This window comes from Xanthobacter sp. 126, assembly GCF_000526175.1.
GTDB lineage: Bacteria > Pseudomonadota > Alphaproteobacteria > Rhizobiales > Xanthobacteraceae > Xanthobacter > Xanthobacter aminoxidans.
Genome location: NZ_JAFO01000001.1, coordinates 1346742 through 2226199 on the forward strand (window position 1 = coordinate 1346742; position 879458 = coordinate 2226199).

Below are 879458 nucleotides of genomic sequence, written 5' to 3' on the forward strand. Positions count from 1 at the left end.
CAAGCGGGCCCGACCGGCAATGGCTGCGGCCGACGATTTTCCGGCGGCGGTGCTTCCCCACGACGCGGGCGTCGCGGGGCCCCGACACGCGCCTTTCCATCGCGAAACAAAATCGCCGGCCTCCGCCATCCTCCGCTCACGCTCCGGCCCCGCGCTTCCCGCGGGGTGCAGGTACGTCCCGCCCGCCGGCTTCGTCGCCATGAAGGCCGCAAGGCTGCGGTCCAACCGACAGAGCCTCCCATGAGCACCGAGCACGACGAGCCCCACCACGCTTCTTCGCCCACGGATCAGCTGCTGCAGGAGCTTCAGCTCTACGGCTATCGCCCGCTCAACGACGAGCCTGATCCCCGGCCGCTTCCCGAGGCCGCCCGTGTCACCGGCGCCATCGTCGACATCTTCGACGCTCTCATCGCGACGCTGCAGGATACCCGCCTCGAGCCGGATCTTCCCGATCTCCTGTGGTCGACGGTCCATCTCTTCCACCGTGCCGCCGGCCGACTCTCGGGCACCCTTGACGACAACGAGCAGGGCCAGCGCCGCAGCCAACAGGAGCAGGACGGCAGCGAGGTGCGCTCGGTGGAACTGGAACGCCTCATCGCCGAGGGGCAGAGCCTCGTGGAGCGGCGCGACGCCTTCGAGCAAATGCGCGACGAGGCCGCCGATGCCTTCGAGCGCCACACCGGCTCAGCCTGGCGCCCACGCACCGGATCCCTGGTGAACCATCGGCACCTCACCGCAGCCCTCATCGACAGCCGCGATTTCCTCGCTGCCCGCAGGCGCGCTGAGAGCGAGGTGCTGATACCCGCAGGTCCGAAGATCGCCTTCTCCGGTGGCGACACGGCCGATCACAGGCTCATCTGGGCCAAGCTCGACCAGGTCCATGCCAAGCACCCGGACATGGTGCTGCTGCATGGCGGTTCGCCCAAGGGCGCCGAGAGGATCGCGGCCTGCTGGGCCGATGCCCGCAAAGTGCCGCAGGTGGCCTTCAAGCCCGATTGGACAAAGCACGCCAAGGCCGCTCCCTTCAAGCGCAACGATCAGATGCTGTCGGTCATGCCCATCGGGGTCATCATCTTCCCCGGCACGGGAATCCAGGACAATCTTGCCGACAAGGCCCGCAAGCTCGGCATCCCGGTCTATCGCTTCGGGGGTGGCGGCGCGTAAGCGCTGCTTGGCAGCCGAATATTGTTCAAATATTCGGATCCAAGATAAGTCACGCCACGCGGAAATTTTTGTTACCAGCCCCCAACTCTTCGATGATCTGGCTCTTGTGAGCCTGCAGATGGCGGATTGCATCATCTCGCACGAGTTCAAAGCGTGAGGTGGGAACGGGGATGGAGATCGAATAGATTCCGCCTGCGGCATCGCGGAAGCCGATGCCCACGGCACTGATCCCGACGGTGTGCTCCTCGTGATTGAAGCCGATGCCCGTCCGTCGCACCTCGGCGATTTCGGCGAGCACGGCGTCCAGTCGTTTCGTGCCGGGAAGTTCCTTGCGAACCAGGGCCCGTGCTCGCTCGGGTTCGAGCAGAGCAAGGCAGCATTTGCCGTTGGCCGTATTTGTCAGCGGAAAAATGTCACCGACCGCCGAGACCGCCCGCAGCCTGTGCGTTCCCGTCACCTGATCGAGGAAGAGCACCTCGCTCCCGCGCAGCACGGAGAAGTCCACGGTCTCGCCCGTCGCCTGGGAGAGCGCGACGATGTGGGCGCGCACCTGCTCGACGATGTCGATCTTTCCCGAGCGTGAGAGCGCGTGGATCTCCGGCCCGAGGCGGTAGCCGCCTTCCGGACCTGCGGAAATCACCAGGTCCTCCTCCAGCAGGGCATTGACGATCCTCTGCACGGTCGAGCGCGGGAGACCCACCCGGCCTGCGATCTGCGCAAGGCTTAGGCCGGAACGCACGTTCTTCAGCGACCGCAGGATGGCCGCCGCCCGCGCAATCACCTGGATCCCGCCCCCTTCGCGGATGGCCGCTCCCTCCTCCGTCATCGCCCGCTCCATGGATGTGTATCGCATCACAATACACATGTATCATTCTGTTTGACCACTCCCTTCGTGCGCCATATCCCTGAAGCAACGAAAAAGATCCGCCCTCGCCGAGGGCAAGACGCTGGGAGGCGTTGAATGAGTGTCACGATCCGTGGCATCGAGTTCCAGTCGAATCTTCACAACGACATGGGACTCAAGTTCTATAATCTGTCACACCGCTTCGGTTTCCAGTCTCCGAACTGGCCGTATTTCCAGGATGTGCAGATCGAACGCATCCATTACATGGCAAAATCGGGGGTCCTGACCCAGCGCATCACCACCACGATGCACAACACGACCCATATCGATGCCCCGGCCCACGTGGTGGAAGGCACACCCTTCATCGATGAAGTTCCCTTGCCGCATTTCTTCGGCACCGGGATCGTCGTCTCGATCCCGAAGAAGAAGTGGGAGCCCATCACCTACGAGGATCTTGAAGAGGCCGCCGGGGTACATGTGCGCCCGGGCGACGTGGTCATCGTCAATACCGGCTGGCACAAGCTCTACGACGACAATGCGGAGTATTTCTGCTACGCGCCGGGCTTTGTTGCCTCGGCCGGTGACTGGTTCGTCGAAAAGCGGGTGAAGGTGGTCGGCCACGATACCCAGGCCAATGACCATCCGCTGGCCACCGCCATCGGACCCCACCGCAACGGCCCGCTGCATCCTCACCTTGCCGAAGAATACAAGGCGTGGTCCGGCGGCCGGGACTGGAAGGAGGACCACCCCGAGTGGGAGCCGGTCCACCGCAAGCTCTTCACCAACGGCATTCTCGGCATCGAAAATGTAGGCGGCGATCTCGATGCCGTCACCGGAAAGCGCGTGACCTTCGCCTTCTTCCCCTGGAACTGGGACCGAGGCGACGGCTGCATCATCCGCCTCGTCGCCATTGAAGATCCCCAGCAGGCGTACCGCATCGAGGCGGGCACCCCCCTCTAAGCAGCACCCGACCTGACCTGTTCCGGCATCCAGCCGGGACGGGTCGCACCCTGCAGCAGATGCAGGAGGAGAAGGGCATGACCACACAGCCAATCACAGCCATTGTCGGCGCCGGCCTCATGGGCCATGGCATCGCTCAGGTGTTCGCGGCGCGGGGGTACGAGGTCCGGGTGTTCGACCCGATGCCAGAGGCGCTGGCGTCCCTGCGCTCGCGCATCGGTGCCAATCTCTCCGCACTGGGGCAGGACCCTGCCGCCGCGCAGCGGGTTCTGCCTTGCCAGAAGCTCGCGGATGCCGTTGCCGGCGCTGACCTCGTCATCGAAGCGGCGACCGAGAACCTCGACGCCAAGCGCGCCCTGTTCACCGAAATCGAGGCCGGCGTCCCGGCCGATGCCATTCTCGCCACCAACACCTCCGTCATCCCCATCGGCAGCATCATGGCCGGCCTCGCCCGGCCGGAACGGGCGCTCGGCACCCATTGGTGGAACCCGCCCTATTTGGTCCCGCTGGTCGAGGTGATCGGGACGGAGCGCACGGCGCCGGACATCGTCGCGCGCACCATGGACATCCTCGCCGCAGCGGGAAAGACGCCGGTCCATGTGCGTCGGGACGTGGCGGGCTTCGTCGGGAACCGGCTGCAGCACGCGCTGTGGCGGGAGGCCATCTCCCTCGTGGAAGAGGGCGTCTGCGATGCCGCGACGGTGGACGCGGTGGTCAAGGCCAGCTTCGGGCTGCGCCTCGCAGTCCTCGGGCCGCTGGAGAATGCGGACCTCGTAGGCACCGACCTGACCCTCGCCATCCATGAGACGATCCTGCCCGCGCTCAATCGCGATCCCGCGCCCTCGGCCTATCTGCGCGATCTCGTCGCGCGAGGCCGGCTCGGCATGAAGTCCGGAGAAGGTTTTCGCCGCTGGGAGGCGGGGGATGCCAATCAGCTGCGCGCTGCGCTCGTGCACCATCTGAAGGACGCAGTGCGCAAGGCCGGCCAAGGAGTCCCCGGCCAAGGAGAAGAAGCGTGAAACGGGTCAACAAGGTCATCATCACCTGCGCCATCACCGGGGGGATTCATACCCCCACCATGTCGCCCGCCCTGCCGTTCACGCCCGAGGACATCGCGGCCCAGTCCATCGCCGCCGCGGAGGCCGGCGCGGCCATCCTGCACCTGCACGCCCGAGATCCGAAAGACGGCCGCCCGACGCCGGACCCGAAGGTCTTCATGCAGTTCCTGCCGGTCATCAAGCAGGCGACCGATGCGGTGCTGAACATCACGACCGGCGGGAGCCTGAACATGAGCGTCGAGGACCGCCTCGCCGCCCCGCTGGCGGCGCGCCCGGAAATGTGCTCGCTCAATATGGGCTCCATGAATTTCGGCATCCACCCGCTGGCCGATCGCTACAAGGACTGGCGGTTCGATTGGGAGGAGCCCTACCTTCGAAGCACCGACGACTTCATTTTCCGCAACACCTTCCGTGACATCGAGCGGATTCTGAAGCTCCTCGGCGAGGAGCACGGCACACGCTTCGAGCACGAATGCTACGACGTCGGCCACCTCTACAACCTCGCCCACTTTGTGGACCGGGGGCTCGTCAAACCCCCGTTCTTCGTCCAGACGATATTCGGCATCCTGGGCGGCATCGGTCCCGAAATGGACAACGTGCTGTTCATGAAGCGCACCGCAGACCGTCTGTTCGGTGCGGACTATGTCTGGTCGGTGCTCGCCGCCGGGCGGCACCAGATTCCGGTCGCAACTCAAGCGGCGATGCTGGGAGGAAATGTGCGCGCGGGGCTGGAGGACAGCCTTTTCATCGGCCGCGGACAGCTCGCTGCGAACAATGCCGAGCAAGTGAGGAAAGTCCGCAAGATCCTGGAAGAGCTCGGCCACGAGATCGCGACGCCAAGCGACGCGCGGTCGATGCTCGCCCTCAAGGGAGGTGACCGCGTCGGTTTCTGAAGTGTCGAACAATCATAAAATCTGGGAGGAAGAACATGAAGCAATCCGTGTCGCGCCGGGCGCTCCTGGCCTTGCCCGCGCTCGTCCTCGCTCTTGCAGGAACGGCCGCCGTCGTCGAGGCGGCGGAACCCATCCGCATCGGCGCCATCCTGTCGACCACCGGACCCGGTGCAGGAGCCGGCATCCCGCAGCGCAACGGGCTGCAGCTGGCTGTGAAGCTTGTGAACGAGAAGGGCGGCATCGACGGCCGCCCCGTCCAACTCATCCTGGAGGATGATGGATCGAGCCCGGACGTCGCGGTCACCAAAGCGAACAACCTGATCTTCTCGCAGAAAGTGCAGGCCATCATCGGCCCGACGCTGACAGCCTCCACCCTCGCCGTGGGCGGTGTCGCCGACCCGGCCAAGGTCCCCGTCATGGCCTTCACCGGCCTTGGCGTTCCCATGGAGAAGACCCGGCGCTGCGTGTTCCACATGCTGCCGTCGCAGGACCTCAACGCCCGCGCGCTGCTCGAGGTCGCCACCAAGGCGCTGGGCGCGAAGAAGCTCGGCGTGCTGCATGATTCCGCCTACGGCAACATCGTGATGACGAAGATCCGGGAGGTGAGCCCCGATTATCCGGTGGAGATCGTGGCGGTGGAAAAGTGGGAAGTGGGCGCCACCGACGCCACGACCCAAGCCGCCAAGGTGAAGGCCGCGGCTCCCGATGCCGTCGCCGTCATCGGCAATTCGGCGACGCCCTTCCGCAATGCCCGCCAGATCCGCCTCAACGCGCCGCTCCTCTCGGCTCTCGGCACCGCCACCTATGAGTATGTGAAGGCCATGGGCGATGCGGCGGACAACATCGTCTTCGCCGAATTTCTCGTTGCCGAGGATCCTCTGCCCGGCCAGACCGCGTTCGTGGATGCCTTCCGCAAGGAATACGGGGTGCTGCCGAAGACCATGGAGGCAAGCGCCTGGGATGCCTTCAACGCGGTGGCGGCCGGGCTCGCCAAGGTCGGGCCGGAGGCCCAGCCTGGCGCCCTGTGCGAGGCGATCCGCAGGCCCTTCGATGGCGCCATGGCCCGGTTCGATTTCTCCCAGGAGGACATGACCGGGCTCACGCTCAAAAGTTACGTCTTCTCGAAGCTCGACAAAGGCCAGTTTGTCCGCCTGCCTTTCAAGGCCGGCTCCTGAACCCAAAGTGGGGGAAATCCCTTGGCCTTGATGCTCATCACCCAGGCGCTGCTCGCCGGCGTCACCAACGGCTTCGTCTACGCCCTCGTGGGGCTCGGCATTGCCGTCATCTTCAAGGGTAGCCACGTCATCAACGCCATGCAGGGCGAACTCGCCGTGGTCGGCGCAGCCACGGCCGTGTTTGCGGCTGACATATGGGGCCTTCCGCTCTGGCTGGCCGTCGTGGCCGGCGCGCTCACGGGGATGGCCATCGCCATCCTCGTCGAGCTCGGCCCGATCCGCGCCCTGTTCGCGCGGCGGGCGCGGGAGGAATCCTTCCTCCTGCTCACGGTGGGCCTCGGCTTCACCTTCTCGGCCGGGGTGCTCTATCTGTTCGGACGGGAGGAGCACCTTTTGCCTCCGCTGGGAGACGAGGTGTACGAGGTCTTCGGCGCCATCATCCGTGAACATGCCCTCTGGGTGATCGCCATCTCCGCGGCGCTGATCCTGGCGCTGCGCCTGTTCTACCGGCACACCCACCTGGGGCTCTCCATGATGGCGGCCTCCATCGACCCCGATGGCGCCGCCACCACCGGGATCAATGTCCGCGCCATGCGCACCGCCACCTTCGCGCTGGGCGGCCTGCTGGCGGCGCTGGCGGGCCTCCTCGTCGCCCCGCTCATCGGAGTCGGCTACCAGATGGGGCCGCTGCTCACGCTGAAGGGATTTGCGGCGGCCATCCTCGGCGGCCTTTCCAATCCGCTCGGGGCGCTGGTGGGGGGGCTCGTCATCGGCATCCTCGAGGCGATGTCCATCGTCTTCGTCTCATCCGGGATGAAGGATGCGGTCGCCCTCACCTTGCTCATCGTCATCATGATCTTCGTTCCGGATGGAATCCTCGGCCGCGCCGGCCGCAAGGGAGGCTGAGCCATGGTGCAGAACAAGACCTCCCCGGTCCCGCCCGGCATTGCCGCCGCGCTGCCTGCGCAACAGGTGCAGACCGCCCGCCCGTCGGCGGCCGCCTTGTCCGCCCTCGCACTCGCAGCCGGCCTGTACCTCATCCTGCCGCTGGTCCTGGAGCGCCACGCCGTGGACCTCCTGGTGTTCTGCGGGCTCTATGCCATCGCCGGCGCCGGCGTCGGCTTCCTCCTCGGGCAGGGCGGGATCGTCAATCTCGGTCAGGCTGCATTCTACGGCATCGGCGGCTACGCCAGCGCCTATTGCGCGGCGCGGCTGGGCTGGCCCGCGCCGGCGGGGATCGCCATCGGCATCGTGCTTTCGATGGCTATCGCCGCGCTCATCGGCCGGCCGATCCTGCGGCTGTCGGGTTACTTCCTGGCACTGGCGACCCTCGCCCTCGGAATCATCTGCACCAACATCTATTTCGAGGCGGACTTCATCACCGGCGGCACGCTCGGTGTGCCTGGCGTGCCGAAGCTGGCGATCGGCGGCTTCGTCTTCGACACCCCGGAAAAGTTCTATTACCTGGTCTGGCCCATCGCCTTCGCGATCATCCTTGCCATGCACAATCTGATGGGCAGCCGCATCGGCCTTGCCCTGCAGGCCATGCGCGACGACCCGGATGCGGCCATGGTGATGGCCATCGACAATGCCCGGCTGAAGCTCTGGATCTTCATGCTGTCGAGCGGGCTTGGCGCGCTGTCGGGCAGCCTGTTTGCCCATTATGTGGGGTTCGTGAACGTGGACAGCTTCGGCGTGGACAAATCGATCATGTTCCTGCTCGTCCCGGTCATCGGCGGCGCCTCAGTTCCGGCCGGTGCCATCGTCGGCGCCCTGTTCATCGGCCTCGTGCCGGAATTCCTCAGCGCGCTCGGCGACATCCACCGCGTCCTCTTCGGGCTCGCACTCGTCGCGTCCGTGGTGTTCTTCCCGGACGGCCTGTGGGGCCTCGGCCGCAGCCTGACCGGGCTGGTGAGGCGCAGGTCTGGCGCCGCCCGCGCGGAGACCACGCCATGAACCTTGCGCCCCGCAAAGCCCCCAGCGCGCCAGATGCTCCGCTGCTGGAGCTGAAGGCCATCGCCCACCGCTTCGGCGGCTTCCAGGTGCTCCACGACGTGAGCTTCGCGGCTCCGGCCGTGGGCATTACCGGACTGATGGGCCCCAACGGCTCCGGCAAGACGACCTTGTTCAACATCATCTCCGGCTTTCTCACGCCCACCTCGGGCGCGGTGCTGTTCGACGGCCGGGACATCCGTGCCGAGAGCGTGCGCCGGCGGAGCCTCGACGGCCTGGTGCGCACCTTCCAGACGCCGAAGATATTCGAGCGCCTGACCGTCGCTGAGAATGTGATGGTGGGTGCCTTCAAGTCCGGCCGTTCGGGCTTCTTCGCCGGCCTTGCCGGCCTTCCCTCGGTGCGGCGCGAAATGGCGGACATGCGGGCGCGGGCTTACGAGACTGCGCAGCGTTTCGATCTTGGAGCCGTCTTCAATCGCCCTTCGCCCCTGCTGACGGCCGGCCAGCGGCGCCTGCTGGAGCTCGCGCGGGCCTCTCAGGGCCGGCCCCGGCTCCTGATGCTGGACGAGCCGTCCTCTGGCCTCACCACCACCGAGATCGAGGTCCTCATCACGAAGCTGAAGCTTCTTGCCGAGGAGGGCATCGCCATCCTGCTCGTCTCGCACGACATGGAGTTGATGGGGGTGGCGCAAGCCATCCACGTGCTCAACTTCGGGCGGATCATCGCCTCCGGCACAATGGCGGAGGTCCAGGAGGATGCGGCCGTGCGCGAGGCCTATCTGGGGGTGTGAGATGCTGAGCGTGAAGGGCCTCTGCGCCGGCTACGGCGCGCTGACGATCCTCAAGGGGATCGATCTCAGCATCGGCAAGGGGGAAGTGGTCGGTCTGGTGGGTGCCAACGGTGCCGGCAAGACAACGCTGGTGCGCACGCTGGCGGGTCTCCTGCCCACGCGGGACGGCGAGATCCGCCTGGGCGGCAAGGACATTACACGCATCCCGCCGCATCTGCGCAGCGGGTTCGGTCTCGCCGTGGTGCTTGAGAACCGGAACCTGTTCGGTGAGCTCACGGTGCGGGAAAACCTGGCCCTGGCCGAACGGGCAGGGCGCGGGCGCCGGCGCGTGTTCACCCTGGAGCGGATCGTCGATCTCTTCCCTGCGGTGGGCGAAAAGTTGAATGTGCGATGCGACCTGCTCAGCGGAGGCCAGCAACAGCAGGTCGCCATCGGCCGCGCACTTCTCCTCCAGCCGGACATCATGTTGATGGACGAGCCCTCCACCGGCCTTGCCCCGAAGGTGGTCAAGGACATCCTGGATGTTCTCGGCCGGCTACGCGCCGACGGCATGAGCATCATTCTGGTGGAGCAGAACATCGCCATCGCATCGAGCGCAACCAGCCGGGCCTATGTGATGGCGACCGGACGGGTCGCCCACGAGATCGGCGAAGGCGACTGGCCCCGTTTCATGGCCGACGAGAAGCTGGTGAGCGCCTATCTGGGCCATCATCAGGGGGCGGCCCACCAATGAGGTAGTTGGTCCGCCACGCCATCATCTCCGCAAGCCCGCCCCCCTCCCCGGTGATTGCGGCCCATGGGCCTGTGCCGCTAGTTGTTTAGTCCCGGCATTTGATGGATTGGATTGATGATGAATCTGTCGGGTTCGATTGTCCATCGTTTGCAGATGAATTCGTAGGGCGAGATCCCTTTCAGGGTCTTGAGGCGGCGGGCAAAGTTGTAGGCGGCAACGAAGCTTTGGAGATGGGCTCGAAGCTGTTCGTGGTCGTCGTAGTGGAAGCGTTTGACGGTCGCCTCCTTGATCGTACGGTTCATCCGCTCGACCTGCCCGTTGGTCCAGGGATGCTTTGGCTTTGTCAGCCGGTGTTCGATGCCATGAGCCTGACAGGCGCGATCAAAGGGATGCCCGCGCCACATGGCGGTCGGACCGGAACGGTTCTTCGGCAGGTCGGCGAACTGGATGCCGTTGTCGGTCAGAACGATCTCGATCCTGTAGGGAACGGCGGCCACCAGCGCATCGAGAAAAGCGCGTGCTGTCGCCGTGGTGGCCTTGTCAACGAGTTGGGCAAAGGCGAACTTAGAGGTGCGGTCGATGCCGACATACAGATACAATTTGCCTTCCGCCGTCTGTACCTCGGCGATGTCAATGTGGAAGAAGCCGATCGGGTAGGCCTTGAACTTCCTCTTCGCCGGCTTGTCGCCCGCCACATCGGGAAGCTTTGAGATGCCATGGCGTTGCAGGCATCGGTGAAGCGACGAGCGGGTCAGGTGGGGGATCGTCGCCTGCAGGGCGTAGAGGCAGTCGTCGAGCGGCAACAGGGTGTGCCTGCGGAAGGCGACGACGATCGTCTCCTCCTCTTGGGACAGGACCGTCGACTTGGCGTCCTTCGGACCGGTCGGAAGATCCGCGCAGGAGGTCCGCCTCTTCCATTTGGCGACTGTTTTCTGGTTGATCCCGTAGCGCTTGGCCAGAGCCCTCAGGCTCTCTTGACTATGCTGTATCGCTCGACGGACTGCCTCTGTCGTCGTGGCGCATCACCAACTCCCCCGAAATGGCCTGTCGTCGATCCGGACACGGACGTCGCCAGCCGTCAGCGATGAGCCTTGGGCACGATCGGCACGCCGCGGCTTGATTCAAACCTGCAGGATCTTGTGATCCCGCCGCATGACATCGACGATGAAGTCGATGAGCGCCCGGATCCGCGGCACCGACTGCAGATCCTGGTGAACCACCAGCCACCAGTCGCGGGACAGATTGATTTCCTCCGGTAGGAGACGGACGAGCAGCCGATCCATCTCGCCCATGAAATGGGGCAGCATGACGAGGCCCGCGCCCTCCTGGGCCGCCGCCTGCTGGGCAATCAGGCTGGTGGAGGCGAAGCGGGTGCGCGGCGCCTCGATCACATCTGGCAGCCAGCGCACATGAGGAACGGCGATGAGCTCGTCCACATAGGTGATGAAGGTGTGGGCCGTAAGGTCCCCGATGGTCTGCGGCGTCCCGGCCTGTTCCAGATAGGAGGGCGCGCCATAAAGGCCGACACCGAACTGCCCCACCCGCCGCACCATCAGCCGGCCGCGCTGGGGATTGATCATGTTGATCGAGATGTCGGCTTCCCGCTCCGACAAATTCAGGATGTGCTGAGCATTGACCAGCTGCACCGTCAGATTTGGATGCTGCCGCACGAACTCGCTGAGGCGACCGGCCAGATAGCTGCTGCCGAAGCCCTCCATGGTGGACACCCGCACCACGCCACTCAGGTCACGCGCGGCATCGGTGGCGTCGCGGGCAATGTCATCCCCGTGCTCTTCCATCCGCTGCGCGATGGCGAAGATGCGCTCGCCATCCAAAGTGAGCTGGAGCGTGCGGCCGTTGCGCACCAGCAGCCGGACCCCGATGGAGGCTTCCAGCGCGGCGATGCGGCGGCGGATGGTGGTGGCGTCGACCCTGAGCGAGCGCGCGGCCGGCGCTGTGCCCCGGCCGCGCGCCACTTCCAGGAACGTCTGCAGATCGGTCCAGTCGAACCGCTTCAAGCCGGTCGCCATGGGGCACCCCAAAAAACGGCAAAAACGCCCGATTAGAATGCATAATTATCCATAGAACAGCATATTTGCACGACATATCTTTACTCAACCGAACGGACTCCTGGCCCACTCCACGCGGACCGGACCGGAAGTGAGGATGCTGCCTCGGCGCGCGCCCGTCGCCGCCGGGGGCGCTCATCTACAACACCGCCCCATGAGAGCGGACGACCCAGTCGTCCGCTCATTTTTACTTATCTATACTATACACGACAAAGCTTTTTGTGAATATTTAGACGGATGATGCCAATGATTTTGTCTTTAAGACTCAGATATGCCGAATATAGTGGGCTGCATCACTGGAGACCCTGTCGATGACCCCCTGGCATCCCAGCCGCAGATCCGTTTTGCTTGGCACCGCCGCCGCCGCCACCGCCGGCCTGTTTGCCGCGCCCCGGCGCGTACAGGCGGCAGCGGGTGCACCCATTCGCATCGGGCATCAATGCGATGTGACGGGTGGCCTCGCCAGCTCGGGCTACTGGCACCGCAAGACCATCAACGTGGCGGCCGATTGGTTCAACGCCAATGGCGGCTTCGGTGGCCGGCCCATCGAGATCATCGGCATCGACACCGAGACCAAGGTGGATGTCGGCATCGCCCGCCTGCGCCAGCTGATACAGGATCAGAAGGTGGACTTCATCATCGGCTCGCAGCAAGGCGGCATCGCCCTCGCCAGCACCACAATCGTGCGGGACGAAGGCATCCCCTACATGTCCATGAGCCGCAGCGACGGCGTCACCGAGGGCTCGGGCAATCCCTTCGTCTTCCGGCTGATCGTGAACACCCGCCAGACCGACCTCGCCGCCGCCAAGGCCATGACAGGCATGGTCGGGAAGAAGTGGGCGGTGCTTTATGCAGACTATGTCTGGGGCCAGTCCCACAACGCCGCGTGGAGCGAGGCCATGGCCGCGGCTGGCGGCGAGGTTGTGCAGTCCATCGCCCTGCCGCTGAACAGCAACGACCCCATCTCCTACATCTCCAAGCTCGACCGCTCGGCGGAGGGCATCTTCGTGGCGCTGATCGGCACCGATCTGCCAAAAGCGTTCGTGGCGTTGCCGCAGCTCGGCTTCACCCGCAAGCCCATTGTCACAGCCGACTTCGTCTTTGGCGCCTTCGATCCTCTCAGCAACGGCAAGTATGTGGAAGGCGTTTGGGGCATCGACACCCTGCCGTGGGAACTGGCCGACAAGGACACGCCCTCTCTCAAGGCCTTCCGCGAACGCCTCGGCATCAATGCCAACGGCCGTGAGGTGGGCACCGGCCGCAATGTGGCCATGGGCGAGACCTGGCCGGTCTGGGAAAGCCTCTCGGTGCTGAAACTGGCGGTGGAAGGGGCGAACTGGAAAGGACGTGACGACACCTCCGCCCTCATCAAGTTCATCGAAACCCACCCCAGGCACGCCGAAGGGGATCTGTTCCCGCAGGGTCCGCTCTACCTGCGCCCGCAGGACCACCAGGCGTTTCCGGAAATCGACCTGCTGCAGATCGAACAGGGGCGCATCCGCACCCGCCGCGTGCTGCCGGCCGACGCCGGCCTCTATCCCACCAAGATGAACCTTGCCGCTGGCTGAGGTCATGAGCGCATCCGCCACCACCAGCCAGAGCCCGGGTGGCACCTCGCCCGCGCTTCCGCCCACGCTCCTGGAGATCCGCGAACTGACCAAGTCCTTCGGCGCGCACAGCGTGCTGAAGGGGGTCGATCTCAAGGTAGGCACCAACACGGTGCACGCCATCATCGGCCCCAACGGCGCCGGCAAGACCACCCTGGTGAATGTCATCACCGGGGTGCACCGCCCCTCCGGTGGCGCCATCACCTTCGCCGGCGAGGACGTGACCGACCTGGAGGTCCATCACCGCGCCCGGCGCGGGCTGGCGCGCACCTTCCAGATGACCAACCTGTTCGGCGACCTCACCGCGCAGGAAAACGTGGAGGTGGCGCTGGCAGGCACGCGCCGCCACCGCCTCGCGCGGCTCGATGCCGTGACCCGTGCCGAGGCCGAGGCGACGAGCGCTTCGGGCCTCCTTCAATCGGTGGGCCTTCAATGGGCGGAAGCGGTGAAAGCCGATGTCCTGTCCCATGGCGACCAGCGGCTGCTGGAAGTGGCGGTCGCCCTGGCGGCCTGGCCGCGCCTTTTGCTGCTGGACGAGCCGAGCGCCGGCATGAGCCCGGCGGAGACCCGCGCCTTCATCGGCCTCGTCAACACGCGCCTGCGCGGCAAGGTCACCATCGTCCTCATCGAGCACGACATGGCGGTGGTGATGGGCACCGCAGACCGCATCTGCGTGCTCGCCGACGGCGCCGTGCTCGCCGACGGCGCGCCGCAGGACATCATGCAGAACCCCTTCGTGAGGGAGGCCTATCTTGGCCGCGCTTGAGCTTCGCCGTCTCAATGCCTTCTACGGCAAGGCCCATATCCTCCAGGGCGTGGACCTGGCACTGGAGCCTGGCGGGGTGGTGGGCGTTATCGGCCGCAACGGTGCAGGCAAGACCACGCTCCTGCGCGCCATCATGGGCCTCCAGGCCAAGGTGGAGGGCGAGCTTAAGCTGTTCGGCGCCCCCCTGGCGGGTCTCGCCGCGGATGCCCGGGCACGCGCCGGCCTCGCCCTCATGTCCCAGGACATGCGGGTGTTTCCGGAGCTGACGGTGGAAGAGAATTGCCGCGCCGCCGCCGCCACGGTGCGGGATCCCCTGCCGCTGGAGGAGGTGCTGGAGGTGATCCCGGAGCTGAAGCCCCACTGGCGCCGTGCCGCGGGCCGGCTCAGCGGTGGCCAACAGCAGCTCGTCGCCATCGCCCGCAATCTCACCGTGCGCTGCCGGGTGCTGATGCTCGACGAGCCCACCGAAGGCCTGATGCCCTCCATCGTCACCCGCATCGGCGAAATCGTGCGCCGGCTCGCGGAGAGCCAGGTGGCGGTGCTTCTGGTGGAGCAGAACGTGGAGCTCACCTTCGCCATCTCCACCCGCATCCACATCCTGGAAAAGGGCCGCTTCGTGGCCGAGGGCACGCCGCAGGAGATCGTCTCCGGCGGCCTTCTGGAGCGCTATCTGGGCGTCAACGACGCGCCCCACTGAGCCCTCATCTTCCCCTTTCCCGCGGCTCAGCCGAAGGACGCTGTCTCAAATGGCTTTCGACCAGATTCTCTTCGAGCTCCTGAATGGGGTGATATGGGGGCTGATCCTCTCCATCATAGCCCTCGGGCTCGGCCTCATTTACGGCCTCATGGGCATCATCAACCTGGCCCATGGTTCGCTCTACATGGCGGGGGCCATGTGCGCCGCCCTTCTCATCAACCGCGCCGGGCTCGATTTCTGGCTGGTGCTGCCCATCGCCGCCGTGGCCGTGGGCCTGCTGACCCTGGCCTTAAACACCGCCATCTTCGAGCGCGTGCTGCACCGCGACCCGGCGGTGAGCCTTCTGGCCACGGCCGGCGTGTTCCTGACCCTCGACAATACGGTGCTCGCTCTCGCCGGCGCGGATCCGCAGAGCGTCATGCCGCCCATCTTCGACGTGCTGGAATTCGCCGGTGTCTACTATCCGGTCTACCGTCTGGTCGCGGCGGGCATCGCGCTGTTGACCCTCGTCGCTGTCGCCCTGTTCCTGCACTTCACCCGCTATGGGTTATGGATGCGCGCCGTGCCCCAGGCCCGGGATCTCGCGGCCGTCACCGGCATCCCGATCCTGAAGGTCAATGCCATCACCGCCGCCCTCGCTGGGCTCACGGCGGGCTTGGCGGGGGCCCTTGCCACCCCCATCAGCGGCGCCCATTTCCAGATGGGCCTATCGGTCATCGCCGCCTGCTTCATCGTCGTGGTCATCGGTGGCATGGGCAATCTGTGGGGAGCGGTGGTGGTGGCCATCGCGCTGGGGCTGATCCGCGGTCTCTACAGCACCGTGCTCAGCCCCACCTGGTCCGAGGTCGCAGCCTTCTCGACGCTGCTCTGCGTCATCTACTTCAAGCCCAACGGCATCTTCGGGAGACGCTGACCATGCGCCACAACGCGATCTCCACCCTCGTCAACACCCTCCAGGCGGCCGCCGTTGCGCTGCTGCTCCTGGCACCGCTCCTGGCCGGTGACTACTGGCGGTTCTTCTTCTTTCAGATGGTGGTGATGGCCTATCTCGCCATCGGCTTCGACCTGTCCTACAGCTATGCGCGCATCCTCAGCTTCATGCATGCGCTGTTCTTCGGGCTCGGGGCCTATCTGGCGGTGCCGCTGGTCTCCGCGGCGCCCTGGTCGCTGCCCGTGACCCTCTTCGTCGCCACGGCGGCGGCCGGCCTCGCTGGGCTGGTGAGCGGGGCCGTGCTGGTGCGGATGGAAAACCACAACCCCACCATCGCCACCGTCATCCTGTCCTCCATCGTCCTGCTGGCGGCCAATTCCATGACCGGCGTGACCGGCGGCGAGGACGGCCTCATCGTCCATGCCCGCACCATCGGCTTTCTGGGGATCGAGATCGGCATGGGGCCGACCATGGCGCTCTATTACCTGGCGGCCATTCCCCTGGTCGCCCTGACGGTGGGGCGGCTCCTGCTCCAGCGCACGGAAACCTGGATGCTGGTGCGCGCGGTGGCGCAGAACGAGACGCGTGCGCGCCAGCTCGGCTTCGACGCGCGGGCCTGGCGGCTCATCATGTTCGCGGCGAGCGCGGCCATCGCCGGCCTCGGTGGGGTCTTCTACGCGCTGATGATGCAGCATGTAAGCACGTCGAGCCTGGAGGTCGGCCTCTCTATCAACGCCATCCTCTATTCGGCCATCGGCGGCCTTGGGACCGCATTCGGACCGCTGGTGGGCGTGTTGCTGATCTATCCCATCACCGAAGTAATCTCGCTCTACTTCATCTACGTGCCGATCCTGGTGGGCCTGGTGCTCATCATCGTCTCGCTGTTCTTCGGGCGCGGGGTGATCGGCACCCTGCGCAGCCTGGAAGACCAGCCGGCCCACGCCCGCGCGCCCGACCACCCGGCCCATGATGCCGCCACCACCGCGCCGAGCCGCTGAGCGTCCCGCCCTTGCGCCTCCCTTCAACCCAAGAGGAAGAAATGAACCCGACCATGGACGATGAGGTGCCGATGACTTTCGAGGGCTATGCCCTCAGCCCCCAGAAGGAGATCGTGCGCAAGTTCTACAAGGATATGTGGGACCATGCGGACGTGAGCCTGATTCCCGAAATCTTCCACCCCGACTTCACCTTCCGCGGTTCTCTGGGTCCTACGGTCGTCGGCCATGCGCAGTTCGCGGATTATGTACGCTGGGTCACCGCGTGCCTCGACAATTATACGTCGGACATCTTCGTGATGATCGAGGAAGGCGCGAAGGTCTCCGCCAAGCTGCGCTTTCACGGCATCCATCGCCAGTCCATGTTCGGCCACGCGGCCAGTGGCCGGCATGTGTGGTGGAACGGCGCGCCCATCTTCACTTTCGAGGGGCCTCTCGTGCGCGATCTGTGGGTGCTGGGCGATGTTTATGGCCTCATCAACCGAATTGAGGACAATGCGTTGGCCGAGCCGGAATTTCGGACCGTCGCATAAGCCGCAAGGCGGGCCGGAGGCGTCCATAGCCAGGGAGAAACTGCATGTCGGGCCGTCACGAGCACGACCATGAGCACCATGACCATGACCACCACGAAAGCACCTCGCTGTCCGAGATGGACCTGAGGGTCCGGGCGCTGGAGACGCTGCTGGTGGAGAAGGGCTATGTGGACCCGGCGGCCCTCGATCTCATCATCGAGAGCTACGAGACCCGCATCGGCCCGCACAACGGGGCCCGAGTAGTGGCCACCGCCTGGCTCGATCCTGACTTCATGACCGACCTGCGCCGCGACGCCTCGGCCGCCATCGCCTCCCTCGGCTATGGCGGCCGGCAGGGCGAGACCATGGTGGCGCTAGAGAACACCGACAGCGTGCACAACATGGTCGTGTGCACCTTGTGCTCCTGCTACCCCTGGCCGGTGCTGGGCCTGCCGCCCGCCTGGTACAAAAGCGCCGCCTACCGCTCCCGTGTGGTCATCGACCCGCGCGGCGTGCTGGCGGATTTCGGCGTGAGCCTGCCGGCCGAAAGGGAGATCCGGGTGTGGGATTCAACCGCCGAGGTGCGCTACCTCGTCATCCCACAACGGCCGGCCGGCACCGAGGGCTGGGACCATGACGCGCTCGCGGCCATCGTCACCCGAGATTCCATGATCGGCACCGGCCTCGTCACCCTGCCGGGAGCGGCGGCATGAACGGCGCCCACGATCTCGGCGGCATGGAGGGCTTCGGCCCGGTCACTCCCGACCCCGCGCACGCCCCATTCCATGCCCGGTGGGAGCGCCGCGTGCTCGCCAACACCCTCGCCTGCATGGCCATGGGAGTGTGGAACATCGACGCCATGCGCGCCGGCCGGGAGAACCTGCCGCCGCCCGAATACCTCACCTCCTCTTATTACGAAATCTGGTTTAAGGGCCTCGTCTCCCGCCTCATCCAGGAGGGGCTCGTCACCGCAGCTGAGGTGGAAAGCGGCGTCGCCATGGAGCCGGGCCGGCCGGTGCCCAACGTCTTGACCGCCGACAAGGTGGCGCCTGCGCTCGCGGCCGGCTCACAATACACCCGCGAGCCGGACCGCCCTGTCGCCTTTGCCGTTGGCGCACCGGTCCGCGCCCGCGAGATGAACCCCTCCCACCACACTCGCCTGCCCCGGTACGCGCGCGGCAAGACCGGGGTGATCGAAGCCGTGCGCGGCTTCTTCGTGTTCGCCGATGCCAATGCACAGGGCCTCGGGCCTCAGCCGCAATGGCTCTACACGGTCCGCTTTGCGGGGCGCGAGCTGTGGGGCGCGGACGCCGACCCCACTCTTTCCGTCACCATCGAAGCTTGGGAGAGCTATCTTGAACCCCTCGCCTGATCCCCTCTTCCCCGCCAGAGTGCCGACCGAAGGGCCCATTTTCGAGGAGCCTTGGGAAGCGCGCGTGTTCGCGCTCGCCGTCTCCCTCAGCCGGTCCGGCCTCTTCACCTGGCCGGAATGGACCGAGGCGCTGGTGGCACGCACCAAGGCCTCACCGTGCGGCGAGGCCACCTACGACGTGTGGCTCGACACGCTCGAGGGCCTCCTCATCACCAAGGCCGCCGCAGGCCGCGGCCTCATCGACATGCTGCGCGACGCCTGGCGGGCCGCGGCGAAGGCGACGCCCCACGGGCTGCCCATTACCCTGGCGCCGGAGTTGCTCGCATCCCTGGCACCATCTCGAAGCGAGCGATGATGTCCGACGGCCTGTGCTTCCTCGTCGCCACCGCCTTGGCCGACGGCTACCGCGGCGGGCGGTTCTCGCCGGTGGCGGTCACCGAGGCCCACCTCGCCCGCATCGCCACGCTTGATCCCGTCATCCATGCCTTCACCGAGGTGTTTGTAGACGAGGCGCGGGCGGCGGCTCGGGCCGCCGCCGACCGCTATGCCGCCAATGCCCCGCGCGGGCACCTGGATGCGTTCCCGTCGCGGTAAAGGATCTGATCGAGATCGCAGGCAAGGCCTGCGCGGCCAGTCCTCCGACCAGTCGAACTGGAAGGCCTCGCCTGGCACAAAGGCCAGCGGCACGAAGGTGCCGCGGCCGCTAGTCTGCTGCTCGCGCAGTCGGGCGGCCTTCCAGTCCCGGGCGAAGGCCGCCACCCATCGAGTTCGAACGGCAGCACAAAGCGACCCCCGAAGGCGTCTAGAAAACTCGGGGCGGTTCAGGACGATCGGCTGCGCAATCCCGACCAGCTCCGCCGATCGACCGTTGCTTACCCCGCGCATCAGCGCCAAACTCACCCGAGGACTCCGCCTCAGCTGGATGAGAGACGGGGCTCACAGCACCGGAACCGCCGCACCTTCAGCTTCCTCGCGGCGGTGGGTCTGACCCATCAACACATAGGCGGTGGGCACCACATAGAGGGTGAACAGCGTTCCGATGGCGAGGCCGGTGGCGATGACGAGGCCAAGGTTGAAGCGCGAGGCGGCGCCCGCGCCGGACGCGAAGATCAGCGGTACGACGCCGAGCACCATAGCCGCCGTCGTCATCAGGATCGGCCGCAGGCGGAGTGTGGCGGCCTCGATGATGGCCTCGCGCTTGGATTTGCCCTCGAGTTGCAACTCGTTCGCCACCTCCAGCATCAGAATGCCGTGCTTGCTGATGAGCCCCATGAGAGTGGTGAGCCCTACCTGGGTATAGATGTTGATGCTCGCTCCGCCGATGCCGACGCTGATGAACAGCAGCGCGCCGGCGAGCGACATGGGCACCGACAGTAGGATCACCACCGGGTCCCGAAAGCTGTTGAACAGGGCGGCCAGCGACAGGAAGATCACGATCAGCGCAAACGCGAACGTCGTAACGAACCCGCCGCTCTCCTGCACATATTGTCGCGAGGCACCGCCGAAATCGAGCGTATAGCCCGTGGGCAGGGTGCGCTTGGCGAGATCCTTCAGCGCCGTGATGGCATCACCCGTGGTAATCCCGGGTGCAACTACGCCGGCAATCGTAGCCGCGTTCACCTGCTGGAAGTGGTTGAGGGATTCCGGCACGGTCTTGGTCTCGATGCGTGCCACTGTCGACAGCGGAATCATGGTCCCGTCGCTCATGCGCATGTAATAGTCGAGCACCTGGTCCGTATTGAGCCGGGCCTCCTGTTTCACCTGCGGGATGACCTTGTAGGACCGCCCGTCCAGACTGAAATAGTTCACATAGCCGCCGCCCAGCAGCGAGGAGAGGGCGCCGCCCACGTCGCTCATGGAGAGGCCGAGGAGCGAGGTCTTCTCCCGGTCGATGACGATGGAGGCCTGCGGCTGGTCGATCTTGAGATCGTTGTTGAGGAAGATGAACAGGCCGGTGTCCAGCGCCTCCTGCATGAACTTCGCGGCCACCTCGTTGAGCTTGTCGAACCCATCCGAGGTGCCGATCACGATCTGCATGGGCAAGCCATTGGAGCCGGGTAGAGGCGAGGTCTGGAACGCAACGATCTTCTGGCCGGCGATGGCGTTCAGTTCCTGCTGGATCATCGGCTGGAGGGTCTTGGTGGTCGCCTTGCGTTCGTCCCAGGGCTTCAGCACCCAGCCGGCGATACTGGTGCCGGTGCTCTCCACCTGGAATACCGTCTCGGTCTCAGGGTGCTTGGCGAAGGTCTCGTAGGTCTGCCGATTGTAGAGCAACTTCTGCTGCAGTGTCGCATTGGGGGCGGAAATGCTCTGGGCGAGGATGATGCCCTGGTCTTCTTCAGGGGCCAGCTCGCTCTGCGCCGTACCGTATAGCCAGTAGACGCTGCACAGCACGAGGCCGGCGAACACGGCGGTGACGGGCATGTAGTTGAGCGCGCCCCTGAGCGAGCGAGAATAGGCGGCGGTGACAGCGCCCATCACCCGGTCCACTGCCAGCACCATGCGGGATTCCAGATCCCCGCCCGCATGGTCCACCGGCTTCAGCATGTAGGCGGACATCATCGGCGTCAGCGTCAGCGCCACCACGGCTGAGATCGTCACCGCCCCCACCAGCGTGAAGGCGAATTCAGTGAACAGCGCACCCGTGAGCCCGCCCTGGAAGCCGATGGGCACATAGACCGCGATCAGCACCACGGTCATGGCGATGATCGGATTGGCGAGCTGCCGGGCCGAGGCGAAGGCGGCCTGAAGCGCGCTCATCCCCTCTTCCATGTGGTGGTTGACGCTCTCCACCACGATGATGGCGTCGTCCACCACGAGGCCGATGGCAAGCACGAGGGCGAGCAGCGTGAGCAGATTGATGCTGAAGCCGAAGGCCAGCATCATCAGGAAGGTGCCGATCAGCGACAGTGGGATCGCGATGACGGGAATGAGCACCGAGCGCCAGGAGCCGAGGAAGGCGAACACCACCAGGGTCACGATGGCGAGCGCCTCCACCAGCGTGTGGATCACCTCCTCGATGGAGGAATTCACGAAGGCAGAGGAATCGTAGATCACACCCATGGAAAGCCCAGTGGGTAGCTGGCTCTCGATGTCCGGCAGCACCGCGCGCACGCCCTTGATGACATCGAGCAGATTGGCGGTGGGAGCGATCTGGATGCCGATATAGACAGACTCCCGCCCGTCGAACATGGTGGCGGACTCATAGTCGTCGGCGCCGAGGGTGACGTTGGCCACGTCCTTCAGACGCACGATGGCGCCGTTCGCCTCCTTGACGATGAGGTTCCTGAACTCCTCCACATTGTGCAGGCTGGTGGAGGCGGTCAGGTTCACCTGCACCATCTGGCCCTTGGTGTTGCCGAGGCTCGCAATGTAGTCGTTGCGGGTGAGTGCGGTGGAGACCTCCGAGGCGGTCACGCCATAGGCCGCAAGACGGATGGGATCGAGCCAGGCGCGCATGGCGAAAGTCTTGCTGCCAAGCAGTTCCGCCGTCTGCACCCCCTGCACCGCCTGCAGCTTCGGTTGCACCACGCGGATCAGGTAATCGGTGATCTGGTTGCCGGCGATGGCGTCGCTGCGGAACCCGATATACATGGCATCGATGGTCTGCCCCACCTTCACCGTCAGCACCGGCTGCTGAGTGCCGGAGGGCAACTGGTTGAGCACCGAGTTGACCTTGGTGTTGATCTCGGTGAGCGCCTTGCCGGTGTCGTAGTTGAGCCGCAGGTTGGCGGTGATGGTACTGGTGCCGGTGGTGCTGGTGGAGGTCATGTAGTCGATGCCGTTCGCCTGGGCGATGGCATTTTCCAGCGGCGTCGTGATGAAGCCCGCCACCACGTCCGGATCGGCGCCGGGATAGGTGGTCGAGACGGTCACGATGGCATTCTGCGTGCGCGGATATTGCAGGATGGGCATGGAGCTCATGGCGCGCAGGCCCAGCACCAGGATCATCAGGCTGACCACGATCGCCAGCACCGGCCGGCGGATGAAGATGTCGGTGAAGGATGACACGGGCGCCTCCGTTCAGCGATCGACGATGGAGGGAGCGGGGTCGTTGGCCGGCAGCACCGCATTGTTCACGCTGACCAGGGACCCGTTGTGCAGCTTCATCTGCCCGGCGGCGACGATCTGGTCGCCCGCCTTGATGCCCGAGAGGATGGCGATCTGGTCGCCACGCGTCGCGCCCGTCTTCACGAATACCTGACGCGCGGCGAGGCCCGTGGCCGACCCCTCCTTCTTCTCCACGACGAAGACGATGTCACCGTAGGGATTGGCCATGATGGCCGTCTGCGGCACGGTGACGAACGCGTCCGGTGTTCCCACAGCGACCTCGACAGTGGCGAACATGCCGGGGGTGAGGCGGTGGTCGTCGTTCCTGAACTCGGCGCGCAGTTGCACGTTGCGCGAGGTGACGTCCACCTTGGGGCTGATGGCCGTCACCGTGCCCTCGAATGCCTGGCCGGGATAGGTGTCCACGGTGGCCTTCACCGTCTGCCCGGCCTTCACCTCAGCGAGGGCCTGCTGCGGCAGGTAGAAGTCGATGAAGATGGGGTTGAGGGACTGGAGCGTCACCACGGTCGTGCCCGCGCTCACATACTGGCCGAGATCGACGGAGCGAATGCCGAGGCGGCCGGAGAAGGGCGCCTTTAGGGTCTTCTTGTCCACCACCGCCTGCTGCTCGGCCACTTGGGCCAGCGCCTTCTTGAGGTTCGCTGTGTCGCTGTCGATGGTCGCCTGGCTCACCGCGTGGATCTTCAACTGCTCCTGATCGCGATTGAGGATGATGGCGCTGACATCCGCAGTCGCCTTCAGGGCGGCGAGATTGGCCACCTCCTGCTCGTCGCGCAGTTGGAGCAGCACCTGTCCCTCGCGCACCTCGTCACCGGACTTGAAATTGATCTTCGCGACCGTGCCGGAGCTCTCAAGCGCCAGATCTGCGCCCGCCTCTGCGCGCACGCTGCCCACCGCCTTGACGGTGGACTGCCAGGGCGAGAGGGCAGCTACCGTGGTGGCGACGGTCTGTGGCGGGTCGCGCAGTGAGGCCAGCGCCTGCTTGATCATGCTCGCCTTGAAGAGCTGGAAGCCGTACAGCGCCCCGAACACTAGGGCGACGGCGGCCAGCATGATGATCATTCGTTTCTTCATCTGACGTCTCTTCTTGCGGCTGCGGCGCAGGGGTCGTTTTGAGGGCGCACCCGGGAGGGGGGCTTTGCAGCCCGCTCAGTGGTCCTGGAAATAACCGGCGTTGGTGCGGGGCTCGGCCTGCGCCGTCTGATCCACACGGTTCCACCAGCCGCCCCCCAGGGCCTGGAAGAGCGCCGCCGTATCGGTGAAGCGGGCGGCCTGCGCCTTCACCCGCGCCACCACCGCCTGCTGGAAGTTCTGCTCGGCGGTGAGCACCGAGGGATAGGTCACCGCGCCGGCGAGATACTGGGTGCGGGAGATCTTCACGCTCTCCTGCGCGGCCTTTTCGTAGGCGAGCTGGGCCTTCAGCGTGCTGGCATCGGCCTCGATGGCGCGCAGCGAATCCGCCACGTCGCGGAAGGCGGTGATGACCGTGCTCTTGTACTGGGCCAACGCCTGCTCGTTGCTGGCGACGGCGGATTCCTTGTCGTGATAGAGCGTCCCGCCGTCGAATACCGTCTGTGCGACGCTGCCCGCGATGCTCCAGGCGGCGGTGCCCGGCGAGAACAGGCTGTCGGGGGTGAGGCCGGCCCGGCCGTAGCTGCCGGTGAGCTGAACCTGCGGCAGCATGTTGGCCACGTTGACGCCCACCGTGGCGGTGGCCTTGTGCAGGCTCGCCTCCGCCGCGCCGATATCGGGCCGCTGCCGCACCAGGGCGGACGGCACGCTCACCGGCAGGTCGCGGGGCAGGGTGAGGCTGGCGAGGGTCACGTGCTCGCCCCGGTCCTCGCTGGGCAGCCGGCCGAGATAGGCCATCAGCTGGTTGCGTTGCTGGGCGAGCTGCTTCTGCAGCGGCGGCAGGGTCGCCTGGGTCTGGGCGAGGTTCGACTGCTGGGATAGCACGTCGGATTGGGCCACCGCGCCCAGCTCGAACTGGCGCTGGACCAGCTTGAGCTGTTCCTGCTCGGACTTGATGATGTCGTTGGTCGCCTCGATCTGCGCGCGCAGGGAGGCGTCGGTGATGGCGGCCGTGACCACGTTTGAGGTGAGGCTGAGATAGGTCGCCTCCAGCTGAAAGCGCTGGTAGTCCGCCTGCGCCTCCAGCGCCTCCACCTGCCGGCGGGTGCCCCCCCATACGTCGAGCACATAGCTGACGCTGACCGAGGCATTGTAGAGATTGTAGGGGCTGGTGTTGCCGCTCTCGCCCTGGTTCGCCAGCGAGGTGACCTGCCGCGTGGCGCTGCCGTTTGCCGACACCTGCGGAAACAGGCTGCCCTCTCCTGCCAGCGCGTTTTCGCGCGCCGCCCGAAGCGCAGCCTGAGCGGCGGCGATGTCCGGATGGTTGCGGATCGCTTCCGCCACGAACGCATCGATCTGCTTGTTGCGGAACACCCGCCACCATTCGCCGGGCAGATCTCGGCCACGGAGAAAGACCTGGCTGCTACCGCCATGGACATTGGCGGACGTCGTGGGCAGGGGCGTGCCTTCGGGCAGGTAGCCGTTGACGCGTGGCGCATCGGGCGCCGCGAAGTCCGGCCCCACCGTGCAGCCGTTCATGAGCAGCAGGGAAGCTGCGAAGACGCCCCCCTTGAGGCGGGGGGCGAGCCGGGAGAGGGCAGACAGGTCTCGCATGTTTGAAGGCACCCGCATACAGCCGATCTGAACCGAACCGTTCAGTTCGGCAAACGAGTAGGGCCAGATAAATCGAGAGTCAATATGGACTGAACCGTACAGTTCGATTAAGTTGAAGGCATGTCGGAATGCAACGCTTCATCCCTTGAGCCGCAAGACTCCAGCAGCCTCAGACCCAAGGCCCGCGAGGCCCTCAAGGCGGCCCGAGCCGTGTTCCTGGAGGCGGGCTACGACGGCGCCACCATGGATGCGATCGCGCGCGCCGGGGCGTTGTCCAAGGCCACGCTGTATGCGCACTTCCCCGGCAAGGCCGCCCTCTTCGAGGAGCTGATCCGGGTTGAGTGCCGGGCGGTCAACGCCGGCCTTTACAGGCCGGCCCCGGAGAGCGCCTTCGTCTCGAAGGAGCTGCACAAGGTGGCGACCAACTATCGTCGCATCTTCGCGCATCGGGAGGGCCTCGACATCTTCCGCATCCTGATCCCGGTCGCGCCCCGCTTTCCCCGTCTCGCTCAGGTTTTTTATGATGAAGGGCCAGGTGCCGCGATCCGTCAGATCGCGGCCTATCTCGGCGCGCTGAGCGACACCGGCCGCCTGCGGATTCCCGATGGCGAACTGGCGGCGCACCAGTTTCTCGCGTTGGTCACCGAAGACATCAAGCTGAGCGGAGCCCTGGGTTTCCCTTCCCCAAGCAGTGGCGCGGCCGATCGCCTGATCGAGACCGGCATCGCGATGTTCCTCGACTTCTACAAGGCGGAGCCGAAGCCTTGAACGGCAGGAATATGTATGGGTGGAATGGGCGCCTGCTTGCGAATAGGGGCAAGCCGGTTTCGAAGCGCCGCAGGAGGAAGAAACAGCCTTGCGCAAGGATGCTCTGGAAAACAGAAGGCGCCTGATCGAAGCAGCGCGGACCATCATGCGCGAGCGGGGACATGATGTTCCGCTCGAATTGATCGCGGAACCCGCCGGGATTACACGGGGAGCGCTTTATCGCAACTTTGTTGATCGCGCCGATCTGTTCAAGGCTGTCCTTGATGATGAGATCTCTGCCCTGAAGGATGAAATCCAATCGGATGGCTCCCTGGGCATCTTCATTGTCATGCGCCAGCTGATCGAAGTGAGCGACCTCTATCACGCCTTCGCCTCATCCTTGCAGGACACCGCCGACCCCGCCGAGGCCTGCTCGCCGGCCGACCTGCTGCGAGATGGATCATCACCTGGCGGGCGACGAGACCGGCAACAGCCGCAACGGCTATGGACGGAAGACGGTCACCACCGAGACCGGCCGGATCGAGCTGGAGATCCCGCGGGACCGGCAGGCGACGTTCGATCCCCAGCTCATCGCCAAGTACCAGCGGCGCTTCCCCGGCTTCGACGACAAGGTCGTGTCCATGTATGCCCGCGGCATGAGCGCCCGGGAGATCGTCGGGCACCTGCGCGAGCTCTACGGCATCGAGGTTTCTCCCGACTGTGTTTCGGCATGGAATATTGGGTCTGACGCATGTCTGGTGATCGGAGGGGTCAGGCGGCGCCGATGAGGCGGGCTTCGAGGAGATCGAGCTTGGCGCGTCCGTACATCTGGCGCTTGACCAGCTTGAGCCTGTTGACCTGCCCTTCTGTTTGGCCGTTGGACCATGGCTCGCGAATGGAGGCAAGGACCGCCTCGCGATCCTTGAGAATGCCGCGGGCAAATGCGTGCAGAAGACTCTCTTGTGCTGCCGCGATCCAGGCGTCCAGGCCGGCGGCAGCCTTGGTCCTGACCATATGGTGGAACCGCATGATGAGCTTGCGGGCCGCATCGAGGTCCGGCACGCCAGCCTCGATGGCGGCGACGGTCACGGTCGCAGCTCTACCGAGGTGATCACGACCGGTTGTCATCAGGTGGGCGATCATCCTGGCAGATGGGATTTTTTGCATACCCTGATGACTGACCTGTTCGGCCCGTCTGCGCCGGGTGGCCCATTCCGTCACCACACGCAAGGAACCGCCAAACCCACGGAGCTGTAAATGGCGCCATAGCTCGGCGCCGTTCCTGCAGCCACCGGTCCAGGCTTCATCGAGAACGGGCAAAAAGGGCTCCAGGGTGCTGGCATTTGTGAAGAAGAGATCGGTCCGCATACCCCGAACCACCTTGCGGACCAGGCCACGGCTATGCCCCAGACGGCGCACGATATCTTTGATCGACACACCCTCCCGGTGCAGGGCGAGAATGGCGGCGTTGTCGTCCTCGCGCCGCAGGTAGCCATCATATTGAAGGCGCTCGGCGGCGGTCAGCAGCCTGGGACTGATGGTGGTCGCGCCAATCGTGCCCCGGATGGCCCGCATGGACTTGCGCACGACGTCGAGAAAGGCCGCGCTGGCATTTTCGATAAGGTGCCAGCGGTCGGCAACCTGGAGCGCATCCGGTAAGGCCTGTGTACCAGCCTCGCCGTATCCGGCGCCGCGATCGCGCGATAGCACCCGGATGGTGGGATGCCGCGCCAGGAATGCCTTGACCGTTGCGGCGTCACGATCCGGCAACAGCTTGACGACCCGGTGCCGCTCCAGATCACAAACGATGGTGCCATATCGATGGTTGCGCCGAAACGCCCAGTCATCGACCCCCACGATCACTAACGCCTCAGTGGGGCTTTGGGCGTGACGGCGCACAACCCGCAAAAGGGTATCATTGCTGACGGGCAGCATCAGCCTCCTGGCAAAGTTGGCCGCGGGCCGCCCGCCGAGAGCGAGACCGAGATGACGAACCAGCACTTCGAGACGTGTTGTCCGGCGCGCCCGCATCCCGAACAGTCCCTCTCCGAAGCGTTCCGCGAAGATCCGTTGCTGACAACGGGATGCTGTGCAGACAAAGCGCCGAGTGGTAATACGCAGTTCCAGGCGCCGCCCGCTACAGGGCAGATCTGAAACAGTACGGATGTAGCGGCTATGAATGCGCCTCGATGGCGCCGAGCATCGCGGACAAGAGCGGCTCGCGGCGGCGGCCCTGGCATGTACGATGAGGGTGCCACCCGCCTCCGTGACCTGCTCGGTCACCAGATCGGGTGGGATTAGATTGGACAGGCGAAGCTCGGGCCACATGGCGCTGATTCTCCATCGAGATCCGCACCACTTCGGTCCCAAACATCATCAAAAGTGAGTCAGACCCGATAGCGCCGCCCGCCGGCGGGGATCTCGTACATGCCGGTCTCGACGCCATCGGCATCGACCACGGCGCGGACGTTGAGGCCCTGGAGCAGACCGCGTCGGGCGATGTCCTCGGCGAGTTCCTCGATGGAAATGCCCGCCTTCACCCGGCGCACGTTGGACTGGCTCAGCACCAGCTTGTTGAAGGGGATGTCCCGCGAGGACGAAAGGGTGATCTTCTGAACGGCCGTGGCCATGGGACGTTGCTCCACGACGGGCAGCCGGAGAACCTCTCTCTGACCTCCAACCCGTCACGAAACACGGCGCCGCCCTCTTCCTCGAAGGGCAGCGCCGTAGAACCGACAATCCAGAAAGCTGGGACGCCGTACGGCCGGAGACACGGCATTCCGTATCTCCGGCACTGCGGATCTCAGGTAGCCCGGTCGAGGAGCTTCTTCGCCCTCGCCTCCAGATCGAGGCGGGCGTCCTGGTGCGGCTTGTCCCGCGCCACCGCGGTGATGCCCTGCACGAAGTCGAAGATGCTCTCGGGTTTCCGGCCCTCCTCGGCGAGCACGGTGTCGATCACCTTCTGCGTCTCGGCCTTGGAAAATCCCTTGCGGCGGAGGAACTCGGTGCGGTCCTCGTCGGTGCGGGCCGCGATGCGCTCGCGGGCCGCCCTGATGCCGTTGATGAAGGGCATGGGCGAGGAATTGGCGAAGCGCTCAAGGGCGGGCGCTGCCTGATGGGCGAAACGGGAGGCAGCGTATTTTGAGTGGCGGATGGTGATCTCCTCGAAATCCTCCACGCCCCAGAGGTTGCGGTTCTGACAGACGGCCCGCAGATAGAAGCTGGCGATCCCCAGCGCCTTCGCCCCCACCTCTGAGTTCCAGCAATAAAAGCCCCGAAAGAACAGGTCGGGCGAGCCATCCGGGAGCCGCCCGGCCTCGATGGGGTTGAGGTCGTCCACCAGGAACAGGAAGACGTCTCGGTCCGAGGCGTAGAGCGTGGTCGTGTCCTTCGCGATGTCGACGCGGGGATTGTAGATGCCAGTCGACCAATCGAGCACGCCCGGCACCTTCCAGCGGGTGTCGCCGGTACCATTGCCCGCGATCCGGCGCACGGCATCCACCAGCTCATGATCGTAGATGCGGCCGTATTCGGGACCGGTGACGGCCCGGAGCTCGACGCGGCCATCCTCCACCTCCAGCGTCTTGACCTGCTCGGCGCGGTGCGTCAGCAGGCCGTGCTGCAGGTTGATGCTGGCGAGCGACGCGGGAAGCTGGCGCAGATAGGACGCCGGTGCCCCAATGAGGCTGGCGAGCTGGCCGAAGCTCCAATGGGTGGGCGCCACGGGAGCCTCCGCCCCCGGTAGAGCGAGCGTGATCCGGTCCGGCGCCTCTCGCCGCGCCTCGACGCGGATCGACGCGCTCTCGACGGTTCGCGTCCGGCTCCGGTCGGAGCGGCGGCGCACGGCGCCATACAGCTCAGACAGGGACAGGTAGCGCTCGTCCGCCGGGCGGGAGAACCACTCCGACGACACCCGTCCGTTCCGCTCGCCGCGGCTCGCATCCACCTTGTATCCGCCGGCCACTGCCCGGCTCGCGTCAAAAACCTGAACATCAGTCATGGGATCAAACTCCATGACGGGCGCCGGAAGCCTCTCTCCCGGCCTTCACACGTCACAGAAATCTGGTCCAACCTCTCACTCTCGGTAGGCGAAAGGACCTCCCGTACGCGGGAGAGGTGGTCTGCCGGACAGCCGCACGGCTTTTCCGCGCTTTCGCTGACCGGTCGGGCAGGGGGGTCGCCTACGCTGGAGCGCGCCACGGCTTTCCCTGCCGCGCTTACCGCCAGCTTACCGATATGACTGAGCCGTTGCCGGTAAGCAGAAAACGCCCCGAAGGACGCTTGCTAAGAATTTGATTTTCTTGGGAAAATTTTGAGCGAAGCGGGACTATTACTGCCAGTCCCGGCGCGGCAACCGCCTGTTCGAGCTTGGCCTGTCGCAGGTGGCGCTCGCTTTGTGCGCCGCCGCGTCCAAGACCGACCAGGCCGCGCACTCGCAGATCCTCGCCGAGCAAGGGCGCGACGGCTTCCTCGCTGCCTGGCTGCGCCATCGGGGACTGAGTTGGGCCGCCGACCTCATCCCCACCCTCGACAATCTGGAGCCACGCTCATGATCCGCTCGATGCGGCGGGCAGCGCTCGTCGCCGCGCCGCTTCTCCTGTGCGCGCTGGCGCCGGCGGCCGCGCAATATGTGGTCTACGACCCCTCGAATTATGCCCAGAACCTCCTCCAGGCGGCGCGCGCCCTGCAGCAGGTCACCAACCAGATCACCTCGCTGCAGAACGAGGCGCAGATGCTGATCACCAGGCCCGCAACCTCGCGAGCCTGCCATACTCCTCCCTCAGCGCGCTGCAGCAGTCGGCCCAGCGCACGCAGCAGTTGCTCGGGCAGGCCCAAGATCGCCTATGACGTCGGCGCCATCGACCGGGCGTTCCAGGGCCAGTACGGCTCGGTCTCCCTGAGCAGTTCGGATGCCGCCCTCGTCACCCAGGCCAGGACCCGCTTGGAGACCACGGTCGCCGGCCTCCAGGATGCGCTGCGGGTGGCCTTTCGGCGGCGACCAATTGCGCGCCGGGGAACACGGCCCTAGGCGCCTGGCTTGCAGACCATCGAAGAGCCCGCAAGCAATCACTCATTGATCGGTGAAGGCAGGCGAAGCAGTCGAGCGAGCTTCCGGCGACCTTCGACGAAATCGCCACCGGCGATTGCTGCGCCACGCTGCTTCATGGCCTTTCGGTGCAGGCACGCGACGGAGTCAGCCGACGGCGGCTCGATGCGATGGTGAGTGTCATACTTCACGCGTTCGACACCATGGCGGAAGGGAACGCGGAGCCGCCATCTCCAAGTAGGCGGTGACGTCTGGGGATACGCTCAATACGGACTAAAGTCGCGCTACGTTCCCTTTATGATTGACGTCGACCTCCACGGATGCGGATATTGCGCCGTAGCGCGGATGCTGGCGGGTAGCAACACTCACAGCCGGCCGGATCGCTCAGGACGTGAGCGGTCAGGCCGGAAGAGAGCTTTGTCTTCGGGCGCCGACGGCTGCGACGGCGCCTGGCTTTTCGGATGGCGGCGACTAGCGGACGACGCAGCTTGCATGTCTACGGCCGCCGCTCGGCGCTCGTCAGAACTTCGCCGTCATGCCAGTGGCCACGGCGTTCATCATACAGCTGTTCGTGCTCACGCCGTGCAGCGTGCAGACATAAGGCGCCGAATCCGCCGGATTGCCGTATTGGTTCTGCCAGTAGCGGTAGGCGACCCACACATCCAGCGTATGGGAGCGCACTTCCCCGAACATGGCCTTGCCCGCGTCGAAGATCAGACGGACCGGCTCCGCATTGACTTCGACCTGATACCCCTTGGATCCGGTGATATACGCCGGCAGCCCGTTCCACGGCCCCTTGGGGCCGTAGATGCCCGCCCGGCCGCTGATCGAAAAATACCTCACGGACTCAGGCAGAAACCCGAGCGGAAGGTAATAGTTCAGTTCGAAGGCCCATGTATTTTTGTAGTTGATGGTGCCGTCCGAATTGCAATTCGGAGCCGCCGCCGCAAAGGGACCTCCGCACTGAGTGAACCCGTTATGCCCTGTCTCGAATTTAAACAGGGGGGCGACGTTCAGATATCCCCCATACGGCAGGTTGAAGGCGAACTGGATGCCGGCGACCAACATCCGTTTCGCCGACGCGTAGTAGGTATTCTGGCTGTCGAAATCGAGGCCCACCTCAAGCGATACATCCTTCAGTGGGCCGACATGGAACATGTTCGTATTGAAAATCTCATTGAAGCCCAGGGTACTCCGCAACAGGCCGTAAAAATCGCTCCCTCCAGCGCAATCGGCGTAAACGACTGCGCTGCCCGTGAAAATCTGCCCCGCATTCGTGCAGGGGCCGGCGGGATCGCTCGAAGTTGACTGAAACAGGCCCGCATAGAAGAAATTGGTTCCAAACTTCCATGTGCTGAAGTGCGTGTACTCCAAGGCGTACATGTCCGTCGTGCCGGTGATCTGGCCGTTTGGATGTACGGTATAGTTCCCTGCGTCCGTCGCCCCAAATATGTACGATATGCTGATTCTGTTATCGAGGTAATCGAACAGCTGATCTGCCGCTTCTGTCCTTCCGAGAAAGGTCAAAAGCGTGAATGCAACACCGGCACATGTCTTAAGTAGGGAGTTCATTGGCTTATCCTCTGGAGTTTTGTGTTTTTGAGGTTTGGCGTGCGCGCCCGGTTATGGGGCGCGCATCGCGGGACTTCGTCAGACGGACGTCACGGCTTGACGAGCTTCGGCCGGTCACCGCTGAAATCGATCCACGGATTGGTGCCAAGCACATCGGCGCCGGCCACGCTGGGATCGTCGTAGCGCATGACGAAATGCTGCGGGCCGTGGGCGTGGGCCACCGTCAGGCCGCTGGGGGCGCTGAGGAAAGCCGCGTGTGGCACGAGCCCGGAATAGCTCAGCCGCAGGGCATTCCCGCCGCCATCCACGGGACCCACCGTGAGTTTCACGATCTCGCCGCTGGTCAGCCGGAAGAACCAGGTCCAGGGGCCGCCGGATACAACGGTCATCACCTCGTCGATGCCCAATCCGTCGTCGGATGTGTTGACGTGGAGCTTGGCGTATTTGGCCTGGAGCGCGTACAGGATGTTCGCGGGGATGGCCTTCATGTCGAAGACCTTGGGATACGGCGTATCGCCGATCTCCGAGGTCGAGAGATAGCCGCCGCGGTGCGCCTCGGGCTGGCGCCCCGCGGTGGCGATCTCCTGCAGGAGCTGCCCGCGGTGCATCGCGAAGAGCGCGCTGATCCGCCCGGTTTCATCGGCGGAAATGGCGCGAGTCCTGGACGCTTCGAGGATGGGGCGCGCTTCCGGAGGAATGGGAACTTCGCTGACATGGACGCCGATCTGCCGCAGGACCCGGTTCGTGTTTTCAATCCCTGTTTCGGCGGGGCTGCCGTCGAGATGGGAAAGCTTCACGGTGTTTCCGACCGCACCCGCGTGCGCGGCGAGAGGCATCACGGCGATCGAGGCGATCGTCGCGGTTGCAAATAGTGTGTTTACGGCGAAGGTGATGAACTGGAACATCATTGGATTTTCTCCTTTCACTTGTTTTGGTCATGCTTAATCCTCCTGGAGGATCGTGGTTGCGCGGGGTGTGACGCCGCAATTCCGGCGAACCAAGCGGTCCGCCGGGAGCGATGTTTCTCAGCGCGAAATGATCGGATGCCGCAGCCACTCGTGGATCAAAGGCTAGTGGTTCGACCGCGACAGACGAGTTCCATCTGTCGTGGTCGAACCACTAGCGCGGGTGGGCGGCGTGCCAGTGGCGCGCGATGTCCGCGCGGGTCGTGATCCAGACGCGCGGCTTCTCCGCCACCCGGTCGAGAAACCGCGCCAATGCGGCGGTCCTGCCCGGGCGGCCGGCGATCCGGCAATGCAGTCCCACGGACATCATCTTCGGAGCGCCCCTTCGGCCTTCCTCATAGAGAAAATCGAAGCTGTCCTGCAGGTAAGAGAGAAACTGGTCTCCCGAATTGAAGCCCTGCGGCGAGACAAAGCGCATGTCGTTCGCGTCGAGACTGTAGGGCACGATCAGGTGGCGCTTGTCGTTCCTCTCCACAAAGTAGGGGAGATCGTCGCAATAGGAGTCCGACGAATACAGAAGACCGCCGTGGTCCATCACGATGTCGAGGGTCTGCTCCGAGATGCGCCCCGTGTACCAGCCGAGCGGGAGAGTGCCCGTCACCTGGCGGTGAAGGTCGAGCGCGGCCTTGAAATGCGCCTCCTCCTCGGCACGGGCGAAGTCCTTGTAGTCGATCCAGCGCAGCCCGTGCGAGGCGACTTCCCAGCCCGCGTGCTGCATCGCCGCGACAGCCGCCGGATTAGCCGCCAGGGCGGAGGCGACGCCGAAGACCGTGAGCTTGAGGCCGCGATCCGTCATGAGGCGCCACAGGCGCCAGAAGCCGGCCCGCGAGCCATATTCGTACAGCGACTCGACGTTGAGGTTTCGCTGGCCGACATAGGGCTGGATGCCGACAAGCTCGGAAAGATAGCTTTCCGACGCCGCGTCGCCGTAAAGCGGGGAGTTTTCGCCGCCTTCCTCGTAGTTCAGGACGATCTGAAGCGCGAGGTAGGCATCGCCTGGCCAATTCGGGTCGGGTGGCGCCTCGCCATAGCCGATCATGTCGCGTACATGGGTCATGGCCGGGCCTTTCGATGGGTGTCGCCGCCGGGAAGACGCCGGGGATCCTGCGCCAGCGCCGCGGCGGCGACGCGGCACAGGAAGTCGATGCCGAAGGGGATTGCCGCGTCGGCGAAGTCGAAGCGCGGGGAATGCAGGGGTGCGCTGTCGCCATTGCCGATGAAGGTGAAGGCGCCGGGCCGCTCCGCCAGGAAATCGGCGAAGTCCTCGGAAGCGAGGATCGGTCGGGCGTTGGAATCGACGGCTTGGCCGCCGACCAGTGCGCCGGCCACCTCCACCGCGAGCGCCACCTGGTCTGCGGCGTTGACGGTGGCAGGGTATTCACGCCGGTAGAGGACTGTCGCCGCGACACCGAAGCCGGCTGCAATTTTCGGCACCATGTCGCAGAGCCTCTCCTCGATGGCGCGGCGCGCCGGCTCGTGGAGGGCGCGGACGGTGCCCCTGATCGTCGCCGTTGCGGGGATGACGTTCTCCCGCTCGCCGGCCTGGAAGCAGGTGAGCGAAACCACCGCAGATTCGATCGGATCGAGCGTGCGCGCGGTGATCCGCTGGACGGCCTGCACGATGGCGGCGCCGGCAAGCACCACGTCGTCGGCGAGGTGGGGCGCCCCGGCATGTCCGCCACGTCCGCCCAGTGTGATGGTCACGAGGTCGGACGCCGCCATGAGCGGGCCGGCGCGGGTGGCGAAATGGCCCACGGGCAGGGCCGGCATGGCGTGCAGACCATAGATTTCAGCAATGCCGAAGCGGTCGAGCACGCCATCGTCGATCATCGCCCTGGCTCCGGCGCCGCCCTCTTCGGCCGGCTGGAAGACGAGGGCCACCGTGCCGGAAAAGTCGCGGGTCGCGGCGAGGCGCCTTGCCGCGCCGAGCAGCATGGCCGTATGGCCATCGTGGCCGCAGGCATGCATCCGTCCGGCAGCCCGCGAGGCGTAGGGCAGTCCGGTTGCCTCGCTGATCGGCAGCGCGTCCATGTCCGCGCGGAGCCCAACCACGCGGCCGGACGTCCCGGCGCCGCCGATCAATGCGACGATGCCGCTCCCGCCTATTCCCGTTTCGATGCGATCGACGCCGGCCTCCACGAGGCGCTCGGAGACGAAGCGTGTCGTCCCGGGCAGGTCGTAGAGCAACTCCGGGTTGGCGTGGAGGTGGTGGCGCCAGGCGACGCAGGTCTCGATCACATCATCCATGGCTGACATCCGCGCCTTCGGCCAGAACCTCGGCGATGCTGCGTCCGCTCGACAGCGCGCGGTGGGCGATCTCCGCCGCCCTGGCATAGCCGAGGCGCGGGGCCAACTCCGTCGCCATGGCGGTGCTGCGGTCGAGATGAAGCGCGCAGGTGTGGGCGTTCGCGCCGAGCCCGCGGATGCACTTGTCGGCCAGAGCCCGGCAGCCGCGCGTCAGAAGGTCGAGCGAGGTGAGGATGTTGTAGGCCATCACCGGCTCCATGGCATTCAGCTGGAGCTGACCGGCCTCGGAGGCGAGCGTCACGACGAGATCGGCGCCGATCACCTGGAAGGCGATCTGATTGACCATTTCCGGGATCACGGGATTGACCTTGCCCGGCATGATGGACGAGCCGGGCTGCATGGCGGGGAGGCTGATCTCGCCGAGGCCGCCGCGCGGTCCGCTGGAGAGCAGCCTGAGGTCGTTGGCGATCTTGGAGAGCTTGGTCGCCGTCCGCTTCAGCATGCCGGAATAGAGGACGAGCCCGCCCGTATCCCAGGACGCCTCGACAAGGTCGAGCGCCGAGGTCAGCGGCAGGCCGGAGAGCGCGGCAAGCTCCGCGACGGCCATCGCGCGATAGGCCGCCGGGGCGTTGACGCCGGTGCCGATGGCCGTTCCGCCGAGATTGACCTCGTTCAGCAAGGTGCCGATCTCGGCGAGCCGTGCGATGTCCTCCCGCAGGGTCGAGGCGAAGGCACGGAACTCCTGGCCCAAGGTCATGGGCACCGCATCCTGGAGCTGGGTGCGGCCGAGCTTGCGGATGCCGGCGAAATCGCGCGCCCGCGCTTCCAGTTCGCGCACCAGGGCGTCGAGCGCCCGGCACAGGCGGGCGTTGCCCGTGAGCACTGCGATGCGGATCGCGGTGGGATAGGCGTCGTTGGTGGATTGCGACAAATTCACATGGTCATTGGGGTGGACGACGTCGTAGCGGCCGCGCGGAACGCCGAGCCGATCCGCCGCGAGATTGGCGACGACCTCGTTCATGTTCATGTTGGAAGAGGTGCCCGCCCCGCCCTGGAGCACGTCCACGCCGAACGCTTCCATGTGGCGCCCGGCGATGATCGTGTCGCAGGCATCCTCGATGGCGACCGCCAGGCGCTCCGGCAGGAGGCCGAGGCGATGGTTGGCGCGCGCCGCCGCCTTCTTGACCAGAGCGAGCCCCCGGACCAGATCGGGGAAGTGGCCGATGGGAATGCCCGAGGCATTGAAGTTGGCGAGGGCCCGCGCAGTCTGGGCGCCGTAAAGGGCATCTGAAGGCACCTCCACGTCGCCGAGCGAATCCCGCTCCATCCGCATGGCTGGGTTCTGAATGCTCACGATATCGTCTCCGGATGGGGCTGGGGGCTGCCCGAGGCCCGGGCGAGGAACCGGGCTGCGACGTCCTCCCCGTCGTCCTGCGACATCAGCAGCAGGGAAAGGAGCAGCCGGGCCTTGAGGCCGCACAGGTCGCCGGCATGCAGGACGCCGGCGGACAGAAGGTCCATCTCGGAGCCCGGATAGGCATAGGTGGCCCGCAGGACGGGCCCTTCCGGGCAGCGGCTCGCGAGCACCACCGGCATCTTCGTGGCCAATTCGCGAACCGCCGGCACGAGCCCGGCAGAGACGTGCCCGCCGCCTGCCCCCTCGATGACGAGGCCGCCATAACCAAGGTCTGGCAGGCATTTCAGAATTCGGTCGTCGGCGCCCATCGCGAAGCGGAACAGGGCAACCGGAACCTCGCGGGCCGGATCGATGGAATGGATGGGCGCCACACGCCCGACGCAGCCCGAGACACGCACCTCATCCTCGGCTACGGACCCCAGCGCTGCCCGTCCGACAGAACGGAAAGCGGCGAGGCTGATGGTGTGGGCCTTGCGGACGAAGCGGGCGGCATGGATCTCCCCGTCGAAGACAACGAGCGTCCCCTTGCCGACGCTCCGTGCATCGGCGGCGACGCGCACCGCGTCGGCAATGTTGGCTGGGCCGTCCGCTCCGGGGGCGTCGCTCCCGCGCATCGCGCCCGTCACCACCACGGGCTGATCCCCAGACATGAGGCAATCGAGAAGAAAGGCCGTCTCCTCCAGCGTGTCGGTCCCCTGGACCACGACGGCGCCGTCGCAACCTTCGGCGAACCGCTGTCGCAGGCCGCGCGCCAACGCGATGATCTGGGCGATGCCGAGGGAGGCGCTGGGCAGCGCCGCCAGCGGCCAGGTCTCGATTTCGGCGAGGGACGCGAGCACCGGGGTCCTAAGCAGGAGATCATCCGGCGCCAGCGTCGGCACGAGGCCCGGTGCCGCGGCCTTCGTCATGGCGATCGTTCCGCCGAGCGAAGCAATCAGGATGCGCTGTTTGTTGGTCATGGCGTTCGCTGCTGCCCTGAGCGTCGTCAGGATGCGGCCGATTCGGGAACGGCAGCGGCCCGGGCAAAACAGGCCACCGCCTCCGAGCCGTCGATCTCGATCCGGGTGCCCATGGTCGCCGACAGACGCCGGAACCGATCGAGGATCGGCCGCGCGGCCTCTTCGTTCGCGATGATGACGGGCATGCCCTGCGCGTCGCATTCGGTGGCGCGAAACTCCATGGCTTGGACACCCGCGGCCCCAAACGTGATCCGGCTGACCAGCGACCAGGGATCGATCTGCGCGAAGATTTCCCGCTGAACCGGGGTCGCGTTCGCCCAGTCCTGCTGCGCGATGTGGTTGCCGAGGCTGTAGAGGATCGGTCGGCCCCGGTAGGTCTCAATACCCGCGGGGCTGTGGGGGTGGTTGCCGAGGACGAGGTCGGCGCCGGCGTCGATGATGGCGTGGCCGAGCGGACGCTGATACTCCGCCTGCGGGTCGCCGCGGCCGTAGCCCCAATGGACGCTGACCACGAGATGATCGACGCTCGGGCGCAGCGTGCGGATGGCCTCCACGAGACGCGCGACGTCCTCCGGCCGGACCCGGCTGCGCACAGCAATGGGTGCCCCGGGCTCGGTCGCCAGCAGGATGGGGTGAAGCTCCGCCCACTGGTCCACCCGGAGCGGGGCGATACCCGGACGCGCCTCGGTCGCGGCATAGTCCGGCGGCAGCAGGCACGAGACCGCGAGAAAGCCGATCCGTTGTCCGGCGGCGGTGACCACCTTCGGCGTCATCGCGTCGTCGATCGTGCGTCCTCCGCCGACGGGCGCGATGCCGGCTGCCCTCAGGTGGTCGAGCGTCTCCAGGAAGGCTGCGGGGCCGAAGTCGCAGGTGTGGTTGGTGGCGACCGTCATGATGCCGAAACCGGCCTGCCCGAGATCGCCGGCGATGGCGGGGTCGGCGAGATAGGCGATGGGCGCATCGGTCCGGTAACCCTGACGCGCAAACTGGACCTCGCAGGAGCCCCAGACAAGGTCGGACTGCCGCAGGTAGGCCAGCGTGCCGGCGTAGCCCGGGTGGAGCGCCCCCCGCTCGTCGAACAGCCTGTTTCTGATGACGATGTCACCTGCCGCGGCCAATACCGGAAAATCGCGCATCTTTTTATCCATATTTTTTTGATGTTTTATTGATGCGCGTTGAAATATTCCCGTCAAGAGGAAAATTCCGCCACCCCCGTCGCGCGACGCGACCTCCGCCATCGCGAGCGTATGGCACCAGGTTGACTAATTGAAATTTTTTTGATGTTTCTATGAAGAGCGCGGGGACGCGTCCAAGATTCAAAGACAGATGGGGATGGGAGAATGAGCAGCGTCGAGAACACCGCCGCCATGCCGACACGCGTGTCGGACGATCTGAGTCCGATCTACCGGAAGATCGCCTTGCGGCTCATCCCGATCCTGATGCTGCTTTGGGTCATGGCGTGGATCGACCGGGTCAACGTGAGCTTCGCCAAGCTCCAGATGATAGACGAGTTGCGTTTCAGCGATGCCGTCTACGGTCTGGGCGCGGGCATCTTCTTCATCGGCTACCTGCTGTTCGAGGTGCCGAGCAACCTTCTGCTCCAGAGGATCGGCGCGCGGCGCACCATCGCGCGGATCGCCATCGGATGGGGCGTTACCTGCGCGCTGATGTCCCTCGTGACGACACCGGCGGCCTTTTATGCGCTGCGCTTTCTCCTCGGCGCCTTCGAGGCAGGCTTCTTCCCGGGCGTCATTCTCTATCTCACGCTCTGGTTTCCCAGTGACCGGAGAGCCAAGGTCTTCGGCATCTTCATGTCCTCGGTGGCGCTCTCGGGCGTGTTCGGCGGGCCGCTCGCCGGGGTCATCATGAGCGCGCTTCATACCCATCTGGGATTGTCGGGATGGCAGTGGCTGTTCGTCCTGGAGGGGGGGCCGACGGTGCTGATCGGCGTCTTCTGCCTCTTCTATCTCACCAACCGGCTGGAAGATGCGCGCTGGCTTTCGCCGGAGGAGCGTGCCGCCGTCGCCGCCGACCTGGAACGCGACCACATCCTGCTCGGCGACCGCGAGCACGATTTCCTGGCGGTCATCCGCGATCGGCGCTTATGGATGTTCACGGCCATCTATTTTTGCGTGATCGTCGCCAATGCCACGGTTGCCTTCTGGGGGCCGACCATCATTCGTGGAGCGGGAGTGGCCGATCTGCCGACCATCGGATGGATCGTTTCCGGAGCCTCGCTGCTCGGCTCCGCCACCATGATCCTCAACGGCTTCATCGCCGACCGCACCGGCCGCCCGCTCATCCTGTGCGTTCTGTCCCTTCTGGTGGCCAGCGCCGCGCTTGCCACCATGGCGGCAAGCCTCCACAGCACTGCAGCGGTCACGATCATTGCCTTCGCCTTCGCGCTATCGGGGGCCTACGGCACGATCCCGGTCTTCTGGCAGATGCCCAACCGGCTCTTCGCAGGCACCGCGGCTGCGGGCGGAATCGCGGTCATCAATTCGTTCGGCAACCTTGGCGGCTTCCTCGCGCCCTATGGGCTCGGCCTTGCGGCGAGCGAGACCGGCGACATCGCCGGAGGCCTGTTCGCAGTCAGCCTCGTCGTTCTTGTGGCCGCCCTGGGGATCGTTGCCGCCCGGCGATTTTTTCCCCCGGGCACCGTATGATGCGGCGGAAACGCCGCTCACGCCCAGTTGCCGGCGGCTGTGCTCCGCTAAGGATGCAGGTCGGATCGATCAATGAACGAGAGCAGGGCTGAACCCAAACTTTCCCTCGGAGAGCGTGTCTACGAGGATTTGCGCGTGGCCATCACGCTCGGCGAGATCCCGCAGGGCCAGGTGTTCAACGAGGCCGATCTCATCGCGCGCTACAAGGTCAGCACCTCACCGTTGCGCGAAGCCCTGACCCGGCTGCGGCAAGACGGACTCGTGAAGGTCATCCCGCGGCGAGGTTACGCGGTTGTTGAACTCACTCTGCGTGATTTCCACGAATTGGTGCAAATGCGCATGATTGCGGAGGGGGCCGCCGCGGAATTGGCGGCCCCGCGGATCACGGAACAGCATGTCGCCGAGATGCAGCGCTTGTCATCGGCGACCCTTGTGGTCGGCGATGCCCAGAGCTACAGGAACTTCATGCGCGCCAACCAGGCGTTCCACGAGCTGATTTCATCCGTCGCTGACAACACCCGACTCCTGAAGGTGACGACGCAGACGTTCGACGAGATCCAGAGGGTGTTGTTTGCTGGGCTGGGCGAGATCGAGGCTGACGATCTCAGGCACGATCACGACGACATCATCGCGGCACTCGCAAGACGGGATGGACCAGCGGCTCGCAGGGCGGTGATCGAGCATATCAAGCTGTCGCGAGACCGGGTCGTGCAGAGGATGCTGCGGCGGGACCGGCCATTGGAGGATCTCCGCCTGATGCCGTGAGTGTAGATGGAGAAGCATGAGCGCTGCGCGAGACCGCGGCGCGCAAGGTCATTCTCCCTTCGCGCCGTGAGGCAGGCCGTCGCTGTTTGCCAAGGATCTGCGTTCCGCTCCCAGAGGGACGCCCCCCACTTCAAGTACTGCATCCGTTCGCCCAGCGTTCCCAGCGCGCGATTCAGTCAGACACTCTGATCGATGCCGTTGATGGACCAGGTCTGGTGACCTGAGCCCCAGAGCCTCTTCCAGATTTGGGTAGAGTCCATCGATCAGTGATCCGAGACCATTCGTTGGACCGCCGGAAGTTAGAGTTTCCGGCACGGCTCACGGCGGTGGGCTGGGTGCGCCGCCGGAGTTCTGCAATGTGATCGGCGGCTTATGGCCGATGGCCCCATGCGGCCGATCCTCGTTGTAGTATCTGAGCCAAGCCTCCATCTTTTCAGCCGCGTCGGCAAGCGTCAGGAACCAGTGGGTGTTCAGGCATTCACTTCGGAAGCGCCCGTTGAAGGCCTCGATGAAGGCGTTGTCGGTGGGCTTTCCCGGCCGGGAGAAGTCCAGCGTGACGCCCCTCGCATAGGCCCATAGGTCGAGATCCCGGGAGACGAACTCCGAGCCCTGGTCGACCCGGATCGTCCGTGGATAGCCCACCCGCCCGCAGACCTTCTCCAGCGTCGTGACCACGTCCTCGGCACGATAGCTGAAGCGCGGATCGACCACCGGCGAGAAACGCGAGAAGGTATCGACCACGGTCAGCACGCGGATCTCCAGCGGCGCCATCCCCTCGTACTTCTTCTTCCAGTTGAAATAGGTCGCCTGGCTGATGCCGGCCCGGCGGCAGATATCCGCCACCGGCATCCCATCAGCGCCCTGCTTGAGAATGAACGCCTTCTGGGCCTCCGAAAACTTCGATGCCTTCATCGTCTTCCGCTCCTCCCGGCCACCGTCGTGCGCGCCCATGTCTCCGCCGCCGGGGCAAAAGGGGGCAGCAGGGCCAGGCCCTCGGCCGCTCGCGCGGCGGCTTCTCCACCAAGATCCACCTCAAGAGCGACTTCGACGGCCAGCCGATCGCCTTCCACCTGACCGGTGGTGAGGCCGGCGACAGTCCGATCTTCAAGCTGCTGCTGGATCTGGGCCCCGACATCACGCCGCGCGCGGCTCTCGCTGACAAGGGCTATGACGCCAAGGCCAGGGTGGAAAGCCCTGGCAGGATCGACGCTCGGCTACCTATCTCGAGTTTCAGAAGCGGATGCACATGGCCAGCGTTGAGCATCGCGAAAATGCCGCCGCGGCGCGCCTTCTCGCCGATCTCGCCGGGCGATTTGTGGATACCTATGACGGTGGACCCCTGCCTGCGGGTATTCGGCCGGCGTTCCGACCGCATTGTCGAGAGTGAGAGGTTGGACCGGATGTCCGTGATGGGTTGAGGACCGGGGAAGAGGCTTCCGGCGCCCGTCATGGAGTTTGGTCCCATGACTGAGGTTCAGGTTCTGGATGGGCACCGCGATGCGGCGGGCGGATACAGGGTGGATGCGAGCCGCGGCGGGGTGATCGGCCGCGTGTCATCCGAGTGGTTCTCCCGGCCCGACGATGAGCGCTATCTGTCCCTGTCGGAACTGTACGGCGCGGTGCGCACCGACCAGATCGTGGCGGGCCTCACGCGGCGCGGTGGCCGCACCTTCCATATCGAGGACATCCAGGATCAGGTGGAACTGGCCCCGATGCGCGGCGAACACCACAAGGTGGCACGCGCCTATGTGCTCTATCGCGAGGACCGTGTTCTCGCCCGACGAGGCGCCAGATCTCCACGACCTTTATGGGCCGGCCTTCAAAACCGCCTATCTCGCCTATGAAGCGCAGGCGGCGCGGGGCGAGATGACGGTCTGGAAGCAGGTGCGGGCGCTCGATCTGTGGCGGCGCATGTTGACCATGCTGTTCGAGACCGGCCATCCGTGGATCACCTTCAAGGACCCGAGCAATATCCGCTCACCCCAGCAGCATGCGGGCGTGGTGCATTCCTCCAACCTGTGCACCGAAATCACGCTGAATACCTCGGACGACGAGGTGGCGGTCTGCAATCTCGGCTCGGTCAACCTGTTCTCCCATATCGCCGATGGCCGCCTGGATATGGAGAAGCTGGCGCGCACGGTGCGCACCGCCATGCGCATGCTGGACAACGTCATCGACATCAATTTCTACACCATCCCCGAGGCGCGCCGCTCCAACCTCCGGCATCGTCCCGTCGGCCTCGGCATCATGGGCTTCCAGGATGCGCTTCAGGCGCTTCGCCTCCCCTACGGCTCGGACGCGGCGGTGCGTTTCGCGGATGAGAGCATGGAGGCAATCTCTTTCCATGCCATCTCCGCGTCGGTGGATCTCGCTGCCGAGCGCGGCCGCTACCCGCTCTACCTCGACGTCATGCAGGGGCGATTCGTCAGGGTATCCGGATATTCCATGCGTCAGCCTCTAGTGCGCGAGAAGAAGCCGCGTGTCTCGACCTTTCCTCTGCCGACATCCTAACGCCCCTGGCGGTTCTAACGGACCTCGCCCTAGCCTTCTTCGATCAGCAGCGGAGATCTTTGCGGAGCGAATCGTGCCAGCAACTATGCACACGTGCATTCAGCCAACGCGAAGGTTCAGGCACCCTTGCTATGATCAGCACCGTCGGTGCGTTGGTCGATGCCTAGGACAAGGCGTAGGCTCCCATCCCGCCGTCAGCCCCCGAAGCCGGCAACGCAGGTCGGGACTGCGAAGCCTGTGGTACGGGAGGAGCGGGAAGTGAAAAGGGCAGTGTGAACTTGGAGCAGCGTGATCCCCAGCCTGCTCCAGGATTTCCGAAAAGATCCGTTTTTTCGATTTCTCTCGGAGACAATATGGAGACAACGGGTCCCAAATTCGTCGCTGTCTCCAGCGAACGCGACGTACCAATTAAGGTACGTCACTGATTTTCTTGAGAGAAACTGGAGCGGGCGAAGGGATTCGAACCCTCGACCCCAACCTTGGCAAGGTTGTGCTCTACCCCTGAGCTACACCCGCATCCATTTGCCGGCGAGACAGTGTGTCGGCGGCAGGTGCGGTTCTATAGAAAATGCCGGCGGCGAATGCAACACCCCTTTGCATTCTTTCTCCGCCGGCCTGTGGATGGCTTGGCCGCTGCGCCGCCGCAAAGCCTTGCAGCGCAAGGCCACAATACCCCTCACTCCCGATGGATCGGGTCGATCCACTTCACCGCTTCCGGCTTCTCCACCGGCTCGATGTCGAGATTCACCACCACCGGGTCCTGGCCGGAGCGCACCAGCACGCATTCCAGCGTCTCGTCGGCGGAGGCGTTGATTTCCTGGTGGGGCACGAAGGGCGGCACGAAGATGAAGTCGCCGGGACCGGCCTCGGCCACGAACTCCAGATTCTCGCCCCAGCGCATGCGGGCGCGGCCCTTGACCACGTAGATGACGCTCTCGAGATCGCCGTGGTGGTGGGCGCCGGTCTTGGCGTCGGGGTGGATGTGGACGGTGCCGGCCCAGATCTTCTCCGCCCCGGCGCGGGCGCGGTTGATGGCGGTGGCGCGGTTCATGCCCGGGGTCTGGGCGGTATTGGGATCGAGGCGGTCGCCGGGGATCACCTGCACGCCGTCGGTGCGCCAGTCCTTGTGGTGGTGGTGGTCGGAACCCATCTTTTCCTCCAGAGCGCGCCGGCGGCATTCGTCTCGCGAAACAAGCTGCGAACCTTGCCGCGCCTCGCCTGCGAGGCTAGAACGGCGCCAACTTTCCCGCACCCCTTTTCAGGAGACGGCGGCCCATGGCCCCCTATCAGTACGCCTACCACATGCACGGCATGACCAAGACCTATGCCGGCGGCAAGAAGGTGCTCGATAACGTGCACCTCTCTTTCTACCCGGACGCCAAGATCGGCGTGCTCGGCAACAACGGCGCGGGCAAGTCCACTTTGCTGCGCATCATGGCCGGCATCGACAAGGACTTCACCGGCGAGGCGCGCCCCGCGGAAGGCGTGCGCGTGGGCTACCTGCCGCAGGAGCCGCCGCTCGATGCCACCAAGAACGTGCGGCAGAACGTGGAAGAGGGCGTGGCCAAGCAGAAGGCCATCATGGAGCGCTACAACGAGCTCGCCATGAACTATTCCGACGAGACCGCGGACGAGATGACCCGCCTGCAGGACGAGATCGAGGCGCAGGGCCTGTGGGACCTCGACAGCAAGGTGGAGCAGGCCATGAACGCGCTGGGCTGCCCGCCGGACGACTGGGAGGTGACGCGCCTCTCGGGCGGCGAGCGCCGCCGTGTGGCCCTGTGCCGCCTGCTGCTGGAGCAGCCGGAACTCCTGCTCCTCGACGAGCCCACCAACCATCTGGACGCCGAGACGGTGAACTGGCTGGAAGGGCACCTGCGCACCTATCCCGGCGCGATCCTGATCGTCACCCATGACCGCTACTTCCTGGACAATGTGACCGGCTGGATTCTGGAGCTGGATCGCGGCCGCGGCATTCCCTACGAGGGCAATTACTCTTCCTGGCTCGGCCAGAAGCAGAAGCGCCTCCAGCAGGAGGGCCGGGAAGACGAGGCCCGCCAGCGCGCCCTTTCGCGCGAGCAGGAGTGGATCGGCGCCTCGCCCAAGGCCCGTCAGGCCAAGAACAAGGCGCGCATCCAGCGCTACGAGGAGCTGCTGCAGCGCGCGTCCGAGCGCCAGCCCTCCGCCACCCAGATCGTCATCCCCGTGGCCGAGCGGCTGGGGCAGAACGTCATTGCCTTCGATCATCTCAGCAAGTCGTTCGGCGACAAGATGCTGATCGACGATCTCTCCTTCAAGCTGCCGCCGGGCGGCATCGTCGGTGTCATCGGGCCGAACGGCGCGGGCAAGACCACGCTGTTCCGCATGATCACGGGGCAGGAGAAGCCGGACGGCGGCTCCATCGAGATCGGCGACTCGGTGAAGCTCGGCTATGTGGACCAGAGCCGCGACGCGCTGGATGACAAGAAGACCGTGTGGGAGGAAATCTCCGACGGCAACGAGGTGATCTACGTCGGCAAGAAGGAGATCCCCTCGCGCGCCTATTGCGCGGCCTTCAACTTCAAGGGCGGCGACCAGCAGAAGAAGGTGGGCATGCTCTCCGGCGGTGAGCGCAACCGCGTCCACCTCGCCAAGGTGCTCCAGCGCGGCGGCAACGTGCTGCTGCTCGACGAGCCCACCAACGACCTCGACGTGGACACCCTGCGTGCCCTGGAAGAGGCGCTGGAGGATTACGCCGGCTGCGCCGTCATCATCTCGCATGACCGCTTCTTCCTGGACCGCATCGCCACCCACATGCTCGCCTTCGAGGGCGACAGCCACGTGGAATGGTTCGAGGGCAACTTCGCGGACTACGAGGAAGACAAGAAGCGCCGCCTGGGCACGGACTCGGTGATCCCGAAACGGATTCAGTACAAGAAGTTTTCGAGATAGTTGGCTAGATCAAGAGGAGGACTCTCTCTGGAGGGCCCTCCTCAAGGCGTCTTGCAAAGATGGCTCCAGTGTGCGTCCTGGTTGGGGTGTCGATATTTTATTGAGGTTGGACAGTTTAATTGATTCTGTTGTTCCTCTATATTTTTGCTTTATTGAATTCTTTATGGCATCCAGAAATATCTTTCCCTTGATAGTGCGCGGGCAATACTCGCCCATTTCCCGCCAGCGGGCGGAAGGCACGCTTCGCTCTGTTGCCGGCAACAGAGAAACGGCTCCCATCAAGGCTAAATTGAAAAGACTCTCGACTCGATCGGCGTCTAATGATTGGAGTGCATCGTGAATTATTTCAGCAGATTCATCGGGAGTTATGTTCATAACTTTCGAAATATGTTCTGGATTGCAGAATGCAGATTCGATATCTGATCCATCCGGTAGCCAAACCGGTATGTCTCCTGAAATATATCCTCTTTTTTGCATCCAACCTTCAATATCTCGGTCAGACATGAAGTCGCGGTCTCGATGCACCAGTACTGAGACGCCTAAAGAGTCGCGGAGTTTGAGCAATGCATCGCCATGTGGCAGGCCCGCCGAGCCAAATGTCGACCAAACCAAGCACTTTCTCTCAATTTCTGGCCATTGCGATAACAATGAATTCATATATGATATATCTTCATCTTCTGTGAATAATATTAATTCTTTGTCAAGCGCTCCCCACCCCATTCTCTGTCGAATCATTCTTTCGGATTCGGTTCGCATGGAACCTTTATCCATCCATCGCACCTTGGTTTTTTCGCCGCATGCGCGAATCATGCTTGGCGAGTGAGTGGTTAGAACAAATTGCGTGTCCGGAAATTCAAGTGTAGCTTCTTCGATTGCCTTAATTAGTAATTCTTGCGTGCCCGGATGTAAGTGCGCGTCAGGCTCGTCTATGAGTAGGAGGCGAGGCTTGAACTTAAGAAGGCATGCGAAAATCTGGACAATTTGTAAGAATCCGGTTCCTGCCATTTCAAGTGGGCGTCTCTGCTGTGAAATTGACCTCCCCGGTATGGCCATGTCAGGGGTTAAGAATTGTGCGTCAATATTCACGTCTCTCAGTCGGTCAAATTTCACCCAGAATTCAACGCCTGGGATCACTTTTCCGACCCAACCGGCTAACTCGGTGAGGGGAACGTAGTCCTTCCCTGTGCCGGTGCTTCCGCCTGCAAGTTCGAGAAGTATGTGCCTTAGGACAGATCCTCCCTCGCCCGACGCAGCGCGGCGATGCAATATAGGGGTCGCTAGCAACGTTTCTGTCTCGGCTAACCCCGCTAGGCCGGGAATATAGGCTGTTTGCGGCGTCTCAGCGGTGAGAACCGATGAAAGCGGACCAGAAATAGGTGCTTTCGCGCCGGCATCGTTCCTGGCTGCGCTGATTTGAATGATTGTTTCCTGATCGTTCTGGTCAATAAATCCGACGCAAATCTTGGGCATTTCTTCGCGGTTTTGTAATCTACGTTTGTGTCCAAGCTGTAGAAAATCTCTGCTAGGCGTATAATCCATTTGTTCGAGGCTTGTATTGTTGTTGTGGTCGCGTAGTGTCGCGCATCTCACGGCCCAGTGGATCGCTTTAAGGATCGAGGATTTTCCTGAGCCATTAGCTCCCACCAACACGGTGACGGGGCCGAGGTCTACATCGACTCTTTCGTCGATGCGCATGAAATTTTGCACAAATACGCCCTTTAGCAATAACCCCTCCCGGTCCACTCAGGCTTGCACCGCTCCAGCTTGCCACCTTCTCCCCCATCCGCAAGCCCCTGCGCCCAAATCACCCTCGCGCCCCGGCCGACTGCAACGCAGCGTCAGCGCAGGGGAAGGAGCGCCGGGGCCCAGCGCAATGGCCCGCCGCAGGCGCTTCCGAACCCCACCCACCTCGGGCATTGCCCCGCTGAGCGGGAGCCTTGCGCTGGACCCCGGATCAGCGCTCCACCTTCGGTGTCGCTTGTCCGGGGAACGGCTCCGGCTGCGCCGTCGCTGGGCCGGGAAAGCGCCCCGGCGCAATCCGGTTGAGCCGCCGCGCCGGGCGGGCCAAGATCGCGTGAACGATCCCTGCCGGAGATATCCGTGACTGAACCCGACCTCGACGCCCGCCGCTCGGCGCCTGCGACGCTCAAGAACCGCGGTCCCATCGGCGACCTGCTGCTGCCGCTGCTGCCGCGCGCCGGCACCGTGCTGGAGATCGCCAGCGGCACCGGCGAGCATGTGGTGCATTTCGCCCGCCGCGCGCCGCATCTCATCTTCCAGCCGTCCGATCCCTCGCCCTTCGCCCGCGCCTCCATCGCCGCCTGGACCGAAGCCGAGGGCCTCGCCAACGTGCGCGAGCCCCTCGCCCTCGATGCGGCGGGCGAGGACTGGCCGGTGGGCAGGGTGGATGCCGTCGTGTGCATCAACATGATCCACATCAGCCCGTGGGAGGCGACGGTGGGGCTGATGCGCGGCGCCGGCGCGCGCCTGCCGGCGGACGGCATCCTCTTCACCTACGGCGCCTATGTGCGCGACGGGGTGGAGACGGCGCCGAGCAACGTCGCCTTCGATGCGGACCTCAGGCGTCAGGACCCGCGCTTCGGCCTGCGGCACCTCGCCGAGGTGGCGGGGGAGGCGGCGAAGCACGGCCTCGCTCTGGCTCGGGTGGAGGAAATGCCGGCGAACAACCTGTCGCTGGTGTTCCGGAAGGTCGCGACTGTTTCGCCGCGCGGTGTCCCTGTGCCATAGTCGGCGTCGGCGCTTGCCAGAGGCCGGGCCTGATTCTCCGGCCGACGCCCCCGTCCGGGGCCGCCCGCGCGGCGGCCTTCAAGGGGGCCCTTCAGCGTTCGAGGGACACACTCGCTCGGGGAGAACCATGGCGCGCGTCGTCGATCCGTTCATCAAGCTTTCCTCGCCCCGCATCTTTCTGGTGCGGATGCTGGTGTTCCTGGCCCTGTGCGCGGCGCTGGCGGCGGTGCTGCACCGGCAGATCGTCGCCGCCTTCCTCAACAATCCGGGGCTCAACGGCGTCATCTTCGGCGTGCTCGCCGTGGGCATCATCCTCGCGCTCCGGCAGGTGTCGCGCCTGTTCCCGGAGGTGGACTGGGTGAATTCCTTCCGCCTCGCCGACCCCGGCCTCGCGGTGTCGCGCCCGCCGACGCTGCTGGCGCCCATGGCCGCGCTTCTCGGCGAGCGGCTGGGGCGCATGTCGATCTCCCAGGCCACCATGCGCTCCATCCTCGATTCCATCGGCACGCGCCTCGATGAGAGCCGGGACATGGGGCGCTACCTCACGGGCCTCCTCGTCTTTCTCGGCCTGCTCGGCACCTTCTGGGGCCTCTTGGAGACCGTCTCCTCCATCGGCGCGGTCATCGGCGCGCTGCAGGTGGGGCCGGACGTGGGCTCCATCTTCGAGGACATGAAGAGCGGCCTCGCCGCCCCCCTCGGCGGCATGGGCACGGCCTTCTCCTCCTCGCTGTTCGGCCTCTCCGGCTCGCTGGTGCTGGGCTTCCTCGATTTGCAGGCGGGGCAGGCGCAGAACCGCTTCTATACGGACCTCGAGGACTGGCTCTCCACCACCGTGCGCGATCTCGACGACGGCCCGCGCGACCGCGCGCTCGCCGCCGATCGCGAGGCCGCCCCCCGCGTGCCCGCCGCCCCCGCTCCGGCACAGGTTGCCGCCGCCGCGCCGCTGGCGCTGCCCCCGCCGGTGCTGGACCTCGATCCTTTGGTCTCGGCCATGGGGCGGCTGGAGAAGACCATGACGGAGGCGGGCTCCCAGCGCGTTACCACGGCGCTGGCGCAGCTTGCCGAGAGCCTGCAGGGCCTCGTCACCCATATGCGTTCCGAGCAGGCGCTGCTGAAGCAGATGATCGAGCAGCAGCAGGCGCAGCAGGAGCAGATGCGGCGCCTGCTCTCCAAGGTCGAGGACGACGCCGGTCCGCGGCGCAACTGAGCGGAGGCAGAACCCATGGCCCTCGGCCGGCGCGGGCGCGACCGCCCCATCGACTACTGGCCCGGCTTCGTGGACGCCTTGTCCACGCTGCTCCTCGTCTTCACCTTCCTGTTGTCGGTGTTCATCCTCACCCAGTTCTTCCTGACGCAGGAGATGGCGGGCAAGGACGACGTGATGCAACGCCTTCAGGCGCAGATCCGCCAGCTCACCGACCTGCTCTCGCTGGAGCGCGCGAACAGCCAGTCCTCCGAGAGCGAGCTGGCCTCCGTGCGCGCCTCGCTGGAGGCCAGCGAGAGCGAGCGCGACAAGCTGCGCGGTCAGGCCATCGCCGTGCCGGCCCCCTCCGACACCGGCCGCGCCAACGCCTTGTCCCGCGAACTCGATCTCCAGAAGGACGTGGCCGCCCGCGCCGCCGCCCAGATCGAGCTGCTCAACCAGCAGATCGCGGCCCTGCGCCGGCAGATGGCGGCGCTGGAGGAGGCGCTCAACATCTCCGAGAAGCGCGACGCCGAGAGCCAGTCCAAGATCACCGATCTCGGGCGCCGCCTCAACGTGGCGCTGGCCCAGCGGGTGCAGGAACTGACCCGCTTCCGCTCCGAATTCTTCGGCCGCCTGCGCGACATCCTCGGCAACCGGCCGGACATCCGCGTGGTGGGCGACCGCTTCGTGTTCCAGTCGGAAGTGTTCTTCGATCCCGGCTCGGCGGTGATGAAGCCGGAGGCCATCGCCTCCCTCGACAAGCTGGCGGGCGCCATCCTCGACCTCGAAAAGGCCATCCCGCCTGATATCTCCTGGGCGCTGCGCATCGACGGCCACACCGACAACCGGCCCATCTCGAACGCCCAGTTCCCCTCCAACTGGGAGCTTTCGGCGGCGCGCGCCATCGCGGTGGTGCAGTATCTCATCGCCAAGGGGGTGAGCCCCAATCACCTCATTGCCGCCGGCTTCGGCGAATACCAGCCCCTCGACACCGGCACCTCCGACGAGGCCCGCGCCCGCAACCGCCGTATCGAGCTGAAGCTGACGGAGAGGTAGGCCGGCAGCGGGGCGAGGCCCCCGCCGGTCGCTCGATGGGGGAGGGGAGGCGGGTCGGCGCTACTCCACCAGATCGAGAAAGTGCCGCCCCTGGCGGTCCTCGATCTCCAGCACGAAGATGTCCGGGTCGAACTTCAACTCGCGGGCGATCCGGGCGTCGGCGTCGGCCTCTGGGCTGCCGGGGACGACCAGCACCGAGAACTTGCGGTCCGCCGGGAAGGATTCATCGAAGGCGGACTGCGGCGCCGGGCCGTAGAGCGCGGCGGTGCCGTCGAGGTGGGCCACCTTGACGAAGATGGCGCCGGCCTCTTCCGCGCCCTTGCGCACCAGGGTCGCATAGCACCCCTCCACCTGGCAGCGGCGGATGAGGGCGGAGACGAAGATCGCGCTCTTGAGGCGCATTCAGGTCAAAGCCATCAGTTCAGCGCCATGCCGGAGACGGAGCCCAGCTCGCGCACCAGCTTGTCGGTGATCTCGCCGTCGGCGGTCAGGTTGCGGTCGCGCTGGAAGCGCACGATGGCGGCGCGCGTCTCGCCGCCGGGCCGGCCGTCCACCTTGATGGGGCCGTAGCCGAGCTTGGACAGCGCCTTCTGCACCGAGAGGATGCGCGGCGAGGCGCCCACATCCACCGGCGGACGCACGGCGCCGGTAATGTCCCCCGACGAGACGAGGCCCGCGGGCGGGCGGCTGGGCGGCGGCTCGCCGCGGGCATCCGCGGTGCGCGCGCCGGTCGCCGGCACGAGGGGGGCCGCGGTGCCTGTCACCGAGGTGCGGATGGAGAGATAGCCGAGCGAGCCGGTGGTGGCGCCGCCCGCGGGTGTCGACGTCGTCGCGGTTCCGGTGCCCGTGGCGGTGAGCGGCACGGTGGTGTGGTTGACCTTTCCGGCCCCGGCCGGTCGGGCCATGGGCAGCGGCGCGCTGGGCGGCGAGGTCTGAAGGACAAGCACGTTGGCGAGGAAGGCGGCGCTGCCGGCCAGCGCCACCAGCGCCGCCATCACGTCCATGCGGCGCAGCCGGCGCGCCTGCCGTGCGGTCTCCTCAGCCTTGGCGGCCTCGGCAAGTTCCGGGGGCGCTGCGTTTGCGGTGGCCGTTTCCAGCTTCATGCCGTCCTCTTTGCCCGTGTGTCTTCGGTCCGCGCCGGAAACGGCGCCACGACCCCTTGTCCCTGTCCGTACCCTGGGGCCTCGATCGCGGCCGCGACCGGCAGGCTCACCGACACGCTCGTCCCCCGGCCGAGCGCGCTTTCCACCCGCACATCGCCGTCGTGCAGCTTCACGAGGCCCTTCACCACGGCGATGCCGAGGCCCGAGCCCCGCGCCTTCTGGATGCAGTCACCGGCCTGGAAGAAGGGCTCGCCGAGGCGCGCCACATCCTCCGGCCGCATGCCGGGGCCGGTGTCGCGGACGCGGATGATGAGTTCGTCGCCCTGCATCCTCACGCCCACCTGCACCCGCCCGCCGGCGGGGGTGAACTTCACTGCATTGGAGAGCAAGTTGAGCACGATCTGGCGCAGCGCGCGCTTGTCCGCATCGAGCAGCGGCAGGCGCGCCGGTACCTTGGTCTTCACGCTCACGCCGGTACGCTCGGCATCGAGCGCCACCATCTCGGCGCAGCCGGCGACGAGGGCGCCCACGTCCACCGCCTCGCGTTCCAGCACATAGGCGCCGGCCTCGACCCGCGACAGATCGAGGATGTCGTTGACGAGGCCGAGCAGGTGCTGGCCGCTTTCATGGATGATGCGGGCGTAGTCGGCCTTGCGCGCATCGTCCAGCGGCGCGCCGGTCGGCGTGGCCAGCAGCTCGGAGAAGCCGAGGATGGCGTTGAGTGGCGTGCGCAGCTCGTGGCTCATGGCAGCGAGGAAGCGGCTCTTGGCGGCGTTCGCAGCTTCTGCCTCGGCGCGGGCGCGGGCGGCGGCGTCGGCCTTCTGGCGCTCGGCCTTCATCTGCTCGGTCTGGGCCTGCTGCCACGGCGCTCGCCAGGAGACGCGCACCATGCCGCCCCGCATGGCCCGGCACCGGACCTCGGCGGTGAGGAAGGCCGGCGCGCCGTCGCCGGCCGCGTCGCAGCGCAGGCGCAGCTCCAGCGTGGCGGCACGGCCGCGCGAGGCCGCTTCCACGGCGGAAAGAAAGGCGGGGCGGTCGGCCACCAGAACCCGCTCGAACAGGGCCATGCCCTCCAGCGCCGACGCGGGAGAAGTGGCGAAGGGGCCGCCCTGGCGCTCCACCCGCACCACCTCGCCGCGCGGGCCGTGGCAGGTGACGAGCAGCATGTCGGAGGGCGGCGCGGCGCTCGCCTTGGTCGCGGCGCGGGCGAGGCCGCCGGCCACCGCCGCGAGGGCCGCGCAGACGAAACCGCTGGCGAGAAGGGGCGTGGCGTTGAGGAGGCCACCGGTGGCGAGGCCCGAAACTTCCGCGAGCAGCACCAGACCGCCGGAGCCGAGGCCGAGCAGGCCGAGGCCGCTCAGCACCGCGCCGGTCAGGCGGCCGAGGCCGGCAAGGCGCGGCAACGCTTCCCGGTCCCCGCCGTCGCGGGTCGGGAGAGGTCGCGCACCGGCCGCTGCATCGCCGAAGACGTGAGCCACGTCGCCCCCTGTCAAGTGCCGTTGTTCGCCAGCGCGTGTCGCCGCCCTGGCATGACGTTTCGCAAAACCTTGCCACGGTGGGCTTTAAGCGAACGCTAAGCCGCCGCCGATCGCGCGCTGTCAGCGTTAACGATGTCTTGAAAAGTCGGGGCATGGTCGGCGCGCGTCGGCCCACGGGCGGGCGCGTCGGTGGTAGTGTCGAAGGGCGCGAATTCAGTTTCGCCACCGTTTCAAGAGGGAGCGATGTTCTTCCTGTTCCGCCTCGCCTTCTGGGTCGGCCTCGTGCTGCTCCTCCTCCCCTTCGGCCTCAAGGGCTCGGATGGACGGGACGTGAGCGTGTTCGATGCCTTCGGCGCCGCCCAGGCGCTGGTGGCGGACCTGCGCGGCTTCTGCGGTCGCCAGCCCCAGGCCTGCGCGGTGGGCGGGCAGATGGCCGGGCACTTGGTGGAGAAGGCTCAGGTCGGCGCGCGCTGGGTCTATGAGTCCATCGGCCATCACGAAGGCGCGCCGCCGGCCCCCGTGCAAGGTGCGGCCCCCGCCCAGCCGGGCAGGAGTTCGGCGGAAAGGGGCAGCGCTCTCGACCTCACGCCGCAGGACCTGATGCCTTTGTGGGGCGGTGGTGACGCGGCCAAGATGGTGGTGCCGCAGGGCTTCCAGCCCGTTGCCGGGCAGCCGGCGCAGACCATGACCCCCACCCCTTTGCCGCCGCTGCCGCCTCGCCGCCCGGCCTGAGGTTGATGGCGCGGCGGCTTGCGTCGCGCCGATTTGGTACCATGTTCGGGATGTGGATTAGGCAGGCATTGCTTGCCGGCTGTGCTATGCTGCAGCGCAAGGACAGGCGGCCCTGCCCTTTTTCCCGGCCGTCATCTGGTGACGAGGAATTGGCCTCATGAACGCTGACGATCTGATTGCGGATTTTGAATTTCTCGACAATTGGGAAGACCGCTACCGGCACGTGATCGAGCTCGGCAAGAAGCTGCCGCCCTTTCCCGAGGCCGAGCGCAACGACACCAACAAGGTGCAGGGTTGCGCGAGCCAGGTTTGGCTCATCTCCCACGTAAAAGAGACCCCCGCCGGCCCGCTGCTGGAGTTTGAGGGGGATTCCGACGCCCACATCGTGCGCGGCCTCGTGGCGGTGCTGCTCCAACTGGTCTCCGGGCGCACGCCCAAGGAGATCATGGAGACCGACATCCTCGGCGTGTTCCGCCAGATCGGGCTTGAGGGCCATCTGACGCCGCAGCGCTCCAACGGGCTGAGGTCCATGGTGGAGCGCATCCGCGGCCATGCCCGCAATGCGATGGCTGCGGCCTGATGCTGCCGGCCGGCCTCCGGGCCGGCCCAGCTCCCGCCGTCCGCTAGGTTTCGCCAACCCTTATCAGGGCACCGCGCGCACGCTGATGCTGGCCTCGGCGAGGCGCTGGCAGAGCCGGCGCTGTCCGGCGATGGGCCACCAGTCGTAGAGGAAGATTTCCATCGGCCGCCAGAGCGCCACCCAGCCGAGTATCAGCAGGCCCTCGGCAGCGAGGCTGGCGAGGTTTTCGAGCCGCGGCTCGGCGATGAGCCCGGCAATGCCCAGGCACAGCGCCAGCACGAGGATGCCGATGGCGAGCGAGACGCGCCCGACCCGGAACAGCTCCGACAGCTCGGCCGAGAGCGCGCGCGCCCTCAGGGTGAAATAGCCGCGGATGGCGTCGGGCAGGCCCGCCGCCTCGCTGGTCAGCGCCTCGTCGGGCGGCAGGTGGACGACGATGGAGATCGGCGCGCCGCGCGGCAGCTCGCGCGCCCAGTCGACGATAAAGGCTTCCGCCTCTACGTCGAGGTCGCGTTCCCGGAAGGGGAACGGGTCCAGCATGTTGAAGAGCTGCGGGACCCGCTCGACGCGAATCTCGATTGTGGAGCCTGCGGAACAAGGCCCGGCGACCGGGGTCACGGCGGGAGGTTCGGGGCGTCGCGCCTCAGCGATGGGTGCGGCGGGCGCGCACGCGCACCGGTACCATCTGCCTCTGCTTGGCGGCGAGCTGCGCGAGCGCAACCGCGGCAAGACCAGCGAGGACGAGGGCGGAACCGGCAACGAGGGACAACATCAGATCCTCCACCACCACGCAGGCGCTCGTATTTTCCGCACATTTCCGAAGGGAGGGTGCGACCGATGCGCCGGCGAACAATGCAATCTTAACCGGGTTCGCGCGCTTCGCCACCCGTTCAGATCAAGAAATGTTCCGTTTTGGCGCAATCGGAAGACCTGTCACGGCGATTTGAGAGGCTCAGAGCGGCGAGAGGTAGGGCAGGGGGCCCGGGGTGAACTCCCGCCGCACCCGGTCGAGCCGCTCCACCGCGCGGCCGAATGACCCGCGCAGGTGGTCGCGCAGGGCGTCTGCCGCACCCTCCACGTCCGCCGCCGCGAGGCGCTCGGCGACATCGAGATGTTCGGCGATGAAGGGCTCGCGGCCATGGGGCTGGGGTGCGCGCACATAGAGGAAGGTGAGGGCGACCAGCAGCGTCTGGCAGGTGGCCAGCGCCTCCATCAGCGTGGCATTGCCGCAGCGGCCGAGCAGACCGACGTGCAACTCGGTCTCCAGCGCGCCGAGGCGGGCGCCGTCCACCGCGTCGGGGTGGGCGGCGGCATCGCGCAGGTTTGCCAGCAGCGTCGCCACCTGTTCGGGGGCGAGGCGTGGAAAGGCAAGCCGCAGCGCCGCCGGCTCCAGAATGGCGCGCATCTCGAACAGCTCGGCCACATAGGCGGGCGTCAGCGCCGGGGCATACCAGTGCAGGCGGGCGTCCTTGCGCACCACGCCGCGCTGGTTGAGGCGTGAGAGCACTTCGCGGGCGACTGTGCGGCTCACGCCGTAATAGGCGGCGAGATGGTTCTCCACCACGCGGAAGGCCCCGAGCGCGGTGCGCGAGACCACCTCCTGCTCCACGTCCGCATAGATGCGCTGCCAGGTCGATTCGGGGGCCAGCTGGATCGGCGCCGCGCCGCTCACATCGACGGAGCGGACGGCGGGCGCCGGCCCGGCGAGGGGCATGACCTCGAAGCCGTGGCCCTCGCTGCGGCGGACCAGCCCCACCCGTTCCAGCCGCGCCAGCGCCTGCCGCGCCGGTGCGCGGGAGATGCCGAATCGCTCGGCGATGCGGGATTCGAGCAGGCGCTCGCCGGGCGCGAGCGCGCCGGAGGCGATCTGCGAGGCGAGGATGTCGAAGGCGCGTTCATGCAGACGCGGAGCGATGCCGGCCACCGGGCGTGGTCGCCGCTCGCCTGAGGGCAACGCCTTGCCCGCAGACGCCGTGGGGGCCTCACTCGTCACGTCCCGTCCGCTCACGCTCCGCGTCCATCGTTCCAGCCGCACCCGTCGCGGCCCGGCGGCAAGGTGCCCCACGCTGGTGCAAATGCCAAGTTGTCCAAAGGGTTGCCTGCCTGTTTGCCGGCTGACCGGATGCCGCACCGTTGGCCGTGTGAAAGGGAGTTTACACCATCATCGTCCATTGCATACAAAGGACGTTCGCTGAGCCGCCCCAGCGCCGCCTCAAGGATTGCCCCATGTCCGCGCCCACTGCCGCGCCCGCTTCCGCCCGCTCCTCCGCCCTCGAACGGCACCGGGAGGACGCGCTGTTCGCCTTCTGCAGCGCGGCCCTTGCGGCGGCGGGGGCGGATGCGGCCAGCGCCGAGGCGGCGGCCCGTGCCATGCTGCACGGCTCGCGCTTCGGGGTGGACAGCCACGGCGTGCGGCTGCTGGACCATTATGTGGCGGTGATCACGGGCGGCCGGGTGAACGGCCATCCGACGCTCGACTTCCGCGCCGGTGCCGCGGCGGTGGCGACGCTCGATGCCAACCACGGCCACGGGGCCCGTGCCGCCTACGCGGCCATGGACAGGGCGGTGGAGAATGCCGCCCTCTACGGCATCGGCGCCGTGGCCATCCGCAACTCGTCCCACTTCGGCGCGGCGGGGGCCTATGCGCTGGCGGCGGCGGAGAAGGGCTTCATCGGCCTCGCCTTCTGCAATTCGGACAGCTTTGTCCGCCTGCACGGTGGGGCGGAGCGCTTCCACGGCACCAATCCCATCGCCATGGGTGTGCCGGTGAAGGGGGAGGCGCCGTGGTTCCTCGACATGGCCACCAGCGCCGTGCCCTACAATCGGGTGCTGCTCTACCGCAGCCTCGGCCAATCCCTGCCGCCGGAGGTCGCCTCCGATGGCGACGGCTTCGACACCATCGATCCGCACAATGTGGAAATGCTGGCCCCGCTCGGCGCCGCCTTCGGCTTCAAGGGGGCGGCGCTGGCCGGGGTGGTGGAGGTGTTCAGCGCCGTGCTGGCGGGCGCGCGGCTCTCGTTCGACATCCCGCCCATGGGCGGGCCCGACTTCGGCACCCCGCGCAATGTCGGTGCCTTCGTGATGGCGATGAAGCCGGGCGCCTTCCTGCCGGAGGAAGAGTTCGGCGCCGCCATGCAGCGCTATCGCCACACGCTGCGCAATTCACGTCCCGCGCCGGGGGATATGGTGATGGCGCCGGGCGATCGCGAATGGAAGGTGGCGGACGAGCGCCGCCGCGACGGCATCCCCATCGACCCCGCCACTGCCGAGGCCTTCGACCGCCTCGCCGCGCGATTCGGCCTGGCCCGGCCGAAAGCCGTTTAGCCTCAGGCCTTTCAGCCGAAGATGACCGCCGCGGCGATGATGCCGTAGGCGGTGAGGAAGAGCAGGCTGTCCCGCAGGACCTGTCCGCGAACCGCTGTCATGATGAGCCTCGTGGATTTCACATTCGACTATTTCGCCGAATTTAATATCTAATGTGAATCCACGTCAAAAACATTATTGTAATGTGAATTATATGCGCATGGAAACCCGGCGCGGCCGCCGCGATTCCTGGAACATGGGGGGACTGTGGCGCCGGTCAGGCGATCCGGAGCGCTTCCAGGGCGGCCCGCATCTCGTCGGACAGGGGCGCGGCGCGGCGTTCGGTGAGATCGAAGAGGACGATCACCGTCTCGGCCGTGGCCATGCACTGGCCTTCCTGGAAGATGGCCTGCCTGAGGCCCACGGAACTGCGGCCGACGGAGATGACGCCCGTGCCGATATCCGCCTCGCCCGGCCAGTGCATCTCCGCCCGGTAGTCGAGCACGAGCCGGACCAGCGCGAAGCCCATGCCCTGGGGGGCCAGACGGCGCGGCGTCAGCAGCAGGTGGGTTCGCCCCGTCTCCAGGAAGGTGGAGAACACCGCATTGTTGACGTGCCCGAGCATGTCGGTGTCGCCATACCGGATGGTGTCGCGCGCCTTCACCGGGAAATCGTCGAGGACGGGGAGGGGGGCCTTTTCGGCCATCAGCCGGCCTTCCCCAGCGCCCGCCAGCCGATGTCGGAGCGGAAGAATCCGTCCGGCCAGTCGATGCGGGCGACGGCGGCATAGGCGCGTTCGCGGGCCTCAGCCAGCGTCGCTCCGGTGGCGGTGACGTTCAGCACCCGCCCACCGTTGGAGACGAGCGTGCCGCCCTTCATCCGCGTGCCGGCCTGAAACACGGTGACGCCCTCCAGCGCCGAGGCCTCGCCGAGGCCGCCGATGGGCGAGCCGATCTGGTGCGGGCCGGGATAGCCGCGCGAGGCATAGACCACCGTCATGGCCGCGACGGGGGACCACAGGGGCGTCACCTCGGCGAGGCGGCCGGCGGCGGTGGCGTGGAGCACTTCCACCAGATCCCCGGCGAAGCGCGGCATCAGCACCTGGCACTCGGGATCGCCGAAGCGGCAATTGTATTCCACCAGCTTGGGGCCGTCGGCGGTGAGCATGAGCCCGGCATAGAGCACGCCGCGATAGGGCGTTCCGGCCTTGACCATGGCGCGGGCGGTGGGGACGAGGATTTCTTCGAGAGCGCGGCGCTCCAGCTCTTCCGTCAGCACCGGAGCGGGGGAATAGGCGCCCATGCCGCCGGTGTTGGGGCCGAGGTCGCCGTCATAGGCGCGCTTGTGGTCCTGGGCGCTGCCGAAGGCGACGACGGTCTCGCCGTCCACGAGGGCGAACAGGCTCGCCTCCTCGCCCTCCATGAATTCCTCGATGAGCACCTCGGTGCCGCCACCGGCGAACACCTGCTCCACCGCGTCCACCGCCTCCTCGACGGTGAGGGCGACGACCACGCCCTTGCCGGCCATCAGCCCGTCCGCCTTCACCACGATGGGCGCGCTCTGCGCGCGGATGTAGGCGGCGGCCTCGGCGGTGGAGGTGAAGCGGCCGAAGGCGGCGGTGGGAATGTCGTTCGCCTTGCACAATTCCTTGGTGAAGAGCTTGGAGCCCTCCAGCCGGGCGGCCGCCGCGGTGGGACCGAAGGCGAGGATGCCGGCGGCGGCGAGGCGATCCACAAGGCCGGCCACCAACGGCGCCTCGGGGCCGACCACCACCAGGTCGATGGTGTGCTCCTGACACCATTTCACGATGGTGTCGTGGGCGGACAGCGGGATGCCTTCCACCACGTCCGCGAACTCGGCGATGCCCGGATTGCCGGGCAAGGCGTAGAACTGACCGATGGTTGGGCTCTGCGCCAGCTTCCAGGCGAGGGCGTGCTCACGCCCTCCCGAACCGAGCAGCAGGATGTTCATGCGGCCTCCCCCGAGTTTCCGACGGATCTTGGTTTTCTGTTCTCTTCGCCTATCGGCTCAAGGCCGCGCAAACAAGGGGCAGGGCTCTGCGCTCGCCGCATGGGGCACCTTCCCGTTATGCTGGTACACCACCCGTCCGGGTTCCGATTCGCATGACCGATGATGCCGAAGTCAGGGCCAATGCGCCCGAATGGAGCGTTTCCGAGCTGTCCGCCGCCCTGCGCCGGACGGTGGAGGACGCCTACGGCCACGTTCGGGTGCGGGGCGAAATTTCCGGCTACCGCGGCCCTCATTCCTCCGGTCACGCCTATTTTTCGCTGAAGGATGCCGGCGCGCGGCTGGATGCGGTGATCTGGAAGGGCACCTTCCAGCGCCTGCGCCTCAAGCCCGAGGAGGGGCTGGAGGTGGTGGCGACCGGCAAGCTCACCACCTATCCGGGAAAATCCGGGTACCAGATTGTCATTGAGTCGCTGGAGTTCGCGGGCGCCGGCGCCATCATGGCCATGCTGGACGAGCGCAAGCGCCGCCTCGCCGCCGAAGGCCTGTTCGATCCCGCCCGCAAGCAGGAGCTGCCGTTCCTGCCCAGGGTGATCGGCGTCGTCACCTCGCCCACCGGGGCGGTAATCCGCGACATTCTCCACCGGCTCAACGACAGATTCCCCCGTCGGGTGCTGGTGTGGCCGGTGCGGGTGCAGGGCGAGACCTCGGCGGCCGAGGTGGCCGCCGCCATCCGCGGCTTCAACGATCTGCCCGAGGGCGGGCCGATTCCCCGGCCGGACGTGATCGTGGTGGCGCGCGGCGGTGGTGCTCTGGAGGATCTGCTCGGCTTTTCCGACGAGGCGGTGGTGCGGGCGGCGGCGGAAAGCATGATCCCGCTGGTCTCGGCCGTGGGCCACGAGACCGACGTGACCCTCATTGATTTCGCCGCCGACGTGCGCGCCCCCACCCCCACGGCCGCGGCCGAAATGGTGGTGCCGGTGCGCACCGACCTGATCGCCACGGTGGAAGATCTCGGCGCCCGCCTCATCGCCGCACCCTTGCGCCTCCTCGACCGGCGCCGTGCCGACCTGCGCGGCCTCGCCCGGCTCCTCCCGGCGGCGGAAACCCTGCTGGCCCAGCCGCGCCAGCGCCTCGACCTTGCCGCCGAGCGGCTGCCGCGCGCCTTGCGGGCCAACGCTTCCGCCCACCGGCTGCAACTGGCGGCGGTGCAGGCGCGCCTCTCGCCGGAGGCGCTGCGCACACGGCTGGCGCGGGCGGGTGAACGGCTCGACGTGCTGGACGGGCGCATGCGCCGGGCGCTGGAGGTGCAGAAGGAGCGCCGCACGGCGCGCCTCGCTTCGCTCTCTCAGCTTCTCAAGGCACTCTCTTACAAAGAGGTGCTGGGTCGGGGGTTCGCGCTGGTGCGGGATGCCGGCGGCCATGCCGTGCGGCGGGCGGCGGACATCGCGGACGGCGCGGCCCTGAGCCTGGAATTCGCCGATGGCCGGGTCGCCGTGCACGCCGGGGAGGGGACTCCGACATTGGATACGCCCCCTCGGCCGGCGCCGCGCCCCGCCGGCCGCAAGCCGAAGAAGGTAGAAGGGCCGACACTTTTCGACCCCTGATCGTGCGCCCCTTTCGCTTTGCGGCGCAAAGGGCTATCCTCCCGGCAAACCAGTTTTCGGGACGCTCCCCAGGTGATGAACAGATTCGAACGCTTCCCCGAGCCCCATGGCGAGGCGGAAGTGCGCTACCTCGATGGTGAATTCCGCATCCTGCGGCCCGGCAGCTTCGTGCGCTGCGCCGTGACCGGGCAGACCATCCCGCTCGACGAACTGCGCTACTGGAGCGTCGATCTTCAGGAAGCCTATGCCAGCCCCGAGGCAGTGCTCACCCGCGTGCGCGAGCAGCCCCGGCAGGGGTGAGGGCTTCTGCCTTTTCCGTATCTCACGCGCTGTCGTCCTCCGGCTTGACCGGAGGACCCATGGTGCCATCTGCCCCAGCTTACGGCAGCTTCCACAAGCGGAAGCATGGGCCCTCCGGTCAAGCCGGAGGGCGACGGTATGCGCTGCGAGAAGTCTCACCCCTGCGGCTGAAGCGTTTCCAGGAAGCGGATGGGCTGGCCGTTCGACGGCCCCGTCAGCTCGCCTTCCCACATCACCTTGCGGCCGCGCACGAAGGTGCCCACGGGCCAGCCGGTGACGTCCTTGCCGTCATAGGGCGTCCACTGGGCGCGCGAGGCGATCCAGCTGTTGGTGATGGTGGCGCGGCGCTTCAGGTCCACCACGGTGAAGTCGGCGTCGTAGCCCACCACGATGCGCCCCTTGCCGGCGATGCCGAACAGGCGCGCCGGGCCGGCGCTGGTGAGGTCGATGAAGCGCTCCAGCGTCAGGCGCCCGGCGGCCACGTGATCCAGCATCAGCGGCACCAGCGTCTGCACGCCGGTCATGCCCGAGGGGCTTTCGGGATAGGGCTTGCTCTTTTCTTCCAGCGTGTGCGGCGCGTGGTCGGAGCCGAGCACGTCCACCACCCCGTTGGCGATGGCCGCCCACAGCCCGTCGCGATGGCGCGCCCCGCGCACCGGCGGGTTCATCTGGGCCAGCGTCCCGAGGCGCTCGTAGCATTCCGGGGCGGCCATGGTGAGGTGATGGGGTGTCACCTCCACCGAGGCGACGTCGCGCGCGTCGGCGAGGAAATCCATCTCCTCGGCCGAGGTCACGTGCAGCACATGCACCCGCGCGCCCGTCTCGCGGGCGAGGTTCACCAGCCGCCGGGTGGCGGTGAGCGCCGCGATCTCGTCGCGCCACACCGGGTGGGAGGAGGCATCGCCCGGCACGCGCAGGCCCTTGCGCTCCTGCAGGCGCGGCTCATCTTCGCAATGGAAGGCGGCGCGGCGGCGGATGACCTTCAGGATGTTGCGCACCCCGTCGTCGTCCGGCACCAGCAGCGAGCCGGTGGACGAGCCGATGAACACCTTGATGCCGGCCGCGCCGGGTAGGCGCTCCAGCTCCGGCAGGTCCTTCACATTGTCGTGGGTGCCGCCCACATAGAAGGCAAAGTCGCAATGCATGCGGGCCGTCGCCCGCGCGATCTTGTCTTCCAGCGCGGAGGGGTTGGTGGTCTGGGGAATGGTGTTCGGCATCTCGAACACGCCGGTCACGCCGCCCATGACGGCGGCGCGGGAGCCGGTCTCCAGGTCTTCCTTCTGCTCCAGCCCCGGCTCGCGGAAATGTACCTGCGTGTCGATGACGCCGGGGAGGATGGTCAGGCCGGTGGAGTCCACCACCTCGCCCGCGCTCGCGGCGGAGAGATTGCCGATGGCGCGGATACGCCCGCCCGTGACGCCGATGTCTTGAACGGCAATGCCGGCTGGGGTCGCGACCGCGCCGCCCTTGAGCAGCAGATCGAAAGTCACGGGCATGGGACGGGCTCGCTCTTGATGGGGACAGGCTGGCGGCCTTAAATCTGTTTTTTATTTTGCTGACAAGGACGGCCCCCATGCCGCTCATTCATTTGACCGATCGTACCCTCATTCGTGCCGATGGCCCCGATGCGGTGAAGCTCCTGCATTCCGTCATCACCTGCAACGTGAAGACCATGGCGCCGGGAGACGCCCGCTATGGCGGCCTGCTCACCCCGCAGGGCAAGATCATCTCCGATTTCCTGTTCTACGGCCTCGCCGAGGAGAACTTCCTGTTCGACGTCCCCGCGGAGCGGGCGGAGGATCTCCTCAAGCGGCTGATCTTCCATCGCCTTCGGGCCAAGGTGACGTTCGAGGTGGCGGCCGACCTCGCGGTTGTGGCTGTCTTCGGCGATCACGGCGCCCTGCCGGAAGGCCGGCTCTTCACCGATCCGCGCTATCCCGGCCTCGGCCAGCGGCTGGTGCTGGAGAAGGCCGTCGCGGACGGGCTTTCGAGCGATCTTGCCGCGTATGAGGCGCACCGCATCGCCCTCGGCATCCCAAAAGGCGGCGCCGATTTCACCTATGGCGACACCTTCCCCCACGAGGCCGACATGGACCAGCTCGGCGGCGTGGACTTCAAGAAGGGCTGCTATGTCGGGCAGGAGGTGGTGAGCCGGATGGAGCACCGCTCCACCCCGCGCAATCGGCTGGTGGAGGTGATCTTTCCCACCCCGCTCGCGGTCGGGCAGGAGATCGTGGCGGGCGACAAGAGCGTCGGCCAGCTCACCTCCGTCACCGACGGGCGGGGCATCGCCACCGTCCGCCTCGACCGCGCCACCGATGCCCGCGCCGAGGGCGTGCCGCTGACGGCCGGGGCGGTGGAGGTGGAACTGCGCAAGCCCGAATGGGCGACCTTCCCGCTGGACTGGGAAAAGAAGGTCAGCGCGCTGGACGCCAAATTCAAAGCCACCTGAGGAGCCCAAGAGAATGGACGATGCCGCGCCGAAACCCGTGCGCCAGCCCTTGATCGCGCATGCGGACGGCCATGCCCGCTGCTTCTGGTGCGGCACCGATCCCTTCTACATGGCCTATCACGACGATGAATGGGGCGTGCCCGAGCGCGACAGCCGCACCCTGTTCGAGAAGCTGCTGCTGGATGGATTCCAGGCCGGCCTGTCGTGGATCACCATCCTGCGCAAGCGGGAGAATTTCCGCCGCGCCTTCGACTGCTTCGAGCCGGAGATCATCGCCCGCTACGACGCGGCCAAGGTGGAGGCGCTGATGCAGGATGCCGGCATCGTGCGCAACCGGGCGAAGGTGGAGGGCGCGGTGCTCTCCGCCCGCGGCTATCTCGATCTGCGCGACAAGGGGATCGCGTTCAGCGATTTCATGTGGGATGCGGTGGACGGCGAGACGAAGGTGAACCGCCCCCGTCGCATCGCCGACGTGCCCGCCGAGACGGCCGAATCGAAGGCCCTGTCCAAGCGGCTCAAGGCGGCGGGCTTCAAGTTCGTCGGTCCCACCATCGTCTATGCCGCCATGCAGGCGTGCGGCCTCGTGGACGACCATCTGGAAGGCTGCCACTGCACCAAAGCGTGACGCTTGACGGGCGGGCCGCGCGGAACCGGGGACAGGGTGGCACATTTCGCCCTGCGCCCCTTTCATCGGCGGACGGCGGCGCCTATATTCACCGGGCCGGCGCAAGTCGGCTATGGCGATAAATCGGTGTTGGAATAAGCCTTTCGGACCCGGGGGCGGTACCCGGCGCCTCCACCAAAGCCCGTTTTTCCCTTGGGAAAGGCGGGTTCCGGCGGGGGCGAAATAGGATCGACGAGGGTGTAAAGAGCATTCTTTCGCTCGGCATTGTACCGCCGTTATCGGGCTAAACTTATAGTTGCCAACGACAACTATGCTCCGGTTGCTCTGGCCGCGTGAGCGGTTTGACGATCGAAATCAAAGTCCTACCGGGTAGCACTGGATAGGCGGGGTTCGGAGGCACCTGGCAACAGAAGCCTCCACTTCCCTCCCGACCGGCCGAAGGGGGGAAGCGCGCTCCTTCGTTCGTCCTTTCGGCCGCGGCGCCACCTGTTCACGGTGCCGCCCGGAAGGTCTCCGGAGCCTGGCTCGTCATCAGGCCGGAGGGACTTAAGCGGGCTCATGACGGTCGATCACATCCGCTACGATCTTCTCGCACAGGAGGCCCTGCGCTCCGTGGTGCGCCGTGTGCTCACGGACGTGGCCAAGACCGGCCTGCCGGGCGACCACCATTTCTTCATCTCCTTCGACACCCGCGCCCCCGGCGTCCGGCTTTCCCAGCGCATGCTGGAGAAATATCCGGAGGAGATGACCATCGTGCTCCAGCACCAGTTCTGGGACCTGATCGTCACCGAGACCTCGTTCGAGGTCGGCCTCTCCTTCGGCGGCATTCCCGAGCGCCTGCTGGTGCCCTTCACCGCTCTCAAGGGCTTCTTCGACCCGGCCGTGAAGTTCGGCCTCCAGTTCGAGACCCTCACCGCCGATGCGGACGGGGAAGAGACGGACGACGCCCCGCTGGAGACGCCCGTCTCGGCCAATGGCGCGGCCTCCAATGCGCCGACCCCGCTCAAGCCCGCGCCCGGCGCCGCCTCCGAACCGGCGCTGGCCAGTGCGGCGTCCACCGCCGAGGGGGCGGAAAAGCCCGCCGGCGGTGCGCAGGTGGTGCAGCTCGACGTCTTCCGCAACAAGAAGTAGCCGGCCGGACGCCGCCGGTGACCGCCGAGACCGATGTGGTCGTGATCGGGGCTGGCGCCGCCGGCCTTGCCGCCGGAGCGCGGCTGAGGGCGGCGGGTGTTCCCTTCGAGATCATTGAGGCCGCCCCCGTCGCCGGCGGTCGGGCGGCAACCGACACCACCACCCTCGGCGTGCCCTTCGACCTCGGCTGCCACTGGCTGCACGACGCGCGGGACAATCCCTTCACCGCCCTCGCCGATGCCCACGGCTTCCGTGTCGGCCGCAGCGCCGTGCCGCGCAGGCGCCTCCTCCTCGGCGAGCGCTTCTCCACTGACGCGGAAAAGGACGCCGCCGATGCGGAGGTGGATGCCGTCTTCGACGCCATTCACGCCGCCGGCCGGGCCGGCCGCGACGTCTCCGCCGCCGCGGTGATCGCGGAGCGGGGTGCCGGGCGCTATGGCGTCCTCGCCCGGCACTGGCTGGAGCTGATGTCGGCCGCCGGGCCGGCGGACATCTCCGCCGTGGATTTCGCGCTCTATCGCGATACGGACGACAACTGGCCGGTGCTCGACGGCTATGGCGCGCTGGTGCTGGCGGTGGCGGGCGATCTGAAGGTGACGCTCGGCTGTCCGGTGCGGCGCATCGATCGCAGGGGTCGGCGTCTCTCCATCGAGACGGAGCGGGGCGCCATCGCCTGCCGCGCGGTGGTGGTCACGGTGTCCACGGCGGTGATCGCCGCCGGCCGGCTCGCCTTCGATCCCGCCTTGCCGCCTGACGTCGCGGAGGCGTTCGCCGCTTTGCCGCTCGGCTTCGCGGAGAAAGTGGCGCTGCTGTTCGACCAGGACGTGTTCGGCGTGCCCGTGCGCACCGGCCTCGATGCGGTGGACCCGGCCCATCCCGGGCGAGCCGGCGCCTCGGTCATGCTGCGGCCGGGTGGCGCGCCGGCGGCCCTCGTCCATGTGGCCGGGCCGGAAGCGCAGGCGATGGCGGGCGAGGGGCCGGATGCGCTGGCCGATTTCGCCGTCGGCGTGCTGGCGTCCGCCTTCGGGGAGGATGTGCGGCGCCATGTGGTGCGTCGCCTGACAACCGACTGGGCCGGAATGCCCTTCATCGGCGGCGCCTATTCCTGCGCGCTGCCGGGCAAGGCCCATCTGCGCGCGAAGCTTCACGAGGCGTTCGATCCGCGCGTCGTTTTCGCCGGGGAGGCTTTGGGCGGCCCGGCCTTCTCCACCTGCCACGGCGCGCACATTTCCGGGATCGCCGCCGCCGAGACCGCCCTCGCACAATTGGAGCATGCCGCATGAGCGCGACCCGCCATCCCCTCGCGCTGGTGGTCGCGGTGTCCCGGAACGGCGTCATCGGCGTCGGCGGCGGCCTGCCGTGGCGCCTGCCGTCGGACCTGAAGCGCTTTCGCGCCATCACCTGGGGCAAGCCGCTGCTGATGGGACGGCGCACCTTCTCATCCATCGGCAAGCCGCTGCCGGGGCGGACATCCGTGGTGGTGAGCACCGATCCGGCCTTTGCGCCGCCCGAGGGCGTGCTGAAAGGGGCCTCGCTGGCGGAAGGGCTCACGCTGGCGGACGATGCGGCGGACGCCATGGGCGCCGACGCCATCATGGTCATTGGCGGCGAACGGCTTTTTCGCGAGACGTTGCCCATCGCCCGCTGGCTGCACCTCACCGAGGTGGATGCTGCCCCCGAGGGCGACGTGCTCTTCCCCGCCTTTGAGCGCAGCCAATGGCGGGAGACCGGCCGCGAGGGGCCGATCCGCGGCGAGAAGGACGAAGCCGCCTTTACCTATGTGACGCTCGAACGGGTCTGATCGGCCCGCTCAGCGCGCGCCCACCAGACCGGGCGGGCGCGGCAGGTCGCCGAACCCGGAGGTGGGGGGCAACTGGCCGTCCGTGGGCGCCGGCACGCTGAAGCGCGGCGGGGGCGGCGGCTCGACCCGGTCGGTGCGGCGCGGCGCGGGGGGCTGCGTCTGGCGCACCACAGGCTGATGGCGAGGCTCGCCCGTGGGCTCGGGCGTGGCGTGGCTTTCCAGCTGGCGCTCGGGTTCGGCGCGGGCCGGCGCGGCCTGATGGGTCTGGCGGGACTGGACCTCGCCCGGCGTCGCGGTGCCGGCGGTGCCGGAGGCGGTGGGCACGCCGAAGCCGGACGCGGGCACATCCCGTCGCTCGATCTCCTGATTGCGATCCACCGCACGGGGCACCGGCACAGGAGCCGGCTGGGGCGCGGGCGGAGCTATGGCCACAGGGGCTGGCGCGGGCGCCGGAGCAGGGGCTGCCGGGACAGCAGGCGTCGCTGCCGCCGGAGGGATGACGGCAGGTTTCGCCGCAGGCGTCACCGGGGTGACCACAGCTGGGGCAGGGGCGGGAACGACCGGAGCAGGAAAAACCGGCGCCGGGGTCACGGACACAGGCGCGACGGGCGCGGGGGTCGCTGGAGCGGTGGCCGGCTCGGGGGCCGGCGTGCCGCCGCGCTGGCGGTCCTCCAGACGGCGGGTCTCGCGCTCGATGGCCCGCATGGCGATGACGCTGGTCGCGGCCGCCGCGCTCACCCGCCGCTCGGGCGAAGCCACCGGCCCGCGCCAGGAGATGGCGCCGCCGGGCACGCCGCCGGCACTCTCGGCGCCTTCAAGGTCCATGCCCGCATCGAGGACCAGCCGCGACAGGTCGAGGCTGCCGGAGAGGCCGACGCGCACATTGTCCGCCGTGGTGCGGGCGGGGGAAAGGCGGGCGACGCCGTTCACCACGCCCAGCGTCGATTCCACGAAGGCGAGCTTGAGCGGCCCCTTGGCCAGCGCGCGATCCAGCATCTGCGCGGTGCGGCGCTCATCAGGCGGCGGCGAGAGGGGGGCGGCCTCGGCCAGAACCGCGTCGAGGGCGGCGGGGCTGGCATTCTCGATCACGAGGTCGCGCACGCCGAGGGTGCCCTGCCCGGAAAGGCTCTGCACGATGGTCTGCACGCTGCGGCCCGAGCCGCCGAGATCGAGCAGCAGGTTCACCCGTCCCTTGGGCGGGGTGCGGGCGCCGGTCGGGGCGATGAGGGCGCTTGCGTCCACCTGCTCCAGCACGAGGCGGCCGTCGGTCTGGAGGAGGTCGTTCTGCCGCTTCAGCCGGAGCGAGGCGACGACCCGCCCGCCGCCGAGGCTGCCGGAGAGGTCGCGCAGGTCGAAATCCGTACCGTCGCTGACGAGCACGACGCGGCCCTTGTCCAGCGCATAGGGGCCGAGCGCGGCGATACGTCCGGCGGACAGCTCCAGATTGAGGCCGATACCGCCCGCCGAGGCGGGGGCGAGCCGGGCGGTGTTCCACAGACCGGCCGGTCCGCTCTCCGCCGCGGCACGGGCGGCGAACATGCCAAGGATGCGCGGAACAGACAGGGTATCGAAGGCCAGCTTGCCGGAGAGGCGCGGCACCGCGCCGGGCTCGAACTCCACGCTGCCGGAGACGGGCGCCGCCGCCAGCGAGCCGGTCAGCTCGCCCAGACGCCACGCGCCGGCCCGGCGGGAAAGGGTGAAGGCGAGGGCGGTGGGCACCGGGCCTTCCACGGCGGCGGAGGCCTGCGGCAGCAGCCGGCCGAGGTCGGCGCCATCGAGGCGCATGGCGAGGTTCGGCTCGATGCTGCCGCCGGACAGGCGGGCCGTGCCCTGCGCCTGCGCCGTGAGGTCGGCGACCGTGATGCGGCCGCGCACCTGCGCCTCGTCCTGCGTCAGCGGATCGACGGAGAGTTCCACACGGGCCGGCCCGAGCCTTTGTCCGAGCCCGTCTACGCCGAGGGCGGCGAGCGCGCGGCCTCCATCCGTCGCGTCTGCCTTCAGGGCGATGCGCAGCGGCACGCCGGCGGTGGTGCGGGCGAAGGCGACGTCGCCGGAGATCTGCCCGAGGGTGCCGGCGATGGTGACATTGCGCCCGCCGGCCTCGGCCCAGACGACGGTGCTGTTGAGTTTCACCGGGGAGGCGATGGGCAGGAGGTTGCCGATGACCTGCGCCGTTTCCTCACCAGCCAGAAGCCGCGCCACGGGAACGAGCCCGTCGGCCCTGGCGCCGGAGGCGGTGATGTTGAATTCGCCGCGCGGGGTGGTGGAGAAATTCTCCATGCGCCCGGCGCCCTCGACGCGCAGACCGGCGAAATCGTCCATCACCATGCGGGCGAGGCGCCAGTTGCCGCCGGTGGCGGAGCCTTCGAGGTTCAGGCCGCGCAGCGGCAGGCCGGACAGGGTGAGGTTGCGCCCGTCGATGGCCACCTGCCCGTCCGCGCCCCCACCCACGGCGGCGGAGGCGGTCTGCACGGCGGCGATCAGCGGGTCGAGGTCGAAGCCGTCCAGCGACAGGCGCAGGTCGAGCTTGGGCGGCGCGTTGTCCGGCAGCGCGGCCGAGGCCGAGCCGCGCACCCGGCTGGCGGCGAAGGTGGCGTCCAGCATGTCCACCGCGATGCGCGACGGACCGGCGGTGACGCGGCCGGAGATGCGTACCGGCCCCTTCGCTGCCGCCACATAGTCGCGCGGCGCGGTGGGCGCGGCCCAGCGCAGGAAAACGGCTGGGTCATCGGCGGCGAAGGAGACGTTGCCGTCGAAGCCACCGCCGCCATTGGCGCGGGTCGGCATGCCGGAGAGGCGGAGCGAGGCCTTGCCGGGGAGCTGCGCCTCGGCGCTGTCCACCCGCCAGCCGGCGGCGGAGCCGGAGATGTCGGCCCGCACATCGCGCACCATGGTGCCGCCGAGCACCAGCTGCTCCACGGAAAGACCGATGCGCGAGGCGATGTCCGGCGCGGGCAGGGCCGCGACGCCGCCGAGGAAGCGGGCAAGCGAGGCGGCTGGGCTGCCGCTGCCGGCGTCGGCGTCCTTGGTGCCGGTGGCGGCGCGCACGGCGTCGATGTCGAGGCTGCGGGCATTCAGCACCGCATCGAGGCCGATGGCGCGGCCGAGGGCGAGGCGCGCGGAGCCGGTGAGCTGCGCCGGGGTGGCCGAGCCACCCAGCGCGAGGTCGAGGCTTTCCGCCAGCACCGCTTCCGGGCTCGCCTTCAGCGTGCCGGAGAGCTGCCACGCCTCCGCCCCGTCACCGGCATGGCGGGAAAGAGTGGCGCGGCCGTCGAAACGCGGCTTGGCGCCGGCCACGTTGAGGCTGCCGTCGAGATCGAGGGCAAACGGGCGCGTGCGCCCGTCCAGCACGATGCGCAGCTTGCCGGCGCCGTCATCGCCGATCTTGCCGAGGGTGGAGCGCACGGCGAACCGCGCCGCGCCGGCCTGCACCTCTCCATCCAGCCGGAACGGGCCGGAGAGGGAGCGCGCCTCACCCTTGAGGTCCACATCGTCGATGCTGACGCGATGGTCCGAGGCGCGGTCGAGCAGATCGAGGCTGCCGTCCTCCACCTCCAGCCGGGCGATGGAGAGTTCCGCCGCCCGTCCGCTGCCCGTGGGCATGGCGACGCGGCCGGCGCTGTCCAGCACCACGCGGATCTGCGGCTTGCGCAGGGTGACGCCGGTGGCCTGGATGTCGCCGCGCATCAGGGCACCGAGGGAAAGCTCGGCGGTCAGTTCCTTCACCGTGCCGCCGGTGGACACCACGTCGCCGAGGGTCACGTCGCGCAGCACGATGCGGGGGGCGGGCAGGATCTCGGCGTCGATGGAGCCGCGGATGACCACGGGCAGGCCCAGCGTGCGGCCCATCTCGGTCTCGAACGTGCCGCGCCACTGGTTCCAGTCCACCACGAACGGCGCGGCGAAGGCCGCGCTGATGGCGAGGACTATGGCCGAGGCGAGGCTGATGAGAATGCCCTGCACACGCGTCTCCCGATGAGGCCCCGATCATAAAGGGCCGCTTAACCCTATGCGCAGGGAATGCGATCAGATCGCGACGATTTTTCCCGGATTCATGATGTTTTTGGGGTCGAGCGCCCGCTTGATCGACCGCATGGCCTCCAGCGCCGCGGCGCCGTGCTCGCCCTCCATGTATTTCATCTTGCCCTGGCCGACGCCGTGCTCGCCGGTGGAGGTACCGCCCATGGCGAGGGCGCGCTCCACCAGACGCTTCATGTAGTGCTTGGCCTTGGCGAGGTCTTCCGGGTCGTCCACGTTCACCATCAGCGTGGTGTGGAAATTGCCGTCGCCCACGTGGCCGACGATGGGGGCGATGAGGCCCATCTCCACGATGTCGCGCTTGGTCTCCATCACGCACTCGGCGAGGCTGGAGATGGGCACGCACACGTCGGTGGCCACCGCTTTGGCGCCCGGCCGCATGGGCAGGACGGACCAATAGGCGTCGTGCCGCGCCTGCCAGAGCCTGGTGCGCTCCTCCGGCTTCACCGCGAACACCGAGGGGCCGCCGCCATATTCCGCCGCCAGCTCGCCGAAGCGATCCGCCTGCTCGTGGACGCTCGCCTCGGTACCGTGAAATTCGAGGAAGAGGGTGGGGGTCTCGGCCAGCGTGAGCTTGGCGTAGGCGTTGGAGGCCTTCACCTGCTCCTCGTCCAGAAGCTCGATGCGCGCCACCGGGATGCCGCTCTGGATGGTGGCGATCACCGTGTTGCAGGCGGCCTCGATGCTGGGGAAGGGACAGACGGCGGCGGAGACTGCCTCCGGGATGCCGTAGAGCTTCAGGGTGATCTCGGTGACGATGCCGAGCGTGCCCTCGGCGCCCACATAAAGGCGGGTGAGGTCGTAGCCGGCGGAAGATTTGCGCGCGCGGGTGGCGGTGGTGAGGATCTCGCCGGTGGGCGTCACCACCTTCAGGGACAGCACGTTGTCCTTCATGGTGCCGTAACGCACCGCATTGGTGCCCGAGCAGCGGGTGGAGACCATGCCGCCCAGCGAGGCGTCGGCGCCGGGATCGAGCGGGAAGAACAGGCCCTGGTCGCGCAGCTCCTCGTTGAGCCGCTTGCGGGTGACGCCGGGTTCGATCACGCAGTCGAGGTCGGCGGTGTTGACGGCCAGGATGCGGTTCATGCGCGAGAGGTCGATGCAGATGCCGCCGAAGGGGGCGTTCACATGGCCCTCCAGCGAGGTGCCCGCGCCCCACGCGATCACCGGGACCGACAGCTCGTCGCACACGCGGACCACGGCCTGCACGTCTTCCGTGCATTCAGCAAAAACAACGGCGTCCGCGGGCTCGTTGGGCAGGTAGGTCGTCACGTTCGCGTGCTGTTCCCGCACCGAGCGATTCGTAACGACCTTGTGATCCAGTGCGGCCTGCAGGCGCTGCACCGCCTGGGCGATGCGATCGGGCATTGCACTGTCGGATTTCGCGGCTGCGGCAACCATTTACAAATCCTTAACCTTTGTCTGCGTCAGGCGAGCGGCTCCCGGATGACGCGAAAGTGGATTGAACCGTTTTAGGAACAGTTTCGACTTGACAGTGACTTTTATGATTCTGTGCGGGACGCGATTTCAGGGTGACGGATGCCTCCTAGCACGGCACAGTGCTTCCACAAGCGGCAAAATCTGCAACCAGCGAAGCGAGGCGGCCATGCTCGACCGAATCGACTTTGAACCCGTGTTCTTTGCCCCGTTCGTGTCCTCCTCCATGAAGGTGGAGACCAACTGGATCGATTATAATGGCCACCTCAACGTGGCCTATTACACGCTCATCTTCGACCGGGCGCTCGACGAGGCGCTCGGCCTGCTCGGTCTGGGACCGTCCTACGCCCGGGCGCGTCGCGCCTCTTTCTTCACCGGCGAATCCCACATCCGCTACGAACGTGAACTGGCCCCCGAATCGCCGGTGCGCGTGACCATGCGGCTGCTCGACTATGACGAGAAGAGGCTGCACCTCTTCCAGTCGCTGCATCATGCCACCGATGGCTGGGTGTCCGCCACGTCGGAGCAGATCACGCTCCATGTGGATCTCGGCTCGCGGCGCGTGGTGCCGTTCCCGGATGACGTGCTCGAGCGGATCGCGACCATGCGCGCCGCCCATGCCGGCCTGCCGCCGCTGAACGGCGTGGGCCGCAAGGTGTCCATGCCGTCGCGCTCCTGAGGCGCGACTTTCGAGGCCGCATGGTCCTTGTGTCCATCGCGGTTCTCGCGGCGCTGTGCGCCGATGGCGGCTGAGGCGATCGCGCCCGGCCGCCATTCTCTTTGGGGTCATGGTCGGTGAACTGCCTAATCGGCAACCATGCCTTTACCGTGCGCTCCGCGCAGGTCTGGCATGCCAACGCCGTAGTTCTGGTGCGCTGCACAGCGGCATATATTGCACTGCGATAAAGCCCCGTAGGGCCAGTGCAGGAGGCCTCCATGAGCGCCGTTACCTTTTCTCCCGACACCCTCTCCCGCGATACCCGCGCTGCCGCCCCCAAGGCTGGCAAGGCTGCGGCCGGCAAGACCGCTGGCAAGGGCTTCTTCGCCCGCCTGATGGGCGCCATCATCGCCGCCCGCATGGAGCAGGCCGAGCGCGAGCTGTCCCGCTACGTGCAGCTCAACGGCCGTGACCCGCTGAACTGACACTCTCTATGTAAGACCCCTCATCCGCGCGGCCGATCCGACCGCGCGGCGAGGGTCAGGGTGGCCCAGCCCTCGATATGCCGCTGGTTGACGAGGTGCAGCCCCTGCGCGCGATAGGCCGCCAGAGCGGCGGGAACCTGCGCGGTGAGCAATCCCGACAGCACGATGCGTCCTCCCGGCGCCAGCAGGGAGGCGAGCGGGCGCGCCAGCCGCTTCAGCGGCGGCAGCAGGATGTTGGCCAGAATCAAATCGTAGGGTCCGTGGATGCGGATCGCCCGCGCCCCGGCGCCGGCCGCATGGACCATGCGTACCCCCGGCGCCTTGTTGGCCGCCGCATTCGCTCTCGCCGTACGCACGGCGATGATGTCGATATCGCTTCCCACGATCTCGGTGTGAAACAGCCGCTCGGCGGCAATGGCGAGCACGCCCGTGCCCGTGCCCACGTCCAGCACGCGCTGCGGGCGTCCCTTGCGTGCGGCGTTGACGATGGCGTGCAGGCAGCCCTGCGTGGTGCCGTGGTGGCCGGTGCCGAAGGCCAGCGCCGCCTCGATCTCGATGCCGATGCGGTTCGGCCCCACCCGGCCGCGATCATGCGAGCCGTGCACCACCACCGGGCCGACAGCCACGGGGGCGAGGCCTTCCAGGCTCGCGGCCACCCAGTCCTTCTGCTCGATCTCGCCGAACGTGACGGCGGCGGCCATCTCCGGGCCGGCCGCGATCTCCACCAGTTCGAGCAGCATCTCCGGATCGAAGGCGGAGCCCGCATAGACCTCCACCACCCAGTCGTCGTCCGTCCGCTCGAAATTGGCCACCGCCACCTCTGCGGGGTCGAATGTTTCCGAGATCAGGTCGGCGATGCGCTGCGCCTGCCGGCGGGGCGCCTCGACCCGCATCACATGGGTGGCGTCGTTGGGGGGGAGGCCTTCGAGCATGGGGAAAACGTCATCCGTTGTCGCTGTGGCCGCCGTCGCCTGTCGCTCCCGTCACGCGGTTGCGCCCGGCGGCCTTGGCCGCGTAGAGGCGCTTGTCGGCCGCTTCGAGCAGCGCCGTCAAGGTCTGGCCGTCCTCGGGCAGCGTGGCGACGCCGATGGACAGGGTCTGCTGCCGCACGCCGTCGGGCAGCGCCAGCGCCGTCACGCTTTCATTGAGCATGTGGGCGAGCGTCACCGCCGAGATATGGGACACGCCCGGCGCCAGCACCGCGAATTCGTCGCCGCCATAGCGCACCACATGGTCCGACTGCCGAAGGCTCTCGGAGATGGCGCCGGCCAGCTGCCGCAGCACCGCGTCGCCGGTGGCATGGCCGTGGAGGTCGTTGACCTCCTTGTAGTCGTCCACATCCACCAGCAGCAGGCTCATGGGCCGGCCGGTCTTGCGGGCGATGGCCACGAGGTCGCGGCCCAGCGGCTCCAGTTGGCCGCGGTGGAGCACGCCGGTGAGTGGATCGAGCCGGGAGGTCACCTCCAGCTGCTCGTAGCGCTGGCGGTAGGTGAGGGTGTCGAACACATCGGCGATGCGCGGGCGCAGCGGATCGCCGGCCATCTCGAAGCGGTCGAGATAGAGCGCGAGCATCAGGGCATAGAAGCCCGCCGCCACCAGCTTGCCGACCCAGCCGCCGATGCCCGCCGACAGCGGCACGTCGAGCGCGAAATGCAGCACGCCGAAGAAGCCGACCTGATCGAAGGTGAGCACCAGCGCCAGCGTCGCCCAGACGACTGTCACCGGATACCGCTTCGCCCGGGATGACAGGCGCTCGTAGACGAGGATCATGGCAATGGAATCGATGAAGAGCAGCAGCGTGCTCCACACCGCCAGCGCGCCCAGCTGGTCCATGAACGTGATGTCCGCCGGCGCGCCGGGAGCTGGCACCACGTTGTGCTGGCGCAGCAGGAAGATGAGCGCCAGCAGCACCAGATTGCCGAGGAACAGCCCATAAATGGGCTGGCGCGCCACCAGCGCGTCCTCGCGAATGTACACGAGCAGCAGAAGTGCCAGTTTTCCGGAAAATAATACCATGGAGCCGGGCGAGAGTGAGACGCCGAACGGCAATTGCACGTAATAGGCGGCGGCGAGATACGTCTCCATGAAATGGAGCGAGCCGAGCGCGCAGAAGAACACGCCGATGCCAAGCGTTCCGCGCAGGCGGAACAGCGCGAGCATGGCGCCGAAATACACCAGCATTTCGGCGCCGAGCAGGAGGATGTTGAGTGCGATCATCGATCTGAAATCTGCGGCGCGGGCGACGCTAGGGGAAGATCGGGGCAAAGATGAGGGGCCGCCCCGACGGACCGAGACGCCATCTCTCGTCGCCCGCAAATATTGCGTCAGGCCTTTTCGACGAAGGTATCTACCACCCGCTTCTCGCCCGCCTTGTCGAACTGCACGGTCAGCTTGTTGCCGTCGATGCCCGTGATTTCGCCATATCCGAACTTGATGTGGAACACCCGCTCGCCCCGCTTGAAGGCGGAGGAGGGGGCGGAAGACGAGGCCACCAGCGTGCCCTCGATCACCATCGGTCCGCGCCGCGCCGAAGCGCCGGCATCGTAGCGCCCGCCGCGCTCCGAGAAGCCGCCCCGTCCGCCGCCGCTCCCGCCGCTGTCCGTGCGGCCACGCTGGGTCTGTGCCCGCTGCCAGCCGGGCGTGGAATAGGAGGAGGCGGCGAAGGGCTCGGCCCGGTCGAACCGGCTCTGGCCGTAGCTGCCGCCGCCGCCATAGGACGAACCGCCCCACCCCATGCCGCCACGGCTTTCTTCCACCTGCACATGGGCGTCGGGCAGTTCGTCGAGGAAGCGGGAGGGCACGGTGGAATTCCACATGCCGTGGATGCGCCGGTTGGAGGCGAACCAGATGCGGGCGGAGGCGCGGGCGCGGGTGATGCCCACATATGCGAGCCGCCGCTCTTCCTCGAGGCCCGCTTTGCCCTGTTCGTCCAAGGCGCGCTGGTGGGGGAACAGGCCTTCCTCCCAGCCGGGCAGGAAGACGGTGTCGAATTCCAGCCCCTTGGCGGAATGCAGCGTCATCACCTGCACCGCATCCTCGCCGGCGCCGTTGTCCACGTCCATCACCAGGGAGATGTGCTCCAGAAAACCGGGGAGGTTCTCGAAGGGCTCCATGGAGCGCACGAGTTCCTTGAGGTTTTCCAACCGCCCGGCAGCCTCGGCGGAACGGTCCTTCTGCCACATCTCGGTATAGCCGCTCTCGTCGAGGACGATCTCGGCGATCTCGGTGTGGGACATGACGCGCGCCTGCTCGCGCCAGCGCTCGAACGCCTGGATGAGCCCACGCAGGGTGCCGCGCACCTTCGGCTTCAGCTCCTCGCTCTCGGTGAGCACACGCGCGGCTTCCTGCAGCGGCACACCGGCGGCGCGGGCGACATCATGGATCTGCTTCACCGTGGCATCGCCGATGCCGCGCTTGGGCACGTTGACGATGCGCTCGAAGGCGAGATCGTCGGCGGTGGAGTTCATGCAGCGCAGATAGGCCAGCGCATCGCGGATTTCCGCCCGTTCATAGAAGCGCGGGCCGCCAATGACGCGGTAGGGCATGCCGAGCGTGACGAAACGGTCTTCAAACTCGCGCATCTGGAAGGAGGCGCGGACCAGGATGGCGATCTCCGACAGGCGATGCCCGGCGCGTTGCAGCGCCTCGATCTCCTCGCCGACGGCGCGGGCCTCCTCGCCGGAATCCCACGCTCCGGTGACGCTGACGCGCTCGCCCTCGTCGCCCTCGGAGAACAACGTCTTGCCCAGCCGCCCCTCATTATGGGCGATGAGATGGGCGGCGGAGGCGAGGATGTGCCCGGTGGAGCGGTAGTTGCGCTCCAGCCGGATGACCTTGGCGCCGGGAAAATCGCTCTCGAACCGGAGGATGTTGTCCACCTCGGCGCCGCGCCAGCCATAGATGGACTGGTCGTCGTCGCCGACGCAGCAGACATTTTTCGAGCCCTGCGCCAGCAGGCGCAGCCAGAGATACTGGGCGACGTTGGTGTCCTGATACTCGTCCACCAGCAGGTACTTGAACCGGCGGTGGTATTCGGCGAGCACGTCGGGGTTCTCCCGGAACAGGCGAATGCCTTCCAGCAGCAGGTCGCCGAAATCTACCGCGTTCAGTGCCTTCAGCCGGTCCTGATAGGCGGCATAGAGCATGCCGCCCTTGCCATTGGCGAAGACCGCGCCCTCTCCGGGCGGCACGTCCTTCGGGGACAGGCCGCGGTTCTTCCAGCCGTCGATGGTGGAGGCGAGCAGCCGCGCCGGCCAGCGCTTCTCATCGATATTCTCGGCGGCGAGGAGCTGCTTGAGCAGGCGGATCTGGTCGTCCGTGTCGAGGATGGTGAAGCCGCTCTTCAGCCCCACCAGCTCATGGTGGCGCCTGAGGATGCGCACGCCGATCGAATGGAAGGTGCCGAGCCAGGGCATCCCCTCGATCTGGTCGCCGACCATGCCGTGGATGCGGTCCTTCATCTCCCGCGCCGCCTTGTTGGTGAAGGTCACCACGAGGATCTGCGAGGGGAAGGCGCGGCCGGAGGCGAGGATATGGGCGACGCGGGCCGTGAGCACGCGCGTCTTGCCCGTGCCTGCGCCGGCGAGCACCAGCAGCGGGCCGTCCAGCGTTTCCACCGCCTCGCGCTGCTCGGGATTGAGGCCGGCAAGATAGGACGCCTGCGGCCCGGCGGGGGCGATGGCGGCGCGCGCACGCGCGGCGATGCCGCCGGGCTTCAGGCCGGGAAGCTCTGGCACTCCACCGGGCTCGTGGCCCGGACGGCGCGGGGATTCAGGCGGTCTCAATGCAAAAGGTCTCGGTGCGCGTGATTCGCTCAAGGGAACAAAATGGCATCGCGCGCGCCGGATTGCGAGCTTGGCCGCAGGCGAGCCCTTACCGGAGCAGTTCGGCGGTGCCTTCGCGCCGCCAAGTGCGCGCCCGAAGCCGCGGCGCCAGCCACCAGGACAGCGGCGCGGACACGATCGACGAGCCGAGCACCACGAAGGGCATCAGGCCCATGGCCTCGCGCGCCAGCGGCGACAGCAGGAGCCCCAGAAGGGCGGCGAAGAACGTGACCGCCTGGATCATCATGAACAGCATGGCGGCGAGTTGCAGCCGGATCGACATGGTTTGAGCCTCCTTCCGAGACGGTCATTTCGGAAGGTCAACCGGCCCACGTGGACCGGGGTTCCCCGCGCGGTGTTCAGGTTCCCGCGAGGTCGGCGGCGGCATCCGGCAGGGTGGGGGCAGCCTTGGGATCGGCGGCCGGCGCCACGGGCAGATGCACGACGTAGAACTTGCGGACTGCGGTCACGCTCTTCCACACCCCCTTGAAGCCCGAGGGGATGACGAAGGACTGGCCGGCATGGAAGGTCTCCGTATGGCCCGAAGCGTCCGTCAGCTCGACGGTGCCTTCCACGAGGACGCAGAACTCGTCCTCGTCATAGCTCACCTCGATCTCCGATGGTGCCGAGGCCCAGAACCCCGCCGAAAAGGCGCCGGTGCGATCCTGATACCATTCATGCACGGTCGTGGCGGCATCGGGGTGCAGCGGCGGGGAAGGATCGAAGCGGATGGAGCGGATGGTCATGGGGGTCACTCCCGGCGCGTCTGGCTCGCTGTGTGTGGCCCATCCTTCGCCCGTCCGCCGTCCTGCCGCAAGGGCGTGCGCAACCCTGCAATCAGCACCACGCCCGTTCCGAAGAAGGCGACCAGCACCGCCACACCGGCCCGCTGGCTCTGCGTCAGGGCGGTGACGATCGCCACCGAGGTCGGCGCGGCAAACGAGGTGATCTTGCCGGAGAGGGCGAACAGGCCAAAGCATTCGCCGATGTTCTCCGGCGGGGCGAGGCGCACCAGAAGGGTGCGCGAGGCCGCCTGGAGCGGGCCGGCGACGGCGCCGATGAGGAGCCCGAGGCCCACATAGACCTTCTCCGGCACCGTGCCGTAGAGGCCGGTTCCCGGCGCCGTTGGTACAAGGCCGAACAGGATGGATGTCCGGTCCACCGACAGCAGCCCGATGCAGGCGAACAGCAGCCCGAGGAGCGCGCCGAGGATGACGAGGCGCGGGCCGAAGGCATCATCCAGCCAGCCCCCCGCCAGCGCCCCGGCCGTGCCGGTGAGGGTGAGCAGGATGCCGAAGATGCCGATCTCGATGGAGCCCCAGCCGAAGGTGCCGGCGGCATAAATGCCCCCGAAGGCGAACAGGGCGACGAGCCCGTCTGCATAGATCATGTTGGCGAGGAGGAAGCGGGCGAGTGCCGGGCGCGTCCTCAGCTTCGGCACCAGCCCGCGGATTTCCGTGAGGCCCTTGCGCACCGCCTCGCGCAGCGGCAGGCCCTTCTTGCGGTCGGGCACGAACATGAACATGGGCAGCACCAGCACCGCGAACCACACGGCCGTGAGCGGCCCCGAGAAACGGTCGCCCTCGCGGGTCGCCGCGTCGAGCCCGAGCGCCGGCGGCCGGCCGATGAGGGTGAGGCCGGTGTCCGGCGCGGTGGAGAAAAAGCCGAGCATCAGCGCCAGCGAAACCAGCCCGCCGAAATAGCCCGCCGCCCAGCCGGTGCCGGAGAGCCGGCCCAGCCGCTCCGGCGGCACGAGGTCCGGCATGATGGCGTTGTTGAAGACGGTGGCGAACTCGACGCCGATGGTGCCGATGGCGAAGGCCGCGAGCACCAGCGGGATGCGTGCCGTATCACCCGGTACCGCGAACCACAGCAGCGCCGACCCTGTCATCAGCATCAGCCCAAACACCGCGATCCACGGCTTGCGCCGGCCGGAGGCATCGGCCACCGCGCCGAGGATGGGCGAGAAGATGGCGATGACGAGCCCCGCCGCCCCGGTGGCGAAACCCCACAGGCTCTGCCCTTCGGCCGGCGTCGGGGCCACGGCGGAGGCGAAGTAGGGCGCGAAGATGAAGGTGGTGATGAGGGTGAAATAGGGCTGGCAGGCGGGATCGAACAGGATCCAGCCGACCACGGCCCGGCGCGGGAGGCGGGAGGCAGGCCGGGAGGAGGGCAAGGGCAAATCCGCAATGGCTGGCGAGCGATGGCCCACCATGGCAGCCGCCGCGCCCGAGGGAAACCGTCTCCGTCGCGAAACCTCAGGCGGGAAAGTCGGGCATGGGCTCGGCCCCGGCCGGCACCACATGCTCCACCAGCGCGGCGATCGCGGATGCAACCAGCACGGCGGCGCCCACGGGCGCAGCGGAGAAGAACTCCTCCTGCACCGCACGGCCGTCCTCGTCCTTGAAGGCGGAGGAGGCGGCACGCACGGCGACCGCCTCGGTCACGAGGTAGCCGTCCTTGACGAGATCGCGGGCGATGGCCTTGGGTGGGCGCTTGTCACGCACGTGCAGCGGCTCCTCCTCGCCTGAGGCCCGCCAGACCACCTTGTAGATGTACATGGCGCTTCGCTGCTCCCTGCGGACATCCGTCCCCTGAACGCCACGGTGGAGCCCCTCGTTCCGATCCTCCTGCATTCCTATGGATCAACTGCCACGCCGCAGCGTTAATGCCGTGTTCGGCGCCGCGGGCGCCTGATTGGGGAGAGGCGGCGATGCTGCAGTCACAGGATCCGTCGTTGTCCGGCCCGGCCAGAGGCGCCGATCTGCCCGGACGGGACCGGCTGCTCGCCTTCTTCACCGCCATCGCCATCGTGACCGTGCTCTATGTAGGGCGCGACGTGTTCGTGCCTATCGCGGTGGCCATCCTCCTGTCCTTCGTGCTGGCGCCGGTGATCCTGGTGCTGCGGCGGGTGAAGGTGCCGCGGACGGCCGCGGCGGTGGTGGTGGTGATCGCCACCTTCGTCGGCCTGCTCGCGCTGGGTTCCGTGATCGCGCTCCAGACTTCCGATCTCGTGGCCAAACTGCCGAAATACCGGCTGAACCTCAGCGAGAAGATCCGCTCCGTGAAGGAGGCGACCGGCGGTTCCGGCACCTTCGAGCGGACCATGGACATGATCCAGGACCTCGGCCGGGAACTTGAGGCGCCGGACCCGGCCAAAGCCGTGAAGGAGGAAGGCGGCCCCTTTGCGACCGGCGGGCGGCCGCTGCCGGTGGAAATCCGCGAGCCGCCGCCGGGCACGCTCGGCACCCTCTCCGCCGTGATGGCGCCGCTGCTGCACCCGCTCGCGACGCTCGGCATCATCTTCATCTTCGTGCTGTTCATCCTGCTCCAGCGCGAGGACCTCAGAAACCGCTTCGTGCGCCTCGCCGGCGCCCACGACATCCAGCGCACCACGGCGGCGCTGGATGATGCGGGGCGACGGCTGTCCCGCTTCTTCCTCACCCAGGTGGCGCTGAATGCGGCGTTCGGTACGGTGATCGGCCTTGGCCTGTGGCTCATCGGCGTGCCGAGCCCGCTCCTGTTCGGTATCGCCGCCGCGGTGCTGCGCTTCGTGCCTTATGTGGGTGCGGCGGTGGCCGCTGCATTGCCCATCGGCTTCGCGCTGGCGGTGGACCCCGGCTGGACCATGGTTCTGTCGGCGGCCGTGCTGTTCATCGTGGTGGAGCCGCTGGTGGGGCACGTCATCGAGCCATTGCTCTATGGCCGCTCCACCGGCCTGTCGCCGGTGGCGGTGATCGCCGCCGCCACCTTCTGGACCTGGCTTTGGGGCCCCATCGGGCTGCTTCTCTCAACTCCGCTCACCTTGTGCCTGGTGGTGCTCGGGCGTCATGTGGAGAGCCTCGAATTCCTGGACGTCGCCTTGGGCGACCGGCCGCCGCTTTCGGACAGCGAACTTCTCTACCAGCGCCTGCTGGCGGGCGACCCCGTAGAGGCCGCCGCGTCCGCTGAGGATGTCCTGCGCCAGACCGATCTCGACGCCTATTGCGACGGCGTGGTGCTGCCGGCGCTGAAGCTGGCCCAGCGTGATGCGGCGCGCGGCGCTCTCGATGCCGAGCGTCAGGCCCGCATCCGCGACACCCTCGCCGATCTGCTCGAGCATCTGCCGGCGCCCGAGGAGAAGGTCGCGGCTGACGCGGAGGATGAGGACGATGCCCGTCCGCGGCCGGAAGGCCCCTCCGTGCTGGTCTTTCCCGCCCGCTCGGCCCTCGACGAGGCGGCGGCTCAGCTTCTGGTCTACCGGCTGACGGCGGATGGTGTCGCCGCCGAGGCGGCGGCGCCCGGCGGTGCCCGGCGGCTGGCGACGGGACAGGCGGGGGTGATCGTCCTCGCCTATCTCTCCCCCGCGACGCCTGCGCACCGCCGCTACACCATCCGCAGCCTCGCCCGCGACCGCACCGGCCGGCGCGTGGTGGTGGCCGATTTCATGGCCGAGGGACCGCCGCCCGTCCTTCAGGGCGAGGCGGCGGCGGTGTCCACCGTGAGGGGCGCGGTGGAGGCGGCGCAGGTGGAGGAGCCCGCGTCGGGGCCTTCCGCTCCCGCATTGGTCCCGGCGCGGGCGGGAGCGGCCTGAAGGGGGCGCCCCCCTTCAGCCCTTCACCAGATCGCCCAGCAGGCTCGCGGCCAGCGTCAGCTTGGAGAGGCTGAGGCCGGACTGGGCGATGTCGCGCACCGTGCGCCGCATGCGCTCCACCTCCTCGCGGCGGCGAGCCACATAGGCTTCCACCGCGGCTTCCCCTGAGACGCCCTCCGCCAGCATCGCCTCGGTGACGCGGCGCAGGAAGGTCTCGAGTTGGGCCAGCGAGCGGTCCAGCGCCAGCCGGTCGTAATAGTCCGGCGCCATGATGCTGCGCGCCTGGGTGATGAGGTCGTCGATGGCGAAGTAGCGCCCCGTCGCGAAGAAGGTGCTGGCCGCGCTCGGGATGGCCTTGCCGGTGGTCTCGGCGATCTGCGCGATGTCGGAGGCCGCCGCGAGCGCCGGCATGGAGGCGACGCGGCGGGCGAGTTCTTCCGGCACCCTTTGGGCGACGAGATCGGCCACGCGCCCGGCGCGGTCCTTGCGCCACACCTCCGGCAGGCTTTCGTCCAGCGCAGCGGCTACCGCGGCAACGCCATTCCGATAGCGCTCCACCACGCCGGCGATGCCATCGGCGAAGGAGACGTTGCCGAGGAACCAGATGGTGCGCCCCACCATCAGGTCCTGCACCGCCGCGTAGAGCTTGAGCTGGACGCGGCCGTCCACCTTGTTGTCCAGCGCGTCGATGGCGGCGGTGAGTTCCGCGAGATGGTAGCTGTCGCGCACCGCCGCGAAGGCGCGGGCGATGGAGGCGGCATCGCCGCCGGTCTGGTCGGAGATACGGGCCATGGCGGAGGGGCCGCCCTGGTTGACGATGGCGTTGGCGAGGCCCGTCGCGATGATCTCCCGGTGGAGGCGGTGGGTCTCGATGGCGTGGGGATAGCGGTCCTGCAATTCGTGCGGGAAGTAATGCACCAGCTCGCCGGAGAGATAGGCGTCGTCCGGCACGCTGGAGCCGACGAGATCGGCCTTGAGGGCGAGCTTGGCATAAGCGAGCAGCACCGCCAGCTCGGGCCGGGTGAGATGCTCGCCGCGCGAGCGCCGGTCAGCGATCTCGGCATCCGAGGGCAGGAACTCCACCGCGCGGTCCAGCTCGCCGCGCGCCTCCAGCATCTGCATGAGGCGCTGTTGGAAGGCGAGGTCGTCGGCGCCCTTCAGCTCGGCGAGCGACAGCGCGAGGGTCTGGGCATAATTGTTGACGAGGACGAGGCGGCCCACCTCGTCCGTCATCTGCTTCAGCAGCGCCGCCCGGTCCGGCACGCTGAGGTCGCCCATCTCCAGGGGCTTGGCGAGGGCGATCTTGATGTTCACCTCCACGTCGGAGGTGTTCACGCCGGCGGAATTGTCGATGGCGTCGGTGTTCAGTCGCACGCCCTTGCGCGCCGCCTCGATGCGCCCGCGCTGGGTCATGCCGAGGTTGGCGCCCTCGCCGATGACCTTCGCGTTGAGATCGGCCGCGGCAATGCGCACCGCGTCATTGGCGCGGTCGCCGGCCTGGGCGTCGGTCTCGGCGGACGCCCGCACATAGGTGCCGATGCCGCCGAAGAACAGGAGGTCCACCGGCGCCTTCAGGATGGCGTTGATCAGCTCCGCCGGGGTGGCGCTCGCCTTCGGGAACCGCAGCAGAGCGCGGACTTCCTCCGAGAGGTCGATGCTCTTGGCGCTGCGGGGGAAGATGCCGCCGCCCTTCGAGATGAGGCCGGCGTCGTAATCGGCCCAGGAGGAGCGCGGCAAATCGAACAGGCGCCGCCGCTCGGCAAAGGCGCGGGCCGGGTCCGGATCTGGATCGAGGAAGATGTGGCGGTGGTCGAAGGCCGCCACCACCTTCAGCGCCGAGGACAGCAGCATGCCGTTGCCGAACACGTCGCCCGACATGTCGCCGACGCCGGCCACGGTGACGGGCGTCGTCTGGATGTCGATGTCCATTTCCCGGAAGTGGCGCTTCACCGCCTCCCAGGCGCCGCGGGCGGTGATGCCCATGGCCTTGTGGTCGTAGCCCACCGACCCGCCCGAGGCGAAGGCGTCGTCCAGCCAGAAGCCGTGCCGCTCCGAGATGGCGTTGGCGGTGTCGGAGAAGGTGGCCGTGCCCTTGTCGGCCGCCACCACGAGATAGGGATCGTCCCCGTCGAGCCGCACCGTGTCGGCCGGGGGCACCACGGCGCCGCCCTTCAGATTGTCGGTGAGGTCGAGGAGGGAGGAGACGAACACCTCATAGGCTGCCGTGCCTTCGGCGAACACCGCCTCGCGGGAGCCGCCGACCGGAAGGCGCTTGGGCACGAAGCCGCCCTTGGCGCCCACCGGCACGATGACGGCGTTCTTCACCTGCTGCGCCTTCACGAGGCCGAGGATCTCGGTGCGGAAATCCTGCGGCCGGTCGGACCAGCGCAGGCCGCCGCGCGCCACCTTGCCGAAGCGCAGGTGCACGCCCTCGACGCGGGGCGAATAGACGAACACCTCGTAGAGCGGGCGGGGCAACGGCAGGCCTTCCACCTTCGCGCTCTTGAACTTGATGGCGATGGGCTCGCGCAGGCGGCCCTGCGCGTCCTTCTGGTAGTAGGTGGTGCGCAGCGCCGCATCCACGAGGTTCACGAAGCGGCGCAGGATGCGGTCTTCGTCGAGGCTGGACACCTCGGCGAGGGCTTCGTCGATGGTCGCGCGCAAGGGCGCCTCGCGGGTGGCGCGGGCTTCGGCGGCAGTGTCCAGAGCCGGGTCGAAGCGGGCGTGGAACAGGCCGACGATGGCCTGGGCGAGGGTGCCGTGGCAGTTCAGCGTCTGCCAGATGTAGTCCTGCGAGAAGGGGATGCCCGCCTGTCGCAGGTAGCGGCCGAGCGCGCGCACCAGTGCCGCCTCCCGGAAGTCGAGGGCGGCATCGAGCACGAGGGCGTTGTAGCCGTCATTCTCCGCCGCGCCGCGCAGCACGGCGTTGAGGCAATCCTCAAGGCGGACGGCGGAGCCCTCCACCGAGATGGTGCCGCCATCCGCCCGCTCCAGCGACATGTCGTGGACCCAGCTCTTGGGGCCGCCGGCAGGCTCGATGCGGAAGGTGCGTTCGTTGATGGCCTTGAGGCCCATGTTTTCCAGCATGGGCACCCGGGCCGCCAGCGGCAGGGGCGCGCCGAAGGAGAGGAGGCGCAGGGCGATGCGCCGGTCGTCGTCGCCTTCCCGGCGGTAGAAATCGAGGGCGACGGGCCGCTCCTCGGAGAGGCGTTCGAGCAGCTCGATGTCGGCGAGCGCCGTGGGCACGCCGTAGGCCGCGCGGTAGCCGGGATCGAACGCCTCCACGTAGCGGCGGGCGAGGCGAACCGCGTCGGTGCTGGTCATGCCGGGCAGTGCCGACACTGCGGCCGAAAGGCGGTCGCGCCAGGTGAGGATGGCGTCCGCCACCGCCCGTTCCAGCTCCCCCTTGTCCACCTCCGGGATGCGCCCCTCGGTGCGGCCGATGTCGTAATGCACGCGCGTGAGCGGCAGGCCGGCGACGAACGCCTGCTCGAAGGACGTGACCGTTCCGCCGTAGGACTTTTCGAGGATGGCGCCCACCCGGTCGCGGACCTGCGCATCGAACCGCTCGCGCGGCAGGAAGGTGAGCACGGAGACGAAGCGGTCGAACCGGTCGGCCCGCGCCAGTACCTTCAGGCGCGGCCGGTCATAGAGCGAGAGGATCTCGCGGGCGTGGCCGAGCAGCGTCGGCACGTCGATCTGGAACAGGTCGTCGCGCGGATAGGTCTCCAGCACGGTGGAGAGCGCGCGGGCGGAGTGGCTGTCCGGCTCCAGCCCGGCGCCGCGGATGACCGAATCCGCCTTGAGGCGCAGATAGGGGATCTCGCGCAGGGAATGGGTGTAGGCCGTGGAGGCGAACAGGCCGATGAGGCGCACCTCGCCGATGAGCCGGCCTTTCTCATCGTGGGCCTTGATGCCCACATAGTCCATCACATCCCGCCGGTGCACCCGAGAGCGCAGGCTGGCCTTGGTGAAGAGGAGCGGGGTCGGGCCTTCCAGGAAGGCGCGGATTTCCGGCGTCGTCACCACCGGCGCATCGCCGAGGCGCAGTTCGTGGACGTCGGGATTGCGCAGGATGCCGAGGCCGCTGTTGGCCTCGGCCTTGAGGCCATCCTCGCTCAGCTCGTAGTGGCGCAGGCCGAGGAAGATGAAATTGTCCTCGGTCAGCCATTCGAGGACGTCGGCGGCTTCCTCGCGGGCGTCGTCGCCATAGGGCCGCTTCTCGCGCCGGTAGCCTTTCGAAAGGCTCTTCACCTGCTTGCGCATGGCGGAGAAATCGAGATTGGCGGCGCGCACGTCGGCGAGGGTTCGGTCCAGTCCCGCCTTCAGCTCCGCCGCCGCGGTCTCGTCGATGGCGGCGACGTGGATGTGGATGAGGCTTTCGCGGTTCTCCTCCGACAGGCCCCGGGGGCCGGGGGTCTCCAGGCCCCGCACCGTGCCGTCGCCGTCCCGCTCCACATGCAGGATGGGGTGGGCGGCGAGCTTCACCACCAGCCCGCGGTCGGCCAGCTCGCCGGCGACCGAGTCAAACAGGAAGGCCATGTCGTCGTTCACCGCCTCGATGACGGTGATGGCCGCCCCCGGCAGATCGGGATTGAAGACGCGCACGCTCGGCTGCCCCTTGGGGCGGCCAGCCACATGGGCCCACGCTTCGCGCAGCAGCAGGACGACGCAGGCCGCCGGGAGAGGCGCCAGATCCTCCGGCGCCACGGCGGCGAGGAAGATGTCGGCGAAGCCGGCTGGCAGATGGGGCGCCTCGCGTTCGACGAGCGCTTTCACCGCGGCCAGAGCCGTCTCGTCGTGGAGTCCGTGCGCGCCGGCTTGAAATCCCATGACGTTCATGGCCTTTCCTCACTGTGTGGCCGCCGGCTGCGGGTCCCCCGCTTACGGCGAGCATGACGTTGTGGCCCGGAGCGGCGACGCTGGAATGACGAGGCGACCCAATGGCATCGAAAGTGAAGGCAGTAGGGGGCGTGGAAAAGGCCAAAAGCGCGACTGCCGCAAATAAAGGCAGGCCCGAAACTCAGGCGGCGCCGTCCGGCCGAAAGTCTTCGGCCAAAACTTCTGCGCCGAAGACGGCGGTTCCGGCCGCCGAGCCTGCCCGCCGGCGCGACGATCTTCCCGCCGTCGCCCTCGCGATCCCGCCCGCCGAACTCGATGCATCGAACAAGGCTTATTTCGACAAGTGCGTGGAGAAGATCGGCTTCGTGCCGAACGTTCTCCAGGCCTATACGCTCGACATGGCGAAGCTGAACGCCTTCGCCGGCATGTACAATGATCTGATGCTCGCGCCATCCGGCCTCTCGAAGCTGGAGCGGGAGATGATCGCGGTGGTCGTTTCCAGCATCAACCGCTGCTATTACTGTCTCACCGCGCACGGAGCTGCGGTGCGTCAGCTTTCCGGAGATCCCATCCTCGGCGAGCAGATGGTGATGAACTATCGCGCCGCCCGGCTCGACCCGCGCCGCCGGGCCATGCTCGACTTCGCCGCCAAGCTCACCGAGCGACCCCATGAAGTGGAGGAAGAAGACCGGGAGGCGCTGCGCAAGGTCGGCTTTTCCGAACGCGACATCTGGGACATCGGCGCCGTGGTCGGCTTCTTCAACATGTCCAACCGCATCGCCTCGGCCACGGACATGCGCCCGAACGAGGAATATCACGTCCAGGCACGTACGCCGAAGGGGTGAGGCCCGGCCGAAGGGCTCGCCTGCCGGTCCGGAAAGGTATATTTATATAGATATAGTTTTCCGGATCTTGAGGCGCAGCATGGCTCTGGCACGCCGTCTGTTCATGCTTGTGATACCTGCCCTCGACTGCGGCGGAGGCGGACGGTGAGGACTGCGGCAAGGCGGCATGGCCGCTCGCATCCGCCCGCACCCGCCTCGCGGCGCCGGCTCGCACGGTGGAGGTCGGCGGACGCCTGTCCTTGCCGCTGGAGGGCGCCGTGACGCTCGCCTTGTCGGATCGCGCTTCCGCGGCCCTGCCGTTCCCGCCGACCCGGCAGGGGCGGGAATCGCGGGCCGGATTCGCCCGCATCGCAGTGCCCCCGCCCGGTGGGGACTATCAGATCACAGTGTCGGACGGCGCGTGGCTCAACGTGTTCGCGGACGGCAGGCCGCTGGCGCCGCTCGCCTTCACCGGCGTGCATGCCTGCCCGGGCGTGCGCAAGAGCCTGCGCTTTCGTTTGCCGTCCGGCGAGGCGGTGCTGGTCGTGACCGATGCCGCAGGCTCTGGTCTCGGCGTGGTCATCGATCCCGTTGGGCCTTGAGAGCAGAAACAACTTCGGCTCAACCAAGGCGGGTATGGCTATTGATTACCTCCTGCCGCAGCGTCTCTCAGACAATAGTGGTAAGATCGAGCTAGACATTCGTCAGCGCCCCGGTCTATTGACGCAGCCGCGGCGGAGCATGATAGCTTGCGCCCCAAGATCAAGCGCACCAGCCAAGGTGCCGAATGTTGCGGAGATCGGCTGGAGCGCATCGCTTGCGATGTGCGGCCGGGGAACAGCGAGGGCGCCTTACGATCATGGACAGCGTCTCAGACGTGCCCTACATCGTTGAAGCTTCAGGTCTTACGAAGGAATTCAAGGGGTTCGCTGCGGTCAAGAACGTTGACCTCAGGATCCGCCGACACACCATTCACGCCCTGATCGGGCCGAACGGTGCCGGTAAGACCACGTGCTTCAACCTGATTACCAAGTTTCTGGAGCCGACGCGCGGCACCATCAAGTTGAACGGCCGCGATATTACGCGCACGCCGCCAGCGGATGTTGCGCGGATGGGCATGGTCCGTTCGTTCCAGATCTCCGCCACGTTCCCGTACCTCACGGTGCTGGAGAACGTGCGGATCGCGCTGCAGCGGCCCATCGGCAACTCGTTCCACTTCTGGCAGTCGGAGAAGAGCCTCGAAGCGCTCAACGACCGCGCCATGGAACTGATCGCCGACGTGGACCTGACCCAGTACGCGAAGCACCTCGCGGTGGAGCTGCCCTACGGCCGCAAGCGCGCGCTGGAGATCGCCACCACGCTGGCGCTCGAGCCGGAAATGCTGCTGCTGGACGAGCCCACCTCCGGCATGGGCCGCGAGGACATCGCCCGCACGGCGGACCTCATCAAGCGCGTCTCGGACAACCGCACCATCCTCATGGTGGAGCACAATCTTTCGGTCGTGGCCAATCTCTCGGACCGGATCACCGTGCTGGCGCGCGGCGAGATCCTCACCGAAGGCCCCTATGCCGAAGTGTCGAAGAACCCGCAGGTGATCGAGGCCTATATGGGCACCGGTGGAGCGCATTGAGATGGCCGCGAACGGAACGCCCCTCCTCGAGGTGAAGGACCTGCACGGCCACTATGGCGAGAGCCATGTGCTGCACGGCATGACCTTCGACGTCCATCCGGGCGAGGTGGTGACGCTGCTTGGCCGCAATGGCGCCGGCAAGACCACCACCATGCGGGCCATCATGGGCCTGCTGCGCAAGCGCGCCGGTTCCATCCGCTATCAGGGCACTGAAACGGTTGGATTGGCGCCCAACAAGATCGCCCGGCTCGGCATCGCCATCTGCCCGGAAGAGCGGGGCATCTTCTCCTCGCTCTCCGTGCGCGAGAACCTGCTGCTGCCGCCCGTGGTGCTGCCCGGCGGCCTGACCGTGGACGAGGTGCACGAGCTGTTCCCGCGGCTCGAAGAGCGCCGCAACAGCCAGGGCACCAAGCTGTCGGGCGGCGAGCAGCAGATGCTGGCCATCGCCCGCATCCTGCGCACGGGGGCAAAGCTCCTGCTGCTGGACGAGCCCTCCGAGGGCCTTGCGCCGGTGATCGTGCAGCACATCGGCCAGATCATCCGGGACCTCAAGAAGAAGGGGTTCACGGTGCTGCTCGTGGAGCAGAATTTCCACTTCGCCTCCACTGTCGCCGATCGCCACTACGTGGTGGAGCACGGCCGTGTGGTGGACATGGTGGAAAACGACAAGATCGCGGAAAACGCGGCTCGTCTCGAAGCCTTTCTCGGCGTCTGACGCCGGGTTTCCGACAGCGAGAAAATCCGGTTCCAGCCGGAGGGAGGACACATCATGCGTCTTGCAGCCGTATTGCTGGCCGCCGCCAGCGTCGTCGTTGCCGCTGGCGCCGCCAAGGCCCAGGTTCCCGTCAAGATCGGCGTTCTCAATGACCAGTCGGGCCTCTACGCCGATCTCGGCGGCCAGGGCTCCGTGTGGGCCGCCAAGAAGGCGGTCGAGGACTTTGGCGCCGCCGCCAAGGGCCTCAAGGTGGACGTGATCTTCGCCGATCACCAGAACAAGGCCGACGTCGGCACCTCCATCGCCCGCCAGTGGTACGACGTGGACGGTGTGGACGTCATCCTGGACGTGCCGAATTCCGGCGTGGCGTTGGCGGTCAGCGGCGTGACCAAGGAAAAGAACAAGGTCTTCATCAATTCCGGCGCGGCCACTTCGGACCTCACCGGCAAGGCCTGCACGCCCAACACCGTGCACTGGACCTACGACACCTGGGCGCTGGCCAACGGCACCGGCAAGGCGATCGTGAAGACCGGCGGCGACACCTGGTTCTTCCTGACCGCCGATTATGCCTTCGGCCATGCGCTCGAGCGCGACACCTCGAAGGTGGTGGCGGAGAATGGCGGCAAGGTGGTCGGCTCCGTGAAGGTGCCGCTCAACAACGCCGACTTCTCCTCCTTCCTGCTGCAGGCGCAGTCGTCCAAGGCCAAGGTCATCGGCCTCGCCAATGCCGGCGGCGACACCATCAACTCCATCAAGCAGTCGGCGGAATACGGCATCGTCGAGGGCGGCCAGAAGCTCGCCGGCCTCCTCATCTTCCTCACCGACGTGCATTCGCTGGGGCTGAAGACCGCCCAGGGCCTGACCCTGACCGAAGCCTGGTACTGGGACCAGACCGACGCCAACCGCAAGTTCGCGGACGCCTTCGCCGCGGCCAACGGCGGCAAGCGTCCGACCATGGTGCAGGCGGGCGTCTACGCCGGCACGCTGCACTATCTGAAGGCGGTCGAGGCCCTGAAGTCTGCCAAGGACGGCGCCGCCGTTGTGGCCAAGATGAAGGAAATCCCCACCGACGACCCGCTGTTCGGCAAGGGCGAGGTGCGCGTCGACGGCCGCACCATTCATCCCATGTATCTCTATGAGGTGAAGAAGCCCTCCGAATCCAAGGGGCCGTGGGACTACTACACCCTGAAGGCGACCATCCCCGCCAACGAGGCGTTCCGTCCGCTCTCCGAGAGCGACTGCCCGCTCGTCAAGAAGGGCTGATCCAGAATCCGGATCGGGCGGGTCCTCAGGGCCCGCCCGATCCTTCTCCTCCGTGTCCGGTACCCCCAGTTCCGGTTGTCGCTTGCGGTTTCCGCCGTTTCCTCCTGACGAGACGGGTCTTCGATGTTCGAGCTCATCGGCATTCCCCCCCAGGCCCTGTTCGGGCAATTGCTCCTGGGTCTAATTAACGGCGCGTTCTACGCCATGCTGAGCCTCGGGCTCGCGGTGATTTTCGGCCTTTTGAACGTCATCAACTTCACCCACGGCGCGCAGTACATGATGGGCGCGTTCGGGGCGTGGATGCTGCTGAACTATGCCGGCATCCCCTTCTGGGGGGCGCTCGTGCTTTCGCCCATCATCGTGGCGATCATCGGCATGGTCATTGAGAGGACGCTGCTCAAACGGCTGTACCATCTCGATCATCTCTACGGCCTGCTGCTGACCTTCGGCCTCGCCCTCATCCTCGAGGGCCTGTTCCGGCGGCAGTACGGCTCCTCGGGCCTGCCGTACAACAACCCGCTGCCGGGCGGCACCAATCTCGGCTTCATGTTCCTGCCCAACTACCGCGCCTTCGTGGTGGTGGCCTCGCTGGTCGTCTGCCTTGCCACCTGGTTCGTGATCGAGCGCACCAAGCTCGGCTCCTACCTGCGCGCCGCCACCGAGCGGCCGGACCTAGTGCAGGCCTTCGGCATCGACGTGCCGCGTATGATCACGCTCACCTACGGCTTCGGCGTGGGCCTTGCGGCGCTCGCCGGCGTGCTCGCTGCCCCGGCCTATCAGGTGAGCCCCACCATGGGCTCGAACCTCATCATCGTGGTGTTCGCGGTGGTGGTGATCGGCGGCATGGGCTCGATCATGGGCGCCATCGTCACCGGCTTCGGCCTCGGCGTCATCGAGGGCCTGACCAAGGTCTTCTATCCCGAGGCGTCGTCCACCGTGATCTTCGTCATCATGGCCATCGTGCTCATGGTGAAGCCCGCCGGCCTGTTCGGCACGGCCAAGTGAGGGCTGCTACATGAGCTCCGCAACCCATCCCGCCTCCGCCCCCGCCACCTCCGGCGCCAGCTCCAACGTCATGCTCCTGTTCGCCGTCGCCGCGGTGGCGGTGCTGCTGGTGGCGCCGTTCGGCGTCTATCCCGTGTTCCTGATGAAGGTGATGTGTTTCGCGCTGTTCGCGTGCGCCTTTAACTTGCTGCTGGGCTACACGGGCCTCCTGTCGTTCGGCCACGCCATGTTCTTCGGCGGGTCGGCCTACATCTGCGCCCACACCACCAAGGTGCTGGGCTTCACCCCCGAGCTTGCCATTCTCTCCGGTGTCGCCTTCTCGGTGGTGCTGGGCTTCCTCGCGGGGCTGCTGTCCATCCGCCGGCAGGGCATCTACTTCGCCATGGTCACGCTGGCTCTGGCGCAGATGTTCTTCTTCTTCTGCCTGCAGGCGAAGTTCACCGGCGGCGAGGATGGCCTTCAGGCGGTGCCGCGCCGGCCGCTGTTCGGCGTCATCGACATCAGCCAGGACATCCACCTCTACTACTTCGTGCTGGCGATCTTCCTGTTCGGTTTCTTCGTCATCTACCGCACCATCCATTCGCCCTTCGGGCAGGTGCTGAAGGCGATCCGCGAGAACGAGCCGCGCGCCATCTCGCTCGGCTACCGGGCCAACCAGTACAAGCTGCTCGCCTTCGTGCTCTCGGCGGCGCTGGCGGGCCTCGCCGGTTCGACCAAGGTGCTGGTGTTCCAGCTCGCTTCGCTCACCGACGTCGCCTGGCAGATGTCGGGCGAGGTGGTGCTGATGACGCTGGTGGGCGGCATGGGCACCGTGCTCGGCCCGGTGGTGGGCGCGGCGGTGATCGTGACCATGCAGAACTATCTCGCCGGTCTCGGCGAGTGGGTGCTGGTGATCCAGGGCGTCATCTTCGTGCTCGCCGTCTCGCTGTTCCGCCGCGGCTTCGTCGGTGAGGTCATCGCGATCTGGCAGCAGATGAAGGCCCGCAAGGCCAACAGCTAGGCCGTCAGTCGCCGGCCCTGGGCCGGCCCGACATCCTCCCACCCCGCGGGCGCCCGTCGCTCGCGGGGTTTTTCATTTCAGGGCGCGTTCCCGTCAGCGGCGGCGCACGGTATCCATCGCGAAGACCGCGAGGCCGGCGGCCAGCCCCCACACCGGGGCGCCGAGGCCGAGGGCGCTGATGCCCGACGCCGTGGTGGCGAAGGTGACGATCGCAGCGGTGCGGTCCTTGTCCACGCTGAGCGCCGCGGTGAGCGAGCCGGTGAGGGGAGCGATCAGCGCCAGCCCCGCGATGGTCGCGACCAGCGCCGGCGGCAGGGCCGCGAACACCGCGACCAGGGAGGCCCCCGCCGCGGCCAGCAGCAGATAGAACAGGGCATAGACCGGCCCCGCCTTCCATCGCGCCCGCGGGTCCGGGTCGCAGTCCGGCCCCGTGCACAAGGCGGCAGTGATGGCAGCAAGATTCGAGGCATGGGCGCCGAACGGCGCGGTGAGCACCGAAGCGATGCCGGTGGTGGCAAGGATGGAGCGCACGGGCGGCACGTAGCCGCTGGCGGTGAGCACGGCGAAGCCGGGCAGGTTCTGCGACGCCATGGTCACGAGGAACAGCGGCAATGCGATGCTGAGGAGCACGCCGCCGTCGAACTCCGGCGTCACCCACACCAGCGCCGACAGCTCCGGCGCGGGCATCGGTCCCACCACGCCCAGCCCGAGGGCCGCGCCGATGCCGGCGACGAGCGCCGCCGGCACGGACCAGCTCGGCGCCAGCCGGCGGGTCAGGAAGAAGGCGGCCACCACCGGCAGCACCAGCAGTGGGCTCTTCACCGCATGTTCTGCCAGCGCCGTGACGAAGCGCACCAGCACGCCCGCGAGCATCGCTGCCGCCACCGCCACGGGAATGCGGGCCACCAGCGTGCCGAGCGGCTTCACCGCAGCGCAAGCCACCATGAGGAGCCCGGCCACCAGGAAGGCCCCCACCGCCCGCTCCATGCCGATCCCCGCCCCGAAGGCGGCGAGCAGGGCCGCGCCCGGCGTGGACCAGGCGGTGATGATGGGCAGGCGGTGGCGGATGGAGAGGACCGCGCTCGATCCCGCAATCGCGAGACAGAGCGCCGCCACCCAGGACGACGCCTGCGCCGGGCTCGCGCCCACTGCCGCGGCGGCGGAGAGAATGAGGGCGAGGGTCCCGCCGAAGCCCACGAGGGCGGCGACGAAGGCCGACACGATGGCGGAGACCGGCACGCTCAACTCCTCGCGGATATCTATCGGAAGGCCTCCGCCGGCAGGCTCAGGGGGCCTGAGCCGACAGGACCGGGACGAGCGCCGCCAGCGTCTGCCGCCGCGCCACCAGTCCGAGGGATTCGGGGGAGGCCATGTCGAGGGAGGTGTAGCGCACGAACACGGCGGTGTGGCCGCCCTTCCTCGCGAAGCCCACGAACCAGCCGAACGGGCGCGACCGGTCGATGCGTCCGTCCGGGAAGCGTCCGAAGCCGGAGCCGGTCTTGCCGAAAGTGAGCCAGCCGGCGGGTTGCTCGTCGATGGCCATGATGCGGATGGTCTCGTCGACGGCGTCGGCCGAAACCGGCAGCTGGCCCTTCAGCATGCGGCGCAGGAAGTCGATCTGCTCGCGCGGCGAGATGACGAGGGAGGAGGAGATCCAGTAGCGCTTGCCGGGCTCCGCCTCGCCCTTCACCCCGCCCATGTTCTCGTTGCCGTAGGTGAAGACCTTGAGATAGTGGGCCATCCGCTCGCCGCCAAGCTCGGCGGCCAGCACCTCGGAATACCAGACCACCGAGTTCTTCATCCAGGAGCGGGGCGTCTGGGGGCCGCGCGTCACCTCCCGCTCGAGGTCGGCACCGGGCGGGGGCTCGTAGACCGGCTTGCTGTCGCTCTTGAGGATGTCGGCGTCGTAGCCCATCAGCGCCAGCACCACCTTGAAGGTGGAGTTGGGCGGATGCCGCGCGGCGCACAGCCCCTGCTTCGCCAGCACCCGGCCGCTGTCGAGATCGGTGACGAGCAGGCAGTCCTCCGCCGCGGCCGCCGGGCGCATCCCGAGGAGCGCCGGGGCCAAAACGAGGGACAGGGTGAAGGCGAGACGGGCGAGGGGCGTTGCCGCCCCGGATCGCATCCGCCCCATCAGGAGGCCTTGGCCGGCTTGTCCACCAGGCGGGGCGCGTAGGTGTGCTCCTTGGCCGGGAAGGTGCGGGCGCGCACCTCCTCGGCATAAGTCGCCACCGCCGTCTCGATGGCCGGGCCGAGGTTCGCGTATTTCTTCACGAACTTCGGCACCCGGTCGCCGAGGCCGAGCATGTCCTCAAGCACCAGGATCTGTCCGTCGCAGGCCGGCGAGCCGCCGATGCCGATGGTGGGGCAGGGGACTTCCTCGGTGATGCGGCGAGCGAGCGGCTCGGCGATGGCCTCCAGCACGATGGAGAAGGCGCCGGCCTCGGCGATGGCGCGAGCGTCGTCGAGGATGATGGAAGCCTCGGCATCGTCGCGGCCGCGCGCCTTGAACGAGCCGAGCGTGTTGATGGCCTGCGGTGTGAGGCCCACATGGCCCATCACCGGCACGCCGCGATCCACCAGGAAGCGCACGGTCTCGGCCATGCGGCGCCCGCCTTCGAGCTTCACCGCGCCTGCGCCGGTCTCCTTGAGCACGCGGGCGGCGGTGTGGAAGGCTTCGGTGGGGCTCGCCTCGTAGCTGCCGAAGGGCAGGTCCACCACGATGAGCGCGCGCTGCGTGCCGCGCACCACTGCGCGGCCGTGCACGATCATCATCTCCACGGTGACGGGGACGGTGGTCTCCAGCCCGTGCATCACCATGCCGAGGCTGTCGCCGACGAGGATCAGGTCCACGTGGCGGTCGAGCAGGCGCGCCGTGTGCGCGTGGTAGGAGGTGAGCGACACGATGGGCTCTCCCCCCTTGCGGGCCTGGATCTCGGGCGCGGTGACGCGGCGGGCGTCGGCCTGAATGGACATGGCGTTCCTCTTGGCTTGGCCGCCGTCTTGGCTGCGGCCGGGGTCGCTCGCGGCTCCGGCGGGAGCCGTCCTCACCTGTGCGTTGTTCTTGTTCCCCTGCGGCGTTGGCCGCTTCTACATCACCGGCACGCCGACGACGTAGGGATGGAATAGGTAGGCGAGGGCGAGATAGAGCACCAGCCCCCCGCCCACCACCAGCGCGTCGCCGGCCCAGTTCTTCGGCGCCACCGGCACGGGCAGGTCGCGCCGCTTCAGCGAGATGCGGTCGAAAACCGCCCAGGCCAGCACCGCGCCGAACAGCACGATGGAGGCGATGTCGCCATTGGCGAGCAGATGCGCCACGGCCCACGTCTTCACGCCCACCAGCATGGGGTGCTTGAGCCAGGCCTTCACATGGCTCGGCACATAGGCGGCGACGATGGAAATGGCGGCGAACAGCATCAGGAGCAGCGTGAGGTGCCGCATCCCCACCGGCGGGTTCCACACCTGCATGGGGCCGGAGGCACGCCACAGCGCATAGCCATAGGCCGTGAGCAGGAGGCCGGACGCTGCCAGCAGGGAATAGAAGCCTTTGTAGGGGCCTTCCCCCAATTGGGCGATGAGGCCGGCGCGCAGACCCCGGACAGTCGTCACCAGATGGATGCCGAGGAAGACCACGAGGCCGAGCAGCATCATCACCATGGGGCAGGTCTCCTTCAGGCGCGGACCCGAAACATCCGCCGCCGACGGGCGGACCTTAGTGGGGCTGGAGCCGGATGGAAACGGGGCACCGACGCCCGGCCGCCGGCATCGGCCAGATGTCCCTGCGGCAGCAACACCTTGCGCGCGGTTGCAAGCGTGGCACTATGGCTGACGGGAGGGTAACGGGCATGAGTCTACCGCTGGTTGTGCGGCCGCGTACCGGCCGGGCCGAGGCAAGGCGTCTACCCGCGATGCACCCGTCGGCGGCCTCCGGCAGATGGCTGGCGTCGCTTCTCCTCGCGGTCTCGCTCGTATGGCTGCTGGCCTGTGCCGCGCCGGCCTCCGCCGGCACCGCGGCCGTGGTGGCGCGGATCGACCTGTCGCGGCAGACCATGACCGTGAGCGTGAACGGCATGCCGCAATATTCCTGGCCGGTCTCCACCGCCCGCCGCGGCTATGTCACGCCCACCGGCGCCTACCGGCCCCAGCGCATGTACCGCAGCTATTTCTCGCGCAAATATTACAACTCGCCCATGCCGTACTCGATCTTCTTCAACGGGGGCTATGCCATCCACGGCAGCTATGAGGTCAGCCGCCTCGGCGCGCCGGCCTCGCACGGCTGCGTGCGGCTGCACCCGTCGAATGCCGCGACGCTCTATTCCCTGGTGCAGACCTACGGGGCGGGAAACACGCTGATTCTCGTCACCCGCTGAGACGCCGCTTTTCCGGCTCCTCGTCCGGCGCATGCGTGCCCTGCGGCGAATCCCTCGCAACAGGTCTTCTATTCGTCGCGCACCCATGGTATCGGCCACTGCCAACTCGTAGCGAGGTTCTTAAGCCCCTCGGCCAGCCCACGGCTGGGTCCAGGCTCAGTCCCTCGTTCCGGCCCCGATCCAGCGGTCGCGTTCCGCGCCGCCACCAGGAGTTGGCCATGACGACCCCCAATGGGACTGCGCATTCGTCCGCAATCGACAGCCGCTCGCGCTTCCGCGAGGCGCTGACGTTCGACGATGTGCTGCTGACGCCCGGCGCCTCCGAGGTGATGCCCGGTCAGGTGGAAATCACCACCCAGCTTACCAAGACCATCAGCCTCAACATGCCGATCATTTCCGCGGCCATGGACACGGTGACCGAATCGCGGCTCGCCATCGCCATGGCGCAGGCCGGCGGTATCGGCGTCATCCACCGCAATCTCTCGCCCGAGATGCAGGCCGAGCATGTGCGGCAGGTGAAGAAGTACGAATCGGGCATGGTGGTGAACCCCGTCACCATCCACCCCGACCAGACGCTCTCCGACGCGCTCGACCTGATGAAGCGCTATTCCATCTCCGGCATTCCGGTGGTGGAGCGGGGCACCGGCGGCATCGCCGGCCGTCTCGTCGGCATCCTGACCAACCGTGACGTGCGCTTCGCCCGTGATCCCGCCCAGCGCGTCGCCGAGCTGATGACCAAGGACCGGCTGGTCACCGTCCGCGAGGGCCAGGTGAACCAGGACGAGGCCAAGCGCCTGCTGCACCAGTACCGCATCGAGAAGCTGCTGGTGGTGGACGCCGACGACCGCTGCGTCGGCCTCATCACGGTGAAGGACATCGAGAAGGCGGTCGCTTACCCCAGCGCCGCCAAGGACGAGCAGGGCCGCCTGCGCGTCGCCGCCGCCACCACGGTGGGTGAGGACGGCTTCGAGCGCACCGAGCGCCTGATCGACGCCGGGGTGGACCTCGTGGTGGTGGACACCGCCCACGGCCATTCGCGCAAGGTGCTGGACCAGGTTTCCCGCATCAAGAAGCTCTCCAACCGCACCCAGATCCTCGCCGGCAACATCGCAACCTCGGACGGCGCCAAGGCGCTGATCGATGCGGGCGCGGATGCGGTGAAGGTGGGCATCGGCCCCGGCTCCATCTGTACTACCCGCATCGTCGCCGGCGTCGGCGTGCCCCAGCTCACCGCCGTGATGGACGCGGTGGAGGCGGCGCTCGCCACCGGAACGCCTGTCGTGGCGGACGGCGGCATCAAGTTCTCCGGCGACCTCGCCAAGGCGCTGGCAGCCGGTGCGTCCGCCGCCATGGTGGGCTCGCTGCTCGCCGGCACCGATGAGAGCCCCGGCGAGGTGTTCCTGTTCCAGGGTCGCTCGTACAAGTCGTACCGCGGCATGGGCTCAGTGGGCGCCATGGCCCGCGGCTCGGCCGACCGCTACTTCCAGGCCGAGGTGCGCGACACCCTGAAGCTGGTGCCGGAAGGCATCGAGGGGCAGGTGGCCTACAAGGGCCCGGTGGGCGCCGTGCTCCACCAGCTCGCCGGCGGCCTGCGGGCGGCCATGGGCTATGTGGGCGGCAGCAACCTGAAGGAGTTCCGCGAGCGCGCCCGCTTCGTGCGCATCTCCTCGGCCGGCCTGCGCGAAAGCCACGTCCACGACGTGACCATCACCCGCGAGAGCCCGAACTACCCGACCAGCGTCTAAGGGCGAAGGTCCTCTACATGAATACCGGCGCGGCTCAGCCCGTGCCGGTATTGCCACCGCGCATCCGGACCACGAATTCCACCAGGAAGGCCGTGGACCAGGCCACCATCATCGGTCCGATGAGCGATTCGAAGCCGGCCACGGCCCGGAAGGCCTTGGCGATGGTCACGCCGTCAGGGCCGAGCGTGGTGTAGGTGGACAGGGAATAATAGATGGCGTCCCGCGGGTCGCCGATTGCGTCGAGCAGCACATAGGCGGCGGCCCAGATACAGACTTCGGCGAGATGCACGAGGCTGAGGCTGAGCACCGTCGCGCTGATGATGGCGGCCTCGACGAAGACGTGGTCGACGTAGACCTTCCCTCTTATGCGGTGCGTGAGGCGCCGACGGATGACCGTCAGCGCGATCGCATGGGTGACAACCGTCAGCATCGCGAGAACGACGCAGGTTGCGACCACCGCCAGAACCGCGCCCGAACCGTTAGTCCCATCCATGTCCCTAGTCGACCTTTCGTGACTGATGGGCCTGCTAGCATACATCTGCAGGGTGAGGTGTGCGCCAGCGTGGCGTTCGGCGACTGGCCGGAACGTTATGGAAACCTGACGAAATGGAAGTTAACGAAAGGTAACCAATTCTCGCTTCCCTTGCGGGATACCTAAGGTTAGCCCTATCGGACAGGGGCGGCGCATGAGGGGATCGTGCCGGCACCGCATGGCGGCGCCGGGCAGACCCTTTGCCCTGGAGCCGCTCACTCATGCCCGGACCCGCTCGGCGCGTGGATTTTGCTGTCATTGGCGTTCAGAAGGCCGGAACGACGGCGCTCTTCCACTTTCTTTCCCAGCATTCCCGGATTTGCGCGCCTGATACGAAGGAGTTGCACTTCTTCGACGACGACAGCCGCTGCTGGGCTTGCCCCGATTACCGTGATTACCTGTGCCGCTTCCCAAAGCGCCGCGATTGCATCCGTGGAGAAGCGACGCCCTCCTACATCTGGTGGCCTCAAGCGCTGGAGCGGCTTCATGCGCACAATCGCGAGGTCAAAGTCATCGCCTTGTTCCGCGATCCGGTGGACCGGGCACACGCCCATTGGCGCATGAGCCGGTCCATGGGGCGGGAGTGCCTCGACTTTTCGAGCGCGATCCGCGCGGGTCGCCGCCGGTTCGCCACAACGGCATCCGACGATCCACGAAGGCGGCATTTTTCCTATGTGGAGCGGGGCTTCTACGGCGCGCAGGTGGAGCGGCTTTTGTCCATCTTCCCGCGCACGCAAGTCCTAATGCTGCGGCAGGACGATCTGGCCCTGCGACATGGCGAGACGCTTGCGCGGGTGTTCGACTTTCTTGAATTGGAAGGCGAGGAGGTCGCATCGCAGCGTGTTTTCAGCGGCGACGCGGCGACGCACGTCCGCGAGGACGATGCCGCGTATCTGGCCGAGGCCTATTCCGGCGATCTGATCCGCTTCGCCGAGCTGAGCAGGCTCGACGTGTCGGACTGGCTCACTTTCTCTCCGTCGGAGAAGACGTGTCACACGTTGCGGCGAGGGTCCTTGGGCGGAGTGACGTCGATCATCCCGCTCTCGTCCGCCGTCCCGTAGGTGCGCATCTCGCGCAGGTCGATGACCCGGAAGGAGAAGACGCCGTCGCGCTTCATGCCCGGCGCGCGGCCGGTGACGAGGGCATAAACGCCGCCGCCCAGAATCAGGGCGGTGATGACGATGCCCGCCACCAGGATGAGGCCGCCCACGAGTGTGAAGAGGGCGAGGCCGACGAGACCCGCCACCACAAGGCCGGCGATGCCGCCGAAGATGTTCACGAGCTGTTTCATAGCTGAAAGACTGCCGGCCAATTCAGGCGGAAATCCGTGCGGCGAGGCCGCTGCGCGCTCAACCGCTTCGTGATTGGCCGGGTGGGACGGCGGATCAGTCCGCCGCGCCCTCCTCGTATTGCTCCAGCGCCGGCTCGCGGCCGATGAGGCGGGCGAGCTGGCGCAGGCGGTTCTGCACCCGCTCGTTGATGAGCGGCACCAGCTGCTTCGGCACGCTCAGCGCGAGCTGGTCGCCGCGCACCTTCAGCGGCATGCGGGGCAGAATGCCGGGCATGGCGGCGGATAGCACATAGGCCACCCGCATGGCCGCGCCGAGGATGCGGGCGCGATCCAGCATTCCGGTGGTGACAAGCTCAAGGATACGGGTGTCGCTTTCGTCGGCGCCGAGGCCCACGTGGCGGAAATAGACCGACAGCGCCACATAGGCCCGGCCCGGATGATCGATGCCGGCGAAGGCGGCATGGGCGATCATGTTGAGGCTCTGCTCGCCGCGATAGTCGGGATGGGCGCGCCAGCCCACGTCCGCCAGCAGGCAGGCGGCGCGGCGCAGCCGGCGCTCCTCTTCCGCTTCTTCCAGCACCGGCGCCGAAGCGAAGAAGCCGTCGGTCCAGGCCACCAGTTCCTCGCCGTGCAGCGGCGAGCGGGAGCGCAGGACGTTCATCTCCGCGGCGGCGATGAGAAGCGGGTCGCCGGCGCGCTCGGCTTCCGGTAGCAGTGAATAGAGCAGGCCCTCGCGCACGCCGAGTGCCGAGATCACCACCTCGGACGGGCGGCCCTGCCGCACGATGTTCTCCAGAACCAGCGCGCCATAGGCCAAAAGTGGGCGGCGCGCGTCGGAGATCACGTCGATATGGGCCAGCGCCTCGGTATCGGCGCGATGGACGATGCGGGTGAAATCCAGCGCCTCGCGGGCCGGTATCACGTAGCCGTGCATCACATGCAGCGGATAGCCCTTGGTGAACATGTGCAGGCGCGCCAGCGCCCGCCAAGTGCCGCCCACCGCGTAGAAGGTACGGCCGGCGAGGCCTTCCAGAACCTGCGCCTCGGGGATGGTGTCGCGGACGATCTTCTCCGCCTTGCGCGTCGAACGGGAGGAGCGGTCCTGCAAGGCGAGGCCGCCCAGAGGCAGGGTCACGCCCGTGCCGACGCTGCCGGCCTTCACGTCAACCAGTTCCAGCGAGCCGCCGCCCAGGTCGCCGACGATGCCGTCCGGCGCATGGACGCCGGCGACGATGCCATAGGCCGCAAGCTCCGCCTCGCGCTTGCCGGTGAGCAGCTCGATGCGGGTACCGCAGATGGCCTCGCACTCGGCGATGAAGGCAGGGCCGTTCTGCGCGTCGCGCGCGGCGGCGGTTGCGAGGGCATGGACCTCGCCCACCTGCATCGCGTCGCAGAGCGCACGGAAGCGCCTCAGCGCGACGAAGGCGCGATCGACCGCATCCTGCGGGAGCCGGCCGGTGGAGAGCACCTCCCGGCCGAGCCCGCACAGGGCTTTTTCGTTGAAGACCGGCGTCAGGGCACGGTTGAGCCCCTCGTATACGACGAGGCGCACCGAGTTGGAGCCAATGTCAATAACTGCGACCGGCGCCCCCTGGGACAGCCGGCCGGGCGCATGCGTCAACTCAGCGCCCGCCTCCGCGGCGGACGAAGAGGCTGCGCGGCGAAGAATCCTTGAGAGACTTTCCACGTCCGGACAAGCTCGGATTTGTCATGAAATACTGATGGGCGTTGAACGGCTCCTCGCCCGGCGCCGGGACTATGCGTTCCGAGGAGCCATCCGGCAAGACGCGCCAGCTCTGCTGGTTGTCGATAAGGTTCGCAACCATGATCTGGTCGAGCACCTGCTCGTGCACAGTCGGGTTGGTGATGGGGCACAGGGTCTCGACGCGGCGGTCGAGGTTGCGCGGCATCAGGTCCGCCGAGGAGATGTAGACGATGGCGTTCGGGCTCGGCAGGCCGTGGCCGCCGCCGAAGCAGTAGATGCGCGAGTGCTCCAGGAAGCGCCCGACGATGGACTTCACCCGGATGTTCTCGGAAAGCCCGGGGATGCCGGGCCGGAGGCAGCAGATGCCGCGGATGACGCAATCCACCTGAACGCCGGCGGCGCTGGCGGCATAGAGCGCGTCGATGATCTCGGGATCCACCAGCGAGTTGCACTTCAGCCAGATGGCCGCCGGACGGCCCGCCCGGGCAAACTCGATCTCGTCCGCGATGTGCTTCATCAGCCGCGGCTTGAGGAAGGAGGGCGACACGGCCATGGCGTCGAGTTCGCCCGGCGTCGCATAGCCGGTGATGAAGTTGAAGATGCGCGCCACGTCCTGGGCGATCACCGGATCGGCGGTGAAGAAGGAGAGGTCGGTGTAGATACGCGCGGTAATGGGGTGGTAGTTGCCGGTACCCACATGCACGTAGGTGGCGAGCTGGGAGCCTTCCCGGCGCACCGCCATGGAGAGCTTGCCATGGGTCTTCAGCTCGATGAAGCCGAACACCACCTGCACGCCGGCGCGCTCCAGGTCGCGGGCCCAGCGGATGTTGGCTTCCTCGTCGAAGCGCGCCTTCAGCTCCACCAGCGCGGTCACCGACTTGCCGGCCTCGGCCGCTTCGGCCAGTGCCTTCACGATGGGGCTGTCGGAGGAGGTGCGGTAGAGGGTCTGCTTGATGGCGACGACGTTGGGGTCGCGGGCGGCCTGACGCAGAAACTGAACCACCACGTCAAAGGATTCATAAGGGTGGTGAACCAGAATGTCCTTCTCGCGAATAGCGAGAAAGCAGTCTCCGCCGTGGTCGCGGATGCGCTCGGGAAATCGGGCGTTGTAGGCTTGGAATTTCAGGTCCGGCCGGTCCACCGAGACGAGCTGTGAGAACTCGTTCAGCGCCTGCACGCCGTCCACCACGAAGATCTCGTCGTCGTTCACGCCGAGTTCGCGGGCGACGAAATTGCGCAGCTCCTCCGGCATGGCGGCGTCGGCCTCCATGCGGATCACCTCGCCGTAGCGGCGCTGCTTGAGGGCGGTCTCGAACAGGCGGACGAGGTCTTCGGCCTCTTCCTCGATTTCGAGGTCGCTGTCGCGGATGACCCGGAACACGCCCTGTCCCTTCACCGCATAGCCGGGGAAGAGGCGCGCGATGAACAGGCCGATCATCTGCTCGAGCGTCATGAAACGCAGCGTGCCGGTGCCTTGATCCGGCAGGCGGATGAAGCGGTCGACCTTGGCCGGGATGCGGATGAGCGCGTTCATGCCCCGCCCGTCCGACTGACGCACCAGCTGGAGGGCCAGCGAGAAGCCCAGGTTGGGAATGAACGGGAAGGGGTGAGCCGGATCAATGGCGAGCGGGGTCAGGACCGGGAAGACGTGGTTGAGGAAGTGCCGCTCCAGCACCTCCATGTCCTCGGGCGTCCCGTCCCCGCCATCCACCAGCACGATGCCTGCACCGGCAAGGTCGCGCCTCAGCTCGCGCCAGCGCGCCTGCTGGTCGGAGATCAGCTGTGCCGCGGCGGCGAGGATGGTGGTGAGCTGCTCGGAAGGGGTGAGGCCATCCGGGCTCTGGGTCTGCACGCCCTCGCGCACCTGCTCCTTCAGGCCGGCGACGCGGACCATGAAGAATTCATCGAGGTTGTTGGCGGAGATGGAGAGGAAGCGCAACTGCTCCAGCAGGGGATGATTGCGGTTCTCCGCTTCCTCCAGCACGCGGCGGTTGAAGCCGAGCCAGGAAATCTCGCGATTGATGAACCGCTGCGGCGACTGCGCGAGCGGGCTTCCCACTTCGGAGACGATTTCGGTGTCGGAGAGAGCCACAGCCTCGTTCATGCCCATTCGCTCCCGTCGCTCCCTCATGCCTCATTGGCGGAAACCGGCCGGACCATGGCCGGCTTGCATGACCACTCTATGACATTGCGCCGGCCTTGCGCGTTCCTCAATCGTCCGCGTCCGGATCGGTCTCGGTGGAGGCCTCGTCCGCCAGATCGCCGGCCGCCAGCACCTGGGCTGCCAGTGCGCGCGTCACCGGCCTCCGGGCGGCCAGCGCGGCCTGATCGAGCGCCTCGACGATGCGTTGGGCCCCCGCCACCGAGCGCGGGATGCGCAGTAACAGATATTGCACGGTCGCCTCGTCCACCGCGAGCTGGCGGTCGGTGAACAGCTTCACCAGCACGGCCGCCAGCAGGGAATCGTCCGCCGGGGCGATCTCGAACACCGGGATGGCGCGCAGCCGGGAGGCGAGGTCGGCCGTGGCGAGGGGGAAGCCGGAGGGCGGCGTGCGCGCCGTCATCAGCAGGTAGGCCTGCTGCTCGCGGGCGAGATTGAGCAGGTGGAACAGGGCCGGCTCGCTGAAGGTCGCCGGGTCGAGGTCCTCCAGGACGAGCGCGTCGCGGGCAAGGGCCGCCGGCACCGCCTCGCGCACCAAGTCGCGGGCGGCCAGCGTCAGGGCGCCCGACCGCTCGGCGAAGATGGCGGCGAGGTGGCTCTTGCCCGCGCCTTCCGGGCCGACGAGGCAGGCGACGCGCGACGGCCAGTCGGGAAAGGCGTCGATCAAGGCGAGCGCCGCCGCGTTGCCGGGCGCGGCGAGGAAGTCGTCGCGGCGCAGCGCCGGTTGGTTCGGCAGGTCGAGGGCAAGCTGGCGCGGCGGTTCTGCCGGGGGGCGGGGCATCGGGTCAGCGGGTCTCTGCCGGAGGATCATCGTCCGCCGCGCCCTGGTAGAGCGAGGATTGCATGTAGCGGGCGATGGCGAAGTGCACCAGAACGCCCGCTACCGCCGTCAGCGGCACAGCCAGCAGCAGGCCGACGAAGCCGAACAGGTAGCCGAAGGCGAACAGGGCAAACATCAGCCACACCGGATGCACGCCGATGCTGTCGCCCACCAGTTTCGGCGAGAGCACATAGCCCTCGATGGTCTGGCCGGCGACGAAGATGGCGAGCACGGTGCCGATCATGCTCCAGTCCGGGAAGAACTGGACGATGGCGACGCCCATGGCCAGCACGAAGCCGGTCAGCGAACCCACATAGGGGATGAAGGTAATGACCCCGGACACGATGCCGATCAGCAGGCCGAAGTTCAGCCCCACCATGGAGAGGGAGACGGCATAGAATCCGCCGAGCAGCAGGCAGACCATGGCCTGGCCGCGCACGAAGCCGGCCACCGCGCTGTCCATGGCGAGGGCGAGGCTCCGCACCACCGGGCGGTGCGGCACGGGCACCAACCGGTCCACCAGCCCGACCATCTCGTTCCAGTCACACAGGATGTAGAATACAACCACCGGCGTCACCACCAGCAGCGCGAACAGCGAGATCAGCGCCTGCCCCCCGGACCAGACCGACGAGAGCAGGCTCAGCACATGGCTGACCCCCTGGGTCATCAGGTCGGAGATGGAGCGCTGCATATCCGGCAGCCGGTCGCCGACGATGCCGCTCAGCCATTCCCGGTTCTCTTCGGTCAGAAGGCCCTGCAGGCGCGTCACGTAGGACGGCAGGCGCTGGATGAACTCGAACAGCTGGGACGACAGGATGGGCAGCGCCAGCAGGAAGAACAGCATCACCAGCAGCAGCATGATCCCCACCACCACGAGGGCGGAGAGGGTACGGGCGACGCCGATGCGCTCAAGGCGCGCGACCACCGGATTGAGGAAGTAGGCGAGCACGATGCCCGCCACGAACGGCAGGAGGATGCCGGAAAGCAGCCACAGGACGAAGGCGGTGAGCAGCAGTGCGCCCACCCAGAAGCGGGCCTGGATGCGCACGGAGGTCCCCTCCATCCCGGAATGGATCGGCACGGGCATGCGCGGAAGCCGGGCAAACGCGGCACCGCGACGCGCCGGCGACGTCGGGTCGCTGCGGAGTTCCGGCATGCGGGTGCGGTCGCCGTCCATCACCTTGCGCCTTTCAACCGGCCGCCCGTGGAGGCGCCGATCCAGAACCGTTGCCCCTCAGCTTGCCATATGGCGCGTCCATGCGGCGAGATAGGCAGCGGCGGAAAGGCCCGTCAAGAGGCCGACAAGCACGAGCCCCAGATCGTACAGGCCGGACACCGTCACCCCGAAGCCGGCGCTCGCCAGCACAAGGGCGGCGAAGCTGATCTGCGCCGCCGTGTTCACCTTGGAAATGAGAAGCGGGCTGATCGTCACCGGCTTGGCCATCACCAGCGACAGCACCACCGCGCCGATGATCATGACATCCCGCGACACCACGGCGATGGCGACCCAGCGGGGGATGAGGCCGACCACCGCCAGCGTCACGTAGATGGAGATGAGCAGCGCCTTGTCCGCCACCGGGTCCAGATAGGAGCCGAGCTCCGTCTGCATCTGGAAGCGCTTGGCGATGAAGCCGTCGAGCGCATCCGAGATTCCGGCGGCGAGGAACAGCCAGAAGGCAAGGAGCGGCTCGCCGGAGGCGATGGCCCACACCACGGCCGGCACCAGAAAGATTCGCAGCAAAGTGAGTATGTTGGGGATGCTCAAGGCTCTTCCGCCACCCTGATAGCGTTGAAAGGCCGGTCGAATGAGAGGGGGCGCGGTGCTCCGCGCCGTCCTCAGCCGCTGATGCGCTCGATTTCCGCGCCGCAGCGCGACAGCTTCTCTTCCAGTTTCTCGAAGCCGCGATCGAGGTGGTAGACGCGCTGCACCATGGTCTCGCCCTCGGCGGCGAGGCCGGCGATGACCAGGGACACCGAGGCGCGCAGGTCAGTGGCCATCACCGGGGCGCCGGTCAGGCGCTCGACGCCCTCCACCACGGCGGTGTCGCCATCAAGGTGAATGCGGGCGCCGAGACGGGCCAGCTCCTGCACATGCATGAAGCGGTTCTCGAAGATGGTCTCGGTGATGCGCGAGCGCCCCTTGGCCTTGGTCATCAGGGCCATGAGCTGGGCCTGGAGGTCGGTCGGGAAGCCGGGGTAGGGGGCGGTGGAGACCTCCACCGGCAGGATTCCGGCGCCGTTGCGACGCACGCGGATGCCCTCGTTGGTGGCGTCGATCTCCGCGCCGGCGTGGCGCAGGGTCTCAAGCGCGTCCTCCAGCAGGTCCGGGCGGGCGCCGGCCAGCATCACGTCGCCACCGGTCATGGCGGTGGCCATGGCATAGGTGCCGGTCTCGATGCGATCGGGCAGCACCGCATGGCGGGCGGCCTTGAGGCGCGGCACGCCCTCGATGCGGATGGTGGAGGTGCCGGCCCCCTCGATGCGCGCGCCCATCTTGATGAGGCAGTCGGCGACATCGACGATCTCGGGCTCGCGCGCAGCGTTCTCGATCACGCTCTCGCCGCGGGCGAGGGCGGCAGCCATCAGCGCCGTATGGGTCGCACCCACCGACACCTTCGGGAAGACGATGCGGGCGCCAGTGAGCCCGCGCGGCGCCTTGGCTAGCACGTAGCCGGCGTCGATCTCGATGTCGGCGCCGAGGGCGCGCAGGGCGTCGAGGTGGAAATCCACCGGCCGCGTACCGATGGCGCAGCCGCCGGGCAGGGAGACCTTGGCGACGCCCATGCGGGCGAGGAGCGGCCCCACCACCCAGAACGAAGCGCGCATCTTCGACACCAGCTCGTAGGGAGCAATGGTGTCCACGATGACGCGGGCGTCGATCTCCAGCGTCTGGCCGGCATAGGGGTCGTCCCCGTTGCGCTTGCCGTTGGTGGTGATATCCACGCCGTGATTGCCGAGGATGCGCTGCAGCAACGCCACGTCCGCGAGCCGCGGGACGTTCTCGAGAATCAGCTTCTCCTCGGTCAGGAGGCTGGCGATCATCAGCGGCAGGGCTGCGTTCTTCGCGCCCGAGATGGGGATGGTGCCCTTCAGCTCGTTGCCGCCGACGATGCGAATCTTGTCCATGCCGTCCTGTCCTTGCCTTGCGGGCGGCGCCCCCCTGAGCCGGCCGTAAGCGGATGTAAGAGAGAAGCTCTAGCCCGCCTCGCCGTCCGGCACAATCGCGAGCTTCCCCTCGGGCGGGGCGCTGCTACCGCTCGTTGCGGGATTTCCACCAGAAGCCTCGGGCGAGGCATTTTCCTCCTGCGGTGCGCGCCGGGCGCGGGCCTGCGCCTTGCGGCGCTGGAGATTGGCGCGCAATGCAGCGGCGAGGCGGTCCGATCGATCCGTGTCAGAAGCCATGATGTTCCCCTTTCGTCCCAATAGAGGCGCGGGCGAACCGGCGCAAGGGCACCCTTTCTCCTTACCTTTGCGTGCATTGCTGGCCTTGCCGCAGGGAGTGTGCTAACGAGCCCAATTGCTGGGCCGGGGGCACGCGGGCGTTCAGGCGCTCCACCATCCGCGCGCGGCGCGAGGACGGGCCGACGCGATCTCGTCTCCTTCGCGACGGAGGGGGGCTGGGCACGGCGGAAAAAAGGCATTATGCCCTCCTCCAGCCGCCGAACGGCAACGGGATTATCCGAACAACCGAGGGTTCGATCTATGAGTGACATCGCCGAGCGGGTGAAGAAGATTGTCGCGGAGCATCTGGGGGTTGAACCCGAGAAGGTCACGGAGAGCGCCTCCTTCATCGACGATCTCGGCGCGGACAGCCTCGACACCGTGGAACTCGTGATGGCCTTCGAGGAGGCCTTCAACTGCGAGATCCCGGACGATGCCGCCGAGACCATCCTGACTGTGGGCGACGCGATCAAGTTCCTGGAAAAGAACGCGGCTTGATCCATTCGCGTGTCCATCTGGCGGTCGCGTGGCGCTCGGCGCCCGCGGCCGTTGTTGCACCGGGCCGCGCGCCAGGCGCGCTGTTCGCCCGCCTCCCGGAGTTTTTCCCATGAGACGTGTTGTCGTCACCGGCCTCGGCATGGTGACGCCGCTCGCCTGCGGCGTCGAGCCGACCTGGCGGCGGCTTCTTGCCGGCGAAAGCGGTGTCAAGACGATCAGCCACTTCGAGGTCTCCGACCTCGCGTGCAAGATCGCAGCGAACATCCCGCGCGGCGACGGGTCGGACGGCACCTACAATCCCGACCAGTGGATGGAGCCGAAGGAACAGCGCAAGGTCGATGAATTTATCGTCTTTGCCATGGCTGCGGCCACCCAGGCCCTGGACGACGCCGGCTGGCATCCCACGTCCTACGAGGACCAGATCACCTCGGGCGTGCTGATCGGCTCCGGCATCGGCGGCATCGAGGGCATCGCGGATGCCTCCCTGCTGCTGAAGGATCGCGGCCCGCGCCGCATCTCTCCCTTCTTCATTCCCGGCCGGCTCATCAACCTTGCCGGTGGCTACGTCTCCATCGCCCACGGCCTCAAGGGGCCGAACCACGCGGTGGTCACGGCCTGCTCCACCGGCGCCCACGCCATCGGCGACGCCGGACGCCTGATCGCCCTCGGCGATGCCGATGTGATGGTGGCAGGCGGGACCGAATCGCCGATCAACCGGCTCGCCATCGCGGGCTTCGCCGCATGCAAGGCGCTCTGCACCGCCTTCAACGAGGATCCGACCCACGCCTCGCGCCCCTACGACAAGGACCGTGACGGTTTCGTCATGGGCGAGGGCGCCGGTGTCGTGGTGCTGGAAGAGCTGGAGCACGCCAAGGCCCGCGGCGCCAAGATCTACGCCGAGCTGGTCGGCTACGGCCTGTCGGGCGACGCGTTCCACATCACCGCCCCGTCCATGGACGGCGACGGCGCCTATCGCTGCATGTCGGCGGCGCTGAAGCGCGCGGGGATGACGGCGGATGACATCGACTACATCAACGCCCACGGCACCTCCACCATGGCCGACGAGATCGAGCTCAAGGCGGTGGAGCGACTGCTCGGCAACGCGGCGGCCAAGACCGCCATGTCGTCGACCAAGTCGTCCATCGGCCACCTGCTCGGGGCGGCCGGGTCGGTGGAGGCGATCTTCTCCATCCTCGCCATCCGCGACCAGATCGCCCCGGCGACGCTGAATCTCGACAATCCGTCGGTGGAGACGCCGATCGATCTCGTGCCGCTGACGCCCAAGCCGCGCAAGATCGACGCCGTTCTCTCCAATTCCTTCGGCTTCGGCGGCACCAACGCGTCGCTCGTTTTCCGCCGCTACGCCGCCTGATGCGGTCCGACGGCCGGGCTCGCGCCCGGCCGCACGACGCTGGGACAGCCTGCCCCCGTCACGCCCGAATGTCCCTTTAGCAAGCCGCCAAAAGGTGGCTGACTGCCCCACCGACACGGCGGGAGCCTTCGCCGACGACAAGGGAGCCCGGGATGGCCCAGTCCAACGACGGATCATCGACGCGCGAGGAGCCGGCGGAGGCCGGGGGCACGGCAGCCCCGACGCCGGCATCTTCCGAGTCTGCCGCTGCGCAATCTCACGTCGGCGCCGGTGAGGAATCGCCGCTTCTGCTCAAGGGGCCGGTCCGTCCGCCCGCGCCCCCGAGCGCTGCCGGCGTGTCCGCTCCGCCGCGCCCGCCCGCCGCTCCTCCGATGCCGACCGGTCCTGCCCGCAGTTCGAACCCGGGCAAGGCGCCGCCGCGCCGGCCTCCGCCCAAACCCCCGAGGCCGTCGCGCAGCGCGCGGCATCCGGCCGTGACCATCGGCAGCGGCATCTTCACCTTCCTGCTGTTCGTCTTCGTCGCGGTGGGGCTCGCCGGCTGGTATGGCCAGCGCGCCTTCACCGAGCCGGGCCCGCTGACCACCGAGAAGGTGGTGAACATTCCGCGCGGCGCCGGCGTGCGCGACATGGCCGAAATTCTGGAACGCGAGGGCGTAATCCAGAGCTGGGTGCTGTTCGTTGCCGGGCAGAAGCTCGCCCGGCCGGATGCCTCGCTGAAGGCGGGCGAATACGTGTTCAAGCCCGGCCAGTCGGTGGCGAGCATCATCGACACCATCGCCTCCGGCAAGGTGGTGCTCCACCAGGTGACCATCCCCGAGGGGCTGACCAGCCAGCAGGTGGTCAAGCGGCTGATGGACAATGACCTACTCACCGGCACGCCCGCCGTGCCGCAGGAAGGCACGCTCCTGCCCGAGACCTACCGCATCCATCGCGGCATGACCCGGGATGCGGTGCTGCAGGAGATGGCGGACGCGCAGAAGAAGCTGCTCGCGACCATCTGGGCCAAGCGCGCGCCGGACGTGCCGCTCAAGAGCCCGCAGGAACTCGTCACCCTCGCCTCCATCGTGGAGAAGGAGACCGGGCAGGCCGACGAGCGGCCCAAAGTCGCCGCCGTGTTCGTCAACCGCCTGACGAAGAAGATGCGGCTGCAGTCCGACCCGACCATCATCTACGGCATCGTCGGCGGCAGGGGCTCGCTCGGGCGTCCGATCTCGCGCACCGATATCGCCACGGCGACCGCCTACAACACCTATGCCATCGACGGTTTGCCGCCCGGCCCCATCTGCAATCCGGGCAAGGACGCGCTGATGGCGGCGGCCAACCCGCCGAAGACGAAGGATCTGTTCTTCGTCGCCGACGGCACCGGCGGACACGCCTTCGCCGAGACGCTGGCCGACCACAACAAGAACGTCGCCCGCTGGCGGGCGATCGAGCAGGGCGCAGCCCCGGCGCAGGGCGGACAGCCGCCTGCCGCGCCGGCCGCCACACCTCCGGCCGCTCCCGGCCGCTGAAAGACACGGAGACGGCAATGGCCGCGGGACCGATCATCAAGCGCGCAGCCGTCTCGGCCGGAAAGGTTGAGCCGAGGACGCCGCTCGCCAGCATGACCGGCTTCGCCCGCGTCTCCGGCTCGCACGGGCCGTGGCGCTTCGGCTGGGAGGTGCGCTCGGTGAACGGCAAGGGCCTCGACCTGCGCCTGCGCCTGCCGCCCGGCTTCGAGTCACTGGAATCGGACGTGCGCAGCCGCACCGGGCAGGTGCTCTCGCGCGGCTCCGTCGCCGCCAACCTCACCGCGACCCGCGAGGGCGAGGCCTCCACCGTCCGCGTCAACCAGGGGGCGCTTGAGGCGCTCTACCGCGCCATGGCCGAAAGCGCGCGCCGCCTCGGCGCCGCCGCGCCGACCCTTGATTCGCTACTCGCCGTGAAGGGCATGGTGGAGATCACCGAGGCCGAGGACAGCGAGGAGGAGCGCCGCGCCCTTATGGCCGCGGTGCTGGACGCCTTCGACCGGGCGCTGGCCGAACTCGGCACCATGCGCGAGCGGGAAGGCAGCGCCCTCAATTCCATCCTGACCGAGCGGCTCGATACCATCACCGGCCTCGTCTCCCGCGCCGAGCGCCTGCCAGAGCGTTCGGTCGAGGCGGTGAAGGCGCGCATCGCCGATCATGTCCGGGTGCTGATGGAGGCCGCCTCCCTCGATCCCGAGCGGCTCCACCAGGAGGCCATTCTCGCCGTCACCAAGGCCGACGTCCGCGAGGAACTCGACCGCCTCGTCGCCCACATTGCCGCAGCGCGCGACCTGATGGCCGCCGGCGGCCCGGTGGGGCGGCGGCTGGATTTCCTCGCCCAGGAGTTCAATCGCGAGGCGAACACCCTGTGCTCGAAGTCCAATTCCGTGGCGCTCACGCAGATCGGGCTTGACCTCAAGCTGCTCGTGGACCAGTTCCGCGAGCAGATCCAGAATCTAGAGTGAAGTCCGCCGCGATGCCCAATTCCGCCTCATCTTCCGTGTCGTCGCACTTCGCGCTGCCAGGCTGGAAGCCGGGCGCCGGGGTGCTCGCCCGCCGCGGACTGATGCTGGTGCTCTCCTCGCCGTCGGGCGCGGGCAAGACCACCCTGTCCCGTCTGCTGCTGAAGAGCGACGACCGCATCACCATGTCGGTCTCGGTGACGACCCGCGCGCCGCGGCCGGGCGAGGAACACGGCAAGGACTATTTCTTCGTCGATCGCGACACCTTCCACCGCATGCGCGACGAAGGCGAACTGCTGGAGCACGCCACGGTGTTCGAGAACCTGTACGGCACCCCGCGCGGGGCCGTGGAGCAGGCGCTTTCCGCCGGGCGGGATGTGCTGTTCGACATCGACTGGCAGGGCACCCAGCAATTGGGCGAGAGCGCGCAGCAGGATCTGGTGAAGGTCTTCATCCTGCCGCCGTCCGCCGCCGACCTCGAGCAGCGGCTGAGGTCGCGGGCGCAGGATTCGGAGGAGGTCGTGCACCAGCGCATGGCCAAGGCCTCGGACGAGATCAGCCACTACACCGAATACGACTACATCATCATCAATCACGACGTGGAAGACAGCCTCGCCAAGCTCACCGCCATCCTCCAGGCGGAGCGGCTGAAGCGGCGGCGGCTCACCGGGCTTTCCAGCTTCGTGAAGGGCCTGCGCGACCACCTCTGAGGTGCGCCGGTCCGGTAGCGGCTATTTCTGCACCGCCACCACCCTGCCCTTGTCCACGGCGAGGGCGAGCTGCCCGGCCTTGAGCGCGAGGGCGTGCACGCCGAACAACTCCCGCCGCCAGCCCTTCAGAGCCGGCACGTCGGCCTCGTCGCTCACCGCGATGCGCTCCAGATCCTCGGTCGTCGCGATCACCTTGGCGGCGACGGCGTTCTGCTCCGCAGTCATGCGCAGCAACACCTTCAGCAGTTCGACCGTGGCGCTGGCGCCGTTGGGCAGGGGCTTGTCCCGCTCGATGCGCGGCAGGGTCTTGGGATCGCGCGCGACACCGCGCTTCACCGCTTCCAGCACCGCCTCGCCGTAGCGCGAGCGTTCGAAGCCCTTGGGCAGGGACCGCAGCTCCGCGAGGCGCTCCGGGGTCTGCGGCTGCTGCACGGCGATCTCGCCGATCACTTCGTCCTTGATGACCCGGCCGCGCGGCAGATCGCGGGTCTGGGCCTCGCGCTCGCGCCAGGCGGCGACTTCCACCAGCACCGCCAGCTCGCGCGGCTTGCGCACGCGGGACTTGAGCCGTTCCCACGCCTGTTCGGGATGCTGCTCATAGGTGGCGGGGGAGGTGAGGACGTGCATCTCCTCGCCCACCCACTCGCCGCGGCCGCGGGCGTCCAGATCCGCCGTGAGCTTGATGTAGATGTCCCGCAGATGGGTGACATCGGCGATGGCGTAGGTGATCTGCGCCTGGCTCAGCGGCCGGCGCGACCAGTCTGTGAAGCGGGAGGACTTGTCGAGGCTGTGGCCGACGGTGCGCTGGACCAGCTGGTCGTAGGAGATGCTGTCTCCATACCCCAGCACCATGGCCGCCACCTGGGTGTCGAACACCGGGTGGGGAATCAGCCGCGCCTGATGCCAGATGATTTCGATATCCTGCCGCCCGGCATGGAACACCTTCATCACCCGCTCATTGCCCATGAGCCGGTAGAAGGGGGCGAGATCCAGCCCTTCCGAGAGCGCATCGATGAGGATGGCCTCATCGGGGGATGCAACCTGCACCACGCACAACTTCGGCCAGAAGGTGCTTTCCCGCAGGAATTCGGTGTCGACGGTGACGAAGGGGTGTCGCGCAAGACGCTCGCAGGCAGCTGCCAGCGCCTCGGTCGAGGTGATGGGGTCCATCCGTCAAACATACCCACGCCGACGCGTTCGGCAAAGGGAATGTGGCGTGATCTTGTCGGAAAGACGTCAGGCGGCCGAGGCGCGGGCGCGGCGGAGGGCTTCCTCTGCGGAGCCCGGACGGCCCAGCAGATAGCCCTGAAGATGCGAGCAGCCCTCGGCCGTGAGCAGCCGCCGCTGGCCCTCGGTCTCAACGCCTTCAGCCGTGCAGCGCAGCCCGAGCGTGCGGGCGAGGCCGACGATGGCGCGCACGATGGCGAGGCTCTGCGGCGAGGTCTCCACCTGCTCGATGAAGGAGCGATCGACCTTGATGCGGCCGATGCTGAGCGTTCTGAGGTATCCCAGGGAGGAGTAACCGGTCCCGAAATCATCGAGCGCGACGGTGATTCCCTCCTCGCTGAACTGCTCCAGCGTTGCCCGCACCATGGGCCCCTCATGCAGCAGGGTGCTTTCGGTGATCTCCACCTCCAGCCGGGAGGGGGCGAGACCCGAGCTTTCCAACGCGCTGCGCACCTGCCGGAAGGCTTCCGCCCCCCGGAATTGGATGGGCGAGAGATTGACTGAGACGAACAGGCCCTCTGGCCAGGCAGTGGCCGCGACGCAGGCCTCGGTGAGGACCCAGGCGCCGAGCGGCAGGATGAGCCCGGTCTCCTCGGCGACCGGGATGAAGTCCGAGGGGCTGACCAGCCCGCGCTCGGGATGCCGCCAGCGCAGCAGCGCCTCGAACCCGGCGATACGGCCTGATTCGGCTTCCACGATGGGCTGGTAGACCAGGAAGAACTGGCGCTCTCGCCACGCGGTCTGGAGATCCACCTCCATCTCGCGGCGCTCGCGCACCAGACGCTCCATCTCCTCGACGAAGACACGGGCGATGCCGCGGCCGTCGGTCTTGGCGCGGTAGAGGGCGAGGTCCGCGTTCTTGAGCAATTGAGCGACCCCGGTCCCGTCCCGCGGCGACATCACGATGCCGACGCTGCAGCCGCTGATGATCCGGTGGAGTCCGATGTGGAGCGGCGTGCGCAGCGCCTCGATAAGACGCTGCGCAAATTCCGTTGCTTCTGTCTCGTGCGTCAGCCCCGCCAGAACGACGGCGAACTCGTCGCCCCCGAGGCGGGCTGAGAAATCGTCCGGGCCGAGCATGGCGCGGATGCGTTCGGCGATCTCGGTCAGCAGGGTGTCGCCGGCGTCGTGGCCGAGGGTGTCGTTGACGGCCTTGAAATAGTCGAGGTCGAGATAGAGCAGGGCGAAGGGCGTTCCGCCGCCTCGCGCATTCAGGAGTGCGGCCAGACGCTCGGCGAAGGCGAGGCGGTTGGGCAGGCCGGTCAGCATGTCGATCCGTGCCATGGCATGCTGGGTCACGGCGAAGGCCCGCTCATCCCGCAGATGTCGGCCGAGGCCCCAGGCGGCCAGACCGATGCTGAGGCAAAGCAGCACGGAGGCGACGATCAGCGGCGTCGCGCGCTGCCACATGAGGGTATCCAGAGCGGCGACGCTGTCGCTCACCACCACGGCCACCGGCAGATCGCCCACGGGGTGGACGGCAGCAATGCGCGTCTTTTCATCCAGCGTTCCGGCGGGGAGCTGGGTCATCTGGCCGCTGCCGAACACCGCCGTAGCGGTCCGGGCACGAACGGCGGAATCGCGCGGGGAGAGGCCGGCCGAGCCGGGATAACGGGCGAGCAGCGCGCCGTCGGAACGGATCAGCGCGATCATGCCGTCGCGTCCAAGCCGGATGCCGCCGTAGAAGCGCTCGAAATACGCTTGCTCCATGGCTCCCAGCACCAGACCCAGGAAGCGGCCCGAACTGTTCGCGAAGCGCTTGGCGAGATAGATGGTAACGGAGCCGCTCCCGCGGTTCGGGACCGGCTCGCTCACGAAAACATCCGGTCCCTTCATCCCTTCGAGGGCCAGAAAATAGTCGCGGTCGGATACGTTGACCTTGGGAATCGGCCAATAGCGCGAAAAATTGAGGAGCTGGCCGATCTGATCGATGACGGTGATGGCATCGATGAAGGGCAGCCCGGATATCTTCTCCCGCAACCGGGAATGGACGTCTTCCGTCGACATAATTTCCGCGAGCTGGGCCTGTGTCTCGATGTCCCTTTCCCGCGCATGGGCGATAAGGTCGTCCTGGATGAGCCCCACGCTCTGGAACGCACGGGTGGTCTGCTCCGACAGCGTCACGGCAAGGTTTTCGAGCTCACGGGTGCGGTCGGCGGCCCCATCGTGCCACAGGTTCGTCACGAGGAGACTGGTGGCGGCGATCACGCAGCCGACCAGGGCCGCGGCGATCAGGGCCAGCCACAGAGGTCCGTGCAGGGCTGGTCCCGCCACCTCCTGCGACCCGGTTTCGCGCCCGTTCGGCGTCTCCATGCCGGCCTCGCTCTCTGTCACGCCCGCACCCGTACGACCCATCGATTAAGACACGGCAGAACCGAGCCTACATCCTTCGCGCATGGCTCAACAAGACTGCGCGCTTGACACGGGCGGGATCGCATGCACCTTCGCCCCGCCTTAGACGCGGACTTTCGAGCCGTGGCGCGCGGTGACGCGGCGCCCGGTGCGCAAGCGGCGCCTCGGGCGTCCGGTGCGCGCCAATGGCCTGCGCGCGGGCGTCCGGGCTGCAGGGCCTGATCGCCCCGTGTCTTCCCCGTTCAGCCTTGAAAGGGCGACCCCATGCACCGTTACCGCTCACATACCTGCGGCGCGCTTTCGACCGCCGAGGTGGGCCAGATCGTCCGCCTGTCCGGCTGGTGCCACCGCATCCGCGACCACGGCGGCGTGCTGTTCATCGACCTGCGCGACCATTACGGCCTCACCCAGGTGGTGGTGGACCCCGATAGCGCGGCCTTCAAGGACGCCGAGAAGGCGCGCTCCGAGTGGGTCATCCGCATCGACGGCAAGGTGCGCCTGCGCCCCGAAGGCACGGAGAACGCGGACCTCACGACAGGTGCCATCGAGGTCTATGCCACCGACCTTGAAGTGCTCGGTCCGGCGGCCGAGCTGCCGCTGCCGGTGTTCGGCGACGTGGAATACCCGGAAGAGACGCGGCTCAAGTACCGCTTCCTCGACCTGCGCCGCGAGAAGCTCCACCGCAACATCATGACCCGCGGCGCCATCATCGACGCCATGCGCCGGCGCATGAAGGATCAGGGCTTCTTCGAATTCCAGACGCCCATCCTCACGGCCTCCTCGCCGGAAGGCGCGCGCGACTTCCTCGTGCCCTCGCGCCTCCATCCGGGCAAGTTCTACGCGCTGCCGCAGGCGCCCCAGCAGTACAAGCAGCTCATCATGATGAGCGGCTTCGATCGCTACTTCCAGATCGCCCCCTGCTTCCGCGACGAGGACCCCCGCGCCGACCGCCTGCCCGGCGAGTTCTACCAGCTCGACCTGGAGATGAGCTTCGTCGAGCAGGAAGACGTGTTCGCCGCCGTGGAGCCGGTCATCACCGGCGTGTTCGAGGAGTTTGCCGGCGGCAAGCCGGTGACCAAGAACTGGCCGCGCATTCCCTATGCGGAGGCCCTGCGCAAGTACGGCACCGACAAGCCGGACCTGCGCAACCCGCTGGTGATGCAGAACGTGTCGGACCATTTCCGCGGCTCGGGCTTCAAGGTGTTCGCCCGTATGCTGGAGGTGGAGAAGAACGAAGTGTGGGCCATCCCGGGCCCCGGCGGCGGCTCGCGCGCCTTCTGCGACCGCATGAACAGCTGGGCGCAGGGCGAGGGCCAGCCGGGCCTCGGCTACATCATGTGGCGCGAAGGCGGGGAGGGCGCCGGCCCGCTCGCCAACAACATCGGCCCCGAGCGCACCGAGGCGATCCGCGAACAGCTCGGCCTCAAGGCCGGCGACGCGGCCTTCTTCGTGGCGGGCGATCCGGACAAGTTCGTGAAGTTCGCAGGTCTTGCCCGCACCAAGGTGGGAGAGGAGCTGAACCTCGTCGACAAGGATCGCTTCGAGCTGGCCTGGATCGTGGACTTCCCCTTCTACGAATATTCGGAGGAGGAGAAGAAGGTGGACTTCTCCCACAATCCCTTCTCCATGCCACAGGGCGGGCTGGAAGCGCTGAACACGCAGGACCCGCTCACCATCAAGGCATTCCAGTACGACATCGCCTGCAACGGCTACGAGATCGCCTCTGGCGGCATCCGCAACCATCGCCCCGAGGCCATGGTGAAGGCGTTCGAACTGGCCGGCTATGACGAGGCGACCGTGGTGGAGCGGTTCGGCGGCATGTATCGGGCCTTCCAGTACGGCGCGCCGCCTCACGGCGGCATGGCGGCGGGCGTGGACCGCATCGTCATGCTGCTGTGCGGCACCACCAACCTGCGCGAAATCTCCATCTTCCCCATGAACCAGCAGGCGCTCGACCTGCTCATGGGCGCCCCGAACGAGGCGAGCCCGAAGCAGTTGCGCGAACTCCACATCCGGTCTGCGCCGCAGCAGAAGTGATGCGGCCCCCCAGTTGGGGGAGAAGCGCGGCCGCGCCGAAGCCGATATAGATCCTCTTCGGGACATCACCGTGGGACGAAACCGCGGGCGCTCCCGGGAGGATGCAGATGCGGTTCGCCTATCCAATGCTCTTGGCCGCGGCCCTCGCGGTCCAGATTCTCGCCTTCCCCGCCGGCGCCGCAGCTGACGAGGCTTCGGACAAGGCCGCGCTGGCGCGGCAGGTGGTCGACCTCGCGGTCGTGCCGGGCCTGGAGAAGCATTTCGGCCGGATGATCGGCCAGGCTGCCGAGAAGATCCCGTCTGACAAGCGGGATGCCGCGCGTGACGTGCTCACAAAGGAATCCGCCAGCATCCGCGAGGATCTCGTGGGGGTCTTCGTGGGCTATTATGCGGATGCCTACACCCTGGCCGAACTCAAGGAACTGGCCGCCTTCTACGGCAGCCCCCTCGGCCTGAAGATGGTGCGGGTCCAGGAAAATCCACCGGAAGCCGTCAACATGGCCGTTCAGCAGCAGATCGTGAAGCTGGTGGCGTTCCTGAGCGCGGCCACCGGCGCCCCCCGGTGAGGAGCGCCGGGTTCTGAACCCGGCGCTTCCATCGCGCGCCTGAGCGCCCTCAGGGCACCGTGGCGGTCGCCTCGAAGGTGAAGGTCTCCAGCATAACGGTCGGGTCGCCGGAGGAGACGAGGGCGATCAGCGGCACGAAGCCCTTCGGCTTTGCCGTCACCTTCAGCGTGCCCGGATTGCGCAGGAACGACACCAGGGCGGCACCCACCGGCGCCATCTCGGGCAGGCCCTCCTCCATCTCGGCCACGAAGCTTTCGGCCAGCGCCACGACCTGCTCGCGATAGTCCGCCTCGCTCACCCCGGCCGCCTTGGCGAATTGGGCGTACATGAGCTTGGCGAGCCCGAGGTCCGTCAGCGTTACCGTCACCGGCCCGGCACCGATCGCCGGCAGTTCGTTGACGAAGCCGCCGGCGTCGGCGAAGGCCGACTGCGGCACATCGGAAAGCTTGGTCTCGATGATGACCCGGAAGGCGTCCTTCACCTCGGTGGTGATGGGCGCCAGCGTGAGCGTGCTCTCGTTGACGTCGTAAAATGCCTTGGCGCCGAGCGAGACGGTCGCCCGCTTCATGCCTGCGTTGATGAGATAGATGAATGGCTCGCCATCCTCCGGCCGGATCGGGCCCGAGACGTCGGTCAGCGCGAAGTCCACGTAGGACGGCAGCACCCCCAGCGACCCACCCCAGGACAGGGAGAAATTGCCGATCTTCACCGGCTCGTCCTTCGCATCCCCCTCGCCGTACGGCACTTCCAGATTCTTGATCTCGATGCCCGAGATCACCCGGAACAACACCAGCGCCGTGGTGGGGGAGGGGCTCTGCGCTTCGGCGGCGAGCGCCGCGAGCTGGTTGAAATCGAGCTGGCGCACGGCGATGCGGCCGATCTTGCCGGTGCCGCCCTCGGGCGTCTTGCCGTCCGCCCGTTCCAGCACGAACCCGTCGAGCACGCCGTTGGCGAGGCCGTCCATGCGGATCAGCCCGACACGCCCCGTCTCGCCCTTTTCCGAAGTGTAGGCTTCCGTGACTGCGACGGTGGTGAAGGAGATGCCGCCGATGGTATCGCGCACCAGCTCGGCGGCGCGGCGGCTGTCCTCGACGGACGGATTGGCCGGCGGCTTAGTCACCAGAGCTTGGAACTTGGCGAGCCGCCCGGCATCGAAGGCCGACGGGCGGATGGAGAAATTCTCCATCAGCATGGAGGCGCCGCCCTGGGTGGGGCCGCCGTCCTGGGAGATGACGTAAGGGCCAGTGACCACCTTGCCATAGATGCGCCCGTAGGCGTCGGCCGCCTTGCCGGCGGGGCCGCCCGGCTGGGTCATCAGCAGCAGCGGCGCGGTGTCGATCTGCGCCGCGACCAGTCCCTCGATGCGCAGGCTGAACTTACCCGGCGCGGCCTGCCCATCGGCGGGCGCCGCGGCCGGCAGTACATAGGAGGCGGTCGAGCGGTCGATGATGAGGCTGCGGATCGCCCCGGCATTGATGCCCTCGGCGGCGAGATTGGTGTAGGTGGCCTCCATGGGCGGAGCACCGGCCGGCGCCATCCGCACGCGAGCCTCGGGGATGGTCACCTTGGCGGCGGTCGTCGCCGCCAACTGGCGCAGGGCCACCCGCAAGGCGCCATAGGCGCCGCCACCCTCGCCAGCCGCGATCAGGGTCATGGGACCATTGTAGCGGTCGATCATCACCTGCGGCAGGCTGTAGGTGACCGTCCCGCCTTGTGCGGAATCGCCGGTGAGCGTCACTTCCACGCCGTCGAGGTCGAGGGCTTCCAGCGTCACCCGCCGGTCGATGGGCTTCTCGCTGCCCCGCGCGACGAGGCGCGCGATCTTCACGGCCGCTGTGCCGTCGGCCGAGGCGATGGCGATGCCCGAGACCGTGACGGTCCGGTCGGCGGGGTCGAAGCCGGCATCCGTGAAGGACGCCTTGCTGCCCGCTGCGCGGATGCCGGCAAACGCCTGGTCCACTTCCGACCGCACCTTGGCCCGCGACCAGGCGGCGAAGCCGAACCAGCCGCCCGCCCCCAGCACGGCGACGATACCGATCGCAACGGCAACCTTCGTCCCGATTCCGCGCCCCGCCTTCCCCTCGGTCATATCCATTCCTTCCAGGCATCCGCCCGCATCATACCCGCAGACTCGCCGCCAAAAGGGCGAATCGCAGGCGCCCAAATTGCGAGCGCGCATCAGACACGCCCAAGATCGCGGCACCTGCGCCCGTCAGACCCGCCATGCGTGCGCAACATAACCTAATTTGTGCGGTCGCCCGTGACATAAGCATGCGTGGCCGCTAGGTTGCCGGCCGATTTTCCGCGGCGATCGTTATTCACGAAGGGGGAGGCGTATGGCGTCCAACATTTCCGAGGATCTGCGTTCGGGCGCACTTTATTACCATCGCACGCCGCGGCCGGGAAAACTTGAGATCCAGGCCACCAAGCCCCTCGGCAATCAGCGCGATCTGGCGCTCGCCTATTCGCCCGGCGTCGCCGCCGCGTGCGAGGCCATCGCCGCCGATCCGCTGCAGGCTGCCGAGCTGACCATCCGCTCGAATCTCGTGGGCGTCGTCTCCAACGGCACCGCCGTGCTCGGTCTCGGCAATATCGGCCCGCTCGCCGGCAAGCCGGTGATGGAAGGCAAGGCCGTCCTGTTCAAGAAGTTCGCCGGCATCGACGTGTTCGACATCGAGATCGATGCCCTGACCGTCGAGCGCATGGTGGACGTGGTGAGCGCGCTCGAGCCCACCTTCGGCGGCATCAATCTCGAGGACATCAAGGCGCCCGAGTGCTTCGAGGTGGAAGCCCAGCTGCGCCAGCGCATGAAGATCCCGGTCTTCCACGACGACCAGCACGGCACCGCCATCATCGTCGCGGCTGCGGTGCGCAACGCGCTGGAGATCGGCAACCGCAAGATCGAGGATCTGAAGATCGTCACCTCGGGCGCCGGTGCCGCCGCGCTCGCCTGCCTCGGGCTCCTCGTCACCATCGGCGCGAAGAAGGAAAACATCTGGGTCACCGACATCGAGGGCGTGGTCTATGACGGCCGCAACACCCTCATGGATCCCTACAAGGAGATTTATGCCCAGAAGACCGACAAGCGCACCCTCGACGAGGTGATCGAGGGCGCGCACATCTTCCTCGGCCTCTCCGCCGGCGGCGTGCTGAAGCCGGAGATGGTGAAGAAGATGGCGGACAAGCCGCTCATCCTCGCCCTCGCCAATCCCATGCCCGAAATCATGCCCGAGGCTGCCCGCGAGGCGCGCCCGGATGCCATGATCTGCACCGGCCGGTCGGACTTCCCGAACCAGGTCAACAACGTCCTGTGCTTCCCTTACATCTTCCGCGGGGCGCTGGATGTGGGTGCCACCGACATCAACGCCGAGATGAAGATGGCGGCGGTGGAAGCCCTCGCCGCGCTCGCCCGCGAGACACCGTCGGACGTGGTGGCCCGCGCCTATGGCGGCGAGACCCGCTCATTCGGCTCCGATTCGCTCATCCCCTCGCCGTTCGACCCGCGCCTCATCCTGCGCATCGCGCCGGCGGTGGCGAAGGCGGCCATGGACACCGGCGTCGCGACGCGTCCCATCACCGACATGGACGCCTATATCGACCGGCTGGACACCTTCGTGTTCCGCTCCGGCTTCATCATGCGGCCGCTGTTCGCCAAGGCGAAGCAGTCCATCAAGCGCGTGATCTATGCCGAGGGCGAGGACGAGCGCGTGCTGCGGGCCGTGCAGGCGGTGGTCGAGGAAGGCATCGCCCGGCCAATCATCGTCGCCCGTCCGAGCGTGGTGGATACCCGCCTGAAGCGCTTCGGCCTTTCCATTCTGCCCGGCCGCGACTTCGACCTCATCAATCCCGAGGATGATCCGCGCTATCGCGACTACGTGCGCGATTACGCCGAGGTGGCTGGCCGCCGCGGGGTGACGCCGGATGCCGCCCGCACGCTGGTCCGCACCCATCCCACCGTGATCGCGGCGCTCGCCGTCCATCGCGGCGAGGCGGATGCGATGCTTTGCGGCATCGAGGGCCGTTTCGTGCGTCACCTCAGGCAGGTGCGTGACATCATCGGGCTCGCCCCCGGCGTCAAGGAACTGGCGGCGCTCTCGCTGCTCATCACCTCCAAGGGCAATTTCTTCATCTGCGACACGCAGATCCAGACCGAGCCCACCGCCGCCGACCTCGCCGAGATGACGGTGCTGGCCGCCGCCCACGTCCGCCGCTTCGGTCTGGAGCCGCGGGTGGCGCTGCTCTCGCACTCCAATTTCGGCAGCCACGAGACGCTTGCGGCGAAGCGCGTCCGCTCTGCCCTCGCCATCATCCGCGAGCGCGACCCGAACCTTCAGGTCGACGGGGAAATGCAGGCGGATGCAGCACTTGTGGAAGATATCCGCAAGAAGTCCTTCCCCCACTCCGGCCTCTCCGGCGTGGCGAACGTTCTGGTGATGCCGGACCTCGACGCGGCCGACATCGCCTTCAACATGATCAAGGTGCTGGGCGATGCCCTTCCGGTCGGACCCATCCTCATGGGAACCGCCAAGCCGGCCCACATCCTCGGCCCGTCGGTGACGACCCGCGGCGTGGTCAACATGACCGCCGTGGCCGTCGCCGAGGCGCAGACGGACTGACAAGCATCTGAAAAGACGGAGCTTTCCTCCTCCCCGCGCGGGAGGGGGAAAGGCCCCCGGCGAGGCGCTTCAGCGCGATGGCGGGGGGCCGAGGATGCCTGCCGTATAGCGCTCGATCAGGGCGCTGAAGGGGGTGCCGTCGGGCAGGGTCAGCACCGCCCGGTGGCTCAGCACGAAGGCCGGCAGGGGCAGCGCGGCACCGGGGGCGGGCTTGAAACCGGTTTCGTCCGCCGGCATCCACAGCACTGTGGAATCGAGGGTTTTGCGCCGGAAATCGAGCGGTTTCACCACCTTGCCGAACGGGGTATCGGTGGTGTCCAGCACCTGGTTCATGTCGGGTGTCAGCTTTTCCGGCAGATAAAAGTTATCCGCCTCCGACAAAACCGTGGGTCCGCACACCAGCCGCACCCGGCGATGCCGCACCGGCGTGTCGGGTCCGGCGCCGAGCAGAACGCGCACTTCCGGGGGGGCGGCGCCCTCCCGCTCGTACACCCGCTCGGCCACCACCTTGGACGGATCGGAGATGCCGCGGGTGGCGCACCAGCGCTCCAGGGTGGCAGTGGCGCTGGGATGGGAGAGGAGGTCGGCGTTCAGCGCCTCCACCAGCTCCTGCGCCTGCTGACGGGCGGAGGCGGTGTCCGGCCACTGGGCCTCGAGCGCGTGGGCCGGCACCATCAGGCAGGCGGCCAGCATCAGCGGCACCAGGAACGGCAGGCCGGACGGAAAGCCGGGCGGAAACATGGGATCGCGCACCCTCCAGAGCGACGCGCCAGCGCGCCGCCCCTCTCCATACCGCAGCGCGAAGCCGCTTTCCATGGCGCCGCCGCCCCCGCCCTTTGGCTGAGACAGCAGCACGCAGCGCAACCCGGATCGTTGCGCCCCCAAACGGCCAAGCATCAAGTATAATGCTTACAGTATGATCCTTGTCCCCGACCAGCTCGCTGCCCTCTACGACTCCACGCAAGTTCTGGTGGCGGCGTACGATTCCTTCGATCGGCTGCGCTATGCCAACGCCGCGTTCCGGGCCGCCTTCTTCCTGGCGCCGGGCGAGGAGGTCACCTGGGCCGACCTCATGCGCCGCAACCATGCCGAGCGGCGGGGCACCATCATCGCCGCCCCCGACTTCGACGCCTGGCTGGTCTCCACCTCCTCGCGCCGGGGCAAGGTGCCCTACCGCTCCTTCGAGACCGACCTCTATGACGGGCGCTGGCTGCTGATGACGGAGAGCGTCTCCGCCTCCGGCTGGATGCTTTCCATCGCCAGCGACATCACCGCCCTCAAGGCGGACGGGCGGGATGTGCGGCAGGCCCGCGACCGCGCCATCAAGGAGGCGCAGACCGACGACCTCACCGGCATCGCCAACCGCCGCTTCATCACCGCGCGGGTGGACGACATGCTCGCGCCGGGCGCCCTGGGCGGGGCGCTGTGCGTGCTGGACCTCGATAATTTCAAATATATCAATGACCTGGTCGGTCACCTTGCGGGTGACACCGTACTGCGCGACTTCGCCGCCCGCATCAACGGCCTCATCCGCCGCAAGGATTGCTTCGGCCGCATCGGCGGCGAGGAGTTCGTGCTGGTGCTGCCGCAGACCTCGGCGGCGGAGGCGGTGCTCATCGTGGAGCGGATGCTCTCGCTGGTGCGCCAGTCGCGGCCGCTGCCGCAATGGCCGGACTTCGCCTACACCTTCTCCGCCGGCATCGCTACGGGCGGGCCGGGCACCACCTTCACCGATCTCTACGGCCGCGCCGACCGCGCGCTCTACATGGCCAAGATGGGTGGCCGCAACCGCATCCAGGTGGACGGCGAGGCGCCGCCCGCGGTCATGGCGGCACGGGGCTAGGGCACAAGGCACGCGACTCTGCACGCTCAAGCTTCCGTCTCACCCGAAAGCAAGAGGCAGGTGTTACAAATCCACTGCCTGTCGGGCCTCCACATGCGGTATGCTCTGCCCGGCCATGTTTGACATCCGTGACTTCGGAAACGCGGGCGCCGAAGATGGCATGCCCGGCCTCCTGACCCGCATCCGCGCCCTCTACGAGGCGACGCCGCTGCTCGTCGGCCTTTACGATCCCACCGACCGGCTGCGGTACGCCAATCCGGCCCACCGGGCCACCTTCGGGATTCCGGAGGGCGATTTCCCCACCTGGGAGGAACTGGTCCGGCGCAGTCACGCGGCGGGGGTCGGCATCATCATCACGGCCGATGATTTCGAGACCTGGCTCGCTTCCGCCAAGTCGCGCCGCGGCAAGATGCGCTTCCGCAGCTTCGAGAGCGATCTGAGGGACGGCCGCTGGCTGCTGGTGAACGAGACCATGGATGCCGACGGCTGGATGCTCACCGTGGGGGTGGACGTCACCTCCTTCCGCGTCGACACGCGGGACATCCGGCAGGCCCGCGACCATGCCATCCGCGCCGCCCACACGGACGAGCTGACCGGCGTCGCCAACCGCCGCTTCGCCATCCACCGCGCCAACGAGATGATGGCGCCGCACGGCCCCGGCGGCGCGCTCTGCGTCATCGATCTCGACAATTTCAAGCATGTGAACGACCGCTTCGGCCACCAGACCGGCGACGATCTGCTGCGCGCCTATTGCGCCCTGATGGCTGGCGCCATCCGCCGCTCGGACTGCTTCGGCCGGGTGGGGGGCGAGGAATTCATGCTGGTGCTGCCGCAGACCGACCTCGCGGAGGCCGAGCGCCGCGTCTCCGACCTCCTCGCCCGCGTGCGCGCCTCCCGCCCGCTGCCGGCTCTGCCGGACTTCACTTACACCTTCTCCGCCGGCCTCACCTTCACACCCCCCGGCGACACCTTCTCCGAAGCCTACGGCCGCGCCGACCGCGCGCTCTATGCCGCGAAGGTGGAGGGGCGGGATCGGGTGAGGGTGGGGTGAGGGGGGAGGGAGATGATTGAAATGCCTATCAGAGCACTAAAAAAATCCTCTATCGCCTCGCGTACTAGACGGGGGCTGCGACTTTGGTCGCTGCCGTCAATTTGGCCGCCACATATCATTGTAAATATCCATAGGGGTTGGCAATGGCCGATGAGGCTGAAATGTCGTTTAGTGTTGATACGACTGAATTCAAGTTTGGGAAAATTCGAGAAAAGAGGAATATTTCGTTCCGAAGTATATCGTTGAATTCTGACATATTTCCGGGTCCGGCTATAAAAATTGAAAGAGCGAAGCAGCATTTAATCGAATTTGAAAAGGAGCTGCCAGATTTTATCGATAAAATTAAGAATAATATAAAATATTATTATGAAGAAAAATCTGATGAAATAGTTGTATACGTTTATAATGACATACCTATACCGAAGAATTTAAACGTAATAATCGGTGATATAGTGCATAATCTTAGGTCGTCTCTTGACCAGGTGATTGCATGCATATTAAGAAAAAATAATATCGATATTAAGTGGGATCATGGATTTCCCATCGTTGATAGCAAGGAGATGCTGGATAAGATAATAAATAGGAAGCTAAGAGGGGCTCCTGATTGCGTGAAAGAATTCGTTCTTCGCCTTAAGCCCTATAAGGCTGGAGGGTGCGAGGCGCTCTGGTTGTTGAGTAAATTAAACAATACAGATAAACACAGTGATATTGTTCCCATTGCAGTCGCAACTCCAGAGGTCCGCGCTCGAATAGGGGTGCCGATGGCATTTTTTACGCAGGAAGGTCGCTTCGGGATTGGCGCTTGCCCTCCAGGGGGTGCTCTTCTCGGCCATCAGTGGGGCCTTTTGATGCCAGAGGGGGCGCGGGTTGTTAAGTTAAATGCCGGGAGATGCGAAGTTTTCCGTATAAACTCTAAAATATCTATGTTTGAACACCATATTTTTATTAATTTTGATCTTAGGTTTGGTGGTGTCGGTATGCTTAAATATGGAAATATAGCGGATATTATAAAGGTTATCATTTCGGTGACGGAAAGGGTGGTCCGTTCGGCTGAGCGCTTTATAGATGGTGGCCGTTAGGGCTTTCGAATGTGCGGCTGGCCGGAGTTTTCGTTTATGGGCTGGAATAGGATTTTTATCCTTGACAGCGTGACGCTGTTTGAGTATATTTTCCCCATGTTCGAGACGTGTGCCTAACGGCGAGTGTCCGCGGCGCAGCCATCCCGCCGAACCGACGCGCCTCCCACCCCATTCCGTCCTCACCTCAGGGGTCCAGCCATGGAGCAGCCTCACGGCAGCGCCGTGCCGTCCGCGCGTCCGGCGCGGGGGGCGCTGGCGCGGCGGCTTTATCTGGAGGGGGCCAGCATGGCGGAGATCCGCCGGCAGACCGGCCTCTCCAGCGCCGGCGTCTATTACTGGATCGACCGCGAGATGGGGCCGGACGGCAGCTTCCTCTTCAATCCCGTGCCGCGCCGCACCGCCCATCCCGTGGGCGGGCAGCCGGCGAAGGCGCGCGCCGCCCAAGCCTCCAACAACCGCTCCTCCAATCCCTCCGGCAAGCCGGACCGGCGCGGCCTGCTCAAGCGGCTGTGGCGGGCGGCGGAGCGGCAGATCAACGAGATCGAGGACCGCCTCGCCCGCGCCGCCGACCCCGCCGACGAGGCGCCCCGTCCCGAGCCAGAGAAGGACGCCCGGGCGCTCGCCGTGCTGGCGCGCACCCTGCGGGAACTCACCGCGCTCGAGGCCGAGGCGAAGAAACGGCGCAAGGCGAAAGACCAAGATGGAACCGTCCGCGACCTCGACACCTTCCGCCGCGAGCTTGCGCGCCGCCTTGATCGCCTGCGCGAGGGCGGGGACGGCACGGGCGTTTCTTGAGGCCCTGCCCGAGGAAGATGCCGGCCGCCTCCTCGCCGACTGGGCCCTGTGGGCGCGGCCGGACCAGCTCCCCCCCACGGAGGCCCAAGGCGGCGGGCCGTGGTCCACCTGGCTGGTGCTGGGCGGGCGCGGGGCCGGCAAGACGCGGGCCGGCGCCGAATGGGTGCGGGGCCTCGCCGCCGGCACGGCCCCCTTCGCGGCGGCCCCGGTGAGCCCCATCGCGCTGATCGCCGAGACCATGGCCGATGTGCGCGAGGTGATGGTGGAGGGCGTCTCCGGTGTCCTCGCCGTCCACCCGCGCGGCGAGCGTCCGCGCTGGGAGCCGACGCGCCGCCGCCTCGTCTGGCCCAATGGCGCGGTGGCCCAGGGCTTTTCGGCCGAAGATCCCGAAAGCCTGCGCGGCCCGCAATTCGCCGCCGCCTGGCTGGACGAGCTGGCCAAGTGGAAGCGTGGCGAGGCCACGTTCGACATGCTGCAATTCGCGCTGCGCCTCGGCGCCCAGCCGCGCCAGATGGTGACCACCACGCCGCGCCCCACCGCGCTGCTGCGCCGCCTCCTCGCCGATCCCACCACGGCGGTGAGCCGGGCGAAGACGGCGGACAATGCCTTTCACCTCGCCCCCACCTTCCTGGGGCAGGTGATGTCCCTTTATGGCGGCACCCGCCTCGGCCGGCAGGAGCTGGATGGCGAGATCATCGAGGACCGATCTGACGCGCTGTTCTCCCGCCCCCAATTGGAGGCGCTGCGCGAGCAAGAGGCCCCGCCGCTCGCCCGCATCGTGGTGGCGGTGGACCCGCCCGCCTCCTCCCGCGCCGGGGCCGATTCCTGCGGCCTCGTGGCGGCGGGGGTGGACGCTTCAGGAGTGGTGCATGTGCTGGCGGATGCCACGGAGCAAGGCCTGCGCCCGGCGCAATGGGCGGCGAAGGCGGTGGCGCTGTTCCACCGCTTTTCCGCCGACCGCATCGTCGCCGAGGTGAACCAGGGCGGCGAGATGGTGCGCGCCGTCATCGCCGAGGTGGACCCCGCCGTGCCGGTGGAGCAGGTGCGCGCCACGCGCGGCAAATTCCTGCGCGCCGAGCCGGTGGCCGCGCTCTACGAACAGGCCCGCGTCCGCCACGCCGGCGCCTTCCCGGAGCTGGAAGACGAGATGTGCGACTTCGGCACGGACGGCCTCTCCTCCGGCCGCTCGCCCGACCGGCTGGACGCGCTGGTCTGGGCCGTGACGGCGCTGGCGCTCGGCCCGAGGGCAGGCGCGCCGCGGGTGCGGGGGCTTTAGGCCTCAGCTGCCGACCACGATGCCGCCGACGGGGATCTCCACCTGCACGCACAGGCCGGTGACGCTCTGTCCGGGCGCGAAGTCCGGCCATCGCTCGTTGCGTTTCAGGCTGGCGCCGAGGCAGCCGCGCTCGCTGCGGAAATAGCCGATGATCTGCTGCGAGGTTTCGGTGGTGACGAACCGGGCGCCGGCATAGGGGCCGCCCGCATAGCCCATGGCGGACGTCGCCGCGGGCTGGACCGTGGTGGTCGTGACGATGAGGACCAGGGCATAGAGCATGACGCCCTCCCGATCTGCTCCCAACCCACGGCCCGCAACCATTCTACGCCTGTGCTGCCCCAGCGCGAACCGGTTTGTTGGCGCCTTTCCGGTGACGACCCTTGCGTGGCATCCAGAATACGTCCATCATGTGCCTACAAATGAGGCTGCATGACAGCGTTGTGTGCAGACATTTGCCTTCCCTTGGCCCTCTCTGCCCCGTCTGGAGCCATGAGACATCATTGGAAAGCATTCTTCGCACGTCATGAGCCCCATTGCGGCTCCGTCCAGATCGGGCTGAAGTCCGGCGCGGGCGGCATGCTGGGCATGGGGCTTGTGGGTGGCGCCGCCGCCTTCACCAGCCTGCCCCTGCTCATCGCGCCGTTCGGCGCGAGCGCGGTGCTGCTGTTCGGCCATCCCTCTTCGCCTTTGGCGCAGCCGGCCAATGTCATCGGCGGCTATGCCCTGTCGGTGACGGTGGGCATCGTCTTCACCCTGCTGTTTCCCGGTGCCTGGTGGGCGGCGGCGCTGGGGGTGGGCCTCGCCATCCTCGCCATGCTGCTCCTGCGGGTGTCGCATCCGCCCGCCGGCGCCGTGCCGGTGCTGATGGCGGCCTCGCCCATCGATCCGTTCGAACTGTCCGGCATCGTGATTGCCGGCGCGGTCTGCCTCGTGGCGGTGGCGAGCCTCTACCACCGGCTGCCGCCGCGCCATCACGATTATCCGCGCCGGGCGGGCTGACGCCCTTTTGCCCCGTCGCGCCGGCTGACCACCTGTTCGCCGCGCCGGCTGATGCCGGTCGCCGCCCCACGACACATCTGACGCCGGCGGCCCCGCCGGCCCATCCTGTGGCCTGCAGCCGGTTCGCCGGTTCGCACCCTCCGGCCGCTCCCTGATCCGCACGTCCCGCAGAAGCCCCGATCTGCGCGGACGGGCGGCCTTGGGGGGGCGGCCGTTTTCATTTCGGAGCCCCCTCATGCTGGCCAGCCTGCTTGCCCCCTTCCGCCGCGCGCCAGAGGAGGCGAAGGCGAGCCGCACGGGCCGCCTCATCGCGCTGCTCTCCGCCGGCCAGCCGCGCTGGACGCCGCGCAACTACGCTTCGCTGGCCCGCGAGGGCTATGCCCGCAACGCCATCGCCTACCGCGCTGTGCGGCTCATCGGCGAGGCGGCGGCGACCGTGCCGCTGGTGCTCACCGTGAACGGGCGCGAGCACGACACCCACCCTTTCCTCGACCTCCTCGCCCGGCCCAATCCGCGCCTCACCCGCGCCGCGCTGTTCGAGGCCATCGGCTGCCATCTGCTGGTGGCCGGCAATGCCTATGTGGAGGCGGTGGCCCTGGACGGCGCCGTGCGCGAGCTGCACCTGTTGCGGCCGGACCGGGTGCGCGTGGTGCCGGGGCCGGACGGCTGGCCCGAGGCGTTCGACTACACGCTGGGCAGCGAGACGGTGCGCATTTCGCAGGACACTCTGGTGCCCGGCGCCGACTTGCCGCCCATCCTGCACCTCTCCGCCTTCAACCCACTGGACGACCACTACGGCTTCGCCCCGCTGGAGGCGGCGGCGCAGGCGCTCGACCTCCACAATGCGGCGAGCGCCTGGAACAAGGCGCTCATCGACAATGCTGCCCGGCCCTCCGGCGCCCTCGTCTATGGCGGCACCGGCGCGCTCACCGAGGAGCAGTTCGAGCGGCTGAAGGGCGAGCTGGAAGCCTCCTTCCAGGGCGCGGTGAATGCCGGCCGCCCGCTGCTGCTGGAAGGCGGGCTGGACTGGCGCCCGCTCTCCCTCTCGCCCAAGGACATGGACTTCGAGGCCGCCCGCAATTCCGCCGCGCGGGAGATCGCGCTGGCCGTGGGCGTGCCGCCCATGCTGCTCGGTATCCCCGGCGACAACACCTATGCCAACTATGCCGAAGCCAACCGCGCCCTGTGGCGCCAGAGCGTTGTGCCGCTGGTGCGCCGCGTGTGCGACGCCCTCGCTCTATGGCTCGCCCCGGCCTTCGGCGGCGGCCTGACGCTGGTGCCCGACCTCGACCAGATCGAGGCCCTCGCCGCCGAGCGCTCGGAACTCTGGGCGCGGGTGGGCGCTGCGGACTTTCTCACCGACGCGGAGAAAAGGGCGGCGGTGGGGTATCAGGGGTAGGGCGGTTCCCCGAACAGGCGCCGGCGGAGCCGGAGCGCTGATCTGATGCCCGCACCGCCGTCGCCCTCCGGCTTGAACGGAGGGCCCATCCCTCCGCTTGCACCGGCGAGCGGGCAAATGGCGCCATGGGTGGTCCGGTCAAGCCGGACCACGACGGTGGTACTTGCTAGCAGCCGGCATCGGGAAGCGCCTTCGGCGGTCCCTTGCGCTGGCCCCCGGCTCGCATTCCGCGGACGCTGCATGCGTCCCGGGCGCGAGGGCGGTTCCTCACACCGCCGTCGCCCTCCGGCTTGACCGGAGGGCCCATCCCTCCGCTTGCACAGGCGAGCGGGCAAATGGCGCCATGGGTGGTCCGGTCAAGCCGGACCACGACGGTGGTACTCGCTCGCAGCTGGCATCGGGAAGCGCCTTCGGCGGTCCCTTGCGCTGGCCCCCGGCTCGCATGCCGCGGACGCTGCATGCGTCCCGGGCGCGAGGGCGGTTCCTCGCACCGCCGTCGCCCTTCCGGCTTGACCGGAGGGCCCATCCCTCCGCTTGCACAGGCGAGCGGGCAAATGGCGCCATGGGTGGTCCGGTCAAGCCGGACCACGACGGCGGTACTTGCTAGCAGCCGGCATCGGGAAGCGCCTTCGGCGGTCCCTTGCGCTGGCCCCCGGCTCGCATTCCGCGGACGCTGCATGCGTCCCGGGCGCGAGGGCGGTTCCTCACACCGCCGTCGCCCTTCCGGCTTGACCGGAGGGCCCATCCCTCCGCTTGCACAGGCGAGCGGGCAAACGGCGCCATGGGTGGTCCGGTCAAGCCGGACCACGACGGCGGTACTCGCTCGCAGCCGGCATCGGGAAGCGCCTTCGGCGGTCCCTTGCGCTGGCCCCCGGCTCGCATTCCGCGGACGCTGCATGCGTCCCGCGCGCGAGGGCGGTTCCTCACACCGCCGTCGCCCTCCGGCTTGACCGGAGGGCCCATCCCTCCGCTTGCACAGGCGAGCGGGCAAACGGCGCCATGGGTCGTCCGGTCAAGCCGGACCACGGCGGCGGTTTGCGATCACCGCGCCCCGCTTCATCCCACTCTCGCGAGCCCCCATGGACACCCTCATCCGCATCTTCGCCGAGCGGGGCGATCTGGCGCATCTGGCGCTGCTGTTGTGGGCGCTGGCGGCCACCGCCGGCCTGTGGCGGACGCTCACCGAGCTTGCCCGCGCCAACGCCCGCATGGACGAGCTGGTGCGCGAGCTGGCGCGCTTCAACGCGCGCTTCGACGACCTCTCCTGACCCCCAACACATCTTCGGAGACACCCATGCGATCGCCATTCCAGAAGGCGTCCGCGCCGCGCATCCGCGCGCTCACCGGCGGACCCAAAACCAAGGCCCGTGCCCCCGCGCCCGCCGCCCCGGCGGGTGCCGTCTTCCGCGAGTTCGTCGCCACGCTGGAGCGGCTGGAGAAGAGCCGCCGCCGCAAGAAGCCCAGCGCGCCCGGTGGGGGTGCGTGAGCCATGGCGGCCTCTGATCTTCCGGCCGATGGCTATGCGATCGAGGGCTATGCCTGCCTGTTCGAGGTGCCGGACCTCGGCCGCGACCTGGTGGAGCGCGGCGCTTTCGCGGCGAGCCTCGCCCGCCAGGGCGCGGGCGGCGTGCGCATGCTCTACCAGCACGATCCGGCCGAGCCCATCGGCGTATGGACCGACCTCATCGAGGACGGACGCGGGCTCTATGCGCGGGGCCGTCTCTCGCCCTTCGTCGCCCGTGCGCGGGAGGTGGCGGCGCTGATCCGCGACGGCGCGCTCGACGGCCTCTCCATCGGCTTCAAGGCGGTATCGGCGCGCACCGATCCGCGCACCCGCCTGCGCCGCATCGCCCGCATCGATCTGTGGGAGGTGTCCATCGTCACCTTCCCCATGCAGCCTGACGCCCGCGTCCGGCGCCCGGCTCCTTCGCCGGCCGCCCTGCTCACGGCGGCCGCTGCCCGCCTGCGCGCCACTGCCGGCGCCTGATCCCTCTTCAACAGAAGGTCTTTCCCATGTCGTTCCTCACCGAGGCCCACGCGGGCGCTCCCGAAACCCGCGGCGTCCCCGCGGGCGCCCCTGAGACGAAGGTGGCCGGCGCCGAGCAGCGCATCGCCGTCGCCGATTTCCTCGCAGCCTTCGAGACCTACAAGGAGACCAACGACGCGCGTCTCGCGCAGATGGAGCGTCGCGGCGCCGACGTGCTCACCACCGAGCAGCTCGCCCGCATCGATGCGGCGCTGGACGCCCACCAGGCGCGGCTCGATGCCCTGGCCACCAAGGCCCGCCGCCCGGCGCTGGGCGCGGCGCCCGAGCGCACGGCCGATGCCTCCCAGCACGGCGCGGCCTTCGATACCTATGCCCGCCACGGCGAGGCCGGCGGCCTGAAGGCGCTGGAGGCGAAGGCGCTTTCTGCCGGCTCCGGCGCGGACGGCGGCTATCTCGTGCCCTATGAGGCGGAGCAGGAGATCGGCCGGCGCCTCGCCGCGCTGTCGCCCATTCGCGCGCTGGCCTCGGTGCGGGTGATCGGCGCGGGCACCTATCGCAAGCCCTTCATGACCTCCGGTCCCGTCTCCGGCTGGGCGGCCGAGACCGCCGCGCGTCCGCAGACCGACAGCCCGGTGCTGGCCGAGCTCGCCTTCCCCGCCATGGAGCTTTACGCCATGCCGGCGGCGACGCAGGCGCTGCTGGACGATGCGCAGGTCAACATCGAGGAGTGGCTGGCGCAGGAGGTGGACGCCGCCTTCGCCGAGCAGGAGGGCACAGCCTTCGTCACCGGCGACGGCGTCGCCAAGCCCAAGGGCTTCCTCGCTTATACCAAGGTCGCCGACAGCGCCTGGGCCTGGGACAAGGTGGGGTTTGTCGCCACGGGCGCGGCGGGCGGCTTCCCCTCCGCGACGCCGGCCGATCCGCTCATCGATCTCGTCTATGCGCTGAAGGGCGGCTATCGCCAGAACGCCACCTTCGTCATGAACCGCAAGACCCAAGGCGCCGTGCGCAAGCTGAAGGACGAGAACGGCAACTACCTCTGGTCGCCCCCCGCAGGCGTCGGCCAGCCGGCGAGCCTCCTCGGCTTCCCGGTGGCCGAGAGCGAAGCCATGCCGGACATGGCGGCCGATGCCTTCGCCATCGCCTTCGGCGACTTCCGCCGCTTCTACCTGGTGGTGGACCGCGCCGGGGTGCGCGTGCTGCGCGATCCCTATTCCGCCAAGCCCTACGTGCTGTTCTACACCACCAAGCGCGTGGGCGGCGGCGTGCAGAACTTCGAGGCCGCCAAGCTCCTGAAGTTCGCCGCGAGCTGAGGCGAACGCCCGGGTCTGCCGTCACGGCCGGGAGCAAGCCCGGCCGTGACGGTCCGGAGGTCCCACGCTTCAGCCGGCCGGGTGCGACCTGAGGGGCAGGAACAGGTCGGTGACGGTCTCGTGTTCCGGCACGTCGGGGAAGAAGCTCAGCCTCTGGCAGAACAGCGGGAAGTCTCCGGCCTCCTCGCCGCTGTCCGGCAGCCAGTCGCGATAGAGGAACAGCGCCGCGGGTTCTAGATCCTCGCTGTGGCCGATGACGCGCAGGACCGCGCAGCGGCCGGCGGGGATGAGGCCGGCGACGACGCCCCGCGCACTGTCCGGGATGGTGCGATCGGCGGCGGCGCACAGGTCGAGGCGGAAGTCTTCCGGGGGCGTCGTGCGCGGGTCGCTGTGGAACACCGTGAAGGTCGCGGCGACGCTGCGCCCGAGCCCCGCCGCACGCCGCCATTCGATGAAGCGCCGGACCGTCTCGTAGACGGCGGCCGGATCGCCCCGGTGGCTCATGACGGCGACCGGGGTTGCCGGAAAGTCGCGGATTTCGATATCGCCTGTGATCCAGGTGGTCATGCGCTTGGTCCTCGCATTGGTCAGCGGCGCGCAGGCCGCGAGCCAGGGTTGCCACTCGGGCGACGTCCGGAATGCCGAAGGCGACTGGTCGAACCGCTGCCGGAAGGCGCGGGCGAAGGCGTCGGGCGCATCGTAGCCGGCATCGAGGGCGACCTCGGTCACGCTGGCCCCGGCCCGGAAGGCCAGCTGATACGAGGCGCGCCTCAGGCGGGCGAGCTGGACATAGCGGTGCACGGTGACACCGAACGTGGCGGTGAACTGCCGGTGAAAGTGAGCCTGCGAGAAGGCCGCGACGGCGCTGAGCGCCTCAAGGCCGAGATCCTGATCGAGATGCCGGTCGATGTGGTCCAGCACCCGCTGCATCCTCGCCCGGTAGCGCTCGCGTGCGGCGTTGGTCATTGGCTCCTTCCCTGATGGCCCCGCCAGTGAACCGCGTCGCGGCGGCGCGCGCTCGACCGATCCTGCTGTTCTTCGCCCTCAGTTCGGCAGCACCAGGCAGGCGCCGCCGGCCTTGCGGAGGCGGTCGCACATCTTCATGCCCTCGGCCTTGGACTGGGCCGGCAGGCGCACGCGATAGAAGGTGCGCGGGCCGCGCCCGCCCACGCGGGTGGAGATGATGACCGGGGTCAGGTCCGCGAACACCTGCGGCGCCCGCGCCGCCTCGCGCCGGAAGGAGGCGAGGGCGATGTCGCGCGAATAATTGCCGGAGATCTGCACCCCCCAGGGCGCGAACAGCGTATTCGCCGGCTGGCCGGCGGCGGGGGCAGGCGCGCCCTTGCGCAATGAGGCGACGGTGGCGAGGCAGGGTTCGGGCGGGAAATCCGCCGGGCCGAAGGCAGCCGTGCCCTGCTTCTTCAGGCCGGCCCAATCCTCGGCCGTGCGGCCGGTGATGATGCGCACATAGGCGCGCGTCTCATTGGGCAGGCCGCCGCCGGCCAGAAACCCGTTCACCCGCCCCGGCCCGGCATTGTAGGCCGCCGCCGCGAGGCCGAGATTGCCGAACCGCCGGTTGAGATCGGCGATGAGCGCTGCGGACGCCGGAATGGCCGCCTCCGGATCGAACGGATCGATGAGCCCGCGCTCTTTCGCCGTGCCCGGCATGAATTGGGCGATGCCCTGTGCTCCGGCGCGGCTCACCACATCCGGGCGGAACGAGCTTTCCTGCCAGATGAGGCGGGTGAGGAAGGAGGCGGGCAACCCCTCCTTCGCCGCCGCTCCATCGATGAGGCGGCAGATGGCGTGATCGACGGTTTCGCCGCCGGGTGACTGGGCAAGTGCCTGTGTATTGGCCGGCGCCGTGAGCGCGAGCAGGACAACGCCGCCGCGCCATGCGTGATGCAGGGCGGCGGTGTGCATGTCAGAGCCCGGTGGCGGGGAGGGGGCTCCCCAGGGCCTTCGCCGTGGCCGTGATCCAGTCGCGATGGGGCGATACGAGGATAACGCCCGTCACGCCGCCACAGCCATCTGCGCCGCCCGGCGCGGTGACCCATCCGATGACGCCGGCCAGCGCGCCCTCGCGAAACGCCGGCCCGCCGGAATCCCCGGTGCAGGCGCCGGCGAGCCCCTGCGGGAGCGAAAGCCGGACGATGATGCCGCCGGTGGTGCCGATGGAGGAAACCTCCACCGCGCGGAGCGTGCCGGCGCTTTTCTCCGCGCGATCGGCGATGAAGCCGTAGCCTGCGAGAACAAATGAGGCGCCCTTCTCCGGCAGTTCCGAGGCCGTGCTGAGGCGCGCCGTGCGGAACCGCGCGGGCAAAGGCGCGGCGAGCTTCACGAGGGCGAGGTCCGGCGTCGGCCGCCGGGTCTGGAATTGGGTGGCGTCGAAGCGCGGATGAACCGCGATGCGCGCCGCTGGCACCAGCTTCGGTTCGCCATCGCCGATGATGGCCACCGCATAGTCCGCCTTCGGGGCCACGCAGTGCGCCGCCGTGAGCACCAGGTCGCGCGCCAGCACCGTGCCGGTGCAGGAGGCGCCGCGGGTGGAGACGATGAGCACCGTCTGCGCCGCCACATCCGCCGTCGCCGGCCCTCCGCCAACGATGGCTTGGGCGGCGTTCGGGCCGATGAGCGCGAGGGCGAGCGCCAGAAACGGCGCTGGGGCGACGAGGCGGAAAGGCTTCATCCCCCGTTTCTGCCGCCCGTGGCCAGCAGCGTCAATGGTCCCCCGGACAAGCGACACCGAAGGTGGAGCGCCGATCAGGGGACCAGCGCAAGACACCCGTGCAGCGGGGCAATTGCTCCGAAAGGCAGAGACCTCGCTCACCGCGTCATCGCCCGGCGTGTCCGGGCGATGACGGCGCACGTTCTTCCTCCCCTCTCCCCTCGCGGGAGAGGGGCCGGGGGTGAGGGGGAGAGACCTCTCCGAAAGACCCGCCGCCTGTCCCTGCGGCGCCACACCCCTCACCCCAACCCTCTCCCGCAAGGGGAGAGGGAGCACGGCCGGTGCCGGAAGGGGCCGCCTTCCGCGCATCCGCCATTCGCCCACCCTCTCTCCGGAGCCCCCCATGGCCGAACTTCTCTCCGGCCCCGCCGCCGAGCCGCTGACGCGGGCGGAGGCGAAGGCCTTCCTGCGTGTCGAGACCGACGCCGAGGATGCCCTCATCGATGCCCTGATCGCCGCCGCCCGCCGCCATGTGGAGGCGCAGACGGGACGCATCCTGATGGAGCAGACCTGGCGCTTCTCGCTGGATCACTGGCCCCTGCGCGGCGTGATCCCGGCGCCGGTGGCCCCGGTGCGGGCCATCCTCGAAGCCACGGTGGCGGCGGTGGACGGCACGCCGGTGGTGCTGCCTGAGGGCGCGCTCGCTTTGGTGGGGGACCGGGCGCCCGCGCTGATCCGCGTTTCGCCCGCGCAGGTTTCGGCGCCGCTCGTCTCCCATGGCGGCATCGTCATCACGCTCCTCGCGGGCTATGGCGCGGAGGCGGCCGATGTGCCGGCGGATCTCGTCCAGGGGGTGCGGCTCATGCTCGCCCATCTTTATGAGCATCGCGACGGGCCGGGGGACGCCACGGCACTCCCCGCAGCCGCCCGCGCGCTGATCGCGCCCTATCGCGTGGTGCGGCTGTGACGGGGATCGGCGCGCTGCGCCATCGCCTCACCCACCAGACGCCTCTGGAGGTGCCTGATGGCGCCGGCGGCGTCACGCGCTCCTTCATCTCCGTCGATGTGCTGTGGGGCGCGGTGGAGGAGGTCTCCACCACCTATGGCCTCGGCGAGGATCGCCCCCGCGCCGCGCGCGTGCTGCGCGTGAGCGTGCGGGCGCCCAACACCATCGCGGCGGGCGACCGGCTGATCCATGCCGGCCGCGTGCTGGCGGTGGAATCCATCGCCGATGCGGACGGGCGCGGCCGCTTCCATCGCCTCCGTTGCAGCGAGGAGCAGACATGAGGACGGAACTCAGCGTCCGCACCCGCGGCCTCGACGGCCTTGCCCGCCGCATCGCCGCCCGCCATTTTCCGGATGCGGAAGCGGCGGCGGCCGCCCGCGCCGCCGAGGATCTCGCGGCTGAGATCGGCGCCGAGCGGGGCGCCGTCGCCACCGTCGCGGGCACCCCCGCGCGGCCCTTGGTCAAGGTGTCCGGGGCCTCCTTTCTCGATCGCGTGCGCGGCGCCTTCGACCGGCCGGGCGATCCGGTGCTCGACCGCCTCCGCCTGCTCTTCGCCCGACGGAGGCGCGCATGAGCTCCCCACTCGACAGCCTGCCCCTCGACAGTCCCGCGCTCGCGCTCCGCGCGGCCATCCATGCGGCGCTTGTCGCCGATACGGCGCTGGTGGCGCTCCTCGGCGCGCCGCGCGTGCATGACGTGCCGCCGGGCGATGCGGACTTTCCCTTCGTCACCCTCGGCGAGGCGGTGGTGGCGGACTGGTCCACCGCCACCGAGGCGGGCAGCGAGCAGGCACTGACGCTGCACGTCTTCTCCCGCTCCGGCGGGCGGGCGGAAGCCTTCGCCATCGCCGCGCGATTGCAGGCGGCGCTGCACGATGCGGCGCTCACGCTCGAAGGCCATCGCCTCGCCAACCTGCGCGCCACCACCGCCGAGGTCCGCCGCGAGAGCGACGGGCGCACCTTCCACGCTCTGGTGCGGTTCCGCGCCGTCACCGAGCCCGTTTGACCGGAGACGAAAATGGCCGCGCAGAAGGGCAAGGATCTGCTCCTGAAGGTGCATGATGGCACCTCCTTCATCACCGTCGCGGGGCTGCGCACGCGCACCCTCGCTTTCAACGCGCAGAGCGTGGACGTGACCCATTCCGAGAGCGCCGGCCGCTGGCGCGAGCTTTTGGACGGGGCGGGCGTGAAGCGCGCGTCCGTCTCCGGCTCCGGCGTGTTCAAGGACGCGGCGTCCGACGCCCTCGTCCGCCAGCTCTTCTTCTCCGGCGCGCTGGCGAGCTGCCAGTTGCTGATCCCGGATTTCGGCACCCTCACCGGCCCATTCCAGGTGACGGCGCTGGAGATCGCCGCCGAGCACGACCGCGAGATCACCTTCGACCTCACTTTGGAGAGCGCGGGCGAGATCGCCTTCGCCGCGCTGTGATGGGCGGTGGGATGCCCAACCGCCGGCGCGGCGAGATTTCGGCGGTGCTCGACGGCACGCCGCGCGTGCTCGTCCTCACCCTCGGCGCGCTGGCGGAGCTGGAAGCCGCATTCGGCGCGGACGATCTCATGGCGCTGGCCGAGCGCTTCGGCCGGGGGCGCCTCTCGGCGCGGGATGCCGCGCGCATCATCGCCGCCGGGCTGAACGGCGCGGGGGCGGAGGTGAGTGTCGAGGAGGTAGAGCGCATGCGGGCGGATGGCGGCGCTGCGGGGTTCGCGCGCATGGTCGCGGACCTGCTCGCGGCTACCTTCGGCGGCGAGGAGGCGCCCGCTTCCCCTCCCGCACCGCAGCCGGCGTGATGCCTTCGCCCGCGGCCCGCGCCTTTCCCTGGGCGCTCGCCATGGGCGCCGGCTTCGGCCTGCTGCGGCTTGCTCCTGATGCCTTCTGGCGGATGACGCCGCGGGAACTCGCGGCCGCTCTTTCCGCGCTGCTGCCCGCCGCGCCCGAGGCCATCGACCGCGCCGGCCTTGCCGCGCTCATGGCGCGGTTTCCCGATCGCATGAGAGGATGATTCTGTGACCGAGACCGTCGATATCGCCCTCCAGGTGGACACCCGCAGCGCCATGGCGGCGCTGGGCGCGGCGGAAGTTTCCGCGCGCGGCTTTTCTTCCGCGCTCGCCTCCGCCTTCACCGGCCTCGCCGTGCAGGGCAAGGATCTCGGCACGGTGCTGGAGCAACTCGCCACGCGCCTCGCCAACCTCGCCCTCACGGCGGCCCTGAAGCCGCTGGAGAGTTCGCTCACGTCGCTTCTCTCCGGCGCCGGCGCCGGCCTCGGCTTCGCAAAGGGCGGGGTGATCGGGGAGGGGCAGGTGAAGCCGTTTGCGCGCGGCGGGGTGGTGGCGGCGCCCACCTATTTTCCGCTCGGCACCTCTCTCGGCCTGATGGGGGAGAAGGGAGCAGAAGCCATCCTGCCGCTGGCGCGCGGGGCCGATGGGCGGCTCGGCGTGCGCAGCGCCGAAGGGGCGGGACGCGGGGCGGTGACGGTGAATATCGCGACGCCCGACATCTCCGGCTTCCGCCGCTCGGACGCCTATGTCTCGGGCTTGGTGGCGCGGGCGGTGGCGCGGGGCCAGCGCGGCGGGTGAGCCTTCAGCGCGCGGTTTTCCACGGGTCCGTCGCCGTCGCCGTCGTGGAGGGCAGCGCGGACGAAGAGTTGTTGAACTGGTTGGGCGCGTTGCTCACCGAGCTGCCGCTATAGGCATCGCTGCGCACGACGGCGCCGGTCTTCACGCAGGAATCCGAGCCCGGCACCCGCTGGAAGCCCGGGCCGTAGCTGGCGCAGAAGCTGTCGCTCTTGCTGCCGGAAGGACTGCTTTTGCCGCTGGCCTGCGCCAGCGCCGGGCTTGCGGCGGCCGCAGCCACCGTCGCGCCGAGCACCACCGCGCCGCAGAGGCGCGCGAGGTCGAAGGCGGCGCCGGAGCGTCGTGCGGAGGAGAGGGGGCGGGGGGCGCTGATCGTCATGGCACGAAGAGTGGCGGTCCGGCAGCTCGCCCGGTGCGAGCCATCGGACCATAGCGTGGCCGCGCCCACCGGGAAATCCCCTGACGGACCGGCAGCTTGCCGGTAATGGCGACGTATCGCGGCCGAGACGTGTCGCGACCGACCCGCAGTCGATCAACAGGGGCGCCCGGCGAGGGAAGGCCTGCGCGCAGTCCGGCCTCAGCTGGGCGACGGGTGCGTCATCCTTCGCCCGGATCTTTGGCCAAGGTCCTGCGCCAAGGTCCTGCGCCAAGGTCCTGCACCCAGGCGCGGCCCAAAGGCGCGGGGAAACTCCGGCGCGACATGCGCGATGGCGCCGTCGTTCCGCTCGCGGCATTCCAGCCTTGCCCCACTGGCCGATGCCTGAACGGATACGACGTCCACCCGGATCAGCCCCCCGGACATCGGGAGGCCCGAACACACAAAGGCCCAGGCCTCACAGTGCCTGGGCGCACAGGGTGCAACACATGAAGAGCCCGGACATGAAGGCTGGGCGCCGATCGTGCCTGCGGCCCAGCCTGCCTGCCACCGATGGCGGCAATCCCCACATCCGCTGCGCCTGAGGCGCCTTGCGTGATGACGCGCCGTGAGGCGGCCTCGTCTCATCTTGCCGCCCGTGGGCGGCAGGGTCCTGGCGACCTGATACGCCGCCCGTGGGCGGCCATATGGCTTGCGCCGCATCCGGCGGCGCTCCGATGGCGGTGGCGCGGGCCCTGAGCCGCACGCCGCCATCGGGGAGCGAAGATCACTTCTTCGCGGGAGCCTTGGGAGCCTTGGGCGCAGCGGCCTTCTTGGCAGCGGGCTTGGCGGCAGCCTTGGGGGCGGCGGGCTTGGTCTCCGGCGCGGGCGCGGGAGCAGCAGTAGCAGGCTTCGCAGCGGCCTTGGGGGCAGCAGCCTTCTTGGGGGCGGCAGCCTTCTTCTCGGCGGCGGGCTTGGCAGCAGCTTTCGGAGCGGCAGCCTTGGGCGCAGCGGCGGGCTTGGCAGCGGCCTTGGGAGCCGCAGCCTTGGCAGGCGCCTTCGCGGCCTTGGGAGCGGCGGCCTTCTTCTCCGCGGCCGGAGCCTCGGCGGGCTTGGCGGCAGCCTTCGCGGAAGCGGCCTTGGGGACAGCAGCCTTCTTGGCAGCAGCCTTCGGCGCGGCGGCCTTGGGCGCAGCGGCCTTGGCTTCAGCCTTCGGGGCAGCAGCCTTGGGAGCGGCGGCCTTCTTGGCGGGAGCCTTCGGGGCAGCGGCCTTGGCCTCGGCCTTCGGGGCAGCAGCCTTCGGGGCGGCGGCCTTCTTGGCAGGAGCCTTCGGTGCAGCGGCCTTCGGTGTAGCGGCCTTGGCTTCGGCCTTCGGCGCGGCAGCCTTGGGGGCGGTGGTCTTGGGTGCTGTGGTCTTGGGTGCTGTGGTCTTGGCTGCGGCCTTGGGGGCTGCGGCCTTCTTCTCGGCAGGTTTCTCGGCGGCGGCGGCCGGCTTCTTCGCGGGCTTGGTAGCCATGCTTTCGCTCCATGCTCAACGGGGCACAGGAAAGTCAAGGCGTCACGTTCAACTATGTCAAGGCCATCTCTACTGTTTTCGGCCAAGAATTAGGGGATGGGGGCATCATATGGCCGCCTTTCATGAGATTTTGTTTCCTCTGGAGGTCGCTCTCGGCGCTTCGGGCGGTCCGGAGCGCGTCACCGAGGTGGTCACGACGGCCTCCGGACGCGAGGAGCGCAACACGCGACAGGCTGATTCGCGACGGCGATGGGATGCCGGTTACGGGGTGAAGACCTTCGCCGCTCTGGCCGAAATCGTGGCCTTCTTCGAGGAGCGACGAGGGCGTCTCCACGGCTTCCGCTGGCGCGATCGTCTCGACCATTCCTCGGCCGCTCCGGAAGACGAGGTGAGCGCCCTCGATCAGCTCATCGGTGCGGGCGACGGAGCGCGCGCGACCTTCGCGCTGACGAAGCGCTACGGCGCGCTCCACGCGCCCCATCTGCGCGCCATCACCAAGCCTGTCGCGGGCAGCGTGAAGGTTGCGGTGAACGGCATCGAACACGTTGAAGGCGCACACTTCTCGCTCGATGCGACGCGCGGCGAGATCACCTTCGCGGAAGGCGCCATCCCGGCTTCCTCCGCGGTCGTCACGGCGGGCTTCCGCTTCGACGTTCCGGTGCGCTTCGACACCGATTTTCTCGAGGTGGATCTCTCCGCCTTCGCGGCCGGCGCGATCCCACGCATCCCCATCATCGAAATCCGCGTGTGAGGCTCGCCATGCGCACTCTCGATCCCGCCCTCGCCGACCATCTCGCGAGCGGCGTCACCACGCTGTGCCGCGCCTGGCGCGTGACCCGCCGCGACGGCACCGTGCTGGGCTTCACCGACCATGATCGCGACCTCCGCGTGGAGGGCGTAACCTTCCTCGCCGCCTCCGGCATCGCGGGCTCGGAAAGCACGCAGGCGCAAGGGCTTTCCGTCACCGGCGCGGAACTCTCCGGCGCCCTCAGCGCCGACGCGCTCGATGCCGCGGACCTCGCCGCCGGCCTCTATGACGGGGCGGGCGTGGACCTCCTCCTCGTCAATTGGCAGGCCCCCGCGCAGCATCTCCTGCTGCGGCGGGGAACCATCGGCGAGGTGCGCTGCGAGGATGGCGTGTTCACCGCCGAGATCCGCGCCCTCGCGGATGGCTTCAACCAGACGCGCGGCCGCCTCTTCACGCCCACCTGCGATGCCGATCTCGGCGACGCCCGCTGCGGCGTGGACCTCGCCGCGCCGGCCCATTCCGCGAGCGTGGCGGTCAGCGCGGTGGAGGGCGCGCTGCGCCTGCGCGTCACCGGCCTCGACGGCTTCGCGACCGGCGCCTTCGCGCGGGGCCGCGCGGTGTTCGCGAGCGGCGCCAACGCGGGTTTCGCCACCGAGGTGAAGGCGCATCTGGTGGATGCGGAAGGGGTGGTCCTGCGCCTGTGGCAGCGCCCGCCGTTCGATGTGGCAGCGGGCGACGAGATCACCCTCACCGCCGGCTGCGACAAGCGCTTTGCGACCTGTCGCGACCGCTTCTCAAACGCACTCAATTTTCGCGGCTTCCCGCACATGCCGGGCAACGACGCGGTGATCTCCGTCGCCATCCCCGGCGAGGGTGGATACGACGGGAGCCTGCGGGAATGAGCGCGGCTCCTGATCGCGTCGCGATCCTGGCCGAGGCCCGCGCCTGGATCGGCACGCCCTATCTCCATCGTGCCTCCCTGAAGGGCCACGGCGCGGACTGCCTCGGCCTCGTGCGCGGCATCTGGCGGGCGGTGGTGGGGCCGGAGCCGGAGGCGCTTCCCGCCTATGCGCCCGACTGGGCCGAGGCCGGCCGGCGCGAGACGCTGGCCGATACCGCACGGCGCCATCTCGTCGCCGTTCGGCTGGCCGAGGCGCAGCCCGGCGACGTGCTGCTGTTCCGCTTCCGCGAGCACCTTCCGGCCAAACACGCGGCGTTGCTCTCCGAGGGCGGGCGCATGATCCACGCCTATGACGGCGCGAGCGTGTGCGAAACCGCGCTGACGCCGTGGTGGCGCCGACGGTTGGCCTATGCCTTCGCATTTCCGGGTGCGGGGTAGGGGGCTTCTTCCTTCCTTGAGCCGGCCTCTCCGCTCCCCTCTCCCCTTGCGGGAGAGGGGCTGGGGTGAGGGGGGCTGCGCCTCCAACTGTCGCACCTTCCGGACCTCTTTTTCGATCACCGCGCGATCGGCGAGATCACCCCTCACCCCGGCTCTCTCCTGCAAGGGGAGAGGGAGGCCTCGCCGGTGATGGCGGTCCGCATTCGCTCTCTCATCCATCCCCTCCCATCCCGGAGCCTCACCCATGGCGACGCTGCTTCTCGGCGCGGCCGGCGGCCTTATCGGCGGCGCGCTGTTCGGACCCATCGGCGCGGTGGCGGGGCGGGCGCTGGGCGCGCTCGGCGGCTCGGTCATCGACGGCGCGCTGCTGGGCGGCAACCGCTCGCGCCACGCGGAAGGTCCGCGCCTCACCGATCTCGACGTGATGGCCTCCACCGCCGGCGCGCCGCTGCCCCGCATCTATGGCCGTGCGCGCCTCGCCGGGCAGGTGATCTGGGCGTTGAAGCTGAAGGAGGTGAAGAAGGAGGAGACGCAATCCGTCGGCGGCAAGGGCGGCAGCCTTTCGGCCAGCACCACCACCTACACCTACTACGCCAATTTCGCGGTCGCCCTGTGCGAAGGCCCGGTCTCGCGCATCGGCCGCATCTGGGCGGATGGCAAGCTGCTCGACACACGACGCCTGCACATCACCTCCCATCTCGGTGGGGCGGACGAGGCGCCGGACTCATGGATCGAGGCCAAGCAGGGCGAGGTGGGAACGCCGGCCTATCGCGGCGTCGCCTATCTCACGTTCCGCAATCTCGACCTCACCGACTATGGCAATCGCCTGCCACAGATCACGGTGGAGGTGGAGCGCGCCATCGGCGCCTTGGAGAAGCAGGTGAGGGCGGTAACGCTGATCCCCGGCGCCACCGAGTTCGGCTACGACACGCGCAACATCCGCCAGGTCTATGGCGAGGCGAGCTACGGGCCGGAGAACCGGCACGTCACCAGCTTCTTCAGCGATTTCGAGGCCTCCCTCGACCAGCTCCTCGGCGCGTGCCCGAACCTCGCGCGCGTCTCGCTGGTGGTGTCCTGGTTCGGCGACGACCTGCGCGCCGGCCAATGCGCCGTGCGGCCGAAGTGCGAGCGCCTCAACAAGGCGACCGCCCCGGCGCTGTGGAGCGTGGGCGGGCAGACGCGCCTCACTACCCCCGCCGTCTCCCAGTATGAGGGCCGCGCGGCCTATGGCGGCACGCCTTCCGACGACAGCATGGTGCGCGCCATCACCCGCATGCGCGAGGCGGGGCTGAAGGTGACGCTCAACCCCTTCGTCATGATGGACATCCCCGCCGACAACACCCGCCCCGACCCGTGGACCGGCGTCGCGTCCCAGCCGCCCCATCCCTGGCGCGGGCGCATCGTCTGTGATCCGGCGCCGGGGCGGGTGGGAACGGTGGACGGCACCGCCGCCTGCCGCGCGCAGGTGGCGGCGCTGTTCGGCACGGCGGTGGCGGGCGACTTCACCCGCATCGGCACGAGCGTGATCTATCACGGGCCGGAGGAATGGAGCCTGCGCCGCATGGTGCTGCACTACGCCCATCTCGCCGTCGCGGCGGGCGGCGTGGAGGCGATCCTCATCGGCTCGGAAATGGCCGCGCTCACCCGCCTCACCGACGACGCCGGCGCCTTCCCCGCCGCTGAAGCGCTGGCGCAACTGGCCGCCGATGTGAAGGCGGTGGTGGGGCCATCCACCCTCGTCTCCTATGCCGCCGACTGGACGGAATACGGCGCGCAGGTGCTCGCCTCCGGCGACGTGCGCTTTCCTCTTGATGCGGTGTGGAGCGCCCCGGCGGTGGACTTCATCGGCATCGATTACTACCCCCCGCTCGCCGACTGGCGGGACGGCTCCGCCCATCTCGATGCGGCGCTCGCGCAGTCCATCCACGACAGCGCCTACCTCAAGGCCAACCTGCGCCGGGGCGAGGCCTTCGACTGGTTCTATCCGGATGATGACGCCCGCGCCGCGCAGGCCCGCAGCCCTATCACCGACGGCGCCTTCGGCGAGCCGTGGGTGTATCGGCAGAAGGATCTCTGGTCCTGGTGGGCGAACGCCCATCACGAGCGCGTCGCGGGAGTGCGCGGTGACTCGCCCACCGCCTACGGGCCCGGCGCCAAGCCCATCCGCCTGATGGAGGCGGGATGCCCGGCGGTGGACAAGGGCGCCAACCGGCCGAGCGCGTTTCCGGATGCGAAATCCGCCGAGAACCGCCTGCCGCCCTTCTCCTCCGGCGCGCGGGACGACCTCATCCAGCGCCGCACGCTGGAGGCCATCCTCGCCACCTTCGGCGCGGAGGCGGACACCGACGACAACCCGGCCGCGCCGCTCTATTCCGGCCGCATGGTGGAGCCCAACGCGCTGTTCCTGTGGAGCTGGGATGCGCGGCCCTATCCCCAGTTCCCCTACGCCACCGAGGTGTGGGCAGACGGCGCCAACTGGGCCACCGGCCACTGGCTCACCGGCCGCCTCGGCGCCGCACCGCTGGATGCGCTGGTGGCGACGCTGGCCGCCGATTTCGGCATTGCCGACGTGGACAGCGCGCACCTCTCCGGCGCCGTCGAGGGCTATGTGGTGGAGCAGCCCATGACCGCCTGCGCGGCGCTGGAGCCGCTCGCCCGCGCCTTCGCCTTCGAGGCGGGGGAGGAGGATGGCCGCATGGTGTTCCGCCCGCGCGGGCAGGGGGACATGGCGGAGATCGCCACCGACGATCTGGTGCAGGTGGAGGGCACGCCCCTCCTCGCCGTCACCCGTGCGCAGGAGACCGAGCTGCCGCTGGAAGTGACGGTGGGCTTCGTCGATGCCCTGCGCGACTACCGCCGCGCCACCGTCTCCTCCCGCCGCCTCGCGGGTCGCAGCCGGCATGTGACGCAGGCGGACCTCGCCGTGGTCGCCTCCGACGCCGTGATGGTGCGCGCCGCCGATGTCTGGCTTCAGGACCTGTGGGCCGGGCGGGAGACGCTCTCCTTCTCCCTGCCACCCTCGCTGCTCGCGCTCGCGCCCGGCGACCTCGTACGGCTGACCTTCGATGGCCGCACCCGCCTCGTGGAGATCGTCCGCGTGGAGGAGGCGGAGGCGCTGGCGATCACCGCCCGTACCGTCGAGCCGGAGGTGTTCGACGTGGCGCTGACGGAGGAGGGGGCGGGCGCCATCGTGCTGCCCGGCGCCTCCGGCCCGCCCGCCGTGCGGGTGCTCGACCTGCCGGCCTTGTCGGAGGCGGAACCCGTTCCCCTGCAATGGCTCGCCGCGGCGGCATCGCCGTGGCCGGGAACCCTCGCCATCTGGCGCTCCACCGATGGCGCGAGCTTCGAGACGCTCGCGCCCATCACCGCCTCCGCCACCTTCGGCACCCTCACCGCGCCGCTGGCGCCGGGGCCGCTCTGGCGGTTCGACCGGCACAACGGGATGGAGGTGACGCTTGAGACCTCCCTCCTCGTCTCGGCCAGCGAGGCGGAGGTGCTGGCCGGCGCCAACCTCCTTGTGCTCCTCGCTGACGACCGCGCGCCGGAGATCGTCACCTTCACCGAGGCCGAGCTGGTGGATGCCGGCAGCTATCGCCTCACCGGCCTGCTGCGCGGCCTCTCCGGAACGGAGGCGGCGGGGGCGGAGACGTGGCCGGCCGGCACACGCCTCGTGCGCCTCGACGGCACGCTGGTGAGCGTCGCCAGCGGCGTCGCCGCGCTGGGGCGCAGCTTCCTCTACCGCGTCGGCTCGGCGCGGGACGACCAGGGCGCGGAGGAGGTGACGGAGGTCTCCGCCACCGTATCCGGCCGCGCGCTCACGCCGCTCTCGCCGGTGCATGTGCGGGGACGGCGGACCGAGGCGGGCGTCGCCTTCTCCTTCATCCGCCGCACCCGCATCGCCGGCGACGGATGGGAGGCAGTGGAGGTGCCGCTGGGCGAGGCGAGTGAGGCCTATCGGCTCGACATTCTCGACGGCGAGACTGTGCGGCGCAGCTTCACCCTCGCGTCGCCTGACGCTCTCTATGCGGCCGCCGACGAGATCGCCGATTTCGGCGCGCCGCAGGGCGAACTCACCGTCCGCGTCGCGCAGCTCTCGGCCAGCGTCGGGGCGGGTGCGGCCATCACGACGATCGTGCGGCCGTAGGGCTCTTCTCCTTCCATCGAGGTCCAGCCATGTCCGAGCAATCGGCGAACCTGGCGCTGCCGTACATCGCGGCGGCCCAGGCGCAGAAGCATGTCACCCACAACGAGGCCATCCGCCGCCTCGATGCCTTCGTGCAGTTGGTGCTGGAGAGCGCCACCGCGACCGCCCCGCCCACCTCGCCCGCCGAGGGCGCGCGCTGGTTCGTGCCGACCGGCGCCACCGGCGCCTTCGCGGGCCGAGCGGGGATGATCGCGGCTTATGAGGCGGGGGCGTTCGACTTCCTGCCCGTGGCGGCGGGCTTCCTCGCCTTCATCCGCGACGAAGGCCGGCTCGCGGTATTCGACGGCGGCGCGTGGGTCTCGCCGCTGGCGGCCAGCGCCCACCGCGGCGCCATCTCGGCCGAGGTACGGGAGGCGGATGTGCTCCTCTCCGGCGCCTTCGTGGATACCGCGCTGGTCATTCCCGATCGCGCCATCGTGCTCGGCGTCTCCAGCCGCACGCTCACCGCCGTGAGCGGCGCTTCCGCCTACGACTGCGGCATCGCCGGGGATCAGGCGAAGTTCGGCGGCAGCCTCGGTGTCGCGGCGGGCGCCACGAACATGGGGGTCATCGGCCCCACCGCCTTCTATGCGCCGACGCCCGTCCGCCTCACCGCCATCGGCGGCAGCTTCGGCGGCGGCGCGGTGCGCGTCGGCCTGCACCTCCTCCTCCTCGCCATTCCCGGCGCCTGACGCGCGCCTTCGGAGACGTCCCATGGCCTACGATCCCGCCCGAGACCCCATGCGGGGGCTCGCCGCCTCGCTCTCCTCGCCGACGCGGCTGATGACCCGCGTCACCCCCACCGACAGCGACGAACTTCCCGCCTACGCCAAGGCCCTGTGGGTGTTCGTGCCCGAGGAGATTTCCGGCGGTGTCGCCACCGTGCGCCTCACCCCTGTCGGCGCCGACGATGCCACCCGCATCGATGTGCGCGCCTTGCCGGGCCTTCAGCCCTTGCCGCCGTGCCAGGTGCGCCGGGTGTGGGCGACAGGCACCAGCACGGGCATCGATATCTACGCCTTGATCGACCGCTGAGCGGAGCGGCGGCGATGCTGTCCCTCTCCCTCTTCGCGGGCGCGGCCCTGCGCGGCCGGCGCGGCCGCCGGCCCCCGCGCGGCTTCATCTTTCTCGTCGATGCCGATGGCACGCCGCTGACCGACGCGGACGGCGCACGCCTCATCGAGCGCATCTGAGCCGCCGCTTCACCTCTTTCCCCATCCCCCGATCACCCGCGCCGGACACCCCGGCGCGGGCGTGCCTGTGCTTTAGCCAAGGGAGTTGTTTCATGTCATCTCGCAACTTTAACCAGAGCACCGCCGCGCTGAAGATCCGCCTGAAGCAGGCGGTGGATGCCGGCCGCCCGCTCTGGGTGCGTCCGTGGATCGCCCCCACCGCCTGGACCTCGGGCCAGACCGTGCAGGTGGGCGAGGTGCGCAAGAACTCCGCGACGCCCGCGCAGTGGTACATCGCCATCGCCCAGGGCGGCGTCTGCGGCGCCACCGAGCCGAGCCAGACCAACGGCTCCGCAGCGTGGGACGGCACGGCCAATGCCAGCGTGCTGTGGACCCACCTCGGCGGTGCGGCCGACTGGGCGGACGCCGATGATACGGCCAAGCCGACCGTGACCATCGGCACCACGTCCACTCCCTCCGGCCTGACGGCGCTGGATGTGTGGGTGAACCGGTCGCTTTTCACCCTCAACGGGTATTATGCGGCGCAGTACAATACGTCCAACATCCGCCTCAAGGTGTTCGACAGCAAGTCCGGCACCACCAAGAGCGGAGGCGGCTCCGTCGCCTTCTGGTCCGACGCCCCGAAGATCGGGTTCAAGCCGTTGGGGGGCAACGAGGGCGCCCGTGTCTTCGTGGATGGGCGGCCGATCACGGTCGACCCGATCAATGTGAATACGGGCAACAGCACCTGGTTCACCGTCGATTGGGGCGTGCGCAAGCCGCGCCTGTGGGAGCTGGTCTACGGCAAGCAGGACAGCTATTTCCAGACGATCGCGATCACGTCGGCCGATCAGGTCTGGCCCGCCCCGCGTCCGATCGCGATGCGCGGCGTCTTCATCGGGGACAGCTACCTCGATGGCTCCAGCTATGGGCCGTTCCTCCTGGGCAACACGCTTTCCGCCCATTTCGGCCGGCTGATCGGCATCGACGACATGTGGCGGTTCGGGATCGGCGGGACCGGGCTTCTCAATCCCGGCTCCGGCCCCTTCTACACCTACCGCGAACGCGTGCCGGAGCTGCTGTCCCAGTCGCCCAATGCGATCTTCGTTCAGGGATCGACCAACGACGCCAGCTACACGCAGGCCGCCATCACCACGGAGGCGCTGGCCTTCCTCGATGCCATCCGGGCCGGCACGTCGGCCCCGGTGTTCTGGTTCGGCCCGGCGCCCCTGTCCGGCAGCTATTCCGCCATCCAGACGGTGGATACGGCCCTCGCGGTGGCGGTCGCCGCCCGGCCGAATAGCAACATCTTCTACAAGTCCATGGTCACGGCGACACCGCCGTGGCTGACCGGCTCGCACAACAACGCGAACTACAGCTGGTCTTCCAACTTCGCCCAGTACATCGGCGGCGACAACACGCACCCGATCGACAAGGGCACCATCTATCTCGCCCAGCGCATGGCCTCCGCCTACGCCAGCGAGATGCTGCCGCTCGTCGCCTGAAGCCGGTCATCGAAGAGGCGGGGGCGCTCCGGCGCCCCCGCTTTTTTCGTTTCCGCAGACATCCTTTCTCCCGGAGAGCTTGCCATGGCTGCCGAAAGCTTCGCGCCGGCGCTTGCCGCCGTGCTCCGCCACGAGGGCGGGTATTCCAATCATCCCGACGATCCCGGCGGCCCGACCATGAAGGGCATCATCCAGCGCGTCTACGACGCCTGGCGCCGCTCGAAGGGGCTGCCCGAGCGCCCGGTCCGCGAGATCGAGGATGCCGAGCTGAAGGAGATCTACCGCCGCCAGTATTGGGACGCGGTGCGGGCCGACGAACTGCCCGCCGGCATCGACTATGTGGTGTTCGACGGCGCGGTGAATTCCGGCCCCGCCCAATCCGCCAAATGGCTCCAGCGTGCGCTTGGCCTTTCCGCCGACGGGCAGGTGGGGGAGGTGACGCTCGCCGCTGCCCGCGCCGCCGCCGAGCACGCGCCGGGCCGCCTCGTGGACGAGATCTGCGACCGCCGCCTCGCCATGCTCCAGGCGCTGCGCACCTGGCCGGTGTTCGGCAAGGGCTGGGGCCGGCGCGTCGCCGATGTGCGCAAGCTTGGCAAATCCTGGGCGACCGGGGGGCGGACGTCCTCCGTCGCCGTGCCTGCGAAGGACGGGGAGGGGGCCAAGGGCGCGCTTGCCAGCGCCCGGCCGGCGCCCCGGCCCGAGGCGGGGGCGGGCGCCGTGGCCGGCGGCATCGTCGCCTCCACCGTGGCCGAGGCGGCGCGGCAGATCGAGCCGCATGCCACCGGCTCGCCCTTGCTGGCCAATGTGTTCGCCGCGCTCACGCTCCTCGGCCTCGCCGCCACCCTCGCCGGCCTCGCCTGGGTCTGGTGGAGCGCGCACGCCGGGGCGAAGCGGGCCGAGGTGCTCGACCTCGGAACCGGGGCGAAGCCGTGAGCGGCGCCCTCGACGCGGTGGCCGGCATCCTCGGCTATGGCGTGCCGTGGTGGGCCTGGGGCCTTCCCGGCGTCCTCGCCGTGGCGGTGCTGCTGCGCCTGTTCGGGGTGCGGGCGGCGGGGATCGCCGCCGCCGTCCTCGCTTTCGTGCTCGTCACGCGGCGCGCCGCCCAGCGCGGCTACCAGCGCGCCCTCAAGGAAGGAGAACGTGATGTCTCGGAAAGCCTTTCTGCCGCGCGGTCTGCGCGGGATGCTGCCGCTCGCCGCGACGGCGATGCTCGCCGGCTGCGCGACGACGACGGGTTCCGGCGCGACTAGGGTCTATTGCGGCGCCGCCGCGCCCATCCGCTGGTCGCTCTCCGACACCGACGAGACCATCCGCCAGGCCAAGGCCGCCAATGCGGTGGGGCGGCGGCTGTGCGGCTGGCGGTGACGGTCGCGCCCGAGTTGCCATGGAGCGAGCTGCCCCCAGAAAGCCCGCGCGGCGCTTGAGCGTGCCCTCCCAAAAAAAACGCGCGGCGCTTGAGCGTGGCCCACTCGGCCCCGGTCCACCGACCGAGGCCGATGGCCCAAGTCCCGCCTGCGGCGCCCCGTCATCGCTGACAGGCGCGCAAGGCTCTGTCATTCTTTGTCTCTCTCGCTTAAGGAGGTTGTGGCGAAGGCGGAGGGGCACCGTGCGCTTGTTGGTGATCGAGGACGATCCCGAGCTGAACCGACAGCTCGTCGAGGCGCTCGGCGATGCCGGCTATGCCGTGGACCGCGCCTATGACGGCGTTGAGGGGCAGTTCCTGGGCGAGACCGAGCCTTACGACGCCATCGTGCTCGACATCGGTCTGCCCAAGCTCGACGGCATCTCCGTGCTGGAGAGCTGGCGGCGGGCGGGCAAGACCACCCCGGTCCTCATCCTCACCGCCCGCGACCGCTGGAGCGACAAGGTGCAGGGCTTCGATGCCGGCGCCGACGACTATGTGGCCAAGCCCTTCCACATGGAGGAGGTGCTGGCCCGCCTGCGCGCTTTGCTGCGCCGGGCCACCGGCCATGCTTCCAGCGAAATGTCCTGCGGCCCGGTGCGGCTTGACACCCGCTCCGGCCGCGTCACGGTGGACGGCAATCCGGTCAAGCTCACGTCGCACGAATATCGCCTGCTCTCCTACCTCATGCACCATGCGGGACGGGTGGTGTCACGCGGAGAGCTGGTGGAGCACCTCTACGATCAGGATTTCGACCGCGATTCCAACACCATCGAGGTGTTCGTCGGGCGCCTGCGCAAGAAGCTCGACTGCGACGTGATCCAGACCGTGCGCGGCCTCGGCTATCTGCTCGCCGCCCCCGAGGAGCCGCGCTGAGATGGCGACCTCCTGACATGCCGGCCGCCTGACATGGCCATGGACGCCGCGCGACGCCCGCCGGAATACACGCCCGGCTCCCTCGCCTTCCGCCTCGTGCTCTCGGCCATGGCCATCACGGTGGTGGTGCTGCTGGTGGTGGGCTTCGTGCTTGCCTCCCTCTACCGCAGCTCCGCCGAGCGCGCGTTCGACCGGCAGCTCGACATCTATCTGAAGATCATCGTCGCCGACGTCGCCAATGCTTCCGAGCGCCTGCCCGAGCCGGAGGCGCTGGCTGACCCGCTCTTCGCCTTCCCCAATTCCGGCTGGTACTGGCAGATCGCCCTCAAGTCCGGCGAAAAGCTGGAGCGGCGCATGTCCCGCTCGCTGGTGGGCGCCAGCCTCCCGCTGCTCGCGGAGCAGGGCATCCGAGGTCGCCCCGGTTTGATGCGGCAGGGCTACGCGACCGGCCCGGGTGGCGTAGCCCTGCGCATCGTCGAGCGCGACGTGGACCTCGGGGCGGATGCCCGTTACGTGGTCTCGGTGGCAGCGGTGGCATCCGACCTTGAGGCGGAGATCTCCGCCTTCAACTTCTCGCTCGCGGCCACGCTGGTGGTGCTGGCCTGCGCCTTCCTGCTGGTGGTCATCGTGCAGGTGCGGTTCGGGCTGAAGCCGCTCACGCGCATCTCGGAGGCGCTGTCGGACGTGCGCTCCGGCAAGGCCGAGCGGCTGGAGGGCACCTATCCCATCGAGATCGTGCCGCTGGTGCGCGAGGTGAATGCCCTCATCGACGCCAACCACGAGATCGTGGAACGCGCCCGCACCCACGTGGGCAACCTCGCCCATGCGCTCAAGACACCCCTTTCCGTGCTGATGAACGAGGCCGGCACCCGCGACGACCCGCTCGCCGTGCGCGTGCGCGACCAGGCCGGCGTGATGCGGGATCAGGTGGCCCACCATCTGGAACGCGCCCGCATGGCGGCCCGCATCTCGGTGGTGGCGAGCGTGTGCGAGGTGACGCCGGTCATCACCTCGCTCGCCCGCACCATGGAGAAGATCCACCGCACCAAGGACCTCGCCATCGACGTGCGCATCCCGGAAGACGTGCATTTCCGCGGCGAGCAGCAGGATCTCGAGGAGATGTTCGGCAATCTCATCGACAATGCCTGCAAATGGGCCTCCTCCCGCGTGGAGGTGGAGGTGCTGGTGGAGCGGCCGCGCACGCCGGGAGACCGGGTCTATTTCCATGTCAGCATCGACGATGACGGCCCGGGCCTCGATCCCGCCCGGCGGGTGGATGTGGGCCGGCGCGGGCGGCGGCTGGACGAATCCAAGCCCGGCTCCGGCCTCGGCCTCTCCATCGTCCACGAACTGGCCCTGCTCTATGGCGGGCGGTTCGAGCTGAGCTCTGCCCCCATCGGCGGCCTTCGGACCGAGCTGGTGCTGCCCGCCGCCGCGGCGCCGCCCCCGACCACCTGACGCTTCGGGACGACGCGGGCCAAGGGGTGACACCGTGGCGCCACAGCCTGCGGCAAACCGTCTTCACACTGAGGCTTGCGGCGCCTAAGAGAGGCCGTCAGCCTCTCCGTCGCCCCATTCGATGATCCGATGTGGTGGCCCGATCGTTGATGACGTGCACGGCGATTTGCCCGCAAAGGCAGATGGCCTCTGCGTCGCCCCGCTGTTTTGTCTGAGGCCCGTTCATGTCCGTCCGCGTGTTCCGCGTTTCTCCCGCATCCGCAGCGGTCCTCGCCCTTGCGCTGGGCGGGTGCGCGACCGACACGACCGGGACCAAGGCGACGGCGGCCCTCGCGGCCCTGCCCACGGCGCCTGTCATGTCGGGCACGGTCTCCGGCGGCCTTATCAGCGGTGGCATCGGCAACGGGCTCGACGACGCCGACCGCCAGCGCGCCTACGACGCCGAGATTTCGGCGCTGGAGACGGGCGGCCCCGGCTATCCCATCGGCTGGAAGGGCGACGGCACCGCGCGCGGCACGGTCATCGCCGGCCCGCCCTACAACCGCGCCGGCTACCAGAGCTGCCGCGACTATTCCCACACCATCTATATCGACAACCGCCCCCAGATCGCCCGCGGCGCCGCATGCCGCACGGCGGAGGGCCGCTGGCAGCCGGTGAGCTGAGCACCGGTGGAAGGCCCGCCGCCTGAGGCGGTGCGGGCGCAAAGCGGGGGCGTGGCTTCGTGGGGTGATTTGGACAAGCGACGCGAGGCGGCCTGAGGCGCGCCGCGCTGGCTGGCCTCAGTAGGACATCAGCAGGGGGACCTTGCAGTCCTCCAGCAGCGACTCGGTGACGCCGCCCAGCACCCATTCGCGAATGCGCGAGTGGTTGAAGGCGCCCATCACGATGAGGTCGGCGCCGATCAGTCCGGCCTGCTCGCGCAGGGTCTCGGCGACGCCGTCCGGGCTCACCACCAAATTCTTCACGTCCACATGGACGCCATGGCGAGCAAGGTGGGGGGCCAGCTCGGCGCCGGGAATCTCATGCGCCAGCTCCTTCTCCGAGCCGATGGCGAGCACCTCCACCGAAGCGGCGGATTTCAGGATGCCCATGGCGTCGTTGACGGCGCGGGTGGCCCGTACGCTCGCGTCCCAGGCGATGAGAACGCGGTCGTGCTTGAAGGTCTCCACCCCCGGCGGCACCACGATCACTGGCCGGCCGCTCTCGAACAGCAGCGCTTCGATGAGCCCCCGGTCGGCGTTGACGGTTGCGACCTCCGCGTCCAGCACGGCGATGTCGTGCACCCGCGCCTGGGCGACGAACAGCTCCACCAGCTGGCCATAGCCGAGCTGCGGTGTCTCCACCGAGGCGGCGACGCCGGCGGCGGCCGCATCGCCCCGCGCCCGCTCCGCCACGTCCTGCGCCAGCTGCTTCAGCCGCCGGTTGTGGGCGGCGACGAGGCCGGTCGCGACATTGCTGACGAAGGTGTTGCCCATCACCACCTTGAGCGAGGCCGCCTGAATGGTCGCGTGGGCGCCCGATTGCTGGGCCAGCGACAGGCCGTAGGCGAGCGCGGAGGACGGCTCGTCGATGCCCTCCTCTGTCATGCCGATGAGCACGCTTTTTATGTTCTGCACCATTTGGCGTTTCCTCCTGACACAAGATCAAGGTACCCGAAGGCTTCAGCTTGTCGTTGCGTCATGTCAAGGCTCGTCATTCCCGCCTGCCGGTTGCCAGCCATTTCCCTTGAGGTAATAAGGGGCGCAAGGGAGCGCCCATGATCGATGATCTGAACCTGTTCGCGAGCCAGCTGGTCACGCTCTGGGTCGTGCTGGAGCCGCTGAGCCATCTCAGCATGTTCCTCGCCACCACCTCCCACCTCGACCGGCAGGAGCGCCACAAGGTGGCGGCGATGGGCACCGCCTTCGCCTTCCTCATCCTGGTGGTGTTCACGCTGATCGGCCGGATGCTGCTGGAGGCGATGGGCATCTCCATCCTCGCCTTCCAGATCTCCGGCGGCATCATCCTGTTCTATTTCTCGATGACCATGATTTTCGGGGCGATGACGCAGCATGCCGTGACGCCCGATCCCGAGCGGCGGCTGGTCCACATCGCGGTCTATCCCATCGCGACGCCCATCGTGGCCGGGCCGGGCGCGATCCTCGCCATGGTGCTGTTCTCCGACAACAACCGCGGCGCGCCGCTCTCCCAGCATCTGGTCACGGTGAGCGTGCTGGTGCTGATGTCGCTGGTGCTGTTCGCCATCTTCTGGCTGGGCGACTACATCGCCAAGGTGCTGGGGGAGGGCGGAGCGAGCCTGCTGCGGCGGATCATGGGCATCCTGCTCGCCGCCTTCTCGGTCAATCTGGTGCTCAACGCCTTCCAGAAATGGCTCAACCTGCCGCCGATCTGAGCGGCGGCAGGCTGGCTGTCGCGGGGCCTGAGGATCAGGCCTCGATCTTCTCGATATCCGGGGCGATGCCGGGCGAGGTGGCCGAGCCGTCATCCAGCGGCGCCAGATAGTCCACCACCATCTGCTGATAGCGGGGAATGCCCTTGTAGGCGGCGATATCCGGATGCAGGTCGCGCAGCACCCGGTGCAGCCGCCGGCGCCACTTTGGCACCTTGGCGATGTCGGCGACGCTGGTGAGATAGCAGCGGATGCCGAACAGGATGGCGTTGGAGCGGGGCAGGCGATAGAGCGTCTGCAACTCCACGCGCAGATAGACCTTGTCGGCCACGTTCTCGGGCGTGACCGACGCCTTGTCCGGCCCCCACACGGGATAATTCTCCGGCGAGGTATCAAGGCGCGGATTCACCGTCATGGTCCAGTTGAGGCGGCGCACCGGCTGGCCGTATTGGAGCCGCAGGAGATACTTCAGGGCGCGGTCGAACACGCCCTTCTCATGCGCCAGCGGTACCGGGCCGTGCCACTCCTGGAAGCTCATGCCGATGTCGAATTCCAGCGACCAGTCGGCCTGGCTCGTCACCATACCGCCGTCAACGAAGAGGTTGTCCTCGCGCTGGTCCTGAAGGGTGAAATCGCCCTGCGCCTGCCGGGTGATGTACTCGAACGGCCCGCAGGGCAGCGTCTCCGCCTTGCCGAAGATGAAGCTCTGCTGGATGCCGAGCGGCCGGTTCACCCAGGTCCAGGCGTCGCCGTCCTTCGACAAGGTGAAGTGCTCGGGATAGTCGGCCGCGAGGTTCTCCATGATCATCTCGAGGCTGTCCCACTCCGCCGTCATCATGTGCGGCAGCACCTGACAGCGCTTGGGGTCCTCGGCGAGGATGCGGGCGCGCTCCTTGCACTCGGCGATATAGTGCTCGTCGACGTCGAACTGCGCCTGGAAGGCGGCCGTGGGGCCGCCGCGCACGTGGGGCTCGATGTTCACCGAATACATGTAGCTGTCTTCGGGGAACGGGAAGGGGAAGCGCAGGAGGTCCTCGGGCGACTTCTTGTAGGTGAAGGTGTCGCGGAAGGTCTCTGCGGGCTTGAACTGAACGGTCATGGGACCTCCCGGGATCACAGGTCGATGACGATGCGCGGGCCGCGGGCGCGCGACACGCAGGTCATGATGAGGGTGCCGGCCGCCTTCTCCTCCGCGGAGAGGAAGTCGTCGCGGTGTTCCGCCTCGCCCTCGACGAGGGGGGTGGCGCACTGGCCGCACGCCCCGCCACGGCACAGGCACGGGGCCTCGACGCCGGCCGCCTCGATGGCCTCGAGCAGGCTCTGGCTCTCACCCACTTCCACCTCGATGCCGGACTTGCGGAGCACGGCGCGGAAGGGCAGGCCGGTGATGTCACCGCCGAAGCTCTCCTTGTGCACCTTGGTCTTGGGCCAGCCGAGGGCCGCGGCGATGGAGGCGACCGCCTCCATCAGGCTGTGCGGCCCGCAGACATAGACATGGGTGCCGAGCGGCTGGCGCGCGAGCAGGCCGGCGAGATCGAAGGCGGCGCGGCCGCCGCCGTGCACGCGGATTTCCTCACCCGCCGCATAAGGCGCGAGCAGGCGCTCGAACACCGGCACTTCCTCCAGCGTCGCGAGCTGGTGCAGCTCGAAGCGGGCGCCCCGCGCCTTCAGCTCCGGCAGGAAGGAGAGCATGGGCGTGATGCCGATGCCGCCGCCGATGAGCAGGTGCTTCTTCGCGGTGGAGATGAGGGGGAACAGGCTCACGGGATTGGCCATCTCCAGCACGTCGCCGGGGGCGACCTTGCGGTGGAGATGGGACGAGCCGCCGCGCGACTGGGCGACGAGGCGCACGATGATGTCGTAGCGGCTCCGCTCGGAGGGCGGGGAGACGAGGGAATAGGCGTTCTTCATCACCCGGGCGCCGTCGCGCAGGGTGAGGAGGACGTGTCCGCCCGCCGGCGGGGTGGGGAACACGCCGCCATGGACGGGCTCGAAGGAGAAGCGCTTGAGGCTCGGCGCGAGCTCGACGATTTCGCGCACGCGCACATTGAAGGGCTGGGCGGCGGTCATGCGTAGAGCTCCTCGGCCTCAGGCACCTCACCCGGCACCTCGGCATCCACCTGGACGCCCATGAAGGCGGCGAGCCGCCGTGAGAAATGATCGCGCACGAACAAGGATGCGCCGCAGCCCGGGCAGGTGAAGATGGAGGTGGTGACACCCTCGGTCACCGTCCGGCAGTGGACGCAATAGATGCGCCGCGCCTTCGGGCCGACCTCGGCGAACGCCGTCTCCTGCCGGCTGAGGCCGGCCTTCTCGGCGCGGCCCCACACGTCCCACAGGAACGGCTCGGCACCCGCCGCATAGAGGCGCAGCCCCATGGTCTCGCGGGCGAGCCGCTCCTCCAGCGCGGAGAAGAGGTGCGTCACGGACCGGAAGGTGGCGACGCTGCCCGGCGCCTCCTCCATGGCCGGGGCGGAGGGCACGGCGCTGCGCCGGGCCACCGTCCAGACCTCGAAGGCGGAGGGGACAACCCCCTCCGCCAGTGCTTCAGCCGGAACCTCGGCCGCCTCGACCACCAGAAGGTGGTGCCGTCCGGACGGGTCCGGGGCCAGCGGGGCGTACGTCGGGCGGCTCTTCATACCCTGGTCGCTCATTTCGTCTCCGTTCAATAGACCGCAATGCTGCGGGCCACGATGATGACAACGGCGCCAAGCACGAGAGCGAGGTAGGGCAGCATCCCCGCTCGCGTGCCGGCACCGGGTTCGGCCTTGAGGTGCATGTCCTCCATCATCGCCGCGGGGAACTGACCCTTGTCCGTCACATAATGGCGGAACAGGAACACCGGGATGATGGCGGCCGATACGATGAGCCCGGTGACCAGCGTGCCCGCGCCCCAGATGTCGGCACCCATGCCGAGCAGGAACAGGTTCACGTAGGCCAGCACCGTACCCATGCCGATGAGCCAGATGGGGGCCTTGAAGGGGCGATCCCAGGCCGGACGGTCGATGCGGTGCATCCAGGCGGAATTGAGGTTCAGGAAGTTGAACAGGATGTAGCAGACGTTGGAGATGGCGAGGATGAACACATAGTCCGACATCATCAGCAGGATGAGGTTGAAGCCAAGGTCCGTCCACATGGCGCGGGTGGGGGCGCCGTTCTCGTTCACGTGGCTGAGGTACTTGGGCAGCCAGCCGTCCACCGACGCCTGGTAGAGCGTGCGCGAGGAGCCGGCCATGGAGGTGATGATGGCGAGCATGAGCGCGAGGATCAGCATCACCACGATGATGTTGTGCACCAGCGGGCCGCCCTTGAGCATACCCGCCATGGCGCTGGCGACGCCCATGCCGGAATAGATGTCGGCGGACAGGATGCCGTCATAGACCGCCGGCGTGGTCACGGTGCCGGAGGCGTCCACCACCGCCGGGGTCACGAGCTGGCCGAGGCCGAGCACGCCCTGGAAGGAGAGGGGCACGATGGTGAACACGAAGATGCACAGGAGCCCGGAGTAGAGGATGGCCTTGAAGGTATCCTTCTTCGGGTCGCGGAACTCGCGCGTGTAGCAGACGGCGGTCTCGAAGCCGTAGGTGGACCACGCGGCGATGAACAGGCCGCCGGCCATCAGGGTGAGGCCCGCCATGTTCCATTCGCCGGCGATCACCCGGCCGGCCTCGTCCTTGGCGAGCGGGGCAAACGGCCCGAGATGGGCGGCGAGCACGTCGCCGGTGAACAGCGGCACGAGGCCGATGAGGATCAGGGGCAGCAGTGCCACGACGCCGAGGATGACCTGCACCTTGGCGGTCTGGCTGATGCCACGATGCTGGATGGCGAAGGCGATGAGCAGCAGCACCGCGCCGAGGAGGAAGGTGGCGTTGATGCGCAGCGCGAGGCCCGCCTTCAGCCAGCCGAGATCCACCAGCGTGAGCTGCCAGGTGTTGATGGCGGCATCCGGCGCGAACAGGATGGAGAGCACGTAGCCCGCCGCAAGGCCGGAGCCGATGGACAGCACCGGCGACCACGCCAGCCAGTTGCACCACACCGAGAACGGCGCGAGCAGCTTGCCGTAGCGCACCCAGGCGATGGCGCCATAGACCGAGGCGCCGCCCGACTTGTGCGGGAACAGGCCGGCGATTTCGGCGTAGGAAAAGGCCTGGATGAAGCCGAAGACGATGGACAGGATCCATACGAACCATGCCGGCGCGCCCACCGTGGCGCCGATGGCGCCGATGGAGAAGAGCACGAGGGCGGGCACGCCGCTCGCGATCCAGAAGGCGCCGGTCCAGCTGATCTTGCGTTGAAGCGAGCCGGCCTCAGGCGCGGCGACCGCCTCGTTGGTTGCTGCGATACTCATTGTTTTTCCCCTCGAATTATGAGGGGAGTTTCCGGAGAAGAAACTTTTTTGTCAATGTATAAATTGGCCGACTGGACGGTAAAAGCGGCTCAAATTGCACGCATCCCCCGCCCAATGCATGAGCATTCTGTCATTAGGGAAGGAAATGCCTTCGGCCCCGCAGCGCAACGTGCGGGGCCGGGCTGTTTCTACAAGGACCAAGGCGTCGTCGCGGGGCGATGACAGGTCAGGCTCTCACTCTCGTCTTCTGCGGGTCGAAATGGGGGAAGGGCACGATCTCGGCGCCGATGCGCTTCCTGTGTCCGTCCAGCTTGCCGATCTCGATGCCCGTGCCGATCGCGGCATGGGCGACATCGATGCGGGCCAGGGCGATCTGCGCTTTGAGGATGGGCGAGCGCGTGGCGCTGGTGACGACGCCCACCTGAGCCCGCCCCACAAAGATCGGGTCGCCATGGCCCACGGCGTCGTTGCCATCGATCTTGAGGCCCACGAGCTTGCGCGCCGGGTTCGCCTTGCGCCGCGCCAGCGCTGCCTTCCCCACGAAATCCTCGTCCTTGTCCGCCACGGCGAAGCCGATGCCGGCCTCATAGGGGTCGGTCTGGTCGCAGAAGTCGTAGCCGGCGAAGACCAGCCCCGCCTCGATGCGCAGCATGTCCAGCGCGGAGAGGCCGAGCGGCTTCATGCCCTTCGGCGCGCCGGCCGCCCACACCGCATCGAACAGCGCCTTTCCATCCTTGGGATGGCACCAGATCTCGAAGCCCAGTTCGCCGGTATAGCCGGTGCGCGAGACGACCAGTGCCGGCCCGGTGGGGCCACCAAGGCGCGCGACCGCGAAGCGGAACCACTTCAGTTCGGTGACGGCGGGCTGGGTGGCCCCGGTCCAGATCACCTCGGCGAGAATCGCCCGCGACAGCGGCCCCTGCACGGCGATGTTGTGCAACTGGTCCGTGGACGAGCGCACATGGACGTTGAGGCCCCACTCCGCCGCCTTGGTGCGCAGCCAGGCGCCGGTGAATTCCTCGCCGCACACCACCCGGAAATTGGTCGGCGACAGGCGGAAGATGGTGGCATCGTCGATCATGCCGCCGTGGTCGTAGCACAGCGCCGTATAGACCACCTGCCCCACGGCCAGCTTGCGCATGTCGCGCGTCACCGTGCGCTGGAGCAGGATCTCGGCATCCGGCCCCGTCACCTCGAACTTGCGCAGGGGGGACAGGTCCATCACCGCCGCCTTTTCGCGGCAGGCCCAGTATTCGGCAATCGGCCCCTCGCCGGTGAAGCAGGTGGGCAGCCAGAAGCCGCGATACTCCACGACGTTGCGCGTGTGGGCGGCAAGGCTCTGGTGGAAGGCGCTCTCGCGCGTCAGGCGCGGTTCGGCGTCGGCACTCATGCGGAACGCGATCCCCTTGGAGAAGTTTTCGGCGCCGTCATAGACGCGCACATGGATGTCGGTGGGCTCCCAGCCATTGGCGGGGTCGATGTCGTCCGCGCAGGACGAGGTGGCGCACACGAGATCGTTCAGCGCCCGCAGCAGCACATAGTCGCCCGGCCGCGACCATGGCTCGTCCATGGTGATCGCGTTGGTGTGGTCCACGGCCGTATTGTAGAAGAAATTGATGGCCGGCCAGCCGGCGCGCTCTCGAATGCCCAAAGGCGCCAGCACGGCGTTGAAATTGTCCGTGCAATTGGCATGGCCGGGATAGCCCATGTCCTCGTAGTACTTCGCCGAGCAGGCGAGGGCGAAGGTGTCGTGCCGGCCCACCGTGTCGCGGATCACCTCCACCAGCGGGAGCTGGCGCTCGTCATAATATTTGGAATGGAGCCCCGGCCCCGGATAGGCGGCGCCCATGAGGGTGCGGGTGGTGGTGGCGTCGAGCCCGAACTCCGCGCCCTTCTCCAGCGCGGCGGCGTCGAAGGCGAGGAAGTCCGCGCACTGGCGGCCGTCCACGTCGATAATCTGGATGTAATCGCCCGCCTTCACCCGATAGGCCCGGGCCTCAGCCGCGGGCACGCGCACGTCCAGTTTCGGCGGCGCGAGCGGGGCGGGCAGGGGGCGGCCCCGGCCCCGGGTGCGGGTCACGGTCACGATGAGGTCGGTGGGTGGGTCCTGCGCATCCGGCGACATGGGGCCGCCGGGGGCAGCGATCACCACGAGCACATCGGCCCGCGCCACGATCTCCGCCGTCGCGCCCGCACTACCATCTCGCGACAGCAACGCCCGTCCCGCCAGCGAGGCCGGCGCGCAGCCGTTTTCCGCCAGCAGCCGGGCGACCTCCGTGCTGCCCTCTTCCCCCTGGTCCATCAACGCCGGCAGCGTCTCCACGCCGGCGCCCTCCCAACCCTCCACCGCATGTCCATCAGTGACGAAGACCAGCGCCGGCTGGAGCCCTTCCGGGTCCAGCACGGTCATGCGGTCCCCGGCGCCGAGCGTGACGGCGGCTATGCCGCCGCCGCGCACCACCACCCGCTCTCGGGCGGCGGTGGTCGGGGAAGGACCGGGCGGAAGCAGGGAGGCGTCCATTCACCCCTCTTGAGCGATGGAGGCGAGCAGCCGGTAGCTGCCGCGGTAATAGAGCAGCGGATCGCCCTCGCCCTCGGCGTGCAGATGCACCACGCGGCCGACGAAGATCACATGGTCGCCGCCGTCATAATGTGCGTAGGGCACGCATTCGAAGGTGGCGTGGGCGGGCACGAGGCGCGGCGCGCCGGAGGGACCGATCTCCCAGGGCGTGGCGGAGAACTTGTCCTCGCCGGCGCGGGCGAAGCGGTTGGAGATGTCCTGCTGGCTCTCCATGAGGATGTTGACTGAATAGGCCTTCGCCTTCTCCAGCCGCGCCAGCGAGTGCAGCGAGCGGGCCATGGAGAAGAGAATCAGCGGCGGGTCCAGCGAGACGGACGAGAAGGAATTCACCGTCACGCCGATGGGGCCGTCCTCGTCCTGCGCCATCACCACGGCGATGCCGGTGGCGAAGCGGCCGAGGGCGTTGCGCAGTTCGCGCGGATCAAAACGGGCGTCGAGATCAATGGTCGTCATGGCAAGGTACTTCCTGAAATGCGACAGCCCGTCCATGATAATCCCCTTCGATGGCGGGCGCGCGGGCGTTCGCCCCTCTCCTGAGCGACGGAGAGGGACGAAGGCTCCGCGTGGTGGCGTCCCGCGTTACGCCACCTTGGCCGGCTGAAGCTCGGCCAGCAGCTTTTCGGCAAAGGCGCGCTTCTCCGCCTCGTCCATCTTCTTGATCTCGTTGTTGAGCACGCGCTCGTTGATCGACTTGTTCCAGTAGTCCAGCGAACCGAAGCCCAGCAGCGCGGCCTTGCCCACGAACTGGCGCAGCACCTCGTTGGTGGGGCCCATCACCCAGCCGGCCTTGCCGTCGCGCAGATAGCGCTCGATCTGGAGCGCCGGGCGGAAGCCGGTGCCGCCGGTGGCGTGGAGCATCTTGTCCACCACATGGGCGACGTTCTTGGCCGCCTCGAACTTCACCTGCCACAGCCAGTGGAGCAGGGAGGAGCGGGGCAGGGCGTCGATGTCCTTGTGGATCGACCAGTCGCAATTGTTGGTCACCGAATCCAGCGCCTGCGCCATCTGGTAGTCGAAGGCGCGGCAGGAATTGGTGTCCATGATCGCCTCGCCCACATAGTCCTGGATGGTGGGGTAGTCGGCGACGCGCATGCCCACGTCATTGTGGGTCTTGCGGGTGGTGTGGCGCTTGGCGATGTCGATGACCGCCAGCGAGATGCCGTTCCAGCAGGCCGACGAGCAGGTGAGGAAGAAGGGGTCCACCACCTCGTCGTTGGACTTGGCGCCGTCGCCGATGGGGCCGACGAGGGCCTCCTTCGGCAGCACCGCATTCTCCACCACGATGGGGCCGGACTGGTTGCCGCGCAGGCCGAGGCCGTCCCACTCGGAGGGGTTGGCCTTCACCTCGTCCTTGGTGACGAGGAAGCAGGAGAGGTCGGAATAATCGCCGGAGAAGCCGGGGCTGGTGGTCTGGACGATGTACCAGTCGGCGAAGCCGCCGGAGGTGGTCCAGGAGGCCTTCTTGGTGACCTTCCAGCCCTCGCCATGGGCTTCGGCCTTGGAAGAGATGGGATACCAGAAGTGCGAGCCGGTCTCGGGGTCGGAATAGGAGAGCGTGCCGATGAGCACGTCCTTGTCCAGCCGCTTCAGGATGTCGGTGAGCAGCGCATTGTCGTGGTGCCGCAGCAGCGCGGCAGCCACGGCGCCGAGGTGCATGGTGTAGCACATGGCGGTGGAGGGGCAGCCGTAGCGGGCGATGGTCTCCACCACCATGGCGGCGCAGACATGGTTCTGGCCGAGGCCGCCCAGCTCCTTCGGCACGTTCAGCGAGAGCAGGCCGAGGGTGGCCAGCGCCTCGAAATTCTTGCGGGGGTAGATGTAGTTGGCATCGCTCTCCACGGCGTTCGCGCGCAGCGTGGTCTCGCACAAGGCGATGAGCTTCGCCTGCAGATCCTTCTGCTCGGCGCTCAGCAGCCACTGGGGGTCCCACTCGAAGCCAAGCCCCCAGAACTCTTCCTTGCCCCACATCTTCGTCTCGGACATGTCTCAAGCTCCGCCCGGGCCGGCGCGCGGGCAGTCCCCGCGGCCGTCCCTGCCATTTGCGATCACGCTGTGGCGCGCCTGTTCCCCTCAGTGAACTTTTTTGACGCGGTAGAAACGAGAGTGCCACGGGCCAATTTTGGTGCAAGCCCATTAGTTGGGCGGTTCTGGCCCGTTCGATGAACATGATCTGGGCGACGCATGGGGTTTCCTCGGTTTTCTTTGCCGCCTTTTGCGCCATGCTACCAAAGAAATTTCTTCTGAGGAAAAGTAATTGACATGAGCGTTGGCCCGCCATCAGGATGCGGTCGTCGCGGCGCGCATGGCTGGCCTTGAGGCCGCCTGAGCCGCCCGCCTTAACGACGGGCCCGGCTACGGGCCGGCATCCTTCAAGAGAGGGCACATGACCAGCGCGACCATTCTGCGCCAATCGATCCTCAACGACCGCCACCGGGAACTCGGCTCCAAGCTCGAGGAATCCTGGAACGACATGGCGATCCCCCAGCACTACGCGACCGATCCCTATATGGAGACGGAGACGGTGCGCACCCGCGCCGGCCTGTTCGATGTGTCCGCGCTGAAGATCATCGACCTCTCGGGGCCGGACTCCCTCGCCTTCCTCAACAAGCTGCTCACCGCCGATATCGCCAAGATCCCGGCCGGCCGCTCCATGATATCCTCCATCGTGGACGACGAAGGCGGGCTCATCGACGACGTGCTCGTCTATGTGGACGGCGACGGCAAGTTCCGCCTCTCCCACGGTGGCGGCGCGCTGGAAGAGGCGCTGCCGGTGGTGGCACAGGGCTTTGATGTCACGTTCTCCCGTGACAACGACGTCCACATCCTCTCCCTGCAGGGCCCCCTCGCCCTCGACATCCTCTCCCCCCACACACCCATGGTGCTGAAGGACCTGCCCTATTTCGGGCATGGCAAGACCACCCTGTTCGGCATCCCGGTATCGCTCGCCCGCGGCGGCTACTCGGCCGAGCGCGGCTACGAAGTCTTCTGCGCGGCGAAGGATGCGGTGTTCCTCTGGGACAAGATCCTCGAGGTCGGAAAGCCCTTCGGCGCCATGCCCGTGTCGTGGGATTGCCTCGACATCGTGCGGGTCGAAGGCTCCCTGCTCTTCTTCCCCTTCGACATGCCGCACAAGGACACCACGCCCTTCGAGGTGCTGATGGACTGGTCCGTGGACCTCTCCAAGCCGGACTTCCGCGGCAAGGCCGCTCTCCTCGCCCGCAAGGGCACCGAGCGCACCCATCAGGCCGGGCTGGAGGTGCTGGTGGCGAAGGCGATCACGCCCGGCGCGAAGATCTTCAAGGATGGCGCCGAGGTGGGCGTGGTGAATTCCACCACCTACAGCCGCCACCTCATGAAGTCGCTGGCGCTGGTCTCGCTGCGGCCCGACGTCACCGCGCTCGGCACCGCGCTCACCGTGGTGGACGGGGACGAGAGCTTCGAGGCCAACGTGGTGCGCACCCCCTTCTACGATCCCATGCGGCTGCGCACGCATCCGCTGGAAGAGCGGGCCTGACGTCCGCCTGAGACGCAAACAAAAGGCCGGCCGGACGGGATCTCCCCGTCCGGCCGGCCTTTTTTGCGTTTGGAGCTGCCCTCAGAGCGGCTTGAGGCCGGCCTCGATGGCGCTGCGGCGACCTTCCAGGAAGGGCGGCAGGGCGAGGCGTTCGCCCAGATGGGCGGCGTCTTCGTCGGCGGCAAATCCCGGCCCGTCGGTGGCCAGTTCGAACAGCACGCCGTTGGGCTCGCGGAAATAGAGCGAGCGGAAGTAGAAGCGATCCACCATGCCGCTGTTGGAAATGCGCAGCTCCTTCAGCCGGCGCGCCCACTCCTCGTACTGGTCGAAGGTGGTGACGCGGAAAGCCACATGGTGCACCGCGCCCGCGCCCTGTCCGGCGGGGGAAAGGCCCGGCTCCACCTTCACATGCACTTCCGCGGCGGGGCCGCCGGCTCCCATCTCGAACACATGGATGGCGCGGCCGTCCTCGGCGGCATAGATGCGCACCTCCTTCATGCCCATCACGTGGAGGAGCACGGCGGCCGTGGGCGCGAGGTCCGGCACCGAGATCAGAATCGGCCCGAGGCCGCGGATCTGGTGCGCCTCCGGCACCGGGCTCTTCGCCCAGGGCACGCCCGGCCCCTTGCCGTCATCCACGATCAAGGCGAGGCGCTGGCCTTCGCGGTCCTCGAACGGAAGCTGGTGGCGGTCGTCGCGGGTCTCGATGCCGGCATGGGAAACGCCCGCGTCGGTGAGGCGCGCCGCCCAGTATTCCAGCGCCGCCTCATCCCGCACCCGCAGTGAGGTGCGCACGGCTGCGTGGCTGCCCCGGCGCTCGCGCGGCACCGGCCAGTCGAAGAAAGTGAGGTCGGTGCCGGGGTTGGCTTCCCCATCGGCATAGAAGAGGTGATAGGCGGATACGTCGTCCTGGTTCACCGTCTTCTTCACGAGGCGCATGCCGAGCGTCTGCGTATAGAAACGGTGGTTGTAGGGCGCATCCGCGGTGATGGCCGTGACGTGGTGAAGTCCGGTGAGCGGCCCGGTGGTCTCGGTGGTGTTTTGCATGGCGTCCTCCTCCGGCGTGCGGAGTCTGGTATCTGTCTGGTGCCAGAGATAGGGGCGCAGCCGCTTCGGGACGAGAACCACGTTCGCAATCCGGGTTTGCTAATTTGCAAGTCGATTGAATGGAATAGGGCTAGGTCGCCTCTCTCATGCAATTTGTGGTAACCGGGAGCGTGGCCGCGATGGCACCATTTCACCGGTGTTCAGCATTTCCCGCGATCGCCGTTCATCCGCCTCATTGTTTGTGCCAAGAAAGTCCTTCCATGCGGGGGGGCATGCACTTGCGAGCGGCAGATTTCGGGGGATGTGGCGCATGACGCAGCGCAATCTGGTTCTGCGCCTCGTGGCGGCTGCGACGGTGGTGATGCTCGTCGCCGGCTGCTCCGACCGCCCCGGCATCGATGCGCTCGTTCCGGTCTCCGCTCCGCTGGCTGAGGGCGCGCGCGAGCAGGTGATCCTCGTCGCCTCCACCCGCGAGCGCGATCCGCGCCCCGGCGTCTTCTTCAACGGCGAGCGCTCCGCCCAGCTCAATTTCGCGAAGATCGACCTCTCGGTGCCGCCCGCGCACAGGCCGGGTGAGATCGAGTGGCCCAAGAACGGCCTCGGCAATCCCGCCACCGACATGGTGGTGCGCGAGGCCATCTACCGCGACACCCAAGGCGAGTTTCTGCGCGACCTGAAGAGCGAGCTGGCTCGCCGGCCCGCCGGCAAGCGCAACGTCTTCATCTTCGTGCATGGCTACAACACCATGTTCTCCGAGGCGCTCTATCGCCTCGCCCAGATGGCGACGGATTCCGACGCGCCGGCCGTGCCCGTCCTCTTCACCTGGGCCTCGCGGGCGACCACCGAGGGCTACGTCTACGACAACAACAGCGCCACCGCTGCCCGCGACCAGCTGGAGGAGACCATCCGTCTCGCCTTCGGCAGCGGCGCGGATCAGGTGAGCATCCTCGCCCACTCCATGGGCAACTGGCTGACGGTGGAGGCGCTGCGCCAGATCCGCATCTCCGGCAAGACCCTGCCGGTGAACAAGATCGGCAACATCATCCTCGCCGCCCCCGACATCGACGTGGACGTGTTCAAGACCCAGCTTCGCCGCTTCGGCAAGCCGCCGAAGCCGTTCATCGTCGTCATCTCCCGCGACGACAAGGCGCTCGGCTTCTCCGACTTCCTCGCCGGCAAGAAGCCGCGCCTCGGAGAATATGCCAACGACACCGAGCTGGTGGAGCTGGGCGCCGTCGTGGTGGACATGACCGACGTGAAGGCGCTCGACAGCTTCAACCATGGCAAGTTCGCCCAGCTCGCCGAGATGGCGCCGCAGCTGCAGAGCACCATTGCCAGCGCCAATGGAACCGCGGCGTCCAACAGCGTGCAGATGCAGGGTGTGCGCATCACTGGCCTCGATCAGGCCCGCGCGGCCCAGCCGCCCGGGCCGGCACTGCCGGCCACCGCCCAGCCGGCTCCGGCGCAATAGAGCCGGGCCGGCGAGCCTTTCGCGGATGTGCCATGCCCGGCCGGCGCTTCCCTCGCGGGCGCGTTCGGTCTAAAGGCGTCGCCTCATGGCCTATTCAGTCAAGGAAATGTTCCTCACCCTGCAGGGGGAGGGGGCGCAGGCGGGGCGTGCTGCCGTCTTCTGCCGGTTCGCGGGGTGCAACCTGTGGTCCGGGCGGGAGGAGGATCGCGCCGCCGCCCAATGCCGTTTCTGCGACACCGATTTCGTCGGCATGGATGGCGAAGGCGGCGGCCGCTTCGCCAATGCCGACGCCCTGGCCGAGGCCATCGCTTCCGTGTGGGGCCACGCCGGCGCCGAGCGCCGTTTCGTCGTCTTCACCGGCGGCGAGCCTCTGCTCCAGCTCGATCCGGCGGCTATCAGGGCGGTGCATGCGCGCGGCTTCGAGATTGCGGTGGAGACCAACGGAACGGTTGCCGCTCCGGAAGGGCTCGACTGGATCTGCGTCAGCCCCAAGGCCGGCACCGAGATGAAGCAGCGCGCCGGGCAGGAGCTGAAGCTCGTCTTCCCGCAGGCCGGCCTGGACCCCGACAGCGTCGCGGGCCTCGCCTTCACCCATTTCTTCCTGCAGCCCATGGACGGGCCGGATCGCCGCGCGAACACCGATGCGGCGGTGGCCTATTGCCTCGCCAATCCGCGCTGGCGCCTGTCCGTCCAGACCCACAAGATGATCGGAATTCCATGACCACCCCTGACACCCCGGCGGCGCTGCCCGGCCGCGTGCGGATCACCCAGGGCTTCACCTTCGAGGCCGCGCACTTTCTGCCCAACGTGCCGGAAACCCACCGCTGCCGGCGCGTGCACGGCCATTCCTATCGCGTGGACCTCGCGCTGGAGGGGCCGGTGGACCCCGTGACCGGCTTCGTGGTGGACTTTTTCGATGTGGAGAACGCCTTCGGCCCGCTGCTGAAGCAGCTGGACCATTATTGCCTCAACGACGTCGAAGGGCTGGAAAATCCCACCGCCGAGATCATCGCGGCGTGGATCTGGACGCGGATGAAGCCGCTCCTGCCCACGCTCGCGTCCGTGCGGGTCTACGAGACGCCCATGTCCTACGCGGAATACGCGGAGGGCTGAGCGGGCTTCAGCCCGCGGCATCCCCCGCCTGCGCCTTCTTCACGAAGGTCGCGAAGGCGGCAAGCTGCTTCTTCACGAAGTCCAGCGTGCCCTGGTCAGTTACGATGCCGTCGGCGATCTTGGTGTGGGTCTGGGCGACCATCACCTCCGGTACGTTCATGACGTGGGCGTTGAGCGCCACCAGCACCTGCCGCAGGTGATATTGCGCGCGCCCGCCGCCCATGGTGCTGGGCGAGGCCGACATGATGAGGGTGGGCTTGCCGGCGAGCGGCTGCGGCTTCAGGCGCGAGAGCCAGTCGATCGCATTCTTGAGGCCGCCCGGAACCGAGTAATTGTATTCCGGCGTGACGATCACCAGCGCATCCGCCGCCGCGACCTTGGCGCCCATGGCCGTCACCGGGGCCGGGAAGCCTTCCGCCTCGATGTCCCCGTCATAGATGGGGAATTCCGCGATGGAGGGCAGAATCGTGAGCGTCGTCCCCTCCGGCGCGATGCCGGCCAGTGCGCGGGCGAGAGCGGCATTGAGGGACCCCTTGCGAACGCTGCCGACAAGCACGACCCAGTTCATCGCCATTCTCCCGCTGCCCGCCATGGGCTCGCCGGGGATAATGGCGCAAAACCGGGAAGGTTGCGTGGGCCCAGGTGAAAACCACTGGTGAAAATCAGCCGATCCGCACCATGTGGTTGTCGTAGCGCGGCCCGCCGGTGCGCCGCGCGGTGATGGCGACGCCCTCGGGCGCGGCCTTCACCACGATCACTTCCCCATAGCCGGACGCGGCGATGAAGGTGCCCGTCTCCGCACCGGCCGCGAGGCCGCAGCCATCGGTGAGGGGCACCGCGCCGATATAGCGGCCGTCCGCCTGCCAGATGGCGACCTGGTTTCCGCGCGGGGTGGCGCAGGCGACGAAGCGGCCGGACGGGTCATAGGCCACCGAGCCCACATATCCCCGCAGCGCCCGCCACGCCTCGTCTGGCGCATCGAAGGGCGTGAGCGCGCCATCGGCGGCGATGCGGAAGAGGAGGGGGCGGGCCTCGCCGTCCTTCAAGAGGTCCTGCGCCGCCACCACCGTGCCGCCATTGCCGTCGCGGGCGAGGTGGCGGAGCGACAGGCTGGCGAGGTCGGCGGAGAGCTTGCCTTCGCCGCGCACGGCGCCGGTTGCGGGATCGACGAGGGTGACGCCGGAGCCCGTCACCTCGGCGTCGCGCGCCTCCGGCGTGTTGGGCTCGATGCCGCCGTTGGCGATGACCAGGGCAGCGCCCGAGCGCATCAGATCGTGCGGGCCGTCGCCGCCGCTCCCCCATTCGTCACGGATGGCAAAGCCGCCGTCCACCGCCCGCACGGCCACGACGCCCCGGCCCATGGCGCGAACGCCGTCCGCGGGATGCTCGATCTCGTTGGTCAGGAGCAGCCGGCCGTCCGCCGTGAAGCGGCCATGGCCGGAAAAGACGCGGCCTTCGCCCGGCCCGAAGCGCGCGACGACGCCGCCCTTGCGCCGGTCGAACACGAGTGCGATGCGCCCCGGCCGCCGCCCCACCGCCACTGCGAGCGGCCCGACGGGGCTCGCCTCGATGCCATGCAGCCGGGCGTCGGAGGGGGCCTCCGGTGTGGCCGCGAAGCTGGTGTCGAGGCCGACTGCGGCGAATCCCTCGCCTACGCCCGCCGTCGCCAGCCAGCCCTCGTCCAGTTCGGCGGCGCGCAGGCCGCCCTGCAAGGCGGAGGCTGCGAGAAGCGCGGCTCCGCCGAGCAGCAGGCCGCGCCGGCCGATGAGCGGGGCGTGGTCGAGGCGGGCGCGCATGTCCGTCGCCATGGCCTCAGTCGCCATCGAGGGCGTTGAAGCCCAGCGAGATGCCGAAATAGGAAGCGATGGGTTTGTAGACGGCGAGCTGCGCCGCCTTGAAGGTCTTGATGGTCGCGTGGATGCCCTGCGCGCCCGATGCGGTGGCGGCTGCGGCGCCGATATCGGCAGGCAGCTTGTCGGCGGCAGCATCGGCGGCGGTGGCGGCCTTGTTGACCACGAATTGCGGCCGGCTCGGCATCTGCGTGCCCACGGCGACGAGGAGGGCGTCGGCGCTGTGGATCATGTTCGCGGCGACGCGGCCGGAGCGGCCGGAGCGCCAGCTGTCGGCGACCGTCGGCTTCGCATCGGCAGGGCTGGCGCCGAGCACGGGCAGCAGCTTGGTGTCGGTCACGCGCTGGTAGGCGCCGGACAGGTCGGTGAGGATCATGCCGGGCAGGGCGCCCACATCCGGGAACAGGGCGGGATCGCCCTTGCCGGAGACGATGGCGCCCAGCGCGCCGGTGGATTTGTCGCCCCACGCGGTGCGGATTTCGCCGGTGATGGTGGCGAGGTTGTTGGCGATGGCGGTGCCGAGCGCGCAGCGCCGCGCCGCCTCGGGGCCTGCGACCAGCGCCTCGGCGGCGCCCTCCTCGTAAAGCAGCCGCTCCAGCGCCGGCAGGCCCTGCACCGCGGCACTCGACTGCATGAAGCGCTCCGGCGCGAGGCGGGCGGGATCGCTGTCGGCGATGATCTCGGACAGCCCGCGGCTGATGCCGTTGCGCCGGTCCGGGAAGAAGGAGATGCGGTCGGCCCGGAGCGACAGGGTGATGGGGCCGAAGGTGACGAACTCCACCGCGTTCCACGCATCCGCCGCCTTGCCATAGGCCTCCTTCAGCGGCGCCACGCCGGCCGCCGAGGGGGCGGGGCAGAAGGCGGCCCACGCCTTCGCCTGCGCGGCGGTGGCAGCAACCAGCGCATCGTAGCGCGGCAAGAGCCAGCCCTCGATGAGCGGCAGGGGATCGAGCTTCGGATCGGCCGCGGCGGCCGGGCCTGTCCCAAGGGCGAGCGCGGCCGCGAGTGCTGCGCCAGCAAGGCGGAGGGAATAACGGCGCGTGGCTTCAATCATGACGTCGATCCGCAATATCAGGCCCACACCGGCTGCGGCCGGCAAAAATCACAGGGAAGAAACGTACCGCACCAGCGCCGCCCTGTCCTTGGGCGGAAGCGCGCCGAAGCGCCGCTGTGCGGTGGCCGCCTCGCCGCCGTGCCAGGCAATCGCCTCCTCCACCGTCCGCGCGCGGCCATCGTGCAGCAGGCCGGTGTTGGCGGCGCGCGCATCGGAGAGGCCGGCGAGGGGCGCGGTGCGCCATTGCGAGGCCCCCACACCGGGCTCCGGCATGGTATCGCCGAGGTCCGGCCCCATCTCGTGCAGCAGAAGATCGGTGTACATGCGCGCTTCGCCGTCGGCAGTGGGCAAGGACGGCCGGTGGCACTGGGCGCAGCCGGTGGAGGCGAACAGCGCCGCGCCACGCTTGGCCTCGGCCCTGGGCATGTCTTCCGGTTCGGGCTGGGGCAGGGAGGCCACATAGGCCACCACCCGGTCGAGCACCGCCGAGCCGATTTCCAGTTCGTCGTCCGCATCCCCGGAGGTGGCATTGGCATTGCCGTGGAGGGCCTGCCGGCAGGCGGTCTGGGTGGGCGTGCAATCGCCCCACGGCTCGGGATGGAAGCGGTTGGAGAGGCCGAGATCGAGGAAGAAGGCTTCCGCCGACTGGCCGGCGAGGGTCGGCTGCGAGGCCTTCCAGCCGAAGCGGCCGATGGCTGTGCTGCCGTCGGCCTGCGCCACACGCCGCGCCATGCCCTTCACGCCGTCTTTGCCCTTCGCCTGCTCCCGCTCCACCGCGAGGATGGCGGCATCAGGCACGGCGGCGAGCGCCCCGCGGCCCTTGAGGTCCGGCCCCACGCGGAGAGACAGGCCGCTCGCGGGATCAAGCGGTCCGTAGCCCAGCGCCTCGGGATGGGGCTTGCGGGCGATGCGGCCGTCCGGCAGCGGTGTGTCGGTGACGCCGATCATGCCCTCGCTTGGGATGCCGGGCACCGCATCGATCTGGAACCGGCGGCCATAGACGGGATCGCCGCTGCCGTCCGGCCGTCCGATCATCAGCACGAAGCCGCGCTCCGCCGTGCCGTTCTCCAGACGCGCGGGGGCGCGGCGGTCGGCGGGATGGCAGGTGGCGCAGGAGCGGGCGTCGAACAGCGGGCCGAGGCCGTCATCGCCACGGGTCGAGGCGGGGGCAGGCACCCAGGGGCGCTTGAACAGGGCCTTGCCGATGGCGAGGTCCAGCTTGTCCAGGGTCTCGGCGGCAGCGGGCGTCGCGGAGAGGGCGGCAAGCAACGCGAGGAGAAGACGCACGCGCATCCTCACACCACCCTGATCCAGCCCATGAGGCCGGAATCCATGTGCTCCAGGATGTGGCAGTGGAACACCCAGTCGCCGCTGGTGGCGCGGAAGGCGATCTCCACCGTCTCGTTGGGCTCGGTCATGACCGTATCGGCAAGATAGGGCGGGATGTCCTTCTTCTTGGAGGAGGACAGCACGCGGAAGACGTGCCCATGCAGATGCATGGGGTGGACGTGCTTGGTGACGTTGGTGATGGAGACGATGTAGCTCGCCCCGTCCTTCAGCGTCGCCAGCGGCGGCGGCAGGCGCAGGTCCGCGCCGGCGCCCCAGGAATTGCGGTTGATGGCCCAGAAGGTCTTGCTGCCGACGCAGGCTGAGGCAATCAGCGCCTTGGCCAGCGGATCGTCCGGCGGCAGGGGATCGCCGCTCACGATGGGGCCGGCGGCGGTCTGCACCAGATAATCGATGCGGTTCGCGTGCTTCACGTCCGGCAGCGGCACCTTGGCGGGGGGCAGCGCCTTGGGGCGGAAGGCGGTCTTCTTCCGGCCCTTGTCCACGCCGACCAGCGTGGTGAGCAGATAGGGCTCGGCGGTGCGGTAGTCGTAGACCTTCACCTCCTCGCCGGGGCCGGGCATGCGCACATGCACGTCGATACGCATGGCCGGGCCCATGCGCCAGATCTCGTTCGGCAGCTTGGAGAAGGGGAGGGGCGTCAGGGCCTGACCGTCGATGGCGATGATGGCCGCGTCTTCCGTCTCGCAGCCGAAATCGATGGTGCGGGTGGAATCGGCGACGATCACCCTGAGCCGCACGTCGCCATAGGCCGGCGCCTCGACGCGGGGCGGCACGATGGAGCCGTTGGTGGCGCGCACCGTGCCGAAGGTGCCGGCGGTGGAGGCGCCCTCGTCGGTGAACATCTCCAGCCAGCGGCCGTCCTTTTCGTCCAGCCGCCAGTCCTTGACCACGATGAAGTGCTCGGCATCGAAGCCGAGCTTCGCCTCGGCGGGATCATCCACCACCAGCAGGCCGACGAGGCCGCGACCGACCTGGCCCGTCTCGTCGCAATGGGGATGGAAGAAATAGAAGCCGGGATCGGGCAGAGGCACATTGTAGGTGAATGTGCTGCCCGCGGGGATCGGCGCCTGGGTGATGGGCGAGACGCCATCCGAGAGATAGGGCACGCGCACGCCGTGCCAGTGGACGGTGGTGAGGTCCGGCAGGCGGTTCTCGAAATCCACCATCAGCCGTGTGCCCACCGGCGCGCGCAGGGTGAGGAAGGGCGTGCCGTTATAGGCGCAGAAATCCTTCGTCACCGGCTTGCCCGGCCCGAGCAGCGGCATTTCCATTTCCGCCGCCGAGAGGGCGAGCCGGCGCACCGGCGCGCTCTTCGGCAGGGTGTCCACGGAGGCCGGCACGCGGCCGAGGGCGGAGGGGGCGAACCCCACCGCCCCCGCAGCCGCTGCGCCGGCCAGCAGCGCCCGACGCGAGATCATCGCGTCCGTCCCATCGTCATGGTCTCACTTCTTCTTCACGTTCTTCGGGTCGTCCAGGCTCTTGGAGCCTTCCATCTTGATCTGGAGCTTGAGGGCCGAGACGCCGCGCTCGATGGCGTGGGCCTGGGCCACGAGGGCATCCACGCCGTCCTGGATCAGCTTGGCGCCCTTGGTGTTCCCCTCTTCCAGCATCTTGTCGTAGGTGATCTCTCCGGAATCCGCCACGTCCTTCAGCGCCTTGAGGGCGGCGAGGGCGGCGTCGGACTTGGCGTCGATCTCGTCGGCGATCTTCGGGTCGGCGGCGCGGATGAGGTCGGCGACCGAGGGGCCGGTGACCTTGGAGCCGTCCGGCTTCACGAAGGTGCCGTAATAGACGTCGCGGATGCCCACTTCGTCGTAATAGTGCGCGTTCTGGGTGTTGTTGGAGAAGCAGTCGTGCGCCTCCTCCGGATCATGGAGGATGAGGCCGAGCTTCATGCGCTCGCCGGCGAGCTCGCCGTAGGAGAGAGAGCCGAGGCCGGTGAAGATGGTGGCAAGGCCGGCCTTGTCGTTCTTCTTGATGAGCGCGGCGCGGGCCTTGCCCTTGGCGCCCCACAGGCCGGTCATCTCGTCGAGATCGGCGACCAGCGTCTGGGTGGCGACCTTGAGATACTCGCCGCGACGGTCGCAGTTGCCGTTGGTGCAGTTCTTCAGGTCATAGTCGGTGTAGGGGCGCTGGCCCTGGCTGGGCGTCGCATTGTGGAGGTTCTGGCCCCACAGCAGGAATTCGATGGCGTGCCAGCCGGAGCCCACGTTCGCCTCGACGCCGCCTGCCGAATTCAGCTCGTGCAGCAGCTTGGGCGTGATCTTGGTGACGTCCACCGTCTTCTTGCCGATGCGGATGGACTTCGAGGCGATCACATTGGCGGTGTAGAGCGGGTTCTCGTCGGACTTCTCGCCGTAGCTCTTCTTGTCCACGTAATCGATGAGTCCTTCGTCGAGCGGCCAGGCGTTCACATTGCCTTCCCACTCGTCGACGATCTTGTTGCCGAAGCGGAAGGCCTCGGTCTGCTGGTAGTAGACGCGGGCCGCCTTCCACGCATCGCGCGCCTTGCCGAGACTGTCGGCGCTGGGGGCGGCGAGGAAGGCGTCGATGGCCTTCTGCATGTCCTTGGCCGTGGCGGCGGACGAGCCGTACATCACCTCGGCGAGGTCGGCGTAGTGGACAATCACATCACGCGGCTTCGGCGCATCCGCGAGCACGGGGCTCGCGAATGCTGCGACTGACGCGATGACGGCGCCGAGAAAATGCGCGCGCATCGACCTTCTCTCCTTGAAATTCGAAAACCGGAACCGGGGCCATTGCCCCATCGCGGCGGAGAGTATGAGCCGGGCCGATGGCGGGCAAGCGCTTGAGACAATAATGGAATTGTTCCATGTCCAGAGTGCGGGGGCTCGACTTGTCTCTCCCAAGTCAAAGCGACGCACCCCTTAGTAGAAGACGTTACGTCACTCTATATCCGTGCCTCGCCGGGCCGTTTCGTCGCGCCCGGCTGCAAACGCTGGACACGGCGGGGTCGCGGGCCGGATGCCGACGCCCTTGAACTATAGTCTCAATGGCCACCGAGCGAGCGCGCAGCTTTTCATTTGAACAATTCCAAACCTCTGCCGTTGCGGTGACAGGGCCTGCCGGCGGGTGATAAGGTTTCGTCATATTCAATTGGTTTTCGTCCCGACGGCGATCTCTCCCGAAGGGCGAAGGCCACGAGGGCAGCGTTTATGCCCGCTCGTGCGTGCCGGCAGCGGCCGTCGGGGACAAAAAGGACAGGCCGCGATGATTGCCGCGCTTCTGATCGTTTTTCGTGAAGTCCTCGAGGCCGGCATCGTCACCGGCGTGGTGCTCGCCGCCTCCGAGGGCATTCGCCATCGCGGCCTGTGGATCAGCCTCGGCATTCTCGGCGGCATCGCCGGCTCTGCGGTCCTCGCCCTCTTCGCCGATACCATCGCCTCCACCTTCGACGGCTCGGGCCAGGACATCCTGAATGCCGCCATCCTCTCCGTCGCGGTGGTCATGCTGGTGTGGACGGTCGTCTGGATGGCGAGCCACGGCAAGCACATGGTCATGGAGATGCGGGAGGTCGGCCGCGAGGTGAAGGAGGGGCGCAAGCCGCTCGCCGCGCTGGCCATCGTCGTCGGCATGGCCGTGCTGCGCGAGGGCGTGGAGATCGTGCTCTTCCTCTATGGCATCGCCAGCACGGGCGCCGATTCGCCCGGTGCGATCGTGCTCGGCGGTCTCGGCGGTCTGGCGGCGGGTGCTGCCCTCTCGCTGCTGCTCTATCGCGGCCTCGTGGCCATCCCGCTCAAGCATCTGTTCAAGGTCACGTCCGTCCTCATCACGCTTCTCGCCGCCGGCCTTGCCGCGCAGGTGGTGGGCATCCTGCAGGATTCCGGCTTCATCCAGTCGCTGGCGGAGCCGGTGTGGAATTCGAGCTGGCTGCTGGCGGACGACAGCGCGCTGGGCCGCGTGCTGCGCACGCTTATCGGCTACCGCGCCGAGCCCACGGGCATGCAGGTGATCGCCTATGTGGCGACGGTGGCGGTCATCCTCGGCCTGTCGGCCATCGTCAACGGCCGCCTCGCTTCGGCTCCGCGCCGGCAGAGCACCGGCCGCTCGGCCGGTGGCCACGTTTCCCGCGCCTGAGTGCTCGACGCACTTTCCGGTGCCCGCCGGCGTTTCCGCGGTCTCCGGCTTCCGGTATGCTGACGCGCGATGTTCCGGGCTCCGGGACACGCGGCGCAGGCGGAACGCCGGGCGGCATCCGAGGAGAAGCACATGAGCGGCGGAACGAGCAGCAAGGAAAGCCGCGCCAAGGCCGGACAGGGCCGTGACGGCACCCGCCTGTTCCTGCGCGTGGACTTCGCCGACGGCCGGCGCCTCGGACCGGGCAAGATCAAGCTGCTGGAGGCGATCCGCGAACACCGCTCCATCCTCGCCGCCGCCAAGGCCATCGGCATGAGCTATCGCCGCGCCTGGCTGCTGGTGGATGAGCTGGACCGCATGTTCGAGCAACGCGTGATCGTCACGTTCCCGGGCCGGCGTGGCGCGGGCACCGAGGTGACGGCCTTCGGCGAGCGGGTGATCGCGCTCTATCGCGCCATGGAGCGGCAGGCGGCGAAGGCCACCAGCGGGGCGCTGGACGAGCTCACGTCCGCCCTTGCGGCGGATTACCACCCGAAATCAGACGCAGAGCCGGGGGATCCTGAGGCGGATTCGCCGCTGGCCGGGCCGGCCGTGAAGCAGGCGGGCTGACGATCTCCGCGCCCGGTGAGTGGAAGCCCGCCGGCCGGCTGTCCACCGTCACCGCCTTGATCATCGCCCACACCTGCATGCCGGGCTCAAGGCCAAGGCGCAGCACGCTTTCCTGCGTCACCAGCGAGCTGAGGCGGCCGGCGGACAGCGCCAGTTCCACCTCGGAGAACGGGCCTTCCGCCCGCGTGATGGCGGAGATGGTGCCGGAAATCCGGTTCGTCACCGACACGTCCATGGGCCGCGACAGGGACAGGGACACGTCGCGCGAGCGGATGCGCGCCCGCGCCGGTGCCCCCACCGGGCGGCCCACCAGCGGGACCCGCAATTCACCATCGGCGAACGAGACGGTGGAGAGGCCGAGGTCGGGGTCGTGCGCCGTCACCGTGCAGTCGAGGATGGTGCCGATGTCGAAGCGGCCGATCACCGGCAGCAGCTCGGGCCGCGACAGCACGTCGGCGAGGGGGCCGCAGGCGATGACCTTGCCATCCGAAAGCGCCGCCACCGCGTCCGCGAGGCGCAGCACCTCCTCGATGGAGTGGCTGACATAGAGGATGGGCAGGTTCAGCTCGTCCCTCAGTCGCTCCAGATAAGGCAGGATCTCGCCCTTGCGCATCTCGTCCAACGAGGCGAGGGGCTCGTCCATCAGCAGCAGGCGGGGCTGGGAGAGCAGCGCGCGGCCGATGGCGATGCGCTGCTTCTCGCCGCCGGAGAGGGTGTGCGGCCGGCGCTTCAGCAGGTGGCCGACGCCCAGCATCTCCACCACGGCATCGAACTGGATGGTGCGCGGCCGCCGGGTGCGGCGCTCGCCGTAGCGCAGGTTGTTCTCGATGGTCATGTGCGGGAACAGCCGCGCGTCCTGGAACACGTAGCCGACCGCGCGCTGCTCCATGGGCAGGTTGATGCCCGCCTGCCTGTCGTAGAACACCGTATCGCCGACGCGGATGTGCCCGCTGTCCGGCGTGAGCGAGCCGGCGACCAGCTGGATCACCGTGGTCTTGCCGCAGCCGGAGCGGCCGAACAGGGCCGTCACGCCCCTCTCGGGTGCCCGGAGATCCGCCTTTAGGTGAAAGCCGGTGGAGCGGGCGAGGGAAACGTCGATCTCGATCATATCTGGCCCAGCGCCACGCGGATGCGCTTGTCCGCCATCTCCGCCAGCATGAGGGAGCCGAGGGCGAGGATCACCGAGACCACGGTGAGGCGCAGGGCCATGGCGTCGCCGTCGGGCATGTGGGTGGCGCTGTAGATGGCGAGCGGGATGGTCCGCGTCTGGCCTTCCACATTGGAGACGAAGGTGATGGTGGCGCCGAACTCGCCCAGCGCCGAGGCGAGCGAGATGAGGCAGCCGGAGAGCACGCCGGGCATCATCAGCGGCAAGGTCACGGTGAAGAAGGCATCGAGCCTGCTGGCGCCCAGCGTCCGCGCCGCCGTCTCGATGCCCTTGTCGATGCCGCCGATGGCGAGGCGGATGGCGTTGACCGTGAGCGGGAAGCTCACCACCGCCGCCGCCACGGTGGCGCCAGCGGTGGAGAAGATCAGCGAGATGCCGAACCACTCGTGGAGATACTGGCCGAGATAGCCGCGATTGCCGAGGACGATGAGCAGCAGATAGCCCACCACCACCTTGGGCAGAACGAGGGGCAAATGGACGATGCCGTCGAAGATGCCCTTGCCGGGGAATTCGAACCGGGCGAGCACCCAGCCAATGAGAATGGCCGGCGGCAGGCTGCAAAGGGTGGCCCAGAAGGCCACCTCCAGGCTCAGCCGCACGGCCGTCCATTCTTCGGGAGTGAGCAACATCTCGAACAAATCCGCCTGCGAAAAGGCCTCGCCTCGCTCCAGATCAGGCTCGGTCTTTTGCCCCCAATAAGCAATTCCCGTTCCGCTGCGCGCTGCCCCGCGCCGGGCGGATCAGTTCACCGAGAAGCCGTACTTCTTGAAGATGGCCTTGGCCTCGGGGCTCTGGATGAAGGCGAAGAAGGCCTTGGCGGCGGGGGTGTCCTGCCCCTTCACGAGGGCGAAGGGGTAATCGACGGGCGGATAGCTGTCGGCCGGGAAGGTCGCGACCACCTTCACATTCTTGGCGATGGCGGCATCGGTGGCATAGACGACGCCGTAGGGCACCTCGCCGCGCTCCACCAGCGCCAGCGCCGCGCGCACGCTCTCGGCGCCGACGATGCGGGGGGCGATCTTGTCCCACAGGCCGAGATTGGTGAAGGCCTGCTTGGTGTACACGCCCACCGGCACGCTGTCGGTGAGGCCGGTGGCGATGCGGCCGTTGGGGCCGAGGAGGGCGTCCACATCGAGGCTCTTGGAGATGGTCACCGGCTTTGCCTTGTCGGCGGGGGCGACCAGCACCAGCTCGTTGCCGAGCAGCTTCACGCGGGTGGCGGGCAGGGTCAGGCCCTTGCCGTCGGTATAGTCCATCCACTTCAAGTCGGCGGAGGCGAAGATGTTGGCGGGCGCGCCGGCCTCCATCTGCTTGGCCAGCGCCGAGGAGGCGGCGAAGGAGAACTTGATGGCATCCTTGCTGCCCTTGGTCTCATAGGCCTTGGCGATGTCCTGCATCGCGTTGGTGAGGCTCGCGGCGGCGAACACGGTCACGGTCTCCTGCGCGGCCGCGGGCAGCGGCGCGGCGGCAAACGCCGAGAGGACGAGACCAACGATCAGGCGGCGGGAGGCAAGGAAGGAGGCGGGAAATCCGGACATGGCAATGGCACCTCGGCAATGGGCCTGTGATATGTCCATCGATATACAGGATGCCGCTGCGAGACAATAGGCTCTCCCCTTCCGAAGGGGCACCTACGGGCAGGAAGCGGTTCAGGATACCGCCAAGGCTCTGGCGTGGGATCGTCTTTGCTGCAGTGCGGCATGAAGCCGCGCACAGGCGTGGCGCGCTCAGAGCCCCATCAGCTTCAGCGCGGCGGCGCCGGGTGCGAGCATGGCGAAGGCCCACAGGCCGGCGCTCGCGACGTTGGCCACCTGGAAGTGGGTCTGGCGCATGGCCAGCACGCCGGCGATCAGCGGCACCACGGCGCGCAGGGGGCCGAAGAAGCGGCCGATGGCGACACCCCATATGCCGAAGCGCTGGAAGAAGTCCTCGGCGCGGGCCACGAGGTCCGGCCGGCGCGAGAGCGGCCAGAAGTCCTTCGCACGCTCCTTGTAGTGGAAGCCGAACCAGTAGGAGACCGCGTCGCCCAGCGCCGCGCCTGCGGCGGCGGCGAGCCAGATGGGGAAGAAGTGCAGCCCCGCCGCCTCGATCAGCGCGCCGATGGCGAGCAGCAGAACGGTGGCGGGAATGAAGAAGGAGATCAGCGCCAGCGATTCCCCGAAGGCGAGCCCGAACACCACGGCCGGCGCGAGGTAATGGTGCTGCTCGACGAAGGCGGTGGTGGTGGCGACGATGGCGGACAGATCGAACATGTCTTCTCCTGCCGCAAGGATCGGTGTCGCGGCCCCCGGGCCCAAGGCCCCGCCGCATTCTACTCCCGCGGCGCCTGCTGGTTCCTTACCTTCTGGACGCACATTCGGGCGAAATGGCGCCACGGGGCGCATCCGGAAGCCGACAAAGCTGCGCCTGCCCAACCATTCGCCTTGAAATCGTCACGGGTCTCGTCCATATGCGGTGCATCGCGCCGATGGAGGCAGTTGCTTTCCTCCCCTTAGCGCGCTCGGGCCGCGTAGCGGAGACCGCTGGAGCTTCGATCTGGACGACGCCGTGACATGGCGTTTCGTCGGTGAGGCATCGCAAGCGGCTTTGCCCGATATCATCTTTTGCCCTGGACACCCCTGGCCACGCGGGATGTCGAAATCCCGCGAGCCGCGCCGCGCCCAAAAGGCTGCGCCGGTGCCGCTCGCATATGAAAGTCAGAGCTTGACCTCTTTTTCGAGCCTCGGCCTTGCCGAGCCCATCGTTCGCGCCCTTACCGAAGCGAATCACGTCACTCCCACCCCCATCCAGGCTGAAGCCATCCCGCAGGTCCTCAACGGCCGCGACCTGATCGGCATCGCCCAGACCGGCACCGGCAAGACCGCTGCCTTCGCCCTTCCCATCCTCGATCGCCTCGTGCGCCATCCCCGCCGTCCGGACCCCAAGTCCGTCCGTGCGCTGGTGCTCTCGCCGACCCGCGAATTGTCCGGCCAGATCGTCGACAATTTCGAGAAGTTCGGCCGCCACGCCAACATCTCGGTCACGCTCGCCATCGGCGGCGTGCCCATGGGCCGGCAGATCCGGGCCCTTGCCCGCGGCGTTGACGTGCTCGTGGCCACCCCCGGCCGGCTCATGGACCTCGTGGAAAACCACGCGGTGAAGCTGGATCAGGTCGAGGTGCTCGTCCTCGACGAGGCCGACCAGATGCTGGACATGGGCTTCGTCCATGCCATCCGCGCCATCGTGCGCCGGCTGCCGCACAAGCGGCACTCGCTGTTCTTCTCCGCCACCATGCCCCCGGCCATCGCCGAGCTGGCGGGCGGCATGCTGCATGATCCGGTGCGCGTCGCCGTCACCCCGGTGGCCAAGACCGCCGACCGGGTGGAGCAGCGCGTCATCCACGTGGACAAGCCCAACAAGGGCCAGCTCCTCGCCGAGGTGCTGTCCACCGAGGATATCGACCGCGCCCTCGTCTTCGCCCGCACCAAGCACGGCGCGGACAAGGTAGTGCGCGTGCTCGCCAAGTGCGGCATCGCCGCCGAGGCGATCCACGGCAACAAGTCGCAGAACCAGCGCGACCGCGTGCTCCTCGCCTTCCGCGAAGGCAAGATCCGCACCCTGATCGCCACCGACATTGCAGCCCGCGGCATCGACGTGACCGGCGTCAGCCACGTCATCAATTACGACCTGCCCAACGTGCCCGAAAGCTACGTACACCGCATCGGCCGCACCGCGCGCGCCGGCCGCGAGGGCATCGCCATCTCCTTCTGCGATCACGAGGAGAGGGCGTATCTCAAGTCCATCGAGCGGCTCATCAAGCTGCAGATCCCGGCCACCGACCGTCGCGGCGCAGGCATGCGCTTCAACATTCCCGATGCGCCGCCGATCGAGCTCGAGGAGCGTGACGAGACCGCCGAGCGCAACGATTTCATCGGTGGTCGCGGCGGCCGTCCCGGCCAGCGTGGCCCGCAGCGTTCGCGGGGGCCGCGTCCCGAAGGCCGTGAAGGTGGGCGTGGCCAGGGCCAGCGCGCCGAAGGCCGCGAGCAGCGTGAGCCGCGCGGTGAGCGTCCGGCCGGCGAAGGCCGTCCGGCCCGTGCCGCCCAGCCGCGTGCCGAGCGTGCCGCCGAGGGTCATCGCAATGGCCAGGGTGCCGGCAACGGCGCCGGCCGTCGCGACGGCCAGAACCGCAGCGGTGAAGGCCGTGGCGCGCGTCCCCAGGGCGAAGGCCGTGGCGGCGAGCGGGCGGGCGATCGTGGCGGTGAGCGTGGTTCGCGTCCCGGCAACGATCTTGGCGGCCTTGGCTTCATGAAGGCGGTGTCCAACCGGGGCGAGCGTCCTGCGGGCCGCCCTGCCGGTGCCAAGCGGCCTGTGAACTGAGCATCCGCTCGCGCGTCACACTGCGTTGAACAGGACACGCCGGGCCTTTTTCCCGGGCCGGCGTATCCCACCTATGGGAAATCGGGCGATTTTGTGAGATAAGCCCGCCAAATTCGTCCCGCGGCGCGGGACAGCTGGAGACGACTATATGGCGAAGGAAGAACTGCTGGAGTTCGAGGGGACTGTGACCGAAGTGCTGCCGGACGGCAATTTCCGGGTCCGGCTCGACAACGACCACCAGATCCTGGCCTATGCGGCCGGCAAGATGAAGAAGAACCGCATCCGCACCATCGAGGGCGACCGTGTGGTGGTGGAGATGTCGCCTTACGATCTCGATCGCGGCCGGATCAACTTCCGCCACAAGGCCGAGGGCAACGCCCCGCCGCCCGGCGCACGCCGTCAGCAGAATTTCCGCCGCCGCTGATCCCTCGGGATCGCGGACAGGGCATTCGGCGCCGGCCGGGGAAATCCCCGCGCCGGCTTTTGGCGTTTGACGTAGCGCAGCCGCTGGCTAGGCCCTGCCGTCCGCCTTGATGAGATCGGCCGCCTTCTCCGCCACCATCATCACCGCCGCCGCCGTGTTGGCGGAGACCAGCGTCGGCATCACCGAGGCGTCCACCACGCGCAGGCCGGAAAGGCCGACGACGCGCAGATGCGGGTCCACCACCGCCTGCGGCCCGGTGCCCATGCTGCAGGTGCCGACGGGATGGTAGATGGTCTGCCCGGTGCGGCGGGCGAACTCCACGAAGTCGGCGTCGCTCCGGCAGTCCGGCCCGGGGTTCATCTCGAAGGCGCGGTAAGGGTCCATGGCCGTCTGCCCGACGATGTCGCGGGCGATCCGCATGCCGGCGGCAAGGCAGGCACGGTCTTCCTCCACGGCGAGGAAGTTGGGCCGGATGGCCGGCGGCGTCAGCGGGTCGGCGCTCTTCGCATGGATCGAGCCCACCGAGTGGGGCCGCAACTGGGTGACGCCGATGGTCATGCCCGGCAGATGGTCCAGCGACCGGTCGGCGGCGTTGGCGTAGCTCGCGTGCATGAAGAAGTACTGGACATCCGGCCCGGCCAGCCCCGGCCGCGTCTTCACGAAGCCATGGGCGAGGCCCGTGCCCAGCGTGAGGATGCCCTTGCGGGTGAGGAAATACTGCGCCACCGCCTTGGCGAGGGCGATGCCGCGCGTCTGCTCGTTGAGGGTGATGGGCTCCTTCACCCGCCAGTTCATGCGGGTGGCGAAATGGTCCTGATAATTGTTGCCGACGCCCGGCAGCGCATGGACCACGGGGATGCCCGCCGCCTTCAGCACGTCCGGATGGCCGATGCCGGAGAGTTCCATCAGATGGGGTGACTGCACCGCGCCGGCGGTGAGCAGCACCTCGCCGGCCGTGAACGCCGTCTCTTCCTTCCCATCCCGCCGATACACCACGCCGGTCACCCGCCGCCCGTCGAGCGCGAGGCGCAGGGCCTGCGCGTGGGTGACGACCTTGAGGTTGGGGCGGGAGAGGGCAGGGCGCAGATAGCCGTCCACCACGGTCCAGCGCCGGCCGCCGCGCTGGTTCACCTGATAATAGCCGAAGCCTTCCTGATCCTTCCCGTTGTAATCGGGATTGCGGGGAAAGCCGGCCTCCTCGGCCGCCGAGAGGAAGGCCTCGGAGAGCACCGGCCGCTCGGTCACGCGCACGATGCTGATGGGACCGTCCGTGCCGCGCACGCTGGGGTCTGCATCCGGCTCGTCGAAGCGCTCGAACTTCTTGAAATAGGGCAGGACGTCGTCATAGCCCCAGCCGGTGGCGCCGCGCTGGGCCCAGCCGTCGAAATCCTGCTTCTGCCCGCGCACGAAGATCATGCCGTTGATGAGCGTCGAGCCGCCGAGTCCCTTGCCGCGCGGCACCACGATGGGGCGGTTATAGGTGTTGGGCTCCGGCTCGGTGTTGAAGCGCCAGTTGAAGGCGCGGCCCGACAGGAGCTTGGAGAAGCCGGCCGGGATGGGCACCCAGAAGCCCTTGTCGGTGCCGCCGGCTTCCAGCAGCAGCACGCGCCGGCGCGGGTCTTCCGAGAGCCGGGCGGCGAGGATGCACCCAGCGGTGCCGCCGCCCACCACGATGTAATCGAAACTGTCCATCGTTCTGAACCCGATCGAATTAGCGGGCGGCGCCGGGCATTCCCGGCAGCGGCATGCCCTTCGCGGCCATGGTGACGGCCAGGCCCGCGATGACCTCTTCCTTGCCGGCGAAGGCGGCGCGCTCCAGCACCTTGGAGATGGTGGGCGAGGCGATCTTGCCGGTCACGCGCTGCACCGGCTGGTCCAGCCAGTCGAGATAGCGGCGCTGGATCTCGTCAGCGAGGAAGCCGCCATAGGAGGTGGAGAGGGAGCCCTGCTCCACGATGAGCACGTTGTTGGTCTTCATGATGCTCTCGCCGATGGTGTCCCAGTCGAGCCCGGCGCGGTCGAGGGACCTGAGGTCGATGATCTCGGCGTCGAGCCCCAGCTCTTCCACCGCCTCGCGGCTGCGGTGGACCATGGCGGAATAGGTGAGGATGGTGAGTTCGGCCCCGGGCCGCACCACCTTCGCCTTGCCGAAGGGGATGATGTAGTCGAGGTCGCCGTCGGGAATGGCGCCGGAGGTCTGGTAGAGGTCCACATGCTCGATCACGAGCACCGGGTCCTCGCAGGTCAGTGCGGCATTCATCAGGCCCACGTAATCGAACGGGGTAGAGGGCGCGACGATGCGCCAGCCGGGGGAGGTGGCGAACACGCCCGCCGGGTCCAGCGAATGCTGGGAGCCGTAGCCCGTGCCCATGGCGATCTTGGTTCGCAGCACCAGGGGCACCGGAACGTCCGCCCCGAACATGTGGCGGGCCTTGCCGATCTGGTTGAACACCGGGTCGGCGGCGACCCACATGAAGTCGGGATACATGAACTCGATGATGGGCCGGTAGCGGCGGTCCATGGCGATGCCGCCGGCAAGGCCCGCGAACGCGCCTTCGGAGATGGGCGTGCCGAGGCAGCGGTCGGGGAAGGCGGCGGCGAGGCCGCGCGTGGCGCCGTTGGTGCCGCCCTTCAGCTTGTGGATGTCCTCGCCCATGATGACGAAGCGCTCGTCCGTCTCGAAGCGGCGGTGGAGCACGTCGGCGATGGCGTCCACGAACTTGCGCTCGGCAAGGCGCCCGCGATAGGTCGCCTCCTCCTCGGCCCGCTTGCCCGAAAGTTCGGAGAGATCGCCACGGATGCCCTCGTCCACGAAGGACACGTCCGGCCACATGCCGGGCATCACCCGGCGCTTGTTGCCCACGGTCTCGACGAGCTGCGCGGCGGCGTCGGCCATGGCCGCTTGCGCGCGTTCGGTGAGAGCGTCGAGATCATCCTGCGTGAGCACGCCGCGCGCCACCAGCGCCGCGCCGGTGCGCTTGATGGGATCGCGGGCGCGCCAGGAAGCCTCCTCCTCCTTGGTGCGATAGCCGAAGGCGGAGCCGGGCAAGGCGCCATTCTGGTGGAAATAGCGGTAGACGTCCGCCTCGATCACTGCCGGGCCCTTGCCCGCGCGCATGATCTTCAGCGCTTCCTGCGTGGCGAGATGGACCGCCAGCGGGTCCATGCCATCCACCTTCCAGGAGGGAATGCCGAAGCCGGTGCCACGGCCGGAGAGGCGGGTCTCGCGGGTCGCCTCGTCCACGGTGGTGGCGACCGCATAGCCGTTGTTCTCGATGAAGAAGAGCAGCGGCAGATCCCACGCAGCCGCGAGGTTCATCGTCTCCAGCACCGCGCCGATATTCACCGCGCCGTCGCCGAAATAGGAGATGGCCACATCCCCCGTGCCCGCGCGCTTGTGGGCGAAGGCGGCGCCCGCTGCCAGCGGCACGCCGCCGCCGACGATGGCATTGGTGCCGATGGCCCCCGCCTCCCCCCAGCGCAGATGCATGGAGCCGCCGCGCCCGTGGCCGAAGCCGGGCTCGAGGCCGAGGATTTCGGCGAGTGAGCGGTGGAGCAGGGCGTGGGTGTCATCGCTGAGCGGCGCGGTGGGATCGAGCCCGGGGGCGACGTAGGCGAGGGCTTTCGCGAGGAACTGGTGATGGCCGCGATGGGAGCCGTTGACCTGATCGGTGGGGCGCAGGCCCACGATGGAGCCGGCCGCGCCGCCCTCCTGGCCGATGGAGGAATGGGCCGGGCCGTGCACGAGGCCTTCGCCGGCCAGCTCCAGCACCTTCTCCTCGAAGGCGCGGATGAGCGCCATCTGCGCCAGCAGCTCCTTCAGCAAAGCCGGGTCGGCGGCGGCCCAATCGGCCTCCGTGGACTTCAGTTCGACCCAGGGCGCGACGGGATGAAGGGCAATGGTCTCGGGCATCTCTTGTCTCCGTGCCGCGGCGTCCTCCTGCGCTCGGAGTGGCGTCGGGACCGTCAATTAAAACGTTTCGTTCCTGGGCCTGCGGCACCCGCCGCAGACGTGTTCAGAGGTAGCCGTAGGCGGTCCAGCCGCCATCGACGGCCATGACCTGACCGGTCACGGCGCTCGCCTGATCGGAGGCGAGGAAGACCGCCATGCGGGCCACCTCCTCGGTCTCGATCAGCCGGCCCATGGGGGTGCGGGCGCGGAGCCTGTCGAGGTCGAGGCGGCCGCGCTGGGCGAGGTCGTCGAGGAAGGGGGTGCGCACGTAGCCGGGGGCGAGGGCATTCACCCGCACGCCCTCGCGCGCCCACTCGCAGGAGAGCGCCTTGGCCATCATGGCGACGCCGGCCTTGGAGGCGCAGTAGCCGATGCGCTCCGGCGCGGCGACGATGCCGTACATGGAGGCCATGAGCAGCAGCGAGCCGCCGCCCTGCGCGATCATCCGCCGGCCGGCCTCCTGCGCGGTGAGGAACACGCCGGTGAGGTTGATGGAGATGACGCGCTCCCACTCCTCCTCGCTCACCGAGAGGGTGGGGGCATTCTGCGAGACGCCGGCATTGGCGAGGCAGATGTCCACCGGCCCGAACCGCACCTCGGCGGCATCGAAGGCGGCCACGATATCCGCTTTGCGCGTCACCGAGCCCTTGACGGCGAGGGTCTCGCCCAGCTCTTCCGCGATGGACGCGGCGGCGGGATCAAGATCGAGCAATACGAGGGAGGCGCCCTCCGCCCGGAAGGCCCGCGCCACCGCGAGGCCGATGCCCGAGGCGCCGCCGGTGATGAAGGCGCAGCGGCCCGCCAGCGCGCCGGTCACGAGGCCGCTCCCAGGGAGCGCATGCCGAGGAAGTCGGCCATCAGGTCCAGCTGGCACACCAGCATGGGCTTGCCGGGATGGGTGCGGCAGCCCTTCGCCTTGGCGGCGGCGAGGATGGCGGTTTCCTCCGGCTGCATGATGACCTCGGCGACGATCTGGTCGCTCGCCAGCCGCGATGCGTCGAGCGGCAGGGCATCGCCCGCCTTCAGTCCCAGCGAGGTGGCGTTGGCGACGATGTCGTGGCCTTCAGGGTCGGCCGTGCCGATCTCCACCGGCGCGCCCGGGAAGGCCTCCGCGAGGCGTTGGGCGAGGTCTTCCGCTTTGGCCCGCGTGCGGTTGGCGATGGTGAGGCGGGCGACGCCGGCCTCCACAAAGGCGAAGGCAATGGCATTGGCCGCCCCGCCGGCGCCCGCGAGATAGACGCTCTTGCCCTTCGGATCGATGCCGGCCGCGATGAGCCCGCCGACGAAGCCCTTGCCGTCCAGCATGTCGCCGACCAGCCGCCCGTCTTCCTCCCGGCGCACCACGTTGCAGGCGCCGATGCGGCTGGCGCTGTCGGAGACCTCGTCCAGAAGGTCCACGATGGCGGTCTTGTGCGGCACCGTCACCACGAAGCCGCCGAGGCTCTTCATGGCCTTCAGGCCATCCACGAGGCGCGGCAGCTCTTCGGAGGAGACGTGGAAGGGCACCATCACGCCGTCGCGGCCCTCGCGCGCCATGAGCGCGTTGAGCATCTGCGGCGTCTTCACGTGATGGATGGGGTCCGCGAGGATGCCGTAGACCTTGGTGAGGCCGGAAATCTCGCGGGATGTCGGGGCGGTCATGGGCAAAGGTCCGGTCTCAGATGCCGAGATAGGCGGTCTTGATGTGCGGGTCGGCGAGTAGGCCCGCGCCGGTGTTCTCGATGGCGATCTCGCCGTTCTCGATCACATAGGCGCGGTCGGCGATCTTCAGCGCGTGGAACGCCTTCTGCTCCACGAGGAGAACCGTGGTGCCGCTCTTGCAGATGCGGTCGATGACATCGAACATCTGCCCGACGATGATGGGCGCGAGGCCGAGGGAGGGCTCGTCCAGCATCAAGAGCTTCGGCTTCGCCATCAGCCCGCGGGCGATGGCCACCATCTGCTGCTCGCCGCCGGAGAGGGAGCCGGCGAGCTGGGAGAGGCGCTCGCGGACGCGGGGGAAGATGTCCAGCACTTCCTCGAAGCGCTCCATCATCCCGGCGCGGACGTTCGGGTGGTAGCCACCCATCAGCACGTTGTCGCGCACGGTCATGACAGGGAAGAGCTGGCGCGCCTCCGGCACCATGATGAGGCCGGAGCCGACGATCTCGTCCGGGCTCATGCGGTCGATTCGCTTGCCGTCGAACTCGATGGAGCCGGAGGTGGGCTTCACCAGGCCGGAGATGGTGCGCAGGAGAGTCGTCTTGCCGGCGCCGTTGGAGCCGATGATGGTGACGACCTCGCCCCGCCCCACGTTCAGCGAGAGGCCCTGGAGGATGACGGTCCGGCCGTAGCCGGCGGTCACGTCAGAGACCTTGAGCATGGACGAAATCCTCCCCGAGATAGGCCTCGATCACCCGGCGCTCGCGCACGACGGTCTCCGGCGCGCCCTCCGCGATCACCTTGCCGCTGTCGATGACGACGATGCGGTCCGAGAGGCTCATGATGGCCTGCATGTTGTGCTCGATGGCGATGACGGTGACGCCGCTGTCGCGGATGGCGCGCACCAGCTCCACCATCTTCAGCGTGTCGGACTGGCTCTGCCCCGCCATCACTTCGTCGAGGAGGAGGATGGTCGGCTCGGTGGCGAGCGTGCGCGCCACCTCCAGCCTTTTCAGGCCGCCGATGGGCAGGGTGCCGGCCTCCATATCCTTCACCTCGTAGAGGCCGACGGTGCGGGCCACGCGCAGCGCCACGGCGCGGGCGTCGTCCACCGAGCGATGGCGCAGGAAGGCTCCGATCATGATGTTCTCCAGCACCGTCAGCTTGCCGAACGGCTGGACGATCTGGAAGGTGCGGCCGATGCCGAGGCGGGCGAAGGCGTCGGGCGTCTTCGGCTGGTGCCATTTGCCGTCCTGTCCCAGGAGCTCCACCGTGCCGGCATTGGGCGCGAGGAAGCCGGAGAGCTGGGCGAAGACGGTGGTCTTGCCGGCGCCGTTGGGGCCGATGACGCCGAGGATCTCGCCGCGCTTCAGGGTGAGGGACACGTTGTCGGTGGCCACCAGACCGCCGAAGCGCTTCACGAGGTTGGTCGCCTTCAGCACCGGCTCGCCGACCGTGCCGCCCACCACCTTCGCGGGAGGCGCAACGGTCTCCGGCCGCACTCGCCCGCCGCCGGGCAGCCGGTCAATGAGGCGGGTGACGAACGGGCCGAAGGTGCCCACCAGCCCGCCGGGCAGGGTCAGCGTGATGACGACCAGCACGGTGCCATAGACGAAGCCGTGCAGGCCGTTGGCCGAGGCCCCGAGCCAGCCGCGGGCGAGTTCCGCCAGCGGCACCACGAGCACAGTCCCGAGGAGCGGCCCCGCCACCGTCCCGAGACCGCCGATCAGGGCGAACATGGCGATCTCGATGGCGGTGGCGAGAGAGAACAGCGTCGCCGGCTCCAGGAACGTCATGTACATGGCGTGGAAGGTGCCGACCGTCGCCGTGAGCGCCGCCGAAGCGGCTATGGCCCACAGCTTGACGCCGTTGATGTTGATGCCCGCCGCCTGGGCCGCGCTGTCGCGCTCGCGCACGGCGGTGAGCGCATAGCCGAGCCGCGAGTTGCGGATGGCGTAGCTGACCGCGAGCGACAGGAGCAGCAGGCCGAAGGCGATGTAGAGATAGTTGATCTTCTCGCGGAAGATCATCCACGGCCAGCCGATCTGCAGCGGCACCACGAGGCCCGCCGAGCCGCCGGTGAGGCCGTTGAAATGAATGGCCAGCAGCCGCACCACCTCAAGAAAGGCGATGGTCGCCAGCGAGAAGAACGGCCCGCGCAGCCGGAAGCACGGATAGCCGATGCCGACGGAGACCAGCGCCGCCAGCGCCGCGCCGCCGATCATGCCGATCCAGGGCGAGAGGCCGAAGCCGTCCAGCAGCAGCGCCGCCGTATAGCCGCCGATGCCGTAGAACACGGTGTGGCCGAGCGAGAGTTGGCCGGCGTAGCCGCCGAGGATGTTCCACGCGGTCGCCAGCGCCCCGAACACGCAGATGGTGACGAAGACGTGGATCACGAAGGTCGAGCCCGACCAGGCCGGGATGATGACCAGCAGCGAGAGCGCGAGGAGCGCGCAATAGACCCGCGGATTGGTGATGCGGGAGAGGAGCGAGGGGCCGCCAGCCGACACCGGGGCGGTGGAGGCGGGCGAGGAGTCTTGAAGGCTCATCGGATCACTCCGTGCCGCGGCCGAGGCCGAACAGGCCGGTGGGCTTGAAGATGAGAATGGCGAGGAAGAGCGCGAAATAGACGACTTCCTTCAGGTCGGGGGCGATGTAGTAGCCGGAGAGGCTGTCCACGAGGCCGATGATCATGGCGCCGAAGAAGGCGCCGTACATGGAGCGCATCCCGCCCAGCACCACCACCACGAAGGCGGTGAGCACGAAGTAGGTGCCGATGGTGGGCGTCACCGGATAGAGCGGCATCACCAGCGCCGCGGCGAGGCCCACGCAGCCGGCGCCGATGCCGAAGGCGATGACGTAGATCTGGTCCACCTTCACGCCCATGAGTAGCGCCGCATTGCGGTTCTGCGCGGTGGCGCGGATGGCGCGGCCGAGCGCGGTGGATTGCATGAAGAGGTGCAGCCCGGCGACCAGCGCCAGGGCGCACACGAACATCACGAGCTGTCCCTTCACCAGGGAGAAGCCGCCCACCATCACCGAGCCCTGCGCGGCCGACGGGGGGATGGAATAGAGGTCGGCGCCGAACACCAGCAGCGCGAGGTTCACTAGCGCGGTGGAGAGGCCGACAGTGGCGAAGATCTGGATGTGCTCCTCGGCCCCCAGCAGCGGCTGGATGAGGAAGCGCTGCACCGCTGCGCCGATGGCGAACAGCAGGATCACGATGGGCACCGCGGCGGCATAGGGGTGCAGGCCGAACTTCGCGGCCAGCAGATAGGCGGCATACATGCCCACCATCAGGAACTCGCCATGGGCGAAGTTCACCACCCGCACGATGCCGAAGATCAGGGTGAGGCCGACGCTGATGATGGCATACATGCTGCCGAGCAATATGCCGTTGAGCACCAGCTGGATAAGAACGTCCATCGCGCTTGGCTCCAGTGCGCAGGTGGGTGAGGCGTGCCGTCGGGGCGCAGCGAACCGGCGCCGCGCCGGCGCAGGGGCGCGGCTTCGGCCGAGGGCGCAGCGGGCTGCGCCGGTCCGGTGTCGAAGGGCCCCGCCCGGAGCCAGACCGGGCGGGGCAGGGCGGCGCGGGAGGTCCGCCGCCTCAGTTTGATGCTCAGTTGGCGCCGATGCCGGTCTTCATCTTGGCGACAGCGGCGTCCGTCGGGAACACGGTGACGAGGTTGCCGCCCTGCCACTGCATCAGGAAGGGCACCGCGCGGGTGTTCTGGCCCTGCTCGGAGAACTTGGCGCCCCAGCCGGTCGCGGTCTGGCCGACGGGGATGTCCACCGCGAGGACGGCGGCGCGCACCTTGTCGGCGTCCGTGCTCTTGGCGCTGGCGATGGCGTCGAAGAACACCTTGGCGCCCATGTAGTTGGCGAGCGAGTGGCCGGAGCGCGGCTCGATGCCGTACTTGGCCTTGTACTTCGCCGCGAACTCGGTGATGCCCGGCGCCGCCTTGGGGTTGGTGTTGTACTGGGTGAAGTCGACGTCGAGGGCGCCTTCCATGTTTTCCGCGCCCACGGCCTGCATGGTGTCACGGGTGGAATAGCCGCCGCCGGCGCCCATAACCGCCTTGGGCTTGTAGCCCTGGTCCTTCATCTGGCGGAAGAACAGCACGGTGTCGTTCTGATAGGAGGTCTGGAGCACCACGTCGGCGCCCGCGGACTTCAGGCGCAGGATGACCGGGGTGAGGTCCACCGACTTCGCCGAATAGGGCAGCACCTCGACCACGTTGAGGCCCTTCTCCTTGGCGCGGGACTTCTGATAGCCGGAGACGGTCTGGCCGTAGAGGCTGTCCTCGTGGATGATGCCGATCTTGAGATCGCCGGGCTTGGCGTTCAGCGCCGGGGCGATGGCCTCGATGATCGAATCGACCATGCGGTTGGCGAAATCGCGCGCCGTGGCGTTGGTGCGGAACACGTACTTGAAGCCGCGCTCGGTGATGGGATCGGAGATGGCGCCCAGCTCGAAATACGGAATGTTGGCGAGTTCCGTCACCTGCGTCGCCGCCAGCGAGAGGGACGAGGAATAGGTGCCGAAGATGGCCGAGACCTTGTCCACCGAGGTGAGGCGCCGGGCCTCGCCGACCGCCTGGTTGGGATCGACCGCGTCACCCTTGATGAACTCGATCTTCTGGCCGTTGAGGCCGCCGGCCGCGTTGCGCTCTTCCACCGCCAGCTCGAAGCCGCGGAAGCTCTCGTCGCCGAGCAGCGCGAGGGTGCCGGAGAAGGGATAGAGGGCGCCGAACTTCACGGTGCCCTGCGCCGCTGCGGGCTGGGTCGCAGCCAGCGGCACGGCAGCAAGCATTGCGGCGGCGATCGCCGCCCGCGCAAACAACTTCATGGTTTCCTCCCTCCGCCGACCCCGGTTCGGGCCGGGCGATTCAAACCGTTGCTCGGGCACGGTTTTCGTGCCCTTCGGCTGAGGTCCGGCGTGGCCGCCTTCCCCTCTGGCGCCGCGGATAATGCAGATAACCAAGTTGCCTGACAAGTACGACCTATGTATTTTCCTCGGCGACCAGAACGCGCCGTGATGAGGGCGCCGCCGGGACCGGGCGCGGCCGAAAAGGCCGCCGCCGACAGGTGCCGGAAAGCCTCGCAGAAGGCGCAAGGGAGGAAGCCGGTGGCAGAGATTTCGAGCACGATGCGCCAGGTCCGCTTTGCGGGCGCAGGCGGACCCGAGGTGGTGACAGTCGAGACGGCGGACGTGCCGCGTCCCGGCCCCGGCCAGGTGCTGGTGGAAGTGGTGGCGGCGGGCGTGAACCGGCCGGACTGCCTCCAGCGCGCCGGCAATTATCCTCCGCCCCCCGGCGCCACCGACGTGCCCGGCCTCGAGATCGCCGGCCGCGTGGTCGCGCTGGGCGAGGGCGTCACCTCTCCCAAGATCGGCGACGAGATCTGCGCGCTGGTGATCTCCGGCGGCTATGCGGAATACTGCATCGCCGAGGCGCCCTTGTGCCTGCCCATCCCCAAGCCGCTGTCCCTTCTGGAAGCGGCCGGGCTGCCGGAAAACTATTACACCGTCTACGACAACGTCTTCACCCGCGGCGGGCTGAAGGCGGGCGAGACCATCCTCATCCATGGCGGATCGAGCGGCATCGGCTCCACCGCCATCCAGCTCGCGCACCATGCCGGCGCGCGGGTCATCGCCACGGCGGGCTCGCAGGAGAAGTGCGACTTCTGCCTCTCGCTGGGGGCCGACGCGGCCATCAACTATCGCGACACGGATTTCGTCGCCGAGGTGAAGGCGCTCACCGACGGCAAGGGCGTCGAGGAAATCCTCGACATGGTGGGCGGCCCTTATGTGGCGCGCAACCTCCAGGCCCTCGCGGTGGAGGGGCGCCTCGTGCAGATCGCCTTCCTCCAGCCGAGCGAAGTCACCATCGATCTCATGCCTGTCATGCTGAAGCGCCTGACCTTCACCGGCTCCACCCTGCGCGCCCGCCCGGTGGCGCTGAAGAAGGCCATCGCCGATCTGCTCACGCGGGACGTGTGGCCGCTGCTGGACGCGGGCAAGGTGAAGCCCTTCATCCACGCCACCTTCCCGCTGGAGCAGGCGCGCGAGGCCCATGCGCTGATGGAATCCAGCGCGCATCTCGGCAAGATCATGCTGGAGACTGGCCGGTGAGCGCGCGGGTTGCTTTCGTCACGGGCGCCGGCCGAGGGATCGGCCGCGCCCAGGCGGATGCGCTGGCCGATGCGGGCCTCGCCGTCGCCTATGTGGACCATGATGCGGCGCTGGCGAACGAGGCTGCGGAAGCCGCCGTCGCCCGCGGCGTCGCCGCCATCGGCCTTGCCGCCGATGTCTCCGACTATGCCGCCGTCGCGGCCGCCGCCGAGGCCGCAACTGCGGCGCTCGGTCCGGTGGAGGTGCTGGTGAACAATGCCGGCATCTCGCCCAAGAGCGGGGCGGATGGCCGCCGCTCGGAAGCCTGGGAGATGCCGCCGGAGGAATGGCGGCGGGTGATCGACGTGAACCTCACCGGCGCCTTCAACTGCGTGCGGGCGCTCTCGCCCGGCATGAAGGCGCTGGGGCGGGGCCGCATCGTCAACATCGCCTCGGTGGCGGGGCGCACCTATTGCGACATCGTGGGCGTCCACTATGCCGCCTCCAAGGCCGCGCTCATCGGCTTCACCAAGCATCTGGCGGGCGAACTCGGCCCCTACGGCATCACGGTGAATGCCATCGCCCCCGGCCGCATCGACACGCCCATGATGCGCGGCACCGCCTCCACCGCCAACGAGGCGGTGCGCCTCTCCACCCCGCTGCGCCGTCTCGGCCAGCCGGAGGAGGTGGCGGCGACCTGCGTGTTCCTCACCTCAGATGCCTCGGCCTTCGTCACCGGACAGGTGGTGGACGTGGCCGGCGGCTGGCTGATGACCTGAGGCGCGTCATGATCGACTTTACGGGCAAGACCCTGCTGATGACCGGCGCCAACGGCGGCATTTCGCGCGCCATCGCGCGGGTGTTCTTCGACCTCGGCGCCAATTGTGTGCTCACCGATCTCGACCATGCGGGCGTCTCCGCCTTCGCGGCGGAGCTGGACCCCATCGGCGCCCGCGTGCTCCCGCTCCGGCAGGATGCGGCGAAGCCCGAGGAGGCGGATGCCGCGCTCAAGGCGCTGGCGGCGAAGTTCGGCGCGCTGGACGTGCTCGTCACCTCGGCCGGCCTCTACCGCGAGCGGCGGGTGGCGGAGATGACGGACGACTATTGGCGCACCGGCATCGCGGTGAATCTGGACGGGGTGTTCTACACCTGCCGCGCCGCCATCCCCCATTTCGTGGAGGGCGCGTCCATCGTCAACGTCGCCTCCATGGCCGGTCACAGGGGCAGCGTCGGCCGCGCGGACTATGCGGCGGCCAAGGGCGCGGTGCTGAATTTCTCGCGCACGCTGGCCCAGGAGCTGGCACCGAAGGTGCGGGTGAACGCGGTGTCGCCCGGCCTCATCGACACGCCCATGGTGCGCCCGCTGATGGCGGCCAATGGCGGGGCGCTGCTCGCCAATACGCCGCTGAAGCGGCTGGGTACGGCGGAGGAGGTGGCGCGGGTCGTCGCCTTTCTCGCGTCCGATTGGGCGAGCTTCGTCACAGGCGAGACAGTGCATGTGAACGGTGGTCTTTATATTGCTAGCTGAGCCGTGGGGCGCCGCACCAGCAGCGGGCGCAACAACAACACACGGCCGCCGGAGGTGAGGGAACACAGGATGGCGGACCCCCGCGAAACGCCCCGCGCGATGCCCCGCGACATTCTCGGCCGCGCGCCCTCGCTCGCCGACACGCTGGCCCAGCGCCTGCGCGAGGAAATCGCCTCCGGCCGCCTCCAGCCCGGCGAGAAGCTGCCCACGGAGCACCAGATGTCGGAGACCTACGGCGTCAGCCGCCCCATCGTCCGCGAGGCGGTGGGCCGGCTGAAGCACGACGGCCTCGTGACCAGCCGGCAGGGGGCGGGGGCTTTCGTCGCCGATCCCGGCGCCGCCTCGTCCTTCCGGCTGGAAATCGCCGATCTCAGCGACCGCGCGGAGATGAGCGCCATCGTGGAGCTGCTGATGGCGGTGGAGGCCAACGCCACCGCCCACGCCGCGGTGCGCCGCACGAAGGACGACCTCGGCCGCATCCAGACCCAGCTCGATGCCATGCAGGCGGCGGTGTTTCGCGGCGAGCCGGGGGTGGACGAGGACATGGCCTTCCACCGCGCCATCGTGGAGGCCACGGGCAATCCCTATTTCCGCGACCTCTCCCAGTTCCTCGACCACCGGGTGCGCCATTTCATCCGCACCGCCCGCGCTAACACCGCCCGCCTCGGCGGCCTCGCTCAGGCGGTGCAGGACGAGCATGTGGCCATCTTCTCCGCCATCGAGCGGCAGGACGCCCCCGCCGCCCGCGCCGCCGCCGAGGAGCACCTGCGCAACGCCGCCACGCGGCTCGCGCTCTATCTGAAGCCATGAGCCTGTCCCGGAACGGGACAGGGCGTCGGGCGGGACAGGGATGGAGCGGGAACGGGCCGTGACCGAATCAGGCGGCGGCCGGTTTTCGGGATTTGTTCGCGCCAGCGCTTTTCATGGCACGGCGACTGTTTCGGGGAGAGGTCGCTTGGGCGCCATGACGGCGAGACAGCGCGCATGTGTCCCTGATTGGGACGAACCACCGGCCACCGCGTGCACGCAGCACGAACAGGGCGTGACCGAATCGGACGCCGCCCGGTCTTCCGGCTTTGTTCGCTCCCCCTATCGCCCGCCCGCCGCCCGGAACCCCGCCTCCCCGGCGTCAGCATCGAAGAGATAGTCGAAGGTGTTCAGCGCCCGCACGGTGGTGTTCACGAAGGGCGGCCGGTCGCCGCGGCCGACGAGGATAACGCGTTCCGGTGTCACCGGATTGCTCCGGTCGCCCACCGTGAAGCTGTAGGCCGGGGCCGGCTGGCCCGCGCCGGGGGAGATGGCGAGGCTGGCGCCGTCCGCCACCACCCGCCCGCCGCGCAGGCCGGGCACGGCGAGGCCGTCCGTCTGCGCCGGCGGCAGGGTCAGGTACATGATGGACACCCCGGTATCGAGCAGCAGCGTGCCGCAGGCGGCGGGGGCGCGGGCGTTGAGGGCGAGGCAGGCGGGGATGGGCTGCCAGTCGCCGGTGGCCGGGTCGGCTGCGAGCTTCACCTTCTGGAAGCCCGCGCCGGTGTCCTTCGCCAGCCCGACCTGCACGCCGCGCCGCGTCACGACGTAGCCGCGTCCCAAGGCGGGCGTGCCCATGCCGGCCACGTTGAGGAAGGGGTTGCGCCCCGGCCCCGCGCCCGGCTGGTGGTCCTTGGCGCGGGCGAAGCCGATGCCGAGCATGGAGACGCGGCGCGGCGCATCCATGGGCCGGCATCTGCGGGCATTGCGCAGGCAGTCGATGCGCGTCACCGCCAGCACCGGGATGGGCTGGGTAGTGATGCTGGTGCCGTCCGCCCCGGCCACCGTCACCGGCACCATCACGTTCACCCCGCGCATGATGCGGCCGGAGGAGGTGTAGGTGAGCTCGCCCGGACCCAGCGGCGTCAGCTGGTCGAAGCCGGGGATGGCGCTGGCCGAGACGACCACGCCGGTGGAGCCGGTATCCATGATCGCGCGCCGCGCCGGGCCGCCATTGATGGAGAGCGAGAGCGTCGGCGGGCGCAGGATGGGCGCGCCCTCGGCCGGCGCGTTGAGATAGGGCAGGACGGCCGGCTGCTGCGCCAGAGCGGGGGTCGCAATCAGCGAGAGGAGAAGGAGCGTTGCGGCGCGCATGGGCTTTTCCTCAGCTTGTTTCAGGCTTGGCCGGAAGGCTCGCTTGCGTGGGCCTTTCCTCACCCTAGAGGGTCTCCCCGTTCCACGGAACCGGGGAGACCCTCTAGGCGGCGGACTCATAACGCATTGATCCAGATGCGGACGGCAGCGAGCTTGAGGGCTGCGAGGAAGTTGTCCGGACGGCGATCGTAGCGCGTGGCGGGGCCGCGCATCTGCTTGATGCGGTTGAAGAAGCGCTCGACAAGGTTCCTCTGGCGGTAGAGCCACGGACTGAAGGCGAAGGTGCGCTTGCGGATCGTGCGAGGCAGCACATTGGCGAAAGCGCCGCGTTCCGCCGTCTCGGCGCGGATGGCGTCCGTGTCATAGGCCTTGTCGGCGAGGAGGATGCTGCCGGGTGCGAGCCGGGCCAGGAGTTCGCGCCCGGCCGGTGCGTCGCCGGCCTGCCCTGCGGTGAGCAAGAGGTGGATCTTGGTTGTCAGTCCACCCCGGGAGCGTCCCATGCAACCATCGTCATCGCCCCCTTTTTGATCCCGGCGCCGTGCTGGTGAACGCGAACGCAGGAGCTGTCGATCATGACGATGTCCCCGTCACAGGCGGCCGAGACCGCTTCCAGCAGCTTGTCCCAGCCCCCCGCGGCCCTCCAGCGCACGAAACGGTTGTAGAGGGTTGTACGCGGTCCATAGCGCTCCGGCACATCCCGCCACGGCGCACCGGTCCGAAAGCGCCAGAGGATGCCGTTGATCACCCGACGGTCATCCACCCGCGCCACGCCGCGCACCTTGTTCGGCAGCAGCGGCGCGATGATCGCCCATTCCTCGTCGGTCAGCTCGTGGCGGCGCATCTGTTAGCCTCCCAGTTCGGGAGCTTGAATCATGACACGCTCAGGCGCGCAAATTTATGGGGCCACTGCCTAGGTTCAGGACCTATTAATCTGCCTTGAGATGTGATTCACAGTCTCCCTTGAGGAGACTGGCATGGGTGATTTGTTCCTGCTGAGCGAGCGGCAGATGGCTCGGATCTCGCCCTTCTTTCCGTTGGCCCATGGCGTGCCGCGCGTCGATGACCGCCGGGTGGTGAGCGGCATCGTCTATGTGATCCGCAACGGCCTGCAATGGAAGGATGCGCCGAAGGACTACGGCCCGCACAAGACGCTGTACAACCGCTTCATCCGCTGGAGCCGGCTCGGGGTCTTCGACCGTATCTTCGCCAACCTCGCCGGTGAAGGGCCGAGACCCGAGCGCATCATGATCGATGCCACCCATCTGAAGGCCCACCGCACGGCGGCAAGCCTGCTTAAAAAGGGGATGTTCCCCGTCGTATCGGGCGCACCAAAGGCGGCCTGAACTCCAAGCTCCACACCGTCTGCGACGGCGAGGGCCGTCCGATCATCATGGTGCTGTCCGAGGGCCAGATGAGCGACCACAAGGGTGCCCGCCTCGTCATCGATGCCTTGCCGCCGGCGAGATGCCTGATCGCCGACCGGGGCTACGACAGTGCCTGGTTCCGCGAGGCACTGGCCGACAAGGGCATCGATCCCTGCATTCCTTCATCACGGAGCCGCAAGCGGCCTTATCCCTATGACAAAACCCTCTACCGGCAGCGCCACAAGGTCGAGAACCTCTTCGCCAAGCTCAAGGACTGGCGCCGCATCGCCACACGCTACGACCGATGCGCTCACACCTTCTTCTCTGCCATCTGCATCGCAGCAGCCGTCATCTTCTGGCTCTGATCAATGAGTCCTGAGCCTAGGTCTTTGATGTGACGCGTTTCCTGCACGCGAACCGGTATCCACTTCGCTCGGAAACGCTTTAATCTCGGTGCGGCCTTACCGGGAGAGATAACATGCGCCACGAGATTTCCGGAACGACGCTGCCCGTGCTCACCTTCACGCTGGCGCCGGGCGAGACCGTGCTGGCCGAGACGGACCGCCTCTCCTGGATGACGTCCAACGTCGCCATGCGCACCACCACCGCCACCGGCGGCTCCACCGGCTTCTTCGGTGCCATCGGCCGCGCGCTGGGCGGCGGCGGGCTGTTCATGACAGAGTTCACCGCCGAGGGCGGGGAAGCGCTGGTGGCGTTCGCCGCCACGGTGCCCGGCAGCATCTTCGAGATGCAGGTGGCGCCGGGGCGCGGCTATCTCATCCACCGCCACGGCTTCCTCGCTGGGGCGCCAACGCTCTCCCTCGGCGTCGGGGTGCAGCAGACGCTGGGGGCCGGCGTGTTCGGCGGCGATGGCTTCATCCTGCAGCACCTCACGGGAGAGGGCTCGGCCTTCATCGAGCTGGGCGGCGAGATCGTCAGCTACACGCTGCAGCCGGGGCAGGATCTTCTGGTGCATCCCGGCCATGTGGGCATGTTCGAGGACAGCGTCGCCTTCGAGATCACCACGGTGCGGGGCGTGAAGAACATGCTGTTCGGCGGCGATGGCCTCTTCCTCGCCCGCCTTGCCGGGCCCGGCACGGTGTGGCTCCAGTCGCTCACCCCGTCCAAGCTCGCCCACGCGCTCCAGCCCTATCTGCCGGCCGGCGAGCGGCGGTAGGGCCCCTGCCGTCAGCCCCGGTCCTTGACCGGGGCCAGGCGGGCCCGCTCAGGCGCTGCGCGGTTTTTGGCTGGGTTGCTACGCTCAAGCGCCGCGCGGGCTTTTGGGGGAGGCCCCGGTCAGGCGACCGCGACCAGTTCGTCCGCGATGAAATCGGTCAGGCGCGCGCCGCCCTCGGCGGGCGTGCCCACATTGTCGATGCTGAGGTCCGGGGCCACGTCCAGCTCCGGCGCGCGGGCGAGGCGTTCGGCGATGTCGTCGGCGCTCTCGCGGCCGCGCATGGCGAGGCGCGCGGCGCGCACCGGCACCGGCGCCGTCACATGCACCACCCTGACCCGCCCGAAGCGGCGGCGGGCCTCCGGCAACGTGGCGCGGGAGCCGTTGGCCACCACGACGCCGCCCTGTGCGATCACCTCGGCGACCTCCGGACCAAGGGCGTAGCTGAGCCCATGGGCGCGCCAAAAGAGGGGAAAGCGCCCCTCGGCCAGCAGCGCGTCGAACTCGGCTTCCGACAGCGTGCCGTGCGCCTCCCCCGTGCCCGAAGGCCGGGTGACGAGGCGGCGGGCGAACAGCACGCGCGGGTCGCCGGCAAAGCGCGCGCGGGCGATGTCGATGAGGGTATCCTTGCCGGCACCGGAGGGACCGACCACGAGGAGCAGGGTGCCGGGGCCGAACCTGTCGCCTTCCCTTGCGCCGGCCGCGTTGTTCGTCATGCCACGCGCCGTCCTTCCCGCCACACGCCCTTCACCACCGGCATGTCGCCGGCCAAAGCCACCCGCACGAGGTCCGCGCGGCGGCCGGGCGCGATCTCGCCGCGATCGGCAAGGCCGGCCACCTCGGCCGGGGTCTTGGTGATCATCCGCACCGCTTCGGGCAATTGGATGGAGGGCACCCTGCGGGTGAGGTCGAACGCCGCCCAGAGGAGGGAGGAGGGCACATAATCCGAGGAGAGGATATCCAGCCTGCCGCCGCGCGCCAGCGATTCCGCCGAGACGTTGCCGGTGTGGGAGCCGCCGCGCACCAGGTTCGGGGCGCCCATCAGCACGCGGATGCCGGCCTCGTGGGAGAGGCGGGCGGCCTCCTCGGTGGTGGGGAATTCGGCGATGGCTACGCCGTCGCCGATGGCCTCGGCCACATGCTCGGGGGTGCCGTCGTCATGGCTGGCGACCACGCAGCGGTGGGCGTGGGCGAGCGCCACCAGCCCCGCGCGGTTCTCGCGGGCGTAGCGCTCGTGGAAGTCGAGCCGCGAGGTGACGATCACGTCCATCTCCTCGGCGCTGATGCCGCTCTTCTTCATGTAATAGGAGCGGAACTGGTCGATGGTCGCAAACTGCCGCTGGCCCGGCGTGTGGTCCATGAGCGAGATCAGGTGCACGGGCGTCTTCTTCAGGATCGCCTCGGCGTCCTGAACCACCGTGTCGGTGGGCACCTCGCACCTGAGGTGGATGAAATGGTCGGCGCGCAGCGCATCGGCGGCGCGGGCCGCCTCCAGCGCGGCGATGAGGAGCGGCGCGTCGCCGTCCATGCCCACCGCCTTCTTGTCCGGCCACACCCTGAGCGAGTCGAACACGGTGGTGATGCCCGAGGCGGCGATCTGCGCATCGTGGGCCAGCATGGCGGCGAGGGGGTTCCAGCGCACGTTGGGGCGGGGCGCGAGGTGGCCCTCCACATGGTCCGTGTGCAGCTCCACGAGGCCGGGCAGGAGGTAATCGCCCTCCAGGTCCTCGGCGCCGGCAGGCACCACGCCGCTCCCGATGGCGGAGATGACGCCGTCCGTGACACTCACGTGGCCGGGCACGATCTCGTCGGCGAGGACGAGGCGGGCGTTGGCGAAAACCTGTCTCATGAAAGGGGCTCCGGGATCATTCCAGCGGCCCCGGTCTTCGACGGGTGCCGAGGGGGCGCTCAGGCGCTACGCGGGCTCGACCCGCGAGCCCGGCTCGCGGGTGTGGGGATCAGGCTTCGAAACGGGTGACGTCTACCACCCGGTCGGCGACGGCTTCGCGGGTTTCGGCATCATGGAAGATGCCCAGCAGGCCGGTGCCCGCCGCCTTCTTCTCGCGGATGAGGTCGATGACCACCTGCCGGTTGGCGGCATCCAGCGATGCGGTGGGCTCGTCCAGCAAAAGCAGCGGCTGGGAGCCGATGAAGCCGCGCGCCACGTTCACGCGCTGCTGCTCGCCGCCGGAGAAGGTGGCGGGTGGCAGCGACCACAGGCGCTCCGGCAGGTTCAGGCGGGCGAGCAGCGTGCCGGCACGGGCCTTGGCCGTCTCCTCCTCCACACCCTCGGCGCGCAGGGGCGCCGCCACCACATCGAGGGTGGAGACGCGGGGGATCACCCGCAGGAACTGGCTGACATAGCCGACGCGGGTGCGCCGGAGCGACAGCATCTGCCGCGGCTCGGCGTCGGCCACCTCGGCGAACGCTTCGCCATCGGCGATGCGCACGGAGCCGGTGTCGATGCGGTAATTGCCATAGACCATCTTGAGGATGGAGCTTTTCCCCGCGCCCGACGGCCCGCCCAGCGCCACGCACTCTCCCGCCACGACATCGAAGGTGACGCCGGAGACCACGGGAAGGGTGAGCCCGCCGCGCAGGTGCAGGGTGAAGCTCTTGGCGAGGTTTTCGACTGACAGGAGGAGGTCCTGCGTGTCCCCGACCAGCGCCGGCGCATTGCCTTCACCATCGGTCATGCGCTTTGCGGAAGTGGACGCGGGGGTGCCGGAATAAGGGATCATCATGCCGCAAGCACCGAGGAGACGAGGAGCTGGGTGTAGGGCTCGCGCGGGTCGTCGAGCACCTGATCGGTGAGGCCCTGTTCGATCACGCGGCCGGACTTCATCACCATGATGCGGTGGGAGAGCAGCCGCGCCACCGCGAGGTCGTGGGTGACGATGACCACCGCGAGGCCGAACTCCTCCACCAGCTGGCGGATGAGGTCGAGCAGGCGGGCCTGCACCGAGACGTCGAGGCCCGAGGTCGGTTCGTCCATGAAGACGAGGCGGGGGCGGGTGACGAGGTTGCGGGCGATCTGCAGGCGCTGGCGCATGCCGCCGGAGAAGGTGCGCGGGTCGTCGTCGATGCGCTCGGCGGCGATTTCCACGCGCGAAAGCCAGTCGGTGGCCTCGCTGCGGATGTTCTCATAATGGCGCCAGCCCACCGCCATCAGTCGCTCGCCCACGTTTCCGCCGGCCGAGACCGCCATGCGCAGCCCCTGCTCGGCATGCTGGCGCACGAAGCCCCAGTCGGTGCGCAGCAGCAGCCGGCGCTCGGCCTCCGAGAGGGAGGCGAGATCACGCGTGGCGCCGTCCCGCATCCGGTAGGTGACGTTGCCAGCGGAGGGGGCCAGCTCGGTGGAGAGGAGGCCGAGCAAGGTGGACTTGCCGGAGCCGCTTTCCCCGACGATGGCGAGCACCTCGCCCTCGTGCAGGGTCAGGTCCACGTCGCGGCAGCCGAGGCGGTGGCCGTAATATTTGGCGAGGCCCCGGGCGGTGAGGAGGGGGGTATCGGTGGTCATCGCGCCTCTCCGTTCCCGGTGGCGGGGAACCCCTCACCTGTCTCGCGGCTGCGCCGCGATCCACCCTCTCCCGCAAGGGGAGAGGGGGTACCCGCGGTATCGCTCCCCTCTCCCCTTGCGGGAGAGGGGCCGGGGGTGAGGGGGGCGCTTTGAGCGGCATAGGGCGCGCTCATGGTCCCCGTGTGCCCCTCCGCCTGCCGGGTGGAGCAATGGTCGGTGTCGGAGCAGACGAACATGCGCCCGCCCTTGTCGTCGAGGATCACCTCGTCGAGATAGACTCCGGTCGCCCCGCACAAGGCGCAGGGTTCCTTGAAGGCCTGTACCTTGAAGGGATGGTCCTCGAAATCCAGCGACACCACCTGCGTGTGGGGCGGGATGGCGTAGATGCGCTTCTCGCGCCCGGCGCCGAACAATTGCAGGGCCGGGCTGTCGTTCATCTTGGGATTGTCGAACTTGGGGATGGGGGAGGGGTCCATCACGTAGCGGCCCTCCACCTTCACCGGATAGGCATAGGTGGTGGCGATGTGGCCGTGGCGGGCGATGTCCTCGTAGAGCTTCACCTGCATCAGGCCGTAATCGGCCAGCGCATGCAGGCGGCGCGTCTCGGTCTCGCGCGGCTCCAGATAGCGCAGCGGCTCGGGGATGGGCACCTGGAAGACGATGGTCTGCCCGGCCTTCAGCTCCGCCTCCGGGATGCGGTGGCGGGTCTGGATGATGGTGGCGTCCTGCGTGCGCGTGGTGGTGGCGACGCCGGCCGTGGTCTCGAAGAAGGTGCGGATGGCCACCGCATTGGTGGTGTCGTCCGAGCCCTGGTCGATCACCTTCAGCACGTCGTCGGCGCCGAGGATGGCCGCCGTCACCTGCACGCCGCCGGTGCCCCAGCCGTAGGGCATGGGCATCTCGCGCGAGGCGAAGGGCACCTGATAGCCGGGGATGGCGATGGCCTTCAGGATGGCCCGGCGGATCATCCGTTTCGTCTGCTCGTCGAGATAGGCGAAATTGTAGGTGATGGCCGGCATGGAAGAGGCGCAATTGGCGTGCGACGTGGCGACGGCAGTCATTCGGCGGCCTCCTTCATCTCGTCAGGGGCTTCGGCCTCCGCGCGCATGCGGCGGATGAGGTCGAGTTCGGCCTGGAAGTCCACGTAGTGGGGCAGCTTCAGATGCTCCACGAAGCCGGTGGCCTGCACGTTGTCGCAATGGGAGAGGACGAATTCCTCGTCCTGCGACGGGGCGCTCTTCTCCTCGCCCAGCTCCTTGAAGCGCAGCGCGCGGTCCACCAGCGCCATAGACATGGCCTTGCGCTCGGACTGGCCGAACACGAGGCCATAGCCGCGGGTGAACTGGGGCGGCTCGGTGGCCGAGCCCTTGAACTGGTTCACGCTCTGGCACTCGGTGACGGCGATGTCGCCGAGGGGCACCGCAAAGCCCAGCTCCTCCACGGGAAGGCTCACCTCCACCGTGCCGAAGCGGATTTCGCCCACGAAGGGATGGGTGCGGGCATAGCCGCGCTGGGTGGAATAGCCGAGCGCCAGTAGGAACCCCTCGTCGCCCCGCGCCAGCGCCTGCAGGCGCAACGGCCGGTCGGCGGGGAAGGAGAGCGGCTCGCGGGTGAGGTCGCGCGGCGGCGTGCCGTCATCGGCCGGGGAGGGCTCGATGAGGCCTTCGCCGCCGAGCAGATCGGTGACGCGGGGCATGCGCGTTTCCCCCCTCTCCCCTTGCGGGAGAGGGGCCGGGGGTGAGGGGTCAGGCCTCTCCCCCAAAGCGGTGCTCGCTTTCCGGCGCTCCTCCCCCCCACCCCAGCCCTCTCCCGCGAGGGGAGAGGGGGCGAGCTGGCGCGGCGCGTCAGCATCGCTCGCGTGTGTCGCCAGCCGCTCGTCCATCAGGCGGTGGGTGTAGTCGAAGGTGGGGCCGAGCACCTGCCCGCCGGGCAGGTCCTTGAAGGTGGCGGATATGCGCCGTTCGATGCGCATGGCGCCCGTATCCACCGGCACCGAGGCGCCGAAGCGGGGCAAGGTCGTGCGGAAGGCGCGGGCGAGGAAGATGGCTTCGATCAGATCGCCCCGTGCCTGCTTGATGGCGAGGGCCGCCAGCTCCCGGTCATAGAGGGAGCCCTCGGCCATCACCCGGTCCACGGCGAGGGAGAGCTGGCCGGCGATCTGGTCGAGCCCGATCTCCGGCACGCTTTCCTCGCCGCGCCGCTTCTTGGCGAGCAACGCGTGGGCATTGCGGATGGCGGCCTCGCCGCCCTTTACGGCCACGTACATGGATCAGTCCTCCATCACGGGCTTCACCGTGCGCGGCAGGCCGAGCACGGCCCCAAGTCCGTCGAGCCCTTGCGCGGTGAGGATGAGGTCGATGCCGAGCGGGTAGAGCGCCCGGTTGGCGGCGAGCCGCGTCGGCAGGTCGGAAGGCAGCGGCGCGGCGGAAAAGCTCCGGCGGCCTTTGATGCCCGGACCTTCGATGACGATCGCGCCGGTGCCGAAATCGCTGACCTGCACGATGAGCGTCGCCGAGCGATCCGGATAGTCCGGCTCGCCCTGCGCGAAGGCGCCGAAATCGGGCAGCGCCGCCGCGTCGGCGATGAACGCGAACCGGGCGGCGGCGGGGTCGTCCACCACCGGCGCGCCGGTGTGGAAGCGCAGGAAGGCGGCCACCGCCGGCGCGGCGGAGAGCGCCGCGTCGAGGAACACCGGCGTCTCGTAATCGAGCAGCGCGAGGGCGCAGGCGGCGGCCTCGCGGGAGAGCGGCGCGGGCGGATCGAGGTCGCTCGCCAGCGGCACGGGAAGGCCCGGCTCGGCCATGGCGCGCATCACGGCGGCAAAGCTGCGCTGGGCGTCATGCACCGGATCGGCGAAGCCGGCGGCGAGGGCAGGGACGGCGAGGGCAGTCACGGCGGGGGCAATCTCGGCCATCAGTCTTCTCCCCGCGCCATGGTGAAGAAATTGACCTTGGTGGCCTCCGTCTCCTCCGCCGCGCGCGCCGCTTCCACCGCGAGGCGGCGCCGCACGGCGGTGAGCGCGTCGGTGACGGCGAGGCGCAGCGCCGCGTCCTGCCACAAAGCGTCGAGGATGGCGGCGGCCTCCGCCTTCGCCGGGTCGCGGCCGAGCAGATAGGAGACGCCGGTGGCACCGCCCGCGAGCTGCACGGCGGCGCGGGTCACGGTCGCCTCGCCCAGATTGAAGGGAGCGCCGTCGCCGCCGGTGCGGCCCTGCACCATGATGAGGCCGGCCTCCGCCGGGCGCAGCCTTTTCAGCTGCGGCAGCGGCTGGAAGCGCTCCACGGCGGCCTGAAGCTCGGCGCGGGTGGCGCGGGCATAAAGGCCCATCATCACCTCCCGCGCGGCCTGCTCGGCGGCGGGGTCGGAAACGGCGGCAATTTGCGGCTCGGTGATGTGCGGCGGTTCGGACCTCACGGGCGGTCTCCAGATGTCCCTGACCCTGGCGCAAACGGGCGAACCCTGTCGCGGGGCCTTGCTGGACATTGTTTGTATAATAGTCTATACAAATGTGCAAGAAGGTATCCGCGCCCTTTGCGATTTCGCGGGGCGGACGTTGAGAGGCAGGAATGTCTGGTGCGCCGCGCAGTCTCGCCGCCGATGGTCACAGCCCGATGACGGAGGACGAGGCATCGCCAGCCGCGCCCTCCGTCGCGCGGGGCAGTGGCGTCACGCTGTGGCGGCAGATCGCCGAGAAGCTGGAGGCGGACATCCTCGCCGGCACGCTCGCGCCCGGCGTGCGCCTGCCGGTGGAGGCCGAGCTGGCCGAGCGCTTCGGCGTCAATCGCCACACTTTGCGCCGCGCGCTCTCCCATCTCTCCGAGGCCGGGCTCATCGAGGCGACGGCGGGGCGGGGCACCTTCGTGAAGGAGCCGCCGCTGCGCTATCCCATCGGCCCGCGCACGCGCTTTTCCGAGATCGTGGCCGCGGGCGGGCGCGAGCCGTCCGGCCGGTTCCGCGGCTCCACGGTGGAGGCGGCGGATGCGGACGTGGCGCGCGAGTTGCAGCTCGCCATCGGCACGCCGGTGCTGCGCATCGAGACCACCCACGAGGCGGACGGCGTACCCATCTCCTGCGGCTCGGCCTGGTTTCCCGCCGCCCGCTGCCGCGACCTCGATCTCATCTATGAAGCCACCGGATCGCTGACGCGGGCGCTGGCGACATTGGGCATCGAGGATTTCCGCCGCCGCGAGACCCGCATCACCGCCCGCCCCGCCAATCCGCGCGAGATGGACATTCTCTCCCTCGCCCCCGGCCGCGCGGTGATGGTGCTGGAGCGGCTCGACGTGGAGGCCAACGGCGCGCCGCTGCAATGGGGCCGCTCCTCCTTCGCCGCCGATCGGGTACAGCTGGTTTTCAAGCCCTAGGTGCTTGCGTCAGCCCAATCGTTTGCGCGAGAAATAGGTATCCGAAGGAGGTTCTGCCCCATGGCCGTCGTCGCCGATGAAGCCGCCCTGCGCCGTCTCTATGGTGCTGCTGCCGGACGCAGCGTCGCCAAGCAGCTGGACCGGCTGGACCGGCACTGCCGGCACTTCATCTCGCTGAGCCCGTTCGTGCTCATCGCCACGACCGATGCCTCCGGCGCCGCCGATGTCTCGCCGCGCGGGGATGTGCCGGGCTTCGTTGCGGCGCGCGAGCGCGACCTGCTCATACCCGACCGGCCGGGCAACAACCGGCTGGATTCCCTCACCAACATCCTCGCCACCGGGCAGGTCGGCCTGCTCTTCCTCATTCCCGGCGTGGATGAGACGCTCAGGGTAAACGGCAATGCCTTCATCCATGACGATGAGGAGCTGACGCGCCTCTTCACCGTCGGCGGCAAGGCGCCGCGCACGGTGCTGCGGGTGGAGGTGAAGGAGGCCTACCTGCACTGCGCCAAGGCCTTCATGCGCTCGCGCCTGTGGGAGCCGGAGGCGCAGGTGGAGCGCACCCAACTGCCCACCATGGGCGAGATGCTGCGCGACCAGATCGCCGCCAAGGACGCCGCCGGCGCCGCCTCGCCGTTCGTCACCGAGGCGCCGGAGAGCCAGGAGCAGATGGTCGCGCGCTATCGCGGGATTCTGTACTGAGGCTGAGCGAGACGCCCTTTGAGTGCACCGTCATGCCCCGGCTTGTCCGGGGCATCCACCCCTCCGCCGAGCCGGGTGTCTGAACAACCGCACACCGATTCGGCTGCGAAGTGGATCCCCCCGCACAAGGCGGGGATGACTGCGGAGAAGGTGGGGGAGTGGAGGAAATGGCGCGGGTCCGTACCAAGGCGATCTGCCCGCGCGTTCACCCGATGCGGGATTTGCCGATGATGGCGAAGCGCAGGCGGGAGGAGATGAAGTCGATCACCGCCACCATGATGAGCATCATCAGGACGAGAAACGACACCTTCTGCCATTCCAGCACGCGGATCTGCTCGGCGAGGTGCAGGCCGAGGCCGCCCGCGCCGACGATGCCGACGATGGTGGACTGGCGGGCGTTGGATTCGAAGTAATAGAGCAACTGGCTCGCCAGCACCGGCAGCACCTGCGGCAGCATGCCGAAGCGCACCGCCTCCACGGGCGAGCCGCCGGTGGAGACGACGCCCTCCACGGGCTTCCTGTCCAGCGCCTCCACGGCCTCCGAGAACAATTTGCCCAGCTCGGCAAAGCTCGCGGTGGCGATGGCGAGGATGCCGGCGAACGGGCCGAGGCCCACCACCGTCACATAGATCAGCGCCCAGATCAGCCGGTCCACGCCGCGCACGGTGTCCAGCACGCGGCGGACAGTGAAATGGGCGAAGATGTTGGGAATGACGTTCTTCGCGGCGAGAAAGCCGAAGGGAAAGGCGATGATGGCGCCGCCCAGCGTACCGAGGAAGGCGATGGCCAGCGTCTCGCCGAGCGCGTGCATGTAGAGCGGCAGCTGCGTGCCGGGATCGGGCGGCATCATCAGCGTGACGAAGCGCGCGAGCTGCGCGATGCCGCTGCCCAGCCGGTCGAAATTGAAGCCGAGCTGCCAGAAGCCGAAGGCGGCGATGGATGCGAATGCCGCGATCACCACGCCGGCGCGCACCCGCGTGCCGACGGGCGGCGCGACCAGGTGCGGATGGGTGGCGGCAAGGCGCGCGCGCTCGTCTCCGGAAAGGTGGATGCGGGCCCGGCTCATCGCTGGCCTCCGAAGCCGAGAAGGCGGTGGCGGACCTGCTCGGTGACGAGATCGATGATCATCACCGCCGCGATGATGAGGAGGAGGATGGCGGAGACATCGGAGTAATAGAACTTGCGGATGGCCTCCACGAGGTCCTGCCCGATGCCGCCGGCCCCGACGAAGCCCATGATGGAGGCTTCGCGCACATTGATTTCGAAGCGCAGCAGGCCGTAGGAGGCGAAGTTGGAGAGCACCTGCGGCACCACGGCGAAGCGCACGGTGGTGAGCCAGGAGGCGCCGGAGGCGGTGGCGCCTTCCACCGGCTTCATGTCGATGTTCTCCACCACCTCGGCGAACAGCTTGCCGAGCGCGCCCATGGTGTGGATGGCCAGCGCCAGCACGCCCGGCAGCGGGCCGAGCCCGAAAGCCACCACGAACAGCAGGGCGAACACCAGCTCCGGCACCGTGCGGCAGAATTCCAGGAAGCGGCGGGCGCCGAGGCGTATCCACGGGCTCTTCACCAGATTGGCGCTGGCGAGGAAGCACAGGCAGAAGCCGCCGATGGCGCCGATGAGCGTGCCGAGATAGGCGATCAGGATCGTATCCAGCAGCAGCTTCAGCCAGTGGTCGAGGTTCCAGTACCACTCGGAAAGATCGGCGCCGAGGGTGTTCCAGTGCAGGACCGGCGTGATGCTCCAGAAATAGTTGGGCAGACGGTCCGCGTGGGCGAAGAACACGTCCGGCTTCACCTCGCCCATCCAGGCGGCGAGCACGGTGCACACGGCGATCACGCCGAACATGATCAGCGTATGCCGCCGCCGCGCCCGCACAGCCGCATCGTAATGGGCGATCAGCGGGGCGATCTGCTCGTCGGGCAGCCGGGTGATGGCGTGGGACAAGACCATGTTCTCCCTCGCGCCCCGGCCGACTGGAACGGAGCGGGAGCGCAGTGGAAGGAGAGCCGGGGCCCAGCGCAATACTGCGCCGGAGGTGGCTCAAGCGATGAGGCCGGCGGGCCATGGACGGCTGCGCCGGACCTGATCCTGGACCCCGGATCAGCGCTCCGGCTGCGCCGTCGCTTGTCCGGGGAACCGGCCGCCCAGAGCGCGATCCGATCAAATTGAATCAATTTGATCGGCGCGTGCTCTAGAGGGCGGCTGGAACAGCCTCAGCTCTTCTTCTTGCGCAGCTCGTCCACGAACTTGTTCAGCTCGATGATGCCCACGTAGGATTCATTGTCGATGGGCTGCCAGAGCTGGCTCTTGCCTTCATAGATCTTGTCGAAGGCGGCCTTGTCGTTCTTCTCGATGGAGAAGAAGGCGTCGCGGATCTTGGCCTTCAGGTCGGCCGGCAGGTCCGAGAGATAGGCGTAGGGCGAGTTCACGATCTGGTCGGACTTGAAGATGATGCGGAAGTCGCCGTACTTCGCCATCCCCTTGCGCTCCATGCGCCGGAGGTTGGACTCGTTCTCGTCGTTCCACCAGTTGAAGGCGGCATCGCACGTGCCCTGCTGCACGCCGATCACCGCGTTCTCGTGCGAGCCCGCATAGACCACCTTGCCGAAGAAGTCGTCGGGCTTGATGCCCATCTTGTTCAGGGCGAAGCGCGGCACGTTGTTGCCGGAGGTGGAGTTGGGATCGACGAGGCAGAGGTTCTTGCCCTTCAGGTCCTCGATGGACTTGTAGGGGCTGTCGGCCTTCACATAGAGCACCGAGTGATAGCCCTTGGTGCCGTCCGCATTCACCTCGATGGCGAAGGCGTCGATCTTGGCGCCGGTCATCAGCGCGCGGGCGAAGGAGGAGGGGCCGTAATAGGCCATGTGGATGTTGCCGGCGCGCTGGCCCTCGATCACCGCGGCATAGTCGTTGGCGACGCGCAGCGTCACCTTGGTGCCGAGCTGCTTGGTGAGATAGTCCATGAGCGGCTGGTAGCGATCGGTGACGCCGCTGCCGTTCTCGGCGGGGATCACCGCGAACACCAGCTCGGGATACTTGGCCTTCCAGTCCTGCGCGGCGGCGGCGCCGGCGGACATCACGAGCGCGGCGGCGGCCGCGATCAGGCTACGACGGTTCAGCATGTCTCGTGCTCCTGTCGGACGAAATCGAAACTGGGCAAGCAGGGTCGGCCGGCCCGCGGTCGCGGGTCGGCGCGGAAGGCACGCGCTCAGGCGAGCGCGGCCGCTTCGGGGATGCCGTCGTCGGCGGCGACGGGACGCCGCGCGGGCGTGTCCATCACCTCGCCGGCCTCCAGGCCGTAGAGATCGTGCGCCACCTGCTCGGTCAGCGCCGCGGGCGCGCCGTCGAACACCACGCGGCCCTGCGCCATGCCCACGAGGCGGTCGCAATAGGTGCGGGCGAGGTCGAGGGAGTGCAGGTTGCACAGCACGGTGATGCCGAAGTGCTTGTTGATGCGCAAAAGCGCATCCATCACGATCTTGGTGTTGCGCGGATCGAGCGAGGCGATGGGCTCGTCGGCGAGGATCAGCGCCGGCTCCTGCGCCAGCGCGCGGGCGATGGCGACGCGCTGCTGCTGGCCACCGGAGAGGCTGTCGGCGCGCTGGGCGGCGAGGGGGGCGATGTCGAACTGGTCGAGGGCGGAAAGGGCGATGGCCCGGTCATCCGCGCCCCAGCTCTTGGTGAGGGCGCGCCAGGCGGGAACGGTGGCGAGGCGGCCCATGAGCACGTTGGTCAGCACGTCCAGGCGGCCGACCAGATTGAACTGCTGGAAGATCATCGCCGCCTCGGCGCGCCATTGGCGCAGCGCGTGGCCCTTGAGGGCGGTGACGTCCCGTCCGTCGAAGGAGATGCGGCCGGAAGAGGGGTCCTGCAGGCGGTTGACCATGCGCAGCAGAGTGGACTTGCCGGCCCCGGATCGGCCGATGACGCCCACGAAGGCGCCCTGGCCGATGGCGAGGTTCACGTTGGATACGGCCTCCTTGTCGCCGAAGCGTCGGGTGAGGCCCTCGATCACCAGCATCCGGAGGCTCCCAGAGCACGCGCCGGCCCGCTTGCAGGGCAAGCCGGCCGGACAGCGCGGTCTCGATCACTGGCCGGTGGAGAATCGGTCGGCCTGAGCCAAGGCGATCCACACCAGCGCGTCGGGAGGTTGGATAGCGCGGCTCCGCAACACCCATGTGACGATGCCGCGCCAAGCGCTGCGCCGTTGGGCCAAGGCGCCGCCAACAGCCAGGGCACCGCCAATCGTCGCGCCGGCGCGTCTGTGACAGGCGGTTTGTGACGGCGCGCGCGGGCGCGACGGCGGCGATGTCAACGACGTGTCATGAAGGGCAGGCAGAAGGGCGGCGGTATCCGGCGGCGCGACTGCCCGTGTTTCCGGACCTGGAACGAGTGGCGCCGGGGAGGTTGGCTCCCCGGCGCCTTCGATCGACCGGACCCCGGTTATTGCTGTTCTCGGGTCCCATGAGGGCGGTGGCGGGTCCTGACCTCAGACCAGACCGAGCAGCACAGCGCCAACGAAGCCGAAGGCCGCGCACGTCTCGATCACGGTGAGGAGATGGCCAAGTGTCACCTTATGCCTCGCAGGGTCGATCTTGAGAGAACTTTAACAAACTCTCAAAATGCGGAAAGAGGTAAGTTGTGCTGCATCGCCGCTGCAAAGTATTGCAGCGCATGACTTTCCGCAGTGCGGCGCGCGCCAAGTCGCGCCCCCTTCTACGCTTTCCCTTCCGCTGCGGCGCACGGTCGGCCGCGGTGGAATACTGCATGTCAGGCGGTAACGGCGGCTTCCACGAGGCTCGCGACGGCCAGCGCCTGCCGATCCCGCCCGAAACGCCCCACCACCTGCACGCCCACGGGCATGCCGTTGGCGGCGGAGAGCCCCGCCACATTGATCGCCGGGCACCCCATCAGCGTCCACAGCCGGTTGAAGATGGCCGAGCCGGTGGTGGCGAATCCCTCCGGCGCGGGGCCGGGGGCGGAGAAGGTGAGGATGGCATCCACCTCCGCGAACACGTCCCCCAGCGCATGCCGCGCCCGCTTCGCCGTGCGTCGCGCGCCGTCATAAAGGTCGGGCGGAATGGCGCGGGCGGCTTCGAGATGGCCGCGCAGCAGGGGTGAAAGCCGGTCGCCGTCATAGTCCAGCTCGTCGCCGAGGGAGAGCGCGGCCTCGAAGTCCTGCACGGTGCCATGGATGGCGTCGGCCGCCTCCAGCGCCTCGGGCAATTCCAGATCGAAGATGCGGGCGCCCCTTGCCTCCGCGGCGCGGGCGGCGGCGTCCAGCGCGGCGTGGGCGTCAGGCGAGGCGGCGCTGGCGCGGGCGGTGCGCACGATGGCGATGCGCGGCGCTTCGGCGGTCTCCTCGCCGATATCGAGGCCGCGGCCGGCGATGGCATTGGCGGCGAAGGCCACGTCGCGCACCCGCGCGCCGAACAGGCCAACGGTGTCGAGATGCCAGGAGAAGGTCTTCATCCCCAGCGTCGGCAGCAGGCGGAAGGTGGGCTTGTAGCCCGTGACGCCGCAGAAGGCGGCCGGGCGGATCACCGAGCCGCCGGTCTGGGTGCCGAGCGCCAGCGGCAGCATCCCCGCCGCCACCGCCGCAGCGGACCCCGCCGACGAACCGCCGGGGGAGAAAGTGAGGCGGCGCGGATTGCGGGTGCGCGTCGGCTGGAGGAAGGCGAACTCGGTGGTCTCGGTCTTCCCCACGACGAGGCCGCCGGCGCGGCGTGTCATGGCCACCACCGGCGCGTCGGTGCGGGGGCAGTAGCCGGCATAGATGGGGCTGCCGTAGGTCGTGGGCAGGTCGCGGGTGTCGAGGATGTCCTTCACCCCAACCGGCAGGCCGGCCAGCGGCGTCGCGGCGAGGCCGCGCGCGCGGGCGGCGGCGCGGGCCGAATCGAGATCGAGCGTCACGAAGGCCCCGACCTCGCTTTCGTGCGCGGCGATGGCGGCGGCGACCTGTTCGAGCACGGCTTCAGGCGTGGTCCGGCCGGAACGGATATCGGCGGCAAGATCTCGGGCGGAAAGCAGGCTCATGCGCTCACTCTTCGGCATCCATGGGCTGCCACCATGCGCAACACCGGCGGCCGAGGCAATGGCGGGGCGAGGGCGCTCCACGGCTACCCTCTTTCCCCGTGCGGAGGGGGATTTCGCCGACAGGGGACGGGCCGGCGCTTTCGGGAAAGGCCGCCCCCTCTCCCCCGGCCCCTCTCCCTCGAGGGGAGAGGGGAGGAGGGCAGTGCATCGCCCCTCACATCCCCGCATACAGGGGGAAGCGGGCGCAGATGTCGCGCACGGTCGCGCGCGCCGCGACTTCGGCCTTGCCGTTGGTCTCGGCGCCGTTGGCCGCGAGGCCGGTGAGCACGTCGGCAATCAGGTCGGCCACCGTCTCGAACTCGGCCACGCCGAACCCGCGCGTGGTGCCGGCTGGGGTGCCGAGGCGGATGCCGGACGTCACGGCCGGCTTCTCCGGATCGAACGGAATGCCGTTCTTGTTGCAGGTCAGGCCGGCCCGCTCCAGCGCGGCTTCTGCCGCCTTGCCGGTGACGCCGAACGGCCGCAGGTCCACCAGCACCATATGGCTGTCGGTGCCGCCGGAGACGATGGCCGCGCCGCACTCCGACAGCCGGGCCGCCAGCGCCCGCGCATTCGCGACCACCTGCGTGGCATAGGCGCGGAACTCGGGTGTCAGCGCCTCGCCGAACGCCACGGCCTTGGCGGCGATCACATGCATCAGCGGGCCGCCCTGCAGGCCGGGGAACACAGCCGAATTGAGCTTCTTCGCCAGCGCCTCGTCATTGGTGAGGATCAGGCCGCCGCGCGGGCCGCGCAGGGTCTTGTGGGTGGTGGTCGTCACCACATGGGCGTGGGGGAAGGGGGACGGGTAGGCCCCGGCGGCGATCAGCCCGGCATAGTGGGCGGCATCCACCATCAGCAGCGCGCCCACCTGATCGGCGATGGCGCGGAAGCGGGCGAAATCGATGATGCGCGGATAGGACGAGCCGCCGGCGATGATGAGCTTCGGCCGGTGCTCCCGCGCCAGGCGCTCCACCGCGTCATAGTCGATCAGGGCGGTGTCCGGCGTGACGCCGTAGCCGATAGCGTTGAACCACTTGCCGGAGAGGGTGGGCGGCGCGCCGTGGGTGAGGTGGCCGCCGGCCGCCAGCGACATGCCGAGCAGGGTGTCGCCGGGCTTCAGCACCGCCATCAGCACGGCCGCATTGGCCTGCGCGCCCGAATGGGGCTGCACATTGGCAAAGCCCGCCCCGAACAGCGCCTTGGCGCGGTCGATGGCGATCTCCTCCACCACGTCCACATGCTCGCAGCCGCCGTAGTAGCGCTTGCCGGGCAGGCCCTCGGCATACTTGTTGGTGAGCACCGAGCCCTGCGCCTTCAGCACCGCCTCGGACACGATGTTCTCGGAGGCGATCAGCTCGATCTGATCCTGCTGGCGCCGAAGCTCCGCGCGGATGGCATCGAACACGGCGGTGTCTTCGGCGGAGGAGGGGGAGACGTGGAGGGTCATGGGCGGTTTCCTCGTTTGGGGGGCATTCGGACAAAGTTTTCCCTCTCCCGTCGCGGGAGACGGGGGCGGGGATGGGGGCTTCCCCGGTCTTCCCGGCGTCATGGCAAAGGGCGCGGACACCCCTCGCCCTGCCCCTCTTCCGCATGGGGAGAGGGCCGCGGTTCAGCATTCCGGGACGTTCACCGCGAGACCGCCTTGCGAGGTCTCCTTGTATTTGGACTGCATGTCCGCCCCCGTCTGGCGCATGGTCTCGATGACCTGATCCAGCGAGACGTGATGCACCCCGTCGCCCCGGAGCGCGAGGGAGGCGGCGGCGATGGCCTTGTTGGCGCCGAAGGCGTTGCGCTCGATGCAGGGGATCTGCACCAGCCCGCCGATGGGATCGCACGTCATGCCGAGATGGTGCTCCATGGCGATCTCGGCGGCATTTTCGATCTGCGCCGGGCTCGCCCCGAGTACGCAGGCGAGCCCCGCCGCGGCCATGGCGGCGGCGGAGCCGACCTCCCCCTGGCAGCCCACCTCCGCACCGGAGATGGAGGCGTTGCGCTTGATGAGCGCCCCCACCGCCGCGGCGGTCAGCAGGAACGCGCGCAGCTGGGCGTGGGTGGTGTCCGGGCAGATGTCGCGCACATAGCGCAGCACCGCCGGCACGATGCCCGCCGCGCCATTGGTGGGGGCGGTGACGATGCGCCCGCCGGCGGCATTCTCCTCGTTCACCGCCATGGCGAAGACCGAGACCCAATCCATGATCTCGTGGGGCGGCCGGCGGTTGGCGTGGCGGTCCGCCTCCAGCTGGTCGCGGATGGCCTTGGCCCGCCGCCGCACGCGCAGGCTGCCGGGCAGGGTGCCCTCCTGCGCGAGGCCGCGATCGATGGAGGCGAACATGGCGGCGAGGATCGCGTCGAGCTTCTCCTCCACCTCTTCCGCCGGGCGCAGCGCGCATTCATTGGCCATTTGCAGGCCGGCGATGGTGAGGCCCGTGCGGGCGCAGGCGGAGAGCAGCTCGGATGCGGTGGCGAAGGGGTGGGGAACCTCCATCGCCTCCGGCTCGCGCGGCTCGCCCTCGGCCACCACGAAGCCGCCACCGATGGAATAGAAGACCCGTTCGTCGAGCCGCGCGCCGTCCGCGTCATAAGCGCGGAAGCGCATGGCGTTGGAGTGCAGCGGCATCAGCGTGTCGAAATCGAAGATGAGATCGGCCTCGGGATCGAAGGCGACGCGGGCGCCATCCACCTCGATGGACTTGCGGATGAACAGCCGCGCCACCAGCGCCGGCACGTCGTCCGGGTCGAGCGTATCCGGCCGCGCGCCCATGAGGCCGAGCGCGATGGCCCGGTTGGAACCGTGGCCCTTGCCGGTCCAGGCCAGCGAGCCGAACAGCTCGGCGGTGATGCGGGCGGTGCCAGGGGGCAGCGCCTCCCGGAAGCGGCGCGCCGCCACCATCGGCCCCACGGTGTGGGACGAGGACGGCCCGATGCCGATCTTGAACAGGTCGAACACGCTGGTCATCCGTCTCCCTCCGGGAACGGTGCGATTATTCTACCGCTTTTTCAAATACTTGTCGCGCATCACTTGACCCGCGTCCAGGGCGGGGCGAAGCTTCATCATGCTTGCCGGCGGGGGCGCCTGCTCGTCCCCTTGCGACTTTCGTCTGGAACAGATGCGACACGTTCTCTCCGCCCGTCCCGGCCCGTCCGCCAAGCTCCGGGTGGGGTTCGTGCTGCTGCCCAACTTCACGCTGACGGCCTTTTCCAGCTTCGTGGACATGCTGCGCCTCGCCGCCGACAAGGGCGACCGCTCCCGCCCCATCGACTGCTCCTGGCAGGTGATGAGCCCGCGCCTGCGTCCCGTCCGCTCGTCCTGCGGCATCGACATCCAGCCGACCGCGGACCTCTTGGACCCGAAGGCGTTCGACTACATCGTGGCGGTGGGCGGGCTGCTGCGCGGGGTGCCGGCGCAGGCCGACCCTCTGGCGGCCTATCTCAGGCGCGCGGCGGCGGCGGGCGTACCGCTCATCGGCGTGTGCACCGGCTCGTTCCTCCTGTGCCGGCTGGGGCTCATGGCGCAGCGCAAATGCTGCGTGAGCTGGTATCACTACCGCGATTTCCTGGATGAATTCCCCACCCTCGTGCCGGTGGCGGACCAGCTGTTCGTGGTGGATGGCGATCGCATCACCTGCTCGGGCGGGGCCGGCGTCGCGGACCTCGCCGCCCGCCTCGTCACCGAGCATCTCGGCGCCGCCACGGCCCAGAAGGCGCTCAACATCCTCCTCATTGATCGCCCCCGCGCGGCCGAGAGCGCCCAGCCCGCCCCGCGCCGGGCGGAGGGGACGGTGGACGACGCCCGCGTCTCCCGCGCGCTGCTGCTGATGGAGCAGAACCTCGCCGAGCCTTTGGCCATCGCCGACATCGCGGATGCCCTCGGCGTCGGCGTGCGGCAGCTGGAGCGGCTGTTCGCGGACCGTTTGCGGGAAAGCCCGCAGGAAAGCTATCTGGCGCTCAGGCTGCGCCATGCGCGCTGGATGTTGGCCAACACGCGCTTTTCCGCCGCCCGTATCGCCGCCGACCTCGGCTTTGCCGACGGCTCCCATTTCGGCCGCGCCTTCAAGGCCCGCTTTGGTGCCACCCCCGCCGCCTTCCGCCGGACACTCTCGCCGCGCTCCGAGCGGATCGAGGGCGACGGCGAAGGGCGGGTGTTCGAGACGCCGTAGGCGGCCTTCCGCGCCGATCAGACGGTCGCGAAGATCAGACCGCCGCGAAGATCAGACCGTCGCGAAAATCTTGGCGAAGTCCCAGTCGTCCTGTGCGACGCCGCTGTTGGTGTAGGTCAGGTGCCCGACCGCATCCCCGTGGTCGCGGCCGAGGGACCACATGGCGAGCGAGGCGATGTGGTCGTTGCCATCCGCAAAATCCACCAGCTGCTGCGCATCCTGCAGGGTGAAGACCTCGCTCTGCACATCGTTGATGCCGGCCATGGGGGTAATGCCCACCTTGGCGTCGATGCCGAGAGTCTGGAGCTGGGCGATGGTGGCTTCGGCGGCGTCGATGGCGTCTTGCCCCATGTCGCCGGTGTCGTTCTCCGTCCCGTAATTCATCACCATGATGTTCACGGTGTCGATCTCGACTCCCGCCGCGTGGGCGGCCGTCAGCAGGTCGAGGTCGTCCTGGGTCAGGCCGGTGGGCAGGACCGGGAGGGTGAAGGAGACGGACAGGTCCGGATTGTCGGCTTCCAGCGCCACAAGGGCCGCATTGCGCAGGGCGCTGGCGGTGTCGTTGGTCAGCGCAGCGCCCTCGATGTCGAAGTCGAGTGAGGTCACGCCATAGGTGTCGATCACCGACTGGTAGGCGGCGGTGAGCGCCGTGGCGCTGCTGAAATAGAGCGCCGGTTCCTCGGCATGACCGCCGCCGAACGAGATGGTCACGTCCACCCCGTTGGCCTGGAGGTCCGCGATGACACCGCTGATGGAGGTGCCGTCGGCCAGCGCATCGCTGGCGATGGAGCCCACACCGGCCCAGCCGATCTCGTTCGTCCCGGTGCCGACGATGAAGGCGAGCGTGACGGCCGAGACGTCGGCATCGGCGACCGCCTGCACGATATCGGTATGCTGGCTGGAGGCCAGCCACAGGTCGATATAGGGCGAGAAAACCTGGCCGTCGGCCGCATGGCTGCCGGCCGCGTCGGTGGTTATGGACAGTGGGGTGGAGGCGGTCGATGCACCGGCCTCGTCGTGGGCGACGATGGTGAAGCTGTAGCCGGTGTCCGCCGACAGGCCGGCCACCTTGAAGCTGCGCTCCGTCGTGCTGCCGACGAGGGTGCCGTCCTGATAGATGTCGTAGGCGGAGATCGTGCCTACGCTGAAGATTTCCGCGGCGTCCCAGGTGAGCGTCACAGACGTGTCGGTCGTGGTCGCGGCGTGGAAATCATCCGGCGTCTGGGGAGCGACCGGGATCAGGTCGGCATAGCCGACCTTGGTCCAGACATGGCCGGACCCTGCCGGACCGTAGTCGTGCTCGGGATCGCTGCCCAGCGTCCACCACTTGGCTTCATAGACCACATGGCCGACCGTCACCTGATCGCCGGCGATGTAGGCGGTGGTGGCGGACCAGTCGGGTGCATCATCTATCACGGGCAGGGTCCCACCCGAGCCGGACGAGCCGCCCGTCGCGTCGGCGATGGCATCGGCCCAGGCGTTCGTCACCAGGCTGGTCTGGGCGGTGATGTTGTCGGTGGAGAGGTTGGCGAGGCTCACCCCCTCCAGCGTGATCGTGCGCTGGTTGGCGGCGAGGACGATGACGACCGACCCGTTCACCTCGGCGATGGTGAAGTCCTGCGGCAGCAGCCAGCCGAAGTCCAGCTTGTCCTGCGCCGGGTCGAAGTCGAGGGTGGTCTGCGTGTTCCACTGCCAGCCCACGGTGTAGGTCGTCGGAGCGTGATAGGTGGGGCTGGGCGCGGTCGTATCATGGTCGACGGCGAGCTCGGTGTTCCATTCCGTGAAGGTGGAGCCGACCGTACCGTGGATGTTCGCCAGGGTGAGGTCGTCGAGGCTGACGCCGACGAGAATGTAGGTCTGCTGGGACGCGGGCAGGAAAATCACCGCGGAGCCATCGACCTCGGCGAGGGCGAAGTCGGCCGCCGCCAGGTTACCGAAATCGAGCACGTCCTGCGACGGGTTGAAATTCACCAGGGTGTTGGTGCCGTAGTCGGCGGCGATCGTCACCGTCTGGCCGGTGACGGGATGGCTGTCGGCAAGGGCCGCCGTCCATGCGGCGAAGATGGAGCCGTCATTGGCGACGATGTTGGCGATCGAGAGATCCGCGAGGGTAACGCCCTGCAACGTATAGGTCTGCTCCGTGGACGGCAGCGAGATCACCACCGAACCCGCCACCTCAGCGATGGTGACGTAGTCCGCGCTCACCCAGCCGAAGTCGATGACCTCCGTAGCCGGATTGAAAGTGTCGACCTCGTGAAGGCCCCAAGTCCACGTCAGTGTAACGTTTGCCATGCCATCCCCCTGTACCGGCTTGGGGGATTATAGGTCTGGCGAAGCCATGATCAATGGTTGATACAGTAAAAATTTGATCGGGAAACGTGTTGCTTATGCTTAAATGATGTTTTGTATGGTTCGATTCCAAGAAAGATTATTAGAATTATTCAGGTTTAATCGGAAAGTATAGTATTGGCCGTGCGCGCTCGCCGTCGCCGCATTTCTGGTTGTTCTTTCATGAAATGCACGCTCCACGCTGGGGCGCGGCGGTGCGAGGGTGCGTTGTACTTCCATGCTGCAAGCGAGGGCTTGACCATGCGGCATCAACAACCTGCGACACAGACTTGCTTTACGCACACCTGAGCTGGCGTTCGGTCCGCGCCTTTCCCGCTACGCCTCCGGGACGTTGCGCTCCAGCTCGGCGAGCCACACGCCCGGCCCGCTGTCGGAGGGCTGGCGCCAGTCGCCGCGGGGGGAGAGGGAGCCGCCGGAGGAGATCTTCGGCCCGTTGGGCAGCGCCGAGCGCTTGAACTGGCTGGTGAAGAAGCGCGAGAGGAACACCTTCATCCAGCGACGGATTTCGGCGAGGTCATAGGCCCGCTTCTCGCCCTCGGGGATGCCGCGCGGCCAGCGCCCCGCGTCCTTGTCCGCCCAGGCGTGCTCGGCGAGGAAGGCGATCTTGGACGGCGGAAAGCCGTAGCGGGTCAGGTAGAAGAGCGTGAAGTCCTGGAGCGGGTAGGGGCCGATGATGCTCTGGGTGGACTGGATGGTGCCCCCTTCGGTGGCCGGCACCAGCTCCGGGGAAATCTCGGTGGCGAGGATGGCGTGGAGGATGCTGGCCGTCTCCTCGCTCACGTCACCGGACGCGGCGACGAAGCGGATGAGGTGCTGGATCAGCGTCTTCGGCACCGAGGCGTTGACGTTGTAGTGGGACATCTGGTCCCCGACGCCATAGGTGCACCAGCCGAGCCCCAGTTCGGAGAGGTCGCCGGTGCCCACCACGAGGCCGCGATGGTGGTTGGCGAGGCGGAACAGATAGTCCGTGCGCAGGCCCGCCTGCACATTCTCGAAGGTCACGTCATAGGCCGCCCGGCCCTCGGCGAAGGGGTGGCCGAGATCGGCCAGCATCTGCCGGGCGGCGGGGCGGATGTCGATCTCCTCGGCGCTCACCCCGAGCGCGCGCATCAGCGCCCAGGCGTTGCCCTTGGTCTCGTCGGAAGTGGCGAAGCCAGGCAGGGTATAGGCCAGCACGTTGGAGCGGGGATGGCCGACGCGGTCCATGGCGCGCACGGCGACGATGAGGGCCTGCGTGGAATCAAGGCCGCCGGAGACGCCGATGACCACCCGCGACATGCCGGTGGAGGCGAGGCGCTGGGCGAGGCCCTGCACCTGGATGTTGTAGGCCTCGTAGCAGTCTTCCGTGAGGCGCGCCGGATCGTTGGGCACGAAGGGGAAGCGCGCCACGTCGCGCGCGAGGCGCACGGGCTCGGCGGGCGGCTCGTAGGCGAATTGGGCGGTGCGGAAGGGCGGGGCGCTGTCGCGCTCCAGCCGCGCGCACTCCCCGAACGTGTTGACCCGCATGCGCTCCTGCCGCAGCCGCCCGAGATCGATGTCCGCCACCGCCATGGTGGCGTCGGGGGCGAAGCGCTCCGCCTCCGCAAGGGTGTCGCCATATTCGAAGATGGCGGCGTGGCCATCCCAGGCGAGATCGGTGGTGGATTCCCCCGGCCCCGCCGCCGAATAGGCATAGGCGGCGATGCAGCGGGCGGATTGGCCGCCGCACAGCAGGCGGCGGGATTCCGCCTTGCCGATGGTGATGTTGCTGGCGGAAAGGTTCAGCAGCACTTCCGCGCCGGCGAGCGCGGCCCGCGTGGAGGGCGGCAGGGGCACCCACACGTCCTCGCAGATCTCCACATGGAAGGTGTAGGGCACCTCCCCCTCGGACCGGAACAGGAGGTCCACGCCGAACGGCACGTCTTCGCCCAGCAGGCGGATGAAGCCGCCGTGCTCGTCGAGGCCGGGCGTGAAGTGGCGGCGCTCGTAGAACTCGCGATAATTGGGCGGGTAGCTCTTCGGCACCACGCCGAGGATCACCCCGCCATGGATCACCACCGCCGTATTGTAGAGCCGCCCCTGATGGCGGAGCGGCGCGCCCACCGCCAGCACGGGGGAGAGATCCTGCGAGGCTGCGACGAGGGTCGCGAGCGCGCCCTCCACCGCATCCAGCAGCGGGGCCTGGAACAAGAGATCGTCGATGGCGTAGGAGGACAGGCCCAGCTCGGGGAAGAGCATCAGGGCGACGCCGTCCTCATGGCCTTGGGTGGCCATCTCCAGCGTCTCGGCAACGGCGAAGCTCGGGTCCGCGACGGCCCCGCGCGGCACGCAGGCCGCAATGCGCAGGAAGTCGTGGCGGTAGAGGCAGCGGTAGTCTCGCATCGCGTCCCTGTCGTCCCGGGTCCGCGCGGGGGCGCGGGCAGGACTCTCCGGTGAATCTCGATCCGGAGCATAGGGCGCGGGGCGGCGAATGCCAGCGCAAGGACGCCCCCTCTCATGAAGCCGGCACCCGCCGGAGCGGGCCGCTCTTTCGTGACACCCGGCGCCCGCCGGAGCGGGCGCCGGGTGGGCCACGTCAGGCCGCCTTCTTGTTCACGTCGGCGGAGGCGAGGCGGGTGAGGAGCTGGTCGGTCTCCTTCTCCTCCTTGAGGGTCGCCTCCAGCAGGGGCACCGCATCGGCGAGGCCGAGCTGGGCGGCCCAGGTCTTCAGCGTGCCGTAGCGGGCGATCTCGTAATGCTCCACCGCTTGGGCGGCGGAGAGGAGGCCGGCATCCAGCGCGTCGGTGCCGGCGAAGTCCTCCATGATCTCCTTGCCCTCGTCCACGATGCCGACGATGGCCGGGCAGTGCTTGCCGCGTGCCGCCTTCCCCATCATCTCGAACACCTGTTCCAGGCGCTCGATCTGGCCTTCCGTCTGCTCCTGATGGGTGAGAAAGGCGGTCTTCAGCTCTTCCGACTGGGCCGATTTCGCCATCTTCGGCAGCGCCCGAAGGATCTGCTTTTCCGCGTAATAGATGTCCTTCAGCGTTTCGGAGAAAAGGTCGTGCAAGGACTTGGCCTGTGCCATGTGGGGGTTCCTTTCGGTTCGCGTTACCGCCGGTTGTTCTGGTGTCGCCGACCCAATTCACACCGCCGCGCCGCCGCATACGCCAGCGCGCATCCATCCGCGGCGGCTACGGGTGGATCGGGTCTGTCCTTGGGCGATCACCCGCGCAAATACGCACCGGGCTGCGAGCACAACGGGCAAGCGGCGGCGAAGTTCCGCAGCGGCGCGGCGCCTAGCGCTGGGCGTCGCGCACGAAGGCGGCGATTGTCTTCTTGCTCTCGGCGTCGATCAGCGCGTCGCCATCCTGAGCGAGATCGGCGAGGGTCTGCGCGCGCAGCGACTGGCGCCACAGCTCTTCCGCCGCCAGCATCCGGCGCTTGATGAAGCAGTCGGTCCTGTAGGCGCAGGGGTCCTTGGATTTTCCCGGGCCGCGCTGGCGGATCTCTTTGCAGGTGAAGGCGGGCTCTTTGCCGTCGATGGCTTCCACGATGTCGAGCAGCGTGATCTCGCCCGGCTGCCGCGCCAGCCGGTAGCCGCCGCGCGGGCCGGGCAGCGCCTCCACGAGGCCGGCTTCGGTGAGGGCGCGCATGTGCTTAAGGAGATAGCTCTCCGACAGGCCATGCATCTCGGCAAGGCTCTTGCCGGGCATCACCTTGCCCGGCTCCAGCCAGCACAGCACCAGCGCACAGTGCAGCGCCGCCTCTACCCCGTCTCCCAACCGCCTCATGCCTGCTCCGGATTGCCTAAGGTCCACGACCGGCACGGACTCTTTCCTACTCCGATAATCATAGATATAATATATCTATGATTCTCGGCCATGGACGGGCGGGATCGCAAATCGGAAGAGACAGACAGGAGAGAGGGCATGGAATCGAGGATGAACGTGGCCGAGGCCGCGCCCGCGCTCTACGCGGCTGTGCGCGCGCTGGACGGGGCGGTGATGAAGTCGGGGCTGGAGAAGCGCCTGCTCCATCTGGTCAAGCTCCGGGCGTCGCAGATCAACGGTTGCGCCTATTGCATCGACATGCATGTGAAGGAGTCGCTCGCCGACGGCATTCCCGCCCAGCATCTCCACATGCTCACCGCGTGGCGCGAATCGCCCCTCTACAGCGCCCGCGACCGGGCGGCGCTGGAATGGATCGAGAGCGTGACGCTCATCGCGCAGACCGGCATTCCCGACAGCGCCTATGCGGCGGTGACGGCGGCGTTCTCAACCGAGGAGATCGCCACGCTCACCATCGCCATCGGCACCATCAATGTGTGGAACCGCATCGCGGTCTCCTCGCGCATGCTGCATCCGGTGGACCGCCCCGCTGCCGCCTGAGGCAATTCCCACCTGAGACACGACCACGAGCGCGCGGGATGGCGATGTCCCGCGGCTCTCCCGCTTCGGCGGCACACAGCAGCACCCGAAACCCGCCATTTCGGTCACGACATCGGTGCTGGGGATAGGCATGGGACTTCCGTTGCGTTCGGGTGGATGATCCGAGCAGATTGAATCGATCTAGCGGGTGCACGTCCAGAGGGTGCGCGCGGCGCGAGGCGGGAGAGATCGGAATGGTGGACAATCGCACGCCGGGTGGCTCATCCATGGATGCGAGCGCAGGCCGCGACTTCTGGCTGCGCGAAGGGCCCTATCTCGCCATCCTCGCCCTCACCGTGGGCGGCGTCGCCTATGTGGCGATGACCCGCCGGCCGCTGGTGACGTTCTGGGAATTCGTGGCGCTGGCGAGCTGCGCGGTGGGCATCTTCGCCGGCTGGGGGCGCGCCACGCTGAAGGAGCAGCGCGTGCGGCTGGTGGTGACGCAGCTCCTCCACTGGGGCGCCTTCCTCGCCGCCATGAACCTCGTGTTCCTGCCGAGCGTGCAGGCGGTGGCGGATGCGGATTCCACCAGCCTCATCGTGCTGCTGCTGCTGGCGCTGGGCAGCTTCGTGGCAGGCGTCCACACCCAGTCGTGGCGCATGGGGCTGAACGGCGTGTTCATGGCCCTCTGCGTGCCGGCCGTGGCATGGCTCGACCAGTCCGCCCTCTTCGTGGCGCTGGTGGGCGCTGCCGCCGTGGCCGGCGCCGGCTTCATCTTGTGGGCCCGCCTGCGGATTTGAGGGGCAAAGGGGGAGCCGGCAGGGAGGGCGCAGCCGGCGCCTTCGTTCCCCGGACAAGCAACACCGCAGGTGGAGCGCCGATCCGGGGTCCAGCGCAAAAAGTCCCGCGCAGCGGGGCAAAACCTCAGAGCGCTGGTTTTTGGAAGCGCCTTCGGCGGCCCTTTGCACTGGGCCCCGGCTTCGCATTCCGCTGGCGCTCCATGCGTCCGGGGCGCGAGGGCGGTTATGGGGCGGCCCCCCTCTCCCCTCGCGGGAGAGGGGCCGGGGGTGAGGGGGCTGGCCGCGCAATCCCGGTGCTGGGGCAAATGGAGCAATACCCCTCACCCCAACCCTCTCCCGCAAGGGGAGAGGGAGTGCTGCCGGCGCAAGGGCGTGGCCGTCGTCCTCCCGGAGCGCCCGTCCGGTCAGCTCCGCCCGAGCGCCCGCGCGATGTCCGCCTGGAGCTGCGGCAGCAGCTCGGCCTCGAAATAGGGGTTCTTCTTCAGCCAGCCGGTGTTGCGCCACGAGGGATGGGGCAGCGTATAGACCGCCACCGGATGGGCGAGCTTTTCCCCCGCCGCGCGCACCGCCCGCCAGTTGGCCACCGTCTCGGTGAGGCTAGGCTTCAGGTGCGCCGCGAGGCCGAGGCGGGCGAGGTGATAGGCCTGCGCCGGCCGCCCCACCGCAAGGATCAGCCGGAATGGCGGCAAAGTGGCGAACAGCGTGTCGTGCCAGGTGGCGACGCATTCCCGCCGGGGCGGCAGGTCGCCCCCTGATGCATCCTGCCCCGGAAAGCAGAAGCCCATGGGGGCGATGGCGATGTGGGCGGCATCGTAGAAGGTGTCCTTGTCCACCCCCATCCAGGCCCGCAGCCGATCGCCCGAGGCATCGGTGAAGGGCAGGCCCGAAAGGTGCACCTTCGTCCCCGGCGCCTGGCTTGCAATCAGGATGGACGCGGCGGCGGACACCTGAAGCACTGGCCGCGGCTCGTGCGGCAGGGGCGCCCCGCGCGGGGCCTCACGGCAGACCCGGCAAGCGCGGATGCGGGCGACCAGCGCGTCGAGGTCGTCCTCAGATGCTGAGCTCAAGCCCGTCCTCGGCCACGGTGAAATGGGTTTGGTCCACCTCGCCCCGCCGCGCCCACATCTCGTCGCCCATGTGGGTGAGGAGGATGTGTTTCGCGCCCAGCGCCTCGCGCTTGGCGGCGATGGTCTCGTAGGCCATGTGGCCGTGCGGGCTGCCCTCGAAGGCGAAGCACTCGCAGATGAAGAGGTCGGCGCCATTGGCGACGGGTAGGAGCGCGTCCGTCCATTCCGTATCGCCGGAGAAGGCGAGGGTGCGCTTGCCGTCGGTGATCCTGAGCGCGGTGGAGGGCGCGCCCGAACCGTGGATCACCTCGGCGGTGGTGAGGGTGAAGGGGCCGTGCCGGGAGGTCGAGCCGGGCTCCACCTCCTTGACCTCGAAGTCGAACCGCCAGGCATTGCTGGCCATCTTCGGGAACAGCACCTCCATGGCCGCGTCCATCCGTACCCTGGTACCGGGCGGGCCGATGATGGTCAGCGACTCGCTCCGGCGGTGGACGAACTGGCCGTCGAGCAGGAGGAAGGGCAGGCCACCGAAGTGATCGCCATGCAGATGGCTGATGAACACCTGCCGAACCGCACTGGAATCCATGCCGAACCGGTGCATTTGAACGAGTGAACTCGCACCGAAGTCGAGGGTTGCGACATGCCCGTCCGTCTCGATGCGGTAGCAGGAGTTTCCCCGCCCGCCCGAGCCGAACGCATCCCCGCAACCCACCACCTTTAGCTTCATGATTTCAAGCCTTTGCGCTCGGCCGCTGGGAGACCACATCGTACCAGCGCTTGAGGTGGGTGTGGTGCTCGGGCACCTCGGTGCGGATCACCCGCAGGAAATCCACCGCCACCAGCATGGTGATGTCCGCCACCGAGAATCGGGCGCCCGCCACGAACGCCCGGTCGGCCAGCTGATCGTTGAAAAAGCCAAGCGCAGCCAATACCTTGGGCTTGTTCGCCTCGCCCCATTGCGGCACCTGCGGCACCTCCATCTGGGCCATGGCCGGGTTGAGATGCCGCAGCACCATCATGATGGGATAGAACAGGTCCAACTCCACCTGCCGCTGCCACATTTCCACCAGCCCCTGCTCCTGCGGCGTGTGGCCGAACAGGTTGGGCTCGGGCTGCAAGGCCTCGAAATAACGGCAGATCGCCATGGTTTCGGCGATGGCGGTACCGTCGTCCAGCACCAGCAGGGGCACGCGCTGGCGGGGATTGAGGCCGGTGAATTCGGTGCTCTTGTGCTCGCCCTTGCCCAGGTCGACGGGCACCAGGGGGACGGAAATCCCCTTTTCCGCCAGGAAGATGCGAACCCGGCGCGGGTTCGGCGCCCGGTTGGTGTCATAGAGCTTCATGGCGGCGCGTTTCCCCTATCGTGACATTTATGGCCAGCGAAAAACCATGCCTGCGGCGACCGCGCAAGGTCCGCCCGTTCCGCGATCAGGGCGCGCGCGGATGCGCGGCCCGGTAGTCGGCGGGAGGCTGGAAGCTGCCCGCCCACAGGCCCCGCCGCGCCGCCCGGGCCTCAGCCTCCTCGCCTTGGTAGGCCTTACCCAGATAGGCGACGGCCAGTCCTTCCCGGACCATCAGCGCGGCGATGTCGGTGCCGCCGACAGTGCAGAAACCGAGCGGCCGCCTGTATTTGTCGCGCTTCTCGGCCCGGCAGGACACCGGGCCGCTGGCCAGCGCCTCGTCGAGTGCAGCCCGCGCCGCCTCCCCGCAGCGCCAAAGGCGGCCATCCCTCTCACAGGTCTGGCGCAGCTCCAGCGCGTCGATGCCGGCGAGGCGGACGTGCGTGCCGCCAATGTCCAGCGTGTCGCCATCCACCGCCTCGGCACGCCCCTCCAGATGCTCGGCGCGCGAGAGCATTTCCACGGCGGCGGCCAGCACGGCGAGGATGATTGCGGCGCGCAGAATATCAAACAAACGCATGGGGTTGGATGATCTGACCTCGGTTGCGCGATGGGTGTCGCACGGTTGGCCGGGAGGATGGGGGCGGGGCGTTAACCAATCGTTAACCTACCTGCCGCAGGAGTCGGGACCAAGGTGACGTCACGCAGGGGCGTCGATTCCACCGACACTCCGACCGCGAAGGGCTCCCGCCGCATGTCCGGCCCCCTCTGCCTCCCGCTCGGCAACGCCGCGGCCTCCCAACCGGAGCCGGCGCAAGCGGGGGAGGGATTCGCGGCGCCGAGGGTCACGTCCAAGGCCTTGATCCTGCTGGCGATCCTCGCCTCTGGTGGTCTCGCTCTGGCGGGTGGTCTTGCCGCGGGGTTTGCGGGTGCGATCCTGGGCGCAGCAGGCGCGGCCTTCGCCTTCATGTGCGTGGCCCGGCATGTCCGGCGCCTCGATGCGGAGCGGGCAGCCGCCGAGGCGCGGGCCCTGGCCGCCGAAGCGGAAAGCCGGCGGGTGGTGGCGGAAAGTCTTGCGAAATCCCGCTTTCTCGCCGAGATGAGCCACGAATTGCGCACCCCGCTCAACACCGTGATGGGCTTTTCCGAGATGATGGCCGAGGAGGTGCTGGGCCCACACCGGGTGCCCGCCTATGCCGGCTATGCCCGCGACATCCACGGCGCCGGCCGGCACCTGCTGGCGCTCGCCGACGACCTGCTCGACCTCGCCCGCATCGAGAGCGGGCACCGCACGCTGGTGGAGACCCCGGTGCGGCTTGATGTGCTGGCCGAAGACTGCCTCGCCATGATGCGCCCCCTCGCGGCCGAGCGGCGCCTCAGTCTTTCCCTGGAACGGCTTGGCATGCCCCGGCTGTGGGGCGACGAACGGGCGATCCGGCAGATCGCCCTCAACCTCTTGGCAAATGCGGTGAAATTCACGCCCCTGGAGGGGCAGGTGCGGCTCGTCGCGGCCGTGGACGCAAAGGGCGGCGCCGTCCTCATCGTTGAGGACAGCGGACCGGGCATAGCGGACAGCGAGCTGCCGCTGGGGGGCGCCCATGCCCGCGAGAGCCGGCTCGATCTCGCGACCGGCCGTGGCGCTGGCCTTGGCCTCGCCATCGCCCGGGGGCTCGCCGCCCTGCATGGCGGGGAGCTGGAGCTTTCCCGCCGCGCCGGAGGCGGAACGCGGGCGCGCGTGACGTTCCCGCCCGCCCGGACCTTGCGCGGGGCCTGAGTTCAACCCTCTGAGACGCCGGCCTCGGCGAAGGTCGCCATGCCGCGATGGCACGCCACGGCGGCCTTCACCACGCCGATGGAGAGCGCGGCGCCCGAACCTTCGCCCAGCCGCATGCCGAGATCGAGCAGGGGCACGAGGCCGAGCCGGTCCAGCAACTGGCGATGGGCCTTTTCCGCAGAGACATGGCCGGCGAGGCAATGGTCGAGGGCGGTCGGGTTCAGGGCGTGAAGCACGGCGGCGGCGGCGGTCACCACAAAGCCGTCCAGCACCACCGGCACCTTCTCGTGCCGCGCGGCGATGATGGCGCCGGCGATGGCGGCGATCTCCCGCCCGCCGAGGCGGCGCAGCACTTCCAGCGGATCGGACAAGTGGTCCTTGTGGAAGGCGACCGCGGCGCGCACGGCGGCGATCTTGCGCTCCAGCACCTCGCCGGCGGCGCCGGTGCCGGCACCCACCCATTCCTCCGCCGTGCCCCCATAGAGGCCGTGGCAGATGGCGGCAGCGACCGTGGTGTTGCCGATGCCCATCTCGCCGAGGCAGAGCAGGTCCGAGCCGCCGGCAATGGCCTCCATGCCGAAGGCCATGGTGGCGGCGCAGACCTTCTCGTCGAGGGCGGCGTTCGTGGTGATGTCAGGGGTCGGATAGTCGAGGGCGAGGTCGAACACCCGCAATCCGGCGTCGAAGGTGGCGCAGATCTGGTTCACCGCCGCCTTGCCGGCGGTGAAGGTGGCCATCATCTGCTTGGTCACGGCGCCGGGATAGGGCGAGACGCCGCGGTCGGCCACGCCGTGGGTCGCGGCGAACACCGCGACCATGGGGCGATTGACCGTGGGCATGGAATTGCCCTGCCAGGCAGAGAGATGGGCGGCGATGGCTTCGAGCCGGCCCAGCGCGCCCGGCGGCTTCACCAATTGTTCCTGCCGGGCGATCGCCGCCTCGCGGGCACCCTCGTTGGGGCCGGGCAGGGTGGCGACGAGCTGGCGGATGTCGTCGAAGGGCGAGCCGGTATCTTGCGGGAACATCGGACGGAATGACCTCTGGGCGCCGGCTTCGCCGGGCGGGGAACGCTGCCGCTCAATAGAGCGGGCGTCCCGATCCGGCAAATCCGCCCCGCCGCCCGGCGGGGCGACGGGTACCGCTCAGCCGCCCTGCTGGGCCTGGGCCACGTGGTCGCGCAGTTCCTGAAGCGAGGCGAAGCGGACCACGCCCGTGGGCAGCTCGGCCTGGATCGAGCCGTCGGAATAGAGGGTGTAGGCCATGCCGCCGACGATGCCGGACTTCAAGATGCGCGGCTCGTCGGGCTCGCGGGCGGGAGCCGGCGCGGGCACCGGAGGCGGCGTCTCGGGGGCGGCGCGGGCCGGGCGGGGCGGCGGCTCATAGCCGGTGCGCGGACGGGGCGGCGCAGGCGGGGCGGCCGGCGCCTCGGGGGCGGGCTCGGGGCCGCGCTGAAGCCGCTGGCGTCGGGCCTCGACCATCGGGTCGGCCGGCTGGCCGGCCTCCGGGGGAGGCAGCAGCGGGGAGGGGCCGGCGGGTCGGCGAGGCGCGGGCGGCCGGTCAGTTTGGCGCTCTTGCTGGCGCTCGGGGGCGCGCTCTTGCGGACGCTCCTGCGGCCGTTCGGCCGCGCGGTCACGGGCCGGAGGCGGTGCGGCCTCGGCGTCCGCCTCCTCGGGGGAGAGCAGATCATCCACGGAGAGGCGAGGCGTCGCGCTGCGGCCGGCGCGGGCGGAACGGGCCGCCGGCTGCGCTGCGGCTTCCTCGGCCTCGGCCTCACCGGCCGGATAGGAGCGCTCGATCTGCCGGGTCAGCCGGTCCAGCTGGCGCAGCACCAACCCCATTGCGGTGATGACAAAGCCACCCGAGGCGGCGACGGCGCCAGTGGTGATGAGGGTATTACCGAAGGCCGAGACGTAGATCGTCACCCCGAGGCCGATGACCGCAAGCCCGGCCAGAGCGATAAGAACGCCGAGAAGGACCAGGAACCACCACATCTCGCACCCCGCTTCCGCATGCCGGACTCAGCCGGTCTAATCAAAGGTGGTACCTCGGCGCGAAAATCGGCCGCTTCAAGGTTGTTTGATGGCGAGCACGACCCTATCTAGGTCCACGCTCGGACATGTCGTATACCCGGTATGGCACCGGGGCAGCGATTTCGCCCCGGGCGAAATGCCGGATAGATTGCGGAGATGTTTCATGTCCTTCACGCTGCCCGACCTGCCCTATGCCTATGACGCGCTTGCGCCGTACATGTCGCGCGAAACGCTGGAATACCATCACGACAAGCACCATCTCGCTTATGTCAACAATGGCAACAATCTCCTAAAGGGAACTGAATTTGAAGGGAAAACCCTTGAGGAGATCGTCGTGGGCTCGTTCGGCAAGAACGCCCCGCTCTTCAACAATGCCGGCCAGCACTACAACCACCTCCATTTCTGGAATTGGATGAAGCCCAACGGCGGCGGCCCCATCCCCGGTGAGATCGAGAAGAAGATCATCGAGGACATCGGCTCGGTCGAGAAGTTCAAGGAGGACTTCATCGCCGCCGGTGTCGGCCAGTTCGGCTCGGGCTGGGCCTGGCTCGCGCTCAAGGACGGCAAGCTCGTCGTGCTGAAGAGCGCCAATGGCGAGAACCCGCTGGTGCAGGGCGCGACCCCGATTCTCGGCGTCGACGTGTGGGAGCACTCCTACTACATCGACTACCGCAACCGTCGCCCCGACTACCTGAAGGCGTTCGTCGACCACCTGATCAACTGGGACTACGTGGCCGAGCTTTACGGCAAGGCCGTCTGACGGTTTCCCTCCCGGGCCTGCGCCTCCTCGGATCGCGCGGGCCCGCATGGGGTATTCGGGGCGGGGGCAACGCGCTGATGCAACTCCGGCGCGCAAGTGCCCATCTAAGACGCGGCGGCTGCGTTCTTCTTTTCTCGCCAGTGATCGACTCTGCCTCCCAAGAACATTTAGCCGCTTAACCTTACCATTGGTCAGCGACGCTGCCGCAATTGCTCCCGAAGCTGCCTTAATTTTTTGCAACCTACAGCATAATTTTGTTGCGATCCTCCTCTACTCCATCTTAGCTGTGATCCGCGTAGCCATCTGCGGTATTATGGTGGCGTATCGCGCTGGGGGCCCGGGAGCGATCCTGGAATCGGCGCGACAGGAGTTGGGTTCGGGATCCTCCATCAATGTCGTTCCTCGATATCGAACGTCGGCCGGGCGCGATTGCGGACGCCTGCGCCCTAGTCCTGATCGCCGGTGTGGCGGTCATCGCCGCGCTCACCTTCTCCGACTACGGCCTCGGCTGGGATGACTTCACCCACTCCCAGTATGGCGACCTGCTCTATTCCTATTTCTCATCAGGGCTGACGCACCGGAAAGTCTTTTCCTTCGTCAACCTGTATTATTACGGTGGCGGCTTCGACCTCGCCGCCGCGGCCATCGCCAAGGCGCTGCCCTTCGTCGATGTCTTCGACATCCGCCGGCTTCTGGGGGGCCTGGTCGGCGTCATCGGCTTCGTGCTGGTGTGGCGGGCCGGCCGGCGCCTTGCCGGGCCCTGGGGCGGCGTTGCTGCCGTCGCGCTGCTGATGATCTGCCCGCTCTATTACGGGCACATGTTCATGAATGCGAAGGACGCGCCCTTCGCCGTCGCGGTGGCCGGCGTGCTTTATGCTTGCATCCGCGCGTTCGATGAATTCCCGCAGCCTTCGCCGCGCACGGTGACGCTCTTCGGCCTGTTCCTGGGCCTGGCGATCGGTACGCGCGTTCTCGGGCTGCTCTGTGGTGTGTATCTGGCGGCGGCCATCGCCTTCGTGCTGGCTGTGGAATGTGTGCGCCTCGGGATCAAGCCGGCGCTTCTGCGCACCCTGCGCTTCACCGGCCTGCTGATGCTGGGGCTGCCGCTCGCTTATTTCGTGCTGGGCATCGTGTGGCCCTGGGGCGTCGCGGAGCCGCTCAATCCGCTCGTGGCGCTGAAATACTATTCTCACTTCTGGGAAGTGCCCTGGCGCGAGATGTTCGAGGGCCGGCCCATCCTCGTGCCGGACATGCCGCGTACCTATGTGCCGACGCTCTTCTCCGTGCAGATGCCCGAGCTGTTCCTCGGCCTTGCGGTGGGCGGCGCGGCGGGGGCGATCGTCTCGGCGTTCGTGGGCAAGGATACGCCGGCGAAGCGCGCCCGGCTGGTGCTCATCGTGACTGCGGCGGCCTTCCCGGTGCTGCTGACCGTCGTCACCCGCCCGGTGATGTACAACGGCATCCGCCACTTCGTGTTCGTCACTCCTGCCCTGGCGCTGCTCGGCGGCTACGCCGCATCCTGGCTGTGGCAGAAGGCGCAGGGGCTTCCGCGCCTCGCCCGGGGCGCCGTGGCTGCAACGTTCGCGGTGGGTCTCGCGGTGCCGGCGGTTGATTTCCACAACCTGCACCCTTACGAATATACCTACTACAACCATTTCGTCGGCGGCATCAAGGGCGCGGACGACCTGTTCATGCTCGATTACTGGGGTCTTGCCTTCAAGCAGGCCACGGAAGAGCTAGACGAATATGTGGAACAGCACCGGCGCACTCTGCCGCAGGGGCGCAAGCTGCGCGTGGCCGTCTGTGGCCCGCACTTCGCCGCCGCCGCGGAACTCGGTCCGCGCTATGAGACGACGTACGACAGCAAGAACGCGGACTTCTATATGCGTCTCGGCGAGTTCTACTGCGCCGACGTGAAGGCGCCGCTGCTGGTCAAGGTCGAGCGCGAGGGCGTCACCTACGCCACCGTCTACGACGTGCGCGGCCGGCCCTTCCCGAGCGTCTTCGCGGCCGGCCAGTAGGCCGATCCACTCCACGCGATCCGCCACCCGCGAATCAAAAAGGCCGGGCTCTCGCCCGGCCTTTTGCTTTCGTGCGCGGCCCTCCAGGCTCACTTGGCGCCGAGCAGCTCCGGCACGCTGAGGAGGACGAACTCGTTGTCGTCGTTCTTCTGCGGGCTGCGGCCGGCCGAGTAGGGCAGGTTGTTGTCGTTGCCCACCACGATCTCGGTGGGGCTCACCATCACCACGTCCTCGATGGTGAAGAAGGGCAGGTCCAGCACACCCTCGGTGCCGCCCTGCTTCGCCTTGCCGTTCGGATCCTTGATGGCGAGGAGGTCGATATAGCCGACCTTGCGCACCACCTGGCCGGCGGTCTCGGGCGAGAAGGCGATCTTGTAGACGCGCTTGAACTGCGCCGGCTTGTCGAAGCAGGAGGGCTCGGCCTTGCCGGCGGCGCAGGCCTTGAAGCGGGAGCCTTCCAGGCTGTCACGCTCGATGACGAGGCCGTGGGTGTCGTCGATCATGTTGAAGTCGCCGATGGCATTGCCCGCCACCGCCAGCGGATACTTCCACGAGCGGCCGGTCCATTCGCGCTTGCCGAGATCGAACTCAACGATGCGCAGCACCTCGGCCTCGCCCACCTTTTCCTTGCCGCCGGCGGCCGCATCGAACAGGGGGCCTTCGAGCAGGGCATAGAGCTTCGTCTTGTCCGGGGAGAGCGCCATGCCCTCGAAGCCCTTGGAGCGATAGACGTTGAACGCTACCTTGCCGTCCGGCGCGCCGGGCGTGGTGACGGCCGGGTGATCGGGTGAGCGCACCACCTTGCCGTCCACCTTGGTCTCGAACACCGCCTTCACCTTGCCGTCGAGGTCGGTCTCGATGAGGAAGGGGCCGAACTCGTCGCCGAACCACAGGCTGTCACCCACGCGCTGGATCGACTCGAGATCGAAGTCCGACCCGGTCAGGTAGCGCGTGGCGGTGCCTTCCATCGTGATCGGGTAGGGCACCTTGCGGTCCGGGTCGCTGATGAAGATGGTCTTCAGGCGCTCGATGGTGCCGGCCTTGAAGTCCATCTTCAGCCGGTGGGTGGTCAGCATGGCGTCCGGCGAGTTGGCCTTGGAGCCGAAGCCGTTGTCGGTGAGGACGAGGAAATTCCCGTCGCCCTCGGAGACGATGCCGGAGAAGCCCTGCACCGGCTGTCCCTCGAACGGCAGAGAAAGGCCGGTCTCGCGCGGGGCGGACGCGTTGGACAGGACGCTCGCGCCCTTCACGCTGCCGATGGCATCGATGCGCACGCGATTGGCGCCGGTGAACTTGCCCGACGTCTTGAGCGCGTCCGGCGCGTCGGCAGGGGCGGGGACGAAGGTCGCGGCCGGCAGGACCACGTGGCCGGCGAGGACGGCCGGGAAGGCGGTGCCTTCCGCGGCCTTGTCCTGGCTGGACTTATCCTGGGAAAGAGCCGGCGAAACAAACGCGGCTCCGGCAAGCAGCGCGAGGGCAAAGCATTTCAGGGTGCGCATGGGAAACCTCCAAAGGTCCGTGCGCACCGCATCTGCGGCATCATCCTTGACGCAGCGGCGACAGCCCCGCGAACTTTGCATGACCTAGAGGAAGATCAGATCCATCTCAGCCGGCGGAAGCTCCACAGGAGGATGAAGCCGAGCAGCAGCAGGAACACGCTGAGCGCCCAGAAGGCGGCAGGATCGCTGCTGCCGGGAATGCCGCCCACATTCATGCCGAACATGCCCGAGATGAGCGTCATGGGCGCGAACACCACCGTGACCACTGCGAGCACCAGCATGGACTTGTTCATCTGCTCGGCGCGTGCGTCCACCATCTGGTCACGGATGACGGCGGCGCGCTCGCGCACGCTGTCCAACTCCTCGGAGAAGCGGGCGACGCGGTCGGCGGCATCGCGCAGGCGGTTCCTGTCCTTGGGTCCCATCCAGGGGTCGTCTTCCAGCGCGAAGTGATTGAGCGCCTCGCGCTGGGGCGCGATGTGGCGGCGCAGCTTGATGGCCACCCGGCGCAGCACGGCGAGCTTGGGCAGAAGCTCGGACGTCTCCGTGATGAGGACGGCGTCCTCAAGTTCGTCGGCCTCCTCGATCAGCGTCGTCACCACCGCATCCACCCGTTCCACGAGGCGCATGGAGAGATCCGCTACGAACTCGCCCTGGGAGCGCGGGCAACGACCGCGGCCGAGCGCATCCTCGAAGTCGGCGATGGCCGAGAGGAAGTCGTGCTGCACCGAGACGATGCGGCGGGCGTCCACCCACAGGTGGACGGTGATGAGCTCCTCCGGCAGCGCGTTTCGCTGCAGGTTGATGCCGCGCAGGGAGAGCAGGGCACCATCGGCGAACATCACGCAGCGCGGGCGGCACTGGTCCTCCGCCATGCTCTCCAGAGCCGGTGCGTCGAGACCGACATCCTGCCGCAGCCAGGTTTGCGACATCCGGGGCAGATGACGAAAATGCAGCCAGATGAAGCCGCCGTCGGGGGCGGTGGCCGACACGGCCTCCTCCGGCTTGATGCGCCCGGCGCCCCCTTTTCCGTCGAACCACCACGCCGAGACGAGGCCCTGCGTGTCGATGGTGGAGGCGGTAGAGGCCATGGCAGGTTCCGTCGCTGACGTATCGTGCCTTTCCTCGCACGATTGCACGACGCGCAAAAGTCTTGGCGTTGCGTCAGCTCACCGCTGCGCGAGCGCGTCGAGAATCCGCACCCAGCTTCGCGTGCCCTTGTGGAACGACGTGAGGTCGTACTTCTCGTTGGGCGAGTGGACGCGGTCGTCGTCCAGGGCGAAGCCGATCAGGAGGGTGTCCACTCCCAGCCGGTCCTTGAACTGGCCGACCACGGGGATGGAGCCACCCGAGCCGATGGTGACCGGAGCGATACCCCACTCCGCTTCGAGGGCTCCGGCGGCGTGGCCGAGGTCCGGGCTCTCCGGCGGCACGAGGAAGGCGCGGGCGCCCTCGCCCCAGTGGAAGACGGCCCGGCAATCGGCGGGCACGCGCGCCGCCACGAAGGTTTCGAAGCCGGCCCGCAGCTTGGCCGGATCCTGGTCCGCCACGAGGCGGAACGAGATCTTGGCGGTCGCCCGCGCGGGGATGATGGTCTTGGTGCCGGCGCCGGTATAGCCGCCGAAGATGCCGTTGACCTCGAAGGTCGGCCGCGACTGGATCTGCTCGATCACCAGCCGGTCGCTCTCGCCGGCCGAGACGGAAAGGCCCACGGGCTTCAGGAAGGCTTCGGCGGTGAGCCCCAGTGCCTGCCAACGGGCGCGGACCTCGGCGGGCGGCTCGCGTACGTCATCGTAGAAGCCGGGCAGCGTCACCCGGCCGTCGGCGTCATGAGCGTCGGCGAGGATGGAGGCCAGCACATGGATGGGGTTGCGCGCGGCGCCGCCGAACAGGCCGGAATGCAGGTCGCGGTCGGCACCCTCGATGGTCAGCTCGGTGTGCAGGATGCCGCGGAGCGAACTGGTGATGGAGGGCGTGCGCTGGTCCCACATGCCGGTGTCGCAAACGAGCGCGAGATCGGCCGAAAGCTCGCCCGCATGGGCGGCGAGGAAGCCGGGGAGGTTGGGCGAGCCGCACTCCTCCTCGCCCTCCAGCAGAACGGTGACATCCACCGGCAATGCCCCGCGGGTCGAACGGAACGCCCGGAGCGCCTCGAGGAAAGTCAGCACCTGTCCCTTGTCGTCGCACGCGCCGCGCCCGACGATGGTGCGCCTCCCGTCCGGCGTGGTGCCGAGGCGGGGTTCGAACGGAGGAGTTTCCCACAGGTTCAGCGGGTCCACCGGCTGCACGTCGTAATGGCCGTAGAACAGCACGCGCCGCGATGCACCGGTGTCTGTGCGGGCGACCACCACCGGATGGCCGGCGGTGGGATGGACGACGGCGGTGAAGCCGAGGGCCTCAAGCTCTCCCGCCACCCAGTCCGCTGCGCTCCGGCAGGCGGCCGCGTGGGCGGGGTCGGTGGAGATGGACGGGATCCTGAGGAAGTCGAACAAACGCTCCAGCGCCCCGTCGAGCCCCGCATCCACCGCCTTCAGAACCGGATCAAGTTCCGTTGCCGCCATCTCGCCCTCCGCCAGCGCAACCTCTGTCACGGGCCGCGATGGACCCGGAATCGCTGGGATGCTGGCGGTAGCGGGACCGTCTGGCAAGGTGCCAGACGGTCGGGCGCCGGATCAGCTAGCGGTGACGAGATCGGCGGGCGTGGCGATCACTGCAGAAGCCGGGCGCCCTAGACGGCGCGCGCGCTGGAGGACCGAGCCGATGCGGCGATAGAGCAGCCGCGGCGCGACGGGCGTGCCGAGCGCGGCGTCATAGCCGGTCCGGCCGGCGATGCGCACGAGCTGCTGCGCCGGAACTTCGGCAACGAGCACGGCAGGAATGCCGGCACCGAAGCGGAAGGGATTGGTGGGGGCATCCTCGGGATCGTCCACCTGCACCACGAGCACATCGGCGGTGCCCAGGGCGGAAGGATCGGTCACTTCGTCGATGGACGCGACCTCGCGCACGGATCCGACCCCGAGGGCGGACAGAGCGAGGCGCGTCGCCTGGCGACGTTCCATATTGGCATCAAGGAGGACGATGCGGGCAGTGGGTAACACCTTCATGAGGCGCTCCAGGTCATGGCGCGCCTCGGTCCCCATCCGCACGGGAAGAAGGCTCGGGCACGCGTGGTGAGCATCCCTGCCGACGCGACCCCGCAATCCCGCCGACACTCTATGACACTACCGCTAGGAGTCTTCTGACGCAACACTTTCGACGCCGCGACCGTTGAGCTGCCCTACCGGACTGCCGCGATCGCGGCCAAGCTGCCGTTAGGTACCGACGGGCGGTGCGACAACACCTTGAGCCGTGCTGTGGCCGGATCGGCGCCATTACCCGCCCGTCACCGTTTGCTGATGCTGCCCAGAATGCCTCTCAGGATGGCTTTTCCCAGCTGGGAGCCGACCTGAGTCGCCACCGAACGCGCCACCTGCCGCACCACCACCTCAGTGGTGGACATGCGCGTGCTCGGCCGGGTGCCGGTGGAGCCGGTACCGGCGGTTCGCCCGGGGGGGGAGGGGACGCGCGGCGTCGGCGCACCCGTGGCGGTTCCCAGGACGCCGCCCAGGATGCTGTCGAGGATGCCGCCGCCGCCGGAGGAGGGCGCGGCGCCCTCCGGCTCCGGCTGGGCCTTTTCCTCAGCCCGCGCCTGCAGCATCTCGAAGGCCGATTCGCGATCCACCGGCGTGTCGTAAAGGTGCCCGACCGGGCTTTTCACCAGGATGGCCGCGCGCTCGGCGGGTGTGAGCGGCCCGATACGGCCGGAGGGCGGCCGGATGAGCGTGCGCTCCACCATGGAGGGAATGCCGTTGCCCTCCAGCATGGACACCAGCGCCTCGCCCTTGCCCAGCTCCATGATGGCCTTGGCCGTGTCGAGGTCCGGGTTGGGCCGGAAGGTCTCGGCGGCGGCCTTTACCGCCTTCTGGTCGCGCGGGGTGAAGGCGCGCAGCGCGTGCTGCACCCGGTTGCCGAGCTGGGCGAGAACCGTCTCCGGCACGTCGAGCGGATTCTGGGTAACGAAATAGACGCCGACGCCCTTGGAGCGGATGAGACGCACCACCTGCTCCACCTTCTCCAGCAGCGCCTTGGGCGCCTCGTTGAAGAGGAGGTGGGCCTCGTCGAAGAAGAAGACCAGCTTGGGCTTGTCCGGGTCGCCCACCTCGGGCAGGCGCTCGAACAGCTCCGAGAGCAGCCAGAGCAGGAAGCAGGCATAGAGGCGCGGCGAGCCCATCAGCTTGTCGGCGGCGAGGATGTTGATGGTGCCGTAGCCGGAGCGGTCCACCCGCATGATGTCGGCGATGTCGAGTGCCGGCTCGCCGAAGAACTTGTCCGCGCCCTGGTTCTCCAGCACGAGGAGCTGGCGCTGGATGGCGCCGACACTCTGCGCCGAGACGTTGCCGTAGGTGGCCGTCAGGGTCGCCGCATTGGCGGAGACGTGGGCCAGCATGGCCCTCAAATCCTTCAGATCGAGCAGCAGCAGGCCCTGCTCGTCGGCGATGCGGAAGACGATGTTGAGCACGCCTTCCTGCGTGTCGTTCAGGCCCATCAGGCGGGCGAGCAGCAGAGGCCCCATCTCGGAGATGGTGGCGCGCACCGCGTGGCCCTGCTCGCCGAACATGTCCCAGAAAATCACCGGGAAGCTGTCGGGCGTGTAGGTGATGCCCACCTCCTCGGCGCGCTTCAGCAGGAAGTCCTTGGCCTCGCCTTGGGCGGCGACGCCGGAGAGGTCGCCCTTGATGTCGGCGGCGAACACCGGCACGCCGGCCCGCGAGAAGCCCTCCGCCAGCACCTGCAGCGTCACCGTCTTGCCGGTGCCGGTGGCGCCGGTGACGAGGCCGTGGCGGTTGGCGAGGCGCAGGGTGAGATATTCATCCTTGGACTTGGCGTGGGTCGCCGCCGCCTCGCTGCGGCCGAGGAAGCTGCGTCCCACGAGGATGCGGCCGTCGGATTCGGGCGCCGGCGCCCGCCCGCCGGTGGACGCTGCGGACGAGGTTCTTGGAACTGACGTGCGGCTCCAGGGGCCGGCCGGCGGCGCGGCACCGGCCGGGGCGCTCTGTCCAGCGCTCGTCCCGGAATTCGTCCCTGGGCTCTTGACCATGGCGGCGTCCTCTCTCGGGGCACGTAGTCCAGCCGAATCGCGCGTTCGGGTCCGGCCGCGGCATTGGGGAGTTTTCACCCGCCTTCGGGACGCGGGCAAGCCCGTCGCTGCACCGCTTGCGCTTGAGGCTACCGTCCAGCGCGGGCGGCCGGCCATGCTTGCGAAAGTGCGCCATGCCCGGCAATCTCACGCCAGTCTCGCCTGCGATTGCGGCGCAAGGAGATGGCATGGACGAGTTGATTGCGCGTCTGACCGAGCGTGTCGAAGTGAATGGCCCGACGGCCGAGGCCCTGGTTGCCATCGTCATCCAGTTTCTCGCCCGAGAGGCGCCGGCCAGTGCCATGGCGCCCCTTTACGATACCCATCCCTGGGCGCGGGCGCTTGCCGATGCTGCCCCCCGCGAGGATGCGACCTTGCCCTCCGAGCGCCATTTCGGCGGCATGGCGCGGCTCATGCTGGTCGCCGACCGCATGATGGCCCATGGGCTCACCATGCCGCAGGTACAATTGGCCGTCCGCGAGACCGTGGCCTATGCCCGCGAGACTGTCGGCGCGGAACCCGTGAACCTTCTCGTGCGCTCGGTGCCCGGCCTGACCCATGTGGTGTGACGGCTAGGGTCTCGGAGCAGTTGACTCGGCCCACAATTGTGGCCTGATCTTGATGCCGGCATGCACAAGCCGGGTTTGAAGGGGGGTCGCATGTCCTATCCCATCATCGAGATCGAAGGCGTCGGCGCGGTCTATGCCGAGAAGCTGAAAGCGGCCGGAATCACCACCACCGAGGGGCTGCTGGAGAGGGCCAAGTCGCCCAAGCTGCGCAAGGAGCTCGCGGCAGCCACGGGGATCGACGAGAGCCGCGTCCTCAAATGGGCCAACATGGCCGACCTGATGCGCATCAAGGGCGTGGGCGAGGAATATTCCGAGCTGCTGGAGGCGGCAGGCGTCGACACGGTGAAGGAACTGAAGACCCGCGTGCCAGCCAACCTCACCAAGGCCATGGCCGAGGCGAACGCCAAGCGCAAGCTGGTGCGCGCATTGCCCACCGAGAGCATGGTGGAGAAGTGGGTGGCGCAGGCCAAGGAACTGCCGCCAGTGCTCACCTACTGAGCCTGTCCCATCCCGCACCAGCCGCACCGGACCCGCCCGCCGGTGCGGCGCGCGTGGGGATGCATTGCGGCGGACCCTTGAAAACCGCCCGTCCTCCCCGTAATAGAGGGCGCGCGTGCCGCGGTAGCTCAGCTGGTAGAGCAACGCATTCGTAATGCGTGGGTCGGGGGTTCGAATCCCTTCCGCGGCACCATAAAATCAAGGACTTACGGCAAATTTCGGGTTCGCTTACATAGTTATGTAAGCAGCTTGTAAGCGCCAGCTGTAGCGCGCAAAATCGCGTGTCATCGCGCGCAGGAACGGATGTCACCCGGCTGGAGCCCCGTTTCACCCCCCGTTTAAGCGGTGTTGCAGGCGAGCGTTGAGAGTGCGCCACGCGAGCGCCGCAGCCAGTGAGCAAACCCCGTTACCGGCTGCGTGGTATCGGTCCACCCGGTGGGCCAGCCCATCAGCCAATCCGTGAAAGCAGGGTTCAAGGTCCATTCGCCCGGCGAGGACCCGCTCCCAGGTCTGATGGTCCCCAGGACGCGGCGCGAAAAGGGGAAGGGAGGCATCGGACCCGGCCTCCATCCCAGCGCCACGGCCACCCGGCGGAACACCGCCCAGTTCTTCGCCACCTCGCCAATCGATACCTGGCTGCCCACCTGGTCGGCCGCCGGCACCCAGAGAATGCCGTCGACGCCGAGGCGCAGCTCCGCGCGATTCGCCATGAAGCAGGCGGTCGGCGTAGGCCAGCACGAAAAGGCGGACCCGCCAATGCGCAGCGCCGACTTCAAGCGCTGAGAACAGGCCCGCTTCGACGACAAAGCCCATTCCCTGTAGCTCTCGGGCGACCTGATGAAATCCCCGATCGACATGGCCTGCGACGTTTTCGAGAAAGACGACGGCGGGCCCGCAATCGCCAATGATGCGGGCGACATGGGGCCAAAGGTGTCGCGGGTCTTTCTCGGCGAGCTTTCGGCCTGCGGCAGAAAACGGCTGGCAGGGGTAGCCCGCTGTGAGGAGATCCACCGAGCCACGCCACGCGCCGCCGTCGAAGGTGGCAAGGTCGTCCCAGATAGGCGCCTCGCATAGCACCTGGTCTTCCATCCGGGCCACGAGAACGGACGCCGCGAAACTGTCCCGTTCGACGTAACAAACAGTGCGGTATCCGGGTTCTGCGATGCCGAGGCCGAGCTCCAGGCCTCCCACCCCTGCGCAGAGCGCGAGGCCTCGGATTGCTCGGCCGGCGAGAGGGTCTTCAACGGGATGTAGAGCCACAACGTGCGTCTCCGTCTTGGGGACGCTCGGGGCGTTCGGGGGCGGGCTCGGAGGGCCTCAAGGCATTGAGCGTGCCGCAGCGGCGGCACTTGATTTCGAGGCGGCCCCTGATGGCCCCCCGGTCGGTGCGGAACAGCAAGGCACCGCAGCGGCATCGTACGTTTTCCACTCCTTAACATCCAGCTCTTAGGTCCCTCCTGGGGGACCGTGAGCTACTTCCGGTCGCGCGGGTCTTGCTTGCCGGCTGTCCCGCGTTGGGGCGCCTGGCGCCCCGCCCCACGCCCGCTAGACGAAGATGCCCAGGGCCTGGAGATAGAGGTCGACGATCGCCTCGTGCTCCTTGCGCTCGTCGATATCCTCCTTGCGGATTTTCAGGATGGTGCGCAGGGCTTTCACGTCGAAGCCGTTGGCCTTGGCCTCGGCGAACACATCCTTGATGTCGTCGGCGATGCCGGCCTTCTCCTCCTCCAGGCGCTCGATGCGCTCGATGAAGGACTGGAGCTGCTCCTTGGCGAAGCCCGCGGGGGCATCGGTGGTGTCCTCGGACATGGTTGTCACTCCTCCTCTTCGTCCGGCTTGGCCTTGACGTTGATCGTGGACAGGGTGGCCTTGCCCTTGGCCCAGGTGGTGGAGATGGATTCCGACGACCATTGGCCATCGATCCCCCTGCCGAAGCCGGAGGCCTGCACAAATGCCCCGGCGACGTTGGCCGGGTCGAACGGCACAATGAAATGGCCGGAGCCCGTCAGCATGTTCAGTTCGGCTGCCTTCGCCTTGGCCGCAGCCTTGGCCTCCGCTCGGCTCGCCCGCACATGAATAAGAGAGTGCTTCGGCCCCTTCTTGCCCGTCTTCTCGGTCTCCAGCTCGCGCCGGCCTGTGGCCGGATCAATCCAGGAGGCCGAAACGTCGCCCTGGCGCGGCCTCGGCTCAGCTTCGATGCTCCAGCCCGAACTGCCCGACCGCGTCACGCGGATGACGGGGAGCTGGGCGCCGTCCGCACCCTTCCCGCTTCCCTTCTTCACCACAGCGAGGCGCTTGCCGGCGGCCTTCACAATGCCCCCGTGCTCGTCCGCCAGCCGCGTGGCGAAGTCGATAGGGCTCGCCTCCCACCGCAGGGCGTACGGAATCTCGGTGGAGGCAAGTTCGGGATCGATGGCAAGGGTCAGGCCGGCCGCCTTCGCCGTGTCCTGGAGGATGCTGCCAAGCGTTGCGTCATCCCAGTGTTTCGATCCGAACGCCTTGATCTCTCCGGTGAAGGTCGCGGCGCGCGCCTGCATGGTCATGGTCTCGGGGTTGCCGGGCTCCCACTCGCCCGTCCACCCTTGCACCTTGAACGCACCGAGCATGGCGACCTTCCCGCCCACATAGCCTCCGAATGCGACGAGCAGGTCATCTTCCGTGGGCAACGGCAGTTCGCGAGCACGATCGGCGAGCACCACCTCCAACGTGTCGTTCGTGTGGCCGGCCTCGTCGTTGTAGGTGGCCGAGATGAAAAAAGGAGCCATCGCCACCATGAGGTCGGTGCCGCCCTTGAATAGCTGGAAGAGGGGCGTCGTCACTCTTGCTCCCCCCAGATGCGCGGCACCGTCGTGACACTTGTCGAGGTCGGCCGAGGAGGCAGGCGGATTTTTGTACCTGGCGGCGGTGTGTCGCCCAGAGCGGCGAGGCCCGGATTGAGGTCGAGGATGGCCTCCAACGTACCGCCGCGCTCGCTGCCCAGCTCGGCACGGGCGATCTTGTCCAGGCGCTCGCCGTCGCGCCTGACGGTGTAGATACGATCCACCGCCATCACACGAACCCTTTCAAGGTGATGTCGAAGGCGATCTTGCGCCCGCCGAATTCGGAGAGGTCCGAGACGCTCTCGATCGTCACGCGGCCCAGGATGCTTGCCGAGAAGCCTCGGCCCATCTGCAGCAGTGGCAGCGGCTTGCCGGCGTACTGGCTGGCTCGGATGGCTTCATAGTCCGGCAGGCCGCCGATGGCGTTCGGCCACAGGATGCCGCTGATCTTCTGCGTCGCGCGTTTCATGCCGGTGAAGTGCGCGCCGTCCGTCATCCCGAACCGGCCGAACTCCGCCCACACAGATTCGGACCCGATCTCCACGGCGCGGCCGTTGAGGCCAATCACCCGGAACACGTGGGGGCCAAGGGACATGAGCTGCGCCATGGATCAAGCCGTATCGAAGAGGGCATTCGAGGAATTGCCGAGGCGCGCCAGCTGGCGATGCACGGCCGCGGCAGTGGCCTCGGGATCGCTGCCCGTGATGTGGAACGTGTTGGTCTGTGCATAGCCGCGCCCGTCCGCCGCGGCGGCCCCCATCTTCGGCCGTGATGGGGGCAGCGGCGCTGATGGCATCTTGCTGGTGTCGCCGGAGGGGGCGAACTGCGGCGAGATGGTCGGCGAGGCCGTGAAGTTGAACAGGGCCTTGATGCGGTCGGCAATCTCCTGCGCCCTCTGGACCGCCGCTTCACCCTCGGTGCTCACCGCCTCGGTAACCGCCCGCATGGACTGCGAGACCGCATCGGCCGCGCCGGGCAGCTTCATCGCCTCCTCGACCTCGGCCTTGGTCTGGGCCAGCGCGGCCTGCAGGGCGATGGCCTTGTTCTGCGCGCCTAGGTCGCCCCCGGCCCCCGCGGCCTGCGCGGCTGCGAGCTCCTTCTCCAGCTCGATCTGCTGGTGGAGCAGGCCGATCAGCGGATGATCCTTGGCCGCGACGTCCCCCTGGAATTTCTTGTTCAGCTCCGGATCGCCCTTCAGGCGCCCGCGTTCCTCCGCCGTGAGCGACTGGCCGGAAGCGAGCTTGTCGGCCAGCTCCTTCGCCTCCGCTGTGCGGTCGAGGGCGGTGTTGATCTTCTCCAGGAAGGAGGCGATGGCATCGGCTGCGTCCCCGAGGGCCGGCGTGATGGCCTTGCCGATCCGCGTGCCCAACGATGCGAACTGATGCTCCATCTTCTTGATCTTGGACGAAGTCAGCTCGTCGAAGATCGAGAACGCCTTGTCCACGCTCCCGGCGGTCTTGGACTTGTCCTGGACCAGCTCCAATGCCTTGATGAATTCCGGGAGCGCCCCGGCCATGCGGCCCACGTCATCTTGATATTGGAGGCCGAACAGATCAACCAGAACACCGGCCTTCTTGTCCGGCGCCAGCTTATCTATACGTTTCAACACCTCAAGCACGGCCGTCGCGGGGCCATCCTTGATCATCTTGGTGACCTGTTTCGCATTGAGGCCGAGTGCTTTCAGCCCCGCGTGGAACTTCTTCTCGCCCTTCTCGGCCGTGCTCATTTTCGTGATGAGTGAGGTGAAGCCCGTCGATGCCACCTCGGGAGCCACGCCCAGGGATATGATGGCGGCGCCGAAAGCCGCCGTCTGCCTTTCCGCCAAGCCAAACGTTTTCGCGTTCGCGCCTACCCGCTTCAGGAAGTCGACGATCTCCCGTTCCTTGCTGGCGGTGTTGTCACCCAACGTGTTGATGGCATCGCCAAGCTGCTCGATTCCGTCTTGGGTCAGGTGGAACACGTTGCCGAGCTTGGCGAGGGAGTCACCAGCATCCTCCGCAGTCATGCCAAAAGCGACGGCCGCCTTGGCCGCGAAGGTGGCGAAGCGCACGAGATCCTCAGTCGGACGGCCGGCGAAGCCCGCTTGCGCCACGAGCTGGGCGATCTCTTCCTTCGCCAACGGGGTGGTGCGGCTGAGTTTGAGGATCGTGCGCTCGATCTCTGCGAGGCCTTTCGGGTCGAGATCAACGGCCTTTCTCACCTCGGCCATGGCATCTTCGAACTTGATGGCCTCGCGAACGGAGGCCTTGAGTGCGAGGCCGGCCGCGATGGCCCCTCCTGCAATCGCCCCTCCGGCCGCGACGCCGGCGCCCAGCGCCATGCCGGGCACACCAAGCGCCGAACCAACCTCGCCCGAGCCGGCAGCAAACGCCCCAATGCGAGCGGCCGCAGCCCCACCACCAGGGCTGCCGATCCGCCCGCCCGTGCCAAGGGCACGGCTTGCCCGATCGAGCTTCTGGACGTCTCCCGTGGCCTTTCTGGCCGCGCCGCTGACGCGGTTGAGGTCCTTCTCCAGCTTCTCGCCGCCGCGCGTGCCGTTGAGCCTGCGGGCCGCCTCCCCGACGCTCTTGAGATCACCTTTCGCCTGCTGCGCCGGGCCGCGCAGCATATTCACGAGCTTCAGCCGGAGGGAGACGTCGAGATTGTTGCCCATCCCTCAGCCCCTCACCAGACGGCGCAACAGCGCCCAGCGCTCGCCATCAATATCCTTGGCTGCGACCCACCAGTGCGTGAGTTCATCCCACGGCATGGCCATGACCTCGCTCAGGCTGGTCGAGAAGGTGGAGGAGACGCGGCCGGCCACATCGCGCCAGTCGGTGAGGGCTAGGCGGACAGGGCGTCCCTTAACAGTCGGGGCAAAAAATCGAAGGCGGCCTCCGCCACCGCCTGGCCGTCGTCACCATCCAGGCCCCGCAGCACAGGCGTCGGCAGGCCGGTCATCACCGCATAGCAATCGAAGGGATCGGGCGCCTTGCCGCCCTCGCACAGCGCGGCCACCTGGGCGGTCAGCAGGCGTCGCACCGTGATCTGATCGATGAGGCACCCGTCCAGGACGAACGGATAATCGAGCGGCACGGTGCGCGACGGCCGCTGCACGAAATCCAACGCGGTGGCGACAGGCGGCAGAGGCTGAGGGGATGCCGCGGGCGTGACCGGGGCCGCAGGCCCGCCGTTGCGGCGCGCCGCATCGGGCGAGCCGGCCGGCGGAGCGATAGGGGGAAGAGAGGGGGCGTCGGCGATGGGCGGCGGCAGGTTTTCCACGGGCGGTCACTCCGGTTTCAAACGCGGTTGAAGGCAGGGCAAAGATCAGCCGGAGATGCGCAGGATGCGGTTGTCGTAGGTGCCCACGTCGACCCCGTAGCCCTGCCAGGTGTTGGTCCGGAAACTGAAGCGGGCGATGATTCCGTAACCCTCGATCACGTCCTCGAAATCGGTGATGGACTTGATCTGGTAGCCGTAGCCCTTCATGCCGCGGCCCTGCATCTCCTCAGGGCTGGCCTCGGAGAAGACACCGCGCATGGTAATGATGCGCTCCCGCTTCACGCCCGTGAGGTCATCCTGGATGAGCTCGTAGATGGTGTAGAGGCGTGCATGCTGAAGCTCGAGGCCGAACTGGCCGAGGAAGCGCGGGTCCGCCCCCTTCATGTTGAAGTTGAGCGCCAGCGGCTCGATGGCGCCGATCGGCACCTCCAGCTCCATGATCCCGCCGCCGGGAAGGTGCGTCTCGGTCTTCACACGCGGGCTGGGGAGCTGGTAGCTCGAAAGCGCGAGCCAGCCGTTGATGCCTTCGCAATACAGGTTGCCGGCCTTGCGGACGAATTCCATGGGTGCCTCCTAAGGGGCCGGTCAGGCCGTGAGGGTGCCGAGCGCCTGCTGGATGTCCTCGGCGAGGATGTCGAAGGCGGCGAGATAGGGGCGCATCCCGATCTGCATGTCGGAGATGACGGGCGTGTTCTCGTGCGGCAGCTCGATCCGCAGGATGCCCTGTCGCATGTTGGCGTTCGGGTTGAGCACGCGGTCGAAATAGCGAGTGTAGCCCACGACGGCGCCGAGCCCGACGAGCTCGTCCAGGAACTGCTCGATCGTCTTCACGATCATGAGGGCGTTGTGGGCGGTGAAGTTGTCGCCACGCCATTTGCGCAGCGCAGACGGCAGCGAGGCGCGGATCGCGTTCTCGGTGCGCACCTTGTTGATGAACCGCCAGTTGGAATCGGTCGCCAGCGTTTCCGAGCCGAACAGCTCGTTCCCGTCGATCCAGGTGTTGAGACTGTTCTGGATCATGAAGTTGGCTTCATGGTCCGTCTCGCCGTCATAGTAGCTGACGGGCCGTGCGGTGCCGACAATCCCGCTCGCGGTCTGGTTCTCGGGGCTCCAGTAGGGGCCGCCACGTTCCCGATCGCGCTTCGCAAAGAGGGCCGCGACCACGGGCGAGGCCGGCCGGGTCAGGATGCTGTCGTCCCCGTTGCTGAGGGTCACGAAGCGGCGGATGGCCGGGTCGATGGCGTAGAGGTAGCGGCCATTGTCGCTCTTCAGCTTGGCCGCCCAAGCCGCGGCCTCTGTCCGCGTCAGGTTCGGGCCATCCGGGATGCCGATAGCGAGCAACCTCTTGCAGACGGCAGACAGGGCGAGGGCGACGGGGTTTGCCACGGCACCGGTGGCCACGGTGGCGGTGGCGCCGTTGCCATCGCCAGTGATCGCCGCAGTCACCGCCGCGACGATCCCGAAGCCGGCATTGTCGAGAGTGATGGCAGTCACCTTGCCGCCGGCAACGGTGCAGGAGCCGGTGGGCACCACCGCCGCGCCGGCCGAGGTGAACGTCACCTCGGCATGGGTGTAGCCATTGCCTTGAGCGGTGATGGTCACGCCCATGGCGCCAACCACAATGTCGTTGGTCAGGCCGGGCGCGATGATGAGGCCAGGGCGCTTGGACGTCTGCGCGCGGGCGTCCAGGAGTCCCCAAAGACCGGTCCGGTCCGAGGGGTCGCCGATGACAGAGCCAAGCAACTCATTGCGGGTGCTTTTCTTCTCGACGCGGCGGATGATGAGAGAAGGGTTGATGCCTTCCGACAAGATGTCATCGATGGCGGCCGGGATCTCGCCAGCCTCGCCGAGGAGGGCGATGGTGTCGCTCTCATTGCCGTAGATGTGCACGTTGGTTTCGAGCGGAAACGTATCCGCGTTGGCGTCCTCGGCCGTTCCCACGATGGTGATGGTGGAGAAATCCGGCGCCTCGACGGTGCGCGCGTCTTCGCCGGAGTCGATGAACCGGACGCCGTGGTTCCTGGTGAGCGCAGCCATGGGATCGCCTTGACCTGAGGAGGATCGAAGGCGAGGCTATGTGGGCGTCGGACACGCAACCCCGGTGACAATGTCACCGGGCCAGGGCTTGGGGAACACGCCCTTCGGCCAGGTGACGCGCGAGGCTGGCACGGAGTTGGCTCGCACGGGCGTCAATAACCGGGAACGGCACGGGGCGCATGTGCGGAAAGTAGGCCAGCGCCTCTGCTGCGCGCGACACGGCAGCCTCAATGATCTGCCAAGTCAGGGTACGGTAATAGACCAGCAGGCAGTTATCCAGATGCTGATCCAACGTCCCCGAAATCCTGTGATACAGCAGGGTTTCCGGCCGGATCGCCTGAAGGTGCGGCCGCCTCCACAGGGGATGGCGGATGTTTTCAGCATGGGCCACGTCCTTAACCTGACCGGGTCTCTCAGCCGTGCAATGCGACGCGATGGTGGCGGCTGAGGCCCCTAGCTTGTAGCCGACCGCGATCAGGTCGATTTCCCTGTCTGTTGGCGACCATCGCGCCGCGCGATCGCTCTGCCGGACGTTGAGCCCTTTGCCCCTGCTGCGTTCCAGGGACGCGGCGACCGCCTTCCCGCCAACGCCGAGACGGGCCGCAATCACAGAGTTGTCGAGGCCCTCGATATGGAGGGCATACACGCGATGGTCGCGCGCCTCCGCCCTTGCTTTCGATGCATTGAACCCTCGCCGGTTCCGTGGCTTCAGGCCGATCCGCTTCAGCTCCTTCGCTACCGTCTTGGTGGGCAGGCAGAGATCTTCCGAGATGGAGCAGATACCAAGCCCCTGCTCAACCAGGAGCGAAAGCCGGTTACGTTCTCGCTCGGACCAGATGTGCCCGCCTCTCCGGATCAATGCATCATGCCATCCGGGAGGCCGAGCAACGTTCATTCGCTTCATGAGCTGCAGGATGAATTTCGGTCCGCGGCCGTATCGCTCTGCAATGTACCAGGTCGCCACGCCGTCAGCATAAAGCGCGGCGGCTTCCCGCTTCTCCGCCTCCGTCAGCTCCCGTCCTGGCCAGCACACCTTGTGGCCGCGGAAAAGCCGAACCTTGGGCCGGCCGAGTGCGAAGTATCGGATCGCTCGGTTCAACTGGACCTGGGTGACACCGAGGCGATCGGCTATGACGCCCTTCGGAACGCCGGAATCGCGCAACTGTCGAAACTGCCCGATCTCATGCTCGGTCAGTCGCCGGCTCTTCACCCGGCCATCTTCCAGCGGCTCGAAACCGTACCGCTCGATCCGCCGGCTGATGGCCCGAACACTTGATCGTAGCCTCGCGGCAAGGACCGTCACCGGCTCCCCGTCCCGGCATCCACGCCGCAACTCCCGAAGCATCGCGGCGGTCCACGTCTCGCCGGGGATCAGCTCAATTTCGGGCTCGGGCGAGAGCAAGGCTCAGATCGCCTCTACCAAAAAGGCGCCATCGCTGTCACGCAAGTAGGCGCCATCGCCGTCGACGAGATAAACCATGCCTGCCGGCGGGGGCGGCGGCCATCGCCAACGCATGGCAATGTTCCGAAGCGCAATGCCAATTCGCAGCATGGCTCACTTCCATCCAAAGAGGGTGGCGGTGGTGCCGGCGAGAACCCGCACCGGAGAAAACGGCAGGATTTGCCCGGCGTAGACGGGATAGGTCAGCTGCCTCCCGTCTTCGTCCTGGATCACCGCATTGCCATCTGCGGCGACGAAGATCGCCCACGGCCTGGGGTTCAAGTCGGCTGCCGCCGGCACGATTGGCCAATGCCGCACGGCGATGCCGCCTGCCTCGCTTTGAAAGCCCCTGTAGTCCATGGCAATGCCTTTCAGAGTGTAGCTGCGTGGCGGAACAGGTCCCCGACGTCAGCGGATGTCAGCCCGAACGTCGCGCAATGCTGCGACCACAGGGGATCATTCGGCCGCCAGTCGGGATTGGCGAAGAGGATACGCACCCGCTCGCGCTCGATCTCGGGTTCGATGGTCGCGATGAAGGCGAGGATCTGCGCCTCGGTGATGGGCGGATCACGCTCCAGGAGGGCGAGCAGCCCCTGGGTCCGGGTGATCTTGTCCGGCAGCAGCGCGGCCGATGCCGCCGCCTGCCATAGGGCGGCATCCTCGGGTGTGAGCGTGACGAGCTCGTCGTCGATGTAGACCTGCATCATATCTTGATCCCGAAGGTGATGATGCGGCCGGCATCCAGATTGGTGCCGGAGCCGTTGAGGGCGTAACGCATGCGTTGGGCAGTATCGAAGGTCTTTGCGTTGCTGGGCGCGCCCGCGCCCATGATGCCGTACTTGCTCCAGAAGGTGGCGCTCGACGAGTGGTTGGCAGCGCCGATGGACACGCCCGACTGTGCGTTCTCCAGCACAGTCCCGGAACTATCGAGCATGTTGATTCGGTGGAAACCGTTGGTCGCGCCGGTATCGCCGGAAACGCCGAGCACCAAGGTCAGCGCCGCGGTGTAGGTGCCGAAGTCGACGCTGTGTTCCACGCCCGCAACGAGCGTCGAAATGGTGGTGTCCCACAGCTTCTCGAAATAGATCGGCGGAATGAGCGCCGCGACGGCCCCGGCGAAGTTGGAAATGTCGGCCGCCACATGCGCATGGGCGCTCGCCGCCTTCCCTGCAAGCGCGGTGACAAGGCCCGTGATATCGCCCATGGCATGGCCGTGGGTGAGCGGGGCCTTGCCGCCAATTGCCGCCATGACGGTGGCCGCGAAGTTGGGATCGCTGCCGAGTGCAGTGGCCAGCTCCGCCAGGGTGTCGAGGGTGGCGGGTGCGGAGCCCACCAGCGCCGACACGTTGGTGGCGATCATCGCCTGGACGGTGGCCTCCCATCCGCCGATGTCGCCCAGCAAGAGGTTTGCGGGCTGCCACTTCGTCCCGACCCGCTTGAGGAGCTGCCCGTTTGCGACCGTCGAGACGTCGACGTCTGTGAGGTCGGCAAGCGCATGGAGATGCCCGCTCGCCGCCTTGCCCGCCAGCGCAGTGACAAGGCCCGTGATGTCCGCAAGGGCATGGACGTGGCCGATGGCCGCTTTCGCGCCAAGCTCCACGAGGAGAGCCACAACGTCGCCATCGACGGCCGTCAGCGCTTCGCGCAGCCGGACCACATCGTCGGCGATCTTGTTGCTGGCGTGCGGGAGCGGATAGTTCCGCGAAGTCCGATCATCGATCACAGGCATGGTCGCTATCCTCAGATCGAGACCGCGCGGACGTCGGCCAGGGACGGCCGAGCGGCGGGCGTTCCATTGAGGGTCAGGCGCAGGCGCGTCTGAGCTCCGGTGAGCGGGTCGATGGTGTGCTCGCGCTCCGCCCAGCCGTCGTTGAGCGCCTCGGTGTGGGTGAGCGGCACAGGGGTCCAGACGCCTCCTGCGTCCATATCGACCGTGACGCTCGATCCCGCCGGGAGGAGCGCCTTCAGGTTGGCGGACACGCGGACGCCGGCCCCGGCGGCGAACTGGCGGCTCACATAAGAGCCGGACGCGCGCATCTTGCCGGCCACCAGCATCACGCCAGGGAACAGGGTCGGAGAAACGAACACCGTGCCTGTCAGCACTGCCCGCAGTTGCACCGTCTCGGTGACGTAGGTGGCGAACTCGATCGCCTGGTTGGGCTGGAGCGCCAACACCTCGCCGCCCGCCCGCACCAGCTCGAAACGGAAGCTGCAATCTCCGGTCGGCAGTTCCACGGTCGCGAGGATGATGAGGTCGGAGCAGTCGACCAGGTTGAACGAGCCAAGCGGTACGGTCCGCGTGGTGGGGCCGAAGCGCGCAGCGACGAGCTCGAACGCGAGGTCGGCCGCCTGGTGCGGCGTCCAGGTGGAGGTGTTGGCGGATGAGAGCAGCGTGCCCACGCTGTAGGGCTGCGCGCTGACCCACCGCTGGAGGGTGGCGTCAAAGTCTCCAAGGGTGGCGATGGACAGGGCGTGGTAGCCGTCATCCGTCTTCACCACGAACGCCCGCTCCACCTCGGCCGGCGTGTAGACAGGGGCACGCCACCGGATCGCCAGCGTATCCCCCACCTCCACGCCGAGCATGGGCTTGTAGGCCGAGGCGATGACGTCCTGCGTCGGCAGGCCGGTGGCGGTGGGCACCAGATCGAGCACCACCGCGTTCGCCGGGTCACCGATCGTGCAGGGGTGGAGGTTGACGCCCACGACATGCCGCTCCGCCGGCAGGGCCCAGGTCTGCGCGAGCGGATCGGTCCAATAGGTGATGGTCGTTTCGACCAGCGTCTGGCGCTGCATCACGTCGATATCGATCTCACCCTGGCCGACGAAGAGCGCGCGCGCCGTGGTGCCGCTGCCGCCGGTCGCCGCCACTTCCTTGGTGCCGGCGACGATGCCCGGCGGGATTATGAAGGTCCCGGAAAGCTCGCCGGCCGCATCGGCCACCAGCCCCGCCGGCATCACATTGACGCCGTCGAAAGTAAGTGCGGCAAGGGTCTCCCCCGGCCCGAAGCCTTGGACGTGGAACGCCACCTCGATCTGCCGCAGGAACTCCACCAGTTCCTCGCGCTCGTCCACCAGCACGTCGGCAACGGTGGTGCGCCGGGTGACGGTTGGATTGCCGTGCCCCCAGCCAATGCGCCGGTTCGTGATGGCCTGCGTCTGCGGCGAGAGCCACTCGTCCCGGCTCTCTGTCCAGAAGTCCATGGAGGGTGTGAGGCCGATGCGCGCCGGCAGCGGGTCGAACACCTGATAGGGGTTGATCCGCATGCAGCCGGTTTTCAGCGGCTGGGAGACGATCACCTCCTCGGTGAAGAGAAGCATGATCGGCGCGGCGATCTCCACCGGGTGGAAGGTCGGGTCGATGGCGAGCTGGATCGAACCGAGGAAGACAGCCGCGTCCTGGGCAACACCGCTGTCGCGATAGCTGTCGTCCACGCATGGATCGACGAAGACGCCCTTTTTCGCTACCGGCTCGCGCGTGTCGATATCGCTCTTCAGCCGCTCCAGGGCGATCAGGTCGAGGGCGTCGACCAGGCGGTTCCACATGCGCCAGATCTGGCTGTAGTGCATGGACCGGACGCCGGTGTTCACCACCTTCGGCGTGCCGCGCCAGTCATTGGTCACTTCCGCAAGCGGCAGGAGCGTGACCGGCGAGATCGGCGCGATGGGCGTGGTGCGGGCCGATGTGCCCTTCAGATAGACCGCCCCGCCCGACTGGTCGAGGCAGACGAGATCCACGCGCGGGAGCCGCCAGTCGTAGCCGACGATCACGGCCGAGCCGGTGACCCCGCCCGAAACGGTGATCGTGTCCGTGGTCTGGCTGTCCACCGCCACCGCGTCGAGGTAGCGATAGGTCACTTGATAGGAGGAGCCCACCGCCGGCTCCGCCCCGCCCGGCGCCCAATTTACCCGGTCCGCTGCGAGCGTGTAGTCGGCCCCGGAAACATAGGTGGTGGCGCCCTGCGTCACCGAGACGATCAGGGTCACGCCGCTGTGGCCGAGGGCGTCCGAGGAGTTGTTCGGCGATCCCCGCACGACGGTCTCGGTCGCCTGCTTCGTGATGACGACGCTGTTGATTGTATCGATGGGACCGTGGTTGAGCGCGATGGTGGCGGAGCCGGCGCCGTCGAAGGTGTGCGGCTCCGCGTCGACGGTCTCCACATCCCAGGCCTCGACTTCCGCATGGCGCAGGGAGGTGGCACGCGTGCGCTTGAACCCGAAGATGTTGGCGACGCCCTCGGAGATCGAGAACACCTGGGCGCCCGCGGCGACGCCCAGCGCCGTGACACGACACCCCTCCACGACATAAGAGCCGTTGGCGTCCCGGTCGTAGATGGCGATCGCCGCATTCACGTTGGAGAGGTTCGGCGGCGGCGCCTGGTCGATGACCGAGCCGTCGCGCACCAGGTACACGCCGAAGAAGTCGCCGGGCGCGCCATCGGTCGCCAATGCCCAAGCGATGCTCTCGACCATGCGGGCGGCGCCAGGCTCGCCTTCGCCGAGACTGCCGGGGGCGAGGCCCACGAGCGTCGGGTCATCCTCCTCGGTGACATAGGAGGTGGTCAGGCGCACGCCGACCGTCACGTCGCCGGCCAGAGCAACGCCCTCGATGACTCGGGCTGGTACTGGCCGCGTGTCACCCCGGACATAGACTGCGCCCGAGGCGAGCGAGATGCGGCCGGCACCCGTATCCACGACGATATCGGCGCCGCTGATGCGATCGCCGTCCCGCGCCACCAGGTCGCCCACCCGGTTCACCCGGCGGCCGATCATGGTCTGCATCTCGTTGAGCTCGGCGCCTTGGGCGAAGTGACCTTCGGCGAAGACGAGCCCATCCCACTGCGCGTTGCTGCGCGCGCGGTCGTAGGCGCCGGGGAGGTTCGAGGGGTGTTCAAAGGCCATTTTCAGAACCTCAGGATGGCGGCGACGCGGTCACGTACGGTGAGGCCGAAGGGAATGGAGACGGCGCGCTCGGCGACGATCGGGCCGGCAGGCACGAGTGCGCCGGCCTCAAGCCACCGGACACCGGGTTTGTGGCCCGGCCCTGGCTCGGCCGTCAGGATGAAGCCGACGCTGGAGGCCTCCCGTCCGGCGCCGTCGCCGAAATCGGTGAGGGCCTCGACGAAGAGCGCTGTGCCGCTGCCGGGAGAGAAGCGGCTGCCCCCGATGCTGTAGACGCCGGATGCGTCGGGGATGACGGTGCGGCGCGCCCGTGCCCGCCGATAGCCGATCACCGCGCCTGACGAATCCTTGAACACCGCCCAGGCCGGGCCGGTGCCTGTGCCGCCGACCATCAGCAGCGAGCGGGTCACCGCCGCATCGTCCACCCACGTGATGTCGAGCTCGCTCCAGGAGGCGTCCAGGTCGGTCCATGCGAGTTCCTCGGCGCTGACGGGCGGGACCCACACGCCGAGGGCGGTCAGCTCAGCCTCGGTCATGTCGTGGTCGATCTCGACGGACCGGCCGAAACTCCATTTCGCGGCGCCGGGGGCGACAGTGACACCGCTCTGGTCGCTGAAGAGCGTCGCGCCCCAGCGGGCGTATCCCAGCTCCAGCTCGCGCGCGTCATAGCCGTGATGGCCGCGCCAGAAATCGGATCGCTTGGGCGCCGACAGGTTCGCGAGGCCCTCGATCCGGATGAGGTCTCCCTCGTCATCGCGCAGGCGCGACAGGGCCAGCTGCCAGGCGTTCCACCAGCGGCGGCGGGTGGGCGCCTGCTCGATCGCGCCGGCATAGGTGAGCCAGCCGAGCGCCTGGGCGACGGCCGCGTGAGTGCCGCGGATGCGCTGCCAGTCGATGCCGGCGCCGATCAGCTCATAGAGGTTCGGCAGATAGGGTGTGAGCTGGCCGAGGCCGTACTCAAACACGAGATAGGGCAAGAGGCTCGGCGGCGGGTTGCCGACCTTGAGGCCGTGCAGCGAGGCGATGCTCTCGGACAGGCGCGCCGTTGGGTCCGTGGCCTGCGACAGGGTGCGTTCGAACAGGGAGGCCGTATCCGGCAGGAGATCCGTCAATAGGACCTCCCCTTGAAGGTGGGCGTGATGGTGCCGAGGGTGAGAGCCTGGAAGGGCTCCGCCACCACGGCGGGCGTCGTGACCTTGATCTTGCGCACGCCGGAGACGCTCATGCGCGCTCCGGCCCACTCCGGCTCGAAGTCGAAGCCCATCCCGGTTTCCGCCGCCCACGCCTTGCGCAGCACGCCGGGAAGCTCGTCCAGGACGGTGATCGAGGTGGACGGCAGGAGCCAGACGTCCGCGGCAACATCCACGGTCTGGAAGATCGCGGCGCCGACGACGATGGTGTCGTTGACGAGCTGGACACCCGGATGGTGGAGCGCCGCCGAAACCTTCGCGATCAGCGCGGCGTCAGCGACGCCGTCATTGTCGGTCGCGTAGATCGCCACGTGGATGGTCGGGTCACGGCCCACGCGATAGACCGCCACGTCCGCGACGCGAACGTCCGCCGCCCGGGCGATGGCCTTGTAGCGCTCCTCCGGCCCGCCCGGCGAGCGGCCCTGAATGGCAAGGATCGTACGGCTTTGCAGGGCGGGATCGCTTTCGCCGAGCATGCGCAGCACGTCGTAGAAGATGACCAGATGATCCTGGTCGGTGCCCTGGGCGTAGAAGAGCAGGTTGGAGCGCAGCGCATCGTTGATCCGTGCCCTTAACAGCACCTCCCGGCCGGCCGCCGCTTCGGCCTTTTTTACCGTGGGCTCACTTCCAAGCGTCAGGACGTCGATCGCCGGAAGGTCGGGATCTGCGGCTCGAAGCGCCTCCCATCGCGCCGTGAAGTCTGCGAGGTACGCATCCACGATGGCCTGATGGTCGTACTCTTCGATCGCCTGGGCCGGGGGGAGGCCGGCGAGATCCGCGCTGGTGACGCCGTCCGTCATGCCACCGCTCCCGTCCCGCGAGTGAGCGCCGTGACGGGTACCCGCAAGTCCATGTCCTCGACCACCGAGTAATCGCCGAGGTGCCCGTAGGGGTAGAATCTGAGATAGAGGTCGAAGCCGATGACACCGGCCCGGCCGTCAAGCTTGGCCGGCGATATCTTCGCGACGCGCACCGCCGGCTCCTGGCTGTGGATGGCCTCGACCATCTCCGCATAGGCCCGCAACACGTTCTCGGCCGTCAGGTTCTCACCGCGCAGGGCCGCGAGGTCCGAGCCATAGTCGAGCCGCATCCAGCGTGTGCCGGTCCGGGTCGCGAGGATGTCGCGGACGGACTGCTCCGCATGGGCGCGCCCCCTCAGAAGGCGCCCCGTGAGCCGGTCAGTTCCGGTGCGCTGCGTCCGCACGACCATGGGCCGTCACCCCTTCGTGCGGCGGGATGCGGGCTTGGCCTCACCGGCCTCCTCCGCTTCGGTCCGCTCGGCCGGCGCATCGGCGCGGGTCTCGATGGTGACGGGCTCCAGCCCGCCCCACACAGACTCGGCAGCGAACTCGGCGGCGGTCAGGTGCACGGTGTCGCCATCCTTGCGCGCGCGGCCATGGATGGGGCGGTCCTTGGTGAGGCGGTACGCCGTCTTTTCGGTCACGAGGTAGCTCCTTCCACCGGCGGGCCGGAGAGGCCGGGGCCGGGCATGACGTTCTTGTGGGTGTGCTTGTCCCCGACCGGGACGCCGTTGTGGGTGAGCTTGTCCCCGGTGAAGGCCGTCTTGCCGTTCACCTTCAGATCCTCGCCGTCGAGCTCGATCCGGCCATTGCCCGTCGTCATGACGATCTTGCCATCCTCGATCGTCAGGCGGCTGCGCCCGCGCTCCAGCACCACATCCTCGTCGCCCTCGGGCGCTGGGTGGTCCTGATCGAAGGGCGAGCGGATCGCCCAGGAGGCGGTGCCGACGACGCCAGACGGCGAAAGCAGGGTCATGCCCTCGCCCTGGGTCGGCTTGACCTTGATCTTCAATGCGCCAGCGCTCGCAGGCTGCACCGGAACCCATGGCGAGAGGACGCGGCCGCCACCGTCTTCGTCCTGTGCCAGCTCCAGACGGACCTGCCAGTCCCCGTCCTTCTTGCGGACGGCCGACACCTTGCCGCGTAGGATGGTGCGGGCGAGGCGCTGGTCCTGCTCAACCAGGCGCTTTTCGATGCGATCGAGGCGCGCGGCCAGCCGGCGCATGTAGGGGTTCATACGGGCTCCCCCGACAGATCCGGCGGCCAAACGGTGGTCACGCCCTCGTCCAAGCTTTCGACGATCGTGTAGGGGACGCGTGCCAGCGGATCGGTGCCGAGGGCGAGGAGGTTCTGGCGCCAGGTGACCGCGTAATAGGCGATGCCCTGGGCATAGGCGTGGGCCGTGAAAATGGGGCGCGCCTCGGCATCTTCCGGGGACCCGATGCGGTCGAGGCCCCAGCGTGGCACGTCCAAATCCGCGAGGATCTCCAGCAGGCCCATGCTGAGGGCATGGGCGACCACCTCGCGCCGGACAGCGAGGTCGCCGATGGCCATCTCCTCCGTCACCACGTAGGCCGCGAGTTCGACGGGCACCGCGAAGCCGCCCCCGACGTCCACCGGCCCGTGCCAGCGGGTGAGGGTCACGGCGATGACGGGCGGCTGGAAGATCGAGCCCTCGATCACGTCGGACACGTCGATCTTGCCAGCCAGGGTCACCACGGACACATCCGGGAAAAGCGGCTTCAAGGTCGCTTCAACGGCAGGAGCGAGCTGCGCGATGCGGGCGTCGGCAAGCCGCTCGACGAGCGTTCGACAGGTGATCATGGCGCGCCTCCAACGAGGGTTCGGAGATAGTCGGTGGCGACGCGCAGGATCTCCGCCTCGTCCTCTTTGGAGACGCCGACGAAAGGGCGGGCCGGGATCGTGACTTGCTTCGCGCTTACCCGGTGCCCGCCGACGACGAAGGACAGGCGTTTGGCATTCTTGGGCTTGATGACGGCGCCGTCCTGGTGGATGTGGGCGAACTCCCAGGAGGAGCCCACATCCAGCTCGCTCGCCGAGGCGATGAAGGCGATGGAATCCCGCAGGTGCCGGCCAGTGCGCAGCAGCGTGGATGTACCTTCGCGGTTCGGCGCCCAGCGCGTACCGTCCGGCGCGGTCTTGGTCTCCTCGATCCGCTCGCGGGTCGAGGACTCAAGCACGGCACCGATAATGGTGAGGAGAGGCTCGAAGTCGGCGCCGGCCAGGCGCGACATCACCGCCTCGGGTACGACATTGTCCAGCTCGACGACAAGGCGGATGCCGGCCATCACCACCCCCTCAGGCGATCACGGGTGAAGATGCGCTCCGGTGCCTCGACAACGGGCTCGCCGGGGCCGATGGAGCTGGGCTCTCCAGGCTGGGTCACGCCGCCGGAGCTACCCTCGAACGTCAGCGCGCCCTTTCCGGCGGCGATGGCTTCCAGCCGCTTGATCGCGGCGTCGTACCGCTCCTTCACGCGCTCATTGCTTCGGCCGAAGGAGAGCGCGACGCGATAGAGGGCAATGTCGATCTGGTAGATGGAGAGGACCGCGCGGCTGTCCGCGTCCAAATTCGCGAGCTCGGCGGGCGTATAACGGGCGGTCAGCACCGCACGGATCTCCAGAGCCGCGTCCACCAGGGACGCCTCGATCCGGACGTCCGAGCGTTGGCGGGTCTGCTCGTCAGCCGCCAGGACCGTGGCTTCCGCCGGATAGCGCGTGAGGACGTCGGCGAGGGTGGCGTAGGTCATGGCGTCACCGCGTGACGTGCTTGACCGCCCAGAAGACCGCCTCTTCGATCTTCGTCGCGGCCAGGGAGAGCTCACGGCTGGCGCCGAGGCTCATGATGAGGCGGTGGAAGTCGGCGCCGGCGTCTTTGATCGCCTGCATCTGCGCCCTCTCCTCCTCGGCGAGCACCCGGTACTCGTGCCGCATCACGTTGTTGACGGTGCGGTCCTCGGACGCGGACGAAACGCGATCGCTCATGGCGACACTCCCCTGCGGCTGGAAAAGGTGGACGGGGCGGCGAACCGTCCCGTCCGGGGGCACTCGTGGTGCCGTCGCAGGACCGCCTGAGGTGGGCCTATTCGGCCGGCCAGTCGCCGAGGATGGCGCCGCCCGGCTTCAACTCGCGATGCAGCTTGTGCGTGAGCAGGATGCTGGAGCCCGGCTCATACCGCGTGCCGTCGAGCTCGATGGGAGAACACACCCCGAACTCCAGGGTGGTTGTCGGCTCGGAGGCGACGGCCGCCGCCGCCTCCGGCGCCTTGCCGCTTTCCCCCGCCGTGTTCTCGGTCGGAGGGGCCGGCTCCGGAGGGACCGGGTCCTCTCCGGCCGCTGCGGCCGTGGCCGGGGCATCGGGCTCGGACGGTTCGGAACCCGAGGGCTCCTCCCCGCCATCGCCCGTCGGCGCCCCCTTGGTATCCTCTTCCACGCCCCGTCCCTCGGGCTGACTGGTGGAGGGCGGGTTTTGCCCGTCCTCCGCCGCCGGTGCCGGGTCTTCGCTCGGGAGGGTATCGGTGGTCAGCGGCTGTTCGCCGGCCCCCGCGGCCGCCTCGCTTGCGGTCGCTTCGGACGCGGTGAGCGTCGCGGGGTCTGCCGTGGTCGCCTGTGTGGCGGCGGCGGCGCGAGCTTTGGTCGTGGCCTTCGCCATGGTCAGGCCACCGCGTTCTGGATGAAAAAGCCCACGTCGGGAGCGACGACGAGCTCCTTGATCCGCTCGCCGGAGCGCACCCGGTAGCCGCCTTGCAGGCCGATGTCGGGATCTTCGATCCGGCCGGCGATGCGGGTGCCGAACTGGGCGGTGAGGCCGAAGGTGATGCCCTCCTGGGTCGTCGCCTCCGGATTGATGTAGAGGCAGGCGATGTTCTTGCCCCAGCACCGCGCGAGCGTCGCCGCCTGTCCCTTCTTCGCGGTGTTCACGAAGGAGGAGCCGACGAGCAGCTTCTTGATCTCGAAGAGCTCCTGGAACTCCTCGCGCGTGATGAGCCCCTTGTCCGTGAGGTTGCCCCGGATGGCGTTCACCAGGACGGGGTGGCGGCGGAGCACCGACCACACGCCACTCCCCATCACCACGGTGTTCGGCCGGAACACGAGGGTGCCGTCGATTGCTGCCGAGATGGTCGCGATCGGATCGGAGTTGTTGAAGTCAGAGAGCTGCGAGGTGCCGGCCAGCGTGACCCGGCGGCTCGCCGCGTAGGTGTTCAGGTTCTGGATGACGGAGGCGACGCGGACCTCGCGCGCGAGCTGGATGCGGTTCGTCAGACCAGCGACGGCACGCGCTTCGGGATCGTAGGTCGAGAGGCCCTTCTCACGGGCGGCGCGGGCGGCGTCCACGTCGCTGTTGACGACCGGGGCATCAAGGCCGTGGTCCTGCACCGAGGATTCAGCCTCGTCACCGGAGAACTCGACCTCGTTGGGCTTGCCCTTGCGGCCGACGAGCGTCTCGTCGATCGAGAACCCGTCTTCAAGCGGGTACTTGGTCCACTTGAAGGTCTCCTGCCCGACCTGGGCGCGCGGGAGCACCTCGTCGGCGATCAGGGTGTCGGCCGGGTTGGTGTAGCCGATGGCGATCGCGGTCAGAACCGGATCGACGACGAAGGGACGCTTGGCCATGGGAACCTCGTTGACGGGTTGGGGGTCAGGCCAGGGCGAGGATGCCGGGCGCGACGCGGACGGGGATCACGTCGTCGGCGACGCCGGGGGCGAGCGCATAGGCGACGATGAACTTGGTGGTGGCCGCGGTGCCCACGGCCTTGATGGCCTTGCCGTTGGCATCCGAGGTGAGCGGATCACCGAATGCCACGGTGCCGCCCAGGCGCACCTCGGCCGGCCCGAGGATTGTCACGTCGACGGCATCGCCGGCATCGCCGCCCATGGAGCCGGTGATGCCGATGAGCGCATCGGTGGCGGCGGCGGCGGCGCGGACAGTGGTGTCGATGGCAGCAGCTGCCGCCTTGACAATGAGGAAGGGGGCGATCGCGACCGCCCCCACGTAGGACTTGATCAGCGGCCTCACTTCTTGCCCTCCTTCACGGCAATGACGGCATCGGCGTAAGCGATGTTCGTTCCGGCCTCCGCGAGCCTCTTCTGATAGGCGGACGCGGCGGCAGCGAGCGCCACGGGATCGGCGGGGGCATCCGCGTCGCTGGGAACGCGGCCGTCCAGGGTGGAGGCCTGGAGATTGGCGGGCGTCACCGCCAGCAGTGCCTCGACCTGGGCGAGGCCCGCGTCCGTGGCACACAGGGCGACGTACTGGTCGCGCTGGGCGGGCACGATCTTCTTGGCGGCGAGCGCGCCCTCGATCATCGTGTCCACCTTGGATTTGCGCGAGGTGGCGGCGAGCTCGGCGAGCTTGGAGGCCGCGCTGTCCCGCTCGGTCGTGACAGCTGCGAGGTTGGCGAGCGCCTGGTCGTGAACCGCCTTGTCCACCTTCCCGATGGTCATGGTGGCGATGGCGGAGAGGCACGCGGCCTCGTCGGCGGTCTCGGCGAGGCCGAGCGCCCTGGCGATGGCTTTCAGCACGAAAGGCTCCTGGATGTGACCGTTGGCGTCCGCCACGGCGGGCATGGACAAGGCAGGCGCGGCGACCAGGGCGACGGAATGCAGCCAGGTCGCGGCGCCGGTGTCGGTGTGGTGGAAGGTCGGGGAGACGTAGCGGTGGCTCCGCGCCGCGAGGGCCGCCTCGCCTTCCGGAAGCCATTCGACGGCTGTGGCGTACAGCCCATCGGGGCGAGCCGAGAGGCCCTTGATCCATCCCACGGCGTTCGCCCGCTCGCCGAACAGCGAGCGGCGGGAGATCGCGTGATCGAGATCGATGGGCAGGTCCACGCCCTCGGCCTGGAACCGCGCGACCAGCACCGCCGGATCGAAGGAGAAGCTCCGGCCGTCCCGCGTGGTCACGGTCCCGGCCGGCGCGATCTTGATCTCGCTCGGCAAGGCATCGCCGGCCGCAAGCGTGGCGACCTCTCCGGCGATGACGCCGGTGGCGAGGGGCGTGGTGGGGGTTGCGGAGCGGCGAGACATGGGGGCACGCTAGGTGCTCGCCCAAGAGGCTGCGCCGGTGACAGTGTCACCGGGCCAGTTCAGTTCGCAGGATCAATCCGGATGCGCCTGCGCCCGTTCGTAATACGCCACGACCGAATTTAAAGCACCATTGAAAGCCGTGGGGCGGCATTTGGCCTCCCGGCGGCAGTCCGGCCCGTCCCGGCCGCCTTAGCCGCCTCCAGCCGCCTTCTTATCGGGTTTCTCCGGAGCATCCGATTTGCCGCCGGGGATAGCCACCAGCCCACGGCGCGGAAGATCGGGCGGACGGGGCGATGGGTTGCCGATGTCCACAAGCTCGATTCCGCAAACCGCCTGGTACTTCCTGCGCTTCGGGAGACGGCCTGGACGCGGATAGGGGCAGGAGAGCGCGAACTGGTCAAGGAGGTCCTCAAGCGACGTCTCCGGCCCGAACTTCGCGGCAAGGCGGGCAAGCCGGTACTGGCCACGCCGGCCGCACAGGGTGCAGCCGATCCGCACGAGGACGTAGGGGTAATTCGACAGCCGGTCCGCCATCTCAAGAAAAAAGAACAAAACAGGAACACGGTCAATCCGCAGCGGCGATTGAGTGCCGCCCCGTTCGGCGTTATCCTTGAACTGCGGCGGAGAATCAGCCTTCGGGCACCGTTCCTTCCGGCAAGTCCGGTGAGAGGGGTCACGGCCTCTCCTCCGCCGCGATTTTCTTCGCCAGAGCACAAGAGTGGCGTCCCGTTGGCAAGGCGCTGGACGATCAGCCCTCAATTGAAGACGATATCTGGTTCCCTTCTTGCAGAAGAGAGGCTTTCTGATTCGCGACAATTTGAGATATCGAACTTATTTTTTCATTCATCATTTCGATGTTTTGTCGATTTGCGCTCTGATAGTCTCTTCGAGCTGCATCGTCCATTCGGCGCCCCATCAAGTGAAACGTGTCCTCGTCTACCCAAATCGGCTCCACAACCCTGAATCGGACGGGGGATTCCTGCTGACGTAATAATTTATAGATATCCCCTGACATCGAATTGAAATAATCTGGCAAGTTAAAGAACTGATATTCTCCAAATGACCATTCAAATTGCCTGAGTTCGGGCTGAATTTCCATGTGAGATGCTTTCCCCGCATAGACATCAATTTCGCCCCGAAGGCGAATTAGAATATCTTCTGCCAAAATCACATTACGAAGTTTCATGAAATTCAACGCTATCGCATTTGGGATTCTGACTGCTTCCCGCTGAGCCGCCGTTTCACGCTCAAGAATATTTCTGTCTTCGATTGATCCTTTTCTTTGAGATTCAATTACCTGTGACACTCCTACTATTAAAATAAGAATGATAAAGCCAACGCAAATAATACCAATCCATGGCGAACTTGAGATTTCAAATATTTTCTCTACCAGCTCTCGCGCGTCTTTCATGTCTCCATAGATACCAACCAACGCAAACACAAGCGACATCAACACCAATATCAATCCCAGCAAAGACGCAAACCTTACGATGCCGTTTTTGTAAATCGCAGCAAGAGCTCGCCATGAAGACGCCATCAAGCCCATGTTGATACAATGCCTCCCTATAAATTCCCGATGGCATTATAGACGTCTTGCGTAGGTGCCACTAGGGACTGCAGGAAGCTCCGCTGGGAGGTAGGTCACGGCCTCTCCTCCGCCGCGATTTCCCCGACTCCTTCCTCGATTACGGTCGCGCCGCCCTGGCGCAGGAGCAAACCAGCGCCCTTCTCTTTGGCGACATAGCGCACACTGGCGCGCATCTGCGTTCCAATCCGCCAGCGGTCGCCGTCCCGCTGGAGAATGACGTACCACCAGGCCGAACGATCAGCGCTGCGCGGCACGAACACCTGGAGCGCGTCGTCGCGCCGGCGCCGCCGGACCTCCCCCACGTCCAGGAGCTGCTGCACCCGCGCCCACTCGAACGCCGTCATGGCATGGCTGGCATTGTGGGCGACGGCGTAATCGGTGGCGGTGACGATCGAGGTGACAGCGGGGCCGCCGGCGAGGTCTGCCGGCAGCACGGCCACCGGCATGGGCGCATCGTCCCAATGCGCGTGGCGGCCGGCGGCGGTCGCCCTGGTGGCCGCGGGCAGCTTGCTCCATTGCTCCTCGCGCCGGTGGGCGCGCCAGACGAAGCTCTCGAACCCGTCCGTGCGGACGAACCGGCGCGTCATGGCCCGCGCGACGGCGGGCTCCTGTTCGCCGAGCCGGGCCACCAGCTGCTGCCCCAGCGTCTTCGCCCGTCCGATTCCGGGATTGGTGTGCCAGCCGGGGTCGATCCCGTCGGGCACCATCGTGACCTCGCCCGTTCGCTTGTTCACGAACCTCTTGTCGTTCCGGGGTGGGGCCTCGTCCGTGAACCAGACGCCGTCCTCGCCCTTCGTGCCCTCTAGGTACCGGTCGCGCCGGCCGAGCGAGATCTGGCGCACCGAGCATTTGCAGCCCCAGCCGTTGGGCGGGAACATCCAGCTCCAGGCCGGATCGTCCACCGGCAGGATCACGCCGACGAAGCGCAGATGGTTCGGGCGCGGGTGTGCCGAGGTAGTGCGGACATAGAGGAAATACGGCAGCGCCGCCTTGGTCCGCTGGGCACGGTCCCACTGGCCCGCCGCGCGCGCCGCGCGCATGTTGCTCCAGAACGTGGTCTCCAGGCGCTGGGGAACCGAGAAGTCCACGCGCTTCGCCTTTCCCGTCGCCGGGTCGACTACGTCGCGCGCGCCCCACCAGCCGTGCGGCGTGAGGCGAGCGCGCATCTCCTCGCGGAACGTCTCGAAGCCCTTGCCCTCGGCGATGGCCTTGTCGATGCCCGCGCGGAATTCCGCCAGGACGCGCGCATCAGTCACGCCCGCGACAGTGAAGGCGTGGGCGTGCTCTTCGCCCCACATGTCCTGCCAGGAGAAGTGCGGTGCCAGCTCCTTGCGCCGGAAATAGTCGAGCACCTCCGGCGGCGCATCCATGCCGCGCTTCACCTCGCCGGCAAGAGCCGCGAGGAGGAGGCCTAGGAACTGGCGGCGGCGCACGGCGGCTCAGTCGGCCACGTCGCCGAGGCCGCGGGCGATGGCGGTGAGCCGCGCCAGGCGCTCGGCGAGCTGCTCGGCGCCGCCCTGTCCCGCAATCTCCGGCAACAGGGCGATGAGCTCGTCGTAGGAGTTGGCCTTGGCGAGGCCGGCCCGCAGTTTGGCGAACATCGGGTCGGTAACCTGTTCCCAATCCGCCATCTCCTCCGCGAACAGGGTCTCCAGCTCCGCCTCCACGTCAAGGCCCTGCCCCCCGGCCGCCAACGCGGCGAAGGAGCGGCAGCCGGCGCAGGCGCATCCGCGTGGGTGGGAGAAGCCGCCGTCCGCCGAGAGGCCCGCACGGCCGGGCTTATTCGGGTCGGCCGGCGACGGCTGTTGAACCGGGTTTGAAGGGGCCTTCGCGTCGGGCCTGGCGGGGGCCTGCGGGGTGAGCAGCTCGTCGTCTTCCTCGGGCTCGGACAGGCCGAGCTTCTCCCGCATCTGCTTCTGGCCCACCTTGAGGCCGTACGGGAGCAGGCGGGCGACACCCTCCGTCAGCTCCTTGAGGTCCTCTGGCTCGGGCACAGGGAGGGTCACGCGAGGATAGGCATCCTGCGGCCCGAAATTGAAGGCGACGAACCACGGGATCAGGTCACGGTTGAGGGTGTTGGCGAGCTGGCGGCAATCGGCCTGCATGATGTCGATGCGGACCTTGTTGTGCACCTCCGCCTGGGCCATGGACGAGCCATCGTCGGCCGTCATGGTCTGGCCCACCACCAGCTTGGACACCTGCTTGTCGAGATATTCGAGCAGGCCACCGAACACCGCCTCGCCCTTGGCGCCCTCGGCCTCGACGAACTCGATCTCCATGCCCTGCGGGATGATGGCTGCGGCATCGTTGGCGATGGAGGCAACGGCGCGCAGGAGGGCCTTCTTATCCTTCTCGGACGCTCCGGGGTGGTACTTGCCGACGCGGAACGGCACGCCATAGATCTCCGCGAAGGCTGCCCAATCCTTGAGTGCGAAGCTCTGCAACATGAAGGCCCAGCACGCCGCCCGCGCGAAGCCGCGGCGGATGGGAATGCCGCTCTTGGAGCGCGGCATGTGCACGATGAAGGTCGGCTTCTCGATGGGATCGCCGTCGAGGCTCCCGTCCCGCGCCAGGCGAAGCTCGCGCAGGGTGACCCGGTCGAACTGGAAAAACCGCTGGTCGCGGGGCTTGAACTCCACGGGGCGCAGGAGCTTGCGGTCGTATTCCCAGATGGGCTCCACAACCGCGTAGCCCTTGGCAATGCCGTCCGTCAGCTCGCCGAGGGAGTCGAGGAGGCCGGCATCGTCCAGGAGTTCGTGCACCGCGTCGACGATGCGCGTGTCCATCCCCTTGGGCGATTCCACGGTGGGCGTGATGCTCTCGATGGCGAGCCGCCGCGTCTGCACCTGGCTGGCATAGTGCAGGTAGCGTTCCTCCATCTCCTCCGCGAGCGTGAGATAGTCGCGAGCATTGCCCAGCTGCGCCTGCCGCAGCACATGGGCGAGGCGCTCCGGCTTCAGGCCGGAGGCGATGGCCTCGTGATGCGTCGCGCGTACGCCCATGACTGTGGGCGCGGCAACCTCCTGCGACAGGAGGGACCGGTCGATCGGGAGACCGTTGGGGCCGAGGAGCTGGGGGCGGCTCACCATAGTGCACGACCTCCGGAGGGTTCGGCGAAGATGGATTCGTCCCCGCCGTCCAGGTCGGAGGCGGGCGTGTAGTCGTAGGAGATGACATTGGCCCGGCTCGCCGCATGGGCGAGGAGAAGGGCGACGAACGCATCGCCGTGGCGCTTCTTGCCGTCGGCGCCGGTGGTGCGCACCGGCGGCATGGTCGGGACGCCGCCCTTCATCACCGGGAGCTGAAGGTCGCCCTTGATGTCGAGATCGGCGGGAATGAGGATGGCGTCATCCTCGAAAGCCGCCCTGAGCGCCGGCACGTTTTCGATGTACCAGGTGGCGGAGAGCTTCACCGGCTCGGCCCGCAGCACGCCATAGGTCTGGGCGAACTGCTCAGAAAGCTGCATGCCGATGCCGATGGCGTCGAGCTTCGCGGCCGAGAAGCGCGGGAGCCGGTCGCAGATGAACTTGCCGATCTGCCATTGCTGGTCGAACGGGATGTTCCGCAGCTCCACCACGAAGGGCGTGGCGCGCTTCAACGTTCGCAGCGTCTGGAGCGGCCAGAAGACGGTCAGGTCGGCCACGCGCCCGAAGTCCCCGCCGAACGACGTGGGCAGATGCGGGTCCATGGCGGACAGCACGGGCGCAAGGTGTTCCTCGCACCAGTCCTTCACCTCGGCGCGCCGATAGGCTTCCGGAAGGAGGCCCCATTCCGCCGTCCGCTCCAGGCGCCGCACGGGAATGCCCTGGCCCATGCGCGCCTCGATCAGGGCGCCGTTGAGCACCGCGCCGCCGCCCTGGGAGGGAATGCAATAGAACTCCTCGTCGGCCGCGTCCGCGGCGGCGGCGATGAGCGTCGCCCGCCACTCGCCTTCCGCCTCCGGGCTCCAGTTCTGCCCTGTCTTCCGGCAGATGCGCTGAAACAGCCCGTCGCGCAGGGCCTCGTCCAGGTCGACGCGCAGCACGGCATAGGGCTTGCGGCCCGCGCGCGAGTCCTGGATCAGCTTGTTGAAGGGGTTGTCCTCGCCGAAGTGGGTGGAGATGATAAGGATCTTGCCGCCCCACATGAGGAACGGCACGGCGGCGTTCACCACCGCCTGAAGGTCCTCGTGGAACGCCGCCTCGTCGAGGATGAGATAGCCCTGGCGGCCGCGCAGGGATCGCGGCCGCGACGACAGGGCGACGATCTCGAACCCGCTGGCGAAGGAGATGCGGAACGCCTGGATGGGCTTGCCGTCGTCGTCGAACAGGAAGTCCTGGACGCCGACCTCGGACAGCGCCTCGCCGAAGCTCTCGGCCCAGAAGGCGGCGGTGTCGATGAACTCCCGCGCCATGTCGAGGTTGTAGCCCATATAGAGCGTGTCCATGCCGCCGGCCTCGCGGCTGGCGGCGGACGTGAGCACTGCGTCGGCCGCAGCCGCCCAGGTCATGCCGGTGCGGCGGGACTTCTCGCAGACGGTGACCTGGTGGGCGGCGGTGGAGGCGAGGAGCTCGCGCTGATAGCGCAACAGGGGCTGGCCGGCCTCCTCCCCGGTTCGCCCCGCCCGCACGTCCTCCCACCGGAGCTTGATCCAGTCCTCTTTCGAGATGGCGCGGCCGCGGGCGACAAGCTCCTCGGGATCGGCGTGGATCATGCCCGCTCACCCCTTCTTGGCGATCTGGACGCCGATGGCTTCGCGCAGCGCGGCGATGTCATCGGCGGTGCCGCCGCGGGCCTTGACCACCTTCTCGACCGCCTCGTCCGTCTTGGCCTTGAACTCCAGCTCGAACTTGCGCCGCTGCTCGGTGGAGATCTTCTTCGCCTCCTCGGCGTGCTTCAGGGCGCGCGACGTGAACATGAGCATTTCGGCTGTGTCGCCATCGGCCGAGAGCTCGCCGGCATTGCCGAGCATCTCGAAGACCAGCGTTTTGATGGTTTCGGAGATGAGGAGGGTCAGGGAGGCGTCGCCGGCCTCGTCGATCTTCGGCGCCAGGACGGCCGCGATTTCCCGCGTCTCCTCCATCCGCCGGCCATGCACGGCCAGGCGCACCGCCGTGCGATTGAAGGCGGAGAGGGAAATTTGCGGCGGAGTGGCGATGCCTTGCTCCCAGGCGGCGGCGCGCAGGGCAGCGTTGAACTGCTCAAGGATTTCCAGCTGCGTCAGCTTGCGTTCCTTGAGCGCCACCAGCGCGGCCATCTTCGCCTCGTCGGCCCACTCCGGGAGACGATCGATCTCGGAGAGGCGGCCGCGGCCGCGCGGCGGGGCCATGTCAGAGCACCTGCTGCGAGGGGCGCTTCACGCCGGTCAGGACGATCTCGCCATCGATGTGACGCTTGCCGCGCTCGGTCAGCGTGGCGATCTTGATCGTCTCGACGTTCACGATCGAAATCGCGCCGAGCTCGGCAAGATAGTCGAGTTCGATATGCAGCCAGGGACGGTCGCGCGTGACCATCCAGCGCTCCCTCAGCTCGCGCAGGATGATGGGGCTGTGCAGGCTCCAGTTCGGCTCCTCGCCGAGCATCCTCAGGATTATGAGCCGCGCCTCCTCGCGCAGCCACTCGTCCCGGCTCAGCTTCTCCTTGCTCATCGCGCGGCCTCCTCAAACAGGCGTTCGTGAACCCGGTTGGCCATGGCGGCCACGGGCTTCATCCGCTCGTCCATGGTTTCCAAGCGACCTTCGAGCCGGGCGATCGCCATTTCGAGCCGGTGACTGGTTTCCTTGTCCGGCACGTTGCCGAGGACGCTCTCGGTACGCGTGATGCGGTCTTCGACCTTGCTCATGCGCAGTTCCAGCGTCTCGACACGCCCGTCACTTGCCCGGTCGGAGAGCTTGGCTTCCAGCGCGGTCACCTTGTCGGCCGCCGCCTTGCCGCGCGTCATGATGATGGTGGTCGCAAGGCTTGCCGCGGCCAGCAACAGCATGAGCGCCTGCATCAGGTGGGGAACCTCGATCATCTGAACTCCTTCCGGCGCTCGCGGCGCTCCTGGCAATCCACGCACCGCGAGGCCGAAGGCAACGCAGCGCGGCGCGCGGCCCCGATCGGCGCGCCGCAGTCCTCGCAATCGTCGGTACCTTCGCCCTCGATCTGTGCCCGTGCCGCGGCGATCATTCCGGCGCGGATGCGCTCGTCGAGCGCCTGGGCAACGTCGCCATCGTCCGCCATCAGGCGCCACACAGCGCGCGACGCTTCGCGTTGTGCTCCTTTGACCACTGGATGGTCCCATCGGTGTCGTGCACCGACCACCGGGCGGGAGAGGTCGCCCCGCAATAGACCTCAGTCGCGCCGGTACCCGTCGTTGTCACGCAGGCGGTCAGGGCGAGAGGTGTACTGATCGCGAGCAGCACGTTGCGCACGCGCCGCGCGGTCCAAAGCTTCCTGAGCATTGCGCTCTCCTTCGGCGAGCGTGTCCGCCCGCCCCTGCTGACGTTCGCGCCGGCCGTAGACGAGCGCGGCATAGACGGCGCCGATTCCGGCGAGCACCTTGAGGGCGAGCTTCATCCCCAGAAGGCGGATCAGGACGATGGCGAGCCCGCCGATGGCAACGAGGCCCCCCACCGCCTGGAGGCGCCAGTCGATGCCGTAGATGAGGAAGGAGACCAGGGCTCCCATCACATGAGCCTCGCCGAGCGATAGGCATCCACCGTGTCGGCGGTGGCCGCACGCGAGTTGCGCCACAGGAGGAACGACACGCCCGCCACGGCGGCGATCAGGAGCCACATGGGCGCGGAGCCGAACGTGGCCTGGAGCGGCGAAAGCTTGTCGACGGCCTCGCCGGTCCACTGGAGCATCCCGGTGATCGCCGCGACGATCAGAGCCCCGAACGCCTGGACCTTGGACCACATGACGGCGGCGCGGGCAGCGGCCACGGCCGGGATCTTCCTTGCCACCTGAGCGGGCGTCGCGTTCGCGCGGGTCTCTGCGATCACCTTCGGCTTCGCGCCGGCCAGCGCCACCAGGAGCTGGCTGTCGATGATGGGAACCAGCGGCAGGCTGTTGCCGCGCCGGAACGCGAGGATAGCGTCCTCCGTCCAGCCGCCGAGCTCCCCGTCCACATTGCCGACGTGGCTATAGTTCAGCTCGCGTAGGCGTCGCTGTACGAACTCAATCACTTCCTTGGTGGGCTGCACCGGTTCGGGCGTGGATGGGGCGTTGGCCGGCGCGGGCACAGGAACGGGAGCCGGCGGCGGCGAGGCGACAGGCGGTTTGGCCAGCGCGGCGCTCCGGGGCGACTCCTTGGCCTGTATGGCGGCCAGAATAGCCGCCTTGGTCTGCGGCCCGATCTTGCCGTCCACGGCAAGCCCCTGCTCCTCCTGGAAGCGGAGCACCGCCTCTCGGGTGCGCCGGCCGAGCACACCGTCCGCGCCAGCCGGGCCGAGGTCGTAACCGAGGGCGATGAGGTCGCTCTGGACCTTGGGCAGATCGGGATCGCCCACCGGCGCGCCGCCAAGCTTCGCCTCCCAGCGGCGGCAGGCGGCGGCGAGCCTGGTGTCGTATTCGTTCTTCTTGTAGCCCTCGCCGTTGTAGGCACGGGCGAAGCCCGCCCAATCCCCGCGCTGCAATTCGTCGACCAAGCTCTTGCGCTTGATTTCGGCGATCATCATGTCGACCTGGGCGGCGACGCCGCCGGCGACCATGCGATCGAGCATGACGGTGGCCGAGGTGTAACCCAGCTCCTCGGCGAGGAAGCCCATGGTCTGGCCGAGGCCCCAGGAGCAGCTCCGGTTGGCGCACTCCTCGTCGATGCCGCGGGCGCGGGAGAGGATCGCAAGACGCGCCTTGGAGGGACCCAGATCCTTGTACTGCGTCGAGGGCGACCACTTCTGGCGGGCAAGGCCGGCCTTCACCGCGGCACCGAGCTTGTCGGGCGCGCGCTCTTTCAGCTCGCGATAGAAGACATGCCGCTCAAACAGGAGACAGGGCGTTACACCGTCGTCTTCAAACGCCTTCCACTCGGCTTCGATCTCGACTACGGCGAGGAGCGCGGCGGCCGGAATGCCGTTCGCCTTTGCCGCGCCAATGACGGCATCCACGAATTCCTGCTTCGGCATCATCGGCTCCCAACGCGCGACGCGCGCCGGGCGCGCTGACGTTGGGACGATGCCGGATGGGCTTCCCGTGTTGCCGGTGACACGGTCACCGGGGAGGCCCCTCGGGAAAGAGGATCTAGGCCGCTATTTGAAGAACTCGCCTTGCCGAGGATCGCGCTTTGAGCGCTTGCGCATCCGGTAGGCGGTGCGGCGCGTGAGGCCAGCGCGGCGCGCAGCTTCATCCGCGGAGACGCCATTTTCAAGCGCTTCAGCCATGACGCGCTTGGCGCGAGCGAGCGTGGGGGCGAACTCGCCGACGACGCCGGTCGGCCCACGGGGCAAGTCGATCTCCGCCCCGCGCATGGTGTTCAGGTTCGGACTTCCGGTTCGGAAATAATCGCAGAGTGCGTGCGCGGCCTTCCAGCCGATCAGTTCGACCAGCCAGTGACCACTCTGCGCATACGCGGGGATCGTGACCCGCCCGCCCCCACGCGCACGGAACAAGGCCAGCGCGGCGCTGGCGCCGATCACAGAGGCGATGTCGTCGAACAGCGTGGACGGGGAGTCAGGCACGGGCGGCCTCCCGAATCCACTCCTCGGCAAGGGTGCGGAACTCGTCCTGTGCGAGGAGCTGGCGCGTGCGCGAAAAGCCGGGCGGCACCTCCACCGTGAGCACCCACCGTCCGGAGATAGCGGACAGATAGAGGCGCGCGGAGATGCCCCGCGGACCGACAGCCGACCAGGTGTTGGCCTTCTCCTCGTGGCTCCACCGCAGGACGGGCGCGTCCTTAAACAGCCCTTCAACGCCCACGGCGCGCCTCCTTCAGCAGGCGGCGGAGCAAGGCGCCACCGGAGCGGATCTCGGCGTCGATGGCGCGCTCCGCCAGGCCGGCGCCGGACGGCAGGCCGGTAACGTCGGCGCCGGCCTGCTCCAGGAGGCGACGCTGGGCGAACAGGACGCCAAGCTTGTTGGCCCGCACGTCTTCCTTCTCGCCGCGCGGCGGCCAGTCGACGCCGGCCTCCCGCGCGAGCCACGCCTTGAGCGCCTCGATCACGCCGCGGGCCTGCGCCGAATCCCGAAGGAAGCGGACATGGGAGAGGCCCGTCTGCCGCTCCAGAAAGGCAAGGAGGGAGCTGTCGCTCCGGTCCCGCACCACGCCGAGGTGCCAGCCGGAAATCCAGAGGGCAAGGAGCTTCGGCGCATAGGGGCCGTCCATAACGCGCGCGCCCTTTGCCCCGCCCACCTGGCTGCCCTGCAAGGCTTTCAGCCGGTCAATGACGAGGATGGCCTCGCCGGCCGACAGCTCGGAGGAGGAGCGCTTGCCGCCCGCCACCGAGGCGATGACGTTGCGCCGGCTCTCCTCGTCCAGGCCGAGGCTCTTGCTGATCGAGTGGATGGCGCCCTTCTGCGCCGCGGTGGCGGTGTTCATTCGTCGCCCCTGTAAGTCAGCTGGAGGGGCGGCGCGGGCAGTTCGCGCCGCGGCTTTGATGCGCGGAGACGAGCAGCCGCAGCCTTCTCTTTCTTCTCGCGGGCCTCGATCCGCTCCAGATCCTTGACGAGATCATCCATGGTGAAGGAGTCGAAGGTTTCGATCTCGATCTTGATGATGCCGGGACCGCCCATCTTCGTCGCCGACGAATAATTCTTGAGGCGCGCCCCCTTGCCCCTCCATCCAATCGTCTTGTACCGGCTCACTTCAGCATCTTCATCGTCGTCAAAGTCGAGAGCCATCAATCCCTCCTCAAGATCAGGTCCCTGCCGGCTTCCAGCTCGGCGGCAATGAGCCGGGCGGTGACTTCCGCCAGACGGATTTCCAAATAGGCCCGGCGCCGCGCGAAGGGCGGGCAGCGCCGAAGCGATGCCAGGAGGCGCGCCCGCTCCTGCCGCAGCGCCTGGGCGTCCTGAACGTCTCCCCACAACAAGAGGGGAGCGGAACGCGGGGCGAGGCGGGAGGCGCCGGGCATGGCGGCTAATCCCGCAATGCCGGCGGCACCGCCTCGCAAGGGGGCTGAGGGTTGCGCCGCGCAAAAAGTGTATTGGCGGCTACCGACCACGGCTTCCCAAAAGGAGAGAATCGTGGTGCATTTCGAGATCGTCCCTCAGTCCACCAGACGTTCGGAGGTCTGCAATGACAGACAATCGGGGTAAATCGCCGCCGGCACCTGTTGTGGTCCAACGGTCTGCGGGGCCTCGGCCAATGCCCAGCTCTCTGGCTAGCAAACCCGCGAGCTCTGCCTCCACAAAGCCTGCTCCGGCGCCTTCCTCGACCAAGTCCGCCAAGTGACTGGTGCTGGTGAGACCCTATGGCAAAGAAGCCCCCTAGCTCTTCGGGGACGCGCAAGTCGTCTCGTACACGCGACGAATCAAAGGTTGAATTGATCCGCAGGTGGGACCTGCACATTTCGAGTGCAGGCCCTCGTCCGGCGCCTAACTCTATAGTGAAAAAATCGAAACCGAAGGAGCCGAGCCCTAGGCTTGGGCCTGACGACAAGGCAGAAGGATGAGTGATCTGAGCACCCTTGAGGGTGTGAGGTTCCATACCCTGCGAAACGCTCTGTACCACACGGCCCGAAGGCAGGTTCTGGAAAGGCGAAATCGCTTTTTTAATCTTCTCGTGATTTTGTTGGGAACTGCTGCGGCGGCGGATGCTGCCGAATTGACTGGGGTCGACGGGGCCGATGTCTGGCTGGGTATTGCAACGGCTGCGGTCGGCTCGGTGCAGTTGGTTTTCGATTGGGGCGGACGTGCCCGTACGCATCAGGGCCTTCAGAAAGAATACTACCAAATATTGGCTCAAGCCGAAGCGATCGATGGTGCCGACACTGCAGCGATCAAGTCTTTGGCCGGCGATTTGACTAAAATATACGCAGATGAGCCCCCTACCGTCCAAGTCGCCGACGCAGAGGCGCACAACGCTGCATGTCAAACCATGGGCGGTGGCTACGGAGATTTGATTAAGATCTCTATATTTATGAGAGTTATTGGATTCCTCTTTCCGTCTACTCCGTTTGAATGGAAAACGTACGAAGAAGTAGAGAGGGATGCGCGACGTCGTTGGCACCGTCGCCTCCTCAGACGTTGGTATCGCAGTCTGTTCAAATAGAGCGACTTCCATGGCCAAATTCTCCTGTTAGACTGCAGCTAAGCCGCTGCCAGATCGATGGTGATGGCTTCCCACCGGCCGCGCGGGTTCGGGCGCTTGTAGAAGCGCACGTATTCGCGGGAGCCAATCACGCGGATGGCGTCGCCCAAGGCTGTCATTGCCTGCGGCCAGGGTTCGCGCTTGATGTCGAGCCGGCGGAGCTGAAAAAGGGCCGCCCGGTTGATCCGGCCCTCCTTATCTACTTGGAAGGCGTGCGCGACCAGCGCCAGCAATTCGGGCGTGGCGCCGTCCGACCAGGCGGCGATGCACTCGTCGACCAGGTCTTTCGCCACCTGAAGCTCGGGACCGAAGGAGAGCTGTTCCTGCACCGCCACGACCACCTTCAGGCACCCGTCATAGGACGTGATGGTGGTGTTGCCCTTAGCGCCGCCCCGCTTCCCGTCGTACTTCTCGGCCAGCAGCTCGACGAAGGACGCCACGTCGTCGAAGGTGTGCCCGCGGAACCGCGAGATGCGGGCGCTCAGGTCTTCCGCAAAACCGATGATCTTGCGCACCGTCTGGTCTTCGAGCTTGTGCTCTGCCTTCACCAGTTCTTCGGGCACCAGGCGCCCGCCGGCGTCGCGCATGTGCGGCTTGCCCTCGACCATGATGATCCCGGCCGGCGGTGCGGCGATGTATTCAATCTGCGTTTCCAAGGGCTTTCTCCTCGTCTTTGAAGGTGACGTAGCCGAGCGCAGCGAGCGCCTCGGCGAGGTGGGTGCGCTGGGCGGAACAGGCCGCGTCGTCGGCGTCTGACGCCGGCAGATCGGCGGGCACGATGGTGGCCTCGGTCCCGGCCAAGGCGCGGTCCTGGGCGGAGAGGAACCGCGCGGCAATCTCGGCGACCAGGTCGAGCTGGCGGACGCGGACGGCCAACGCCACGACCTCCTGCGTCGAGGCGAGGCCGGCGGCCAGCTCCGGCCGGCGATGGGACAGGATGCGCGAGACAGTGGCGGCCGGGTCCGGCCCGCTGCTCGCGCGGGCGATCTCCTTCGCCGCTGCCAGCATCGGCAGGAGGCCGAGCGCGACGTCCAGGCGCTCCCGCAGTTCCGGATGGGAGGCCCTCAGTTCGTCCATACGACGGGCGCCATACTCCACGCTGCTGCGGTCGCGGCCGCCCATCTCCATGCCGATCTGCGGCAGCGTGAGGCTGGTGAGACGAAGGGCGAGCCAGCACGTCATGTGACGTGCCACCACCACGTCCGCGTCGCGGCGGGCCGATCGGATGGCCGAGACCGAAAGGCCGGTCAGTTCGGTCACCACTTCCATGATGAGGCGGACGCTCGGATCGGGAGAGTTGCCGGCCAGGCTCATGCTGCATCCTCCAGGAGCGTGCGGGCCACGGCTCGCTTGGCGATCTGGATGCGGTTGGCCTTCGCGTGCCGCCGCACTGTCGTGATGGAGAGGCCGGAGCGCTGGGCGATCTCGATCGCGTCCAGGCCCTCGGCTGCGAGCCTGCGGATGTCCTGGACCTGCGCTTCGTTGATGTGAGGCTTGCGGCTCATGCTGCATCTCCATCGTCGGAGGCCCGGCGTATGGGCGCGAGCGGAAAGGTGATGACGTTGGTGCCGGTGATCGCGACCGAGGCGGCCGCGATGGTGGAGCGCAAGGCGTTGAGGGTCGGGCCGCCGACCAGGTCGAGGTCGGCGGCAACGGCGGCGAGCTCGTCGCGCTCCGCTGCGGCCTGCTCCAGGCAGAGCGCCGAGGCGAAGTGCTGCTCCAGCGTCGCCACCAGGAGCCGCAGCTCGCCGGCCGTGAAGCTCCGGCCGACAAGCTCGTGTCCCCGTAGATCGAGAGCGAGGGCGCGTAGGCCGTCGGAGAGCTTCGGCGCCGTCATGTCCGCTCCTTCACCACACGGGAGTTGGGGCACCCGGCGCGGCAGGCGCGGTAGAGCCGCGTGCGCACGCTGCTGGATGCAATGAAGGGCTTCTTTTGCTCGGCGACGCACTGGTCGCGACCGATCTCGCCGAGGACGGGGCACGTGACGTGTTCGCCCATGAGAGCGCCGCGCACGACCTCCTCCAGCTTCGCCATGTCGCCGGGATACTTGCCGGCGAGCGCCTGGGAGAGTTGCGAGCCGGAGACGTCGAGCTTGCGGGCGACGCCGGCCTGTGTCTCGCGGGCGCAAGCGTCGGCGAGGGCTATGATCCAATCCGGCGGGGGGTTCCAGCCGGCGCGGGCGCGGGCATGGAAGTCGGCAGGGGGGCGCGCGGTCATGGCCGCACCTCCGCCGACGTCTCGGCCGCGCCGACGACGGCGCGGCGGTTCTGGTCCCATACGAACTTGGTGCGCATCACCAGCGGCGACAGCGGGCCAGTGTTCATGCTGGGCTTCAGCCGCCACACCGCAGGCGTGCCGGGCTTCGCCTTGTGGAGAACCGCCAGATAGCCCGCCCGGCCGAGGAGGTTCACGTAGGCTTGCGCGGCGACAGGAGAGATCGGCTGCGTATCAGTCGAGGCCGCATGGGCGAGCTCGACATAGGAGAACGACTGCAACGCGCGGATCGCCGTCCACATCTGCTGTTGCCCCGTGGGCGGGCTCACCGAGCCGTCGCGCTCCAGGCGCGGGGTCTCCGCGGGACGGCGCAGCAGCCGATAGCAGTTCGGCCGCACGGCTTCGGCGATGCCGGCCGCGCAGAGGCGGCCGACGTAATCTGCGATAGAGCGGCGGTCGCTGCCGGTCAGCGTGACCACCTCGGCGACCATCCACGGTGAGCCGATGGTGTCGAGCTTGGAGATGGCCGGCCACCAAGCGTCCGGCCCGCGCGGGACGTGCACCGCGAGCGCCTGAGACGAGAGTTCGCCCTTCGTGGCCATCAGCGCGCCCTCGGCTTGGGCGCGCGGCCGCTGAAGAAGGCGTCCTGGCCCCAGGTGGCGAGGTCGAGGCTCTTGAGGCCGCGATTGCGGGCGATCTCGGCTGCCTTCACGAGGTTGACCACCACCCGGCGGGCGCGGCCGTCCGACTCCTTCACGATGGCGGCGAGCAGATCGTCGCCGAGCTTGATGCCCCGGCAAATCGAGGCCGCGAGCTTCTTCGCGTCGTCGAGGTCGGCGGCCTGTGCGCCCGTCCAGTCGAGCACCCGGTTGTGCACCCGCTCGTGAGGCTCGATCTTCGCCGGGAGGCGCTCCTCACCGATCAGGATGATGGGCGCGGTGGACTTGTCGTGAAGGTCGCGGATGAGCTCGATCATGCCGCGGTCAACGGCCCGGTCCGCTTCGTCTATGATGAGCGGGCGGCTCGGTTCGTCGCCCAGGAGCCGGATGGTCTCCTCGGCCATGTCGGCGATCGTGCCGCGGGCGACCTGGCCGGCCTCAGCCAGGATCGCCTTGAGCAACGTCTTGCGCGTCCAGTAGTCGCCGACCTCCACGCGGATCGCCCGCGTCTTGTTCTGCGCGAAGATGCTCGCATAGGTCTTCCCGTATCCCGAAGGGCCGTAGAAGACGCCGAGCCCCGGCGCATTCGGGTCGCGTTCAATCAACTTGGTGGCGAGTGTCATGAAGGCCGCGACATTCATGGTCGCGACCGGCCCTTTGATTGCCGCATCATTCTGCAACATCAATATCCCCCTGAGCGATGACTTCAGATCAGCCGGCCGATGCCGGGTTCTGTTCCTCGGATGGCCCGTAGGTCATCCGGAAGCCCCGGTATTCGGGGCCTGAGGCGTAGCCGACGAGCCATTGGGTATCGTCGGCCGCGAGGACCTCGCCGCGGGCGAGGCGGGCCTCCAGGTCGCAGGCGCGAAGCCAGCGGCCCTTGGCCGTGTCGAGGGAATGGAGCGGGCGCACGACGGTCGCGGCCGCCGGCTCGGCGGCGAGGCGGGCGAGCGTGGCCTCGATCTCCGGAGAGACGGTGCGCCGCGGCGGGGCCGGCGGGGCGGCCGCCAGCGCAGCGGCGTCGAGCGCGGGCGTCGTGTGGATTTCGCTCCGCTTGGGGAAGTCGACCAGCGTCCCGGCCTGCCGGGCGTTGTGGCGCAGTGTGAGGTCGATCAGCCGCACCGGCCCCTTCGTCAGGCGCTTTGCCTCCTTGCGGGCATCGGCGGTGCGCTCGGCGATGATGCGCGATTGTTCGGCCCGTGCGGCCGCCACCGCGGCCTTTGGATCGATGCCGGCGAGCTCGGGGCACGTGGCCTCGCCGAGGAACTCTTCGCCGGAGGCGCCGAACAGGAAGGCGCGGCCCATGTCGGCGGGGTCCATCCGGACGAACACCTGCGTTCCGGGCATGAGGTGCGGCGCGAGGTAGAAGGCATGGTCGATGCGGATGCCGCGCTTGGTGATGACGCGCAGCCCATCCTTGCCCGCCGCGGGCGCGAGCAGCATGTCGAGGGCGCGCTCGTCGACGGTGCGGATGGTTTCCCGCGACGCAGCCGCGACCTGGAAGGGAGTCGAGCCGGCAAGGCCCTCATGGGGCCGGTGGTCGTACTTCTTCGCCACCCACTCGTCCGCATAGCGCTGCACGTCGGCGGCCGTCAGCTCGACACACAGGGCCTCGCGCACATCCTCGCCGAGGCGCTGGGCGAAGCTCTTGCGCGCTTCAATCACCTTGCGATCGGCCACGCTGTGCCCGACGAAGCCATCCAGGAGGCGCACGCATCCGTGCTGGAAGGTGCGGATGGCGCGTTCGACGTGCCCCTTCTGCTCGGGGCTGAACGGGTCGGAGAGCCAACGGCCGATTCCGACTGCCGCGAAAACTCGCTGCGTCGCCTTAGCGACGAAGTCGGACCCATTGTCTGTTTTCACTGTTTCGGGAACGCCCCAGGCCATGATGGCGCGGCGCATGAGCAGGCAGACGGCCTCGGCGCGCGGGGTGCGCGTGACGTAGACGATGAGCCGGCGGGTGAAGATGTCGATTGCGACATAGACGTTGTGCCGCCCGTCGACGCACAGCATGTCCACCGGCGAGGCGTCGATCATCCAGAGCTGGTTCGGCGCGCGAACGTGCGCCATGGAATTGGAGCCGGAGAACCGATACTTCGACTTGAAGCCGTCCGGGTCCGTCATGGCGGTGAGCTCGACCTTGTGGGCGATTTTCCAGCCCTTCAAAGCCGCTTGAAACGTCCGGATCGGTGGAAGCGGCACGAGGGCGCCCGACGGGGCGACCAACTCGTCGCCGAACTGCCCGCCGACGAGGTCGCGGATGTGATCGGCGGTGAAAAGCGGGTTCCGGGTGAGACAGGCGAGGACGAAAATCTTCACATCGCCACGGTTTGCCGTATCGAGAATGCCCTTCCCACGGCGCGCGGCGCCCTTGTCCACGGCAAGGCGATGGGTGGCGCCCTGGCGCTGCGCTGCGCGCCACCGGGCGAGCGTGCGGGGCGTCACGCTCTTGACCGCGGCCCGCACCCTCGCCGCGACCTCGATTGATCCGCAGTCGTATGCGGTGCAGAAGGCCCCATCGGCCGCCTTTCGGCCGAGATGGGCGGCTTCTGCGAACCGATCGGCGGCCGCAAGGATCGCCAGCCGGCTGTCGCGTTGCTCTAGGGCCGTTGGCGCGGCTGCTTCCGCCTCGGGCTCGGCCGCGGCGATGCGAGCGACGGCGACGGGAACGTCGAGCGCGGTCATTTCTCGCGCCACATAGGCGGCCCGAGCAGGGGACGGGAGAGCCGATAGGGGGAACTCCCGGCCGCCACCAGAGCCGGCCCTGTCGCGAGCAGGCCAACATTCTCGATCCGCCATTTTGCGGATGCCCCGTTCTGTCTCGGGGAGAGTTGGAAGCTTCAACTCTGCGACTTCGCGGGCGGTGAACCACTCCCTCATGACCGCCCTCCCTTGTATCGGGCGGTGAGCGCGGCCTTACGGCGGGCGATCTCGGCTTCCTTCTCCTCGATGAGGTGGAGCTCGATCAGGTCGGCGTATTTCTCAGGCACCACCACGTATCCATGTTGGGCCGGCAGGAAGCCGAGGAGGTCATGATCGCCAGTTGCCTCGATCAAGGCGGCGAAGGCGTCGAGCGGGATGCGGTTGCTGGAGCGGGCCGGGCTCGACCAAGTGTCGAGCGTCGCCTTGGACACGGAGCGACCGAGAAAGGCGCTCATGTCCTCCGCGATCTGCTCACGGGACTTCTTCGCCTCGGCGGCGCGCTTGAGGGCTGCGGAGACAAGGCGCGCGATGGCAAGGTCAAGCGGGCCACGCGTCTCCTGCGCGTCGTAGCCGACCGCGACGCGCGGCGGCTCCCACGAAAGCAGGTCCAGCGTGTTCGAATCCCGCCGCCCGCGCGCCATGGTCAGCAGGCCTCCTCGGTTGTGAGCTGCTGGCGATCAATGGCAGGCACGTGGATGGCGGCGGGGAGCGCGGTCCACGCCCCCCGATCTTCGCGCCCACCGCCATGAAGGTTGAGGATGTCGGCCACCTCTCCGGCAGTCTGTCGCGATCCCGTCCACGCCTCCTCGCGGACAGCGCTGGCGATCGGGTTGCGAAGCCAGAACGCATCGACAAGGCGGATATCCACCAGATACTCGACGCCTCCGATCGCCCGCGGCGACAGGCGGCAGACGGTCCACTCTGTTCGCGCGCGGGCCATCAAAGGCAGCCCCGCCAGGGGAGGCCGGCAAGAAGCCCCACCAGAAAGCCCACGACGCCCCCGCTCAGGGCGGTGAGCAGGTGCGCGACAAGGCGCATTCCGCGGGCATCAGCCTCGCGCGGATCGTTGGAACCCGGCCTCATGGGCGCACCGCCAGGACAAGGATGGAGACGAGGGACGCGGCGAAGGGCGCCGCCGCCACCACGAGCAGCACGCGCAGGGAGGCGGCTCGGATTTCGGCGAGCCGGCGGTCCGCGCGGTGGATGGGATGCAGGTTGTCGTCAGCAGGATGACGAGGGGCTGATCGAAGTGCGCTCATGCGGCCACCGCTTGGTCAGCGACCCGGCGCACGTTTTGGCTGGTGCCTCCCCCGCCGCCCGCGCTAGATTTGGTGCTGGACGTCGTGACCGGGTAGCGCTGGGGCCACAGCACTGCGAGATCGACGCCGAGGAAGTCCGCGAGGGCCTGCTCCCCCTGAATGTTGCGGCGGCACAACGCCACGCGGCACGCGGAGGGCTCAAGGCCCGCCACCATGGCGATGCCGGTGAGGGTTGATCCTCTCCGGGCCACCTCGGCTTTGATTTCGTGCTTATCCCACTGCCTTCGGCGCATGCCGTCCTCCGGAAGCCGGCCCCTGCCAGGGCCGGTTTTTTCGGGTCACAACCGCGATCGCGTTCGTGAGGAAAGGTGGCTCGTTTGTGCCAGTTTCACAAGCCCAAAATTGCCGTTCCGGCCTGTGAGATGGGCCGGGCTGGCTCGTTTTTGCCTATCTCATTGATCTGGCATGCGATTTCGGAGGGCGGAACTCGCGCACGGTTCTACCGTGAGCGTTCCGGGCTCAAATGATTAGGTCGGAACAGTTCGCGGGGATCGCCGCACGACTGCGAATCGTAGCGAAGCGGGTGGGCGGATTGGACGCCCTTGCCACGGAGACCGATACGCCGCGCCGCACCTTGGGTAACTACCTTTCAGGCAGAAACGAGCCAAAACTCTCGTTTCTTATGGCAGTTTGTGACCGCTATGGCGTGGAGCTGAACTGGCTGGTGAACGGCGAGGAGCTTGCTGTCGTAACGCCTGCCGCGCCGCTGCAACTGGATCAGGAACTCATGGGGAGGGTAACAGACGCAATTGTTCGCCTGTACAAGGAGGAGCGGGTTGCTCTCGCGCCTGTCGACCTTGGTCGTCTCGCAGCCCGGAAGTACGCGGAGATAGTGGCAGCAACGGATCAAGCCGATGAACGGCTTGCTATGGTCAAACTGGTAACTGCTCAACTACGGATGGAACTCCGAGCCGCGGCGGCAGAACCCGGAACCGGCAAAGCCTCGGCTTAATGATCGTGATTCTCGTCATCCTGCTACCACTGCGTGTATCGTTTTATGGCTCTGTTTAAGCTGCCGTAAAGGAGGGGGCCGTGCCTGGACTGTCCGCGTTGGATTCGATGGTTAATTTCTTCGTTGTTTTGACGGTGTGGGCAGTGCTTGGATCGGTCACGATGGGCATCGCGGCTCAAAAAGGCAGGTCGCGCTTCTGGTTCTTTCTCTATGGGGTCCTGCTATTCCCCATCGCCCTTGTTCATTGCGTCGCCATGAGGTCGAGACGCGTCGATCCGGTGCACGAGGCACTCGCGCGGCAAAGCGAAATTCTTCAGTCCATTTCGGCGGCGATCAGGCAGCAGCAGGTCGTTGAGGGCGTGGCTGCCAAGGCGCCTTCGCCTGCACCGATGCCGCTTGGTCCGATCGAGGTTGCGCCCACAAGGATCGCCCGGCTGTCGCCAGAAACGTTCCTCGCGCAAGCAGCCGACCTTGGGCTGAGAACGGGATCTAAGGGCGCTGACCCGTACCGGGTGCTTAGCGACGGCGAAGTCGAGGTGCTGCGCCCCGACCTGTCCATCGAGGTCTACGGCTCCCTCCGAGACCTCGACGAAGGCCGCGTTCTTCGTACCGTGGAGCCCCTGCGGTCTCGCCGCCGCTGACTTCCCCGGTGACATGTGATCCTGCGCGCCGCCGCCGGACGGGAGACCGATGACATTCGATCATGCGCCAACCTTCTTGGGCTTGGACGCCCCGCCACCGCCCACAAACCACCGCCAATGCTCGGGTGCCGCCGTCATTTCCCGCTTGATCCCGGCTATTCCCGGTTAAGTGCCCGATGACACCCGGTCCTGCGCGTCACACCAGCGCTCCGAAATCAGCCATTGCCATGATGGCAACGCCCCCAACGTCCCGAGCCGGGAAGCTTAGGATTGGCCGCCGTTCCGCGCCTTCAGCGTCTGTCAGTGAGCAGGCCCGGCCGCTTTGAGCGGTCGGACCCTACGGCGATGCAAGAGCATCGACCTGCGCTGACGAAGGACCCAGCCGGCCCTTAAGGCCAGATCAGCCGTCGGCGGCACCCTTGCGTCCGCCCAGGCGGGGATTCTGCCGATCAAGCTCCGTTGTTATGAGGCCGATAATCTGATCGGCCATTTCCTCGATGACGCGAGACAGGGTAGACGCGGAATCCACCACGGCGCCCGGCTCGCCTTGGCCAAGGACGATGTTGAGCGCGATACTGAGGTCGCGGAGGTCGCTCATGCGATCAGCCGCCGTCACGAGAGGGCTAGCCATGGCGCACCTCCCTCGTCACGAAGGCGCGGATGGTCGTCAGGAGCAGGGCAATCTCATCATCGTGCTCGGTGAGATCCTGGTATAGGTCGGCCTGCCTCAGATAATCGAGAACGGCCGTCATCCCAACGTTGGTGGCAGGCACGGTCTTGAGTAAGGCGACGCGGGCGCATGCTTCGTCGGCACGCAGATCGTCGACACGGGGTTCGATTTCCTCGGCTTCCCTGCTCCCGCCGCCAAATGCCATCTCGACCCTCCATAGATCATCGAGGGCTAGGGTGAGGCGCGCCCATGCCCGCCGGTGCGCATCGATAAGGGCGAGAACGGGGTCTGCGCCGAGGCGTGCCGCGGCAGGTGAGATGGCGAGTGCGGCGACCGTGCCGAGGGCGCCGGTGGCCTTCAGGAGGGCGCGGCGGGAGGGGGAGGTGTCATGCATGGCGAAGCCCTCCGGCACGGGCGTCGCGCACGGCGGGGACAAAGACGCCGACGATGCGGCCGACAAGGCACTCTGCGGCATGTTCAGTCGTGTACGGACCATCCGATGTGCCCACCATGCCGGCGCGCCGAAGTCGTTCGCGTTCGGCGGCATCATCCGGCGGCATCCAGAAACACGCGGTCCAGCACGTCGCAGGCACGGAACCTGGCTCCGGCCGCGTGGTCCACCCCCTTCCGCGCTGAAGAAACATCGAGCGCGCCCGCATCTGGACGATGCGCCAGGCGAGGCCGACGCGGGTCCGCGGCGAGGTGAAGGAGATGACGTAAAGCTCGCGGTCCCACGGCTCATGGTCCGACAGGTCGACCACCGCGAACTCACCCTTCTGCAGGTGCGGTGCAAAGGTATCGTCCGGTACCTCGAACGTCATGTGGCCGGGCGGCACCTCGTTGAGCACGAGGAAGGCGCGTAGCTCGGGCTGGTGCTGGAAGGGGACGGGGAGGGCAGGCAAAGGGACGACGTGCGTGCCCGTGGGCGCAGGGCCCGAGACTTCCTTGCGGTTATTCATGATCGTTGGTCCAGGTTTCCGCCTCTCACAGCGGTCGCCGGCAGCGGGCCAGCATCCGGGGGGTGAGAACCTGCCTGGACGACAGGTCGGGCGCTTTTACGCCTAAGCGCTGGACAGCACGCCCGCCCCCGGACAATATGGTCCGGTTCGGAGCCGCGCCGCCAAGCGCGTCCGTCGCTCTGCCGTTACCGGCAGTCGCAGTTCGACCGTCGCCATCCCCGCCAAGGGACGTGCGAAATCCTCGCCAAAGGATATGCGGTCTAGTCCAAGTCCGGGTTCTCACACCCACCGGGCAGGTTGCACATATTCGCCATGTTCCGCAAGCGGACCTCGCAAGGGGTCGCGCTCGCATGCCTAATTTTTTGTAGCTACGTTGACAGGCCAATTTCCGTAGCTACAAATAATCTCCCATGAAGATCCTTTGGGACGAGCCGAAGCGCCTCGCAAACCTCGCCAAGCATGGGCTGGATTTCGCCGATCTGGACGAGGCCTTTTTTGCCGGCGCTGTGGTTCGTCCCGCCAAACTCGGTCGCTTCAAGGCCATCGGCCGGCGGGCCGACGGCAGCCTCGCCGTGATCTTCGCCACGCGCGGCGCCGAGGCCATTTCGGTCATCAGCATGCGGCCGGCTTCAACCGCGGAACGGAGGTTCCTACCATGACGAAAAAGCCCATGAAGGAATTCGAGCCGGGGCACGGCTTCAGCAAGGCGGACTGGGACGCGGTGTCCGACAACCCGGAATGGACCGAGGAGGAAATCCGCACGGCGAAGCCCTTCGCCGAGGCGTTCCCCGACCTCGCCGCCACGATCAAGCGCGGCCGGCCGAAGGCCAGGAACCCGAAGGAGCTGCTTTCGCTCCGGATCGACGCCGACGTGGTGGAAGCCTTCCGCAACACCGGGCCAGGATGGCAAGGACGGATGAATGCCGCCCTGCGCAAGGCGGCGGGGCTGAAGTCGGCGTCGTAGGGCGCCAGGTCTATCAAGGCGGCGGCGCTATCTTCTGCCCGGTTCGTCAGATATGGTGTGTCGACGCTATCGTCGACACACCATATCTTGTGGCCATGACTCAATACGAACTACCATTTGAAGGGCCGTTCGCGGTCGATGATTTACCCGACTTGTGGACGCCGCGCGAGATATGGGTGCGGCTCACGGCGCAGATGATGCCACATTTCGCCGAAAGCCGGCGCATTGACTATAAGGGCGGGGCAAGGATCGATTTCGCCGATATGGCGAAGTATCTAAGTGCCTTCTCTAACACGCCCGACGGTGGCGTGCTCGTCTTCGGAGCTGGCTCGGACGGGGTACCATCGGGTTGCTCGACCCTTTCCACAGATCAACAGAATCGTATTGAAACCTGCCACACCTCATTCTGCCCTGAGGCTCGCCCGGAGTTCCGCCGAATAGAGTCAACAGTCAACGGAAAGAAAGATTTTTGTATTGCTGTATATATACCGTACATTGGCAGGTTAGTAGAAACAAATAAGCAGGAAGCTTGGATCCGATACGGTGATAAGATTCATAAGATGAGTGATGAGGAGAAGCAAGACTTTCGATCCACAAGGCAAGAGCTTACTTTTGAATTGAGTGTTGCTCCATACGTGTATCCAGATGAGTTTGATCTGGCTCTAATTCAAGACTTTTGCGATGGATTCCGCTCTCGTGAGCGCCGAGAAGAGTGGGCAAATGACGAGATACTCAAGGACAGGTATCTCCTCGTAGATGTAGAAGGTAAACTTCGTCCTACGAATGCTCTTGTTCTCCTTGCTGCGAAGCAGCCAAGGAAGAGCATTCCGGGATGTAGAGTTCGAGTGCAGAGATTTGCTGGAGAGTCTGAAGGGTCCGGTGTGGACTATGCGCCTTTGCGTGATAGATTTTTTGAGGGCAACGTTGTCACAATAGTAAAGGCTGCGGCGCAGGAGCTAGATGAAATTGTCTACGATGTTACGTGGTTGAATAAGGATGGAAAATTTGAAACAACCCCGGAATATCCTAGGTGGGCTTGGTTTGAGGCTCTGGTAAATGCCTGCGTTCATCGTTCGTATAGTTTTTCGGGAACGGAAATAACGGTAAAATTATTCGCTAATCGCATGGAAATTGAAAGTCCTGGCGGGTTTGTGCCGCCAGTAAATGAGCGCAATCTTTATCATACTCGAGCTGCTCGGAATCATCACTTTATGGATGCAATGCGCTACCTCGGTTATGTTCAAATGGCACGTGAAGGAACCCGAAGAATTAAGCAAAGCATGGAAAATTATAGCTTGCCGGAGCCCCAATTTCGGCAAGAGGCAATGCACGGTGTCGTCGTTAGAGTAACTCTCTTCAATGATCATATTACACGTAAGCGCGCCTCTGACCGGGATGTAGCTCTCTATTTCGGGGTGGAGGTCTGGAAAACGCTTCAGGAACATGAAATTTCGCTGGCAGCTCACGTCTACCGTAATCGCATCATCCATGTTTCCGATGCATCTCGAATAACGGGCAGGACTTGGGCTACATCGAAAAAAGATCTAGAGCGGTTGGCCCGTAAAGGTGTGCTCGAATTTGTTTCGGGCAGCTATACGCGGGACTCAAAGGCCCACTACATTCTAAAGGAGAGGTCACAGAGCTGACGAGTGATGTGCGCGTCCGCTATCGGCAGCGGCGGCGTTGTCGGCTAGGACTTTGCAATACACGAATTGGCACCCTCTTCAGCCTTCACAGTAGGAGCGCCTGCGCGTTCAGCACCTTCGCGAGCTTGGCGAGGCCCTTGGGGGTGATGCGCACCTGTTCTGTCACCTTGTGGCGGCCATTGGTGCGCACCAGCGTCGTGAGCTTCATCTCCAGATCGCCGTTGGCAAGGTGCTCGTGGTAGCCCACATCATGCTCGGCGCCCGGCCGGCGGTAGATCCAGCCACGGGACCGCAGGTAGGCGAAAAGCTCCTTGGGCATGATCTGGAGCATCTTGGCTGCATCGGTGATGCAGAAGCTCCCCGCCGCGTCGGCGATGCGGTCCAGTGCTCCAGCCTTCTCCTCAAGGGCGCGGCTGCTCTCCTCAAGCGCCAGCACCTTCTCGGCATAGCTGAGGAGAATGCCGCGCAGAGACGAGGGGTCGTTCAGCACTTTGAGCAGATCAACGGGGAGGGAGGCCTGGGCTTCCAGCGCCATCCACCGATCCACGATCCGCGCGCGCAGCTCGACGCTGTAGCCGGACACGAGCACCAAGCTTTCGCGCTTCGGCAGGCGGAAGATGGGATAGGCCTGCCCATTCTGCGCATTGTGGTGGGTGTCCTCAAATTTGAGGAGACCCCCCTCGCCATGCAGATCCGCGAGCATGGCTCGGATATCGCGCATCACATTGTCATGGCGCTTGTCCACCAGCTCGGCGATCTCCAGGCTCGTCATGGTCAGAGGCCCGGCGCCGGCGGCCGAGGCGGACACGTTCGCAAGCTCGCCCATCGTCATGCTCCCGTTCACACAAGGCGGGCACCAGCCGCCCTCTCATAATCCGTCGCCGTCCGCAGCCTCAGACGCCGGGGACGCGGCGCGAGCGGGCGTCGCGCACCACGTTCAGCACGTCGGCGCGCTGGCTCTATCGCCAAGGTGACTTGGCTGCTCGGCATCGCGCGCCCCGATCTAGGGACACGTCCGATCTCGGACATCACCGCTGCCGAAGTGCTCAAAGTCCTGAGATCGGTCGACGAACGAGGAAATCACGAGACGGCAAAGCGCCTGCGCGCGACGATCGGTGGCGTCTTCCGATACGCCATTGCCACTACCCGTGCCGAGAACGACCCGACCTATGTGCTCAAGGGTGCACTTACTGCGTCGACCGTGACGCATCGCGCAGCCATCACGGATCCGAAGGGTCTTGGCGCGTTGCTCCGCGCGATTGAAAGCTTCGATGGGCACCCAGTGCGAATGCTCATCACCGTCGCATGCGGACGCCACACTTCTCCAGTGGCTGGCCATTCCCCACCGCATGAGCTGACCCGAAGGTGTGCTGTCCAAAAAGATGACCCCCAAGCCGAAATGCTGTGGTCCGGCATAGGCTTCCCGAGGCAGGGCCGGTTCAGCAGCGAGGTAGCGATCCCGGACCGCCTCTGCTTCCGCCGCGAGGCGCGTGTACTCAGGCTTGATGGCCCGCCACCTCGCCCACAGCGCGGGGACTGGGCTGTTGATCAACGCGGCCGCCTCCGCCTCCTTCGGCAGGATAACGACGGGCACCTCGAGCGCGGCGATGGTGCCGAGGGCGCCGGTGGCCTTGAGCACGGCGCGACGGTTCTTCAGGTCATCAGCCATGGGACGCCTCCCGGAATGGGTGGGAGGACGCCCAATAGAAAAGGCCGGCGCACGCGGCACCGGCCTGCCTGGGAAGAGACGGAACGCAGCTCAGTTATCGTAAGGGCGGTGCAGCTCGACCTCGGGATTGAGGCGCACACCGAAGCCGGGCTTGTCGAGGGCGGAGGCCTTCATGCGGCCGTTCACCGGTACCGGCTCATCGAGCAGCAGCGGGCTGAAGGCGGGGCGCACCTCGTCCGCATTGGGCGCGCTCATGATGATCTCGGTGAACGGGCTGTTATGGCGCGTGATGACGAAGTGGTAGCTGTAGACGCCCGAGCCGTGCGGCACCATGAGCTTGCCGTGGGCGTCCGCCATCGCCGAGATCTTGATCAGCTCGGTGACGCCGCCGCACCAGTTCACGTCGGGCTGGATGATGTCGCAGCAATCCATTTCCAGCAGCATGCGGAAGCCCCAGCGGGTGGCCTCATGCTCACCGGTGGTCACCAGCATGCCCTTGGGCACGTTGCGCTTGAGGTCCGCATAGCCCCAATAGTCATCGGGGGAGAGGCATTCCTCGATCCACTTCAGGCCGAATTCCTGCGCCTTCTGGGCGAGGCGGATGGAATAGTTGAGATCGAGGCTCATCCAGCAGTCGTACATGAGCCAGAAGTCGTCGCCGACCTTGGATCGCATATCGGCCAGCTTCTCGATGTTCTTCTTCAGGCCCTCGTCGCCCTCGGCCGGTCCGTGCAGCAGGGGCAGCTTGCCGCCGATGAAACCCATTTCCTTGGCGAGGTCCGGCCGCGCGCCGGTGGCGTAGAACTGGAGCTCATCGCGTACCGGGCCGCCGAGCAGGGCATGCACCGGCTCGCCGCGCAGCTTGCCGAGCAGGTCCCACAGGGCGATGTCCACGCCGGAGATGGTGTTCACCACCACGCCCTTGCGGCCGTAGAACTGGGTCGAGAAATACATCTGGTCCCAGATCTTCTCGATCTCGGTCACCTGCCGGCCGATGAGGAAGCGCGAGAGGTGCTTCTCCACGATGAAGGCGCCGATCTCGCCCGCCGTGGTCACGCCGAGGCCGATGGTGCCGTCGGAAGCCTCCACTTCCACCACCAGCGTGCCGAGCACGTTGATGCCGAAGGAGCGGCGGCTCTGCCGGTATTCCTCATAGCGCGCCATGGGGGTGGCGATGTGGTCGTCGATCCAGTGATAGCCCTGGGTATCGTGATAGTCGGCGCCGCCGCCGCGCACGGTGTAGGCGCGGACCGCCTTGATGGTCGGCATGGCCATAGTCTTGTCTCCTCTTCGCCCCCCGCTCTTGGCGCGAGGCGTCACATGGTCGAAATCAGGCGTCGGGGATCACGCCCGGCGCGTGGCCGGAGCAACGGGAAGGGCCCGTGACCGGCCGATGGCGAGGATCAGCACCGCGCCGATGAGCGTCGTCCCGGCGAGGAGATAGAGGCCCGCCGCCGGCGAGGCGAAGAACGCCTCCGCCCAGGTCTTCACGTTCGGCGCCACGAAGCCGCCCAGCGCGCCGAGCGAGTTTATGAGAGCGATGCCGCCCGCCGCCGCCACACCGCCGAGATAGTCGGTGGGGAAGGTCCAGAAGATGGGCTGCACGGAGATGAAGCCCGCCGCCGCGAAGCAGAGCGCGATGAGCGCGAGCGCCGGCGAGGTGGTGGCCACCGATGCCGCGATGCCGAGGCCCGACACCGCGAGGATCGCCGCCGCATAGCCGCGCCGGTTGCCGGAGGAGTCCGCCATGCGCGGCAGAATGTAGGCGGCGACCAGCGCGCAAACCCACGGAATGGCCGAGACGAAGCCCACCTGAAGGCCGACCTTGGTGCCGAGCAGGTTCGCCACTTGCGTAGGCAGATAGAAGACGACGCCGTACACGCTCATCTGGATGAGGAAGTAGATGAGCGCGAAGTGTAGCACCTTCATGTTGCGCATGGCGGAGAGCAGATGCGCTGGGCCGTGGGTCGTCTTGTGGGCCTCTTCGGCGGCGAGCACCCGGCCCAGTTCGTCCTTCTCGGCGGCGTTGAGCCACTTGGCGTCGGCGGGCTTGTTGTCGAGATAGAAATAGGCCCACACGCCCACCACGGTGGCGAGCAGCCCTTCCACCATGAACATCCACTGCCAGCCGTGCAGGCCGCCGAGGCCGTGCCAGTCCAGCAGCAGGCCGGACAGCGGCGAGCCGAAGATGAAGGCGAGCGGCGCACCGAAATAGAACAGCCCCATGGCCCGCCCGCGGGCGAAGGAGGGGAACCACAAGGTGAGATAGAAGATCACGCCCGGGAAAAAGCCGGCCTCGGCAGCGCCAAGCAGAACGCGCAGCACGTAGAAGGTGAATTCGTTGTGCGCGAACATCATCGCGGCGGAGATGAGGCCCCAGGTGACCATGATGCGCGCCATCCAGATGCGCGCGCCCACCTTGTGCATGATGATGTTCGAGGGCACTTCCAGCAGCGCGTAGCTGAGAAAGAAGATGGAGGCGCCGAGCGCGAAGGCGGCGTCCGAGATGCCAGTGTCGGCCTGGAACGCCTTCTTGGCGAAGCCCACGTTCGCCCGGTCGAGGAAGGCGAGCACGTACATGAGCAAAAGGAACGGCAGGAGCCGCTTGGTAACCTTGGAAATCGTCGCCTGAAGCGACGCGGACGGGGCGGGCATGAGCCTCTCCATGGGAAACGTTGCCTCCGGCCGTCTCGGGCTCATTCCCGGACGGCTCTTGTCTTGGCACGCCCCAAGGTGGCGGGACGCGCGGGGAGACGGCGGCGTCATGCCGCCAGTAACTCTCGGGCTGCGGTCAATACACCGCGCGGCCGCCGGAGATGTCGAACACCGCGCCGGTGGAAAAGGCGCAGTCTTCGGACGACAGCCAGGTGATGAGCGCGGCCGCCTCGTCCACTTCCAGGAAGCGGCCCATGGGGATCTTCGACAGCATGAAGTCGATGTGCTCCTGCTTCATCTGGTTGAAGATCTCGGTGCGCGCTGCGGCGGGCGTGATGCAGTTCACCAGCACGTTCGACTGCGCCAGTTCCTTGCCCAGCGACTTGGTGAGGCCGATGAGGCCGGCTTTCGACGCCGAATAATGGGAGGCGTTGGGATTGCCTTCCTTGCCGGCAATGGAGGCGACATTGACGATGCGTCCCCAGCCATTCGCAAGCAGGTGGGGCACCACCGCCTTGGAGGTGAGGAAGGGGCCGACCAGGTTCACGTCGACCACCCGCCGCCACACGTCGGTGGCGAGTTCCCACGTCTTGCCATTGCCGCCGGTGATGCCGGCATTGTTGACGAGGATGTCGATCTTGCCGAGCTTCGCCACGACGCTCGCGGCGGCGGCGGTGACGGAGGCTTCGTCGGTCAGTTCCACCGTCTCGGTGGAGACCGTCCCGAATTTGCCAAGTTCAGCCGCGGCCTCGGTGAGGCGGGCGGCGTCGATGTCCCAGAGCGACACCTTGGCGCCGGAGGCGAGCATGCGCTGGGCCGTGGCATAGCCGATGCCACGGGCGCCTCCGGTGATGATGGCCACCCGGCCCTTGAGATCGATGTTGGTCATGGCTCTGTTCCTCAGCCCTGCACGGTGGTCTGGCGCTGCTCGCCGAGGCCCTGGATGCCGAGGCGCATGGTCTGGCCCGGCGTGAGATAGAGCGGAGGCTTCTGCCCGAGGCCGACGCCGGGCGGCGTGCCGGTCGAGATCACATCCCCCGGCTGGAGGCTCATGAACTGGCTGATGTAGCTCACGAGGTGCGCGACACCGAAGATCATGGTGCGGGTGGAGCCGTCCTGGAAGCGCGTGCCATCCACCTCCAGCCACATGTGGAGGTCCTGCGGATCGGCAATCTCGTCGGCGGTGACGAGCCAAGGGCCCATGGGGCCGAAGGTGTCGCAGCCCTTGCCCTTGTCCCACTGCCCACCGCGCTCGATCTGGAATTCGCGCTCGGACACGTCGTTGATCACGCAATAGCCGGCCACGTGGGAGAGGGCATCCTCTTCGCTCACGTACTTCGCAGGCTTGCCGATGACGATGCCCAGCTCCACTTCCCAGTCGGTCTTCTTCGAGCCGCGGGGGATTTCCACGTCGTCATTGGGGCCGACGATGGAGCTAGTGGCCTTCATGAACAGCACCGGCTCGGAGGGCACCGGAAGTCCGCTCTCGGCCGCGTGGTCGGAATAGTTGAGGCCGACGCAGACGAGCTTGCCCACGGAACCCACACAGGCGCCGATGCGGGGATGGCCTTCCACCAGCGGCAGGGTCGCCGGGTCGATGGCCTTCAGGCGCTCGAGGCTTTCGGGAAGGAGGGCGGCGCTGGCGATGTCCGGGACAATGCCGGTGAGGTCGCGCAGGCGGCCTTCCGCATCGATGAGACCAGGGCATTCCTGCCCCGCTGCGCCATGGCGAACGAGCTTCATGTATTTCCTCCCATCGGTCCGCCGTTCGTCCGTTATGGGCCGGACCGGTTCGAGCCAATTCGGGCGGACGCTAGCCGACTGCGCGATAACGGGATAATGAGAAAATCTGTTCAGCCTATTCCATCAGGTTATCGCTATGCGCGACCTCGGACCTGCCGCCCTTCTCTCGCGCCTGCGCTTCAAGCAATTGCGCCTCGTGGACGTTCTTGGACGCACGGGAAATCTTCGCCGCACGGCAGCGGAGCTGAACATGACGCAGCCGGCTGCCACCAAGATCCTGCAGGATCTTGAGGACACGCTTGGGGTGAAGCTGTTCGAGCGCACGCCGCGTGCGATGCTCGCCACCGAGATCGGCAGCCACGTGGTGGACTATGCCCGCCGCGCGCTAACGGATGGCGAGCGCTTCGCCGGCGCCCTCGCCAATCTCAAGCGTGGCGGATATGGCGCGCTGGCGCTCGGTGCCATCATGGCAACCGCGTCCGACCTCCTGCCCCGTGCCATCGCCGAACTGAAGCGCCAGCGGCCGCTCATGACAATCCAGGTGCTCGCCACCACCTCCGATCAGCTGATCGCGGCGCTCGGGCGGGGCGAGTTGGATCTCGTCATCGGCCGCCTGCCCACCAGCGAGGACCGGACGAAGTTCGATTTCGAGCCGCTGTCTATGGAGGATCTGTGGGCGTTTGCGGCGGCTTCGCATCCGCTGGCCGGGCGGCCCCATCTCGACCTCGCCGACATGGGCGATCTGCCCTGGGTGCTCCAGCCGACCCCGAGCCCCATGCGTCGGCTCATCGATACGGCATTCGCCGCGGCGGGCCTCAGGACGCTCGACAATCTCGTGGAGACCTCCTCCATCTTCGCCACGCTCAATCTGGTACGGCACGCGGGCATGGTCTCCATGCTGCCGAGCACAATCGTGGCGCAGGAAGTGGCCGGCGGCGGTTTCGTCCGTCTGCCACTGGAGGTGAGGGGGGAGCTGGAACCCTACGGCATCGTCACGCGAAAGGGAGTGATGATGACGCCGAACGCGGCCGAATTCCTCTCCATCCTCAAGGGCCTCGTCGCGAGGAAAGAGCAGGAGGGCACTGATCCCATTGGCGCAGGTCGAATGCCTCGGGCTCATCTCCTTTCCGGTCAGCGTAACCCCCGCCCAAAATGACGGTAGGTGAGGCTCCGCGCGCTCAGGAAAGACCTGGGCGCCATGGATCCGCGCAGGCTTCCACTCAGGGCCTTCTAGGCTACGGCCCATTGCGCAGCTTGAGATCTGGCTTGTCACCGACCGCATTCGGAACGAGACGGCGCTCCCCGTGGAGGGCGCCCTCCGTCCCGAAGCACACAACGACGCGGTGTTCCCCGCGCAGCACCATCGTCTTCGTGCGCGGCGCGATGGATGGATAAAAGCGCAACTGGGAAATCTCCCCTGCCAGGTCCGGATGGATGGCGACCTGAAACGGATAGTCCCGTTCCAAATGCATCCGGCTGAACTCGCCCTTGCGCCTCATGCTCCGTCTCCCAGCGCGTGGCGGCGCCGGCGGAAGCCGGGCGACGCATCTGCCTGGAGGCGGGACATCTCGTGTTCTAGGTAGACCTGTCCGACGAGCAGAGCACGGATCGTCGCGCGGACATCGCCATCGCATGCCGCCAAGGCCTCGTCTATCTCTGCATCGCTGACGTCAAAAGGGTCTCGCTCGGCGGGCTGAGGCTCGCTCGACATGGGTCGTCTCCGGCGCTGATCTGCGCCTATGGATTTCACGAGAACGAAACTAGGCGGCGGACTCATAACGCATTGATCCAGATGCGGACGGCAGCGAGCTTGAGGGCTGCGAGGAAGTTGACGCGCGGGCCGGGGCGAACGTGAAACTGCTGCGGCCCCTCCAACCGGGGTGCGACATCAACCCATGACGGGGGAAACACCCACCGCAAAGCCTTGGCAGTCCAGAGATTTCAGCCGCACGGCCCCATCGGCGACGGCGAGGCGGACTGGCCCGCCGGGGGGACGGTGATAGAGGTCGCCGTGGGCGGCGAGGAAGGCGGCCTGCTCGTCCTCCGGGGCAAAGGACATGCCGTCGAGGTAATGGTGGCCGTTGCGCTCCACATGGGTGAGGCCCAGGAGGGATACGAGGGCGAGGTCCTGCTGGGTGCTGATGCCGGCCCAGGTGCAAAGGTCTTCTGCGGAAAGGAAAAATCGGCCTTCGCCCAGTGCCGCGTTGCGCTTGGCGATGCGGGCGGCGTTGATGATGGATTTGTAGAAGCCCTTACAGGTCTTGCTGGAAACGCCGTGATATCCCAATGAGATAGCCTTGGGAAAGGCATCCAGAGTGGCGTCCGATTCGTCGATCATCACGGGCTTGAGGACGGCCAAAGCCCCCACCTCCCGCTCCAGCGCGACGGCGCGGCGGATGGGTTGCTCGATATAGAGGGTGGACGCGCAAAGCCTTGAAAGTGCAGGTGTTTCCGACATGCGCCGCCACAGTTCGACGATGCCCTCCACATCCGAATACTGCTCGTTGCCGTCCAAGGTGGCGCGATAGTCGGCAGGGCCGGCATCCAGCACCGCGGCGATGCGGGTGAGGCGGTCGAGATCGGCGGCGATGTCACCGCCCGCCTTCAGCTTGTAGAAGCGGCAGCCGTAGATTTTAACAACATCCTCAAGGGTTTGCGGCAGTCCGTCGGCCAGTCCTTCGAGCGGGTCGGAGGCGGTGAGGGCATCCACCATGCCCACCGTGTGACGCACGCCGATGGTATCATGAGACCGCAAGTTGCCCAGGAATTGGGGGATGTCGAAGCCCTGGAGGTCCTCCGTCAGGCCGGAGCTAACGGTGATACCTGCCACATTGCCCCGGATCATCTGGGAAAAGGACATCCCCAGCGTCCGCCCGGTGGCGTCGAGGATGGCCCGGTCCACCAGTGCCGGACCGTAGGACGCGACCAGCGGATTGAGGCCCAGCGCGGCGCAGCGCGCCTGCTGCTCCCGATAGACCGCCGCGGAGAGGCCGAACGGGGTGTCGGCGGGCAGGCCGGAATAGAGATCCAGTGCAATACCCAGCGCCGTGCGCAGCTGCTCCACATTGTCGTCGTCGGAGAGCGCGGGGTTCTTGTCGAACCATTTGGGCAGAAGGCATTCGGCGGCGATGCCGACCGCGCCGCGCCCGTCCATCGCCTCAATCCGCACCGTCAGTTCGGCCTGCCGGACCTCTCGCAGCGTGGCGACGCCGAAGCGGAACGGCATCCGCAGCTTCGCCGCGCGCTCGCGCAGGTTCGCCTCGGCCAGCCGCACACGCGGCGCCGCGTTCGCTCCCATGATTTTATCCTTTGAATTTAGCTGGTTATTCCACCATGCGCGGGAAGGCGCCGCTGCGGGCGCGGGCCTCCAGCGGCCAGGTCTCGCCCAGGCGCCGTGTGGTCGCCATCACGAAGGAGCCGCAGCTTTCGAGATCCGCCCGGCTCATGCGGTTGGTCGGGGCGGCGAGGCTCACCACGCCCACGCATTCCGGCGCACCTCCGAGCGTGGAGGCAAGGATGGGGGCCGCCACGGCGCCCACGCCCAGCTCGTTCTCCTCATAGCTCAGCGCGAAGCCACGCCGCGCCACCTCCTCCAGCTCCGCCCTTATGTCGGAAATGGAGGTCTTGGAATAAGCGGTGGACGCCTCGATTCCCTGATGCATCAACAGCTTGAGCGCATCGGCAAAGGGCAGGGTCGAGAGCCACGCCTTGCCGGTGGCGTGGGTGTGGAGGCCGATCTCCAGCGTGTAGTTGGGATCGATGCGCAGCGACCTCTTGCTGCCCGCAAAGGATTGCACCCACACGATTCTCTGCCCACCCGGCTCGACGATGGCGAGGCGGACCAGTTCGCCGGTCTCCTCCGCCAGCTGGCGGAGCGCGGCGGAGCACTGGTCCAGCAGACGGCTGGTCTGGAGGTGGCGCAGGCCGAGATTGCTGATGCGGTAGGTGAGGTAATAGCGCTGGGCGCGCTCGTCGCGCCACACCAGCATCTGGGACTCCAGCGTATTCAACAGCTTGGAGACGATGGCCTTGTTGAGGTCCAGGCGCCGCGCGATCTCCGCCAGGGGGAATCCGTCCACGGAATCGGCCAGCATCCCGATGATGTCGAAGGCGCGCTCCACGGAGACGATGGTCTCGTCGATCTTTTCGGGACGGGCCCCGGCCGCAACTTTCGCCATCTCATCTACCCTTCGACGCGCCACGCTTTCACTGATAACGATGTTATCCATGATTTCGAGCATGGCAAGGCCAGATCGGCGCCGAAACAGCGGACTTCCTCTGAAAATACCCGCTTGACTCCGACTTTGGACGAATCTAGCCCTATATATGTGGGTAACGGCGTTACCCAATAAATGAGCAGGCCGGCACCCGAACCCCTCCATGTTCGGGGCGGTTCAGGCCCCGGTTCGGTGCGGTTCACCCCACCGTTCAGGTGCCATTCGAGGCCTGTCAGCAAAAATGGGAGCGGATTCGTGAGTGAACGCCTGACCTTCGACACCGTGCCGGACCTGATCGAGACCGAGGAGCAGCTCGAGGAGCTGGTCTCCCGTCCCACCCAGGGGCTGGTGGACGACTTCGCCACTTTGGACGGGGACATCATCGTTCTGGGTGTCGCCGGCAAGGTCGGCCCCTCCCTCGCCCGCATGGCCAAGCGCGCGGCGCCGGAGAAGCGGGTGATCGGGGTGGCGCGCTTCTCTGAAGCCGGGTTCAAGGAGGAGCTGGAGGGCTTCGGCATCGAGACCATCCGCTGCGACCTGCTGGATCAGGAGGCGGTGGCGCAGCTGCCCAAGGTGAAGAACGTGGTCTACATGGCCGGCAAGAAGTTCGGCACCAATGACGATCCCTCCTTCGCCTGGGCCATGAACACGCTGGTGCCCGCGACCGTCGCCTCGCACTTCCGTGACAGCCGGATCGTCGCCTTCTCCACCCTGTGCGTCTATCCGTTCGGCGTCGTCGCCCATAACGGCTGGGACGAGCGGGTGCAGCCGCGCCCGGTGGGCGACTATGCGAACTCCTGCGTCGGTCGCGAGCGGGCGTTCGAATATGGCTCCCACGTTCATGGCACGCCCGGCCGCCTCGCCCGGCTGAACTATGCCATCGACCTGCGCTACGGCGTGCTGCACGACATCGCCAGCTGGGTCCATCGCGGCGAGCCGATCCCCATCCGCACCGGCCATGCGAGCGTGATCTGGCAGGGGGATTCCAACGCGCAGATCCTGCGCTGCCTGAAGCACTGCACGGTGCCCACCTCGCCCATCAACATCGGCGGGCCGGAGCAGGCGAGCGTTCGGGCGATTGCCCATGCCTTCGGCGAGAAGTTCGGCAAGGCGCCCATCTTCGAGGGCGAAGAGGAGCCGACCGGCTGGATCAACAGCACGTATCAGGCCCAGCGCCTGTTCGGCTATCCCAACGTGCCGCTCGCCCGGATGATCGACTGGGTGGCCCATTGGGTGGAGAAGGGCGGCGCCGTCTATGGCAAGCCCACGCGGTACGAAGTCCGCGACGGCCTGTTCTGAGGGCCGCCGCCATGGTCAGCGAACAGCCTCCTCCCGGCCCCGCCCTCGGCTTTATGGGCTTCTGGGCCGACATCGATGCGGAGTATGAACTCCGCTACCAGGAATGGCACAATTGCGAGCACATGCCGGAGCGGGTGGGGATTCCCGGCTTCATCGAGGGGCGGCGCTATCGCGCCGTCCACGGCAGCCCGCGCTTCTTCATGTGCTACGTGACGACCGGCCCCGAGGTGCTGGGCAGCCCGGCCTATCTTGCCGCGCTGAACCGGCCCACGCCCTGGACCGGCGAAGCCCTCACCCACTTCCGCAACCCGGTGCGCTCGCTCTACCGCAACCATTGCCGGGTCGGGCGTGCGGGGGGCTATGCGCCCTACATCCTCCAGCGCCGGTTCGACCATAAGGCCGATGCCGCGACGCTGGCCGGGATGGTTCGCACGGTCGTGGGCGAGGACACCTCCGGCACGCTGTCCGGCGGGCTCTATGAGGTGGACGAGGCCATTTCCGGCATCATGACGGCCGAGCGCCGCATCTATTCCGGCGGGCCCGGGCGCCAGCAATATCTCTTCACCATCGAAGCCCTCGACCGCGACCAGGCGGAGGCGGCCGGACGCCGTCTGGACGCCCTGATGGCCGAGGGCGCCAGCGAGATCAATCCCGGCCTCTATTGGCTGGAGAACCGCATCCAGTCCGCCGAACTGCGCCGGCCCGTCGCCGCGCCAGTGGCGGCAGCTGCGGACACCCGCATTCCCGAAAGGCTCACCCCATGAAGCTCCTGCGCCATGGCGCGGCCGGCGCCGAGCGGCCCGGCCTCCTCGCCGCCGACGGCACGGTCCGCGACCTCTCCGGTGTCGTTGCTGACATCGACGCCGCCTTCATCGCCGCTCCTGCCCGCCTCGATGCGCTGAAGGCGGTGGACCCGCTCTCCTTGCCCGTGGTGGAGGGGGAGGCGCGCCTCGCGCCGCCCTTCACCGGCATCGGCAAGATCGTGGGGGTGGGCCTCAATTATCACGACCACGCCCGCGAATGCGGCCTGCCCATTCCCGAAGAGCCCATCCTCTTCATGAAGGCCACAACATCGCTCTGCGGCCCCTTTGATGCCATCCGCCTGCCGGAGGGCTCGGAAAAGACCGATTGGGAGGTGGAGCTGGGCGTCGTCATCGGCACCACCGCCCGCAAGGTGTCGGAGGCGGACGCGCTGGCTCATGTCTTCGGCTATTGCATCGCCCATGACGTGTCCGAGCGCGCCCACCAGCTGGAACACGGCGGCCAATGGACCAAGGGCAAGAGCCACGACACCTTCTGCCCCATCGGCCCCTGGCTGGTGACGGCGGACGAGGTGGGCGACCCGCAGGCCCTCGATCTGTGGTGCGCGGTGGATGGCGAGATGCGCCAGAACAGCTCCACCGGAGACATGATCTTCAAGGTGGCGGAGATCGTCTCCTATGTCAGCCGCTTCATGACGCTGGAGCCCGGCGACCTCATCATCACCGGTACGCCGGCGGGGGTGGGGCTGGGGCTGAAGCCGCAGGTCTATCTCGCCCGCGGGCAGGAGGTGCGCCTCGGCATCGCCCGCCTCGGCGAGCAGCGCCAATCCGTGGTCTGAGGAGGCATGCCATGACCGACACCCTTCTCGTCCAGAGCACGCGCGCCAACGTGCTCTCCAAGCTGATGAGCATGGATGCCATCCGCCCGCTCATCCTGGTTGCGGTGATCCTGGTGGGGTGGGATCTGGCGGTGCGCCTGCTGCGCATTCCGCCCTATCTCATCCCCGCGCCGACCCTGGTGATCGAGCAGGTCGTCGCCCAGTGGCCCATGCTGCTGCGCGAGACCATGCCCACCCTATACGCCACGCTGGGCGGCTTCGCCCTGAGCGCGCTGGTGGGCATTCCGCTCGCGATGCTCATCGCCTCCTCGAAGACGGTGGAGAGCTATCTCTATCCCCTCCTCGTCTTCTCCCAGTCGGTGCCGAAGATCGCGGTGGCGCCGTTGTTCGTGGTGTGGTTCGGCTTCGGCGTGCTGCCGAAGATCATCTCCGCCTTCCTGCTCGGGGTGTTCCCCGTGGTGGTTTCCACCGTGCTCGCCTTCAAGAGCGTGGACAAGGAGATGATCGACCTCGCCCGCTCCATGCGCGCCGGGGGCCTGCGCACCTTCATCCGCATCCGCCTGCCCCATGCCTTGCCCGGCATCTTCTCGGGGCTGAAGGTGGCCATCACCCTCGCGGTGGTGGGCGCGGTGGTGGGCGAGTTCGTCGGCTCCAACTCGGGCATCGGCTACGTGCTGCAGGTGGCGAACGGCAATTTCGACCTGCCGCTCATGTTCGCCGCGCTGTTCGTGCTCTCCATGATGGGGGTGATCCTCTTCATGGCGCTCGACGCTATCGAGCATTTCCTCATCCCCTGGCACGCCTCGCGCCGTCCGGACATCAACGGCGGCCCATAAGAGGCTGCGAGCAACAAGAACCAAAGCAAAACCAGAAAAACCGGTGGAGGAAACCATGATCTCGCGCAAGATCTCTCGAAGGACATTCGCCACGCATCTGTTATCCGGCGCGTTCGCCCTCGGCCTAGCCACGGCATCGACGCTGCCGGCGGCCGCGCAGGCGGGCAAGATGCCGGAGAAGACGCCGGACAAGGCGGTGCTGATGCTCAACTGGTACGTCTATGGCGAGCACGCGCCCTTCATCCTCGGCCTCAAGAAGGGCTATTACGCGGAAGAGGGCATCGACCTCGACATTCAGGAAGGCCGCGGCTCCGCAGTGACCATCCAGGCGGTCGGCGCCGGCACGGCGACCTTCGGCCTCGCGGACATCGGCGTGATGATCAAGGCGGTGGCCAAGGGCGCGCCGGTGAAGACGGTGGGCGTGCTGCTCCAGCGCACGCCGGGCGCCGTGGTCGCCCCCGAGGGCAAGATCAACGGCGCCAAGGACCTTCCCGGCAAGACCATCATGTTCACGCCCGGCGATGCCGTGACGCCCATCTGGCCGCTTTACCTCAAGAAGCTCGGCATCCCCGAAGGCGCGGTGAAGATGGTGGCGGCGGACGCTCAGGCCAAACTGAACGCGGTGGTCAACAACCAGGCCGACGGCCTCATCGGCTTCACCACCGAGCAGGGCGCGCGCCTGCCTGATATCATGAACAAGCCGGTGACCATGCTGCGCTACACCGATGCGGGGGTGAACCTCGTGTCCCTCGGCATCGTCGCCAACACCGACACGCTCACCAAGCGCGCCGACATGGTGAAGCGCTTCATGCGCGCCACCACCCGCGCGGTGGAAGAGGCGGAGAAGAACCCCAAGGCCGCCATCGACATCCTCATGGAGGCCTATCCCAAGATCGGCCTGCCGGACGCCCAGCTGCGCAGCCTGCAATATTCGCAGGCGCTCTACCGCGCCTCCGACGACAAGAGCACCCGCCCCTTCCGCATGAACCCGGCGCTGATGGACGAGAGCCTCGAGATCCTCACCCAGTACGGCGGCCTCGACCCCTCCGCGCGCAGCAAGGCGCAGGATTACTTCACGCTGGAGTTCCTTCCGTGAGCGCTGTTCTGCACAGGATCGAAACACACCCTCCCGCCCCCCGCGCCGAGGCCGCCGGCACCCATATCGCCATCTCCGGCCTCACCAAGACGTACAAGACGCGCGGCGGCTCGGTGCCCTCGCTCAAGCCCATCGATCTCAACATCTCGAAGGGTGAGTTCGTGGCCATCGTCGGCCCCTCGGGCTGCGGGAAGAGCACCTTGCTCAAGCTGGTCGCCGGCCTTTTGCCGGCCACCAGCGGCACCATCACCATCGGCGGCGTGAAGGTGACGCAGCCACCGGATGGGGTGGGCATGGTGTTCCAGAGCCCGGTGCTGCTGCCCTGGCGCACGGTGCGCGACAACGTGCTGCTGCAGGTGGAGATGCGCGGGCGGCCCGTCGCCGCCTATCGCGAGGCGGCGGCGCGCCTGCTCCACACCGCCGGCCTCGACGGCTTCGAGGAGCGCTTCCCGTGGGAGCTGTCGGGCGGCATGCAGCAGCGCGCCGCCATCTGCCGGGCGCTGGTGCACGACCCCGAGGTGCTGTTGATGGACGAGCCGTTCGGCGCGCTCGATGCCATGACGCGGGAGAAGATGAACGCCGAGCTGCAGCGCATCTGGTACGAGACGCGCAAGACCGTGCTGCTCATCACCCACTCCATCCCGGAGGCGGTGTTCCTGGCCGACCGGGTGGTGGTCATGTCCAGCCGGCCGGGCAGCATCGAGGCCGTCTACGACATCGACCTGCCCCGCCCGCGCGACCTCACCGTGATGGGCGAGCCCCGGTTCGTCCGCTACACGCAGGAGATCCGCAAGCACTTCTTCGCCCAGGGCGATCTCGACCACTGACCGATCCGCCCGGAAAGCAACGCGCCCGCCCAGATCGGCGGGCGCTTTTCGTCAGGCCACCTTCGGGTCAGGCGATTTGGGCCATGCGGTGGATCACCTTGTCGGCGATCAGCGTGCCGCCCCCCGCCGCGGCGAAGTTCGCCAGCGCCACACCATCGATATGGGCGCGCCACTTGGCCGGCGATCAGTGGCGGGCGGCGCCTTCCCGGTTGCCAACAGCACCCGACTAGGTGGCGTCCCCCACTCGGACCGCTAGAATTGGAGGCGCAGTGAACGCGATGCCTCCAGAGGCACGGGCCCTGCGTGTTAGGTCTGCTTCAGGGTTGCGCGCGCCTCGCCGGTCTGGCTAATCTGGCCTCAAGGGGCTCCCGCGATTGCCCCGTGAGGCGCCAGCCTGAAATCGCGTCCTTTCTCCCCTCTGCCCAGGGATGGACGCTCGTGCCTTCAAACACTGAAATCACCGTGGCGCAGCTCGGCCGCCTCGTCGGCCTGCCGACCGCGCCCGTCATCATCGACGTGCGCACCGACGACGACTTCGCCGCCGACCGGCGAATGCTGCCAGCGGCCCGCCGGCGCTCCCACTCCGACGTTCGGGAATGGGGCCCCACGCTGGCGGGACGATCCGTCGTCGTGGTCTGCCAGAGGGGGCACAAGATCAGCCAGGGCGTGGCCGCGTGGCTTCGGATCCAGGGCATCGCGGCGGAAACGCTGGAAGGCGGCTTCGCGGCGTGGCGGGACGGACGGGGCGTGCTCTTCTCCGAGGCCGCCCTGCCGCCGCGCGATCTGGCGGGGCGAACGGTTTGGGTCACGCGCGCCCGCCCGAAGGTGGACCGCATCGCCTGCCCCTGGCTGATCCGCCGCTTCATCGATCCCGACGCGGCGTTCCTTTACGTCGGTGCGTCCGAGGTGGAAAGCGTGGCAGCGACTTTCGGCGCCACACCCTTCGACATCGACGGCGCGTTCTGGAGCCACCGCGGGGAAGGCTGCACCTTCGACACCATGATCGAGGAATTCGGGCTCAGCTCACCCGTGCTCGACCGCCTTGCCGTCATTGTCCGCGCCGCGGATACGGCACGCCTCGACCTGTCACCCCAGGCGGCAGGCTTCCTCGCGGCCTCCCTGGGCCTCTCCCGCATGTATCGGGAAGACCTGCAGCAGCTCGACGCCGGCATGCTGCTCTACGACGCCTTCTATCGCTGGTGTCGGGACGCCGTGGAGGAAACCCATAACTGGCCTGCGGGCCAGCAGAAGCAGGGCTGAGGGGCGCGCCATGACCATCACCTGCGAAACGAGCGGCCCGGCCGCAGCACCCGCGCGGCCGACGTTCCGGGAGGCCGTGAAAATCTGGGCGAAGATCGGTTGCCTCAGCTTCGGCGGCCCAGCGGGGCAGATCGCGCTCATGCACCGGGAGCTGGTGGAGGAGCGCCGCTGGATCGGCGAGCAGCGGTTCCTGCACGCTCTAAACTACTGCATGCTCCTGCCCGGCCCCGAGGCGCAGCAGCTCGCCACCTATATCGGCTGGCTGATGCACCGCACCGCGGGCGGGCTAGTGGCCGGCCTGCTGTTCGTGCTGCCCGGCGCCGTCGTGATGCTGGCCCTCAGCATTCTGTATGCCCTGTATCGCCACGTGCCGCTCATCGATGCGGCTTTCCTCGGCGCGAAGGCCGCCGTGCTGGCTGTGGTGGTGGAGGCACTGCTGCGGATCGGCCGCCGCGCGCTCAAGAACCGCCCCATGGTGGGAATTGCCGGCCTCGCCTTCCTGGCCATCTATGTCCTGCACATCCCGTTTCCGCTCATCATCCTCGCCGCCGGCCTCGCCGGGTGGGTAGGCAGCCGGGTGGCGCCCGTGCTGTTCCAGAGCGCGGGCCACGCCGGCGCGAAGGCCGACACCAATGGTGTGGTGGACCAGATGTTCGAGCGGGGGGAACTGGCCCATGCCGAGCCGTCGCTGCGGCGTGCGGCCGGTATCATCACGGTCTGGCTACCCCTGTGGCTCGGGCCGGTCGCGGTGCTGTGGGCGGCGTTCGGCAGAGGGAGCGTATGGACGCAGATCGGTTCCTTCTTCAGCCTGATGGCGGTCGTCACCTTCGGGGGCGCCTATGCGGTGCTGGCCTATGTGGCGCAGGCGGCCGTGGACGGCTTCGGCTGGCTCGCGCCCGGCGAAATGCTGGACGGCCTCGGCCTGGCCGAGACCACGCCCGGCCCCCTCGTCATGGTGCTGCAGTTCGTCGGCTTCCTCGCCGCCTATCGTGCTCCCGGCATCCTCAACCCGATGCTGGCGGGGTGCCTCGGCGCCCTGCTGACGCTATGGGTGACCTTCGCGCCCTGCTTCTTCTGGATCTTCCTCGGGGCGCCCTACGTGGAGGCCCTGCGCGGCAACCGCGCGCTCGGGGCAGCCCTGTCCGCGATCACGGCGGCGGTGGTGGGTGTGATCCTGAACCTCGCCTTGTGGTTCGCCATCCACGTCGTCTTCCGGCAGGTGGTGAGCGTGGACTGGCGCGGCATCGGGCCGGACCTGCCCGTGCTCTCCTCCATCGACTGGCGTGCGGCCGGCCTATCGGCGATGGCCATGTTCGCCATGTTCAGGTTCAAGCTCGGGATGCTTCCCACCCTCGCCGCTTGTGGCATGGCGGGGGTGGCGCTCGCAGCGCTGGGCTAGGTGAGCCGGCCGTCGGTCCCGGCAGCACTGCCCTTGTGAACAAGGCCGCGCTCGCCGCTCAGATCTTGAACCGGGTATGGGAGGCGGCCCGAGGAGCTGCGTCCCGCCCAATCCCACCTGGTCCCGGCAAATCCCAGATAGCGCCGTCTACGGGCAGCGATCAGGCTTGTTGGCATATTAGTTGGCATTTACACATAGTGTGCGCAGAAATAAAACGAAAATTCAGATGGTTATTCGATTTTATCGCATCCCTTCCGCGCACCATTTGACCATCTGCTGACGTCGATCGACTTTGAAAAATCAAAGAAGATCAATCATTGGTTCGCCTAGAGGAGTTGTTCGGTGAGCTCGTGGCCGGCCTGCCTGTGATGGTCGGCGCTGAATTGCCGCTCGCCCGCGTCGCCGATGCCCACATCATGCTGGAACGGGGTGAAACTACCGGATCGCTGCTGCTGGTGCCGTAGACCTCAGAGGAACGAAGTCTGAAACTGGCCGACCTGTAAGCGCGTGCTGGGCAAGTACGGCCGCCAGTCGGACAGCCCACCTTCGCCAGTGCCAGCCGTTCAACCTCGACGGCAGCTTGCCACAGGTGGCCAGCGCCGATCCCGTGAGCGTGCCCTGGCGTGGATCTCCTCCATGCCAGGGCACGGATCCTCGTTCCTCGGGCGGGGGCGCCAGGGAAGCCTGGAAGGGTGGGGAACAGCCTCCCAATCGCTGACGCCGCCGCTCGCGTCGAGGAGCTATTTGCCGATGCGGTGGAGCGGGCGCCCGCCCACGCCGAGGCACAGGGCGATGAGAATTTCGTCCGGCCGCGGCGCATCGGGGATGGCGATCTCCGCCGAGTCCATGTCGTCGAAGCTCCAGATATTGTTCTTGTTGGTGAGCGGCATGAGAAGGGGAGCGCCGGGCCCGCCCATCTTCTTCGTGCCGGGGATGATGTCCTTGCCGGTGCCGACCGCGGCCCGGACCGGTGCGCCGAACCGCGGGTGCAGCAGGGCGGCCGAGTGTTCCAGCTCCCCGTTGACCCCGACCACGGCCCCCTTGCCGTAGCTCACCACCTCATCCGGTGCGATCCCCAGCGCCGCGACGCCACGGGTCGCCATCAGGCCGCCCACCTCCGCGCCGAGGTCGTAGAGCGGGGTCAAGTCCTCGACATACTTGCCCGCGTATGGGTTGGCGATGACGGCCGCCACCGTGACCTTGCGGCTGGGCGGGGAAACTTCGCGACCCATTTCCTCATGGGTCTCTTCCACCTGCACCACGAGCTTGCGCACCTTCAGCAATGACATGACATTTCCTTCGGACTTGGATGACGGGCGAAACCTCGGTCAGCTCTTCAGCAGGGCGCATTCGCTCTGGGAGAGCGGGCGGAAGGCCTCCTCGGCGGGAATGGTGGCGCGCAGCTTGTAGTAGTCCCACGGCGCCTTGGATTCGGCGGGCTTCTTCACCTCGAACAGGTACATGTCGTGGATCTTGCGTCCGTCCGCACGGATGCGGCCCTCGCCGAACAGGGGGTCCTTGATGGGCTTGGCCTTCATGGCGTCCACGACCTTGCGGCCATCCTTGGCATCGCCCAGCTCCGCCACGGTCTTCAGATAGTTGAGGGTCGCGGAATAGACGCCGGCCTGCACCATGGTGGGCTTGGCGCCCCGCATCTTCTCGGCGAAGCGCTGGGAAAAGGTGCGGGTCTTGTCGTTCATGTCCCAGTAGAAGGGCGAGGTCAGGATCAGCCCCTGCGCGACGGGCAGGCCCATGGAGTGCACATCGGAAATATAGATGAGCAGGCCGGCGAGGTTCTGGCCGCCGGCCACGATGCCGAATTCAGCCGCCTGCTTGATGGAGTTGGTGGTATCTGCCCCTGAATTGGCGAGGCCGACGATCTTTGCCTTCGAGCCCTGCGCCTGCACGAGGAAGGAGGAGAAGTCGGACGTGCCGAGCGGAACGCGCACGCGGCCGACCACCTTGCCGCCGTTCTTCTCCACCACGTCCGCCGTGTCGCGCTCCAGCGCCTGGCCGAAGGCATAGTCGGCGGTGAGGAAGAACCAGGTGTCCCCGCCGGTCTTGACGATGGCCTGTCCGGTGCCGTGGGCGAAGGCCCAGGTGTCGGAGGTCCAGTGCACGGTATTGGGCGAGCAGGCCTTGCCGGTGAGATCGGAGGTGGCGGGGCCGGAGGCCAGCATCACCTTGTTCTTGTCCCGCGTGATCTGGTTGACGGCGAGGGCGGCCGCCGAATTCGTCACGTCGGTGATCATGTCGACGCCGTCCACGTCGAACCAGCCGCGGGCGACGTTGGCGGCAATATCGGCCTTGTTCTGGTGGTCGGCGGAGACCACGTCGATGGTCCAGCCCTTCTGCTTCAGGCCGGAATCCTCGATGGCGAGCTGCGCGGCGACGACGGAACCGACACCGCCCATGTCGGCATAGGCGCCGGATTGGTCGTTGAGGACGCCGATCTTCACCGTCTTCGCGGCCTGCGCGCTCGCCGCTGTCGTTGCGGCGAGAAGAATGGCAAGTCCCATAAGGATGCGTGATTTCATCTTGTTTCCTCCCTTGTTTTTGTTCGTTCTGCTTGCGGGTTCCCCGTTATGGCCCTGAGCTTCGTTTGGCGCCGAAGTTCAGAGTGTCTTCAGGTAGGAGATGACCGCGGAATAGTCCCGACCGCGCCCGCCATTGGCCGCGTAGCGCCCGAAGATGTCTTCCGCCGCCGCGCCGAGGGGGGTGCGGGAGCCGCTGGCGTCGGCGGCTTCCTGCGAGAGGCGAAGGTCCTTCGCCATCAGCTCGGTGGCGAACCCCGGCGTGTAGCCGCGGTTGGCGGAGGCGGTGGGCACCGGGCCAGGCACCGGGCAATGGGTGGTGAGCGCGTAACACTGGCCCGAGGAGGTGGATGCCACCTCGAACAGGGACTGATGGGAAAGGCCGAGGGACTCGGCAAGGTTGAACGCCTCGCTGACGGCGATCATCGAGACGCCGAGGATCATGTTGTTGCAGATCTTGGCCACCTCGCCATTGCCTGGTCCGCCGCAATGCACGATGCGCCGCCCCATGGCCGCGAGCAGCGGCTGACCGACGGCGAAGGCTTCGTCCGTGCCGCCCGCCATGAAGGTCAGCGTGCCGGCGGTCGCGCCCTCCGTGCCGCCGGAGACCGGCGCGTCGAGGGAGAGCAGCCCCGCCGCCGCGGCCAGATCATGGGCCGCGCGGGAGCTGGTGACGTCGATGGTGGAGGAATCGATCATCAGCGCGCCCGGCGCCATCTGCGGCACCGCCCGCGCCCAGACATCGCGCACCGCCGCGCCGCTCGGCAACATGGTGATGACCACGTCCGCGCCGGCGAACAGGCCGTCCTCCGACGAAGCGACCTTCAGCCCCGCCTCGGCGGCTGCCGCGCGCGCCTCGGCCGACAGGTCGAAGCCGGTAACCGAATGATTGGCCTTCTGGAGGTTGGCCGCCATGGGGCGGCCCATGTTGCCGAGGCCGATGAAGACGATATGTGCCACGCCGAAAATCCCCCTCTCACGCGACCGACGCCTCTGAAGGGCCGCGCGCGAATGTGCCGCAACGAGGATTAGCTGTTCCTCCACGGACAGGCGCTGCTTATGTTTCCGCCATAGTTGTGCAGAAATGGGCAGCGGGGCGCGGTATGAACTGGGACTATCTGCGGGCGCTCATCGCGGTGGCGCGCGGCGGCACGCTATCAGCCGCGGCGAAGATGCTCGGCGTGAAGCACTCCACGGTGAGCCGCCATCTCGCGGGCCTGGAGGCCGAGATCCGCACCCGCCTCGTGGTGCGCGCGCCGGGTGGGCTGACGCTCACCGACGCGGGCCTGCGCCTGCTGGAGGCCGCGGAGGCCATGGAGCTTCAGGCCCAGACTGCGCAGGACGAGATATCGGGGCGCGACGTGTCCATCTCCGGAACGGTGCGCATCGGCGCGCCGGATGCCTTCGGCGCCTATTTCCTGTCGCCGCGCCTCACCCGCCTCCTGGACCAGAACCCGGCGCTGAAGGTGCAACTCGTGGCCACGCCGCGCTCTTTCAACCTCACCAAGCGCGAGGCCGACATCGCCATTGCCCTGACCATGCCGGAGCGTGGCCGTCTCGTAACCCGTAAGATGGCGACCTACGGGCTCGGCGTGTTCGCCAGCGCCGCCTATCTCGCGGCGAGGCCCGCGATCCGCAGCGTGGACGACCTGCGCCGCCATCGCTTCATCAGCTATATCGACGACCTCATCTTTACCCGCGAGCTGGACTATCTCGGCGAAGTCGCCACGGGCATAGATGCGGCCTTCCAGAGTTCCAACCTCTTTGCCCAGATGCATGCGGCGCGGGCGGGGCTGGGCGTGTGCATCCTGCCCTACTTCCTCGCGTCCGGCTGTCCGGACCTGAAGCTGGTGCTGCCGGATGCGGTGCGCCTTGTGCGGTCATGGTGGATTATCGTCCACGAGGAGCAGAAGAACATCGCGCGGGTGCGCATCACCGCGGATTTCATCACGCAGGAACTCGCCAACGAAGCCGCCCTGCTGATGCAACCGGCCGCGCAAAACCTGTGAGACGGTGGGGGCCGCGCAAATCGGTGTTGAACAGGCGGCGAACGTAGACCATGGAAGGTCCCCGGTGCCGTTTGCCGAATGCCGCCGCGACGGCGCTGGCGGCAACGGCGGCTCAGCCCATATCCTGGGCGGTCCGTGGACAAGTCCCTTGTCGGCGCCGTCGATCACCTCGCCATCATCGCGATCGGAACGCCTTGCGAGAGCCGCTCGGCGGCGGGGGCGTTTGCGCGGGAGGCCGGCACTATCGCTCGCCTTCTTTTGTCCGCGGTTGGCAATCGCATGCAGCCACCCCCCGCGCGTTGATCTTGTGGCAGCGCGGGCATTCCCAGCCGGGCCGGTAGGGTGGCGGCGTAGTATCCGGGACGGGCAGGCTCATGATGAGCGGGTCGCAGTGTTCGCAGCCTGGAGACGGACAAGGGAATCTGGGGCAGGCGTGCGGTATCATGGCGCCTCCTCTCGCTTTGGTGCCACGGCGGGGACAATAAGCCTGACCACATCATCCTTGGCCTACGCCGTTTGTTTTGGCGAGTACTTATTCGTCGGCTTTCCACGACTCTTCAGACACTTCATGCCTCGCAGGTATTCACCTGCTGTAGCCGAAATCGAGCACCCGATATCAGACGTCAGCATCGTCGCCGAAGAGTTCGTCTGCGGCTCCATCGATCACCTGTCCATCCGACGATCCCGGCCACTGCCCGAACCTCTACTCTGCCACCCGCGCCATGCCTGCCATGATCGCGACGCCACCACGGAGATCGCCGCTCCGGAAGCCGGCGGCCCTGGCGCGCTTCCCGAACTCGGAATCGGAATGCTCAAGGAGAACCTCAGCCATCGCCGTGACCATCGAGGACCGAGCCTCCGGCCGTCGACGCCTCTCTCCCGGCACCGGGTCGTGTACCCCCTCCAACAGCTTCGCGAAGCTCTCGGGCTTCAACAGGACATCGACGCTGGCCCGCCATCCACGGTCGTTGTTGCCATGGAGGAACGGCGACGCGCGGACCCGCTCCATGGCGATGAGCCCGCCGGTGATCCCTCCGCAGTCCCGCAAACAGGCCGTAAGGGCCAGTCGGCGCTTCCGGCTCACTCCCCCTGCGCCTCTGGTGGGCCGACCTCGGCCGCTGGCGGGCTCCTGGCCCTGCCTTGATCCTGTTGACCTCCTCCGGGCCGCGGCGCCCCGTCCCGTCAAGACGTGACGTGGACGTCCACCGTCATGCCCCCGAAGGCGGAGCTGTCCCCGACGAAGCTGCCCTGCACCGGAATGGCCTGGCGGATGTCGCGCACCACCGCGACCGGGATGAGATTAAACCCGCCCATGCTGCGATTGGTGGGATCGAACGGAATCCAGCCTGCTCCGGGCACGAACACTTCCGCCCATGCGTGGGTGGAGCCCATGCCCTGAGACCCCACGAAAGTTCCGGCCGGATTGTAAAGATAGCCCGACACGATGCGCGCGCCGAAGCCCAGGCTGCGGACCGTCTCCACGAACAGCACCGCGAAATCGCGGCAGGAGCCCCAGCCGCGATCGAGGGTTTCCGTCGGCGATTGCGTGCCCTCCTCGTCGCGGCTCTGATAGGAGATCTGCCGGGAAACGCCGGCGCTCAGATCCTTCAGCAGCGAGAGGGTGTCGGTGGAATTCCCCCGGACGAAACCCATCGCCCAGCTCCGCAACCGGCCGCTGGCATCGGGAAACTGGGGGGCCGCCAGCGCGCCGAGATCGGTCCATTCGTCGGCGGAATAGCTGAACGGAAAGGACGTGGCAGTGCCCGCGATGGCGAAAACCGGCCATGGCACGGCATCGAGCTGGAGTTCTGTCGTGCTCTCGATGACCAGTTGATCGCCGGAGGTCGCGAAGGTCGCGGTGGCGACTGCGTTGCCGAAGACATCCTGAGCCCAGTCCACCGTTGCCGTGGGGGTCAGCAACAGCTGGTTCGACGTCACCCGAAGGTCGCGGCTTTCCCTGGGGCGGAGCATCAGTCGATGCGGTCCGAAGGTCACCGGCCGATGGAAGCGATAGGTGGTGGTGTGGCGGATCTGGAGAGGGATCAAGGGCGCTCCGTGGGGCTCTGCCGCGCTCGAGCGTCTGGCCAGGCTGCGCAAACAAAAGCGCTTCTGGCTAGCCTGGGGTCAGGTCTGCTCAAAGGGGACTGGCCCATCAGCTTAGCACATGGGCGGGCTGCCGCCTTGTTGAATTGATTGACGTATAAATAATGTTGCACACTCGCGAATATCGGAGCATAGTGATCTGGTCGATACAAAGCCTGATTAATTGGTTTCGCGCAGATTTGTATTTTGCGCCCATCCAGAAATTCTCGCCAGAAAATGCGATGTCGACGACTGGCCATGGGCCGGTGAGCCAATTATCGAAATTGAGAGGGTTTCCCATGACTGAGGGAACCGTGAAGTGGTTCAACGCCCAGAAGGGCTTTGGATTCATCGCTCCTGATGCGGGCGGCAATGACGCGTTCGTCCATATCAGCGCTGTCGAGCGCTCCGGCCTTGGCGAGCTGCGCGAAGGCCAGAAGGTGGGCTTTGAGCTCGTCGCCGATCGCAAGAGCGGGAAGATGTCCGCGGACATGCTCAAGGATCTGAGCTGACCTGATGGCCGGCAGCCCGAGTCTTTCAGGAATGCCGGACTGATCATTGTTGCCGAAGGCTGACCGCGGATGTACCGGCAGCTCCGGTGGTGATGTGCCATCCCTTTGCCTGGCAGAGCGCCCGACGCCCTGTGGCCCTTGATGGTCGCAGGGCGTTTTTCGTTTCGTCGGCAGGATCGACCCACGTGCCCGAGAGGAGACGGCCATGGCCAAAGGACAGATGCGCGGCAATCGCGAAACCAAGAAGCCGAAGAAGGTCAAGGTGCCCGAGCCGCCGGCGTCGTTCGTGAAGGGATCCCCCGTATCCTTGGGTCCGCCCAAGAAGAAGGGCTGAGGTGCTGTCATGAACGTCCGCACCCGTGAAACCACGGTCACGTTCGACCACGCCTTCCACCTCAGCGACGCGGACGGCGACCTCCCGGCGGGAACCTACCGTCTCGTCATCGACGAGGAGCAGCTTCTCGGCGTCTCATTCCTGGCCTACCGGCGCATGGCGACGATGCTGCACACGCCCGCCCTCGCGGCGCCTGCGGGTCGGAGCAAGTGTCTCTCGGTGAATGCCGCCGAACTCGATGCCGCCGTGTTGAAGGACCAGCAGACATCCGCGAGGGCGGGTGAAGCGCCGTCGGCGGACGCGCTCCTCCTTTGACGGACGGCCCGCAAACAGGAGGCTTCCATGACCCTTCAGTTTCCCAACGCGAGCCGCGTCTTTGATCCCGTCAGGCGCTGCGTGACCTTCTGGGGACACGATTCCGCGTTCGAGATCGCATTCCATCTCGACGCCGATGTGCTGACGCGGTTCAGTCCTCAGAGCGGCCAGGACGAGGCCGCCTCCCTGCGCACCTTCGACACCAACCGGCAGCGGATCGAGCGCGCCGCGAGCGGTGTGTATGCGCGGCGGCGGCAAAGCTTCCACCGCCTGTCTACGTCCGACTTCTAGGGCCCACCATCGGCCGGCGCCCCGGCCCCCTTCGCGCGATCGCACGCGAGCGGCGCGTCGCACGCCGTGCCTCCGGCAAGAAAGGCGTTCGATCGCATGAACAAGGGCCTCCACATCGTTTTCCAGTCGCTCGACGCGGAGCACGTCCTCGCCCGGGTCATCTGGCGCGAGCAGGACAGTGGCGGCGGCAGCCTCACGCTCGAGATGCCTGTCCGCAACAGCGCGGCCGCTCCCAAGAGCACCGAGCAACTCCAGGCCGACGCCCGCGCCCTTGCCGTCCGCTTCGCCCGGGCCTTCGCGGACACCATCCAGGATTAGCGCGGTGTCCCGCCGGTCATGAGACCGCACGCGAAGCTGCGCACGTCGGCTGCGCTTTCCGCACGGCCGATCGCCGACGATGGCGCCACTCTGCTGGTCGCTCACCGCGCCATCGCCACATCCGTCGCTGAAGGCGGTGCCGGCGGAAGCCGGAGGAGGCATCCGCTAGGCCGTTCCTCTGATCCGGCTTGCGGTTTGGTGGAGAGGCTGGCGCGTAGATGCTCATGCGCGTTTCGTCAGGACTTCCGCAGCCGGCCGCAGGCCGTTGAAGACGTAGTCGGCGAGGTGCCCGGCCCATTCCGGCGTCAATGGCGCGTGCGGGACGAGGATGCGGTACCAGATCGGCCCGTAGAGCGCATCGATCACCACGTCGAGATCGACATCGGCGCGCAGTTCGCCGTTGGCGATGCCGCGCAGGAGAGCCTTCTTCGCCTCTTCCCGGCGCGGAAGCACATAGCCGTCCAGAAGCGCGCGCAGCGCCTCCGGATCGCTCTGGCCCTGAGCGACCAGCGCGGAAATCGTGCGTCCGACCTTCTGGCCGTAGACCTCTGCGACCCGCATCATCTGGCTTTTCACGTCGGCAACGGCTGAGGCCGTCACCGGGTAGCCGATCTTTTGAGCAGTCTCCGCGAGAAAGCCGGCGATCGCCAGCGCCCCGCGGTTTGGCCACCAACGGTAGATGGACGAGCGCGCCGTACCCGACCGGGTTGCAACGGCATCGATCGTAAACCCCGAAAGTCCTTGCTCCTCGAGCAGCTCGTTCGCTGCCTTGAGGATTGCGATCTTCACTTCGTCACCTTGCGGGCGACCGCGGCGGCGAACGGTTTTATTGCTCGTGCTCAAATTTTGACGCCCATCATCGAGATTTTGCCCAGATTATCGCCGGCCCTTCAACTTGACAATCAATCGGGCTGATTAAAACTACACACTGTCGCTTTTATCCGGATTCAGAGAGCGAAGCCCATGGTGCGCGTCGGCCGGCGCCGCCTTCCTGTGAAGCCCCGAAACCGCCTGCACATGCGCAGGCATACGCAAACACAGCGAGGAAGCGCAATGACTGGCGTGCTCAGCCCCGAACAGGTCGCGCATTTCAATTCCGAGGGATATCTCTGTCCGGTCCGGGCCATCAGCGCGGAAGAGGCACGCCTCTATCGCAATAAAGTCGAAGATTTCGAGGCCCAGTCGGGCGAGGAGGTCAACAAGCGCCTCAAGATCAAGGCGCATCTCGCCTTCCCATGGCTGGTGGAGCTGGCGCGGCACCCGCGCATCGTGTCGGCCGTCCAGGCCATCCTCGGGCCGGATGTCCTGCTGTTCGGCTCCTCCGCCTTCGCCAAGAATGCGCGTGATCCGCGCTTCGTCTCCTGGCACCAGGATTCCGCCTATTACGGGCTGAACCCGCACCAGGAAGTCACCGTCTGGCTCGCCTTGTCGCGCGCCAGCACCGAGAGCGGCTGCATGAAGGTTATCCCGAAGAGCCATCTCGGGCCTGACCTCGTCCACGAGGAGACGTTCGATGCCGACAACCTGCTCGCCCGCGGCCAGAAGGTGACGGTGGATGAGAGCCTTGCCGTCGACATGCCGCTCGAGCCGGGCGAGTTCTCCATGCACCATGAGCGCACGGTGCATGGATCGCCCGCCAACATGTCCGACGACCGGCGCATCGGCATCGCCTTCTTCTACATGCCCGCCCATTGCCGCTCGATGCTGGGGCGCCGTTCCGCCCTGCTCATCGCCGGCGAAGATCGCCACGGCCACTGGGACCAGGACCCCGAGCCGCGTTTCGATCTCGACCCTGAAAGCCTCGCCTTCATGGAGGAGGTCTGGGCGAGCTATCGCGACGACGCGACGACCGTTCAGGCCGCGCGTCTCGCCTGATCCTTTCCTCCGGCCCGGCTCATGCCGCGGCCGGAGTCTCAGCCATCTGGAAGCCGCGTCCGTCTGCCCCCTTTGAAACCGAGAGCGCATTCCATGAAAGCCAGCATCCTTTTCAGCACAGCCCTGTCCCTTCTCTGCGCCGCCCCCGCTTTGGCCGATCCGGTGAAGGTGGGCGTCATCCTGCCCCAGACCGGCGTCGGCGCGGTGCTCGCCAAGCAGATGCAGGCAGCGATCGAACTCGCCGTCGCCCACGAGGGCGGCAAGCTCGGTGGCCAGCAGGTCGAGTTCTTCTGGAGCGACAGCCAGGGCAAGGCGGACGTGGCCAAGCAACTGGCCGACGAGATGGTGAAGTCGAAGCGCGTGGACTTCCTCGTCGGTCCGGTCTTCTCCTCGGAGATGATGGCAGTGCACGGCGGCCTCGCCCGCACCGATGCCTTCGTGATCTCGCCCATTTCGGGACCGGCGCCCATCGCCGGCAAGTCCTGCTCGGTGAACTTCTTCAACGTGTCGTCCCAGAACGACCAGCAGGCCGAGGCGCTCGGCGCCTATCTCGAGAAGCTCGGCGTCAAGCGCGTCTATGTCATGACGGTCAACAACCAGGCCGGCAAGGACATGGTCTCCGGCTTCAAGCGCAACTTCAAGGGCGACCTCGTGGGCGAGGTCTACACCCGCTTCGGACAGGTCGACTTCGCCGCCGAGCTGAGCGCGCTGCGCACCGCCGCGCCGGAAGCGACCTTCATCTTCTACCCCGGCGACATGGGCGTGCAATACGTCAAGCAATACGCCCAGGCGGGCCTTGCGAAGTCGACCCCGCTCTACACCGTGTGGACCGTGGATCAGGCGACGCTGCCCGCGGTGGGCGACGATGCCATCGGCGTGCGCTCGGGCAATGTCTGGAGCGTCGATCTGCCGAATGCCGCCAACGCCCGCTTCGTCTCCGATTTCAAGCAGAAGAACGGAGTCCTGCCCAACGACTACGCCGCCCACGCCTACGATTCCATCCTGCTCGTCTCCAGCGCGGTCAAGGCGGTGGGCGGTGACATGAGCCGGAAGGACGACATCCGAAAGGCGCTGCAGAAAGCCGACTTCGCCTCGAACCGCGGCAAGTTCGCCTTCAACACCAACCACTTTCCCATCGAGGACTACTATGTCCGCGAGGTGGTGAAGGGCGAGGACGGCACCCTCGTCACCAAGACCGTCGAGAAGGTGATGACCGACGCCAAGGACGCCTATTACCAGGAATGCCCGCTGAAGTGATCGCGGATGATCTTGAAGAGAACTCCTGACACAGCGGGAAGGCGGCCATGCAACTCTTGTTCGTCGAGCAACTCCTGAACGGAGTTCAGCTCGGGGTGATCCTGTTCCTGATGGCGGCGGGGCTCACGCTCACCTTCGGCATCATGAATCTGGTGAACCTTGCGCACGGCTCCCTGTTCATGCTCGGCGCCTATCTGGGCGTCACCTTCGCGCTGGTCACGGGCTCATTCATTGCGGGCTTCGTCGCGGCGGGCCTTGCCACCTTCCTCATCGGCCTCGTGCTGGAGCGGCTGGTGATCCGGCATCTCTATGCCCGCAGCCATCTCGACCAGGTGATGTGCACGGTGGGCCTCGTCTATGTGCTCAACGAGGCGACGCGGATGGTGTTCGGGCCGGAGCCGCTGCACGCGCCCCTCCCGGCCTTTCTTGCCGGATCGGTGGAGCTCATTCCCGGCGCGCCCTATCCCGCCTACCGGCTGGCGATGATCGGGGCCGGCCTTGCCATCGCAGGACTGCTCTATGTCCTCATCGGCCGGACGCGGATGGGCATGCTCATCCGCGCCGGCGCCAGCAACCGAGTGATGACGAGCGTGCTGGGGGTCAATATCGGCGCCATCTATGCCGTGGTGTTCGGCATCGGCGCGGCTTTGGCCGGCTTCGCGGGCTATATCGCGGCGCCCATCCTCACGGTCTATCCGGGTATGGGCGACAACGTGCTCATCCTGGCGCTGGTGGTGCTGGTCGTGGGCGGCATGGGATCGGTGAAGGGGGCCTTCGTGGCGGCCCTGCTGGTGGGCGTCATCGACACCATCGGCCGGGCCTATCTGAAGGATCTCATGGCGCTGGTCCTCTCGCCGGTGGCCGCCAACACCGTGGCGCCGGCTCTGGCTTCCATGCTCATCTACATCCTGATGGCGGTGATCCTGTTCTTCCGCCCGCAGGGTCTCATCCCGGCCGCCGGCCTGCGCCGGCCCGAGGCGCCCCCGGAAGCGTCCGAACACGGCCCCTCCGGCCCCGGCGTGCTCGCCCGCTGGCGCGTGCCGGCCATCGGTCTCCTCTGCGGCGCCTTCCTTTTGCTCCCGCTGGTGGCCGGGCTCGCCGACCAGCCGTTCTGGGTGGATATGGGGCTGCGCGTCATCATCTTCGCCATCGCCGCCCTGAGCCTCGATCTCATCCTCGGCCAGACCGGGCTCGTCAGCTTCGGGCACGCGCTCTATCTCGGCATCGGCGCCTACGTGGTGGGCATCCTGGCGGAAGCCGGGGTGGAGAGCGGCTTCGTGCAGTGGCCGCTGGCCATGGGCATCTCGGCGCTGCTGGCCGCGGCGCTGTCGGTGGTGGCGCTGCGCACCTCCGGCACCTTCTTCATCATGATCACCCTCGCCTTCGCGCAGATGATGTTCTACGGCGCCTCCAGCCTCTACGACTATGGCGGCGACGACGGGATGCACCTCGCTGTCCGCAGCACCTTCGGTGGACTGGTGGATCTCTACGATTCCCGGCAGTTCTACTATCTGGCCCTCGCCCTTCTGGTGGTGCTCGCCGGCCTCAACATGCGCCTCGCGCGGGCGCGCTTCGGCACGGTGCTGAAGGGTATCCGCATCAATGAGCGGCGCATGGAGGCGGCAGGCTTTCCCACTTTCCGCTACAAGCTCGCGGCCTGCGTGCTCTCGGCGGCGGTGTGCGGGCTGGCGGGGGCGATGCTCGCCAATGCGGCGGAGTTCGTCGGTCCGCAATACATGGACTGGACCCGCTCGGCCGAGCTGATGATCATGGTCGTGGCCGGCGGCCTCGCGACGCCCTTCGGCGCCATCATCGGCGCGCTCGCCTATCTCGGCATCGAGAAATATCTCTCCGATCTCACCATCCACTGGCGGCTCGGCTTCGGCGCGCTGCTCATCCTCCTCGTCTTCCTCGGCCGGGGCGGGCTCAGCGCCCTGTTCGCGCCGGGTCCGGCAGGGCAGCCTGCGCCTGTTCTCAAGGGATCATTCCGATGGGCAAGACCCTTCTTCAGACCGCGGGCGTGACCCGCAGGTTCGGCGGGCTCAATGCGGTCGATGCGGTGGATTTCGACCTGGCCGCCGGCGAGCTGGTGGCGGTGATCGGCCCCAACGGGGCGGGCAAGACCACTTTCGTCAATCTCCTCTCCGGCGCGCTCCGCCCCGATGCTGGCGCGGTGTTGTTCGAGGGGCGGGACATCTCCCGCCTGCCGATGGATGCCCGTGCCCGGCTCGGGATCGTCCGCTCCTTCCAGATCGCCAGCATCTTTCCCGAGCTGAGCGTCATCGAGAACGTGGCGCTCGCCGCCCAGGCCCACGCCGGCCACAGCTTCCATTTCTGGCGGGAGGTGGCGGACGAGGCGCCGCTGCGCCGCAAGGCGCAGGCGCAACTCGCGGGCCTCGGCCTGTCGGAGTGCGCCGAGCGGCCGGCGTCCCAGCTCTCCCACGGCGAGAAGCGGCTCCTGGAAATCGCCATGGCCCTCGTCGTCGAGCCGCGGGTGCTGCTGCTGGATGAGCCCATGGCCGGGCTCGGCATCGCCGAGGCGCGCCGCATGATCGACTTCATCGCCGGGCTGAAGGGGCGGTTCAGCATTCTTCTGGTCGAGCACGACATGGAGGCGGTCTTCAGCCTCGCCGATCGGGTCTTCGTGCTGGCATCCGGCGCGCGGGTGGCGGATGGGCCGCCGGAAATGGTGCGCGCCGATCCGCGCGTGCAGCTCGCCTATCTCGGCGGCGAAGGGGAGGATCTGTGATGCTGGAGCTGCGGCAGGTAGGAGCGGCCTATGGCTCAAGCCGGGTGCTGTTCGGCGTCGACCTTGCCATCGCCGAGGGCGAGGTGGTGACGCTGCTGGGCCGTAACGGCATGGGCAAGACCACGACGGTGAACACCATCATGGGCCTCGTCTCCCTCACCCAGGGCGACATCAGCTTCCGCGGCACCCGTATTTCCGGATTGCCGGCCTACAAGGTCTCGCGCAACGGTCTCGCGCTGGTGCCGGAGGGCCGGCAGGTGTTCCCCAACCTCACCGTGGAGGAGAATCTCGTCGCCACGGCGGCGAACCGCGGCCGGGCACCATCACCGTGGACGCTGGAGGCGGTCTATGGCCTGTTCCCGGCGCTCGCCTCCCTCGCCCGCCGCAGCGCCGGCCTGCTCTCCGGCGGCGAGCAGCAGATGCTCTCCATCGGCCGCGCACTGATGACCAATCCCCGCCTGCTCATTCTCGACGAGGCGACGGAAGGCCTTGCCCCCCGCATCCGCCGCGAGATCTGGGATGCGCTGGTGCGCATCCGCGAGCGCGGCCAGTCGGTGCTGGTGATCGACAAGAACATCGACATGCTGTGCCGCTTCGCCGACCGGCACCACATCCTGGAGAAGGGACGCATCGTGTGGAGCGGCAGCTCGCAGGAGCTGATGGCCGACGAGGCCCTGCGCATGCGCTTCCTGAGCGCCTGATGCCGTGAGGTGGCCGCCGCCGCGATAGGCCCGGACCGACGCGGCGGCCGGAGGGCGTCGACTGTCGGTCAGCGGCTCGACTTCACGCCTTGGACTGGATCGGGATGCCTGTCGATCCGCATCTGGAAAGCGAAACAGGTGGGCGAGCAGAAGCCGTTGTCGCGGGCGATGGCCGCGACAACGGGAATGTTGGCGGCTGGGCTTGGCGCATGAAATCCTCGCGGCAGAAGCGGCCCGGCATTCGTTGGAATTTTCAGCGCGCAACCCGCGCTGCGCGACGGCGCGATTCGCGCGACGAGACGAGTGGTTGGTACTATAAGTAGACGATAATCCGATGCATGGAGTCTGCGTCCAGATGCCGAACGAAAAGCGTGCGGGCCCTGGATCGAATGCGAAGGCCGCATCGCGGAACCGTGCCGTGCTTCAGCTGTTTGAACGCAACTGCTCGGTGGGACGCACGATCTCGATCATGTCGGATGCGTGGAGCTTCCTGGTTATCCGCGAAGCGTTCTTCGGCGCGCGCCGCTTCGAGGAGTTCCGCACCGCGCTCGGGCTGCCCCGCGGCACCCTGGCGGAACGGCTCAAGCGCCTCACGGTGCGGGGAATTTTTCGGCAGGTCAGCTATTCGGCCAGTTCCAGCCGGGCGGAGTATCACCTCACCCGTTGCGGGATGGAGCTTTATCCGAGCTTCGTCGCGCTCATCCGGTTCGGCGACCGCTGGCTGTCGGGTCCGGAGGGGCCGCCGCTCAAGCTCATCCACGCCACCTGCGGGCAGGAATGCGAACCCTATGTGGCGTGTTCCCACTGCCTCGGCGAGGTGAAGGCGAACCGCGTGCGCTACCGCGACGGGCCCGGCGCCGGCCGCACCCCCGTGGAACCTGCGAAACGGGCGCGGCGCACCGCAGAATCCGCGAGCTTCTCGCGTGGGCGCCCGAGCTCGGTGTCGCGCTCGCTGGAGATCATCGGCGACCGCTGGAGCTTTCTCATCCTGCGCGAGGCGTTCTTCGGCGTGCGGCGCTTCGACCGGATGCAGACCGAGCTGCGGATCGCGCCCAACATCCTCACCGAGCGGCTCGGCCGGCTCGTGGCGCGCGGGGTCTTCGATCGGGTCAAGTATCAGGATCTGCCCGAACGCTACGAATATCGGCTGACCGAAATGGGCAAGGACCTCTACGGCGCATTCATCACCATGGGCGCCTGGGGCGACCGCTGGCTGTCCTCCGGCGATCCGCCTCTGATCCTGACGCATCTCGACTGCGGCCACGATTTTTCCGCCGTTGTCGTCTGCGACAAGTGCCGCAAGCCGATCGAGGCGCCGGACATGCGCTACCGCCTCAATTACGATCCTGCGCGGTATGGCGCCCCGCAGGCCGGCGACCGGATGGTTGCTGTTCTGGTGCCGGGCGAGGATGCGCCGGCGCAGGACGTGGCCCGGCCGGAGAAGCAGGCGGCCCCGCGCCGGGGCCGCCCGGCGCGCGCTACTTCTTGACCAGCGGGCACTGGCTCTGGGACAGCGGGCGGAACGCCTGCTCGCCCGGGATGACCTGCACCAGCTTGTAATAGTCCCACGGGCCCTTCGATTCCGACGGGCTCTTCACCTGATAGACGTACATGTCGTGGATGAACCGGCCGTCCGCGCGGATGTAGCCGTTCTTGGCGAAGAAGTCGTTGACCTTCATCTCGCGCATCTTGGCCATGACGGCCTGCGCTTCGTCGGTCCCCGCCGCCTCGACGGCCTTCAGATAGTGCATGGTGGAGGAGTAGTCGCCCGCGTCGCCCATGTGCGGCTTGCGGCCCATGCGCGCCTCGAAGCGCTTGGAGAAGGCGCGGGTCTCGTCGTCCCGATCCCAGTAGAAGGCATTGGTGAGCACAAGCCCCTGGGCATTCTCAAGGCCCATGGAATGGATGTCGGTGATCCACACCAGAAGTCCGGCGAGGGACTGCTTGCCGGACTGCGTCAGCCCGAAATCATGCGCGGCCTTCACGGCGTTGATGAAGACGGTGCCGGAGCCGGCAACCGCGATCACGTCCGCTCCCGATCCCTGCGCCTGAAGCATGAAGGAGCCGTGATCGAGCGTATTGATGGGGTAGCGGACCGAGCCCACCACGTTGCCGCCGCCGGCCTTCACCACCGATGCGGTGTCGGCTTCCAGGGCGTGGCCGAAGGCGTAGTCCGCGGTCAGGAAGAACCAGTTCTTCTTGCCCTGCTTGATGAGCGCATTGCCGGTGCCGACGGCCAGAGCGTAGGTGTCATAGGCATAATGGATCGAGTTCGGCGTGCACATGTCGCCGGTGAGGCGCGAGGAGCCCGAGCCGTTGATGATGGCGATGCCGTTCTTCTCCTTCGCCACCCCGGCGACGCCGATGGCCACGGCCGAATTGATGAGGTTGGCGATCATGTCGACCTTGTCGACGTCGAACCATTCCTTCGCCTTGGCGATGGCGACTTCGGTCTTGTTCTGGTGGTCGGCGACGATGACCTCGATGGGTTTGCCGAGGACCTTCCCGCCGAAGTCCTCGACGGCCATCTTCACCGCCGTGACGGATCCCTCGCCCGCTTCGTGGGAGAACTGCCCCGACATGTCGGTGAGAACACCGATCTTCACCACGTCGTTGGAAATCTTGCCGGCGGCTGGCGGAGCCGCGGGGCTCTGGGCATAGGCCGGCAGCGACATGGCAAGCGCGGCGCAAATCGTCGCCACGTGTGCGATCCTGGACATCCGTCTTCCTCCTGCATGATCCGGCGCGCCTTTCCGGCTTAGCGTCCGGCTGGTCTGTCCCTGCGCCGACCGATGTCTTTCATAAATGGACGTTTGAATTGCCGCGTCTCGGTCACCCTATCCTGCAATGCAGTATGGATTGGTGCTTGCTGCAGGAAATGCTGTCGAAGGCCGGGCAGTTGGTCCCGTGTCGGTCGGTGCGGCATTGACAACAGCACTTTCAGTCTATTAATGCAAGTTACGAATTGATCAGCGGAACCGATCACCGCGATCGCCATCGGGCGGCCTGGAGCGGCGGGCAAAAGCCGCAGGTGCCTGCCCGCGGGCAGTCCTTGGAGGGAGGCGTCAGGTGAGCGCGCGCACAACGCCGGACCGGCGGCAGGACTACCGACACTTTCGGGAAATCGCGACGCGGTGGATGGACAATGACGTCTACCAGCACGTGAACAACGTGGTTTACTACTCGTTCTTCGATACGGCTGTCGGCCATTACCTGATCGAGACGGGCGTGCTGGATGTCCAGGCAAGCCCTGTCATCGGGCTCGTGGTGGAGACGCGCTGCCAGTATTTCTCATCCCTGTCGTTTCCCTCGATGGTGCATGCGGGCCTGCGCGTCGGGCGTCTCGGCACCACCAGCGTGCGATACGAGATCGGCATCTTCCGCGATGCGGACGAGGTCGCGGCCGCGCAGGGGCATTTCATCCACGTCTATGTGGACCGCGCCACCAACCGGCCTGTTCCACTCCCGGACAAGCTGCGCCAAGTTCTTGCGCCCCTCGTCGTCGACGAGGCGGGCACCGGGGCCAAGGAGGGCTGAATGGCGGATATCGAAGTCGCTGTCGAGGACCACATCGCGACTGTCACGCTCAATCGTCCGGCGCAGCGCAATGCCATGACGCTTGCCATGTGGCGGGACGTGGCGCGGATATTTTCCGAGCTTGGCGCGGACCGTGACGTGCGGGCGATCCTGCTCGCAGGGGCTGGCGCGGATTTCAGCGTCGGCGCCGACATTTCCGAATTTCCGGTGGTGCGCCATACGCTTGAGCAGAGCGTGGACTACGAGGTCGCGGTGGATGCGTCGTCCGACGCCATCGCCGGGGCGGGCAAGCCGACCATCGCCGTGGTCTCCGGCTATTGTCTCGGCGGCGGCTGCCACCTCTCCATGGCCTGCGATTTCCGCATCGCCGCGCCGACCGCCATTTTCGGTGTTCCGGCGGCGAAGCTGTCCATCGTCTACGGCGTGCGCAGCACCCAGCGCCTGCTGTCCCTCGTCGGGCTCACGCAGGCGAAGCGCATTCTCTACACGGCGGATCGCATCCCCGCCGGGGAGGCCCTGCGCATCGGCTTCGCGGACGAGATGGCCGACGACCCGATGGCTGCGGCCCGGACCCTCGCCGGACGCATCGCGGCCAATGCACCGCTCTCTGTGAGCGGGGCGAAGTTCATCCTCGATGGCCTCGCCATGGGACACGGCGCGCTCGATCTCGATGCCGCCCAGGCGCGCATCGACGGCGCGTCCCGCAGCTTCGACTATCAGGAGGGGCGCAACGCCTTCGCCGAGAAGCGCCCGCCGCGCTTCGAGGGGCGGTGAGCGGTCCCGCACGGGAGGAACAGCCATGAAGATGCACGTGCTTTCGGGCGGCCGCCTCCGGATGAAGCGGCATATCTACCAGCCCGACGCCGACCGCAGCGAGAGCATCGAGCTGCCGGTTGCCTCCATCCTGCTGCGCCACGCTCAGGGCAACGTCCTGTTCGACACGGGCTGCCACCCCTCCGTGGTGGAGGACGCCGAGGCCCGCTGGGGCGGGATGGCGCGGGCCATGACGCCGATCATGGGGCGCGAGGACAATGTGGTCTCCCAGCTCTCCTGCGTGGGGCTTGGGGCGGATGACATCGACGTGGTGGTGTGCTCGCACTTCCATCCCGACCATTGCGGCTGCAACGGCTTTTTCCGCAAGGCGACGGTCATCGTCCACGCGGCGGAACTCGCCGCAGCGAAGGCGGACAATGCCGCTTCCGCGGGCTATCTCCCGGTGGAGTGGGATCAGGGCAATCCGCTTGAGCTGATCGAGGGGGAGAAGGATCTGTTCGGTGATGGACGCATCACCCTCATCCCGTTTCCCGGCCACACGCCGGGCCTCACCGGCGCGCTCGTCACGCTGGACCGCGACGGCCCCTTCCTGCTCGCCTCGGACGCGGTGAGCGTGCGCACCAGCCTCCACCCCGGCGTGGTGCCGAAGAACACCTGGAACGTCGATCTGCACAACCGCTCCATCGCGGAAATCCGCAGGATCGAGGCGGGCGGCGCCACCGTCCTGTGCGGCCATGACGACGCCCAGTGGCAGACCCTGCGGAAGGGGGCGGACGCCTACGAGTGAGGCGCGGGCCCGTTTCCATCCATCATCTCACGCAAGGCGGATTTTCCATGGATCTCAATCTGAAGGGCAAGGTTGCGCTGGTCACCGGCGGGGCGCGCGATGTGGGGCGCGAGATCTCGCTCGCCCTCGCTGCGGAGGGGGCGACCGTCGCGCTGAACTATCGCAATTCGGCGGAAGAGGCGCAGGCGGTCGTGGACGAAATCCGCGCGCTTGGCGGTGAGGCCAAGGCCTACAAGGCGGACGTCGCCGATTTCGCCGCCGTCAGGGCGATGGTCGAGGCCATCGTCTCCGACTTCGGCGGCCTGAATATCGTGGTCAACAATGCCGGCCTCGCCATCCGGCAGAAATTCACCGACTCCACCGAGAAGGAGTGGAAGGCGCAGATTGACACCTGCCTCTATGGCGCCATCCATCTCGCCCACGCGGCCGTGCCGCATCTGGAAAAGGCAGGCGACGGGCGCCTCATCGCCATCGTCGGCGACTCCTCGCGCGTCGGCGAATCCGGCCTCGCCATCGTTGCTGCGGCGCGGGCGGGCACCATCGCCCTCATGAAGTCGCTGGCACGGGAGCTGGGCCGCAGCGGCGTGACGGCCAACACCGTGTCCCTTGGTCTGGTCGAGACCGCCCATGACCGCTCGTGGGTGGAAGCCAACCGCGACAAGCTCACCAAATTCTATCCGCTGCGGCGTCTCGGCCAGCCGGAGGACATCGCACCCACAGTTGCCCTGCTCGCCTCGCCGAAGGGCTCGTGGATCACCGGGCAGGTGATCTCCATCTCCGGCGGCTTCTGCATGGTGTGAGGACAGCCGCGCACAAGAACGCGGTGATCAATGGGGAGGAACGGATGCTCAAGGCGGATCTGATCGCTCCGGTACCGGAGCTGTTGCGGCGGCATGCGACGGAGCGCGGCGCGAAAGTCGCGTTCCGCGATGCGCGGCGAGCCGTCACCTATGCCGAGCTGGAGCGGCGCACGGCGAACCTCGCCGGGCATCTCGCCGGGCTCGGCGTCGGGGCCGGCGACCGGGTGGCGATCCTGCTGCCGAACTGCGTCTCCTGGGTAGAGGCCTGCCTTGCCATCGTCCGGGCCGGGGCCGTCGCGGTGCCCATCAGCGCCGATGCGGCGCCGGGCGAAGTCTCCTACCGCCTGTCCGATGCCGCATGCCGGATCGTCATCACCAACGCCGCCCGCGCGGAGATGGTGGAGGGATTGCGCGCCGAGGCGCCCAGCGTCGCCGGCCTGCTATTGGTGGACGCCCCCGCCGGCGATCTGCGCAGTTTCGAGGCGCTGGCGGAGCTGCCGCCCGCCACGCCTGCCCGCGATCCCGCGGATATCGATGCGGCGTCCTTCATCATCTACACGTCCGGGACCACTGGACGTGCCAAGGGTGTGCTGCTCACCTGCCGCAGCATGCTGTGGGTGACGGCGGCATGCTGGAGCCCCGTGGTCGGTCTCGGCAGCGAGGACAATGTGCTCTCGCCGCTGCCCCTGTTCCATTCCTACGCGCTCAACTTCTCGGTTCTGTCCATCCTCGCCACTGGCGCGAGCGAATACATCCTGGAGAAATATTCGACGCGCGAGGTCATGCGGCTGCTGGAGACCGGAGAATTCACCGTCTTCCCCGGCGTGCCCACCATGTTCCATTATCTGATGGAGGCGGCGCAGGCGGAGGGACGCAACACCCTGCCGGGTCTGCGCGTGTGTGTCTCGGCAGGGGCGATCATGCCGGCGACGCTGAACGCGGCGTTCGAAGGGGCCTTCGGCGTGCCTCTGCTGGATGGCTACGGCATCACCGAAACCTCCACCATGGTGACGATGAACGCCGCCTCGTCCTCGCGCGTCATGGGATCGTGCGGTCTCCCCCTGCCGGGCGTGGCGCTGCGCATCGTCGATCCGGCCAGCCTGCGCGACCTCGATGCGGAACAGGAGGGCGAACTGATCGTGCGGGGGCCGAACGTGATGCTCGGCTATCACAACAAGCCAGAAGAGACGGACAAGGCGCTGCGCAACAGCTGGTACCACACCGGCGATCTTGCCCGCGCCGACCGCAACGGCTTCGTCACCATCACTGGCCGGCTCAAGGAACTGATCATCCGCGGCGGGCAAAACATCGCCCCGGCGGAGATCGAGGAGGTGGTGCTGCTGTTCTCCAGCGTGCTCGACTGCGCGGTCGCGGGCGTGCCCCATCCGCAGCTCGGGGAGGTGCCGGCGCTGTACGTGGTTCCGCGCGACGGCAGCTTCGACGCCGATCTGCTGCTCGACCACTGCCGGCATCACCTCTCGTCCTATAAGGTGCCCCATGTGGTGCATGAGGTGGACGAGATTCCGCGCACCGGCTCCGGCAAGATCATCCGCTTCCGGCTGAAGGAGATGGTGCTGCCGTTGCCCTGAACAGGCGGCATCAGAGACTTCCGCGGAGAGATGGGCGCCGGATCCTCAGGATTCGGCGCCCGATCCGTTTCTGTCCATCGTCGCCGGAGCCTGCGTCAGCGGGATGTCGAACTACGCGCGGCTTGCACCAGCCGGAAGAGCCGATCTGGCGTCACTGGCAGCGTGTCGATCTCGATGCCGAGCGGCGCCAGCGCGTCCGATACCGCATTGGCGATGGCCGCCGGGGCGCCGATGGTGCCGCCCTCTCCCATGCCACGGAACCCGCCGATGTTGTTCGGCAGCTCCGCCTCCACATGGAGGATCTCGATCTCAGGCATGGTGGTGGCGATGGGCACGAGATAGTCGGCGAGGCTCGCGGTCAGCAGTTGGCCTCCCTCATCGTGAACCACTTCCTCCAGCAGGGCGGCGCCGATGCCCTGAGCGACGGCGCCGTGCACCTGCCCGTCGACGATGAGCGGATTGATGATGCGCCCGCAATCCTCCGCCACCGCAAAGCGCTTCACCGTCACCGCAAAGGTCGCGGGATCAATCTCCACCATGGCGAGATGGGTGGAGGCGCAGGCCGTGCCGAGATAGGGGTCGTAGGTCTCGGAAGCGACGAGATCCTCCCGCTGCGCGTGGGGAATGCGGCCCATCTGCGCATAGACCGCGTGGGCAACCTCTCGAAACGTCATTGTCGCATTGGAGGAGCGGGCGCGGATGACGCCGCCTCCGGCCTCAAGGTCGTCCACCGGAACGTCCATGAGGAAGGCGGCGGCCTTCAGCACCTTCGCCTTCACCACACGCGCGGTCTTGGTGGCGGCGCCGCCGCCGAGCACCGCCGAACGGCTGGCATAGGTGCCCGTGCCCATGGGCACGAGGGCGCTGTCGCCGTGCTGGATCTCGATGTCCTCCATGCGGCAGCCAAGCTCGTCGGCGACCACCTGGGCGAGCGTCGTTTCCAGCCCCTGGCCGTGCGAGGAGATGCCGAAGGCGGCCGTCACGGCACCGGTGGCATCGATGCGGATGGAGGCGGTCTCCGTGCCGGTGTTGATGGGCATCCCCGGCGCGACGGCGATGCGCGAGCCGATGCCCGTCAGCTCGGCATAGCTCGCGAGCCCGATGCCCACCCATCGCCCCTCGGCCCGGGCCGCGTCGCGCTGGCGCAGGAGGGCAGGGTAGTCCACCAGCTCGCAAACGCCCTGAAGGCATTCCTGGAAGGCGGAGCGGTCCCAGATGATGCCGGAGCCGGTGCGGTAGGGAAACTCCTCGGCCGTCACCAGGTTGCGACGGCGGATTTCAGCGGGGTCCATGCCGAGCTTGCGGGCCGCCATGTCCATCAGCCGTTCCATGGCGAAGGCGGAGGAGGGGCGGCCCACGCCGCGATAGGGACCGGTGGGTGGCTTGGGGGTGAGCACGCCGCGCACCCGGCCGCGATAATGCTCCATGCGGTAGGGGCCGGGCAGGAAGCTCACCACCTGCACGGGTTCCAGCGCGCCGGTCCATGGGTAGATGGAATAGGCACCGATATCGCCGATCACGTCCGCCCGGAGGCCGAGCAGGCGCCCGTCCGCATCCACCGCCAGCTCCGCCTCGATGGTTTCATCGAAGGCCTGGCTCATGGCGGTGAGGTCTTCCATGCGGTCGGCGACGAACTTCACCGGCCGCTCCAGCTTGCGCGCGAGCACGCAGACCAGCATCTCCTCGTGGTTCAGCGAGCCCTTGCCGCCGAAGCTGCCACCCACGTCGGGCGCCACCACCCGCACCCGGTTGCCGGGAAGGTCGAGGCAGGCGCCGAGCACGTCGCAGATGATGCCGGGGATGTTGGTAGAGGAATGCAGCGTCAGCGCCTGCCGCCGCCGATCCCACTCGGCGAGGTAGGAGCGGGTTTCCATGGGCATGGGCGTCTTGCGCGTCATGCGGAAGCGCCCCTTCACCACCACTGCCGCCGCGGCGATGGCTGCATCCACGTCGCCGCGGGCGAAGGTGCGGGAGATGATGACGTTGGTGCCGGCCTCGTCATGCAGAAGCGGGGCATCGTCCATCGCTGCGTCGTCTTTTGAGACGGCGACGGGCAGCGGCTCGTAGTCGATGGAGATCAGCTCCAGCGCGTCCTCGGCGGCGTAGCGGCTTTCGGCGACCACCGCGACCACGGGCTCGCCCACATAGCGCACCTTGCTCTCGGCGAGGGGGCGGAAGGGCGTCGCGTAATAGCCCTTCATGCGGGAGGAGGGGATGGCCGGCTTGAAGTCGGAGACGATATCCCCGGCATCGAAGATCGCGACCACGCCCGGCACCGCGAAGGCCTCCCCGACATCGATGGACCGGATGCGCGCATGGGGCTGGTCGCTGCGCAGGACCGCCACATGCAGAAGGCCCTGCGGGGCCATGTCGTCCACATAGCGACCCGAGCCGGTCAGCAGGCGCGGGTCCTCGGTGCGCTTGATGCGCTGGCCGACCAGCCTGGGGCGCATCTCCACGGAAGCGTCGAAGGCGGTCATGTCAGCGGCCCCCGTTCGCGCGCCAGCTCGCGCACCGCATCCACGATGTGCTGATAGCCCGTGCAGCGGCAGATGTTGCCGGAGAGCGCCTCGCGGATCGCGTCGTCGGTCTCCAGCGGGTGGTGGCGCAGCATGTCGGTGATGGTCATCAGGAAGCCCGGCGTGCAGAAGCCGCACTGGAGGCCGTGGTGCTCGCGGAAGGCCTGCTGGACGCGGCCGAGATCGCTCATCCGGCCGAGCCCTTCCACCGTCTCGATGGTCGCGCCGTCCGCCTGAATGGCGAGGGTGAGGCAGGAGCGGGCGCTGCGCCCGTCCAGAAGAATGGTGCAGGCGCCGCACACGCCGTGTTCGCAGCCCACGTGCGTGCCTGTCAGGCCGAGCCCGTGGCGCAGGAAATCGCTCAGCAACAGCCGCGCGTCCACCGCGCGGGTATAGGTGAGCCCGTTGATGGTGAGCGTGATGGTGGCTTGGTCCTGCATCACGCCGCCCCGCCGGCGGTTTCGCTCGCCCGTTGCCAGGCGTCGGCGAGCGCGCGCCGTGCGAGGGCGCCCGCGAGGTGGCGGCGATAGTCGGCGGAGGCATTGAGATCGGAGTTCGGCTGGATGGCCGCCTGGAGCAGCGCTGCGGCCTCATCGAAGGCCGCAGGGGTGCCCTCGCGCCCCTCCAGAGCCGCTTCCACGTCTGCGAACCGCAAGGCGGTGTCCGCGATGCCCATCATGGCGATGCGCACGTTCCGCATCCGTCCATCCGCCCGCGCCATGAGCACGGCGACGGCTGCCAGCGCATAGTCGCCGTGGCGGCGCGAAAACTCCTCGAATGCCCAGCCCGTGCCGTCCTCGGGAATGGCCAGATCGACGGCCACGACCATCTCGTCCGGCTCCAATGCGGTGGAGAGGGAGCCGACCAGAAAGTCCCGTGCCGTCATGGTCCGGTCGCCGCGCGGGCAAGCGATATGGACCGTGCCGTCGAGCAGCAGCGTCATCATGGGCATCTCGGCAGCGGGGTCCGAGTGGCACACGCTGCCGCAGAAGGTGCCGCGGTTGCGGACGGTGAGGTGCGCCACATGCTTCACGGCGGCGTGGAGCACCGGGATGTGCCGCGCCACCAGCCCGTCCTCCGCCGTCATGCGGTGGCGCACCAGCGCGCCGAGGCGCAACACGCCGGCCTCATGCGTGATGCGGTCCAGGCCGGGGATGCGGTTGATGTCCACGAGGACTGACGGCTTCACGAGGCGAAAATTCATCATGGGCATGAGGCTCTGCCCGCCGGCGAGCACCTTCCCGTCGCCGCCCGCGCCCGCAAGCGCCTCCAGCGCGTGGGCGATGCTCTCGGCGCGAACATAATCGAACCGGGCGGGCTTCATCGGCGCATTTCCGGCATGTCTGGTTCCGTTCCCTAGTGACTTGCATTATTAGACTATGTTAATCGGTGTCAAGCTGCCCGGGCCAGAGGCGGCATGCGCGATTGAAGGACGTAAGGGAGCGCCACGCCATGAAGATCAAAGCCGCCGTCCTGCGCAGCATGGGCGCGCCGATGCCCTACGCGCAAAGCCAGCCGCTCCATATCGAGGAGGTGGAACTCGATCGACCCGGCCGGGACGAGGTGCTGGTGAAGATCGCGGCGGCGGGCCTGTGCCACTCGGATCTTTCCGTCATCAACGGCAGCCGGCCGCGGCCCATGCCGATGGCCATCGGCCACGAGGCCGCTGGCGTGGTGATCGAAGCCGGCGACGGGGTGGACGACCTGAAGCCCGGCGACCACGTGGTCATGGTGTTCATGCCCAGCTGCGGCCATTGCCAGCCCTGCTCGCAGGGCCGCCCGGCCCTGTGCGAGCCGGGCGCGGTGGCCAACGGCAAGGGAGAGCTGCTGACCGGAGCGATCCGGCTACACGAGGGCGAGGAGACCATCCATCATCATCTGGGATGCTCCGCCTTTGCCGACCATGCGGTCGTGTCGCGCCGCTCATTGGTCCGAATAGACAAGGATATCCCGCTCGACGTCGCGGCGCTGTTCGGCTGCGCGGTGCTGACGGGGGTCGGCGCCGTGGTGAACACGGCCCGTGTGCAGGCGGGCGAGACTGTGGCTGTGGTCGGTCTTGGGGGCGTGGGTCTCGCTGCCGTCCTCGGGGCTCTGGCGGCGGGCGCCGCGCGGGTGGTCGCGGTGGACCTGTCGCCGGAAAAGCTGCAGCTCGCCAAAGACCTTGGCGCCACCGGCGTCGTGGACGCACGTGCCCCCGATGCTATCGAGCAGGTGCGGGCGCTCACGGGCGGCGGCGCGGATTTCGTGTTCGAGTTCGCCGGCTCCGCGCGGGCGCTTGAGAATGCCTACAAGATGACAAAGCGCGGCGGCACCACCGTCACCGCCGGCCTGCCACCGCCCGATGCCGTGCTGCCGGTGAACATCGTCAGCCTCGTCGCGGAAGAGCGCACGGTGAAGGGCAGCTATATCGGCACCTGTGTGCCGGTGCGCGACGTGCCGCGCTACGTCGAGCTCTACAAGGCCGGCCGCCTGCCCGTGGACCGCCTGATGAGCGGGCGCATCCCGCTTGAGGACATCAACGAAGGCTTCGACCGGCTGCACGACGGCTCCGTCGTGCGGCTCGTTGTGGACTTCCAGGGCTGAGAGAACGCAATGACCGACAAGCATTCCGCCACCCTGCTCGGCCTCGCGGACTGCCTCGGCGGCATCGACGCCCCGGCCTGAAGGGGAAGGGAGACACGCACATGGACATGAGCGGCGAACAGTTGATCCCGGCCCTGCGCGAGGTGGTCTGGCAGGCGCTCAACGATCCGGAAATCCTCAAGCTCTGCATTCCGGGCTGCCAGGAGCTGGTGAAAAGCTCTGATACGCAGATGAGCGCCAAGGTGGTGCTCAAGGTGGGGCCGGTCAGCGCCCGTTTCGAGGGGGCCGTGACCCTCTCGGACCTCGATCCGCCCAACGGCTATCGCATCAGCGGCGAAGGGCAGGGCGGCATGGCCGGCTTCGCCAAGGGCGAGGCGAGGGTCACGCTTGAGGCGGCCGGGGCGGACACCATCCTGCGATACGAGGTCAATGCGCAGGTGGGCGGAAAGCTGGCCCAGCTCGGCGCCCGCCTCATCGACGCGACCGCGAAGCAGATGTCGGGCGCCTTCTTCAAGCGCTTCGCGCAGGAGATCATCGCGCGCCGGCCTCTCGGGCAAGGGGATGAGCCGGCATCGGCTGCCATGCCTCCGCCGCCACTCAGCCCCGCCGCTCCTGTCGTGCATTCGCTTGGCGCACCTTCACCCGCGGCGCCTCGGCCCCATGCCATGTCCGCCGGAATGCGCCTCGCCGGGCTCGGTATCTTCGCGGCCGCGCTCGTCGCTTCCGCCTATTTCCTTTCAGGGGCTGGGGCGGGGGAGCACGGCGGTCGAACGGGAGTCTCTCCCGATTTTTCGGCGGCGGTGATCCTCATCCTGACGGCAGGCTTGGGATACCTTCTTGGTCGCCTGCAAGGCGTTGTGACGACAGTGGTCACGATCAGGCATGAGGCAAGTTAGACCAGGGCCGACGCGGGGGCCGAATGCGGCGCTGGGCCGGGTGAGGCGGGGCCGGGGATGAAGGCGCCGAACGCATCGGCACGGCTCATCGTCCGCAGCCGCAGCCGGGAAAATGCAGTTTCGCCCGCTCCCGCGTCAGGGTGCGCCGACCGCCCTTGAAGGCCGCGAGAACAGGCGACAGCTCGGCTACTGCATCGCGCGGGGAGGGGCTGTCGATGATGACGAAATCCGCCGCCTTGCCGACCTCCAGCCCGTAGTCGGGAAGGTTCATGAGGCGGGCGGAGCGGCTCGTCACCATGTGGAAGCATTCGGTCATGTCGTGGGCCGAGCCCACGTGGCAGATGTTGGCGTTGAGGTTCGCCATCCGCAATTGCGAGCAGTCGCCGAACGGGGTGAAGGGGTTCAGCACATTGTTGGTGGAGAGCGAGCAGTTCACCCCCTGCTGCAGCAGCAGGTGCGCCGGGGTGACGCCGCGCGTCTTGGCGAAGGTGCGATCCCGGCCCATCAGGAACAGATCGGTGGAGGGCAGCACCGTGAGCGCGACGCCGGCATCGCGCATGCGCGTGGCGATCTCCACCAGCCGCTCCGGTTCCACGTAGGCGAGCTTGGTGACATGGCCGATGGCCACCCGCCCGCCCCAGCCGAAGCGTTCGGTGAGTGTGCAGACGTATTCGAGATCGAGCGCCGTGGGATCAGCGCCGAAATCCAGATGCATGTCGATGTCCACGTCGAAGTCGCGGGCCATCTGGAACACCCGGTCGATCTGTCCATGCGGGTCGGTGTCCGTATAGGGTGCCGCGCCCACCGCCTTCGCCCCGCGTTGCAGCGCCTCCACCATCAGCTCTGCGGTGCCCGGATTGTTGGTGAGGCCCTCCTGCGGGAACACGCAGACCTCGATGTCGATGGCCCAGCGATAATCCGCCACCAGCTGCATCACCCCCTCGAAGCCGCGCAGGCCGATGCCGGGGTCCACCTCCAGGTGGGTGCGCATGTGGGTGGTGCCCTGGGATATGGCTTTCTCGATGGTGCGCCGGCCTCGGGCGTACACATCCTCCGGAGTGAAGTCCTTCTTGGCGCGGGCGACCTCGGCGATGGCCTCCTCTAGATCGCCTCGCCGGGAAGAGCAGCGATCGAGGATGCAGGACTTGTCGAGGTGGATGTGGGTTTCCACGAAGCCGGGGGCGACGAGGCATCCTCCGGCATCCACCACCTCGGCGTCAGCCGTGATCTCGGGCGCGATGGCTTCGATCCGGCCGGCGGTGATGGCGATATCGACGATATGGTCCGGCGCGTCCGGCAGGCGGGCGTTCTTGACGATCAGGTCCATGGGGGGCCTCGACGGCTGGCAGGGGTTGATTTCCGCGATTTCACTTCACGCTGGCGCGGGCCTTCTCGCCCTTGAGCTTGGCGCGCCAGGTTCCGGCTTCGACCATTTCGGCGATGACATTGGCCATCACCTTGGCCACCGCCTCGGAGCCGCGCGGGTTCATGCTGCGCTGGGAGACGACGACGGACAGCCGCCAGGACGGCGTCGGATCGAGGATGGGGACGGCGACCATCTCGCCGCGTGCCATCTCGTCCATGAAGGCGAAATGCGGCATCACCCCCAGCGCTCGGCCGGAGCGCACCAGACGGGCGATGGTGGGCAGGCTGTCGCAGGCCGTGGCGATGGGTTCCACGTCGTTGCGGGCGGCGAACTGCTCGATCACCGTGCGCATCACGTTGGGCGCGCCGGGCAGCACGATGGGCCACGCGAACATGTCGCGGAACGCGATGGCGCCTTTGGCCGCCAGAGGGTGATCGGGCGCTGTGAACAGCATGAGGTCCTCGACCATCATCTCGGTCCATGCCACATGCTCGAACGCCTTGTGGTCGTACAGCAGGGCCACGTCCAGCCGGCCGGCCTGGAGGAGATCGTCGAGATAGCCGGTCATGGCCTCCACCACGTGGAGGGCGATCTTGGGCTGCTGTTCGGCCATCGCCGAGATCAGCGGCAGTCCGAGGCCGCGGCAGGCAGAGGTGGGCAGCCCCACCGACACCCGTCCCGATGGATTGAGCGACGTGGAGCGAACCTGGTCCTTCACCCGGTCCACCTCCTCAAGGATGCGGCGGGCATGGTCGTAGAATTGCTGTCCAAGCTCGGAGGGCGTGACACCGCGCGCATGGCGCATGAGCAGTTCGACCCCCAGCTCTTCCTCCAGATTCTTCATCTGCTGGCTCAGCGAGGGCTGAGCAATGCGCAAAATCTCTGCCGCACGCGAGAAGTTCCCGCTCTCTGCAATCTGGACGAAGTATTTGAGCTGACGAAGGTCCATGGCTCACCTTTGCATTATCTGAAATGGCATTGCCTAAAGGCGATTGTCAAATTGCATGATATATAGCCATATGCACAAACTATTGGCGATAAAGTGGAATAAACCGATAATAATCAATGATTTGATGCTGTCGTTTTGGGTTTGATGCAGCCTATTAAAACATCCTATAGGCTCTTCCTATATATACGATCGGAAAATAATCTTTGTCCTGAGGCGGCGCCTATATCAGCCTCATCTCGCAGATGATTTTCGGGCGGTCATGCCCGGCGCGTCCTGTACACGGCAGGAGAAACAGACATGCCTCCACAGAGCATTTTGCGCGGCCAGCTCCTGGCTGCGACGGTGGCGCTCGGCCTTTGCACCGGCCACTCGGCCACGGCGCTGGCCGATCAGGAACCCTGTATCGGCAATTCCGCCGCCGTCACCGGCCCGGCCGCCTTTTCGGGCCTCGCCATCAAGATGGGCGCCGAGATCGCCATCGACGAGATCAACGCGGCCGGTGGCGTGCTCGGCAAGAAGCTGCGGCTGGTGCAGTATGACGATGCCGGCGCCCCGCCGCGCGGCGTCGACAACACCCGTCGCATCGCGCTGGCGGACAAGTGCATCGCCGTGCTCGGTGGCTTCCATTCCACCGTCGCTCTGGCGCAGGTGGACCCGATCCACGAGATCGGCATTCCCTACATGGGCGTGTGGGCGGCCAACACCAAGGCCATCGAGAACGGGCGCGATCCCAACTTCATGTTCCGCGTCTCCGCCAAGGACAAGTGGGTCGCCCGCTTCCTGGTGGACGAGGCGCTGAAGGCGTCGAAGACTGGCAAGGTGGCGTTCTTCTACGAGAACACCGGCTGGGGCAACGGCGCCTTGCCGGACGTGAAGGCCGCGCTTGCCGCCAAGGGCAAGGAGCTGGTCGTCGCCGAGACCTTCAACTGGAACGACCAGGATATGTCGCCTCAGGTCATCCGCGCCCGCGACGCCGGGGCGGACGTGGTCATCGTGTGGTCCCTCGACCGCGAGGCCAACCAGATCCTGCGGTCCATGGACAAGGCGAGCTGGAAGCCGGCCATCATCGGCGCCTGGGGCATCTCCGGCAATCTCGGCGAGCTGGCCGGGCCTCTCGCCAACGGCGTGCGGGTGATGCAGACCTACTCCTTCCTCACCCCGCAGAGCGAGGCCGGCAAGAAGCTGCTTGCCGCCGTCGAGGCCAAGACCGGCATCAAGGACCCCAAGGACATCAAGGCGCCCTCCGGCATCGCGAATTCCTATGACGCGGTCTACGTGCTGGCCGACGCCATCAAGATCGCCGGCTCCTTCGACTGGAAGAAGGTGCAGCAGGCCCTCTACCAGGTGAGCCGCGACGGCCTCGTCGCCCCCTACAAGCCGGCCTTCGACAAGGCCGATCCCGAGCGCCAGGACGCCATCCTGCCGCAATACTACCTGCTGACCGTCTGGCACGACGGCAAGCTGATCCCCCTCAAGGGCTCGCCCTACGACAAGTGAGCCCGCGCGGGAGGCGGTTTCCCTCGCTGCCTCCCGTTTCCTTCTCCCCTTGCCGCAATTCCCCGCCGCGACCGGCCACGGCCGGGTCCCCTCCCATCGACAGGTCGCCCGCAATGACCACAGTGGTGCAATACATCCTGTCCGGCCTTGCCATCGGCGGCATCTACGCCCTGGTAGCCCTCGGCTTCCACATCATGTGGTCGTCCGCCAAGGCCGTGAACTTCGCCCATGGCGACACGCTGATGATCGGCGGCCTGCTGGCCGTCTATCTGCTCGCTGCCGGCCTGCCGCTGGGCCTCGCCTGCCTCGTGGCGGTGCTGGCCGGCGGCCTGTTCGGGCTGGTGCTGGAACGCATCGCGGTGCGCCCCTTCCTGTCCCAGCAAGGCTCAGTGGGCTGGATGCTCACCACCATCGCCGTGGGCATCATGGTGGAGAGCTTCGCCACCATCCAGACCCAAGGCTACGCCCGGCCGCTGCCCTCGCCGGGGGTGGCCTCCTCGGTGCATATCCTCGGCGCCGGCATCTATCCGCAGGAACTGGTGATCCCGCTGGTGGCGGTGGTGGCCATGCTGGGCCTGCGGGCCCTCCAGCGCCACACCCTGGTGGGCCGTGCCATGCGGGCGGTGGCGCACAACAAGAATGCCGCCGCCCTCATGGGCATCAACGTGAACGCCGTGGTCGCCTTCTCCTTCGCCCTCGCCGGGCTTCTGGGCGCGGCGGCGGGCGTGCTGGTGGCGCCGGTGGTGCAGGCCTCCGCCGCCATGGGCGTTCTGCCGGGACTGAAGGGCTTCGCCGTGGCCATCATCGGCGGCATCACCTCGGCGCCCGGGGTGGTCATCACCGGCCTCGTCTACGGGGTGATGGAGAAGTTCGTCGAGGGCTACATCTCCACCGCCGCGCGCGAGATCATCGGCTTCTCCCTCATGATCCTCACGTTGCTGGTGTTCCCCCAGGGCCTGTTCGGCAAGCGGGAGGTGATGAAAGTATGAGACACCTCACCCGCCATCTCACCATGCTGGGTTTCGCGGCCCTCGCCGCCATCCTGGTGATCGTGCCCCTCACCTCCGGGAACGAGTACGAGCTTCGCCTGTTCATGCTGTTCCTGATCTACGGCATCATCGCCGTGGGCCTGAACGTGCTGGTGGGGCTGACCGGCCTCGTCTCCCTTGGACAGGCGGGCCTGTTCGCGCTCGGCTCCTACACCGGCGCCCTCGTGGCGACGCGGCTTGGCTTCGACATGATCTCGTCGAGCCTCATCGCCGCGATCGTGGCGGCCGGGTTCGGCGTGCTCCTCGCCTATCCCACGGTGCGGGTGCGCGGGGTCTATCTCGCGGTGGTCACCATCGCCTTCGGTCTCATCGTGGAGAATGTCGCCATCGAGTGGCAGTCGCTCACGGGCGGCACCACCGGCATCACCTCCATTCCCGCGCCCAATGCGTTCGGGGTACGGTTGTCCGGCTATGCCTTCTACGCCGTGCTGGCGGTGGTTCTCTTCCTCGCCACCGCGGCCGCGCACAATCTGAAGGTCTCGCGCTACGGCCGCGCCATGCTGGCGGTGTCCCAGAGTGAGATCGCGGCACGGGCGCTGGGCGTGGACGCCACCGCCATGCGCACGCTGGCCTTCGTGGCGGCGGCGGTGACGGCGGGCTTGGCCGGCACCTTCTACGCCTTCCTCAATTCCTATATCTCGCCCGACATCTTCACCTTCTCGGACAGCGTGCGCTTCCTGCTCATGGTGATCCTGGGCGGCGCCGCCTCCACCTTCGGGCCGGTGCTCGGCGCCTATATCCTCACCTATCTGCCGGAATACCTGCAGGAATTCGCGGTGTGGCAGAAGTTCGCCTATGGCGCGCTGCTGCTGGTCGTCATGTTCGTGATGCCGCGCGGCATCATGGGCTCGCTCGCCGCCGGCCTGAAACGGCTCGTGCCTGTGCCTCGCGCGGTCGCCGCGTCCGAAGGCCTGCCCGCCGAGGACACGCTGCGGCTCGATCCCCGCGCGCAGAAATCCGAGCTGGTGGCGCGCGACCTCACCGTGCGGTTCGGCGGGCTCACGGCGCTGGCGAAAGCCTCGCTGCGGGTGAAGCCGGGCGAGGTGCATGCCCTCATTGGGCCGAACGGCGCCGGCAAGTCCACCTTCGTCAACACCATCTCCGGCTTCTACCAGCCGAGCGAGGGCGCATTCGAGCTGGACGGCATCCAGCTCGCCGGCAAGCCTTCCCACGAGATCGCCCGCGCCGGCCTCTCGCGCACGTTCCAGAACACCGAACTGTTCGGCGAGATGACCGTGCTGGAGAACGTGATGGTGGGCTACCAGCAGCGCCTCGGCTACGGGCTCCTCGCCGCGGTGCTCCGCACTGGGGCCATGCGTCGGCAGGACGAGGAATGCCGGCGCGCCGCCATCGGACTGCTCGTGTTCGTGGGGCTTGAGGACTATGCCAACGAGGAGGCGCGCTTCCTGCCCTTCGGCCTCCAGCGCCGCCTGGAGATCGCCCGGGCGCTGGCCCCCCGGCCCCGCCTGCTGCTGCTCGACGAGCCCGCCGCCGGCCTCACCACCCAGGAAATCGACGAGCTGGAAGCCATGATCCGGCGCATCGCGGCGCTCGGGGTCTCGGTGCTGCTCATCGAGCACCACGTCGAACTCATCATGGCGGTGGCCGACACGGTGACTGTGCTGGACTACGGCCAGGTGATCGCCAGCGACACGCCCGCCGTGGTGCAGGAGAACCCGCGTGTCATCGAGGCCTATTTCGGCACCTCCCTCGATCACGCGAACCCGGCCGAGGTGACGGCATGACCCCTCCCGATACCCACACGGCGGACGTGCTGCTCGACATCCAGTCCATGGAATTGCGCTACGGCGCGGCGGTGGCGGTGCGCGACATATCCCTTCAGGTGAAGCGCGGCCAGCTCGTGGCGGTCATCGGCAACAATGGTGCTGGAAAGTCGTCCATGGTGAAGGGCGCGACCGGCCTCGTCGCCCCCTCCGGCGGCAAGGTGCTGTTTCGCGGCGCCGACACCACCCGCATGAGCGCGAATGCCAAGGTGAGCCAAGGCCTCGTCATGGTGCCGGAGGGCCGGCTGATCTTCCCCGACCAGAGCGTGGAGGACAATCTCATCCTCGGCGCCTACGTCCATGGCGGGCTGAAGGGCGCACGGGCGAAACAGACCCGCGACAAGGTGCTGGAGCTGTTCCCGCGCCTCAAGGAGCGCCTTACCCAGCAGGCCGGCTCCATGTCCGGCGGCGAGCAGCAGATGCTGGCCATCGCCCGCGGGCTGATGGCCGAGCCGGAGCTGCTCATCATCGACGAGCTGTCGCTCGGCCTCGCGCCCAAGATCGTCGACCAGCTCATGGGCGTGCTCTCCACCCTCAACAGGGCCGGCCTCACCATCCTTCTGGTGGAACAGCTCGCCTCCTATGCGCTGGCCATCGCCGACCATGCCTATGTCATCGCCAACGGCCGCGTCGCGCGGGAGGGGCCGAGCCAGGTGCTCGCCCGCGATCCCGAGGTGATGGAAGCCTTTCTCGGCCGCAAGAAACCGGCGGCCTGAGCCTCATCATTTTGCAAGTCCGTCCAGTCCAAGGAGCCCCCATGTCCAGAATCGTCGATCTCAGCCTGCTCATCGAAGACAACATGCCGGCCCACAAGCTGTTTCAGCGGCCGGTCATCACCACCCACATGAGCCACGAAAGCTCGAAGGCGCTGGGCCTCGGCGTGCCCGGCGACGCCATGACCTTCCAGACGAATTTCATCGCCATGCTCGATCATGTGGGCACCCATGTGGATGCCTTCCGCCATGTGAAGCCAGACGGCGCGCCCGTCGACGAGATGCCGCTGGAGATGTTCATGGGCAAGGCGGTGTGCTTCGACCTGCGCCACATCCCGGACCTCGGCGAGATCACCGTCGAGGACATGGAGAAGGCCGAGGCGGCCGCCGGCGTGAAGGTGGATGGGCACATCGTGCTGTTGTGCACGGGCTTCCACAACCGCAACTATCCGAGCCTGGATTCCGTGTGGAAGAATCCGCTGCTCACGGCGGAAGCTACCAAGTGGCTGTATGACCGCGGCTCGAAGATGCAGGGTGTGGAAGGCCCCTCCACCGACAAGCCCTCCGACAACATCTTCGCCCAGCACCGCCTGTGCCGCGACCTCGGCATGAGCCACTGGGAATGGCTGGTGAATCTGGAGGAACTGGTGGGCAAGGGCGAATTCCAGTTCTTCGGCGTGCCACTGAAGTTCAAGGGCGGCTCCGGATCGCCGGTGCGCGCCTTCGCCATCCTCAACTGATCATTGCGGATACGTCTCTTCTGCCCTGACTAGACGTATGGGTCTGCTGGATGGTCACTGCCGACCATCCAGCAGCACTCCCCTTGCGGTCCAACTCCAAGATCAATCCCGCGCCGGAGCAGCCCCATGTCCGCCGAGTTCGACACCCTGAGCGCGACGGCCCTGCGCACCCTGGTGGCCCGGCGCGACGTCTCCCCGGCGGAACTGACACGCCGCGCCCTCGATCGCGCCATCGCCACCCAGCCGACCCTCAACGCCTTCTTCGTCATCCTGGAGGAGGAGGCCATGGCCGCCGCCCGCGTCGCCGAGGACGCGGTGATGAAGGGCGCGCCGCTCGGCCTCATCCATGGCCTGCCGTTTTCCGCCAAGGACCTGATGGCGGTGAAGGGGGTGCGCTATGCCTCCGGCTCCCGCGCCATGGCCGACAATATCGCCGAGGTGGACGCCCCCGCCGTGGAGCGGGCGAAGGCGCAGGGCGGCATCCTCATCGGCAAGACGACCACCAGCGAGTTCGGCTGCAAGCCCATCGGCGACAGCCCGCTCACCGGCATCACCCGCAATCCGTGGAATCTCGCTATGACGCCGGGCGGGTCGAGCGCGGGGGCGGCGGCCTCGGTGGCGGCGGGCATCACCCCGTTCGCGCTGGGCACCGACGGCGGCGGCTCCATCCGCATTCCCTGTGCCTTCAGCGGGCTTTCGGGCCTGAAGGGCCAGTTCGGCCGGGTGCCGGTATGGCCCACCTCGGCAACGCCGACGCTGGCCCATGTGGGCCCCATCGCCCGCTCCATGAGCGATGCGGCGCTGCTGTTTTCCGCCGTGGCCGGGCATGACCGGCGCGACCCCTTCGCCGTCGCCGGCCCGGTGCCGGACGTGATGGGCGCAGCGCGGGCCTCGGTGGCCGGGATGCGCGTCGCCTACAGCCCCACCTTCGGCTACGCCCGCCCCGCGCCCGAAGTGATTGCCGCGACCGACCGTGCCGCCCGCACCTTCGAGGCGCTGGGCTGCCATGTGGAGCAGGTGGACGCGGTGTTCGATACCGACCCCGGCGACCTGTGGACGGCGGAATTCTATGCCGGCGTCGGCACCCGCCTGCGCGATGTGCTGGAAAACCGGCGCGAGCTTCTGGACCCGGCGGTGGCGGACATCCTGATGCCGGCCCTCGGCCAGGAGATGAAGAGCTACTACGCCAGCGTCTTTGCCCGCTACGCCTTGCGCGAGAAGATGCGCCTGTTCTTCGAGCGCTACGACCTGCTGATCTCCCCGGTGCTCCCGGTGAGCGCGCTGGAGGCGGGGCGGAACCTGCCGGAGGGGTTGGAGGACCGCAATCTCGTGTCCTGGGTGTTCTACACCTACCCCTTCAACCTCACCGGCCAGCCCGCCGGGGCAGTTTGCGCCGGCCTCTCGCCGCAGGGCATGCCCATTGGCCTTCAGATCGTCGGCCGCTCCTATTGCGAGGACGATGTGGTGCGCGCGGCGGCGGCGTTCGAGCGCGCCCAGCCGCCCGGCTACAACCGCCCGCCGGCAGAGGACTGAGACGGCCTGGTCCCGAGGTGCCCGGTCACGAAACCGCCCGTACCCAAGGCTGATTTGCGGGAGCAGTTTCCGGTGCGCCTGACGCGATTGGCTCCCCGGTCTAAATCCAGCGCCGGTCTAGCGGAAGGCCGCGAGCGCCTGCTCCGACTGGCGCGCGAGGATGCCCGCATCGACGCCGATGGCCGTGAAGGTGGTGCCGAGATCGATGCAGCGCTTGGCGAAGGCGGGGTCGCCCGTGAGGATGCCCGCCGGCTTGCCGGCGGCGCGGATGCGGACGATGGCATTTTCCACGGCATCCACCACGCGGGCATGCTTCAGGTCGCCCACATGGCCGAGGCTCGCGGCAAGGTCGCCGGGGCCGATGAAGATGCCATCGACCCCCTCGACAGCGGCGATGGCGTCGATCTGGTCCAGCGCCTCCTGCGTTTCCACCTGCACCAGCAGGCACAATTCCTGCGCGGCGGTGTGGGCATAGTTCTTCACCCGGCCGAAGCGGGTGGCGCGGGTCAGCGCGGACACACCCCTTATGCCATCGGGCGGATAGCGCGTGGCGGCCACCGCGGCGCGGGCCTCCTCGGCATTCTGCACGTAGGGGATCAGCAGGCTCTGCGCGCCGATGTCGAGCAGGCGCTTGATGAGCACCGTGTCATTGGCCGCCGGCCGCACCACCGGGGATACCGGATAGGCCGAGACCGCCTGCAACTGGGCGAGGACCGTCGTCAGCTCGGCCGGGGAATGTTCCGTGTCGAGGAGCAGCCAGTCGTAACCGGCGCCGGCCACCACCTCGGTGGCATAGGCGCTGGAGAGGGTGCACCAGAGGCCGAGCTGCTGGCGGCCCTCGATGAGGGCCGCCTTGAAGGCGTTGCGGGGCAGGTCCATGGGAAAGCCTCAGGTGAAAGCCTCAGGTGAAGGAGACGCTGATGGCGCCCACCGGTCCATAATCGGCCGTTATCACGTCGCCGGCGGCGATGTCCACGGGCCGGGTGAAGGACCCCGCCAGCACGATCTGCCCCTTCTGGAGCTTCGCGCCCACGGCGGACAGCTTGTTCACCAGCCAGGCGATGCCGGCCGCCGGATGGCCCATGATGGCGGCCGAGACTCCGCTTTCCTCGATGATGCCGTTCTTGCTCAGCGTCGCGCCCACCCAGCGGATGTCGATGTCCATGGGGCGGATGACGCGGCCGCCCACCACGATGGCGGCGAAGGCGGCGTTGTCGGCGATGGTGTCCACGATGGCACGGGGCACCTCGGTGCGATAGTCGATGATCTCCAGCGCCGGCACGACGAACTCGGTGGCGCGCATCACGTCATAGATGCGCACGCCCGGGCCTTCGAGGTCCTCGCCCATCACGAAGGCCAGCTCCACCTCCAGACGCGGCTTGATGAAGCGCGCGGCGGGGATCTGGGCGCCGTCGTTGAACAGCGCGTCGTCAAGGATGCGGCCATAGTCCGGCTCGGTCATCTTCGAGGCCATCTGCATGGCGCGGGAGGTGAGGCCGATCTTGTGGCCGGCCACGCGGGCGCCGTTGGCGATGCGCGCCTGCGCCCACAGATCCTGCACGCGGTAGGCGTCCTCGATCTCCATGTGCGGGAAGGTGCGGCTCAGCTGGACGACGGGCTTGCCCTCGCGCTCGGCCTTGAGAATGGATTCGGCGCCGAGGCGGCGCTCCTCTTCGGTCATCATGGGTGCGTGTTCCGGCGCGGGGTCACAAGAGGGCGAGGGGGCGGACCGGCGAGCCCGTGGCGCCGGTGATCCGCAGCGGCTGGGCGACGAAGGCGAAGGAGCCCTGGCCCGCCGCGCCCAGCTCGTCGAGGGTGAGGTTCTCGATGATGTGGATGCCGTTCTGGGCGATGAGGATCATGTGCACCTCCAACGTGATGTTGTGGTGGTTCATCACCTCGAATGCGGACGTATCCGAGCCCACGGAGAACGGCTTGCGCGCCGCGAGCCAGCGCCCGCCCTCGACGCCCGGTCCCGGCGCGCCGGCGGAATCGAGGCCGAGATATTTCGGCGAATCCTGCCAGTAGGCGGCCCAGCCGGTGCGCACCAGCACCACATCGCCCTCCCCGACCCGCGTGCCGGCCGCAGCCTCGGCCGCCTCCAGCTCTGCCACGGTGATTTCATGGGCGGGATCGAGCGCGTCCACGCCCAGCGCGCGCGCCACATCGAGCAGCACGCCGCGCCGGAAGATGGGGGCGATGGTTTCCGCCCCGTGCACCTTGAACAGGCCGGTGCCCTGCTGCTCCTTGCCCGCATCATACTTGCCATAGAGCGCGCCATGCTCGGAGACATGGCACAGGGCATCGATGTGGGTGGACGAGTGGGTGCTCGTCACCATCAGCTCGTTGGACGAGGAGTGTCCGCAGGAGCGCAGCACGTCGCCGTGCCGGTTGTTGAGGGTGATGTGGAAGGGGGGATGCGCCGGGTGAATGGGCATTCCCTTCTGCATGGGGTGGCTGAGGTCGATGCTGCGGGCAGCCTCGGCGGCCTTCAGCCAGTCCTCGAAATCGAAGCTGCGGGACGGCGCGGAAGTGACGGCATTCATTGGAGCTTGGCTCCCTTCGTCTCGGGCAGGAAGATGAGGACGATGAGGCCGGCGAGCAGGAAGAAGCCGGCCGTGAAGGCGAGGGCACCGGAGAGGCCGTAGCTTGCCGCGAGGAAGCCCACCATCATGGGGGCGAGGGCGCTCACCGCGCGGCCCGCGTTGTAGATGAAGCCCTGCGCCGTGGCCCGCACGTTGGTGGGGAACATCTCGGCGAAGGTGGGGGCGAAGCCGGAATAGAAGCCGGTGCCGAAGAAGGCGACGACAGGGCCGAAGGCCAGCAGCGCCGTGGGCGTCGAGATCATCGTGTAGACCGGCACCGCGATGGCCGACAGCACGAAGTAGACGACGAACGCCACCTTGCGGCCCAGCGAATCCGCCACGTAGCCGAAGGAGATGAAGCCGAGCGCCGCGCCCACCTGCATCACCACGATCCAGGTGGTGGACTTCACGAGGTCGAGGCCGGGGCCGCCATTGGCGACGGGGGTGGCGAGCCAGGTTGGAATCCAAGTGAACAGGCCCCAGTAGCCGCACATGGCCGCCGCGGTGAAGGCGAAGCACACCAGCGTGCTGCGTCCATGCTCGCCGCTCAGCATCCGCACGGTTTCCATGAAGGTCAGGCGGCGGGTCTGCTGCTTCCAGATCTCCGGCTCCGGCGTGTGGCGGCGAATCCAGAAGGCGAGCATCGCCGGGGCGATGCCGAAGAAGAACACGCCGCGCCAGCCGATCACCGGCAGCAGCACCGCTGCGACGATGGCCGCCAGCGCATAGCCCGACGCGAACGCGCTCTGCACCCAGGCCATCACCTTGCCGCGGTGCTGGGCGGGCCAGGTCTCGGTGATGAGCGCGGCGCCGGCCGACCACTCACCGCCGACACCGAGGCCGACGACAACGCGGAACAGCAGCAACTGCGCGATGCTCTGGGAGAAGCCGCACAGCAGCGTGCCCACCGAGTAGCACAGGATGGAGAGCACCATGGACCGGGTGCGGCCGATGCGGTCGGCGAGGAAGCCGAATACGAGGCCGCCGAAGGCGGTGGCCACGAGGCTTGCGGAGGCGATCATGCCGGCCGTGGACCGCTCCATGCCGAGGTCCGCGCTGATGTGGCTGATCAGCATCGCGAACAGCAGCAGGTCCATGATGTCGAGCGCCCAGCCGAGATAGGCGGACCAGAACGACTGCCATTGGGCCTTGGTGGCGCCCACATACCAGCGCGCGCCGGCGGCCGCGGGGCGGCTGCCAGAGACATCGAGGCTCATCGGTATTCCTCCACGATTATTGCTTGCCGCGCCTCTTGCGCGGGCCTTTCCGCCTCGGCCACGAAATGCCTTGGCGAACAGGGCTTTGGACCTTGATAGGAATGGCGGGTGCGCGCCGCAATTGGTCAATTTTCAAGCGGGATGTGAGCGGAATTGACATGCGGGCGGCCGGGCCCCATGCCTCAAGGGCATTTGTCCGTGGCCGCGTGTGAAATTGGAATGTCTCAACTCTATCGCTCCCTGCCGTCGCTCCAGACGCTGCGCTGCTTCGAGGCGGCGGCGCGCCTTGGCAGCTTCACGTCGGCGGCCGAGGAGATGTGCATCACCCACAGCGCCGTGAGCCACCAGATCCGCGCCATGGAGGAGGCCGTCGGCCAGCCGCTCTTCACACGGCAGGGCAACCGCATGGCGCTCACCGTGGTCGGCCGGAGTCTTGCGGCGGAGACGAGGCGTGCGCTCGACTATCTCAGCCAGGCCTATGCGGTGGCCCACGCCGAGGCGGTGCCGCGGCCGCAGATGCTGAACCTGTCGCTCCAGGTAGCGCTGGCGGAGCATTTCCTGCTGCCGCGCCTCAATGAGTTCAAGCAGGTGCTCGGCCCCGTCGTGCTGCGCATGACGAGCCTCGCGGACCTTGAGGAAAAGTGCCCGGATGACACCGACATCGCGCTGGTCTACGGCACCGGCGACGTACCCGGCATGATCGTGGAGAAGATCGCGGACGAGGAGGTGTTTCCGGTCTGCAGCCCCGCCTTCCTCACGCGCTATCCGGACCTATCGCTGGAACGGATGCCCGAGGTGCCGCTGCTGCTGCATTCCCAGGTGACGTGGAACCTGTGGCTGGAAAAGGCGGACCTGCCCATCGTCTATCCCACTCAGTCCACGCTTCTGGACGACATCGCCCTCACCATCCGCGGCGCGCTGGCCGGGCAGGGCATCGCCATGGCGCGCTCCCTTGTCGTGCGGGACTATCTCAGGACGGGCGAACTCGTGCGCCTGTTCGACCTCTCGGTGCCCGGCATCTTCTCCTATCACCTCGCCTGCCGCAGCCAGGACGTGCGCACGCACTACGCGCCGCAGATCGACTGGATCGTCCGCGCCATGCGCGCGCTGCGATAGGCCTGCGGCGACGGTGCGGGAAGCGCCGGCCGCTGTTCATGTCGCACCGCGGGCGCCCCCCGCCTGGTGGCCGAAGCCCAGTTCCTTCCGCAGCTGCTGCAGCGCGCGGGATGCGGCGACCGTCAGCAAGCTGTTCGTCCGGCAATAGATCGAGAAGCTCCGGCTCGATTGCATCTGCGCCTGTCTCACATCGAGCGCGACGAGAGGCGAAGCGACCCCTTCAAACAGCATCGGTGGTAGCCAGGTCAAAAAGCCCGCCCGCTCCACCAGGGCCTTCATGACCAGCAGGGATTGCGTTTCGACGCGAACGTCGGGGGCGGGAATGCCGTTGCGGGCGAATACCTCGCTGACCTGGGAGCGCACCGAAGTGCCTTCGGGCGGAAGCACCCAATTGGCCTCCCGGATATCCTCCAGCGACAGGTTGGCGCGCGATCCGAGCGCGTGCCCCCTGCCGGAGACGAAGCAGCAGCCCTCGTGCGAGGGGCCGCGGACAAGACACTGAATGTCCTGTCCCTCCGGCAAATGGAAGGCCACCGCCAGATCCAGCTCGCCGTGCACGAGGCGCACGGCCAATTCGTCTTCGAGCCCGACGACGATGGAGAACACCGTCTCCGGAAATGCGGTCCCCATGCGCATCATCGACGGCGGAAGAAGGACTTCGGCCGCGCTGGACACGACCCCGAGCCGGACGCTGCCCTGCCCGATACCCCGCAGCGCACGGATCTCCGAAAGCGTGGTCTGGGTCTCGCTTTCAAGGATGCGCGCGCGGCGCAGCAGCACTTCGCCGTAGGCGGTCAGCGTCATTCCGGTCGGCTGGCGCTCGAACAAAGGTGCGCCCACCTGGGCCTCCAGGCGCTTGATCGTGCGGGTCAGGGCGGGCTGGGTCAGGTTGAGCACCTGAGCCGCGCGGCTGAGAGAGCCCTGCTCGGCGACCGCGAGGAAGGCCGTGACCAATCTCGAATCCAGGGGCATGATTTTTGGTTATGTCCTTAGCTCACACGGCATTGGATTTCGCAGGACGGCTGCTGCAGCTTCACCCCCGCCCAAACATGGCTGAAAGAGATGATAGGGAGCATCCTGGGTGATGAACAACGATAAAATGCAGCAGTCACTGCTGCGTCGCGCCACCTTGCGCCACCGGGTCAGCGACGGGGAATGGGCGGCGCGCGTCGAGCTTGCCGCATGCTACCATCTGTGCGCCCACTACGGGATGACCGATATGATCTACAATCATATCTCCCTGCGCATCCCCGGCGAGAACGAGCATTTCCTCATCAATGCCTTCGGCCTGCTCTATGAGGAGGTGAATGCATCGAACCTTGTGAAGGTGGATATCGACGGCAACCAGCTGGATGACGACCCGCTGGATGTCAGCCCCGCCGGCTTCGTCATCCACTCGGCCATACACCGCGCGCGACCGGACGCACGATGCATCTTCCACACGCACACGGCCGCCGGCGTCGCGGTCTCCGCGCGGAAGGAGGGGCTGTTGCCCATCTCCCAGCACGCCCTGCGCTTCTTCGAGCGGATCGGCTATCATCCGTTCGAAGGCATCGCCCTCGATCTCGACGAGCAGACGCGTCTCGTGCGCGATATCGGCTCGCACAACGCACTCATTCTGGAAAATCACGGGCTTCTGACGTGCGGAAAGACGGTCCGGGACGCGTTCGAGCTCATGTATTACCTGGAGACGGCCTGCAAGATCCAGGTGGCCGCCCAGTCTGCCGGCTCGTCCCTCATCTTTCCGTCCGAGGCCGTCGCCCGGCGGACGGCGAAGCAGTTCGAGGATATCGACCCCTTCATCGACGAGCGCGACTGGAAGGCTCTGCTGCGCCTGCTGGAGCGACGGCAGTCGAGATACGCGGCGTGACGTGCAAACAACGATAATATGAATTCGGGGGAAGCCACATGAGCTCCGATACAACAGCAATCGCCAGCGCGGGCGCCAGTGACGAGGACGGGAGGCTGTTCGCAAGAATCAGCTGGAAATTCATCCCGTTCATCATGCTTTGCTACCTGTTCGCCTATATCGACCGGGTGAACGTGTCCTTCGCCAAGATATCCATGGCGAAGGACCTGCAATTCAGCGACTCCGTCTACGGGTTCGGCGCAAGTATTTTCTTCATCGGATACTTCTTCCTCGAGGTGCCGAGCAACCTCATCCTCGATCGCGTCGGCGCCCGGCTCTGGCTGGCGCGCATCATGATCAGCTGGGGCGCCATCAGCTGTGCGACACTTTTCGTGCAGGGCGAGGTCTCATTCTACATCCTGCGCTTCCTGCTCGGGGTTGCAGAAGCCGGTTTCTTTCCGGGCATCATCTACTTTCTGACCACATGGTACCCGAGCAGGCTGCGCGGGCGCATCATGGCGGCTCTGATCTGCGCCATTCCCATCTCCGGCCTGATCGGCGGCCCGGTCTCGGGCTGGCTCCTCGACGCCCTGCATCAGGTCGGCGGGCTGAAGGGGTGGCAGTGGCTCTTCCTGGTCGAGGGCTTTCCGTCCATTCTCCTGGGAATTGCCTTTTCGTCCTGCGCGACGGGCCCGAGGATGCCGAATGGCTTTCGCCGGCCGACCGGGGGCGGCTGAAGCAGATCAAGGTGGAGGAAGCCCATGCGACCCCGGGCCATTCATTCCGCGACGCGCTGACGTCCCTGGCGCTGTGGAAGCTGACCTTCATTTACTTTTCGCTGGGCGCAGGCTTCCTCGGAATTGCATTCTGGATGCCCACCCTGCTCAAGGAGGCGGGAGCCGGGTCGAATACAATGATCGGCCTTCTGTCTGCCATTCCGCACCTGTTCTCCATCGTTGTCATCATCGGTGCGGGGTGGTCTTCGGATCGCTTCCGGGAGCGGCGCCTGCACCTCGTCGTGCCCATCCTCGTCGGAGCCCTGGGCATCGTGATCGCCGTCAAGTCCAGCGGCGATCTCACCACGGTGCTGATCGGGCTGACGATGGGTGTGGCGGGAATAAGCTCGGCCATCGCCACGTTCTGGACGCTGCCGGGCCTTGTCCTCGGCACCCCGGCATTGGCGGGCGGCCTCGCGCTCATCAATTCCGCCCTCGCGCTGGGCGGGTTCGCCGCGCCGTTCGCGATCGGGTGGCTGCGCGATCACGTCGTTGACGGTGGCATGGTTGCCCTGCACACTCTGGCGGCAATTCTAGTGCTCGGTGCGGTGATGGTCCTGACCTTCAGCGGCCGCGTCGTGAACCGCTAGCTTTGGCGGGCGTGTCTCAGGGTTCGCACGGCCGTCCTGGCCGGGCGCGAGCCCTGAGCGCCTGGGGACATCGCCGAGATCGTCGGCGCACGCCTGAGCCCGCCGCGTACGTTCACCGCCAAGATGGCGGGGTGCCATCCGCCGCCGCGAGCCGGCGATAGCTGCCGTCGAAATAGAGCAGCGGCTCGGCACCACGGCAGCTGATGCCGACCACCTCGCCGACGAAGATGGTGTGCGTGCCGGCGTGGTGACGCTCGCGCAGCCGGCACTCGATCACGGCCACCGCCTCGGCGAGGAGGGGGCAGCCGGTCTCGCCCAGTCCATGCGCCACGTCCTCGAACGGCCGGTCGAGCCGGCGGGCGAAGCGGCCCGCCAATTCCTGCTGGTGTGCGGCGAGGATGTTCACCGCGAAGGCGCCGCTGTCGGCGATCAGGCCGTGGGAGGTGGTCTCACGGTTCACCACGGCGAGGATCTGCGGCGGGGCGGTGCTGACGCTGCACACCGCCGTCGCCGTCATGCCATTGAGCTGGTCGCCGCGGCGCGAGGTGATGACCGTGACGCTCGCCGCCATAACCCGCATGGCGGCCTTGAAGTCGGCCGCATCCACGGGCGGCTTCTCAGTGGCGGCGGCGCGGCTCATCAGGCCGCCCCCTCGGTGAGGAGGTCGCGCAGCTGCCCACCGCCATACCCGCACCGCAGGTAGCCGCGCGCCTGCAAGAGCGGCACGACCTCCCTCACGAAATCCTCGAACGTATCCGGCAGGAAGGCCGGCGACACCACGAAGCCGTCCGCCGCGCCGCTGTCGATGATGGCGATGAGCTGGTCCGCCACGTCCTCTGCCGTTCCCACGGCGCGCGGGCACATGACGCCCCGCGCATAGACGCCGCCCGCCTCGGCGATGGTCATGCCGCCATCGGGCGTGATGCTGCGGAGCGCGGCAAGGTTGCCCTGACTGCCCGAGGCGGCGATCTCCTTCACCGTGGCATCCATCGGCAGGCTGGAGAAGTCGGTGTTGGCGTGGGCGGCCAGCGTCGAGAGGCCGGCGACCGGATCGGCCAGGGAGTCGTGCAGGGCCTCCTTCGCCTCCGCCTCGGCGCGGGTGGCGCCGATGAAGGGCATGATGGCCATCAGCACCTTGCTGGCCCCCGGCGGACGGCCCGCCGCTTCGAGCGCGCCCGCCACATCGGCCTTGAAGGCGCGCATCCGCTCCATATTGGGCTGGAGCGCGAAGATCACGTCGGACCAGCGTGCCGCGAACGCCTTGCCGCGCCCGGAGGAGCCCGCCTGCACGATCACAGGCCGCCCCTGCGGGCTGCGCGGGATGTTGAGCGGCCCGCGCGACTGGAACCACGGCCCGCGATGGTTCACGTAATGCACCTTGGCGGGATCGGCATAGATGCCCGCCGCCCGGTCGAGGACGAGGGCATCTTCGTCCCAGCTGTCCCAGAGGCGGAACGCGAGTTCCATGAACTCGTCGGCGCGGTCGTAGCGCTCGTCATGGCCCAGATGGGGCACGGTGCCGAAGTTCAGCGCCTCGCCGTCATTCATGGAGGTGACCACGTTCCACGCGGCCCGTCCGGCGGAGATGTGGTCGAGCGTCGCGAACTCGCGAGCGATGTTGTAGGGCGCGTCATAGGTGGTGGAGCGCGTGGCGCCGAGGCCGATATGGCGCGTCACGGCTGCCATGGCGCCGAGGATGGGCATGGGGTCCATGCGGGTCGCGTCCTGGTCGCCCCGTGCGATGCCGGCGGCGTGGCTGTCGCCGTAACGGTCCGCGATGGCGAGGCGGTCGGCGAAGAACAGGAAGTCGAAACACCCCTGCTCCAGCAGACGGGCGATGCGCACGTAGTGGTCGAGGCTGAGGAACGGCGTGTCATGGGCCGGATTGCGCCAGATGGCGTGGCTGTGAACCACCGGGCCGGCGATCAGGAAGCCGCACAGATGCATGGGTCTTGGCATGGTTGATCCTCCCTGTCCCGATTTCGGGCAAGGCTTTCCGGTTCACGCGCCGGATGCCCCGCGCATGCTGATGAGGATGAGAACTTGGTGTTTGGACTGAATGGCCATTCCCCGACCTCGCCGGGGAAGGGCGGGCTTGCAATCGGCGTCAGGTAATGATGCCGAGGGAGACGTTCTTTCCGCCCTTGATCTCCTGAACGAGGAAGGAGCGGTTGATCTGGTCGCCACGGGCGTCGAAATCGCAGGTGGCGCCGGCACCGACGAACTTGATCTTCTTGCCGGCACGGATGAGTTCGAGGCCCTTCACCACGTCGTCCACCTCCTCGCCGGGCGGATTGCAGACCTCGAATACGGATTTCGCCCACACCTTCGCGTCGGAGGACTTGGCGTGCTCCATGGCGAGGGCGGTGACGCACATCTGGTCGTGGGCATTGCCGGCGAAAAGGAAGACGGTGCCGGGCGCCGCGGCCATCTCCTTCACGAACTTCTTGTAGGACGGCGAGTCCAGCGGCGGCGCGGGCTGGAGATGATAGATGCCGTTCGCCACCTCCGGGCCGACCGCCTGGAGGAACTTGCCCTCCGCATCGGCGCCGATGGACAACGCGACGATCTTGGACTTGAAGCCGCCGCGATAGACCTCCTTGGCGATGGAGACGAAATCCGTCAGCAGCGACAGGCAGAACACCGCGTCCGGATCGCCGCCGAACGCCTTCTCGACTTCCGAGCGGTAGGAGGGCTGGTCCGGGTTGTACATCACCACGTCGGGCACCTTGCCGCCGAGCTTGGCGAACTCCGCCTTGAACGGCTCGATCATGGCCACCACGAAGGGGTTCTGCTGGGCCAGTACCACCGCCGTCTTGGCGCCGATGGTCTTCATCACCTTGGCGCCGGCCGGGCCCCAGGACGTGCTTTTCGCCTGGAAGCGGAAGACCATGCCCTTGGTGTCGCCCTCAGTCACGGCATTGGCCGAGCACGAGACCATCTGCACCTTGTCGGCGGCGAGGATGATGGGCTTGGCCGCCAGCGCGATGGGGCTGCCCCAGAAGCCGCCCACCAGCTCCACCTTGTTCACTTCCAGCAGCTTCTTGGTGCCGGTGACGCCGACGGTGGGATTGGTCTCGGAATCCTCGATGAACAGCTTCAGCGGGCGTCCGCCGAGGATGCCGCCGGCATCGTTCACCCATTTCACCGCCATCTCGGCGGCCTTCTTCATGTCCGGGCCGTAGGGTCCGGTGGCGCCAGAAAACGGCAGCACCATGCCGATGGGGATCTCCGCCGCCTGAGCCGCCGCGGGCCGGCCCAGCAGGGCGGCCGCCGGAAGCGAGGCGAGGCCGGCGACCACGTGCCGGCGAGTGAGGGGCAGACTGCGCGTCACGGCTGTTCTCCTGCTGCTGTATCGGGTTCGGGGTGGAGGTGGAGCAGCGCCTCGGCGGCGCCGTCGTCGATCTGCAGTGCGTCGTTGAAGCGGTTGAAGAAGCCGGCCAGCGCCGCGCGCAGCGTCAGCTCGACGATCTGCGCCTCGGTGAAATGCTGCCGGAGGTCATCGAACACGTGGTCGCGGATGCCCCAGGCACGCTGGGTGACGAGCCGGGCATAATCGATCACCGCGCGGTCGGCCCCATCGAAGGCGGGATGGTCGCTGGCGGGGAGGGCGGCCACCGCCTCCTCGGGCACGCCCTCCACCTCCAGCAGGGGGGTATGGTGGGAGACACAATAGGGGCAGGCATTGAGCTTCGAGACGGTCACGACCGCCAGTTCGATGTAGCGGAACGGCACGCCTTCCCGCGCCCGCAGCTCCATCAGCATCCGGTAGAGATGGTCGAGCGCGGGCGGCACATGGGCGAGCACCGACGCCTGGTCGCGGAAATCGGAATAGCCGCCGGCGAAGGCTGTGAAGACCTCCGCATAGGGGGGCGGCAGGTCGGCCGCAGTGAGGGGGGCGACGCGGGGCATCAGGCTTTCTCGCTTTCGGGCGGGAAGAAATCGGCGAAGCGGCGCTTCGGCTCGGCGACGAGGCCGTCCGGCCGCAGGATCAGCAGGAGGACGATGCCGACCCCGATCATCCCCAGCCGCAGCGCGGAGAGCTGGACGCCATCAACGCCCGGGATCACGTCCTTGAGGAAGCGCGTCGCCTCCAGGATCAGCATGATCGAGCCGGCGCCGAGGACGAGGCCGAGGTTAGAGCCGCGTCCGCCGGCGATCACCGCCATGAAGGCATAGGCGGTGATGATGGGGGTGAACTGGCTCGGGTCGATATAGGTGAGGAAGAAGGCGTGCAGCGCCCCCGCCAGCCCCATGATCGCCCCGCCGATGGCGAAGGCGCGTACCCGCAGCGCCAGCACCGGCTTGCCGAGTGCCGCTGCGGCCGTCGCATCGTCACGCACCGCCCGCAGCGCCCGACCGAAGGGCGAGCGGACCAGCGCCTCGCTGAAGGCGAAGACGATCGCCACCAACCCCAGCGCGAAGGCGAGGATCACCGCATCGCCCCATCCCGCCGGCGTGATGCCCGCGAACGGGCGGGGAATATCGGCGATGCCGAGCGCGCCGCCGGTCAGCTCGCCGAGATTGAGCAGCAGGATGCGCACGATCTCCGCGAAGCCGATGGTGACGATGGCGAGGTAGTTTTCCTCCAGTCGGATGGTGAGCAGCGAGAGCAGCATGGAAAGGCCCGCGCAAACGGCCGCGGCCAGCACCATGCCGGCGAGCCAGCCCACGTGCGGCGCGCTGATGGCCAGCGTGTAGGCACCCAGCGCGACGAAGCCGGCGACGCCGAAATTGACCAGCCCGGCAAGCCCCCATTGCAGGTTCAGCGCCATCCCCACGAGGGCCGCGATGGCGACGAGGATGACGACGGTGACGAGGTAGGAGAACATTGCCGCGCCCTCACTTTCGGATGGCCTTGGCCCCGAACAGGCCATTGGCGCGGAACAGGAGGAGCAGCAGGATGACGCCGAAGCTGACGATCTGCCGGAAGGAGACGGGCAGGACAAGGGCGGACATTTCCTCCGCCACGCCGATGAGCAGCGCGCCCGCCACAGCGCCGATGGGGCTGCCGAGCCCGCCGAGGATGGCGGCGGCGAAGATGGGGATCTGGTAGTTCCAGCCCATCAGCGGATCGATGGCGCGATCAAGCCCGGCCAGCACGCCGGCGAGCCCGATGAGCGCGCCGGTGAGGGCGAAGGTGATGCGGGCGATGGTGCGCCGCTCGACGCCGCGCACGGCAGCAAGGGAGGCATTGTCCGCCACCGCCCGCATGGCCCGGCCGAGCGGCGAGGCGGTGATGAGAAGGTGCAACAGAACGAGCGCGATGATCACCACGCCGGCGGTAATGAGCTGTTCGTGGTTGATGCGCAGGCCGTTCCATCGCATGGGCCGCGCCACCGCGAGATCGAAGCTTCGCGCGGCATTGCCGAAGATGAAGCGGCAGATGTTCTCCACCACCAGCGACACGCCCATGGAGGCAACCAGCAGCGTGATGGAGCCGCGCGTCCGCAGCCGCTCGAACACCAGTGCATCGGCAATGAGGGAGGCGAGCGCCACCGTCCCCGCGGCGAAAGCGGCGGCGATGGGCAGCGGCAGGCCGAGCACCACATTCGCCGTATAGGCCGCATAGGCGCCGAGGGTGAGGAAGGCGCCCACCGCGAAATTGGCGAAGCGCAGGATACCGAACACCAATGTCAGCGCCAGCGCTGGCAGGGCCAGCAGCAGGCCGGTGACGAGGCCGTTGAGGAAGAGCTGAAGCGCCATGGCTCAGGCCGCCTTTCCGAAGAAGAGGCCGGCGAGGTCCGCCTGGCGGATGTCTGCGGCGGAGGCGCGGAGTGTGAGCCGGCCGGCGACCAGCACCACCACCTCGTCGGCGATGCCGAGCGCGGCGGCGACGTTCTGCTCCACCAGCAGCACGGTGACGCCGGCCTCCCGCACGCGCACCACCGCCTCCATGGTCTCGCCGACGATCTTGGGCGAGAGACCGGCCGAGGGTTCGTCGAGCAGCAGCACTTCGGGATTTGCAAGCAGCGCACAGGCGAAGGCCAGCATCTGCCGCTGGCCGCCGGAGAGGTTGCCGGCGAGTGTGCGCGGCCGCTGCCGCAGTTCGGGGAAGAGATCGAGCACCTTCTCCCGCTGCTCCGGCCCGACGCCGGCGCGCCCGCGCAGGAATTCGGTGGCGAGCTTCAGGTTCTCGGCGATGGTGAGGGTGGCAAAAATGTTGGCTTCCTGAGGCACATAAGCGAGCCCCGACGCCACCCGGCGCGCCGGCGAGAGGGTGGTGATGTCCCGCCCCGTCACCGCGACCGTTCCGGCCCGCGTCGGCACGAGGCCGGCGATGGTCTTGATGAAGGACGACTTGCCCGAGCCGTTCGGGCCGATGACGGCGACGATGCTCTCCGCCGTCTGGGCGAGATCGATGCCGCACACGATATCGCCGCCCCGGCCGTAGCCGGCGCGCAGGCCCGAGACGGCGAGCGCGAGGGAAAGTTCTTCCGCCTTCGGATCGCAGGGGCGCGAAGTCATGCCGCCACCCCGAGATAGGCGGAGACGACGCGTGGGTCTGCCGTGGCCTCGGCGAAGGTGCCGGAGACGAGGGCGCGCCCCTGGGCGAGGACGTGAACGTGGTCGCACACCTCCTCCACCAGATGCATGTCGTGCTCGACGATGCCGAAGGACAGGCCTTCCGCCTTCAGCTCCCGCACCAGCCGCACGATCTCCAGCCGCAGCGGCGGCGAGACGCCGGCACCCGGCTCGTCGAGCAGGATCAATCTGGGCTTCATCAGCAGTGCCCGCGCCATTTCCAGCAGCTTCTTCTGGCCGCCGGAGAGCATGGCGGACGACTGGTCGGCGAGCTTCACGAGCCCCACCCGCTCCAGCAGAGCACGGGCGAGATCGGCATTGGCGCGCTCCTGCGCCCACCATTTGCGGCGGCCGAACAGGGCGCCCGTCACCGTCTCCCCACTCTGGGCCGGCGGGGCGGCGAGAAGGGTCTCGAACACGGTGAGGCTTGAGAGTTCCCGCACGATCTGGAAGGAGCGGACCACGCCCTTGGCGGCCATCACATGGGCCGGCAGGCCGGTGACATTCTCGCCCTCCAGGAGCACCGTGCCGGCCTCCGGCCGGGCGAGCCCCGTCAGTGCGTTGAGCAGCGTCGTCTTGCCGGCGCCATTGGGGCCGATGAGGCCAGTGACTTGGCCGCGGGCGAGATCGAGGGTGACGCCGTCGAGTGCGGCGACGCCGCCATAGCGCCGGGTCAGACCGTGGACCTGAAGGAAGGGGCTGGGGTTCACATCGCCTCCACGGCGCAGGGCGACAATGCCCTGCGGTTGCGCAAATGCCTTTTTGATGTGCATCAAAATCGCAGATCTTGAGCAGGTATTGGACAGTCGATCTGGACCGCTCATAGATTAGACAGATGCATCGCGATCAAATCAAATTTATATTGCTTTGCTCTTGCCAAAGTTATTTTAATGAGTGGCATGTCTCGGCCGCTGGAAATCGCCCTGCTGCGCACCTTCGTTCTCCTGGTCGAGGAGAAGAGCGTGACCCGTGTCGCCCGGCGCCTGAACCGCACCCAGCCGGCCGTGAGCCTGCAGATCCGGCGGCTGGAGGCGGCGGCGGGCTTTCCCTTGTTCGAGCCGGACCTGCGGCATCTCAAGCTGTCGCGGCACGGCGAGATGCTGCTGCCCCATGCGCGCACCATGCTGCGGCTGGATGAGGAAGCCCGGCTGCGGCTTTCCGCCGACGATGTGGCGGGCCGCGTCACGCTCGGCTGCCCGGATCTCTATGCCGCCTTCCTCCTGCCCGAGACCCTGGCCCGCTTCCGCGACACCTATCCGGGCGTCGAGGTGACGGTGCGCTGCGCGCTGTCGCGGCAGCTGGCGCAGGATATGACCGAGGGCCTTCTCGACATCGCCATTGCGACCCGCATGCCGGGGGTCTCCCCACGCGTCGGCACCGGCACGCTGCTGCGGCCCGAACCGCTGATCTGGCTGGGTGCGGAGGGCGGCAGCGCCCACCTTGCGGACCCCATTCCGCTGGCCATGCTGCCGGACGGCAATCTCTACCGGGATTATGCGCTGGCGGCGCTCGACCATATCGGCCGGCGCTGGCGCATCGCCTGCATCTCCGAAAGCATCGCCGGGCTGCAATCCATGGCGCTGGCGGATTCCGCCGTATGCGTCCTCGCGCAATCCGTGCGCACGCCGGGGCTGGTGCGTCTTGGAAGCGCGGAAGGTCTGCCGCCGCTCGAAAGCGTGGATCTCATCCTGTGGGAGCGCCACCCCGGCGGCTCGTCGGCGGCGGATCACCTCGCCGCCCACATTCGCCGGTCCGTGTCGGACCGGGACTGATCGCGCCGGTCCCGGTGGGGGGGGGGGCGTTCAGGTGAGCGCTAGCAACCGGGCGAGGGCCTGATCGTCGGCAAGCGCGGCGGCCTTTTCCTTGGGCGAGAGCAGCGCCAGCGCCTCGCCGCGCGCGCGGGCATCCTCGATCTTCGCCCGCGCGACGAGGCGATCGGGTCGGACATCACCGGGCAGGCGCTTGCCCTGCACGGGCAGCTCATTGCGATGGAAGGCGAGAAGATCGGCATCGCCGGCAAGGCGCGCGACGGCCTCCGCCGGGCCATCGGTTCCCGTAAGCGCTGCGCGCAGGTCGGTCGCCGCGCGCAGCACCGGCGGCGGCGGCTGCGCCTCCGGCGTCGATAGAAGTCCGCCGGGACGGCCAGGGCGACTGGTCCACACCGCAAGCGGCACGGCGGTGAGTAGCCCGAGGATCACCGGCGACATCCACGCCATGAGCGGCCACGCAATGGCGGCGGTCGCGGCCGCGAAGCCGAGGCCGAGGAGCGTGTGGGGCCAGAAGTGCCGGAACGCCTGACGCCACCCGAGGCTGCCGTCGTCCCGCCGCTGCGGGTTCCACCCGCCGTCCCGCCCCATGAGGATGCTGCCCACGGCGAAGGACTGGGACACCATGGTCACCGGCGCCATGAGGCCAGACAGGAGGATCTCGCTCATCATGCCGAGGAAGGTCCTTCCGGCGCCGCCGAAGCCGCGACGCACCGTGCCGTCCCCCAGCATCAGCGCGAAGGCGATGAATTTGGGCATCAGCAGCACCGCCATGGTGCCGCCGAACACCCACGCCGCGCGCACAGGGTCCTGCGCCGGCCAGACGGGGAACAGGGCGAAGCCGGAGGGGAAATAGTCTGGCGGCACGAAGCGCGCCTGGAGCGATGTGAGAAGGCCAGCCAGCAGCATCAGCAGCCACAGCGGCGCCGAGACATAGGAGCCGATGCCGGTGAGGAGATGGATGCGGCTCGCTGCGCTGAGCCCGCGCACCGGCAGCACGGCCGCGTGCTGGAGATTGCCTTGGCACCAGCGGCGGTCGCGCACGGCGAGATCGGTGAGGGAAGGGGGGCCTTCCTCATAGCTGCCGGGAAGCCCCGCGACCATGTATACGCCCCAGCCCGCACGCACGAGCAGCGCCGCCTCCACGAAATCGTGGCTCAGGATATGCCCGCCGAACGGCTTGCGCCCCTTGAGGTGCGGCAGGCCCGCCGCTTCGGCAAAGGCGCGGGTGCGGATGATGGCGTTGTGGCCCCAGTAATTGCTCTGCGGCCCGTGCCACCAGGCAAGTCCGTGGGCGATGAGCGGGCCATAGAGGCGTCCGGCAAATTGCTGGAGCCGGGCGAACACTGTGCGGCCACCCACGATCACCGGCAGTGTCTGGATCAGCCCTGCGTCCGGATTGCGCTCCAGCGCGTCGGCGAGGCGGACCATGCAGTCGCCGGTCATCACGCTGTCGGCGTCGAGGATCAGCATAGCTTCGTAACTTGCCCCGAAGCGCGTCACCCAATCGGCGATGTTGCCGGCCTTGCGGTCCGTGTTCTGCGCGCGGCGGCGATAGAAGAAGCGGCCGCCGGTGCGCCGGCGCAGGGCGAGGAAGGCGGCTTCCTCCGCCACCCAGACATCCGGATCGGTGGTGTCGCTGAGGATGAACACGTCGAACAGGCCGGCGTACCCGGTCGCTTCCAATGAGCGCCATGTGGCTTCCAGGCCGGCGAAGACGCGGTTCGGCTCCTCATTGTAGCAGGGCATGAGGAGGGCGGTGCGGATGGTCGGGGCGGGCAGGGGCGCGTCCGGGTCGATGTCGAGCGCCTTGCGGCCCGACAGGAGGCTGATGGCGCCGCCGAGGGCAGTGGTGAAGGCGAGGGCGATCCACGCGAAGAGGACGACGAACAGCACCAGCACGGCGTATTCGAGGTAGGTGAGCCCGCCCACGTCGAGCACCTTGTACATCTCGTAGGCGGCAAGCCCCGTCAGTGCGATGGCGCCGCCGAACACGAAGGCGCGGCGCGCGATAAGCGCTGCGCCGAGATGCGTGCCGGACCTGACCTGCTCCAGCCTGCGACGGAAATCCTGCGCCGGCATGGCGAGGGGCGCTTCGGGCGGCAAAGCGGGCGCCGGGGCTTGGCGCGTGGCCGGCCGGGCGTGCGCTAGGGCGTCCATCGATAGAGCCAGGTTTCGGTGAGCGGCACATCGCCCTTCATGAGACGCGCCCGCAATTCCGAGAGGTTCGCGCCCTTCGGCTCGAAGGCGAAGGAGAGACGGGCGCCGGAGATTTCGGGATTGGGTTGGAGCACCACGTCGCGGACCTCTCCCGCGCTGGCGGCGACGTCCAGCCGGATGCCGTCCGGCGTCAGCCCCGCCATGGGGCCGTCCACCAGATCGATGACGAACAGTCGCCGCTCGTCGGTGCCACCCGCGCGCGTGCCTGCCACGCGGCCGAGGGCCGGCGGAGTGGGCACGTCCCACGTCCAGTGCAGGCGATAGGTGTAGGTGTATTCGCTGCCCTTGCGCAGGGTGTCTTTGGGGCGCCAGAAGGCGACGACATTGTCGTGGACTTCCTGCGGCGTGGGGATCTCCACCAGATGCACCGCGCCCTCGCCCCAGTCGCCGATGGGCTCCACCCACACGCTCGGCCGCTTCTCGTAGCGTGCTTCCAGATCCTGATAGTCGAAGAAGGAGCGCTGGCGCTGCATCAGGCCGAAGCCGCGCACGTTCGAGCCGGAGAACACGCTGATCTGCAAGCGCCCGGGATTGGCGAGCGGGCGCCAGAGCTGCTCGCCCGTGCCGTCGGTGATGGCGAGGCCCTCGGCATCACGGACGGCGGGACGGAAATCGTCGAAGCCCGCATGATCGGCCGGGCCGAACAGGAACATGCTGGTGAGCGGCGCGATACCAGCTTCGGTGAGGTCCGTGCGCGGGTAGAGTGCCATCTCAACGGTCATCACGGTCGCATCGCCGGGGCGGATGGTGAAGCGATGGGCCGCCGTGGCGCTCGGGCTGTCGAGCAGGGCGTGAACGACGATGGAGGGCACGTCCGGTCGCGGCTGCTCCACATAGAAGGCCTTGAAGACAGGGAATTCCTCGCCGGAGGCCGATGCCGTCTTCACAGCCAGACCGCGGGCTGAGGTGCCGTAGCCCTGCCCCTTGGCGACGGCGCGGAAATAGCTCGCGCCCTGAAACACCGCGATCTCATCGAGATAATCGGAGCGGTTCAACGGGCCGTGCAGACGGAAGCCGGAAAAGCCGAGGTCGGTGCCGGGCTGGGGCGTCTTCAGCCCGTGCTCGAAGCGGAACAGGCTCGGATCATAGGCGATGCGCCGTGCCCGCAGCTCGGCCACCACGAAGAGATCCACCTGATCGCGGAACAGGAAGCCTCGATGCAGCAGCTGCATCTCGAAGGGCAGCCGCTGGCCGCGCCAGATCGAACGATCGGCGTTGAATCGGATGTTGCGGTAGTCGTCATAGCTGAGCTTGTCGAGCTCCGCCGGCAACGACTGGTTGCCCTGCTTGAAGGGCTTGGCGGCAAGCTGGCGCGCCGTGTTGCGTACCGTGTCGGCATCGAACCGCTCGCCCTCCTGGGCAAGCGCGGGATGAGCTGCGGCGGCCTGAAGAGCCGAAAGCGCAGTCGCACCCAGCATGAATGATCGGCGGTCGAGCAATGCGTCCCTTCGCCCCCGGATGTTCGGACATGCCTCTGCGGCATCTCTGAAGGAAGGCGCGAAGGTGGGTCCGGGTTCCACGGCGGGAGCGCGACATTGGGTCTCGCAGGCGGGGGGCGGCGGGCAACGGCGGTTCGTGAAAGAACCGCCGCCCCGGTCCTAGCGGCCTTGCGTTCCGGTCGGAACTGCCGCGTCGGCGAGGGCGCGGATGCCCGGCCGGTAGGCTTTTCCCGTGGGGCCGGTGGGGAGCGCGGCCACCACATGGATGGCGTCCGGCACCTTGAACCGCTCGATGCGCGCCGCGCACCACGCCCGCAGTTCATCCGCAGAGGCAGAGCTTCCCGCGCGCAGCACCACGGCTGCATGGAGCGCCTCGCCGAGGCGCGGGTCGGGCACGCCGGCGGCGAGGGCCTGGGCGACGGCGGGATGGGCGCACAGCACCGTCTCGATCTCGGCCGGGGCGATCTTGTTGCCGCCGCGCGAGACGATCTCTTTGATACGGCCGACGATCTCCACGCAGCCGTCCGGGCGCCGCCGCGCCACGTCGCCGGTGCGGAAATAGCCGTCTCGGAAGGCGGTATCGGTGAGGTCGGGATTGTCGAGGTAGCCGATCATGCCGAAGGGGGTGCGGATGAGGAGTTCGCCCGCCGCGTCCGGCCCCGCGCCCGTGGCGCCGGCGGCAGGATCGTCCGAGATGAGGTAATCGATCCCCGGCGTCGGCCGGCCGATGGAGCCGCGCCCGGCCACCGCCTCCGCGGGTGTGAGGCAGAAGTCGCACGACCCTGTTTCGGTGAGGCCATAGAGGTCGAACACGCCCGCGCCGGGCAACTGCGCTGCGATGGCTTCGGACAGATGCGACCCCAGCCCCTCGCCGCCGGTGAGGATGGTCCGCAGGTGCGGCGCTGCCACCTCTCCCTCGCCGAACAGGGTGCGCAGCATGGAGGGGACGGTCGCGAGTACGGTGGTGTCGGGAAGACGCGCCTTGAGGCCGGCGGGCGTGAACTTGCCCACCAGTTCGAGCCGCGCGCCGGTCTTCAGGGAGAGCAGCGCCACCCACAGGCCGAAGATGAAGATGAACTGGAGCGGCAGCTCCACCCTGTCGCCGGGCGTGAGGGCGAGCAAGCCCTGAAGCGCATCGAGCTTTCCGGCGAACCGGTCGTGGCCGAGCACCACGCCCTTGGGCTTGCCGGTGGAGCCGGAGGTGAAGACGATGACCGCCGCGCCGTCGAGCAGCGGTCGGGCGGGCGGTGCCGCCTCCGCGATGCGGGTCAACGTCCCATCCGCCACGAGAAAGCGGGCGCCGGTCTGTTCGAGGATCGCGGTTCGTGTCGTCTCGGCCGCCCCGGCGTGGAGCGGCACCGCGACGCCGCCCGCCTGCCAGACGCCGAAGAAAGAGGCGAGGTCCGCGGCGCGATTGGCCACGGCGACGATCACCGGCTCATCCGGCGTGAGCCCTTCCGCGCGCAGCTGCGCAGCGAGGCCGGAGGCAGCGGCACGCAGGGCGTCGGCGGTGTGAGCCGCGCCGCCGTCCTCGGCCACGGTGCCGGCCGCTTGGTCCAGGATGCGGCAGAGCGCGCCCGTCTTCGCCATCACGGCCTCCTCAGCCTTCGCGGGTCGGGAAGCGCGCGTCGCGCCAGGCGATGGCGGCGCGCAGCCCCTCGCGGCGCGCGACGTCGAAGAAGGCGATCTTGTCCGCCGAGCCCGCGCCCTCGATGGCGAGGTCGATCTCCAGCGCGCTCTCCAGCGCCTGCAACATGCCCTGCGTTTCGAGCGCGCGGTTCAGGGCGCGCTTGGTTTCCTTCACGAGGCTGGGGTCGATGGCGCCGATGTGCCGGGCAATGCGCAGCACCTCATCCTCGAGCCGGTTGGCGGAAACGACGCGGTTGATCATGCCGATCTCGGCCGCGCGCCGGGCGCTCACCCGGTCCTCGCCGAGCAGGATGATCTCCTTGGCGATCTTCGGGCCGACGATCCACGGCAGCAGCATCACCACAATGCCGGCGCCGAACTTCAGCTCCGGCTCGCCGAAGAAGGCATCTTCCGAGGCGATGGTCATGTCGCAGGCGAGCGCCAGCTCGCACGCGCCGGCAAGGCAGGCGCCGCGCACCATGGCGATGGTGGGCTTCGGGCAGTGCCAGAAGCGCATCACCGTGTCGAAATCCTTGCGCAGCACGGGCCGCCACGCATCGACGCCCACGGGCCGGGCCTCCATCTGCGCCTTCAGGTCGAAGCCGGAAGAGAAGGCATTGCCGGCGCCGCGCACAATCACCGCCTTCACGTCCGCATCCGCCTCGGCGCGGTCCATGGCGGTGTTGATTTCGCCGAGCATCTCCTGGTCGAGCGCATTGGTGCGCTCGGGCCGGTTGAGGGTTAGGAGGGCGATGCCGTCGCGGGTTTCGTAGGCGATCTTGGTGAAGGTCATGGAAGCCTCGTTGAGAGGGATCAGCGCCGGCCGCCGGCCATGGCGGCGGCTTCCGGCCGGAGCCGTAGGCGCAGCATGGCGAGGACCCCAAGGAAGGGGCCGATGGCGAGGATGAGGAAGGCGAAGCGCCAGCCGAAGGCATCCACCGCGTAGGGCAGCAAGTGGATGCTCACCAGCGTGATGAGGAAGCCGACGCAGGTCTGCACCGTCAGCATGGTGCCGATGAGGCTGCGGTCGGACAGCTCCGTCACGGCGGCGGAGAATTGGGCGGAATCGGAGATCACCGTCACGCCCCACACCAGCGCCAGCGGCAGCACCAGCCAGAGCGAGGCCCCGAACAGGAAGCCGATGCCTGCCGCGCACAGCCCGCTCACCGCCATGGACAGCGCCGTGACAAAGGTGCGCCCCAGCCGGTCGGCCGCGAAGCCGCCGCCCAGCGCGCCCACAGCACCGATGGCGACCACGCAGAAGGTGGCAAGGCGCGGGTCGAGGGGCGGGGCATCCCCATAGCGCGCGGCGAAGCTGGCGGCGAAGAAGGCGCCGATCCACGCCCACATGGCGTAGAGCTCCCACATGTGGCCGAAATAACCGAGATTGGCGAGCCGGAGCGCCGGCCGCCGGAACGCATCGAGGGCGTTGGAGAGCTTCAGCGGCGGCGCCTTCGCGTGGTTGGGGCCGACCTTGGCGAAGCGGATGAGGAAAGCGGCCACCAGCGCGCTCACGGCTGCGCCCGCCACCGGCGCCCGCCAGTCGAGCCCGCCCATCGCCGCCATGGCGTGGGGCGAGGCCGAGCCCAGGGTCAGGGCCGCCACCAGCATGCCGATGAGCAGGCCGAGATCGCCCTTGGCCCAGGTGGCCGCGAGCTTCATGCCCACGGGATAGACCCCCGCCATGCACATGCCGGTAAGGAACCGCAGCAGCGGCACCGCCGGATGGGTGGGCTCGAACAACAGAATGGCTCCGTTGGCCAGCGCGGCTACAAGAGCGGAGACGGAGAAGAGGGTCCTGAGGTCCGCGCGGTCCGCCAGAGAGAGCAGCGCGCTGAGGAGGGTGCCGGCGACAAAGCCCGCCTGCACGGAACTGGTGAGCAAGGCCTCCTGGAAGGGCGACAGGCTCCACTGCGCCCGGATCGCCCCCAGGGAGGCGGTGGTGGCGAACCATGTCGCCATCGCCGCCACTTCCGCGACCACGAGGATCGCAAGGGAAAAGGCCTTGCCGTCCGTGCGGGCGGCTGTCGCCGGCGTTGTCACCTCAGCCGGCCTTCTTCAGCATCGGGCAGGCCTCGGGCGACATGGGGCGGAAGGCCTCGTCGCCGGGGATGGTCGCAACCAGCTTGAGATAGTCGTAGGGGCCCTTCGACTCTTCCGGCGTCTTCACCTGCCACAGGTACATGTTGTGGATGGTGCGGCCGTCGGCGCGGATCTGACCCTTGCCGAACAGGGGATCGTCCGTAGGCATGGCCTTCATCTGTGCGACCACGGCGGTACCCTCATGGGCCTTCGCCTTGTCCATGGCGGCGATGGCCTTCATCCAGTGCAGCGTGGCGGCATAGGTGCCCGCCTGGTTCATGGTCGGCATGCGCCCGTTGTTGCGTGCGCCGAACGCCTTGCCGAAGGCACGCGTGCCGTCGTTCAGGTCCCAGTAGAAGGCATTGGTCAGCATCAGGCCCTGCGCCGTCTTCAGGCCCAGAGAATGGATGTCTGACAGGAAGATGAGAAGGCTGACGAGCTTCTGCTTCTGCGACAGGCCGAACTCCGCGGCCTGCTTCACCGAGTTGATGGTGTCGCCGCCGGAATTGGCCAGCGCCACCACCTTCGCGCCAGAGCCCTGCGCCTGGAGGATGAAGGAGGAGAAATCCGAACTCTGGAACGGTGCGAGCGCATGGCCCAGCACCTTGCCACCGTTGGCCTTCACCACTTCGGCGGCGTCGCGCTCCAGCGCATGGCCGAAGGCGTAGTCGGCGGTCAGGAAGTACCAGGAATCGCCGCCCTGCTTGATCATGGCGCGGGCGGTGCCGTTGGCGAGCGCCCAGGTGTCGTAGGTCCAGTGCACGGTATTCGGTGTGCAGGACTTCGCGGTGAGGTCGGACGTGCCGGCGCTCGCCACTAGGAAGACCTTGTTCTTGTCGCGGCTGATATCTGCGACGGCGAGGGCCACCGAGGAGGTGGGCACGTCGACGATGGCGTCCACCTTGTCGAGATCGTACCAGCGCCGCGCGACGGAGGAGCCGATGTCCGCCTTGTTCTGGTGATCGGCGGAGACCACCTCCACCTTGAAGCCGTGCTTCTCGGGCTGGAAGTCGGCCACCGCCATCTGGGCGGCGGTGACGGAGCCGGGGCCGGCGATGTCGGAATAGAGGCTCGACTGGTCGTTCATGACGCCGATGCGGAACGTCGGCAGATCCTGGGCCGAAGCTTTGTGAGCGGTCGTGATCGGGACGGCGACGGCGCACGACAGCACGGTCGCCGCTACGAGGGCAGCGCGCATTTTTTCTCTCCCGGCGTTTCCAGTGTCTTCTTGTGCCGCGGCATCTCCGTCCGCGATCTGTGGAACCAAAAGGCTCATTTGAAGATTTGTCAAACGAATAATTTTTAGGTTGATTTGAAGCCGCCGATCTGAGACCAAGGGGATGACCACAGGCGTCCCCGGAACGGATCAGATGGAACCGAGCTACGGCCAGATCGTCACCACCAGCGCGGCGAGCCAGATCGCCGATCAGCTCCAGCAAGCCATCATGGACGGCCGGTTGAAGGTGGATGAGCGCCTGCCGACCGAGGAGGAGCTTGCCGCGCAGTTCGGCGTCTCGCGGCCCACCGTGCGGGAGGCCCTGAAGCGGCTGGCGGCGCGCCATCTCATCCGCTCCCGGCGCGGCCCCACCGGCGGAACCTTCGTCACTGGCCCGTCGCCGGAGGAACTGGCCACCAGCCTCGGTACGTCCGTCACGCTCCTCGTCGCCACAGGCGGCGTTTCGCTGGAGGAGATGGCGACGGCGCGGCTGGAGATGGAAGCCGTCTGCTGCCGTCTCGCCGCGCTGAACCGCACGGACGCGCATCTTGCGGCGCTGGAGGCGGAGATCGCCCTGCAGCGGACCGCCAGCCTTTCGGATCAGGATTTCTGCGCCTCCGACGTGCGCTTCCACCGCACCATCGTGGATGCCGCCGGCAACGCTTTGCTGCGCTTCCTCATGAATGCGGTGGTGGAAGCGCTCATGCCGGTGAGCAACATGATCATCTTCCGCGTCCGCGACCGGACGGAGATCGTCGCCCACCACGAGACGCTCCTCGCGGCGCTGCGGGATCGCGATGGCGAGGCGGCGGTGGCCGCGCTCGGCGGTCTCGTGCGCTACATCCGCGCCCAGTACGAGAAGGCCGAAGAGGCCCGCAAGGCCATCCGGCCCTGAGCCGAGGCCCCTGATCCGCGCCCGCGCGGTCCACGCACATCACAGGGAAACGTCCAATGAGCACCGAGACCTTCCGCGCCCTCATGGCGCGCAAGACCGACGCCGGGCAGGCCATTGCCATCGAGACCATCACCGAGGCCGAGCTGCCGGCCGGCGACGTGACGGTGGACGTGGAATATTCGTCCTTCAACTACAAGGACGGCCTCGCGCTGAAGGGCATGAGCCGCATTCTGCGCGCGCTGCCCATGGTGCCGGGCATCGATTTCGCCGGCACGGTGCGCGCCAGCGACAATCCTGGCTTCGTGCCCGGCGACAAGGTGGTGCTCACCGGCTGGGGCGTCGGCGAGAACTGGTCCGGCGGCTTCGCCGAGCGGGCGAAGGTGAAGGGTGAGTGGCTGGTGAAGCTCCCCGAGGGCCTCACCGCACGCCAGGCCATGGCCATCGGCACGGCCGGCCTCACCGCCATGCTCTGTGTGGATGCGCTGGAGCGCTATGGCATCGCGGCGGGTGGTGATGTCCTCGTCACCGGCGCGGCCGGCGGCGTGGGCAGTGTCGCGGTGCGCCTGCTCTCGCGTCTCGGCTACAAGGTGAGCGCGCTCACCGGCCGGCCGGCCGAGGCGGACTTCCTGAAGAGCCTCGGCGCCACCGATATCGTCGATCGCCCCACCTATGCCGCCGCGGGCAAGCCGCTGGCGGGCGAGCGCTGGCATGGCGCGGTGGACACGGCGGGCGGGACCATCCTCGCCAATGTGCTCGCCGCCACCCGCTACGGCGGCGCGGTGGCCGCCTGCGGCCTCGCTGCGGCGACGGATCTGCCGACCACCGTTTTCCCCTTCATCCTGCGCAACGTGGCGCTGCTGGGCGTCGATTCCGTCAACTGCCCGACCCCGCGCCGCCTCGCCGCCTGGACCCGGCTCGGCGAACTCCTCACCGAGGCCGACTTCGATCTCGTCACCCGCGAGGTCACGCTCGAGGACCTGCCGCGGGTGGCCGAAGACATCATCGCCGGCGGCGTGCGCGGGCGCACGGTGGTGCGCATCTGAGAGGACAAAGCGGGCGCGCTGCGATGGCGCGCCCGGCGAGGATGCCGCTGGTGTAGAACACAGCCTTCATTCCGCAGCGCGAGCGCGTCGAGGATGCGCCATGTGCCGACCTTCGGCGGTAGTCGGGATCGTGGCCGCTTCGTCTTCGACGCCGTGCAACAGGGGGCGCTGTGGAGGCTGAAGCTGGAGTTTTGAGTCTACCCCGGCGTCAGGCCGGCATGACGACGACCTTGGTCTTGACCGGCGTCTTGTCGTAGAGGTCGATCATGTCCTGGCTGAGCAGGCCCACGCAGCCGCTGGTGACGCCGGTGCCGATCGACTCGGGGTCGCTGCTCGCATAGATCGTGTAGAGCGTATATTGCCCGTTCTGATAGAGGTAAAGCGTGCGGGCGCCGAGGGGATTTTCCAGGCCACCCGGCATACCGTTGGCCCATTTGGCCGCTTCGGGCTGGCGCTTGATCATCTCCTTGGGCGGGGTCCAGACCGCCCACTCGCCCTTGCGCCCCACATAGGCGTCGCCACTCCACAGGAAGCCGGCGCGGCCCACATTGGCGCCGTAGCGGGTGGCCTTGCCCTCGCCCTCGACGCGGTAGACGTAATAATTGCTGGGATCGACGATGATCGTGCCGGGCGCTTCATTGCTCTCGTAAGCGACGGTCCGGCGGTAATATTTGGGGTTGACCTTGCTGATGTCCGGCGCGGGGATCGGGAATTTCTCGTTGGGCATCGGCCCATAGAGCTTCTGCGCCTCGGCAAGGCTCATGACATCCGACGAGCAGCCGGCCAGCCCGAGCGCGCCGATGCCGAGGGCAGAGCCGAGCAGGAAAGAGCGGCGGCTGAGAGCGCCGGACCCGAGCCCGGACATGGCAACTTCGTCCCTCATGATGATCTCGCAGTGTCCCTTGATCCCGTTGCCGATGGTGTGTGCACACCAGACGCAACCGTTAAGCATTTTTCGGCGCGGACTTTGCCGCCAAGCGGCGCGGCTGGCAAGCGGCAGCCTTCGCCGCGCAGGGCAGCCATGCACCAGAGACGCCAGCATCGGCGCCGTTTCGGCCAAGTTGCGACGGGGGCGGGGAGAGGGTGTCCAAGCGTGAGGTGCGGCAATTATGCCCGTCGCCATCCCGGATGCCGCGGCGCACCGGCGGCAGGGATCACAGGCTTTGCCCCGAGCTTTGGCGGGTCTTGCTGCTTCAGGTCGTGCTGCTTCAGGTCTTCCTGCTTCAGGCCTTGCGGCGGCGCTTGGGCGGCGGCGCGGCCGGGGCTTCCCGTTCGCTGGCCTCGCGCAGGGCCCGCAGCCGCGCGCTCTTCTCGCGCACCGCTTCCAGTTCGCCCTTGTTGCGCTCCATGGCCCGCTCGATGGATTCGTCCAACTGGCGGCGGCTCTCCGCGCTGGAGAGCGTGTTCTGATGTGTCGTGATTGGGGTCATTCCGAAGGATATCATGATCCGGGTCGAAGCCCGAGAACTAAGATTTGAGAAAAATGGATAAAGAAAAAGGCCCCGCCTGTTCAGGCGGAGCCTTTTTTGATTTCATGATGCATTAGTCCAGCGGCCAGTACATCCGTGGTCCGCCGGAGCAATGTCACGCGGCCTGGAGATTCCCGGCCGAATTCTTTCCGGACTTGTTGTCCCGGACGATGTCGAACTGGAGCTTCTGGCCTTCAGCGAGGCCCTGCATTCCAGCGCGCTCGACGGCCGAGATATGCACGAACACATCCGCGCCGCCGTTGTCGGGCTGGATGAAGCCGAAGCCCTTGGTGGCGTTGAACCACTTCACGGTACCGATATTCATGACGATTTCCTTTCAATCGCGCGTAGGAGTTCCGCCCGAGAGGTCGAGCAGAACAAGAGTTAGAAATTGAAGGGAGGTATCGTCAGACGCGGCTTGGCGTCAGAAAATCAGCCGTCAAATTCAGACAAACGGAACATAGGGGGCTATTGTGTTGATAGCAAGGCTTTGATTTATGTCCGGCCAGCTTCTCTGTCCGCCGCCTATATTTCTCCGCCTATATTTCCCCGGGATGGCGAAGTTCGGATTCGCGAGCGATGCGTTCGAACGCCTCGTTCTCGCCCTTCACGCGATAGCTCGGCTCGCCCTTGTCCTGAGGCATGATGCGGACGATCTGGAACCGCCCTTGCGGGGATCGGAAGCCCGCAATGAACTCAACCCAGCCATTGGCGTTAAATTTCGTAACCATGCTTTTCCTTTAGCACACTTTTTCGCCCAGGCGTGCTCAATTCTCGTTGAGATGAGAGATTTATCGGACAGTTTTAATCACTCGTCCGAGCATGTTCATGATAGGATTGAAACGGTTTCGATGCCGAGACCGAAGGAGCTGCCATGAAAAAAGCGTGCGTCTTGATCTGCCTCCTCTGGGCAGGTGCATCACCCGCTTGGGCGAACTCCCCCGTCATGACGCTGGATTTCACATGGATCGGAACGACCCTGTGCGCGCCGCGGCCAAGCAGCCCGGAATTCCAGGTGGATAACGTCCCGTCCGGGACGGCACGGCTGCGGTTTGCGCTGATGGGCCCCAGCGGACGTGAGCTTGGCGGGGCCGATGTGCAGCTTCCCGCTCGCGGAGCCATCCCCAAGGGCGCTGTCTCCTACCGGTCGCCTTGCGTCGGGGGAATCTACACCTGGACCGTCGAAGCCATCGACGCCGAAGGCAAGCTCCTCGCCTCCGCCAGCCTCGCGCGGCCGTTCTACTGAACGCGGTCGAGGGGCCGGGACAATGTGCCCCCGGCCCTCTGACGGCTGAAGGGATCAGCGGCCGGTGAAGGTCGGCGTGGTGCCGGGTGCCGGGCCTCGGGCGTTGGTGGGCCGGACGCGGCGCTTGGGGGCGGCGATCAGGCCTTCCCACTGGGCCTTCTTCCGGGCGGCCTTGCGATGCCGGCGGATCGCCTCGTCATGCTCGCGCGCCTTGCGCTCGGAAGGCTTCTCATAGGCCCGGCGCTGCTTCATCTCCCGGAAAACGCCCTCGCGCTGCATGCGCTTCTTGAGAACCTTGAGGGCCTGCTCAACATTGTTGTCTCTGACGAGAACCTGCAAAAGATATCCAATCTGAAGGTCGTCCCGGGTCCCCGGCCAGATGTCTGACCGCTCGCCCGGATGCCGGCCGTGGCCGGTGTGTGGTGAGTGTAGAGCGATATGGCCGCTAAAGCGATGCGCCCTATTGCGTCATCGCCTCACGGCGCTTCGGGGGCTTCGACGGTCATCACCTTGAAGGAGGTGAGCGTTGACGGGCCAAAGGATGTCACGAGCGCCACATCGGTCGCGTCCCGCCCCCGCGCCATCAGGATACGGCCGATGCGCGGCTTGTTGTGGCGCGCGTCAAATGTGTACCACCGCCCGCCCAGATAGACCTCGAACCAGGCGCTGAAATCCATGGGCGCGGGATCGGCGGGAACGCCGAAGTCACCGAGATAGCCGGTGCAATAGCGGGCCGGGATGTTCATGCACCGGCACAAAGTGACGGCGAGATGGGCGAAGTCGCGGCACACGCCCTGCCGGCTGGTGTAGGCGTCGAAGGCGGTCTTCAGCGGGCTGGCGTGGGCGTAGTTGAAGACGATGTGACCGTGGACGAAATCGCAGATCGCCTGCACCAGTGGCCAGCCCTTGGGCAGATGGCCGAACTGCGACCAGGCGAACGCGCTCAGGCGATCGGTCTCGCAATAGCGGCTACCCAGAAGGAACAGGAGCACGTCCACCGGCAGGTCGCCGAGGGCATGCTGGGGCGCGTCGGGGGCCACGTCGTCGGGCAGTCCGCTGTCGCGGATCTTGAAGTCCGTGCGCATGGTGAGCCCGCCGGCGGGCGCGGAGATGACGTGGCAGAAATTGCCGAAGCTGTCGTGATAGGTGTTGGCGGGAATGGGCGGGTCGAACATCACCCGGTCCGGATTCAGGAGATCGGTGATCCGGGAGGGATGGACGCTCAGGGTGAGAATCATGGGTGTCGGCTGCGGGCAGCCGTAGGTAATTTCGTAGCCGGCGTGAATCAGCATCTGGGCCTCAGCTCTGTGCGGACATGGCCCGCAGATCGGTTATGGTGCGCGCAGCCTCGGGGCTGTCGCGTCAGGTGCGTGGCCCGTGCCGGAAAGGTCCTGACGTGAGCGCGCCTGTTTCCTTACTGACGGTGGACGACATTCCGCCGGTCACTGTGATAAATCCAGAAGGGCGTTCCGCGTTCCTTATCGTCTCGGATCACGCGGGAAACAGGCTGCCCCGCTCGGTCGGAACGCTGGGCCTCCCGGCAGTGGACCGCGAGCGCCATATCGCATGGGACATCGGCATTGCCGGCGTTTGCCACGCGCTTTCAGAATTACTCGATGCCACGCTCATTCAACAGAATTATTCTCGCCTGCTGATCGACTGCAACCGGCCACTGGGCGCCGCGCAGTCCATCCCGGCGGAGAGTGATGCGTCGCGAGTTCCCGGCAATCAGGGGATCGGCGCGGCGGAGCGCCGGGCACGCGAGGCCGGGATCTTCCTGCCGTATCATGCCCGCATCGCCGCTGAGCTCGACCGGCGGCAGGCGGCGGGCGCGCCGACCATCCTCCTCGCCATGCACAGTTTCACGCCAGTCTTCGCCGGCTTCGCGCGGCCGTGGCACGCCGGCCTGCTCTATCATCGCGACGCCCGGTTCGCGCAGGCCCTGATGCCCCTGTTGCGCGCCGATGCCGCGCTGAATGTGGGCGACAACGAGCCCTATGCCGTCAGCGAGGCGACGGACTGGACCATTCCCGAGCACGGCGAGCGGCGCGGCATTCCCCATGTCGGCATCGAGATCCGGCAGGATCTGGTTGCGGAGCCCGATGGCCAGCGGCAATGGGCCGAGCGGCTCGCGCCGTTGCTCGCCGCCGCTGCCGCACGGCTCGGGGAGACGGGAGAATTGGGCGCGGACCGTACGGCGCTGCTTCAGGATTAGCCTTCAGCTCCCCGCCGCGGCGCGATCCTTGCCTGCCAATAGGGTCTGACTTTCGAGATCGAGGCTGACTTCCTCCGCTCGGCACTTCAGATGGCCGTCGCTGTCCTGCGCAGGCCATACGCGCGAACGGGAAGTGTGAGCATGGCCACCTCGGCGCGGCAACGCAGCGTCTGCGAATGGGAAGATCTCGCGCCAGAAGATATCGCCGTCGGCGCAATCCTCGCGGGTGAGGGCGATCATCTGCTGCCGCCCTTCCATCTTCTGTCGACGCCCGGCGTGAGCGCGAAGCAGCAGCGGGCGTGTTCGGAATTGTGGACCCATGCACGCCGGACCGCGGCCGGGACGGCGGATTCCGGGCCGCGCTATGCCTTCGATGACGGGCGTGGCCGCAAGATGCGCCTCGGCTATCTCTCCAACGATTTTCAGGAACACGCCACTGCCCACCTCCTGATCGAGGTGCTGGAGGCCCATGCCGGTGCGGATTTCGAGGTGCTTGCCTATTCCTTCGGCGCGGACGATGGCCAATCCATGCGCCGGCGAACCATGGCCGCCTGCGACCATTTCATCGACATCTCGGACATGGACGACCAGGCTGCGGCCGCGCGCATCCATGCCGACGGCGTGGACATTCTCATTGATCTGAAGGGGTTCACGTCAGGGGCGCGGAGCGGCATCGTGCTCCTGCGGCCGGCGCCGATCATCGTGAACTATCTCGGCTATCCCGGCACCATGGGCGCGGGGATGTGCGACTACCTCATCACCGACCGCTTTCTCACGCCCGCCGCCAACGCCCCGGATTATGCCGAGGCCCTGGCCTACATGCCGCACACCTATCATCCCCACGGCCGGCGGACGCCGCCCGGCACCAGGCCGGGGCGGCGGGAGGTCGGGTTGCCGGAAGAGGGCTTCGTCTTCTGCTGCTTCAACCAGCCCTACAAGATCTCCCCCGACATCTTCGCAATCTGGTGCCGGCTGCTGGCGCTGGTGCCCGACAGCGTGCTGTGGCTGCTCGACCATCCCCATGCCGCCGGCAACCTCCGTTCGGAGGCAATCCGCCATGGCGTGGATGCGCGGCGGCTGGTTTTTGGCGCAAACCTGCCACAGGCGGCCCATCTCGCCCGGCTCCAGCTCGCCGACCTGATGCTCGATACCGCGCCATTCAATGCGCACACCACGGCGAGCGACGCGCTCTGGGCCGGCGTGCCGATCGTGACTTGTCCGGGGGAAACCTTTCCCTCGCGGGTGGCAGGCTCCATCCTGCACGCGGTCGGTCTCGGCGAACTGGTCGCCGAGGACCACGCCGACTATTTCGAGTTGGCCTACGGCATCGCCACGGAGCCCGGCCGCCTCGCGGCCCTCAAGGCGCGGCTGGACGCCAACCGGCTGGCGACGCCTCTGTTCGACGTGTCAGCCTACACCCTCGCCCTCGAAAGCCTCTACCGGGCGATGATCGTCCGCCACCGCGACCGGCTGCAACCCGCCACCATCGGCGCGCCCGCGCCCTGAACGCGTTGCCCTCCATGCGCTTGCCGCGTTCGGACGCGTCCGGCGGGGCAGGATGCCGGCGTCAGCTTCCCAGATACGCCGCCCGCACGTGGGGATCGTCGATGAGGTCCGCACCCTTGCCGGACATGACGATGCGCCCGGCCTCCAGCAGATAGGCGTAGTCGCACAGTTCCAGCGCGGCGAAGGCGTTCTGCTCCACCAGCAGCACCGTGGTGCCGGCATCGCGGATGGAGCCGATGATGGCGAACATCTGCTCCACGATGTTGGGCGCGAGACCCAGCGAAGGCTCGTCGAACAGCACGAGGCGGGGCCTCGACATGAGCGCGCGGCCGATGGCGAGCATTTGCTGCTCGCCGCCCGAAAGGGTGCCGGCCATCTGGTGGCGGCGCTCGGCGAGGCGGGGGAAGCTCGTATAGATGCGCTCGTAATCCGCCTTCAGCCCGGCATCACTGGCGCGCAGATAGGCGCCCATGGCGAGGTTTTCCGAGACGCTCATGTGCGGGAACACCCGCCGGCCTTCGGGGCAGTGGGCGACGCCGAGCTTCAGCATCTTCTGCGGCCCGGCGCGGGTCACGTCGTCGCCCTGAAGGCGGATGGAGCCGGCGCGCGCCGGCACGAGGCCGGAGATGGTGCGCAGCGTCGTGGACTTGCCCGCGCCGTTGGCGCCCACCAGCGCCACCAATTGCCCCTCGCCGACGCTGAGCGAGATGCCCCGGAGCGCCGCCACCTGGCCGTAGCCGCAGACGAGATCGGAAATCTCAAGCATGGGCCACCTCCCGCTGCTCCAGCTTCGCGGCACTCTTGCCGAGATAGGCCTCGATGACCTTGGGATCGGTGCGGATGGCCTCGGGCGGCCCTTCCGCGATCAGCCGGCCGTAGTTGAGGCAGACGATGCGGTCGGAGACCTCCATCACCATGGGCATGTCGTGCTCCACGAGGAGGATGGTGACGCCCTCGTCCCGCACCTTGCGGATGAGGCGCACGAAGCCCTGCGTCTCCGAGGCGTTCATGCCGGAGACCGGCTCGTCCAGCAGCAGCATCTTTGGCTCCACGGCCAGCGCCAGCGCGAAGCCCACGAGCCGCTGCTCGCCATAGGAGAGGGAGCCCGCCTTGTCGCCGGCACGGGCGGAAAGGCCGACCATGTCGATGATGGCCTCCGCGCGCTCCCGCACCGCATTCTCTGCCCGTCGTGCGGCGGGGGTGGGGAAGAGGCGGTCGACGAGAGCCGACGCGCGCGTGTCGTCGCCGAAGCGGTGGAGGCCGATGAGCACGTTGTCGCGCACGCTGTCATCGGCGAACACGCTGGTACGCTGGAAGGTGCGAGCAAGGCCCAGGCGGGCGATCTCGTTGGGCCGCGTCTGCGAGAGGTCGCGGCCCCGGAACAGCACCCGGCCCTGCGTGGGCTTCAGAAAGCCGGTCATGATGTTGAAGGCGGTGGTCTTGCCGGCGCCATTGGGGCCGATGAGGCTGAGGATCTCGCCTTCTTGCACGTCGAAATGCAGGTCGGCGATGGCCGTGAGGCCGCCGAACTTCATGCCCACATGCTCCACGTTCAGGATGGCGTTGCTGCTCGTCGTGCTCATGGGTTCGCTCCCATCTTGGCAGGCATCACGTCCGTCGGCTTGTCGCCGGCCTTCCGGCGGGCGGCGATGCGTTCGCCGAGGCCTTCCAATGCCGGCACGATGCCGCGCGGCATCAGGAACAGGATGGCGATGAGGATGGCGCCGTAGACGATCCATTGCGCTTCCGGCGCCATCACCGGCCGCAGCGCCACCGGCAGCAGTCCGAAGATGATGCCGCCCACCAGCGGCCCCGCCAGCGTGCCCTTGCCGCCGGACACCACCATGATGACCATGGTGACGGTGTAGGAGAACAGGAACACGTCCGGATCGATGATGCGGATGTAGTGGGCATAAAGGCTACCCGCGGCCCCCGCCATGGCGGCCGAGACGGTGGCGGCGATGGTGAGCGTGCGCGTGGCGTTGATGCCGAGGGACAAAGCGAGGGATTCGTTCTCCTTCAGCCCCCGCATGGCCCGGCCGAAGCGCGAGGCGACGAGCCGCGCGATGAGGAGATAGCTTGCCACCCCAACCGCCAGCACCAGATAATAGTTCTGCATCTTGGAGCGCATCGCCACGTCGCCGAGGCTTGGAACCGGCAGCACCATGTTGGGAATGGCGGTGAGGGCGAGGGGGCCCTGCGTCAGCTCCACCCAGTTCAGCGCCACCAGCCGTACCACCTCCGCGAAGGAGATGGTGACGATGACGAAGTAGGCGCCGCGCACCCTGAACGACAGCCGCCCGATGAGATAGCCGCAGAGCCCGGTGAGCACGATGGCAAGCACGAAGCCGAGGAGCGGCGAGCCGCCCTCGTGGGTCACGCGCAGGCCGAAGGGCAGGCTCACGTCGAAGCCCAGCGCGGTGAGCGCGCTCACATAGGCGCCGATGCCGAAGAAGGCCACATGCCCGAGGCTGAGCTGCCCGGTGAAGCCGAGCAGCAGATTGAGGCTCATGGCGCAGATGGTGAGGATGCCCGTGATGATGAGGGCATTCAGCAGGTAGGGGTCGGTGAGGCCCAGCGGCAGCAGGGCGAAGACCACCAGGAAGAGGGGGGCGATGAGGCGCGTCATCCGATCCGCTCCGCGCGCGCGAACAGGCCGGTGGGCTTCACCAGCAGAACCGCGATGATGATGAGGAAGCCCATGGCGTCGCGATATCCCGAGGAGATGTAGCCGGCGCCCAGCTCCTCCGCGAAAGCGAGGATGAAGCCGCCGATGGTGGCGCCCGAGATGGAGCCGAGGCCGCCGAGAATGACGATGGCGAAGGCCTTCACTGCCGCGAGGTCGCCCATCTGCGGCGTCACCACATAGACCGGCCCCAGCAGCGCGCCGGCGGCCGATGCCAGCGCCGAGCCGATGGCGAAGGTCGCGGTGTAGATGAGAGAGACGTTGACGCCCATGAGAGACGCCGTGTCGTGGTCCTGGAAGGTGGCGCGCATGGCGCGGCCGAGCTTGGTGCCGTTGATGGTGAAATAGGTGATGGCGATGAGCGCCACCGCCGCGCACAGCACGAACAGGTTCACATAGGAGAGTGACACCGGCCCGAAGGTGAGCGGCTGCGCCGGGAAGGGGGTCGGCACGGCCTTGGCGACGCCGCCGAAGATCCAGAGCGTGCCCGACTGCATGATGATGCCGGCGCCGATCATCACCAGCATGGTGGTGTCGATGTCGGAGCGCCGCAGCGGCCGCAGCAAAGTGAATTCGATGAACGCGCCGACCAGGAGGCCCGCCACGAGGGCCACCGGCAGCGCGACGAAGAAGTTCAGCCCCAGCGCCACGGCCGCCAGATACATGGCGTAGCCGCCGAAGGTGTAGAGGGCACCATGGGTGAAGTTCACCACGTTCATGATGCCGAAGATCAAGGTGAGGCCGATGCCCAGCAGCGCATAGGTGCCGCCGAGCACCAGCGCGTTGAAGATGTGTTGCAGCAATTGGTCCATCTGGCCTGTCCGGTCTGGCGTTCGGGGCTGAAGCATGTCCGCTCGGCGAGAGCGGGGTGAGGGCGGGCGGCGCGGCCGGGCAGTCGGCCCCGCGCGCCCGCCTTCACCCCGAAGCCCCCGCCCGAAGGCGGGGGAATGCGCGAGGCGCCGGATCAGCCGCCGAGCTGAACCTGGTTCACCTTTCCGCCGGAAATCTCGATGATGTAGACGTTGGGCTTGGACTGGCCGCTCTCCTTGCCGGCGGGGCCGCTCTTGTTGAACTTGATGGGGCCGTTGAGGCCCTTGAAGTCCACCTTCCAGAAGCCCTTCTGGATGGAGGCGGGATCGGTGCCGCCGCCGGCCGCGATGGCGGCCGCCACCGTGCGGATGCCGTCATAGCCGCGGAAGCTCTCGGTGGCGCCGGCGAAATCGAAGCCGCGCTTCTTCCATTCGTTGAGGAAATAGGCGGTGGCCTCGGGGTTCGGGGTCTTTTCCGGCCACCAGGGCAGGAAGGTGGTGAGGTGCATGGTGCCGTCTGCCGCCGCGCCGGCCTGCGCGATGATCTGGTCCGGATTCTGCGAGCCGCCGGTGGTGATGATGCGCTTCTTGAGGCCGAGCGCCGCCATCTGCTTGAACAGGAGGGTGAGCTGGTCCACGGCGCTGGTCACCATGATGGTGTCGGCGTCGGAAGCCTTCAGCTTGGCGAGCTGGGCGCTCATGTCCTGGGCCGACTGGTCCATGGTCTCCACGAGGCCGACCTCGACGCCGTTGGCCTTCAGCATCTTGGAGAAGTCGGCGGCGGCGCCGCGGCCCCAGTCGTTGTTGATGACGAGGAAGTCCACCTTCTTCAGGCCGAGCTTCTTGACGCTGGGTTCGAATGCGTCGGCCTCGACGGAGGAGGGCGGCGAGATGCGGAAGATGAAGGGGTTGCCGGAGGTGGTGATCTTGCCGGAGGAGGAGGTCTCCACCAGCATGGGCACGGAATATTCCTCCAGCTTCGGCATGGTGGCGAGGGTGAGCGAGGAGCCCCAGGCGCCCATCAGCACCGGCACCTTGTCGGAGGTGATGAGCTTTTCCGCCACCGAGGCGGCCTCGGTCGGGTTGCTCTTGTTGTCCTCGATGACCAGCTCGACCTTCTTGCCGAGGATGCCGCCCTTGGCGTTGATCTCGTCGGCGGCGATCTTGGCGCCGTTCACCACATAGGTGCCGGAGGCCGCGAAGGCGCCGGTGAGGGGCTCGTTGACGCCGATCTTGATGGTGTCGGCGGCGAAGGCCGTGCCAGCGAGGAGGCTGAAGGCGAGAGCGGCGAGTGTCGTCCGGCGTGACATCAACATGGTTGGTCTCCAGTCTCGAGAAGGGCAGTCAGGGTCAAGAAGTGGGACCGCCGCGGCGCCACAGGCGGCCGATGCGGTCGGAAACGAGCGAGATGAGAAGCTTGAGCGGGTCGAGGCCGCGCGCCTGCGTCGGCGAGGGCTGCGTGCCGCCAAGGCGGGCCTCGAGGTTGGCTGCAAACTCGGCGATGAGACGACCCGCCACCTCGCGCACGAGGCCGGGGCGGCCGAACTGGGCAAGCGGCCCCTTCAGCGTGTAGCCCACGTCGAGCACCACGCGGGCGGTGCCGGGCGTTGCGCCGTCGGTGACGCGATAGCGGATGAGTCCTTCCGTGCGCGAGCGCCCGTCCGCCCCCGCGCCATGGATGGTGCCGCTTCTGGCGGCGTCATCGCGGCCGATGCGGGCGCTGCCGCGGAAGGTGGTGGCGATGGGGCCGAGCTTCACCCGCATCCCGCCCTGCACGTTTTCCGGCGACGACATGGCGTCGATGACGGCGCCGGGCAGGCAGGCGGCGACCTCCTCGATGCGGCCGAAGAAGGCGAACACCTCGGCCGGCGGGAAGGGCACCTCGAAGCTCTGCTCGAAGCTGTGGGCGGGCGTGAAATCGTCCGCGAGGACCATCGCGGCCGAGGGCGTTGCAGTGGTGGCGAAGGCCGCCGGCAGCGCCGCGGAAACCGCCCCGCCCGTCCGCGCGCCCACCGGGCCGAGGTGGCGCTCGGCGGTCATCGGGCCGATGCCCTGCGCCCGCCGCTCGGCGATCACGGAGGCCACCGCTTTCACGATGCCCGCATAGCCGGTGCAGCGGCAGAGATTGCCGGCGAGGCCGAGGCGGATGCGCGTCTCGTCCGCTTCCGGAAGGCGCAGCACGAGGTCGCGGGCCGAGACGAGCATCCCCGGCGTGCAGAAGCCGCACTGGAGCGCGTGCTCGCGATTGAAGGCGGCGCGCAGCTCGGCGGTGACGGGATCGTCGTCCAGCCCCTCGATGGTGACGACATCCGCCCCCTGGCAGGCGCCGGCGAAGGAGAGGCACGCACGCGTCGGCTCGCCATCCACGAGGATGGTGCAGGCGCCGCACACGCCGTGCTCGCAGCCCAGATGGGTGCCGGTGAGGTTCAGCGTGTCGCGGACGAAATCGGCGAGGTTGGTGCGCCCCTCCGCCTCGGCCGTCACGGGGCGGCCGTTGAGGGTCAGCGAAATCATGCGGGACGCGCCCATGGCGATTGTCTCGGGCCTTGGCGAAGCGGTCATGCGGCGCTCCGCGTGTCGGTGAAGAGGCTGGCGGCCTGCGTGGCGGCGCGGCGCAGCACCTCCACATGCACATGGAGGTCCACCGCGTCCGTCAGGCCGGCGGCGACGAGCGCGGCATCGGCGGCGGATGCGTCGAAGCGGACGGCGAATCCGGCATCGATCCGGTCGCCGAAGAGCGGCGCGGCGTCGGCGAAGACGAGGGGTGGCGCGTCGATGGCGCCCATCAGCGCGCGGCCGGTGCCGGTGGCGGGATCGATCAGCACGGCGCCGATGGCGTGGGCGAACTCGCCCACCTTGCGGCAGTGCTTCACATAGCCGAAGCGCGCGGTGGCGGGCACCTTCGGCACCCGCACGGCGACGAGGATTTCGCCCGGCTCCAGCGCCGTCGCGAGCGCGCCGGCAAGGAAGGCGCCCATGGGGAGGCGGTGCGCGCCGGCCGGGCCAGCGATCTCAACTTCGGCACCGAGTACGGACAGGGCGTTCACCCAGTCGGCGGCAGGATCAGCATGGGAAAGGCTGCCGCCCATGGTGCCGCGGTTGCGCACCGCGCGATAGGCGATGCCGCCGGCCACGCGCCGCAGGATGTTCGTGCCCACATCCGGCGCACGGCCGTCCTCCACATCGGCGTGGGTGACGAGCGCGCCATAGACCATGTGCCCGGCCTCTTCGCGCACGGTGCGCAGATCGTCGATGCCGGAGAGGTCGACGATGAGGTCGGGCGTCGCGAGGCGCAGATTGAGCATGGGGCCGAGGGACTGGCCGCCGGCCATCACCTTCGCGCCGTCCCCGCCCGAGGCGAGGAGCGCGACGGCGTCGGCGATGGTGCGCGGGCGCTCGATGCGGAAGGGGGCGGGCTTCATGCCGCGCTCCTTTCACCGGCGCGCACCGCCAGCACCTGCCCCACGATGCGCCGGGGCGTCACCGGGGAGCGCAACATCTCCGCGCCCAGCGGGCGCAGCGCGTCGTTGATGGCGTTGGCGATGGCGGCGGGCGGCGCGATGGCCCCGCCTTCGCCGATGCCCTTCACGCCGAACTTGGTATAGGGCGAAGGCGTTTCCATATGGCCGATGAAGGGCATGGGCACTTCCGGCGCGCCGGGCAGCAGATAGTCCGCCAGTGTCGAGGCGAGCGGCTGGCCGGAGGCATCGAACGCCATCTCCTCATAGAGCGCGGTGCCGATGCCCTGGGCGAGGCCGCCGATGATCTGGCCGTCCACCACCATGGGGTTCACCAGCGTGCCGCCGTCTTCCACGATAGCGTAGTCGAGGATCTCCACCTCGCCGAGGTCGGGGTCTACCGCGACGACCACCGCGTGAGCCGCGTAGCTGAACGTGCCGCTGTCGCGCACCGGCTTGTAGCCGGCGGTGACTTCGAGGCCGTGGGGGTCCACGTCGGCCGGCAGGTCCTGCGGGCGGCGATACCAGGTGTGCGCCACCTGCTGGATGGTCACGTCGCCGGACGGGCCGATGACCCGCCCGGATTCGAGCCGCACATCCTCGGGCCGTGCCTGGAGCATGTGCGCGCCGATACGGCGGATGCGCTCGGAGAGCTCGGTGCAGGCGGTCGCCACGGCGCCGCCGGCCATCACCATCACCCGCGAGCCCCAGCTGCCGGTGGAATAGGGCGTCATGGCCGTGTCGCCATGAACGAGGCGGGTGCGGGCGACCGGCATGCCGAGGATCTCGTGCGCCACCTGCGCCAGCGTCGTCTCCAGCCCCTGGCCGTGGGAATGGGCGCCGATGCGCAATTCCAGCCCGCCATCGGGTGTGAGGCGCGCGCCGGCCTGTTCGTGGCCGGGCACCATGGGAATCCCCCAGCCGGAATAGACCGAGGTGCCGTGGGCCGCCTGCTCGCAATAGATAGAGAGGCCAAGGCCGATGCGGCGGCCGTCCGGCTCCCCCGCGAGCTGGCGCTTGCGAACCGCATCGGCCTTGATGGCGTCGAGCGCCTGCCTGAGCACCTCAGGGTAGTTGCCGCTGTCAAAATGCTTGTTGGTGATATTGTCGAACGGCATCTGCTCCGGCCGCACCAGGTTCTTCAGCCGCACCACTTCCGGGGCGAGGCCCAACTCAGCGGCCAGCGCATCCAGCGCCACTTCCAGCGCGAAGCACACGCCGGTACGCGCCACGCCGCGATAGGGCAGGATCGGGCACTTGTTGGTGGCGACCGACCAGGTGCGGCAGCGATAGGACGGGAAATCGTACGGGCCGGGTAGGATGCTCGCCACCTGCGCGGCCTCGAGGCACGCGGAGAAGGGATAGGCGGAATAGGCGCCGCTATCCACGCTCGCCTCGCAATCGATGCCGCGCAGCGTGCCGTCGCGCTCGGCATAGAGCGTGATCTCGTAATGGTGCTCGCGGCAGTTCGCACTGGCGGTCAGGTGCTCGCGCCGATCCTCCAGCCAGCGCACCGGCCGGCCGATCTTCCGCGCCAGCCAGCCGAGGCAGACGTCTTCGCTGAGCAGGATGGCCTTGTAGCCGAAGCCGCCGCCGACATCCGGCGAGATGATGCGGACCTGTCCCTCTTCCAGCCCCAGGCATTCTGAGAGGCCGGAGCGGACGATGTGCGGCATCTGGCTGGCGGTGTGCACCACCAATTGGTCGGAGCGATGATCGAAATGCACCACCGTGCCGCGCCCCTCGATGGGCGCCATGCACTGGCGGGCGGTGGAGATGGTGCGCGAGACCTTCACCGGCGCGTCGAACGCGGCCTCGATGTTGATGTTCGAGAGGCTTTCGAGAAAGACGTTGTCGCCCCAGTGCTCATGCACCAGCGTCGCGCCGGGCTTGCGGGCGTCCAGCATGTCATGGAGGGCGGGCAGCTCTTCCAGGTCGAGTTCCACGCGGGCGGCCATGTCCTCGGCCTCGGCGCGGGTGTCGGCGACGCACATGGCGATCAGCTCGCCCACCTGCCGCACCTTGCCGGTGGCGAGCACCGGCTGTTCCGACACCTTGAAGCCGGGCAGGCCGGAGACGGCGCGGATGGGTTTCACCCCGTCGAGGTCGGCGGCGGTGAAGACGTGGCCCTTCAGATCCTCCGGCACATGGATGGCGCGGATGCGCGCATGGGCGAGCGGGCTGCGCACGAAGGCCACATCCTGCATCCCCGCCATGCGGATGTCGGCGATGAACTGGCCGCGCCCGCGCATCAGCCGATCGTCTTCCTTGCGGGGAAGACGGGCGCCGACGCCCTCGTGGGACCGGGGTTCGCTCATGCGTGGGCTCCCGGCATCAGGTCGAGCGCGGCGCGCACCAGCAGGCCGTCGGGACGGCGCAGCTCGTCGAGGATCGAGAAGTGGTTGGCGCCGAGAATGGGCAGAAGCGCCCCCGGCGCGTGGGCGGCCACGCGCTTTGCCGCGAGCGCGCGGGAATCATGCACCAACGCCGGCACTTCCGCCGTGCCGTAGGCGATGGCCAGCGGCTTCGGCGACGGGTCGTGGCGGAGCGGCGAGCAGGCGGCGATCTCCGCGTCCGAGAGATCGAGCGCGGCGTTGAGGAAGGTGTCGCGCAGCGGCGCCAGCTCGTAGACGCCGGAGATGGCGAGGCCGGCAGCAACAGTGGGATGGTCCAGCTGCATCACCGCCAACTGCGCGCCGGCCGACCAGCCGGAGATCACCACCGGACCGGTGAGGCCATATTGCGCGCCGTCCTTGCCGATGAGGTCGAGCGCGGCGCCGATCTCATCGACGATCGCGCCGAGGCGCGCCTGCGGCGCCAGCGTGTAGCTGGGCATGGCCACCGACCAGCCCTGGGCGAGGAGGCCTTCCGCGTAGTGGGCGAAGGCCTCGCGCGTGTTGCGCTGCCAGTAGCCGCCATGGATGAAGACGAGGCAGGGCGCGCCCGGCGTGCCGGGGTAGATGTCCAGCTTCTGCCGGGCGCCGGAGCCGTAGGGAATGTCCAGATGGGCGGGCGTGGCAGCGCGGAAGAGCGGGGCCGCCTTGTCGCGCGCCTCGACCCATGCCGCGCTGTCCTTCACCGCGGCATTGTTGTTGTAGGCCGCATCCCGCTCGGTCTGGGACAGGGTGTCCCAGACCTCCTGCGGGGCCGGCCGAACGGCTGCGGATGCCGGGCTCACGCCGCCACCGCCCGGGGCAGGATGACGGCATCGGCATCGTACTTCTTGCCGGCGCGCAGGCAGAAGGCGGGGGTGAGCAGGCGCTCGGCCACCACCTTCGTGTCTTCGTTGTCGCGCAGCAGGAAGCGGCCGCGATTGTCGTCCAGCACCGAGATGTCGGCCGCATAGCCCACGGTGAGCGAGCCCACCCGGTCGGTCAGGCCGATCATCTTCGCGGGATTGATCGTGACCATGGGCACCACCTGTTCCAGCGAGAGGCCCAGCGCCATCATGGAGCTCATGGCCTGGGTCAGGCTGAAGCGGGCCTGGCCCTTGAAGGGGTGGTTCTCGTCGTCATAATGCTCTTCCGGCGTGCCGGCGGGGGCGGGGACATGGGTGTTGTAGCCGTGCATGTCGGCACCCAGCGTGTGGGGCACGACGCCGGCGGTGATGGCCTTCTTCGCGAGGCGGTAGGAGAAGTGGCTGCCGTGGCCCACGTCCACCTTCAGCCCGCGGTCGAGCGCCGCCTGGATGACGTGATGGACCTCGCCCTGCTGGTTCACGAAGCCGCCGGGATGGCGGGTGAAGGGGTGGGCCAGTACGTCGCCCTCCTTCAGAAGCGGGATGACCCGCTCAAGGATCGTGTCGGCATCCTCGCCGTTGGCGCCGCTCTCCGGCAAGCCCCAGAGCGTTCCGAAATGGACATAGAGCGGGATTTCGGCGCGGCGGGCGATCTCCGCCGCCATTTCCATCACCTTGATACCCCAGCGGGCGAAGCCGCCGATCTCGGCGTGGCCCTTGATGCCGCGCACGAGATCGCGGTTGGCGATGGCCGAGCGCACGGTGGCATCGATATCCACGCAATCCGGGCTGTAGAGGTTGGGGTAGTAATGGCCCTCAAGGCCGCCCACGAGATAGGCGGAGAGGAAGGCGTAGATGCGGGTGTCGGAAGGCTCGACGATGAACTTGCGGAAGCCCGGCAGCGTCATGCATGAGGGGCCGCCCTGGTCGATCACCGTGGTGACGCCGGAATGCACGCCCACCATATCCGGGTTGAGGCCGAAGCGGCCGGTCACGTACTGGTAGATATGGCCGTGGGTGTCGATCATGCCCGGCAGCACCAGCTTGCCGGAAACGTCGATGGTCTCGGTGGCGCTCGACGGGAGGATCGTCTCCTCCACTGCGGCGATACGCCCGTCGCGGACGGCCACGTCGCGGATGCCGTTGATGCCGGTGGCGGGGCAGATGACATGTCCGCCCTTGAGGAGGATATCGTAGCCGGCGGGTTCAGCCATCAGGGGTCTCCGTCCATGCATGTGCGGTCTCGGGACCGCCTTGGAAAAGCGAAGCATACGTCGCATTTTTCAAATGCAGGGCGCGTGCCAGTTTTGATTTAGATCAATTTTTCGAGAGCGGCGCCGCGCGCCGGAGGGGATGGACGTGACGAGATCGCGTGAAAAATCAAAGGGCTCCACGGTGGAGCCCGAGGCTGGGATGCATGAGGATTGGCCGCTTGCCGACCGCCCCGGCTTCCTCGCGCGCCGGGTGCATCAGATCCATGTCAGCCTGTTTTCTGAGCTGTGTGCCCCGTTCGGGGTGACGCCGGTGCAATACAGCCTGCTGTCGGCGCTCGCGGACCGGACCGAGGCGGACCAGACCACCCTGTCGCGCATCGTCGCGCTGGATCGCACCACCACCACCGGAGCGTTGAAGCGCCTTGAGGCGCGGGGCCTCGTGCGGCGCGGCACGTCGGCCACCGACCGCCGCTCGCAAAGCTGCTCGCTCACCGAGGAGGGACGCCGCATGCTGGAGGAGATGGAAGCCGGCGCCCGGCGCGCCCATGCGGTGACGGTGGAGATGCTGGCGCCCGAGGAGCGTCGGCAATTCATTGAAGCCATGAAGAAAATCGTTGCGGCCCATGGCGGGCGGCAGGCCTCGTCCGATCTGCTCTGATTTCGGTCGTTGGCGCCTAAGAAATGGGCGACTGGAAAATCGGCGGCGGCTACAGCACCGGGCCGAGCATGGCGATGGTGTTGTTCCACAGGCGGCGGGGAGCGCTGAAGGCGTCCGCATCGTCCTGCGTCACCGGCGTCGCGGCATCCAGGAACACCTGCTGGCGCGCCCGCAGGGTCCGGGTGAAGGTGGGGTCGTAGAGGAGGATGTTGTTTTCCGCATTCAGCTCGAAGCTGCGGCGGTCGATATTGGCCGAGCCGATCAGGGTCACTTCGCCGTCGAGGGTCAGCGTCTTGGCGTGGAGCAGGCCGCCGACATATTCCCGGATCTCGACGCCCGCCTCCAGCAGGTCGTGGTAATAGCTGCGGCTGGCGGCGGCGACGATCCAGCTGTCGTTGCGCTTCGGGAACACGATGGTGGTCGCCACCCCGCGCCGGGCCGCGGAGCACAGCGCCGCCTGAAGCGGCTCGTCCGGCACGTAATAGGGCGTGGTGATGACGAGTTCGCGCCGTGCCGCATTCATCAGCGCCACGAACATCTCCGGCATGGCCGAGTAGCGCACGCCCGCGCCGGAGCCGATGACCTGCGCGATGAAGCCGGGCTGCGGCGGCGGCAGGGGCTCGGCGAAGAGGGGGGCGAGGTCTTCCTGAATCTGCGCCATCCAGTTGCTGGCGAACAGATGCTGGTTCTGACGCACCACCGGCCCCTCGAACCGCGCCATCACGTCCACCCAGGGGGCGAACTTCGCCTTCACGGCGAAAGCGGCATCGGCGCAGTTCTGGCTGCCGCAATAGGTGATGGCGTTGTCGATGACCACGATCTTGCGGTGATTGCGCAGGTCGATACGGCCCTTGAACGGGCGCAGCAGCGGGTTGCCGATAGGCAGGGCGGTGGCGAGCCGCACGCCTGCCGCCGCCATATCCCGCCAAAAGGGGGAGCGGATGAGGGCGCGGGAGCCGAGATCATCCGCCATCGCCCGGCAGGTGACGCCCCGCGCCGCCGCGCGTTTCAGGGCCTCCATCACGGAGCGTCCGCTCGCATCGTCGAGCCAGATATAGAAGAGCACGTGCACGCTTAGCTGCGCGGCGTCGATGTCCCGCACCATGGACGCGATGGCAGAGGCGGAATCCGGGAGCAGCTCGGCGCGGTTTCCCGCCACCGGGAGGAAATGGTTCACCGACTGGCCGACCCGGAACAGCGGCACATGTCGCTCGGGGATGTCCGCCTCCGCCGAAGGCCCGGCGACACCCTCCGCAGGCGGCAGGGCGGCCACCGCCGCGCGCAGGCTTTCCACCGCCTTGCGCCCCAGATTGACCTCGCCGAACAGGACGTAGGCGAGCATGCCCACCACCGGCGCCAGCAGGATCACCAGCACCCATGCCATGCGCGAGGCGGGCTCGCGATGGGGGCGCAGCAGCGCGCGGATGACGAAGATGATCTGGAGGCTGAGGTGGGCGGCGTAGAACACCCAGGCGAGGACGGCGGAATCATGCATGGCAGCGGCACGCCCGGTGAGAGGATCGCTGCCGTTCTAGATCATCTTCGCCGCCCGCGCGAACGCCGTCAGGCGCCGGCGTAGAGCCCGCGTAGGGTGTCGGCAGTGGCGAGCGGTCGATTGAGCAGCTGCGCCCCCTCCGCCGCCCGCCGCACCTGCGCGGCGTTGTTCTGCGCCACGCTGCCGTCGGGCGCGAAGAGGTTGTTCTCGAAGCCGACGCGCACATGCCCGCCGAGGCCGGCGGCGACGGTGGCGCAGGCGTTCTCCTTCGGCCCGAACGCGCACATGGCCCACAGGCGGGGCGGCGTGCCGGCGGTGGCGAGGAAGGGCACGAGATCGGCTGGCGTCGAGACCTGCCCGCTGGTGTATCGGCCGAGCACGAAGAGGGGGAAGTCCTCACCGTCGCCCAGCACGCCGCGCCCCTTCAGCGCCTGATAGCGCAGCACTTCTTCCGCCGAATAAAGGATGATCTGCACCAGCATGCGCTCGCGCCGCAGCCAGGCGAAAAAGTCTGCGGCGGCCGCCTCGTGCGCCGCGTCCGGGATGATCTCGCGCAAGGCGAGGGAGACCGCCTCCGGCCGCACGGCGCGCACCACGGCGATCTGCTCCGGCGCCTTGTAGCGCCCCGCCGCCTCGGAGGTGGCCTGCACCACCAGCCTGTCCCCCACCTCGCGCCGGATGGCGGCTGTGGCCTCGCGATAGGCGTCCGCATCCAGCAGATGGCGGCCATCGGCGTCGCGCACATGGATGTGGATGAGGGCGGCGCCCGCCTCGACGATCTCCGCCGCGTTGCGCGCCAGCTCGCCGGCGCTCATGGGCAGGGCAGGGTGGTCCGTCTTGGTGCGGGTGGCGCCGTTGGGTGCGTTGGCGATGACGAGGGGCGGCCAGAGGAGGGCCTCGGCGGGGGCGGCGGTCAGGGTCATGGAGGGTCCGGAAGGTCAGTCGGTGGGGGTGAGGCCCAGCCGCTTCATGCGGTCGTGCAGGGTCTTGCGCGGGATGTTCAGGGCGAGGGCGGCGGCGGAGACGCGGTGGCCGGAGGCTTTCAGTGCATCCTCTATGACGAGGCGTTCCACCCGGTCCAGCAATTCGTTGAGGCTCGGCGCTGCAGCGGCGCCCCCGGTGAAATCCGGCGCGAGAAAGCCGAGCATGTGGCGCTCGGCGGCGTTCTTCAACTCGCGCACATTGCCCGGCCAGTCCGCCAGCATCAGCACGCGCCGCAGGGAGGGCGGAACCTCCACCACCGGCCGCTGGTACTTCACCGCCGCCTGCACAAGGAATAGCTCGAACAAGAGCGGGATGTCCTCCCGCCGTTCGCGCAGGGGCGGCAAGGCGAGCTTCACCACGTCCAGGCGGAAGAACAGGTCTTTCCGGAAGCCGCCGGCATCGGCCAGCGCGCCGAGGTCTTCCTTGGTGGCGGCGATGACGCGCAAATCCACCGGCACGGGCGTGTTGGAGCCGAGGCGCTCGATGCGCCGGTCCTGCAGCACGCGCAGCAGCTTCACCTGCATGGCGAGGGGCATGCTCTCCACCTCGTCGAGGAAGAGGGTGCCGCCGGAGGCATGCTCGATCTTGCCGATGCGCCGCTTGCCGGCCCCGGTGAAGGCGCCGGCCTCGTGGCCGAACATCTCGCTCTCGAACATGCTCTCGGGGATGGCGCCGCAGTTGACCGCCACGAACGGCTTGTCGCGCCGGGCACCGCCCTCGTGCAGGGCGCGGGCGACCTGCTCCTTGCCGGCGCCGGTCTCGCCCAGCACCAGCACATCGGCGCTGGTGGAAGCGAGCTGCGCCACATCATCCCGCAGCCGGCGGATGGCCGCGGACTGCCCCACGAGATGCCGCTCGATGGCGTCGCCCCGGTCGAGGGCGGTGCGCAGGCGCCGGTTCTCCAGCACGAGGGCGCGCTTCTCCAGCGCGCGCTTCACCACCTCCACGAAGGCATCGCTCACGAACGGCTTCTCGATGAAGTCGTAGGCGCCTTCGCGCATGGCGCTGACCGCCATGGCCACGTCGCCATGGCCGGTGATGAGCACCACCGGCAGCTCCGGATCGCGGCGGCGGATATCCGCCAGCAGCTCCAGCCCATCGCGCGCGGGCAGACGCACGTCGGTGACGACGATGCCAGGATAGTCCCGGCCAATGGCGGGCAAAGCGGCTTCGGCGCTGGCGAAGGCGGTCACGTCGATGCCGGCGAGGTCCAAGGTCTGCTCGATGGAGAGGCGGATCATCTCCTCGTCGTCCACCAGCAGCACCCGGGGGCGGTTGGCGTGGCGGGGCGCTTCGGCCTCGGCGGAGAAGGCGCGTTCAGGAAACATGGCGCAGCGGCTCCGCAGGAAGGGTCAGGTGCTCTTCGGCCTCGGCGGCGTCCATGACGAGATCGAACGCGGTGCCGCCTTCCACCCGGTTGCGGGCGACGAGGGTAGCGCCAAAGTCGCGGGCGATGGCGAGCGAGATGGGCAGGCCGAGCCCCAGCCCCTCGCCCGCCGGCTTGGTGGTGAAGAAGGGATCGAAGATGCGCTCCGCTGCACCCTCCGCGAGGCCCGGCCCGTTGTCCTCCACGGTCAGCACGATGCGGCTGCCGTCGCAATGGGAAGCGATGCGCACCATTGCCTCCGGCTGTCCCTTCACCGCGTCGAGGGCGTTGCCCACGAGGTTCACCAGCACCTGGCTGAGGCGGATGGGCTCGAACATCACATGCGTCGCATCGGGAGCGAGATCACTGACGACGCGTGCGCCCGATGCCCGAAGGCGCGGGGCGAGGATGGCGAGGCTTTCCGCCAGCACGGCGGCGGCGTCCACCGGCCCCTTCTCGCTGGACGTGCGGCGGGCGAAGGCTCGCAATTGGCCGGTGATCTTGCCGAGGCGATCCACCAGCGCGGCGATGCGGGTGAGGTTCGCCTCCGCATCCTCCTCGCGCCCGTGCTGGAGCAGCTTGGCGGTGTTGTCGGCCAGCGCCCGGAGCGCGGTGAGCGGCTGGTTCAGTTCGTGGGTCACGCCGGCCGCCATCTGGCCGAGGGTCGCCATCTTGGCGGCCTGCACCAGCTCGTCCTGCGCGGCGCGCAGCTCGCCCTCGGCGCGGCGCCGCTCCTCGATCTCGGCGGCAAGGCGGGTGTTGGCGGCGGAAAGGTCGGCGGTGCGTTCCGCCACCTTGCCTTCCAGCTCCCGATGGGCGGCGGCGAGCGCGGCCTGCGCGGCGAGGCTTTCGCGGGCGCGCCTGAGATGCTGGCGCCAATAGAGGCCGACAAGGCCGAGGATGACCAGCGCCAGCGTCATGCCGATGCGCGCCGAACGTCCCGCCAGCACCACGGGTGCGGCATCGGTGAAAAGCAGCAGCCGCCAGTCGTAGGTCGGCAGGTCCTTCTCATCGCGGATGACGAGGCCGGCGGGGCTCAGGTCCGAGCCGGAGAGCACCTTCAGGCCGCCTTCGTCCTGCGCCTGCCCCATGCGCAGCAGGGGATAGGACTTGTGGCCGTACTGGCGGGTCTTGGCGATTTCGGCGGCGGCGGCGGCGTCGATGGGCCGGAGGGAGCGGAACTTGAACTTCGGATCCGAGGTGAGGAAGACGATGCCGTGCCCGTCCGCCACCAGAACGGTATCGGCGGCCTCGTGCCAGACGGATTCCAGCGGGTCGAGATTGACCTTGGTCGCCACCACGCCGGCGACCTTGCCGTCCACCATCACCGGTGCGCTGATGAAATAGCCGGGGACGCCGGTAAGGGTGCCCACCGCATAGAAGCGGCCGGTCTGGCCGAGGATGGCCTCAGTATAATAGGGGCGATAGCTGAAATCCGCGCCGACATAGGTTTGCGGCGTGTTCCAGTTGGAAGCGGCGATGGTCATGCCGCCGGGCGCCAGCAGATAGAGCACGGTGCCACCCGCTGCGCGGTTCAGCGTCTCGAGATAGGCGTTCACGCGCGCCACCTGCTCTGCGTCGTGGGGGGCGGCGAGGAGGCGCTTCACATTATCGTCGAGGGCGGCGGCGGTGGGCAGATAGCCGAAGCGCTCGATGGCGCCTTCGAGGCTCTGGGCATAGATCTCCGCCCGGTGGCGCGCGTCCGAGGCGAGGCGCTCGCCCACCCGCGCCTCCGCGATCTCGCCGGCTTCGAGAACGGCGAACACCGCAGCCGCCGCCAGCACGGCGGACAGCACGGCACCGAGGGCCGTGATGCGGTTCGATCGCATGGAAAATTCCGCGTCCTCAAGGTGGTGCGGCCGGGCCTCGTGCGGCCCGGCCATGTCGCGGGGATGCTGGTCCGCCCTCAGTCGGTGGTCAAGCCTTTGACCTCGACCTCCTCGAAGCGGTGCTGCTCGGCGGTGACGAGGGCGGACAATTCCCGCTTCAGCTCGTTGAAGGCGGTGGAGGCGGAATCCCGCGGGCGCGGCAGCTCCACCCTGATGTCCCGCTTGATGGTGCCCGGCCGGTAGGTGAGCACGACGATGCGGTCCGCCAGATAGATGGACTCCTCGATGGAGTGGGTGACGAAGACGATGGTCTTGCCCGTCGCCGACCAGATGCGGATGAGTTCATCCTGCAGCGAGCGGCGGGTGAGGGCGTCGAGCGCGCCGAATGGCTCGTCCATCAGCATCACAGGGCTGTCGAGGGCCAGTACGCGGGCGATGGCCACGCGCTGGCGCATGCCGCCGGAGAGGTCTTTCGGGAAGCGGTCGCGGAATTCCGCGAGCTTCAGCATGGCGAGCAGCTCGTTCACCTTGGGCTCGATCTGGGCGCGGCTCATGCCCTTGATCTCAAGGCCGAAGGCGATGTTCTGCGCCACCGTCATCCACGGGAACAGGGCGTATTCCTGAAACACCATGCCCCGGTCCGGCCCGGGATCCTTCACCGCGCGGCCGTCCACCGTGATGGTGCCGGTGGTGGGGGCGGAAAAGCCGGCGATGGCGTTGAGCAGGGTGGACTTGCCGCAGCCCGAGGGGCCGAGCAGGCACACGAACTCGCCCTCATTGATGGTGAGGTCGATGTCCTTCAGGGCGACGATCTCGCCGCCCGGAATGACGAAGCGCTTGTCGACGCCAGAGACCACGATGTGTGGCCGGGTGGCCTGCGCGAGTGCGGCGGGGGAGGGGGCGGGGCTGGCCGCGAGGGGAGCTGCGATGGGCATGTCGGTCCTCACGATTCCAGGCCGCGATGCCAGCGCAGCAGATGATTGTTCAGGCGGCTGACAGCGAGATCGATGGCGAGGCCGATGAGACCGATGGTCAGCATTCCCGCGATGATCTTGTCCGACCAGAAGTATTCCCGCGCCTCCAGGATGCGGAAGCCGAGGCCGTTGTTGACGGCGATCATCTCGGCCACGATCACCACGATGAAGGCGGTGCCGATGCCGATGCGCGCGCCCGACAGGATGTAGGGCGTCGCCGCCGGCAGGATCACCCGCCGGAAGATGGTGAGGCGGCTCGCCCCGAGGCTGCGGGCGGCGCGGATGTAGATGCTGTCCACATGCCGCACGCCGGCGATGGTGTTCATCAGCACCGGGAAGAAGGCGCCGATGGCGATGAGGAACACCGCCGGCGCGTTGCCGAGGCCGAACCACAGGATGGAGAGCGGGATATAGGCGATGGGCGGAATGGGCCGCAGCAGCTGCATCAGCGGATTGACATAGCGATAGATGGAATCGCTCGTGCCCATGAACAGGCCCAGCGGCAGCGCGAGGCCAGCACCCACGGCAAATCCCATCACCACGCGCGAGAGGCTGGCGAGGGAATCGTGGATCAACTCGCCGGAGAAGATCCACGCGACCCAGCTTTCCGTTGCCGGATCATAGGCTTCGAGTGGGGCAAGATAGCTCCACCAGCGCGCTGCGACGGCGGCGGGGGAGGGCAGGACCATGGGGTTCACCCAGCCTGCGGAGCAGGCCACCTGCCAGAGGAGCAACACGGCGACGGGCACGAGAAGCCCCTCGCCGAGCGCCTTGAAGCGCGAGATGTTCATGTCGCCGCCCTCACTTGATGCCGTTGGACGCCTTGGCGGCATTGAGCAGGTCCAGCTTCACCCAGTCCTCGGCCTTGGCGGGGGCGGACATCTTGCCGACGCCGTACTTGGCCATCACGTCCGTGGTCTTCTGGATGTGGTCGGCGCTCATGTCGAGGGAGTAGGGCGAGTTGGCGAGGGCTTCCTGGAATTCCTCGCCGGTGAGCTGGCCCTTGAACACGTCCTGCGTCACGAACTTCTCGGCAGCCTTGGGGTCGTTCATGAAGGTCTTCTGCGCCTTCACGAAGCAGTCCATCAGCTTCTTCGCCGTCTCGGGGTGTTCCTTGTAGAACTTCTCGCTCATCACCAGCGTGCGGATGGGCGAGCCGATGGGCGTGTCGTAGGGCTTCAGCACCTCAACGCCGAAGCCGCGGGCGATGGCCTGCGCCGACTGCGGCTCGGTCTGCATGATGGCGTCCACCTGCTTCTGCAGCAGCGCCTGGTTGAGGTCGGGATAGCCGAGATAGACGATGGTGACGTCCTTGGCGGACATGCCGTTCTTGCCCAGCTCCGCGGCCAGCAGCACTTCCTGGATGGAGCCGCGGGTGACGCCCACGCGCTTGCCCTTCATGTCGGGCACGGACCTGATGCCGCTGTCGGACGTCGCCAGCAGGCGCGCGCCGCCGCTGGCGAAGCCGCCGACGATATAGATCGGCGCGCCGTTGCCACGGCCGGAGATGGCGGCCTCCGAGGCGGTGGCGCCCACGTCCAGCTCGCCGGCGAGGATCGCCTGCATCACGTCCGGACCCTTGGGGAAGAGCTTGAGGTCGATGTTGATGCCGCAGCTCGGCGCGATCTCCTTCATGTAGGAGACACCGGCGAAATGGGCGAGCTTCAGGTTGCCCACCCGCACCGTCTCCTGCGCCGAGACCGCCCCCGCCGCGACAGCGGACATCAGGACGGCGGACACAAGGGTGGCGGTGATGCGAAGTCGTTTCAGCACGGCGTTTCTCCCAGGGAGCCCGGCATTGGTGCCGGTTCGGATGATGCCCCTGCCTTTGCACCGCGCATGCCACCCCTGCGGAATGCGCGGGTCTGGCATTACTCTTTGAAATAACACAATGTTTTACATGCCCGTCCGCATGGGGGTGGCGGAAATCCGCCACCTGGGGTGCGGACGCGGCGGAAGTTCGCCGCGCGACGCTCGCCCCGTCGCGTGGCGCGAGGGCCTTCCGGTGCCCCGAAACCGCCTCAAATTCTCCCCGCCCTGACCGCTCGCCTGTAAGCGAGGCGTAAGCTCAGCCTTGCAACGTCCGTGACAGAGCAATCAACGCACGAGCGGACGGACGAGCGGACATGGGATCTGCACATATTATTGAACCCGGCGACGCCGAGCGCGCCGAGGTCGAAGCTTTCATCCGATCGGTTTACGCACGCGAATACGGCGCTCACGTCGGCACGTTTGCCGAGCGCCTCCTGTGCCGGCGGAACGCAACGGGCGACATCCTGTGTGCCGCCGGCCTGCGCCTCGCCGAAGACGGCTTCTTCTCCGAGCTTTATCTGGACGGACCGGTGGAAGCCGCGCTCTCCCGCGCCACCGGACGCAGGCTCCGGCGTGCGGACGTCTATGAGGTGACGACGCTGGCCAGCGGCGCGCCGCACGACCTCGTGCCGTTCATCGCCGATATCGTGGCCTTCGGTGGCGCCAACGGCCTGTCCTGGTGCTTCTTTACCCTCACGCGCCGCCTGAGCCTGCTGGTGCGGCGGCGCGGCCTGTCGCCGATCTATCTCGGCGATGCCGATCCCGCCCGTGTCGCCCATCCCGAGGTCTGGGGGCGCTATTACGAGACCGAGCCGAAGGTCTTCGGCGTGTGCGGCGTGGACATGCTCGCCGCCTATCGCCGGGCCCAGGCGGCCTCCGTCTGCGTCCCGTCCGCTGCCGATCGGGTGCTGCACCATGCAGACGTTCTTTGAGGCGGTGGCGGGCCACGCCCGCCGCGCACCGGATCGCGTAGCCTTCACCGATCCGGATGGCGCCATCACCCGCGCCGGGCTGCTGGCCGATGCGGCGCGCCTCGTCGCCACGCTGCCTCCCGCGGCGCGGGTGGTCGGGCTGCTGCTGCCGAACGGGCGGGCCTATGCCGTGGCTCAGCTCGCATTGGTAGCGTCAGGGCGCATCGCCGTGCCGCTGCCCGGCTTCTTCAGCCCGACCCAGATCGCCCATGTGGTGCGCGATGCGGGCATCGAGCTGATCCTCGTCTCGCCGGGCGGGGAGGGGGCTGTGCCCGACGGCATCGCCCGCCAGGCGGTCGCCGTCACCGGCGCGCCGGGCGACATGCCGGCCTTCCGCGAGGGCTACGGCACGCTCATCTACACCTCCGGCAGCACCGGCCAGCCGAAGGGCGTGCGGCATGAGAGCGGGCAGGTGGGCTGGTCCGCGGCCGCGCTGGCGGAAGCCATCGGCGCGCGGGAGGACGACACCTATCTCTCTGTGCTGCCGCTCTCTTTGCTGCTGGAGACCATCTGTGCGCTGTTCATCCCGGCCCTCGTGGGCGGACGCGTGCATTTCGACACCGCCGTCTCGGAACGGATCGGCCGCGGCGCGGTCACCGGCATCGCCGAGGCTTTCGCGCGCCATCAGCCGACCACCGGCGTGCTGGTGCCCGAGCTGCTCCGGCTCTGGGTGGTGGAGCTTGCCGCCGCGTGGGCCCGCGCCCCGGACAGCCTGCGCTTCGTCGCCGTTGGCGGCGCCGCTGTGCCCCCTGCGGTGGCGGAGGCGGCATGGAATCTCGGCATTCCCGTACATGAAGGCTACGGCCTGTCCGAATGCTGCTCCGTGGTGGCGGTGAACCGGCCGGGACGGCGCGTGGCCGGCACCGTGGGCGAGCCGCTGCCGGGCCTGACCCTCGCCGTCGTCGATGGGGAGCTGCACGTGGACGGGCCGTGCGTCACGGACGGCTATCTGCGCGGCGCGCCGGCCCTCCGGCCATGGCCGACCGGCGATCTGGCGGCGCTGGATACGGACGGCCGGCTGACGATCTCCGGCCGCAAGGACAATCTCATCGTCACGCCGCTTGGGCGCAACATCAGTCCCGAATGGGTCGAGACGACCCTCCTCGCCGATCCCTTCATCGCCGCCTGCGCCGTCGCGGCGGATCCTGAGGGCCTCGCGGCTCTGGTGGTGCCGGTTCCCCCCGCGGCCGAATGGTTTGCCCATGCGGGCCGCGCGGCGGTGGCGGCACGCATCGCCGCCGCCTGCGCCGGGCTGCCGCCCTATGCGCGGCCGGCCCGTGTGCGCGTCATCGAAATGGCCCCCGCCAGGGCTGCGGGCCTCTTCACCGACAACGGCCGCATCCGCCGTCGCGTGGCGCACGATCTGCTCGCTGCCGACGTGGCCGTTGCCGTCTGACACTCCCTTCCCGGCCATCATCAGAAAGGCATCGGCCATGAGCTTCCATGAACGCCTGACCCGCGAGACCGCGGCGGCGCGCGAGAGCTTCCTCGCCATTCCCCTCGTCGCCAACGCGCCCCGCACGGGCGGCACGCGCGAACTCTATCTGGCCTTTCTGACCGAGGCCTACCACCACGTGAAGCATACATTCCCGCTGCTGGCGCTGGCGGCCTCCCGCACCACGGACGAGCGCTATCAGGCAGCCCTCCTCGAATACATGGAGGAGGAGCGGGGGCACGAGAAATGGATCCTCGACGACATCCGCGCCATGGGCGGCGATGCCGAGGCGGTCCGCACGGGCCAGCCGGGGCAGGCCTGCCGCGTGATGGTGGGCTTCACCTATTACGCCATCGAGCATGTGAGCCCCTATGCCATGCTCGGCAGCGTGCATGTGCTGGAGGGCATGTCGGTGCTGCTCGCCGACCAGCTCGCGGCGACGCTGGCCAAGACGTTGGGGAGCGCGAGCGGCGCCGGCTTCTCCTACCTCACCTCCCACGGCAGCCTCGATCAGGCGCACGTGGCCTTCTTCCGCTCGCTGGCGGACGGCATCGAGGACACGGCGGTCCAGGACATCATCATCGACCATTCCAGGATGTTCTATCGCCTCTACGGCGACATCTTCCGCGAGCTTGGCGCCCGCGCGGAGCTGAGCCATGCGGCGTGAGGACATATCGGGCCAGGGTGCGCCCCGCACGGGATTGCCGCGCGAGGTGAAGTGCGTGCTCGTCACCGGCGGCGGCTCCGGCATCGGCCGGGCGCTGGCGCTGGAGGCCGGCCGGCGCGGCATGTTCGTGGCGGTGTGCGGCCGCCGCGCTGCGGCGCTGGAGGAGACGGCGGCGGCGCTGCCGCCCTCCGCCCGCCCCATCGTCATCCCGGCCGATCTCACCCGCGCCGAGGACCGCGCCCGCATCGCTGCCGGGCTGAAGCAGGCCTGGGGCCGGCTCGACCTCCTGTTCAACAATGCCGGCCGCGTGGACGGCGGCGATGTGGAAGAGATGGCCGACGACGTGCTGGAAGACCTGTTCCGCACCAACATCATCGCCCCCATGGCGCTGACGCGGGACCTCGCCCCGCTGCTGGCAGCCGCCCGGCCGTCGCGGGTGGTGAACGTGGGCTCGGTGTTCGGCGACATCGCCTATCCCGGCTTTGCCGCCTATTCCGCCTCCAAGTTCGCCCTGCGCGGCTATTCCAGCGCGCTGCGGCGGGAATGGAAGGGGCGCGGCATCGCCGTCACCTATGCGGCGCCGCGGGCGACGCTGACCGATGCGGCGGCGGCCTTCAGTGACCTCATCGCCAGAACCGGTATGCGCCTCGATGCGCCGGAGAAGGTCGCCGCCCACATCTGGCGGGCGGTGGATGCGGGCCGCGATGCCGTCTATCCCGCCGGACCCGAGCGCCTGTTCGTGCTGCTCCAGCGCCTGTTCCCGAAGCTGATCGACCGGTCCCTCGCGCGCTTCGGCGCCTGAGCCGGCGGATCACGTCCACGCATTGCACACCAAGGACATCACCATGCGCGCAACCTTCTTCCTCGGCGCTCTCCTCTCCGCCACTTTCGCCGTTTCCGCCCATGCGGCACCGGCCGCTTCCGCCCCCGCCGACGATCCCGTCCTCGGGCAGGTGAAGCAGATCCAGACCCGATGGGAGACCATCAAGTTCACCGTGCCCGAAGGCGCCAAGCAGACCGACGAGATGACCGCCCTCGGCGCCGATGCCGACAGCCTCGCCGCCAAATATCCCGACCGGGTGGAAGTGTTGATCTGGGACGGCATCGTCACCAGCGAGCGCGCTTCCCTGGTCAATCCCATCTCGGCGCTGTCGCTCGCCAGCCGCGCCCGCGACACGCTGGAGAAGGCCTACAAGATGAACCCCACCGTGCTCGATGCCGGCGCGCCCACCAGCCTCGGCGTGCTCTACTACCGGGTGCCGGGGTTTCCCGTAGCGTTCGGCGACAAGGCGAAGGCGCGGGCGCTGCTGGAGCAGGCCACCAAGACCGCGCCGGACGGGCTCGACGCCTGGTATTTCTACGGCGATTTCCTGATGACCCAGGGCGAGTATGGGAAGGCCCGCGAGGCCTTCATCCACGCGCTCGCCATTCCCGTGCGCGCGGACCGGAAGGTGTGGGACGAGAACCGCCGGCTGGTCATCACCGAGAAGCTCGAACAGATCAAGGCCAAGCACTGATGGCGAACATCGCCTCCGAGGGCATCGCCCCCCTCTGGCACTGGCTCGGCCACCAGCTCGCCCACCCCGAGGGGGGAGGGGGCGTGCTGGTGGGGCGAGCGATGTCGCTCGCCAATCGCGAGCCCTACCGGCTGGCCATTGAGGCCCTGCGCCCCGCGCAGCAGGACCGCGTGCTGGAAATCGGCTTCGGGCCCGGTGCCGGCATCGCGGCCTTGGCGGCGTGCGTGCCGGGTGGCCATGTGGCCGGCATCGAGGGCTCGCCGGCCATGCTCCGGCTGGCGGCGTCTCGCAATCGCGGTGCCGTCGCGGGCGGTCAGGTGGAACTGAGGGAGGGGGACTTCCGCGCTCTGCCGTGGGCCGGTGCGAGCTTCGACGGGGTGCTCGCCGTCAATGTCGCCTATTTCTTCGATGCGGGGGGCGCAGCGGCGTTCGAGATCCGGCGGGTGCTGAAGCCCGGCGGGCGCGCGGTGCTCTACGTGACGGACCGATCGACCATGGCGCGCTGGCCGTTCGCCGGGGCGGATACTCACCGAACCTATGACGCGGCCGAGCTGCGGCGCCTCCTCGTCCAAGGCGGGTTCCGCGATGCGGATATCCGCGTCGTCGCCCACCGGCTGCCGTTCGGGGTCGAGGGGCTGATCGCCGTCGCACGGGCTGCGTGAGCGGTCAGGCCGCCGGCAGCCAGCCGGCATCGGGAAAGCGCATGATGGCGCGGCCGCCGGGGCCGGGATCGTTGGACAAGGTGAGGTCGCCGCCGTGCGCCATCATGGTGCGCTCCACGATGGAGAGGCCAAGGCCCACCCCCTCCCGGCGCTCGCTGCGCACCCGCCCGCTACGCCTCGCCTCGCGGTCGAGCACTTGCGCGGGAAATCCCGGTCCCTGATCGCGCACGACGATGGCCGGCTCGCCGGTGATCTCCACCGAGATCAGCCCCTTGTCGGGCGTGTGCTCCAGGGCGTTCTCGACCAGATTGCGCACGGCCCGGAACACGTCGTCCCGGCCGCCCGCCACGAGGACCGGGACATCCGGCGCGATCACCTCGATCATCCGGCCTCGGCCAACGATGCGCGGGGCGAGGAAGGCGCAGGCTTCGCGCGCCACCTCCCTGAGGTCCACGATCTTGCCCGTCTCGAGATTGAAGCGGCCGACCCGCGCACGGTCGAGCAACTGCTCCACCAGACGCTCCATGGCGCCGAGGTCGTGTTCGAGGATGCGGGCGTGCGGGTCCTTCATGGTCGCCAACTCGGCCTTCATCACGGCAAGCGGCGTGCGCAGCTCGTGCGCCATGTCGGCGACGAACTCCTCCTGAAGGCGATGGGCCTCCCGCAGCCGCTCAAAGGCCGCGTTCACCGTGCGCACCAGCGCCAGAAGATCGTCCGGCAGCCCCTTCTCGGTGAGCGTCGCCGGCCCGCCGGGCTGGATGGCGCGCGCCTCCTCCACCGTCTGCGAGAGGGGGGCGAGGGCGATGCGCACGACGATGACGTTGACCGCGAGAATGGCGAGCAGGAAGGGCAGCCAGATCCAGGCGATGTCCTTCATGAATTCGTGCAGCACCGACTCGAAGATGATGTGCCCCTTGGGGAACATCAGCTGCACATAGACGGGAACGGGCACCTCCGGGATGCGGGTCGAGAGGCCGTAATATTCCCCCTCCTCCGCCTGCCGGGGAATCCAGAAATAGAGCGGGCGAACCGTGCGGAACGAGGTGAAGCGCTCCGTCACGCCGGGCGAGGCGGCGACGATGTCGCCTTTCTCATCCAGTACCACGTAGCGCCCGGATTCATCCGCGATGCGTTTGCGGGTGGTGGCGTCGACATTGGCGGTGAGCTTGCCGTTGACGACATGGATGTCGTCGGCGATGTCGCCGATGAAGGCCTGCAGCGTGCCCTCGAAGAACAGCGAATGGGTATTGTGGAAGCGCGTGTAGAGATAGAACGCGCCCACCGCCACCGCGACGAGGCTCACCCCCACGAGGCCCAGCACCAGCCGGCCGAACACGTCGCGGGGCAGGATTTTCACGGCTCCTGCCTCATGCCCGCGGCTCTGCCAGCAGATAGCCGATGCCGCGCAGGGTCACGATCTCCCGGTTGGCGCCGGCGCCGGAGAGCTTCTTGCGGAGCCGGTGCACCAGCACCTCGATGGCGTTGACGCTGACTTCCTCGTCATAGCCGTAGAGCGCTTCCTCCAGCGCGGACTTCTGCACCACCCGCCCGGAGGAGCGCATCAGCATCTCCAGCGCACCGACCTCGCGGCGGCTGAAGTCGATGGCCGTGCCATCCACCACGGCGCGCCGCTCGGAGGGATCGAGGGCGATGTTGCCTTCCGCAAGGACCGTCTGGAAGGCGGTGCCCGGACGGCGCAGCAACGCGCGGATGCGGGCGATCAGTTCGTCCACGTCGAACGGCTTGCGCAGATAGTCGTCGGCGCCCCGGTTGAGGCCCTGCACCACGGAGGCCTTGTCGTCCCGCGCCGTCAGCAGCAGCACCGGGGTCGAGGAGCCGCGCCGGCGCAGCGCCTCCAGCAGGTCCATGCCGTCGCCGTCGGGCAGGCCGAGGTCGAGCACGATGCAGTCATAGGCGGTGGTCTCGGCCGCCGCGCGGGCATCGGCGAGGGTCTCGAAAGCGTCGGTGGCGAAGCCGGCGGCGCGCAGGGCTCCGGCCGTCAGCGCCCGCAAGCGGGAATTGTCTTCGAGAATGAGAACGCGCATCGACCGTCCGGGGAAGTGGTGCGCCTGAGGGCGCACGGCACCACCATGCGCTGCACTAAGGCATTTCCACGGCCACGCCGGTTCCCCTCGGGATGATACGGAGGGGGCGCGTCCCTTCCGCGCGCAGCGGACCAATCCGGCGCCGGTCTTTTCCGCTGGGGAATGGATGGCCGCTTCCGTAGCGGCCATCCCTTGGTCGTCAGCCCCGGGCGGGCGCGGCTTCGAGCCCCCGGCGGCCGCGCCGCAGCAGCAGGGTGAAGGCGAGGCCCGCGAGGGCCGTGCCCGCGCCCGCGAGGGAGACGGCGGGATAGCCGAGGCCGGCATCGATCACCGCGCCGCCCAGCGCCGCGCCCAGCGCATTGCCGAGGTTGAAGGCGCCGATATTCATGGCCGAGGCGAGGTGCGGGGCCTCGGCCGCCTCATGCACCACCCGCATCTGCAGCGGCGGCACGAGGGCGAAGCTGGCGATGCCCCACAGGAAGACCAGCGGCACCGTGGCGAGGTGCGAGTGCATGCCCGGCACGAACAGCACGAGGAGCACCGCCACCGCCGTTAGCGAGCCGATGAGCGTGCCGTCTAGCGAGCGGTCGGCGAATCGCCCGCCCAGCCAGTTGCCCAGCGCGAGCCCCAGCCCGTAGACCACCAGCATGGCGGTGACGAAGCCGGAGGCGGCGCCGGTCTCCACCTGCAGGATCGGCGCGATATAGGTGAAGACGGTGAACATGGCGCTGGAGCTGACCACCGTCAGCAACAGCGCGGCGAGCACCGGGCCCCGCATGAGCACCTTGAGTTCCGAGCGCATGTCGCTCTCGCCCTGAACTTCGAGCGGAGGAAGGGAGAGGCGCACCGCCACCATGGCGATGGCGCCGATGACGGCGATGCCGAAGAACGCCATGCGCCAGCCGACCGCCTCGCCCACCCACGCCGCGAGCGGCACGCCGCCGATGGTGGCGATGGTGAGGCCCGAGAACATGGCGGCGACCGCCCCGGCGCGCTTGTCCGCCGGCACCACGCTCGCCGCCACCACCGCGCCGACGCCGAAGAAGGCGCCGTGGTTGAAGGAGGTGACGAGGCGGCCGGCGAGGAGCATCCAGTAGCCGTCGGCGAAGGCGGAGATGAGGTTGCCCACGGTGAAGATGCCCATGGACAGCACCAGCAGTCGGCGGCGGGGCATGCTGGCGAAGGCCAGCGTCATGATGGGTGCGGTCACCAGAACGCCGAAGGCATAGGCGCTCACCAGCAGGCCGGCGGCGGGAATGGAGACGCCGAGGTCCGTGGCGATGATCGGCAGCATCCCCATGGGGGAGAATTCTGTGACGCCGATGCCGAAGGCGCCGATGGCGAGCGCCACCAGCGGCAGGTTGATCTTCATGGGAGGAACTCCGGGGCAGATCGTGTTGCTCCGGAATATGGTTGACATTGCAGTGCAGCAATAGAGAGCATCCGAGACCAGCATCTGTGCGCCGGAGTCACGAATGGACCGCCCCGACCGGACCGGAGAGATGGCCGCCTTCCTCAAGGTCGCGTGTGCCGGCAGCCTCTCCGGAGCGGCCCGCGAGCTGGGCCTCACCCCCTCGGCTGTGAGCCGCATCCTGGCCCGCATCGAGGCGAGGCTCGGCGTGCGCCTCATGGTGCGGACCACCCGCCAGTTGCGCCTCACGGAAGAAGGCGAGGCCTATGCCCGCGCCGCCCGGCGCATCCTCGCCGACATCGACGAGACGGAGGCGGCGCTGGCCGACCGCGCCAATCCGCGCGGGCGCATCCGCGTTAGCGCCTCCATGGCCCATGGCCGCCTCGTCATCGTGCCGTTGCTCGGTGAATTCGTGGCGCGCTATCCCGACATCGAGGTGGAGATGGAGCTGAGCGACGAGATCGCCGACGTGCTCGGCGGGCGGGTGGACGTGGCCATCCGCTTCGGCCCCCTCGCCGACAGCCCGCTGACCGCCCGCCGCCTTGGCGAAACAGGGCGCACCGTCATCGCCGCGCCCTCCTATCTCGCCCGCCACGGCACGCCCCGCGTGCCGGCCGACCTTGCGGATCACAATTGCCTCGACTTCAGCTTCCGCCGCATCGAGCCCGGATGGCCGTTCCGCGAGGACGGGCGCGACTACATGCTCGCCGTGCGCGGCAACATCACCGCCAACAATGGGGAGACGCTGGTGCAACTGGCCGCGCAGGGCGTGGGCATCACCCGTGTCGGCAATTTCCACATCGACGAAGCCCACGCGCGTGGCGAGTTTCCGAGCGGAGCGCTGGTGCCGCTGCTGGAAGCGTTCAACCCGCAGGACCGGGAGAGCATCCACGCGGTATTTGTCGGCGGCGCCACCACCCCGGCGCGTCTGCGCGTGTTCGTGGACTTCCTCGCCGAGAAGCTCCGCGGTGCGCCGCCGGAGGGGTGACGGCCCGCCGGGCTCCATCCTGGCGGATGCCTTGTGTCGCGCCCGCTTTCCGGCTTGATCTCCCTATCTCGGGGAGGACACGCCATGTGGGCGATTGAAAACAGGGGAGGGCGCCCGATGCCGCAGGAACTGCTCCGCCGACCGCCGGCGCTCAGGCGCAGCTGGCTGTTCGCGCCCGGCGGCGCCCGGCGTGCGCTCATGGAGGCGACCTCCTGCGGTGCGGATGCGCTCATCCAGGAGCTTGAGGATTTCACGCCGCCCGAGCTGCGGGGCGCGGCCCGGGCCATGTCGGCGGAAGTGATGGCGGCGTGGCGCGCGGCCGGCATCCTTGCCTGCGTCCGCATCAATCCGCTGGAGGGCGATGGCCTCGCGGACCTTGCCGGCGTGATCGAGGGGCGGCCGGACGTGATCCATCTGCCGAAGATCGCCGAGCCGTCCCAGGTTGCAGCGCTGGATGCGGAGATCACGCGGCACGAAGCGCGGCTCGGCCTGCCGCCGGGCGCCATCGAGATCGTGCCCAATATCGAGACCGCGCGCGGCATCATGCAGACCTATGCCATCGCCACCGCCAGCCCGCGCGTGACGGCCGTTTTGTGCTCCACCGAGGATCTCGCGGAAGACCTCGACGCGCCGCGCAGCCGCGCGGCCGTGGAGCTGGCCTATGCCCGCCAGCGCCTGCATCTGGAAGCACGGGCGGCGAAGGTGCTCTCCATCGACTGCCCCTACACCTTTGCCGATCTGGAGGGCTGCGAGGCCGATGCCCGCGCCGGCCGGGCGCTGGGCTACAGCGCCAAGAGCGCCGTGGAGCCCGGCCACATCGCGCTCATCAACACGGTGATGACCCCTTCCCCCGCCGCTGTCGCCGAGGCGGGGGAGATCGTCGCGGCCTTCGAAGCGGCCCGCGCCGCCGGTCAGGACCGGGCGCGGCTGGGAGATTTCATCATCGAGGTGCCGTTCTATCTCTCGGCCAAGCGGCTGCTCGCGCGCGCGGCGGCGCTGGGGGAGGGCGCTCAGGCGGCTTCCGGGCGTTCCGCCATCCGGTAGCGGTTCCGGCCGTCCGCCTTGGCCTGGTAGAGGGCGATGTCGGCGCGGCGGATGGCGGAGGCGAGGGGCTCGCCGGGGGCGATCAGCGTGCCGCCGAGGCTGGCGGTGATGCGCCGCTCCTCCGGTAGCCAGGCGAAGCGCATCTGCTCCGCCCCGGTTCTCAGCGCGGCGGCGATGCGGGCGAGGGCCTCGACATCGGCGGCGGTCATCAGCAGGCAGAATTCCTCGCCGCCGATGCGGCCACACAGGTCCCGCGGGCGCGCGCAGGCCGCGAGCAGCGCGCCGAACCGCCGGATCACCTCGTCGCCGGCCGGGTGGCCGAACCTGTCGTTGATCGCCTTGAAATGATCGAGGTCGCAGAGCAGCAGGCCGATGCGGGTGCCCGGCGGCGCGGCTTCCGCGAGGCGCTCCGCGCGTTCTAGGAAGGCCGTGCGCGTGAGGACACCGGAGAGGCCGTCCCGCTCCAGCCGCCCGGTGGCTTCGGCGATGACCTCCCTCACCACGAGCGCGAGCAGCGCCACGCCGAGCATGAGCGACAGGATGCTGCCGGCCGTCTGCGAATAACGGGCATAGGCGCTCGTCAGATAGTCCCGCACCCCATTATCGGCCCCGTCGAGCGGAATGAGAACCGCTTTCGCCGCGAACTGCAGAGCGCAGAGCCCCAGCACGCCCGCGAGGACAAGGTCCACCGCCCGCCCGGGCGCGTGTCGCAGCACGGTGCCGGCGGCGAATGCGAGGATGGCCGCGAAGGGCAGTTGATAGGTCAGCGCCTGCGCCCAGCCTCCGCGCGGCAGGTCGACGCCCGCAAGCGCCGTGAAGGCCGCAGCGAGGAGCGCCGCCGCGCCGAGCCAGCCGAGGCGCGAATCAGGCCGGTAATGGCGCCGCAGCCCCGCCGCGATCAGGGACAGCGCCGCCATGAGCGATCCGAACGAGAGGGTCGAGGCGAGCCTGACCGAGGGGATATCCGGCGCCAGTGCCTCGATGAGCACGGTGGCGGCGGCGCAGACGAAGGCCGCGGCGCACCAGCGCCCCAGTTCCACCGACGAGCGCCAGGAGATGGCAAGAAATGCCGCAGCGAAGGTCAGGCCGATCGCGCAATTGATGAGCAGCAAAAATGTGGCGTCGGTCATGGCGCGCTCGGGGGCCATCCTCGGCATTTTGCCAGCGAGGCGCGTTGCATAGTTACCACATTCCCGGACGATCGATCATGCCTCTCGGTGCCGCCGCGAGGGCGAGCGAGATTGGTGGTAACAGATTGATGTCAGGCAAGTCTAATGGATATCGACGTTTTTCTTACACAGGCCGAAATTGGGCCCGCATTTCGATACCGCTAGTTTAGAGATATTCTATATCAATAAGGGGACTTCGGCGATTGACAAAGCGGGGCCGCTCACCCCCAATCCGGGCTCATTAGCGGCGATTTGCGGGCCTTCGTGGGCCGGGCGGGTGCTGTTCAGGCTTTCGGCAGTCGCGCGACCCTGATCGGGGCTTCGCCGCCGGCTTGCGATGTGGGGGAATTTAAGATGCTGGACACCGTGTTTCGGACCGCCGCCCGCGGCAGCCGCGGGGACCTTCCGGGTACGCGGACCCTCCTTGCCCGCTATCTCCTCGCCGGCGTCGCCGCCGGTGCGCTGCTGGGCGCCCCCCTGCTCGGCACCGCGCACGCCGCCGACATGGCGACCAAGGCGCCGGCCGCAGCCGCTCCCGCCGAAGAGGAGGCCGAGCCCTCCATCGCCCCGCAGCTCGGCTGGCTGGGCGACTGGGGCGGCTACCGTCCCAAGCTCGCCGAAGCGGGCATCAAGATCGGCGTGAACTATATCGGCGAACTCTGGCGTAACACCGAGGGCGGCCTGGGCACCGGCACCGCCTATAACGGCCGCTTCCAGTTCTCCCTCGATGCGGACCTCGACAAGCTGTTCAACTGGAAGGGCGCGACCTTCCACGCCAGCGTGCTGCAGATCCAGGGCTCGGGCTTCTCCGGCCAGTATCTCGGCAACATCATGGGCGTCAGCAACGTGGACGCCCTCTCCACCACCCGCCTGTTCGAGCTGTACATCGAGCAGGCGTTCGGTGACGGCAAGTCCTCCATCCGCTTCGGCCAGCTTTCCGCCGATTCGGAATTCGCCATCTCGGACAACGGCTCGCTGTTCCTGAACTCCACCTTCGGCTGGCCGGCCCTGTTCGCCGCCGACCTGCCGAGCGGCGGTCCCGCCTATCCCCTCGCCACCCCCGGCGTGCGCGTGAAGTGGGTGCCGAACGACGAGTGGACGGTGCTCGTCGGCCTGTTCAACGGCAATCCCGCGCCCTGCTGCGGCGACCCCCAGGAAGAGAACAAGTATGGCCTGAACTTCATCGTCGATCAGGGCGTGTTCGTGATCGGCGAAGTGGCCTACAGCTACAACAAGGCCGAGAACGCCGCCTGGCTGCCCGGCACCGTGAAGGTGGGTGGCTGGTACAATTCCAATTCGTTCAACAGCCAAGTCTACGACATCTTCGGCGTGCCGCTGGCGAGCCCCGCTTCCATCGGCCTGCCCAACCAGATCCAGGGTGACTACGCTTTCTACGCCATCATCGACCAGATGATCTGGCGCAAGCCCGGCACTAAGGACAAGGGCATCAGCGTCTTCGGGCGTGTGACGGCGGCGCCGAGCGAGCAGAATCAGCTCGGCTTCTACTGGGATGGCGGCATCACCTTCAAGGGCCTCGTCCCGGGCCGCGAGGACGACTCGTTCGGCGTCGCCTTCGGCAATGCGCGTGTGACCAACGCGGCCCAGCAGGCCGACCTCTACACCGCGCTCTACAACGGGTCCTACTACCCCATCCGCAGCAGCGAGACGGTGCTGGAAGTGACCTATTCGGCGCAGGTGATGCCCGGTTGGACCATCCAGCCCGACTTCCAGTACATCTGGAACCCCGGCGGCGGCGTGCTCAACCCGAACGATCCCCTCGGCATCTCGCTCGTGAAGAATGCCGCCGTGTTCGGCGTGCGCACCACCATCAACTACTGATCGATCCAAAGAAAAGCCGGGCGGCCGCGAGGTCGCCCGGCTTTTTTGCGTCCGGCGTCGTGGCTGGCGCTCAATCTGCGGCGGGAGCCACCTCGAACAGGCAGTGGTCGAAGCCCTCGGCGGCGCATTGCACCTCGCGGGCCTGAAGCCGGCGCGGTGCGCACGCCTGCTCGCAGACGAATTCCAGCGCTCCGGCCAGCCACGGCGCGAACATGTAGCAGAGCTTGCGGCCCGCGCCCTTTGTCGCCTCGGTGACGAAGGAGGAGTGATCGAGCCGGATCGTCGCCGTCCCCGCCGCCGAGTCCAGCGCGCGGATGGAGAAGCGCCCCCAGCCGCGCTGCGACAGCCGTTTCATGTAGTGCGCGAATACGTCGGCGCCGGAAAGGCCATAGACCTCGGCCTGCCGCTCGCACCACACGAAGGCCGAGAGCCGGCCGGCCGGCGCGAGGGCGGCGTCGAACCCCTCCGCCCCCAGCGCCGCCTCGATGGCGAAGTGGTTGTTGTTGTAGAAGTGCTGCGGCACCAGGATCATGGGCATCTTGTCCACGAACCAGCGGCCGGTCTCGGGGTCCACGTCGATCTCGACTTCGGGCTTCGCCATGGGTGCCTCGCTTGTGCACTGTCATCCCCCGGCTTGTCCGGGGGATCCACTGTTCCGCTTGCCCGCTTCACGAATGGATGCGCCGTTTTGTCGGCCCGGTGGATCCCCCGGACAAGCCGGGGGATGACGACCGCTCAAAGCATCAAAGCGGGCAAACGCAAAGGACGTGTCCTTCTCACTTCCCCCACACATCCTTCAGCAATTGCAGCCAGTTTCCACCCATCACCTTCTCGATGCGCCCCGTGGACCAGCCGCGCTTCTCCATCGCCGCGGTGAGGTTGGGGAAGTCGCCGATCACGCGGAAGCCCTCGGGATTGATGACCTCGCCGAAGTCGGTGAGCTTGCGGCCATTGCCCTTGTCGTGGGTGATCCAGTCGAAGAAGGGCTTGCCGTAGCCCTGGGTGAAGTCGGTGCCAACGCCAACCATGTCCTCGCCGGCGATATCGATGACGTATTCCATCGCCTCCACATAGTCCGCGACGGTGGAGGCCGGCCCCTTCTTCAGGAAGGGCGGGAACATGGTGACGCCGATGAAGCCGCCCTTGTCGGCGATGAAGCGCAGCTGCTCGTCGGTCTTGTTGCGCGGGTGCGCCTTGAGGCCGGCCGGCAGGCAGTGCGAATAGGCGACGCGCTGCTTGGAGGCGAGGATGGTGTCTTCCGAGGTCTTCGGGCCGACGTGGGAGAGGTCGCACAGGATGCCGAGGCGGTTCATCTCCGCCACCACGTCGCGGCCGAAATCGGAGAGGCCGCTGTCGCGGCCCTCGTAGCAGCCGGAGCCCACCCAGTTCTGGGTGTTGTAGGTCATCTGGATGATGCGCACGCCCAGCTCGTGGAACAGCTCGAGATATTCCAGGTGGTCCTCGATGGCGGTGGTGTTCTGCCAGCCGAGGATGATGCCGGTCTTGCCCTCCTCTTTCGCCTTCAGGATGTCGGCGGTGGTGTAGACCTGCGAGATGAGGTCCGCATTCGCCGCGAAATCCTTCTTCCACCGGGCGATGTTGCGCATCGTCTCGGTGAAGTTGTCCCAGATGGAGCAGGTGCAGTTGGCGGCGGTGAGGCCGCCCTTGCGCATGTCCTCGAAGACCGGACGGGAGAAGTCGGAGATGATGAGCCCGTCGATGACGATGAGCTTGTCGTGGAGGTCGGACACCGGGTTTTCCCCTTTATTGGGACGCGAAAATTCGGGAAAGCTCAGGCCGCCACCAGCGTTCCGGCGTTTGGGTGCCATGAGACGCGCACGGGCTGGCCAGGCTGGAGCGGCGCTGGGCCGCCGACGGCGGGTGAAGGGCGGCGGGCGATGAGGACGAGGCCGGAGGCGGTCGCCACGCGATAGTCGATGACGAGGCCGCGATAGGTGGCGAGTTCCACCACGGCGGGAAGCGCGTTGTGGTCCTCCTCCGCGCCGTCCAGCACCAGCCGCTCCGGCCGCACGGCGAGGGAGAGGTCGCCGGAAACGCCGGCCGGCGCCACGCGCACCTCCTGGCCCCCCGCCAGCCGGAAGCAGCCGACGCCGGTGAGTTCGCCGGGAAGCAGGTTCGTCACCCCCATAAACTCGGCGGCGAAGCGCGATGCGGGACGGCCGAAGAGATCGTCCGGCGCGCCCTGCTGCTCGATCCTGCCGGCGCGCATGAGCACCACCCGGTCGGCCACCGAGAGCGCCTCGTCCTGATCGTGGGTGACGAAGATGGTGGTGATGCCGAGCTGCTGTTGCAGGGTGCGGATCTCGGTCTTCATCTCGTGACGCAGCTGGGCGTCGAGGTTGGAGAGCGGCTCGTCCAGAAGCAGCACGTCCGGCTCGATCACGAGGGCGCGGGCCAGCGCCACGCGCTGCTGCTGGCCGCCGGAGAGCTGCTTGGGCAGGCGCTCGGCGAGGTGGGAGAGCTTCACCCGGTCGAGGGCGGTCTTCACCTTCGCCGCGATCTCGGCCTTGGGAAGCTTGCGCATCTCCAGCCCGAACGCGACGTTCTCCGCCACGCTCATGTGCGGGAACAGCGCGTAGTTCTGGAAGCCGAAGCCCATGTTGCGCTTGTTCGGCGGCAGGTGGGTGAGGTCACGCCCGCCCACGAGGATGCGGCCCTCGGTGACGGGGATGAAGCCGCCCACCATGCGCAGCGTCGTGGTCTTGCCGCAGCCGGAGGGGCCGAGCAGCGCCACCAGCTCCCCCTCGCCGATGGTGAGGGACACATGGTCCACGGCGGTCATGGCGTCGTAGCGCTTGACGATGGATTGCAGCACGACATCGGACATGTGGCTGGCTCCTCAGAAGGCGCGGGAGAGGCGGGCGTAGCGGTCCGACACCAGGAGCAGCACGCCGATGATGAGGATCTGCACGGTGGCCACCGCCGCCACCGTCGAATCCAGATTCCACTCGAGATAGGAGACGAGCGCGATCTGCAGCGTGGTGCGCCCCGGCCCCACAAGGAAGATCGACTTTTCCAGATCGATGAAGGAGATGACGAAGGAGAACAGCGCCGCCGCCACGATGCCCGGCTTGATGATGGGCAGTGTCACCCGGAAGAAGGTGGTGAGCCGGCCCGCCCCCAGCGATTGCGCCGCCTCCTCGTAGGAGGGGCTCATGCCCACCAGCGAGGCGGTGACGAGGCGTACGGTCCACGGCAATGCGATGAGGCCGTGGGCGACGAACAGGCCCGGCAGCGTGCCGGAAATGTCCACGTCCAGCAGGATCTCCAGCTCGATGAAGGCCATGAACAGTGCGGCGCCGCCGACGATGCCCGGCACCACCATGGGCGAGAGCAGCAGGGTCTGGATGGCGTCGCGCCCGGGGAAGCGGTAGCGCACCAGAGCAAGGCTCGCCGGCACGCCGAGCGCCAGCGAGAGGGCCACCGCCACCAACGCCGTCTCGACGCTGGTGGTGAAGCCGTTGCGGAAGGAGTCGAGCTGCCAGGCGCGCACGTACCAGTCCAGCGTGTAGCCGGTGGCCGGGAAGGAGAGGATGCGGTTGGCGAAGAAGCTGACCCAGATCACCGCGCCCAGCGGCAGCACCACGAAGGCGAGCACCAGGGCGGTGATGGCGGCATAGATGCGGTTGACGGCGAGAAGTCCCATCGGTTCCTCACTCGCTCCAGCGCCGGTAGCGGCGCTGCACCAGGACGTTGGCGGTGGTGGTGAGCACCAAAGTCACCGCCATCAGCACGAAGGCGAGCGCCGCGCCGAAGGGCCAGTTCATGGCCTTGGCCACCTGCTGGTAGACCGTGGGCGCCATCATGTGGAAGCTCGGTCCGCCGATGAGCACCGGCGTCGCATAGGCGTTCATTGAGAGGATGAAGCAAAGCATCGTTCCGGCGAGGATGCCGGGCAAAGCGAGCGGCAGCACCACGCGCCACAGCACGGTGAGATGCGAGGCGCCGAGCGACTGGGCGGCGGATTCAAGGTTCGCGTCGATGCCCTCGATGACGCTCTGGAGCGTCACGATCATGAAGGGCAGCAGCACCGAGACAAGGCCGATGACCACGGCGGTGGGCGTGTACATCAGCTTCACCGGCGACAGACCGACGGTCTCGATCACCGCGTTGAACAGCCCCTTGTCGCCAAGGATGACCATCCACGCTGCCGTCCGCACGGCATTGCCCATGAGCAGCGGCAGCACGATGAGCAGGAGGAGGCGCCCCTTCCATTTGTCGCTCGCCTGCCGCACGAGAAAGTAGGCGACCGGGAAGCCCGCCACGAGGCAGAGGAGGGTGGAGAGGGCGGAGATCCAGAGCGTGGTGCCGAGCACCTCCTGGTAGAAGCTGTCGGCGAAGAAGCGGGCGTAATTATCCAGCGTCAGCGCCTCCACCATCATCTGCCCCGGCACGAACCGGTTCAGTGAATAGCGGAACATGAGCGCGAGCGGCCCCATCAGCGCCAGCAGCACGAAGATCGTGGCCGGCGCCGTGAGGCCGTAGGCGGGGGCGAGCAGCCGCCCCTCCCGCCCGCGTGGTGCGGGCGGGGAAGCTGTCGCCACCGGCGCGGTGGCACCGGAGGTTGCCGAGGAGGTCATGGGCGCCTCGCTCAGCGGGCGATGTTCTTGTTCCACCACTCCAGCCATTCCGCCGTATTCTTGGCCACGTGCGCGTAATCGGGAAACTTCAGCGCGGCGGCTTCGGCGGCGGTGAAGTCGACCTTCGCCTTGAGTTCGGGCGAAAGCTCCGCCTTGCCGTTGGCCGGCGCGTAGAAGCTCGCCCCGGCAAGGCCAGCCATGGCCTTCGGGTCCAGCATGGCGTTGAAATAGATGTAGGACAACTCGGGGCTCGGTGCCTTCTTCGGCAGGGCGGCGCCGAACATCACCGCGATGGCGCCTTCGGACGGGTAGCCGATGGCGAGGGGGGCGCCGTCATTGGCCCATTGCAGGCCGCGCGCCTTGTAGTTCACCGCGATGTCCACCTCGCCATTGACGAGACCTGCGCCGAGCTGCTGGTGCGCGGCATAGATGCGCGGCTGGGTGAGCTCCTTCAGCTCGATGAGGCGGGCCTTGCCTTCCTCGGTATTGGTGACGTTGCCGCCTTTGATGAGGCCGGCCATCATGATGTAGTTGAAATAGAGCTGGTTGGTGAGGCCGATCTTGCCGGCCCATTTCTTGTCCCACAGCTCGGCATAGGACTTGGGCGGGTTCGGCACCTTGTCCTTGTTGTAGATGATGGTCACGCCGCTGTAGAGCCACGGTACGAAGAAGGGCTTGGACTTCAGCGCCGGCACCACGTCCGCATAGTTCGGCACCTTGGAGAAATCGATGGTCTCGATCACCTCCTGCCCGTACAGCTCGACGCTGTCGCCCTCGTTGATGTGGATGACGTCGATGGTGCCGCGCCGCAGCCGCTTCTCGGCGATGAGCTTGGCCTTGCGCTCGGGCTCCATGCCGAGGTCGCGGACGATCTTGATGCCCTTGCTCTCCACGAGCGGGGCTTCCACGAACTTGATGGTGCGCTCGTTCCAATCGCCGCCCCAATTGGAGACGACGAGGGTCTTGTCCTGCGCGCGGGCGATGCCGGTCAGGGAGAACGCAGCCGCACCGGCGCCGAGGCCGGCGAGGACGGCGCGGCGGGAAGGGGCGCCGGTGAACTGGTCGATGAGCTTGGTCATGTTCGCCTCTGGATTATGATTTGAAGTCGAACGCTGAAAGCCGGCGGCGCTGGGGGGCGCCACCGGGAAATCACTCGTGTGCAAGCGCCATTTCCCCACGACCAACCGTCATCCCCCGGCTTGTCCGGGGGATCCACGGGCAGGCCGGGACGGCTCCCGTCCGACGGAGGGGGCTTGTGCGGTCGAGTGGATGCCCCGGACGAGCCGGGGCATGACGGCGGTTCGAGAGGGTCACGCGGCCGCCTTGGACTTGCCGCCCACTTCGTCGAGATAGGCGATGCAGCGCTCCAGGGGCTCCACGTCGGCGAACTTGGCGTCGATGTCGAACAGGTTCCACGCTACGGCGCCGGGCACCCGGTCGCCGATGCACTCCTTCACCGCGATGGTACGGAAGCCCTCGGCGAGGCCGTCGCATAGGGTGGTGCGCACGCAGGCCGAGGCGGTGACGCCGGTGACGAGGATGGTGTCCACGTTGTTGGCGCGCAGGAAGCCGGCGAGATAGGTGCCGTGGAAGGCCGAGGCCCGCTTCTTGATGAGCACCTGCTCGCCGGCGACCGGCTCGATGCGGCTGTCGATGGCCCACAGCTCGGGCTTGGCCTGGTCCACCACGTCGATCGGGATCTTGTGGTGCCACAGGCCCATGTCGGTGGCGGCCTTGGTCTCGTCGGTCACCTGGTAGCAGGTGGTGACGTGGACCACCGGATGGCCGTTACGCCGGCAGGCGGCGAGCAGAGCCTGCACGCCGGGGATGATCTCGTCATCGATCTTGTCGCAGGTGAAGGGATTGCCCGGGCGGGTCCACGCATTGGCGAGGTCCACATTGATGAGCGCCGGCCGTCGGCCGAAGCCCACGCGCCGCTGGAAGCCGTTGCGCTGGTAGAGCTGGGTTGCCTGCTCGAAGGCGCGCGCCAGCGCCGCCTCGAGGTCTTCCTCGAACGCCATGTCCTTGATCCCTGATGGTTTTACGCCCGTTGCCACCGGGCTCGCAGGACAGAGATTGGGCAAGGGCGGGCGCGATGGGAAATTCTAATTTGGCTCATATTGATATCTTTTGTGGTATGAATTGAGCATGCGCTTCGACCTCCGCCATGTCCGCTGCTTCGTCATTCTTGCCGAGGAGCTGCATTTCGGCCGCGCCGCCCAGCGCGCCCACATGACCCAGCCGGGCATGAGCCGCCTCATCCGCGACCTGGAGGAGGACGTGGGCGTGCCGCTGTTCGCCCGTACCACCCGCACGGTTGCCCTCACCGAGGCTGGCAAGGCCTTCCTCACCGAGGGGCGCGAGGCGCTGGCCCGGCTGGAGCGGGCGGTGACCAGCGCGCGCCGCACGGCGGGCGGCGAGGTGGGCGTGCTGCGCATCGGCTACATGGACTTTGCCATCAACGGCCGCCTGCCGGAGTTTCTCAACACCTTCAGCCGCTACCGGCCGGAGATCCGGCTGGAGCTGTCGTTCTCTCCGACGCTGAAGCAGCAGGAGGCGCTGCTCGCCGACAGACTCGATATCGGCTTCATGATCGGCCCGTTCGAGGAGGTGGGCATGGAGAGCTACACCTTCGACGACCATCGCTATGTGGCGCTGCTCCCCATCACCCATCCCCTCTCCAACGTGCGGGTGCTGCGCCTCGCCGACCTTGCCGACCAGCCGTTCGTGCTGGGCTCTGGCGAGAACTGGGGCGCCTTCCGCACCGCCTTCTTCGCCGTCTGTCACCGTGCCGGCTTCACCCCGCGCATCGTGCAGGAGGCGTCGTCCTCCGAAGGCATCTTCGGGCTGGTGGCGGCGGGGGCGGGGGTGTCGGTCTATGCGAGCTGCGTGCGGAATGTGCAGCGGCGCGGCATCGTCATCCGCGATCTCGATGACGTGGCCGACAAGCTCATCACCTGCGCCGCCTGGGCCACCCCGGTGCGCGCGCCGGCCGTGACGGTCTTCACCGATTACATGCGACGGGAGTGGGGCGGGACTTGAGCGTTGCCTCCGCTCAAGCGCCGCGCGGGATTTTGGCGTTGCTTTCGCTCAAGCGCCGCGCGGGCTGGGAAGGGGCAGCGCAGCCCCCTCAGCGCGCCTTCGGATAGAGCGGGGCGAGGCCCCGCGCGGTGCGTGCCTTCGTCGGTTTCAGGGCAGCCTTGCGCTCCGCGGCGAAGGCGGAGCGGAAGCCGCGGCCGTCCCAGGTGTCCCCTTCCCCTGCATAAAGGTGGCGGCTGACCTCATGCAGCGCTGCCGCCATGGCCGGGGTGCGGACTGAGGCTGTGCCCGCATGGCCCGGCCCTGAGGCGCGGTTCCAGTCCAGATAGGCGCGATAGGCGGCCGTGGCGTGGCCGGCCTTGCACGCGGCTTCCACCGCACCGGCGGCGGCCCTTTCATCCGGCGCTATCACCCTAGGCCGGCGCACGGCGGGGCGCGGCGGCGTCGGGCGGCCGGGCCTCGCAGGCGGGGCGACGACGGGACGCTCCGGCGGCTGGGGAAGGGCGCTCGCCCTGCGTCCGGCGCGCCGGCCGGAAAACAGCAGGAAGCTGGCGATGATCACCACCACCAGCGCGATGGCGGCGATGTCTCGCCAGGGCAGGGGGGCGTCGTCGTCGGCCGGCGTCGCCTGCGGCTTGGGCGCGGACTTCGCCGCCGGCGCCGGGGGCGGGGTGATGCCGGCGTGATCGGCCGCTCCCGCCACCTGCAGCGTCACCGGCGGCAGCTGGGCCGTCTCGGCGCGGTTGGTGGTGATGTTCCACCAGGGCACGGTGATGGCGGGCAGCGTGATCGATCCGGCACGGGTGGGCACGACGCTGATGTGGACTTCCGCGATGGCGCCGGGCGCGCCGCCCACCTGGGCCGCCTCGGGATGCTCCTCGTCGGCATACTGGCGCACGCCGTCCGTCTCCGCCGGTTTCAGCGGCGGCAGCTGGGCGGGGCTCGCGCCCTGCACCTCCAGCCGCAGCGTGCGGGTGAGGGCGACACCCACCTTGGCCTTGGCCGGCGGGCTGCTCCAGGTCTCCTTGAGGCGCACCGCGCGGGCCGGCAGGAACCATCCGGTGACGCCGGTGGGGCGGGGCAGGATCGTCACCTCCACCGGATTGGCGAATACGGTGACCTTGCGGCCGGAATCGAAGCCGCCGCCGAGCCACGGCATGGCGGGGCGGCCCAGCGCCCGCGCCTGCTCCTGCGCGCCGGGCGGGGACGTGGGAATGGAGGCGCGCAGGGCCACCGAGGAGATCTGGATGGTGCCGGTGCGCTGCGGCCGCATGATATAGCGCAGCTCCACCACGCGGTAGCGCTGGCGGCCGTAGATGCGGGAAAAGCGCTTCAGCGCTCCGTCGGGGGTGAAGGTGGCGCCGTCCGCCGCCGGCTGGTCGGCCGACGCCTCCAGGGCGCCCACGCGGTCATACATGCGCACGACCACGGGAATCTCGCTCTGGAGATAGAAGGGCGGCGTGCCCAGCACATCCACGGAGAGGGCGATGGGGCCGTCGTCCGGCGGCTCGGCGGTGGAGCCCGGCGCCACGTTCATCTCGATGGGCGCGCTCGTCTCGCTGCCGAGGGTGAGCGCCGGGATGACGAGATGGCCGGCCCGCTTGGGCGCCAGCGTCAGCACCCACTCGTTCACCTCCACCATGCGGCCGTTCAGGCTCTCCATGCGGCTGCGCTTGCCGCGGTCGAGGATCTCGAAATCCTTGTTGAGCGGCGCGATGTTGGGCGGCTCGAGGCTGTCCCGGCCGATGACGCTGAGCACCAGCTCGAAGGTGTCGCCCTGGTCCGTCGGCGGCTTTTCCACCGTGGCCTTGAAGGATGCGGCGAGGCCTGCCGTCGCCCACAGCGCGAGGGCGAGGGAGAACAGGCCTGTACGGAGCGCGGCACGGATCATTGCGCGTCCCCCTCGGAGAGGAACACGGGCGCGCCGGTATATTGGGAGCGGATGCGCGCGCGCAGCAGTCCGCCGGGATCGTCCGGCACCTGCCGCAGCGCCTGCTCGCGGCTCTGGTCGTCGTCGCTGAACGCCACGGTCGGTGACGTCTGGGGCGCGGGCTGGGCCGGCTTGGGCTGGGCGACCTGGGCGGGCGAGGGCGGGGGCGCGGCGAAGGCTGAGTTGGGGTCCTGCTTGCCCGCCTCCTGCCCGTCGCCCTTGTCGTCCGGCATGGGCGGGGGCGGCTCCTTGGGCGTCACCGGCGCGGCGGGTATGCCGCCGGCCATGGCCTCCGGCTGCTCGGACGGAGGCTGCTGGGGATTTTGCAGCGGCGGCTGGGCCGGCGGGGAAGCGGGCGGCGGCGCCTGCTCCTGCGGGGGAGGCTCCTGCGGCGGCTGCCGGGGCGGGGCGGGCTGCTGCTGCGCCAGCTCGGACGGACGGCGCGGCGGCAGCGGCGCAGGCGGGGGGAGCGGACCCGGCTGCGGGCTGTTCTGTGCGTCCTGCGGCTTGTCCCCGCCGGGCTTCTGGTCCTGCTTCTGCTTCTGGTCGGACTTGGGGTCGGGCTTCTGGTCCTTGTTCTGGTCCTGCCCACCGCCGCCGCCGGCCTGGTTCTGCTTCTGGTCCTGTTTCTGCTTTTCTTCCTCTTGCTTCTTCTTCGCGTCGATCAGCTTCTGGACGAGGTCGCGGTTGAACTTGGCGTCGGCATCGTCGGGGTTTGCGGCCAGCGCCTTGTCGTAGGCGGCCACCGCCTCCTTGAGCTGCCCGGCGCGCGCCAGCGCATTGCCGTGGTTGTAGTCGCGGCCCGGCAGGCGGGAGAGCGCGGCGGAGGCGCCGGAATAATCGCCGGCCTTGTAGAGCGCATCGGCCTTCCAGGCGGGGTCTTCAAACTTCTGCGCAGCGGCGGAATAGTCGCCCCGGGCGTAGTCCGCCGCGCCCTGCTGGTCGGGCCGCCACCACAGGTCGGCCCAGCTCTTTGGCAGGTTCTGCGACACGGTCTCCTGGATCGTCTGCGCCTCCGCCCGCTGCGGCGTCGTGAGGCCGCCGAGGGCCGTGATGGCGAGGACGGCGATCCAGCCGCGCCGGAAGGCGAGGGGGGCGAGCAGCAGAGCGAGCAGCAGCACGTAAGGCCCCATGTCCGCCCACACGTCGGCGGTGAAGCCTTCGCTGTCGGTGACGGCGCTGTTCGATGTCGCCACCGGGGGCAGTGCCGCGGCGATGTCGCGGTCATCGGCGGTGAGCGGCGTATAGGCCCCCTGTCCGGCGGTGGCGATGGCCTTCAGGGCGGCGGTGTCCACCGCCGGCGCGCCGTTGGCGCCATCCGCGCCGACGCCGATCACGTTGACCTTATAGCCCTCCGCCGCGGCCGCCTTCGCCGCCGCCTGGGTCTTGCCCGGCTCGTCGCCCGGCCCGTCGGTGACGAGCAGGATGCGCCCACTGGCCGCCCCGGCCCCCTTCAGCAGGTCGACGGCCATGGCGATGGCGGCCTGCGGGCGGTTGGCATTGCCGCGCATGAGGCTGGTGGAGAGGTCCGGCAGCATCTGCGCCACCACGTGCGCGTCCTCGGTCAGCGGCGCGGCGGCGAATGGGATGTCGGAATAGAGCACCAGCGCGACCTCGCTGCCGCGCATCTGCTGCAGCACGTCGGCCATCTTGTAGCGGGCGGCGACGAGGCGCGAGGGGCTGGCGTCGGGGGCGTTCATGGTCGGCGAGAGGTTGATCGCGATCACCAGCGGATCGAGCCGGCTCGTCACCGGCTGCGGCAGCTTCTGCCAGGTGGGGCCGGCCATGGCGAAGGCGGCGGCGACCCAGCCGGCGAACAGCAGCACGGCCGGCCATTGGCCCGAGGCACGCCGTCCCGGCAAGGCGAGGTGAGCGAGGAGGTGCGGGTCCACCTCGCGCGCCCAGTCGTTGCTGCCTTCGCGCAGGCGGCGGTGGAGCAGGCCCGCGAGGATTGCCGCGGGCAGCAGCGCCAGGAGCCATTCCGGCCGCAGGAAGTGGAAACTCGCCATCAGCGCGCCTCCGCAACCGGCAGCGCCCGGGCATCGGCCGCCGGGCCGTCCTGCGGCGCGGGCGCTTCGGCGGCGCCGCGCGCCGGCAGCCGCAGCAGCAAGGCGGCGGCGAACAGGAAGCTCGCGACCAGCGCGGCGCCGAGCGGCCAGAAGAACAGGGTGAGGGCCGGCCGCACATATTGCGGGTCGCCGGCCACCGGCTCCAGCTTGTCGATCTCGGCATAGATGCCGGCGAGGGCCTGCTGGTCGCGGGCGCGGAAATACTTGCCGCCGGTGAGGCCGGAAATGGCTTTGAGCGCGCCCTCGTCCAGGTCCGAGGACGGGTTCATGGGCGCGCCGGGGATGAATTCCCCGGCATCGGAGCCGACGCCGATGGTGTGGATGCGCAGGTGCTCCTTGGCAGCGATGGCCGCGGCCTGGAGCGGATCGAGCACGCCTGACGTGTTGGCGCCATCGGTCAGCAGCACCACCACCCGCTCCTTCTCCGGCCCGTCGCGCAGCGTCTTCACCGCGAGGCCGATGGCGTCGCCGATGGAGGTGTTGCGCCCGGTCATGCCGATGGTGGCCTGGGCGAGCAGTTCGCGCACCGCCCGGCGGTCGAGGGTGAGGGGCGCCTGCACATAGGCGCGGGTGCTGAACAGGATGAGGCCCACCCGGTCGCCGGCGCGGCGGGCGATGAAATCGTCCGCCACCTTCTTGACCACCTGCAGCCGGTCCATCGGCTGGTTGAGGGCGAGGTCGCGCTGCGCCATGGAGGCGGAGAGATCGATGACCAGCATGATCTCGCGCCCCTCCACCGGAACCTCCACCGGCCGGCCCACATACATGGGCTGGGCGGCGGCGACCACGAGCAGCGTCCAGATGAAGGCGAGCGCGGCAAGGCGCGTCTTGCTCCAGGCTGGCCGGCCGGGCGTCACCAGCCCGGCCCGGGCGAGCGCGGCGAAGAAGGGCAGGCGCAGCGCGCCGGCCTTCTGCTCGCGGGCGCGGGGTATCGCAAAGTAAGCGAGGAGGGGGACCGGCAGCAGTGCCAGCATCCAGGGCCAGGCGAGCGTGATCATCGGCGCGCCCGGATATGGCGCCGCACCGCGTCGGCGAGGGTGTCGGGGGTGATGCTGCCGGCGGCGACCTGCTCCGCCGTCTGCGCCGGCATGTAGGGGGCGCGGGCGAGGAAGGCGGCCTCACGCGGGGCGAAGGGCGCGCGGCCGGTGACGAGCAGGCGGGCCCAGGCCTCGCCGGTGAGCGTCGCCTTCGCCTCGCCGGACTCGGCGCGCACCAGTCGGCGCAGCACGTCCGAGGCGGCGACCGCGACGGCGTGGGTGTCGTCCGGTTCGGCGCGGCCAACCTCGGCATCGAACATCTTCAGGGCCTTGTAGGCGAGCGTCTGCCGCCAGCGCCATTCGCGCACGGCGAGGACGATGAGCACCAGCACCACCAGCCCGGCCAGCACGTACCAGCCCGGCGCCAGCGGAAAGAGGGGCACGTCCGGGGGCAGATGGATGTCGCGCAGCGCCGCCAGCGGGTCCTCGGCCGAGCCCGGCACGGGCGGGGCAGGCGGCGCTCCGTTGAGGAAATCGGGCGTCTGGAAATTGGGCGGTGTCGCCGCCGGAGCACCGCCGGGCGCAATGAGCTGGGTGGGGCCGGCGGCCGCCCCTGGTGCGGTGGGTGCGGGCGGGATGGCGGGGGTGGTCATCGCGCCACCGTCCGTCCTGCGCCGGGCGCGATGGCCCCGGCTGCGCCCGCTCGGGCGGAGGCCGCCGCCTGCCGCATCCGCTCGGGATTGAGAACTTCCGCTGGGTCGCAGCCGGTTTCGAGGTCCATCAAGGTGAGGCCGCGCTCGCGGCACAGCCGCTCCAGCGCGCCGCGCCGTTCGGCGAAGCGGCGGGCATAGCCCTCCCGCTGCGCCGCGCGGCTGTCGTCGAGCCGGGCGACCGCTATCCCGTCGGTGACGGGGAAGACGCCGCCGGAGGGCATCTGCGTCTCCAGCCGGTCATAGACGAACAGGCAGGTGACGTGCCCGTCCAGCGCGATGCGGCCGAGTTCGCGGGCGGCGTGCTCGTCGAGGTCGGCGAAGTCGGAGACGAGGAAGATGAGCGTGCCGGGCTTCACCAGCGGCCGCAGCCGCGCCAGCGCCTCGCTCAGCGTCGGTTCGGAGCCGGGTGGGCCGAGGCGCTCGGCTGTGGCGTCGGCGATGGAGCGCACGAAGGCGAGGATGCGCCGCCGGGTGCGCTCGGCGCGCAGCGCGATGATACCGGAGGGGGAGAGCACCAGCCCGCCCACCCGGTCGCCGCCGCCGATGCCGATCCACGCCAGCACCGCCGCCGCCTTCGCCGCCAGAACCGACTTGAAGCAGTCGCGGGTGCCGAAGCGCATGGAGGCGCGGGCATCCACCAGCACCAGCACCGGGCGCTCGCGCTCCTCCTGGAACAGCTTGGTGTGCGTCTTGCCGGTGCGGGCCGTGACCCGCCAGTCGATGGTGCGCACGTCGTCGCCGGGATGGTAGACGCGCACCTCGTCGAACTCCATGCCGCGGCCGCGGAAGGAGGAGCTGTGGCCCCCGTAGAGCTGGCTACTGACGCGCTTGCCGCCCGAGAAGCCGCCCTGGACGCGCGGACGCGCCGCCACCAGGTCGGCGAGGCGGGCGACGACGCCCCGGAGCGGATCGCGCTCGGCCATGGCGTGTGTCGCCTCAGCCCACCGGCACGCGGGCGAGCAGCAGGTCGATGAAGTCGTCGCTGGTCACGCCGTCGGCCTCGGCCTCGAAGGTCATCAGCACGCGATGGCGTAGCACGGGCTTGGCGATGGCCTGCACGTCCTCGGGGATCACATAGTCCCGCTTGCGCCGCCACGCATGGGCGCGGGCGCAGCGGTCGAGGGCGATGGTGCCGCGCGGGCTGGCGCCGAAGCCGACGAGGCCCTGAAGGTCGGCGCCGTAGAGTTCGGGCCGGCGCGTCGCCTGCACCAGCTGGAGCAGATATTCCTCCACCTGCTCCGCCATGTGCACGGCCAGCACCTCGCGCCGGGCGGCGAACACCACTTCCTGCGGCAAGGGCGCGCCGAAATCCGGCGACTCGCCCCGGGCCTCGCCGCGCACGAGGCGCAGGATCTGGCGCTCCGCGTCGAGGTCCGGGAAGTCGATGCGCACATGCAGCAGGAAGCGGTCGAGCTGCGCCTCGGGCAGGGGATAGGTGCCTTCCTGCTCGATGGGATTCTGGGTGGCCATCACCATGAACAGCGGCGGCAGGCGGCGGGTGGTGCGCCCCACCGTCACCTGACGCTCCGCCATGGCTTCCAGCAGTGCCGATTGCACCTTGGCGGGCGCGCGGTTGATCTCGTCCGCCAGGATGAAATTGTGGAACACCGGCCCTTCCTGGAACTGGAAGCTGCCGTCCTCCGGCCGGTAGATGTCGGTGCCGGTGAGGTCGGAGGGCAGAAGGTCCGGCGTGAACTGGATGCGTTGGTCGGTGAGGTCGATGGCGTGGGCCAGCGCCTTGATGGCCTTGGTCTTGGCGAGGCCCGGCGCGCCTTCCACCAGCAGGTGGCCGTCGGCGAGCACGGCGATCAGCAGCAGTTCCACGAAGGCCGGCTGACCGAGGATGCAGGCATTCATATAGACCGAGAGGTCGTCGAAGGCGCGGGCGAGGCTGGTGCGGTCGATGACCGGCGGGCGCGGACGGGCAGACGAGGCGGCCGGCGGCTCCCGGCGTGCGGCATCGAGGAAGGACGCGTCTCGGCTCGTGCTCATCTCTTGCTCGCGCTCGACTCTCGGGTTCGGCCACAGGGCCCGTCGGCGCCATGGCGGGGCGGCTATCCCCCCTGGACCACCGCCGGGAGAGCGCCTCATCGGCTCCTTATAGCGTCGCGGCTTCCGCGTCACACCTTATCTTGCGTTCATTTTTGAGGGATGGCGCCATTTTCTGCCCGGGCGCGCCGGTGCCGGAGGGGCATACGGCGCAGCGGCAGACGGGCGTCTGTGTCGCTTTCATTCCAGTTTGCCGTCGCATTTCCACGAGAGCCGGGCACCGGGCAGGCGCATTGTCGCGGTCGAACAGGGGACACCCCCGGTTTCTCCATTCAGAGACCCCCATGCGCCGCTTCTCCCTTCCTACCCTCCTCGCCGAGGCGCTGAATGCCCACAAGGGCTGGAGCCGCCAGTGGCGCAATCCGACGCCCAAGCCGGCCTATGATGTCCTCATCATCGGCGGCGGCAGCCATGGCCTCGGTGCCGCCTACTACCTCGCGAAGGAGCATGGCCTTCGCAACATCGCGGTGCTGGAGAAGGGCTGGATCGGCGGCGGCAATTCCGGCCGCAACACCACCATCATCCGCTCCAACTACCTCTATGACGAAAGCGCCGCCCTCTACGAGCACGCGGTGAAGCTGTGGGAAGGGCTCTCGCAGGAGCTGAACTACAACGTCATGTTCTCCCAGCGCGGCGTGCTGATGCTGGCCCACAACCAGCACGACGTGCAGAGCTTCAAGCGCCACGTCTATTCCAACCGCCTCAACGGCATCGACAATGAGTGGCTGACGCGGGAACAGACGAAGGAGTTCTGCCCGCAGCTGAACATCTCGCCGGACATCCGCTATCCCGTGCTCGGTGGCGCCCTCCAGCGGCGCGGCGGTACGGCGCGACACGACGCGGTGGTGTGGGGCTATGCCCGCGGCGCCGACGCGCTCGGTGTCGACATCATCCAGAACTGCGAGGTCACGGCCATCCATCGCGGGCCGGACGGCGCCGTGACCGGGGTGGAGACCACGCGCGGGCCGATCGGGGCGAAGAAGATTGGTGTTTCGGCGGCGGGGCATACCTCCATAGTCATGGCCATGGCCGGGGTGCGGATGCCGCTGGAGAGCTTCCCGCTGCAGGCGCTGGTTTCCGAGCCGGTGAAGCCGTGCTTCCCCTGCGTGCTCATGTCCAACGCGGTGCACGCCTATATCTCCCAGTCCGACAAGGGCGAGCTGGTGATCGGCGCGGGCACGGACCAGTACGTCTCCTACAGCCAGCAGGGCGGCCTCCACATCACCACCCACACGCTGGACGCCATCTGCGAGCTGTTCCCCCAGTTCACGCGCATGAAGATGCTGCGCAACTGGGGCGGCATCGTCGACGTGACGCCGGACCGCTCGCCCATCATCGGCAAGACGCCGGTGAAGGGCCTCTATGTGAATTGCGGCTGGGGCACAGGCGGCTTCAAGGCGACGCCGGGCTCGGCCCATGTGTTCGCCCACACCATCGCCCGCGACGAGCCCCACCCCGTCAACGCCCCCTTCACCCTCGACCGCTTCCGCACCGGCCGCCTCATCGACGAGGCGGCGGCGGCGGCGGTGGCGCATTGAGATCAGGCCATGCTGCTCGTTCCCTGTCCCTATTGCGGGCCGCGCCCCGAGGTGGAATTCCGCTGCGGCGGCGAGGCGCACATCGCCCGCCCGGCTGATCCCGACGCCCTCGATGACGCCGCCTGGGCCGAATATCTCTTCGCCCGCACCAGCCCGAAGGGCGTCCATGCCGAGCGCTGGCTGCACGCCCACGGCTGCGGACGCTGGTTCAACGCACTGCGCAACACGGTGAGTGACGCCTTCATCACCACCTACGAGATGGGCCAGCCGCGCCCGGACATCACGGGAGGCCGCTGATGGCGCAGGATTTCCGTATTCCCGGCCGCGGCCGCATCAACCGCGCCAAGCCCATTGCCTTCACCTTCAACGGCCGCACCGTCGAGGGCTATGAAGGGGATACGCTCGCCTCGGCGCTGCTCGCCAGCGGCATCCGGCTGATGGGCCGCTCCTTCAAGTATCACCGCCCGCGCGGCGTGCTGACCCATGGCGCGGACGAGCCCAACGCGCTGTTCCAGGTGGATCGCGGCCCCGGCCGGTCCGATCCCAACAACCGCGCCACGGTGGTGGAGGCGGTGGCCGGCCTGAAGGTCTCCTCGCAGAACCACTGGCCCTCGCTGGAGCATGACATCGGGCAGGTGAACGACCTCGTTGCCCCGGTGCTGACGGCGGGCTTCTACTACAAGACCTTCATGTGGCCGCGGTCCTTCTGGGACAAATTCTACGAGCCGGCCATCCGTGCCGCCGCCGGCCTCGGCGTCGCGCCGGACGCGCCGGATGCGGACCGCTACGTCCATCGCCACACCCATTGCGACGTGCTGGTCGTCGGCGCGGGCCCGGCCGGCCTCGCGGCCGCGCTGGCGGCGTCTGAGGCGGGCAAGCGGGTGATCCTCGCCGACGAGCAGGCGGAGATGGGCGGCAGCCTCCTCGCCGATCTCACTTCCACCATCGATGGCAAGACCGCCTCGGCCTTCGTCGCCGAGGCACTGAAGACGCTCGCCGCCCGGGCGAACGTGACACTGCTCAGCCGCACCACGGCGTTCGGCTATTACAACCACAACCACGTGGTCCTCACCGAGCGCGTCACCGACCACATCGCCGCCCCCGACACGAAGCTGCCGCGCGAGCGGCTGTGGCAGGTGCGGGCGAAGGAGGTGGTGCTCGCCACCGGCGCCCATGAGCGTCCGCTCGGCTTCGCCGACAACGACCGGCCGGGCATCATGCTGGCCGAGAGCGTGCGCACCTATGTGAACCGCTACGGCGTTGCGCCTGGCCGGCGCATCGTCTTCGCCACCAACGGTGCCTCCGCCTATCGCGCGGCGGCGGATGCCAAGGCGGTGGGGCTGGATGTGACCCTCGTGGACCTGCGCCCCGAGGCCGAGATCGGCCCCGAGCGGGCGCTCCTCTCCGGGATCGAGCTTCTCGCCGGCCATACGGTCGTCGGCTCCACCGGCGGCAAGGGGGTGACGGGGCTGATCGTGGCGCCGCTGTCGGGCGGGCGCGTCGGCGCGCGGCGGACGCTGGCCTGCGATTGCGTCGGCATGTCCGGTGGCTGGACGCCGGCGGTGCATCTCTTCTCCCAGTCGCGCGGCAAACTCACCTTCCGCACCGAGATCGACGCCTTCGTGCCGGGCACTTCGGTGCAGGCGGAGCGCTCGGCCGGCGCGTGCAAGGGCACCTATGACCTCGCGAGCATCCTCGCCGAAGGCTGGGCGGCGGGCGCGGATGCGGCCGGCGTGCCGTCAACCCGCGCTTTTGCAGCGGCGCCCGCAACGCCCACCGGCTTCAAGGCGGCGCGCGTGCTGCCCACCGATGCCGACCCGAAGAAGGTGCGCGCCTTCCTCGACTTCCAGAACGACGTGACCGCCAAGGACATCGGCCTCGCCGTGCGCGAGGGGTTCGAGAGCGTCGAGCACGTCAAGCGCTACACCACCAACGGCATGGCCACCGACCAAGGCAAGACCTCCAACATGGCCGCCCTCGGCCTCGTTTCGGAGATTCTCGCCAAGGACATCCCGCAGGTGGGCACCACCACCTTCCGCCCGCCTTATACGCCCGTGACCTTCGGCGCCATCGTCGGCACGGCGCGGGGCGAGACCTTCGACCCCATCCGCACCGCGCCGGTGCATGAGTGGGCGGTGAAGCAGGGCGCCAAGTTCGAGAACGTCGCCCTGTGGCGCCGCGCCTGGTACTTCCCCAAGGCGGGGGAGGACATGCACGCGGCGGTGGCCCGCGAATGCCGGGCGGTGCGCGAGAGCGTCGGCCTGCTCGATGCCTCCACCCTCGGCAAGATCGAGGTGGTGGGGCCGGATGCGGCCGAGTTCATGAACCGCATGTATCCCAACGGCTGGACCAAGCTGGAGCCGGGCAAGTGCCGCTATGGCCTGATGCTGAAGGAAGACGGCTTCATCCTCGATGACGGCATCGTCGCCCGCATGGCGCCGGACCGCTTTCATGTCACCACCTCCACCGGCGGTGCGCCGCGGGTGATGGCGCACATGGAGGATTATCTCCAGACGGAGTGGCCGGACCTCGACGTGTTCCTCACCTCCATCACCGAGGAGTGGGGCGTCATCGCCGTGCAGGGGCCGCGGGCGCGGGAGGTGATCGCGCCGTTCGTGACCGGCATCGACCTCTCGCCCCAGGCCTTCCCCCAGATGACGGTGCGCGAGGGGGAGATCCTCGGCGTGCCGACGCGGCTCATGCGCGTGTCCTTCACCGGCGAGCTGGGCTTCGAGATCAACGTGCCGGCGGATTTCACTCAAGCGGTGTGGGAGGCGCTGTTCGGCTACGGTCAGCGCTTCGGCATCACGCCCTACGGCACCGAGGCCATGCATGTACTGCGTGCGGAACGTGGCTTCATCATCGTCGGGCAGGAGACGGACGGCACGGTGACGCCGGATGATGTCGGCCTCTCTGGCATGGTCTCCAAGGCGAAGAAGGATTTCGTCGGCAAGCGCTCGCTCGCCCGGCCGGACATGGCGCGGGCGGATCGCAAGCAACTGGTCGGCCTGCTCTCGGCGGATGGGCGGACGGTGCTGGAGGAGGGGGCGCAGATCGTCGCCGATACCCAGCAGGCGCTGCCCATGACCATGCTGGGGCATGTCACCTCCTCCTATCTCAGCCCCGCCCTCAACCATCCCATCGCGCTGGCGGTGGTCTCCGGCGGGCGGGCGCGGATGGGCGAGACGCTCTTTGTGACGACGCCGGCCGGTTTCACGGCGGTGAAGGTGGTGGCCCCGGTGTTCCTCGATCCCGAGGGCAAAAGGGTGGAAGGTTTTGTGGAAGGAGGCGTTCATGCCTGAGCCGGTTGCCATCCACGCGCGGCGCGCGCCTATCCTCGCCCCCTCGGCATCCGGAGCCGTGCGGGTGCTGCCGTCCGCCGACCGCTTCGTGCTGCAGATGAAGGCACCGCGCGGCGCCGCGCTGCCGGCAGCGGTCGGGGGCTTCGATCTCTCCGGTCCGCTCAACAGCGTGCGCGGCACGCCGGAGCGCTTCGCCGCCCGCCTCGGGCCGGGGGAATGGCTGCTCGTCTGTCCCGCAGGGGAGGGGGCTGCCGCCGGGCCGGCGATCGCCGGTGATCTCGCCGGCCGCTTCTCGCTGGTGGCGGTGGGGCACCGCAATGCGGCGTTCCTGTTGAGCGGTCCCCATGCGGCGGACATCCTCAACGCCGGGATCGCCCTCGACCTCTCGGATGCCGCTTTCCCACCCGGCTCGGCCACGCGCACGCTGCTCGGCAAGGCCGAGGTGGTGGTGGTGCGGGCGGGTGACGCGTTCCGGCTGGAATGCTGGCGCTCGTTTGCGCCCTATGTGCACGCTTTCCTTCAGGACGCGGCGCGGGAATTCGGCTGAGGTCTACTTCGTCAGCTCCCGCACCTCGGCGGGGCGCTGGTTGATGGTGGTGCCGGTGGCGTCCGGGATGAATTCCAGCGGCACCGCCAGCATCTTGCCGCAGGCCGCGACCGTCCAGGTCTCGCGCCATGGCCCGCTCTCTGGCGCCGACTTGTCACCGGGAGTGAGGCCGAAGCCGTCGAACGCGGTGTCCGCAACCTCCATGTCCTTGCAGTCGCGCACCTTGGTGCCCGCGCCGATGAAGGCATAGGTGAGCGCATCGCGCTGGAGCACGATGTTGGCGCGGGTGTGCCCCGGCAGCGTCACCAGGAAGCGCACGCCCGAGGGCTCGGCCCGGAACAGGATGTTGATGGTGCGCTCCGTGCCGCAGCCCTTGATGGGATAATGTCCCCACCACGCGCCGGACTTGGGCAGGCCCTTTGCGTCGAAGGACACTTCCTGCTGCAGCGTCACCGAGACATCGCCATCCGAGAGGTTGGTGCAGGCGGGCAGCGAGACCGGGGGCACCTTCTTCCACGCCGCGGCCAGCGCGGCCCGGTAGGCGTCCGAATAGAGATAGCTCTGGAATTTCTTCGAATCGGTCGCCCCCGGCGCTGTCGCTGCCATGGTGGCGCCCGCCGGGACGAGAAGTCCGAAGGCCAGGGTGACAAGGGTTGCCCCGACAGCGCGCATGTCCGGCATCATCCTGCCCCCGAAAGATATTGCGACCAACCGCGTCAGGCATACCACCCGCAGTTGCTGCCCGCCATCCGCCTACTGGTCCACCTCGCAACGCAGTTCCTGCCGGCCATCCGGCAACGTGCGGCGGTGGGTGCGGTCGGCGAGGCGCTGGATGAGGTGGAAGGTGATGCCGTTGAGCATGGCCTCCTCGTCCACGCCGGCATCGAAGCTTGGCACCGGCCCCGGCTGGAGTGCGCCGCCGGTCCAGGCGAAGGCCACGTCCAGCACGAACTCGTCGAACCGCGTCGTCACCTCCACCGGCCCCTCCACGAGGGAGGGGGCGGCAGTGGCGAATTCCTCGGCGATCTGGGCGATGCGCCCCACCTCCTCGGTGCGGGCGCCATCGGCGGCGGCACTATCCATGAGGAACTGGCGCAGCACCGCATGGCCCTCCGCCGGCGTCCAGACGAGGTGGCGGCTCTTCACCGCCCCGATGCGGAACAAGGCATTGAGGCCGAGCGCGGTGAACAGGCCCAGCACCAGCGACGAGGTGAGCAATTCCTGCGCCGAGGCGGAGAGCGCCCGGGCGTAGAAATCCGGAATCTCGTCGAAGGAGATGCCGACGAGGAAGCCGAGGCCCACCACGATGGTGCGCCGCGCATCCAGCATCCTTTGGCCGAGGATGGAAATGCCCGACAGCACGATGAAGGCGGAGGCGAACAGCAAGGCGGCCCCGAGCACCGGCCGGGGAATGGCCATCACCACCACGGACGAGCCGGGAATGAAGGCGAGAGCGATCCAGCCGAGGCCGACGCCCAGCCCCACCCGCCGGGCCTTCACCTCGGTGGCGACCGAGAGGCCGACGCTGGCGGAATAGGTGTTGAGGCCCATGGTGCCGATGACCCCCGCGAACAGCGTGCCGAGGCCGTCCGCCAGCACGCCGGCCTCGATGTTGGCATAGTCCGGCCGGCGCCAGTTCGGATCATTGGCGCGCTGGCTCGCCACCATGTCGCCGAAGCTGCGCAGGATGCAGGCGAGGGCGCCCGCGAGGAAGCCAGGCAACAGCCCGACGCTGAAGCTCGGCACCGCCAGCGGCCAGCGGATCAGCTCCAGCAGGGGCGCGACCGCCACGGGCGGCCGCGGCGCGCCGAGGCCGAAACCAAGGCCCACATGCACCAGCGTGCCGGCGGCCAGCCCCGCCAGCACCGCCATGGCGCGCAGCGGCGGACTGCCCCAAGCGGCGAGGGCGACCATCACCGCGAGGCCGGCCAATGCGCCGCCGGTGCCGGTGAGAGTCACCTGCGCCATCGACGGGCTGTAGCCCACCATCAGCTTGATGGCGACGACGCCGAGGATGATGCCGATGAGCATCACCACCAGCCCGACGATCTCGATGGGCAGGAAGGGGCGGACCCGATGCATCACGCGGCTGAACAGCACCTGCGCGAGGCCGGCCGCGATGGTCATGCCCGCCACCGCGCCCAGCCCGCCGGCGCGGGCGGCATAGAGGGCGGCGGGCAGATAGGCGGCGGTGAAGACCGCGGGCAGGAGATAGCCGCAGCCGATGCGGGGCAGGAAGAGGACAGGTCGGCCCCAGCACTGGAAGAGGGTCGCAACCCCCATGGCCAGCATGGCGAGATCGATATAGCGCCGTTGCATCTCGGCATCGACGCCGGCCGCCTGCGCCACCAGCAGCGGAAACACCAGCGTCACCGCCATCAGGCCCATGTGCTGCGCCACCGAGCCGACGAGCACGGCGAACGGCGGATGGGACTCGTGATCGTATCGCAGCCTGCCCGTTCCCACGCGCCCCTCCCGAACCCGGCCGCTTGGCGGCTCTTTGTCTGCTCTGCCGAGACCTCGCTCAGGGCGGCGCGCGCGACTCATTTCGCATGGCGCGTGACGGCATGAGGCGATCCGGCGGAAACCGGCCGGGTGAACCTAAAGGGTTTGGGAAAAAGGGGAAAGCGCTCCAGAGGCTTGTCCCGCGTGCTGCGCGCGGGACCGTTGCCGGCACAGCGTGCGGCGCGCCTACAGCGCGACGTAGATGAACTTGTCGGCCTTCAGGGTGGGGTAGTTGGCGCGGAGCGCGGTGGCGATCTTGCCGATCAGGTCCTTGTCGCCCGCAGCCGAGGGGCCGACGAAATCGGTGCCGGCCATCCAGGTCTCGAAGAAGCCGTGCAGGCCCTCGTCATAGTCCGCGCCGGTGGGATTGGCTGATTTGTCGGCGAGGGAGGCGATGCCGTCCTTGCTCACTTCCAGACGCCAGTCGCGATCATCCACCACGGAGCCGATGAGGGCCGCAAGCTCCGCGTTCGTCCAGTCTGTGTTGAGGTCGAGGGCCATTGTCGCAAGTCCTACCCGATGATGTCTCGGGGAGGACGTCACGCAAGAAGCGGTCCATCGCGGACGCGGGATGGCCGGCGCGCAGGGCGCCGACCCAAGCCCGATGGTTCAGCGGCGGTTGGGGAGATCGGCGGCCTTCACCGCCTCTTCGTGATACCAGCTGCTTCCGATCACGGCCTGCGCGGCTCCCACGGCAGCGATCTCGGCAGCCCATTTCGCCTCTTTGGAGGGCATGCCGTTCTTCGCGTCATTCTTCACCGGGAAGACATAGATTTTTGCGGTCTCGCGCTCGTGGTTCGCAGTCATCACTCCGGTCTCCTGTCCGATGAGCCTCCTGGGCGCCATCACTTGAGAACTTCATAACATGATTTGCATCCTGCATATACATAAAAGCCGGTATATTTTAGTTTATTGCCTATTTTTTAGGCGGATATAAATTGACGTCACTTATCTCTTTTATTTGCGCGTTTGCTGCATGGCCCGCGCGCGTCTTTCGCAGTGCAGCGGAATGCCTTGTTCCAAGCGCGGGCGCCGCTCTTTTGTTCCCGGGCGATGGCGAATGTTCCTCGCGCCGCGCTGCGCACGGGTGGCTGCACAGCGGGTGTGCGGGGCGCCTAAGGGTTCGGCCTAATCCTGATGCAGTAATAGGCAGCTGACGTTGCGGCGGCGGTCAAAAAGCCGTTGTCCGGCTACGGGGTCGCCGCTGGCACGCGGATTGCTAGATATGCACCGGCCCCCGCGGCCGGTGGACCCTTCACGGCCGGACGCTGCAAAGAGTTCCTGAATCAAAGAGTTCGAGAAGCAAAGTCCCGAATTTCACGTCATCGGCTCAGAGAGACTGCAATGCCAAAGTTTAAGCTCGAGTATATCTGGCTCGACGGCTACACCCCGGTTCCCAATCTCCGGGGCAAGACCCAGATCAAGGAATATGACGTGTTCCCGAGCCTCGAGGAGCTGCCGCTCTGGGGCTTCGACGGTTCGTCGACCCAGCAGGCCGAAGGCCGTAGCTCGGATTGCGTGCTGAAGCCGGTCGCCGTCTATCCCGACCCGGCCCGCACCAACGGCGCCCTGGTGATGTGCGAAGTGATGATGCCGGACGGCGTCACCCCGCACCCGACCAACAAGCGCGCCACCATCCTCGATGATGCCGGCGCCTGGTTCGGCTTCGAACAGGAATACTTCTTCTACAAGAACGGCCGCCCGCTCGGCTTCCCCGAGGCCGGCTATCCCGCGCCGCAGGGCCCCTATTACACGGGCGTCGGCTTCAAGAACGTGGGCGACGTCGCCCGCCAGATCGTCGAGGAGCACCTTGACCTCTGCCTCGCCGCCGGCATCAACCACGAGGGCATCAACGCGGAAGTCGCGAAGGGCCAGTGGGAATTCCAGATCTTCGGCAAGGGCTCCAAGAAGGCCGCCGACGAAGTGTGGATGGCCCGCTACCTGCTCCTGCGTCTCACCGAGAAGTATGGCGTGGACATCGAGTTCCACTGCAAGCCGCTCGGCGACACCGACTGGAACGGCTCGGGCATGCACGCCAACTTCTCCACCTCCTACATGCGTGAAGTGGGTGGCAAGGCGTATTTCGAGAAGCTGATGGCGGCGTTCGAGGCCAACCTCGACGACCACATCGCCGTCTATGGCCCGGACAACCACATGCGCCTCACCGGCAAGCATGAGACCGCGCCGTGGAACAAGTTCTCCTACGGTGTCGCGGACCGTGGCGCGTCCATCCGCGTCCCGCACTCCTTCGTCAAGAACGACTACAAGGGCTATCTTGAGGATCGCCGCCCGAACTCCATGGGCGACCCCTACCAGATCGCCTCCCAGATCCTGAAGACCATCTCTTCGGTTTCCACCGACGTCTCGGCCGCGGCCTGACGCCTTCGCCACGGCGCCCTCCGCGCGCCGTGGCGTTTTTTTGTGGCCGTGACGGCCTCTTCGTTCAGTCGACGGCCTCCGGCGTTTCCGCAGGCGCCTTCCTTCTCGCGCCCCCTCCGGCCTTCGCCGTCGAGCCCGCGCATTTCGCGCCCCATCTTCCTTCCGATCTCCGTCAAACCCCATCCCCTGGGGATGAGAACCTGCGCCGTGCCGGTCGCCTCTGCGGTGAAGCTGGTATAAGCAGGAATATCCCTTGCGGCGCCGCGCCGTGGCGCCGCCGACCCCCTCGCGCCCGGAGCCGCCGATGCCCGCCGACTGGAACGCCAGCCAATACCTGAAGTTTGAGGACCAGCGCACCCGCCCGGCGCGCGATCTTCTCGCGGCGGTGCCGCTTCAGAAGGCGGCGTTCGTGGTGGATATCGGCTGCGGCCCCGGCAATTCCACCGAAATCCTGGCGCAGCGCTTTCCCGGCGCGGAGCTGCTCGGGCTCGACACCTCGCCGGCCATGCTGGAGGCCGCCCGCGCGCGCCTGCCCGGCGTCACCTTCGCGCTCGGCGACGCCTCAACCTTCACGTTGCCGAAGCCGGCGGACCTCATCTACGCCAACGCCGTGCTGCAATGGGTGCCGGACCACGCCACCCTCCTGCCGCGCCTCATGTCGCTGCTGGCGCCCGGCGGGGTGCTGGCGGTGCAGATGCCGGACAATCTGGAAGAGCCGTCCCACGTCGCCATGCGCGAGACCGCCATGGCCGGGCCGTGGGCGGACACGCTCCACGCCGCCACCCGCGCCCGCACCGTGCTGCCGGAGCCCGGCGCCTATTACGACATGCTGAAGCCCCACGCAGGGGCGGTGGACGTGTGGCACACCATCTACAACCACCCGCTCGATGGCATTCCGGCCATCGTGGAGTGGGTGAAGGGCACGGGCCTGCGCCCGTTCATCGATCCGCTGGAGGGGGACGAGCGCACGCAGTTCCTGGAGGAATACGCAGCCCGCCTCTCCGATTCCTATCTGCCGCGGGTGGATGGCAAGGTGCTCCTCGCCTTCCCCCGCTTCTTCATCGTGGCGGTGAAGTAGAGCCCGCGCTTACCAGCTCGGCAGAACGGCGCCCTTGAAGGTTTCGAGGATGAAGGTGCGCGTCTCCGGCGACTGGTAGGTCTCGACGAAGGTTTTCACCCACGGCTTGTCCTTGTCCTGCGCCCGAATGGCGATGACGTTGACATAGGGCCCCTTGGGGTCCTCGCGCAGGATGGGATCCTTCACCGGGTCGAGGCCGGCCTCCTTGGCGTAGTTGGTGTTGATGCCCGCCGCCGCGAGGTCGGGGAGGGAGCGGGGCAGTTGCGCCGCGTCGATCTCCACGAACTTCAGCTTCTTGGGGTTCTCCACCACGTCGAGAACCGAGGCCTTCACGCCCACGCCGGGCTTCAGCTTGATGAGGCCCTTGTCGGCGAGCAGCAGCAGCACGCGGCCGCCATTGGTGGGATCGTTGGGAATGCCGATGGACGATCCGGCCGGGATGTCCTCGAACTTCTTGTATTTGGTGGAATAGATGCCGATCGGGAAGTTCACCGTGCTGCCGACGGAGACGATCTTGTAGCCGCGATCAGCGATCTGGTTGTCGAGATAGGGCTGGTGCTGGAAGGAATTGGCCTCGATGTCGCCGGACGACAGCGCGGCGTTGGGTACCACATAGTCGGAGAACTCGATCACCTTGATGTCGAGCCCCTTCTTGGCCGCCTCTTCCTTCACCTTCTCCAGGATCTGGGCGTGGGGGCCGGGGGTGACGCCGATCTTGATGGTCTCGGCGGCGGCGGAGAACGCGACGAGGGAAATGCCGGCGGCGAGCGCCAGAGCGAGGGCCTTCATGGAAACCTCCATCTGAATTTGAAAGGGTCTGTGCGCGCCGGGGCTCAGCCGCGGCTGCGCTTGTCGAGGCGGCGGGCGAGGCGGTCGCCCAGCGTCTGTACCGCCTGCACGAGAAGGATGAGCACGAGCACCACCGCCGCCATCACCTCGGGCATGAAGCGCTGGTAGCCGAAGCGGATGCCGAGGTCGCCGAGACCGCCGCCGCCCACCGCACCCACCATGGCCGAGTAGCCGAGCAGCGACACCGCCGCGAGGGTGAGGGCCAGCGTGATGGCGGGCAATGCCTCGGGCAGCAGCACCTTGGCGACGATCTGGATGGGGCTCGCGCCCATGGCGCGCGCGGCTTCCACCAGCCCCTGGTCCACTTCGCGGATGGCCGCCTCGATGAGCCGGGCGATGAAGGGTGCCGCCGCCACCGTCAGCGGCACGATGGCCGCGCTGGTGCCGATGGAGGTGCCCGCCACGAGGCGGGTGAAGGGGATGATGGCGACCACGAGGATGATGAAAGGCGTCGAGCGCGCCGCATTCACCACGAGGCCAAGGGTCTGGTTGAGCCACGGCGCCGCGAACAGCTCGCCCGACCGGCTGGTGGCGAGGAACACGCCCAGCGGCAGGCCGATGAGCGTGCCGAGCGCGCCGGAGACAGCCACCATGTAGAGCGTCTGCTGGGTGGCGTCGATGATGAGGTCGACGATGGTGGGCGGCAGCAGGCCGAAGGTGATGTCAAACATAGCCGAGGACCTCCGCCGTCAGGTTGAGCCGCTCGACGGCGTTGATGACGGCGCTGAGCGTGGGTGCGTCGCCCGGCACCGACACCACGATGACGCCGAAGGGCGTGCCGGCGATCTCGTCCACCTGGGCCTGGATGATGTTCACGTCCACCGAGAGCAGGCGCGACACCCGCGACAGCACCGGGTCCTGCGCGTGCTCGCCGGTGAAGACGATGCGCAGCACCGCCTGGTCGCGGCCCTCGCGCGGCTCCGCGGAAAGCTGCTCTGCGACGCGGCGCGGCAGGCTTTTCGCGGTCAGCGCGGCGAGGAAGGAGCGGGTGGTGGGGTGGCGCGGGAGGGCGAACACCTCATAGGTGGCGCCGTCCTCCACGATGCGGCCACCGTCGATCACCGCCACCTTGTCGGCCACCGCCTTGATGACCGCCATCTCGTGGGTGATGAGCAGCACGGTGAGGTTCAGTTCCGCATTCACCCGGCGCAGCAAAGCGAGGATTTGCTCGGTGGTCTCGGGATCGAGGGCCGAGGTCGCTTCATCGGAGAGCAGCACGCGGGGGCGGGTGGCGAGCGCGCGGGCGATGCCGACGCGCTGCTTCTGGCCGCCGGAGAGTTCGGCCGGATAGCGGTCGCGCTTGTCGGACAGGCCGACAAGGTCGAGCAGCGGCTCCACCCGCGCCTTGATTTCGGCGCTCGGGACGCCGGCGATCTCGAGCGGCAGGGCCACATTGTCGAAGGCGGTGCGGCGCGCCAGCAGGTTGAAGTGCTGGAAGATCATGCCGATGGAGCGGCGCTCCTTGCGTAGCGCCGCCTCGTCGAGGGCGCCGATGTCCACGTCGTCCACCAGCACGCGCCCGCCGGAGGGCTTCTCCAGCCCGTTGACGAGGCGGATGAGCGTGGACTTGCCCGCCCCCGACCGGCCGATGACGCCGAGGATCGCGCCTTCCGGTACGTCCAGCGTGATGTCGGAGAGGGCATGCACCGCCGCATGGCCGCGGCGCGCCGGAAAGGTCTTCGCCACCCGCTCGAAGCGGATGATGGAGCGCGCGGGCACCGGGATGGCGGCGGCGGAAACGGACGGTTCGGGGAGGGTAGGCACGGCGGCCGCCAAAGTCAGGGGGGCGTTCATGAAAGGCTCCGGCATCACCGGCTGTTCGTCAATCCGGTCCTTCGCCCGGCGCATTCAAGCGGCGGTAGGGGCGGAGGCGGGAACAGGCGGCTTGGGAAAGGATGGGTGTCGGCGCAACCGGGACTGGGCCACGCTTGGCGCGGCATTCGGCGGTTTCACGCCGCTCCAGCGGCTGTCAGCGACACATCATCATGGCAGGGGCCATCCGTTCCGGGGCGAACATGGCGGCAATATCGTTCGGTTTATCGAACGCGTCAAGTCTGAATTAAGTCGATTATATTGGTGGGCTTATAGCCCGTCCAGCAACCGCCGGCCCAGCCGCTCCAGCGCCCGGCCGAACACGGCGGGGTCGTTGAGCGCGCGGGCCAGCACCAGCGCGCCCTGGATGGCGAGCACCGCTTCCTCCGCCCTATCGTCCGCCTCAGCGGAGGGGAGGCCGGCGCGGGTGAGGGCGGCGGCCAGCGCCTCCCGCCAGCGGGCGAAATAGGAGGCGACCGCCGCGCCGAACCGGTCCCGCACCTCGCCCAGCGCAAACACGCCCACGAGGCACACCCGCCGGCCGGAACGGAAATAGGCGTCGGTGCGCGCCAGCATGTCCTGCACGGCGGCGGCCGGATCGCTTTCCGCGCGCAGGGAGGCGTAGACGTTGGCCTCGAACCAGCCGTCGATCTCGGCGAGCACGGCGGCCGCCATCTCCTCCTTCCCGCCGGGAAAGAAGTGATAGAGGCTGCCCTTGCCAAGCCCGGTGCGGGCGGTGATGTGGGCGAGGCTCGCCCCCTCGTATCCGTGCTCGCGGAACACCTCGCCCAGGAGGGGCAGGATGTCCGCGCGCTCGGCCACCGTTCGTGCCATCACATCCCCAGTTCGGTGAGGCCCGGATGGTCCGCCGGACGCGGGCCGAGGGGCCACAGGAAGCGGCGGTCGCTCTCGGCGATCGCCACGTCGTTGATGGAGGCTTCGCGCCGGCGCATCAGGCCCTCGGCGTCGAACTCCCACTGCTCGTTGCCATAGGAGCGGTACCACGCGCCATCGGCATCGTGCCACTCATACTGGAAGCGCACCGCGATGCGGTTGTCGTTCAGCCCCCACAGCTCCTTGATGAGGCGATAATCCAGCTCCCGCCGCCACTTGGCGGTGAGGAAGGTGACGATCTCCGGCCGGCCGGTGAGGAAGTCCGAGCGGTTCCGCCAGCGGCTGTCCGGCGTGTAGGCGAGAGAGACGCGCTCAGGGTCGCGGGTGTTCCAGGCATCCTCCGCTATGCGCACCTTGTGCGTGGCGGTCTCGACGGTGAAGGGCGGCAGCGGCGGGCGGGCCATGGGTCTCTCCTGTACTGATCAGTCAATAATGTACTGAATGGTACAGATACCGACACGAGTCAAGCGGCCCTCCCGTCCGGATGGAGGGGAGGGCCGTTGCCTTGGGGGATGAAGCGCGGGCTATTCGCCGGCCGGATGGTGGAGGCGAGGGGGCAGTCCTTGGGGCAGGTCGTGGCCGTCCGGCTCGTCCTTGCCGCCGATGAAGCGGCCGAAGATGCGGCCGAGGAAGTGGCTCAGATCGTCCATCACCGTGAACACCGCCGGCACGAACACCAGCGACAGCACGGTGGAGGTGATGAGGCCGCCGATGACCGCGATGGCCATGGGCGCGCGGAAGGCGCCGCCTTCGCCCAGCGCCATGGCCGAGGGCACCATGCCCGCCACCATGGCGATGGTGGTCATCACGATGGGCTGCGCCCGCTTGCGGCCGGCCTCGATGAGGGCGGTGAAGCGGTCGACGCCTTGGTGCATGGACTCGATGGCGAAATCCACCAGAAGGATGGCGTTCTTCGTCACGATGCCCATCAACATCAGGAAGCCGATGACCACCGGCATGGACACCGAATTGCCGGTGATGAGCAGCGCGATGAAGGCGCCGCCCACGCTCAGCGGCAGCGAGACGAGGATGGTGATGGGCTGCAGGATGTCGTGGAACAGCAGCACCAGCACCGCCAGCACAAGCATGAGGCCCGCGGCCATGGCCATGGCGAAGCCGGAGAACACCTCGCCCATGATCTCCGCGTCTCCGGCCTCCTTCAGCGTCACGCCGGCGGGCAGGTTCTGCGCCGCGGGCAGGGCCTTCACCTTGGCGAGGGCGTCGCCGAGCGGGGTGTCGCCCACGAGGTCCGCCTCCACCGCCACGCGCCGGGCGCGGTCATAGCGGTCGAGGGCCGTGGGGCCCTTGCCGAACTGGATGTCCGCGACGGCGGAGAGCGGCACCGCGCCGCCGGAGGCGGTGGGCACCTTCAGCGCGTCGAAGGTGCTGAGGCGCGTGCGGGCGTTCTCGGCGAGCTGCACGCGGATGTCGATCTGCCGGTCCTTGGCGGAGAACTTGGCGAGGTTGGCGGAGATGTCGCCGATGGTGGCGATGCGCACCGTCTCGGCGATGGTGTCCACCGAGACGCCGAGCTCGGCCGCCTCGTCCAGCTTGGGCACGATGCGGATTTCCGGCCGGTCGAGGGCGGCGGAGGAGACCACGTTGGCGAGTTCCGGTACGTCGGCGCGCACCGCCTTCTCCACCGCAACCGCGGCCTCGGCCACCGCCGCGCCGTCACTGCCGGAGAGGATGACCTGGAAGCCGCGCTGGGTGTTCTGCCCGTTCTGGCTCCAGGAGACGCGCAGGTCCGGCATGGCCGCCAGCGTCTTCGAGAACTGGGTCTCGAAGGTCTTCTGGTCGATGGTGCGCTGGCTGCGCGGCTTCAGGTTGATGACCACCTGCGCCTTGCGCACCTCGCCGGAGGTGAGGGCGAGGCCGCCCGAGCCGCCGGTGCCGGCGGTGGCATAGACGCTCTTCACCTCGGGCAGGCTCAGGGCCGCGCGGGCGATGTCATCTGCTACCTTCTGCGTCTCGGCGATGGTGCTGCCGGGCGGCAGCTCCACCGAGAGCAGGGCGCGGGAGATGTCATTGGTGGGCAGGAAGCCGGAGGGCAGCAGCGTGGACAGCCAGATGGAGCCGGCGAAGATGGCGATGCCCATGCCGATGGTGGCGAAGCGGTGCCGCACCGACCACGCCAGCAGGCGCACATAGCCGCGCATGACCAGGCTGTCCCGGCCCTCGCGGTGGCCGGTGTCCTTCATGAAATAGGCCGCCACCAATGGCGTGATGAGCCGCGCCACGGCCAGCGAGAACAGCACGGCGATGGCGACCGTGAGGCCGAACTGCTTGAAATACTGGCCTGCAATGCCGCCCATGAAGGACACGGGCGCGAACACGGCGGCGATGGTGAGCGTGGTCGCCACCACCGCGAGGCCGATCTCGTCCGCCGCCTCGATGGCCGCGCGATAGGGCGATTTGCCCATGCGCATGTGGCGGACGATGTTCTCGATCTCGACGATGGCGTCGTCCACCAGAATGCCGGTGACGAGCGTGATGGCGAGCAGGCTCACCGCGTTCAGCGAGAAGCCCAGCATGTCCATGACCCAGAAGGTGGGCAAAATGGACAGGGGGATGGCGAGGGCGGTGATGATGGTGGCGCGGATGTCGCGCAGGAACAGGAACACCACGATGACCGCGAGGATGGCACCCTCGATCAGCGTGTGCATGGCACTCTGGTAGTCCGACTTGGTGAAGCGGACCGTGGTGTCGATCTCGGTGATGGTGACGTCGGGATGGGCGGCGCGCAGCTTGGCGAGTTCCTCGGTCACGCGGTCATAGACCGTCACGTCCGAGAAGCCCTTGGCGCGGTAGACGCCGAAGGCCACCACGCTCTTCCCGTCGAGCCGCGCGAACACGCGCTGCTCCGCCGCGCCGTCCACCACGGTGCCCAGCTCCCCGAGCCGCACCGAGCGGCCGTTGGAGAGCACGATGCGGGTATCGGCCAGCGCCTCCACCGAGGACGCGCCGGCGAGCGTGCGGATGGGCTGTTCCTGCGTGCCCACCTCGCCGCGGCCGCCGGAGACGTCGAGATTGGTGGCGCGCAGCTGCCGGCTCACCTCGGCGGCGGTGATGCCGAGCGACATCAGCCGGTCGGGATTGAGGGAGATGCGGATCTCGCGGTCCACGCCGCCCTGCCGCTTCACCTGCGCCACGCCGCGCACGCCCTGGAGGGCGCGGGCGAGGGTGTCGTCGATGAACCAGCTCACCTGCTCCGTCGTCATGTTGGGTGCGGAGACCGCGTAGGTGACGATGGGCAGGCCTTCGATGTCGATGCGCTGGATCTGCGGCTCGTCGATGGAGCGGGGCAGGTCCATGCGGATCTTGGTGATGGCGTCGCGCGTGTCGTTCACGGCGCGGTCCACCAGCGTCTCCAGGTGGAATTCCACCAGCGTGACGCTCGCCCCCTCGCTGATGGAGGAGGTGATGTGCTTGACGCCGGAGATGCCAGCGATGGCGTTCTCCACCTTCTTCGTCACCTGCGTCTCCAGCTCGCTCGGCGCGGCGCCGGACTGGGTGACGGTGACCATGACGATGGGCAGGTCGATGTTCGGCATCTGCGTCACCGGGAGTTCCCGGAAATGCACGATGCCGAGCGCCGTCAGGATGAAGAAGAAGACGAGCGCGGGGACGGGCTTGCGGATCGCCCAGGCGGAGACGTTGAGGGCCATCAGCGCGCCTCGCCCAGGGAGACGGGCGCCGTCACCGGCGTTACCCGGTCGCCGTCACGAAGGAAGCTGCCGGCTCGCGCCACCACGTCCGCGTCGGCGGAGAGCCCCTCGGTGACGAGGATGCGGCCTTCCTTCTTCAGGCCGGGCGTGATGCGCTGGATGCCGACGATGCCGTCGGTGACGGTGAGCACATAGGCGCCCTCCGCGTCGAACATCACGGCGGACTGGGGCAGGCTGAGGCCCTTCACCTCGCCGAGCGCGATCACCGCGCGGCCATAGGCACCGGACTTCAGGCGCGGGTCGTCGGGCAAAGCGATCTTCACCTTGCCGAGGCGCGAGGCGCGATCCACCTCGGCGGAGACGAGGCGCACCTTGCCGCCGATGGGCTCGTCGAAGCCGGCCGGCACGACCTGGACGGAAAGCCCGTCCTTCATGCGCGGCATGGCGCCTTCCGGCACGTCGGCGTCGAGGTCCATGGCGCCGTCCTCGGCAATGCGGAACAACGGCGCGGCGCGGGTGGAGAGCGCGATGGCGCCGAGCTTCGCCTCGCGCGACAGCACGAGGCCCGAGGCGGGGGCGCGCACGTCGGTGCGCTTCAGCTTCACCTCGATCTCGTCGCGCTGGGCCTTCACGAACACCGCTTCCGCCTGGGCGGCGATCAGCGTCTCGCGGGCGGCGGCGACCTGGGCGGTGGCGACCTTGGCGGCGCGCTCGCGCTGCTCCAGCTGCTCCTGGGAGGAGGTGCCGGTCTTGCTGAGCTGCCGGGTGCGTTCCACGGCGGACGTGGCCTCGGTCTCCTGCGCGATGGCCTGGTCGAGGGCGGCCTGCTGCTGGGCGATGGCGGCGCGGGCCTTGGCGGCGGAGGCGGTATTCTGGGCGAGCTGGGTCTCCAGCACGTCGCGCGAGAGGCGCGCCAGCACCTGGCCCTTCTGGACCCGGTCGCCGGCCTCCACCAGGATCTCCATGAGGCGATAGCCCTCGATCTCCGGCCCCACCTCGATCTCCTCGCGCGGCTTGATGGAGCCGGTGACGAGCAGCGTGTCGGTCAGGGTATCGGGCCGGGGCTTCACCACCGTAACCGAGAGCGCGGCCGCGCGGGCCGCGTCGGCCGCCTTCGCGGGCTCGGCCGCAGCCGCAGGGGGCGCGGCAAGGGCGCCGGCGGCGAGGACGGCGAGGACGGCGAAGGCCGAGACGGCAAGGCGGGACGCCGCGGAGCGGGCGGGACGGAGCGCCGGACGGACGGACGCGGACATGGCGGAAAGAACCTCGTTCCGGATGGGCGCGGGAACGTGCGGTTCAACCGCGGCATTCCCGTGACGTAAGGGGGCGAAGATGCAGTTCTCGATGGTGCGTGTCATTCCGGCACCGCTTTCGGTTGGGCCGGGGCCAGCATCCGGCGCACCATCGCCTCGATGGCCGGCATCCGCTCCTCCAGTTTCCATTCGGGATGGAGCTGGTGATGCAGCAGCACGCCATCGCCGATGAGCTGGATCACGATGGCGACGCTCTCGATGTCGAGCGCGGGGTCGATCTCGCCCTGCTTCACGGCGGCCGCAAGCGCATCGGCCAGGAGGGTGCTGGTTTCGGCCTCGCAGGCGTCGATGGTCTTGCGCAGGTCGGCATTGCGGATCGCCTCGGCCATGATCTCCGGGCCGAGCCGGGCCGAGGCCATGTGATCCTCGGTCAGCAGCAGGGCGAGGCAGGACGACAGGGCGCCCAGCACGGACGGCGCCCTGGTGATCATGTCGAACATGCCGAGCCGTTCGGCCCGCTCGCTCTCGACGATGGCGGCGATGAGGGATTCCTTGGAGGGAAAATAGCGGTAGAGCGCCCCCGGGCTCATATCCACCTCGGCGCAGATCTTCTGCATGGAGGCGCCATGGAAGCCGTCGCGGCCGAAGCAGGCCTTGGCGGCATCAAGGATGCGCTTGCGCTGCTCCTGCCGGTGGTCGGGGCGCGGGGCGGCGGCTGCGCGCAACGCGGTCTCTGGGATGGGGCGTGACATCAGAGCGGATCGGCACCTTGGGATATGGGCGAGAGCGAATGTTCGTTCGCAATACTGCGGGCGCGATTGCGGCACAAGAGTGAACGTTCGTTCTCGGTCCGGGCGAGGACCGCTCCCGCGCGCACGGCGGCGGGTGCTTGCGGCCGGGCGCGGGGCCGCCAATGCTCAGGCTTCCTTAGCGGAGCCCTGATTCCCGATGCCGCTTCCGACGCCCTTTCCTGCCAGCAGACGCGAAGCGTGGCGATGCGCCGCGCTGCTGTTCGCAGTCCTCCTCCTGTCCACCGGCCTCCCGCCTGCCCACGCTCGCGCGGAGGAGGCCTCCCCGGCGACGCTCAAGCCGGGCATCAGCGTGGTGATGATCGAGACCAAACTGCTGTTCGGCCTCGCCAGCGCCGACGGCAGCGGGGTGAGCGAGCAGGAATGGGAGGGCTTCCTCGCCAGCGAGGTGACGCCCCGCTTCCCGGACGGCCTCACCGTCGTCGCCGCCTACGGGCAGGTGAAGGGCGAGGCCCACGGCACGGCGCAGGTGGTACGCGAGGGCATGCGCCTCGTGCTCATCTATCACCCGGACACGCCGGAGGCCGCGGCCAAGCTCGCCGAAATCCGCAAGGTCTATTCCGAACGCTTCCACCAGTGGGGCGTTCTGCAAGTGACGAACGCGGTGCGCGTCACGCTGTGACCACTTGAGGGGGAGGGCCGCACACCCTACCTCTCGCCTGCGCCTGAAGGTCCGCGCTCACCGGGAACGATCATGCTCGCTGCCGCCATCCTCGCCCTGCGACAGACCTTCTCGCCGCTGCTGCGCGGCGTGCTGCTGAAATCCATGGGGCTGGCGCTGGCGCTGCTCATCGCCCTCGCCGTGGGGCTGGAGGCGGCGCTGACACACTTCGTCGAGATCGCGTCCTATCCCTGGATTGAGACCACGCTCGCCGTGATCGCAGGGCTGGGGCTGGTTTTCGGGATCGTCTATCTGATGCCGGCGGTGTCCTCGCTGGTGGCCGGCCTGTTCCTTGACGATGTGGCCGAGCGGGTAGAGACGGCGAGCTATCCGAATGACCCGCCCGGCCAGCCGCAGCCCTTCCTGCGCGCGCTCTTCTATTCCGTGCGCTTCTTCGGGCTGGTGCTGCTGGTGAACCTCGCGGCGCTGCTCCTGCTGCTGGTGCCGGGGGTGAACGTCATCATCTTCTATGTGGCCAACGCCTATCTCATCAGCCGGGAATATTTCGAGCTGGCCGCCATGCGCTATCGCTCGCCGGAAGAGGCACGGGCGCTGCGGCGGGCGAACGGGGTGACGGTGTTCGTCGCCGGCCTGCTCATCGCGCCGATCCTGTTCGTGCCGATCCTCAACCTGATCCTGCCGGTTTTCGGAACCGCCTTCATGGTGCACCTCCACCGCCGCCTCGCCCCGCTGCCGGCCGCGCGCGGCGCCGACGGGGCGCTGGTGATCGAGGGGCGGGCGGTCTAGCGGCTCCGTTCCCCGGCCGACCGGAGCGTGAGCGGAGGGAGAGCCGGGGTCCAGCGCAAGAATTCGCCGAAGGCGGCCCGGCCCAGCATCGCGACGGGCATGGCCGGCTTCGCCGCCTTCTCCCCTGGGTCCCGGATCGGCGCTCCACCTCCGGTGTCGCTGGTCCGGGACGCGACAGGCCTAGAGCCCCGCCACCTTCATCGCCTCCGCCTGCCGCGCGGCGACGCCTTCGGCTGAGAAGTCGGCGATGGCATCCTCGAACAGGCGATGGAAGTTCAGCTCCGCCTTGAGGTGCAGGAAGACGCCGCCGAGGCCGATGGCGGCGCGGTCCATGAAGACGAATTCGCGTGGCACCGTCACCGGCCCGAGCTGCTTCAACGCGGTGTGGACGGTGAAGGCCTCCTTGCGGCCATAGGCTGAGGGCGACACCCCGTCGGCGATGGTGCGCACCCGGTCGTCCATGAGCGGGCCGTAGATGAAGCGCGCCCAGATGTTGAGCACGTCGATCAATTCGCGCTTCAACCCCTTGAAACCCCACGTCTCGTAGGCGTGCACCACCCGCGCGTCGTCGCCGGCCATCAGCCCGCGATAGAGGTCCACCACGCCCGCCACGAAGGCCGGCGGGAAGATGCGGATGCAGCCATAGTCGAGCAAGTTGATGCCCGCAGGCCGCCCCTCCACCGAGAAGACCGTGTAGTTGCCGAGGTGGGGATCGCCATGGATCACGCCGAAGCGCGAGAAGGGCTGCCACCAGGCAGCGAACATGGCCTCGGCGAGGGCATTGCGCTCGGCCAGGGGATGCTCGGTGAAGCCGAGGATCTTCTCGCCGTCCAGCCAGTCCATGGTCAGCAGCCGGCCGGTGGAGAGGTCGGCATGGGTGCCGGGTACGCGGACCTTGGGCTCGTCCTTCAGGATGTGGGCATAGAGCGCGGCGTGCTTGGCCTCGCGCCGATAGTCCAGCTCCTCCCGCACCCGCTCGCCGATCTCGCGGGCGATCTCGCGGGTGTCGATGGCGCCGTCCATGCGGCGGTGGATGGAGAAGAGCACGTCGAGCTGGGAGAGGTCCGCCTCCACCGCCGCCTGCATGTCCGGATACTGGAGCTTGCAGGCGACACGCGCGCCCGCCAGCGTCACCGCCTTGTGCACCTGCCCGAGGGAGGCGGCGGCGGAGGGGGCGTGCTCGAAGCTGGCGAACTTCTGCTCCCAGTCGCGGCCCAGCTCGGCCATCATGCGCCGGCGCACGAAGGCCCAGCCCATGGGCGGCGCATCGCTCTGCAGCTTCTGAAGCTCGGCGGCATATTCCGGGGGCAGCACGTCCGGAATGGTGGCCATGAGCTGAGCCACCTTCATGAGCGGACCCTTCAGGCCGCCAAGGGCGGAGGCCAGCGCCGCTGCGTTGTTGCCGTCGCGGTCGAGCCCCATGAGGCGGGCACCGGCGATGCGCGCGGCCACCCCGCCCACATTGGCGCCCACCCGGGCATAGCGCGCGGCGCGCGCGGAGAAGCGGTTTCTTTCCTCGTCCACCATGCCCGTCCAGGCGCTCCAGCTATATCGCGTCCTACGGGCGCGCGGCCCGGTCGGATCGGTAGGTCAGGGCGAGGAGGATGACGAGCAAAAGCGGCGTGAGGAGGTCCGTATAGAGAATGGGGCCGGCATTGCCTGCGGCCAAATTGCCGGTCTTGGCGATCTCGACCATGTGGTTGATGCCCGCCCCGCCGAGGAAGCCGGCCATCATCACCGCCACGGCGGCGCGGAAGCCCCAGTCGCGCCAGAAGGCGGCGATGACGCCGGCGAGCCCCATGCCGAGATTGGCGAGGCCCACCTCGGTCTGGAACGGGCTGGTTGCCCAGCCGATGGCGGCGGCGGACTGCGCCGGGAAAACGATGTGCCCCAGCGCCCCCCACAGGCCCATGAGGCCCACGGGCAAGAGATTGATATAGCGCAGCAGCGCCCGCGCGAGGTCGAGCGGCCGGCGCGGCTCCGGGCTGCGCGCGAAGGAGAGCGCCGTCAGCAGGACGACCGCCGCATAGGCGATGAGCGGAACCCAGAAGACCATGGCGCTCTCCCTTCAGGCGCTCTCATTTGCGGGCAAAGGTGCCGAGCCCGTTGTCGTTGAAGATCTCCACGCTCATCCGCCCGTCGGCGAATTTCACCTGTGAGATGGTGCCCGGCGGGAACGTCTCCTCGCCCACGGGGCGGAAGGTGAAGGTGTCGCCGCTCCAGTGGGCGAGGGGGTAGCGGCGGGGCAGGGGGCCGATGATGAGCACGAGGCCGCCCGCCTCCTCCGCCACTGTGGCGTCGCCGAAATAGGCGTTGCCATAGGTGCCGGTATAATTCGCCAGCGGCTTGGCCGGCTCCGGCTTCTGCGGTGGGGCCTTGCCCACGAGTTCGCCGGTCGGCTTGTACATGGGCATGATGAGGGGCTGGTAGGCGGCGTACCAGTCCCGCGTGAGCCCGCCGAACTGCACGAAGTCCATGAAGCTCATGGCCAGCGCCTCCGGTGCGCCGGTGGGCTGGGCATTGGTGAGCACGACAATGCCGAGCCTCTCCGAGGGCAGCAGCACGAAATTCGTCGCCGCGCCGAGGATGAAGGCCCCGGAATGGTCCAGCGTCACCCGCCCGGCCGGCGAGACGCCGACGCCGAAGCCGAAGCCATAGGTGCCGGGGCGGGCATCCACGGCATAAGCGGGGGAGGAGATGGTCTCGCCCCGCATGGCCGGCAGCAGCGCGGCGGCGGGCACGATCTCGTTGCCCTCGAAGGTGCCGTTGCCCAGCACGAAGGCGAGCCACTTCCCCATGTCCCGCGCGGACGAGGACACCCCGCCCGCCGGCGCCTGGGCGTCCGGGTCGCGCTGGAACTTGGAGACGAAGCCAACGTCGGTCTTCACATGGGGAAAGGCGCGGTTGGGGCGAGCCATGAAATCCGCAAAGCGGGAGGAGGTCGCCGCCATGCCGAGGGGCTTGTAGAGCACCGCCTGCGAGAGGTCCGCCCACTCCTTGCCGGCGGCGGTGGCGACGGCCTCGGCGGCGGCGGTGAGGCCGAAATTGGTATAGAAATAGCTCGCGCGGAACGGCGCCAGCGGCAGCAGCCTCAACCGCTCTAGTACCTGCCGGCGGTCGAAGCCGATGCTCTCCAGCTCGTCGCCCGCATGGTCCGGCAGGCCGGAGCGGTGGCTGTAGAGATCGGCGAGGGTGACGTGATCGCTGACCCAGGGGTCGCTGAGGGCGAACCAGGGCAGCAGGGTCCGCACCGGCGTGTCCCACTTCACCCGGCCTTTGCCCACCTCATGCGCCACAACGCCCGCGCCCACCGCCTTCGACAAAGAGGCGAGCTGGAACACGGTGTCGGCATCGATGGGCGCCGCCTCGCCCGCCTTGCGCACGCCATAGCCCTTGAGCGCCAGCACCTTGCCGTCCTGCACCACCACCACGGCGAGGCCGGGCACGCCGGAGCGCGCCATCATCTCCTGCGCCAGAGAGTCGATCTCCTTCACCGCCCGCGCGATCTGGCCGGGCGGGATGGAGACGCCCGAGGTCTGCGGCGGCGGCTTTGACCCGTCGATGGGGTCGTGGGCGAAAGCGGGGAGGGGGGAGATGGCGAGGAGGGTGGCGAGGGCGAGGAGGGGGCGGGCGAGGCGGTGCGGGTTCATCGTGGGCGGCCTCCGGTGGCGGGCATCGTGCCGTGCGCCCGCACACGACAGGCTTAATGGCTGGGCGCGGTCGCGCGCAAGGGCAGGGTGCCATTGCTGCGGCACCGGGCGGGGGTTAGCGTGGCGCGCCTTTTGGGGGGATCGCAATGCTGGAGGGGCTCCGTTCCGTCACCTGCCGCCTCACGCCGGACGCGCTCCGGCAGATGGCGGGGATAGCCGAGGCATCGGCCAAGGAGGGCGGGCCGGGGCTGCTGATCGTCTCTGTCGGTTCCGTTTCGCGTGACGGCGATGGGGAGGCGGAGGTGCTCCATGTCGTCGTCGAACCGGCCTCGCGCAGCGCGGACTTGCGGGCTTTGGCCCAAACGGTGGAGGACCTCCTCATCCTCTTCATCACCGACGACGGGGACCACGCGGCTCTTGATGGCCGCATCATCGACCATGCCGAGGGCGACGGCTTCTTCCTGCGCGATCCTGTGAGCGGGGCGGACAACCGCTTCCGCGCTCTCGGCGGCTCGGATTGGCCGCGCTGGGCAGCCCGTGTCGCGAGGTGGGGGCGGTGTTCCTGCGGCCGGGCGATCCCACGCCCGCCGGGCCGTCTCTGGAGGCGGCCGGTCTGTCGCTGGTGCTGTCGGACGTGCCGCCGGGGCGCTGGGCCGATGGCGTGATCGATTATGCGGCGGGCGTCGGCTTCTGCCTCAGGATCACAGCCGGGCCGTTCGGGCAGGCGGCGGGGAATGACAACGGGTGATGCGGCCGTGACGCTTTGGGGGGCGTCATCCCCCGGCTCGTCAGGGCAATCCACCCTTCCGTTCGTCCGCCCATCGCAAAATCCGGGCACTCCTCTGGCCCCGAAGTGGATCGCCCGCACAAGGCGGGCGATGACGGCGGAGGGTAGGTGGGACGTCGGCCGATGGGAGGGGCTGGTCAGAGGGAGGGACGTGGACGACCCCACCCCTCACATCACCGCAGCCAGCCTTGGCGTCTCGTTGGAGTTCGCCGCCCGTCCATCCACCGGCAGGCGGACGAAGACGGTGGTGCCGGAGCCCTCGATGGAGCGGATGCGCATGGCGCCGCCGTGCAGCTCCACCAGCGACTTGGCGATGGCGAGGCCGAGGCCGGACCCCTTGTGGGTCTTGGTGAACTGGCTCTCCACCTGCTCGAACGGCCGGCCGATGCGGGCGAGCGCGCCCTTGGCGATGCCGATGCCGGTGTCCTCGATGGCGATCACCGCCGCCGCCCCGTTCACCCGCGCCTTCACCGCGATGCGGCCGCCCTCGGGGGTGAACTTCACGGCGTTGGAGAGCAGGTTGAGCAGGATCTGCTTCAGCGCGCGGCGGTCGCCCTTGATGACGAGGTTGTCCGCGGCCTCCATGGTCATGGCCACGCCCTTCTCGTCGCCGTTCACCGCGGTGACGCGCATGGCGTCCGCGATGATCTCGCCGAGGGCCACGTCCTCCACTTCGAGCTGCATGCGGCCCGCCTCGATCTTCGACATGTCGAGGATGTCGTTGATGACGTCGAGGAGGTAGGTGCCCGAGCCCTTGATGTCGGAGCAGTATTCCGCGTACTTCGCCGAGCCGAGCGGGCCGAACATGCCGCTCTCCATGATCTCCGAGAAGCCGATGATGGCGTTGAGCGGCGTGCGCAGCTCGTGGGACATGTTGGCGAGGAATTCGCTCTTGGCGCGGTTGGCGTCTTCGGCCTTGTTGCGCTCTTCCGAATACTTCTCGGCAAGTTCCGCAAGCTGCTGGGCCTGGTGCTCCAGCGTCTGCTGGGATTTGCGCAGGTCGGCGACCAGCGCCATCAGGCGCTTCTCGTTGTCCATGAGGCGCTCTTCGTGGCGCTTCATGGTGGTGATGTCGGTGCCCACCGAGACGTAGCCGCCATCCTTGGTGCGGCGCTCGGCGATCTTCAGCCAGCGGCCGTTGGAGAGCTGCGCCTCGAACGCGCGGGAGCCTTCCTCCGGCTTGTCTTCCGGCTTCAGCGGGGTGCGCGTCACCGGGTGGCGGCCGACCGAGGCGATGGTGTCGAAGGGGGTGCCGGCGACGATGGTCTCGTCGGGCAGCTCGTGCAGCGACTGGAACTTGGAATTGCACAGCACGAGGCGGTTCTGGCTGTCCCACAGCACGAACGCCTCGGAAATGCTCTCGATGGCGTCTCTGAGGCGCATGTCGGCGGTGACGGTGCGTTCCGCCATGCGCTGCGCCTCGGTGACATCCATGGCGATGCCGATGAGGTGGGGGCCGTCCTCGCCCGCCTGCTGCACCACTTCGGCGCGCATGCGCAGCCACACGAAGTCGCCCTTGGCGGTGCGCATGCGGAACACCCGGTCCACCGGGGTGCCGGGCCGCTCGGCGAGCTCCTGCGCCAGCTCATAGAGGTCGCCGTCGTCGGGATGGACGAGGCGGGAGATCTCGCCGAAGGAGACGAGTTCGTCCCGGTGCTCCAGCCCGAGGATCTCGAACATGGTGTCGGACCAGTACATGCGCCCGCGCGCCATGTCCCAGTCCCACATGCCGCAGCGGCCGCGGTTCAGCGCCGTGTCGATGCGGCGGCGCACCGTCTCGTAGATCACGTCCGCCTCACGCGCCCGGCTCGCCTGCCAGTGGAAGGAGAAGCCGAGGATGAGCAGCACCGCACCGGTGGTGGTGAACAGCGTCACCGTGAGGGTGGTGGTGTCCGACCAGGCGGCGAGTGCCTTCTCGGTGGGCTGGAGATAGACGATCTGGCCCAGCGGCGCCTGGAGGTTGCGCACGGTGGCGAGCGCCGTGCCGGTGCCGTAGGGCACTTCGAGCACGCCCGCCCGCTCGGCGAAGATGACGAGGGGCTGGGAGGGATCGAGGATGTCGGAGAGGTTGGCCGGGGCCTCGCCAGTCGGGGCGGCGGCGATGACGTGGCCTTGCCCGTCGGTGACGAACACCCGCCGTCCGGCCTCGGTGGCGCGGGGAGGCAGGCTCTCGGCGAGGGCGCCGGGCACCTTGGCGAGCGCATTGCCGGCGCGCAGCGTCAGCGCATCGGCAGTGGCGAGGGCGAGCAGGGCGATGTCGTCCTTGGCGTTGTTCAGCTCGGCGACACGGTGGGCGTGCACCTGCACGACCGCGCCGACGCCGATGACGCCAAGGAAGGTGACAATGAGGGCCGGGACGATCCGGCGCAGGACCGGCTCCGCATCCAGCAGGCGCTGGTAGGCAGGGCGCGCGATCGACCTTGCCAGGCCTCGCATGGCTTGGTCGCGCGCGCCTACGCTCGCAGCGTTGGCGCGTGCCATCGCCGGTCTCCTCCGGGTCTCCGGGGGCACCGGACGGCCTAAGTCCCACGCCCCCACGTCCTCGATCTGGAGGGACGTGCCGCATCTCTCCGAATCAAGGCCATTGGAATCGAATCGGGGGGCTGTTGTCTAGAGTCCGCGTGAGTCAAGAGGCACAAAACTACGGCCACGCCTCGGTTTGTGAAGGGGCAAAGCCTTGCGGCGGTAGGCCGGGAGGGTGATCGGGGCGTTGCCCGTGGCAGGGCTGTCGGCTGGGGAGGGATGGGGCCTGCGGACGCCGGGGTTGGGGACAGCCCTGATTGCCGGCTCGCGCGGCGGATGCTAGAGCCGCAGGCTCGGCAAGGGTGGAAATCCTTGAGGCCCGATCCCCCATCCGTCCTGAGCGCGCTGAACGAGGCCCACCGGTGCAGACGCAGAAGTTCCCCGAGCCCCGCACCGGCGAGACCGAGACGACGGGGCCGATCTCCTCCCCCGAGATGCTGAAGCGGCTGGGGCGGCGCTCCATCGTGCTGGTGGGGATGCCGGGCGCCGGCAAGTCCTCCGTGGGGCGGCGCCTCGCCAAGCGGCTGGGGCTCACCTTCGTCGATGCCGACGAGGAGATCGAGCGCGCCGCCTGCATGAGCATTCCGGAAATCTTCGCCCGCCACGGCGAGGCCGAGTTCCGCGAGGGCGAGAAGCGCGTGGTCGCGCGGCTGCTGCAATCCGGCCCCTGCGTGCTCGCCACCGGCGGCGGCGCCTTCATGAATGCGGACACGCGCGCGGCGGTGGGCCGTCACGGCGTCTCGGTCTGGCTGCGGGCCGATCTCAACACCCTGTTGCGGCGCGTGAAGAAGCGCACCGACCGCCCCCTCCTCGCCCAGGGCGACCCGGCGCAGAAGCTCGCCGCGCTCCACGCCCAGCGGGCCGACACCTACGCCCTCGCCGACGTGACCGTGGACAGCCGCGACGTGGTCCACGAGCTGGTGGTGGAAGAGGTGATCGGCGCCGTCCACGCCCATCTCGTCGCGCATCCCGAAAGCACTGCCATGGCGCCTCTCTCCTCCGCCACCGCCATCTCCGCCGAGGCGGAAGGCCTCCCCATGGGCGAGATCACCCGCAGCACCGTGCGCGTGGACGTGGCCGGCAAGCCCTATGACATCTATATCGGCCCTGGCCTCCTGGCCGAGGCCGGCACCCATGTGACGGCCCTGCGCAAGGGCGCGCGCGTCGCCATCGTCACCGACGAGAACGTGGTGGCCGCCGGCCACCTCGCAACCGTTGCCGCCTCGTTGGACGCTGCCGGCATCACTCACACCGCCATCGTCGTGCCGCCCGGCGAGAAGACCAAGGGCTGGCCGGGGCTGGAGCAGGTGGTGGAGGGGCTGATCGCCGCCCGCATCGAGCGCCGCGACCTCGTGCTCGCGCTGGGCGGCGGCGTGGTGGGCGACCTCGCGGGCTTTGCCGCCGCCGTGCTGCGCCGGGGCGTGGACGTGGTGCAGGCGCCGACGACGCTGCTTTCCCAGGTCGATTCCTCCGTGGGCGGCAAGACCGGCATCAACTCGCCCCAGGGCAAGAACCTCATCGGCGCCTTCCACCAGCCGGTTCTGGTGCTGGCCGACACGGCGGCGCTGAACACCTTGCCCGTGCGCGAGGTGAAGGCCGGCTATGCCGAGGTGGTGAAATACGGCTTGCTCGGCGACTACGCGCTGTTCGAGACCCTTGAGCGGGACTGGCCGGGCGTGATCGGCGGCGGGCAGGAGCGCATCACCGCCGTCGCCGCGAGCTGCATGGCCAAGGCCGCCATCGTCGCCCGCGACGAGAAGGAGACCGGTGACCGCGCGCTGCTCAATCTCGGCCACACCTTCGGCCACGCGCTGGAGGCCGGCGCCGGCTATTCCCAGCGCCTGCTTCACGGCGAGGGCGTCGCCATCGGCATGGCGCTGGCGTTCGCCTTCTCCGCGAAGCTCGGCCTGTGCTCGGGTCAGGACGTGACGCGGGTGGTGCGGCATCTGGAGGCCGTGGGTCTGCCGGCCAAGATCTCCGACGTGCCCGGCGAACTGCCCGACACCGACGGGCTGATGACACTCATCGCTCAGGACAAGAAGGTGAGCCGCGGCGCGCTGACCTTCATCCTCGTGCGCGGCATCGGCGAAGCCTTCATCGCCAAGGACGTGAACCCCGAAGAGGTCCGCGCCTTCCTCGCCGAGATGCGGTGAGGCCGCTCCCCGGACAAGCGACGGCGACGCCGGAGCGCTGATCCGGGGTCCAGCGCAAGACTCCCGCGCAGCGGTCAATGCCGGGGAGCGCCGGAGTTCGGAAGCGCCTTCGGCGGTCACTTGCGCTGGGCCCCGGATCGCATTCCGCTGTCGCTGTATGCGTCCGGGGCGCGCGGTGGCTTACCTCGCCGCCGGCGGCGCCTGCAGCACCGGTGCGGCAGTGGCGAAAAGAGCTTCCTTCGTGGGCGGCACAGGTGGGTAGATGCGGCTGCAATTGATGGTCTGCTTCACCGTCTTGGCGGCGGCGCCGGAGGCGACCAGCGTGCCGCGGTCCCAGCCGGAGGTGTAGACCGCGCCCTCCGGCCCGAGGTCCATCACCGTCACATAATCCGGCGCGGAGAAGGCGACGCGGTCCTGAAGCCGGCCGGCGAGATCGCATACCGCATTGTGCCCGGCGAGGCGGCCCATGGGGCGGGCGTGCTGGCAGGACATGACGGTGACGTGGCCGAGATCATCTGCCGCCGCCACCGCGCAATCCCCGGCGGCGAAGACAGCGGCGACGCCCTCCACCTTCAGAAAGGCGTCCACCGCCACCCGCCCCAGCCGGTCGAGCGGCACGCCTAATTGGCAGGCGAGGGGGCTCGCATGGGCGCCGGTGGTGAAGACGACCGTGCGGGCGGGGATGATCGTGCCGTCGGAGAGCGTCACTCCGTCCGCCTCGACAGAGGCGACGCCCGCATGGTCCCGCGCCTCCACCCCGGCCGCCACGAGGGCGCTGCGGACGGTGTCCGCCCCCGCGCCCATGGCGGCGCCGATCTCGCCATGATCCACCAGAACGACGCGCACCGGGGCGCCGGCGCCCAGCACGGTGCGCAGCCGGCGCGGCAGTTCGCAGGCGATCTCCACCCCCGCCAGTCCGCCGCCGATGATGACGGCGGTTCCGGCTGCCCCGTCGCGCGGGCCGGAGGCCAGGGCGGCAAGATGCGCGGCAAGGCGCTCGGCGCCGGCATAGCTGTCCACGTCGAAGGTGGGCTGGGCGCGGGGAATGTCCGGCACCGTCAGGGCGCTGCCGGCGGCGAGGATCAGCCGGTCATAGGAAAGCGGCCCGGCCCCCGTGGCGAGGGTGCGGGCGGCGGGATCGATGGCGCTCACCGCCGCCGCGATGCGTGTCACGCCGATGGGGGCGAGCAGATCGTCCAGCGGCAGCCGGATGGGGCCGAGGTCGTCCTCGTAGCAGCGTACGCGGATGGTGTGGAACGCCTCCGGCGCCACGAGCGCGATCTCCAGCGCGGCGGGATCGAGGCCGAACAGCTCCCGCGCCCGCGCTGCCGCCGCGGCACCCCATAGCCCGGCGAAGCCGCCTCCCACCACGATGATGCGCCGTTTACCCGCGTCTTGTGTCATTGCCGGAGCCTCCCGGCGCCAGCATAGGGCAGGCGCGGCGGGCCGGCGACGGGGATCAGGCGGGCGCGCGGGCGGGCTTCACGGGGCCGACATCCACCTGGATCTCGTCGCCCTCGATCTTGATTTCATAGGGGTGCAGCGCATTGCGCACGAGGTGGGTGGAGCATTTGCCGGTGGCGCAGTCGAAGCCCCACATGTGGTGGGTGCACATGAGGGTCTTGCCGTCGAATGTGGCTTCCGTCAGCGGCATGTCGGCATGCGGGCAGCGGCCGCGATAGGCCTTGATCTCCCCGCCCGCCGGCCATACCAGCAGCACGCTCTTCTTGCCGACCTGGAAAAGGCCCATCGCGCCCTCGGCGAGGGCATCCTTGTTGCAGATGACAGTGAAGGCCATGGCGCTCGGGTCCTGTCCGGTGAAGCTTCGGCAGGGCGCATCGCAAGATCAGGGCCAGCCCGGAACCGCTCCAATTGTCGGAAATCCGACGTTCCTATTTCGCCTCCCCGGCACGGGAAAGCGCGTCATAGAGCCAGCGCCTGAGGTCGCCCGCGAACAGGGCGCCGGCCACCCGCGCCACCTCATTGCGGTTGGCGATGAAGCTCAGGGTGGGGATGGAGCTGATGCGGAAATAATCGGCCAGCTCGCGCTCCTTGTCCGTGTCCACCTTGGCGAAGCGCACATGCGGCTCGAACTCCGCCGCCAGCGCCTCGAACACCGGCGCCATGGTCTTGCAGGGGCCGCACCAGTCCGCCCAGAAGTCGATGACGAGGGGCAGATCGCTCTCGGATGTATGGGCGGTGAAGCTCTCGGCGGTGAGCGTCATGGGCTTGCCGGTGAAGAGCGGCCCGCCGCAGGCCGGGCACGAAAGCGCGCGGGCATCCGCGCCGGCCGGCACGGGCGTCACCTTGTGGCAGGCGGGGCAGGCGATGGTCCGCAGGCGGGTGGCGGTGTCGGCTTCGGTCATCACGGCTCCTCGGGGCGCGGGCGTGGAGAATGGCCGAGCAAGAACGGGGCCGGGGAGGGGATGCGTCCCGCGGGGCTTGCGCTATGGTGGCGCCGGCCGCACCGGGCGGCCGAGATCGAGACCGCGTTTCCTGTCCGCGAACCGGTACCCCCTTCGCGGGGAAACGCTTTAGGGAATTAAGACATGAGCGCAGCGCCCCTCACCGTTATCGCCATCATCACCGCGAAGGAGGGGCAGGAGAGCGCCCTGCGCGCGCTTCAGGAAAAGCTGGTGGTGGAGACGCACAAGGAAGACGGTTGCCTGCGCTACGAGCTGAACCAGTCGCTGGACGACGGACGCATCCTGATCTTCGTTGAGACCTGGGAGACGGAGGCCAAGTGGCGCGCCCATATCGACGGCGCGGCGCTGGCGAACTTCGCCGCGGCCGGCGGGGGAGACCTGATCGCCGACAAGGTGATCCACCGAATGGCGCAAGTCGCCTGAGAAGGTGGCCTGACGACTAAGCGCCTGCCGGCTGAAATCGCTGAACTGCCAGGGCTTTGCGGCCGGTGCCCCGCTGCTTATGGGTGGATGACGAGGCCCCACCACATCCACGCCGTGAGCATGGAGAGCGGCACGCCGATGCCGATGACCAGCGCCACGAGGTCCGGCTCCAGATCGTGATCCAGCGCGATGATGCTGGCGCCCAGCATGGGCGGCATGGCCATTTCCAGCATCGCCACCTGCGCGATCGGATCGCCGGTCCGTCCAAGCGCCGCATACATCAGGAAGATGGCCAGCGGCGCCAGCAGCAGCCGATAGCCGAGCCCCACCGCCAGCGCCCCGACCCGGCCGGAAATGCGGTCCAGTCGAAGGGCAAAGCCCACGGCCGCGAGGGCGATGGGGGTGAGCGTCTGGGCCAGCGCCTCGACCAGATGGTCGAGCCACTCCGGGCGCTGCAGATCGTTGGTGGCGAAGGCGATGAGGATGGCCCAGAAGGGCGGGAAGGTGGCGATCCGCTTCGCCACCGCCCGCCAGTCGAAATGCCCCGCGCTCGCCACGGCGGCAATGGCGAGGCCCAGCGTTGACAGAGCAAGGTAGGAGCCGAAGAGGTCGATGACGATGCCCAGCCCCAGCCACTGGCTGCCGGCGAAGGCCGCGATCATGGGCAGTCCGACGAAGGAGGTGTTGCCCCAGCCGCCCACCAGCAGCAGTGCGCCCGCCCGCCGGTGCGACCAGCCGAAGGCGCGGCACAGGGGCACGATGACGAGGATGGCGAGGAGGGCGCCCATCCACGGCGTGGCCGCGGCCAGCCACCAGCTGTCATCCATCTTCAGGTGATGGACGCTCCGCAGGGCGGTGGCCGGCAGCGCGACATTGATGACCCAGCCGCCGAAGGCCTTCGTGGCGGTGTCGGGCAGCCGGCCGGACCAGCGCAGCAGGACGCCGATCAGGAGGCAGGTGACGATCAAGGAAATCTCGTGCATCCCGATGCCCCTCCCCCCGGGGCGGCGCCGCCAATCCCCGGGACAATGGCTTGGGCTTCACCTCAAGGGAATAGGCGGGGGCAGTGCTATCCGCCGAAGGACGCTCTGCCCGAGCCCATCATCGAGCGCGAGCGACGGCGACGGCCAAGGCGAGCAGCATCTCGTCCTTGCCGCGCGGCGCCATGGCGGAGAGCCCGAGCGGGCAGCCCTCCAGCGTCGCCAGCGGCAGAGAGATCTGCGGTGTCCCGGCATGGCCGGAGAGGCACAGAAGCTCGATGGCGCGGGCGCGGAACGCCTCCAGATCGGCCAAGGGCGTGCCGCGCAGGGGCGCGATGCCGGGCGCGGTGGGCAGAAGGAGGATGCCGTCCTCTCCCAGCAGCGCATCGATCCGGGTGCGCACCTGCGCCCGCAAGGCGCGCGCCTCGGCCACTTCGGCGGGATCGAGGGTGGCGGCGGCGGCGAAGCGCTCCTTCACGCCCGGACCGAAGTCCGGCTGCGCCGCGCGCACCCAGTCGGCATGCGCCGCCCAGGCATCGGCCGATTGCAGGATGCGGAAGGCATTGCGCCAGTGGGGCAGGGCGCCATGGGCCACGTCCACTGCCTCCGCCGGCCCATGGAGCGCGGTCATGCGCGCGACGGCCGGCGCCAGCGCCGCCGTCACCTTCGGCCCGGCGGCCTCGAACAGGTCGCGGGCCAGCAGCAGCCGCGGCGCGGGGGGCACCACGGGATCGCCCAGCAGCACGGCGCCGACCTTCTCGAAGGTCTGCGCATCGCGCGCGAACCAGCCCACCGTGTCGTAGGAGGGCGCCAGCGGGACGGCGCCCGCGATGGAGATGCGCCCGTGCGTCGGCCGCAGCCCGAACAGGCCGCAATAGCTGGCGGGCAGCCGCACGGAGCCGCCGGTGTCGGAGCCGATGGCAAAATCCACCAGCCCGCCCGCTGTCGCCGCTGCCGAGCCGGAGGAGGAGCCGCCGGGAATGCGCCCCGGCGCGGCCGGGTTGATCGGCGTGCCGTAATGGTGGTTCTCGCCGTTGAGGCTCCAGGCCATCTCATCCGTATGGGTCTTGCCAACGAGGCGCGCGCCGGCGCCCAGCAGCATGTCCACGACAGGCGCATTCTCGGCCGGCACCCCATGGCTCGCCAGCCACGCCGGGCTCCCGGCCGCGGTGGGCACGCCGGCCACATGGAACAGGTCCTTCAGCGCGAAGGTGAGGCCTTCGAGCGGCCCCGTGCTTGTGGGGGCAAGCTCGAAATGGCCATGGGAGACGAAGGCGTCGAGCGTGTCATTCACCGGCATGAGCGATCCGTGGGGCGGCGGGTGGCGAGAGGGCAGGGTGAGGTGACAAGGCTTATCCGATCCGCGCGCCCGTGTCTCCGCGTGCTCCAGTGGCTTCGCGTGCCGTGTGCTGCAACCGGGGCGGGGTTGGGCGGGGCGCCTGCTGCTGCTATCACCGGGCGGGCGCCCGAGGATCTTCAGCCATGTTCAACTGGAACGACCTGATCTTCTTCCTCGAACTGGCGCGGCAGGGGCGGCTGATGCCCGCCGCGCGGCGGCTGAAGGTGGACCACACGACGGTCTCCCGCCGCATCAGCGAGCTGGAGAAGGATCTTTCCCTCAAGCTGTTCGACCGCAAGCCCGACGGCTTCGTGCTGACCGAGCCGGGCCATCGCCTGTTCGCGGTGGCCGAGCGCATCGAGCAGGAGGCGGTGGGCGTCGAGGAAACCCTGCAGGCGGCCCCGAGCGCGCCGCGCGGGCATGTGCGTGTCGCCTCCATGGAGGGCATCGGCGCCTTCTACCTCGCCGAGCGCTTCGCCGAGCTGGCGGAGAAGGAGCCGGGGCTGGTGGTGGAGCTGGTCACCGAGCGCCACCTCATCAACCTCACCAAGCGCGAGGCGGACATTTCCATCTCCTTCGTGCCGCCGCAGGGCCAGCGCCTCGCCGTGCGCCGCCTCGGCGCCTTCCGCCTCGCGCTCTATGCGGCGCCGGACTATGTGCGGCGCTTCGGCATGCCGCGGACGCGGGCGGAGCTGCCCGCCCACACCTTCGTGGACTATGTGGAGGATCTGGTCGCCATCCAGCCGGTGCACTGGCTGTTGGACGTGCTGGAGCCGCTGAAGGTGTCGTTCCGCTCCACCTCCATGCACGCCCAGCAGAATGCGGTGGCGCGCGGTGCCGGCATCGGCCTATTGCCGCTGTTCTCGGCCAAGAGCAATCCGCGCCTCATCCCCATCCTCACCGACGAGGTGGTGGTGATGCGCGACATCTATGTGAGCGTCCACGAGGATCTGGAATTCATGGGCCGCTTCCGCGCCGTGCTCCAGCACCTCGCCGAGGTGGTGCAGCGGGACGCGGCGTATCTGACGGAGTTTTGAGGGGGAGGAGGGAGGGCGCTGCTCCAGTGGGCAGCCGTCGCCCTCCGGCTTGACCGGAGGGCCCATCCCTCCGCCTGAGCCATCACGCGAACGCCGGGCCAAGCACCGCTATGGGTCCTCCGGTCAAGCCGGAGGACGACGGGCAGGAAGGATCGGCGTCGCAGCCGACGTGGATCGCGGTGTCCCGCCCACGCGCCCCTACACCCGCTCCCCCGGCAAAAATCCCAGCAGCCCCGTTCCCGGCGCGCAGTTCACGTATTCGAACTGGTGCGTGTCGCCCTCGGGCACCACGAACACCTCGTGCCAGGTGCGCAGCTGGTTGGTCTTGCCGTATTTGCGATAGCGGGCGATGGCGGCGCTGAAAATGGCCTCGTGGGTGGGGTGGTGCTCGGCCCAGTTCTCCAGATGGCCGAGGGAGAGGAAATAGCCCAGCGCATGGGTCTCCAGCACCGGTACGCCGGCCGCGTCGCAGGTCTGCTGGAAGCGCAGGGAGGCGCAGCCGGCCGCCTCGCCATTCTCCTTCAGGAAGTCCATGCCCTTGAGCAGCGGTTCGCGCAGCTCGCGCATGTAGTTCTCCGCCTGCTCGGGATCGCAGCGGCCCCAGAAGGCGGCGGAGCGGATGACCGCGAAATTGTGCGGAATGGCGAGCCGCCAGCGCGCCCCCTTCGTCTCCCGCTCAACCGGCGTGAGGGCGGCTAGCGGGCTTTCCAGCGTGTCGGCGGCGGCGAGGGGAATGCGGTCGCGCATGGCGCCGTAATAGCCGCACCACGGCGTGGGATAGAGCGCCACGTCCGGTGCGGCGGAGAGGCCGCCGGCATAGTCCTGCCAGTAGATGCTCTCCTGCCGCTCCACCGGCACGGTCATGCTCTCGCGGAAATAGCCCGTGGGCTCGGTGAGGCGGGCGGCGTCGTCCCACCAGCCGGCGACCGTGGGGTGGGCGAGGAAGCGGTCGCGCTTCGCCTCGTCCAGCCAGTAGGCGGCAAGGATGTGGGTATAGAGCCCGTTCTGGTCGACGAAGGCGGCATGGTCGCTGACGGTCGGGCCATCCGGCAGGGCAAGCGCCGCCTCGATCCAGCCGAAGAAGGGGGAGGCGTGGACCTCCTCCGCGCTCTTGCCCTGCACGCCGTGGAAGGCGACGCAGAGCGCGCGGCAATTGTTGGCGAAGGCGGTGGACCAGCGCTGCACCACGGGTTCGAAGCCCTTCGGCTTGCGCAGGGGATGGACGCGGTCATAGACGGGCATGGCCATGGGTGTCGTTTTCCTCTATTGCCATCGGCCTCGGTCTTCGACCGATGCCAAGTGGGCCCGCTCATGCGCCGCGCGGGCTGTTCGTGATCTTGTTCAGTGAACGCCGAAATAGGCCTTGTGCAGCTCGCCATCGGCGGCGAGCGCGGCGCTGGTGCCGGACGCGACGACGCGGCCCTGGGCCAGCACGTAGCCGTCATCCGCCACATCCAGCGTCTGCCGCACGTTCTGCTCCACGAGGAGGATGGTGTAGCCCTCCTCCTTCAGCTGCCGCACGATGCGGAACACCTCCGAGACGAACAGCGGCGACAGGCCGAGGGACGGCTCGTCGAACACGATCAGCTCCGGATCGGTCATCAGACCGCGGGCGATGGAGAGCATGGAACGCTCGCCGCCGGAGAGGGTGCCGGCGAGCTGGTTGCGCCGCTCCTTCAGCCGCGGGAAGGTCTCGAACATGCGCTCCATGCGCCCGGCGAGGCGGTGGCGGTCCTTCTCCAGAAGGCCGCCCACCTTGAGGTTTTCCAGCACGGTCATGCGCGGCAGCACGCGGTTGCCCTCCGGCACGGTGGCGATGCCCAGCGCGGCGATGCGGTGGGTGGCGAGGTTGGTGATGGTATCGCCGCCGAACGCCACCGATCCGCGCCGCACCGGCGTCAGCCCCAGGATGGAGCGGATGAGGGTGGACTTGCCCGCCCCGTTGGCGCCGAGGATGCAGGTGATGCGGCCGGGCTTCGCCTCGATGGAGACATCGTGCAGCACGTCCGCCCGGTCATAGCCGGTGGTGACGCCCAAGACGGAGAGGCGGCGGGAGGCTTCGGGACGGGGAGTTTCGGGGCGGCTCATTGGGCGCCTCCGAGATAGGCGGTCTGCACCTCGCGGTCGGCGATAAGGGCATCGAACGGCCCCTCGAAGATCTTCCTGCCGAAGTTCAGCACGATGCAGCGGTCCGAGATGCGGCGGATGACGTCCATCTCATGCTCCACGAGGACGATGGCGAGGTCCGGCATCTCCTCGCGGAAGGCGAGGAGGTCGTCCATCAGCGCCCGCGTCTCCTCATGGGTCATGCCGGCGGAGGGCTCGTCCAGCAAAAGGAGGCGGGGTGCTCCGACGAGGGCGCGGCAGATCTCGATGCGCCGCCGGTCGATCATGGTGAAGCTGCCGGCCGGCCTGAACAGATTGGCCGCGATCTGCGGATTGAAGCGGCGGGTGAGGGCGGTCGCCCGCTCCACCAGCTCGGACAGTTGCCGACGGAAGCGGCCGCGCAGCACGAGGGCGGAGAGGAGGCTGAGGTCGAGCCGCCCGAGCGCCCCCAGCGCGATGTTGTCGAACACCGTCAGGTCCAGCATCAGCCGCGAGCGCTGGAAGGTGCGGGCGACGCCGGCCCGTCCGATCTCCTGCGCCGAGCGGGCGAACAGGTCCTGCTCGGCGAGCTGCACCGCCCCGGCCGAGGGCTTGTAGAGGCCGGTGAGCACGTTGAAGAAGGTGGTCTTGCCCGAGCCGTTCGGCCCGACGAGGCCGATGGTCTCGCCCTTGCCGACGCGGATGTCGAGGGCGTCGAGCGCGGTCAGGCCGCCGAAGCGCATGGTGAGGCCGGAGCAGGCGAGCAGCGGGCTCATCGGGAACCTCCCTTCACGAGCGCGGAGAAGTCGCGCACCGCGCGCGGCATGAGGCCGGAGGGGCGGAAGCGCAGGATGGCGATGACCAGCAGGGCGAAGATGACGAGGCGGAATTCCTGGATCGCCTGCAATTTCTCCGGGATGACGAGGATGACCACCGCCGCCACCACGGCGCCCCAGAGATTGCCGAGCCCGCCCAGCACGAGGATGGACAGCATGATGAGGCTGTCGCCGAAATTGGCGCTGTTGGGATTCACGAAGCCGTTCATCATGCCGTAGAGCGCGCCGGCGACGCCGATCATGGCATTGCCGAGCAGGAAGGCCGTGGCCTTCCAGCGGGCGATGGAGAGGCCGAACACGCTCGCCGCCACCTCGTCCGAGCGCACCGCATCGAGCGCCACGCCGACGAACGAATTTTCGAGCCGCCGCACCAGGAAGAAGGCGAGGCCGAACAGGGCGCAGGAGGCGAGCGCATAGGGCAGATAGAAGGAGACGTCGTAGGGGCCGATCTCGGTGACGCGGCTGAAGTCGAGGCCGAACAATGAGAAGGATTTCACCTTCATGCCCTGCGGGCCGCCCAGCACGTCGTTCACCTCCAGGAAGGCGCGCAGCAGCAGGCCGAAGGCGATGGTGACGAGGGCGGCGTAATGGCCGCGCGTGCGCAGCACCGGCAGCAAAAGCACCAGCCCCAGCACCGCCGCCGCGAGGCCGGCGATGAGCAGGACGAGAAGGTGCGGGATGCCCGTATTCCCCAAGAGAGCCGCCACATAGGCGCCCACCGCGAAGAAGGCGGCGCCGGCGAAATTGGGCACGCCGGCAAAGGCCATCTGCAAGGTGAGGCCCGCGGCGGCGGTGGCGAAAAGGGCGACGGTGGCCATCATCAGGAGCGTGTAATGCTCCTCGCGCAGCGCGGCGGCGATGGCGAGGACGCTGAGGGCAGCGGTGAGATTCACCGTGCCGGGATGGGCGCGGCAGAGGCCGACGACACGACGGCCCACGGGCACCTTCTCGGCCAGCGCGAAAACCGCGACGAAGGCGGTGAGCAGCGCGATCACCTGGCCCTGCTGTTCGGCATGGAGCAGGAAGCCGCCGCCGGCGAACAGGAGGGCCACGGTGGCGGCCACGGCGAGGCGCGCGCGGCCGCCGGTTCGGGCCGTATCGGCGGGAAGGGAGGGGGCAAGGTCCGCCATGCTCATCTCACACCCGCTCGCTGGATTTCTCGGCGATGAGGCCGGTGGGGAACAGGCCGATAAGGGCAATGATGACGGCGAAGGCCACCACGTCCTTGTAGGCGCTGGTGAAGGGCAGCACGACGGTGACGAGGGTCTGAACGCCCGCGAACAGGAAGCCGCCGATGATCGGCCCGATGAGGCTGCCGAGGCCGCCCACCACCGCGCAGGCAAAGCCGATGATGCCCAGCATGACGCCCATGTTGAAATTGATCTCCCGGTAGTAGAGCCCGAGCATCAGCCCCGCGAGGCCGGCGAGCATCGATCCCAGCGCAAAGGTGCCGAGCACCGTGCGGTTGAAGCTGACGCCCGCGAGCTGCGCCACCTCCTCGTCCTGCGCCACCGCGCGGATGGAGAGCCCGAGGCGGGTGCGGGTGATGACGAGGTGGGTCGCCAGCACCACCGCGAGGCCGGCGAGGAGGATGATGACGCTGTCGATCCCCACGCTGAACGATCCCGCCTTCAGCACGCCGTCCGGCAGCAGGGCCGGGAAGGGCTTGGGATTGCCGCCATTGGGCACGCCGAGGCGGATGGCCTCGCGCAGCACGGTGCCGGCCATCAGCGTCGCCAGCAGCACGTTGACGCCCGGCGCGTTCTTCAGCGGCAGCACCAAAAGCCGGCCGATGATGACGCCGGAGAGCGCGCCCGCCCCCAGCGCCGCGATGAGCCCCACCGCCAGCGCCAGCGGGCCGGAGAGGCTGACGAGCCCCGCCATCAGCCCGGCCGCCCCGAAGGCGGAGAAGGCGCCCACCGTCACCACGTCGCCGTGGGAGAATTTGATCACGTCGAGCACGCCGAAGAACAGCGAGAAGCCGACCGCGACGATGGCGTAGATGGTGCCGAGCATCAGCCCGTTGAACAGGTACTGGGCGAGAAGTCCGGGATCCATGGCGGGTCTCTCAAGGGGAGCATAGGCCGGCGCGCTGCAAGAAGGGCGCCGGGGGCGTGTTCAGATTTTTCCCGGCCGTCATGTCCCGGCTTGTCCGGAAGTCGGCTGTTGCCGACTTCCGCTCATCGCGTGGGAACTCGGCGCCAGCCGAGTTCCGGGGCATCCACTTCGCCGAAAACGCCGCGTCTGCGAAGGATGCGCCGGCCCCGGCTTCCGGGTGGATCCCCCGGACAAGCCGGGGGATGACGGTGCGGGACGACGGGGAGCGGCCGTTATCCCTGGGCGGAGGTATCCGCGAGGCCCCTCAGTTGCTCGCTGCCTTGCCCGGCAGCTTCTTGGTGCCCGTCGCATAGGCACTGTCGGGCCAGTAGACCCACTTGCCGTCCTGCGAGACATAGACGTTGGCGGAGACGATGTTCTGCCGGTGGTCGTCGAAATTGATCTCGCCCACCAGCGCCTTGTAGCCCTTGGTGGTGTTGAGCACGTCGCGCACTTTCTTGCGGTCCGGGCCGGCCTTCTCGATGGCGTCCATGATGAGGTTGGCGGCGGAGAAGGCGAACGGGCCGTAGGCGTCCGGGTCCTCGCGATAGCCGGCCTTGGCATAGGCGTCCATGAAGGCCTTGCCGTCGGCATACTTGGTCAGCGGCGCGCCATTGTGGAACGAGACGGTGCCCTCGGCTGCAGGGCCGGCGCCCTCGATGAAGCCGGCGCTCATGATGCCGGAGACGCCGGCAAGCTGGGCGGGGATGCCGAGCCGGTCCATCTGCGAGCGCACGCGCACGCCAAGCGGGGTGAGGCCGCCGATGAACACCACGTCCGGCTTCAGCTCCTTCACCTTGGTGAGTTCGGCGGTGAAGTCCTGCTGGTCCGGCGGCACCGGGAAGGTGGCGAGGATTTCGCCGCCCTGGGGCTTCAGATTCTCGGCGAAATACTTGTTCTGGCCCTTGCCGTAGTCGGTGGTGTCGTGGATGACCACGAAGGTCTTGAAGCCCTGCTTGGTCAGGAACTCCGCGGCCATCTTGCCTTCGTTGATCATCGTGCCGTTGACGCGGTGGATCTCCTTGTAGTCGTTGCCGTAGGTGATCTCCGGCAGCACCGCGCCCCACACCACCACCGGCAGGCCGAAGCGGTTGTAGGTGTCCACCGTCGCGATGGCCACCGCCGAGCAGTAGTGGGTGATGCCGGCGATGATGGACTTGTCGGAGGCCGCCTTGGTGGCCACCTGCACGCCCACGTTCGGCTTGCACTCGTCATCGAAGGGCACCAGCTCGTAGGTGTATTTGGCGTCGGGCTTGGCGTTGTGCACGTCCACGGCCAGCGACGCGGAATTGCGGCCGCCGAGGCCGGTGGCGGAATTGCCGCCGGTGAGCGGGCCGATGAAGGCGATCTTCACCGTGTCGCGGGCCAGCGCGGGCGCCGTCGCCAGCGACAGTGCGGCGAGCGCCGCGCCGGCGACGTTGAGCAGTTTTCGGCGGGCAAGCATTTGATCCGTTGCCATGTGATGATCCTCTGGAAGGGTTTGTTCTGGTGAGGCCGTGCGGCGCCGGTCGTTGCCGGCCCCGGTCGAGGAAAAATCAGGCCGCGCCGTCGGCGAAGAGCATGTCCGCCGTGGGGTCGAGCGCCCCGTCCTCGGCGGCGCGGGCGATGGCTGCGCCCTCGGAGAAATAGGCCGGCTCGCGGGCGGAGCGGTCTACCTCCAGGTGGAACACGTCGAAGCGGTTGTAATAGCCCACCACGTCATGGAACTGCTTGGGCTCCACGCAGCGGGCGGTGTCGATCTCGGCGTAGAGGATGCCCTCGTGCTCGCCCAGCACCTCGCCCACCACCTGGGAGGTGGGATCGAGCACCATGGAGATGCCACGCGGGGAATTGTCCATCACGTCGAGGCTCGCCTTCCCCATGCTGCCCATGGCCTCGCGCATGGCGGCATCGACGAAGCCGGAGGCGACGATGTTGAACACCTTAGCCTCGAAGGCATGGGCGCCGGCGCGGATCTCGATGGCGCGCTTCAGGTCGTAGGCTCCATCCTCCTCGGGCGGACGGGTCGGCCAGATCGGTGGATAGGAGGAGATGTGCACCTGCTCCCCCTGCGCCATCAGGGCATAGCGCGCGAGGGGATTGGTGTTCTCTCCGCAGATCAGCATGCCGACCCGGCCGATCTCGGTGGCGGTGACGCGCAGGCCGCGCGCGTCGCCATTCGCCCACACCAGCTTCTCGTAGAAGGTGGGGACGAGTTTCCTGTGGTGGTTGAGGATCGCGCCGTCCGGCCCGATCAGCACGTTGGAATTCCAGATGCAGCCGACGCTCGCATCGGTGCCCTCGGTGAAGCCGAGGGAGACGTGGACGCCGTGCCGGCGCGCCGCCATGCGGATGGTGCGGATGGCGCCGTCCGAGAGCTTCTGCGCCTCAGCAACCAGCGCGCGGAAGAAGCCGTGATTGTAGATGGGCGCCTGCAGCGCCGCCCACACCGGGAAGCCCGGCAGGAAGGATTCCGGGAACACCACCAGAGCGGCGCCGTTGGCTGCGGCCTCGGCGATGAGGTCGCAGGCCTTCTCGGCGGTCTTGTCCGCATCGAGGAACACGGACGAAGCGTGGCAGGCGGCGGCCTTGAAGCGGGGATATTGGACGGTCATCGGGCTCTTCTGCCAGTGGGGCGGCGGTGGGTACGCCGGCTCATGATGGCGTGGCGTCCCGTGCGCGGAAGGGCGCAAATGTGCAGGGGCACTTGCGCATATTCCTATGCGGCAGGTGTGGGCGCGGTTCCCGGGCCGGCGCCGGGGGTGCTTTGCCTCGACAGGGCGCAATTGCCCGGCTGCGCGCCGCCTCTGGATGAGGCGCGGTGCGCAAAGGATGGCCTTCGGGCCGACCATCGCCCTCTTTGCGCACCGCGCCTTGCAAGATTTCCGATGGCGCGGCGAGGTTCGGGAGCGGCCAATATCCGGGTGGCGCGGCCAAGCGCCCCGCCTTCGCCCATTGCCTTGCGGGAAGCGGCGAAGAATGATCCTTGCGAAAAATGAGCGCGTCGCCGGTTCGGGCTGTAACGTTCGGGTGGGCGCGTGCGAACTGACCCTCGGGAACGTGTAGATGGACGACCGCGAACTGCGGTGGGCGCAATTGATGCGGAGCGCGCTTGCCGGCGATGGCGCGGCCTATGAGCACTTGCTCCGTGAGCTGGCGCCCGCGCTGCGCATGGTGGTCCAGCGCCGCCTTGTTCGCCTTGGAGCGCCCACGGCGGAGACGGAGGACATTGTGCAGGAGACGCTGCTGGCGGTGCATTTGAAGCGGCACACCTGGCGCACCGAGGACCCCCTCGGGCCCTGGCTTTGGACCATCGCCCGCAACAAGATGGTGGACCATCTGCGTCGGCGGGGGCGGCGGGTGGAGGTGCCGGTGGAGGATTTCGCCGAATTTCTCCCGGCGCCGGAGGAGCGGCCCGACACCGGGGCCATGGAGGTGGAACAGCACCTGGCCCTGCTGCCGCAGAAGCAGCAGGCGGTGCTGCGCTCGGTGGCGGTGGAGGGCGCCTCCGTGGCCGAGACGGCGGAGCGGATGCGCATGACGCCCGGCGCGGTGCGCGTGGCGCTGCATCGCGCCTTTGCGAGCCTTTCGGCCCGCCTGAGGGAGGAGTGAAGGAAAGACGTGAAGACGGATGACCTCATACGCGCCCTCGCCGCCGATGCGCGGCCGGTGCGCAGCTTCAGGAGCACGCTGGTGCTGGCGCTCGTCGTCGGCGTCGTGGCGGCGGCGTGCGTCTTCGCCCTGCGTCTTTCGCCGCGGCCGCATCTTCTGACCCAGCTGGTGGAATGGCGCCTCGCCTTCAAGTTCGCGGTGACGCTCACGCTCGCCGCATCGGCGGTGGTGCTGGCGCTGCGCCTGTCGCAGCCCGGCGCGCCGGTGGGACGGGCGGCGCGGACCCTGCTGGTGCCGGCCCTTCTGCTTGCGGCGGGTGTCGCGTCCGAGCTGGTGACGACGCCCGCGAGCCAGTGGCGGGCCGAACTCGTCGGCCGCTACGCCATCTATTGCACGACGCTCATTCCCATGATCGCCGCCCCGGCACTGGGCGCGCTCCTCCTCGCCCTGCGGCGCGGCGCCCCCACCCACCCGACGCTGGCCGGCGCCGCCGCGGGCCTCGCGGCGGGCGGCATCGGCGCCGCGCTCTACGCCCTCCATTGCGTGGACGATTCCCCGCTGTTCGTCCTCGCCTGGTACAGCATCGCGGTGGCGGTGGTGACGGCGGTGGGCGCGCTCGTGGGTAGCCGATTGCTGCGCTGGTAGGGCAGGGGCTCCGGTTCCCGCGCCGCCGTTGCCGCGGGTTGCGAACGGGCGGCTCTTCGGCGGCCGGCGCCGCCGCCCGGCACTGTTGCCCTTTGGTCGCTTGCCGGCTCCGTCTTCCGCCTGCCGTTCCGTCACCGCCTAGACCGCGCCACGGCGCTTAGCTACCCCTAATTGCAACTCTGGTCAGGGAGAGTTGCGGTCATGGCGGCAAAGGCGAAAACCGGCTTCAGCGGGCTCGATAAGAGCAAGACGCTGGCCGAGAACACGGTGAATGCGGGTCCGGTGGTGCTGGATTCGAATGTGACGTTTGTGGCCCCAGCGAATGCCGCTTTTATGGATGCCTCATTCACGGTGAGCATGGCCAACTCAACCGCCCTCGATCATTTCAGCATATCCCAAGTCGGGGGCATCACCTTCTACGAGAATTCTGATCATACGGCTGAAATATACTATAATGACTTTTATATCGGCAGGGAGACAACGGCCGGAACCGATCAGTCTATGAATATAAGCCTTGTACAGGGTGTGACAGGTGAGGAAGTCTCAGCGCTCGCGCGTGCGATCTCCTACTCATATTCGGGCGACGTGCCATCGACTGCTGCGCGAGCGGTGATATTCTCGTTTTCTTCCCCTGGCGCGACCTCCTCCGCCACCATGCAGCTCAAGCTCAAGCCGGAAGGGGATGCGCCGAAATTCTCCAATCTCAGCCCGACGCAGGCATTCCGGCCTGCAGCCGCGACAGCCGGCGTTGTCATCGACGCCGACGCCCATGTGACCAATCCCGATGGCACCGGCTTCAAGAATGGCAAGCTGAGTGTGCATCTGGCGGGTGGAACATCGACGGATGAGTTTTATCTCTCGGCCGGGGCGTTCAGCATCACCGGCACGAAGCTGTATCTCGATGGCAAGCAGGTCGGCACAGTGTCCGCCAATGGGCTGTCCGGCCACGATCTCGCTTTCAGCCTGAAGTCCGGCATCTCCGATGCCCAGATGAGCGCGCTACTGGATCAGGTGTCTTATCGTTCGACATCTCCGACGGCGCCGACGAGCGCGCGCGACGTGACATTCACCGTCACCGACGCCGACAAGGGCGTGGCGAGCGGGCATGTCTCGCTGTCGTTCGAGAACCATGCGCCAACGATCGGGGCGACCAGTTGGGCAGGGGATCCTGTAATGCTTTCGGCGACCGCTACAGGGCAACCGGGAAGCGGAGCGAGCTGGACGCCGGTTATTTCGCCGGATGGCACCAAAGTGGCCTTTCTGTCCGGTGCCGCGAACCTCGTGGCGGTGCCGGCCGGTGGAGATTTTCCGTCTGTCTTTAATCAGCAGGTCATGATCAAGGATCTCGTGACGGGCGGCGTGGTGGTCGTTTCATCGGATTCCCAAGGGCGGATCAGTAACGAGAGCAGCACCGGCGATATCGTGTTTTCGCCGGATGGCCACAAGGTTGCGATTGTGTCGCTTGCATCCAATCTGATTCAAGGTGATACGAACGGCGTCGCTGATATCTTTATCAAAGACTTGGATACTGGTTCCATCACTCGCGTCTCCACCGACGCGCAAGGCGGGCAAGGGAGCTCTTCAAGCGAGCGGCCGGTTTTTTCGCCAGATGGAACCAAAATCGCTTTCCAATCCTATTCCCCCTTCGTTGCCGGAGATACTGGGCACAACGACATTTTCGTGAAGGATTTGTCGACTGGCGCGATCACCCGTGTCTCGACCTATGCCGACGGCAAAGAATTCGGAGCCAACAGCGATGATCCCGTCTTTTCTCCAGATGGGACCAAGATCGCCTTTGTTGCAACGGGGTCGGAGGCAGGGCCGGGAGCTGTCGGAAAATCAGCATATTACATTAAAGATCTCGTGACCGGCGAAATTAAGTTCATTTCCTACGCTGGCGGCTCCACGCCGATAGCCCCGGTCTTTTCTCCGGATGGCACCAAGTTGGCCTTCCTTTCCTATGTGGCGGATCCCACTGTCGGGTCATCGCACGGATCGATTCAGGTATTGGTAAAAGATCTAAATACAAGCGATGTGGCCGTAGCGAGCTCGAGTGCGCAAGGTGTTTTCGGCAACGATTCGAGCTACGGAAGTATGTCATTTTCGGGCGATGGTACGAAATTGGCTTTCGGCTCGGACGCGACGAATCTCGTAGTTGGGGACGATAATCAATATATGAGTGTTTTTGTGAAGGACCTGAATACGGGCGAAATCGTTCGATTTGGAGGCGATGGTGAAAGCTCATGCCCTGTTTTTACGCCCGATGGGCGGTATATTATATTTCAGTCGTATGCCTCGAATATTGTCGCCGGAGACACGAATTCATCCAGTGATATTTTCATCGCTTCTATCGGCGCGCCCAATGTCCATGGGCCAGTTGTCATCGACCAGAGCGGTCTGAAGAGCCTCTCTACCTCGGGTGCCATCCAGTTCGCCGATGCGGACACCTCCGACACCCACACCGCCAGTGTCACCAGCCCCGCCGATGCGCTGGGCACGCTTACGGCCAAGATCGTCAGCGATGCGAATGGTGCCGGCGTCATCCAGTGGTCCTATTCGGTGGACGAGGCCAAGGTGGCGCCGCTGGCCGAGGGCGAGACGCGGGCGGAGACGTTTGTGGTCAAGCTGACGGATGCATCCGGTGCGGCCGTGACACAGGATGTCACGATCACGCTGGTTGGTACCGGCGGTGGAGCGGGCCCGCAGGTTTCGGCCCTTTCCTTCTCCGCGCAGCCATCGGTGGGCACGGAGGGCATCGTCTCCGACCCCTTCGCCACGCTGAAGGCGGCCGCGTCCGGTGCGCCGGACGATCTCTCCGCCGTGTTCGCCACGCTGGAAGCGCGGGCGGCGGGGCTGCTGGAGGCGGCGTCGCACGCTCATGGGGCGCTGGCCGCGGATCATCTGCCGGACCTCCATCTCCCGGCGGCGGTCGCCGACTATCTCGACGCCATCGGTTCGTCCCTCCTCGACCATGCCCAGTCGGCGCACCCCGCGCTGGTGCACGAGCTGTCCGACCGGGCGGAGGCGCTGGCGGCGCATGTGCATGACGTGCTTCATCCCGTGCACGGGAGCGCGGATGCGCTGATCTGATCCGCGGACGGCGGCCATCGGTGCTCTTGCCAGAACGGCGCGCACCGTGCCCATCTAGGGCGCGGCTGTTCCGGGCGGGAGGCAGGCGATGTCGCAAAGCGAGGGCCGGGGCGGGGCGCGGGACAGAGGCGGCCTTGATCGCCGCAGCCTGCTGAAGGGCGCGGCGGCGCTGGCGGTTGCCGGCGGCGTCGGTTCGGGCGCACGGGCTGCGCCCGGCGGGCTCATTGATGCGCACAGCCACAGCTGGGGCGGCGACCTCGCCCGCTATCCCATGGTCAACGGCCAGACCGCACGCGACCGCGATCCGCCGGACTACGACATCGACACCGTGCTGGCGCGGGAGACGGCCATCGGGGTGTCGCGGGTCGTTCTGATTCAGCACATCGGCTATTTCGGCTTCGACAGTTCCTATCTGACGGATGCCGCGCGGGCGCATCCCGGCACCTTCGCGGTGGTCGGCGCGGTGGACGACCGGCGGGCCGACGCGCCCGAGGCCATGCGGGCGGCGAAAGCGACCGGGGTGAAGGGCTTCCGCCTGAGGGGCGTCGATACCCGATCCTGGCTCGCCTTTCCGGTGATGGCGACCATCTGGGCGACGGCGGCGGAAGAAAACCTCGTGCTATGCCCGCTGCTGCGCGACAGCCCGGACATGAGCGACGATGCGCTCCTTCATATGGCCGAGCTGTGCCGCCGCTATCCGGCAACCAGCGTCTGCCTCGACCACATGGCCCATGTGATGCCCGGCGACACCCGCCAACTGGACCGGCTCTTGGCGCTCTCCGCCTTCCCGGGCGTGACGGTGAAGGTCTCCGGCCTCAACAAGTTCGACGCGCCCCCTTACGACCGGGTGATCCCGCAACTCGTCGCCCTCATCGCCGCCTTCGGCGCGGGCCGGCTGATGTGGGGCAGCGACATGCCGGTGCTGGAGCGCGAACCGCCCAACACCCTCCAGGCGGCTTTCGACTTCATCGCCCGCCGCGCGCCCCTCGACGATCAGCAACGGGACTTTCTGCTGCGGGGAACAGCCGAACGGGTGTTCTTCGGCGGATAGGGGCTGTGCGCGCCCAGGTTGTGCGGGGAGGGGTGACGTAGTTTTACCCAGCGTCATTTCCTGTTTTTCTCTGTAATTCGACGAATGCCGCAAGACGAACCGAGCCGTTGGTTGCGTCATCCTCATCTTCGCTGGTATTCTCGCGGCCTTCGGGACACGAACACACGCAGGGTGAGATGCGGGGCGGGGCAGGCAGTGAGGCGCGTGACCGCGCGGCCGGATGGGCCGGGCGCGCGCGCTCGGCTTTGCGCCTTCCGGTCGTCCTGCGCCTTCCCGTTGCGCTGCGCCTGCTTTTCGTCGTCCTGATCCTCGTCAACGGTGTCGCCACCTTCGTTCAGGCGGGCAATGCCGCGGGCCTCAGATGGAATGCGGTCCAGGTCGAAGGGCTCGTCGCCGCTGGCCTGCTGTGCGAGCACGAGAGCGGGCAGGCGGGCTCTTCCGCCCCCGATCAATCCCCCGCCCATCCCTGCTGTGCGGACTGCATCGCCTGTCCCTGTGCTGACGGGATGCTGGCGCCGCCGCCTTCCCCCGTCGCCCTCGGTGCCGTGGGCAGATTCCACATGGTGCGCGCCGATCTTCCGGCCGCCCAGCTTGCCACCCAATTTCCCTTCAAGCGCGGGCCGCCGCCGCGCGCACCTCCCCACCTCGTGACCGCCATCACGGCCGCCTGAACCGGCGCGCGAGCGCGCGCCTTCGGTTTCTCACGAGGATTTTTCATGACCCGGCTTCACTGTGCCGTCAGCCTTTGCGCGCTGACCGGCCTTCTTCTCGCTGCGCATCCACCCTCCGCGCACGCCCATGGTATCGCGGGCGACCGCGTGTTCCCGGCGACCCTCACCTTCGACGATCCGGCCGTGGCCGACGAGCTCGCGCTGCCCACGGTGCAGTATCTGAAGGATGGCGACGGCGTCGGCGGCACCGGCTATTCGTTCGAATATGCCAAGACCATCACGCCCTGGCTCGGCATCTCCGTCGAGAGCGGTTGGCTGCAGAATACCCCCGGCCATTCGGGCTTCGACAATATCGAGACGACGCTGAAATGGATGCTCCTCAACAATGCGGAGCATGAATTCATCTTCTCGGTGGGCCTCAGCATCGAATGGGGCGGCACCGGAAATTCCAAGGTGGTGGACAGCTACACCACGGTCTCGCCGAACCTCTATTTCGGCAAGGGCTTCGGCGACCTGCCGGACAGCCTCGCTTTGCTGCGGCCGTTCGCCATCACCGGCCAGCTGGGCTATGGCCTGCCCACCCAGCTCACCGATCCGCTGACCTTCGAATCCAACCCGCGGGTGCTCACCTGGGGCCTGTCGCTGCAATACAGCCTGCCCTACCTCAATCAGAACGTGCGCGAGATGACCGGCCAGCCGGATTTCATCAAGCAGCTCACGCCCATCATCGAAGCGAGCTTCCAGTCGCCGGTCTCCAACATCGGCGACGGTGCGCGCATCACCACGGGCACCATCAATCCCGGCGTCATCTGGTCCAACGGCGCGGTGCAGGTGGGCCTTGAGGCGCTCATCCCCATCAATGTCCAGAGCGGCAGCCATGTGGGCGTGATCGGCCAGTTGCATTTCTTCCTGGATGATATCTTCCCGAACGGCATCGGAAAGCCTCTCTTTCCCTGAGGTGCCATTCCCTTCCTCATCCCCTTTTCGCGAGACCCATCATGAAGCGCATCGCAACCCTTTTCGCTGCGGCCGCCCTCGGCCTCATGTCCGCCACCGCCGCCTTCGCCCATGCCCATCTGGAAAAGGCCGTGCCGGGCGTCGGCGCCACCGTTTCCGCTGGCCCCAGCGAGGTCCGCCTCGTCTTCAGTGAGGCGGTGGAGCCCCGCTTTTCCTCCATCGTCGTCACTCGCGCGGATGGTTCCGCCGTGGCCTCGGGCGCGGCGGCCGATGCCTCCGATCCCAAGGCGCTGGTGCTGAAGCTGGGGGCGGCGTTGCCGGCCGGCGCCTACAAGGTGCAGTGGAAGATCGTCTCCGTGGACACCCACAAGACCGAGGGCAGCTTCGGCTTCCAGGTCGGCAAATAGGGTGGACGTCTTTCCCCTCATCCTCGCCGCGCGCGTCGTGCACTTCGCGGTGGGGCTGGTGCTGCTCGGTGCGCCGCTGTTCGTGTTCACCGCCGTTCCGGCGTCGGCCGGAGCGGCGGGCGCCGAAGCCGCGCGGGCGGTGGAGCGGATGGTTTTCCGCGCGCTGCCGGTCGCGCTCGTCTCCGCGCTGGTCTGGGCGGGGGCGGCGCTGGTGGACATCACCGGCACGCCGGCGAGCCTTGCCGACCCGAGCCTCATCTCCGGCTTCCTGCTGGAAACCGGCTTCGGCCGGGCTATGACGTTCCGCCTTGTCGTGCTCGTCGTGGCCGCGCTCGCCGCTCTCGCTTTGCGCGGACGGCGGAGGCTGGCGGCGATCGCGGCGGCGGGGGTGGTGCTGATGGCGAGCGAAAGCCTCCTCGGCCATCCCGGTGCCGCCGAGGGCGCACGGGCGGTGGTGCTGGTGGCGGTCCATGCGGTCCATGGCATGGGCGCGGCGGTGTGGATCGGCGGGCTGCTGCCGCTCATCGTGTTGCTGGACGGGTGGGCAAAGGCGCCGGAGGAGGACGGAAAGGCGGCGGGTGCGGTACTGCGGCGGTTCTCCCGCGTCGGCATCGGCGCGGTGCTGATGGTGGGCCTCGGCGGCGCGCTGGCGGCGGCCCTGCATATCGAGATGCCGGCGGCGCTGCCGGGGACGATCTATGGCCGCATCGTGCTCCTGAAGGCATCGGTTTTCGCCGGCCTCGTCTGCCTCGCTTTGCGCAACCGCCACATCGCCTTAGGCCTCGTGCGGTCGCAGGCGCCGACGGCGGACCTCGCGCGCATCGCGCTGAACAGCCGGATGGAGGTGGCGCTGGCGCTTCTCGCTGTGTTCCTCGCCGCGCTGCTGGGCATGAGCGACCCGCAGCTTTAGCCTTCCTCGAAGCTCACTCCGGCTCGGCGAGGCGATAGCCGACGCCGGTCTCGGTGCGGATGTAGCGGGGCTTTTCGGGGTTGTCCTCCAACTTCTGCCGGAGCTGGCGGACATAGACGCGCAGATATTGCAGATCGTGCATCTCGCCCCACACCTGCGAGAGCAGGTAATGATGGGTGAGCACCTTGCCCGCATGCTGCACCAGCACCCGCAGGATGGCGTATTCCTTGGGCGAGAGCTTCACCTCCCGGTCCTTCACCTTCACGATCCGCCGCACCAGATCCACCGAGAGGTCGCCCACCACGAACAGCGGCTTCTCCCCCTGCTGCTGGAGGCGGTGGCGCAGAGCGACGCGGATGCGGGCGACCAGCTCGTTCATGCCGAAGGGCTTGGTGACGTAATCATCCGCCCCCGCCTCCAGCGCCTCCACGATGCCGGGCTCGTCGGTGCGGCTGGAGAGGATGATGATGGGGCAGGTCAGCCCCTCCTCGCGCCAGCGGCGCAGCAGGTCGCGGCCGGGAATGTCGGGCAGGCCGAGGTCGAGGATGACGAGATCGGGCGCGCCCGCGGCCATGAGCGCCAGCGCCTCGGCGCCGGTGGCGGCGCTCTCCACCCCGTAGCCCTGCGTCGGCAGGCCGGTGGCGAGCAGGCGGCGGATGGCGGGCTCGTCGTCCACCACGAGGAGCTTCACCGCCGCGCTCACGGGGCCGCCTCCAGCATGGGGGCGAGCGCCCGCGCGGGCAGGTCGATGGTGAAGACGGCGCCGGAACGGTCAGCCCGGTTGGCCACCGCGATGGTGCCGCCCAGGGCTTCGATGAAGCCCCGGCAGATGGCGAGGCCGAGCCCGGTGCCGGCGCGCACCTGATCCTGCTTGCGGGCGCGGAAGAACTTGTCGAACACCTTGTCCACGTCCTCGTCCGGGATGCCCGGCCCTTCGTCCAGCACCTGCAACGTCACATGGCCGCCCTCCTGGCTATTCTCGGCCCAGCCGTGCAGGGAGACGAGGGAGCCGGCGGGCGCGTATTTCGCGGCATTGTCGAGGAGGTTGAACAGCGCCTGCTCGAACAGCACCGGATCGACGTTCAGCATGGGCAGGTCCGGCGCCAGATCGATCTCCACCCGGTGGTCCTTGAGGATGGAGGCCGCCCGCCGCATGGCGCTGCCGACGATCTCGGCGAGGTCGTTGGGCGAGGCATTGGGCACGATGGCCCCGGATTCCAGCCGCGTCATGTCGAGCAGATTGGCGATGAAGCGGTTGAGCCGCAACGCCTCCTCCTCAATGGTCGCCAGCATCTCGCCGCGCTGGTCCTCGGTGAGGGCGGCGGCGAAGCTCTTCAGCGTGCCCGCCGCGCCGAGGATGGAGGCGAGCGGCGTCTTCAAATCGTGCGAGATGGAGGTGAGGAGCGCCGAGCGCAGCCGGTCGGTCTCGGCGTCGAGCCGGGCCTTCTCCACATCGGAGACGAGGTTGGCGCGTTCGACGGCCAGCGCCGCCTGGTCCGCGAGGGCGTCGAGCAGGCGGCGCTCCTCGGGCGAGAGGGGCGGGCCTTCCTTGTCCTTGTCGATGCCCACCACGCCCACCGCCCCGCGCCCGGTGTGCATGGGCAGGAACAGGCGGCGCGCGCCGGGCAGCGTGTCCGCGCCGCGGCCGGCGGGGCGGTTGTTCTCGTAGGTCCAGTTGGCGGCGGCAAGGTCCGCCGCGTCGATGGCATCTTCCGGTGGGTAGCCGGCCTTCACGGTGAGTGCGCCATCCTCCGGCAGCAGCATCACCACGCGCACCTTCAGCATGGAGGCGATCTGGAAGGCGGTGGCCCAGAGGAGATCGTCCAGGCTCACCGCGCTCGCGAGCTTCTTGGAGAAGAGATAGAGGTCTTCCGTCGTCTTCGCCCGCGCCCGCGCCGCCAGCGCCTGCCCGCGCACCCGCGCCGTGAGGTTGCTGGCGATGGCCGCCACCACCAGGAAGAAGAACAGCGCGATCACGTTTTCCGGATCGGCGATGGTGAAGGTGTAAAGCGGCGGGATGAAGAAGAAATTGAACGCCAGCATGGCGGCGACCGAGGTCGCCAGCGCCGGCCACAGGCCGGAGCGCACGGCGCTCACCAGCACGGCGGTGAGGAAGACGAGGGCGACGTTCTGCAGCCCCAGCAGCCGTTGCAGGGCGACGCCCACGAGGGTCGCGGCCGCGACGAGGAACGCGCCCTCCGCATAGGCCCGCACCTCCCGGCGCACCGGCAGCGGGGTGGCCGCGCGCGCCTCCTCGGAGGCCGGCTGTCCGGCATCGCCGGCGATCACATGGACGGAGATGTTGCCGGAGCGGCGCACGAGGTCGTGCACCACTGAGCCGTGCAGGATCTCGAACCAGCGCGAGCGGTCCGACTTGCCGATGACGATCTGGGTGACGTTGGCGGAGCGGGCATAGCCGAGCACATCGTCGGCGATGTGCGCGCCGCCGGGCACGGTGACGGCCTCGGCGCCCAGCCGCTCGGCGAGGCGCAGCACCTCGGCGATGCGGTCGCGCTCTACGTCGCCGAGCTGGAAGCTGCGCTGCGTCTCCACGTAGAGCGCCACCCACGGTGCCCGCAGCCGGTCGGCGAGGCGCTTGGAATAGCGCACCAGCGCGGCGCAGCGCTTGTCCTCGCTGATGCAGACCAGCACGCGCTCGCCCGCCGCCCACGGGCCGGAGATGGCATGGGCGCGCATGTGGCTGAGCAATTGCTCGTCCACCCGCTGGGCGGTGCGGCGCAGGGCCAGCTCACGCAAGGCGGTGAGGTTGCCGGGGGAGAAGTAATTGTCCACCGCGCGCCGGGCGGTGTCGGGCACGTAGACCTTGCCGTCGTGCAGGCGCTGGATGAGATCGGAGGGGGTGATGTCGATCACCTCGATCTCGTCGGCACGGTCGATGATGGCGTCGGGCACCGTCTCGCGCACGCGGATGCGGGTGATCTGCGCCACCACGTCGTTCAGGCTTTCCACATGCTGGATGTTCAGCGTGGAATAGACATTGATGCCGGCGGCGAGCAGTTCCTCCACGTCCATGTAGCGCTTGGCGTGGCGGCTGTCGGGGGCGTTGGTGTGGGCCAGCTCGTCCACCAGCACGAGGTCGGGCTTGCGGGCGAGGATGGCGTCGAGGTCCATCTCCTCCAGCTGCCGGCCCTTGTAGGCGACCTTCCGGCGGGGGACGATCTCGAAGCCCTCCACCAGCGCCTGCGTCTCGCGCCGGCCGTGGGTCTCCACCACGCCGATCACCACGTCGGCGCCTTCCTTCAGGCGGGTGCGGCCGGAGGCGAGCATCTCGTAGGTCTTCCCGACGCCGGGGGCGGCGCCGAGGAAGATCTTCAACTCGCCACGGCTCTCCCGCTGCGCCTCCTTCAGGAGGGCGTCCGGCGAGGGGCGGTGGTCGCTCTCGCGCTCTTCGGGCATTGCCGTCTCCCGGCCGGGCCGCTCAGGTCCCGCCTGTTCTATTTTGCGCCGGCGAAGCGGTCCAGCGCGAGATTGAGGGCGAGCACGTTGACCCTGGGCTCGCCGAGGAGGCCGAAGGTGCGCTCGTCCGTCTCGTGCGTCACCAGCCGGCGCAGCACGTCCTCATTGAGGCCGCGCGCCTTGGCGATGCGCGGCACCTGGAACAAGGCGGCCTCCGGCGAGATGTCCGGGTCGAGGCCGGAGGCGGAGGTGGTGACGAGATCGACCGGCACCGCCGCGCCGGGGTTCTCGGCCTTCAGCGCCGCCATGTCGCCCTTCACCCTGTCGAACAGCGCGGGATTGGTGGGGCCGAGGTTCGATCCCATGGAGTTGGCGGCATTGTAGGGCTGCGGCACGGTTTTGGAGGCATCCGCCGGATCGGCGCCGGTGGTGGCGGAGGGGCGGCCGTGGAAGTAGCGGTCGGACGTGAAGGTCTGCCCGATCAGGGCGGAGCCGACCACGGTGCCGTTCTTCTCGATGAGGCTGCCATTGGCCTGCGACGGGAAGACGAGCTGCGCGGCGCCGGTCATGGCGAAGGGGTAGGCGAGGCCGGTGATCCCCGTCAGCAGGAGGAGGAGCACGAAGGCGGGGCGAAGGGTGTTGAGCATGAGGGCTCTCCTCAGACGAGGTGCAGGGCGGTGACGGCCACGTCGATGATCTTGATGCCGGCGAACGGCACCACGATCCCGCCGAGGCCATAGATGAGCAGGTTCCGCTTGAGCAGCGCCGCCGCGCCGATGGGCCGGAAGGTGACGCCCTTCAGCGCCAGCGGAATGAGGGCGATGATGATGAGGGCGTTGAAGATGATGGCTGAGAGGATGGCACTCCGCGGCGAGGCGAGGCCCATCACGTTCAGCGCGCCCAACTGCGGGTAGAAGGCCACGAACATGGCCGGGATGATGGCGAAATACTTCGCCACGTCGTTGGCGATGGAGAAGGTGGTAAGCGACCCGCGCGTCATCAGCAGCGCCTTGCCGATCTCCACGATCTCGATGAGCTTGGTCGGGTCGCTGTCGAGGTCCACCATGTTGCCGGCCTCGCGGGCGGCCACCGTGCCGGTGTTCATGGCGACGCCCACATCCGCCTGGGCCAGCGCCGGGGCGTCGTTGGTGCCGTCGCCGCACATGGCGACGAGCTTGCCCTTGGCCTGTTCGTCGCGGATGAGCTTCAGCTTCGCCTCGGGGGTGGCCTCGGCGAGGAAGTCGTCCACGCCCGCCTCGGCGGCAATGGCGGCGGCGGTGAGCGGGTTGTCGCCGGTGATCATCACCGTGCGGATGCCCATGCGGCGCAATTCGGCGAAGCGCTCGCGGATGCCGCCCTTCACGATGTCCTTGAGATAGACGACGCCCAGCACCTTGCCGTCGCGGGCGACGGCGAGCGGCGTACCGCCGGCCTTGCCGATCTCCTCGGCGATGGCCTGCACCTCGCGCAGCGTCTCCGGCGAAACGGGACGCATGGCCGAACCGGGGGACTGGAGATCCTTCAGGATGGCATCCACCGCGCCCTTGCGGATCACCGTGCCGTCCACGTCCACCCCGCTCATGCGGGTCTGGGCGGTGAAGGGCACGAAATGGGCGTTGAGGGTCGCCATGTCGCGGCCGCGGATGGCGTATTTCTCCTTCGCCAGCACCACGATGGAGCGGCCCTCCGGCGTCTCGTCGGCGAGCGAGGCGAGCTGTGCCGCGTCCGCCAGCTCCTGCGGGCTCACGCCGCGCACCGGGCGGAATTCCGCCGCCTGACGGTTGCCGAGCGTGATGGTGCCGGTCTTGTCGAGGAGCAGGGTGTCCACGTCGCCTGCCGCCTCCACCGCGCGGCCGGACATGGCGAGCACGTTGAAGCGCACGAGGCGGTCCATGCCGGCGATGCCGATGGCCGAGAGCAGCGCGCCGATGGTGGTGGGGATGAGCGTCACGAATAGCGCCACCAGCACGACCACGGAGATGGTGCCGCCCGCATAGGCGGCGAAGCTGGGGATGGAGGCGGTGGCGAAGACGAAGATCAGCGTCATGCCAGCCAGCAGGATGTTGAGGGCGATCTCGTTCGGCGTCTTCTGCCGCTCGGCGCCTTCCACCAGGTGGATCATGCGGTCGAGGAAGGTGGAGCCCGCCGCCGCCGTGATGCGCACCTTGATATGGTCGGAGATGACCGTGGTGCCGCCGGTGACGGCCGAGCGGTCGCCGCCGCTCTCGCGGATCACCGGGGCGCTCTCGCCTGTTATGGCGGCCTCGTTGACCGAGGCGACGCCCTGCACCACCTCGCCGTCGGAGGGGATGACGTCGCCCGCCTCCACCAGCACCACGTCGCCGACCTTGAGTGAGGTGCCGGGCACCTCCCGCCAGTCATCGCCGGAGCCGGTGAGGAGCTTCGCCTGCGTCTCTGTGCGGGTGCGGCGGAGCGAATCCGCCTGCGCCTTGCCGCGCCCTTCGGCCACGGCTTCCGCGAAATTGGCGAACAGCACGGTGAACCACAGCCACAGGATGATCTGGAAGGAGAAGCCGAGGCCGCTCCCGCCGGTGGCGAGGTCGCGGATGAACAGGACGGTGGTGAGGAGGGCGACCACCTCCACCACGAACATCACGGGGTTCTTCACCATCGCGCGCGGATCGAGCTTCTTGAACGACGCGCCGATGGCCGGCACCAGGATGGCCGGGTCGAGGATGCTGCTGGAACGGGGCTTGGCCATTTATGGCTCCCGAAAGATCAGAATTTGCCGACATCGCCGGCCACGAGCGCGACCATCTGGATGGCGGCGACCAGGACGAAGGCGGCGAGTGTCGCGAGGAGGATGAGTTCGGAGGTGCGCAGGGCCGAAGCCTGCGCATGTAGGGTGCGGCGTGCCATCTCAGCCCCCGAAGGTCTGGCCGGCCACCGCCGCGAGGTGCTCCACGATCGGCCCGAGCGCGAGCGCCGGGAAGAAGGTGAGGCCGCCGACGATGAGGATGACGCCCACCAGCAGGCCGACGAACAACCCGCCATGGGTGGGGAAGGTGCCCGCCGAGGCCGGCACGGTCTTCTTCGCCGCCAGCGATCCCGCCAGCGCCATGGCCGGCACGATCATCATGAAGCGGCCGATGAACATGGAGACGGCGAGCGTCACGTTGTAGAAGGGCGTGTTGGCGGAGAGGCCCGCGAAGGCCGAGCCGTTGTTCGCCGTCGCCGAGGTGAAGGCGTAGAGGATCTCGGAGAAGCCGTGCGGGCCGGGATTGCTGATGGCGGCCACCGTTCCCGGCAGCACGGTCGCGACCGCGGTCCAGCCGAGCATCATCAGGGGCAGGACGAGGATGGCGAGCATGGCCATCTTCACTTCCTTGGCCTCGATCTTCTTGCCGGCATATTCGGGCGTGCGGCCCACCATGAGGCCGGCCACGAACATGGCCACCACCACGAACAGCAGCATGCCGTACATGCCCGCGCCCACGCCGCCGACGATGATCTCGCCCAGCTCCATGTTGATGAGCGGGATCATGCCGCCGAGGGCCGTGAAGCTGTCATGCATGGAGTTCACCGCGCCGCAGGAGGCGGCGGTGGTGATGACGGCGAACAGGGCGGACGCGACGATGCCGAAGCGCACCTCCTTGCCTTCCATGTTGCCACCGGTGAGGCCCAGCGCATTCAGCCCCGGCGTGCCTGATGCTTCCGCCCAGTAGGTGACGGCGACGCCCGCGACGAAGATGACGCCCATGGCGGCGAGGATGGCCCAGCCCTTGCGCGCGTCGCCCACCATGCGGCCGAACACGTTCGTCAGGCCGGCACCCAGCGCGAAGATGGAGATCATCTGCACGAAGTTGGAGAGCGCGGTGGGGTTCTCGAACGGGTGGGCGGCATTGGCGTTGAAGAAGCCGCCGCCATTGGTGCCGAGCATCTTGATGGCCACCTGCGAGGCCACGGGGCCGACCGCGATGGTCTGCTTCGCGCCTTCCAGCGTGGTCGCATCCACATAGGCGCCGAGGGTCTGCGGGATGCCCTGCCACACCAGGAACAGAGTGTAGGGGATGCAGAGCGGCAGCAGCACGTAGAGGGTGCAGCGGGTGATATCGACCCAGAAATTGCCCACCGTCTGCGCCGAGGCGCGGGAGAAACCGCGGATCAGCGCCACCGCCAGCGCGATGCCGGTGGCGGCGGAGAGGAAGTTCTGGTGGGTCAGCCCCAGCATCTGCGCGAGATAGCTGAGCGTGCTCTCGCCGCCGTAGTTCTGCCAGTTGGTGTTGGTGAGGAAGCTGATGGCCGTGTTCAGCGACAGGTCCGGCGGCATGGCCGCCATCTCCTGCGGGTTCAGCGGCAGCAGGTCCTGCAGGCGCAGCACGGCGTAGAGGATGAGGAAGCCGCCGACATGGAACACCAGCATGGCGAGGGTGTAGCCGAGCCAGGTCTGCTCGCGCTTCGGGTCCACGCCGGCGAGGCCGTAGAGGGCGCCTTCCACCGGGCGCAGCACGGGGGAGAGAAAGGTGCGCTCGCCCGCGAACACGCGGGTCATGTAGCCGCCGAGAAGCGGCGTCAGCGCAAGGATGATGGCGCAGAAGAGGGCGATCTGGATCCAGCCGTTGGGAGTCATCGGGGCCTCCTCAGAACCGCTCGGGCTTCAGGAGCGCGAGGGTGAGGTAGAAGAGGAGGCCCACCGTGATGAGGCCTCCCAGTGCGAAATCGAGGGTCATTGGAGTTTCCTTCGATACGGCCGCGCGCGGCCTGTATTCGGCCGCCTCTAGAGCCGCTCGCAGGCGTAGCCGTAGCCGATGGCCAGGGCGAAAAGCCCTGCCGCCAGGGCGAGCATCAGAATGTCGAGCATGGGACGTTGGTCTCGCAGAAGTGTCGGGCCGCGACGACGCGGGAAGACCTGCGTCGCGGTCGGCCGCAGCGCCGGGAACCTTTTGCCCGGCCGCTGTTCAGCGATGGGAAGGTGTCACCTTGCGCATAAAGATTCGAGACGGGCCGCGATGGGCCGAAATAAAAATCGCATAAAGAAAAGCGCGGCGCGGAGGCCTGCGCAAAAGAAAAAAGGCGCCCGTGGGGGCGCCCTTCGCATGGGTTCAGGCGGTTGCCCTCAGTGGGCGTGGCCGAGATAGGCGGCGCGCACGGCGGCGTCGTTGCGCAGGGCTTCGGCCGGGCCTTTCGCGGCGACGCGGCCGTTTTCCAGCACATAGCCGAAGTCGGCCACCTCCAGCGCGGCGGCGGCGAACTGCTCCACCAGCAGCATGGTGATCTTCTGCTCCTTGAGCCGCGCGATGGTGGCGAACACCTCCGCCACGAGGCGCGGGGCGAGGCCCATGGAGGGCTCGTCCAGCAGCAGCACGCGCGGGTTCAGCATCAGCGCGCGGGCCATGGCGAGCATCTGCTGCTCGCCGCCGGAGAGGGTGCCGGCGAGCTGCGCGCGGCGCTCGGCGAGGCGCGGGAAGAGGGTGAACATGCGGTCGAGGTCGCCCTCCACGTCGCCGCGCTCCCGCGCCCCGGTGAGGCGGGGGAAGGCGCCGAGCAGCAGGTTGTCCTTCACGCTCTGGGTGGGGAACACGCGCCGGCCCTCGGGCGAGTGGGCGAGGCCCTTCTTGGTGATCTTGAAGGAGGGCTGGCCGGTGAGGTCCTCCCCGCCGAGGCGCACCGTGCCCGATTCCGGCACGATCATGCCGGAGATGGCGCGCAGCGTGGTCGTCTTGCCGGCACCGTTGGAGCCGATGAGGGTGACGAGCCGGCCCTCCTCCACATGGAGGGAGAGGCCGTGCAGCACCTTCACCTTGCCGTAGCCGGCGACGAGATCGTTCACTTCGAGCATGGCGATCTCCTCATTCCGCCGCAGCGGCGACGCCGCCGAGATAGGCCTCGATGACGCGCTCGTTGGCCTGCACCTCGGCCGGCTTTCCTTCAGCGATCTTCTGGCCGAAATCGAGCACCGTCACCGTGTCGCACAGGCCCATGACCACATCCATGTGATGCTCGATGAGCACGATGGTGAGCCCCGCGTGGCGCACCTTCCGAATGATCTCCACGAGGTGCTTGATATCAGGCGCGGTGAGGCCGGCGGCCGGCTCGTCGAGTAGCAGAAGAGCCGGGTCGAGGGCCAGCGCGCGGGCGATTTCGAGCAGGCGCTGCTTGCCGTAGGGCAGGTTGCGCGCCTCCTCGTTGGCGAGATCCGCGAGGCCGACGAAGTGGAGCAGGCTCATGGCCCGCTCGCGCGCCGCCTTCTCCTCCCGCCTTATGCGCGGCAGGCCCAGCGCAACCTCGGCGAAAGTCGCCTGATAGGTGTGGTGGAGGCCCACCAGCACGTTCTCGATGAGCGTCAGCTCGGCGAAGAGCTGCACGTTCTGGAAGGTGCGGGCGATGCCCTCACTGGCGATGTCGGCGGAGGTCTTGCCGGTCACCGCCTGCCCCTTGAACCGGACGGCGCCGGCGGTGGGCACATAGATGCCGGTGAGCACGTTCATCATGGTGCTCTTGCCGGAGCCGTTCGGCCCGATGAGGCCGTGGATGGTGCCGGGCTTCACCTCGATGGACACCTGATCCAGCGCCCGGAGGCCGCCGAACTGCATCACCACATTGTCCACGTGGAGCAGCACGCCCTCATGGCCCTCATGCGAGGCGGTGACGGCCTTGCCGTGGGTGTCGGCATGGATGACCGCGTGGGTCTGCACGAGGCTCGGCCAGAGCTGGGCGGCGGCGCGCTTCAGGAAGCCGACGATGCCATCCGGCAGGTAGTAGACCACGAACAGGATCATCACGCCGAAGACGGCGAGCTTGTAGTCCGTGATCTTCTGCAGCAGCAGCGAGAAGACGAAGAAGGCGAGGCACAGCACCACGGGGATGGCGTTGCGCACCCGGTTCTCCGGGTCTTTCACGAAGGCCCGCGCGCCGGCGATGACGGCGATGAGCGCGATGGTGCCGGCGATGTAGCGGAACAGCTCGATGTCGGAGAGTAGGTTCGGCAGGAACACGATGATCACCGCGCCGAGGATGGGCCCCAGCCGTGACTTGCGCCCGCCCACCGTGACGGCGAGCAGGAACTGCACCGAGAGCTCGAAGCCGAAATTGTTCGGCGCGATATATTGCTCGGAATAGGCGAACAGCGCCCCGGCGAGGCCCGCGAGGCCGGCGGAGACCACGAAGGCCAGCACCTTGTGCTTGTACACCGACACGCCCATGCAGTCGGACGCGATGGGGCTGTCGCGCAGCGCCTCGAACGCCCGGCCGAGGTGGGAGGCGAGGATGCGGTTGATGATGATGAGCGTCAGCACCAGCGCGATGGCGGCGATGTAGTAATATTCCACTTCCTTCATGCGCTTCAGCGACATGTCGAACAGCGGAATGCTGTCGCCGAGCCAGCGCAGGTCGAGGAAGAGGGGCGTCGTCAGCTTGATGCCGAGCGGGCCGTTGGTGAGATCCGTCATCTCGTTGATGAGGATCTGGACGATGGTGCCGAAGGCCAAAGTCACCATGGCGAGATAGGGGCCGGTGACGCGCAGCGCCGGCAGCGCCAGCACCACGCCGAACACCGACGCGACGATGATCGCCAGCGGCAGCGCCGGCCAGAAGCCGATGCCGAAATGCATGGCGAGGCAGCCGGCTGTGTAGGCGCCGATGCCGAACAGCGCGGCATGGCCGATGGACACCTCGCCCGTATAGCCGAACACCACATCGAGCCCGAGCAGCAGGATCGAGAAGATGGCGATGGTGACGAGCAGGTGCAGGTAATAGGGGCTCGTCACCACGAAGGGCAGCACGACGAGCACCGCGAGGCCGAGGAGCGACCCCGTGGAGGAAAGGAGGCGGCGCGCGAGCATGGGGCTCAGACCTTCTTGATGGTGGCGCGGCCGAACAGGCCCGAGGGCTTCAGCGAGAGCACCAGCAGCAACAGGACGAGGCCGGGCACGTCCTTGTATCCGGTGGAGATGTAATAACCGGTCAGCGTCTCGGTGATGCCGAGGATGAGGCCGCCGACGATGACGCCCATGCCGCTGGACAGGCCGCCGATGATGGCCACCGCGAACGCCTTCAGCCCCAGCACCGCGCCCATGGTGGCGCCGGTGAGGGTGACGGGGGCGATGAGCACGCCGGCAAAGGCGGCGGTCATGGAGGAGAGGGCATAGGAGAAGGTGATGACGCGCCGCGTGTCGATGCCCATCAGGCCCGCCGCGTCGCGGTCATTGGCGGTGGCCACCACGGCCTTGCCGAAGATGGACCGCCGGTTGAAGATTTCCACCGCCAGCATGATGGCGAGCGCGCCGAGGACGATGGCGATCTCCATGGGCTGGATGCGCACCGGCCCGATGGTGAGGGCGGCCTCCGGCAGCGGGGAGGGGAAGCGCAGGGCGTCACGGCCCCAGATGTTCTCGGCGAGATTGCGGAAGATGATGCCCAGCGCAATGGTCGCCATGATCCAGCCGGCTTCCGACTTCGCCTTCACCGCCTGCCGCACGCCGAGCCATTCCACCACCGCGCCCTGCGCGAGGCCGAAGGCGAAGACGATGGGCAGCATGAGCAGGTAGGCCCACAGGGTGCCGAGCGCCTGCCCAATGAGGAAATTGATGGTGGTGAGGCCCACCAGAGCCCCCAGCATCAGGGCCTCGCCCTGGCCGAAGTTCAGGGTTTTCGAGGTGGCGAAGGTGAGCTGGTAGCTGAAGGCGATGACGCCGTAGATCATGCCTACGGCGATGCCGCTCACGATGAGCTGCGACAGGACGTTCATGACGGTCTCCGGAAGGGGGCGCGGCCCCCGCGTCGGGGCAGGGTTCCGGGCGAACCGGCCGCCACGCTCTATTGGCGCGGCGATCCGAATGGTGTGGGCGAAGGGGCGGGTGGCGGTCGGGGGAAGGGGCTGCCAGAGCCCACCCCCGCCGGCCCCTCCCAGTGCCGTCATGCCCCGGCTTGTCCGGAAGTCGGCTGTTGCCGACTTCCGTCTCTGGCGTCGGAACCCGGCAACAGCCGGGTTCCGGGGCATCCACTTCGCCGCTGGGCCGGCGCCCTTTCATCAGAGCGGCCTCCCCGACTTTCCGTGGGTCCCCCGGACAAGCCGGGGGACGACGGTGCACACGGTGGCTGGGTCAGCGAACCGGAACTCGAGCCCTCTCAGCCTCAGTTCTTGGGCTTCACCCGCACCGCCTTGTCGCCGGCGATGTCTTCGGGATGGGCGGCGACGACGCGGCCGTCCTTGACGAGGCCGAACACCGGGATGTTGGCGGTGATGGCTTCGTGGTCGGTGGCGGAGAAGGGCTTGTCGTAGACGGTAACGACGCCCTCGACCTTGGTGTTGAGGTTTTCCAAGGCGTCGCGGACCTTGCGGCCGTCGGTGGAGCCCGCCTGCTTGATGGCGGCGGCGAGCAGCAGCACCGAATCATAGCCCTGCGCGGCCGACACCGGCGAGGGCATGCGGTCGATCTTGTAGGCGGCCTGATAGGCCTCGATGAACGCCTTGCGCTTGGGGGTGTCGGGCAGCTGGATGAAGGTCTGCGGCATCATCGCGCCGTTGCCGTTGGCACCGGCGGTGTCGATGAAGTTGGCCATGGAGAGCGTCCACGAGCCGATCATCGGCACCTTCCAGCCGAGCTTGGCCATGCCGTTGGCGATCTGCGCCAGCTCGGGGCCGATGGCGTAGGTCAGCACCACGTCGGCGCCGGCTTCCTTGGCGCGCAGCAGCTGCGCGGTCATGTCGGTGTCGCCGATGTTGAACTTCTCTTCGGCGACCGGCTTCACGCCCATGGTGGCGAGGGCCTTCACCAGATCGGCGCGGCCGAGCTGGCCGTAATTGGTGGAGTCGGCGAGGATGGCCGGCTTCTTGAAGCCCTGCCGCTTCACCGCTTCCTCGGCGATCATGGCGCTCTGGATGGCGTCATTGGCGGAGGTGCGGAAGATGTAGTTGTTCTTGTTGTCCGGCGGCACGAACTGCTTGGAGATCAGGGTGCCGGTGGCCACGTTGTTGATCACCGGAATCTCGGCTTCCTGATAGAAGCGCTGGGAGGCGAGGGCCACGCCGGTGTTGATGTAGCCGAGGGTGGCGACGACGCCTTCCTTGTTGATCAGCTCCTGGGCGATCTGCACGCCCACCTCGTTCTTGGCCTCGTCATCGCGCTCGATGAGCTGCAACGGACGGCCGAGCACGCCGCCGGCCTTGTTGACCTCGTCCACGGCGAGCTTCACGCCGTCGCGCATGCTGACGCCCATGGAGGACGAGCCGCCGGTGAAGGGGCCGGTCAGGCCGATTTTGATGGGGTCGGCGGCGTAAGCTGCACCGGAAAAGGCAAGCCCGAAAACGGCAACGCCTGCGGCCAAAGCCGCGACCATGCTCCTCAGTCGCATCTTCTACTCCCTGTGTTCCCGATTATTCGGTTATTATACTTTTGTAGTGCCCGCCCGCTCGGTGGCGGGGCGGCTCTCAATCGTTTAAGCGAATTGAGCGGGGCGCGCCACCATAACCTAGCGGAATGTCGGGTGCGGCCTTTGCTGCTGCCGTTTTTGCAGGCAGCCACACGCTCGCGATACGGGTCGCCGGTGATTTCGGACCACGCATTTTTGAAGCAATGAGCAAGATGTGATCGCGCGATACGCCTCCCGACGCGGTCTTTCCGCAGGTGCGCGCAGTCTTTCGCATCTGCGAAGGTGCCGTTGACGCAGGGGGCGGCCGCCGCCTATGGTCGCGGTGACGGTTCCCGCAAGGGATCAAAAGGGAACGCGGTGCTCCGGTCTCACCGGAAATGCCGTGGCTGCCCCCGCAACTGTAAGCGGCGAGTCCTCTGCCATCAGCCACTGGGTCGCGAGACCTGGGAAGGCGGCAGTCTGGGCGATGACCCGCGAGCCAGGAGACCTGCCGTCAGCCGTGGTCACGCGCGAGCACGTCGGGCGGGGTTCTCCTGATGGCGGTTTTTCCGGGCCTAATGTGGCCGGGGATGCCTCGTTCGCGGTGACGGACCACCCGTGCCGTCGAGTGCCTTCATGTCTTCCGCCGTCCAATCCCGATCCCGCCGCGCGCTGCCGGCCGCGGCCCTGCTCACGCTCGCCTGTGTTCCGCTTGCCTGTGTTGCGCCCGCGCTCGCCCAGACGGCGGACGACCAGAATGCGGGCGACCTGCCCACCATCGTCGTCAGCGCCACCGGCATTCCCACGCCCGAGAACGAGGTGGCGAGCTCCGTCAGCATCGTCACGGAGCAGGACATCGCCCGCAACCAGCAGCGCACCCTGCCGGACGTGCTGCAATCGCTGCCCGGCCTCAACGTGGTGCAGACGGGCGGGCCGGGCGGCACCACCTCGGTGTTCATCCGCGGCACCAATTCCAACCATGTGAAGGTGCTGATCGACGGCATCGATGCCGGAAATCCCGCCGCCACCAACGGCGCGTTCGACTTCGGCAAGCTGCTGGCGTCCGATCTCGAGCGGGTGGAGGTGCTGCGCGGCCCGCAGTCCGGCCTCTACGGCTCGGATGCCATCGGCGGCGTCATCTCCATCACCACCAAGAAGGGGGAGGGGCCGCCCAAGGTTTCCGCCTATGCGGAGGGCGGCGCGCTCGGCACCTTCAACCAGTATGCGAGCCTCACCGGCGCCACTGAGAAGCTGGCCTATTCGTTCAACGTCACTCACTTCTCGTCCACCGACATTCCGGTGACGCCGCAGAACATCGCGCCTCCCGGCTGGCCCCTCAATCCCAATGCCTACGACAACTGGACCTATTCCACCCGGCTCGACTGGCAGGCCACCGACACCTTCGCGGTGAATTTCGTCGCCCGCTACATCGACACCAGCCTCGCCTTCACGCCGGACACCTATCCGCCGCCAACCTATGCCGGCATCCCGGCGGCGCTGCGCTCCACGGCCTATGCCAGCATGTTCTTCACCAAGGGGGAGGGCGTGTGGACGGCGCTGGACGGAAGTCTCGTCACCACCTTCGGCGTGAGCGATCTGTCCAGCTCCAACCCGACGGTGGGGCCGAACCCGGACGTGAACGGCACCTATGACGGCGACCGGCAGGTCTATTATGTCCGCTCCAACTATCTGGTGGCGCCGGGCCAGAACCTGCTGGTGGGCGCCGAGCGGCGGAACGAGTCCATGACCTCCTCCACCGCCTATGCCAGCGTGGACGCCTCGACCGGCGACACGGGCGTCTATGCGGAGTACCAGGGCAACCTCTGGAACCGGCTCTTCTTCGCCGCCAATGTGCGCTACGACGCCGACGACAGCTTCGGCGACCACACCACCTTCCGCCTCGCCCCGGCGCTGCTCTTCGACGAGACCGGCACCAAGTTGAAGGCGAGCTACGGCACCGGCTTCAAGGCGCCCACGCTCTACCAGCTCTACGCGCCCTATTACGGCAATTTGAACCTTCAGCCGGAGGAGAGCGAAGGCTGGGATGCCGGATTCGAGCAGAAGGCGTTCGGCGAGCGGGTGCTGTTCGGGGTGACGTACTTCCACAACAACATCACCAACCTCATCAGCTACGATCCGGCGACGTACCAGAACGTCAACATCTCCAGCGCCGTGTCGCAGGGCGTGGAGGCGTTCGTGGCGGTCAAGGTGACGGACCGCATCGATGCGCGGGTGGACTACACCTACACCGACGTGGTGGGCTACGTGCCGCCCGGCCAGCCCTTCGGCGCCGCCTGCGCGCCCATCAATGCCACCTCCTGCTATCCCCTGCGGCGGCCCAACAACAAGGTGAGCCTGACGCTCGGCTGGCGTCCCACCGACGAGCTCGATCTGTCGGCGAGCCTCGTCTATGCCTCCTCCTGGTGGGACATCGTGCGTCTCACGTCGAATTACATCGACCAGCCCGGCTATACGGTGGTGAATGTGGCCGCGAACTACCGGATGAATGCCGTCACCACCGTGTTCGGGCGCATCGACAATCTGTTCAACCAGACCTACGAGAACCCCAACGGCTTCCTCGCCCCCGGCTTCGGTGCCTATGGCGGGGTGAAGCTCACATGGTGAGGCCCGATCGGTGAAGCGCCCATGGTGAGTCAGTGAGGGGCAAGGCGGCCGGGCTGATGCTCGCGGCCCTTCTCGCCTCCGCTCCGGCGGGGGCGCAGGAGCCGCGTGTTCCGCCGCACGCCCGGCCCCGCGTCGTCTCCCTCAATCTGTGCACGGACGAATTGGCCCTGCGGCTCGCTGATCCGGGGCAGGTGCTCTCCGTCACCCATCTCGCGCGCGATCCGCTCGCCTCCAACGTGGCGGACCGCGCGCGCGACGTGCCGGTCAATCGCGGGCTGGCGGAAGAGGTGGTGCCGCTGAAGCCGGACCTCGTCCTCGCCGGTGCCTACACCACCCGCACCGCCACCGCCGTGCTGCGCCGCCTCGGCTTCGAGGTGCTGGAGCTGAAGGAACCGCAGACCCTCGACGAGGCCTATGCGCAGATCCGCATGGTGGCGGCGCGGCTCGGCGTGCCGGAGCGGGGCGCGGCCATGGTGCGGGAGATGAAAGAGGCCTTCGCCCGCCTGCCGCCGGTGGCGGGTCCACGCCCCACCGCCGTGGTGCTGCGGCCCAACGGCTTCACCACCGGCCGCGGCTCGCTGGCGGACGAACTGATGGAGAAGGCCGGCCTCACCAACCTCGCGGCCCAGCTTCCCACTGACAAGATGGGCCAGCTCGCGCTGGAGGAGATCGTGCGCGCCGCGCCCGATCTCGTGGTGGTGAATGCCGATGAGGCGGCGCCGCCCTCGCTCGCGGACGCCCTGCTGCACCACCCCGCGCTCGCCCCCTTCAAGGACCGCACGCTAGCGCTGCCGCTAAAGCTGTGGACCTGCGCCGGGCCGGACCTCGCCGAGGCGGCGGCGCAACTCGCGGCGGCGCGGGCGCGGCTCGCCGGGCCGGAAGCGGCGCGACCGGCCGCCATCCACCACGCGTCCGCCGAGGGTGTGCGCTGATGCCGTCGCGCGTCGTCCTCGCCCTCGGCCTTCTGGTGCTGGTGCTGTTCTGCGCGTCGGTGGCGGTGGGCTATGCGCCGCTCGATTTGCGCGCCGCTTTCGCCGATCTCCTCGCCGGTCGGTCGAGCGTGGCGGCGCTGGTGCTGTCCGAACTGCGCCTGCCGCGCGCCATTCTCGGCGCGGCGGTGGGCTTCAGCCTCGGCCTCACCGGGGCGGCCTTGCAGGGGCTGATGCGCAATCCGTTGGCCGATCCCGGCGTGGTGGGCGTGTCCGGCGCGGCGGCGCTGGGGGCGGTCATCGCCTTCTATTTCGGCTTCTCCGCCTCTTTCGCGCTGGCGCTGCCCTTGGGCGGGCTGATGGGCGCGGCGGCGGCGACCGCCGTGCTGCTGGCGCTCGCGGCGCGGGGGGCGGGGACGGTGATGCTGATCCTCGCCGGCGTCGCCCTCTCCAGCCTTGCGGGCGCGCTCACCGCGCTGGCGCTGAACCTCGCGCCGAGCCCCTATGCGGCGCTGGAGCTGGTGTTCTGGCTCATGGGCTCACTCGCCGACCGCAGCCTCGTGCATGTGGCGCTGGCGCTGCCCTTCATGGTGGTGGGCTGGGGGCTGGTGCTCGCCACCGGCCCGGCGCTCGATGCGCTCACATTGGGCGAGGACGCCGCCGAAAGCCTCGGCTTTCCGCTGCGCCGGGTGCGGCTGCTGGTCATCGGCGGCACGGCGGCAGCGGTGGGCGCGAGCGTGGCGGTGGCGGGGGCCATCGGCTTCGTGGGGCTGGTGGTGCCGCATCTGGTGCGCCCGCTGGTGGGCCACCGGCCGGGCCGGCTTCTGGCCGTGAGCGGACTTGCCGGCGCGGCCCTCACCCTCGGCGCGGATATCGTGGTGCGGCTCGTGCCCACCCGGCCGGAGCTTCAGCTCGGCGTGGTGACGGCGCTCATCGGCGCGCCCTTCTTCCTGTTCCTCCTCGCCCGTCTCAGGGGGAGGGAAGCATGAGGCTTGCCGCCCGTTCCGTCTCCGTCACGCGCGGCGCCGCGACTCTGGTGCGCGACCTCAGCCTCGATGTCGAGGGCGGCACCTTCCTCGGCCTGCTCGGCCCCAACGGTGCCGGCAAAACCAGCCTGATGCGGGTGCTGGCCGGCCTCGAAGTGCCAGCCTCTGGCGACGTTCTTTACGATGGCCGCAGCGCTACCGAGATCGGCCGGCGCGGGCTCGGGCGGACCATCGCCTACCTGCCGCAGGACGGGCGAATCCATTGGCCTTTGCCGGTGGAGGAGGTGGTGGCGCTGGGGCGCCTGCCCCATGGCACGGCGGCGGTGGATGAGGCCGCGCGGCGGGCCATGGCGGCGGCCGGGGTGGAGGCGCTCGCCCGGCGCTCCGCCGATACCCTCTCCGGCGGCGAGCGGGCGCGGGTGCTGCTCGCCCGCGCGCTGGCGGTGGAAGCACCCATCCTGCTTGCCGACGAGCCCTCCGCCGCGCTCGATCCGCTGCACCAGCTCGAAGTCATGGCGCTGCTGCGGGACACCGCCCGGCGCGGCGCGGTGGTGGTGGCGGTGCTGCACGATCTGACGCTGGCCGGCCGCTTCTGCGATCGCCTCGCCCTGATGAAGGACGGCCGGCTCCTCGCCGAGGGTGCGCCGGCCGCGGTGCTCGATGACGCTTATCTCGCCGAGGCCTTCGGCGTGGACGCCGTGCGCCTCACCCATGACGGCGAGACGGTGGTGCTGCCGTGGGCGCGGCGCAGATAGAGCACCGTTTCAGCCGACCCCGTGGGCCATGATGAGCACGCTGATCATGACCACGGCGACGAGGCCGAACAGCCCGATCAGCCCGTAGATCATCACCTTGTCCGAATAGTCGGGCGCAGGCGGCAGGTTCTGGGACGGCCGCCGCACCGGGGCGGCGGGCCGGGCGGGAGGCGCGGGAGGCGGGGCCGCCGGGATTTCCGCCACCGCGACGACGGGCGCGGCAGGGAGGACCGGTTCCGCCGTGCGGACGGGTTCGGCGACGGCAATGGCCATGGGGGCGGGGACGGGGGCGGCTGCGGCCGCACTCACGGGCACCGCCACTGCCACCGGCGCCGCCACTGCCACGGGCGTCGGTACGATGTGCGCGCGCCTGGGTGGTGGGGCTTGCCTTTTCCCGTCTCCGGCGGTCCGCGCATCCGCCGTGAAGCGCGCGTTGGCGAGCACGAAGATGGCGGCGGCGGGCGGCACCAGCACGAACAGGGCTTCCGCATTGGCCGCGACCCAGCCGGACCACAGCGGATCGGTGACGATGAGGCTGCCGGCGATCCAGCCGAGGAAGGCGGTGCCGATGAAGGTGAGGGCGGGGATGTGCTTCATCGCCTCGGCCATCACGAAGCTGCCGAAGAAGATGAGCGGCACCGACAACAGCACGCCGCCCACCAGAAGGCTGAGATGGCCTTCGGACACGGCGGCCAGCGCCACCACATTGTCGAGGCTCATGATGGCGTCGGCGATGAGGATCACCAGCGCCGCGCCCAGCAGGCCGCCCCCCTGGCCGAGGGAGGGGTCGAACTCCATCTCCCGGTCGCCCTCGCGCCGCCGCCGGTATTCGCCGGCCAATAGGTTGATGGAGATGACGGCCAGCAGCAGCCCTCCGCCGATCTTCAGCAGCGGGATAGCCATGAGCGTGCCGGCGAGGGCCGCGATGACCAGCCGGAAGAAGACCGCCCCCGCCGCACCGAGCATCACCGCCTTGCGCACCTGCTCCGCCGGCAGGCTGCGGCAGGCCAGTGCGATGAGCAAGGCGTTGTCGCCGCTCAGCAGGATGTCGATCAGGAAGATCTTCAGGCTCGTGCCGAACCAGGAAAGGTCAGCGCCGAGATCCATCGCCGGGTGTCCTTCTCAAATGCGTCGGGGGGCGGCCGGTCAGGGCTTCGGGGTGCCGGTCGGGGCTGGGCCGGGCAGGGGCGTGCCCTTGGCCGGTCCGCCCGTGCCTGTCGCGCTCACGCCTGCTGCGCTCATGCCGTCGGCGAGGGTCGGTCCGCGCGTCAGGGCGCCGAGGAAGTCGGCATCCGGCGAGAGCAGCAGCATGGGCGAGGCGCCTGCAAGCGTCTGCCGGTAGGTCTGCTGGGTGCGCATGAAGGTGTAGAAGGCGGGGCTGTGGTCATAGGCCTCGCCGAGGATCTGGGAGGCCTTGGCGTCGGCCTCGCCGCGGGCGACCTTGGACTTCTGCTGCGCCTCCGCGAGGATGACGGTGCGCTGGCGGTCGGCGCGGGCCTGGATCTCCTGCGCCCATTCGAAGCCCTGCGCGCGCAGCTCCTTGGCCTCGCGCTGGCGCTCGGACTTCATGCGGTCGTAGATGGCCTGGCTGGTCTCGGCCGGCAGATCGGCGCGCAGCAGGCGCACGTCCACCACGTCCACGCCGAGGGAGCGCCCGCGCTCGATCACCTCGTTGCGGATCTTGTCGATGATGCGGTCGCGCTCGGTGGAGAGGAGATCCACCAGCTTGGCCTGTCCCAGCTCCCGGCGCACCGCCGAGCTGACGATCTGCGCGAGCCGCGACTGGCCCTGCTCCACGCCGCCCACCGCCTGGTAGAAGGCGAGCGGATCGGTGATGCGGAAGCGGGTGTATGTGCTCACCTCGATGCGCTTCTGGTCGCCGAGGATGATCTGCTCGGCGGGCGGCTCCAGCGAGATCAGGCGGCGCTCGAAAGTGATCACCGTGTCAATGAACGGCGCCTTGAAATAGAGCCCCGGCTGATCGTGGATGGCGATGGGCATGCCGAGCCGCACCACCAGCGCGCGCTGGGTCTGCTGCACGGTGAAGGCGAAGGAGGAGGCGAAGGCGACGATGAGGATGCCCACCCCCAGCGCGATGAAACCGGCGCGCTTCACTTGGCGCCTCCCGTGCTGGCCTGATCCGCGACGGGCGGGGCGGGGAGGGTGGCGGCGCGCTTCTCCGCCTCGGTGAGCGGCAGATAGGGCACGATGCTGCTGCCGTGGGCGGAGAGGTCCACGATGACCCGGCCGGAGTGCTTCAGCACCTCGTCCACCCCTTCCAGATAGAGGCGGCGCAGGGTTACGTCCTTGTGTCGCTCATAGGCGGCCTCCACGGCGAGGAAGCTCTGCGCCTCGCCCTTGGCGAGGTCCACCGCCTGCTCGCCATAGGCCTGCGCCTCCTGCACGATGCGCTCGGCCTCGCCGCGGGCGCGGGGCAGGATGTCGTTGCGGTAGGCCTCGGCCTCGTTGCGCGCCCGCTCCTGGTCGGCCCGCGCGCGCTGCACGTCGTTGAAGGCGTCGATGACGGCGGCGGGCGGATCGATGCGCAGCAATTGCACCTGGGTGATGACGATGCCGGCCTGATACTTGTCGAGCAGGCGCTGGAGCACGACCTCGGTCTGCTGGGCGATCTGCTGGCGCTTGTCGGAGAGCGCCGCCTGGATGGGGTTCTGGCCGATGACCTCGCGCAGGGCGCTTTCGGCGGTCACGCGCAGCGTGCCTTCCGCGTCCGCCACGTTGAACAGGAACTGGCCGGCATCGCGGATGCGCCAGAACACCACGCAATCCACCTCGACGATATTCTCGTCGCCGGTCAGCATCTGGCTGCGCTCGCGCCGTCCATCGCGGGAGCCGAGGACCATCTGATTGATCTGGGTGATCTTGGGCAGGAGGATGGTGTCGATGGGGTAGGGCCAGTGGTAGTGAACGCCGGAGGGCTCAGTCGCCACCCACTTGCCGAAGCGCAGCACGATGCCCTGCTCGTCCGGCTGCACCCGGTAGAAGCCGCTCGCCGCCCACAGCACCGCGATGAGCCCCGCCGCCACCAGCGCCCCGCGCCGCCCGAAATGGGGCAGCCGCAGCATCTCCGACACCTGCTCCCGCGCCAGCCCCTCGAACGGCTGCGGACGAGCCGGTTCGGGACCGGTCGCAGGCGGTGGGGTCTCTTCAGTAGGCGGCACGGCTTCAATATTCGCCATTCAGGCTGACCTCAGGTCAGGTAATTTTTGATATTACCTAAAGTAATGGGCGGCGCAGGCCCAATGGATGGCGACGGACCATAGAAGATTTCAATCTCCATTCGCAATTGCCCGCGTCTCGCCTTGGGTGCGGCATCTCGCGGCCCCGGTTCCGGCCCCGGTGATGTGCAATTTTATTCTATTTGACAGTGTGTTGGCTGATGCTTCTGGGGCCTGGCCGGCGGCGCGGGGCATCCCTTCCGTTCCGCGAGGTGGCGCACCGGGAGGAGCCGGCAACCACCGTTGCGCAAGTCTTCCGCTGCGGCACTGCGGTGACAACGCGCACCCCGCCCGGTTCCGTCGCGTGTGCGAAGCAGATAGCAAGGGACGCCTGTATCCGCGCGCGCCTGCTCGTGCTTGCGCGCGCTCTTCCTGCAGGCGCCACGCCGTCCTCACAGCAAGCGGAATTCGACACCATGGCCAGCGTCTGCACCAATGGGGTGGACACCGGGTTCGTCGCCCTCGGCACCGGCAAGGTGGCCGTCCTCGGCGTCGTCCAGGGCATCACCGAGCTTCTGCCCATCTCCTCCACGGCGCACATGCGCCTCGTGCCGGCGGTGCTCGGCTGGCCCGATCCCGGCTCCGCCTTCTCGGCGGCCATGCAGCTCGCTGCTCTGTTCGCGGTGGTGACCTATTTCTGGAGCGACCTGCGTGCGCTCGCCTGCGGCACGATCTCGTCGGTGCGAACGGGGGATTTCACCGCCCATGCGCCGAAGACCGTGCTCGGCATCATCCTCGGCACCATCCCCATCGTCATCGCCGGCGTGCTCTTGAAGAGCAAGCTGAACGCCTGCGGCTCGTCCTTCCGCGAACTGTGGGTCATCGGCGCGGCGAGCCTCGTCATGGGTCTCCTGCTCGGCATTGCGGAAATGACCAGCCGCCACACCCGCACCTTCGCGCAGATCAAGCTGCCGGACGCGCTGGTGGTGGGCCTCGCGCAGGTGGGCGCGCTCATTCCCGGCGTGTCGCGCTCGGGCTCGACGCTGACGGCGGCCATGTTCCTCGGCCTGCGCCGCGAGGATGCCGCGCGCTTCTCCTTCCTGCTCGGCCTGCCGGCCATCTTCGCGGCGGGCGTGAAGGAATTGCTGGAGCTGCATCACGCCGGCCTCGACATGCAGGGCTGGGAGGTGCTCGGCGTCGGCCTTCTCACCGCCTCGCTCTCCGCCTTCATCGCCATCTGGACGCTGATGCGGGTGATGGAGCGCCTCTCCTCCTGGCCCTTCGTGTTCTACCGCATCGGCATGGGCGTGTTCCTGCTGGTTGCCGTGTGGCGGGGCGTGCTCTCCTGAGCGCTCGACACACCGGGCGCCTCGCGTAACCTCTGCGCCACGGCCGAGAGGAAAGAGGGGGCGCGATGACGGAAGGGCAGGTTGCGGACCAAGCCGGCCTGCGCCGGACCGTGCTGGTGGTGGCGCTGGCGAACCTCACCTATTTCGGCGTGGAGTTCGCGGTGGCGCTGGCCATCGGCTCAGTCTCGCTGTTCGCCGACAGCGTGGACTTTCTGGAGGACGCCAGCGTCAACCTCCTGATCTTCGTCGCCCTCGCCTGGTCGGCGCGGGCGCGGGCGAAGGTGGGCATGGCGCTGGCGCTGATCCTGCTCATTCCCGGCCTCGCCACGCTCTGGACCGCCTGGGACAAATTCCTTGATCCGGTGGCGCCGCAGCCCCTCGCATTGTCCCTCACCGGCCTCGGCGCGCTGGTGGTGAACCTTTCCTGCGCCTTCCTCCTCGCCCGCTACCGGGACCATCGCGGCAGCCTGACGAAGGCCGCCTTCCTCTCCGCCCGCAACGACGCCTTCGCCAACGTGGCGATCATCGCGGCGGGCGCCGTCACCGCCTTCCTGTGGCACTCCGCGTGGCCCGACCTCATCGTCGGCCTCGCCATCGCCGCCCTCAATCTCGATGCCGCCCGCGAAGTCTGGGAAGCCGCCCGCGAGGAGCACCGCGCCGAGGCTTGAGGGCGCTTGTCAGCCGTCGATGATGTGCGGCACGAAGCGGGAGAGGTTGGCGGTGATGGGCGAGGCGTCCTCGCGGATGCCCATGCCGCAGGCGGTGTCGCCGACGATCCAGCTGCCGATCACTGCATAGCCGTGCGCCGACTCGAAGAGCGGCGCGGCCGCCTGCACCACATAGCCCTCTTCGCCGTAGCGGCCGGGCGTCGTCTCTACGTGGTCGCCGCGCACCAGCGTCACGTTCTCGCCTTCGCGGGACAACAGCGGCTTCACCACATGATCGCCGAGCGCATCGGCGCGCGGATCTCCCGCGAAATAGGCCGGCAGCAGGTTGGGGTGGCCGGGGAACATCTCCCACAGCAGGGGCAGGATCGCCTTGGTGGAGAGCATCGCCTTCCACGGCGGCTCGATGAAGGTGCAGCGGGCGCCGGCGAGGTGGACGGCGAAGGCCTCGTCGAACATCCATTCCCACGGATAGAGCTTGAACATCCGCGCGATGACGAGATTGTCGAGATCGATGAAGCGCCCGCGCACATCGACTCCGATGTCGGCCATGTTGATGAGCTGCACCCGGTTTCCGGCCTGCTGCGCGCAATCGGCGAGATAGGTCAGCGTGCCGCCGTCCTCCACGTCGTCCAGCATGCCGGCGAGGTGGAGACGTGGCCCGGTGCCCATGGTGGCGAACTGTGCCACGAGGCGTTCGTGCACCGAATTGAACTGGTCGGCACCGGCCGGAACGATGCCGAGGCCGCGCGCCTCCTCCAGCCAGATCCACTGAAAGACGGCGGCCTCATAGAGGCCGGTGGGGGTGTCGGCGTTGTATTCCAACAGTTTCGCCGGCCCCGTGCCGTCATAGGCGAGGTCGAAGCGGCCGTAGAGCGTGGGTTCGGCCGCGCGCCATGAGGCCGCCACCAGATCGCGATGGGCCTCCGGCACGCCGAGGCGCGCCATGATGCGCGCGTCCGCCACCGCGCGTTCGGCGAGGGCGAGGCACATCCGGTGGAGGTCGCGGCTCGGGTCCTCGATGGCGTCCTCGATCTCCGCGAGGGAGAACGAGAACATGGCGCTCTCGTCCCAGTAGGGCGCGCCATACATGTCGGCGAAGTGGAAGCCGAGCCGCGTGGCCGTCGCGCGCCAGTCCGGGCGCGGGGAGATGGAATGGCGACGCATCAGGAGCCGCCGCCTTTTCCCCCGCCGCCCTTGCCTCCGCCGCCATGGGCGCCGAACCCGCCGCGTCCCCCCGCGCCGATGCTCTTGCCGCCGCCCACAGACGTCGGGCCGAGGAACGCGCCCCCGCCGCCCCCGGCGCCCACACTGACGAAGGCGGAGAGCTGCCGGTAGGAGGTGGGATCGCGCAGCGAGCGATAGAGCGCGGTGCCCGAATTTGCCTCACGGCCGGGGAGGGCCTGGCTGAGGAGGAAGCCGGTCATCACCGGCACCACCACGTCGGCGAGGGTGCCGTCGAACCGTTTCACCACAGTGAAGTCGCAGGCGCTGTCGGTGGCGCGCTCGCACTCTGCGCGGGATGTGAAGCGCGGCGCGCTCTGCACATGGGCGCGCTGCGCCTCGGCATAGGCGGTCGCGCAGGTCTGCGCCGGCACGTCGTCGGCGACGCACTGGCGCACCGCGTCCGCCCGATTGCCCTCATAGATGAGTTCGCTGGGCTCGTCCGGGCCGCTGCAGGCATAGAAGGTCAGCGCCGTTCCGCCGAGAAGGAGGCCAAGACTGATCTGAGTAGAGCGCTTCATCGCGCTGCGTCCCCCTCCCAGGTCCCCGCATGCAGCTTCCCCGCGCGCAGGTCCCCCGCACGGCGGAAGCGGAACCTAAGGTTGTCTCCTCCCAAGGTAAAGGGGGGCGGGTGACGCAGCGTCCGCTATGTCAGCGAAATTGGCCGCATGGCGAGCGGGATCTGGACCGTATCCGCCGGCGTTGTCACGCTGCCGCTGCTTCCTGCCGCCATGGCGGGGGCTTCGGCCGCTTTTTCCGCGTTGGGGAACGACGAGTTCCGGGGGGCTGCCGATGGTCGCGGGCGAGGTTCAGGGGACGGGGCGGGGCGACCTTGGAGAGACGTCCCATCAAGTGCCGTCGCGCCGCGCGATGCTGGGGCTGGATGCGCTCAATTTCTTTCTGGCGGACGTGCGCGACGGGCTGGGGCCCTATCTCGCCATCTATCTGCTCGCCGTGCGCGGGCCGGAGCAGGGCTGGACGGAGGCGACCGTCGGCTTCGTCATGACCATTGCCGGCCTCACCGGGCTGCTCGCGCAGACCCCGGCCGGCGCGCTCATCGACAGCAGCCGCAACAAGCCGGCCATCGTCATCGCCGGTGCGCTGGCGGTGACTTTGACCTGCCTCTCGCTGCCCTTCCTGTCGAATTTCTATCTGGTGGCGGGCAGCCAGTCGCTGGCTGCCATAGCGGGCGCGATCTTTCCGCCCGCGCTCTCCGGCATCACGCTGGGCCTCGTGGGGCCGAAGGCGTTCGCGCGGCGCATCGGGCGCAACGAGGCGTTCAACCATCTCGGAAACGCGGTCTCCGCCGCCATCGCCGCCGGGACGGCCGTGATCTTCGGCCCCATCGTGGTGTTCTGGCTCATGGCTGTGCTGGCCGTGCTCAGCATCGGCGCCATGCTGGCGGTGCCGCGCCGGGAGATCGACGACACGCTGGCGCGCGGCCTCTCCCATGATCCCGCCCACCACGAGCAGCCCTCCGGCCTGAAGATGCTGCTGTCGAGCCGGCCGCTGCTGATCTTCGCGCTGACCTGCTTCCTCTTCCACCTCTCCAACGCGGCCATGCTGCCCACCACCGGGCAGTTGCTGACCTATGTGGTGGGCAAGGAGCAGGCGACCTCCCTCATCGCCTTGTGCATCGTGGCGGCGCAATGCGTGATGGTGCCCATGGCGATCATGGTGGGCGCGAAGGCGGACGCGTGGGGCCGAAAACCCATCTTCCTCGTCGCCTTCGCGGTGCTGGCGTTGCGCGGCGCGCTCTATCCCTTGTCCAACGATCCGTTCTGGCTGTTCGCCGTGCAGTGCCTCGACGGTGTGGGCGCCGGCATCTTCGGCGCGCTCTTCCCCGTGGTGGTGTCGGACCTCACGCGCGGCACCGGGCGCTTCAATGTCAGCCAGGGGGCGGTGGCCACGGCGCAGGGGCTGGGGGCGGCCTTCTCGGCCTCCATCGCCGGCGTCATCATCGTCGCCGCCGGCTACAGCGCCGCCTTCCTCACCCTCTCCGCCATCGGGGCGGCGGGCTTCCTGCTCTATCTGTTCGCCATGCCGGAGACGGGGGCTGCGGGCACCAAGGAACCCGCCGTGCCGCCGCCCGGCAGCGCGACCGTATCGCCATAGAGCGCTTCGGCCTCACTCTTCAGCCCGCCGCGAAAGACGAAGATTTCGCACGCGCGGCGGGCGGTGTCGCCGAGGGTCGCCTCATAGTGGACCACCATGCGCTGGCCCGGCTCGTCGCAGATGGCGGCGAGGAGGCGGAATTCCAGCCGCTCGATCCGCGCCAGCGCGGCGCGCCAATAGGCCTCGATGGCCGGGCGGCCCTCCAGCGTGGGGCTCCCGGTCATCTGCAGGGCGATGGGGCTGCGGAACCGGGCATCGTTGGTGAAGGCGGAGAGGGCCGCCTCCACGTCGCGCCGGTTCCAGGCGGCGATCCAGGCATCGGCATGGTGGAGCATCTGCTCGCGCGTGAGCGTCACGGTCGGGTCCTCGGACTGGCTCATGGCGCCTCCGCCGCGTGGCAGCACACGCAGATCTTGTTGTCGTCGCGGTCGCGGAAGTAGGCGCCGTAATAGTTGGGGTGATAGTGCGGCCTGAGGCCCGGGCCGCCTTCGTCCGTGCCGCCGGCAGCCAGCGCCATGCGGTGGATGTCGTCCACGCTGGCGCGGTCCGGCGCGAGGAGCGCGACCATGGCGCCGTTTCCGGGGGTGGCAGGGCCACCGTCAAAGGGCCGGCACAGCAGGAACAGGGGCCGTCCGCCCGCCACAGGCTCCCACCCCGCCATCCCGCTTTCGGGGTTGAAGAAACGCAGGCGCCAGCCGAGCCGCGCCATCAGCGGGTCATAGAAGGCCTGCGCGGCGACGATGTCGTTGGTGCCGACATTCACGTGGGAAATCATGCGGGCCTCACCATGGGGTTCCATCCTTGCGGGTGAAGGACCAGCCGGTGGCGGAGAAATGCGCCACGAGATCGTCCTCGGGATAGGTGCCGGCATCCTGCGGGTCGCGGTCGCCGATTTCCAGATAGCGGACCTCCGCCTCGCTGCGGTTGACGAGGTGATGGGCGAGCCCGTTGGCGGGAAAGCCGATGCACATGCCGGGGCCGAGCGGGAATTCGCCCTCGTCCGTGCGCAGAGTGGGCGTGCCGGAGAGGATATAGACGAACTCCTCCTGCCTCGAGTGCCGGTGCAGCAGCGCGGACTGGGCACCCGGCGCGAGCGTCGTGAGGTTCACGCCGAAGCGGGAGAGGCCGAACGCATCGCCGAGCTGCCTTTTCTCCCGGCCCGCCATGCGCGCGGCGAAGGGCGCGGGATAGTTCGAGGGCTTGGTGCGCGGCGGCACGTCCTCGGCGGAAAGAGGGGTGCGGGCGGGGCCGGTCATGGCACACGCGTCATGGAGACGTCCTCATCAAGAACTTGCTGGAAGCTAGCGGATGTTTGGGCTCAAATGGGTGAGAAATTCTCACCTGTCCGATGCGTGCGGGGAAGCGTCCATGTCGTCCAATCGGCCTTCGCTACGGGGCCTTGCGGCCCTCGATGCGCTGGCGCGGCACAAGAGGCAGGGGGCGGCGGCCGAGGCGCTGGGCATCTCGCGCTCGGCTCTCTCCCACCGCATCGCCGACCTTGAGGCGGAACTGGGCGCGCGGCTCGTCACCCGCTCCGGCCGGGTCTCCATGCTGACCGACGAGGGCACCGCGCTGCTCGCCGCCATGGGCGATGCCATCGGCCGGATCGAGGCGGCGGTGGCGCCCTTGCAGCGACGGCTGCGGCAGATCCGGCTCTCCACCGTGAACACGCTGGCGGCCAACTGGCTGCTGCCCCGCCTGCCGCGTTTCCAGCGCGCCCATCCCGACATCGAGATCGCGGTGCTGACCACCCAGCGGGTGGTGGACCTCGACGGCGAGGATGTGGACTGCGCCATCCGCAACGGCATGGGCGACTGGCCCGGCATTCAGGCACGGCTTCTCTTCCGCGAGACGCTGGTGCCCGCCGCCGCGCCCGGTCTGGCGCTGGGCCGGCCGTCCGATTGGCCGGTCATCCGCGCCCGTGCCCGCTTCCGCGACTGGCCGCTGTGGTGGCAACAGACGCGGCAGAAGGGGGAGGCTCCGGCCGGCGGCATGGTGGTGGAGAACCGGGCGCAGGCGCTGGAGGCGGCGCTGGCCGGGGCCGGCGTCGTCCTCACCGACGCGCGTTATCTGGACACGCACCTCGCCGCCGGGCGGCTGCGGGTGCTGGGGCCGGTGATCGCGCTGGAGAGCGGCTTTTATTTCGTCCGCAGCCGGGCGCCGCGCAATCCGCGCAACATCGATGCCCTCGCGCGCTGGCTGGCAGACGAGGGCCAGGCGGCGCCGCAAGCCGGGTGGCCGCCGGGCGCTGCCGACTAAGGGAGCGGCGCGGCACCCTGCGATGCCGCGCCGCCAATCATCCCGCAAAGCCGCTGCCGGTCGGCAGCGGATCGAAGCGCACGAGCCGGCTGTCGGCGACGCCGGCCTGCCGGTGCGCCATGGCCTCGCGATAACGCGGATCGCGCAGCATCTGCACGAACGCATCGGGGCTGGGATATTCGGCGATGAAGGCGATGTCCCAGCGGGTCTCCGGCGGCCCGACGAGGGACAGCTCGAAGTCGCCACGCCACACGATGCGCCCGCCGATCTCCGCCAGCACCGGCGCGCTGAGACGGCTGTAGGCCTCATAGGCCTCGGCGCCGGTGGTGACGCGGCCGTCCGCATAAGTCACGCGCGGGCGCAGGCGGATCAGGTTCAGCAGGTGCACCGGGCCGGGGCGGTCGTTGGCGGCGAAGGCGGCGAACGTCTCGCGGGAGAAGCTGGTGTGTCCCTCCATGGCTCAGCCCTCCGCCGAAGCCGTCCAGAGCCCCGGATAGGCCGGCGCGCGGCGGGCGATCCAGGCATCCAGCCCCTCGCGCAGATCGGCGGTGGGGGCCATGCGGGCGAACTGCTCGGCCTCCACCAGCAGGCCCTCGGCGATGGGCAGATTGATGCCGCGCGTCACCGCCGTGAGGATGGTCGAAACCGCGAGCGGGGAGTGGACGAGGATGCGCTCCAGGAGGTCCCGGGCGCGGGGCAGCAGCTCGTCGTGGGGCACCACGGCATTCACCAGCCCCAGCTCCAGCGCGCGCTGCGGGGTGAAGGTCTCGCCGGTGAGCAGCAGCTCCATCGCCCGCTTGCGGCCGGCGAGGCGCGGCAGGCGCTGGGTGCCGCCGAAGGTGGGCGGCATGCCGAGCAGGATCTCGGGCTTGGCGAACACCGCCCGGTCGCTGGCGATGGCGAGCGGCGCGGCTTCCGTCACCTCGCAGCCGCCGCCATAGGCGAGGCCGTTCACCGCCACCACCAGCGGCTTGCGGAACGCCTCCACCCGCGCCGTCAGCCTTTGCCCGCGCGCCACGAAATCCCGCAGCGCCGCCTCGGGGCTCTGCGCCACCGAGCGGGAGAATTCGGGAATGTCGCCGCCCGCCGAAAAGGCGCGTCCGGTGCCGGTGAGGATGACGCCGCGGATGCCGTCGTCGCCCTCGATTTCGTCGAGGTGGCGCAGCAGCGTCTCGATGGTGGCGTAGCTCAAAGCGTTGAGCTTTTCCGGGCGGTTGAGGGTGAGGGTGGCGATGGCGCCGTCGACCGTCTTCAGCACAAGGTCCGTCATGAGGGAACTCCCCGTTCGATGAGGCCCCGACCATGCCCGCGGCGTCCGGTTGAGTATACTCACTGTACGGTATACCTTGCGGCCATGCCGAAGCCCCCCAATGCCCGTGTTCAAGACAAGCGTGCCCAAGAAGCCCGCGCCCAAAATGCCCGCTCCCAGGACAGGCGCGCCCAGGACGGCCGTGCCCAGGACATCCGCGCCAAGGACACACGGGCGAAGATCGTCCAGGCCGCCTCCAAGCTGTTCTATGCGGAGGGGATCGGCCGGGTGAGCATGGATGCGGTGGCGGAGACGGCGGGCGTCACCAAGCGCACGCTCTACTATCATTTCGACAGCAAGGACGACCTCGTCGCCGCCTATCTCGACGCCCGCGACCAGCCGAACCTGACGCTTATGGCGGCGTGGTTCGCCGCCGCCGAGGGCGGGGCGGACGCGAAGGTCGCGGCCATTTTCGCGGCGCTCGCCAAGAGCGCGCGGCATCCCAAATGGAAGGGCTGCGGCTTCCTGCGCACCACGGCGGAACTCGCCGCCTTGCCGGGACATCCGGCGGTGAAGATCGGCGCCCGCCACAAGGCGGCCTTCGCCACGTGGCTCGCGGGTGAACTGGAGAGCGCCGGCTTCGATGCGCCGACCGCCCTCGCGCGGCAGATCCTGCTGCTGCTGGATGGCGCCTTCTCCGCCTCGCTGGTGCATCGGGATGCGAGCTGGTTCGAGGAGGCGGGCGCCGCCGCCGGCGCTCTGGTGCGCGCCCATCCGCGCGCGAAGAGCGCGGTATCGTGATGCATTGAGTGCTTGCAAGTCCGCCGCCGGCGGCGATGGTAGGCGCGTCAATCGCGGGAGACGGGCAGTGGACTACGTGAAATTCGGCGCGACCGGCCTCGAAGTCTCGAAGCTGTGCCTCGGCTGCATGACGTTCGGCGAGCCGAACCGGGGCTCCCACGCCTGGACCCTCAAGGAGGAGGAGAGCCGCCCGCTCATCCGCCAGGCACTCGACCTCGGCATCACTTTCCTCGACACCGCCAACGTCTATTCGGACGGCACGTCGGAAGAGATCGTCGGCCGCGCGCTGAAGGATTTCGTGCGGCGCGAGGAGGTGGTGCTCGCCACCAAGGTGTTCAACCGCATGCGTCCCGGCCCCAATGGTGCGGGCCTCTCGCGCAAGGCCATCATGGCCGAGATCGACGCCAGCCTGCGGCGCCTCGGCACGGACTATGTGGACCTCTACCAGATCCACCGCTTCGACCACGCGACCCCCATCGAGGAGACGCTGGAAGCGCTGCACGACGTGGTGAAGGCGGGCAAGGCGCGCTACATCGGCGCCTCCTCCATGCCGGCATGGCGCTTCGCCAAGGCGATCTACATCTCCCGCCTCAACGGCTGGACCCGCTTCGTGAGCATGCAGAACCACATGAACCTCCTCTATCGCGAGGAGGAGCGGGAGATGCTGCCCTTGTGCATCGAGGAAGGGGTGGCCGTCATCCCATGGAGCCCGCTGGCGCGCGGCCGGCTGGCGCGGGCGTGGGACGAGGCGACCTATCGGCTGGAGAGCGACGAATTCGGCAAGACGCTCTATGTGGCCGGCGACCGGGAGGTGGTGGACGCGGTGGGTGCCATCGCCGCCAACAGGGGCGTGCCGCGCGCGCAGGTGGCCCTCGCGTGGTTGCTGCAGAAGAAGGGCGTCACCGCGCCCATCATCGGCGCGTCCAAGCCCGGCCATCTCACCGACGCCGTGGCCGCCCTCTCGCTGACCCTGACGGCGGAGGAGATCGCGGCGCTGGAGGCGCCTTACGTGCCGCACGGCGTCGCCGGCTTCACGGACTGAGCCCCCGCGTCCACCGTGGCGAAAAGATCACGTTTCGTCGATCTGTGGGCGCCCGCTCCGCCCGCAGCAAAGTCGCCGCTTTGCCGTCGAAATTCCGCCCGCCGTCCGGAGCATCAGACGAGAGCGGGCAGGTTGGCCCGATCGTGTTTCTGGACAAGACCCATGAAGGGCATCGCTTTCGGAATTCTCCTCACAGTCGTCGCCGGTCTGCTGAGCGTCGGCGTCACCTTTGTGTTCGGCGGCAGCGGCGGTCTCAACTTCCTGCTCGCGCTCGGGGCCACGCTGGTGGCCCTCGCCATGGACGTGCCGACCGTCGCCTGACGCGCGCGCTCAGCCCGCCTGGGAGGCGGCGACCGGCTCCGGCGGCGCCTCCACGGTACGGACGAACCCGGTGAGCAGCACCGCCACCTCGGCCGGCGCCTGAAGGGTCGGCACGTGCGCGCAATCGGGGATCTCGTGGAACGTGCCGTTGGGCACGAGGTCGGCGAGTTCCCGTGCCATCACCGGCGGCGTCGCCGCATCCAGCGTCCCTGCGCAGGCGAACACGGGCACGGCGAGATGCCGCGCCGCGTCCTTCAGATCCAGCGTCGCGAGAATTCCGCACGCTTCGCCGAACACCTCCGGATCGGTGGCGACGAAGGCGGCGCGCCGCTCCGCCAGCGTCTGCGGCACCCGCGCCGCCATGGCGGCGGGAAACAGGCGCAGCATGGCGGTCTGGGCGATGGCCTCCAGCCCGTCCGTACCGGCCTTCGCTGCCATGAAGCGGAACGCTCCGCGCCCCTCCTCGGTGAAGCCGGCGCCGCAGCCGGCCAGGAACAGGCCGCTCGACAGCTGCGGATGGCGCAGCGCCGTGGCGAGGGCGAGGAACGAGCCGTAGCCGTTGCCGAACAGGATCGGCGTCTCGCCCGGGCATGCCGCCGCCACCGCCGCCGCCACCGCATCCGCCTGACCCTCAAGCCCGCCCTCCACGCGCGGCGAGCCGCCGAAGCCCGGCAGATCGAGCAGCACCAGCCGGAAGTTCTCGGACAGCAGCGGCACCATGGGTTCGAGGCTGCCGCGATCGGACAAAAGCGAGTGCAGGAAGACGATGCTGGGGCCGGTGCCGGTGACGTGCGCGGAGAGGCCGGCGGCGCTTGTGTTGGCGGTGAGCATCAGTGCACTCCCAGATGTTGGGCCATGAGGGCGGGATCGTCGGCGAGGACCTGAGGCGGTCCGCGCCAGACCACCTCCCCCGAAGACAGGACGACGCAGGTGTCGGCGAGCCGCAGCGCCAGCGGCAAATTGTGTTCCACGAGGAGGATGGAGAGCCCATCCGCCTTGAGGGCGGCGATGGCGTCGGCCACCTCGGCGACGATCTGCGGGGCGAGCCCTTCCGCCGGCTCGTCCAGCAGCAGCACGCGCGGATTGGTCACGAGCGCGCGGGCGATGGCCAGCATCTGCTGCTCGCCGCCGGACATGGAGCCGGCGAGCTGCCGGCGCCTTTCCTTGAGGCGCGGGAAGAGGGTCTCCACCGAGGCGATGTCGAACACCCGCGCCGCGGTGTGGCGCGGCGGCCGGTAGGCGATGGCGAGGTGTTCCTGCACGGTGAGGGACGGGAAGATGCGCCGCCCCTGCGGCACCAGCCCCACGCCGAGCCGGCAGATGGCCTCCGGCTTGCGGTTTTCCAGCGCCGTGCCGAACAGTTCGATGCGGCCCTGCCGGGCGTCGTTGAGGCCGGCGATGGCCGAGAGGGTCGTGGACTTGCCCGCGCCGTTGCGACCGAGCAGGGCGGTCACGGCGCCCTCGGCGCAGGTGATGTCCAGCCCGCGCACGGCGCAGATCTCGCCGTGATAGACGTGGAGGTTGGACAGGGTGAGGGCTTCAGGCACCGAGATACACCTCCCGTGTGCGGGGATCGGCGGCGATGTCGGCGCGCGATCCGGTGGTCACGACCCGGCCGTGATGGAGCAAAGTGATGCGCTCGGCGAAGGCGAGGGCGACATCCATGTCGTGCTCGATGAGCACCACCGTCATCTCCTCCGGCAGATTGGCGAGCAGGTCCTGCACCATCACCCGCTCGTCGCGGGAGAGGCCGGCGAGGGGCTCGTCCAGCAGCAGCACGCGCGGAGCGAGGGCCAGCGCCATGGCGATTTCCAGCCGCCGCCGGTCGCCATAGGCGGTCTGGGACACGGGCCGGTCCGCGAGGTCGGCGAGCTTCACCCGGTCGAGGATGGCGAGCGCCTCCGCCCGCAGCGACGCATCGGCGCCGAAGGGGGACCAGGCCCGCCATTTGTCGCGCCTGAGGCCGTTGAGGGCCAGCATCACGTTCCGGCAGAGGGTCTCGTGCGGGAAGAGCGTGAGGATCTGGTAGGTGCGGGCGAGGCCGAAGCCGGTGCGCTTGCGCGGCGGCAGGCCCACCAGCTCCGATCCGAACAGCCGGATGGAGCCGCCGGTCGGCGTGAGATCGCCGCAGATCAGGTTGAACAGCGTGGTCTTGCCCGCGCCGTTGGGGCCGAGCAGCAGGTGCCGCTCGCCGGGCATGATGTCGAGACTGACGTCCGCGATGGCGGGCAGGCCGCCGAACTGCTTGGTCAGGCCGTCGATGTGGAGAGCCGGATCAGCCATCGGCGCGCTCCCTCGGCACGAGTTTGGGGGCGGGGCCGGGCCTGAGCCGCTTCAGCGACGCGGTGAGGCGGTTGAAGCCCGGCACGATGCCGTCCGGCATCAGGAGGACGATGACGACGAAGGTTAAGCCGAGCAGCATCACCCAGCGGTCGATCCAGATGGAGGCGAGGTTCTTCAAGAGCACCACCAGCGCCGCGCCGATGAGCGGGCCGGCCAGCGTGCCGGCCCCGCCCGCCACCACCATCAGCAGCACCTCGGCGGAGGCCGTCACCGCCATCATGTGGGGGCTGACGAACTGGTGGTACCAGGCATAGAGCAGGCCGGCGGCGGCGCCCCAGGCGGCGGCGAGCATCCAGGCGACGAAGCGGATGCGCCACACGTCATAGCCCACCGCGCCCATGCGGCGCGGCTGGTCCCGCGTGCCGCGCAGCGCCACGCCGAGCGGGCTGTCGAAGAAGCGGCCGAGCTGGACGAGGGCCAGCGCCAGCACCGCGAGGCACAGCCACAGGAAATATTCCGGCTTTTCCAGCGGCAGCCACGCGCCGCCGGGGCGCGGCACGCCGGAGAGGCCGTTGTCGCCGCCGGTCACCGAGGTCCAGCGATAGGCCGCGCCCCAGACGATCTGGCAGAGCGCCATGGTGATCATTACGAAGCCGAGGCCGGTGGTGCGCAGGGCGACGAGGGCGAACAGCGCGGACACCGCCAGCGTCCCGCCCAGCGCCACCAGCGCCGCGAAAACCGGATCGATCCCGCCCACGGTGGAGAGCCACGCCACCAGATAGGCGGCGAGGCCCGGAAACACCGCGAAGCCGAGGGAATTCAAACCCGCGTGGCCGACCAGCACGTTCAGCCCCAGAGCGCCGATGGCGGCGATGGTCACCTGGCTGGTCAGGTTCACGTAGAAGGGCGAGGTGGAGAACAGCGGCACCATGGCCATGGCGGCCAGCGCCACCGCGAAGGGGAGGGCGCGCGCGCTCATCCGAGCCTCCGGCCGAACAGGCCCTGCGGCGCCACGGAGAGCACCGCGATCATGGGCAGGAACAGGATCACATAGGCGAGGTCGGGCACGAGCACCTGTCCGAATGTGTAGATGAAGCCGATGGCGTAGGCGCCGACGAATGCCCCCGCGAGGCTCCCGGCGCCGCCGAGGATCACGACCAGCAAAGCCAGCGGCAGCATGTCCTGGTCGAGGCTGGGATAGACTGAGAGGATGGGGCCGCCGATGACCCCGCCGAGGCCGGCGAGGGCCGTGCCGAGGCAGAAGACGGCGGTGAAGAGCGTGGAGGCGGAGACGCCGATGGCGCGGGCCATGCCCACATCGTCCACCGCCGCGCGGATCATGGCGCCGGCGCGGGTGCGCTCCACCAGCAGCCACAGCCCCAGCGCCACCGCCGCCGAGGCGCCGATGACGAACAGCCGGTAGCGTGGGAACACCGCATCGCCGATGCGCACCGCGCCAGACAGTTCCGGCGGCGGCGGCAGGCGCATGGGGTCGCCGCCCCACGTCATCAGGCAGGCGTCGGCGATGATGAAGGCGAGCCCCAGCGTCAGCAGAACCTGCGGCAGCGTGCGCCCGGCGAGCCGCCGCAGCAGGGTGCGCTCGATGATGCCGCCCAGCAGCCCCACGGCCACCGCGGCCGAAGCCGCCGCCGCCCAGAAGCCGAACCCGGCCTTCACCGCGGCAAGGCCGAGATAGGCGCCCAGCATGAACAGGGCGCCGTGGGCGAGGTTCGCCACCCGCATCAGCCCGAAGATCAGGCTGAAGCCCGACGCCAGCATGAACAGGAGCCCGCCGAGTGCGAGGGCGTTGAGGCTTTGGCTGACCCAGAAGGTCATGATTGGTCCTCGGAAAGGTGCGAAAATGGAGACCGGTCGACGCTTATCGAGCCGTCATCCCCCGGCTTGTCCGGGGGATCCACGGTGTGGCTGGGCCCGCTGTCAAATGTCATGCACCCCGCTGGCGGCCGGGTGGATGCCCCGGACAAGCCGGGGCATGACGGGTCTCATCCGGGGTATGACGGGTCTGACGATCACTTCCCCAGGTTCTTCGCCGGCGGGTAGTCGCGGCTGTAGACCGGCTCGGCGAGGAAGGCCTTGGGGTCGTAGGTCCAGAACTGCGTCACCTTCGGATAGGTCTTGATGACGACGTTCTGCAGCCGTCCGTCCTTCTCCTCGGTCTTGCGGATGGTGACGTTCATGATGGGGTTGCCGTATGCGTCGAGGGTGACCTCGCCGTACGGTCCCTTCTCCAGCTTCACCGCGCGCAGCGCCTTCATGAGCGCCTGCTTGTCCTCCACCTTGCCGTCGATGGCCTTCACGGCCGCATCGAGGAAGGCGCACGCCTCGTAGGCGCCGGCGGTGTAGTAGCCGGGGTCGGCGCCGTACTTGGCGCGGATGCCGGCGGCGAATTCCTTGTTGCCGGGCACGTCCTGGGTCGCTGTGTACCAGCCGGAGGAGATGACGCCGACGGCTTCCTTGCCCATGGACTTGAGGATGCCCTCGTCCACCGTGGTCATCTGCGCGATCACCTTCACCGGCGCGCCGTATTCGGCGTATTGCTGGAGGAAGCGCAGGCCGTTGCCGCCGGCGAAGGCGGCGTAGACGGCATCCACGTCGGTGCGGATCTGGCTGATGTAGCTGCCGTAATCGGCGACGTTGAGCGGCGGCCAGAGCTTCTGGACCACCTGTCCGCCATTGTCCTCGAAGGCGCGCTGGAAGCCGGCGGTGGCCTCGTGGCCGAAGGCGAAGTCGTCGCCGATGGTGACGACGCGCTTCAGCTTGAGATCCTTGGCGGCATATTCGCCGAGCGCATGGTTGGCCTGGGCCGAGGTGCCCACGGCGCGCACGAACCACGGATTCTGCTTGCGCTGGGTGAGGTCTTCCGCCGCCGCCGAGGGCGAGATGACCGGCACGCCCACCTGGCGGATGTAGTCGTCGATGGCCAGCGCCTCGAAGGCGGCCAGCGGGCCGATGATGGCGTTGACGCGCTCGCGCTCCACCAGCTCCTGGGCGCGGGTCTTGGTGGTGGCGGGCTGGCCGGCGGTGTCCACCGTGATGAGCTCCACCTTGCGGCCGCCCATCATGCCGTTCCGCTCGGCAAGGCAATATTCCATGCCCTGCTCCATCTGCTTGCCGCCGGCCGCCAGCGCGCCGGAACGCACGCTCATGAAGCCGATCTTGATGGGCGGCTGCTGCGCCGCCGCGGGCAGGGCCGCGAGCGCGGACAGCGCCGTCGCGGCGAGCCACGAGGCTGTTGTGCGCTTCGTGAGTGTGGGCATTTTTTCTCTCCCTGAGATGCTCTTGACGGCGAAATTTTTTGTCGTGATATTTCAGACAGAACCGAAAACCCACGTCAAGCGACATTTTTCCGTTGTTCTGTCGTTATCTCTCCTCCAAACTTCCGCCAGTTCGTCAGGGCATGAAATATGTTGATCGATCAAAACATCGCCTCTGATAAGGCCATGGGCGGCTCCGGCCTGCTGCGGGACGCGGTCTATGCGCGGCTGAAGGACGAGATTCTCGGCTGCCATCTCCAGCCCGGCGAGGAGCTGCGCGAGCAGGAGCTGGCCGGCCGCTTCGAGGTGAGCAAGCAGCCCGTGCGCGAGGCCCTGCTGCGGCTGGAGCAGGAGCGCCTCATCACCGTGCTGCCGCGCCAGGGCTACCGGGTGAATCCGGTGTCGCTGGCCGATGCGCGCGACATCTTCCGCTTTCGCGAGGTGATGGAGCCGGCCTGCGCGGCCGACGCCGCCCGCCACGCGCCGGACGCAGCGCTGGCCGCCCTTGATTCCTTCCGCACCTTCGATGCGTCGAAGTCCGATTTCATCCGCTACAACCGCGCCTTCCATGTCGCGGTGGCCATGTGCTCCCCCCATCGTCGGATGCGGGAAGAGGTGGTGGATCTGGTCGCGCAGGCCGACCGGCTGGTGCTGGTCAGCATCGGCACCATGCAGGGGCGCGACCCCGACCGGCTGATCGCCGAGCACGTCGCCATCATCGAGGCGCTCCAGTCCCGCGACGGCCGCAAGGCCGCCCGCCTGCTGCGGGACCATATCGCCGATGCCGAGAAACGGGTGGTCGCGGCCCTGTCGCGCCACGCCGTCGTCCTTTGAGAAAAAACCGGAGAAACGTCATGAACGCCAAAGCCGAAGCCGCCGTCGCGGCGCGGGGCAATTTCATCGATGGCCGCGAGGTGGAGAGCATCGGCGGCGGCACGGTGGAGGTGAAGAACCCCGCCACCGGCGCCGTCATCGCCATCATTCCCGACAGCACCCGCGAGGACGTGGATGCGGCGGTGAAAAGCGCCCGCGCCGCCTTCAACGGCGACGCCTGGGGCGGCATGGCCATCCGCGAGCGGGTGAAGCTCATCAACCGCATCGCCGATGCCTTCGAGGCCGCGCTGCCCGAGCTGTACCAGCTCGAAACCCAGAACAACGGCCGGCCGGTGAACGAGACTCGCGCCCAGCTCGGCCGCCTGCCGGATTTCCTGCGCTATTTCGGCGGCCTTGCGCTCGCCCGCCGCGATGACGTGATCCCGGTGGAAGGCAATTATCTCAACTACACCCGCCGCACGCCCATCGGCGTGGTGGCCAATTGCACGCCCTTCAACCACCCGCTGATGATCCTGTGCAAGTCGCTGGCGGCGGTGCTCGCCTCCGGCTGCACCACGGTGGTGAAGCCCTCGGAATACACGCCCCTCACCACGCTGTGCCTGGCGAAGCTGATGAGCGACAACGGCCTGCCGCCCGGCGTGTTCAATGTGGTCAACGGCATCGGCGCCAGTTCCGGCCGCTTCCTCGCCGAGCATCACGACATCAACAAGCTGGTGCTCACCGGCGGCACCGAGGCCGGCCGCATCGCCGGCTCGGCGGCGGCGAAGGTCTTCGCCCACCAGACGCTGGAGCTGGGCGGCAAGACGCCGGTGATGGTGTTCGATGATTACGATGTGGAGCAGGCGGTGAACTATGCCGCCTTCGGTGCCTTCGTGGGCGCCGGCCAGACCTGCGTCTGCGCCGCCCGGCACATCGTGCAGAAGACCATCTATGACGAGTTCGTGGAGCGCCTCGCCGCCAAGACCAAGGCCATCCGCATCGGCGATCCCCGCGATCCCGAGACCCAGCTCGGCCCCGTGGTCTCCCAGCGCCAGCTCGACCGCGTGCTCTCCTTCGTGCAGGCGGGCCATGACGATGGCGCCCGCCTCGTGGCCGGCGGCCAGCGGCGCATCGTTCCCGGCCACGAGAACGGCTTCTTCGTGGAACCCACCGTGTTTGCCGATGTGGCGCCCCACATGCGCATCGCCCGCGAGGAGGTGTTCGGCCCCTTCACGGTGGTGATCCCCTTCGAGACGGAGGAGGAGGCCCTCGCCATCGCCAATGACAGCCCGTTCGGCCTCGCCGCCGCCATCCGCACCCGCGATGTGCACCGTGCCCACCGCGTGGCGGCGAAGGTGAAGGCCGGCATCGTCTGGATCAACGACCACCACCGCCTCGATCCCGCCTCGCCGTGGGGCGGCGTGGACGACAGCGGCATCGGCCGCGAGTTCGGCATCGAGAGCTTCAACGACCATTTCGACGTGAAGTCGGTGATGCTCTCCACCGAGGGCAAGCCGTTCGACTGGTACAAGGGCACGTCGCAGCAGCCGCGCCTTAACTGAGGCGGCTTCCCTCAAGGAGTTGTCGGCGGCCGGGTCGTGCCTTGCGCGATCCGGCCGTCGCCGTTTCAGCCCTGCGGCGGGGTGGGGCAGGTTTGCGCCTGCATCCGCTGGAGCAGCCGCTCGACAGGCGCCGGCGACACCTTGATGGGGCCGGTGAAGGGCTGGCCCATCTCCATCACCAGGAAGATGGCGGCGGAGATGCCGATCATGCCCAGCGCATGGCCCGTGAGCACCAGCGCGTTCCGTGGCGCGAACACGCCGGAATAGAGGAAGATCAGCGCGAACCAGCAGATGACCACGAAGATGAAACCGGCCGGCGTGGTGGTGCGGGCGACGCCCGTCACCTTCCAGCGATACTCCACCAATTGCCGCGAGAGAGCGAGCAGGGTGCCCCGCACGTCCTGCTGGTCGGCGGTCTCGCTCTTGAGGTTCCGCACGCCGGCATCGAACCGCAGCAGCGCGGTGAGGGCCGACACCTGCGCGGAGCTTGAGGCGTCATCCTCGCCCGTGGTCCATGTCTCCGCCACGAGCTGGCGGGCATAAGCCTGGAGGTCGCCCCGGAGCGGGCAGGCGGGCGCGCCGAAGCTCAACAGGTTGAGGTCGGTGATCTGGAGGACGGCGGCGTATTTCTGGACGTCGGAATAGGCGTCGCTGAAATTGTAGCGGGCCGAGTTCACCATCAGACCCAGCAGCAGGGACGACATGGTCGCGATGATGGCGACGCTGGTGCGCAGATTCTTGACCGAGCCGTCCTCGTAGCGGGAGACCGACAGCCGGCTGCCGATGGCCATCCCCGCCGCCATCGTCACGGCCATGGTGACGAATGCAACCCCGGCTGCAACCCATGCGTTCATGTGCGACTCTTCATCCGTTCCGGGCGGGGGGCTGGCGCGAGACTCTGACTCTCGCGCTGACTGTCCGCTGACACCGGCCTGAACATACCGATTCCGGTGGTGAAACGCAGCCGAATGCAGCTGAATCCAGCCGTGCCGGGGAAGGGTCAGGGCACGAGCGCCATCACCCGCGGCCCGTCGCAGACCGGGATGCGCGTCGTGATGGAAAAATCGTCGAGATTCAAGGCGGTTACGCGGTTGGCGAACCATTCGGCGACATAGGCCCGCCCCGCCAACGCATCCACCACCACCCCCTCCGGGGAACCGCCCAGCCGGATGCGGTTGATGATGGTTTCTTCTGCGATATCAATGACATATAACATGCCCGCCTGCTGGTCCGTCGCCAGCAGCAGCCCCCGGCCGGGCACGAACGCGACGCCATAGGGCATCTTCATGCCGGTGATGCGTTTAATGTCCCGTTTTTCCTTTGTTATCAGGGCGATATCCCCACTCCGCACATCCGCCACCGCCACCAGCTCCGGATGGGAGGCATCCAGCGCATAAGGCGCCCGTCCGACCGGGATGACGGCTGTTCGGGTGAAGTCTAATGTGTTGATAATACTTACGTTATCGCTCTCCCGATCGGCGCTGTAGAGCGTGCGCCCATCCGGATCGATGGCGAGATGAGCCGGCGACCGCCCCACCGCAAGGGTGCCGGTGACGGCGAGGCTGCGGGCGTCAATGCGCAGAATTCTATCGCCAGACCAGTCACTTACATACAGCGCCCCGCCATCCGGCGCCGCCGCGATGCCGAACGGCTGGCCGCCGATATGGGCTGTGGCCGCGACCGTCCATGTCTTCACATCGAGACGGGTGAGAAGGCCGATGTCCGGGTGGGTGATGTAAGCGGCTGTGCCGTCAGAAGAAATCGCGATCCCGGCCGGCACCTTGTCCACCTTCACCCGCGTCGACACCGCACCGGCCGCGGTGTCGATCACATCCACCTCCGCGGCCCCCTGGCACAGGGCGAGGAGCGTGCCGGCGGTCGCGGGCGCGCTCCAGCCGAGGAGCAGGACGGCGAGGGAGTAAAAGACAAGCGCCGTCAGTAACTTCACTTGCCTTCGGCCTTGGCCTTGAGCCCGTTGACGCCGGCCTCGAAGAACGCCGTCATGGCCGCGACGGCGGCCTCGTCGTTGAGTTCGTCGGGTGGGAAGTTGGAGGTATCGCCGCGATAGAAGCGGCCAGCCATCACCACCTCGCTCTTGCCGCCACCGGCATCGTTCACGGAGAGGGTGATGGTGTAGAAGCTGACCGGCAGCGCCTCCACATTCTCGGTGTTGAGCCGCCACGAGAGGCTGCGCTGGGCGGCATCCACATCATCGAGCCCATCGGTGATCTCGCCCTTTTCCAGCACCAGCACACGCTCCGCGCCGGCCACGTTACCGCCCTTGGCTCTGACCGCCTTCACCATGGGATGCCAGGCGCCGATGCCGGCGAAGTCACCGGCGATCTTCCATACGGCGTCGGGCGTCGCGGCGATGGTGGCCTTGGCCTCGGCCTTCTGCGGCGTCGGGCCGTGGGCGTGTGCGGGCGCGGCAAATGCAAGGAGGACGCCGAGGGCGGGCAGGAGGGCGCGACGGGAGAGGCGGGCAAAAATCATGAAGTGGAAATCCTTCGGTTGCGCTGGAAAGTCGGGCGCCGGTCCCACACTTGGGCGAGGTAGAGCCCGGTGAGCAGCAGCAAGGCGAGGGCGGCCGGCAGTGGCGCGGTGTCCATGGTGCCGGCGACCGGATGGGGGCGGGCCGATGCCTCGACTTCGGCGGCAAGGGGCGCGGCATCGGCCAGACGCGCGTAGGCAAGGCCCGTCGCCTCGGCGAGATCCTTGAGATGGTCGGTGCGGACGGCACTGAGATGTTCCTGCCCGGTCGCCTCGTCGGCGCCCCACGGAGCGTTGCGCGGGTGCCAGCCTTCCCGCTGCTCCGAGCCGGAGGGCGGCAGGCCGTGGCGGTTCTCCTGCGGCACGTCGGTCATGGCGTAGAAGCCGATCTCTCGCCCGTCCCGGTCGAACTTGGGAATGGGTGCCGGCTCGATGCCGCCGACGCCGACGACCAAGCCGTGCACCTTGCCCGGCTCTCCGGAAAAGGCAGGCGCGCCCGAGGCTGGCAGCGGCGGCGCCTCCTGTCCGTCGGTGACGAAAATGAGGTCGGCGTCGAGCGGTCCGGCGAGGTCGATGGCGGAATAGAGGCCGGAATAGATGTAGCTGTCCCCCTCCCACGCCATCCGCCAGTTGATCGCACCGATGGCCCCATCCAGCGGCGCGAAGTCGGCGCAGACCTCGACCGGCTCGAACAGCAGATAGGTGCGCCGCTCGGTGAAGATACCGAGCCCCATGCGCGAACCGCACGGCAGCCGGGCGGCGAGGCCGCTGAGAGCCCGCTTCACGGTGTCGAGCCGCGAGGCCGGGCGGCCCTCGAAGCTATAGTCGCGCACATTCATGGAGCCGGTAATGTCCACCACTGCCAGCAGCCGGTAGGCGTCGGTCGGCCGTTGGAGCCGCGGCGCGACGATGGCCGCCAGCGCCAGAAGGAATGCCCCGGCGAGGACGAGCGTGCGGACATCCGGTCGCCCCATCACGGCAATCCCTTGGGCAGGCCGGGAAGGTCGGTCCAGAGGCGCTTCGGCGTCTCCTGCGCCTCGTCCTGCTGGTCCTGCTCGATCTGCGGGAAGTCGCGCACGAGGCGCATGGCGATGTCCAGATTGTACTTGGCGTCCCAGAAGTCCGGCGCACGCACAAGCGCCGCGCGATAGCCCGCCTTGGCGAGGCGCACCTGCGGCACGGCGGGGTCGATCTCCGTGCGCTCCAGAAACGAGATGGCGGTGGCGAGACGGGCATTGGCGAGATCGTAGAGTGTAGCCACCGCAAGCGGGCTGCGGTCTGCGGCGAGCCGATCCACGAGCGGCTGCGCCTCGTCCAGCCGGTCGCGGATCATGAGGAAGTGCGCGCGGGCCATGAGCAGCCGATCCGGCGCATCAAGTTCGACCGGCAGGTCTCGGCCGGCCGAGAGTCCCGCGATGGTGAAGTTGGCTTTGGCATGGAGGGCCATGCGGGTGCCCGCTATGGCCAACGCCGCCAGCGCCACTGTCATCACCGCGAGGGAGGCCAGTGCGGCAATGCGGCGGAGGCTGAGGATGTGCAGCTTCATGCTGCCCTCCGCGTGTCGATGCCGGGCAGGTCGGTGGCGGTACGCCGCCGGGCGCCGAGGCCGCGTTCGGCCAGGCGGGCGGCGAGGAGCAATGCGCACGTGGCGGCGGCAAGCCCATAGCAGAGCCGCGTGAGGTCGCGGCGCGGGATGCGCTCCAGATAGGGGATGGGTTGGCTCTCCTGCCGGTCAATCTCGGCGATGGCGTCGGCGACGGCCTGCGGGCTACCGGCCTCGAAGGCGCGATAGGGCACGCCGAGGCTGGCGAGGAAGAGATTGAGGTGGCGCTCCGGCATGGCCTGCGGCGTGTCCTCGCCGGGCACGCGCGGCTTGTCGAAGATGCCGGGCGAGCCAACGGTGCGCAGGAACAGCCAATAGAGCCGCGCCGGCGAGCGCTTCAGGGAATCGCGCAGCGCGGCCTGCACCCGTGGATCAATGACGGCGGCACCGTCCGACACCAGCAGAACGGCGCGCGAGCCGCCGGAAGCGGCTGATGCGTCGAAGCTGTCGAGAGCCAGGGCGAGGCCCCGCCCCACGTCGGTCAAGGCGAGGCCCGGCCGGTCGATGGCGGCCACGGCTGCGGCGACGGCCTCGTGATGGTCGGTCAGTGGCAGCACCGGAATGGGTGACGTGGAGAAGGCGGCGATGCCGATGCGATCCCGCGGGCGGCGACCCAGAAACTCCGTGAGCAGGCGCTTGGCGGCGGCGGATTTCGATTCCTCCCCGGCGCCCGGCGCGCGATCGGCAAAGGTGTTGTCCATGCTGGCCGAGCGGTCGATGAGCAACATCAGGTTGGCGCCGGAGCCGATGCGCTCGACCTCCCGCGCCTTCAGGTTCAGCCCGGCGAGGCCGAGAACGAGGGCGCCGATGGCGAAGGTGCCGGCGAGGCGTATTCCGAGGGAAACAGCGATCGAAAGTCCGTCGCGCGGCACCATCGCCACCGACGGCAGCGCGGCGCCGCGCAGGGGCAATGCGCCGAGCGGGAGCAAGGCGAGCGCGAGCAGGAACAGGAGCGCGGGATGATCCACATCGAGGCCGAGCATCAGGCCGCCTCCTTTCGCGTTCCCGGCCCCGTACCGCTCCGCCGCTCGACGGCGGAGAGCCTGCGGGCGAAATCGATCAGCGCTTCGGGCGGCAGCAAGGCCATGGCCGTCTCAGGCGCATCGCCGAAGAAGGCGATGCGGGAGGCCGTGAAGAAGCGGTCGATCGCCTCAGCCTCGCCCGCGAGCGCGGGTCGTAGCGCGAGGAAGCCCGGTACATCCTCGGCGAACAGCCGTTGTCCCGCGGCCTCGTCGAAGGCGCGGTGGAGGAGCTGGAGGGCGTCCTCATAGCCGAGCTGTGCGTCGAGGTCGGGAAGCCGCCGCATGTGGCGCAGGGCGGTCGCAAATGGCCGGCTTCGGCCGGCGAACGGGCCCCATCCCGAGGCTGCCGCGAAGACGAGGAGGCTTGCCGCGGCCACGGCCGCCGCAGCAGCGGCGAGTTGCGCATCCCCGGCGAGAGGATAGGGGCGGGGGCGGATATCCGGTTGCAGTGCCATGGGGTTGCCCCGCTGGCTGGCGACCAGTTCGCGCAAGGGTGAAGAGACGAAGGTCCAGGCCGGAATGGTCAGCGTCTGTCGCGCGTCGCCCTTGCGGGCGGCGAGGGGCACGGCGGGAATGTCGAGCGCGCGCGGCTCCAGAGGGGAATAGAAAGTCTGGTAGGTGAGGGTGAGGCGATAGCGCGGGGCGCCATCCGACGTGGTTTCCGGCTTTACGTCGAGGCGCTTCAGGTCGAGCCAGTAGGTGACGGGGCGGGGACGGGGCAGGGCGCTTTCGTCGAGCCGCCAGCCGGCATCGAGGGTCACGACCGCTTCCAGCGAGATGATGTCGCCGATGAGATAGCCGAAGGCGCGCGGTGCGTAGAGGTCCACCCCCGCCGCGTGGGCGGGCGCACCTGCCAGAAGCGCGCCGAAGAGCGCCAGGGCCGCCCTGCGACAGTGCCTAGCGGCTGGCAAGGAACGCGACCAGCGCATCGGCATCGAACCGGTTCACGAGGTGGAATGGCGCGTATCCGCGCGTGACGAAGCGGGCCTCCAGGGCGGCGATCCTTGCCCGCGCCGTCGCCTGCCACCTAGCCCTCAGCCCCGGACGCATGAACACCAGCCGCCGCCCGCCAGTCTCCGCATCGGCAACTTCCATCAGGCCCCAGGCCGGCACGTCGCCCTCGGTGCGGCTGTCGCGCACCAGCACCGGCACCACATCGTGCCGCCACAGGGCATCGAGGGTCAGGTCGAGATCGGCCTCGGGCATGAGGAAGTCGGAGACGAGGAAAACGAGGCAGCGGCGCCGCGGCAGGCGCTCGGCTACGGTGGCGAGGCCCCTCGTGCTCGTCCCGGATGGCGTCGCGTCCGAGATGGCGGCCGCCACCTGCGCGCCGAGCCCCCGGCGTCGCGTGGCGGGAATGAAGGCACCCTCCCGCAGGTCGCCACCGGCGCCGATGAGGGTGAATTCATCCCCCGTCGCGGCGGCTGAAGCTGCGAGTGTCGCGGCGAGGCGCGCGACCTCAGCGCCCGTGCCGTCGAAACCCATGGAGCCGGACAGATCGGTGAGCACCGCGACGGTCGTGGCGCGTCGTGGGGCGAAGGTGCGGACATGCACGCCTTCGAACGGGTCGCGCAGCGAGGCACGCAGGTCGATGCGGCGCGGGTCCGGCCGCGCCACCAGCGGCACGAGGGTGCGGAAGGTGCCGTCACCGCCATCGCCCTGGCCCGGATGCGCGCCGGGCCGCACCCCGCGCGGGCGCCACTTGAGGCGATAAGGCACGACGTTGCCGCCGTATTCCCCTTCGGGTTCTCCGGTCGTGATGCGGCTCATGGCGCGGGCACCGTGGCGAAGGCGGCGCGGCAGAGATCGGCGGAAATCTCCTCGCGCCGCATTTCATAGACCGGATCGAAGAAGATGCGGTGGGCCATCACCTCGGGAAAGACGGCGCGCAGATCCTCCGGAACGATGATGGCCCTCCCCTCCAGCCACGCACGGACGCGCGCGGCGCGGATGAGGTAGGACATGCCGCGCGGGCTGGCGCCGCCCTGAACTAGGCGATCCATCCGCACGCCGGGAAGGGCGATGCCGGCCTTGTCGGGGGTGCGGATCGCATCCCACAGCGCGATTGTGTAGGCGACGATGGCGTCGCTGGCGGGGATCGCGTTCTGGATCTCGCGGGAGACCTGATCGAGGCTCCGGTAGTCGATGATCGCCTCCGGCACCTCCGCGATCAGGAGGTCGGTGTCGTGGAAGCGCGGGTCGAACACCAGCGCGCGGCGGGCGGCGAAATCTTCCGGCGCTTTCACCTGCACTTCCATGAAGAAGCGATCACGGGCGGCGGCGGGCAGCTCGAAGGTCTCCTCCCGCTCCACGCGGTTGCGGTCGGCGAACACCTGAAGGAACGGGAAGACGTATTCGCGCCCGAACGCGGAGACGGTGCGCTCGGCCATCAGCCTGAGCAGCATGGCGTGGACCTGCGGCCGCGCGCGGTTGATCTCATTGAAGAAGAAGACGGAGAGCTCCGGCCCCCGGCGCAGGAGCGGGCCGGGATCGACCCGTGGGCGTCCGTCCTCGCCGACGCGGGCGTCATAGACGAGGTCGGCCGGCATGAGGTCGATGGTGCCTTCCACCCGCTCATAGGCGCCGCCGATGGCGCGGGCGAGTGCGCGCAGCAGCGTCGTCTTGCCGACGCCGACGTCGCCCTCCAGCAGCACATGGCCGCGGGCGAACACCGCGATGGTCAGGAGACGGATGACCCGCTCCTGGCCGAGCACGATGCGCCCGACCGCCCGTTCGAAATCGAGCGCGCGGTCGCGCCACTGGGCGAGCGCGCCGTCCGGATCGGCGATGGCGTGCATCAGATGTCCCCTTGGCCTTGCGGCAAGAAAGGCGCAGCCGACGGGAGCGGGGGATGTTGGTCCCGCGCGGAGGTCCCGAGCGGCCGCGCCAGTTGCCCACCATCCATCGGAGGATTGCCCGGCTTCGCGGAAAGGCTCAGCCTTGCTGGTGGGGGTCGGGAAAGGCCAAGTCAGTTGGACGGAATCTTGCTCACGTCGTAGACGAACTGGCCGGTCTTCTGAAAATACTCAACGCGCTTCTTGTTGCGCGCTTCCATCTGGGTGATGGATTCGCCCTGCTTCGCCAGCTCCGCCGGGTTGTGCTTGGGGTCGTATTTGCTGCCGGCGACCTTGTCGGGATAGCCGGGCTTCGGCTCCCAGCAATTGCCGGGCGCCTTGCAATTGGTGCCGTCATAGGCAGCGGCACCGCTGGCAGCGAGGGCCGAGACCGCGAACGCGGCAGCGGCGGCGAGCATGGGCATGCGAACCTTATGCTTCATCTGTTGTCCTCCCTTCTCACTTGCTCCCGGCCGCGCTCGCGGCCGTCGCCTTGCACACCGGTGCCTTGTCGAGATCCGGCGTTTGATCTTCCTTTTCGTTGAAGCGCTTGAAGGCCGCGCGCTGGGCCGGGGTCAGCCACACCGCGTCGTTGGGATCGTCCTTGTAGAAGTGGCGCACCCAGGCCATCACCAGCAGCATCTCGTCGAGATTGAGCGCGCCGTACATGGGCCCCATCTGCCCCTGCGCGCCGCCGAAGATGGTCTCGAACAGGCCCTGATCGGTCATGTTCTTCGGGTAGGTCCAGTAGCTGTCGTTGAGGCCAGGGCCGATCTTGCCCTCGCCGTAATGACCGTGGCAGCCGGAGCACATGGAGAGGAACAGGTCCTTGCCCTTGGGCAGGCAGGTGGGATTCTCCACGTAGACGTTCACGCCGGTGGCGAGGAACTTCTTCACCGCTTCGGTATCGCGGCCCTCCGCAGGAGCGTCCGACAGGTCCAGTGGCTGGCCGGTCACCGTATTGGTGAAGTTGAGCGTCGCCTGCGCGGCAAGGGCGAAGCCGGACACGAACGCGACGGCGAGGAGGGCCTTGACGCCCCGCGACAGAAAACGGCTGTGCATTGGACCTTCCAGAAAAGTTCCGATGGAAATGACGACTTTGGGCCGGATCAGGAATTGGGCTTGAGCAGGGGGATGCCCTCGTCCGCCAGGATCTCGTCGATCTGCGGCCGCGCCTTCACCAGCGCCGCGTCGATCTCTGCGAGAAGCGCGGTGTCGCCAAGGCGAACGGCGACCGACTGGTCGTAGTGGAGGGGCATCTCAGTGCCGTCGAACTTGGTGACGGAGTTGCCGGCAAGGCTCATGCGCAGCGGCACCTGTGAGGACTTCACATAGCGCGCCACTTCCGGCGCGAAGGCGAAGGCGATGTCGGCCTCGCCGTTGGCGACCTCGGAGACGACGCGCTCGCCGGGCACCTGCACATACTGGTTTCGCGGCGAGCGGAAGTTCACCAGGCTGTAGAGGTACGCGGCATTGTCCTCATACTTGCCGAGGCGCTTCAGCACGGTCTCGCCCGGCGAGTAGAAGCGGACGACGAAGCGGTTGAGCGCCTTGACCTGCGGGTCGTTCCAGTCGGTGGCGGTGATGTTGCGGTCGGCCTTCGTCACCAGCACGTAGGACGTGCGGTAATAGGGCTTGGAGCTGAGCACCCGCGCGTCGCCGGTGTCGACGCCCATCACCACGTCGCAGAGCTTCGCGTCGAGCTGGTCGCGCACCTGGTAGATGGCGGGCTTGGAAGTCCATACGAAGACGGCCTTGCGGCCCATGGCCTGCGCCAGCACCCCGGCGATGCGGTTCTCGAAGCCCTTGCCGTCCTTCTGCGAGAACGGGGCTTCCACCTCGGAGGCGCAGACGCGCAGGATCGAGGGATCGGGAGGAGTCGCGGCCTGGGCCGGCGCGGTCGAGCCGCCGGCGGCTGTCTGCGGCGACATCTTGCCGGATTCCGCCGTCTGGGCGAGCGCTGGCGCGGCGAAGAGGGCCAGTGTCCCGGCGACAAGGGCTCCGGCGACGAAATGGCTGGTGGCGGACGTCGCGGCGTGGCGCGCGGTGGTGCTCGCGGAACAGGTCATCGGTTCGGCCTCCGTCTGGCTTGCGTCCGGTCGCGCCGTCGTTCGGCAGGCGATCAGGGTGGCGATGGATGCGCTTGTGGCGAAAGAAGAAACCGGCCGCCGCCGAGGTGACGGCGGCCGGCAAGGGGCGGTTGTCGGAGGTCAGCCGCCGGAAGCGTATTCACCCACCTTCGGGTCGTCGTAGGGGCCCTTGCCGTCGAGCGAGAACACCATCACGCCGCCACCCATCTGGGTGTAATTCTGCAACTGCTTGAACGCGCCCACGGAGCCGAGGCCGGCGGTGGGATCGTTAAGGTCGAACACCAAGCCCACACCCGGCCAGCCGCCGACGCCGTAATAGATGGCGACGTACTGCACGCCCTTGTGGGTGTAGGTCATGGGATGGCCGATGACGCCCGACGGCAGCTTGAACTTCCACAGAAGTTCGCCGGTGTCGCTGTCACGGGCCTTGATGAAGCCGTCCAGTGTTCCGTAGAACATCACGCCGCCGGCGGTGGCGAGCGTGCCGCCCCAGGCCGCGAAGCGCTCCATCACCTCCCACTTGTACTTGTTGTTGATGGCGTCGTAGGCCTTCACTTGGCCGAGACCTTCATAGGTCTGCTTGTTGCCCTTCGGGCCGGGATACATCCACAGCGTGGCGCCGACGAAGAACTGACCCGCGCGGTAGGGAAGCATGAAGGGCTCCCAGTCCATGCAGATGTGGTTGATGCCCATGAAGAAGGACTGCCGCTCCGGGTCGTAGCTGTCGTGACCCTGGTTGTGGTAGCCCATCGCCGAGGGGCAGATGTCGCGGCCCTTGTGGTCCATGCGCGTCGCGTATTCCGGATCGCGCTGGGGCAGGCCGGTCTTCAGGTCCACCTGCTTCACCCAGTTCACCGTGTCGTCGATCTTGTCGGCGGACACGAGCGAGCCGTCGGTGCGGTCGAGGGTGTAGACGATGCCGTTGCGGTCCGGATGCGTCAGGAGCTTGCGCATCTTGCCGGCCTTGTCCTTCTGCTCGGAGAGCATCATGACGTTGACGCCGGCATAGTCCCACTCGTCGTGGGGGGTCTTCTGGTAGCCGAAGTGCGCTTCACCGGTGTCGATGTCGCGGCCCCAGATGGTCATGGTCCACTTGTTGTCGCCGGGACGCATGGTCTCGTTCCACGGCGCGGGGTTGCCGGAGCCGTAGTAGATCATGTTCGTGCCGGGATCGAAGGCGTACCAGCCCCAGTTGGTCCCGCCGCCGATCTTCCAGGCGTCGCCTTCCCAGGTGCCGGTGCCGAGGCCCTTCTGGCCGTACTGGGGATTGGCCTTGTTGAAGTCGTCGGCGAGCTTCACCTGCTCGTCCGGGCCGGTGGCATAGGCCCGCCACTTCTGCGCGCCGGTCTTCACGTCATAGGCGGTGACGTAGCCGCGCACGCCGAGCTCGGCGCCCGAGGAGCCCACCAGCACCGTGTCCTTCACCACATAGGGGGCGATGGTGAGGGTGGAACCGACCTTGATGTCGGAATTCTCCAGCTTCCAGAACTCCGCGCCGGTCTCGGCATTGAGCGCCACGATGTGGCCGTCGAGCTGGGTCTTGAGGATGAGCGCCGGGGTCTTGCCGTCGCCTGGCCAGTAGGCGAGGCCGCGGTTCACCACGTCGCAGCAGGCGACCGCGCGGGCGGTGGGGTTCTGCTTCGGCTTGTGCTGCCACAGGATGTGGCCGGGATCATCCAGGCCCACCGCGAACGTCGTGTTCGGGTAAGGCGAGTGGATGTACATCACATTGTTGACGACGAGCGGGGTGCCCTCGTGGCCGGACAGCACGCCGGTCGAGAAAGACCAGGCCGGGCGAAGCTGTTTCACGTTCGCCTTGTTGATCTGTTTCTGCGGGCTGTAGTTGTTGGCGTCGTAGTTCTTGCCGGTCATCGGCCAGTTGTCGTCGCTCTTGGCGAGTTCGACGAGCTTGTCGTTGGCGAGCGCCTGCGAACTAACGGCCGCGGAACCCGCCGCCAGGGCGAGGGTCACGGCACAGAGGGAGACGGAAGAAAACAATCTCGTCATTTGGCGTTTTCCTTGGGTGGTTCCTCACTCGGTTGGACTTGTCCCTCCCGCACCCGTGCATGCCCCACGCGGCCAGATGGCAGCAGGAGCAGCACGGGAGCCGAAGCTTCCCCCCCGCTTGCGCAGATGGTCCGCACCTCCGCCCCATGGCCGGGACGCAGGAGATCGCACCTCGCGGGAAGCAGAGCTGGTGATGGCCAGGGTGGCGGTCGTCCTCCGATTGCGACCTGAGACCCGTTCTTCTTTTTCTTATTGAATTCTTATGTTTCGTTATCTTGTGTGGCACCAGTTGAAGCGGTATCCGCACCTTTGTCTGCCGATCATTCGGCAATTCATTGTGGGAACACTTGGCAAAGACGGTTGCCGGACTTCCATAAGTGTCTGATAAGTATGTTGTTTGCCGACCGATGCCGCAGCGTTCCAAGCCCCGTCCGGGTTCGTTTATTTGTGCTGTTGTCGGAGGTGTTGTGCTTTATATCATTCGTGTTTTCGCCAAGATGGAATCTGAATGCCTCTTGTTCTGAGAAAATATTCAGAGATCGACGCGGCCTACGCAGATGGCCGGGCGATAAAGATGTCAGCGGAGACGGCAGATTACGTGGGAGAGACTGCTTTGCCGATGCGCCTTGGCCGTGCTTCCCATCGGCTGTCCATCGCCCGGCTCTTCGCAGTGTGCCTTCTGGCAACGGCGGGCACGCTGGTGCTGGCGTCGTGTGGCGAGGAGGAGGAGCGTCGGCCGGTTGCCTCCAGTGCGGCTTCGGCGCCGGAGGCCGCGCCACCGCCCGGGGCCGGCAGCGCCGCCAAAGGAGTCGTCCCGCGAGGCGGTGCGGCGCGCGAGTGGCTGGATGTCGGCGATAATACTCCGCCCGAGGTCTTTCTCGCCACGCGGTCCGCGCCGGCCGGAGCGCCCGCGTCGGCCGAGGCCGTGGCGGAGATTGCGACGCTCTTGAGCGAGGCCGACACCGTGTTCGACGAGAACCGCCGCATGCTCGCCAACCGGACGCTCCAGCTGGAGCGGATGCTGGGCGAAATTTCCGTGGTCGAAAGCCCGCAGGCGCTGCTCGGGGGCTTCATCACCGTCGGTCGCGCGGTCCGGCGGATCGGCTATAGTGATTTGTGCCAGCACTATTTCAATCTGCGGGCCGCCGGGGCGAGCCGCGAGGACGCCCTCGCCGCGCTTGCCGCGCCGGCGGCCGAATGGAGGAACCCATGAGCGTCCACCCCGCCACGCGCGCCTCGTTGCCGCGGGGCATCGCGGGCGCGAAAGACGAGGCGGGACAGGCGAGCACAGCGGAGGCGTCGGTGCGCCGCGTGTCGCTGCGCACCCGCGTGCTCGGCGCCGTTCTCGCCATCAATTTGGTCGCCGCTGTGGTTGCGGGCGCCGTGGTGGTGGTGAATGCGCGCGTCGCGGCCGGGCGCGAGATGGTGGCCTCCATCGAGATGGCCGAGAACATGGTCCGCGAGGTGGCCGAGCGTGTGGCCACGGAACAGGGAACGACCCTCGCCGCGGCCTTTCCGTCCCACCTGCGCCACCTGCGCCATGTGCGCATCTCCCTCGAGGGGCCGGACGGGCACCCGGCCGTATTGCCCGCCGACGGTGCGCCGGCAAACAGCGAGGCGGCACCCTCCTGGTTCGCCCGGCTCATCGGCGTGTCACAGGTCACGCGCCGGATCGATGTGGTGGCCGACGGGCGTCTCATCGGCCGGGTGCGGATCGAGGGCGTTCCCGATGACGAGGTGGCGGAGGTCTGGGACGACGTATTCGATTTCGCCAGCGTCGCCCTCGCGGTGAACTTCGCCATCCTTTCTGCCCTGTTCGTCGCCTTGGGACAGGTGCGACGGGATCTCTCGCGCTTCCGCGGCGCTCTGGACGAGCTGGAGCACAACGAGTTCGCCTGCCGCGTCGAGCCGCCCCGCACCCGCGAGCTCGCCGAGGTGGCGGAGCGCTTCAACGCCTTCGCCGAAACCCTCGGCGCGGCGCGGGAGGAGAATGCCCACCTCTATGCCCGCCTGGTGAGCCTGCAGGAGGACGAGCGGCGCCAGATCGCCGGTGATCTGCATGACGAGCTGGGGCCGCTCATGTTCGGCCTGAAGGCCAGCGCCGATTCGCTCGCCCGCCTCGCGGCCACCGCTCCTGCGGAGAATGCCGAGCGCATGGTGGCGCGGGCGAAGAGCCTGATCGAAATCGTCGAGCGGATGCAGGTCGCCAACCGCCGCCTGCTCACCCGCATCCGCCCCGCCGCGCTCGACCACGTGCCGCTGAAGGACGTGCTTTCCAGCCTCGTCGCCGATTTCCGCCAGCACGATCCCGAGCGGCGATTCGCACTAGAGACCGGGGTGCTCGCCGATCACTACGAGCCGTCTTTCGACGCGACCGTCTATCGCTGCGCGCAGGAGGGTGTGACCAACGCGCTCAAGCACGGCAATGCCCGATCCGTGCGCATCATCGTCGGCGAGGAGGGGCGACGCGGCGCAGGGGGGATGCTGCGCCTTGTCGTCGCGGACGACGGGAAGGGGCCACCGGCCATTCCATCGATGGGCCACGGCCTCTCGGGCATGAAGGAGCGGGTGCGCGCGCTGGGCGGCATCTGTCGACTGGAGCGGGGTAGCGAAAGAGGGGCGCGCCTTTTTGTGGAGCTTCCCATCTCGTTGGGGCATTCTGCCTCTGCCTCTGCGTCTTCGGCCTCCGCCGAGGGCAGGCGCGTGCGTTCAGGGCCAGGGCATTCGGTATGACCAGCGTTCTCCTCATCGACGACCACCCCATCGTGCTGCAGGGCTGCCGGCACTTGCTGGAGGACGCGGGCATCAGCGACCTGATGGAGGCGCAGACGGCGCTGGCCGGCTACCGCCTGTTCCGGCGCAAGCGGCCGGACGTGGTGATCGTGGATCTCGCGCTCAACGGCAGCGGCCTCGCCGGCCTTGCTCTGGTGCGGCGGCTCAGGGCGCAGGCGGCGCGCATGCCCATCCTGGTCTTCTCCATGCACGCCGACCCGGTGATCGCCAGCCGCGCGCTGGAGGCCGGCGCGACCGGCTATCTCCTGAAGGACACCTCGCCCGACGACCTCCTCGAAGCTTTCGAAAAGGTGCGGCGGGGCCAGCCCTACATCAGCCACGACCTGGCGCTGGAAGTGGCCCTGCTCGGCACACGCGGGCGCAGCGGCGTGATGGCCGATCTCACCCCGCGCGAGCTGCAGGCACTGGCGCTGCTTGCCGAGGGCAAGGCCTATGGCCAGATCGCCGACGAACTGGGCGTCAGCTACAAGACGGTGGCCAATACCTGCTCCCAGCTCAAGGCCAAGCTCGGGGCAACGAATCTGGCCGAGCTGATTCACCGCGCCATCCAGTACGTGGCCGGCGCCCCGACCGGACGGGCGAAGAACTAGGCTTGCCTTCCCGGCGAGTCTGAGCTTCACAACTTCGGACGCCGTCTGCGGACATTGCGGTAGCCGCTCTCAGCCAACAGAGTGAACGCGACACCCGAAAGCCATTCACAGATGGCGTGCCTAGCCGCCGAAGGCGTGAGCGCTCCAGATCGCACTTCGTCCACAAGCCATTGAGATTTGGTGGCCCGGCAGGACGGACACAAGCCTAAAAAACATCCGTAAAATCAATGTTATGAAAATCAACCTGATCGCAGAATACCGCCCATTATGCCGTCACGGCTTTCTCGTTGGATCGCGCTCGTCGAGTTCGGTGATGAAGTCGCCCCATGCGTCGGTCGCGGCGAAGGCCTCTTGGCTGACGATGGCAACCGATTGAAGAGCCGCCGCAATGGCCCGCACCAATGCCGCGTCTGGCATGTCACGCGCGGCCTGTTGAGCCTTCTCCAGTGATTTTTTTGCACCGTCCACTTCTTCAAGAAGGATGTCATATAGGTCGCGACGCGAGGCCCGGGCCAAGCGAACGCCGTGCCCTTTAGCTAGGTCGCTGGATATCAGCTCAACCCCTGCATCTTGAAGAGCGGCCGCGATTTTGCGCAGCACTTCCTCGCCCGCACTGAATTGGCCATGACCGGGTTCCTGCCGCCTTATGGTCGCGACGGACACCCCTGCGCGCGCGGCAAGATCCTCCTGCGACCACCCCAGCAACGCCCGGGCGGCCCTGACCTGTGCCTTTTCCATGATATTTTTCCTCTCTTCGATATCTGATCCATTGACTATCTGAAAGAGATACGCATGATGTCAAATATCACGGAATAACACGAGTTAACAGCAATGAACACGGGCTCCACCGGAGTGCCCCCGGCTACCCGCATTCTGCGAAAGCCTGAGGTTCTGAACATTCTCGGCGTCTCGCACATGTGGCTTGAACGAGCATGGCGTGCCGGCAAATTTCCAAAGCCCGTGCACATCTCGCCGCGATGCGTCGGCTGGTTGTCCGGTGAGGTCGACGACTGGCTAAGGGCTCGCGCTGCTGAGCGGGACGGCCCCCCGGGCTCTGCCAGCCATCTCGACGACATCGGCTTCGACAGTTGAACCGCTATCCCGAACGGCAAAGGAGTGGCTCTCATGTCCAAAATCGGAATGGTCTTGGCGCTTACAGAGCAACAGTGTGCGACGATCATTAAGGCGTTCAAGAAGGAGCGCGGCGAGTTGCCGCTCGCTGCGGCATTGATGCTCTTCGCCGATGACTCCTCTCTGCGCACCGATGCTGCAGCTGGTTGCATCAAGGTGTACCGGAATTCCGACGGAACCGTAGAGGCGGTGCTCTTGAAGGAGCATGACTATGCGCCCGTTCCCTTCCCGGAATTTCTACGCTCCCCGAAGGCCGATAACCCATCGTCCGACGTAGATATTCAGCTGCAGCCCAACAGCCACAGCAATCGTGTCGTTCAGCTGTGCCACAAGCTTCGCGAAGCTGACCAGACTGCGATCCGCCACGACGCAGATGATATGAGCGAGAGCTCGGAGGCCGCGAGGCGGGCAGCTCGCCGCATTCTTGAGGAGCTGGGGGAGGTGCAGTCGGCGAGCTGTCACGATGCGCTCGCGGCGGTGCATTTCGTTCGCATGTACTTCATGAAGGATCTCGTCGGGGCGGAGTTCGGGTATGAAGAGCGCGCGGTCGTCAACCAGCTCGACGGGCTCACCCAATACCTCAGCGGCAACATGTCCTGAGTCCATCCAGGCGACCCGGAGCATCGCGTTCGATTTGATCGGCGCTGCTGCGATCGCCCATTTCGTCGGCGGTTCGGCCTGGAAAATCCGCCAATTGCACCAGGCCGGAAAGATCCCGGTCGTTCGTCTCGGCAAGAATGGGCCGCTCATGGCTCGAAGGGCCACGCTGCTGAGGTGGATCGAGGAAGAGGAACAGAGGGCCTGCGCGAACGCGGAGCCTTGACGGCGGCCGGGTGAAATAGGAGCGGCAACCGTGCCGCTCGCCCCCGCCACATCTTCAACGGACAAACGGAAGCTTTTCTGGTCCCATCCGTCAGCGACACCCCGCCTCGTCGGCTTGCGCGTTTTGGTTGAGGCTTTCGTATGCCGATGCCAAAATGTCACTGTCTAAGCTAAGCGAAAATCGGTGAGTCGCAGAATGCAAACATTTAACAAAAGCGCTATCCATCCGCTAAGTTGGACAACAACCAGAATTAGGGTTTTCCGCAACCATATAGAATTAGGCAGCGGATCCGGATTTTATGTTAATTTTGCAAAACAATATTACCTGGTAACAAACTGGCACGTGCTGAGCGGGAGACATGCAGTCACCGAAGCATGTCTTGAACGTAGCGGAGCTATACCAAATCGCATTGAGTTTCACGTTCCAGTGTCGGAAAGATTTGGGGAGGCCGTGGGTGTTGTCGAGAGAATTTCTTTGAGGAGCGCTGAGGTTGATTTGCAAGATAGTTCCGACGCCCCAGTGTGGATCGATTCGAGGGACACCGGACCATTCGATGATTTCGCGATCATCCCTGTCGAGCGGATACAGTCCATAAAATTAGGGGATGGCGAAAATATAACATCAATCAGCGCCGGAAATGTAATGCACGTGATCGATGGTGATCCGCCTGAACCACGAGCATTGTTTACAAATTTCAATCCAACGATAGGTTCTGATGTATTTGTACTTGGGTACCCTCACGGCCTAGAGCTTACCGGTATCCTCCCAATTTGGAAAAGAGCCTCCATTGTTACTGAGCCATTGTGTCCTGTGAGAGTAAATGGTGTCGATATTGATAATTTATTTTATGTTGATGGAAGCACAAGGCGCGGAATGTCAGGGTCACCTGTTTTGTATATTCCACGACAAAATGAAGTAATAAGGACAGACGATGGACACGTGATAAATTATACATCTAGAGATCCTATTTTAGTAGGAGTTTACGCAGGGAGAGATGGCGTAACAAACGACGAGTATGAACTCTCTCTAGGGCGTGTCTGGAAAACTCTCGGCATTCAGAATTTGATCATGCGATACCTGTCTCGTTCGTCATCTGAATACTCTCCTCTGGAATGAAGCCCGCGCGGCACGTCGCCGCCGAGCTTGATTGTCGTCTGGATGCCCGTGTTGCTTGTCGCCGACGCGGCGCCCGTGAGCGCCCGCGAGACGAACGACAGACCAACCGCAAGGCCGATGTTGATGAGGGTTCCGGCGATGGCCGGGAGGCCAACCGCGGCGGCAATCGCCACTCCGATAAAGGGCATCCGAGCACACCAATGCGGCCGGCCCCGGCCATCCTTCTGGACGACCGAGGCCGGCTATGAGACAAACGGTGTGCTCGTGGCGAGTGCTCTTGCTATCTCCTGATGCGCATTGAGCGCCCTTGCTGCATTCATCGGGGCCGCTCTGAAGCTTGCCGGCTGAAGCGGCCCCGATGCTCCTCTCTCATCCCACTCGAAACGCCCTGACCAGCCGCTCGCGAGGCACGATGGTCATTCCCGCCGGCGCCATGCCGGCGAGCTCGGTGCCCAGCACCACCACGCCGGCCTCGGCGCCGTGCTCCAGCACCACGCCCACGTCGCCGCGGCGCGCCAGCGCGGGAGGCGTCTCCTTCAGCACGGCGGTCGCTAGACAGGTGGATTCGGCTGTGCGACGATTCGGTGTCCTAAAACTTGGTCGTGGACGGACACGCCGTTGCCCACGGCGTCTGCGGTAAGTGCACTTCGGGGCCGCTCGGCCGCCTCCAAGCAAAGAGCGGCCCCACCCCCTCGATCAGATTAGGCGGCATCTGCCTCACGTCGGGACAGGATCGCAGCGCAACTTCACCCTCTGACGACGATCCCGCATCGCGGAAATCATCCGTTCATGGTGACGCCCGTAGTAGGCCTTCCAGTGGCAGGAGCGGCTGCAGTAAAGCGCCCTCGCATTCTTCTCACCACCGATTGGCGTTCCGCATAGGCACACCCTCCCGTGCCGTCTCTCAACGATGCGAGCGCGGCGCAGATTTTCCCGATGTTGCTGACCGCATGCCTCAGAACAGAACTTGGCACGCATGTTCCGGTCATCGCCGATAGGTCCGCCGCACGCGGCACAGAGGCGACCCTGCCGCTCCTTTAGACGCTGCGAGCTTTTGGCAAGATAGTTGGCACGTGCCCGCGCATTGGTGGTGTTGCGATGCACTTCGGTTCGGCGCCGGTGGCTCGCTTTTCTCGAACACCTTCGTGAGCAATAAAGGGTGCCCACGGGGCGGCCCTGATCGATCTCCTCGCCGCAGGTGGCGCAATGCCGAACGCCGCGAGCCTCTCGACGAGCCTGCTTCTCCATCTCGCGAAATTCCCGCGCGTAGCAGGCCGACGAGCAATATCGTCGATGCGGATGCCGCTCGTCAGGCAAGGGCGCTCCACAGCCAGGACAAACATCGCCACGGAGATCATCAAGGCTTTGCATCTTCAAACTCTCGCGCCGCCCGCTGCTCAGATTCCAAGTAATGCGCGTAAATGCGGTGCTGCCAGCGCCAGGCGCAATTCTTGCTACAGTATTTGAACTTGTCTTCTGGCAGGCGTGATCCGCAGTTTACGCAGAACCATCGCTGTCCTCTCGAATAGCCATCCTGCGTATGTTCCGGCTGACCTTCCTTCCATGAGGGCCGATGGGATCCAATCCGATTTAAAGCGCTCAGAAGCACGGCTTCTGCAACTGCGTCTGCATCCGGCCATCCCCAGCCCCGAAGGCATAGGCGGGAGCGGACGTGAGCTCGTAGCGCCCCTTCTAAGGCGAAGGGGGTGGGATCTGCGCGTTTTAGGATCGGAGCGAGCGCAGCCACATAACGCGATACGGTGCCCGCCGAGAGGTGAAAGTCGCCCCGGCCCACCGCATTCGTCGGGCGCGAACTGCCCGCAAGTCGAACGGCGCGGTAGGACACTAGACCCCCTTGATGCGCGCTGCCCGCGCCTCGCGGACGACGTTCACCACGTCGATGCGAGCCAATTTCCACCAAGCCTTGATCGTGGAGAGCGTCAGCTGCTGAAGCTGTTCCGGTGACGCGCCGCCACCTCCAGAGGCGTCAATGTTGAAGGTGGGCGAGAAGCTTGCTGTCACTGGCGACGAGACCATGGCGCCCGTCCCAGCCCCTGCGGCCGCCAGGCTTGGCATCCGGCCGGCGTTGATGCCCTCCAAGAGGCTCCGGTACTTCCTGGTAGACGCTGCGTTCACGACGAACTCGCCGTTGCTGAGCTTGGCCCGGATGCTGTCTGAGGTTGCCGTTCCCCGCCCGCTGATGAAACCGCCGGACGCGGCCTTGACGTACCCACCCTCGGCGAAGCCGGCGCCCTTGAAGAGAGACCCGATCAGCCCACCGCCGCCCGTCCCAAGCGGCCCCTCGCCGAGGAGCGCCGCCTTCAGGATCAGCTCAGCGAGCAGCTTCAGGCTGTCCTTCAGCACGTCGTTCCAATTTTTCGTGCCGTCCACCAGCCCCATGATGGAGTTCTGGGCGAGGCTGCCAAGCTCGCTCTGAAGCTCCTTCATCCGCTGCTGCGACGCCTTGGTTTTCTCAATGCTGACGCTCACCTCGGCATACCGCGCCGCAAGCTGGCGAAGCTGTTCGAGTTGCTGCGGCGTCAGCTGAATGTGGTGCTCGGCCGCCGTGTTGATGGCGTCCATCATGAATTTGTATTCGGCGGCCGCCTGGGTGGTCATGCCGAGCTGCGCCTGTTCCTGCTGAAGGTCGCGCAGGCGCTGGGCAGAGGCTTTCTCGATATCCTTGTAGCCGAACCCGATGGACGGATCCGGCATCGCGGCCGGCGCCGAGGTCGGCGCGCTCGCCATCTTCGCCTTCAGCTGATCGAGCCGCGCCTGCGCCTCCTCAACGGCCTTGATGTACTGCTGCAGGGCGGCCGTCATCTGCGCGGTGTCGGTGGTCGGCATCTTGGCGCCGTACTTCCCGGCCCATCCGCCCACGTTCTGGTTTGCCGCAACGGCCTTCGCATATTCGAGCTCCGCCCGGGCGTCGGCGAGCGCCTTCTCCGCATTCTCTACATGCTGATCGCCGAGGGCCTTCAGTGCCGCCTCGGCGCCGGGGACGCGCGCCTTGACCTCGGAAATTGCCTTGTCCAGCTGGCCCATTGCGTCGCGGTGAGCCTCGGTCGCCACCTTGGCCTTGTCCTGCCGCATCGCCAGCGCGGCGAACGTGCCGACCAGCGCGGTGATCGCGATGCCCCACGGCCCTCCCACCAGCCGGAGCGCCGCCGCCAGGCCTGCGCTTGCGAGCGTCGCCACCCGCTGCGCGGCCGCTACCGAGAGGATGGTGGCATTCAGCGCGGTCATCTGGACGCCGGCGGTGACAGCCGCGGCCGCTGCTGCACTGATAGAGGCGACGACCGGACCGAGCGTCGCGCCGGCCGCGAGCGCGCCGAAGGCGGCGGCGATGCCGATGATCTCCGTCTTGTATTCCCGCAGGGCAGCCGCGCCCTCGATGACGCCGCTTTTCAGCGCCACCTCGATCCGGAGTGACAGCTTGTCGAATTCCTGCGTCACCCGCTGCGCTTCGGCCGCCACATCGCGCGAAAGGATCACGCCGAGGTCGCGGGCCTCCTGACGTGCCCGGCTGATCGAGCCGACGCCCTGATCCATGAACTTGACGAACTGTTCGCCGCCGGTGCCGCCGAAAACCTCATCAGCGATCCGGATCTGCCCGGCCTTCGAAAAGCGCTTCATCTTGTCGATGATCTCTTCGAAGAGGGCCGCGGGATCCTCCAGCTTCTTTTTGAGGTCGGCCGCGCTGTAGCCGAGCCGCTTGAACGCTTCCTCACTCGATCCGGCGCCGGTGCGGATGAATTCGTCGGCCCTGAGCTGCATCTCCTTCAGGCCGTCCGTCAGGGCGTCGACGCCAACGCGGCCTTGCTCGGCGGCGTATTTCAGCTCTTGGAACGGCTCGAACGCCACGCCAGCCTTTTTGGCCTCGGCCGCCAGGTCCGCCACCGAGGAAGCCGCCGTCTTCAGCGTGGTGATGGCTCCGGCAATGCCGCCGCCGGCGAGAATGCCCGCGCCGCCGAGGGTGCCGAACACCGAGGCAATGGACGCGCCGGCGCCCGAGAATGCCGCCTTGAGGTTCTCGGCCGAGGCCTCGGCGCGGCGCTCGATCGCCGTGAACCGGGTGTTGGCGGTCTTCTGCGCCTTCTCGAAATTCTTCTCGAAATCCCGGATGCGGGCCTCAAGGGCAACAACAAGCCGTTCGTCTTCGCTAGCCATTGAGAAACTCCATCAAGCTCGCCACCGCCGCCGGATCTTCGAACATGCTGGCGCCGGCGGACCCGGCCGCCGCCCGCGCCACGGCCATCGCGCAGGCAACGGCACCGTCGATGCGGTCCCGGCTCTTGCCCTTGTGAAACATGCGGTTCCCGGCCGGGTCGGTGTGGATCGCGATGTTCTCGAAATTCCAGCGCAGCACCGGGTGGGCGCCGTGGATGAAGCGCCGGCCGACGATTGCGCGCTCGAGCTCCTTCACCGCCGGCGCCATGGTGACCCAGCCTTGCCGCATCTCCACCGCGGGTAATCCCTCCTCCAGCAGGGTGTTCAGGGTGTTGCGCGCGAGGTGCGGGTCAAAGGCGATTTCCTGCACACGGAAACGGGCGCAGAGGTCGCGGATGACATTTTCCACATGGCGGAAGTCCACCACGTTGCCGGCGGTGGGATTGATGAAGCCGCCATCCGCCCAAGCGGGGTAGGGCACTCCGTCCCGCTCCGCCCGGGCGCGCAGGTTGTCGGCTGGGCAGAAGTACCAGGGGTGAACGATGTAGCCGTCTTCACCATCACGCCAAGCCGCAACAATGCACGTGAGGTCGCCGTTCGACGATAGGTCGACGCCGAGCCAGCAAGGTTCGCCCTCCAAGGCGGCGAGGTCCACCGGCGCGGCGCCCTCGTCATAGATGCCCATGTCCACGAACGGGTCGGAGGAGTGATCTAGCCAGACGTTGAGGTTGAGCTGGCGGAAGGCCTCTCGATCGCCAGGCCGGCGTTCGCCCTCGCGCGCCAGCTGGCGGAGGCCTTCAAGATCCGGATAGCCGTGGGCGAGGCCGGGATTGACCCGGTGCCACACCGATTCGTCCCGCCAGTCCTCGCCCTTTTCCGCCTCGAACAGGATGGGCAGGATCGAAGGGTCATCCACCTCGCCCCGCGCCACCTTTCGGGCATCCTCCACGATGTCGTGCGCGATGTTCTCCTGTCCCCGGCCCGCCGTGGTGGCGACGATCAGGAGGGAGCCGGGCGTCTTCACAAGGCCAGAGCGGAGCACATCCCACAGGTCGCGCTTCTTCCAGGCGTGTAGTTCGTCGGCAAGCACAAAGGCCGGTGTGCGGCCGTGCTGCGTGCCGGCGTCGCAGCTGATTGCCTCGTAGAAGCTGCCGCGTTTCGTGTTAACGAGGCGGTTCTTGTAGTCCTGCGGCGCCGTCACGTCATCGATAGGCGGCGTCTGCCGAATGATGCCCAGCGCTTCGGCGAAGGCGAGACGCGCCTGCTTCCGGTCCGACGCCGCGCTGAGCACCTCGCCGCTGTCCACTCGCTCCGGGCCGAATGTGTGGAGCAGCGCCAGCGCGGCGGCGAGAGAGGTTTTCCGGTTCCCGCGCGGAAGCAGCAGCACCACTGTCTTCACGACGCGGGAGCCATCCGGATGCCGCGGGCCGTAGATCCGGCGGACGATACGCTCCTGCCAGGGATCGAGCTGGAAGCGCTTCCCGCGCGCCGTGCTCTTGGGGTGACAGAGACGACGCAGCCAGTCCGCCGCCCGCTTCCCGAAGCCGAGCGGGTCGGGGATGGGGGAGCCGTCAAAGATCCAGGCCGGATGTGTTTTCGGGATCATCGTCGCTCCTGAGGCCCGGCCGGCTCCGGCTCATGGGGGTGAGGCCAAGTTCGCCGCCAAGCTGGCGCACCTGCGTCATGCCGTCGTGGCGGATGCCCACCGCCGGGTGACGCTTGGGCCCTTGGGGCCCGGAGAAGGTGAGACCTTCGCGCGCGAGTATCTGTGTCGCCTCCTGCACCTGCGCGACCGCCGCGCAATATGCCGCGAGCGTCGGGAGGTCGGCTGCCGTGAGGGTGCGCCGCTCTTCCATCAGGATCCGGCACGCCCGCCGCCACTCCCCCTTCGCGATCGTGGACAGCCAGGCGGGCGCGGGCGGCGCGCGGTTCAGGGCAGGGGTTCCCGGCGAGACGGTGGCGGGCCTGCGTCCCCTCATTGGACGGCCCTCGCCACGGTGCGGATCTCGAGCCCTTTCCGGCGCCCGATCTCCTTCACCTCCTGAATGTCGTGCGCGATGCCGTCGTAGAGCACGCGGTCACGCACGGTCACGCCGTCCAGGAAGCGCGTGCGGAAGATCACCGCGGCGTCGCCCTGGAGCCCGGCGCCCTGGAGATATTCGTTGGTGCTCGCCTGGATAAGGGCGGCGCGCATGGTGGCGAGCGTCGCCCACGTCGTGGTCACAACGCCAAGGTCATCCCGCGCTTCCGTGGCACGCTGGATAGAGATGGCGCGATCGAGTGTCCCGGCCCTCACGGCGCGACCTCCATCAGGCAGTCCACCGTCAGCACACCGTGTGCGGTCTCGCCGTCGGGATCGCGAAGGAACCGGGTGCTGCTCACCACGGTAGAAATGGCGTGGTGCCCACCTTCAAGGTTGGAGAAGGGCAGGCCCTCCACCGCCGCCGTCATCGCTCCGGCGATGGCGCGGGCGGTCGGCGCGCTCTTGGTCCAGATGTGCGCCGTGGCGTAGATGCGCCGGTGCCGCGCCTCCAGGGTGAGCGGCTCGCGAACCACTTGCCCCTCGCCGAGCACGATGGAGGGGAAGCGCTGCGGGATGCCGAAACCGTCCACCATGTTCGCCGCAGGCACCAGCGCCGTCACGTCGGCCGCGGTGGCGAGACGGGCGAGGAGCGCCTTCTGCAATGCGAGGTCGGGGCTCACGACTTTTTCCTTTCCACGCGCCGGGCCCCAAGCGACCCGAACGCCAGCTTCGCCTTTTGACCGACCGAGCCGCCGCCGCCCGGCTTGTCTCCGCCGCCGAAGATCGCCTTGAGCATCTCGGCCCGGCCCTCCATGGCGAGTTCGATGTGAGGGATGGCGGTGGCAAGGGCCACCGCAGGAGGCCAGCCCAGCCAGCCGGTTGCGGACCGGAAGAGCGACGCGAAAAACTCCGCGTGGCTCACGCGCCGAAAGGGGTGCCGGCTTCCGCCGTGTCCTCCTCCTTGGGCGGCCGGCCGCCGTTGGCGAGGAGAAAGACGAACCGCGCGATGCTGGGCATGAGGTCCAGGAGGCCGGATTCAAAGACCTCCTGCGCAGTGGCCTCGTGCTCCCGCTCCGGCCGGCCGAGGCCAATGCGTACGACGTCAACCGAGGCGAGGAAGTCGAGAGCCTCGATCTTGGCGAGGAGCGCGCCGAAGTTCTCATGCCGGCGCGATAGCTCGATTGCCGCGCCGAGGGTGGGAGCCAGCGTGGCGGGCTGGCCCGCCAGCGCGATGGTGACATGCCCGTCCATCATCACGGCGTCGCCTCGGTCGCGACCACCTCAAGGATGGCGCTGTTCACGCCGATGTTGAAGGTGGTCTTCACGACGTCGCCGACGCCGCCGAAGGCATTCTTCGCGCTCATGACGAGCGCCCGGAAATAATAGATCGTCGGCGTCCCGCCGGCGGGATCGTCGCCCACCTCCACCTTGAAGTTGTAGTCGTGGGAGGTCTTCTCCGCCGCAATCAGGGCGCGCTGTCCGTCATCGAAGGCGTCACGGACGCAGACGAGGGCGATGGTGCCGGCGTCGCGAGCACCCTTCAGGCGGAACATGCGGCTCTCGCCGATGACGCCATAGCTGATCTCATTGGACTCGTCGCCGAACTCGCCGAGGTCCTCGACATTCTTGACCTCTTTCCAGGTGTCGGCCTCGAAGTCGTCGATCGCCCCCGCGTCGGTCGTGAAGTCGATCACCGCCGTGGTGCCGACGTAGATCTTGGCGTTCGTGGTTGCAGATGCCGTCATGGTTCACCTCGCTTGCTTCACTGCTTTGCCGACGGCCCGCTTGATGCTGCGCGCCAGCTTCTTTCTGTTGAGGCGGAAGGCGGGCCAGAAGAACGGCTGCGCCTCGGTGCCAGGGTGTCGGGTTCCCGCGAACTCGCCGCGGTTCTCGTGCGGCGCGGTGCCGTACTCGACCAGGTGGGCGTATCGGACCGACGTGTTGCCGACGGTCACAAGCACCTGATTTTCCGGCACCACCTGCCCACCACCCGGCTGCGAATAGGGCGGCGTCGCATTGCCCGCGGTGGTGACGGCGATGCTGTCGATCAGGTCGCCGGTGTCGCGGGAGCGCTGCGCCAGGTGCGCCACGTCCTTCGCCAACGTGTCCCCGGCCTTCTTGAGAGCTGGCTGCACAGCCTCCCGCGCGGCCTTGGGGATGGCCGCGAGGCGACGGTTGAGGCGGGCAAGGCCGTTGTCCTCGCTCATGCGCCGAAGCTCCATTTCCGCCACGGGCTGATGAGGTCGAAAAATCCCATCGGCATCTCGGAGGCGGTCGCGGCGAAGGATGTGGATTCGCGGTTCTCGTAGAGGTGCGCGACATACATCTTCATCGCCTGCACCAGAGCCGGCGGGACGCCGGCGGTGAAGTCGTCGAGCGGGCCGCACCAACCTTCCACATAGCCGCGCGCGGCACCCAGCTGGGCCGTCAACAGGATGTCGTCATCGTCGGATGTGACGTTGAGGTGCGCCTTCAGGTCGTCCAGAGAGACGATGGTGAGGGTGTCGCTCATGGTACCGCCCTTCGCTCCTGAGATTGCTTCCACCGGTCATGACAGTTGCGGCAGAGGGCCTGCCAGTTGCTCCGGTCCCAGAACCGCTTCATGTCCCCGCGGTGCGGAATCTTGTGGTCGACCACCGTCGCGGCGCTGGGACAGCGGACGCATTTCGGATGGGTCTTCAGGTAGGCTGCGCGCTCCGCGTCCCATTTCGAATCGTAGCCACGCTGGCGCGCCGCCGGCCGCCGCGCATCCGCCTCGGCCTTTCGCTTACGCTCGCACGGGCACCGCTCGCCGGAGGGGATGCGATAGCCGCAACCGCAGATGCGAGGAGCGCGCACGGGCATGGCTATTCGACCGTCCAGACGGTGCAGGTGGTGCTGGCCTTGATGCGGCGGGGGCGGTGGAGCGCGACATATCCCGCCATAACCACCAGGCTCACCACCTCGCCGTCGGCATTGTCCACCGGCACATAGGCCAGCGTGCCGTCGGTGGTGCAGAGGACCGTCTTCGGGATGGGATCCAGGTTCACGTCGGAGCCGGAGGGCGTGACATTGCGCGCCCTGCGGCCAAGGTTGATCGCCGTGTCGGCTTCTGAGGCATGCCGGTCCATCATCAATTCCTTTGGTGGGTGGGCGGAGCTTCATCGCGAAGCCCCGCCCTTGAGCCCTTGGCAGCCGAAAGGAGTGCACTGCCGGTGCTCGCGACCTTCCCCGCCTTGACCCTCCAAGGCCTGGCGCCAGGGAGGCGGGGTTTCCGCTGTTGGGCGGGCCGCTACGCGCCCTCATCCATGAGGCGCCAGATCAGGGAACAGGCTTCTCCGCCGGGTTGCCCTTCACCAGCACCGCGCCGGCGGCGATGGAGGTCCCCGAATTCTTCGTCACCACGGTGCGGACGTAGCGTTTCGCTCCGGCGTATCCGACGCGGACAACCGAGTCCGCCGCGAGGCTCGCGGGGAACGTCCCATGCAGGTCATCCGCTGCCACGTCGGTAAAGTCCCCCGACGTGGTGGTGTCGCTCTCCTGCAACTTCGCAGTGAAATCGCCGGCCGAGGTGATGGCGCCCGTATTCACCACCAGCACCGCCGAGTTGAAGCCGAGGAGGTCGATGGCGTCGCCCGTGGTCGTCGCCGCGAGGACCGCGGGCGTGATGGCCTTCACCACGCCGATGTTGTTCTTCAGGTCGCGCATTCGAGCCTCCTCAAACGGTGGTGGCGATTTTCATGGTGCGCAGGGCTTCGCCCATCACGGTGGCGCCACCGACGCGCCGACGGGCATGGAAGCGAACGACGCCCTTCTGTGCCTGCGTGAAGGGGTCACGCATGATGGTGACGCCAACGCGATCGAAGATCCGATAGGCCGTGCCAAAGTCACCGAAGGCGATCGGGCGGGCGTTGGCTGCGACGTCACCGAGGTCGGGGAACTCGGCCACCGGCCGGCCGAGAATGGTGGGCGGATTGCCGGCGGAAAGGCTATCCGCCCAGTAATACTGGCCCGTGGTGTCCTTCAGCTTCCGAACCGCGGCCATGGTCTTGCGGTTCATGCCCCACACCGCTTGGCCCACGTAGGCGCTGGGGATGGAGTGGTAGAGGTCCACGATCCCGTCCGCCTGCAGCTGCGATGCGTGGCCACCGGCGACGTCCAACACGGTGGGGTCCACCATGAAGCCGAGCGGCCGCTTGAAGCCGTTGCCATTCACGAAGGCGGGTGCTTCCAGCTTGGCGAATGCGGCACCGAGGCGGGAGATGATCTCGGCCTCGATGTCGAAGGCCGCATCTTCAAGGAGGCGCTGGCTCACGTCGATCCAGGCGGCCGCCTCGTGGACGTTGATGGTCTGCTGACCATAGGTGGCGCCGGTCTCCGGGCGATCCTCGGTCTCTTCCACCCAATCGGCGGTCGGCGCTGAGGTTTCCTTCGGGATCGTTACGCCGGAGGAGGAGATGCCTGCCACACGCGCGAGCTGGCGCATGGGGGAGAGCTGCTCCACCTTCTTGAGGATTTCGGCGGTCAGCGGCTCCGGGGCCACGAGGTATCCGGCCGAGGCATCGTTGGCCACCACCAGAGCCTTGCGCTCCACCTCCGGCACCAGTTCTTTGCCAGAGCGAAGGAAGGTCTCAAAAGCCTTCTGCTCCGGCGTGCGGCTGCCCTGCTCAGTGATGATACCGGGGCGGTTCATCTTCGCCTCGATCTTGTCCAGCCGGTCGTTGAGCTTGTCGAAGCCCTTGGTCTCCGGCTGGGGATCGGGCGAGGCGCCGGCCTCCAGTTTCTCGATGCGGCCGATCACCTCGGCCTTGAAGGTTTCGAGGGCGGCGGTGACGGCGGCGGCGGGATCGTCCTCCTCGCCCTTGTGTTCGATGACGCCCAGCGGCGCCGCAGTGTCCTGAAGCATGTTCACCTCTTGCTGATCGCCGTGGTGGCGCGATGGAGAGCCCCGGCGATGGCGAGCGCCGCCGTGGCCGATTTGGCGCTTGTGACGCGCGCGCCGGGGTGCATGGGCACGGTGACGAGGGAGACCTCGAACAGCTCCAGCGCCTTGATCGTCCGGCCGCCGCCGGGGCGGGTCATGGCCTTCTTGGTCACGAAACCGATGGAGAGGCCGCGCACCGCGCCGGCCTTCACCAGGGCGAACACCTCGCGGGCGCGGGCCACCTCGTTGACAAGGAGCTTGCCTTCAACGTGGAAGCCGTCCGCCTTCTCGGTCGCGGTGTCCCACGTGCCGATGGGGTCGCCCATGTCGTGGCCGAAGAGCATCGGGATGGGGAGCGCGGCCTTGGCGAATGCGCCGGGCTCGATCACGTCGCCGACCCGATCGGGGGTGCCGAATTTCCACGCCACGCCACGAATGGTGCCGGCGTCGTCGGCCGCAATCTTCGTCTCGAAGAACAGGCGGTCCATCACGCCGTCCCTCCCGCGGGCCGGCCGCCATCCTGCTGCGGCGCCGCCGCGCCGGCCTGATTGCTGCCGGTGTTCGGATTGGCGAAGGCGTCGCCGCCATCATAGGGCGCGAGGCCTTCCCACTGGCGCACCTCGTTGGCATTCACGACGCGAGCGGAAATCAGCGTGGAATAGGCGGTGGCGCGGGTGCCGAGATCGGCGCGGGTAAGGTCGTCCCGCTCGAAATGAACCCGGTGGGTCGGGTATTCCTCTTCGCTGAAGAGCGCGAGGCGAAGGGCGCCTTCCAGCGCGCGAAGCCATGGCTCCAGCGTGTAGACGAGAAATTCTCGCCCCATCTGCTCGCCGTTCGACCACGTGGCGCGGGTCAGGTCGTACAGCATCTGCGGCGGCACCCGGAAGGCGCGGGCGATCTGCAGGATCTGGAAACCGGTCAACTCGATGAACTGCGCGTCAACGCTTGAAAGCACGAGCTGGTGGTACTCCGCCTCATTGTCGAGGAAGGCGGTGCCCTTGGTCTTCGCGCTCGTCAGCATGGCCGCGAATGCCTCGGCCGCCTCCATCAACGCCTTAGGCGTCATGCGCTCCTTGAAAGACACCAGGCCGCCGGGCCGGCTGTCGGCGCCAAAGAGCTTGCTCGCGTGCCGCTCCAACGTGATCGAGAGCCCGATGCTCTCCCGCGCCAGCGACACCGGCGAGCGGCCGTAAGGGCTGCGCAGGTGGATGATGTTCGCCGCCGGCTCTTCGCGGCCGTTGAGGAGGTAACGATAGGCGCCGGTGCCGTCTTCATGGCGCTGCGCAGTCAGGTGGGCGGTGTCGTAGGCGATGATCTCCACCGGCCGACCTTCGACGCGATTGATCCAGCCGAGGCCACCCGCGTCATGGACCAGCGCCGACGCCACGAGGTCGCGGACGAATTCGAAACCAGGCGTCCAGTCGTTTGCCCGGTCACGCAGCAAGCCGAGCACCGGATGGTCGGGAACCTCCGTTTCAGCCCCGCCGTCCCGGCGCATCACCTTCACATCGAGGGTCGCCGCCGCCTCGCTGATGGCCTGCACCGCGCACTTCACGGCGGGCACCTGGAGCGCGGTGCCGGGGCCGACGTTCACGCCGGAGGCCGTCGGCGTCGAAACGCCGAACAGAGCAGCGGTGCCGGCGTCTGGCGCAGCGAGGGATTTTCGCTGCAGTCCGATCGAGCTGAGGGCGCGGTCAAGGCGGTTGAGCATGCGGCGAGGGAATCGCAGCGCCTCGGGTTGGGGAATCCCGTCTGCTGAACTTTGACGATCCGTCGCGATCTTTGTGGTGGGGGGCGAAAAACCCTATTTGGGCTCCATGTCGCGCGATGGACCCCCGCCGGTCCGGGATCCACACCCTCAAGTCGCAAACCACCCCCGGGGGCCTACCGCCTCAGATCGATTGGCGTGGCCGTGGGCGGCCGATCGCATCGCAGGGATTCGGCGCGACGCAGAGCAGGGGACTTCCGACGCTGACGCCTCCGCCCCTCAGCCGACGCGAGCGAGCCTCAAGCGAGCGCTCGGCCCACGCGATGCCGGGACAACGACGGGACATCCTCGCGCGGGGCTGGGGACAATGGTGGGTCGGGAGCGTCGTGGATTGGAGAGCTGCTCTATGGGGGCGCTGGGCGCCCCTAAGAACTGTCCTGAAATCCATTTCCTTTTATAGGGTTATACTAACGGCGCGCACGCGCGCGTACGCGTGAAAGGTTCGCAAGTCTCGGTGGTGGAGAGGGCGCGCCTGCACCTGCCCGAAATGGCTATGTCCCGCATTTCGCCGCTGGTGTCCCGGAAATCGCTCATTGTGTCCCGGTGGCAGCCAGCCGAGGTCTCGCGGCAGGGGCGTCGTGTCCCGGCCCGCGGGATCAAGCTGTTGCCACCGCGCGGTCAAGGAAGTCAGCCCAATCGCGCATCATCTGTCGGCGCCCGGCGAGGTATTGGGCGCTGTTGTATGCGCCGCGCACCTCGTTCCGTTCGTCATGTGCCAGCTGCCTCTCGATCCAATCCGGGTTGTATCCCGCCTCGTTTAGCCAAGTGGACGCCATGCCCCGGAACCCGTGCACTGTCGCCCGCCCGTGGTAGCCCATGCGGTACATGGCGAAGAGCATGGTGTTGTTCGACATGAAGCCCTCCTTGCTGGGGGAGGGAAAGAGGTGCGGGTTGCGTCCGGCGAGCGGGCGAAGGTCCTGCAGGACGGCCACCACCTGAGGCGCGATGGGCACCAGGTGCTCGAATCGCATCTTCATCCGAGCGGCAGGGATCCGCCACAGCGGCTCTGGTCCGTCGAGCCCTTCGAACTCGGCCCATCGCGCGGCGCGCAATTCACCGGTGCGCACGAAGGTCAGCACCATGAGCTTGAGGGCGAGCTTCGTCATGGGCTCGCCGTCGTAGGCGTCCAGTGCACGAAGGAAGCCGGGCAGGTCGTCTCGCGGCATTGCGCGATGGTGTTGCGGTCTGCCTGGTGACTTGAGGGCGCCACGCAAGTCCTGCGTCGGATCCCGCTTCGCGCGACCACTGGCAATGGCGAAACGAAAAATCTGACCCACCACCTGCATCTCGCGCTTGGCGAGTTCCACCGCGCCACGTGCCTCAACCTTCCGTATTGCCTCCAAGACGTCCGGCGGCTCGATCTCCGCGATCGGGCGCCGGCCGAGCGGGGGAAATATGTCCGCCTCCAATCGGCTCATAAGGCGATCGGAGTAGGAGGGAACCCAGCTCGGCACCTTCGCCGCGAACCATTCCCGGGCGATCTTCTCGAAGGTGTTCGCGGCCAATGCCTGCTTTGTCCGCTTTTCCTGCCTTTTCACCTGGGCAGGGTCCAACTGTGCAGACAGGTGGCTCTTGAGATCGTCCCGCGCCTTGCGTGCGGCAGCGAGGCTGACGCCAGGATACGCGCCTAAGCTGGCGGTACGGCGCTTCCCTTGATGGCGGTAGTCCACTCGCCAGAGCTTTCCGCCGGCAAGCGAAATGAACAGGTAGAGCCCGCCGGAATCATGGATCTTGGCGGGCTTGTCCCCGGCCTTTGCATTCCGGCACGCCGCATCTGAGAGTGACGGTATTTCCCCCTCCCATCGCACTTGACGGTACTGTCAAAAATACCGCCAATCGAACGTTATGTCATGTTAGCCCCTGATAGCTTGCGTGGCAAAGAGACAAGCAACGGCGGGCGCCCGTCGGTGCTCCGCGTGACGTCGTGTTATCTTATGGTAATGGAAATTGGTGGGCCCGGCAGGACTCGAACCTGCAACCTAACCGTTATGAGCGGTCAGCTCTAACCATTGAGCTACAGGCCCCCAAAGTGCGGCATGTCCCTGCTGCTCTACCAATCCTGCCTCTCGGGAACAACAGATTCCCGTCCAGCCGGGAGACGCATGCCCTTAGGGTGGGGACGGGGGAGGGCTCGCCGCAATGGCGCCGTGTTCGCGCTGTCGTCTGCGGGTTCATGTCCCGGTGAAAGAACGCCCGGGGCCGAACGAGGATACCTCCATGCGTCATTCGCCGGCCCGCATCGTTTCCCTTCCGCGCGCCGCTGCCAGCACGGCGGCCGTGTTCGCGGCGGCCTTGGCCGCAACGCTTGCCGTTGCGGGGCCTGCGGCAGCGGCGGCCACCATCACGGTGGTAGGCGAGGCGAAGCGCACCGCGCCGCCGGATATGGCGGTACTCACCACCGGGGTCGTCAGCAACGCCAAGACCGCCGATGACGCCCTTGCCGCCAATTCCAAGGCGGTGTCGGAGGTGATTGCAGCGCTGAAGGCTGCCGGCATTGCGCCGAACGACATCTCCACCTCCTCCTTCTCCATCCAGCCGCAGCAGTCCTATCCGCAGCCGCCGTCGCGCGAGACGCCGAAGCTGATCGGCTTCGAGGTGCGCAATTCGGTGCGGATCACGGTGCGCGACCTAGGCAAGCTCGGCGGGCTCCTCGACAAGGTGGTGCAGTCCGGAGCCAACCAGGCCTCCGGCCTCTCCTTCGCCCTCGCCGACACCGACCGTCTGGAAGGCGAAGCGCGCGCCGCCTCCGTGAAGGATGCCATCGAGCAGGCGAAGGGCGTCGCGGCGGCTGCGGGGCTTCGGCTCACGCGCATCATGTCGATCCAGCCCGAGGGGCAGAGCGGCGGTCCCATCATGCCGGCGCCCATGATGATGAAGGCGGATTCGGCCCGCATGGCCGTGCCGGTCGAGGCCGGGGAGATCGAGGTGCGGGCTCGCACCGTCCTGGTCTATGAGGCCGAGCCCCAATAGGGGCCGGCCGTCGCGTTCCAGGCCGATTTCTTGGCAGGAATGCTTTGTGATAGATCAGTCATAATGACCGATTCTACCGTCGGCGGGCGGAGAACGGGTCCCCCGTGTATTGCGTCTGTTTTTCACGTACCGCCGATGTTGGATCGTCATGGCGCCTTCGTCGGAATGGCCCCATCTCGCGGTCACCGGCGGGCCTTCGGGACGCAGGGTGCAATATGCTGCCTTGCCCTACCGTGTGCGGCGCGATGGCGAGGTGCAGGTTCGCCTCATTACTTCCCGCGAGACGCGCAGGTGGGTGATCCCCAAGGGATGGCCCATCAAGGGACTGACTCCTCCAAAGACGGCCGCCCGCGAGTGCTATGAGGAGGCTGGCCTCGTCGGCGTGGTCTCCCGCGAGCCGCTCGGCGCATACACCTACGAGAAGCGCCTCGGCACCCGCTCGGTGCTCTGCGACGTGCTGGTGTTCCCGCTCAAGGTCAAGCGCCTGCTGCAGAAGTGGCCGGAACGGTTCCAGCGCTATGGATTCTGGTTCTCCGTCGAAACTGCTGCTGCGGCGGTTCAGGAGGAGGATCTCTCCGAGCTGATCCTGTCCTTCGGCGCCATCATGGCGCGGCGCTGGGAGGAGGCGCAGGCCGAAGCCGCGAGCGCCGCCGAAGGAGCCGCCGCCAAGGCGAAGCCGACGAAAGCGAAGGCGACCAAGGTCCGGGAAGGCAAGGCTAAGGTGGCCAAGGGCACGGACGCTGCGACCGAGCAGGCCGAGCCCGAGGCGCCGACGGGAAAGCCGTCGAAGGAGCCGAAGCCGGTAAAGGCTGCCCCGAAGTCGGCAAAGGCGAAGGCGAGCAAGGCGAAAACGGCCAAGACGAAGTCCGCGAAGGGCGGAGCGGCGCTTGCCATGGAGCCGGAAAACCCGTCGTTGGCCGGTGAGGCGCAGGAGAAGGACGCTGCGCCGCCCGCCCGGACCAAGGGCGCCAAGGGCAAGGTGAGCAAGGCGCTTGCAGCACAGGCGAAGGCTGCTCAGGCCCCGGTGCCTGCCGCCGATGCCAACCCGGCAAAAACGGGGGCGAGGACCAAGGGCGTTGCCAAGACGACGGTCGCCAAGGCGGCGAGGACAGCGACGATCGCAAAGTCGGTGAAACCCAAGGCCGTGAAGCCGAAGGTGGCGAAGGCCAAGGGCTCAGCGAAGCCGGCCAAAGTTGCGGCAGTCAAAACCGCCTCGGGCAAAGCTGCGCGGGTCAGGAAACCGGCTGCCAAGACCGCGGCTGCCAAGATTACGACGGCCAAGACCGCCACTGCGAAGACCACGACGCCCAAGACAACGACACCCAAGCCCGCTAAGGCGCTCGCGTCCGCCACGGAGAGTGCTACCGCCAGCAAGAAGACGCAGGCGCGCAAGGCCGCCGCGCCTAAATCTCCCTCCAAGCCGAAGCGCTAGGCGGCGTGCGCCGACGCCGCCTTCGCGTTGGCGTGGCCGTTTCAGGGAAGCGGCGCCACGGCCCGACGGTACAGGTGCCATGTGGCGTGCCCCAGAACCGGCAGCACGAAGATCAGCCCGAGGAAGGCCGGCGCCGTGCCGATGGCGATCAGCGCCACGACGCAGATGCCCCACAGGATCATCGGACCAGGGCTGGTGAGCACCGCCTGCACGCTGGTGATCATCGCGGTCACCACGTCGAGATCCCGGTCCATGAGCAGCGGGAAAGAGATGACGGTAATGGAGAAGAGCCCTAGTGCAAGCGCGGCGCCGATCACGTGGCCCACCGCCAGGAAGGCGATGCCGTCCGAGGTGGTGAACAGCACCTTCAGGAAGTCGTTGAGTGTGGCGAAGGAGGAGAAGCCGAGGAACAGCGCGAGCAGCAGCCGCACCTGATACATCCAGATGATGAAGGCGAAGATGGTGACGAACGCCATCCATCCAAGCTCGCGCTGGCGCTGGGCGAAGATGGTGGACAGGACGCCCTGCCATGTGGGCTGGCGGCCCGCCTCGAGTTCCCGGCTGACATCGTAGAGCCCGGCCGCCACGAAGGGCCCGATCAGTACGGATCCGGCGAAAAGCGGATAGGCGAGATAGCCCAGTTCGAAGAAGAAGACGCAGGCAACGATGGCGAGACCGCCCGCCGCATAGAGCGCGCCGAACGCAAGGCCGAAGGCCGGAGCCTGCGCGAAGTCCGACAGTCCCTCGATGAGCGAGGCCTTCACGTCCGCGAACGTCACCGCCCGGACCGCCGGCATCGCCTGCACGGCCTGTGGCCGGTTCTCCACCGTATCCACCATCTTCACCTCCCGAATTCTTCTCTTTGGAAGAAGACTGGGAGGGGAACGGGGGGTTGTAAAGGGCTTCGCTCAAGGCTGGCCGAAAGTGCTAGGCGCGGTGCGCGACCGGACGGCCTCCTGGGCCCCGCGCCTGTGATGATGCAAGCCAATGATGCGGAAGGGCTTATCCGGTCAGCATCTCGATGCGGGCGGTGGCCATGCGGATGCGCCCGGCAAGCAGGATGGCGAGGTTGCGCATGATCTTGTCGGCGGCGCGGGCGTGGGTCTCCTGGAAGGCATGGAACTGGTCGGCCGTCACCTCCACGCACACCGCCTCCGTGTCCGCCCAGACGTCCGTGCTGCGCGGCTGCTCGATGAGCGCCATTTCCCCGAACACCATGCCGGGGATCATGGTGGAGAGCCGCACGTCTCCCACCGAGCGCGCGCTGACCATGCCCCGCAGCAGGAAATAGACCCTGGCCGGCGGCTCGTTGGCGGAGATGATCCTTGTGCCGGCCGGGAATACGACGCGGGTGCCGAGCCGGGACAGATCAGCCAGCTCCTGAGGGGAAAGGCCTGCGAGCAGCGCCTGTCGGCTGAGGTCCGCTTCCACCTCTATGCGCGAGAACCCGCCATGGCGGTACACCACCTGGTCCTCGGCCCACTCCACCGCCGCGTCGTAGGTGGGGAAGATGCGCACGCGCACGCCCTGCTCGCGCAGCGCCTTCAGCTGGGGATTGAGCGGGGAGGCGGCCTCGACGCCGGCGATGACCGCGGTGGTGGCGGCCGGCAGCTGGTTCTTGATGAGGCCGGTCAGCAGCCTCAGGCCGGCATCGGTGATGGTGGCGACGCGGTGCAGGTTGAGGATGAGGAACTCCGGCACGTCACCGGGGTCGGTGAGGCGTCGCGTGACATAATCCATGGAGGCGAAGGAAAGCTTGCCGGCCAGCTCGATGGCTCGGATGGCGCCGGAACGGGCGGAAAGGATGTCCTGCTCGTGCGGCTGCCGCCCGGGCTTGGAGGGCACGGTGCGGAAATCGTAGTCGGCGACGATGCAGGTGCGCACATCGTCCCGCCGGGAGAGCATGTGCAGGTCGAAGGCCTCGGAAATGGCCTCGCAGGTGCGGATGCCGCGCACGCTGTTGCCGTGCATGTCGAGCCGCGGAGAGAAGGTGCCGAGGCCGAGCTGGGACGGCAGCGCCGCGAGAATGCCGCCGCCCACACCGCTCTTGGCCGGCACGCCCACGCGGTAGATCCACTCGCCGGCGAAGTCGTACATGCCGGACGAGCTCATCACCGCCAGCGTGCGTGCCACCGCGTAGCTGGAGGCCACGGTGACGCCGGTGAGCGGGTTGACGCCGTGGTTGGCGAAGGTCGCGCCCATCACGGCAAGGTCTCGGGCGGTGACCAGCACGGAGCACTGGCGGAAATAGACATCGAGCAGCCGGTCCACGTCTCCCGTGACGCCGCCATAGGTGCGCAGGAGGTAGGCGATGGCGCGGTTGCGGTCGCCGGTGGAGCGCTCGCTCTCGAACACCGCCTCATCCAGGCCGAGGTCGCGCCCGGCGAAGCGGCCGAGGGCCTGGCGGATCAGCTCGAACGCATCCCCGCCGGTGCTCTCGGCAATAAGGCCCGAGCAGGCGATGGCGCCCGCATTCACCATGGCGTTGAACGGCTTGTTGTCGGCTCGAAGGCGGATGGAGTTGAACGCCTCGCCGCTCGGCTCCACGCCGATGGCCGCTTCCACCCGCTCCGCCCCCAGCAGATCGAGCGCCAGGGCGAACACCATGGCCTTTGACACCGACTGGATGGTGAACGGCACCTGCGTGTCGCCCGCCTCGTAGACATGCCCGTCCGTGGTGGCGACGGCGATGCCGAAATGGTCGGGATTGGCCTTGCCCAGTTCGGGGATGTAGGAGGCGACCTCGCCCTCGTCGATGCGGGAGAAGTCCGCGTGCGTGTCCTTCAGGAACCGCAGCAACGGGGTCTCGAGGGTGGTCGAGGGATGGGGCAAGGTCAGGCTCCGAATTCACCTCCAGTGAAACGCCACGTGAGCCATGATGCAATGCCGCAAAACCACCGTCGCGCTGACGGATGGAGAGCAGAGCAAGTCAGCGCGCGCGCCGCCGTGCGCTGCGGCAGATAACGCCAGCCTCGCGCGCCTGAGGTTCGCTGAGGAAACTACTTCTTGCCGAGGGCGCCGAGGGCGGCCTGGCAGGGCGGGGTAGTCTGTTCCTTCTTGCTCTGCATGCACTGGACCACGCGGCCGCCGCCGGGTTGCACGTCGCCGCACAGCTTCTTCACGTCCGCCGAACAGGCGGTACGCAGGGCCTGGGCCTGCTCTGCGGTGAGATTGGCGGCGGTCTGCGCCGGAGCCGGGCCGGCGCAGAGGGCCAAAAGAGGGAGCGCGAGGAAAGTGGCGCGGAGCGAGAGGGTCATCGGCAGGATCCTCGTATTGTTGCGTCGGGTCGACGCCTGAACCTCGCTGGGCGAGGTTGCACGGGCGTTCCCCGAGGGTAACGAATCGCGACGGAGTGTAACCTCCCTGCCGCGGCAGAAAAGCGACACCCGCCGCGCCTCAGTTCCCCTCGCCGGGCAGCTTCGTGCCGGTGATGCGGGCATAGAGGCGGGCGACGGAGGCGTCGTCGTCGCGGCCCATGCCGGCGGCGGAGGTGGCGAGGAACATCTGCAGGGCGGCGGCCGAGACCGGTACCGGGAACTTCGCGCTGCGCGCCATGTCCTGGATGATGCCGAGGTCCTTCACGAAGATGTCCACGGCGCTTTTCGGCGTGTAGTCGCCGTCGAGCACGTGCGGCATGCGGTTCTCGAACATCCAGCTGTTGCCGGCCGAGGCGGTGATGACCTCGTAGACTTTCTTCAGGTCCAGCCCCTGCCGCGCGGCGAAGGCCATGGCCTCGCTGGCGGCGGCGATGTGCACGCCGGCGAGGAGCTGGTTGATCATCTTGAAGGCGGCACCCTGACCGGGAGCGTCACCCAGCGCGTAGAGCTTGGCGGCCATGGCGTCGAGGGCTGGCTTCGCCTTGGAGAAGGCGGCGGGGCTGCCGGAGGCGAGGATGGTCAGCGCCCCTTCCGCCGCCCTTTGGGCGCCGCCGGAAATGGGGGCGTCGAGATAGTGGCGCCCGGTGGCCTCCAGCCGCGCGGCGAGGCTGCGGGCGATGTCCGGGTCCATGGTGGCGGAGGAGATGAAGACGGCGCCCTCGGGCAGCGTCTCCGCGACGCCGGAAGGCCCGAACAGGATGGCCTCCGTCTGCGCGGCATTGACCACCACGCTCACCACCATGTCCGCCCCTTCGGCCGCCTCAGCCGGGGAGGCTGCACCACGCCCGCCCGCCGAAACGAAGCGCTCCACTGCGGCCGCGCCGACATCGCAGCCGGCCACATGGAGCCCCGCCCGCAGCAGCGATTGCGCCATGCCGAAGCCCATGGAGCCGAGGCCGATCACGCCCGCGCGTCGGGCGCCCTGGTTGCCCGCTGTTCCTTCCGCCTGCTCGACCATGGCCGTTTCCCCGTGTCTCGGCCGCCTGTTGGCCGGGCGGCATCCGGAGCCTTTTGTAGGAGCCTGCCGACAGGGGATCAAATCGTTTTAGCCTCGGCGCTGTTCACGCTTGCCAAGGGGGGTCCGCTTCGCTTTTGTGCGTCGGCGCAACAAGCGGAGGCCGGCCATGGACGAGACCAGACTGCGGGAGGAGATCTGCCGCTTCGGGCGCTCCCTGTTCGAGCGGGGGCTGACGCCCGGCTCGTCCGGCAATATCAGCCTGAGGCTCGACGACGGCGGATGGCTGGTTACGCCCACCAATGCGTCCCTCGGCTTCCTTGATCCCGCGCGCATCTCCCGTCTCGATGCCGCCGGACAGCTCCTGAGTGGCGATCCGCCGACCAAGGAAATCCCGCTGCATTCGGCGCTCTACGAGACCCGCGGCACGGCAAGGGCCATCGTGCACCTGCACTCGACCCACTCGGTGGCGCTCACCATGCTGCCGGAGATCGACCCACGGGCGGCCTTGCCGCCCATGACGCCCTATTACCTCGTGCGTGCCGGGCAGACGGCGCTTCTGCCCTATTATCGGCCGGGCGATCCCGCCGTCGCCGACGCGATCCGGGGCCTTGCCGGCCGGTACACGTCAGTGCTCTTGGCCAATCACGGTCCGGTGGTTGCGGGCGACACGCTGGAGGCGGCGGTCTTCGCTACCGAGGAACTGGAAGAGACGGCGAAGCTCTATCTGCTGCTGCGCGGCCTCAATCCGCGTTATTTGTCGCCGGCACAGGTGGACGATCTGGTGAAGACCTTCGGCCTCACGCTCCCCGCGCCGGATGCCCACCACGACCATCACGGGCATGCTCATCCGACCGAGGACTGACCGGCCCGGAACGAAAAACGGAGCCCCGGGACCGGAGCGCCGTTCGACGAGGTACGTCTCTCGCGTCAGTAGACGCCGGCACTGCGGGCCGGGGCAGGGGACGCGGCCGGCTTCGGCGCGGCGGCGGCCGGTTTGGAGGTGCCGGCGGGCTTCGCCGCATCGGGCTTCGCGCCAGCGGGCTTCGGCTTCTTGGCGGCGGCTGTTCCGGGGGTGGCGAGGGCCACCTTCAGCGGCTTGTCCATGGCCACCATCTGCGACAGCGTGGCGAACTTGTAGCCTTTGGCTGCCAGCTCATCGAGGATGCGCGGCATGGCATCCACGGTGGTGGCGTAGATGTCGTGGGAGAGCACAATGGCGCCGGGCTTCACCTGCGCCATGATGGCGTCATGCACAGCCTGGCTGTTGCGGTTCTTCCAGTCGTTGGGGTCTACCGACCAGTTGACGATGGTGAGGCCGTACTTGTCCTCGATGTAGCTGCGCAGCGACGGCTTCATGGAGCCGTAGGGCGGGCGCAGATAGATCGGGCGCTTGCCAGTGACCTGGACGATGGCTTCGGAGGTGTTGCCCAGCTCCTTGTCCACGGCCGCCTGGCTGATGCGGGTGAGCTGCGGATGGCTCCAGGAATGGCTGCCGATCTCGTGGCCCTCGTCGGCGATCATCTTCAGCACTTCGGGGTGCTTGGCGACCATGTTGCCGAGCACGAAGAAGGTCACCTTGATGTTGCGCTCGCGCAGAATCTGCAGGAGCCGCGGCGTCGTCTCCGGGTTCGGGCCGTCGTCGAAGGTCATGGCGATGTAGGAGCCATCCACGTCGAACGACTTGTAGGTGTAGTTCTTGCGCGGCGTGACCGGCGGCGGAGCAGCGGGCTCCGGCGCGGGGGCCGGCACCGGCTGGGCCGATGCGGCCGCACTCTTCTGCGCGGCGGTCGCGCCCTTGCCCTGGGCGGCCTGTCCGGCAGCCGGGTTCGCCGGCTGGGAAATGGATTGGGTGGTCGCCGGGCCGTCGTCTTTGGCGGACAGGAGCGGGCTGATGGCCATGCCGGCGCCCACGGCGGCGGCGGCCACAAATCCGGTAACGATGAGGAGCGGCTTCACGGCGACGGTATCCCGGCCTTAGGTTCCATATGCTCTGAAGCCTCACGGGTTTTTGTGGATAAATCGTGAAGTGCGCGGGGCCCTCGTGCCTTTTTTGCCCGATTTATCGGGTTTTCGCCTGCCCCCTTACGGACTTGGGCTGCTGGATACCTCTGCGGCATCGCGGGCGGCGCGCTCAGTGAAAGTCCCGCGACTTGGGAAGTACCCTTACGTCACGCGGATGCTTGCGCGGATGCTGGGGGTGGGCGAACTCGTCGGCTCGCGTCACCTCCATCCGCGGCTGCCGCACTCGGGAGAGCAAGGCGAGGTCGGCGGTTCGGTCGGTGAGGCGCTGGGCCATGAGATGGACCACCCCCTCCGGGCTCTTCTGGATGCGTCCTTCCACCAAAAGCAGGCGCGCACCCATCACCTCGCGGCGGAAGCGCTCCAGCGTGCGCTCCCACAGAACGATGTTGGTGATGCCGGTCTCGTCCTCGATGGTGATGAAGATGGCCTTGCCGTTGCCCGGCCGCTGGCGCACCAGCACCACGCCGGCGGTGCGGGCAAAGGCGCCGTCCTTCAGTGCCGATGTCTCGGCGCAGGAAAGAATGCGTTCTTTCCGGAAATGCTCGCGCAGTTCGCCCATGGGATGCCCCTTCAGGGAGAGGCGCACCGTCTGGTAGTCGGCGACGATGTGCTCCGACCGCGCCATGCGCGGCAGCGTCACCTCCTCTTCAACGCCCAACTCACGGGCGTCCGCCGCCGCGAACAGGGGCAAAGCGTCGTCGTCCGGCAGGCGGCGGGCGTGCCACAGCGCCGCGCGGCGGTCGAGGCCCATGGAGCGGAAGGCATCCGCATCGGCGAGCAGCTTCACCGCGCGGGTGGGCAGGCGGGCACGGCGGGCGAGGTCTTCGATGCTTGCGAAGGGAACGGCGCGGGCGGCGGTGAGGCGCCCACCCCAGTCCTCGTGAAAGCCATCCACCTGCCGGAAGCCGAGGCGCAAGGCGAGGGTGCCATCGTCGCGGTGTTCCAGCGTGTTGTCGTGATGGCTGAAGTTGACGTCGATCGGGCGCACCTCCACGCCATGCTCGCGGGCATCCCGCACGATCTGCGCCGGGGCGTAGAAGCCCATGGGCTGGGCGTTGAGCAGCGCGCAGGCGAAGGCGGCCGGGTGGCGGCACTTGATGTAGGAGGAGATGTAGACGAGCTTGGCGAAGGAGGCGGCGTGGCTCTCGGGAAAGCCGTAGCTGCCGAAGCCCTGGATCTGCTCGAAGCACCGCGCAGCAAATTCCCGCTTGTAGCCGCGCGCCACCATGCGCTCCACCATCAGGCTCTCGAATTCGTGGATGGTGCCGAGGTTGCGGAAGGTGGCCATGGCCCGGCGCAGCTTGTTGGCTTCCACATGGGAGAAACGGGCGGCGACCATGGCGAGCTTCATGGCCTGCTCCTGAAACAGCGGCACGCCGAGCGTTTTGTGGAGGACGTCGCGCAGTTCGTCCTTGTCGCCGAGATGAGGGGCGGGGGAGGGGTAATCCACCGCCTCCAGCCCGTTGCGGCGCCTCAGATAGGGGTGGACCATGTCGCCCTGGATCGGTCCCGGCCGCACGATGGCGACCTGGATGACGAGGTCGTAGAATTCCTTCGGCTTCAGGCGCGGCAGCATGTTGATCTGCGCCCGGCTCTCCACCTGGAACACGCCGATGGAATCCCCGCGCTGGAGCATGGCGTAGACGTCCGCCTGCCCGCTTGGCACGTCGGCAAGACCCCAGTCGATGCCCTCGTGGTCGCGCATCAGGTCGAGCGCCTTCCGGATGCAGGTGAGCATGCCGAGCGCCAGGACATCCACCTTCATCAGGCCGAGCACGTCGATGTCGTCCTTGTCCCATTCGATGAAGGTGCGGTCCGCCATGGCGGCGTTGCCGATGGGCACCGTGTCATCCAGCCGCTCACGGGCCAGCACGAAGCCGCCCACATGCTGGGAGAGGTGGCGCGGCGCGCCCATCAGCCTGCCGGCCAGCTCCACCGCGCGGCGGATGAAGGGATTTGACGGGTCGAGCCCCGCCTCCCGGATATGCGCGTCGGAAATGTCCCGTCCCCAACTGCCCCACTGGGTGGAGGCGAGGCGCGCCGTGACGTCCTCGGTCAGCCCGAGGGCCTTGCCCACGTCGCGGATGGCGCTGCGCGGACGGTAGTGAATGACGGTAGCGACGATGCCGGCGCGGTGGCGGCCGTATTTCTCGTAGATGTGTTGGATCACCTCTTCGCGCCGCGCGTGCTCGAAATCCACGTCGATGTCGGGCGGCTCGCGCCGTTCCTCGGAGATGAAGCGGGCGAAGAGAAGATCGTTGTCGGCGGGGTCCACGGCGGTGATGCCGAGCACGTAGCAGACGGCGGAATTCGCCGCCGAGCCTCGCCCCTGGCAGAGGATGCCCTGGCTCTCGGCGAAGCGCACGATGTCGTGGATGGTGAGAAAGTAAGGCGCGTACTCGAGCTTGCGGATGAGGGCCAGCTCGTCCCTCAGCAGCTTTTCCACCTTCTCCGGCACCCCTTCGGGATAGCGCACGGCGGCACAGCGCCAGGTCAATTCCTCAAGCCACGCCTGCGGCGTCCAGCCGGGGGGCACCGGCTCCTCGGGATAGTCGTATTTCAGCTCCTTGAGGGTGAAGTCGATGCGGGCGAGGAGGGACGCGCTTTCCGCCACCGCCTCGGGGGCGTCGCGGAACAGGCGTGCCATCTCGGCGGCAGGCTTGAGGTGGCGCTCGGCATTCGCCATGAGCCGCCGCCCGGCCTCGGCGATGGTGGTGCCCTCGCGCACGCAGGTGAGAATATCCTGCAGGTCGCGCTCCTCGGGCGTCGCATACAGCACCTCGTTCATCGCCAGCAGAGGCACGCCAGCGGTGTGGGCGACGGATTTCAGCGCGGCCAGGCGGCGGCGGTCGGCGCCATGGAAAAGCATGTCGGCGCCAAGCCACACCGCCCCGGGGGCGGCCTCGGCGAGGCGGGAGAGGAGGGGCGGAAGATCGCTTCCGTCTTCGCCCGGCAGCACGATGAGCATCAGGTCGCGCGCGTCGGCGAGGAGGTCGGCGAGGGAAAGGTGGCATTCGCCCTTCTTCGCCCGCCGGTTGCCGGTGGTCAGGAGACGGCAGAGCCGGCCCCAGCCGGCGCGGGTCGAGGGATAGGCGATGATATCCGCCGTGCCGTCGCAAAAGATGAGCCGTGCGCCCGTCACCAGCCGGAAAGTGTGGGCACGGGTGGCGACGGCGCGCTTGGCCTCCGCCTCGGGATCGTCGGCTTCCAGATTCTCGTCGAGGGCGCGCAGGTCCTCCAGGGCGCTATAGGCCCGCACCACGCCAGCCACCGTATTGCGGTCGGCGATGCCGAGACCGTCGAGACCGAGAGCGACGGCGGTACGCACCAGATGGGCCGGCGCGCTCGCCCCGCGCAGGAAGGAGAAATGCGAGGCCGTCGCCAGCTCCGCATAGAAGGGCGCGCTCACGGGAACAGCCCGTGCAGGAACCAGCGGGGTGCCGACGTCTCCCCTCCGTAGGTGCCTTCGCGGTAGAGCCAGAAGCGGCGTCCTTCAGTGTCCTCTACGCGGAAATAGTCGCGGGTGAGACCCGGCCGGTTGCCATCGAGGGCGGTCCACCATTCCGGCGCGATGCGCTCCGGCCCCTCGGCGCGCGCCACCTCGTGCAGCACGCGTCGCCAGCGGAAGCGCAAAGGCGGGCCGTCCGGCACCTCGGCCAGCGTCTCCACCGGCTCGGGCGCGGGAAACAAGGCCGGCGGGCGGGCGAGGGGCGCACCGGCGGCGGTAGGTTCAACCCAGTCGTGCGCCAGGGAGGTCTGGGCGCGTGCTTCCCGGCTGCGCCACGCTTTCTGTGCTGGCATCCGCACGGCGGCGCGCTCGGGAATATGGCTGTCCAGCGCGGCAAGGCAGGTGACGCGTCGTGGCCCGAGCCGGGCGGAGAGAATGTCCACCAACTGGTCGAGCCCTGCGCCGTCCGGCTCGGCGTCGAAGCCGGATTGGGTGGCGGTGAGCGGCTCGGCGGCAGTGACGGACAGGCGGATGACGTCATAACCGAAGCCGGGATCGAGCGGGTCGGCCAGCGCCGCCAGCCGCTCGCGGAACAATGCGGCGAGGCGCGCGTCGTCGCGCAGTGGCGCAGCCGTGCCCGCCGCCACCCGCCGCACCGCACCGTCGCTGCGAAAGAAGGCGGCCTCGAAGCGCCGTCCGCCCTCGCCATGCCGCTCCAGCACGCCGGTGAGGTCGCGGGCGAGGTCGGCGAGTACGGCGCGGGCGGTCGCCTCGTCGCCCATGGGCTCGGCGAAGCGCCGCTCCGCCACGTAGACCGGCAGGGGATTGAGCGGGGAAATGGGCGGAGAGGCGGCGCCGCACAGTTCGTCCAGCCGCTCCACCAGGGTGCTGCCGAAGCGGGCGGCGAGGGCCGCGCGGGGCTTGCCGGCGATGTCGCCGATGCGCACCAGCCCGAGATAGGAAAGGCTGCGCGCCGCCTCCGCATTCAGGCCGAGTGCCTCCACCGGCAAAGGTGCCACGGCCTCCCGTTCGCCTCCCGCCGGTACCACCCGACCCGGCCTCCAGCGGGCGAGGGCGAGGGCGGCCCGCGCGGTCCCAGCCACCGCGCCGCAGGCGGCAAGCTCGGTGGCGGCGAGCCGTTCCGTCATGGCAGACAGTAGGGCCGCCTCGCCACCGAACAGATGGGCGCAGCCGGTGATGTCGAGCACGATGCCGTCCGGCCCGGACACGGCGACGAAGGGTGTCCAGCGCTCGCACCATGAGGCGATGGCGGCGAGCAGCGCCGTGTCCGCCGCCGCATCCGCCTCCACCGCCTCGATCTTCGGTACGCGGGCCTGCGCATCCGCCAGCGTGAGGCCGGGATGGAGGCCGAGGCGGGCCGCGGCGGCGTCCACCGCGGCGAGGCGGCGGGCATTGGCCTTCACCTCCACCGTGACCAGAGGCGGGTCAGCCGGTGCGTCGCCAGCCGACGACATGCGACGTCCCCGCCGGCTGCGGTGCAGCCGGTCGGTCGGCAGGCGCGGCAGGAAGAGCGCGGCGAGGCGCCGGGGCGAAGCGTCGGGCATGGGCATTCCATTCCACGGTGAAGCGGCCGGTGGGTCCGAGGCGGTTGTGCTCGATCTCCAGCGCGAAGGCGGGTGGGCCGAGGCAGAAGGCCGGCACATCCCCCGCCACCCGGGAGGGGGCAGCGGCGACCCGCCAGCGGGTGGCGGCGGCGGAGGGACCGGGGTCCGCCCCGGGCCGCAGTAGGAGGGACGGCACACCGGAGCGCTCGCTGCGCAAGGCGAGGCGGCGGGTGGCGGTGAGATCGATGAGGCGCGGGGATCCCCAGGGCTCGGCCACCACCAGCCCGAGGGCGCCATGGCCAAGGGCTTCCTCTGCGGCGCCCAGCGTGTCGGCGGCGTCTGCGGCGGCCACCAGGATCAGGCGGGACGGATCGAGCCCGAAGGCGGCGCAGCCGGGGCCGTAGATGTCGCCGCCCTCCAGCGCCGCCATATCCTGCCGCACCCACAGCACCGGCTTGCGGGTAGCGGCCGCGAGCGCGAGGGCGAAACCGAGCACGGCGGCGGCATTGCCCTTCTCCGCCGGAAAAGCCTCGTGCAGCGCATCGCGGGCGAGGCCACCCCCCAACGCCTCGTCCAGCGGCCCCCCAAGGGACAGGCGCGGCCGGGCAGGACCGTCCGGAGGGCCGGACAGCCGTTCCATCTCGACGATGCGGCGGCGAAGGGCCGCCAGATCCTCGCGGGGAGCCTGCTCGGGGTGCATGGATGAAGGACCAATGTTCCTATTTTGTTCTCTTTAAAAGGACTCCGGGAGGGCGGAATGTCAACCGTATGGAGGTCCGGCAGCAGGGCCTGCGGGGGGCTGGAGCGAGGCCTTCGCAGGCAGGTGAAGCGGCGCGGCCTTGTCCCCGTAATTCACAAATAAGGTATCCTGAAACCGTTGTTGCGAGGTGCAAACCTCCCCTTAACGCCCCTGCCCTAGTGTCCTCGAAACGGCGCCGGTGCTGCGGATTTCGGATTCCCATGTCTTCCTTCAACCGTCCTCCGAGACCTCTTGCGTATCCTTCCTACGCTCCGGACGACTCGTTCGATCCACCAGCCGATTCCGGCGCCGAACGTTGCCTGCCCTCGTTCTACGAGCGGATTCCGGAATACGACCCTGCCATCCACGACGGCGCCTTCGAGGCTGCCGAAACCCACAGCTGGATCGACCTGGAGCTGGTCCCGAGCTGGCTGCGGCCGTTCACCCTCGACGCCAACACCCGCTTCACCCGCACCCCGGACCATCTGCTGCGTCCCCGCGAGCCGGGCGCGACCCCGTTGCCGCCAGTCTTGCCGCAGGTCCCCACCCCGGTCACGACCCAGGGGTCGAGCCGCGGCTGGCACTTCCTGTTCGAGCCGGCGGACGACGTGGTCCAGCCGGTGGCACAGCCCGTCGCGAAGCTTGCGGATATCCCCGAGGAGACCGCCTTCGCCGCGCCCGCCTCCGCGCCGGAAGAGGTGACGGCGGCTCCCGTCGTCCTGCCTCCCGTCGAGGAAGAAACCGTCGTGGCGGCCTGTGAGCCCTCCGCTTCCGAGGTCGCGCTTGCAGAGGCAGCCCCGGGGGAGGAGATTCTGACTGAAACGGCAACGCCTGCGCTCCTCGAAGCCGACACCGCGCCGCAGGCTGTGGCTGAGGCAGCTTCGGAGGTCGACACGGCTGATGTCCCCGACCACCTGTGGAGCTTGCTGCGCCTCGTAGTTCTCGGCCGCGCCGCCACCCCGCCCGCTCCGGCCGGGGAGCAGGACCTTGATCCGGCGCCCGCAGAGACGGTCGATGCTGAAGACGACCTTGTGGAGAACGAGGACACGGCTTTCGAGGCGCTGTCCGACGCCGAGGAGGTTGCCGACTTCGACGAAGACGAGGTCTTAGAGGCGGCCGCCTCCGAAGAGGATGAACTCGAGGATGACGAGCTCGAGGATGACGCGTTCGAGGACGAGGACTCCGAGGATGATGAGGTCGCCGAACTGGACGGCGACACGGACGACGCCGAGGAGGAGGGCGATGAGGTCGACCTTTCCGAGGACGACGACGAACTGGACGAGGACGACGCGGAGCTCTCCTCCGAGCTGGAGGAGGATGAACTCGAAGACGACGAACTCGAAGACGAAGCCTCTGAGGACGCGGAGCTGACGGACGAGGACGGCGAGGCGCTCGACACCGAATTCGACGAGGACGAGGCGGAAGACGCCGCCGCGCTTGAAGACGAGGATCAGGGCGAGGCCGAAGCCGAGGACGAAGCATTACCCCTCGCGGCCGCGCCGATCCTTTCGGGTGAGGCGTTCGCGTCCTGGCGGCCTTACCAGCAGAGCATCAGCGCCCAGTTCTTCGGTGCCCTGCATTCGGCTGCGACGTCCGCTCCCGCGACCTCGGCAGCAGTGCCTGCAGCGTTGGATGCCGTCGCACCCGTTCCGGTGCAGGCCGTTACAACCCTCCCGCCCGAGGCCGCTCCCGCAGCTGCGGAGGGCACGGAAGGCCCCTACTTCCTCCCGCCCCTCGACCTGCTGCGCGAGCCGCCGGTGGTGGAGCCGGACTATGAGCTGTCCGAGGAGTTCCTCGATCAGTCCTCCACCATGCTGCAGCAGGTGCTGCGCGACTTCGGCGTGCGCGGCGAGGTGATCGACGCCAATCCCGGCCCAGTCGTCACGCTCTACGAGTTCGAGCCGGCACCGGGGGTGAAGTCCTCCCGCGTCATCGGCCTGTCGCCGGACATCGCCCGCTCCATGAGCGCGGTGTCCGCCCGCGTGGCGGTGGTGGAGGGGCGCAACGTCATCGGCATCGAGCTGCCCAACCGGCGGCGCGAGACCGTGTGGCTGCGCGAGCTTCTGGCCAGTCATGAGTTCGCCGACACCCACCCCAAGCTCGGCCTCTGTCTCGGCAAGACCATCGGCGGCGTTCCGGTGATTGCAGACCTTGCGCGGATGCCGCATCTGCTGGTCGCCGGCACCACCGGCTCCGGCAAGTCGGTGGCCATCAACACCATGATCCTGAGCCTGCTCTACCGGCACACGCCGGAAGCCTGCCGGCTCATCATGATCGACCCGAAGATGCTGGAACTCTCGGTCTACGAGGGCATCCCGCATCTGCTCACCCCCGTCGTCACCGACCCCAAGAAGGCGATCATCGCGCTGAAGTGGGCGGTGAAGGAGATGGAGGAGCGCTATCGCAAGATGAGCCGCCTCGCCGTGCGGAACATCGACGGCTACAACGCCCGCGTCCGCGAGGCGGCAGCCAGGGCTGAGATCATCACCCGCAACGTCCAGGTTGGGTTCGACCGCGAGACCGGAGAGGCCCTGTTCGAGGAACAGGAGATGGACCTCACCGCGCTGCCCTACATCGTCGTCATCGTGGACGAGATGGCCGACCTGATGATGGTGGCGGGCAAGGAGATCGAGGGCGCCATCCAGCGCCTCGCCCAGATGGCCCGCGCCGCCGGTATCCACCTCGTGATGGCGACGCAGCGGCCCTCCGTGGATGTCATCACCGGCACCATCAAGGCCAATTTCCCCACCCGCATCTCCTTCCAGGTGACGAGCAAGATCGACAGCCGCACCATCCTCGGCGAGATGGGCGCGGAAACGCTGCTGGGGCAGGGCGACATGCTGTTCATGGCCGGCGGCGGCCGCATCAGCCGCGTCCACGGCCCGTTCGTCTCCGACGGCGAGGTGGAGAAGGTCGTCGCCTTCCTCAAGGCCCAGGGCGGACCGGACTATATCGACGAGGTGGTGCTGGACGAGGATGCCGTGGCCGAGGACGATGACGAGGCGGTGTTCGACCGCTCCGGCATCGCCGATGCGGGCGGCGACCTCTACGAGCAGGCTGTGGCTATCGTGATGCGCGACCGCAAGGCCTCCACCTCCTACATCCAGCGCCGTTTGCAGGTGGGCTACAACAAGGCCGCGTCCCTCATGGAGCGCATGGAGACCGAAGGCATCGTCGGCCCCGCCAACCACGCCGGAAAGCGCGAGATCCTCACCTTCTCGCGACCGGGATGAGGTTCGCTCCACCAGCGATCCTCCACCCTTGCCTCCCGCGCGCCCTGGGCTACCTTGTCCGCTTGATCCGGGCCAACCGGACGCGCGGTCGGGGCGCGGGATCGGGAGACGTTCAGTGGTGCAACCCTTCAGCGTGGTCCAGGGAGGCCGCATGGCTCAGGCATGCGCGGTCGGGCTGCGCGACATCTCCATCGCCTTCCCCGGTGCCAGCCGTGCGGCTTTGCCCTTCGTCGCGGTGCAGGGCGTCAATCTCGAGGTTGCGGATGGCGAGTTCGTCGCCATCGTCGGCCCTACGGGCTGCGGCAAGTCCACCTTGCTGAATGCCACTGCCGGCCTGCTGAAGCCGGCATCGGGCACCGTCACCATCCACGGCACGCCCCTTTCAGGCCTCAACCGCGCGGCCGGCTATCTCTTCCAAGCCGAGGCCCTGTTTCCCTGGAAGACGGCGCTCGACAACGTGGCCATCGGCCTTGAGGTCGCCGGCACCGACACGGACGAGGCGCGCGCCCGCGCCCGCAAGTGGCTGGCCCGCGTGGGGCTCGCGGCCTTCGCCGATCGCTACCCCCACCAATTGTCCGGCGGACAGAGGAAGCGCGTGGGCCTTGCCCAGGTGCTGATCCGTGACCCCAAGATCCTGCTCATGGACGAGCCTTTCGGCCCCCTCGACGCCCAGACACGGCAGATCATGGGCAACCTCCTGCTCGATCTGTGGAGCCAGGACCGCAAGGCGGTGATGTTCGTGACCCATGATCTTGAAGAGGCGATTTCGCTGGCCGATCGGGTGGTCATCATGGGCGCCGGGCCGGCCTCGCGCATCATCGGCCAGTGGCGGGTGCCCATTCCCCGCCCGCGCGACATCGACGTGCGGCTGGAGCCCGCCTTCCACCACCTTCACCGCGAGATCTGGGCGGCGCTGAAGGATGAGGTGGTGAAGGGATATCGCCAGTCCGAGGTCGCGAGCTGAACCATGCGCAACCGTTTCATGCTGTTCACCCTGCAGGTGCTGGTGGCGGTGGTGCTGATCGCCATCTGGCATTTCGGCTCCACGGTGAAGGTCTCGATCCCGGCGCTCTCGCCGAAGCCCTTCTACCCGCTCGACCCCTTCTTCTTTTCGACGCCGCTCGCCGTTTTCGAGCGCACGTTCAAGGACTTCTACACGGGGGTGATCTGGTATCACCTCGGCATCACCCTGCTGGAGACCATGCTCGCCTTCGCCATCGGCGCTTTCGGCGGGGTGCTGGTAGGCTTCTGGTTTGCCCGCAAAGCCGTGATCGCGGCGGTGTTCGACCCCTATGTGAAGATGGCCAATGCGCTGCCGCGCGTGGTGCTGGCGCCCATCTTCGCCTTGTGGCTTGGGCTCGGCATCTGGTCCAAGGTGGCGCTGGGCGTCACGCTGGTGTTCTTCATCGTTTTCTTCAATGTCTATCAGGGTGTTAAGGAAGTCAGCCCGACGCTGCTCGCCAACGCCCGGATGCTGGGGATGAGCGAGCGACAGCTGATGCGGAACGTGTTCTGGCCCTCCGCGCTCACCTGGATGTTCTCCTCGCTCCATACCGCCGTCGGCTTTGCGCTGGTGGGGGCGGTGGTGGGGGAATATCTCGGCTCTGCGGCGGGGCTCGGCTATCGCATCCATCAGGCGGAAGGGGTGTTCGATGTCACCGGCGTGTTCTCGGGCATGCTGGTGCTCTCCATCTTCGTCATCATCATCGACACGGTGGTGAGCGCAATCGAGAACCGCCTGCTCGTCTGGCGCCCCGCGCCGGCGACGCAGAGTTGAAGAAAAACGGGAGGAAAATCATGAAGATGCTCAAGCTCGCGGTGGCTGCCCTCGCGCTCGCCTTCGCCGCTCCTGCGGCGGCCCAGCAGGCCGCCAAGATCGAGAAGCCGAAGCTCACGCTGGGCGTCGGCGGCAAGCCGCTGCTGTATTATCTGCCGCTGACGATCGCCGAGCGGAAGGGCTTCTTCAAGGAGGAGGGGCTGGACGTCGCCATCAACGATTTCGGCGGCGGAGCCAAGTCTTTGCAGGCACTTATCGGCGGATCGATCGATGTGGTGACGGGGGCTTACGAGCACACCATCCGCATGCAGGCCAAGGGCCAAGACATTGTTTCCGTTATCGAATTGGGCCGTTTCCCGGGGATCGTCCTGGTGGCGCGGAAGGATCGGCCGATCAAGTCGGTGAAGGATTTGAAGGGGGCCAAGATCGGCGTCACGGCGCCAGGCTCCTCCACGAACTTCTTTGTCAATTTCCTGATGGCGAAAGATGGCCTGAAGCCGGATGATGCCTCCTACGTAGGTGTCGGCGGTGGCGCTTCGGCCGTGGCGCAGATGAAGCGGGGCGAAATCGACGCCATGTCCAATCTCGACCCCGTCATTACCAAGCTGGAAGACGACGGGGACGTGATTGTTCTGGCGGACAGCCGAACAGAAGCCGGAAACGACAAGATCTTCGGCGGAGCGAACCCGGCTGCCGTGCTCTACATGAAGCGCGACTTCATGGAGCAGAATCCGGTCACCACGCAGAAGCTCGTGAACGCTTTCTACAAGGCGCTTCAATGGCTTAAGACCGCCACGCCCGAGGATGTGGCGGCGGTGGTGCCGGAGGAGTATCTGCTCGGGGACAAGGCGCTCTACCTCAACGCGGTCAAGAACTCCCTGCCGATCTATTCGCGCACCGGCCTCATCCCCGAAAAGGGCATGCAGAATGCCCTCAACATGTTGGTGGAGTTCGATCCTGAGCTGAAGGCGGCGAAGATCGACCTCGGCAAGACGTTCGACGGCACCTTCGTGGCGAAGGCGGCGGCAGGCAAATAGTCCGGTCCGGTTCGGGTGTGTTTCACCACCTTGCCGGTGGGCGTTCACCCCCGGTATCGGGTGGGTTCGGCAAAAGGTTCAGGAGCGGCGGGCAAAAATCTTCCCCGCCGCCCTTGAACCGCCGCGATTGATCCCTATCTTCCCATCAACCCCAGCCGATGGATGCGGCGCGCTTTTGAGCGCAGACGCTTCCGGGAGACGGACGGATGTACTCCGATCCCGCCTGAGCAGATTGCACCAAGGCATGGGGCGTTCGTTCCTCCGCTTTCCATTTCATGGATGTGCGGAGGGGCGAGCCGAGCGGACAAGTTCGTCGACGGCCTTCTTCGTTTCCTTCGGGCCGCGACGCAAAAGCCTTCCCCAAGTACGAACCTGTCCTGAACTGCGTCCCGTTGCGCCGTGACTCTCTCGTGGTCGCGTGTTGCCGGGACGATCGGCGCTTTTCGGGAAACTCCCGGAGAGCGTTTCCACAGGAGGCCTCCATGGCCACGGGTACTGTCAAGTTTTTCAACGCCCAGAAGGGTTTCGGCTTCATCGTTCAGGATGAGGGCGGCCCCGACGTGTTCGTCCACATCTCCGACGTGGAGCGCTCCGGCATGTACAGCCTGAACGACGGCCAGAAGGTCTCGTTCGATGTCGTCCCGGACAACCGCGGCAAGAGCAAGGCTGCGAACCTCGCCGCCCTCTGACGCGGCTTGAAGCCGAGGGTGCGTGAGCCTGCTCACGACCCTTCGGCCAAGTCCGCCATTAGGCCCGCGGCAAAGCCCGCGCGGTGCCTGAGCGAACCCGCTCGGCGCTGATCGCGGACCGGGATCGATGGGTCCAGGCGTTGACAAGAAGAGGCCCGGTCGTCGCAAGACGGCCGGGCCTTTTTCGTGCCTCGACTTTCGTGCCTCAACGGAAGATCAGCGCAGCACGTAGACGGTCGCGCCCACGCGCACGCGGTTGTAGAGGTCCACCACGTCGTCGTTGGTCATGCGGAAGCAGCCCGACGACACCGCCTGCCCGATGGTCTCCGGCTCGTTGGAGCCGTGGATGCGGTAGAGGCTGGAGCCGAGATACATGGCGCGGGCGCCGAGCGGGTTGTCGATGCCGCCGGGCATGTAGCGGGGCAGATCGGGGCGGCGCCGCAGCATCTGGGACGGGGGCGTCCAGGAGGGCCATTCCTTCTTGGCGCTCACCGTCTTCACGCCGGACCAGCGGAAACCGTCGCGGCCGACGCCGATGCCGTAGCGGATGGCCTGGCCACGCGACGTTACGTAATAAAGGCGGCGCTCCGACGTGTTGATGACGATGTTGCCGGGCGCATATTTCGGATCGATGGAGACCATCTGGCGGCCGATGGGCGAGGTGCTGCCCACCACGCCGACATTTCCGCCGCCGAAGAACTTGTTGAAATTGAAGATGTCGTAGCGATCGTCGGCCTTGGCCGAGCCCGTCGCCACAAGCGCGGCGATGCCTGCAAAAACAAGCGATTTCAGCTTCATCATGGCTCTGCGTCTCGGATGGACCGGAGCGCGAACGACCATCGAGCACGCCCGGATACGTCGGCAACACCGCTTTGTCGCCACAAAACGGACAAGACTGCAACCGCTTTGTGGCGAACGGGTTCCCGTCCCACGGGAGTGTGAAGCCGTCTTCTCCTAACGCGCTACCATCCCTGAAGTCGCTGCCGCAGCGGCAGCAAAGGCCGCGAGCGTGGTGTTGAAGCGGTCCGCCGCCTCGATGAAGGGGGCGTGGCCGACCCCCGCATAAAGGTCCAGCCGGGCGCCGGGAATAGTCCCGGCGATATGCTCCGCCATGGCCGGGGCCACCACCTCGTCCAGCGCGCCCTGCACCACCAGCGTGGGCACGTCCAGGCGCTTCAGCAGGCCCTCATAATCCGCCGTCCGGCCGAATAAAGCGGAGCGCACCTGCTGCGGCACCATCATGTTCACCGCCAGCAACTGCTCGAACAGCGGCTGGGGGATGGGGGCGGCGAAGCAGCGGCGCAGGAAGGTGCGGGTGGCCGCGATGTTCTCCTCCACATCCGTGCTGCACATGAGGCGCATGAGCCTGTTGCAGGTGCCGTAGAAGCGGCGCTCGTTGGCGGTCACGGCATCCACGAAGACGATGCCGCCGATGCCCGCCGTACCATGCACCGCCAGATAATCGCCGATGATGCGCCCGGCATAGGACCAGCCCACCAGCACCGGCCGCGTGAGCCCCCAGCCGCGGATCACCGCATCAAGCTCCCCCGCCCACACCTCGGCCGACTGGTAGGCGGCGGGATCGGACGGACGGTCGGAGGCGCCATGGCCCCGGAAATCGTAGGTGACGAGCCGTAGGCCGGCCAGCGCCGGGCTGGATGTCTGCCGGTTCCAGCACAGGCCGGATTGGGAGAAGCCATGGATGAACACCGCCGGCGTTCCCCCGGGCGGGCCGAAGGCGGCGCTGGCGATGCCCACGCCATCGGGGGTGAGGATGCGGCGGACCTCGCGGTCGGCGGGGGGAGGGGTGGTCATGGCAGGGTTCCGGCGCGAGGTGTTCGGCGACCGCTTTAGCATCGCCGGGACGCGGGCTTAAGGGGTGGAAGCCGTTCTTGCCTCGGGCCAGCGACGGCGCAGCCGGAGCGCCGAGCCGGGGTCCAGGGGAAAAGTCGGCGAAGCCGGCGATGCCCCGACACCGTTTCCGCTTGAGCCGCCTGCGGCGTACCCTTGCGCTGGGCCCCGGATCAGCGCTCCGGCTAAGCCGTCGCTTGTCCGGGGCGCGAGGCTGTTCCCAGGCCATCGCCTTCCTCCTACCGGCCGACCAGCCGCCGCCTTTGGGGCGCCATGTGGCAGTGCTATACAACGCCTCGCACAGCACAGCTCGAATCGAAGACCAGCATCACAAGGAGAGGCGACGGAATGCGCACCTCAGCCGTGACACGCACCGCCCACCGCCGGACGGTTCTCGCCGCCCTTTCCGCCCTTGCGCTCGTGCCCGCGCTCGTCATGCCGACGGTGGCCGATGCCGCGAGCGAGCGCTTCATGGTGCTGGGCCTCCCCTTCTTCAAGCCGTACCGGGCGGCCATCGCCACCCTCGATGTGGACGGCGCCGGCAAGGTCTCCGGCACCCTCGCGCCGCCGTCGGGCGATGCGCGGGCCGCGATTCCGGTGTCCGGCACGCTGGCCGGCGGGGCGTTGAAGCTCACCATCGGCCAGGGGGACGACAGCTACGCCCTCGCCTTCACCGAGAACCAGCGCGGCCTGCACCACATCTATGAGGAGACGGCGGCCATCCCCGGCCTCGCGGCGGTGACGGTGTTCCGCCCGGAAGGCGGCTTCTCCGAGCCGGCGCTGGTGCTCCAGCACGACGAGGACAATTGGTGCGGCCTCGTCACCGGTGGCCTCGCCGTGGACCTCAAGGCGGCCGACCTCGCCCGCACGCCGGTGGCGCCTGCCGAGCTTGCCGAGATCGATCTCGTGGTCACGCCCCAGCAGGGCGGCACCGCGAAAGTGAAGCTGAAGGAGGCCTGGAGCCGCCTGCGCCTCGCTGCCCGCGACGGCGACGACGTTTCGGTGGATGTGGCCGTGCCGCTGGGCGCCGAGGCGAAGATCGCGCAGGAGCTGCGCAAGGTGCCGCTGGTGGCCACCGTCACGCTGCCCTCCGTGTGCGGGGAGATGGCGTTCGCCGCCGTTCCGCGCGCCAAGCTGATGGACGGCGACAAGGTGTCCGAGGCGAAGCTCAAGGCCTATGGCGACGCCATGCTGGCGCGCGTCCTCTCCGGCGCCGCGCCCGAGGGCGGCAACGGCACGCGCAAGTTCAAGGTGGCCGGATCGGTGGTGCCGGGCGAGGCGGGGCCGGCCTACAAGGCCACCGTCTCCGCCGAATCCGAGGCGAGCCGTCTCGCCAAGGGCAATTGGGACCAGTTCACCGTGCTGCTCCAGCCGGTGGTGACGCCGGCCGACACCGCCGCATCGGTGTCGCTGGTGCCCCTCGTCATCGATCTCAAGGTGGCGAAGAAGTCCGGCCCGCAGGCGCCGGCGGATGCCGCCTTCAAGCCGGCTGATGATTCCACGCAGGTGGCGGCCATCAGCCACCGCCTCGTCTCCTACATCGCCGCCGCCGAAGGCACGCGGTGCAGCTTCCTGACCCAGACGGCGTTCGACGAGCCGGACGGCAGCCTCTCCTGCACCAACCTCGCCCTCGACGACGTGAGTGCCGCCGACGATAACTGAAGCTGAACGGGCGGCTGGATCTGCGCCGCCGTTCGATGTCGCCAGATGCCCGGCCACGTGCCGGGCATTTCTGTTTTCAGTGTGTCAGTCACGTTTTGGAGTTCGGCTGTTCCGGTCAAGATGTAGCGGCTTCTGTTGCGCCAGTCTGGCGTTCGATTACTTTTCGGAAAGCGCTGTCGTCGGGCTCAAGCTGCACATTCCGGCCACGATTGCTTGTGTTTGTCATTTTCTGCGGCGGAACCATCCTCCCCACCTTCCGTTCTCTGACGGGGGCACAAGAGAGGATGCGAACCGATGAACAATCGTCAGCAGGGCGGAGCCGGAAATTTCGAGAACGATCGCGAGCGCGCCTCCGAGGCCGGTCGCAAGGGCGGCGAGCAGAGCGCCCAGAACCGCCAGCAGGGCGGTCAGCAGGGCGGCGACAACCGCCAGCAGAGCCAGCAGGAACACGATCGCGGCCAGCAGGGCGGCTCGGGCAACGCCCAGGACCGCGAGCGCGCCTCCGAGGCGGGCCGCAAGGGCGGCCAGAGCGTGCCGGACGAGAAGCGCTCCTTCTCCAAGGACCACGACCTCGCCTCCGAAGCCGGTCGCAAGGGCGGCCAGAGCTGAGGCCGAACAGGGCGCGGCCTTCGGGTCGCGCCCCTTCATTCATATGACCGGGAGCTGCCAGATGGGCTTTTTCTCCAAGGACATCCATACCATGGACGACCTGTTCGTCCACACGCTGCGCGACATCTATTATGCCGAGAAGCGCATCCTCAAAGCGCTTCCGACCATGATCGAGAAGGCGCAGAATTCCACGCTCCGCCAGGCCTTCCAGTCCCATCTCGGCGAGACCGAGGGGCATGTGAAGCGGCTCGAGGAGGTGTTCCGCATGCACGGCGTCGAGGCCAGCACGGTGAAGTGCCCGGCCATCGACGGCATCATTGAGGAGGCCGAGGACGTCGCCTCCGAGGTTGCCGATCCCGAGGTGATGGACGCAGCGCTCGCCGCCGCCGCGCAGGCGGTGGAGCATTATGAGATTACCCGTTACGGCACGCTTATCGCATGGGCCAAGCAGCTCGGCCGCAACGACTGCGCCTCCGTGCTCCAGCGCAACCTGGACGAGGAGAAGGCCGCCGACGCCAAGCTCACCCGCCTCGCCGAGGCCAGGCTGAACATGCGCGCGGCCGAATAGGCCGCCGCACCTGCCCACGCAAAAACCCCGCCGGTCCGCCGGCGGGGTTTTTTATTGGCCCGGTCGCGGTGCGCGATTCTCCTGGCCGAGCCTGATGCACTATGGAAGTGGCCGCGAAGGACTACGAGTGCCGCTGCCAGTGACGGGGGCAAGCGTCTGTAAAAAACGAAAATCGCCGTGGAATTGGTCCCTGCTCGTCCCGTTCGCTAGATTAAAGCAAGGGCTGATTCGAAGGACTGATTCCATGGCTCGTCCAGAAGCGGACAAGATTATTGAATGGAAGGAGCGACGCGGTCGCGACACCGCAGCTTCACTTGTAGAATGGGAAATCCCGAAATTAAAAAGAACATGGGAAGAGAAAGAAGGTATTTTGTCGGAATTATGTGATTTTATACCGATGAGATTGGTGACTTACATTGAAGTATTTGTGAGAGAGTCGATCAAAGATCTTATAGATTACGGGTCTCCATTTTTGGAGCGGTCAGAGTCTATCGCAAAGGGCGCAAAGATCGATTTTGCTGTGATAGTTGGATTGCATGGCAAAAAACTGTCTGCCGGAGACATCGTTGCCCATAGCTTATCGATCAACGAGCCATCGCGTATTATAGCATATTTCTCTGCGTTAATTCCAAATTTTGTTGATAAAATAAAAAATTCTCATGAACTTTGGGAGGAGCAGCGGGAGGAGTGGCCGCTTAAGCCAATTATGTCAGATTATAACCTCGTGATGGAGCGTCTGGGTCGAATTTTTATCGTGCGACACGTCGTTACTCATGAGCTGCCCCAGGGGCGTAGCTTCGAGCTCGCGGAGATTGATGGTTTTTTTGAAGCGGCTATTAGTTTCTTGGATGCTATTCAATGGGTAATTGTCGGAGAAATTAGCGGATCTGTTCCTAAGACGCAGTTCTCGATGAATAGGGGTGCAGTCGAAAGATTGGATAATAAGACGGAAGAACTGGAGATGTTGGCAAAAAAAATTGCATTAAATCCAGCTATAAATGGCGAATTGTTCGAGAAAAGTCAGATTTCATGGAAAGAGTACGCTGAAAAACTCGCCGAATTCGAGGCGTCCGCGGTTCTGGGCGGAACGATGTATCGTCTCGTCTGGGCTGGATCGCTGGCAGACGAAACGGTCAGGCGGATCAAGGTCCTGCGCGACTGGGCCGAGAATGAGGGCATCGAACTCTGAAGTTCGCCAAGCGCGGAATGGTGGGCGATGCAGGGATTGAACCTGCGACCCCTCCCGTGTGAAGGGAGTGCTCTCCCGCTGAGCTAATCGCCCGCGCCATTGCGAGGAGGGCCGTTTAGAGCCGCAGGGCCTCCCCTGTCAAGGGCGGGCGCGACGAGGACCGCGCCTGCCTGTGGATCATTCGGGCCGGAGCCCGCGCCGACGCCCGGCCGGAACCTACGCCGAAGCGTTGGCCAGCAAGGCGTCCACCGCCTCTTCCAGCTGGTCGAAATGGTGGATCAGCCGGTCGGCGCCGAGTTCGCCGGGGGGCGTCTCCGTGTAGCCGAACGAGACGGCCACCACCGGCACGCCAGTGGCGCGGGCGGTGAGCACGTCGGTGATGCTGTCGCCCACCATGATGGAGCGCGCCACGTCCGCCCCCGCCGCCGAGATGGTGGAGATGAGCGGCAGCGGATCGGGCTTGGAGCGGGGATAGGTGTCGGCGCCGGTGATGACGGCGAAGCGCGGCGTCAGCTCCAGCGCGTCGAGCAGCAGGCGGGCGAGGTGTTCCAGCTTGTTGGTGCAGACCGCCAGCGCCACGCCCTTGGCCTCCAGCCGGTCCAGCGCCTCCAGCAGGCCGGGGAAGGGGCGGGAGCCCACGGCGATGTTCTGCGCATAATGGGCGATGAAGCGCTGCGTCATGGCGGCGATCTCGTCGTCCGGCAGGTCGATGCCCTCGCTCTTCAGCGCCCGCACGATGAGGAGGCGCGCGCCTCCGCCGATCATGTTGCGCGCCTCGGCGCGGTCCACGGGCGGGATCTTGTGGGCGGAGAGCACCAGGTCGAGGGCGTCGAGCAGATCGGGCGCGGTGTCCACCAGCGTCCCGTCGAGATCGAACGCGACGAGCGGGCGGGAGGCGGGCTGTGCGGGCTGGGTCATCGGGCGCGGTCCTTCAGCGTGGCGGTATCGGAGCAGATGATATCCGCAGGTTCCGGTCGGCTGCCCCTTCCGTTGCGCTCGCGCCGGCAGCGGGGAAAGGGGCGATGAGGAGGATATCCTCGCCTTCTGCCTTAAATCCTGCCGCTTTTTCGCGCCAGCGTCGCGGGGATTCGAGGGCTGCGGCCCCGGCGCGCAGTTCACGGCTGCGCCCGAGTTCGCCGCCGAAGCCGGTAGCCGGAAGCCCCAAGCCGGATGCCCGCAACCAGGAGGCATGAATGCGGACCACTCCCCTTCGCACCGGGCGCGCGGCGCGCCGCAACCCGGCGGTGCTGCTCGCGGTGGCGGTCGCCGCCGCGGGTCTCGGCGGGATCGGCGCAGCCGCCGCCCAGCCCACGGCCGCGCAGGGGGCGAATGGACCCGGATTCGAGTTCGCCGCCCCCCCCTCCGCCCAGGCCAACCGCGTCTACGGCATCAATCGCCAGACCGGCGAGATGAACGTCTGCCAGTTCGAGCGGCCCAGCGCGACCGGCGTGGGCGTCACCTTCTGCTTCGCCCAGGGCGAGGGCGCGGGGCCGCAGAAGGCCGGCAACTACGCGCTCATGCCCACCCATTACGAAGGGGAAACGGGCATCTTCCGGGTCAATCGCGACACCGGCGAGATGAGCATCTGCTACGTGCGGGAGACCGCGCGCGCCGCGGGCGGCACGGATTCGAGCCTCGTCTGCACCCCGGCGGCGCGCTGAGGCGTCGCGCCGGCTTGTCGGCGGCGCCGATCGGGGCTAGAGCCGGAGCGGGGACGGCTGAAACCGTTCCGCCAGAAAAGAAGCGCCGTTGCGGCAAGGCCCGTCGGGCCGGCGCGCGGCGACGTTTCAAGGACATCGAGGCAAAAATCCAATGGTCCACGCCGAAGACCTGAAGCGCCGGGCCGCCGCCCATGCTCTGACCTACGTGACCGACGGCATGCGCCTCGGCCTCGGCACCGGCTCCACGGCCCGGCATTTCGTCGAGCTTCTGGCCGAGAAGGTGCACGGCGGCCTCACCGTGCTCGGCGTGCCCACCTCCGAGCAGACTTTAGCCCAGGCGGTGTCCCTCGGCGTGCCGATCGCCACGCTGGACGAGGCCGGCCCGCTCGATCTGTGCATCGACGGCGCGGACGAGATCGGCCCCGGCCTCGCCCTCATCAAGGGCGGCGGCGGCGCGCTGCTGCGCGAGAAGATCGTCGCCAGCGCCGCGCGCGAGATGATCGTCATCGCCGACGCCACCAAGAAGGTGGACGTGCTCGGCCGCTTCCCGCTGCCCATCGAGGTGGTGGATTTCGGCGTCGGTGCCATCACCCGCCAGGTCATCGAGGCGATCCGCAGCGCCGGCTGCGCCGGTGACATCACCGTGCGCCGCGACGGCGACGGTCATCCTTTCGTCACCGATCAGGGGCACCTGATCCTCGACGCCCATCTCGGCCGCATTCCCGACCCCGCCGCGCTGGCCGCAGCGGTGGCGCAGGTGGCCGGTGTCGTCGAGCACGGCCTGTTCATCGGCCTCGCCCGGCGCGCCGTGCTCGCGGGCAAGGACGGCATCACCGAGCTGGAGCCCGGCAGCTTCTAGCTTTTTCCCTTTCCGGAGACTTCCATGCGTCACCCCCTTTCCGGCCGCTTCGTCCGGCAGCTTTTCCTCGCTGCGGCCCTGTCGGTTCCGGCCGCCGCGCTCCTCGCGCCGGTGGCCGAGGCACAGACCCGTCCGGTTCCCCCCGCCGGCGCGCCCGTGGCCAAGCCGTCCCCGGCGCTGCTCCAGCTCGCGCGCGACCTGGTGACCGCCAATGGCGAGGCGCGGGCCTTCGACGGCGTCATCCCGAACATCGTGGACGGCGCGGCCCTCTCCTTCCTCCAGACCAACCCCGACCTCGCCAAGCAGCTGCGCGAAGTGGCGGTGCTGGTGCGGCCCGAGTTCGAGAAGCGTCAGGCCGAGGTCATCGACATCCTCGCCACCTCCTACGCCGCGCGCTTCACCGAGACCGAGCTGAAGGAGGCCATCGCCTTCTTCCGCAGCCCCACCGGCATCAAGCTGGTGCAGGACCGTCCGGTGATCGTCCAGGAGGCGGTGCAGGGCATCCAGGCGTGGGGCGCGCAGATCAACGCCCAGGCCGTGGAGCGCGTGCGCGCCGAGATGAAGAAGCGCGGCGTCGATCTCTGATCGCGCGGCAGTTTCAAAGGTACGGAAAAGGCCGGTCCCGCTGGGACCGGCCTTTTTCATTTTGGCACCGTCATCCCTTTGCGCCGTGATGCCTTGCGCCGTCATGCCCCGGCTCGTCCGGGGCATCCACCCGGCCGCTGGTCCGGTGCGCGATAAGGGATAGCCGGCCCGGCCACGACGTGGATCCCCCGGATAAACCGGGGGATGACATCCTCCCTATGGGTTCGCTACCGCCTAAACCCCGCCCGTCCGCGGCGTGCGCGGGCCTTGCGGCGCCTCGGCCTGCGCGGCGAACAGGCTCTTGCGGTCGAGGTTTGGGCTGTAGTGCGGGTCCACCAGCGTGGACGTGTGCCAGATGGCTTCCATGCGCGCCCGCTGCGCCTTCAGCCGCGCCCGGTGCTCCCGCGAGCGCTTCCTGCCGCGCGAGGCGGATTCGTAGTGGAGGAGCGTGGCGAAGGGCGTCCACACCACCCCAAAGCTCGCCCGCCGCGCCCTCAGGCACAGATCGATGTCGTTGCAATCCTCGGCGAAGCGCTCGGCATCGAGCGGGCCGATGGCGTTCCACACGTCGCGGCGGATGAGGAGGCAGGCGGCGGTGACGGCCGAGAGGTTCTGCCGCACCTTGAGGCGATCCTCATAGCCCGGCGCATCGGCGGCGCTGTGGGCGAACCAGTGGTCCGCATAGCGGAACAGTCCGGCAATCACGCCCGCGTGCTGGATGGTGCGATCGGGAAACAGCAGCTTCGCCCCGACGATCCCGGCGCCGGGCAGGGACGCGAGGGCGACCATCTCGTCCAGCCAACCGGCGTCGATCACCTCCACGTCGTTGTTGAGGAGAAGGATCATCTCGCCCCGCGCCGCATCGACGCCGAGGTTGCAGATGCGGGGGAAGTTGAAGTCGCCGTCGTCCCGCACCACACGCGTCGCCGGCCACAGGGCCTTGATCTCCTCGAACAATGCGAAGGTCGCCGGCTCCACCGAGCCGTTGTCGACGACGATGATCTCGAAGGCGCGATAGGCGGTGCGCGCGATGAGCGAGCGCAGCGCCACGGCGAGCAGCGCCGCGCGGTCGCGGGTCGGGACGACGATGGAGACGAGCGGGGCCGGCGCGGGCGTGGGATAGAGCGGGCGCAGGTGGCGGCCGATGATGTCCACCTCCACGCCGCGCAGCCGGGCGAGGGCGGCGGCCGCCGCCTCGATCTCCTCCGGCGCGAAGCCGGGCGGATGATCCTTCAGCCCCACCGCCACGCGGGGCACATGGCGGATGCGGGCGTCGGGCAACGCCGAGGCGTGGCGCAGCAGCAGGTCGAACACGGCGGCCGGGCCGGCGGCAGGATTGAGGCCGAGGCGCAGGGCGTCCGCGCGGGGCAAAGCGGCGAAATGCCGGAGATAGCCTGAGGACTCCAACAGATGCCGGTTGAAGGCGGGGTGATAGACGCCGTGGAGCGGCGCGCCGTCGTCGTCCAGCCGCTCCTCGTCGGCATAGGCGAGGGCGCAGTCGGGGTGCTGCGCGAACGCATCGCGGATCAGCGCCACCGCGTCTCGCGTCGGCTGGGCGGCGGCATCGAGGAACAGCACCAGCCCGCCCTCGGCAGCGGTGAGTGCGGCGGCGCGGCGCTGGGCGGGGGCCCCTTCGGCCGTCACCACGCGCGCGCCGGCGGCGGCTTGCATGAGCGCGGGCGGCGCGCTGGGGGGGAGGGCCACGACCCACTCGAAATTCCGGTCGGTCTGCGCGGCGAGGGCGGCGGCGCAGGCGGAAAGATCCGCTGCGCTGGCGCTGCCGCCATCGGTGAGCAGGCTGAGCCTGGGCGCCGCGCCGGGTACCTCGGCGAAGTCGCCGACGAAGCGGGCGCGGAAGGCGCGGTAGCGCGCCGCCTCGGCCCGGCGGCGGGCGGGCGCGGCGGAGACGAGGGCATGAAGCGCCCCGCGCAGGGTGCGGGCGGCGGTGCCGGCCGCCTTCCAGCGGCGCGGCAGGCCGAGACCTTCGAACCGGCCGTTGGCGAAGGCATGCAGCTTCAGCGCCACCTTGTGGACCGGGTAATAGCCGAGCCGGAAACCGGCCGGTGCGCCCGCGACCTGGATCCGCGTCGCCCCGGCCGGCACCAGCGCGACCGTGGGCACGCCGGGCAGCAGGGTCTCGCCGTCGCCCACGCCTTGGGCCGCGCCCGTCGCGGTGGCGAATGTGAAGGGGAGGGGGGCGTCCGCCCCTTCGCCCGCCAGCACGATGGCAAGGGTTCCCCGCCGGGCGCGCAGCCGCAGCACGGCGGGCAAAGCGAAGCCCGTGCCGCCGCTGCCGGCCGGCGCGCACTTCAGCCAGAGCGGGGGAATCTCGGTGTCGTGCATGGCTTGCGTATCGATGGCGGCCGGATCGGCTGCCGCGTTGAAGCACCGAAGCGCGGACGCGGCAAGCGGCCAGCCCACGGCGAGTTTGCTTGACGCCCCGGCGCGGCTCCTTCAAGCCACCCGCCACGCATCGGGATCTGGCGGGAGCCAAACATGACACAGCGCGAGGTGGACCTGTTCGTGATCGGCGGCGGCTCGGGTGGCGTGCGCGCCGGCCGCATCGCCGCTCAGCATGGCGCCAAGGTGATGATGGCGGAGGAATACCGCATGGGCGGCACCTGCGTCATCCGCGGCTGCGTGCCCAAGAAGCTGTTCGTCTATGCCGGCCGCTACGCCCACGACATCGACGACATGGCCGGCTTCGGCTGGCGGGTGAGCGCGCCCGAGTTCGACTGGCTGACTTTGGTCGCCAACAAGGACAAGGAGATCGCCCGGCTCGAAGGCATCTACAAGCGCAATGCCGAAGCCGCCGGGGTGGAGATCGTCGCCTCCCGCGCGGTGGTGGCGGGGCCGAACCGCGTGCGCATCCTCGACACCGGCGAGGAGGTGGCGGCGCGCCATATCCTGCTCGCCACCGGTGCCCATCCGGCGCTCGGGCCACAGATTCCCGGCTGCGAGCTGGCCATCACCTCCAACGAGGCGTTCAACCTCAGGAGCTTCCCAGATCGCATCCTGATCCAGGGCGCGGGCTATATCGCGGTGGAGTTCGCCGGCCTGTTCCGCGCGCTCGGAGCCGAGGTGACTTTGGTCTATCGCGGCGACAAGGTGCTGCGCGGCTTCGACATGGAACTGCGCGATCATCTGGAAACCGAGATGACTCGCGCCGGCATCAAGCTCGTCAGCGGCAAGACGCTTGCCTCCATCGAGGCCATCTCCGGCGGCAAGAAGGTGGTCCTCTCCGATGGTTCGGAGCTGGAGGTGGATGAGGTGATGCTCGCCATCGGTCGCATCCCCAGCACACGCAATCTGGGCCTTGAGGGGGTGGGCGTGGCGCTTGACCCGCTGGGCGCGGTGATCGTGGACGAGCACAGCCGCACCAACGTGCCCTCCATCTATGCGGTGGGCGACATCACCAACCGCATCAACCTCACCCCCGTCGCCATCCGCGAGGGCCACGCCTTCGCCGATACGGTGTTCGGCAACAAGCCGTGGACGGTGGACCATTCGCTGGTGGCCACCGCCGTCTTCTCCGAGCCGGAGATCGGCACCGTGGGCTGCACGGAAGAGGCGGCGCGGGCCGCCGGGCGGCCGGTGGACATCTACAAGACCACCTTCCGCCCGCTGAAGGCGACGCTCTCCGGCCGCGAGACCCGCAATTTCATGAAGCTGATCGTGGATGGCGAGACCGACCGCCTGCTCGGCGTCCATATCATGGGCGAGGCCGCCGCCGAGATGATCCAGCTCGCCGCCGTGGCCATGGGGCTGAAGGCGACCAAGGCGGATTTCGACCGCACCGTCGCCGTCCATCCCACCGCCGCCGAGGAACTGGTGACGTTGCGCACCAAGGCGTCGTAAGCGAAGAAGACTGTTGCCGCCGTCGTCCTCCGGCTTGACCGGAGGACCCTTGGCGCTGTTTGTCCCTGGACTTCGCAGGCCTGTGCCGGCGGAGGGGTGGGCCCTCCGGTCAAGCCGGTGGGCGACGGCGGCTTGGGTGACGCGGATGGAGAAGCGCAGCCCTCACAGCCGGCTGAGCAGCTCGGCCTTCTTAGTGCTGAATTCCTGGTCGCTGAGGATGCCCTTGGCGTGGAGATCGGCCAGCTTCTCGATGGCGGAGATGATCTCGCTCTGGCCCAGAGGCTGGGCTCCGCCATAGGTCTGCGGCTGGGGCGCGAAGGACTGCGGCTGCGGCGCGGGCTCGTAGACGGGCGGCGGCGGCGCATAGGCCGGTGCCTGCGGCGCACCGCTCACGATGGGCAGGCTGGAGACGAACACCGTGCCGTACTGGCTGGTGAAGGTCAGGCTGCCCGATCCGCCCTGCTGCTGGGAGAAGCCGCCGATCTGGTGGTCGAGGCTGTCATAGACCGTCACCTGCCCGTTGAGATCGATGGCGAGGCGGCGCGTGCCGGGGAAATAGGCGTAGCGCACCCCGTTCTGCGCGCCGGTGCTGGCCGGCTGGCCGAGATCGGCCGGCCACCAGTTGAAGCTGCCGGAGGCATCCGGCACGAACAGGCTGGGCTGGCTGCTACCGAAGCTGCCGCCCATGTTGCCGCCGAACCCGCCGCCGCCGCTCGTCTGCCACTGGCCGCCGCCGGAATAGCCGCCGCCCTGGTTCTGGGACTGGAAGCTGCCGCTCTGGGTGAGGCCGGGCTGGCTGGCGACGAGGCTCGACAGCTCGCTGCACAGGCCGTCTACCCGGCCCTTGAGGTAGCTGTTGAACATGTCCGAGACCATGGTCATCCCGCCCGCCATCCACTGGCCGGAGCCGCCGAATTCGGGGTGGTTGAACTGGGCCATGGAGCCGTTGCCGGCGATCACCGAGTACAGCATGGAGGTGACGGCATCCGGGCTGAAGCCGGTGCGCTGGGAGATGGCGTTGATGGCCGCCTGGCCTTCGGGCGAGAGCTGGGGCATCGGGGCTCCTGGGGTCGTGCGATCGGCAGGCGCGGAATGGCGCAGGCGTGTCGGCTTTGGCGCGTGTTCTACCACGGCTTGCGGACAGTTCCCCGACACACTTGAGCGTGGCTGGCGCAGGGCAGCCATGCCGCCGGAGCGCCGCCCGCCTTCGGCCGCCTAGGGCTGGTGGCCGAACAATTTGCCCTTCTCCGCCCACAGCACGAACACCAGCGCGATGGCGCCGAGCACCAGATAGCCCAGAGCCAGCGGCAGCACGGTGCCGTCGAAATTGCTGCCGACCACGAAGCCGAGCACGGCGGCCAGCAGCGTGGTGAAGCCGCCGATGAAGGAGGAGGCGGTGCCCGCCACCGCGCCCAGCGGCTCCATGGCCATGGAATTGAAGTTCGGCACGGTGAGCGCGAACAGGAACTGCCCCGCCGCCACGAGGGCGCAGAACAGGATCAGCGGCGGCTTGCCGTCCCAGATGAGGCTCGAGGCCACCATCAGCGCCCCGGCGGCGATGAAGCCGAGGATGCCGGCGTGGGACAGCCGCCGCATGCCCATGCGATGCACGAGGCTGGCATTGAGGAAGGACGCCACCGCCATGATGCCCGCCACCGCCGCGAACGCGATGGGGAAGAGGTTGCCGAGCCGGTAGACGTCGGTCTGGAACACCTGCGAGGCGGAGCCCACATAGGCCATGAGCGAGCCCATCATCAGCCCGATAGCCACCGCATAGCCCACCGAGCGGCGGGTGGTGAGCGTGAGCATGGCGGCCTTGCCGATGGAGCGCATCGAGAAGGGGATGCGGTATTCGGGATGCAGCGTCTCCGGCATCCGGAGCCCGAACCAGGCGAACAGCGCGAGCGCCAGCAGCAGCATGGCCACGAAGATGAGGTGCCACGAGCCGAAGACGAGGATGAGGCTGCCCAGCGCCGGCGCGATGATCGGCACGGTGAGGAACACCATCATGCTCAGCGACATGATCCGCGCCATGTCGCGCCCCTCGAAGCGGTCGCGCACGATGGCGATGGCCAGCACCCGGCCCGCCGCCGCGCCCATGCCCTGGATCAGGCGGGCGACGATGAGCACGTCGAAATCGCGGGTGAACAGGGCGATGAGGCTGCCCAGCGCATAGATCGCGAGGCCGGCGAACAGGATGGGGCGGCGCCCCAGCACGTCGGAAATGGGGCCGTAGAAGAACTGCGCGCCGCCGATGCCGATGAGATAGGCATAGACCATCACCTGGACGTGATTGGCATTTTCTAGCGCGAAATCGGCCCGGATGGCGCCGAAGGCGGGCAGCAGATTGTCGATGGAGAAGGCGGTCATGCCCATGAGCAGGGCGATGAGCGCGACGAACTCCACGAAACCGGGACCGACCGCGCCGGGCTGTCCGGGCGCGGGACCGCGCGGACGCGAGGCAGAAGCGGAGGCCGGCGCCGGCGCGCGATGGGACTGTGACATGACAGGCTCGGGCGTTGGCGTGTCCCGCAACAGACACGGACATTTCAGGGGGGTGCCGGAGATGACGGCGGGAGCGCGCTTGCGCGTTCCCCTCATAGGCGATGGGCGTGGCCAAGAGAAGCCCTGCGCGAACGGCTCTGCGGCAGGGCGCGGTCGGACGTGCGCCCGTCGAGCTTCAGCCCTGCCTCGGGTTCATGCCGCAGGGCGGAATACCACCGTTGCGCCGCATCCTTTCGGTGCGCACTTGCTTCGTGTATAAGCCCGCCTTCCGATCCCGTGAACACAAGAGGAACGCCGGAGGCGCACCAACGGGACGGACCGACCGGAGGACCCGGCCGGCCTTATCAAATGGAGAGTCAAATGGTGACCCGCCCGCAGTCCGCTCCCGTCCCTGGCGCCGAGGCTTCCCGCCGCGCCGAAGGCTGGCGTCCGGATAGCTGGCGATTTTATCCCGGCCTCCAGATGCCCAATTATCCGGATAAGACGCAGCTGGCTGAGGTGGAGCAGAAGCTCGCCTCCTACCCGCCGCTTGTTTTTGCAGGTGAGGCGCGCCGCCTGAAGGCCGAGATCGCCAAGGTCGCCCGCGGCGAGGCCTTCCTTTTGCAGGGCGGCGACTGCGCCGAGAGCTTCGACGAGCATTCGGCGGACAACATCCGCGATTTCTTCCGCGTCTTCCTGCAGATGGCGGTGGTGCTGACGTTCGCCGGCGGCTCGCCGGTGGTGAAGGTCGGCCGCATCGCCGGGCAGTTCGCCAAGCCCCGGTCCTCGGACACCGAGACCGAGAACGGCGTGACGCTGCCCAGCTACCGCGGCGACATCATCAACGACATCGCCTTCACGGAAGCCGCCCGCATTCCGGATCCGCGCCGGCAGCTCGACGCGTACCGCCAGTCGGCGGCGACGCTCAACCTTTTGCGCGCCTTCGCCAACGGCGGCTATGCCAACCTCGCCAACGCCCATGCTTGGATGCTGGGGTTCGTGAAGGATTCGCCCCAGTCCTCGCGGTATCAGGAACTGGCGAACCGGATCACGGAGGCGCTGGACTTCATGCGCGCCTGCGGGATCGATCCCAAGAGCCATCCCGAGATGAGCTCGACGGATTTCTTCACGAGCCACGAGGCGCTCCTGCTTGGCTACGAACAGGCCCTGACCCGCGTCGATTCCACGTCGGGCGACTGGTACGCGACCTCCGGCCACCTGCTGTGGATCGGCGACCGCACCCGCCAGCCGGACCATGCGCATGTCGAGTACTTCCGCGGCATCCGCAACCCGATCGGCATCAAGTGCGGCCCGTCCATCTCCCCGGAGGGCCTCATCCGCCTGCTGGACATCCTCCAGCCGGACAATGAGGCGGGCCGCATCACGCTGATCTGCCGCTTCGGCGCCGACAAGGTGGGCGACTACCTGCCCGGCCTCATCCGCGCGGTGGAGAAGGAAGGCCGTACCGTGGCGTGGTCGTGCGATCCCATGCACGGCAACACCATCAAGGCCGCCTCCGGCTACAAGACCCGCCCGTTCGAGCGGGTGCAGTCGGAGATCCGCTCCTTCTTCGACATCCATGCGGCCGAGGGCACCTTCGCCGGCGGCGTGCATCTGGAGATGACGGGCAAGAACGTCACCGAGTGCACCGGCGGCGCCCGCGCCATTTCGGACGAGGACCTGCGCGACCGCTACCACACCTATTGCGATCCGCGCCTCAACGCCGAGCAGGCCATCGAGACCGCCTTCCTCGTGGCCGAACTGCTCAAGCGCGAGCGCCTTGCCCGTGGCCGGCCGCAGGTCGAAGCGGCGGAGTGATCCGCGGGTTCGACAAAACGCCACAAGGTCGAAGCGGCGGAGTGATCCGCGGGTTCGACAAAACGCCACGAGGTCGAAGCGGCGGAGTGATCCGCGGGTTCGACCAACGCTGAAAGTCTATGAACGGCGGGCCTTGGCCCGCCGTTCTTCGTTTTGGGCTTGAGACGATGCGACCGTGTCGGGACGTGTCGCGCTCTTGGGCACTTCACCGCCGTCATGGCCCGGCTTGTCCGGGCCATCCACTTCGCCGCTCTACCAGCGCTTCAATGCCTAGAGCCGGCCCAGCCGCAGTGTCATCCCCCGCACGAGGCGGGGGATGACACTGCCAATCAGGTCCGCGTTCGTTACTGTGGAGGAACGCCGGAGCTTCCCGGCCCCCCGCCGTGAGCCACCCCCATGTATCTTGCCGCCATCCTCGTGCTGATGCTGATCGCCCCGCTCGCGAGCATCCTCGTCGAGGCGCTGGTGGCGGGCGGGCCACTGGCGCCACTGGTGCTGAAGTGGTTCGTGGTCTGGGGCGTCGGCGCGCGGCTCGGCCTCGCCGGACTGAAGCAGGTGACGCAGCCGGCCTTCACGGCTGAGACCATCTTCGAGATCTCCGATCCCAAGGCGCAGGTGATCGTGCAGGAGCTGGGTTTCGCCAACCTGACCTTCGGCCTCCTCCGCCTGCTCTCCCTCGCCTTTCCGTCCTTCCTCCTGCCGGCGGCGGTGGGGGGCGGGCTGTTCTATCTCCTCGCGGGCGTGAAGCACGCGCTGCGGGCGGGCAAGACCCGCACCGAAACCATCGCCATGGTCTCCGACCTCGCCATGGCCGTTGTGCTCGCGGGGGCGGTGGTGCTGGCGCGGGGGTGAGGGCTATGGACCCGTTGCAACAGTTCGGGTGAAAACCTGACTGACCTGTTGATGTGTCTGACATCAAACAAAAAAGCCGGCGCCGCCCTCGCGAGGCGGCGCCGGCCCTTAAGCGTCGCGGCTCACTTCACCAGCGGGCAGCCACCGTCCTTGAGGGGGCGGAAGGCCTCGTTGGCGGGGATGGTGGAGACCACCTCGAACAGGTCCCACTCGCCCTTGCTGTCGGCGGGCTTCTTCACCTTCAGCAGGTACATGGGGTGGATGGCGCGGCCGTCGATGCGGATCTCGCCCTTGCCGAACAGCGGGTCATTGATGGGGGTGGCGCGCATCTGCTCCATCACCTTGGGCGCGTCCTTGGTCTTGGCGTCCTTGATGGCGTTCAGATAGTGCATGGCGCTGGAATAGACGCCGGCCTGGGCGCTGGTGGGCATCTTGCCGTTGAACTTGGCCCCGAAGCGCTTGGAAAAGGCGCGGGTGTCGTCGTTCAGGTCCCAGTAGAAGGCGTCGGTGAGCACGAGGCCCTGCGCCGCCTGCAGGCCGAGGGCCTTCACGTCCGACGAGAAGATGAGCAGGCCGGCAAGCTGCTGGCCGCCCTGGGTGATGCCGAACTCGGAGGCCTGCTTCACCGCGGTGATGAGGTCGTTGCCGGCATTGGCGAGGCCGATGACCTTGGCGCCGGAGGACTGCGCCTGCAGCAGGAAGGAGGAGAAGTCGGTGTTTGAGAGCGGGTGCTTCACGCTGCCCGCCACCTTGCCGCCGGCCGCCTTCACCGCCGCCGAGGCGTCACGCTCCAGCGCCGCGCCGAACGCGTAGTCGGCGGTGATGAAGAACCACGGCGATCCGCCCTGCTTGGTGAGCGCCGATCCGGTGCCGTTGGCGAGCGCCCAGGTGTCGTAGGTCCAGTGCACGGTGTTGGGCGAGCACTTGGCGCCGGTGAGGTCGGACGTGCCGCCACCCGAGACGAGGAAGATCTTGTTCTTCTCTTTGGTGATGTCGCTCACCGCCAGCGCCACCGAGGAGGTGGTCACGTCGAGAATGGCGTCCACATTCTCCTGATCGTACCACTTGCGGGCGATGGAGGCGCCCACGTCCGGCTTGTTCTGGTGGTCGGCACCCACGACCTCGACCTTGAAGCCCTTGTTCTTGGCCATGAAGTCGTCGGCCGCCATCTGCGCCGCGACCACCGAGCCGGGCCCGGAAATGTCGGCGTAGACGCCGGACATGTCGTTGAGCACACCGAGCTTCACTGTGGTGTCTTCGGCCTTGGCCGCGCCCGTCAACAGGGCGCCGATCGCCGCCGCCGCCAACAGGGCGCGCGAGTGCCGCATGATCCCAGACGTCATCGTCCTTCCTCCCTCTTTCATCGCGGATGCGGTGCGCGGGAACGCCTTTGGCGACACCGTGGCGGTGCCGTCCTCCCCGTCGTCCGATCGGCCTGAGGCCAAACCGTTTCGCATCTCGCTACCACGCTAACGGAGCGCGAGCCGCCCCGCCAGTTGTGCCTTAGACCAAGGGCGTAACCGTCGCGTGTCAGCGGCTGCCGCTGACCATGCCGGACACGCCGGCGAAGGCGCCCTCGACCAGCTCAGCGACAAGCAGGCGGCCGGGGTCCACCGGGCCGGGCAACGTCACCTGGCCGAAGGGCACGCGGCGGAAGCCGAAGCGGGCGTAATAGGGCTCGTCCCCCACCAGCACGACGAGGCGGTGGCCCTGCGCCCGCGCCACGTCCAGCGCGTGCTCCATCAGCCGCGCGCCGATGCCCACCGACTGGAACGGCGGCTCCACCGTGAGCGGGCCGAGCAGCAGAGCCGGCGTGGTGCCGATGCTGATCCGCGTGAGCCGCACCGATCCCACCAGCATGGTGCCGACCCGAGCAGTGAAGGAGAGGGCGCGCTCGTGCCCCGTCTGCTCCCGAATGCGGAAGGCGGTGCGGGCGAACCGGCCGGGGCCGAAGGTGCGCTCATGCAGCCGGTCGATGGCCGCGTCGTCGGCGGCCGTCTCCACGGCGATGGACAAGGGAAGCTCGGTCATGGGGAAAAACTCGCAAGGCAGGGCAGAAGGCCCGCGAGTTCGGCGGGCCGGCTTCAGGCGGGCGTGACGGCGCGTGCGCGCATGCGCGGCGTGTCCGGTCGTCGTCGCTGAAGCCGAAGGCCCATGGTCCCCTCACGAGAATGGGCCGGGCGGATAGCATGGCGCGGGCGGAAGGTCCAGCGGGGGGATAGGGCTTCACATTGGCCTTGCCCATAGGTCGGTGTAGTTCTCGGATGTGACGTTAGTCTTCTGCCGCAGGAAGGCGGCCTCGTAGAAGCGCAGGCCGATCGCGCCGAGCGTCGTCGTTATTGGGGGCGGCCGTGGATTGGAAAAAACTGGGATACGTCTTTGCTGCGAGCTTCATTGTGTCTGGTCTGACAGTGGCGTGTGCCCTTGCGCCCGTGCTTTCCGACCGTGTGGAGATCGTTGGATTTTGGGGCAGCATTGCTGGCGGGATGGTTGGCGGCGCGATGACGCTCGCGGCCGGCTGGCTCGCGTGGACCGCCGCGCAACGTCAGATCGCAACCCAGATGACCATACTGCAGCTCACAACGGATGAGCATCTCAAAAGAACTTATCGGATGCTCCACAATATCGCTCACGCCGCAGGTCGGCTCCAGAAGGACGCGCACAAGGCGATCAACGAGGCGGCCAGCCCAATGCGCATCCTGCGAACTTCTTCTTTCCCGATGGAGGAGTGCGATCCGATCGCAGGAGGCGGGCTTACAGAGGTGATCACGGATCCCGATTTCTGGCGAATCGATTTTAAACTTTCTGGAGAAGTGCGTCGTGCCCAGTTGCTTTTCGATAATTTCAACAATGCTTCAAGGAGAGATCTGTTTAGTTCCCGTCCCGTGTTGGGGCGTACAGTCAAAGAGTGCATGGCGATCGCGGTATCTGCGGGGACAGTCGCTGCGATGTGCTACGCTGAAAGCCAGCGCCTATCGCTCATGAGCCATGGTTCAATGCATCCTGAAGAACGGCCAGCCTCATGAAGAAGGCGAGCGCCATTCGGCGCTGAATGGCCTTTGTATAGAGCTTCGGATCGAGCTTCATCTGGTCCAGCCGGTCGGCGAGGTCTGCACGTGGACCTCCTCGGACGCCGGCGTGACACGCGAAATAAGAGGGGCCGGGCCTTCGGACCTGTGCGACTACCTCCGGAGCCGAAGAACCCGACGCTCACGCTCCCCTCAAGCCTTATAAATCCACCCGTAGCGGTCGAGCAGCCCCGCGCCCTGCCGGCGCAGCACCAGATCGCGGGCGAGGCGGGGGGCGCCGGAGAGGTGGTAGACCATGCCGTTGCGCCGCGCTTCCGACTGGATGCGCGCGGTGCGCCCCAGCCGCTCGGCCTCATAGGCCTTCAGGGCGGTGGCGGCGTCGGTTTCCTTCTGGAGGGCGCGGGCGAGGGCCGCCGCATCCTCGATGCCCTGCGCCGCGCCTTGGGCGAGGAAGGGCAGCATGGCGTGGGCGGCATCGCCCAGCAGCGTCACGCGGCCGGTGCTCCAGCGGGGCAGGGGATCGATGTCGTAGAGGCCCCAGCACAGGAAATGCGGCGCCGCCTTCAAAAGCTCGCGCACCTCCGGCGCCCAGTCAGTGAAGGCGGCGTGGACGGCGGCGCCGTCGCCCGGCGCGCTCCAGCGGGCCACTGGCTCGGTGTGCTTGACGATGGCGACGAGGTTCAGAGTCGCCCCGCCCTTCACCGGATAGACCACGAGATGGGCATCGCGCCCCATATAGAGCCGCACATCCGGCGGATGGCGCGCGGGCACGGGGATGGTGGCGCGATAGGCGAGGCGCTGGGCGAACACGGGGGGCTTCGCCACCCCGAGATGCGCCCGCACGGCCGAGCGCACGCCATCGGCGCCGACGAGGATGTCCGCTCCGTGGGCGATGAGGTTCTCGCCCTGCTTCACCACCGCCCGCACGCCGCCGAAGGCGGGCTCGACAGCGGTAAGTTCGGCCCCGAGCGCGATCAGCACGCCCTCGGCCTGCGCCGCCTCGGCGAGGAGGTTCTGCAGATCGGCGCGGTGCACGACGAGGAAGGGCGCGCCATAGCGCGCGGCGGCGGGGCCGTAATGGGCGCGGGTGATGGTGGCGCCGCTGGCGCCGCTCCTCACATCGAGGGAGCGCGGCGTGACCGCCACCTGTTCGAGGCGCGGCAAGAGGCCGAACTCGCGGATGATGCGGGTGGCGTTGGGGGTCAGCTGGAGCCCGGCGCCCACTTCGCGCAGCTTGCGCGCCTGCTCCACCACCTGGACGGTGAGGCCGGCACGGCGCAGGGCGATGGCGCAGGCGAGCCCGCCGATGCCTGCGCCGACCACCACGGCGCTGCGCGCGGCGGTGCGGGGTTTCGCCCGGAAGGGGATGGGATCGGCCATGGCAGGACCCGGCTCCGTGAAGGAGCCGGCCGGATAGTCTTTCTTTGCGGCGGCGATCAGGCCGCGGGGATCAGGCCAGGGGGCAGCAGGCCCAGGATAAGGTCAGACGGGTGTTCCGCGGCGGTCAGGCCGCAGGTCTTGTGAGCGGGGCCGTTACCGGGCCGGCGCGTCACGCGGCGGATTTGGCCGCGGGCTCGCCGTGCCACACGGCCGCTTCCGGCTTCGCCGCGCCGGCGGCGAGCGCCGGGTTGTAGCGGTAGAGCGTGGAGCAGTAGGGGCACACGTGCTCGTCGTCGTCGCCGAGGTCGATGAAGATGTGCGGATGGTCGAAGGGCGGCTTCGCACCGATGCACATGAATTCCTTGCTGCCCACCTCGATGACGGTGACGCCGAGGTCGTTGCAGAAGTGGGGAATGCCGGTGTCCGCCATGGTTCCGCCCATGCTTGTCCAAAAAAGCGCCGCGACCTTAGCGTCTCATGGCCGCCTGCGAAAGGGTCTGGACCGCGGCAGATCGGCCGTCCATACCGCAGGCGCAGCCCCGCCTTGGGGCCGCGCGGAATCAACATCCGGCAGGGAGGGGTCAGGTCCATGAGCACTACCATGTTCTCCACCCCATCCGTGCCACGCGGCATTCTGCGCCGCGCCCACTCAACGGATGTGATTCCCCGCCAGCCCGGCTCCCGCCGCTAGCTTTTCGGACATCCAGGGGCCCGCGGTCCGCCACCCGCCTGCGCTCCTGCGCGGGGCGGGCGGCCGCTGACGCGCCCCGTCCTCTTCCCCTTAGCGGCGCCATGCGCCGTGTGTCCCCGTTCGAATCAGGGACCGGCCTCTGGCGCCCCATGCGGCGCGGCCGGATCGTGTCATGTCGTTGTTCCAGACCCACAAGCGCGGGGTGTCGTTCCGCGCCATCTTCGCCTTCCTCTTCACCCACTGGGCGAAGCGGAAGGGAATCATCGCGGCCACTCTGGCCGCCGTCCTCGTCTCCACCCTCGCCGAGGTGCTGGTGCCGCTGTTCGCCGGCCGGCTGATCGACGCCTTGTCCCTCGCCGACCGGGAGACGGCCTGGCACCTCGCGACCATGGCCTTCCTCGCCATCGTCGGCCTCGGCGTCACGATGGTGAGCGCGCGGCATGTCACCTACTTCATCATCGTGCGGCTCACTTTGCGCATGATGTCGGATGTGGCGGCGGATGCCTTCGCGCGGGTGCAGCGCTTCTCGTCGGACTGGCACGCCTCGTCCTTCGCCGGCTCCACCGTGCGCAAGATCTCGCGCGGCATGTGGTCCCTCGACGTGCTGCACGACACTTTGCTGGTGGCGCTGTTCCCGTCCGTGGTGGCGCTGGGCGGCACGGCGTTGCTGCTCGGCTGGAACTGGCCGGTGCTGGGCGCCGTGGTGGCGGTGGGGGCGGTGGCCTTCATCGGGCTCACGCTGACCCTCTCGCTGAACTACGTCGCCCCGGCGGCGCGCCTCTCCAATGCGTGGGACACGCGGGTGGGCGGCGTGCTGGCGGATGCGGTGGGCTGCAACGCCGTGGTGAAGGGCTATGGCGCGGAGGCCCGCGAGGAGGAGCGGCTGGAGCGGGTGCTCGGCAAGTGGAACGCCCGCACCTACCGCACCTGGATGGCCGCGACTTGGGCCGGCACGGCGCAGCTTCTGGCGCTGGTGGCGCTTCAGGCGTCCATCATCGGCACGGCTTTGGTGCTGTGGCACCAGGGGCAGGCGAGCGCGGGCGATGTCGCCTATGTGCTCACCTCCTACCTCGTCATCCACTCCTACCTGCGTGACATCGGCATGCACGTCCACAATCTCCAGCGCTCCATGAACGAGCTGGAGGAACTGGTGGAGATCCACCACCAGACCGTGGGCGTGTCCGATGCGCCGGGCGCGGTGCCGGCCAAGGTGGAGAAGGGGACCATCGCGTTCGAGAACGTGACCTTCCACTATGGCGGCCACGACAAGCCGCTCTACGAGAACCTCTCCGTCACCATCCCGGCGGGAGAGCGGGTGGGCCTCGTGGGGCATTCGGGCTCGGGCAAGACCACGTTCGTCAAGCTCATCCAGCGCATGCACGACGTGACCTCCGGCCGCGTCACCGTGGATGGGCAGGATGTGCGGGACGTGACGCAGGGCTCGCTTCGCCGCGCCATCGCCGTGGTGCAGCAGGAGCCGGTGCTGTTCCACCGCTCGCTGATGGAGAACATCGCCTATGGCCGGCCGGATGCCTCCTTCGAGGAGATCCGGCGGGCGGCGGAGCTGGCCAATGCGGCCGACTTCATCGCCCGCCTGCCGCGCGGCTACGGCACGCTGGTGGGCGAGCGGGGCGTGAAGCTCTCCGGCGGCGAACGCCAGCGCATCGCCATCGCCCGGGCCTTCCTCGCGGATGCGCCCATCCTGATCCTGGACGAGGCCACCTCCAGCCTTGATTCGGAATCGGAGGCGGCGATCCAGGACGCCATGGAGCGGCTGATGGTGGGGCGCACCACCCTCGTCATCGCCCACCGCCTTTCGACGGTGCGCTCCCTCGACCGCCTGATGGTGTTCGACAAGGGCCGCATCGTGGAGGAGGGCGACCACGACACGCTGGTCCGCCGCGAAGGCGGCCTCTACCGCCGCCTGTTCGAGCGGCAGGCCATGGAGCTGGCCAAGGGGCTGGCGGCGTGATGCGGCCGGCGTGCCCTCACCGTCCTCGCGCCCCGGACGCATGCAGCGATAGCGGAATGCGAGCCGGGGCCCAGCGCAAGAGTTCGCCGAAGGCGGCTCAAGCGGAAAGGCGGTCGGGCATCGCCGGCTGCGCCGGACTGTCCCCTGGGCCCCGGCTCGGCGCTCCGGCTGCGCCGTCGCTGGTCCGGGGCGCGATGTGACGACAAAGGCCGAGGGCGCCTTCGGGCGGGGGAGGCCTATTTCACACCGTCATGCCCCGGCTTGTCCGGGGCATCCACCGTTCCGCATGTGGGGTGCAGGAAACCTGAGACCCACCCCGGCGGAGGCGTGGATCCCCCGGACAAGCCGGGGGATGACGCGGGGATAGAAGTCCCCGGACATGCACCAGGGGCGGCGCTACCCTCAACCCCTCAGAAATTCTTCTCCGGCCAGCGGCAGAGGTCGGTGATGAGGCAGCGGCTGCAGGCGGGCTTCGTCGCCTTGCAGATGTAGCGGCCGTGCAGGATGAGCCAGTGGTGGGCGTGCAGCTTGAAACGGTCGGGGATGCGGGCCTCCAGCCCCAGCTCCACCGCCAGCGGCGTCGCGCCGGGGGCAAGGCCGGTGCGGTTGGCGACGCGGAAGAGGTGGGTGTCCACGGCGATGGTGGGCACGCCGAAGGCGATGTTCAGCACCACATTGGCCGTCTTGCGCCCGACTCCCGGGAGGGCCTCCAGCGCCTCCCGGTCCTTGGGCACGATGCCGGCATGGCGTTCCAGCAGCAGGCGGGACAGCTCCACCACATTCTTCGCCTTGCCCCGGAACAGGCCGAGGGTGCGGATGTGGTGGGCCACCTGATCCTCCCCCAGCGCCACCATGGCGGCGGGGGTCGAGGCGGCGGCGAACAGGCCCTTGGTCGCCTTGTTCACGCCGGTGTCGGTGGCCTGGGCGGAGAGCACCACGGCGACCAGCAGGGTGAAGGCGTCGGTGTGGTCCAGCTCGCCCTTGGGCTCCGGGTCCTGCGCCTCGAAGCGGGTGAAGGCCTCGGTGATCTCGGCATCGGACCACGGCGAGACGGTCTTGCCATGCACCGCCGCCGCCGCATTGGCCACCGCCTTGTTGCGGCGGGGGAGGGGGGCGGCGGCTTTGCCGGTGGGCTTGGTCCCGGTAGACGTCTTTCCGCCCGCGACCTTGCCGGCCGAAGTCTTTGACGCTGGGGCCGCCTTCGCCGTGCCGCTTGCCGGAGCCTTGGCGACCTTGCCCTTGGCAGGGGCCACGGGCGGGGCTTTCGCCCCCTTCCCGGTGGTTCCCGACGCGCCGGCCGCGACCTTTGCCCCCTTCGTTGGGCGCGGGGGCTTGGCGGCGTCAGCCTCCGGGAGGACGGCGGGTTTGGGCGGATTGATCCTGCGCGGCATTTTTCGGGTATACTGCCGAGCAATGCCCCAGACCAGCGACCGAGACATCGCACCCGAGACGGACGCGCAGGCTCAAGACGAGCCCGTCGTCTATGCGGTCACGCTCGCCCCGCACCGCTCCCTCTCCAAGCGCGGCTTCTTCTGGGTGATGGCGGGCATCGGGGCGGTGAGCTTCGTGTCGGGCGTCGCCTTCCTCGCCATGGGGGCGTGGCCGATCTTCGGCTTCTTCGGCCTCGACGTGCTGCTGATGTATATCGCTTTCCGCGCCAGCTTCCGCTCGGCCCGGGCGCGCGAACATATCCTCGTCACGCCCAGCCTCGTGGAAATCCGCCGCGAGCCGGCGGCGGGGCGCCCCTCCACCACACGGCTCAACCCGTTCTGGACCCGCCTGTGGCGCGAGGACGACGAGGAGCACGGGACGCTGGATGTCGCCCTCATCAGCGGCAAGCGCACCGTCCCGGTGGGCCGCTTCCTCGGCCCCGTCCAGAAGGCGGAGCTGGCGAGCGACCTCACCGAGGCGCTGGCGGTGGTGAAGAAGGGCGTGACGCGTAGTCACTTCTGAGGGCGGGGGCCAAGCCCGCGCGGCGTTTGAGCGGATGCCGCGCTAAAGCCCGCGCGGCGTTTGAGCGGATGCCGCGCTAAAGCCCGCGCGGCGTTTGAGCGGATGCCGCGCTAAAGCCCGCGCGGCGCCTGAGCGAAGGCAACGCCCAACCGCTCATATAAACGGCCGCGTCACCATGCCGAGCAGGCCGCGGAAGCGGATGCGGCCGTCGAAGGCGGCGAGGCAGATGCACTCGCCGTCATCATCCACGCGGGGGGAGTGGTCCACGTCGCCATCGCATTCCACCAGATCGCCGGGGCCGTAATGCCCATCGGGATCGCTGAAGCCACCGCAGATCACGTGGGTGAATTCCAGCCCCGCATGGGTGTGCTGGGGAATGGCCCGCCCCGGTGCAATGCGGAACAGCAGCACCTGCGCGTCCGGGTCTTCTTCCAGATGCACGAGGCCGAGCCGTACCCCCGGCGCCACCGGCACCAGACGGCCGATGCGGCGCGACGCGATGGCCGGCGGCAGCACCACGCCGGGCGGCAGCTTCAGCCCCTCGGGCAGCGGCCAGCGCTTCGGCGATGTTGCTCCGGCGGCTTCCGCATGATGGAGCGCGGCGGGATTGCGGCGTGGGGAGAGGCCGTCGAGCCGCGCCAGTGCGCGCTCGAGCGCATCGGGGGCGAGGGCGAGGGGCTCGCAGGCCTCGAGCAAAGCGCCGCCGACGGACATCAGCCGCGCCACCATTGCCCGGCATTCGGGGCATCCTTCGAGATGCACGTCCACCAGCAGGCGGGGACCGGCCGGCAGCGTGCCCGCCGCGTAGCGCAGCAGGGTCTCGGTGCCGGGATGGGTCGAAGCACTCATTTCAGGTCTTCCAGCAAAGCGCGCAGACGATTGAGCGCGAGGCGCACGCGCGACTTGGCGGTGCCCAGCGGAATGCCCAGCTCCTGCGCGATCTGCGAATGGGGCTTCTCCTGAAAGAAGGAGAGGCGGACGATGGTGGCCTGTTCCTCCGACAGCTTGGCGAGGGCGGCGCGCACGCGCGCTTCCCGCTCGGCGGTCATGAGGATGGTCTCGCCGGAGGTCTCGTCCACCTCGTCCTCGTGCGTCTCTGCTTTGTAGGTATCACCATAGCGCTCGCGGCGCTTGAGGTCGATGGAGAGGTTGCGGGCGATGGTGAAGATCCAGGTGGAGGCGGCGGCGCGGGTGGGGTCGAAATAGGCCGCCTTGCGCCACACCGTCAGCAGGGTTTCCTGCGCCAGCTCCTCGGCGGCGTTGGCGGAGAGGCCGTTGCGCACGAGATAGGATTTCACCCGCGGCGCGAAATGGCGGAACAGCCGGCCGAACGCCTCGCGATCGGCGCGGGTGGCGATGGCGACGATGAGCGCGCTCAGCTCGGCGCCGGACGCGGCGACCCGTGGCTCGGCAGGCTGGACGCTCATGGCCGAGGCTCCGCCCGGACGAACGCCGCCGTTCGGCAGCGTTCGGGTGCGACGCGGCTTCGGCAGTTCGAAGATGAGACTGGGCTCGGCGACATTCATGCTCTCGATACGCGGAACGCGGCCGGGCGGATGATGGGGCCGGCCCGGAAAAAATCGTCCCGACCCGCCCCCTGACCCACCGGCGCAAGCCGGACCCTAGCCGAGCGGCGGGTCCGGCTCCACCAACGTCACCGTGACCGGGCGTCAGTACTCGATGATGCCCTCGAGCGCGTAGTGCTTCACGCTCTTGCGGTTGGCGATCAGCTCGTCGATGGCGGGCTCGCCCTTGAGCGCGCGGGAGATGGCGAGCTTGGTCGCCTCGTAATTGGTGCGGTAGAGGTCGGCCTTGTCGAGGTTGGGGTCCTCGGCGCAGCGCGGGTCCAGCCACACCATGATGATCATGGCCAGCTCATCCACCTGGTCCTTGGGGATGATGCCCTCGCTGACGCAATCGACGATGGCGTCGCCCATGGCCGCCTGCACCACGCCGCCCAGCAGCTCCACATATTCGGCGGTGTGGATGGTGGCTTTGGTGGTCATCATCGTCGCCGGGCGCACCATCTGGTTGAGGTCGCGCACCACGAACATGCGGGTGTGGCCCTGCACCTGCCCCATCATGGAGGCGAAGGCCTGACCCACCGGGCCGCGCACCGAGCCGATCAGCACCTCCGGCATGGCATCCGTCGCCTGCCCGTCCGCCGCCAGCACCGTCGCCTCGCCCGCCTTGAACCAGATGTCGCTCATCATTTCCTCCTAGTAGGGAGGCGGCAGCAAAGCACCCGCCGCCCCGCCCGTCCAAGGCGACGCTGCGTCGCTGGTGCCGAAAGGCATGGGGACAGCGCCTCGCCTTGAACGGCGGCGCGGGCCGTGGCACCTCTGGCGAAAGAGGGGTGCCCGCGGGCGATTCGCGCCCGCACCTGATGGAGGCAGCGATGCCCACGCTCTTCCGCATTCTGGTGGTGCTGGCCGTGCTCGGCGGCCTCGGCTATGCCGCCCTGTGGGCGCTCGCCACGCGGGTGGAGCCGCAGGAGCGGGAACTCTCCTTCACCGTCGCCCCCGAAAAGATCGGCAAATGACCACGCCCGGCGCGACGGCCCAGGGTCCGCTCGCGCTGTTCCTCGACATGCAGGCGGTGGAGCGCGGCGCGGGCGCCAACACCCTGGACGCCTACCGGCGCGACCTGACCGACCTCGCCGACTTCCTCGCCCCCCGCGCCATCGCGACCGCCGACACGCAGGCCCTTCGCGATTGGCTCGCCGATCTCTCCGCCCGGGGCTTCAAGGCGACCACCGTGGCGCGTCGCCTCTCCGCCGTGCGCCAGTTCTTCCGCTTCCTCTATGCCGAGGGGCATCGGGGGGATGATCCCGCCGCCGTGCTGGAAGGCCCGAGGCGCGGGCGGCCTTTGCCCAAGGTGCTCACGGTGGAGGAGGTCTCCACTCTGATCGAGACCGCCCACGCCCGCGCGGCCGAGGTTCCGGCGGGGGAGGGCGAGGCCGCCGGCAAGGCGCGCGCGGAGATGCTGAAGCGCCGGCGCACCGCCGCCGTGGTCGAATTGCTCTATGCCAGCGGCCTGCGCATTTCCGAGCTGGTGTCGCTGCCGGCCGCCGCAGCGCGGGCGCGGGGCGATGCCATCCTCGTCACCGGCAAGGGGCGCAAGGAGCGGCTCGTGCCGTTGTCCGATCCCGCGCGGACGGCCATGGCGGCCTATCTCGATGCGCGCAAGGCGGCGGGGCTGGAGGCGTCGCGCTGGCTATTTCCGTCCTCAGGCGAAAGCGGCTACGTGACCCGCCAGCAGGCGGCGCGGGACCTGAAGGAGCTGGCGCTCGCAGCCGGGCTCGATCCCGCGAAGCTCTCCCCCCACGTTCTGCGCCACGCCTTCGCGAGTCATCTTCTGGCGCATGGCGCGGACCTTCGGGTGGTGCAGACCCTGCTCGGCCATGCCGATGTCTCAACCACCCAGATCTACACCCACGTTCTGGACGAACGCCTCAAGAGCATGGTGCGCGACCTGCATCCGCTGGCGGATGAGTGAGGGGGGCTGAGGCGCCCCGGTTCCCCGGACAAGCGACGGCGCAGCCGGAGCGCCGATCCGGGGGCCAGCGCGAGACTCCCGCGCAGCGGGCCATGCCCATGAGCGGGGGAATCAGGACGCGCCTGCAGCGGCGCCTTGCGCTCGACCCCGGCTCGCATTCCGCTGGCGGTTCATGCGCCCGCGTGCGCTCAGAACCGCGTCACCACAGCCGCGAGGGGCGGACGGGGGCGGTCTTCCAGCTTCTGGGTGGCGGTGCCGATATAGATGAAGCCGACGAAGCGCTCGAACTCGTCGAGGCCCAGCGCCACGCGGGCATTGGCGTCGTAGGTCGTCCATTCGGTGAGCCAGGTGGCGCCGTAGCCCAGAGCCGCGCAGGCGACGAGGATGTTCTGGCAGGTGGCGGCCGCCGAGAGCAACTGCTCGTATTCCGGGATCTTCACATGCGGCGCCGCGCGCGACACCACCGCCACCACCAGCGGGGCGCGCAGGAAGCGGGCGCGCTCGTCGTCCAGCCGCTTCTCCCCGACGCCGGGATCGGAGGCCGCCAGCGCCTCCGCCAGCTTCTCCCCGGCCCGGGCGCGGCCGTCCCCCTCCAGCACGATGAAGCGCCAGGGCGTGAGCTTGCCGTGGTCCGGTACGCGCGCGGCGATGGTGAGAATGGTGTCCAGTTCCTCCGCCGAGGGGCCGGGGGCGACGAGATCGATGACGCGGGAGGAGCGGCGGGCGGCGAGGAGGGCGATGGTCTCGGGGCTCACGACAGTCATGGGGCAATGGCTTCCGATGAAAGGTTGCGGGGCAATCTACAGACGGGGCGCCCGCGAAGGAACCGCGCGGGCGCGGCGGCAACCGGCCGCAGGCCGAGGCGGGGGCAGCGTGGGGGGTGACTTGAAACCGCCCCGAAATTTGTGCACGTCAAGACGCATGATCCGCTTCGCTCACGCCTTCTCCCGCTTCCGCCGCCCCCGGCTGCCCGTCCAGGTGACGCGGACGCCGGCCGCGCGGATGCTGGCGGCCGGGCGCGCAATGCGGGTGGCTGCGCTGGGGCTCTGGGCCGTGCTGGCGCCTGCGGGTCTCGTTGCGGGAGCGGCCCCGGCCGCGGCGCAGTCCATGCAGTTCCTCGGCCCGCCCACCGCGCCCCCGCCGCCCGGTCCGTTCGGCGCGCCGCCCAATGTGCGGCCGACCGGCCTGCCGCCGGGCCTGCCTCCCCCGCCCGGCCAGCCCGGTCCGTCAGCCCAGGCCGGCCAGTCGGGACGCGAGCCGCATTCCGTGCTGCCGCCGGCCCCTCCCGGCAAGGCGGCGCTGGGCGTCTATGCCCGTTTCGGCGCGGAAGGCGGCGCCATTACGCGCGGCCTCGTCTGGCGCGTCTTCGCCGACCAGCCCGAAGCCTCCACCGGCGCATTCCCGCTGGTGGCGGAAAGTTCGGAGCACGCGCCCGTCTTCTTCCTCAATCCGGGCGGCTATATCGTCCATGTCACCTACGGCTTCGCCACCTCGGCGCAGCGGGTGCAGATGGGGCCGGTCTCGCGCCGGCAGGCGTTCGATGTGCCGGCGGGCGCCCTGCGCCTCGCCGCCGACGTGGACGACAAGCCCATCCCTGCCCAGAAGCTCACCTTCGACATCTTCGAGGGTTCCTTCCTGCAGGGCCGCACCTCCAGCCAGCCTTACTATAGGGGCGCCGCCGCGGGCGACGTGGTGCTGCTGCCGGAGGGCACCTATCACGTGGTCTCCACCTATGGCGACGCCAACGCCGTGGTGCGGGCCGATGTGGTGGTGCAGCCCGGCAAGCTCACTGATGCCACGGTCCACCACCGGGCGGCGCAGGTCAGCCTCAAGCTGGTGAAGGTGGCGCACGGCGAGGCGCAGGCCGACACCCAGTGGACGGTCATCACGCCCGGCGGCGACACCATCAAGGAATCCATCGGCGCCTTCCCGACCCTCGTGCTCTCGGAAGGCGACTATTCCGTCATCGCCCGCAAGGACGGCAAGAATTTCAGCCGCGACATCAAGGTCGAGGCCGGCAAGAATCAGGAGGTGGAGGTTCTGGCGAAGTGACGCCCGGCCGCCACCCTGTCCGGAGGGTTCCCATGGTGCGCCTCTTCCTGCGCGTGACCGGTGCTGTCGCGCTTCTCGGCCTCGTCTCCTTGCCGCATCTCGCCGCCACCTCCGCCCTCGCCGCCGACGCTTCGGCCGGGCGCAGCCTCGCCGAGCGCTGGTGCGCCGGCTGCCATGTGGTCGGCACCGCGCCCCAGAGCGCCGCCAGCGACGCGCCCACCTTCGCCGCCATTGCCGCCCGTGACGGCGATGTCACCGGCGCGTGGCTCGCCTTCCGCCTGCTGAAGCCGCATCCCCAGATGCCGCAGGTCTCCCTCACCCGCACGGAAGCGGCGGACCTCGCGGCCTATTTCGCGACGCTGAAGAAGTAGCCGGCCGCTCGGCAGGCGAGCCGTTTCCCAAAAGACACACTGGGCGAAACTGTTCAGGTCAAGCTGCCTGCCGTCTTGCGGGGGTAGCGGGTGCGCCCGCATGCTGCACGCGCTGCGCTGCGCTGCGGTAGCGCCTTCCCTTCTGCTTTCAGCTCCCCCTTGAGGTCCGCCCATGCGCGCTTGTACTTCGGCTGCCTCATTTGCTTGCCTGCTCGCCGTCTTCCTCGGCGCCCCGCTTGGTGCGCCCCTTGGCGCCCTGGCGGCGCCGCCGACGGAGCAGCCGGCCTTTTCCTGGACCGGCGTCACCGTCGGCCTGGACGTCGGATATGCCTGGGCGCAGGCGAGCGGGCATGATTGCAACTGGGCACGCACCATATGCCCGGCCTATTCCACCGGGGCTGACGGCATCGTGGGCGGTGCCTATGCCGCCTTCAACTGGCAGGTGGACCATATCGTGCTCGGCATCGAGGGCGATATCGAGGGTTCCGCCGTCGCCGGGACCTCGACCTTCTCCACCCCGTCTGCGTCCTACCTTTTCGGCCATGCGGTGGACCAGAGCTGGCAGGCCTCGCTGCGCGCGCGCCTCGGCTATGCGTTCGACCGCACGCTCGTCTATGTAACCGGCGGCGTCGCCTATGCCGATGTCTTCAACGATGTGTGGCGGCTGGGCAAGTCGTTCCACTCTTATAGCGAAACCCGTCCGGGCTGGACCGTGGGGGCCGGCGTCGAGCAGGCCCTCTCCGACCACTTCACCGCCCGCCTCGAATATCGCTACACCGGCTTCGACAGCTCCGAGAACTCGGTGGGCACCAATTCCACGCTCCTGCAGGATTTGAACCAGCAGGCCGTCCGCATGGGCATCGGCTACAAGTTCTGACAGGGGCGCGAGACGGGCGGAGCCGAAGCCCCGCCCGCGATCCCGCTCAGGCCGCCTTCGCGGCAAGCGCCTTGCGCTTGAGGTCCGGCGGCACGGCCTCGTCCACCAGCGCGGCGACTACCTCATCCAGCGCGCCGGAGGTCTGGGCGTTGGAGCCGAGGCGGCGGATGGAGAGGGTGCGTTCGGCCGCCTCCTTCTTGCCGGCCACCAGCAGCACCGGCACCTTGGCCAGCGAGTGCTCGCGTACCTTGAGGTTGATCTTCTCGTTGCGCAGGTCGAGTTCGGCCCGGAGCCCTGCCGCCTTCAGCTCGCGCACCACCTCGGCGGCATAGTCGTCCGCGTCCGAGGTGATGGTGGCGACCACCACCTGCGTCGGCGCGAGCCACAGCGGGAAGTGCCCGGCGAAGTGCTCGATGAGGATGCCGGTGAAGCGCTCCATGGAGCCGCAGATGGCGCGGTGGATCATCACCGGCGTCTTCTTCTGGCCGTCCGCATCCACATAGAAGGCGCCGAACCGCTCCGGCAGGTTGAAGTCCACTTGCGTGGTGCCGCACTGCCATTCACGGCCGATGGCATCCTTCAGCGTGTACTCGAACTTGGGACCGTAGAAGGCGCCTTCGCCCGGCAGGATGCCGGTCTTGATGCGCCCGCCCGACTGTGCCTCGATCTCGGCCAGCACGCGGGTCATCACCTCTTCGGCGTGATCCCACACGGCGTCCGAGCCGACGCGCTTCTCCGGGCGCGTGGAGAGCTTCACCACGATCTCCTCGAAGCCGAAATCGGCATAGGTGGAGAGGATGAGATCGTTGATCTTCAGGCACTCGGCCGCCATCTGCTCCTCGGTGCAGAAGATGTGGGCGTCGTCCTGGGTGAAGCCGCGCACGCGCATCAGCCCGTGCAGCGCGCCGGAGGGCTCGTAGCGGTGCACCGCGCCGAACTCGGCGAGGCGCATGGGCAGGTCGCGATAGCTCTTCAGCCCGTGCTTGAAGATCTGCACATGGCCGGGGCAGTTCATGGGCTTCAGCGCGAACACGCGCTCGTCCTTGGTCTCGTCGCCGGCCGACTGGACCTTGAACATGTTCTCCTTGTACCAGCCCCAGTGGCCGGAGGTCTCCCACAGGGAGTGGTCGAGCACCTGCGGGGCGTTGACCTCGCTGTAGTCGGCCTTCAGCCGCCGGCGCATATAGGCGACCAGCTCCTGGAACAGGGTCCAGCCCTTGGGATGCCAGAAGACCGTGCCGGGGCCTTCCTCCTGGAAGTGGAAGAGGTCCATCTCCCGGCCGAGGCGGCGGTGGTCGCGCTTCTCGGCCTCCTCCAGGCGATGGAGATAGGCGCCGAGCTCCTTCTCGTCCTGCCAGGCGGTGCCGTAGATGCGGGTGAGCATCGGGTTGTTCGAATCACCGCGCCAGTAGGCGCCCGCCACCTTCATCAGCTTGAAGGCGTTGCCGATCTTGCCGGTGGAGGGCATGTGCGGGCCGCGGCAGAGGTCGAACCACTCGCCCTGCTTGTAGATCTTCACGTCCTGGTCTTCGGGGATCGCGTCGACCAGCTCGACCTTGTAATTCTCGCCCTTGGCGGCGAACACGCGCTTGGCCTCCTCGCGCGTCCACACCTCCCGGGTGAAGGCGCGGTCGCGGGCGATGATCTCGCGCATCTTCGCCTCGATGACCGGCAGGTCCTCCGAGGTGAAGGGGGCGTTGCGGGCGAAGTCGTAATAGAAGCCGTTCTCGATCACCGGGCCGATGGTGACCTGGGTGCCCGGCCACAGCTCCTGCACCGCTTCCGCCATCACATGCGAGCAGTCGTGCCGGATCAGCTCCAGCGCGCGGGGATCGTCGCGGGTGACGATCTCGAGCTTCGCGTCGCGGGTGATGGGCTGGGAGAGGTCGGCCAGCTCCCCGTCGAGGGTGACGGCCACGGCCTTCTTTGCGAGGGATTTGGAGATGGCGGCGGCGATGTCCGCGCCGGACGTCCCCTCGGCATAATCGCGCTTGGCGCCGTCGGGGAAGGTCAGGGAAATCATGTCTCGGCTCCTTGCGGCCCACTCCTGCGCACCTCGCAGGTAGGCCTTTTCGTTAAGCGCGCCCTTTTAGGCGAGGCCATGGCGCCGCGTAAAGCGCGCCCGCCCGGCGCCGGGGGCGAACGGGGTGCCCAGGCAAGGCCGGCGACAGCTCCGGATCGGGAAAAACGCGCGATCCACGCTCCGGATACCGTTCAGCAATCCTTCAGGACCAAAATGCTTCAGTGCTTCGGCTGCGTCCCCCCTTTCCCTCGCGCGCGGCCTCGGCTAATCGGAATGCGGGGTCGTGAGTGTTCGCCATGCCGGCGTCGTTCCGGAAAGGTCCAGGGAGGGCCTTTTTTCGGAGGGCAGGGCGGGTCACGCGGGGTGGGAAACCGGTCGGGGCGCCTTTGGTGGCGGCACGATCGGGGAGGACACCGCTCGACCGGGTTCATATCCCGGGATGCGTCTAGAAGAGGCCGGCATGATGCCTGTGACGATCAAGACCTTGACCTTCGCCGCCCTGCTTCAGGTGGGCGTGTTTGCCTTTGCGACCGGCGCCAGCGCCCAGGTCGGCCCGCGCGGCGGCCCCGGCGCGGTGATGGACATCGACGAGCAGCCGGGCCTCACGGCGCCGGACGACGACGTCGCCCAGCTCGACCCGCAGTTCCGCCACCAGCCGGTGTACTTCCGCACCACCGAGAAGCCCGGCACCATCGTGATCCACACGAACGAGCGCTTCCTGTACCTGGTGCAGGGCGACAACCGCGCCATGCGCTACGGCATTGGCGTGGGCCGCGACGGCTTCCAGTGGTCGGGCCTCAAGACCATCGAGCGCAAGGCCGAGTGGCCGGACTGGACCCCGCCGTCCGAGATGATCCAGCGCCAGCCCTACCTGCCGCGCTTCATGGCCGGCGGCCCTGGCAACCCGATGGGCGCCCGCGCGCTCTACATCGGCGGCACCGTCTACCGCATCCACGGCACCAACCAGCCGCAGACCATCGGCTACGCCGTGTCCTCGGGCTGCTTCCGCCTCGTGAACAGCGAGATCATCGACCTCTACAGCCGTGTCCCGGTGGGCACGAAGGTCGTGGTTCGCCAGCAGGCCGCTCTCTGAGAGCGGCCCTTTCCGACACATTTTCACTGGGGGACTTCATGAAGACGATCCTGGCCCTACTGGCCGGCGCGGCCCTTGCGCTCGGCGCAACGGCGGCAACGGCGCAGACCCTCAAGACCGTGAAGGACCGCGGCGAACTGGTCTGCGGCGTCTCCAAGGGGCTCCCCGGATTCTCCGCGCAGGATGCCTCCGGCAAGTGGACGGGCTTCGACGTCGACGTCTGCAAGGCGCTGGCGGCGGCCATCTTCGACGACCCGAACAAGGTGAAGTACGTGCCGCTGACCGCGGATGAGCGCTTCCCCGCCCTTTCCAAGGGCGACATCGACGTGCTCTCACGCAACTCCACCTGGACGCTGGAGCGTGAGGCCAAGCTCGGCCTGCTCTTCACCGCCATCAACTATTATGACGGCCAGGGCTTCCTGGTGCGCGACGCCCGCAAGGTCACGTCCGCCCTGGAACTCGACAAGTCCAAGGTCTGCGTGCAGGCGGGCACCACCGCCGAGAGCAACACCAAGGACTATTTCGCCGCCAACGGCATGACGCTGGAGCTGGTCACCCTGCCCACCTCCGGCGAGCTGGTGAAGGCCTACGAGGACGGCAAGTGCGACACGCTCACCACCGACGTGTCGCAGCTCTATGCCCTGCGCCTCACCATGGCCAAGCCCGGTGACCACATCGTGCTGCCCGACGTGATCTCCAAGGAGCCCCTCGGCCCCGTCGTCCGCCAGGGCGACGACCAGTGGTTCAATCTGGTGAAGTGGACGGTGTACGCGATGATCAATGCCGAGGAACTCGGCGTCGCCACCAACACCCTGGATGCCGCGATCAAGTCCCAGAAGCCCGAGGTGAAGCGCCTTGTGGGCAATGAGGGCAATTACGGCGAGGAGCTGGGCGTGACGAAGGACTTCGTCGTGCGCATCGTGAAGGCGGTGGGCAATTACGGCGAGAGCTTCGAGCGCAACGTGGGCGCCGCCTCCAAGCTGGGCATCCCGCGCGGCATCAACCAGCTGTGGAGCATGGGCGGCATCCAGTACGCGCCGCCGGTGCGCTGATCGGGTCCCGGGATCGGCGGTGCGCTGATCCCTGCGGCTAAGCTTTTGGTCCCGCTTACGATTCGAAACGCCGCGCTCGCAGGGATGTGAGCGCGGCGTTTCCGTTCCGGCATCGACCTGCCTTGAAGGCGTGTCCTAATCTCCCCGGCGCGTCACGCCCCGAGGAGAATTGGATGACCGAGGTTTCCCGTCGGACCCTTCTGGCCGGTACGGCCGGCATGGCCGGTGCCATTGCCGGCGGACTGGGTGGCGCTGCCGCCCAGACGCCCGCCCAGCCCGTCGCCGGCACCCAATCCACCCCCGCCCCCAATCCGGATACGGCCAAGGCATCCGGCCCGGTGCAGGTGCCGAGCGCCTATCGCTACAAGGTCGGCGACGTGGTGGTGACGGCCATCTCCGACGGCATGCGCACGATCCCGCTGTCCGACACCTTCGTGCGCAACCAGCCGAAGGACGCGGTGAATGCGGCTCTGAAGAAGGCCTATCTGCCGGAAAACCAGGTGCCGATCTCCTTCACCGTCCTGCTGCTCGACATCGGCGGCAAGAAGGTGCTGATCGATACCGGCAATGGCGGGCAGGCCGGCCCCGTGGGCCTCGTGCGCGGCACCCTGCAGGATCTTCAGATCGACCCGGCCTCCATCGATCAGGTGGTCATCTCCCATTTCCATCAGGACCATATCAACGGCCTGCTGGCCGCCGATGGCACGCCCGCCTTCCCCAAGGCGCAGCTGATGGTGCCGGAGCGCGAATGGGCGTTCTGGATGGACGACGGCCAGATGAGTCGCGCGCCGGATGGCCTCAAGGCCGGCTTCCAGAATGTGCGCCGTGTGTTCAAGCCGTTCGAGGGCAAGGTGGAGCGCTACGCCTGGGACAAGGAGGTGGCGCCGGGCCTCAAGGCGGTCGGCACGCCCGGCCATACGCCGGGACATACCTCTTTCGAGCTGGATTCGGGCTTCGACACCCTCTTCATCCAGTCGGACATCACCAATCTGCCGGCCCTGTTCGTGGCCAATCCCGGCTGGCATGCCATGTTCGACATGGATGCGGCAGCGGCCGAGGCGGTGCGGCGCAAGACCTACGACCGGCTCGCGGCCGACCGCATTCTGGTGGCGGGCTATCACTTCCCGTTCCCCGGCGCGGCCTATCTGGAGAAGCAGGGCGACGGCTACCGCTACCAGCCGGTCTACTGGCGCCCGGTGCTGTGAGCCTCTGAGGGCAAGGCGGCGGGCGCGTCAGCCCGCCGCCACCTCGCCGGCGATCCAGGCGAGATAGGCCGGTAGCCCGCCTTCCAGCGGCAGCACCACGATGGCGGGCACGTCGTAGGGGTGGGCGGCGCGCACCGCCTCCACCACCTCGGTCGCGCGCTCCGATGTGGTCTTCAGCATCATCACCGCCTCGGTGCCGCGCTCGATCTTGCCCTCCCAACGGTAGATGGAAACCATCTCCGGCAGGATGTTGGCGCAGGCGACGAGGCGCGCCTCCACCAGCGTGCGGGCCATCGCCTCGGCTTCCGCGACGCTGGGGAAGGTGGCGTAGACGATGCGCGCGGGCATGGGTTCCTCCGGGGCGCGAGGCAGGGCAAACGGCCGATGCGCCTCAAACGCGACCCTACCATCCCTCCCGGCGCCTCGACAGACGGCGGCGGGAGGGCTAGACCGTTCCCGGCCCCTTCCGCTCCCGGCCCGCCGACCGGACGATCCTCCTGACCGACGCACCGATGAGCGAACCCCGTTTCCAGCGCATCGCCTTCGTTTCCAGCCAGACGCCCGAGGCCGACGCCGCGCGCGAGCGCCTCGTCGCCCGCTACGGCATGGTGGCGGAGGAGGAGGCCGACGTGGTGGTCGCCCTCGGCGGCGACGGCCTGATGCTGCAGACCCTGCACCGCTTCCGCGAGCGCGACCTGCCCATCTACGGCATGCACCGCGGTTCGGTGGGTTTCCTGATGAACACCTATCGCGAGGAGGGGCTGGCCGAGCGCCTCACCGCCGCGCAGTCTGTGACCATCCATCCCTTGATGATGGAGGCCGTGACCTCCAGCGGGATGCGCCACCGCGCCCCGGCCTTCAACGAGGTGTCCCTGCTGCGCCAGTCCTACCAGGCGGCGAAGCTGCGCATTTCCATCGACGGCAAGATGCGGCTGGAGGAGCTGATCTGCGACGGCGTCATCGTCGCGACCCCGGCCGGCTCCACCGCCTACAACCTCTCCGCCCACGGCCCGATCCTGCCGCTCGGCACCGCGCTCCTGGCGCTCACCCCCATCTCGCCCTTCCGCCCCCGCCGCTGGCGCGGCGCGCTGGTGCCGGACCGCGCGCGGATCGACATCGCCGTGATGGAGGCCGACAAGCGCCCGGTGAGCGCGGCGGCCGACCATTTCGAGGTGCGCGACATCATCGCCGTCTCGGCCCGGCTCGATACCACCTCCTCCGTGGACATGCTGTTCGACCCCGACCATGGTCTCGACGAACGCATCCTGCGCGAGCAGTTCGTCTACTGACGCCCCGGGCGCCGGCGAGCCATGGTCTTCTCTTCCGTCACCTTCCTGTTCTATTTCCTGCCGGCATTCCTGCTGTGCTACTTCGCGACGCCCGGCGTGCGCGCGAAGAACATGGTGCTGCTCGCCTTCTCGCTGGTGTTCTACGCCTGGGGCGGCCTGCCCAACGTTCTGGTGCTGGCGGCCTCCATCGTCGGCAACTATTTCCTCGCCCTCGCCATCGACGGCCGCAGCGAGCGCTGGCGGCTCCGCGTGCTGGGCCTCGCGGTGGCGGCGAACCTCGCCGGCCTCATCGCCTTCAAATATTCCGGCTTCCTGGCGCAAAATTTCAACGTGCTGCTGGCGCCGGCTGGCCTCGCGCTGCCGGTGGTGCATCCGGCGCTGCCGCTGGGCATCTCCTTCTTCACCTTCCACGCGATCTCCTACCTCGTGGACGTGTACCGCCGGAAAGCCTCGGCCAATGGGCGGTTCGAGGAGATCGCGGTCTACATCACCATGTTCCCGCAACTGGTGGCCGGCCCGATCGTGCGCTACTCCACCATCCACCGGCGCATCCGGCAGCGGCGCACCACGCTCGGCCGGGTCTCGGCGGGCCTGCGCATCTTCGTCATCGGCCTCTCCTGGAAGGTGCTGATCGCCGACGAGGTGGCCCCGGTGGTCAGCGCGGTGTTCGACCACACCGCCACGCCCAATCTCGGCGAGGCATGGCTCGGCGTCACCGCCTATGCGCTGCAGATCTATTTCGACTTCGGCGGCTATTCCAACATGGCCATCGGCCTCGCCATCGCCATGGGGCTGAAGTTCCCGCGCAACTTCAACCTGCCCTATGGCGCGCGCTCCATCTCGGATTTCTGGCGCCGCTGGCACATGAGCCTGTCGAACTGGTTCCGCGACTATCTCTACATCCCCCTCGGCGGCAACCGGCACGGCCACTGGCACACGGCGGCGAACCTGTGGACCGTCTTCCTCCTGTGCGGCCTGTGGCACGGGGCGAGCTGGACCTTCGTGATCTGGGGCGCCCACCACGGCACCTTCCTGGTGCTGGAGCGCACCCGTTTCGGCGCGTGGATGAAGGGCGCGCCGCGCCTTCTCTCCCACCTCTACGTGCTCTTGGTGGTGCTCACCGGCTGGGTGTGGTTCCGCGCCGATAGCCTGCCGCAGGCGCTGGAGCTGTTCCAGGGCCTCGTGGGGATGAACGGCGCCGGCTATCTTTCCACCCAATTGGAGGTGGAGCTGAAGCCGGTGACGCTGGCCATCCTGGTGCTCGCCTGGCCGCTGGCCATGTTCGGCCTGCCGCGTCCGGGCGGGCGCGCCATGGAGCCGAAAGTGCGCCTCGCCGTGTTCAGCGCGGTGGATAGTCTCGTGGTGTGGGGCCTGTTCGTGCTCTGCGTGCTCTCGGTGGGCGCGGCGACCTATTCGCCCTTCCTGTACTTCCGCTTCTAGATCCGGAGGGACGCCATGCCGCTTCTGATGTCCTTCCGCCGCTGGTGGGCGGTGATCTTCTTCGCCATCCTCACCCTGCCCACCATCGGCCTGATCGCCCCGGACCTGCCGGCCCCGCTGCGCACCGTCGCCGCCCCCGAGGCGCGCTGGTGGGAGGACGCGGCGCGCCGGCTCGATCCCTACATCAACAACGTGTTCGGCTTCCGCGGCGCGGTGCTCACCGCCCACCGCTCCTATGTGCGCTTCATCGGCGACACCCAGGGCGACCTCGCGCTGAAGGGCGAGAACGGCTCGCTCTTCCTCAAGGACGAGCACGCGCTGGAGCAGTCGCTGGGCCAGCTGGTGCGGCCGGAGGCGGTGACGGGCATCGTCGCGCTCGCCGAACGCATGAACGCCTACATGAAGGCCCATGGCGGGCGCTTCGTGGTGCTCATCCCGCCCAACGGCCACACCACCAATTTCGAGAATTTGCCCGCCTATGCGCGGCGCATGAAGGTCTCTCCCACCGAGTACGACCTCGTTGCCGAGAAGATGAAGGCGGCCGGCATCACCTTCGTGGACATGCGCCCCATCCTCGCCGAGGCGAAGAAGACCGGGCCGGTGCACTGGCGCTATGACACCCACTGGAACCAGCGCGGCCAGCTCCTCGGCTTCAACGCCGCCATGGCCGCCGCCGGCCGTCCCGATCTGGAAGTGGAGCCGGAGGATGCCCTCGGCCCGCCCGAGCCGCGCCTCACCGGCGATCTGCTGCGCGCGACGGGCTCCCCCGTGCCGAACCCGCCGGACGTGATGTTCCCGCCCAAGGGGCCCATGGTGGCGCCGAAGGACCCCAAGCTCATCCCCGGCATCTTCAAGCCGGTGCCGGACAGTGACCCGTTCCAGCCCTATGCCATCGACACGGGCCATGCCGGCCCGCGCATCATGGTCATCGGCGACAGCTTCTCGCAGGGCTCCTGGCGCGGCCTCGGCGTGTCGCAGGCATCAGCCTATGCCTGGATGCACCACCGCTATTGCCGCTTCGAGATGGGCGCCGTCGAGCGCTTCAAGCCCGACATCCTCATCTACGCGCCTACCGAACGGGCGATGCCCTGCAAGGGTACGCCGGCGGAGTGAGGAGCGTGCCGCTCCATTTCACTGCTGTCATCGCCCGCGCCGTGCGGGCGATCCACCGTTCCGCTTGTGCAGTGGCCGACGATGGGAACCAGCCACACCGTGGATCCCCCGGACGAACCGGGGGATGACGGCGCAGTGCGCGGGCTTCTGCTCAAAATCACGAGGCTCAGTCCTTCGGCGTCCGCGCCTTCAGGTCCATGCCGCCGCCCGGGGGGCGCTCGCGCTCGGTCAGTTCATCGACAAAGGAGTAATCGAGATAGCCGCAGCGGGCGAGGGACTTCATGACCCGCATGTCCACCCGCCCGTCCACGATGGCGGCATCGTCCACGTAAACGCCGACGATCTCGCCGATGATCATGTGCTGGTCGGGCAGCGTGCCGTCCTTCCCTTTGGGGCGGAAGGTCTCCACATAGACGCATTCGAGGGCGCAGGGGCTCGCGGCGACGCGGGGCGGCTTCACGAGGCGGGAGGGCGCGCGCTCGAGGCCCACGAGGTCGAACTCGCTCACGTCGCGCGGGGCGGGGGCGGAGGTGAGGTTCACCGCGTCGATCAGATCGAGGGTGGCGAGGTTGCAGACGAACTCGCCGGTGGCCTCGATGTTGGCGGCGCTGTCCTTGTGGCCGGCCGACGAGAACATCACCAGCGGCGGCGCCTCGCAGATCAGGTTGAAGAAGGAATAGGGGGCGAGGTTCGCCACGCCTTCCGGCGTCAGCGAGGAGATCCAGCCGATGGGGCGGGGCGCCACGATGGCCTTCAGCGGCGAGAAGGGCAGGCCGTGATTGCGCTTGGACGGCTCGTAGAACATTGCGGGGCAAATCCTGATCCGGGAGATCCCGGACCATATCCGCTCCGCCCGCCGGGCGGCAGCTATACTGATGCATGGTGCGGGGCCTCAGCCCAGCGCCAGCATGGTCGATGTGATGTCCTCCAGCGCCCGCTCGGTCGTCTCCATGCCGGCGGCGATGGCCTCCTTCGCCCGCTGGAACTCGAACAGGCCGATGCGGCCGAGCTTGGGGGAGAGCATCACGTCCGGCGGATCGCCGGCGAGGCGCGAGCGGGCGATGCGGTCCTGGGTGATGTTGAAGGCGTCGATCATGACCGTGGTCAGCCCGCGCGGGCCGTCGCCCGAGGGACCGGCGAAGAACTGCCGCCGCAGCCGGTCGGGGCTGAGGATACCGGCGAGGCCGTCCTTCTTCTCCGCCACCGCCATCTCGGCGACTCGCTCCACCACGCCGCCATGGTCCTGGATGACCGTGCCACGGCCGAACACGTCGGCATTGAGGTTCACCGCGATCACCATGCGCGCGCCCATGGCACGGGCGGCGGAGACCGGCACCGGGTTCACCAGCGCCCCGTCCATCAGCCAGCGCCCGCCCACCTTCACGGGCGTGAAGATGCCGGGCAGGGCGTAGGAGGCGCGGATGGCGTCCACGAAATCGCCGCGCGTGAGCCAGATCTCGTGGCCCGTGCCCAGCTCCGTCGCGATGGCGGCGAAGACGATGGGCAGGTCCTCGATGGAGATGCCGCCCACGTTGCGGCGCATCAGCTCCACGAGGCGGCGCCCGCCGATCAGGCCGGCGGCGCCGAGATTGAAATCGAGCAGGCCCAGCACGTTGCGCTTGGTGAGGCTGAGCGCCCACTCCTCCAGCGTGTCGAGCTTGCCGGCGGCCCAGATGCCGCCCACCACCGCGCCGATGGAGGTGCCCGCCACCACCGAGGGGCGGATGCCGGCGCGATCCAGCGCCTTCAGCACGCCGATATGGGCAAAGCCCCGCGCCGCCCCGCCGCCGAGCGCAAGGCCGATGGCCGGGCCGTTGGGCGCGGAGGTGCGCGGCGCCGCGTGGGCGGGCGTGCCGAGATCGGGCGGGCCGGCATCGGGCGGCTGCGACGCGGGATTCTTCGCCTCGGAGGTCGCGGAACTGGAGGCCGCAGAACTGGAGGCCGCAGTTTTGGGGGCGGCCGCTGCGGTGGGGCCGGATCGCCAGTGGAGGGACTGAAACATCGACGCCTCCCGTCGCGCCGCCCGCTTCTGGCGCCGTGGAAGCAGAGCCTCCGTCGGCACCGAAGCGTTTCCGGCGCACCGCTACTATGGCGTCACGTTTACTAAGGTCTGGTGTCCGAAGCGTGGCACCCTATGGCACCTCTCGGCGCCGGGCGGCCGAGGGCGCCTCGCCGAAATGGCGGCGGAACTGGCGGTTGAAGGTGGAGAGGTCGCGGAAGCCGGCCTCGAACGCAAGGTCGGAAATGCGCCGGTGGGCGTGGCGCGGATCGTCGAGCATCCGGCGCAGCCATTCCATCCTGAGCCGGGCGACATAAGCGGAGAAGGTCTCGCCGCCTTCCTCGAACAGCACCTGCACATATCGTGCGCTGATGCCGAGCTGGGTGCCGATGGTGGTCGCAGACAGATCGTGGCGGTGGAGGGCCGCCAGGGTCGCGGCCTTGGCGGTGGCGAGGCGCGCGGCCTTCACGGCGCTGCGTCCGGGCGCTTCACGCGGGGGAGCGCTGCGCTTGAGGGCCAGTGCGGCGAGTTCGGCGAGCTGCCCGGCCACCAGTCGGCCGGCTTCCTCCGAGCCGATGTGCTGGCGTTCGACCAGCTCCGCATAGCCGAACATCAGGTCAAGCACCGGATCGCTCGGCGCGAACCGCACCATGTCGAGGTCGTCGAGGTTCGGCACCAGAGCGCGCAGCAGCGGCCGCGAGACCTGCACGCTGCGGAACACGGTGTCGGGCTGGATGATGGAGGACGAGCGCTGGCCAAGATTCCACACGCCGGTTTCGCCTGCGCCGACATTCATCTCGCGGCCGTCCGGCGTGGTGACGCGATAGGCGCGCTCGGCACGGCAGATGGTGAGGTCATCAATGCCGTCGGAGAGTAGCGCGGTCGTCCGCGTCGAGACCATCGCGCTGGCTGTTCCCTGCGCCACCCAGGCGCCGGGAAGTTCGAGGAAGCTCACCGAGATGCGGAAGGGATCGTCGGGGGCCGGCGCGAGGTCGAGGCCGGTCAGCACGGGGCCGTAGAATTCGCGCACATAGGCCATGCGCTCGGCCTCCGGCACGTCGGCGGTGTTGAACCGCACGGGTGCAAAGGCACTGGCGTGATCGGGGGGCGTGTCCGCGGCTTTTTCAGCGGCCTGTTCAGCGGCTTGGGGCATCGAAACGGAGCTTGAAATCTGGTCCGATCGGCGACCGGGGTCATCTGTCCCCCGTGCCGTCGAAGAGGTTGCGGCAATCGCCTGCCTGAAGCGGGCGACGACTTGCCTTCGTAAAGGAATGCAGGGGAAGCTTTGCCGCGTCAATGTCCCGGGCGCGCGCGGCGCGGTTGTGGACCGCATTTTCTGCACCGGAAGAAGTGCGTTTCGCGCCTTGCACAGGGGGAATGCGCGTAATGCCGAGCAACGTGGCCGGGAGTGGCGGATAAGAAGCAGCGGACCACAGTTTCAGCGCTTCCGTCAGGGCGATCGCCTGAAAACCTCCGCGGCCGGTGCAGTGCTTTTTCCGTTGCCGCGTTCTCGCAGGCGGCGGGCCGGCACTGTGCCGGCTATTTCCGTTCGGGCGGCAGTGTCAGTAATCTTGCCCGGTCAGTGGTCGTGCCCGTCGTGGCCCTTGCCGTAGACGGCGGCGGGGTCGAAGCGTGGGGTGTCGCCGGTGAAGGCGAGGCGGGTCTCGGCCGAAGGCGCCGCGCCGATGGGCACGGAGCGGTAGAAGCAGGAGCGGCGGCCGGTGTGGCAGGCGGCGCCCGTGCCGCCCATCTCCACCTTGATGACGACCGCATCCTGATCGCAGTCGATCAGCATCTGCCGCACCTTCTGGGTGTGGCCGGAGGTCTCGCCCTTCTTCCAGAGCTTGCCGCGCGAGCGGGAGAAATAATGCGCCTCGCCGGTCGCCATGGTGAGGGCGAGGGCCTCCGCATTCATGTGGGCCAGCATCAGCACCTCGCCGGTCTCCGCATCCACGGCGACGCAGGTGACGAGGCCGTTGGCGTCGAAGCGCGGGGAGAGGATGGTGTCCTCCTCCAGCGCGGCGCCCTTGCCGGCGACGGGGAAGGTGAAGGCGGTGGTTTCGGCGCTCATGATCGCTCGGTTACTTTCGCTCGCATGTCGGGCGCTCCCGCCGCGCAAGAGGACTCATCAAACGCCCTTCTGCGGCGGTCCTGCGTCAGCCGGACACCTCAGCCCTTGGAGCGCACCAGGGTGATGAAGCGCACCTGCTCGGCCGGATCATCCCGGAAGACGCCGGTGAACTGGGTGGTGAGGGTGGAAACGCCCTGCTTGGTGATGCCGCGCATGGACATGCACATATGCTCGGCCTCGATCATCACCGCTACGCCGCGCGGGCGCAGCCCCTCGTCGAGAGCATTGGTGATCTGCGAGGTCAGGTGCTCCTGCGTCTGCAGCCGGCGGGCGAAGATGTCCACCACCCGCGCGATCTTGGAGAGGCCGACCACCCGCTCCACCGGGAAATAGGCGACATGCGCCTTGCCCACGAACGGCACCATGTGGTGCTCGCAATGGGAATGGAACGGAATGTCGCGCACCAGCACGAAGTCGTCGAAGGTGCCGATCTCGCCGAACGTGCGGTCCAGCAGCTCGTCGGCGTCCTCGCCGTAGCCGGAGAACAGCTCGTCATAGGCCTTCACCACGCGCTTCGGCGTGTCGAGCAGGCCCTCGCGCGCTGGGTCTTCGCCGATATAGGCGAGCAGCGTCTTCACGGCGGCTTCCGCCTCGGCCCGGGAGGGGCGGGGGCTGCCGTCGGAGAGGGGCGGGTGGACCTTGGGGAGGGCAGGGGCACCATCCGGCGCAGGCGCGCGCAGAGCCGCCGCAGCCTTGGCCTTCAGCTGACGCTCCCGCTCCTCGTTCTCGGCCTGCGCCTTGAACAACTTAACAACCGCGTCCATGACCAACTCCGTTCGACCCGCCGCCCCGGAGCCGCGAAGCTGCCGGGAAAGGCGGGAGTGTCACCGGTTGTCGGCTCGCTTGCGCGGTGTCGCTCAAACCGCGCCCCGCCGGACCTGCCGGCGGCGGCTTTGCCGTCCGTTTCAAAAATGAAGGCCCAAAGTCGGGCCCAAGTTCCATGATGGGGCCGAAGGGCCGTTTTCGCAAGGGTGAGGGTGCCCGAATGTCCCGCACAGCGGTTCCATGACACCACGCGACCAGACGGCATGCGCCGCCTTTGCGTCCGTTCCTCCCGTCTCTATATAAGATCGGAATGCTCGCGCGGCAGGCCTCTGGGCCTCGTTCGCGCCGCCGGATTGGTTCGCCCATGATCAATGACGTCTACAACGCCCGCATCCTCGCCCTCGCCGCCGATATCCCGCGGCTCGGCCGGCTCGCTGCGCCGCAGGCGAGCGCGCGGGCGCATTCCCGGCTGTGCGGCTCAACCGTCACCATCGATCTCGTGATGGACGGCGACACCGTGGCCGATTTCGCCCATGAGGTGCGCGCCTGCGCCCTCGGGCAGGCGTCCTCGTCCCTCATGGCCAGCCACATCATCGGGGCCAGCGCGCAGGAGCTGCGCGAGGTGCGCGACATCATGTGGAAGATGCTGCGGGAGAACGGCTCGCCGCCCGCCGGCCGCTGGGAGGACTTCAAGGTGCTGGAGCCGGTGCGCGACTACAAGGCGCGCCACGCCTCCACCATGCTCACCTTCGACGCGGTGGTGGACGCCATCGGCCAGATCGAGACCGCCCGCGCCGCGGCCGAGTAGGGATTGGTGCTGAAACGCATTTTCTTCACGCGAACCGGTGCCTACTTCGCTTGAAAATGCTTTAGCCCGCCGCCCATTCCTCGGCCCGCCGGGTCTCGATGGCGGCGATGGCCTCGGCCGCCGCCTGATCGAAGGCGGTTTCGAGCGCCGGATTGACGCCGCGCAGCCCCGCCGCCACCGCCTGCGACCATTCCACATAGGCCCGGGCGCGCGATTGCGGCCAGTCCTCGGGTGGGTCGTCGGCGAGGGAGCGCAGGTTGCAGGTCTTGTCGGCGAGCTTCAGCAGCTTGCCACGCGCTGACAGGTGCGGCGCGTGTTCCACCTGGAGGCGCTTGCGCTCGACCGAGGTCAGCGCCTTGTCGTCGGTGACTTCCATCACGAGGCTCGCGATGTCGGGGCCGAAGGTGGTGGCGATCTCCTCCGGCGTCACGCTTTGGTCCTCCACCACGTCGTGCAGCAGCGCGGCGGCAACGAGGTCGGGATCGGCTCCTCCCGTCGCCTCGCTCACCAGCAGGGCGACCTCCACCAGGTGGTTCACATAGGGCTGCGCCCGCCGGCCCTTCCGCCGCTGGTCGGTGTGGCGCAGGGTCGCGAAGGCGAGCGCGCGCATCACCGTGGACAGGGGAGGGACGGAAGGCGTGTGCGGGAAGACATCAGGCATCGTCGATCACCTCGCGCGACAATATAGCCCCCGAAACAGGAGCCGCGCGGGTCGTCGGGACCAGCTCGGCCCCGACTTCGACATGAAGGCTGGATAGGCGCATTCCGCTCCCCGAGGGTGGCGAATATGGGGCGGCGGGGGACAGGGGCGGACATGGCGGCGGATCAAGGCGGGCTGAACGAGACGGTGGGGCCGGTGCGCAGGATCAGCGCGCTGATCGCCCGCGTCCCGCGCCTTGCCTTGCGCGGGCTCATCCTCGTCTATCGCTACACCTTTTCCGCCTTCATGGGCCGGCAGTGCCGCTATCTGCCCACCTGCTCGGAATATGCGGAAGAGGCGGTGATGCGGCACGGCGCACTGCCCGGCGCGGTGATGGCCACGGCCCGCATCTGCCGCTGCAATCCCTGGGGCGGGCATGGATACGATCCGGTGCCCAAATGCCTGCCCACGGGCGGCCGCTGGTACAAGCCCTGGGCCTACGGCATCTGGCGCACGCCGAAGGCGCCGGACGCGGAGGACTGATCCTCGGCGCGGAGGATCAGTTCCGGCGCACCGCCGTGGGCATCGGCGTCGCGGGCACCGCCGGGGTGGGCGCGGCGGCCGGGGCGGTCTGTGCCGCTGCCGGGACGGGCTTTGCCGCGGCGCCGGCGTCGGTCATCTTCACCTCGGCCTCCTTGAACATGCGCTCCAGCGCCGCCAGCCGTTCGGCCGAGCGGGGCGAGAGGGTCACCGGCCGCTCGCTGTCGGCGAGGCCGGGCACGTTCAGGGTGGCGGGCGGCTCGTCGAGCTTGGGGATGGGCGTGGTGACGCCGGGGATCGGCTTGATCTCGATGCCCTGGTGGGCATAGGCCATCACCTTCTGCCAGGTCATGGCGGGCAGGGTGCCGCCGGTCATCTTGTTCATCACGGCATAGTCGTCGTTGCCGAACCACACGCCGCAGACATAATTGCCGGTGAAGCCCATGAACCAGGCGTCGCGGTAGGCATTGGTGGTGCCGGTCTTGCCCGCCACCTTGGCGTTGGGCAGGCGGGCGCGGCGGCCGGTGCCGTTCTCCACCACGTTGTTCATCATGTCGTTGATATCGTAGAGCGCCTGCTGCGGGATGATCTGGACGGGCTTGGGCGCGTCGCGGTCGAACCGCCAGATCACATCGCCATTGCCGATGCGCATCTCCACCACGGCGTGGGGATAGACGCTCTTGCCGCCGTTCGCGAACACCGAATAGGCGGTGGTCGCGTCGAACAGCGTCACCTCGGCGGCGCCGAGCGGCAGCGGCGCGGAGATGGGCAGCGGGGTGCGGATGCCCATCTGGTGGGCGAGGTCCACGATCTTCTTGCGGCCGAACTTCTCCGCGAGACGCACCGCCACCGTGTTCAGCGAATGCTGGAGTGCGGTCTTGAGCGTGATGGAGCCCATGTAGGAGCGGCCGTAGTTCTGCGGGCACCAGTTGCCGAGGCAGATCGGGGCATCCTGCACGATGGTGTTCGGCCGGTAGCCGTTCATCAGCGCCACTGTGTAGACGTAGGGCTTGAACGAGGAGCCGGGCTGCCTGAGCGCATCGGTGGCGCGGTTGAACTGGCTCTCGCCATAGTCCCGCCCGCCCACGAGCGCCCGCAGCGTGCCGTTGGGTTCCATCACCACGATGGAGCCCTGCTTGACCTTGTAGTCGCGGCCGAACTCGTTGAGCGAGGATTCCAGCGCGGCGTCCGCCACCTTCTGGATGTTGGGGTCGAGCCCGGTGCGGACGATGAAGTTGCGCTCGACGACGGACGGCGGCAACTGGTCCACCAGCTTCTTCACCTCGCCGAAGGCGTAGTCGAGATAGAAGTCCGGCACCTCGTCGTCGCGGCGGTCCACCGGCGTCGCGGGATTGCGCCGCGCGCCGAACACCTGGCCTTCCGTCATGAAACCGGCCTCGACCAGATTGTCGAGCACGGTGGAGGCGCGGGCGCGGGCGGCGGGCAGATTGATGTGCGGGGCGTATTTGGACGGCGCCTTGAACAGGCCGGCGAGCATGGCCGCCTCGGCGAGGTTCACCTCCTTCACCGACTTGCCGAAATAATAGCGCGCCGCCGCATCCACGCCGTAGGCGCCGCCGCCGAGATAGGCGCGGTCGAGGTACAGCTTCAGGATCTGGCTCTTGGACAGGCGCGCTTCCAGCCAGATGGCGAGGAAGGCTTCCTTGATCTTGCGCTCGATGGTGCGCTCGTTGGACAGGAACAGGTTCTTGGCGAGCTGCTGGGTGAGCGAGGAGCCGCCCTGCCGCACGCCGCCCGCCTTGGCATTGGTGACGAGGGCGCGGGCCGTGCCGGCGACGTCGATGCCCCAATGCTCGTAGAAGCGCCGGTCCTCGGTGGCGAGCGTCGCCTTGATGAGGTTGTCCGGGATGTCTTCCAGCGGGATGGTGTCGTTCTGCTTGACGCCGCGCTCGCCGATGGAATTGCCGTAGCGGTCGAGGAAGGTGACGGCGAGCTCGGTGCGCTTCAGCCAGTCGTCGGAGGTCTCGCGGAAGGCCGGCATGGCGAGCGCCAGCATGACCATGGCGCCGGCGACGCCCAGGGTGAAGCCTTCCGAGGCCGCGCCGATGGCCCAGCGCCCCACGCCCGTGACGTTGAACCGCTCGGTGAAGGCGGCATAGGCGGAGAGGATATTGCGCGTGCGGGCGCCGAGGCTGAACAGCGAGCTGTCCAGCAGCGCGTCGAAATCGAGCATCAGCCCGCGCAGGCGCTCAAGAAGGGAAGGACGCTTGCGCTCGGTCACGGTGCGGGCTCTGGTCTTTCTCAACGATGGCCCGATGGCGCCCCCGCGCCGCGACCGGACCTCTGCCCTATATAGCGTCCCCCGGCGGCGGGCGCGAGCCTCCCGCCGCACACCCCTCGTGCCTCCTTCCCGTCAGGCGGCGGAGCGCTCCGGCAGCTCGAACGTGCCGTCCGGGCTCAGGCGATCGACGATCATCGGCAGGAAGCGCGCCATCAGGCCCGGCAACGGTCCGGCGGGCAGGCCGAAGGCGGCGGCGAGCTCGGCGATGCGCTCTTCGCCCAGCGCCGCGACAATGGCCTCGGCCTCAACCGGGGTGTTCGGCCCCTCGGCGATCCAGCTGTCCAGCGCATCAGAGAGGCCGCCGGCGCGCAGGGGGTCCGCGAATCCCGCGATGCCGCCGAAGCTGGTGCCGGCCATGGTCTGGTCGATCCAGCCGGGCAAAGCCGCGACCGCCGGGCTGTTCAAGAGGCCGTCGAGCAGCCCGCCCACCGCGCCGGTCTTCCGGATCTGGCTGGTGACACTCGAAACGAGGACACCAATCATCTGGTCGAACAGGGCCATGCCGCCTCCGCAATCTGCGATCACGGCCCGGATTGAACACCCGCTGAGGTTAGAAGGGCGTGAACGAGCGCGGCCGGTTCAGCCACAGGGGCTGGGGCACGTAAGGCGGGGCCGGCATCCACAGGATGGCCTGCTCCTGCGCGGCGGCGATCTGCGCCCGGCTCATCTTGGTGGCGACGGCGTCGCGGATGCGGGTGAAGGTGTCGCGCTCCTGCTTGCCGGCCCGGGCGGCGGCGAGGATCAGCCATTTCTGCGAGAGCACCACGTCGATGGGCACACCGCGCCCCTTGTCGTAGGCGAGGCCGAGGAGGTATTGCGCGGTGGGGTCGCCCTGTTCGGCGGCGCAGCCGTACCACTGGGCGGCGACCACGAAATCCTGCGGCACGCCTTTCCCGTTCTCATAGAGATAGCCGACCATCCCCTGCGCCTTGGCATCCCCCTGCCATGCGAGGGGGATGAGCAGAGCGGCGGCGGTCACGTAGTCGCCCTTGGCATAGGCCGCATAGGCGCGGGACTGGGTGCCGTCCTTGCCGCCCGCGAGGGCCGGCCCGGTGAATGCCAACGCCAGTGCCAGCGTCAGCGCACCTGCGATGCGGCGGAGTGGGGTGGGGCGCGAAGTTTCTTCCGGGCGCAAGGTCTCTTCCGGGCGCATGGGTCAGCTCGCCTTAAGGAGGAGGGCGTCGATCATGAAGGCGATCCACACTGCCGGCGCGAGGAACAGGCCGAACGGCAGGCGCCCGTCGAAGCGCAGCGCCCGTCCCGTGGTGCGGCGGCGCAGGGCATAGGCGAGGAGCGCGGACAGGGCGGCGATCTCGATGGCGATGGGGATGGCCGTCACGTCCAGCCAGACGCCCGCCAGCACCGCGAGCTTCACATCGCCGAGGCCGAGGCCGTCGCGCCCGCGCAGCGCCCGATATCCCGTGCGCAGGCCGAGGAAGAGCAGGCCGAGGAGGAGGCCGCGCACGCCCGCAGCGATCAGCCCCTCCGCCACGTCGTCAGCGGCGAGGGCGACATAGGCGAGGCCGAGGGCGATGCCGGCGGCGTTGAGCGCATCGGGAATGAGGAAGTGCCGCGCATCGATGACGGCGATGGCCGCCAGCACCGGCGCCAGAGCGGCGAGGGGCAGGCCGGTGGGAAGTCCCGCCACCGCGAGGCTCGCGCCCACGGCGGCGAGGCAGAGAGCGGCAAGCGCCGCCGTCTCGGCCCGGCTGCCGGCGCGCGGCTGGGCGCCGAGGCCTCTGGCGACGGGGGCGCGCGGGGCCGGCTCGGCCATCGGTTCGCCCGCTGCGGCGTCGGCCATGGCGGGCCTCACCGGTTGATGAGCGGCTGGGGGCCGCCCGGCAGCACGCCCACCGAGCCCTTGAGCTTGGCGCGCAATTCCTCCGCCACCGTGTGGGCATCCATGTTGTCGCGGATGATCTGGGGGCGGATGAAGATGATCAGCTCGGTGCGCTTCACCGTCGTGTCCTTGTGGGCGAACGCATCACCCACGCCCGGGATCTGGTCCAGCACCGGCACGCCCTGCCGCACGCCCTCGCTGCGCTCGCTGATGAGGCCGGCGAGCAGCACGGTCTGCCCGCTGGTCACCGCGATGGTGCTTTTCACCCGGCGCTGGGAGACGGTGGGGGTCAGGGTGGTGCTGTCGGTGCTGCTGCTGCTCGTTGTCGTCGTCTTGTTGACGTTGCTGATCTCCTGCTCGATATCGAGCCGGACCTGCCCGTTCACGTTCACCCGCGGCGTCACATGCAGGATGATGCCGGTATTCTTGTATTCGATGGTGTTCACCACCGTGTTGGACGAGGTAAGCACGGTGGCGCTGCCGGTGGAGACCGGCACTTCGTCGCCCACCTGAAGGGTCGCCTTCTGGTTGTCCACCACCACCACGGAGGGATTGGACAGCACCTTCACGTCGGTGACGGTGTGCAGGGCGTCGAGGATCATCCGCGGCTGGTTCTCGCGGCCGATCAGAAGGTTGAAGCCGGGCAGCACGCGGCTGATGGCCTGATTGGTGATGTCGCTGGACAGCGTGTTCATCACCGAGCCGTTGTTCTTGCCGAGGCCCAGATTATTGCTGGTGAGATAGAACTGCACGCCATAGGCGAGCTGATCGTTCAGCGTCACCTCGGCCACCGTCGCCTCGATGGCCACCTGCAACTGCGGCTGGTCAAGCTGGAGCAGGGTGCGCTCGATGATCCGGTAGTTCTCCTGGCTCGCATAGATGAGCAGGGAGTTGTTCACCTGATCGGCGGTGATCCGGATGCCGGAAAGGATGGCCCCGCCACCGCCCGAGGGGCCGGAGCCGCCCTGCAGCTCGTTGTCGGTCTCGCCCCGATTGACGGGCTGGGCGTTCTGGCCGCCCTGGCCCTGGTTCTGCGTCGGCGTCTGGCCGAGGCGCTGTTGCACGGACATGGGGCCGTTCGAGCCGCCGCCATTGGATGACGCAGATGAGCCGGAGCCCGGCGCGATCTGGTTGGAGGCCTGGTCCAGCCCCTGCGAGGACGTGCCGTTGAACAGCTCGTTGAGCACCCGCGCCGTCTGCCGGGCTTCGCCGTAGCGCAGGCGATAGACGCGCACGCCCACCGAGCTGTCGGAGCGGTCAAGGCGTTCGATCCAGGTGGCGGCGGTGCGCAGCAGCTCCGGCTTCTTGGCCACCACCATCACCGAATTCATCCGGTTGATGGCCTGGAACTTCACCATCTTGTGGCTCAGGCCGCCCTCGCCGGCATCGAGCAGCGTCTCCAGCTCGGCGATGAGCGGTTCCGGCGCGCTGTTGCGCAGGGGGTAGATGCCCACCGACTGGCCGCGCATCCAGTCGGCATCGAAGGAGAGGGCCGTGTTGATGGCCGCCTGCCGCTCCTGCGCCGTGCCCTGGATGAGCAGGACGTTGCGGCCCGGATCCACCCGCACCATGCCGGCCCGGGTGGCGAAGCTGTCGATGACCGGCATCAGCGTCTCGGCCGAGACATAACGCAGCGGCACCACGGAGACGCCATAGCCGGGCTCCGGCCGGGAGGTGCCCACATCGGTGGCGCCGGAGCCGGCGGCCTCGGTCAGCGGCATCAGCTGATAGCCGGACGCGTCCTTCACGAGGGCGATGCCGTTGGCGCGCAGCGCGCTCTCCAGCACATAAGCGAGATCGGTACGGGCGACGGGGCGCGCCGAGGACAGGCTGATGGTGCCCTGCACCCTCGGATCGATGATGACGTTGGCGCCGAGGATGTCGGTGAGCACCACCTTGGCGACGGTGGTCACCGGCGTATTCTCGAAGTTGAGATCGTATCCGCCGTCAGCTCCGCGTTGCGCGGTGCCCGCCGCGCCGACCGTCGTCGGGTCCGCCACCGGCTGCGCGCCAGGGGTGGCGAAATATTCGATGGGCTGACGATTGTCGGACGGTTGTTGCGGCTGCGCCACAGGTTGCATGGGCTTCGGCGACAGGTCGATGTTGCGGACCTGATCGAATGTGCTCTGGGGCTTGGTGTCATCCATGATGCCCGAGCAGCCGGACAGGATCGCGGCGAAGAGGATCGCGCACGTCAATACGAGAGTGCCCGGTCGTGGGCTCGACCGGCCGCGCCAATCCTCAATCACGCATCACCTGAATACTTCCGAACGCAAGAGCCGCGGAATCCGAGAGCCGCTACAAGGGCCGCCGGTCGCAGGAGATGGCCAGACGACCCTCGGCGCGCCTCTCTTAGCGACAGCATGTGACGGATATATAAGGGTTGACGGGCAGTGCTGCCAAGCTTCAGTTAGCTGGCTATCGCCGGTTCGCAGCCGTGTCCGGATGTCGTGACATTGTCATCACGGTGACGCGCGAGCGTCACGGGAGGCGGGAATACCAAGGCCGGCGGCCGGGTGCTCCGTGTCGGCAGCCTGCTCCGGGCCGACGGCGGACCCGCAAATTGCTTTCCGGGGGCAACCTTCGCCGATGATGCGGCCCATGTTAATAGCAGCCAAGGTCCAGCTGTAGAATAGCGCCGCTGGATTGCACTGCTGGATTTGAATGCTGGCTTTCGGGGGCGCGGGCATGAGCGGGGAGGGGGGCGGCGATTTCCTGAGCTTCCTCGCCGCGAGCGGGCTGGCGCATCCCGCCGGGTCCGGAACGGCCGGTACGCAGGCCCGTCCGCTGCGTCAGGTGTGGGAGGCGAGCGAGCTGACCGCCGGCGATTTCGCCGATGAGGTGGCCCGCTTCTATCGCCTGCCGCGCATCGCCCTGCCGGAGCTGATGGCGGCGCCCTCCCTCGTCTCCCACTTCACCCCGCGCTTCCTGCGCGAGATGACGGTTCTGCCCTTCCGCGCGCCGGACGGTACAGCTTGCCTCGCCGTCGGCGATCCCACCGACGAGACGGTGGTGCGCGCGGCGGAGATCGTACTGGGCGGCAAGGTGACGCTCGTCGTCGCCTCCTTCGAGGACATCGCCACCGCGCTTGCCGAACGGCTCGGCGCGGATGAAGCCGCCGCCCGCGAGGCCGCCGGCCCCGCCACGGCGCGGGCCGAGGACGACATCGACAGCCTGCGCGACCTCGCCTCCGGCGCGCCGGTGGTGCGGGCGGTGAACGACCTGTTCGACAAGGCCATGGAGCTGCGCGCCAGCGACATCCATATCGGCCCGTTCCGCACCGGCCTTGAGGTGCGCCTGCGCATCGACGGCATGCTGCGGCCCATCCATGCGCTGGCCGATGTGCTGCCGCAGGCGGTCATCTCGCGCATCAAGATCCTCGCCGGCCTCGACATCGCCGAGCGCCGCCTGCCGCAGGACGGCGCCGCGCGCCTGAAGCTCGGGCGGGACGAGATCGACGTGCGCGTCGCCATCATGCCCACCCAGCACGGGGAAAGCGCGGTCATCCGCCTTCTGGCGCGCGATCGCGGCGTGCTTACGGTGGATAAACTGGGCCTCGCCCCGCACGACCGCGAGACGCTCATGAAGCTGCTCGCGCTGCCCCACGGCATGGTGGTCGTCACCGGCCCCACCGGCTCGGGCAAGACAACGACGCTCGCCACCATCCTCTCGGTGCTGAACGAGCCCACCCGCAAGATCCTCACCATCGAAGACCCGGTGGAATATGAGATCCGCGGCGTGTTCCAGTCGCAGGTGCGCCCGCAGATCGGCCTCACCTTCGCGGCGGCGCTGCGCTCCTTCCTGCGCCAGGACCCGGACGTCATCATGGTGGGCGAGGTGCGCGATCCGGAGACGGCGCACATCGCCGTCCATGCCGCGCTCACCGGCCATCTGGTGCTCACCACGCTCCACACGGACACGGCCGCCGCCTCGGTGCCGCGCCTGCTGGACCTCGGCGTGGAGGGCTTCCTGCTGAAGTCCACCCTGCGTGCGGTGATTGCCCAGCGCCTCGTCCGCCAGCTTTGTGAACGCTGCAAGCGGCCGCATACGCTGTCCGCCAGCGACGTGCGGGATGATCCCCGCTATGCCGCCCTCGGCCTCAAGGCGGGGGAGACGGTGTACGAGCCGGTCGGCTGCGAACGCTGCGGCGGGGCGGGCTATCGCGGGCGCATCGGCGTGTTCGAGGTACTGACCCTCTCCGACGACATCCGCGAGATGATCGACCGCCATGCCGGCGCCGCCGCCCTCGACCGCGCCGCCATCGCCGGCGGCATGACCACCATGCTGGACGACGGCGTCGCCAAGTGCCGCGCCGGCCTCACCTCGGCCGCCGAGGTGCTGCGCGTGACGACGGTGCGCTGACGCCCATGGCCACCTTCTCCTATCGGGCGCTGACCCAGGCCGGGCAGATGGTGAGCGGCGAGATTGCCGCGCCCACCGAGGCCGAGGTGCGCCGCCGCATCGAATTCCTCGGCCTCGTGCCGGTGGAGACGACGCCGCTCAAGGAGAAGAAGGAGAGCGCCTTCGGCTTCACCTTCGGCGCGCCCAAGGCGGAGGACGTGACGCTCTTCACCCGCGACCTCGCTTTGCTGCTGCGCGCGGGCGCGCGGCTGGACGAGGCGCTGGAGCTGCTCACCGGGGACACCGACCTCGGCCGCATGCGCGCCGTCGCCCGCAAGATCCGGGCGGATGTGCTGGCCGGCGAAAGCCTCGCGGAGGCCCTGGCCTCCCATCCCGCGCTGTTCCCGCCGGTCTATGTGGCGCTGGTGCGGGTGGGCGAGGCCTCCGGCACCGTGGACCGGATGCTGGAACTGGTCGCCGCCGAGCGGCAGCGGGCCGAGGAGCTGCGCCGCAAGGTGGTGTCGGCACTGCAATATCCCGCCTTCGTGCTGGTGGCGGCGGGGGGTGTGCTCGTCTTCTTCCTCATGTTCGTGATGCCGCAATTCTCCTCCGTGCTGCGCGACATGGGGGCGAAGCTGGACCCCATGGTGCAGGTGCTGCTGGACCTGTCGGACGGATTGCAGGCCCATGCCGCCGCGGTGGGTATCGCCGCGGTGGTGCTGCCGGCCCTCGCTTTCCTCGCTTTGCGACGCAAGGAGGTGCGCGGGGCGGTGACGGGCGCGCTCTCCAAGCTGCCGCTGGTGCGCACGGTGCTGCTGTTCCGCCGCTCGGCCGTGTTCTGCCGCAACCTCTCCATCCTGCTCGGCAACGGCGTGACGCTCACCGCCGCGCTGCGCATCATCGTGGACGTGATGGCGGCGGGCGAAGAGGCCTCCGTCTGGGCCAAGGCGGCGGACCGGGTGCGCCATGGCGGGCGGCTGTCGGACGCCTTCGCCGAGGGCGACGTGCTGCCGCCCATGGCCATCCGCATGCTGCGCCTCGGCGAGGAGACCGGCCAGCTGGCCCTGCTCTCCGGCCGCATCGCCGATTTCTACGAGGAAAAGCTCCAGCGTGCCCTCGCCAAAGTGGTCGCGGTCATCGGCCCGGCCGCCATCGTCACAATCTCGGTGGTGGTGGGCGGTCTCATCGTCTCGGTCATGACCGCGTTGCTGTCGGTCAGCCAAAGCATCGGGTGAAGATGTGAATCAAGGTCCAGCCCCCATGATGGCCAACACTGCCCCCTCCCGCTCCCGCCGCCGGAAGAGCGAGGGCGGCTACACGCTGGTGGAACTGCTGGTGGTCATCACCATCATCGGCCTCATCGTCGCCCTCGTGGGGCCGCGCGTGCTCGGCTATCTCGGCGACAGCAAGGTGAAGACGGCGAAGATCCAGATCCAGGGCTTCTCCAGCGCGCTCGATCTCTTCTATCTGGATGCCGGCCGCTATCCCTCCTCGTCGGAGGGGCTGAACGCGCTGGTGCAGCGGCCGGGCAACGTCTCCACCTGGAACGGGCCATATCTGAAGGGCGGCACCGTGCCCGCCGATCCCTGGGGCAAGGCCTACATCTATCGCGCGCCCGGCCAGCACGGGCCGTTCGACATCGTGTCCCTCGGCTCCGACGGGCAGGAGGGCGGCACCGGCAACGCCGCCGACATCACGAGCTGGGCGCGCTGAGGCGGCGGGATCGGGGCGATGGCACAGCGGGCGCGCAGGGATGATCGCGAGGCGGGGTTTACCCTGCTTGAGATCGTCTGCGCCCTCGCCATCGTCGCCGCGCTGGCGACCCTAGCCTTGCCGCGCCTCGCGCCGGGCACCTCGCGGGCGAAGCTCGAATCCCTCGCGGTGGAGGCCGCCGCCCTGCTGAAGGCCGACCGGGCCGCCGCCATCCGCCGGGGCGTGCCGGTGGCGACGGTGGTGGATGCGGCCGGCCGGCGCATCACCTCCGGCTCGGCCGGGCGGGTGGTGCGCGTGCCCGGCGACGTGCAGATGAACGCCGTGCTGCCCGCGACCTGCGACGGCCGTCCGGCGCGCGCCTCGGTGGAGTTCTTCCCCTCTGGCCTCTCCTGCGGCGGGGTGGTGGCCATGCTCAAGGGCGGGGCGGGCTATGAGGTGCGGGTAAACTGGCTCACCGGAGGCGTCGAGATTGTCCCCCGTGGCCGCTCCTGATCCGCGCGGGCGGCGCGGCACCGCCGGCTTTACCCTCATCGAGGTGCTGGTGGCGCTGGCGGTGGTCGCGGCCTCCCTCGGCGCCATCGCCATGGTGGCGGGCAGTAGCATTCGCGGCACCCGGGCGCTGGAGCGGCGGGTGGCGCTGCTGCAGACCGCCCGTGCGGTGGAGACGGGCATTCCCGGCCGCGATCTCCTCCAGCCCGGCCGCACCGAAGGCGAGATCGCCGGCTATCGCTGGCAGATGGACGTGCAGCCGCTCAAGATCGCCGGCCTGCCGGAAACCGGCCCCTGGACGCCGCTCGACGTGCGCATCCGCGTGCGCGGTCCCGGCGGCGAGATGGTGGCGCTGGAGACCGTGCGCATCGTGCGGAGCCAGCCGCAATGAGCGCGCTCGCATCGTCGCGCCGCCGCAGCGCCGGCTTCAGCCTCATCGAGATCCTGGTGGCGATGACGCTCACCGGCCTCGTGCTCGCCGCCATCGCCATGGTGACGGCGAAATGGCTGCCGGCCTGGCAGCGCGGGCTCGGGCGGGTGCAGCAGAGCGAGCTCGTCGCCCTCGCCCTCGACCGCATGGCGGCGGACCTTTCCGCCGCCGCCGTCCTCCCTGTCGTTCGTGGCGGCGCCAAGCCGCTGTTCGACGGATCGGCGGAGCGCGTCGTGTTCGTGCGCGAGGTGCTTGCTCCCGGCGCGGCGCGCGGGCTGGAGATCGTCGAACTGGCCCCGGTGCCGGACGGGCGCGGCTCCGCCATGGTCCGGCGCACCGCGCCTTATGCGCCGCAGGCCGAGGCCGGGAGCCTGCCGCCCTTCGGCGCCCCGGTGCGGCTGCTGCGCCCGCCGACCCGCGTCACCTTCTCCTATGCCGGCCGCGACGGGGTGTGGCACGAGGCGTGGCGCGGCGAGGAGGAGCTGCCGCGTGCCGTGCGCATGGTGGTGCGCGAGGGCGGGCGGGTAACCGCCGCCTCCACCGCCGTTTCCATCCGCTCGGATGTGCCGGCCTTCTGCGCCGCCGATGTCACCAAGCCGGTGTGCGGATCATCCGTCGGCTTCAGTGGATCGCGCGCGCAAGCCGTCTCGGGCGCAGGGTCAAATAACGGGGGGGCCGCGCAATGACGGGCGCCTCTCTCATGCGTGCCCCGCGCGGGCCGGAGCGCGGCTTCATTCTGGTTACGGTGCTGTGGATTCTCGCAGCGCTCGCCGCCTTCACCGCGGTCTATGCGGTCTATGTGTCCGACACGGCATCCGCCTCCGCGGTGCGGACGGAAACGTTGCGGGCGGACGGGCTGGTGGTCGCGGCGGTGGAGCTGGCGGCGCTGCGCCTGCTCTCCGTGCCGGCGCAGGACCGGCCCATCAGTGGCGAGGTGCGGTTCCGCATGGGCGACGCCAACGTCTCCGCCCGCTTCGCCGACGAGGCCGCCCGTATCGATCTCAATTCGGCCGCGCCCCCCGTGTTGGCCGGCCTGTTCCAGGTGCTCGGCGTGCCCGAGCAGGCGGCGAAAACTTACGCCGCGAGCATCGCCGCATGGCGGTCTCCGCCCCGGGGCAGCAGCGCCGGCGCGGGCGGCGCGGCGTCAGGCACCAAGACGTCCGCTCTGGGCGACGATGAGGCCGCGAAAGGGCAGGGCGCCTTCGCTCATGCGGCGGAGCTGGCCCGCGTGCCCGGCCTGCCAGCCGATGTGGTCGCCGCGGCGCTGCCCTATCTCACGGTCTATGCCGGGCGGCGGGAGGTCAATCCCGAACTGGCGGGGCCGGTGGTGCGGGCGGCGCTGGCGAAGGCGGGGCAGGGGATGAACGATATCGACAACGCCACGTTCGCGAATACTGGCGAGTCCTCCGGCGACGCCAAGGCAGGCAACGACAAGACAGGCGGCGACGGAACCGCCATCGCCGGCGCCTCCGGCCTCACCACGGTGGCCGGCGACACGGCGCGCGTGACGGTACGCGTCGCCTTCGACAATGGCCGCAAGCAGGGCGCCGAAGCGGTGATCCTGCTGCGGGATTTCGGGATCGATCCCTACCGCGTGCTCCTCTGGCGCGACCTGTCCTGGCGCGAGTTGGCCGACCTCGATGCGGCGCCCGCCGCGCGGCGCAAGACGACGGGAGGACGGCCATGAGCATGGTGCCCGGCGCGCCCAATGCATCGCTGCTGACGCGCTTCATCGACGCCTTCTCGGCCTTCATCGACCTAACGGCGACGGCCGTGGACACCGCCATCGCCAGCGGCCGGGCGCGCCTTGGCCGGCTGCGCGCGGTGCGCATCGAGGAGGGGGAGGACGGCGCCTTCCACCTGCCCGGCGCCGCCCCGTTCCATCCCGATCCCGGCGACGTGGCGCGCGCCGTGCCGCCGGAAGTGACGGCCGCGTTGAAGGGCCGGGAGGTGGAGCTTGCGCTCGATCCCGCCCGCTTCCTGTTCCGTCCGCTCGATCTGCCCGAGGGGGCGAGGCCCTATCTCGACGGCATCGTGCGGGCGCAGATCGACCGGCTCACGCCGTGGAGCGCCGCCGAGGCCGCCTTCGGCTGGACCGCACCCGAGCCCCTTGGCGACGGGCGCATCCGCGTGATGGTGGCCGCCACCCCGCGCGCCCGTCTCGCCCCCGCCCTTGATGCGCTCAAGCCGCTCGGCGTGGGCCATCTGCTGCTCACCACGCGCCAGGGCGCGGAAGAGCCGATCACCGTCCATGCCGGCGCCTCCGGCGAAGGCGCGGGCACGGTGCGTCTCAGGCAGGTGCTGCTCGGCGTGCTTGCGGCTGCGGCCCTTGCCGGGACACTGGCCTCCGGTGTGTCCGGCTTCCTCAGCGGCAGCCTCGACGAGGAGCAGCAGACGCTGGATCAGTCCATTGCCGCCCGTCGCCGTGCCATCGCCGCCGCCCGCGACGGGCAGGGGGCGGAGGGCGCGGCCTTGCGCGGTCTGGAGAGGGCGAAGCGGGAGCATGCGCCCACCGTCCTCGTGCTGGAGGCTCTGTCGCAGGTGCTGCCGGACCATACCTATCTGACGGCGCTGACCATCCAGAACGGCAAGGTGGAGCTGACCGGCGTCTCGCGGGAGGCGCCCTCCCTTGTGCGGCTGCTGGAGGAGTCGAAGCACTTCTCCGCCGCCACCTTCGTCGCCCCCACCACCCGCCAGCCGGGCGATGCGGGCGAGCGCTTCCAGATCCAGGCCGATATCACTTTGCCGTTCGAGGTGAGCCAGTGACCCCCGCCGCGCCCGCCCGTTCCCGCCGCACGCTGGCGCTGGCCGCGCTCGGCTATGGTGCGCTGGTCGCGGTCCTATTGGCCGTCGCGTTCGGGGAGGTGGCCGACATGCTCGCCAAGCGCGCGGCGGTGGCGGAGGCGCAGGACCTGCTCGACCGGCTGGAGGGGCGCAGGCCCCCGAGGCCCGGCGCCGCCGGTGCCGAGGAGCGCGGCTCGCCCTTCCTCGAAGGCGCGAGTGTGACGGTGGCCGGCGCCGCGCTGGCCGAGCGCGTCGCCGCCGCGGCCGATGCGGCTGGCGGGCATCTCGTCTCCTCCAGCGTGGAGCTGGGCGCCTCGCCGCTCGGGCCGGGCTTCGTGGCGGTGGCCGCGACCGTCGATATCGGGCAGGAGGATTTGCAGAACCTGCTATATGATATCGAAAGCGGCCAGCCCTTCCTGTTCATCGACCCGCTCGTGGTCCAGGCGCAGGGGCAGGGTGCCGCATTGGGGCAGCTGGACACCGAAGGGACCGAGGGACGGATGCAGGGGGATGGCGCGGAAGCACGGGGGCAGGAGGGCCGCATCCAGGTGATGCTGACCGTCCATGGCCGCTGGCGGGGGGCGCGATGATCGCGACAGCTCAGACTCCCGCGCGCCCTTTGCCCGCGCGCCGCTTCCGCCGGCTCCCTCTCGTCGTGGCGGGCCTGATCGCCGGCATCGCGGCGGCCTCGGCCGAGGTGGAGGCCCCGGCGCCGCAGGTGGACTTCCTCGTCCCCGGCCAGCCCTCCGCCCGCGCGGCGACGGCTCCGGCCGATCGCGAGCGGGGAAATCCCCTGTGGGCCGTTCCCATCGAAAGCCTTTCGGCGACGCGGGATCGCCCGCTGTTCACGCCATCGCGCCGTCCGCCCGAGCAGCCGGTCGCCCTCGCACCGCCGCCGCTGCCTTCCGCTCCCCCGGCCGCCGTCTCGCCGCGGCCGCAACTGGCGCTGACGGGCACGGTGGTCAGCACGGCGGGCAGCATCGGCATTTTCACGGATCAGGCGAGCGGGCAGATCGTGCGCCTGAAGGTGGGCGACGCCCATGGCGGCTGGACCCTGCGCAGCGTCGGCCCGCGCGACGCGGTGCTGCACACGGGCGCCGACGCTGTGACGCTCGCCCTTCCGGCGCCGGGCAAGGGCGGTCCTCAGCCGCCACGCGGCACCGAAGGCCCGTTCGCCGCCGCGCAGGTCGGCAATGCAAAGCCGGTGGCCGGGCAGGTGGTGGTGCCGCGCCGCACGAAGCCCTCGCCAGCGGATCTCGATTCCAGCCACTGAGGTTGACGCCGACGTTCATCGTCAGGGCGTCATCGTCGGGTCATGGCCCATGGGGAAAGTGCGCCGTCTCCCCGTCTCGCGCACATCGGCCGGCCTGTCGTGACCCAGCTCATCGGACTTTTCCCCACCCCCGTGATGCGCGTCGAGGGCCTCATCGGCCCCGCCGATGTGGAGGCGCTCGCGGCCGAGGTGGCGGACCGCACCTCCCTCACCAACGCCTATTCGGACCTCCTCTCCCACACCCCGGTGGCGGGCGACCAGTCCGATACGCTGCTGTCGCGGCTCGGCGCTTTGGTGCTGCCCAAGGTGGCGGAATTCGGCGAGGTGCTGTTCGGTGAGGTGCTGAGCTGGCAGATCAAGGAAATCTGGGTGAACGTGCTGGAGCCGGGTGGCCATCAGGCCATCCACACCCACGCCAACAGCTTCATCTCGGGCGTCGTCTACCTGACGGATGCGCATCCCTCCGCCAACATCGTCTTCCACAAGGCGATCGGCGGCAGCGGCTTCATCTTCGGCAACACCAATCCGGGCGCGCGTATCAACGCCTTCAACGGCGGCAAGTTCGCCATGCCGCAGACCGGGGCGGGCGACCTCGTGATGTTCCCGAGCTATCTGCTGCACGAGGTGCCGGTGAACAAGGGCGGGCGGCGCATCTCGGTGGCCTTCAACGCCATCCCCGACCGGCTCGATAATTTCGGCTACGCCATCCACTTCTCGTGAACGCAAGAGCACGCCTTTTCAGGGAGAGGCCCATGCGCCTTCATGCAGCAATCGCGGTGCTTTTCCTCGCAAGCCTCGCGGCGACGGGGGCGCAGGCCCAGTGCGCGTTCGACCAGTCGGTTCCCAACGCCAACGACGTACTGACGGAGACGGAGCCGGAAGTGAAGATCGACTTCACCGACGAGTTCCGCCTCGACGACGTGCGCGTGGTGAGCCTCGACGACAAGGCCGAGTGGCCGACCGACTGGGCGCGCCCGTCGGAGGAGGTGCGCCAGACCGCGTTCCGCATGACCAAGCCTCTGCCGCCGGGCAAGTATCTGGTGGAATGGAACGGCTATCTGCGCCGCCACCACCATGCGGATGGCGGCTCCATCGCCTTTACCGTGGCGAAGCCCGGGGAGATCCCTCCCGCTACGCCGGCGGCAGTTGAGCCAAGAGCCGCCGGGCGTCGGGGCGGCTCGGGTTCGCCCTATCCAATGCTTCTAGGAGCCGCCGGGCGCCCGAAGGATCAGTGACGGCGAGTTGGCGCGCCATGGCCAGCGCGGGGGCGTAGGCGGCTTCGAAATCCGGGCTGATGCGCACCAGCTCGATGAGTTGCGGCGCCAGCGTGCCGATGACGTCCCGCGGGCCCTTCGCCGCCAGCGCCCGGGCGCCCATGCCGATATAGCCGTCGCGCGCCTTCCAGTAGGCCGCGAGGCGCGCCTGCGTGGCGGGATCGGCGCCCGCCAGCAGGATCTCCGGCGCCGGGTGAAGCGCCGCGAGGAGCGCCACCAGACGGTCGGCGGGCCGCTCGCTTGCGGCATAGGCGGTGCGCGGCGCGGACGCCGTCACCACCGGCCGGTCATCGGTGTTCAGGGGGGCATTGCCGGCGAAGCGGGCGAGGTCCGCCGGGCCGGCGAGGTGGAGGCCGAACAGGGCGAAGTTGCCGTCCAAGTCGACCGCCTTCAGCCCCGTCGCGAGCGCGCGGTCGCGCACCCGGCGCTCCACCCAGTCGGACGGATAGGTCGCGGGCGTGCGGCGGCCGATCAGGGCGACGAGGGGCGTCTCCACGCTGAACTGGGCGAGCCACGCCGTCGTGTCCGGGAACACGTCGAGGAAGGTGCGAACGATCACCTTCAGCGTCTCCATGTCGAGCTGGTGCAGCGGCAGCCACTGGCAGAACAGGCCGTCCGGCGCGAGGCGGTCGCGGATGGCGGCGAAATGCTCGCGGGCATAGAGGGCGCCGGAGCCGTCCACGGAGGGGTGGTAGAGGTCGGCGACGATCACGTCATAGGGCGCGGTGCCCGCGCGCACGAAACGGCGGGCGTCGGCCACATGGATGCGGATGTCCGGGTTGCCGGCGAGGCGCGGCGGCCTGCGCTCGAAATAGGGGAAGCTCTCCACCACCTCGGGCACAAGCTCCACGCCCTCTATCCTGAGGCCGGGATGGTCTCCGGCAGCGGAGAGGGTGGCGCCGGTGCCGAGGCCGAGGAACAGCGCGCTGCGCGGGTTGGGATGCAGCAGCAGGGGGATGTGTGCCTGCCGGTGGTCCGAGCGCATGGAGGCGCTGCCGCCCATGCGGAAATGGTTGTTCACCTGAAGATGGCGGTCTCCGGCGGCATTGCGCACCACGCTGACCGCCGCCATCACGCCGTCGCGGTGCCACTCCAGCGCGCCGCCTTCCGGCACCTGCACGAATCGCAGGGAGACGGGTGCGAGCATCAGCGCCAGCGTCGCCGCCAGCGTCAGCCCGCCACCGGCCAGCGCGGCGCGGCCCCGGAGCGGCAGCGCCAGCACATAGGCGGCGGCGAGGAGCGCGAAGGCGTATTTCGCGCCCATCAGAGGCAGCAACACCGGGCCGAACAGCATGGGCGCGAGCGCCGCCCCAAGCGTATTGGCCGCAAGCCCCGGCCCGACGCCGCCGAGGCGGTCGGATGCGCGCTGGGCAAGCGCCGTGAACAGGGCGCCCATGGCGATCGTCGGCGGCAGGAAGGCCACGGCGGCCATGGCGAGTTCGGCGGAGAGACGTCCGGCCACCGTCACCGGCAACGCGGCCTTGAGGGTGGAGAGAATCTGCCCCGACGCCCCGAGCAGCGCCGCGCCGGCGAGGCAGGCGAGGGCGGTGAGGGTGACGAGGAGGACCACTGAGCCGTCCGCGCCCGGCCCGCGAATCGACCGCCACCGGGCATAGAGGGCGGCGCCCAGCGCGGTGCCCGCGAGGTAGCAGGCGAGGAGCACGGCGAAGGTGTAGATGGTGTTTTCCAGAATCTGGCTCAGCACCCGCACCGTCAGCACCTCGTAGCCGATGCCGAGGAGGCCGGTGAGGAACAGGGGCGCCAGCACCGGGAGCGAGGCCGAGTCGGTCTCGGGCGCGCGAATCGGGCGTGCCGCCGGCGCCGGGGCCGACTCGCGCGCCACGGCCAGCATGGCCGCGGCGCAGACCGCATTCAGCACGGCGGACAGCACCAGTGTGGCGGAGAGGCCGAGCGCGGGGATGATGAGAAAGGCGGTGGCCACTGTCCCCGCCACCGCGCCGAACGTGTTGGCCGCATAGACATGCCCCACCGCCGCGCCTGAGGCGAGACGCGGCGCCAGCACGGCCTCCAGCGCCGGCAGGGTGGCGCCCATGGCGAGGGTCGCCGGCAGCAGCAGCACGAATGGCAACGCGAAGGCGACGGACCATTGCCGGAGCGCCGAGGCATCCACCGGTACCAGCGCGGGCACGAGGTCGCCGAAGAGCGGGGTCGCGCCGATGAGAACCAGCGCCCACGCGCCGATCACCAGCTCCAGCCCCGCATACCAGACCGCAGGCCGGCCGCTCCCGGCGATGGCGCGGCCGAGCAGGAGGCTGCCCAGCGCGAGGCCGCCGAACAATGCGGAGATGACCCCCAGCACCGCCACCAGCTCATGGCCGAGGCTGACCGCGAGCATCCGGGTCCACACGATCTCGTAGCCGAGGCCGGCAAAGCCCGAGAGGGTCGCGACCAGCGCGATGGCGATGCCCGTGCGGGCATTTCGGCCGAGCGTCAGGCGTTGCGGCGCGGCGGATTCGGGTTCCGAAGCCTGAACCTGGGACATGACAGAAACCGTTCCCTGAAAGCGAAAGAAGCCGGAGGCCCGAAGGCCCCCGGCATCCGAAGGTCTCGCGCCGGCCCTGGCCGGCGCTTGTCTTCTGTCAGTTCACCATCACTTGGCGAGGGAGACCGCGAGCTTCTCGTTGGTCTCGACGAGGAGTTCCGGCTGGTCGGAGACGCGGATGAAGATGGGGTTCGCGTAGAACCACAGGTCCGACCAAGCGGCCACGTCGTAGCTGGAGATCTTCTGGCCGTCGCGCACCACCAGATGCGAGGGACAGGCGGCGTCGTTGCAGGGCACGAACGGGCCCTGGGCGGCGTTCTCCGGATCCCAGTCGTTGAGCGGGCTGCCCTGGGCGTCCGTCTCGGCCGGCACGGAGGCCGGCAGGTTGGAGCCACGCACGCGGACGTACATGTTGTTCTGCACGTTCGGGATGGTGACGGTCATGGTGCGCTTGGTGCCGCGCGCCTTCCATGTGGTCGGGCCGAAGGTGGCGATGATCGCCGCCGAAGCATTGGTGCCGGCGGTGTAGTTGGCGCTGCCGGGCGCCACGACGCCGGTCACGTCACCCTTGATGAACTGCACCTGGCGGAGCGTGGGCTTGTTGAGCGGCTCCTGGATGCCGATCTGCGCCAGCGACGGGTTGTTGAAGGAGTAGGGCGAGTAATTGGTGCCGGTGGGCACGTTGACCTCGAGGGTCAGCGTCACCGACTTGCCGCGCTTCACCACAAGCGTGTCGCCCATGCCCGCCTTGGCGCCGAGGCCGGCCTTGGCGTTGTAGGTGAACTCACCCGTGATGAGGTCGCCCTGCACGGAGTAGGAGTTGCCGGATCGCACGCCGTCGACAATCACCTGGGGACGGAGCGTGACGGACTTCTTCGGGCGCAGAATGTAGAGTTTCTGGAACTCGCCCGGATAGAAGTCGTTGGTGGTGCCCTTCTCGTAGATGGAGAAGGCGCCGCGATTGTGCCAGTCGGAGCTGGCGAAGAAGAACCAGTTGCGGCCTTCACCCAGCATGGCGTCCCACACGCCGCCGACCTTGGCGGCATAGATGCCCGTGCCGCCGAACGTGGTCACGCCGACCGAGTCGCAACCCGTGCCGCAGAAGCCGGCGCGGTATTCGCCGCGGTTGTTGGAGGCCTGGTGGCCCGGCTGGCTCTCGAAGCCCACCGCGACGGTCGGGCCGGCATTGTTGAAGTCGCGCAGGTGCTCGATATTGAAGCCGTTGTTGCCGTTCGGATTGAACACGCCGGCCCGCTCGAGATGCGCGGGGACGTAGTAGCTGTCGAGCGGATAATACTTCTGCAGCCACTGGACGGAGGGAACCGCCTTGTTCTGGTGGTTTGCCGTGCCCGAGCCGGAGCCGGAGGCATTGGCCACCTTGCCGGTCCAGTTATGGGTGGGCGCACCGAGGCTGAAATCAGTGTCCGAGCGGTCGAAGCGGTATTCGAACTCGGCCACGGCGCTCGCGTTGCCGGTGTCCTTGTCCTTGTTCTTGTTGCCGAACAGGCCCTTCTTCTCGATGGCGTTCTGCGGCTTCTGATTGCCGATCACCGCCATGGAGGTGTGCTCGTGGCCGGGCACGTTGGTCTCGATGCCCGCGTAGAGCATCGGTACGCCGGTTTCCTTCGCGAGGCGGACCAACTCGGGGAAGATGATCTCTTCCGCGCTCTGCCAGCGCCACATGGAGCGGTGGCCCTGCGAGGTGGCGGTGTCGCCCTTGATGACGAGGCCGCTGACCTGATCGAAGAAACGGCCCTTGCCGGTGGTGGAGCCGTCACCTTCCGGGTCGTCCACGCGGCAGTCGCGCGGGCTGGAGCCGCCGTGATCGGCCGCGCCGAGCCATTCCAGGCCGTAACTCTGGACCGCCTTCTTCACCAGTGTTTCGACCGACGAGCGTCCGTCCGAGCACGGCGTGTGATTGTGGAAGTCGCCGGCCATGTAGCTGTCGGCGAACGCCTGCGTCGGCGCAAAAGCCGCTCCGCCGGCAACAACGAGGACCGACGCCCCCGCGATGAGCTGCTGTGTCAGCACCCCGCCCTTCATGCTCCAACCCCTAATTTCCCACGGACGCCAGTCCGCCCGTAGGGGCCTCCTAGCCGCGTTCTGTGACCGCGTGCTGAAGGTTCTGTGACGCCGGGGAAGGTGAGCCGGGAAACCTTGCGAGACCTTTCGGACCCTGCGTCCGCCGCAACGCTGTCATCAAGCCGACACCGGTCCGCCGCTAGGGGATGCGCCGTCAGCAGGCGTGGAAGCACGACGTGGCGGGGATGCGCTTTTTCGTGTCCCTGTGGGCGGGGGACGAGTCTTGACGTCATCGGGTTTGAATACGGGCGCGGATGCCCCGGCCGGCACCAGGAACAAGAGCCTCATCCGGCGGCTGATCGGCGAGCCGCTGCTTCAGTTCATGGTGCTCGGCGCCATGATCTTCGCGGCCCATGCGGCGGTGACGCCGGCGATCCCGAAGGAAAAGCTCATTGAGGTCACCCCCGAGGTGCGCCAGAGCATCGTCGATGCCTTCAAGTCCACCCACGAGGGCCGCGAGCCGGGGGCGGACGAGTACCGCAAGCTGGTCGACGTGTGGATCCTGAACGAGATCACCTTCCGCGAGGCGCTGGCGCAGGGCCTCGACAAGGGCGACGAGATGATCCGCGACCGCATCGTCCACAAGATGCGCCTGCTCATCTTCAACGGCGTCGAGGTCAAGGAGCCGACCCACGCCGAGCTCGAAGCCTGGTACGAGAAGCGCCGGGCGCAGTATGACGTGCCTGAGACCATCAGCTTCATCTCCGTGCCCTTCACCGGCCCGAACGCCGAGGCGGACGCCCGCGCGACGCTGGAGCAGATCGTCGCCGGCGAGGAATCCGAAGAGACCCAGAACCGCGCCCTCATCTTCGGCGAGCGGCCGCGCAAGTCGCTGGAGCCGTCGTTCGGCACGCCGTTCGTGGAGACGCTGGTGGCGCTGCCGCAGGGCGAGTGGCGGGTGGTCCCGTCGAAGGACGGCTGGAACGTGGTGCGGCTCGATGCCTATGCGCCCGGCCATCCGACCGACCTCGACGAGGTGTCCGCCCAGGTCGCGCTTGCGTGGAAAGACGAGCGCCGCCGCATCCTCGGCATCGCCGCGACCAAGGACCTGGGCAACGCCTACGTCATCCGGCGTGGCGAGCCATGATCGCCCGAGCCATAACGGCGCGAGCACCCCGCGCCTTCCGGTCCGGCCTGCTCGCGGTCCTGGCGCTGTTCTGCGCGCTCCTCCTGCCGTCGCTGGCCGCGCGGGCGCATGAGGCGACCATGGCGGTCATCACCCTGCGCGAGATCGCGCCCGGCCGCTTCATCGGCCAGTGGACCATGCCGCCGGTGGATGTGACCCTGCAGCCCATCTTTCCCGCCCACTGCCAATGGAACCCGCCCGAACTGGTCTGCGGCGACCGCGGGCTCACCGGCCGCCTCAGCTTCATGGGCCTCGGCAGCAAGCAGTCGGTGGCCACCATCCGGGTGGTCCCGCGCGAGGGGGCGACCGTCGCCTACACGGTGAGCGCCGCCAAGCCCACCATGATGGTGGCGAGCGAGCCCGGCACCAATCTCGCGGTGTGGGCCGATCTCGCGGACACTTACGTCAATCTGGGCATCGACCACATCCTGCGCGGCATCGACCACCTGCTGTTCGTGCTGGGCCTGATCTGGATCGTGAAGGGGGGCTGGCGGCTGGTGAAGACCATCACCGCCTTCACCGTGGGCCATTCCATCTCGCTCGCCGCCGCCACCTTCGGCTGGGTCGGCGTGCCCGAGCGGCCGCTCAATGCCGCCATCGCCTTGTCCATCGTCTTCGTCGGCGTGGAGATCGTGAAGCTGCAACGGGGCGAGCCGGGGCTGACCGCGCGCTATCCCTGGATCGTCGCCTTCGCCTTCGGCCTCCTGCACGGCCTCGGCTTCGCCAGCGCGCTGACGGCGCTGGGCATCCCGCAGACGACGCTGCCCATCGCCCTTCTGTTCTTCAACGTGGGCGTGGAGATCGGCCAGTTGATGTTCGTGATGGTGGTGCTCGCTCTCATGTGGGCGCACCGGCAGGCACAGGCGCTGCTGCCCCGCTGGGGCGCGGCCATCCCGGCCTATGTCATCGGCTCCGTCGCCTCGTTCTGGTTCCTCATCCGCATCTGACCCTGCCTGGGGCGCACACCTTGGAAGGACATTCGTCATGAAGTCCCACAGCCCGAACCCGGCGCTCGTCCTCGCCGGCCTTCTCGCCATGATCCCGCTGTCTCCGGCCCTCGCCCATACGGGCACGGGCACGCAGATCGGCCTTGAGAGCGGCTTTCTCCATCCGCTCTCCGGGGCGGACCACATCATCGCCATGGTGGCGGTGGGCCTGTGGGGCGCGCAGCTCGGCAACCCGGCCATCTGGGTGCTGCCCATCACCTTCCCGCTGGTGATGGCGGTCGGCGGCCTGCTCGGCGTCATGGGCATCGACCTGCCCTTCGTCGAGCTTATGATCGCGCTGTCCGGCATCGCGCTCGGCGCCATGGTGGCCCTGAACATCCGCCCGCCGCTGTGGGTGGCGGCGACCATCGTCGGCGTGTTCGCCATCTTCCACGGCTATGCCCACGGCAAGGAGCTGCCGGATGCGGCCGATGCGGTGGCGTTCGCGGTGGGCTTCGTGGTGGCCACCGGCATGCTCCACCTGCTCGGCATCCTCATCGGCGTGGCGGTGCGCTGGGAGGCGGGGGCCAAGGCGGTGCGCGCCTGTGGCGCCGCCATCGGCTGTCTCGGCGTTTACTTCCTGCTCGGTGCCATCGGGATCATCGAATGACACGCCTTGTCCAGCGCGCCGGGTTGGCCGGCGCGCTTGCTCTCGTCTTCGCGCTCACCCCCGGCCTCGCCCATGCCCATCTCGTGGACACGCGGCTCGGCGATTTCTATTCCGGCGCGCTGCATCCGCTGACGGACTTCGAGCAGGTGCTGCCCTGGCTCGCTCTGGCGGTGCTCGCCGCCTTCCAGGGGCCGCGCACGGCCCGCTGGGTGGTTCTGGTCTTCCCGCTGGCACTGGCCGCCGGTGGCGCGCTGTCGCTGGTGCTGCCGCCGCCGCCGTTCGCGCCGGTGGCGGGCGTGACGCTGGTGGCGCTCACCGGCCTTGCCGTCGCCGCGCAGCTGAGGCTGCCGCTGGCCGCCCTGCTGGTGCTGGCGGTGGGGCTCGGCCTGCTGGACGGCTACCAGAATGGCGCCGCCATGGTGGCCACCACGGACCGGTTCCTGTTCCTGTCCGGCGTGACGGTGATCGGCTACGCCTTCGTCACCCTCGTGCTCGGCTGCGCCATCGCCTTCCTCGCCGGGGTCGGCGGCTGGCGGCCCATCGCGCTCCGGGCGGCGGGAAGCTGGGTGGCGGCGGTGGGCATAATGGTGCTGGGCCTGCATCTGATGTCGCGCGGGGTCGGCTGATCCCGCGCCGGAGCGCGGCTCACGGCATCGCGAGCGACATTACGGAAGCTTAATCCGGCCGCCAGATTGCCGTAACGATCCAACGCATAGGTTGCGTCTCGAACCTGCCCGGCATGGCAGGCAACAGAGAGACGCGACGCATGACCCGCTCCCCCTCCATCCCTTCCGTGACGAAGCGCAACCGCCGTGCCATGCTCGCGAGCGTTTTCGGTCTCGCCCTCGCCGGCGTCGTTGCCGGCCAGTTCATCCCGCCTGCCAATACGCCTGCCCTCGCGCAGATCACCACCAGCCAGCCGGCCAACACCTTCTCCTTCGCCGACATCGTCGAGAAGGTCTCGCCCGCCGTCGTCTCGGTGAAGGTGAAGAAGGACATCGGCGACCAGCAGATGGCCATGGGCGGCGAGGGCCTCGGCGGCAACGTCCCGCCCCAGATCGAGGAATTCCTGAAGCGCTTCGGCTTCGGCCAGGGTGGCCCCGGCATGGGTCCCGGCGGCCCGGGTGGTCCCGGCATGGGCCCGCGCGGCGGCATGGGTCCCAAGGGTGAGCGCCCCGTGGTGGGCCAGGGCTCCGGCTTCATCATCTCGGCTGACGGCTATGTGGTGACCAACAACCACGTGGTGGATGGCGCCGACGAGGTGGACGTGACCACCACCGACGGCAAGGAATACGTCGCCAAGGTGATCGGCACCGATCCGCGCACCGACGTCGCCCTGCTCAAGATCGACAACGTCACCAACATGCCGTGGGTGAAGCTCGCCGATGGCGCGCCGCGCGTCGGCGACTGGGTGATCGCGGTCGGCAACCCGTTCGGCCTCGGCGGCACCGTGACCGCCGGCATCGTCTCGGCCCGCGGCCGCGACATCGGCTCCGGCCCCTATGACGACTTCATCCAGATCGACGCCCCCATCAACCGGGGCAACTCGGGCGGCCCGACCTTCTCGCTGAACGGCGAGGTGATCGGCATGAACACCGCCATCGTCTCCCCCTCGGGCGGCAACGTGGGCATCGCCTTCGCCATCCCCTCCGAGACGGTGAAGACCGTGGTGACCCAGCTGCGTGACAAGGGCTCGGTGGCCCGCGGCTACATCGGCGTCCAGATCCAGCCGGTGACGGAGGATCTCGCCTCCGGCCTCGGCATCAAGAGCGCCGAAGGCGCCCTCGTCGCCCAGGTGCAGCCCAACACCGCTGGCGCCAAGGCTGGCGTCAAGGCCGGTGACGTGGTGGTCAAGGTGAACGGCGAGCCGATCAAGGAAGCCCGCGAGCTGTCCCGCAAGGTGGGCATGATGAAGCCGGGCGCCGAGGTCCAGCTCTCGGTGATCCGCGACACCAAGCCCATGGACATCAAGGTGGTGCTCGATCAGCTGCCCAACGAGCAGGTGGCCTCCCGCACCAACACCCCGCAGGGTGAGGACGACAGCGCCGGCAACAAGGACATGCCGCGCCTCGGTCTGCAGCTCGCTCCCTCCAAGAGCGTGCAGGGTGCCGGCGGCGAGGGCGTGGTGGTCACCGGCGTCGAGCCCAACGGCCCGGCGGCCCAGCGCGGCCTGAAGACCGGCGACGTGATCCTGAAGGTCGGCGACAAGACCGTCGCCACCCCCAAGGACGTGCGCGACGGCCTCGCAGCCGCCAAGGCCGAGAACCGCAAGGCGGTGCTCATCCAGGTGAAGAGCGGCGAGGGCGTGCGCTTCGTCGCCATCTCGCTGGAAGGCAAGGCCAAAGGCTGAGCCAAAATCGGCTGAGCCCGCTTAGCCGGCCTGAGACAAGGCCCGACCGCATGACACGCCGGGGGCAATCCCCCGGCGACGGGCCTCCGGACCGAGGTGGATATCGCCATCGCCCCTGATGCCGCTTCGGCTCCGCAGGCGCGGGAAGCTCCAGAGGGCTTCCCGCGCCACTTTTTTAGGTGGCGCCTGGTGCTGGCGGGCGATCTCCCTCTCCCCTTGCGGGAGAGGGCCGGGGTGAGGGGTGTGGTGCCGTTGGTCCCATCGGCTCTTCTGTCCGCCCAGCCCCCTCACCCCCAGCCCCTCTCCCGCGAGGGGAGAGGGGAGTAGCGTCGTCCCCGCCTCGCATGGACCTGCCTGAAAGGTGAGCTAGAGTGATGACAACGAATCTCGATCCGGGTCCGCTCTCCGCCATGCGCCTTCTCCTGGTCGAGGACGACCGCGACGCCGCCGAATATCTGCGCAAGGCCTTCCGCGAGGCCGGTCACGTGGTGGACCATGCCGCAGACGGCGAGGAGGGGCTCGCCCTCGCGCTCGACGGCAAATACGACGTGATGGTGGTGGACCGCATGCTTCCCGCCCGCGACGGCCTCTCCCTCGTCACCGAGCTGCGGGGGCGGGGGCACACGACGCCCGTGCTCATCCTCTCGGCGCTCGGGCAGGTGGACGACCGGGTGCAGGGCCTGCGCGCCGGGGGCGACGACTATCTGCCCAAGCCCTACGCCTTCACCGAGCTTCTGGCGCGGGTGGAGGCGCTGTCGCGGCGCGGCGTCAGCCAGGGCGCGGAGACGGTGTACAAGGTGGCGGACCTCGAACTCGACCGCCTCGCCCACCGCGTCACCCGCTCCGGCAAGGAGATCCCGCTCCAGCCACGCGAGTTCCGGCTGCTGGAATATCTCATGCGCCACGCCGGCCAGGTGGTGACGCGCACCATGCTGCTCGAAAACGTCTGGGACTATCATTTCGACCCCCAGACCAACGTCATCGACGTCCACGTCTCGCGCCTGCGCTCGAAGATCGACAAGGGCTTCGACGTGCCGCTCATCCACACCGTCCGCGGCGCCGGCTACATGGTGCGGGCGGGGCTGGTGGCGTGAAGGGGGAGGGCGCCCCGGCGACCGGTACGGGTCCACTCGGCAACGGGGGGAGGGCGCACGGCGCGATTGCCAGTCCCATCGCCCACGCAGCGCGCCTGGTGCGCACCACGGCGTTCAAGCTGCTCGCCGCCTATCTCGTCGTCTTCGCGCTGTTTGCGGTGTCGGTCATCGTCTACACCGCGTGGCACACCCGCGCCCTGATCCAGGGGCAGGTGGCGGATGACCTCGACCGCGAGGTCGTCGGGCTCTCCGACCAGTACCGCATCGGCGGCATCCAGCGGCTGGTCTATGTCATCGACCGGCGGACGCGGCGGCCGGGCTCGTCCATCTACGTGCTCTCCAATTTCCAGGGCGAGGTACTGGCCGCCAACGTGACGGACCTGCCCATCGGCCTCCTCGACAAGGAGGGCACCCGCTTCACCACCTACAACCGGCCGGACGATCCCGTGGCCAAGAGCCATGTGGCCTTCGTGCAGACCATGTTCCTGCCCGGCGGCTATCGCCTGCTCGTCGGCCGCGACATCGAGGAGCGCGACACCCTGCGCGATCTCGTGGCGCGGCCCGCCCAATGGGCGGTGGTGCTGATCGTGGTGCTGGGCCTCGCCGGCGGCGTGTTCGTGACGCGGCGGGTGCTGAAGCGCATCGATTCCATGACCGCGACGGCCGAAACCATCATGGCCGGCAACCTCTCCGGCCGGCTGGCGCTGGCCGGCACCGAGGATGAGTTCGACCGCCTCGCCCACTCCCTCAACGCCATGCTCGATCGCATCGAGGGGCTGATGGTGGGGCTGAAGGAAGTCTCCGACAACATCGCCCACGATCTGAAGACCCCGCTCACCCGCCTGCGCAATCGCGCCGAGGAGGCGCTGCGCACCGCCCACACTGAGGAAGCCTGGCGGGCGGCTCTGGAGGCCACCATCGAGGAGAGCGCCGGCCTCATCCGCACCTTCGATGCCCTCCTGATGATCGCCCGCGCCGAGGCGGGGCAGGGGCGGGCGACCATGGGCGATGTGGACCTCGCCGAGATAGCCGAGGCGGTGTCCGAGCTTTACGAGCCGCTGGCGGACGAGCAGGGGCTTGACCTCACCGTCAGCGCCGTGCCGGCCACCGTCCACGGGGTGAAGGAACTGCTGGCGCAGGCCCTCTCCAACCTCATCGACAATGCCATCAAATACGGCCGCCCGGCCGACGGGGGCCGGGGGCGCATCGCCGTGACGCTGACGCGCGACGGGGCAGAGGCGGTGCTGGCGGTGGCCGACACCGGTCCGGGCATCCCGGCCGCCGACCGGGAGCGGGTGGTGGAACGATTCGTGCGGCTGGAGGCGAGCCGCACCCGTCCCGGCTCCGGCCTCGGCCTGTCGCTGGTGGGGGCGGTGGCGCGGCTGCACGGCGGTACGCTGGCCTTTTCCGACAACAAGCCGGGGCTCGTGGCGACCTTCCGTTTGCCGACGAAATGACAGCGGGGCATGAACCAAGCCGTCGGCGCGGGCGTTAACCTCCGTAATGACCTCTTCATTCCCCACTCACTATGATGCGTGCCGTGCCTCCCGCTGCGGCACTTCGATGAAAGAAGGCTTGCGCGCGGCAAGTCACTGGTGCCTTTAGACCTGACCATGCGTTGGCCCACGGAACCGGATTCGGCGGACCGGCCGCCCCTCGCCCTGCAGATGCGGGAAGCGCCCGTCGTGGCGGATGCGAAGGCGGCAAAGATTAAGCTTTCCCACGCCATCGAACGGCTGGCGCCGGAGGCACGCGCCGCCCTTGATGCGCTGTTCGCCGAGGCGCTCTGCGCCGAACAGGTCTGTCTCGGAATCGCCGAAAGTTCGCCCTTCCTCACCGAAGTGGTCCGCGCCGAGCCGGAGCGGCTGTTGCGCGTGCTCGGACGCTTGCCACACGCCCAACTCGAAGCGCTCATCGCCGAATGCGCGGCAGTCGAAGGCTCGGAAGCCGATGTGATGCGCGCGCTGCGGCGGATGCGCAGCGAGGCCGCCCTGCTGATCGCCATCGCCGACATGGGCGGCGTGTTCGGCCTCGTGGAGGTGACAGCGGCGCTGACCGACGTGGCCGACGCGGCGGTGCGCAAGGCGCTGTCCTTCCTCCTCGGCGAGGCGGTGAAGGCCGGGCGGCTCATGGTGCCCGATCCCGCCGATCCGCAGGCCGGCTCCGGCCTCGCGGCGATTGCCATGGGCAAGCACGGCGCGCGGGAACTCAACTATTCCAGTGATATCGACCTCGTGGTGGTCTACGACCGCGAGAAGGCGCAGCTCTCCGACAGCGTGTCCGCCTCGCCCTTCTTCGTGAAGATCACGCAGGGGCTGGTGCGGCTGCTGCAGGAGCGCTCTGCCGACGGCTATGTGCTGCGCGTGGACCTGCGCCTGCGCCCCGATCCCGGCTCGACGCAGGTCGCCCTCTCCACCGTCTCCGCCCTCGACTATTACGAGCGCGAGGGCGCCACCTGGGAGCGTGCGGCCTACATCAAGGCGCGCCCCGTGGCGGGTGATGCGGAGGTGGGGCGGCAGTTCCTCGCCGATCTCTCGCCCTTCGTCTGGCGCCGCATGCTGGACTTCCAGGCCATCGCCGACGTCCACGCCATGAAGCGCGAGATCCACGCCTTCCGCGGCCATGACGTGGTGGCGGTGGAGGGGCACAATGTGAAGCTCGGTCGCGGCGGCATCCGCGAGATCGAGTTCTTCGTCCAGACCCAGCAGCTCATCGCCGGCGGACGTGACCCCCTGCTGCGCACCAGCCGCACGCTGGACGCCCTCGATGCGCTCACCGCCCATCGCTGGATCGAGCCGAAGGTCCGTGACGATCTCGCCGAGGCCTATCTCTTCCTGCGCCGGGTGGAGCACCGCATCCAGATGGTGGCGGATGCGCAGACCCATTCCCTGCCCGAAAGCCGCGAGGCCATGGAAGGCTTCGCCCGCTTCATGGGCTATCCCGACCGGGACGCTTTCGCTGCCGCCCTCGTCCAGCGCCTGACGACGGTTCAGGGCCACTACGCCCATCTGTTCGAGGATGCGCCGCCGCCGGCCGTGCTCGACGCCGACCTGCTCTTTCCGCCGGACGAGAACGACCGGCCGACGCTCGCCGCCCTCTCGCGCCTCGGTTTCAAGGACCCGGCGGCGGCGAGCGGCATCGTCCGGCGCTGGCTTGCCGGAGGGCCGCGCGCGCTGAAGACCGAGCCCGCCCGCGCCCATCTCGCCCGCATCGCGCCGCTGATGCTGGAGGCGCTCTCGCGCGGCGGCGACCCGGACGGCGCGCTGATCGCGGCCGACCGTTTCCTCACCGAGTTGCCGGGACCGCTCCTCCTCACCGCTTTGGACCGCCACCCGGACCTCGTGCGGCTACTCGCGACCATCCTCACCGCCGCCCCGCGCCTCGCCGAGACCCTGGCCCGCCGCCCCTCCCTCACCGACGCACTGCTCGATCCCGCCTTCTTCGACGTACTGCCCGACGAGGCGAGCCTCTCCGAGCATCTCGAACTGCTGCTCGACACGGCCGAGACCGACGAGGAGCAGTTCGACCGCGCCCGCCGCTTCCGGCAGGAGCAGCATGTGCTCATCGGCGTGCGCATCGCCTCCGGCACGCTGCCGGCGGCGCGGGCGGGCGAGGCCTATGCGACGCTCGCCGAGGTCATCATCCGCGCCCTGCACCGGCGCGTGTGGGAGCGCTTTTGCGAGGCCCACGGCCGCATTGCCGGCGCCGAGACGGCCGTGCTCGCCATGGGCAAACTCGGCGGCCGCGAGATGACGGCGGGCTCCGATCTCGACCTCATCCTGCTCTATGATTTCGATCCCGAGGCCGATCCCACCTCGGACGGTCCGCGCCCGCTCACCGGCGCGCAGTATTTCGCCCGCTTCACCCAGCGCCTCGTCACGGCGCTGACCTCGCTGACCAATGCCGGCAAGCTCTATGACGTGGACCTGCGGCTGCGCCCCTCGGGCCGCTCGGGTCCGCTGGCGACGCGGCTCTCCTCCTTCGCCACCTATCAGCAGGCGGAAGCCTGGACGTGGGAGCATATGGCGCTGACCCGCGCCCGTGTGATCGCCGCCACGCCGGAGTTCGGCGCCATCGTGCGCGACGTCATCGGAGGCATCATGGGCCAGGCGCGCGACCAGCGCCGGCTGGCGGGCGACATCCTCGACATGCGCGGCGCCATCGCCGCCGAGAAGGGCGAGGACGACCGCTGGAACCTGAAGCACGCGGCCGGCGGGCAGGTGGATGTGGAGTTCCTCGCCCAATATCTCGTGCTGGCCCATGCCCACGATCATCCCGAGATCGTGGACACGGCGACCGCCCGTGTGCTCGCCACCGCCGAGCGGCTGGCCTTGCTTGAGCCGGAAGACGCGCACGTGCTGCTGCGCGCCTGCCGGCTCTACCAGAACCTGACGCAGGTGCTGCGCCTGTCGGTGGACGCCCACGTGGTGCCGCAGGACGCGAGCCCGGCGTTGCGCGCACTCCTCGCCCGCGCCGGCGAGATGCCGGACTTCGCCACGCTGGAGGCCGATCTGTTCGAGACCGAGCAGAAGGTCCGCGCCATCTTCGAGCGCGTGCTGGAGATGGCGGCGGAGTAGGGTGGCGCACTGGACGCATTAGAGCGGGGCGAGGCGCAGGACTTCAGTGGAAGTCGGTGTCGCCGCTGGTGAGCCAGATGCGCCCGATCAGGTCCTCGGGCGGAATGCCGGGGCGCCAGATGAAGGTGGGGGTCTCGACGGAGATGTCCCTGACTTCGCAATCGGGTGTGGCGATACGTCCGGCGACGCATGCTTCCGCGAACCAGCCCCAAAGATCCTGCGCACCGCCCGCCGCCGCGATGCTGCGCGCCGCCTGGAGCAGGCGGTTCATGGCGTCGAGGGGACCCACCAGGTCCATGAGCTCGAAGCTGTCCGGCCCTGTCCGGCTCAACACCGCCACGCCGAGGGGGACGCCGCCGTCGCGGATGAGATGGATTTCGTAGGTCTTCTCAGGATGCCGCAGGTAGCGCTGGACGAGGATGTCGAAGTTGCGAATCGCCACCACGTGGGCCGAGAGGTCCTGCGCCATGAGCTGCCACAGGGCATCGATCTCGCGCCGCGCTTCGGCGTCGTCGGGATCGTCCACGCGCCGGCTGTCGGGCGCCGCGTCTGTGTCGCCGAGCGGCCAGTGCAGTTCCACCACCCGGTCCGTGGCGTCGCTGTAGAGTCCCAGCAGGCGCGGCCCGCGATTGGCGCGGGCATTGGGAAAGCCGGCACCTACGAGGTGGTCCGTGCCGAAGCCGCCATGCACCTCCTGCAGGGTTGCTGCGGCGGCGAAGAAGGGCCCGCGCCGTCCGAGGGTGCGGTGGCTCTTCTTGCGGGCCATCACGTCCCCAGGCAGTCCGAGGCGGCTCGGGTGGCCGAACACGAGCGCGGGACGGCTGCAATGGCCGTAGTGGGCGGAGAGCTGCCCGTCGATCCAGACGCCTATGCCGTGGCCACGCCCCTCGCCATATTTCCACTCCCAGGTGGCGAGCGGCATGTCGTGGCCGAAGGTTTCGCGGAACAAGGCGGCGAAGGCATCGTGATGCGCGTTCGTGATTGCGCGCAGTCGCCACGGGGTTTCGCGGTCCCGGCGCAGGACGAGCAGGCGGTAACCGAACCGGCCCTCAGCATATGCGGCGCGGTAGGCGGCATTTGAGGCGTCGAGCTTGGCGATCAGCTCCGCCGGCACCTCGAGCGACTCCTCGAGCGTGGTATGGTGGCGGGAGGTCATCTCCAGCATCTTGTCGACGGTGTGCGCCGCCTTCGCGCTGAGGTCTTCGTCCCGTTCCACCGAAAAGCCGAGCCGGTCCGCAAGGGCGACCACATGGTCATGCAGATGCAGGGGCTCCGGCGACCAAGAGGTGCGGCGGATGGCGAACTCGTCGAGAAGGATGATCCGCCCGTCGGGCCGCAGGAGATCTAGGGCGCGGTCGAACAGGGTGAGCGTGTCGATATACTGTGCGCTTTCCTGGAACAGGATCACGTCGAAGGGCTCGGCATCGGGCGGCGGGGTCCAGCCCTCGTAGGTGGCTTCCACCAGCGGCAGGTCGGCGCCGAAGCGCGCCTGCGCCACCGCGACCTGGGCCGGGTCGGGATTGATGCCGGTCACGTCGTAGCCTTTGGCCACAAGCTCGGCGAGCAAGGTGCCGAGCCCGGTGCCGACCTCCAGAATACGCGCCGGCGGCGGCGGGAGCTGCGCCAGCAGCAGATCCGTGGAGCGCCGCTGGGCGGTGACCATCGGTTCGCCGGGATGGTCGAACAGGGCGAAGTGCAGCCAGGCCACCTCGCCCACCTCGATCTGCAGCAATGCTCCATAGACATTGAGCGGGAAGGGCAGGGCCTTGAACGCGGACAGGTCCGGCGGCCCGTCCGCCCCGGCTTCGCTCGTGTGCTCCGCGGTCTCGGTGGCGAAGGCGGGCGTCGCCACGGCATCGCCAGGCCCCGTGTCCGCCGGCGCGTCTGGTGACGGGGCGTCGGCCTCGGAAGACGCCTGGCGTTCCAGTTCCAGAGCGCCGTCCGGTCCATGGTGATCGATGCCGGCCTCATCAGTCGGCTGCGCGGGCTCGGCCGGCGGGGTCCCGGCCGTCTCTTGCGTCTCCGGCTGCTCGGTCGAGGCATCGGCCACCGCCGGCTCCTCGCCCTCTTCTTGGCTTGGAAGGGGCGGGGCATCGCAGACGGGCTGAACCTCAGCGGTCTGCGCGTCCGTCGGCTGCGCTTCGGGCGGTACTGCCGTCGTTCCAGGGGGCGCCGCGGCCGCTCTCGCCAGCTCGGCCTCCAGCGCGGCGATCCGGCTATGAAGTGTCGCGGCCTCGCCACGCAGCATGCCATTCTCTGCCTGTGCCTGGTGCAGGCGATGCTCGGTGTTGCGATGGAGGCCGAGGACGCGGTTGATGTCCTCGGGCTGCCACAGCCCCAGCCACTTGCGGTAGACGGCAAGGCGGGCGGCCTGGGCGACCGCCGGATCAAAGGCCCCTGTGCCAGCGCCCGAGCCGCCCGTGCTCACATAGGTCGCGGTCACGCCGTCCGACCTCAGGAAGCGCCCGTGGCGCGACACCTGGAGCCAGAAATCCCAATCCTCATAGAGGACGAGGCTCTCGTCGAACCGGCAGCCGGCGTCGAGGGCGCGCCGGCGAAACAGCACGCCATGGACCGGCAGGTAATTGTCGTAGGCGAGGCGGTCGGCGTCGAACGGTTCATGGAAGACGGCGACAGGGGGCTGCCCCGGCTCGCGGCTCGCCACCACGCGCACGCCGGAATAGGCCGCGACCGCATCCTCCGCGCCGCGCAGCAGGGCAACCAGCGTCGCCACATGGTCCGGGTCGATGTAGTCGTCGTCGTCCAGGAGAAGGATCATCTCGCCGCGCGCGTGGGCAAGGCCCAGATTGGCGGCCACGGAGCGGTCGAGGGGGGCGGTGCCGCCGACGGTGCGCAGAGGATAGCGCCAGCACCCCTCGCCGGATCGTCCGGCCTGGGCGGGATCCGCCTCCACCAGCACGATCTCGATACGGGGATAGGTCTGGGCACAGATGGAATCCAGCGTTTCGGCAAGGCTGGGTCGGCCGATGGTGCGGGTGACGATGGAGACGAGAGGGGCGATGGTGGCGGCCGGGGCAGCCATGTTCGGGGGCACCCCCGCATCGGCCCAGGCGCCCATAAGGGCGCGGTAGAGACCCGGCGGGCGCGCCCGCAACTCCTCGCCTGTCGCCATCCAGTAGGCCTCGGCCGCATCCACGCCCGGCCCGAGCGTATAGGCGCGGAACCGGTTCAGGCCGTCGAGGACGTAGCTGTCATAGGGCCGCTCGGCGAGCTGGGAGGGAAAGCACCGCATGGCCGCCTTGAGCGTGTCGGTCAGGTCGGTCACGTCGAGGAGGCGGTTCGGCAATTGCGGATTGCCGATTTCGTAGCACGCGACGGCAAGCGCCCCGCCGCGCCGGCGCACCGCCTCTATGGCGGCGAAGGCCAGCGCGCGGTGGTCGGGATGCACCTCGTAGATGGAGGGCGCATAGACGATCGCCGGGCGGTGGATGGCGATGAGGGAGGCGACGCGAGCGACGAGATCTTCGTCGTAGACGAGCCCGCGGTCGGGATAGTCCAGAAAATGCGGCGCGCCATAGCCGAGCACCTGTGCCGCGGCGCGGGACTCCGCCTGGCGCATGGCCACGTAGTCGCCGGCATGGTCGGCCGCCCCCGAGGCCGCCGCGCCGTCGGTGAAGATGACCACGGTGACGGGGTCGCCGGCATCTACATGGCGCAGCACCGCGCCGCCGCAGCCGAGGATCTCGTCGTCAGGATGGGGCGCGAGGACGAGGGCGGCACCCTCGATCAGCCGCCGCACGCAGCTATAGGGGATTATGCTTGCTTCGTTCATTGGACCCCGACCGCCGGCTGGAGCCCGCTCTCGCTTCGAAAAGAGGCGAGCTCACCATGTGTCCTGATCGCTGGGCGGTTCAGGACACATGGTTCGGCTTTAGCACAGCCAACAGGATATGCGAACGAAAGCCGATACACCCTGCGTTGCCTACAGGTTAACCGGTGAGGGCACCCCGTCCGGTGCCCTCACCCCAGCGCGCGGGTGGCGATGTCGGCCACATCAGGCGAGAGGCCGGGCGTCTCCGCGACCTTGCGCAGGGCCCGCTCCGCGCTGGCGCGGCGCACCGGCTCCAGCTGGCGGAAGGTCTTGAACGAGGCGAGGAGGCGGGCCGCCACCTGGGGGTTCTTGCCGTCCAGCGTCAGAACCACGTCGGTGACGAACTCGTGCCCGGCACCATCCGCCCGGTTGAACTGGGTGGGGTTGGTGGCCGCGAAGGCGCCCACCAGTGAGCGCACCCGGTTGGGATTGCCCAGCGAGAAGGCGGGATGCAGCATCAGGTCCTTGATGCGGTCGAGGGTGCCTGGATCTGCGATCTGCGCCTGCAAAGTGAACCACTTGTCGATCACCAGCGCGTCCCGCTCGAAGCGGTCGTAGAAGGCCTGAAGCGCGGCTTCGCGCTCCGGCACCTCGTGCTGGGTCAGCACGGCAAGGGCGGTGATGCGGTCGGTCATATTGTCCGCCGCCTCGAACTGGGCCTTGGCACGGGCGATGCCCTCGGCCGAGCCGGTCACCGCAAGGAAATCCAGCGACAGGTTGCGCAGCGCCCGCCGCCCGGCGGAGGAGGCGTCCGGTGAGAAGGGGCCGGTGGCGGCCATGGCCGCATAGGTGGTGGCGAAGGCGCCTTCCAGCACCGTGCCCACCGCGATGCGCAGCGCCTTGCGGGCGGCGAACACGGCGTCCGGGTCCACGTCCTTCGCCAGTTCGCGGGCCACCTCGCCCTCGCCGGGCAGGGCCAGCGCCTGCGCCTTGAAGGCGGCATCGAGCGTGGTGTCGGCGAGGATGGCGCGGGCGGCCGTCACCAGCGCCTCGGTCGGCGGCAGGCTACCGGTGCGGGCGCCGGTCTTCAGCATTTCCAGAGCGATGCGCTGGATGGCGTCGAAGCGATTGAACGGGTCCGCATCATGGGCGGCGAGGAACACGCGGTCGGCCTCGGTGAGGTCGCTCACGAGGTTCACCGGGGCCGAGAAGCCGCGGTTGAGCGAGGGCACGGGACGCGCGTCGAGGCCGGTGAAGAGGAAGCTCTGGCGCGCCTCGCTCACCTCCACCACACCGTTCTCCACCGGCACATTGCCGAGCGCCAGCGGCTGGTCGCGCCCATCCGGGCCGACGAGGCCGAGGGCGAGAGGGATAAGCATGGGCTTCTTGGTGGGCTGGCCGGGGGTTGGCGGCACCTCCTGCGCCACGTCGAGGCGATAGGTGCCGGCGTCGGGATCCCACGCGCTGCTCACGGTGAGCACCGGCGTGCCCGATTGCGCATACCAGAGCGCGAACTGGGTGAGATCGCGGCCGGTGGCGTCGGCGAAGGCGGCGACGAAATCCTCGATGGTGGCTGCCTCACCGTCATGGCGCTCGAAATAGAGGTCCATGCCCGCCCGGAACCCGGCCTCGCCGAGCAGGGTCTTCAGCATGCGGACCACCTCGGCGCCCTTCTCGTAGACGGTCGCCGTGTAGAAGTTATTGATCTCGCGATAGGTTTGTGGCCGCACTGGATGCGCCAGCGGCCCCTGGTCCTCGGTGAACTGGGCGGCCTTCAGCGCCCGCACGTCGGCGATGCGCTTCACCGGACGGGAGCGTTCGTCGGAGGAGAATTCCTGATCGCGGAAGACGGTGAGGCCTTCCTTGAGGCAAAGCTGGAACCAGTCGCGGCAGGTGATGCGGTTGCCGGTCCAGTTGTGGAAATATTCGTGGGCGATGACGCCCTCGATGCCGGAATAATCCGCGTCCGTCGCGGTCTCGGGCGTGGCGAGGACATACTTGTCGTTGAAGACATTGAGGCCCTTGTTCTCCATGGCCCCCATGTTGAAGTCCGACACGGCGACGATGTTGAACACGTCGAGATCGTACTCGCGGCCGAACGCTTCCTCGTCCCAGCGCATGGAGCGCTTCAGCGCGTCCATGGCATAGCCGGCGCGGGCTTCCTTGCCGTGCTCCACATAGATGCCCAGCTCCACTTCGCGCCCGGAACGGGTGCGGAAGCTGTCCGAGATCTTCGCGAGGCGCCCGCCGACGAGGGCGAAGAGGTATGAGGGCTTCGGCCACGGATCATGCCACACGGCATAATGGCGGGTGGTGCCGTCCACCTTCCCGCTTTCCACCAGATTGCCGTTGCCGAGCAGCACGGGCGCTTCGGCCTCGTCCGCCTCGACGCGGGTGGTGAAGACGGAGAGCACGTCCGGCCGGTCAGGATAATAGGTGATGCGGCGGAAGCCCTCGGGCTCGCACTGGGTGCAATAGTTGCTGGAGGTGCGGTAGAGCCCCATCAGCTGGGTGTTGGCGGTGGGGTCCACCAGCGTCTCCACCTCCAGCACGAAGGCGTCGGCCGGGGGATGGGCGAGGGTGAGGCGGTCCGGCGTCGCCTCGAAGCTCGGGCCGGCCAGCGGCTTGCCGTCGATGGCGAGGCGCACCAGCGTCAGGCCGTCGCCATTTAGCACCACCGGCGCTCCGGGGGCACCCGCCGGGTTGCGGCGCAGGGCCAGCTTCGACGTGACGCGGGTCTGCGAGGGGTGCAGGGAGAAATCAAGGTCCACCTTGTCCACCAGCCAGTCCGGGGCGCGGTAGTCGGAAAGGTGGATGGCCTTGGGTTCGGCATCACGCATGAACATGAACTCCCCGCGCGCCGCCGCATTGGGCGCGTCGCCTTGTGCGATGTGATCTTGGGCGGAGAGTAAGGCCCGGCGCGCCGGGAGGGAAGCGCGCCGCTATGCCCCCGAGCCCGAGCCGTGCCGCCAGATCTTCCAGGCCGACATTACAAGGATGGCCCCGAGCAGCGGCAGCAGCATGGAGGCCGGCACGACACCAAGCAACTGCCCGCCGAGAAACGCGCCAAGCATGGAGGCGGCCGTCATCACGCCGAGAAACGTCAGGTTCTCCCGCACGACGCCGACAGTGTTGTCGCGGCCGAAACGGGCGAAGCCGACGATGAGGGTGGGCAGGCTCACCGCCAGCGCGACGCTGCCCGCGAGCTTCACCGGCAGGGCGAAGAGCAGAACCAGCGTCGGCACCAGCAATTCCCCGCCCGAAACCCCCATGAGCGCCACTGCGAGCCCGATGATGAAGCCCGCCAGCACCCCGACCACCAGCCGCACAGTGCCGTCGATGGCCATGTGCTTGAGATCGGGATCGTCCCCCAGCACCAGCAGGACGGCGGTGAAGACGAGCATGGCCGCAATGGTGCGGAACAGGGTGCGCGAGGCGAACCGCGTGGCGTAGGTCGCCCCCGTCCAGGCCCCCGCGAGACTTCCGGCCAGCAGGGTCGCGATCACCCGCCAGTGCTCGGCCACCTCGGCGAAGGGAATGGTCGCGGCGCGGGACGGCAGGGCGAAGGCCACCACCACGAGGCTGAGTACCCGATTGATGATGATGGCGGGCAGCGCCTCGAACCCCAGCGCGATCAGCACCGGCAGCCGTATTTCCGCGCCACCGAGGCCGATGAGCCCGCCGACGGTCCCGATGGCCAGCCCGGCCAGTGATCCGTGCAGCAGGCGACGCCGCTGGGACGCTGCGGAAGGCTCGAAAGACATGCCGATCACGCTCCCTTGAACGGGCCGCTTCGCACCGTCACCTCGGTCTCAGAATAGGACGCGAGCCATTGAGATCAAAGAATTCTCGTCGATTGTCCAGAAATCCCCACCGATTGTTTCGCTAAGGGAGCCTTATCGAATTTTGCGGCGCACCCTAGCTCCTAGCCATCAAAGGGCGTGGTGGGGTTGGTATTTAAGGAGATCAACATGCGTAATCTGACTTTTAGCGCCGTCGCGCTCGCCGCCCTCCTTGCTTCCGGCGCGGCCTTCGCGGGTGACGAACCGTCCCTCGCCGCCGCCGATGCTGAGGCGCAGGCCGCTGCGACCCTCCATTCGCAGGTCCAGCCGCTCGGCTATGCGACGCCCCGCGCCGGCCATCCGGCCTTCGTGGCGCTCTCCGCCGGTCAGGAGCGGAGCCCGCTCTCGGAAGCCGACCGCCTGTTCCTGGCGCAGGGTGACCGCGGCCTCGGCACCAACTGACGAAAACCCCCGGCCGGCGTCCTGCGCCGGCCGGGGGCATTCCAGAGGGTCAGCCGTTCAGCCGCGCGTCCAGCGCCTCGTAGAGCGGATTGTCGGCGGCGAAGACGTATTCGATGGGGCCGACCGTCACCATGCTGGCGCCGCGCTGGCGAAGGAAGGTGGCAAGCGCGTGCAGCGTGTCCGGCGGGCAGTGCAGCGTCAGCATGCCGGACGACGTGGGGCCTCCGAACGGTGCCACGCAGCGATAGGCCGCCACCGCCTCGTCCACTAGCGAGGCATCGCAATCGGCAAAGCGCGTGCGCACCTCCCGCATGGTCCGGGCGCGCTTCTCGGCTCCCAGCCGGTCGAACATGGCGCGGGCCGCCGCGAGGGGACCGCCGCTCCAGTTGGCGGTGAGGGAGGCGACGAGGTTCGCCTCGGACTTCAGGATGATGCCGTCATCCACCACCTTCAGCGCATTGGCGGCCAGCGTCGCGCCCGTGGTGGTGATGTCGACGATCAGCTCTGCCGTGCCGGCGGCGGGCGTGCCCTCGGTGGCGCCGGCGCTCTCGACGATGCGGTAGTCGATGATGCCGTGGCGGGCGAAGTAGCCGCGCGTCAGGTTCACATATTTGGTGGCGACGCGAATGCGCCGGCCGGTGCGGCCATGGAAGTGGCTCGCCACGTCGTCGAGATCGTCCATGGTGCGCACGTCGATCCACGCCTGCGGCACCGCGACCACCACATTGGCATGGCCGAAGCCGAGCTTTTCCAGCAGCGCCACGCGGCTGTCCGCCTCGTGGATGTTCTCGCGCACCAGGTCCTCGCCGGTCACGCCCAGATGGGCGGTGCCGGAGGCCATCGCCGCGGCGATTTCCGAGGCGGAGAGATAGGCGACCTCCACCCCCTCAACGCCGCCCAGCGCGCCGCGATAGTCGCGGGCGCCGCGGGCCTGCGTCAGCGGCATGCCGGCGCGGGAGAAGAAGGCGTGGACATTTTCCTGAAGCCGCCCCTTGGACGGTACGGCGAGGATGAGCGGCGTGGTCATCGGGCGTCCTCCGCGGCACCTGAGAGGCCGGCGAGGCGCTCCACCCAGGCGGCAAGCCCGACGCCGGGGATGGCACCCTCCGCGCCGAGCCGCGACAGCAACCGGTCATAGCGCCCGCCCGCCACCAGCGGGCCAGCGCCGGGACGGGCCGGGTCGTGCAACTCGAACACCATGCCGCTGTAATAATCGAGCGGCCGCCCGAAGGCGGTTGAGAAACGCACGGACGACAGGTTCACCGCATAGGCGGTGAAGAAGCCGGTGCGGCGGTCGAACAAGTCGAGAGCGGCGTTGAGGTCGATGCCCGCATCCGCGGCCAGAGCCCGCATCCGGGCCGAAGCGTCGTCCGGCGTGCCGGAGATGGCGAGGTAGCGCGACAGGATTTCCGAGGTCTCCGTCGAAAGCCCGCCACCTGCATCGAGGGAGGACTGCTCCAGGAACCGTTCGGCGATCTCGGACACGCTGCGCCCGCCCACCGTCGAAATCCCGGCGATGGAGAGCAGATCGGTGATGAGCGCGCGCGCTGCCGCGGGGTCCGCGCCATCGAGCGCTGCCAGCACGCCGGCATGGGCGGGGGCGCCCTCGCGGCTCTTGTCGTTGAGCTGGGCGAGATCGAGGTTCACCCGTCCCTGGCCGAAATCCTTCAGCAGCCGGCGGCGCATGGCCGGCGCCAGCGGCAGTGCGTCGAGCAGCGCCGTGAACAGGCCCACATCGCCGAGCCGGATGTCCGGCTGGGGCAGGCCGTAGAGCGCGCAGGCATTGAGGCCGAGGGACAGGATTTCCGCGTCTGCCGCCTCGATGTCGGTGCGGCCGAAGGATTCCACGCCGGCCTGCCGGAACTCGCCGGGGCCTTCGCCACGAAAGCGGAAGACGGGGCCGAGGTAGCTCACCCGTGCCGGCATCGCCATGCCCTCGGCCAGCACCGCGCGGGCGACCGGAATGGTGAGGTCCGGCCGCAGGCACAGCTCGTGGCCTTCGGCGTCCGCCGTCAGATACATGCGGCGGCGGATGGATTCGCCCGAAAGGTCGAGGAATACGTCGGCCGGCTGGAGGATGGGCGGATCGAGGCGCGCGAAGCCGGCGGCCGCGAAGGTGGCGACCAGCGCCTCCTCGAGGCTCGGGGACGTGCGGGAGGTGAGGGGCGCGGGCGCCGCGGGCGACATGGGTGCAAGGTTTCCGTGAGTTCTTGCGGGCTTCTAGCAAAGCCGGCGCCTTACGGCCACCCCGGCGCCGACTTGGCCCGCCTCCCGGGGACTGAAGCGCCGCGCTTCGGGTGGCGGCGGGTGTCGTCTATGGTGAGCGCCTGTCGAATCAGGAGGCGGCCATGGCAGGCGCGAGCGGAGCAAAGGGCGGCACGGCGGTGGCCGGCGTCGAAAATCTCTCGTTCGAGCAGGCGCTTGCCGAGCTGGAAGCCATCGTCGCCAATCTCGAACGGGGCAACGTGCCGCTGGAGGAATCCATCGCCATCTACGAGCGCGGGGAAGCCTTGAAGCAGAGGTGCGAGGCCTTGCTGAAGGCCGCCGAGGCGCGGGTCGACACTATCACCCGGGATGCCGCCGGCCGCCCGGCGGGCACCCAGCCGCTTGATCCGGACGCCTGACAAGCGTCCCGAAACGGGACGGATGCAGGATTTGTCGGGGACAGTGGGGGAACGCAGCGGGACCGAATCGCTGCCGCGCCCGTTTTCCCGGTCTGTTCAGTAGATGCCCGGAATGACGCGCCTGGTGCGCCGGGCATAGGCGTCATACTCGGCGCCGAAGGCTTCCCGCATCATCTGCTCCTCGCGCCCGACGCGGAAGAAGAAGAGGATGCCGAAGCCGATCAGGCCGGCCGGTCCGGCGATGAAATTCGGCAGAAGCAGCACCTGCGCCAGAGCCCACAGGAAGAAGGCCGAATACATGGGGTGGCGCACCTTCTGATACACCCCCGAGGTGATGAGCTCGTGCTTGTCCTTGATCTCCAGCGTCACCGACCAATACTTTCCAAGCTGCCGATGGGTGCGCCAGAACAGCAGAAGTGAGCCGGCGAATACCACAACGCCCGCCACCACCTGCAGCGCGGTCGGCGGGTAGGAGGCGAACCTGGGGAAGCCTGTCGCCGCATAGATCGCGGGGATGATGCCCAGCCCCAGCGTGGAGATGGACAGAAGGATCATCTCCCGCAGATTGCGGTGCCGCGCATCCGCCACGCGCTGGCGTTTTGCCTTTCGCTCGAAGGGGATACGCAGGACGTACCAGGATAAAACGCCCACGGCCCAGGCGATCTTGGCGAAGGTCAGGAGGCTCATGCGGCGGTCTCGGGTTCCGGGAGGGGGAGGATGCAGCCGGCGTCGTCATAGACGAGCGGGCGCAGGGTTCCGTCGGGCAGGAGATAGGCCCGTAAGCTGTTGGTATGCGAGGCCAAAACGTCGAATGAGAGGGGCCCGCACACATAGGCGTAGAAATCGTGGGTGGAGCGGATGTCGCCGGCGAGGAAGCACTGGCAGTGCAGGCGCATCACGTCGAACCAGTGGCGGCGGTAGATGGCCGGCGAGATCATCTGCCGGATTTCCACATGCCGGATCAATGGCTTGAGGGAATAGTCCCCCGGCGGCAGCAGCACCGGGGCGAAGCTGACGGGGCCGAGGGTGACCGGGTTCACCTTGTAGAAGGAGACAATGTCGTCGCGCGACTGCACCTCCACCCAGCCGATCTGCTCCGCAGCCGCAACCCGTTCTGCCGCCTCGCGAAAACGTCCGCCGGCGGGGTGCAGGGCGAACTTGGCGGTGGTCGAGCCGAGGGTGAGGATGCGCACGCGGGCGCGGGTGCCGAAGGCAGGATCGGCGGCCAGCGCCGCGGCCACCGCGCTGACCGCGAGCATGGCACCAAGGCTATGGCCTGCAACGATAATCTCGTCGACGCCCTGCGCCGCCGCCTCCGCTTCCACCGCCCGCAGACGATCGGCGAAGGCGCAGATGCGGGTTTCCACCTCGGGGTGCCGGCCGCGGACGAAATCCACTGAGAATTCAGCGAGATCCAGCGACTGCTTCAGCCGGAAACGGCGCCCCGGCCAGCGCATCAGGAGGAGCCCGCCGGCGAGGGTCGCGGCAAGTCCGGCGACCGTCGCCAGCACAAGGTCGAACGCCACAAGCCATTGATGAACAATGAAGCCCGCCGCCGCTGCCAGCCCCCAGAACAGGGCGAGCAGCATGTAGGTGAAGAGGAAGAACAGGCCGTAGCGCCGGCTGGAGCGGAAGTAGTTGGCGATGGTGCCGCTCGACACCATGTCTGCCATGGCCCGCACCGAGCCCCTCATGTGGCTCCAGACGGAACGGCCCATGTCAGCCCGAGTCAGGTCATGCCACCCCAGGTTTTCGAACGCGGTTTCGGTATGCCAGTTGGGGCCGTCAGCTTCGGTTCGCCAGAATCCGCCCGTGGCGGTCGGCACGGGTGCCGAGTCGCGGCAGTGGGTCCGCACATTCCACACGTCGCCGAAGCGTTTTAGCTCGCGCACGAAGATGCGGTGGTGTCCCTCCACCGCCATGGGGTCGAAGCCGGCGATGAAGAAGACGTGGCGGCGGCGGACCCGGGCGCGCGCGTCCGCGTCCTGGGGCGGGATACCGCGCGCTTCGGCGTCGGTCCCGGCGGTGGGGCCTGCGAGCGTTCCCTCGGCGTCGTGCATGGGGCGCCTTCTAGCGAAGATGGCCGGGCGTGGCTAGTTGCGGCAACGGCAGGCGCCGGGATATTGGAGCCGTCCCACCTCGGCAGGGCAGGGGTGGCGGGCAGGCCCCTCAGCGCGGCGGGCATGGAGAGGGCATGGCGAGGCTGCGGGATCTGCTGACCGCCATGTGGAAGCCATCGGCGCCGACGGGCGGCGACGCAGGCGCCCCCTCGATGCCCGAGCCTCCGGCGCTGCCCCGGGCCGAGGCGGAGCCGGTGCAGCCCGTCCCGCAACTTCCCCCCAGCTTCGCGCCCGGTCTTTGGGACAGCCCCCTGTCTCGCCTCGCCGCGCTTGGTCCGGCGCCGTCGCTGCTGGTGGTGAAGCTTGATCATGCGGGGGATTTCGTCACCGCGCTGCCGGCGATCCGGCGGCTCCGGGAGGCCTTTCCCGCCTCGCGCCTGACGCTGCTGTGCGCGCCCTTCATGTGCGATTTCGCTGCCACGACCGGCCTCTTCGATGCGGTGCACGGCTTCGATTATTACCCGGCGCGGGGCCATCCGCCCGCTTCCGTGCCGGACGAGGCGCTGGCGGCGGTTGCGGCGCTTGATCTGCCACCCGCCGACATTGCCATCGACCTGCGCCACGCGGACGATTCCCGCGCGCTGCTCGCCGCGCTGCCTGTGCGGTTTCGCGTCGGCTTCGCCGGGCTCGGCACCCGTCACGCGCTCGACCTGGCCTTGCCGGAGATGGAGGCCTCGGCCCGCGCAAGCGGCCTGCTGGCGCCGCTGCCGGCGGGGGTGCGCCTCTCCGCCCTCGCCGAGGTGCTGGCCAGCGCCTTTCGGGCTGTGCACGCCGGTCCTGCGGAGCCCATCCCCCTCGGTGCCCCGCCGGCTCTGCCGGATTTTCCCGATGGCTATGTGGTGCTCGCCCCCGGTGCCCGCCTCGCCATCAAGCTCTGGCCCATGGAACACTGGCGGGCGCTGGCGGAGCGGCTGCTGGGCGCTGGCGCCCTCGGCCTCGTGCTCACCGGCACGGCGGAAGAGGAGCCGCTGTGCGCCGCCATCGCTGCCGGACTGCCGGCGGGCCGCGTGGTCAACCTGGCCGGCCGGCAGGATCTGGCCGGGCTCGCCGCTGTCATCCACGGGGCCCGGGCCGTGGTGGCGCTGGATTCCGCGCCGGCCCATATGGCGGCGGCGCTCGGCCGGCCGACGCTCTGCCTCTTCTCCGGCCTTGCGGATATCCAGAGCTGGGCGCCTGCCGGCCCGCGCGTGGCGGTGCTGAGCGCCCATGCCAGCTGCGCGCCGTGCTTCCTGAACGATGTGGCCGACTGCACCCACGGCCACGGCTGCATGATGAGCCTCACGCCGGACCACGCGCTGGCGGGGCTCGCCGCCCTCGGCCTTGAGTTTGCCGGCGTTCCGCTGCACTAGAGCGCCCATGATGCGCCCCTTTCCGACCGTGGCGGAAGGCCCGCCCGATGAGGACGGCCCAAGGCCCGGTCCCGCCGACGTGACGGTCGTGTTCGTCACCTACAACAGCTCGGCCGTCATCGGCCGGGCGGTGGCGAGCGTTCCGGCCGAATGCCCGGTGGTGGTGGTGGACAATGCGAGCCCCGAGGGGACCGCCTGGACCGCGACGCTCGCCCGCCCCGCCGACATTGTCGCCATGCCCGCGAATGCCGGCTTCGGCACGGCCTGCAATGCTGGCGCCCGGCGGGCGGCGACGCCCTATGTGCTGTTCCTCAATCCCGATGCGGTGCTGGGGCCGGATACCATCCCCCGTCTGCTGGCGGCGGCTCGGCTCTATGGCGAGCCGTCCATTCTCATGCCTGCCATCGTGGGCGAGAACGGCCGGCTCATGCGCAAGGAAGGCTCCATCCTGGAGAAGGTGCCGCGCAGCGCGCGCCTCGCGCCGGAGGAGATTGCGGGGGATTATTGCACCCGCTTCGTCCATGGCGCCGCCTTCATGGTGTCCCGTGCCGCCTTCCTTGAGCTTGGCGGCTTCGACGAGGCCATCTTCCTCTACCATGAGGATGACGACCTCTCGCTCCGCGCGCTGGCCCGCCGCATCCCCATCGTGGTGGTGACGGAGGCGCGGGTGACCCATGCGGGCGGGCGCTCCAGCACGCCCTCCTTCGGCCAGACCTTCCGCATCAACCGCGCCAAGATGCACTCGGAACTCTATGTGCGGGAGAAATACGGCGCCGCCGGCGGGCGGGCCTCGCGGCTCCTCTGGCTCGGGGCCGGCTGCGCGCTGGCGCTGGCGCTGTTCGACCTCCACCGTGTCGCCATCCGGGCCGGAAAATTCGCCGGCTGCCTCGATGGAGTGCGCCGGAATGCCCCGCCGCACGTATAGATTTCCGACCTAGACGAAGGTCACCGGAAAGCCGCCGTAGCGCCTTCCTTTGTACGTTGCATACCAGCGAGCCCCTGTGTAAGGCTCGGTTTCCCGGTTCGTTCCGGTCGGAGTGGTCCGTGACTTTGCTGAAGACCCCGTTGCTCGATACCATCCGCGAACCCGCAGATGTGCGGCGGCTGCCCCAAGAGAAGCTGGCCCAGCTTGCGGCCGAGCTGCGCGCCGAGACCATCGATGCGGTTTCCGTCACCGGCGGGCATCTGGGCGCGGGCCTCGGCGTGGTCGAGTTGACGGTGGCATTGCACCACGTGTTCAACACCCCCCACGACCGGCTGATCTGGGACGTGGGCCACCAGTGCTATCCCCACAAGATTCTCACCGGGCGTCGCGAGCGCATCCGCACGCTGCGCACCGGCGGCGGCCTCTCCGGCTTCACCAACCGGGCCGAGAGCGAATACGACCCCTTCGGCGCCGGCCATTCCTCCACCTCCATCTCGGCCGGCCTCGGCATGGCGGTGGCGCGCGACCTCGGCGGCGGCGAGCGGAATGTGGTGGCGGTGATCGGCGACGGCGCCATGTCTGCGGGCATGGCCTATGAGGCCATGAACAATGCCGGCGCCATGGATTCGCGCCTCATCGTCATCCTCAACGACAACGACATGTCCATCGCCCCGCCCACGGGCGCCATGTCGGCCTATCTGGCGCGGCTCATCTCCGGCCAGACCTATCGCTCGCTGCGCGAGATCGGCAAGCAGATCGCCGGGCACCTGCCCAAGTTCGTGGAGCGCGGCGCCCAGCGGGCCGAGGAGTTCGCGCGCGGCTTCTGGACCGGCGGCACCCTGTTCGAGGAGCTGGGCTTCTATTATGTCGGCCCCATCGACGGGCACAATCTCGACCACCTGCTCCCCGTTCTGAAGAACGTGCGGGACGCCAAGACGGGGCCGATCCTCGTCCATGTGGTCACCCAGAAGGGCAAGGGCTACGGCCCGGCCGAGCAGAGCGCGGACAAGTACCACGGCGTCGTGAAGTTCGACGTGGTGACGGGCGCGCAGGTGAAGGCCAAGTCCAACGCCCCGTCCTACACCCGCGTGTTCGCCGAGAGCCTGATCTCCGAGGCGCGGCGCGATCCCAAGATCGTCGCCATCACCGCCGCCATGCCCTCGGGCACCGGCATCGACCTGTTCGGGCAGGCCTATCCCGACCGCACCTTCGACGTGGGTATCGCCGAGCAGCATGCGGTGACGTTCGCGGGCGGCCTCGCGGCGGAAGGCTTCAAGCCGTTCTGCGCGCTCTATTCCACCTTCCTCCAGCGGGCCTATGACCAGGTGATCCACGACGTGGCCCTGCAGGGCCTTCCCGTGCGCTTCATTGTGGATCGCGCCGGCCTCGTGGGCGCGGATGGGGCGACCCATGCGGGGGCCTATGACCTTGCCTATCTCGGCTGCCTGCCCGGCATGGTGCTGATGTCGCCCGCCGACGAGGCGGAGCTGATGCACATGATCGCCACCGCCGTGGCCTATGACGACGGCCCCTCCGCCGTGCGCTTCCCGCGCGGCGAGGGCGTGGGCGTGGAGCGGCCCGACCGGGCCGAGGCGCTGCCCATCGGCAAGGGCCGCATGGTGCGCGGCACCGGCGAGGGCGATGTGGCCATCCTCTCGCTGGGCACCCGCCTTGCCGCCGCGCTGGAGGCTGCCGAGCGGCTGGAGGCGGCGGGCTTTGCCGTGACGGTGGCCGACGCCCGCTTTGCCAAGCCCATCGACCGCGATCTCGCGCTGAAGCTGGCGTCCGGCCATTCCGCGCTGGTGACGGTGGAAGAGGGCTCCATCGGCGGGTTCGGCAGCCAGGTGCTGCAATTCCTCACCGACGAGGGCGTCCTGGACCGCGGCACCGTCAAGGTGCGCTCCATGGTGCTGCCCGACATCTATATCGACCACGACACGCAGGCCCGCCAGATCGCGGAAGCCGGCCTCGACGCCAACGCCATCGTTGCGAAGGTGGAGGGGCTGCTGGGCAAGGCCAAGGCGGCGGGGCTCTCCGGGCGCGAGCTGTCGCGGGCGGGGTGAGGGCGCCGAACGCCCCCCTCAGCTCACCGCCGCCTGTCCATCCCGGCGCGGGTCGCTCGCGGCCGCATAGCCTTCCACCGCCGGATCGCCCATGCGCCAGATGAACTGGCCGGCACCGAAATCCTGATAGGTGTCGTTGAGCACGGCCACCTCGTGGCCCAGCGCCGCGAGGCCGTCCAGCAGCTCCGGCGTGTTGCCCGGCTCCAGGTTGATGGACAGGCCCTCGTCGAAGCGCCAGCGCGGGGCGTCGCAGGCGGCCTGCGGGTTCTGGGCGAAATCGAGCATGCGCACCAGCGTCTGCACATGGCCCTGCGGCTGCATGTTGCCGCCCATGACGCCGAAGCTCATCACCGGCTGGCCGTCCTTGGTGAGGAAGCCGGGAATGATGGTGTGGAAGGGCCGCTTGCGCGGCGCCACCACGTTGGCGCGCTCCGGGTTCAGGCCGAAGCCGAAGCCACGGTTCTGCAGCGACACGCCCCAGTCCGGCAGCACCACGCCGGAGCCGAAGCCCTGATAATTGCTCTGGATGAAGCTCACCATCATGCCCGAGGCGTCCGCCGCCGTGAGGTAGATGGTGCCGCCGCGCACCGGATTGCCCGGCGCGAAGGGCTGCGCCCGGCGCGGGTCGATGAGGCGGGCGCGGCCGGCGATATAATCCTTGTCCAGCATGTCCGCCGGGCTGATCTCCATGGCCCTGGGGTCGGCCACGTAGCGATACACGTCGGCGAAGGCGAGCTTGATGGCCTCGATCTGGAGATGCTGCGCCTCCACGCTGTCCGCCGACAGGCCCGAAAGATCGAAATGGGAGAGGATGCCCAGCGCCATCAGCGCGGTGATGCCCTGTCCGTTGGGCGGGATCTCGTGCACCGTGTAGCCACGATAATCCTGCGCGACGGGCGTCACCCATTCCGGGGCATAGGCGGCCATGTCGGCGGCGGTGAGGGCGCCGCCATTGGCCTTGGCATTCGCCTCCAGCGCATCGGCGATCTCGCCGCGATAGAAGGCCTCGCCCTTGGTCTCGCCGATCAGCCGCAGCGCGCGGGCGGCGCCGGGCATGGTCACGTGCTCGCCCACGAAGGGGGCGCGGCCCTTGGGCAGAAACACGTCCTTGAAGCCGGGCTGAGAGGTGAGCTGGGGCAGGGTCGCGGCGGCGGCCCATTTGTGCTGCACGTTGGTGGAGACGAGGAAGCCGCGCTCGGCGATGGCGATGGCCGGTTCCATGAGGTCCGCGAACGGCAGCTTGCCGAAGCGCTCCGAGAGCGCCACCCAGCTCGCCACGGCGCCGGGCACGGTCACCGCGTCCCAGCCGCGCTGGGGCAGGGTCTTGGCGTCGGCGCCGTACTTGGCGCGGAAGTAGTCGGGCGTCCATGCGGCGGGCGAGAAGCCCGAGGCGTTGAGGCCGTGCAGGCCCTTGCCGTCCCACAGGATGCAGAAGGCGTCCGAGCCGAGGCCGTTGCTGCACGGCTCGACGATGGCCATGACGGCGGCGGCGGCGATGGCGGCGTCCACCGCATTGCCGCCCCGCGCAATCATGGACAGTCCCGCCTGCGCCGCGCGCGGATGGGAGGTGGAGACCACATTGTTGCCGAACACGGGCAGGCGCCGCGAGGGATAGCCGGCGGACCAATCGAACGACGCAGTCATGGTGCAGTCCCGCAAGAAGAGAAGCTCAGCGTTCAGGGCCGAACACGGCATCGAGCCGCGCGATATGGGGCTTAAGGTCGATGCCATGCTCGGCGAGCCAGGCATCGTCATACAGGGTGGAGCGGTAGCGCGCGCCGGAATCGCACAGGAGGGTCACGATGGACCCGCCTTTCCCCTCCGCCGCCATCTCCTCGATGAGGTCCACGCAGGCGGAGATGTTGGTGCCGGTGGAGCCGCCGCAGGCCCGGCCGATCACGGCGCTGATCCGCCGGGCGGCGGCGATGCTCGCCGCGTCGGAAATCACCGCCATGCGGTCCACCACCGAGGGGATGAAGGAGGGCTCCACCACCGTGCGGCCGATGCCCTCGATGACGCTCTTGCAGGCATCCACCTGCATCACCGAGCGGTCGGCATAGTGGCGGTGGAAGACGGAGGCTTCCGGGTCGGCCACGCAGAGCCGGGTCGGGAATTTCCGGTAGCGGATGAAGCGGCCGATGGTCGCCGCCGTGCCGCCGGTGCCGGCGCTGCACACCACCCAATCGGGAATCGGGTGTGGCTCGAACGCCATCTGCGAGAAGATGCTCTCGGCGATGTTGTTGTTGCCGCGCCAGTCGGTGGCGCGCTCGGCGAAAGTGAACTGGTCCATGTAATGGCCGTCCAGCTCCTCGGCGAGGCGACGGGCTTCTTCCGACGTGTTCCAGCCGTCGATGAGGTGGGGCTCGCCGCCCTCGAAGGCGATGGCTTCGACCTTTTCCGCCGAGGTCCGCCGGGGCATCACCGCGATGAAGCGCAGGCCCAGCAGCCGGGCGAAATAGGCTTCCGAAATGGCGGTGGAGCCGGAGGAGGATTCGATGATGGTCGTGTCCGGGCCGATCCAGCCGTTGCACAGGGCATAGAGGAAGAGCGAGCGCGCCAGCCGGTGCTTGAGGCTGCCGGTGGGGTGGCTCGATTCGTCCTTCAGATAGAGCGTGATGCCCGGCACGCGCGGTAGCGGGATGCGGATGAGGTGGGTGTCGGCCGAGCGGTTGATGTCCGCCTCGATGCGCGCGATGGCCTCGGCCACCCACGCCTGATCCGGGACGGCGCGGGGCGGGGCGATGACGTTCATGCCGGGCTCCCTGCGGGGCTCATCTCGGCCGCGCTCACATCGGCGATCGCGCGCCGCTTCAGCGCGCTGCGGTCGATCTTGTTGGTGGTTGCCAGCGGCATCTGGTCGAGAAACCAGACCCGGCGCGGATGCTGGTAGGCGGGGGCGTTGGCGAGCATGAACTGCTTCAAGGCCTCCTCGCCGATGTCGGCGCCCGCGCGGCGCACCACGAAGGCCACGGGCTTCTCGCCCTTGATGTCGTCGGGCACCGGCACGACGCAGGATTGAAGCACCTGCGGGTGCTTGTCGAGCACCGCCTCCACCTCGCCGGGGAAGATGTTCTCGCCGCCGCAGACGAACATGTCGTCGGTCCGGCCGAGGAAATAATAGAAGCCATCCGCATCGCGCCGGAACACGTCGCCGGTGCGGTAGAAGCCATCCGCCGTGAGGGGCGAGCGCACGTCGGGGCGGTTGTGATAGCCGAGCATCACGGCCGGGCTCTTCATTTCCAGTTCCCCGGTCTCCGGCGCCTCCGGCCCCACGAGGCGCACGGCGACTTGCGGGTGGGGATAGCCCACCGAGCCCATGGGCACGGGCCGCCCGTTCGGATGGCCGGAGAACACGATGGGGCCGCCCTCCGTGGTGCCGTAGGCATTGATGATGGCGGCGTTGGGCAGAAGCTGGCGGATCTGCTGGGCCAGCGAATCCGTCACCGGCGCCGAGCCCATGCGCAGCATGCGCACGCCAGAGAGGTCGGCCTTCGCCAGCGCTGCCTTCTCCCGCAGCATCATGGCGATCATGGGCGGCACGGCGGTGAGGAAGGTGCAGCCGTGGCTGGCGATGGCCTCGATATAGGGCACCGCGCGGAACTGGGGCAGCAGCACCGCCGTGCTGCCGGAGGCGCAGGTGAGCAGGGCCAGCGCCAGCGCGTTCATGTGGTAGAGCGGCGCGGCAATCAGCATGCGCTCGCGGGAGAGGTCGGTCTCGCTGCGGCGGGTGTCCGCCACCCACCGGTGCGCGGCGTGGGAGAGCAGCACGCCCTTCGGTCGCCCGGTGGAACCGGAGGTGTAGAGGCTGAGCGCCGGCTCGTCGGGCGCGGGCACCACGGGCTCGAACGGGCCCGGATCAAGGAGGGCGGAAAGCGTGCCCGGCCCGGTGCCGTCGAAATCCACGAAGGCGACGCCTTCGGGCGGTTCGGGGGGTAGGAGGGCGCGGCGCTCACCATCGTGGACGACGAGGCGCGCGCCGCAATCGGCGATCACGTCGGCGATGGTCGCGGCCGGGAACTTGAAGTTCACCGGCACCGGCACGATGCCGGCGCGCATGGCCCCCATCACCACCGCCACATAGTCCGGGCGGTTGGCCGCGAGGATGGCGATGCGGTCGCCGCGCACGAGCCCCTGGCGGAGAAGGCCGCGGGCCACGGCGTCGGCGAGGGCGTCGAAGGCGGCGCGGGTGAGCACGGTGGTGCCGCCGTCGAAATCGAGGCCGATGAACAGGGGATGGTCCGGCGCATGGGTGCGGCAGACGAAATCCCCGAGGTTCGCGGGCAAGCTCATCGGCTGCTCCTGCAGGTCAGGTTCAGGTCAAAGGCGGGCAGGCTGAGCAGGCCCGCATCGGGGGAAAGGGGCTGCCAGCCGGCATCGTCGCGCTGGCCGGCGCGGGCCGCGATGTCGTCGAGGCTGGCGAAGCGCAGCGTCGCGGTGCGGAAGGCGGCTGTCTCGCCCGGCACCACCAGCACGTCGGCATCGTCCAGCGGCACGCGCCAGCCGTCGGCGTGGGGCGTTGCGGTGCTGTCGAAGGCCCTGGCGAGGCGGCGGGCCTCGGCGTCCGGGTCGGGCGAGGCGATGGTGAAGCCGTCGATGGCGAGGAAGCCGTTGGGATGGGTCATCCACTCGGGCCGCCAGACCAGCTCCGGCGTCAGGTGCTCGCAGAAATAGACGCGCCCGGCCGGGAAGGTCTCCGGCGGGACGCGCACGGTGCGGAAGCGGGCATCGTGCTGCGCACCGTCCACCTCCACCGGCCGCGAGAAGGCCACCGGCCCCGCCGGGGCGAAGCCGGCGGCGGCGAGCCGGTCGCGGGTCGCGTCGGCATCGAAGGTCCGCAGCACGAGGCCGTTGAGGCCGAACGGGCTGTCCAGCACCTCCTGGCGCTGGCGGCCGGTGTCCGGCACCCCCACCAGCTCCAGATAGGCGCCGGGCGTCATCATGAGATGATTGATGGACCCGAGCGAATGGGTCCCCCGCGGCGTGAGCGTGAAGCCCAGCGCCGCAAAGAGGTCCGCGGCCGCGTCCATGGACTTGAGGGTGTTGATCACCACATGGTCGAGCGCGGCCACGGGCGCCTCCTCAGGCCTTGGGCGGGATCATGTAGACCCCGCGCCCGGAGGCCAGCAGCTTGCCGTCCTCGTCCAGGATCTGCGCCTCGGAGACGCAGAGCTGGCCGCCGAACTTGATGACCTTGCCCACGCAGATGAGGTCGTGCTGCATGGCCGCGCGGTGGTAGTCCACCCGCAGGTCCACGGTGGGCACGCCGCGGCCGGTCTTGGACACCAGCGCCCAGTCGGCGGTGAGATCCACCAGCGTGGCGAGGATGCCGCCATGGGCGTAGCCCTTGTCGGCGTTCACCACCCATTCCGGGCGCCACTTGGCGCGCAGGCGGATGGTGCCCTCGCCCACGTCCTCGACGGTGAGGCCGAGCCACTGGTGGAAGGGGCCCTTCAGCAGAAGGGCCTGGACCTGTTCCTTGGTCAGGGGAGCGTCAGACATGGTGCGGCCTCTCAGGGGGTGACGACGATCTTGCCCATGACCTCACGGTCGCGGATCATGCGCAGGCCCTCGGCGGCCTCTTCGAGCGGCAGAACCTTGTCCACCACCGGCTTCAGCTCGCCCTTCTGGATCATGTCCATGAGGGCGGAGAGGTTCTCATGGTAGAAGCTGTTGGAGCCGATGATCTTCAGCTCGAAGCTCCAGATGTAGCGAAGATCTTCCTTCGGATCGTGACCGGCGGTGGCGCCGCAGACCAGGATGGTGCCGCCGCGCTTCACGCAGCGCAGCGAGGGCACCCAGGTGTCGCCGCCGGTGAAGTTCACCACCACGTCCACGCCGCCCTCATAGGTGCGGCGCTGGGGTTTGCCATACTTCTCGACCGCCCACTTGGAGAAGTCCGTGGTGCGGTAGTTGACGACATGGTCGGCGCCCAGTTCCTTGAGGCGGGCCATCTTGTCGTCGGAGCCGGCGCAGGCGATCACCTCGCAGCCCATCTGCTTGGCGAGCATCACGCAGCCCGTGCCCACGCCGCCCGAAGCGCCGAGGATGAGCACCTTGTCGCCGGCCTTCACCGTGTTGTGGGTGACGAGCATGCGGTGCGCCGTGCCGTAGGCCACCGGCAGGGAGGCGGCGTCGGTGAAGCTCACGCCGTCGGGCATCTTGATGAGCTGGCCGGCGGTGACGGCGCAGTATTCCGCCATGCCGCCGTCCATCATCTCGCCCATCAGCCCCACCTTGGGGTTGAGCGGGTTCACCAGCACCCGGTCGCCCACCGACCAGCCGGTGACGCCCTCGCCCAGCTCCACGATCTCGCCGGCCATGTCGAGGCCGATGATGACGGGCAGAGGCACCTTGATGCCGGGCATGCCCTTCACCGTGAACACGTCGTGATAGTTGAAGGACGACGCACCGACGCGGATCACCACCTCGCCCGGCTTCGCGCTGGGGACGGGATAGTCGTTGACGACCACGAGATCGCTCACGTCGCCATGTTGCTTCAGCAGCAGGGCCTTCATCGTTTTTGTCATTTCTCTTTCTCTCTGCTTGGAACGTTTCTTGGGGACGTCGTGGCGGCTTTTGCGCCAGGGCGACTACTTGATGGCCTTGGATGCTTCGTAGGGAGAAGGATTCAGGGCCGCGTCGGGCAGGTCGCCCTTTACTGCGCCGACGCTCTTGAAGACTTCGAACTCGGCCTTCATCGAGGCGATGTCGGCGGGCTCCATGGAGACGGTGTAGATGCCGTCCCACAGGGCGGCGTAGGCCTTGGCGTCGTCCTCGGGGATGTTGCCGGCAGCCATGAGGGCCTTGGCGACGGCGGCCTTGTCCGCCTTGCCGGCCTCGAAGGCGTTGCGCATGCCGGCGATGACCTTGGCGGCGGCCTCGGGGTTCGCCTTCATCCACTCGTTGCGCATGAGGCCGACGCCGAGCACGGGCGCGGCCGGCTTGCCGGTGATCTTCGCCCACTCGGCGCGGAAGGTGGACAGCTTGCGCAGCTTCACGTCCGGCAGGAGGGCGATGGTGACGGTGCGCAAGGCGGCGGCGTCGATGTTCTTCTGCACCAGGAACTGCGCGAGGCGCGGATCGGCGCCCGGCACGGCCTCGAAATCTGAGGCGGTCATGCCGTAATTCTTGATGAGGATGGCCGAGCTGATGGCCGCGGTGGCGCTGCCAGACGGCGACATGCCGATCTTCTTGCCCTTCAGCTCCTCCATCTTGGTGATGGGGGAATCCGCCATCACCACGAAGTCGAGGTCAGCCACCTGGGTGGCGAGCACGATGCTCATGGGCAGGCCGTCGGCGGCCACCGAGAAGGCGCTGCCGGCGCTGGCACCGATGGCGAAGTCGATGGCGCTGGCCGCCATGGCCTTGGTGGGCGCGTTCACATCCGGAAACTTCACGAACTCGGCTTCGAGCCCCTGCTTTTCCATGAACTTGCCGGCTTCCAGAAAGGAGCCGAAGCCGAGGCTGACGCCGGAGCTCCAGTATCCGATCCGCACTTTCGCGGCCTCGGCGGGAAGAGATGACAGGCCGATTGCGACTGCCGCGGCCAGTAGAGCAAGACGCTTCATATCGAATCCCCGTAACGGAAGGTTGTAATGTTTCTTGTCTTTATGGATGTCAGGCCGGGCGCGGCTTGCGCCAGGCGAAGAGATGGGTTTCGAGGGGCTTCAGCAGCACCGCCTCGATGAAGATCATCAGGATGACGAGGGTGAGGGTCCAGGCGAACACCTGGTCCGTCTGCACGAGGTCTGCCGCCTGCCGCAGCCGATAGCCGATGCCGCTCGACGCGCCGAGGGCCTCCGCCACGATGGAGACGCGGGCCCCGAAGCCGAAGGCGAGGCGGGCGCCGGCGAAGAACTGGGGCAGGATGGTGGGCAGGTAGATCTTCAGAAGAACCTGCAGCCGCGACATGCGGAACGTCTGCGCCAGCTCGATGAAATCGCGGTTCACCGTGCTCGTGCCCTGCCAGACATTGGTGAGGATGAGCGGCATCGCGGTCATGAACACCACGAAGATGGTCGACCAGTTGGAGAGGCCGAACCAGATGAGCGCGAAGATCGCCCAGATGGACGAGGACACCGTGTTGATGACCACCAGCAGGGGCTGGAAGAAGTCGCCCAGCGTGCGGCTCGCCCCGAGCAGCAGGCCCAGCACCACGCCCACCACAGTGGCGAAGATGAACCCCATGGCGATGCGGTAGAAGGTGATGCCGAAATCCGCCCAGAAGTCGGGCGTGACCACGAGCTGCGTCCACACCCCGAACACCCGGCGCGGGCTCGGCAAGATGAAGGCCGGCGCCCCGAGAGAGCCGATCCCCCAGATGCCGACCACGATGATGATGAGCAGCAGCCTGAGGCCGATGAGGCGCAGCCGGCGGTCCTGGGTCATCTGGAGGGTGGAGCGCTTCATCTGGCTCGGCTTCTGCGAAGGAGGACGGACGCGGCGGAACGCGGCAGGGAACGTATTCACAGGCTGAGGCGCAGCAGGCGCACCTCCTCGGCGACCTCGGGCGAGAGCGGATTGCGCGGGTAGGGCAGGTCGATCTCGCGGGTTTCCTTCACCCGTCCGGGCCGCGGCATCAGCACCACGATCTTGTTGGCGAGGACCACCGCCTCCTCCACGTCGTGGGTGACGAACAGCACCGACATCTGCCGGAGGGCGGCGATGCGCAGCACCTCGTCGTGCATCTGCGTGCGGATGGAGGGATCAAGCTTGGAGAAGGGCTCGTCCATGAGCAGGATCGACGGCTCGGTGACGAGGCTGCGGCCCAACGCGGCGCGCGAGCGCATGCCGCCGGACAGCTCGTGGGGGAAGGAGTCGGCGAACTTTTCGAGCCCCACCAGCTCCAGCACCTGCATCACGCGATTGCGCCGCTCGGCGCGGGCCATGCCGGCGGCCTCGAGGCCAAGGGCGATGTTCTGGGCGGTGGTGCGCCAGGGGAACAGACGGTCCTCCTGGAACATGTAGGTCATGGTGCGCCAATCCTTGAAGGCGCTGGATTTCTGGCCGTTGAGATAGACCGTGCCCTGATCCGGCGGGATGAGACCGGCGACGATGTTGAGCAAGGTGCTCTTGCCGCAGCCCGAGGCGCCGACGAGGGCGACGATGGAGCGCTCCGGCACGTCGAGATCGATGTTGCGCAGCACTTCGAGCTGCTCGCCGTCGCGGCGCATGAAGCTCTTGCCGACGCTTTCCAGCTGAACGACGCTCACCGTTCCCTCCCGCTCAGGCTGGAGAGCGGGGAGACCGGAACCACCGCGGCGGAGTCGCTCAGCGAGGCGATGACCTTCTCCATGGTCATCTCGCGGAACGTCTCTACATGCCGCCGTGCCACCTCGGCGGCGGCCGCCGCATCGCCGGCCGACAGATATTCGATGAGCAGCACGTGATCGTTGGCGATGTTGGGGCGCACGCCCTGCACGCCGAAGCCGAGCGCCACGAGGCGCGTCATCTCGTCGAGGAGACCGGAAAGCGTGCGGCACAGGCGCTGGTTTCCAGCGGCTTCGGCAATGGCCATGTGGAAGCTGCGGTTGGCTTCGAGAAAGAAGTCGATCTGGTTGCCCACGTCGGTGGGCAGCTTCACCCGGCAGGCCTGCTCCAGGCGCTCCAGATGGGCGCGGTTGACCCGCCCGGCGGCGCCGCGCGCGGCCAGCGGCTCCAGCACGAGGCGGAGCGCGAAGACCTCTTCCACATCCTTCACGGTGATGGGCGTGACGCGGTAGCCGTGGCGCGGCATGGAGGCGACGAAGCCATCCTGGATGAGCCGCTGGAGGGCGATGCGGCAGCTGGCCTTGCCGATTTCCAGCCGCTCCATCAGTTCCGCCTCGGTGAAGCGGGTGCCCGGCAGGATGCGGCAGGAGACGATCTCGCGCCGGAGCAGGTCGTAGGCCTGCCGGCCTTTCAGGGTCGCGCTCGGAATTTCGAGGACATGCCCCGTTTCCGATCCCCGGTCGCTGTCGCGCTCCTCGGTCACGCTCATCACCTCTCGGCTGACTGGTGAGAAGCCTACAGAACCACCCAGCTGGGGAGAAGGCTAAATAGATAGCACGCTATGAAAAAATTTATCAATATAAATCAATGTAGTAATGCGCATCTGTCGCAAAAGCGGGCGGTTTTGGTGGGAGGCTCACAGGGGGCTGCCCAAGAAAGGGCCAGTCCCGGCCCCGGCGGTTGGCTCCGGAGGGGGCGTGAGCGTGGGGCCTTGGAAACCTGGCGTCTCTCCCTCTAAAACCGAAAAGGGGTCCGCGGCCCGGAGGGCTGCGGAAGAAGGTGCGCGGCGCTCGACGCCCGCCCGGACGGGTTTGCAGGCGAGCGGAGGGGTGGTGATGGCGGCCAAGGGCAAGCATCAGGCGCAGGAGATGGCGGCGCCGGAGGGCTTCGAGGTCGCCCCGCTGCATCGGATGACGCTCGGCTATCTCATCAGCCTGCTGGCGCGGCTCCTCGCCCAGTCCCTGAAGGTGCGCAACGGGCCGGATGGAATCCTCCCCGGCCAGTATCCCATCGCCGTGGAACTGCTCGCCGAGGACGGCATGAGCCAGCGCGATTTGTGCGAGGTGGTGCGCATCGAGCAGGCCACCATGGCCAACACCCTGAAGCGCATGGAGCGCGACGGCCTCATCACCCGCCGCCAGAGCGCCGAGGATGGCCGGCTCGCCACCATCCATCTCACCGAGGCGGGCGTGCGGCTCGCCCGCGATGCCGTCCGCAACGCCGCCGAAGTCAACAGCGTGGCGCTGGAAGGGCTCGATCCGGCGGCGCAGAAGGCTCTGCGAGACATGCTGATCGATCTCACGGAGCGGCTGGAGGCCGATATCCAGCAGCGCGACTAAGGCTCTGCCTAAAATTAGCGCATGACCATTCTGTAGACTTGCATACCAAGCTATGTATTATGTCTTCCGTGGTCGCTGGGCTCCGGCGTGTCCGCACCAACGTGACAGTGTGTTGATTGTGTAGAGCACAGCACCTCTTGAGCCCATTCGGCATCGGAAGGTGAACGGCTCGCCATGGGCGGCGTTTCCGAGGGGTTCCGTATCATGAGTGATGCGATAACTGCCGTGGGGTTAGAGTTCAGCAGCTCGAATTGGCTGCGAGTGCCCTGAACAACTGAAAATAAGCTTGGAATTTCTGTCGCGGCGTCCGGCGGTCGTGTGGCCGATGTTGGCGATGGCGGCGTGAAAAAGTCCATCAAATCGGGAGGGCGCGGCGTCATGCCGTGCCTGTTCAGTGGCGTGGCCACGGTACGTGGCGCGCGTGGAGCGTGACAGATGCGGCACGATACCGAGACGTTTCGCGAGTTTCTGGGCCGGCTTCGCGATCAGGGCGAATTGATCGACCTGCATCAGCCGATCGACATCCGCCACATCGCCACGCTCGTGGACCAGTCCGACAAGGCGTTGTTCTTCCATAACGTCATCGGCTACGACGTGCCCGTCGTCTCCGGCATCATCCGCTCGCAGAAGCGGGCCATCATGTCGCTCGGCTGCACCGCCTATCCCGAAATCGAGATGAAGCTGAGGGCGGCCATCGACCGGCCGGTCAACCCCAACATCGTCAACACGTCGCCCACGCAGGAAGTGGTGATGGAGGGCGATGCGGTCGATCTCTACAAGCTGCCCATCCCCATGAGCTCGATCTATGACGGCGGTCCGATGATCACCGCCGGGGTGGTGATCGCGCGCGATCCGGAATTCGGGCTCAACGCGGGCATCTACCGCTTCATCGTCAAGGAAAAGAACCTCACGGGCATCGACATCGTCACGCCCAACAACATGCGCCTGTTCGCGCAGCGGGCCTACGAGGCGGGCCGGCCGTGCCCCATCTCCATCTCCATCGGCACCCACCCCTACGAGATCATGGGCTCGGGCTTCCGCGCGCCCCTCGGCGTGGACGAGATGGCCATTTCCGGCGGCCTGCGCGGCGGCCCGGTGGACCTTGCGCCGTGCCGCACCATCGACGTGCCCTACATCGCCGACGCCGAGATCGTGCTGGAGGCGGAGATCCTGCCCCACGGCTGGATCTATCCGGAAGGCCGCTTCGGCGAGTTCACCCGCCTCATGGGCGGGCTGCACTGGAACCCCATCGTGCGCATCAAGTCCGTCTCCATGCGCAAGGATGCGGTCTATTACGCGCTCCACATGCCGTGGGAGAACACCTGGCTCGCCGCGCCCACCCGCTACGCCCTCATCCGGCAGGCGCTGAAGACGGCCGGCGTGCAGGTGAAGGACATCAACGTCACCCTCGGCGGCTGCGCCTTCTGGCACGCCGTCATCTCCATCAAGAAGCAGCCGGGGGAGGGCAAGAACGCTCTTCTCGCCGCCCTCTCGGTGATGGACCTGAAGCATGTGGTGGTGGTGGATGACGACATCGACGTCTTCAATCCCATGGACGTGGAATGGGCCATCGCCACCCGCGTGCAGGGTGACAAGGACATCATGATCGTCACCGGCGCGCGCGGAAAGCCGCTGGACCCGAGCCTGCCGCCGACGCCGCCCGGCGTGGTGCCCACCACCGCCAAGGTCGGCATCGATGCCACCATTTCCGAAGGCATCCCGAAGGAGCGCTACGAGCGCATCGCCTATGCCTATGCGGACACGGCGAAGATCGGCGACTACGTCTCCGGCAAGGCCGACCAGCCCGGCGCCCCGGCGAGCGAGGAAGATGTCGCGGCGCTGGCCGAGAAGATCGCGCAGATGATCGGCGAGGCGCCGCGCTATTACACGGATATCGCGGAAGCGTTCAGCGACTACAACTTCGCCGTGATCGCCCGCGCCCTCGGCCATCTCCACGCCACCGAACGCCTGTGGCAGGACGCGAAGGGCGCCATGTGCCTGCGCGGCTCGCGCTTTGCCGCCAAGCCGCCGGGCGCGTGAGCCGGGCGGCCGAGACGATGGGCATGGTGGCTGCGGGGACACCACGCCCCTCGTTTTCAAATCAGAAAAGACCAGCTTTCCGGCAAGTCCGGCCCGAAGAAAAATCATCGCCCGGAAAATAGAAACGGCGAGAGCGTTTGAGGTTGGTGAAGCATTCTTCCACTCTTCCAGAGGGTGAACACATGCGTCGCAGGTTCCAGTCTCTTCTTTTCGCGGCGGCGCTTCTGCCGCTGGCCGGCCTGTCGTCCATGGCCGCCTCCGCCGAGACGCTTCTCAAGATCGGCGTCGCCCAGCTCTCGGCCGGCGGCCTGCCCGTCCTCGTGGCGGACCAGAAGGGCTTCTTCGCCGAAGAGGGCCTCAAATATGAGCGCCTCGACTTCAAGGGCGGCGGGCCGGTGGCGCAGGCGCTCGCCTCCGGCAGCATCGATCTGTGCATCTGCGCCGCCGACCATGCGGTCCATCTCCAGGATCGCGGGCTCGGCGGAAAGGTGCTGGTGGCGCTGGCCGAGCAGCACAGCTACGCGCTGATCGGCAAGGCGGATTCCACCGCCAAGAGCATCGCCGACCTCAAGGGCGAGAAGATCGGCATCACCACGGCCGGCAGCCTCACCGACACCACCGTGCGCTACGCCATCCGCAAGGCGGGCCTCGACCCGGACAAGGACTTCGTCCTGCTCTCGGTGGGCCGCGCGGGCGCGCAGAAGGCCGCGCTCCAAGCGGGCGCCATCGCCGGCGGCATGTTCTCGACGCCCGATATCCAGATCGTCATGGCCGAGAAGGGCGCCTACCGGATCATCGAGGATTTCCGCAAGCTGCCCTATCCGGCACAGGATCTCATCGCCACCGATACCTGGCTGAAGGCGCACCCGGAAGACGCGCGCAAGGTGGCGCGGGCCGTGGTGAAGGCGCTGCGCCTCATCCAGCAGGACAAGACGGTGCTCTATCCCGCCATCAAGTCCCTGTTCCCCGAGATGAAGGACGACGCCATGGTCGCCCAGCTCGCCGATGACCTGGCCGCCGGCTATCTCTCCAAGGACGGCGTCATGTCGCCGGAGAGCTTCAACTTCCTCATGGCGATGATGACGATCGCCGAGCCGAAGCTGAAGCCGATGCCCTACGCCGACATCGTGGCCCTCTCCTATCTGCCCAAATGAGGCGACGCATGAGCGACAGCATCACCACGCGCGGGCCGGCCTTCGCCCGGCCGGGACGGCGCCTCTCTCTGGGCATCGGCGCCACCGGGCTGAGGCAGATCGGCCTCATCGCCGTCCTGCTCGGCCTGTGGGAACTCGCTTCCTACACCCTCTTCAACCCGTTCTGGAGCAGCCGGCCGAGCCTGATCGCGGCGCGGCTGTGGGAACTGGCGTTGAGCGGCGAATTGTGGCTGCACACCAGCACCACGCTGGAGGAGGCGGGGGCCGGACTCGTGCTCGCGGCGGTGATCGGCATCCCGCTCGGCATCGTGCTGGCCCGCGCGCCGGAAGTTGCCCGCACCCTCGATCCGGTCATCATGGGGCTCTACGGCCTGCCGCGCGTGGCGCTGGCGCCCTTGTTCATCCTGTGGTTCGGCATCGGCCTGTTTTCCAAGATCATGATGGCCTTCACCATGGTGGTGTTCATCTTCCTGATGAACGTCATGGAGGGCATCCGCACCATCGATCCCGACCATCTGGACCTCATGAAGTCCATGCGCGCCGGGCGGATCTATCTGGTGCGGCGGGTGCTGCTGCCGGCGGTGACGCCGTGGATCCTCGCCTCCTTCCGCATCGGCATCGGCCTCGCGCTCATCGGCGCGGTGGTGGGCGAGCTGATCGGCGCCAATCGCGGCCTCGGCTGGTACGTGGAAAGCCGGGGCGGCCAGCTCGACACAACAGGCGTGTTCACCGGCCTCATCGTGCTGATGGTGCTGGCCATGCTGGCCAATCAGCTTGTCGGCTTCGTCGAGCGGAGGATGATCACATGGCGCTGACCAATTTGGCGCTGACCGCCGAAACGCCGAGGCCCCGTGCCGCGCTGAAAGACCTCTCCATCTCCTTCCCCCGGCCGGACATGCCGCCGCTGGAGGTGGTCTCCGGCATCTCGCTCGATGTGGCGGAGGGCGAGTTCGTCGCCGTGGTGGGGCCGTCGGGCTCGGGCAAATCCACCATCCTGCGGGCCATCAGCGGGCTGCTGAAGCCGTCCGGCGGGCGGGTCGAGGTGGACGGGGTGGCGGTCACGTCGCCGCCGCCGAGGGTGGGCTTCATGTTCCAGAAGGACGCGCTGCTGCCGTGGCGGACGGTGGCCGAGAACATCCGCGTCGGCGCCGAGCTGGGCGGCACGCCCTCCGGCGAGCAGGCGGCGCAGGTGGCGAGGCTCATCAAGCTGCTGCGGCTCGACGGCTTCGAGAATGCCTGGCCGAAGCAGCTTTCGGGCGGCATGCGCCAGCGCGTGTCGCTGGGGCGCCTGCTGGCCTATCGTCCGTCCCTGATGTTGATGGACGAGCCCTTCGGCGCGCTCGACTACCAGACCAAGATCGCCATGGGCCTCGAACTCTTGAGGGTGTGGGAGGCGGAGCGCCGCTCCATCATCTTCGTCACCCACGACATCGAGGAGGCGGTGGCGCTGGCCGACCGGGTGGTGGTGTTCAGCGCCCGCCCGGCCCGCATCGTCGCCGAATACCGGGTCGAGCTGCTGCGGCCCCGCCACATGCGCTGCACGCGCAGCGATCCCGCCTTCACCGAATTGACCGAGGCGATATGGTTGGATCTGGCGCTGCCGGATTGATGCGATGAAGCCTGAAAGCCCCAAACGTCTCGTGGTGGCCATCACCGGCGCGTCGGGCGCCATCTACGGCATCCGTGCGCTCCAGCTTCTGCGGGAGCGGGGTGGGGTCGAGACCCATCTCGTGCTCTCGCCCTCCGGCGCCCGCACCATCATCGCCGAGACCGATTTCACGCCGGACGCGGTGCGCGCCCTCGCCCACCACGTCCACAATCCGAAGGACATCGGCGCGTCCGTCTCCTCCGGCTCGTTCGTGACGGAGGGGATGCTGGTCGCGCCCTGCTCCATCAAGACTCTGAGCGGCATCGCTCATTGCTACAATGACGAGCTGGTGGTGCGGGCTGCCGACGTGTGCCTGAAGGAGCGGCGCCGCGTGGTGCTGCTGCTGCGGGAAACCCCGCTCCATGCCGGCCATGTGGAGCTGATGGCCCAGGCCACCCGCAACGGCGCCATCCTCATGCCCCCCGTGCCGGCCTTCTACCACCGGCCCACGTCCATCCTGGAGATCGTGGACCAGACCGTCGCCCGCGCCCTCGACCTGTTCGGCCTCGATTTGCCGACGACGAAGCGCTGGAACGGGAAGGGCGTGGATTGAGATAGGGCCTCGGCCGCCCCGCTTTAAGATTGCTCCGGTTCAGGGCTTCGGGGCAGGGCGTGGCTCGTCCTCAGTCCCACCAAAAATACCAGCGGCGCGCGGTGCGCAGGCCGGCGATGTAGTCGCTGATCTGCTCGAAATAGACTTCGTTTCCGGCGATGTAATGTTCCTTCGCAAGGCGCGTCGCTTCGTCGAAGGTGGCGGGTGGTCGGGCGACCACGAATTCCAGCGTGTCGAAGGTGACGGCGGCGAGTTCCGCACCGTAAAGCAGCTTCCAGCGTCGCGCAAAGGCTGCCAGTGCGGCCGTGTCAGGGCAATTGTTCCAACCGCCGAGTCCGAGAAGCAGGGGAATACGCCAGCTGTCGGCCGTGGGCAGGCGGGTGATCGCTACCTGTGGGTAGGGGGCATTGAGATAGAACGAGTTTATGTCGTTGAACTGCTCCGTTTGTGGCTGGGGCTCCGGAGCGTCAGGTGGCAATTCTTGAACATCGTTAAAGAATTCGCGATCGAAACTGTATGCCCCTCCCCGGTTATAATCTTCCGCCTCTGCCAGCGCGGCAGCGACCTGCTCAGGAGAGGCATCCCTGATATCGTAGGGACCCGTTTTATTATCGAGGGCCCAGCTCTCAAAGAGGAGCTTGCGCACGTAAGTGTCCACGATCGTCTCGGGAGATGCGATGTCCTCATCGGCAATCTCCCGCAGATCCTTCGGAATTTTCAGAGTCCGTGGCGTGATCAGGATCGGCGAGAAGCCCTCGCGCGCGCCGATGGCCGCCTCCTCGAACCATGCCGCCGTCGCCTCGGTGCCCGGCACGAGCCGCAGCGGGTAGGGCCACTCGGCGATGAGGCGCTGCCAGTCTGCTTCTTCCTTGAGGACCATCTCGGCCGAATGATCCAGCTTGGGCCGGCGCCCTCCGAACAGGCCCTTGAGCCATGACCACATGACGACTCGCTCCCGCCCCCGATATTCCAAAGCAGAGCATAGTTGCTGCCGCACGTCATGGCTGTGTCAGAGTGCCGCCGCCACCGCCTCCACATTCCTCCGGTGCACCGCCTCATAGGGCTCGAAATAGGAGATCGCACCCGTGGCAAAGGCCTCTGCCGCGAAGGTGCGCAGGTCGAGCCCCGCCAGCGTCGGCTCGTCCTTCAGCCTGAGCAGCTTCTCCACATAGAGCCGCGTCGCGTCGATGAGCGCCGGCCCGTAGCCGCCCGCGGCGATCACTTCGGGTGCGCCGTGGCAGGGCAAGATGCGCGTCGCGCCGAGCGCCGCGAGCCGCTTCAAGCCTTCGAGATGGGCGGCGAGGCGGTCGGGCTCGTCCACATAAGTGATCGGGTCTTCCAGCGTGTCGCCGGCCAGCATCACCCCGCCGGGCAGCAGCGCGACGGTGCCGTCGCGGCTGTGGATGTCCATCTGGATCAGTTCGACGGGCAGGGCGCCCACAGTCAGTGAAAGCCGGTCCTCGAACAGACGGTTGGGCAGCACGAGGGGATTGATGGGCGGGTCCGCCGCCTCCAGCCGGGCGCGGTTGGCGCGGAGCAGAGCGTCGGTCTCGCGATTGGCGATGATCTCGCAATCGGAGAACACTTCGTTGCCGGCCACATGGTCGTCGTGCCAGTGGCTCAGCACCACGCGGATGCGCCGGGCGCCCCGCTCTTCCAGCGTGCGGCGGATGAAACGGGCATGGGCGAGGGTGATGTGGGTGTCGTAGACGAGGGCGTCGTCCCCATCGATCACCGCATAGGAGGCGATGCCGAGGGCGAAGGCGCCGTCGTCCAGCCAGTTCTCCTGCGGCCCGTGCAGCCGCACGCCGGGGATGCGCCCGTCATAGAAGGCGATCACGCCCGGCACCGGCTCCAGCACACGCAGGGTGGAGCCGGGGGCGATGGCGTCTGCGCTCACTCCGCCGCTTCGAGAGTGTGCCCGAGCCGGTGGGAGAGGGTGCCGAGCAACTCCTTCGCCGCATCGGCGATGACGGTGCCGGGCGGGAAGATGGCTTCGGCGCCGAAGGCCTTCAGCGCCTCATAGTCCTGCGGGGGCACGACGCCGCCCACGACGACCATGATGTCGCCGCGCCCTTCCGCCTCCAGCGCCGCCTTCAGCGCCGGCACGAGGGTGAGGTGGCCGGCGGCCAGAGAGGAGATGCCGACCACATGCACGTCGTTCTCCACCGCCTGACGGGCGGCTTCCTCGGGGGTGGCGAAGAGGGGGCCGATGTCTACGTCGAAGCCGAGGTCGGCGAAGGCGGAGGCGATGACCTTCTGGCCGCGGTCGTGGCCGTCCTGGCCCACCTTGGCGACGAGGATGCGCGGGCGGCGGCCTTCGGCGGTCTCGAAGGCTTCCACCAGCTTCTGCACCTTGCCCACCTTGTCCGTCATGGCGGAAGCCTCGCGCTTGTAGACGCCGGAGATGGCGCGGATTTCGGCGCGGTGGCGGCCGAACACTTTCTCCAGCGCATCGGAAATCTCGCCCACGGTGGCCTTGGCCCGCGCCGCCTCGATGGCCAGCGCCAGCAAATTGCCGTTGCCGGCGGCCCCGTTGGTGAGGGCTTCGAGCTTGGAGGCCACCTCGGCCGGGTTCCGCTCGGCCTTGAGGCGGTTCAGCTTGTCGATCTGCGCGGCGCGCACGGTGGCGTTCTCCACCTTCAGCACGTCGATGAGGCGGTCCTTGAGCGGCTTGAACTTGTTGACGCCCACCACGGTCTGCGCCCCGCCGTCGATGCGGGCCTGGGTGGTGGCGGCGGCCTCCTCAATGCGCAGCTTCGGGATGCCGGCCTCGATGGCCTTGGCCATGCCGCCCAGCGCCTCGACTTCCTGGATGTGCGCCCACGCCTTGGCGGCGAGATCCGCCGTGAGCTTCTCCACGAAATAGGAGCCGCCCCACAGGTCGATCTGCCGGGTGGTGCCGCTCTCCTGCTGCAGCAGGATCTGGGTGTTGCGGGCGATGCGGGCGCTGAAGTCGGTGGGCAGCGCCAGCGCCTCGTCGAGCGCATTGGTGTGCAGCGACTGGGTCTGGCCCTGCGTCGCCGCCATGGCCTCGATGGCCGTGCGCATCACGTTGTTGAACACGTCCTGCGCGGTGAGCGACCAGCCGGAGGTCTGGGAATGGGTGCGGAGCGGCAGGGACTTGGGGTTCTTGGCCCCGAGGTCGGTCATCAGCCGCGTCCACAGGAGGCGGGCGGCGCGCAGCTTGGCCACCTCCATGTAGAAGTTCATGCCGATGGCCCAGAAGAAGGAGAGGCGCGGCGCGAACACGTCGATGGGCAGGCCGGCGGCGGCACCGGCGCGGCCGTATTCCACGCCATCCGCCAGCGTGTAGGCCAGCTCCAGATCCTGCGTCGCCCCGGCCTCCTGCATGTGGTAGCCGGAGATGGAGATGGAGTTGAAGCGCGGCATCTCCTTCGAGGTGAAGGCGAAGATGTCCGAGATGATGCGCATGGAGGGTGCGGGCGGATAGATATAGGTGTTCCGCACCATGAATTCTTTGAGAATGTCGTTCTGGATGGTGCCCGAAAGCTTGGAGGCCGCCACCCCCTGTTCTTCCGCCGCCACCACATAGAGCGCCAGGATCGGCAGCACCGCGCCGTTCATGGTCATGGACACGCTCATCTGGTCCAGCGGGATGCCGGAGAACAGGGTGCGCATGTCGTAGATGCTGTCGATGGCGACGCCCGCCATGCCCACGTCGCCGGCGACGCGGGGGTGATCCGAGTCATAGCCGCGATGGGTGGCGAGGTCGAAGGCCACCGACAGGCCCTTCTGGCCGGCGGCGAGGTTGCGCCGGTAGAAGGCGTTGGAATCCTCCGCTGTGGAGAAGCCCGCATACTGGCGGATCGTCCAGGGCTGGGTGGCATACATGGGCGCGTAGGGCCCGCGCAGGAAGGGCGCGATGCCGGGATAGGTATCGATGTAGCCGAGCCCCTCGATGTCCGCCGGGCCGTAGAGCGGCTTCACCGGAATGCCCTCGGGCGTCGTCCACGCCTCGGCGGCGGCGGACGGGACGGCGGGGGCGGCGGCGCGCCAGTCGATTTCGGCGAAATTGGGGATCCGGCTCATGGCATCCATCCTAGCTCAAATGGACTCGGGTCGCGACGGCGCAGGCCTGAGCGGCGACCGGGTCCGGGATTTCATCTCGTCCAGAATGTCCTGCATCTCGCACAGCGCCAGATGCAGCCGGATGCGCGGCAGGCGCGACACCACATCCGCAAGCGAGGTGTTGGCGGCGAAGGCGGAGAGCAGGATCTCCAGCTCCTCCGCGCTGCTCCCCCGCACCATGGCCCAGAACAGATAGGCGCGCGGATGGCGCACCGGCCCGCGCCAGCGCGGCGAGGTGCGGATGATTCCGCGGTCGTCCTGCATCTGATCCACATCGGCCCAGATGGCGTCGCACCGCTGCGCCAGCTCGGCATCGGTGAGCCGGGCCAGATCGAACCTGAGATTCAAGGCCAATGTCATTGCGTCCCTGCCCTGAGGGGATGAATGCCAGTGGAGTCATTCTAGGCCGGCCGCAACCTGTGCGCGAGTCAGTGTTTCCAGCGCGTCGCAGCCGGCGAAGATGAAGTCGGAGACGCCCGCGGGCGCAAGCGTCGCCTGAAGCTCGGCGGCGGGCTTGCCGGCGAGCCAGACGGCTGTGGCGCCGGCGGCCTTCAGCGCCTCGGCCGCCGCCGCGCCATCGGCGCCGTACACCTCATCGGAGGAGACGAGGCAGGCGAAGGGCGTGCCCGACGCCTTGAAGGCAGCGACGAGGGCGTCGAGGTCGGCGAAGCCGTCCGGCACTGGTGCGGCAATGCCGCCGGCCTCGAAGAAGTTCTTGGCGAAGGTGGCGCGGGCGGTGAAGGCGGCCACCGGGCCGAGTGTCGCGAGGAAGGCCACCGGCGCCTTGGGCGCGGCCTCGGCGGCATCGCGCAGGGCCTCGAAGGCCTCGGCGATGCGGTGGGGGGAGAGTGCCCCGTCCGCCACCGGGGCGGGGGTGGGCGAGAGGGGCGCCAGCACCTCCGGTACCTCCTGCACCAGGATGGGGAATTCCGACGTGCCGGTGATGGGCGCCTTGCGCGTGGCCACATCGGCGTCGCGCTTGGCCTTCACCTCGGCGATCTCGGCCTTGAACCAGCGGTCCTCCAGCACATCGGCCATGCCGCCGCGCGTCTCGATGGTGCGGAAGAGGTCCCACGCCTTGGCGGCGAGGCCGTCCGTATGCGCCTCCATGGCGCCGGCGCCGGCGGCGGGATCGGCGACGCGGTGGACGTTGCTCTCCTCCAGCAGCATCACCTGCGTGTTGCGGGCGAGGCGGCGGGCGAAGGCATCCGGAAGGCCCAGCGCCTGGGTGAAGGGCAGTACCGTCACGCTGTCCGCCCCGCCGACGCCGGCCGCGAAGGCGGCGACCGTGTTGCGCAGCAGGTTCACATAAGGATCGCGGCGGGTGAGGGATCGCCACGCGGTGATGCCGTGCAGCTTCAGCGGCTTTTCCGGCAGGCCGCACTCGCGCAGCACGGCGGCCCAGAGCAGGCGGAGCGCGCGGAACTTGGCGATGGTGGCCGTCTGGTTCACGTCAGCGACGAGGGCCGCCTCGATGCGGCCGGCGGCTTCCTCCAGCGCGATGCCGGCCTCGGCATAGGCCTTCAGATACGCGACCATGGTGGCGAGTACCGCCGCCAGCTCCTGCGCGTCCGAGGCGCCGGCCGCGTGATAGACGCCGCCGTCGGCGCGGGCGAAGGGGCCGGCGAAGCCGCGCGCTTTGAGGATGGCCGAGGTCTCGGCGAAACGCTTGGCGAGCAGCGGCCACGCCATGGGCAGGGTGCCGTGGGCGGCGAAATCGCTTAAGGGATCGAGGCCGAAGGAGACGGAGACGCCCTCCGGCTTGAAGCCGCGCGTCTCCACGAGATCGGCTAAGGCGAGCGCATCCTCGCGGCCCTGGAAGGCGCCGCTCTCGATGCGCACGTCGATGAGGTCGAGCAGCACGTCCTTCAGCACGACGGCGAGGTCCGTGCCCTCCGGCAGGCCGAAGCCGTGGGCCGAGGGCGAGGCGGCGAAGACGAGGGCGAGGCCCGAGGCGCCGCCATCGAGGTCTTCCAGCGCCTGCGCATTGGCCTGCGCGGCGTCGGTCTGGTCCACCCGCATGGAGATGATCCACGGCGCCCCGGCCGGCCGCCCGGCGACGATGGGCGCATCCGCCTTGCGCTCCGGCAGGGCATCGAGCGCCAGGCCCTCATAGGTGCGCGTCACCAGCCGCTTGTCATAGGGCGCCCCCTTCAGCACGCCTTCCACCAGCTTCAGCCAGTCCGCGCGCGTGACGGGAGCGATGTCGGTTGCGAAGGGGAGGGCGGTGGCGTCGGTCATGTCAGGACCTCGGGAGGGAGGGGAGTCGTTCGCTTGCTTCGCGACGGCGGCAAAGCAGCAACGAATGATGAGCCGGCATAAGCGTTCGCGCCCCCTCTCCCCTCGCGGGAGAGGGCCGGGGTGAGGGGGTGTTCGACGTTAGACGGAAATGCGGGGCGGAGACGCCTAGGCCCCCTCACCCCCAGCCCCTCTGCCGCGAGGGGAGAGGGGGCGCAAAGGGCGGCGCTTGCTCCCGCCTTACCCATCACCGCTGCTCCCGCGCGGCGAGCGCGCGCTCGGCGTCCACGATGTAGTCGCGGATCACCGGCACGTCGTCGCGCTTCTCGGAGAGGAGGAGCTGGAACACCATGTTGGAACCGTGCAGGAAGCCCAGTTCCACGGCGGCGAGGTAGAATTCCCACATGCGGCCGAAGCGCTCGCCCATCATGGCGTCGGCCTCCGCGCGGCGGGCCATGAAGTTCCGGCGCCAGGCGCGGATGGTCCAGTAATAATGCAGGCGCAGCACCTCGCAGTCATCCACCCACAAATGCGTGCGCTCGGTGGAGGCGAACACCTCGGAGAGCGCCGGCACATAGCCGCCGGGGAAGATGTACTTGCGGATGAAGGGCGCCGTGGTGCCGGGAGGCGACATGCGGCCGATGGCGTGGATCAGCGCGAAGCCGCCCGCGTCCAGCAGGTTGCGGATGGTGGTGAAATATTCGTCGAAATGGGTGACGCCCACATGCTCCATCATGCCGATGGAGACCACGCGGTCATACTTGCCGGTGAGGTTGCGGTAATCCACCTCGCGGAAGTCGATGCGGTCGATCACGCCCGCCGCTTCGGCCAGACGCCGGCTCTCGGCCAGCTGCTCGGGCGAGACGTTGATGGCGGTGACCTGCGCGCCGCATTCCTTCGCCATGTAGATGGCGAGCCCGCCCCAGCCGGAGCCGATCTCCGCCACCCGCATGCCGGGGGAGATGTTCAGCTTGGCCGCGATGTGGCGGAACTTGTTGCGCTGGGCATCGGCCAGCGGCTCGTCGGGATGGGTGAAGTAGGCGCAGCTGTACGCCATCGTCTCGTCCAGCCAGAGCCGGTAGAAATCGGCCGGGTGGTCGTAGTGGGAGGAGACGTTCTCCTTGGCCTTGGAGACGGGGTTCGCCTGCTGGAACCTGCGCACCGAGCGCCACGCCTTGCGCAGCGCCTGCTGCACGGGGTGGCTGCCGAGGCCCTTGCGGTTCACCGAGAAGAGATTGAGCAGCTCGAAGGCGCCGGCCCCGTCCTCGAACGAGAGGCGGCCATCCATATAGGCCTCCGCCGCCACCAGCTCTGGATTGAAGAACAGGTCGCGCTCCAGCTTCTTGTCGTGCATCCGCACCGTGACGGACGGGCCGTCCTTGCCCGAGCCGAACACGTAGCGCTGGCCATCGGCCGTGATGACCGTGAGCTGGCCCTTTTCCACGAAGCGGCTGAGGAGGTGGGAGAGGAGGCGCATGGTCAGGTCCTCGGCTCTTGTTTGCCCTGGATCGGCCCGGAGCCGGGCGGATTCCACTGGAGGATGTCGTCGTCATTGCGGCCTCGCCCCCTTCCTGCCGCCGCAGTCGCAGTGGGGAAGGCAAGACAGAAAAGGGAGATGACGCCCAGCAGGACGATGGCCCCCCGGCCAAGGGCGATGGTCATGACCTCCAGTGCGGCTTGGTCCAGGGGCGGGCCGACAAAGTGGATATAAGCGATAATGGCGGCGGTTGGCAGCGCCACGAGGGCAATGGCGATCAAGATGAAGCTGCGCCAGTAGCGGAAGCCGGCGTCTGCCAGCCGGGCGCTGGAGATAATCACGTAGGTGACGCCGATAGCCGTCCCGATATGGTTTACATAGCTTTGAGGCACCAACTGGTCCTGAAACTGTGCGAAAACGATGCTTCCGCCAATCAGGACCGCGACCGACAGGGCATAAGCCAGACGTGACAATCGCATCGACCGGGTCATGACCTGATCTCCCAACGCGGCCCGCCACCGCAGCGACCGTTCTCTTCCCCCTGCCATGGCAGGGGGAAATTGAACAGCCCGCGCCGCAAGCATCACGCGAATTCCAGGATCACCGCATCCACCGCGAGGCTGTCGCCCGCCTTGGCGTGGACCGCCTTGACCGTGCCGTCGCGCTCGGCGCGGAGCACGTTCTCCATCTTCATGGCCTCGACGATGGCGAGGATCTCGCCGTTCTTCACCTCCTGGCCGGGCACCACGGCGATGGAGACCACGAGGCCGGGCATGGGGCAGAGCAGCTCCTTGCCGCCGCCCGCATTCTCCTTCTTCGGCATCAGCGCCGCCAGCGAGGCGGACAGCTCGGTGTAGACCTGCGCCTTGGTGGAGATGCCGCGGTGGGCGAGCACGTAGCCGTTGGGGATCGGGCGCACCTGCACCGCCACCTGATCGGCATCGATGGTGCCGGTCCACACCACGTCGCCGGGCTTCCAGGTGGAGCGCAGCAGGTGGATGTGGCCGGGCGTGCCGTCCGCCTCGAAGATCTGCACCTTGAAGCCGCCGTCCACGGCCTCGACCTCGCACGGGGTGGAGATCGTCGCCTCGCCGGCCGAGAGGTTGACGATGCGGCGCTTGGCGAAGCGCCACGTCACGCCGGAGGTCTGGCCGGAGATCTGGCGCTTGCGGGTGTTCTGGATGTGGTCGATCACCGCCGCCACGGCCGAAAGCGTGTGCGTCAGCTCGCCTTCCGGGGCGCGGGCGACGAAGCCCTCGGGATATTCCTCGGCGATGAAGCCGGTGGAGAGGTTGCCCGACTGCCAGCGCGGATGGGACATCAGCGCCGAGAGGAACGGGATGTTATGGCCGATGCCGTCGATGGCGAAGGCATCCAGCGCATCCGCCTGTGCCTCGATGGCGATGGCGCGGGTGGGGGCGTGGGTGACGAGCTTCGCGATCATGGGATCGTAGAAGATGGAGATTTCCCCGCCTTCATACACGCCCGTGTCGTTGCGCACCGTGATGGGGCCGTCCTTGCCTTCCGCCGGGGGGCGGTAGCGCACGAGGCGGCCGGTGGAGGGCAGGAAGTTGCGGTAGGGGTCTTCCGCGTAGATGCGGCTTTCCACCGCCCAGCCGGTGAGCTTCACGTCGTCCTGGGTGATGGACAGCGGCTCGCCGGCGGCGACGCGGATCATCTGCTCCACGAGGTCGATGCCGGTGATCAGCTCGGTAACGGGATGCTCCACCTGCAGGCGGGTGTTCATCTCCAGGAAGAAGAAGCTGCGGTCCTGCCCGGCGACGAACTCCACCGTGCCGGCGCTGTCGTAGCCCACCGCCTTGGCAAGGGCGACGGCCTGCTCGCCCATCTTCCTGCGGGTGGCTTCATCGAGCAGCGGGGAGGGGGCTTCCTCGACGACCTTCTGGTTGCGGCGCTGGATGGAGCACTCGCGCTCGCCGAGATAGATGACGTTGCCGTGCTTGTCGCCCAGCACCTGGATCTCGATGTGGCGCGGATCGACGATGAACTTCTCCACGAACACGCGGTCGTCGCCGAAGGAGGATTTCGCCTCCGAGCGCGCGCGGTCGAAGCCGTCCTGCACCTCGTCGCGGGAATAGGCGATGCGCATGCCCTTGCCGCCGCCGCCGGCGGAGGCCTTGATCATCACGGGATAGCCGATCTCGTCGGCGATCTTGGCCGCTTCCTCGCCAGTCGCGATCTCGCCGAGATAGCCGGGCACGGTGGAGACCCTGGCCGCGGCGGCCGCCTTCTTGGACTCGATCTTGTCGCCCATGGCGTCGATGGCGTGCGGATTCGGCCCGATGAAGACGATTCCGTGCTCGGCGAGAAGGCGCGGGAAGGAGGCGCGCTCGGAGAGGAAGCCGTAGCCGGGATGCACCGCCTCGGCCCCGGTCTTCTTGCAGGCCTCCACGATCTTCTCGGCGATGAGATAGGACTGGGCGGCCTGCGGCGGGCCGATATGCACCGCCTCGTCCGCCATCTCCACATGGAGGGCGTCCTTGTCGGCGTCGGAATAGACGGCAACCGTCTTGATGCCCATCTTGCGCGCCGTCTTGATGACGCGGCAGGCGATCTCACCCCGGTTGGCGATCAGGATCTTGGAGAACATGGCGTTCGTTCCTTTGCGCCAGCGGCGCGAAAAATCTCGGGTCGGGTTCCTCGGCGCCGCGCTCTCGTTCCTGTGCCGTCATGCCCCGGCTTGTCCGGGGCATCCACCCATCCGCGGGTTCGGGTGGCGGGATGGATCCCCCGGACAAGCCGGGGGATGACGGCGGTTCACAAAAGAGCGGCGGCCTCAGGCAACGAGCTTCAGCTCTGCCCGCTCACACCGGCATGTTGTCGTGCTTGCGCGGGGGCTGCTCCAGCTTCTTGGTGCGGAGCATGGCGAGCGCCCGGGCGAGGCGGCGGCGGGTGGAGCGGGGCGTGATGACCTCGTCGATGAAGCCCCGCTCGGCGGCGACGAAGGGCGAGAGAAAGCGCTCTTCGTAATTCTTGGTCTGGGCGGCGATCTTGTCCGGGTCGCCCATGTCCTGGCGGAAGATGATCTCCACCGCGCCCTTGGCGCCCATCACCGCGATCTGGGCGGTGGGCCAGGCATAGTTCACGTCCGCGCCCACATGCTTGGAGGCCATCACGTCATAGGCGCCGCCGAAGGCCTTGCGGGTGATGACGGTGACCAGCGGCACCGTCGCCTGCGAATAGGCGAACAGCAGCTTGGCACCGTGCTTGATGAGGCCGCCATATTCCTGCGCGGTGCCGGGCAGGAAGCCGGGCACGTCCACGAAGGTGACGATCGGGATCTCGAAGGCGTCGCAGAAGCGCACGAAGCGGGCCGCCTTGCGGGAGGCGTCCGAGTCGAGCACCCCCGCGAGCACCATGGGCTGGTTGGCGACGAAGCCCACCGTGCGCCCTTCGATGCGGCCGAAGCCGGTGAGGATGTTCTTGGCGTAGGCCGCCTGGATCTCGAAGAAGTCGCCCTCGTCCACGACCTTCAGGATCAGCTCCTTCATGTCGTAGGGCTTGTTCGGATTGTCCGGCACCAGCGTGTCGAGGCTGGCGTCGATGCGGCCCGGATCGTCGAAGGAGGGCCACTCGGGCACGCCTTCGATGTTGTTGGCGGGCAGGAAGTCGATGAGGCGCCGGGTCTCCAGCAGCATCTCCACGTCGTTCTCGAACGAGCCGTCGGCCACCGAGGACTTGGAGGTGTGGACCTTGGCGCCGCCCAGCTCCTCGGCGGTGACGGTCTCGTTGGTCACCGTCTTCACCACGTCGGGGCCGGTGACGAACATGTAGGAGGTGTCGCGCACCATGAAGATGAAATCGGTCATGGCGGGGGAGTAGACGTCGCCGCCGGCGCAGGGGCCCATGATGAGCGAGATCTGCGGGATGACGCCCGAGGAAATCACATTGCGCTTGAAGACCTCGCCGTAGCCGCCGAGCGCCGCGACGCCTTCCTGGATGCGGGCGCCGCCGGCATCGAACAGGCCGATGATGGGCGCGCGGGTCTTCAGCGCCATGTCCTGGATCTTGGTGATCTTGCGCGCATGCTCCTCGGAGAGGGAGCCGCCGAACACCGTGAAGTCCTTGGCGAAGATGAAGACCTTGCGGCCGTTGACGGTGCCCCAGCCGGTGACGACGCCGTCGCCGGGCACCTTCTGGCTTTCCATGCCGAAATCGACGCAGCGGTGCTGCACGAAGGTGTCGTATTCCTCGAACGTGCCGCGATCGAGCAGCAGGCTGATGCGCTCGCGGGCGGTGAGCTTGCCGCGGGCATGCTGCGCCTCGATGCGCTTGATGCCACCGCCGAGACGGGCGACACCCCGCCGGCTCTCGAGCTCCTCAAGGATGTCCTTCATGCCGAGCGCCTTTCAATGAGGCCAGAGGTAAATTTGAGACTAGCGGGTTCCCGCGCGCTCGCCAGAGCTTTCGCGCCGGCTTTCCCGCGAGGCCCGCAGGCGTTTCCCGCAAGTGCGTCGCAACTCGGCTAACAGGAGTTGCGATGCATTGGAATATGTGAAAAATTGACATTGCGAATTGTAAATCATTCACATTCCGGAACTCGAAGCTCTGGCGGTACAGGACGTTAGGTCAGTCGCGGCCGACTACCGCTCAGAGGTGCGGGAGGGGACATGCGCCAGAAGGTGTTTGCCGGCCACGCGGTGCGCCGGCTGCGCGAGAAGCTGGGGCTGAAGCAGGGCGAGCTGGCCCAGCGCCTTGCCGTTTCGCCCTCCTACATCAACCAGATCGAGAGCAACCAGCGCCCGCTCACCGCCTCGGTGCTGATCGCCATCTCGCGCACCTTCGCGGTGGACATCACCTCCTTCGGCGCGGAAGACCTCGACCGCCTGGTGGCCGACCTGCGCGAGACGGCGGCGGACCCGCTGTTCAAGGACCTCGACCTCGGCCTGCAGGACATGAAGGCCGTGGCGAACCTTTCGCCCGCCTTCGCCCACGCCTTTCTGCGGATGCACGTCGCGCTGCGCCGCACGGCGGAATGGCGTGCCTCCCTCGACGATATGATCACGGCCGGCGTCACGCCGGGCGCGGACGAGTCCAAGCTGATCCCCTATGAGGAGGTTCGCGACTTCTTCCATTACATCGACAATTACGTGGATGGTCTTGATCGCGCGGCGGAAAATGCCGCAACGTCACTCGGCATCATGGAAGGGGGCGACCCTGCCGCGGCCATCGCCGCCCATCTCGCCCGCCGCCATCAGGTGCAGGTGGAGATCGGCCCGGCCGACCCCGACGCTCCCCTCTCCCGCTACGACCCGCGGGCGCGGCGGCTCGTGCTCTCCGGCGTGCTGCCGGCGGCGACGCGGGCCTTCCGCATGGCCGTCACCATGGCCCAGCTGGAGCATGGGGCGCTGGTGGAGCACACGGTGTCCTCCGGCGCGTTCCGCAGCCAGACGGCGGGGGAGATCTGCCGGCTGGCGCTGCAGAACTATTTCGCAGGTGCGTTGATACTTCCTTATCGTCGTTTCCTTGAGCTTGCCCGCCGCCTGCGACACGACCTCGATCGCATGGCGCTGGAGACCGGGGCGAGCCTGGAGCAGGTGTGTCACCGCCTCTCCACCCTCCAGCGGCCGGGGGCGAAGGGCGTGCCCTTCTATTTCGCCAAGGTCGACCGGGCCGGTAACATCACCAAGCGGCATTCGGCGACGCGCTTCCAGTTTGCCCGCCACGGTGGCGCCTGCGCGGCCTGGAACGTCCATGAGGCGTTCGAGGTGGCGGGCCGCACTTTGGTGCAGGTGGGCGAGATGCCGGATGGCGCGCGCTACATCTGCCTGGCCCGCGCGGTGTCGAGCCCGGCTTTGCGCCACGGCCAGCCGGCACGGGCCTTTGCCTTCGGCCTCGGCTGCGAGGTCTCCTTCGCCCATGACATCGTCTATGCGGACGGGCTGGACCTGAAGGCGGCGCCGGTGGCGAAGCTCGGCGTGTCCTGCCGCATCTGCCCGCGCCGCGACTGCGATCTCAGGGCCTTTCCGCCCCTCGATCGGGACATCCGCATCGACGAGAACGTGCGCGATATCGTCCCGTTCACCATCTCCTGACGCAATTCGGCCGTGCCGGCGCTCATGAAACGCCGCGCCTGCGCACACGAAACGCCATGAGGGCGGGTTTAAAGTATCCTCATCGGCTCAATGCGAGTCGCATGGGAGTGGTCCATGAGGGTGCTGAAGCTGACCGGCTGGGTAGCCGGGTTGGCCATGGCGGGGATCGTATCGGCGCAGGCCGCGCCGGCCTTCTCCACGGCAAACGTCAACATCCGGACGGGGCCGGATACGGAATTCCCCAGCCTCGGCGTCATTCCCGACGGCTCGCCTATCGAGGTGGAAGGCTGCCTCCAGGATGAATCCTGGTGCGACGTCATCTGGCAGGATTTCCGCGGCTGGGTGTACAGCGAATATATCGGCTACGAGCAGCAGGGCCGCACCGCCGTGCTGCCCGATTGGGGCCTCGCGGCCGTCGGCGTTCCGGTGGTGGCGTTCGCCGCTTCGCAATATTGGAATACCTACTACGTCAACCGGCCGATCTATGTGAACCAGCCCTGGTACGCGGATCGCTACCGCTGGGAAGGCTATAACCCGCGGCCGCGTCCGGGCTGGGGCCCGCCGCCTCCCGGCCCGCGTCCGCCCGGCTGGTGGCGCACCGGCTATGTGCCGCCTCCCGGCATGAGGCCGCCGCCGGACGCCCCGCGTCCGCCGCCCAACTGGGGCCAGCCCGGCTATCCCGGCAGCCCCGGCTATCCGCCCGGCCGTCCCGGTGGACCGGGTGGCCCCGGTGGTCCGGGTGGTCCCGGCTATCCGGGTGGCCCCGGCCAGCCCGGTGGTCCTGGCGGTCCCGGTCATCCGGGCGGCCCCGGTGGTCCGGGTGGTCCTGGTTATCCGGGTGGTCCTGGTCAGCCCGGTGGTCCTGGCGGTCCCGGTCATCCGGGCGGCCCTGGTGGTCCGAGTGGTCCCGGTCAGCCCGGCGGTCCTGGCGGTCCCGGCAATCCGGGAGCTCCCGGCCAGCCCGGTGGTCCGGGTCAGGTGCAGCCCGGCGTTCGTCCGGGTCAGCCCGGCGTGCCCCCGGGACAGGGCCAGCCTGGTCAGCCCGGCGTTCGTCCGGGTCAGCCCGGCGTGCCTCCGGGTCAGGGCCAGCCAGGCCAACCCGGCGTTCGTCCGGGTCAGCCCGGTGTGCCTCCCGGTCAGGGCCAGCCCGGCCAACCCGGCGTTCGTCCGGGCCAGCCCGGCGTGCCTCCGGGACAGGGCCAGCCTGGTCAGCCCGGCGTTCGTCCGGGCCAGCCTGGCATGCCTCCGGGTCAGGGCCAGCCGGGGCAACCCGGTCAGCCCGGCCAGCCGGGCGCGCGTCCGGGGCAGCCGTCGCCGGCCGAGCGCCAGCAGCAGTTGCGCCAGCAGCAGCAGGAACTGAACCAGCAGCGCCAGCAGCAGCAACAGCAGCTGAAGCAGCAACAGCAGCAACAGATCCAGCAGCGCCAGCAGGAGATGCAGCAGCAGCGTCAGCAGTATCAGCAGCAGCGCCAGCAGCTGATCCAGCAGCAGCAACAGCAGCGTCCGCCGCAGCAGCAGCAACAGCAGCAGCGCCAGCAACAACAGCCGCAGCAGCAACAGCCCCAGCAGCGGCAGCAGCAGCCGCAGGGGGGTGGCGGCGGCAACCGGTGCCAGGGCCCGGACTGCCCGCAACCGCGCTGAACGAAAAGGAGAGCCCGGCCGCAAGGCCGGGCTCTCTGCTTTCAGGGCCCCGCCCATCGACGCGCGGCCCGAGGCGGGTTATGGGCACTCCATGTCCGCTCCCCTGCGAAATCCCGCGCCCGTGCTGCGCTTCGCCCCGTCGCCCACCGGCCTGATCCATGTGGGCAATGCCCGCACCGCGCTCCTCAATGCGCTGATCGCCCGCCGCGCCGGTGGCACCTTCATCCTGCGTTTCGACGACACAGACGCCGCCCGCTCCCGCACCGAATATGCCGATGCCATCGCCGCCGACCTCGCATGGCTCGGCATTGCGCCGGATGTCACCGTGCGCCAGTCGGACCGGCTCACGGACTATGCGGCGGCGGCGGAGCGGCTGAAGGCCATGGGCCGCCTCTATCCCGCCTACGAGACTGAGGAGGAGCTGGACCTCAAGCGCGGCCTCCAGCGCGCCCGGGGCCTACCGCCGGTCTATGACCGCGCCGCCCTTGCCCTCTCGCCCGAAGACCGCGCGCGGCTCGAGGCCGAGGGCCGCCGCCCGCACTGGCGGTTCCGGCTCGATCATCGCGTGGTGGCGTGGGATGACGGCGTGCGCGGGCCGCAGCAGGTGGATACGGCCACCCTCTCGGACCCGGTGCTGGTGCGTGCCGACGGCAGCTTCCTCTACACCCTGCCCTCGGTGGTGGATGATCTGGCGCTGGGGGTGACGCAGGTGATCCGTGGCGAGGACCACGTGACCAACACGGCGGTGCAGATCGAGATCTTCGAGGCGCTGGGCGGCCCGGTGCCCGGCTTCGCGCACCACAATTTGCTCACCCTGCCCTCCGGGGAGGGCCTGTCTAAGCGGCTCGGCCACCTCTCGTTGTCGGCGCTGCGGGAGGCGGGGCAGGAGGCGCTGGCGGTGGCCGCGCTCTCGGTGCTCGTGGGCACCTCCCATGCGGTGGAGCCGGTCGCGGACCTCGATGGGCTGGCGGGGATGGTGGACCTTGCCGCCATCTCCCGCGCGCCCGCCCGGTTCGATCCGGCGGACCTCGACGCGCTCACCGCCCGCACCCTCCACCTGATGCCCTTCTCCGCCGCCGCCGCGCGGCTTGAGGCCGCGGGCATCGGCGGCGGGGAGGCCTTCTGGCTGGCGGTGCGGGCGAACCTCTCCCTGTTCGAGGATGCGCGGGGCTGGTGGGAAATCGTCGCCACGCCGCAGGCGGGCGTCATCGCCGATGCGGATCGCGCCTTCCTCACTGAGGCCGCCGGCCTGCTCCCGGCCGAGCCGTGGGATGGCGCCACCTGGAAGTTGTGGACGGGCGCGGTGAAGGCGGCCACCGAGCGCACCGGCCGCAAGCTCTTCCACCCCCTGCGCCTTGCGCTGACGGGCCGGGAGACGGGACCGGAACTCGCCGCTTTGCTGCCGCTGATGGGCCGCGCGCGGGCTGAGCCACGGCTGAGGGGCGAGGTGGGGTAGAAAGCGGCTTAGATGGCCGGGACGGGATGAAAATGCCCGCTCGCTCGCCTCTCCCGCAGTCGCCCTCCGGCTTGACCGGAGGGCCCATCCCGCCGACGTACGAAGCTCCAGGGGCCGGGACGAACGTCGCAATGGGTCCTCCGGTCAAGCCGGAGGACGACGGTGTCGAACCCGTCCCGTCAGGGCCGGGCGCGGCGATTGCTCAGGATTCGGAAGCTCCTCAGTTCAGCGGCACCGTCACGAACTCCTGCTTGCCCTCGCCGTCGGAGATCAGGAACAGGGCGGAGCGCTTGCCGGCCTTGCGCAGGGCGTCGATCTGCTTCTCCACGTCGGCGGGGCTCGCCACCGCTTCCTGGCCCACCTGCACGATGACCTGACCCGTCTTCAGCCCCTTGTCGGAAGCGGGGGACGAGCGGTCCACGTCAGTGATGACCACGCCGGAAATCTCACTCTTGATCTTGAAGCGCTTGCGCAGGTCGTCGCTCATGGCGGAGAGCTCGATGCCGAGCGCCTTCTTCGGCGGCACCTTCTGCGCCTCGGGGGCGGGCTTGGAGGCTTCCGGCTTGTCGTCCTCGGGCATGCGGGCGACCTTGACGCGCAAGGTCTCCTCCTTGCCCTTGCGGATCACCACCACCTCCACCTCGCTGTCGGCCATGGTGTCGGCCACCGTGCGGGTGAGGTCGCGCACTTCCTTGACGTCGCGGCCGTTGAACTTGACGATCACGTCGCCGGCCTTGATGCCGCCCTGGGCGGCCGGGCTGTTCTCCGTCACCACGCCGATGAGCGCGCCGCGCGGCTTGCCGAGGCCGAGGCTCTCGGCGATGTCCTCGGTGACGGGCTGGATGCGCACGCCGATCCAGCCGCGCCGCACTTCCTTGAACTGCTCGATCTGGGCGATCACCGGCTGGGCGGTGGCCGAGGGCACGGCGAAGCCGATGCCGATGGAGCCGCCCGAGGGGGAGATGATGGCGGTGTTGATGCCGATCACCTCGCCATTCATGTTGAACAGCGGGCCGCCGGAATTGCCCCGGTTGATGGCCGCATCGGTCTGGATGAAATTGTCGTAGGGGCCGGAATTGATGTCGCGGTTGCGGGCGGAGACGACGCCCACCGTCAGCGTGCCGCCGAGGCCGAACGGGTTGCCGATGGCCATCACCCAGTCGCCCACGCGCAGCTTCTCGCTGTCACCGAACTTCACCGCCACGAGGGGCTTGGGCGGGTTCACCTTGAGCAAGGCGAGGTCGGTCTTGGTGTCGCGCCCGACCACCTCGGCCTTCAGCTTCGAGCCGTCGTTGAAATTGGCGAAGATCTCGTCGGCATCCGAGATGACGTGGTTGTTGGTGACGATGAAGCCGGACGGATCGATGACGAAGCCGGAGCCGAGCGAGGAGACGCGGCGCGAGCGCTGCTCGCTGCCATCCTCCGGGCGGCGCTTGAAGAATTCGTCGAAGAAATCCTCGTAGGGCGAGCCCGGCGGCAGTTGCGGCGCGGGCACCGAGCGGGAGGGGGCGACGTTCTGCGAGGTGGAGATGTTCACCACCGCGTCCATCACCTTCTCGGCCACGTCCGCCACCGTATCCGGCCCCTTGCCGGGCGCGGCATGGAGCGGCGCGCTGCCGATGCCGGTGAAGGCCACCGCCGCCGCCAGCAGCAGCGCGGGCAGCCGGGACCGGCCGGAGAGGAGACGGGAAGGCACGAACGGTGCAGGCATGGCTGTCCTCGAGATCATCCCCAGAGGCTGCGACGCCAGCGCTCCGGGCGCAAGCCCCGCGATGCTCACGATCCGGCGGGGGAGGGCGCACAGTCAGGGACGATTGCGGCAATCTCACCGCCGGCAGCCTGCGACAGGGCCCGCCATGCCGCCCCTGGTCGTTTCCCGTTCAGTTGCCGGGCGTCCGCGTTCCTCACCTGTCGTCATCCCCCGGCTTGTCCGGGGGATCCACCGCGCCGAGTGAGTGCTCCCGGCAAGCGGGCACACCTGCGGCCCGAAAGTGGATCGCCCGGACGAGCCGGGCGATGACGCGGATGGATGGATTAGAAAACGGGGCCGGAAAGCCCCGCCTTCAGAAGCTGCGCACCAGGAACACCACCAGCACCCCCAGTGCGCCGACGCCGAGGCCGGCGAGGCGCATGGGGGTTTCCGGCGCGTGGAGGACCGCCCGCATGGCCTTGCGCCACGCCCCCGGGAAGGCGGCGAGGCATAGGCCCTCGATGGCCAGCATGAGGCCGAGGGCGGCCAGAAGGTCCTTCATGCCGCCTGCCGGGCCGGTCAGTTGCCGGCCGCGGGCAGAGCGACGGGCGCGCCTGCCGCGGGCACTCCCGTCGGGTTCTGGAAGAAGCGGAAGAAGTTCGAATCCGGCGCCAGCAGCATGCGGGTGTCGGACGACTTCATGCTCGCCTCATAGGCCTGCATGGAGCGGTAGAAGGCGAAGAAGTCCGGGTCGCGCTGGTAGGCATCGGCGAAGATGCGGTTGCGTTCCGCGTCGCCTTCGCCGCGCAGCTGCTCGCCCTTGGATGTCGCCTCCGCCACCACGATGGTGACCTCGCGATCGGCGCGGGCACGCAGACGCTGGGCGGCCTCGTTGCCCTGGGCGCGGATTTCCGCCGCTTCCCGCTGACGCTCGGTCTGCATGCGCTGGAACACCGCCTGGCTGTTGGCTTCCGGCAGGTCGGCGCGGCGGATGCGGACATCCACCACGGTGATGCCGAAGTTGGCCGCCTCGCGGTTCACCTGCTCGTTGATCTGCCGCATCAGCCCTTCGCGCTGGTCGCGCACCACGCTGATGAAGGTGTTCTCGCCGAGCACCCGGCGCAGCGCCGAGTTGAGCACCGTGGAGAGGCGGGAATTGGCGCCCTGCACCGTGCCCACCGACTGGTAGAAGCGCAGCGGGTTGGTGATGCGGTAGCGCGCGAAGGCGTCCACCACGAGGCGCTTCTGGTCCGCCGCGATCACTTCCTGCTGGGGGTTTTCCAGGTCGAGGATGCGGTTGTCGATATAGACCACGCTGTCGATGAACGGCACCTTCCAGTGCAGTCCGGGCGAGGTCACGGGCGCCAGCGGCTCGCCGAGGCGCAGCACCAGCGCCTGCTGGGTCTGGCTGACGATGAAGGCGGACGAATAGACGAGGACGAGGGCGATGACGCCGAGGACGGCGATGACGCCGCCGAAGACCGGATTTCTCATCGGGCGGCTCCCTGGGGCTGCGTGGCCGGCGCCGGGGCGCGGCGGATCGTGTCGGTCAGGGGCAGGACGGGCACGACGCCGCTGCCGCCCTGTCGGGCCGCGGAGGGATCGACCAGCACCTTGTCCACGCTGCCGAGCACACGCTCCATGGTTTCGAGGTACATGCGCTGGCGCGTGACCTCCTTCGCCTTCTGGTACTCGTCATAGACCTTGAGGAAGCGGGCGGCCTGGCCGCGGGCCTCCACCACGGTCCGCTCGCGATAGGCCTGGGCCGCATTCTCGACGCGGGAGGCCTCGCCTCGGGCCTCGGGCAGCACGCGGTTGGCGTAGGTCTGCGCCTCGTTCTGGGCGCGCTCGGCGTCGGCGCGGGCGGCCTGCACGTCGCGGAAGGCGTCGATGACCTGGCTCGGCGGATCGACCTTCTGCATCTGCACCTGGGTGACCTGCACGCCGGCCTTGTAGCCGTTGAGCACCTGCTGCATCAGCTCCTGCACGCCGGTCTCGATGCCCTGGCGGGCACCGGTGAGGATGGGCTGGATGTTGGTGCGGCCGATGACCTCGCGCATGGCGCTCTCGGCCACGGCCTTGATGGTGCCCTCGGGATTCTGCACGTTGAACAGGTATTCCTCGGCGTTGTTGATCACCCAGAACACCGAGAAGTCCACGTCGACGATGTTCTCGTCGCCGGTGAGCATCAGGCTCTCCTCGGCCACGTCGGTGGTCCGGGTGCCGTTGCGGCGGGGGTCCTCGCTCACCCGCATGCCGATGTCGATGCGGTTGACGAACGTCACCTTGGGGGTGAGCACGTTCTCGATGGGATAGGGCCAGTGATAGTTGAGGCCCGGCTGGGTGATGCCGACGAACTTGCCGAAGCGCAGCACCACGCCCTGCTCGTCGGGCAGCACGCGATAGAAGCCGGAGAGGAACCAGCCGGCCACCACGAGCGCGATGACGAGGATGATGCCGTTGGTCCCGAAGGATCCGGGCATGATGGAGCGCAGGCGGTCCTGGCTGCGGCGGATCAGGTCTTCAAGGTCTGGCGGCGTCGGTCCCGATGAAGAGGGTCCCGAACCCCAGGGACCCCGCGGCCCATTACCCCATGGGCCGCCACTCTGATTCTTCCACGACATCCGTCGTCTCCCGTGGGCGGTGCCGCCACCGGCACCCGCGTCGCTGATCCTGCCACCGGCGCGGATGCGGACTGGCCGCACGCTAGCACGCCGCCCGCAGCGGGTCGCCCGAGGCAAACGACTCCGCTGGGGAGCACATCTGCCGGGCAAACCCGTTCGGCGGGAAGGACCTGGACGTGGCACGCCGCGTCAGGCCTGCCCCGCCGGGCCAGGTGGTTATAGGAAACCGCGCACCGCCTTTCAACGCGATGCGCGGTCAGCTCAGTCCGCAGATAAGGTTGACCTCGCGCTTACGCAACGGGAGGGCTGGAGACCTGGAGACGTTCTCCTGCGGCCTGGGCGCGCGCCTGGGTGGCGGCGCCGCGATAATGGTCGAGCACGAACAGGCGGATGGCGGAGGAGAGATTCCCCTGCGAACGGCCGGAATCGATGGTCGCCACGAGATCGGACAGGGTAAGCCGGCGGCCGCTCGCAATCTCCTTCAGAGCCTCCCAGAAGGCATCCTCGAGACTGACGCTGGTCTTGTGCCCGGCAATAACGATGGATCTTTTAACCACGGGGCTTTTCATGTTCATCCCTCTCGGTCAGGGCGTGGCCCTCAAGGTGGCGCTCTTGCCGCGCGTGCTCGTCCGCTTGTTGCTGACGCTCAGCCTTGGTCCGACCGAATCGGATCCGATTCTGGCTGGCTGCCGCATCAGCCGCCTGACGGGCCCGCGCCTTGCGCGCCCGGTGAAGATTGACCACGTCGCCCAACGCTTGCCTCACCTTGCCGTCGGATTCCTCCGCGCCGACGGCAGATGATCTTCTGTACGGCCGGCGTCACGCGTCAGGCCACTTAGCCCGCAGAGGAATTTTACCTCATTGAGCACGGTCAAGATATGGCTAAATTCCAAGGAGGTAACATCCCTCCGCTACCTCTCTGGAACTATTTTAGGGTGGAGGTCCGCCTCCCCCAGCGGGCGTGAGCTGTGCTAAGAGCCGCGCGCCCGCGTCTTAAGGAAAGGCCCGCCATGACCACCCGTACAGAGACCGACACATTCGGTCCCATCGAGGTTGAATCCGACCGCTACTGGGGCGCGCAGGCGCAGCGCTCGCTCGGCAACTTCAAGATCGGCTGGGAGAAGCAGCCGCTGCCGGTGGTGCGCGCCCTCGGCATCGTCAAGCGCGCCGCGGCGGAAGTGAACCGCGACCTCGGCCGCCTCGATCCCAAGCTCGCCGACGCCATCGTCGCCGCCGCCCAGGAAGTGATCGAGGGCAAGCTCGACGCCCACTTCCCGCTGGCCGTCTGGCAGACCGGCTCCGGCACCCAGTCCAACATGAATGCCAACGAGGTGATCTCGAACCGGGCTATCGAGATGCTCGGCGGGGAGATGGGCTCCAAGAAGCCCGTGCATCCCAACGATCACGTCAATATGAGTCAGTCGTCCAACGACACCTACCCCACCGCCATGCACATCGCCTGCGCGGAGGAGATCGTCCACCGCCTGCTGCCGGCGCTGAAGCACCTGCACGGCGCGCTCGCCGCCAAGTCGGCCGAGTGGAAGGACATCATCAAGATCGGCCGCACCCACACCCAGGATGCGACGCCCCTGACGCTGGGCCAGGAATTCTCCGGCTACACCCAGCAGGTCGAGAACGGCATCAAGCGCATCGAGATGACCCTGCCGGCCCTCATGGAGCTGGCCCAGGGCGGCACCGCCGTGGGCACCGGCCTCAACGCCCCGGTCGGCTTCGCCGAGAAGGTGGCGGCGCAGATCGCCGGCATCACCGGCCTGCCCTTCACCTCGGCGCCCAACAAGTTCGAGGCGCTCGCCGCCCACGACGCCATGGTGTTCTCGCACAGCGCCATCAACACGGTGGCGGCCTCCCTGTTCAAGATCGCCAACGACATCCGCCTGCTCGGCTCCGGCCCGCGCTCCGGCCTCGGCGAGCTGTCGCTGCCGGAGAACGAGCCCGGCTCCTCTATCATGCCGGGCAAGGTGAACCCCACCCAGTGCGAGGCGCTGACCCAGGTCTGCGTGCAGATATTCGGCAACAACGCCGCGCTCACCTTCGCCGGCAGCCAGGGCCATTTCGAGCTCAACGTCTACAATCCGGTGATGGCCTACAACTTCCTCCAGTCGGTGCGCCTGATGGCCGATGCGGCCATCAGCTTCACCGACAATTGCGTGGTGGGCATCGAGGCCCGCGAGGACAACATCAAGGCAGCGCTGGAGCGTTCGCTGATGCTCGTCACCGCGCTCGCCCCGAAGATCGGCTACGACAACGCCGCCAAGATCGCCAAGACCGCGCACAAGAAGGGCACGACCCTGCGCGAGGAGGCCGTGGGCGGCGGCTATGTGACCAACGAGGAATTCGATGAGGTGGTGCGGCCGGAGAAGATGATCTCTCCCGGCTGATCCATCCCCGGTCGTTGAAGCTTGGCGGCGGCACCCGGCACGGGTTGCCGCCGCCTTCGTTTTCGGGCCTGCTCCAGCCGTCGCGCAGGCAGGGCAGGGAATCGAATGGCGGACCTCACCGAGATCGACATCGCGGCGCTCAACCCCACCCAGCTGACGCTGGGCTTGCAGGAGGTGGAGCGGCGGGCCGCGCAGATGCGCAAGCTCTCCCGCCGCGAGCTGAGGACGCTGAAGGAGAGTCGGCCGGTGCCCTACGTCGTGGGGCCGAAGCGCCGGCTCTACATCATCGATCATCACCATCTGTGCCGGGCGCTCCTCGCCGTCGGCGACGAGACCGTGCTGCTGGGCGAGGCGCGGGCCGACTGGTCCAGCCTCGACCTCAAGGCCTTCTGGCATCGCATGGAGACCGAGGGCCTGTGCTGGCCCATCGACGTGGACGGCAACCGCCGTCCCTGCCTGAAGATCCCTGGCCATGTGAGCGAGCTCACCGACAATCCCTGGCGCACGCTCGCCCGCGGCGTGCGCGGGAAGGCCTATGCCAACGAGGACACGCCGTTCCAGGAATTCATGTGGGGCAATTACTACCGCTCCTTCATGACCACGCGGCTGCTGGAAACCGACATCGCGCTGGCCGAGAAGCTGGCGGTGAAGGTGTCGCTGCTGGACGAGGCGCAGGATCTGCCGGGGTATCTGGGCAAGGCGTGAGGATGGGGGCTCCGGATTGTCCCGGAACCTTTCTCGACCTTTGCCGTGTTATAAGCACGCCGCTGCCGGGATACGGCGACAGGGGAGGGGTCACCATGTCCATCGTTCTTCGTGAATTTGCCCGCCTGCGGGCGCCGCTCTTCGCCATGCTGGCCGCGCTGACGCTGGCGGGCTGCGGCATCAATGTGATTCCCACCGAGGAGGAGCGCGCCAAGGCGGCGTGGAGCGAGGTGCTGAACCAGTACCAGCGCCGCTCGGACCTCATTCCTAATCTCGTCGAGACCGTGAAGGGCTACGCCGCTCAGGAGAAGGACGTGCTGACCTCGGTGATCGAGGCCCGCGCAAAGGCCACCTCCATCAAGGTCGATGCCTCCACCGTCACCGATCCGGCGCAGTTCAAGCAGTTCCAGGATGCGCAGGCGGGGCTGTCGTCCGCGCTGGGGCGGCTGATCGCGGTGTCGGAGGCCTATCCGGACCTGAAGTCCAACGCCAACTTCCTCGCCCTGCAGTCGCAGATCGAGGGCACGGAGAACCGCATTGCGGTGGCGCGGCGCGATTATATCGAGGCGGTGCGGGTCTATAACACCGAGCTGAAGACCTTCCCGGGCGCCCTGTGGGCCGCCACCCTCTATCGCGCCTACAAGCCCATGGAGACCTTCACCATCTCCGAGCAGCAGATGCAGGTGCCGAAGGTGAAGTTCAACTGAGCGGGGAGCGACGGCGATGGGCCACCAGATGGGCCGGCCGCGCGCCTTTGCGGTCCACAGACCGGTCGCGGGCTTCGCGCTCGCGCTGGCCGGCCTTCTGGCGCTGTGCCTCGCCGTCGCGCCCGTAGCCGTCGCGCCCGCATGGGCGGAACTGACCTTCCCGCCCCTCACCGGACGGGTGGTGGACGCAGCCCATGTGCTTGATCCCGGCACCCTTGCCGCGCTCGATGCCAAGCTGGCGGCGCAGGAGGCGAAGGCCACCGACCAACTGGTCGTTGCCACCGTCCCTTCGCTGCAGGGCACCTCCATCGAGGATTACGCCAACCGCCTGTTCCGCACCTGGCAGATCGGGCAGGCGAAGAAGAACAACGGCGTGCTCCTCCTCGTCGCCCCCGCGGAGCGCAAGGTGCGCATCGAGGTGGGCTACGGCCTCGAAGGCATCCTCACGGATGCGGTGTCGGCGACCATCATCCGTAACGCCATCGTGCCCGCCTTCAAGTCCGGCGACATGGCGGCCGGCATCGTGAAGGGCACGGACGCCATCCTCGAAATCCTGAACCTCGATCCGGACGAGGCGAAGGCGCGGGCGAAACAGCTGGAATCCTCCGACTGGACCGAGGAGGAGGTGGACAACCTCATCTTCTTCGCGGTGATGGTCATCTTCATGGGCTTCATCATCTGGCGCGTCATGCGCGGCGGCGGGCCGGGCGGCCCTGCGGCCCGCAGGCGGCGCGGCGGCGCGGTGGCTGGCGGTCCGATCTCGTGGGAATGGGGCACCGGCAGCGGCTCCGGCTGGTCCGGCGGTTCCTCCGGCGGGGGCTGGTCGGGCGGCGGCGGCTCCTCCGGTGGCGGCGGCGCGTCTGGGGATTGGTAGGCCCGCCCTTGCGATTTTACCGCGCACCTGCAAACTTCGGTCGCGCCAGTGCAGGGGAGGGGCTCGCGTGAACCAGCAATCCGCCACGACGACCACCACCCAGGATGCGGGCCGCTACGGCCTGCCACAGCACGCGCTGCAGCGCATCGCCGAGGCGGTGACGCTGGCCGAGGGGAAGACATCGGCCGAAATCCGCGTGGTGGTGACGCGGGCGCCGCTGGTGCAGCATCCCTTCTTCTCCATCCTGTGGGCCTCGCTGGCGGCGCTGGTGCTGCCGTGGCTCATCGTTCTCGCCTATCCCATGCCGGCGCTCTCGGCGCTGGCGCTGCAAGCCATGCTGTTCGTCATTCTCGCCGCCGCGCTGCTCATGCCCGGAATGGCGGAGAAGGCTGTGCCCCGCCTCGCGCTCAAGGCGGCGGCCCGCAACGCGGCCATCGAGACCTTCCTGAGCTACGGCATCCCGCAGACCAGGGGCCGCACCGGCATCCTCATCTTCGCCGCCGCGCGCGAGCGCCTGGTGGAGGTGGTGGCGGACGATGCCGCGCACGGCCCGCTGGGCGCCGCCGCGTGGCGCGACATCTGCGATGCGGTGGCCGCCCGCGCCCGGCAGGGGAGCCTCGCCGAAGGGCTGGTCGCCGGCGTCGAGAAAGCCGGCGACCTCCTCGCCGGCCCCCTCCCGCGCAAGCCCGACGACCGCAACGAGATGCCCAATCACGTGGTGGTGCTCTGACGCGGCGCGGCACGCCCTAGCCGAAGGTCGTGCGGCATGGCCGATTGAGGGGCGCGCGAGCGCCTTTCCATCGGCCGCGCCGCAGCATAGATTGCGCGCCCGAGCCTTCGGGGCTCATCCAAGGCAAAGGGCTTCTTCTCATGACCAAACCCGCCGTTCGCGTCGCAGTCACGGGCGCCGCCGGTCAGATTTGCTATTCTCTCCTTTTCCGCATCGCCAACGGCGACCTGTTCGGCAAGGATCAGCCGGTCATCCTCCAGCTTCTCGACCTCCCGCAGGCGCAGGGTGCCGTGAAGGGCGTGGTGATGGAGATCGAGGATTGCGCCTTCCCGAATTTCGCGGGCGTGGTCATCACCGATGATCCCAAGGTCGCCTTCAAGGACATCGACGCCGCGATTCTCGTGGGCGCCCGTCCCCGCTCGAAGGGCATGGAGCGCGCCGACCTCCTCTCCGCCAACGCCGAGATCTTCAAGGTCCAGGGCAAGGCGCTGAACGAGGTGGCCAAGCGCGACGTGAAGGTGCTGGTGGTCGGCAACCCGGCCAACACCAACGCCTACATCACCGCCAAGAGCGCCCCGGACCTGCCGGCCCGCAACATCACCGCCATGCTCCGCCTCGACCACAACCGCGCGCTGTCGCAGTTCGCGGCCAAGGCCGGCGTCGAGAGCAAGGACATCGAGAAGGTGGCGGTGTGGGGCAACCACTCCCCGACCATGTATGCCGACTACCGCTTCGCCACCGTGAAGGGCAAGCCGCTGCCGGAGCTCATCAACGACGAGACCTGGTATCGCGAGACCCTGCTGCCGACCGTCGGCAAGCGCGGCGCCGCCATCATCGAGGCCCGTGGCCTGTCGTCCGCGGCCTCCGCGGCCAATGCCGCCATCGACCACATGCATGACTGGATCCACGGCACCGCCGGCAAGTGGGTCTCCATGGGCGTGGCCTCCGATGGCTCCTACGGCGTGCCCGAGGGCATCGTTTTCGGCATGCCCGCCATCTGCACCGCGGGCGAGTATGAAGTGGTCCAGGGCCTGCCCATGGACGACTTCTCCAAGACCCAGTTCGACAAGACCCTCAAGGAGCTGCTGGAAGAGCGCGACGGCGTCGCCGCCCTCCTGGCCTGATTCCTTTCAGATCGCCCCCTCCCGCACCGCGGGCGGGGGCATTTGTTAAAAAAACATGAATTGCCGGCAGGGTGGCGGCGATTTATGACGGCGGTCACGGCTTCGTAAGCCTCAAAGCCGCGTAATTACGGGAAAGTCGGCGCGTTCCTTATTGACGTTCGGCGACTCTCCGGTTAGAAGCAGCCCACTTTCGCGGCAGGCGGTCGGCGTCTGAGTGATTGTTCCCTTCGAAATCAGCGCTTCCAAGTGCTTGAAGGGCCAATCTTGAAGCCGAAACGCTGCCAGGAACAGCACTGCGATAACTTCAGGTGCATGATCGCGGCGCCGGCCGGGAAAAAAAGCCCCGGTATAGCGCGTTGTGATCCTCTGTCGCGAGAAAGGCGTGTCTGCCCCCTTTTGGGCGGTGGACGGCGCCTTTCGTGTTCGTTGGTGCGAAGGGAATTCAGGCCCTTTCGGGGCCAGTCGTGGCGATCCTTCAAATGGGTCGTCGAAATGAAGGAATGCGGCCGAGGCCGCAGATCAGGACGAGGCGAAGGCGTACATGCCGACGATCAACCAGCTGATCCGTAAGCCGCGCGAAGCGCAGAAGGCGCGCGACAAGGCGCCGGCGCTCCAGGCGAGCCCGCAGAAGCGCGGTGTTTGCACGCGCGTTTACACGACGACCCCGAAGAAGCCGAACTCGGCTCTTCGTAAGGTCGCCAAGGTGCGGCTCACCAACAGCTACGAAGTGATCGGCTACATCCCCGGTGAAGGTCACAACCTTCAGGAGCACTCCGTGGTGATGATCCGTGGCGGCCGCGTGAAGGATCTTCCCGGCGTGCGCTACCACATCCTGCGTGGCGTGCTGGATACCCAGGGCGTGAAGAACCGCAAGCAGCGCCGTTCGAAGTACGGCGCGAAGCGGCCGAAGTGATAGTGAGGATCTGAACGATGTCCCGTCGTCACAAGGCCGAGCGCCGCGAAGTCATCCCGGACGCCAAGTATGGCTCCACCACCCTGTCGCGCTTCATGAATTCCGTCATGCGCGACGGCAAGAAGTCGGTCGCCGAAGGCATTGTCTACGGCGCTCTCGACGTGGTTGAGGCCAAGGCGAAGCACGATCCGGTCGAGGTCTTCATCCAGGCGCTCGAGAACGTTGCTCCCGCGGTGGAGGTTCGCTCCCGCCGCGTCGGTGGCGCGACCTACCAGGTTCCGGTCGAGGTGCGCACCGAGCGTCGCCAGACTCTCGCGATCCGCTGGCTCATCGCCTCGGCCCGCGCCCGCAACGAGAAGACCATGGTGGAGCGTCTCTCCGCCGAGCTGCTCGATGCTGCCAACAATCGCGGCTCCGCCGTGAAGAAGCGCGAAGACACGCACCGGATGGCCGAAGCCAACCGCGCGTTCTCGCATTACCGCTGGTGATCGGAGAGGACTGAGCGATGCCCCGTACTCACGCGATCGAGGACTACCGCAACTTCGGCATCATGGCCCACATTGATGCCGGCAAGACCACGACCACCGAGCGGATCCTCTATTACACCGGCAAGAGCCACAAGATCGGCGAAGTCCATGATGGCGCTGCCACCATGGATTGGATGACCCAGGAGCAGGAACGCGGCATCACCATCACGTCTGCCGCGACGACCGCCATCTGGCAGGGCAAGCGCCTGAACATCATCGACACCCCCGGGCACGTGGACTTCACCATCGAGGTGGAGCGTTCGCTCCGCGTGCTCGACGGCGCCGTGTGCGTGCTGGACGGCAACCAGGGCGTCGAGCCGCAGACCGAGACCGTGTGGCGCCAGGCGGACAAGTACAACGTGCCGCGCGTCGTGTTCGTCAACAAGATGGACAAGATCGGCGCCGACTTCTACCGCTGCGTCGAGATGATCGTGGACCGAGTCGCCGGCAACCCGGTGTGCTGCCAGCTCCCGATCGGTTCCGAGAGCAACTTCAAGGGCATCATCGACCTCGTCCGCATGAAGGCGGTCGTGTGGGAAGATGAAGCCCTCGGCGCGAAGTACCATGACGAGGAGATCCCCGCGGATCTCGCCGACAAGGCCGCCGAATACCGCAACAAGCTGGTGGAAGCCGCCGTCGAACTCGACGACGACGCCATGGCTGCCTATCTCGACGGCACCGAGCCGGACGAGGCGACCCTCAAGCGCCTGATCCGCCTCGCCGTCATCGGCCGCAAGTTCAACCCCGTGTTCTGCGGCTCGGCCTTCAAGAACAAGGGCGTGCAGCCCCTGCTCGACGCGGTGGTGGACTATCTGCCGTCGCCGATCGATCGCGGTGCGATCAAGGGCATCGACTTCAAGACCGAGGAAGACACCGTGCGTCTTCCCTCGGACGACGAGCCGACCTCCGTCCTCGCGTTCAAGATCATGGACGACCCGTTCGTCGGCACCATCACCTTCTGCCGCGTCTACGCCGGCAAGATGGAAACCGGCATGGGCCTGCTCAACTCCACCCGCGACAAGCGTGAGCGCGTCGGCCGGATGCTGCTGATGCACGCCAACAACCGGGAAGACATCAAGGAAGCCTATGCGGGCGACATCGTCGCCCTCGCCGGCCTCAAGGATGTGCGCACGGGTGATACCCTCTGCGATCCGGCCAAGGCCGTGATCCTGGAGAAGATGGAATTCCCCGAGCCGGTCATCGAGATTGCGATCGAGCCGAAGTCCAAGGCCGACCAGGAGAAGCTGGGCATCGCCCTGTCGAAGCTGGCTGCCGAGGATCCGTCCTTCCGCGTGTCGACCGACTTCGAGAGCGGCCAGACCATCCTCAAGGGGATGGGTGAACTGCACCTCGACATCAAGGTCGACATCCTGAAGCGCACCTACAAGGTGGACGCCAACATCGGCGCTCCGCAGGTCGCCTATCGTGAGACCCTCACGAAGAAGACCGAGGTGGACTACACCCACAAGAAGCAAACCGGTGGTACCGGCCAGTTCGCGCGGGTGAAGTTCACGGTGGAGCCGAACGAGGCCGGCAAGGGCTTCGCCTTCGAGAGCGCCATCGTCGGTGGCGCGGTGCCGAAGGAGTACATCCCAGGCGTCCAGAAGGGCCTCGAGAGCGTGCTTGGCGCCGGCGTGCTGGCGGGCTTCCCGGTGGTGGACGTCAAGGTGACGCTCACCGACGGCGCGTTCCACGAAGTGGACTCGTCGGCTCTGGCGTTCGAGATCGCGTCCCGCGCGGCGTTCCGTGAGGCCCTGCAGAAGGGCACCTCGGTGCTGCTGGAGCCGATCATGAAGGTCGAGGTGGTGACCCCGGAAGACTACACCGGCTCGGTCATCGGGGACCTGAACTCCCGTCGTGGCCAGATCCAGGGCCAGGACATGCGTGGCAATGCGAACGTCATCAACGCGATGGTGCCGCTGGCCAACATGTTCGGCTACGTGAACACCCTGCGATCCTTCAGCCAGGGCCGTGCCACCTTCACCATGCAGTTCGACCACTACGAGCAGGTGCCGTCGAACGTCGCTCAGGAGGTCCAGGCCAAATACGCTTGAGCGTAGAGGCCTGAACCCCACCTCACCCTTTCGGATCCCGCCAGCGAGACCCAACGGAGAGTCCCATGGCCAAAGAGAAGTTCAACCGCTCGAAGCCGCACTGCAACATCGGCACGATCGGTCACGTTGATCACGGCAAGACGTCGCTGACGGCAGCGATCACGAAGATCCTTGCGGAGTCCGGCGGCGCGACGTTCACGGCGTACGACCAGATCGACAAGGCGCCGGAAGAGAAGGCGCGCGGCATCACGATCTCGACGGCGCACGTCGAGTACGAGACGGCGAACCGCCACTATGCGCACGTCGACTGCCCCGGGCACGCCGACTATGTGAAGAACATGATCACCGGCGCGGCGCAGATGGACGGTGCGATCCTGGTGGTTTCGGCCGCCGACGGCCCGATGCCGCAGACCCGCGAGCATATCCTGCTCGCCCGTCAGGTCGGCGTTCCGGCGCTGGTGGTGTTCCTGAACAAGTGCGACATGGTCGACGATCCGGAGCTCCTGGAGCTCGTGGAGATGGAGGTGCGCGAGCTCCTCTCGAAGTACGACTTCCCCGGCGACGACATCCCGATCATCCGTGGCTCGGCGCTGGTTGCGCTGGAGAACGGCGATCCGGAGCTGGGCAAGAACGCGGTGCTGAAGCTGATGGAGGCGGTCGACGCCTACATCCCGCAGCCCGAGCGTCCCATCGACCTGCCGTTCCTGATGCCGATCGAGGACGTGTTCTCGATCTCCGGCCGCGGCACCGTGGTGACCGGCCGTGTCGAGCGCGGCATCATCAAGGTCGGCGAGGAAGTCGAGATCGTCGGCATCCGCCCGACCGTGAAGACGACCGTGACCGGCGTCGAGATGTTCCGCAAGCTGCTCGACCAGGGCCAGGCCGGCGACAACGTCGGCATCCTGCTGCGCGGCACCAAGCGCGAGGACGTGGAGCGTGGCCAGGTGGTGTGCAAGCCGGGTTCGGTGAAGCCGCACACCAAGTTCAAAGCCGAAGCCTACATCCTGACGAAGGAAGAGGGTGGTCGTCACACCCCCTTCTTCACCAACTACCGCCCGCAGTTCTACTTCCGCACGACGGACGTGACCGGCGTGTGCACGCTGCCCGAAGGCACCGAGATGGTGATGCCGGGCGACAACGTGTCGATGGACGTGCACCTGATCGTTCCGATCGCCATGGAGGAGAAGCTGCGCTTCGCCATCCGTGAAGGCGGCCGCACCGTCGGCGCCGGCGTCGTCGCTGCCATCATCGAGTGATCAACAAGAACGAAACGCGCTGCGCACCGGCGTGCGCGTTTCCTCTTCCTGGAGCCAATTGAGCCATGAACGGCCAGAACATTCGAATTCGCCTGAAGGCGTTCGATCACCGCATCCTCGATGCGTCGACGCGCGAGATCGTCGCCACGGCCAAGCGCACGGGCGCGCAGGTGCGCGGCCCGATCCCGCTGCCCACGCGGATCGAGAAGTTCACCGTCAACCGTTCGCCTCACATCGACAAGAAGTCGCGTGAGCAGTTCGAGATGCGCACCCACAAGCGCCTGCTCGATATCGTCGATCCGACGCCCCAGACGGTGGACGCGCTGATGAAGCTCGACCTCGCCGCCGGCGTTGACGTCGAAATCAAGCTCTGACGTGGTGCGAGGAGACACGACCATGCGGTCAGGCGTCATCGCACAGAAGGTCGGCATGACCCGCATCTTCACCGATGCTGGCGAGCACGTGCCGGTCACTGTGCTGAAGGTTGAGAGCTGCCAGGTGGTTGCCCACCGCACGCTCGACAAGAATGGCTACGTTGCGGTCCAGCTTGGTGCTGGCCGTCGCAAGCCCAAGAACGTGACCCGCGCCGAGCGCGGCCACTTCGCCGTGGCTCAGGTCGAGCCCAAGCGGAAGATGGCCGAGTTCCGCGTGCCGGAAGACGGGCTCATCCCCGTCGGTGCCGAGATCACCGCTGACCACTTCGTCGTGGGCCAGTATGTGGACGTCACCGGCACCACCATCGGCAAGGGTTTCGCCGGCGGCATGAAGCGCCACAACTTCGGTGGTCTTCGCGCGACGCACGGCGTCTCCATCTCGCATCGTTCGATCGGTTCGACCGGCGGCCGTCAGGACCCCGGCAAGACCTTCAAGAACAAGAAGATGCCCGGCCACATGGGTGACGTCACCGTCACCACCCAGAACCTGAAGGTCGTGATGACCGACGTCGAGCGCGGCCTCATCGCAGTCGAAGGCGCCGTTCCCGGCCACGCGGGTGGCTGGATCACCGTTCGCGACGCCGTGAAGAAGAGGTTGCCCGCCGAGGCCCCCAAGCCCGGCGCGTTCAAGCTCGGCAACGGTTCGGACGCGGCCCCCGCCGCCGAAGCCGCCAATGAGGAGGGCGCGTGATGGAACTCACCGTCAAGACGCTCGACGGCTCCGAAGCCGGCTCCGTGACCCTGTCGGACGCGATCTTCGGCCTCGAGCCGCGCGCCGACATCCTGCACCGTTGTGTCACCTGGCAGCTCTCGCGCCGCCAGGCCGGCACGCACCGCACCAAGGGCCGTTCGGAAATCAACCGCACGTCCAAGAAGCTGTACAAGCAGAAGGGGACCGGCAACGCCCGTCACGGCGCCGCGTCCGCTCCGCAGTTCCGCGGCGGCGGTCGTGCCTTCGGCCCGGTGGTGCGCTCGCACGCCATCGACCTGCCGAAGAAGGTCCGTGCCCTCGCGCTGAAGCATGCGCTCTCGTCGAAGGCGAAGGCCGAGCAGATCATCGTGCTCGACACCGCCAACCTCGCCGATCCCAAGACCAAGGCGCTCAAGGAGCGGCTTGAGAAGCTCGGCATCTCGTCCGTGCTGTTCGTGGACGGCGCCCAGGTGGAGCAGAATATCGCGCTCGCGGCGCGCAACCTGCCCTACGTGGACGTGCTGCCCATCCAGGGCATCAACGTCTATGACATCCTGCGCCGCGACACCCTGGTCCTGACCAAGGCCGCCGTGGATGCGCTGGAGGCGCGCTTCAAATGAGCTCGCGCAATATCGAACCGCGTCATTACGACGTGATCGTCTCGCCCGTCATCACCGAGAAGGCGACGACCGCGAGCGAGCAGAACAAGGTTGTCTTCAACGTCGCGAAGACTGCCACCAAGCCTTCCATCAAGGAGGCCGTGGAGAAGCTTTTCGACGTGAAGGTGAAGAGCGTGAATACGCTGGTCCGCAAGGGCAAGACGAAGATCTTCAAGGGCCGCAAGGGCGTCCAGAGCGACGTCAAGAAGGCGGTCGTGACCCTCGAAGAGGGCCAGAAGATCGACATCACCACGGGCCTCTGAGAGCCGAGGGGAACGGAATAAGACCATGGCGCTGAAGCATTTCAAGCCGGTCACGCCGAGCCTTCGCCAGCTCGTGATCGTGGACCGCTCCGGCCTCTACAAGGGCAAGCCGGTCAAGACCCTGACCGAGGGCAAGAGTTCCTCGGGCGGACGCAACAACAATGGCCGCATCACCGTCCGCTTCCGCGGCGGCGGCCACAAGCAGACCTATCGTCTGGTCGACTTCAAGCGCCTCAAGCGCGGGATGCCGGCGACGGTGGAGCGGCTGGAATACGATCCGAACCGCACCTCGTTCATCGCCCTCCTCAAGTACGAGGACGGTGAGCTGGCCTACATCCTGGCGCCGCAGCGCCTGGCGGTAGGCGATCAGGTGATCGCCGGCGAAAGCGTGGACGTGAAGCCCGGCAATGCCGGCCCGCTCTCCTCGCTCCCGGTCGGCACGATCGTGCACAACGTCGAGCTGAAGATCGGCAAGGGTGGCCAGATCGCCCGCTCCGCCGGCACCTACGCGCAGATCGTGGGTCGCGACGAGGGCTACGTGATCGTGCGCCTGAACTCCGGCGAGCAGCGCCTCGTGCACGGTGCGTGCTACGCCACCGTGGGCGCGGTCTCCAACCCGGACCACATGAACATCTCGCTGGGCAAGGCGGGTCGCAGCCGCTGGCTCGGGCGGATGCCGCATAACCGCGGTGTCGTCATGAACCCGGTCGATCACCCGCACGGCGGCGGCGAAGGCCGTACCTCGGGCGGCCGTCATCCGGTCACGCCCTGGGGTATCCCGACCAAGGGCAAGAAGACCCGCAGCAACAAGGCGACGGACAAGTTCATCGTGTCCAGCCGCCACAAGCGCAAGAAGTGAGGGCCTGAGCTATGTCTCGCTCTGTCTGGAAGGGCCCGTTCGTCGACGGCTACATGCTGAAGAAGGCGGAAGCTGCCGCGGGCTCGGGCCGCCGCGATGTGATCAAGATCTGGAGCCGGCGCTCCACCATTCTGCCCCAGTTCGTGGGCTTAACCTTCGGCGTCTACAACGGTCACAAGCACGTGCCCGTGAATGTCACCGAGGACATGATCGGCCAGAAGTTCGGCGAGTTCGCCCCGACGCGGACTTACTACGGGCACGCGGCCGACAAGAAGTCGAAGCGGCGGTGATCGGTCATGGGTAAGCAGGCAAAGCCCCGCGCGCTCGCGGACAACGAAGCCAAGGCGGTGGCGCGCAACCTGCGCGTCTCGCCGCAGAAGCTCAATCTGGTCGCGGGCCTGATCCGCGGCAAGAAGGTGGCGACGGCGCTCGCCGATCTCGAGTTTTCTTCCAAGCGGATCGCCCGCGACGTGAAGAAGTGCCTCGAGAGCGCGATCGCCAACGCCGAGAACAACCACGAGCTGGATGTCGACGATCTCATCGTCGCCGAGGCCCACGTGGGCAAGGGACTGGTCATGAAGCGGTTCTCGCCGCGGGCGCGCGGTCGCGCCTCGCGCATCGAGAAGCCCTTTGCCCACATCACCATCGTGGTGCGGGAAGTCGAGGAGCGGGCCTGATGGGTCAAAAGGTCAATCCGGTCGGGCTCCGGCTCGGCATCAACCGCACGTGGGACAGCCGCTGGTTCGCCAACAAGGGCGAATACGGCAAGCTGCTCCACGAGGACATCAAGATCCGCGAGATGCTGATGAAGCAGCTCAAGCAGGCGGCGGTGTCCAAGGTGGTGATCGAGCGCCCGCACAAGAAGTGCCGCGTGACCATCTACTCGGGTCGTCCGGGCGTGGTCATCGGCAAGAAGGGCGCGGACATCGACAAGCTGCGCAAGAAGGTCTCCGAGATGACCAACTCGGAAGTCTTCATCAACATCGTCGAGATCCGGAAGCCGGAAATCGATGCGCGCCTTGTCGCCGAGTCCATCGCCCAGCAGCTGGAGCGCCGCGTGGCCTTCCGTCGCGCCATGAAGCGCGCCGTGCAGTCCGCCATGCGCCTCGGCGCGGAGGGCATCCGCATCAATTGCTCGGGCCGTCTCGGCGGCGCTGAGATCGCGCGCCTGGAATGGTACCGCGAAGGCCGCGTTCCGCTGCACACCCTGCGTGCGGACGTGGACTACGGCACCGCCACCGCCTTCACCACCTACGGCACCTGCGGTGTCAAGGTGTGGGTGTTCAAGGGCGAGATCCTCGAGCACGACCCCATGGCGCAGGACAAGCGCCAGGCCGAACAGGAAGCTGGTCCGTCGTCGCGTCCCCAGCGTCGCGAGCGCGGTGACCGCGATCGTGGCGACCGCGGCGACCGCGGCTCCCGGGCTTGACGGCCGGCTAGAGAGAAGGCGATCAAGCCATGCTGCAACCCAAGCGCACCAAGTTCCGCAAGCAGTTCAAGGGACGCATTCACGGCGTTGCCAAGGGCGGCACGGAATTGAACTTCGGCGAGTTCGGCCTCAAGGCCGTCGAGCCGGAGCGCGTGACTGCCCGCCAGATCGAGGCGGCCCGCCGCGCGCTCACCCGCCACATGAAGCGCGCCGGACGCGTCTGGATCCGGGTGTTCCCCGACGTCCCGGTGTCGGCCAAGCCCACGGAAGTCCGTATGGGCAAGGGCAAGGGCGCGCCCGAGTATTGGGCGGCCCGCGTCAAGCCGGGCCGTATCATGTTCGAGATCGATGGGGTAAGCGTCGAACTCGCTCGCGAGGCGCTGACCCTCGCGGCGGCCAAGCTGCCCATCAAGACGCGCTTCATCCAGCGCATCGCCGAGTGAGGAGAGGCTCATGAAAGCCGAGGACGTTCGGGCCCTCAGCCCCGATCAGCTCGCTGATGAGCTGCTGAAGCTGAAGAAGGAGCAGTTCAACCTGCGCTTCCAGAAGGCGACAGGCCAGCTCGAGAATACCGCGCGGTCCAAGCAGATCCGCCGCGACATCGCGCGGATCAAGACCGTGCAGACCGACAAGCGCACCGGTTCGCCGGTGCAGAAGGCGAAGTGAGGAAGCGATGCCGAAGCGCGTGCTCCAGGGCGTCGTGGTGAGCGACAAGACTGACAAGACCGTGGTGGTCCGGGTGGAGCGCCGCTTCACCCACCCGCTGCTCAAGAAGACCGTGCGCCGGTCCAAGAAGTATCATGCCCACGATGAGGCCAATAACTGGCACGTGGGCGATACGGTGTGGATCGAGGAGCACCGTCCGATCTCGAAGCTGAAGAACTGGATCGTGATCCAGGGCGAAAAGCGCGCCGAGGTCTGATAAGAGAGTTTCCCGTCCGGATGGATCGTCCGGCCGGGAGGGCTCCGGTGCCGGGTCCGTCGATCGTCCCAAGGGGGGATCGAGTGGAGACCGCACCGCGGCAACACCGTGTTCCGATGAGCGGGCACGGCGAACAAGGGTTGAGGCAATGCCGGTCATCCGGCGGCGCTGGATGACGAGAACAGGTGCGTCATGATCCAGATGCAGACCAATCTCGACGTGGCGGACAATTCCGGCGCCCGTCGCGTCATGTGCATCAAGGTACTTGGCGGCTCGAAGCGGAAGTATGCCCACGTCGGCGACATCATCGTGGTGTCCGTCAAGGAGGCGATCCCGCGCGGCCGCGTGAAGAAGGGCGACGTGATGAAGGCCGTGGTGGTTCGCACCGCCAAGGACATCCGTCGCGTGGACGGCTCGGTCATCCGCTTCGACAAGAACGCGGCCGTGCTGATCAACAACAACAAGGAGCCGGTGGGCACCCGCATCTTCGGACCGGTTCCGCGCGAGCTGCGCTCCAAGAACCACATGAAGATCATCTCGCTGGCGCCGGAGGTGCTGTGATGGCCGCGAAGATCAAGAAGGGCGACAAGGTCGTCGTCCTCGCCGGCCGCGACAAAGGCCGCACCGGCGAGGTCATTCAGGTGATGCCGAAGGACGAGAAGGCTCTCGTGCGCGGCGTCAATATCGTGAAGCGTCACCAGCGCCAGTCGGCGAACCAGGAAGGCGGGATCATCTCCAAGGAGGCTCCCATCCACCTGTCGAACGTCGCCATTGCCGACCCCAAGGACGGCCAGCCGACCCGCGTCGGCTTCGAAGTGCTGGAAGACGGACGCAAGGTCCGCGTGGCCAAGCGTTCCGGGGAGAGGATCGATGGCTGAGGCGACCTACAACGCGCGGCTGCGCACCTTCTATGACGAGGTGGTGCGGCCGAAGATGATCGAGCAGTTCGGCTACAAGAACCCCATGGAAGTGCCGGTCATCGAGAAGATCGTCATCAACATGGGCGTTGGTGAAGCCACCGCCGACACCAAGAAGGTGACGACCGCCGCCGCGGACCTCGCCCAGATCGCCGGCCAGAAGCCGGTCATCACCCGGGCTCGCAAGGCGATCTCGAACTTCAAGCTGCGCGAGAACCAGCCGGTCGGCGCGAAGGTCACCCTTCGCAAGGCGCGCATGTACGAGTTCATGGACCGCCTTGTGACCGTGGCTCTTCCCCGCGTCCGAGATTTCCGCGGCCTGAACCCGAAGAGCTTCGACGGCCGTGGCAACTATGCCATGGGCATGAAGGAGCACATCGTGTTCCCCGAGATCAACTACGACCGCGTCGAGCAGATCTGGGGCATGGACATCATCGTGTGCACCACGGCGAAGACCGACGACGAAGCCCGCGCGCTTCTGAAGGCCTTCAACTTCCCATTCCGCCAGTGAGCGGGTATGAGGGGCGCTTCGCTCGAAGCGCCTCTTCGGTTCCGGCTTATGGCCGGGGCCGGACGACGAGACGAGTGAGGATTTGATTTTCCGGCCGTGAGTGGCTCAGGACGAGCTGCTCAGACGCGGAGAACAGGAGCTTAAGATGGCGAAGAAAAGCGCGATCGAGACGAACGAGCGCCGCCGCAAGCTGGCCACCGGCCAGGCGGCGAAGCGCGCGCGTCTGAAGGCGATCGTGAATGACAAGACCCTGCCGATCGAGGAGCGCTTCCAGGCGACCCTCAAGCTGGCGGAAATGCCGCGCAACGGCGCGAAGATCCGGATCCGCAACCGCTGCGAGGTGACTGGCCGTCCGCGTGCCTTCTACCGCAAGCTCAAGATGAGCCGTATCGCGCTGCGCGAGCTGGGTAACCAGGGCATGGTTCCTGGCCTCGTGAAGTCGAGCTGGTGAGGAGGGAACGATGGCTGTAACTGATCCCATCGGCGATCTGATCACCCGCATCCGCAACGCCCAGATGCGCCGCAAGGACAAGACCTCGACCCCCGGCTCGCGTCTGCGTGCCTCGGTCCTCGATGTCCTGCGCGACGAGGGCTACATCCGCGGCTACACCTCGACCGACCACGGCAACGGCCGGACCGAGTTCGAGATCGAGCTGAAGTATTTCGACGGAACGCCGGTGATCCGCGAGATCTCCCGCGTGTCGAAGCCCGGCCGTCGCGTCTATGCGGCGGTCAAGAACCTTCCCCGCGTCGCCAACGGTCTCGGCATCGCCGTCGTCTCCACGCCCCAGGGCGTGATGGCCGACCACGAAGCCCGCGACAAGAACGTCGGCGGCGAAGTGCTCTTCACCGTGTTCTGACGACGGAGGACAAGATGTCGAAGATCGGCAAGCTGCCCGTCGCCATTCCGGCCGGCGTCACCGCCAGCCTGGACGGACAGACGGTGAAGGTGAAGGGCCCCAAGGGCGCCCTGGAAGTGATCCTGGTGGAAGAAATCGCCGCCAAGATCGAGGGCTCGGAAATCAAGCTCTCGATGAACGGCGAGACCTCCCGTCACAAGGCCATGTGGGGCATGTCCCGCACGCTGGTCTCCAACCTGGTCGAAGGCGTGACCAAGGGCTTCGAGAAGAAGCTCGAGATCACCGGCGTCGGCTACAAGGCGGCGGTGCAGGGCAAGAATTTGAACCTCTCGCTCGGCTACAGCCACGACGTGATCTACGCGATCCCCGAGGGCATCCAGATCGTCACCCCCAAGCCCACCGAAGTGGTGGTCACGGGCATCGACCGCCAGAAGGTCGGACAGGTGGCGGCGGAGATCCGCGAGTTCCGTGGCCCCGAGCCCTACAAGGGCAAGGGCGTCAAGTATGCCGGCGAATTCATCTTCCGCAAGGAAGGCAAGAAGAAGTGACGGAGGCGAACCATGGCTAAGGATTTGGAGGCGCAGGCGCGCCGCAAGGCCAAGGTGCGCCGTGCGATCCGCGTTGCTGCGAACGGGCGTCCGCGCCTGTCGGTGCACCGGACCTCGCAGCACATCTATGCGCAGGTCATCGACGATGCGAAGGGCGAGACTCTCGCCGCCGCGTCGAGCCTTGAGAAGGACCTGCGCGGGTCGCTGAAGACCGGTGCGGACACCGAGGCCGCCAAGACGATCGGCAAGCTTGTTGCCGAGCGGGCGATGGCCAAGGGCGTGACTGCGGTCGTCTTCGATCGTGGCGCATACATCTATCATGGGCGCGTCAAGGCGCTCGCTGAGGGCGCCCGCGAAGGCGGCCTTCAGTTCTGACGCAAGGACGAGCGAACATGGCCCGTGAACGGGAACAGCGCCACGAGCGCGAGGACCGCGACAATACGTTCGTGGACAAGCTGGTCCACATCAACCGTGTCGCCAAGGTGGTGAAGGGCGGCCGTCGTTTCGGCTTCGCTGCCTTGGTGGTGGTGGGTGACCAGAAGGGCCGCGTCGGCTTCGGCCACGGCAAGGCCCGTGAGGTGCCGGAGGCGATCCGCAAGGCCACCGAGAGCGCCAAGCGCGCTCTCATCCGCGTCCCGCTGCGCGAAGGCCGGACCCTGCACCACGACGTGCATGGTCACCACGGCGCCGGCAAGGTGGTGCTCCGCGCCGCGCCGGCGGGTACCGGCATCATCGCCGGCGGCCCGATGCGCGCGGTGTTCGAAACCCTTGGCATGCACGATGTGGTGGCGAAGTCCTTCGGGTCTTCCAACCCCTACAACATGGTGCGCGCCACCTTCGACGCCCTGAAGAACCAGGACTCGCCGCGCTCCGTCGCTGCGCGTCGCGGCATCAAGGTCTCCCAGCTCCAGTCCCGCCGCCGCGTCGAAGACGCGGAAGCGACCGACTGAGCGGCGCAGGCCGAAGGATAGGATTGCGCCATGAGCGACAAGACCATCACCGTGGAGCAGATCGGCTCGCCGATCCGCCGCCCGTTCGACCAGGAGGCCACTCTCGTCGGTCTCGGGCTGAACAAGCGGCACCGCCGCTCCACTCTCAAGGATACCCCGGCCGTCCGCGGCATGATCGCCAAGGTCGCCCACCTCGTCCGTGTGGTCGAGTGAGGAGCGGGACATGAAGCTCGACGAAATCAGGGACAATCCCGGCGCCCGCAAGAAGCGGATGCGCGTGGGTCGGGGCATCGGCTCCGGCAAGGGCAAGACCGCAGGTCGCGGCGTGAAGGGCCAGAAGGCCCGGACCGGCGTCGCCATCAAGGGCTTCGAGGGCGGCCAGATGCCGCTGCATCGTCGCCTGCCGAAGCGCGGCTTCCACAACATCTTCCGTCTGGACTACAACGAGGTCTCCCTCGCCAAGATCCAGGCTGCGGTCGATGCCGGCCGTCTCGACGCGGGCCAGCCCGTGACCGAGGCCGCCCTCGTCACCGCCGGCGTGCTGCGCCGGGTGAAGGATGGTGTGCGCGTTCTCGGCACCGGTGATCTCTCCGCCAAGGTGACGCTGGAAGTGGCCTACGCCACCAAGTCCGCCGTCGCCGCCGTGGAGAAGGCCGGTGGCTCGGTGAGCATGCTCGCGGCGGCTGTCGAGGCCGAGTGAGCCGAGGCTGATCCGGAACAGGGGACGGCGCGGGGCTTCATGCCGCCGCGCCGAACCCATGTTCGGACCAACCTCTTGCGGATGCCCGGCCCAAGGCCGGGTCTTTGCGTCTCGGGCGGCCGTTCGGGCGCTCGGGTTCAGGTGACGCTCCGGTGCCGCCGAAGGTGTGACGGGCGCGATGGCCCTCTTGGCCTCAAGCGCCCGAGTCGGGATCGCTCCCGCGTGCCCGGGTGGCGCGCCACCGGGCGGAACCGGCTTTCCTGCCGGCCTGCGGCCTTCCGTCGCGCCGGCCCCAGTTTGCCCCAACGCTCCGTTCCGGACTTCCTGTCCTGGACGCGCCCGGGCAGCGGCCCATGGCACTCCCGCCAAGGGTCCAGCGCCTCGGCAAGGGAGCCTGGTACCGGACCGTCGGCGGGGAGCCCTTGTCCCTCCGCCCGGTCCCTCTGCCTTGGCACCCGAGCGTTGCGCCCTCATATAAGGGCCGCCCACCAGGGTGGCGTCCATCGGAGCAAGGCATGGTCTCGGCGGCGGAACAACTCGCGGCGAACCTCAATTTCGGTGCCCTCGGCAAGGCCGAGGAGCTGAAGAAGCGCATTTGGTTCACCCTCGGCGCGCTTCTCGTCTATCGGCTCGGCACCTACATCCCCATGCCCGGCATCAATCCGGACGCGCTGGCGGACGTCTTCAAGAACGCCCAGCAGGGAATCATCGGCCTCTTCAACATGTTCTCGGGCGGCGCCGTGCAGCGCATGGCCATCTTCGCCCTGAACATCATGCCGTACATCTCCGCCTCCATCATCATCCAGCTCCTCACCAGCGTCTCGCCGACGCTGGAGGCGCTGAAGAAGGAAGGCGAGGCGGGCCGCAAGCAGCTCAACCAGTACACCCGTTATCTCACCGTGGTGCTGGCCCTGTTCCAGGCCTACGGCATCGCTGTCGGTCTCGAGGGCTCGGGCAGCGTGGTGGCGGAGCCTGGCTGGTTCTTCCGTATCTCCACGGTCCTGACGCTCACCGGCGGCACCATGTTCCTGATGTGGCTGGGTGAGCAGATCACCTCGCGCGGCATCGGCAACGGCACCTCGCTCATCATCTTCGCCGGCATCGTCGCCGAGCTGCCCGGCGCGTTCGTGCGCACGCTGGAACTCGGCCGCGAGGGCGCCATCTCCACGGTGGTGATTCTCGGCATGCTGGTGATGGCCGTGGTCGTCATCGGCTTCATCGTGTTCATGGAGCGCGCCCAGCGCCGGCTGCTGATCCAGTATCCCAAGCGCCAGGTGGGCAACCGCATCTACGAGGGCCAGTCCTCGCATCTGCCGCTGAAGCTGAACACGTCGGGCGTCATCCCGCCGATCTTCGCCTCCTCGCTGCTGCTCATTCCCACCACCATCGCCAGCTTCATGCAGGGCTCGGGGCCGGAGTGGCTGCAGACCGTCACGACCTACATCGGCCACGGGCGTCCGCTCTACATGGTTCTGTATGTGGCGCTGATCGTGTTCTTCTGCTTCTTCTACACCGCGATCGTGTTCAATCCGGTGGAGACGGCGGACAATCTGAAGAAGCACGGCGGCTTCATTCCCGGCATCCGTCCGGGGGAGCGCACGGCCGAATACATCGACTATGTGCTCACCCGCATCACCGTCGTGGGCGCCGCCTACATTGCGGCGGTTTGCCTCTTCCCCGAACTGCTGATTTCCTACGCCTCTCTTCCGTTCTATTTCGGAGGAACGTCGCTTCTGATCGTGGTCAGCGTGACCATGGACACCGTGTCCCAGATCCAGGGACATCTGTTGGCCCACCAGTACGAAGGACTGGTCAAGAAGGCCAAGCTGCGCGGGGGGAGGAGGAAGTAATATGAGGCTGGTGCTGTTGGGCCCGCCCGGGGCAGGCAAGGGAACTCAGGCACAGCGGCTGGTGGCCCGTCACGGCATTGTCCAGCTTTCCACCGGAGACATGCTGCGCGCGGCGGTTGCCGCGGGTACGCCGGTGGGGCTGAAGGCGAAGGCGGTGATGGATGCTGGCGGGCTGGTCTCCGACGAGATCGTCATCGGCATCATCGCCGAGCGCATCGGCGAGGCGGACGCGAAGAATGGTTTCATCCTCGACGGCTTCCCGCGCACGGTGGCGCAGGCCGAGGCGCTGGACCATTTGCTCACCGAGAAGGGCCTCAAGCTCGACGCGGTGATCGAGCTGGTGGTGGACCAGGAAAAGCTGGTCAATCGCATCCTCAACCGCGCCGCCGAGGCCGCCGCCAAGGGTGAGCCGGTGCGCAAGGATGATGATCCGGTGGTCTTCAAGACCCGCCTGGAAGCCTACAACCGCGACACCGCTGTCGTGGCGCCCTACTACAAGGCGCGCGGCCAGCTGAAGCAGATCGACGGCATGGCGCCCATCGATCAGGTCACCGCCGCCATCGACGGGGTGCTCGCCGAGGCGGTGTGAGGGCAGGGGCCTCCGGCCCTCGTGTCACAGATTGAGTACCCTTCCGTCGGATGGCGGGAGGGTCTTTCTGTTTCGGCCGGGGCTGATGGCGTCGCGTTGCGCTCATTGTGGCGAATCCATCGCGTCGGCGTGAAGCTGCCCGCCTTGACCCATCGCGGAATCTCCGCTATGGGCACTCCCTCGCTTCGGAACAGGTGCCGTTCGGTCCACCCGGAAGGGTCGGACAGGGCGGTAGCTTTGTCGTATCCGGGGCAGCTTTCGTCAATATCCCGCAGGGGCCGGCCTCCACCGGACGCGGGGACAACAACCGGCCGGCGGCCTTCGGGCTCCGGCGCACATGGAGAGCGCAGTGGCTCGTATTGCAGGCGTCAACATCCCGACCAACAAGCGCGTCGTCATCGCGCTCCAGTACATCCACGGCATCGGCCCCAAGAAGGCTGAAGAGATCGTCGAGAAGGTGGGTATTCCCGCCGAGCGTCGCGTGAACCAGCTGACCGATCAGGAAGTGCTGCAGATCCGCGAGACCATCGACCGCGACTACATCGTGGAAGGCGACCTGCGCCGCGAAGTGGCGATGAACATCAAGCGCCTCATGGACCTCGGCTGCTACCGCGGCCTGCGTCATCGTCGCGGCCTGCCCGTGCGCGGCCAGCGCACCCACACCAACGCTCGCACCCGCAAGGGTCCGGCGAAGCCGATCGCCGGCAAGAAGAAGTGATCGGCCGCAAGGCTTGAGAATTGGGGAGGCCGGCCAAGCCGGCCTTTCCCCGTTGACCGGCCCGTTAAGGGCCATCCCGAGCGCCTGGAGTTACGGGCGCGCCTGAAGGATCTGAGAGACAGATGGCTAAAGAAGCAACACGCGTGAAGCGCCGCGAGCGCAAGAACATCGCCTCCGGCGTGGCGCATGTGAACGCCTCGTTCAACAACACCATGATCACCATCACCGACGCCCAGGGCAACACCATCTCCTGGTCCTCGGCCGGCGCCATGGGCTTCAAGGGCTCGCGCAAGTCCACCCCGTACGCCGCGCAGGTCGCGGCCGAGGATGCGGCCCGCAAGGCGGCCGAGCACGGCATGCGCACCCTGGAAGTGGAAGTCTGCGGTCCGGGTTCCGGCCGTGAGTCTGCTCTTCGCGCGCTGCAGGCGGCGGGCTTCCTCGTCACCTCCATCCGCGACGTGACGCCGATCCCGCACAACGGCTGCCGTCCGCGCAAGCGCCGTCGCGTCTGATCCGCTCTTCGTTCCTCCGCGGACCCGGTCCGCGGGGGTCAAGCCCGGTTTCTCCTCCCCCGAGCGGGACGGGCCAGGCTTCTGGTGGACGGCCTCCGGTTGAGGCTCACCACCCCGGCAGCTGCCGTGGCCCGGCGAGAAAGCAAGGTGAAGCAAGTGATTCAGAAGAACTGGCAAGAGCTGATCAAGCCCGAGAAGCTGCAGGTCAATCCGGGCCACGATCCCAAGCGCCTGGCGACCGTCGTCGCCGAGCCGCTGGAGCGTGGCTTCGGCATGACCCTCGGCAACGCCCTGCGCCGCATCCTCCTGTCGTCGCTGCAGGGCGCGGCGGTGACCTCGATCCACATCGACGGCGTGCTGCACGAGTTCTCGTCGATCCCCGGCGTGCGTGAGGACGTGACGGACATCATCCTCAACGTGAAGGATGTGGCCATCAAGATGCAGGGCGATGGCCCGAAGCGTATGGTGGCCAAGAAGACCGGCCCCGGCGTGCTGGTGGCCGGCGACATCCAGACCGTCGGCGACGTGCAGATCCTGAACCCGCATCTGCCGATCTGCACCCTCGACGAGGGTGCGGAGCTGCGCATCGAGTTCACGGTCGACACCGGCAAGGGCTACGTGGCCGCCGACCGCAACCGTCCCGAGGATGCTCCGATCGGCCTGATCCCGATCGACAGCCTCTACTCGCCGGTGCGCAAGGTCTCCTACAAGGTCGAGAACACCCGCGAGGGTCAGATCCTCGACTATGACAAGCTGACGCTCCAGATCGAGACCAACGGCTCGATCACGGCCGAGGACGCGCTGGCCTATGCCGCGCGCATCCTGCAGGACCAGCTGGAGATCTTCGTCAACTTCGAGGAGCCCAAGCGCGAGAGCGAGGCGACCGCGATCCAGACGCTGCCGTTCTCTCCGGCCCTGCTGAAGAAGGTGGACGAGCTCGAGCTCTCCGTCCGTTCGGCCAACTGCCTGAAGAACGACAACATCGTCTATATCGGCGACCTGATCCAGAAGAGCGAGACGGAGATGCTCCGCACGCCGAACTTCGGCCGGAAGTCGCTCAACGAGATCAAGGAGGTGCTCGCCTCCCTCGGCCTGCATCTCGGCATGGAAGTGCCCGGCTGGCCGCCCGAGAACATCGAAGAGCTGGCCAAGCGCTTCGAGGAGCACTACTGATCCGCAATCCGGGGCGGCCCGCTGCCCCGACCCCTTTCGAGCGGCCCGAGCCGCGCAACCAATCGACCGGCTCGTCCGTCGCCATCTTCAGGAGTTCGCCGTCATGCGTCACGGCAAGGTACACCGCAAGTTCAACCGCACCTGGGAGCACCGCAAGGCGATGTTCTCCAACCTCGCGGGCGCCCTCATCACCCACGAGCAGATCGTGACCACCCTGCCCAAGGCGAAGGATCTTCGCCCGGTGGTGGAGAAGCTCGTGACCCTCGCCCGTCGCGGCGACCTGCACGCCCGCCGCCAGGCCATCGCCGAGCTGAAGGACCAGGCCGTGGTCAAGAAGCTGTTCGACGTGCTGGCGCCCCGCTATGCGGCCCGCCCGGGTGGCTATACCCGCATCGTCAAGGCCGGCTTCCGCTATGGCGACAACACCGCCGTCGCGGTGATCGAGTTCGTGGATCGTGACGTGGACGCCAAGGGCGCCGCCGACCACGCCCGCACCGCCGCTGCCGCGGAAGCTGCGTGAGCTTCAGCTGATTTGAGGCTATGAAAAGGGCGGTCCTCGGACCGCCCTTTTTTCGTTCGAGAGAACGTCTTTCGTTGCAGGGATCGGCTGAACCGCGCGAATCGGCCGTGCCTCCCGCCGCAGCGGGAACGGATCTCCCCGACCGGCATTGGGCGCGGAACAGGCTTCAAGGGTGGCGCAATGTTCGCACGTCTCTCACGTCCGGCGGCTGTGGCCGCCTTCGGTCTCCTCCTCGCCACGGGCGCCTTCGCCCAGCCGGCGGCGCAGCAGCGGGTGCCGGCATCGCAGGCGGAGGTAACGCTCACCTTCGCGCCTGTGGTGGCGAAGACGGCGCCGGCGGTGGTGAACGTCTATGCGCTGAAGACGGCGCAGCAGCGCGTCAACCCCATCTTCGATGACCCCTTCTTCCGCCGCTTCTTCGGCATGCCCGGCCCCGGCGGTTCCGGTGGCCCCGGCGACGGTCCCGGACTGCGCGCGCCCGAGCGGGTGCAGCGCTCGCTCGGCTCGGGGGTGATCGTCGATCCCGCGGGGCTGGTGCTCACCAACTACCATGTGATCGAGGGGGCGGACGAAATCCGCATCGCCCTCAACGACCGGCGCGAGTACGAGGCGGAGGTGCTGCTGCGCGACCAGCGCACCGACCTCGCCGTGCTGCGCATCAAGACCGAGGCGAAGGAACGCTTCCCCTTCCTGGAGCTGGGCGATTCGGACGGGCTCGCCGTGGGCGACCTGGTGCTCGCCATCGGCGATCCCTTCGGCGTCGGCCAGACGGTGACGCAGGGCATCGTCTCGGCGCTGGCCCGCACGCAGGTGGGCGTCTCCGACTATCAGTTCTTCATCCAGACCGACGCGGCCATCAACCCCGGCAATTCGGGCGGACCGCTGGTGGATATGGCCGGGCGTGTGGTGGGCATCAATTCCGCGATCTATTCGCGGTCCGGGGGCTCCCACGGCATCGGCTTCGCCATTCCCGCCAACATGGGCCGAGTGGTGGTGGAGCAGGCCAAGAGCGGGTCCAAGTCCGTGCGCCGGCCGTGGCTGGGCGCCCGGCTCCAGCGGGTGACGCCCGACATCGCCGAGAGCCTCGGCCTGCCGCGCCCCACCGGCGTACTGGTGCAGAGCGTGACCGCCGGCAGCCCTGCCGCCAAGGCCGGGCTCAAGACCGGCGACCTCGTGGTGTCGGTGGAAGGGCAGGGGATCGATGATCCCGAATCCCTCAACTACCGCCTCGCCACCCGCCCCATCGGCGGCAAGGCGGCGCTGCTGGTGAACCGCTCCGGCAAGGAGCAGACCCTGGTGGTGGTGCTGGAGGTGGCGCCGGAGACGGTGCCGCGCGAGGAGCTGCTGCTGCGCGGCCGCTCCCCCTTCGCCGGGGCGACCATCGTGAACCTCTCCCCCGCCGTCGCCGAGGAGCTGAAGGTGGACGCCAACGCCACCGGCGTCGTGGTCTATGACGTTCAGGACAATTCCCCCGCCGCTGCGGCGGGCTTCCGCCCCGGCGACGTGATCGTCGAGGTGAACAACGAGAAGGTGGGACGCACCGGCGATCTCGGACAGCTTTCCGCCGTGCCCCAGCGCGGCTGGCGGGTCACGGTCCTGCGCGGCGGGCGCAGCATCACCGCTGTCCTGCGCGGCTGAGGGCTCCGATGGGCGATCTGTTCGAGGCCGCGGGCCTGGGGGAGGGGGTGGCGCGGCCGCTTGCCGACCGGCTGCGCCCGTCGCGCCTCTCGGAGGTGGTGGGGCAGGACCATCTGGTGGGGCCGGATGGCGTGCTCTCGCGCATGCTGGAGACGCGGTCCCTCGGCTCGCTCATCCTGTGGGGGCCGCCGGGCACCGGAAAGACCACCGTGGCGCGCCTGCTCGCCTCGGCGACCGACCTGCACTTCGAGCAGATCTCCGCCATCTTCTCCGGCGTCGCGGACCTCAAGAAGGTGTTCGAGCAGGCTCGCGGCCGCCGTCTCTCCGGCACGGCGACGCTCTTGTTCGTGGACGAGATCCACCGCTTCAACCGCGCCCAGCAGGACAGCTTCCTGCCCGTCATGGAGGACGGCACGGTGACGCTGGTGGGCGCCACCACGGAAAACCCGTCCTTCGAGCTGAATGCGGCGCTTCTCTCCCGCGCGCGGGTGCTGGTGTTCCGCTCCCTCGATGCCGAGGCTGTCGCCAAGCTGCTCGCCCGCGCCGAGGAGGTGGAGGGCCGGGAGCTGCCGCTCACCGAGGAGGCGCGCCTCGCGCTGGTGAACATGGCGGACGGGGACGGCCGCGCCTCCCTGACGCTCGCGGAAGAGGTGTGGCGCGCCGCGCGGCCGGGCGAAGTGTTCGATGTGGCGGGCCTGAGCGAGGTGGTGCAGCGCCGCGCGCCCATCTACGACAAGAGCGAGGACGGCCACTACAATCTCATCTCCGCCCTGCACAAGGCGGTGCGCGGCTCCGACCCGGACGCCGCGCTCTATTATCTCGCGCGCATGCTGGATGCGGGGGAGAGCCCGCTCTTCCTTGCCCGGCGCATCGTGCGCATGGCCATCGAAGACATCGGCAATGCCGACCCGCAGGCCCTCGTGGTGGCCAATGCGGCGAAGGAGGCCTACGACTTCCTCGGCTCCCCCGAGGGCGAGCTGGCGCTGGCGCAGGCGGTCGTCTATGTGGCCACCGCGCCGAAATCCAATGCCGTCTACACCGCCTTCAAGGCCGCCATGCGCGTCGCCAAGGAGGGCGGCTCGCTGGTGCCGCCCAAGGTCATCCTGAACGCGCCAACCAAGCTGATGAAGGCCGAAGGCTACGGCACCGGCTATCGCTACGACCATGACGAGCCGGACGCCTTCTCCGGCCAGAACTATTTCCCCGAGGCGCTGGGCCGCCAGAATTTCTACCGCCCGGTGGAGCGCGGCTTCGAGCGCGAGATCAGGAAGCGCCTGGAGTATTGGGCGCGCCTTCGGGCCGAGCGCGGCGGGAAATAGTGGGGCAAATAGCGTGGGCAAATAGCGTGGGTTTGGGCCTTCGTATATGATCCGCCCACAGGCTGGCACCGACGAAGACCACCATGACCCGGCTGATGCGCGAACTCATCGAGAAGCTCGAAGCCCTGCCCGAGGCGGAGCAGGACGCGCTCGCCCGCGAATTCCTCCATGTGATCGAGGCCGGCGCTGCGGAAGGCGATGTCTACGTCCTCACCCCCGAGCAGGAGGAGGAGGTCCGCCGCGCGCTGGAGGACGGGGAGCCCGTCCTTGAAGAGGAGGAGGCGCGGCGCTTTCTGCGCGGGCTCGGCGCGTGAGCTTTCGTCTGCGCGCGACAGCCCGCAGGCACATCGAGCAGATCGATGCCTATCTGCGCGCGCAGAGCCCCGTGGCAGCGACCGGCGCCGCACGGTATTTCCTGACGACCTTCGAGCGACTCTCCGCTTTCCCCTATTCGGGGCATCCGACCTCGCGGACGGGGGTGCGCGCGACAGCGATTCCCGGCACGCGATATGTCGTGACCTATCGCGTGCTTGAGACGGGAGATGTCGAAATCATCGCCGTCCTCCACACTGCCAGAGACCGAAAGGCCTGACCCTCCCATGGCGTTCTCTTTGCCCCCCGCCCTCATCGTCTTCCTCGGCGCCGGTCTCGGCGGCACCATCCGGCATTTCGTGAACATGGCTGTGCCGCGGCTGCTGGGGACAGGCTTTCCCTTCGCCACCTTCCTCATCAACGTGTCGGGCAGCCTCATCATGGGGCTGATGGCGGGCTATCTCGCGTTCAAGGACGGGGAGGGGTGGACGCAGCCGGTGCGGCTGTTCCTCACCACCGGGGTGCTGGGCGGCTACACCACCTTCTCCACCTTCTCGCTGGATTTCCTCTACCTCGCCGAGCGCGGGGAACTGGGGACGGCTCTCGCCTATGCCCTCGGCTCGGTGCTGCTCGGCTTCGGCGGCGTCTGGGCCGGCATCATGCTGGTGCGCAGCCTGACGTGATCGGGATATTTTCGCCGGAGGTGGCCACGGCGCAGCGAAAGCTCTATTGCTGCGGCATCAAAGGGTTTGCGCGAGGACTAGGTCGAATATGGCTGTCGTGACCAGAACCGTGGCCGAGGACGAGGCGGGCATGCGCCTCGACCGCTGGTTCAAGGTGCATTATCCGGACCTCTCCTTCGGGCACCTGCAGAAGCTGGTGCGCACCGGGCAGGTGCGGGTGGACGGCGGCCGGGTGAAGACCTCTTCCCGCGTCGAGCCCGGCCAGAGCGTGCGCATTCCCCCGCTCGGCATGGAAGAGCCCGAGGCGGCGCCCCCCGCGGCGAAGGGGGCGCGCAGCGAGGCCGGCAAGGACGGCGCCCGCGCGACCGCCGCAGAGCCAGGAGCCAATCCGTCTGCCAATCCGCCGGCAAAGCCCCGCGTGTCGAAAGACCCGGCCGTGCGCAAGCTGGAGGAGGACCGGGCCTTCATCAAATCCATCACCCTGTTCGAGGACAAGGACGTGATGGTGCTGAACAAGCCCTTCGGCCTCGCGGTACAGGGCGGCTCGGGTACCTACCGGCACGTGGACGGGCTTCTGGAGGCGCTGAAGGACAGGGACGGGCAGAAGCCGCGCCTCGTCCACCGCATCGACAAGGACACCTCCGGCTGCCTGCTCATCGCCAAGTCGCGGCTGGCGGCGTCAGTGCTGGCCAAGAGCTTCCGCTCGCGCGAGGCGCGCAAGGTCTATTGGGCCGTGGTGCCCGGCGTGCCTAAGCCCCGGCAGGGGCGCATCTCCACCTATCTTGCCCGCGACGAGGACGAGGAGAAGATGCGCGTCGCCCGCCATGGCGAGGACGAGGCGAGCCACGCCATCACCTATTATGCGGTGGTCGATCAGGCCGCGCAGAAGATGAGCTGGCTGTCGCTGAAGCCGGTCACGGGCCGCACCCACCAGCTGCGCGCCCATCTCGCCCACATCCACCACCCGATCCTCGGCGATCCCAAGTATTTCGACATCGAGAACTGGGAATTGCCCGGCGGCCTGCAGAACCGCCTGCATCTGCTGGCCCGACGGCTCGTCATCCCGCATCCGCGCGGGCAGGGGGTGATCGACGTGTCCGCGCCGCTGCCGCAGCACATGGCGCAGACCTTCGCGGTGCTCGGCTTCGACGCCTCCCAGTACGATCCGATCCTGGAAGCGCCCGAGGGATGAGGCGTGCCGCCCTGGGGTGGCTTGCGGCGGTGGCATTGGCCGTTGCCCCGGCTGCCGTGGGCGGTGCCGAGGCCGAGCGGGACGGCGTGCTCTATCTGTTCCGCGACCTCCAGATCGCCCAGGCGACCGGCTTTCCCGACTACGGGATCAGTGGGGAGGGCGCCGGCGCCACGGCCTCGGGCGGCCGCCTCTACGGGCCGCGGGCGCGGGTGACGCTCACCCTTGATGTTCCGCACGGATATCTGCGCATCGACGACCGGGGCGATGGGGACGGCGCGACGCCTTTCGTCACGGAAGTCGCCGTGTGGTTCGACCGGGAGGGATTCCCGCTGCTCGGCCTCAGCGAGCGCGCGCTGCGCGGCGGCGTGCCGTTCGGAGGGCGGGTGCGCTTCTATTCCCATGCGTCCGGGCGGTGGAATCTGGTCACGGACGCGGTGATGCCGTCGCAGGACCAAAGCCTCTGCCGCACCGGGCCGCAGGAGGTGGACGAAAGTACGGCCGCGTTCGAGGGCCTCGGCCGGGCCATCACCCTGCTGCCGCGTCAGGGCACCGACCTTGCGGTGTGGTGCGTGGCGCCCAGCCCCGTCGCGGGAACCGGCCGGGTGCTCGAATGGGACCGCGCCACCGCCCACTTCACGCAAGGGCAGCTTTTGCCCGGTCCGCCGCCCTGGCCGGATGCGCCCGCGCCGCGCTGAAGCCGGCGTCTTCGACTTTGGTCTGACCCTTGCCGCATTCGGCAATCCGGTAACCGCCTCCGGCTTGAAGTCGCGGCATCTTCCCCTATGGTGCGGGCCAAGGCCTGATGGCCAAAGAAGAAGCACTCCGGAGCCTCTCCGGTCGCGCCCGAGGGAATTGATCTCAATGACAGCCCTTCTCGCCCTCTCGCGGGGGATCGATGCCGTCAACACCCGCATCGGCAAGGCCGCCGCGTGGCTGATTCTCCTCTCCATCCTTGTGTCGGCGCTCAATGCGATCATCCGCAAGCTGTTCGACATGAGCTCCAATTCGTGGCTGGAGCTGCAATGGGTGCTGTTCGCAGCGGTGTTCCTGCTGTGCGCGTCCTGGACCCTCATCGACAACGAGCATATCCGCATCGACATCGTGAATTCCCGGCTGCCCAAGCGCTGGCGCGACGGCATCGACATCTTCGGCCACATCTTCTTCCTGCTGCCGTTCTCGATCCTGTTGCTGTGGACCTCCTGGCCCTTCTTCCTCGCCTCCTATGGAATCAACGAGCAGTCGCTGAACGCCGGCGGCCTGCCCCAGTGGCCGGCGAAGCTGCTGGTGCCGGTGGGCTTCTTCTTCCTGACGCTGCAGGGCTTCTCCGAGCTGATCAAGCGCATCGCCATCTTCACCGGAAAGATGGAGGACCCCCACGAGGGCGCGGGCGGCAGCCATGCGGCGCTGGCGGCCGAGGCCGAGCGCCTGCTGGCGGATGCCGAGCTTCCCGAGGGCGCTTCCATCACCCCGGTCGTCAAGAAGTAGGAGCGCGTTCATGTCCTTCGTCCGCACGCTCCTCAAGCGCCGCCCCGTCGCCGCGCTCGCCGTCGCGTTCCTTGCCACTTTGCTCATCGCGCTGCCCGACGTGGCGATGGCGGCCGAGCCCGGCTTCCGCGGCTGGTTCATCCACAACATGGCGCCGATCATGTTCGGCGCGCTGGTGCTGTTCCTGCTGCTTGGCTACCCGGTCGCCTTCTCGCTGGCGGCCAACGGCCTGATCTTCGGCCTCATCGGCATCGAACTGGGCCTGTTCGAGCCCAAGTTCCTGCAGGCGCTGCCCGAGCGCGTGTACGGCACCATGAACAATGAAGTGCTCCTCGCGGTGCCCTTCTTCACCTTCATGGGCCTCGTGCTGGAACGCTCCGGCATGGCGGAGGACCTGCTCGACACCATCGGGCAGGTGTTCGGCTCCATCCGCGGCGGTCTCGCCTATGCGGTGATCTTCGTCGGCGCGCTGCTCGCGGCGACCACCGGCGTGGTGGCGGCCTCGGTGATCTCCATGGGCCTCATCTCGCTGCCCATCATGCTGCGCTACGGCTACGACCGGCGTGTCGCCTCCGGCGTCATCGCGGCGTCGGGCACGCTGGCGCAGATCATCCCGCCCTCCCTCGTGCTCATCGTCATGGCCGACCAGCTGAACCGCTCGGTGGGCGACATGTACGAGGGCGCGTTCGTGCCCGGCCTGCTGCTCGCCGGCCTCTACGCGCTCTACATCTTCATCGTCTCCTCGATCTTCCCGAGCGCCGCGCCCGGCCTGCCGCTGGAGGCGCAGACCCTGCGCGACCCCGAGCAGAAGACGATGCCGTCGCGCATTCTCGGCGCGCTGGCGGCAGCGGGCTTCGCCTGGCTCATCGCCACGGGCTCGCTGCCGGGCCTTACGGCCGGAGCCATTCCCGGCGTCGCCAACGTGGCGGTGTGGGGCGTCGTGGCGTTCGTGCTGCTCTATTTCGTCATGTCGGGCACGGCGAAGCTGCTGACGCCTTCCCTCTTCATCGCGCTCGCCTTCTCCATCGCCGGCGGCATCGTGCTGATGGAGCGCAGCCATGTGAAGTTCGGCGCGGACTATGTGGTGCTCACCATGTCGGCCACGGTGGGCATCGCCTTCGTGGTGGCGGTCATCAACCGCCTGTTCCGGCTGAAGCTGATGTCCAAGCTCGCCGAGCAGGTGGTGTTCGTGATGGTGCCGCCGCTGGCGCTCATCTTCCTCGTGCTCGGCACCATCTTCATCGGCGTCGCGACGCCGACCGAGGGCGGCGCCATGGGCTCGCTCGGCGCGGTCATCCTCGCCTTCGCCCGCGGCCGGCTGAAGTTCGACCTGCTGCGGCAGGCGACCTATTCCACCGCCAAGCTTTCCGCCTTCGTGCTGTTCATCCTGCTCGGCGCGCGCGTGTTCTCGCTCACCTTCTACGGGGTGGACGGGCACAAGTGGGTGGAGGAGCTGCTGGTGTCGCTGCCCGGCGGGCAGACCGGCTTCCTCATCGCGGTGAACGCGCTGGTGTTCGTGCTAGCCTTCTTCCTCGATTATTTCGAGCTGGCCTTCATCATCATCCCGCTGCTGGGGCCTGCGGCGGACAAGATGGGCATCGACCTCATCTGGTTCGGCGTGATGCTGGCGGTGAACATGCAGACCTCGTTCATGCATCCGCCGTTCGGCTTCGCCCTGTTCTTCCTGCGCTCGGTAGCGGCCAAGGTGCCCTATGTGGACCGGGTGACGGGCAAGATGATGCAGCCTGTGACCACGGGCCAGATCTACTGGGGCGCGGTGCCGTTCGTGTTCATCCAGCTCATCATGGTGGCGCTCATCCTGATCTTCCCGGGCATGGTGACCCACTACAAGAGCGGCGGCATCCAGCTGGACCAGAAGCAGATCCAGCAGCAGTTCGAGAACCTTTCGCCGGGCCTCGATGCCGCGCCGCCGCCGCCCCTCGACCTCGGCTTCGGGAAATAGCGGGCGCCGGCGGGCTGGCCTTGCCCTCCTAAGGGCGCATTCGGAATGGAGATGACGGGGTGGAGGGCTTCAGTTCCTCCGCCCCGTCGTGCATTCGTGGTGACGGGGGAGGCCTTGCGATTCGCGGCGCGCCGCGGGACCCAGGGCCCATCGATCGATCAAGGTGCTGGACCGGCCGGGGCGACCGCCAGCGTGGCGCAGCCAGGCGACCGAAACGGACTCGGCCGAGCGTGCGGAGGTGATTGCGATGAACCCGAGGCCCGACTTCTGTCCCGGCTGCGGGGCGCAGGTCTATCCCGAGGAGGCCCATTGCCCCTTCTGCGGCCGCAAGCTCCATACGAGCTATGTGATGCCCTTCCTCGTGGGCCTGGGCGGCACCGTGGTGGCGCTGATCTCGGGCGGCCTCGTCTGGTGGGTCATGTCGGCCGAGCCGGGCGAGACGCCCGATGCCCAGCCGCAGGTTCAGGCCACGGCTCCCGCTCCCGCGACCCCCGCTCCGCAACAGCCTGCGCCCGTGCAACCGGCACCCGCCCAGCCTCCGGCGCAGGCCGCTGCACCGAGCCCGACCGAGCCGCCCGCGGCCGCGCCGGGACAGGAAGCCTCCCTGCCGTTGCCCACGGTGAACACCCCCGTCGCGGCTCCGGCGGCGGATGCCGCCGCGCGCCGGGCGTTCGCCAAGAGCAAGCAGGACAGCTTCGCCCAGAACGGCCTCGATCTCACGGTGACCGCCGGCGGCAACGACGCGACGCTCCTCACCATCAAGTTCAACTTCCCGGCAAAGGAGGCGGCCGAGCTGATCGTCGGCGGCCCCTTCCCCAAGCAGTGCGAGCAGCGCGGGTTCCGGCAGGTGTTTTTCGTCGATCCGTCCGGCACCACATGGGTTTATGATATCGCCACCCAGCAGATGACGCAGAAATGAGCGCAGCAGGCGACACCGATCCTTCCCCCGCCGCCGGCCTGAAGCTGGTGCTGTTCGATTGCGACGGCACGCTGGTGGACAGCCAGCACCTGATCGTCTCGGCCATGAACGATGTTCACGTCGCCTACGGCGTGCCGGTGCCCGACCGGGAGAAGCTGCTCTCGGTGGTGGGGCTCTCGCTGCCGCAGGCGTTCGCCGTGCTGTCGCAGGGGGATGCGTCCTATCCCATTCAGGCGATGGTCGATGCCTACAAGGTCGCCTTCAACCGCATGCTGAACGCCGATGCCCCCGAGCCCATGTTCGACGGCGCCCGCGAGGTGCTGGAGGGGCTGCGCCAGCGCGAGGACGTGGTGCTCGGCATCGTCACCGGTAAGTCGCGGCGGGGGGTGAACCGCATCCTCGCCGTGCAGGGCATGGAAGGCTGGTTCTCCACCATCCAGACTGCCGACGATGCGCCGTCCAAGCCCCATCCGGCCATGGTGTTCCAGGCCATGGGCGAGGTTGGTGCGCGGCCGGAGGACACGGTGGTGATCGGCGATACCACCTACGACATCTCCATGGCCCTGCAGGCCGGGGCCTCGGCGCTCGGCGTCGCCTGGGGCTATCATGAGACGCCGGCGCTGGAGCGGGCCGGCGCCGACCGCATCGTCCAGCATTTCCGCGAGGTGCCCGACGCCATCGCGGAGCTTCTGGCGAGAGCACGCGCCGATCTGATTGCCTCGCAATCAGATCGGATCACGCGTTCTCGTTCTTAAAGTGAGAGGGCGATTCACCGATCAAGTTGATTCAACTTGATCGGATCGCGCTCTAGCCGCCGCGTCGTGATCTGAGGACAGCTCGAGATGCGTGAGTTCCTGGAAGATGTGGAGAGCGGCGATCTGGGCGATCCCGTCGCCCGCGCCCGCGCCGCCCAGAAGGCGCCTCTGCCCAAGCGCTTCTACAAGGAAGTCAGCGTGGGCGAGGGGGAGGGCGGTTTCACCATCCTCCTCGACGGCCGCCCGGTGCGCACCCCCGCGCGCGTCCTCCTCAAGGCGCCGACCCGCGCGCTGGCGGAAGCCATGGCGGCCGAATGGGCGGCCCAGCAGACCGAGATCGACCCTTTCAGCATGCCGCTGACCCGGCTCGTCAACGTCGCCCTCGACCGGGTGACGCCGGAGGCGCAGGCGGTGGCGGACGAGGTGGTGAACTACGCTGGCACCGACATGCTCTTCTATCGCGCCGACGGCCCGCAGAAGCTGCTGGACCGGCAGGCGAAGCACTGGGATGCCGTGCTGGACTGGATGGGCGCCACCCACGGCGCGCGCTTTTTCCTCGCTGAGGGCATCACCCATGTAAAGCAGCCGGAGGAGGCGCTGGCGAAGGTGCGGGCGCTGGTGCCGGCCGATCCGCTGCGCCTCGCGGCCGTGCATTCCATCACCACGCTCACCGGCTCCGCCCTCCTCGCCCTTGCGGTGGCCGAGGGCGCGCTCTCCGCCGACGCGGCGTGGACGGCGGCCCATGTGGACGAGGATTTCAACCGCGAGCAATGGGGCGAGGACGAACTCGCCACCGCCCGCCGCGCCGCCCGCCGCACCGAGATGGACGCGGCGGCACAGGTGCTGGCGCTCGGCTGAGCCGCCTTTCAAGCCCGCGCGGCGCCTGAGCGAAGCAATGTGACAAGCCCGCGCGGCGCCTGAGTGGGGAGGGGGGAATGGACGAGGACGCGATTGCCGATCTCTTCGCTGCCTTCGGCCCGGTGGCCATCAGGCGCATGTTCGGCGGGGCCGGGCTCTATGCGGACGGGCTGATGTTCGCCTTGTGGGCGGGCGAGACCTTTTACCTCAAGGCCGATGCGGCACTCGCCGAGGATCTGAAGGTGCGGGGCTCGGTCCCCTTCAGCTACGAGGCCAAGGGCGTCGTGCGCACCATGGGCGGCTACTGGTCCGTGCCCGAGGCGGCACTCGACGATGCCGACGACCTCGCCGCCCTCGCCCGCCGTGCCCTCTTCGTGGCGCACGCGGCCAGTGAGGCCAAAGCTAAAGCCCGGCCGGCAGGCGGAGCGCCTGCGAAAATGCCGAAGCCGGCAGGCGGAGCGGGCGGGAAGACGCCCGCCGCCAAAAAGAAAAGCGCGCCGGCCCAAGGCTGAGCGGCGCGCTGATCCATCAGAACATTTGAAAGAATGCGCCGGCCCGGAGGTCGGCGCAAGCCTTCACGCAGCTGCCTTCACGCACCCGCCTTCACACGCACGGGGCGCAGAAGGAAGGCGGGGAGGTGGGACATGTCCGCCGGCTCGTTGGCGGGCGCCCGCTCGCGGCGCGGGGGACGCGCCTCGGCAGCATCCTCGCGGGTGGGACGGCGGTTGCGCTCGGGGCGGTCGCCACGCTCGGCACTCCGTTCCGGACGTGCGGCGCGTTCCCGCTCCTGACGCTCGGGACGTTCGGTGCGCTCGGGACGCTCTGTGCGCTCAGGACGATCGGCGCGTTCGGGACGCTCCGCCCGTTCAGCCCGCGGCTGACGCTCGGCACGCTCCGCGCCTTCGGCCCGGGGCTCGCGCTCACGGCGCGGCTCGCGCTCGCCGCGACCTTCGCGATCACCACGGCCCTCGCGGGGCTCCTTGTCCATGCGGCGCTTGCCGCGCAGACGGCCATCCTCGCGCCCACGGCGCTCGGAGGCCGGCGGGGCCTCGCCCAAGGGCGTGCCATGCCAGGGGATCGGATTGCCGATCAGCTTCTCGATGGCCGAGAGGGACTTGGCATCGAGGTGCGTGACCATGGTGTAGGCCGTGCCGGCGCGGCCGGCGCGGCCGGTGCGGCCGATGCGGTGGACGTAATCCTCGGCGTGGTGGGGCACGTCATAGTTGAAGACGTGGCTCACCGCCGGAATGTCGAGGCCGCGGGCGGCCACGTCGGAGGCAACCAGCAAGGTCGCCTCGCCGTTGCGGAACTCGTCCAGCGCCTTGATGCGGGCGTGCTGGTCCATGTCGCCGTGCAGGGCGACGGCATTGAAGCCGTGCTTCTGCAGCGAGCGGTGGAGCACCGCCACATCGCGCTTGCGGTTGCAGAAGATGATGCCGTTCTGCAAATTCTCGCAGCCTCGGATCAGCTCCCGCAGGACGTCGCGCTTCTCGTAGTCCTCGCGGCCGGAGGCGACCAGTTCCTGCGTCACCGTGGTAGCGGTGGACGCGGGCTTGGAGACCTCCACCCGAACCGGGTTGGAGAGGAATTGCGAGACGAGGCGCTGGATCTCCGGCGGCATGGTGGCCGAGAAGAACAGCGTCTGGCGGGTGAAGGGCACGAGCTTGCAGATGCGCTCGATGTCCGGGATGAAGCCCATGTCCAGCATGCGGTCGGCTTCGTCGATGACGAGCACTTCGATGCCGGAGAGGAGCAGGCGGCCGCGCTCCACATGGTCGAGCAGGCGGCCGGGGGTGGCGATCAGCACATCCACGCCGCGAACGAGCTTGGTGTCCTGGTCGCCGAAGGAAACGCCGCCAATGAGCAGGGCGACGTTGAGCTTGCTGTACTTGCCGTAGCGCGTGAAATTCTCTTCCACCTGGGCCGCGAGCTCGCGGGTGGGTTCCAGGATGAGAGTGCGCGGCATGCGGGCACGGGCGCGGCCCTGCTCCAGCAGCGTCAGCATGGGGAGCGTGAAGGCGGCGGTCTTGCCGGTACCTGTCTGCGCGAGGCCGAGAACATCCCGGCGCGCGAGAACATGGGGGATGGCCTGGGCCTGGATGGGGGTCGGGGTCGTGTAGCCAGTATCGGCGACAGCCGCGAGAACCTTATCGCTCAGGCCGAGCTCGGAAAATGACATTGCATCTTTTGGATGCGGCGGCGCGCCGCTGATCGAACGTCCCGTGCCGTACGGGGTCAGACGAGTGGTCGTCGGTCGGCGCGCTTGGATTCGACATATCTCGGACGACGCATAGCAACATAAGAAAATGATGCGCCGTGTCAATGTTTTCCGCCCGGTCTCGCCGATTCGGCGGGCATAAAGCGCCGATCTTCCGGCGGTGGCGCGGAAATGCACGCTTTGCGGGCAGTCGCCATGCGCGCGGCGAATGAGTGTGCGCTGCACCCATGCGGTCTCGTCGGGTTGACCCGATCCGGCCGACGCCGCACGGATGGCATTCCTGTCGCCGTTCCGGATCCCATGCCTTTCCTCCTCGTCCTCGGCCTCGCGGCGTTCGCGAGCGCGTTTTCCATGCGCGTCGTCGATCCCATGCTGAACATCCTGGCGAGTGAGCTTCAGGTGACGTTGCAGCAGGTGGCGATGCTCGCCAGCGCCTTCACCTTTCCCTATGCGCTGATGCAGCTGGTGTTCGGCCCCATCGGCGATGCGGTGGGCAAGGTGCGGCTCATCCGCGTGAACCTCGCCATGCTCTCCCTCGGCCTCGCGGTCTCGGCCTCGGCGACCAGCCACGAGGTGCTGCTGGCCTCCCGCGTCTTCAGCGGCGCCTTCGCCGGCGGCATCATTCCCGTGGTGCTGGCTACGGTGGGTGATCGCGTGCCGTTCGAGCGGCGGCCTCTGGCCCTCAGCCGCGTGCTGCTCGCCCTGGTGCTGGGCCAGCTCTCCGGCTCGGCGCTGGCCGGCTTCATCGCCGAACTGGTGGGGTGGCGCGAGGTGTTCTGGTGCGCCCTCGCCGTCGCGGCGCTGGCGGCGCTCGCCACGACCTTCGGCCTGACGGAGGAGGGCGAGCGCAAGCCTTTGTCCTTCGCCGCCTCCATCGCCCGCTATGGGCTGGTGCTGCGCAACCCGCTGTCCATCAAGGTCTACGGCGTGGTCGCGATCGAGGGGGCGCTGAGCTTCGGCGTGTTTCCGCTGGTGGCGCCGCTGATGGTCCACCAGGGCATCGGCAACGCCAAGGAGGCCGGCATCGCGCTCGCGGCCTTCGCCATCGGCGGCGCCGTCTATACCTTCGCCGTGCCGCTGCTGGTCCGCTATCTCGGCCTCAGCGGCATGGTGCGCTGGGGCGCGGCGGGGGTGGGCGTGCTGCTCATTCTCGCCACCCGCGCCCATGGGCTGGTGCTCATGGCGGCGATCTTCGCCGGGGCGGGCTTCGCCTTCTACATGATTCACAACGTGCTGCAGATCCTTGCCACGGAACTGGCTCCCGAGGCGCGCGGATCGGCGCTGGCGCTGTTCGCCTCCTCCTTCTTCATCGGCCAGGCGTTGGGCGCGCTGGGGCTGACGCAGGCGGCGGGTTTTGCCGGGGTGGGGGCCATGTTCATCACCGCCGGCATCGGCATGCTGCTGCTCGCCGGCCCTGCCGGGCTGCTCCAGCCGAGGCGGGGCCAGATTTCACCCCCCGAGACGCTTTGAGATGCGGACCCCGTGAGGGAGGCGGCTCCCGTCAGATATTGATCTTCACCGAAGCGCCCTGCTTGGCGCAGCGGGCGGTGACGCCGTTGCGGTGGACCTGTGGCGCCCTGGACATGGATTGCGCCGACTGGCCCATGCACCATTTGGCGTGGCGCATGGGGTCGATCCATTCGTTGGCGCGCTTCCAGTCGCAGCCCTGGCTCGCCGCCAGATAGATGACGGAGACCGCCCAGTAGCCGTAAGAGACGCAGGACTGCTCGTCATTGCCGAACGACTGCGCCCGCGCCGCCCCCGGCAGCAGCGTCGCCAGCGCGAGGCCGCCCGCCAGAGCCATCCGCACGCGGCGCCCTGCGCGCGGTACGTTCTTCCCGTCCCCCATGATCTTCCCCCTCCGGTGCCGCGATGGCGGCGTTAATCGCCCGGCGCCCCCGCGCCGGCTCAGATGTCCAGCATCTCCTCGCCGGCGAAGGCGGCGCGCTCGGAGATGAAGGCGAAGCGGGCTTCCGGCTTGTTGCCCATGAGCCGTTCCACGAGATCCACGGTGGCGGCGCGCTCGGCATCCTCCACGGAGACGCGCTGCAGGGTGCGCGTCTTCGGGTCCATGGTGGTTTCCTTGAGCTGCGCCGGCATCATCTCGCCGAGGCCCTTGAAGCGGCCCACATCCACCTTGCCCTTGGCCGAAAACTCCTTCTTCAGCAGCCGCTCGCGGTGGGCGTCGTCCCGCGCATAGAGGGTCTTGGCGCCCTGCGTGATGCGGTAGAGCGGCGGCACGGCGAGGAAGAGGTGGCCCTCTTCGATCAGCTTCGGCATCTGGCGGAAGAAGAAGGTGACGAGGAGGGAGGCGATGTGCGCGCCGTCCACGTCGGCGTCGGTCATGATGATGACCTTCTCGTAGCGAAGGTCCGTCTCGCGATAATGGGCGAGCGTGCCGCAGCCCAGCGCCTGGCCGAGATCGGCGAGCTGCTGGTTGGCGGCGAGCTTGTCGCGGGTGGCGTTGGCGACGTTCAGGATCTTGCCGCGCAGGGGCAGCACCGCCTGCGTCTTGCGGTCCCGCGCCTGCTTGGCCGAGCCGCCGGCCGAGTCGCCCTCGACGATGAAGATTTCCGAGCCGGCCGCCTCGGTGTTGGAGCAGTCCGCGAGCTTGCCAGGCAGGCGCAGCTTGCGCACGGCGGTCTTGCGGGAGACCTCCTTTTCCTGCTTGCGGCGCAGCCGCTCCTCGGCGCGGTCGATCACATGGTCGAGCAGGCGCGAGGCCTGCACCGGATTGGCCGCGAGCCAGTGGTCGAACGGGTCGCGCAGGGCCTGCTCGACGATGCGGGCGGCCTCGGCGGTGGCGAGGCGGTCCTTGGTCTGGCCCTGGAATTCCGGCTCGCGCACGAACACGGAGAGCATGGCGGCGCAGCCGGTGATCACGTCGTCGCCGGTGATGACGGAGCCGCGCTTGCCCTGTCCGGCGCGCTCCGAATAGTCCTTCAGGCCCTTGAGCAGAACCGCCTTGAGACCGTTCTCATGGGTGCCGCCGTCGGGGGTGGGGATGGTGTTGCAGTAGGAGGAGATGCTGCCGTCGGCATCCGCCACCCACGCCACCGCCCATTCCACCGAGCCGTGCCCGCCGGTCTTCTGGATGCGGCCGGCGAAGATGTCGGGATGGACCAGCGTGTTGCCTTCGAGGTCCGCCGCCAGATAGTCCTTCAGGCCGCCGGGGAAGCGGAAGACCGTCTTTTCCGGGATGTTCTCGCCGGCCTTCAGCAGCTCGGGGTCGCACGACCAGCGGATTTCCACCCCACCGAACAGGTAGGCCTTGGACCGGGCCATGCGGAACACGCGCGCCGGCTCGAAATGGGCGCCGGCACCGAAGATTTCCGGATCGGGATGGAAGCGCACGCGGGTGCCGCGCCGGTTGGTGATGCGGCCGACTTCCTTGAGCGGACCCTGCGGCACGCCCTTGGAGAAGCTCTGGCGATAGAGGGTCTGGTTGCGCGCGATCTCCACTTCCAGATCGTCGGAGAGCGCGTTGACCACCGAGACGCCGACGCCATGCAGGCCGCCGGAGGTCTCGTAGACCTTGCTGTCGAACTTACCGCCGGCGTGCAGCGTGGTCATGATGACCTCCAGCGCCGACTTGCCGGGAAACTTGGGGTGCTCCTCCACCGGGATGCCGCGGCCATTGTCCGAGACGGTGAGATAGCCGTCGGCGCCGAGCTGCACCTCGATGAATGTGGCGTGGCCGGCCACGGCCTCGTCCATCGAGTTGTCCACCACCTCGGCGAAGAGGTGGTGCAGCGCCTTGGAATCGGTGCCGCCGATATACATGCCCGGGCGGCGCCGCACCGGCTCCAGCCCTTCCAGCACCTCGATATGGGCGGCGGTATAATCGCCCGCCATGGCGGGCACGACTGCGGCCTTGCTGCGCGCGCTCTCTCTGCCGGTCGATTCCCGCGCAGGCGACTTGCTGGCACCGCGCGGGCGGGCGGCGAAGAGATCGTCGGAATTATCGCTGTCGGACATGGGTCTCTGAGGTCGGAGGTTTGGGCGCCAGATAGCAGAACGGCAGGGCCGGCGCGAATCGGGACGGCGCCGCGGCCCCTGATTTCCCCATAGTGACAGAGCCGGAGGGCGAGGGGAACAGAATGGCAACAATTGAGCTGTGCCCGCCCGCGCTCGACGCCGCGCCTCTCCTCTGGCTTCATGCGCGCGTGAACATCGCCGTGCCGAATCGCCTCTTCCTCGACGTCGCCCGCTCCGCCACCGGCCGCACCTGGCGGGAGCGGCTGGACGTGCGCGGGGGGCAGACGGCGCTGGCCATGGCCCAGCGCTTCGGCATCAGCGAGCTTCTGGCCCGCGTGCTCGCCGCCCGCAACGTGCAGCTGGACGAGGTGGAGCGCTATCTCGACCCCTCCATCCGCACCCTGCTGCCCGATCCCGACACGCTCACCGACATGCCCGCCGCCGTGGCGCGCCTCGCCCGCGCGGTCACGACCGGCGAGCAGGTGGCGGTGTTCGGCGACTATGACGTGGACGGCGCCTGCTCCACCGCCCTGATGGTGGGCGTGCTCCAGGCCGGCGGACTCGACCCGTTCTTCCACATCCCGGATCGCATCTTCGAGGGCTATGGCCCCAACGTGCCGGCCATCGAGCAGCTCGCCGCGCGCGGCGTGACCCTGCTGGTGACGGTGGATTGCGGCACCACCTCGCTTGAACCGCTGGTGGCCGCGAAAAGGCTCGGCATGGACGTGGTGGTCATCGACCACCATCAGGCGGGTGAGACCCTGCCGCCCGCCACCGCCATCGTGAATCCGAACCGGGAGGACGACCTCTCCGGCCTCGGCCATGTGTGCGCGGCCGGGCTCGCCTTCGTGGTGGCGGTGGGCCTCGTGCGGGCGCTGCGCCAGAGCGGACATTTCAATGCCGAGCGCCCGGCGCCGGACCTGCTGGACGCCCTCGACATCGTGGCGCTGGCGACCGTGGCGGACGTGGTGCCCCTCATCGGCCTCAACCGCGCCTTCGTGGCGAAGGGACTCCTCGCCATGCGCCGGCGCACCCGCATCGGCCTCACGGCGCTGATGGACGCGGCGCGGCTCGACGGGCCGCCGCGGCCCTTTCATCTCGGCTTCCTCATCGGCCCGCGCATCAATGCCGGCGGGCGCATCGGCGAGGCGACGCTGGGCGCGCGCCTGCTACTGACGCAGGACCCCGCCGAGGCGCGCGGCATCGCCGCCGAACTGGACCGTCTCAACGCCGAGCGGCAGGAGGTGGAACGCGCCATCCTCGCCGCCGCCGAGGCGGAGGCGCAGGCGGCGCTCGGCATCTCGGAGGAGGGCGCCGTGGTGGTGGTGAGCGGCGAGGGGTGGCACCCCGGCGTCGTCGGCCTGGTCGCGGCGCGGCTGAAGGAGCGCTTCCAGCGCCCGGCCTTCGCCATCGCCTTCAATGGCGAGACCGGCACCGGCTCCGGCCGCTCCATTCCCGGCGTGGACATCGGCCGCGCGGTGCGCGGGGCGGTGGAAAGCGGGCTTCTGGTGAAAGGCGGCGGCCATGCCATGGCGGCCGGCCTCACGGTGGAGCGCCGCCAGCTCGGCGCCTTGCGCGCAGAGCTGGAGCAGCGCCTCGCGCCGGACGTGGAGCGCGCCCGCGCCGAGGGCACCCTGTCCATCGACGGCGCGCTGACCGCACGTGGCGCCACGCTGGATCTCGTGGAGACCGTTTCCCGCGCCGGCCCGTTCGGCGCCGGCAATCCCGAGCCGGTGTTCGCCTTTCCCGGCCACCGCATCAGCTATGTCGAGAGCTTCGGCGCCGGCCATGTGCGCGCCCGCATCTCCTCGCCGGACGGCACGACCCTGAAGGCCACCGCCTTCCGCTGCGCCGAGGAGCCGCTGGGCCGGGCGCTATTGGCCGGGCGCGGGCGCAATCTGCACGTCGCCGGGTGCCTCGACATCGACACCTGGCAGGGCGAGACGCGGGTGGCGCTGCGCATCCGCGACGTGGCCGAGGCCGGGTGAGGTTGCTGCCGTGAAGGTCCTGCTCGCCGTCCTCCTCTGCTTCAACGCCGGCTTCGTGGATGCGGCGGGCTTCGTCGCGCTGGGCGGGCTGTTCGCGGCCCATGTCACCGGCAATTTCGTCACCATCGCCGCCTCGCTGGCCCACGGGGATACGCCCTCGCTGGCGAAGGTTATGGCGCTGCCGGTGTTCGCCATCGTGGTGTTGTGCGCGCGGGAGCTGAGCCTGTTTCTCGCCCGGCGCGGGCGGGACGATTTCCGCATCCTGATGGCGGCAAAGCTCGTGCTGCTCGCCCATGCGGCGCTGGTGGCGGTGCAGAACGGGCCGTTCTACGACCACGACTCTCCCGCTGCCGTGATGATGGGCATGACTTTGGTGGCGGCCATGGCGCTGCAGAACGCGCTCCACCGCACCCACCTCACCGACTCGCCGCCCTCCACCGTGATGACGGGCACGTTCACGCAGGTGCTGGTGGACATCGCCAATCTCTGGCGGCCGCTGGAGGGCACGAACATCCCCGCCACCCGCGCCCGCCTCGGGCGGATGAGTGCGTACCTCGCCGCCTTCCTCTTCGGCTGCCTTTCGGCGGCGCTGCTCTATCGCGCGGTGGGCATGTGGTGCCTGTTCGTGCCCACCTTCGTGGCGGTGGCGGAGATCTTCACGCTGGGGCCGGACCCGGCGCCGCAGAAGGACAAGGCGTAATCCTGAGCCTCAGCGCTCTTCCGACACCCGCAGCGCCGTCCGCCCGGTGATCTTTCGCTTGCGCGGCGCGGGCTTCCTGTCGAGGGGCGCGGGTTCGGCCGGAGCGGGCGCCGCCGCAGGCGCCTTGCGCGAGGAGGCCTTCTTCGCCGGCTTGGCGGCGGGCGCGGCCGGGGCGCGGCTGCCGTCGGCCAAGGCGAGGAGCGCCTTCACCCGGTCGCCGGGCTGGGCGAGGGCAGGGGCGTTCGGATCGACGCGGGTGAGCAGCGCCTTGGTCTTGGGGGCGGGCACGCCATCCAGTGCCTCGGCGAAGGCCGTGGGGCCGAGCAAGGCGCGGATGGCGCGCAGCGCGTCGAGGTCCGTGCCCTCCGCCACCAGTTGCGCGCGGACGATCTCGTTCACTGCCTTGCGCGCGAGATTGCCGCCGGCCGGGAACAGGCCGGCCTTGCCGCCGATGGCCGCGAGCAGAGCGAAGAAATCCGAAGTCTCAGCCATGGAGCCGCCTCCGCGTCTCGTTCACCAGATCGCGCACAGCATCCACCGCGTTGTACCATTTCTGCTCGAAGGAGGGCGCGTAGGGAAAGTTTTCCGGGTCCATAGCCCGCTCGATGGCGGCCTGATTGCGGACTTCCGTGTCGAACATCTCATAGACCGCATCGGCTTCCTCCGCCTCGTCCCGCAGGCTGATGAGGGTGTCGCGATGCTGGATCTTCTGGGCGTGCACCCGGCTCGCCAGCACCAGCGGCCGGCGCTTCGGCTGGGGCAAGGCGGAGCGCGTGACGTGGGCGTTCTCCCACACCGAGGCGCGGAAGGCGTCGAAGCCGAGGGTGGAGAGATAGTCTGGAATGGTGGGCACGATCACCATGTCGGCGAGGCGGATGGCCACCTCGGTGAAGGCGGAGATGCCGGGCGCGCAGTCGAACAGCACCACGTCATAATGCGCGCGCAGGTAGCCGAGCGCCTCGTCGAGCACTTGCAGGGACTGGCCTTCCAGCGAGCGCAGCCCGTAATTCTTCTCTGCCAGCCGCAGGACTATCTCGCGCTCCAGCAGACGCAGGCGGGGGCTCGCCACCACCATGTCGATGGCCAGTTCCTCGCCCGCCTTCATCACGTGGCAGATGCTCGGCGAGATGTACTGGGCGATGGAGGTGCGGTCGCCATAGAGCAGCCGGTCGGCGAGGAAGGACGTCACCGATTGGCGGCGGTCGAGGATCGCGCGCAGCTCGTCGTCATGGGCGAAGCAGTAGGAGGCGTTGGCCTGGGCGTCGAGATCGACCACCACCACCCGCGCGCCCTGCTCCGCGAAGCCTTCCGCCAGCATGACGACGGTGGTGGTCTTGCCCACCCCGCCCTTCATGTTGGCGACGGCGATCACCCGCCCCCCGGCGTCGGCCTCCCCCACTTCGGCCATGTCCGCACCACCCCTCGCAGCCCATGTTGCGCCGCAACCTAAAGGCGATGCTGCACCTGCTCAATAGAGGCCGGTCAAATAATAGAAGCCGATCACGACGAAGGCAGCGGTGGTCTTGATGATGGTGACGGCGAAAATGTCGCCGTAGGACTGACGATGCGTCAGCCCCGTCACGGTGAGGAGGGTGATGACGGCGCCGTTGTGCGGCAGCGTGTCCATGCCGCCGGCGGCCATGGAGGCGACGCGGTGCATCACCTCCAGCGGGATGCCATAGGCCTGCGCTTCGGCGATGAATTGCTGCGCCATGGCCCCGAGGGCGATGGAGAGCCCGCCCGAGGCGGAGCCGGTGATGCCGGCCAGCGTCGTCACCGTGATCGCCTCGTTGATGAGGGGATTGGGGATGGAGGTGAGCGCCGCCTTGATGACGAGGAAGCCCGGCAGCGCCGCGATGACCGCGCCGAAGCCATATTCCGTCGCCGTGTTCAGGCCGGCGAGGAGCGCCCCGCTCACCGCTTCCTTCGAGCCGCCCGCGAAATGGCTGGCGATGGCCCGGTAGCCGGACGCCACCACCGTGAGGATGCCGAGCAGGAGCGCGGCCTCCACCGCCCAGATGCCGGCCCAGACGTGGGTCTCAACGCTCACCGCCGGGCCGCCCTCCACCAGCGTGGCGCTCGCCTGCGGCCCGAACCAGCCGGGGATGTGCCAGGCGAAGAACAGGTTGGCGAGGCCCACCACCACCAGCGGCAGCACGGCGAGCAGCGGCGGCACGGGCGGGACGCCGTCGTCCGGCAGGCTCTCGTTGAGGTGGCCGGTGCCATAGCCTTCGCCGGCGCGGTGGGCCTGCATCCGGCGGAATTCCAGGTAGGAGATGCCCACCACGAAGATGAAGATGGAGCCGATGATGCCGAGGATGGGCGCCGCATAGGCCGTGGTGCCGAAGAAGGCGGTGGGGATGATGTTCTGCAACTGCGGCGTGCCCGGCAGCGTATCCGCCGTGAAGGAGAAGGCACCGAGCGCGATCACCGCCGGCAGGAGGCGCTTGGGGATGCCGACCTGCCGGAACATCTCCGCGCCGAACGGATAGAGCGCGAACACCACCACGAACAGCGAGACGCCGCCATAGGTGAGCACTGCGCCCACCAGCACGATGGAGACGATGGCGCGCCTCGGCCCCAGCAGGTTCACCACCGCCGAGACGATGGAGCGCGAGAAGCCGGCGAGTTCGATGAGCTTGCCGAAGATGGCGCCCAGCAGGAACACCGGGAAGTAGAGCTTGATGAAGCCCACCATCTTTTCCATGAACAGGCCGGAAAAGATCACCGGCACCGCGGCCGGATCGGTCAGCAGCACCGCGCCGATGGCGGCGACGGGGGCGAACAGGATGACGCTGAAGCCGCGATAGGCCACGAGCATCAGGAAGAAGAGCGCGGCGAGGCAGACGACGAAGCTCATGGCTGTCAATCCGGCGCAGGTAGGGGAGTCCTCAAGCGGGACAGTAATGCGCCCTACGGCCGAGCACCAGCTTCGGAATTCATAAGAATTGTTGCACTGCAATGGCTTGACGCCGCCCCGGCATCCGCCGGGTCGGCCTCACTGCCAGCCCATGTAGCGCCGCGATCTGTGCGCGACGCTGCACCCGCTCAATAGAGCCCGGTGAGATAATAGAAGCCGATCACGAAGAACACCGCGGCGGTCTTCACCAGCGTGATGGCGAAGATGTCGCCATAGGCCTGCCGGTGGCTCAGGCCGGTCACGGCGAGCAGGGTGATGACGGCGCCGTTGTGGGGCAGCGTGTCCATGCCGCCGGAGGCCATGGAGGCGACGCGGTGCAGCACCTCCATGGGGATGCCGGCCGCATTGGCCTGGGCGATGAACTGCTCCGACATGGCCGCGAGCGCGATGGACAGGCCGCCCGAGGCCGAGCCGGTGATGCCGGCCAGCGTGGTCACGGTGATGGCCTCGTTGACCAGCGGATTGGGGATGGCCGACAGCGCCGACTTGATGAGAAGGAAGCCGGGCAGCGCCGCGATGACCGCGCCGAAGCCGTACTCGGTGGCGGTGTTGAGGCCCGCGAGCAGCGCGCCCGACACGGCATCCTTGGAGCCGGTGGAGAACTTGCCGGCGATGGATTTGAAGCCGAACACCGCGACCGTGAAAATGCCGAGAAGCAGCGCGGCTTCCACGGCCCAGATCGCCGCCCAGGTGCTGGTCGGCACGCTGACGGGGGCCGCGCCCGGAACCAGCGTGGCGGTCGCGGTGGCGTCGAACCACTGCGGGATGAGGCGGGCGAAGATCAGGTTGGCGATGCCCACCACGACCAGCGGCAGCAAGGCAAGAATCGGCGAGACGAGCGGCACGGTCTCGTCCACCACCACCTCGTTGAGGTGGCCGGTGCCGTAGCCCTCGCCGGCCTTCGCCGCCTGGCGGCGGCGGAACTCGAGGTAGGACAATCCCACCGCGAGGATGAAAGCGGTTCCGACGAGGCCCAGGATGGGCGCGGCATAAGCGGTGGTGTGGAAGAAGGTGGTGGGGATGATGTTCTGGATCTGCGGCGTGCCGGGCAGCGTGTCCATGGTGAAGGAGAACGCCCCGAGCGCCACCACCGCCGGCAGGAGCCGCTTGGGAATGCCCACCTGGCGGAACATTTCCGCACCGAAGGGATAGACGGCGAACACCACCACGAACAGGGAGACGCCGCCGTAGGTCAGCAGGGCGCCCACCAGCACGATGGACAGGATGGCGCGGCCCGGCCCCAAAAGCTTCACCACCGAGGCGACGATGGAGCGGGAAAAGCCCGACAGCTCGATGAGCTTGCCGAAGACGGCGCCCAGCAGGAACACCGGGAAGTAGAGCTTGATGAAGCCCACCATCTTTTCCATGAAAAGTCCGGAAAAGACGACCGGCACCGCGGCCGGATCGGTGAGCAGCACCGCGCCGATGGCGGCGACGGGGGCGAACAGGATGACGCTGAAGCCCCGATAGGCCACGAGCATCAGGAAGAAGAGCGCCGCAAGGCAGACGACAAAGCTCATGGGACGAATCCGGCGGAGGTAAGAATGCGATCGGGCCGGACACTAGTGCGGCCCGCGACCGGACACAGCTTGTCCATTGGTATGGGGACCTGACGGACCTTGCGGTAACCGGCAGAAGGCGCACGATGAAGCCTGGGCCGAGTCGAAAAGGTCCCGGATACCTCTTGACTTTAACACTTCAGCGATTGATAGAGTGTTCACATGAGTTTCGACGCGCAGCGTTCGCTCACGGGCCGGCAGGTGGATGAGGCGGCGGGGATGTTCTCCGCGTTGGCCGATCCTCAGCGCCTGCGGCTGCTGATCCTGCTGGCCGGTCGCGAGGCTTCGGTGACGGAGCTGGCGGAGGCCCAGGGGGAGAAGCTCTCGACGGTGTCGGTGCGGCTGAAGGTGCTTCACGCCGCGCGCCTCGTTGGGCGGCGGCGCGAGGGCAAGTCGATCCTCTATCACCTGGCGGACGACCATGTGCTCGCCCTCGTGGCGAGCGCGGTGGAGCACGCCTGCGAGAATCATTGAAGCCGAGAACCGTTGAAGCGAGGAGCAAGCCATGTCCGGGACCTGCAAGATCCACCCGAACCACGACCACCAGCACGGCCCCGGCTGCGGCCACACCGCCATCCGCCACGAGGGGCACGTGGACTATCTCCACGACGGCCACCTGCACCACATGCACGGCGACCATGTGGATGAGCACGTCATCGCGGTGAGCGAGACCAATCCCGACCGCTGCACCCCCAACCACACCTGCGCGGGCCACGAGCCCGGCCATGTCCACGGCCCCGGCTGCGGCCATGAGGCGGTGCCCCACGGCGACCATGTCGACTATCTGGTGGACGGCCACCTGCACCACCCGCACGGCGGCCATTGCGACGACCATGGCCCGGTCGAGGTGGTCCGCGGCTGATCCGCGGGACTTGGATCGCAGATACAAAAAGGCCGCGCCTGATGAGGGCGCGGCCTTTTCGCGTCAGGTCGGGATCACGGCATCAGCGCGATCTGCTCCAGCCCCTCGGTCTCGGGGAAGCCCATGACGAGGTTCATGTTCTGCACCGCCGAGCCGGACGCGCCCTTCACGAGGTTGTCCAGCGTGGAGATGATGACAGCCCGGCCGGGCACGCGGTCGGCCACCACGCCCAGGAACACCATGTTGGACCCGCGCACATGGCGCGACTGGGGCACCTGGCCGAAGGGCAGGACGTGGACGAAGGCCGCGCCCTTGTAGAAGTCGGTCAGGATGCGGTGCAGGTCCTCGGCGGTGGCGCCGGTGGTGCGCACATAGATGGTGGCGTAGATGCCCCGGTTCATGGGCGATAGCACCGGCACGAACATGGGCCTCACCGGCCGGCCGGCGGCCTTGGAGAATTCCTGGTCCAGCTCGCCCATGTGGCGATGGCCGGCGACCGCATAGGCGTGGATGCCCTCCGACACCTCGGAGAACAGCATTGCCTCCTTGGCCGAGCGCCCGGCGCCGGACATGCCGGTCTTGGAATCGACCACGATGCTCTCCGGCTCCAGTGCGCCGGCTTCCAGCAGCGGCACGATGGGCAGGATGGCGGTGGAGGAATGGCAGCCGGGATTGGCGACGAGGCGCGCCTTGCGGATCTCGTCGCGATAGATCTCGGCGATGCCGTAGGCCGCCTCCTTCTGCAGGTCGAGCGCCTGGTGGGGATGGCCGTACCATTCCTCGTAGGCGCCGGGATCGGACAGGCGGAAGTCGGCGGAAAGGTCCACCACCTTCACGTTGGGCGCCGCGTCGAAGACTTTCTTTATGACGAGCTGGGTGGTGGCGTGCGGCAGGGCGCAGAACACCACGTCCACGGCGGTGAAATCCACCTCGTCGATGGTCACGAGCTTGGGCAGCGCGAAGGGCGCGAACTGGGGGAACACGTCGGCCATGGACTGGCCTGCCTTGCGGTCCGCGGTGAGCGCGACGATCTCGACGCGCGGATGGCGCAGCAGCAGGCGCACCAGCTCGGAGCCGGTGTAGCCCGAGGCGCCCAATACCGCGATCCTTGCCTTTGCGTCAGACATCTTGCTCTCCCGAGGGGTCTCCCGTCGCACGGCCGCAGCCGACGAACGGGGCGAAGGTGCTTACACCCAATCCCACGTCAGGGAAAAGACAGGGGTGCGCATGGCCGTTCCGCTTTCGGGCCAATTTCCCTTCTTCCCTCGTGGGGGATGGGGATGGTGCCGCGAAAGCAGCGCGGGTCTTGCGCCCGGAATACCCCTCACCCCCGGCCCCTCTCCCGCAAGGGGAGAGGGGAGGGAGGATAGGGAAACCCCTCTCCCCTTGCGGGAGAGGGTGGATCGCGGCGACGCCGCGAGACGGGTGAGGGGGCTGGCGCCGGACGAGCAAAGGGGCGGGGTGAGCCCCGCCGCCCCGCTCACGCGAGACGGAACTTGGAGAAGTCGCGGTGCTCGGTGGCGATGCGGCGCACGGTGCCGGTGGCGGCGCGCATCACGATGGTGTCGGTGAGGATCACGTCCCGGCCGAAGCGCACGCCCTTCAGCAGCGCGCCGTCCGTGACGCCGGTTGCGGCGAATAGGCAGTCGCCGCGCACCATTTCGTCCAGCTTGTAGACCTTGGAGAAGTCGGTGATGCCCAGCGCCTTGGCCTGGGCGCGCTTCTTCTCGGTGTCGAGCACGAGACGGCCCTCCATCTGCCCGCCGATGCAGCGCAGCGCGGCGGCGGCCAGCACGCCCTCGGCGGCGCCGCCGAGGCCGAGATAGATGTCGATGCCGCTCTCGTGCGGGTTGGCGGTGTGCACCACGCCCGCCACGTCACCGTCGGTGATGAGCTTGATGGCCGCGCCGGTCTTGCGTACGGCGTCGATCAGGCCGGCATGGCGCGGCCGGTCGAGGATGAGAGCGGTGACGTCGGACGGGGGCACGCCCTTGGCCTCGGCCAAAGCGCGGATGTTGTCCTGCGGGCTCTGGGAGAGGGAGACGATGCCTTCCGGATAGCCCGGCCCGATGGCGATCTTCTCCATGTAGCAGGGCGGCATCTTCAGCAGCGTGTCATGCTCGGCGAGCACGAGCACGCAGAGCGAGCCCTCCATGTTCTTGGCGCAGAGCGTGGTGCCTTCCAGCGCGTCCACCGCAAGGTCCACCTCGGCCCCGCCGCGCCCCAGCTTCTCGCCGACGAACAGCTGGTCGCAATCGCCCTCGATGCCTTCGCCGATCACCAGGGTGCCGGAGACCGGGATCTCGTTCACCTCGCGGTGGCAGACGGTCATGGCGGCGATGTCGGCGGCCTGCTCGTCGCCGTGTCCGCGCAGGCGGGCGGCGGCGACGGCGCAGCGTTCCATGGCCTGGGCCATGTCGAGGGCGAGGCGGCGGTCGAGCACCTGCTCGGCTCGCTGGGCAGACTTCTCAGGCGTCCTCTGGGTCCGGGCACCGCTCATGACGTCGGTCCTTCTGGTTCTGTTGCCGCGCTCCGGATCAGTCCTTCTCGATCCGGATGACCTGGGGCAGGGAGGCAACCACGCCGTCCGCCTCGATGGCGGCGATGGCGCGGCGCACGGCGGCCTCGGTCGTGGCATAGGTGATGAGAATCACATGCGCCGTATCGGACGGCATCGCGCCGCCCGGTTGCCGCTGGACGATGGATTCCAGCGAGATCTGCTCGTCCGCCATGCGGCGGGTGATGGTGGCGGCGGTGCCCGGCTTGTTCACCACGGCGAGGCGGATGTAGTAGCCGCCCTCGTGGCGCTGCATGGCGGCGCGCTCCGCCTTGGCGAGGCGGTCCACCGGCAGGCCGAAGGCATAGCCCCTGGCACCGCGCGCAACGTCGAACAGGTCGCCCACCACCGCCGAGGCGGTGGCATCGCCGCCGGCGCCGGGGCCGACCAGCGTCAGCGTCACCGCATCGCCGTCCACCGCCACCGCATTGGTGACGCCGGAGACCTGGGCGATGGGCCAGTGCTTCGGCACCATGGTGGGATGCACCCGCTGCTCGATGCCGGTGTCGGTCTTCACCGCCACGCCGAGCAGCTTCACCCGGTAGCCGAGATCGTCCGCCGCCTCGAGGTCGGCGAGGGTGAGCTGGCGGATGCCCTCCACATAGATGGCGTCCGCATCCACCTGCGTGCCGAAGGCCAGAGAGGTGAGGATGGCGAGCTTGTGGGCGGTGTCGAAGCCGTCGATGTCGAAGGTCGGGTCCGCCTCCGCATAGCCGAGCCGCTGCGCCTCGGTGAGGCAGACGTGGAAGGACAGCTTCTCGTCCGCCATGCGGGTGAGGATGTAGTTGCAGGTGCCGTTGAGGATGCCCGACACGCGCTCGATGGCGTTGCCGGCGAGCGCCTCGCGCAGCGTCTTCACGATGGGGATGCCGCCCGCCACGGCCGCCTCGAAATGCAGGCCCGCGCCGGAGGCCTCGGCCCGGCGGGCGAGCTCCACGCCGCACTTGGCGAGCAGCGCCTTGTTGGCGGTGACGACGGGAATTCCACGGTCCAGCGCGGCCGCCACGGCCGCCTTGGCCGGGTCGCCGTCGCCGCCCATCAGCTCCACGAAAACGTCGATGTCGCCGTCGCGGGCGAGCGCCACCGGATCCTCGAACCAGGCCACGCTTGAGAGATCGAGGCCGCGGTCGCGGCTGCGGTCGCGGGCGGCCACCGCCGTCACCTTCACGGTGCGACCGGTGCGCGCCTCAAGCTCGCCGGCGCGGTGCTCGAGCATGCGGAAGACCGCGGCCCCGACGGTGCCGAGGCCGGCGAGGCCCACTTTCAAATCGCTCATCTGTCAGTCCGGTTCCTGTCCTCGGCTGGCGTCATACCACAGCCCGCCCGGCGCGAGGTTCCGGCTGTCGCCGGAACCGGTCAATGCTCGATCGCCAACCCGTTCGGCCCCGGTGTCAGAGGGGCGGGGGCGTCGGCTCAGCGCGCGGCGCTGAGCGGAACCACGTTGTGCAGCGTGGTACCGGCCTGCTCGAAGAAGCGGCGGACGTTGCGCGCCGCCTGGCGGATGCGCTGCTCGTTCTCCACCACGGCGATGCGGACGTATTCGTCGCCATGCTCGCCGAAGCCGACGCCCGGCGACACCGCCACCTCCGCCTTTTCGATGAGGAGCTTGGCGAATTCCACGGAGCCCATGGCCCGGAAGGGCTCCGGAATGGGCGACCACGCGAACATGGTGGCGCGGGGCACGGGGATGTTCCAGCCGGCGCGGCCGAAGCTCTCCACGAGGGCGTCGCGGCGCTTCTTGTAGGTCTCGCGCATCTCGGCGATGCACTCCTGCGGGCCGTTGAGCGCCGCGGTGGCCGCCACCTGGATGGGGGTATAGGCGCCGTAGTCGAGATAGGACTTCACCCGCGAGAGCGCGGCGATGAGCCGCTCGTTGCCCACGGCGAAGCCCATGCGCCAGCCGGCCATGGAATAGGTCTTGGACATGGAGGTGAACTCCACCGCCACGTCCATGGCTCCCGGCACCTGCAGTACCGAGGGGGGCGGGTTGCCGTCGAAATAGAGCTCGGCATAGGCGAGGTCGGAGAGAACGATCAGGTCGTTCTTCTTCGCGAAGGCCACCACGTCCTTGTAGAACTCGAGGTCCGCCACGCAGGCCGTGGGGTTCGAGGGATAGCACAGCACCACCGCGATGGGCTTGGGGATGGAGTGCTGGACCGCCCGCTCCATGGCGTGGAAGAACTCCGGCCCCGGCTCGGCCGGAACCGAGCGGATGACGCCGCCGGCCATCAGGAAGCCGAAGGCGTGGATGGGGTAGGAGGGATTGGGGGTCAGGATCACGTCGCCGGGGGCGGTGATGGCCTGCGCCATGTTGGCGAAGCCTTCCTTGGAGCCCAGCGTGGCGACGACCTGCCGGTCGGGGTCCAGCTTCACGCCGAATCGCCGCTCGTAATAGGCCGCCTGCGCCTTGCGCAGGCCGGGGATGCCCTTGGAGGCGGAATAGCGGTCGGTGCGCGGCTTGCCGATGGTCTCTTTCAGCTTCTCATAGACATGCGCCGGCGCGTCGAGGTCCGGGTTGCCCATGCCGAGGTCGACGATGTCCACCCCGGCATTGCGGGCGGCGGCCTTCACACGGTTCACTTGCTCGAACACGTAGGGCGGCAGCCGGCGAATGCGGTGGAAATCGGTCGTCATCTCAATGGCTCCAGAGGCCGCGCATGTTGTCTCCCGGCGCGGCAGTCGGGCTTTGTAGCACTGTTCGGTGAATGAAAAAGCCTTGATTGCGGTGGCGATGGGGCGGTGGCCGCCATATCGCACCGCACAATGACGCGAAACGCCCGCAGGCGCCGCGCGCGGTTCACTGCGCCTGCGGCACCTGCTTGGCCTGCTGCTGGCGGGCGAGGCGCTCAAGGTCGCGCTGCAGCTTCTGCTGCTGCTCGGTGGTGAGCGGGTCTCGGCGCTCGGCGGGTGGGGCGCCCAGCGTGGGGAAGTGGGTGGCGTCCACCTCGGGCACCGAGGTCTGCGGCGGCGCGAGGCCCGGAATGCTCGAGCCGGCGCAGGCGGAGAGGCTCGCGACGAGCGCGAGGAGAAGCGCGGCGCGCAGCGTCGGGACGGCACGGCCTCGCGCCGTCGGGGAGAAAAGGTCCATTGTCCGTTCCGGATGGCTCCCGGTCCCGGCGGTGACGATACCGGGGCGAGATACCTCCTGAGGGGCCGGTGCCGTGCGGGCATACCGCAGACTCGACCAAGGAGGGGTGTCTAAGGGCGCCTGCGGCGTGGCCGCGAGGCTCGATCCTGTCACTTTCACACTCTAGAGTATGAAGGAAGCGCAGGCAGCGATAAAGATGGGCTACGTTTCGTAACGGCCCGCGAGCAAGACCCGCGAGAGGAAACGCGCATGTCCCGTGTTGAGGAAACGCCGAACGTATCCGCCGCCCCCATGATGTCGGTGGAATCGCCGGTTGCGGCGGGTGGCCCCGCGCATCTCAGCGTCGTCCCCCCCGCGGCCCAGACCCCCCCGAATCCCGCGCCCGAATCGGCGCCCCCTGCGGCCAGGGCGGACGCGCCGAAGGCCGGTGCCGGGTCCAGGGCTGACGGCAAGGGCGGCGACGGCAAGGGCGAAGGCGCCCGCTCCGGCCTCGACATCGAGGCCTTCTCCCAGAATCTGGCGCAGATGGTGGACGAGGGCAGCAAGGCGCTCGCCGCCTATCTCGGCCCGCGCACCCAGGCCAAGACCGATGATCTCGCCGACGAGATCTCCGACGCCCTCAAGACCGTGGGCCAGGTCGCCGAATACTGGATGACCGATCCCCAGCGCTCGCTGGAGGCGCAGACGCGCCTCATGACCGGCTATCTCTCGGTGTGGACCAACACCCTCAAGCGCCTCGGCGGCGAGAAGGTGGAGCCGGTGACCGCGCCGGACGCCAAGGACGCCCGCTTCAAGGACGAGGGCTGGCGCGAAAGCCCCATTTTCGACGCGCTCAAGCAGGCCTATCTCGTCACCACCCGCTGGGCCGAGGAGATGGTGGAGCAGGCAGAGGGCCTCGACGCCCACACCAAGCACAAGGCCGGCTTCCTGGTGAAGCAGGTGACGAACGCCATCTCGCCTTCCAACTTCGTGATGACCAATCCGGAGCTGATCCGCGAGACCTTCTCGTCGTCCGGCGAGAATCTCGTGAACGGCATGAAGAACCTCACGCGCGACCTCGTTGCCGGCAACGGCTCGCTCAAGATCCGCCAGACGGACATGAGCGCCTTCGAGGTGGGCCGGAACCTGGCCACCACGCCGGGCAAGGTGATCTACGAAAACGATCTGATGCAGCTCATCCAGTACGAGGCCACGACCGGCAGCGTGAAGAAGATGCCGCTGCTCATCGTGCCGCCGTGGATCAACAAGTTCTACATTCTCGACCTGACGGCGGAGAAGTCCTTCATCCGCTGGCTGGTGGACCAGGGCATCAGCGTCTTCGTCATCTCCTGGGTCAATCCCGATGCCCGCCTCGCCGAGAAGGGCTTTGACGATTACATGCGCGAGGGCATCATGACCGCCCTCGACAAGGTGGCCGTCGCCACCGGCGAGCGGCAGGCCCACGCCATGGGCTATTGCGTCGGCGGCACGCTGCTCGCCACCACGCTCGCCTACATGGCCGCGACGGGTGACGACCGCATCGCCTCCGCCACCTTCCTCACCACCCAGATCGACTTCACCCATGCGGGCGATCTGAAGGTGTTCGTGGACGAGGAGCAGCTCGCCTCCATCGAACGGAAGATGAAGCAGACGGGATATCTGGAAGGCAGCAAGATGGCCTCGGCCTTCAACATGCTGCGCTCGAACGATCTGATCTGGCCCTATGTGGTGAACAACTACATGAAGGGTAAGGCGCCGTTCCCGTTCGATCTTCTGTTCTGGAACGCCGATTCCACCCGGATGCCGGCGGCGAACCACTCCTATTACCTGCGCAACTGCTATCTCACCAACAACATCGCCCGCGGCCTCGCCGAGCTGTCCGGCGTGCGCATCGACATGACCAAGGTGAACGTGCCGGTCTATTCGCTGGCGACGCGGGAAGACCATATCGCCCCGCCCAATTCGGTGTTCATCGGCGCCAACATGCTCTCCGGCCCGGTGCGCTACGTGCTCGCCGGCTCCGGCCACATCGCCGGCGTGGTCAATCCGCCGGCCAAGATGAAGTACCAGTACTGGGCCGACGGCCCCACCGGGCCGAGCTACGACCTGTGGCTCCAGGGCGCGCAGGAGCACAAGGGCTCCTGGTGGCCGGACTGGCTGACCTGGTTCTCCAGCTATTATCCCGAGGACGTGCCCGCCCGCCCCATCGGCGGCGGCCACTTCACCCCCATCGAAGATGCCCCCGGCCGCTACGTGCGCGAGAAGAGCTGAGGGGAGGGGGCGCGGTCGCGCTTCCTCACCGCCGTCATGCCCGGGCTTGTCCCGGACGTCGGCTGTTGCGGACGTCCGCCCCCGAGAACGGAACCCGCGAACACGCGGGTTCCGAGCACCCACGTTTTACCGATGGGACGATGGCTCAAGACTGATACCCGGCCAATCCATGGGGAAGGCTGGGACGAGCCGGGCGATGACAACGTTCATCGGCATCAGCCCGCCTCCCCCTAGACCGGCCAAGCCCCCTCTTCCCTTGCGGGAGAGGGGGCCTGGGTGAGGGGTATCACCCCGCACGCGCAGACGCCGGTACAAACGGACAGGCCCTTCCCCCCTCACCCCCGGCCCCTCTCCCGCGAGGGGAGAGGGGAGAACCGCTCCCTCATCGCGCGGACAAGCCAGGCATGACGGTCTGTATGGTCGTGCGCAGGACGTCCCACTGCCGCCCCGGCTTGGTGCCGCAGACGACACCTCCATTCACACCCCTCGCCACCCCGCCTTTCCCGCGAGCGCGCTTGCGGTTAGTTTGGCGGGAGGCCCGCTTTGGGCCTCTCAAGACCTGTCGAGGGCCCGTGCGTTACGTTTCCACCCGGGGCGAAGCTCCTGTCCTGTCGTTTTCCGATGCGCTGCTGGCTGGTCTGGCGCGCGACGGCGGCCTCTATGTGCCGGAGGCGTTCCCCACCCTGAGCGCGGATGAGATCGCCGCGCTGGCGGGAAAACCCTATCCGGCGGTGGCCAAGGCGGTGATTTCCCCCTTCGTCGGCGATGCGCTGCCCGAGCGCGTGCTCGACCTGATGATCGCCGACGCCTATGCCTCCTTCCGCCATCCGGCGGTGACGCCGCTGACGCAGATCGGCCCCAACCGCTTCCTGCTGGAGCTGTTCCACGGCCCGACTTTGGCCTTCAAGGACGTGGCGATGCAGTTGCTCGCCCGCATGATGGACCATGTGCTCGCCGCCCGCGGCGCCCGTGCCACCATCGTCGGCGCCACCTCGGGCGATACCGGCAGCGCGGCCATCGAGGCGTTCCGCCATTCGGACGCGGTGGACGTGTTCATCCTCTACCCGCACAAGCGGGTGTCCGAGGTGCAGCGCCGGCAGATGACCACCGTGAACGCGCACAACGTCCACGCCATCGCCGTGGAAGGCACGTTCGACGATTGCCAGGCCCATGTGAAGGCCATGTTCAACCACCACGCCTTCCGCGATTCCCTCGCGCTGGCGGGCGTGAACTCCATCAACTGGGCGCGCATCGTCGCCCAGGTGGTCTATTATTTCTATGCCGCCACCGCACTGGGCGCGCCGCACCGCGAGGTGTCGTTCGTGGTGCCCACCGGCAATTTCGGCGACATCTTTGCCGGCTACGTGGCCAAGCGCATGGGCCTGCCCATCCGCGACCTCTCCATCGCCACCAACGTCAACGACATCCTGGCCCGCACGCTGGAGACGGGGCGCTATGAGGTGAAGGGGGTGCATCCCTCCTCCTCGCCCTCCATGGACATCCAGGTGTCGTCGAATTTCGAGCGCTTGCTGTTCGAGGCGCTGGACCGGGACAGCGGTGCGGTGCGCCAGCTCATGGCCTCGCTCGGCCAGTCCGGCGCCTTCACCGTGCCGCGCGAGGCGCTGGCCGCCATCTGCAGCGATTTCTCCGCCGGCCGCGCCGACGAGCCGGAGACGGCGAACACCATCGCCAAGCTCTACCAGTCCGCCGGCTATCTGGCCGACCCGCACACCGCCGTCGCGCTGGCGGTGGCGGACAAGGTGGAGCACGCGGCCAAGGTGCCGCAGGTGGTGCTCTCCACCGCCCATCCCGCCAAATTCCCCGATGCGGTGGAGGCCGCCACCGGCCATCGGCCCGGTTTGCCGCCGCACATGGCGGACCTTCTGACCCGCAAGGAGAGCGTGAGCGTGCTGCCCAACGACCTCGTGGCCATCGAGACCTTCATCCGCACCCATGCCCGCGTCGGCCGGGGCGCCGCGGCATGAGCGTGAAGATCTCGACCCTCGACAACGGCATCACCGTCATCACCGACGAGATGAGCCATCTCGGCACCGCCTCGCTGGGCATCTGGGTGGGCGCCGGCGCGCGGCACGAGATGGGCGACGAGCACGGCATCTCGCACCTTCTGGAGCACATGGCCTTCAAGGGCACGCGCCGCCGCTCCGCCCGGCGCATCGCCGAGGAGATCGAGCAGGTGGGCGGCGACATCAATGCCGCGACCTCGGTCGAGCAGACCACCTACAACGTCCGCGTGCTGGGCGAGGACGTGGGCCTCGGCATCGACATCCTCGCCGACATCCTCACCGAGCCGGCCTTCGCCCCCGACGAGCTGGAGCGGGAGAAGAACGTGATCGTGCAGGAGATCGGCGCGGTCATGGACACCCCCGACGACCTGGTGTTCGACCTGTTCCAAGAGCAGGCCTTCCCCGGCCAGAGCGTTGGCCGCTCCATCCTCGGCACGCCGGAGACGGTGCGCGGCTTCAGCCGCGACCAGCTCGGCGCCTATCTCGGCCGTACCTATCGCGGCCCGCGCATGGTGGTCTCCGCCGCCGGCGCGGTGGAGCATGACCGCCTCGTGGACGAGGCCGCCGCCCGCCTGTCCGGCGTCGGCAACGGCGTCGCGCCCGAGCTGTCGCCCGCCACCTACGCCGGCGGCACGCGGCTGACCGCGCGCGACCTCGAGCAGGTGCACGTGCTGATGGGGCTGGAGGGCTGCTCCTACAAGGATGCGGACTACCACGCCCTTCAGGTGCTCTCGAACGTGCTGGGCGGCGGCATGTCCTCCCGCCTGTTCCAGGACGTGCGGGAGGAGCGGGGGCTCTGCTACTCCATCTACGCCTTCCACTGGAGCTATCAGGACACCGGCCTGTTCGGCATCTATGCCGGCACCGACACCGGCGACGTGGAGGAACTCTCCCACGCGGTGGTGGACCAGATCTTCGACACGGCCGAGACCGTGACCGAGCTGGAGGTGGCGCGCGCCAAGGCGCAGATGAAGGTGGGGCTGCTCGCCGCGCTGGAAAGCTCCGGCGCCCGCGCCGACCAGCTCGCCCGGCAGATCCTCGGCTTCGGCCGGGTGATCCCGGTGGAGGAGATCGTCGCCCGGGTGGAGGCGGTGGATGTGGCGGCGGTGCGCGCCGCGGCGTCCCGCCTCATCGGCCGCGGCCGGCCGACGCTCAGCGTCATCGGGCCGAAGGGCGGGCTTGAACCGGCTGCACGGGTGGTGCAGCGTCTTGGGGGTCACTAACCGGCTGCGCCGGCAACGGAGTTTGGCTCGGGCGCAACGTGATGTGGCTGTCCGCACTCTTTCCCTTCCCCGCCGAGCCCCTCCCCACCATCGAGGGCAAGGGCGTCTATCTGCGCGTGCCGCAGATGAAGGACTTCGTGGCGTGGCGGACCCTGCGCGACATCAGCCGCGGCTTCCTCACGCCCTGGGAGCCCCTGTGGCCGGCCGATGATCTCACCCGCGGCGCGTTCCGCCGGCGCTTGCGGCGCTACGCCCGCGACATGGTGACGGACGAGGCCTATCCGCTCTTCATCTTCCGCCGCGCGGACGACGAACTCGTCGGTGGCCTCACCCTCTCCAACGTGCGGCGTGGCGTCTGCCAGGCGGCGAGCCTCGGCTACTGGATGGGCGCGCCCTATGCCGGGCAGGGCTACATGCGGGCGGCGGTGACGGCGCTGCTGCCGGTGGCGCACGACGTGCTCCACCTGCGCCGGGTAGAGGCAGCCTGCATGCCCCACAACCAGGCCTCCATCCGCCTGCTTGAAAGCTGCGGCTTCACCCGCGAGGGCTATTCCCGGGAATATCTGTGCATCAACGGGACGTGGGAGGACCACCTCCTCTTCGCCCGCCTGAAGAGCGACCCCATCGCCCGGCTCGTGCCGCGCGGGGACACCCTGGCCACCCGCCTGAGCCGCGTTCCGCCGGCGGCACAGTAGGGGGCACGCGCGGGCCGTCATTCCGCGCTCATCGTCATTCCCATCCTCTCCGTCATGGCCGGGCTTGTCCCGGAAGTCGGCTGTTGCCGACTTCCGCCCTCAGAGAACGGAACCAGCAAACATGCGGGTTCCCGCCATCCACGTGGATCGGCCGGGGGCACCTCCCGCGGCATCGTCTCCTCGGCCCGGCACAAGGCCGGGCATGACGGCGGTTCAGAGGGAGGGAGCGCTTTCGCATTCCGGCGCCGCCCTGACGCCCCTTAGAGGGCTGCCCCCTGTACAGCGTGCCGGCGGAACTCCCTCTCCCCTCGCGGGAGAGGGCTGGGGTGAGGGGTATCGCGCCGCAAAGACTGCGATCTGGTGCGTGGACACAGCCCCACCCCTCACCTCCGGCCCCTCTCCCGCAAGGGGAGAGGGGAGAAGCGCCTCCCCCTCATTCCCCCTTGGGCAGGGCGAACACCGTGAGCTGACCGCCCAGCGCCGTATACTGGTTCAGCGCCGCATAGGCCTCGTTGGCGCCCGAGCCGTCGCCGGGGTCGCTGAGGCCGGCGGCGAGGCCGATGCCGGCCCAGCCGCCGACGCCGGAGAGCACAGCCACATATTGCCGGCCGCCGGAGAGGAAGGTGGTGACGTTGCCGACGATGCCGGAGGGGGTCTTGAAGCGGTAAAGCTCCCGGCCCGTCTTGGCATCCACCGCCTTCAGCCAGCCTTCCAGCGTGCCGTAGAAGACGATGCCGCCCGCCGTCGCCAGCGCCCCCGACCAGACGGAGAACAGCTCCGGCTTCGACCAGACCGCCTCGCCTTTCAGCGCATCCCACGCGATGAAGGCGCCGGTGCCGGCCTCGGTGCCCGGAGCGGGGTGCATGGCGAGGGTGGCGCCCACATAGGGCTGGCCCGGCACGTAATCCACGTGGAACGGCTCGTAATCCATGCACATGCGGGTGACGGGCACGTAGAACAGCCGCGTCTGCGGCGAGAAGGCCGCGGGCTGCTGGTTCTTGGCGCCGAGCGATGAGGGGCAGATGCCGGTGTAGGTGACATCCTCGCCCTCCCGCTCGGTGGAGAAGGCGGGGTCGCGCTTCGGGCGGCCATAGGCAGGGCTTGCGGGATCAAGATCGATGCCGGTGGCCCAGTTGGCGGTGGTCTCGTATTTCCCCGCGCGGATGAGCGCACCGGTCTCGCGGTTCAACGTATAGGCGAAGCCGTTGCGGTCGAAATGGGTGAGGAGCGGCGTGGATTTCCCGTCCACCTCCTGCTCGCTCAGGATCATCTCGTTGACGCCGTCATAGTCCCACTCGTCGTGGGGGGTCATCTGGTAGACCCAGCGGGCGACGCCGGTGTCCGCGTCGCGGGCAATGATGGTGTCGGACCATTTGTTGTCCCCCGGCCGCTGGGTGGGGTTCCAGGTGGCCGGGTTGGCGGTGCCGTAATAGACGAGGTTGAGCTTGGGATCGTAGGCGAACCAGCCCCAGGTGGCGCCGCCGCCGATCTTCCACTGGTCGCCGGACCAGCTCTTGAGGGACGAGTCGCGGCCCACGGGCTTGCCCAGCTCGGTGGTCCTTTCCGGATCGAACAGCATGTCCTTGTCCGGCCCTGTGCTGTAGGCGCGCCAGACGAGGTGGCCGTCTTTCAGGTCATAGGCGGAGAGGTGCCCGCGCACGCCCGCCTCGGCGCCGGAGATGCCGACGATGAGCTTGTCCTTCACCGGCATCACGGTGGCGGTGTTGGAGGCGCCGAGCGCCGGATCGCCGTTGGCCACAGACCAGCGCTTCGCCCCGGTCTTCGCATCGAGCGCCACGATGGTGGTGTCGGCCTGATGCAGGAAGACGAGGCCATCCGCATAAGCGAGGCCGCGATTGACGAGATCGCAGCACATCACCGCGGCCACGTCCTTCTTCTGGCGCGGCTCGTATTTCCACAGGATGCGGCCTTCGTTCTTGAGATCGAGGGCGTAGACCACGTTGGGGAAGGGGGTGTGGACATACATCACGTCCCCCACCACCAGCGGCGCGCCCTCGTGCCCACGCAGCACCCCGGTGGAGAAGGTCCACGCTACCTGGAGGCGGCCGACATTGCCGGCGTCGATCTGCCTGAGCGGGGAGAAGCGCGTGTTGGCGTAATCCACCGTCTGCAGCACCTGCTCCGCGCCGGTGGCGGTGCGCTTCAGCACGTCGTCATTGGCGTGGGCGGCGGCCGGGAGAAGGGCGAGGAGGAGGGCGGGGAGGAGGCGTGTCATCGTCGAAGGCAGTCCGGGTGTCGTGACGCAAACAGGCGCGAAGGTCTCCCCCGCGCCCGCAGCATCCTCGCCGCACGCCGACGACGCAACCGCGCCGCAGGGGCAGGCGTGGTGCGGCCCATCTCCCCTCTCCCCTTGCGGGAGAGGGGCCGGGGGTGAGGGGGGCGGGCCCACCCGTTAGTCCCAGATGCCGGTTCCGCCGGAGGCATACCCCTCACCCCAACCCTCTCCCGCAAGGGGAGAGGGGGCAGGTCTGGTGCGTGCCGGGACATCCGCCTCACGTTCCTTGGGGTGGATCGCCCGGCTTGTCCGGGCGATCCACCCATCCGCTCGCGCGATGCCGGAAGACCCGCCCCGGACTGACCGTGGATCGCCCGGACAAGCCGGGCGATGACGGTGAATGGGGCTAACCGCTTGCACATGCCTCCCCTCTCCCCTTGCGGGAGAGGGGCCGGGGGTGAGGGGGCAAGCCTATCCAATTGTCCCGGCTCCGGTTCCGCCGGAGCTATACCCCTCACCCCAGCCCTCTCCCGCAAGGGGAGAGGGAGCACCGCCGCTACCGGGGCGTGCCGCTCCTCAGCCCGGAACGACCGGGCCGATGGAGGCGTCGATCATGCTCTGGCGCCGCTCCCGCGCATTCACGAAGCGGAAGTAGATGACCTTCACGAGGTCCATCACCAGCGTCCACACGAGGCAGTAGGCCCAGACCACGCCGATGAGCAGCCACGGCAGAGCCGGCATGAACCAGCCGAAGGCGCACATGAAGATGGCGAACACCTGCGTGCCCATCACCGCCGCCAGCACGGGCAGGCTGGGATAGGGCGGGCGGAACAGCGTGCCCTGCACCCGCGAGACGAAGAACAGCAGGTGCCCGCCGGCGCACAATTGCAGGAACAGCATGGTCTGGATGTGGGAGAGGTCCATGGGCAGGCGCGCCATGAGTTCCGGGCTCTTCATCCAGAACATGCCGAGCATGACGATGCCGAAGCTCTGCACCAGCGCCATGATGCCCATGATGGTGGAGAAGGAGAGGATGCGCTGCATGTTCCAGCGCACCGGGGAGTCCTGAACCTTCACGTTGTCATAGGCGATGGTCATGATCGGGATGTCGTCAAGCAGAGCCATGACAACGATCATGATCGCGGTGAGCGGCATGAAGTCGTAGACGAGATAAACCAGCACCACCACCAGCATGATGTTCAGCGTCATGGCGATGCGGTAGTAGATGTAGCTGGTGATCCGCTCGAAGATCGCCCGCGCCTCCATGATGGCGTTGATGATGGTGGAGAGCCCCGGCGCGGTGAGGATGAGCGCCGCGGCGCTGCGGGCCGCGTCCGTGGCGCCGGAAACCGCGACGCCGCAATCGGCCTGCTTCAACGCGGGGGCGTCGTTCACGCCGTCGCCGGTCATGGCGACGATGTGGCCGCGCTCCTGCAAGGCCTTCACGATCTGGAACTTGTGCTCGGGGAAGACGCGGCCGAAGCCGTCCGCCACCTCCACCGCGCGGGCGGCGTCGATGGCGATGTGCTCGGGGCCGGAATCCTGGCCGAACACGTCGCTCGCCACGAGGAGATGATCGCCGAGGCCGAGCTGGCGGGAAATCTCGCCGCCGATGGCCACATCGTCGCCCGTCACCATCTTCACGGAGACGCCGAGCGCCTTGGCCTTGGCGATGGTCTCCGCCGCATCGGGCCGGGGCGGGTCGAGCATGGGCAGGAGGCCGAGCAGCGTCCACGTCTCGCCGTCGTCGGAGCGGGCGACGCCGAGCGCCCGGGTGCCGCTGCGGGCGAGGGTTTCCACCGCGTCGAAATAGCCCTTCGCATCGGCCTCCGAGAGGCCGCACTGGGCGGCGATGGCCTGCGGCGCGCCCTTGGCGAAATGCACGGTCTTGCCGCCCGGGCCGGCGACGCTCGCCACGGTCTTCTTGCTGACGGGATCGAAGGGCGTGAAGTCCACGCTCTTGTAGCCGTCGAGCACCTTCGGGTCCTTCACAGCGGCGATCACCGCCTTGTCGATGGCGTCGTCGCTCTGGCGCTGGGAGGCGAGCGCGGCGCCGAGGATGAGATCTTCGGGCGCCGCCTTGCCCCACGGGATGGGCGTCTGGAGGGTGAGCTGGTTCAGCGTCAGCGTGCCGGTCTTGTCGGAGCACAGCACGTCCACGCCGGCCAGTTCCTCGATGGCCGAGAGGCGGGAGACGATGGCCTGCTGCTTGGAGAGCGCCAGCGCCCCCAGCGCCATGGTCACGGACATGACCGCCGGCGTCGCCACCGGCACGGAGGCCACCAGCAGCACCAGCACGATCTGCACGATGGCGCCGGCGTGCTGCCATTCCCAATGCCCGTCGGCGATGATGTCGCGGTGCACCTGCGCCACCACCAGCACCAGCGCCAGCGCGGCGGAGAGGATGATGAGGAAGTCACCCATCTGGATGACCGCCTTTTCCGCGTGCGACTTGGCGCCGGCCGAGGCCACGAGCTTCGCCGTGCGGCCGAAGAAGGTGGCGTTGCCGGTGGCGGTCACGAGGGCCGTCATGGTGCCCTGCCGCACGATGGAGCCGGAATAGCCGCTGTCGCCCACCGCCTTGGAGACCGGGAGCGACTCGCCGGTCAGCGCCGCCTGATCGACCGAGAGATACTTGCCCTCGATGAGGAGCAGGTCGGCGGGCAGCGTCTCGCCGCCGGCGACGCTCACCACGTCGCCGGGCACGAGGGCGGCGGTGTCCACCGTCATCCACTTGTTGTCGCGCAGCACGCGGGCCTTCAGCGCGAGGCCCTTCTTCAGCGCGGCCAGCGCGCTCGCGGCCTTGCTGTCCTGCCAGAAGCCGACGATGGCGTTGTAGATGAGCAGGCCCATGACCACGATGAAGTCGGGCCAGTCCTGGCGGATGAGGGAGAGCAGCGCCGCCGCCTCGATCATCCAGGGGATCGGCCCCCAGAAATAGCCGACCAGCTTCTCCCACCGGCTGTCCTCATGGGCGACGATGGCGTTGGGGCCGTATTTCGCCTGCCGTTCGGCCGCCTCGGCGGCGGTGAGGCCCTTGGGGGAGGCGCCGAGTTCGGTGAACTTGGCGGCGATGGCCGCCGCATCCAGCCGGACGGCGCCGGAGGATGAGGCCGCCGCCGGCTTCGCGGCGGGGGCCTCGGTGGGAGCTGCGGCGGCGAGGGCTGCGCTCTGTGCCATTGGACTTCTCCCGGTCAGGCGGAACGGGTGAGCGCCAGCGTGTGCTGGGCGATCATCAGTTCTTCGTTGGTGGGGATCACGAAGGCCGCGACGGCGCTGTCCGCCGTGGTGATGCGCGGTCCGTTGGCGGCATTGGCCGCCGGATCGAGGGAGAGGCCGAGGGTGGAAAGGCGCTCCAGCACCGCGGCGCGCACCTTGGCCGAGTTCTCGCCGATGCCGGCGGTGAAGACGAGCGCATCGAGCCCGCCCAGCACCGCCGCATAGGCGCCGATGAACTTCACGAGGCTATAGACGAAATAGTCCACGGCCAGCCTGTCGTCGGCCGCCGCGCTGTCCTGCAGCACCCGCATGTCGGCGCTGTCGCCGGAGAGGCCGAGCAGGCCGGACTGGCCGTAGAGCAGCTTTTCCAGCGCCTCGGCCGTGTAGCCGGCGGAGCGCAGCAGATAGAAGATCACGTCGGCCGGCACGTCGCCGGAGCGGGTGGCCATGGGCAGGCCGGTGAGGCCGGCGAACGCCATGGAGGTCTCGACGCTCTTGCCGTCCAGCATCGCGCAGACCGAGGCGCCGCCGCCGAGATGGGCGGCGATGACCCGCCGCGCGCCGGGCGCGATCTTGGGCACCTGCCGGCTGATATAATCGTAGGAGATGCCGTGATAGCCCCAGTGCCGCACGCCGGTGTCGCGCACCGCCTTGGGCAAGGCGTAGATCTGCGCCACCTCCGGCATGGTGCGGTGGAAGGAGGTGTCGAACACCGCCACCTGCGGCAAACCGGGGAAGGCCTCGGCGATGGCCCGCGCGCCGCGCACGTTGAACGGCTGGTGCGAGGGCTCCATGGCGGACAGGCCGTCGAGATAGTCCAGCACCTCGGGCGTGATCTTCGCCGGGCCCGCGAAGCGGGTGCCGCCGAGCACCACGCGGTGGCCGGCCGCCACCACCTTGATGTTGGCCTCGTGCTGCTCCAGCCACGTCACGATGTAGCCCAGCGCCTCCTTGTGGCTCAGGGCATGGCCGGAACCCCATTCGTGGGCGTCGATGGGCTTGCCGTCCGGTTCCTTGGCAATGAAGTGCGGATCACCCGCCATGCTGTCGACGCCGCCCCGGCAGAGCAGCGGCGGGTCTTTAACGTTCGACGTCGCATAGGCGCCGAACTTGAGGCTGGTGGAGCCGGAATTGACGACCAGAACGGCGTCGGTCATGGCAGCCTCGCTCAGTCGGCGGTATGGGGAAGGATGGCGTCGGGCATGCGCTTGAGCGCGTCGGCGTAGATCATCGCCGCGGCGGCGGAGAAGCGCCGCGCCTCCGCGCTGTCGGCGCGGCTCGTCAGCATCACCGGCACGCGCGCGCCGACCACCAGGCCGGCGGACTGGGCATCGGCCATGAAGCCGAGATTCTTGTAGACCATGTTGCCGGCCTCGATGTTGGGCACCAGCAGCACGTCCGCCATGCCGGCGACGGGCGAGGTGATGTGCTTCACCTTCGCCGCCTCGGCATCCACCGCCGCGTCGAGATCGAGCGGTCCGTCCACGATGCCGCCGGCGATCTGGCCCCGGTCGGCCATCTTGGAGAGGATGGCGCCATCGAGGGTGGCGGGCATCTTGGTGTGCACCATCTCCACCGCCGCCAGCACCGCCACCTTCGGCGTCTCGATGCCCAGCGCCTTCGCGAGGCCGATGGCGTTCTGGCAGATGTCGCGCTTCTGGTCGGTGTCGGGCGCGATGTTGAGCGCCACATCCGTCACCAGCACGCGGCGGGCATAGGTGGGGACGGACATGATGGCGCAATGGCTGAGCAGCCGGCCGGTGCGCAGCCCCGCCTCCTTCGCCATGACCGCATGGAGCAGCACGTCGGTATGGAGGCTGCCCTTCATGAGCGCCCCAACCTCGCCCGCCCCGGCCGCGGCGGCGGCCTTGGCGGCGGACTCCTCCTCGCTTGTGGTGGAGACGATACGCGCGCCGGAAAGATCGAGGCCGCCGGATGCGGCGATGCGGCGGATGTCCGCCTCCGGCCCGAACAGCACCGGCTTGATGAGCCCGGCAGCTGCCGCATCAAGCGCGCCGGACAGGGCATCGAGGCTCAGGGGGTGCACGACGCCGGTGGGCAGGGGATCGAGCCCCTTGCAGCGCTCCAGCAGCGCCTCCAGCCGGTGCTCGGGCACGCTGACGCTGATGGCTTTGTCGGGCGCGGTCACGGTGATGGCGGCAGTGGCGACGATGGTGCCGGACGGCGCGGCGATCTCGCCGTCGAGGCCGAGCGTGCGGTCCGCCGCGTTCGTCTCGCGGACGGCAAGGGAGACGGTGAGCGGCACGTCAGCGGGCAGCGGCGCGGCGATGCTCACGCTGGAGGCGCGGATGATTGCGCCGGGGCCGGGCAGGGCGGTGCCCACCAGAGCGGCGAACAGGGAGGCGGCAAGGCCGGCATCCGCCTGACCCGCCCCGGCGCCGGCGATGATGCCGGCATCGCCGAAGGCCGCGCCCCAGGCGCGCAGGTCTGGCGTGCGGATGGTGCGGATGGCGGACGCGCGGTCGCCCGCCTTGATGTCCTCGAACAGACGATTGGCGATGGTGGGCACGGACAGGCCTCCTCGGGCGCGTCGCAGGCAGGGAAGACGGGGCAGAGGAAGCGCGGGCGCGGCGCGGGGGATGCGCCGCGCCCGTCTTCCCGGCTCAGACGGCTGCGGGGAGGCTCTGGCCGGAAACGGGGGCCGGCGTGGTGTTCACCGCCGCCAGCGCCACGTTCTTTGGCGCCGAGACGCCGAGAATGTCGGCAAGGCGCTCCACCAGCACCCGCTCGCCGGGCGTATAGGCGCCATCCGCCGTGGCGACGCCCGCCACCGTGTTCACCAGCTCCTGCCGCTGGGCAGAGTCCGTGACCAGATGAGCGATGGCCTCCACCGCCGTCTCCCGTTCCAGGAGCAGGATGTAGAACTGGTCGCGCACCAGCGTCTTGAACTCGGGCAGAGAGAGCTGCATCAGCTTCTGGCGCGCCTCGTTGAGCGAGCGCGCGGCGGACTCGTCCATGGCGCGCGTCACCGAGAGCACGTAGAGGGAGGCGCGCACCAGCGCCTCGTTGAACCCGCCTTCGGCCACGCGGGCGCGGAACTCGGCGATCTTGCGATCGCGGAAGGCTTCCTTCTGCGGGCTGTTGGCCGGCAGCTCGCGCACCTTCCCGTCGAGGTTCAGGCCTAGAAAACCGTGCAGCACCGGCGAGCCGTAGACCGCGAAGAAGGACTGCTCCACCGCCCGGTCGCGCACATCCCTCCAGCCGTCGAGGGCGGCGTTGATCTGGTCGGACCAGAAATTCTGCGCGGTGAGGAAGGGATTGGTGGCGTCCGCCGGCTTGCGGGCCGCGGTGACGTCGGCGGCGAGCTTCTCCACCCCCTTCATCAGCGGGTTGGTATCCGTGAACAGGGAGTAAGAGAGCCGCAGCGGATTGAAGCGGAACAGCGCATCCGCAAGCTGCGGCGTCGCCATCGCCTTCACGACGGGCTGGAGGAAGGTGCGGTAGAGCGAGTGGTTGATCTCCGACACCCGCCGCGCGGCGGCGAAGGCGCGATCGTCCTCCACGCTGTTGCGGCCATAGGCGCGGATGTCGTCCAGCGAGCGCAGCTCGAAGCGCGAATGCCACGCCGGGCCGCCGGCCTTCACCTGCTCCTCCGACGCCGGCTCGATCACCAGTTCGTAGAGGCCGGGGGGCAGGCAGTCGATGAGGTCCATGAGGCGCACCAGCTCCTCGTCCTCCTTCGCTCCCACCTTGGCGGAGACGAAGATGGCGAGGTGGCCGACCTTCTGGTTCATGCAATAGACGATGGTGCGGCCCTCGGCGCGGATGTCGTCCACGTCCTTGTAGAGGTCGAGGATCCAGCCCAGCGTCTGCGGCGGAGGGGAGATGTTGTCGCCCTGCGAGGTGAAGACGATGACCGGCGAGGAGATGTTGCGCAGGTCGAACACCTTGCCGTCGGTGGAGCGCACCTCGTTGCGGGTGAGCTTGTCGCCGATGAAGAACTCGTCCACCAGGAACTGGATCTCGTCGCCGTTCAGCTTGATGAAGTCGCCCCACCACTTCTCGAATTCGAGATAGCGCGGGCCTTCCGTGTCCACCTTCGACCAGACGTCATACTGCTTGCCCCACAGCCAGTTGGCCGGGTTCAGATTGTCGAAGTTCAGGATCAGCCAAGTGCCGTCGAACTTGCCGCCGCCGAGGTCGCTGATGAGGTTGGTCAGCCACGAGCCGCCGAGCAGGCCGCCGGAATAGCGCATGGGGTTCTTGCCGTGCACACCCTGCCAGTAGGACATGGGCGAGCCCGCCACCATGCAGGGGCCGAACAGGTCCGGCCGCAGCATCGCCACCATCAGCGTCTGGTAGCCCGCCTGGCAATTGCCGATGGCGAAGGTGGGCGGGGCCTCCGGATGCATCTGCCGGATGCGCTCGAAGAAGGTAACCTGCCCTTCCACCACGTCGAGGAAGGTCTGCCCCGGCTCCGGCTCGGCGGCGAAGCCGATGAAGTAGACCGGATGGCCGGTGGCCAGCGCCTCGCCGATCTCGCTCTCGGTCTTGAACCCGCCGATGCCCGGCCCCTGCCCGGCGCGCGGGTCCACCACCACCACCGGCCGCTTCCGCGGGTCCACCACCACTCCGGCGGGCGGGACGATGCGGGACAGGGAGTAGTTGATGGGCCGCGGCAGCGCCCGCCCGCTCACCAGCACCTCATGGTCGAAGGAGAGCACCGTCGCCATGGGGCGTGAGGTCATATCGTGCTGCTCGTTCCCCCTCCGGCGGAGGAGGTCGAGGAAGAGGACCTGGCGCTGGGCAGCGTCCACGAGGTAGGCGCCGAGAGGTCCGGCCTGACTCGCACCTGAACCCATGCCGAACTGTGGGTTGAATGCCGGTGAAAGTCCCTTCTGGAATGCCGACATCGCGGCATTCGGGTCGAAGGGCAGCAGGTTCTGGAAAGGGGAAAGGACGGGGGAGGGGGCAGGCGTATCGGCGGCCATGACGGGCTCCCGTCTCTCGCCGGCCCAACGATTGCGACAGGCCGGACGTTGCTTTCGCACGTGCGAATGGCCGCAGCTAAGGTCCCGTCTCTCCCTCGGGTCAATTCCGTTGATCTACGGGTGCGGGAGCATCCGTATGTATCCGGAAAGCCAGCGAAATTTGATGTGGCGCAAGAATGGCGTGCATTCTGCTGCACTGCAGCCTGAATTGAGGTTGGCCGCTACCGAAAGCCGGCGTGCACCCTTGCCATTGCTGGATTGTCGAAATGGCGCAGAGCGCAAAGTTTGCCCTGCAGCGGTAGGGCGCCCCGGCGCCCTACTGGTCCTTGGGCTTCAGGAAGGACAGGAGGAAGTTCTCTTCCTTCTTGGGGCCATGCTTCAGCTCGGCCACCACCACCATCTTCTTCACCTCTCCGCGTTTGAAGGCGGCAAGGAACTTGTCGTAGTCCTTGACCGACACGCAGCCGTTGGAATCTCCACGCGGACCAAGGAGATAGGGGTGGGCGAGGATGCCGGCGCGGCCGTACATCCGGCCGGTTCCGATGGGATTGAGGCGCACCGCCTCGATGCCGTGGAACAGGGATTCGCGCATGGTCAGCTGGTAGGTGTTGGGCGGGGTCGGACCCACCATGCGCTTGTTGACTGCACGCACGTCGTCGAAGGTATCGCCGTAGCCAGAATGGGCTTCCAGCCGATCCCCGTTCGGCATGTAAACGACCTTGGCCTTGATGTCGTAGATGGCATAGCCGCTGCCGGGTGTGGGTAGCGCCGGCTCGTCCTCTGAGAGCGTCGGCGTCTCTGGAGCCGGGGCCTGGCTGCCGGGGACGGCGGAGGGCGTGTCGGTCAGGGAGGCGTCGGGCAGGGACGCGTAGGCGAGGCGCTGGTTCGGCATGGCCGGCTTGCGCAGGGGCAGGGGCACCGCGCCCTGGTCAAACTGTTCCAGCGCCTTGATTCCGTCGGCGGCAGCCACCTGGTTCCGGTTCAGCGGATTGGCCATGGGCAGCGGCACGACGCGGCCGGTGAGGCGCGCGGAATTGTCCGACGGCCCAGGCCCGGCGGCAAAGGACCGGCCATCAATGGCCACGTTGGTCAGGTAGATGCTGCCCGGATCGACGCCCAGCGCGCCGGAGCCGACGACGAGCGAAATTTCGGTCACGGTCGTTCCCGCGGCCGCCATGCTGAGCTCGCGGACGAGGGGGCGGTTGGCGATCTGGGGCGGCGGCGCGGAGACGCCGAACGCGAACGAGCCTTGCGTGTACCAGACGGCCCCTGCGGCAACCATCAGGCCGGCGACTACGCCCGTGCCGATGCCGACGAGTGTGCCGCGGCGGGACGTGCTGCGCGGCCGGGGATCCGAGGCGTGGGGGTCGTAGTCGGAGGCATCGACCTCCTCCTCGTGGACATGCGGCGTCCAGTGCCAGTCGGCCCGGTCATGCCAGTCGGCATGGGGATCAGCGTCGTCGCGGTCCCATTCACCGTGGTCGCGCAAGCCTGCGTCATGGCCCGCGCGCGCGTCGTGTTCGCTCGCATCGTCCTGCCAAGCCGCGTATTCCTGCCGGTCCGAGTGCCTCATGGTCCCCGCTATCAGCGCTGCCGGTCGGTACCGGCTCCGTTCGTCCATCGCAGGGTCCCTCGGTCTAACGCATCGCACAAACCTTGCCCGGTTCGGATATTCTCCGACCGACCACCGGCTCTGAACGCTGCGCCCGCGCGGCCCCGCCGCACATTCCCGCCAGCCCTGCAACCTTGCCGAAATTCGGTTTCTTTTCCCTTTACGCCCCACGCTAGACCAGATCACGACGGCGAGAACAAGGCCGTTCGCACGGAAACTTTACCAAGGGAACGCCGTCTTGGCGAGGGGCGAGCATGACGTAGCGTCATCTACGCAAACTCCTTCCGAGGCCCTTAATTCTTCAGGATCCGGCTTGCGCCAGGATGTCCTTCAGCACGGGTGCGACGCCGGCACGGAAGGCGCGAACCGCGTCGCGGACGATGGGATCGAGATCCTCCGGCGTCGTGGTGCCGTACACGTAGCGGCGGATCGCAAGGTAGAAAATGCGTCCGTGCAGACCCCAGAACAGTTCTGCCTCGCGTTCGCTGACCGGAATTTCGCCGGGGGCCGGCAGCTTCAGCTCTGCCCTGAGCTCGGCGCAGGCGGGCAGGATGATCTGGTCGCGGACGATCATGAGGTAGCGGCTGGTGATGTCGAACGACTTGAGGCCGGAAAAGGCGAAGATTCGCACCCAGTGGTAGTCGAAAACTTGTTCGACATATTCGAGGTAGAATTGCGTGAGCCGCGCCTCCAGCGGCTTGGATCGGTCGGTCACGAGAGGCGCCCAGTCCGCCTTCCAGCGGCTGAGATAGACGTGCTCGTAAACCCGCTCGATGAGCGCTTCCTTGGAAGGGATGTAGCGGTAGATGGCGGAATGGGTGATTCCCATCCGCTTCGCCAGCTCGCGCGTCTGTCCCTCGAATCCATGCTCGGCGAAGAAGCGCACGGCTTCCTCGATGATCGCCTGTTCGCGGTCGGCCGCCCGCATGTGCTGGCGACGGGGGCGGGTGGGCGGCGTCGGCTTCTGGTCGTGAGTGGGCTTCAAGGCGAGTCCGTTCAGCGCATGGGCCGGGCGCCCACCGTCCTGCGATAGCGCAACCTTCCCGCGCCACCAAGGGTCTCCGAGCGCGGCGACGCCCGCTCCCACGTCGCGGCGGCAGCTCCTGTGGCGCGCGAAGTCGAGGAAAAGATGAGGGAAGGCAATAATCATATATACGGGTGGGAATAGCGTCGCGCTGCACTGCAATGATTTCCCTGCCAGCGCTTTTCCCAAGCACTTCGCCAATGGTCGCAGAGCACTATTGACAGGCACATCGGCCTGAGATCATGTTGTGACCAAGTGGTCACTAAAATGAAGCCACGACCGGGAGGAACCTGCCCTTGAAAGCCCGCGCTTTCGCCTATGCGCGTCCGTCGAGCCTTGCCGAGGCGCATGCCGCCTTTGCCGGGGCCGATGGGGATGCGAGCTACATCTCCGGCGGGCAGAGCCTCGTGCCGGCGCTGGCGATGCGGCTGCAGGCGCCGCAGGTGCTGATCGATCTCTCCGCGATTCCCGAGATGCGCGGCGTGCGGCTGGACGGGGAAACCCTGCGCATCGGCGCGCTCACCCGCCATGCCGAAACGCTGACCGAGCCATCGATCCGCGCCCATGCGCCGTTGCTCACGGCCGCCGCGCCTTTCGTCGCCCATCCCGCCATCCGCAATCGCGGCACGGTCGGCGGCAGCGTGGCGCTGGCCGATCCGGCGTCCGAATTCCCGGCCATGATGCTGGCGATGGGCGCCGAGATGGAAATCTCCGGGGTCGACGGCATGCGCCGCGTCGCCGCCGACGACTACTTTCAGGACCTCTATCAGACCGCCATCGAGCCCGGGGAAATCCTCGTGGCGCTGCATGTGCCCGCCGCCGGGCCCCGCCATGTCTGTGCCTTCGACGAGATGGCGCGGCGTCGCGGCGACTACGCCATGGTCGGCGGCGGTATCCTCGCCGAGCGTGACGGCGCGGTGATCGCGAACCCGCGCATCGCCCTCTTTTCGGTCGGCCCGACGCCGGTGCGCGCCCGCAATGCCGAGGCCGAGATGGCCGGCAAGGCGCTCGATGCCGACACCATCGCCGCCGCCCAGCGCGCGCTGGATACGGACATCGATCCGCTGGACGACGCCGAGATTCCCGCCGCCATGCGCCGCCACCTCGCGCGCGTCCTGCTCGGGCGCCTGCTGCGCAAGCTGGAGACCTGCTCATGAACATGATGGCGGGCGCCGTCCCCCTCTCCCTCACCGTCAATGGTGAACAGATTGCCCGCATGGTCGCGCCGCGGACCACGCTGGCGGACTTCCTGCGCACGGATCTCGAACTCACCGCCACCCATGTGGGCTGCGAGATGGGGGCCTGTGGCGCCTGCCTCGTGCTGCTGGATGGGGTGCCAGTGCATTCCTGCCTCGTCTTCGCTGTGCAGGCGCAGGGGCAGCGCGTCGAGACGGTGGAGGGACTGGTGGCCAGCGGCGCGCTGGCGCCGCTCCAGCAGGCCTTCCATGAGCGCAATGCGCTGCAATGCGGCTTCTGCACGCCGGGCATGCTGGTGAACGCCCACGCCCTGATCGCCCGCGGTGGCGTGCCGGATCGCGAGGAAATCCGCGACGCCATCTCGGGCAACTACTGCCGCTGCACCGGCTACGAGGCCATCGTCGACGCCATCGAGGCCGCCGCCCGCAAGGCGAACGGGGAGAGTGCAGAATGAACGCCCCGTTCGACCGTCCGCTTGGCGCGGCGCCCCATCTTGAGCCGGGCGTTCATGTGGGACGCCCGCTGCCCCGCCCCAATGCCAAGCGGCTTGTGGCCGGGCGTGGCAATTACGTCACCGACATGAAGCTGCCGCGCATGCTGCATGCGGCCTTCGTGCGCTCCCCCTTCGCCCATGCCCGCATTGTGCGCATCGATGTGGAGGCCGCCCGCGCGGCGCCCGGCGTTGCTCTGGTGGCGACGGGGGAGGACCTTGCGAAGCTGTGCGCGCCGTGGGTGGGCACGCTCGACCATTTCAAGGGCATTAAGTCCGAGCCCCAGCTTCCGCTGCCCCTCGATCGTGTGACATGGAGCGGGCAGGCGGTGGTCGCTGTGGTGGCGGAAAGCCGTGCTGCCGCCGAGGACGCCTGCGAGCTGGTGGAGATCGAGTATGAGGACCTGCCCGTCCTCGCCGACCTCGACACCGCCCTCGCGCCCGATGCGCCCCGCCTTGTGGAGGAGTTCGCCGACAATCTGTGCTTCTGTTCTTCGCTGGAGAGCGGCGCCGTTGACGACCTTTTCGCCTCAGCCGCGCATGTCGTCGAGGCGGACCTCGCCTTCGGCCGCCACACCGGCGTGACGCTGGAGCCGCGTGCGCTCATCGCCGATTATGATGCCAGCGAACATGCGCTGACCGTTCACCACGGCACCCAGACGCCGTTCCAGTTCCAGGACCTCTATTCCCGCCACTACTGCATCCCGGAAGCCCGGGTGCGGGTGGCGGCGCCGGACGTGGGCGGCTCCTTCGGCGTGAAGCTGCACGTCTATCACGAGGACATGGCGGTCATCGGCCTGTCCATGCTGGCGGGCCGGCCGGTGAAGTTCGTGGCGGACCGGCTGGAGGCCTTCGTCTCCGACATCCATGCCCGCGATCATCGCGTGAAGGCGAAGGCGGCGGTGGGGGCAGACGGCCGCATCCTCGCCATGGCGGTGGAGGACGAGACCGCCATCGGCGCCTTCTCCACTTATCCCCGCACCAGCGCGGTGGAGGGCAACCAGGTCATCCGCCTCATCGGCGCGCCCTATCGGCTGGAGGCCTACCGGGCCGACCTGAAGGTGGTGTTCCAGAACAAGACGCAGACGAGCCAGTATCGCGCGGTGGGCCACCCTATCGCCTGCGCGGTGACCGAGCATCTGATGGAGAAGGCCGCCGCCGCGACCGGTCTCGATCCGTTCGAGGTGCGTGCGCGCAACCTCATTCCCGACGACGCCTATCCCTGCCAGTCGCTCACCGGCTACAAGTTCGAGCAGCTCTCCCACGAAGCCTGCCTCGCGAAGCTCAAGGGGCTGATGGACTATGACCGCCTGCGCGTTGAGCAGGCGGAGCTGCGCGGGCGCGGCATCCATCGCGGCATCGGCATCGCGGCCTTCGTCGAGATCACCAATCCCACGCCCGCCTTCTACGGCATCGGCGGGGCGCGCATCTCGGCGCAGGACGGGGCGGTCATCAAGATCACCCCGTCCGGCGAAGTGCGCTGCCTGATTTCGGTGACGGAGCAGGGGCAGGGCACCGAGGCCATCATCGGCCAGATCGTCGCCGACTATCTCGGTGTCTCCCGGGACATCGTGCGCGTCATCACCGGCGACACCGAGGTGACGCCCCACGGCGGGGCCACCTGGGCCTGCCGCGGTGCCGGGATCGGCGGCGAGACGGCCCTTCAGGCGGCGAAGAAGCTCAAGGCCAACGTGCTGAACGTGGCGGCCGCCATCCTCCAGGCGCAGCCGGGCGACCTCGATCTCGTCGATGCGGAAGTGGTCGACAAGGCCGGCGGCTCGGCGCGCCTCAGCCTCGCCGAGGTGGCGCGCATCGCCTATTTCCGCTCCGACACGCTGCCCCCGGGCACCGATGCGCAGCTGACCGTGGCGCACCATTTCGCCCCGTCCGGCTATCCCTTCGCCTTCACCAACGGCATCCACGGCTGTCATGTGGAGGTGGATGCCGAAACCGGCCTCGTCAAAATCCTCAAGCACTTCGTGGTGGAGGATTGCGGCCGCATCATCAACCCGCTCCTCGTGGAGGAGCAGGTGCGCGGCGGCGTGGTGCAGGGGCTCGGCGCGGCCTTCTTCGAGGAATGCCGTTACGACGAGGCCGGCCAGCTCGTGAACGGCTCGCTCGCCGATTATCTCGTGCCCATGTCCTGCGAGATGCCGGACATCTTGATCGCCCACATGGAAACGCCGACCCGCGACACGGAGCTTGGCGCCAAGGGCTGCGGGGAAGCGGGCACCGCCGCGTCGTCCGCCGCCGCGTTGAACGCGGTGAATGATGCGCTCGCGCCGCTGGGCGCGGAGCTGACCCAGATTCCCATGACCCCCGCGCGCATCCTGAGAGCGCTCGGCGCCTACTGACGACCGCCCACAGCCAAAAAACAAGACACACCGGGAGGATTTCATGACCAAGCGGACCGACCATCCCCTCTCCAGCGTATCCCGCCGCACCGTGCTCGCCGGCCTCGGCGCCGCTGGCGTCGGCCTCATCGCCTCGCCGGCCATTGTGCGGGCGCAGGCGGAGACCATCCGCATCGGCTTCCCCACCCCGCTCACCGGCCCCTTCGGCGCCGAGGCGAAGGATCAGGTGAAGAGCGCGGAACTCGCCGTGAAGCTCGTCAACGACAAGGGCGGCATCGCCGGCCGCAAGGTCGAGCTGCTGGTCCGCGACGACAAGCTGAACGCCGGCGAGGCTGCCACGCGCACCCTCGAGCTGATCGAGAAGGATAAGGTCCACGCGGTGGTCGGTGCCCTCTCCAGCGCCGTGCAGCTCGCGGTGAACGAGGTGACGCGCGCCCGTGGCGTCATCTACGTCTCCATCAGCCAGTCCGACACCATCAACGAGGTGAAGGACTTCTCGAAGTACACCTTCCACGAGGCGCTCAACCCGCATATGACCACGGCCGCCGTGGCGCGGGCGACCTTCAAGAAGGGCTCGAAGGTGGCCCTGCTCGGCGCCGACTACGCCTATGGCCACGAGATGATGCGCGGCTTCAAGCGCGCCGCCGGCGAACTCGGCGCCGAGATCGTCGGCGAGATCCTGCATCCGTTCGGCGCGGCGGACTATTCCACGCTGATGCCCCGCATCCGCGCCCTGAAGCCGGACATCCTCGCCATCTGCAACTTCGGTCGTGACCAGGCCAATTCGATCAAGCAGGCCAACGACTTCGGCATGAAGAAGCAGATGCAAATCGTGGTGCCCGTGCTGCTCCACAACCAGCGCATCGCCGTGGCGCCAGACGTGTTCGAGGGCATCATCGGCGGCGCCAACTATTATTGGGCGCTGGAGAGCACCATCCCCTCCGCCAAGGCCTTCAACGACGCCTACAAGGCGGCGTACGGCTCGCTTCCGACCGATTACGGCGCGTACGGGTTCACCGGTGTCTCGGCGCTGCTGCTGGCCATGGCGAAGGCTGGCGGAACGGACACGGACAAGGTGATCGAGGCTCTGGAAGGCCTCAAGTATGACGTGGCCAAGGGGCCGCAATACTTCCGCAAGTGCGACCACCAGTCGGTGCAGTCGGTGCTGGTCCTGAAGTCCAAGGCCAAGGCCGACATGAAGAGCGAGCAGGACCTGTTCGACATCGTTGAGAACGTCCCCGGCTCCGAACAGATGCTGCGCTCCTGCGGCGAACTGGGCTTCCCGACCTGAGACCTGATCCCTTCTCCCCTTGCGGGAGAAGGTGGATCGCGGCGCAGCCGCGAGACGGATGAGGGGAAGGCAGCAACAGAGCGCGATCCAACCCCTCCCCCCCGGCCCCTCTCCCGCAAGGGGAGAGGGGAGAAGCGCTCCGCAAGTCCGCCCCGAGAGACGCCCGATGGACCTTGAACTCATCCTCATGCAGCTGTTCTCCGGGCTCGCGCTCGGGGCGATCCTGGTGATGGTCGCCCTCGGGCTCACCATCGTGTTCGGCATGCTCGGCATCGTGAATTTCGCCCATGGCGCCCTGTTCATGGTGGGGGCCTATGCGGGGCTGTGGGTCGCCGCGCAGACCGGCAGCTTCTGGTGGGCGCTCATCGTCGCTCCCCTTGCGGTCGGCGTGCTGGGCATGCTCATCGAGCGCTTCCTCATCCGCCCGCTCTATGGCCGCACGCCGGATGATCCGCTGCTGCTCACCTTCGGCCTTGGCTATGTGCTGGTGGAGGCCGTGCGCATCACCTTCGGCACGGACGGCATTCCCTTCTCGGCGCCCGACGCGCTGCAGGGCGTGGTGGATCTCGGCGTCGGCTATTTCCCCATCTATCGCCTGTTTGTCATGGGCGTGGTGGCGGTCATCCTGCTGCTGCTCTGGGTGGCGCTGGAGAAGACCCGCTTCGGCCTCATCGTGCGGGCCGGCGCGCGCGATCCGCTCATCATGAAAGTGCTGGGGGTGGACGTGAGCCGGCTGTGGCTGCTGGTGTTCGGCCTCGGCGTCGGCCTCACCGCGCTGGGTGGCGTGCTGGCCGCGCCCATGCGCAACGTGAGCCCTGAGATGGGCACGCTGGTGCTGGCGGAGGCCTTCGTCGTCACCGTCATCGGCGGCATGGGATCGCTGCTCGGGGCCGTGGTGGCGGGGCTGCTCGTGGGCGTCGCCGTGAGCATGACCGCGCTGTTTGCTCCCGAGATGGCGACCATCGTCATGTTCGGCCTGATGGCTCTCATCCTCCTCGTCCGACCGCAGGGCCTGTTCGGCCGGCCGGCCGGCGCCTGACGGAACCCGGCGCGTGAACGGAGACGACACCATGACCACAACCGACCTCGCCGCCGGGCAGGGCGTGGCGCCGCGCACTCTGCCGAAGGCCGGAGCCGCGCTGGATCGCTGGCGCGTGCCGCTCACCATCGCCGTGCTGGCGGTGCTGCCCTTCGTGCTGCCGTCGCAGGCGCTGGCGGTGAACGTGCTGATCTACGGCCTGTTCACCGTCGGCTTCAACCTGCTGTTCGGCTACACGGGCCTTCTCTCCTTCGGCCATGCCGCCTTCTTCGGCACGGGGGCCTACCTGACAGGAATGGCCATCGCCCTTCTCGGCTTCGGCTGGTTTCCGGCCATGCTCACGGGCATCGTCGGCGCAAGCCTGCTCTCGGTGGTGATCGGCGCGCTCTCCATCCGCACGCGCGGCATCTATTTCTGCATGGTCACTTTGGCGCTCGCGCAGCTCGTCTATTACGTCGCGCTCCAGGCGTCCGGCTGGACCGGCGGCGAGAATGGCCTGCGCGGCTTCACCGTGGCAAAGGCCGACCTGATCGGCGGCTTCTCGGTGAACCTGCTGAACCCGCTGGCGAAATACTACTTCATCATGTTCTTCGCCGCGCTGGCACTGTGGTTCGTGTCGCGGGTGCTGAACTCCCCCTTCGGCGCGGCCATCGAGGCGGTGCGCGAGAACGAGACCCGCGCCCGCGCCTGCGGCTTCGACGTGGAGCACACCAAGCTGCTGTCCTTCGTCCTCTCCGGCGCCCTGTGCGGTCTCGCCGGCACGCTTTCCGCGCTGCACCTCTCCATCGTGCCGCTCGATGCGCTGGGCGTTCACACCTCCTCCATCGTGGTGATGATGACCATGCTGGGCGGCGCCGGCTCCTTCTTCGGGCCGTTCGTGGGGGCGCTGGTGTTCCTGCTCATCGAGGATGTCGCCTCGCTGTGGACCACCCACTGGCAGCTCATCGTCGGCATCGTCTTCATCCTGTTCGTGCTGTTCCTGCCCAAGGGCATCTGGGGCAGCCTGATCCAGATCGTGCGCCGCAGGAGGGCGTCATGAGCGCGCTGATGGAAGTGACGGACGTGGGCCGGTCCTTCGGCGGCTTCGTCGCCCTCGCCGGCATCTCGGCGAAGTTCGAGCGCAACAAGGTGACGGCGGTGATCGGCCCGAACGGCGCCGGCAAGAGCACCTTCTTCAACGTGCTGTCCGGCGTGCTCCAGCCCTCCACCGGCTCGATCCGCTTCAAGGGGCAGGAGTTGAAGGGACTGAAGCAGCACCGCTTCGCCCATCTCGGCATTGCCCGCTCCTACCAGATCACCAACCTCTTTCCCGAGCTGTCGGTGGAGGAGAACGTCCGTGTGGCGGCACAGGCACTGAAGACGCGCTACGACGTCTTCAGCCATCGCGATCACTATCCCGAGCTGACTCAGAAAGCAGAGGCGGCGCTGGCCGAAGTGGGCCTCACCCATCGCCGCGCCCGCCGCGCCCGCGACCTCGCCCATGGCGAGCAGCGGGCGCTGGAGATCGCCATCGCGCTGGTGGCGAATCCCGAGCTTCTGCTGCTCGACGAGCCCACGGCCGGCATGGGGCCGGAAGAGACCAAGGAGATGGTGGCGCTCATCGAGCGCCTCGCGGCGGACCGCACCATTCTCCTGGTCGAGCACAAGATGAAGATGATCCTCGGCCTGTCCGACCGCATCCTGGTGCTGCACCACGGCCGGCTTATCGCCGACGGCGCGCCGTCGGCGGTGCAGGCCGATCCGGAAGTCCGCCGCGTCTATCTGGGGCAGAACGATGGCTATGCTTGAGGTCGAAAAGCTCAATGCCTGGTACGGGCCGAGCCACGTCGTCCATGATCTGACGTTCAGGATCGACGAGGGCGAGATCGTCGCCCTCGTCGGCCGCAACGGCGCGGGCAAGACCTCGACGTTGCGTGCCATCATGGGGCTGATGCCGCGCGCCGAGGGCCGGGTGAGGTTCGACGGCACGGATCTGCTGCCGCTCGGCGCCCATGCGCGCTTCCGCCTCGGCCTCGGCTATGTGCCGGAGGAGCGGCGCATCGTCTCCGGCCTTACGGTGCGGGAAAACCTGCAGCTCGGCCTCGTCGCCGCCGCCCGCACCGACGAGCGCGCGGCCATCGACGAGATCGCCAAGAGCTTCCCGCGCCTGAAGGAGCGGCTGGAGCAGCAGGGGACCACCATGTCCGGCGGCGAGCAGCAGATGCTCGCCATCGCCCGCGCTATCATCTCCAAGCCGAAGATGGTGCTGCTGGACGAGCCCTCCGAGGGCATCATGCCGGTGCTGGTGGAGGAGATGGGCGTGCTTTTCCGGCGTCTGCGCGACCAGGGAACGACGCTGCTCCTGGTGGAGCAGAACGTGGAATGGGCGCTCAATCTCGCGAGCCGCGCCATCATCATCGATCAGGGCGAGCTGGTGCATCAATCGAGCGCTGCTGCACTGCTCGCCGACAAGGACATCCAGGATCGCTATTGTGCGGTCTGAGCGCCATCGCCGAAGAGCGGCACGCGCGAACGAGAACAAGGGGAGGACCATCCCGTGGAACTGACCGGCGAATATCGCATCAGCGCCCCGCGCGAGACCGTGTGGAAGGCGATCCTTGATCCTGAGATGCTCAAGCGTTGCATTCCCGGCTGCAAGGAGCTGGAGCAGACGGGGGACAACGCCTATGCCGCCAAGGTGCAGGTGAAGGTGGGGCCGGTCTCGGCCACCTTCTCCGGCTCGGTGGAACTCACCGACATGGAGGCTCCGGCCGGTTGCCGCATCGTCGGGCAGGGCAATGGGGGCATCGCCGGCTTCGCCAAGGGCGAGGCGAAGGTCTCGCTGGCCGAGGATGGGGCCGATACCATCCTGACCTACGTGGCGGACGCCCAGATCGGCGGCAAGCTCGCCTCTCTTGGCGGGCGCCTCGTGCAGGCGACCGCCAAGAAGCTCTCCGACCAGTTCTTCACCAGCTTCGCCGAAGCGCTGAACGCGCTGGCCGAGGCGCCTCCGGCGGCCGAGGCATCCTGAGCATCACGAAGGTCCCGAGGCCGGCGCAGGCCGGCCTCACTTCACCTTCGCCGCATAATCCTCCGGCTTGAAGCCGACGATCAGATCACGCCCGTGCTCCAGCACTGGGCGCTTGATCATGGACGGGTGTGCGAGCATCAGTGCCAAGGCCTTTGCCTCGTCGATGTCCGCCTTGTCGGCGTCGGGGAGCTTCCGGAAGGTCGTGCCGGCCCTGTTGAGCAGCTTTTCCCAGCCGACCTGCTTCGCCCAGCCCTCCAGCGTCTTCGCATCGATGCCCGCCGACTTGTAGTCGTGGAAGGCATAGGCGACGCCCTTCTCGTCGAGCCAGCCGCGTGCCTTCTTCATGGTGTCGCAGGCCTTGATGCCGTAGATCGTCGTCGTCATCGCAATCCCCCGTCTGAAAGCACCGACCTTACCCGAGGGCGCGCCGCCGCGCGCGCGGCTTTCGCGTCGCAGGGCCGTTGAATGGTGCCTGCTGCTCATGTAACATATCAGTGCAATCCCAATTGGACGGCCAATAACAGGCAGGGCAGGACGCATGAAGACCTATCGGGGAGACCGCACCATCGACGGCATCGCGGTGACGGTGGATGGCAAGCCGCTGCCGCAGCGCACCGACATCGCCAAACTGAGCAGCGACGGCTTCGAGTGGAGCTATGAGGGGCAGGCCCCCGCCCAACTCGCCCTCGCCTTGCTCGCCGACCACCTCGGCGACGACCGGCGCGCCTATTCGCTGCACGACCAGTTCATGCGCGACGTGGTCGCCAATTTCGCTAATGAGTGGGAGATGACCTCCGACGATATCGACGCCGCGCTCCACCGCGTCGCAGCCTGATCGGCATCCGCCCGAGGCTTGACGGCAGGAGACGAATCCGTCGTCTCAGAGACAAGGCAGGGGAGCAAGCGGCATGGCAAAGGCGGGGTCCAAGGCAGGGGCCATTGCGGGCTCCGTGGCGCCGGTGCGGCGCCAGAAGCGGCAATCCGCGCTGGCCGGAGGTGAAGGCGCGCTTGATCTCCTGTTGGAGCCGCTCCGCGAAACCCGCAAGGAACCTCGCACCCCCGCCCGTCGCGCTCGCAAGGACGAGCCGGTGACGGAAGATGCGAGCCTCACCGATCGTGCCTACCGCATCCTTGAGGAACTGATCGCGACTCTGCAACTGCCTCCGGGCGCGGTGCTTTCCGAACTCACGCTTTCCGACCGGCTGAAGATCGGCCGCACGCCCATCCGCGAGGCGCTGCAACGCCTAGCCCGCGACGGGCTGGTCGTGGTGCTGCCGCGGAGAGGCGTGCTGGTGTCGGATATCAACCTGCGCACCCAGCTTCGCCTGCTGGAGGTGCGGCGCGTGCTGGAGGTGCTGATGGCCGGCCTCGCCGCCGAGCGCGCGACGTCTGAGGAGCGGGACGCCTTCGCCGAGATCGCCGGCTCCATGCGGCAGGCGGCCGAGGTGGAGGACGACCTCGCTTTCATGCGCCTCGACCGGCGCTTCAACCTTTTGATGGCGCAGGCGTCGCGCAACGAGTTCGCGGTGCGCTCCATGGGCCTCATGAACGCCCTGTCGCGTCGCTTCTGGTACCAGCATTACCGGGAGGTCGCCGACCTGCCGCTCGCAGCCCGGCTCCATGCCGAAGTGGCCGAGGCGGTGGCCCGCCGAGACCGCAAAGGGGCAGAGACCGCGGCCGCCAACCTCGTGGATTATATCGAGGATTTCGCCCGCAAGACGCTGGATGCGTGAGGGGTGGTGCTCCCTCCGCCGTAAGGGGAGAGGGAGCCTTGAGCCCTCAGAAGATCACGACGCTGCGAATGGTCTCGCCGGCCTTCAACGCTTCGAACCCCGCGTTGATCTCGTCCAGCGCGATCCGTCGTGAGATGAGGCCCTTGAGGTCCAGCCGTCCGGCAAGCGCGGCTCGGGCGAGGAAGGGGAAGTCACGGGCGGGGCGGGCACCGCCATAGGAGACGCGGCGGATGCGCTTTTCCGCCATCAGCGAGCCCCAGCGGAAGGACACGTCCGTCGTCACGTCGATCTTGCCGAGCCAGATCACCTCGCCGCCAGGCCGCACCGCCTCCACCGTCGCGCGGAAGGCAATCGGGCTGCCGGCCGATTCCAGCACCACGTCGGCACCGCGGCCTTGGGTGAGCGCGCGGGTCGCCTCCACCACGTCGCCCGTGCGGGCATTCACCGTGTGGGTGGCCCCCATGGCGCGGGCGAGGGCGAGCTTGGCATCATCGAGATCGGCGGCAAGGATGGTCTCTGCGCCTGCCAGCCTCGCCCCCTGTACCGCGGCGAGGCCCACGGCGCCGCAGCCAATGACGAGGGCCGTATCGCCGGGCGCGATGTGTGCCACGTTCAGCGCGGCGCCGACGCCCGTCATGATCCCGCAGCCGATGAGGCAGGCCTCCTCGAACGGAAGTTCTTTGGGCACGGGCACGGCCTGCTGGTCCGTGACGATGCAGTATTCACCGAAGGCGCCGAGGAACATGAGGTTCCCCAGCTCCCGCCGGTCCGCGAGCCGCGCCTTGGCGGCGCCGTCGAAGGCACGGGCCTTCGGGCCTTCCGCGAGATAGCCCTCGCACAGGATGGGCAGCGCGCGGTCGCAATAGAAGCAGTGGCCGCAATGGGGGTTCCAGGAGAGCACCACATGGTCGCCCTTGCGGACGCCCTTGGCCTCCCGCCCCACGTCTTCGACGACGCCCGCCGCCTCGTGGCCGAGCACGATGGGCATGGGATAGACGAGCCCGCCCTCGATCACCTCGAGATCGGTATGGCACAGCCCGGCCGCCTTGATGCGGACCAGCACGTCGGATGGCCCGAGCGGGGCCGCTTCCACCGTCTCGATGGCGAGCGGCGTCTGCGGCGCGTGGAGCACCGCGGCACGATAGGTGAGGGGCATGGGTCAGGCGTGCTCCAGCTCCACCTCGCCGGCGATGACGCGCATGACCGCCTTGTCGCGGTACGCCTCGGCCAGCGTGCCGGAGAAGATCATCTCGCCGCGCTCCAGCACGTAGAGGCGATCCACATAATCCGGCAGGTGGTGGACGTTGGATTCCGCCATCAGCACGGCCTGCCCCATGGCGCGGATGGAGGCGATGCCCTCCGAGATCACCGGGATGATGGCCGGCGACAGCCCCTCGAACGGCTCGTCCAGCAGCAGGAGGCTCGGATCGAGGGCGAGTGCCCGCGCCACCGACACCATCTTGCGCTCGCCGCCGGAGAGCTGCGCTCCGCCCCGATGCAGATACTGCCGGAGCTTCGGGAATACGGTGAGGGAGCGCTCGACGCGGTCCTTCTCCGACATCTTGGAGCGGCGCGTCCAGGTCGGCAGCTCCAGATTCTCCGCCACGGTGAGGTCGGCATAGACCTCCGATTCCTCCGGCGAGAAGCCCACGCCCATCTGCGCAATCTCGTGCGGGGCGCGGCCGATCAGCTCCTTGCCGGCGAAGCGGATGGAGCCGGCGACGGGCTTGCGATAGCCCATGATGGAGCGGAACGTGGTGGTCTTGCCCGCGCCGTTGCGGCCGATGAGGCAGACGAGTTCGCCCGGCTCCACGGCGAGGTCGATACCGGACAGGATGCGGCTGCCGGCGATATCCACCTTGAGGCCCGAAATGCTCAGCATGGGCGGCTCTCCTGAACGGCGGCTTTCGGGGCCATCTTCGGCGGGCGCGTGCCCACCACGGCGGCGATGAGGGCGGGATCCTTGAAGAAGGTTTCCGGCTTCTCATCGGCGAGAACGGTACCCGCCTGGAGCGCGACGATGCGGTCCGAGTAGCGGGCCACGAGGTCCATGTCGTGCTCCACCTGGATGATGCCGCGCACGCCGGCCTTGCGGGACGCGGCAACCAGTAGCTCCATGATGGCGTGCTTGTCGCCGGTGGAGACGCCGGAGGTCGGCTCGTCGATGAGGATCAGTTCCGGCTTGAGGGCGAAGGCGCTCGCCACGTCCAGCAGCTTCTTCTCGCCCTGGGAGAGGGCGCTCGCCTGCTGGTCCAGCCGGTGGCGCAGGTTGAAGATGTCGGCCACCTCCTCCACGGCATCGCGGATCTCGCGATCAGCGCCGAGGCTGCGGAAGGGATTGCCGATGCGCCTGAGGCGTGATGCTGCGGCGACACCCAGCGTCTCCCGCACCGTGAGCTCGGGGAAGATGTTCACAAGCTGGAACCCCCGCGCCATGCCACGGCGGGACAGTTCCACCGGTCCGATGCCGGCAATGTCCTGCCCGCGGAAATGGACGTGGCCAGACGTTGGCTTCAGCAGTCCCGTCAGCACGTTGACGAGGGTGGACTTGCCGGCGCCGTTGGGGCCGACGATGGAGATGAATTCGCCATCGTCCACATGCACCGAGACGTTTCGGAGCGCATGGAAATCGCCATAGCTCTTGGAGACCTGATGGGCGGAGAGAAGGGCGCGTGAGGCCATGGGTCAGCTCCCGCGCTTGAGGCGGGCGAAGGCGTCGCCGAACAGGCCGGCGATCCCCCGCGGGAAGAAGATGACGATGAGCACCAGCACCGCGCCCATCACGAACCGCCAGTACTGGGTGGCGGACATCACCGTGTCCTGCAGCAGCACGAAGGCGAGGCCGCCCACCACGGGGCCGGCGAAGGCGCCGGAGCCGCCCAGCACCGCCATGAAGACGAGGTTGCCGGATTGCGTCCAGTAGACGATCTCCGGGTCCGCGAGGCCGATGGTGACGGCCAGGATTACCCCGCCGATGGCGCCGTAGACGCCGGAGATGACGTAGGCCGCGAGCCGCATCCGCGAGACGGTGACGCCGAGATAGGCCGCCTTCTGCGCGTTCTCCCGAATGGCCGTGAGGTGCAGCCCGAAGGGCGAGCGCACGATCCGCCACATGGCACAGCCGAGCAGGGTCAGCAGGCCGAGGGCGTAGTAGTAGAACGGCCCGGTGATGAAGGCCGTCTTGCCGCCCTCGAACGCCATGCCGAACAGCAGCGGGCGCATTACTCGCATGCCCTGGTCGCCGCCGGTGAGGCCGTAGAACTTGAACAGGATGGAGTGGAACAGCATGCCGAAGGCGAGCGTCAGCATGCCGAAGAAGATGCGCGTGTAGCGCACGCACAGGAAGCCCACCGGCACCGCGATGACCACCGCCGCCGCCACCGCGACGAGCAGGATCAACTCCAGCGACTGGACGCCGAGCTTCGAGGTCATCACCGCCGCCGCATAGGCGCCGATACCGAGGAACATGGCGTGGCCGAAGGAGAGGAGGCCGGTGTAGCCGAACAGCAGGTTGAAGCCGAGCAGGGCGATAGCGAAGCCGAAGAACGGCACCATCAAAGTGAGCGTGTAGGTGGAGGCAACGAGGGGCAGGCCCGCCATGGCGACGATGATCACCAGGAAGGATATGAGCCCCGAGGGTCGCCAGAGGCTGGGGGACACGGCCGGCGCCACCGTGGCCGGGGCGGAGGTCGGGGTGCTCATGCCATTGCCTTTCCGAAAAGTCCGGCCGGCCGCAGGATGAGCACGGCGATGACGACCAGATAGATGGAGAGAATCTCGGCCTCGGGCAGCACCATGATGGCCGCCGCACGGATCAGGCCGACGATGAGCGCACCGGCCAGCGCACCGCGCATGGAGCCCAGCCCGCCGATGACCACCACGGCAAACGCTTCCACCACCAGCTCCACGGCCATTTCAAGCGAGGAGGCCGAGGCCGGCACCACCAGCGCGCCGCCCACCGTGCCGAGCATGCAGCCGACCGTGAACACGGCCGCGAACACGCGGGAGGAATTGACGCCGAGACCCTCGCTCATGTCCCGGTTTTCCGCCGTCGCGCGGATGATGCGCCCGGTGCGGGTCTTCTGCAGGAAGGCGCCGAGCGCCACCGCGATGGCGATGGAGGCGGCGATCACGAGGAGGTTGTAGGTGGGCACCCGAAGGCCCATGAACTCGGCCGTGCCGTAAGCGAGATAGGCGTTGTCCAGCGTCCGGGGCGTGGCGCCCCAGAAGAAGCGGAATACGTCCTGGAACATCAGCAGCAGGCCGAAGGTGAGGAGCAATTGATAGCTCTCGTCCCGCCGGTAGACCGTGCGCAGGATGCGTTCCACCGGCAGGCCGACGAGGCCGATCGCCAGCCCCGCGAGGATGAGCACCGGCAGCACCGTCCAGGCTGGGAAACCGGCGGCCGAGGCGAGGCCAACAGCCGTGATGCCGAAATAGGCGCCCAGCGCGTAGAACGAGCCGCAAGCGAGGTTGATGACCTTCTGCACGCCGAACACCAGCTGGAGCCCGGCGGCCACGAGGAAGAGAATGGCGGCGTGAAACACGCCGCCGAGGAGGACGTCGAGGAAGACGGTCACGCGGCGCTCCTCACACGGGAAGCTTGGAGGTCTTGAGCCATTCCCAGAAGTCCACGCCCGGCGGCTTCTGGAGCTGATCGGCGGTGAAGCTGTCCACCGTCTTCAGCGTCGGGAAATCGTAGGAGTTCTGGTTGGTGGAAAGGCCCTGGTAGAATGTCTGCTCCGCGATCTTGTCGGCGCGGAATTGCCCCGGCCCCCCCAGGCTCTCGATCTTCTGCTTGGGGATGGATTCGATGATCTCCGTGAGCTTCGGCCAGCGCCCCGTGGCCTTGGCCGCGGCTTCGACGCCCGCCTTGTATGCGGCCAGGGCGAAATAGGCGCGGTCGGCCTCCCAGCTCGGAGCCTCCTTGTACCGGCCCATATAGTCTTCCACGAACGCCTTCTGGAGCGGGGACGCATTGGGCAGCGCGAAGTAGAGCGTGTTGTGCCCGAACACGATGTTCTCGGGCATGAACTCCTTCTTCAGCTGGTTGATCTGCCAGCCGGCGGCGGGCAAAGCGAGGTTCACGCCTTCGAACAGGCCGGCGGCGGAGCCCTGCTTCATGAAGACGGGCAGGTCGGCGAACAGCATCGACGAGAAGATGAAGTCGGGTTTGGCCGCCTTCAGCGCCGCGACGTGGGACGTGAGGTCCATGGTGCCGACCTTCGGCCACTGCTCGGCCACGACCTCGACCTCCACGCCGGCGCGCTTGAGGATCTGCTGGAAAGCCTCCCAGTTGTTGCGGCCGTAGGAATAGTCCGGGTTGATGCCGGCAATGCGTTTGATCTTGCCCTTGAAGTATTTGATCGAGAGCAGGGAGGCCATCACAGCCTCGCATTCATTGTCGGTGGAGCGGAAGACGTACTGCGACTTGGGCATCGCCTCCTTCACGCCGTCCTGCGTGGTGCCGTCCCACATGATGAGGAGCGCCTGTTCCTCCTCCGCCACGGGCGCGACGCCCAGCGACACGCCGGTGGAGATGAGGCCCTGGACGCAATCCACCTTCTCCTGCAGCACCAGGCGGCGGAAGCGCTCGATGGTGTCCTTGGGAGAGGTTTCCTCCTCGATGACGAGCTCGATCGGGCGCCCGGCGATGCCGCCGTCCTTGTTCATGCGCTCCGTCGCCCACTGCACAGCGCGGATGCCGCATTCGCCCACCGTGCCCATGGCCCCGGAGCGCGGCGCGAGAATGCCGATGCGAACCGGCTTCGACTGGGCGATGGCGGGGGAAAAGACCCCCGGAGCGGCGGCAGCGAGACCGGCAGCACCGATCCCCCGCATCAAAGTGCGGCGAGAAATGTTCATTGGCGTCCTCCCCTAGGCGGGTCTCGTGCCCGCCTTCGTAATCTGACATATCATAGATATGCCAAAAGAATGTCTGCAAGAAGCTTTTTTGATCTGGATCATTTTTAAGGAAGATGGGTCTAAAAAATCTAATTAAATCAACATTTTAAATTGTTGAACTTTGGTCGCATTCGCGGGACGATAGGCTTTCGATGGAGCCGGATCGGCGCCTTGCATATGATGTGTGACTAACATATTAGTGGTGCATCCGCTGTCGCGGAGCATCCTTCCCCCGTCCGGGCGCGAGGGAGCTGGGGCGGGCGACGGCTCAAGGCACCGGCGCGTTCAGCAGCTGGTGTCTTCAAGAGCCGGCGCCTCCGACGCGGCGCCGAGAGAATCAAGACAATGGCGCGCACCAACAGCGCGCAAGGGAGAGAGCGATGGAACTCACCTCGAGCCCCATGACGGATCGGCAGCGCAAATATCGCGCGACCTACCGTGAGCGTGTCACCGGCTGGTATAACGGATGGCTGCACATCGCCATCATCTACACGATCGGCTTCACCGCCCTCTACATCTATGTCTCGAACATGCACGCGATCCGCTGGTGGGAGTTTTTGACCATTCCAGTCGTGTTCCTGTTCTGCAATTTCTTCGAGTGGTGGCTGCACCGCTACGTGATGCACCGGCCGTCGAGCTTTCCGCTGTTCCGCGCGGTCTATAACCGCCACACGCTGATGCACCACCAGTTCTTCACCGAAGAAGAGATGCGCTTCGCCGGGCATCACGACTGGCGCGTCACCTTCTTCCCGCCCTACGCGCTGGTGACGTTCACGCTCATGTCCATTCCCGGCGCCATCGTGTTCGGCTGGCTGATCTCGCCGAACGTGGGCTGGCTGTTCATCGCCACCACCACCTCGGTCTACCTGCTCTACGAATTTATGCACTTCACCACGCACATCGACGAAAACTGGTTCGTGCGGAACGTGCCCTTCATCAACACCAACCGCCGCCATCATGCCGCGCACCACAACCAGTCGCTCATGATGGAGCGCAACATGAACCTCACCTTCCCCATTATGGACTGGGCGTTCGGCACCTCGGATCTCAACCGCGGGCTCATTGGCCATCTCTTCAACGGCTACGACACCCGCCATCTGAAGACCGACATGCGCCGCACTGCGCGTACGCCGAAAGGCAAGGCAGGCCCGTCCGGCCACGTCGCTCCGGCGGAGTGAGGCGATGGCGTCGATCGAACCCAATATCGGCGGGCTCGCGATTTTTGCGGGCCTGTGGACCGCGGCCTGCATGGGCTTTCTGGTGCTCTCCGGCATGTTCCCGGCGAGCACCCGGCCGGCGGGCGCGCGACAGGCGGGGGGACGCGCCCTCGTCCTGGTGAACAGCCTGCTGTGGCTCGCGCTGGCGGCTGCGGCGCTGGTCTATGGCTACGCCAACCTGCGCCTCACCAGCCTGATCGTCGTCGGCGGCCTCGTGCTGCTGTTCGCCCCGGCACCGTTCGATCTGCTGCCGACATCGTTCCGCGACGGCCGGCGGGGCCTTGCCACCCTGGTCGCGCTCCAAGGCGCGTCGCTCGCCGTCTGGGCCGCGCTTCCCGGCGGCGGCGCACTCATCTGAAGGTCAGCGCCGGCGCAGTCCGGCCAGCAAGAGGGGACATCCCATGCCCACCCACATCAAGCTCATCCTCTCCCTCATCGTCCTCGCCGTGGCTGCGGCCGGCTATGCCTTCCAGGCAGCGCTGGGGCAGGAGGGGCCCAAATATGCGGTCGCCTTCCTCGGCATCTTCATGGTCGTCGCCATGTGGGTGTTCCCCGAGGTGCAGCGTCGGCCGGGCGACAAGGTCTAGTCCGGGCCCAAAACAATCAGGGGAAGAGGGGGCATGATCGCCATCATTTTCGAGGTGTGGCCGGCCGAGGGCCAGCGCGACACCTATCTCGATCTTGCCGCGCGCCTGCGCGTGGAACTGGACAAGATGGACGGCTTCATCTCGGTGGAGCGGTTCGAGAGCCTCACCAATCCGGGCAAGATGCTCTCGCTCTCCATGTGGCGCGACGAGGAGGCGGTGAAGGCATGGCGCAACCTCACCTCCCATCGCAGGACGCAGGCGGCCGGGCGGGCCGGCGTGTTCCGCGACTATCGCCTGCGGGGCGCGGCCGTGGTGCGCGACTACGGCATGTTCGAGCGTGACGAGGCGCCGGACGACAGCCGCGCTTTGCACAAGGCGAAGGCCGCCGCGGCCGATCCCGCCTTCTGAGGTCAGCGCAGCTCCGGCGGCCAGTCGAGGCCGGAGCGACCCGCCGGATCGGACGGCGCGGCTGCGGCGGCGATCTCGTCGTCGCTGAGGCCGGCATCCCGCAGGACCTGCTCCGTGCAATCGCTAAGATCGAGCGGGTGGGCCTGCGCTGGAGTGCGCGAGAGGCGCGGGACGGCGGGCACGCGGTTCGGCCCGCTGTCCGGATGGCGCGCGGCGATGTGGGGATCGCTCCAAACCTCGTCCGGTGCCAGAATCGGCGCGACGCAGGCGTCCGTGCCGGTAAACAGGGCGGTCCAGTGATCGCGCGATTGCCCCGCGAAGGTCGCTTCCAGCGTACGTTCGATTTCCGGCCACAGGTCGCGTCGCATGTGGTCCGGCGGTTCGCCGAGATCGAGACGTCGCCACAGTGCTTCAAAGAAGCCCCGCTCCAGCGCACCCACCGCGATGAAGCGGCCATCGGCGCAGCGGTAAGAGCGATAGAACGGCGCGCCGCCACCCAGCAGCCCGTCGCCCCGTGCCGGCCAATGGGGCGTCTTCCACAGCGGCCAGTGCATCGCCATCAGCGAGAGCGCTCCATCCACCATGGCGGCGTCGATCTTCTGGCCCTGTCCGGTGCTCTTCGCCTCGATCACCGCGGCGAGGATGCCCAGCGCGGCGATCAGGCTGCCGCCGGCGAAATCCGCGACGAGATTGAGCGGTGCCTCGGGCGGCCCGTCCTTCGGGCCCATGGACCCGAGCACGCCGGCCAGCGCGAGATAGGTGATGTCGTGGCCCGCCTCCAGAGCGCGCGGGCCGTCCTGCCCGAAGCCGGTGAGCGAGCAGTAGACGAGGCGCGGGTTGAGCGCCGCCAGCGTCTCGTATCCCGCGCCGATCCGGTCGGCGACGCCGGGGCGGAAGCCCTCCACCAGCACGTCGGCGGTCTTCACCAGCGCATGGAGCGCGGAACGGCCGGCGGGTGCTTTCAGGTCGAGGGAGATATGCCGCTTGCCGCGCGAGAATTCCGGGATGGCGACGCCGGCCCGTCCGCCGCCCACCACGATCACCTCTGCCCCGAAATCCGCAAGCAGCATGGTGCAATAGGGGCCGGGGGCGAGCCGGGAGAGATCGACGACGCGGATGCCGGCGAGGGGACCGCGCGGGGCGGGGGAGGGGGCCTCCACCATCACAGCCCCCGCGCGATGACGATGCGCTGAACGTCGCTGGTGCCCTCATAGATCTGGCACACGCGCACATCGCGATAGATGCGTTCCACCGGGAAGTCCGCGAGATAGCCGTAGCCGCCGAAGGTCTGGATGGCTGCGGAACACACCTGCTCCGCCGTCTCCGAGGCGAACAGCTTCGCCATGGACGCCTCGGTGAGGCAGGGCAGGCCGGCCTCGCGCAGGGCGGCGGCGTGCAGCACCATCTGACGGGCCGCCTCGATGCGGGTCGCCATGTCGGCGAGGCGGAAGGCGACGGCTTGATGCTCCATGATGGGCTTGCCGAAGGTCACGCGCTCTTTCGCATAGGTCCGGGCCGCCTCGAACGCGGCGCGCGCCATGCCCACGCATTGCGAGGCGATGCCGATGCGCCCGCCTTCAAGATTGGACAGCGCGATCTTCAGGCCCTCGCCCTCGGCCCCGAGCCGGAGGTCGGCGGGAAGGCGCATGTCGTTGAAGGCGAGCTGGCAGGTGTCGGAGGAATGCTGGCCCAGCTTCTCCTCCACCCGCACCACCTCGTAGCCGGGCGTGTCGGTGGGCACGATGAAGGCGGAGATGCCCTTCTTGCCCGCGTCCGGGTCGGTCACGGCGAAGACGATGATGACATCGCCGTTCTTGCCGGAGGTGATGAACTGCTTGGCGCCGGAGAGCACATAATGGTCGCCGTCCCGCCGGGCGCGCGTGCGCAGCGCTGCGGCGTCCGATCCCGCCTGCGGCTCGGTGAGGGCGAAGCCGCCGATCCATTCGCCGCTCGCCAGCTTGGGCAGGTAGCGCTCCTTCTGCGCCTGCGTGCCGAACTTCACGATGGGCATGCAGCCGACGGAGGAATGCACGCTGACGATGGTGGAGCAGGCGCCGTCCGCCGCCGCGATCTCTTCCAGCGCAAGGGCATAGGAGGCGAGATCGGTGGCGGAGCCGCCATGGTCCTCCGGCACCAGCATGCCAAGGAAGCCGAGGGCGCCCAGCTCCTTCAGTTCCTCGCCGGGGAAGCGGTGCTCCCTGTCCCGCGCTGCCGCTCCGGGCGCGAGGCGTTCGGAGGCGAAGGCGCGTACCGCGTCGCGGATGGCAACCTGGGTTTCGGTGAGGATCATGGCAGGTTCCTCCGGTTCTTGTTGTTAGGTTTCCTTGGCGGCCTCTGCCTCAGCTCAGACGCTCGATGGCGACCGCCGTCGCCTCGCCGCCGCCGATGCAGAGCGAGGCGATGCCACGCTTGAGCCCGTAGCGCTCCAGGGCAGCCAGTAGCGTCACCATCACCCGGGCGCCCGAAGCCCCGATGGGATGGCCCAGCGCACAGGCGCCGCCGTGGACGTTCACCTTGTCTTCTGGCAGACCGAGATCGCGCATGGCGGCCATGGGCACCACGGCGAACGCCTCGTTGATCTCGAACAGGTCCACGTCCTTCAGATCCCAGCCGGTCTTCCCGGCCAGCTTCTGCACCGCGCCGATCGGGGCCGTGGTGAAGAGGTTCGGCGCCTGGGCGTGGGTGGAATGGCCGACGATGGCGGCGAGCGGCGTCAGGCCACGCTTCTCCGCTTCGGAGCGGCGCATGAGCACGAGAGCCGCCGCGCCGTCGGAGATGGAAGAGGAGTTCGCCGCCGTCACCGTGCCGCCGTCGCGGAAGGCGGGCTTCAACGTCGGGATCTTGTCCAGCTTCGCCTTGGGCGGCTGCTCGTCTGCTGTCACAATGCGCTCGGTCTTGCCGGCTTTCACGGTGACGGGGGTGATCTCCTTGTCGAAGGCGCCCCCGGCCATGGCCTTCTGCGCCTTGGTGAGGGAGGCGATGGCAAAGGCGTCCTGCGCCTCGCGGGTGAACTGGTAGGCCTCGGCGCATTCCTCGGCGAAGGTGCCCATGAGGCGGCCCTTGTCATAGGCATCCTCGAGCCCGTCGAAGAACATGTGGTCGATGACCTTGCCGTGCCCCATGCGGTAGCCGCCGCGGGCGCGGTCGAGCAAATATGGGGCGTTGGTCATGCTTTCCATGCCGCCTGCAACCGCGACGGAGGCGGAGCCGGCGGCGAGGAGGTCGTGGGCGAACATGGCCGCCTTCATGCCCGAGCCGCACATCTTGTTGACGGTGGTGGCGCTGGTGGAGAGCGGAAGGCCCGCGCCGAGCGCGGCCTGGCGGGCCGGAGCCTGGCCGAGGCCCGCCGGCAGCACGCAGCCGAACACCACTTCCTCCACCTGATCCGGCGCGAGGCCGGCGCGCGCGAGGGCGGCACCGATGGCCGCGGAGCCGAGCGCGGGCGCGGCCACATCCTTGAGGTCGCCCTGAAAGCCGCCCATGGGCGTGCGGGCGGTGCCGACGATGACGATGGGGTCGGAAGCCGTCATGAGTCTTATCTCCGGTCGCGGGAGGAAGTCGTCAGCGGGAAGGGCTCAGCGCGGCGCCATCCGCAGCGCGCCGTCGAGGCGGATGACCTCGCCGTTCAGCATGTTGTTCTCGCAGATGTGCTTGACGAGGGCGGCGTATTCCGACGGCCGTCCGAGACGCGAGGGGAAGGGTACGCTCTTGCCCAGGCTGTCCTGCACGTCCTGCGGCAGGCCGGCCATCATCGGCGTCTCGAAGATGCCGGGGGCGATGGTGACGACGCGGATGCCGAACCGCGCCAGCTCTCGCGCCACCGGCAGGGTGAGCGCTGCAACACCGCCCTTGGAGGCGGCATAGGCCGCCTGGCCGATCTGCCCATCGAAGGCGGCGACGGAGGCGGTGTTGACGATGACGCCACGCTCGCCCTCGGCGTCCGGCGCCTCCTTCACCATGGCGTCGGCGGCGAGCCGGAGCATGTTGAAGGTGCCGATGAGGTTGACGGTGATGCCGCGCACGAAGCTTTCCAGCCGGTGCGGGCCGTCGCGGCCGACCACCTTCTCGCCGGGGGCGACGCCGGCGCAGTTCACGAGACCGTGAACATGGCCGAAGCTGTCGAGGGCGAGCTGCACGGCGGCCTTGCCATCGGCCTCGCTGCTGACGTCGGCGCGCTGGAAGCGGGCGGCGTCGCCGAGTTCGGCGGCCATGGCGGCACCGGCATCGGCGTTGATGTCGACGAGGACGACCCGGCCCCCATTGTCCACCACCATTCGCGACACCGCCGCGCCCAGGCCCGAGCCGCCGCCGGTGACGAGAAAGACGCGCCCTTCAATCTTCATGGTGCCCCTCCCAGGGAGACATGCCGCCGCTTTGGCGGCCGTTGCCTCTCGTCTAGCAGAAAAGCCGAGTGACATTCGATGACGCTAGCGATCTATTCAGGTGAGCGTTTTTGCCATTCGGGAGCGTGCCTTGGAACGGCGCATGATATCCGGGACTTTCGTGGAAGATGCCCTGGGCTGCCTGACGGCGCGGGGCATCGACGCCGGCCCGGTGCTGGCGCGGGCGGGGCTCGCGCTGCCGGTGACGGAGGCGGTCTCCGCGGAACAGTACGGGGCGCTTTGGACCGCGGCCGCGGAGGCGCTGGACGACGAGTTCTTCGGCCTCGCCGCCCGCCCCATGCGTTGCGGCAGCTTCACCCTGCTCTGCCATGCCCTCATGGGCGCGCAGACGCTGGAACAGGCGCTGCGGCGGGCGCTGCGGTTCCTCCGGGTGGTGCTGGATGACCCGAGCGGCGAGCTTGTCGTCGGGGAGGGCCTTGCGTCGGTCGTGCTCTCGGACAAGGGCGCCGCGCGCTCGGCCTTCGCCTACCGCACCTACTGGATCATCCTTCATGGCATCACCTGCTGGCTGGTGGGCCGGCGCATTCCGATCCGGCAGGTGGATTTCCGCTGCGGTCCGCCGGAGCATGGAGCCGACTATCGCCTGTTCTTCGGCGCTCCCGTGCGGTTTGACGCGCCGGAGAGCCGGCTCGCCTTCGACGCGGCCTTCCTGAAGCTGCCGGCCCACCGCAGCGAGCGGGCGCTGCGGGACTTCCTGCGGGGTGCGCCGGCCAACATCCTCGTGCGCTACCGGCACGACGAAGGGCTAGCCGCCCGTGTCCGCGCCCGGCTCCGGGAGCAGTCGGCCACGGCGTGGCCGTCCTTCGACGAACTCGCCCGACAGCTGCGCCTCCCGGCCTCCACCCTGCGGCGGCGGCTGGCGGAGGAGGGGGCCGCCTATCGCGACATCAAGGACGAACTGCGCCGGCTGCGGGCCGAGGATCTGCTGCGGGCCACCGACCGGCCCGTGGGCGAGATCGCGGCGGAGCTTGGCTTTTCCGAGCCAAGCGCCTTCCATCGCGCGTTCCGCAAGTGGACGGATCTGAGCCCGGGTGCCTTCCGCCGGGCCCGGGCCTGAGGGAGAGCGGCGTTCCGCCATTTGACGGCGGGGCGGCGGCTGACTACCTGTGCGCAGTCTATGCCCGTGCGGCGCCATCCGGGGCGTCCTGCCGGGCGACCGTGGAGACACCTGTTGTCGATCATTGCCAGCATCCGCAAGACCCTCGTTCCGATCCACCGGGAGGGCTATCCGTTCATCGCCATCGCGGTGGTGATCGCGCTCGTGCTGTTCGTGTTCTCCACCTTCTTCGGCATGATCGGCTTCGGCCTTGCCATCTGGACGGCGCTGTTCTTCCGCGATCCGGAGCGCGTGACGCCGGTGCGCGAGGGGCTCGTCATCGCGCCGGCCGACGGGCGGGTGTCGCAGGTGGGGCTGGCGCGGCCGCCGCGGGAGCTGGACCTTTCCGACGATCCGCTGCTGCGCGTCTCCATCTTCATGAACGTGTTCAACGTCCACGTGAACCGCGCGCCGGTGACGGGGCGCATCGAGCGCATCGCCTACAAGCCGGGCCTCTTCCTCAACGCCGACCTCGACAAGGCGAGCGAGGACAATGAGCGCAACAGCCTCATCATCTCCACGCCCTACTGCCGGGTGGGTTGCGTGCAGATCGCCGGCCTCGTGGCGCGCCGCATCGTCTCGTTCGTGCGGGAGGGCGAATCCATCGGTTCCGGCGAGCGCTTCGGCCTGATCCGCTTCGGCTCTCGCGTGGACGTCTATCTGCCCGTGGGCTCGCGCGTGCTGGTCAGCGAAGGGCAGTTGACGGTAGCGGGCGAGACGGTCCTGTGCGATCTCTCCCAGCCGCAGCAGCGCGAGACCGCCTATCGGGTGAGCTGATGGAAACCCCCTTTCCCCCGTTCGATCCTGAAGGCCGGCCCCGTCCGCGTCTCGGCGGCAGCATCGGCAAGGTGCCGATCCGCGTGCTCCTGCCCAATCTTGTGACGTTGCTCGCGCTGTGCTCCGGCCTTACCGCCGTGCGGCTCGCCATCGAGGAGCGGATCGAACTGGCGCTGGCGGCCATCGTGTTCGCCGCCATTCTCGATGGCGTGGACGGGCGCCTTGCGCGTGCGCTGAAGGGCACCTCGCGCTTCGGCGCGGAGCTGGACAGCCTCGCCGACTTCGTGAATTTCGGCTGCGTGCCGGCGCTGATGCTTTATTTCTGGGGCCTCAACGAAGCCGGCTCGTTCGGCTGGATCGCCGCGCTGGCCTATGCCATCTGCGCGGCCCTGCGCCTCGCGCGCTTCAACGTGATGCTGGACGACCCGAACAAGCCGCCCTTCGCCGGCGACTATTTCACCGGCATTCCGGCCCCGGCGGGCGCCATTACGGTGCTGCTGCCGATCTATCTGGAGCTGATCGGCCTGCCGCACGGGCGGGTGAGCGCCATCATCGCCCTCGTCTATTGCCTTGCCATCGCCTTCCTCATGATCTCCACGGTTCCGGCCTGGTCCGGCAAGACGCTGGGGCGGCGGGTGCGGCGGGACATGGTGCTGCCGCTGTTCGTGGCGGTGGCGATCTATTTCGCGCTGCTGGCGAGCTATCCATGGGTGGTGCTTTCGGTCTGCACCATGCTGTATCTGGCTCTCCTGCCTGTCTCGACCCTGCGCTACAGGCGCCAGATGAAGGCGTGGAAGGCCGAGCGTGCCGCTGCGGCGCCGGCCCCCTCCGAAGTGCAGCCCTCCTGATCTCTGCGCGATGGCGGCATGGCGCCTCGCTGGGCAAGCCTTGCCGAAGCGTTGCGCATTGAATTGCATACAATGCGCATGCAGTTGATTAAATTATGGTCATAGACGTAGGTTGACCCGCAGGGCCGCAGGGTACTTGTTTGATATAAGTGTCTAATAAGTAATGAACTTTCAAAAACTGTATGCAATTGGCACGCGGCTTGAATGGCATTTGGCGACCGCCACCACAGGGACGTCGCCGATGAACCGCCGCGAATTCATGAAGTCCGCCTCAGCCACTGCCGTTGCTACCGGCACGGGCGTTGCCGCCCCGGCGGTATTTTCCCCGGCGAAGGCGCAGGCCCGGAACGAAACGCTGCTGATCGTCTCCGAGAGCGGTCCCAACAATCTCGACATTCACGGTGTCGGCACCAACGTGCCCGGCTACGAGGCGAGCTGGAACACCTACGACCGGCTCATCACCCACGAGATGACCGAGAAGGACGGCGTGCGCTACTACGACCGCGACAAGCTCAAGGGCGAGCTTGCCGAGGACATGAACATCGGCGACATGTCCGTCACCTTCAAGCTGAAGAAGAACGCGACCTTCCAGGACGGCAGCCCCGTCACCGCCAAGGACGTGAAGTGGTCGCTGGATCGCGCCGTCTCCGTGGGTGGCTTCCCCACCTTCCAGATGAAGGCCGGCTCGCTGGAGAAGCCCGAGCAGTTCGTGGTGGTGGACGACCACACCGTGCGCGTGGACTTCCTGCGCAAGGATCGCCTGACCATCCCCGACCTCGCCGTCATCGTACCGTGCGTCATCAATTCCGAGCTGGTGAAGAAGAACGTCACCGAGAAGGACCCCTGGGGTCTCGAATACACCAAGCAGAACACGGCCGGCTCCGGCGCCTATCGCGTCACCAAGTGGACGCCCGGCACCGAGGTCATCTTCGAGCGCTTCGACGACTGGAAGGGCGGCCCGCTGCCCAAGATCAAGCGCGTGATCTGGCGCATGGTGCCCTCCGCCGGCAACCGCCGGGCGCTGCTGGAGCGCGGCGACGCGGACATCTCCTACGACCTGCCCAACAAGGACTTCGTGGAGCTGAAGCAGGCCGGCAAGCTCAACATCACGTCGGTGCCGTATTCCAACGGCGTGCAATACATCGGCATGAACGTGAAGAACCCGCCCTTCGACAATCCGAAGGTCCGTGAGGCGGTCGCCTACGCCATCCCCTATGACAAGATCATGGAGGCGGTGCTCTACGGACTCGGCAAGCCCATGTTCGGCGCGCCGGCCGATGCGGCCACCAAGGTGGCCTGGCCGCAGCCCACCAAGTTCAAGACCGACCTTGCCAAGGCCAAGCAGCTGATGGCCGAGGCGGGCTATGCCGGCGGCATCGACACGACGCTCTCCTTCGATCTCGGCTTTGCCGGCGTCAATGAGCCCATCTGCGTGCTGCTGCAGGAAAACCTGGCGCAGATCGGCATCAAGACCACCATCAACAAGATCCCCGGCGCCAATTGGCGCACGGAGCTGAACAAGAAGGTTCTTCCGCTCTACACCAACGTGTTCTCAGGCTGGCTCGACTACCCGGAATACTTCTTTTTCTGGTGCTATCACGGCTCCAATTCGGTCTTCAACACCATGAGCTACCAGTCGGCGGCTATGGACACCTTCATCGACGGCGCCCGTGCGGCGGCGGCGAATGGCGACAAGGCGGCCTACGACACGGACGTGAAGGGCATGGTGGATCTCGCCTTCGCTGACGTGCCGCGCATCCCGCTCTATCAGCCGTTCGTCAACGTCGCGATGCAGAAGAACATCACCGGCTACGAATACTGGTTCCACCGCCGGCTGGACTATCGCGCCTTCCAGAAGGGCTGATTTTCCTCTTCCCCCGTGAGGAGGAAGCGGCGTGAGGGGTGGTGCCGGGGGCGGAATCCGGCGCCCGGGTTTCGGCCCGGATGCCGGCATCGGTGCCACCCCTCACCCATGCCGGCGCGTCCCGCCGGACGACGAGAATGCGGCTACGGCGCCCGATGCCCCGCAGCCCGGTTCGCACACAGGGATATCACCATGCTGAAGCTCCTAGGCAGTCGTCTCGCCACAGCCGTGCCCAGCCTGATCGGCGTTGTGATCGTCACCTTTCTCCTTACGCGCGTGCTGCCGGGCGACACCGCGGCCTATTTCGCGGGACCTGCCGCGACGCCGCAGGCCATCGCCGAAATCCGCGCCAAGCTCGGCCTCGACAAGCCCTTGCCGGCGCAGTTCGCCGACTATGTCTCCGCGCTCGCCAAAGGCGACCTCGGCTCGTCGCTCTCCACCGGCCAGCCCGTCGCCACCGAGATCGCGGCGCGCCTGCCCGCCTCCGCCGAATTGACGCTGGCGGGACTTGTGCTGGCGCTGGTGATCGCCGTGCCGTTCGGCATCGTGGCGGCGGTGCGGCAGGGGTCCTGGGTCGATCACGCCTGCCGCATCATCACGACGGCCGGCGTCTCGCTGCCGGTGTTCTTCACCGGGCTTCTGCTGGTCTATGTCTTTTACTTCAAGCTGGGCTGGGCGCCGGCGCCGCTCGGGCGGCTTGATGTGTTCTATTCGGCGCCGGAGACGGTGACGGGCTTCTATCTCATCGACAGCCTGATCGCTCGGGATCTCGAGACCTTCCGCGCGGCATTGGCGCAACTGGCTGTGCCCGCCATCACCTTGGCCATTTTCGCCCTCGCCCCCATCGCCCGCATGACCCGCGCCTCCATGCTGGCGGTGCTCTCCTCGGAATTCGTGCGCACGGCGAAGGCGGCGGGGCTGACGGACTACACCGTCATCATCACCTACGCCTTCCGCAATGCCATGCTGCCGGTGGTGACGACGCTGGGCATGGTGTTCTCCTTCCTACTCGGCGCCAACGTGCTGGTGGAGAAGGTGTTCGCCTGGCCGGGCATCGGCTCCTACGCGGTCGAGGCGCTCATCACCTCGGACTATGCGCCGGTGCAGGGCTTCGTGCTCGCGATGGCGATCCTCTACGTTGTTCTCAACCTCCTGATCGACCTTGCCTACGGCATCATCGATCCCCGCGCGCGGAGCGAAGCATGACCCTCGCAACGGCCGACACCCAGAAGGCCCCGGGCGGCCTTTCCGCGACGCTCGCCCACGCCCGCTATGTCGTCTCCGACAATCCCGTCACCGGCATCGCCTTCTGCATGTTTCTGGTGCTGGTGGTCTGCGCGGCGCTCGGGCCGTTCATCGTGCCCTACGATCCGCTTGCCAGCGACACCGCGGCGGCGCTGCAGCCGCCCTCCTTCGCGCACTGGTTCGGCACCGACAATCTGGGGCGTGACATCTTCTCCCGCGTGGTGGTGGCGAGCCGGCTGGACATGGCCATCGCCATCTTCTCGGTGGCGCTGGTGTTCGCGGTCGGCGGCATCGCCGGCATCGCCTCCGGCTTCTTCGGCGGCTGGACGGACCGGATCATCGGCCGCATCTCCGACACCATCATGGCCTTCCCGCTGTTCGTGCTGGCCATGGGCATCGTTGCGGCGCTGGGCAATACGGTGACGAACATCGTCATCGCCACCGCCATCATCAACTTCCCGCTCTATGTGCGCGTGGCGAAGTCGGAAGCCACCATCCGCCGCAATGCCGGCTATGTGCAGGCGGCGCGGCTGACCGGCAATTCGGAATGGCGCATCCTGCTGACGACCATCCTGCCGAACATCCTGCCGATCATGATGGTGCAGATGTCGCTCACCATGGGCTACGCCATCCTGAACGCTGCCGGCCTCTCCTTCATCGGTCTCGGCGTGCGTCCGCCGACCCCCGAGTGGGGCATCATGGTGGCCGAGGGCTCGGCCTACATCGTCTCCGGCGAATGGTGGATCGCGCTGTTCCCCGGCCTCGCGCTCATGTTCGCGGTCTTCTGCTTCAACCTCCTGGGCGACGGTCTGCGCGACATCGTCGATCCCCAGCGCCGCACCTGATGGAGGCCGCCATGCATGGGATCGTGGATGTGAAGGAACACGCCGCCAAGTCTTCCGAAGCGCCGAGCGGCCCCCTGCTGGAGGTGCGCGACCTGACCGTCGAGTTCGCCACCCGCCGCGGCATCGTCACGGCGGTGAGCAAGGTGGACCTGACACTGAACAAGGGCGAGACGCTGGGCATCGTGGGGGAATCGGGCTCGGGGAAGTCCGTCACCTCCTACACGGTGATGCGTATCCTCGACCGCGCCGGGCGCATCGCGGAAGGCTCCATCACCTTCTCCGGCATCGATGTCGCCCATGCGCCCGAGAGCGAGATGCGCGACCTGCGCGGCCGCGAAATGTCGATGATCTTCCAGAACCCGCGGGCGGCGCTGAACCCCATCCGCACCGTGGGCGCGCAGATCGGCGACGTGCTGCTCCAGCATGTCCAAGCCGACCCGCGCAATGTGAAGCACAAGGTCATCGACATCCTCAAGCAGGTGCGCATCGCCCGGCCGGAAGACCGCTACCACGCCTATCCGTTCGAGCTGTCCGGCGGTATGTGCCAGCGCATCGTCATCGCGCTCGCGCTCGCCTGCCGGCCGCAGCTGATGATCGCGGACGAGCCCACCACCGGCCTCGACGTGACCACCCAGAAGGCGGTGATGGACCTCGTGACGGAGCTGACGCGCGAGCGCGGCATGTCCACCATCCTCATCACCCACGACCTCGGCCTCGCCGCCGCCTATTGCGATACGGTGATGGTGATGGAGAAGGGCAAGGTGGTGGAGACCGCGCCCGCCGAGCGCATCTTCCGTGATCCCCAGCACCCCTACACCCGCAAGCTCATGCGTGCTACGCCCCGCCCGGGCATCACGCTGAAGGACCTTCTCCCGGAGGGCGAGGCGCCGGCCGCCGCGTCGACGGTGTCGACACCCGTGGCCTCGGCCGGCGAGCCTCTGCTCACCGTCGAGAACCTTGTCCGGGAATATCCCCGCCAGGGCGCCCCCTCGGCCTTCCTCGCCAAGCTCAAGGGCAAGCCCCTGACGCCGAAGGAGACCATCTTCCGTGCCGTGGACGGCATCTCCTTCGAGGTGAAGCGCGGCGAGAGCGTCGGCCTCGTGGGCGAAAGCGGCTGCGGCAAGTCCACCACATCCACCATGGTGATGCGCCTCATCGATCCCACGGCGGGCAAGATCACCTTCGCCGGCGCGGACATCGGCGCCATCCCGGCCAAGGACTTCGCCCACCACCCCATGCGCAAGCGCATCCAGATGGTGTTCCAGGACCCGACCGAGAGCCTTAATCCCCGCTACACGGCCTCCCGGGCCATTGCCGATCCGCTGCTGCGCATGGGCGGTTATTCCGGCGGCGCGAAACTCAATGCCCGCGTGGCGGAACTCGCCGAGATGGTGGGCCTGCCGCAGAACCTGCTGGAGCGTTTCCCGCACCAGCTTTCCGGCGGCCAGAAGGCGCGCATCGGCATCGCCCGCGCCATCGCGCTCGATCCCGATCTCGTCATCCTCGACGAGCCGACGGCGGCGCTGGACGTGTCGGTGCAGGCCGTGGTCCTGAACCTGCTGGAGGAGCTGAAGCAGCGGCTCGGCATGAGTTATCTCTTCGTCTCCCACGACCTCCATGTGGTGGGCCTTCTGTGCGACCGGGTGATCGTGATGCGGCAAGGCCGGATCGTGGAGGAGGGCACCGCGCAGGCGGTTCTGGAAGCACCCAAGGACGCCTATACCCGCGAACTGATCGCCGCCATTCCCCATCCCCCGGTCTGAGGCAAACCATGGCCAGCGAAACCACCCTGCCCAAGGTCGAGGATGCCGCCCTCGTGCAACTTCTCGACGGGGCGCTCTCCGCCCACGGCATCACCGCGCGCCCCGAATGGCGCACGGAGGCGCTTGCCTATCTGCGCAGCATTGCCGATGCAGCGACTCTGGTGCGCAGCCTCGACCTCGGCGACGCCGAGGAGCCGGCCCCCGTCTATCGTCCGTGAGGTGGTGATGAACGCGCCCGTCCCCGTTCCCGACGCCACCCGCCTCGCCGGCGCGACTGCCGCCGAAATCGCAGCGGCTGTTGCTTCCGGCACCGTCACCGCCCGCGCCGTCATCGAGGCGACGCTGGCCCGCATTGCGGCACTTGATCCGGCCATCAACGCATTCACCGATCTCACGGCGGAGCGCGCCCGCGCCCAGGCGGACGGGATCGACGCCGCCCGCGCCGCCGGCAAACCGCTGGGCCCGCTCGCCGGCGTGCCGTTCGCGGTGAAGAACCTGTTCGATATCGCCGGCCTGCCCACCCGCGCAGGCTCCAAGATCAACCGGGGGCGTGCGCCGTCCCCCCAAGATGCCTTTCTGGTGGGGAAACTGGAGGCGGCCGGCGCCGTCCTCGTCGGCGGGCTCAACATGGGCGAATACGCCTATGACTTCACCGGCGAGAACGTCCACGACGGGTCCTCGCGCAACCCACACGACCTCACCCGCATGTCGGGGGGCTCCTCCGGTGGCTCCGGGGCGGCGGTGGCGGCGGCCATGGTGCCGCTCGCGCTCGGCTCCGACACCAACGGTTCCATCCGCGTGCCGTCCTCCCTGTGCGGGACGTTCGGGCTGAAGCCCACCTATGGCCGGCTGGGGCGGGGCGGCAGCTTTCCCTTCGTGACGGCTCTGGACCACCTCGGGCCGCTCGCCCGCTCGGTGGCCGATCTCGCGCTCTCCTATGACGCCATGCAGGGCGAGGACGCGCGCGATCCCGGCCAGGCGCCGCGACCATGCGAGCCCGTGGCCGGGTTGATCGGGAAGGGGATCGGCGGGCTGCGCATCGCCATCGCCGGCGGCTGGTTCCGCGCCAGGGCGCATCCGGAAGCGTTCGCCGCCGTGGATGCGGTCGCCGCCGCGCTCGGCGCACAAGATACGGTGGACATTCCCGACGCCGCCCGCGCCCGGGCCTCGGCCTACATCATCACCGCGGCCGAGGGGGCGAGCCTCCACGCCCGGCGCCTCGCCGTGCGGGCGGAGGATTTCGATCCCGCCGTGCGCGACCGGTTGCTGGCCGGCCTCGCCATTCCCGCCTCGTGGGTCGATGCCGCCCAGCGCTTCCGCCGGCACTTCCGGGGTGAGATGCTGAAGCAGTTCGAGACTCACGACGTGCTCCTCGCCCCCGCCACGCCCTGCCGGGCGCCGAAGCTGGGGCAGAAGACCTTCGTGCTCGATGGCGAGGAGATGCTGGTGCGGCCGAATCTCGGCCTGTTCACCCAGCCCATTTCCTTCATCGGCCTGCCCGTGTTGGCCGTGCCGGTGCGGGTGGATGTGGGTGACACACCCGAATTGCCCGTCGCCGTTCAGGTGATCGCCCCCCCGTGGCGGGAGGACATGGCATTGCGCGTGGCCGCGGAGCTGGAGCGGCAGGGCGTCGCCGCCGCCCCCGCGGCAGCCTTTTGAAGGAGGACCTGTTGGATATCGACATTCCCGAGGTGAAGGCCGAGGTCGAAGAGGCGTTCGCGGCTTACGAGGCCGCGCTCGTCGGCAACGATGTGGAGACGCTGGAGGCTCTGTTTCGCGACGATCCGCGCACCATCCGCTTTGGCGGCGGCGAGAACCTCTACGGCATGGATGCCATCCGCGCCTTCCGCCGTGCCCGCTCGCCGGTGGGCCTCGCGCGCAACCTGGCGCAGACGGTCATCACCACGTACGGCCGGGACTTCGCCGTGGCATCCACCCTGTTCTACCGCGACAACGCGCTGGGCAAGGTGGGGCGCCAGCAGCAGACCTGGGTGCGGACCTCGCAAGGCTGGCGTGTGGTGGCCGCCCACGTCTCCATGATCGACGAGCCGACGGCATGACTTGCCGGAGCGTGACTTGCCATCGACTTGCGACGTTTCACGGATTTCGCCGCAGGCGGGAATCCCGGTAAAATCCTGCACATGACCCTGTTCGCGCCACCCACCATGAAGACGTCGGCCCCGAACCCGCGCGTGCGCAAGCGCCGGACGGTCGGTCGCCCCGTGACGCGCACCGAGGAACTGCGTCTGCAGATCGCCGACGACATCGTGCGCGGCCGCCTCGCCCCCGGCACGGCGCTGGAAGAGGTCGATATCGCAAAGCGTTACGGCGTATCCCGCACGCCGGTGCGGGAGGCGTTGCGCGACCTTGCCGCGTCTGGCCTCGTGGAGGCGCGCCCCCATCGCAGCGCTTTGGTGGCGCAACCTTCCCTCGATCGTCTGCGCGGCATGTTTGACGTGATGGCGGAGCTGGAAGCCTTGTGCGCCGGCCTGTGCGCGGTGAACATGACGCCGGCTGAACGGGCGGGGCTCGAATCCATCCATGCCGAGCTGGCCGACCTCACCCGGCGGGGTGACGAGGGCAGTTACACGGTCTTGAACGAGCGTTTCCACACAACGCTCTATGCCGGCAGCCACAACGACTACCTGACCGAACTGACGCTCGCGACCCGCGCCCGCCTGCAGCCGTTCCGCCGCGCGCAGTTCCGCACCCTCGGCCGCCTGGCCCGCTCCTATGAGGAGCACGACCGGGTGGTGACGGCCATCCTGCGGGGGGACAAGGCGGAGGCGGCGCAGGCCATGCGCTCGCATATCCTCACGGTCGAGGACGCCTACGAGCGCTACGCCGAGACGGTGTGACGGGACGCGCAGACCTACTCCGCCGCGTCCACTTCGGTGAGGTTGTCGAGGCCCTGTACGATGTGCTGGGCGAGCGCATCGGCCAGCGCGGAAGGCTCGTGGCGATTGCGCAAAAGCCCGATATCGCAAGGGGGTAGGGGAGGGTAGCCCTCTGACGCGCCGAGCACGCGCATGCCGGTGCGCAACGCCGATTCCGGCAGCACGGACACCGCGAGACCGGAGAGAACCGCCGCGACCACGGCGCCGCAATTGGGGCTGGTGTAGAGGATGCGGTGTCCGCGCCCGGCGCCGGCCAGCCGCGACACGGCGATCTCCCGCCACTGGCAGGTGGGCCGCCCCAAAGCCAGCGGCACCGGGGTTTCCAGATGCGCCGCATGGCGGGCGGACGAGACCCACAGCAGGCGCTCGCGGCGGATCACATGGGCGTTGCGCGAGGTGATCTCGGTGGCGGTGATGATGGCGAGATCGATGGTGCCGGAGGCGATGTATTGCACCAGCTCGGCGGTCGGCTCGCAGATCACCGTGAGCTCGACGGACGGATGCGTGCGCGAAAATCGCGCCATGATATCAGGTAGATAGCGGTCGGCGTAGTCGTCCGGCACCCCGAGGCAAACCCGCCCCGAAAGCTCGGCGTCGGCGAAGCTGGAGACGGCCTCCATGTTCAGCTTCACGATGCGCCGGGCATAGTCGAGGAGGCGTTCGCCGTCTTCGGTGAGGCGGGAGGCGCGGCCGTCGCGGACGAATATGGGGCGGTCGACCCGCTCTTCCAGCCGCTTCATCTGCATGGAGACCGCCGACTGGGTCTTGTGGACCACCTCCGCCGCCTTGGTGAAACTGCCGGTTTCGGCAATGGCCACAAAGGTTCTCAGCTGGTCGGGGTCGAGCATGGCCGTCATCGTCGCGCTCCTGTGGGGCAGCCCTGCGCCAGCCGCATGGGCCGGCCGCCCCGTCGCCGCAATCATCACACAAAACGATACGAGAGATGAAAAACATTCGCTAGCGTGATTTGTGCGAAGCATCCAGAAAGGTCCTGCCGATTGGATGCGGCGCGAAATCGGGTGGTTTCACCGGGGTGTCAGGGCCAGTTTCAGGCCCGTTCAGTACATGCCGGGTGTATTCAGACCATCACGGCCCCGGAAAGGAGGGTCGGCGAAGCGCATCCAGGCAACGGAGATGATGATGACGTACCATGGTGAAACCCGCAGGACCCCCTTCGCCCCCGCGGGCGAGCTGGTCGCCGCCTTGTGCCTCTCGGCCGTCGGCGCCGCCGTCAAGGGCCTGCGTCAGGTGAAGACCATCGGCCGCGTCATGGAGCGACGGCAGGTGATGGCCGAGATCGCCCATCTCGATGACCACATGCTGCGCGATATCGGGGTGACGCGGGCGGATGTGCGCGATGCCGTCTCCGCGCCGCTGTTCGAGGACCCGACCCAGCTTCTGGTGGTACGCGCCAAGGAGCGCCGGGCTGCGGCGCGGCTCGCCGCCTGGCGCGGCTATCCGGCCGACTGAATACAGGAATCCGGCGGAAGCGCCCCTCGACTCCGCCGTGCCTCGACCCGCGCCGTCCGCAACCGGCGCGGGTCGATTTTTTTCTGGCCATCAATTCATTGGGCTCAATCACTTGCCGCCGGAGAACCGGTCCGCCGCGGGCTTGTCGCCATCAGCGCGGCCGAGGCGGGGGCGGTCGGGGGGGAGGGTCTCGGCTTCCTGCACAGTCTGCCCGTTCTGGGTGACCGCATTCATGCTCTGGGTGGCGGCCGCCATGGACGCTGCGGCCGAGCGCATGATGTTGAGCCAGAATTCCGGCACCGCATAAGCCTGCCGGCTCGCATCGGGCGCGCCGGGCTGGGCCGGCGGCGGGAAGGGCGGCGGGAAGCCCTGGGCGAACATCTGCGCGAAGAAGTTCTGGAACGGCAGCAGCGGCGCGGGCGGCGGCTCCGGCGGCTTCTCGCGGGTGGGCGGCACGCCGGCCTGCATCATGGTCTTGGACATGGCATTCACCACGTCCTGCCATGCGTTGGCCGGATTGCGCTGGGGCGCTGGGGCCGGGGCGGCGCGCTGGAACATCATCTGGGCATAGGCATCCGCCCACGGATTGCCCGTGCTGTAGGACCGGCCGCCCTGTTCGGTGGCGGTGCTGGTGAAGGCGAGGAAGGCGTCGATCCACGGATTGCCCGAGGAGATGGGCGCGATCTTCTGCTCGGTCTGCCCCGGCATCCGGCTGAGCATGGCGGCCAGCATCTGCTGCAACGCGCCGGAGGCGGCGAGCGACTTGGCGAGGCCACCCACCACCAGGGTGGCGTAGGTTGGCATCACCTGCTTCACCATGGCCATGCCGAGGCCGGTGGAGGAGGCGACGTGCGCGGCCACGGCGCGGCTGACCTCGGACGAGCCGAACACGGTATCAAGCGCCTCGGAGCCGGCGCGGGTCAGCTCGGCGGGGGGCGCGGGCTGCGAATAGAAGGCGCCATAGGGGCCGCTCGTCATCAGCGTCATCAACGCGGCAAGGGATTCGGGAGATTGCGAGGCCTGCTTGAACGCCTCCCCGAAGGCGGGCATCACCGCCTCGGCCACCTGCTGGGCCTGCTGCGCGGAAAGGCCGTACATGCGGCCGATATTCTCCATCGCCTGCCCGCCCTGGGCCGCGCGCAGCATCTCCACGAACTGATCCATACGCGAACTCCGTCGGATCGCGGGCGTGCGAGGGGAGAAGGCGTCCCGCTCCGGCTTCTGCCCGAAATCTTGGCAGCAAGCTTACGCCATCGTCCTGCCGAAATCACGAAATGGTTCGGTTCCGTTACGGGAATTGACAGGGGATGGTGGAAGCGATGCTTCCAGCGCGGATGACGGTACCGGGCGCCGGTCTCCCCGGACAAGCGACGGCGCAGGTGGAGCGCCGATCCGGGGGCAGCGCACGACTTCCGCGCAGCGGGTAATGCCTGAGAGCGCTGACGTTCGGAAGCGCCTGCGGCCGTCTTTTGCGCCGGGCCCCGGCTCGCAGTCTGCTTTCGCTCCATGCGTCCCGGGCGCGAGGGCGGTCAGCTGGGACAAGTGGCGCGCCCCCGAACCGATCACCCCGAGAATTCGGTCTCGTGGGTGAGGATGTCCTGCGCCTCGGGGTTGAGCGGACGGGCGCGGTGTTCGGGTTCGGTGAGGGGCTCGGGCTCCACCTTGGGACGGGTGAAGGGATCGGCACCGGCGAACAGGCCGTCCTGCATCTGCCGCTCCAGCCGGGCGCGGTCGCGCTCGCGCACGTCGGCGATGCGGGCTTCGGCGGCGCTCTCGCTCACGCCCAGCGCCTCCAGGGTGCGGGCGCCGAAGGAGAGGGCCGATTCGAGGGTCTCGCGCAGTTCGAAATCCACGCCGAGCCGCACCAGCTCCATGGAATGCACGCGATCGAAGCTGCGCACGAACAGGCGCGGTCCCTGGATGGAGGTGCGCACGATCTCGACGATGCGGTTGGCGTCTTCCTTGTTGTCCACGCAGATGCAGATGACCTCCATGGTCTCCGCCCCCGCGGCGCGCAGCACGTCGAGCCTTGTGCCGTCGCCATAATAGATGTGCACGCCGAACCGGCCGGCGCTCTGGATCATCTCCACGTCCTTGTCGATGATCGTCACGCTCACGTCCTGCGCCAGAAGGCACTGGGACACGATCTGCCCGAACCGGCCGAAGCCGATCACCAGCACCGAGCCGTCGGCATCGGTGAAGTCGTCGGCGGGCGGCTCCGGCGCCGGCGGGGTGAAGCGCGGCAGGAAGCGCGAGACGCCGGCGAACAGCAGGGGGCCGAGCACCATGGTGAGCGCCGCGAGGGCGATGAGCAGGTCCGTCTGCTCGGTGCGCAGGATGTTGTTGGCGAGGCCCAGGGGGAACAGCACGAAGGCGAATTCGCCCGCCGCCATCAGCGCCACCGAGGCCCGCAGGGAATCACCGGGGGCGATGTTGTCGGCCCGGAACACCAGATAGACCACCACCGACTTGATGACCGCCACCGCCAGCGCGCCCACCACGAGGCGCGGGATGTGGTGGAGGATCACGTCGATGTTCAGCGTCATGCCGATGCTCATGAAGAAGATGGCGAGCAGCAGGCCGCGGAAGGCATCCACATTGGCTTCGAGTTCGTGCCGGAAGGTGCTTTCCGAGAGCAGGAGGCCGGCGAGGAACGCGCCCATGGCCGCCGACATGCCGGCGATTTCCATCAGGCCGGCGGCACCGAGCACCACCATCAGCGCGGCCGCCGTCATCGCCTCGCGCGCGCCGGAACGGGCCAGCACCCGGAACAGGGGATTGAGCAGGTAGCGGCCGGCCACGACGATGACGGCGATGGCGCCCACCGCCATGCCCGCCTGCATCAGCGTGGCCTTCGGATCGTGGATCTCGGTCTCGCTGCCGGGGGCGAGCAGCGGCACCAGCGCCAGCAGCGGCACCACCGCGATGTCCTGGAACAGAAGAATGGAGAAGGTGCGCTGCCCGTAGGGACTGCCGAGGTCGCCGCGCTCGCCCACGAGCTGCAGCGCGATGGCGGTACCCGACACCGACAGCGCGAGGCCGGAGACCACCGCCGCCGCCACGCCGAAGCCGAGGCCGAAATAGGCCAGCAGCGCGAACGCCAGCGAGGTGAGCACCAGCTGCGCCGTGCCCAGCCCGAAGATGTAGTGCCCCATGGAGAGGAGGTGGGACGGCTTCAGCTCCAGCCCGACAAGGAACAGGAGCATGACCACGCCCAGCTCGGCGACGGTGTGCACCACCGAGGGGTCGGCCACATTGAACCCGATGGGGCCGATGGCGATGCCGACCAGCAGGTAACCGACGATGGGTGAGAAGCCGATGCGCTTGGCGACGAGGACCGCGATGACGGCGGCGCACATGAAGGCCAGCGCCCCACCGAACAAGGCGTGTTCATCGACTGGCATGCGCGACGTCCTCCCCCGACAGTCCCGATCCCTGACGGATCAGAGCGCCTTCCGCAAGGGTTGCTTCAAGCAACTTCGAAGCCACACATCCCCAGTGGCCCCTGCTCATCGCTCATGACGGGCGAGCGTGTCGAAACCATGCCGTCGACGCGGCGTGGTGGTGGCCGTCCGCCGAAGCGTGACGACGGCCCACGATCTTACTTAAGGGCATCAAATCCGGGGCCGAATCCGTTGAGGCTGAGCGGGACGCCGATGCCTTCTTCCGGGGTCTGGAAGATGATGAAGGTGGCGGTCTTGCCGGTCTTGAGGCGACCGACGAGGGTTTCGTCCATCACCACCTCGGCGACGCAGCCATTGGGCAGGCAGCGCACGAATCCGGCGCGGCCGATGTCCTGGTCGTCGATCTTGAGGCCGAGGCCGGCGGGCAGCAGCACGCCGAGCGGCGCCAGCACGCGCAGCAGGCGGCTCTTCTGGTCCGAGGTCTTCAGCACGATCACGGTGAGGCCGACATTGGGCCGGTCCTCCGCCTGCACCGACTGGAGCAACACGCACTGCTCGCTCTGCGCGCCGGGCGGGGTGTCGCAGCGAATCTGCCATTCGCCGAACACCGACTTCACCACGCCCTGCGCCGCCGCCGGGGTCGCCGCGGAGAGCAGTGCAGCCACGAAGGTCCCGAGGAACAGCGCCAGCGCGCGCCCCCCGGCGCGAGGCGTCCCCGTGCCGGGCGTTTCGGCGCGATCGGTCTCAATGGCGGGAAAAGGTCGGAACGACAGGACCATCGCAAGCTCCGGCAGGGTCCGGCGGGGGAGGCCGGGCGATCCTGCCTTATCTGATTTCGTGAACCAATGCCTTAATGCCCAAGGCATCGCGTCAACAATGGGGCAGGACCCACTTTCCCCCGTCGGCATTCCGACCCGGCGCCCTTGCGTAAACCACGGACGGGGTGCGCGGTATTTTGTCTCTTGCGCCCCGTTTCAAACCCCGTGCGACTCGTTCGAGGGGGTGTACGGGGCTGGCTAAAGTGGAGTTAGAACAATTGGTTACTAAAACGATCGGCGCGTCCTCCGGCGCCGGCCGGAGCGGGCTTGGACGTTTTGTCCAATTGGGCAAACCCCGGGCGATTGCAAGGCGCCCCCAATTGTGTTTGATGAATCTTAGGGAGAGTGCCTGCCCAAAAACAACGCAGTTGCATGCGGCTGCAGAACGCGGTCTCGCACTCGAATAAGGGCCCCGTGGCGCGCCCCTTCGGCGCACCGGCGGCAGGGAAATTTCCGGCGGTTTTCCGCCGGCCAGGGAGATGGGTAGAAGATGATGTCGCTCATTCGCACCGCGACCCGTATGCGCGATGCTGCCCTCGCCGCCGGCGCTTTCGCCGCGGTGGTGTTCGCGAGCGCGGCGGCCCATGCCCAGATGGGCCAGCCGGCCCCGTGGCAGATCAATCTGCAGGACGCCGCCACCCCGGTGATGGAGAACATCCACACCTTCAACGTCCTGCTCATCAGCATCATCACCGCCATCGTGCTGTTCGTGCTGGTGCTGCTGGTGATCGTGGTGGTGCGGTTCAACGAGCGCGCCAATCCGGTGCCCTCCAAGACCAGCCACAACACCATGATCGAAGTGGCCTGGACGGTGGTGCCGGTGCTGATCCTGGTGGCCATCGCCATCCCCTCGTTCCGGCTGCTGCACCTGGAACTGAACATCCCCAAGCCCGACCTCACCGTGAAGGTGACGGGGCACCAGTGGTACTGGTCCTACGAATATCCGGACAATGGCGGCTTCGGCTTTGACTCCTACCTCGTCGCCGAGAAGGACCTGAAGCCCGGCCAGCCCCGCCTGCTCGCGGTGGACAACGAAGTCGTGGTCCCGATCAACAAGAACATCCGTATCCAGGTGACGGCGGCGGACGTGATCCACTCCTTCGCGGTGCCCTCCTTCGGCGTGAAGATCGACGCCATGCCGGGCCGCCTGAACGAGAGCTGGTTCAAGATCACCCGCGAGGGCGTCTATTACGGCCAGTGCTCCGAGCTGTGCGGCCGCGACCATGCCTTCATGCCCATCGCCGTGCGCGCCGTGAGCGAAGCCGACTTCAACGCCTGGGTCGCTCAGGCCAAGGCCAAGTTCGCTTCCGCCAGGGATGCCGAGGGCAAGTTCGCCGATGCCGGCACCCTCGAGGGTGCCGCGACCGCGCGCTGACGGTTCCGGGCCCGCTCTGGCGGGCCCTTGAGGTTTCCCCGCGCGGCCGACGGCCGGGCGGTTTCCAGGGTAGATGCGGCGCGGCGGGACGGGGCCGGCGCCGGGAACACGAGGAAAGCGGGAATGGCCACCGAGGCAGTCACCCACAGCCATCACGACGATCACGACACCCACGATGCGCACATCCCCACGGGCTGGAAGCGCTGGGTGTTCTCGACCAACCACAAGGACATCGGCGTGATGTACCTGATCTTCGCCATCGTGGCGGGGATCGTGGGCGGCGCCCTCTCCATCGCCATCCGCATGGAGCTGCAGCAGCCGGGTCTCCAGATCTTCAAGGATCCGCAGACCTTCAACGTCTTCACCACCGGCCACGGCCTCATCATGATCTTCTTCATGGTGATGCCCGCGCTCATCGGCGGTTACGGCAACTACTTCGCCCCGCTGATGATCGGCGCGCCGGACACCGCGTTCCCGCGCATCAACAACATCGCCTTCTGGCTGCTGCCGCCCGCGTTCATCCTCGCGCTCTCCTCGCTGTTCGTGGAAGGCGCGCCGGGCACCAACGGATTCGGCGGCGGCTGGACCATCTATCCCCCGCTCTCGTCCAAGCTCGGCCATCCCGGCCCGGCCATGGACCTGCTGATCTTCTCGCTGCACCTTGCCGGCGCGTCGTCGCTGCTCGGCGCCATCAACCTCATCACCACCATCTTCAACATGCGCGCCCCGGGCATGACGCTGCACAAGATGCCGCTGTTCGCCTGGTCGCAGCTCATCACCGGCTTCCTGCTGCTGCTGTCGCTGCCCGTGCTGGCCGGCGCCATCACCATGCTGCTGACGGACCGCAACTTCGGCACCACCTTCTTCGACCCGGCCGGCGGCGGTGATCCGATCCTGTTCCAGCACCTCTTCTGGTTCTTCGGCCATCCCGAGGTGTACATCCTGATCCTGCCCGGCTTCGGGCTGATCTCCCACATCATCTCCACCTTCTCGCGCAAGCCCGTGTTCGGCTATCTCGGCATGGCCTACGCGATGGTCGCCATCGGCGTGGTGGGCTTCGTGGTGTGGGCGCACCACATGTACACGGTGGGCCTGTCCTCCAGCACCCAGTCCTACTTCGTCGCCGCGACCATGATCATCGCGGTGCCCACGGGCGTGAAGATCTTCTCGTGGATCGCCACCATGTGGGGCGGCTCCATCCAGTTCCGCACGCCCATGCTGTGGGCCATCGGCTTCATCTTCCTGTTCACCGTGGGTGGCGTCACCGGCGTGGTGCTCTCCAACGCCGGCATCGACCGCTCGCTGCACGACACCTATTACGTGGTGGCGCACTTCCACTACGTGCTGTCGCTCGGCGCCGTGTTCGCCATCTTCGCCGGCTGGTACTACTGGTTCCCGAAGATGTTCGGCTACATGATCCCGGAATTCTGGGGCAAGCTGCACTTCTGGGTCACCTTCGTCGGGGTGAACCTGGTGTTCTTCCCGCAGCACTTCCTGGGTCTCGCCGGCATGCCGCGCCGCTATGCGGACTATCCGGACGCGTTCGCCCACTGGAACTTCGTCTCCTCGATCGGTTCCTACATCTCGGGCGTCGCGGTGCTGATCTTCATCACCGGCACCACGCTCGCCTTCCTGCGCAAGGAGAAGGCGGGGGACAATCCGTGGGGCGAGGGTGCGACCACCCTGGAGTGGACCCTGCCGTCCCCGCCGCCCTACCACCAGTTCGAGGTCCTGCCCCGCATCAAGTGAGGCAGGAACCAGGCTCCGGGGCCGCGGGCGACCGCGGCTCCCACCGCCCTCCGGGGCGGGTGTTTCCGAAATGAAGTCTCGAACGTCGCGTTCAAGGATGTCCGGAGTTTGGAAATGAGTGACGAGCGTGCCAGCCTGACCGGACCCGACCCGTACGCCATGGCGTCGGGCGGCGTTATGGCGGGCGGGGCTGCGTCGGCCGGCGTCGCCGCCGCGGGCGAGGGCCTTGCCGCGCCGCGCGACTATTTCGAGCTCCTGAAGCCCCGCGTCATGTCGCTGGTGATCTTCACCGCGCTGGTCGGCCTCGTGCGTGCGCCGGGCGACGTGCACCCCGTCATCGCCTTCACCGCCTTGCTGTGCATCGCCGTGGGCGCGGGCGCCTCGGGCGCGCTCAACATGTGGTGGGACGCCGACATCGATGCCGTGATGACCCGCACGCGGGGCCGTCCGGTCCCCTCCGGCCGCGTCACCGGCCACGAGGCGCTGGCCTTCGGCCTCACCCTTTCCGCCTTCTCGGTGGTGGTGCTCGGCCTTCTGGTCAATGCGCTCGCCGGCGCCCTGCTCGCCTTCACCATCTTCTTCTACGTGGTGATCTACACCATGTGGCTGAAGCGCTCGACCTCGCAGAACATCGTCATCGGCGGTGCCGCCGGCGCCTTTCCGCCGCTGGTCGCCTGGGCCGCCGCCTCCGGCACGGTGTCGCTGGAGCCTGTGCTGCTGTTCGCCATCATCTTCTTCTGGACCCCGCCCCACTTCTGGGCGCTGGCGCTCTACCGGGCCGACGACTACGCCCGCGCCGGCGTGCCCATGCTGCCGGTGACGGCGGGGCCGGACGAGACCCGCCTCCAGATTCTCCTCTACACCCTGTTCCTGGTGCCGCTTGCCGCCAGCCCCGCCTTCCTCGGCTATGCCGGCCTCGCCTATGGCGCGGTCTCGGTGCTGGCCGGGGCCTGGATGATCGTCCTTGCGGTCCGCGTCTTCCGCGTCCGGCAGGGCGAGGCGGCGGTGAAGGCGGCCAAGGGCCTGTTTGGATTTTCCATCGTGTATCTGTTTGCATTGTTCGCGACGCTGCTCGGCGAGGCGGTCATTGGTGGCCTGCTGCGATGAGCGGTGAGAAGAAGGAAAAGCCGCGTCCTCCGCAGGAGGACGGTGTCGTGCTGACGCCCGAGCAGCTCAAGCGGCAGCGCGCGCGCAGCATCGCCATCGCCTCCGTGCTGGGGTTCCTGGCGCTGCTGTTCTACGTGGTGACGATCGTGAAGCTCGGTCCCAACGTGCTCAACCGCCCGCTCTAGGGCAGGGCAGGGGATTGGCGGAACGGGCAGGATCAGACGGAAGAGGGTCCGGGGGGCTCCGGACGCGAGGACGAGGAATGGCCGAGGCGAACGACAAGATGGCTGAGAGCGCTCCCCGCGCCGCCCGACACTGGGTGGTGGCGGCCGCGTGCGTCGGCTTCATCGCCGCCATGGTGGGCGTCACCTACGCCTCCGTGCCGCTCTACGCCATGTTCTGCTCGCTCACCGGCTTCGGCGGCGCCACCCGCGTCGGCTCGACGCCCACCGCCGCGCCGCTCGACCGCGAGATCACCATCCGCTTCGATGCCAACGTGTCGCCCGGCCTGCCGTGGGCCTTCGCCCCCGTGCAGCGTGAAATGACGGTGAAGATCGGCGCCACCAGCCTTGCCCATTACACGGCGCAGAACCGCTCCGGCGACGACACCCGCGCCAACGCCACCTACAACGTGTCGCCGCCCCAGGCCGGCGCCTATTTCGTGAAGCTGCAGTGCTTCTGCTTCGAGGAGCAGGCGCTGGCCGGCCGCGAGAAGATGGACATGCCGGTGGTGTTCTACGTCGACCCTGCCATCGCCGCCGACCCGGACCTGAAGACGCTGAAGGACATCACCTTGTCCTACACCTTCTTCCCGTCGAAGGCGGACAAGCCGCTGGTCCGCGCCAACGCGGACACGCTGGACAAGGTTCGCGCCGACGCGGAGGGCGCGCGAAAGCCGCTCTAGGCACAACGATCACCGCCCCGACCGGGGCATGACATTCGGGCGGCGTCGCCGTCCAGAACGCAAACGGCCCCCCGGCGTGAAGCCGGGTGGGCTCGACGAGACTGGGAAAAGGGGAGGCCGGTTCGCCATGGCCGACATACACGTCAAGCACGATTACCACGTCGTCGACCCGAGCCCGTGGCCGATCATCGGCTCGGTCGCGGCGCTGATCCTCACCTCGGGTGCCGTGGTGTGGATGCACGGCGGCACCTCGCTCGTCATGATCGTCGGCTTCCTCGGCGTGCTCTACACCATGTTCGGATGGTGGCGGGACGTGATCCGCGAGAGCCGCGCCGGCTTCCATACCCGCGTGGTGGTGCTCGGCCTGCGTTACGGCATGATCCTGTTCATCGCCTCCGAGGTGATGTTCTTCGTCGCCTGGTTCTGGGCCTTCTTCGATGCCTCCCTGTTCTCGGGTGAGGCCATCAACTTCATGCGCATGGACTTCACCGGGGGCGTGTGGCCGCCCAAGGGCATCGAGAGCCTCGATCCCTGGCACCTGCCGCTGCTCAACACGCTGATCCTGCTCACCTCGGGTACGACGGTGACTTGGGCGCACCACGCGCTGGTGCACGGCGACCGCCAGGGCCTCAAGTGGGGCCTGTGGTGCACGGTGGTGCTCGGCGTCCTGTTCTCCATGTGCCAGGCGTACGAGTACATCCACGCGCACTTCCACTTCGCAGGCAACATCTACGGCGCGACCTTCTTCATGGCGACCGGCTTCCACGGCTTCCATGTGATCGTCGGCACCATCTTCCTCGCCGTGTGCCTGATGCGCACCTACATGGGCGACTTCACCCCCCAGAAGCACTTCGGCTTCGAGGCGGCCGCCTGGTACTGGCACTTCGTGGACGTGGTGTGGCTGTTCCTGTTCACCTTCATCTATGTGTGGGCGCAGGGCGGACACGCCTGATCCGCGCGGGCTCCACCGCGCCAGAGACAAGCCTCAGGCCGGCGCACCCACGCGCCGGCCTTCTCATTTCGGCACCGGAGGTGCCCCGTGTCGCTCGATCCCTATCACGCCCCGGTCTCCCCCTTCGCGGCGGGCCTCTCCTGCCGCTGCCCGCGCTGCGGCCGTGGCCCGCTGTTCAAGGGCTTCCTGGACCTCGCGCCCAAGTGCACCTCCTGCGACCTCGACTATGATTTCGCCGATGCGGGAGACGGGCCGGCGGTGTTCGTCATCCTGTTCGCCGGCTTCATCGTGGTCGCGCTGGCCTTCTGGGTGGAGGCGAAGTTCGAGCCGCCCATGTGGGTGCACGCGCTGCTGTGGATCCCGGCCGTCCTCATCGTCACCCTCGGCCTGTTGCGGCCGCTGAAGGCGCTGATGGTGGCGCTGCAGTATCGCAACAAGGCCTCCGAGGGCCGGCTGGACGGCCAGTGACCGGCAAAGCGCCGTCCCCGGTGCCGCCTGCCACCGCGCCGTCTCCCGCGCGGCGCGGCCGCGGGCTTCTTCTGCTCGTCCTCGCCTGCCTGGCCTTCGCCGTGCTCGTCGGCCTCGGCACCTGGCAGCTCAACCGCCTCGCCTGGAAGGAGGCGCTGCTCGCCCGCGTGGAGGCGCGCGTCCACGCCGCCCCGCAGGGTGTGCCGCCCCCCGCCCGTTGGCCCGTGCTGACCCGCGAGGAGGACGAATACCGAAGGGTGAAGGTGCGCGGCACCTTCGACCACGCGAAGGAAGCCCTCGTCTACACCGTGCGTGGAGAGGACGCCGCCGGCCCGGTGAAGGGGCAGGGGTTCCTGGTGGTGACGCCGCTGATTCGCGCCGACGGCCCGCCCATCCTCATCAACCGCGGCTTCGTCCCGTCCGACCGGCGCGATCCCGCGACGCGGGCGGAAGGTGAGGTGAAGGGCGAGGTGGAGGTGGTCGGCCTGCTGCGCTTCCCCGAGGAGGCGAGCTGGTTCGTGCCGGCCAATGATCCCGCCCACGGCGGCTTCTACCGCATGGAGCCGGCCGAGATCGCCGCCGCCCGCGGCATTTCCGGCGCCGCGCCCTTCCTCATCGATGCCGATGCGACGCCGGTGCCGGGCGGACTGCCTATCGGCGGCGGCACGCGCATCGCCTTTCCCAACCGGCATCTGGAATATGCGCTCACCTGGTACGGCCTCGCGGCCTCGCTGGTGGGGGTGGGGCTCGCGGTCTTCATCAGCCGGCGCCGCCGCGCCTCCTGACGCGCCTTCGTGGCCGGCCGCACCGGGCGGGCGTTGCCGATCGGCAACGCGGGGCCGGGATCGTCCCGGCGGCCTTGACCCAACGCTTGGTTAACCGTCACCTTGCACAAGCGGATTTGCCGGCTTTATTGCCGTGCACCAGCCGTGCGGTTTTGGCATTTCGTAAAGCCGCCCGGCCACAGGATGGCCGCAGGTTTTGACAGAGGTCTCCCGATGGTCGTGTTCCCGAAGCTGCGTTCCCTCCTCCTCGCCACGGTACTCGCCGGGGGAGCGTGCGGCGTCGCGCAGGCGGCCGACCTGTTCACGCCGCCGCCGCCCACGCCGGTCCCGCCCTCGGCCAACGAGGACTGGTACCTGACCATCGGCGCGTCCGTCTCGGCGGACCCGAGCTATCCCGGCGCGGACAATTATTCCTTCCGGCCCGGCCTCATCTTCTCGGTCCGCAAGGCGAGCCAGCTCAACGTCTTCCGCAGCGTGGACGACAACCCGTCCCTGGCCCTCTTCGACACCGGCAATTTCCGCATCGGTGCCGTTGGCCGCGTCGACTGGGGCCGCGACTCGGGCGATTCCTATCGCCTCACCGGCCTCGGCAACATCGATCCGGCGCTGGAAGCCGGTGCCTTCGCCGAGTGGTACATCACCGACTGGCTGCGCACCCGAGCGGAACTGCGCTACGGCGTCGGCGGTTTCGAGGGCATCCGCGGCCTGCTCGGCGCGGACGTGATCCTGCCCTACGGCCAGTGGCGCTTCGCCGTCGGCCCCCGCCTCACCTATGGCGGCTCGGGCTATATGAGCACTTATTTCGGCGTCACGCCGGTCCAGGCCGTCGTCGCCAATGCGTTCGGCAATCCGCTGCCGGTCTACAACGCCTCCGCCGGCTTCGACATGGTGGGCGCCATGGCGCAGCTCACCTACAATTTCCGCAACGGCTTCGAGACCGGCGTGTTCGGCGGCTATGGCCGCCTCCTCGGCGATGCCGCCTCCTCGCCGCTCACCACCGATGCCAACCAGTTCACCGCCGGCGTCTCGCTGAGCTACACCTTCAACATCGGCAAGGCCTGGTGGTGAGGGACTTGGTGGTGAGACATTTGGTGGTGAGGGTTCCGGGCTGATCGTCAGTCCGTGACGCGCCGCTCCAGCTTGGCCAGCGTCTGCTGGCCGAGTTCGATCGCGCCGAAGCCCTTGGCGGTCTGAAACTCGGCTGCCGTGCTGAACACCATGCCCAGCGTGACCTTGGTCGCCCCGTCCTGTTCGTCGAACGCCGCCCAGGCGTCGGCATGCTTCGGCCCGTTCTCGCCCCAAAGCAGGGCATAGGAGATCCGCTCCTGCGGCCGCACCTCCCGGTAGAGATGGTGGTTGGGGAAGACGGTGCCGTCCGGCCCGATCATGTCGAACACCCACTCGCCCCCCTGCCGCAGGTCGATGCGCGTGGTGCGGCAGAAGAAGCCGTCCGGTCCCCACCATTGCGGCAGCGACTGCGGGTTCATCCACGCGCCCCAGACGACCGCTCGCGGGGCCTTGATGACCCGCTCCAGCACCATGGTGCGCTCGGCCGCCCCGGCGAGATTGCCGAGCCCGGCCTCGAAACCCTGACGGTATCCCGCCTCCATATCCCCGGCGAGCGAGGAGAGCTGGACGGTCACCACCAGCCGGCTGCGTGCGCCATCGCCGGAGAAATCCGCCGTCACCAGCGCCGCCGACCGGGTTTCGCCTGAGGTGGAGACCACCTCATAGTTCACGCTGCGCGCGGAGGGCGTGAGCGCCAGCCAGCCGCATTCGCACCTGATATCGGGCGCGCCCGCCACCTTGCACAGCGAGACCTCGCAGCCGCCCACGCGCGTGTCGGCCTCCAGGAATTCCACCGTGACGGCGGGCGTGGGGGCAGCCCACACCGCCCGTGCGGCCGGGGCGGTCCAGGCCTGCCAGAGGGTCGCGAGCGGCGCGGCGACCTCGCGCGTGAAGGTGAGCGTAGCGAAGCGGCCAAGGGCGTCCTGCAGGGTCATTGGGGTCCTCCCTTCATCACGTTGGTCACGAAGGCGTCCAGCCGATCCAGCCGGGCCTCCCAGAGCGCGCGCTGTTCGTCGAGCCAGGTGCGGGCGGGCTCCAGAGCCTCCGGGCGGATGGCGCAGGTGCGCACGCGCCCGTCCTTGGTCGTGGTGATCAGCCCGGCCTCCTCCAGCACGGACAGATGCCGCATCACGGTGGGCAGGCGCAGGCCGGTGGGGCCGGCGAGATCCGTCACCGCCGCCGGCCCCTCGGCGAGGCGCGTCAGGATCGACCGCCGGGTCGGATCGGCCAGCGCGTGGAAGAGCAGCGAGAGATCGGGATCATGCTTAGCCATGTAGCTAAGTATATGCGCGCAGCCGATCCCTGCAAGGAAAACTTCGCAGATTGGCTAAGTGTTGTTCGCGGGGCGACGCCGGGCGGCCCTATTCCCCGCCGCCGTCCCCGTCGCCCGAGCCGCCGCTGTCACCGGAATCGGGACCGCCGCCGCTGTGGCCCACATGGGGGGATTCGCCCCCCGCCTCGCCCGAATGGTGATGGGCGGCATATCCCGCCGCGATGATGAGTGCGCCGCCGGCTGCCGCAGCCGCGGCTGCCCGCTGCGCATTGGCAGTGTCCGGCTCGCTGTTGGCGGCCGATGCGGCGGGGGAGGGGGAATCCTCCCGACCGAGCCCGTAGTCCGCCGGCGGCTTCGCCCGGTTCGGCGCGGCGTCCGGCTTCGCGACGGCAGCCTTCTCGCCCCCGGTCTTGCCGCTGCCGCGCAGGCTGAGGAACAGCGCCAGCGGCGCGCCGATGACGAGGAGGGCGACGAGGATCTGCGTCGCGTCCATGGATCAGCGCTGCTCCCGCCGGGCGAGGAAGGCGAGGCGCTCGAACATGTGCACGTCCTGCTCGTTCTTGAGCAGCGCGCCGGCGAGCGGGGGAATGGCCTTGCGCACGTCCTTCTCGCGCAGGGTCTCCAGCTCGATGTCCTCGGCCATCAGCAGCTTCAGCCAGTCGATCAGCTCCGAGGTGGAGGGCTTCTTCTTCAGCCCCGGCACGTCGCGCAGCTCGTAGAAGATGCGCAGGGCCTCGCCCACGAGGCGCTGCTTGATGCCGGGGAAGTGCACCTCGACGATGGCCCGCATGGTCTCGGGATCAGGGAAGCGGATGTAGTGGAAGAAGCAGCGGCGCAGGAAGGCGTCCGGCAGCTCCTTCTCATTGTTGGAGGTGATGATGACGAGGGGGCGCTGCGCCGCCTTCACCTGCTCGCCGGTCTCGTAGACATGGAACTCCATGCGGTCGAGTTCCTGCAGCAGATCGTTGGGAAACTCGATGTCCGCCTTGTCCACCTCGTCGATCAGCAGCACCGGCCGCACGGGGGAGGAGAAGGCCGTCCACAACTTTCCCTTGCGGATGTAGTTGGCGATATCGTGGACCTTGGGGTCGCCGAGCTGGCTGTCGCGCAGGCGCGCCACGGCGTCATACTCGTAGAGACCCTGCTGCGCCTTGGTGGTGGACTTCACGTGCCACTCGATCAGCGGCGCCCCGAGGGCTTCGGCAACCTCCTGCGCCAGAACGGTTTTTCCCGTTCCGGGCTCGCCCTTGATGAGCAGGGGGCGTTCGAGGACGAGGGCCGCATTGACGGCGACCTTGAGGTCGTCGGTGGCCACATAGCTCTTCGTGCCCTCGAACCGCATGAGACTTGATCCCTTCCGCCGCCTGTCGCGCCGCAGCAAGGTCGGCACCCGGCGTCCATCCGTCAAGGGGCGGCGCCCGCTGGACAAGGACATGCCGGTTGTCGGAACCCGAAGGCGTCGATATAAGCGCGGCGACCATGGGGCGTCCTCCTGGCCGAAAGGTCGGCTCCGCCGGCCCGGACGCTGGGGCGGCAGCCCTTGAGTTCCGTGACGGGGAGTTCGTTGTCGATGCTTGGCTCCACGCAAGGCCGGATGGGCATGATCCGCCTTGCAGCGTCTTGCTTCGACGGCAGAGCGACGCATATCGAGGACCTTGCTGATGTCGATCCAAATCGACGAGGACTATCGGCCCCGTGAGGATGAGCCCTTCATGAACGACCGGCAGCGCGAGTATTTTCGCCTCAAGCTGCTGCGTTGGAAGGACGACATCCTGAAGGAGGCCCGCGAGACCCTGCAGCACCTTCAGGACGAGAACCAGAATCACCCGGACCTGGCGGATCGGGCGTCGTCCGAGACCGATCGCTCCATCGAGCTGCGCGCCCGCGATCGCCAGCGCAAGCTGATCGCCAAGATCGACGCAGCGCTGCTGCGGATCGAGGACGGTTCCTACGGCTATTGCGAGGACACCGGCGAGCCCATCTCGCTGAAGCGCCTCGAGGCCCGGCCCATCGCCACCCTCTCGGTGGAGGCGCAGGAGCGCCACGAGCGGCGCGAGCGGGTCTACCGCGACGACTGAGCCGCTGTTTCCGGCTGCCAATTTCGGCAGAGCGATTTCAAATGTGAAGAAGGCCGGCGGAGCCATCGCCCCGCCGGCCTTCTTGCGTCCGGGACCGGCCGAAGCCGGCGGAAGGGTCAGCGGCTGCGCGCGTTGGTGCGGCCGAGCAGGTTCGCCATTTCGGCGTCGAAATCGTCCAGCGGATCGCGCGGCTCCTCCGGCTCGACGGCGGGGGCCTCCTCGGCGTGGGGCACGCTCGGGGGAGCAGCCACCGGCGGGGCCGCGTAAGGCGAGGATTGGGTCGGCGCGGGGGCATGGATCACCGGAGCGGCGACCTCCGCGGACGCCGGCGGCGTCACCGTCGGGGACGAGGCGCGCAGCAGCGGGCTCGTCGTCTCGGGCCGCAGGGAGGTGTCTTCGCGGCTCACGTTGCGCAAAGCGAGGGGCTCGCGGCGCGGCTGCTCCGGCGTCGGCAGCGGACGGTTTTCCCCGGCCGGGCGGAAGGCAAACTCGCGCGGGCGCAGAGGCGCCTCGATACGGGGGCTCTCGGTGCGCGGCGTGACGTCGGGGCGGGGGCGCACCTCTGCCGGGCGGGCCTCCGTCGAGCGAGCTTCCGTCGAGCGGTTGCGCGACTGGGACAGGAAGCGCGTCAGCGGGCCTTCGCTGCGCGGCGGTGGGGGCTCGATCACCGGCTCCGGCCGGGCGGCGGTCGGCGGGGCCGGCTCGGCGGGTGCCGCGGGCTCGTCGCCGAGGAGATCGGAAAGGCTGATCTGCGGCGCGGCGGCGGCCGGCTGCGGGTGGACGAGGGCGGCGTCGAGACGGTGGGTGAGATCCTCCAGCTCCGCAGCAACCTCGCTGACGGCGGGGGGCGCGTCCTCGGGCTCGGTCCTCGATGGCTCCACCTTGGGGGCCTCGATCCGCGGCGCCTCCATCTTCACGGCCTCGGCCCGGGCCGGCTCGGTCCGCGGGGAGTCCATCTTCGAGGTATCGATCTTGGGGGCATCGATCTTGGGGGCATCGATCTTGGGGGCATCGGTCTTGGGCGCATCGATCTTGGGCGCGCTGGCGGCGAATTCGGCCTTCAGGGCGTCGAGCCGGGCCTGGTCGGGGCGCGGCGCCTCAACCCGAACGGCGTCCCGCGCCGGCTCCTTGGCCACCTCCCTGGGGGCGGCGGGCTCGGGCGCGGCGTCCGCCCCGCGTGTCGCGGGACGGCCGGAGAGGGTGCCGTCGCCGCGCATCAGCGGCCGGCGCGCCAGAGCGGAGCGGCGATCTTCGCGGGTTTCGGCCGCCGGCGCTTCCGCGGCGATGGGCTCGGGCGCCGGAAGGCTGGCGGCGGCCTCCGCGGCCAGCACCGCCGGGGCGGGCGCGGCAGAAAGGGGACGGCGCGGCGTGGGCCGCTGCAGGGTCGGCGCCTCGCGCGGCGGGGGCACGGCGGCGGGCGCGGTTTCCACCGCTTCGGTCGCGCCGATGTTCTGCTCGATGACGAGGTCGCTGTTGCCGCCGATCAGCAGCAGGTGTTCCACCTCGTCCCGGCGCACGAGCACGAGGCGGCGGCGCTGATCCACGGAGACGCTGTCGAGCACGGACAGGCGGGGGCCCGTCCGGCCGCGGCGGTCGCCTCCGGCGGCGCGGCCGGCGAGGCGGCGCATCACCAGCACCGTCAAGCCCAGCAGCGCGGCGATCACGATGACGGCGATGGCCACCCGAATCGGAAACGCGAGCTGGGTACCGAACAACTGCTGTAGCATCATGCCTCCGCTTTACTCGAACCGGGTGCCTCCCCGGGCCATGGCCCGTCGGCTGCCTCCCTCCGGCATCCACATCCGGAACGCGCGATGCCCTTTGGACCGATGCCCCTTGGACCCTCACGCCGTCAATATCACGAAATGCCTGGACGCCCGCTCGCGCCAATAGCCGCGCCGGTCGCGCATCGTGAGCCTCAGGGCCTAAGGTTTTGTTGATAATCGTGGCAGGATTTAAGTCACCGGCGATTCTCTCCCCTAAATCCGTGCGAATGGTGCACGCATCAGGGCGGCAGATCGCCTGAACGGATCGCCGGAATGGTAAAAGAGCGCATGCGGGGTCGCCAGACGAAGGACCAGGGAACCACCGTCCGGCGCAGGAAAAGCCGTGGGGCGGGGCCGCTGGGCACCCGGCTTTTCATCGTCGTCTTCGCGCTGGCCGGTGGCTTCGTGGGCGCGACCATCCTCGGGCGGGACGGGGGCGGCGTGCCCTCGGCCATCATCGCGGCGCTCGCCGTAGTGGGGGTGGTGGAACTGTTCCTGGCCGCCCGCCGCGCCTTCAAGGGCGTCGAGCCGGAGGACCCGCTGGGCGCGATTGCCCTTGCGGCATCCGGCGACGCCATGGCCGTGGTCGAGGATGGCGAGCGCATCGTCGAGGCCAACGCCGCCTATCTGCGCATGTGCCGCAGCGGCACCGCCGAGCCGCCGCTGCCCGAGCGCTTCCTCTCCCGCATTCCCGGCAGCCAGACGACCGTGGGCGAGCTGCTCAACGCCGTTGCCGGATCGACGGCCCACCTTAGCACCATGCCCTTCGGGAGCGGAGCGCGCGGGCGGCAGCTCGAGGTCTCGGTGCATCCCGTGGGCGGCCCACGGCGCGTGCTGTGGACGCTGCGCATGGTCGATACCGCCGAGGCCGAGGCGGCGCCGGCCTTCGCTCCCGCGCCGGGGCCTGCTCCCGCGACGCATCCAGTCGCGCCTCTCCCTGCCGCGCCTCTCCCTGTGGCTCCGGTCGTGGCGAAGCCGCTGCCGGCCGCGCCCGCCGTGCGTCCGCCCGATCCGGTGGTGGTTGCACCCGCGCCGGCCGTCGCCGCTCCGGTTCCCGTTGCCGCGCCTGTTCCCGTGTCCGAAGCCCGGGCGCCTGCACCGTCGCCGACGGCCCCCGAAGGCTATGCCGGGCCGGACCTCGTGGCATCGTGGGAAGAACTGCCCGCCGGCCTGCTGCGCATCGTCGGCGGGCGGGTGGTGGACCCCAACCTCACCTTCTGCCGCATGCTCGGCTACGCCCTCGCCGACTGGGGGCCGGACGGCATGCCGCTCAGCTGCATCGTCGTCCCGGAAAGCATGCCGGCGCTGGCCGCGGCGCAGGCCAATGGCGGCCGCGCCTCGCTGGTTGCATCGCTCAAGCGCAAGGATGGCGCGGCGCTGCCCGTCCTGCTGCGCATCGCCGCCGCTCCCGATGGCACCGGCGCCGTCGCTCTGCCGCTCGATGCGGTGGAAGGCGCCCTCGGCGCCTCCGCCAGGACAACTGCCCCCCAGGCCCCGAAGAGCGACAATGCCGAGGTTCTCGGCGACCTGTTCTTCCGCCGGGCACCGCTGGCCATGGCGCTGGTGGATCGTTCCGGCGGGGTGCGCGCCGCCAATGCGGCATTCGAGCGCCTGTTCGGCCGCGATGCCGCGGGGCGCCCCCTGTCGGCGCTGGTGGCGGATGCCTCCGGCACCGAGGCGCTGCTTGCCGCCACCGCCAGTGCCAGCGAGCCGCCCGCGCCCTGCGACGTGACGCTGGCCGGCGGCAACGCCCGCTCTGCGCGCTTCTATGCGGCCCCGCTGGGACCGGGCGGCGACATCGCCCTGTGCGCCATCGACATGACCGAGCAGCGCGCGCTGGAGGTGCAGTTCGCCCAGTCGCAGAAGCTGCAGGCGGTCGGGCACCTCGCCGGTGGCGTGGCGCACGACTTCAACAACGTGCTCACCGCCATCATCGGCTATTGCGACCTGCTGCTGGCCAAGCACCGGCCGAGCGACCCGTCCTTCCCGGACATCATGCAGATCAAGCAGAACGCGAACCGCGCCGCCGGCCTCGTGCGGCAGCTGCTCGCCTTCTCCCGCCGCCAGACCCTGCGCCCGCAGGTGATCGAGCTCGGCGACGTGATCTCGGATGCCGCCGCCTTGCTGCGCCGCCTCATCGGCGAGCGCATCACCCTCGACGTGGAGCACGCCCGCGACCTGTGGCCGGTGAAGGTGGACGTGAACCAGTTCGAGCAGGTGATCGTGAACCTCGCGGTCAATGCCCGCGACGCCATGCCCGACGGCGGCACCCTCACCATCCGCACCGGCAACGTGCCGGCCGCCGGCTGCGCCGCCTACGGGCAGGGCCTGCCGGAGGGCGATTACGTGATGGTGGAGGTGGCGGACACCGGCACCGGCATCCCGCCCGACATCATGGACAAGATCTTCGAGCCCTTCTTCTCCACCAAGGAGGTGGGCAAGGGCACGGGGCTCGGCCTTTCCACCGTCTACGGCATCGTGCAGCAGACCGGCGGCACCATCCTCGCCGACAGCGAGATGGGGCACGGCACCACCTTCCGCGTCTTCCTGCCCCGCCATCTCGCGGGCATCGAGCCGGAGGAGGCCCCGAGGCCCGCCGAGCCGGAGCCGAAGGCCGGCGACACCACGGGGCAGGGCCGTCGCGTGCTGCTGGTGGAGGACGAGGACGCGGTGCGGGCCTTCGCCAGCCGGGCGCTCGCCAATCGCGGCTACGAGGTGCTGGCCGCCGCCAGCGGCGTCGAGGCGCTGGAACTGATCGAGCGCGAGGGCAAGGTCGATCTCGTCATCTCCGACGTGGTGATGCCGGAGATGGACGGCCCGACCCTGCTGCGGGAATTGCGCAGCCGCGAGCCGGGGCTGAAGGTGATCTTCATTTCCGGCTATGCCGAGGAGGCGTTTGCCCGCAACCTGCCGCCGAGCGAGCACTTCTCCTTCCTGCCCAAGCCCTTCTCGCTGAAGCAACTGGTCGCCGCCGTGAGCGAGACCCTGCGCGCCTGAACCCGCCCGCCGGGGGCGGCCTTTCTCTAACGTAATGAGAGAGAAGGGATATCACCCCTCGCGGTGGCGCTTCATCAGGCGCGGCGCGCTCTAGACGGGCGGGCCGCGTTTGCGCATTGTCAAGGCGCGGCCCGCCCGGCGGTCGCCAGATCAGGCACCGCGCCCGATCTGCGGTCGGGCTGGCCGGCGAGGGGGAGGACCCTGACTTGACACCAAGACGCATGAACATGCGGCGCCGGGAGCTGGCGGGCTGGTCCCGCATCGCCGTGGCGCTGGCCTTCGGCTGGACCACGAGCCTCTATCCGGCCTTCGCCCAGCAAAGCGCGCCCGATACCGGCGCGGCAGCAACGCAGGCGCCGGTCCCGCCACCCACGACGCCGCCCGCGGCCGCGCCGCAAGTGGCGCCCGAGGTTGCGCCTCCTGCGGCTCCTGCGGCTCCGCCCGCCGCCACGGCCGTCGCGCCGCCACCGGCCGCTCCCGCGCCCGCACCTGTCGCGCCTGCTGGCGTTGCTCCTGCGGGCATCGCGCCGGCGCCGGTCGTTCCGGCCGGGGCGCCCCCCGCCGATGCGCCGCCGGCGTCCGCGCTCTACAGCCTCGCCGAGCTGGAAACCCTGCTCGCGCCCTATGCGCTCTATCCCGACACGCTGCTCGCGCAGATGCTGCCGGCCACCGCCTATCCGCTGGAGCTGGTGCAGGCACAGCGCTGGCTGGAATCGCACAAGAGCGCGGTGAAGAAGGGCGATTTCTCCGGCGCCGATGCCCAGAAGTGGGACCCCTCGGTGAAGGCGCTGACGCGCTTCCCCACCGTGATCTCCAAGCTGAATGAAAACCTCGATGCCACCCAGTCCATCGGCTACGCCTTCGTCAGCCAGCCGGAGGATGTGTCGGTGGCCATCCAGGCCTTGCGCGCCAAGGCCGAGGCGGCCGGCTCGCTGAAGACCAACGACAAGCAGGTCGTGACCACCCGGCAGGAGGATGGCCGGAACGTGGTCTACATCACCTCGGCCGACCCCACGATGGTCTATGTGCCGACCTACGATTCCTCCACCATCTACACTGCGGCCGGCGTCGGCCTGCTGGCCTTCGGTGCCGGCGTGCTCGTGGGCAGTGCCTGGAGCAACCCGTGGAACTGGGGCCGCGGCTGGGTCTATCCGCCGCCGTGGCCGGGCTATCCCGGCTGGCGCCCGCCGCCGCCCCGCCCGCCGGGCGGCTGGCCCGGTGGTCCCGGCCATCCCGGCTGGCCGCCGCCTCCCGGCTATCCCGGAGGCCCGGGGTATCCCGGCTACCCGGGCAAGCCCGGCGGTCCCGGCTATCCCGGCAAACCGGGTGGCCCCGGTTATCCCGGCGGCCCCGGCGGCCCGGTCGGTCCGTGGAAGCCGAATCCCGCCAAGCCCCTTCCCGGCAAGCCCGGCTATCCCGGCGGACCCGGCGGCGTGGGTGGCCCCGGTTATCCCGGCAAGCCCGGCGGACCGGGTGGTCCGGGTTATCCCGGTGGTCCTGGCGGCCCCGGTGGTCCTGGCAAGCCGGGCGGTCCCGGCGGTCCCGGTTATCCGGGTGGTCCTGGCGGCCCGGGCAAGCCGGGTGGACCGGGCACTCCGGGAGGCCCCGGCGCTCCCGGCAAGCCGGGCACTCCCGGTGCTCCCGGACAGCCTGGTGGGGCCGGCGGTGCCGGCAAGCCGGGCAGCGCGGGCAAGCCGGGCGGCGCGGCCACCACGGCAAAGCCGGTCAAGCCCTCCGGCGGGTCGCAGCAGCTCAAGAAGGGCGGCGGCGGCGGCAAGTCGAGCGTGAAACCCGCCGGCCGGCCGGCGGGGCCGCCGAAGCAGTACCGCAGCGGTGGCGGCGGTGGTGCCAAGCTCCAGGGTGGCGGCGGACGCGCCGGCGGCGGCGGTGGCCGTGCGGGCGGCGCTCGTCCCCATCGCTGAACCGGTGCCGGGCACGCCCCGGCACCGACCTCACGCAGAATCGCCGTGGCGGATTCGCCCCGGCACTGCGGTCGCTCCCGGTGCGACTCGCTCGCGCCGGGAGGCTGGCTGATGGATGGGCTGGGGCTTCTGGCCGGAGCCTTTGCCGGTCTCGGGGGCCGGGGAAGGCTGGAAGATGCACACGGCATTGTGTCGCACGGATGCAACAGTCGCCCGCAACTGCATCTTGCACAGAATTGAGGCCCTCCCGATCTACCTCCCGTGAGAGAACCGCAAGCCGGCTCCGGCCCAGCTTTCGCGGCGCTGCGAAAGGGGCGGCGCGGCGGTCGCGGACGGGCTGCGCCGGGCACACCCGCGATCCGCTACCAAAGGCATGACACCTTGGCCGATCCGCGCACTTGCCTCCCTTCTGGCGCTGCGATAAGGCTCTCGCGTCGTTTCGAACTTCTCTAGCCGGACGGCGCGGTAACGCTTCAGGCGATCAGCCGTTTCAAGCTCCTTTTGACCCTGATGGGTGAGCCAAGCGCGCTGCCCACGGCACCGACCGAGCGCTCCGAGGTGCGAGCAAGATGAACGCGTTGCTCATGGACTATCTGCCGGTGGTGATCTTCATCGGCGTTTCCGCGGTGATCGGCCTGGCCCTGCTGGTGTCGCCCTTCATCGTCGCCTACCAGAATCCGGACCCGGAGAAGCTGTCCGCGTACGAGTGCGGCTTCAACGCATTCGACGACGCGCGCATGACGTTCGACGTGCGCTTCTATCTGGTGTCCATCCTCTTCATCATCTTCGACCTCGAGGTCGCCTTCCTCTTCCCGTGGGCGATCAGCTTCGGTGGCCTCGGCGACCTCGGCTTCTGGTCGATGATGATCTTCCTCGGCGTGCTCACCGTCGGGTTCATCTATGAATGGCGCAAGGGAGCTCTGGAATGGGACTGACCCCTTCGGCCACCAAGCCCGAGATCGCACGCGCCTCCACCGGCATCGTCGATCCCTCCACCGGCCGTCCCGTCGGCGCTGATGATCCCTTCTTCAAGGAGATCAACAACGAGCTGGCAGACAAGGGCTTCCTCCTCACCACCGCCGATGACCTCATCACCTGGGCGCGCACCGGCTCGCTCATGTGGATGACCTTCGGTCTCGCCTGCTGTGCGGTGGAGATGATGCAGGCCTCCATGCCGCGCTACGACGTGGAGCGCTTCGGCTTCGCGCCGCGCGCCTCGCCGCGCCAGTCGGACGTGATGATCGTCGCCGGCACGCTGACCAACAAGATGGCCCCCGCGCTCCGCAAGGTCTACGACCAGATGCCGGAGCCGCGCTACGTCATCTCCATGGGCTCCTGCGCCAATGGCGGCGGCTACTACCACTTCTCCTATTCGGTGGTGCGCGGCTGCGATCGCATCGTGCCGGTGGACATCTACGTGCCGGGCTGCCCGCCCACCGCGGAGGCGCTGCTCTACGGCATCCTGCTGCTGCAGAAGAAGATCCGCCGCATCGGCACCATCGAGCGCTGATCGGGAGCCGGTGTGATGGACGAGACCCTCAACGACCTCGCCGCCCACGTATCGGGCGCCCTGCCGGGCGTGGTGACCGGCACCGAGATCGCCTATGGCGAGCTGGCGCTCTTCATCGAGCCGTCGCAGATCGTCAAGGCCGTGACTTTCCTCCGGGATGACCCGGCCTGCCAGTTCACCTGCATCGTGGACGTGTGCGGCGTGGACTATCCAGCCCGCGAGAAGCGGTTCGACGTGGTCTATCACCTGCTCTCCGTGAAGCAGAACGCGCGCATCCGCCTCAAGGTCGCCACCGACGAGGACACCCCGGTGCCCTCCATCACCGGTGTCTTCCCCGGTGCCAACTGGTTCGAGCGGGAGGCCTACGACATGTACGGCATCCTGTTCACCGGCCACCCGGAGCTGCGCCGCCTGCTGACGGACTACGGTTTCGACGGCCACCCCCTGCGCAAGGACTTCCCGACCACGGGCTTCGTCGAGGTGCGCTATGACGACGCCCAGAAGCGCGTGGTCTACGAACCGGTCCGCCTGCCGCAGGAGTTCCGGAACTTCGACTTCCTCTCGCCGTGGGAGGGCGTCGAATACGTCCTACCCGGTGACGAGAAGGCCTCGGGCCAGCCGCCCGCGCCGCCCAAGGCCGGGTGAGGGAGCGTCTCATGGTTGATGTCGCCGACGAGATGAAGCCCGCGGACAAGGTCCGCAACTTCCAGATCAATTTCGGCCCGCAGCATCCTGCGGCGCACGGCGTGCTGCGCCTCGTGCTGGAGCTGGACGGCGAGGTGGTGGAGCGGGTGGACCCGCACATCGGCCTCCTGCACCGCGGCACCGAGAAGCTGATCGAGGCCAAGACCTACCTCCAGGCCGTGCCCTATTTCGACCGGCTCGACTATTGCGCGCCGATGAACCAGGAGCATGCCTTCTGCCTCGCGGTCGAGAAGCTGATGGGCATCGAGGTGCCGCGCCGCGGCCAGCTCATCCGCGTGCTCTATTCCGAGATCGGGCGCCTGCTCTCGCATCTCCTCAACGTCACCACGTTCGCCATGGACGTGGGCGCGCTGACCCCGCCTCTGTGGGGCTTCGAGGAGCGCGAGAAGCTCATGATCTTCTATGAGCGCGCCTCCGGCAGCCGCATGCACGCGGCCTTCTTCCGGCCCGGCGGCGTCCATCAGGACCTGCCCCGCGCGCTGGTGGAAGACATCGGCGCCTTCTGCGATCCGTTCCTGAAGCTGGTGGCGGACCTCGACGCCCTCGTCACCAACAACCGCATCTTCAAGCAGCGCACCGTGGACATCGGCATCGTCTCGGTGGACGAGGCGCTGTCCTGGGGCTTCTCCGGCCCGGTGCTGCGCGGCTCCGGCGCGGCGTGGGACCTGCGTCGTGCGCAGCCCTACGAGTGCTATTCGGAACTCGACTTCGACATTCCGGTGGGCAAGCACGGCGACTGCTACGACCGCTATCTCGTCCGCATGGAGGAGATGCGCCAGTCCACCGCCATCATGAAGCAGTGCGTCGAGCGCCTGCTGAAGGAGAGCGGCCCGGTCCACACCCAGGACCACAAGGTCGCGCCGCCCAAGCGGGCCGAGATGAAGCGCTCCATGGAAGCGCTCATCCACCACTTCAAGCTCTACACCGAGGGCTTCCACGTGCCGGAAGGCGACGTGTATGCCGCAGTGGAAGCGCCCAAGGGCGAGTTCGGCGTCTATCTCGTCTCGGACGGCACCAACAAGCCTTACCGTTGCAAGATCCGCGCTCCGGGATTCGCGCACCTTCAGGCGATGGACTTCCTCAATCGCGGCCACATGCTGGCCGACGTCTCCGCGGTGCTCGGCTCGCTCGACATCGTGTTCGGGGAGGTGGACCGCTGATGGCCCGCCTTCCTCTCGCCCTTTGCCCGATGCTTGCGCGCGGCCCGCGCGCGGCTTCTTCCGGGATCTGAACCATGTCCGTTCGCCGCCTCGCCGCCGAGCAGCCCGAGAGCTTCAGCTTCACGCCGGAGCTGGAGGCCATCGCGCAGAAGCTGATCGCCAAGTATCCGGAAGGCCGGCAGGCCAGCGCCGTGGTGCCCTTGCTGTGGGAAACCCAGAAGGCCGCCGGCGGCTGGCTGCCCGAGCCCGCCATCCGCGCGGTCGCCGAGCGCCTCGGCATGGCGAACATCCGCGTGCTGGAGATCGCCACCTTCTACACCATGTTCAACCTTGAGCCGGTGGGGAAGTATTTCGTCCAGCTGTGCGGCACCACGCCCTGCATGTTGCGTGGCGCGGAAGCCATCCGCCACGTCTGCGAGAAGAAGATCGGCCACGAGCGGCATGTCTCCGCCGACGGCACCTTCTCCTGGCTTGAGGTGGAGTGCCTGGGCGCCTGCACCAATGCGCCCATGGTGCAGATCAACGACGATTATTACGAAGACCTGACCCCCGAGAACTTCGAGAAGCTGCTCGACGATCTCGCCGCCGGTCGTCCGGTGAAGGTGGGTCCGCAGAATTCGCGCAAGGGCTCGGAGCCCGAGGGCGGCCCGCGTGTGCTGCTCGATCCCGCGCTGTATGCGCACGACGTGAAGATCGGCCAGGAAGCGGCACCCGCGGACGAGGCCCCCACATCCGGCGCGCCCGCGCCGACCTCCGGGGAGTGACGCCCATGCTCGCCGACAAGGACCGCATCTTCACCAATCTCTACGGCTTCCACGACTTCGGTCTTGAGGGCGCCCTCAAGCGCGGCAACTGGGACGGCACCAAGGCCATCCTGGAGAAGGGCCGCGACTGGATCATCAACGAGATGAAGGCGTCGGGCCTGCGCGGCCGTGGCGGCGCCGGCTTCTCCACTGGCATGAAGTGGTCCTTCATGCCCAAGCAGTCCGATGGCCGCCCCCACTATCTCGTGGTGAACGCCGACGAATCCGAACCCGGCACCTGCAAGGACCGGGAGATCATGCGCAACGATCCGCATACGCTGATCGAGGGCTGCCTGATCGCCTCCTTCGCCATGGGCGCCCATGCGGCCTACATCTACATCCGCGGCGAATACATCTTCGAGCGCGAGCGCCTGCAGGCGGCGGTGGATCAGGCCTACGAGGCCCGGCTCATCGGCAAGGACAACGTCCACGACTATCCCTTCGACCTCTATGTGCACCACGGTGCCGGCGCCTATATCTGCGGCGAGGAAACCGCGCTGCTGGAGAGCCTCGAGGGCAAGAAGGGCATGCCGCGCCTGAAGCCCCCGTTCCCCGCGAACATGGGTCTTTATGGCTGCCCCACCACGGTGAACAACGTGGAGAGCATCGCGGTCGCGCCCACCATCCTGCGGCGCGGCGCGGCCTGGTTCTCCTCCATCGGCCGCCCCAACAATGTGGGCACCAAGCTGTTCTCCCTCGCCGGCCATGTGAACACGCCCTGCGTGATCGAGGAGGCCATGAGCATCCCCTTCAAGGAGCTCGTGGAGAAGCACGGCGGCGGCATTCGCGGCGGCTGGGACAACCTGCTCGGCATCATCCCCGGCGGCGCGTCCTGCCCGGTGATCCCCGGCGAGCAGTGCGAAGACCTCATCATGGACTTCGACGGCACCCGCGCGGTGAAGTCGTCCTTCGGCACGGCCGGCGTGCTGGTGATGGACAAGTCCACGGACATCATCAAGGCCATCGCCCGCATCTCGGCCTTCTTCAAGCACGAGAGCTGCGGCCAGTGCACGCCGTGCCGCGAGGGCACCGGCTGGATGTGGCGCGTGGTGAACCGCATGGCCGAGGGCCGCGCCCAGAAGCGCGAGATCGACCTGCTGCTGGAAGTCACCACCCAGATCGAGGGCCACACCATCTGCGCGCTCGGCGATGCCGCCGCGTGGCCGGTGCAGGGCCTCATCCGGCACTATCGTCATGTGATCGAGGCGCGCATCGACCAGTATGCCGCCAACCCGCATCCGGAGCCGGTGGTTCCGGTCGCGGCGGAGTGAAGAGCACCCCGCCGGGCGCGCTGACGCGACGGGCGGGGAGGGGAGTTGTCTCAGGGAGCGGACGCCATGCGTCCGGCTCCGGCCGCGCCCGGCGCGGTTCAAGGTGAGGTGGAAGTGATGGCGAAGATCGTCGTCGACGGAACCGAGGTCGATGTACCTGCCGAATACACGCTGCTTCAGGCGTGCGAGGCGGCGGGCGTCGAGATTCCGCGCTTCTGCTTCCATGAGCGGCTGTCCATCGCCGGCAATTGCCGCATGTGCCTTGTGGAAGTGAAGGGCGGTCCGCCCAAGCCCACGGCGTCCTGCGCCATGGCGGTGAAGGACCTGCGCCCCGGCCCCAACGGCGAGCCGCCCGTGGTGCTCACCAAGAGCCCCATGGTGAAGAAGGCCCGTGAAGGGGTGATGGAGTTCCTGCTCATCAACCACCCGCTGGATTGCCCGATCTGCGATCAGGGCGGCGAGTGCGACCTGCAGGACCAGGCCATGGCCTATGGCGCGGACACCTCGCGCTTCGCCGAGAACAAGCGCGCCGTGGAAGACAAGTACATCGGCCCGCTGGTCAAGACCTCCATGAACCGGTGCATCCAGTGCACCCGCTGCGTGCGTTTCTCGACGGAAGTGGCTGGCGTGCCGGACCTCGGCGCCATCGGCCGCGGCGAGGACATGGAGATCACCACCTATCTCGAGCACGCCATGCGCTCCGAGATGCAGGGTAACGTGGCGGATCTCTGCCCGGTGGGTGCGCTGACCCACAAGCCCTACCAGTTCCACGCCCGGCCGTGGGAGCTGATCAAGACCGAGTCCATCGACGTCATGGACGCGGTGGGCTCCAACATCCGCATCGACACCCGCGGCCGCGAGGTCATGCGCTTCCTGCCGCGCAACAACGACGCGGTGAACGAGGAGTGGATCTCCGACAAGTCCCGCTATGTCTGGGACGGCCTGAAGGTCCAGCGGCTCGATCGCCCCTATGTGCGCAAGGACGGCCGGCTTGTGCCAGCCACCTGGAGCGAGGCGTTCGCCGCCATCGCCGCCAAGGTGAAGGGCACTGCCCCCGCGAAGATCGGCGCGCTCATCGGCGACCTCGCCAGCGTGGAAGAGGTGTTCGCCCTCAAGACGCTCATGGGCAAGCTCGGCTCCGCCAACATCGACGCGCGCCAGGATGGCGCCAAGCTCGATCCGGCGCTCGGCCGCGCGTCCTACGTGTTCAACCCCACCATCGCCGGCATCGAGCAGGCCGACGCCATCCTCCTCGTGGGCACCGACCCCAGGCATGAGGCGTCCGTCATCAATGCGCGCATCCGCAAGCGCTGGCGCCAGGGCGGGCTGAAGATCGGCCTCATCGGCGCCAAGGTGGACCTCACCTACGCCTATGATTATCTCGGCGCCGGCCCCGACAGCCTCGCCGACCTCGCCGGCTCGTCCGCTTTCGGAGACATCCTGCGCAAGGCCGAGCGGCCGCTGGTCATCGTCGGCCAGGGCGCGCTGGCGCGGCCGGACGGCGCGGCTGTGCTCTCGCTCGCCGCCCGCGTGGCGGTGGCGGTGGGCGCGGTGAAGGATGGCTGGAACGGCTTCGGCGTGCTGCACACAGCGGCTTCCCGCGTCGGCGCCCTCGATGTGGGCGCGGTCCCCGGTTCGGGCGGGCTGGACGTGGCTGGAATGACCGCCCCCGGCGCGCTGGACGTGGCCTTCCTGATGGGCGCGGACGAGGTGGAGGTCGCCCCCGGTGCCTTTGTCATCTATCTCGGCACCCATGGCGATCGCGGCGCCCACCGGGCGGACGTGATCCTGCCCGGCGCCGCCTATCCCGAGAAGTCGGGCATCTATGTGAACACGGAAGGCCGGGTGCAGTTCGCCAACCGCGCCGCCTTCCCGCCCGGCGAGGCGCGCGAGGACTGGGCGATCCTGCGGGCGCTCTCCGAGGTGCTGGGCCAGACCCTGCCGTTCGACAACATGCAGGCGCTGCGCGCCCAGCTCGTCTCCACCTATCCCCACCTCGGCCATATCGACGAGGCGGCGGTGGCGGACGCGGGCGCCGTGTCGACCCTCGCGGGTGTCGGCGGCGGCGTGGACAAGGCGGCGTTCGCGCCGTTGATCGAGGACTTCTTCCTCACCAACCCCATCGCGCGGGCTTCCGCCGTGATGGCCGAATGCTCCGCGCTGCGCCTTGCGGCGGCGGCGGAAGCGGCGGAGTAGGCGATGGGCACGGTGAACCGGACGGCTGCGAGCTTCACGGAAACGCGGACATGAACTGGCAGGACACCCTCATCCAGGTGCTCATCATCCTCGGGCAGAGCCTTGCTCTGCTCGTGGCGCTGTTGATCTTCATCGCCTTCATCCTGCTGGCGGACCGCAAGATCTGGGCGGCGGTGCAACTGCGCCGCGGCCCCAACGTGGTGGGGCCGTTTGGCCTCTTCCAGTCCTTCGCCGACCTTCTGAAGTTCGTGCTGAAGGAGCCGACCATCCCGTCGGGCTCCAACAAGGCGATCTTCCTGCTCGCGCCGCTCGTCACCTGCGTGCTCGCGCTCGCCGCCTGGGCGGTGGTGCCCATCGCGCAGGGCTGGGTCATCGCCGATCTCAACGTCGGCGTGCTCTACATCTTCGCCATCTCGTCGCTCGGCGTGTACGGCATCATCATGGGCGGCTGGGCTTCGAACTCGAAGTATCCCTTCCTCGCCGCGCTCCGCTCGGCGGCGCAGATGGTGTCCTACGAAGTCTCCATCGGCTTCGTCATCATCACCGTGCTGATGTGCGCGGGCTCGCTGAACCTCTCCGAAATCGTCGAGGCGCAGAACGGCCGCTTCGGCTTCCTCGGCTGGTACTGGCTGCCGCTGCTGCCCATGTTCGTCATCTTCTTCGTGTCGGCCCTGGCCGAGACGAACCGGCCGCCCTTCGACCTCGTGGAAGCAGAGTCGGAGCTGGTGGCGGGCTTCATGACCGAATACGGCTCGACGCCCTACCTGCTGTTCATGCTCGGCGAGTACGTGGCGATCATGACCATGTGCGCCATGGGAACCATCCTGTTCCTGGGCGGCTGGCTCTCGCCCATCCCGTTCGCGCCCTTCACCTGGGTGCCGGGGCTGGTGTGGTTCGTCATCAAGCTCTGCTTCATGTTCTTCCTGTTCGCGATGGCCAAGGCCATGGTGCCCCGTTATCGCTACGACCAGCTCATGCGGCTCGGCTGGAAGGTGTTCCTGCCGATCTCCCTCGTCGCCGTCGTGGTGGTCGCGGGCGTGCTGCACTTCACCGGGACGGCGCCGCAATGACCGTCCCTTCCGCCCTTTCGCACAGCCTTCGGGGAGAGCGCCTGTGAAGCTCGATCAGGCCGCGCGCGCCATCTTTCTCACCGAGCTCGTCTCGGGCTTCTTCCTCGCCATGCGCTATTTCTTCAAGCCCAAGGCGACGCTGAACTATCCCTTCGAGAAGGGCCCGCTCTCGCCGCGCTTCCGCGGCGAGCATGCCCTGCGCCGCTATCCCAACGGGGAAGAGCGCTGCATCGCCTGCAAGCTGTGCGAGGCCATCTGCCCGGCGCAGGCCATCACCATCGAGGCCGGCCCGCGCCGCAACGACGGCACCCGCCGCACGACGCGTTACGACATCGACATGGTGAAGTGCATCTATTGCGGCTTCTGCCAGGAGGCGTGCCCGGTGGATGCCATCGTCGAGGGACCGAACTTCGAGTTCGCCACCGAGACGCGCGAGGAACTCTATTACGACAAGGAAAAGCTGCTCGCGAACGGCGACCGGTGGGAGCGCGAGATCGCGCGGTCCATCGCGCTCGATGCGCCGTACCGCTGAGCGGCGAAATGAACATGGCCGGCATCCTGCCGGCCTTCTGAAACGGGACCGGCGACGCGCCATGCGCGCGGCGCCATAGATCGGACTTTCGGGATGCGTCGGGTTTTCGGGATGCGTCAGGACATCAGAGGGGCCGGCCGCCTTGCGGGGCCGGACATGACCGGCGCGGACGCGCCGCGGGCAGGGGGGCTACGCGCATGAGCGTCGCGGCAGCGTTTTTCTATCTCTTCGCCTTCGTGCTGGTGGCGTCCGCCTTCATGGTGATCTCCTCCCGCAACCCGGTGCAGTCGGTTCTGTTCCTCATCCTCGCGTTCGTGAACGCGGCGGGCCTCTTCATCCTCATCGGCGCCGAGTTCCTCGCGCTGATCCTGGTGGTGGTCTATGTGGGCGCGGTGGCGGTGCTCTTTCTCTTCGTCGTGATGATGCTCGACGTGGACTTCGTGGAGCTGCGCCAGGGCTTCCTGCAATATCTGCCGGTGGGCGTGGTGGTCGGCATGATCTTCCTCGCCGAGCTGGTGCTGGTGGTCGGCGCATGGGCGACCGGCCCCGGGGTCGCCTCCGCGGTGAAGTCGGCGCCGGGCGGCATCGCCACCGAGAGCAATGTGCGCGCCATCGCGGCCGTGCTCTACACGGACTACATCTACTTCTTCCAGGCCGCCGGCTTCGTGCTGCTCGTCGCCATGATCGGCGCCATCGTGCTCACGCTGCGCCACAAGGTGAACGTGCGCCGGCAGAACATCACGGCTCAGGTGACGCGCTCCTCCACCATCGAGGTGGTGAAGGTGCGTCCCGGCCAGGGCCTTTGAGGGGGATGGGCATGGACATCGGTCTCTCCCACTATCTGACCGTCGCGGCGATCCTGTTCACGCTCGGGACGCTCGGCATCTTCCTCAACCGGAAGAACGTCATCGTCATCCTCATGTCGGTGGAGCTGATCCTGCTCGCCGTGAACATCAACCTCGTCTCGTTCTCCGCCTTCCTCGGGAACCTGACGGGCCAGGTGTTCGCGCTGCTCGTGCTCACCGTCGCCGCAGCCGAGGCGGCCATCGGCCTCGCCATCCTCGTGGTGTTCTACCGCAACCGCGGTTCGATCGCCGTCGAGGACATCAACGCCATGAAGGGCTGAGGCCATGTATCAGGCGATTGTCTTCCTCCCCCTTCTCGGCTTCCTCATCGCCGGCCTGTTCGGCAAGAAGATCGGTGACCGCGCCAGCGAGGTGGTGACCACCTCCTTCCTGTTCGTCGCGTGCCTGCTCTCCTGGATCGCGTTCTTCTCGGTCGGCTTCGGCGACCACGACACGCGCGTGCAGGTGATGAAGTGGATCTATGTGGGCGACCTCAAGGTCGACTGGGCGTTCCGCATCGACACCATGACGGTGATCATGCTGATCGTCGTCACCACCGTGTCCTCGCTCGTCCATCTCTACTCCATCGGCTACATGCACGAGGATCCGAGCCGGCCGCGCTTCTTCGCCTATCTCTCGCTGTTCACCTTCGCCATGCTCATGCTGGTGACGGCGGACAATTTGCTCCAGCTCTTCTTCGGCTGGGAGGGTGTGGGCCTCGCCTCCTATCTGCTCATCGGCTTCTGGTACGAGAAGCCTTCGGCGAACGCGGCGGCCATGAAGGCCTTCGTGGTGAACCGCGTGGGTGACTTCGGCTTCATGCTGGGCATCTTCGCCCTGTTCGTGATGACCAACTCGGTGAGCTTCGAGCAGGTGTTCGCGGCCGCTCCCGGCCTTGCCGGCAAGACCATTCCCTTCCTCGGCCACCACTGGGATGCGCCGACCGTGATCGCCCTGCTGCTGTTCGTCGGCGCGTGCGGCAAGTCGGCCCAGTTCCTGCTGCACACCTGGCTGCCGGACGCGATGGAAGGCCCGACCCCGGTCTCTGCCCTCATCCACGCCGCCACCATGGTGACCGCCGGCGTGTTCATGGTGGCGCGCATGTCGCCCATCTTCGAGCTGTCGCAGACCGCGCTCAACGTGGTGATGCTGGTGGGCGCGACCACCGCCTTCTTCGCCGCCACCGTCGGTCTGGTGCAGAACGACATCAAGAAGGTGATCGCCTATTCCACCTGTTCCCAGCTCGGCTACATGTTCGTGGCCATGGGCGCGGGCGCCTATTCCATCGGCATGTTCCACCTGCTCACGCACGCCTTCTTCAAGGCGCTGCTGTTCCTCGGTGCCGGCTCTGTCATCCACGCCATGCACCACGAGCAGGACATGCGGCACATGGGCGGCCTTCGGAAGAAGATCCCCTACACTTACTGGGTGATGGTGATCGGCACGCTGGCCATCACCGGCTTCCCCTTCCTCGCCGGCTATTACTCCAAGGACGCCATCATTGAGGCGGCCTATGCGAGCCACAACTACTTCCACGTCTACGGCTACTGGATGACCGTGATCGCCGCGGCGCTCACCGCCTTCTATTCCTGGCGCCTCATCTTCCTCACCTTCTGGGGTCACCCGCACGACCATCATCATTATGAGGCCGCGCACGAGAGCCCGCTGGTGATGACCATCCCGCTTGGCGTGCTGTCCCTCGGCGCGATCTTCGCGGGCTGGGCCTTCCACGGCATCTTCGTGGGCGAGGGTGTGCACGACTTCTTCCGCCATTCCATCTTCATGGGCGCGGAGAACCACATTCTCCACGCCATGCATGACATCCCCGGCTGGGCGGCCTTCGCCCCCACGGTGATGATGGTGGTGGGATCGCTGATCGCCATCTGGTTCTATCTCGTGAACCCGAAGATCCCGCCGGCGCTCGCGAAGTCGCAGGATGCGCTGTACCAGTTCCTCCTGAACAAGTGGTACTTCGACGAGATCTACAACTTCCTCTTTGTGCGCCCGGCCCTCTGGCTCGGCCGCACCCTGTGGAAGCGCGGTGACGGCACCATCATCGATGGGCTGGGACCGGACGGTGTCTCCGCCCGCGTGCTCGACATCACCCGCGGGGTGGTGCGGCTGCAGACCGGCTACCTCTACCACTACGCCTTCGTGATGCTGATCGGCGTCGCGGCCCTCATCACCTGGTTCATGTTCGCCGGAGTGTGACGATGACCGACTGGCCCATCCTCTCCGTCGTCACCTTCCTGCCGCTGGTCGGGGCGCTCTTCATCCTCGTGGTGCGGGGCGACGACGACGTCTCCGCGCGCAACGCCCGCTGGGTGGCGCTGTGGACCACGCTCGTCACCTTCCTGGTGTCGCTGCTGCTGCTGCCGGGTTTCGACTCGGCGGCGCCCGGCTTCCAGTTCGTGGAAAAGAAGGCGTGGCTCGGCGATCTCGCCTCCTACCACATGGGCGTGGACGGCATCTCGCTGCCCTTCGTCATCCTGACCACCTTCCTCATGCCCTTCTGCATCCTCGCCTCCTGGGAGAGCGTGCATAAGCGGGTGAAGGAATACATGATCGCCTTCCTGGTGCTCGAGACCATGATGCTCGGCACCTTCACGGCCCTTGACCTCGTCCTCTTCTACTTCTTCTTCGAGGGCGGCCTCATCCCGATGTTCCTCATCATCGGCGTGTGGGGCGGGCCGCGCCGCATCTACGCGGCCTTCAAGTTCTTCCTCTACACGCTGGCCGGCTCCGTGCTGATGATGCTCGCCATCATGGCCATGTACTGGAAGGCCGGCACCACCGACGTGCCCACTTTGATGCAGTTCGGCTTCCCGTCGGGCATGCAGTACTGGCTCTGGCTCGCCTTCTTCGCCTCCTTCGCGGTGAAGATGCCCATGTGGCCGGTGCACACCTGGCTGCCCGACGCCCACGTGGAGGCGCCCACCGCCGGCTCCGTCATCCTGGCCGGCGTGCTCCTGAAGATGGGCGGCTACGGCTTCCTGCGCTTCTCGCTGCCCATGTTCCCGGAGGCGAGCCACTATTTCGCGCCTCTGGTGTTCACCCTCTCGGTGGTGGCCATCATCTACACCTCGCTCGTCGCGCTGGTGCAGGAGGACATCAAGAAGCTCATCGCCTATTCGTCCATCGCCCACATGGGCTTCGTGACCATGGGCATCTTCGCGATGAACGAGGCGGGCCTGCAGGGGGCCATGTTCCTCATGATCTCCCACGGCTTCGTCTCGGCCGCGCTGTTCCTGTGTGTCGGCGTGATCTACGACCGGCTGCACACCCGCGAGATCGCCGCCTATGGCGGCCTCGTGAAGCGCATGCCGCTCTACGCCACGGTGCTGATGGTGTTCACCATGGCGAATGTGGGCCTGCCGGGCACGTCGGGCTTCATCGGCGAGTTCCTCACCATGCTCGCCGCCTTCGAGCGGAACACCTGGGTTGCCTTCTTCGCGGCCACCGGCGTCATCCTCTCCGCGGCCTACGCCCTGTGGCTCTACTGGCGCGTGGTGTTCGGCCCGCTGGAGAAGGAGAAGCTGAAGTCCATGATGGATCTCTCGCCCCGCGAGATCGCCATCATGGTCCCGCTGGTGATCCTCACCATCCTGTTCGGCGTGTGGCCCGCGCCCATCCTCAACATGACATCCCATGCGGTGAACGCGGTCGTCGCGCGCACCGATTCCGTGGCGGGCGCGGTAAAGACCGCCCTGCTGCTGAGCTTCTGATTTTCGAGGACGCCTCATGTCGCAGCTCCTGCCTCCCCTCGGCGCGGTCCTGCCGGAACTGGTGCTCGCCGTCTCGGCCATCGCGCTGATCCTCATCGGCGCGTTCCGCGGGGAGGGCTCGGCCAATCTGGTCACGGGCCTTGCCATCGCGGTGCTCGCCGCAGCGGGCGTGCTGGTGCTGCTTCAGCCGGGCGCCGAAATCTCCGCCTTCAACGGCTCGCTGGTGATCGACCCCTTCGGCCGCTTCATGAAGGTGCTGGTCTCCATCGGCGCGCTGGTCTCCCTCATCATGTCCGTGGACTGGCAGGCGCGGGAGAAGCCGGCGAAGTTCGAATATGCGGTGCTGGTGGTGATCGCCACGCTCGGCATGTTCATGCTGGTGTCGGCCGGCGACCTCATCGCCCTCTATCTCGGCCTCGAGCTGATGAGCCTCTCGCTCTATGTGGTGGCCGCCATCAACCGCGACTCGGTGCGCTCCACCGAGGCGGGCCTGAAGTATTTCGTGCTCGGCGCGCTCTCCTCGGGCATGCTGCTCTACGGCGCCTCGCTGATCTACGGCTTCACCGGCTCGGTGAATTTCCTGCAGATCGCGTCGATCGCGAAGGAGCCGAGCATCGGCCTCATCTTCGGCCTCGTCTTCCTGGTGGCGGGCCTGTGCTTCAAGGTGTCGGCGGTGCCGTTCCACATGTGGACGCCGGACGTCTATGAAGGCGCGCCCACCCCGGTCACCGCCTTCTTCGCCTCCGCCCCGAAGGTCGCCGGCATGGCCATCTTCGTGCGCGTGCTGATCGAGGCGTTCCCCCACGTCTCGCATCAGTGGCAGCAGATCGTCGCCTTCGTGTCGCTCGCCTCCATGGTGCTCGGCGCCTTCGCCGCCATCGGCCAGCGCAACATCAAGCGACTGCTGGCCTACTCCTCCATCGGCCACATGGGCTTCGCCCTCGTCGGCCTCGCCGCTGGCACCGCCGAGGGCGTGCGCGGCGTGCTGTTGTACATGGCCATCTACCTGATGATGACGCTCGGCACCTTCGCCTGCGTGCTCACCATGCGCCGCAAGGGCCAGGCGGTGGAGACGGTGGATGATCTCGCCGGCCTTGCCCGCCGCAACCCGCTGATGGCGCTGATGCTGGGCGCGCTCATGTTCTCGCTGGCCGGCATCCCGCCGCTCGCGGGCTTCCTCGCCAAGTATTACGTCTTCGTCGCCGCCATCCAGGCGGGCCTCTATGGCCTCTCCGTGGTGGGCGTGCTCGCCTCGGTGGTGGGTGCCTTCTACTACCTGCGCGTCGTCAAGATCATGTATTTTGACGAGCCGGTGGACGCCTTCGATCCCATGCCGACCGAGCTGAAGGCGGTGCTGGCGGTGAGCGGGCTTTTCACCATCTTCTATTTCGTCTATCCCGCTCCTCTTATCGAGGCAGCGAGTGTCGCCGCCCGTTCGCTTTTCTGAACGATGGCTCATTACGAATTCCAGGGTTCCACGGTTCCCATCGTCCGCTTCACCCAGATCGGCTCCACCAACGCCGAGGGGATGGCACGCCTGCAGCGGGGCGAGACCTTCCCGGTGTGGCTGGTCGCCGACATCCAGACGGCCGGGCGGGGACGCCGTGGCCGTCCGTGGACGTCTGAGCTCGGCAATCTCTTCGCTACCCTCGTGCTGCCCAATCCGGCGCCGGTGGCGAACCTTGCACAGCTCTGCTTCGTCGCCGGCCTTGCGCTGCGTGACGCGGTGATCTCCGCCGCGCCGCAGATCGCGACGGACAACATGAAGCTCAAGTGGCCGAACGATCTCCTGATCGACGGCGGCAAGATCGCCGGCATCCTGGTGGAGGGCGGCACCGATCCGCACGGACGCCCGGCGGCGGTCATCGGCTTCGGCGTCAACTGCCTGCACCATCCCGAGGACCTGCCCTACAAAGCGACCAGCCTCGAGGCGCTGGGCGCGCCCACCGCGCCCGACCGGATGCTGGAAGCGCTCGACCTTGCCATGGCGGTTCGTCTCAACCAGTGGAACGCCGGCGCCGGCTTTCCCGCCATTCGCTCGGACTGGATGCGCCACGCCCTGGGCATGGGCGATCAGGTGAGCGTCAAGATCGGCGAGCGCGAGGTGGTGGGCCGCTTCGAGAATATCGACACCCGCGGCGCCATGATGCTGCGGCGTCGCGACGGCGTGGCCGAGATCATCACCGCGGGCGATGTCTCCCTCGGCAAGCCGGACTGACTTGCCCGCGCACGTGCGTATCGTCGCGCGCGTGTGCTGAAGGCTTGCATTGCGGCGGCGCGCCTCCATCATGCGGCCGCCCGCCTTTTCATGAGCCCCGCGCCGTGGGGCTGTTTGTGTTTGGCGCGCCACGCGCTGTCGGTGCGTCCCGGGGCAGACGCGCTCCGGGGCAGCCGGGATTGCGGGCGCCGCGTTTGGAAGTGACCCTTTGATGGCACCCTCGGAAGAACTGGTCTTCGCGCCCCTCGGCGGCGTGGGCGAGATCGGAATGAACCTCGGCCTCTACGGCTTCGGCCCGAAGAAGGCGCGGGAATGGCTCATTGTCGACCTCGGCATGAGCTTCGCCGGGGATGAGGCGCCCGGCGTCGACCTCGTGCTGCCCGACATCCGCTTCCTGGAATCCGAGCGCAAGAAGATCGCCGGCCTCGTGCTGACCCATGGTCATGAGGACCATATCGGCGCGGTGCTGGACCTCTGGCCGCGCCTCAAGTGCCCCATCTACACCACCCGCTTCACCGCCGGCCTGCTGGAAGCAAAACGGGCAGGGGAGCCCGGCGCTCCCTCCGAACTGCCCATCGAGGTGGTGCGCGCGCGCCAGCCGGTGCAGATCGGGCCGTTCAGCGTCGAATTCGTGCCGGTGTCGCACTCCATTCCCGACAGCCACGCCCTCGCCATCCGCACCAAGGCGGGGCTGGTGGTGCACACGGGCGATTGGAAGCTCGACCCGACGCCTCTGGTCGGCGAAGCCACCGACATCGCGCGGCTGAAGGCGCTGGGCGATGAGGGCGTGCGCGCCATCATCTGCGATTCCACCAACGCCATCCGCGACGGCATCTCTCCGTCCGAGGCCGACGTGGGAGCCTCGCTGAAGGCCATCGTCGCCAAGGCGAAGCACCGCATCGCCTTCACCACCTTCTCCTCCAACGTGGCCCGCATCCGCGGCATCGCCGAGGCGGCCTATGCCAATGGCCGCGAGGTGGTGC

850 protein-coding genes, 4 tRNA genes, 1 other RNA gene, 9 pseudogenes and 1 riboswitch (1 of these 865 only partly in view) are annotated in these 879458 nt (G+C 68.0%); of the genes and pseudogenes, 406 read left to right on the forward strand and 458 right to left on the reverse strand.

Translation table 11 applies throughout. The features are described from left to right. Nucleotides 1–240: 240 nt before the first annotated feature. Nucleotides 241–1164 (forward strand): DUF2493 domain-containing protein, encoded by a 924-nt coding sequence (locus XAN126_RS0106285; RefSeq protein ID WP_024277747.1) that lies wholly within the window; start codon nt 241–243, stop codon nt 1162–1164. Between the two features lie 49 nt (nt 1165–1213). On the opposite strand, the gene XAN126_RS0106290 is transcribed toward XAN126_RS0106285, so the two are convergent. Then, nucleotides 1214–2002 carry an IclR family transcriptional regulator gene (locus XAN126_RS0106290; RefSeq protein ID WP_197024010.1) on the reverse strand — a complete coding sequence of 263 codons (789 nt, stop codon included), beginning with the start codon at nt 2000–2002 and terminating at the stop codon, nt 1214–1216. A 123-nt stretch (nt 2003–2125) separates the two neighbouring features. Here XAN126_RS0106290 and XAN126_RS0106295 point away from each other — a divergent pair, with 123 nt between their 5' ends. The 8 genes from XAN126_RS0106295 (at nt 2126) to XAN126_RS0106330 (ending at nt 9571) form a co-directional block, all read left to right on the forward strand. Beyond that, nucleotides 2126–2968, forward strand: coding sequence for a cyclase family protein (locus XAN126_RS0106295; protein ID WP_038225060.1), 843 nt, complete (start codon nt 2126–2128; stop codon nt 2966–2968). 77 nt (nt 2969–3045) lie between these two features. Next, nucleotides 3046–3987: a 3-hydroxyacyl-CoA dehydrogenase family protein gene (locus tag XAN126_RS0106300; RefSeq protein WP_024277750.1), complete on the forward strand. Its 942-nt coding sequence runs from the start codon at nt 3046–3048 to the stop codon at nt 3985–3987. Beyond that, nucleotides 3984–4919: a 3-keto-5-aminohexanoate cleavage protein gene (locus XAN126_RS0106305; protein ID WP_024277751.1), complete on the forward strand. Its 936-nt coding sequence runs from the start codon at nt 3984–3986 to the stop codon at nt 4917–4919. Before XAN126_RS0106300 ends, XAN126_RS0106305 begins: the two co-directional genes overlap by 4 nt. Before the next feature lie 35 nt (nt 4920–4954). Beyond that, nucleotides 4955–6094: an ABC transporter substrate-binding protein gene (locus XAN126_RS0106310; RefSeq protein WP_024277752.1), complete on the forward strand. Its 1140-nt coding sequence runs from the start codon at nt 4955–4957 to the stop codon at nt 6092–6094. 30 nt (nt 6095–6124) lie between these two features. Then, the gene (locus XAN126_RS0106315; RefSeq protein ID WP_245272356.1) at nt 6125–7000 is read left to right on the forward strand and encodes a branched-chain amino acid ABC transporter permease; all 876 of its coding nucleotides are present in this window, start codon (nt 6125–6127) and stop codon (nt 6998–7000) included. Between the two features lie 3 nt (nt 7001–7003). After that, nucleotides 7004–8050 carry a branched-chain amino acid ABC transporter permease gene (locus XAN126_RS0106320; protein WP_024277754.1) on the forward strand — a complete coding sequence of 349 codons (1047 nt, stop codon included), beginning with the start codon at nt 7004–7006 and terminating at the stop codon, nt 8048–8050. Then, nucleotides 8047–8838: an ABC transporter ATP-binding protein gene (locus XAN126_RS0106325; protein WP_051460557.1), complete on the forward strand. Its 792-nt coding sequence runs from the start codon at nt 8047–8049 to the stop codon at nt 8836–8838. The genes XAN126_RS0106320 and XAN126_RS0106325 overlap by 4 nt, the downstream gene beginning before the upstream one ends. 1 nt (nt 8839) lies before the next feature. Next, the gene (locus XAN126_RS0106330; protein WP_024277756.1) at nt 8840–9571 is read left to right on the forward strand and encodes an ABC transporter ATP-binding protein; all 732 of its coding nucleotides are present in this window, start codon (nt 8840–8842) and stop codon (nt 9569–9571) included. A gap of 77 nt (nt 9572–9648) precedes the next feature. Here the strand turns inward: XAN126_RS0106330 and XAN126_RS26045 are convergent, their stop codons facing one another. Next, a complete protein-coding gene (locus XAN126_RS26045; protein ID WP_245272357.1) occupies nt 9649–10539 on the reverse strand; it encodes an IS481 family transposase in 891 nt (296 codons plus the stop codon). Between the two features lie 153 nt (nt 10540–10692). Continuing rightward, nucleotides 10693–11601, reverse strand: a complete 909-nt coding sequence (locus XAN126_RS0106340; RefSeq protein ID WP_029876796.1) for a LysR family transcriptional regulator — start codon at nt 11599–11601, stop codon at nt 10693–10695. A 350-nt stretch (nt 11602–11951) separates the two neighbouring features. On the opposite strand from XAN126_RS0106340, the gene XAN126_RS0106345 reads away from it, so the two are divergent. From XAN126_RS0106345 to XAN126_RS28620, 10 genes are read left to right on the forward strand one after another with little or no spacing between them, the layout of a single operon-like run. Then, the gene (locus XAN126_RS0106345) at nt 11952–13208 is read left to right on the forward strand and encodes an ABC transporter substrate-binding protein (protein ID WP_081762541.1); all 1257 of its coding nucleotides are present in this window, start codon (nt 11952–11954) and stop codon (nt 13206–13208) included. Nucleotides 13209–13212: 4 nt separating this feature from the next. Beyond that, nucleotides 13213–14013, forward strand: a complete 801-nt coding sequence (locus XAN126_RS0106350; protein ID WP_081762805.1) for an ABC transporter ATP-binding protein — start codon at nt 13213–13215, stop codon at nt 14011–14013. Then, nucleotides 14000–14710, forward strand: coding sequence for an ABC transporter ATP-binding protein (locus XAN126_RS0106355; protein WP_024277761.1), 711 nt, complete (start codon nt 14000–14002; stop codon nt 14708–14710). Before XAN126_RS0106350 ends, XAN126_RS0106355 begins: the two co-directional genes overlap by 14 nt. 49 nt (nt 14711–14759) lie before the next feature. Next, entirely contained in the window at nt 14760–15623 is an 864-nt protein-coding gene (locus XAN126_RS0106360) for a branched-chain amino acid ABC transporter permease (protein ID WP_024277762.1), read from the forward strand. 2 nt (nt 15624–15625) lie between these two features. After that, the gene (locus XAN126_RS0106365; RefSeq protein WP_024277763.1) at nt 15626–16639 is read left to right on the forward strand and encodes a branched-chain amino acid ABC transporter permease; all 1014 of its coding nucleotides are present in this window, start codon (nt 15626–15628) and stop codon (nt 16637–16639) included. A gap of 41 nt (nt 16640–16680) precedes the next feature. Further along, a complete protein-coding gene (locus XAN126_RS0106370; RefSeq protein WP_024277764.1) occupies nt 16681–17169 on the forward strand; it encodes an ester cyclase in 489 nt (162 codons plus the stop codon). Between the two features lie 44 nt (nt 17170–17213). Beyond that, entirely contained in the window at nt 17214–17861 is a 648-nt protein-coding gene (gene nthA / locus XAN126_RS0106375; protein ID WP_024277765.1) for a nitrile hydratase subunit alpha, read from the forward strand. Beyond that, nucleotides 17858–18520: a nitrile hydratase subunit beta gene (nthB, locus tag XAN126_RS0106380; protein WP_024277766.1), complete on the forward strand. Its 663-nt coding sequence runs from the start codon at nt 17858–17860 to the stop codon at nt 18518–18520. Before nthA ends, nthB begins: the two co-directional genes overlap by 4 nt. Nucleotides 18521–18539: 19 nt before the next feature. Beyond that, the gene (locus XAN126_RS0106385) at nt 18540–18875 is read left to right on the forward strand and encodes a nitrile hydratase accessory protein (protein WP_024277767.1); all 336 of its coding nucleotides are present in this window, start codon (nt 18540–18542) and stop codon (nt 18873–18875) included. Beyond that, nucleotides 18872–19114 carry an amidase family protein gene (locus tag XAN126_RS28620; RefSeq protein WP_197024136.1) on the forward strand — a complete coding sequence of 81 codons (243 nt, stop codon included), beginning with the start codon at nt 18872–18874 and terminating at the stop codon, nt 19112–19114. The genes XAN126_RS0106385 and XAN126_RS28620 overlap by 4 nt, the downstream gene beginning before the upstream one ends. A gap of 342 nt (nt 19115–19456) precedes the next feature. Here XAN126_RS28620 and XAN126_RS0106395 read toward each other — a convergent pair whose 3' ends face one another. The 3 genes from XAN126_RS0106395 to XAN126_RS0106405 form a co-directional block, all read right to left on the reverse strand. Further along, complete coding sequence (locus XAN126_RS0106395) at nt 19457–22531, reverse strand: efflux RND transporter permease subunit (protein WP_024277769.1); 3075 nt, start codon at nt 22529–22531, stop codon at nt 19457–19459. Nucleotides 22532–22543: 12 nt separating this feature from the next. Further along, nucleotides 22544–23665 (reverse strand): efflux RND transporter periplasmic adaptor subunit, encoded by a 1122-nt coding sequence (locus tag XAN126_RS0106400; RefSeq protein ID WP_024277770.1) that lies wholly within the window; start codon nt 23663–23665, stop codon nt 22544–22546. Nucleotides 23666–23740: 75 nt separating this feature from the next. Next, complete coding sequence (locus XAN126_RS0106405) at nt 23741–25276, reverse strand: efflux transporter outer membrane subunit (RefSeq protein ID WP_029876800.1); 1536 nt, start codon at nt 25274–25276, stop codon at nt 23741–23743. Between the two features lie 120 nt (nt 25277–25396). On the opposite strand from XAN126_RS0106405, the gene XAN126_RS0106410 reads away from it, so the two are divergent. After that, a complete protein-coding gene (locus XAN126_RS0106410) occupies nt 25397–26044 on the forward strand; it encodes a TetR/AcrR family transcriptional regulator (RefSeq protein ID WP_024277772.1) in 648 nt (215 codons plus the stop codon). A gap of 431 nt (nt 26045–26475) precedes the next feature. After that, nucleotides 26476–26751: pseudogene (locus tag XAN126_RS0106415) on the forward strand (transposase); the annotation flags it as partial. A gap of 43 nt (nt 26752–26794) precedes the next feature. On the opposite strand, the gene XAN126_RS0106420 reads toward XAN126_RS0106415, so the two are convergent. The 3 genes and pseudogenes from XAN126_RS0106420 to XAN126_RS0106430 all read right to left on the reverse strand — a co-directional run bounded on the left by XAN126_RS0106420 (nt 26795) and on the right by XAN126_RS0106430 (nt 30023). Continuing rightward, complete coding sequence (locus XAN126_RS0106420; protein WP_024277774.1) at nt 26795–28351, reverse strand: ISL3 family transposase; 1557 nt, start codon at nt 28349–28351, stop codon at nt 26795–26797. Nucleotides 28352–28397: 46 nt separating this feature from the next. Then, nucleotides 28398–28653 (reverse strand): annotated as a pseudogene (locus tag XAN126_RS0106425) (ParB N-terminal domain-containing protein); the annotation flags it as partial. A gap of 173 nt (nt 28654–28826) precedes the next feature. After that, nucleotides 28827–30023, reverse strand: coding sequence for a hypothetical protein (locus XAN126_RS0106430; protein ID WP_024277776.1), 1197 nt, complete (start codon nt 30021–30023; stop codon nt 28827–28829). A gap of 319 nt (nt 30024–30342) precedes the next feature. On the opposite strand from XAN126_RS0106430, the pseudogene XAN126_RS27585 reads away from it, so the two are divergent. Both XAN126_RS27585 and XAN126_RS26050 read left to right on the forward strand, forming a co-directional pair. Beyond that, nucleotides 30343–30576, forward strand: a pseudogene (locus XAN126_RS27585) (hypothetical protein); the annotation flags it as partial. After that, nucleotides 30573–31007: pseudogene (locus XAN126_RS26050) on the forward strand (P-type conjugative transfer protein TrbJ); the annotation flags it as partial. The pseudogenes XAN126_RS27585 and XAN126_RS26050, both read left to right, overlap by 4 nt. Before the next feature lie 582 nt (nt 31008–31589). Here XAN126_RS26050 and XAN126_RS0106445 read toward each other — a convergent pair. From XAN126_RS0106445 to XAN126_RS26880, 7 genes are all read right to left on the reverse strand, one after another. Next, on the reverse strand, nt 31590–32642 hold the full coding sequence (locus tag XAN126_RS0106445) for a hypothetical protein (RefSeq protein ID WP_024277777.1): 1053 nt from the start codon (nt 32640–32642) through the stop codon (nt 31590–31592). A gap of 89 nt (nt 32643–32731) precedes the next feature. Next, the gene (locus XAN126_RS0106450) at nt 32732–33550 is read right to left on the reverse strand and encodes a hypothetical protein (protein ID WP_024277778.1); all 819 of its coding nucleotides are present in this window, start codon (nt 33548–33550) and stop codon (nt 32732–32734) included. 211 nt (nt 33551–33761) lie between these two features. After that, nucleotides 33762–34664 (reverse strand): allantoinase PuuE, encoded by a 903-nt coding sequence (gene puuE / locus XAN126_RS0106455; protein ID WP_024277779.1) that lies wholly within the window; start codon nt 34662–34664, stop codon nt 33762–33764. Then, nucleotides 34661–35854, reverse strand: a complete 1194-nt coding sequence (locus XAN126_RS0106460; RefSeq protein WP_245272224.1) for an amidohydrolase — start codon at nt 35852–35854, stop codon at nt 34661–34663. Before XAN126_RS0106460 ends, puuE begins: the two co-directional genes overlap by 4 nt. After that, the gene (locus XAN126_RS0106465; protein WP_197024101.1) at nt 35847–37211 is read right to left on the reverse strand and encodes an aspartate ammonia-lyase; all 1365 of its coding nucleotides are present in this window, start codon (nt 37209–37211) and stop codon (nt 35847–35849) included. The genes XAN126_RS0106460 and XAN126_RS0106465 overlap by 8 nt, the downstream gene beginning before the upstream one ends. Further along, a complete protein-coding gene (locus tag XAN126_RS0106470) occupies nt 37205–38230 on the reverse strand; it encodes an asparaginase (RefSeq protein ID WP_024277782.1) in 1026 nt (341 codons plus the stop codon). The genes XAN126_RS0106465 and XAN126_RS0106470 overlap by 7 nt, the downstream gene beginning before the upstream one ends. A gap of 26 nt (nt 38231–38256) precedes the next feature. Then, nucleotides 38257–39366, reverse strand: coding sequence for a CapA family protein (locus XAN126_RS26880; RefSeq protein WP_024277783.1), 1110 nt, complete (start codon nt 39364–39366; stop codon nt 38257–38259). 204 nt (nt 39367–39570) lie between these two features. On the opposite strand from XAN126_RS26880, the gene XAN126_RS0106480 reads away from it, so the two are divergent. Continuing rightward, nucleotides 39571–40896 (forward strand): MFS transporter, encoded by a 1326-nt coding sequence (locus XAN126_RS0106480; protein WP_024277784.1) that lies wholly within the window; start codon nt 39571–39573, stop codon nt 40894–40896. 72 nt (nt 40897–40968) lie between these two features. Continuing rightward, nucleotides 40969–41661: a GntR family transcriptional regulator gene (locus XAN126_RS0106485; protein WP_024277785.1), complete on the forward strand. Its 693-nt coding sequence runs from the start codon at nt 40969–40971 to the stop codon at nt 41659–41661. 318 nt (nt 41662–41979) lie between these two features. On the opposite strand, the gene XAN126_RS0106490 is transcribed toward XAN126_RS0106485, so the two are convergent. Further along, nucleotides 41980–42573: an integrase core domain-containing protein gene (locus XAN126_RS0106490; protein ID WP_024277786.1), complete on the reverse strand. Its 594-nt coding sequence runs from the start codon at nt 42571–42573 to the stop codon at nt 41980–41982. Between the two features lie 12 nt (nt 42574–42585). On the opposite strand from XAN126_RS0106490, the pseudogene XAN126_RS26885 reads away from it, so the two are divergent. From XAN126_RS26885 to XAN126_RS26890, 4 genes and pseudogenes are all read left to right on the forward strand, one after another. Then, a pseudogene (locus XAN126_RS26885) lies at nt 42586–43079 on the forward strand (transposase); the annotation flags it as partial. A gap of 45 nt (nt 43080–43124) precedes the next feature. Further along, nucleotides 43125–43286 (forward strand): annotated as a pseudogene (locus XAN126_RS28920) (DUF932 domain-containing protein); the annotation flags it as partial. Between the two features lie 12 nt (nt 43287–43298). Continuing rightward, a complete protein-coding gene (locus XAN126_RS28925) occupies nt 43299–43505 on the forward strand; it encodes an ATP cone domain-containing protein (RefSeq protein WP_245272358.1) in 207 nt (68 codons plus the stop codon). Continuing rightward, nucleotides 43426–44055 (forward strand): annotated as a pseudogene (locus tag XAN126_RS26890) (ribonucleoside-diphosphate reductase subunit alpha); the annotation flags it as partial. The gene XAN126_RS28925 and the pseudogene XAN126_RS26890, both read left to right, overlap by 80 nt. A gap of 558 nt (nt 44056–44613) precedes the next feature. On the opposite strand, the gene XAN126_RS0106505 reads toward XAN126_RS26890, so the two are convergent. Continuing rightward, nucleotides 44614–44688, reverse strand: a tRNA-Gly gene (locus XAN126_RS0106505). 160 nt (nt 44689–44848) lie between these two features. Continuing rightward, entirely contained in the window at nt 44849–45322 is a 474-nt protein-coding gene (locus XAN126_RS0106510) for a cupin domain-containing protein (RefSeq protein WP_024277789.1), read from the reverse strand. A 125-nt stretch (nt 45323–45447) separates the two neighbouring features. Here XAN126_RS0106510 and ettA point away from each other — a divergent pair, with 125 nt between their 5' ends. Continuing rightward, nucleotides 45448–47103 (forward strand): energy-dependent translational throttle protein EttA, encoded by a 1656-nt coding sequence (gene ettA, locus XAN126_RS0106515; RefSeq protein ID WP_024277790.1) that lies wholly within the window; start codon nt 45448–45450, stop codon nt 47101–47103. 9 nt (nt 47104–47112) lie between these two features. Here the strand turns inward: ettA and XAN126_RS27595 are convergent, their stop codons facing one another. Further along, entirely contained in the window at nt 47113–48846 is a 1734-nt protein-coding gene (locus XAN126_RS27595; RefSeq protein WP_081762544.1) for an AAA family ATPase, read from the reverse strand. Nucleotides 48847–49203: 357 nt separating this feature from the next. Here XAN126_RS27595 and XAN126_RS0106520 point away from each other — a divergent pair, with 357 nt between their 5' ends. The 3 genes from XAN126_RS0106520 (at nt 49204) to XAN126_RS0106530 (ending at nt 52093) form a co-directional block, all read left to right on the forward strand. Beyond that, nucleotides 49204–49851 carry a DUF938 domain-containing protein gene (locus tag XAN126_RS0106520; RefSeq protein ID WP_348550904.1) on the forward strand — a complete coding sequence of 216 codons (648 nt, stop codon included), beginning with the start codon at nt 49204–49206 and terminating at the stop codon, nt 49849–49851. Between the two features lie 127 nt (nt 49852–49978). Further along, nucleotides 49979–51058 (forward strand): hypothetical protein, encoded by a 1080-nt coding sequence (locus XAN126_RS0106525; RefSeq protein WP_024277792.1) that lies wholly within the window; start codon nt 49979–49981, stop codon nt 51056–51058. Nucleotides 51059–51073: 15 nt separating this feature from the next. Beyond that, the gene (locus tag XAN126_RS0106530; RefSeq protein WP_024277793.1) at nt 51074–52093 is read left to right on the forward strand and encodes a peptidoglycan -binding protein; all 1020 of its coding nucleotides are present in this window, start codon (nt 51074–51076) and stop codon (nt 52091–52093) included. Between the two features lie 60 nt (nt 52094–52153). On the opposite strand, the gene XAN126_RS0106535 is transcribed toward XAN126_RS0106530, so the two are convergent. From XAN126_RS0106535 to XAN126_RS0106545, 3 genes are read right to left on the reverse strand one after another with little or no spacing between them, the layout of a single operon-like run. Beyond that, nucleotides 52154–52495, reverse strand: a complete 342-nt coding sequence (locus XAN126_RS0106535) for a DUF1491 family protein (protein ID WP_024277794.1) — start codon at nt 52493–52495, stop codon at nt 52154–52156. A gap of 14 nt (nt 52496–52509) precedes the next feature. Beyond that, nucleotides 52510–53196 carry a peptidoglycan-binding domain-containing protein gene (locus XAN126_RS26895; protein WP_024277795.1) on the reverse strand — a complete coding sequence of 229 codons (687 nt, stop codon included), beginning with the start codon at nt 53194–53196 and terminating at the stop codon, nt 52510–52512. Continuing rightward, on the reverse strand, nt 53193–54674 hold the full coding sequence (locus XAN126_RS0106545; protein ID WP_155982235.1) for a HAMP domain-containing sensor histidine kinase: 1482 nt from the start codon (nt 54672–54674) through the stop codon (nt 53193–53195). The genes XAN126_RS26895 and XAN126_RS0106545 overlap by 4 nt, the downstream gene beginning before the upstream one ends. A 243-nt stretch (nt 54675–54917) precedes the next feature. On the opposite strand from XAN126_RS0106545, the gene XAN126_RS26900 reads away from it, so the two are divergent. Both XAN126_RS26900 and XAN126_RS0106555 read left to right on the forward strand, forming a co-directional pair. After that, nucleotides 54918–55406 (forward strand): DUF5330 domain-containing protein, encoded by a 489-nt coding sequence (locus tag XAN126_RS26900; RefSeq protein ID WP_024277797.1) that lies wholly within the window; start codon nt 54918–54920, stop codon nt 55404–55406. Between the two features lie 157 nt (nt 55407–55563). Then, nucleotides 55564–55986 carry a SufE family protein gene (locus XAN126_RS0106555; RefSeq protein ID WP_024277798.1) on the forward strand — a complete coding sequence of 141 codons (423 nt, stop codon included), beginning with the start codon at nt 55564–55566 and terminating at the stop codon, nt 55984–55986. Nucleotides 55987–56049: 63 nt separating this feature from the next. On the opposite strand, the gene XAN126_RS0106560 is transcribed toward XAN126_RS0106555, so the two are convergent. The 3 genes from XAN126_RS0106560 to XAN126_RS0106570 all read right to left on the reverse strand — a co-directional run bounded on the left by XAN126_RS0106560 (nt 56050) and on the right by XAN126_RS0106570 (nt 57910). Beyond that, nucleotides 56050–56604, reverse strand: coding sequence for a hypothetical protein (locus tag XAN126_RS0106560; protein WP_024277799.1), 555 nt, complete (start codon nt 56602–56604; stop codon nt 56050–56052). A gap of 25 nt (nt 56605–56629) precedes the next feature. Then, a complete protein-coding gene (locus XAN126_RS29250) occupies nt 56630–56758 on the reverse strand; it encodes a hypothetical protein (RefSeq protein ID WP_280938287.1) in 129 nt (42 codons plus the stop codon). Nucleotides 56759–56938: 180 nt separating this feature from the next. Next, nucleotides 56939–57910, reverse strand: coding sequence for a GntR family transcriptional regulator (locus tag XAN126_RS0106570; protein WP_024277800.1), 972 nt, complete (start codon nt 57908–57910; stop codon nt 56939–56941). Between the two features lie 302 nt (nt 57911–58212). On the opposite strand from XAN126_RS0106570, the gene XAN126_RS0106575 reads away from it, so the two are divergent. Further along, a complete protein-coding gene (locus XAN126_RS0106575) occupies nt 58213–59310 on the forward strand; it encodes an Ldh family oxidoreductase (RefSeq protein ID WP_024277801.1) in 1098 nt (365 codons plus the stop codon). A 256-nt stretch (nt 59311–59566) separates the two neighbouring features. Here the strand turns inward: XAN126_RS0106575 and XAN126_RS0106585 are convergent, their stop codons facing one another. Together XAN126_RS0106585 and purD are read right to left on the reverse strand one after the other, a co-directional pair. Continuing rightward, nucleotides 59567–59995 (reverse strand): thioesterase family protein, encoded by a 429-nt coding sequence (locus XAN126_RS0106585; protein ID WP_029876816.1) that lies wholly within the window; start codon nt 59993–59995, stop codon nt 59567–59569. Beyond that, nucleotides 59995–61260 (reverse strand): phosphoribosylamine--glycine ligase, encoded by a 1266-nt coding sequence (purD, locus tag XAN126_RS0106590; RefSeq protein ID WP_024277802.1) that lies wholly within the window; start codon nt 61258–61260, stop codon nt 59995–59997. The genes XAN126_RS0106585 and purD overlap by 1 nt, the downstream gene beginning before the upstream one ends. Before the next feature lie 152 nt (nt 61261–61412). Here purD and xseA point away from each other — a divergent pair, with 152 nt between their 5' ends. Further along, the gene (xseA, locus tag XAN126_RS0106595) at nt 61413–62864 is read left to right on the forward strand and encodes an exodeoxyribonuclease VII large subunit (protein ID WP_024277803.1); all 1452 of its coding nucleotides are present in this window, start codon (nt 61413–61415) and stop codon (nt 62862–62864) included. 75 nt (nt 62865–62939) lie between these two features. After that, nucleotides 62940–63164 carry a DUF2093 domain-containing protein gene (locus XAN126_RS0106600; protein WP_024277804.1) on the forward strand — a complete coding sequence of 75 codons (225 nt, stop codon included), beginning with the start codon at nt 62940–62942 and terminating at the stop codon, nt 63162–63164. Nucleotides 63165–63319: 155 nt separating this feature from the next. On the opposite strand, the gene XAN126_RS0106605 is transcribed toward XAN126_RS0106600, so the two are convergent. Next, nucleotides 63320–64660 (reverse strand): dihydroorotase, encoded by a 1341-nt coding sequence (locus XAN126_RS0106605; protein ID WP_024277805.1) that lies wholly within the window; start codon nt 64658–64660, stop codon nt 63320–63322. A gap of 77 nt (nt 64661–64737) precedes the next feature. Here XAN126_RS0106605 and XAN126_RS0106610 point away from each other — a divergent pair, with 77 nt between their 5' ends. The 6 genes from XAN126_RS0106610 (at nt 64738) to XAN126_RS0106630 (ending at nt 69173) form a co-directional block, all read left to right on the forward strand. Beyond that, nucleotides 64738–65616 (forward strand): folate-binding protein YgfZ, encoded by an 879-nt coding sequence (locus tag XAN126_RS0106610; RefSeq protein WP_024277806.1) that lies wholly within the window; start codon nt 64738–64740, stop codon nt 65614–65616. A gap of 13 nt (nt 65617–65629) precedes the next feature. Continuing rightward, nucleotides 65630–66241, forward strand: coding sequence for a DNA-3-methyladenine glycosylase I (locus XAN126_RS0106615; protein ID WP_024277807.1), 612 nt, complete (start codon nt 65630–65632; stop codon nt 66239–66241). Nucleotides 66242–66297: 56 nt separating this feature from the next. Continuing rightward, nucleotides 66298–66662, forward strand: a transfer-messenger RNA (tmRNA) gene (gene ssrA / locus XAN126_RS27600). 137 nt (nt 66663–66799) lie between these two features. Further along, the gene (locus XAN126_RS0106620) at nt 66800–67372 is read left to right on the forward strand and encodes an SspB family protein (RefSeq protein ID WP_024277808.1); all 573 of its coding nucleotides are present in this window, start codon (nt 66800–66802) and stop codon (nt 67370–67372) included. Nucleotides 67373–67389: 17 nt separating this feature from the next. Continuing rightward, entirely contained in the window at nt 67390–68655 is a 1266-nt protein-coding gene (locus XAN126_RS0106625; protein WP_024277809.1) for an FAD-dependent oxidoreductase, read from the forward strand. Further along, the gene (locus tag XAN126_RS0106630; RefSeq protein ID WP_024277810.1) at nt 68652–69173 is read left to right on the forward strand and encodes a dihydrofolate reductase; all 522 of its coding nucleotides are present in this window, start codon (nt 68652–68654) and stop codon (nt 69171–69173) included. Before XAN126_RS0106625 ends, XAN126_RS0106630 begins: the two co-directional genes overlap by 4 nt. Before the next feature lie 9 nt (nt 69174–69182). Here XAN126_RS0106630 and XAN126_RS29255 read toward each other — a convergent pair whose 3' ends face one another. Continuing rightward, a complete protein-coding gene (locus XAN126_RS29255; protein WP_024277811.1) occupies nt 69183–73136 on the reverse strand; it encodes an AsmA-like C-terminal region-containing protein in 3954 nt (1317 codons plus the stop codon). A gap of 63 nt (nt 73137–73199) precedes the next feature. After that, entirely contained in the window at nt 73200–74612 is a 1413-nt protein-coding gene (locus tag XAN126_RS0106640; protein ID WP_024277812.1) for an FAD-linked oxidase C-terminal domain-containing protein, read from the reverse strand. Between the two features lie 205 nt (nt 74613–74817). On the opposite strand from XAN126_RS0106640, the gene XAN126_RS0106645 reads away from it, so the two are divergent. Next, a complete protein-coding gene (locus tag XAN126_RS0106645; protein WP_024277813.1) occupies nt 74818–75327 on the forward strand; it encodes a thioesterase family protein in 510 nt (169 codons plus the stop codon). Nucleotides 75328–75584: 257 nt separating this feature from the next. Continuing rightward, nucleotides 75585–75791, forward strand: a complete 207-nt coding sequence (locus tag XAN126_RS0106650) for a hypothetical protein (protein WP_024277814.1) — start codon at nt 75585–75587, stop codon at nt 75789–75791. A gap of 20 nt (nt 75792–75811) precedes the next feature. Here XAN126_RS0106650 and XAN126_RS0106655 read toward each other — a convergent pair whose 3' ends face one another. From XAN126_RS0106655 to XAN126_RS0106690, 7 genes are all read right to left on the reverse strand, one after another. Next, nucleotides 75812–76723 (reverse strand): 50S ribosomal protein L11 methyltransferase, encoded by a 912-nt coding sequence (locus tag XAN126_RS0106655; RefSeq protein ID WP_024277815.1) that lies wholly within the window; start codon nt 76721–76723, stop codon nt 75812–75814. 10 nt (nt 76724–76733) lie between these two features. After that, complete coding sequence (locus tag XAN126_RS0106660; protein WP_024277816.1) at nt 76734–78008, reverse strand: GGDEF domain-containing protein; 1275 nt, start codon at nt 78006–78008, stop codon at nt 76734–76736. A gap of 107 nt (nt 78009–78115) precedes the next feature. Beyond that, complete coding sequence (locus XAN126_RS0106665) at nt 78116–80527, reverse strand: UvrD-helicase domain-containing protein (protein ID WP_024277817.1); 2412 nt, start codon at nt 80525–80527, stop codon at nt 78116–78118. Nucleotides 80528–80663: 136 nt separating this feature from the next. Beyond that, nucleotides 80664–80897: a hypothetical protein gene (locus XAN126_RS0106670; RefSeq protein WP_024277818.1), complete on the reverse strand. Its 234-nt coding sequence runs from the start codon at nt 80895–80897 to the stop codon at nt 80664–80666. Nucleotides 80898–80973: 76 nt separating this feature from the next. Then, nucleotides 80974–81360 (reverse strand): cupin domain-containing protein, encoded by a 387-nt coding sequence (locus XAN126_RS0106675; RefSeq protein WP_024277819.1) that lies wholly within the window; start codon nt 81358–81360, stop codon nt 80974–80976. 5 nt (nt 81361–81365) lie between these two features. Continuing rightward, complete coding sequence (locus XAN126_RS0106680) at nt 81366–82790, reverse strand: MFS transporter (RefSeq protein ID WP_245272225.1); 1425 nt, start codon at nt 82788–82790, stop codon at nt 81366–81368. 82 nt (nt 82791–82872) lie between these two features. Next, the gene (locus XAN126_RS0106690) at nt 82873–83175 is read right to left on the reverse strand and encodes a hypothetical protein (protein WP_024277821.1); all 303 of its coding nucleotides are present in this window, start codon (nt 83173–83175) and stop codon (nt 82873–82875) included. 152 nt (nt 83176–83327) lie between these two features. Between XAN126_RS0106690 and XAN126_RS0106695 the strand changes: the two genes are divergently transcribed. Continuing rightward, nucleotides 83328–85187 carry an AI-2E family transporter gene (locus tag XAN126_RS0106695; protein ID WP_024277822.1) on the forward strand — a complete coding sequence of 620 codons (1860 nt, stop codon included), beginning with the start codon at nt 83328–83330 and terminating at the stop codon, nt 85185–85187. A gap of 15 nt (nt 85188–85202) precedes the next feature. Here the strand turns inward: XAN126_RS0106695 and XAN126_RS0106700 are convergent, their stop codons facing one another. After that, nucleotides 85203–90020: an NAD-glutamate dehydrogenase gene (locus XAN126_RS0106700; protein WP_029876821.1), complete on the reverse strand. Its 4818-nt coding sequence runs from the start codon at nt 90018–90020 to the stop codon at nt 85203–85205. 305 nt (nt 90021–90325) lie between these two features. On the opposite strand from XAN126_RS0106700, the gene XAN126_RS0106705 reads away from it, so the two are divergent. From XAN126_RS0106705 to XAN126_RS0106735, 7 genes are all read left to right on the forward strand, one after another. Continuing rightward, nucleotides 90326–90874 carry a peroxidase-related enzyme gene (locus tag XAN126_RS0106705; RefSeq protein ID WP_038225773.1) on the forward strand — a complete coding sequence of 183 codons (549 nt, stop codon included), beginning with the start codon at nt 90326–90328 and terminating at the stop codon, nt 90872–90874. A gap of 257 nt (nt 90875–91131) precedes the next feature. Next, nucleotides 91132–91455 (forward strand): hypothetical protein, encoded by a 324-nt coding sequence (locus XAN126_RS26905; RefSeq protein ID WP_155982238.1) that lies wholly within the window; start codon nt 91132–91134, stop codon nt 91453–91455. 257 nt (nt 91456–91712) lie between these two features. Further along, a complete protein-coding gene (locus XAN126_RS0106715; RefSeq protein ID WP_024277826.1) occupies nt 91713–92483 on the forward strand; it encodes an ABC transporter ATP-binding protein in 771 nt (256 codons plus the stop codon). A 1-nt stretch (nt 92484) separates the two neighbouring features. Next, on the forward strand, nt 92485–93198 hold the full coding sequence (locus tag XAN126_RS0106720) for an ABC transporter ATP-binding protein (protein WP_024277827.1): 714 nt from the start codon (nt 92485–92487) through the stop codon (nt 93196–93198). Between the two features lie 54 nt (nt 93199–93252). Beyond that, on the forward strand, nt 93253–94461 hold the full coding sequence (locus tag XAN126_RS0106725) for an ABC transporter substrate-binding protein (RefSeq protein WP_024277828.1): 1209 nt from the start codon (nt 93253–93255) through the stop codon (nt 94459–94461). A 123-nt stretch (nt 94462–94584) separates the two neighbouring features. Continuing rightward, nucleotides 94585–95466: a branched-chain amino acid ABC transporter permease gene (locus tag XAN126_RS0106730; protein WP_024277829.1), complete on the forward strand. Its 882-nt coding sequence runs from the start codon at nt 94585–94587 to the stop codon at nt 95464–95466. Nucleotides 95467–95536: 70 nt separating this feature from the next. Next, entirely contained in the window at nt 95537–96466 is a 930-nt protein-coding gene (locus XAN126_RS0106735) for a branched-chain amino acid ABC transporter permease (RefSeq protein WP_245272360.1), read from the forward strand. A 93-nt stretch (nt 96467–96559) separates the two neighbouring features. On the opposite strand, the gene XAN126_RS0106740 is transcribed toward XAN126_RS0106735, so the two are convergent. The 4 genes from XAN126_RS0106740 to XAN126_RS0106755 form a co-directional block, all read right to left on the reverse strand. After that, a complete protein-coding gene (locus XAN126_RS0106740) occupies nt 96560–97705 on the reverse strand; it encodes a benzoate/H(+) symporter BenE family transporter (RefSeq protein WP_024277831.1) in 1146 nt (381 codons plus the stop codon). A gap of 46 nt (nt 97706–97751) precedes the next feature. Further along, nucleotides 97752–98591, reverse strand: coding sequence for a penicillin-binding transpeptidase domain-containing protein (locus XAN126_RS0106745; RefSeq protein ID WP_024277832.1), 840 nt, complete (start codon nt 98589–98591; stop codon nt 97752–97754). An 8-nt stretch (nt 98592–98599) separates the two neighbouring features. Continuing rightward, on the reverse strand, nt 98600–99442 hold the full coding sequence (gene panB / locus XAN126_RS0106750) for a 3-methyl-2-oxobutanoate hydroxymethyltransferase (protein WP_024277833.1): 843 nt from the start codon (nt 99440–99442) through the stop codon (nt 98600–98602). Nucleotides 99443–99556: 114 nt separating this feature from the next. Continuing rightward, nucleotides 99557–100123, reverse strand: coding sequence for an NnrU family protein (locus XAN126_RS0106755; protein ID WP_024277834.1), 567 nt, complete (start codon nt 100121–100123; stop codon nt 99557–99559). Between the two features lie 188 nt (nt 100124–100311). On the opposite strand from XAN126_RS0106755, the gene XAN126_RS0106760 reads away from it, so the two are divergent. After that, nucleotides 100312–100836 carry a L,D-transpeptidase gene (locus tag XAN126_RS0106760; RefSeq protein ID WP_348550905.1) on the forward strand — a complete coding sequence of 175 codons (525 nt, stop codon included), beginning with the start codon at nt 100312–100314 and terminating at the stop codon, nt 100834–100836. Nucleotides 100837–101054: 218 nt separating this feature from the next. Further along, nucleotides 101055–102581 (forward strand): IMP dehydrogenase, encoded by a 1527-nt coding sequence (gene guaB, locus XAN126_RS0106765; protein ID WP_024277836.1) that lies wholly within the window; start codon nt 101055–101057, stop codon nt 102579–102581. A gap of 34 nt (nt 102582–102615) precedes the next feature. Here guaB and XAN126_RS26910 read toward each other — a convergent pair whose 3' ends face one another. Continuing rightward, nucleotides 102616–103074: an ion channel gene (locus XAN126_RS26910; RefSeq protein ID WP_024277837.1), complete on the reverse strand. Its 459-nt coding sequence runs from the start codon at nt 103072–103074 to the stop codon at nt 102616–102618. Nucleotides 103075–103334: 260 nt separating this feature from the next. On the opposite strand from XAN126_RS26910, the gene XAN126_RS0106775 reads away from it, so the two are divergent. Continuing rightward, entirely contained in the window at nt 103335–104174 is an 840-nt protein-coding gene (locus XAN126_RS0106775) for a sulfotransferase domain-containing protein (protein ID WP_024277838.1), read from the forward strand. Here the strand turns inward: XAN126_RS0106775 and XAN126_RS0106780 are convergent. From XAN126_RS0106780 to XAN126_RS28185, 8 genes are all read right to left on the reverse strand, one after another. Beyond that, nucleotides 104105–104404: a hypothetical protein gene (locus tag XAN126_RS0106780; protein ID WP_024277839.1), complete on the reverse strand. Its 300-nt coding sequence runs from the start codon at nt 104402–104404 to the stop codon at nt 104105–104107. The two genes, XAN126_RS0106775 and XAN126_RS0106780, sit on opposite strands and share 70 nt — an antisense overlap. 94 nt (nt 104405–104498) lie before the next feature. Further along, the gene (gene ppx, locus XAN126_RS0106785; RefSeq protein WP_024277840.1) at nt 104499–106025 is read right to left on the reverse strand and encodes an exopolyphosphatase; all 1527 of its coding nucleotides are present in this window, start codon (nt 106023–106025) and stop codon (nt 104499–104501) included. A 1-nt stretch (nt 106026) separates the two neighbouring features. Continuing rightward, nucleotides 106027–108213 (reverse strand): RNA degradosome polyphosphate kinase, encoded by a 2187-nt coding sequence (locus XAN126_RS0106790; protein ID WP_024277841.1) that lies wholly within the window; start codon nt 108211–108213, stop codon nt 106027–106029. 106 nt (nt 108214–108319) lie between these two features. Further along, the gene (locus XAN126_RS0106795) at nt 108320–109051 is read right to left on the reverse strand and encodes a chromosomal replication initiator protein DnaA (protein ID WP_024277842.1); all 732 of its coding nucleotides are present in this window, start codon (nt 109049–109051) and stop codon (nt 108320–108322) included. A gap of 4 nt (nt 109052–109055) precedes the next feature. Then, complete coding sequence (locus XAN126_RS0106800; RefSeq protein ID WP_245272226.1) at nt 109056–110138, reverse strand: AI-2E family transporter; 1083 nt, start codon at nt 110136–110138, stop codon at nt 109056–109058. 186 nt (nt 110139–110324) lie between these two features. After that, nucleotides 110325–110855, reverse strand: a complete 531-nt coding sequence (locus XAN126_RS0106805) for a CDP-alcohol phosphatidyltransferase family protein (RefSeq protein WP_024277844.1) — start codon at nt 110853–110855, stop codon at nt 110325–110327. Between the two features lie 71 nt (nt 110856–110926). Then, nucleotides 110927–112216 (reverse strand): UDP-N-acetylglucosamine 1-carboxyvinyltransferase, encoded by a 1290-nt coding sequence (gene murA / locus XAN126_RS0106810; protein WP_024277845.1) that lies wholly within the window; start codon nt 112214–112216, stop codon nt 110927–110929. A gap of 69 nt (nt 112217–112285) precedes the next feature. Continuing rightward, the gene (locus XAN126_RS28185) at nt 112286–112492 is read right to left on the reverse strand and encodes a hypothetical protein (RefSeq protein WP_155982239.1); all 207 of its coding nucleotides are present in this window, start codon (nt 112490–112492) and stop codon (nt 112286–112288) included. Nucleotides 112493–112792: 300 nt separating this feature from the next. On the opposite strand from XAN126_RS28185, the gene XAN126_RS0106815 reads away from it, so the two are divergent. From XAN126_RS0106815 to gmk, 5 genes are all read left to right on the forward strand, one after another. Continuing rightward, a complete protein-coding gene (locus XAN126_RS0106815; protein WP_012115109.1) occupies nt 112793–113029 on the forward strand; it encodes an acyl carrier protein in 237 nt (78 codons plus the stop codon). Nucleotides 113030–113138: 109 nt separating this feature from the next. Continuing rightward, on the forward strand, nt 113139–114401 hold the full coding sequence (gene fabF, locus XAN126_RS0106820; protein ID WP_024277846.1) for a beta-ketoacyl-ACP synthase II: 1263 nt from the start codon (nt 113139–113141) through the stop codon (nt 114399–114401). A gap of 473 nt (nt 114402–114874) precedes the next feature. After that, a complete protein-coding gene (gene mltG / locus XAN126_RS0106825; RefSeq protein ID WP_245272227.1) occupies nt 114875–115912 on the forward strand; it encodes an endolytic transglycosylase MltG in 1038 nt (345 codons plus the stop codon). Between the two features lie 92 nt (nt 115913–116004). Beyond that, nucleotides 116005–116874 carry a YicC/YloC family endoribonuclease gene (locus XAN126_RS0106830; RefSeq protein WP_029555151.1) on the forward strand — a complete coding sequence of 290 codons (870 nt, stop codon included), beginning with the start codon at nt 116005–116007 and terminating at the stop codon, nt 116872–116874. Between the two features lie 101 nt (nt 116875–116975). Then, a complete protein-coding gene (gene gmk / locus XAN126_RS0106835; protein WP_051460801.1) occupies nt 116976–117581 on the forward strand; it encodes a guanylate kinase in 606 nt (201 codons plus the stop codon). A 21-nt stretch (nt 117582–117602) separates the two neighbouring features. On the opposite strand, the gene rnd is transcribed toward gmk, so the two are convergent. Continuing rightward, on the reverse strand, nt 117603–118751 hold the full coding sequence (gene rnd / locus XAN126_RS0106840) for a ribonuclease D (RefSeq protein WP_024277850.1): 1149 nt from the start codon (nt 118749–118751) through the stop codon (nt 117603–117605). A gap of 66 nt (nt 118752–118817) precedes the next feature. Next, entirely contained in the window at nt 118818–121121 is a 2304-nt protein-coding gene (locus tag XAN126_RS26915; RefSeq protein ID WP_051460558.1) for an EAL domain-containing protein, read from the reverse strand. A 303-nt stretch (nt 121122–121424) separates the two neighbouring features. On the opposite strand from XAN126_RS26915, the gene aspS reads away from it, so the two are divergent. Both aspS and XAN126_RS0106855 read left to right on the forward strand, forming a co-directional pair. Continuing rightward, nucleotides 121425–123197, forward strand: coding sequence for an aspartate--tRNA ligase (aspS, locus tag XAN126_RS0106850; RefSeq protein ID WP_024277852.1), 1773 nt, complete (start codon nt 121425–121427; stop codon nt 123195–123197). A 107-nt stretch (nt 123198–123304) separates the two neighbouring features. Beyond that, nucleotides 123305–123763, forward strand: coding sequence for a DUF2059 domain-containing protein (locus XAN126_RS0106855; protein WP_024277853.1), 459 nt, complete (start codon nt 123305–123307; stop codon nt 123761–123763). A gap of 49 nt (nt 123764–123812) precedes the next feature. Here the strand turns inward: XAN126_RS0106855 and XAN126_RS0106860 are convergent, their stop codons facing one another. After that, complete coding sequence (locus XAN126_RS0106860) at nt 123813–125852, reverse strand: hypothetical protein (protein WP_024277854.1); 2040 nt, start codon at nt 125850–125852, stop codon at nt 123813–123815. A gap of 247 nt (nt 125853–126099) precedes the next feature. On the opposite strand from XAN126_RS0106860, the gene XAN126_RS0106865 reads away from it, so the two are divergent. After that, the gene (locus XAN126_RS0106865; protein ID WP_024277855.1) at nt 126100–128379 is read left to right on the forward strand and encodes an NADP-dependent malic enzyme; all 2280 of its coding nucleotides are present in this window, start codon (nt 126100–126102) and stop codon (nt 128377–128379) included. A 69-nt stretch (nt 128380–128448) separates the two neighbouring features. Here XAN126_RS0106865 and XAN126_RS0106870 read toward each other — a convergent pair whose 3' ends face one another. After that, nucleotides 128449–129195 (reverse strand): hypothetical protein, encoded by a 747-nt coding sequence (locus tag XAN126_RS0106870; protein ID WP_024277856.1) that lies wholly within the window; start codon nt 129193–129195, stop codon nt 128449–128451. Nucleotides 129196–129295: 100 nt separating this feature from the next. Here XAN126_RS0106870 and XAN126_RS0106875 point away from each other — a divergent pair, with 100 nt between their 5' ends. The 5 genes from XAN126_RS0106875 (at nt 129296) to XAN126_RS0106895 (ending at nt 134423) form a co-directional block, all read left to right on the forward strand. Beyond that, nucleotides 129296–130222, forward strand: a complete 927-nt coding sequence (locus XAN126_RS0106875) for a GGDEF domain-containing protein (protein ID WP_024277857.1) — start codon at nt 129296–129298, stop codon at nt 130220–130222. 160 nt (nt 130223–130382) lie between these two features. Then, nucleotides 130383–131273: a sensor domain-containing diguanylate cyclase gene (locus XAN126_RS0106880; protein ID WP_024277858.1), complete on the forward strand. Its 891-nt coding sequence runs from the start codon at nt 130383–130385 to the stop codon at nt 131271–131273. 143 nt (nt 131274–131416) lie between these two features. Continuing rightward, the gene (locus tag XAN126_RS28190; RefSeq protein WP_155982240.1) at nt 131417–132352 is read left to right on the forward strand and encodes a hypothetical protein; all 936 of its coding nucleotides are present in this window, start codon (nt 131417–131419) and stop codon (nt 132350–132352) included. 198 nt (nt 132353–132550) lie between these two features. Beyond that, on the forward strand, nt 132551–133147 hold the full coding sequence (locus tag XAN126_RS29260; RefSeq protein ID WP_155982241.1) for a hypothetical protein: 597 nt from the start codon (nt 132551–132553) through the stop codon (nt 133145–133147). 4 nt (nt 133148–133151) lie between these two features. Further along, on the forward strand, nt 133152–134423 hold the full coding sequence (locus XAN126_RS0106895; RefSeq protein WP_024277860.1) for a terminase family protein: 1272 nt from the start codon (nt 133152–133154) through the stop codon (nt 134421–134423). A gap of 3 nt (nt 134424–134426) precedes the next feature. Here the strand turns inward: XAN126_RS0106895 and XAN126_RS0106900 are convergent, their stop codons facing one another. Next, the gene (locus XAN126_RS0106900; protein ID WP_024277861.1) at nt 134427–134702 is read right to left on the reverse strand and encodes a hypothetical protein; all 276 of its coding nucleotides are present in this window, start codon (nt 134700–134702) and stop codon (nt 134427–134429) included. A gap of 210 nt (nt 134703–134912) precedes the next feature. Between XAN126_RS0106900 and XAN126_RS0106905 the strand changes: the two genes are divergently transcribed. The 6 genes from XAN126_RS0106905 to XAN126_RS0106930 all read left to right on the forward strand — a co-directional run bounded on the left by XAN126_RS0106905 (nt 134913) and on the right by XAN126_RS0106930 (nt 140121). Then, nucleotides 134913–135422, forward strand: a complete 510-nt coding sequence (locus tag XAN126_RS0106905; RefSeq protein ID WP_024277862.1) for an HPP family protein — start codon at nt 134913–134915, stop codon at nt 135420–135422. Between the two features lie 235 nt (nt 135423–135657). Then, entirely contained in the window at nt 135658–136821 is a 1164-nt protein-coding gene (locus XAN126_RS0106910; protein ID WP_029876834.1) for a phage portal protein, read from the forward strand. Between the two features lie 1079 nt (nt 136822–137900). Continuing rightward, a complete protein-coding gene (locus XAN126_RS0106915) occupies nt 137901–138089 on the forward strand; it encodes a hypothetical protein (RefSeq protein ID WP_024277863.1) in 189 nt (62 codons plus the stop codon). 26 nt (nt 138090–138115) lie between these two features. Then, entirely contained in the window at nt 138116–138307 is a 192-nt protein-coding gene (locus XAN126_RS0106920) for a hypothetical protein (RefSeq protein WP_024277864.1), read from the forward strand. Between the two features lie 3 nt (nt 138308–138310). Beyond that, a complete protein-coding gene (locus XAN126_RS0106925; protein WP_024277865.1) occupies nt 138311–138808 on the forward strand; it encodes an HK97 family phage prohead protease in 498 nt (165 codons plus the stop codon). A gap of 26 nt (nt 138809–138834) precedes the next feature. Further along, nucleotides 138835–140121 (forward strand): phage major capsid protein, encoded by a 1287-nt coding sequence (locus XAN126_RS0106930; protein WP_024277866.1) that lies wholly within the window; start codon nt 138835–138837, stop codon nt 140119–140121. Nucleotides 140122–140190: 69 nt separating this feature from the next. Here the strand turns inward: XAN126_RS0106930 and XAN126_RS0106935 are convergent, their stop codons facing one another. The 3 genes from XAN126_RS0106935 to XAN126_RS0106945 form a co-directional block, all read right to left on the reverse strand. After that, the gene (locus XAN126_RS0106935; protein ID WP_024277867.1) at nt 140191–141087 is read right to left on the reverse strand and encodes an AraC family transcriptional regulator; all 897 of its coding nucleotides are present in this window, start codon (nt 141085–141087) and stop codon (nt 140191–140193) included. 78 nt (nt 141088–141165) lie between these two features. Then, nucleotides 141166–142044, reverse strand: a complete 879-nt coding sequence (locus XAN126_RS0106940) for a lytic transglycosylase domain-containing protein (RefSeq protein WP_024277868.1) — start codon at nt 142042–142044, stop codon at nt 141166–141168. A gap of 1 nt (nt 142045) precedes the next feature. Beyond that, nucleotides 142046–142810: a trypsin-like serine protease gene (locus tag XAN126_RS0106945; protein WP_024277869.1), complete on the reverse strand. Its 765-nt coding sequence runs from the start codon at nt 142808–142810 to the stop codon at nt 142046–142048. 382 nt (nt 142811–143192) lie between these two features. Here XAN126_RS0106945 and XAN126_RS0106950 point away from each other — a divergent pair, with 382 nt between their 5' ends. Genes XAN126_RS0106950 through XAN126_RS0106985 form a run of 8 tightly spaced genes read left to right on the forward strand, consistent with a single transcriptional unit; the run spans nt 143193 to nt 146365 of the window. Further along, nucleotides 143193–143756, forward strand: coding sequence for a head-tail connector protein (locus tag XAN126_RS0106950; RefSeq protein ID WP_024277870.1), 564 nt, complete (start codon nt 143193–143195; stop codon nt 143754–143756). Continuing rightward, nucleotides 143753–144076, forward strand: coding sequence for a head-tail adaptor protein (locus tag XAN126_RS0106955; protein ID WP_024277871.1), 324 nt, complete (start codon nt 143753–143755; stop codon nt 144074–144076). Before XAN126_RS0106950 ends, XAN126_RS0106955 begins: the two co-directional genes overlap by 4 nt. Beyond that, a complete protein-coding gene (locus XAN126_RS0106960) occupies nt 144073–144369 on the forward strand; it encodes a hypothetical protein (protein ID WP_024277872.1) in 297 nt (98 codons plus the stop codon). The genes XAN126_RS0106955 and XAN126_RS0106960 overlap by 4 nt, the downstream gene beginning before the upstream one ends. Continuing rightward, nucleotides 144366–144800 (forward strand): DUF3168 domain-containing protein, encoded by a 435-nt coding sequence (locus tag XAN126_RS0106965; RefSeq protein ID WP_024277873.1) that lies wholly within the window; start codon nt 144366–144368, stop codon nt 144798–144800. The genes XAN126_RS0106960 and XAN126_RS0106965 overlap by 4 nt, the downstream gene beginning before the upstream one ends. A gap of 12 nt (nt 144801–144812) precedes the next feature. Further along, nucleotides 144813–145220, forward strand: coding sequence for a phage major tail protein, TP901-1 family (locus tag XAN126_RS0106970; protein WP_024277874.1), 408 nt, complete (start codon nt 144813–144815; stop codon nt 145218–145220). Between the two features lie 11 nt (nt 145221–145231). Beyond that, nucleotides 145232–145579 carry a gene transfer agent family protein gene (locus XAN126_RS0106975; protein WP_024277875.1) on the forward strand — a complete coding sequence of 116 codons (348 nt, stop codon included), beginning with the start codon at nt 145232–145234 and terminating at the stop codon, nt 145577–145579. Continuing rightward, a complete protein-coding gene (locus XAN126_RS0106980; protein WP_024277876.1) occupies nt 145579–145791 on the forward strand; it encodes a rcc01693 family protein in 213 nt (70 codons plus the stop codon). The genes XAN126_RS0106975 and XAN126_RS0106980 overlap by 1 nt, the downstream gene beginning before the upstream one ends. Before the next feature lie 4 nt (nt 145792–145795). After that, nucleotides 145796–146365, forward strand: coding sequence for a phage tail tape measure protein (locus tag XAN126_RS0106985; protein ID WP_024277877.1), 570 nt, complete (start codon nt 145796–145798; stop codon nt 146363–146365). A gap of 4 nt (nt 146366–146369) precedes the next feature. Here XAN126_RS0106985 and XAN126_RS0106990 read toward each other — a convergent pair whose 3' ends face one another. Next, entirely contained in the window at nt 146370–146741 is a 372-nt protein-coding gene (locus XAN126_RS0106990) for a hypothetical protein (protein ID WP_024277878.1), read from the reverse strand. A 763-nt stretch (nt 146742–147504) separates the two neighbouring features. Beyond that, a complete protein-coding gene (locus tag XAN126_RS26925; protein WP_024277879.1) occupies nt 147505–148233 on the reverse strand; it encodes a hypothetical protein in 729 nt (242 codons plus the stop codon). Nucleotides 148234–148342: 109 nt separating this feature from the next. Here XAN126_RS26925 and XAN126_RS0107000 point away from each other — a divergent pair, with 109 nt between their 5' ends. From XAN126_RS0107000 to XAN126_RS0107060, 14 genes are all read left to right on the forward strand, one after another. Then, nucleotides 148343–148984, forward strand: a complete 642-nt coding sequence (locus XAN126_RS0107000; RefSeq protein ID WP_024277880.1) for a DUF2460 domain-containing protein — start codon at nt 148343–148345, stop codon at nt 148982–148984. A gap of 8 nt (nt 148985–148992) precedes the next feature. Next, on the forward strand, nt 148993–149883 hold the full coding sequence (locus XAN126_RS0107005; RefSeq protein WP_024277881.1) for a DUF2163 domain-containing protein: 891 nt from the start codon (nt 148993–148995) through the stop codon (nt 149881–149883). Beyond that, entirely contained in the window at nt 149880–150320 is a 441-nt protein-coding gene (locus tag XAN126_RS0107010; RefSeq protein ID WP_024277882.1) for an NlpC/P60 family protein, read from the forward strand. The genes XAN126_RS0107005 and XAN126_RS0107010 overlap by 4 nt, the downstream gene beginning before the upstream one ends. A gap of 244 nt (nt 150321–150564) precedes the next feature. Next, nucleotides 150565–154464, forward strand: a complete 3900-nt coding sequence (locus XAN126_RS0107015; RefSeq protein WP_024277883.1) for a glycoside hydrolase/phage tail family protein — start codon at nt 150565–150567, stop codon at nt 154462–154464. A 29-nt stretch (nt 154465–154493) separates the two neighbouring features. Next, nucleotides 154494–155195, forward strand: a complete 702-nt coding sequence (locus XAN126_RS0107020) for a DUF2793 domain-containing protein (protein WP_024277884.1) — start codon at nt 154494–154496, stop codon at nt 155193–155195. Between the two features lie 22 nt (nt 155196–155217). Next, nucleotides 155218–155538 (forward strand): hypothetical protein, encoded by a 321-nt coding sequence (locus tag XAN126_RS0107025; protein WP_024277885.1) that lies wholly within the window; start codon nt 155218–155220, stop codon nt 155536–155538. A gap of 14 nt (nt 155539–155552) precedes the next feature. After that, a complete protein-coding gene (locus XAN126_RS28200) occupies nt 155553–155696 on the forward strand; it encodes a hypothetical protein (RefSeq protein WP_155982242.1) in 144 nt (47 codons plus the stop codon). Nucleotides 155697–155788: 92 nt separating this feature from the next. Beyond that, nucleotides 155789–157180 (forward strand): SGNH/GDSL hydrolase family protein, encoded by a 1392-nt coding sequence (locus XAN126_RS0107035; protein WP_024277886.1) that lies wholly within the window; start codon nt 155789–155791, stop codon nt 157178–157180. An 84-nt stretch (nt 157181–157264) separates the two neighbouring features. Beyond that, nucleotides 157265–158113: a glycosyl hydrolase 108 family protein gene (locus tag XAN126_RS0107040; protein ID WP_024277887.1), complete on the forward strand. Its 849-nt coding sequence runs from the start codon at nt 157265–157267 to the stop codon at nt 158111–158113. Continuing rightward, nucleotides 158110–158430: a hypothetical protein gene (locus XAN126_RS0107045; protein WP_024277888.1), complete on the forward strand. Its 321-nt coding sequence runs from the start codon at nt 158110–158112 to the stop codon at nt 158428–158430. Before XAN126_RS0107040 ends, XAN126_RS0107045 begins: the two co-directional genes overlap by 4 nt. Further along, nucleotides 158387–158545 (forward strand): hypothetical protein, encoded by a 159-nt coding sequence (locus tag XAN126_RS28205; RefSeq protein WP_155982243.1) that lies wholly within the window; start codon nt 158387–158389, stop codon nt 158543–158545. Before XAN126_RS0107045 ends, XAN126_RS28205 begins: the two co-directional genes overlap by 44 nt. A 241-nt stretch (nt 158546–158786) precedes the next feature. After that, nucleotides 158787–159458 carry a response regulator transcription factor gene (locus XAN126_RS0107050; RefSeq protein ID WP_024277889.1) on the forward strand — a complete coding sequence of 224 codons (672 nt, stop codon included), beginning with the start codon at nt 158787–158789 and terminating at the stop codon, nt 159456–159458. A 39-nt stretch (nt 159459–159497) separates the two neighbouring features. Further along, nucleotides 159498–160916 (forward strand): HAMP domain-containing sensor histidine kinase, encoded by a 1419-nt coding sequence (locus tag XAN126_RS0107055; RefSeq protein WP_051460805.1) that lies wholly within the window; start codon nt 159498–159500, stop codon nt 160914–160916. A gap of 224 nt (nt 160917–161140) precedes the next feature. Further along, nucleotides 161141–161578 (forward strand): hypothetical protein, encoded by a 438-nt coding sequence (locus tag XAN126_RS0107060; protein WP_024277891.1) that lies wholly within the window; start codon nt 161141–161143, stop codon nt 161576–161578. Between the two features lie 117 nt (nt 161579–161695). Here the strand turns inward: XAN126_RS0107060 and XAN126_RS0107065 are convergent, their stop codons facing one another. After that, nucleotides 161696–162535 (reverse strand): universal stress protein, encoded by an 840-nt coding sequence (locus XAN126_RS0107065; RefSeq protein ID WP_024277892.1) that lies wholly within the window; start codon nt 162533–162535, stop codon nt 161696–161698. Between the two features lie 137 nt (nt 162536–162672). On the opposite strand from XAN126_RS0107065, the gene XAN126_RS0107070 reads away from it, so the two are divergent. Then, a complete protein-coding gene (locus XAN126_RS0107070) occupies nt 162673–163308 on the forward strand; it encodes a MarC family protein (RefSeq protein ID WP_024277893.1) in 636 nt (211 codons plus the stop codon). 34 nt (nt 163309–163342) lie between these two features. On the opposite strand, the gene XAN126_RS0107075 is transcribed toward XAN126_RS0107070, so the two are convergent. The 7 genes from XAN126_RS0107075 to XAN126_RS0107105 all read right to left on the reverse strand — a co-directional run bounded on the left by XAN126_RS0107075 (nt 163343) and on the right by XAN126_RS0107105 (nt 172217). Then, the gene (locus XAN126_RS0107075) at nt 163343–164404 is read right to left on the reverse strand and encodes a DUF3445 domain-containing protein (protein WP_024277894.1); all 1062 of its coding nucleotides are present in this window, start codon (nt 164402–164404) and stop codon (nt 163343–163345) included. 14 nt (nt 164405–164418) lie between these two features. Then, nucleotides 164419–165375: a PDR/VanB family oxidoreductase gene (locus tag XAN126_RS0107080; protein WP_024277895.1), complete on the reverse strand. Its 957-nt coding sequence runs from the start codon at nt 165373–165375 to the stop codon at nt 164419–164421. Beyond that, nucleotides 165372–165959 carry a dimethylamine monooxygenase subunit DmmA family protein gene (locus tag XAN126_RS0107085; protein ID WP_024277896.1) on the reverse strand — a complete coding sequence of 196 codons (588 nt, stop codon included), beginning with the start codon at nt 165957–165959 and terminating at the stop codon, nt 165372–165374. Before XAN126_RS0107085 ends, XAN126_RS0107080 begins: the two co-directional genes overlap by 4 nt. An 11-nt stretch (nt 165960–165970) precedes the next feature. Beyond that, the gene (locus XAN126_RS0107090) at nt 165971–167653 is read right to left on the reverse strand and encodes an APC family permease (RefSeq protein ID WP_029876841.1); all 1683 of its coding nucleotides are present in this window, start codon (nt 167651–167653) and stop codon (nt 165971–165973) included. Between the two features lie 226 nt (nt 167654–167879). Beyond that, on the reverse strand, nt 167880–170174 hold the full coding sequence (locus XAN126_RS0107095; protein WP_024277898.1) for an aminomethyltransferase family protein: 2295 nt from the start codon (nt 170172–170174) through the stop codon (nt 167880–167882). After that, a complete protein-coding gene (locus XAN126_RS0107100; RefSeq protein ID WP_029876842.1) occupies nt 170175–170687 on the reverse strand; it encodes a flavin reductase family protein in 513 nt (170 codons plus the stop codon). A gap of 126 nt (nt 170688–170813) precedes the next feature. Further along, nucleotides 170814–172217: an acyl-CoA dehydrogenase family protein gene (locus XAN126_RS0107105; protein WP_024277900.1), complete on the reverse strand. Its 1404-nt coding sequence runs from the start codon at nt 172215–172217 to the stop codon at nt 170814–170816. Between the two features lie 400 nt (nt 172218–172617). Here XAN126_RS0107105 and XAN126_RS0107110 point away from each other — a divergent pair, with 400 nt between their 5' ends. Then, nucleotides 172618–173748 carry an aminomethyltransferase family protein gene (locus XAN126_RS0107110; protein ID WP_024277901.1) on the forward strand — a complete coding sequence of 377 codons (1131 nt, stop codon included), beginning with the start codon at nt 172618–172620 and terminating at the stop codon, nt 173746–173748. An 81-nt stretch (nt 173749–173829) separates the two neighbouring features. Here XAN126_RS0107110 and XAN126_RS0107115 read toward each other — a convergent pair whose 3' ends face one another. Further along, nucleotides 173830–174795: a ring-cleaving dioxygenase gene (locus XAN126_RS0107115; RefSeq protein ID WP_029876843.1), complete on the reverse strand. Its 966-nt coding sequence runs from the start codon at nt 174793–174795 to the stop codon at nt 173830–173832. A 310-nt stretch (nt 174796–175105) separates the two neighbouring features. Between XAN126_RS0107115 and XAN126_RS0107120 the strand changes: the two genes are divergently transcribed. From XAN126_RS0107120 to queD, 3 genes are all read left to right on the forward strand, one after another. Further along, the gene (locus tag XAN126_RS0107120) at nt 175106–176266 is read left to right on the forward strand and encodes an alpha/beta hydrolase (protein WP_024277903.1); all 1161 of its coding nucleotides are present in this window, start codon (nt 175106–175108) and stop codon (nt 176264–176266) included. Nucleotides 176267–176351: 85 nt separating this feature from the next. Beyond that, complete coding sequence (gene queE / locus XAN126_RS0107125; RefSeq protein ID WP_024277904.1) at nt 176352–176987, forward strand: 7-carboxy-7-deazaguanine synthase; 636 nt, start codon at nt 176352–176354, stop codon at nt 176985–176987. 35 nt (nt 176988–177022) lie between these two features. Further along, entirely contained in the window at nt 177023–177379 is a 357-nt protein-coding gene (gene queD, locus XAN126_RS0107130; protein WP_024277905.1) for a 6-carboxytetrahydropterin synthase QueD, read from the forward strand. A 7-nt stretch (nt 177380–177386) separates the two neighbouring features. Here queD and XAN126_RS0107135 read toward each other — a convergent pair whose 3' ends face one another. The 6 genes from XAN126_RS0107135 to XAN126_RS0107160 form a co-directional block, all read right to left on the reverse strand. After that, nucleotides 177387–177947, reverse strand: coding sequence for an NADPH-dependent FMN reductase (locus XAN126_RS0107135; protein ID WP_081762549.1), 561 nt, complete (start codon nt 177945–177947; stop codon nt 177387–177389). A 94-nt stretch (nt 177948–178041) separates the two neighbouring features. Next, a complete protein-coding gene (locus XAN126_RS0107140; RefSeq protein ID WP_245272228.1) occupies nt 178042–179187 on the reverse strand; it encodes a DUF1513 domain-containing protein in 1146 nt (381 codons plus the stop codon). Between the two features lie 4 nt (nt 179188–179191). Further along, nucleotides 179192–180283 (reverse strand): imelysin family protein, encoded by a 1092-nt coding sequence (locus tag XAN126_RS0107145; RefSeq protein ID WP_024277908.1) that lies wholly within the window; start codon nt 180281–180283, stop codon nt 179192–179194. Nucleotides 180284–180331: 48 nt separating this feature from the next. Continuing rightward, nucleotides 180332–181576, reverse strand: a complete 1245-nt coding sequence (locus XAN126_RS0107150) for a di-heme oxidoredictase family protein (RefSeq protein ID WP_024277909.1) — start codon at nt 181574–181576, stop codon at nt 180332–180334. 2 nt (nt 181577–181578) lie between these two features. Next, a complete protein-coding gene (locus XAN126_RS0107155) occupies nt 181579–183051 on the reverse strand; it encodes a multicopper oxidase family protein (RefSeq protein WP_024277910.1) in 1473 nt (490 codons plus the stop codon). A gap of 24 nt (nt 183052–183075) precedes the next feature. Beyond that, on the reverse strand, nt 183076–184350 hold the full coding sequence (locus XAN126_RS0107160) for an imelysin family protein (RefSeq protein ID WP_024277911.1): 1275 nt from the start codon (nt 184348–184350) through the stop codon (nt 183076–183078). Between the two features lie 514 nt (nt 184351–184864). On the opposite strand from XAN126_RS0107160, the gene XAN126_RS0107165 reads away from it, so the two are divergent. Continuing rightward, a complete protein-coding gene (locus tag XAN126_RS0107165) occupies nt 184865–185731 on the forward strand; it encodes an FTR1 family protein (protein ID WP_024277912.1) in 867 nt (288 codons plus the stop codon). 132 nt (nt 185732–185863) lie between these two features. Continuing rightward, nucleotides 185864–186340 (forward strand): LysR family transcriptional regulator, encoded by a 477-nt coding sequence (locus XAN126_RS0107170; RefSeq protein WP_024277913.1) that lies wholly within the window; start codon nt 185864–185866, stop codon nt 186338–186340. Here XAN126_RS0107170 and modC read toward each other — a convergent pair. From modC to XAN126_RS0107190, 4 genes are all read right to left on the reverse strand, one after another. Further along, nucleotides 186234–187448, reverse strand: coding sequence for a molybdenum ABC transporter ATP-binding protein (modC, locus tag XAN126_RS0107175; protein ID WP_024277914.1), 1215 nt, complete (start codon nt 187446–187448; stop codon nt 186234–186236). The two genes, XAN126_RS0107170 and modC, sit on opposite strands and share 107 nt — an antisense overlap. Beyond that, nucleotides 187445–188137 (reverse strand): molybdate ABC transporter permease subunit, encoded by a 693-nt coding sequence (gene modB / locus XAN126_RS0107180; protein WP_029876847.1) that lies wholly within the window; start codon nt 188135–188137, stop codon nt 187445–187447. Before modB ends, modC begins: the two co-directional genes overlap by 4 nt. Before the next feature lie 111 nt (nt 188138–188248). Next, nucleotides 188249–189046, reverse strand: a complete 798-nt coding sequence (gene modA / locus XAN126_RS0107185) for a molybdate ABC transporter substrate-binding protein (RefSeq protein WP_024277916.1) — start codon at nt 189044–189046, stop codon at nt 188249–188251. 189 nt (nt 189047–189235) lie between these two features. Continuing rightward, nucleotides 189236–189760 carry a DedA family protein gene (locus XAN126_RS0107190; RefSeq protein WP_024277917.1) on the reverse strand — a complete coding sequence of 175 codons (525 nt, stop codon included), beginning with the start codon at nt 189758–189760 and terminating at the stop codon, nt 189236–189238. A 451-nt stretch (nt 189761–190211) separates the two neighbouring features. On the opposite strand from XAN126_RS0107190, the gene XAN126_RS0107195 reads away from it, so the two are divergent. Together XAN126_RS0107195 and infA are read left to right on the forward strand one after the other, a co-directional pair. Further along, nucleotides 190212–191864, forward strand: a complete 1653-nt coding sequence (locus XAN126_RS0107195) for a DEAD/DEAH box helicase (RefSeq protein ID WP_024277918.1) — start codon at nt 190212–190214, stop codon at nt 191862–191864. A gap of 148 nt (nt 191865–192012) precedes the next feature. Next, nucleotides 192013–192288 (forward strand): translation initiation factor IF-1, encoded by a 276-nt coding sequence (infA, locus tag XAN126_RS0107200; protein WP_012115181.1) that lies wholly within the window; start codon nt 192013–192015, stop codon nt 192286–192288. Nucleotides 192289–192375: 87 nt separating this feature from the next. Here the strand turns inward: infA and XAN126_RS0107205 are convergent, their stop codons facing one another. The 8 genes from XAN126_RS0107205 to XAN126_RS0107240 form a co-directional block, all read right to left on the reverse strand. Continuing rightward, the gene (locus tag XAN126_RS0107205) at nt 192376–193980 is read right to left on the reverse strand and encodes a GMC family oxidoreductase N-terminal domain-containing protein (RefSeq protein WP_024277919.1); all 1605 of its coding nucleotides are present in this window, start codon (nt 193978–193980) and stop codon (nt 192376–192378) included. Between the two features lie 19 nt (nt 193981–193999). Continuing rightward, nucleotides 194000–196201 carry an alpha-ketoacid dehydrogenase subunit alpha/beta gene (locus tag XAN126_RS0107210; RefSeq protein WP_024277920.1) on the reverse strand — a complete coding sequence of 734 codons (2202 nt, stop codon included), beginning with the start codon at nt 196199–196201 and terminating at the stop codon, nt 194000–194002. Between the two features lie 103 nt (nt 196202–196304). After that, complete coding sequence (locus tag XAN126_RS0107215; protein ID WP_024277921.1) at nt 196305–197057, reverse strand: SDR family oxidoreductase; 753 nt, start codon at nt 197055–197057, stop codon at nt 196305–196307. Continuing rightward, nucleotides 197054–197881 (reverse strand): shikimate dehydrogenase, encoded by an 828-nt coding sequence (locus tag XAN126_RS0107220; RefSeq protein WP_024277922.1) that lies wholly within the window; start codon nt 197879–197881, stop codon nt 197054–197056. Before XAN126_RS0107220 ends, XAN126_RS0107215 begins: the two co-directional genes overlap by 4 nt. A gap of 16 nt (nt 197882–197897) precedes the next feature. After that, nucleotides 197898–198602, reverse strand: coding sequence for an ABC transporter ATP-binding protein (locus XAN126_RS0107225; protein WP_024277923.1), 705 nt, complete (start codon nt 198600–198602; stop codon nt 197898–197900). Continuing rightward, nucleotides 198586–200430 (reverse strand): branched-chain amino acid ABC transporter ATP-binding protein/permease, encoded by a 1845-nt coding sequence (locus XAN126_RS0107230; RefSeq protein ID WP_024277924.1) that lies wholly within the window; start codon nt 200428–200430, stop codon nt 198586–198588. The genes XAN126_RS0107225 and XAN126_RS0107230 overlap by 17 nt, the downstream gene beginning before the upstream one ends. Nucleotides 200431–200434: 4 nt before the next feature. Beyond that, nucleotides 200435–201307, reverse strand: a complete 873-nt coding sequence (locus tag XAN126_RS0107235; RefSeq protein WP_024277925.1) for a branched-chain amino acid ABC transporter permease — start codon at nt 201305–201307, stop codon at nt 200435–200437. A 193-nt stretch (nt 201308–201500) separates the two neighbouring features. Further along, entirely contained in the window at nt 201501–202730 is a 1230-nt protein-coding gene (locus XAN126_RS0107240) for an ABC transporter substrate-binding protein (RefSeq protein ID WP_024277926.1), read from the reverse strand. Nucleotides 202731–203030: 300 nt separating this feature from the next. Here XAN126_RS0107240 and XAN126_RS0107245 point away from each other — a divergent pair, with 300 nt between their 5' ends. The 4 genes from XAN126_RS0107245 (at nt 203031) to XAN126_RS0107260 (ending at nt 206331) form a co-directional block, all read left to right on the forward strand. Beyond that, nucleotides 203031–204014, forward strand: coding sequence for an NAD(P)H-quinone oxidoreductase (locus XAN126_RS0107245; protein WP_024277927.1), 984 nt, complete (start codon nt 203031–203033; stop codon nt 204012–204014). Next, complete coding sequence (locus tag XAN126_RS0107250) at nt 204011–204772, forward strand: SDR family NAD(P)-dependent oxidoreductase (RefSeq protein WP_024277928.1); 762 nt, start codon at nt 204011–204013, stop codon at nt 204770–204772. The genes XAN126_RS0107245 and XAN126_RS0107250 overlap by 4 nt, the downstream gene beginning before the upstream one ends. Before the next feature lie 8 nt (nt 204773–204780). Next, nucleotides 204781–205521 carry an SDR family NAD(P)-dependent oxidoreductase gene (locus tag XAN126_RS0107255; protein WP_024277929.1) on the forward strand — a complete coding sequence of 247 codons (741 nt, stop codon included), beginning with the start codon at nt 204781–204783 and terminating at the stop codon, nt 205519–205521. 69 nt (nt 205522–205590) lie between these two features. Beyond that, on the forward strand, nt 205591–206331 hold the full coding sequence (locus XAN126_RS0107260; RefSeq protein ID WP_081762550.1) for a FadR/GntR family transcriptional regulator: 741 nt from the start codon (nt 205591–205593) through the stop codon (nt 206329–206331). Between the two features lie 279 nt (nt 206332–206610). On the opposite strand, the gene XAN126_RS26075 is transcribed toward XAN126_RS0107260, so the two are convergent. Together XAN126_RS26075 and XAN126_RS27610 are read right to left on the reverse strand one after the other, a co-directional pair. After that, nucleotides 206611–207642 (reverse strand): hypothetical protein, encoded by a 1032-nt coding sequence (locus tag XAN126_RS26075; RefSeq protein WP_024277931.1) that lies wholly within the window; start codon nt 207640–207642, stop codon nt 206611–206613. Nucleotides 207643–207758: 116 nt separating this feature from the next. After that, a protein-coding gene (locus XAN126_RS27610; RefSeq protein WP_197024012.1) for an IS5 family transposase occupies nt 207759–208483 on the reverse strand; the annotation gives its coding sequence in 2 pieces (ribosomal slippage) (nt 207759–208174 and nt 208174–208483; 726 coding nt in all). Between the two features lie 133 nt (nt 208484–208616). Here XAN126_RS27610 and XAN126_RS27615 point away from each other — a divergent pair. Together XAN126_RS27615 and XAN126_RS0107290 are read left to right on the forward strand one after the other, a co-directional pair. Next, nucleotides 208617–209371 (forward strand): IS5 family transposase gene (locus tag XAN126_RS27615; protein ID WP_155982245.1). Its coding sequence is split into 2 segments (ribosomal slippage): nt 208617–208950 and nt 208950–209371, totalling 756 coding nucleotides; the frame shifts between segments, so codons are not numbered across the junction. 113 nt (nt 209372–209484) lie between these two features. Next, a complete protein-coding gene (locus XAN126_RS0107290; protein ID WP_024277936.1) occupies nt 209485–210183 on the forward strand; it encodes a TIGR00266 family protein in 699 nt (232 codons plus the stop codon). 119 nt (nt 210184–210302) lie between these two features. Here the strand turns inward: XAN126_RS0107290 and phnN are convergent, their stop codons facing one another. From phnN to phnG, 8 genes are all read right to left on the reverse strand, one after another. Next, nucleotides 210303–210896, reverse strand: coding sequence for a phosphonate metabolism protein/1,5-bisphosphokinase (PRPP-forming) PhnN (gene phnN, locus XAN126_RS0107295; RefSeq protein ID WP_024277937.1), 594 nt, complete (start codon nt 210894–210896; stop codon nt 210303–210305). Continuing rightward, the gene (locus tag XAN126_RS0107300; RefSeq protein ID WP_024277938.1) at nt 210893–212029 is read right to left on the reverse strand and encodes an alpha-D-ribose 1-methylphosphonate 5-triphosphate diphosphatase; all 1137 of its coding nucleotides are present in this window, start codon (nt 212027–212029) and stop codon (nt 210893–210895) included. Before XAN126_RS0107300 ends, phnN begins: the two co-directional genes overlap by 4 nt. Nucleotides 212030–212138: 109 nt before the next feature. After that, on the reverse strand, nt 212139–212876 hold the full coding sequence (gene phnL / locus XAN126_RS0107305; protein ID WP_051460809.1) for a phosphonate C-P lyase system protein PhnL: 738 nt from the start codon (nt 212874–212876) through the stop codon (nt 212139–212141). 44 nt (nt 212877–212920) lie between these two features. Then, the gene (gene phnK, locus XAN126_RS0107310; protein ID WP_024277940.1) at nt 212921–213700 is read right to left on the reverse strand and encodes a phosphonate C-P lyase system protein PhnK; all 780 of its coding nucleotides are present in this window, start codon (nt 213698–213700) and stop codon (nt 212921–212923) included. Further along, nucleotides 213697–214719 (reverse strand): alpha-D-ribose 1-methylphosphonate 5-phosphate C-P-lyase PhnJ, encoded by a 1023-nt coding sequence (locus tag XAN126_RS0107315; protein WP_024277941.1) that lies wholly within the window; start codon nt 214717–214719, stop codon nt 213697–213699. Before XAN126_RS0107315 ends, phnK begins: the two co-directional genes overlap by 4 nt. Before the next feature lie 38 nt (nt 214720–214757). Further along, the gene (locus XAN126_RS0107320) at nt 214758–215966 is read right to left on the reverse strand and encodes a carbon-phosphorus lyase complex subunit PhnI (RefSeq protein WP_024277942.1); all 1209 of its coding nucleotides are present in this window, start codon (nt 215964–215966) and stop codon (nt 214758–214760) included. Between the two features lie 3 nt (nt 215967–215969). Further along, nucleotides 215970–216614 carry a phosphonate C-P lyase system protein PhnH gene (gene phnH / locus XAN126_RS0107325; protein WP_024277943.1) on the reverse strand — a complete coding sequence of 215 codons (645 nt, stop codon included), beginning with the start codon at nt 216612–216614 and terminating at the stop codon, nt 215970–215972. Continuing rightward, nucleotides 216614–217114, reverse strand: coding sequence for a phosphonate C-P lyase system protein PhnG (phnG, locus tag XAN126_RS0107330; protein WP_280938288.1), 501 nt, complete (start codon nt 217112–217114; stop codon nt 216614–216616). Before phnG ends, phnH begins: the two co-directional genes overlap by 1 nt. A 152-nt stretch (nt 217115–217266) precedes the next feature. On the opposite strand from phnG, the gene phnF reads away from it, so the two are divergent. Beyond that, entirely contained in the window at nt 217267–218064 is a 798-nt protein-coding gene (phnF, locus tag XAN126_RS0107335; protein ID WP_081762551.1) for a phosphonate metabolism transcriptional regulator PhnF, read from the forward strand. A 60-nt stretch (nt 218065–218124) separates the two neighbouring features. Beyond that, complete coding sequence (locus tag XAN126_RS0107340; protein WP_024277946.1) at nt 218125–218766, forward strand: pyridoxamine 5'-phosphate oxidase family protein; 642 nt, start codon at nt 218125–218127, stop codon at nt 218764–218766. Between the two features lie 205 nt (nt 218767–218971). Here XAN126_RS0107340 and phnE (XAN126_RS0107345) read toward each other — a convergent pair whose 3' ends face one another. The 7 genes and pseudogenes from phnE (XAN126_RS0107345) to XAN126_RS0107380 form a co-directional block, all read right to left on the reverse strand. Then, nucleotides 218972–219832 (reverse strand): phosphonate ABC transporter, permease protein PhnE, encoded by an 861-nt coding sequence (phnE, locus tag XAN126_RS0107345; protein WP_024277947.1) that lies wholly within the window; start codon nt 219830–219832, stop codon nt 218972–218974. Continuing rightward, the gene (phnE, locus tag XAN126_RS0107350; protein ID WP_024277948.1) at nt 219829–220713 is read right to left on the reverse strand and encodes a phosphonate ABC transporter, permease protein PhnE; all 885 of its coding nucleotides are present in this window, start codon (nt 220711–220713) and stop codon (nt 219829–219831) included. Before phnE (XAN126_RS0107350) ends, phnE (XAN126_RS0107345) begins: the two co-directional genes overlap by 4 nt. 269 nt (nt 220714–220982) lie before the next feature. Beyond that, entirely contained in the window at nt 220983–221891 is a 909-nt protein-coding gene (gene phnD / locus XAN126_RS0107355; RefSeq protein ID WP_024277949.1) for a phosphonate ABC transporter substrate-binding protein, read from the reverse strand. Between the two features lie 152 nt (nt 221892–222043). Then, nucleotides 222044–222790, reverse strand: a pseudogene (gene phnC, locus XAN126_RS0107360) (phosphonate ABC transporter ATP-binding protein); the annotation flags it as partial. Nucleotides 222791–223539: 749 nt separating this feature from the next. Further along, entirely contained in the window at nt 223540–224799 is a 1260-nt protein-coding gene (locus tag XAN126_RS0107370; RefSeq protein WP_024277951.1) for an amidase, read from the reverse strand. Between the two features lie 220 nt (nt 224800–225019). After that, entirely contained in the window at nt 225020–226294 is a 1275-nt protein-coding gene (gene glyA / locus XAN126_RS0107375) for a serine hydroxymethyltransferase (protein WP_024277952.1), read from the reverse strand. A 162-nt stretch (nt 226295–226456) separates the two neighbouring features. Continuing rightward, on the reverse strand, nt 226457–227803 hold the full coding sequence (locus tag XAN126_RS0107380) for an L-serine ammonia-lyase (protein ID WP_024277953.1): 1347 nt from the start codon (nt 227801–227803) through the stop codon (nt 226457–226459). A gap of 151 nt (nt 227804–227954) precedes the next feature. Here XAN126_RS0107380 and XAN126_RS0107385 point away from each other — a divergent pair, with 151 nt between their 5' ends. Further along, on the forward strand, nt 227955–229004 hold the full coding sequence (locus tag XAN126_RS0107385; protein ID WP_024277954.1) for a GlxA family transcriptional regulator: 1050 nt from the start codon (nt 227955–227957) through the stop codon (nt 229002–229004). Nucleotides 229005–229055: 51 nt separating this feature from the next. Here XAN126_RS0107385 and XAN126_RS0107390 read toward each other — a convergent pair whose 3' ends face one another. The 4 genes from XAN126_RS0107390 to XAN126_RS0107405 all read right to left on the reverse strand — a co-directional run bounded on the left by XAN126_RS0107390 (nt 229056) and on the right by XAN126_RS0107405 (nt 235105). Then, a complete protein-coding gene (locus XAN126_RS0107390) occupies nt 229056–231296 on the reverse strand; it encodes a fibronectin type III domain-containing protein (RefSeq protein ID WP_024277955.1) in 2241 nt (746 codons plus the stop codon). A gap of 372 nt (nt 231297–231668) precedes the next feature. Beyond that, nucleotides 231669–233714: an NAD(+) synthase gene (locus XAN126_RS0107395; RefSeq protein WP_024277956.1), complete on the reverse strand. Its 2046-nt coding sequence runs from the start codon at nt 233712–233714 to the stop codon at nt 231669–231671. 193 nt (nt 233715–233907) lie between these two features. Next, a complete protein-coding gene (locus XAN126_RS0107400) occupies nt 233908–234399 on the reverse strand; it encodes a ferritin-like domain-containing protein (protein ID WP_024277957.1) in 492 nt (163 codons plus the stop codon). Between the two features lie 211 nt (nt 234400–234610). Beyond that, nucleotides 234611–235105, reverse strand: coding sequence for an Rrf2 family transcriptional regulator (locus XAN126_RS0107405; RefSeq protein WP_024277958.1), 495 nt, complete (start codon nt 235103–235105; stop codon nt 234611–234613). Between the two features lie 138 nt (nt 235106–235243). Here XAN126_RS0107405 and XAN126_RS0107410 point away from each other — a divergent pair, with 138 nt between their 5' ends. Beyond that, entirely contained in the window at nt 235244–235702 is a 459-nt protein-coding gene (locus tag XAN126_RS0107410) for a carboxymuconolactone decarboxylase family protein (protein ID WP_024277959.1), read from the forward strand. 233 nt (nt 235703–235935) lie between these two features. After that, nucleotides 235936–236481 carry a hypothetical protein gene (locus tag XAN126_RS0107415; RefSeq protein ID WP_024277960.1) on the forward strand — a complete coding sequence of 182 codons (546 nt, stop codon included), beginning with the start codon at nt 235936–235938 and terminating at the stop codon, nt 236479–236481. Nucleotides 236482–236885: 404 nt separating this feature from the next. Here the strand turns inward: XAN126_RS0107415 and XAN126_RS0107420 are convergent, their stop codons facing one another. The 4 genes from XAN126_RS0107420 to XAN126_RS26080 all read right to left on the reverse strand — a co-directional run bounded on the left by XAN126_RS0107420 (nt 236886) and on the right by XAN126_RS26080 (nt 239468). Then, nucleotides 236886–237548, reverse strand: coding sequence for a uracil-DNA glycosylase family protein (locus XAN126_RS0107420; protein ID WP_024277961.1), 663 nt, complete (start codon nt 237546–237548; stop codon nt 236886–236888). After that, the gene (locus XAN126_RS0107425; protein WP_024277962.1) at nt 237532–238275 is read right to left on the reverse strand and encodes an MBL fold metallo-hydrolase; all 744 of its coding nucleotides are present in this window, start codon (nt 238273–238275) and stop codon (nt 237532–237534) included. The genes XAN126_RS0107420 and XAN126_RS0107425 overlap by 17 nt, the downstream gene beginning before the upstream one ends. 4 nt (nt 238276–238279) lie before the next feature. Next, on the reverse strand, nt 238280–238891 hold the full coding sequence (locus XAN126_RS0107430) for a glutathione S-transferase (RefSeq protein ID WP_024277963.1): 612 nt from the start codon (nt 238889–238891) through the stop codon (nt 238280–238282). An 85-nt stretch (nt 238892–238976) separates the two neighbouring features. After that, nucleotides 238977–239468, reverse strand: coding sequence for a thermonuclease family protein (locus tag XAN126_RS26080; protein WP_038225075.1), 492 nt, complete (start codon nt 239466–239468; stop codon nt 238977–238979). Nucleotides 239469–239582: 114 nt separating this feature from the next. Between XAN126_RS26080 and XAN126_RS26085 the strand changes: the two genes are divergently transcribed. After that, nucleotides 239583–240662: a HAMP domain-containing sensor histidine kinase gene (locus XAN126_RS26085; RefSeq protein WP_155982247.1), complete on the forward strand. Its 1080-nt coding sequence runs from the start codon at nt 239583–239585 to the stop codon at nt 240660–240662. Nucleotides 240663–240664: 2 nt separating this feature from the next. On the opposite strand, the gene cobT is transcribed toward XAN126_RS26085, so the two are convergent. Together cobT and XAN126_RS26930 are read right to left on the reverse strand one after the other, a co-directional pair. After that, nucleotides 240665–241687: a nicotinate-nucleotide--dimethylbenzimidazole phosphoribosyltransferase gene (gene cobT / locus XAN126_RS0107445; RefSeq protein ID WP_024277965.1), complete on the reverse strand. Its 1023-nt coding sequence runs from the start codon at nt 241685–241687 to the stop codon at nt 240665–240667. Between the two features lie 117 nt (nt 241688–241804). Continuing rightward, the gene (locus XAN126_RS26930; RefSeq protein WP_024277966.1) at nt 241805–242653 is read right to left on the reverse strand and encodes a hypothetical protein; all 849 of its coding nucleotides are present in this window, start codon (nt 242651–242653) and stop codon (nt 241805–241807) included. A gap of 202 nt (nt 242654–242855) precedes the next feature. Here XAN126_RS26930 and XAN126_RS0107455 point away from each other — a divergent pair, with 202 nt between their 5' ends. Further along, nucleotides 242856–243452: a superoxide dismutase gene (locus XAN126_RS0107455; RefSeq protein ID WP_024277967.1), complete on the forward strand. Its 597-nt coding sequence runs from the start codon at nt 242856–242858 to the stop codon at nt 243450–243452. A gap of 392 nt (nt 243453–243844) precedes the next feature. Next, nucleotides 243845–245473, forward strand: a complete 1629-nt coding sequence (locus XAN126_RS0107460) for a glycosyltransferase family 39 protein (protein ID WP_024277968.1) — start codon at nt 243845–243847, stop codon at nt 245471–245473. Nucleotides 245474–245562: 89 nt separating this feature from the next. Here the strand turns inward: XAN126_RS0107460 and XAN126_RS0107465 are convergent, their stop codons facing one another. From XAN126_RS0107465 to XAN126_RS0107485, 5 genes are all read right to left on the reverse strand, one after another. After that, on the reverse strand, nt 245563–246972 hold the full coding sequence (locus XAN126_RS0107465) for an esterase-like activity of phytase family protein (RefSeq protein ID WP_024277969.1): 1410 nt from the start codon (nt 246970–246972) through the stop codon (nt 245563–245565). Nucleotides 246973–247067: 95 nt separating this feature from the next. Then, complete coding sequence (locus XAN126_RS0107470; protein WP_024277970.1) at nt 247068–248063, reverse strand: zinc transporter ZntB; 996 nt, start codon at nt 248061–248063, stop codon at nt 247068–247070. 78 nt (nt 248064–248141) lie between these two features. Then, nucleotides 248142–249533, reverse strand: a complete 1392-nt coding sequence (locus XAN126_RS0107475; protein WP_024277971.1) for a M20/M25/M40 family metallo-hydrolase — start codon at nt 249531–249533, stop codon at nt 248142–248144. 111 nt (nt 249534–249644) lie between these two features. Continuing rightward, complete coding sequence (locus tag XAN126_RS0107480) at nt 249645–250076, reverse strand: hypothetical protein (protein ID WP_155982248.1); 432 nt, start codon at nt 250074–250076, stop codon at nt 249645–249647. A 278-nt stretch (nt 250077–250354) separates the two neighbouring features. Further along, nucleotides 250355–252109, reverse strand: coding sequence for a helicase HerA-like domain-containing protein (locus tag XAN126_RS0107485; protein ID WP_245272229.1), 1755 nt, complete (start codon nt 252107–252109; stop codon nt 250355–250357). Nucleotides 252110–252336: 227 nt separating this feature from the next. Here XAN126_RS0107485 and XAN126_RS0107490 point away from each other — a divergent pair, with 227 nt between their 5' ends. The 3 genes from XAN126_RS0107490 (at nt 252337) to XAN126_RS0107500 (ending at nt 253408) form a co-directional block, all read left to right on the forward strand. Continuing rightward, on the forward strand, nt 252337–252717 hold the full coding sequence (locus XAN126_RS0107490) for a hypothetical protein (RefSeq protein WP_024277974.1): 381 nt from the start codon (nt 252337–252339) through the stop codon (nt 252715–252717). Between the two features lie 90 nt (nt 252718–252807). Then, a complete protein-coding gene (locus XAN126_RS0107495; protein WP_024277975.1) occupies nt 252808–253215 on the forward strand; it encodes a DUF4332 domain-containing protein in 408 nt (135 codons plus the stop codon). A 117-nt stretch (nt 253216–253332) separates the two neighbouring features. Continuing rightward, nucleotides 253333–253408, forward strand: a tRNA-Thr gene (locus tag XAN126_RS0107500). A gap of 134 nt (nt 253409–253542) precedes the next feature. Here the strand turns inward: XAN126_RS0107500 and XAN126_RS28945 are convergent. The 42 genes from XAN126_RS28945 to XAN126_RS0107720 all read right to left on the reverse strand — a co-directional run bounded on the left by XAN126_RS28945 (nt 253543) and on the right by XAN126_RS0107720 (nt 287328). Then, nucleotides 253543–254475 carry a DNA cytosine methyltransferase gene (locus XAN126_RS28945; RefSeq protein WP_081762553.1) on the reverse strand — a complete coding sequence of 311 codons (933 nt, stop codon included), beginning with the start codon at nt 254473–254475 and terminating at the stop codon, nt 253543–253545. 285 nt (nt 254476–254760) lie between these two features. Beyond that, a complete protein-coding gene (locus XAN126_RS0107510; protein WP_024277977.1) occupies nt 254761–255024 on the reverse strand; it encodes a DUF2312 domain-containing protein in 264 nt (87 codons plus the stop codon). A gap of 5 nt (nt 255025–255029) precedes the next feature. Further along, on the reverse strand, nt 255030–256034 hold the full coding sequence (locus XAN126_RS0107515) for a contractile injection system protein, VgrG/Pvc8 family (protein ID WP_024277978.1): 1005 nt from the start codon (nt 256032–256034) through the stop codon (nt 255030–255032). After that, on the reverse strand, nt 256031–256264 hold the full coding sequence (locus XAN126_RS0107520) for a tail protein X (RefSeq protein ID WP_051460559.1): 234 nt from the start codon (nt 256262–256264) through the stop codon (nt 256031–256033). The genes XAN126_RS0107515 and XAN126_RS0107520 overlap by 4 nt, the downstream gene beginning before the upstream one ends. After that, nucleotides 256264–256641 (reverse strand): phage tail protein, encoded by a 378-nt coding sequence (locus XAN126_RS0107525; protein ID WP_024277980.1) that lies wholly within the window; start codon nt 256639–256641, stop codon nt 256264–256266. Before XAN126_RS0107525 ends, XAN126_RS0107520 begins: the two co-directional genes overlap by 1 nt. A 3-nt stretch (nt 256642–256644) precedes the next feature. Beyond that, nucleotides 256645–258642: a phage tail tape measure protein gene (locus XAN126_RS26935; RefSeq protein WP_197024013.1), complete on the reverse strand. Its 1998-nt coding sequence runs from the start codon at nt 258640–258642 to the stop codon at nt 256645–256647. A gap of 215 nt (nt 258643–258857) precedes the next feature. Beyond that, complete coding sequence (locus XAN126_RS0107540) at nt 258858–259295, reverse strand: phage tail assembly protein (protein ID WP_024277982.1); 438 nt, start codon at nt 259293–259295, stop codon at nt 258858–258860. Between the two features lie 45 nt (nt 259296–259340). Further along, nucleotides 259341–259859, reverse strand: coding sequence for a phage major tail tube protein (locus tag XAN126_RS0107545; protein WP_024277983.1), 519 nt, complete (start codon nt 259857–259859; stop codon nt 259341–259343). Between the two features lie 21 nt (nt 259860–259880). Then, entirely contained in the window at nt 259881–261332 is a 1452-nt protein-coding gene (locus XAN126_RS26940) for a hypothetical protein (RefSeq protein ID WP_024277984.1), read from the reverse strand. A 73-nt stretch (nt 261333–261405) separates the two neighbouring features. Continuing rightward, the gene (locus tag XAN126_RS26945; protein ID WP_051460560.1) at nt 261406–262734 is read right to left on the reverse strand and encodes a hypothetical protein; all 1329 of its coding nucleotides are present in this window, start codon (nt 262732–262734) and stop codon (nt 261406–261408) included. 153 nt (nt 262735–262887) lie between these two features. After that, entirely contained in the window at nt 262888–263133 is a 246-nt protein-coding gene (locus XAN126_RS0107565) for a hypothetical protein (protein ID WP_024277987.1), read from the reverse strand. An 11-nt stretch (nt 263134–263144) separates the two neighbouring features. Further along, nucleotides 263145–263480: a hypothetical protein gene (locus tag XAN126_RS0107570; RefSeq protein ID WP_024277988.1), complete on the reverse strand. Its 336-nt coding sequence runs from the start codon at nt 263478–263480 to the stop codon at nt 263145–263147. After that, on the reverse strand, nt 263477–264502 hold the full coding sequence (locus XAN126_RS0107575; RefSeq protein WP_024277989.1) for a hypothetical protein: 1026 nt from the start codon (nt 264500–264502) through the stop codon (nt 263477–263479). Before XAN126_RS0107575 ends, XAN126_RS0107570 begins: the two co-directional genes overlap by 4 nt. A gap of 11 nt (nt 264503–264513) precedes the next feature. Next, nucleotides 264514–267672 carry a DUF4815 domain-containing protein gene (locus XAN126_RS0107580; RefSeq protein WP_024277990.1) on the reverse strand — a complete coding sequence of 1053 codons (3159 nt, stop codon included), beginning with the start codon at nt 267670–267672 and terminating at the stop codon, nt 264514–264516. A gap of 2 nt (nt 267673–267674) precedes the next feature. Then, complete coding sequence (locus tag XAN126_RS0107585) at nt 267675–268784, reverse strand: phage tail protein (protein WP_024277991.1); 1110 nt, start codon at nt 268782–268784, stop codon at nt 267675–267677. Next, nucleotides 268781–269662, reverse strand: a complete 882-nt coding sequence (locus XAN126_RS0107590) for a baseplate J/gp47 family protein (RefSeq protein ID WP_024277992.1) — start codon at nt 269660–269662, stop codon at nt 268781–268783. Before XAN126_RS0107590 ends, XAN126_RS0107585 begins: the two co-directional genes overlap by 4 nt. Further along, nucleotides 269659–270072 (reverse strand): GPW/gp25 family protein, encoded by a 414-nt coding sequence (locus XAN126_RS0107595; RefSeq protein ID WP_024277993.1) that lies wholly within the window; start codon nt 270070–270072, stop codon nt 269659–269661. Before XAN126_RS0107595 ends, XAN126_RS0107590 begins: the two co-directional genes overlap by 4 nt. A gap of 6 nt (nt 270073–270078) precedes the next feature. Next, entirely contained in the window at nt 270079–270306 is a 228-nt protein-coding gene (locus XAN126_RS0107600) for a hypothetical protein (RefSeq protein ID WP_024277994.1), read from the reverse strand. Beyond that, on the reverse strand, nt 270303–270899 hold the full coding sequence (locus tag XAN126_RS0107605) for a phage baseplate assembly protein V (RefSeq protein ID WP_024277995.1): 597 nt from the start codon (nt 270897–270899) through the stop codon (nt 270303–270305). The genes XAN126_RS0107600 and XAN126_RS0107605 overlap by 4 nt, the downstream gene beginning before the upstream one ends. After that, nucleotides 270896–271486: a hypothetical protein gene (locus XAN126_RS0107610; protein ID WP_024277996.1), complete on the reverse strand. Its 591-nt coding sequence runs from the start codon at nt 271484–271486 to the stop codon at nt 270896–270898. Before XAN126_RS0107610 ends, XAN126_RS0107605 begins: the two co-directional genes overlap by 4 nt. Beyond that, complete coding sequence (locus XAN126_RS0107615) at nt 271483–271971, reverse strand: phage virion morphogenesis protein (RefSeq protein WP_024277997.1); 489 nt, start codon at nt 271969–271971, stop codon at nt 271483–271485. Before XAN126_RS0107615 ends, XAN126_RS0107610 begins: the two co-directional genes overlap by 4 nt. Then, nucleotides 271971–272432 (reverse strand): phage protein Gp36 family protein, encoded by a 462-nt coding sequence (locus tag XAN126_RS0107620; RefSeq protein WP_024277998.1) that lies wholly within the window; start codon nt 272430–272432, stop codon nt 271971–271973. The genes XAN126_RS0107615 and XAN126_RS0107620 overlap by 1 nt, the downstream gene beginning before the upstream one ends. 4 nt (nt 272433–272436) lie before the next feature. Then, nucleotides 272437–272667: a hypothetical protein gene (locus tag XAN126_RS0107625; RefSeq protein ID WP_024277999.1), complete on the reverse strand. Its 231-nt coding sequence runs from the start codon at nt 272665–272667 to the stop codon at nt 272437–272439. 97 nt (nt 272668–272764) lie between these two features. Beyond that, a complete protein-coding gene (locus XAN126_RS0107630) occupies nt 272765–273334 on the reverse strand; it encodes a hypothetical protein (protein ID WP_024278000.1) in 570 nt (189 codons plus the stop codon). A 2-nt stretch (nt 273335–273336) separates the two neighbouring features. Further along, nucleotides 273337–274296, reverse strand: a complete 960-nt coding sequence (locus tag XAN126_RS0107635; RefSeq protein WP_024278001.1) for a hypothetical protein — start codon at nt 274294–274296, stop codon at nt 273337–273339. A 25-nt stretch (nt 274297–274321) separates the two neighbouring features. Next, nucleotides 274322–274699 carry a DUF2190 family protein gene (locus tag XAN126_RS0107640; protein ID WP_024278002.1) on the reverse strand — a complete coding sequence of 126 codons (378 nt, stop codon included), beginning with the start codon at nt 274697–274699 and terminating at the stop codon, nt 274322–274324. After that, nucleotides 274696–275706: a phage protease gene (locus tag XAN126_RS0107645; RefSeq protein WP_024278003.1), complete on the reverse strand. Its 1011-nt coding sequence runs from the start codon at nt 275704–275706 to the stop codon at nt 274696–274698. The genes XAN126_RS0107640 and XAN126_RS0107645 overlap by 4 nt, the downstream gene beginning before the upstream one ends. A 748-nt stretch (nt 275707–276454) precedes the next feature. After that, nucleotides 276455–277252, reverse strand: coding sequence for a hypothetical protein (locus XAN126_RS28215; RefSeq protein ID WP_155982251.1), 798 nt, complete (start codon nt 277250–277252; stop codon nt 276455–276457). Nucleotides 277253–277347: 95 nt separating this feature from the next. Continuing rightward, on the reverse strand, nt 277348–278727 hold the full coding sequence (locus tag XAN126_RS26950; RefSeq protein WP_051460561.1) for a phage minor head protein: 1380 nt from the start codon (nt 278725–278727) through the stop codon (nt 277348–277350). Between the two features lie 6 nt (nt 278728–278733). Next, nucleotides 278734–280383, reverse strand: a complete 1650-nt coding sequence (locus tag XAN126_RS0107660; protein WP_024278006.1) for a DUF935 domain-containing protein — start codon at nt 280381–280383, stop codon at nt 278734–278736. Continuing rightward, complete coding sequence (locus XAN126_RS0107665) at nt 280377–281987, reverse strand: hypothetical protein (protein ID WP_024278007.1); 1611 nt, start codon at nt 281985–281987, stop codon at nt 280377–280379. Before XAN126_RS0107665 ends, XAN126_RS0107660 begins: the two co-directional genes overlap by 7 nt. A 6-nt stretch (nt 281988–281993) precedes the next feature. Beyond that, complete coding sequence (locus XAN126_RS0107670) at nt 281994–282602, reverse strand: phage protein Gp27 family protein (protein WP_024278008.1); 609 nt, start codon at nt 282600–282602, stop codon at nt 281994–281996. A 1-nt stretch (nt 282603) separates the two neighbouring features. Then, nucleotides 282604–282921, reverse strand: a complete 318-nt coding sequence (locus XAN126_RS0107675; protein WP_024278009.1) for a hypothetical protein — start codon at nt 282919–282921, stop codon at nt 282604–282606. Further along, a complete protein-coding gene (locus XAN126_RS0107680; RefSeq protein WP_024278010.1) occupies nt 282918–283289 on the reverse strand; it encodes a hypothetical protein in 372 nt (123 codons plus the stop codon). The genes XAN126_RS0107675 and XAN126_RS0107680 overlap by 4 nt, the downstream gene beginning before the upstream one ends. Beyond that, entirely contained in the window at nt 283286–283498 is a 213-nt protein-coding gene (locus tag XAN126_RS0107685) for a TraR/DksA C4-type zinc finger protein (protein ID WP_024278011.1), read from the reverse strand. The genes XAN126_RS0107680 and XAN126_RS0107685 overlap by 4 nt, the downstream gene beginning before the upstream one ends. Nucleotides 283499–283609: 111 nt before the next feature. Then, a complete protein-coding gene (locus XAN126_RS0107690) occupies nt 283610–283945 on the reverse strand; it encodes a hypothetical protein (protein ID WP_024278012.1) in 336 nt (111 codons plus the stop codon). Next, the gene (locus XAN126_RS26955) at nt 283945–285384 is read right to left on the reverse strand and encodes an N-acetylmuramidase domain-containing protein (RefSeq protein ID WP_051460562.1); all 1440 of its coding nucleotides are present in this window, start codon (nt 285382–285384) and stop codon (nt 283945–283947) included. The genes XAN126_RS0107690 and XAN126_RS26955 overlap by 1 nt, the downstream gene beginning before the upstream one ends. 123 nt (nt 285385–285507) lie before the next feature. Continuing rightward, the gene (locus XAN126_RS0107700; RefSeq protein ID WP_024278014.1) at nt 285508–285936 is read right to left on the reverse strand and encodes a helix-turn-helix domain-containing protein; all 429 of its coding nucleotides are present in this window, start codon (nt 285934–285936) and stop codon (nt 285508–285510) included. Beyond that, entirely contained in the window at nt 285929–286174 is a 246-nt protein-coding gene (locus XAN126_RS0107705; protein WP_024278015.1) for a hypothetical protein, read from the reverse strand. Before XAN126_RS0107705 ends, XAN126_RS0107700 begins: the two co-directional genes overlap by 8 nt. Then, a complete protein-coding gene (locus XAN126_RS0107710; RefSeq protein ID WP_024278016.1) occupies nt 286164–286793 on the reverse strand; it encodes a regulatory protein GemA in 630 nt (209 codons plus the stop codon). Before XAN126_RS0107710 ends, XAN126_RS0107705 begins: the two co-directional genes overlap by 11 nt. Then, nucleotides 286790–287095: a hypothetical protein gene (locus tag XAN126_RS0107715; RefSeq protein ID WP_024278017.1), complete on the reverse strand. Its 306-nt coding sequence runs from the start codon at nt 287093–287095 to the stop codon at nt 286790–286792. The genes XAN126_RS0107710 and XAN126_RS0107715 overlap by 4 nt, the downstream gene beginning before the upstream one ends. Beyond that, complete coding sequence (locus tag XAN126_RS0107720; protein WP_024278018.1) at nt 287095–287328, reverse strand: hypothetical protein; 234 nt, start codon at nt 287326–287328, stop codon at nt 287095–287097. The genes XAN126_RS0107715 and XAN126_RS0107720 overlap by 1 nt, the downstream gene beginning before the upstream one ends. Nucleotides 287329–287864: 536 nt before the next feature. Between XAN126_RS0107720 and XAN126_RS28220 the strand changes: the two genes are divergently transcribed. Beyond that, nucleotides 287865–288467, forward strand: a complete 603-nt coding sequence (locus XAN126_RS28220; protein WP_155982252.1) for a hypothetical protein — start codon at nt 287865–287867, stop codon at nt 288465–288467. A gap of 38 nt (nt 288468–288505) precedes the next feature. Here the strand turns inward: XAN126_RS28220 and XAN126_RS0107725 are convergent, their stop codons facing one another. From XAN126_RS0107725 to XAN126_RS0107785, 13 genes are all read right to left on the reverse strand, one after another. Continuing rightward, nucleotides 288506–289162: a DUF3164 family protein gene (locus XAN126_RS0107725; protein WP_024278019.1), complete on the reverse strand. Its 657-nt coding sequence runs from the start codon at nt 289160–289162 to the stop codon at nt 288506–288508. Next, a complete protein-coding gene (locus XAN126_RS0107730; RefSeq protein ID WP_024278020.1) occupies nt 289146–289820 on the reverse strand; it encodes a helix-turn-helix domain-containing protein in 675 nt (224 codons plus the stop codon). The genes XAN126_RS0107725 and XAN126_RS0107730 overlap by 17 nt, the downstream gene beginning before the upstream one ends. Beyond that, nucleotides 289817–290011 carry a hypothetical protein gene (locus XAN126_RS28635; protein ID WP_024278021.1) on the reverse strand — a complete coding sequence of 65 codons (195 nt, stop codon included), beginning with the start codon at nt 290009–290011 and terminating at the stop codon, nt 289817–289819. Before XAN126_RS28635 ends, XAN126_RS0107730 begins: the two co-directional genes overlap by 4 nt. Then, on the reverse strand, nt 290008–290343 hold the full coding sequence (locus XAN126_RS0107740) for a hypothetical protein (protein WP_024278022.1): 336 nt from the start codon (nt 290341–290343) through the stop codon (nt 290008–290010). Before XAN126_RS0107740 ends, XAN126_RS28635 begins: the two co-directional genes overlap by 4 nt. Continuing rightward, complete coding sequence (locus XAN126_RS0107745) at nt 290340–290723, reverse strand: hypothetical protein (RefSeq protein WP_024278023.1); 384 nt, start codon at nt 290721–290723, stop codon at nt 290340–290342. Before XAN126_RS0107745 ends, XAN126_RS0107740 begins: the two co-directional genes overlap by 4 nt. Beyond that, nucleotides 290720–291322 carry a hypothetical protein gene (locus XAN126_RS0107750; RefSeq protein WP_024278024.1) on the reverse strand — a complete coding sequence of 201 codons (603 nt, stop codon included), beginning with the start codon at nt 291320–291322 and terminating at the stop codon, nt 290720–290722. The genes XAN126_RS0107745 and XAN126_RS0107750 overlap by 4 nt, the downstream gene beginning before the upstream one ends. Continuing rightward, entirely contained in the window at nt 291322–292062 is a 741-nt protein-coding gene (locus XAN126_RS0107755) for an ATP-binding protein (RefSeq protein ID WP_024278025.1), read from the reverse strand. Before XAN126_RS0107755 ends, XAN126_RS0107750 begins: the two co-directional genes overlap by 1 nt. A gap of 28 nt (nt 292063–292090) precedes the next feature. Further along, nucleotides 292091–294064: a transposase family protein gene (locus XAN126_RS0107760; protein WP_245272230.1), complete on the reverse strand. Its 1974-nt coding sequence runs from the start codon at nt 294062–294064 to the stop codon at nt 292091–292093. Nucleotides 294065–294255: 191 nt separating this feature from the next. Then, nucleotides 294256–294723, reverse strand: a complete 468-nt coding sequence (locus tag XAN126_RS0107765) for a hypothetical protein (protein WP_024278027.1) — start codon at nt 294721–294723, stop codon at nt 294256–294258. 2 nt (nt 294724–294725) lie between these two features. Further along, nucleotides 294726–295022 (reverse strand): hypothetical protein, encoded by a 297-nt coding sequence (locus XAN126_RS0107770; RefSeq protein ID WP_024278028.1) that lies wholly within the window; start codon nt 295020–295022, stop codon nt 294726–294728. After that, a complete protein-coding gene (locus XAN126_RS28640; RefSeq protein WP_197024014.1) occupies nt 295022–295165 on the reverse strand; it encodes a hypothetical protein in 144 nt (47 codons plus the stop codon). Before XAN126_RS28640 ends, XAN126_RS0107770 begins: the two co-directional genes overlap by 1 nt. Beyond that, a complete protein-coding gene (locus XAN126_RS0107780) occupies nt 295162–295341 on the reverse strand; it encodes a hypothetical protein (protein ID WP_024278029.1) in 180 nt (59 codons plus the stop codon). Before XAN126_RS0107780 ends, XAN126_RS28640 begins: the two co-directional genes overlap by 4 nt. Beyond that, nucleotides 295338–295634 (reverse strand): helix-turn-helix domain-containing protein, encoded by a 297-nt coding sequence (locus tag XAN126_RS0107785; protein ID WP_024278030.1) that lies wholly within the window; start codon nt 295632–295634, stop codon nt 295338–295340. The genes XAN126_RS0107780 and XAN126_RS0107785 overlap by 4 nt, the downstream gene beginning before the upstream one ends. A gap of 299 nt (nt 295635–295933) precedes the next feature. Here XAN126_RS0107785 and XAN126_RS0107790 point away from each other — a divergent pair, with 299 nt between their 5' ends. Both XAN126_RS0107790 and XAN126_RS0107795 read left to right on the forward strand, forming a co-directional pair. Further along, complete coding sequence (locus tag XAN126_RS0107790; RefSeq protein WP_197024015.1) at nt 295934–296353, forward strand: helix-turn-helix transcriptional regulator; 420 nt, start codon at nt 295934–295936, stop codon at nt 296351–296353. Between the two features lie 80 nt (nt 296354–296433). Further along, the gene (locus XAN126_RS0107795) at nt 296434–296994 is read left to right on the forward strand and encodes a hypothetical protein (protein ID WP_155982253.1); all 561 of its coding nucleotides are present in this window, start codon (nt 296434–296436) and stop codon (nt 296992–296994) included. 400 nt (nt 296995–297394) lie between these two features. Here the strand turns inward: XAN126_RS0107795 and XAN126_RS0107800 are convergent, their stop codons facing one another. From XAN126_RS0107800 to XAN126_RS0107810, 3 genes are read right to left on the reverse strand one after another with little or no spacing between them, the layout of a single operon-like run. After that, nucleotides 297395–297625 (reverse strand): hypothetical protein, encoded by a 231-nt coding sequence (locus tag XAN126_RS0107800; RefSeq protein WP_024278033.1) that lies wholly within the window; start codon nt 297623–297625, stop codon nt 297395–297397. Continuing rightward, nucleotides 297618–298058 (reverse strand): hypothetical protein, encoded by a 441-nt coding sequence (locus XAN126_RS0107805; RefSeq protein ID WP_024278034.1) that lies wholly within the window; start codon nt 298056–298058, stop codon nt 297618–297620. The genes XAN126_RS0107800 and XAN126_RS0107805 overlap by 8 nt, the downstream gene beginning before the upstream one ends. Next, nucleotides 298051–298623 carry a hypothetical protein gene (locus XAN126_RS0107810; RefSeq protein WP_024278035.1) on the reverse strand — a complete coding sequence of 191 codons (573 nt, stop codon included), beginning with the start codon at nt 298621–298623 and terminating at the stop codon, nt 298051–298053. The genes XAN126_RS0107805 and XAN126_RS0107810 overlap by 8 nt, the downstream gene beginning before the upstream one ends. A 410-nt stretch (nt 298624–299033) precedes the next feature. Between XAN126_RS0107810 and XAN126_RS0107820 the strand changes: the two genes are divergently transcribed. From XAN126_RS0107820 to XAN126_RS27630, 3 genes are read left to right on the forward strand one after another with little or no spacing between them, the layout of a single operon-like run. Continuing rightward, nucleotides 299034–299282, forward strand: a complete 249-nt coding sequence (locus XAN126_RS0107820; RefSeq protein WP_024278037.1) for a BrnT family toxin — start codon at nt 299034–299036, stop codon at nt 299280–299282. After that, on the forward strand, nt 299279–299587 hold the full coding sequence (locus XAN126_RS0107825; RefSeq protein WP_024278038.1) for a BrnA antitoxin family protein: 309 nt from the start codon (nt 299279–299281) through the stop codon (nt 299585–299587). Before XAN126_RS0107820 ends, XAN126_RS0107825 begins: the two co-directional genes overlap by 4 nt. Next, nucleotides 299527–301233, forward strand: a complete 1707-nt coding sequence (locus XAN126_RS27630; protein ID WP_081762557.1) for an ATP-binding protein — start codon at nt 299527–299529, stop codon at nt 301231–301233. The genes XAN126_RS0107825 and XAN126_RS27630 overlap by 61 nt, the downstream gene beginning before the upstream one ends. 85 nt (nt 301234–301318) lie before the next feature. Here the strand turns inward: XAN126_RS27630 and XAN126_RS0107835 are convergent, their stop codons facing one another. The 6 genes from XAN126_RS0107835 to XAN126_RS0107860 all read right to left on the reverse strand — a co-directional run bounded on the left by XAN126_RS0107835 (nt 301319) and on the right by XAN126_RS0107860 (nt 307300). Continuing rightward, nucleotides 301319–302059 carry a phage regulatory protein/antirepressor Ant gene (locus XAN126_RS0107835; RefSeq protein ID WP_024278040.1) on the reverse strand — a complete coding sequence of 247 codons (741 nt, stop codon included), beginning with the start codon at nt 302057–302059 and terminating at the stop codon, nt 301319–301321. A gap of 177 nt (nt 302060–302236) precedes the next feature. Continuing rightward, nucleotides 302237–302902, reverse strand: coding sequence for a hypothetical protein (locus XAN126_RS29345; protein ID WP_024278041.1), 666 nt, complete (start codon nt 302900–302902; stop codon nt 302237–302239). 90 nt (nt 302903–302992) lie between these two features. After that, nucleotides 302993–304177, reverse strand: a complete 1185-nt coding sequence (gene rhmD / locus XAN126_RS0107845; RefSeq protein WP_024278042.1) for an L-rhamnonate dehydratase — start codon at nt 304175–304177, stop codon at nt 302993–302995. A 69-nt stretch (nt 304178–304246) separates the two neighbouring features. Next, complete coding sequence (locus tag XAN126_RS0107850; RefSeq protein ID WP_029876877.1) at nt 304247–305557, reverse strand: MFS transporter; 1311 nt, start codon at nt 305555–305557, stop codon at nt 304247–304249. A 136-nt stretch (nt 305558–305693) separates the two neighbouring features. Further along, nucleotides 305694–306446, reverse strand: a complete 753-nt coding sequence (locus tag XAN126_RS0107855; RefSeq protein WP_024278044.1) for an SDR family NAD(P)-dependent oxidoreductase — start codon at nt 306444–306446, stop codon at nt 305694–305696. Between the two features lie 11 nt (nt 306447–306457). After that, nucleotides 306458–307300 carry a fumarylacetoacetate hydrolase family protein gene (locus XAN126_RS0107860; RefSeq protein ID WP_024278045.1) on the reverse strand — a complete coding sequence of 281 codons (843 nt, stop codon included), beginning with the start codon at nt 307298–307300 and terminating at the stop codon, nt 306458–306460. Between the two features lie 136 nt (nt 307301–307436). Between XAN126_RS0107860 and XAN126_RS0107865 the strand changes: the two genes are divergently transcribed. Continuing rightward, entirely contained in the window at nt 307437–308456 is a 1020-nt protein-coding gene (locus XAN126_RS0107865) for a LysR family transcriptional regulator (RefSeq protein ID WP_024278046.1), read from the forward strand. A gap of 79 nt (nt 308457–308535) precedes the next feature. Here the strand turns inward: XAN126_RS0107865 and XAN126_RS0107870 are convergent, their stop codons facing one another. The 4 genes from XAN126_RS0107870 to XAN126_RS0107885 form a co-directional block, all read right to left on the reverse strand. Further along, nucleotides 308536–308799: a hypothetical protein gene (locus tag XAN126_RS0107870; protein ID WP_024278047.1), complete on the reverse strand. Its 264-nt coding sequence runs from the start codon at nt 308797–308799 to the stop codon at nt 308536–308538. Continuing rightward, a complete protein-coding gene (locus XAN126_RS26110) occupies nt 308796–309011 on the reverse strand; it encodes a hypothetical protein (RefSeq protein WP_024278048.1) in 216 nt (71 codons plus the stop codon). Before XAN126_RS26110 ends, XAN126_RS0107870 begins: the two co-directional genes overlap by 4 nt. A gap of 177 nt (nt 309012–309188) precedes the next feature. After that, nucleotides 309189–310598, reverse strand: a complete 1410-nt coding sequence (locus XAN126_RS0107880; protein ID WP_024278049.1) for a hypothetical protein — start codon at nt 310596–310598, stop codon at nt 309189–309191. A 25-nt stretch (nt 310599–310623) separates the two neighbouring features. Further along, nucleotides 310624–311478, reverse strand: a complete 855-nt coding sequence (locus tag XAN126_RS0107885; protein ID WP_024278050.1) for an IclR family transcriptional regulator — start codon at nt 311476–311478, stop codon at nt 310624–310626. A gap of 294 nt (nt 311479–311772) precedes the next feature. On the opposite strand from XAN126_RS0107885, the gene XAN126_RS0107890 reads away from it, so the two are divergent. The 8 genes from XAN126_RS0107890 (at nt 311773) to chrA (ending at nt 319834) form a co-directional block, all read left to right on the forward strand. Next, the gene (locus XAN126_RS0107890; protein WP_245272231.1) at nt 311773–312816 is read left to right on the forward strand and encodes an NAD(P)-dependent oxidoreductase; all 1044 of its coding nucleotides are present in this window, start codon (nt 311773–311775) and stop codon (nt 312814–312816) included. 11 nt (nt 312817–312827) lie between these two features. Then, entirely contained in the window at nt 312828–313580 is a 753-nt protein-coding gene (locus XAN126_RS26960; RefSeq protein ID WP_155982254.1) for a DUF4286 family protein, read from the forward strand. Further along, nucleotides 313577–314416, forward strand: a complete 840-nt coding sequence (locus XAN126_RS0107900; protein ID WP_024278053.1) for a fumarylacetoacetate hydrolase family protein — start codon at nt 313577–313579, stop codon at nt 314414–314416. Before XAN126_RS26960 ends, XAN126_RS0107900 begins: the two co-directional genes overlap by 4 nt. A gap of 11 nt (nt 314417–314427) precedes the next feature. Then, on the forward strand, nt 314428–315252 hold the full coding sequence (locus XAN126_RS0107905; protein WP_051460563.1) for an ABC transporter permease: 825 nt from the start codon (nt 314428–314430) through the stop codon (nt 315250–315252). A gap of 55 nt (nt 315253–315307) precedes the next feature. After that, the gene (locus XAN126_RS0107910; RefSeq protein WP_081762813.1) at nt 315308–316348 is read left to right on the forward strand and encodes an ABC transporter substrate-binding protein; all 1041 of its coding nucleotides are present in this window, start codon (nt 315308–315310) and stop codon (nt 316346–316348) included. A 17-nt stretch (nt 316349–316365) separates the two neighbouring features. Continuing rightward, on the forward strand, nt 316366–317175 hold the full coding sequence (locus XAN126_RS0107915; RefSeq protein WP_245272362.1) for an ABC transporter ATP-binding protein: 810 nt from the start codon (nt 316366–316368) through the stop codon (nt 317173–317175). A 438-nt stretch (nt 317176–317613) separates the two neighbouring features. Beyond that, complete coding sequence (locus XAN126_RS0107925) at nt 317614–318435, forward strand: sulfurtransferase/chromate resistance protein (RefSeq protein ID WP_024278057.1); 822 nt, start codon at nt 317614–317616, stop codon at nt 318433–318435. A 10-nt stretch (nt 318436–318445) separates the two neighbouring features. Further along, on the forward strand, nt 318446–319834 hold the full coding sequence (chrA, locus tag XAN126_RS0107930; protein ID WP_024278058.1) for a chromate efflux transporter: 1389 nt from the start codon (nt 318446–318448) through the stop codon (nt 319832–319834). A 740-nt stretch (nt 319835–320574) separates the two neighbouring features. On the opposite strand, the gene XAN126_RS0107940 is transcribed toward chrA, so the two are convergent. The 3 genes from XAN126_RS0107940 to mmsB all read right to left on the reverse strand — a co-directional run bounded on the left by XAN126_RS0107940 (nt 320575) and on the right by mmsB (nt 323328). Beyond that, the gene (locus XAN126_RS0107940; protein WP_024278059.1) at nt 320575–321123 is read right to left on the reverse strand and encodes an amino acid synthesis family protein; all 549 of its coding nucleotides are present in this window, start codon (nt 321121–321123) and stop codon (nt 320575–320577) included. 39 nt (nt 321124–321162) lie between these two features. Next, on the reverse strand, nt 321163–322371 hold the full coding sequence (locus XAN126_RS0107945; RefSeq protein WP_024278060.1) for an ABC transporter substrate-binding protein: 1209 nt from the start codon (nt 322369–322371) through the stop codon (nt 321163–321165). Between the two features lie 78 nt (nt 322372–322449). Beyond that, nucleotides 322450–323328 (reverse strand): 3-hydroxyisobutyrate dehydrogenase, encoded by an 879-nt coding sequence (gene mmsB / locus XAN126_RS0107950; RefSeq protein ID WP_024278061.1) that lies wholly within the window; start codon nt 323326–323328, stop codon nt 322450–322452. A 143-nt stretch (nt 323329–323471) separates the two neighbouring features. On the opposite strand from mmsB, the gene XAN126_RS0107955 reads away from it, so the two are divergent. Further along, nucleotides 323472–324377, forward strand: coding sequence for a LysR family transcriptional regulator (locus tag XAN126_RS0107955; protein ID WP_024278062.1), 906 nt, complete (start codon nt 323472–323474; stop codon nt 324375–324377). A gap of 703 nt (nt 324378–325080) precedes the next feature. On the opposite strand, the gene XAN126_RS26965 is transcribed toward XAN126_RS0107955, so the two are convergent. Next, nucleotides 325081–325386 carry a hypothetical protein gene (locus tag XAN126_RS26965; RefSeq protein WP_155982255.1) on the reverse strand — a complete coding sequence of 102 codons (306 nt, stop codon included), beginning with the start codon at nt 325384–325386 and terminating at the stop codon, nt 325081–325083. A 173-nt stretch (nt 325387–325559) separates the two neighbouring features. Continuing rightward, nucleotides 325560–326423, reverse strand: coding sequence for a transglutaminase family protein (locus XAN126_RS0107965; protein ID WP_024278064.1), 864 nt, complete (start codon nt 326421–326423; stop codon nt 325560–325562). A gap of 335 nt (nt 326424–326758) precedes the next feature. On the opposite strand from XAN126_RS0107965, the gene XAN126_RS0107970 reads away from it, so the two are divergent. From XAN126_RS0107970 to XAN126_RS0107990, 5 genes are all read left to right on the forward strand, one after another. Further along, nucleotides 326759–326971, forward strand: coding sequence for a cold-shock protein (locus XAN126_RS0107970; protein ID WP_024278065.1), 213 nt, complete (start codon nt 326759–326761; stop codon nt 326969–326971). Nucleotides 326972–327176: 205 nt separating this feature from the next. Continuing rightward, nucleotides 327177–327305, forward strand: coding sequence for a hypothetical protein (locus XAN126_RS29265; RefSeq protein WP_280938289.1), 129 nt, complete (start codon nt 327177–327179; stop codon nt 327303–327305). A gap of 9 nt (nt 327306–327314) precedes the next feature. Next, nucleotides 327315–327620, forward strand: a complete 306-nt coding sequence (locus tag XAN126_RS0107980; protein ID WP_024278066.1) for a hypothetical protein — start codon at nt 327315–327317, stop codon at nt 327618–327620. A 27-nt stretch (nt 327621–327647) separates the two neighbouring features. Next, entirely contained in the window at nt 327648–327911 is a 264-nt protein-coding gene (locus tag XAN126_RS0107985; protein WP_024278067.1) for a DUF1488 domain-containing protein, read from the forward strand. A gap of 96 nt (nt 327912–328007) precedes the next feature. Then, nucleotides 328008–328229, forward strand: coding sequence for a hypothetical protein (locus XAN126_RS0107990; RefSeq protein ID WP_024278068.1), 222 nt, complete (start codon nt 328008–328010; stop codon nt 328227–328229). 222 nt (nt 328230–328451) lie between these two features. On the opposite strand, the gene XAN126_RS0107995 is transcribed toward XAN126_RS0107990, so the two are convergent. Next, nucleotides 328452–329018 carry a TetR/AcrR family transcriptional regulator gene (locus tag XAN126_RS0107995; protein ID WP_024278069.1) on the reverse strand — a complete coding sequence of 189 codons (567 nt, stop codon included), beginning with the start codon at nt 329016–329018 and terminating at the stop codon, nt 328452–328454. A gap of 264 nt (nt 329019–329282) precedes the next feature. Here XAN126_RS0107995 and XAN126_RS0108000 point away from each other — a divergent pair, with 264 nt between their 5' ends. From XAN126_RS0108000 to XAN126_RS0108025, 7 genes and pseudogenes are all read left to right on the forward strand, one after another. Continuing rightward, a complete protein-coding gene (locus tag XAN126_RS0108000; RefSeq protein ID WP_024278070.1) occupies nt 329283–330104 on the forward strand; it encodes a phytanoyl-CoA dioxygenase family protein in 822 nt (273 codons plus the stop codon). A 93-nt stretch (nt 330105–330197) separates the two neighbouring features. Next, nucleotides 330198–331361 carry an ABC transporter substrate-binding protein gene (locus XAN126_RS0108005; RefSeq protein ID WP_024278071.1) on the forward strand — a complete coding sequence of 388 codons (1164 nt, stop codon included), beginning with the start codon at nt 330198–330200 and terminating at the stop codon, nt 331359–331361. A 47-nt stretch (nt 331362–331408) separates the two neighbouring features. Further along, a pseudogene (locus tag XAN126_RS28955) lies at nt 331409–332317 on the forward strand (branched-chain amino acid ABC transporter permease); the annotation flags it as partial. A 165-nt stretch (nt 332318–332482) separates the two neighbouring features. After that, nucleotides 332483–333385, forward strand: coding sequence for a branched-chain amino acid ABC transporter permease (locus XAN126_RS28645; RefSeq protein ID WP_245272363.1), 903 nt, complete (start codon nt 332483–332485; stop codon nt 333383–333385). Continuing rightward, the gene (locus tag XAN126_RS0108015; RefSeq protein ID WP_024278073.1) at nt 333352–334110 is read left to right on the forward strand and encodes an ABC transporter ATP-binding protein; all 759 of its coding nucleotides are present in this window, start codon (nt 333352–333354) and stop codon (nt 334108–334110) included. Before XAN126_RS28645 ends, XAN126_RS0108015 begins: the two co-directional genes overlap by 34 nt. Then, a complete protein-coding gene (locus tag XAN126_RS0108020; protein WP_024278074.1) occupies nt 334110–334811 on the forward strand; it encodes an ABC transporter ATP-binding protein in 702 nt (233 codons plus the stop codon). The genes XAN126_RS0108015 and XAN126_RS0108020 overlap by 1 nt, the downstream gene beginning before the upstream one ends. Nucleotides 334812–335229: 418 nt before the next feature. Beyond that, nucleotides 335230–336300 carry a helix-turn-helix domain-containing protein gene (locus XAN126_RS0108025; RefSeq protein WP_024278075.1) on the forward strand — a complete coding sequence of 357 codons (1071 nt, stop codon included), beginning with the start codon at nt 335230–335232 and terminating at the stop codon, nt 336298–336300. Here XAN126_RS0108025 and XAN126_RS0108030 read toward each other — a convergent pair. Then, nucleotides 336290–337531 carry an ABC transporter substrate-binding protein gene (locus XAN126_RS0108030; RefSeq protein ID WP_024278076.1) on the reverse strand — a complete coding sequence of 414 codons (1242 nt, stop codon included), beginning with the start codon at nt 337529–337531 and terminating at the stop codon, nt 336290–336292. The genes XAN126_RS0108025 and XAN126_RS0108030 overlap by 11 nt on opposite strands. Nucleotides 337532–337880: 349 nt before the next feature. On the opposite strand from XAN126_RS0108030, the gene XAN126_RS0108035 reads away from it, so the two are divergent. Genes XAN126_RS0108035 through XAN126_RS0108055 form a run of 5 tightly spaced genes read left to right on the forward strand, consistent with a single transcriptional unit; the run spans nt 337881 to nt 342298 of the window. Beyond that, the gene (locus XAN126_RS0108035; RefSeq protein WP_024278077.1) at nt 337881–338348 is read left to right on the forward strand and encodes a thioesterase family protein; all 468 of its coding nucleotides are present in this window, start codon (nt 337881–337883) and stop codon (nt 338346–338348) included. Further along, nucleotides 338349–339122, forward strand: coding sequence for an enoyl-CoA hydratase-related protein (locus XAN126_RS0108040; protein ID WP_024278078.1), 774 nt, complete (start codon nt 338349–338351; stop codon nt 339120–339122). It begins immediately after the preceding gene. A gap of 25 nt (nt 339123–339147) precedes the next feature. Beyond that, on the forward strand, nt 339148–339909 hold the full coding sequence (locus XAN126_RS0108045) for an N-acyl homoserine lactonase family protein (RefSeq protein WP_024278079.1): 762 nt from the start codon (nt 339148–339150) through the stop codon (nt 339907–339909). Nucleotides 339910–339956: 47 nt separating this feature from the next. Further along, nucleotides 339957–340709 carry an SDR family oxidoreductase gene (locus tag XAN126_RS0108050; protein WP_024278080.1) on the forward strand — a complete coding sequence of 251 codons (753 nt, stop codon included), beginning with the start codon at nt 339957–339959 and terminating at the stop codon, nt 340707–340709. Nucleotides 340710–340753: 44 nt separating this feature from the next. Next, nucleotides 340754–342298, forward strand: coding sequence for a class I adenylate-forming enzyme family protein (locus XAN126_RS0108055; RefSeq protein WP_024278081.1), 1545 nt, complete (start codon nt 340754–340756; stop codon nt 342296–342298). 95 nt (nt 342299–342393) lie between these two features. Here XAN126_RS0108055 and XAN126_RS0108060 read toward each other — a convergent pair whose 3' ends face one another. Genes XAN126_RS0108060 through XAN126_RS0108070 form a run of 3 tightly spaced genes read right to left on the reverse strand, consistent with a single transcriptional unit; the run spans nt 342394 to nt 346141 of the window. Then, nucleotides 342394–344778 (reverse strand): xanthine dehydrogenase family protein molybdopterin-binding subunit, encoded by a 2385-nt coding sequence (locus tag XAN126_RS0108060; RefSeq protein WP_024278082.1) that lies wholly within the window; start codon nt 344776–344778, stop codon nt 342394–342396. Then, nucleotides 344775–345257, reverse strand: coding sequence for a (2Fe-2S)-binding protein (locus tag XAN126_RS0108065; protein ID WP_024278083.1), 483 nt, complete (start codon nt 345255–345257; stop codon nt 344775–344777). The genes XAN126_RS0108060 and XAN126_RS0108065 overlap by 4 nt, the downstream gene beginning before the upstream one ends. After that, complete coding sequence (locus tag XAN126_RS0108070; RefSeq protein WP_024278084.1) at nt 345257–346141, reverse strand: FAD binding domain-containing protein; 885 nt, start codon at nt 346139–346141, stop codon at nt 345257–345259. Before XAN126_RS0108070 ends, XAN126_RS0108065 begins: the two co-directional genes overlap by 1 nt. A gap of 128 nt (nt 346142–346269) precedes the next feature. Here XAN126_RS0108070 and XAN126_RS0108075 point away from each other — a divergent pair, with 128 nt between their 5' ends. Next, complete coding sequence (locus XAN126_RS0108075; RefSeq protein WP_024278085.1) at nt 346270–347400, forward strand: zinc-dependent alcohol dehydrogenase family protein; 1131 nt, start codon at nt 346270–346272, stop codon at nt 347398–347400. 101 nt (nt 347401–347501) lie between these two features. Next, nucleotides 347502–348296 (forward strand): carbon monoxide dehydrogenase subunit G, encoded by a 795-nt coding sequence (locus XAN126_RS26970; protein WP_024278086.1) that lies wholly within the window; start codon nt 347502–347504, stop codon nt 348294–348296. Between the two features lie 85 nt (nt 348297–348381). Here the strand turns inward: XAN126_RS26970 and XAN126_RS0108085 are convergent, their stop codons facing one another. After that, entirely contained in the window at nt 348382–349623 is a 1242-nt protein-coding gene (locus tag XAN126_RS0108085; protein ID WP_024278087.1) for an amidohydrolase family protein, read from the reverse strand. 40 nt (nt 349624–349663) lie between these two features. Continuing rightward, nucleotides 349664–350611: a LysR family transcriptional regulator gene (locus tag XAN126_RS0108090; protein ID WP_024278088.1), complete on the reverse strand. Its 948-nt coding sequence runs from the start codon at nt 350609–350611 to the stop codon at nt 349664–349666. Nucleotides 350612–350908: 297 nt separating this feature from the next. Here XAN126_RS0108090 and XAN126_RS0108095 point away from each other — a divergent pair, with 297 nt between their 5' ends. The 6 genes from XAN126_RS0108095 (at nt 350909) to XAN126_RS0108120 (ending at nt 357927) form a co-directional block, all read left to right on the forward strand. Continuing rightward, on the forward strand, nt 350909–352108 hold the full coding sequence (locus tag XAN126_RS0108095; RefSeq protein WP_024278089.1) for an ABC transporter substrate-binding protein: 1200 nt from the start codon (nt 350909–350911) through the stop codon (nt 352106–352108). Nucleotides 352109–352221: 113 nt separating this feature from the next. Continuing rightward, on the forward strand, nt 352222–353097 hold the full coding sequence (locus XAN126_RS0108100) for a branched-chain amino acid ABC transporter permease (RefSeq protein ID WP_024278090.1): 876 nt from the start codon (nt 352222–352224) through the stop codon (nt 353095–353097). Beyond that, nucleotides 353094–354902, forward strand: a complete 1809-nt coding sequence (locus XAN126_RS0108105; RefSeq protein ID WP_024278091.1) for a branched-chain amino acid ABC transporter ATP-binding protein/permease — start codon at nt 353094–353096, stop codon at nt 354900–354902. Before XAN126_RS0108100 ends, XAN126_RS0108105 begins: the two co-directional genes overlap by 4 nt. Continuing rightward, entirely contained in the window at nt 354899–355657 is a 759-nt protein-coding gene (locus XAN126_RS0108110; protein ID WP_024278092.1) for an ABC transporter ATP-binding protein, read from the forward strand. The genes XAN126_RS0108105 and XAN126_RS0108110 overlap by 4 nt, the downstream gene beginning before the upstream one ends. A gap of 41 nt (nt 355658–355698) precedes the next feature. Continuing rightward, nucleotides 355699–356394 (forward strand): cyclase family protein, encoded by a 696-nt coding sequence (locus tag XAN126_RS0108115; protein WP_024278093.1) that lies wholly within the window; start codon nt 355699–355701, stop codon nt 356392–356394. 126 nt (nt 356395–356520) lie between these two features. Then, nucleotides 356521–357927, forward strand: coding sequence for an amidase family protein (locus tag XAN126_RS0108120; protein ID WP_024278094.1), 1407 nt, complete (start codon nt 356521–356523; stop codon nt 357925–357927). A 117-nt stretch (nt 357928–358044) separates the two neighbouring features. Here the strand turns inward: XAN126_RS0108120 and hpaI are convergent, their stop codons facing one another. From hpaI to XAN126_RS0108140, 4 genes are read right to left on the reverse strand one after another with little or no spacing between them, the layout of a single operon-like run. Next, nucleotides 358045–358806 carry a 4-hydroxy-2-oxoheptanedioate aldolase gene (gene hpaI / locus XAN126_RS0108125; protein ID WP_024278095.1) on the reverse strand — a complete coding sequence of 254 codons (762 nt, stop codon included), beginning with the start codon at nt 358804–358806 and terminating at the stop codon, nt 358045–358047. Nucleotides 358807–358828: 22 nt separating this feature from the next. Next, entirely contained in the window at nt 358829–359611 is a 783-nt protein-coding gene (hpaH, locus tag XAN126_RS0108130) for a 2-oxo-hept-4-ene-1,7-dioate hydratase (protein WP_024278096.1), read from the reverse strand. Nucleotides 359612–359633: 22 nt separating this feature from the next. After that, nucleotides 359634–360473 carry a cyclase family protein gene (locus XAN126_RS0108135; protein ID WP_024278097.1) on the reverse strand — a complete coding sequence of 280 codons (840 nt, stop codon included), beginning with the start codon at nt 360471–360473 and terminating at the stop codon, nt 359634–359636. Continuing rightward, complete coding sequence (locus XAN126_RS0108140; RefSeq protein WP_024278098.1) at nt 360470–361729, reverse strand: MFS transporter; 1260 nt, start codon at nt 361727–361729, stop codon at nt 360470–360472. The genes XAN126_RS0108135 and XAN126_RS0108140 overlap by 4 nt, the downstream gene beginning before the upstream one ends. A 219-nt stretch (nt 361730–361948) precedes the next feature. On the opposite strand from XAN126_RS0108140, the gene XAN126_RS0108145 reads away from it, so the two are divergent. Continuing rightward, nucleotides 361949–362845 (forward strand): LysR family transcriptional regulator, encoded by an 897-nt coding sequence (locus tag XAN126_RS0108145; RefSeq protein ID WP_024278099.1) that lies wholly within the window; start codon nt 361949–361951, stop codon nt 362843–362845. Between the two features lie 36 nt (nt 362846–362881). Here XAN126_RS0108145 and XAN126_RS0108150 read toward each other — a convergent pair whose 3' ends face one another. Beyond that, nucleotides 362882–363799, reverse strand: a complete 918-nt coding sequence (locus tag XAN126_RS0108150; protein ID WP_197024016.1) for a LysR family transcriptional regulator — start codon at nt 363797–363799, stop codon at nt 362882–362884. A gap of 130 nt (nt 363800–363929) precedes the next feature. On the opposite strand from XAN126_RS0108150, the gene XAN126_RS0108155 reads away from it, so the two are divergent. From XAN126_RS0108155 to XAN126_RS29355, 3 genes are read left to right on the forward strand one after another with little or no spacing between them, the layout of a single operon-like run. Then, complete coding sequence (locus tag XAN126_RS0108155; protein ID WP_081762565.1) at nt 363930–364715, forward strand: class II aldolase/adducin family protein; 786 nt, start codon at nt 363930–363932, stop codon at nt 364713–364715. 38 nt (nt 364716–364753) lie between these two features. After that, nucleotides 364754–365431, forward strand: coding sequence for an MFS transporter (locus tag XAN126_RS29350; protein WP_051460565.1), 678 nt, complete (start codon nt 364754–364756; stop codon nt 365429–365431). Between the two features lie 11 nt (nt 365432–365442). Further along, entirely contained in the window at nt 365443–366060 is a 618-nt protein-coding gene (locus tag XAN126_RS29355) for an MFS transporter (RefSeq protein WP_051460566.1), read from the forward strand. 112 nt (nt 366061–366172) lie between these two features. Here the strand turns inward: XAN126_RS29355 and XAN126_RS0108165 are convergent, their stop codons facing one another. From XAN126_RS0108165 to XAN126_RS0108200, 8 genes are all read right to left on the reverse strand, one after another. Next, entirely contained in the window at nt 366173–366700 is a 528-nt protein-coding gene (locus tag XAN126_RS0108165; protein ID WP_024278102.1) for a flavin reductase family protein, read from the reverse strand. After that, nucleotides 366700–368019: an LLM class flavin-dependent oxidoreductase gene (locus tag XAN126_RS0108170; protein WP_024278103.1), complete on the reverse strand. Its 1320-nt coding sequence runs from the start codon at nt 368017–368019 to the stop codon at nt 366700–366702. Before XAN126_RS0108170 ends, XAN126_RS0108165 begins: the two co-directional genes overlap by 1 nt. 148 nt (nt 368020–368167) lie before the next feature. After that, on the reverse strand, nt 368168–369394 hold the full coding sequence (locus XAN126_RS0108175; RefSeq protein ID WP_024278104.1) for an ABC transporter substrate-binding protein: 1227 nt from the start codon (nt 369392–369394) through the stop codon (nt 368168–368170). Beyond that, nucleotides 369391–369972 carry a carboxymuconolactone decarboxylase family protein gene (locus tag XAN126_RS0108180; RefSeq protein ID WP_024278105.1) on the reverse strand — a complete coding sequence of 194 codons (582 nt, stop codon included), beginning with the start codon at nt 369970–369972 and terminating at the stop codon, nt 369391–369393. The genes XAN126_RS0108175 and XAN126_RS0108180 overlap by 4 nt, the downstream gene beginning before the upstream one ends. After that, nucleotides 369972–370892: a branched-chain amino acid ABC transporter permease gene (locus XAN126_RS0108185; protein WP_024278106.1), complete on the reverse strand. Its 921-nt coding sequence runs from the start codon at nt 370890–370892 to the stop codon at nt 369972–369974. Before XAN126_RS0108185 ends, XAN126_RS0108180 begins: the two co-directional genes overlap by 1 nt. Nucleotides 370893–370902: 10 nt before the next feature. Then, the gene (locus XAN126_RS0108190; RefSeq protein ID WP_024278107.1) at nt 370903–371766 is read right to left on the reverse strand and encodes a branched-chain amino acid ABC transporter permease; all 864 of its coding nucleotides are present in this window, start codon (nt 371764–371766) and stop codon (nt 370903–370905) included. A 3-nt stretch (nt 371767–371769) separates the two neighbouring features. Then, on the reverse strand, nt 371770–372528 hold the full coding sequence (locus XAN126_RS0108195; RefSeq protein WP_024278108.1) for an ABC transporter ATP-binding protein: 759 nt from the start codon (nt 372526–372528) through the stop codon (nt 371770–371772). Then, nucleotides 372525–373295, reverse strand: a complete 771-nt coding sequence (locus XAN126_RS0108200) for an ABC transporter ATP-binding protein (protein ID WP_029554965.1) — start codon at nt 373293–373295, stop codon at nt 372525–372527. The genes XAN126_RS0108195 and XAN126_RS0108200 overlap by 4 nt, the downstream gene beginning before the upstream one ends. 180 nt (nt 373296–373475) lie before the next feature. On the opposite strand from XAN126_RS0108200, the gene XAN126_RS0108205 reads away from it, so the two are divergent. After that, on the forward strand, nt 373476–374357 hold the full coding sequence (locus tag XAN126_RS0108205; RefSeq protein WP_029876896.1) for a LysR substrate-binding domain-containing protein: 882 nt from the start codon (nt 373476–373478) through the stop codon (nt 374355–374357). Nucleotides 374358–374387: 30 nt separating this feature from the next. On the opposite strand, the gene mdoH is transcribed toward XAN126_RS0108205, so the two are convergent. The 6 genes from mdoH to XAN126_RS0108235 all read right to left on the reverse strand — a co-directional run bounded on the left by mdoH (nt 374388) and on the right by XAN126_RS0108235 (nt 382919). After that, the gene (mdoH, locus tag XAN126_RS0108210; RefSeq protein WP_024278110.1) at nt 374388–376511 is read right to left on the reverse strand and encodes a glucans biosynthesis glucosyltransferase MdoH; all 2124 of its coding nucleotides are present in this window, start codon (nt 376509–376511) and stop codon (nt 374388–374390) included. Continuing rightward, nucleotides 376499–377989 carry a glucan biosynthesis protein G gene (locus XAN126_RS0108215; protein WP_024278111.1) on the reverse strand — a complete coding sequence of 497 codons (1491 nt, stop codon included), beginning with the start codon at nt 377987–377989 and terminating at the stop codon, nt 376499–376501. Before XAN126_RS0108215 ends, mdoH begins: the two co-directional genes overlap by 13 nt. A 180-nt stretch (nt 377990–378169) precedes the next feature. Then, entirely contained in the window at nt 378170–379600 is a 1431-nt protein-coding gene (locus tag XAN126_RS0108220) for a fatty acid--CoA ligase family protein (protein ID WP_024278112.1), read from the reverse strand. Nucleotides 379601–379610: 10 nt separating this feature from the next. After that, on the reverse strand, nt 379611–380432 hold the full coding sequence (locus XAN126_RS0108225; RefSeq protein WP_024278113.1) for an enoyl-CoA hydratase-related protein: 822 nt from the start codon (nt 380430–380432) through the stop codon (nt 379611–379613). A gap of 20 nt (nt 380433–380452) precedes the next feature. Then, nucleotides 380453–381682 (reverse strand): MFS transporter, encoded by a 1230-nt coding sequence (locus XAN126_RS0108230; RefSeq protein ID WP_024278114.1) that lies wholly within the window; start codon nt 381680–381682, stop codon nt 380453–380455. A gap of 1 nt (nt 381683) precedes the next feature. After that, complete coding sequence (locus XAN126_RS0108235; RefSeq protein WP_024278115.1) at nt 381684–382919, reverse strand: ABC transporter substrate-binding protein; 1236 nt, start codon at nt 382917–382919, stop codon at nt 381684–381686. 172 nt (nt 382920–383091) lie between these two features. Between XAN126_RS0108235 and XAN126_RS0108240 the strand changes: the two genes are divergently transcribed. Together XAN126_RS0108240 and XAN126_RS0108245 are read left to right on the forward strand one after the other, a co-directional pair. Next, the gene (locus XAN126_RS0108240) at nt 383092–383832 is read left to right on the forward strand and encodes a FadR/GntR family transcriptional regulator (RefSeq protein WP_024278116.1); all 741 of its coding nucleotides are present in this window, start codon (nt 383092–383094) and stop codon (nt 383830–383832) included. 83 nt (nt 383833–383915) lie between these two features. Beyond that, complete coding sequence (locus XAN126_RS0108245) at nt 383916–384875, forward strand: MDR family oxidoreductase (RefSeq protein ID WP_280938302.1); 960 nt, start codon at nt 383916–383918, stop codon at nt 384873–384875. Between the two features lie 208 nt (nt 384876–385083). Here XAN126_RS0108245 and XAN126_RS0108255 read toward each other — a convergent pair whose 3' ends face one another. The 4 genes from XAN126_RS0108255 to XAN126_RS28650 form a co-directional block, all read right to left on the reverse strand. Then, the gene (locus tag XAN126_RS0108255) at nt 385084–385758 is read right to left on the reverse strand and encodes a L,D-transpeptidase family protein (RefSeq protein ID WP_029876897.1); all 675 of its coding nucleotides are present in this window, start codon (nt 385756–385758) and stop codon (nt 385084–385086) included. A gap of 340 nt (nt 385759–386098) precedes the next feature. Beyond that, entirely contained in the window at nt 386099–386305 is a 207-nt protein-coding gene (locus tag XAN126_RS0108260) for a hypothetical protein (RefSeq protein WP_024278119.1), read from the reverse strand. A gap of 154 nt (nt 386306–386459) precedes the next feature. Then, the gene (locus XAN126_RS0108265) at nt 386460–386669 is read right to left on the reverse strand and encodes a cold-shock protein (RefSeq protein ID WP_024278120.1); all 210 of its coding nucleotides are present in this window, start codon (nt 386667–386669) and stop codon (nt 386460–386462) included. 214 nt (nt 386670–386883) lie between these two features. Then, nucleotides 386884–387075 carry a hypothetical protein gene (locus XAN126_RS28650; protein WP_024278121.1) on the reverse strand — a complete coding sequence of 64 codons (192 nt, stop codon included), beginning with the start codon at nt 387073–387075 and terminating at the stop codon, nt 386884–386886. A gap of 215 nt (nt 387076–387290) precedes the next feature. Here XAN126_RS28650 and XAN126_RS0108275 point away from each other — a divergent pair, with 215 nt between their 5' ends. Continuing rightward, the gene (locus XAN126_RS0108275) at nt 387291–387590 is read left to right on the forward strand and encodes a hypothetical protein (protein ID WP_029554954.1); all 300 of its coding nucleotides are present in this window, start codon (nt 387291–387293) and stop codon (nt 387588–387590) included. A 54-nt stretch (nt 387591–387644) separates the two neighbouring features. Here XAN126_RS0108275 and rpsU read toward each other — a convergent pair whose 3' ends face one another. Both rpsU and XAN126_RS0108285 read right to left on the reverse strand, forming a co-directional pair. Then, entirely contained in the window at nt 387645–387929 is a 285-nt protein-coding gene (gene rpsU, locus XAN126_RS0108280; protein ID WP_024278123.1) for a 30S ribosomal protein S21, read from the reverse strand. Nucleotides 387930–388066: 137 nt separating this feature from the next. After that, on the reverse strand, nt 388067–388882 hold the full coding sequence (locus XAN126_RS0108285) for a transglutaminase family protein (RefSeq protein ID WP_024278124.1): 816 nt from the start codon (nt 388880–388882) through the stop codon (nt 388067–388069). A 104-nt stretch (nt 388883–388986) separates the two neighbouring features. Here XAN126_RS0108285 and XAN126_RS0108290 point away from each other — a divergent pair, with 104 nt between their 5' ends. Beyond that, on the forward strand, nt 388987–389805 hold the full coding sequence (locus XAN126_RS0108290) for an N-formylglutamate amidohydrolase (RefSeq protein WP_024278125.1): 819 nt from the start codon (nt 388987–388989) through the stop codon (nt 389803–389805). 141 nt (nt 389806–389946) lie between these two features. Continuing rightward, entirely contained in the window at nt 389947–391311 is a 1365-nt protein-coding gene (locus XAN126_RS0108295; RefSeq protein ID WP_024278126.1) for a hypothetical protein, read from the forward strand. Between the two features lie 61 nt (nt 391312–391372). Here XAN126_RS0108295 and XAN126_RS0108300 read toward each other — a convergent pair whose 3' ends face one another. The 10 genes from XAN126_RS0108300 to XAN126_RS0108345 all read right to left on the reverse strand — a co-directional run bounded on the left by XAN126_RS0108300 (nt 391373) and on the right by XAN126_RS0108345 (nt 402716). Next, nucleotides 391373–392077: an ABC transporter ATP-binding protein gene (locus XAN126_RS0108300; protein ID WP_024278127.1), complete on the reverse strand. Its 705-nt coding sequence runs from the start codon at nt 392075–392077 to the stop codon at nt 391373–391375. Then, nucleotides 392070–392894: an ABC transporter ATP-binding protein gene (locus XAN126_RS0108305; protein WP_024278128.1), complete on the reverse strand. Its 825-nt coding sequence runs from the start codon at nt 392892–392894 to the stop codon at nt 392070–392072. Before XAN126_RS0108305 ends, XAN126_RS0108300 begins: the two co-directional genes overlap by 8 nt. Continuing rightward, on the reverse strand, nt 392891–393940 hold the full coding sequence (locus XAN126_RS0108310; RefSeq protein WP_024278129.1) for a branched-chain amino acid ABC transporter permease: 1050 nt from the start codon (nt 393938–393940) through the stop codon (nt 392891–392893). Before XAN126_RS0108310 ends, XAN126_RS0108305 begins: the two co-directional genes overlap by 4 nt. After that, the gene (locus tag XAN126_RS0108315; RefSeq protein ID WP_024278130.1) at nt 393937–394809 is read right to left on the reverse strand and encodes a branched-chain amino acid ABC transporter permease; all 873 of its coding nucleotides are present in this window, start codon (nt 394807–394809) and stop codon (nt 393937–393939) included. The genes XAN126_RS0108310 and XAN126_RS0108315 overlap by 4 nt, the downstream gene beginning before the upstream one ends. Nucleotides 394810–394961: 152 nt before the next feature. After that, nucleotides 394962–396122, reverse strand: a complete 1161-nt coding sequence (locus tag XAN126_RS0108320; protein ID WP_155982257.1) for an ABC transporter substrate-binding protein — start codon at nt 396120–396122, stop codon at nt 394962–394964. A gap of 34 nt (nt 396123–396156) precedes the next feature. After that, nucleotides 396157–397368, reverse strand: coding sequence for a 2Fe-2S iron-sulfur cluster-binding protein (locus XAN126_RS0108325; protein ID WP_024278132.1), 1212 nt, complete (start codon nt 397366–397368; stop codon nt 396157–396159). Then, nucleotides 397365–398228: an FAD binding domain-containing protein gene (locus XAN126_RS0108330; protein ID WP_024278133.1), complete on the reverse strand. Its 864-nt coding sequence runs from the start codon at nt 398226–398228 to the stop codon at nt 397365–397367. The genes XAN126_RS0108325 and XAN126_RS0108330 overlap by 4 nt, the downstream gene beginning before the upstream one ends. Continuing rightward, a complete protein-coding gene (locus tag XAN126_RS0108335) occupies nt 398225–400582 on the reverse strand; it encodes a xanthine dehydrogenase family protein molybdopterin-binding subunit (protein WP_024278134.1) in 2358 nt (785 codons plus the stop codon). Before XAN126_RS0108335 ends, XAN126_RS0108330 begins: the two co-directional genes overlap by 4 nt. Continuing rightward, complete coding sequence (locus XAN126_RS0108340) at nt 400579–401442, reverse strand: alpha/beta hydrolase (protein WP_024278135.1); 864 nt, start codon at nt 401440–401442, stop codon at nt 400579–400581. The genes XAN126_RS0108335 and XAN126_RS0108340 overlap by 4 nt, the downstream gene beginning before the upstream one ends. Then, nucleotides 401439–402716 carry an amidohydrolase/deacetylase family metallohydrolase gene (locus XAN126_RS0108345; protein ID WP_024278136.1) on the reverse strand — a complete coding sequence of 426 codons (1278 nt, stop codon included), beginning with the start codon at nt 402714–402716 and terminating at the stop codon, nt 401439–401441. Before XAN126_RS0108345 ends, XAN126_RS0108340 begins: the two co-directional genes overlap by 4 nt. A 199-nt stretch (nt 402717–402915) precedes the next feature. Here XAN126_RS0108345 and XAN126_RS0108350 point away from each other — a divergent pair, with 199 nt between their 5' ends. Next, nucleotides 402916–403374, forward strand: a complete 459-nt coding sequence (locus XAN126_RS0108350) for a MarR family transcriptional regulator (RefSeq protein WP_245272364.1) — start codon at nt 402916–402918, stop codon at nt 403372–403374. A 49-nt stretch (nt 403375–403423) separates the two neighbouring features. On the opposite strand, the gene cls is transcribed toward XAN126_RS0108350, so the two are convergent. The 7 genes from cls to XAN126_RS0108385 form a co-directional block, all read right to left on the reverse strand. Next, a complete protein-coding gene (gene cls, locus XAN126_RS0108355; RefSeq protein ID WP_024278138.1) occupies nt 403424–404869 on the reverse strand; it encodes a cardiolipin synthase in 1446 nt (481 codons plus the stop codon). A 68-nt stretch (nt 404870–404937) separates the two neighbouring features. Further along, nucleotides 404938–405792: a 3-keto-5-aminohexanoate cleavage protein gene (locus tag XAN126_RS0108360; RefSeq protein WP_024278139.1), complete on the reverse strand. Its 855-nt coding sequence runs from the start codon at nt 405790–405792 to the stop codon at nt 404938–404940. A gap of 15 nt (nt 405793–405807) precedes the next feature. Beyond that, nucleotides 405808–407181: a sigma-54 dependent transcriptional regulator gene (locus tag XAN126_RS0108365; protein ID WP_024278140.1), complete on the reverse strand. Its 1374-nt coding sequence runs from the start codon at nt 407179–407181 to the stop codon at nt 405808–405810. Continuing rightward, nucleotides 407171–409048, reverse strand: coding sequence for an ATP-binding protein (locus XAN126_RS0108370; protein ID WP_024278141.1), 1878 nt, complete (start codon nt 409046–409048; stop codon nt 407171–407173). The genes XAN126_RS0108365 and XAN126_RS0108370 overlap by 11 nt, the downstream gene beginning before the upstream one ends. Nucleotides 409049–409125: 77 nt before the next feature. Beyond that, nucleotides 409126–409983, reverse strand: coding sequence for an ABC transporter ATP-binding protein (locus XAN126_RS0108375; protein ID WP_038225099.1), 858 nt, complete (start codon nt 409981–409983; stop codon nt 409126–409128). Nucleotides 409984–409991: 8 nt separating this feature from the next. Continuing rightward, nucleotides 409992–410813: an ABC transporter permease gene (locus tag XAN126_RS0108380; protein WP_024278142.1), complete on the reverse strand. Its 822-nt coding sequence runs from the start codon at nt 410811–410813 to the stop codon at nt 409992–409994. A gap of 10 nt (nt 410814–410823) precedes the next feature. Further along, nucleotides 410824–411795 carry an ABC transporter substrate-binding protein gene (locus XAN126_RS0108385; RefSeq protein WP_024278143.1) on the reverse strand — a complete coding sequence of 324 codons (972 nt, stop codon included), beginning with the start codon at nt 411793–411795 and terminating at the stop codon, nt 410824–410826. Nucleotides 411796–412148: 353 nt separating this feature from the next. Between XAN126_RS0108385 and XAN126_RS0108390 the strand changes: the two genes are divergently transcribed. The 6 genes from XAN126_RS0108390 to XAN126_RS26130 are packed head-to-tail and all read left to right on the forward strand — an operon-like array spanning nt 412149 to nt 417086. Then, nucleotides 412149–412766, forward strand: coding sequence for a thermostable hemolysin (locus XAN126_RS0108390; protein WP_024278144.1), 618 nt, complete (start codon nt 412149–412151; stop codon nt 412764–412766). After that, nucleotides 412750–414201, forward strand: a complete 1452-nt coding sequence (locus XAN126_RS26125) for an AMP-binding protein (protein WP_024278145.1) — start codon at nt 412750–412752, stop codon at nt 414199–414201. Before XAN126_RS0108390 ends, XAN126_RS26125 begins: the two co-directional genes overlap by 17 nt. A 37-nt stretch (nt 414202–414238) precedes the next feature. Beyond that, nucleotides 414239–414907 carry an iron-containing redox enzyme family protein gene (locus XAN126_RS0108400; protein WP_024278146.1) on the forward strand — a complete coding sequence of 223 codons (669 nt, stop codon included), beginning with the start codon at nt 414239–414241 and terminating at the stop codon, nt 414905–414907. Next, on the forward strand, nt 414897–415709 hold the full coding sequence (locus XAN126_RS0108405) for an SDR family NAD(P)-dependent oxidoreductase (RefSeq protein ID WP_081762571.1): 813 nt from the start codon (nt 414897–414899) through the stop codon (nt 415707–415709). Before XAN126_RS0108400 ends, XAN126_RS0108405 begins: the two co-directional genes overlap by 11 nt. 43 nt (nt 415710–415752) lie before the next feature. Next, nucleotides 415753–416424 (forward strand): tetratricopeptide repeat protein, encoded by a 672-nt coding sequence (locus XAN126_RS0108410; RefSeq protein WP_029876904.1) that lies wholly within the window; start codon nt 415753–415755, stop codon nt 416422–416424. After that, on the forward strand, nt 416424–417086 hold the full coding sequence (locus XAN126_RS26130; protein ID WP_024278149.1) for a class I SAM-dependent methyltransferase: 663 nt from the start codon (nt 416424–416426) through the stop codon (nt 417084–417086). The genes XAN126_RS0108410 and XAN126_RS26130 overlap by 1 nt, the downstream gene beginning before the upstream one ends. 4 nt (nt 417087–417090) lie before the next feature. Here XAN126_RS26130 and XAN126_RS0108420 read toward each other — a convergent pair whose 3' ends face one another. From XAN126_RS0108420 to XAN126_RS0108430, 3 genes are all read right to left on the reverse strand, one after another. Next, entirely contained in the window at nt 417091–418443 is a 1353-nt protein-coding gene (locus XAN126_RS0108420) for a HAMP domain-containing sensor histidine kinase (RefSeq protein WP_024278150.1), read from the reverse strand. 10 nt (nt 418444–418453) lie between these two features. Beyond that, a complete protein-coding gene (locus tag XAN126_RS0108425) occupies nt 418454–419131 on the reverse strand; it encodes a response regulator transcription factor (RefSeq protein ID WP_024278151.1) in 678 nt (225 codons plus the stop codon). A 199-nt stretch (nt 419132–419330) separates the two neighbouring features. Beyond that, nucleotides 419331–420503 (reverse strand): MFS transporter, encoded by a 1173-nt coding sequence (locus XAN126_RS0108430; protein ID WP_024278152.1) that lies wholly within the window; start codon nt 420501–420503, stop codon nt 419331–419333. A 103-nt stretch (nt 420504–420606) separates the two neighbouring features. Between XAN126_RS0108430 and XAN126_RS0108435 the strand changes: the two genes are divergently transcribed. Together XAN126_RS0108435 and XAN126_RS0108440 are read left to right on the forward strand one after the other, a co-directional pair. Beyond that, entirely contained in the window at nt 420607–421530 is a 924-nt protein-coding gene (locus XAN126_RS0108435) for a LysR family transcriptional regulator (RefSeq protein ID WP_024278153.1), read from the forward strand. Between the two features lie 117 nt (nt 421531–421647). Further along, nucleotides 421648–422574 carry a CoA ester lyase gene (locus XAN126_RS0108440; RefSeq protein WP_245272232.1) on the forward strand — a complete coding sequence of 309 codons (927 nt, stop codon included), beginning with the start codon at nt 421648–421650 and terminating at the stop codon, nt 422572–422574. Here XAN126_RS0108440 and XAN126_RS0108445 read toward each other — a convergent pair. Continuing rightward, a complete protein-coding gene (locus tag XAN126_RS0108445) occupies nt 422541–423704 on the reverse strand; it encodes a GGDEF domain-containing protein (protein WP_024278155.1) in 1164 nt (387 codons plus the stop codon). The genes XAN126_RS0108440 and XAN126_RS0108445 overlap by 34 nt on opposite strands. 393 nt (nt 423705–424097) lie before the next feature. Between XAN126_RS0108445 and XAN126_RS0108450 the strand changes: the two genes are divergently transcribed. Next, nucleotides 424098–425582: a carbohydrate porin gene (locus XAN126_RS0108450; RefSeq protein ID WP_024278156.1), complete on the forward strand. Its 1485-nt coding sequence runs from the start codon at nt 424098–424100 to the stop codon at nt 425580–425582. A 70-nt stretch (nt 425583–425652) separates the two neighbouring features. Here XAN126_RS0108450 and XAN126_RS0108455 read toward each other — a convergent pair whose 3' ends face one another. From XAN126_RS0108455 to XAN126_RS0108485, 7 genes are all read right to left on the reverse strand, one after another. Then, the gene (locus XAN126_RS0108455) at nt 425653–426183 is read right to left on the reverse strand and encodes a 4-vinyl reductase (protein ID WP_024278157.1); all 531 of its coding nucleotides are present in this window, start codon (nt 426181–426183) and stop codon (nt 425653–425655) included. Nucleotides 426184–426358: 175 nt separating this feature from the next. After that, nucleotides 426359–427333 carry a dipeptidase gene (locus XAN126_RS0108460; RefSeq protein WP_024278158.1) on the reverse strand — a complete coding sequence of 325 codons (975 nt, stop codon included), beginning with the start codon at nt 427331–427333 and terminating at the stop codon, nt 426359–426361. Nucleotides 427334–427374: 41 nt separating this feature from the next. Beyond that, the gene (locus XAN126_RS0108465) at nt 427375–428430 is read right to left on the reverse strand and encodes an ABC transporter ATP-binding protein (protein ID WP_024278159.1); all 1056 of its coding nucleotides are present in this window, start codon (nt 428428–428430) and stop codon (nt 427375–427377) included. Between the two features lie 12 nt (nt 428431–428442). Beyond that, nucleotides 428443–429249, reverse strand: coding sequence for an ABC transporter permease (locus XAN126_RS0108470; protein WP_024278160.1), 807 nt, complete (start codon nt 429247–429249; stop codon nt 428443–428445). A gap of 7 nt (nt 429250–429256) precedes the next feature. Next, nucleotides 429257–430183, reverse strand: coding sequence for an ABC transporter permease (locus XAN126_RS0108475; RefSeq protein ID WP_081762574.1), 927 nt, complete (start codon nt 430181–430183; stop codon nt 429257–429259). Nucleotides 430184–430194: 11 nt separating this feature from the next. Further along, entirely contained in the window at nt 430195–431262 is a 1068-nt protein-coding gene (locus tag XAN126_RS0108480; RefSeq protein WP_024278162.1) for an extracellular solute-binding protein, read from the reverse strand. 231 nt (nt 431263–431493) lie between these two features. After that, nucleotides 431494–432204 carry an isochorismatase family protein gene (locus XAN126_RS0108485; RefSeq protein WP_024278163.1) on the reverse strand — a complete coding sequence of 237 codons (711 nt, stop codon included), beginning with the start codon at nt 432202–432204 and terminating at the stop codon, nt 431494–431496. A gap of 127 nt (nt 432205–432331) precedes the next feature. On the opposite strand from XAN126_RS0108485, the gene XAN126_RS0108490 reads away from it, so the two are divergent. After that, a complete protein-coding gene (locus XAN126_RS0108490; RefSeq protein WP_024278164.1) occupies nt 432332–433225 on the forward strand; it encodes a LysR substrate-binding domain-containing protein in 894 nt (297 codons plus the stop codon). An 88-nt stretch (nt 433226–433313) separates the two neighbouring features. Here the strand turns inward: XAN126_RS0108490 and XAN126_RS0108495 are convergent, their stop codons facing one another. From XAN126_RS0108495 to XAN126_RS0108520, 6 genes are read right to left on the reverse strand one after another with little or no spacing between them, the layout of a single operon-like run. Further along, complete coding sequence (locus XAN126_RS0108495) at nt 433314–435113, reverse strand: BatD family protein (RefSeq protein ID WP_024278165.1); 1800 nt, start codon at nt 435111–435113, stop codon at nt 433314–433316. Then, nucleotides 435110–437161, reverse strand: coding sequence for a VWA domain-containing protein (locus XAN126_RS0108500; RefSeq protein ID WP_024278166.1), 2052 nt, complete (start codon nt 437159–437161; stop codon nt 435110–435112). The genes XAN126_RS0108495 and XAN126_RS0108500 overlap by 4 nt, the downstream gene beginning before the upstream one ends. After that, nucleotides 437161–438219: a VWA domain-containing protein gene (locus XAN126_RS0108505; protein WP_024278167.1), complete on the reverse strand. Its 1059-nt coding sequence runs from the start codon at nt 438217–438219 to the stop codon at nt 437161–437163. Before XAN126_RS0108505 ends, XAN126_RS0108500 begins: the two co-directional genes overlap by 1 nt. Further along, nucleotides 438216–438851: a DUF4381 domain-containing protein gene (locus tag XAN126_RS26985; RefSeq protein WP_024278168.1), complete on the reverse strand. Its 636-nt coding sequence runs from the start codon at nt 438849–438851 to the stop codon at nt 438216–438218. The genes XAN126_RS0108505 and XAN126_RS26985 overlap by 4 nt, the downstream gene beginning before the upstream one ends. Next, nucleotides 438848–439834, reverse strand: coding sequence for a DUF58 domain-containing protein (locus tag XAN126_RS26135; protein WP_024278169.1), 987 nt, complete (start codon nt 439832–439834; stop codon nt 438848–438850). Before XAN126_RS26135 ends, XAN126_RS26985 begins: the two co-directional genes overlap by 4 nt. A gap of 13 nt (nt 439835–439847) precedes the next feature. Continuing rightward, a complete protein-coding gene (locus XAN126_RS0108520) occupies nt 439848–440768 on the reverse strand; it encodes a MoxR family ATPase (RefSeq protein ID WP_051460815.1) in 921 nt (306 codons plus the stop codon). 476 nt (nt 440769–441244) lie between these two features. Between XAN126_RS0108520 and XAN126_RS0108525 the strand changes: the two genes are divergently transcribed. Genes XAN126_RS0108525 through XAN126_RS0108540 form a run of 4 tightly spaced genes read left to right on the forward strand, consistent with a single transcriptional unit; the run spans nt 441245 to nt 446347 of the window. Continuing rightward, on the forward strand, nt 441245–442498 hold the full coding sequence (locus tag XAN126_RS0108525; protein WP_024278171.1) for a sarcosine oxidase subunit beta family protein: 1254 nt from the start codon (nt 441245–441247) through the stop codon (nt 442496–442498). Nucleotides 442499–442507: 9 nt separating this feature from the next. After that, nucleotides 442508–442795 (forward strand): sarcosine oxidase subunit delta, encoded by a 288-nt coding sequence (locus XAN126_RS0108530; RefSeq protein WP_024278172.1) that lies wholly within the window; start codon nt 442508–442510, stop codon nt 442793–442795. After that, nucleotides 442795–445800 (forward strand): sarcosine oxidase subunit alpha family protein, encoded by a 3006-nt coding sequence (locus XAN126_RS0108535; RefSeq protein WP_024278173.1) that lies wholly within the window; start codon nt 442795–442797, stop codon nt 445798–445800. Before XAN126_RS0108530 ends, XAN126_RS0108535 begins: the two co-directional genes overlap by 1 nt. Beyond that, nucleotides 445793–446347: a sarcosine oxidase subunit gamma family protein gene (locus XAN126_RS0108540; RefSeq protein ID WP_024278174.1), complete on the forward strand. Its 555-nt coding sequence runs from the start codon at nt 445793–445795 to the stop codon at nt 446345–446347. The genes XAN126_RS0108535 and XAN126_RS0108540 overlap by 8 nt, the downstream gene beginning before the upstream one ends. 3 nt (nt 446348–446350) lie before the next feature. Here XAN126_RS0108540 and XAN126_RS0108545 read toward each other — a convergent pair whose 3' ends face one another. The 4 genes from XAN126_RS0108545 to XAN126_RS0108560 form a co-directional block, all read right to left on the reverse strand. Continuing rightward, nucleotides 446351–447019: a hypothetical protein gene (locus XAN126_RS0108545; RefSeq protein WP_155982258.1), complete on the reverse strand. Its 669-nt coding sequence runs from the start codon at nt 447017–447019 to the stop codon at nt 446351–446353. Between the two features lie 81 nt (nt 447020–447100). Next, nucleotides 447101–448813 (reverse strand): solute carrier family 23 protein, encoded by a 1713-nt coding sequence (locus XAN126_RS0108550; RefSeq protein ID WP_024278176.1) that lies wholly within the window; start codon nt 448811–448813, stop codon nt 447101–447103. A gap of 225 nt (nt 448814–449038) precedes the next feature. Next, complete coding sequence (locus XAN126_RS0108555; RefSeq protein ID WP_024278177.1) at nt 449039–449353, reverse strand: hypothetical protein; 315 nt, start codon at nt 449351–449353, stop codon at nt 449039–449041. 108 nt (nt 449354–449461) lie between these two features. After that, a complete protein-coding gene (locus XAN126_RS0108560) occupies nt 449462–449659 on the reverse strand; it encodes a DUF2735 domain-containing protein (RefSeq protein ID WP_024278178.1) in 198 nt (65 codons plus the stop codon). Nucleotides 449660–450196: 537 nt separating this feature from the next. Here XAN126_RS0108560 and XAN126_RS0108565 point away from each other — a divergent pair. Further along, entirely contained in the window at nt 450197–451231 is a 1035-nt protein-coding gene (locus XAN126_RS0108565; RefSeq protein ID WP_024278179.1) for a glutamine synthetase beta-grasp domain-containing protein, read from the forward strand. 304 nt (nt 451232–451535) lie between these two features. Further along, nucleotides 451536–452309, forward strand: coding sequence for a trans-aconitate 2-methyltransferase (tam, locus tag XAN126_RS0108570; protein ID WP_024278180.1), 774 nt, complete (start codon nt 451536–451538; stop codon nt 452307–452309). Between the two features lie 9 nt (nt 452310–452318). On the opposite strand, the gene XAN126_RS0108575 is transcribed toward tam, so the two are convergent. The 8 genes from XAN126_RS0108575 to XAN126_RS0108610 form a co-directional block, all read right to left on the reverse strand. After that, entirely contained in the window at nt 452319–453098 is a 780-nt protein-coding gene (locus XAN126_RS0108575; protein ID WP_197024017.1) for a MetQ/NlpA family ABC transporter substrate-binding protein, read from the reverse strand. 44 nt (nt 453099–453142) lie between these two features. Next, complete coding sequence (locus tag XAN126_RS0108580) at nt 453143–453805, reverse strand: methionine ABC transporter permease (RefSeq protein ID WP_024278182.1); 663 nt, start codon at nt 453803–453805, stop codon at nt 453143–453145. A 16-nt stretch (nt 453806–453821) separates the two neighbouring features. Next, nucleotides 453822–454952 (reverse strand): methionine ABC transporter ATP-binding protein, encoded by a 1131-nt coding sequence (locus tag XAN126_RS0108585; protein ID WP_024278183.1) that lies wholly within the window; start codon nt 454950–454952, stop codon nt 453822–453824. 288 nt (nt 454953–455240) lie between these two features. Further along, nucleotides 455241–455804: a TetR/AcrR family transcriptional regulator gene (locus tag XAN126_RS0108590; protein WP_024278184.1), complete on the reverse strand. Its 564-nt coding sequence runs from the start codon at nt 455802–455804 to the stop codon at nt 455241–455243. After that, on the reverse strand, nt 455804–456268 hold the full coding sequence (locus XAN126_RS0108595) for a nuclear transport factor 2 family protein (RefSeq protein WP_024278185.1): 465 nt from the start codon (nt 456266–456268) through the stop codon (nt 455804–455806). The genes XAN126_RS0108590 and XAN126_RS0108595 overlap by 1 nt, the downstream gene beginning before the upstream one ends. 120 nt (nt 456269–456388) lie before the next feature. After that, nucleotides 456389–459532, reverse strand: coding sequence for an efflux RND transporter permease subunit (locus XAN126_RS0108600; RefSeq protein WP_024278186.1), 3144 nt, complete (start codon nt 459530–459532; stop codon nt 456389–456391). Further along, the gene (locus tag XAN126_RS0108605) at nt 459532–460785 is read right to left on the reverse strand and encodes an efflux RND transporter periplasmic adaptor subunit (protein WP_029876915.1); all 1254 of its coding nucleotides are present in this window, start codon (nt 460783–460785) and stop codon (nt 459532–459534) included. The genes XAN126_RS0108600 and XAN126_RS0108605 overlap by 1 nt, the downstream gene beginning before the upstream one ends. 101 nt (nt 460786–460886) lie before the next feature. Then, on the reverse strand, nt 460887–461537 hold the full coding sequence (locus XAN126_RS0108610) for a TetR/AcrR family transcriptional regulator (protein ID WP_081762577.1): 651 nt from the start codon (nt 461535–461537) through the stop codon (nt 460887–460889). A gap of 196 nt (nt 461538–461733) precedes the next feature. Here XAN126_RS0108610 and XAN126_RS26140 point away from each other — a divergent pair, with 196 nt between their 5' ends. Both XAN126_RS26140 and XAN126_RS0108620 read left to right on the forward strand, forming a co-directional pair. After that, nucleotides 461734–462216 (forward strand): DUF3574 domain-containing protein, encoded by a 483-nt coding sequence (locus tag XAN126_RS26140; protein ID WP_024278189.1) that lies wholly within the window; start codon nt 461734–461736, stop codon nt 462214–462216. Between the two features lie 72 nt (nt 462217–462288). Beyond that, nucleotides 462289–463002, forward strand: a complete 714-nt coding sequence (locus XAN126_RS0108620; RefSeq protein WP_024278190.1) for a sulfate transporter family protein — start codon at nt 462289–462291, stop codon at nt 463000–463002. A 180-nt stretch (nt 463003–463182) separates the two neighbouring features. Here XAN126_RS0108620 and XAN126_RS0108630 read toward each other — a convergent pair whose 3' ends face one another. Genes XAN126_RS0108630 through XAN126_RS0108640 form a run of 3 tightly spaced genes read right to left on the reverse strand, consistent with a single transcriptional unit; the run spans nt 463183 to nt 466652 of the window. Beyond that, on the reverse strand, nt 463183–464529 hold the full coding sequence (locus XAN126_RS0108630; protein WP_024278191.1) for an AarF/ABC1/UbiB kinase family protein: 1347 nt from the start codon (nt 464527–464529) through the stop codon (nt 463183–463185). A gap of 31 nt (nt 464530–464560) precedes the next feature. Next, nucleotides 464561–465058, reverse strand: coding sequence for a DUF6790 family protein (locus XAN126_RS0108635; RefSeq protein WP_024278192.1), 498 nt, complete (start codon nt 465056–465058; stop codon nt 464561–464563). Nucleotides 465059–465080: 22 nt separating this feature from the next. Continuing rightward, nucleotides 465081–466652 (reverse strand): serine hydrolase, encoded by a 1572-nt coding sequence (locus tag XAN126_RS0108640; protein ID WP_024278193.1) that lies wholly within the window; start codon nt 466650–466652, stop codon nt 465081–465083. A gap of 517 nt (nt 466653–467169) precedes the next feature. Between XAN126_RS0108640 and XAN126_RS28225 the strand changes: the two genes are divergently transcribed. Continuing rightward, on the forward strand, nt 467170–467400 hold the full coding sequence (locus XAN126_RS28225) for a hypothetical protein (protein WP_155982259.1): 231 nt from the start codon (nt 467170–467172) through the stop codon (nt 467398–467400). Between the two features lie 207 nt (nt 467401–467607). Here the strand turns inward: XAN126_RS28225 and XAN126_RS0108650 are convergent, their stop codons facing one another. Continuing rightward, entirely contained in the window at nt 467608–469920 is a 2313-nt protein-coding gene (locus XAN126_RS0108650; RefSeq protein ID WP_024278195.1) for a PAS domain-containing sensor histidine kinase, read from the reverse strand. A 476-nt stretch (nt 469921–470396) separates the two neighbouring features. On the opposite strand from XAN126_RS0108650, the gene aroB reads away from it, so the two are divergent. Then, nucleotides 470397–472115 (forward strand): 3-dehydroquinate synthase, encoded by a 1719-nt coding sequence (gene aroB / locus XAN126_RS27640; RefSeq protein WP_081762815.1) that lies wholly within the window; start codon nt 470397–470399, stop codon nt 472113–472115. 180 nt (nt 472116–472295) lie between these two features. Here the strand turns inward: aroB and XAN126_RS0108660 are convergent, their stop codons facing one another. The 3 genes from XAN126_RS0108660 to trxA all read right to left on the reverse strand — a co-directional run bounded on the left by XAN126_RS0108660 (nt 472296) and on the right by trxA (nt 474481). Then, on the reverse strand, nt 472296–473519 hold the full coding sequence (locus XAN126_RS0108660) for an FAD-dependent oxidoreductase (protein WP_029876919.1): 1224 nt from the start codon (nt 473517–473519) through the stop codon (nt 472296–472298). A 55-nt stretch (nt 473520–473574) separates the two neighbouring features. Continuing rightward, entirely contained in the window at nt 473575–473913 is a 339-nt protein-coding gene (locus XAN126_RS0108665; RefSeq protein WP_024278198.1) for a Rieske 2Fe-2S domain-containing protein, read from the reverse strand. Between the two features lie 94 nt (nt 473914–474007). Beyond that, on the reverse strand, nt 474008–474481 hold the full coding sequence (trxA, locus tag XAN126_RS0108670; protein WP_024278199.1) for a thioredoxin: 474 nt from the start codon (nt 474479–474481) through the stop codon (nt 474008–474010). 183 nt (nt 474482–474664) lie between these two features. Between trxA and XAN126_RS0108675 the strand changes: the two genes are divergently transcribed. Next, nucleotides 474665–474964, forward strand: a complete 300-nt coding sequence (locus tag XAN126_RS0108675) for an antibiotic biosynthesis monooxygenase family protein (RefSeq protein WP_024278200.1) — start codon at nt 474665–474667, stop codon at nt 474962–474964. Nucleotides 474965–475041: 77 nt separating this feature from the next. Here the strand turns inward: XAN126_RS0108675 and XAN126_RS0108680 are convergent, their stop codons facing one another. Together XAN126_RS0108680 and XAN126_RS0108685 are read right to left on the reverse strand one after the other, a co-directional pair. Then, nucleotides 475042–475947: an AEC family transporter gene (locus XAN126_RS0108680; protein ID WP_024278201.1), complete on the reverse strand. Its 906-nt coding sequence runs from the start codon at nt 475945–475947 to the stop codon at nt 475042–475044. A 118-nt stretch (nt 475948–476065) separates the two neighbouring features. Next, nucleotides 476066–477244, reverse strand: coding sequence for an amidase (locus XAN126_RS0108685; RefSeq protein WP_024278202.1), 1179 nt, complete (start codon nt 477242–477244; stop codon nt 476066–476068). Nucleotides 477245–477426: 182 nt separating this feature from the next. Here XAN126_RS0108685 and XAN126_RS0108690 point away from each other — a divergent pair, with 182 nt between their 5' ends. After that, the gene (locus tag XAN126_RS0108690) at nt 477427–478320 is read left to right on the forward strand and encodes a LysR family transcriptional regulator (protein WP_024278203.1); all 894 of its coding nucleotides are present in this window, start codon (nt 477427–477429) and stop codon (nt 478318–478320) included. A gap of 198 nt (nt 478321–478518) precedes the next feature. On the opposite strand, the gene XAN126_RS0108695 is transcribed toward XAN126_RS0108690, so the two are convergent. The 7 genes from XAN126_RS0108695 to XAN126_RS0108725 all read right to left on the reverse strand — a co-directional run bounded on the left by XAN126_RS0108695 (nt 478519) and on the right by XAN126_RS0108725 (nt 485932). Beyond that, a complete protein-coding gene (locus XAN126_RS0108695) occupies nt 478519–479568 on the reverse strand; it encodes a phenylacetaldoxime dehydratase family protein (RefSeq protein WP_024278204.1) in 1050 nt (349 codons plus the stop codon). Between the two features lie 93 nt (nt 479569–479661). Then, entirely contained in the window at nt 479662–480408 is a 747-nt protein-coding gene (locus XAN126_RS0108700) for an ABC transporter ATP-binding protein (RefSeq protein WP_024278205.1), read from the reverse strand. After that, entirely contained in the window at nt 480405–481181 is a 777-nt protein-coding gene (locus tag XAN126_RS0108705) for an ABC transporter ATP-binding protein (protein ID WP_024278206.1), read from the reverse strand. The genes XAN126_RS0108700 and XAN126_RS0108705 overlap by 4 nt, the downstream gene beginning before the upstream one ends. Then, nucleotides 481178–482371 (reverse strand): branched-chain amino acid ABC transporter permease, encoded by a 1194-nt coding sequence (locus tag XAN126_RS0108710; RefSeq protein ID WP_051460817.1) that lies wholly within the window; start codon nt 482369–482371, stop codon nt 481178–481180. The genes XAN126_RS0108705 and XAN126_RS0108710 overlap by 4 nt, the downstream gene beginning before the upstream one ends. Before the next feature lie 7 nt (nt 482372–482378). Further along, complete coding sequence (locus XAN126_RS0108715; protein ID WP_024278208.1) at nt 482379–483299, reverse strand: branched-chain amino acid ABC transporter permease; 921 nt, start codon at nt 483297–483299, stop codon at nt 482379–482381. Nucleotides 483300–483603: 304 nt separating this feature from the next. Next, nucleotides 483604–484797, reverse strand: a complete 1194-nt coding sequence (locus tag XAN126_RS0108720) for a branched-chain amino acid ABC transporter substrate-binding protein (protein WP_245272233.1) — start codon at nt 484795–484797, stop codon at nt 483604–483606. Between the two features lie 76 nt (nt 484798–484873). Further along, nucleotides 484874–485932, reverse strand: a complete 1059-nt coding sequence (locus XAN126_RS0108725; RefSeq protein WP_024278210.1) for a carbon-nitrogen hydrolase family protein — start codon at nt 485930–485932, stop codon at nt 484874–484876. Between the two features lie 451 nt (nt 485933–486383). Between XAN126_RS0108725 and XAN126_RS0108730 the strand changes: the two genes are divergently transcribed. From XAN126_RS0108730 to XAN126_RS29270, 8 genes are all read left to right on the forward strand, one after another. After that, nucleotides 486384–486929 carry a sigma-70 family RNA polymerase sigma factor gene (locus tag XAN126_RS0108730; protein WP_024278211.1) on the forward strand — a complete coding sequence of 182 codons (546 nt, stop codon included), beginning with the start codon at nt 486384–486386 and terminating at the stop codon, nt 486927–486929. Nucleotides 486930–486938: 9 nt separating this feature from the next. Next, complete coding sequence (locus XAN126_RS0108735) at nt 486939–487574, forward strand: NrsF family protein (RefSeq protein WP_024278212.1); 636 nt, start codon at nt 486939–486941, stop codon at nt 487572–487574. Between the two features lie 201 nt (nt 487575–487775). Next, on the forward strand, nt 487776–490664 hold the full coding sequence (locus tag XAN126_RS26990) for a VCBS domain-containing protein (RefSeq protein WP_024278213.1): 2889 nt from the start codon (nt 487776–487778) through the stop codon (nt 490662–490664). 88 nt (nt 490665–490752) lie between these two features. Continuing rightward, a complete protein-coding gene (locus XAN126_RS0108745) occupies nt 490753–491715 on the forward strand; it encodes an amidohydrolase family protein (protein WP_024278214.1) in 963 nt (320 codons plus the stop codon). A 245-nt stretch (nt 491716–491960) separates the two neighbouring features. Next, nucleotides 491961–492386 (forward strand): hypothetical protein, encoded by a 426-nt coding sequence (locus tag XAN126_RS0108750; RefSeq protein ID WP_024278215.1) that lies wholly within the window; start codon nt 491961–491963, stop codon nt 492384–492386. 45 nt (nt 492387–492431) lie between these two features. Beyond that, nucleotides 492432–493343 (forward strand): hypothetical protein, encoded by a 912-nt coding sequence (locus XAN126_RS0108755; protein ID WP_024278216.1) that lies wholly within the window; start codon nt 492432–492434, stop codon nt 493341–493343. 41 nt (nt 493344–493384) lie between these two features. Further along, complete coding sequence (gene copC, locus XAN126_RS0108760) at nt 493385–493750, forward strand: copper homeostasis periplasmic binding protein CopC (RefSeq protein WP_024278217.1); 366 nt, start codon at nt 493385–493387, stop codon at nt 493748–493750. Nucleotide 493751: 1 nt separating this feature from the next. Further along, nucleotides 493752–494660: a CopD family protein gene (locus XAN126_RS29270; protein WP_024278218.1), complete on the forward strand. Its 909-nt coding sequence runs from the start codon at nt 493752–493754 to the stop codon at nt 494658–494660. Between the two features lie 13 nt (nt 494661–494673). Here XAN126_RS29270 and XAN126_RS0108770 read toward each other — a convergent pair whose 3' ends face one another. From XAN126_RS0108770 to XAN126_RS0108825, 11 genes are all read right to left on the reverse strand, one after another. Then, nucleotides 494674–495363 (reverse strand): response regulator transcription factor, encoded by a 690-nt coding sequence (locus XAN126_RS0108770; protein ID WP_024278219.1) that lies wholly within the window; start codon nt 495361–495363, stop codon nt 494674–494676. Beyond that, nucleotides 495360–498077 (reverse strand): sensor histidine kinase KdpD, encoded by a 2718-nt coding sequence (locus tag XAN126_RS0108775; protein ID WP_024278220.1) that lies wholly within the window; start codon nt 498075–498077, stop codon nt 495360–495362. Before XAN126_RS0108775 ends, XAN126_RS0108770 begins: the two co-directional genes overlap by 4 nt. A gap of 38 nt (nt 498078–498115) precedes the next feature. Then, nucleotides 498116–498724: a K(+)-transporting ATPase subunit C gene (locus XAN126_RS0108780; protein ID WP_024278221.1), complete on the reverse strand. Its 609-nt coding sequence runs from the start codon at nt 498722–498724 to the stop codon at nt 498116–498118. Nucleotides 498725–498735: 11 nt separating this feature from the next. After that, nucleotides 498736–500799: a potassium-transporting ATPase subunit KdpB gene (gene kdpB / locus XAN126_RS0108785; protein ID WP_024278222.1), complete on the reverse strand. Its 2064-nt coding sequence runs from the start codon at nt 500797–500799 to the stop codon at nt 498736–498738. A gap of 17 nt (nt 500800–500816) precedes the next feature. Continuing rightward, nucleotides 500817–500957 carry a hypothetical protein gene (locus XAN126_RS28230; RefSeq protein ID WP_155982260.1) on the reverse strand — a complete coding sequence of 47 codons (141 nt, stop codon included), beginning with the start codon at nt 500955–500957 and terminating at the stop codon, nt 500817–500819. A gap of 1 nt (nt 500958) precedes the next feature. Then, complete coding sequence (gene kdpA, locus XAN126_RS0108795) at nt 500959–502668, reverse strand: potassium-transporting ATPase subunit KdpA (protein WP_024278223.1); 1710 nt, start codon at nt 502666–502668, stop codon at nt 500959–500961. Nucleotides 502669–502678: 10 nt separating this feature from the next. Next, on the reverse strand, nt 502679–502768 hold the full coding sequence (locus tag XAN126_RS27645; protein ID WP_081762578.1) for a K(+)-transporting ATPase subunit F: 90 nt from the start codon (nt 502766–502768) through the stop codon (nt 502679–502681). A 386-nt stretch (nt 502769–503154) separates the two neighbouring features. Next, on the reverse strand, nt 503155–503877 hold the full coding sequence (locus XAN126_RS0108810) for an ABC transporter ATP-binding protein (protein WP_024278224.1): 723 nt from the start codon (nt 503875–503877) through the stop codon (nt 503155–503157). A 10-nt stretch (nt 503878–503887) separates the two neighbouring features. Further along, on the reverse strand, nt 503888–505879 hold the full coding sequence (locus XAN126_RS0108815; RefSeq protein ID WP_024278225.1) for a branched-chain amino acid ABC transporter ATP-binding protein/permease: 1992 nt from the start codon (nt 505877–505879) through the stop codon (nt 503888–503890). A 5-nt stretch (nt 505880–505884) separates the two neighbouring features. After that, on the reverse strand, nt 505885–506784 hold the full coding sequence (locus tag XAN126_RS0108820) for a branched-chain amino acid ABC transporter permease (RefSeq protein ID WP_024278226.1): 900 nt from the start codon (nt 506782–506784) through the stop codon (nt 505885–505887). A gap of 386 nt (nt 506785–507170) precedes the next feature. After that, nucleotides 507171–508391, reverse strand: a complete 1221-nt coding sequence (locus tag XAN126_RS0108825; protein WP_024278227.1) for an ABC transporter substrate-binding protein — start codon at nt 508389–508391, stop codon at nt 507171–507173. A gap of 327 nt (nt 508392–508718) precedes the next feature. Continuing rightward, a riboswitch (cobalamin riboswitch) is annotated at nt 508719–508919 on the forward strand. A 105-nt stretch (nt 508920–509024) separates the two neighbouring features. Here XAN126_RS0108825 and XAN126_RS0108830 point away from each other — a divergent pair. From XAN126_RS0108830 to XAN126_RS0108845, 4 genes are read left to right on the forward strand one after another with little or no spacing between them, the layout of a single operon-like run. Next, entirely contained in the window at nt 509025–511013 is a 1989-nt protein-coding gene (locus XAN126_RS0108830) for a TonB-dependent receptor (RefSeq protein ID WP_024278228.1), read from the forward strand. Nucleotides 511014–511069: 56 nt separating this feature from the next. Next, nucleotides 511070–511945 carry an ABC transporter substrate-binding protein gene (locus XAN126_RS0108835; RefSeq protein WP_051460569.1) on the forward strand — a complete coding sequence of 292 codons (876 nt, stop codon included), beginning with the start codon at nt 511070–511072 and terminating at the stop codon, nt 511943–511945. Continuing rightward, entirely contained in the window at nt 511945–512931 is a 987-nt protein-coding gene (locus XAN126_RS0108840; protein WP_024278230.1) for an iron ABC transporter permease, read from the forward strand. Before XAN126_RS0108835 ends, XAN126_RS0108840 begins: the two co-directional genes overlap by 1 nt. Next, nucleotides 512928–513683, forward strand: coding sequence for an ABC transporter ATP-binding protein (locus tag XAN126_RS0108845; protein WP_024278231.1), 756 nt, complete (start codon nt 512928–512930; stop codon nt 513681–513683). Before XAN126_RS0108840 ends, XAN126_RS0108845 begins: the two co-directional genes overlap by 4 nt. 9 nt (nt 513684–513692) lie before the next feature. Here XAN126_RS0108845 and XAN126_RS26995 read toward each other — a convergent pair whose 3' ends face one another. From XAN126_RS26995 to hflK (XAN126_RS0108860), 3 genes are read right to left on the reverse strand one after another with little or no spacing between them, the layout of a single operon-like run. Further along, the gene (locus XAN126_RS26995; RefSeq protein WP_024278232.1) at nt 513693–514790 is read right to left on the reverse strand and encodes a YjbE family putative metal transport protein; all 1098 of its coding nucleotides are present in this window, start codon (nt 514788–514790) and stop codon (nt 513693–513695) included. Between the two features lie 39 nt (nt 514791–514829). Further along, entirely contained in the window at nt 514830–515798 is a 969-nt protein-coding gene (locus XAN126_RS0108855) for a protease modulator HflC (RefSeq protein WP_024278233.1), read from the reverse strand. Beyond that, the gene (gene hflK, locus XAN126_RS0108860) at nt 515795–516880 is read right to left on the reverse strand and encodes an FtsH protease activity modulator HflK (RefSeq protein ID WP_029876929.1); all 1086 of its coding nucleotides are present in this window, start codon (nt 516878–516880) and stop codon (nt 515795–515797) included. The genes XAN126_RS0108855 and hflK (XAN126_RS0108860) overlap by 4 nt, the downstream gene beginning before the upstream one ends. Before the next feature lie 455 nt (nt 516881–517335). On the opposite strand from hflK (XAN126_RS0108860), the gene uppP reads away from it, so the two are divergent. Then, nucleotides 517336–518208: an undecaprenyl-diphosphatase UppP gene (gene uppP, locus XAN126_RS0108865; RefSeq protein ID WP_024278235.1), complete on the forward strand. Its 873-nt coding sequence runs from the start codon at nt 517336–517338 to the stop codon at nt 518206–518208. A gap of 65 nt (nt 518209–518273) precedes the next feature. Beyond that, nucleotides 518274–518876 carry a cation diffusion facilitator family transporter gene (locus tag XAN126_RS0108870; RefSeq protein WP_024278236.1) on the forward strand — a complete coding sequence of 201 codons (603 nt, stop codon included), beginning with the start codon at nt 518274–518276 and terminating at the stop codon, nt 518874–518876. Between the two features lie 9 nt (nt 518877–518885). Here the strand turns inward: XAN126_RS0108870 and XAN126_RS0108875 are convergent, their stop codons facing one another. Together XAN126_RS0108875 and XAN126_RS29275 are read right to left on the reverse strand one after the other, a co-directional pair. Next, complete coding sequence (locus XAN126_RS0108875; RefSeq protein WP_024278237.1) at nt 518886–520040, reverse strand: glutathionylspermidine synthase family protein; 1155 nt, start codon at nt 520038–520040, stop codon at nt 518886–518888. Continuing rightward, the gene (locus tag XAN126_RS29275) at nt 520040–520618 is read right to left on the reverse strand and encodes a DUF1190 domain-containing protein (RefSeq protein ID WP_024278238.1); all 579 of its coding nucleotides are present in this window, start codon (nt 520616–520618) and stop codon (nt 520040–520042) included. The genes XAN126_RS0108875 and XAN126_RS29275 overlap by 1 nt, the downstream gene beginning before the upstream one ends. A 349-nt stretch (nt 520619–520967) precedes the next feature. Here XAN126_RS29275 and XAN126_RS0108885 point away from each other — a divergent pair, with 349 nt between their 5' ends. Then, a complete protein-coding gene (locus tag XAN126_RS0108885) occupies nt 520968–522212 on the forward strand; it encodes an MFS transporter (protein WP_245272368.1) in 1245 nt (414 codons plus the stop codon). Here the strand turns inward: XAN126_RS0108885 and XAN126_RS27005 are convergent. Genes XAN126_RS27005 through XAN126_RS0108900 form a run of 3 tightly spaced genes read right to left on the reverse strand, consistent with a single transcriptional unit; the run spans nt 522125 to nt 523468 of the window. Next, nucleotides 522125–522592, reverse strand: a complete 468-nt coding sequence (locus XAN126_RS27005) for a nuclear transport factor 2 family protein (RefSeq protein ID WP_024278240.1) — start codon at nt 522590–522592, stop codon at nt 522125–522127. The two genes, XAN126_RS0108885 and XAN126_RS27005, sit on opposite strands and share 88 nt — an antisense overlap. After that, the gene (locus XAN126_RS0108895) at nt 522589–522987 is read right to left on the reverse strand and encodes a VOC family protein (RefSeq protein ID WP_024278241.1); all 399 of its coding nucleotides are present in this window, start codon (nt 522985–522987) and stop codon (nt 522589–522591) included. Before XAN126_RS0108895 ends, XAN126_RS27005 begins: the two co-directional genes overlap by 4 nt. A gap of 7 nt (nt 522988–522994) precedes the next feature. Beyond that, nucleotides 522995–523468: a cupin domain-containing protein gene (locus XAN126_RS0108900; protein ID WP_024278242.1), complete on the reverse strand. Its 474-nt coding sequence runs from the start codon at nt 523466–523468 to the stop codon at nt 522995–522997. Between the two features lie 112 nt (nt 523469–523580). Here XAN126_RS0108900 and XAN126_RS0108905 point away from each other — a divergent pair, with 112 nt between their 5' ends. Then, entirely contained in the window at nt 523581–524471 is an 891-nt protein-coding gene (locus tag XAN126_RS0108905; protein WP_024278243.1) for a LysR substrate-binding domain-containing protein, read from the forward strand. Nucleotides 524472–524508: 37 nt separating this feature from the next. Here the strand turns inward: XAN126_RS0108905 and XAN126_RS0108910 are convergent, their stop codons facing one another. Next, a complete protein-coding gene (locus XAN126_RS0108910; RefSeq protein WP_024278244.1) occupies nt 524509–524928 on the reverse strand; it encodes a DUF1330 domain-containing protein in 420 nt (139 codons plus the stop codon). Between the two features lie 3 nt (nt 524929–524931). Next, complete coding sequence (locus XAN126_RS0108915) at nt 524932–525741, reverse strand: crotonase/enoyl-CoA hydratase family protein (protein ID WP_024278245.1); 810 nt, start codon at nt 525739–525741, stop codon at nt 524932–524934. An 84-nt stretch (nt 525742–525825) separates the two neighbouring features. Here XAN126_RS0108915 and XAN126_RS0108920 point away from each other — a divergent pair, with 84 nt between their 5' ends. From XAN126_RS0108920 to XAN126_RS28235, 3 genes are all read left to right on the forward strand, one after another. Next, on the forward strand, nt 525826–526521 hold the full coding sequence (locus XAN126_RS0108920; RefSeq protein WP_024278246.1) for a TetR/AcrR family transcriptional regulator: 696 nt from the start codon (nt 525826–525828) through the stop codon (nt 526519–526521). A 67-nt stretch (nt 526522–526588) separates the two neighbouring features. Continuing rightward, on the forward strand, nt 526589–527563 hold the full coding sequence (locus XAN126_RS0108925) for an aldo/keto reductase (protein WP_024278247.1): 975 nt from the start codon (nt 526589–526591) through the stop codon (nt 527561–527563). A gap of 162 nt (nt 527564–527725) precedes the next feature. Beyond that, nucleotides 527726–527884 (forward strand): hypothetical protein, encoded by a 159-nt coding sequence (locus tag XAN126_RS28235; RefSeq protein WP_155982261.1) that lies wholly within the window; start codon nt 527726–527728, stop codon nt 527882–527884. A gap of 9 nt (nt 527885–527893) precedes the next feature. Here XAN126_RS28235 and XAN126_RS0108935 read toward each other — a convergent pair whose 3' ends face one another. The 6 genes from XAN126_RS0108935 to XAN126_RS0108960 form a co-directional block, all read right to left on the reverse strand. Then, complete coding sequence (locus XAN126_RS0108935) at nt 527894–528715, reverse strand: alpha/beta fold hydrolase (protein ID WP_024278248.1); 822 nt, start codon at nt 528713–528715, stop codon at nt 527894–527896. Beyond that, nucleotides 528715–529431: an ABC transporter ATP-binding protein gene (locus tag XAN126_RS0108940; RefSeq protein WP_029876933.1), complete on the reverse strand. Its 717-nt coding sequence runs from the start codon at nt 529429–529431 to the stop codon at nt 528715–528717. The genes XAN126_RS0108935 and XAN126_RS0108940 overlap by 1 nt, the downstream gene beginning before the upstream one ends. Continuing rightward, nucleotides 529424–530167, reverse strand: a complete 744-nt coding sequence (locus XAN126_RS0108945) for an ABC transporter ATP-binding protein (RefSeq protein WP_024278250.1) — start codon at nt 530165–530167, stop codon at nt 529424–529426. Before XAN126_RS0108945 ends, XAN126_RS0108940 begins: the two co-directional genes overlap by 8 nt. Then, complete coding sequence (locus tag XAN126_RS0108950) at nt 530160–531146, reverse strand: branched-chain amino acid ABC transporter permease (protein ID WP_024278251.1); 987 nt, start codon at nt 531144–531146, stop codon at nt 530160–530162. Before XAN126_RS0108950 ends, XAN126_RS0108945 begins: the two co-directional genes overlap by 8 nt. Then, entirely contained in the window at nt 531143–532003 is an 861-nt protein-coding gene (locus XAN126_RS0108955; protein ID WP_024278252.1) for a branched-chain amino acid ABC transporter permease, read from the reverse strand. The genes XAN126_RS0108950 and XAN126_RS0108955 overlap by 4 nt, the downstream gene beginning before the upstream one ends. Before the next feature lie 194 nt (nt 532004–532197). Next, a complete protein-coding gene (locus XAN126_RS0108960; protein WP_024278253.1) occupies nt 532198–533445 on the reverse strand; it encodes an ABC transporter substrate-binding protein in 1248 nt (415 codons plus the stop codon). A gap of 147 nt (nt 533446–533592) precedes the next feature. Here XAN126_RS0108960 and XAN126_RS0108965 point away from each other — a divergent pair, with 147 nt between their 5' ends. Both XAN126_RS0108965 and XAN126_RS0108970 read left to right on the forward strand, forming a co-directional pair. Next, the gene (locus XAN126_RS0108965) at nt 533593–534276 is read left to right on the forward strand and encodes a GntR family transcriptional regulator (RefSeq protein ID WP_245272234.1); all 684 of its coding nucleotides are present in this window, start codon (nt 533593–533595) and stop codon (nt 534274–534276) included. Between the two features lie 20 nt (nt 534277–534296). Continuing rightward, nucleotides 534297–535817: an aldehyde dehydrogenase gene (locus XAN126_RS0108970; RefSeq protein WP_024278255.1), complete on the forward strand. Its 1521-nt coding sequence runs from the start codon at nt 534297–534299 to the stop codon at nt 535815–535817. A gap of 65 nt (nt 535818–535882) precedes the next feature. Here XAN126_RS0108970 and XAN126_RS0108975 read toward each other — a convergent pair whose 3' ends face one another. From XAN126_RS0108975 to XAN126_RS0109035, 13 genes are all read right to left on the reverse strand, one after another. Then, nucleotides 535883–536671, reverse strand: coding sequence for a DUF4239 domain-containing protein (locus tag XAN126_RS0108975; RefSeq protein WP_024278256.1), 789 nt, complete (start codon nt 536669–536671; stop codon nt 535883–535885). Between the two features lie 146 nt (nt 536672–536817). Continuing rightward, a complete protein-coding gene (locus XAN126_RS0108980; protein ID WP_197024018.1) occupies nt 536818–537654 on the reverse strand; it encodes a YncE family protein in 837 nt (278 codons plus the stop codon). Nucleotides 537655–537761: 107 nt separating this feature from the next. Further along, on the reverse strand, nt 537762–538310 hold the full coding sequence (locus XAN126_RS0108985; protein WP_024278258.1) for an SRPBCC family protein: 549 nt from the start codon (nt 538308–538310) through the stop codon (nt 537762–537764). Then, nucleotides 538307–539281, reverse strand: a complete 975-nt coding sequence (locus tag XAN126_RS0108990; protein WP_155982262.1) for a vWA domain-containing protein — start codon at nt 539279–539281, stop codon at nt 538307–538309. The genes XAN126_RS0108985 and XAN126_RS0108990 overlap by 4 nt, the downstream gene beginning before the upstream one ends. Further along, nucleotides 539281–539853 carry a hypothetical protein gene (locus XAN126_RS0108995; protein WP_024278260.1) on the reverse strand — a complete coding sequence of 191 codons (573 nt, stop codon included), beginning with the start codon at nt 539851–539853 and terminating at the stop codon, nt 539281–539283. Before XAN126_RS0108995 ends, XAN126_RS0108990 begins: the two co-directional genes overlap by 1 nt. Beyond that, nucleotides 539850–540893, reverse strand: a complete 1044-nt coding sequence (locus tag XAN126_RS0109000; protein WP_024278261.1) for a vWA domain-containing protein — start codon at nt 540891–540893, stop codon at nt 539850–539852. The genes XAN126_RS0108995 and XAN126_RS0109000 overlap by 4 nt, the downstream gene beginning before the upstream one ends. Continuing rightward, complete coding sequence (locus XAN126_RS0109005; RefSeq protein ID WP_155982263.1) at nt 540893–541759, reverse strand: nonribosomal peptide synthetase MxaA; 867 nt, start codon at nt 541757–541759, stop codon at nt 540893–540895. The genes XAN126_RS0109000 and XAN126_RS0109005 overlap by 1 nt, the downstream gene beginning before the upstream one ends. 70 nt (nt 541760–541829) lie before the next feature. Next, nucleotides 541830–542702 carry a DUF58 domain-containing protein gene (locus XAN126_RS0109010; RefSeq protein ID WP_038225106.1) on the reverse strand — a complete coding sequence of 291 codons (873 nt, stop codon included), beginning with the start codon at nt 542700–542702 and terminating at the stop codon, nt 541830–541832. Continuing rightward, on the reverse strand, nt 542699–543730 hold the full coding sequence (locus XAN126_RS0109015; protein ID WP_024278264.1) for a MoxR family ATPase: 1032 nt from the start codon (nt 543728–543730) through the stop codon (nt 542699–542701). The genes XAN126_RS0109010 and XAN126_RS0109015 overlap by 4 nt, the downstream gene beginning before the upstream one ends. Nucleotides 543731–543900: 170 nt before the next feature. Continuing rightward, nucleotides 543901–544191, reverse strand: a complete 291-nt coding sequence (locus tag XAN126_RS0109020) for a methanol dehydrogenase [cytochrome c] subunit (RefSeq protein ID WP_024278265.1) — start codon at nt 544189–544191, stop codon at nt 543901–543903. 34 nt (nt 544192–544225) lie between these two features. After that, entirely contained in the window at nt 544226–544828 is a 603-nt protein-coding gene (moxG, locus tag XAN126_RS0109025; RefSeq protein ID WP_029554823.1) for a cytochrome c(L), periplasmic, read from the reverse strand. Nucleotides 544829–544875: 47 nt separating this feature from the next. Continuing rightward, the gene (moxJ, locus tag XAN126_RS0109030; protein ID WP_024278267.1) at nt 544876–545835 is read right to left on the reverse strand and encodes a methanol oxidation system protein MoxJ; all 960 of its coding nucleotides are present in this window, start codon (nt 545833–545835) and stop codon (nt 544876–544878) included. A 141-nt stretch (nt 545836–545976) separates the two neighbouring features. Next, nucleotides 545977–547863, reverse strand: coding sequence for a methanol/ethanol family PQQ-dependent dehydrogenase (locus XAN126_RS0109035; RefSeq protein ID WP_024278268.1), 1887 nt, complete (start codon nt 547861–547863; stop codon nt 545977–545979). 508 nt (nt 547864–548371) lie between these two features. On the opposite strand from XAN126_RS0109035, the gene XAN126_RS0109040 reads away from it, so the two are divergent. The 3 genes from XAN126_RS0109040 to XAN126_RS0109050 are packed head-to-tail and all read left to right on the forward strand — an operon-like array spanning nt 548372 to nt 551246. Next, on the forward strand, nt 548372–549076 hold the full coding sequence (locus XAN126_RS0109040) for a hypothetical protein (protein WP_197024020.1): 705 nt from the start codon (nt 548372–548374) through the stop codon (nt 549074–549076). After that, the gene (locus tag XAN126_RS0109045) at nt 549073–550596 is read left to right on the forward strand and encodes an ATP-binding protein (RefSeq protein ID WP_024278270.1); all 1524 of its coding nucleotides are present in this window, start codon (nt 549073–549075) and stop codon (nt 550594–550596) included. The genes XAN126_RS0109040 and XAN126_RS0109045 overlap by 4 nt, the downstream gene beginning before the upstream one ends. After that, nucleotides 550593–551246, forward strand: a complete 654-nt coding sequence (locus tag XAN126_RS0109050; RefSeq protein ID WP_024278271.1) for a response regulator transcription factor — start codon at nt 550593–550595, stop codon at nt 551244–551246. The genes XAN126_RS0109045 and XAN126_RS0109050 overlap by 4 nt, the downstream gene beginning before the upstream one ends. 273 nt (nt 551247–551519) lie before the next feature. Here XAN126_RS0109050 and XAN126_RS27650 read toward each other — a convergent pair whose 3' ends face one another. Continuing rightward, on the reverse strand, nt 551520–551984 hold the full coding sequence (locus XAN126_RS27650) for a helix-turn-helix domain-containing protein (RefSeq protein ID WP_155982265.1): 465 nt from the start codon (nt 551982–551984) through the stop codon (nt 551520–551522). A 387-nt stretch (nt 551985–552371) separates the two neighbouring features. Between XAN126_RS27650 and XAN126_RS0109060 the strand changes: the two genes are divergently transcribed. Further along, on the forward strand, nt 552372–552977 hold the full coding sequence (locus tag XAN126_RS0109060; RefSeq protein WP_024278273.1) for a hypothetical protein: 606 nt from the start codon (nt 552372–552374) through the stop codon (nt 552975–552977). A 418-nt stretch (nt 552978–553395) separates the two neighbouring features. Further along, nucleotides 553396–554316, forward strand: a complete 921-nt coding sequence (locus XAN126_RS27660; RefSeq protein ID WP_081762582.1) for a serine protease — start codon at nt 553396–553398, stop codon at nt 554314–554316. A 369-nt stretch (nt 554317–554685) separates the two neighbouring features. Here the strand turns inward: XAN126_RS27660 and XAN126_RS28240 are convergent, their stop codons facing one another. From XAN126_RS28240 to XAN126_RS0109170, 19 genes are all read right to left on the reverse strand, one after another. Then, on the reverse strand, nt 554686–554859 hold the full coding sequence (locus tag XAN126_RS28240; RefSeq protein WP_155982266.1) for a hypothetical protein: 174 nt from the start codon (nt 554857–554859) through the stop codon (nt 554686–554688). 1302 nt (nt 554860–556161) lie between these two features. Then, complete coding sequence (locus XAN126_RS27010) at nt 556162–558486, reverse strand: hypothetical protein (RefSeq protein ID WP_024278276.1); 2325 nt, start codon at nt 558484–558486, stop codon at nt 556162–556164. After that, nucleotides 558479–560092: a terminase TerL endonuclease subunit gene (locus tag XAN126_RS0109090; RefSeq protein WP_024278277.1), complete on the reverse strand. Its 1614-nt coding sequence runs from the start codon at nt 560090–560092 to the stop codon at nt 558479–558481. Before XAN126_RS0109090 ends, XAN126_RS27010 begins: the two co-directional genes overlap by 8 nt. Beyond that, nucleotides 560058–560465, reverse strand: a complete 408-nt coding sequence (locus XAN126_RS0109095) for a phage terminase small subunit P27 family (RefSeq protein WP_024278278.1) — start codon at nt 560463–560465, stop codon at nt 560058–560060. Before XAN126_RS0109095 ends, XAN126_RS0109090 begins: the two co-directional genes overlap by 35 nt. After that, nucleotides 560462–560782: a phage head closure protein gene (locus tag XAN126_RS0109100; protein WP_024278279.1), complete on the reverse strand. Its 321-nt coding sequence runs from the start codon at nt 560780–560782 to the stop codon at nt 560462–560464. Before XAN126_RS0109100 ends, XAN126_RS0109095 begins: the two co-directional genes overlap by 4 nt. Continuing rightward, nucleotides 560779–561189 (reverse strand): DUF3168 domain-containing protein, encoded by a 411-nt coding sequence (locus XAN126_RS28655; RefSeq protein WP_024278280.1) that lies wholly within the window; start codon nt 561187–561189, stop codon nt 560779–560781. Before XAN126_RS28655 ends, XAN126_RS0109100 begins: the two co-directional genes overlap by 4 nt. Next, nucleotides 561186–561431 (reverse strand): hypothetical protein, encoded by a 246-nt coding sequence (locus XAN126_RS28660; protein WP_024278281.1) that lies wholly within the window; start codon nt 561429–561431, stop codon nt 561186–561188. The genes XAN126_RS28655 and XAN126_RS28660 overlap by 4 nt, the downstream gene beginning before the upstream one ends. After that, nucleotides 561428–561763, reverse strand: a complete 336-nt coding sequence (locus tag XAN126_RS28665; protein WP_024278282.1) for a hypothetical protein — start codon at nt 561761–561763, stop codon at nt 561428–561430. Before XAN126_RS28665 ends, XAN126_RS28660 begins: the two co-directional genes overlap by 4 nt. Then, nucleotides 561763–562254 (reverse strand): hypothetical protein, encoded by a 492-nt coding sequence (locus tag XAN126_RS0109120; RefSeq protein ID WP_024278283.1) that lies wholly within the window; start codon nt 562252–562254, stop codon nt 561763–561765. Before XAN126_RS0109120 ends, XAN126_RS28665 begins: the two co-directional genes overlap by 1 nt. 3 nt (nt 562255–562257) lie before the next feature. Next, complete coding sequence (locus XAN126_RS0109125; protein ID WP_024278284.1) at nt 562258–562716, reverse strand: HK97-gp10 family putative phage morphogenesis protein; 459 nt, start codon at nt 562714–562716, stop codon at nt 562258–562260. Beyond that, nucleotides 562713–563021 (reverse strand): head-tail connector protein, encoded by a 309-nt coding sequence (locus XAN126_RS0109130; protein ID WP_029876946.1) that lies wholly within the window; start codon nt 563019–563021, stop codon nt 562713–562715. The genes XAN126_RS0109125 and XAN126_RS0109130 overlap by 4 nt, the downstream gene beginning before the upstream one ends. Beyond that, nucleotides 563018–563353 carry an HNH endonuclease signature motif containing protein gene (locus XAN126_RS27670; protein ID WP_024278286.1) on the reverse strand — a complete coding sequence of 112 codons (336 nt, stop codon included), beginning with the start codon at nt 563351–563353 and terminating at the stop codon, nt 563018–563020. Before XAN126_RS27670 ends, XAN126_RS0109130 begins: the two co-directional genes overlap by 4 nt. A 2-nt stretch (nt 563354–563355) precedes the next feature. Next, nucleotides 563356–563619: a hypothetical protein gene (locus tag XAN126_RS0109140; RefSeq protein ID WP_024278287.1), complete on the reverse strand. Its 264-nt coding sequence runs from the start codon at nt 563617–563619 to the stop codon at nt 563356–563358. Nucleotides 563620–563809: 190 nt separating this feature from the next. Continuing rightward, the gene (locus XAN126_RS0109145) at nt 563810–564196 is read right to left on the reverse strand and encodes a hypothetical protein (protein ID WP_024278288.1); all 387 of its coding nucleotides are present in this window, start codon (nt 564194–564196) and stop codon (nt 563810–563812) included. A gap of 10 nt (nt 564197–564206) precedes the next feature. Further along, nucleotides 564207–565394 (reverse strand): phage major capsid protein, encoded by a 1188-nt coding sequence (locus XAN126_RS0109150; protein WP_024278289.1) that lies wholly within the window; start codon nt 565392–565394, stop codon nt 564207–564209. A 2-nt stretch (nt 565395–565396) separates the two neighbouring features. Continuing rightward, a complete protein-coding gene (locus XAN126_RS0109155; protein ID WP_024278290.1) occupies nt 565397–565900 on the reverse strand; it encodes an HK97 family phage prohead protease in 504 nt (167 codons plus the stop codon). Then, nucleotides 565900–567123, reverse strand: coding sequence for a phage portal protein (locus XAN126_RS0109160; protein ID WP_024278291.1), 1224 nt, complete (start codon nt 567121–567123; stop codon nt 565900–565902). The genes XAN126_RS0109155 and XAN126_RS0109160 overlap by 1 nt, the downstream gene beginning before the upstream one ends. Nucleotides 567124–567776: 653 nt before the next feature. Beyond that, complete coding sequence (locus XAN126_RS0109165; RefSeq protein WP_024278292.1) at nt 567777–568988, reverse strand: integrase arm-type DNA-binding domain-containing protein; 1212 nt, start codon at nt 568986–568988, stop codon at nt 567777–567779. A 140-nt stretch (nt 568989–569128) separates the two neighbouring features. Next, nucleotides 569129–569204 (reverse strand) — tRNA-Ile (locus XAN126_RS0109170). Between the two features lie 193 nt (nt 569205–569397). Here XAN126_RS0109170 and XAN126_RS0109175 point away from each other — a divergent pair. Together XAN126_RS0109175 and XAN126_RS29360 are read left to right on the forward strand one after the other, a co-directional pair. Continuing rightward, the gene (locus XAN126_RS0109175) at nt 569398–570150 is read left to right on the forward strand and encodes an SIMPL domain-containing protein (RefSeq protein WP_024278293.1); all 753 of its coding nucleotides are present in this window, start codon (nt 569398–569400) and stop codon (nt 570148–570150) included. Nucleotides 570151–570403: 253 nt separating this feature from the next. Then, entirely contained in the window at nt 570404–571582 is a 1179-nt protein-coding gene (locus XAN126_RS29360) for an NUDIX hydrolase (protein WP_348550906.1), read from the forward strand. A 41-nt stretch (nt 571583–571623) separates the two neighbouring features. On the opposite strand, the gene XAN126_RS0109185 is transcribed toward XAN126_RS29360, so the two are convergent. The 4 genes from XAN126_RS0109185 to ltnD all read right to left on the reverse strand — a co-directional run bounded on the left by XAN126_RS0109185 (nt 571624) and on the right by ltnD (nt 575917). Continuing rightward, nucleotides 571624–572421, reverse strand: coding sequence for a DUF2189 domain-containing protein (locus tag XAN126_RS0109185; protein ID WP_024278295.1), 798 nt, complete (start codon nt 572419–572421; stop codon nt 571624–571626). A 163-nt stretch (nt 572422–572584) separates the two neighbouring features. Next, nucleotides 572585–574414: a glutaminase A gene (gene glsA, locus XAN126_RS0109190; protein WP_029559088.1), complete on the reverse strand. Its 1830-nt coding sequence runs from the start codon at nt 574412–574414 to the stop codon at nt 572585–572587. 167 nt (nt 574415–574581) lie between these two features. After that, the gene (locus XAN126_RS28675) at nt 574582–574839 is read right to left on the reverse strand and encodes a cysteine rich repeat-containing protein (protein WP_024278297.1); all 258 of its coding nucleotides are present in this window, start codon (nt 574837–574839) and stop codon (nt 574582–574584) included. Between the two features lie 139 nt (nt 574840–574978). Continuing rightward, nucleotides 574979–575917 (reverse strand): L-threonate dehydrogenase, encoded by a 939-nt coding sequence (gene ltnD, locus XAN126_RS0109200; RefSeq protein WP_029876950.1) that lies wholly within the window; start codon nt 575915–575917, stop codon nt 574979–574981. A 166-nt stretch (nt 575918–576083) separates the two neighbouring features. On the opposite strand from ltnD, the gene XAN126_RS0109205 reads away from it, so the two are divergent. Continuing rightward, complete coding sequence (locus XAN126_RS0109205) at nt 576084–576779, forward strand: aldolase (RefSeq protein WP_024278299.1); 696 nt, start codon at nt 576084–576086, stop codon at nt 576777–576779. 65 nt (nt 576780–576844) lie between these two features. On the opposite strand, the gene XAN126_RS27015 is transcribed toward XAN126_RS0109205, so the two are convergent. From XAN126_RS27015 to XAN126_RS26155, 4 genes are all read right to left on the reverse strand, one after another. Then, nucleotides 576845–577873, reverse strand: coding sequence for a polysaccharide deacetylase family protein (locus XAN126_RS27015; protein WP_024278300.1), 1029 nt, complete (start codon nt 577871–577873; stop codon nt 576845–576847). Between the two features lie 175 nt (nt 577874–578048). Next, nucleotides 578049–581348, reverse strand: a complete 3300-nt coding sequence (locus XAN126_RS0109215; RefSeq protein ID WP_024278301.1) for an error-prone DNA polymerase — start codon at nt 581346–581348, stop codon at nt 578049–578051. Beyond that, the gene (locus tag XAN126_RS0109220) at nt 581345–582952 is read right to left on the reverse strand and encodes a DNA polymerase Y family protein (protein WP_024278302.1); all 1608 of its coding nucleotides are present in this window, start codon (nt 582950–582952) and stop codon (nt 581345–581347) included. Before XAN126_RS0109220 ends, XAN126_RS0109215 begins: the two co-directional genes overlap by 4 nt. Further along, the gene (locus tag XAN126_RS26155) at nt 582834–583652 is read right to left on the reverse strand and encodes a hypothetical protein (RefSeq protein WP_024278303.1); all 819 of its coding nucleotides are present in this window, start codon (nt 583650–583652) and stop codon (nt 582834–582836) included. Before XAN126_RS26155 ends, XAN126_RS0109220 begins: the two co-directional genes overlap by 119 nt. Nucleotides 583653–583912: 260 nt before the next feature. Here XAN126_RS26155 and XAN126_RS28980 point away from each other — a divergent pair, with 260 nt between their 5' ends. The 5 genes from XAN126_RS28980 (at nt 583913) to XAN126_RS0109250 (ending at nt 590427) form a co-directional block, all read left to right on the forward strand. Beyond that, nucleotides 583913–586924 carry a DNA translocase FtsK gene (locus XAN126_RS28980; protein ID WP_024278304.1) on the forward strand — a complete coding sequence of 1004 codons (3012 nt, stop codon included), beginning with the start codon at nt 583913–583915 and terminating at the stop codon, nt 586922–586924. 151 nt (nt 586925–587075) lie between these two features. Continuing rightward, the gene (locus XAN126_RS0109235; RefSeq protein WP_024278305.1) at nt 587076–587888 is read left to right on the forward strand and encodes an ABC transporter ATP-binding protein; all 813 of its coding nucleotides are present in this window, start codon (nt 587076–587078) and stop codon (nt 587886–587888) included. A 3-nt stretch (nt 587889–587891) separates the two neighbouring features. After that, complete coding sequence (locus XAN126_RS0109240) at nt 587892–588701, forward strand: ABC transporter permease (RefSeq protein WP_024278306.1); 810 nt, start codon at nt 587892–587894, stop codon at nt 588699–588701. A 20-nt stretch (nt 588702–588721) separates the two neighbouring features. Further along, complete coding sequence (locus XAN126_RS0109245; RefSeq protein ID WP_024278307.1) at nt 588722–589738, forward strand: ABC transporter substrate-binding protein; 1017 nt, start codon at nt 588722–588724, stop codon at nt 589736–589738. A 482-nt stretch (nt 589739–590220) separates the two neighbouring features. Further along, nucleotides 590221–590427 carry a cold-shock protein gene (locus XAN126_RS0109250; protein ID WP_024278308.1) on the forward strand — a complete coding sequence of 69 codons (207 nt, stop codon included), beginning with the start codon at nt 590221–590223 and terminating at the stop codon, nt 590425–590427. Between the two features lie 216 nt (nt 590428–590643). Here the strand turns inward: XAN126_RS0109250 and XAN126_RS0109255 are convergent, their stop codons facing one another. Beyond that, nucleotides 590644–591228 carry a L,D-transpeptidase gene (locus XAN126_RS0109255; protein WP_024278309.1) on the reverse strand — a complete coding sequence of 195 codons (585 nt, stop codon included), beginning with the start codon at nt 591226–591228 and terminating at the stop codon, nt 590644–590646. Nucleotides 591229–591381: 153 nt separating this feature from the next. Continuing rightward, nucleotides 591382–592242 carry an alpha/beta hydrolase gene (locus tag XAN126_RS0109260; protein ID WP_024278310.1) on the reverse strand — a complete coding sequence of 287 codons (861 nt, stop codon included), beginning with the start codon at nt 592240–592242 and terminating at the stop codon, nt 591382–591384. 384 nt (nt 592243–592626) lie between these two features. On the opposite strand from XAN126_RS0109260, the gene XAN126_RS0109265 reads away from it, so the two are divergent. The 4 genes from XAN126_RS0109265 to XAN126_RS28245 all read left to right on the forward strand — a co-directional run bounded on the left by XAN126_RS0109265 (nt 592627) and on the right by XAN126_RS28245 (nt 596306). Beyond that, a complete protein-coding gene (locus XAN126_RS0109265; RefSeq protein WP_024278311.1) occupies nt 592627–593940 on the forward strand; it encodes a hypothetical protein in 1314 nt (437 codons plus the stop codon). Nucleotides 593941–594234: 294 nt separating this feature from the next. Next, entirely contained in the window at nt 594235–594549 is a 315-nt protein-coding gene (locus XAN126_RS0109270) for a KGG domain-containing protein (RefSeq protein WP_024278312.1), read from the forward strand. A gap of 61 nt (nt 594550–594610) precedes the next feature. Beyond that, a complete protein-coding gene (locus XAN126_RS0109275) occupies nt 594611–595117 on the forward strand; it encodes a ferritin-like domain-containing protein (RefSeq protein ID WP_024278313.1) in 507 nt (168 codons plus the stop codon). A gap of 244 nt (nt 595118–595361) precedes the next feature. Beyond that, nucleotides 595362–596306 carry a lysozyme inhibitor LprI family protein gene (locus XAN126_RS28245; protein ID WP_155982268.1) on the forward strand — a complete coding sequence of 315 codons (945 nt, stop codon included), beginning with the start codon at nt 595362–595364 and terminating at the stop codon, nt 596304–596306. 18 nt (nt 596307–596324) lie between these two features. Here the strand turns inward: XAN126_RS28245 and XAN126_RS0109285 are convergent. Together XAN126_RS0109285 and gph are read right to left on the reverse strand one after the other, a co-directional pair. Next, nucleotides 596325–596399, reverse strand: a tRNA-Val gene (locus tag XAN126_RS0109285). A 123-nt stretch (nt 596400–596522) separates the two neighbouring features. Further along, the gene (gene gph / locus XAN126_RS0109290) at nt 596523–597224 is read right to left on the reverse strand and encodes a phosphoglycolate phosphatase (protein ID WP_024278315.1); all 702 of its coding nucleotides are present in this window, start codon (nt 597222–597224) and stop codon (nt 596523–596525) included. Between the two features lie 275 nt (nt 597225–597499). Between gph and XAN126_RS0109295 the strand changes: the two genes are divergently transcribed. The 3 genes from XAN126_RS0109295 (at nt 597500) to XAN126_RS0109305 (ending at nt 599411) form a co-directional block, all read left to right on the forward strand. Further along, nucleotides 597500–597967 carry a hypothetical protein gene (locus XAN126_RS0109295; RefSeq protein WP_024278316.1) on the forward strand — a complete coding sequence of 156 codons (468 nt, stop codon included), beginning with the start codon at nt 597500–597502 and terminating at the stop codon, nt 597965–597967. 151 nt (nt 597968–598118) lie between these two features. Further along, nucleotides 598119–598826: a ribose-5-phosphate isomerase RpiA gene (gene rpiA / locus XAN126_RS0109300; protein ID WP_024278317.1), complete on the forward strand. Its 708-nt coding sequence runs from the start codon at nt 598119–598121 to the stop codon at nt 598824–598826. A gap of 24 nt (nt 598827–598850) precedes the next feature. Then, nucleotides 598851–599411 (forward strand): DUF2059 domain-containing protein, encoded by a 561-nt coding sequence (locus XAN126_RS0109305; protein WP_024278318.1) that lies wholly within the window; start codon nt 598851–598853, stop codon nt 599409–599411. A gap of 234 nt (nt 599412–599645) precedes the next feature. Here XAN126_RS0109305 and XAN126_RS27020 read toward each other — a convergent pair whose 3' ends face one another. Then, nucleotides 599646–601754 (reverse strand): glycosyltransferase family 2 protein, encoded by a 2109-nt coding sequence (locus XAN126_RS27020; RefSeq protein WP_155982269.1) that lies wholly within the window; start codon nt 601752–601754, stop codon nt 599646–599648. Between the two features lie 153 nt (nt 601755–601907). Between XAN126_RS27020 and gor the strand changes: the two genes are divergently transcribed. Then, nucleotides 601908–603269 (forward strand): glutathione-disulfide reductase, encoded by a 1362-nt coding sequence (gene gor, locus XAN126_RS0109315; RefSeq protein WP_024278320.1) that lies wholly within the window; start codon nt 601908–601910, stop codon nt 603267–603269. Between the two features lie 162 nt (nt 603270–603431). On the opposite strand, the gene XAN126_RS0109320 is transcribed toward gor, so the two are convergent. Together XAN126_RS0109320 and XAN126_RS0109325 are read right to left on the reverse strand one after the other, a co-directional pair. Beyond that, nucleotides 603432–604325: an SHOCT domain-containing protein gene (locus tag XAN126_RS0109320; RefSeq protein ID WP_024278321.1), complete on the reverse strand. Its 894-nt coding sequence runs from the start codon at nt 604323–604325 to the stop codon at nt 603432–603434. A 159-nt stretch (nt 604326–604484) separates the two neighbouring features. After that, the gene (locus XAN126_RS0109325) at nt 604485–605774 is read right to left on the reverse strand and encodes a multidrug effflux MFS transporter (RefSeq protein WP_024278322.1); all 1290 of its coding nucleotides are present in this window, start codon (nt 605772–605774) and stop codon (nt 604485–604487) included. A gap of 360 nt (nt 605775–606134) precedes the next feature. On the opposite strand from XAN126_RS0109325, the gene XAN126_RS0109330 reads away from it, so the two are divergent. Continuing rightward, nucleotides 606135–607571 carry a 3-deoxy-7-phosphoheptulonate synthase class II gene (locus XAN126_RS0109330; RefSeq protein WP_024278323.1) on the forward strand — a complete coding sequence of 479 codons (1437 nt, stop codon included), beginning with the start codon at nt 606135–606137 and terminating at the stop codon, nt 607569–607571. Between the two features lie 396 nt (nt 607572–607967). Next, nucleotides 607968–608423 carry a DUF6790 family protein gene (locus XAN126_RS0109335; RefSeq protein WP_024278324.1) on the forward strand — a complete coding sequence of 152 codons (456 nt, stop codon included), beginning with the start codon at nt 607968–607970 and terminating at the stop codon, nt 608421–608423. Between the two features lie 122 nt (nt 608424–608545). Here the strand turns inward: XAN126_RS0109335 and XAN126_RS0109340 are convergent, their stop codons facing one another. Next, nucleotides 608546–609766 carry an ABC transporter substrate-binding protein gene (locus tag XAN126_RS0109340; protein WP_245272235.1) on the reverse strand — a complete coding sequence of 407 codons (1221 nt, stop codon included), beginning with the start codon at nt 609764–609766 and terminating at the stop codon, nt 608546–608548. A gap of 187 nt (nt 609767–609953) precedes the next feature. Beyond that, on the reverse strand, nt 609954–610454 hold the full coding sequence (locus XAN126_RS0109345; RefSeq protein ID WP_024278326.1) for an N-acetyltransferase: 501 nt from the start codon (nt 610452–610454) through the stop codon (nt 609954–609956). A 320-nt stretch (nt 610455–610774) separates the two neighbouring features. Here XAN126_RS0109345 and XAN126_RS28250 point away from each other — a divergent pair, with 320 nt between their 5' ends. Next, a complete protein-coding gene (locus XAN126_RS28250; RefSeq protein ID WP_155982270.1) occupies nt 610775–611449 on the forward strand; it encodes a hypothetical protein in 675 nt (224 codons plus the stop codon). A gap of 195 nt (nt 611450–611644) precedes the next feature. Here XAN126_RS28250 and XAN126_RS0109355 read toward each other — a convergent pair whose 3' ends face one another. Continuing rightward, complete coding sequence (locus tag XAN126_RS0109355; RefSeq protein ID WP_024278327.1) at nt 611645–612832, reverse strand: FAD-dependent monooxygenase; 1188 nt, start codon at nt 612830–612832, stop codon at nt 611645–611647. Between the two features lie 169 nt (nt 612833–613001). Beyond that, entirely contained in the window at nt 613002–613262 is a 261-nt protein-coding gene (locus tag XAN126_RS0109360) for a zinc-finger domain-containing protein (protein ID WP_024278328.1), read from the reverse strand. A gap of 433 nt (nt 613263–613695) precedes the next feature. Here XAN126_RS0109360 and XAN126_RS0109365 point away from each other — a divergent pair, with 433 nt between their 5' ends. Next, nucleotides 613696–615495: an ABC transporter ATP-binding protein gene (locus XAN126_RS0109365; RefSeq protein ID WP_024278329.1), complete on the forward strand. Its 1800-nt coding sequence runs from the start codon at nt 613696–613698 to the stop codon at nt 615493–615495. A 410-nt stretch (nt 615496–615905) separates the two neighbouring features. On the opposite strand, the gene nth is transcribed toward XAN126_RS0109365, so the two are convergent. Further along, nucleotides 615906–616583, reverse strand: a complete 678-nt coding sequence (nth, locus tag XAN126_RS26165) for an endonuclease III (RefSeq protein ID WP_051460820.1) — start codon at nt 616581–616583, stop codon at nt 615906–615908. A gap of 325 nt (nt 616584–616908) precedes the next feature. Between nth and XAN126_RS0109375 the strand changes: the two genes are divergently transcribed. Further along, nucleotides 616909–617448, forward strand: a complete 540-nt coding sequence (locus XAN126_RS0109375; RefSeq protein WP_024278331.1) for a DUF2244 domain-containing protein — start codon at nt 616909–616911, stop codon at nt 617446–617448. Between the two features lie 153 nt (nt 617449–617601). Here XAN126_RS0109375 and XAN126_RS0109380 read toward each other — a convergent pair whose 3' ends face one another. The 3 genes from XAN126_RS0109380 to fae all read right to left on the reverse strand — a co-directional run bounded on the left by XAN126_RS0109380 (nt 617602) and on the right by fae (nt 619658). Beyond that, complete coding sequence (locus tag XAN126_RS0109380; protein ID WP_024278332.1) at nt 617602–618297, reverse strand: ChrR family anti-sigma-E factor; 696 nt, start codon at nt 618295–618297, stop codon at nt 617602–617604. Next, nucleotides 618294–618875 (reverse strand): sigma-70 family RNA polymerase sigma factor, encoded by a 582-nt coding sequence (locus tag XAN126_RS0109385; protein ID WP_051460821.1) that lies wholly within the window; start codon nt 618873–618875, stop codon nt 618294–618296. Before XAN126_RS0109385 ends, XAN126_RS0109380 begins: the two co-directional genes overlap by 4 nt. Nucleotides 618876–619118: 243 nt before the next feature. Then, nucleotides 619119–619658, reverse strand: a complete 540-nt coding sequence (fae, locus tag XAN126_RS0109390; RefSeq protein ID WP_024278334.1) for a formaldehyde-activating enzyme — start codon at nt 619656–619658, stop codon at nt 619119–619121. A gap of 188 nt (nt 619659–619846) precedes the next feature. Here fae and XAN126_RS28680 point away from each other — a divergent pair, with 188 nt between their 5' ends. Together XAN126_RS28680 and XAN126_RS0109400 are read left to right on the forward strand one after the other, a co-directional pair. Beyond that, on the forward strand, nt 619847–619990 hold the full coding sequence (locus tag XAN126_RS28680) for a hypothetical protein (RefSeq protein ID WP_024278335.1): 144 nt from the start codon (nt 619847–619849) through the stop codon (nt 619988–619990). After that, on the forward strand, nt 619987–620946 hold the full coding sequence (locus tag XAN126_RS0109400; protein ID WP_024278336.1) for a site-specific tyrosine recombinase XerD: 960 nt from the start codon (nt 619987–619989) through the stop codon (nt 620944–620946). The genes XAN126_RS28680 and XAN126_RS0109400 overlap by 4 nt, the downstream gene beginning before the upstream one ends. 188 nt (nt 620947–621134) lie before the next feature. On the opposite strand, the gene XAN126_RS0109405 is transcribed toward XAN126_RS0109400, so the two are convergent. Beyond that, nucleotides 621135–621710, reverse strand: a complete 576-nt coding sequence (locus tag XAN126_RS0109405; RefSeq protein ID WP_029876961.1) for a nitroreductase — start codon at nt 621708–621710, stop codon at nt 621135–621137. A 157-nt stretch (nt 621711–621867) separates the two neighbouring features. Between XAN126_RS0109405 and XAN126_RS0109410 the strand changes: the two genes are divergently transcribed. From XAN126_RS0109410 to XAN126_RS27025, 3 genes are all read left to right on the forward strand, one after another. Then, a complete protein-coding gene (locus XAN126_RS0109410; protein WP_024278338.1) occupies nt 621868–622998 on the forward strand; it encodes a hypothetical protein in 1131 nt (376 codons plus the stop codon). Between the two features lie 32 nt (nt 622999–623030). Next, the gene (locus XAN126_RS0109415; RefSeq protein ID WP_029876963.1) at nt 623031–623369 is read left to right on the forward strand and encodes a cytochrome c; all 339 of its coding nucleotides are present in this window, start codon (nt 623031–623033) and stop codon (nt 623367–623369) included. Between the two features lie 172 nt (nt 623370–623541). Beyond that, the gene (locus tag XAN126_RS27025; protein ID WP_024278340.1) at nt 623542–624246 is read left to right on the forward strand and encodes an outer membrane protein; all 705 of its coding nucleotides are present in this window, start codon (nt 623542–623544) and stop codon (nt 624244–624246) included. Between the two features lie 46 nt (nt 624247–624292). Here the strand turns inward: XAN126_RS27025 and thrS are convergent, their stop codons facing one another. Beyond that, on the reverse strand, nt 624293–626269 hold the full coding sequence (thrS, locus tag XAN126_RS0109425) for a threonine--tRNA ligase (protein ID WP_024278341.1): 1977 nt from the start codon (nt 626267–626269) through the stop codon (nt 624293–624295). Nucleotides 626270–626729: 460 nt separating this feature from the next. On the opposite strand from thrS, the gene XAN126_RS0109430 reads away from it, so the two are divergent. From XAN126_RS0109430 to XAN126_RS0109440, 3 genes are all read left to right on the forward strand, one after another. Beyond that, nucleotides 626730–627362 carry a L,D-transpeptidase gene (locus tag XAN126_RS0109430; protein WP_155982271.1) on the forward strand — a complete coding sequence of 211 codons (633 nt, stop codon included), beginning with the start codon at nt 626730–626732 and terminating at the stop codon, nt 627360–627362. Nucleotides 627363–627400: 38 nt separating this feature from the next. Beyond that, on the forward strand, nt 627401–628414 hold the full coding sequence (locus tag XAN126_RS0109435) for an amino acid ABC transporter substrate-binding protein (RefSeq protein ID WP_024278343.1): 1014 nt from the start codon (nt 627401–627403) through the stop codon (nt 628412–628414). A gap of 173 nt (nt 628415–628587) precedes the next feature. Next, nucleotides 628588–629619 carry an MBL fold metallo-hydrolase gene (locus tag XAN126_RS0109440; RefSeq protein WP_024278344.1) on the forward strand — a complete coding sequence of 344 codons (1032 nt, stop codon included), beginning with the start codon at nt 628588–628590 and terminating at the stop codon, nt 629617–629619. 27 nt (nt 629620–629646) lie between these two features. Here XAN126_RS0109440 and cutA read toward each other — a convergent pair whose 3' ends face one another. Then, nucleotides 629647–629967 (reverse strand): divalent-cation tolerance protein CutA, encoded by a 321-nt coding sequence (cutA, locus tag XAN126_RS0109445; RefSeq protein WP_024278345.1) that lies wholly within the window; start codon nt 629965–629967, stop codon nt 629647–629649. A gap of 164 nt (nt 629968–630131) precedes the next feature. Between cutA and XAN126_RS0109450 the strand changes: the two genes are divergently transcribed. From XAN126_RS0109450 to XAN126_RS0109460, 3 genes are read left to right on the forward strand one after another with little or no spacing between them, the layout of a single operon-like run. Further along, nucleotides 630132–630908: an NAD kinase gene (locus XAN126_RS0109450; protein ID WP_024278346.1), complete on the forward strand. Its 777-nt coding sequence runs from the start codon at nt 630132–630134 to the stop codon at nt 630906–630908. Between the two features lie 21 nt (nt 630909–630929). Beyond that, complete coding sequence (locus XAN126_RS0109455) at nt 630930–632348, forward strand: MBOAT family O-acyltransferase (RefSeq protein ID WP_024278347.1); 1419 nt, start codon at nt 630930–630932, stop codon at nt 632346–632348. A 15-nt stretch (nt 632349–632363) separates the two neighbouring features. Next, the gene (locus XAN126_RS0109460; protein ID WP_024278348.1) at nt 632364–633461 is read left to right on the forward strand and encodes a hypothetical protein; all 1098 of its coding nucleotides are present in this window, start codon (nt 632364–632366) and stop codon (nt 633459–633461) included. A 166-nt stretch (nt 633462–633627) separates the two neighbouring features. Here the strand turns inward: XAN126_RS0109460 and XAN126_RS0109465 are convergent, their stop codons facing one another. The 5 genes from XAN126_RS0109465 to folE form a co-directional block, all read right to left on the reverse strand. Continuing rightward, nucleotides 633628–634266 carry a flavin reductase family protein gene (locus XAN126_RS0109465; RefSeq protein WP_024278349.1) on the reverse strand — a complete coding sequence of 213 codons (639 nt, stop codon included), beginning with the start codon at nt 634264–634266 and terminating at the stop codon, nt 633628–633630. Between the two features lie 87 nt (nt 634267–634353). After that, nucleotides 634354–635463, reverse strand: coding sequence for a patatin-like phospholipase family protein (locus XAN126_RS0109470; protein ID WP_024278350.1), 1110 nt, complete (start codon nt 635461–635463; stop codon nt 634354–634356). 130 nt (nt 635464–635593) lie between these two features. Next, nucleotides 635594–636538, reverse strand: a complete 945-nt coding sequence (locus tag XAN126_RS0109475) for a helix-turn-helix transcriptional regulator (RefSeq protein WP_024278351.1) — start codon at nt 636536–636538, stop codon at nt 635594–635596. Nucleotides 636539–637039: 501 nt separating this feature from the next. Further along, the gene (gene hisI / locus XAN126_RS0109480) at nt 637040–637531 is read right to left on the reverse strand and encodes a phosphoribosyl-AMP cyclohydrolase (protein WP_024278352.1); all 492 of its coding nucleotides are present in this window, start codon (nt 637529–637531) and stop codon (nt 637040–637042) included. Nucleotides 637532–637629: 98 nt separating this feature from the next. Further along, a complete protein-coding gene (gene folE, locus XAN126_RS0109485; RefSeq protein ID WP_024278353.1) occupies nt 637630–638355 on the reverse strand; it encodes a GTP cyclohydrolase I FolE in 726 nt (241 codons plus the stop codon). A gap of 365 nt (nt 638356–638720) precedes the next feature. On the opposite strand from folE, the gene XAN126_RS0109490 reads away from it, so the two are divergent. Further along, nucleotides 638721–639164, forward strand: a complete 444-nt coding sequence (locus XAN126_RS0109490; protein WP_024278354.1) for an iron-sulfur cluster assembly scaffold protein — start codon at nt 638721–638723, stop codon at nt 639162–639164. 61 nt (nt 639165–639225) lie between these two features. Here XAN126_RS0109490 and XAN126_RS0109495 read toward each other — a convergent pair whose 3' ends face one another. Next, entirely contained in the window at nt 639226–639825 is a 600-nt protein-coding gene (locus XAN126_RS0109495) for an HD domain-containing protein (protein WP_024278355.1), read from the reverse strand. A 153-nt stretch (nt 639826–639978) separates the two neighbouring features. On the opposite strand from XAN126_RS0109495, the gene yidD reads away from it, so the two are divergent. Then, nucleotides 639979–640347 (forward strand): membrane protein insertion efficiency factor YidD, encoded by a 369-nt coding sequence (yidD, locus tag XAN126_RS29280; RefSeq protein ID WP_081762590.1) that lies wholly within the window; start codon nt 639979–639981, stop codon nt 640345–640347. 16 nt (nt 640348–640363) lie between these two features. Here the strand turns inward: yidD and XAN126_RS0109505 are convergent, their stop codons facing one another. The 5 genes from XAN126_RS0109505 to gspD form a co-directional block, all read right to left on the reverse strand. Continuing rightward, on the reverse strand, nt 640364–642538 hold the full coding sequence (locus XAN126_RS0109505; RefSeq protein WP_051460824.1) for a PBP1A family penicillin-binding protein: 2175 nt from the start codon (nt 642536–642538) through the stop codon (nt 640364–640366). A gap of 180 nt (nt 642539–642718) precedes the next feature. Continuing rightward, the gene (locus XAN126_RS27030; protein ID WP_024278358.1) at nt 642719–643147 is read right to left on the reverse strand and encodes a YidB family protein; all 429 of its coding nucleotides are present in this window, start codon (nt 643145–643147) and stop codon (nt 642719–642721) included. A 49-nt stretch (nt 643148–643196) separates the two neighbouring features. Continuing rightward, nucleotides 643197–643799, reverse strand: coding sequence for a tetratricopeptide repeat protein (locus XAN126_RS26170; RefSeq protein WP_024278359.1), 603 nt, complete (start codon nt 643797–643799; stop codon nt 643197–643199). 3 nt (nt 643800–643802) lie between these two features. Beyond that, nucleotides 643803–644447, reverse strand: coding sequence for an A24 family peptidase (locus XAN126_RS0109520; RefSeq protein ID WP_024278360.1), 645 nt, complete (start codon nt 644445–644447; stop codon nt 643803–643805). 8 nt (nt 644448–644455) lie between these two features. Beyond that, nucleotides 644456–646633: a type II secretion system secretin GspD gene (gene gspD, locus XAN126_RS0109525; protein WP_081762817.1), complete on the reverse strand. Its 2178-nt coding sequence runs from the start codon at nt 646631–646633 to the stop codon at nt 644456–644458. A gap of 541 nt (nt 646634–647174) precedes the next feature. Between gspD and XAN126_RS0109530 the strand changes: the two genes are divergently transcribed. The 12 genes from XAN126_RS0109530 (at nt 647175) to XAN126_RS27690 (ending at nt 656751) form a co-directional block, all read left to right on the forward strand. Beyond that, nucleotides 647175–648848 (forward strand): GspE/PulE family protein, encoded by a 1674-nt coding sequence (locus tag XAN126_RS0109530; protein WP_024278362.1) that lies wholly within the window; start codon nt 647175–647177, stop codon nt 648846–648848. Nucleotides 648849–648853: 5 nt separating this feature from the next. Further along, nucleotides 648854–650062, forward strand: a complete 1209-nt coding sequence (locus tag XAN126_RS0109535) for a type II secretion system F family protein (RefSeq protein WP_024278363.1) — start codon at nt 648854–648856, stop codon at nt 650060–650062. 25 nt (nt 650063–650087) lie between these two features. Then, complete coding sequence (gene gspG, locus XAN126_RS0109540) at nt 650088–650540, forward strand: type II secretion system major pseudopilin GspG (RefSeq protein WP_024278364.1); 453 nt, start codon at nt 650088–650090, stop codon at nt 650538–650540. A gap of 18 nt (nt 650541–650558) precedes the next feature. Then, entirely contained in the window at nt 650559–651032 is a 474-nt protein-coding gene (locus tag XAN126_RS0109545) for a prepilin-type N-terminal cleavage/methylation domain-containing protein (protein WP_024278365.1), read from the forward strand. After that, nucleotides 651019–651420, forward strand: a complete 402-nt coding sequence (locus XAN126_RS0109550; protein WP_024278366.1) for a prepilin-type N-terminal cleavage/methylation domain-containing protein — start codon at nt 651019–651021, stop codon at nt 651418–651420. The genes XAN126_RS0109545 and XAN126_RS0109550 overlap by 14 nt, the downstream gene beginning before the upstream one ends. After that, on the forward strand, nt 651417–652145 hold the full coding sequence (locus XAN126_RS0109555; protein WP_024278367.1) for a prepilin-type N-terminal cleavage/methylation domain-containing protein: 729 nt from the start codon (nt 651417–651419) through the stop codon (nt 652143–652145). Before XAN126_RS0109550 ends, XAN126_RS0109555 begins: the two co-directional genes overlap by 4 nt. Further along, nucleotides 652142–653146, forward strand: a complete 1005-nt coding sequence (locus XAN126_RS0109560; protein ID WP_081762591.1) for a type II secretion system protein GspK — start codon at nt 652142–652144, stop codon at nt 653144–653146. Before XAN126_RS0109555 ends, XAN126_RS0109560 begins: the two co-directional genes overlap by 4 nt. Continuing rightward, nucleotides 653143–654225 (forward strand): PilN domain-containing protein, encoded by a 1083-nt coding sequence (locus XAN126_RS0109565; protein ID WP_024278369.1) that lies wholly within the window; start codon nt 653143–653145, stop codon nt 654223–654225. The genes XAN126_RS0109560 and XAN126_RS0109565 overlap by 4 nt, the downstream gene beginning before the upstream one ends. Beyond that, complete coding sequence (gspM, locus tag XAN126_RS0109570) at nt 654222–654833, forward strand: type II secretion system protein GspM (protein ID WP_024278370.1); 612 nt, start codon at nt 654222–654224, stop codon at nt 654831–654833. Before XAN126_RS0109565 ends, gspM begins: the two co-directional genes overlap by 4 nt. Next, on the forward strand, nt 654830–655516 hold the full coding sequence (locus tag XAN126_RS0109575) for a general secretion pathway protein GspN (RefSeq protein WP_155982272.1): 687 nt from the start codon (nt 654830–654832) through the stop codon (nt 655514–655516). The genes gspM and XAN126_RS0109575 overlap by 4 nt, the downstream gene beginning before the upstream one ends. A 99-nt stretch (nt 655517–655615) precedes the next feature. Then, nucleotides 655616–656236 (forward strand): putative 2OG-Fe(II) oxygenase, encoded by a 621-nt coding sequence (locus tag XAN126_RS0109580; protein WP_024278372.1) that lies wholly within the window; start codon nt 655616–655618, stop codon nt 656234–656236. A 32-nt stretch (nt 656237–656268) separates the two neighbouring features. Then, a complete protein-coding gene (locus XAN126_RS27690) occupies nt 656269–656751 on the forward strand; it encodes a copper resistance protein CopC (RefSeq protein ID WP_024278373.1) in 483 nt (160 codons plus the stop codon). Here XAN126_RS27690 and XAN126_RS0109590 read toward each other — a convergent pair. Both XAN126_RS0109590 and XAN126_RS0109595 read right to left on the reverse strand, forming a co-directional pair. Further along, a complete protein-coding gene (locus XAN126_RS0109590) occupies nt 656648–659293 on the reverse strand; it encodes a fused MFS/spermidine synthase (protein ID WP_024278374.1) in 2646 nt (881 codons plus the stop codon). The two genes, XAN126_RS27690 and XAN126_RS0109590, sit on opposite strands and share 104 nt — an antisense overlap. 108 nt (nt 659294–659401) lie before the next feature. Next, entirely contained in the window at nt 659402–661336 is a 1935-nt protein-coding gene (locus XAN126_RS0109595) for a hypothetical protein (RefSeq protein WP_024278375.1), read from the reverse strand. Between the two features lie 262 nt (nt 661337–661598). Between XAN126_RS0109595 and XAN126_RS0109600 the strand changes: the two genes are divergently transcribed. From XAN126_RS0109600 to XAN126_RS0109635, 8 genes are all read left to right on the forward strand, one after another. Continuing rightward, complete coding sequence (locus tag XAN126_RS0109600) at nt 661599–662462, forward strand: peptidylprolyl isomerase (protein WP_155982273.1); 864 nt, start codon at nt 661599–661601, stop codon at nt 662460–662462. After that, nucleotides 662459–663448 carry a HupE/UreJ family protein gene (locus XAN126_RS0109605; RefSeq protein ID WP_024278377.1) on the forward strand — a complete coding sequence of 330 codons (990 nt, stop codon included), beginning with the start codon at nt 662459–662461 and terminating at the stop codon, nt 663446–663448. The genes XAN126_RS0109600 and XAN126_RS0109605 overlap by 4 nt, the downstream gene beginning before the upstream one ends. Nucleotides 663449–663485: 37 nt before the next feature. Beyond that, nucleotides 663486–664097, forward strand: coding sequence for a HupE/UreJ family protein (locus tag XAN126_RS0109610; protein ID WP_024278378.1), 612 nt, complete (start codon nt 663486–663488; stop codon nt 664095–664097). Then, on the forward strand, nt 664094–664723 hold the full coding sequence (locus XAN126_RS0109615; protein ID WP_024278379.1) for a HupE/UreJ family protein: 630 nt from the start codon (nt 664094–664096) through the stop codon (nt 664721–664723). The genes XAN126_RS0109610 and XAN126_RS0109615 overlap by 4 nt, the downstream gene beginning before the upstream one ends. A 140-nt stretch (nt 664724–664863) precedes the next feature. Continuing rightward, entirely contained in the window at nt 664864–666447 is a 1584-nt protein-coding gene (locus XAN126_RS0109620; protein WP_024278380.1) for a Do family serine endopeptidase, read from the forward strand. A 374-nt stretch (nt 666448–666821) separates the two neighbouring features. Beyond that, nucleotides 666822–667541 carry a response regulator transcription factor gene (locus tag XAN126_RS0109625; protein ID WP_024278381.1) on the forward strand — a complete coding sequence of 240 codons (720 nt, stop codon included), beginning with the start codon at nt 666822–666824 and terminating at the stop codon, nt 667539–667541. 98 nt (nt 667542–667639) lie between these two features. Continuing rightward, nucleotides 667640–668998, forward strand: coding sequence for an ATP-binding protein (locus XAN126_RS0109630; RefSeq protein ID WP_245272236.1), 1359 nt, complete (start codon nt 667640–667642; stop codon nt 668996–668998). A gap of 156 nt (nt 668999–669154) precedes the next feature. Beyond that, complete coding sequence (locus XAN126_RS0109635) at nt 669155–672118, forward strand: bifunctional [glutamine synthetase] adenylyltransferase/[glutamine synthetase]-adenylyl-L-tyrosine phosphorylase (RefSeq protein ID WP_024278383.1); 2964 nt, start codon at nt 669155–669157, stop codon at nt 672116–672118. A 43-nt stretch (nt 672119–672161) separates the two neighbouring features. Here the strand turns inward: XAN126_RS0109635 and XAN126_RS27040 are convergent, their stop codons facing one another. The 3 genes from XAN126_RS27040 to XAN126_RS0109650 form a co-directional block, all read right to left on the reverse strand. Next, a complete protein-coding gene (locus XAN126_RS27040) occupies nt 672162–675911 on the reverse strand; it encodes a PIG-L family deacetylase (protein WP_081762592.1) in 3750 nt (1249 codons plus the stop codon). Between the two features lie 188 nt (nt 675912–676099). Continuing rightward, entirely contained in the window at nt 676100–678730 is a 2631-nt protein-coding gene (gene pepN, locus XAN126_RS0109645; RefSeq protein ID WP_024278385.1) for an aminopeptidase N, read from the reverse strand. A gap of 102 nt (nt 678731–678832) precedes the next feature. Then, nucleotides 678833–679654: a sulfite exporter TauE/SafE family protein gene (locus XAN126_RS0109650; protein ID WP_024278386.1), complete on the reverse strand. Its 822-nt coding sequence runs from the start codon at nt 679652–679654 to the stop codon at nt 678833–678835. A gap of 207 nt (nt 679655–679861) precedes the next feature. Here XAN126_RS0109650 and XAN126_RS0109655 point away from each other — a divergent pair, with 207 nt between their 5' ends. After that, a complete protein-coding gene (locus XAN126_RS0109655) occupies nt 679862–680134 on the forward strand; it encodes a hypothetical protein (RefSeq protein ID WP_024278387.1) in 273 nt (90 codons plus the stop codon). A 49-nt stretch (nt 680135–680183) separates the two neighbouring features. Here XAN126_RS0109655 and hisG read toward each other — a convergent pair whose 3' ends face one another. Together hisG and XAN126_RS0109665 are read right to left on the reverse strand one after the other, a co-directional pair. Then, nucleotides 680184–681161 carry an ATP phosphoribosyltransferase gene (hisG, locus tag XAN126_RS0109660; RefSeq protein WP_024278388.1) on the reverse strand — a complete coding sequence of 326 codons (978 nt, stop codon included), beginning with the start codon at nt 681159–681161 and terminating at the stop codon, nt 680184–680186. Continuing rightward, a complete protein-coding gene (locus tag XAN126_RS0109665; protein WP_024278389.1) occupies nt 681158–682321 on the reverse strand; it encodes an ATP phosphoribosyltransferase regulatory subunit in 1164 nt (387 codons plus the stop codon). Before XAN126_RS0109665 ends, hisG begins: the two co-directional genes overlap by 4 nt. 161 nt (nt 682322–682482) lie before the next feature. Between XAN126_RS0109665 and XAN126_RS0109670 the strand changes: the two genes are divergently transcribed. Next, nucleotides 682483–682758: an exodeoxyribonuclease VII small subunit gene (locus XAN126_RS0109670; RefSeq protein ID WP_024278390.1), complete on the forward strand. Its 276-nt coding sequence runs from the start codon at nt 682483–682485 to the stop codon at nt 682756–682758. Nucleotides 682759–682854: 96 nt separating this feature from the next. Here XAN126_RS0109670 and XAN126_RS0109675 read toward each other — a convergent pair whose 3' ends face one another. Then, on the reverse strand, nt 682855–683445 hold the full coding sequence (locus XAN126_RS0109675; RefSeq protein ID WP_024278391.1) for a protein-S-isoprenylcysteine O-methyltransferase: 591 nt from the start codon (nt 683443–683445) through the stop codon (nt 682855–682857). Further along, nucleotides 683442–684818: a hypothetical protein gene (locus tag XAN126_RS0109680; protein ID WP_024278392.1), complete on the reverse strand. Its 1377-nt coding sequence runs from the start codon at nt 684816–684818 to the stop codon at nt 683442–683444. The genes XAN126_RS0109675 and XAN126_RS0109680 overlap by 4 nt, the downstream gene beginning before the upstream one ends. A gap of 134 nt (nt 684819–684952) precedes the next feature. Between XAN126_RS0109680 and XAN126_RS0109685 the strand changes: the two genes are divergently transcribed. From XAN126_RS0109685 to dxs, 3 genes are all read left to right on the forward strand, one after another. Then, entirely contained in the window at nt 684953–686227 is a 1275-nt protein-coding gene (locus tag XAN126_RS0109685) for a glycosyltransferase family 9 protein (protein ID WP_024278393.1), read from the forward strand. Nucleotides 686228–686234: 7 nt separating this feature from the next. Then, a complete protein-coding gene (locus tag XAN126_RS26175; RefSeq protein ID WP_024278394.1) occupies nt 686235–687152 on the forward strand; it encodes a glycosyltransferase family 2 protein in 918 nt (305 codons plus the stop codon). Between the two features lie 119 nt (nt 687153–687271). After that, on the forward strand, nt 687272–689215 hold the full coding sequence (gene dxs, locus XAN126_RS0109695; RefSeq protein ID WP_024278395.1) for a 1-deoxy-D-xylulose-5-phosphate synthase: 1944 nt from the start codon (nt 687272–687274) through the stop codon (nt 689213–689215). 18 nt (nt 689216–689233) lie between these two features. On the opposite strand, the gene XAN126_RS0109700 is transcribed toward dxs, so the two are convergent. The 10 genes from XAN126_RS0109700 to XAN126_RS0109745 form a co-directional block, all read right to left on the reverse strand. Next, the gene (locus XAN126_RS0109700; protein WP_024278396.1) at nt 689234–690859 is read right to left on the reverse strand and encodes a gamma-glutamyltransferase family protein; all 1626 of its coding nucleotides are present in this window, start codon (nt 690857–690859) and stop codon (nt 689234–689236) included. 25 nt (nt 690860–690884) lie between these two features. Beyond that, nucleotides 690885–691967 carry a PLP-dependent cysteine synthase family protein gene (locus XAN126_RS0109705; protein ID WP_029876984.1) on the reverse strand — a complete coding sequence of 361 codons (1083 nt, stop codon included), beginning with the start codon at nt 691965–691967 and terminating at the stop codon, nt 690885–690887. Continuing rightward, complete coding sequence (locus tag XAN126_RS0109710; protein WP_024278398.1) at nt 691964–693505, reverse strand: class I adenylate-forming enzyme family protein; 1542 nt, start codon at nt 693503–693505, stop codon at nt 691964–691966. Before XAN126_RS0109710 ends, XAN126_RS0109705 begins: the two co-directional genes overlap by 4 nt. After that, nucleotides 693502–694284: a VOC family protein gene (locus XAN126_RS0109715; protein WP_024278399.1), complete on the reverse strand. Its 783-nt coding sequence runs from the start codon at nt 694282–694284 to the stop codon at nt 693502–693504. The genes XAN126_RS0109710 and XAN126_RS0109715 overlap by 4 nt, the downstream gene beginning before the upstream one ends. A 10-nt stretch (nt 694285–694294) precedes the next feature. Continuing rightward, nucleotides 694295–694714, reverse strand: a complete 420-nt coding sequence (locus XAN126_RS0109720) for a PaaI family thioesterase (protein ID WP_024278400.1) — start codon at nt 694712–694714, stop codon at nt 694295–694297. Between the two features lie 11 nt (nt 694715–694725). Beyond that, nucleotides 694726–695742 (reverse strand): zinc-binding dehydrogenase, encoded by a 1017-nt coding sequence (locus XAN126_RS0109725; protein ID WP_024278401.1) that lies wholly within the window; start codon nt 695740–695742, stop codon nt 694726–694728. 63 nt (nt 695743–695805) lie between these two features. Then, nucleotides 695806–696783 (reverse strand): ABC transporter substrate-binding protein, encoded by a 978-nt coding sequence (locus XAN126_RS0109730; protein WP_024278402.1) that lies wholly within the window; start codon nt 696781–696783, stop codon nt 695806–695808. Nucleotides 696784–696832: 49 nt separating this feature from the next. Further along, complete coding sequence (locus tag XAN126_RS0109735) at nt 696833–697624, reverse strand: ABC transporter permease (RefSeq protein ID WP_197024021.1); 792 nt, start codon at nt 697622–697624, stop codon at nt 696833–696835. A 56-nt stretch (nt 697625–697680) separates the two neighbouring features. Beyond that, complete coding sequence (locus tag XAN126_RS0109740; RefSeq protein ID WP_024278404.1) at nt 697681–698427, reverse strand: ABC transporter ATP-binding protein; 747 nt, start codon at nt 698425–698427, stop codon at nt 697681–697683. Continuing rightward, on the reverse strand, nt 698424–699194 hold the full coding sequence (locus tag XAN126_RS0109745; protein ID WP_024278405.1) for a GntR family transcriptional regulator: 771 nt from the start codon (nt 699192–699194) through the stop codon (nt 698424–698426). The genes XAN126_RS0109740 and XAN126_RS0109745 overlap by 4 nt, the downstream gene beginning before the upstream one ends. A gap of 346 nt (nt 699195–699540) precedes the next feature. Here XAN126_RS0109745 and XAN126_RS28685 point away from each other — a divergent pair, with 346 nt between their 5' ends. From XAN126_RS28685 to XAN126_RS0109775, 6 genes are all read left to right on the forward strand, one after another. Next, nucleotides 699541–700044, forward strand: coding sequence for a MarR family winged helix-turn-helix transcriptional regulator (locus XAN126_RS28685; RefSeq protein WP_245272237.1), 504 nt, complete (start codon nt 699541–699543; stop codon nt 700042–700044). Between the two features lie 435 nt (nt 700045–700479). Next, entirely contained in the window at nt 700480–702084 is a 1605-nt protein-coding gene (locus XAN126_RS0109755; protein WP_024278407.1) for a UbiD family decarboxylase, read from the forward strand. Nucleotides 702085–702266: 182 nt separating this feature from the next. Continuing rightward, nucleotides 702267–703238, forward strand: a complete 972-nt coding sequence (locus XAN126_RS27045; protein ID WP_024278408.1) for an ABC transporter substrate-binding protein — start codon at nt 702267–702269, stop codon at nt 703236–703238. 8 nt (nt 703239–703246) lie between these two features. Continuing rightward, complete coding sequence (locus XAN126_RS0109765) at nt 703247–704053, forward strand: ABC transporter permease (protein ID WP_024278409.1); 807 nt, start codon at nt 703247–703249, stop codon at nt 704051–704053. Beyond that, complete coding sequence (locus tag XAN126_RS0109770; protein WP_024278410.1) at nt 704044–704847, forward strand: ABC transporter ATP-binding protein; 804 nt, start codon at nt 704044–704046, stop codon at nt 704845–704847. The genes XAN126_RS0109765 and XAN126_RS0109770 overlap by 10 nt, the downstream gene beginning before the upstream one ends. Nucleotides 704848–704851: 4 nt before the next feature. Beyond that, the gene (locus XAN126_RS0109775) at nt 704852–705439 is read left to right on the forward strand and encodes a UbiX family flavin prenyltransferase (protein ID WP_024278411.1); all 588 of its coding nucleotides are present in this window, start codon (nt 704852–704854) and stop codon (nt 705437–705439) included. A gap of 70 nt (nt 705440–705509) precedes the next feature. Here the strand turns inward: XAN126_RS0109775 and XAN126_RS27050 are convergent, their stop codons facing one another. The 9 genes from XAN126_RS27050 to XAN126_RS0109820 all read right to left on the reverse strand — a co-directional run bounded on the left by XAN126_RS27050 (nt 705510) and on the right by XAN126_RS0109820 (nt 717604). Continuing rightward, entirely contained in the window at nt 705510–706382 is an 873-nt protein-coding gene (locus tag XAN126_RS27050) for a DUF4253 domain-containing protein (protein WP_024278412.1), read from the reverse strand. A gap of 66 nt (nt 706383–706448) precedes the next feature. After that, nucleotides 706449–707339, reverse strand: a complete 891-nt coding sequence (locus XAN126_RS0109785; RefSeq protein WP_024278413.1) for an MBL fold metallo-hydrolase — start codon at nt 707337–707339, stop codon at nt 706449–706451. Then, entirely contained in the window at nt 707336–709492 is a 2157-nt protein-coding gene (gene scpA, locus XAN126_RS0109790; RefSeq protein ID WP_024278414.1) for a methylmalonyl-CoA mutase, read from the reverse strand. The genes XAN126_RS0109785 and scpA overlap by 4 nt, the downstream gene beginning before the upstream one ends. Nucleotides 709493–709507: 15 nt before the next feature. After that, on the reverse strand, nt 709508–709891 hold the full coding sequence (locus XAN126_RS0109795; RefSeq protein ID WP_024278415.1) for a hypothetical protein: 384 nt from the start codon (nt 709889–709891) through the stop codon (nt 709508–709510). A 36-nt stretch (nt 709892–709927) separates the two neighbouring features. Further along, entirely contained in the window at nt 709928–711772 is a 1845-nt protein-coding gene (locus XAN126_RS0109800) for a methylmalonyl-CoA mutase subunit beta (protein ID WP_024278416.1), read from the reverse strand. 244 nt (nt 711773–712016) lie between these two features. Beyond that, nucleotides 712017–713246 (reverse strand): cyclopropane-fatty-acyl-phospholipid synthase family protein, encoded by a 1230-nt coding sequence (locus tag XAN126_RS0109805; protein WP_024278417.1) that lies wholly within the window; start codon nt 713244–713246, stop codon nt 712017–712019. Between the two features lie 2 nt (nt 713247–713248). Then, nucleotides 713249–713737 (reverse strand): hypothetical protein, encoded by a 489-nt coding sequence (locus XAN126_RS0109810; RefSeq protein ID WP_024278418.1) that lies wholly within the window; start codon nt 713735–713737, stop codon nt 713249–713251. A gap of 92 nt (nt 713738–713829) precedes the next feature. Then, a complete protein-coding gene (locus tag XAN126_RS0109815) occupies nt 713830–715857 on the reverse strand; it encodes an acetyl/propionyl/methylcrotonyl-CoA carboxylase subunit alpha (RefSeq protein ID WP_024278419.1) in 2028 nt (675 codons plus the stop codon). A gap of 214 nt (nt 715858–716071) precedes the next feature. Next, entirely contained in the window at nt 716072–717604 is a 1533-nt protein-coding gene (locus XAN126_RS0109820; protein ID WP_024278420.1) for an acyl-CoA carboxylase subunit beta, read from the reverse strand. Between the two features lie 273 nt (nt 717605–717877). On the opposite strand from XAN126_RS0109820, the gene XAN126_RS0109825 reads away from it, so the two are divergent. The 3 genes from XAN126_RS0109825 to XAN126_RS0109835 all read left to right on the forward strand — a co-directional run bounded on the left by XAN126_RS0109825 (nt 717878) and on the right by XAN126_RS0109835 (nt 722399). Then, complete coding sequence (locus tag XAN126_RS0109825) at nt 717878–719302, forward strand: short-chain fatty acyl-CoA regulator family protein (RefSeq protein WP_024278421.1); 1425 nt, start codon at nt 717878–717880, stop codon at nt 719300–719302. Nucleotides 719303–719416: 114 nt separating this feature from the next. After that, nucleotides 719417–720943 (forward strand): SH3 domain-containing protein, encoded by a 1527-nt coding sequence (locus XAN126_RS28690; protein WP_197024022.1) that lies wholly within the window; start codon nt 719417–719419, stop codon nt 720941–720943. 91 nt (nt 720944–721034) lie between these two features. Next, the gene (locus XAN126_RS0109835) at nt 721035–722399 is read left to right on the forward strand and encodes a glutamate--tRNA ligase (protein WP_029876991.1); all 1365 of its coding nucleotides are present in this window, start codon (nt 721035–721037) and stop codon (nt 722397–722399) included. Between the two features lie 220 nt (nt 722400–722619). Here XAN126_RS0109835 and XAN126_RS0109840 read toward each other — a convergent pair whose 3' ends face one another. The 6 genes from XAN126_RS0109840 to XAN126_RS27705 all read right to left on the reverse strand — a co-directional run bounded on the left by XAN126_RS0109840 (nt 722620) and on the right by XAN126_RS27705 (nt 727478). Continuing rightward, nucleotides 722620–724110, reverse strand: a complete 1491-nt coding sequence (locus XAN126_RS0109840) for a DegQ family serine endoprotease (RefSeq protein WP_024278425.1) — start codon at nt 724108–724110, stop codon at nt 722620–722622. Between the two features lie 352 nt (nt 724111–724462). Next, entirely contained in the window at nt 724463–724651 is a 189-nt protein-coding gene (locus XAN126_RS0109845) for a DUF2065 domain-containing protein (RefSeq protein ID WP_024278426.1), read from the reverse strand. A 17-nt stretch (nt 724652–724668) separates the two neighbouring features. Beyond that, on the reverse strand, nt 724669–725583 hold the full coding sequence (gene hflC / locus XAN126_RS0109850; protein ID WP_024278427.1) for a protease modulator HflC: 915 nt from the start codon (nt 725581–725583) through the stop codon (nt 724669–724671). Continuing rightward, nucleotides 725580–726713, reverse strand: a complete 1134-nt coding sequence (gene hflK, locus XAN126_RS0109855; protein ID WP_024278428.1) for an FtsH protease activity modulator HflK — start codon at nt 726711–726713, stop codon at nt 725580–725582. Before hflK (XAN126_RS0109855) ends, hflC begins: the two co-directional genes overlap by 4 nt. Nucleotides 726714–727003: 290 nt before the next feature. Continuing rightward, nucleotides 727004–727282 carry a ribbon-helix-helix domain-containing protein gene (locus XAN126_RS0109860; protein ID WP_024278429.1) on the reverse strand — a complete coding sequence of 93 codons (279 nt, stop codon included), beginning with the start codon at nt 727280–727282 and terminating at the stop codon, nt 727004–727006. Further along, the gene (locus tag XAN126_RS27705; RefSeq protein ID WP_309298293.1) at nt 727263–727478 is read right to left on the reverse strand and encodes a DUF4169 family protein; all 216 of its coding nucleotides are present in this window, start codon (nt 727476–727478) and stop codon (nt 727263–727265) included. The genes XAN126_RS0109860 and XAN126_RS27705 overlap by 20 nt, the downstream gene beginning before the upstream one ends. 245 nt (nt 727479–727723) lie before the next feature. Here XAN126_RS27705 and fumC point away from each other — a divergent pair, with 245 nt between their 5' ends. The 50 genes from fumC to XAN126_RS0110115 all read left to right on the forward strand — a co-directional run bounded on the left by fumC (nt 727724) and on the right by XAN126_RS0110115 (nt 764743). Further along, nucleotides 727724–729112, forward strand: a complete 1389-nt coding sequence (gene fumC, locus XAN126_RS0109870; protein WP_024278431.1) for a class II fumarate hydratase — start codon at nt 727724–727726, stop codon at nt 729110–729112. Nucleotides 729113–729217: 105 nt separating this feature from the next. Continuing rightward, on the forward strand, nt 729218–729817 hold the full coding sequence (locus tag XAN126_RS0109875) for a ParB-like protein (protein WP_024278432.1): 600 nt from the start codon (nt 729218–729220) through the stop codon (nt 729815–729817). 95 nt (nt 729818–729912) lie between these two features. Beyond that, nucleotides 729913–730524 (forward strand): LemA family protein, encoded by a 612-nt coding sequence (locus XAN126_RS0109880; RefSeq protein ID WP_024278433.1) that lies wholly within the window; start codon nt 729913–729915, stop codon nt 730522–730524. A gap of 16 nt (nt 730525–730540) precedes the next feature. Beyond that, a complete protein-coding gene (locus XAN126_RS0109885; RefSeq protein ID WP_245272238.1) occupies nt 730541–731398 on the forward strand; it encodes a TPM domain-containing protein in 858 nt (285 codons plus the stop codon). Between the two features lie 67 nt (nt 731399–731465). Continuing rightward, on the forward strand, nt 731466–732128 hold the full coding sequence (locus XAN126_RS0109890) for a TPM domain-containing protein (protein ID WP_024278435.1): 663 nt from the start codon (nt 731466–731468) through the stop codon (nt 732126–732128). A gap of 140 nt (nt 732129–732268) precedes the next feature. Beyond that, complete coding sequence (locus XAN126_RS0109895) at nt 732269–733252, forward strand: malate dehydrogenase (RefSeq protein WP_024278436.1); 984 nt, start codon at nt 732269–732271, stop codon at nt 733250–733252. A 541-nt stretch (nt 733253–733793) separates the two neighbouring features. Then, nucleotides 733794–734165, forward strand: a complete 372-nt coding sequence (gene rpsL / locus XAN126_RS0109900; protein ID WP_012113697.1) for a 30S ribosomal protein S12 — start codon at nt 733794–733796, stop codon at nt 734163–734165. Nucleotides 734166–734182: 17 nt separating this feature from the next. Next, nucleotides 734183–734653, forward strand: a complete 471-nt coding sequence (rpsG, locus tag XAN126_RS0109905; protein WP_024278437.1) for a 30S ribosomal protein S7 — start codon at nt 734183–734185, stop codon at nt 734651–734653. A 17-nt stretch (nt 734654–734670) separates the two neighbouring features. Further along, nucleotides 734671–736746, forward strand: a complete 2076-nt coding sequence (gene fusA, locus XAN126_RS0109910) for an elongation factor G (protein WP_024278438.1) — start codon at nt 734671–734673, stop codon at nt 736744–736746. A 65-nt stretch (nt 736747–736811) separates the two neighbouring features. Then, nucleotides 736812–738002, forward strand: coding sequence for an elongation factor Tu (gene tuf, locus XAN126_RS0109915; protein ID WP_024278439.1), 1191 nt, complete (start codon nt 736812–736814; stop codon nt 738000–738002). Nucleotides 738003–738067: 65 nt separating this feature from the next. Beyond that, nucleotides 738068–738376, forward strand: a complete 309-nt coding sequence (gene rpsJ, locus XAN126_RS0109920; RefSeq protein ID WP_012113701.1) for a 30S ribosomal protein S10 — start codon at nt 738068–738070, stop codon at nt 738374–738376. A 22-nt stretch (nt 738377–738398) separates the two neighbouring features. After that, entirely contained in the window at nt 738399–739127 is a 729-nt protein-coding gene (rplC, locus tag XAN126_RS0109925) for a 50S ribosomal protein L3 (protein ID WP_024278440.1), read from the forward strand. Next, a complete protein-coding gene (gene rplD / locus XAN126_RS0109930) occupies nt 739127–739747 on the forward strand; it encodes a 50S ribosomal protein L4 (protein WP_024278441.1) in 621 nt (206 codons plus the stop codon). The genes rplC and rplD overlap by 1 nt, the downstream gene beginning before the upstream one ends. After that, a complete protein-coding gene (locus tag XAN126_RS0109935; protein WP_024278442.1) occupies nt 739744–740049 on the forward strand; it encodes a 50S ribosomal protein L23 in 306 nt (101 codons plus the stop codon). Before rplD ends, XAN126_RS0109935 begins: the two co-directional genes overlap by 4 nt. A gap of 25 nt (nt 740050–740074) precedes the next feature. Then, nucleotides 740075–740908 carry a 50S ribosomal protein L2 gene (rplB, locus tag XAN126_RS0109940; RefSeq protein WP_024278443.1) on the forward strand — a complete coding sequence of 278 codons (834 nt, stop codon included), beginning with the start codon at nt 740075–740077 and terminating at the stop codon, nt 740906–740908. An 11-nt stretch (nt 740909–740919) separates the two neighbouring features. Beyond that, complete coding sequence (gene rpsS, locus XAN126_RS0109945) at nt 740920–741198, forward strand: 30S ribosomal protein S19 (protein ID WP_024278444.1); 279 nt, start codon at nt 740920–740922, stop codon at nt 741196–741198. 6 nt (nt 741199–741204) lie between these two features. Then, nucleotides 741205–741585, forward strand: a complete 381-nt coding sequence (rplV, locus tag XAN126_RS0109950) for a 50S ribosomal protein L22 (protein ID WP_024278445.1) — start codon at nt 741205–741207, stop codon at nt 741583–741585. Further along, nucleotides 741585–742337, forward strand: a complete 753-nt coding sequence (gene rpsC, locus XAN126_RS0109955) for a 30S ribosomal protein S3 (RefSeq protein ID WP_024278446.1) — start codon at nt 741585–741587, stop codon at nt 742335–742337. The genes rplV and rpsC overlap by 1 nt, the downstream gene beginning before the upstream one ends. A gap of 29 nt (nt 742338–742366) precedes the next feature. After that, a complete protein-coding gene (gene rplP / locus XAN126_RS0109960; protein ID WP_024278447.1) occupies nt 742367–742780 on the forward strand; it encodes a 50S ribosomal protein L16 in 414 nt (137 codons plus the stop codon). A gap of 10 nt (nt 742781–742790) precedes the next feature. Next, nucleotides 742791–743003: a 50S ribosomal protein L29 gene (gene rpmC / locus XAN126_RS0109965; protein WP_024278448.1), complete on the forward strand. Its 213-nt coding sequence runs from the start codon at nt 742791–742793 to the stop codon at nt 743001–743003. A 7-nt stretch (nt 743004–743010) separates the two neighbouring features. Further along, nucleotides 743011–743259, forward strand: coding sequence for a 30S ribosomal protein S17 (gene rpsQ, locus XAN126_RS0109970; RefSeq protein WP_024278449.1), 249 nt, complete (start codon nt 743011–743013; stop codon nt 743257–743259). Between the two features lie 192 nt (nt 743260–743451). Beyond that, nucleotides 743452–743820, forward strand: a complete 369-nt coding sequence (gene rplN / locus XAN126_RS0109975) for a 50S ribosomal protein L14 (RefSeq protein WP_024278450.1) — start codon at nt 743452–743454, stop codon at nt 743818–743820. Further along, nucleotides 743820–744137, forward strand: a complete 318-nt coding sequence (gene rplX, locus XAN126_RS0109980) for a 50S ribosomal protein L24 (RefSeq protein ID WP_024278451.1) — start codon at nt 743820–743822, stop codon at nt 744135–744137. Before rplN ends, rplX begins: the two co-directional genes overlap by 1 nt. Then, nucleotides 744130–744687, forward strand: a complete 558-nt coding sequence (gene rplE, locus XAN126_RS0109985) for a 50S ribosomal protein L5 (RefSeq protein ID WP_024278452.1) — start codon at nt 744130–744132, stop codon at nt 744685–744687. Before rplX ends, rplE begins: the two co-directional genes overlap by 8 nt. 145 nt (nt 744688–744832) lie before the next feature. Further along, complete coding sequence (rpsN, locus tag XAN126_RS0109990) at nt 744833–745138, forward strand: 30S ribosomal protein S14 (protein WP_024278453.1); 306 nt, start codon at nt 744833–744835, stop codon at nt 745136–745138. 10 nt (nt 745139–745148) lie between these two features. After that, nucleotides 745149–745547: a 30S ribosomal protein S8 gene (rpsH, locus tag XAN126_RS0109995; RefSeq protein ID WP_024278454.1), complete on the forward strand. Its 399-nt coding sequence runs from the start codon at nt 745149–745151 to the stop codon at nt 745545–745547. Between the two features lie 14 nt (nt 745548–745561). Next, nucleotides 745562–746095 (forward strand): 50S ribosomal protein L6, encoded by a 534-nt coding sequence (gene rplF, locus XAN126_RS0110000; protein WP_024278455.1) that lies wholly within the window; start codon nt 745562–745564, stop codon nt 746093–746095. 12 nt (nt 746096–746107) lie between these two features. Further along, the gene (gene rplR / locus XAN126_RS0110005; RefSeq protein WP_024278456.1) at nt 746108–746470 is read left to right on the forward strand and encodes a 50S ribosomal protein L18; all 363 of its coding nucleotides are present in this window, start codon (nt 746108–746110) and stop codon (nt 746468–746470) included. Between the two features lie 17 nt (nt 746471–746487). Next, the gene (gene rpsE, locus XAN126_RS0110010) at nt 746488–747045 is read left to right on the forward strand and encodes a 30S ribosomal protein S5 (RefSeq protein WP_024278457.1); all 558 of its coding nucleotides are present in this window, start codon (nt 746488–746490) and stop codon (nt 747043–747045) included. A 30-nt stretch (nt 747046–747075) separates the two neighbouring features. After that, nucleotides 747076–747258, forward strand: coding sequence for a 50S ribosomal protein L30 (gene rpmD / locus XAN126_RS0110015; RefSeq protein ID WP_024278458.1), 183 nt, complete (start codon nt 747076–747078; stop codon nt 747256–747258). Nucleotides 747259–747268: 10 nt separating this feature from the next. Then, nucleotides 747269–747745 (forward strand): 50S ribosomal protein L15, encoded by a 477-nt coding sequence (gene rplO / locus XAN126_RS0110020; RefSeq protein WP_024278459.1) that lies wholly within the window; start codon nt 747269–747271, stop codon nt 747743–747745. Nucleotides 747746–748260: 515 nt separating this feature from the next. Then, nucleotides 748261–749595 (forward strand): preprotein translocase subunit SecY, encoded by a 1335-nt coding sequence (secY, locus tag XAN126_RS0110025; RefSeq protein ID WP_024278460.1) that lies wholly within the window; start codon nt 748261–748263, stop codon nt 749593–749595. Nucleotide 749596: 1 nt separating this feature from the next. Then, nucleotides 749597–750184, forward strand: a complete 588-nt coding sequence (locus tag XAN126_RS0110030) for an adenylate kinase (RefSeq protein WP_024278461.1) — start codon at nt 749597–749599, stop codon at nt 750182–750184. 349 nt (nt 750185–750533) lie between these two features. Further along, nucleotides 750534–750902, forward strand: a complete 369-nt coding sequence (rpsM, locus tag XAN126_RS0110035; protein WP_024278462.1) for a 30S ribosomal protein S13 — start codon at nt 750534–750536, stop codon at nt 750900–750902. 122 nt (nt 750903–751024) lie between these two features. Continuing rightward, nucleotides 751025–751414, forward strand: coding sequence for a 30S ribosomal protein S11 (rpsK, locus tag XAN126_RS0110040; protein WP_024278463.1), 390 nt, complete (start codon nt 751025–751027; stop codon nt 751412–751414). Nucleotides 751415–751570: 156 nt separating this feature from the next. Further along, complete coding sequence (locus XAN126_RS0110045) at nt 751571–752587, forward strand: DNA-directed RNA polymerase subunit alpha (RefSeq protein ID WP_024278464.1); 1017 nt, start codon at nt 751571–751573, stop codon at nt 752585–752587. Nucleotides 752588–752690: 103 nt separating this feature from the next. Beyond that, nucleotides 752691–753107: a 50S ribosomal protein L17 gene (rplQ, locus tag XAN126_RS0110050; RefSeq protein WP_024278465.1), complete on the forward strand. Its 417-nt coding sequence runs from the start codon at nt 752691–752693 to the stop codon at nt 753105–753107. Between the two features lie 180 nt (nt 753108–753287). After that, nucleotides 753288–754745 carry a DegQ family serine endoprotease gene (locus tag XAN126_RS0110055; RefSeq protein ID WP_024278466.1) on the forward strand — a complete coding sequence of 486 codons (1458 nt, stop codon included), beginning with the start codon at nt 753288–753290 and terminating at the stop codon, nt 754743–754745. A gap of 8 nt (nt 754746–754753) precedes the next feature. After that, nucleotides 754754–756064 (forward strand): replication-associated recombination protein A, encoded by a 1311-nt coding sequence (locus tag XAN126_RS0110060; protein WP_024278467.1) that lies wholly within the window; start codon nt 754754–754756, stop codon nt 756062–756064. A gap of 83 nt (nt 756065–756147) precedes the next feature. Further along, nucleotides 756148–756378 (forward strand): hypothetical protein, encoded by a 231-nt coding sequence (locus tag XAN126_RS0110065; protein WP_024278468.1) that lies wholly within the window; start codon nt 756148–756150, stop codon nt 756376–756378. After that, complete coding sequence (locus XAN126_RS26190) at nt 756375–756656, forward strand: type II toxin-antitoxin system RelE/ParE family toxin (protein ID WP_024278469.1); 282 nt, start codon at nt 756375–756377, stop codon at nt 756654–756656. Before XAN126_RS0110065 ends, XAN126_RS26190 begins: the two co-directional genes overlap by 4 nt. 7 nt (nt 756657–756663) lie before the next feature. After that, the gene (crcB, locus tag XAN126_RS0110075; RefSeq protein ID WP_029876996.1) at nt 756664–757059 is read left to right on the forward strand and encodes a fluoride efflux transporter CrcB; all 396 of its coding nucleotides are present in this window, start codon (nt 756664–756666) and stop codon (nt 757057–757059) included. 130 nt (nt 757060–757189) lie between these two features. Next, complete coding sequence (locus XAN126_RS0110080; RefSeq protein ID WP_348550920.1) at nt 757190–758251, forward strand: RluA family pseudouridine synthase; 1062 nt, start codon at nt 757190–757192, stop codon at nt 758249–758251. Then, nucleotides 758248–758946: a hypothetical protein gene (locus XAN126_RS0110085; RefSeq protein WP_024278472.1), complete on the forward strand. Its 699-nt coding sequence runs from the start codon at nt 758248–758250 to the stop codon at nt 758944–758946. Before XAN126_RS0110080 ends, XAN126_RS0110085 begins: the two co-directional genes overlap by 4 nt. Before the next feature lie 166 nt (nt 758947–759112). Next, nucleotides 759113–759736, forward strand: coding sequence for a TRAP transporter small permease subunit (locus XAN126_RS0110090; protein WP_024278473.1), 624 nt, complete (start codon nt 759113–759115; stop codon nt 759734–759736). A 106-nt stretch (nt 759737–759842) separates the two neighbouring features. Continuing rightward, the gene (locus XAN126_RS0110095; protein ID WP_029876998.1) at nt 759843–761699 is read left to right on the forward strand and encodes a TRAP transporter large permease subunit; all 1857 of its coding nucleotides are present in this window, start codon (nt 759843–759845) and stop codon (nt 761697–761699) included. Between the two features lie 247 nt (nt 761700–761946). Continuing rightward, the gene (locus XAN126_RS0110100) at nt 761947–762618 is read left to right on the forward strand and encodes a zinc ribbon domain-containing protein (protein WP_024278475.1); all 672 of its coding nucleotides are present in this window, start codon (nt 761947–761949) and stop codon (nt 762616–762618) included. Next, a complete protein-coding gene (locus XAN126_RS0110105; protein ID WP_051460575.1) occupies nt 762615–763373 on the forward strand; it encodes an HAD-IA family hydrolase in 759 nt (252 codons plus the stop codon). The genes XAN126_RS0110100 and XAN126_RS0110105 overlap by 4 nt, the downstream gene beginning before the upstream one ends. Before the next feature lie 87 nt (nt 763374–763460). Continuing rightward, nucleotides 763461–764231 (forward strand): ATP12 family protein, encoded by a 771-nt coding sequence (locus tag XAN126_RS0110110; protein WP_029877000.1) that lies wholly within the window; start codon nt 763461–763463, stop codon nt 764229–764231. A 77-nt stretch (nt 764232–764308) separates the two neighbouring features. Further along, nucleotides 764309–764743, forward strand: a complete 435-nt coding sequence (locus XAN126_RS0110115) for a TfoX/Sxy family protein (protein WP_024278477.1) — start codon at nt 764309–764311, stop codon at nt 764741–764743. A 77-nt stretch (nt 764744–764820) separates the two neighbouring features. Here XAN126_RS0110115 and XAN126_RS0110120 read toward each other — a convergent pair whose 3' ends face one another. Beyond that, a complete protein-coding gene (locus tag XAN126_RS0110120) occupies nt 764821–766410 on the reverse strand; it encodes a DEAD/DEAH box helicase (RefSeq protein WP_024278478.1) in 1590 nt (529 codons plus the stop codon). 339 nt (nt 766411–766749) lie between these two features. Between XAN126_RS0110120 and XAN126_RS0110125 the strand changes: the two genes are divergently transcribed. Continuing rightward, the gene (locus tag XAN126_RS0110125; protein WP_024278479.1) at nt 766750–767919 is read left to right on the forward strand and encodes an MFS transporter; all 1170 of its coding nucleotides are present in this window, start codon (nt 766750–766752) and stop codon (nt 767917–767919) included. Between the two features lie 31 nt (nt 767920–767950). Here XAN126_RS0110125 and XAN126_RS0110130 read toward each other — a convergent pair whose 3' ends face one another. Further along, on the reverse strand, nt 767951–768298 hold the full coding sequence (locus tag XAN126_RS0110130; RefSeq protein ID WP_155982275.1) for a hypothetical protein: 348 nt from the start codon (nt 768296–768298) through the stop codon (nt 767951–767953). Nucleotides 768299–768357: 59 nt separating this feature from the next. Continuing rightward, nucleotides 768358–770427 carry a DNA topoisomerase IV subunit B gene (parE, locus tag XAN126_RS0110135; protein ID WP_024278481.1) on the reverse strand — a complete coding sequence of 690 codons (2070 nt, stop codon included), beginning with the start codon at nt 770425–770427 and terminating at the stop codon, nt 768358–768360. A gap of 122 nt (nt 770428–770549) precedes the next feature. Between parE and recJ the strand changes: the two genes are divergently transcribed. Together recJ and XAN126_RS0110145 are read left to right on the forward strand one after the other, a co-directional pair. Continuing rightward, nucleotides 770550–772415, forward strand: a complete 1866-nt coding sequence (gene recJ, locus XAN126_RS0110140) for a single-stranded-DNA-specific exonuclease RecJ (protein ID WP_024278482.1) — start codon at nt 770550–770552, stop codon at nt 772413–772415. 10 nt (nt 772416–772425) lie between these two features. Further along, nucleotides 772426–773115, forward strand: coding sequence for a YoaK family protein (locus XAN126_RS0110145; RefSeq protein ID WP_024278483.1), 690 nt, complete (start codon nt 772426–772428; stop codon nt 773113–773115). Between the two features lie 9 nt (nt 773116–773124). Here XAN126_RS0110145 and XAN126_RS28695 read toward each other — a convergent pair whose 3' ends face one another. The 4 genes from XAN126_RS28695 to XAN126_RS0110165 form a co-directional block, all read right to left on the reverse strand. Beyond that, nucleotides 773125–773607: a hypothetical protein gene (locus XAN126_RS28695; RefSeq protein WP_024278484.1), complete on the reverse strand. Its 483-nt coding sequence runs from the start codon at nt 773605–773607 to the stop codon at nt 773125–773127. Continuing rightward, entirely contained in the window at nt 773600–774523 is a 924-nt protein-coding gene (locus tag XAN126_RS0110155; RefSeq protein WP_024278485.1) for an AAA family ATPase, read from the reverse strand. The genes XAN126_RS28695 and XAN126_RS0110155 overlap by 8 nt, the downstream gene beginning before the upstream one ends. Before the next feature lie 60 nt (nt 774524–774583). After that, a complete protein-coding gene (locus XAN126_RS0110160; protein WP_024278486.1) occupies nt 774584–775975 on the reverse strand; it encodes a GntP family permease in 1392 nt (463 codons plus the stop codon). Between the two features lie 188 nt (nt 775976–776163). After that, nucleotides 776164–777555 (reverse strand): GntP family permease, encoded by a 1392-nt coding sequence (locus XAN126_RS0110165; protein ID WP_024278487.1) that lies wholly within the window; start codon nt 777553–777555, stop codon nt 776164–776166. 201 nt (nt 777556–777756) lie between these two features. Between XAN126_RS0110165 and XAN126_RS28990 the strand changes: the two genes are divergently transcribed. Together XAN126_RS28990 and XAN126_RS28995 are read left to right on the forward strand one after the other, a co-directional pair. Beyond that, complete coding sequence (locus XAN126_RS28990; protein ID WP_169124321.1) at nt 777757–778068, forward strand: metalloregulator ArsR/SmtB family transcription factor; 312 nt, start codon at nt 777757–777759, stop codon at nt 778066–778068. 31 nt (nt 778069–778099) lie between these two features. Then, nucleotides 778100–778456, forward strand: a complete 357-nt coding sequence (locus tag XAN126_RS28995) for a hypothetical protein (RefSeq protein ID WP_024278489.1) — start codon at nt 778100–778102, stop codon at nt 778454–778456. Between the two features lie 74 nt (nt 778457–778530). Here the strand turns inward: XAN126_RS28995 and argC are convergent, their stop codons facing one another. The 5 genes from argC to XAN126_RS0110200 all read right to left on the reverse strand — a co-directional run bounded on the left by argC (nt 778531) and on the right by XAN126_RS0110200 (nt 784101). Next, nucleotides 778531–779583, reverse strand: a complete 1053-nt coding sequence (gene argC / locus XAN126_RS0110180) for an N-acetyl-gamma-glutamyl-phosphate reductase (RefSeq protein WP_024278490.1) — start codon at nt 779581–779583, stop codon at nt 778531–778533. 353 nt (nt 779584–779936) lie between these two features. After that, the gene (glpX, locus tag XAN126_RS0110185; RefSeq protein ID WP_051460576.1) at nt 779937–780956 is read right to left on the reverse strand and encodes a class II fructose-bisphosphatase; all 1020 of its coding nucleotides are present in this window, start codon (nt 780954–780956) and stop codon (nt 779937–779939) included. Between the two features lie 37 nt (nt 780957–780993). Beyond that, nucleotides 780994–782289 (reverse strand): homoserine dehydrogenase, encoded by a 1296-nt coding sequence (locus XAN126_RS0110190; protein WP_024278492.1) that lies wholly within the window; start codon nt 782287–782289, stop codon nt 780994–780996. 137 nt (nt 782290–782426) lie between these two features. Then, nucleotides 782427–783647, reverse strand: a complete 1221-nt coding sequence (locus XAN126_RS0110195) for an LL-diaminopimelate aminotransferase (RefSeq protein WP_024278493.1) — start codon at nt 783645–783647, stop codon at nt 782427–782429. Between the two features lie 163 nt (nt 783648–783810). Next, on the reverse strand, nt 783811–784101 hold the full coding sequence (locus tag XAN126_RS0110200) for a hypothetical protein (protein ID WP_024278494.1): 291 nt from the start codon (nt 784099–784101) through the stop codon (nt 783811–783813). 525 nt (nt 784102–784626) lie between these two features. Between XAN126_RS0110200 and phaC the strand changes: the two genes are divergently transcribed. From phaC to XAN126_RS0110220, 4 genes are all read left to right on the forward strand, one after another. Beyond that, a complete protein-coding gene (gene phaC, locus XAN126_RS0110205) occupies nt 784627–786351 on the forward strand; it encodes a class I poly(R)-hydroxyalkanoic acid synthase (protein WP_038226028.1) in 1725 nt (574 codons plus the stop codon). 572 nt (nt 786352–786923) lie between these two features. After that, on the forward strand, nt 786924–788336 hold the full coding sequence (gene thrC, locus XAN126_RS0110210) for a threonine synthase (RefSeq protein ID WP_024278496.1): 1413 nt from the start codon (nt 786924–786926) through the stop codon (nt 788334–788336). After that, the gene (locus tag XAN126_RS0110215) at nt 788333–789598 is read left to right on the forward strand and encodes a pitrilysin family protein (protein ID WP_024278497.1); all 1266 of its coding nucleotides are present in this window, start codon (nt 788333–788335) and stop codon (nt 789596–789598) included. The genes thrC and XAN126_RS0110215 overlap by 4 nt, the downstream gene beginning before the upstream one ends. Nucleotides 789599–789639: 41 nt before the next feature. Then, complete coding sequence (locus XAN126_RS0110220) at nt 789640–790293, forward strand: GNAT family protein (RefSeq protein WP_038225120.1); 654 nt, start codon at nt 789640–789642, stop codon at nt 790291–790293. A gap of 433 nt (nt 790294–790726) precedes the next feature. Here XAN126_RS0110220 and XAN126_RS0110225 read toward each other — a convergent pair whose 3' ends face one another. The 7 genes from XAN126_RS0110225 to XAN126_RS0110255 all read right to left on the reverse strand — a co-directional run bounded on the left by XAN126_RS0110225 (nt 790727) and on the right by XAN126_RS0110255 (nt 803240). Then, nucleotides 790727–792529, reverse strand: coding sequence for a methanol/ethanol family PQQ-dependent dehydrogenase (locus XAN126_RS0110225; RefSeq protein ID WP_024278499.1), 1803 nt, complete (start codon nt 792527–792529; stop codon nt 790727–790729). Nucleotides 792530–793105: 576 nt separating this feature from the next. Beyond that, a complete protein-coding gene (locus tag XAN126_RS0110230) occupies nt 793106–795709 on the reverse strand; it encodes a plasma-membrane proton-efflux P-type ATPase (RefSeq protein WP_024278500.1) in 2604 nt (867 codons plus the stop codon). Nucleotides 795710–795723: 14 nt separating this feature from the next. Continuing rightward, a complete protein-coding gene (locus tag XAN126_RS0110235) occupies nt 795724–796905 on the reverse strand; it encodes an acetate/propionate family kinase (RefSeq protein WP_024278501.1) in 1182 nt (393 codons plus the stop codon). An 11-nt stretch (nt 796906–796916) separates the two neighbouring features. Continuing rightward, a complete protein-coding gene (locus tag XAN126_RS0110240; protein WP_024278502.1) occupies nt 796917–798278 on the reverse strand; it encodes a bifunctional enoyl-CoA hydratase/phosphate acetyltransferase in 1362 nt (453 codons plus the stop codon). Between the two features lie 94 nt (nt 798279–798372). Then, the gene (locus XAN126_RS0110245) at nt 798373–800700 is read right to left on the reverse strand and encodes a DUF3141 domain-containing protein (protein ID WP_024278503.1); all 2328 of its coding nucleotides are present in this window, start codon (nt 800698–800700) and stop codon (nt 798373–798375) included. A gap of 316 nt (nt 800701–801016) precedes the next feature. Continuing rightward, the gene (locus XAN126_RS27075; protein WP_024278504.1) at nt 801017–802273 is read right to left on the reverse strand and encodes a DUF2778 domain-containing protein; all 1257 of its coding nucleotides are present in this window, start codon (nt 802271–802273) and stop codon (nt 801017–801019) included. Between the two features lie 340 nt (nt 802274–802613). Beyond that, nucleotides 802614–803240 carry a TetR/AcrR family transcriptional regulator gene (locus XAN126_RS0110255; protein ID WP_024278505.1) on the reverse strand — a complete coding sequence of 209 codons (627 nt, stop codon included), beginning with the start codon at nt 803238–803240 and terminating at the stop codon, nt 802614–802616. Nucleotides 803241–803632: 392 nt separating this feature from the next. Between XAN126_RS0110255 and XAN126_RS0110260 the strand changes: the two genes are divergently transcribed. From XAN126_RS0110260 to XAN126_RS0110300, 9 genes are all read left to right on the forward strand, one after another. Further along, nucleotides 803633–804493 carry a xanthine dehydrogenase family protein subunit M gene (locus tag XAN126_RS0110260; RefSeq protein WP_024278506.1) on the forward strand — a complete coding sequence of 287 codons (861 nt, stop codon included), beginning with the start codon at nt 803633–803635 and terminating at the stop codon, nt 804491–804493. Nucleotides 804494–804498: 5 nt separating this feature from the next. After that, entirely contained in the window at nt 804499–804987 is a 489-nt protein-coding gene (locus XAN126_RS0110265; RefSeq protein WP_024278507.1) for a (2Fe-2S)-binding protein, read from the forward strand. Next, complete coding sequence (locus tag XAN126_RS0110270; RefSeq protein WP_024278508.1) at nt 804984–807377, forward strand: xanthine dehydrogenase family protein molybdopterin-binding subunit; 2394 nt, start codon at nt 804984–804986, stop codon at nt 807375–807377. The genes XAN126_RS0110265 and XAN126_RS0110270 overlap by 4 nt, the downstream gene beginning before the upstream one ends. 43 nt (nt 807378–807420) lie before the next feature. Then, complete coding sequence (locus XAN126_RS0110275; protein WP_024278509.1) at nt 807421–808668, forward strand: ABC transporter substrate-binding protein; 1248 nt, start codon at nt 807421–807423, stop codon at nt 808666–808668. Nucleotides 808669–808834: 166 nt separating this feature from the next. Beyond that, entirely contained in the window at nt 808835–809707 is an 873-nt protein-coding gene (locus tag XAN126_RS0110280) for a branched-chain amino acid ABC transporter permease (RefSeq protein WP_024278510.1), read from the forward strand. A 31-nt stretch (nt 809708–809738) separates the two neighbouring features. Continuing rightward, nucleotides 809739–810746: a branched-chain amino acid ABC transporter permease gene (locus tag XAN126_RS0110285; RefSeq protein ID WP_024278511.1), complete on the forward strand. Its 1008-nt coding sequence runs from the start codon at nt 809739–809741 to the stop codon at nt 810744–810746. Next, on the forward strand, nt 810743–811495 hold the full coding sequence (locus XAN126_RS0110290) for an ABC transporter ATP-binding protein (protein WP_024278512.1): 753 nt from the start codon (nt 810743–810745) through the stop codon (nt 811493–811495). Before XAN126_RS0110285 ends, XAN126_RS0110290 begins: the two co-directional genes overlap by 4 nt. Beyond that, complete coding sequence (locus XAN126_RS0110295; protein WP_024278513.1) at nt 811488–812189, forward strand: ABC transporter ATP-binding protein; 702 nt, start codon at nt 811488–811490, stop codon at nt 812187–812189. The genes XAN126_RS0110290 and XAN126_RS0110295 overlap by 8 nt, the downstream gene beginning before the upstream one ends. Nucleotides 812190–812243: 54 nt before the next feature. Continuing rightward, nucleotides 812244–812717: a carbon monoxide dehydrogenase subunit G gene (locus tag XAN126_RS0110300; RefSeq protein WP_024278514.1), complete on the forward strand. Its 474-nt coding sequence runs from the start codon at nt 812244–812246 to the stop codon at nt 812715–812717. A 36-nt stretch (nt 812718–812753) separates the two neighbouring features. On the opposite strand, the gene XAN126_RS0110305 is transcribed toward XAN126_RS0110300, so the two are convergent. Continuing rightward, nucleotides 812754–813101 (reverse strand): ArsC family reductase, encoded by a 348-nt coding sequence (locus XAN126_RS0110305; protein WP_024278515.1) that lies wholly within the window; start codon nt 813099–813101, stop codon nt 812754–812756. A 154-nt stretch (nt 813102–813255) separates the two neighbouring features. Here XAN126_RS0110305 and XAN126_RS0110310 point away from each other — a divergent pair, with 154 nt between their 5' ends. Continuing rightward, a complete protein-coding gene (locus XAN126_RS0110310) occupies nt 813256–813552 on the forward strand; it encodes a DUF6166 domain-containing protein (protein ID WP_024278516.1) in 297 nt (98 codons plus the stop codon). 73 nt (nt 813553–813625) lie between these two features. After that, the gene (locus XAN126_RS0110315; RefSeq protein WP_024278517.1) at nt 813626–814450 is read left to right on the forward strand and encodes a GntR family transcriptional regulator; all 825 of its coding nucleotides are present in this window, start codon (nt 813626–813628) and stop codon (nt 814448–814450) included. Nucleotides 814451–814496: 46 nt separating this feature from the next. Here XAN126_RS0110315 and XAN126_RS0110320 read toward each other — a convergent pair whose 3' ends face one another. From XAN126_RS0110320 to XAN126_RS0110345, 6 genes are read right to left on the reverse strand one after another with little or no spacing between them, the layout of a single operon-like run. Further along, nucleotides 814497–815606 carry a Zn-dependent alcohol dehydrogenase gene (locus XAN126_RS0110320; RefSeq protein WP_024278518.1) on the reverse strand — a complete coding sequence of 370 codons (1110 nt, stop codon included), beginning with the start codon at nt 815604–815606 and terminating at the stop codon, nt 814497–814499. A 3-nt stretch (nt 815607–815609) separates the two neighbouring features. Continuing rightward, nucleotides 815610–816332, reverse strand: coding sequence for an ATP-binding cassette domain-containing protein (locus tag XAN126_RS0110325; protein ID WP_024278519.1), 723 nt, complete (start codon nt 816330–816332; stop codon nt 815610–815612). Next, nucleotides 816326–817132, reverse strand: a complete 807-nt coding sequence (locus tag XAN126_RS0110330) for an ABC transporter ATP-binding protein (protein WP_024278520.1) — start codon at nt 817130–817132, stop codon at nt 816326–816328. Before XAN126_RS0110330 ends, XAN126_RS0110325 begins: the two co-directional genes overlap by 7 nt. 3 nt (nt 817133–817135) lie before the next feature. Then, on the reverse strand, nt 817136–818152 hold the full coding sequence (locus XAN126_RS0110335; RefSeq protein ID WP_024278521.1) for a branched-chain amino acid ABC transporter permease: 1017 nt from the start codon (nt 818150–818152) through the stop codon (nt 817136–817138). Next, nucleotides 818149–819030, reverse strand: coding sequence for a branched-chain amino acid ABC transporter permease (locus XAN126_RS0110340; RefSeq protein WP_024278522.1), 882 nt, complete (start codon nt 819028–819030; stop codon nt 818149–818151). The genes XAN126_RS0110335 and XAN126_RS0110340 overlap by 4 nt, the downstream gene beginning before the upstream one ends. A gap of 10 nt (nt 819031–819040) precedes the next feature. Continuing rightward, the gene (locus tag XAN126_RS0110345; protein ID WP_024278523.1) at nt 819041–820315 is read right to left on the reverse strand and encodes an ABC transporter substrate-binding protein; all 1275 of its coding nucleotides are present in this window, start codon (nt 820313–820315) and stop codon (nt 819041–819043) included. Between the two features lie 419 nt (nt 820316–820734). Between XAN126_RS0110345 and XAN126_RS0110350 the strand changes: the two genes are divergently transcribed. From XAN126_RS0110350 to XAN126_RS0110365, 4 genes are read left to right on the forward strand one after another with little or no spacing between them, the layout of a single operon-like run. Continuing rightward, nucleotides 820735–821532: a sterol desaturase family protein gene (locus XAN126_RS0110350; protein WP_024278524.1), complete on the forward strand. Its 798-nt coding sequence runs from the start codon at nt 820735–820737 to the stop codon at nt 821530–821532. Between the two features lie 4 nt (nt 821533–821536). Continuing rightward, nucleotides 821537–821929 (forward strand): hypothetical protein, encoded by a 393-nt coding sequence (locus XAN126_RS0110355; protein ID WP_024278525.1) that lies wholly within the window; start codon nt 821537–821539, stop codon nt 821927–821929. Nucleotides 821930–821972: 43 nt separating this feature from the next. Further along, the gene (locus XAN126_RS0110360) at nt 821973–822158 is read left to right on the forward strand and encodes a hypothetical protein (protein WP_024278526.1); all 186 of its coding nucleotides are present in this window, start codon (nt 821973–821975) and stop codon (nt 822156–822158) included. 33 nt (nt 822159–822191) lie between these two features. Further along, complete coding sequence (locus tag XAN126_RS0110365; RefSeq protein ID WP_024278527.1) at nt 822192–822566, forward strand: antibiotic biosynthesis monooxygenase; 375 nt, start codon at nt 822192–822194, stop codon at nt 822564–822566. A 2-nt stretch (nt 822567–822568) separates the two neighbouring features. Here XAN126_RS0110365 and XAN126_RS0110370 read toward each other — a convergent pair whose 3' ends face one another. Genes XAN126_RS0110370 through XAN126_RS0110385 form a run of 4 tightly spaced genes read right to left on the reverse strand, consistent with a single transcriptional unit; the run spans nt 822569 to nt 826909 of the window. Beyond that, on the reverse strand, nt 822569–823729 hold the full coding sequence (locus tag XAN126_RS0110370; protein WP_024278528.1) for a CaiB/BaiF CoA-transferase family protein: 1161 nt from the start codon (nt 823727–823729) through the stop codon (nt 822569–822571). Next, nucleotides 823729–824856, reverse strand: coding sequence for an acyl-CoA dehydrogenase family protein (locus XAN126_RS0110375; protein ID WP_024278529.1), 1128 nt, complete (start codon nt 824854–824856; stop codon nt 823729–823731). The genes XAN126_RS0110370 and XAN126_RS0110375 overlap by 1 nt, the downstream gene beginning before the upstream one ends. A 49-nt stretch (nt 824857–824905) precedes the next feature. Next, nucleotides 824906–826096 (reverse strand): acetyl-CoA C-acyltransferase, encoded by a 1191-nt coding sequence (locus XAN126_RS0110380; protein WP_024278530.1) that lies wholly within the window; start codon nt 826094–826096, stop codon nt 824906–824908. Between the two features lie 45 nt (nt 826097–826141). Continuing rightward, nucleotides 826142–826909, reverse strand: coding sequence for a 3-hydroxyacyl-CoA dehydrogenase (locus tag XAN126_RS0110385; RefSeq protein WP_024278531.1), 768 nt, complete (start codon nt 826907–826909; stop codon nt 826142–826144). A gap of 130 nt (nt 826910–827039) precedes the next feature. Here XAN126_RS0110385 and XAN126_RS0110390 point away from each other — a divergent pair, with 130 nt between their 5' ends. The 11 genes from XAN126_RS0110390 (at nt 827040) to XAN126_RS0110440 (ending at nt 838265) form a co-directional block, all read left to right on the forward strand. Then, complete coding sequence (locus tag XAN126_RS0110390; RefSeq protein WP_024278532.1) at nt 827040–828026, forward strand: AraC family transcriptional regulator; 987 nt, start codon at nt 827040–827042, stop codon at nt 828024–828026. A 114-nt stretch (nt 828027–828140) separates the two neighbouring features. Next, on the forward strand, nt 828141–828842 hold the full coding sequence (locus tag XAN126_RS0110395; RefSeq protein WP_024278533.1) for a phosphatidylserine decarboxylase: 702 nt from the start codon (nt 828141–828143) through the stop codon (nt 828840–828842). Further along, nucleotides 828842–829690, forward strand: a complete 849-nt coding sequence (pssA, locus tag XAN126_RS0110400) for a CDP-diacylglycerol--serine O-phosphatidyltransferase (protein ID WP_024278534.1) — start codon at nt 828842–828844, stop codon at nt 829688–829690. The genes XAN126_RS0110395 and pssA overlap by 1 nt, the downstream gene beginning before the upstream one ends. A gap of 241 nt (nt 829691–829931) precedes the next feature. After that, on the forward strand, nt 829932–831554 hold the full coding sequence (locus XAN126_RS0110405) for an ABC transporter substrate-binding protein (protein WP_024278535.1): 1623 nt from the start codon (nt 829932–829934) through the stop codon (nt 831552–831554). A gap of 192 nt (nt 831555–831746) precedes the next feature. Next, on the forward strand, nt 831747–832760 hold the full coding sequence (locus XAN126_RS0110410; protein ID WP_024278536.1) for an ABC transporter permease: 1014 nt from the start codon (nt 831747–831749) through the stop codon (nt 832758–832760). Further along, nucleotides 832757–833644, forward strand: coding sequence for an ABC transporter permease (locus tag XAN126_RS0110415; RefSeq protein ID WP_024278537.1), 888 nt, complete (start codon nt 832757–832759; stop codon nt 833642–833644). Before XAN126_RS0110410 ends, XAN126_RS0110415 begins: the two co-directional genes overlap by 4 nt. 11 nt (nt 833645–833655) lie before the next feature. Then, a complete protein-coding gene (locus XAN126_RS0110420) occupies nt 833656–835407 on the forward strand; it encodes an ABC transporter ATP-binding protein (protein ID WP_051460832.1) in 1752 nt (583 codons plus the stop codon). 8 nt (nt 835408–835415) lie between these two features. Continuing rightward, complete coding sequence (locus XAN126_RS0110425; RefSeq protein ID WP_024278539.1) at nt 835416–835625, forward strand: AtzG-like protein; 210 nt, start codon at nt 835416–835418, stop codon at nt 835623–835625. A gap of 7 nt (nt 835626–835632) precedes the next feature. After that, nucleotides 835633–837066 (forward strand): AtzE family amidohydrolase, encoded by a 1434-nt coding sequence (locus XAN126_RS0110430; RefSeq protein ID WP_024278540.1) that lies wholly within the window; start codon nt 835633–835635, stop codon nt 837064–837066. Nucleotides 837067–837077: 11 nt separating this feature from the next. Next, nucleotides 837078–837467 carry an oxalurate catabolism protein HpxZ gene (hpxZ, locus tag XAN126_RS0110435; protein WP_024278541.1) on the forward strand — a complete coding sequence of 130 codons (390 nt, stop codon included), beginning with the start codon at nt 837078–837080 and terminating at the stop codon, nt 837465–837467. Between the two features lie 105 nt (nt 837468–837572). Next, a complete protein-coding gene (locus tag XAN126_RS0110440) occupies nt 837573–838265 on the forward strand; it encodes a GntR family transcriptional regulator (RefSeq protein ID WP_155982436.1) in 693 nt (230 codons plus the stop codon). 14 nt (nt 838266–838279) lie between these two features. On the opposite strand, the gene XAN126_RS0110445 is transcribed toward XAN126_RS0110440, so the two are convergent. Next, nucleotides 838280–839161, reverse strand: a complete 882-nt coding sequence (locus tag XAN126_RS0110445; RefSeq protein ID WP_024278543.1) for a LysR substrate-binding domain-containing protein — start codon at nt 839159–839161, stop codon at nt 838280–838282. 283 nt (nt 839162–839444) lie between these two features. Here XAN126_RS0110445 and XAN126_RS0110450 point away from each other — a divergent pair, with 283 nt between their 5' ends. Next, a complete protein-coding gene (locus tag XAN126_RS0110450) occupies nt 839445–839774 on the forward strand; it encodes a DUF1127 domain-containing protein (RefSeq protein ID WP_024278544.1) in 330 nt (109 codons plus the stop codon). A gap of 108 nt (nt 839775–839882) precedes the next feature. Here the strand turns inward: XAN126_RS0110450 and XAN126_RS0110455 are convergent, their stop codons facing one another. The 3 genes from XAN126_RS0110455 to XAN126_RS0110465 all read right to left on the reverse strand — a co-directional run bounded on the left by XAN126_RS0110455 (nt 839883) and on the right by XAN126_RS0110465 (nt 843957). After that, entirely contained in the window at nt 839883–840938 is a 1056-nt protein-coding gene (locus XAN126_RS0110455; protein WP_024278545.1) for a DUF937 domain-containing protein, read from the reverse strand. Nucleotides 840939–841336: 398 nt separating this feature from the next. Further along, a complete protein-coding gene (locus tag XAN126_RS0110460) occupies nt 841337–843178 on the reverse strand; it encodes a monovalent cation:proton antiporter-2 (CPA2) family protein (RefSeq protein WP_024278546.1) in 1842 nt (613 codons plus the stop codon). 197 nt (nt 843179–843375) lie between these two features. Further along, nucleotides 843376–843957, reverse strand: a complete 582-nt coding sequence (locus XAN126_RS0110465) for an invasion associated locus B family protein (RefSeq protein WP_024278547.1) — start codon at nt 843955–843957, stop codon at nt 843376–843378. 559 nt (nt 843958–844516) lie between these two features. Here XAN126_RS0110465 and coxB point away from each other — a divergent pair. From coxB to XAN126_RS0110510, 9 genes are all read left to right on the forward strand, one after another. After that, entirely contained in the window at nt 844517–845371 is an 855-nt protein-coding gene (gene coxB, locus XAN126_RS0110470) for a cytochrome c oxidase subunit II (protein WP_051460834.1), read from the forward strand. A 123-nt stretch (nt 845372–845494) separates the two neighbouring features. Further along, complete coding sequence (ctaD, locus tag XAN126_RS0110475) at nt 845495–847120, forward strand: cytochrome c oxidase subunit I (RefSeq protein WP_024278549.1); 1626 nt, start codon at nt 845495–845497, stop codon at nt 847118–847120. A gap of 114 nt (nt 847121–847234) precedes the next feature. Next, nucleotides 847235–848227 (forward strand): heme o synthase, encoded by a 993-nt coding sequence (locus XAN126_RS0110480; protein ID WP_029877014.1) that lies wholly within the window; start codon nt 847235–847237, stop codon nt 848225–848227. Next, on the forward strand, nt 848224–848412 hold the full coding sequence (locus tag XAN126_RS0110485; protein WP_024278551.1) for a hypothetical protein: 189 nt from the start codon (nt 848224–848226) through the stop codon (nt 848410–848412). Before XAN126_RS0110480 ends, XAN126_RS0110485 begins: the two co-directional genes overlap by 4 nt. A 77-nt stretch (nt 848413–848489) precedes the next feature. Then, nucleotides 848490–849131 carry a cytochrome c oxidase assembly protein gene (locus XAN126_RS0110490; RefSeq protein WP_024278552.1) on the forward strand — a complete coding sequence of 214 codons (642 nt, stop codon included), beginning with the start codon at nt 848490–848492 and terminating at the stop codon, nt 849129–849131. A gap of 127 nt (nt 849132–849258) precedes the next feature. Continuing rightward, nucleotides 849259–850083 carry a cytochrome c oxidase subunit 3 gene (locus XAN126_RS0110495; protein WP_024278553.1) on the forward strand — a complete coding sequence of 275 codons (825 nt, stop codon included), beginning with the start codon at nt 849259–849261 and terminating at the stop codon, nt 850081–850083. Between the two features lie 87 nt (nt 850084–850170). Beyond that, a complete protein-coding gene (locus XAN126_RS0110500; protein ID WP_024278554.1) occupies nt 850171–850551 on the forward strand; it encodes a DUF983 domain-containing protein in 381 nt (126 codons plus the stop codon). Continuing rightward, a complete protein-coding gene (locus XAN126_RS0110505) occupies nt 850548–851336 on the forward strand; it encodes an SURF1 family protein (RefSeq protein ID WP_024278555.1) in 789 nt (262 codons plus the stop codon). Before XAN126_RS0110500 ends, XAN126_RS0110505 begins: the two co-directional genes overlap by 4 nt. A gap of 213 nt (nt 851337–851549) precedes the next feature. Further along, nucleotides 851550–852404: a MipA/OmpV family protein gene (locus XAN126_RS0110510; protein ID WP_024278556.1), complete on the forward strand. Its 855-nt coding sequence runs from the start codon at nt 851550–851552 to the stop codon at nt 852402–852404. Nucleotides 852405–852451: 47 nt separating this feature from the next. On the opposite strand, the gene XAN126_RS0110515 is transcribed toward XAN126_RS0110510, so the two are convergent. The 4 genes from XAN126_RS0110515 to XAN126_RS0110530 form a co-directional block, all read right to left on the reverse strand. Continuing rightward, on the reverse strand, nt 852452–853339 hold the full coding sequence (locus XAN126_RS0110515; RefSeq protein WP_024278557.1) for an SRPBCC family protein: 888 nt from the start codon (nt 853337–853339) through the stop codon (nt 852452–852454). Beyond that, complete coding sequence (locus tag XAN126_RS0110520; protein WP_024278558.1) at nt 853336–853677, reverse strand: metalloregulator ArsR/SmtB family transcription factor; 342 nt, start codon at nt 853675–853677, stop codon at nt 853336–853338. The genes XAN126_RS0110515 and XAN126_RS0110520 overlap by 4 nt, the downstream gene beginning before the upstream one ends. An 88-nt stretch (nt 853678–853765) precedes the next feature. Next, on the reverse strand, nt 853766–854170 hold the full coding sequence (locus XAN126_RS0110525) for a hypothetical protein (RefSeq protein ID WP_024278559.1): 405 nt from the start codon (nt 854168–854170) through the stop codon (nt 853766–853768). Between the two features lie 3 nt (nt 854171–854173). Beyond that, nucleotides 854174–855019, reverse strand: a complete 846-nt coding sequence (locus XAN126_RS0110530; RefSeq protein WP_024278560.1) for a MoxR family ATPase — start codon at nt 855017–855019, stop codon at nt 854174–854176. A gap of 319 nt (nt 855020–855338) precedes the next feature. Between XAN126_RS0110530 and dksA the strand changes: the two genes are divergently transcribed. Then, a complete protein-coding gene (dksA, locus tag XAN126_RS0110535; protein WP_024278561.1) occupies nt 855339–855755 on the forward strand; it encodes an RNA polymerase-binding protein DksA in 417 nt (138 codons plus the stop codon). Nucleotides 855756–855871: 116 nt separating this feature from the next. Here dksA and XAN126_RS29000 read toward each other — a convergent pair whose 3' ends face one another. Continuing rightward, nucleotides 855872–857485 (reverse strand): flagellar biosynthetic protein FliO, encoded by a 1614-nt coding sequence (locus tag XAN126_RS29000; protein ID WP_081762597.1) that lies wholly within the window; start codon nt 857483–857485, stop codon nt 855872–855874. A gap of 309 nt (nt 857486–857794) precedes the next feature. Between XAN126_RS29000 and XAN126_RS27085 the strand changes: the two genes are divergently transcribed. From XAN126_RS27085 to XAN126_RS0110630, 18 genes are all read left to right on the forward strand, one after another. Continuing rightward, the gene (locus XAN126_RS27085; protein WP_024278563.1) at nt 857795–860518 is read left to right on the forward strand and encodes a PAS domain-containing sensor histidine kinase; all 2724 of its coding nucleotides are present in this window, start codon (nt 857795–857797) and stop codon (nt 860516–860518) included. 221 nt (nt 860519–860739) lie between these two features. After that, nucleotides 860740–862440 (forward strand): DUF3300 domain-containing protein, encoded by a 1701-nt coding sequence (locus tag XAN126_RS28700; protein ID WP_024278564.1) that lies wholly within the window; start codon nt 860740–860742, stop codon nt 862438–862440. 569 nt (nt 862441–863009) lie between these two features. Continuing rightward, a complete protein-coding gene (locus XAN126_RS0110555; protein ID WP_024278565.1) occupies nt 863010–863375 on the forward strand; it encodes an NADH-quinone oxidoreductase subunit A in 366 nt (121 codons plus the stop codon). Next, nucleotides 863366–863950: an NADH-quinone oxidoreductase subunit B gene (locus XAN126_RS0110560; RefSeq protein WP_024278566.1), complete on the forward strand. Its 585-nt coding sequence runs from the start codon at nt 863366–863368 to the stop codon at nt 863948–863950. Before XAN126_RS0110555 ends, XAN126_RS0110560 begins: the two co-directional genes overlap by 10 nt. 15 nt (nt 863951–863965) lie before the next feature. Further along, complete coding sequence (locus XAN126_RS0110565; RefSeq protein WP_024278567.1) at nt 863966–864595, forward strand: NADH-quinone oxidoreductase subunit C; 630 nt, start codon at nt 863966–863968, stop codon at nt 864593–864595. A 32-nt stretch (nt 864596–864627) separates the two neighbouring features. Beyond that, nucleotides 864628–865815 carry an NADH-quinone oxidoreductase subunit D gene (locus XAN126_RS0110570; RefSeq protein WP_029877020.1) on the forward strand — a complete coding sequence of 396 codons (1188 nt, stop codon included), beginning with the start codon at nt 864628–864630 and terminating at the stop codon, nt 865813–865815. A gap of 74 nt (nt 865816–865889) precedes the next feature. Then, on the forward strand, nt 865890–866579 hold the full coding sequence (gene nuoE, locus XAN126_RS0110575) for an NADH-quinone oxidoreductase subunit NuoE (protein WP_024278569.1): 690 nt from the start codon (nt 865890–865892) through the stop codon (nt 866577–866579). A 5-nt stretch (nt 866580–866584) separates the two neighbouring features. Beyond that, on the forward strand, nt 866585–867889 hold the full coding sequence (nuoF, locus tag XAN126_RS0110580; protein ID WP_024278570.1) for an NADH-quinone oxidoreductase subunit NuoF: 1305 nt from the start codon (nt 866585–866587) through the stop codon (nt 867887–867889). Between the two features lie 117 nt (nt 867890–868006). Further along, complete coding sequence (nuoG, locus tag XAN126_RS0110585) at nt 868007–870085, forward strand: NADH-quinone oxidoreductase subunit NuoG (RefSeq protein WP_024278571.1); 2079 nt, start codon at nt 868007–868009, stop codon at nt 870083–870085. A 50-nt stretch (nt 870086–870135) separates the two neighbouring features. Beyond that, nucleotides 870136–871155, forward strand: a complete 1020-nt coding sequence (gene nuoH, locus XAN126_RS0110590) for an NADH-quinone oxidoreductase subunit NuoH (RefSeq protein ID WP_024278572.1) — start codon at nt 870136–870138, stop codon at nt 871153–871155. 43 nt (nt 871156–871198) lie between these two features. Then, a complete protein-coding gene (nuoI, locus tag XAN126_RS0110595) occupies nt 871199–871687 on the forward strand; it encodes an NADH-quinone oxidoreductase subunit NuoI (RefSeq protein WP_024278573.1) in 489 nt (162 codons plus the stop codon). A 197-nt stretch (nt 871688–871884) separates the two neighbouring features. Next, nucleotides 871885–872493, forward strand: coding sequence for an NADH-quinone oxidoreductase subunit J (locus XAN126_RS0110600; protein WP_024278574.1), 609 nt, complete (start codon nt 871885–871887; stop codon nt 872491–872493). An 11-nt stretch (nt 872494–872504) separates the two neighbouring features. After that, nucleotides 872505–872813 carry an NADH-quinone oxidoreductase subunit NuoK gene (gene nuoK / locus XAN126_RS0110605; protein ID WP_024278575.1) on the forward strand — a complete coding sequence of 103 codons (309 nt, stop codon included), beginning with the start codon at nt 872505–872507 and terminating at the stop codon, nt 872811–872813. A gap of 4 nt (nt 872814–872817) precedes the next feature. Then, nucleotides 872818–874743 (forward strand): NADH-quinone oxidoreductase subunit L, encoded by a 1926-nt coding sequence (nuoL, locus tag XAN126_RS0110610; RefSeq protein WP_024278576.1) that lies wholly within the window; start codon nt 872818–872820, stop codon nt 874741–874743. 2 nt (nt 874744–874745) lie between these two features. Beyond that, the gene (locus tag XAN126_RS0110615) at nt 874746–876257 is read left to right on the forward strand and encodes an NADH-quinone oxidoreductase subunit M (RefSeq protein ID WP_024278577.1); all 1512 of its coding nucleotides are present in this window, start codon (nt 874746–874748) and stop codon (nt 876255–876257) included. A 16-nt stretch (nt 876258–876273) separates the two neighbouring features. Next, nucleotides 876274–877704, forward strand: coding sequence for an NADH-quinone oxidoreductase subunit NuoN (gene nuoN / locus XAN126_RS0110620; RefSeq protein WP_024278578.1), 1431 nt, complete (start codon nt 876274–876276; stop codon nt 877702–877704). A gap of 3 nt (nt 877705–877707) precedes the next feature. Next, nucleotides 877708–878475 carry a biotin--[acetyl-CoA-carboxylase] ligase gene (locus XAN126_RS0110625; protein ID WP_024278579.1) on the forward strand — a complete coding sequence of 256 codons (768 nt, stop codon included), beginning with the start codon at nt 877708–877710 and terminating at the stop codon, nt 878473–878475. 211 nt (nt 878476–878686) lie between these two features. Beyond that, a protein-coding gene (locus XAN126_RS0110630; protein ID WP_024278580.1) for a ribonuclease J crosses the window boundary here: on the forward strand, nt 878687–879458 show its 5' end (the start). Its footprint extends 899 nt past the window's final position; the window shows 772 of its 1671 coding nt (coding positions 1–772); its start codon is at nt 878687–878689; the stop codon falls past the right edge of the window.

What these genes read in the sequence shown, in the direction of transcription:
- XAN126_RS0106285 (WP_024277747.1), top strand. Translation starts at nt 241, where the DNA reads ATGAGCACCGAGCACGACGAGCCCCACCACGCTTCTTCGCCCACGGAT.
- XAN126_RS0106290 (WP_197024010.1), bottom strand. Translation starts at nt 2,002, where the DNA reads ATGGAGCGGGCGATGACGGAGGAGGGAGCGGCCATCCGCGAAGGGGGC.
- XAN126_RS0106295 (WP_038225060.1), top strand. Translation starts at nt 2,126, where the DNA reads ATGAGTGTCACGATCCGTGGCATCGAGTTCCAGTCGAATCTTCACAAC.
- XAN126_RS0106300 (WP_024277750.1), top strand. Translation starts at nt 3,046, where the DNA reads ATGACCACACAGCCAATCACAGCCATTGTCGGCGCCGGCCTCATGGGC.
- XAN126_RS0106310 (WP_024277752.1), top strand. Translation starts at nt 4,955, where the DNA reads ATGAAGCAATCCGTGTCGCGCCGGGCGCTCCTGGCCTTGCCCGCGCTC.
- XAN126_RS0106315 (WP_245272356.1), top strand. Translation starts at nt 6,125, where the DNA reads ATGCTCATCACCCAGGCGCTGCTCGCCGGCGTCACCAACGGCTTCGTC.
- XAN126_RS0106320 (WP_024277754.1), top strand. Translation starts at nt 7,004, where the DNA reads ATGGTGCAGAACAAGACCTCCCCGGTCCCGCCCGGCATTGCCGCCGCG.
- XAN126_RS0106325 (WP_051460557.1), top strand. Translation starts at nt 8,047, where the DNA reads ATGAACCTTGCGCCCCGCAAAGCCCCCAGCGCGCCAGATGCTCCGCTG.
- XAN126_RS0106330 (WP_024277756.1), top strand. Translation starts at nt 8,840, where the DNA reads ATGCTGAGCGTGAAGGGCCTCTGCGCCGGCTACGGCGCGCTGACGATC.
- XAN126_RS0106340 (WP_029876796.1), bottom strand. Translation starts at nt 11,601, where the DNA reads ATGGCGACCGGCTTGAAGCGGTTCGACTGGACCGATCTGCAGACGTTC.
- XAN126_RS0106345 (WP_081762541.1), top strand. Translation starts at nt 11,952, where the DNA reads ATGACCCCCTGGCATCCCAGCCGCAGATCCGTTTTGCTTGGCACCGCC.
- XAN126_RS0106350 (WP_081762805.1), top strand. Translation starts at nt 13,213, where the DNA reads ATGAGCGCATCCGCCACCACCAGCCAGAGCCCGGGTGGCACCTCGCCC.
- XAN126_RS0106360 (WP_024277762.1), top strand. Translation starts at nt 14,760, where the DNA reads ATGGCTTTCGACCAGATTCTCTTCGAGCTCCTGAATGGGGTGATATGG.
- XAN126_RS0106365 (WP_024277763.1), top strand. Translation starts at nt 15,626, where the DNA reads ATGCGCCACAACGCGATCTCCACCCTCGTCAACACCCTCCAGGCGGCC.
- XAN126_RS0106370 (WP_024277764.1), top strand. Translation starts at nt 16,681, where the DNA reads ATGAACCCGACCATGGACGATGAGGTGCCGATGACTTTCGAGGGCTAT.
- nthA (WP_024277765.1), top strand. Translation starts at nt 17,214, where the DNA reads ATGTCGGGCCGTCACGAGCACGACCATGAGCACCATGACCATGACCAC.
- nthB (WP_024277766.1), top strand. Translation starts at nt 17,858, where the DNA reads ATGAACGGCGCCCACGATCTCGGCGGCATGGAGGGCTTCGGCCCGGTC.
- XAN126_RS28620 (WP_197024136.1), top strand. Translation starts at nt 18,872, where the DNA reads ATGATGTCCGACGGCCTGTGCTTCCTCGTCGCCACCGCCTTGGCCGAC.
- XAN126_RS0106400 (WP_024277770.1), bottom strand. Translation starts at nt 23,665, where the DNA reads ATGAAGAAACGAATGATCATCATGCTGGCCGCCGTCGCCCTAGTGTTC.
- XAN126_RS0106405 (WP_029876800.1), bottom strand. Translation starts at nt 25,276, where the DNA reads ATGCGAGACCTGTCTGCCCTCTCCCGGCTCGCCCCCCGCCTCAAGGGG.
- XAN126_RS0106410 (WP_024277772.1), top strand. Translation starts at nt 25,397, where the DNA reads ATGTCGGAATGCAACGCTTCATCCCTTGAGCCGCAAGACTCCAGCAGC.
- XAN126_RS0106420 (WP_024277774.1), bottom strand. Translation starts at nt 28,351, where the DNA reads ATGTGGCCCGAGCTTCGCCTGTCCAATCTAATCCCACCCGATCTGGTG.
- XAN126_RS0106430 (WP_024277776.1), bottom strand. Translation starts at nt 30,023, where the DNA reads ATGACTGATGTTCAGGTTTTTGACGCGAGCCGGGCAGTGGCCGGCGGA.
- XAN126_RS0106445 (WP_024277777.1), bottom strand. Translation starts at nt 32,642, where the DNA reads ATGAACTCCCTACTTAAGACATGTGCCGGTGTTGCATTCACGCTTTTG.
- XAN126_RS0106450 (WP_024277778.1), bottom strand. Translation starts at nt 33,550, where the DNA reads ATGATGTTCCAGTTCATCACCTTCGCCGTAAACACACTATTTGCAACC.
- puuE (WP_024277779.1), bottom strand. Translation starts at nt 34,664, where the DNA reads ATGACCCATGTACGCGACATGATCGGCTATGGCGAGGCGCCACCCGAC.
- XAN126_RS0106460 (WP_245272224.1), bottom strand. Translation starts at nt 35,854, where the DNA reads ATGGATGATGTGATCGAGACCTGCGTCGCCTGGCGCCACCACCTCCAC.
- XAN126_RS0106470 (WP_024277782.1), bottom strand. Translation starts at nt 38,230, where the DNA reads ATGACCAACAAACAGCGCATCCTGATTGCTTCGCTCGGCGGAACGATC.
- XAN126_RS26880 (WP_024277783.1), bottom strand. Translation starts at nt 39,366, where the DNA reads ATGCGCGATTTTCCGGTATTGGCCGCGGCAGGTGACATCGTCATCAGA.
- XAN126_RS0106480 (WP_024277784.1), top strand. Translation starts at nt 39,571, where the DNA reads ATGAGCAGCGTCGAGAACACCGCCGCCATGCCGACACGCGTGTCGGAC.
- XAN126_RS0106485 (WP_024277785.1), top strand. Translation starts at nt 40,969, where the DNA reads ATGAACGAGAGCAGGGCTGAACCCAAACTTTCCCTCGGAGAGCGTGTC.
- XAN126_RS0106490 (WP_024277786.1), bottom strand. Translation starts at nt 42,573, where the DNA reads ATGAAGGCATCGAAGTTTTCGGAGGCCCAGAAGGCGTTCATTCTCAAG.
- XAN126_RS0106510 (WP_024277789.1), bottom strand. Translation starts at nt 45,322, where the DNA reads ATGGGTTCCGACCACCACCACCACAAGGACTGGCGCACCGACGGCGTG.
- ettA (WP_024277790.1), top strand. Translation starts at nt 45,448, where the DNA reads ATGGCCCCCTATCAGTACGCCTACCACATGCACGGCATGACCAAGACC.
- XAN126_RS0106525 (WP_024277792.1), top strand. Translation starts at nt 49,979, where the DNA reads ATGGCGCGCGTCGTCGATCCGTTCATCAAGCTTTCCTCGCCCCGCATC.
- XAN126_RS0106530 (WP_024277793.1), top strand. Translation starts at nt 51,074, where the DNA reads ATGGCCCTCGGCCGGCGCGGGCGCGACCGCCCCATCGACTACTGGCCC.
- XAN126_RS0106535 (WP_024277794.1), bottom strand. Translation starts at nt 52,495, where the DNA reads ATGCGCCTCAAGAGCGCGATCTTCGTCTCCGCCCTCATCCGCCGCTGC.
- XAN126_RS26895 (WP_024277795.1), bottom strand. Translation starts at nt 53,196, where the DNA reads ATGAAGCTGGAAACGGCCACCGCAAACGCAGCGCCCCCGGAACTTGCC.
- XAN126_RS26900 (WP_024277797.1), top strand. Translation starts at nt 54,918, where the DNA reads ATGTTCTTCCTGTTCCGCCTCGCCTTCTGGGTCGGCCTCGTGCTGCTC.
- XAN126_RS0106555 (WP_024277798.1), top strand. Translation starts at nt 55,564, where the DNA reads ATGAACGCTGACGATCTGATTGCGGATTTTGAATTTCTCGACAATTGG.
- XAN126_RS29250 (WP_280938287.1), bottom strand. Translation starts at nt 56,758, where the DNA reads ATGTTGTCCCTCGTTGCCGGTTCCGCCCTCGTCCTCGCTGGTCTTGCC.
- XAN126_RS0106575 (WP_024277801.1), top strand. Translation starts at nt 58,213, where the DNA reads ATGTCCGCGCCCACTGCCGCGCCCGCTTCCGCCCGCTCCTCCGCCCTC.
- XAN126_RS0106585 (WP_029876816.1), bottom strand. Translation starts at nt 59,995, where the DNA reads ATGGCCGAAAAGGCCCCCCTCCCCGTCCTCGACGATTTCCCGGTGAAG.
- purD (WP_024277802.1), bottom strand. Translation starts at nt 61,260, where the DNA reads ATGAACATCCTGCTGCTCGGTTCGGGAGGGCGTGAGCACGCCCTCGCC.
- xseA (WP_024277803.1), top strand. Translation starts at nt 61,413, where the DNA reads ATGACCGATGATGCCGAAGTCAGGGCCAATGCGCCCGAATGGAGCGTT.
- XAN126_RS0106600 (WP_024277804.1), top strand. Translation starts at nt 62,940, where the DNA reads ATGAACAGATTCGAACGCTTCCCCGAGCCCCATGGCGAGGCGGAAGTG.
- XAN126_RS0106605 (WP_024277805.1), bottom strand. Translation starts at nt 64,660, where the DNA reads ATGCCCGTGACTTTCGATCTGCTGCTCAAGGGCGGCGCGGTCGCGACC.
- XAN126_RS0106610 (WP_024277806.1), top strand. Translation starts at nt 64,738, where the DNA reads ATGCCGCTCATTCATTTGACCGATCGTACCCTCATTCGTGCCGATGGC.
- XAN126_RS0106615 (WP_024277807.1), top strand. Translation starts at nt 65,630, where the DNA reads ATGGACGATGCCGCGCCGAAACCCGTGCGCCAGCCCTTGATCGCGCAT.
- XAN126_RS0106620 (WP_024277808.1), top strand. Translation starts at nt 66,800, where the DNA reads ATGACGGTCGATCACATCCGCTACGATCTTCTCGCACAGGAGGCCCTG.
- XAN126_RS0106630 (WP_024277810.1), top strand. Translation starts at nt 68,652, where the DNA reads ATGAGCGCGACCCGCCATCCCCTCGCGCTGGTGGTCGCGGTGTCCCGG.
- XAN126_RS0106640 (WP_024277812.1), bottom strand. Translation starts at nt 74,612, where the DNA reads ATGGTTGCCGCAGCCGCGAAATCCGACAGTGCAATGCCCGATCGCATC.
- XAN126_RS0106645 (WP_024277813.1), top strand. Translation starts at nt 74,818, where the DNA reads ATGCTCGACCGAATCGACTTTGAACCCGTGTTCTTTGCCCCGTTCGTG.
- XAN126_RS0106650 (WP_024277814.1), top strand. Translation starts at nt 75,585, where the DNA reads ATGAGCGCCGTTACCTTTTCTCCCGACACCCTCTCCCGCGATACCCGC.
- XAN126_RS0106655 (WP_024277815.1), bottom strand. Translation starts at nt 76,723, where the DNA reads ATGCTCGAAGGCCTCCCCCCCAACGACGCCACCCATGTGATGCGGGTC.
- XAN126_RS0106660 (WP_024277816.1), bottom strand. Translation starts at nt 78,008, where the DNA reads ATGATCGCACTCAACATCCTCCTGCTCGGCGCCGAAATGCTGGTGTAT.
- XAN126_RS0106670 (WP_024277818.1), bottom strand. Translation starts at nt 80,897, where the DNA reads ATGTCGATCCGGCTGCAACTCGCCGCCATGCTGTTCATGATGATCCAG.
- XAN126_RS0106675 (WP_024277819.1), bottom strand. Translation starts at nt 81,360, where the DNA reads ATGACCATCCGCTCCATCCGCTTCGATCCTTCCCCGCCGCTGCACCCC.
- XAN126_RS0106690 (WP_024277821.1), bottom strand. Translation starts at nt 83,175, where the DNA reads ATGTACATCTACAAGGTGGTCTGGCGGGCCTCAGGCGAGGAGGAGCCG.
- XAN126_RS0106695 (WP_024277822.1), top strand. Translation starts at nt 83,328, where the DNA reads ATGCTGCAGTCACAGGATCCGTCGTTGTCCGGCCCGGCCAGAGGCGCC.
- XAN126_RS0106700 (WP_029876821.1), bottom strand. Translation starts at nt 90,020, where the DNA reads ATGGGATTTCAAGCCGGCGCGCACGGACTCCACGACGAGACGGCTCTG.
- XAN126_RS0106715 (WP_024277826.1), top strand. Translation starts at nt 91,713, where the DNA reads ATGGACAGCGTCTCAGACGTGCCCTACATCGTTGAAGCTTCAGGTCTT.
- XAN126_RS0106720 (WP_024277827.1), top strand. Translation starts at nt 92,485, where the DNA reads ATGGCCGCGAACGGAACGCCCCTCCTCGAGGTGAAGGACCTGCACGGC.
- XAN126_RS0106725 (WP_024277828.1), top strand. Translation starts at nt 93,253, where the DNA reads ATGCGTCTTGCAGCCGTATTGCTGGCCGCCGCCAGCGTCGTCGTTGCC.
- XAN126_RS0106730 (WP_024277829.1), top strand. Translation starts at nt 94,585, where the DNA reads ATGTTCGAGCTCATCGGCATTCCCCCCCAGGCCCTGTTCGGGCAATTG.
- XAN126_RS0106735 (WP_245272360.1), top strand. Translation starts at nt 95,537, where the DNA reads ATGCTCCTGTTCGCCGTCGCCGCGGTGGCGGTGCTGCTGGTGGCGCCG.
- XAN126_RS0106745 (WP_024277832.1), bottom strand. Translation starts at nt 98,591, where the DNA reads ATGCGATCCGGGGCGGCAACGCCCCTCGCCCGTCTCGCCTTCACCCTG.
- panB (WP_024277833.1), bottom strand. Translation starts at nt 99,442, where the DNA reads ATGTCCATTCAGGCCGACGCCCGCCGCGTCACCGCGCCCGAGATCCAG.
- XAN126_RS0106755 (WP_024277834.1), bottom strand. Translation starts at nt 100,123, where the DNA reads ATGGTGATGATGCTGCTCGGCCTCGTGGTCTTCCTCGGCATCCATCTG.
- XAN126_RS0106760 (WP_348550905.1), top strand. Translation starts at nt 100,312, where the DNA reads ATGAGTCTACCGCTGGTTGTGCGGCCGCGTACCGGCCGGGCCGAGGCA.
- guaB (WP_024277836.1), top strand. Translation starts at nt 101,055, where the DNA reads ATGACGACCCCCAATGGGACTGCGCATTCGTCCGCAATCGACAGCCGC.
- XAN126_RS26910 (WP_024277837.1), bottom strand. Translation starts at nt 103,074, where the DNA reads ATGGATGGGACTAACGGTTCGGGCGCGGTTCTGGCGGTGGTCGCAACC.
- XAN126_RS0106775 (WP_024277838.1), top strand. Translation starts at nt 103,335, where the DNA reads ATGCCCGGACCCGCTCGGCGCGTGGATTTTGCTGTCATTGGCGTTCAG.
- XAN126_RS0106780 (WP_024277839.1), bottom strand. Translation starts at nt 104,404, where the DNA reads ATGAAACAGCTCGTGAACATCTTCGGCGGCATCGCCGGCCTTGTGGTG.
- XAN126_RS0106790 (WP_024277841.1), bottom strand. Translation starts at nt 108,213, where the DNA reads ATGAACGAGGCTGTGGCTCTCTCCGACACCGAAATCGTCTCCGAAGTG.
- XAN126_RS0106795 (WP_024277842.1), bottom strand. Translation starts at nt 109,051, where the DNA reads ATGCCCCGCCCCCCGGCAGAACCGCCGCGCCAGCTTGCCCTCGACCTG.
- murA (WP_024277845.1), bottom strand. Translation starts at nt 112,216, where the DNA reads ATGGACAAGATTCGCATCGTCGGCGGCAACGAGCTGAAGGGCACCATC.
- XAN126_RS28185 (WP_155982239.1), bottom strand. Translation starts at nt 112,492, where the DNA reads ATGGCTTCTGACACGGATCGATCGGACCGCCTCGCCGCTGCATTGCGC.
- XAN126_RS0106815 (WP_012115109.1), top strand. Translation starts at nt 112,793, where the DNA reads ATGAGTGACATCGCCGAGCGGGTGAAGAAGATTGTCGCGGAGCATCTG.
- fabF (WP_024277846.1), top strand. Translation starts at nt 113,139, where the DNA reads ATGAGACGTGTTGTCGTCACCGGCCTCGGCATGGTGACGCCGCTCGCC.
- XAN126_RS0106830 (WP_029555151.1), top strand. Translation starts at nt 116,005, where the DNA reads ATGACCGGCTTCGCCCGCGTCTCCGGCTCGCACGGGCCGTGGCGCTTC.
- gmk (WP_051460801.1), top strand. Translation starts at nt 116,976, where the DNA reads ATGCTGGTGCTCTCCTCGCCGTCGGGCGCGGGCAAGACCACCCTGTCC.
- rnd (WP_024277850.1), bottom strand. Translation starts at nt 118,751, where the DNA reads ATGGACCCCATCACCTCGACCGAGGCGCTGGCAGCTGCCTGCGAGCGT.
- XAN126_RS26915 (WP_051460558.1), bottom strand. Translation starts at nt 121,121, where the DNA reads ATGGAGACGCCGAACGGGCGCGAAACCGGGTCGCAGGAGGTGGCGGGA.
- aspS (WP_024277852.1), top strand. Translation starts at nt 121,425, where the DNA reads ATGCACCGTTACCGCTCACATACCTGCGGCGCGCTTTCGACCGCCGAG.
- XAN126_RS0106855 (WP_024277853.1), top strand. Translation starts at nt 123,305, where the DNA reads ATGCGGTTCGCCTATCCAATGCTCTTGGCCGCGGCCCTCGCGGTCCAG.
- XAN126_RS0106860 (WP_024277854.1), bottom strand. Translation starts at nt 125,852, where the DNA reads ATGACCGAGGGGAAGGCGGGGCGCGGAATCGGGACGAAGGTTGCCGTT.
- XAN126_RS0106865 (WP_024277855.1), top strand. Translation starts at nt 126,100, where the DNA reads ATGGCGTCCAACATTTCCGAGGATCTGCGTTCGGGCGCACTTTATTAC.
- XAN126_RS0106870 (WP_024277856.1), bottom strand. Translation starts at nt 129,195, where the DNA reads ATGGAAAGCGGCTTCGCGCTGCGGTATGGAGAGGGGCGGCGCGCTGGC.
- XAN126_RS0106875 (WP_024277857.1), top strand. Translation starts at nt 129,296, where the DNA reads ATGATCCTTGTCCCCGACCAGCTCGCTGCCCTCTACGACTCCACGCAA.
- XAN126_RS0106880 (WP_024277858.1), top strand. Translation starts at nt 130,383, where the DNA reads ATGCCCGGCCTCCTGACCCGCATCCGCGCCCTCTACGAGGCGACGCCG.
- XAN126_RS28190 (WP_155982240.1), top strand. Translation starts at nt 131,417, where the DNA reads ATGGCCGATGAGGCTGAAATGTCGTTTAGTGTTGATACGACTGAATTC.
- XAN126_RS29260 (WP_155982241.1), top strand. Translation starts at nt 132,551, where the DNA reads ATGGAGCAGCCTCACGGCAGCGCCGTGCCGTCCGCGCGTCCGGCGCGG.
- XAN126_RS0106900 (WP_024277861.1), bottom strand. Translation starts at nt 134,702, where the DNA reads ATGCTCTATGCCCTGGTCCTCATCGTCACGACCACCACGGTCCAGCCC.
- XAN126_RS0106905 (WP_024277862.1), top strand. Translation starts at nt 134,913, where the DNA reads ATGAGACATCATTGGAAAGCATTCTTCGCACGTCATGAGCCCCATTGC.
- XAN126_RS0106910 (WP_029876834.1), top strand. Translation starts at nt 135,658, where the DNA reads ATGCTGGCCAGCCTGCTTGCCCCCTTCCGCCGCGCGCCAGAGGAGGCG.
- XAN126_RS0106915 (WP_024277863.1), top strand. Translation starts at nt 137,901, where the DNA reads ATGGACACCCTCATCCGCATCTTCGCCGAGCGGGGCGATCTGGCGCAT.
- XAN126_RS0106920 (WP_024277864.1), top strand. Translation starts at nt 138,116, where the DNA reads ATGCGATCGCCATTCCAGAAGGCGTCCGCGCCGCGCATCCGCGCGCTC.
- XAN126_RS0106925 (WP_024277865.1), top strand. Translation starts at nt 138,311, where the DNA reads ATGGCGGCCTCTGATCTTCCGGCCGATGGCTATGCGATCGAGGGCTAT.
- XAN126_RS0106930 (WP_024277866.1), top strand. Translation starts at nt 138,835, where the DNA reads ATGTCGTTCCTCACCGAGGCCCACGCGGGCGCTCCCGAAACCCGCGGC.
- XAN126_RS0106935 (WP_024277867.1), bottom strand. Translation starts at nt 141,087, where the DNA reads ATGACCAACGCCGCACGCGAGCGCTACCGGGCGAGGATGCAGCGGGTG.
- XAN126_RS0106940 (WP_024277868.1), bottom strand. Translation starts at nt 142,044, where the DNA reads ATGCACACCGCCGCCCTGCATCACGCATGGCGCGGCGGCGTTGTCCTG.
- XAN126_RS0106945 (WP_024277869.1), bottom strand. Translation starts at nt 142,810, where the DNA reads ATGAAGCCTTTCCGCCTCGTCGCCCCAGCGCCGTTTCTGGCGCTCGCC.
- XAN126_RS0106950 (WP_024277870.1), top strand. Translation starts at nt 143,193, where the DNA reads ATGGCCGAACTTCTCTCCGGCCCCGCCGCCGAGCCGCTGACGCGGGCG.
- XAN126_RS0106960 (WP_024277872.1), top strand. Translation starts at nt 144,073, where the DNA reads ATGAGGACGGAACTCAGCGTCCGCACCCGCGGCCTCGACGGCCTTGCC.
- XAN126_RS0106965 (WP_024277873.1), top strand. Translation starts at nt 144,366, where the DNA reads ATGAGCTCCCCACTCGACAGCCTGCCCCTCGACAGTCCCGCGCTCGCG.
- XAN126_RS0106970 (WP_024277874.1), top strand. Translation starts at nt 144,813, where the DNA reads ATGGCCGCGCAGAAGGGCAAGGATCTGCTCCTGAAGGTGCATGATGGC.
- XAN126_RS0106975 (WP_024277875.1), top strand. Translation starts at nt 145,232, where the DNA reads ATGCCCAACCGCCGGCGCGGCGAGATTTCGGCGGTGCTCGACGGCACG.
- XAN126_RS0106980 (WP_024277876.1), top strand. Translation starts at nt 145,579, where the DNA reads ATGCCTTCGCCCGCGGCCCGCGCCTTTCCCTGGGCGCTCGCCATGGGC.
- XAN126_RS0106990 (WP_024277878.1), bottom strand. Translation starts at nt 146,741, where the DNA reads ATGACGATCAGCGCCCCCCGCCCCCTCTCCTCCGCACGACGCTCCGGC.
- XAN126_RS26925 (WP_024277879.1), bottom strand. Translation starts at nt 148,233, where the DNA reads ATGGCTACCAAGCCCGCGAAGAAGCCGGCCGCCGCCGCCGAGAAACCT.
- XAN126_RS0107000 (WP_024277880.1), top strand. Translation starts at nt 148,343, where the DNA reads ATGGCCGCCTTTCATGAGATTTTGTTTCCTCTGGAGGTCGCTCTCGGC.
- XAN126_RS0107005 (WP_024277881.1), top strand. Translation starts at nt 148,993, where the DNA reads ATGCGCACTCTCGATCCCGCCCTCGCCGACCATCTCGCGAGCGGCGTC.
- XAN126_RS0107010 (WP_024277882.1), top strand. Translation starts at nt 149,880, where the DNA reads ATGAGCGCGGCTCCTGATCGCGTCGCGATCCTGGCCGAGGCCCGCGCC.
- XAN126_RS0107015 (WP_024277883.1), top strand. Translation starts at nt 150,565, where the DNA reads ATGGCGACGCTGCTTCTCGGCGCGGCCGGCGGCCTTATCGGCGGCGCG.
- XAN126_RS0107020 (WP_024277884.1), top strand. Translation starts at nt 154,494, where the DNA reads ATGTCCGAGCAATCGGCGAACCTGGCGCTGCCGTACATCGCGGCGGCC.
- XAN126_RS0107025 (WP_024277885.1), top strand. Translation starts at nt 155,218, where the DNA reads ATGGCCTACGATCCCGCCCGAGACCCCATGCGGGGGCTCGCCGCCTCG.
- XAN126_RS28200 (WP_155982242.1), top strand. Translation starts at nt 155,553, where the DNA reads ATGCTGTCCCTCTCCCTCTTCGCGGGCGCGGCCCTGCGCGGCCGGCGC.
- XAN126_RS0107035 (WP_024277886.1), top strand. Translation starts at nt 155,789, where the DNA reads ATGTCATCTCGCAACTTTAACCAGAGCACCGCCGCGCTGAAGATCCGC.
- XAN126_RS0107040 (WP_024277887.1), top strand. Translation starts at nt 157,265, where the DNA reads ATGGCTGCCGAAAGCTTCGCGCCGGCGCTTGCCGCCGTGCTCCGCCAC.
- XAN126_RS28205 (WP_155982243.1), top strand. Translation starts at nt 158,387, where the DNA reads ATGCTCGCCGGCTGCGCGACGACGACGGGTTCCGGCGCGACTAGGGTC.
- XAN126_RS0107055 (WP_051460805.1), top strand. Translation starts at nt 159,498, where the DNA reads ATGGACGCCGCGCGACGCCCGCCGGAATACACGCCCGGCTCCCTCGCC.
- XAN126_RS0107060 (WP_024277891.1), top strand. Translation starts at nt 161,141, where the DNA reads ATGTCCGTCCGCGTGTTCCGCGTTTCTCCCGCATCCGCAGCGGTCCTC.
- XAN126_RS0107065 (WP_024277892.1), bottom strand. Translation starts at nt 162,535, where the DNA reads ATGGTGCAGAACATAAAAAGCGTGCTCATCGGCATGACAGAGGAGGGC.
- XAN126_RS0107070 (WP_024277893.1), top strand. Translation starts at nt 162,673, where the DNA reads ATGATCGATGATCTGAACCTGTTCGCGAGCCAGCTGGTCACGCTCTGG.
- XAN126_RS0107075 (WP_024277894.1), bottom strand. Translation starts at nt 164,404, where the DNA reads ATGACCGTTCAGTTCAAGCCCGCAGAGACCTTCCGCGACACCTTCACC.
- XAN126_RS0107080 (WP_024277895.1), bottom strand. Translation starts at nt 165,375, where the DNA reads ATGACCGCCGCCCAGCCCTTCAATGTGCGCGTGCGCGAAATCGTCGAG.
- XAN126_RS0107085 (WP_024277896.1), bottom strand. Translation starts at nt 165,959, where the DNA reads ATGAGCGACCAGGGTATGAAGAGCCGCCCGACGTACGCCCCGCTGGCC.
- XAN126_RS0107090 (WP_029876841.1), bottom strand. Translation starts at nt 167,653, where the DNA reads ATGAGTATCGCAGCAACCAACGAGGCGGTCGCCGCGCCTGAGGCCGGC.
- XAN126_RS0107095 (WP_024277898.1), bottom strand. Translation starts at nt 170,174, where the DNA reads ATGGACGCCTCCCTGCTTCCGCCCGGTCCTTCCCCGACCACCGCCGCC.
- XAN126_RS0107100 (WP_029876842.1), bottom strand. Translation starts at nt 170,687, where the DNA reads ATGACGACCATTGATCTCGACGCCCGTTTTGATCCGCGCGAACTGCGC.
- XAN126_RS0107105 (WP_024277900.1), bottom strand. Translation starts at nt 172,217, where the DNA reads ATGTCCGAGACGAAGATGTGGGGCAAGGAAGAGTTCTGGGGGCTTGGC.
- XAN126_RS0107110 (WP_024277901.1), top strand. Translation starts at nt 172,618, where the DNA reads ATGACCAGCGCGACCATTCTGCGCCAATCGATCCTCAACGACCGCCAC.
- XAN126_RS0107115 (WP_029876843.1), bottom strand. Translation starts at nt 174,795, where the DNA reads ATGCAAAACACCACCGAGACCACCGGGCCGCTCACCGGACTTCACCAC.
- XAN126_RS0107120 (WP_024277903.1), top strand. Translation starts at nt 175,106, where the DNA reads ATGACGCAGCGCAATCTGGTTCTGCGCCTCGTGGCGGCTGCGACGGTG.
- queE (WP_024277904.1), top strand. Translation starts at nt 176,352, where the DNA reads ATGGCCTATTCAGTCAAGGAAATGTTCCTCACCCTGCAGGGGGAGGGG.
- XAN126_RS0107135 (WP_081762549.1), bottom strand. Translation starts at nt 177,947, where the DNA reads ATGAACTGGGTCGTGCTTGTCGGCAGCGTTCGCAAGGGGTCCCTCAAT.
- XAN126_RS0107140 (WP_245272228.1), bottom strand. Translation starts at nt 179,187, where the DNA reads ATGGCGACGGACATGCGCGCCCGCCTCGACCACGCCCCGCTCATCGGC.
- XAN126_RS0107145 (WP_024277908.1), bottom strand. Translation starts at nt 180,283, where the DNA reads ATGATTGAAGCCACGCGCCGTTATTCCCTCCGCCTTGCTGGCGCAGCA.
- XAN126_RS0107150 (WP_024277909.1), bottom strand. Translation starts at nt 181,576, where the DNA reads ATGCGCGTGCGTCTTCTCCTCGCGTTGCTTGCCGCCCTCTCCGCGACG.
- XAN126_RS0107155 (WP_024277910.1), bottom strand. Translation starts at nt 183,051, where the DNA reads ATGATCTCGCGTCGGGCGCTGCTGGCCGGCGCAGCGGCTGCGGGGGCG.
- XAN126_RS0107160 (WP_024277911.1), bottom strand. Translation starts at nt 184,350, where the DNA reads ATGCGCGCGCATTTTCTCGGCGCCGTCATCGCGTCAGTCGCAGCATTC.
- XAN126_RS0107165 (WP_024277912.1), top strand. Translation starts at nt 184,865, where the DNA reads ATGATTGCCGCGCTTCTGATCGTTTTTCGTGAAGTCCTCGAGGCCGGC.
- XAN126_RS0107170 (WP_024277913.1), top strand. Translation starts at nt 185,864, where the DNA reads ATGAGCGGCGGAACGAGCAGCAAGGAAAGCCGCGCCAAGGCCGGACAG.
- modC (WP_024277914.1), bottom strand. Translation starts at nt 187,448, where the DNA reads ATGATCGAGATCGACGTTTCCCTCGCCCGCTCCACCGGCTTTCACCTA.
- modB (WP_029876847.1), bottom strand. Translation starts at nt 188,137, where the DNA reads ATGTTGCTCACTCCCGAAGAATGGACGGCCGTGCGGCTGAGCCTGGAG.
- modA (WP_024277916.1), bottom strand. Translation starts at nt 189,046, where the DNA reads ATGTCCGGATTTCCCGCCTCCTTCCTTGCCTCCCGCCGCCTGATCGTT.
- XAN126_RS0107190 (WP_024277917.1), bottom strand. Translation starts at nt 189,760, where the DNA reads ATGTTCGATCTGTCCGCCATCGTCGCCACCACCACCGCCTTCGTCGAG.
- infA (WP_012115181.1), top strand. Translation starts at nt 192,013, where the DNA reads ATGGCGAAGGAAGAACTGCTGGAGTTCGAGGGGACTGTGACCGAAGTG.
- XAN126_RS0107205 (WP_024277919.1), bottom strand. Translation starts at nt 193,980, where the DNA reads ATGGACAGTTTCGATTACATCGTGGTGGGCGGCGGCACCGCTGGGTGC.
- XAN126_RS0107210 (WP_024277920.1), bottom strand. Translation starts at nt 196,201, where the DNA reads ATGCCCGAGACCATTGCCCTTCATCCCGTCGCGCCCTGGGTCGAACTG.
- XAN126_RS0107220 (WP_024277922.1), bottom strand. Translation starts at nt 197,881, where the DNA reads ATGACCGCCCCGACATCCCGCGAGATTTCCGGCCTCACCAAGGTCTAC.
- XAN126_RS0107225 (WP_024277923.1), bottom strand. Translation starts at nt 198,602, where the DNA reads ATGCTCAAGGTCTCTGACGTGACCGCCGGCTACGGCCGGACCGTCATC.
- XAN126_RS0107230 (WP_024277924.1), bottom strand. Translation starts at nt 200,430, where the DNA reads ATGAGCCTTCAAGACTCCTCGCCCGCCTCCACCGCCCCGGTGTCGGCT.
- XAN126_RS0107235 (WP_024277925.1), bottom strand. Translation starts at nt 201,307, where the DNA reads ATGGACGTTCTTATCCAGCTGGTGCTCAACGGCATATTGCTCGGCAGC.
- XAN126_RS0107240 (WP_024277926.1), bottom strand. Translation starts at nt 202,730, where the DNA reads ATGAAGTTGTTTGCGCGGGCGGCGATCGCCGCCGCAATGCTTGCTGCC.
- XAN126_RS0107245 (WP_024277927.1), top strand. Translation starts at nt 203,031, where the DNA reads ATGCGCCAGGTCCGCTTTGCGGGCGCAGGCGGACCCGAGGTGGTGACA.
- XAN126_RS0107255 (WP_024277929.1), top strand. Translation starts at nt 204,781, where the DNA reads ATGATCGACTTTACGGGCAAGACCCTGCTGATGACCGGCGCCAACGGC.
- XAN126_RS0107260 (WP_081762550.1), top strand. Translation starts at nt 205,591, where the DNA reads ATGGCGGACCCCCGCGAAACGCCCCGCGCGATGCCCCGCGACATTCTC.
- XAN126_RS26075 (WP_024277931.1), bottom strand. Translation starts at nt 207,642, where the DNA reads ATGCGCGCCGCAACGCTCCTTCTCCTCTCGCTGATTGCGACCCCCGCT.
- XAN126_RS0107290 (WP_024277936.1), top strand. Translation starts at nt 209,485, where the DNA reads ATGCGCCACGAGATTTCCGGAACGACGCTGCCCGTGCTCACCTTCACG.
- phnN (WP_024277937.1), bottom strand. Translation starts at nt 210,896, where the DNA reads ATGACGAACAACGCGGCCGGCGCAAGGGAAGGCGACAGGTTCGGCCCC.
- XAN126_RS0107300 (WP_024277938.1), bottom strand. Translation starts at nt 212,029, where the DNA reads ATGAGACAGGTTTTCGCCAACGCCCGCCTCGTCCTCGCCGACGAGATC.
- phnL (WP_051460809.1), bottom strand. Translation starts at nt 212,876, where the DNA reads ATGACCGATGGTGAAGGCAATGCGCCGGCGCTGGTCGGGGACACGCAG.
- phnK (WP_024277940.1), bottom strand. Translation starts at nt 213,700, where the DNA reads ATGACCACCGATACCCCCCTCCTCACCGCCCGGGGCCTCGCCAAATAT.
- XAN126_RS0107315 (WP_024277941.1), bottom strand. Translation starts at nt 214,719, where the DNA reads ATGCCGGCCATCACCTACAATTTCGCCTATCTCGACGAGCAGACGAAA.
- XAN126_RS0107320 (WP_024277942.1), bottom strand. Translation starts at nt 215,966, where the DNA reads ATGTACGTGGCCGTAAAGGGCGGCGAGGCCGCCATCCGCAATGCCCAC.
- phnH (WP_024277943.1), bottom strand. Translation starts at nt 216,614, where the DNA reads ATGGCCGAGATTGCCCCCGCCGTGACTGCCCTCGCCGTCCCTGCCCTC.
- phnF (WP_081762551.1), top strand. Translation starts at nt 217,267, where the DNA reads ATGTCTGGTGCGCCGCGCAGTCTCGCCGCCGATGGTCACAGCCCGATG.
- XAN126_RS0107340 (WP_024277946.1), top strand. Translation starts at nt 218,125, where the DNA reads ATGGCCGTCGTCGCCGATGAAGCCGCCCTGCGCCGTCTCTATGGTGCT.
- phnE (WP_024277947.1), bottom strand. Translation starts at nt 219,832, where the DNA reads ATGAGCCGGGCCCGCATCCACCTTTCCGGAGACGAGCGCGCGCGCCTT.
- phnD (WP_024277949.1), bottom strand. Translation starts at nt 221,891, where the DNA reads ATGCTGAACCGTCGTAGCCTGATCGCGGCCGCCGCCGCGCTCGTGATG.
- glyA (WP_024277952.1), bottom strand. Translation starts at nt 226,294, where the DNA reads ATGACCCTCCACGTCTCCCCCTCCTCCGCCGAAGACACCGCCGTGTTC.
- XAN126_RS0107380 (WP_024277953.1), bottom strand. Translation starts at nt 227,803, where the DNA reads ATGACCAGCGTGTTCGACCTGTTCAAGATCGGCATCGGGCCGTCCTCG.
- XAN126_RS0107385 (WP_024277954.1), top strand. Translation starts at nt 227,955, where the DNA reads ATGCGACACGTTCTCTCCGCCCGTCCCGGCCCGTCCGCCAAGCTCCGG.
- XAN126_RS0107390 (WP_024277955.1), bottom strand. Translation starts at nt 231,296, where the DNA reads ATGGCAAACGTTACACTGACGTGGACTTGGGGCCTTCACGAGGTCGAC.
- XAN126_RS0107395 (WP_024277956.1), bottom strand. Translation starts at nt 233,714, where the DNA reads ATGCGAGACTACCGCTGCCTCTACCGCCACGACTTCCTGCGCATTGCG.
- XAN126_RS0107400 (WP_024277957.1), bottom strand. Translation starts at nt 234,399, where the DNA reads ATGGCACAGGCCAAGTCCTTGCACGACCTTTTCTCCGAAACGCTGAAG.
- XAN126_RS0107405 (WP_024277958.1), bottom strand. Translation starts at nt 235,105, where the DNA reads ATGAGGCGGTTGGGAGACGGGGTAGAGGCGGCGCTGCACTGTGCGCTG.
- XAN126_RS0107410 (WP_024277959.1), top strand. Translation starts at nt 235,244, where the DNA reads ATGGAATCGAGGATGAACGTGGCCGAGGCCGCGCCCGCGCTCTACGCG.
- XAN126_RS0107415 (WP_024277960.1), top strand. Translation starts at nt 235,936, where the DNA reads ATGGTGGACAATCGCACGCCGGGTGGCTCATCCATGGATGCGAGCGCA.
- XAN126_RS0107425 (WP_024277962.1), bottom strand. Translation starts at nt 238,275, where the DNA reads ATGAAGCTAAAGGTGGTGGGTTGCGGGGATGCGTTCGGCTCGGGCGGG.
- XAN126_RS0107430 (WP_024277963.1), bottom strand. Translation starts at nt 238,891, where the DNA reads ATGAAGCTCTATGACACCAACCGGGCGCCGAACCCGCGCCGGGTTCGC.
- XAN126_RS26080 (WP_038225075.1), bottom strand. Translation starts at nt 239,468, where the DNA reads ATGCGTTTGTTTGATATTCTGCGCGCCGCAATCATCCTCGCCGTGCTG.
- cobT (WP_024277965.1), bottom strand. Translation starts at nt 241,687, where the DNA reads ATGTTCCCGCAAGATACCGGCTCGCCCTTCGACGACATCCGCCAGCTC.
- XAN126_RS26930 (WP_024277966.1), bottom strand. Translation starts at nt 242,653, where the DNA reads ATGTGGTGGTTCCTGGTCCTTCTCGGCGTTCTTATCGCTCTGGCCGGG.
- XAN126_RS0107455 (WP_024277967.1), top strand. Translation starts at nt 242,856, where the DNA reads ATGTCCTTCACGCTGCCCGACCTGCCCTATGCCTATGACGCGCTTGCG.
- XAN126_RS0107460 (WP_024277968.1), top strand. Translation starts at nt 243,845, where the DNA reads ATGTCGTTCCTCGATATCGAACGTCGGCCGGGCGCGATTGCGGACGCC.
- XAN126_RS0107465 (WP_024277969.1), bottom strand. Translation starts at nt 246,972, where the DNA reads ATGCGCACCCTGAAATGCTTTGCCCTCGCGCTGCTTGCCGGAGCCGCG.
- XAN126_RS0107470 (WP_024277970.1), bottom strand. Translation starts at nt 248,063, where the DNA reads ATGGCCTCTACCGCCTCCACCATCGACACGCAGGGCCTCGTCTCGGCG.
- XAN126_RS0107475 (WP_024277971.1), bottom strand. Translation starts at nt 249,533, where the DNA reads ATGGCGGCAACGGAACTTGATCCGGTTCTGAAGGCGGTGGATGCGGGG.
- XAN126_RS0107480 (WP_155982248.1), bottom strand. Translation starts at nt 250,076, where the DNA reads ATGAAGGTGTTACCCACTGCCCGCATCGTCCTCCTTGATGCCAATATG.
- XAN126_RS0107485 (WP_245272229.1), bottom strand. Translation starts at nt 252,109, where the DNA reads ATGGTCAAGAGCCCAGGGACGAATTCCGGGACGAGCGCTGGACAGAGC.
- XAN126_RS0107490 (WP_024277974.1), top strand. Translation starts at nt 252,337, where the DNA reads ATGGACGAGTTGATTGCGCGTCTGACCGAGCGTGTCGAAGTGAATGGC.
- XAN126_RS0107495 (WP_024277975.1), top strand. Translation starts at nt 252,808, where the DNA reads ATGTCCTATCCCATCATCGAGATCGAAGGCGTCGGCGCGGTCTATGCC.
- XAN126_RS0107510 (WP_024277977.1), bottom strand. Translation starts at nt 255,024, where the DNA reads ATGTCCGAGGACACCACCGATGCCCCCGCGGGCTTCGCCAAGGAGCAG.
- XAN126_RS0107520 (WP_051460559.1), bottom strand. Translation starts at nt 256,264, where the DNA reads ATGGCGGTGGATCGTATCTACACCGTCAGGCGCGACGGCGAGCGCCTG.
- XAN126_RS0107525 (WP_024277980.1), bottom strand. Translation starts at nt 256,641, where the DNA reads ATGGCGCAGCTCATGTCCCTTGGCCCCCACGTGTTCCGGGTGATTGGC.
- XAN126_RS26935 (WP_197024013.1), bottom strand. Translation starts at nt 258,642, where the DNA reads ATGCTGCGCGGCCCGGCGCAGCAGGCGAAAGGTGATCTCAAGAGCGTC.
- XAN126_RS0107545 (WP_024277983.1), bottom strand. Translation starts at nt 259,859, where the DNA reads ATGGAATTCGTCCGCAAGGCCGGCAACCTGTATTGCGAAGGCATCAAC.
- XAN126_RS26940 (WP_024277984.1), bottom strand. Translation starts at nt 261,332, where the DNA reads ATGGCTGCGCTCACCAGGAACCACGGCGTCCGGTTCATCGACTCCGGC.
- XAN126_RS0107565 (WP_024277987.1), bottom strand. Translation starts at nt 263,133, where the DNA reads ATGGACTACAGGGGCTTTCAAAGCGAGGCAGGCGGCATCGCCGTGCGG.
- XAN126_RS0107570 (WP_024277988.1), bottom strand. Translation starts at nt 263,480, where the DNA reads ATGATGCAGGTCTACATCGACGACGAGCTCGTCACGCTCACACCCGAG.
- XAN126_RS0107575 (WP_024277989.1), bottom strand. Translation starts at nt 264,502, where the DNA reads ATGCCTGTGATCGATGATCGGACTTCGCGGAACTATCCGCTCCCGCAC.
- XAN126_RS0107580 (WP_024277990.1), bottom strand. Translation starts at nt 267,672, where the DNA reads ATGGCCTTTGAACACCCCTCGAACCTCCCCGGCGCCTACGACCGCGCG.
- XAN126_RS0107590 (WP_024277992.1), bottom strand. Translation starts at nt 269,662, where the DNA reads ATGACGGACGGCGTCACCAGCGCGGATCTCGCCGGCCTCCCCCCGGCC.
- XAN126_RS0107595 (WP_024277993.1), bottom strand. Translation starts at nt 270,072, where the DNA reads ATGGTCGTGCGGACGCAGCGCACCGGAACTGACCGGCTCACGGGGCGC.
- XAN126_RS0107605 (WP_024277995.1), bottom strand. Translation starts at nt 270,899, where the DNA reads ATGAACCCCTACATGCGCCGGCTGGCCGCGCGCCTCGATCGCATCGAA.
- XAN126_RS0107610 (WP_024277996.1), bottom strand. Translation starts at nt 271,486, where the DNA reads ATGATCACCTGTCGAACGCTCGTCGAGCGGCTTGCCGACGCCCGCATC.
- XAN126_RS0107615 (WP_024277997.1), bottom strand. Translation starts at nt 271,971, where the DNA reads ATGGCCGGCATCCGCCTTGTCGTCGAGCTGGACAATGTCGTACCCGAG.
- XAN126_RS0107620 (WP_024277998.1), bottom strand. Translation starts at nt 272,432, where the DNA reads ATGACCTACGCCACCCTCGCCGACGTCCTCACGCGCTATCCGGCGGAA.
- XAN126_RS0107625 (WP_024277999.1), bottom strand. Translation starts at nt 272,667, where the DNA reads ATGAGCGATCGCGTTTCGTCCGCGTCCGAGGACCGCACCGTCAACAAC.
- XAN126_RS0107630 (WP_024278000.1), bottom strand. Translation starts at nt 273,334, where the DNA reads ATGGCGAAGGCCACGACCAAAGCTCGCGCCGCCGCCGCCACACAGGCG.
- XAN126_RS0107635 (WP_024278001.1), bottom strand. Translation starts at nt 274,296, where the DNA reads ATGGCCAAGCGTCCCTTCGTCGTCGATCCGGTTCTGACCGCGATCGCC.
- XAN126_RS0107645 (WP_024278003.1), bottom strand. Translation starts at nt 275,706, where the DNA reads ATGTCTCGCCGCTCCGCAACCCCCACCACGCCCCTCGCCACCGGCGTC.
- XAN126_RS28215 (WP_155982251.1), bottom strand. Translation starts at nt 277,252, where the DNA reads ATGGGCTTGATGGCGTCTTCATGGCGAGCTCTTGCTGCGATTTACAAA.
- XAN126_RS0107660 (WP_024278006.1), bottom strand. Translation starts at nt 280,383, where the DNA reads ATGGTGAGCCGCCCCCAGCTCCTCGGCCCCAACGGTCTCCCGATCGAC.
- XAN126_RS0107665 (WP_024278007.1), bottom strand. Translation starts at nt 281,987, where the DNA reads ATGATCCACGCCGATCCCGAGGAGCTTGTCGCCCGCGGCCGCGCCATC.
- XAN126_RS0107670 (WP_024278008.1), bottom strand. Translation starts at nt 282,602, where the DNA reads ATGGCCCCGCCGCGCGGCCGCGGCCGCCTCTCCGAGATCGATCGTCTC.
- XAN126_RS0107675 (WP_024278009.1), bottom strand. Translation starts at nt 282,921, where the DNA reads ATGAGCAAGGAGAAGCTGAGCCGGGACGAGTGGCTGCGCGAGGAGGCG.
- XAN126_RS0107680 (WP_024278010.1), bottom strand. Translation starts at nt 283,289, where the DNA reads ATGATCGAGGTTCCCCACCTGATGCAGGCGCTCATGCTGTTGCTGGCC.
- XAN126_RS0107685 (WP_024278011.1), bottom strand. Translation starts at nt 283,498, where the DNA reads ATGGCGGACGATGGCGACGTTGCCCAGGCGCTCGACGAGCGCATCCGC.
- XAN126_RS0107690 (WP_024278012.1), bottom strand. Translation starts at nt 283,945, where the DNA reads ATGGGAGCCCTGGTCTCCTTCCTCATCTACGGCATCGACTGGCGCCTC.
- XAN126_RS26955 (WP_051460562.1), bottom strand. Translation starts at nt 285,384, where the DNA reads ATGCCGAAGCAGGAATTCGTGGATGCCGTCATTGGCGCGGCAAAGGCG.
- XAN126_RS0107710 (WP_024278016.1), bottom strand. Translation starts at nt 286,793, where the DNA reads ATGAACACCGCCACCGCGGCGCAGAAGGGCGCCATCCACTCGATCAGC.
- XAN126_RS0107715 (WP_024278017.1), bottom strand. Translation starts at nt 287,095, where the DNA reads ATGGCTCTCGACTTTGACGACGATGAAGATGCTGAAGTGAGCCGGTAC.
- XAN126_RS0107720 (WP_024278018.1), bottom strand. Translation starts at nt 287,328, where the DNA reads ATGCCCGGCGCCTCCCGCCTCGCCCCGCGTTCCGCTCCCCTCTTGTTG.
- XAN126_RS28220 (WP_155982252.1), top strand. Translation starts at nt 287,865, where the DNA reads ATGAGTGATCTGAGCACCCTTGAGGGTGTGAGGTTCCATACCCTGCGA.
- XAN126_RS0107730 (WP_024278020.1), bottom strand. Translation starts at nt 289,820, where the DNA reads ATGAGCCTGGCCGGCAACTCTCCCGATCCGAGCGTCCGCCTCATCATG.
- XAN126_RS28635 (WP_024278021.1), bottom strand. Translation starts at nt 290,011, where the DNA reads ATGAGCCGCAAGCCTCACATCAACGAAGCGCAGGTCCAGGACATCCGC.
- XAN126_RS0107740 (WP_024278022.1), bottom strand. Translation starts at nt 290,343, where the DNA reads ATGACGGCGCCGAAGCTCTCCGACGGCCTACGCGCCCTCGCTCTCGAT.
- XAN126_RS0107745 (WP_024278023.1), bottom strand. Translation starts at nt 290,723, where the DNA reads ATGACCGCGCGCCCCCCTGCCGACTTCCATGCCCGCGCCCGCGCCGGC.
- XAN126_RS0107750 (WP_024278024.1), bottom strand. Translation starts at nt 291,322, where the DNA reads ATGGCCACGAAGGGCGAACTCTCGTCTCAGGCGCTCGCGGTGCACGTC.
- XAN126_RS0107755 (WP_024278025.1), bottom strand. Translation starts at nt 292,062, where the DNA reads ATGTTGCAGAATGATGCGGCAATCAAAGGGCCGGTCGCGACCATGAAT.
- XAN126_RS0107760 (WP_245272230.1), bottom strand. Translation starts at nt 294,064, where the DNA reads ATGACCGCGCTCGACGTTCCCGTCGCCGTCGCTCGCATCGCCGCGGCC.
- XAN126_RS0107765 (WP_024278027.1), bottom strand. Translation starts at nt 294,723, where the DNA reads ATGGCGCGCGGGCGGCGGGATTCGAACACGCTGGACCTGCTTTCGTGG.
- XAN126_RS0107770 (WP_024278028.1), bottom strand. Translation starts at nt 295,022, where the DNA reads ATGGCCCGCGCGCGAACAGAGTGGACCGTCTGCCGCCTGTCGCCGCGG.
- XAN126_RS28640 (WP_197024014.1), bottom strand. Translation starts at nt 295,165, where the DNA reads ATGAGGCCGGGTTCCAACGATCCGCGCGAGGCTGATGCCCGCGGAATG.
- XAN126_RS0107780 (WP_024278029.1), bottom strand. Translation starts at nt 295,341, where the DNA reads ATGAGCGCACTTCGATCAGCCCCTCGTCATCCTGCTGACGACAACCTG.
- XAN126_RS0107785 (WP_024278030.1), bottom strand. Translation starts at nt 295,634, where the DNA reads ATGCGCCGAAGGCAGTGGGATAAGCACGAAATCAAAGCCGAGGTGGCC.
- XAN126_RS0107800 (WP_024278033.1), bottom strand. Translation starts at nt 297,625, where the DNA reads ATGGCTAGCCCTCTCGTGACGGCGGCTGATCGCATGAGCGACCTCCGC.
- XAN126_RS0107805 (WP_024278034.1), bottom strand. Translation starts at nt 298,058, where the DNA reads ATGCATGACACCTCCCCCTCCCGCCGCGCCCTCCTGAAGGCCACCGGC.
- XAN126_RS0107810 (WP_024278035.1), bottom strand. Translation starts at nt 298,623, where the DNA reads ATGAATAACCGCAAGGAAGTCTCGGGCCCTGCGCCCACGGGCACGCAC.
- XAN126_RS0107820 (WP_024278037.1), top strand. Translation starts at nt 299,034, where the DNA reads ATGAAGATCCTTTGGGACGAGCCGAAGCGCCTCGCAAACCTCGCCAAG.
- XAN126_RS0107825 (WP_024278038.1), top strand. Translation starts at nt 299,279, where the DNA reads ATGACGAAAAAGCCCATGAAGGAATTCGAGCCGGGGCACGGCTTCAGC.
- XAN126_RS27630 (WP_081762557.1), top strand. Translation starts at nt 299,527, where the DNA reads ATGGCAAGGACGGATGAATGCCGCCCTGCGCAAGGCGGCGGGGCTGAA.
- XAN126_RS0107835 (WP_024278040.1), bottom strand. Translation starts at nt 302,059, where the DNA reads ATGGGCGAGCTTGCGAACGTGTCCGCCTCGGCCGCCGGCGCCGGGCCT.
- XAN126_RS29345 (WP_024278041.1), bottom strand. Translation starts at nt 302,902, where the DNA reads ATGGCTGATGACCTGAAGAACCGTCGCGCCGTGCTCAAGGCCACCGGC.
- rhmD (WP_024278042.1), bottom strand. Translation starts at nt 304,177, where the DNA reads ATGGCCATGCCGACCATCAAGGCGGTCCGCGCCTACACCGTGCGCGGC.
- XAN126_RS0107850 (WP_029876877.1), bottom strand. Translation starts at nt 305,557, where the DNA reads ATGCCCGCCCCGTCCGCGTCGCTTCAGGCGACGATTTCCAAGGTTACC.
- XAN126_RS0107855 (WP_024278044.1), bottom strand. Translation starts at nt 306,446, where the DNA reads ATGACCAACATCGATCTCAAGGGCCGGGTGGCCATCATCACCGGAGGC.
- XAN126_RS0107860 (WP_024278045.1), bottom strand. Translation starts at nt 307,300, where the DNA reads ATGAAGCTCGTTCGCCATGGCGCAGCGGGGCAGGAATGCCCTGGTCTC.
- XAN126_RS0107865 (WP_024278046.1), top strand. Translation starts at nt 307,437, where the DNA reads ATGCGCGACCTCGGACCTGCCGCCCTTCTCTCGCGCCTGCGCTTCAAG.
- XAN126_RS0107870 (WP_024278047.1), bottom strand. Translation starts at nt 308,799, where the DNA reads ATGAGGCGCAAGGGCGAGTTCAGCCGGATGCATTTGGAACGGGACTAT.
- XAN126_RS26110 (WP_024278048.1), bottom strand. Translation starts at nt 309,011, where the DNA reads ATGTCGAGCGAGCCTCAGCCCGCCGAGCGAGACCCTTTTGACGTCAGC.
- XAN126_RS0107880 (WP_024278049.1), bottom strand. Translation starts at nt 310,598, where the DNA reads ATGGGAGCGAACGCGGCGCCGCGTGTGCGGCTGGCCGAGGCGAACCTG.
- XAN126_RS0107885 (WP_024278050.1), bottom strand. Translation starts at nt 311,478, where the DNA reads ATGGCGAAAGTTGCGGCCGGGGCCCGTCCCGAAAAGATCGACGAGACC.
- XAN126_RS26960 (WP_155982254.1), top strand. Translation starts at nt 312,828, where the DNA reads ATGGTCAGCGAACAGCCTCCTCCCGGCCCCGCCCTCGGCTTTATGGGC.
- XAN126_RS0107900 (WP_024278053.1), top strand. Translation starts at nt 313,577, where the DNA reads ATGAAGCTCCTGCGCCATGGCGCGGCCGGCGCCGAGCGGCCCGGCCTC.
- XAN126_RS0107905 (WP_051460563.1), top strand. Translation starts at nt 314,428, where the DNA reads ATGACCGACACCCTTCTCGTCCAGAGCACGCGCGCCAACGTGCTCTCC.
- XAN126_RS0107910 (WP_081762813.1), top strand. Translation starts at nt 315,308, where the DNA reads ATGATCTCGCGCAAGATCTCTCGAAGGACATTCGCCACGCATCTGTTA.
- chrA (WP_024278058.1), top strand. Translation starts at nt 318,446, where the DNA reads ATGACCATCACCTGCGAAACGAGCGGCCCGGCCGCAGCACCCGCGCGG.
- XAN126_RS0107940 (WP_024278059.1), bottom strand. Translation starts at nt 321,123, where the DNA reads ATGTCATTGCTGAAGGTGCGCAAGCTCGTGGTGCAGGTGGAAGAGACC.
- XAN126_RS0107945 (WP_024278060.1), bottom strand. Translation starts at nt 322,371, where the DNA reads ATGAAATCACGCATCCTTATGGGACTTGCCATTCTTCTCGCCGCAACG.
- XAN126_RS0107955 (WP_024278062.1), top strand. Translation starts at nt 323,472, where the DNA reads ATGAACTGGGACTATCTGCGGGCGCTCATCGCGGTGGCGCGCGGCGGC.
- XAN126_RS26965 (WP_155982255.1), bottom strand. Translation starts at nt 325,386, where the DNA reads ATGGAGCGGGTCCGCGCGTCGCCGTTCCTCCATGGCAACAACGACCGT.
- XAN126_RS0107970 (WP_024278065.1), top strand. Translation starts at nt 326,759, where the DNA reads ATGACTGAGGGAACCGTGAAGTGGTTCAACGCCCAGAAGGGCTTTGGA.
- XAN126_RS29265 (WP_280938289.1), top strand. Translation starts at nt 327,177, where the DNA reads ATGGCCAAAGGACAGATGCGCGGCAATCGCGAAACCAAGAAGCCGAAG.
- XAN126_RS0107980 (WP_024278066.1), top strand. Translation starts at nt 327,315, where the DNA reads ATGAACGTCCGCACCCGTGAAACCACGGTCACGTTCGACCACGCCTTC.
- XAN126_RS0107985 (WP_024278067.1), top strand. Translation starts at nt 327,648, where the DNA reads ATGACCCTTCAGTTTCCCAACGCGAGCCGCGTCTTTGATCCCGTCAGG.
- XAN126_RS0107990 (WP_024278068.1), top strand. Translation starts at nt 328,008, where the DNA reads ATGAACAAGGGCCTCCACATCGTTTTCCAGTCGCTCGACGCGGAGCAC.
- XAN126_RS0108000 (WP_024278070.1), top strand. Translation starts at nt 329,283, where the DNA reads ATGACTGGCGTGCTCAGCCCCGAACAGGTCGCGCATTTCAATTCCGAG.
- XAN126_RS0108005 (WP_024278071.1), top strand. Translation starts at nt 330,198, where the DNA reads ATGAAAGCCAGCATCCTTTTCAGCACAGCCCTGTCCCTTCTCTGCGCC.
- XAN126_RS28645 (WP_245272363.1), top strand. Translation starts at nt 332,483, where the DNA reads ATGGGGCTGCGCGTCATCATCTTCGCCATCGCCGCCCTGAGCCTCGAT.
- XAN126_RS0108015 (WP_024278073.1), top strand. Translation starts at nt 333,352, where the DNA reads ATGGGCAAGACCCTTCTTCAGACCGCGGGCGTGACCCGCAGGTTCGGC.
- XAN126_RS0108020 (WP_024278074.1), top strand. Translation starts at nt 334,110, where the DNA reads ATGCTGGAGCTGCGGCAGGTAGGAGCGGCCTATGGCTCAAGCCGGGTG.
- XAN126_RS0108030 (WP_024278076.1), bottom strand. Translation starts at nt 337,531, where the DNA reads ATGTCCAGGATCGCACACGTGGCGACGATTTGCGCCGCGCTTGCCATG.
- XAN126_RS0108040 (WP_024278078.1), top strand. Translation starts at nt 338,349, where the DNA reads ATGGCGGATATCGAAGTCGCTGTCGAGGACCACATCGCGACTGTCACG.
- XAN126_RS0108045 (WP_024278079.1), top strand. Translation starts at nt 339,148, where the DNA reads ATGAAGATGCACGTGCTTTCGGGCGGCCGCCTCCGGATGAAGCGGCAT.
- XAN126_RS0108050 (WP_024278080.1), top strand. Translation starts at nt 339,957, where the DNA reads ATGGATCTCAATCTGAAGGGCAAGGTTGCGCTGGTCACCGGCGGGGCG.
- XAN126_RS0108055 (WP_024278081.1), top strand. Translation starts at nt 340,754, where the DNA reads ATGCTCAAGGCGGATCTGATCGCTCCGGTACCGGAGCTGTTGCGGCGG.
- XAN126_RS0108060 (WP_024278082.1), bottom strand. Translation starts at nt 344,778, where the DNA reads ATGACCGCCTTCGACGCTTCCGTGGAGATGCGCCCCAGGCTGGTCGGC.
- XAN126_RS0108065 (WP_024278083.1), bottom strand. Translation starts at nt 345,257, where the DNA reads ATGCAGGACCAAGCCACCATCACGCTCACCATCAACGGGCTCACCTAT.
- XAN126_RS0108070 (WP_024278084.1), bottom strand. Translation starts at nt 346,141, where the DNA reads ATGAAGCCCGCCCGGTTCGATTATGTTCGCGCCGAGAGCATCGCCCAC.
- XAN126_RS0108075 (WP_024278085.1), top strand. Translation starts at nt 346,270, where the DNA reads ATGAAGATCAAAGCCGCCGTCCTGCGCAGCATGGGCGCGCCGATGCCC.
- XAN126_RS26970 (WP_024278086.1), top strand. Translation starts at nt 347,502, where the DNA reads ATGGACATGAGCGGCGAACAGTTGATCCCGGCCCTGCGCGAGGTGGTC.
- XAN126_RS0108085 (WP_024278087.1), bottom strand. Translation starts at nt 349,623, where the DNA reads ATGGACCTGATCGTCAAGAACGCCCGCCTGCCGGACGCGCCGGACCAT.
- XAN126_RS0108090 (WP_024278088.1), bottom strand. Translation starts at nt 350,611, where the DNA reads ATGGACCTTCGTCAGCTCAAATACTTCGTCCAGATTGCAGAGAGCGGG.
- XAN126_RS0108095 (WP_024278089.1), top strand. Translation starts at nt 350,909, where the DNA reads ATGCCTCCACAGAGCATTTTGCGCGGCCAGCTCCTGGCTGCGACGGTG.
- XAN126_RS0108100 (WP_024278090.1), top strand. Translation starts at nt 352,222, where the DNA reads ATGACCACAGTGGTGCAATACATCCTGTCCGGCCTTGCCATCGGCGGC.
- XAN126_RS0108105 (WP_024278091.1), top strand. Translation starts at nt 353,094, where the DNA reads ATGAGACACCTCACCCGCCATCTCACCATGCTGGGTTTCGCGGCCCTC.
- XAN126_RS0108110 (WP_024278092.1), top strand. Translation starts at nt 354,899, where the DNA reads ATGACCCCTCCCGATACCCACACGGCGGACGTGCTGCTCGACATCCAG.
- XAN126_RS0108115 (WP_024278093.1), top strand. Translation starts at nt 355,699, where the DNA reads ATGTCCAGAATCGTCGATCTCAGCCTGCTCATCGAAGACAACATGCCG.
- XAN126_RS0108120 (WP_024278094.1), top strand. Translation starts at nt 356,521, where the DNA reads ATGTCCGCCGAGTTCGACACCCTGAGCGCGACGGCCCTGCGCACCCTG.
- hpaI (WP_024278095.1), bottom strand. Translation starts at nt 358,806, where the DNA reads ATGGACCTGCCCCGCAACGCCTTCAAGGCGGCCCTCATCGAGGGCCGC.
- hpaH (WP_024278096.1), bottom strand. Translation starts at nt 359,611, where the DNA reads ATGATGACCGAAGAGGAGCGCCGCCTCGGCGCCGAATCCATTCTCAAG.
- XAN126_RS0108135 (WP_024278097.1), bottom strand. Translation starts at nt 360,473, where the DNA reads ATGAATGCCGTCACTTCCGCGCCGTCCCGCAGCTTCGATTTCGAGGAC.
- XAN126_RS0108140 (WP_024278098.1), bottom strand. Translation starts at nt 361,729, where the DNA reads ATGAGCCTCGATGTCTCTGGCAGCCGCCCCGCGGCCGCCGGCGCGCGC.
- XAN126_RS0108145 (WP_024278099.1), top strand. Translation starts at nt 361,949, where the DNA reads ATGTCTCAACTCTATCGCTCCCTGCCGTCGCTCCAGACGCTGCGCTGC.
- XAN126_RS0108155 (WP_081762565.1), top strand. Translation starts at nt 363,930, where the DNA reads ATGAACAACGATAAAATGCAGCAGTCACTGCTGCGTCGCGCCACCTTG.
- XAN126_RS29350 (WP_051460565.1), top strand. Translation starts at nt 364,754, where the DNA reads ATGAGCTCCGATACAACAGCAATCGCCAGCGCGGGCGCCAGTGACGAG.
- XAN126_RS0108165 (WP_024278102.1), bottom strand. Translation starts at nt 366,700, where the DNA reads ATGAGCCGCGCCGCCGCCACTGAGAAGCCGCCCGTGGATGCGGCCGAC.
- XAN126_RS0108170 (WP_024278103.1), bottom strand. Translation starts at nt 368,019, where the DNA reads ATGCCAAGACCCATGCATCTGTGCGGCTTCCTGATCGCCGGCCCGGTG.
- XAN126_RS0108180 (WP_024278105.1), bottom strand. Translation starts at nt 369,972, where the DNA reads ATGCCCCGCGTCGCCCCCCTCACTGCGGCCGACCTGCCGCCCCCCTAT.
- XAN126_RS0108185 (WP_024278106.1), bottom strand. Translation starts at nt 370,892, where the DNA reads ATGTTCTCCTACCTCGTCACCGTCGTCATCCTCGTCGCCATCGCGGCC.
- XAN126_RS0108190 (WP_024278107.1), bottom strand. Translation starts at nt 371,766, where the DNA reads ATGGCGCTTCAGCTCTTCCTCAACGGCCTCGTCACCGGCCTGCTGCTG.
- XAN126_RS0108195 (WP_024278108.1), bottom strand. Translation starts at nt 372,528, where the DNA reads ATGACTTCGCGCCCCTGCGATCCGAAGGCGGAAGAACTTTCCCTCGCG.
- XAN126_RS0108205 (WP_029876896.1), top strand. Translation starts at nt 373,476, where the DNA reads ATGAGTGGCATGTCTCGGCCGCTGGAAATCGCCCTGCTGCGCACCTTC.
- mdoH (WP_024278110.1), bottom strand. Translation starts at nt 376,511, where the DNA reads ATGGACGCCCTAGCGCACGCCCGGCCGGCCACGCGCCAAGCCCCGGCG.
- XAN126_RS0108215 (WP_024278111.1), bottom strand. Translation starts at nt 377,989, where the DNA reads ATGCTGGGTGCGACTGCGCTTTCGGCTCTTCAGGCCGCCGCAGCTCAT.
- XAN126_RS0108220 (WP_024278112.1), bottom strand. Translation starts at nt 379,600, where the DNA reads ATGGCGAAGACGGGCGCGCTCTGCCGCATCCTGGACCAAGCGGCCGGC.
- XAN126_RS0108225 (WP_024278113.1), bottom strand. Translation starts at nt 380,432, where the DNA reads ATGACCTTCACCAAGATCGCCTACGAAACCCGCGACGGCATCGCCCTC.
- XAN126_RS0108235 (WP_024278115.1), bottom strand. Translation starts at nt 382,919, where the DNA reads ATGCGCGCTGCCCTCGTAGCGGCGACCGTGCTGTCGTGCGCCGTCGCC.
- XAN126_RS0108240 (WP_024278116.1), top strand. Translation starts at nt 383,092, where the DNA reads ATGGAACCGAGCTACGGCCAGATCGTCACCACCAGCGCGGCGAGCCAG.
- XAN126_RS0108245 (WP_280938302.1), top strand. Translation starts at nt 383,916, where the DNA reads ATGGCGCGCAAGACCGACGCCGGGCAGGCCATTGCCATCGAGACCATC.
- XAN126_RS0108255 (WP_029876897.1), bottom strand. Translation starts at nt 385,758, where the DNA reads ATGAGGGACGAAGTTGCCATGTCCGGGCTCGGGTCCGGCGCTCTCAGC.
- XAN126_RS0108260 (WP_024278119.1), bottom strand. Translation starts at nt 386,305, where the DNA reads ATGACCCCAATCACGACACATCAGAACACGCTCTCCAGCGCGGAGAGC.
- XAN126_RS0108265 (WP_024278120.1), bottom strand. Translation starts at nt 386,669, where the DNA reads ATGAATATCGGTACCGTGAAGTGGTTCAACGCCACCAAGGGCTTCGGC.
- XAN126_RS28650 (WP_024278121.1), bottom strand. Translation starts at nt 387,075, where the DNA reads ATGGTTACGAAATTTAACGCCAATGGCTGGGTTGAGTTCATTGCGGGC.
- XAN126_RS0108275 (WP_029554954.1), top strand. Translation starts at nt 387,291, where the DNA reads ATGACGCTGGATTTCACATGGATCGGAACGACCCTGTGCGCGCCGCGG.
- XAN126_RS0108285 (WP_024278124.1), bottom strand. Translation starts at nt 388,882, where the DNA reads ATGCTGATTCACGCCGGCTACGAAATTACCTACGGCTGCCCGCAGCCG.
- XAN126_RS0108295 (WP_024278126.1), top strand. Translation starts at nt 389,947, where the DNA reads ATGGCCACCTCGGCGCGGCAACGCAGCGTCTGCGAATGGGAAGATCTC.
- XAN126_RS0108300 (WP_024278127.1), bottom strand. Translation starts at nt 392,077, where the DNA reads ATGCTTGAGATTTCCGATCTCGTCTGCGGCTACGGCCAGGTGGCGGCG.
- XAN126_RS0108305 (WP_024278128.1), bottom strand. Translation starts at nt 392,894, where the DNA reads ATGAGCACGACGAGCAGCAACGCCATCCTGAACGTGGAGCATGTGGGC.
- XAN126_RS0108310 (WP_024278129.1), bottom strand. Translation starts at nt 393,940, where the DNA reads ATGACGCGCCTCATCGCCCCCCTCTTCCTGGTGGTCTTCGCCCTGCTG.
- XAN126_RS0108315 (WP_024278130.1), bottom strand. Translation starts at nt 394,809, where the DNA reads ATGGACCAATTGCTGCAACACATCTTCAACGCGCTGGTGCTCGGCGGC.
- XAN126_RS0108320 (WP_155982257.1), bottom strand. Translation starts at nt 396,122, where the DNA reads ATGTTGATGTCACGCCGGACGACACTCGCCGCTCTCGCCTTCAGCCTC.
- XAN126_RS0108325 (WP_024278132.1), bottom strand. Translation starts at nt 397,368, where the DNA reads ATGACCGCTTCGCCAAGGCCCGAGACAATCGCCATGGGCGCGTCCCGC.
- XAN126_RS0108330 (WP_024278133.1), bottom strand. Translation starts at nt 398,228, where the DNA reads ATGAAGCCCGCCCCCTTCCGCATCGAGCGCCCGCGCACCATCGCCGAC.
- XAN126_RS0108335 (WP_024278134.1), bottom strand. Translation starts at nt 400,582, where the DNA reads ATGAGCGAACCCCGGTCCCACGAGGGCGTCGGCGCCCGTCTTCCCCGC.
- XAN126_RS0108345 (WP_024278136.1), bottom strand. Translation starts at nt 402,716, where the DNA reads ATGGCTGAACCCGCCGGCTACGATATCCTCCTCAAGGGCGGACATGTC.
- XAN126_RS0108350 (WP_245272364.1), top strand. Translation starts at nt 402,916, where the DNA reads ATGCATGAGGATTGGCCGCTTGCCGACCGCCCCGGCTTCCTCGCGCGC.
- cls (WP_024278138.1), bottom strand. Translation starts at nt 404,869, where the DNA reads ATGCATGATTCCGCCGTCCTCGCCTGGGTGTTCTACGCCGCCCACCTC.
- XAN126_RS0108360 (WP_024278139.1), bottom strand. Translation starts at nt 405,792, where the DNA reads ATGACCCTGACCGCCGCCCCCGCCGAGGCCCTCCTCTGGCCGCCCCTC.
- XAN126_RS0108365 (WP_024278140.1), bottom strand. Translation starts at nt 407,181, where the DNA reads ATGTTTCCTGAACGCGCCTTCTCCGCCGAGGCCGAAGCGCCCCGCCAC.
- XAN126_RS0108370 (WP_024278141.1), bottom strand. Translation starts at nt 409,048, where the DNA reads ATGCGATCGAACCGCATCACGGCCCTCGGTGCCGTGCTGTCCGCCGTG.
- XAN126_RS0108375 (WP_038225099.1), bottom strand. Translation starts at nt 409,983, where the DNA reads ATGCCCATCGCAGCTCCCCTCGCGGCCAGCCCCGCCCCCTCCCCCGCC.
- XAN126_RS0108380 (WP_024278142.1), bottom strand. Translation starts at nt 410,813, where the DNA reads ATGAACATCTCGCGCTTCAAGGCGCTCGGCGAGGGGCTTCTCGTGCCC.
- XAN126_RS0108390 (WP_024278144.1), top strand. Translation starts at nt 412,149, where the DNA reads ATGGGATCTGCACATATTATTGAACCCGGCGACGCCGAGCGCGCCGAG.
- XAN126_RS26125 (WP_024278145.1), top strand. Translation starts at nt 412,750, where the DNA reads ATGCAGACGTTCTTTGAGGCGGTGGCGGGCCACGCCCGCCGCGCACCG.
- XAN126_RS0108400 (WP_024278146.1), top strand. Translation starts at nt 414,239, where the DNA reads ATGAGCTTCCATGAACGCCTGACCCGCGAGACCGCGGCGGCGCGCGAG.
- XAN126_RS0108405 (WP_081762571.1), top strand. Translation starts at nt 414,897, where the DNA reads ATGCGGCGTGAGGACATATCGGGCCAGGGTGCGCCCCGCACGGGATTG.
- XAN126_RS0108410 (WP_029876904.1), top strand. Translation starts at nt 415,753, where the DNA reads ATGCGCGCAACCTTCTTCCTCGGCGCTCTCCTCTCCGCCACTTTCGCC.
- XAN126_RS26130 (WP_024278149.1), top strand. Translation starts at nt 416,424, where the DNA reads ATGGCGAACATCGCCTCCGAGGGCATCGCCCCCCTCTGGCACTGGCTC.
- XAN126_RS0108425 (WP_024278151.1), bottom strand. Translation starts at nt 419,131, where the DNA reads ATGCGCGTTCTCATTCTCGAAGACAATTCCCGCTTGCGGGCGCTGACG.
- XAN126_RS0108430 (WP_024278152.1), bottom strand. Translation starts at nt 420,503, where the DNA reads ATGAAGATCAACCTGCCGCTGGTGGCGCTCGCCATCGGCGCCTTCGGC.
- XAN126_RS0108435 (WP_024278153.1), top strand. Translation starts at nt 420,607, where the DNA reads ATGGACCGCCCCGACCGGACCGGAGAGATGGCCGCCTTCCTCAAGGTC.
- XAN126_RS0108440 (WP_245272232.1), top strand. Translation starts at nt 421,648, where the DNA reads ATGCCGCAGGAACTGCTCCGCCGACCGCCGGCGCTCAGGCGCAGCTGG.
- XAN126_RS0108445 (WP_024278155.1), bottom strand. Translation starts at nt 423,704, where the DNA reads ATGACCGACGCCACATTTTTGCTGCTCATCAATTGCGCGATCGGCCTG.
- XAN126_RS0108450 (WP_024278156.1), top strand. Translation starts at nt 424,098, where the DNA reads ATGCTGGACACCGTGTTTCGGACCGCCGCCCGCGGCAGCCGCGGGGAC.
- XAN126_RS0108455 (WP_024278157.1), bottom strand. Translation starts at nt 426,183, where the DNA reads ATGGCGAAGCCCGAAGTCGAGATCGACGTGGACCCCGAGACCGGCCGC.
- XAN126_RS0108465 (WP_024278159.1), bottom strand. Translation starts at nt 428,430, where the DNA reads ATGTCCGATGTCGTGCTGCAATCCATCGTCAAGCGCTACGACGCCATG.
- XAN126_RS0108470 (WP_024278160.1), bottom strand. Translation starts at nt 429,249, where the DNA reads ATGGGACTTCTCGCCGTCAACCGCATCTATGCCGCCATCACCGCCCTG.
- XAN126_RS0108475 (WP_081762574.1), bottom strand. Translation starts at nt 430,183, where the DNA reads ATGACCTCCTCGGCAACCTCCGGTGCCACCGCGCCGGTGGCGACAGCT.
- XAN126_RS0108480 (WP_024278162.1), bottom strand. Translation starts at nt 431,262, where the DNA reads ATGACCAAGCTCATCGACCAGTTCACCGGCGCCCCTTCCCGCCGCGCC.
- XAN126_RS0108485 (WP_024278163.1), bottom strand. Translation starts at nt 432,204, where the DNA reads ATGGCGTTCGAGGAAGACCTCGAGGCGGCGCTGGCGCGCGCCTTCGAG.
- XAN126_RS0108490 (WP_024278164.1), top strand. Translation starts at nt 432,332, where the DNA reads ATGCGCTTCGACCTCCGCCATGTCCGCTGCTTCGTCATTCTTGCCGAG.
- XAN126_RS0108495 (WP_024278165.1), bottom strand. Translation starts at nt 435,113, where the DNA reads ATGATCCGTGCCGCGCTCCGTACAGGCCTGTTCTCCCTCGCCCTCGCG.
- XAN126_RS0108500 (WP_024278166.1), bottom strand. Translation starts at nt 437,161, where the DNA reads ATGGCGAGTTTCCACTTCCTGCGGCCGGAATGGCTCCTGGCGCTGCTG.
- XAN126_RS0108505 (WP_024278167.1), bottom strand. Translation starts at nt 438,219, where the DNA reads ATGATCACGCTCGCCTGGCCCTGGATGCTGGCACTGCTGCCGGTCCCC.
- XAN126_RS26985 (WP_024278168.1), bottom strand. Translation starts at nt 438,851, where the DNA reads ATGACCACCCCCGCCATCCCGCCCGCACCCACCGCACCAGGGGCGGCC.
- XAN126_RS26135 (WP_024278169.1), bottom strand. Translation starts at nt 439,834, where the DNA reads ATGGCCGAGCGCGATCCGCTCCGGGGCGTCGTCGCCCGCCTCGCCGAC.
- XAN126_RS0108520 (WP_051460815.1), bottom strand. Translation starts at nt 440,768, where the DNA reads ATGAATGCCTGCATCCTCGGTCAGCCGGCCTTCGTGGAACTGCTGCTG.
- XAN126_RS0108525 (WP_024278171.1), top strand. Translation starts at nt 441,245, where the DNA reads ATGCGCCGCTTCTCCCTTCCTACCCTCCTCGCCGAGGCGCTGAATGCC.
- XAN126_RS0108530 (WP_024278172.1), top strand. Translation starts at nt 442,508, where the DNA reads ATGCTGCTCGTTCCCTGTCCCTATTGCGGGCCGCGCCCCGAGGTGGAA.
- XAN126_RS0108535 (WP_024278173.1), top strand. Translation starts at nt 442,795, where the DNA reads ATGGCGCAGGATTTCCGTATTCCCGGCCGCGGCCGCATCAACCGCGCC.
- XAN126_RS0108540 (WP_024278174.1), top strand. Translation starts at nt 445,793, where the DNA reads ATGCCTGAGCCGGTTGCCATCCACGCGCGGCGCGCGCCTATCCTCGCC.
- XAN126_RS0108545 (WP_155982258.1), bottom strand. Translation starts at nt 447,019, where the DNA reads ATGCGCGCTGTCGGGGCAACCCTTGTCACCCTGGCCTTCGGACTTCTC.
- XAN126_RS0108555 (WP_024278177.1), bottom strand. Translation starts at nt 449,353, where the DNA reads ATGGCCCTCGACCTCAACACAGACTGGACGAACGCGGAGCTTGCGGCC.
- XAN126_RS0108560 (WP_024278178.1), bottom strand. Translation starts at nt 449,659, where the DNA reads ATGACTGCGAACCACGAGCGCGAGACCGCAAAAATCTATGTCTTCCCG.
- XAN126_RS0108565 (WP_024278179.1), top strand. Translation starts at nt 450,197, where the DNA reads ATGCCAAAGTTTAAGCTCGAGTATATCTGGCTCGACGGCTACACCCCG.
- tam (WP_024278180.1), top strand. Translation starts at nt 451,536, where the DNA reads ATGCCCGCCGACTGGAACGCCAGCCAATACCTGAAGTTTGAGGACCAG.
- XAN126_RS0108575 (WP_197024017.1), bottom strand. Translation starts at nt 453,098, where the DNA reads ATGAAGGCCCTCGCTCTGGCGCTCGCCGCCGGCATTTCCCTCGTCGCG.
- XAN126_RS0108585 (WP_024278183.1), bottom strand. Translation starts at nt 454,952, where the DNA reads ATGAACGCCCCCCTGACTTTGGCGGCCGCCGTGCCTACCCTCCCCGAA.
- XAN126_RS0108590 (WP_024278184.1), bottom strand. Translation starts at nt 455,804, where the DNA reads ATGGCACGAACGGTGGCCGAGCGCGCGGACATCCTGCCCCTCCTGGGC.
- XAN126_RS0108595 (WP_024278185.1), bottom strand. Translation starts at nt 456,268, where the DNA reads ATGGCCCGCCCGCCGCTGCCGCCCTTCACCGTCGAGACCGCCACGCAC.
- XAN126_RS0108600 (WP_024278186.1), bottom strand. Translation starts at nt 459,532, where the DNA reads ATGGCCCTCAACGTCTCCGCCTGGGCGATCCGCAAGCCCGTCCCCGCG.
- XAN126_RS0108605 (WP_029876915.1), bottom strand. Translation starts at nt 460,785, where the DNA reads ATGTCCGCGTCCGTCCGTCCGGCGCTCCGTCCCGCCCGCTCCGCGGCG.
- XAN126_RS0108610 (WP_081762577.1), bottom strand. Translation starts at nt 461,537, where the DNA reads ATGTCACGCCCCATCCCAGAGACCGCGTTGCGCGCAGCCGCCGCCCCG.
- XAN126_RS26140 (WP_024278189.1), top strand. Translation starts at nt 461,734, where the DNA reads ATGCCGCTTCCGACGCCCTTTCCTGCCAGCAGACGCGAAGCGTGGCGA.
- XAN126_RS0108620 (WP_024278190.1), top strand. Translation starts at nt 462,289, where the DNA reads ATGCTCGCTGCCGCCATCCTCGCCCTGCGACAGACCTTCTCGCCGCTG.
- XAN126_RS0108630 (WP_024278191.1), bottom strand. Translation starts at nt 464,529, where the DNA reads ATGGTGGACGAGGAAAGAAACCGCTTCTCCGCGCGCGCCGCGCGCTAT.
- XAN126_RS0108635 (WP_024278192.1), bottom strand. Translation starts at nt 465,058, where the DNA reads ATGGTCTTCTGGGTTCCGCTCATCGCCTATGCGGCGGTCGTCCTGCTG.
- XAN126_RS0108640 (WP_024278193.1), bottom strand. Translation starts at nt 466,652, where the DNA reads ATGAACCCGCACCGCCTCGCCCGCCCCCTCCTCGCCCTCGCCACCCTC.
- XAN126_RS0108650 (WP_024278195.1), bottom strand. Translation starts at nt 469,920, where the DNA reads ATGGCACGCGCCAACGCTGCGAGCGTAGGCGCGCGCGACCAAGCCATG.
- aroB (WP_081762815.1), top strand. Translation starts at nt 470,397, where the DNA reads ATGCTGAAGCGGCTGGGGCGGCGCTCCATCGTGCTGGTGGGGATGCCG.
- XAN126_RS0108660 (WP_029876919.1), bottom strand. Translation starts at nt 473,519, where the DNA reads ATGACACAAGACGCGGGTAAACGGCGCATCATCGTGGTGGGAGGCGGC.
- XAN126_RS0108665 (WP_024278198.1), bottom strand. Translation starts at nt 473,913, where the DNA reads ATGGCCTTCACTGTCATCTGCAACAAGGATGCCCTCGCCGAGGGCGCG.
- trxA (WP_024278199.1), bottom strand. Translation starts at nt 474,481, where the DNA reads ATGACCGAAGCCGACACCGCCACCCGCCTGCGGACCATCGCCTGCCCC.
- XAN126_RS0108675 (WP_024278200.1), top strand. Translation starts at nt 474,665, where the DNA reads ATGAGCGCAGCGCCCCTCACCGTTATCGCCATCATCACCGCGAAGGAG.
- XAN126_RS0108680 (WP_024278201.1), bottom strand. Translation starts at nt 475,947, where the DNA reads ATGCACGAGATTTCCTTGATCGTCACCTGCCTCCTGATCGGCGTCCTG.
- XAN126_RS0108685 (WP_024278202.1), bottom strand. Translation starts at nt 477,244, where the DNA reads ATGCCGGTGAATGACACGCTCGACGCCTTCGTCTCCCATGGCCATTTC.
- XAN126_RS0108690 (WP_024278203.1), top strand. Translation starts at nt 477,427, where the DNA reads ATGTTCAACTGGAACGACCTGATCTTCTTCCTCGAACTGGCGCGGCAG.
- XAN126_RS0108695 (WP_024278204.1), bottom strand. Translation starts at nt 479,568, where the DNA reads ATGGCCATGCCCGTCTATGACCGCGTCCATCCCCTGCGCAAGCCGAAG.
- XAN126_RS0108700 (WP_024278205.1), bottom strand. Translation starts at nt 480,408, where the DNA reads ATGAGCCGCCCCGAAACTCCCCGTCCCGAAGCCTCCCGCCGCCTCTCC.
- XAN126_RS0108705 (WP_024278206.1), bottom strand. Translation starts at nt 481,181, where the DNA reads ATGAGCCCGCTGCTCGCCTGCTCCGGCCTCACCATGCGCTTCGGCGGC.
- XAN126_RS0108710 (WP_051460817.1), bottom strand. Translation starts at nt 482,371, where the DNA reads ATGGCGGACCTTGCCCCCTCCCTTCCCGCCGATACGGCCCGAACCGGC.
- XAN126_RS0108715 (WP_024278208.1), bottom strand. Translation starts at nt 483,299, where the DNA reads ATGGATCCCGGACTTCTCGCCCAGTACCTGTTCAACGGGCTGATGCTC.
- XAN126_RS0108720 (WP_245272233.1), bottom strand. Translation starts at nt 484,797, where the DNA reads ATGGCAACGGATCAAATGCTTGCCCGCCGAAAACTGCTCAACGTCGCC.
- XAN126_RS0108725 (WP_024278210.1), bottom strand. Translation starts at nt 485,932, where the DNA reads ATGACCGTCCAATATCCCCGCTTCAAGGCCGCCGCCTGCCACGCTTCG.
- XAN126_RS0108730 (WP_024278211.1), top strand. Translation starts at nt 486,384, where the DNA reads ATGGACGACCGCGAACTGCGGTGGGCGCAATTGATGCGGAGCGCGCTT.
- XAN126_RS26990 (WP_024278213.1), top strand. Translation starts at nt 487,776, where the DNA reads ATGGCGGCAAAGGCGAAAACCGGCTTCAGCGGGCTCGATAAGAGCAAG.
- XAN126_RS0108745 (WP_024278214.1), top strand. Translation starts at nt 490,753, where the DNA reads ATGTCGCAAAGCGAGGGCCGGGGCGGGGCGCGGGACAGAGGCGGCCTT.
- XAN126_RS0108755 (WP_024278216.1), top strand. Translation starts at nt 492,432, where the DNA reads ATGACCCGGCTTCACTGTGCCGTCAGCCTTTGCGCGCTGACCGGCCTT.
- copC (WP_024278217.1), top strand. Translation starts at nt 493,385, where the DNA reads ATGAAGCGCATCGCAACCCTTTTCGCTGCGGCCGCCCTCGGCCTCATG.
- XAN126_RS0108775 (WP_024278220.1), bottom strand. Translation starts at nt 498,077, where the DNA reads ATGCCCGAAGAGCGCGAGAGCGACCACCGCCCCTCGCCGGACGCCCTC.
- XAN126_RS0108780 (WP_024278221.1), bottom strand. Translation starts at nt 498,724, where the DNA reads ATGCTCAACACCCTTCGCCCCGCCTTCGTGCTCCTCCTCCTGCTGACG.
- kdpB (WP_024278222.1), bottom strand. Translation starts at nt 500,799, where the DNA reads ATGGCCAAGCCCCGTTCCAGCAGCATCCTCGACCCGGCCATCCTGGTG.
- XAN126_RS28230 (WP_155982260.1), bottom strand. Translation starts at nt 500,957, where the DNA reads ATGGCACGCCGCACCCTACATGCGCAGGCTTCGGCCCTGCGCACCTCC.
- kdpA (WP_024278223.1), bottom strand. Translation starts at nt 502,668, where the DNA reads ATGACTCCCAACGGCTGGATCCAGATCGCCCTCTTCTGCGCCATCATC.
- XAN126_RS27645 (WP_081762578.1), bottom strand. Translation starts at nt 502,768, where the DNA reads ATGACCCTCGATTTCGCACTGGGAGGCCTCATCACGGTGGGCCTCCTC.
- XAN126_RS0108810 (WP_024278224.1), bottom strand. Translation starts at nt 503,877, where the DNA reads ATGCTCGAAGTGAACGATCTCGTCGCCGGCTACGGCAAGGTGAAGGTG.
- XAN126_RS0108815 (WP_024278225.1), bottom strand. Translation starts at nt 505,879, where the DNA reads ATGCTCGCGCGCCGCCTCCTTTCCTCCACGGGGTCGCTCCTCGGCCTC.
- XAN126_RS0108820 (WP_024278226.1), bottom strand. Translation starts at nt 506,784, where the DNA reads ATGAACGTCCTGTCGCAGCTCATCGTGAGCGGCATCGCCGTAGGCATG.
- XAN126_RS0108825 (WP_024278227.1), bottom strand. Translation starts at nt 508,391, where the DNA reads ATGCGACTGAGGAGCATGGTCGCGGCTTTGGCCGCAGGCGTTGCCGTT.
- XAN126_RS0108830 (WP_024278228.1), top strand. Translation starts at nt 509,025, where the DNA reads ATGTCTTCCGCCGTCCAATCCCGATCCCGCCGCGCGCTGCCGGCCGCG.
- XAN126_RS0108835 (WP_051460569.1), top strand. Translation starts at nt 511,070, where the DNA reads ATGCTCGCGGCCCTTCTCGCCTCCGCTCCGGCGGGGGCGCAGGAGCCG.
- XAN126_RS0108840 (WP_024278230.1), top strand. Translation starts at nt 511,945, where the DNA reads ATGCCGTCGCGCGTCGTCCTCGCCCTCGGCCTTCTGGTGCTGGTGCTG.
- XAN126_RS0108845 (WP_024278231.1), top strand. Translation starts at nt 512,928, where the DNA reads ATGAGGCTTGCCGCCCGTTCCGTCTCCGTCACGCGCGGCGCCGCGACT.
- XAN126_RS26995 (WP_024278232.1), bottom strand. Translation starts at nt 514,790, where the DNA reads ATGGATCTCGGCGCTGACCTTTCCTGGTTCGGCACGAGCCTGAAGATC.
- hflK (WP_029876929.1), bottom strand. Translation starts at nt 516,880, where the DNA reads ATGGCGAATATTGAAGCCGTGCCGCCTACTGAAGAGACCCCACCGCCT.
- uppP (WP_024278235.1), top strand. Translation starts at nt 517,336, where the DNA reads ATGGCCAGCGTCTGCACCAATGGGGTGGACACCGGGTTCGTCGCCCTC.
- XAN126_RS0108870 (WP_024278236.1), top strand. Translation starts at nt 518,274, where the DNA reads ATGACGGAAGGGCAGGTTGCGGACCAAGCCGGCCTGCGCCGGACCGTG.
- XAN126_RS0108875 (WP_024278237.1), bottom strand. Translation starts at nt 520,040, where the DNA reads ATGCGTCGCCATTCCATCTCCCCGCGCCCGGACTGGCGCGCGACGGCC.
- XAN126_RS29275 (WP_024278238.1), bottom strand. Translation starts at nt 520,618, where the DNA reads ATGAAGCGCTCTACTCAGATCAGTCTTGGCCTCCTTCTCGGCGGAACG.
- XAN126_RS0108885 (WP_245272368.1), top strand. Translation starts at nt 520,968, where the DNA reads ATGCTGGGGCTGGATGCGCTCAATTTCTTTCTGGCGGACGTGCGCGAC.
- XAN126_RS27005 (WP_024278240.1), bottom strand. Translation starts at nt 522,592, where the DNA reads ATGAGCCAGTCCGAGGACCCGACCGTGACGCTCACGCGCGAGCAGATG.
- XAN126_RS0108895 (WP_024278241.1), bottom strand. Translation starts at nt 522,987, where the DNA reads ATGATTTCCCACGTGAATGTCGGCACCAACGACATCGTCGCCGCGCAG.
- XAN126_RS0108900 (WP_024278242.1), bottom strand. Translation starts at nt 523,468, where the DNA reads ATGACCGGCCCCGCCCGCACCCCTCTTTCCGCCGAGGACGTGCCGCCG.
- XAN126_RS0108905 (WP_024278243.1), top strand. Translation starts at nt 523,581, where the DNA reads ATGTCGTCCAATCGGCCTTCGCTACGGGGCCTTGCGGCCCTCGATGCG.
- XAN126_RS0108910 (WP_024278244.1), bottom strand. Translation starts at nt 524,928, where the DNA reads ATGGAGGGACACACCAGCTTCTCCCGCGAGACGTTCGCCGCCTTCGCC.
- XAN126_RS0108915 (WP_024278245.1), bottom strand. Translation starts at nt 525,741, where the DNA reads ATGACGGACCTTGTGCTGAAGACGGTCGACGGCGCCATCGCCACCCTC.
- XAN126_RS0108920 (WP_024278246.1), top strand. Translation starts at nt 525,826, where the DNA reads ATGCCGAAGCCCCCCAATGCCCGTGTTCAAGACAAGCGTGCCCAAGAA.
- XAN126_RS28235 (WP_155982261.1), top strand. Translation starts at nt 527,726, where the DNA reads ATGAAGGGCATCGCTTTCGGAATTCTCCTCACAGTCGTCGCCGGTCTG.
- XAN126_RS0108935 (WP_024278248.1), bottom strand. Translation starts at nt 528,715, where the DNA reads ATGCTCACCGCCAACACAAGCGCCGCCGGCCTCTCCGCGCACGTCACC.
- XAN126_RS0108945 (WP_024278250.1), bottom strand. Translation starts at nt 530,167, where the DNA reads ATGGCTGATCCGGCTCTCCACATCGACGGCCTGACCAAGCAGTTCGGC.
- XAN126_RS0108950 (WP_024278251.1), bottom strand. Translation starts at nt 531,146, where the DNA reads ATGAGCGCGCGCGCCCTCCCCTTCGCGGTGGCGCTGGCCGCCATGGCC.
- XAN126_RS0108955 (WP_024278252.1), bottom strand. Translation starts at nt 532,003, where the DNA reads ATGACCTTCTGGGTCAGCCAAAGCCTCAACGCCCTCGCACTCGGCGGG.
- XAN126_RS0108960 (WP_024278253.1), bottom strand. Translation starts at nt 533,445, where the DNA reads ATGCCCACACTCACGAAGCGCACAACAGCCTCGTGGCTCGCCGCGACG.
- XAN126_RS0108965 (WP_245272234.1), top strand. Translation starts at nt 533,593, where the DNA reads ATGTTGATCGATCAAAACATCGCCTCTGATAAGGCCATGGGCGGCTCC.
- XAN126_RS0108970 (WP_024278255.1), top strand. Translation starts at nt 534,297, where the DNA reads ATGAACGCCAAAGCCGAAGCCGCCGTCGCGGCGCGGGGCAATTTCATC.
- XAN126_RS0108975 (WP_024278256.1), bottom strand. Translation starts at nt 536,671, where the DNA reads ATGAACGCATGGGTTGCAGCCGGGGTTGCATTCGTCACCATGGCCGTG.
- XAN126_RS0108985 (WP_024278258.1), bottom strand. Translation starts at nt 538,310, where the DNA reads ATGATTTTTGCCCGCCTCTCCCGTCGCGCCCTCCTGCCCGCCCTCGGC.
- XAN126_RS0108990 (WP_155982262.1), bottom strand. Translation starts at nt 539,281, where the DNA reads ATGGGGCGACCGGATGTCCGCACGCTCGTCCTCGCCGGGGCATTCCTT.
- XAN126_RS0108995 (WP_024278260.1), bottom strand. Translation starts at nt 539,853, where the DNA reads ATGAAGCTGCACATCCTCAGCCTCCGCCGCATTGCCGCACTGGCCTCC.
- XAN126_RS0109000 (WP_024278261.1), bottom strand. Translation starts at nt 540,893, where the DNA reads ATGCTCGGCCTCGATGTGGATCATCCCGCGCTCCTGTTCCTGCTCGCG.
- XAN126_RS0109010 (WP_038225106.1), bottom strand. Translation starts at nt 542,702, where the DNA reads ATGAGCCGCATCACGACCGGAGAACCCGAAGGGGAATACGGCGGCAAC.
- XAN126_RS0109015 (WP_024278264.1), bottom strand. Translation starts at nt 543,730, where the DNA reads ATGCACGCCATCGCCGATCCGGACGGCGCGCTCGCCCAGTGGCGCGAC.
- XAN126_RS0109020 (WP_024278265.1), bottom strand. Translation starts at nt 544,191, where the DNA reads ATGCCCATGCTCGCCGCCGCTGCCGCGTTCGCGGTCTCGGCCCTCGCT.
- moxG (WP_029554823.1), bottom strand. Translation starts at nt 544,828, where the DNA reads ATGCACAGCCGTTTTCTGTCGCGGGGCGTCAAGGCCCTCCTCGCCGTC.
- moxJ (WP_024278267.1), bottom strand. Translation starts at nt 545,835, where the DNA reads ATGACCTGTTCCGCGAGCACCACCGCGCGCCACGCCGCGACGTCCGCC.
- XAN126_RS0109035 (WP_024278268.1), bottom strand. Translation starts at nt 547,863, where the DNA reads ATGACGAGATTGTTTTCTTCCGTCTCCCTCTGTGCCGTGACCCTCGCC.
- XAN126_RS0109040 (WP_197024020.1), top strand. Translation starts at nt 548,372, where the DNA reads ATGCCTCTTGTTCTGAGAAAATATTCAGAGATCGACGCGGCCTACGCA.
- XAN126_RS0109045 (WP_024278270.1), top strand. Translation starts at nt 549,073, where the DNA reads ATGAGCGTCCACCCCGCCACGCGCGCCTCGTTGCCGCGGGGCATCGCG.
- XAN126_RS0109050 (WP_024278271.1), top strand. Translation starts at nt 550,593, where the DNA reads ATGACCAGCGTTCTCCTCATCGACGACCACCCCATCGTGCTGCAGGGC.
- XAN126_RS27650 (WP_155982265.1), bottom strand. Translation starts at nt 551,984, where the DNA reads ATGGAAAAGGCACAGGTCAGGGCCGCCCGGGCGTTGCTGGGGTGGTCG.
- XAN126_RS0109060 (WP_024278273.1), top strand. Translation starts at nt 552,372, where the DNA reads ATGTCCAAAATCGGAATGGTCTTGGCGCTTACAGAGCAACAGTGTGCG.
- XAN126_RS27660 (WP_081762582.1), top strand. Translation starts at nt 553,396, where the DNA reads ATGCAAACATTTAACAAAAGCGCTATCCATCCGCTAAGTTGGACAACA.
- XAN126_RS27010 (WP_024278276.1), bottom strand. Translation starts at nt 558,486, where the DNA reads ATGGCTAGCGAAGACGAACGGCTTGTTGTTGCCCTTGAGGCCCGCATC.
- XAN126_RS0109090 (WP_024278277.1), bottom strand. Translation starts at nt 560,092, where the DNA reads ATGATCCCGAAAACACATCCGGCCTGGATCTTTGACGGCTCCCCCATC.
- XAN126_RS0109095 (WP_024278278.1), bottom strand. Translation starts at nt 560,465, where the DNA reads ATGAGGGGACGCAGGCCCGCCACCGTCTCGCCGGGAACCCCTGCCCTG.
- XAN126_RS28665 (WP_024278282.1), bottom strand. Translation starts at nt 561,763, where the DNA reads ATGATGGACGGGCATGTCACCATCGCGCTGGCGGGCCAGCCCGCCACG.
- XAN126_RS0109120 (WP_024278283.1), bottom strand. Translation starts at nt 562,254, where the DNA reads ATGACGGCATCTGCAACCACGAACGCCAAGATCTACGTCGGCACCACG.
- XAN126_RS0109125 (WP_024278284.1), bottom strand. Translation starts at nt 562,716, where the DNA reads ATGAGCGAGGACAACGGCCTTGCCCGCCTCAACCGTCGCCTCGCGGCC.
- XAN126_RS0109130 (WP_029876946.1), bottom strand. Translation starts at nt 563,021, where the DNA reads ATGAGCGACACCCTCACCATCGTCTCTCTGGACGACCTGAAGGCGCAC.
- XAN126_RS27670 (WP_024278286.1), bottom strand. Translation starts at nt 563,353, where the DNA reads ATGCCCGTGCGCGCTCCTCGCATCTGCGGTTGCGGCTATCGCATCCCC.
- XAN126_RS0109140 (WP_024278287.1), bottom strand. Translation starts at nt 563,619, where the DNA reads ATGGACCGGCATGCCTCAGAAGCCGACACGGCGATCAACCTTGGCCGC.
- XAN126_RS0109145 (WP_024278288.1), bottom strand. Translation starts at nt 564,196, where the DNA reads ATGCGCGACCTGAAGAACAACATCGGCGTGGTGAAGGCCATCACGCCC.
- XAN126_RS0109150 (WP_024278289.1), bottom strand. Translation starts at nt 565,394, where the DNA reads ATGCTTCAGGACACTGCGGCGCCGCTGGGCGTCATCGAACACAAGGGC.
- XAN126_RS0109155 (WP_024278290.1), bottom strand. Translation starts at nt 565,900, where the DNA reads ATGGACCGCCTGTTCTTCGAGACGAAGATTGCGGCCGACGACGCCGGC.
- XAN126_RS0109160 (WP_024278291.1), bottom strand. Translation starts at nt 567,123, where the DNA reads ATGCTCAACCGCCTTGACCGCGCCCTCAGCTCGATCGGACTGCAGCGA.
- XAN126_RS0109175 (WP_024278293.1), top strand. Translation starts at nt 569,398, where the DNA reads ATGCGTCATTCGCCGGCCCGCATCGTTTCCCTTCCGCGCGCCGCTGCC.
- XAN126_RS0109185 (WP_024278295.1), bottom strand. Translation starts at nt 572,421, where the DNA reads ATGGTGGATACGGTGGAGAACCGGCCACAGGCCGTGCAGGCGATGCCG.
- XAN126_RS28675 (WP_024278297.1), bottom strand. Translation starts at nt 574,839, where the DNA reads ATGACCCTCTCGCTCCGCGCCACTTTCCTCGCGCTCCCTCTTTTGGCC.
- ltnD (WP_029876950.1), bottom strand. Translation starts at nt 575,917, where the DNA reads ATGGTCGAGCAGGCGGAAGGAACAGCGGGCAACCAGGGCGCCCGACGC.
- XAN126_RS0109205 (WP_024278299.1), top strand. Translation starts at nt 576,084, where the DNA reads ATGGACGAGACCAGACTGCGGGAGGAGATCTGCCGCTTCGGGCGCTCC.
- XAN126_RS0109220 (WP_024278302.1), bottom strand. Translation starts at nt 582,952, where the DNA reads ATGCCCGACGCTTCGCCCCGGCGCCTCGCCGCGCTCTTCCTGCCGCGC.
- XAN126_RS26155 (WP_024278303.1), bottom strand. Translation starts at nt 583,652, where the DNA reads ATGCACCCCGAGCAGGCTCCCCGCGAGGATCTGGCGGCCCTTCGCCGC.
- XAN126_RS28980 (WP_024278304.1), top strand. Translation starts at nt 583,913, where the DNA reads ATGTCTTCCTTCAACCGTCCTCCGAGACCTCTTGCGTATCCTTCCTAC.
- XAN126_RS0109235 (WP_024278305.1), top strand. Translation starts at nt 587,076, where the DNA reads ATGGCTCAGGCATGCGCGGTCGGGCTGCGCGACATCTCCATCGCCTTC.
- XAN126_RS0109240 (WP_024278306.1), top strand. Translation starts at nt 587,892, where the DNA reads ATGCGCAACCGTTTCATGCTGTTCACCCTGCAGGTGCTGGTGGCGGTG.
- XAN126_RS0109245 (WP_024278307.1), top strand. Translation starts at nt 588,722, where the DNA reads ATGAAGATGCTCAAGCTCGCGGTGGCTGCCCTCGCGCTCGCCTTCGCC.
- XAN126_RS0109250 (WP_024278308.1), top strand. Translation starts at nt 590,221, where the DNA reads ATGGCCACGGGTACTGTCAAGTTTTTCAACGCCCAGAAGGGTTTCGGC.
- XAN126_RS0109255 (WP_024278309.1), bottom strand. Translation starts at nt 591,228, where the DNA reads ATGATGAAGCTGAAATCGCTTGTTTTTGCAGGCATCGCCGCGCTTGTG.
- XAN126_RS0109260 (WP_024278310.1), bottom strand. Translation starts at nt 592,242, where the DNA reads ATGACCACCCCTCCCCCCGCCGACCGCGAGGTCCGCCGCATCCTCACC.
- XAN126_RS0109265 (WP_024278311.1), top strand. Translation starts at nt 592,627, where the DNA reads ATGCGCACCTCAGCCGTGACACGCACCGCCCACCGCCGGACGGTTCTC.
- XAN126_RS0109270 (WP_024278312.1), top strand. Translation starts at nt 594,235, where the DNA reads ATGAACAATCGTCAGCAGGGCGGAGCCGGAAATTTCGAGAACGATCGC.
- XAN126_RS0109275 (WP_024278313.1), top strand. Translation starts at nt 594,611, where the DNA reads ATGGGCTTTTTCTCCAAGGACATCCATACCATGGACGACCTGTTCGTC.
- XAN126_RS28245 (WP_155982268.1), top strand. Translation starts at nt 595,362, where the DNA reads ATGGCTCGTCCAGAAGCGGACAAGATTATTGAATGGAAGGAGCGACGC.
- gph (WP_024278315.1), bottom strand. Translation starts at nt 597,224, where the DNA reads ATGACCCAGCCCGCACAGCCCGCCTCCCGCCCGCTCGTCGCGTTCGAT.
- XAN126_RS0109295 (WP_024278316.1), top strand. Translation starts at nt 597,500, where the DNA reads ATGCGGACCACTCCCCTTCGCACCGGGCGCGCGGCGCGCCGCAACCCG.
- rpiA (WP_024278317.1), top strand. Translation starts at nt 598,119, where the DNA reads ATGGTCCACGCCGAAGACCTGAAGCGCCGGGCCGCCGCCCATGCTCTG.
- XAN126_RS0109305 (WP_024278318.1), top strand. Translation starts at nt 598,851, where the DNA reads ATGCGTCACCCCCTTTCCGGCCGCTTCGTCCGGCAGCTTTTCCTCGCT.
- XAN126_RS27020 (WP_155982269.1), bottom strand. Translation starts at nt 601,754, where the DNA reads ATGCACGACACCGAGATTCCCCCGCTCTGGCTGAAGTGCGCGCCGGCC.
- gor (WP_024278320.1), top strand. Translation starts at nt 601,908, where the DNA reads ATGACACAGCGCGAGGTGGACCTGTTCGTGATCGGCGGCGGCTCGGGT.
- XAN126_RS0109320 (WP_024278321.1), bottom strand. Translation starts at nt 604,325, where the DNA reads ATGCCCCAGCTCTCGCCCGAAGGCCAGGCGGCCATCAACGCCATCTCC.
- XAN126_RS0109325 (WP_024278322.1), bottom strand. Translation starts at nt 605,774, where the DNA reads ATGTCACAGTCCCATCGCGCGCCGGCGCCGGCCTCCGCTTCTGCCTCG.
- XAN126_RS0109330 (WP_024278323.1), top strand. Translation starts at nt 606,135, where the DNA reads ATGGTGACCCGCCCGCAGTCCGCTCCCGTCCCTGGCGCCGAGGCTTCC.
- XAN126_RS0109335 (WP_024278324.1), top strand. Translation starts at nt 607,968, where the DNA reads ATGTATCTTGCCGCCATCCTCGTGCTGATGCTGATCGCCCCGCTCGCG.
- XAN126_RS0109340 (WP_245272235.1), bottom strand. Translation starts at nt 609,766, where the DNA reads ATGACGTCTGGGATCATGCGGCACTCGCGCGCCCTGTTGGCGGCGGCG.
- XAN126_RS0109345 (WP_024278326.1), bottom strand. Translation starts at nt 610,454, where the DNA reads ATGACCGAGCTTCCCTTGTCCATCGCCGTGGAGACGGCCGCCGACGAC.
- XAN126_RS0109355 (WP_024278327.1), bottom strand. Translation starts at nt 612,832, where the DNA reads ATGGCCGATCCCATCCCCTTCCGGGCGAAACCCCGCACCGCCGCGCGC.
- XAN126_RS0109360 (WP_024278328.1), bottom strand. Translation starts at nt 613,262, where the DNA reads ATGGCGGACACCGGCATTCCCCACTTCTGCAACGACCTCGGCGTCACC.
- XAN126_RS0109365 (WP_024278329.1), top strand. Translation starts at nt 613,696, where the DNA reads ATGTCGTTGTTCCAGACCCACAAGCGCGGGGTGTCGTTCCGCGCCATC.
- XAN126_RS0109375 (WP_024278331.1), top strand. Translation starts at nt 616,909, where the DNA reads ATGCCCCAGACCAGCGACCGAGACATCGCACCCGAGACGGACGCGCAG.
- XAN126_RS0109380 (WP_024278332.1), bottom strand. Translation starts at nt 618,297, where the DNA reads ATGAGTGCTTCGACCCATCCCGGCACCGAGACCCTGCTGCGCTACGCG.
- XAN126_RS0109385 (WP_051460821.1), bottom strand. Translation starts at nt 618,875, where the DNA reads ATGAGCGTCCAGCCTGCCGAGCCACGGGTCGCCGCGTCCGGCGCCGAG.
- fae (WP_024278334.1), bottom strand. Translation starts at nt 619,658, where the DNA reads ATGAGCGACATCTGGTTCAAGGCGGGCGAGGCGACGGTGCTGGCGGCG.
- XAN126_RS28680 (WP_024278335.1), top strand. Translation starts at nt 619,847, where the DNA reads ATGCCCACGCTCTTCCGCATTCTGGTGGTGCTGGCCGTGCTCGGCGGC.
- XAN126_RS0109400 (WP_024278336.1), top strand. Translation starts at nt 619,987, where the DNA reads ATGACCACGCCCGGCGCGACGGCCCAGGGTCCGCTCGCGCTGTTCCTC.
- XAN126_RS0109405 (WP_029876961.1), bottom strand. Translation starts at nt 621,710, where the DNA reads ATGACTGTCGTGAGCCCCGAGACCATCGCCCTCCTCGCCGCCCGCCGC.
- XAN126_RS0109410 (WP_024278338.1), top strand. Translation starts at nt 621,868, where the DNA reads ATGATCCGCTTCGCTCACGCCTTCTCCCGCTTCCGCCGCCCCCGGCTG.
- XAN126_RS0109415 (WP_029876963.1), top strand. Translation starts at nt 623,031, where the DNA reads ATGGTGCGCCTCTTCCTGCGCGTGACCGGTGCTGTCGCGCTTCTCGGC.
- XAN126_RS27025 (WP_024278340.1), top strand. Translation starts at nt 623,542, where the DNA reads ATGCGCGCTTGTACTTCGGCTGCCTCATTTGCTTGCCTGCTCGCCGTC.
- thrS (WP_024278341.1), bottom strand. Translation starts at nt 626,269, where the DNA reads ATGATTTCCCTGACCTTCCCCGACGGCGCCAAGCGCGATTATGCCGAG.
- XAN126_RS0109430 (WP_155982271.1), top strand. Translation starts at nt 626,730, where the DNA reads ATGATGCCTGTGACGATCAAGACCTTGACCTTCGCCGCCCTGCTTCAG.
- XAN126_RS0109435 (WP_024278343.1), top strand. Translation starts at nt 627,401, where the DNA reads ATGAAGACGATCCTGGCCCTACTGGCCGGCGCGGCCCTTGCGCTCGGC.
- XAN126_RS0109440 (WP_024278344.1), top strand. Translation starts at nt 628,588, where the DNA reads ATGACCGAGGTTTCCCGTCGGACCCTTCTGGCCGGTACGGCCGGCATG.
- cutA (WP_024278345.1), bottom strand. Translation starts at nt 629,967, where the DNA reads ATGCCCGCGCGCATCGTCTACGCCACCTTCCCCAGCGTCGCGGAAGCC.
- XAN126_RS0109450 (WP_024278346.1), top strand. Translation starts at nt 630,132, where the DNA reads ATGAGCGAACCCCGTTTCCAGCGCATCGCCTTCGTTTCCAGCCAGACG.
- XAN126_RS0109455 (WP_024278347.1), top strand. Translation starts at nt 630,930, where the DNA reads ATGGTCTTCTCTTCCGTCACCTTCCTGTTCTATTTCCTGCCGGCATTC.
- XAN126_RS0109460 (WP_024278348.1), top strand. Translation starts at nt 632,364, where the DNA reads ATGCCGCTTCTGATGTCCTTCCGCCGCTGGTGGGCGGTGATCTTCTTC.
- XAN126_RS0109465 (WP_024278349.1), bottom strand. Translation starts at nt 634,266, where the DNA reads ATGTTCTACGAGCCGTCCAAGCGCAATCACGGCCTGCCCTTCTCGCCG.
- XAN126_RS0109470 (WP_024278350.1), bottom strand. Translation starts at nt 635,463, where the DNA reads ATGTTTCAGTCCCTCCACTGGCGATCCGGCCCCACCGCAGCGGCCGCC.
- hisI (WP_024278352.1), bottom strand. Translation starts at nt 637,531, where the DNA reads ATGAGCGCCGAAACCACCGCCTTCACCTTCCCCGTCGCCGGCAAGGGC.
- folE (WP_024278353.1), bottom strand. Translation starts at nt 638,355, where the DNA reads ATGGACGCGGTTGTTAAGTTGTTCAAGGCGCAGGCCGAGAACGAGGAG.
- XAN126_RS0109490 (WP_024278354.1), top strand. Translation starts at nt 638,721, where the DNA reads ATGATCAATGACGTCTACAACGCCCGCATCCTCGCCCTCGCCGCCGAT.
- XAN126_RS0109495 (WP_024278355.1), bottom strand. Translation starts at nt 639,825, where the DNA reads ATGCCTGATGTCTTCCCGCACACGCCTTCCGTCCCTCCCCTGTCCACG.
- yidD (WP_081762590.1), top strand. Translation starts at nt 639,979, where the DNA reads ATGGCGGCGGATCAAGGCGGGCTGAACGAGACGGTGGGGCCGGTGCGC.
- XAN126_RS0109505 (WP_051460824.1), bottom strand. Translation starts at nt 642,538, where the DNA reads ATGCTCGATTTCGACGCGCTGCTGGACAGCTCGCTGTTCAGCCTCGGC.
- XAN126_RS27030 (WP_024278358.1), bottom strand. Translation starts at nt 643,147, where the DNA reads ATGGCCCTGTTCGACCAGATGATTGGTGTCCTCGTTTCGAGTGTCACC.
- XAN126_RS26170 (WP_024278359.1), bottom strand. Translation starts at nt 643,799, where the DNA reads ATGCGCCCGGAAGAGACCTTGCGCCCGGAAGAAACTTCGCGCCCCACC.
- XAN126_RS0109520 (WP_024278360.1), bottom strand. Translation starts at nt 644,447, where the DNA reads ATGGCCGACGCCGCAGCGGGCGAACCGATGGCCGAGCCGGCCCCGCGC.
- gspD (WP_081762817.1), bottom strand. Translation starts at nt 646,633, where the DNA reads ATGGATGACACCAAGCCCCAGAGCACATTCGATCAGGTCCGCAACATC.
- XAN126_RS0109530 (WP_024278362.1), top strand. Translation starts at nt 647,175, where the DNA reads ATGAGCGGGGAGGGGGGCGGCGATTTCCTGAGCTTCCTCGCCGCGAGC.
- XAN126_RS0109535 (WP_024278363.1), top strand. Translation starts at nt 648,854, where the DNA reads ATGGCCACCTTCTCCTATCGGGCGCTGACCCAGGCCGGGCAGATGGTG.
- gspG (WP_024278364.1), top strand. Translation starts at nt 650,088, where the DNA reads ATGATGGCCAACACTGCCCCCTCCCGCTCCCGCCGCCGGAAGAGCGAG.
- XAN126_RS0109545 (WP_024278365.1), top strand. Translation starts at nt 650,559, where the DNA reads ATGGCACAGCGGGCGCGCAGGGATGATCGCGAGGCGGGGTTTACCCTG.
- XAN126_RS0109555 (WP_024278367.1), top strand. Translation starts at nt 651,417, where the DNA reads ATGAGCGCGCTCGCATCGTCGCGCCGCCGCAGCGCCGGCTTCAGCCTC.
- XAN126_RS0109560 (WP_081762591.1), top strand. Translation starts at nt 652,142, where the DNA reads ATGACGGGCGCCTCTCTCATGCGTGCCCCGCGCGGGCCGGAGCGCGGC.
- XAN126_RS0109565 (WP_024278369.1), top strand. Translation starts at nt 653,143, where the DNA reads ATGAGCATGGTGCCCGGCGCGCCCAATGCATCGCTGCTGACGCGCTTC.
- XAN126_RS0109575 (WP_155982272.1), top strand. Translation starts at nt 654,830, where the DNA reads ATGATCGCGACAGCTCAGACTCCCGCGCGCCCTTTGCCCGCGCGCCGC.
- XAN126_RS27690 (WP_024278373.1), top strand. Translation starts at nt 656,269, where the DNA reads ATGCGCCTTCATGCAGCAATCGCGGTGCTTTTCCTCGCAAGCCTCGCG.
- XAN126_RS0109590 (WP_024278374.1), bottom strand. Translation starts at nt 659,293, where the DNA reads ATGTCCCAGGTTCAGGCTTCGGAACCCGAATCCGCCGCGCCGCAACGC.
- XAN126_RS0109595 (WP_024278375.1), bottom strand. Translation starts at nt 661,336, where the DNA reads ATGAAGGGCGGGGTGCTGACACAGCAGCTCATCGCGGGGGCGTCGGTC.
- XAN126_RS0109605 (WP_024278377.1), top strand. Translation starts at nt 662,459, where the DNA reads ATGATCGCCCGAGCCATAACGGCGCGAGCACCCCGCGCCTTCCGGTCC.
- XAN126_RS0109610 (WP_024278378.1), top strand. Translation starts at nt 663,486, where the DNA reads ATGAAGTCCCACAGCCCGAACCCGGCGCTCGTCCTCGCCGGCCTTCTC.
- XAN126_RS0109615 (WP_024278379.1), top strand. Translation starts at nt 664,094, where the DNA reads ATGACACGCCTTGTCCAGCGCGCCGGGTTGGCCGGCGCGCTTGCTCTC.
- XAN126_RS0109620 (WP_024278380.1), top strand. Translation starts at nt 664,864, where the DNA reads ATGACCCGCTCCCCCTCCATCCCTTCCGTGACGAAGCGCAACCGCCGT.
- XAN126_RS0109625 (WP_024278381.1), top strand. Translation starts at nt 666,822, where the DNA reads ATGACAACGAATCTCGATCCGGGTCCGCTCTCCGCCATGCGCCTTCTC.
- XAN126_RS0109635 (WP_024278383.1), top strand. Translation starts at nt 669,155, where the DNA reads ATGCGTTGGCCCACGGAACCGGATTCGGCGGACCGGCCGCCCCTCGCC.
- XAN126_RS27040 (WP_081762592.1), bottom strand. Translation starts at nt 675,911, where the DNA reads ATGAACGAAGCAAGCATAATCCCCTATAGCTGCGTGCGGCGGCTGATC.
- pepN (WP_024278385.1), bottom strand. Translation starts at nt 678,730, where the DNA reads ATGCGTGATGCCGAACCCAAGGCCATCCACCTTTCCGACTACCGCGCC.
- XAN126_RS0109650 (WP_024278386.1), bottom strand. Translation starts at nt 679,654, where the DNA reads ATGTCTTTCGAGCCTTCCGCAGCGTCCCAGCGGCGTCGCCTGCTGCAC.
- XAN126_RS0109655 (WP_024278387.1), top strand. Translation starts at nt 679,862, where the DNA reads ATGCGTAATCTGACTTTTAGCGCCGTCGCGCTCGCCGCCCTCCTTGCT.
- hisG (WP_024278388.1), bottom strand. Translation starts at nt 681,161, where the DNA reads ATGACCACGCCGCTCATCCTCGCCGTACCGTCCAAGGGGCGGCTTCAG.
- XAN126_RS0109665 (WP_024278389.1), bottom strand. Translation starts at nt 682,321, where the DNA reads ATGTCGCCCGCGGCGCCCGCGCCCCTCACCTCCCGCACGTCCCCGAGC.
- XAN126_RS0109670 (WP_024278390.1), top strand. Translation starts at nt 682,483, where the DNA reads ATGGCAGGCGCGAGCGGAGCAAAGGGCGGCACGGCGGTGGCCGGCGTC.
- XAN126_RS0109675 (WP_024278391.1), bottom strand. Translation starts at nt 683,445, where the DNA reads ATGAGCCTCCTGACCTTCGCCAAGATCGCCTGGGCCGTGGGCGTTTTA.
- XAN126_RS0109680 (WP_024278392.1), bottom strand. Translation starts at nt 684,818, where the DNA reads ATGCACGACGCCGAGGGAACGCTCGCAGGCCCCACCGCCGGGACCGAC.
- XAN126_RS0109685 (WP_024278393.1), top strand. Translation starts at nt 684,953, where the DNA reads ATGGCGAGGCTGCGGGATCTGCTGACCGCCATGTGGAAGCCATCGGCG.
- XAN126_RS26175 (WP_024278394.1), top strand. Translation starts at nt 686,235, where the DNA reads ATGATGCGCCCCTTTCCGACCGTGGCGGAAGGCCCGCCCGATGAGGAC.
- XAN126_RS0109700 (WP_024278396.1), bottom strand. Translation starts at nt 690,859, where the DNA reads ATGACTGCGTCGTTCGATTGGTCCGCCGGCTATCCCTCGCGGCGCCTG.
- XAN126_RS0109705 (WP_029876984.1), bottom strand. Translation starts at nt 691,967, where the DNA reads ATGAACGTCATCGCCCCGCCCCGCGCCGTCCCGGATCAGGCGTGGGTG.
- XAN126_RS0109710 (WP_024278398.1), bottom strand. Translation starts at nt 693,505, where the DNA reads ATGAGCTTGCCCGCGAACCTCGGGGATTTCGTCTGCCGCACCCATGCG.
- XAN126_RS0109720 (WP_024278400.1), bottom strand. Translation starts at nt 694,714, where the DNA reads ATGTCTGACGCTCCCCTGACCAAGGAACAGGTCCAGGCCCTTCTGCTG.
- XAN126_RS0109725 (WP_024278401.1), bottom strand. Translation starts at nt 695,742, where the DNA reads ATGACAAAAACGATGAAGGCCCTGCTGCTGAAGCAACATGGCGACGTG.
- XAN126_RS0109730 (WP_024278402.1), bottom strand. Translation starts at nt 696,783, where the DNA reads ATGAAGCGTCTTGCTCTACTGGCCGCGGCAGTCGCAATCGGCCTGTCA.
- XAN126_RS0109735 (WP_197024021.1), bottom strand. Translation starts at nt 697,624, where the DNA reads ATGAAGCGCTCCACCCTCCAGATGACCCAGGACCGCCGGCTGCGCCTC.
- XAN126_RS0109745 (WP_024278405.1), bottom strand. Translation starts at nt 699,194, where the DNA reads ATGAGCGTGACCGAGGAGCGCGACAGCGACCGGGGATCGGAAACGGGG.
- XAN126_RS28685 (WP_245272237.1), top strand. Translation starts at nt 699,541, where the DNA reads ATGGCGGCCAAGGGCAAGCATCAGGCGCAGGAGATGGCGGCGCCGGAG.
- XAN126_RS0109755 (WP_024278407.1), top strand. Translation starts at nt 700,480, where the DNA reads ATGCGGCACGATACCGAGACGTTTCGCGAGTTTCTGGGCCGGCTTCGC.
- XAN126_RS27045 (WP_024278408.1), top strand. Translation starts at nt 702,267, where the DNA reads ATGCGTCGCAGGTTCCAGTCTCTTCTTTTCGCGGCGGCGCTTCTGCCG.
- XAN126_RS0109765 (WP_024278409.1), top strand. Translation starts at nt 703,247, where the DNA reads ATGAGCGACAGCATCACCACGCGCGGGCCGGCCTTCGCCCGGCCGGGA.
- XAN126_RS0109770 (WP_024278410.1), top strand. Translation starts at nt 704,044, where the DNA reads ATGGCGCTGACCAATTTGGCGCTGACCGCCGAAACGCCGAGGCCCCGT.
- XAN126_RS0109775 (WP_024278411.1), top strand. Translation starts at nt 704,852, where the DNA reads ATGAAGCCTGAAAGCCCCAAACGTCTCGTGGTGGCCATCACCGGCGCG.
- XAN126_RS27050 (WP_024278412.1), bottom strand. Translation starts at nt 706,382, where the DNA reads ATGTGGTCATGGCTCAAGGGCCTGTTCGGAGGGCGCCGGCCCAAGCTG.
- scpA (WP_024278414.1), bottom strand. Translation starts at nt 709,492, where the DNA reads ATGAGCCGGATCCCCAATTTCGCCGAAATCGACTGGCGCGCCGCCGCC.
- XAN126_RS0109795 (WP_024278415.1), bottom strand. Translation starts at nt 709,891, where the DNA reads ATGACATTGGCCTTGAATCTCAGGTTCGATCTGGCCCGGCTCACCGAT.
- XAN126_RS0109800 (WP_024278416.1), bottom strand. Translation starts at nt 711,772, where the DNA reads ATGACCGACGCCACCGCCCTCCCCTTCGCAACCGACATCGCTCCCGTC.
- XAN126_RS0109805 (WP_024278417.1), bottom strand. Translation starts at nt 713,246, where the DNA reads ATGCGCCTCCTCTCCCACCTCCTCAGCCGCTTCGTGGAAAAGGGCCAG.
- XAN126_RS0109810 (WP_024278418.1), bottom strand. Translation starts at nt 713,737, where the DNA reads ATGACCCGGTCGATGCGATTGTCACGTCTGGCTTATGCCCTGTCGGTC.
- XAN126_RS0109815 (WP_024278419.1), bottom strand. Translation starts at nt 715,857, where the DNA reads ATGTTCTCCAAGATCCTGATCGCCAACCGGGGTGAGATCGCCTGCCGC.
- XAN126_RS0109820 (WP_024278420.1), bottom strand. Translation starts at nt 717,604, where the DNA reads ATGAAGGACATCCTTGAGGAGCTCGAGAGCCGGCGGGGTGTCGCCCGT.
- XAN126_RS0109825 (WP_024278421.1), top strand. Translation starts at nt 717,878, where the DNA reads ATGCGCCAGAAGGTGTTTGCCGGCCACGCGGTGCGCCGGCTGCGCGAG.
- XAN126_RS28690 (WP_197024022.1), top strand. Translation starts at nt 719,417, where the DNA reads ATGAGGGTGCTGAAGCTGACCGGCTGGGTAGCCGGGTTGGCCATGGCG.
- XAN126_RS0109835 (WP_029876991.1), top strand. Translation starts at nt 721,035, where the DNA reads ATGTCCGCTCCCCTGCGAAATCCCGCGCCCGTGCTGCGCTTCGCCCCG.
- XAN126_RS0109840 (WP_024278425.1), bottom strand. Translation starts at nt 724,110, where the DNA reads ATGCCTGCACCGTTCGTGCCTTCCCGTCTCCTCTCCGGCCGGTCCCGG.
- XAN126_RS0109845 (WP_024278426.1), bottom strand. Translation starts at nt 724,651, where the DNA reads ATGAAGGACCTTCTGGCCGCCCTCGGCCTCATGCTGGCCATCGAGGGC.
- hflC (WP_024278427.1), bottom strand. Translation starts at nt 725,583, where the DNA reads ATGAGAAATCCGGTCTTCGGCGGCGTCATCGCCGTCCTCGGCGTCATC.
- hflK (WP_024278428.1), bottom strand. Translation starts at nt 726,713, where the DNA reads ATGTCGTGGAAGAATCAGAGTGGCGGCCCATGGGGTAATGGGCCGCGG.
- XAN126_RS0109860 (WP_024278429.1), bottom strand. Translation starts at nt 727,282, where the DNA reads ATGAAAAGCCCCGTGGTTAAAAGATCCATCGTTATTGCCGGGCACAAG.
- fumC (WP_024278431.1), top strand. Translation starts at nt 727,724, where the DNA reads ATGACCACCCGTACAGAGACCGACACATTCGGTCCCATCGAGGTTGAA.
- XAN126_RS0109875 (WP_024278432.1), top strand. Translation starts at nt 729,218, where the DNA reads ATGGCGGACCTCACCGAGATCGACATCGCGGCGCTCAACCCCACCCAG.
- XAN126_RS0109880 (WP_024278433.1), top strand. Translation starts at nt 729,913, where the DNA reads ATGTCCATCGTTCTTCGTGAATTTGCCCGCCTGCGGGCGCCGCTCTTC.
- XAN126_RS0109885 (WP_245272238.1), top strand. Translation starts at nt 730,541, where the DNA reads ATGGGCCACCAGATGGGCCGGCCGCGCGCCTTTGCGGTCCACAGACCG.
- XAN126_RS0109895 (WP_024278436.1), top strand. Translation starts at nt 732,269, where the DNA reads ATGACCAAACCCGCCGTTCGCGTCGCAGTCACGGGCGCCGCCGGTCAG.
- rpsL (WP_012113697.1), top strand. Translation starts at nt 733,794, where the DNA reads ATGCCGACGATCAACCAGCTGATCCGTAAGCCGCGCGAAGCGCAGAAG.
- rpsG (WP_024278437.1), top strand. Translation starts at nt 734,183, where the DNA reads ATGTCCCGTCGTCACAAGGCCGAGCGCCGCGAAGTCATCCCGGACGCC.
- fusA (WP_024278438.1), top strand. Translation starts at nt 734,671, where the DNA reads ATGCCCCGTACTCACGCGATCGAGGACTACCGCAACTTCGGCATCATG.
- tuf (WP_024278439.1), top strand. Translation starts at nt 736,812, where the DNA reads ATGGCCAAAGAGAAGTTCAACCGCTCGAAGCCGCACTGCAACATCGGC.
- rpsJ (WP_012113701.1), top strand. Translation starts at nt 738,068, where the DNA reads ATGAACGGCCAGAACATTCGAATTCGCCTGAAGGCGTTCGATCACCGC.
- rplC (WP_024278440.1), top strand. Translation starts at nt 738,399, where the DNA reads ATGCGGTCAGGCGTCATCGCACAGAAGGTCGGCATGACCCGCATCTTC.
- rplD (WP_024278441.1), top strand. Translation starts at nt 739,127, where the DNA reads ATGGAACTCACCGTCAAGACGCTCGACGGCTCCGAAGCCGGCTCCGTG.
- XAN126_RS0109935 (WP_024278442.1), top strand. Translation starts at nt 739,744, where the DNA reads ATGAGCTCGCGCAATATCGAACCGCGTCATTACGACGTGATCGTCTCG.
- rplB (WP_024278443.1), top strand. Translation starts at nt 740,075, where the DNA reads ATGGCGCTGAAGCATTTCAAGCCGGTCACGCCGAGCCTTCGCCAGCTC.
- rpsS (WP_024278444.1), top strand. Translation starts at nt 740,920, where the DNA reads ATGTCTCGCTCTGTCTGGAAGGGCCCGTTCGTCGACGGCTACATGCTG.
- rplV (WP_024278445.1), top strand. Translation starts at nt 741,205, where the DNA reads ATGGGTAAGCAGGCAAAGCCCCGCGCGCTCGCGGACAACGAAGCCAAG.
- rpsC (WP_024278446.1), top strand. Translation starts at nt 741,585, where the DNA reads ATGGGTCAAAAGGTCAATCCGGTCGGGCTCCGGCTCGGCATCAACCGC.
- rplP (WP_024278447.1), top strand. Translation starts at nt 742,367, where the DNA reads ATGCTGCAACCCAAGCGCACCAAGTTCCGCAAGCAGTTCAAGGGACGC.
- rpmC (WP_024278448.1), top strand. Translation starts at nt 742,791, where the DNA reads ATGAAAGCCGAGGACGTTCGGGCCCTCAGCCCCGATCAGCTCGCTGAT.
- rpsQ (WP_024278449.1), top strand. Translation starts at nt 743,011, where the DNA reads ATGCCGAAGCGCGTGCTCCAGGGCGTCGTGGTGAGCGACAAGACTGAC.
- rplN (WP_024278450.1), top strand. Translation starts at nt 743,452, where the DNA reads ATGATCCAGATGCAGACCAATCTCGACGTGGCGGACAATTCCGGCGCC.
- rplX (WP_024278451.1), top strand. Translation starts at nt 743,820, where the DNA reads ATGGCCGCGAAGATCAAGAAGGGCGACAAGGTCGTCGTCCTCGCCGGC.
- rplE (WP_024278452.1), top strand. Translation starts at nt 744,130, where the DNA reads ATGGCTGAGGCGACCTACAACGCGCGGCTGCGCACCTTCTATGACGAG.
- rpsN (WP_024278453.1), top strand. Translation starts at nt 744,833, where the DNA reads ATGGCGAAGAAAAGCGCGATCGAGACGAACGAGCGCCGCCGCAAGCTG.
- rpsH (WP_024278454.1), top strand. Translation starts at nt 745,149, where the DNA reads ATGGCTGTAACTGATCCCATCGGCGATCTGATCACCCGCATCCGCAAC.
- rplF (WP_024278455.1), top strand. Translation starts at nt 745,562, where the DNA reads ATGTCGAAGATCGGCAAGCTGCCCGTCGCCATTCCGGCCGGCGTCACC.
- rplR (WP_024278456.1), top strand. Translation starts at nt 746,108, where the DNA reads ATGGCTAAGGATTTGGAGGCGCAGGCGCGCCGCAAGGCCAAGGTGCGC.
- rpsE (WP_024278457.1), top strand. Translation starts at nt 746,488, where the DNA reads ATGGCCCGTGAACGGGAACAGCGCCACGAGCGCGAGGACCGCGACAAT.
- rpmD (WP_024278458.1), top strand. Translation starts at nt 747,076, where the DNA reads ATGAGCGACAAGACCATCACCGTGGAGCAGATCGGCTCGCCGATCCGC.
- rplO (WP_024278459.1), top strand. Translation starts at nt 747,269, where the DNA reads ATGAAGCTCGACGAAATCAGGGACAATCCCGGCGCCCGCAAGAAGCGG.
- secY (WP_024278460.1), top strand. Translation starts at nt 748,261, where the DNA reads ATGGTCTCGGCGGCGGAACAACTCGCGGCGAACCTCAATTTCGGTGCC.
- XAN126_RS0110030 (WP_024278461.1), top strand. Translation starts at nt 749,597, where the DNA reads ATGAGGCTGGTGCTGTTGGGCCCGCCCGGGGCAGGCAAGGGAACTCAG.
- rpsK (WP_024278463.1), top strand. Translation starts at nt 751,025, where the DNA reads ATGGCTAAAGAAGCAACACGCGTGAAGCGCCGCGAGCGCAAGAACATC.
- rplQ (WP_024278465.1), top strand. Translation starts at nt 752,691, where the DNA reads ATGCGTCACGGCAAGGTACACCGCAAGTTCAACCGCACCTGGGAGCAC.
- XAN126_RS0110055 (WP_024278466.1), top strand. Translation starts at nt 753,288, where the DNA reads ATGTTCGCACGTCTCTCACGTCCGGCGGCTGTGGCCGCCTTCGGTCTC.
- XAN126_RS0110060 (WP_024278467.1), top strand. Translation starts at nt 754,754, where the DNA reads ATGGGCGATCTGTTCGAGGCCGCGGGCCTGGGGGAGGGGGTGGCGCGG.
- XAN126_RS0110065 (WP_024278468.1), top strand. Translation starts at nt 756,148, where the DNA reads ATGACCCGGCTGATGCGCGAACTCATCGAGAAGCTCGAAGCCCTGCCC.
- crcB (WP_029876996.1), top strand. Translation starts at nt 756,664, where the DNA reads ATGGCGTTCTCTTTGCCCCCCGCCCTCATCGTCTTCCTCGGCGCCGGT.
- XAN126_RS0110080 (WP_348550920.1), top strand. Translation starts at nt 757,190, where the DNA reads ATGCGCCTCGACCGCTGGTTCAAGGTGCATTATCCGGACCTCTCCTTC.
- XAN126_RS0110085 (WP_024278472.1), top strand. Translation starts at nt 758,248, where the DNA reads ATGAGGCGTGCCGCCCTGGGGTGGCTTGCGGCGGTGGCATTGGCCGTT.
- XAN126_RS0110090 (WP_024278473.1), top strand. Translation starts at nt 759,113, where the DNA reads ATGACAGCCCTTCTCGCCCTCTCGCGGGGGATCGATGCCGTCAACACC.
- XAN126_RS0110095 (WP_029876998.1), top strand. Translation starts at nt 759,843, where the DNA reads ATGGCGGCCGAGCCCGGCTTCCGCGGCTGGTTCATCCACAACATGGCG.
- XAN126_RS0110100 (WP_024278475.1), top strand. Translation starts at nt 761,947, where the DNA reads ATGAACCCGAGGCCCGACTTCTGTCCCGGCTGCGGGGCGCAGGTCTAT.
- XAN126_RS0110105 (WP_051460575.1), top strand. Translation starts at nt 762,615, where the DNA reads ATGAGCGCAGCAGGCGACACCGATCCTTCCCCCGCCGCCGGCCTGAAG.
- XAN126_RS0110110 (WP_029877000.1), top strand. Translation starts at nt 763,461, where the DNA reads ATGCGTGAGTTCCTGGAAGATGTGGAGAGCGGCGATCTGGGCGATCCC.
- XAN126_RS0110115 (WP_024278477.1), top strand. Translation starts at nt 764,309, where the DNA reads ATGGACGAGGACGCGATTGCCGATCTCTTCGCTGCCTTCGGCCCGGTG.
- XAN126_RS0110120 (WP_024278478.1), bottom strand. Translation starts at nt 766,410, where the DNA reads ATGTCATTTTCCGAGCTCGGCCTGAGCGATAAGGTTCTCGCGGCTGTC.
- XAN126_RS0110125 (WP_024278479.1), top strand. Translation starts at nt 766,750, where the DNA reads ATGCCTTTCCTCCTCGTCCTCGGCCTCGCGGCGTTCGCGAGCGCGTTT.
- XAN126_RS0110130 (WP_155982275.1), bottom strand. Translation starts at nt 768,298, where the DNA reads ATGGGGGACGGGAAGAACGTACCGCGCGCAGGGCGCCGCGTGCGGATG.
- parE (WP_024278481.1), bottom strand. Translation starts at nt 770,427, where the DNA reads ATGTCCGACAGCGATAATTCCGACGATCTCTTCGCCGCCCGCCCGCGC.
- recJ (WP_024278482.1), top strand. Translation starts at nt 770,550, where the DNA reads ATGGCAACAATTGAGCTGTGCCCGCCCGCGCTCGACGCCGCGCCTCTC.
- XAN126_RS28695 (WP_024278484.1), bottom strand. Translation starts at nt 773,607, where the DNA reads ATGGCTGAGACTTCGGATTTCTTCGCTCTGCTCGCGGCCATCGGCGGC.
- XAN126_RS0110155 (WP_024278485.1), bottom strand. Translation starts at nt 774,523, where the DNA reads ATGGCCGAAGTGGGGGAGGCCGACGCCGGGGGGCGGGTGATCGCCGTC.
- XAN126_RS0110160 (WP_024278486.1), bottom strand. Translation starts at nt 775,975, where the DNA reads ATGAGCTTCGTCGTCTGCCTCGCCGCGCTCTTCTTCCTGATGCTCGTG.
- XAN126_RS0110165 (WP_024278487.1), bottom strand. Translation starts at nt 777,555, where the DNA reads ATGAGCTTTGTCGTCTGCCTTGCGGCGCTCTTCTTCCTGATGCTCGTG.
- XAN126_RS28990 (WP_169124321.1), top strand. Translation starts at nt 777,757, where the DNA reads ATGAGTTTCGACGCGCAGCGTTCGCTCACGGGCCGGCAGGTGGATGAG.
- XAN126_RS28995 (WP_024278489.1), top strand. Translation starts at nt 778,100, where the DNA reads ATGTCCGGGACCTGCAAGATCCACCCGAACCACGACCACCAGCACGGC.
- argC (WP_024278490.1), bottom strand. Translation starts at nt 779,583, where the DNA reads ATGTCTGACGCAAAGGCAAGGATCGCGGTATTGGGCGCCTCGGGCTAC.
- glpX (WP_051460576.1), bottom strand. Translation starts at nt 780,956, where the DNA reads ATGAGCGGTGCCCGGACCCAGAGGACGCCTGAGAAGTCTGCCCAGCGA.
- XAN126_RS0110190 (WP_024278492.1), bottom strand. Translation starts at nt 782,289, where the DNA reads ATGAGCGATTTGAAAGTGGGCCTCGCCGGCCTCGGCACCGTCGGGGCC.
- XAN126_RS0110195 (WP_024278493.1), bottom strand. Translation starts at nt 783,647, where the DNA reads ATGACGACCGATTTCCACCGCATTCGCCGGCTGCCGCCCTACGTGTTC.
- XAN126_RS0110200 (WP_024278494.1), bottom strand. Translation starts at nt 784,101, where the DNA reads ATGGACCTTTTCTCCCCGACGGCGCGAGGCCGTGCCGTCCCGACGCTG.
- phaC (WP_038226028.1), top strand. Translation starts at nt 784,627, where the DNA reads ATGGTGGACGAGGGCAGCAAGGCGCTCGCCGCCTATCTCGGCCCGCGC.
- XAN126_RS0110215 (WP_024278497.1), top strand. Translation starts at nt 788,333, where the DNA reads ATGAGCGTGAAGATCTCGACCCTCGACAACGGCATCACCGTCATCACC.
- XAN126_RS0110220 (WP_038225120.1), top strand. Translation starts at nt 789,640, where the DNA reads ATGTGGCTGTCCGCACTCTTTCCCTTCCCCGCCGAGCCCCTCCCCACC.
- XAN126_RS0110225 (WP_024278499.1), bottom strand. Translation starts at nt 792,529, where the DNA reads ATGACACGCCTCCTCCCCGCCCTCCTCCTCGCCCTTCTCCCGGCCGCC.
- XAN126_RS0110230 (WP_024278500.1), bottom strand. Translation starts at nt 795,709, where the DNA reads ATGGCACAGAGCGCAGCCCTCGCCGCCGCAGCTCCCACCGAGGCCCCC.
- XAN126_RS0110235 (WP_024278501.1), bottom strand. Translation starts at nt 796,905, where the DNA reads ATGACCGACGCCGTTCTGGTCGTCAATTCCGGCTCCACCAGCCTCAAG.
- XAN126_RS0110245 (WP_024278503.1), bottom strand. Translation starts at nt 800,700, where the DNA reads ATGGCCGCCGATACGCCTGCCCCCTCCCCCGTCCTTTCCCCTTTCCAG.
- XAN126_RS27075 (WP_024278504.1), bottom strand. Translation starts at nt 802,273, where the DNA reads ATGAGGCACTCGGACCGGCAGGAATACGCGGCTTGGCAGGACGATGCG.
- XAN126_RS0110255 (WP_024278505.1), bottom strand. Translation starts at nt 803,240, where the DNA reads ATGCGGGCGGCCGACCGCGAACAGGCGATCATCGAGGAAGCCGTGCGC.
- XAN126_RS0110265 (WP_024278507.1), top strand. Translation starts at nt 804,499, where the DNA reads ATGGCGGGCGCCGTCCCCCTCTCCCTCACCGTCAATGGTGAACAGATT.
- XAN126_RS0110270 (WP_024278508.1), top strand. Translation starts at nt 804,984, where the DNA reads ATGAACGCCCCGTTCGACCGTCCGCTTGGCGCGGCGCCCCATCTTGAG.
- XAN126_RS0110275 (WP_024278509.1), top strand. Translation starts at nt 807,421, where the DNA reads ATGACCAAGCGGACCGACCATCCCCTCTCCAGCGTATCCCGCCGCACC.
- XAN126_RS0110280 (WP_024278510.1), top strand. Translation starts at nt 808,835, where the DNA reads ATGGACCTTGAACTCATCCTCATGCAGCTGTTCTCCGGGCTCGCGCTC.
- XAN126_RS0110285 (WP_024278511.1), top strand. Translation starts at nt 809,739, where the DNA reads ATGACCACAACCGACCTCGCCGCCGGGCAGGGCGTGGCGCCGCGCACT.
- XAN126_RS0110290 (WP_024278512.1), top strand. Translation starts at nt 810,743, where the DNA reads ATGAGCGCGCTGATGGAAGTGACGGACGTGGGCCGGTCCTTCGGCGGC.
- XAN126_RS0110295 (WP_024278513.1), top strand. Translation starts at nt 811,488, where the DNA reads ATGCTTGAGGTCGAAAAGCTCAATGCCTGGTACGGGCCGAGCCACGTC.
- XAN126_RS0110305 (WP_024278515.1), bottom strand. Translation starts at nt 813,101, where the DNA reads ATGACGACGACGATCTACGGCATCAAGGCCTGCGACACCATGAAGAAG.
- XAN126_RS0110310 (WP_024278516.1), top strand. Translation starts at nt 813,256, where the DNA reads ATGAAGACCTATCGGGGAGACCGCACCATCGACGGCATCGCGGTGACG.
- XAN126_RS0110315 (WP_024278517.1), top strand. Translation starts at nt 813,626, where the DNA reads ATGGCAAAGGCGGGGTCCAAGGCAGGGGCCATTGCGGGCTCCGTGGCG.
- XAN126_RS0110320 (WP_024278518.1), bottom strand. Translation starts at nt 815,606, where the DNA reads ATGCCCCTCACCTATCGTGCCGCGGTGCTCCACGCGCCGCAGACGCCG.
- XAN126_RS0110325 (WP_024278519.1), bottom strand. Translation starts at nt 816,332, where the DNA reads ATGCTGAGCATTTCGGGCCTCAAGGTGGATATCGCCGGCAGCCGCATC.
- XAN126_RS0110330 (WP_024278520.1), bottom strand. Translation starts at nt 817,132, where the DNA reads ATGGCCTCACGCGCCCTTCTCTCCGCCCATCAGGTCTCCAAGAGCTAT.
- XAN126_RS0110335 (WP_024278521.1), bottom strand. Translation starts at nt 818,152, where the DNA reads ATGAGCACCCCGACCTCCGCCCCGGCCACGGTGGCGCCGGCCGTGTCC.
- XAN126_RS0110345 (WP_024278523.1), bottom strand. Translation starts at nt 820,315, where the DNA reads ATGAACATTTCTCGCCGCACTTTGATGCGGGGGATCGGTGCTGCCGGT.
- XAN126_RS0110350 (WP_024278524.1), top strand. Translation starts at nt 820,735, where the DNA reads ATGGAACTCACCTCGAGCCCCATGACGGATCGGCAGCGCAAATATCGC.
- XAN126_RS0110355 (WP_024278525.1), top strand. Translation starts at nt 821,537, where the DNA reads ATGGCGTCGATCGAACCCAATATCGGCGGGCTCGCGATTTTTGCGGGC.
- XAN126_RS0110360 (WP_024278526.1), top strand. Translation starts at nt 821,973, where the DNA reads ATGCCCACCCACATCAAGCTCATCCTCTCCCTCATCGTCCTCGCCGTG.
- XAN126_RS0110365 (WP_024278527.1), top strand. Translation starts at nt 822,192, where the DNA reads ATGATCGCCATCATTTTCGAGGTGTGGCCGGCCGAGGGCCAGCGCGAC.
- XAN126_RS0110370 (WP_024278528.1), bottom strand. Translation starts at nt 823,729, where the DNA reads ATGGTGGAGGCCCCCTCCCCCGCCCCGCGCGGTCCCCTCGCCGGCATC.
- XAN126_RS0110375 (WP_024278529.1), bottom strand. Translation starts at nt 824,856, where the DNA reads ATGATCCTCACCGAAACCCAGGTTGCCATCCGCGACGCGGTACGCGCC.
- XAN126_RS0110380 (WP_024278530.1), bottom strand. Translation starts at nt 826,096, where the DNA reads ATGACGGCTTCCGACCCCATCGTCATCGTCGGCACCGCCCGCACGCCC.
- XAN126_RS0110385 (WP_024278531.1), bottom strand. Translation starts at nt 826,909, where the DNA reads ATGAAGATTGAAGGGCGCGTCTTTCTCGTCACCGGCGGCGGCTCGGGC.
- pssA (WP_024278534.1), top strand. Translation starts at nt 828,842, where the DNA reads ATGGAAACCCCCTTTCCCCCGTTCGATCCTGAAGGCCGGCCCCGTCCG.
- XAN126_RS0110405 (WP_024278535.1), top strand. Translation starts at nt 829,932, where the DNA reads ATGAACCGCCGCGAATTCATGAAGTCCGCCTCAGCCACTGCCGTTGCT.
- XAN126_RS0110410 (WP_024278536.1), top strand. Translation starts at nt 831,747, where the DNA reads ATGCTGAAGCTCCTAGGCAGTCGTCTCGCCACAGCCGTGCCCAGCCTG.
- XAN126_RS0110415 (WP_024278537.1), top strand. Translation starts at nt 832,757, where the DNA reads ATGACCCTCGCAACGGCCGACACCCAGAAGGCCCCGGGCGGCCTTTCC.
- XAN126_RS0110420 (WP_051460832.1), top strand. Translation starts at nt 833,656, where the DNA reads ATGCATGGGATCGTGGATGTGAAGGAACACGCCGCCAAGTCTTCCGAA.
- XAN126_RS0110425 (WP_024278539.1), top strand. Translation starts at nt 835,416, where the DNA reads ATGGCCAGCGAAACCACCCTGCCCAAGGTCGAGGATGCCGCCCTCGTG.
- XAN126_RS0110430 (WP_024278540.1), top strand. Translation starts at nt 835,633, where the DNA reads ATGAACGCGCCCGTCCCCGTTCCCGACGCCACCCGCCTCGCCGGCGCG.
- XAN126_RS0110440 (WP_155982436.1), top strand. Translation starts at nt 837,573, where the DNA reads ATGAAGACGTCGGCCCCGAACCCGCGCGTGCGCAAGCGCCGGACGGTC.
- XAN126_RS0110445 (WP_024278543.1), bottom strand. Translation starts at nt 839,161, where the DNA reads ATGACGGCCATGCTCGACCCCGACCAGCTGAGAACCTTTGTGGCCATT.
- XAN126_RS0110450 (WP_024278544.1), top strand. Translation starts at nt 839,445, where the DNA reads ATGACGTACCATGGTGAAACCCGCAGGACCCCCTTCGCCCCCGCGGGC.
- XAN126_RS0110455 (WP_024278545.1), bottom strand. Translation starts at nt 840,938, where the DNA reads ATGGATCAGTTCGTGGAGATGCTGCGCGCGGCCCAGGGCGGGCAGGCG.
- XAN126_RS0110460 (WP_024278546.1), bottom strand. Translation starts at nt 843,178, where the DNA reads ATGCCAGTCGATGAACACGCCTTGTTCGGTGGGGCGCTGGCCTTCATG.
- XAN126_RS0110465 (WP_024278547.1), bottom strand. Translation starts at nt 843,957, where the DNA reads ATGGTCCTGTCGTTCCGACCTTTTCCCGCCATTGAGACCGATCGCGCC.
- coxB (WP_051460834.1), top strand. Translation starts at nt 844,517, where the DNA reads ATGCGCGATGCTGCCCTCGCCGCCGGCGCTTTCGCCGCGGTGGTGTTC.
- ctaD (WP_024278549.1), top strand. Translation starts at nt 845,495, where the DNA reads ATGGCCACCGAGGCAGTCACCCACAGCCATCACGACGATCACGACACC.
- XAN126_RS0110480 (WP_029877014.1), top strand. Translation starts at nt 847,235, where the DNA reads ATGAGTGACGAGCGTGCCAGCCTGACCGGACCCGACCCGTACGCCATG.
- XAN126_RS0110485 (WP_024278551.1), top strand. Translation starts at nt 848,224, where the DNA reads ATGAGCGGTGAGAAGAAGGAAAAGCCGCGTCCTCCGCAGGAGGACGGT.
- XAN126_RS0110490 (WP_024278552.1), top strand. Translation starts at nt 848,490, where the DNA reads ATGGCCGAGGCGAACGACAAGATGGCTGAGAGCGCTCCCCGCGCCGCC.
- XAN126_RS0110495 (WP_024278553.1), top strand. Translation starts at nt 849,259, where the DNA reads ATGGCCGACATACACGTCAAGCACGATTACCACGTCGTCGACCCGAGC.
- XAN126_RS0110510 (WP_024278556.1), top strand. Translation starts at nt 851,550, where the DNA reads ATGGTCGTGTTCCCGAAGCTGCGTTCCCTCCTCCTCGCCACGGTACTC.
- XAN126_RS0110515 (WP_024278557.1), bottom strand. Translation starts at nt 853,339, where the DNA reads ATGACCCTGCAGGACGCCCTTGGCCGCTTCGCTACGCTCACCTTCACG.
- XAN126_RS0110520 (WP_024278558.1), bottom strand. Translation starts at nt 853,677, where the DNA reads ATGGCTAAGCATGATCCCGATCTCTCGCTGCTCTTCCACGCGCTGGCC.
- XAN126_RS0110525 (WP_024278559.1), bottom strand. Translation starts at nt 854,170, where the DNA reads ATGGACGCGACGCAGATCCTCGTCGCCCTCCTCGTCATCGGCGCGCCG.
- XAN126_RS0110530 (WP_024278560.1), bottom strand. Translation starts at nt 855,019, where the DNA reads ATGCGGTTCGAGGGCACGAAGAGCTATGTGGCCACCGACGACCTCAAG.
- dksA (WP_024278561.1), top strand. Translation starts at nt 855,339, where the DNA reads ATGTCGATCCAAATCGACGAGGACTATCGGCCCCGTGAGGATGAGCCC.
- XAN126_RS29000 (WP_081762597.1), bottom strand. Translation starts at nt 857,485, where the DNA reads ATGATGCTACAGCAGTTGTTCGGTACCCAGCTCGCGTTTCCGATTCGG.
- XAN126_RS27085 (WP_024278563.1), top strand. Translation starts at nt 857,795, where the DNA reads ATGGTAAAAGAGCGCATGCGGGGTCGCCAGACGAAGGACCAGGGAACC.
- XAN126_RS28700 (WP_024278564.1), top strand. Translation starts at nt 860,740, where the DNA reads ATGAACATGCGGCGCCGGGAGCTGGCGGGCTGGTCCCGCATCGCCGTG.
- XAN126_RS0110555 (WP_024278565.1), top strand. Translation starts at nt 863,010, where the DNA reads ATGAACGCGTTGCTCATGGACTATCTGCCGGTGGTGATCTTCATCGGC.
- XAN126_RS0110560 (WP_024278566.1), top strand. Translation starts at nt 863,366, where the DNA reads ATGGGACTGACCCCTTCGGCCACCAAGCCCGAGATCGCACGCGCCTCC.
- XAN126_RS0110565 (WP_024278567.1), top strand. Translation starts at nt 863,966, where the DNA reads ATGGACGAGACCCTCAACGACCTCGCCGCCCACGTATCGGGCGCCCTG.
- XAN126_RS0110570 (WP_029877020.1), top strand. Translation starts at nt 864,628, where the DNA reads ATGAAGCCCGCGGACAAGGTCCGCAACTTCCAGATCAATTTCGGCCCG.
- nuoE (WP_024278569.1), top strand. Translation starts at nt 865,890, where the DNA reads ATGTCCGTTCGCCGCCTCGCCGCCGAGCAGCCCGAGAGCTTCAGCTTC.
- nuoF (WP_024278570.1), top strand. Translation starts at nt 866,585, where the DNA reads ATGCTCGCCGACAAGGACCGCATCTTCACCAATCTCTACGGCTTCCAC.
- nuoG (WP_024278571.1), top strand. Translation starts at nt 868,007, where the DNA reads ATGGCGAAGATCGTCGTCGACGGAACCGAGGTCGATGTACCTGCCGAA.
- nuoH (WP_024278572.1), top strand. Translation starts at nt 870,136, where the DNA reads ATGAACTGGCAGGACACCCTCATCCAGGTGCTCATCATCCTCGGGCAG.
- XAN126_RS0110600 (WP_024278574.1), top strand. Translation starts at nt 871,885, where the DNA reads ATGAGCGTCGCGGCAGCGTTTTTCTATCTCTTCGCCTTCGTGCTGGTG.
- nuoK (WP_024278575.1), top strand. Translation starts at nt 872,505, where the DNA reads ATGGACATCGGTCTCTCCCACTATCTGACCGTCGCGGCGATCCTGTTC.
- nuoL (WP_024278576.1), top strand. Translation starts at nt 872,818, where the DNA reads ATGTATCAGGCGATTGTCTTCCTCCCCCTTCTCGGCTTCCTCATCGCC.
- XAN126_RS0110615 (WP_024278577.1), top strand. Translation starts at nt 874,746, where the DNA reads ATGACCGACTGGCCCATCCTCTCCGTCGTCACCTTCCTGCCGCTGGTC.
- nuoN (WP_024278578.1), top strand. Translation starts at nt 876,274, where the DNA reads ATGTCGCAGCTCCTGCCTCCCCTCGGCGCGGTCCTGCCGGAACTGGTG.
- XAN126_RS0110625 (WP_024278579.1), top strand. Translation starts at nt 877,708, where the DNA reads ATGGCTCATTACGAATTCCAGGGTTCCACGGTTCCCATCGTCCGCTTC.